Genomic DNA, 922746 nt, shown 5'->3' with positions numbered 1-922746 from the left:
CTCGACACACTGATTTGACTGCGCCCCAGGGCTACCGATCTCTTTCTGCACGCTTTTGACTAACTGCTCGTAGGATTTAGACATAAGCGCTCCTTAAGTTCTGGTTATATATACAGTTTTAGGGCAGACGATAAGCGATGAGCATCGTTGACTGCAAGCGCTGATATGAAAGGGTGGCTGCGAAGAACGTTATATCGATTATGCTTTGCTCATGTGTGGACGATTCGCATTATTCAGCCCGTTAGATCACTTGGCCAACTTGGTCGTTGCAAGTGTGCCTGATAGCAATTTGCGGGCGCGCTACAACGTGGCACCTGGTACCTGGATCGCGGCTATTCATCAGCTGCCAGAGAGCAAGGCGCCTATCGTAAATGTGGTGGGGTATCTGCCTAAGTGGGCCAGGAGCACAGGCAACCAGCCGATCAATGCGAGAGTTGAGACCGTGGCCATCAACGCTTATTTCAAATCGGCGTTCGCTCGGTACCGGTGTTTGATTCCGGCTGATGGCTGGTATGAATGGATCAAGAATTCGAAGCCCAAGCAGCCTCATTTTCTGGCCCGTATTGATAAAGAGCCGCTGTTCTTCGCTAGGATATTCGCTGCATGTGACGATGGAAGCATGGAAGGTGCGATCGTCACCGAGCCCAGGCGGGGTAGTGCTGCCGAGGTGCATGATCGTATGCCGCTGATTTTAGATGACGACAGCCTCAAGCACTGGCTAGCACCTGACATCACGGATCGGGAGACCATTCGCAGTATCGATGCTGAATTGATCGAGCATTGGCCTGTGAGTACGAAGGTCAACAAGTCGGCGGAAGGGCAGGGTGGCGAGCTGATAAATCCGGCGTGATAGTAGGAAAAAAGCTGACCACGCCATGCCTAAACAGGCCCTTCTCAGCCCACAGACACAAAAAAAGCACCCGTAGGTGCTTGATTTGTATAGTAAGGTGGTAGGCGGCGTCCCGTTTAAAGTAGATTTAAGCATTTGTTTATATTGAAAATAAAATAATATGATTTAAAAAATGCCCCCAATTATGCCCCCTCTTTTATGCCGCTACTCGATCTAACCCGTGCTTTGAACTCAGGTGGAGATATGAGGGTAATTAAATTTTCAGACCGCTAGCCAGCAAGTGCCATTTATTAAAACCCTGTTTGGCAATAAAGGGGCTGTGGAGCTTTGGGCTTAGCGTATGACGGCTGGCCAACAAGCCGCCGCTGCTTTGTTGCCCTGTCTGTTACCGCTTCGCTTCATGGGGCTTCGCCCCATCCCCCAGGTAGTGAAGTGCGCCAGCCGACTAATTGCCTTCATCATAGCGTGACAAATTCACCATAACGCCAGCAGCGCCCCGGGCATGGCCAGATTGCGCCGTTTGGTTGTGTTGGGTTGTTGTATCGCGTGCCTATGGCCGGGGTGATTTAGTGGCCACCTTAGCGGATGGCGGGCACCCTTTCGGCTTCGCGGCATCCTGACAAAAGGCCATCTAAAACAGCGTGATAGCGAATTGAATGGGGAATTTATGAGACGGTGGCCACAGCATACCGGGCATGGTGCCAGCGTCGGCTTGATGGCGTGAGAATAAAACAACAACCAACCCCGGAAATTTGCCGTGCATAGGCGAATTTCGGGACTGTTTGGCCCCGTACTACCGGGGTAGATGGGGGAGTACCTTTTTCATTTTCCGGCATATCGGAGCGCCATCGGCAGCCACAAAAAAGCCGTGAAGCTGGCTACCCTTCACGGCTTATGTAAGCGGCCTACTGGTTAGTATTCAAGCTGTTCAGGCGCTTCCATCGTGTAGAACTGTGAAAGCTTCAGTTCAATGTGAGCGTCGCTGTATGCGGTGCCCTCTGGCGCGTAGAGGTTGGCTTCATTACGAGCGGCATTAATCGCTGTCACACGATCTTGCAACCCAGCCACCTCGATAGCTTCCAGCAGGTCGCGCTCTGCTTTTGCTATGGCGGCTTTACCTACCTCATAGCCTACGCCACTTTGCAGGCTTTCTAGCTCGGTCAGTTCGGCTTGAAGGTCGTTGCGCATCTTTTCCAGGCCACGGCGGGCGCTAGCTTGCTTCTCTGCCTGTTCGGCTGCCTTCTCAGCAGCCTTACGGGCTTTCGCTAGCGTGGTGGTGGCCTGCCCCTTGGCGGCTTCGTCTACCTCGCCTAGCAAGGCGCTTGCTTCAAGGCGTTCTACCTCTTCGGCAGCGCTGCGCGCTTGAGCTTCCAGATCGGCGGCGATGCTGTCGCTATCTTTCATTGCCGCAACTGTTCCCGTGATCTTATCAATACGCTGCTGGTGAGCATTCATTACCTGATTTACCGCTTCCAACGCCTGTGGCGAAGCCTCTGGCCTTGCTTTTAGGGCGGTGGCCAGTTCCTTTTCTGCCTGCGCTTGTGCTTCACCGCATTCAGCATAAACGGCTTGGGCTTCCTCAAAGCGGCTGCGCGTATGCTTAAGATCGTTCCAGGCGCGTTGCAACTCTAGGCGGCTTGGGTCATCACGCTGTGTAGCGCTGCGCTCCAACTTTTTAGCTAGGTGCTCCATCACCTTTTGAACCTGCTCAGGGGTAGCAGGGTCGGCAACGGTTAGGTCGTATGGCCGATCTTGCCGGGTTAAATATGTGAGGTGCCGTTCAGCAGTCTCCATTTGATGCCGTGCTTCTGACGCTTTGACAGTGGCGGTGCTTACCGCCTTTTGGGCTTGTTGGTGTTGTTCAAGCCATGTTTTCCAGGTAGTTAAATCGTTGTGCATTGGGTTGCCTCACATTTGGGTTGTTTAATCTCAGATAACAGCAGCAGCCAGCCAGCGGCGTTAACGTCGCCAGCGCTGGCCATTTCGTTGAGCATCCGCGCCAACTCGGCGCGGCGCTTTTGCGTTGGGTAAATCTGGGAACCGCGTTTCTTCATTTTCGTATCACTTTTATTTGCCGTTAATCGGGCCTTATTGGGCCTTTTCTTTAGCGCTGGGCTATCGCATGGCGTCACCTCCCGGCGGCGCTAAGCGCGGGCCTTTGTTGTTGAGTGGCGCGGCGTTGAGGTGTGCATTTCTTCTAATACCACCTGTACATGCTTTGGCTGGGTAAGCTGGGTGCGGAGTACAGGTCGTACAGGTGATAAGCCGCATCGCTACGCGGATACTGCCCACCTGCGGTGGTACACGCTGGATAGCCGAAAATTTCCCGAAATCCGGGGCTGCTTGCCCCCGTGGCTCAGGGTGTTGGCCGCTAGAAGAACCTAGGTTTTTATCTCGGGGAACTGGCGGGCTTAGCTTTTTGTCCATACAATAAAGACTATGATCATCGACTATGACCCAAACAAAAGCGCCCGGAACGAACAGGAGCGCGGCCTTCCTTTCACGGCGGCAGAGTGCTTTGATTGGGATGGGGCTGTATTTTCGGAAGATACCCGCAATGACTACCCAGAACGGCGCTTCATTGGTTTGGGGAAGATAGGGGAAAGGGTGCACGTGGTGTGCTTTACGCCTATCACCGATGGCATTCGGGTTATCAGTCTCAGGAAAGCCAACGCACGGGAGGTGCGGAGCTATGAAAACGCGACTCACGAATAAAGACGGCGAAGTAAGGGAACTGACAGACGCGGACGTAAAACAAATGCGCCCCATGGCTGACGTGCTGCCCGTTGCCCTGCAAAGAACGATTGGTAAGCGTGGGCGCCAGCAAGCCCCCACTAAGGTTAAAACGTCAATACGCCTTTCTCCCGAAGTAATAGAGCATTTCAAGGCAGAGGGTGAAGGCTGGCAGCGTCGTATTGATCAGGCGCTTAAAACCTATATCCGTGAACATGAACACGGTTAACCACATTGGCAGCGCGCTCATTGCTCAAGCTGCCGTTTTAGCCAACGGTTAGCCGCTTGACGGCCTGCGTTGTTCTTTACGTGGGCGCGCTGTTCTTCCCTGGCTGCCTGTTCCCAGGCGGCGCTATACCCTTCGGCAAGTCGCATTGCTTCACTGTGCTGTTGAGTGGCCAGCCTCAGGCGAATAAACCGACGATCCTCAGCCAGCAGGCCGCACCGCTTCTCTATCAGCGCCAGCCATGGCTCGATGCGGGTGGTCACGGTTGCCCGCCGTTGATGTTGCTTGGCTTGGGCACCGGGCTGGCCTTGTGAGCGGGCAGCGCCAGCAGTGGCTTGCAGTTGGGCAATGCGGGCAAGTAGGGCTTCACCGTTCATGCAATGGCTCCCGGTGGAATATCAGCGGGCGACAGCTCACCACGCGCCAGCCAGCCAATAATCAGTTCACGACCTTCCTGGATAGTGGCCCGCAAGCGCTCACGCTCTTCAATCTCAAGGCGGCGCTTAATGGACGTAATGCGGTAAGCTTCCAGTGGAATAGCGTTTTCCTGCCTGATGCAGTCGTTCCGCTTCTGCCTCTCTCTGCTCATGTATCGGTCATGCTCGATAACAGGCGCGATTGATAGCTGCTCACACCCATCTAATGGGGTGACTGCATCGGCGTCCGTACAATTAGTGATAAAAATCCGAGGCGCTGCAGCTTCGCCTACGCGCTGAGAATCTACCCCAACACCAACCAAGTTCAGCGGCGTGGCTGTTTCAGTGACGCGCTTAAAGTCCATGGCGTCAGCTTCACCCTTGCGCTCAATCGTCCAGCGGTAATACCGGGTAAGGTATTCCGCTTGGCCTACTTGGCTATTAACGACCAAGCCCCAGGTGCTAACCATAGGCTCCCCATAGTGGCCTAGCGTGTCGCTTGTCCACTCCCCGGTCATCCGGTCACAGTTCGCTATGTCGGTCGTTTGACGTACTACCCGCCATGGGCGAATAGGTGCAGCATCGCGGGGCTGCATTGGCCCACCCATTAGGCAAAGATATTTGTAGTAGTCGCCAGCAATGGCCACCTTGCGGGCGTCATGCAGAATAGCGGCGGCCTCTGGCTCTGGGTGTGTGGCCGCTTCCCAATCGGCTAGGCGCTCTTCATCGGTGCTGCGCAGTTGCCGCCATACGGCTATGGTTGGTTCACCAAAGAATTGAAACTGGCGAATACCCCAGCAGCGCGACCATGCCTCAACACGGGGAACACTGGTTGCTAACGGCTCGCCGTATAAATCGAGATCATCACCATCAACGTTCTTCCTTGTGTGCTGTTCACCGTTGACGTTCTTGCACACGTACTTGACCACGTAACCTGTGGCGCTGCCTTTGCTTGGGTCGATCCTGACCGACTTGAAACGAATGCTTGGGTTGTGGGCGACCTCTTCCGGGCAATGCTCAAGGGCATAGCGGCGCATGATGGCCGTTACTTGCGCTTCATCTTCCGGGCGCATCCATACCAGAATATGCCAATGGGGCGTGCCATCGTGGTGGGGTTCTACGATACGAAGGCCATACACGCGAAGGCCCGCACGATCCCAAGCGGCGCGGGTTTTCGACCACTGCTTTTGCAAACATGCCTGACCTTCACGCGGGGTTGCGCCATCATATTTAGGGTTGGGGCTGCCGTTATGGCGCATAGGGTGCTTAGCTGAATGAAGCGTAATCGTCCACATGGAAGACGTTAAGCCCTGCTTTACTCCCCAGTGTTCAAGGCCACTGATACGCACCATCAACTCTGTATAACGGTTCTTTGGGTTAGCCAGGCCAAGCTCTGCCAGTTCAGATAGCGTGTATTCATCGCCGTCTTGATTAATCGCTACAAGCCCTTCAAGTAAGCGGGCGTTCTTAGTGGCTTGGTCAGTATGGCGGCGGTAGCCTTCGTCGCTAATGTAAATCCCCGCCTTCTTATGAGTTCGGCCTAGCAGTCGCTGGCGTTGCTCAAGGCGGCGGTTCGTTAGGCGACGAAGCCGACGACGCCACCAGTAAGGGCAAGTAACGCGGGCAAGCATTCCACTATGGGTAAAGCCCATCGGTGGGTTTACTTGGTGAGCCTTCACCCGGTGCAGCGCCAGCGCCAGCGCTTTCTCTGGGCCAAGCTGCGCGGCGTCTATTTCAACGGCGCGGGCTTGGGCGTTGGCGTGGTCGATTAGCGCCTGTTCATCGTTGTGGCATTTCCACGGCCCGCAATCTAGCTGGGCCTCAGCCAGTGCATTACGGGCTTTGATAATGTCGGGCATGGACGCGTCAGCCAGCGCCGCTAACAACGGGCGCTTTTTTAGTACGGGGCTACTCACGCTGCCCCCTTGCCGCTTACCGGGCTTAGGTTCTTAGCGTCAGCAATGACCGTTAACGGTTGCACACGATCCACACGGCATAGGCGCGCCCCATACCGTGTGCTATTCTCAGGTTTAGCGTTTGCTGTGGAAGGCGGCGCGGAGAAGGCCCAGCCATTGCGCTGGGCTTTTTCATGGGTGTTAGTCAGCAATGTGGCCCCCTTCCTGCTTATCGTCGTCACCTTCGATACTTTGCTCTAGCAGGTCTTGAGCCATATCAGCAGCACGTTTGCCCATGCACCGGAACGCTACCGACCAAGCCTCTGCTTGCTGTTCCGTAGTGCCTTGCCCCATGTAATTAACATCCCCCATGATTTCGGCTAAACGTTCATGGGCTTGGGCAATGTCGCGAATCTCAGCCAGTTGCTTTATGAATTTTTCGTTTGGGCGGCTCATGCGCGCACCGCCTTAGGAAGCAGCGCTTCCAGTTCGCGGGCAATGCCCTGAAGCTGTTCAAGCGAGTCATGCGGGGCGCGTTGGCAAGGGGGCAGGTACACGCTGTAAGTCTTAGAAACAGCGGTGGGGTTGTGCAGGTCACTACGACGGCCAATGCTTACATTCAGTTGAAGCAGCATTCCCGAAAAATCGACACTAACCCAATGGCCACCTTGGCTATGGGTGCTGACAGGCAGCGCCAGCGCTTGAATATGGGCGATGGCGTCCCGGTGGGCTTGGGGGATTTGGTGTTGGTTCATAGGGCACCGCCAGCACTGCGCGTGGCAGTCTCGAGGGCGCGGGCTTCTAGCTGTTGGGCTTTTTCAATGTGGTGGTTGTAACGCTTAAGGCGGGTGCGCGTGCTGGAATCGGCAAATAGAGCGGCTTTCGCCATTTGGCGATGCGCGTCGGCACGGCTGGATAAACTGCGGGTAATCAGGTTGGACAGGCGTAATTGTGCCATGGGTGTGACTCCTATTTGATTGGAGTCGTCCCCGGATGCGGCCAAGCATCGGGTGGGGGCGACTGTACGCGGGTTGGCCGACCGGTCAAATAGGAAACCGGCACACCCGAAGGTGTCCCACGCACAGCCGCCATAACTGACGGGCATAAAAAAAGCGCCGTCATTTGGGGCGCTGTTGCGCCTATTTGATTGAGACCGGCCAAGGCCCCTTACTACTGACGATTTTGCGCCAGCCCTTGGAGCATAGCGGGTAGGTGTGGCAACGGTCAACATTATGCGGCCCCCTCTTGGCGGCTCGCTTCAATACGCTGCTGGATCCACTCGTCTACTTCCGACTCTACCCAGGCCACGGCGCGTGGCCCAATGCGGACAGGTTTAGGGAAGTCGCCGCGCTCCATGCCGCGATAAACACCGGTTGTACTCATTCCGGTTTTTTCGCGGACAACAGGGAATCTGATTAGGTTGGACGTGGGTTTGGTAGGGGTAGCCATGCCTTTAGTTCCTTTGGTTGCTTATGGGCATGGCTGGAAGGATGGCGAGAAACTTTATTCCTGTAATGGGTAAGTTTTTAGAGGAACTTACCCCCTGCTTTTAAGTGGTGGTGCTGGGAAGCCGGACTTCCATCCAGCCTTTAAATGCGGGTTGGCGTTTTTAACTGCTGTTCTTATTTTATCTTGCATGCTGTTAAGTGCTTGCTCTGCTGCTAAGTATCCATTGTCGCTTATTGGGTACTGCTTAGGGTCTTGTTGGTGTAGCGCGTAAAAAGCGCCAGCAAGTTCTATCCCTTGTTTTCGGGTTCGGGCCTTTTGCCTTTTTCTGCCAGCCTTCTCAGTCTTTTTCATACCGCCATGCTCACCAAGGTAGGCATCTTCATTTTGCGTGACGCGGGTGAAAGCGTGGTTGAGCGTATTCATGGCCACTTGAGGCGGTGGAAAATGGTTGTCACTGGCTGAACTAATCTCTTCCAAGCTAAGACGGAGTGGCTCTGTGCGAGCCATGTGAACATTTTCCTGTAACCGCTCCAGCTCTTCACAATGCTGCTGTAAGTGCTTAGCTGCCGTATCAAAATCGCAGCCAGTGCGAAGCGCATGAAAAAGCAAAGCCATGCCCGCACACCCCTTTTCCAAACCTGGATATACATCTTCCTCTTCTGTAATCCCCGGATAAAGCTCTTCAAGGCGCTGCTCAATATTGGTCAGTGCTTCGACGGCATTACGTAGCAAATCATCATCCACGACTAGCCACTCCCTTATAGATCGGCACCACATTGCTTGCGCCAGCGCTTAATGCATCCAGATAGTCGGCCCAGCTTTGCAACATTTCCCGGCGCTGTTCTAAGTGGGTGGTGCGGTTATAGGCGCGCCCGTTGCTGTCTTTCACCTTGTGGGCTAGCTGCTGTTCAATGTACTGCTCTGGGTAGCCTAAGCGCTCAGCCAAAATGGTGCGAGCCATGGCCCGGAAGCCGTGGGCGGTCATTTCCCCTTTGAAGCCCATACGATCCAGCGCGGCCTTGATCGTGGCGTTACTCATTGGGCGTTTGCTGCTGCGGGCACCGGGGAACACGTATTCACCCCGGCCCGTTAGGCGGTGAAGCTCTGCCAGCATGGCAACTGCTTGGCGGGGGAGGGGCACTATCAGCGGATCGGCGTTTTTACTTGGCTTGAACGCCCATTCCCCATGCTCTAAATCGAAGTCTGCCCACTTGGCTTGGCGTAGCTCACCAGGGCGAACGAACACCAGCGGGGAGAGCTTGAGCGCGACGATGGTAACGGGCATGCCGCCGTAACCTTCGATAGCATGCAGCAGTGGGGGCAGCTCTGCCGGGTCGGTGATGGCTGCATGGTGGTTTGTTTTAGGGGTACGCAGCGCGCCTTTCAGATCGGGAGTTAGGTCACGCTCAGCGCGGCCCGTAGAAATGGCGTAGCGGAACACTTGCCCACACAGTGTTTTTACCCGGTGGGCGGTTTCCAGGTGGCCGCGCTTCTCAATTTTGCGCAGGCATTCCAACAGCTCAGGCGGTGTTATATCAGTAATAGGCCGATGGCCCAGCGCTGGAAAAGCGTCACGGGTTAAGCGTGACTTGTTGCGCTTGTAGTGGTCGGGCACCACTTCATGACGGTGGATATGCTCTAGCCATTCTGTGGCCACGGCCTTAAAGGTATTTCCCGCCGATGTTTTGCCAAGCTCTTTGGTAACGCGCTTTGTGGTGCTGGGGTCTAAACCTTGCGCCAACAGCTTGCGGGCTTGTTCGCGGGCCTCTCTGGCAGCGGCAAGGCTGATTTCGGGGTAAACGCCAATGGCTAAGCGCTTTTCTTTGCCGTGGAAACGGTACTTCATGCGCCAGTAGGTGCCCCCAGTTGGGGTAACTTCCAAGTACATGCCCCCACCATCGGTAAGGCGGTAGGTTTTCTCTTGGGGCTTGGCGCTGCGCACGGCGGTAGCTGAAAGCTTATTGCTAACGTGGGCCATATTGGGGGCACCTCATCGGTGAAGGCTCATGGTGCCCCCAGATATGCCCCCTATGGTGGGGGCATGTCAAGGTATTGGGTGAAAACTCCTGACAACAAAAAAGCGCCCGGAGGCGCTTCATTGCTGGTTTCCTGGGAGGTCTTGAGAACTCTTGAAACCTTTGTGTGGTGGAGGCGGCGGGAATTGAACCCGCGTCCGCCAGCACGCGCCTATTGGCTCTACATGCTTAGATTCCGTCATTTAGTTTAGCGCGACTGACTCCGACGGTCAGGATTCAGCAACGCGAGCCTTCTAAAGTTTAACGGTTGGCGAGAAGACACCACCAACCGCGGTCCTATCAGCTTTAGCTCATATCCCCGCAGTGATGAATAGGCACATCACCTTGGGGCCAGACAAGAAGCTAACAGTGTTTAAGCTGCTAGCGCGCCTTGAGCGTAGTTTTCGTCATTTGCGACTATTTTTTCGTGATGTGGGATTTACGAGATACATCACGCTCTCGGCATGCACCGCAAGGGTTGTCACCGGCGTCGAAACCATGTCGCCCCCTTATTACAAGTGAGCATTCTAACGTGCTCACAGCTGATTGACCAGTTATGCCTTGGTATGTTCCCGCATAATTCGACCTTTTTGACGGTTCCAGTCGCGATCTTTTTCTGTCGCGCGTTTGTCATGCAGCTGTTTGCCGGTTACCAGCGCCAGCTCGCACTTCACTTTATTGCGCTTCCAATAAAGTTTGAGAGGCACACAGGTGTGACCCTTGTCCTGGGTGATCGAAAAGATTTTGGCGATTTCTTTGCGATGCAGCAGCAGTTTACGGGTGCGCGTAGGGTCGGCGATCTCATGGGTGCTTGCCGTGTTAAGCGGCATAACATGACTGCCCAGCAGAAACGCCTCGCCGTTGCGTACCAAAATGTAGGTATCGGTGAGCTGAGCTTTGCCGGCGCGCATGCTTTTCACTTCCCAGCCAGCGAGCGATAGCCCTGCTTCGAAGGTTTCATCGATATGGTACTCAAACCGTGCCTTCTTATTTTGGGCAATAACGCTGCTACCGGGACCCTTACTTTTACCTTTCTTAGTGGCCATGGAACCTCATAATTAATCTGTCAGTGGCATCCCCTTCGTTATTTGGGGAGGCGTGATACCATTTAGAGTATGAAAAATATTCCCCATGATACGCTTTGGGCACTGTGAAGTCAGCGGAGAGGTCAATGCCAACCGTCAATCGTTCCGCCTTGGTGCGGCACACCCCCCAGAAAATGTTCGATCTGGTTAACGACTTCGAACGCTACCCGGAGTTTTTGCCAGGCTGCCGTCAGGCGCGTTTGCTTGAACACGATGACGTGCATCTGATCGGCGAAATGACCCTGGGTCGCGCCGGTGTCGAGCAAACGATCACTACGCGTAACGAACTTTTTGCGCCTGAGCGTATTGAGCTTTCGTTGGTAAAAGGGCCATTCAAGCGGCTTAAAGGTCGCTGGCTATTTATCCCCATGGGAGAGGGTGCCTGCAAAGTGAGCCTTGAAATGGAATTTGAGTTCGCCAATCGCCTGCTTGGTATGGCGTTCGGGAAAATCTTTAAGCAAATCGCCGGCCAGTTAGTCGATGCCTTCACAAAGCGTGCTAACGAGCTGTATGGGCGCTGAGACGCTGGCCGTTGAGGTCGCCTATGCGCTTCCATCTAAACAGCGCATAGTGGCTCTACGCGTGCCTGAGGGCACCACTGCGCGTCAGGCCGTTGCCTTGGCAGATTTGCCCACGCTGTTTCCTGATGTACCCAGCGATACGTTTGCTCACGCACCGCTGGGTATCTTCGGTAAAGCGATACGCAACCCCGACACCCAGTTATTGCGCGATGGGGATCGGGTAGAAGTCTACCGGCCACTGGCAATCGACCCCAAGGCCGCTCGCCTGGAGCGCGCTAAGCGCCAAGCGAGCGACCAGGAGCGATAAACGCGTTAAAGCTGTTGAGCGGGCTGTACGTTCGATGTCGGCCGCGTCTGGGTGCTCTCTTCAGGTAGCGCATCCATGGGGTCAACGCCTTCCGTTGCGGGGCCCATGCTGCTTTCGGCTTCGAACGGCAGCGCCTTGGATAAATCGCCCTCTTGCTCAATGTTCGCTAAGCGTCCTTGAGGATCGAAGGTGAGCGTTACGCGGCGCTGTTCTACGTCGCCATACGCCTTATCTAAACGAAACACATAGTCCCATTGGCTGGCGTCAAAGGGCGCTTCCAGCAACGGCCTACCCATCACATAAGTAACCTGCTCTTGGGTCATTCCTGGTTGAAGCTGGCTGACCATCTCCTGAGTGACCAGGTTGCCTTGGGGAATATCGCGCTTATAAACGCCGACGTAACTACAGCCGCTAACAACGGTAAGGGCAACGGAAAGCGTGATGATTCGAGTCAATTTTTGCATTTGGGCCTATTCTTCACTATCGTGGTTTCGGTTGATCATACCCGACCTAACCTGTTACTGCGAAGAGCGACCATGGCCGATCAGAACCATGAATTGCGCAAAGCCGGTCTAAAAGTGACCCTGCCGCGCGTCAAGATACTTCAAATTCTCGAAAATGTTTCGGGTCAGCACCACCTTAGCGCGGAAGAAGTGTACAAAACACTGATTGATGCGGGCGAAGATGTTGGCCTAGCGACTGTGTACCGCGTACTGACTCAATTTGAGTCGGCGGGCTTGGTTATTCGTCATAACTTTGACGGTGGCCACGCAGTATTTGAGATGACCCAAGAGGATCACCATGATCATATGGTGTGCCTGGAAAGCGGTGAGATCATTGAGTTCGTTGATGAAATCATTGAGCGTCGTCAGCAAGAAATTGCTGAAGAGCATGGCTATGAGTTAGTGGATCATGCGCTAGTGCTTTATGTCCGTCCGCGTGGTTCCGATGTCACGCGTCAAGACAGCGGGCCAACGAATAAGAAATAACCTACGTGAATAGACAATATTCACGGCTTGGGAAGATGAACGCCCTTGATGTACTTGGCATAATTCGAGATAAAGCGAATTTGCCAAGTCATCAAGGGCGTTTTGTTTTACTGCGCAAAGCGTCTTAAAGCTTCCCCCGGCTCAGTGCGGCGGGCGCTGGCTTGCATGCAGCATTTCCCGGGCATGGGCGAGGGTTTGGTCGGAAAGCGTCACGCCGCCCAGCATGCGTGCCAGTTCGCTGATGCGGCCCTGCTCGTCGAGCAGCGCCATCTGAGTCAGCGTGGTGTCGCGCTTCGCCTGTTTCTCGATATGCAGGTGCTGGTGCGCCTGGGCCGCCACTTGCGGTAGGTGAGTCACCGTCATTACCTGGCCATTTTCACCTAGCTTGCGCAGCAGTTGGCCAACGATCTCTGCGGTGGCGCCCGAGATACCTACGTCCACTTCATCAAACACTAGGCTAGGCACCGTTGAGTGCGTCGCCGCGACCACTTGAATCGCCAAGCTAATCCGCGATAGTTCGCCGCCGGAGGCTACTTTGGTCAATGGCCGCGCGGGCTGGCCGGGGTTGGCGCTGATCAAAAATTGCACGCGATCCAAGCCTTCCGGAGAGGGTGCTTCTTTCGCAGTGACCTCTACTTCAAAGCGGGCTTTGCCCATGGCCAAAAAGCCCAGCTGTTGCTGTACTTCTTTGCCTAAACGAAGCGCGGCTTTTTGACGGCTTTCGCTGAGTTTTTTCGCTTCTTGGCGGTAGCTTTCGCGTAGTTCAACGACCCGCGCACTGAGCGCCTCCAGGTCATTGCCACCCTCTTCTAATTGCGCGACTTCCCGCTGAAGATCGGCATGCAAGGCGCATAGTTCTTCAGGGGCAACATGATGCTTACGCGCAATCCGATGAACATCGGTCATCCGCTCTTCCACCCAGGCAAGACGCTCAGGGTCTAATTCAGTGGTGCTGGCGAGTCGGTTGAGCTCGCTGGAGGCCTCTTCCACTTGAATGCGCGCATCGCTCAACATGGACAGCGTGTTCGCCAGCATGCCTTTATCGCTACCTGGCAAGGCGCTTAGATGGGCGAAGGCCTGGTTGAGTAATGAGAGCGCGCCGCCTTCATCGCTGGCGCAGCAGTCTGCGGCAAACTGCGTTTCGCGCAGTGTCTCTTCCGCATGGGCGAGGGTATGCTGCTCCTCTTCTAGCGTGGCTAATTCGCCCTCCGCTAACGCAAGTTGATCCAGCTCTTCAACCTGATAACGCAGTAACTGCCGTTTAGCCTCTACTTCACTGCCTTCTTCACTCAGCCTCTTCAATTGGCGGCGCGCAGTGCGCCACTCACGGAAGGTTTCGGCTAATTGAGTGGTGGCGTTACTTAATCCTGCGTAATCATCTAGCAGCGCTAGATGGGTCTCTTCACGCATTAAGGCGTGATGCGCATGCTGACCATGAATTTGAATCAACTGCTCGCCGAGGGATTTGAGGTCTGAAATAGTCGCGGGGTGGCCGTTGATCCACGCTTTGGAGCGGCCATTAGCGGTGACCACTCGGCGCAGCAAGCACTCCTCGGTCGGCAGCTCCCGGGCCGTTAGCCACTCAATGGCGGCAGGCAGGTGCTGAATATCGAATCGTGCGGAGAGGTCCGTGCGCTCGCGGCCGTGGCGCACGCTACCGGCGTCGGCACGCTCGCCCAGGCAGAGCCCAAGAGCGCCTAACAGAATCGATTTGCCCGCGCCGGTCTCCCCGGTAATCGCAGTCATACCGCCGGTTAGGTCGAGTTCCAAGTGATCGACAATGGCGAAATCTTGAATAGCTAGCTGAGTAAGCATGGCGCCTCCTGAGGCGGTACAGCACTGAAGCTGGATACTTATCCAATAGTTGTTGATTTATACAGTAGTTAATAACTCACTTCAATGCACCTCTTGAGATGGCATTTATGGCCCCCATATAGCCAACATCGTTAGTTAAAGCTAGCTAGTTAAAGCGAAGGATTTGAAGGCTTACTTCTATGCGCGTCGCCCTAGATGGCAGCGCCCTACTTTTTAGGAGCACAACATGGCGAAAGAACCGCAAACACCAATGGATGATGAGCTGGCCCGCCACGAGCAAGAAGCGGATGGCGCCGAGCAGGCGGCGGAGCAAGCCGCTGAAGAGCGCTTGATGGAGGGCGAGCTGGAAGGGTTGATCAATGACGAAGAGCCGTTAGAAGGCAACGTCGATAACCCCGAAGCGGAAATGCTGGCAGCCCAAGTGGGCGAGTTAGAACAGAGCTTGGCCGACGCTAAAGATCAAGCCCTGCGAGCCGCCGCGGAAGCACAAAACGTCCGCCGTCGTGCAGAGCAAGAAGCCGAAAAAGCGCGCAAGTTTGCGCTTGAAAAATTTGTTAAGGAGCTGCTGCCGGTCGTTGATAGTCTGGAAAAAGCGCTAGAGACCATGGAAGAGGGTGCCTCGGACGTTCATCGTGAAGGCGTTTCCATGACCTTGAAGATGCAGCTGGATGTGCTCAATAAATTCGGCGTAGAAAGCATTGAGCCACATGGTGAGCCCTTCGACCCTCAAGTTCACGAGGCCATGACCATGGTGCCTAACCCGGATCTTGATCCCAACACCGTGATGGACGTTATGCAGAAAGGCTATTTGCTCAACGGACGTTTAGTGCGCCCGGCCATGGTCGTCGTCAGTAAAAAAGCCGATTAAGCCACTGGCAGCACAGAGTTTGAAAAAAGTGTGTGAAAAAAAGCCCTTGAAATGTCAGCTGCGGCCCCCAAATAAAGGGCAACCCCGCGGGGAAACCCGCAGACAAGCTTAAAAAGCTAAATTTTCAGTTTTGTAACAACCGAATTCGAGGTATCGCTATGGGACGTATAATTGGTATCGACCTGGGCACCACTAACTCTTGTGTGGCCGTGCTTGATGGTGACAGCGCTAAAGTCATTGAAAACGCCGAAGGCGGCCGTACGACGCCTTCTATCATCGCTTATACCGATGATGGCGAAACGCTGGTCGGCCAGGCGGCTAAACGCCAAGCGGTAACGAACCCAGAAAACACCCTGTACGCCATCAAGCGTCTGATTGGCCGTCGTTTTAAAGATGACGTTGTTCAGAAAGACATCAAGATGGTGCCGTACAAAATCACCGAAGCCGACAATGGCGACGCTTGGGTTGAAGTAAAAGGCAAAAAAATGGCACCGCCGCAGGTAAGCGCGGAAGTGCTGAAGAAAATGAAGAAAACCGCCGAAGACTACTTGGGCGAGACGGTCACTGAAGCCGTTATCACCGTGCCGGCCTACTTCAACGACAGCCAGCGTCAGGCCACGAAAGATGCCGGTCGCATCGCAGGTCTAGACGTTAAGCGCATCATCAACGAACCAACCGCTGCCGCACTGGCCTACGGTATGGACAAATCGCGCGGCGACAAGACCATCGCGGTATATGACCTGGGTGGCGGTACCTTCGATATCTCAATTATCGAAATTGCTGACGTTGACGGCGAAACTCAGTTTGAAGTATTGGCCACTAACGGCGACACCTTCCTGGGCGGCGAAGATTTCGATTTGGCGCTGATCAACTACCTGGTAGACCAGTTCAAGTCTGATAGTGGTATTGATCTGTCTGGCGACAACCTCGCTATGCAGCGTCTGAAAGAAGCCGCTGAAAAAGCCAAAATTGAGCTCTCTAGCGCCCAGCAGACCGATGTGAACCTGCCTTACATCACTGCCGACAACACTGGCCCGAAGCACCTTAACGTTAAGGTGACACGCGCCAAGCTGGAGTCGCTGGTAGAAGAGCTGGTTCAGCGCTCGCTCGAGCCGTGCAAAATGGCCCTGAAAGATGCAGGCCTATCTGCTTCTGAAATTGACGAAGTGATCCTGGTCGGTGGCCAGACACGTATGCCGATGGTTCAGAAGAAAGCGGCTGACTTCTTCGGTAAAGAAGCACGTAAAGACGTTAACCCGGACGAAGCGGTTGCCGTTGGTGCAGCGATTCAGGGCGGCGTACTGGGCGGCGACGTTAAAGACGTTCTGCTGCTCGACGTTACTCCGCTAACCCTGGGTATCGAAACCTTGGGTGGCGTGATGACGCCGCTGATCGACAAGAACACCACCATCCCGACCAAGAAGACACAAACCTTCTCAACGGCGGATGACAACCAGACGGCCGTGACCATTCACGCCGTTCAGGGCGAGCGTAAGCAAGTGTCGCAGAATAAGTCGCTGGGTCGTTTTGATCTTGCTGACATTCCGCCTGCACCGCGCGGCGTGCCGCAGATCGAAGTCGCCTTCGACCTGGATGCCAACGGTATTCTGAACGTATCGGCGAAAGACAAGGCCACTGGCAAAGAGCAGTCGATTGTCATCAAGGCGTCTAGCGGCCTGTCCGAGGAAGAAGTCGAGCAGATGGTGCGCGATGCCGAAGCTCACGCCGAAGAAGATAAGAAGTTCGAAGAGCTGGTGCAGCTGCGCAACCAAGCTGACGGCATGATTCACGCCACGCGCAAAACGGTGGAAGAGGCTGGTGACAAAGCCACTGACGACGAGAAGCAGGCGATTGAGACGGCCATCAGCGAGCTGGAAGAAGCAGTTAAAGGTGATGACGTCGATAACATTCAGAAGAAACTGGATGCATTGACCGAAGCCTCTGGCCAGCTAGCCCAGAAGATGTACGCCGAGCAGGCAGAAGCGGCTCAGCAAGAGGGCGGCGAAGGTGCCGAAAGCACGGGTTCCAAGCCGGAAGATGACGTGGTTGACGCCGAGTACGAAGAAGTCAACGACGATCAGAAAAAGCAGTAATAACCTCTTTCTGCCAAGGAAAGCGGTGACGCGGGAGCTTACTCCCGCGTTGCTGTTTCCGCAGCCAAGACGCACGAGAGTTTCTGTTAAGTGCGTAGCTAACCAGGAGGCGTAGGGCCTATGTCCAAACGCGATTATTACGAAGTCCTGGGTGTCGAAAAAGGGGCCGATCAGAAAGAGATCAAGAAGGCCTATCGCCGTCTGGCGCAAAAATTCCACCCTGATCGAAACCCGGACGATAACACCTCAGCGGAAAAATTCCGCGAAGTGTCCGAAGCCTATGAAGTGCTTAGCGACGGCGAAAAGCGCGCAGCTTATGACCAGTTCGGCCATGCAGGCGTTGATGGCCAAGGCGGCGGTGGTTTCGGCGGAGGCGCAGGCGCTGGCGATTTCAGCGATATTTTCGGTGATGTGTTTGGCGATATTTTTGGCGGAGGCGGTGGTCGGCGTCGTGGGCCTAACGCCCCGGCACGGGGCTCCGACCTGCGCTATAACCTAGAGCTGGATCTGGAAAACGCCGTTTCAGGCACCACAGTCGATATCCGCGTACCTCGGCATATCGAGTGTGACCGCTGCGATGGCGGTGGCGCCGAGCCAGGTTCTTCTAAAGAGACCTGCCCGACCTGTCACGGTCACGGTCAAGTGCGCATGCAGCAAGGCTTCTTCGCCGTGCAGCAAACGTGCCCCACCTGTCATGGCTCTGGTCAGCACATCAAAGTGCCGTGCCATAAGTGTAATGGTGAAGGTCGCGTACGCGAGACACGCACGCTTTCCGTCAAGATCCCGCCCGGCGTGGATACCGGCGACCGCATTCGCTTGAATGGCGAAGGTGAGAGCGGGGTTAACGGTGGCCCGCCTGGGGATCTGTACGTACAGGTCGCCATCAAGCCGCACCATATCTTCCAGCGTGATGGTAAGCACCTGCAGTGTGAAGTGCCGATCAACTTTGTTGACGCAGCCCTAGGTGGGGAGCTTGAAGTGCCCACGTTAGATGGCCGCGTGAAGCTGAAGATTCCGCCGGAAACCCAAACCGGCAGGCTGTTCCGCCTACGCGGTAAAGGCGTGAAGCCAGTGCGCGGTGGCATGCCCGGCGACTTGCTATGCAAGGTAGTGGTCGAGACACCAGTCAAGCTTAACGACGAGCAGCGCGACTTACTGCGCCAGCTGCAAGAGAGCTTCGACGGCAGCAACAGCCACAGCCACTCACCGAAGAAAACCGGCTTCTTCGACAGCGTGAAAAGCTTCTTTGAAGATATGAAGCCGTAAGTCTGAGATAATGGTTAGCAGTTAGTTGTTTGGTTCAAAAACCCCCGGTTCGCCGGGGGTTTTTGCTGTTTAGGGGGTGCTGCGCGCAATGGATAACCTTCAGGAAAGGCCCACAAAGGGCATCTTGCTCCGGGTGCTCTCAGGCGCTCTGTTCACTGGCATGCTGGTGTGCATTAAAGCCGTGAGCGACGCAGTGCCGGTGGGGCAGTCGGTATTTTTTCGCTCATTGTTTGCGCTGCTGCCTATCGTGATTTTTCTGTTGCTGCGGCGGGAGTTTCCCCAGGGGTTGGCTACGCGGCGCCCCTTGGGGCATGCGTTGCGCTCGGGGATGGGGGCGGCGGCGATGTTTGCCTCCTTTGCGGCGGTGGCGCTGCTACCCGTTGCTGAGGCGACACTATTAGCCCAGCTAACACCGGTATTTATGGCGATAGGTGGCATATTGCTGTTGGGGGAGCGTTTCTCGCTCTACCGCGCTGGCGGCATAATATTGGCGATTGCTGGAGTGGCAGTGCTGATCTTGCCTGGGCTCAATGCCAGTTCCAGCAATGGGCAAATAACCGGGTACGCGTTAGGGGCGCTGGGTGCGCTGTTAACCGCGGGGGCGCTACTGACCGTGAGGCGTATTTCGCGCACCGAGAGTGCTGCCTCCATCGCCTTCTACTTTATTGTGGTGGCAGCGCTGGCTGGGCTTGCCACGCTCCCGCTGGGCTGGGCCGCGCTCACACAGGCGGAGTTTGCCCTGTTGGTGCTCTCGGGCCTGTTTGGCGGTGCCGCCCACATCGCGATGACATTAGCGCTGCGCTACGCCGAGGCGTCGCGGTTGGCGCCTTTTGAATATATTGCCCTGGTGTGGCCTATGCTCGCCGACTGGGTGTTGTTTGGCATACCGGTCTCCAGCGGCTTCCTGCTAGCGCTACCGCTGATGTTAAGCGGGGTGGCGCTAGCGGCGATGGAAGGACGGCGGCTTAAATGGCTGCTTCGGCGTTAATTTGCGCCTGGTGCTTCGAGTTGGGTAAAGCAAGCAAGGCCACTGTGGTGTGGGAAAGGAGCCCATAAATGAAGTTTTATTACTACGTGAAAACGTGCTGTTCCAGCGGGGTATCATTCATTACTTGGCAGCGCTGGTCGCTTCGCTCTAGGCTAAGAGGTAGATAACTTCTTGGAGTCACTGCTATGCCGCTTTCCCGCGCTGAAATTGCTACGCCTTCTGCTGAACGCTTGATCAACCGTCTTTGTAAACATTGGGCGCACAAGCTGGAGGTGGAGCAAAGCGATCAGCAAGGTAAAATCTCGTTTGCCACGGGCACCTGCTTAATGCTCGCTGAGCCCGATAAATTGGTGGTCGCCATTGAAACGCTTGAGGAGGAGCATTTGGATGAGCTTGAAGGCGTGGTCGAGCGTCACTTAATTCGTATGGCAGGGGATGAAGAGCTGGCGATTGTTTGGGAGAACTAAGCTGAACCTTCATGGCAGCAAAGGAGAGCGTCTAATGCGCTGGTGCGTCTGCTATAATTGCGACACTTTTTATCTACCGGAACGCAGAGCGCAGGAGTTCGCATGACCCGAATTGCCATTGTAGGCGTGGCTGGCCGCATGGGCCGGACGTTGGTAAATGCTGTAGAGCAAGATGCTGAGGCGACGCTGGCTGGTGGAATTGTGGAGCCAGGCAGCTCCTTAGCGGGCGCTGACATTGGCGAGTTGGCGGGTGTCGGGAAGCGCGGCGTTGTTGCGGTCGATTCCCTGGCGTCGATTGTCGATGACTTTGATGTGCTGATCGACTTTACGGCTCCGCAGGTCACGCTGGGTAATCTGGCGTTCTGCGCCGAGCACGGTAAGCATATTGTGATTGGTACTACTGGCATGAGCAATGATGAGCTGGCCCAGCTTGATAGCTACCGCGATAAGGTGGCCATGGTGTTTGCGCCCAATATGAGCGTTGGGGTTAATCTGACGCTGAAGCTGCTCGAAACGGCTGCCAAAGCGCTCGGTGATGAAGGCTACGATATTGAAATAATCGAGTCTCACCATCGCCATAAGGTTGATGCACCTTCCGGTACCGCGATCAAAATGGGCGAAGTCATCGCCGATAGCCTGGGGCGTAACCTGAAAGAGCATGGCGTGTTCGAGCGGGTAGGGCAGTGCGGCCCACGCACGGATAAAGAGATTGGCTTTGCCACCGTGCGTGCAGGCGATATCGTGGGCGAGCACACGGTGATGTTTGCCACCGAAGGCGAGCGCATCGAAATCACCCATAAAGCCTCCAGCCGGATGACCTTTGCCAAAGGCGCAGTTCGCGCGGCACGTTGGGTCGCCGGCAAAGAGGTCGGCCGTTACGATATGCAGGATGTGTTGGGTTTGGATTAAGGAATGACTAATGCTAGAACTGCCCTGTCACTCAGGGGTAGTTTTAGGCCAGGAATTCCTGTAACATTTCAAAAATTTTGGCCGGGTGGCTTAGAAGCTCTGACTTACAGACCTTAGACGGCGCGCTTGTTGCGTTGGCCAGCCCAAAGCCTGTCCCGAGTCCGCTAGCCAGTTTTAGCTTGTGCCAGCGGCTCAGAAGGCATCGAACAACAAGCGGGATGAAACCGATTCTTTTTATCGGCTTCGTCCCGCTTTTTTACGGCCCTTGTTTTGATATTGAATGACTTTAATCGCGAGCGTCGTGGATTAATGAAGAAATTGCTGAGCCTGCGCCCTACAGGCTCCCACCAGCATGGGAGGATCTTGTTTTGAATAACCCCGCATTGAGCAAACCCGCAATATTGGCCCTGGAAGATGGTAGTGTGTTCCACGGTATCGCCATTGGAGCGGATGGAGTAACCAGCGGTGAGGTGGTGTTCAATACGGCCATGACCGGCTATCAAGAAATCCTCACTGACCTTTCCTATGCCCGCCAGATTGTAACGCTCACCTATCCCCATATCGGTAATACCGGCATTAACACTGAAGATGTTGAGTCTGCTTCTATTGCTGTAGCGGGTTTGGTGATTCGTGATCTGCCGCTAATGGCCAGCAGCTTCCGCTCAGAGCAGTCGCTGTCGGACTACCTGAAGAGCCAGAACGTGCTGGGCATTGCCGATATTGACACTCGCCGCCTGACGCGCATTTTGCGTGATAAAGGCGCCCAGAACGGGGCGATTTTGGCCGGTGAGGATGCCGAGGGCGAAGGTGCAGTGGCGCGGGCGCTGGAAGCCGCCAAGGCGTTTCCAGGGCTGAAGGGCATGGATTTGGCTAAAGAAGTCTCCTGCAAAGAGGCTTACGAATGGACGGAAGGCGAGTGGACGCTGGGGGAAGGCTACGCTGACGCTTCCAAAAGCGAGCGCCCCTATCACGTGGTGGCGTACGACTACGGCGTGAAATTCAACATCCTGCGCATGCTGGCCGCTCGCGGCTGCCGTCTAACGGTGGTGCCTGCGCAAACCCCCGCCGCTGACGTGCTGGCGATGAAGCCTGATGGCGTTTTTCTGGCTAACGGCCCCGGTGACCCAGAGCCCTGTGACTACGCTATTAAAGCGATTCAGGATGTGCTGGTAACGGATATCCCGGTATTTGGCATCTGCCTGGGTCACCAGTTGCTAGCGCTCGCGGCTGGGGCGAAAACCGTCAAAATGAGCCTCGGCCACCACGGTGCCAATCACCCAGTGCAGGATTTAGATACCGGCACAGTGATGATTACCAGCCAGAACCACGGCTTTGCGGCGGATGAAGCGACCCTGCCTGCCAATGTACGCGCCACGCATCGTTCGCTGTTCGATGGCACCTTGCAGGGAATCGAGCTTACCGACCGACCGGCGTTCAGCTTTCAAGGCCACCCGGAGGCGAGTCCCGGCCCGCGCGATGTGGCGCCGCTGTTTGATCGCTTCGTGGCTATGATGCAGGCACGCCGTTAACGCGCGCCTCGCATCACCGTATCGTCGTCTTTTGTCGCTCATCGTCACCATTTTTTGCGGGAACCGTTATGCCTAAGCGTACCGACATCAACACTATCTTGATCATTGGCGCTGGCCCGATTGTGATCGGCCAGGCCTGCGAATTTGACTACTCTGGCGCCCAGGCGTGTAAAGCGCTGCGTGAAGAGGGTTACCGGGTTGTGTTGGTCAACTCCAACCCCGCCACCATCATGACCGACCCGGCCATGGCCGATGCCACCTACATTGAGCCGATTACCTGGCAGACGGTCGAGAAAATCATCGAGGCGGAACGCCCCGACGCGATTCTACCGACCATGGGTGGCCAGACGGCGCTGAACTGCGCGCTAGAGCTTGAAAAGCATGGCGTGCTGGAGAAGTTCGGCGTCGAGATGATCGGTGCCAACGCCGATGCGATTAACATGGCCGAAGACCGCGATCTGTTTGATCAGGCCATGAAGCGCATTGGCTTGGAGTGCCCGAAAGCGAAAGTCGCCCACAGCATGGATGAGGCGTGGGAGATTCAGGCAGAGCTGGGTTTCCCAACGATTATTCGTCCTTCCTACACCATGGGCGGCTCCGGCGGCGGTGTGGCGTATAACAAGGAAGAGTTCGAAGAGATCTGTACGCGCGGTTTTGAGCTCTCCAATAACCACGAGCTGCTGATTGATGAGTCGCTGCTGGGTTGGAAAGAGTATGAGATGGAAGTGGTGCGTGATAAAAACGACAACTGCATCATCGTCTGCGCGATTGAGAACTTCGACCCCATGGGCGTACACACCGGGGACTCGATCACCGTGGCCCCGGCGCAAACGCTGACGGATAAAGAGTATCAGATCATGCGTGATGCCAGCCTCGCGGTCCTGCGCGAGATTGGTGTGGAAACCGGTGGCTCTAACGTCCAATTCGGTATGGACCCCAAGACCGGCCGTTTAGTGGTTATCGAAATGAACCCACGGGTGTCGCGCTCCTCGGCGCTGGCCTCTAAAGCGACCGGTTTTCCGATTGCTAAAATCGCCGCGAAATTGGCGATTGGCTATACCCTGGATGAATTGCAAAACGATATTACCGGCGGGCGTACACCGGCATCGTTTGAGCCGTCTATCGATTACGTGGTTACCAAGATTCCACGCTTCACCTTCGAGAAATTCCCCCAGGCTAACGATCGCCTAACGACGCAGATGAAGTCGGTGGGCGAGGTGATGGCGATTGGCCGTACCTTCCAAGAGTCGCTGCAGAAAGCCCTGCGCGGCCTGGAAACCGGTAACGATGGCCTCGATCCGATCATTACCGATTTTACGCCGGACAACATGGCGATTATCCAGGGCGAGCTCCAGGCTGCGGGCGCCGAGCGTATTTTTTATATCGCGGATGCCATGCGCTCAGGTATGAGCGTTGATGAGGTGTTTGCGCTGACCAATATTGACCCTTGGTTCCTAGTCCAGCTTGAAGATCTAGTGCTGACTGAAAACGCCGTCGCTAAACGCTCACTGACCGACTTTTCTGCCCGTGAGATCTATCAGCTCAAACGCAAAGGCTTTGGTGATGCGCGCCTGGCCAAGCTGCTCAGCGTCAGCGAAAAAGAGTTCCGCCAAACCCGCCATGCAGCAGGCATTCGCCCGGTTTATAAGCGCGTAGATACCTGTGCTGCTGAGTTCGCTTCTGATACCGCCTATATGTACTCCACCTATGAAGAGGAGTGCGAGGCGGATGTGTCTGATCGTCAGAAAATTATGGTGCTGGGCGGTGGTCCGAACCGGATCGGCCAGGGTATCGAGTTTGACTACTGCTGCGTTCACGCCGCCTTCGCCATGCGCGACGACGGTTATGAAACCATCATGGTCAACTGCAACCCGGAAACCGTTTCGACCGATTACGACACCTCTGATCGCCTCTACTTTGAGCCGGTGACGTTGGAAGACGTGCTCGAAATCGCCGACAAAGAGAAGCCGGTGGGCGTGATCGTTCAGTTCGGTGGCCAGACGCCGCTGAAGCTTGCCCGCGAACTGGAGGCTGCCGGTGTGCCGATTATTGGCACCACGCCGGACGCCATCGACCGCGCAGAAGACCGCGAACGCTTCCAGGTGATGATCGACAAGCTGGGCCTGAAACAGCCGCCCAATGCCACGGCGCGTAGCTTTGCCGAAGCCTTCGATAAAGCGGCGGCGATTGGCTACCCGCTGGTAGTGCGCCCAAGCTATGTGCTGGGTGGCCGGGCCATGGAGATCGTCTACGACGCCTCCGAGCTTGAAAACTACATGACCCACGCGGTGAAGGTCTCCAACGACTCGCCGGTGCTGCTGGATCACTTCCTGAGTGCCGCAATCGAGATCGATATCGATGCCGTGTCGGACGGTCAGCAGGTGGTGATTGGCGGCATCATGCAGCACGTCGAGCAAGCGGGCGTTCACTCCGGTGACTCCGCCTGTGCGTTGCCGCCTTACTCGCTGCCTGCCGATGTGCAGGACGAGATGCGCCATCAGGTGAAGCAGATGGCGGTTGAGCTGGGCGTTAAAGGCTTAATGAACGTGCAGCTGGCCTGGCAGGATGGCGAGATCTACGTGATCGAGGTGAACCCCCGTGCTTCGCGTACCGTGCCCTTTGTGTCCAAGTGCATCGGTACGTCGCTTGCGCAGATCGCAGCGCGCTGCATGGCCGGTAAAACCCTGGCTGAGCAGGGCTTTGAGAAGGAAATCGTGCCGCACTTCTATAGTGTTAAAGAGGCGGTTTTCCCGTTCAATAAATTCCCGGGTGTCGACCCGATTTTGTCGCCGGAAATGAAGTCCACCGGTGAAGTGATGGGCTCTGGCGATACCTTTGCAGAGGCCTTCTTCAAGGCGCAGCTGGGGGCGGGCGAAGCGATACCCGCGCTGACCGGCGAGCGTAAAGCGTTCCTTTCCGTTCGTGAACCAGACAAGGCGGGGATTATCGAAGTGGGCCGTTCTCTGTTAGCATTAGGCTTTACGCTATGTGCAACACGGGGAACAGCGGCTGCTTTGGAAGCTGCCGGGCTTGTCGTGGAACACGTCAATAAAGTTTACGAAGGCCGTCCCCATATCGTCGATCTGCTTAAGAACGACGAAATCGCCTACATTGTGAACACTACTGAAGGTCGTCAGGCTATTAACGACTCTTCGGTCATTCGCCGTACTGCTCTCTCGCGCAAGGTGCCCTATGCGACCACCTTGGCGGGTGCTAATGCTGTTTGCATGGCGCTTGAGTACGGTAGTGAGATTACGGTGCGGCGCCTTCAGGATCTGCATGCAGGAGCAAGTCAATGAACAAGGTCCCGATGACAGTGGCGGGAGAAAGAAGCCTTCGTGAAGAGCTCGACCACCTTAAAAGCGAAGCGCGTCCGCAGGTGATCGCGGCCATCGCCGAAGCGCGTGAACACGGTGATCTTAAAGAGAACGCCGAGTATCACGCCGCTCGTGAGCAGCAGGGGTTTATCGAAGGGCGTATTCAGGAGATCGAAAGCAAGCTCTCCGTCTGCCAGGTAATTGATGTCACAAAACTGCCGAAAACCGGCAAAGTGATTTTTGGTGTTACCGTGTCGCTAATGAATCTGGATACCGATGCGGAAGTCACTTATCGTATCGTCGGCGAAGATGAAGCGGATATTAAGTCTGGCCGTATTTCGGTCACTTCTCCCATCGCCCGTGCTTTAATCGGCAAGGAAGAGGGGGATGTTGTGGTGGTGAAAACCCCCGGCGGCGATGTCGAGTACGAAATAGGTAGCGTCGAATACGTTTGATGAAAAAACGCCCCTTCAATTGACCTCGGTTAGGTCGGTTGAAGGGGTGTTTTAGTGCAGCAGCATTCGTTTTAGAACGAGTACAATCTAACGGTTAGTGCCGACCGTGGTGGTTCTCAAAGCGGGTAACATTAGAAAGCTTTGGATTCACCTGCGGGTTCCTACGGTAGAGCAGCGCCATTTTGCCAATGGTTTGCACAAGATCTGCACGGCTGTTGGCGATCAGTTCGGCTATCATGGCAGCCCGATCATCACGCTCAGGAATGGCGAGTTTCACTTTGATCAGTTCGTGATCAGTGAGTGCGCGGTTAAGTTCTGCGAGCAAATTTTCGGAGACGCCGTTCTCAGAAACGGTGACCACTGGGTTAAGATGGTGGCCAATGCTACGAAATGCTTTCTTTTGTGCCTGTGACAAGCTCATGGTATCTTGCGGTATCCCGGTTAGCGCTTAACGCTCCATCTTACGGTGAAACGTCACCGAGTGAAAGCGATCGCGTGAATGCGCCCATCTCTTATTCCAGTGTTAGATTCCCACATGCAGCAAAAGCCGCCAAGCCGTAAACATTCCGTTAGTAAAACCAGCAATAACTGGAAGAAGGAGCATTTTGACGACCAGTACGTGAAGCAGAGTTGGCAAGATGGCTATCGCTCCCGCGCCAGCTATAAGCTGATTGAGCTGGATGAAAAGGATAAACTGCTGCGACCCGGTATGACGGTTATTGACTTAGGGGCAGCGCCAGGCGGGTGGAGTCAGATTGCTGCTGAGCGGGTAGGGCCTGAGGGTGTCGTCATCGCCTCTGATATTCTAGAGATGGATGCGCTGGCCGGTGTGGACTTTATCCAGGGGGATTTTACGGAAGAGGCGGTGTTAGAGGCGATATTAAAACGTCTGGATAATCGCCGTGTAGACCTTGTGATGTCGGACATGGCCCCCAATATGAGTGGTATGGCGGCGATTGATCAACCCCAGGCGATGTACTTGGTGGAGCTAGCGTTAGAACTCGCTCGCGAAACGTTGTCACCCGGTGGTCGATTTTTAGCTAAAGTATTCCAGGGGGAAGGGTTTGACGCCTACTTGAAAGAGTTACGCGGCAGCTTTAAAAAAGTAGTGACTCGTAAGCCGGATGCCTCTCGGGCACGCTCCCGGGAGGTGTATTTCCTGGCCGAAGGGTTTCGCGGTTAACGCCTCATATGGTTCGATGATTTTACCTGTGATGGGATAACGGTGTATGTGGTTCATAGCCAAGATTTATCAGCGCGATTGCCAGACAGGCAAGCGCAACGTGTGTCACATTAGCCGCAATACGCGCGTGACACAGATGGCCCGAGGCATAAGACGCTTTGGCAATGGTTGAACGCTTGATGCTGATGTAATGTCGTAGTACTAAGATTATTAGTAGCAGGCTTTATTAAGCATCAGGGTTTAACTGACGGATTCTTGTAATGAGGGTAGCCCCTTGAATGATATGGCGAAGAACCTGATTCTGTGGTTGGTCATCGCGGCCGTCCTACTGACAGTGTTCAATAATTTCAGCACCGAAAGTGCACCGCAAAACACCAACTATTCTCAGTTTGTGCAGCAGGTGCAAAATCAGCAGGTACGTAGCGTCACGATTGATGGTTACACCATCAGTGGTGAGCGCACGGATGGCTCTCAGTTTCAGACGATCCGCCCATCGGCAGAAGATCCGAAACTGATGGACGACCTGTTGAGCAATAATGTGACGGTCGTGGGTAAAGAGCCAGAGCAGCAAAGTATCTGGACGCGGCTGCTTATTGCCAGCTTCCCGATTCTGCTGATTTTGGGCATCTTTATGTTCTTTATGCGCCAGATGCAGGGTGGTGCCGGTGTTGGTAAAGGCGGCCCGATGAGTTTTGGTAAATCGAAGGCCAAGCTGCTCTCTCAAGATCAGATCAAAACGACCTTTGCCGACGTGGCTGGCTGTGATGAAGCCAAAGAAGAAGTCGAAGAGTTGGTCGACTTCCTGCGTGACCCCACCAAATTCCAGCGTTTGGGCGGTACGATTCCCCGCGGCGTGTTAATGGTAGGGCCTCCAGGTACCGGTAAGACGCTGCTGGCAAAATCGATTGCTGGTGAAGCGAAAGTGCCGTTCTTCTCTATCTCGGGCTCTGACTTCGTTGAAATGTTTGTCGGTGTCGGCGCATCACGTGTGCGCGACATGTTCGAACAGGCTAAGAAGCAGGCGCCCTGCATCATCTTTATCGATGAGATTGACGCCGTGGGCCGCTCTCGCGGTGCTGGCATGGGTGGCGGTAACGACGAGCGCGAGCAGACGTTGAATCAGCTGCTGGTCGAGATGGATGGTTTTGAAGCCAACGAAGGCGTCATCGTTATCGCTGCAACTAACCGCCCGGACGTGCTTGATCCTGCGCTTATGCGCCCTGGTCGCTTTGACCGTCAGGTTACCGTTGGTTTGCCGGATATTCGTGGCCGTGAGCACATTCTTGGCGTTCACCTGCGTAAAGTGCCGCTGGCGGATGACGTTAAGCCGCAAATAATTGCGCGTGGTACGCCAGGTTTCTCCGGCGCGGATTTGGCTAACTTGGTTAATGAATCAGCCCTATTCGCCGCGCGTCGCAATAAGCGCTTGGTTAGCATGGAAGAGCTTGAGCTTGCGAAGGACAAGATCATGATGGGCGCTGAGCGCAAGTCGATGGTCATGACCGATAAAGAGAAGCTCAACACCGCTTATCATGAATCAGGTCACGCCATTATCGGTCTGGTTGTGCCTTCTCATGATCCGGTCTACAAGGTAACCATTATCCCCCGTGGGCGTGCCCTCGGCGTGACGATGTTCCTGCCGGAAGAGGATCGTTATAGCCTGTCGAAGCAACAAATTTTGGGGCAGATCTGCTCGCTGTTTGGTGGTCGTATTGCTGAAGAGATGACGTTGGGGCCGAACGGTGTCACTACTGGCGCCTCCAACGATATCAAACGCGCCACTGAGCTTGCCCACAACATGGTGGCGAAGTGGGGCTTGTCGGATGAGATGGGTCCGATCATGTACGACGAGGACGAGTCGCATCAGTTCCTTGGCGGCCCGGGCCAGGGCGGCAGTAAGATGAAGTCGGGTGATACCACCACACGACTTGATAAAGAAGTGCGTAAAATCATCGACGATTGTTATGAGCAGGCGCGCCAAATCCTGACGGATAATCGCGACAAGCTGGATGCCATGGCCGAAGCGTTGATGAAGTATGAGACTATTGATGCCACGCAGTTGAAGGACATCATGGAAGGTCGCGATCCGCGCCCACCGGAAGGCTGGGACGACGGTGACTCATCCGGCGGCGGAACGCCAGTTGGCGGCGGTGATAAGCCAAAAGCGCAAGAAGCCGATGATGATACGTCTACCAGCGCTTCTGGCAGCGACGGCGAAGAGGATGATGACGAGCCGCGCCGTCGGCCTTCAGATCCTCTCGGCGGCCCAGCGGGCCCTTAGGTGATTAGATAGTTAACCCTGCGTATAAGCCGAAGGCGCCCCGTCAAGGGGCGCCTTTTTTGTTATGCTGTACCTATAACACTGCAAAGTTTCTTTTATTGACCAGGCTGCAGCATGAAATCACTTATGGATACGTCCTCTACGCAAACAGCTGAAAATGCTTTCCAGCTGCGTTGTGGGCGCCACCTGCTGGATCTCTCGTTTCCCCGCGTGATGGGCATCCTTAATGTCACACCCGACTCTTTTTCTGATGGCGGGCAGCACGTCGCGTTAGATGACGCGTTGCGCCATGCCGAGCGGATGTTGGCGGAAGGGGCTGCAATCATTGATGTGGGCGGCGAGTCGACTCGTCCTGGCGCTACGCCTGTCAGCCCCCAGGAAGAGCTTGACCGGGTTGCCCCCGTGGTGGAAATCCTGGTGCGCGAACTGGATGCGCTGGTGTCGGTGGATACCAGTTGTCCCGCCGTTATCCGCGAGGCGAGCGAGCTGGGCGCCGGTATGCTTAACGACGTGCGCGCATTAGAGCGTGAAGGAGCACTGCTGGCTGCGGTGGGCAGTGGCCTGCCCGTTTGCTTGATGCATCGTCAGGGTGAGCCGCAAGATATGCAGCAGGCACCTGCTTATTCGCGTCCAATCGAGGAAGAGGTAGCTGACTATTTGACCCGCCGTGTGGCCGAGTGTGAGGCGGCTGGGCTGCGCCGTAATCGGCTTTTAATTGATCCTGGTTTTGGCTTCGGCAAAACCGTCGAACACAATCTACGCTTACTCAAATATATGGAGTCTCTGCAGTCGCTGGAGCTTCCATTGTTGGTAGGTATGTCGCGCAAGAGTATGATTGGCAAAGTGTTAGGCCGCCCGGTAGAGGAGCGTCTTTCCGGTGGTTTGGCGCTGGCAGCCATGGCGGTAGAGCGTGGGGCGAATATTCTGCGTGTACATGATGTCGCTGCAACGGTAGATGCAGTCAATATGGCGTGGGCGGTACTACAAGAAGGCTGCGAGCCGCCGCTTAACAAGGAGTCTGACGCATGACAAGACGCTATTTTGGTACCGATGGTATTCGCGGCACAGTGGGTAAATCACCCATTACGGCTGATTTTATGCTCAAGCTAGGCTGGGCGGCAGGACAGGTCTTGCGCCGTGATAAAGGCCGAACGCGGGTGTTAATTGGCAAAGATACGCGTATCTCTGGCTACATGTTTGAATCCGCATTAGAGGCGGGGCTTTCTGCCGCCGGTGTGGATGTGTCGCTGCTGGGGCCAATGCCGACGCCAGGCATCGCCTACTTGACGCGTACGTTCCGTGCTGACGCGGGTATTGTCATTTCAGCATCGCATAACCCCTTCGATGACAATGGCATCAAATTCTTCTCCGCAGAGGGCAAGAAGCTTCCTGATGAAACGGAAGATCGTATTGAAGCCATGCTTGAAGCGCCGCTGACCACGGCAGAAGCCGCTCAGCTGGGTAAAGCAACCCGTATCGACGATGCCGCAGGCCGTTACATTGAATTTTGCAAATCAACCCTGCCTGATCGGCTTAGCTTGCATGGCCTTAAGGTAGTGCTAGATTGCGCCCACGGCGCCACTTACCATATCGCGCCTAATGTGTTTCGCGAACTGGGGGCTTACGTCACCACCATCGGCGCTGCGCCCGACGGGTTAAATATTAACCAGCAGGTAGGCTCAACGCATCCCGCCGCACTGCGTGCTGCCGTCATTCAGCAAAATGCTGACTTGGGGATTGCCTTTGACGGTGATGGCGATCGCGTAATGTTGGTTGACGGCAATGGTCGCGAAGTCGATGGCGACGATATTCTCTATTTAATTGCCCGTGATCGTCATGAGCGTGGTTTGCTGCAGGGCGGTGTGGTGGGCACCTTGATGTCTAATTTTGGCCTATCCATGGCGTTGGATAAGCTGGGTATTCCTTTTGAGCGAGCAAAAGTGGGCGACCGTTTTGTCATGGAGCGAATGGCCGCCAACGGTTGGGAGTTGGGCGGTGAGTCGTCGGGTCACATTGTGTGCGGTCATGTGCAGACTACCGGTGATGGTATCGTCTCGGCGCTGCAGGTGTTGGCGCTGATGATGCGCGAGCAGAAGAGCCTACCGACGCTGCTAAAAGAGCTGGAAAAAGTGCCGCAGGCGCTGATTAATGTGCGTTTACCCGCCCATACAAGTGCTAAAGAGGTCATGGCGTCGGCGCCGCTCCAGCGGGCGGTTGCTGCGTTAGAGCATGAGCTGGGCGATGAAGGGCGCGTATTGTTGCGCCCGTCAGGCACTGAACCACTGATTCGTGTGATGGTGGAGGGGCGTGCCCATTTGGATGTCGAACAATTGGCGCACAGCTTGGCTGATCAAGTTCAGGCATTGCTTAAATAAACGTGTCCCACTAATCGATATAGCTAGCTGGCCCAGGAAAGCAAACCTGTGCTTGCAACAGCGGTTGTCTTGACAAGGCCGCTCCTATACCATTTCGCTCCACCTTGAGTGAGGAGAGTCGATGCGTACGCCTTTAATTGCCGGTAACTGGAAAATGAACGGTTCCGTGGCGTTGATCAACGAATTCGGCCAGGCCTTCTCTGCCGCCGTATCGCCAAAGGGCGTGGATGTCGTTATCATTCCGCCGTTCCCTTATTTGGATGCGGCGCGCCTGGCGTTTGAGGGCACGGGGCTGTCATTGGGCGCGCAAACATTGAATCCCATTCACTCTGGAGCGCATACCGGTGAAGTGAGTGGTCGCATGCTCAAAGAGTTTGCGGTCTCTTACGTCTTGGTAGGGCACTCAGAGCGGCGTCAGCTTTATAAAGAGAGCGACGAACAGATATTTGCGCGCCTGCTGGCGGCATTGAGCGTGGATATCACGCCGATTCTCTGTGTGGGGGAGTCCTTGGAGGAGCGCGACGCGGGCCGCACAATGGACGTAGTGTTGCGTCAAGTAGGGCACGTAATGTCTCGCCTGGAGCCAGACCAGCGCAAGCGAGTGGTGATTGCCTACGAGCCCGTTTGGGCGATTGGCACGGGGCGTACGGCATCTCCTGAACAAGCCCAGGAAGTCATGGCAGGCATTCGTGCTTACCAGGCGGGCTTTGATAAGGGGTTGGCTGAACAGCTGCGTTTGCTCTACGGCGGCAGTATGAATGCAAGTAATGCGGCTGAGCTGCTTGCTCAGCCAGATATCGACGGCGGTCTAGTGGGCGGAGCCTCACTTAAGATCGATGATTTTTATGCCATTTGTCAGTCAGCAGGATAACGCCATGCAAGTTGCAATTCTTATGATCCATGTGGTGATTGCGATCGCCCTGGTGGTACTCATTCTGCTTCAGCAGGGTAAAGGTGCCGAAGCCGGTGCGGCTTTCGGGGGTGGTGCTTCACAAACCGTGTTTGGTTCGCGGGGCAGCGGTAACTTTTTATCACGCACAACGGCTATTTTGGCGGCGGGTTTCTTCGTTACCTCTATGGCACTGGCTTACTTCGCCACCCAGGCTGGTCAGGCACCAGAAGCAGGTATTCCAGACTCGCGCTTGATCGAGCAGCAGCAAAGCGTTCCGACGCTTGACGACAGGCCTGCGGACGTGGATAATACCGCGCCAGTGCTAGAGGAAAGCAGCGAGTAAGTAATTCTCGTTGTTTCGTTAGATAACGTTTCTTTAGCCTCCCCTGATGCCGAAGTGGTGGAATTGGTAGACACGCTATCTTGAGGGGGTAGTGACCGTATGGTCGTGCGGGTTCAAGTCCCGCCTTCGGCACCATCTGTTTTGCTGGCTCGCCAGCTTCCCAGAATGTCTTTTTAGGTTGTTAAATGAGAACGTCGCATTTAGCAGCTAAAATGAAAAGACAGCTTTAAGTAAAGTGTTCTTGAAGCAAGTAATTGTTGACGTAAGTAGCTTTAGTGTCTATTATCGTCGACCTAGATTGATGCGGGGTGGAGCAGTCTGGTAGCTCGTCGGGCTCATAACCCGAAGGTCATCGGTTCAAATCCGGTCCCCGCTACCATTTTCTAGTGGCATGTTCGAAAGTTGTTTTCTCTACTACCATAGATTGAAAATAGCTTCTATCAGGTAAATCCTGGGGCGTGTTGCTGAGACGGTACTTGAAGATAGTACTGAGAATTAGTACTTAAGGTTTCTTTTAAAAAGCCCCTTCCAGTGAAGGGGCTTTTTGTTAGCAGCTTTTGGTTAGCAAAAGCATTGGGCTAGCGCCCGCTTGTCGCTAATATGAGTAATCTTAATAGCGGATGCGTCCGGATAACCGGGAGCACATTTCCGAGTAACGCCAATCAGCCACCTAGCTTTTCTAATAACTCCTGGCCAGGTGCCTGATGCAACGGCTATAGGAGCTTTGTCTGTGGCCACTAAACACGCTGCGCTTCACGCGCTGATCGAACCTGTTGTTGCTGCCATGGGCTTTGAGCTATGGGGCATCGACCATCTTTCCCAGGGCAAAAATTCGCGGCTGGTGATCTATATCGAGCGCGAGAGTGGCGTTAGCGTAGAAGACTGCGCAGATATTAGCCGCCAAGTCAGTGCTGTTATGGATGTGGAAGACCCCATTGCCGGTGAGTATCGGCTGGAAGTCTCCTCGCCAGGCATGGCACGTCCCTTGTATTCCCTGGATCAGTTTACCCGCTTTCAAGGTCATCACGTCGCGCTCAAGCTGCGCACTGCCTTTGACGGGCGGCGCAAGTATCAAGGGCTTCTGGTCGGTGTTGAGGGGGATGAAGTGCTCATTCAACTGGATGGCGAAGAGTATTGCTTTCCTATTGAGAGTATTGATTCTGCTCACATTGTACCGCAGTTCGACGATTGACCGGGTGGCGGCGCTGCCGGCAGGCTGCCGGGGTGATGCACATAAGGATAGGTTTTCTGGCGAGGCATACGCATGAGTAAAGAAATTTTAATGGTCGTAGACGCGATCTCCAATGAGAAGGGCGTCCCACGTGATGTCATCTTCGAAGCGGTAGAAGCCGCTCTTGCGAGCGCGTCACGTAAGCGTTTTGACAAAGAAGAAGCCAATGTGCGCGTGCATATTGACCGTCGCACCGGTGAATACGAAACCTTCCGCTTCTGGACTGTCGTAGAAGACGACGAGTTTGAAACGCCAGATTACGAAATTAAAGAGACCATCGCCGAGCAGCGTGATCCGCCGCTAAAGTTGGGCGATGTGGTCGAAAAAACCATCGAAAACGCATCGTTTGGTCGTATTGCTGCGCAAACCGCCAAGCAGGTGATCGTACAGAAAGTACGTGAAGCTGAGCGGGCTGAAGTCGTGCGCCAATATGCAGATCGTGAAGGCGAACTGGTTGCCGGCATTGTTAAGAAAACCACCCGCGACGGCCTGATCATTGATTTGGGCGAAAACGCTGAGGCGTTTTTACCCCGCAATGAAATGATCCACGGTGAGCGTTACCGCATGAACGAGCGGGTGCGCGCCCTGTTGATCAAAGTGGATCCCGATGCTCGTGGCGCCCAGCTTCAGCTGTCGCGGACATGTCCCGAGCTGATCATCGAGCTGTTCAAAATCGAAGTGCCTGAAATCGCTGAGCAGCTGATTGAGATTAAAGGCGCTGCTCGTGATCCCGGTTCGCGCGCCAAAATTGCGGTTAAAACCAATGATCGCCGCATCGACCCGGTGGGTGCCTGTGTGGGAATGCGCGGTTCGCGCGTTCAAGCAGTCTCTTCCGAGCTGCAAAACGAGCGCGTCGATATTGTGTTGTGGGACGACAATCCCGCCCAGTTGGTCATTAATGCCATGGCGCCCGCCGATGTTGGGTCTATCCTTGTTGACGAAGATGCCCACGCGATGGACGTGGCCGTGGCGCAAGATAATCTGGCTCAGGCCATTGGCCGTAGCGGTCAGAACGTGCGTTTGGCCTCTGAGCTTACCGGCTGGCGGATTAACGTCATGACCGAAGAAGAAGCAGAGTCTAAGCGCGACCAAGAGATTGATAGCCTGGTGGACTCTTTCATCCAGCACCTTGAAGTGGATGAAGATGTCGCTCGCCTGTTGGTGGAAGAGGGGTTCACTACCCTGGAAGAAGTCGCCTACGTGCCGATGGAAGAGATGCTCGAAATCGAAGAGTTCGATGAAGATTTAGTAGAGCAGCTACGCGCACGTGCGAAAGACGAGCTGCTGACGATGGCAATTGCCTCGGAAGAAGCGCTAGACGGTGCCCAACCAGCAGCTGATCTGCTGGAGATGGATGGCATGGAGCGCCACCTGGCCTTCATTTTGGCCAGTCGCGGCATTGTCACTATGGAAGATCTCGCCGAGCAGTCTGTCGACGATCTGGTCGATATCGAGGAGTTGGACGAAGCGCGCGCAGCGGCACTGATCATGACTGCCCGTGCGCCCTGGTTTGAAGTCGATGACGCATCGGATTCGAACACACAGTAAACAGGTCACGGGCTGAGGAGGGTCAATATGTCAGATATGACAGTTAAAGATTTCGCAGGAAAGGTGGGCCGTGATGTGCCCCGCCTACTAGAGCAAATGAAAGAAGCAGGTTTAGAGCACGCTTCTGAAAGCGATGCTGTGTCTGAAGAAGATAAGCAAAAGCTGCTGAGTTTCTTGAAGAAAAGCCACGGTGGCAGCGACACCGCTGAAGCGGGCAAAAACCGCATCACGCTGACGCGCAAAACCCGTAGCCGTATTAATACCGGCGAGCGCGGCAAAACTATTGAAGTGCAGGTACGTAAGAAAAAGACTTACGTCAAAAGCGCTGAAGATGAGAAGCCGAAAGCGCCAGAGCCTAGCTACACCGGCCCACGCCAGTTAGTGGGCGATATGGCGGAAGCGGAAGCTGAGCGCAAAGTAAACGATGCGCGTGTCGCTGAAGAAAAAGCAGCTGCGCAGAAGGCTCAGGCAGCTAAAGCGGCTGAAGAAGCAGCGAGCAAGAAAGAAGCCGCTGCTAAGAAGCCAGCTGACGCCAAGCCGAAAGCTGAAAAGGCGCCTGTAACGCCTGATCTTGATGTGCCTAATCTGCAAATCGACGATACCCCGTCGGGCGACGATATGCCGCCAGCGCCGCCGAAAGAGGGCCGCTCTGACCGCCGTACCGCGCCGCCGAAGAAAACGGCAGCGAAGGCCAAAGGTCGTCGTGACGATGAAGATCGTGGTGATCGCGAAGAGCGTAAACGCGGTGGCGGCGGTAAGAAGGTAAAACGTGCCGAACAACGTCGTGGTGGTCGCCGTGGTGGCAACCAAACCGGCAATGGCAAGCACGCTTTCCAGAAACCGACCCAGCCGATGGTGCGTGAAGTGTCGATCCCTGAGTCTATCAGCGTGGCGGAATTGGCCGACAAAATGTCGATCAAGGCCAATGAAGTGATCAAGGCCATGTTTAACATGGGCGCGGCGGTTACCATCAACCAAACCATCGATCAGGATACGGCGGCGATTGTGGTGGAAGAGATGGGCCATACCGCGAAGCTGGTTAAAGATGACGCGTTGGAAACGGAAATGCTCGAAGGCATCTCCTACGAAGGCGAAGAGATCACTCGTTCACCCGTTGTGACGGTGATGGGTCACGTTGACCACGGTAAAACCTCGCTGCTGGATTATATCCGTAAGGCGAAGGTTGCCACTGGTGAAGCGGGCGGTATTACCCAGCACATCGGTGCGTATCACGTGGAAGATAACCACGGTGGCGTTACCTTCCTGGATACCCCAGGCCACGCGGCGTTTACCGCTATGCGTGCCCGTGGTGCTAAGGCAACGGACGTCGTGATTCTGGTCGTTGCAGCGGATGACGGCGTGATGCCGCAGACCATTGAAGCGATTGAGCACTCCAAAGCCGCTGAAGTACCGATGGTGGTGGCGGTGAATAAGATCGATAAGCAGGGTATCGACCTGGATCGCATCAAGAACGAGCTTTCCCAGCACGGCGTGATTTCGGAAGAGTGGGGCGGTGACACCCAGTTTGTTCACGTGTCTGCTAAGACAGGTGAAGGTATGGAAGAGCTGCTTGAAGCGATCCAGCTGGCCTCCGAAGTGCTTGAGCTAAAAGCCGTGCCTTCCGCGCCGGGTAAAGGTGTGGTGGTTGAGTCACGCCTTGATAAAGGCCGTGGTCCGGTCGCTACCGTACTGGTTCAGAACGGTACATTGAAAAAGGGCGATATCGTCCTGGCGGGTCTGCACTATGGTCGTGTGCGTGCGCTGACCAACGAACTTGCCCAGCAGGTTGATTCGGTTGGCCCGGCCATGCCGGTAGAGATTCAAGGCTTGGGCGGAACGCCGGATGCCGGTGATGACTTTATGGTCGTCGCTGACGAGAAGAAAGCCCGCGAAGTGGCTAACTTCCGTCAAGGCAAGTACCGCGAAGTGCGCTTGGCGCGTCAGCAGAAAGCCAAACTGGAGAACATGTTCAGCCAGATGGGCCAAGACGAAGTGGCCAAGGTCAATGTCGTCCTCAAAGCCGACGTTCAAGGCTCTCTGGAAGCGATCAAGGGTGCTCTGGAAGAGCTCTCCACCGATGAAGTGGAAGTGGCCGTGGTTTCTTCGGGCGTGGGTGGTATCACCGGTACCGATGCCAACTTGGCACTTGCTTCTGAAGCCATCGTGGTCGGCTTTAACGTTCGTGCTGACGCTGCTGCCCGCGAGATCATCGAGCGTGAAGGTCTGGATCTGCGCTACTACAGCGTTATCTACCAGCTGATCGACGAGGTCAAACAGGCGATGAGCGGTATGCTCGCCCCTGAGTGGAAAGAAGAGATCGTTGGTATTGCCGAAGTACGCGACGTCTTCCGTGCGCCGAAGATTGGTGCGATCGCCGGTTGTATGGTGATTGAAGGCAACGTCCATCGTAATAAGAAGATCCGCGTGCTGCGTGATGACGTGGTGATCTACGAAGGTGAGCTCGAATCGCTGCGCCGCTTCAAAGACGATGTGCAGGAAGTGCGCAACGGTATGGAGTGTGGTATCGGCGTGAAGAACTACAACGATGTCCAAGTCGGCGATAAGATCGAAGTCTTCGACCAAGTGAAGGTCGAGCGCAGCCTGTAAGGTTGCGAGGAGCTAAACATGCGCGAATTTAAGCGTACCGACCGGGTAGCCGACCAGCTCCAAAAGGAGCTGGCGGTGTTGATCCAACGTGAAGTGAAAGACCCGCGTTTAGGTATGGTCACCGTTAGCGGCGTTACCGTTAGCCGTGACCTTGGCTACTCCGACGTCTACGTCACTCTGTTGGGTGAGCAAGAACCCGAGCGTATTAAAGAAAACCTGCAAGTGCTTAAGCGCGCCGCCGGTTTTCTAAGAAGTCAGATTGCTAAGCGCATCAAGCTACGTCACGTACCGGAGCTACGTTTTCATTTCGATGAAAGTGTGGTGCGTGGTCAGCAACTCTCTTCATTGATCGATGAAGCGGTGACCACGGATCGTGCACGCTATCAAGATGACGAGGATGACGCGGACGCCGAGCAAAGTGAGGAAACTCGCTAGTGGCGCGTCAACGTCGCGGTTTGCCGGTCAATGGTGTACTGCTGCTGGATAAGCCCAAGGGCGTTTCCAGCAACCACGCGCTGCAGCGTGTTCGTCGGTTGTTTCAGGCTCAAAAAGCCGGACACACCGGGACGCTAGACCCGATGGCAACCGGCTTGTTGCCGATCTGCCTTGGGGAAGCCACTAAGTTCTCGTCGCACCTGCTTGAAGCCGACAAGGTGTATCGCACCCGGGTAGAACTGGGGGTGATCACCGATACCGGCGATGCGGAAGGCTCGGTGATGGAGCAGCATGAAGTTCCCAGCCTAAACGTCGATGACGTGGAAGCTGTGCTCACCCGTTTTCGCGGTGAGATCGACCAAGTGCCGCCCATGTATTCGGCTTTAAAGCATCAGGGTAAAAAACTCTACGAGTTGGCCCGTGAAGGTAAACACGTAGAGCGTGCAGCACGCCGAATAAGCGTGTATGATGCGCGCCTGCTTTCATTTGATGGCACGGCTTTCGAGCTGGAAGTAAGCTGTAGTAAAGGCACTTATATCCGCACGTTAGCCGAAGATATTGGTCAGGCGCTTGGCTGTGGCGCGCACATTAGTCAACTAAGAAGGCTCAAAACAGGGCCCTTTTTAGCCGACGCGATGTGGACGCTAGAGGCCTTGGAAGCGTTAGCCGACCAAGCCGCCTTGGAAGCTGAGCTAATGCCCGTGGATGTGCTCGTTGATCATTTACCGTTACTGACAGTCGATGACACCGCTCACGCCCGTTTGGCCCATGGCCAGCCCGCTGCTCTCGAAACCGGTGCATTAGCCGCGGACGACGTAGCCAGACTTTATTACGCCGAGACGTTTATCGGCCTTGGTGTAGTGAAAGGTGCCCAGGAAGTGGCGCCTAAGCGGCTGTTAAGTACCGTCGCTATCTCGTAAGGCCTGTTGCAAGGACGCCGCAGACTACGTGAAAATAGTAAGATGCAAGACGCACATAGTAGCTTGAGACTGCAAATATGCGTGGTCTCACCCATTCATTTTTAGGCATATTGCTTACTGGAGATACAGATGGCTTTAACCGCTGAGAAGAAGGCCGAGATCGTCACTGAATACGGCCGCGGCGATAACGATACCGGTTCCCCTGAAGTGCAGGTTGCACTGCTGAGCGCCAACATCAATGGCCTGCAGGACCACTTCAAGACCAACAAGCAGGATCACCACTCTCGTCGTGGTCTGATCCGCATGGTTAACCAGCGTCGTAAGCTGCTGGACTACCTAAAGCGTAAAGATTTCGAACGCTATCAGTCTCTGATTCAGCGTTTAGGTCTGCGTCGTTAAGCGTTAACGGCAACGATTAGAAACGGGCAGCTCCCAAGGAGCTGCCCGTTTTTTTATGTTTCGAGTTGACGACGAGAGGGAACAGGTAGCCCTAACGCGCTCCAGCGCCTAGAATGGTAACGAGTCAAAACGACCTAAACGAATAGACAAGTAGATATTGATAATGCTGAAGGAAGTCGCTGTGAATCCGGTAAAGAAAACGTTCCAGTACGGTCGTAGCACCGTCACGCTCGAAACCGGGCGTATTGCTCGCCAAGCTACCGGCGCTGTCATGGTAACAATGGATGACACCGTCGTACTGTGTACCGTGGTTGCTCGAAAAGACGCCAACCCGAGTCAGCCCTTTTTCCCCCTCTCGGTACACTACCAAGAGAAAACCTACGCGGTGGGCAAAATTCCTGGCGGCTTCTTCAAGCGCGAAGGGCGCCCCACTGAAAAAGAGACGCTAACCTCGCGCCTGATTGATCGCCCTATTCGCCCGCTGTTCCCCAAAGGCTTTATGAACGAAGTGCAGGTTGTCTGTACCGTTCTTTCTACCGATCGTAACCACGATCCGGATATTGCCGCTTTGCTTGGCACCTCCGCGGCGCTGAGTATCTCTGGCGTACCGTTTAGTGGCCCGATTGGCGCGGCTCGCGTTGGTTTTAACGAAGAGAAAGGCTACTTCCTCAACCCGACGGTTGAAGAACTGGCTACCTCTGAGCTGGACATGGTCGTCGCCGGTACTGAAAAAGCCGTACTGATGGTTGAGTCTGAAGCCAAAGAGCTGCTTGAAGACGAAATGCTGGGAGCCGTTCTGTTCGGTCACCAGGAAATGCAGGTCGCGATCAGTGCCATTAACGAGCTGGTTGCTGAAGCGGGCAAGCCGCGCTGGGAGTGGCAAGCCGCCGAAGAGAACCAGGCGCTTAAAGCCGCCATGGCCGATGCCTTTGAAGCCAAGGTAGGCGATGCCTATCGCATCACTGACAAGATGCAGCGCCAGGATGCGCTAGCCGAATTGAAAGCTCAAGCCATTGAGCAACTGGCAGCCGATGAAGGCGAACCGGTTAACGATAAGTTCAGTAAAGATGACGTGAAAGGTGCCTTTGCTGGTTTGGAAAAACGCGTTGTGCGTTCACGCGTTGTAAAAGGCGAGCCGCGTATTGACGGTCGTGATAACCAAACCGTGCGCCCCTTGGCCATCGAAGTCGGTGTGCTGCCCAAAGCGCACGGCTCTGCTGTTTTCACTCGCGGTGAGACCCAGGCGATTGCAGTGGCAACGTTGGGCACGCTGCGTGATTCTCAGCTCATCGAATCGTTGGAAGGTGAGCGTAAAGACCGCTTTATGCTGCACTACAACTTCCCCCCCTACTCGGTAGGCGAAGCGGGCTTTATGGGTGGCCCCAAGCGTCGTGAAATCGGTCACGGCCGCTTGGCGCGTCGTGGTGTGCAGGCCATGCTGCCCGCCGAAGACGCCTTCCCCTACACCATCCGTGTCGTCTCTGAAATCACCGAATCTAACGGTTCAAGCTCGATGGCCTCTGTGTGTGGCTCTTCGCTGGCCTTGATGGACGCGGGTGTGCCGCTAAAGGCTCCGGTTGCTGGTATTGCCATGGGCCTGGTGAAAGATGCCGATGGCTTTGCCGTCTTGACCGATATCCTGGGTGACGAAGACCACCTTGGCGATATGGACTTTAAAGTGGCCGGTTCTGAAGAGGGCATTACTGCCCTGCAGATGGACATCAAGATCGAAGGCATCAACGAAGAGATTATGGAGCTCGCGCTGCAGCAAGCACTGACCGCGCGACTGAGTATTCTCGAGCAGATGAATGTCGTGATCAGTCAGAGTCGTAGCGATGTCTCCGACAACGCGCCGTCCATGGCAACCATTAAAATCGATCCTGACAAGATTCGTGACGTGATTGGTAAAGGCGGCGCGACGATTCGCAAAATTTGCGAAGACACCGGCGCATCCATTGATCTTGACGACGATGGCACCGTACGTATCTACGCGGAAGATAAAGCCGCTGCGAAACGCGCCATCGACACCGTACTGGCGATTACCGCAGAAGCGGAGATCGGCAAGCTGTACAACGGTAAGGTAGTGCGTATTGCCGACTTCGGTGCGTTTGTGAACATCATGCCGGGAACTGATGGCCTGGTGCACATCTCGCAGATCGTTGCTGAGCGCGTTAATAACGTGCGCGACTTCTTGAACGAAGGCGACGACGTGATTGTTAAGGTACTCGATATCGACAACCGCAACCGCGTGAAGCTGTCGATGAAAGAGATCACCGAAGAAGAGAAAGCCGCTTTCGCAGCGGAAGCAGCGGAAACCGAAGCGACGATGTAAATCGCTAGCTAGGTTTCTGATACCGCCCTCGTAGCCTCTGGCTGCGGGGGCGTTGTTTTTGCTAGGTACTTTTTTTGCCAGATATGGTTTTGTGGTTAGGTATAGCTTTGTTCGCCGGAATTTAGACAGTCAGGGAGCAGCAGATGGAACAGGAGCAAGCGCCGCGCTGGTGGGCGGTGGTGGCCGTGATGATCGGCATTTTTTTACTGGTGACCGCTGAACAGTTGCCGATTGGGCTGCTCTCTCAAGTGGCTTCTTCCATGGGCGTTACCCCTGGGATGGCAGGCTTAATGGTCACCGTGCCTGGTGTGGTCGCTGCCTTTTCTGCACCACTCTTGCCGGTCGCGGTAGGGCGTCTGGACAGACGTATTATGCTCACCCTGTTAATGGTTGTGATGGTAGTGGGGAGCGTGCTTTCGGCGCTGGCAAGCAGCTTTATACTACTACTCGCCGCCCGCGTGTTAGTAGGGCTCAGCATTGGTGGATTTTGGGCGGTAGCAGGCAGCATTGTCCCACGGCTTGTGCCTGAAGCCCAAGTGCCAAAAGCGATGACGATGATTTTTGGTGGCGTTGCGGCGGCCTCGGTGCTGGGTGTGCCACTAGGAACGCTGCTGGGAGATCTGAGCAACTGGCGGGTCGCCTTTGGGTCGCTGGGCGCCCTAAGCCTGTTAACGGCCGCGGCGCTGTGGTTTTGGCTACCGCCGTTACCACCAAGGGAGCCGGTGCGGCTTCGCGTGCTCGCCCAGCAGTTTAGCAATCGCGGCGTGCGAGTGGCGGTACTCACGACCGCCTTTGTGGTCGTTGGCCACTTTGCTGCTTACACCTTTATTAGCCCCATCCTGCAAGAGATCAGCGGTATTTCCCAACGCCATGTGAGCAGTCTGCTGCTGCTTTATGGGGTGGCGGGTATTGTGGGTAATATCGCGGCAGGCATGTTTGCCGGGCGCCACCCCTACCGCGCCGTGCTGGCGATTCCCAGCCTGCTGCTCATCGTCGTCGCCATCTTCCCGCTGCTGGGTGTTCAGCCGAGCAGCGGCGTCATGTTGCTCATGATGTGGGGCGCGGTGTTTGGCAGCGTATCAGTCAGCATTCAAACCTGGATTATACGCACAGCACCCAACACCGAAGCCGCCACAGCGTTGATGGCGTTTACCTTCAACATGTCGATTGGATTGGGGGCTATGCTAGGGGGACGCTTGGTCGATGGCACTAGCCTACCCATTGCCATGTGGGCCGCATCAGGATTATTCCTGCTGGGGGCGCTGCTGGTCTGGCGAACACCTTCACGCATCGTGGGGGAGAAGCGTCGTTAAGTAAGCGATAAATAATGCGCAAGTATCTGGCTACGCTGACTGCTCGCACAGCCAGCTGCGCAAATTTTCCAAACGGCGATCCTCGCGCAGTGCATCTGGGTAGACTAACCAGAAGCCAACGTCTGCGTTGACTGGATGTTCGAATACCGACGTTAGACGCCCCAAACGCACGGCGCTATCGGCCAGTTCGCAGACCGCTATCGATACACCTACCCCATCGGCGGCGGCTTGCAGCGTTAATCCGCCGGAATCCACCTGCGTGACCACGGCGGGTTTGAAGGGGCCGCCGGGAAGGCTCTCCATCCAGCGTTGCCATGTCAGGCAGTGGCGGGAGACAAACAGATTGGCCTGGCTGACACGGTCAAGGCGATCGCGATGGGAGCCGGTAGCAAAGCCTGGACGGGCATAAAGGTCGATGGTTGCTTCAAAGAGGAGATCGGCCTGTAATTCCGGCCAATGCCCGTTGCCGTACCAGATGCCCACATCGGCCACCCCCGCGGCAAGGTCTACCTCATCCTGCGTAGTGGATATCTCAAGCGAGAATCCACGCCGCTCGAAGGGATACAGGCTTAACCGCGGCGACAGCCAGTTGGTTGCAAAAGTAGGCAACATGTTGAGACGTAGCGGCCCGTCACGGCGTTTTTGGCGAAGTGAGTCAACCCCCTTGGCAATCTGCGTAAAGCCTTGTTGCAGGTAAGGCGTTAGCTTGTGCCCCGCGTCGGTAAGCTCAAGACGCGTTCCTGTTCGGCGCAGAAGCACGACGCCAAACAACTCCTCCAGTATGCGCAGTTGGTGACTGACGGCCGAAGGAGTGACCGAAAGCTCCATGGCCGCTTCCTTGATTGAAAGATGCCGCGCCGTCGCCTCAAAAGCGCGTAGAGCATTTAATGGCACAGGAATCCGCATAATCGCTACCCCCACCCTCGAAGGTTGATAAACAGATCATACAAGAAGCCGCGCTGACCACGCTGTAAAAATCGCTGAGCAAAACTCAGCCCAGTTTGAGATTTACTCACTCGTTTTTAAAACATACTGAGGACAGACTGACGATATCGATAATCTGCTACTGGGTGGGTGCCATGCTAAACGCTCTTGATGACCGAGATGGGTTGATCTGGCTCGATGGTGAGCTGCTTCCTTGGCGTGAGGCGCGCCTGCACGTGCTTAGCCATGCGTTACACATGGGGGGAGCGGTATTCGAAGGCATGCGTGCCTACGGCAGGCGTGTTTTTCTGGGTGACGCGCATTTGGAGCGTTTAGAGCGTTCCGCCGCACTACTGGACTATCGGCTGCCCTGGTCGCACCGCGAGCTCAGCCAAGCGATTGACGCGGTGCTATGGGCCAATCAGCTAACCGATGCGTATATCCGCCCTATCGCCTGGCGTGGCGCGGACAGTGTGTCTATCGCGGCGCCTCAAGCACGTGTCCATGTGGCGATTGCCGCTTGGGATTGGCCTACGGCGGCGTCCCAGGGGCGGGCAGAGGTAGGTATTCGGCTGCAACTGGCCAACTGGCGACGCCCGCCCCCTAATACGGCGCCTACTGCCTCTAAGTGTTCTGGACTGTATATGATCGGCACGCTAGCCCGCCATGCGGCCATAGCAGTAGGCTGTGATGATGCGTTACTGCTCGATAGCGACGGCTTAGTCGCTGAAACGACAGCCACTAATCTGCTTTTGGTCAGTGATGGCGTACTGGTAACCCCACTGCCGACCTGTTTTCTTGATGGCATCACCAAGCGCCATGTGTTGGGTTTGGCACGTCAGAGAGGCCTGCCGGTAGAGGAGCGAGCGGTTACACTCGAGGAACTGCGTGCTGCAACCGAAGTGTTGACTGCCGGCACCTCGGTCGAGCTTCAGCCGGTGGTGGCATTGGTGGAAGATAAGGCGAAGACCGAATGGCCCGTGGGCCCTGTTACCCAGCAACTGATTGCGGACTTTCATGCTACCGTCACTGGGGCTAAGAACGGTATAGATGCAAGGCGACAGAACATTGATACCTGAGCTCGTCTCTATCAGCGCGGCGGATAGTTATGCGTTGCGCGGGTGGGTTTGGCGCCGGCCTTGTGATTCGTCGTCTCACCCTGGCCCCGTGGTGATCATTAACACCGCCACCTCGGTGCGCTGCCGCTATTACATGCCCTTTGCTGACTATTTGTACCAGCAAGGGTGGGACGTAGTGACCTATGACTACCGGGGAATCGGCGATTCGCGCCACCATTCGCTGCGCAAACTCAAGGCCGACTGGATCGACTGGGGGCAGCATGATTTTGAAGGCGTTCTACGCTACGTCGCCAGGCGTTTTCCTGGTCAACCTATCGATGTGGTGGGTCACTCTGCGGGCGGTTTCGTGATTGGCCTTGCCCAGTCCGCCCATCGCGTGCGTCGCATCTTCACCATGGGCGCACAGTATGCCTACTGGCGGGACTACGCACCCGAGGCTCGGCGCTCTATGTTCTTGCGTTGGCATCTAGCGATGCCACTGTTGGCACTTTTGGTCGGCTACGTACCCGCCAAGCGTCTGGGGTGGATGGAAGATACACCCAAAGGCGTAGCACTGGATTGGGCGCGAATGGGGCCGCGCTTTGAGCACAACGTGCGGCGTAAACGTGAAACACCTGAGGGCGAGCCCGAAGCTGAGATGCTGGTGCGGGGCTTCGCGCGTGTGCAGGCACCGATTTTGGCGCTGGGCATCGACGATGACCCTTTCGGCACTCGTCCCGCGCTTGATCGCCTTCTAGAGTATTACAGTAGTAGCGAACACTACCACCTGCGGCTAGCGCCAACTGCGGTGGGCCAGCCAAGCATCGGCCATTTCGCTTTTTTCCATAAGCGCTTTCGCGACGTGCTCTGGCCACTTGCCATGGAGTGGCTGCGCACCGGTAATCCGCCCACGACTTTTCCTGGCGAGTTGCGCTATCGACCGCGTAAGGAGACCTGCAATGACAACTAACAAGCCAGCGACCCAGCTGCTATTTCTGCCCGGTCTCGGCAATTCTGATGCTAACCACTGGCAGTCGCTATGGGCGCTAAAGCGGCCTAATAGCCTCCGTTTTCAGCCTGGCTCCTGGGATGAGCCGAATCTTACCGATTGGCTGCAGGCATTGGATACCGCCATTGATGAAGCTGAGGCGCCGGTGTTGCTCGTTGCTCACAGTCTTTCATGCCTGCTGGTGGCGCACTGGGTGCAGGAGGCCAACAGTAGCGATGAGAGAGCTCATCGATTGGCGCAGGTAAGCGGCGCGTTGTTGGTGGCAGTACCTGATCCTGGCGCAAAGGCTTTCCCGCCCGAAGCGAGCGGTTTCCGCAACCCTCCTGCTCGACCGCTGCCATTTCCAGCGCTGGTTGTCGCCAGCAGTGACGACCCCTACGCGACGACAGCCTATGCCCAGCAGCAGGCTGCGGCATGGCAAGCCGATTTTGTTGACGTGGGCGCCTGCGGGCATATCAACGCCGCAAGTCAGTTAGGGGAGTGGCCCCAGGGATGGGCGTTGTTGGAGGCTTTAGCATGAGTTTCCATACGCTGACAGCACGCGATGCACTGACCGCGCTCTGGTCACTGGGTGGTCTGCCGGCGGAGGCTTTGGACAAGATCACGTTGACTGGCCATGATCCCGTTTTCCCATCCTCGTTTGCCGTTGGCGCCGCCGCGCAAACGACGATCGCTGCCGCGGCGCTTGCCGCCTGCGAGCTGGGGCATTCGCGCGGGGCTCCCCGCCAGCCAGTCGCGGTGGAGATGGCGCACGCTGCCGCTGAGTGCTTGGGGTGGTTTAGCCTGGATGGTCAGGAACCCAACCTCTGGGATCCATTCTCCGGCTTATATCGCTGCGCCGACGGGCACGTTCGTGTACACACCAACTTTCGTCACCATCGCGATGGCGCGCTACGATTACTGGGCCTGGATAAGAGATCAGCGACACGCGAAGATGCCGCGCAAGCACTGTTGAGCTGGCAGGCGCTGGCGTTCGAGCAGGCGAGTGCTGAGCGTGGCCTAGTGGCCACGGCGCTGCGTCGCTTCGATGAGTGGGATGTAACGCCTCAGGGCCAGACCATCGCATCGCAGCCGTTAATGACGATCACCCGCATCGGTGATGCACCGCCTCGCGCGCTGCCAACTCTGGCAAATAACGCCCGTCCGCTCACAGGAGTGCGGGTGCTCGATCTCACTCGCATCCTGGCTGGGCCGGTGGGAGGGCGGGCGTTAGCTTCATTGGGTGCGGATGTGATGCTGGTGAACTCACCTCACCTTCCCAATATCGCTGCCATCGCCGAGACCAGCCGGGGCAAACGCTCGGCGCATATTGATCTATGCACCGCAGCCGGGCGAAAGTTGTTATGGCGGCTCATCGAGGATGCCCAGGTATTCTCTCAGGGGTACCGCCCTGGCGGGCTGGCCGCACTCGGTTTTTCTCCTGAGGCCCTGGCTGCTCGCAGGCCCGGCATTGTCAGCGTGTCGCTCACCGCCTACGGTACCCAGGGCCCCTGGGCCAACCACCGCGGCTTTGACTCGCTGGTACAGACGGCGATGGGATTCAATCATGCTGAGGGTGAAGCGGCCGATGACGGCAAGCCACGCGCGCTGCCGATGCAGATTCTCGACCAGGCCAGTGGCTTCCTGATGGCCTTCGGGGTAGCTGCCGCCCTGTGGCATCAGCAGCACGAAGGGGGGAGCTGGCATGTGCAGGTTTCGTTGGCGCAGACTGGTCACTGGCTGCGCGGGTTGGGGCGCGTCGAGGGAGGCCTTGACGCCGCTAGGCCCGACTTTACGCCCTGGCTGACAAGTGATATTTCTGGCTTCGGCCTGTTACGCGCGGTGCGTCCCAGCGCGCAACTGCTGCGCACGCCAGCAGGCTACGCACGGCCCTCGATGCCACCTGGCACGGATGCGCCGAACTGGACGATGCAGTCATGACCCGAGTGGCACCGCAAGCGGCCTTGATCGTTCCTGTTCGCGAAGCTGAGCCCGTGGTTGGCGAGCTTCGTCAGCGCTATGATGCCGCAGCGGCTATAGGCGTGCCCGCGCACATAACACTACTTTATCCCTTTGTATCACCTAACGAGATTGTCGAGAAAGATCTTCGCAAGCTTAAAGCGATTGCTAAACAAACCACTGCTTTTGAGTTTTGGCTATCGGGTGTGGGCCGATTCACGGACACGGTGTATCTTCAGCCAAGCCCTAGCGCTCCTTTTATCTCGCTGATTAAAGCATTCGTCGATGCCTTCCCTGACTACCCACCCTACGGTGGTCTCCATACGGGCAGTATACCTCACCTCACCGTCGCCAGAGAGAGTGAGCCAGAGGCGCTCGAGCGAATAGAAGATGAGGTGCGTTTGTTGATGGCGAAACAGAGAGTGATTCAGTGTTACTGCAACAGTTTTGCGTTGATCGTGAATACTGAGGGGAGATGGGTGACTCAACAACGATTTTCTCTTATCGAGTCAGAGACCAATGGCAACTAGTGCCATGCAGCCCGGTAATGATGATGTTAGTAGAACAAGGTAAGAAGGTTTGTGTATTCCGAACGGGATAAGCCCTCGTCAATTGACGAGGGCTTATATTAGTTCTTAGCTAAGCGAGCGAAGGGTAGGTTTTTAAGGCCGTTCGATAGCCAAGGCTACACCCTGACCGCCGCCGATACACAGCGTCGCGAGGCCTTTCTTGGCGTCGCGGGCGATCATTTCGTGGAGCAGCGTGACCAGTACGCGGCAGCCGGAGGCACCGATGGGGTGGCCTAGGGCGATCGCGCCGCCGTTGACGTTGACCTTGCTGACATCCCAGCCAAGTTCTTTGTTAACGGAGAGCGCCTGGGCAGCGAAGGCTTCGTTGGCTTCTACCAGATCCAGGTCATCCAGGCTCCAGCCGGCTTTTTCCAAGCAGCGGCGGGTAGCCGGTGCGGGGCCGATACCCATAATGGCAGGATCAACGCCTGCGTTGGAGTAAGCGGCAATACGCGCCAGCGGCTCTAGCCCCAGCTGCTTGGCTTTTTCGGCGGAGCAGAGCATAACCACTGCCGCGCCGTCGTTGAGCGCCGAGGCGTTACCGGCGGTAACGGTGCCGTCTTTCTTAAACGCAGGGCGCATGCCGCCAAGCTTCTCCGCGGTAACTTCCCGTGGGTTCTCATCGGTATCAAACACCACCGGGTCGCCTTTGCGCTGGGGAATTTCCACCGGCACGATCTGACCTTTGAACTTACCTTCTTTGATGGCGGCAGCGGCTTTCTGCTGGGACGCTGCGGCGAACTCGTCCATCGCTTCGCGGGTGATGCCGTACTTCTCGGCCAAGTTCTCGGCAGTAATGCCCATGTGGTAGTTGTTGAACGCATCCCACAGGCCGTCGTGCACCATGGAATCAATTGCCTTCCAATCGCCCATGCGCTGACCGTTGCGCGAGTTGGGGAGTACGTGTGGCGAGGCGGACATGTTCTCCTGACCACCGGCCAGAATCAGCTCAGCATCGCCACAGCGAATGGCTTGAGTGGCGAGATGCAGCGCTTTAAGGCCTGAACCACACACTTTGTTGATGGTCATGGCCGGTACCGAGTCTGGCAGGCCGCCCTTGATAGCTGCTTGGCGCGCCGGGTTTTGGCCAACGCCTGCGGTGAGCACCTGGCCCAGCAGTACTTCGTCAACTTGATCGGGAGAAACGCCGGTTGAGGCGAGGATATCTTTGATCACCAAGGCGCCGAGGTCGCTCGCTGGAATACCTGCGAGGGAGCCGCCGAAAGCGCCCACAGCGGTGCGGCGTGCCGCAACAATGACTACTTCTTGCATAAGATGACTCCTGGAGTAATTAACAGACAGTCTGATGCCAGATGCCCGATAGGCGTGCTCTGCAGCCGTACTCTTTTATTCGTGCTGTGTCAGCCGTCTCTTCAGCATAGGGGAAGGTGGTGCGTTGCGGCAATAAACCTTTATGGGCAAATAAAAACGGGCCAACATGTGGCCCGTCAGGGGAAAGTAGTAGAGGCGCTAAGATTAGGCCAGTTGTGATCAGGCCAACTGCACCGGGATAATATTGCTGGTGTGGCTGACGTGGTTGCCTTCCTGCAGATACACCAGCGCAGGCTGGTGGTTTTCCAGTTCGGCTTCGGAATAGTGGGCGTAGCTGCAGATAATGATCCGGTGGCCAGGGGCGGCGAGGTGGGCAGCAGCGCCGTTGATCGAGATAAGTTTGGAGCCTTCCTCACCGCGAATGGCGTAAGTGGTGAAACGTTCGCCATTCTCGACGTTGTAAATCTGGATCTGCTCATTTTCACGGATGCCCGCCATATCCAGCAAGTCACCGTCGATAGCGCAGGAGCCTTCGTAGTTGAGTACCGCGTGTGTGACGCGAGCCATGTGCAGCTTGGCTTTGAGCATAATGGTGTGCATGTGAGTTCCTCTATTCCCAGTTGTTTATTTATTTGCTGAAGGCAGTGACTGTGCTGGCCGGGAGTTGAATCGTGACATTGTCGATTAACCGCGCCGGGCCTAGTTGGGCCGCTGCCAACAGTACCGCGTGGCGGGTGGTTGGGCTCACCGGTGCCAGTGATGCGTCACGTAGCTCCAGGTAGTCCGGTGTAAAACCAGCTTCACTTAGCGCGGCTTTACCCTGATCAAGAGCCTCTTCTATTGGGGCTCCGTGCTCCAGAGCATCGCGTAGCATACATAATGTGCGGTAGAGCGCAGGAGCGATAGCACGCTCCTCGCTGCTTAAATAACCATTTCGCGATGACAGTGCCAAGCCATCCTCGGCACGCACGATTGGTACACCGATAATCTCGATCGGCATATGCAGGTCGCGCACCAGCTTACGAATCACCGCCAGCTGCTGGTAATCCTTTTCCCCGAAGCAGGCAATATCTGGCCGCACCAGATTGAATAGCATGCTGACGACGGTAGAAACACCGTCGAAGTGGCCGGGACGCGAACCACCGCACAACCCCTCGCCGACGACGGGTACATGAACACGGGTTTGAGCATCCAAACCGTTTGGATAAAGTGAGCTCACCGCTGGTGCAAACAGCACGTCACAGCCGGCCTCAACCAACTGCGCCTGGTCGGCGTCAAAGGTACGCGGATAGCCGTCTAAATCTTCCCCTGGGCCGAACTGCATCGGGTTGACAAACAGGCTTGAGACTACGATGTCGGCGTGCTGGCGCGCGCAGGCCACCAGCGCTAAATGCCCCGCATGCAGGTTGCCCATCGTGGGCACCAGGGCAATGCGCTGGCCGCGCTGACGGTATTCCTGCAGCGTACTGCGTAGCTGATCAATGTCTCGCAAAGTGCGCATAGTCAAGATTTCTTCTTCTAAAAGCGGTCTTTAAAAACGGTCTTCAAGAACGATCTTCAAAAACGGTATTTAAAAACAGTATTTAAAAACAGTGCTCTGGGGCCGGGAACTTGCGCGATTTGACCGCTTCGTGGTAATGCTGGAAGGCTGTTTGAAGACTGTCAGCGTCAACCATAAAGTTTTTCACGAAGCGCGGTGTGCGGCCATGGGTAACACCGAGTACATCGTGCATCACCAGGATCTGACCGTCGGTATCGGGCCCTGCACCAATACCGATGACTGGAACATCCAGCGCTTCGGTGACCGCTTTGCCCAGGCTCGCGGGAACGCACTCAAGCAGAATCACCGAGGCGCCCGCCTCAACGAGGACTTTGGCATCATTAATAATTCGCTCGGCGTGAGCGGCATCGCGGCCCTGCACTTTATAACCGCCTAGCTGGTGCACGGTTTGTGGGGTTAAACCGAGATGTGCACATACTGGGACGCCGCGGCGAGTCAGTTCACGAATGCCATCGGCCATCCAGGCTTCGCCTTCCAGCTTGACCAGTTCAGCGCCCGCGCGCATAACCGCACCGGCATCTTCCAGCAGTCGCTCGGTGGTGGCGTTGCTCATAAAGGGTAGATCGACCATTAGCAGGCTGTGGCCTTTGCCACGAGCAGCGCAGCGGGTGTGGTAAACGATGTCTTCAATAGTGACAGGTAAGGTGCTGTTATGGCCTTGTAACACCATGCCTAGCGAATCACCGACGAGCAGGACATCAATGCCTGCCTGGCTTGCCGCATGGGCAAAGGAGGCGTCGTAAGCGGTTAGGCAACTGAACGTCTCGCCAGCCTGTTTATAGGCCTGCAGCGTGCTTAGGGTGACGGTTTTCATGGCGTGCTCTCTTTATACAAGGCCACTGCGACATAGGCAGCGGCCATTATTGACGCTGCATCCCTGCATGCGCGAAGTGGCGTAGCCGGCAATTGTTACCTGAATGGGGTGTCGGTGTCGAGATATGTGTCAGATAGTAGCATTGAGCGCACGCTAGGCGTCGGGGAGTCGTTCCAAGCCTTGGTCTTCAACGCGTTTAAGCCATGCTGATAGCGGCTGTTGGAGGAGGTTGAGTGAGGGAGCGATCTCTGCGAGCGGTAGCAGTACAAAGGCTCGGGCGGTCATTTGTGGGTGGGGAAGTTGTAGGCGTGGCACGTCGATAGCGTTGTTGGCGTAGAGCAGCAGGTCAAGATCAAGCGTGCGGGGCCCCCAGTGGCGGTGGCGGTGGCGGCGATGCTGCTGTTCTAACGCCTGAAGCTGGTCGAGCAGCGCCAGCGGCGAAAGGCATGTTTCCAGCGCTGCCACGGCATTGATAAAGTCCGGCTGGTCTTGCGGCCCCACGGGGCGGCTGGCATACAGTGATGACGTTGCCACCAAACGGCTCAGCGGCAGCGTGGCAAGCTCATTAAGCGCCTCGCGAAGCTGCTCTACGGGCGACTCAAGATTGCTGCCGAGGCCAATATAGGCGAGTTGAGGAGAGGTGCCCACCGCAGTTTCGCTACTCTGATGCCCGCGGCTTACGCCGCCTTTTGCGCCGACCATCACCTTGACTCGCCGGGTCGCCGCCGACTTTTTGCAGCAAGCGACGCTGTTCGTGCTCATCACCATGCTGAAACGCGGTCCACCAGTCGCCTAATCCGCGCGGAATTTCACCCGCTTGTTCGCGCAACAGGAGCAGGTCGTAGCCCGCTCGGAAGCGTGGGTGCTCACGGGTTTGAAAGGCTTTTTTACCGCGTCGCTGGGGCAGCCGCTGCTGTAGCTCCCAGATTTCCCGCATGGGAATACCAAAGCGCTTGGGAATTGATGTGTGCTCTAGCTGACGCGAAACCACCTGTTGAGCGGCTGCTTGGAGCGCGGGTATCGGCGGCATGCCCTCTTGCTCGAGCACTTCCTGGCGCTGTTTGACCGGTGCCCACAAGAATGCTGCCAACAGGAAGGCCGGGGTGACGGGGCGCTCTTCGGCAATGCGCTTATCGGTGTTGGTCAGCGCTTGCTCAATCAGTTCTTCAGCCCAGGCGGCATCAGCCATGGCTTCTTCGGCTTCAGGGAAGAGCATACCAAACAGGCCGTAGTGGCTGAGTAGACGAAACGTGACTAAGCCATGACCCGACATAAACAGCTTGAGCACTTCATCGAATAGCCGCGCCGGGGGAATCTGCAGCAGCAGCGGCGCCTGATCGTACATCGGTGCTTCGGTGGCGGGATCCAGCGTGAAGTCGAGCTTAGCCGCAAAGCGCACCGCGCGTAGCATCCGTACCGGGTCTTCGCGGTAACGCGTTGCCGGGTCGCCAATCAGGCGCAGGGTGCGGGTTTCGATATCCCGGGCGCCATTGGCAAAATCGGTAATGCTGAAGTCAGCGATATTGTAGTAGAGCGCATTAACGGTGAAGTCGCGCCGCAGTGCGTCCTCTTCGATGTTGCCCCATACGTTGTCGCGCAGCAGTAACCCTTCATCGGACTGGTGGGCAATATGATCGCCATGCTCGTCTTGGGGTTTGCCACGAAAGGTGGTGACCTCAATAACCTCACGGCCAAAGCGCACGTGGACAATCCGAAAACGGCGACCGATCAGACGCGAGTTACGAAACAGATCGCGAACCTGCTCGGGGGTGGCATTCGTCGCAACGTCGAAATCCTTGGGCATCTTGCCCAGCAGCGCGTCACGAATGCAGCCGCCCACCAAATAGGCATCGAACCCTGCGCCGCTAAGGCGGTAGAGCACTTTTAACGCGGCATCACTAATATGCTGGCGAGAAACAGGGTGCTCGGACCGTGGGATATTACGTGGAGAGAGGACGGCGGTGGCGCTCTCTTGGGGATCGAGCAAGGTTTTCAATTGCTCCCCCGGGCTGTGTAGGAAACGGGTAAATCCTTTAAACATGCGATAATTTCAACTCGCAGGGTACGAAAAAATAGTCATTAGTAAGTACTTCAAACGAGTACTGAACATAAACAATTAGTGGCTGAGTGTAGCCGACCCTTGATGGCTTGCAAAGAGCGGCTTGCAAAGAGCGGTTTGCAAAGCACTTGATGCTAACGTGTGTAAACTCAAGTCCCAGACACGGAAAAGGGAGGCTAAGAGAGCCTCCCCTATTAAGCAATTAATCAGCGTCCATGCTGCTGTTTTTCTTCATGATGGCACATCGCCCTGAATACGCACCGCAGTCGGTAGGCGTAAGGATCACGATAGTTCCGACCGCCTCGTATTCAAAACAATAATCCAACCGCGAACTATTCTCCCCCCGGGGAATTATTATTGGCGCCGGGGTGCACACACTGACTGCTATTGTTGTTGTTAGGATGCAAATTGTTGTGTACGTCGCGTCCTTATCGGGCTACTTACTACATTATTGTTGTTGTCAGCGCCTGTGTTGCTTGCGCCAGCAAGTAATGAGACTCAAGCCTATTGTTCTTGTTAGTACCTTTATCTCTACCTGACCTTGTTGTTTTTGTTGTGGCTCAGGTTAGGGCGAGGTCGTTTTGTTTTTGTTGGTGACCTACCGCTATGCCCAGTTTGTTTTTCTTACTCAGTAATACTGCAGGCGGTGTGCCACCTGTTTGATAAATTATAAATTTCAAAAGGTTGGCGTTTTTTAAAATAAAGAGGAACTTTGCAGCTCGATAAGTGTTACCCCTTTTGCGGCCGTTTGTGCACGTTGTTGTGTGGGAAGGTAACAGTGCCGGCGTCGCCACAAATAGATAATTTCTTATTCAAATCAGTGTATTAGACGATAGTCTTAGGTGGATGCTTAAGGCCGTTTCCTAAGCCTTTAACCTGGGCGACGAGCGGTTTTTTTACGCGGTATACCAAGCCGCTGGCGCCGTTCCCAAAGGTTTTTCCGGCTGATACCAAGTTTTTGGGCTAGCTCGGTTTCACTCATTTGATCCTGATGTTCGAGCACAAAGTGCTGAAAGTAATCTTCTAAAGAGAGGTCATCTTCATTCTCATCAGCGATTTTGTCTGGGCTGCCACCGGTAGGCGAGGTGTTATTGGATGGTGCATGAGGGCGAGCCGTAATGGGCGCCAGGCCCAAGTCATCCGGATGTATCAAGTGTCCTTCAGCAAGAATCACCCCGCGTTCCAGGGCGTTTTCCAACTCACGCACATTGCCCGGCCAAGGGTAGTCGCGTAGGTCTTGGCGGGCTGCACGGGATAGGCGTAGCCCCGTGCGTTCGTGACGCTTACACGCCTTATCGAGCAGAATATCGGCGATCTCCAGCACGTCATCTTCACGCTCGCGCAGCGGCGGCAGCTCGATCTGCATCACGTTCAAACGGTAGTAAAGGTCGAGGCGGAACTCGCCGGTTTTTGACAGCGCACGTAGGTCCCGGTGGGTAGCGGCAATCAAGCGGACGTTAACGTGGCGGGTTTCTACCGAGCCAATTTTACGGATTTCACCCTCTTGCAGTACGCGTAACAGACGCGCCTGAGCATCGAGCGGTAGCTCGCCAATCTCATCCAAAAACAGCGTGCCGCCGTCGGCGGCTTCCACCAAGCCGGTGCGCGCCGCGCTGGCGCCGGTAAAGGCGCCTTTTTCGTGCCCAAACAGTTCGGATTCAATCAGCGTTTCGGGAATCGCCGCACAGTTCACGCTGATAAGCGGCGCTTTGGCCCGCTTGCTTTGTTGGTGAATAGCGCGTGCCACGAGCTCTTTGCCGGTGCCCGACTCGCCTAGAATCAAGACGGTGACATCCGCTGGTGCGGTTTTACGAATGCGGGTGTAAACCTGCTGCATGGCAACGCAGTTGCCGATCATGGTTTGTCGACTGCCGCCTGCATCGGTGATATCCGGCGGCGGACTCTGCTGGTTTGACTGCTTGTGCAGGATCCGCTCAACGGTTTCCAGCAGCTCGGCGTGGTCAAACGGTTTAGCAACGTAGTCCACGGCCCCCAGTTTGAGCGCTTCGACTGCGGAACGCATGCTGGCGTAGCTGGTCATGATCAGTACTGGCACGGGCGCCGCAGCGGCAATCAAGGAAGTGCCTGGCTCGCCCGGCAAGCGGAGATCGCTGATGATGAGATCAAACCCTGTGAGTTCAAGCTGGCAGGCCTCCTCAGCACTGCCTGCTTCGCTGACCGTATAGTCGTTGCGTTCCAGTAGTCGCTTTAACGCGCTGCGAATAATCGCTTCATCTTCAACAATCAGAATCCTGGGCATGAGCTGGCTGATCATCCTGTTGGTAAAGCGGCAGCCAGAGCGTAATGGCGGTGCCGCGAGGCTGTCCGGGCGGTGGCGAGGCCACGTCTATCTTACCCTGGTGTTCGTTGATAATCTGATAAGCCAGTGAAAGGCCCAGGCCGGTGCCTTCGCCTGCTGGCTTGGTAGTGGTAAAGGGCTCGAATAGATGCCCGCGCACTCGTGGATCTATGCCCTGGCCGTTATCGGTTATCCGCCACCAGGCAAGCTGCTCGTGGCGCCCTGCGGTGATGTGAACTTCTCCCCCCTGGGTGCAGGCATCCCGGGCATTGCTCAGCAGGTTGACCATCACTTGCGTTAATCGCTGGGCATCGCCGCGTACCACCACATCGTCAGGCGTTTCATTGGTTAAGGTAACATCCTCTCCCGAGCGGGCGAGGTGGATCAAGTGCAGTGCATCTTCGCTAATCGATGCGAGCGCCACAGGCGAGGCCGGGAGCGGCACCGATTGGCGCCCTCCATGAGCAAACCCCACCAGTGAGTTAACGATTTTGGTGACCCGTTGGGTTAGCTGCTGGATTTGATCGGCAGTTTCCAGCAGGGCGGGGTCGTTGGTGTCGTAGCGTAGATTTTGCGCCAGCGACGAGATGCCGGTAATCGGGTTGCCAATTTCGTGGGCGACGCCGGCGGCTAACTGGCCGATAGAGGCAAGGCGAGCAGCATGCACCAACTCATCTTCCAACCACTTCATTTCGGTATGGTCTTCAATCAGAATAACGCTGCCGCCACGGCTGTCATTGCCGCTGAGAATCGCTTTGTGCAGGGTCAAAAAATAGTCTTTACCGTGCAGCGTGACCGCCTGTTTGTAGAGCGGTGTTGACGTGGTCTTTAACACGCTGCCCAGCAGTCTTGGCCAGGGGGCGGGCAGGCTATCACGGCGCGAGCCAATCACGCTTTCACCGCTAATACCCGAAAGTTGTGAGAGCGCCTGATTCCACATTAACAGCTCATCGTCATCGCCCAGGACGCACAGCCCCACCGGTAAATACGCTAGGGTTTGGCGGTGGTGGCGGCGCAAACCGTCGAGTTCACGAGCTAACCCTGTTAGCCGTGAGCGGTAGGCTTCCAAGCGGCTTTCAACGAAGTGAATATCGTCAGTTTCCGGGGCGTCGTCGTGGCGGTAGGGTAGATAGCGATCAACAATGTCCCGCGCCACCGATGGCCCCATTAGGCCCGAGAGATTAGCCTGAATACGGTCACGCAAGCGACGCAGCGCGTAAGGGCGGCGCTCCTGGGGGGTAAAGTTGAGCGCTTGCAGGGCCCGGTTAACTTCACGGCTAGCTGCCTCATCGCCGAGGGCGTGGGCTAAATGGGTAGAAAAGTCACTCGCCGTAGCGGCTTCTAGCGGAAAACGCTTGGAGCGAATAACCGCATCGACGGAGCACGCTTCTGCGGCGGACTGCTCCCCTTCAGAAATATGCGTAAACAGCGATACCACAATCAGCAGCAGGATATTGACCGCTAACGAAAGCAGCGTGACGTTGTACCAAACCGGTGCGCCAGTGTCGGTAAGCGGTGTAAAAGGTAGCGTCGGTACCGGTAGCGAAAACATGAGTGGCAGCCATAGACCCCACAGCCATACGCCCACACCTGCGATCAGGCCAATAATCATGCCTTTACGGTTAGCGCCCGGCCAGTAGAGCAGCGCCAGCATGCCAGGCAGGCACTGGGCCATGCCGACAAATGCGGCTAATCCCAAGCCGATGAGACCATGGTGGCGGCCTACCCACTGGTAAAACACCCAGCCGCCGATAATCACCGCGACCACTAAGCCACGGCGCAGCCACAGCAGCCAGCCGTATAGATCACTGCGCGCCTCGGGGGGCCTCGCTACCAGCACAATATGATTAAGCACCATGCCGGAAAGCGCCAGAGCAATCATAATCATGGTGCCGCTGGTGGCGGCTAGTCCGCCGATAAACGCCAGCGCCCCTACCCACCAGTGTTCGCTCATTAGATAGGCGGCATAGGCGGCGATGGGGATGTCGGGATTAACCGACTGCGCGGCCCACCAAATCAACGGCACGGGCAGCGCCATTAGCAGTAGAAACAGCGGCAGCGCCCAGCTCGCTTGTAGCAGGGTATGCCGCGACAGGCTTTCTGCAAAACTGATATGAAATAAGTGCGGCATCATAAACGCCGCCGCAAAAAACAGCAGCAGCAGGGTTCGCCACTGGGCAGGGTCAAGTTTGGGTGTCTGTTGCTGGAGGATAGCGCCTGGTCCCTCCAGCCACAGCTGCAGATCGCCTGGGCCGTCAAACACCATCCATAGCGCCACCACGCCGAGCCCCAGCATGGCCAGCAGTTTAACAATGGATTCAAACGCAATGGCGCTAAGCAGGGTATCGTGGCGACCGTAAGACTGACTGTGGCGGGCACCGAAAATGACCGCAAAGGCGGCAATTACGGCGCAAAAAAGCAGCGCAACGCTACCCCCCGCTTGGCTGGCGGTGATGATATTGATGGCTTCGCTCAGGGTTTGGACTTGAATGCCGAGCAGTGGCAGCACCGCCAGCAGGCTGACGAGGGTGACCAGCGTACCCGCCCACCGGGAGCGAAAGCGAAAGGCAAACAGATCCGCCAGCGACGTTAGTTGATAGGTGCGGGTGATGCGCTGGATAGGCACCAGCAGTACAGGAGCGAGCAAGAAGGCCCCCGCTGCGCCCAGGTAGTAGGCCAGGAAGCCAAACCCCGCGTTGGCCGCCATTTCCACGCTGCCGTAGATTGCCCAGGCGCTGGCATAAACACCCAGAGCAAGGGTGTAAACAATCGGGTGACGGGTAATGCGCACCGGCACCCAGCCACGCTCAACCGCAAAACCGCAGCCAAACAGCAGTGCCAGGTAGCCCAGCCCAAGTAGCAGCACGCCGACTATCTCAACGTGCATCTCAACGTTCATCGAGCTTCCTTTTCTGCTCCAGCCAGAGGGTTAGCGCAATCAAACCACCCCAAATCGCAAACGGTCGGTACCAGGCGGCCTCAGGGTCGCTCCAGCCATTCATTAGTAGCGGAGAGAGCAAGTAACCGCCAAACACCAAAAACAGCATGATGCGGTAGACGTACATATCAATCTCCTGCTGGAGGTGAATGGGGATTTAAACGGTGTGCCGTGGGGCTTAGCCGTGCCAACGACCAGTTCGCTACCGCCCAGTGTAGCTGAGTCGCCTGGGGCTCTGAGGCAAGTTCTTGGGGCGGCGCTTGGTCAAGCGCTTCCAGCGCCTGAAAGAGCTGCTGGCGCACTTCCTGCTTGTCTTCTGCTAGGGCCGGGGCCAGGTTTTGCTTCGAGAGCTTTTGCCCTTCAGCGGTCACAATGAGCGGCAGATGCAGGTAACGCGGCTGTGGTAGCTGAAGCGCACTCTGCAGTTGGCGCTGCCAAGGGGTGTTATCGAGCAAATCCAGCCCGCGTACCACATCGGTAATCTGCTGCTCGGCGTCATCCACTACCACGGCGAGCTGGTACGCCCAGAGGTCATCTTTGCGCTTTAATACCACATCGCCCAGTTCAGCCGGGTCAAACTGCTGCGCGCCAAACAGTCGGTCTTGCCAGCGGATAGGACGCTCGCCACGGTCACTGCGCAGTCGCCATGCCACCGGTTTATTCGCATCGCAAACGCCATCGCGGCACCAGCCGGGGTAGATGTCAAACGCCTGCCACTGCTTACGCGAACAGCTGCAGGGGTAGGCAAAGTCGAGTTGGATAAGTTGGTCAAGCGCCTGTTGGTAAGCATCGCCGCGGTTGTGCTGCCACATTACCGCTTCGTCCCACTCCAGGCCAAAGGTTTCCAGCTGGCGCAGGATAGTGCTCGCCGCACCTTCAGGGCAGCGCGGTGGGTCGATATCTTCAATGCGCACCAGCCACTGCCCATCGGCTGCGCGGGCATCTAAATAGCTGCCTAAGGCGGCGACCAAAGAGCCAAAGTGCAGCGGGCCAGAGGGCGTAGGGGCAAAGCGGCCCCGGTAGCGAGCAAAATCATTCATGGTAGTGTCATTGTTGAGAGAGGCTGATCATTCACAAAAAGCCATTCACAAAAACGGGCACCCTAAGGTGCCCGCGTTCGAGTAGCACGGTCTTTTAGCGCTCAGCCGCCTAGCTGTTTCTCTTTGAGTTCCGCCAGGGTTTTGCAATCCACGCAAAGGGTGGCGGTGGGGCGAGCTTCTAAACGACGAATGCCGATTTCAACGCCGCAGGCTTCGCAGAAACCGTAATCGTCATCATCGATGTTATCTAGCGTTTCGTTAATTTTCTTGAGCAGCTTACGCTCGCGATCCCGGGTACGCAGCTCCAGGCTAAAGCCCTCTTCCTGGGTAGCACGGTCGGCGGGGTCGGCGTAGTTGTTCGCATCTTCCTGCAGGTGGCGTACGGTACGATCCACCTCTTCCATGAGATCCTGTTTCCAATCCAGCAGCAGCTGACGGAAGTGCGCTAGCTGCTGCTCGTTCATATACTCTTCACCCGGCGCTGGCTCATACGGGGTGAAGGACTTGGACGCTTCCGGTTTCTTTTCTGCTACTGGCATGGGACTGCCCCTTACATATGTGACTACTGATCGACCATGAGCGACTGTCACGATCTCACGCCAAAGGGATGCTTGTTTAGCTGAAAAATGGCTGGGTTGCAAGCATAATGGTGCGATTTCGACCATTGTGTTGTGCGCTAAAAAAGTAGTGTCATGTTTTAGTTAGATTTTAATAATACCCCCGATTTTAAAATGATGAGATGAAGGAGCCGTTATGGCCTGGAATTCACGTGTCGATCACGTTGCCCCTTTTCGGGTCATGCATTTGCTGGAAATGGCCCAGGCGCGGGAAGCCGCCGGCCACGATGTGATTCATTTAGAAGTCGGCGAGCCGGATTTTGCTACTCCCGAGCCGATTATCGCTGCCGGGCAGCAGGCGTTGGGCAGTGGCTATACCCGCTATACCCCAGCGGCTGGGCTACCCGCGCTGCGCGAGGCGATCGCCGGGCACTATGCAGAGCATTTTAACGCCGCGGTGGATCCAGCGCGCATTTTGGTAACGCCTGGGGCGTCAGGCGCATTGCTGTTGGCCAGCCAGTTATTAGTCGAAAGCGGCTCGCGGGTGCTGATGGCCGACCCTAACTACCCCTGCAACCGTCACTTTATGGCGTTAGCTGGCGCTGAAATTGATGCGATCTCCGTGGGGCGCGAGAGCGGCTGGCAGCTGGACGCTGGCCTGGTCGCCCAGCATTGGCGTGAGGATACGAGTCTTGCCATGCTGGCATCGCCCTCTAACCCCACCGGCCATACGTTGAGCGCGACACAGCTCTCGGCAGTTCTGACGGCCGTCGCCGAGCGCGAAGGCGAGGTCATCGTCGATGAGATTTATCAGGGCCTTAACTACGACGATGCGCCGCTGTCGGCGACGTCGCTCTCGGCCAACGCCTTTGTGGTCAACAGCTTCTCAAAATATTTTGGTATGACCGGCTGGCGCTTGGGCTGGCTGGTGGCGCCTGAGCATGCGGTGGAGCCATTAACGCGGCTGGCGCAGAATATGTTCCTTGCCGCGCCAACACCTTCACAGCATGCCGCGCTGGCAGCCTTTACGCCGGAATGCCGCGGGATTCTCGAACAACGCCGTGAAACTCTGAAAGAGCGCCGTCAGGTGCTATTGACAGGCTTGGCTAACTTAGGGCTGGCGCCGGATCTACCGCCACAAGGAGCGTTCTATTTATGGCTGGATATCTCCCGCTACAGCCGCGATAGTCAGGCCTTCTGCGAGCGCCTGCTGCTGGAAGAGAACGTGGCGATTACCCCGGGTATTGATTTTGCCGTGCGTGGTGGCGAACACCATGTGCGCATTGCGTTCACCAATGATGTGGCCCGGCTGGAAGAGGCAGTGGCGCGGATTACACGCTTTGTGGGCAGGCTGTGATGCTGGGCTATCCAGCGCTTTTGCCGGGCATACTGCTCAAGCGCTATAAACGATTTCTTGCCGATGTGCGTTTGGATGATGGTCGCGAAGTCGTCGCCCATTGCCCCAATACCGGCTCAATGAAGGCGGTGAACGTGCCAGGGTGCCGAGTGTGGCTGTCACCCAGCGATAACCCTAAGCGCAAGCTTGCCTGGACCTGGGAATTTATCGAACTCCCGCAAGCTGATGGGCAGGTGGCGCTCGCCTCGGTGCATACCGGCCGCGCTAACCGCATCGTGGAAGCGGCGCTGGAGGCGGGTGCTTTGGCACCCTTGGCAGGCTACGCCACTCTGCGCCGGGAGGTGAAAGTGGCCGACGCCCGCCTTGATTTTAGACTGGAGGATCCAGAGCGGGGGCGGGCGTATATCGAGGTGAAGCAGGTCACCCTGAAAGAGGAGGATGGCCACGGCTACTTTCCGGACTCGGTAAGCGTGCGCGGTACCAAGCATCTGCATTCGCTGCGAGTGCTGGCAGAGCAGGGCGAACGGGCAGTGCTGCTGTTTTGTGTTGCCCATGAAGGTATTACTGACGTGGCCGCTGCTGCCCATATCGACGCGACGTACGCAGCAGCTCTGGCGGAGGCCTCGGCCAGCGGGGTGGAAGTGCTGGCCTATGGTATTGAGGTGGTGCGGGAGCAAGAGCGCCCCACTGGCGTGCGATTAACCCGCAGCCTGCCTGTAAGGCTTTAAAGTGGCATGAGCTTGCCGAGGGCAGGTGACGCAAGGGCGCTGTGAACCCTTCCCTGGGCGCTACTTTCGCCATCTGACCGCCATGGATGGCGGAAATGCCGGAATTGTTGGGAACATTTTCCGGCCATGGCGAAAGACCCTTGCTTACACCAACCCTCGGCGCTTTGGATGTTAATTTATATGTTTCTAGGTACGACTTAGCGATCAATATAAAAACGCTGAATAAAGTTAACCGGCTCGGGGGCGGCGTTACGGTCGTAGCGCACGCTTAACTCAAAGCGCATGCTTTCATCTTCACGCATTGTGAAAGGCGCAAGATGGTAGGTGGCATCGCCGTCATGAACGGTACGAAAGCTGAGTGACTCCTGAACCCCGGTTAAGCCGCTCACGTGCCCCTGCACGCTGGCATTAACGGCGCGAGTAATGCCATCCTCCTGTCGCTCACGCACGCTAACATTGACCAAGCCGCGGTTGGCGCTGCGCTGGAGGTTGTTCGCTTGCGCCACTTCAGGCGTCAAAAAGCTGCTGTTCACCGCGCTGTAGTGAATCTCGTAGTCGCCTACAAGGGCGAACTGTTCGGCGTAGGCCGCCGCAGTGGCGAAGAGCGTGCCGACAAGAGCGGCACTGATCATTAATCTGCGGAACATGTCGTGGCTCCTTGGGTTACGTTTAAACGCCATGAAAATCTAGCGTCGGCGAACGCGGAAAATGGCAATCTCACCAAACAGATTGGGCCATAGACGTGATTTCCAGTGGCCTTGATGATCTCCGACACCCACGGCGCGATCAACAATCATCAGGCCCTTCTCACGGCATAGATGCTCAAAGTCATTGAATGTCGACAGGTGTATGTTAGGCGTGTCGTACCAGGCGTGAGGTAGCGACTTGGAGACCGGCATATAGCCGCGCAGACCTAAATGAACACGGTGGCGCCAGTAGGCGAAGTTGGGAAAGGTGATAATGCCCTCTTCGGCGACCCGCAGCATTTCATCCAGCATCTTATCCGGGCGGCGCAGCGCCTGCAGCGCCTGGGTCATGATCACTTGGTCATAGCTGTTATCGCAAAAGCTGCTTAAGCCGTCGTCCAGGTTATGCTCAATCACACTCACGCCACGTTCTACGCAGGCATTAATACCGTCATGGTCGATCTCCAGGCCATAGCCTGTCACGCCTTTATTGCGTGCCAGGGTCTCCAGCAGCTCGCCATCGCCGCAGGCAAGATCAAGCACGTGCGCGCCTTCGGGCACCCAGTCGTAAATCAGTTCAAGATCGGCGCGCATCATGGCGTCTCCTCCGCGCCCGTTTCAGTTAGATTGAGCTCGCGGGCTGCGCGGTTCATAAAGGCGCTGACGATAGCATCGTAGCGTGGCTCTGAGAGTAAGAAAGCATCGTGCCCGTGGGGCGACTCAATGTTGGCGTAGCTCACCGACTTGCCTGCACGGGTAAGGGCGTCGACCAGCTCTCGCGAGCGGGAGGGCGGAAAGCGCCAGTCGGTGGTAAAGCTGACAATCAAGAATGGGCACTGCGCTGGTGCCAGCGCCTGGGCAAAGTCGCCGCCCTGAGTGGCCGCGGGGTCAAAGTAGTCCAGCGCCTTGGTCATCAGCAGGTAGGTGTTGGCATCGAAAGCGGTGGAAAAGGTATCGCCCTGATAACGCAAGTAGGACTCCACCTGAAACTCAACGTCGAAGCCAAAGTTAAGGTCGTCGCTGCGCAGGTCGCGGCCAAACTTGCTGCCCATGGCGTCTTCTGACAGATAGGTAATATGGCCTACCATGCGCGCCAGTTTCAGCCCTCGTTTAGGTACGGTGTCGTGCTCAGCGTACCAGCCGTCAAAAAACTCTGGATCTGAGCGAATCGCCTGGCGAGCCACTTCGTTAAAGGCGATATTCTGTGCCGAGAGCCGGGGCGTTGCGGCAATCACCACCGCGTTAGCGACGCGTTCCGGATAAGTCATGGTCCACTGCATGACTTGCATGCCGCCAAGGCTGCCCCCGACGGCTGCAGCCCAGCGCTCAATGCCCAGCTGGTCGGCAAGTCGCGCTTGGCTGGCGACCCAATCGCTAACCGTCACCATGGGGAATTCGGGCCCCCATTGGCGGCCGGTCTCGGGATTGTGGCTAACCGGCCCGGTGCTGCCGTGGCAGCCACCCAGGTTATTCAGCGAAACAACAAAAAAGCGGTTGGTATCGATCGCTTTGCCGGGGCCAATATGGGCATCCCACCAGCCGGGCTTGCGATCATCCTCGCTATGGTAGCCCGCGGCGTGGTGGTGGCCGGAAAGTGCGTGGCAAATCAGCACGGCGTTGCTACGCTCGGCGTTCAGCGTGCCGTAAGTTTCGTAAATCAGCTCATAGGCAGGCAGCACTTTGCCACACGCAAGTGCGAGGGGCGTGTCGAAACGTGCTACGTGCGGAGTGACAAGGCCGACGGATGTCGTCGGCCGGTCTGCAAAGGCAAGAGTGTCTGAATCAGGCATTGAAGGCGCTAGTCCTGCTGAAGGTTTGCGACTGAATGAATCTTGCTAAATAGGCACTGGCTGCCATCACAACCCAACCAGCGCGCCGGAAATGCCCGCCGCACGAATCATTGAGCCGACCACCAAACCATCAATCAGGTTAATGGCAATAAACACCACGATAGGCGAAAGATCGATCATGCCCAGCGATGGAACCACTTTGCGCACCGGTGCCATAATTGGCTCTACCAGTTGCATCACCAGCAGCGCACCTGGATGACTGGCGTTAGGCGCTACCCAGCTCAAGATGATCATGACAATCATGGCGAAGAAGTAGATTTTTAAAATCGCATTCGCCAAGGCCGCCAGGCCCGCAATCAGCAGGCCTGGAATGGGTGGCATGCCAACGCCGATGACCATGAAAATGGCGACAATGCTGACGACTTTCAAGACAAAGCCTGCCGCCAACGTGGCGAGATCAAAACGACCTGCAACGGGACCTAAAAAGCCCTGAAACAGACCTACTACCGGCTGGGTGATTTTAACCACCGACTGGCTTAACGGGTTGTAGTAATCCGCCCGCGACGCTTGCAGCAGAAAGCGCAGCATGAGTAAAAAGAGGTAAATATTGATCAGGGTATTTACCAGCATTAACCCTGCACTGCCCAATTCATTGCCCATTATTATGTCTCCTTGATGATTCATTGCGAAGCGGTGGCGTTACTGAACCGTTATGTCAGTACTGTTATGTCACTCTCCGCTCAGTTCCTTAGCCATTGCCTGGGCGCGATCAGCGCAGGCCTGCATGGCGTCGGCAATCGTGGTGCGCAATTGTGCCTCTTCCAGATGTTGAATGGCACGTTCGGTGGTGCCGCCCGGCGACATCACGTTCTGTTTCAGCGTGGCCGGGTCTTTATCACTTTGCTGCGCCATCGTAGCGGCGCCCAGTGCGGTTTGAATAGCGAGGCGGCGCGCAGTGGCGGCAGGCAGGCCGAGTTTAACCGCGGCTTCTTCCATGGCTTCGAACATCAGAAAGAAGTAGGCCGGTGCGCTGCCGGAAACGGCGGTCACCGCATCTAACAGGGCTTCCTCTTCCACCCACTCGACAATGCCGACCGCTTCCATTAGCTGGGTGGCCACATCGCGCTGGTCATCGCTTACTTTCGCATTGGCGTAGAGGCCGCTGGCGCCATAACCGACCAGCGATGGCGTATTGGGCATGCAGCGTACCATGGCATTTTGGCCGCCTAGCCACTGGTCGATCGTGCTGGCATCCAGGCCAGCAGCTATCGAGATAACCAACGGCTGCTGGCGCTGAACGCTGTCGCGCAGCGCTTCACAGACGGCGCGCATGATTTGCGGCTTCACTGCCAGTACCACCACATCGGCTTCAGCCACCGCCAAATTGTTGTCGGTGTCGGTATTGATGCCCAAGCGTTGTTTAATCGATGCCAGTTCGCTGTCATTCGGCGCAGTGGCGGTAATAGTAGAAGGCGCGACGCCGCTGTCGATGAGGCCGCCGATAATGGCGCTGGCCATATTGCCAGCCCCAATGAAGGTAATGTTATTCGCCATGCCAGGTGTCCTTAAATAAAAGTATGTTCAGTGTAAAGGTAGGCGACTGCCCGCCTAGGCCGATTGGCGGGTGCCGAAAATCGCGGTGCCTAACCTTACCAGCGTGGCACCTTCCAGTACCGCCGCTTCTAAATCGTCGCTCATGCCCATTGAGAGTGTATCAAGGGGGGCATCCGGCAAGCTGCTCTGGAGGGAGGTCAACGCCTCGCGCAGCGCTGCCAATGGCTGGCGCTGAGCATCTACGCCTTCCGCCGGGGCGGGAATCGCCATTAAGCCGCGCAAGTGCAGGTTGGGCAGCGTGGCGACTTCTTTTGCCAACTCTTCCAGCGCTTCCGGTAGCACACCGGCCTTGCTCTCTTCGCGGCTGATATTAACCTGCAGGCAGATATTCAGCGGCGCTAGGTGGGCCGGGCGCTGTTCGCTGAGGCGCTTAGCAATTTTTAGCCGATCAACGCTGTGCACCCAATCAAAGTGCTCGGCGACAGCGCGGGTCTTGTTGGACTGCAGCGGCCCAATGAAATGCCATACATTGTCGTCAAGATCAGCAAGCTCAGTCTGTTTCTCTAGCGCTTCTTGCAGATAGTTTTCACCAAATTCACGCTGGCCTAACTGCCAAACCTGGCGAATCATTGCCGCAGGCTTGGTCTTGCTGACCGCTAGCAACTTGGCTGCATCCTGGGCGCGTCCCGCGGCTTCTAATGCGTTACGCAGGCGTTCACGCGCCTGATCGTATGAAGAGCCGAGTGACTCGTTAAGCGCGATGTCTGTCATACTCAAGCACCTTACCGCAGCTGGGAAGAGAGATGGATATTACCGAACTGCTAGCATTCTCGGCAAAGCAGAATGCCTCTGACTTGCACCTTTCGGCCGGTTTGCCGCCCATGATACGTGTTGATGGCGACATTCGTCGGCTCAATGTGCCTGCTATCGATAATAACGATGTGCGCAAATTGATCTACGACATCATGAATGATCGACAGCGGCGCGACTACGAAGAGCATCTGGAAATTGATTTTTCCTTTGAGGTGCCGGGGGTGGCGCGCTTCCGCGTGAATGCCTTCACCCAAGCGCGCGGTGCAGGGGCGGTGTTTCGCACCATCCCCAGTCAAGTGCTCTCCATGCAGACCTTGGGGCTAGGCGAGGTGTTTGAGCGCTTAGCGATGTTGCCGCGGGGCTTAGTGCTGGTGACGGGGCCAACGGGCTCGGGCAAGAGCACCACGCTGGCCGCGATGATCGATTACATTAACGATCATCGTTATGAGCATATTCTCACTATTGAAGACCCCGTCGAGTTTGTCCACGCCAGCAAGCGCTGTTTGATTAATCAGCGCGAAGTGCACCGCGACACCCATAGCTTTGCCGATGCGCTGCGCAGCGCGCTGCGTGAAGACCCGGATGTGATTCTAGTTGGTGAGCTGCGTGATCTTGAAACTATCCGCTTGGCGTTGACCGCTGCGGAAACAGGGCATTTGGTACTGGGGACGCTACACACCACTTCGGCAGCTAAAACCGTTGATCGGATTATCGATGTCTTTCCCGGTGAAGAGAAAGCCATGGTGCGCTCCATGCTCTCTGAATCACTCCAGGCAGTGGTGTCACAAACCCTGCTTAAACGTGAGGGCGGTGGGCGCGTGGCGGCCCACGAAATCCTTATTGCCACGTCTGCAGTGCGCAACTTGATTCGCGAAGACAAAGTGGCGCAGATGTACTCGGCCATTCAAACCGGTGGCAGCTTGGGCATGCAAACGCTGGATTCCGCGCTGTCCCGGTTAGTGAAAGAGGGTTCGGTAAGTTTGCAAGAAGCGCAGCTGAGGTCAAAGGGAACGCTGTCGATAAAGGAGGAGTAAAGAAGCTATGAGTCAAGATGCCCAGCTTTCGCCCGCCCAGTGGCTGCACCAGCTGCTTGATATTATGGTTGAGCAAAACGCTTCTGATTTGCTCATCTCCGTGGGTGCGCCGCCAAGCTTGAAAATGCCCGATGGGTTGGTGCCCTTGGGTCAGCAACGCTTAACCGCGCATCAGGTAAGTGAGCTGGTTACTCACGCTCTACCGGAAGGATTGCGTGAACGTTTTACCTGTGAGCATGAAGCGAATTTCGCGCTCAGCCGAGAAGGCAAGTGGCGCTTTCGGGTCAGCGCGTTTCAGCAGCGCAATCAGATGGCCATGGTAGTGCGCAGCATCGCGATGGAAATTCCTTGCCTAGAGGCGCTGGGTGTACCAGAACAGTTGGCAGAATTAGCTCAGGCCAAACGGGGGCTGGTACTGGTGGTGGGTGGCACGGGAACGGGTAAGTCGACGACCCTGGCGGCGATGATTCAGCAGCGCAACGAAACCGTTGGCGGCCATATCATCAGCATCGAAGACCCCATTGAGTACTTGCACCCGCACAAGCGCGCTATCGTCAATCAGCGCGAGGTGGGGATCGATACCGAATCGTTTGAGGTGGCGCTAAAAAATACCCTGCGCCAGGCGCCGGATGTGATTCTGATTGGTGAAATCCGCACCCGAGAAACCATGGAACACGCACTGACCTTTGCTGAAACCGGCCATCTCTGCCTGGCAACGCTACATGCCAATAACGCCAATCAGGCGTTAGAGCGCATCATTCACTTCTTCCCTCATGAACGCCATGAGCAGATATGGATGGATCTGTCTCTGAATCTGCGTGCAGTCGTCGCCCAGCAGCTGCTGCCCACGCTTGCAGGCGGGCGCTGTGCTGCTATCGAAATCATGCTGCAGTCGCCGCGCATCGCCGACTTGATCCGTAAAGGGGAGGTCGCCGAGATGAAAGCAGCGATGGCCAAGTCCCGCGATGCCGGAATGCAGACCTTCGATCAGGCGCTGCATGATCTGCATCAGGCGGGGCATATCAGCAGAGAGGTGGCCATGGCACACGCCGACTCGGCTAACGACCTGCGCATGCTGCTCAATGTTAGTGACGCCAAGGGGCGTAACCTCTCGCTAGATGAACAGGTGCCGAGTCATTTAAGCCTACGCGATGGCGATGATTACTAAGCGAGCCTTGCGCAGCTCTAAGCAACTCAGCAAAAGCAATTCAGCAAAAGCTATGCAGCATAAATACCACCCAATACCCGGGAGCCCTGCGCACCGGTGACCGAAGGTAAGTTGCCAGGCAGATGATTCAATCGCTGGTGAGCCAGCCAGGCAAAGGCGCCGGCTTCTATCCAGTCTTCAGGCCAGCCGTACGCGGCTGGCGAAGTGAGCGTTGCGCGCGGGAGATGATAGGCAAGGCGCTGCATTAAGTAGCCGTTGTGAGCGCCGCCACCAGCGGTGATCAGCGTTAGTGAACCGCCACTGATCCGCAGTTGTTCAATGCCTTGAGCAACACTGACGGCAGTGAGTTCGGCCAACGTCGCCTGAACATCGGCGGCGGATTCTTGGCCGCTGAGATGTTGGCGGAGCCAAGCCAGGTGGAAAAGCTCACGCCCTGTACTTCTCGGCGGCGGCTGCTGGAAAAACGGTTCTGATAATAACCGAGCTAACAGCGCTTCATCTATCTTTCCACTAGCGGCCCAAGCGCCGTCTTGGTCAAAGCGGCCGCCTTGGTGCAAGGCAAACCAGGCATCCAATAAAACATTCGCTGGCCCGGTATCAAAACCAATCACTGGGTCGTTCGGCTGACTGGAAAGCCAGGTCAGATTGGCAAAGCCCCCTAAATTGAGCACTAGCTGGTGCGCGTCTGATCTACCCAATAGCGCCTGATGAAACGCTGGCGCCAGTGGGGCGGCCTGGCCGCCAGCGGCTAAGTCACGGCGGCGGAAATCGGCGACCACCGCGCAGCCGGTGAGTTCTGCCAGCAGGCTGGGGTTATCCAACTGAAGCGTATAGGCCGGGCCGCCTCCGTGACCTTTAGGGGCGTGCTCGATAGTCTGGCCATGGCTGCCGATGGCGCTGATCTGTTCTACGCCCAATGAAAGTGGCGCTAATAAGTGTTTCACAGCTTGGGCTTGGCATTGGCAGAACGCGTGCTCCGCTGCTGCGAGCTGGGCAAAGCTCACCTGCTCTGCATGGCACAGTGTGAGCAGCAGGCGATGTAGCTCATCTGGCATGGGTTCGGCATGGGTGGCCAATAGGCGCGGCGGCGAGTCATTTTCGATGGCGATAAGTGCCGCATCAATACCGTCCAGACTAGTGCCGGACATCAGGCCAATATAGTAAAGCGGCGAAGCGGTAGGTGTTTTCATAAATGAACTCGTACAAAGCGGGGCTGAGGCTAAACCAGGGTGAGCGCTAAACCAAGGCTCAACCAAGGCGAACGAGCATGGTAACATCGTCGGTTATTTATCACCTGAGCCCGGTATGGGCGGTTCTTTATAGTGGAGAGAGGCAATGAGTGAGGTGGATCAGGCTTTAGCGCTGTTATCGCGCGGTACGCATGAAATCCTGGTAGAGGATGAGTTAAAAAAGAAGCTGGCCTCCGGCCGCAAACTGCGTATTAAAGCGGGTTTTGATCCCACGGCCCCTGACCTGCACCTGGGACACAGCGTGTTATTAACCAAAATGCGCCAGTTCCAGGACTTGGGGCACACGGTTATCTTTTTGATCGGCGACTTTACCGGCCGTATTGGTGATCCCACCGGTAAGAACGTGACGCGCAAACCGCTCACCGAAGAGGACGTGAAAGCCAACGCCGAAACTTACAAAGAGCAGGTGTTTAAAATCCTCGATCCTGAAAAGACCGAGGTACGTTTTAACGCCGAGTGGTTTAGCGAGCTCACCGCCGCCAAAATGATTGAGCTGGCTGCCCAAAGCACCGTCGCCCGCATGCTGGAACGGGACGACTTTGAAAAGCGCTATAAAGCCAATCAATCCATTGCCATTCACGAGTTTCTCTACCCGCTGGTACAGGGCTACGACTCGGTAGCGCTTGAGGCGGATGTGGAGCTGGGCGGCACCGACCAGAAGTTTAATCTGCTGATGGGGCGTGAGATTCAAAAGCACTTCGGCCAGGAACCCCAGGTGGTCATCACCATGCCGCTATTGGAAGGGTTAGACGGTGTGCAGAAGATGTCGAAGTCCCTGGGCAACTACATTGGTGTCGATGAAGCGCCTGGATCCATGTTCAATAAGCTAGTCTCTATGCCGGATAGCTTAATGTGGCGCTATTTTGAGCTGCTCTCTTTGAAATCAAATGAAGAGATCGACGCGCTTAAAGAGAGCGTTGAGCAAGGTGCCAACCCGCGTGACGTTAAAATGGAGTTGGCTCGAGAACTCATCGCCCGCTACCACGGTGATGAAGCGGCGGCCAATGCGCATAAGTCGGCGGGGAACCAACTGGCCGATGGCGAACTACCGGAAGACCTGCCGGAAGTCACGGTTGATTTTGATGGCAGCGAGCAAGCGCCCATTGCGGCAGTGCTTAATAGGGCAGAGCTTACCAACAACAGCGCCCAAGCCAAGGATATGCTGGGGAATGGCCGGGTTAAAGTCGATGGCGAAGTCGTTGCCAAAGACACCATGCTGGCGACAGGTAAGAGCTACGTTATCCAAGCGGGTAAGAAACGTTACGCCCGCGTGACGCTTATTTGAACTTTTTGTGCTTATTTTCAATCTAGGTCTTGCCAACCCGGCAGCGAAACCGTAAAGTACGCATCCGCTGCCGGGGACGCCAAGCGTTACCAGCGGTGCATAAGGTGTAAAAGCCTTGGTTTGTCAAGCAGTTAACGCTTTTGCGAAAGCAAGCGGTTTTGGATGTTGATTGATCCGCATCGAAAACAACGCCCTTGACAAACACCAGGAACTGCGTAGAATACGCCTTCCTCGCTGCGGCAAGCCAGTTCAACGGTTCGCCAGTCAAACACAGCGAAACCGCTCTTTAACAATTTGATCAGGTAATTCATGTGGGCGCTTGCTGATGTTGGTGACAAATCACCGAATATCAAGGCAAGCGACTCAAGCAATAGGGTGTTAAAGGATTCGTCCTTTGGGATCTGTTTTGAATGAATTCGTTTGAACCTTGAGCCAAGTTTGGTTCGCTTCTGTCACTTTCGAGTGGCGGGTAAGAACCGCATAGATCTTAAACTGAAGAGTTTGATCATGGCTCAGATTGAACGCTGGCGGCAGGCCTAACACATGCAAGTCGAGCGGTAACAGATCTAGCTTGCTAGATGCTGACGAGCGGCGGACGGGTGAGTAATGCATAGGAATCTGCCCGATAGTGGGGGATAACCTGGGGAAACCCAGGCTAATACCGCATACGTCCTACGGGAGAAAGGGGGCTTCGGCTCCCGCTATTGGATGAGCCTATGTCGGATTAGCTAGTTGGTAAGGTAATGGCTTACCAAGGCAACGATCCGTAGCTGGTCTGAGAGGATGATCAGCCACATCGGGACTGAGACACGGCCCGAACTCCTACGGGAGGCAGCAGTGGGGAATATTGGACAATGGGGGCAACCCTGATCCAGCCATGCCGCGTGTGTGAAGAAGGCCCTCGGGTTGTAAAGCACTTTCAGCGAGGAAGAACGCCTGTCGGTTAATACCCGGTAGGAAAGACATCACTCGCAGAAGAAGCACCGGCTAACTCCGTGCCAGCAGCCGCGGTAATACGGAGGGTGCAAGCGTTAATCGGAATTACTGGGCGTAAAGCGCGCGTAGGTGGCTTGATAAGCCGGTTGTGAAAGCCCCGGGCTCAACCTGGGAACGGCATCCGGAACTGTCAGGCTAGAGTGCAGGAGAGGAAGGTAGAATTCCCGGTGTAGCGGTGAAATGCGTAGAGATCGGGAGGAATACCAGTGGCGAAGGCGGCCTTCTGGACTGACACTGACACTGAGGTGCGAAAGCGTGGGTAGCAAACAGGATTAGATACCCTGGTAGTCCACGCCGTAAACGATGTCGACCAGCCGTTGGGTGCCTAGAGCACTTTGTGGCGAAGTTAACGCGATAAGTCGACCGCCTGGGGAGTACGGCCGCAAGGTTAAAACTCAAATGAATTGACGGGGGCCCGCACAAGCGGTGGAGCATGTGGTTTAATTCGATGCAACGCGAAGAACCTTACCTACCCTTGACATCTACAGAAGCCGGAAGAGATTCTGGTGTGCCTTCGGGAACTGTAAGACAGGTGCTGCATGGCTGTCGTCAGCTCGTGTTGTGAAATGTTGGGTTAAGTCCCGTAACGAGCGCAACCCTTGTCCTTATTTGCCAGCACGTAATGGTGGGAACTCTAAGGAGACTGCCGGTGACAAACCGGAGGAAGGTGGGGACGACGTCAAGTCATCATGGCCCTTACGGGTAGGGCTACACACGTGCTACAATGGCCGGTACAAAGGGCTGCGAGCTCGCGAGAGTCAGCGAATCCCTTAAAGCCGGTCTCAGTCCGGATCGGAGTCTGCAACTCGACTCCGTGAAGTCGGAATCGCTAGTAATCGTGAATCAGAATGTCACGGTGAATACGTTCCCGGGCCTTGTACACACCGCCCGTCACACCATGGGAGTGGACTGCACCAGAAGTGGTTAGCCTAACGCAAGAGGGCGATCACCACGGTGTGGTTCATGACTGGGGTGAAGTCGTAACAAGGTAGCCGTAGGGGAACCTGCGGCTGGATCACCTCCTTAAACGATGCGTCACCGTTGGTAAGCGTCCACAATGAATTACCTGATCAGAATGCTGTTGATACGCAGTGATAAGTGACTCTTTTTTCACGTTAAAAAGAAAAAATAGCTTTTAAAGCTTAAAGGTCTTTTTCTTTTTTAATAGGAAAGAACGCTTATCACTGCTTATAGCAGTCGCTCTTTAACAATGTATATCATGCTGACAAGAACACTTCGCAAGAAGTGCTTCTTAAATTGTGATACGCGTCAGCGTATCCGGCAAAATGAAACGTGATCATTGCGACATCCAGACTCCTTCGGGTTATAGGGTCAAGCAATGAAGCGCACACGGTGGATGCCTAGGCAGCCAGAGGCGATGAAAGACGTGGTAGCCTGCGATAAGGCTCGGTGAGGTGGCAACAACCTGTGACCCGGGCATTTCTGAATGGGGAAACCCACTCATCATAAGATGAGTATCGTGCACTGAATACATAGGTGTACGAGGCGAACCAGGGGAACTGAAACATCTAAGTACCCTGAGGAAAAGAAATCAACCGAGATTCCCCTAGTAGCGGCGAGCGAACGGGGACCAGCCCTTAAGCATGTGACTGATTAGGCGAACAGATTGGGAAGTCTGGCCGTAGCGGGTGATAGCCCCGTAGTCGAAAATCTGATCATGTGAAATCGAGTAGGTCGGGGCACGAGAAACCTTGACTGAAGACGGGGGACCATCCTCCAAGGCTAAATACTCCTGGCTGACCGATAGTGAACCAGTACCGTGAGGGAAAGGCGAAAAGAACCCCGGAGAGGGGAGTGAAATAGATCCTGAAACCGTGTGCGTACAAGCAGTCGGAGCCCACTTGTTGGGTGACGGCGTACCTTTTGTATAATGGGTCAGCGACTTATATTCAGTGGCGAGGTTAACCGTATAGGGGAGCCGTAGGGAAACCGAGTCTTAACTGGGCGACACAGTCGCTGGATATAGACCCGAAACCGAGCGATCTATCCATGAGCAGGGTGAAGGTTGAGTAACATCAACTGGAGGCCCGAACCAGGATCTGTTGAAAAAGATTTGGATGACTTGTGGATCGGAGTGAAAGGCTAATCAAGCTCGGAGATAGCTGGTTCTCCTCGAAAGCTATTTAGGTAGCGCCTCATGTAGTACCGCCGGGGGTAGAGCACTGTTTCGGCTAGGGGGTCATCCCGACTTACCAACCCGAGGCAAACTCCGAATACCGGTGAGTAACGCGTGGGAGACACACGGCGGGTGCTAACGTCCGTCGTGAAAAGGGAAACAACCCAGACCGTCAGCTAAGGTCCCGAAATCCTGGTTAAGTGGGAAACGATGTGGGAAGGCTCAGACAGCTAGGAGGTTGGCTTAGAAGCAGCCATCCTTTAAAGAAAGCGTAATAGCTCACTAGTCGAGTCGGCCTGCGCGGAAGATGTAACGGGGCTAAACCAGGTACCGAAGCTACGGGTTCATCCTTTGGATGAGCGGTAGAGGAGCGTCGTGTACGCCAATGAAGGTGGATTGAGAAGTCTGCTGGAGGTATCACGAGTGCGAATGCTGACATGAGTAACGATAAAGGGTGTGAAAAACACCCTCGCCGGAAGACCAAGGGTTTCTGTTCGACGCTAATCGGAGCAGAGTGAGTCGGCCCCTAAGGCGAGGCCGAAAGGCGTAGTCGATGGGAAACGGGTCAATATTCCCGTACCGGACATGGTTGCGATGGGGGGACGAAGAAGGCTAGGTGAGCCAGGCGTTGGTTGTCCTGGTGAAAGTGAGTAGGCTGGCGTCTTAGGTAAATCCGGGATGCTTTAAGGCCGAGACACGAAACGAACTGACCACGGTCAGGAAGTCACTGATGCCACGCTTCCAGGAAAAGCCTCTAAGCTTCAGATCATGTGCGACCGTACCCCAAACCGACACAGGTGGTCAGGGAGAGAATCCCAAGGCGCTTGAGAGAACTCGGGTGAAGGAACTAGGCAAAATGGTGCCGTAACTTCGGGAGAAGGCACGCCGGCGTAGGGTGATGAGACTTGCTCTCTAAGCCCGAACCGGTCGAAGATACCAGGTGGCTGCAACTGTTTATTAAAAACACAGCACTCTGCTAACGCGCAAGCGGACGTATAGGGTGTGACGCCTGCCCGGTGCCGGAAGGTTAAATGATGGTGTTAGCCGCAAGGCGAAGCTCTTGATTGAAGCCCCGGTAAACGGCGGCCGTAACTATAACGGTCCTAAGGTAGCGAAATTCCTTGTCGGGTAAGTTCCGACCTGCACGAATGGCGTAATGATGGCCACGCTGTCTCCACCCGAGACTCAGTGAAATTGAAATCGCCGTGAAGATGCGGTGTACCCGCGGCTAGACGGAAAGACCCCGTGAACCTTTACTATAGCTTCACACTGGACGCTGATGTTGCCTGTGTAGGATAGCTGGGAGGCTTTGAACTCCGGACGCCAGTTCGGAGGGAGCCACCCTTGAAATACCAGCCTGGCATCATTGGCGTTCTCACTCAGGTCCGTTATCCGGATCGAGGACAGTGTGTGGTGGGTAGTTTGACTGGGGCGGTCTCCTCCTAAAGAGTAACGGAGGAGCACGAAGGTACCCTCAGCACGGTCGGACATCGTGCATTGAGTGCAAGAGCATAAGGGTGCTTGACTGCGAGACAGACACGTCGAGCAGGTGCGAAAGCAGGTTCTAGTGATCCGGTGGTTCTGTATGGAAGGGCCATCGCTCAACGGATAAAAGGTACTCCGGGGATAACAGGCTGATACCGCCCAAGAGTTCACATCGACGGCGGTGTTTGGCACCTCGATGTCGGCTCATCACATCCTGGGGCTGAAGTCGGTCCCAAGGGTATGGCTGTTCGCCATTTAAAGTGGTACGCGAGCTGGGTTTAGAACGTCGTGAGACAGTTCGGTCCCTATCTGCCGTGGGCGTTGGATGTTTGAGAAGGGCTGCTCCTAGTACGAGAGGACCGGAGTGGACGACCCTCTGGTGTTCCGGTTGTCACGCCAGTGGCATTGCCGGGTAGCTATGGTCGGACGGGATAACCGCTGAAAGCATCTAAGCGGGAAGCCCCCTTCAAGATGAGACATCCCTGAGGCCTAGAGCCTCCTGAAGGGCCCAGCGAGACCAGCTGGTTGATAGGCACGGTGTGGAAGCGCTGCAAGGCGTTGAGCTAACGTGTACTAATGGCCCGTGAGGCTTGACCCTATAACACCCAAGGGGTCTGGTCGTAATGATGACGTCAATGAAAACCGGATACGCGCGCTGAGCTGACTGTTGAAGACAGAAAGTTTGGCAATGAGACGCACACAATTTAGCAATAGTCAGCATGATATGCATTAACAGTTACGCCTGACGACCATAGCACGCGTGAACCACCTGATCCCTTGCCGAACTCAGCAGTGAAACCGCTTAGCGCCGATGGTAGTGTGGGGTCTCCCCATGCGAGAGTAGGTCATCGTCAGGCACCTATACCGCAGAAAACCCAGCCACCCGGCTGGGTTTTTTGTTGCCTGGAAGGAAAGAAAAAAGCCATGTCATGGCGAGGAGCGCAGCGACGCGGCCATCTCAAGCCATCGGCAGCCTATCGTTGAGATTGCGTCACTACGTTCGGAAGGACAAAGCTGTCGTTATTTGTAATATTAAAGCAGTTGTTTTAAATATATCTATAACAATAAGTTGCGTATTAGATATGGTATTGTTGCCACGCAGCATCTAGTATTATGCTGCAGGTACCCAGAAGTAAATTCTCAGGAGGAGAAGCGGTATGATGACGCAAGTAGCCAAGAAGTTAGCAATTGCCCTATTTATGGCTTTGATGGCGGGCGGACTGATCGCTTGTGACGATCAAGGCCCTGCTGAAGAAGCGGGTGAAAACATTGATGACGCCGCAGAAGATGCCGGTGAGAGCATGGAAGAGCTCGGCGAAGATATGGAAGAGTCGGCCGAGAACTAGGCCGAGCATTTTTTTGGTGAGTTAACCGAAGCAGTCGCTGAAAAGCGGCTGCTTTATTGTTTGTATCGCGTCTATTATGGTTCGTCTAAATAACGATAAAAATGAGGTGGCAACGTGCTACTACAACGCGATAAAAGCTTGCTGTTAATGGTCGATTTCCAGGCGGGGTTACTGCCTGTGATCGATGGTGGTCAAGAAGCCGTTAACGTGGCTGCTTGGCTAGGTGAAATGGCGTGCTTGCTTGAGATACCTGTATGGCTAACCGAGCAGTCTCCAGAAAAACTGGGGGGATCCTCGGCGTCACTGCTCGCCTGCCTAAATGACTATCAGCTCTGGCAGAAACAGCATTTTGGGGCCATGGCGGAAACTGAATTTCGTGAAGCGTTAAACGCATCAGGAAAAGCGCAGATTGTACTGTGTGGAACAGAAGCGCATATCTGCGTGCTGCAAACGGGGTTGGGGTTATTAGACGCAGGCTACGAGCTGTACTGGCTGAGTGATGCCTCTGCCAGTCGACGCCCGCAAGAGGCTGCGTTTGCCCGTGAGCGCGCCTGCGCGAGCGGTGCTGTGGCGGTGACGGCAGATATGGTGGCTTATGAGTGGCTTCACCGCTGCGATACAGCGCTGTTTAAAGAGGCGCACCAGCGCTTTTTAAAGCCGCGCGCGTCACGCCCCGTACGTTTCTATTAGGCCATTCGCTCTAGCGATCGGCTTCTTTGCGAGTAAAAACGAAGGTATCACCCTGGGATGCCGATGCATCGAGGCGATAGCCTGCCACATCGAACGCCTTGAGTTCATCTGGATCGTTCACTTGTTCCTGGATAAGCCAAGCGCTCATCAGTCCACGCGCTTTTTTGGCGTAGAAGCTGATGATTTTAAAGGTGCCGTTTTTCTCATCTTTAAACACTGGCGTAATGATCCGGGCATTGAGCTGCTTGGTATCTACCGCTTTGAAGTACTCATTCGAGGCGAGATTAACCAACACGTTGGAGCCGCTTTCAGCAATGGCTTCATTAAGTGCAGGTGCAAGGATGGGCTTCCAATAGGCATACAGATCCTTACCGGCACTGTTAGGCAGCTTGGTGCCCATTTCAAGACGGTAGGCCTGAATCAAATCCAGCGGCCGTAGCAGGCCATATAGGCCAGAAAGTATGCGCAGATGCGACTGTGCGTAACGGTTCTCCGCTTCGCTGAAGCTTTCCGCTTGCAGGCCGGTATAAACGTCGCCCTGAAAAGCCTGCGCAGCAGGTTTGGCATTGCTCAGCGTGAAAGGGGGGCGCCACTCCTCAAAGCGCGCTGCATTCAGCCCCGCCAGTTTATCGCTGATGCCCATAAGTTCACTGATTTGCTGGGGCGAGTAGTCGCGCAAAATAGTGATCAGCGCTTGGCTGTGTTTTAGAAAGTCAGGTTGTGTCACCTGCTCTGTGGTCGGTGGGGTTTCAAAATCCAGCGTTTTAGCGGGAGAGATAACGCTCAGCATCGCATGCTCCTAGGGCCATCATAAGTGAACGTAGTATACCAAGCCTCGGCCAAGGCCGAGGCTATAGCTTCGATAGTTCTGGCAGAGCCGCTTACTGCCTATAGGCGGAGCTCAGCAGCCGCTTAAGGGCAGGGATTCGGCATGCGGCGGTGAATGTCTTCGATTGCCTCTAGCACGTCGTTGTCCAACTTGAGGCTCTCGCTGGCAAGATTGCTTTCCAACTGCTCCATGGTGGTCGCACCAATAATATTGCTGGTCAAGAAGCTGCGCGAGTTAACAAACGCTAGCGCCATTTGCGCAGGCTCTAGCTCATGCTTTTCAGCAAGCGCAACGTAAGCCTGGGTGGCCGCTTCGGCTTCGGGCGAAGTGTAACGCTTAAAGCGCTCATAAAGCGTCAAGCGACCTTTGGGTGGCTGCGCGCCATTCAAGTATTTACCTGAGAGCACCCCAAACCCTAGCGGTGAATAGGCAAGTAGGCCGACTTCTTCACGGTGGGAAATTTCAGCCAAACCAACTTCAAAAGAGCGGTTGAGAAGGTTATAGGGGTTTTGGATAGACGCCACGCGCGGTAAATCCAGCTTATCGGCAAGCTGCAATGAGCGCATCACTCCCCAGGGCGTTTCATTAGAGAGTCCAATAGCTCGCACCTTGCCTGCATCAACCAGCTCTTTAAGAGCCGAGAGCGTTTCTTCTAGCGGCGTCGCATCTTCGTCTTCGCTATGTACGTAGCCCAGCTTGCCAAAGAAGTTGGTTTGACGGTCGGGCCAGTGCAGTTGGTAAAGGTCAACGTAATCGGTGTTCAAGCGCTCCAAGCTTGTGTCGATGGCCTGATGAATCTGCTCACGGGTTAAGCGCGGGCCACCCCGTATATGGTCAAGCCCTGGGCCTGCGGCCTTGGTGGCTATGATCAGATCGTCCCTGGCGCCACGCTGCTTTAGCCAACTGCCGATATAGCGTTCAGTTAAGCCCTGGGTCTTGGCCATGGGGGGGACGGGGTACATTTCTGCGGTATCAATAAAATTGATGCCAAACGCCACGGCTCTATCAAGCTGTTCGTGGGCTTCAGCTTCGCTATTTTGCTCGCCAAACGTCATCGTGCCTAAACAGAGTCGACTTACCTTCATGCCGGTTCTGCCAAGTGGGCGCGTTTGCATTTTTATCTCCTTACTAAGGCGGAATTGCCACAAGATAAGTCACCATTACCAGGCTGGTGAACGGCGTATGAATGGCATGTTAGCGAGGCTCATTGCAAGCAGCAAATTAATGGGGTTGAGTCGTCGCAAAGGCAGGCGTATGCTTGCCAGCCCATCGACCGGCTAAAGGCCGGTTTCTCGTGTGGTTGGCAGCTATTTTTGTGACTGCTAGCCCAAGGTTCCAACAGATAGGCAGGGTGGTTTGCCATGCTGCAGGCATCAACGTTGTTTACTCGGCTAGAATTTCGCCTAGCTGAACGGCTGTTTCATAATCACTGGCTGTTGCCGCGTTCACCGCGCACCCAGCGTTTAACGATGCGCTTATTTAAGCGCTGTGCGGAAGCGGGTCACCCAGATGCGCTCTCCGTTTATGGCCATATGCTGTTTCACCGCAGCCAGACGCCCCAGGACAAAGCGCGCGGTGCGCGGTACGTTCTGGAAGCGGCGCATGCCGGGGATGTAAAGTCACAGTACCAGGTGGCACAAATCCACGAGCACGGCTGTGCTCAGTACCCGCGCCGTGAAGATTACGCGGTGACCTGGTACGCCCGCGCCGCCCAGTCTGGGCATTACCTGGCTGCGGAGCGGCTTGCCCGCGCTTATCGCTTGGGTGAGTTAGGTTTGGCGGTAGATGGCGAGCGTGCGTCTTACTGGCAACGACAGGCGGATCAGCCGGCACTAAATAACGTGGCCGCCGCATGAAGCGTTACCGCGTTTTGATTGATTGAGTGAGGAAGGTTGTGTCCGAGACGCTACCCACCGTATTAGATATTGAAGCGTCCGGATTTGGGCGCGGCAGCTACCCCATTGAAGTAGGCATTGCCCGTGCCGATGGAAGCTGCTGTGCTTTTCTCATTCAACCGCTGGAAGAGTGGACGCACTGGGATCCCAAGGCTGAACTGCTGCATGGTATCTCCCGTGATCGCCTCATTCAGGAGGGCTATCCGGTACGCCAGGTCGCCCACTGGCTGAACGATGAACTACGCGAGCTGGGTAAGGCGTACAGCGATAGTTGGGGGTACGATAACACCTGGCTGTCGCTGCTTTTTCATCACGCGGGCATGCTGCCGCGTTTTCGCCTGGAGGCGTTAAGGATTCTGCTTAGCGAAGAGCAGCAGGCGCTGTGGAGCGATACCAAAGAAACGCTGATCGCCGAACAGGGGATTCACCGCCACCGGGCAGGTGAAGATGCCCGTTTACTGCAGCTTACTTATCAGCATACCCGCAAGCTCACCGAGCACCCGGGGCGCTAATCAATCTCTCCTCGGCAGCTCTACAGCAGAGCTTCTAGCGCATCAAGCAACTCATTGGGTGACGATGCATCGAGCAGCATTTCGCGGGTGGGAGATGCCAAAAAGCCATGGCTAACCGTGCTGTCTAAAAAGGTCAGCAGCGGTGAATAGAACTCGTCAATGTTCAGCAACCCCATCGGTTTTTCATGCAGGCCTAGATAGCCCCAGGTCCATATTTCAAACAGCTCTTCCAAGGTGCCAATCCCGCCCGGTAAGGCAATAAAAGCGTCGGCGTTGGCCGCCATGGTGGCTTTACGTTCGTGCATATTGGGCACCCGAATCAGCTCACTTAATCCCAGGTGAGCCAGTTCGCACTCGGCTAAGTGATCGGGCATCACCCCAATCACGTCACCACCCGCTTCCAGTGCCGCGTTAGCCAGCACGCCCATCAGGCCAACGCGTGCCCCGCCATAAACCAGCGTGTGGCCGCGTTCAGCGAGCGTGCGGCCCAGTTGATTGGTCGCCTGGCGGAAGGCAGGGCTATTACCTTCACGGGAGCCAAGATAAACGCAAATTCGAGCCATTCGCTTATTCCCTGTCGTTAAAAAATGAACGTAACTAAAACCGTAGCCAAAAAGAAAACGAGATTACTACGAGGCTTAGGTTAAAAAGGGCTTAGGTTAAAAAGGGCTTAGGGTAAACAGCGGTCTACCTGATAGTGCTCATCCATCCACTGCCCAATCACATTGTCACCGCAAAGGTGGTGGGCGTACTGAGTATGCAGGCAGCGTATCTGGTGCCAGTTGCTAATGCCGCCAATCCCGCGTTTAGTCATCACGTCGGTATAACCCAATTGAGCGACTTCCTCACGCTGAGCATCGCTCATAGCGTCCCAGCGGGCGGTCACATAGTCGCGATGGCTCTGTTGGTAAGCCTCAAGAAATTCAGGCTCTTCCTGAAGGCGTTGTTCGAGCGCTTTAATAACCCCCACGGCTTCGATGCGGGAAATCTCAACTTTCAGCACATCGGAACAGAGCCAATACAGGGTGGGGAAGGGTTTGCCATCGACAATCGGCGCCATACGCAGTACTAGCGGCGTGCCTTCACCGTCGGTGGCGGCGACCGCTTCGATTCCACGCGGTGCGCGGCCAAGCTGCTGGGCAATAATGGCGAGCTGACGTTCGTCAGGCGCTTGGTTGGTGCGTATCACCATTGGGTTGGTCTCTCACGAACGGTCATCTTGAACAAATTTAGTCGAGCGGCCAACGGCACGGAAAAAGCAGCGATTGAGCTGTTCAGGCGACGCGACATAGCACCACGTCCGCTCACAGTATTCAGCGGCTCGTGCCATTAGCACGTCATAAAGGCGATTGAAGGGGGCATCATAATCGTAGGGGTCGGCACCAAACAAGCGGATATGCGGATAGTCGGCAAAGCGCTCAATGAAATAGCGCTCAAGGTCTGCCTCCACGGCGCGATGCTGGGCGACGTTGTCGGGGTCTATCCAGAGGTTGTAGCGGATTGCCATTATAAGGCTCCTGTTGCCCCGGCAGCGCGGGGCAGCGTCGATCAGGCGGGTTCAGGCGCGTCTTGTAGGTGCAACGTTAGTGCCTCACGCAGGTCACCCTCAATGGGCATGGCGCACTTGGCCTGATGGTCATATTGCACCATAACGGTGTGGCCCAGGTTAGTGAGCTTGCCGTGCTGCCGCGCCTCTTGGGTCACTGTAAACGAGCTATTGCCTAATCGCGTTAAGTAAGTACGTATTTCGATATCGTGACCGTAAAACAGTTCAGCCCGGTAGTCGACTTCCATGCGCGCCATAATCAAGCGCCACTGCTTGGGGTTTAAGTCAGGGGTAAAGAGTTTGAATAAGTCATTTCGGGCAAGCTCAAACCAAGCAGGCAAACGTGTGTTGTTAATGTGCCCTAAGGCGTCGGTATCGTAAAAGGCGGGCTCAATGGTGCGGGTAAACATGGCTTGTCCTTGTTATTAAAAAAACAGGTTATTAGTAGGGGTAATCGCAACGGCAACGTTTAGGATTAACCCAAGCAAGCGCTTGGTCAAGAGGTCTTGGTCAAGAGGTGCGGCGTTGATACCACGCAGTGAGTAGCATCCACCCCAGCAGCCATAGCGTGGCAGCAGCGAAGCCGGCCAATGTGCCCCATAGCAGCCCCAGCGTGCTGTAAGTATAGGAAACACATAGCGTGTAACTCAGTAGCGAGCCAAGTCCCATCGGGTAGTGTTTGATCACCGTCGCCACCGGCGCTGACCCATGGTTCAGGTGTAGGATCAGTAAAAAAGGCAGCATCGTGACGGGAAAGGCGGCCAACGTTCCCGCCCAGGCGGGCGGCAGCCAGTGGGCCAGGCTAGTAATGGTAAATATGATCACGGTGGCAAGTGCCGCGCGGATGGCAAGCACCGGTAACGAAAACGTTCTGCTGGCGGGTATCCTGACATCAGTAATGCTGCGAAATAAGCCACTGAACAGAGCAATGGCGCATAGCGTCACCAGCGTGCCGCTCAAACGCGTGAAGTTAAACTGAGCGAGCAGCGTGCTAACGGCGAGCCAAGCAACCAAGCCGCCCGCCACGCCGCCAATGACACCTTTAATGCCAGGCTGGCGTCCTGCCATCCAATAACCGGCCCCTAGCGCCATTGTGGCCGTAAAGCCCGCCAGGGTATGCACCGCACTTTGGGTCGCAAATTGAGGGGAAATTTCCAAGCCGATAAAAAATAGCGCCAACGCTGTGCCTAATGGGTAGCCCGCCAGTAGGCCCGCCAGGCGCGGGCTTGCGCGCACCGCAATCGCACCTAGCCCCAGCACCATGCTGATCGAGAGCCCTAATTTCGCTAGCTGCCAAGTGAGAGGGACTTCAATCATGCGGCGTCATCCTTGCTGTTTTTGTTTGGGTGCTGTCAGGGTGCGCTTTTTTAATTAAACCAAGCGCAGGCCTTGCTGGTCACGCCAGGCGGCCTCTAGCGCCTCTTGCAGAGGCGCTTTCAAGTGCGCGGGAAGTGCCTCATGAGCCGCTTGCAGTGAATCAAACGAGCGGTTGCGTAGCCAGCAGTACGCCCAGGCGCAGGCTTCGGCGTCGCTATCAGGGGTCGGGCGAGCGGGCATTTGATTGAGCAGAAAGACCGCAGTGCGCGGCGCCCATAGCGGCATTTCACCTAGCTCATCTTGGCTCCACTGCTCCAGGGTAGCGCCGCTGGGCGTGGCGTCGGGGGTGCCTAATTTAGCTACCCGTGCTGTTTCGGCCAAAATGAGCGCTAGCTGATCCGTATTCGCTTGCCCAAGCGAGCGCCATTGCCGCAACAGCGCCGATAGGCCCGCCCGCATCTTGGTATAAAAGTCATCTTGCGGCATGCTTGGCATCACCCCTGTTCAATAAGTGAGATTTTTCATGGCCTACGATTTTGCCACGCCTGTGGAGCGACGCCACCCAGAAGGTGGTTGGGCATCACAAAAATGGCACCGCTACGGCGACGACGTATTACCTCTTTGGGTCGCCGATATGGATTTTCGCTCTCCACCTGCGGTAATTGATGCACTGCAGGCGCGCGTGGCCCACGGTGTCTATGGCTATGGCGAAGTGCCCGCTACGTTAACAGAAACCCTGTGCCAGTGGAGCGCCCACCACTATGACTGGCCCATTCAGCCGGAGTGGCAGCAGTGGTTGCCAGGGGTAGTACCTGCCTTGCATTTGGCTGCGCTCGCGCTGACCGAGCCAGGTGATGGTGTATTAACAGTGATACCCATCTATCCGCCGTTTCTAGCAGTGGCAGAGCGCACCGGGCGTCTGCCCCAGCAGGCGATGCTCCAAGCGCCTTCGAATCCCGGTGAGCCTTGGCAGCTCGATATTGACGCCCTGGAGGCGGCGATTACGTCGCGTACCCGTCTGTTGCTATGGTGTCACCCCCACAACCCGACAGGGCGCGTATGGCATCATGAAGAGCTTGCTGCGCTGGCTGAACTGGTAGAGCGCCATGATCTTTGGGTGGTATCCGATGAGCTTCACTGCGACCTGCTATTAGATGAAGGCGCGTGCCACCGGCCGCTGGTGGCGGCATTTCCTGAGCTGGCCAAGCGCACCATCACCCTGTGGGCGCCCTCTAAAACCTTTAATTTGGCCGGGTTGACCAGTGCTTGCGCGTTGATCCCTGAACCTGCTCTACGTCAGCGCTTTGCAGCCGCAGCAAAAGGGCTGCTGCCCGATAGCAACATACTCGGCTTGGTCGCGGCGGAAGCGGCTTATCGTGAAGGTGAATCGTGGCGGCAGGAGCTGTTAAGCGTACTACGCGAGCATCGTGCGACGCTGGAGGCGCGAGTGGCTGGCTGGCAGGGCGTTCGTTGGAGTGCGCCGGAATCAACGTATCTAGCCTGGCTGGATATACGCGAGGCGGGCCTAGGCAATGCGCCCCATAAAAGGCTGCTGAAAGAGGCGGGGGTGGCTCTTTCAGACGGGGCGGCCTTTGGCTGCCCCGGCTTTGTGCGGCTTAACTTTGGTACCACCGCTTCCCAGCTGGAAGCGGCGCTGTCTCGTATGGATTCCCTGCTGAAGCGGGATTGAAAGCCTTCAGAAGACCTTAGTACAGCATCGCAAAAAGCTTACGGCGGTAAGCAACGGTCAGCGGGTGGTCGGCGCCCAGGGCGTCGAATACCTGCAGTAGCGTTTTACGCGCTGCGTCATCGTTATAGGCGCGATCCTGCTTCATCAGCGCCAGCAGCGCCTCCAGCCCTTCATCATAATGACCGTCGGCCACTTGGCGCAGGGCGCGCTGGTACTGCGCTTCGCTATCGGTGCGATCGCCCAGGGCTGCGATCTCTTCGGCTGAGAGCGCCTGTTCGCCAAACTCAATGCTGGCGCGCACGCCACGCGCGGGAGCCGCATCGCGCTCTTCCGGGGGCAGATTATCCAGTACTTCACGCGCCTCGCTGCCACGTCCTTCGGCTACCAATGCCCGGGCGAACGCGACTTGATAAGCGTAGTGTTCCGGGTACTGCCCCATCAAGGTTTGATAAATTTCGCGCGCGCCCGCGATATCGCCTGCCTGCAATGCTTCTTCCGCCTGCTCTTCTGGGGTGGGGGCGCTTCGCCGGGGGCGGGGAAGTAGCGATTGAGCCACTCGCGTACTTCTTTCTCCGGTAGCGCTCCCTGGAAACCATCCACCAAGCCGCCCTGGCTAATCAGCTTCACATCGGGCACTGAGCGCACGCCCAGTTGGCCGCCGATTTCTGCATTCGCGTCTATATCGAGCTTGCCGAGCAAAAAGGCGCCTGCGTATTCCACTACCAGTTTCTCAAGCACTGTGAGCAGGATGCGACTGCTATCGGTGGAAGGCGAATAGCAGCCCATCAGTACCGGCACCTGCATGGACGCTTCCAGCACCTGCTGAATATTGCCTGCGTTCAATTCAATAATGACATCTTCAGGACGCACCGCCACACGCTCATCGGTAGGTGCGGTAGCATCGGTATTTCCAGTATCCGCGGTGAGCGGCTTACCTGAACGGGGATCAATAATCGACATGGGTAGACTCGTCAGCAAAAAATGAACAATAGTTACCCATGATATGCAGGCATGCCCCGGTGGATTCAAGGAAAAGGCGGGAAATAAAACTCACTGCCAGTGGGTTTCAAACTACGTGAACCTGGTAAAACAGCAACAGGGCGCGGTTAGGCGCCCTGTTGGAGCTGCTGTTTCTGGCATTTTTTCTGAAATCGTTTCTGAAATTGCTTAAGGGATGATGCGCTCCGCGCGTAGGCGGGCGAACAGGTCGAAAAACGCTGCGCGTGTTTCGCGGAAGTGGTCAAAGCCGAAGTCACGAGACTTGGTGACGTCGTTGACGCACTCAAGCTCGCGCCCCAGGTCGGCATCGGTGTGCCACCAGGAAGCCAGTTGGGTGACATCGGCTTCAACGAGCTCGTTTTGCTCGGCAATCTTAGCCCAGGTAGGCGCAATGTCAGCCATCTGGGTTTCAAGCGGCTGAGGAGTTTCCGGGCAGTCGGCGACTTTGAGCTCGAAGAATTCGCCAGTTTCATGCCACAGTCGACGCCAGCGGAATACATCGCCATTGACCGTGTTAAAGGCTTCATTATGGGCACCGGGCGTTGTGGCTGCCCACTCCATCTGCCGCGCCAGCACGAGAGAATCCGTTAGATCGGTCAAGGCGTTCCACTGCACCTGCGAGCCAGGGAAGGTGAACGGTTGACCCGTTGCCTTGCAGATAGAGGCGTAAACCGCCAGCGTCACGCCCATGTTCATGGCGTTACCGCGGGCATAGCCGATCACCGTGTGCGGACGGTGAACGTTCCAGCTAAAGCAGTCCCGCTCCGCCGTCGCGAACATGATGTCTTCGAGGGTGTAGTAAAAGTTCTCGCCAAGTACCCGGGGCGCTGATTCACGAAACGGCGTCTCGGTCTTGCCGCTACCGTAGTTCTCGAAGGCACCCAGGTACTGCTTGGTGCCGGTCACCAACGAGACATGCGCCAAGCTTGCGCCCTGCAGAGCGTCGAGCAAGTTGTGCATCATTGCGCCGTTGGTCTCGACGTTAGCCTTTTCATTTTCGCGCCGCACCCAAGTGCAATAAAACACATGGGTGATGGGTAGCCCCGCTAATGCTTCAGCTGTGGCCTCGCGTTCTAGCAGGTCGGCAGCGACGGGAATGACCCCTGCTTATTCAGAAGGGCGACGAGATAATCCATAGACACTCCACCCGCTAGCGGTGAGGTAGCTGGCTAAGTTGCCGCCGGTAATGCTGTGCCTTTACGCATGGTTAACTCCTGTTGCAAACAAGATTTTCGGAACGGGCAGTGGAAATGTGCTTTGTGCCCGATGAAAAGCAGTCTGGTCGCCAAGGATCATTGCTACAATTGGAAAAATCGCAAATATTTATTGCGATAGGAGCAACTTGATGGATCTCAATGCGTTACGCATCTTTGAACGCGTCGCCGCGACAGGAAGTTTTACCGCCACTGCACGCCATTTTCATCGCGCCGTGTCGTCGGTCTCACGTCAGATTGCCTCTTTAGAGGAGGCGCTGGGCCAGCAGCTGTTCTATCGCCACACCCGCGCCGTAACGCTGACCGAGGCGGGCTGGCGCTACTATCAGGACGTTCGCGAGATACTTGAACGACTCGACCTTGCGACGGAAGCGCTAACGGCCCCTAATACAGCGCCTAGCGGCGTGCTGCGCCTCAATGCTCCCGTGGCTTTCGGCCAGCGTCAAATCGTGCCGATTCTGCATCACTTCCAACGCCGCTACCCGGCGATTAAAGCCGAGCTGAAGCTGACCGATCAACTGACTGACCCGGTACGTGAGGGCATCGATATCACCTTTCGTGTCGGCGAGCTAGCTGATTCCACGCTGGTCGCGCGCCGCCTAGCGTCAATGAATTACGTGGTGGCTGCCGCCCCCGCCTATTTGCAGCGTTGCGGCAGGCCCAACACCCCAGATGACTTAGAACAGCACGACTGCCTGCTCTACCAGGGCGAAATGGGCCGCCAGCGCTGGTACTTCCACCATGCTGAGCAGACGCAAGCCTTTGCTTACAAAGTCGACGGCAGCCTATATAGCAACGATGCCGAGAGCCTGGTGCGTGCAGCACTAATGGGGCAGGGGCTGGTGATGTTTCCCACCTGGCTGATCGCTGACGAGCTGGCCTCGGGCAAATTGCTGCCTCTGCTCGAAGCGTGGCGTTGTGAAGTCGTGCCAGGCAGGCGCGATATCCACGTACTCTACGCCCAGCGTCGTCTGCACACCCGCAAGGTGAGTGCTTTTCTGGATCATCTGTTTGAGATGGTTGGGCCTACGCCGCACTGGGATCGCTGGCGTGAGCAGCTGGCGGTTTAAACGTTGGGCGTTCAGGTATGAAACAGCCGCTACCTTTCGGTAACGGCTTTCTACTAAGCGTTAGTGCTGAATTGAAAAAAATATATTCGAGAATTAGGTCCTTTTGGATACGTCCAACACAAAAACATCTATTAGTTTTCTCAGCTCATCTGATAGCGTTTTTTCGATGCTGCTTTTAAGCTCATTCGCATTTTGGATGCTGTGCGTTGCGCGACCAGCCACTTTCTCGTGAGGCCCAAACCATAAAACTAGGTAAATCCCTTGATGCTCAGCGTCAGGATGGATTGAATAACGCTCATGGAGTTGAGTGGATGCAGCTGTGTAAAGCTCTTTGTGCCACTGCCCTTTGACCTCGATTACTAATAACTTACTAATATTGTTTATGATTTTTCTGCAAGATAAGTCGCATCGATTGGCATCCTGCATCTGCTTCTCTGGCTCAACGGTGATTCCTTGCGCTTTGAGAAGCAAGCGTAGTCTGTCGGCAATTCTAAGTGTTGCTGCGACTTCGCCAAGACGTTTTCCCTCTGCATAGTTCTGATAAAATACGTCTCTCGACGTTGTTTCGCTTCCATTCAGATCCGCTTGGTAGGTTTCAAGCTCATCAACCAAGAGTGCTCTTAAGCCCTCAACGGATACGATCTCGCACTGGTCTAGCAACTCGACAATTTTGGAGGGTGTTGGCGCCTCAAAATCACTTAGTGCTCGATTTTTAACTTGACCTGCATGAATACTCTTCAAGTCTTTGTGCATATCTGTAAAACGAGAATCTGCAATGAGTCTTTCAAGAACAGGGATAGCTTGTTCGGGAGCGACTGAACTGAGCTGCCAGATTATTTCATTCAAGAATCGATATGCCGTCTCCTCATTAGGGCTTTCCGAACCCCATTGGCTTGGCAGGTCTGTCTTAGGCCATTTATCTATGAAGGCATCTAAGATTAGCTCTATCTTACCTGCTGTTAACTTTGGCCAAGAAGGTGACTCATTAAAGCTCATTCGCCCAGACCGATGATTTAGCGACAGTACTGTGTTTTTATTGGCTTTGAGAAAAGACCAGCATGCCTCTGGTGGGTTATCCAGAAAGTACCATGCCCGCAAAAACCAAAAAATACGTTTTTGCTCAGTTGCTTCATCATCAGCTGAGATAGGTCTGAGAGTCGTAAGCTCGGTGCAACGCTCAGTAATGATATCTTCAAGTTCTTTGTGATCTGCATGATCAGCTGCAATTTCGAATAGCGTTTCTAGCGAACCAATATCCATCTCGCAAAAGCGCCTAAGCCATTCAATGGATAGCTTTGCGCGGGAATGGGCAAATACCTCATCACTACGCAACAGCCAAACTTCTGGATGCTTGCAACCAGGAATCTCAAGCTGCGGCTCAACATACTGACGGAGAAAGTCTCTGGCACTTGCAGTATTAGGAAAAATTAAACGATCAACTTCGGTTTTTAATTGATTACGTTCTTCTTCGTGGACGGCACTGTAGCCCATATGAATGTTCGTTCGTAGCGCTGTAAGGAGATAAATATCAACGCTTTCTAAGCTTCCTTTTGCACGTAAAATTTCCAAACAAGCAGCGAACAGTATCATTTCTGATTGTGTGCTCTTAAAAGCGCATTGGAGTTTAGCGAGTTTTTGTAGATTGGGAACCTCTGAAGCTATAAAATAAATGCAGTTTCTGAGCGCATTTCTAACAAGCGACTCGTCTCCAAATTCGTGATCAATTTTTTCTGGTTTGAAAAGAACTAGTTCTGCAAAGCGAGCCAAAAAACTAAAATCGCAGCCAGTTTCTACAAACTCACGATTGTCTTGAAGGTACTTGATATTCGTAGCACGGTTGCTTTCTCTTTTCTTACGGTGATGCCTTATTTTGCGGTTCCGCCTTCGGTTTGGTGCCAAGTGCTCACGTTTGAATTGTGCTTCAGCCCTGTTGTACTTAGCCCACTCCTTCATAAAAACAGGATTTGCTAATGCTTGTTGGCGCATATGGCAACGTAAGCTGTCAGCGCCTCGTTTTTCATCATTGCGATGATACTGATGTCTAGCTATGAAGCTTGCCCATAAGTCAGGGTTATCGATTTTAAAAGCTAGATCCACTAAAAATTTTTGATCAATGGTATTGAGGACAAGCCCCGAATGAGAGTGTAAGTCGAATTTATGTATCTCTGTTTCACGAATTTTTTTGCGATCGTTTAGTTCACCAAATACATGAGCGAGAATTCCTTGGCGCAGTTCATTATTTTCCTGCATAACTTGAACTGACTTGCTTTGATTTTTTCCAATATTTAAATGGAAATTAAGGTTTTTAACCCACGTCCATACTCGCTTTGGATCGTATGGAGGTTTGGTCAATAAAAAATAGTGATCTAGCATCAGTCCAATTATTTTACTTTTACCAACCCGGCAAACACACTCGTAAGGTTCTTTAGCACAGTGACAGATTAGATCATTAGTTAATTCATCTAATAGCAATTCGATAGTGGTTAAATCCATTGCGTCAATGAATTTTTTCACGAAGTACCGAGTTCCTACTACTCGTTCAAGGTGATCTATTTGACGTGGGTATAGATTTGCACAGACACGAAGGAAGCCTGTGAGATATTTGATCGTAAAAAAATCTGCTCTCAGTGTTTCGATTGTTTTTGCAGCAATCCTCAGGGAGGTGTTGCTTGCTTCGAAAATTAGAACCGCTAAGTCAGCGTGATTGTCGTGATCTGCTAAGTCGAGCAAGCACTTATTAGCTAGTAATCGAGTGTTCTCGCTTTCGTCCTTCGCCAACGCTAGTTGGCGTAATTCGGCACTTAATTGATTTATCACTGGAGATCCAACCAAAAGCTCTAGGATCAAATCTCGTAAGTGCCCTTCAGCCCCGCTCATCAAAAGCGGCCTAATGTCGTTTACCACTTCTTCAGTAAAAAATCCTGCAACACTGAAACGGCGCCAGAAGTCGCCTCTGCGAAAGTAAGGGTCTTTGCTTTCGATATCCTGCAAGCAGTTAAGAAGCATGCGCTTGGAAGAAGGGGCGAGCTGTGAAGGATCTCCATTAGCGAGCACTGCATAAGCATCTAAGTCGATAGCGGTTTCTTGAATTGACTTATTACCCAGTGAAGCCATCCAGCCAAGTAGGCCTCTCAGCTCGTCCCGCACTGTGGAGTTTGGCGCAATGATCGCTAGGCACTGATGAAGCGTCAGTGGATCTGTTGAGGATGCTATGCGTTTAGTGAGGTAATTGGCTGCGCAGTATTCGGAAATAATCTTGTGAGCTGGGCGGTGTTGATCCGCACTGTCACCTGGCTTGAAGAGACGAGTTGAGAGGATGCTATTAGCCATGGTTTCGCTATCAACGAGCGATGCGAGTATAGGGTATATTCTTGCTTCAAGAGCGTCGTGTGTGCCAATGCCTTCGGCCCCAGACAAAAGGAGTTTTGCAAATACTTCGGAAGCAATCTCAATTTTTTTAGCAAAGGGTAGTGAGCTTTTTATGGAGACTTGCTCATTAAGTTCTTTTGCTAAACCTTCGACCGCACGTTCAAAGATCGAACGTTTGTCCGTAAAACGCCGCCCGCTCTGAATATAAGCTTCAGTAAATAGTTCAAGAAATTGCGGGTTGGGAAGTAGTATGTCTAGGTCAAAGCGAGCGATTTCACTGTGAAATGCTATAAAGTCTTCCGCTGGCGCATAATGCTCGAAAATCGCACGCTGCTGCACCAGGTCGAACTCGCATAAGCGGACTACTAAAGGAGTTTGGCCGAGAAAGTCTTTGAATGCATTTGTTGCGGTGTTATCCCACTCGCTAGAGCGGCTAGACACCACCACATACGCTGGGTTGGTAGCAGAGGCTTTACCCAATAGTTTATAAATGCCTGAGGCGTCTATTTTTGCTAATTCGTCAAAGGCATCTATGACAAGCGGCGCATTGCTTGCTTGCGCGCCCATATACCAAAATTTGTTTGCCGTAACGGGTGTCGTTCCTAGCTGGCTGGCAAGACTGCCTAATAGCTTTGTCTTTCCCCCACCTGGTTCCGCCAGCACAACAATGTACCTCGACGCGGCTAGGAGCTCCGATTCGCTATAGAAGCCCTGATCATCGACAAGTTGGCGTGGGAGGTAGAAGGCTGAATTCATGCGCCCAATATATGGTAAAAAGTTTACCGCTTCTATTCATATCCTTAAGTTAATTCAGTGTTCACGAAATGCTTATATAGCCACAAGCCGCTACCTTTCGGTAACGGCTTGGCGCTTTCTGGTTCGTCAGCTCAGCTCTGGTGGGTAAGCCAGGGTTAATTTAACTCGTTAACGCTGTGCTCTTTTAGATATTGTCGCAGAGCCTGATTCATACGGGTTTGCCAGCCTTTGCCTGTTTTACGAAAGGCATCTACGACATCTTGGTCATAGCGAATTTTGACCGGCACCTTACGTTCGCTTTCGGGTATAGGTGGACGCCCTCGACCACGTTTGATCAAGGTGTCACCTTGGTATTGGTGTGCCCCTTCAAACCATTCGTCAGCCAGTTCGGGAGCATCGTCAGGATCAACCCAGGTGGTGGGTGTAGCGTTGTCTTTCGCGCTCATTGGCATACCTCATGGAAATGATGCGGCGCTTTTTGCCTCTTGGCGTCCAAACAATAATGACAACTCTCTCTGATAGTGTTCCGACCGTGATAATCCGTTCTTCACCATAGTTCTGTCGGTCATCAATCATCGCTAGTGTCTTGCCCGCGAAGACCGTGGGTGCATCGTTAAAGTCGAGGCCGCGATGCGCCAATGTGGCTTGCTGTTTTCTGAAGTCATATTCGATGTCATGGCCAGAAGGCATCGGCGGCTCCCTTGGACTATTTTTATTGTACCCACGGAAAATAAAAAGACAACAGGCCTTAATGAGGTGCTCGGCCGTCTTTTACCTAGATAATAAGCTGATGTTAGGGCTGAACCCGATGACTTTTCTGAGTCTTCTTCCCAAATTTAAGGCACAAAAAAGCCGCTACCTTTCGATAACGGCTTTCTCTGTTTTGGGTAGCGAAGTTCGCTGGCTTTAAAATAAAAGCGAACCGATGACCTTCTGGGGGGATGAGACGCTGAACCCGACCGCTTTTCTGAGTGCTCTCACCGAACGCCAGGCAATAAAAAAATGCAGACCAGTAAGTTGCTGATCTGCATTTCAAAATATTGGTAGCGGGGACCGGATTTGAACCGATGACCTTCGGGTTATGAGCCGGATTGATTTGATTTCCTTAGCATTGCTTTATTTGTTGTTATTTGTCAAAAGTAGCTGCTATGTAAGGGCTTTCGTCGGTTTTTGAAATGCTATTTAGGTAATTTAAGGTCAATTTCGCACGCTAAAGAGTGTCACAAAATAAAATGTAAAATTTACAGCATAAATGACCGTTAGGCTGCTGCTGAGGTCGGCAGCGGGTTAGCCGGACTCTGATACCGGCGAGACTGGCATCATAAGTTTTGTCAGAACGGATTGTTTGGTATGCCAGTTCCCGTGAGATGGCGCTGGGCGGATGTTCCAATTGTCGGGCGATGGTTCGGATTTAGTAGTGAACCCGCATCTGCATGATGGCGGCTCGGTCTTCAGTAGAGAGGTCGCAATAGCAGTGAGTCGTGGCAAAACCATACCGGAGGGTCAGATATTGCATTTGGTCATTGAGACCGCCAACCCAGGTGCGAATAGTCAACGGCATCTTATTGGTGATACGGCTACAGTGGAAGCAGCTTGAAGCATTCGATTGATGAGTTTATTATATCTGAACTGATATAAATTTATGGCAGTCAAGGAGCCAGCGTGGCGCGCAAGAAACCTGTTGCATTCGTTGGAGACTCGAAGGATCGGCTGCGCGACTTCTCTCTGGACGCCAAGCGAGAAGCGGGGTTTCAGATAGACAAGATTCAGGCTGGAGGCCAGCCGGACGATTTCCGCCCAATGCCAAGCGTTGGCCCTGGTGTCATGGAAATCCGCATTCGGGAACACAACGGCGCCTTTCGGGTCTTCTACGTGGCCAACCGGGGCGACGCGGTATTTGTGCTCCACTGCTTCCAGAAGAAAACCCAGCAGACCGCCAAAAAAGACATCGACTTGGGCAAGCAGCGATACAAGGAGCTGCCCTGAGCCCAACCACCAAGCGAGGTTAGAAAATGGCCATCGAGTATTACGACAGTGTGTGGGACGCCATCGAGGACACTCCTGAAGAGGCGCTGAACATGCGGCTGCGCTCCGAGCTCATGGCGAGGATTGCTGGCCGTGTAAGGGAGTGGGATATTACTCAGAAAGAGGCTGCACATCGTCTGGGAATCACCCAACCCCGCCTCAACGACTTGCTGAACGGCCAGATTAATAAGTTCAGTCTCGATGCTTTGGTCAACCTGACGGGGCCAGCTAACTTCCATCTCGAACTGGAGATTGAAGACGAGAAGGGAGTAGCCGCCTGAGAGTGACCAGATAAACTGGGTTCAGCTAGACAAGTGAAGAAGTTCTTGGCCTCAGTTCACTTGATGAGCTTTTAACGACTGACTGCCTCTCAAAGGCTAAAGCAATCTGGTTTGCCCAGAAGCGATAAACTTATACCCCATAGCCTTATAGCCTTTCTCACGCTTTCGGAACATTCGCTCAAGCATAGGCAGGCCAGTATCCAGGTAATCATAGACAGTGACTTCTAGTTTGCCTTCGGTGTCTCGATGGAGTCTGCCTGCATACTGTGACAGCGTTCCTTTCCATGCGATGGGCAGAGCTAAAAACAGGGTGTCCAGTCGAGGCAAGTCAAAGCCTTCTCCAATGTATTTCCCGGTTGCAACGATGACTTGAACCCTATGCAACTCTTTTTCTGCCAACTGGCGCTCTTTGACGCGCATCCCACCACGTAAGATAACTGACAATATGGATTCAGCATCCAGCAGTGTCGCCAAGGTCTCGGCATGTTCTCGTCGTTCCGTCAGCACAAGGCAATTTGCTTGGTTGTGCGCACAGCTTGCAACATCCTGAACAATGGCCTCATTTCGGGCGCTGCTCTGGGCAAGCCAATGGTAAACCGATGCGATATGGGGCCGCTCACTAGGCTGGCAGATGTGGGTGGGTGGCGTTTCGTGATGCTCTCGAACAATGACGCGTTGGATAAATCGGTTACTGTGTTGCGCCTGGGCTTTGTGACGAATGGGCCCTGCAACCATCAACATGATTTTTTGGTGGCCATCCTGACGATCAGGCGTTGCTGTCAAACCAATGACGTATCGAGCGCTGACCTCATTAAGCAACATCTCGTAACGTGGCGCTGAGATATGATGGCATTCATCGATGATGACTTGCCCGTACTCCTTGACCAGCTTCGAGACCGTATTGTCTTTCTTATTGATCAAGCTTTGGTAAGTGGCAACGTCGACCTGCCCAGTAGGTTTCTTTTTACCGCCGCCAATTACACCGATGGGCGCCCCCTCAAGGAAGGTGTCGAGTCGCTCCTTCCATTGATCAAGTAGCTGACGACTGAGCGTGAGGATCAGTGTGTTGACTTGCCGCCTGGTTATCACGCCAATAGCCGTTACGGTTTTACCGAAAGCGGTCGGTGCATGAAGTATTCCGGTATCGTGTTGGACAAGTGCCTGCACCGCCTTATCCTGGTCGCCACACAGCGTTGCTTTTAGGCTGACTCCAGGTAAAAACTGGCCTGATATTCTATGGTCATCAATGTCCACCGTGATTCCTTGTTCCAGCAGCAGATCTTGAAGCTCATCCAAGCAGCCTCTGGGAATAGAAAGATAACCTTGCTCAATATGGGCGCATGATATGTAGCGAGGGATGCCATGCGTCGAGAAACGAAGCGACTGTGTTTTGAAAAATACAGGATTAGCAAAGCTGGCCATTCGCTTTATTCGTGCCGCCAATGTTCCAGGAATGCCTAATAACTTTATATAAATGTGACTGGTCAGGATGAGCGTGATGCTTTCAGGACATCCAGAAAGCTTCCCTGTATCAACCGGTAACGTTGACTCCCACGGCAACACAGTATCTGCAGTCACACCGGAATTAGCCTCCTTGCCGATCAGCTCTTCAAGCTGAGCTGATGCAAGTGTCTGTTGCTGACTGAGCAGTGCCCATTGATCCGGGTATGGCGTAAAGTTGTCGTCGACGAAGACGGTGCATCCGCGACTTCGCGCCTCGTGTTGAAGCGGCAGGGCAATCAGATTGCCAAACCCACCATCAGGCATGGTGTCTTGGTTAGGAAATAGCCGGTCATAGGAGTCGAAGGATAAGCCTGGATGAAGCTCCATGGCCTTATCCAACAATTTGAATCCCAACCTCCTCGCTGACGAAGCTTGAACAGCTTCTGAAAAGAAAACCCATAGATGGGCACCCGCACCGGACCGAGAAATCTCCACAAGATAGGGTACGCCTTCACCACGACAGACCTGGGCTAGTGCACGAACATCCGCTTTCCAGTCCCCCTTATCAAAATCCGCCGCCAGCAAGTAACAAGAGCTATCCGGTAGTAAAGGGTAAAGGCCAGTCACGTGTTTGCCACACAGGTGGTCATAAACTGCATCAAAATCGAGGGGCTTGAAATTTTTGTGTCGACATTCTCCGCACTTGATCCGTGGTTTCTGACAGATGCCCGGCATCCACTCATTCGCACAAGCGACAGCATAGCCGGAACGGCCGCCGGAACTCTGCCAGCGAACCGCATAAACATCCTGCCTGCCTCGAAAGAGTTTTCGGTATACTTCGATTTTCTGGCCAGGGGTGAGTAGCGGTAAATCATGTCGGTTTGCAGAGCGATACAGCTCTTGCTTTCGAGAAAGGAGAGCAGCCTTTTCTTGCTCAAGCTCTGATAGTCTCAGCTCAATAGTGACGAGTTCTTGATCTGCGCGGATACCTACCTCGTGCCCAGTAAAGCTATAGGGGTCTACGGTTTAACAGGTTAGAGACGCTTATTTGTATTCTAGCTTATCGTCAGCACTCGGCTGACAGACCACACTCGTCACCATAAAAATTTACGGCGATCTATTTTGATATAATAGTAATGCATTGGACTGACAACACTGAGGCATGGTGTGACAAAGTTGGTAATATCGAAGATCAAATCCCCTTCCGGAGCGCTCGCTGAGATCGAGCGAGTCAACATTAATATTGCCAATCAATTGCCCGTGTCGTCATGGCTGGATGCTGAATTAGCCGATACCTTACTTGCCTACCATCCCGTTTCTGTGCAAAAGGTATCGAGGCATTACGAAGTGGTCAGTGGATTTCGCGCGTTTCATGCCGTTAGTGCCTTGCTGGATCCAGAGGCCTCCATCTCGGTAGGCATCACAGATGCTCACGAATCTGATCTAATCAGCGGGGCATTGTTTGAGCTTATTACTCACAGTCTGATGCATTGTCCTGAGGCTCTGGATGCGAAAGAGCGTGTCTATCGACAGTTAAAAGAGCTCTCCATTACGCTGCGTAAAACGCACGGCATCAAGGTGCCTACAAAGCTTTCCACACGCAATCTAAAGACATTAATGGGACTAGAAGGGCGCCGCATCACACATTCAAGAAAGCGGAAGTCAGAACTCCAGCGGATCATGGAATCCCCTTAACATGGTGGTTTAAGCGGACATGGAACAATTGGCAAGACTGACTGGCGTGGAGCTTTCCTGCCTGGAAGGGGTGTTTGCACTGCTGAAAGCGCCGGATGATCTAACCCACCTTCTCCTGGTGTTGGAAAACGTGAACCGTGCTTTACAGACAGTTCAGGGAACCCAAAAAATTCGGGAGGATCTTGATGATGCGACCGAGAAAAAGGAGGAGAAAGGCCTCTTTCATTACCTTCCTGTCATTACCCAGATTATCGCCGTGCTGAAGGGATGTGATCGCGAAAGCTGCCCAGAGACGTGGTTAGATCAGTCGGGGAAGCAGCGCGGCATTATCAATGACCACCCTGAATGGGCGATGCTGATTCTTACCCCCGATGCTGAGTGCTATGGCAATGATGCGTATTGGCAGCATACCGGTGTAGTTATAGCGTGCTCAGCCGTTCAGCGAAAGCGACACCAAGCGCATATTGGTTCCGAAATCACCGCTGCTTGTCGTGATATCCGGACGATTGGCAATGGCAAGAAGTCTCTCGGGCTGTTGGTAGAGATTGAGATGGACGCCACGCTCAAAAGCTACCGTCAACAATATTTGCTGAAGAGCGACGAGATCCTCGAGCCGCTGTCGGGTATCGAGCTGCTCGTTCGAAAAGTACTCGACCATAAGGGAAAGACGAGAGACGGTGGAGGTGGGGGTGGCCACCCGGCCCGAACGATCGAGCGGCGCGTTGATGTGTCGGATTCGGATGACGAGGAAAATGAGGGGCCAGAAAAGTCGATGCAACTGTTGGAATCGGCCGGTGACGAGCAGGCGCAGGGCCGTCAGCGTGCCGCCGGTTTGCATCCCAAAGAATCCCAGACACTGCGTGCTGTTTCCTTCACGGAAAGTAAAGCATCACCGACATTAGGGTTTGATCTAAGGGACTTGATCCGGCGCCAGAGCAGCCGTATCCAACATATTAGCCAGTCCAACCAGAGGCTTCCTTTTCGCTACGCCAGCTTAAGTCGGGTCGAGCTATCGCTGGCGGCGAAAGCAGCTTTCGAGCTATTTACGGGCCGAGGCCGATTTGAAAAGCGTGATGACGAAGATGTCTATGCCGGTCTACTGCTGCTGTTGATGATTTGGCTTGGACGTCCCGTCGAGCAGATTCTGGGGATGCGGGTCTATAACCATCGACATGAGCTACCGAAACACCGCAAGGACGTACTCGCTTTTTTGATTGAAGAGCACGCCTTTGTGCTGCCCATTCCGTCGCCGGAGTGGCGTAACAGTCTCCAGGACGACGCAAAGAAACTGCTCTTTACAGCCGGTGGGAGCACGCCTGCATTGGTGGATGAGGTAGTGGTGGTCGCCAGTCCCGTGCGGATGGGGAAGTTTATCTCGCGCCTCAGCTTGGTGCGGAAAAGTCGGACAAAATATCGCGAACTGTTTCCCGAATGGCGTCATGGCGGCATTGAGGAGGCAATGCGGGCGGCGGTTTCAAAGATCAACCGCGCCCACCGTATGCGGCTGACACCCCGTCGCATCAGTCAAGCGCTGTTCGATGAGATCGTCTGCCACTCCAGCGATTGGGTCGATGCTTACCTGTTGACCGGGCACCGTTTCACCGTCGCTGACGTGGCCGCACATTATTACAGCGTGCCGGCTGGCTATCTTGAGACACTCTATCATGCTGCTGCTGTTTCGCTGCGCAACAGCATTTATCAGTACCTTAGCGTAGAAGAAAAGCATCACTACGCCTTCAAACAAGTCGTTCAAAACAGGGGCGACCATGGCAGTAAGCTGAACCTCAAACCGATATTGCTGACACGCTTGGTCAAACACCTGAAAGGCGAACTGCGGGCAGCTAGGCGTCTTCAGCCTGAGGACGAGAGTTGGCGGCAAACGCATAATCATTACGTGGCTTATATCGCTTTCTGGTTACTGTTCGCAACGGGCTACCGTGCTGTCAATGACTTGATTTTTCGCTGGCGGGAAATCGATTTTGCATCTGGTTTTCTAGCCATCTCCGATAAGGATGACGAAGCGATGAGTCAGGCACGGGTGGCTTGGCTGTTGCCGGAATTGCGTGATCAATTACGCCAGTATGCAAGCCACTTGGAAGTTCTACAGGCTCGGCTTTATCAACGTGCATCTCTTTACGAGCACCTTGAAGCAGTGTTGAGTGAGCCCCAGCCAGACGTGCCGCTGATGTTCTTTATCAGTGACAGCTGGCAGATGGTTCAGCTCTCTCCAGAGAATCTGCGGCGCCACGTACCGCTCTTTACGCTGCCAGTCAACGCAAGTCGGCACTATCTTCGCAGTGCTTTGCGTGCTGAAGGGGTTCGTGGCGAACTGGTTAATGCCTTTATGGGGCACGCTCAACAAGGGCAGGAGCCGTTTGGCGCTTTCTCTACCTTGACCCCCGTGAAAATGTTTCGGGAGCTAGCGCCTGTCCTCAGTAAAATGCGCCGGGAAGCGGGATGGACAGTGCAGCAGGGGCTAGCGGATGAATGACTATGTCGAGGAAGTTTGGAGCGGCTGGAAGCTAATACAAGTTCCGGAAGGGGCAGGTGGTGCCGAGGCACGCCATCGGCAGCATCTGCTAAATAGGCGTCGTCACCAAATAGCAGTGCTGGAACTGCTACAGGAAACGCACCCTGGCCTTGTCCGCGGTGAATCGGATGTCAGCGTGCCGACGGATATCGCCCAGCAGTGGGAAGAAGCCCTACAAACCGGTGACAACCGTTCAGTCGTCGAAATTCGCAACAAGGTTAACTTCTTATCACTGGGGCTGTCGCGTGGGCAGCGTGAGTTGGGGTGGGACGTGCGCGTTCCAGCGCCGCTGCACCTGGTCAGGCCAGCGGCGAGTCCTTTTACGCCCTTATCCTTCAAAAATTTAAGCGATTACCGTGACTGGTGCCAGGATGCCGATCATGAGATTAAGCAGCCAGACTTTCAGGCGCTTCTTTGGCACGGCAATGGAAAAAAGGGACACCGTCGGCTTGAGCCTGAAATGATCAGTTGGGGGCTGTTTCTTTATTGTGTAATTACCAATGACGGCCTGCTGGGCAGCAAGCACCTGAACTCACTGCCATTGGCCACCACTACATTGGCAGTGCACGGGGCTTCTGCCTGGTTGGTGCTGCATGAGACAGTACCGGACGGCATGCCAAAATCGAAACGGGTGTTGCCACGAAGCCGTTGGCTGTTGGGGGTGTCGGCCTTAGCGGTGTTGATGCGCCACATTCAGCATTTTGGCCACCCTGGCGAGAAGTGTGGCGGTTATCAGCAGGCCAGGACATATACCCAGACGGCTTGGCTGCATTTCTGTGGCGCTTTAAAGGCTGAGCCGGTGTCACTTCCGACGTTTAGCGAGCATGCCACGACCGCCTTTCGCTTACATGTACCGGCTTATATCGTGAACAGCGCACACGGCAAACATCCAAGCACGTCAATTGCTGAAGAGCGTTGGCATCAGCTGCTCACCGGTGGGTACGTGGAGCATACCAAGCCAAAAGCCGAGCAGGAGAATGTGCTTCCAGCAGCAGGATCCGGGCTGACGCCAATGGTGACCGAGCGTTGTGAGCGGGACCAACCGTTGTATGAAGGGCGTGCGCTGCTGAAATCGTTACACGATACGCTCTATAAGCGTCGTAACCAGAAACGCCTCAAGTTTCGAGACCTTTCTCGCGAGCTGGAAAGTGCCATTGTTGCTTCTCAGCGTATGGCTCCCATCATTGAATGCTTGTGTCGCTGGCTGCTGTTCCTGCATCAGAAGCGGAAGCGAAAGCAGTCGACGCTGTACAAGTATCTTGGTGTAAGCATGCCGCTTCTGCAGGCTTTGGGGGAGACGCCGATTGATCAGGATCGGATGGATGCGCTTATTGAGGCCTATCAGTTCGTGGTCGAACAGGCCAAGACCGAGAAAAACCGCCACTACCGTTGGACGGTGTTGCGCTCATTCCATTCTTTTCTTGTGATTGATCAAGGCCTGGCCAACGTCTCTATGGTGTTTGCTGACGGTGGGGCAACTATCTTGCATCACGCCGATGCCAATTGTCTGTCAGAGGATGAGTATCGTCTGATAGCTAGTTTTCTGGCCTCCCGCTCGGCAAACATCAAGGGGCAAATTCGCTATTGGGTATTTGTGCTTGGATTTCGCGCTGGTCTCAGGATAGGAGAGGCACTTTCCATTCAGTTAGATGATGTCTTGCACCATCAAGAGGTGCAGGATACTGATGTTACGCTTCTGGTTCGTAACAACGAGTATGTGGGGGTTAAGAGCCATGATTCACGGAGGCAACTTCCGCTTCATTATCTGCTGACGGACACCGAGCTGGAAGCATTGAAGGCCTTCATCGCCAATCGACAAGAGGTGACCCTTCATGGTCGTGTCATGCTGTTCGGTGAGGGAAGTGTTTCGGTGGCACCGCTACGCGATGATGAGGTGCAGGCAGAGATCCACGAAGCCATGCGACGTATCTCCGGGGATTACAGTCTGCGCTTTCATCACCTGCGTCATTCACTGGCTAACTATCTGTTGCTCTCTTTTCATGGGGTGGAGATACCCTGGTCAGCGCCTCCCCATCATGCTTTTCTTTGGGACAAGGTCGCTGAGGGTCCCTCGCGATCAGGGCTGTACTTTATTGCGCAATTGATGGGGCATGCGTCGCCCGATATGACATTACGAAGCTACTTGCACTTTACCTGCCTGCTCCTTGACCATTACTGCCACAAGCAGTCCTCCTCGATGGAGAGCTGTGTTCCGAGACACGCAATTGCTCAGTTGGAACCCTTGACCAACGTGCTCCAAATCAAGCCGGCGACCCTGCGTAAATGGAAAGAGCGTTTCGGCGAAAAACCGCCACGTTGGCTTAATAAGGCCTTTCCCAAATGTTCTGTGATAGACGTAGCTCAGCAGGCGTTTGCCCCCTATCCTGAATTGCCAGCCAAGATACTGCTTGAGCGCCAAGGTCTGAGTCAGCTATCGCTGGAGCAGGTTGCCGCTGCGCTGGATGCTTTGTATCAACGCGATTTTGACGACGTTGAGCATATCTTTAATTTGTGTAAAGGCGAGGCAGAGCGGTTAACGTCTTGCGCGCGGCGGGTTCTAACAGCGCGCACGCGGCAGGGGATGAGCGCGTTTCGTCACTACCGGTTGACGAAAGGTAAGCAGCCAGCGCCGAATGATTTTGCCCACCCACGCCTGGCAATGCCGCGCTCGCTAGCGGAGCGTCCAGTGGCGAATGTGATGTACCAAGCCATCTGGTCGCGATGGTTCAGCCATCATCCGGATGAATTGCGTAGGCATCTACGTTTTTTCTATCGCTACCACCGTGCCACCGACGGTCATGTATGGATTCGCGATGTCGATGACGGCTTGGCCTTTGTGAGCTGGGTGCTGGGCCTAGATGTTCACGTTAGAGCAGTCGTTGAGGTGACACCAAGTACGCGATCATCCCTGTCTGAGAAGCAGCAGCTGAGTGAATGGAAGAAGCGACTACCCTCGCATCAACATAAGGTGGAATGGCGATCTAAGCCTCCAGGCAACCGTTTTTCAAAACCGCTGGGCACGGGCAACGTTACTTTCTATGTAGTCAATGAGAATAAACGTTCTCGAAGTGGCTACCCAGTACGCTATATGCTGGTGATGACGTGTATCGTAATGGCTACGGTCGCCCAAAAAGGGGAAAGCTCTAAAGGATAGGATGAGGCGACACCTCCCTCGCTGGCGTTGCAGTTTTTTTGTACCGTTTCTCTAAGGTGGCTATCAGTGTACAGCTTGGGCTGTTGCTGTCTGATCGAGTGTGTCAGGTTACCAGTGCTTATTTTGGTAAGCGGTATAAATGCATTATTTGCTGTTAGGTTTTCCCTGCTCTCAAAGACTATAGCAACCTATTTTGCTCGGAAGGGGTAAGCTGATATCCCATTGCCTTGTAGCCTTTCTCGCGTTTTCGGTACATGCGTTCAAGCATTGGCAGTCCAGTATCAAGTTAGTCATAGACAGTGACTTCCTGCTTGCCTTCAACCGCTCGGTTCGACGTCGATGCCGGGCTGACCCACAGTGTGGCCGCCACCTCGGCGAATGTCGCCGATGTCACCATGGCGAAATATCTGGAAGAAGATACGCAGGATCCGGAGACTCGGTGCTGTGCTGCTGTCAGACGCGGCGCGATTAAGAAAATGAAGACAGCCGAAAGAAAACGCTGCTGCTAGAGAACCTGTTTGGCTATCGCAAGCTACGCTACAAAGGCTGACCAAGTACCAAGCGCAGTATTTGCGTTGGCCAATCTAGTACTGGCTAGACGATGCCAGAATACGCTCATGGGGTTTGTGGATCTTGAAATCCGGCCTGGCAGCCGGAAACACGGCTGTTCGGTAATAAAGCCACCGGTAGTAGCTAAATAGTGATCTCGGAAACAATACTCGGGCCATATTGACCACTTCAGTTGCCCAGAGATGAATTGTTCAGCGCTTCCCTAAGACTTTGTAATGGAAATTAGCAGCCTCTCCGGTTACGTTTGATCCCTGGGTGGCGAGAAATTTTGGCCTACTTTGCATCTTGGGAAGCGGATTTTCAGCATGTGGCATGACAACGAAACAGCAATTGATTACCTGAATTTCGGTGTAGTGGCTGATGCTTGTGCAAGCATGCTGACGCAAGCTAAAGGCGAACCCATTTCCATTGGTGTTTCCGGCGGGTGGGGGGCTGGTAAGTCTTCTTTGGTGAAAATGATTGCAGCTCGATTAGAGGCTCCCTCCGTATCGGCACCTGATGAAGGTAACAAGCCAGGAAATACCTTCGTTGTTCTCACTTTTAACCCATGGCTGTACCAAGACTTTGAATCCGCTCGCAGCGCTCTGCTTCAGATCGTAGGCGATGAGATTGTTAGACTTGCCCAGGAGAATACAACCATTGCTGATAAGGCTTCTGAGCTATGGCGTCGTATCAATCTTTTAAGGATTGCCCAGCTAAGCGGCGGAGCTGCACTGACGTTGACGACCGGGATTCCAGTTGGTGCACTCGGCAAAACATTTGACACCATCGCCGGTTTCTTCCCCTCGACAGAAAAATCAGGAGAGATGGAGCCAGATTATGAAGGCATCACAGCGGCGGCTGATGGCTTGCTGAAGCCAAAAGAACCGTTCTCCATGCCAGCGCACATCCAGGCCTTCCGAGATACCTTGGAAAGCCTTCTCGCCGAACTTGAAATCACCTTGGTAATTTTCGTCGACGATCTAGATCGCTGTCTTCCTCAAACCGCAATTTCAACTCTTGAGTCTATTCGCCTGCTGCTTTTCATTCGTCGATGCGCGTTTGTCGTTGCGGCCGACAACGATTTCATCAAGTCGGCTGTGAAAGTGCATTTTGATGGGGCTGGAATTTCGAGCGATGTTGCTACCAACTACCTTGATAAGCTTATCCAGGTTCCACTCCACGTTCCGCGGCTTGGTCTCAATGAGGCGAAAGCCTATCTGGTATTACTCCTGCTTGAACGAGAGACTAATGCTGGCACTTTCACTCGGGACCAGTTCGAAAGCGCTCTCAAGCTCATTCCCGAGAGGCTGCGAAACAGCTGGAGAGGCGATACTATCAATCAAGAGTTTCTATACGAACTAGTCGGAACAGACGAAACATTTCGTAGCTTGATGAATCTCGCAGAGGGGCTGGCGTCACTTCTTCATCGTTCATCAGCAGTCAATGCCAACCCTCGGCTTATGAAGCGCTTCCTAAACACGGTTTATCTACGTGAGGCCCTTTCTGCGCCACAGGGGATCAAGCTAGATATAGCAGCATTGGCGAAATGGCACCTTATTGAGCGTTGTGATGAAGCTCTAGCAGAAGCGCTGGCTGGACAGGTGCATTCGGACAATGACGGTCGATTGCAAATCCTTGCTGAAGCAGAGAGTGCTGCTGCAAGCCAAGGACAGTTGCCCGAGCCCTTTAAGGACAACGCCTTCACTCGTCAGTGGCTCCAGTTGCCACCTGCACTCGGTACAGAAGATTTACGTCCACTGCTTCACCTGAGCCGGGACTCGGGTACTCGGGACTTTGGTGATGACAATATGATGCCTGACTCAAGAAAGCTTCGTGATGCTCTGAAGACAGCAACAAGCTCGCATCAGTCTCTCACAGATCTTATGCGAAAGGTCGGGCCGGATCAGACTGAGCTAGCGATGCTTAAGGCATGGCAGAGCTGCAGCACTACGCGTACCTGGAAGCGTAACAACGAAATCTTGATGCTTATTGAATGCTGCAAGGCCTTTCCCGTAATTGGAAAAAAAGCGGCCAGCTTGTTGGAGCAAGCGCCTTTAAAGCAAGTTGGCCCTGGCATCATTCCTACCCTGGGTGCTCAAGCATGGGCGAGTGTGGTTTTGGAGCGCTGGAGTGAAACAAACGAACTGACTACGCCTACTAAAAATGCGATTTTGAACCTGAATACGAGGCGCTGATGGGTACATCAACATCCAGTAGTGGTGGCCGTTCAGGCTCTCCTTTTGACCCTGAATGGCTTGCTCCAGATGGAGCGACACCAAGCAACTTTGATGGTGAAACCCAATCTGATTCTGAGCAAGATAATGTCGAGGGAGCGCCTGCCAGTGATTCACAAGCAGGTGAGAATGTTATTGCACCAGATCGTCGCTTTGGTCCTGCACGATCCCAACTGGGCTCTTACCTAAGAAACGGCAGCCGCGACAATCTCCGTGGTGCTACCCAGAGCATGGTGTCAAAAGGAATGGGAGGAGCAAGCCGCGCTGCTTCAACTATGCGTAGCACGGCGAGAGGGGCTGGTGCTCTCGGTCAGTTCCTCGCAGCAGCTCGGGATGGTACGGATCCGCGGGTAACCGACTGGGTGGCGCGTTGTCGGACGGCTAATCTTTCCGCTTCTGACTTGGCGCTTGAGGTCTTAAAAGAGGTCATCTCAGGTTCCGGCAGTATTGACGAAGAATCTTTGCGTGACTCCGGTACTGATGCGCTAGCCAATCTCTACGAGAATCACCCAGATGTCGATATTTTTGATCTGACAGATGCTCAAATTGCTGAGGTGATTGGTCTGACGATCGCTAACCAAATCTGTCAGCTCATCGATATGCAACTCGGGCAAACCTACGAAAAGCTCAAGCATGACCCTGCTCAGATTCAAGAACGTCGAACGGACATAAGGGAATGGGTCTGGGCAGAGGTACGGGTGACCTTGGAGAAGAAAAAAGCCTCATATGCGGACCCTAAGAGTTTGGCGCAGTCAGTCCTTCAATCCGCTTTGCAGGTATTTGCCGAATGAACAAGATTCTGTGCTCCACGGCGGAAAGAATCCCGCAGCAGCTGCAAGCAAACGAGAGAGTGTTTTCGTATTTCAAAGGAGCCAAGCGCAATGGCGTTGGCGCAATTGCCAACCGTTGGCATGGAACACTGAAGCGAGCGGGATTCCGGCCATCACCGGTAGTTTGGGACTTTGTTCAGTTTTGTCTTGCGGTCTGTAGTGCTGACTTGGCCAGCCCCAGAAATACCAGTGCAGACGGGTGGACGCGCACGATCCAACTCACTGTAGGGCTTTGTGAACCGCTGCGGTGGGTACCACTCAAGCAACATCTTGAGGAAATGCTAAAGATTTTGACTGGCGACTACTGGACCCTGGTTTTTAATGATGCAGGGGCTAAGCCTCCTCAGGGAGATGGTGACTATCTCCAGAACGACTGCGTTTCTTTGCTATCAGGTGGGCTCGATAGCCTGATTGGGGGCATCAATTTAGTGACTGAAGAAAAGCGCCCTTTGTTCGTTTCCCAGCTTGCGCATAAGGACTCGGAGCGGCAGCGACGCTATGCTAAATTGCTGGCAGGCACTGGCTCACATTATCAGTGGAGCCACGGCATAAGTTTCAAAGGTGTGCGGGAATCGTCAACTCGTGCCCGGTCCTTGGCTTTCTACGCGTTTGCCGTGCTCGCCTCTACAAAGATCAATTTGCCTAAGCCGCAGATCTACATTCCTGAAAATGGCTTTATCTGTATTAATCCTCCGTTGGTACCTGGACGAGTGTCGAGCCTGAGTACACGCACAACTCACCCGCTCTTCATTGGCATGCTCCAGAATGTGCTTGATGAACTGGGGATATCTGTGGAGCTGGTATTGCCTTATCGCTTGCAAACCAAAGGCGAGATGATGCGAGGCTGCCTCGATCCAGAGAAGTTGAGAGAGTTGGCTTCAGACTCCACAAGCTGCGGGCGGTTCAGGACTTATAATCGTCAGCACTGTGGTCGTTGTGTACCTTGCCTGATTCGTCGCGCTGCGTTCTTGGCTTGGGAACCAGAATCCGATACCACCGACTATCGTTTTCCATCCGTAGTAGGCAGCGATAAGTCCGGTGGCCCCGATGACCCTATGGCAGTAGCTCTGGCTGTGCTTGATGCCAAGCAGAGAGGACTGGATCGATTCCTGGGGGGCACACTGACTTTTGCATCAATTGAGGAACGCCCAGACTATCGCCGAGTCCTTCAGCAAGGCCTTGCTGAACTGGAAGCCGTCCTTGTTCAGGATCAATTGCTTTGATTGATTTCCATTGCCACGTGGATCTCTATCCCAAAGCAAGGGCAGTGCATGCTGAGGCACTACGCCGCAACGTATTCACTTGGCTAGTAACTACGAGCCCAAAAGCCTTCCAGGCAACGAGTTCGGTGCTCGGTCTTCACGAGTCAATGTTAATCAGCCCCGGCCTGCACCCTGAGATCGCTGGCGATCGTTTTCAGGAGTTGGATATTCTCATAGAGCTGATTGATAGCGCCAATGCTGTCGGTGAGGTCGGTTTGGATGGCTCCAAGAGGTATGCCGCAAGTTATTTAAAGCAGAAACAAGTTTTTGCTACTGCCGTGAAGCGATGCCATGACGTGGGTGGGCGTGCGCTCAGTATCCATTCGAGGCAGGCGGTTCCAGATGTGTTAACGCTACTTAGAGAGTTCCCTGACCACGGTATCCCGGTTTTTCATTGGTTCACCGGCACGGTTTCGGAGCTTAAAGCCGCCGCTGCGCAAGGCTGCTGGTTTAGCATTGGCCCAGCAGCTTTCACTTCTGCGGCAGGGAAGGCATTGGCCAAAAAGCTTCCGAAGGAAAAGGTCGTTCCTGAAAGTGATGGTCCCTTTGCACAGTTAGATGGCCAACCCGTGATGCCATGGGATTTCGAAATCACTGCCAGCCTGCTCAGCAAAGCTTGGGCAATGCCATTGATAGATGTTCGGTATCAATTGTTTAGCAATGCCAAAGTATTACTTGATCAGATGGGCTGTACTACTACGGCAAGTCTCATTTAATAGATAAATTGCAGCCATAACCTTTAAGATGAGTGGTTGTATAGCTGGTGGTCTCATTTTATCAATTGAACGTGTGATGGTTGCCGTTAGCCCTCACTTTCTCACGAGTAGGTTGAACTCAATAAGGTGTTAGTCGTTCTACATCATTATTGACCGCTTATGCATGATTAGCCTCGATTACCACGACTCCTGAATTCAAGTAATAAGTGCAGCACCTGCGGTATCCAGGGCACCTGAGTACTCACCTAGGAATACCTGTGCCGGTGTTCGATAACCGAGCCGTTTTCTCGGACGGTCATTCAGTTTTTTGACGATCTTTCTTAGCTCGCCATTTGTCACCTGCCGGAAGTCAGTCCCCTTGGGGTAGTACTGCCGGATGAGGCCATTCGTATTTTCATTAGTCCCACGCTGGCCGGAACAGTAAGGATCACAGAAGTAAATTGAGGCGTTCACCGCCTTGGCCACTGCCTCGTGGTTGGCAAATTCAGAGCCATTGTCTAGCGTCACGGTTTTGACAGCGCCACGCCGCGGTGTCAGCAGTCGGATCATAGCCTTCTGTGTCAGCTCGGCAGTGATATGGGATAGCCGAGCTGCCAATAAATAGCCACTGCGGCGCTCAACGAGGGTGACTAACCCTGACTGTTTGTGCCCCTTGAGCACCGTGTCGCCTTCCCAGTGGCCAATCATGAGCCGGTCATCCACATCGGCGGGGCGATGTTCGATACCGACCCGGTTAGGGATTTTACCGAGCCCAGCGCTCTTGGCATGAGCACGGTGCTTGCTGCGCCGCTTAGGCTGACGAAGGTGTCGCCAAAGATCGCCGCCACGGACTTTGTCATCCCAGATCAAGGAGTAGATCCACTGATGGCTGACGCCAATGCCGACCAAAGGCGCCATGAAGCCGCTAATTTGCTCTGGACTCCACTCCTCACGCAGTTGCTTGGCGACGATGTTGACCATGCTGGGCAGGCGCTTTGTCCATTTCCAGGCGGTACGTCGCCGGTCATTACTACGGCACTGAGCCATCTCAGGTTCATAACCTTCGCCTGTCGCATTACGACGCAACTCACGGCTTATCGTGCTGTTATGAACGCCAAGGTTTTTAGCGGCCTGTCGCTGGCTCATCCCTACCCCAATACAAGCGTGAATCTGGTATCGTTGGGTCTGGGTCAGTTGTCGGTATCCCATGCTCTGCTTCACTTTGGTCGGTAAAGCAGGGAGGGTACCGGCGCTGGCCCTCCTGCTTCTACCGGGTGGTCCAAAGTGCTGCAGTTATTCTATGAATCCAGGCTGTCAATTACGCGATGGCTAGCTTGTTTGCAAAATCCCCAGAATAATGGACCAGAACATATACCCAAGATAAGTGTGCCTAAGCATATGACCACACCAACTAGTTTGCGTGAAGCAGAGATGGAAGCAAGAGCGCGTCGAGCCGTGATGGAAAGCGGCGATTGGTTAACTGTCGATGAGATATTGCAGTAACCAGGCGTCAGCTCACGGAGTGACTGTGCTCATCCTGCGCAGTGGAAACAACAAGGTGATATTTTTACTATTAACGACCATGGCACCGAATACTACCCTGCGTTTGGGCTTGAGAAGGAAGCTGGCTACCGACCGTACCGCGTCATCTCGAAAATCATCGATATCTTCAAAGATGATAAAAGCAGGCGGGGAATGGCCTTTTGGTTCCAGTCGGCAAATAGCTATCTTGGCGGGCTAAAACCTCAGAATCTGATCGTCACAGATCCTGATCTCGTTATCGACGCCGCTCTTGATGAGGTTCAAGAAATCTTGCACGGGTAGTGAGTACAACGATCAGGAATATTGGCAACAACGATCGACACGCCTCAATAGATCCAACAAGGTAATGAGGTCTCTGTCCTTAAAGGGATGGAAAAGCTTCCCGCAGCAAGTGAGTTCTGTCTTGTGTGATAGGGCAGCCGCTATAAGCCCATAGAACTATGCTTTTACTGGGGTCGGTGTTACTCAGGGTACTTTCCCTCGATCAATCTGTAACGGATGTTTTGTGGTGAGGTTTACTACCAAATAGCTGGAAGCCAAGCCAAAATAAAACCGCACACACCCGCAAGAAGAACGCACCATCTTGATACCTCATTAAGCCAGCTACACCCGAATCAACAGCAGGCTTGTCCTGCCACCACTCACAAGTCATTCAGAAAGCCAGAATAATCATCGCTACCAAGCCAATGAGACAAACGGCGCCTAGCAAAATCCTCCCCTTCGCGACAACCACCTCTTTTCCTTATTATTAAATTTATGGGGCAGAACCTTCATACCCCTTTTTTGACGCATCCCCAATTGCCCAGGCTAATCGGCATTGCTGCTTGCCGCACGACAAAAGCGCTGCTGGAGATCGTGTTTCTGATGTTATTGGGAGTCGCTGTATCCTACGTCATATCCAGATTCCTAAGACGCTCGCTTTAGTGATCGTTGCTGCACTGGGCTCAAAATTTCCGGCCTGAGAGGTTGGTGTGAATCGCTTTCTTGGTACCGGATCGGAGCAATCGCTAGATGTCGGTAGTTTAGGAATCTTGGTCAGTTTTTGCGCGTACACTTCTGTACGCCTAGACTATAAATATATAGTTTTGGTGTACACCTGTGAAACAGATGACAGCTCGGCAGCGACTGGACAGCTGGGACAAAATCGGGCGAAGCGTATTCACGCGAAGTGACCTGGCAAAGATCTTTCATGAAGACAGCCCAAAAACCTTTCAGGAAGGGATCAACCGACTGCGTAAGCATGGCATTCTCGAAGGCGTAGCCCGGGGAATCTATTGCTACTCCCTTTCGCGTACTCCCGACTCCTATCGGCTGGAACGAATCGCTCGGGCCATGCGCCGAGGGGAGTACAGCTACGTCTCGCTAGAGTCAGCCCTGTCAGAGTATGGGGCCATCTCACAAATCCCCGTCGATCGCCTAACCATTATGACAACAGGCCGCAAAGGGATGCACCGCACTCCTTATGGAACCATTGAATTCACGCATACGAGCAGGCCCATCATCGAGCTGCTACCGCGCATGTGTGACATTGGGCGGCCGCTCAAGATGGCGACGCCTGAGGCTGCCTGGGCAGATCTTAAACGAGTGGGGCGCAATACGTATCTAGTTGATGTTGAGGTGTTCAATGGACAGGATTGAGCCTAGGGATTTTGCCAAGCTCGTTGACATGGCAACGGAAGAACCTGGGCGCAATGCGATGCGGCAAGTCATCGAAAAATAACGTCTGCACTTCGACATCTTAATCGCTCCAGCGTCGAAAAGTGCGATACACGTAGCGGCTAGTCAAGGAGAAACAGCGCAGCATCAGCTCGAGGGTCTAAGAGAAAGGCCACTACTCCGAGACCTACGAGTCAGGAGTGATCGTCTTGATCATCTGGTACAGCGAGCGGACTCAGGAGACTCTGGGCCATCGCGTCCCGAGCCTGCAAGTGGTGCGTGGCTAATTCAGCCGTTGTCGAGGGAGGCGTCACGTCGGTTCGCCAGACATTCTCCGATCCATACAGTGCTGGCCCCCAACACCAGATGAACGGGAATCATTAGCCGGGGCGATTGGCTGGCTGACGGTGGGGTGGCGGGAGGGTTTGCAGCGCCGGAATCCAGCTGAAATAGCTCGCTGCCCAAATCGCCACCCCGTAGCCGCTGCCGTAGACCAAAGGATGTGCGACTCGTTGGCGTGTGGAGGGATATAGCGACCCGGCGAAGGCACCATAGCCAAAGTGGCTGACAAGGCTTAGCTCGACGCGCTGCTCTTCGTCCAACAGCGCATCCGCCTCCACCTTTAGCAGAAGGTTCTGGGTGATCTCACGCGGCAGCAACGGGTAGCGCTCTTCTCGTTGGAGTCGCCGATAGAGTGCCTCCCCATGGCAAGGGTCATGGGAATGGTGGCGAGCAGGCCGCCGATGGCACCGGCCAAGTAGCGATTCGTGGCTTCCTCCTTGAAGCATATGCTGGCTTACATGGCTCTCCATAGTCGAGAATATGGCCAAGCGCCCGGTACTACGTGAAGCGCCACGATGTATGTTTTATAGATTGCTCTTTGGAAACCGGTAGTTTTTTTGCTGTTGATATCCCTAGGATCACATTGTGTGCCTATGCTGTCTCAGCACCGTTAACATACCGCTGTCGAAGAGTAATGCCAGGCCGTCTACCCTCAAGAAACCGCGTAAGCGTTTTGAGGATAAGTTGGTAGGTTTGTTGGGAGGAGGAAATCTATATGCCGCAAAAAAACGTTCCGCAAAGACCTACTGTCGAAGACGATGCTAAAAGTCCTCTTGAGCGTTTAAAAAGATCTGTTCAGCATTACGATAAGCCGTTTGAGCCGGTGGGCAGTGAGCACTGGGAAGCCGATCTCCTGGAGCCAACCAATGCCGTGAGGCCAGGAGAAGTTCCTACACACATTGCCCCGACGGGCACTCGCTATATCAGAATACGTGAGGTACCACCAAGGCTCCAAGACGGTTTTGTACGCTATCTCACTGGTGCCGGGTGCCCAGTGGTTGAAAATGAGGATGGCCCTCTGGCTTTTGAGATCGATTGGATTGAATGGCGTCAGCACCGCCGTCCTGATCGAATTGCGGCGCATAATAGTGAGGAAACAAGTGTCGCAGTGATGCGCACGTTTCCAACTATTGCCCATGAATGGGGGCTGTCAGATACAGACATGGCAGCGCTTCTAGGAATTAATATTGATAGTTATCGTGAGTGGGCAGCTACGCCTTTACAGACAGACTTAACAGCGGAGCAGCTTGAACGTGCATCTAACCTCCTAGGTATCTACCGGTCGTTAACATTGCTATTTCCTCAAGTAGAAGACCGGCAACGGTGGCTTCATGACTTGAACGATAACGCCCCTTTTAGTGGTCTCTCTCCCATGGAGCTGATGAATCGCGGTGGCTTATCGGCTTTGCGCTCTCTTCGAGACTATCTTGACGCCCAACGGAAAGTTGGATTGGCTTGAATTACTCCATAGCCATGGATTTCGAGAATCGTTCTCGTAGCGCTGAAATTTTAAAACGACACCATTAAACAACTCTTAACAGAGAGGCCATCGTACTGCTGAGGATCTTATAGAATTGGGCCCAAGCAGAAGATCAACAACTCCTTGCCGGTTGGATCCTAAGTGCCTCAATTAGCGTTTGGTAGAGCTTAATCTGGGTGTTTAGCCAATTTTCTATAGACTGGCCATAGAGGCTTGTTTGATGTCTCCGCCTCGGCCATGTGTGTCTGGGCCATGCTCACCAATTGGCGGATGTCTGGTAAATGCCTCTCGAACAGGAGAATCTCGTCGATTTTCGTTAGGGCTAAAGCAATTAGCTCTTGTTTTTCGATGCCTGCTAATTTTTTTAATTAGCACTCGATAAGTAACTATCTTAAACAGAGACTTCTTTATGTCACTCCTAAACTGTTGCTAACGAAATGTGTTTCATAATGGGGTCGATGTTGCCTCCGAAGGAGGCTCAAAAGGGCTGTCGTGCATATGTCTACCATCTGTCGGCATCAATGACTGAAAGGTGCCATTGATTGATGGTCTAGCCCTCGATTCTGAGCTTTTCTGCTAATTTCAAATGCATATTATTTTTTGTTTAGTAGCTCTTTTCTATGTTCGAAAATAACATCGCGAGCACGCTGATGTGCCCTACGCCGTGCTTGTAGCAACTCTTCAATATTTTGTTCTTTCTTAGGTTCTGTAGTTTTGCCCAAAATAACCGTTTCACCGAAAGGAGAGGTGCTACGAAGAGGACGAGGCGCTACTTTGGCTTCGTGATCAAAGTCTTTTGTTGCCATCAGTGATATCTCCAACAGTTTATTTATGAATCATCCCAATGTTATAAGTATATTTCCTGGTATATGCTCCATTGCCATTCACGTTTGACTGATGGAAATGCAGCCACTTAATATTTAAGTTCAGGTCTCACGGGGATCTACTCGTGCTTCTCCTGAGGGAGATTTATCCTCAGCCGGGCTAATCCAATGTTCAATTTCCTTGGGTAAGAGAGACGCTATTTCATCAGCGTGGGCAGACTGTGGCGTGAGGTTGGCTAATAGCTCTATTTCAAAGAAGGGCAGAGGGTGTATTGTTGGCCATTGTTCAGGTGATTTGATCATGATTGCTGACCTTAATTAATATACACATAATTTGCTCGTCAGATGTCTGACGTTGTTTATAATGGCTTTTTGGATGCACTGCATTCATCAAGTCGCTCCCGTCCTACTTCAGTTAGATCACGCCAAGCGCATACGTCATCTGTTTCATCAGCATTCGCGTCACATTGGTCGAGCAGTAGCTCAAGCTTGTAGGGCCTTATTCGTGATGGTTCGGGTGGTGATAAATCATCACTAATTTGAGCCAACTTTTCAAGAAGCCAAGCTTCCACTGCTAAGCAAACAGCATCGTTCTCTTCTTCGCCCAAGAGAGCAATACTATTGTCTGAGCGAGAAATGAAAAAGTCATCAGGAATCTTTATCGAACCTCCGCCACGCAAGTACGCTATGATCTCTCCGCTCATTGCGGCCATATAGGCAACATCGCTTTGTAAACACTCCAGGGCTTCACGAAAGGTCTCTAACGGTTGAGGAAAATGGTCGCGCAAATCGAAAGCACGGTACGCGAAAATTGCTTGGCCTATATCTTTCGTTGTTCCCATTTTTTCCTCCGTTAAATGACCATTCCTTAAGATATGGCTCATGTTTGATTTTTCTATTGAATTGTTTTGGAAGGTCTTACATATTCTAGCGACGTCACCCCCAGATTGAGTAGCACTACACTTTAGAGTCCGATCCTACGTAAGGAGATTGGACATGAAGAAGCGTTTAGCGAAGAACAGATCATTGGTTTCCTGGGCGAAGCCGAAGCGGAACTGCCCATCATGGAGTTATGCCGCCGGCACGGTTTCTCTGAAGCCAGTTTCTACCGATGGCGCAGCAAGTTTGGCGGCATGAGCGCACCTGATGCCAAACGACTCAAAGAACTCGAAGCCGAAAATGGACGCTTGAAAAAGCTGCTCGCTGAGTAGCTACTGGAGATGGAGGTCACTCGCGAGGCACTGAGATAAAAGTGGTGAGTGCCCCTGCACGCTGAGACGTGATGCGCTTTATGGTGTCATGTGGCTTGAGTGAGCGTCGTGCGCTCCATGTCGTCAGTATGAATGCCCGTGCATTGCGCTATCAATCGGCCCCTGACCGCAATGGGGCATTTCATGAACACATTGTGGCCTTGGCCCATCGGCATCGTCGTTATGGTGCTGGCATGATCTACCTGAAGCTGCGTCAAGCCGGTGAACAGGTTAATCATAAGCGCGTCGAAGGCCTCTACGCGGCGGCTCGGTTGCAGGTGAAACGCCGCAAGCGCTAGAAGGTTCCCACATCTGAGCGTAAGCCAATGGGTCGTCCTTGTTCCGCCAATCAGGTCTGGTCAATGTATTTTGTGTTTGACCGTACCGCAGAAGGCCTCGTGATAAAGAATCTCACCGTTGTCGACGACGCCACCCATGAAGCCGTGGCGATCGTGCCTGAGCGGGCCATTGGCGGGCTGTCGTTTACATGGATTCTAGATCATCTGGCGGTACGGCGCGGGCTACCTCACGTTATTCGTAAGGATAATGGCAAGGAATTTTGTGGGAGCACCATGCTGTCTTTGGCGCATCAAAGTGGCTTGGCACTGTTTTTTAATTGAACCTGGAAAACCCAATCAAAACGCCTACATCGAATCGTTCAATGGGCGCTTTCGCTATGAATGCCTGAATTAGAACTGGTTCACCAGCCTTCATCACGTCAGGGTCGTCATCGAGGCGTGGCGAAGGGAATACAACGAGGAGAGACCGAAGAAGGAACTGGGAGGGTTAACGCCTTCCGCCTATGCTGAGCAACTGGTGATAAAACACGATAAAGTTACTTCTGACTCTAAACCCGGGGGCTACTGAAGATGGGGTGACGTCGAGCCCACCATATATCAAGGAGATTATTGGGCTGGGCCTAGGTTTCATTTAAGCGCACCGGAACACGACTCAGGTGATTGTTATCACTCGCTAATTTCTGTAATAACTTAAGCAGCACTTGCTGCTCGTCTGGGGTTAGCGGTGCCAAAATATCTTTTTGCACTTCTTCAACGGCAGGTTCTACGGCTTCTCGTAACGCCTCTCCTTCCTTGGTGAGCTTCACCACCATCGAACGACGATCGTCAGGGTTACGGTGCCGGGTAATGAGACCGCGCTCCTCTAATTTCCGAACCACGACAGCAATGGTATTGCGATCCAACGCCGTATAGCCACCTAGGGTGATTTGGTCAATGGCTCCCATCTCTTCAAGCGCAGAGAGGATTATATATTGCAGTTGGGTAAGGTTGAACGCCTCGCACTTGCGCAGAAAAATAGCCACGCTAATTTGGTGGCAGCGTCTTAAAAGATTGCCAGGTAATTCAAAAGCTTCAGATAGCGGTGATCGGGTCATGTCGGGTCTTATAAAGGGTAAAATACGCTGTGACCATAGCAGAAGTTTCTGTAATAGGCACTGGATGTGAGCACTGACCGGCATGATGCTAGTCAGTGCCTCAAGTCGATAAAGCGTAAGCAGAAGGTAGTGGCCAGGCTTAACGGAAAACGTTAACGAGCCAGGGATTAAAGATGACCGCCAAGATAACGAGGCAGGCCGCGAGGATGAACGGAAAGATCCACTTCGTAATACGAGGCAAGCTAACGTTGCTGATAGCGGAGGCAACATAGAGCCCTGCACCCACCGGGGGCGTTAATAGCCCCAGGCTTAGTGTCATACAGGTGACGATGCCAAAGTGGACAGGATCAATCCCATAACTTTGTTGCGCCACCGGGAGCAAAATAGGCACTAGGATGATGAGTGCAGCGATGCCATCAAGTACCATGCCTACTACCATCAGCATCACGAACACCAGCAGCATAAATATCAGCGGGCTTTCGGTGGCGCCTTGCATTAGCCCGGCTACTTGCTGAGGTATCTGGTTATACACCAGTACCCAGCCAAAAGCTTTTGCAGCGACAATCAGAAATAGCACAATGGCAGTATTGCGTGCTGTTCGGCTCAAAACGCCAGGTAACTGCCCCCACTTAAGCTCTCGAAAGAAGAGGGCGCCTATCACCACCGCCATTAGCGTCGCAGCCGCCGCAGACTCAGTAGGCGTCACTATGCCAAACGCGATACCGCCCACAATGACGATGGGAATGCTGAGTGTGAGCAGTGCGCCACGAGTCGCACGCCATAGCGGCGTGCGTTCCTGATCAACACTTCCTTTCTTACGCGCACGACGCGCCATGATCGCGATCAAGCCGCTGATCAGTATAAACAGCAGTAGCCCAGGAAGAATGCCCCCCATGAACATGGCACCAATCGACACTTGAGCAATGACGCCATAGATAATAAACACCATTGACGGCGGAATAATCGGGCCCAGCAGGCCAGCACCTGCCGTCAACGCCGCGGCGAACCCCTTGTCGTAACCATCACGCTCCAATTCGGGGGTCATTACTCGGCTCATAATAGCGATCTGTGCCGTCGCTGACCCCATAATAGAGGCAAGCATCAAGTTCGAGGTGAGGGATACATAGGCAATGCTGTGAGGAATCCACGCAAACCAGGCTCTTGTGGCGGTGATAATACGACGTGTAATGCCGCCCTCATTCATGATTTCGCCTAAAAGAATAAACAGCGGAATCGCCAGCAGATCAAACACCTCTAGCGAGCCAAAAATAACCTGGGGTAGGTTTTCAAATAGACGGTAGTTGCCGGAAGTGATTACGAAGGTAAGTGTTGAAGCCAGGAGGACAAAGGCAATTGGCATTCCAAGCAGCATCAACACAATAAAAGCCGCAAGCGTCATAGGGTCACTCCTCGTCGTTGGCTAGGACGAAACTCGCTCGCGAGCGATCAAAAAGCCTAGCGATGAGGTGAAAAATCGATGTGACACAGAAAAGCGGCACGATGAGATAGAAGTGCCACTTGGGCCAATCGAGCGTAATAGCGATATCGTAGTGGATCGAAGGTGACCGCAGCCAAGCGATGGTGTACCACAGAACAGTAGTAAGTATCGCCAGACAGACCAACTCAGTAAGCCAATAGCAAGCGCGCTGAGCCGTTTTAGGCAGCATCGCAATCAGCATGGTCAAACGTACGTGCTGGTCATTATGTATGGCGATAGAGATGGCGAGAAACGCCATCCAAATCAGAATATATACGGCTAGCTCATTGGCAAAAAAGAGCGGGCTGTTAAGTACGTATCGTGCGAAAACATTAGTAATAAGCAACGCGCTAAAAGCTATTATCAGTACGTTGCAGAGCAGCTGTTCAACCTTGGCTAGCTGGCGACTCGCCTTGGTTAGCCAGGTATTTTGGGGAAAATGCATCTTGGGCACGCCTCTTTGGTTCGGGGCGCAGAAGCGCCCCGACGCATTTTATTCAGCGTTAAGGAGTTCGGTAGACTGTTGCTGGAAGGCTTGGATAAGCGGATCGTCGCCAAAGCGCTCAGCGAACGCTTGGTTCGCCGTGCTGAAAGCGTCTTCAGCGCTTTCGAGCGTATACACATTAATGCGGTCTTCGAGCAAGGTGCGGTTGCTCGCTTCTGCTGCAATTTCCGTCTCAGTACCCCAGGCAAGTGCCTCAGCCATGGCGGTATCAATTAGCTGGCGTTCTGCATCGCTAAGTGAAGCGCGGGATGCTTGGCCCATTATGGCTACCTCAGGAAACGCCATATGGCTAGTCAGTGTTAGATGCTCCGCTACTTCATAAAAGCCCGAACCTACTAAGGCATCGAGGTCAATATCCACACCATCCAGCATACCGTTTTGGAGGCCTTGGTAAACATCCGGCAAACTCGTCGGGGTGGGCCGAGCCTCAACGGCTCGCCACCAGGTATTCATCGCTGCGAACGGAATAATGCGGATGTTTTTGCCGCTAACATCCTCAGTGCTGTTAACAGCGCTTTCGCGCATAAGAATATGGCGCATGCCCGCAAAGGTATAGCCGAATGCGTGCAGACCTTTGCTCTCCAGGTTCTGCAGCATCTGCTGAGCAGCGTCTGTCTCGGTGGCCTTGGCCGCCTCTTCTACGCTGGAAAAGAGGAAGGGAGTGAACCAGCCGACGAAAGCTGGTTCACGCTGGCTGGTAGCTGCGGCGGTCATAAGCCCTATGTCTAGCAGTCCGGTCTCCATTTGGGTGAACATGGCCGATTCATCCCCTAGCTGGCCGGATGGGAAAATGGTAATGGTTAAATCACCATTACTTCGCTCTGCCACTGTGTCGGCTAGGCGTTGGGCGGTTTGATTCAAAATATGCTGAGGCGGAGTAATTAATCCCAGGCGTAACTCTTTGGCCTCGACTTGTGTACTGGCAATTAACGCTAGGCCTAGCGGAATCGCGCAAAGATAGCGAGTGGCAGTATTTAGTATGTTTGTCATTGTATTTACCTTATTTTTAGAGGTTTTTTTCTTTTTCACTGAAAATTAGTTGTGCTCTTATAAAATCATAAGTCAAAAACGGAATCCTAAAATTTTATGAGCATGGTAGTTTGCAAGAGTTGTAAACAGTTATTACTTTTTATTAGGAAATTATTATATTAAGAGCGCGTCAAATATCCTTATCATATAGCCAAGCCAGCCCTTCATAAGACTGCTCTGGCGTCCGAGAAGCGAGCATGGCATTGCGCAGTTCAGCCGTAACCCCTGTCGCGTGATAGAACTCACCGTGAACACGGGCCATAATCTGACAGCGTCCGGTGCGCAGGTAGCGCCGCTGCTGGTACGCCTGAAAGGCACTGGCGATATCGTCACTGCAGCGGGCAACCTCATCAGCTAGCACAACAGCATCCTCTATAGCCATGCAGGCACCTTGGGCAAGGTATTGCAACATCGGGTGAGCAGCGTCTCCGACCAGGGTGGCACGGCCACGGCTCCACTCTTTCACAGGCTCTCTATCGCATAGCACCCACATACGCCAGCTATCAATTTTGGCTAACAGTTCTTGAACCGTATCGCAGGTTCCAGCGAAACGCTGCTTGAGCTCCTCAGGATCTCCTTCTGTATTCCAGCCTTCTACATAGCGGTCGCTATGGAACACGGCAACCAGATTGAAGAGCTTTCCTCCACGTAACGGATACTGCACGAGGTGGTTTTTGGGGCCGCCCCACAGAATCATGGCATTACGGCGATAGGCTTCTGGCACTTCCTCGATAGGAATTACCGCACGATAGGCAATGTGACCGGAAACCCTCGGAGCTCCATCGCCGACAATGCTCTCGCGAACCTTAGACCATAGGCCATCGGCCCCTATCAAAGCACTTCCTGAGATTACTTCCCCCTGAGCTGTGGTGACATTCATCTTGCCATTGGCCTCTGAGAAGGAGGCGACCCTAGTAGAGGTTCGAAACTCTATCTGGCTCGATGCACGACACGCGTTGAGCAGTACGTTGTGTAAGTCGGCACGATGGATCAGTGCATAGGGGTACTGGAAGCGTTCGATGAATGAGTCACCCGCCGGGATCTCAACGACCGGCGTGGCATTGACGCTGTCCATCATGATCAGTTCATCTGGCAGCACCGCCAGTTCACGTGCCTGCGCCAATACCCCTAGGCGATCAAGGGCGCGGAAGCCATTCGGTCCTACTTGGATACCAGCACCCACTTCACGAAACTCATCGGCCTGCTCAATAACCAATGTTGGGATGCCGAGACGAGACAAGGCCAGTGCTGATGCAAGGCCACCAATCCCGCCGCCGATAATAAGAATAGGCTGCTGAGTACTCATGATGCCTCCACGTTCACAATGATCTTACCAATACGCTCAATCTCACAATTGATGGTGTCACCAGGCTGGATAGGCCCCACCCCCTCTGGTGTCCCGGTATACAGCAGATCGCCGGGCTCGAGGGTGTAGAATTTGGAGGCAAACTCTATAAGTTCGGCTACATCCATGATCAGATCTTTGGTATTGGCGCTTTGTCGCACTTTTCCATTCACATCTAGGGTCATCGCTAATGCATGAGGGTTTTCTATCTCATCGGCGGTAACCAGCCAGGGGCCCAGCACTGTGTAGGAATCTAGCGACTTACGCAGGCTGCGCTCCTCCGGCCCACGAATCGTGATATCCAGCCCGATGCTGTATCCCGCCACGTAGGACAGCGCATCCTTTGCTAAAACGTTTTTGGCACGTTTGCCAATGATGGCAACCAATTCGATTTCGTGGTCGGTTCGGCGGTCCGGAAGACCGACGTACACAGAATCATCAGGACCGACCAGTGAACTTGTAGCTTTGAGGAACAGCCCTGTCTCCTGTATCTTTCGCACATGTGCTCGGGAGAAAGTCGCGGTATCCTCAATGGCCTCATCCAAGTGGGCTTGGTAGTTGACTGGAGCCGCGACAACCTTGCCGGGGTTGGCAACCGGGGAGCGCAATGTCACCTTGCTGAGAGGATAACGCCGAGCGAATTGTATGGCATCCGCTATGACAGGCATTAATTCTGGTAAGCAAGCAATCAGTTGATCTCCACGGGGATAGGGATATTCCGAGGCACCGATACGAGTTAGGACGCTTGAGACGTCCAATACCTCGTTACCGTCTACGACACCCAGGCGATTGTTATTGAACAAGCAGATTTTCATGCAATGGTTATCCTTTGTATCAGGGAGTTGTCAGGCTTTTTTACTCTCGCCCTTCCAAAAGCCCAAATGTTCCTGAAGGGGGCGATCTGAAAAACTGAACAAAACACATTCATCGGAGGCTTTGAAGCGACGCCAGGCCCAGCCAGGAACCACAAACACATCGTGCTGATTTGCCGTCCACTCCTGATCTCCGACGTGAACGCGGACACTACCCTCCACTACGCAATAGACCGCACCATCTGTTTCCCTATGCTCCACGCCCTGAAACCCAGGTGGCAGAAGCTGTATGTAAGCGCCCATGGTAAGGATCGGTGATTCACCATTGGTGGGATTGGTAAAGGTCAGCTTGAGCCCAATGGCAGGATCACAATCACCACTCTCAGCGAGCTGAGTCAACGCCGCCCGAGTGCGCTTATAGGGGTAGTGGAACAAGGGGCTCGTCGTGCCACTGCCCTGATACCCAACTGGGGTTAACCCGGATGCATAACGCGCTTCAGAGTCGCCCGCCGGTCGACGAACTTCCTGGCGATTGTTCGGATCGTCAGCAGAGAAGCCCGCGTTAAGCATCTGTACGACAGGTACATCAAGGCCATCCAGCCACATCACCGGGTCGCTGCCCTCGGCGCCATGGTCGTGGAACACCCCGGATGGTGTGATCACGAAATCACCAGGGCGCATCATTACTTTTTCACCGTCCACATTAGTGAAGCCACCTTCGCCGCTGAGAATCAGGCGCAAGGCCGAAGCCGTATGCCGATGACTTGGCGCGACCTCGCCAGGCAGAATCATCTGAATGCCTGCGTATAGTGAGGTGGTTACCAAGGATTTACCGCGTAGCTTTGGGTTTTCCAGCACCAGGACGCGACGCTCGGCATCCTCAGCTGAAATGGCTTCACAAGCCATCTCCATGTTCTTGCGAATCGTTTTATCACGCCAGATAACGGGCTCCAGTACCTGTTTAGGCTCACGTGGTGTCAAACCTCGCAGCACCTCCCATAGTGGCGCCATGTTGTCTTTGGAGATTAATTCTTTAAATGCTGTATCGGTCATAGCTCCTCCTTAAGATTCAGCTGATGTGTGTTTGTAAGGATCAGCAATTATTGTCTCTGCCGTAAATAAAACAATTTTTTTCGTATTGTGATAATTTTGCTTTTTATGCGGTTGGGGTCAAGGCAAAAATATGTATTTGCGACAAAAGTATTATCTTCTGGAGGCTTTGATACAGGCTATGGTGCTGGGCGCTCAAAAATTTTTTTAAGTAATCACAGCGTATTGAGGCAACTGATGGTCATGTGTGACAGTCAGTTATTGCTGTAAGCCCCTAGTGAGCTTTGCAAAAGATGCGCGCAGTGGTTTAAGGGCGCTATTAACAGACTGGAAATGTTGAGGTGGCTTTGAAAGAGAATTCTCAGGAACGGCTGCTGCGATTACTTTCTCTGTTCGCTGATGAAGAAAAAGGGGAGTGGTCGGTCGATGAGGCGTCTGTACACTTGGGGATTTCGGCCAGCCAGACCTACCGTTACTTTAGAACGCTTGCCTCGGCCGGTTATATTTCAGCCTATACGACAGGGAGGTATGTACTTGGCCCGGCGATAATTGAGCTGGACCGTAAACTAAGGATTGGCGATCCAATGATTCATGCGGCGAGAAGTATTATGCGAGAAATGCTTAGCACGGCACCTTCTGCCAGTATCGCCATCCTTTGCCGCTACTTCCGCGGCCAAGTAATGTGTGTGCATGAGGAATTCGAGACTTATCAGCACCATGAGATTAGCTATGAGCGTGGCCAGCCGCGACCTTTATATCAAGGCGCTGCATCAAAAGTGATTCTGGCCAACTTACCCTTACGCCAAGCTAGAGCCTACTTCAACCACGCTCCTGATAAATTCAACCAGTTTGGCCTTGGCGCCAACTGGACAGAGGTCAAGCGAAGCCTTCGAGAGCTTAGAAGCCAGCCTGCTATTATCACGGCAGGTGAGCTTGGAACAAGTGCCTCTGGGATTTCAGCCCCTATTTATGACGACAAGCGAGTTCTTGGAAGTGTTAGCCTCGTCTTACCGATAACCGTCGCAACAGAGGAAGTAACCTCTTTTTTGATGCCCGTTGTAGCAGCAGCAGGTCAAGAAATGACCCGTAAAATGCAGCACTTGGCTCAATTGCAGCAGTGATGAAGACGCCATCTATTTTGCCCCGTGCCTGCTTTCGCAGCACAGGGCTTTTTGTCAATCGCAAATGCTTAATTCATTGAGCGCTAGAAGGGATACTGGATACCTTGCTCCATCACACTGATCCATTGGGTGGTGGTGAACTCATCTAGGTTTGCGGGGCCACCGAAGCGACCGCTGGTACCTGAGCGGCCCATGCCACCGAAGGGTACCTGAAACTCATTGTTTACCGTCTGATCATTAATATGCACCATGCCTACTTTGATGCGATCAGCAATGCGCAGGGCTCGCTCTGTAGATGTGGAGTGAATAGCGGCGGCTAGCCCATAGGAGGAAACATTGACTAATGCGATAGCATCCTCATCGGTATCAAAAAGTGTAATGGGGGCTACAGGGCCGAAAATCTCCTCGCCAAAGGCAGGCATTTCTGGCGTCACGCCGCTAAGAACCGTGGCTTCAAAGAAGTTGCCATCGCGTTTACCGCCAGCGACTACCTTGGCACCCATTGCTACTGAGCGGTTCACGCTCTCCTCGAAGTGCTTAGCTTGTGTCTCATCAATCAATGGGCCGAGGTGTACCTGTTGTGTCCAAGGGTTACCTGTGACTAAGCGGGCGGCCCGGTCGGAGAGATTCTTCATGTATTTTCCGTCACTGAACGATGTATTAAGTGGCGATCTACTATACGGAAAAATTTGATTTTCCAGCACAATCATGTAAAACGATCTCCTTCTTCATGACTGAAAAACCTAAACTGGCCTATCTAGACTAAGGGTCGACAACCCCGTGGAGCCGAGGTCGCCGACAATCTGTTTCCACAGATGGAAGAGGGTCTATGGAACAAGGCCTTATGTCATTTCACGCTTCTTTAGCCATTTTGCGGAATTTGGATAGTTGGCCTCCCCACAGGTTGACGCTGCGCGGTGTCGGCTCCCAAAGACGAGGAACATACGTCACCAAATCGTCGTGGAATTTCTCCATTTCCGCCGACAGTTCGATATGAGTTCCTGCTGGGTCATCGAAGAACACGAACAGGTTGTTGCCAGGACCGTGGCGGCCAGGCCCCCAGGTAACCTCTACGTTAAGATCGGTTAGTCGGTCGCACCACTGCTTGAAATCCTCCCACTCGCTGAGATCGAATGAGTAATGGTCCAACTGACCCCGCATTCCAATGTCAACAACCGCTAAGGTGTGGTGGTCACGATCACTTCTCAGCCACGCAAAATTGCCATTACTAAGCTGGTCGGAAAGAGAAAAACCAACAATATTGGCGTAGAACTCCACCATCCGTTTGACGTCGTCACTACCAACCGTCGTATGTTGAAAGCGAATCGGCCGACGCCCTATGTCCGCTTGGTGTTCCCCTAGGTGATCCATTGCCGTATGAAAGTGCACTCGGTTGCCGTCGGGATCTTCAAACTCAATGCCCTGCGGATCGCCAACAGCTGCATCCATATAGGCAGCATCCAGTGCCCTTACGACCACATTGGCATCTTCTAGCCGGCTTTGCAGTGCGTTGATCGATTCGCTATCCTGTGTTTCAAATCCGAAGTGGGTTAGCGCGTACTTTCCCGATGTTAGTTCGATGACGTGGTGCCCACTTCCCCAGCCTAGACGTACCACGCCCTCCAAGGAATTTTCATGCACTGCCATACCTAATACTCGCTGGTAGAAAACTGTGGTTGCCTCAATATCAGGTACACGGAAACCGATATGAGAGACGCGCGTCCCACTCAGCTTTTGCTGTGAAGGGTTCGTATCAATGAGCAGTCGGTTGTTATTCATTATTTACTCCAGGATTAGTGAGTTGCCGAAATGTAGCCTTGTTAATTCAAGGGTGCTCTGGTTTAACCAAGATGGCTGATTGTTAAGCCGTCTCTGACATGTCTGGTGCATTATGCTAATTAGCTAAGCCCTAATTGCTGCGGAAGCCACAGCGACAAGGCGGGCACCAGGTTGATGATTGCCATGCACACGAACATGGCAATCAAAAATGGGATCATGGCTCTGAACAGCCCGAACATGGATACTTGAGTGGTCGAGGTAACGACAAACAGGCCCGGCCCCACCGGTGGTGTCACGAGGCCAATAAGAGTCGCCAAACTTATCACCACGCCGAAATGGATTGGATCAATGCCCAATGCCAGCACGGTTGGCAGGACGATGGGCACTAACACAATCAGAATGCTCATGCTCTCCAGGAACATCCCTAGCACCACGACCAGCAGGTTGATAAGCAGCAGGAACACCCAGGGCGATTGGGTCCATGCATTAATCATCGCAACGATGCGGTCCGGTACGCCCACAAAGGAGAGCGCCCAGCCGAACATAGTCGCCGCCGCAATAAGGCCTGTGATCAACGCGGTGTTAAGGGCGACCTGTTTGAATATTTCCGGTAGGTCGCTCCAAAGGATGGAGCGATAAATCCACTTACCGATGATTAGTGCCAGCAGAGCGCCCACGGCACCCGCCTCAGTGGGTGTCATCACCCCTGCCGAGATGCCGAAAATGATAAACACCGGAATCATTAGCGGAGAAAGTTGCTTAAGCAGCCCTATCAGGCTCACCTTGCGCCGTGCAGTCCGCTCCAGCTTGGGGAAGTCATGGATAAAGCCGAGCATCATCACCACGACGACAAAACCCAGAAAGATCAGCAGTCCGGGTAGCAGCCCCGCCAGAAACAGCGCGGAAATCGGCTGCAGCGCGATGACGCCGTAGATAATCATGATCATTGAGGGAGGAATGATCGGCCCCAACAAACCACCAGAAACGGTCACCGCCGCTGCGAAGTCGCGTTTATAACCTTGCTTCTCCATGGCGGGGATCATGACCTTACTCATCACCGCGATTTGGGCAATGGCAGAGCCCAGGATAGAGGCCGCCACGGCGTTAGTCAGCAGGTTGACGTAAGCTAGACCGCCTCGCGTGCGCCCAAGCAGCAGGTTGGCCAGCTCGACAAGGCGATCGGTCAGCCCACCTCGGTTCATCAACTCGCCCACCAGCATAAACAGTGGAATGGCGAGCAGGCCATTCTTCTCTAGGGCACCGTAAAACTGCAGGGGCAGGCTGCTGGAGAGCAACAGCAGGTCGCTTTGATGCAGGAACACCAGGGTGCCCAGCATCAGCGTCAGCAGAATAGGCAATCCGAGAAACAGCGTAATAAAGAAAACGGATAAGGTGATCATGTGCACACCCTCTCGGAGGCTTCGTGGCTAACCAGCCGATGGATGGAGAGTAGAAGGCTGACGAACTGGTGGTAACTCATGACCATCAGCGCCACGAGCATCACGCTGAAGTAGTACCAACGCGGCAGTTGCGTCGTTGGCGACAACTCGATTTGCGTATGCGGTGAGGCAACCCATTGCCACGTCAGTGCGGTGAAGATCGCCAAAACACATAGGCCGAGCAGGCAAAAAAAGACCTCAAGGCAATGGGCCGCTCGTTCGGGCAGAAGACTGGGAATGATGTCGATCCGCACCAGCGAGCGGGTATAAAGTAGATGGCTGACACCAATGAAGCTGATGGCCACTAGAATCTGCAACGCCACCTCCTCGGCCCAAAAAAGTGGGGTGCCGAATATATAACGCAACACCACTTGGGCGACCAGCAGTCCGGCCAGCAGTCCCGTCAGGATAATAAGCACCCATGTTTCCAGTCGGGCCAGCGCGCTATCGCACCACTTCAATATGTTAAGCATAATGCCCCCTATGCGGCATGGGCGTGACCTGGGCCACGCCATTACTGCATCCACACTTCATTGATTGGTCACGACCTGGTGATAGAACTCGGCGATTAACGGGTCGCTATCGATATATGTCTGACGCACTGCAGCAGCCGTCTCTGCGTAGCCAGCGGTATTGATCTCGACCACTTCTACGCCAGCGTCCTTGAGCGTGGCGAGATTTTCCTCCTCGACACGTGCTTGCTCCTCAATGCCCCACTGCTCGGCTTCTTGGAAGACCTCGCGGATCATCTGCTGATCGGCTTCGCTCTGACTATCCCACCAAGCTTTGGAGACCAGCACTACGCCGGGGAAGGCCATATGGTTGGTGAGTGCCAAGTGTGGAGCCTGCTGGTAAAGTTTCAGGGCAGTGACGAAGTCAAGGTCAACGTCGACGGCATTCAACAGATTGGTGGTCAGTGCCGGTGCGACTTCGGAGGTCGGTAGCGCGGTGGGCGCCGCTCCGTTGGCCAGCCACCAGTCATTGAAGACAGGATTGGGGAAGACACGGATCTTCTGATTGGTTAAGTCATCTATGGACTCGACCGAATCGGTCGACAGCACGTGCCGCATCCCGGCGATGATGTAACCGAGACCGATCATGCCCTGGGGCTCCAGCTTTTCGAGCATACTAAGGGCAGCTGGCAACTGTGTTGCCGCTCCGGCCTCGTCGTAGTTCTCGAATTCGCCAGGTAGAAACCAGCCATTAAAGGAGGACTCGCGGCTGGAGAGCGATGCGGCGGGAACCACGCCGAACTGCACCGCGCCATGCTGGAGGAGCTGGATCAGCTCGTTATCGTTACCCAGCCTGCCATAGGGGGATACCTCTATAGCGTAACGCCCGTCGGAGCGTTCACCGAGATTTCCCGCGAGGCGTTCAGAGACCTTGCTGAAGATATGACTGGGCGGTACTGGTGTGCTGAGCCGAAGCGTCTCGGCCTGCGCAGTGGCGGACACCATAAGGCTGCCAGCAGCGCAGGCAAGGCCAACTAACAGGGGATTGAAGCTCGATAATTTCATGTCGTACTCCGTATTGTTGTAGTAGTTATCTTCAAGAATCCACCTTCCAGACGATTACCCTTAACCGTGGGTACTCATCCTGCTATCGACGGGAAAATGTAGGTGTTGCTGGGTTTTACAGGGTAGCGGCGGTATTCAAAGGCTGATGAGAATTACCTAAAGCGCTGAACTCGGGAGGGCGCAGCATCCCACCCAGGTGAATGGCATCCGTGGGCATATTGTTTTTGTTAAGAACCGCCATGGTGTAGCGATCTGGCCTTACCAGATAAAAGACGTGCTCGCCACCATGCGCCCTGAATATCCAGTCGTTGGCTTGGCTATGAGCATCTCGCAATACCTCTATACCCTCGACGGGAACAGGGTTGTAGTTGCGCGGAGTAACGCACACTTTCTTTAGATCATCCGGTAGGTACTCGAGCCAAGGCTGGATAGCGTCGAACGCCCTCTTCGCATCAGGGTGGTAAGTGATAAGTGCGAAGTGGCCGTCGATGTAGCGATCCAACAGCGCCATCTCGCTATTGGGATTCTCAAGCATCGGCTGGGCAATCAATCGTCCAGTGCGTGTCTTGCGGGCAGAGGCAGCGTCGCTGATGAAGAAACCGCTGACGAAACGCGGCGTCGGCTTGTAACGCATCTGGGTAACGTAGTCACGAGCAGGGCGGTAGACGCTCAGCCAGCGCAGGCCAGTCTGCAACAATGTCGCGTGTAAACGGCTCTTCGGCATCATGAACTTGCCGAGCATGGCGGCCATTTCAATCAGTTGCCAGGCGTGCGGTTTGCGCTCTTCTTCGTAACTTTCTAGCAGCGTTTCAGGCAACTTGCGCTTGAGCACCCAAGCTAGCTTCCAGGCTAGGTTCACCGAGTCGCGCAGGCCGCTGTTCATGCCCTGACCAGCGAATGGAGGGGTTAAGTGGGCAGCGTCACCGAGCAGGAAGATGCGCTGCTGACGCCAGCTCTCAGCTTCGCGGGCATGAAAGGCATATACCTGTTTGCGGACGATCTCTGCGTCGCGATCCGGGCCATGCTCAGCCATCAGCTGGCGAACGTATCCTTCTTCTACTGCTTTTTGTTCATCTTCGTCGGGCAGCAGCATAAATTCGAAACGGCGGCTGCCACCGGCACCAGGCAGGTTGATGCCGGGACGCGCTGGATCACAGTAGACGCGAGTCTGGCGGAAATTGTCCTGCGTCCCTTTGAGGTCGATGATCAACCACTTCTGCTCGTAGGTAAGACCTTTCAGTTTGATATTCAATTCGCTGCGCACAAAGCTGCGTCCACCATCGGCTGCCGCCATGTATTCGGCAACAACCTCGTAGTGCCCCTCATCAGTCTCGACCCTTAAACGCACACAATCGACGTCCTGTACAAAGTCGACAACACGATGGCCGAAGCGCGCCTCAACATGGGCAAAGCGCTTGAGCCCGTTACACAGGATTGCCTCCAACTCTGGCTGGTGAAAAGCATTACGCCGCGCATAGCCATACTCACGCCCTCTCGGTTCAATGTTGGCGAAGGGCACGCGCTTGAGGTCCAGATAGACCGAGCCATAGTCCTGAGCGCAGCATGCAAGTACACTCTCCTCAAGCCCAATGGCCTGCATGGTTCGCATAGACTCGTCATCGATGGATACCGCCCTCGGCTCGGTCACCGTCGAGAGATTGCGTTCAAGCACCAGGGTGCGAACCCCATAGGTTCCCAGCAGATTGGCCAGGGTCAACCCGCTGGGGCCACCTCCGACAATAATGACAGAGAAGCGGTCGGCTAGTGAAAAAGCGGCGGTACTGGTATTGTCAGGTTGTTGTTTCATTACTGTTGTCCTTGCGACACCGTCATTAAGACGCATCCTTCCCCTCTGCCCAGGGCAGACGACAAAAATCGCGTTAAGAAGAAAACGGGGTGTTATTTGTGCAGGAAGACCTACCTCCGGTCATTCAGATACTCTGGCGCATAGATTCAGTCGTCACTCTTATTGCTACTGTTCTTGCTATATATCCTTGCTACATGCCCTCGATGCATCTTCTCAATACATCATCTGTAACTTACGAATTAATCAACTGCGTTAACTTCTCGGTTAGGCGATTCGCAAGGTCCATCACTATCTGGCGCTGCTCCTCCGCTTGGTCTTCACGGTAGGCCGTTTGTGGTCTTACGCAGCTTAGACTGGCGATGACCTTGCCGTTACCATCAAAGATGGGAGCGGCAAGCCCGAAGAGGTTTGGATCCACCTCACCGTGAGATTTGCTGTAGCCCTGCCGCCGGATCGTCTGGAGGACGTCCTTAAACTCCTCCCACGACGAGCCCAAGCTTCCTTTCACTACCTCATGCTGATGCTCTAAGAAAAGCCGCATATGCTGGCGAGCAGGCAGGTAGGCCAATATGATTTTCGATGTCGCCCCCATGAACAGCGGGCGTGGCGTACCCCGTGCATAGCTAACAGGCTCTTTCAGGTGACCATGGCTGTGGACGCAAATCACTTGATCATTGAATAGCCGACATACGATCCAGATCTGCTCACCGTCGAAGACATCGAGTTCAGGCTCGATCTCTCGCGTCGCCTTTACCAAGGGATCAGTCAGTCGCAGCTGTCTATCCCACTGGATGATTCTTGAGCCTAGGCCGTAGCGCCGGGGCTCAACCTGAAACAGCAACCCCGCTTCGGCCAGCTCCTTGGTATAGCGATAAGCAGTCGAACGCGTATAGCCCAGCGCATCGCACATTGCCTCTACCGACCAGATCGGTACCTCTTCCGAGAACAGATCCAGAATCACCAGCATTCTTTCCAGACTGCTATTGCTCTTGCTGCTTCTGCCTGCTCGGGAAGCCTGCTCCTCAAGATGCCGATCAAGGGCCACGGGATGCTGTTGACTCATAACTTGATTACGCCTCGTCTGCGATAGTGTTGCGCAGGGTACCGATGCCCGAGATAGCAATTTCGATGCTATCACCTGGTTTCATCCAAACCGGGGGTTCGCGGAAGGCGCCCACGCCGCCAGTGGTGCCGGAGACAATAACGTCGCCCGGAGCCAGCTCGGTAAATGTACTGCAGTATTCAATCAGTTTCGCCACGCCAAAGATCATATCGCTGGTATCGGTGTCCTGCATGACGTCGCCATTCAGGCGGGTGGTCAGGTGTAGCGCCTGCGGGTCGGGAATCTCATCGCTAGTCACAAGCCATGGGCCAAATCCCCCCGTGTTAGGGAAGTTCTTGCCGGGGATAAACTGGATAGTGTGCTTTTGGTAATCGCGTACGCTGCCATCGTTATAGCAAGAGTAGCCAGCAACGTATTCAAGGGCATTCTCAGCCTTGACGTGGCGCGCGGTCTTGCCGATCACCACAGCCAGTTCCCCCTCGAAATCCAGCTTGTGCGAGACAAACGGCCGAATGATCGGCGTTAGATGACCCGCCTGGGAGTCAGCGAAGCGGGTGAATATCATCGGGTGCATCGGCATATCACGCCCCGTCTCTTTCACATGCGTCGTATAGTTGATGCCCACACAGAGGATCTTGCCAGCATCCGGAATGACCGGCAGAAACTCAATTTCGTCTAGGCTTAATGAATTTAAGCTTGAGGTATCAAATCCCACCAAGTCGGAAAGAACACCTTTACGTATCATTTCTTTGAGTGAACCACCTAGACGATCGGCAAGGGGAGCGAGATCGAGGACTCGGCCGCCATCCACTAAACCGATGCTGATGGTGTTCTGATAACGGAATGTAACAAGTTTCATATTTTAACCTTTCTCTCGGGCTAGCGAGGCGGAAGAGGTGAGCAAGCGACGATAGCGACTAATGTTATTTACTCTATTGAAATGATTCTAGTGCCACAATAGAGTAATTTCAATATATCCCGCAATGTAGGATTTTATATAAACATTGCTTTGTAATCGTATATCGTTGAGGAATGGATTTTTTTTTGTGTTAAGCACCATAATAAGCGCTTATGGCTACGACCAATGTCTATTGGTGAATTTGCTCAGGGCAAGGTCAATTTTTTTGAAAGAGAGTATTGGGCTAACCCGTCATAGCGACCGTTCGATTTTAGCGTTCTATATAAGCATTCTGCTGGGGCTTTCCTGTCTGGATACACATGAGCTGAATACCTCGACCTTCCGCCCATGCCGATAACTTACCGCTGATATGTTCTGGCCCGTAGTACTTGCTGAATAAGCAGGTTGGAGCCAGCCATCTGTACCAAAATCTTTGATGCCAATCAGTGGATTTAGGAGATGTACACATGGCTGACAACGTAAAGAATAGCTCTGTGAAGGTGATGATCGCCATCGACATTGCTAAAACGTCCCATGATGCGGTCATTTTATGGCCGTCAGGTCGTACCAAAACGTTTAAGTTTCCTAACACGTTAATGGGTTATCAGAACCTCATTAATGCAGCAGAAGCATCTGCTGAAGATATTTTGGTGGCCTTTGAGCCAACGGCTGACTTTCATCGTAATATTGCCTATTGTTTAAGGTCTCAAGGGGCCTTTTGCCATATGGTGTCGTCTTTAGCCTGCGCCAGAGCGCGTGAAATGTTGTTTAAAAGCTGGGATAAAACGACAAAAAAGACGCGCGGGTTATCATTTACTTGATGCAGCAGGGCATGATGCAACCATTTTACGATCCGTTAGTGAATGAAATGGTGAGCACCCTTTAGATATGGTTGCGACGCATGAGCCTGAGTAGTGAGCAAGTGTTCCCATGTTGAGCACGAAGTGAGATTTTGTGTGCATATTGAGCAGGTTCCTTAGGTAGTCCGTTATCCGTCCGAATGGCGCTAGGTAGACCACGTTGTAAAGCCAGATGATCAAGAATACGTGTTAAAAAAAGTCCGCCAATGGGACGCTCAGGCACGATTGCCACGGCTTCATGGGTACCGTCGTCGACAACGGTGAGGTTCTTGATCACGCGCCCGTATGCCGTCCGGTAAAACACAAAATCCATTGACCAGATTTGATTGGCGGCCCCAGGGCGGCCAAGGGGCATCCGTTCAGACGTGGGAACCTTCTTGCGCTTGCGGCGTTTTACCTGCAACCGAGCAGCCGCGTAGAGACGCTCGACGCGCTTATGATTGACCTGTTCACCGGCTTGACGCAGCTTCAGATAGATCATGCCAGCGCCATAGCGAGGATGCCGATGCGCCAAGGCAACAATGCGTTCACACAATGCCTCATTGCGGTCAGGGGCCGATTGATAGCGTAATGCACTGGCACTCATACGGATGACACGGAGTGCGCGGCGCTCACTCAGGCCACGTGACACCATAAAGCGCACCACGCCTCGGCGTGCCGGGGCACTCACCACTTTTTTCTCAACGCCTCGCGAGTGACCTCCATTTCCAGTAGCGACTCCGCGAGCAGCTTTTTCAAGCGTCCATTTTCGGCTTCGAGTTCTTTGAGTCGCTTGGCATCGGGCACGCTCATGCCGCCAAACTTGCTGCGCCATAGGTAGTAACTGGCTTCTGAGAAACCGTGCCGACGGCATAGCTCCTTGATGGGCAGTCCTGCTTCTGCCTCGCCCAGAAAACCAATGATCTGTTCTTCGCTGAAACGCTTCTTCATGTCCAATCTCCTTACGCATAGGATCGGACTCTAAAGTGTAGCGCTACTCAATCAGGGGGTGACGTCGTATCAATCGCAAATGCTTAATTCATTGAGCGCTAGAAGGGATACTGGATACCTTGCTCCATCACACTGACCCATTGGGTGGTGGTGAACTCATCCAGGTTTGCGGGGCCACCGAAGCGACCGCTGGTACCTGAGCGGCCCATGCCACCGAAGGGTACCTGAAACTCATTGTTTACCGTCTGATCATTAATATGCACCATGCCTACTTTGATGCGATCAGCAATGCGCAGGGCTCGCTCTGTAGATGTGGAGTGAATAGCGGCGGCTAGCCCATAGGAGGAAACATTGACTAATGCGATAGCATCCTCATCGGTATCAAAAAGTGTAATGGGGGCTACAGGGCCGAAAATCTCCTCGCCAAAGGCAGGCATTTCTGGCGTCACGCCGCTAAGAACCGTGGCTTCAAAGAAGTTGCCATCGCGTTTACCGCCAGCGACAACGTTAGCACCCATGGCCACAGAGCGGTTCACGATCTCTTCAACGCGGCGCGCTTGGGTCTCGTTGATCAACGGGCCGAGGTGTACCTGCTGTTTCCAAGGATCACCCGTGACTAAGCGCGTGGCCCGCTCGGCGAGTTTGTTCATGTACTTGTCCGCCACTGAACGGTGCACTAAGTGCCGTCCTGCCTGCATGCAGATTTGACCCTGGTGGAGGAAAGCCCCCCAAGCCGCGGAAGAGGCGGCTGCCTCCAAGTCGGCATCTTCTAAAACCACCATTGCATTATTGCCACCAAGCTCAAGGGCACATTTCTTGAGCATACGCCCGCAGGTTTCGCCAATTTTCTCGCCAACGGCGGTAGAGCCCGTAAAGGAGATCATGCCGACATCCGAGTGTTGAACCAACGCCTCACCCACCTCGGGCCCACCTGGTAGTACGTGGAACACGCCCTCCGGCAAGCCAGCTGCTTCTAGAACCTCGGCCATCAAAGCACCTCCACAGATAGCGCTCATTGGGGCTGGCTTCAGGATCACACAGTTGCCCATGGCTAAGGCAGGAAAGACCGAGCGCATGGCTAAGAGGATGGGGAAGTTCCAAGGAGCTATAACCCCCACTGTGCCAATGGGTACCCGCTTCCAGTAATTGCGACGACCTGGCATGCTAGAAGGGAAGATCTGTCCGTTGGGTTGCATGGGGAGTGCTGCGGCCATCTGAGCTTGCTCATAAGTAGCCTGAAGCTCCCATTCAGCCTTGGCTGCTGTAGAGCCACACTCACGAATATTCCAGTAGCTGATGTCCTCGGCTCGTTCTTTGAGCAGGTCAGCGGCACGGCGTAGAATTTCTGCCTTCTGGTCGAAGGGCAGGGCGGCCCAGGATAGTTGGGCATCCTTGGCGATGTTGGCCGCACGCTCCACGTCTTCGGCCGTGGCGGTTTGCACTTCCGTGAGCGTGTCGCCGGTGGCGGGCTCAATGACCGGTGTTTTAGGGCCGTTCGAAAGTTGCCATTTACCTAGATAAAGGTGATCTTCCCAAAGGTGAGTCGGCATAGTCATCTTTTTTACTCCATTATTATACGATAGCGATGTGATTCATTAAGTTAGATAAAGAAGTGGATCAATAACTGCGATGCGTCCGGTTTTATGACAGCCTGCCCCGTGTTGAGTGGGGCGGGGGCCGTATCAAGAGAGTTTCTTTATTTCACTTTCTTTCCAGGAAATACCAATACCAGGTTGGTCGGAGGGAATTGCAAACCCCTCTTTAAAGGTCAAAGTGGGCTCCACAACCGAAGACGCTAGGTCCATCCGTTCTAGCCAATGCGCGTTCGGCGTCACGGAGAGCAGGTGAGCACTGATTTCCTGAAATAAATGACTGGAAACCGGCGTGCTAAATTGTTGGGCTAAGGCGACTGCACGGGTCCAGCCAGTAACGCCTCCGATTTTCATTACATCAGGCATGGCGAAATCAGACGCGCCAGAAGTTAAGGATTTAAGCATCTCTTCAGGGCCAAACCAGTTTTCGCCAATCTGGATGGGAGTGGCTATTTTGGTTCTGATATCGGCATGGGCGCTATAGTTGTAATGAAAGGTAGGTTCTTCTATCCAATAGATACCTTCGGCATCCAGCGCCAAACCACGGCGAATGGCCTCTGGTGTGGTGAGGCTTTGGTTGTAATCAACCATGATGGCAACGTCATCACCCACTGCTTGTTTAATGCGCCTAATAACCGCGATGTCTTGCTCAAGCGAGGCATAGCCAATTTTCGTTTTAATGGCTTTGAAGCCAACTTCAACGGACAGGGTCGCACGTTTTACAGCTAAGGCTTCACCGTCCATGCTGTGGCTATCATAGGCCTTGATGGGCTTGGGGCTGCCCCCTAGTAGCGTTGATAAAGGCACGCCATGAGCTTTTGATAGTGCGTCCCATACCGCCATGTCGATGCCAGAACAGGCCATTCTGATCAGGCCCGAATAGCCAATCAGGCGGAATTTTTTCTCCAGATTGCTTTCAATCGTATACGGTTCCAGTTGTTGATCTTCGAGAGAGGACGCTAGTTCTTTAAGAATGTCCACCAAGGCGGGCAGCGCCATCGGCGTGTAAGCGAACAGGTAGGCATGACCCACAATTCCCGCATTTGTGTGGAGATCAATCAGAACGAGCGGAGAGGTGGAAACGGTGCCGACGGCCGTATGAACGGGAAACTCCAAAGGGGCATTGACGGTTCTAACGTTCAGCCCTGTGATCCGGATATCGCAAGTGTCCATGGGTGCTAGGCTCCTGTTTTGTGGAGGGCGGGTGAAAGGCCTGCGTTGTCGCTTTTGATGAAGTCTTTCGTTAACTGGTGAATGGAAGCGCAGCCGACTTGGGCCATCGTCCGATCAATGTCCTCTTTAAGAAGTCGCAAGACGTCATCAACGCCGGCCTCGCCTGCGGCAGACAGCCCATAGAGCGCCGCTCGGCCCAGTAAAACAGCACTAGCGCCCATGGCCAGCGCTTTCACCACATCGGAGCCTCTCCTGAAACCACTATCGATCAAGACCGGGAATGGGCATGCCTCCGTCACTTCGACGAGACTTTCCAAAGGAGATACGCAGGTATCCAGCTGCCTTCCTCCGTGATTGGAAAGAATGACCCCGTCAATACCAAGCTGATAGCATTTTTGGGCATCCCTGACGTCTGTTAATCCTTTGACAATGAGCCGGTGTGGCCAAATATCACGCAGCCGTTTTAAAGCTTCCCAATCAAAGCTGGCATCCATCTGACGGCTCATTAACGCTGCTTGCACCTCAATATCCTGGGTTGCCGAGGTTTCAAAGTTCTTTAAACTCGGCATGCCATGTTTAAGGGCGTCGAATGACCATCGAGGGTGCCTTATGCCATCTAGTAATACACGCGGCGTATAATTAAAGGGTATTTTAAAACTATTTCTAATATCGCGCTCTCGGTAACCATTGACACTGACATCTGTTGTCAGTACCAGCGTGGTGTAACCTGCCTTGAGCGCGCGGGCCACCATGCTTTCGGCAAGTGTTCTGTGCACCACGTAAAGTTGAAACCATAGCTCTCCATCGCATCGACTGGCGACTTCCTCGATGGATGAATTTGAAGCCGTGGAGAGCACAAAGGGGATGCCTGCTTTCGCTGCGGATCTGGCAAGCGCTATATCACCTTTTGGCCACAGCACCCCATTTAGCCCTGTCGGTGCAATGATCAAAGGCATGGATAGGGGACTGCCAAACAGCTCGGTCGATAGGGAGCGTATACTCACATCCACCAAGCGTTGGGGTTTTAATCGAACGTTATCAAATACCGTACGATTATGCTTAAGCCCTTTCTCGTCTTCTGCTCCGCCGTCCAGGTAGTCAAATACCATGCGTGGCAAGCGTTTTTTCGCAAGCTGTCGATAATCTTCGACGTTGATTGGTGATGTATGAGCCATCATTATCTCCTAGTTGGCAGGAGGTATGGTGTGTACCTCGATAAGCACAGGAGATTTCATATTAAGGCTGGCGTTTAAATGATCTCTAAATTCCTGGGAAGATGTCGCTTTAAAGGCTTGCACGCCATACCCTTTCGCAAGACCACAGAAGTCAATGTTCGGGATGTCAATACCAGGGACACGGGATACTCCAAGAACATTGGAAAACCATCTGAGCGCGCCATAGGTTTCATTATTTAAAATGATAAAAATAACGGGAATGTTGTATTGGGCGGCTGTCCAAAGAGAGCTGATACTATAATTGGCCGAGCCATCTCCAATCATGGCAATGACTTGACGCTCCGGTTTCGCCATCTGTACGCCTACCGCCGCCGCCATCGCAAAACCTAATCCACCCGCTGCCGCAAAGTAATAGCTGCCGGGGCTGGACATCTGAAGCCGCTCCCAAAGCAGTGGTGTCGTCGAGGTCGACTCGTTTAGGTAAATGGCATCTTCTGGCGCAACGTCGTTGATGATATCGAAGACTGCCTCGGGTGGCAGAGGCCCCACGGTGTCGGAGAGCGGAGGCGGAACATGCCGTGGCTCGGGCATGGCCCTTTCGCTATCCGGGACACGCTCAACCAGCCGGTCCAACGCTATTTTGACATCCCCCACCAGGGCATTACCCATAGGGGCTCTTGCCGCTTCTTCTTTATCGCAAGTGATCTGAAACAGGCGGGCGCCATCAGGCAAATAATGACCGGGATCATATTGGTGGTACCTGAAAACAGGAGCGCCAATAACGAGGACCACGTCGTGGCCTTCTAACCGCTCAGCAATAGAAGCGATGCCTGCTGGCAGAAGCCCTTGGAAACATGCGTGGTCGGTAGGAAATGGGCACCTGGGCGCCGATGGAGCCGCCCAAACGGGCGCTTTTAACTTTTCGGCCAAAGCAACAGCTTGATGATTGGCGTTAGTAGCATCGACATCGGGGCCTAGAATCAGCGCTGGCGACTTGGCATTTGCAAGACATTCCACAAGTTGAGAGAAGGCTGCTTCGTTTGGCAATCCCATGTTCGCAACCGCACGATCGTAAAGCCAATGAGATTGGGGATCGGCTGGCTGGTCCCAATCGCTGTAAGGAATCGAGAGATAGACTGGGCCTGGCGCACCCAGTTTGGACATGTGGATCGCGCGACTGACAGCGTGCGGAACTTCCTTGGCGCTAGCGGGTTCGTAGCTCCATTTGACCAATGGCTTGGGTAACAGCGTTGCTTCTCGGTTCGTTAATAATGCCTCGACTCCTATCATTTCGCGGGTTTGTTGACCGGCGGTGATGACCAGGGGGGTGTGAGAGTTCCAGGCATTAGCCAGTGCTCCCATGGCATTACCGGTACCCGCCGCGGAGTGTAGATTGACAAATGCAGGGCTGCCCGTGGCTTGTGCATAGCCATCGGCGATGCCGACAACAACGCCTTCATGTAGGCCTAAAATGTAAGTGAAGTCTTCCGGGAAATCCTTTAGGAACGGCAGCTCGTTCGAACCAGGGTTGCCAAAAATGGTGGTCATCCCTTGGCGTCTCAGAAGCTCATATGTACAAGAATGAATGGTATCCATGGTTTGTTTTAATGCTCCACGCACTTTTAAGTTTAACGTTTCTCCAGAGGCTAGCCCTGGAGAAAGACAACGCGTCTGGTACTAGTTGAGTTCCTGCTCGGCTTGCTCGATATGCTCCTTAAATGTGTCAATGACCAGCTGTCCATCGACTCCCATCGGGGCCACTCGCTCTTTCCAGTCTTCCGCTAAGACACTGAGTTCTGTTTCAATTTCTTGAAGAAATTCCTCGTCGGGAACGGTGATCGTATAACCTTGTTCTATCAGTCTCTCTTTGGCGATCGCATCGTTACGATCCCATGCATTGCCCGCGAGTATGGCAAGAGCTTCTCCTGAGACTTCCATGATTGCCTCTTGGTCTCTAGGCTCTAACGCATCCCACTTACGTTGATTCATAATGATGTAATGCGTTTCCCGATAAAGGCCGCCGGGTATATCCAGGACATAGTTCAAGCTGTCGTCGATTCTAAAAGACGTTATCGAGTCATAGTTAAAGGAGGCACCGTCGACAACTCCTCGAGAAATCAATTCATATACTTCGCTGGCGGGCGCAAACATCGGTGACCCACCCAGGGTTTCGACGATGTCTTTTACGATATCGCTAGACACCCGGATTCTTAGGCCTTCAAAATCTTCGAGTGACGTGATTTCTCGTTCCGTGGTATGGATATTGCCTGGTCCAAACGTCCACAGACCCATTACTTTCACGTCACCAAATTCGTTGTACTGCTCTAGCAGCTCTTTATAGGTCCGCCAGTAAGCCACCGAAGCAGTGGTAGAGTCGTCAGCTAAAAAAGGTAGCCTCATCGCATAGGGAAGAACAAAACGATCCGATGTATACCCATCAACGCTGAATGCTAAATCGGCAACCCCATTTTTCACCAAATTGTAGTGTGACTCTGGAGAGCCTAGGCCGGATAGAATTTGAACGTTCACCCGACCTTCCGTGACCTCTTCAATCTGTTCAGCCCAGGGTTCGATCACTTCCGTGGAAAGCAGGTGAGTCGGGGGAAGCCAGTTACTGAATCTCAATGTGACATCTTCTGCATTGGCTGCTATCGGGAAAAAAACCGAAGATATCAATGTGGCGGCGGCGGTAAGTTGTACTTTCATTTTGCACCTCTTGGGTTTTATTGCTTTTGTGTGATGGTTTACTACATCAGGGAGGGGAGGTATAACACCAGCCCAGGTAAGGCTACCAATAATGCCAGCCTAAATAAGTCTGCAATGACAAAGGGGAAGACGCCTTTGAATATGGTTTTTATGGACACGTCTGGCAGTGTGGCTTTCATTATAAAGACGTTAAGGCCAACGGGAGGCGTGATCAGGCTTATTTCAATAACGACAATGACAATAATCCCGAACCAAATGGGATCAAATCCAAGGCTCACGATGAGAGGGTAAAAGATCGGCACGGTAAGCAGCATCATGGACATGCTTTCTAACATGCAGCCCAGAATAATATAGATGAGCAATATGCCTAATAATATGGCAATGGGCGCAAGGTTCATATTATCAGTCCAGGCGACCAGAGCCCTGGGAAGACCGGCCACGTTGATGAAGTTCGAAAACAGAGACGCTCCGATAAGGATGATAAATATCATCGCCGTCATTTTGACAGTTTCAACGAGCACGTCGAAAAGGGTTGTGAACGTTAGTGTCCCTTTCACAAGAGCAAAAAAGAACCCGCCCCCTGCACCAACAGCCGCGGCTTCTGTGGGGGTGAAAATACCTATATAGAGCCCGCCGATAATGACCAGGAAAAGAATCGCAATGCCCGACGTTTTCTTGAGTGCTGATAGCCTCATTGCCCATGTTGAGCGTTCACCGCGCGGGCCTGCTTGTGGGTCGCGTGCTGTAACGAACGCGATGGCAGCACCGTACATTAGCAGGGCAATTACACCTGGGATAATGCCTGCTACAAATAGTTTTCCAATGTCATTGTTGGTCATTATTCCATATAGAACCAAAAGTACACTGGGGGGTATCAGGATTCCCAGGGTTCCGCCTGCGGCAATGACACCCGTTGCCAAGCTATCCGAGTATTTATAGCTTCGCATTTGTGGCATCGCGACTTTTGACATGGTGGCCGCGGTGGCCAGACTAGACCCGCTGACCGCACTAAAGGAGCCACAGGCCGCGAGTGTGGCCAGCGCCAGCCCCCCTCGGTAATGCCCTAAAAAGGAGTACGCAGCATCATATAGTCCTTGGGATAAACCCGCTCTCGAGATGAAGTTCCCCATGAGAATAAACAGAGGAATGATGGTCAGGCTATATGAAACAGGAGTTTCATAGGTAATTTGTCCCAACATGGACAAAGTTGGCTCTAGCCCTACGATATAGCCGAATCCAGCGGTGCCAATGATGGCCATGCCAATGCCAATCGGTACGCCTAACAATAACAGGACAAATACCAGCGAAATGCCGATTAATGAGATTGTCATAGTGTTTTCTCCTTATCTTGATTGCTGTATTTGCCAGGAAAGGATTTAGCAATAAAGATAAGTCCGCACATAAACGCCATTGCACTCATGACCCATGCGATCATTGATAAGTTTATTTCCAAAAAAGAACTTCGAGCGCCATAAGAGGCAAAGTCCATGGCGACCTGGGCGATCGACCACGAAATAGTGAAGAGCATCAAAGAGCTAACAACGTTGACTAAAAAGCTAACGACGGGTGCCACGTATCGGTTTTTATTCCACGATATGAGATCCACGGTAATATGCTCGTTATTGGCAGTGACGAGCGGTAGTGATCCATATACAAGAATTCCAAGTCCTAAAGCCATTAGTTCAGACATGCCTGGAATAGGCTTATTGATAAGATATCGAAAAGATATGTCGACTAACCCGCCAATCATCATTATGAAAATAAGGCTAGCCATAATAAATGAAAGATAGTTATGAAAAGTTCTAAGAAGCCAATGTGTTTTTTTCACTCTTCATTTCTCCTATTTCTTTGGTTGTATTTATTTTTGCCTTTTTTGCAGTATAATTATATTTTTTGCGTCTTTTAGATTAACATCCCTGAAGTAAAGAGAATAGAAATGCTAATAGCTATTCTAAATAGCAGTATCGATGGATTTTTTCTAATTCAGAGGAGAGTGCTTTTTTCATGTTTTACCGTTATTTTTATATATGATTTTTATACTAGCAATTCTTTTAAAATAGATCAAATTGATATTTTTTAGATCTTGATATAGATGTTATCTATGGGGCGGCTTATGAAGGACCTGAATTTAATTAGAGTTTTTGTCACGATATATGAAACAGGAAGCGTAAGTAAGGCTGCTGAGAATCTCCATATATCTCAGCCATCGGTCAGCTACTCGCTGTCGAGGCTCAGGCAAGTTTTCAATGACCCATTGTTTAACAGGACACGAGAGGGGATGCAGCCTACCTCTTTATCCTCTCAGCTGTATCTTTCTTTAAGTCATTCTTTATCAGAAATCGAAAAGGCAATATCGCTTACGAAAAAATTTGATCCATTGACTTCAAAAAGATGTTTCAAACTTGCTTTGACGGATTTGGGTGAAGTTTTTTTTCTACCCTCAATACTTGAGTCTCTTAAATACAGGGCGCCTAGTGTTGAGCTTGAAATCATTCCAATTGATGCTTATAGCTTATCTGAATGGATTAGCAAAGAGAGAATTGATGCGGCGGTATGTAATCAAGGTTATTTACTTAAAAAGTTTACTTACAAAAATTTATTTCCGGAAAGATATGTGTGCATGTTAAGTGATTGCCATCCTCGCATTGGTGATATACTTTCAATGGGGCAATATTTAGAGGAGCGTCATGTTGTTGTTTCTGATGGAACTGGCCACCATTTAGTGGAAGATTACTTATTCGAGGCTGGTATAACAAGGAATGTTATGCTTAAAGTTCCCCACTTTAGTGTTCTTCCTGATGTGATTTCTTCGAGTGATTTGTTGGTAACTCTTCCATCTCGTGTAGCTCAATTGTATGCAAAGCGCATGCCGTTGAAGTGTGTCGAGCTTCCTTTTGGAATTCCTGGGTTTGAAGTAGGAATTCATTATAAAGAGCATCGAGGAGATAGTTCTGCTCAATCTTGGTTCTGTGATTTCCTAATAAAAACCCTCAATGAAATGTAGTGAAAAATTTGGAAGAAATATTCAAAATCATTTTAATAATTGTTAGCTACGAAGTGGTTGATGGCTAAATATAACTCTACCACGTAATGATATAGGATAATTTGCTAAGTTTTGTACCGAAGTCGGCTCGCAAGCAATGGTCTATGTATGTCACACACACCATCGTCTTAAAGCTGCTCATTAGCTTATCGTAACGCGTGGAGATGCGACGCAATCCTTTCAGCCAGCTAAACGACCATATGCTCGTAAATGAGCTGTAAGCGAGAAGGGATAGCTGCAAATGTGCCCTCATCTCGCTACTTGCGGTATTGATAACACGCCGTCGATTTAGGGCCATATCGCTCCGGTAAGACACACTATTTGCACCAGAGCATAATACCCAGAAGGTGCCGTTGAGCCTTTGTCGATCATCACGTTTAGGTCTGCCCATGGGCTGAGGTAGCTATATGATACCTTTGCTCTGTGTTTAGCACTCATTAGGTATAGGTACCTCATAACGCCTGACCTTCGCTTCCCCTCTATGCTGCTGCACAGGTAAATCAGTAATACGACTTTTCGTACAAAGCTTCTCGAGGCTGGCAGGCGACTATCTATTCCACCGGCTACTCCACGACAGCGTGAGTCATATTAATGCAACTCTCTTTTCACAGCCCTTAATCCTTTTGTCGCAAATTGAAATCAGCGCTTCCTGCCTCAGAGAGGAGTGGATGGGCATTATGACCAGGGAAAGCTTTTATAACGGTCGTCAGGCAAAAAAGAGCGGCAGCCTTAATTGTGACCGTTAGCAGTCTTATTATAAAAAAATCCATAAATTATATTTTAAATCATAGGGTTATTTTGTTTTTTAATAATGCTTAGAGCCTTGGCAGGAAAATCTGAACATCATTCGAGATACCTATGAAGTATGGAATGGAACTCAAACGATATTGGTCGGGTAGCCATGAACTAGCCGATATTAAGGCCGAGCACAACAATAACCGTCGTCTTTAGGCCCTAGATAGACTCATTCCAATATCACCTTGAACATACTGACGCTATCGCCGGGCACCAAGACAACGATAATAAACCAACGATAGGGTTTCACCATGACCGTGAAGATATTCGATACCCCCGAAGTCCAAGACTTCATCAAAACTGTTGCTGGCTTTGACCAAGCCGGTGGCAATGACCGCGCCAAGCAAATCGTCCACCGCCTGGTCGGTGACCTGTTCAAGCTGATCGACGATTTCGATGTCACCGAAGAGGAGTACTGGGCGGGCGTCAACCTGCTCAATGCCCTGGGCAGCCAGACCCAGTTCGGTCTGCTTTCGCCCGGGCTCGGATTTGACCACTTCCTCGATATGCGCCAGGACGCCATCGACGCCGAAGCCCAGCGCACCGGCGGCACCCCGCGCACTATCGAAGGCCCGCTGTACGTGGCCGGCGCCCCGGAAGCGGACGGCTTTGCCCGCCTGGACGACGAAGCGACCGACGGCGAGACCATGTGGCTGACCGGCCAGGTCCGCGACGTCGACGGCACCCCGATTGCCGGTGCCAAGGTCGAGATCTGGCACGCCAACTCCCAGGGTGGCTATTCGTTCTTTGATCCCTCGCAATCCGAGTACAACCTGCGCCGCACGATCTATACCGACAGCGATGGCCGCTACACCGCGCGCAGCATTATTCCCTCCGGCTACGGCGTGCCCGAAGGCGCCCCCACCGATGTGGTGCTCAAGTCCCTGGGCCGCCACGGTGAACGCCCGGCGCATATTCACTACTTCGTCTCCGCCCCGGGCCACCAGCACCTCACTACCCAGATCAACCTGGCGGGCGATCCCTACACCTATGACGACTTCGCCTTTGCCACCCGCGAAGAGCTGGTCGTGCCCGCCGAGCGGATTGAAGACCCCGCCGAGATCGCCAAGCGTGACCTGGACGGCCCGTTCTCCCACGTGGTGTTCGATGTGGCACTGGCCCCCGCCGAGGCGCCTGAGCTGCAGGTGCGTCACGCCCGACCACGCGCCAAAGAAGACGAGCAGGATCTCGCCAGCCAGCTCGCCGGAACCGCCAAGGTTTAACCCTTATACCTTGAGCAAGGCGGGCCTTCCCCTTGGCCCGCCTTAGCGAGACCTAACAGCGCGACATAATAAATACCAGGAGAGAGATCATGACCACACAGCTTGATCAGCTCGAAGCCCGCGTGCGCGGCGCCGTCCAGGACGACCCCGCCCAGGGCATCTTCCGCTGCCACCGCAGCATGTTCACCGACCCCGCCTTCTTCGAACTGGAGATGAAGCACATCTTCGAAGGCAACTGGGTATTTCTGGCCCACGAGAGCCAAATCGCCGAGCCGGGAGACTACTTCACCACCACCGTTGGCCGTCAGCCGATCGTCATCACCCGCGACAAGCAGGGCGAGTTGCACGGCCTGATTAACGCCTGCGCCCACCGTGGCGCCACCCTGTGTCGTCGTAAGCGTGGCAACAAAGGCACCTTCACCTGCCCGTTCCACGGCTGGACGTTCAAAAACGACGGCCAACTGCTCAAAGCCAAAAACGAGAAGAACGGCGCCTACCCGGATAACTTCAAGCAGGACGGCTCCCACAACCTCAAGCGCCTAGCGCGCTTCGAGAACTACAAAGGCTTCCTGTTTGGCAGCCTGAGTGACGATGTCGTCCCGCTTGAACAACACCTGGGCGAAACCACCAAGATCATCGACAACATCGTCGACCAGGCCCCCGAAGGCCTGGAAATTCTGCGCGGTACCTCGTCCTACACTTACACCGGCAACTGGAAGCTCCAGGCCGAAAACGGCGCCGACGGCTACCACGTCAGCTCCGTGCACTGGAACTACGCCTCCACCATGGAACGCCGCAACTACGACGCCGGCGGCACCAAAGCGGTGGACGCTGACGGCTGGTCGAAGAGCAAAGGCGGCTTCTACTCCTATGAAAACGGCCACATGATGCTGTGGACCCGGCTGCTTAACCCGGAAGTGCGTCCGGTCTATCAGCATAAGGACTGGATCCAGGAGCAGTTGGGCGATGCCCGGGCCGACTCCATCGTCAACCAGACGCGCAACCTCTGCCTCTACCCCAACGTTTATTTGATGGATCAGTTCTCCACGCAAATCCGCGTGATTCGCCCGGTCGCCGTGGATAAAACCGAAGTCACGATTTACTGCTTCGCGCCCAAAGGTGAAGCCGCCGAAGACCGGGAAGTCCGTATCCGTCAGTACGAAGACTTCTTCAACGTCTCCGGCATGGGCACCCCCGACGACCTGGAAGAGTTCCGCGCCTGCCAGGAAGGTTACAACGGCGCGCTGGCGGAATGGAACGACCTCTCCCGCGGGGCCCAACAGTGGATCGAAGGCGCCGACGAAACGGCCCAAGCGATCGACATGAAGCCCCTGCTCAGCGGCGCCTCACCGGAAGACGAAGGGCTCTACGTGCTGCACCACAAGCACTGGGTCGACGAAATGCTGCGCGCCATCGACAAAGAGCGCAGCCAGTTTATCGCCACCGCGTCCGCCTAAGCGCCCAGCGCCTGAAGAGAGGAGAGAAGTGACATGAGCATTAGCTATCACGACATCCAAGCCTTTTTATACCGCGAAGGCCGCCTGCTGGACGACCGCGAATGGGACGAGTGGCTCGCACTGTATCGCAAGGACGCCGAGTTCTGGATGCCCGCCTGGGACGACGACGACCAGCTCACCCGCGACCCGCACAGCGAGATCTCGTTGATCTACTACCCCAACCGCGACGGGCTGGAAGACCGGGTGTACCGGATCAAGACCGAGCGCAGCGGGGCCAGTACGCCGGAGCCGCGCACCACCCACCAGGTGACCAACCTGGAAATCCTGTCCCAAGACGGTGACACGGTGGAACTGCGCTTTAACTGGCACACGCTCAACCACCGTTACAAGAAGACCGACAGCTTCTTCGGCACGTGCTTCTACACCCTGGACGTGTCGGGAGAGAGCCCGTTAATCACAAGAAAAGTCGTGCAGTTGAATAACGACTATATCCACCAGGTCATCGACGTGTACCACGTGTGACCTGATGGGACAGGGATGTCGCTTACTGCTGTATTCGTAGCCAAAACAACTCCATAACAACTGAACCCTGGTGAAAATATAATGAAAACATTTAAAAAGACTTCCCTAGCCACGCTCCTTAGTGCCACTGCCATGCTGACAGCAGGAAGTGTCGTCGCCAATGAAGATCCGGTGAAACTTGGCTTGATGCTTCCCTATTCAGGTACCTACACCGCCCTTGGAGAGGCCATCACTAATGGTTTGAAATTGGCCATTGAGGAGGAGGGCGGTCAGTTGGGCGGCCGCGAGGTGGAATACATTGAGCTAGATTCGGAAGCTGATCCATCTAAAGCGCCTCAAAACATGAGTCGTCTGGTCAATGGCGACGATGTGGATTTCGTGATTGGGCCCGTACACTCGGGTGTTGCCATGGGCATGTTGCGAGTGGCCAAACAGACCGGTGCCATCACCATTATTCCTAATGCGGGATTGGGAGCCGCTACTAATGAGCTATGCATGCCAAACGTGTTCCGCACCTCGTTCAGCATGTGGCAAGACAGCTACCCCATGGGCAAAGTGGCTTACGATCAAGGGCATCGCAAGATTGTAACCATTACTTGGGATTACGCTGGTGGCAAGGAAGATTTGGCAGGCTTTGAGGAAGCATTTATCGCTGAAGGTGGTGAAATCGTCGAGCAAATTTTAGTGCCATTCCCCAGCACGGAATTTCAGAGTTACCTGACGCAAATTGCCAGTCTTGAGCCTGACGCGGTTTACACCTTCTTTGCGGGCGGTGGCGGCGTTAGCTTTGTTCGGGATTATGCCGCAGCCGGGCTCAAAGAAAGCATTCCGTTATTAGGTTCCGGCTTCCTTACTGAGGGTAATTTAACAGCCCTGGGCGATGCAGGTGAAGGCGTAATGACCACGCTGCACTATGCAGAGACCCTCGAAAATGACGCTAATCAGTCCTTCGTATCAGCCTACGAGAATGCCTACGGGGAAACTCCGGACACCTACGCTGTACAAGGTTACGACACGGGCATGATGCTGGTTCAGGCGCTTGAAGTGCTTGGCGGTGATACCTCGGATCGAGAGCGTTTGATCGATGTGTTAGCCAATGTGCAACTGGCGAGTCCCCGTGGGCCGCTCAGCTTCTCTGATTCCCACCACCCTATCCAGAATGTGTATCTGCGCGAGATTCGCGACGGCAAACATGAGGTCGTCAGTATCGCTTCCGAGAATCTTGAAGTCCCTGATGACGCTTGCCAGATATAACGGCATCTTGCATCACTCTGGGGCGGGGCAACCCCGCCCCTCATTCTGATTCTCGGAGGGATCTTATGGATCTCGCATTTTTCAGCGTACAGCTACTTAACGGTTTGCAGTACGGCCTGCTGCTCTTCTTAATTGCCAGCGGTTTGACGTTGATTTTCGGCATTATGGGAATCATCAACTTGGCCCACGGCGCCATGTATATGATAGGTGCCTATCTGGTTTACGACCTTACCCTGCGGCTGGGTAATTTTTGGCTGGCCATGCTGGCGGCCATCCCCATCGCTATTGTTCTGGGGCTCATCATCGAGCGCCTGTTTCTCGATACGCTTTACAAGCGTGACCATCTGTATCAGGTACTGCTGACCTTCGGGCTGATTTTAGTACTCAACGAAGCGCAGCGGATTATCTGGGGTGGCGATGTGCATCGTGTTGCGGTGCCCGCACCGTTTGATGCCAGTATTCAACTGACGGATAACCTGCAGTACTCGGTCTATCGCCTGTTTGTGATGGGCGTGTGCCTAGCATTGGCTGGGGTGATTTATTGGGTGATGCGCCATACACGGCTGGGCATCATCATTCGCGCCGGTGCCGCCAACCGCGACATGGTGGAAGGGCTGGGGATCAACGTCCGTACCCTCTTTACGCTGATTTTCAGCGTCGGTGTGGCGCTTACCGCCTTCGCGGGAATGATCGCCGCGCCACTCACCTCCATCGCGCCTGGCATGGGCGATAGCATTCTTATTACCTGCTTTGTTGTCGTGGTCATCGGTGGGATTGGTTCTATTAAAGGAGCCTTTTGGGGCGCCATTATCATTGGCATGGCCACCACTTTTGGGGCGGTGCTCATCCCCAGCCTCGCCAGCATGGTGATTTACCTGATCATGGCGGCGGTGTTGCTGGTGAAACCGCGCGGCCTGTTCGCGTGAGGAGATTAAGCAATGTTACATAGATATCCCAAGCGCGTTGCCTACATCATGCTGGTGTTGACGGCGTTGGTAGCCGCCCTTCCTCTCTGGGGAGAAGCCGTGTTCGGCAATCAGGCCAACTTCATGTTAGAGAAACTAACACTCATGCTAATCCTGGCGCTGTTTGCCATGAGCCTGGATCTGTTGGTCGGCATTGTGGGCTTAGTCAGTCTGGGGCATGCGCTCTTCTTCGGGTTGGGAGCGTATACCCTGGCGTTAGCCAGCCCTGACTTTAGTCCGGCATCAATGTGGTGGATGCTGCCTCTTGTCATGGGTGTCTCAGCTTGTGTTGGGCTAATCGTTGGCGTCTTAGTGATCCGCACTAAAGGCATCTTCTTTATTATGACAACACTGGCGTTTGGCCAGATGCTTTACTACTTCATTAGTACCTCCCCGCTGGCTGGGGGCACCGACGGCGTCTTTATCATGTTCCGCCCCAGTCTGACGATAGGTGAAACCTCGCTGGTAAACCTGGATAACCCTTACAGCTTCTTCTACTTCTGCTTGGGAATGCTGCTGATTGGTTTCTTATTTTTACGCTGGCTGACGCGTTCTTACTTCGGCCAAGTGCTCGATGGTATTCACGATAACGAGCACCGTATGCAGGCCTTAGGCTATGCCACTAGCGGCTACAAATTGGTTGCCTTTGTTATCGCTGGGGTGATGGCGGCGATTGCTGGCATGTTAGCGGCAATGCAGTACGGCTTCGCCAACCCGGCTCAGCTTGGCTGGCACGCCTCTGGCGAAGTGCTAATGATGCTCATTTTAGGCGGCATGGGCACTATCTTTGGCCCCATTTTAGGCGCCTTTGCTTACGAAATTCTGCTCTATATCTATGAGCATGCCACGACTCACTGGCCGATTTTGATGGGCCTGACCATTATCATTGCCGTGCTGGTGCTTCCACGGGGTATTGCGGGCTTGATTATCGCGCCACCCTGGCGCAGCAAGCGACAAACAGGCCCCGAAGCCGTGCCCGTACATGAGGAGGCAGCTCTCTCCGCTAAGCCCGTCACCCAGCGTAAGGGGAACTAAGCCATGAGCAACGAAATTGTCTTGGCCACCCAGGGGTTGACCCGACGTTTTGGTGGTTTAGTGGCGGTTAATGACGTTGATTTTGATGTTAAAGCCAACGAAATACATGCCATTTTGGGTCCTAATGGTGCCGGTAAAAGCACATTGATTAATCTGCTCTCCGGGGAAATCCCTCCTTCTGAAGGAAAGGTGCTTTACAACGATCACCCCATTCAAGGAAAAAGTGCGCGCCAGATTGCGCGGATGGGTATTGGTCGAAGTCACCAGAAGACCAACATATTTCCACGCCTGAATTGCCTCCAGAACTGCGAGCTGGCAGCGCGTATTCATATGGGCGGCGTGTTTGGCAGTTGGCGTTCGCGACACATCGCGCGGCAGGTGAGCGAGCGAGCTCAGGAAGTGCTGGATACCTGTCAATTGACTCACCGCGCTTATACGACCGCATCAGATATGAGCTATGGCGAACAGCGCCAACTGCAGATCGCAATAGTATTGGCGACGACACCCTCGGTGATGCTGCTCGATGAGCCGATGGCAGGAATGGGACGAGAGGAAACTGTTCAGGTCACTGAATTACTCGCGAGCCTAACAGATCGCTACACGCTGGTATTGATAGAGCACGACATGGATTCGGTGTTCCGACTGGCAGATCGTATCACCGTTATGGTCGATGGATGCGTTTTAGAGAGCGGGCCGACAGAACAGATACGTTCCAGCGAAAAGGTGCGCGATGTCTACCTGGGACGCCACGATGAGGGGGCCACGGCATGAGCGCTGAGCAAACCAATACACCATTGATTGATGCCCGAGGGCTGCATACTTACTACGGTGAGAGCCATATTTTGCATGGGGTGGATCTGACGCTAATGCCAGGCGAAACGCTGAGTCTTCTGGGGCGTAACGGGATGGGTAAGACCACGACGCTGAAGTCGATTCTTGGCTTTGTCCCACCACGCCATGGCGAGGTGTTTATCAAAGGTGTTTCTGCAACCAAGCGACGTCCTTGGCAACTGATTCGTCAAGGGATCGGTTACGTGCCGGAAGGTCGCGGGATTTTCCCCGGAATCAGCGTACGCGAACACCTCGTCATGGCGGCGCGCCCCAATGAGCGTGGGGAGTGTCCGTGGACCCTGGAGCGAGTCCTGGATACGTTTCCGCGCCTGGGGCAACGTATTAACCACGATGGCTCTTTTCTCTCGGGCGGCGAGCAGCAAATGCTCTCGATTGGTCGCGCGTTGACGACAAATCCCGATTTGATGATTCTTGACGAGGCGACTGAAGGGCTTGCGCCGCTGATTCGAGATGAAATCTGGAAGATCATACGAGAAATCAAGGCAACTGGCATATCGACCATTATTGTCGATAAAAATATCGACAACCTGCTGGATATAGCTGAAAAACACTTGCTGCTGGTGAAGGGAGAAGTGGTCTATAGCGGTGATTCCCAGGGGCTAAAAGACAATCCTTCAATCCTTGAAACCCATCTCGGGGTCGCCTGACATGGCTCCGGCAAGCGGTTGTTTACCGGAATTGATGTTGGCTATCGCGTTAAATTCATTGATACAGGGAAATGTGTTGCATGCAATTTCACAAGCAATTGCTAAAAGACCTGTCGATTCCGGCAATCGCTGCTGGTTTTGTGGCAGTGCTGGTCTCTTACTCTGGCCCCTTGGCGATCTTTTTTCAGGCAGCCCAGAGCGCCGAAATATCCAACGCCATGATGACGTCATGGGTCTGGGCAATCTCTATCGGCGCAGCTGTCTCAGGTATCCTTCTAAGCCTGTGGTTGAAAGTACCGGTGGTTACCGCCTGGTCGGCACCTGGCACTGCGTTATTAGTGACACTCTTCCCAGGCCTGTCACTCAATGAAGCGATAGGTGCTTACCTGACGGCAGCGGTTATTATTTTTTTGATTGGTGTTACCGGCTCATTTGACCGAATTATTCGAATGATCCCCCCTGGTATCGCTAGCGCGATGATGGCGGGGATTCTGTTCCAATTTGGTGTGGGAGTCTTCGTCTCCTTGGAAAGTGTGCCAGCATTAGCGATTGGTATGATTATCGCTTACCTCGTTTTTAAACGGCTTACGCCGCGCTACAGCCTGGTGTTGTTACTAGTAGCCGGTGTTACGTTGGCTGTTTTTTTAGAAGGGGCAAGTCTGGAAGGTGTTTCCGTTCAGTTTGCGGATCCACAGTTTATCCGCCCCGAGTGGACATGGAACGCTACCTTGAGCCTGGCTATTCCGCTGGTCTTGGTCAGTCTGACGGGTCAATTCTTACCCGGCATGGCCATTTTGCGCACCTCAGGCTACTCCACCCCGGCTAAGCCAATCGTTATTGTTGCCAGTTTAACGTCGTTCTTTACCGCTTTTTTCGGCGGTATTACTACGGTGATCGCAGCGATTACGGCAGCCATCTGCACGAGCAAGGAAGCGCACGAAGACCCTGATAAACGCTATGTTGCAGGAGTGGCGAATGGCGGTTTCTATCTTATTGGTGGCATCTTTGCTGGCACTATTGTGGCGCTATTTACCTCATTGCCGGGGGAGTTTGTGGCGATACTTGCAGGTCTTGCGCTGCTGGGGGCCATCACTAGCAATATCAGTGCGTTTGCGGCTGAAAAGAGCCATCTCGAAGCCTCTGTCATTACGTTCATTGCCACCGCCTCGGGCATTAGCTTTCTAGGCTTAGGCTCCGCCTTCTGGGGAGTGGTCGTTGGGGCGCTTGCCTATAACCTGCTGCATCGACGTTTTAACTCGCTTAACCATAAAACCTAATAACAGTGATACTACTTAAGCGGTAGTGGGAGTGGAACCATGGAAAAAATCGTTGTGGCGGTTGATGATAGTGAAAGTGCTTTGCATGCGCTGGCGTTTGGGCAAATATTTGCGGCCCAACTAGGCGTAGAGGTATGTGCTATCTCAGTGGTGTTGACGCAAGACGAGATCGCCCCTCAGCGCACTAAACTGCAGAGGCGCTTGGCGGCCCACCGCTTTGAAACAGTGGCCATTGATGTCGTTGCTCATGCCAGCGCCAAAGAGTATCTGGGTGAGCTTGCCAGTCGCGAGGATACCGGGCTATGTATGATGGCTCATGGTCGCCGCCCAGTACCGGAAATGCTGATAGGAAGCGTAACTGCCGGTGTTGTACGTCGAGCCCACCGCCCGGTTTACTTGTGCGGCCCACGCTATGACAGCCGTGCTCACCAGCGTGTTGACGTATTAGCCGTTTGCGTCGATGGCTCTAAGCTATCAGAACAAATCTTGCCCTATGCCTCAGCCTTGGTGAAGCGGTTGGGAGCTCGTTTGCAGCTACTGCAGGTGATGGATGCCAATGGCGATAGAAAGCCAACGGTACTGGGCCATACCGATATCATGGAGTCAGCTTATCTGAGCGCTTTGGCACGCCGTGTCGAGAGCGAGCAAGCGTTAGAGGTTGATTGGGAGGTGCTGCATGGTGACCCTGCGGCCTCTATCGTCAGCTACTTAGCGGGTAGCCATAATACGATGCTTGCCATGACAACCCATGGGCGTAGTGGTCTTTCGCAAGTAGTGGCTGGCAGCGTTAGCCATGAAGTGCTGCACGAAACGTCCTGCCCAGTGGCCGTACTGCGCCCATAAAGGAAGGACTTCAAGGGTAACGGCCTGAGCGACGGTTCTCCACGAGCACTTCTAAAATAGCGTTGGCTTCCTGCATCAGCGGTGAGGGTTTTTCTCCTCGCCGACGACTGCAGATAACGGGTGAGGTTATTGTCTTGTCAGCCAATGCGACGTAGGCAATGCCATCCCGTTGAACGCGCTTAACCTGTTCAGGAACCAACGTAATGCCGATACCTGAGGCGACAAGGCTTAGCGCCGTCTGAACTTCGTTTGCCTCCTGTACCACTTCCACTTTTAGCCCTTGGCGGCGGAAAATGCCGAGTACCATGTCTGCCAGGCTAGGGCGTGGCTTCGCGGGAAAGAGAATGAGTGGATAGCGAGCCAGCTCCTCGCAGGTAGGGGTAGTGCCCTCTAATGGATGACCGCTCGAAAGGGCGGCAATCAATGGTTCATCGAAAAGAATTTCCTGCTCGACGTCGGGATCATCAATGCGTAAGCGTCCGAAGCCCATGTCGATGCGACCCGCTTTGAGCGCCTGAATTTGTTGTACCGTCGTCAGCTCTGCCAGTGAGAGCTCAACATTATCCATACGGCGTAAGTCACGCACGAGCATTGGTAGCTGTCCGTAAAATACGGAGGGTACAAAGCCAATGCCAAATAGTGCACGTTTGCTACGCGCCATGTGTCGAGTGGCGTCGATGGTGACTTCCACTTTTTCTAAAATCTGCAGAGCGTGCTGCTGAAAAAAGACGCCAGGCGGCGTTAAACGCAATCCTCTTGAGCTTCGCTCAAACAGCTCAGCACCCACTTCTTGCTCTAATTGCTTGATTTGACGGGAAAGTGGTGGCTGTGACATATGTAACCGTTCAGCCGCGCAGGTAAAATTAAGCTCTTCAGCGACAACGCAAAAATACCTTAGGTGGCGTAGCTCCATGATACCTCCAAGGTATAGGTAACTTCATAAATAATATTGGTTTTTATATTCGATTGCTTTCAAGCTGACTGTATTTCCAAGCAGCCAGCCATTTTTAAACCAGCTCAACTAGGCATTATAACGCTACCAGTATTTACGCGTCTGAAAGCTACATTTCGTCTAAGACTTTAGTGCTACAGTTCAGAATAAATAGAGGTGGACCCGTTATGTATACTCGAATTTTAGTCCCCATTGACGGCTCAGAACATGCCAAACAAGCGTTGTCAGTGGCTTGCAAGCTGGTAGATAAAGAAGCCACAACACTCTATTTATTACATGTTCCTGAAACACGTGATTATACCACCACGCTGGTATGGGGCATTGGTGCTATTGATGCCAGCGCGACTCTCGCTGAAAGAGAGAAGGCGGGCGAGCAATTGCTGAAAGAGGCGATCACTTCAGCGCAGGAGGAGGGCGCTCAGTATATAGAAAAAACATTGACGCATGGTGATCCCGTTCAAGTCATTTTAGATACCGCAAATGCAAGAGATATCGATACTATTGTGATGGGAAGCCGAGGGTTAAGCGACTTTGCAGGCGTCGTTATTGGCAGTGTTTCGCACAAAGTGAGCCATTCCGCGAAGTGCCAAGTGATTACGGTGAGTAAGTAGTTTGGTTAATCGGCTGGCCATTTAGACAACATGCGACGTCACACTCTGCTTGAGTAGTGCTACACTTTAGAGTCCCTCAATAGCAGGGCTGAAAATAGGCTGGAATATAGTCCCATCAGTAAGGTGCTCTTCCATTTGACCAGCGTCTAGCATCTCTATCTGTGACGGGTAATGCCTTAATAGCTGCTTTGCTTCCCTGCGGATGGTTGCTGGAAAGTCAGTGTTACGGCTTAGCTCAATCAAGAACTCTCGGGTCTGGATAACCGAGCGCGTGCGTTCACTAGGCATGGTCATAAAATTTTTCTTTTGCTTTGATAGAACCGCCACACCAAAAGCTGACGGCCCAGGTCGAAAAGTAGAATACGGCATCAATGAGATGCTGCGGCAGGTAGTTGAGGTTGCCAAAAAAGGTTTTGTCCGAGTCGGCCAAATCCCTTGTTAGTTTGACGGCGAAAAGCCCGCTGTTGGTTATCGGCCATCGCGCTTTGCCCATCCGCGTCACGAATATAACGAGCCAACGTCATCGCTGCGGGTTGTCCGTAACGAGCACCTGGCGAAGCACATGTCCACAAATGGCGAAGTGTCATCGCAATGTCGGGTACATGTGCATCCAAGTATGTAAGCCCGTAGGCACAAGCCTCTAGCGTAAACACGTCATGGCTGCACAGCTTCCAGGCGGCATTTGGCTTGCCCTTGGAATCATAAGTATATGTCTTACCAATATCGTGCAATAACCCCGCGACAAAACATGTTTCCTGCATCAGGCGCGACATGGCGGGCTCGTTAAGACGAAGCATTGCCACAGAGTGATTGGCAACTTCCAGCGAATGCTGTAGCAAACCACCTGGATACGCATGGTGATAATTGACGCTGGCCGGAGCATTCAAAAAAGCTTCAAGACGATCCTTGCGTTCCAGTACCCGCGTCAAAAACGCTCGAAGGCAGTCTGATTGAAGCGACTGTACGGTCGCGACTAACTTATCGAATACCTCTGGCATCGGGGAGTACACCCGTGGCAACGATTGCAGGGTATCCATAGAGGTCACTTCATCCCGGGACGCCTTGCGGAATTCATCAAGAATGAATTGGCCTGACAAACACTTCACTCCGGAAGCGGTAACAAAGTCCAGATGGCCGATGCGCTCAGGTACCGTTGTTTTGCTCAAGTTGAGCATCGCGATTTGATCCCCCACGCAATCACTTAGCCGCAGCTTTAAGAAAGGCGTTTTCGCGTTATCGAACTCCACCACGCGCCCAGTAAGGCGATAAGTGCCCGTGAAGGTGCGAGACAAATGAGTAGGGGCGTTATCAAGCCGTTTCATGATGCTGCTCCTTCTGGGGCTTAGTGGGAGTGGTGTTGTCTAACAAACGCTCAAAGGCAGAGCCATCCATACGGGTGGCATTGGGGACGTAACGGGAATAGACCTTGAACAGCATTTCGGTTGAACTGTGACCCAGCATGCGCGCTACCCATTCTGGGTTTTCGCCAGATGCCAAAAAGAGTGTCGCGGCAGTATGGCGTGTTTGATAAGGACGGCGTTTGGTCAGCCCAAGAGACTTGAGCAAGGGATACCACACGCGCTTCGTCACGTTATTGTGATCAAGCGGCTGTCCCATCTGATTGCAGAACACGTACTTGCTCATGTGCCCAGTAGCGGTGTACTGCGTTTTGAGGGCGTCATACACCTGCCCGAACATAGGGATTTCTCGTTGCGACCCATCGGTCTTGGTGTATTCCGTTTCGCCGTTGATCAATGTTTCGCGTACTAAGATTTCACGCTTAGCAAAATCAATATTTTTCCACTTCAACCCATCGACTTCACCAGTACGCATGCCGGTAAAGAACCGTACTGTGTAATAGTGGCAATAATCTGCGCGGACGTTATCGATGATGCGTTGCACCTCATGTAGCGAAAACGGCTCGATGTGCGTCTTCTGGAGCTTTAACGGCTTAATATTTTTGTAGGGCGTCTCAAAATCGAAACGCTCGGCCGCCTCATCGAGCACCATACGCAAAATGGACATATGGCTGTTGATCGTTTTAGGCGACACAAATCCTGTGGCACCGCGGCCCCTGCGTTTAGCGAGCTTAGCGCGGAACGCCATGATGTCGGCCTTGGTGATTTCTCCGATGGGCTTTTTCCCAAAAGTTGGCTTCAGCGAGCTATCCAAGATCGAACTCACATTGCGGACGTGGGAAGCACGCCACTGGATTTTGCTTTCGTCGAACCACTGATCAGAAAAGTCGTTGAAGAGTGGTGTCTCCACAGCTGGTTGAGTGTTCTCGATCTGTGCAGGTTGAAGAGTTTGATTTTTAGCGGCGTTATTTAACCCCAGCTTCTGCAAATTTTTACTGCCTGGGAAAAACTCAGCATAGTCGAGATCATCTAGCAAAATCTTTGCTTCTACTTTTGCCAGTAATTGCTCCACCTTTTTTCTGTTAGTAGGCTTGTCTTTCAGTGCAGTTTGCTCACGTAACCGCAGGCCTTGGTAGAAAAAATCCAGATAGAGCTTACCCGTCTCTTTTCGTTGGCGAACCTTACCCATGGCTATAGCCTCCATGTGCCATCGGAATGGAAATAGTGCCATGAGCGGCTTTAAGCATTTCCTTTTCAACGGCTTCCCACAAGAACAAAATTTTCCGTCGGCCAAATGGCTTGATGTAGTGGGTGCCCTCGATAAGGACGCTGTCTTTTAACTGCTGTCGGATAGTTCGGGAGTCGTACTTGATGCGCTGGGCAAGCTCTTCGGTCGTGAGATAGGTATAAGATGATTCCATCGAAAACCTCCAAAAGGAGTGGTATTCTGCGTGACTAAAAGGCATTCCAAATATCAGAATGTCATCCTGAGTGACATTTTAGACAGCAAAATACCATTTGAAAGCTATTTTTGTCATTCAGGATAACAAAAAGCATTCACAGGAGGTTTTGATGGTTCGTTGTCATCTCGCGCGCTTGATGGGTGAGCACAAAATGAAGATCGTGGATGTTGCGCGTGAAACAGGGCTTAACCGCAATACTGTTACGCTTCTTTATAAAGAAACTGCTCAGCGAATCGAGCTTGATGCACTGGATAAGCTATGCAAGCTTTTCAGTTGTGAAGTGGGTGATTTGTTAGAAATTCAAGAAAATCATGAGAAAAATGAGAGGTGATTAATACTGCCAGTCGTTGACTGAAGGTCGTAAGAATCAATTACTGACGCAAGCAACGGAGCGAATGTGTCACATATACGTCACAGATGTGTCACAGGAAGTTTGCAGACGAACAGAAACAAAAAAGGCAGACCAGTAAGTAACTGATCTGCCTTTCAAAATATTGGTAGCGGGGACCGGATTTGAACCGATGACGGTTATGAGACTGATGATTTAAGGACATTTATTTTGTCCTTAAATGGTTTTAAATGGCTTTAAACCTTATGATAGAGCGGTTTTCGGCAAATGCCGCTTCTGGACGTAAGGGTTATTAATGACACGGGAAGGCGTAGGAGATTGTCACAGCCAGCAGCTGGAAGCAGTGACCGTAAGTCTCGGGAAGCGGTACCGCAAGCTAATAGCATGGGCGCACGAGGAGAATTTACTTGATGTTCTCCAGGTCATTTATCACGCCCTAGGACTAAGCCCCCGCAATGACGCGATTGCCAATCTTGTAAGGGAATGCTCTCACCCTGAATCTGTCGAGATTCTCTCGCTTTGGGCGGGCGACCCGATAGTCGATGAACTACAGCGGTTTGTTAACCATTTCAATGCATCGCCAGACATCTCTCGTGACTACTCACAGGTACCTCACGTCGGCACGGTTGAACAAAACAAACGTCAGTTTCAGGAAGGAGGTGTAAAAAATAAAACGTTTTTGATTACGTTGCTCACTAACCCGCTGGCTGATGGTAAGGCGAAGTCGACCGAAGGCTACCTGCTGTTTTGGCGTCGACTTTTGCGTTTATGGTTTTTGGTGCACGCAGCACAGCGTATCGCTCATCAAAAATGTATCGCGGATCGCAATATCAGTGATGCAGCACGTTTTATGACCTTAGGCCCCTACGATGAAAAATGGCATGTGGTAGACGCGCTATTAAGGCGGTGTCGCAGTTTTGTGGGGCAGCATGAGCCGACGCTTGAGCGTGTTAACGATGCGTTCATCTCTGCCGCCGATGAGGTGAGTCATGATTATCGTGATAACAAGAGCTATAGCCGCTTTTTCAACGCCATTACTGCTATTGCGCGTCAAGATGTTAATCCCATTAATCATGAGGCAATAGCATCTCTCTTGCGTATTGAACGGTTCTTGCCGACTGTCCTCCCACTGGTACACCAAGGTTATGACGAAAGCGAAGATACCGAGTACGAATTTTACGCGTATCAAAAAGAAGAAGATGCCGATCAAGACCCAGAGGATGAGGGGGTCTATGTTGCAAGGGTAGATCCCTCTGATAGCGATGCGGAACAACAATTAGCTAGCCGAAGCTATTTTGTCCAAACGGCAGAAGCATCGCATTTTTTGCCATGGAGCTGGGAAAAGCTACTGCCGCCAGAGCGAGAAAAGCTGCTTAGTTGGGTGGATCAATGCTTATTTTCAACCGATGAGGTAGAGCAGCTCGGCGCCGTGATGGTATGGCTGTCAGTTCGCTTCTCACGCTCGCTCTATTTTGCTGCACAGTTTCAGATAGATGATGCCCCGGGTGATGAGTGGACATTGACACGTGACTTTTCATCGATAACGCGGAAATCACCTCGACGTGGGAATGCCTGGCAACCCAATAGCGAATCACTCGATTATGTTCACTCAATAAGAGAAGTGCTCTCCGTTGAACCGCCGGAACAGGTCACTGCGATCCTCCAGCGAGCCGCTAACGCGCAGCAAGCTTCGCTCGCCACGTTAGGGGATATGTGGGAGAACACTCTGCCTTTGGAACGTTGGTTTTATCAGCAGACCCAATTACATTTTCCCCGAGTAACGAGCGCTAAATTGGCGCAGATCTGGGGACAAGCCGTCTTTGATAACACCCATGACCCCCATTTGGCGCGTCTTTTAACCGCTCACCCCAACGCAGGGTTGCCAGGCGCATGCAGCTATGCGACATGGGATATAACCGCGATCGAAAAAGGATTGTCTCTATCCCTCTCCGACTCAACGCCATTTCCCCCCTCCGTGAATCTGATTGGTAGCCGTCTCTCGCCCATCACGACGGTGTTGCGTCAAGAGATTACTAACGCCAGGGCAATGGTTGAAGGCAGCGCCGACGGTGACCTGATTCACTATCACAACGTCCTGGCTCAATACTGTGTCATGGGACTTTATGCAGCCTCGGGCGGCCGATATCTTAAAGATCCATTTGAGTCGCTGGGCCACTTCAACCTAGCAGCACGTTGTTTATACCTTAACGATAAAATCGACCAAGGGCGTCGAAGTAGCCGGATGGTGCCGTTACCAGACAGAGCGATCGAACTGTTGCAGTGTTACGTGACGCATTTGCAATGGCTGGCTCAAGTACTCAAAAACGTCAACGCTGCGCTGGCAGAAGCGATACATCAAACACTTGATAACAACGCTTTATCAGCACTTCCGCTGTTCTTCTTGTTGGATGATTCGCTGGTATGGCACTCCATGACAAGCACCGACTTGCCCGGGGTGCCTCTCTTTCAGTGGCCCTTGCCCGGCAACGTGTTTCGCCATCGCTATGCCCAACAGCTGCGTTTTTTGAAGGTGCCAGCAGAAGTGGTTGATGGGTGGATGGGGCATGCGGAGCGCAGTGTGGCGACCTACGGCGATTTTTCGCCGCGTTGCTGGACAGACGATGCGCACAGCTATGCCGATGCGGTGAACACCGCCTTTGATGAATTAGGTTTTTTTCCTCCCACGCTGCCTTCGGTGTTGCCTTTATTAACGCCTCCATCTAGCAGTGCTGAGGATCAGCACTATCAAAAGGCACTGGTGAACCGTCGGTTTGGTCAGTGCCAGCGAGAACACGAAAGACGCCAAACGATGGTGCGAGAACGTAAAGCGGCTGAAGCGGATATCGCAATATATATGAGCCGCAGAGCATGGGGGGAGCTGACACAGGACGATATTGATGTGTTAGTTCAGCGTATGCTGCATCGAAGTGGTTCGGTGATACATACCTATGCATCGCTACGGTTGTCAGTGCTGTTGCGGTGCTTGAAAGAGGAAGGCAACCGGCACCAGCACGGTATCAGTAAGCGCGTGGCAGAAGCGTCGGCTGAAAAATCGTTACTGTCCAGCAAGGCTTCAGAGGCCCTTTCATTGTGGCCAGAGCTAAAGCGGTGGGCGGATAACATTCGAGCGAAAGTACTGAAAGCGCATTTTTCTAAATTGAGCGCTTTGAGCGTTGGGGCGCTTTTGTTGTGCTTAGAAAAACGCATTAGTTATCAACGTATGCTGCTAGATGTAGCCCGAGGGCGTAATTATCGACTCATTCAGCACAAGCAAGAGTATTTGCTTGAGTATAGCGAAAGCCTGGAACTGGACAATTACCTCGCACCCGTTCAGCGCCACCGTATCAGCTATAAGACGGCATCTTTGCTAGCCGCCGGGCAGCAAATTCAAAAAGAAATCGATCTAAACAAAGTGCTGATGCCAGCCACTATCACTCCACCCCCTGATGCATTGAAAGGGCATTTGCCGAACATAGCGGAGACAAGCGTTCAAGCCTTGTTTGCAAGCTTGGGTGACCTGATGGATCAAGTAAATCTCTTATCACTGCCTGGCATGGTGGCAGGCATGCTAGGTGGACGTGTTCTTTCGACGAGCTTACCGCTTCACGATGAGCTACGGATTCGAGACGGCGTTAGGTTAGCATTTCCTACCCACGGCGATAGCGCAGACAGTGAACTCAATGTGTCGGCCACAAAAACGTCTCGTTGGCGCCATCTCGACAAAGTGGAGCAGCAGGCCAATGCGCAACAGCTTTATGAAAATGTCCAAGAGGTTCTGAAAGGGTATACAAAGCGGCAATTACGCCAGGGGGCTTCGCAACTTGATAAGCTAAGCAGCGCATACGACGGGCACGTCAGTACCTGCGTCCTGCTATTAGTGCGGTGGATGAGTTTTATTATGCGGCGAGGCAAAGTCGGCAAACGGAACGACTATGCGCAAAGCTCATTAACGCGGTATTTCTCAGCACTGAAATCAGCATTCGCCGAGATTGGCTACCAGGTGGATCTCCTCGATTTTGACGAAGAGGAGGTCACGCACCTTTACGCTAAAATGCTGACGTTCGTCGAGCTAACGTCGCAAGATGCGCACTACTTCAGTCATCGGTTGCGTGATTTTCATGCGTGGGTGGAAACGTTGGGGGTGGCAAGCCCTGATTGGCAAGAATTAGCTATCGAGAATGATCGCCGCAGCGTTCGCGCAGGGATGTTGATACAAAGTGAATACCTCCTGTGTCAGTCCGCTTTGCAATCAAAATGGCAAAGCCAACACGATGAGAAATTTCTGCTGTTAGGATTTGTGCTGTTATTGACGTTTCGTTTTGGGCTGCGCGCGCAAGAAGCAATAGGGCTACAGCGCAATGACTGGTGTGAGCATTACGGTATCCGTTGGGTGCTGGTGCGTGATAACGCGCAGCGCAAGCTCAAAAGCGACGCCAGTCGCCGCGCAGTGCCACTACTTTTTGCACTAGATCCAGCCGAAGAGGATCTCATTGATCATGTGTTAAGTCGCTTCCACTCGCTGGCGGGTAACGATTCAAAACGCCCTTTACTGGGTGAACTTTACGCGAGCCAAGTCAAGCTCATTCACTGGGCAGCGCAGGTCAGCCCGGTGTTGATTCAGTTACTGCGCAACGGGACGTCAAGTAGGGGAATGACGCTGCACCATTGCCGGCACACGTTCTATAACACCATAGCGCCATCGTTATTTGGGATACAAACACCGCTAACAGAAGCGATAAGCGCTCACCTTGATCCACAGTTCATACGTCAGCAGGTGTTGGGCCACGACAGTCATGTATCGCGACGCAGCGGTATGGCCGCGGCGAGATTGATGGGGCATCGTCATCCGCGTACTGGATCGTTAAATTACAGTCACGTGGTAACGGATTGGGCAGATCAACTAACCCCAGTTCTTCATGTGCGTGCAAGAAATATTGACGGTGTTTTAAATACCAAGACATTGTCGCGTATTGAAATGCCGGCGCTTGAAAAAACCGATATTTCCGTTCGTTACACTCGTTTAAATTTTATGGTGTTATGGAAAGTACTACGGTTTGTAGGGCTGGGCATGAGCTACGAGCGTGCAGGGGCGCACGTTAATCTTAATCCAGAGGATACAGAAGTCATTGCAAAAATCGTTCGCGACGCTGAATCACATATGCGATTTAAATTAAAAGGGGAAAGCGATGCTTGGGTAAGTGGGGCGAACCATCCCAATATTTTATTACGTCAAGTAGGCGAAAAGGCGTGGCGCCGACTTATTGAGCATGTGACAGGACTAGAAGAGAGCCGGTTGGTGAGCTTGGATGGTAGCGTCATTTTGGGTGAGTTACCTTTTTTAATCAGTAAGAATCGTCAGCTACTAATGAGTCATCAGCATCACTGCTCCTTTCTTATACAGGTGTTTTCTCTGTTTAATGTGCCAAAGCAATATATACAGATTGCCTTAAAAAATGCGCCTGAAGAGCTCGTCAAGATGCTAAAATATAATGGCTTTTATCAAGAAAATAGCAGTAATAAGTTCCAGCTGGATCCGTTTCCGATTATTGTCGATAATGTGCTTGATCGACGCCAAGAATATGTTGGCATTGGCCTTAAAAGATCTCCGGAAGGAACGATACGCAACAGTCACGAGCTGTCTGTAGCCGTGCTAGCTTGCGGGCTCTTTGCCGCATTAACGAAAGCTTAGTTGTACGTATCCAATGTTTCTTCGCTTTCACTAGTAAGCGTGAACTGATCCATTTCTATTAATGTGTTGTCTATTTTAAGTTCTGTTAATATATAGGAAGGTTTTTGCTTCATTTTTTGCGTTATTTTTTTTGCTTTGAAGCGGACATAAGATTCTTGATAACTGGCTTCTAAAAATACCTTAATGTCTTCGGGGTGGTTGATGGTAAAGTGTCTTATGTCACCTGCTTGTTGTAGGCTATCTTCAATAACGCGAAGCTCTATCCAGTTTTGCGTTCTTGAAAAACCATCAGGCAGGCCAATGCCTTCGATCGATATATTCGTTTTTTCCTCATCGTCGAGTGCAATGAATTCGGAATTAACGTAAAGAAGAGACTCTTTCTCAATAGTGTCGATCAGACTAAAACCATCCGATATTTTTGCATTTTTCCATCTTGATAGAAACACTTTTCGGCGTTCTTCTAGTGTTTCAAATTGTTCTTTACCTAACCAAGATAGATCGAGGCTTTGACTAAAAAGGTCATCGTTAGGAAGAAGTTGTTGAATGATAAATAATGCCAGTGTGCGTGATTTTTCTATGATTTCTTGGGAGGTTTTTGGATCTTTGAGAGTGTCTAGAAAGAAGACAGCACCATTTTTATCAAAAGGATTTTCTGTACTAAAAAATATTGTATCATAGTTGATTGCGACACCATATTCTTCTTCGGTAATACAGTTAAGACTGGCAGCAAGATATTTGATGATTTTTTCAATAGCAGAGTTTGTAATTTTATTTATATCAAATGAAAAATAACTTTTATTTACACTTTTGATGGCGCCAACATTAGGTGCAAGAATGATTACCTGGTTTTCTTTTAATTTTGACATGGTAAGCTCGCCAAGGTTAACTATATATAAATACAAATAAAGCTAGCAGCAGTGCCATGTTATCAATGGGTTAAATAACCGCTATTTTTGATGCTATTTAGCTAATTTAGCGTCATTGGTATAATTTGGGATTGTTGCAGTCTGCTCTTAAAAGAAGGGGAGAGGCACTATGGATCTCGAACCACTTGAAGGCTTCGTCACCACGCGGCGCCGAGAGAAGTTGCAAAAGCAAGAGAGCGTCACCAGCGTCATCATGGTGTTTGGGCGTACCAACCCGTTTCGCTCCGATTAGCTGTATGAAGCGAGACAGGCGATCATCGAGTATATCGAGGTGTTTCACTCGCCCTGGCAGCATGCTCGCAAATAGCTTCCCGAAGATCGTGAGAGCTGTTGGTGAGGCGCACAAAAGAATGAGAAACGATAACTTGTTGTTTGGTTTGAATTATATCGGCTAGCTTCGTAGCTCCCAGACGATGCGTTCCTACATAACGCTAAAATTGCTTGGGATCTTTTTCACGAAGCTGTCAGGCCGTCTCTATCCCCATTATCCGCAATCTCTCGCCGGTGCGCCGAGCAATGCTCCCTAGCTCGGTGACCGGGATTTGCTTGAGAAGCGTCTGAGTCGCTGGAATATCCGCCGCTATCTCACAAACACCTTGATCACGGTAGCCGGGATGCTGGCCTGGCTGGCGTAGATAGCATCCTTCAGCGCCTCGTTGGCGTGGGCATACCACTGTTGCAGAAAGTAGATTTGCAGCATGCGCTTCATACCGATGAATGGCCGGCCACGCTTGCGCGCCGAATTCGTGAAGTAGGACGGCGACAGCGCCTCAATCAGTTCCTGTCAAGGCATCCAACTATGCCGGGTCGCGGCGGGTGACCTTCTTCTTGTTCTGGTGCTCAGCCTGACGAACTATAGCTGCTTCATCGGGCGGCTCTGCTCAGACAGTGGCAGCGTATCAATGGCTGCCAGGCAGCTACTGCGAGACTTACTCAGCGCCTCCTTAAAAAGTCCGGGTAATACTATTGATTTAAATGAGAGCCCGGCACCGTGACGTAAATTTCGGGAATGAAGCCGAACTCAGTCATGAAGGCGATCAAGGTACGAGCGTGGTTTAACGAAAAACGGCTTGACAATTACCCTCTCAGTAATTAACCATATGAATTAACCATGTGATTAAATCATTTGGTTAAACACAAAAGGTGACCATCGTGTCGGAAACAAGCAATGTGCCCCAGAAACAGCAGGATACCCAGAAGGCGATACTGGATGCCGCCGAAGCCGTTTTTGCCGATAACGGTTTTGAAGGCGCCACCACACGTGCCATCGCTGAAAAGGCGGAAACAAATTCCGCTCTTATACATTACTATTTCCGCAACAAGGAGAGCCTGTTCATGGCTGTGGTCACGCGCCGCTCTGGCTCGATCAATGAGCGCCGTCGTTGCCTGAAGAACGCCCTGTTTGCTGATGGCGGGCGGCCGGAACTGGAAGAGCTCTTGGACGCCTTCCTGCGCCCGACTATTGAGCTCGGTCGAGACGAGGAGCATGGCGGACACAATTATGCGCGCCTACTGGTTCATGTGGCTTCGGGCATGGATGAGCGATCCCGAACCCTGACGAGCGCGCAATACAACCCCGCTGCCCGCGAATTTATAGATGCGATTTTGTCCATCGTTCCGGGTCTCAGCCGTAAAGAAGCTGCCTGGGGTTACCTCCAGGGGGTGGCGGTTGCCCTTTCATTAATGGCGCGCACTGACCGCGCCTCGGAATTGTCAGACGGTGAATGTCATGACGACGATGTCGAAGAAGTAATTGCGCGCGCGCGGACATTCATTGCTGGAGGCATTCGCGCGCTCGCCGACCAGTAGAAACCCACAACAATCAAATGAGAAAATTACAATGAGACCTGCATCGAAGAGTGCCTTCCTTACATTAACACTCCTCGTGGGCGCCACCACGATACCGGCTGAAGCCGAAACGATCCGTTCTACCGTTATAAACGGCCATCCGCAGTCATTTCTGTGGGTCAAACATTTGAGCGAGACTTTCATCCCGACCGTCGACGCGGTCCTCAAGGGAACTGACTATTCTTTTGACTGGACGGAAGCCTATGGGGGCACGCTAGCAGCCGTTGGCGGCGAACTGGAGGCGATCGAAGACGGACTGGCCGAAGTAGGCGTGGTGTCAACTCTCTTCAATCCTACCAGTCTACCGCTCCAGAACGTCACCTATTTTACGCCCTTCGGTACGCCAGATCCCGAACTCATCCTCCAAGTGATCGACAATCTCCATGCAGTGATTCCAGGCATGACCGAAAGCTGGCATGAGTATGACGCTGAATATTTGGGCGGCGGCATTGCACTAGATAACTACCTTCTAATGACCAATTTTCCGGTCGAATCCGTCAACGATCTTCAGGGCCGCCGCATCGCCGCACCCGGACCGTCCGTCAACTGGCTGGAAGGTACTGGCGCCGTTGGCGTGGCTGGCAATCTGACCACTTATTACAACGACCTCCAGACCGGAGTCTTCGATGGTGTGATTGTCTTCCCCACCGCGGCCGCGCCAGCGCGGCTACAGGAGGTAGCCCCGCATATTACTATCACCAATTTCGGCGCTCAATATGCTGGTTCCGTAGTTGCCAATAAAAGCTGGTTCGACGCACAGCCTGAGGTTGTGCAGGAAGCTCTGCGCGAAGGGGGGAGAGCTTTCTCCGAAGCATATCTGGATGAGCAAGCGGAACGCATCGAGGCATCGATGCATACGCTCACCGAAGGCGGAAGTACAACAGTGACCGAGCTCTCAAAAGAGGAACGCACCCGCTGGGCAGAAGCCCTGCCCCAGATCGCAGAAGCCTGGGCGAGCGACGCTGATGCACGCGGACTTGCTGGCTCTGAGGTGCTCGATGCCTACGTTTCGGCGTTGAAAGAAGCCGGGGTCGAGCTGCCACGCGACTGGTCCGACCGCTAAGCCTAAGCCCGAGCCCGCCTCCAAACCTAAGGGCGGGCACCCACCTTTATATTTTATCCGTAGGAAAAACCATGCCTACCTCCAGCGAATATGCCACTGGCTCTCGCCCACTTAATCTTGCGGCCAGTATCCTTGAGCGTCTCACCGCGCTAGCCAGCGCGGTCGGCATGATCGGCATATTAGCGATCATGCTCTTGATTTCTTCCGACGTGATAAGCCGCGTAATCTTCGACCGGCCCATTGCTGGCGTGCCGGAGATGGTGGCGATGTCGATCCAGGCCATCGTTTTCCTGCAGATTGCCAACACGTTAGCCCAGGGCAAGTTAACCCGTAGCGATGCCTTTCTTGGTTTTCTGCGCAAGCGCCAAAGGCGGCTGGCTGACTTCATCGATGCGCTCATGCATGCGGCCGGCACGGTGCTCATTAGCATCCTGATCTCAGCCTTCTATCCACTCTTCCTGCGCAGCTATGACCGTGGCGAGACAGTGGGCACAGTGGGCCAGTTTATTGCACCGATCTGGCCGGTTCATCTGATTATTTTGATCGGCTCAGGTCTCCTCTTCCTTGTCTTCCTGCAGCGCACTATCTCACTACTAGTGTTGGCGATTGGTTCTGGCAAAAAGGTATGCAAATGAGTGGCATCGAGATCGGCCTAGCTTCACTGGCCGCCATCCTAATCCTAATTTACACCGGCATGCATGTTGCCATCGCGCTGGCATTGGTCAGCTTCCTCGGCTTATGGTTGCTGCGCGATGATCCTGGCCAAGCTGCCCGAATTCTGTCCCTGGCTTCGCGAGAGAGCATTTCGAGCTATCTCTTCGGCGTGATCCCGCTTTTCGTGCTGATGGGGCTTGTCGTCAGCCGCGCCGATATCGGTCGCGACACATTCGACGTCGCCAACCGCGCCTTTAGGCGCATCAGTGGCGGGCTCGGCATGGCGACGGTCGGGGCCAACGCTATCTTTGCCGCCATCACAGGTGTCTCTATCGCCTCGGCCGCCGTCTTCTCCAAAGTGGCGGTGCCGGAAATGGTGCGTATCGGCTTTTCGCGACGCTTCGCGGCCGGCGTGGTGGCTGGAAGCTCCATCCTCGGTATGATGATCCCGCCAAGCCTGCTTCTTATCCTTTACGGCATCATCGCTGAGCAGTCGGTTGGCCAGCTCTTCATTGCTGGCATCGGGCCCGGCCTGTTACTAGCGGTCGCCTTCTGCATTGGCATCTGGGTGATGGTGCGCTTCTTCTCTGGCTTCACAGGCATACCGAAGCCGGTAGTTGAGCGCAGGCTCAGCCGAGGGGCCGCGATACGCGACACTGCTTCCAAGCTGCTGCCCATCCTTCTTCTTGTTGGTCTCGTTCTCGGCGGGATCTATGGCGGCATCTTCACGCCAACCGAGGCTGGTGCCATCGGCGCACTCGGTGCCATCGTTATCGCCGCAGCCAAGCGCCGCTTTGGTCCCCGCGCGTTGTGGAGTGTTACGCTGGAGACTGGCCACATCACGGCGTCGATCTGCTTACTCATCATCGCCGCGACCATGTATAGCCGCTTTCTAGCGCTGTCGGGATTGCCTGTCTTCCTGACCGAATGGATCATCGGCATGGATGTTGGTATCTACGGCTTTCTGCTGTTTTACGTCGCTGTCTTAATCCTGCTGGGCACTATCCTTGATTCCTCTTCCATTATGCTGATTACCCTGCCACTTGTGCTACCTGTGGCGACAGCGCTGCATATGGATCTGATCTGGTTCGGAATCATTACGGTCCTGGCCGTCGAAATCGGTCTATTGACCCCACCCCTTGGGCTCTCAGTCTTTGTCATAAAGGGTGCGCTCGATGACAGTACAATCAGTCTCAACGACGTGTTTGTAGGCGCGGCGCCCTTCGCTTTCATTATGCTTCTCATCCTGATTCTGATCGTCGCCTTCCCCTGGATTACAACTGGAATGCTCTGACCTAGAGAGGCCACTAAAACGACAGCTGGCCAGAGTTGGAGCGTTGGCCTCTAGCTGTAGCTCCACTACTGGCAACTAATCAAGTGAAATGAGGAAAATTTAATGTCACGCAAACTTATCGACATCTCGGTCACACTGGATGCCGACATTGTTGCCGATCCAGAGTTTATGCAGCCGAAGATAGATTACTCCACTCACGAGGACACGGTTGACCAGATGGCCAGCTTCTTTCCGGGGTTGGACGCTAGTAGCCTTCCCTCAGGAGAGGGATGGGCCGTTGAGACTCTCCATGTCTCAAGCCACAACGGGACGCACCTGGATGCACCCTATCATCATCATTCCACTATGGATGGCGGCATACGAGCGATCACGATCGACGAAGTGCCGCTGGAATGGTGCTTGGGCCGGGCGGTCAAACTGGACTTCAGATACCTACCCGATGGTCATATTGTCCAGCCTGCCGAAATCGAAGCAGAACTTCGTCGCATCGGCCATGAATTGCAGCCGCTCGACATCGTGGTCGTCAATACATCAGCAGGACTGCGCTATGGAAAGACCGACTATCTGGAAGCAGGATGCGGGGTTGGGCGCGAGGCGACATTGTGGCTGTTGGAGCGCGGCGTACGCGTCACCGGCACTGATGCATGGTCCTGGGATGCCCCCTTTAATATCACCCGTGAAAGGTGGCTCAAGGAACACAATCCCTCAATTATATGGGAAGGCCACAGAGCATCAATAGAGATCGGTTACTGCCACATGGAAAAATTGTCCAATCTAGAAACCCTGCCGTCAACAGGATTCGAAATTAGCTGTTTTCCTATCAAGCTTAAGGGCGGTTCTGCGGGCTTCACTCGCGCTGTCGCTATTCTCAACGATTGAACGGAGAGTTACTGCTATGTCTCGTCAGAAAATCATCATCACCTGTGCCGTCACCGGCGCGATTCATACGCCGACAATGTCGGATGCCTTGCCCTACACGCCCGACGACATTTCCTCACAGGCGGTGGCTGCCGCGGAGGCGGGTGCTTCGATCCTGCACCTGCACGCGCGTCGTCCTGTGGACGGAAGTGTGACCATCGACCCTGAGGCCTTCACCGCCTTCCTGCCACGAATCAAGCTAGCTACCGATGCAATCATCAATATCTCGACCGGCGGAAGCCTGACCAACACAGAAATGAAGTGTAGTGAAAGCTAACACAGCTAGAGTTTTTCTGGGGGTAGCCCCCATTTTTGGCTCATTAAAATATTGAGTCTTTTAACATCATAAAAATAATCTGGAGTATGACCAGTATGACAATTAAAAACAGGCTTGCATTAGCCATAGCAGTCGCTTCAATGTCTTCTCAAGCTTACGCTCTTGAAATTGGGGAAGTTGACGGAACAACGTTTAGTATTGGCGGTTATGTTAAAGCAGAAGGGATTTTCAACAACCCTGATGGGGGAGATAACTCTTTTGATGGATCTGCTCGTCAGTCACGACTTAATTTCGAGATCGACAGTGATGTCCAGGGCCATGATGTGACGGCCTTCGTGGAGGGGGACTTCTTGGATAATGCCACCGATACGACTGACAGTAGTTACGCCATGCGTCTGCGTCATGCTTTTATCCAGGTTGACAATCTGACGCTTGGCCAGACGTGGAATGGCCAGTTCTTTGCTACTGCGCCATTTGATGTCGAGATTTTGGATTTCTACGGTACAGGTATCGGTAGCATTGCTGGTAGTGGGTCCGTCGTTCGGCCGGATCTCGTCTTGCACTACACGACTGGTGGTCTGCGCTTCAGTTTTCAGGATCCGATCTACAGTGATGCCGATATTCCGGACATGGTGGCATCCTATACATACCGAACCGAGGCCGGGCATGGGTTTAATGTTGCCGTCACCGGCCGGGAGGTTGAGACGGGTGTCAATGATTCAGAGTTTGGCGCTGCGATCTCCTTAGCGGGTAAACTAAATTTTGGTGACACCTCGCTTGCCCTGAGTGGCTATACAGGAGAGGGTAATAACGTGTCCTCCGGGTGGGGGTTTAACGGCGCGTCAGCTCCGGGGCCTACCATTGCGTCTAAAGGTGAGGTCGACTCGTCCGGTGACCTGGTTAGCACGACAGGATTTTCTGCTGGTGTCAGTCACAGGTTCACCGATCAGCTTCGTGGCAATATTCGCTATGGGCAGGTGACTGCTGATGAAGTAGCGACAACTGTAGATGACGATACGCTTCAGGTAACCAACGTTAATCTAATTTATACCTATTTGCCTAATTTGGACATTGGGGTCGAGTGGCGTGATCGCAACGCGCTTACGATGCCTCTTCGCCCAGGCGGGCAGCAATTAGAATTGATGGCAATGTATAAGTTCTAATGACGTGATGTCTAGATAAATCCTTTTCTCGTTTTGATCTTTTGAACGGCGAGTCATTAGGTGACGTAGCGCTTTATGATTCGCTTTTTTACGTGTAAGTATTTTGTCTGGTGAAGTTTTTGCGCATTTCTACACTGGATAGGATCTTGTCCGTATGGAACCCTGCATCTGGGGCTTTCCTTTTGGAGATGAGTTTATGAGGTTGCATGAAAAAGTAGCAGTAATCACTGGTTCTGGACGCGGGAGTACAACACTCCTTAAGTCGATAGGTGGATGCCAGCTTAGGGGAAGAGCTCTGTCGGACGCGGCTCACCTGCCTTGTGGAGCATCATTACTCAGGTATCGAGTAGTTCGATACCTCGTATCCTAAAAAGCGACTGTTCAGGCTGCTGGAGCTGAGGTCACCCTGTTGCTATTGGAACTGTTCGAAGTCCCGGCATGGAAGACCATGCCAGCAGCTTTTCTATGCAACTGACGCGCGACACGACCATGCTGACAGCCTACACGTAGGCGGAAAACCGCGCGTCGATTTGCCCTGTTGGGTCGATAACAACGGTCTGGCCTAGTGTGGGACTGATGCTGTTGGGCAGCTAGGCAGTATTGTTAAAACAAATCAAAAGGAACATGCCGATGAAGCTAGCTACTCTTAAAGATGGAAGCCGTGATGGCCGGCTAGTGGTGGTCTCCCGTGATCTTACTCACTCAGTAGACGCTAGTGCTATTGCTCCCACCATGCAGCTGGCCTTGGAAAGCTGGGAAGAGTGTGCTCCAGCCTTAGAGCAGCTTTACCAAGATTTGAATGGTGGCGGGGCCGAAGGCTCCTTCGCCTTCGACCCTACCCAGGCGGTGGCACCTTTGCCGCGCGCTTATCAGTTTATAGATGCTTCAGCGTTTCTCAATCATGGTGAAATTATGGGGCAAGCCTTCAATCTGACAGTCCAGGTGCCGGAGGGCGTGCCGATCCTAATTCAACGCCAGGGTGATGACTTCCGTGGCCCCTGCGACGATTATGCTTTCCCAAGCGAGGGGGACAATTGTGACTTCGAGGGGGAACTTGCGGTCATTACCGGCGCCATTCCCATGGGGGCGAATCCGGAGCAATGTGAAGCGAGTATCCGCCTATTTACACTATTCAATGATGTATCGATGAGGTCCCATCTTTCGAGAGAGCTGGAGATGGGCTTCGGCTTCATCCAAGCCAAGCCCGCCGCGGTATTTGCCCCCGTAGCGGTGACGTCCGATGAGCTAGGCAGTGCGTGGGATGACGGTCGAGTGGCACTGGATCTGCGTGTTTCACGCAATGGTGAATGGTTCGGTCACCCAAACGGCCGCGAAATGGACTTCAGCTTCGGTGAGCTGCTCAGTCATCTCGCTTATAACCGTAACCTGGGGCCGGGCACCGTACTGGGTAGCGGCACCTTCTCCAACCGCGACTTCCGTTCAGTAGGCTCCAGCTGCCTGGCTGAAAGGCGAGCACTGGATATCATAGAGTTTGGCGAGGCACATACACCGTTTATTAGTTTTGGTGAGAACCTGCGCTTCGAGATGCTGGATGAAGAGGGCCAGAGCTTGTTCGGTGCTATCGATAACCGCTACGTCGCAGCACAGGAGTGAAAGGGTGAAGATATTGGTCACCGGCGCTAACGGATTCGTTGGTCGTCATTTGGTAAGCCGTCTGCTGGAGTCCCGGTCTCTCAACGGTCGAACCATTAGCCAGTTGGTGCTGATGGATATGGCTTTTGACGAGGCGTTCGAAGAAGCTCATGTACGCAAGATTGAGGGCAGCATCGCTGAGGCCGGGCAATTCGATATGGCCTTTAACGATGGACCTTTCGATCTTGTCTTTCATCTGGCCAGCATTCCCGGTGGGGCGGCAGAAAAGCACTTCGATCTAGGGCGCCGGGTCAATCTTGAAGCCACCCAACGGCTACTAGAACTCCTGCGTCACCAGGAAAGCGTACCTCGTCTGGTTTTTGCCAGCACTATCGCTGTCTATGGCTCCCCGATGCCGTCACTAGTCAATGACGATACGCCACTACGCCCGCGTATGAGTTACGCCATCCAGAAGCTGGCTGGTGAAATCCTAATCGAAGATTATAGCCGTCACGGCTGGCTAGATGGTATCTCACTGCGCCTGCCTGGCATCGTTGCTCGGCCACCACAGCCATCCGGCCTACTATCCGCATTCATGAGCGATGTGTTCTGGCGGCTGAGGGACAAAGAACGCTTCGCCTGTCCCGTTTCACCTCAAGCGGTGGCATGGTGGATGTCGGTGAGCTGCTGCGTAGATAACCTCATGCATGCGGCCACCCTATCAGGCGACGAGTTAAAGACGCACCGTAGTATGGTCTTGCCGGTGCTGCGCTTGACCATGGCAGAAGTGATCGAGGGGTTGGTGCGATGCTTTGGCCATGACCGTCTTGAACTGGTGGAGTATCAGCCAGATAAACAACTGGAAGCCACTTTTGGCGCATTTCCTGAAATGCATGCGGACATCGCCACTGGCCTCGGTTTCACTCATGATGGCGATGTGGATCGGCTAATCGAGCAGGCGGTACGCGTCTAGTCAACTTAGGGTCTGTCTGAACAGCGTCTGTGCTTGCCATACTGCGTTAAAGTCAGCTGGTCTTCACATGCTGGCTTTTCAGACAAACCATAGTACTGCAGTTGTAGATAGTCATCGAGAGACAAGGTAATGATGCTTCCGTTTGTCCGTTGGCGTCTTACCCAGTGATAGTACTGGGTGACACGCTGGTGAAGTCTTCTCCAATCCAACAGGACCAGTGCATACAATAGCTGGAGTCGAGTCGGTGTGAAATGAATTTAGACAGATGATGGGCGAGGATGGACTGGAGTTTACCCTCAAGACAATGGCAGAGACTGATAGTGCTATCGGCGCCGAGTGTGAGTTGCCAAACGGCATTCCAAATGCCGCTGTTTATACGTTGGATAGTCTCGGCCTTTTGGCGCAAGTTCGGACCTATATGTGATGATCGGGCTCTTCTGAGTTCAGCGGGCGTTAACTACAGTCAGTGGAACGATGCCGAATACGGGCTAAAGACTCTGGTCGCCTGTGCCGCGTTGAGATTGAAGGCGGCAATAAAAGAAAGAGGAGCACGTGCGAATGATTCGAGGGTAGCTCAAGATTTGGCTAAATTTATTTAGGCGTTTTTAAAGCTTATAAAGTGTCTGCATGTGTGTATACCAGCACTAAGCATGAGAGCGGTAGGTTAGACTGAGCAAATTAAATAAAGGAAAAAACTATGGTATTCCCAGATATACATCGTGTTGTGACCGGCCATGATCAGGACGGTAAGGCCATTATTGTTAGCGATGGACCTTTAAGTACGGTCGTGGAACTTGATGCGCTCCCGGGTACGACCTTACACGAGGTGTGGTCTACCGGTGCTACACCTGCGGTCATCGACAGCGGTGAGGATCCAACGGCGGGCCCGATCACATTGCCTCCTCCCAAGAATGGTACGCGCATCCGTTTTGTCGATATCCCGCCGGATAGTGAAGATTTCTTGACTCATGGCGCGTCCAGAATGAAGGATGCCTTCTCACAAATGGGTGATGAGAAAGCCTCCACCGTCAAGCCGGACTCCCCTCATCCCCTCATGCATCGAACGGAATCTATTGATTACGGGATTGTGATGGAAGGTGAGCTGACACTAGTTCTTGATGATTCCGAGGTCCAACTCCGACCCGGTAGTGTCGTTATTCAGCGGGGAACCAACCACGCTTGGGCCAACCGGTCTGATAAGGCCTGCCGTATGTTATTTATCCTCGTTGATGGTGCTTATGACCCGGAAATTGCCGAGGCGCTGGAGAGCCGAGCCGCTACGTCATGAAGTCCAGCCCCCCTGTTTCGTCTATGTGAAAAACCGCACTCGTAACGGGGCTACGGGGGGCGCAATCGCTGAGGGTTCGAGCCAATGCCATTTCGTCGGGCTTGGTTCGTACTCCTTTGCTTCCGTGTTGATGAGCAACAGCCAATTCATCATCTAGTCCGAGGCAATGACAAGTGGGTGCATTCTCTACGCTATTCTCTCAAGGATTGAAGTCTCCAGGAATCTCGGTAAGGTTCGAATCAATCATCTGGGACCCGACAGGTAACTTATATATCTCATTTAATTACCCGGGAGCTTAAACATATTTCTAGTTGTTAGCTCTATCCTGGTGAGCACTTGCCATGGATGAGTGTCACTCTGAGAACATATCAAAGATCAGATTCTGCAGCCAACGGGTTCCTGGATACTGATGAAAGCGGCGATGCCAGAATAGATTGATGAGGGTTTCTGGAAAAGGGAGAGGGTGTGTTGATGCATTTTTAGCCCGAATCGGCACTGGGTTGCCTTATCCAGCTTGTCTGTAACTGTTACCATCAGGTCGCTCTCGCTTATGATATACGGCACAGCAGCAGAATATGGCAGTTTCAGTCTCACTGGGCGATCAATACCCGCATGGCTCAACTCCTTCTTTACGCTGCTATGACCTGTGCCTTAGCTACTACAGCATGTTTGCTACTCTGAAATCATCGAGCCCGAAGTTCATCGAGCCCGACGTTGCTCTCCTTGAGGATGATCGTGGCGCATCAAGCAAACATACCTCTTCATGAACAGCTTTTGCTGATAGAAGCCAGCGCCAAGCTGTGGGATCAGCCCAATGGCCAAGTCGATGTTGCCATCCTCCATCTCACTTTAGGTCTTCATTGAGACCTTAACGCTGGCTGAGTCTTCGCAGTTGGCTGTCCGCTATGGAGACGGCAAGTTTAGAAACAGGTCGATAATGCTGGACAAAACATGCAGAAATTCGTGGAGAGCGTGGTGCGCGTTACTGATGTAATCAGTGGAATTAGTGCTGCTGCTAATGAACAAAGCATTAGAATTAGCCAGCTCAATAGTGCCACAACCCGAGTGCATTACAGTAATACGGGCATAGCCTACGAGTAATGTCTCCAGGCACCTCTTTTGCTAACGCCAGATAGAGAAGACCGGTGTTTGGCAACGTAGTTGTCGCGTAGATCCTTTATGCCGCTTCCTTCTGCGCTACCTCAAGCCTTTCAGGGTTGAGTGTCACAGGCCCAACAGGCTGCCACTTTCTCGTCTCTTTTGACCAGCGTGCTGGTTGTGCGGCTCGGGCCTGCTGATACAAAGCATGACGCTTGGCCAGAATATCCTTATCAAGACCTTGATGGCGTTCTGCTGGTGTCACGAAGCCTATGCGGCTGTGTCTATGCTCAGTGTTGTACCACCCGATGAAGTCTCTTACCCAGACCCACGCGTCGTCCAAGCTGGCAAAGCCGTTCATCGGCCACTGCGGGCAATATTTCAGCGTCTTAAACAATGATTCTGAGAAGGCATTATCATTACTGACCCGGGGCCTTCCCCGCGACGGCGTCACACCCAAGTCATGCATCTTGCTTAACAAGGTGACTGACTTCATGGGGGCGCCATTGTCAGAGTGCAGCACAAGCGGAGTGCGTAGGCATTTCTCGCTGAGAGCACTCCGTTGTAGCAAGGTCGCTGCGTCGTCCCCAGATTCTGCCGGGTGTACTTCTTAGCCAACCGCTTTGCGGCTGTAGATATCTTCGATCAGGTACAGATAGTAATACTGCCCTCGCACCGGCGAGGGTAAATAGGTGTAGGGGTCGAGCCGGGGCGCCCTGTCAACTTTTCAGTTGGTGGGTTTCCCCGGCCCGCCCTCCGAACCGGACGTGCGACTCTCACCGCATCCGGCTCTCCACAAGGTTATGCCAGTGCATCACTTGTCCAAGGTGTCGGGATCCGAGATCCCCGATACCGGTAGCGAGTCACCTCGACGGCGGCCTGCAAACCGTTGCGCTGACACTGCCGGCCATCGTCACCACCGACCTGCGTCTTAATGAACCGCGCTACGCCAAACTGCCGGACATCATGAGGGCCATGAAAAAGCCGATGGACGTCAAGACCCCCGCCGATTACGGCGTCGAGGTCGCCTCCAGGGTCAGCCTGCTCAAAGTCGAGTCGCCTGCCGAGCGCAAGGGTGGTGTGAAAGTCGCCTCGGTTGACGAGCTGATTGACAAACTGAAAAACGAAGCCAAAGTGCTTTAAGCCAAGTACTTAGCTACAAGTGCTTTGAAAGGAGTTGATGCCATGAGCATTCTGGTACTTGCTGCTTTACACGAAGGTCAACTGGCCGACGCTACTGCCCACGTTGTCGCGGCGGCCAAAGAGATTGGCGGCGACATCGACGTACTGGTGGCCGGGGAAGGCGTTCAAGCCGCCGCCGAGGCGGCCGCCAAGATCGAAGGAGTCACTAAAGTGCGCGTCGCAGACAACGCCGTTTACGCCGACCAGCTTGCCGAGCCGCTGAGCGCGCTGCTGGTCGAACTGGCCGATGATTACACTCACGTGCTGGGCAGTGCCTCCACTACCGGCAAAAACGTACTGCCGCGTCTGGCCGCACTGAAGGATGTCAGCCAGCTGTCCGACGTGCTGGCCGTGGATAGCGCTGACACCTTCAAACGCCCGATTTACGCTGGTATCGCCATTGCCACGGTAAAAAGCGACGACACGCTAAAGGTAATCACCGTGCGCACCACCGGCTTTGATGCGGTCAGCGAAGGTGGCAGCGCATCTATCGAAGCGGTCGATGTGGTGGTTGAAAACAGCCAATCCAGCTTTGTCATAGAAGAGTTAGCGAAGTCGGATCGTCCCGAGCTGGGCGGCTCCAAGGTGGTGATTTCCGGTGGTCGCGGCATGGGCAACGGCGAAAACTTCAAGCTGCTCGACGGTATTGCCGACAAGCTGGGGGCCGCCATTGGTGCTTCCCGTGCGGCGGTCGACGCCGGTTACGTGCCCAACGACATGCAGGTCGGCCAAACCGGTAAGATCGTTGCCCCGGATCTGTATATCGCCGTGGGTATCTCCGGTGCCATTCAGCACTTGGCGGGCATGAAGGATTCCAAGGTGATCGTCGCGATCAACAAGGACGACGAAGCGCCGATCTTCCCGGCCGGGCCTACTAACAGTTAGTGGCCTTGTTGTCGGCTGCGCCATCTGTTCGTAGCAAGTATGCCACTGGGTATGCCCGCATGCAGTTAGCATTGTAAGCCAGAAATGAAAGTCGATGTGATCGCGTACGAACTACTATGGAGCCTCTGATTAACGTAATTAGCGAAGTCTAGACAAGGCAAAAATCAACGAAAAAGCGGAGTTTACGAGCTGTAAATGAGCATTTTGAAGTGATTTTTAACGCCGTATAGGCAAGCGCAATAGTTAATCAGGGGTTCCCTATCATACGAAACTGTTAAGTACTCAAAACCTTGCTCTAACCTTAATGGCAATCAGTTAAGTGTTTTAACAATTAGCTTATAATGCGGTAGTCCGGTATTAGTTTTTTTCTGATACCGGATTTTTTAACCCACTTTAGCAGGCCATTGATGCCATCACTCGTTTTACCCCTGATAGCTTCTCCAGCCTCGTAGAAGCGCTTTCTCACGACATGATAGTTTGGTCAACTGCGGGTACGGCCATGTTCAGCCATACCCCGATGGGGCTAGTGGTTAATCAGCGCGACACCTTTTATCCGATAAAAGCTCTTTCGCGACCTCTAGTGTAGTGGTGCAAGTACGACAGAGTTGATGCTGTAAAACCTTTCTTGCCCCCATATTCATTGGTGGGGGGTAACACTCTCAAGAGTGGACGTTGTCGTACGGCATACCCCTTTTGGTTCATCTGACAGTCAAGCTGCCTTTATGCGTACTAGTAACTCGCTAAAAGCACGCACGAAACGGCCTGACTTGCCCACCACTCAAAATGCTCTCCTTTACTTCGTAAAGTAAAGGGTCAAGAGGTTCAAGTATTGACTCCAATGACTAAAAGGCTATGCTTTCCTTGTGCCAATATTGTATCTAATGATAATTAATACTAGGAAATTTAGCTTGTCTATCAAGAAATAAAGCAATCGCGTCAACAATCAGACTTAGCAGTCACTTTGACCTTCTTCTTTTTTCGTATTCCTACCCAGTAGGTAAAAAACACCGCTAGCATTATCAAAGCTAATGCAACGGGATGGTCAAGTAAAGCTCTCGGGTTTCCATTAAGGATAATCAAAGCCTGGGACAGTGAGCGCTCAAGCTGTGGCCCCAAGAAAAAGGCGATAATGAACGCTACGACAGAAAAACCAAACGCCTGCATCAAATAGCTAATAGCCGCGAAAAGAATCATAACTTTGACGCCAAATATACCGCCAGTGGTCAGATAAACGCCTACAATACAGAGCAACAGGGCAACGGAGAAAATGATCGAAGCTGGTGCACGAACGACTCTGGCCCACAACCGGATTCCGAACTGCCCAACCAGTAGGTTTAGCAGGTTAGCGATCATCATGGCACCAAATAGCCCATAAATAAGTTGCCCCTGATCACGAAATAGAAAAGGTCCGGGCTGGATACCCTGTATAATCAGCGCACCGATAATAAGTGCGGCCGTTACATTGCCGGGAATACCTAGTGTCAGTAAGGGTATAAAATTCGCCCCCATTACCGCTGAGTTAGCCGACTCAGTAGCGGCCAAGCCATGAATGTTACCCTTACCAAAGCTTTCAGGTTCCTTCGACGCGCTTTTAGCAGATGCATAACTCAGAAACCCGGCAGCTGTTGCCCCTACGCCCGGTATCGCACCGATAATCGTGCCAATGACACTGCCTCGCAACAAAGTATAACGACACGACCAGTACTCAGACCAGAATAGGCGATTGTTAGGGTTAGAGCTATCTGGCGACAGTTTGATGGTCGGCGTGCCACCGACTACGTATCCAGCAATCTGGCGCACGATTTCGCCAACCGCGAGCATACCGATCGCAACGGCCGCCAGCGGCAAGCCATCATCAAGCTGGTACTGGCCGAACTCTAGTCGTGGAGTACCGTGCTCGGGATCAAGCCCGACGCTGGCGCAAAGCAGGCCAAAGGCCGCTGCAGCAATCCCCTTGGCCATTGAGTTGCCCACCAGTCCTGTAATGATCGAAAAGGCGAAAATCATCAGAGAGACAATTTCAACAGGCCCTGTCATCAGCGCCAGTACAGCGAGTGGCGCGGCGACTGTAATCAATACTATATCGCTCAGCGTATCGCCGGTGGCTGAGGCATATAGTGACAGCTTCATAGCTTTCACCCCTTTACCCTGCTGGGCCAGTGGATATCCATCCATAGCTGATGCTGCCGCTTCAGGAGACCCCGGTGTATTCAGCAGGATAGCCGGAATTGCGCCACCCACGGTTCCCCCCTTGGCGATCCCTACGAGAAAGGCCACAGCGGACAGTGGACTCATCACATAGGTGAATGGCACGGCGATGGCAATCGCCATCGGCGCGGATAGGCCAGGAACGGCCCCAACAAACTGACCGAGGGCAACACCGAGCAAGACGAACAGCAGGTTAGTCAGGGTAAAGGCATCAGCCAGCCCGGCCAGAATTACGTTAAGTTCAAACATGGTAATACCTCAGGGAAGCGGGCGACCGAGTAGAATTTCAAACAGCATCCAGATCAACAGCGGCGCGACGATACCACCGATCAGCAGCCAACTGACTCTGCGTTCCCCCATGAACAGCATCACAGCCAGCACACAGGGCGGTGCTACCAACAAGAAACCGACCCTCTCGAGACCCAAGGCCGCGACGAGTGCCCCGAGAGTAACAAGAAGAGCGCGCGTGGCTTCGCCAAGACTGAAGTGCACAGTACCTGTGGGAAAAAAAAGCTGCACTAACCCACAAATGAGAATGGAACCCGCGGCGAAGGATGGGAAGTCACTCGGAGCCAGGGCTCCGTAGGACACCGGAACGGTCTGGGCGGGAATGATGACCAGTAGCAAGACAGCGCCAACCAGCACGCTGAATCCGCCAAGCAAGCGGTGGCTATTCATTTCGAAACCTCTCGATGCGTCACAGTATGGAAGCAGAAGTGCCATAGCACTCCTGCTTTCTTTTTTACCAAAGTCGAAGTTCATTCAGCGGCTTTAATAAGCTGTTCAGCACCACGCAACGAGCGGGTCATCATTAAGGCCGTTTGCTCGACGCCCAGGTTATTGGCCTCAATGTGCATGCTATTCTTCAACACATCGATCACCTCGGGCGAGGTGATCGCGCTGTCGAGGGCGGTAGCCAATGCCGACTGGGCATCGGCGGGTAATTCCTTAGGAGCAATAAAGACGAAATGCGGCTCTTCATAGCCAAACTCATAGCCTTGCTCAATCAGTGTTAACTGATCCGATGCCACGGGATGGCGCGCTCGGGTCGCTGGCGCTAATACCTTCAGCTCCCCATCCTCGACATACTTGATATGAGCCCCTCCGTCGAAACCAGAGTCAACATGACCGCCAAGAATATGCTGAAGAACTGTAGAGCCACCCTGAGCGGGGACTGGTCTAAGTGGCGCTCCACTGAGCTTTGCAATGGCACGCACTAGCAACTCGCTGCCCTTACTCTGTACCGCTACCGTTGCTCCGTCGTTACTGTTAGCATAGTCAATCAGACTTTCAATATCCGTATATGGCGCATCCGACTTCGCAATCCAAGAGATCGGTGCTACCCCAGCCGTGCCTAGGTAAGCAAAGTCTTCCAGCCCATAATGACTGCCCTGCCTAGTCGCTAGGTTGTAGATTAACGACTCCGATACCGCTAGGCCGAAGGTCAAACCGTCTCCCGGTTTGCGTACCAGCCCCCCCGCCATTACAGTGCCTCCACCACCCGGCTTGTTTTCGACCACCAGTTTCCAGCCCTGCTCATTTTCGATTTGCTTGGCGATCAACCTTGCAACCGTATCAGCACTCCCTCCTGGGCCAAAACCCACCTCAAGCCGAATCGGTGCCGAGGGCTCCCAGTCACCGGACCAAGCCTGTAATGGAAGAGCGGTAGCGACACCAATAATCGCTACACTCAAGCTGGATTGGAGAAGTTTTCTGAGTTTCATGATATTTCACCTTTAATTGTTTTAATTAGATTATTCCGAATGAAAAGCAGCCAAGATAAGCTGCGTGCATGATTATCTTTTATTTTGCGTGTTATTAGTTACGTATTCCACTGCACCAAAGGGGGATAAGTATATAAGTCGACATAGCCTCTCGAGGCCATAGCCCGTCATTTTATAAGGTTTGTGACGCACTAGAGAGTTCAAAAAAGATATGAAATGGGGCAGTTTGCAGCATTGTTCCTTCATTCAGAGAATAGTATCTGCACTCTGATTGGCTTCATCATATTTGTTGCTAATATCACATACATAGATGATCTCCTCTTTTACTAACCGAGTAATTTCGTTTGCCCCATAGCCCATCTCCGCTAACACTTCGGCAGTATGCTCGCCATAGAGAGGAGCACCGCGCGACGTTACGCCGTCGCCGCTGGAGAACTTGATCGGACATCCAAGGGCATTGATCTGGCCAGCAATTGGATGCTTCACCTGGATTACCATCTTTCGAGCCTTGACTTGGGGGTCTTCCAACATCTGCATCATGGTATTAACCGGGCCAGCTGGCACGCCAGCACGCTCAAAGGCTTCAACCCAGTCGTTGGTCGGACGAGTAATTAAAACCTCCTCCATCATTTGTATCAGAACATCACGGTTCGCCATACGGTCACCATTGGTGGCAAAACGCGGATCAGTAGCCATTCCTGGTAAATCAAGCACACTCGGTATCCGCTGAAAGTTCGACTGGCCGATGGCGCCAATATTGATCCAGCCGTCCTGGGTACGAAATGACTGATAAGGTGCCGCTACAGGATGAGCATTGCCCATGGGACCAGCAGAAACCCCCGAAGCAAATGCCAGAGCGGCTGGCCAATAGGTATGTATCACCGAGGCTTCCAGAAGAGAAGTATCAACGTATTGCCCTTTACCTGTTTTCAGCTTTTCAATATAGGCGGCCAAGATTCCAGTGGCGGCTAGAATCCCCGCAGTTACATCACCGACAGGTACCCCCACTTTCACGGGTGGTCGGCCAAGACCTTCTCCAGTGACTCCCATCAGCCCCGACATGCCCTGGGCGATAAGATCATATCCCGCCCGCTGTGAGTAAGGGCCATTGGTACCGAAACCCGTAATGGTGCAATAAACCAAGCCTGGGTTCAGCTGCTGTAGCTCATCGTAGTCCAACCCCATCCTTTTCATCGTACCGGGCCGATAGTTTTCCAGCACAATATCGGCGCTCGTAATTAATTTTCTAGCAATTTCTTGCCCCTCTGGAGTCTTTGCATCCAAAGCCATGGCTCTTTTATTACGATTAATAATCATAAAGGAAGCAGACTCTCCTTCTACTTCCGGTGGCACAGTCCTTCGCGTCTCATCTCCACCAGGCAGCCTTTCAACCTTAATGACGTCTGCCCCCATATCTGCTAGCAGAAGACCTGTCACCGGACCAGACATAACATGAGCAAACTCGATCACTTTTAGGCCAGCCAAAGGCCCCTTTGGCTGATTGTCATTTTTCATTATTCACCTTCCCTCAAACTGTGGTTTTGTTTTACTAAGAAACGACAGATATCCAGCCTTATAATCTTGAGTATCGAAGCATGCATAACCTTCAGCCAGCTCTTCTTTATCGAGAGGATGTGAATTGCTACGCAAACGCTCGATAAATTTCTTATGCCATCGGGCAGAGAGAGGAGCCCCTGCAATAATACGAGAAACCGCTTTTAGTATTTCTTCTTCAAAACTATCACTGCTCACTACACGATTGACAATGCCTTTAGACTTTGCCTCGTTAGCTCCTATAACTCGCCCCTCAAGCAATATTTCAAGGGCTACATTGGGACCAATCAACCTAATGAGCCCTTCAAGCTCTGGATAGGCCAACGTCGCACCTAACTTGTTAATAGGAATTCCAAATCGGCTGTCTTCACTGGCAATACGTAGGTCACAAAATGCGGCTAGTTCCATACCTCCCCCAACACAGACGCCACGAATAGCCGCAAGCGTTGGAATTGGGCAGTCTCTGACAGCATGCATAGCCTTATGACCATGCTTAGAAAACTCGATTGCCTGAGCTTTATTGCTACGCATCAACTCGAATTCTTCAATATCGGCACCACTACCAAAAGCCGAATCACCTGCACCGCGAAGCACAACGCAGCGCAGGTTTTTCTCGCAAGAAAGCATCTCGATGGTTTCCGCCATCTGAACCCACATTGCTTTACCCATTGCATTACGTTTGTGCGGGTTATTGATTATTACAGTAGCGACATAACCATCACGTTGGACTTCAATTTTGCCATTCATTATTTTCTCCTTGTTGTCTGGCTTGATCGTAGCGCGTACCCTGAAACTAGAAAAATAGGGTTTTCAACTACCACCATAGCGGCAACCTATACCCCCTCTACCATAGTCTAAAGTGAGAATAGTCTTGCAACTTCGCCAGCTTCATTATTTTTCCCGAATTGTAGAGGAAGGTAGCTTTTCCCGTGCCTCCCAATCGCTGCATATTGCTCAGCCAGCACTTAGCCAACAAATCAATCGCTTGGAAGAAGAGCTTGGTGTCAAACTATTAACTCGAAGTGTTCGCGGTGTACTGCCCACGCAGGCCGGGCTAGCCGTTCACCGGCACGCACAGTTGATTCTCAAGCAGGTCGCTGCGACCCCTACTATTGCCGCAATAGCCGACTCCGGGCCAGCAGGCCCTGTTGCGGTAGGACTTCCTCCCACCATTGCTACTAGCATCGGGCTCAAGTTACTTAAGGTCGTTAGTGAGCAATTCAAGGCAATTCAACTCGAAATAGTGGAAGGCCCAAGTCAGTTTTTGGCAAATCTACTATCCCAAGGGAAAATAGATATATCGATCATATTTGACGTTAGTGCAAAAGAAAAAGTAAAAGTTAAGCCATTAGTATCCGAGCCACTTCTTTTTGTAGGAAAACTCGGCACTATAAAGACTGAAAGCACCCTGTCTCTATATGACATATCCAGTTACCCACTTCTTCTTTTTAGCAGGCCTAATGGTATTCGTGAAGCAATAGAAGCAGCTTTTGCTTCAGACGGGCTAACTCCAAAAATAGTTGCGGAAATTAATTCTCCTAACCTTCTCATTAATGCTGTGCAGGCTGGTATGGGATATTCCATTATTCCTTCACTCGGGCTTGATCAAGCTAAAGAAAAAATGAAACTCGATGTTATTAGGCTTTCCAACCCCAATCTTAATCGTACTGTATTTCTGGGTACTTCCGACATGACACCGTTAATGCCAGCTACTCAAGAGATATGTCGTGTTATTGAAGAGTTAATTTATGACTCAACATTAAAAAATGATCATCAATAAACCATGACAACATAATCGGAAGCTGAGTTGCTGTTATCATTAAATATTTTAGACTTCTAGCCTGGATTTCTCATAGTACCTCAGCCAGTACCGCACTCAGGCTGTAACACCGCTAAACACCTACTGGCTCGACTTACATCGGCTACTTTTTAACCACTTTCCGGCGTTCAGACACACTTCCCCCTTTCCCCCATTGCTTCGGGCCGGGGGCGCCCGAGCAGTCAGTTAGGAACCAACCGCCTGACGAGATCGGATAGCGCCGTTTTATAGGGGTAGCTGTCACTCATGAGTACTCGGATTCGACGCGTATTGCGGATGATGACCGCGCCTACTTTGATGAGCTTGAGCCTCAGGTTGCTCGGACTCATGCGCGCGAAGGGCGTGTGCTTCAGATAAGTCCGTAACCGCTCGAACAGCGTATAAGCGAAGCCCGACAAGATCAGCCGCCACTGATTGGCCCACCAGTGCGTGCTGGAGGTCCGGTCAGCAAACAGGCTCAGTTGTTGATCCTTGATCCGGTTCTCCATGTCACCCCGGGCACAGTACTGCTCGTAGTAAAGCTTGAAGCCATCATCGTAACGGGAACTGATGATAAACCGGGGATTAGAGCCTAACTCGCCTTCTTCTAGGCGGGCCACCACCCAGCGTGAGTATTTCCAGGAGTGGGCTTGATACTGGAAGCGGAACGTCCCCGCTACTTTCCCTCCCACCTGCCATTGGGTCTTGCGCACCAGCATCATGGGGACGTCCACTTCCTTGAGCAGCCGGCTGTTCTTGGCGATTCCCACGATGTAGTCGACGTGATGCCGATCACACCAGTTCAGCATCCGGGGACGACAAAAGTGGCTATCACCTCGTAACACGATGCGCGTATCGGGCCAGTATTGACGGATAAAGCGTACCAGTAAGGCGAGGATCGCCCAGCTATGGCGGCTGTCGCTGCGGTCACTGGTGCGCAGATAGCTCACCAGTAAGTGGCGCCCACAGAAGACATACAGTGGGAAGTAGCAGTGGTGATCGTAATAACGGTTAAAGAACTTGCCGGGTTGCTCGCCATGCACGGGGATGTCGGTGCCATCAAAGTCCAGCACGATCTCCTTTGGTGGTTCGTCATGCTGTTCAATGAAGTGATGCCACAGCAACTCATGGGCCTTCACTATTGCTTGCCGATCGGCGTTCTGCTCCACCCGGCACAGCGTCGACTTGCCTGCCAGCGTATCCTCTTCACCGAGCGCTGTCTGAAGGGCCTGATCATAGCGCAGGGCCTCATGGTCGTTGAAATCTTCATAGCCAGCGGCGACACCGAACACCCGCTGACGAACCAAAGTGTCGAGCTTATGACGAACCTGTTCCGGTGCGCGGGGATCATGAAGCACGGCGGCCAAGCGGCGTGTCAGGCGATGCTGTTTATCGACTTCACGAAGCAGGAGTAATCCGGCGTCCGACGTAATGTGGCCCCCGGAGAAGTCGGCTTCAATTTGGCGGCGTGAGAGTGGCGAGAAGGTCAGCTTTTCAGGTACCATTTTGGAAGCGGCTGTTGGTGCTTGATGGATTGGTTAGGTTCTTGAAATCATAGCACTTTCAGCCGCTTTCTTTTATACCCTGTGAGAAATCCGGGCTAGAAACGTTAAAATAGACTGTCGGCATTACATACCTACAGTTGTTCAAGGTGCTATCAATGGAACTTTCAGTGGGCTTGCCGTCATCAATGTACGGGATGCCGCCGTTATAGGGTGTGGTCCAACATTATGGTTGCCGCCAAAGATATGGTTCCAAGGTAACCCGTCAAGCATGACCAGTGGCTCGTCTTTCAGAAAAGCAAATACCGAGTTGATCATGGTCTGGTTGGCAAAAGCATGCGCTGGGTGTTGACAACCGCCTGGGGCATTTCGGTGGTTCCGGATGTGAACATAAATGTGGCAATGGTGTCGCCGATTACCTGTTGGTTCGCCTGCGCCAGCGAAACGGCAAGTCTGCTATAACAAATCATTCGTAATGATTAACCCGACTGCTACAGCCATCTATAGAGTGATCGAAGTAGATGGCAATCACGGGGGTGTCAGTAACTTACCGAAGTTCATCGAAATCAGCGAATAGACAGTAGAAATAGGTGAAGAGGGCACGCTATGTACATGACCTAAAGTACCATTATTGTGGTTTCGGTGCGTAATTTAATTGGTGTCTTTCTTACTCGATTGCTTTGCCTTTACGCGGCGGACTAGTATTAAAACCTGTATTCCCCCCTCTCTCAGCCTTGTTGTCCGGTTGGTGATATCGCCTAAATCTAATCCAGAGGGAGCGGCATGGAGTTCTTGTGCCACGTTATTCTGCAGAGCGCAAAGCAGCCGTCCTGAAGAAGTTGTTACCACCCCATAATCACAGTGTGGCATCGGTAGCAACAGAGGAAGGCATCTCTGACGCGACGCTGTATAGTTGGTTAAAACAGTGTCGAGTAAAAGGAGTGCCTGTGCCGGGTTACACCCAAGGCGACAGCGAATGGTCGCCCGACGCCAAGCTCGCCGTGGTCATCGAAACCGCCACCCTGTCAGAGGCGGAGCTTGGCGCTTACTGCCGCGTAAAAGGCCTTTATCCCGAGCAAATTCAACAGTGGAAAGCGGCTTGCCTCGAAGGCGCTGGTCGGCAAGAAGATCAGGAAAAAGCGGCGCACAAGCAGCGTAAAGAAGACCGTAAGACCATCAAGGAGCTCAAAGCGGAAGTGCGTCGCAAAGACAAGGTAGTGGCAGAGACGACGTCGTTACTGGTGCTCTCAAAAAAGCTCGACGCCTTGTACAGCGGCGAGGACGACTAACGCCGCTCGACGAACGTGCAAGGCTCATCGCGCTATTTGACGAAGCGGTGGTGGGTGGCGCTTCCCGCTATCAAGCAGCCGGTATTATCGATGTAAGCGAGCGCACACTAAAGCGTTGGCGATCTGAGTGTGGCACTGTTGTTGAGGATCAGCGTCCACAGGCGGCACAAGGCAGGCAGCCGCATCAGCTGACGCATGAGGAAGAGCAGACCATTTTGAACACGTGTCATCGTCCCGAGTATCAGAGCTTGCCGCCGTCTCAAATCGTGCCCTTACTGGCAGACAACGGCGTCTATCTGGCCTCCGAATCGTCGTTTTATCGGGTCTTGAAAAAGCATCACCAGCAGCACCCTCGTGGCCGTACGAAAGCACGCCGCACAGTGCCCGCGCCGACCAGTTTTACGGCGACAGGGCCGAACCAGGTTTGGAGCTGGGATAGTGTGCCGCAGAGGCACTAGAGAGCGGATGTAAGGATGCAGACACTTTACTGAGCCATAAGCTCAGCAAGAGATGGTGGTGGGCCCACCGGAGTCGGCTGTCGGAAGCAGGCTTCAAACCAGCCCAAGCTGCATGCATTAAGAGTGCTTGTGGTGAGCATTGGGTCAAAAGGCTGCACAGTGATGCAGTCAGGTGTGATATTGAGAGGCGAGCGAGAGCGAACCCATGATGACGTGTCGAAAACCATACGTGACATCAAAACCGGGGGCGTGTCCCATCCCTGGGATGAGCTTGCGGGTGTACTCCGAATGCTGCGCAAGTGGTGTCCGGCATAAAGTGGGCGCGACTTAATATTAGGCTCTTGCTGGGAACTGCGGGAACCAGTCATCGTAATGTTTAAGGGAGAAGGCACAAGTGGCGATCACCACAAGGCCGAGAGTACCGAGGCACGATACTGGGACGGAGCTGTTCGTAGTAGTGACGAAGCCTCTGTAATGGAGGGGGAGCGAAGGGACAGCGTCAAGCAGCCTGGACCTCGGTCTCAACTGCGAAAGCAGGAGGAGGGCCGATGTCAGGCAAAACCATTCGACATTGATAAGTGGTTAGTTGTTGAAGCTTACAAACGGGTCAAAGCCAACGCAGGATCTGCCGGTGTAGATCGGCAGTCCCTAGAAGACTTTGACCGTGATCGAAGAAACAATCTCTATAAACTCTGGAACCGAATGTCTTCGGGCAGCTATATACCGCCCCCGGTTCGTGCTGTCCCAATTCCAAAGAAGTCAGGAGGTGAGCGGATACTGGGCATTCCGACTGTAACGGATCGAATTGCTCAGATGGTAGTCAAGCTTCAGTTCGAACCTGAGGCAGAGCCGCACTTTCTTTCAGACTCTTACGGGTATCGTCCGGGAAAATCGGCGATACAGGCAGTTGGCGTTACTCGAAAGCGGTGCTGGCGTTATCCATGGGTACTGGAATTTGACATCCGTGGTCTATTCGACAACATTCCGCATGAGCTCCTGCTAAAGGCGATTGACCGGCATACCGCGAATCCATGGGTGAAGTTATACATCCGACGATGGCTAACGGCACCCTTGGAACACGCGGACGGCCTAATGGTTGAGCGTGATAAGGGAACACCGCAGGGAGGCGTTATCAGCCCTGTTCTGGCCAATCTCTTTTTGCACTACACCTTCGACCGATGGATCAGTCGGCACTTTCCGGCCATTGAATGGTGTCGATATGCTGATGATGGCCAGCTCCACTGCTCCACTGCTCCACTGCAGCACTCAGAGGCAGGCTCGATTCCTACTGCACAGACTGAGTGAGCGGTTCAGGGAGTGCGGGCTTGAGCTACATCCAGAGAAAGCCCGAATTGTTTACTGCCAGGATCACCGTAGAACCGGAACCCATGTGCATACATCTTTTGATTTTCTTGGCTACACGTTCAAAAAGCGTGTAGTGAAGGGCCGAGCCGGCGATCTCTTCATGGGATTTTGCCCGGGCATCAGTCGCCCTTCAATTAAGGGAATCATCCAGAAAGTACGAGCATGGCGAATAGGGCAGCGAACCGATCTATCCATCATGGATATCGCTGGCTTTATCAATCCATACCTGCACGGTTGATGGAATTACTATGGGCATTATTACCGGTCCTTGATGTACCGGGTATCGTGCTACGTAAATCAGCGACTGGTCAGGTGGGCTATGCGAAAGTTCAAGCATCTTCGAGGACGGAAGACCAAAACAATTGCCATACTTGAGTGACTAGTGAAAGCGCGACCGACCCTGTTCGCTCACTGGTCGCGAGGAATGTCGGGTGCGTTTGCTTGATGGGAGCGGTGTGAGCCGAGAGGTTCACGCACCGTTCTGCGAGAGGCTGAGGGTGAAATTCCCTTGGTCTACTTACCTTAGCTATTGCGCCTCCGTTGTACGAGGCCAGCACTGGTATCTCTACCTGATCATGGATATCTACAGCCGCAAAATCATTGCCTGGGAAGTTCATGAGACGGAATCGGGTGATTTGGCTAAACAGCTGATGGAGCGTGCATTATTGCGTGAGAATTGCTGGCATCAGCCACCGATGCTGATGAGATGGTCTCCTCCCACTCCAAACCGGCGTCATAGTGCGCCAAGATAGAGGTGACATCCACTATCTGCATGAGCAGGAGAAGACCATGAATAAGCACCTGCGGTTTTCAGCGCCCCTGATTACTCTCCGAGGAACACTTGTGCCGGCGTACGATACCCCAGACGTTTTCTGGGGCGGTTGTTCAGCTTGGCAATGACTCTCCTCAATGCTAAGTCGCTCACCTTGCGGAAGTCCGTCCCTTTCGGGAAATACTGGCAATCAGGCCGTTGGTATTTTCATTGGAACCACGCTGGCATGAGCGGCACGGGTCGCAAAAATAGGTCTTGGCCGAGACGGCCTTAGCAACCTTACTGTGCTCTGCGAATTCCGACCCGTTATCCAAGGTGATGGTGTGAACTGCCCCTCTGCGTGGCGCCAATAACCGAGTCATCGCCTTCGCTGTTCTCGTGGCCGTGACTCGATTAAGAACTCACGAGCCTGAGTGCCTGAGCGCGTGCGTTCACTTAGCGTGGTCATTAAATTTCCCCTTTATGCTCTGTTAAAGCCGTCATACAAGAATCTGACGGCTCAGAAGGAAACGCCTGGGCGCGCATTAGTGAGATGCAGCAGCATATAGTTGAGGTTGCCAAAAGAGGTTCTGACCGAGTCGGCCGAACCCCCGGCTAGTTTGATGACGAAAAGCCCGCTGTTGGTTATCGGCCATCGCGCTTTGCCCATCCGCGTCACGAATATAACGGGCCAACGTCATTGCCGCAGGCTGGCCGTAGCGCGCACCTGGCGAACCACACGTCCACACATGGCGAAGTGTCATTGCAATATCGGGTTCATGAGCATCCAGGTATGCAAGTCCGTAGGCACACGCCTCTAGCGTAAACACATCATGGCTACAGAGCTTCCACGCAGCGTTTGGCTTGCCTTTGGAGTCGTAGGTGTATGTCTTGCCAATATCGTGCAACAGCCCTCCCACGAAACAGGCTTCCTGCATGAGACGAGGCATGGTTGGTTCGTTAAGACGCAGCATCGCTACCGAGTGATTGGCAACTTCCAGCGAATGCTGTAGCAAACCACCTGGGTACGCATGGTGATAATTTACGCTGGCGGGCGCATTCAAAAAAGCTTCAAGACGATCCTTACGTTCCAGTACCCGCGTCAAAAACGCTCGAAGGCAGTCTGATTGAAGCGACTGTACGGTCGCGACTAACTTATCGAATACCTCTGGCATCGGGGAGTACACCCGTGGCAACGATTGCAGGGTATCCATAGAGGTCACTTCATCCCGGGACGCCCTGCGGAACTCATCAAGAATGAATTGGCCTGACAAACACTTCACGCCGGAGGCGGTAACAAAGTCCAGATGGCCGATGCGCTCAGGTACTGTTGTTTTGCTCAAGTTGAGCATCGCGATTTGATCCCCCACACAATCGCTTAGCCGCAGCTTTAAGAAAGGCGTTTTCGCGTTGTCGAACTCCACCACGCGTCCAGTAAGGCGATAAGTGCCCTTGAAGGTACGAGACAGATGAGTAGGGACGTTATCAAGCCGTTTCATGATGCTGCTCCTTCTGGGGCTTAGTGGGCGTGGTGTTGCCTAACAAACGCTCAAAGGCAGAGCCATCCATACGGGTGGCATTGGGGACGTAACGTGAATAAACCTTGAACAGCATCTCGGTTGAACTATGGCCCAGCATTCGCGCCACCCACTCTGGATTTTCGCCAGAAGCCAAAAAGAGTGTCGCGGCAGTATGGCGTGTTTGATAAGGACGCCGCTTGGTCAGCCCAAGAGACTTGAGTAAGGGGTACCACACGCGCTTTGTCACGTTATTGTGATCAAGCGGCTGTCCCATCTGATTGCAGAACACGTACTTACTCATGTGCCCAGTGGCGGCGTACTGCGTTTTGAGGGCGTCATACACCTGCCCGAACATGGGGATTTCTCGTTGCGATCCATCGGTCTTGGTGTATTCCGTTTCACCATTGATTAATGTTTCTCGTACTAAGATTTCCCGCTTAGCAAAATCAATGTTTTTCCACTTCAATCCATCGACTTCACCAGTACGCAGGCCGGTAAAGAACCGCACGGTGTAATAGTTGCAATAGTCTGGGCGTACATTGTCGATGATGCGTTGCACCTCGTGTAGAGAAAACGGCTCGATATGCGTCTTCTGTAGCTTTAACGGCTTGATGTTTTTGTACGGCGTCTCAAAGTCGAAACGCTCGGCCGCCTCATCGAGCACCATACGCAAAATGGACATATGGCTGTTGATCGTTTTAGGCGATACCAACCCCGTGGCACCACGGCCCCTGCGCTTGGCTAGTTTGGTGCGGAACGCCAGGATGTCCGACTTGGTGATATCTCCGATGTGTTTTTTCCCAAACGTTGGCTTCAACGAGCTATCCAAGATCGAACTCACATTCCGTACGTGAGAGGTACGCCATTGGATTTTGCTCTCGTCGAACCACTGATCAGAAAAATCATTAAAGAGCGGTGTGTCTAAATCGCTGACAACTTGAGGTTTAGCTGTATTGGTAGGCTGAGAAGTCTTCAATTTCTGCAAGTTGCTGCTATTAGGAAAGAACTCTGCATAATTGAATTCGCCGAGCAGCATTTTTGCTTCCATGCGCTGTAAAAGCCCCTCCAACTGCTTACGATTTTTTGCGTTGTCGTCTAGAAGCGTTTGTTCACGAAAACGTTGCCCGTCATACCTGAAGTCGATAAAAAGCTTTTTGCTCTCTTGGCGGACGCGAACCTTACCCATGGCATACGCCTCCGTTCGCCATTGGAATGGCGATTGCTTGCTCACGAGGGGTCGCTTTCAGCATTTCTTCCTGAATAGTTTCCCAGATATAAAGGATTTTCCGACGCCCAAAGGGGCGGATGTAATGAGTGCCTTCAATGAGCACACTATCTTTGAGTTGCTGGCGGATAGTACGCGCATCGTACTTGATAAGTGATGCTAGCTCTTCTGTTGTCAAAAAAGTGCAGGCCATGAGACTATCTCCTAGATCAAGTGATCATTTGATAATATTTTTAATCGTTCGATTATAAATATAAACGATCAAATGATTATTTCAATACATTTTTGATAATTTTAATAATCACAATGGGCAAAGAGATGATTCGGTATCACTTAAAAGAGCTGATTGCGGAGAAAGAATTTGAAGAACGGCGCAGGATTACGATAGGCGAGATAGCAAAAGAAACGGGTATTAATCGGATGACGTTGTCTAAGATCATCAACCATCCAGGGCATAGTACGGTGACGGATAACCTAGATAAGCTCTGCGACTACTTTGATTGTGAGATCGAGCAGTTGGTGACGCATATCAAGGAGACTAAAGATAGATCTGCGCCAGTGTCCGACTAAGAACGTAGTATGGAAATTAATGGAGGGGTAGGAATTTGCCGTCAGGTGCCTGAAGGTCATGCAAATTTTTGATCTTCAGGGGCAATGAAAATATTGGGCACGGTATGGGCACAATATAGGCACAGAGGAATTTGAAAAGGCGGGCAACAAAAAAGGCAGACCAGTAAATAACTGATCTGCCTTTCAAAATATTGGTAGCGGGGACCGGATTTGAACCGATGACCTTCGGGTTATGAGCCCGACGAGCTACCAGACTGCTCCACCCCGCATCAACGTGTGGCGTATTCTACAGAGTTTTTACGTGAAGTCAATAGAGGTATTAACACGTTCGGCTTATAGCAGTGGCGTACATCCTACTGCAACATGAAGGGAGTACAGCTATGCTTCAGGTAGCTATAACAAAAAGCTTACGTTGGTGCATTGCTAACGCGAATAATGCACTAGGGTAATACAAGCGCAGATGCGCTTTTTCACAATGGCTTGCGGCGCAACGTGCGTGCGGTTAGATCCAAGCCATTTGTCATATCAGGGAGGTAGTCAATGGCCAATCAAGCCCCCGTCGCCTGGGTAACTGGTGGAACTGGTGGTATCGGTACGGCAATTTGTCGTTCGTTGGCAGAGGCGGGTTATCTGGTCGTCGCGGGTTACCGCAACCCCGATAAGGCCAAAACCTGGCTGGAGTCGCAGCATGCTGACGGCTTTAACAACATCGAATTGTCGGGTGTCGATCTCGCTGACCACAATGCCTGCCTGGAAGGTGCCCGCGAAATCCATGACAAGTATGGACCCATCAGCGTGCTAGTGAACTGTGCGGGTATTACCCGTGACGGCACCCTGAAGAAAATGACTTACGAGCAGTGGTATGAAGTGCTTGATACCAACCTCAACAGTGTTTTTAACACCTGCCGTAGCGTTATCGAGATGATGCTTGAGAATGGCTATGGCCGGATTATTAATATTTCCTCCATCAATGGTCGTAAAGGTCAGTTTGGCCAAGTGAACTATGCGGCTGCCAAGGCCGGTATGCACGGTTTGACCATGTCGTTGGCGCAGGAAACAGCGACCAAAGGTATTACGGTCAATACCGTATCGCCAGGCTATATTGCTACCGATATGATCATGAATATTCCAGAAAAAGTGCGCGAAGCCATTCGGGAAACGATCCCAGTGAAGCGCTATGGCACGCCAGAAGAGATTGGCCGCTTGGTCACTTTCTTAGCCGACAAGGAGTCAGGATTTATCACCGGTGCTAACATCGATATCAACGGTGGTCAGTTTATGGGCTAGTGGTTCGCCATAGGCTGATAAACGCTAGCTCCCTTACCAGGGAGAAACGCAAACGGGAGGCTATTAGCCTCCCGTTGTTATTGAACGATACGCCAAACTATCGCTAAACCATCATTAAGGCAGTGGAACCCGAGCCAGTCGACTCAGTAGATTATCCAACTCTTCCACTTCAGCGTCCCATAACGAGGTGGGCAGTGGTCCCAGTGCCAAAAGCGCGACTAAGATGTCGGTGACCTCTAAATCACGGCTGCGTTCTTGTTTGAAGCCTTCGTTCAAGCGTTCTACTTGAATAGCCAGCCGCAATGGTTCATCGCTTTGCCGTACGCTACCCACGGCCAGCATTGAGAGATGTACCCTTAATCGGGCGAGAGACTCAGCCAGCTTAGCGTGATCAGCGTCAGATAACGGCACCGCTATACGATGGCGCTGCTGGTTACGAGTGTTATGTGCTTCGCTAAAACAAGCAGGTAATGAGTCGCTGAGCACTGCCTGGGCATCTACATCGCTGGGGATGCCCTCATTAAGGTAGTGCTGATCAGCGGCTAAGTGAGCATTCACGAGCGGCATAATAGCGTGCCATTGCTGAACCGTATTGGCGACGGCGAGCCGATTTAAGCGTTCGCGACGCGCCCGCACAATACCACTCATGCGCCGCTGCATACCTTCACTACGGCGATTGCGTGGCAGCGGTTCGAGTTGGTTAGCCTGGTTTAGAAAATTCTCCAGCGTGGTTGCTTCGCTAGCCTCAATAGGTTGCCAGCTATCCATTTGGTCGATCAGCGTTTGCATTTCGTCAAGCTGCTGTTGTTGACGTGCCGCTTGCTCATTTTTGTGCGCATCGCGCTGGGCAAAAAGCTGGTCACACTCATGACGAAAGGTTTTCCATAACGTCTGCTCTTCGCCTTTGGGCGCACGACCTAACGCTCGCCACCGAAGCTGTAGCTGTTTGGTTAAGTGGATTCGCTGTGCTAGTGGTTGGCTTTCATCACTTCGCAGAGCCGTCACCTGACCAATCAATCCGCGTTTCTGTGAGGCAATAGTCTCGGCGCGCTGATCAATCAATGCCTGTAGTTGTTGGCGAATAGTACCGAAGCGGCGTCCAACGGCTTCAGAGTGATCTCGCGGCACCGGGCTATAGTGGCGCCATTGGAGGCGTGCTTTGTCGCGAATTTGCCGAAGTACATCCGGGTCGGCGTCTTCAGCAGGTTGAGCCAGCAGGCTTTCAAGCTGGTCGCATAACGCTTCTCGGGCTTGAAGGTTGGTCTCACGCTCCTCGCTAAGCTGTTGGCGCCAGGGGGCTAAACGTTCGTGGATACGATCTGAGGCGCTGCGAAAGCGCGTGGCCTGCTCCCGGTTGGCAGCGGCATCACCCAGCGACTTCCACTCTTTGACCAACTGAAGGTGATGACGATCAAGCGCCTCTTCTGCCATGTGAAGATCATTGGCGAGGGCTTCAATACTGGCACAGAGCTGCTCGCGCTTAGGTCCGGCGACGAAACCTCGCCAATCGCGCAGTTCCGCTAATCGTGCCGCTAAATGCTTCAGACGCGCTTTAAGCGGTTGAGCGGAGGCACTTTCAAACCCTTCAATGCGCGGTTTAAGCCGTTGATGAAGGCGGCTGGCGCTTTTGAAGGCGCCCCGTTCTAATAAGTGCTCAAAGGTGTCGAGTTCGCCAGCATAAGTAGTGAGCGTGGGATGGTCTTCGATGGGCTGCGAGGGCGCCGAATTTTCAGCGTTAAGAACCGTTTGGGCGCGCCCAAGCAGCGCGGGCGGTGTTAAGGCGTCCGGCCATTGGCATTGGGTGATCTGCGCCGCTAAGGTGGCGTGATCTTCGTTAGCCAGCGCCTTTTCCATATCGGCGCTAACCGCGCACCAGCGCTGCCAGGCTTCTAAGCATTGATCGTAATCTTGAATCGCCAGCGTGTAGCGTTGTCGCATCACATCGCTAGGCGGGTGCATATCGGAAAGGGTTTGCCAGCGTTGATCGAGTAGCTGGCGCTGAGCGCGCAGGCTGTCTATATCCTGTACGGTCATGGCCGCCGCGTGGCGTAGCCCATCAAGCGTCTCTTCTATTCCTTCAAGCAATTGCTCGCGGGTGTTCTCCGCTTCGTCCCGGCGCTCTATGCTCTGCTGCCGAGCCTGCTCTCGGGTTTCATGATCATGCAACGTCTTGCGGCAATTTAGCCTGGCTTGGTGGAAGCGCTGCTCCTGCTCTACGCTTGGCGGTTGCGTGAGTTGTTCCCACTGCCGCTCAAGATGCCGGAAGCGCCCGCCATAAAGTGGCTCCCACGGGGCACGGGCATGTTGCTCAAGTTGGTTAAGCAGCGTTTCGCGCTGCTGCTCTTCCGCTTCCAGCCACTGGGCGTCGCTGCGCAACCGGTTAAGCCGTTCCCGCGCCAAGCGTACAACCTGGCGGTCACGGCGCGCTTCTTTCAAAAGTCGTTTGAGTCCTTCTTCGTCCTCAATTCGCTCCGCAGCCTGGTGTCTAACAGCGGCCACGCCATTATGGCAAGCCTGATGAATCAGATCATTCTCATCAGTCAGCCTGTCCAGTGCGCTTAAGCGCAACGTCAGGTTGTCGGCTTGTAAGGCCACCGCGCTCAGTACCCGCGGCTCTTCAAGACGTTCAATAAGCGCTTGGCGTTGCTGCAGGTCGGTGTGGCCTTCGCGTCCGCTCAACCGTTGGCAAATGGCATTGAACCAAGCTTCATCCTGTTGATGATGCGAATAAGCATCGACTAAGCTTGCACAGTCATCCAAGGCCAGTAGCGCGGCAAGGCGAATCTGGCTATCGGGATCTTGAGAGAGCGACTGCAGCGCCTGGCGCTGTTCTGATTGTTCAGGGTCGAGTCGCTGGAGGGCCTGACGACGTACTTCGGGGTCGGGATGCTGCCACCGAGGTGCGAACAGGCGTCTTAACAGTCCGTGCATGGATCATCCTGCTGGTGCGTAGCGTGAAAAAAATCGTTAGTCAGCAATGCGGCGGTTGCAGTCACCGGCGCTGTCGCTTAGCTTGGCCTTACTATCTTGTAATAAGCATGGTGTGGTAAGCGACTATTTTCTAGACCACAATGCGTGATAGTACGCTACCTTTATCTTATCTGAACATGACAGGGAGTTCGGCCATGAGCCTTAACGTGGATAGTGCCGCTGTGGCCTTTACCTTTAAAGGCGGCATGCTGCCGATGACCGTCATGGAGCTAAGTAGCGCTGATCCGGAGCGAATCCGGCAGCAGTTGGCTGGCAAACTTTCCCAATCACCTGCTTTCTTTCAGCATACACCGGTTGTGCTCAGCGTGGAAAAGCTGGATGAACCGCACTTAGCCCTTGAACGTATTTGTGCCGTGTGTCGTGACCATAAGCTACTGCCGGTCGCGGTACGCGGTGGCACCGAGCCTGTGCGTCAGTCTGCCTGGGCGCTGGGGTTGGGATGGTTCCCGCCGGTAGAAGAGGGGCGCGCGCGGGTACTTGAAAGTGTTACTAGTTCGCCAGTGCATGAAGTGACCCGCGAAGAAACAGAAGTGAGTGAAGCAGAAGCGCCTGCGATTGCCACTCGCCTATACCGGGGTACCGTTCGCTCGGGGCAACAGGTGAGTGCTTCTGAAGGCGACCTGGTCGTGATTGGCGCGGTGAATGCCGGTGCAGAAGTGTTGGCAGCCGGCAGTATTCACGTATATGGCGCCCTGCGAGGACGTGCTCTAGCGGGCATCCATGGCAATACTCATGCGGGTATATACTGCCGTGAATTGGAAGCTGAGCTGCTATCAGTGGCGGGGAATTACAAACGATCTGAAGATATTGACCCGCAGCTTTCAGGACGTCCAGCAGAAGTTCACTTTACAAAAGAGCAGCTTGAGATTAAGCCTTTAGGATAAGGTGTTTTCATGAGGGCGCGTTGATGCTTCATGCCTAGCGACGCCGATGACTCGATCCGTTACAGTACGGCATGTTTGATGACATTGATGTTCCCGTTATGTGCAGAGCGCCAACTGACTCGCGCTCGCGACGAACGACTTCAAGAAGGAAGTGAATCTTGGCCAAGATAATTGTAGTGACCTCTGGTAAAGGAGGGGTCGGCAAAACCACCAGTGCGGCGGCAATTTCCACAGGGCTTGCGCTGCGCGGTAAAAAAACCGTCGTCATCGACTTTGATGTGGGTCTTCGAAATCTCGATCTCATCATGGGCTGCGAGCGGCGTGTGGTATATGACTTAGTCAACGTTATTCAAGGCGAAGCGGGGCTTAATCAAGCGCTGATTCGTGATAAGCGCGTTGAGAATTTGTTTATTTTGCCGGCCTCGCAAACCCGCGATAAAGATGCATTGACCCAGGAAGGCGTTGCGGAAATCCTGGAGAAATTGAAAGAAGATTTCGATTTTATTCTATGTGATTCCCCGGCAGGTATTGAACGCGGTGCTCAACTGGCGATGTATTTTGCCGATGAAGCCATTGTGGTTACCAACCCTGAAGTGTCGTCAGTGCGTGACTCTGACCGTATTTTAGGGTTGCTAGCCTCTAAAACCCGCCGTGCGGAGCAGGGCGAAGACCCTATTAAGGAGCACCTGCTGGTCACTCGCTATAATCCAGAGCGAGTCACTTCCGGTGATATGTTAACGCTAGACGATATTCGCGAAATTTTAGCGATTAATCTGCTGGGTTTGATTCCTGAGTCAGAGGCCGTTCTGCGTGCTTCTAACCAAGGGGTGCCCGTCACCCACGATATCTCGAGTGACGCTGGTCAAGCTTATAGCGACACCGTATCGCGCCTACTGGGCGAGGACATGCCACTGCGTTTTCACGAACTGCAGCGTAAAGGCCTGCTTAGTCGCATGTTCGGGGGAGGTCGTCGATGAAACTACTGGAGTTCTTGAAGCGTGAGCGCAGGAAATCCGCCTCGGTAGCCAAAGAACGTTTGCAAATTATTGTGGCGCATCAGCGTAGTCAGCGCGGCCAGCCTGACTATATGCCATTGCTTGAGCGCGAACTGCTTGAGGTTATTCGTCGTTATGTACATGTGGACGACGACGCCATTCAGATTTCGCTGGATAGCGAAGACAACTGCTCTGTACTCGAGCTGAACGTTACGCTTCCGAAGAGCTGATCTTAACAACTGAATACGCGGCGAAAGGGGTGGCGGGTGTGCTAGGCTTGGGCTTTTCATTGCCCAGCGGAGTGTTTGTTCATGGCGCCACCCAATGCTGCCCCTGCCAGTTTTCTTTGGCATGATTATGAAACCTTCGGGGCTGACCCGCGTCGCGACCGGCCCGCACAGTTTGCCGCGCTGCGCACTGATGCCGATCTCAATGAGATTGGTGAGCCCATTGAGCTTTATTGCAAACCGGCCGATGACTATTTACCCCATCCTGCGGCCTGTTTGATTACCGGCATTACCCCCCAAAAAGCCCAGCGCCATGGTCTCCCCGAAGCTGAATTCGCGGGAGATATTCAGCGCCATATGAGTGAGCCAGGCACCTGCGTAGTCGGCTACAACAGCCTGCGCTTTGATGACGAAGTGTCCCGCCACCTGTTTTACCGCAATCTGCTCGACCCTTATTCCCGCGAGTGGCAAAACGGCAATTCCCGCTGGGATTTGATTGATGTGGTGCGCGCTTTTTATGCGTTGCGCCCTACGGGCATCGAGTGGCCGCTGCGTGAAGATGGCGCACCCAGTTTTAAGCTTGAGCACTTAACGGCAGCGAACGGCATTGCCCATGAAGGAGCTCATGACGCAGTGGCCGATGTGCGCGCAACAATCGCCTTGGCGCGTCTTCTCAAAGAGCGCAATGCGAAGCTGTTTGATTACTTGCTCGGCCTGCGCGGTAAGCGTGCGGTGGCTAAACAGCTCGACTTGCCCAATGCCAAACCGCTACTGCATATTTCCCGCCGTTATCCCGCTAGCCGTGGCTGTAGCGCCCTGGTGATGCCGTTGGCTGAACACCCGACCAACCCCAACGGGGTCATCGTTTACGACTTAAGCGTTGATCCCGGCGATATGCTTAGTATGTCGGTGGAACAGATTCGTGGCCGTGTGTTTGTAAGCCAGCAAGATTTGGCAGAAGGCGATGTACGCATTCCGCTGAAAGTGATTCATATCAACCGCTGCCCGGTGGTCTTTCCTGCCAGTGCCTTAAAAGATGTTGATGGGCCGCAAAAAGGTGAGTATGGCTCTATCGTTGAGCGTTTAGGCTTGGATGTGACGGCCTGTCGGCAGCATTGGAAAACCCTACGTGATGCCAGCGGTGTGGCTGAGAAGGTCGCAGAGGTATTTAACGCAGGCTATGAAGATGCGCCGCAAGACCCAGATCTAATGCTCTATTCTGGCAGCTTCTTTTCCGCCGCTGACCGCCAGCAGATGGAGCGTGTGCGTGAAATGGAGCCGTGGGACTTGGTGGGGCAGCGTTTTGCGTTCCAAGATCCACGCTTGGAAGAGATGCTGTTTCGCTTTCGTGCGCGTAGCTACCCCGACACCTTGGAAGGCGAAGAGCGTGAGCAGTGGGAGGCGTATCGCTGGATGCGCATTAATGACCCTGCGCTAGCGGGCTTTACTTTAAAGGCGTTTGCGCGGGAGATCGCTCAGTACAATCAGCAAACGCTTACTGATCGCGAGCGGCAGATTCTGGAAGAACTGGTCATGTTCGTCGAAGCCATGATGCCAGCTCAGGCGTTTGACGCCTGAGCTGCTATCAATAACGAGCCGTTACGATTAAGTGTTACGGGGTGGCTTGCTGTTCATGCACGCTGGGCAGTGGTGAACGGGCCTCCCGATAATCGCCGACATCGCTGGGTTCATCGCCTGGATTAAAACGCACGTCTAGCATGTGTTCGCGTAGCGATGGCCAAAGGGCTTTGATGTCATCAAGGCTAACGTTAAGCACTAATTCCGCCAGTTGGTCGCGGCGGTCAAAGCGCACGTCTTCCAAGGCCGTTGCCTGCCAGTAGCGATTAGCCATACCAGATAAGCTCGTGTCGCGCTGGCGCAGCTGGTCGTGAACGGCTTGGCGGTGGGGCGCTAACGCTTCGTCGCTTAACTGATCAAGACGCTGGCCAGCGTCCTCAAGAAACGCATCCATCCGCTCGGCGATCGTATCGCTGTCGGCATCTGGCGATTGCACCACTAACGCAATGCCTGGTGCTTCTAGAAGGGGCGAATAGCCAGCGTTAACGATGTAGCCAAGTTGCTGTTCAGTGCGCAGTTGCTGGTAGAACGGCGTATCCAACCACTGGGCAATCACGCTGGTCGTTGCTTGCTCTTCAGGAGTTTGATCACGAGCTTGCAGATAGCGCAGCACCAACGATTCATCTCGCGAGCTATGAGGGTGCAGTACGGTGTGCTCTTCATTCACCGCCAGTGGGGTTAGGTTGGGTATCTCCTCGCGGGTTAAGCGTGGACGTAGTTTGGCGCGCATCAGCTCTGCTTGTTCGCGAGCTAGCTCGGCATCAAGGTTGCCGACTGCCATGGTATCGACATAGAGATCATCCAGAAAGCGTTGGCGGAAATTCTCTAGGTGGTGACGGTCAAAGCGTTCACTGGCGGCGAGCAGTTCAGCAGTCGACCACTGCGGTGTGAGCAAGGCTTCGCCGAGTGTACGGCTGGCTTGGCCATATAACGACGCCTGGGGCGCGTTACGCCATTCACGCTGCAGCTGGTAACGCACACGCTCAAAAGCACCCTCGTCAATCTCTGCATTTTTAAGCTGCTCAATCGCCTGCTCAATTAGAGGCGTTTGCCCATCCCGCCAGCCTGAGAAGGAGAGCGTCATGCCGCGGGAGTGCGGGTAGGCGCTAAACGATTGGCCTGCTAGCCACGCCGGGTAGAGAGATTCATTCAGGCTGTCGTTAAGCCAGCTGGCGAGCAGCTGGGTAAGCACCGCCTCTTGGGCGGAGTAGCTGGCGGTTGGATTTTGCAGGCTGACACGCCACTCGACGCTGGGGGTATTAAAGCGCGCAGCCTGCATATGCCAGGCGGTAAACGATGGCGTATCGATCAGCAGGCTAGGGTGCTCATCCTGCCCTTCCAGCAAGGTTAAATCATTGGCGATAAAGGGGTTGGGGCCGGGTAGCGCTAAGCCGCTTAAGGCTTGACCCGGCTGGTCGGGCGCTTGCTCGCGCCACTCAGTGTTAAACCAGGGGGATACGGTATCGCTTTCCACTTCCGGCGCTGAGTAGAAGCGCAGCATATTATCCGCCGTTAGTGCGTCCAGGTACTCTTGTTGACGCTCGGCATCAGGGCCATCCATGCGGTAAGCCGCGTACTGCACATCTTCTACCGGGTAGCGCGAGAGGCTCATTGAGAGGCGCGTCGCTTCCTGCTGAGGTGCACCATGCTGCTGGAAACGGAATCCCTGCTCGTTAAGGTCTGCCTGTTCCTCGTAGCGCCACTCGGCGAGGCCGTCGTTACGCAGTTGCTCAATGGCCCCCAACAGAGTGGCTTCAATATCGTCCAGGCGCTCGGCACCCGCCGGAGTCAGGCTGATGGAAACAGTGAACAGTGCCTCGTTTCCGTCGCCCTGGCCAACGCCAGCGGAAAGGCCGTCGGCAAGCCCTGCATTGCGCAGTACCGCCAGCAGGCTGCCATCGCCTTCATCGCCGAGTAAATGGGCGATCAGTTGTGTTGGTTTTGTGCGGTAGTCGTCGGTGGGGTCGGGCACTGGGAAGTAGAAGCGTAGCTGGCGTCGGTTTTGCAGCGACTGGCGTTCGATATAGCGGGGCAGGGTATCCGCCTCCACTAACGGCGCTTCTATGAGCGGCACGTTCAAATCATTGTCGGGAATAGCGGCAAAGCGTTCAGCGACCCACTCTTCCAACTGATCCAGTGGTTGAGGCGCGACAATGGCCAGGTTCATGACATTGGCGTCGTAATACCGGTGATAAAAATCAATCACTCGCTCGCGTAGGGGCGTTTCGCCTTCAGGTGGACTAGCTAATGTCTCGCGGCTACCGACGGCAAAGCCGGTGGTGGGGTTGTCAGGGTTGAGTAGCTGATTCAGGACATCTGTTTCTCGCCGTGATTCGTCACGGATCCGAGCCATATACTCCGAGTGAACAATATTGCGCTCGCTTTCCAGGTGGTCCGCATTGAACAGCGGCGAAAGGAAAAACTCGCTGAAGCGGTCAAGTGCGCCCGGCAGTGCCGATGGCTCAATATCAAAGAAGTAGTTGGTGTCCTGCTGCGCGGTAAAAGCGTTATGAGAACCGGCGTTATTGGAGATGTAGCGCTGGTAGCCGTCGGATTCTGGATACGGTTCGGTGCCTAAAAACAGCATATGCTCCAGAAAGTGTGCCAAGCCCTGGAGATCATCAGGGTCTTGCGCGCTGCCCACGCGGACATTCATTGACGCTGCTGCTTTATCTGCCTCGGGGTCGCTGACCAGCAGCACATTAAGCCCATTTTCAAGCGTCAAAACGCGGTAGTCGCGGCTGTCATAAGGACTGGTGATCGGAGTGACTGTTTCTTTAACAGCATCCACTGTGCCCGTGTCGGTAACGGCCTCATTGTCGGTGGCTAACGCAAGCGGCGCTACCCAAAGGCTTATGATGACACCGAGCAGTGCACGCTGAGGCAGTTGATGCCAGTGCTTGAAACAAGGGGATCGCAACATTACAGCTCCTGAGACACAGCCCATCGCAGCATCGACCCGGTGGGGTGGGCACAAGCCGATGACTGATAGGCGGGATTATTGACATATTTAGATACCGGAAAAGCGCCCAACAGTTCCAAAGGGGCGGGCGCTAGTAGTGAATTAAGCGTTTCAGTATCGGTATCGGGGTTGAGCCAGGTGGATAGCGCATGATTGGGAATCACCACCGGCAGGCGATCCGTTAGTGGTGATAGCAGAATATTAGCGGGCACGGTAATCAAGGCAGTGGAATCGGTGAACGCCGTTAAGGTGGTGTGATAGCGGCACCACAAAGCGCCCAGCAGTAGCGGTGCCCGGGACACCTGAGTCACTAAAAAAGGCTGTTTGCTGCGTGGCTGGGTTTTCCATACATAGAAACCGCTGACCGGAATAACGCAGCGGCGTGCAACGAAAGCATCGCGAAACATCGTCCGAGATTCCAAGGTTTCAGACCGGGCGCAGTGCGGTGCGTGATCCAGCACTTCCAGCCAAGGCGGCGTAAGGCCCCAGAAAACTGACGAGAGCCGATATTGGCCCTGCTCAAGGCGAATCGCCGAAATGGGCCGTCGAGGTGCTAGGTTCGGGGATTCTATCAGCGGGTCCTGAAGATCAAGTGTTGGCAATAAACGGGTTAGCGGTAAGTTTTGCACATGCAGTCGTCCCGTCATGCCTGTCTCCTTAAGCAAAATCGTCGTGGAAGTGGCCCTGGATGTGAGGAATTCGCGCAATTAAGCACGAATTGTAGCGTTTTAGTGTCGAAAACAGTGTTCGATGTAAGGTATCCTATAGTAACCCTTACTCCCGCTAAAGTGCAGTGAGGCATTCCTCCTCGTTTGCCGTTGACCTTAAGAGATCGCCATGGCCCGTCCTAGACAGCATGCGCCCGATGCCCTCCATTCGCAGGTCATGCACGCTTGTGATGAGTGGTTGGCTGAGCAGCCAGTCCATGGTCTTTCACTGCGTGCCCTGGCCAGGGAAGTCGGCTGCGCCCCCAGCACGCTACTCAAACTATATGGCAGCTTCAATAACTTGCTGCAGCACGTCAATGTGGAGACGCTGGCGCGCCTGCAGCACACCATTACTAGTTTAGTGGATGATGATCCTGAACCATGGTTACGTTCGTTAGCCCGTGCCTACTGGCTTTTCGCTGAACAAGACTGCTACCGCTGGCAGTTGCTTTTCGATTACCCGTTAGCCAAGGAAGGTGAACTTGATCAGCGCCAGAGCGATTTGATCGAAGCGCTGTTTACCCAAGTAGAAGCGTCGCTTAAATCCTACCAGCCAGCGCTGGATGATCTCGAAGCCCGCCGTTTGGGGCGCACGCTGTGGGGCAGCGTTCATGGTTTAGTCCAGCTAGGGCTTAATGAGCGATTGGGCTATTGGCAGGGTCAGCAATTAAAAGTAGATGAGCTGCTGGATCAACTGATGAGTACCATTCTGGCGGGTCTGCGCCATCGTGAGGCGGCGACGTGAGTGGGTGGGTCAATGCGGCTCGCCAGGTGCTGCGCTGGCTGATTTTTATCTCCATGCGCCTTTGCTACCGGCTGCAGGTTCATGGGTGCCACCATATTCCTAAGCATGGGGCGGCGCTGGTGGTGTGTAACCACGTAAGCTTTATGGATGCCTTGGTGCTCGGCGGTGCTAGCCCTCGGCCGCTGCGCTTTGTTATGGATCAGCCGATTTTTGATTCCCCTTGGCTGAAGTGGTGGTTCCAACTGGTCGGCGCTATTCCCATCGAGTCTGATCGGCGCAGCCCCGGCGCCCTCAGGCGTGCCTTGGATGACGTAAGCGCAGCCCTTCGTCAGGGCCAGGTCGTGATGGTATTCCCTGAAGGCAGGTTGACCCCGGACGGTGAAATTCACGCTTTTCGCCGTGGCTTGGAGACAATCCTGGCGCGGGATGATGTGCCGGTAATCCCTGCTGGATTGGCAGGCTTGTGGGGTTCCTGGACGTCTCACCATGGTGGTAAGGCGCTGAAGAAATACCCCAAGCGGTTTCGTGCGCCGGTCAGCTTGCACTTCGGCCCACCGCTCAATCGTCTGGATGCCGATGATATGGCGCTGCGGCGGTTTCTTGAGGCAAGAGTAAGAGCGTTAAAAGCGGTGGCTGACCAGGATCTGGCCAACCGCCATTAACTTGCCTGTAACTGACTAGCGGCGTGGCAGGCGTATTTTTTGCCAGCAGCGTGCCGAGGTAATGAGATTGTCTCGGATCTCTAGAATCTCCATGCGCATATTGTCGATCTGCAGGCATGCCGGGCCTTCCGGGAAAGCTTCAAGGTGTTCAAGGATTAGCCCGTTAAGCGTCTTGGGGCCATCGGTAGGTAGCTGCCAGCCGAGCATCTTATTAATCTCTCGAATATTGGCGGTGCCTTCGATCACATGGCTGCCGTCGTCCTGCTGGTGAATCTCTTCATCTTCAGAGACATCGGTGGTGAACTCACCAACGATCTCTTCGAGAATATCTTCCAGCGTGACCAAGCCCTCAACATCGCCATACTCATCTACCACGATGCCAATGCGCCGCTTCTGCTTTTGAAAGTTGAGCAGTTGGGTATGGAGAGGTGTCGACTCGGGAATAAAATAGGGCTCGCGGGCTTCCTGAACAATGGATGCTTTGGTGACTTCATCCCGAGAGAGAAAGCGTGCCGCATTACGCAAATGCAGCATACCGATAATATTATTGATGTCGCCTTTATAAACCGGCAGTCGGGTGTGCTGACTGGTACGAATCTGAGTCAAAATATCTTCAAGCGTGTCATCCAGGTCGATACCCAAAACCTCATGGCGAGGCACCATAATGTCATTTACGGTGACGTTCTCAAGGTCAAGAATCGACAGGAGCATGGCGCGGTGACGGTAGGGAATCAACGTGCCAGCTTCGTGAACCACCGTGCGCAGTTCATCACGCGTTAGGCTGTCACCGCCGTTATCGACGCTTTTAACGCCCACTAGCCGGAGCAGGCCGTTAGACATCACGTTAACCAGCCATACCAGCGGGTAGAGCAGTTTCAGCAGCGGCTCAAGGGCATAGGACGTGGGGTAGGCAATCCGCTCGGGCTTAATCGCGGCGTAGGTCTTCGGCGTCACTTCGGCGAAAATCAAAATCGTGATGGTCAGCAGGGCGGTAGAGATAGCAGGCCCTGATACGTCACCAAAGAAGTGAATGGCAATAATGGTCGCAATTGAGGCCGCCAGGTTGTTGACGAAATTATTACCGATCAGGATAACGCCAATCAGGCGGTCTGGGCGTGTGAGCAGGCGCATGACCCGTTTGGCTCTGCGATCTCCGCTGTTGGCTTGATGGCTCAAGCGGTAGCGGTTAATCGACATCATGCCGGTTTCAGAACTGGAGAAGAAAGCAGAAAGCACTATCAGTAAGGCTAGCAGGCCGAACAGTAACCCCAGGGGGAAGTCGTCGCTCAAGTCGAAAAGTCCTTTGTGGCGGATTAGGCTCGATTTGTAGAAGGTAGCGAGTGGTGTGTCAAGACAACCAAAGGCGTGGTCACGCCCCCGTTAGTGATTGAGCCGTTATCTGTTGAGCAGTATCTCAAGTACGAACTTACTGCCAAAGTAGGCTAACACCAGCAAGCCGCATCCGCCCAGCGTCCAGCGGACGGCACGCATGCCGCGCCAGCCAAAGCGGTAACGGCCAACTAACAGGGTCGTGAATATTACCCAGGCCAATAGCGAGAGTACGGTTTTGTGCGCCAAATGCTGGGCAAAGAAGTTGTCCAGAAAAATAAGCCCGCTCGCGATGGATAGGGTCAATAGAATAATGCCCGCCCAGACCAGCTCAAAAAGTACCCGTTCCATCGTGGTTAGCGGCGGTAACGACTGCACAATGCCGCGAATATGGTGGTGGCGTAACGCCTGGTTCTGTAAACCGACCAGCACCGCCTGAACGGCGGCGATCGCCAGCACGGCAAACGCCAGGGCTGAGCTTATCGCATGTAATAAAATGCCCGGTGTAAGGCCGGTATGGCCGCCCTGATTCGGTAGCCAAGTAGCGGCAAGTAGTGCAACACCCGCCAGCGGAAAGAGCGCAATACCGGCGTTAAGCACCGGTTTAAACAAGCTGGCCACCAGCACGACGTTGACAGCCACCGCCATTAATAGCGTGGCGCTAGTGGTAAAGCCTGGAAGCAGGCCAGGGGATTGGCCGACTAATTTGACCACCACAGGAATATGCAGCAGTAGGCCCAATACGGCGAGCAGGCGCACCATGCCCTGGCGGGGAGGCACACGCCGGAACAGCGTCATGCCCTGCCAAATGGCCGCGGCAACATAAAGAACAAAAGCAATCGTGGCGAAAGGGAGCGCCTGCATGATGCTATCCGTGCGCCTTGCAGCGCGTTGCTGTGAATAAATAAACGAATTAAGTGTGATTGCGACGAGAATCTATCCAACTACTATAACGAATCCAAGCGGCGTCGCCCAGCAGGGCAAACGTAGGAAAATAGGTATGGCGCTCAATGCACCCCATGGAGACTCAAAGCATGAGCGCGTATAATCTTTTTACTAATGAGTCCAGGGCGTGCGCGCCAACGGCAGTGACGGAGGCAGAGAGGCCCCATGTTCCAGAATCTAAGTGAGCGTCTTTCCCAGACGTTAAAGTCGATTAAGGGTCAGGCTCGCCTGACCGACGACAATATTAAAGATACCCTGCGCGAAGTACGCCGCGCACTGCTTGAGGCCGACGTAGCGCTGCCGGTTATCAAGGAGTTTATCGAACGCGTGCGCGAGCGGGCGGTCGGGCAGGAAGTATCCAAAAGCCTGTCGCCAGGCCAGCAGTTCGTCAAAATCGTCCAGCAAGAGCTGGAAGCGATTATGGGCGAAGCCAACGACGGCTTTGTGCTTAAAGGCTCCCCCGCCGTTGTGTTAATGGCTGGTTTACAGGGTGCGGGTAAAACCACCTCTGTGGCCAAGCTGGCCCGCTACCTGCGCGAACGCGAGAAAAAGAAAGTCTTGGTAGTGTCTGCCGACGTTTATCGACCGGCGGCCATCGACCAGCTTGAAACCTTGGCCAAAGAGGTTGAGGTAGATTTCTTTCCTTCCCGCTCTGACCAGCAGCCGGTCGCGATTGCCGAAGCGGCTATCAAACACGCCAAGATTCAGTTTCACGATGTGGTGCTGATCGATACCGCCGGTCGTCTGGCGATTGACGAAGCCATGATGGCGGAGATCCAGGCGCTGCATAAAGCAGTCTCGCCTCAGGAAACGCTGTTTGTCGTCGACGCCATGACCGGCCAGGACGCCGCCAATACCGCCAAGGCATTTAGCGAAGCGTTGCCGCTAACCGGGGTGATCCTCACCAAGGCGGACGGTGATGCTCGTGGTGGCGCGGCGCTGTCGGTACGTCACATTACCGGCAAGCCCATTAAGTTTATGGGTGTCGGTGAAAAGGTTGACGCCCTAGAGCCTTTCCACCCAGACCGGGTTGCCTCGCGCATCCTGGGCATGGGCGACATGCTGTCGTTGATCGAGGAGGCCGAGCGCACCGTCGATAAGTCCAAAGCCGAGAAGTTGGCCAAAAAGGTCAAGAAGGGTGATGGCTTTGACCTGGAAGATTTTCGCGACCAGCTCCAGCAGCTCAAGAAGATGGGTGGTATGGGCGGCCTAATGGGCAAGTTGCCGGGTATGGGGCAGATGGCTGAGATGGCTCAAGGCCCTGGGCCTGAGAAAGAGCTGGGCAAGTTGGAAGCGCTAATTAACTCCATGACGCCTAAAGAGCGCCGCAAACCCGATATTATCAATGGTTCGCGCAAGCGCCGCATTGCCTCGGGTGCCGGCCTGCAAGTGCCTGATCTTAATCGTCTGCTCAAGCAGCATAAGCAGATGCAGAAGATGATGAAGAAAGCAGGCCAGAAGGGCGGCATGCAGAAAATGATGCGCGGCATGTCCGGCATGATGGGCGGCGGTGGCCCAGGCGGGCCCGGAGGAATGGGCGGACCCGGCGGTATGGGTGGCCCAGGCGGATTGCCGCGGCGTTAAAACACTAACAGTAACGTGCTGATGCGCTTGGTGAGGTTGACGGCCTGTGAGTTTTCTGGCTGTCAGGCTTTCCAAGCCGAGCGCATTTGCGTAGAATGCGGCCTCTTCATGCGTGGGTGTTGCCTAAAATACGTTAAAAACGTAGCGGTAACAGTCTCAGTGAAGGCCTTAATGGTACTAAGCATGCCTTATGCGGGCTTAGCGCCAAGAAAACAGCACGAAGAGTGTTCCGATAGCGGTTTGCGCTAACAACACACTCTCGTAACCTCAACCGAAGGATAGTTATCGTATGGTTACCATTCGTTTGGCCCGTGGTGGCGCCAAGAAGCGTCCCTTTTACCACCTGACCGTTACTGACTCTCGTAACGCCCGCGACGGTCGTTTCATCGAGCGTATCGGCTTCTTCAACCCGGTTGCCCGTGGTCAGGAAGAGCGTCTGCGCGTTGACCTAGATCGCGTTGTTCACTGGCAGAGCCAAGGCGCCCAGTTGTCTGGTCGTGTTGCTGAGCTGGTTAAAGAAGCACGCAAACAGGCGTAAGCCTGCATTGTGGGTTCTGTAATGTGACATTAGATGAATGCTGGGTTAGCTGAGGTCGTCAATGACGCGTTTTGAAATAAGCCAAACTGACGACACGCATGTGGTGCTAGGCAAGCTGACTAGCCCTTATGGGGTGAAAGGTTGGCTCAAGGTGTACTCCTACACTAGCCCGATGGACAGCATTCTCGAATACCCGGAATGGTGGGTGCGCCAAGGTGAAACCCTTAAGCGCATGAGCATTGTTCAGGGGCGCCGACAGGGCAAGGGAATTGTAGTGCAGCTTGAAGGGGTCGATGACCGTAGTGCGGCGGAAGCATTAGCCCAAACGGACATTCTGATGCCCAAAGAAACACTACCTAAGCTTTCTGACGGCGAATACTATTGGCATGAGCTTGAAGGCATGACGGTCTTCACTCAGGCTGGCGAGCGGTTAGGGCGGGTAAGCTACCTGTTTGAAACCGGCGCCAACGATGTCATGGTGGTTCGCGGCGATTCAGACGCAATCGACAAGCGCGAGCGACTGCTGCCATTTTTGCCAGATGATGTCATTGTTGAAATCAGTTCCCAAGAGGGCCGTATGGTCGTCGATTGGGATCCTGAGTTTTGACCAAACATATGAACAGTTTGAGCAATGATGCATCTACCGACTCAACTGAGTTGGATAGTGGCAACGTTCCGTCAACGGAGAGTGAAGCAGTAGCGCCTGCAATGTGGATTGGGGTTGTATCGTTGTTTCCCGAAATGTTCGACGCGTTAACGCAACAAGGCGTGGTCGGGCGAGCGGTAGAGAAACAGCGTATCGCACTGGAGTTTTGGAACCCGCGGGATTACGCCACTGACCGCCATCGTAGCGTAGATGACCGCCCTTATGGCGGTGGTCCAGGCATGTTGATGAAAGTCGACACTCTGCGCTCAGCAATCTTTGCGGCTCGTGAGCGGGCGCAACAAGCCACTGGCTTATTGCCGACGGTGATCTATCTATCGCCTCAAGGGCGCAAGCTGGATCAGCAGGGCGTTCAAGCACTGGCTTCCGCCGGGCCTTTAGTGGTCGTGGCAGGGCGCTATGAAGGCATTGATGAACGCGTGGTGGAGAGTGACATCGATGAAGAGTGGTCGATTGGTGACTATGTGCTGAGCGGCGGTGAGCTGCCGGCGATGGTGCTGATCGATGCAGCGGCAAGGCTGATACCCGGCGTGCTGGGCCATCAGGATTCCGCTGTCGAAGACTCGTTTAATGACGGTCTGCTAGACTGCCCGCACTATACTCGTCCGGAAATAATTGACGGGCGCCAAGTGCCAGATGTGCTGCTAAGCGGTAATCATGCAGCTATCAAGCGTTGGCGATTAAAGCAGTCGCTAGGCCGGACATGGCAACGCCGTCCAGACCTGTTGGAAGGGCGAACGTTAGATGCCGAACAGCGCACGCTGTTAAATGAGTTTATCGAGGAACACGCTCTGTCCACTAAGTAAGTTGTTATCAACTGCTTAAACCAGAGCGGCGGTGCAGGGCGGATACGGCAGTGGCTTACGTAGAAGTCTATGTTTGAATAACTAGCCAACGCACCTGTGTCACCCATAACGACTCCCGCGAAGCTCGTTTCGAGCGCCGGGATCACGGCTTCCGCCACCCATGATTGAGCGGTTAAGCCAACACGTTATTCAGGAGTATGAAGATGAGCAGCAAAAGCAAAGTGATCCAGGCGATCGAATCTGAGCAAATGGGCAAGGAAATTCCTCCCTTTGCCCCCGGCGACACCATTATCGTTCAGGTAAAAGTAAAAGAAGGCACCCGCGAGCGTCTGCAGGCGTTTGAAGGTGTGGTCATCGGTAAGCGTAACCGTGGCCTGAACTCCGCGTTCACCGTGCGTAAAATTTCTCACGGCGTTGGCGTTGAGCGTACCTTCCAGACCTACAGCCCGCTGGTTGACTCGATTGAAGTCAAACGTCGTGGTGATGTGCGTCAAGCCAAGCTTTACTACCTGCGCGAGCGCAGCGGTCGTTCTGCACGTATCAAGGAAAAGCTGGCTTAAACGCCACTGTTCCGTGGGCGTACGCTGTGCTTCTATACGCGTGGCGCCCAGATACCAAGACCCCGTCACCGCTTTGCGGGGCGGGGTTTTGTTTATACAGCTGCTTGATAAAAAACAGCCGGAGACTGCTGCCGTATGAGCGTGATTGATGCTTTCCTGGATGCCCTCTGGCTCGAACAGGGCGCCAGCGATCATACGCTAGCTGCCTATCGGCGTGATTTAACCGCGTGGCAACGTCATTTGGAGCGCCATGGCGAAGCGCTGCTGGCGCCACCGCCGGAACGGATTAGCGAATGGTTTGCCAGCCGCCGGGAACAGGGCTATCAACTGCGTAGCAATGCCCGACTATTATCGACGCTGCGCAGCTTCTATCGTTGGGGGCGTTTAAACAACCAAGTGGCGAGCGATCCGCTCACTGATATCAAGCTGCCGCGCGTCATTCCTGGTTTGCCTAATACGTTGGAAGAAGACGAAGTAGAGCGCCTACTTATGGCGCCAGATACGGAGACGCCTTTAGGCGTGCGCGATCGTGCCATGTTGGAGTTGCTTTACGCCTGTGGCCTACGGGTATCAGAGCTGGTGGGGCTGACCGGTGATGCCGTCAACTTGCGCCAAAACGTGGTGCGGGTGCGCGGTAAAGGCGATAAAGACCGCCTGGTGCCGATGGGGGAAGAGGCTGCGGATTGGATTGCGCACTATATGGAGACCGCGCGGCTGGCGCTGATGAGCGACCCGACACGCCCAGCGCTATTTCCGGGCCGGGGCGATAAAGCCATGACTCGGCAGACGTTTTGGCACCGCATTAAGGTGCATGCCATCACGGCAGGAATTACCCGGCCACTGTCACCACACACACTTCGCCATGCATTTGCGACCCATTTATTGAATCATGGGGCCAATTTGCGGGTCGTACAGCTGCTATTGGGTCATAGTGATTTATCGACGACTCAAATTTATACCCATGTGGCCCAAGCGCGCTTGGAAAGCTTACATGCAGAACATCACCCACGAGGTTGAATTGATAATGCGTCAACGCCGTTTTTTAGTATTCCCATTACTGATCGCGGGCAGCCTATTACCCGCTGCCGCTCAGGCCGATGCGATAACAGACCGCCTGTCAGAATCCCTTAGCGTTAATGGTCAGGCGATGCCCGTTGAAGCGGTGACGGAGACGCCCATGAGTGGCGTTTACCATGTGCGGCTGGAGAGTGGCGAGTCTTTCTACTCCAACGCGGACGGTAGCCACTTCCTGGTCGGCGACCTTTATGAAAATGCATCTGATGGTTTAGTCAATCTAACCGAGCAAGAGCAGAATCAAGCGCGCGCCGATGCGCTGGCGGCGGTGCCGGAAAGTGAGTTAGTGGTTTTCCGCGGTGCCGATGAACCCAAAGCAACGGTGACCGTGTTTACCGATCCTAGCTGCCCTTACTGCGCCCGCTTACACGACACCATCCCCGAACTCAATGAGCGCGGCATCGCCGTTCATTACATGGCGTTTCCACGTGCGGGCATGGCCAGTGACGCTGGCAAGACGCTGCAACAAGTATGGTGCTCGGACAACCGTAGCGAAGCGATGACCCAAGCCAAAGAAGGCCAAGCTATTGCAAGCTCGGCCAATTGCGACAACCCCGTGGCAGGGCAGTATGAGCTGGGCAAGGCCTTGGGCGTGCAGGGTACGCCAGCGATTATTTTGCCCAATGGGCAGCTCGTCCCTGGATTTGTGCCACCCGAGCGGCTCACCGCCATGTTAGGCTTGGATGACGACTGACATAAGCAATAGTGCCGCGCATATAAACGGCACATTATGTTGAGCAATTGATTTAAGAGGCGGCACCTGCAGGTGCCCAACACAGAAGGGGAAGTATTTTGAAACCGGTGAGAGTAGGTATTTGTGGTTTAGGCACTGTCGGTGGCGGCACCTTTAATGTATTGACCCGCAACGCTGATGATATTGCGCGTCGCGCTGGCCGCCCTATTGTGATTGAGCAGATTGCTCACCGCAGTATTCACCCTGACTGCGATATTACCGGCATCAATGCTACCTCTGATGTGTTTGAAGTCGCCACCAACCCTAATGTCGATGTGCTGGTGGAGTTAATTGGCGGTTACGATATCGCTCGCGAACTGGTGCTGACGGCGATCGCCAATGGCAAGCACGTGGTCACCGCCAACAAAGCGCTGATTGCTGTACACGGCAATGAAATCTTCAAGGCCGCTCATGAGAAGGGCGTTATCGTGGCATTTGAAGCCGCGGTCGCGGGCGGTATTCCGGTGATTAAATCACTGCGCGAAGGCTTAGGAGCCAACCGTATTGAATGGGTGGCGGGCATTATCAACGGCACCGGCAACTACATTCTGACCCACATGCGTGATGAAGGGCGCGCCTTTGAAGACGTGCTCGCAGAAGCCCAAGCGTTGGGCTACGCCGAATCCGATCCCACGTTTGATGTGGAGGGTATCGACGCCGCGCACAAGTTGACGATTTTGGCCTCGATTGCCTACGGCGTGCCGCTGCAGTTTGAGAAAGCCTTTACCGAAGGCATTTCGCGGATTACCGCGGAAGATGTCGAGCAGGCTGATAACCTTGGCTATGTGATCAAGCACCTGGGTATCTCCAAACGCACCGACCAAGGCCTGGAGCTGCGCGTGCATCCCACGCTGATTCCTAAAGAGCGCCTGCTGGCCAATGTGCATGGCGTGAAAAACGCGATTGCGATCATGGGCGATGCCGTTGGGCCGACGCTTTACTACGGTGCTGGTGCAGGTGCAGAGCCGACTGCTTCAGCGGTCGTGGCCGATTTGCTCGACGTAGCCCGGGATATCTCCACCGATCACCACTACCGGGTGCCTTACTTGGCGTTCAGCGGCATTGACGAAGATGTCAGCCAGCTACCCATCATGCCGATGGAAGACATCATCACCGCTTACTATCTGCGTCTACTGGCGGTAGATCGCCCCGGCGTGCTGGCGCGAGTAGCAACGATCCTGGCCGAACAGGGCATCTCTATCGAAGCGCTGATTCAGAAAGAGGCTACCGAGGGTGAATTGGTGCCGATCATTCTGCTGACCCACCGCACCAAAGAGAAGCAGATGAACGAAGCGATTCGTGAAATTGAGTCGATGGCCGATATCGCCGGGCCGCTAACACGCATTCGCGTGGAAAGCCTGGACGAAGGGGAGTAGCCCAGATGCGCTATATCAGCACGCGTGGGCAGGCGCCTGCGCTCTCTTTTGAAGAAGTAGTGCTTACCGGCATGGCCAGCGACGGCGGACTGTATGTGCCGGAGACGCTGCCTGAGTTTTCCCGTGAGGAGCTCGCCGATATGGCCGGGCTCTCCTATGCGGAGATCGCCTTTCGGGTGATGAAGCCGTTTGTGAACGGCGAGATCGACGACACGACGTTCCGTAGCATTGTGACCGAAGCCTACGCGACGTTTAATCACGATGCGGTCGTGCCGCTTAAGCAGCTAGATGCCAATCACTTCCTGCTTGAGCAGTTTCATGGGCCGACGCTGGCGTTTAAAGATGTGGCGCTTCAACTGTTAGGCCGCTTGCTGGATCACTTCCTGAAAAAGCGTGGCGAGCGCGCGGTGATCATGGGCGCGACGTCGGGTGATACTGGCTCTGCAGCGATTGAAGGCTGTCGCCACTGCGACAACTTGGATATTTTTATCCTGCATCCGCACAACCGGGTCTCGGAAGTGCAACGCCGTCAAATGACCTCGGTACTGGCCAATAACGTCTTCAATATTGCCATCGAAGGCAATTTCGACGACGCCCAGGCGATGGTCAAGGCAAGCTTTGCCGACCAAACGTTCTTGAACGGTACACGTCTGGTGGCGGTGAATTCGATCAACTGGGCGCGTATTATGGCCCAGATCGTTTACTACATCGCCTCAGGCGTTGCGCTGGGCGCACCGCACCGCGAGGTGAGCTTCTGCGTGCCCTCCGCCAACTTCGGTAATGTGTTTGCAGGCTACATGGCCTACAAAATGGGCCTGCCGGTGAAGCAGTTCATCATCGCTACTAACGCCAACGATATTCTGCACCGTACGCTGGCCGCCAACGACTTCTCCAAAAAGGAGTTGGCGGCTACTTTGGCTCCCTCTATGGATATCGTGGTGTCGTCTAACTTCGAGCGGCTGCTGTTTGATGCTTACGACCGCGACGGTATGGCCGTGGCAGCCCTGCTTGAGCGTTTCCAGCAGGAGCCTACGGCCTTGGCCGACGCACCGCTTGCCAAGCTGCGCGAGAAGTTCGCAAGCTACAGCGTGGACGATGCAACGATTCTGGAAGTGATCCGTGACGCTCATAAACGCACCGGTGAGATGCTCGATCCGCATACGGCGACCGGTTATATTGCCGCCGAGCGCGCCCGCGCTGATCAGTCAACGCCGGTGATTACCCTGGCGACGGCGCATCCGGCCAAGTTTGCCGAAGCCGTGGTGAAAGCGGGCTTCCTGGGCGTGCCACTGCCGCCGCATATGGAAGACCTGATTGAGCGCGAAGAGCGCTACACAGTGCTCCCTGCGGAACTTGCCGCCGTGCAGCAGTTCGTTGCGGAAAACCGGCGTTAACGAATTAATGGCCTCAGTGACTGATTTACCCCATCGCACGCTGTCGTCTAGCAAGAGCGAGCCGCGCTTAGAGCCTCGTCCAGTGGATGAGGCTCTCTATGCCCGTGCCCAGGAGGAGGGGCTAAGCGAACTGCAGGCGCGTTTGCTGGCCTCGCGCTTACCGGGCTACAGCGGTGAGTTGCTACCGTTAATTGCACCTAGCCTGCGTTATTTGGCCCACCCGGAGAAACTGGCTGACGGTCGCCGCGCCGCTGAGCGCATCGCTCAGGCGGTGGCAGAGGGTGAGGCTATCGGCATTCTCACCGACTACGACGTGGATGGCATTACCTCCCACGTGGTGATCCGGCGCACGCTGGTGGAGCTGTTTGGGGTGCCGGAAGGCAAGCTGCACAGTCTGATCGGCCATCGTATTAACGACGGCTACGGCATCAGCTTGCCGCTGGTAGAGCGCACCCTGGCGCAAAAGCCGTTTCCGACCCTGGTGATTACCGCCGACTGTGGCAGCTCCGATGAGCCACGGATTGCGCGCCTAAAAGCGGCGGGTATCGACGTGGTCGTCAGCGACCACCATGCGCTGCCTATCGAGGGGCCGCCCTCTTCTGCTTATGCCTGCGTAAATCCTACCCGCTCGGACTGTGACTATCCTGACAAAACCATCGCCGGCTGTATGGTGGCATGGCTATTGATGTCGCTTGCGCGCGGAGTATTGATCGAGTGGGGAGCGCTGCCGGATTCAACACCTAAACTGTCGCCCTGGCTCTCTTACGTCGCGCTAGGCACGGTAGCGGATTGCGTTTCCCTGGGTGGCAGCCCCGCCAACCGCGCGGTGGTTAATCATGGTTTAACGCTGATCAATCGCATGGACGCCGCGTGCTGGCGCGCCATGGCCACGCGCTTAGGCGCCGACAGCGTGCCGTTTAACGCGGAGACGTTAGCGTTTCAGATGGGGCCGCGTATCAATGCCCGCTCGCGGCTGGACGACCCCTACGCGGCGCTGCACTTTATGCTGGCCGAGAACGATGGAGTCGCCAATCGCCAGCTCGACGTGCTGGATCAGGATAATCAGTCCCGTAAAGCAATTGAGGCCGATATGGCCGCCGAGGCGCGCACTCTCGCCACAGCGGCTCTGGACGCCGACGAGCCCGCCGTGGTGGTGCTGCTTGAAGACGGGCACCCCGGCGTACAGGGTATCGTCGCCTCGCGGTTAGTGCAGGCCTACGGGCGCCCGGCACTGGTGCTAACTCAAGCAACAGCACCGGGCATGCTCACCGGCTCTGGCCGCTCAATTGACGGACTGCACCTGCGCGATGCTCTTCAGCGTACCTATGAGCTTGCTCCCGAGGCGTTGCCACGCTTTGGCGGCCATAGTGGCGCGGCAGGGGTAGGCGTGCCACGGGATCAGCTTGACGCCTTTAAAGCGGCTTTCTTGAGGGCTGTAGGCGAGCAGTTGGAGGGACGAACGCTCTATCCGCGCCTATGGACGGATGGCGAGCTCTCCACGGCACAGCTTTCGCTGACCACCCTGCAGGAGATCGAAACCCTTGGCCCCTACGGGCGTGAATTCGACCCGCCGCTATTTGAAGGCCGCTTTATTGTCGAGGCGCTGCGCCCGGTGGGTGCCGACGGCGCGCACCTGATGCTGGAGCTCTCCACTGGCCCGGTGACCTGCAAAGCGATCTGGTTTCGTGCGTTAACACCGGGGGAGCTGCCAGGGTTTAACGTGGGCGATACGCTGCACTGTGCCTATAAGCTCAATCGCAACCGCTGGCGCGGCCGCGAGACGCTGCAGTTAATGGTCGAGCATGCCAGCGCTATCTAAACTAGCCACTTAACAACCTCAACAGCCTAAGTAAGGACGCTCCCATGCGTGTTGAAGATTTACCCAAGGATCAACATCGTCCCTATGAAGATGTGATGGCGATGCTGCTGGGCACGTTCTTTGTCGCATTGGGGGTGACCTTTTACACCCATGCGGTGTTGCTGACCGGCAGTACGGCAGGCTTGGCGCTGCTATTAAGCTATATGACCAGCAGCGTGACCGGCTGGGGCTTTGGGGTGTACTTTTTTGCCATTAACCTGCCGTTTTACTACTTGGCGGTTAAGCGCATGGGCTGGAGTTTTACCCTACGTACCTTCGCCGCTATTGGTCTGGTATCGCTGTTTTCGGAGCTAACCCAAGGCTGGGTGCAGTTTGCCAGCGTGCCCTCGATCTACGCTGCGTTAATGGGCGGCGCGCTGATGGGCATCGGTATGCTGATGCTGTTTCGTCACCGCACCAGCCTTGGCGGTATCAATATTCTCGCGCTCTACTTGCAGGATAAACATGGCCTGCGTGCAGGCTACGTTCAACTGGCCATTGATGGCGTTATCCTGCTGATTGCGTTAACGCAGCTACCGCTGGATCGCGTGGGTTATTCGGTACTAGGGGCGCTGACGCTCAATCTAATTATCGCCCTGAACCATAAGCCAGGGCGCTATATTGGAGTGAGCTAAAGGCGTTTAGCCAAGCCAGAACCACCACACTATTAGCATGATGAGTCCCAGGCCTGCCAAATTGATCAATAAGCTCATGAGGCGTCCTCCTGGCTGGCTTTCCACAGCCGCAAGCGGTTGGCGTTACTCACTACGGTGATGGAAGAGAGTGACATGGCAGCGCCCGCTATCATCGGTGAGAGCAGCATGCCGGTGATCGGGTAAAGCACCCCCGCCGCGATGGGAATGCACAGCAGGTTGTAGCCAAAGGCACCCACCAGGTTCTGTTTGATATTGCGTAGCGTGGCGCGACTGATCTCTATCGCAGACGCCACCCCGTGCAGCGAGCCACGCATTAGCGTGATGCCCGCGCTCTCAATCGCCACATCGGTGCCTTGACCAATCGCAAAGCCCACATTTGCTCGGGCCAGCGCTGGGGCATCATTGATGCCATCGCCCACCATGCCAACGATTTCCCCCGCCTGTTGACGGCGCTCGATCTCGGCGTGCTTGTCTTCAGGCAATAAGCCTGCGCGAAACTCATCAATGCCCACTTCCCGGGCAATAGCTTTGGCGGTATGCTCGTTATCCCCGGTTAACATCACGATGGTTAAGCCGTCTTTTTGCAGGCGCTTGATCGCGGCAATAGTATCGTGACGAAGCGGGTCGCTGATGCCAAACAGGGCGGCCAGCTTGCCATCCACCGCTAGATACACCAGTGTGCGGGCCTGCTCCTCCATAGCGTGGGCCTGCTCTTCACCTGCTTTGAGATCCACTCCAGCCTCGCTTAACAGGCGTGCATTGCCCAGCAGCAGCGCTTTGCCGTCGGCGGTTTGGGCTTTTACCCCGCCACCGGTCACACTGTCGAAACCATTAATCTCGGCAGGGGCAGCGTTGTGTTCATCCGCATAGTTCATTAACGCCGCTGCCAGCGGGTGTTCAGAGCTGCGCTCAAGTGCGTTCACCAGCGCCAGTACGGTGGATTGCTCCACGCCAAACATTTGTGCATCGGTAACGCTGGGCTTGCCCTGGGTGAGCGTGCCGGTCTTATCAACGACTAGCGTGGTCAGCTTGCTAGCGGTTTGCAGCGCCTCGCCGCTACGTACCAGTACCCCGTGCTCTGCCGCTTTACCGACGCCGATCATGGTCGAGATTGGCGTGGCCAGGCCCAGCGCGCAGGGACAAGCAATGATCAGCACGGTGGTCGCCGTCACCAGCATATGGATCACCTGGGGAGCGGGGCCTAGGTTGAACCACACCAGGGCAGTCAGCACGGCAATAATCATCACCGAGGGGACAAACACGCTGGAGACCTGGTCGGCGAGCTCACCAATCGGAGGCCGCGAGTTCTGAGCGCTCGCCACCTGCTCGGTAATCTGGCCCAGCCGGGTGTCGGCGCCTACTCGCGTTGCTTGATACACCAGCCCACCGCGGCCATTCACCGTGCCAGCGCTGACGCCATCCCCCTCACGTTTCGCTACCGGTAGGGGCTCGCCAGTAAGCATCGACTCATCAATATGGCTTTCGCCTTCGGTTACCTGGCCATCCACAGGCAAGCGTTCGCCGGGCCGCACTCGAACTTGGTCGCCTGCTTGCACGGCATCAATCTCAATTTCCTGCTCATGGCCGTCGCGAATAACCCTCGCTGTTCGGCTCTGTAGGTCAAGCAGGCGCTTTAAAGCATTGCTGGTCCGGCCGCGGGCGCGCAGTTCCATGGCATTGCCGAGCAGAATCAGCCCGATCACCATGGCGGAGGCTTCAAAATAGATGCCTTGAGCGACTTCCGGCAACCACGGGGCGAACAGCACCACCGTCATGGAGTAGAGCCAGGCAGTGCCGGTGCCTATGGCAACCAACGTATCCATATTGGCTTGGCGATGCTTAAATTGCTTCCAGGCGTTGACGAAAAAGTGTCGCCCAGGGAAGGCCATAATGCCCAGAGTTAATAGACCAATCACCAACCAGTAGAGACGCCCCAGCCCCATGGGATGAGGGTGGAAAAACAGCATGCTAACCATGAGTGGAATCGCCAGTGCCAACGAGATGGTGCTGCCGCGTAGCCGTTTTTGGTAGGTCTTGGCATCCTGCTCTGCCCGGGTGCGTTCGGCTTCCCGCATATCCACAATCGGCTCGGCACCATAGCCCGCTGACTCAACGGCGGCGATTAACGCTTGGGTCTCGGCACTGCCAAACACCTGGGCGGAGTGGCTGCCAAAGTTGACGCTGGCGGTGTCCACACCCTCGGTACGTTCAAGCGCTTTCTGAACGCTGTTGACGCAGCTGGCGCAGGTCATCCCGCTAATTGCCAAGCGCTGTTTCTTGCTTTGCCCTTGAGAATGGGAGTGAGCACTTGCGGTTTTTTCAGCTTCGGCATCAGCGGGTGCCGCGGTTTCTGGCTGCTTATCAGCATCGTCTGGGGCTGCTTCCTCCAGCGCTGCTTCGCCTGGCGGGTAGCCCGCCGCGGTCAAGCGTTGATCAAGCTCGGCGTCGGTTAGAGTCGAAACAACCTCGAGGCGTTTTTCGCTAGGCATGCCGGTGACGTCTGCTTCAGGGTCACCACTTTGAATCGCCTCGCGCATACGCTTGACGCAGCCCTGGCAATTCATGCCGGGGATGGTTCGCGTGGTGGCTCCATTGGCAGGGCTTACGCTTGAGGCGGCTTCGGTAGAGGCGTCGCTCATGGGGTCTCCTTGGTAGACGTGGCGTCAGGAAAACTCTCAATCAGGCGGCACACGCTGTGGCCGTCGGGGGAACCGTCGGGCATCTGCTGCCAGCTCTCCATTGCCTGTTCCATTCGTTCGGCTAGCGCTTCCAGCTCGGCAATACGTGCGCGAATTTGTGGCAGGCGGCTGGCAAGTAAGTCGCGTACCAAGGGGCAGGGGGAATCGCCTTGATCGGCATGAGTGAGGATGTCGCGAATTTCCGCCACGCTAAACCCTAGTTTGCGCGCCCGCTGGATAAACCGTAGCCGCTCTAAGTCGTTATCTGAAAATAGCTGATAGCCGTTATCCGGGTGGCGCTGAGGAGCAAGTAGCCGCTCACGAGCGTAGTGGCGCACGGTCTCCGCAGTAACCCCGCCACGTTTGGCAAGCTCGTTAACTTTCATGGCCTGTTCTCCCGACCGATTAAATAGTCACTATTGAGTGTAGAACCTATGGGTTACCCATAGGTCAAGGGTGCCTTTATTCAATCAGCTGAAATGACTAAAACACTGATTTAAAACGGTCGTGCGACTAATGTATAAGCCAGAAATAAAATAAAACGAACGTTTGCCCTTGAACCTTTGGCTCAGTTGCGAGAAAACAGTCATGTAAAAATAAAGAGGGTGGATCGTCGGTATCCACTGGATCATCGGGAAGAGAGGCCCACTATGAATAATAAATTTAATAAGCTCACCCTGGCTGCTGCCATTACGGCCGCTTTCGCTAGCCAAGCCCACGCGGGCGGGTATCAAATTAACGAGCAGAGCGTGAGTGGGCAGGGTTATGGCCATGCCGGGCGAAGCTCTAACATCCATGATGCAACCATTGTGTACGGTAACCCGGCGGGTATGTCGTTTTTGGATCGTGCGCAAGTGACGGTTGGGGGAACCTATCTAAACGTAAATACTGATCTTTCTAATGTCGAAGCTAGCCGCTTTATTGATTCGGGTGTGGCCGCTGGCGGGGCCCCCAATGGCAATCAGATTCCCATCGGCAGCATTCCTGGGGGGAATGATGGCGATATGGTGCCAGGTACTCCCATTCCTTTTGCATTCTATGCGCAGCCAGTGACTGATCAGTTAGCGTTTGGGTTCGGGGTCTATGCACCCTTTGGCTCCAAAACCGACTACGAAGATGATTTCCAGGGACGCTATTTTGGCGACTATACCGAAGTCAAGGTGATCAGTGCGCAGCCGACGGTTTCTTATCGCTTTAATGATCAGTGGTCGGTTGGTGCGGGTATTACCTATAACCAAGTGGAAGGTGAACTGCGTCGCCAGCTACCCTCTGAAGCTACGTTTAATCCAGCTACCGATATCGACTCGCGCGTTGACGGCGAAGACGAAGCGTGGGGCTACAACTTAGGCGTGATCTATCGCCCGATACCCGAAACCACCTTGGGTCTGACTTACCGTTCAAAAGTGGACTACACATTGGAAGGGGATTTTAGCGCTACCGATCCCCAGGGTAATGTCCTTCGCTCAGATACCGCGAACCTGGATTTAACCACCCCGGAGACGGTTAACTTCTCCGTAACCCAGCAGATGACCGATCGTCTCAAACTGATGTTCGGGGCGTCCTGGGTTCGCTGGAGCCAATTTGATCAAATTTTGGTTACCGGTAGCCAAGGCGATACGATTACCCAAGAAGTTCAGAACTATTCAAACGCCTGGGCGTTTGCCACCGGCGGCGAGTATCAGTTAACGAAGACATTAGCGCTTCGTGCTGGGGTAACGTTGGACTTTACACCCACCAATGATGAAGACCGCAGCGTGCGTATTCCTTCTGACGATCGGCGTATTTTCTCGCTGGGGGCAGGATGGAGCCCAACGCCTGATATGACCATTGACGTGGCGTACTCCTATCTCACGGAGCGAGGCACCTTTGTTGAACAGGATCGTAACGACCTGCTCCAAGGTGCAGGCGGCGCGTCCTACTCAGCCGACTACAAAAACGAAGCCCACGGTTTTGGTGCGCAGTTAACCTATCGCTTTTAAGCTTTAGAGAGCTAAACCCCAATGAAACCCGGCGCACGCCGGGTTTTTTTATTGCCTTGTGACAGGCCATTGGATGCGGGGCGTGTCGGCTTTCGTTACACTATGCGCTTTTCTGATCGATACACCTCTGTACGACCAGATACAGACAAAGCTAGGGCGATCCCATGTTGGAAACCAACCCGATTCACAACCAGATCAAGGACCTGTCTGAGCGGACAGACGTTCTTAGGGGGTATCTTTGACTATGCCGAGAAGAAAGATCGGCTAGAAGAGGTCACCCGCGAACTGGAAGACCCCAATGTCTGGAACGATCCAGACTACGCGCAGAAGTTAGGCAAAGAGCGCTCCTCCCTCGAAGCCATCGTGGCGACCATTGATGACCTTGAGCAGGGCCTGGGCGATAGCCGGGATCTGTTAGAGCTTGCCGAGATGGAAGAGGACGAAGGCACCGTTGATGAGGTGCGCCATGAGCTGGACGGCATGCAAGCCGCGCTGGAGAAGCTTGAGTTTCGGCGCATGTTCTCCGGTGATATGGATCCAAATAACGCCTATCTGGAAATTCAGTCCGGTTCCGGTGGTACGGAAGCCCAGGATTGGGCCAATATTTTGCTGCGCATGTATCTACGCTGGGCAGAGAGCCACGGCTTTAAAGCCGATATCACCGAAATCTCTGCGGGCGAAGTGGCGGGTATTAAGTCGGCCACCGTGCATATCCAGGGCGATTACGCTTTCGGCTGGCTGCGTACTGAAACCGGCGTGCACCGCCTGGTGCGAAAAAGTCCGTTCGATTCCGGTGGCCGTCGGCACACCTCCTTTGCCTCGGTATTCCTGTCCCCGGAAATTGACGACAGTTTTGAAGTGGAAATTAATCCCTCGGACTTGCGTGTTGATACCTACCGCTCAAGTGGTGCAGGCGGTCAGCACGTTAACACTACCGATTCAGCGGTGCGGATCACCCACGAACCGACCGGCATCGTAGTGGCCTGTCAGGGCCAGCGCAGCCAGCACGCCAACCGCGACTTTGCCATGAAGCAGTTAAAGGCGCGGCTCTGGGAGCACGAGATGCAGAAGCGCAACGCCGCCAAGCAGGAGGCCGAAGACTCCAAGGCGGATATCGGCTGGGGCAGCCAGATCCGTTCTTACGTGCTTGACGACCAGCGCATCAAGGATTTGCGCACCAGCGTGCAGTCCAGCAATTGCGATAAAGTGCTCGACGGGGATATTGATCAATTTATCGTTGCTAGCCTAAAGCAAGGTTTGTAATTTTTTTTAGCGTTTGAACATGAACAGGGTGCCCCATGGCTAACCAAGACGCGTCTCCTGCAGACAACGAAAACCACCTGATCGCCGAGCGCCGTGCCAAGCTGACTGCTCGCCGTGAGCGCGCCGCTGAGCAGGGAAAGAGTGCGTTTCCCAACGATTTTCGCCGCGACAGCTTAACCGTTGAGCTGCAAAATGCCTTCGGCGATAAAGACAAGGCCGAGCTGGAAGCGCTGGATCACCACGCTGCGGTGGCCGGTCGTGTGATGCGTCAACGTGGCCCCTTCATCGTCATTCAGGACGTGGCTGGGCAAATCCAGCTCTACGTGGATAAAAAGGGCCTGCCCGCCGACGTACTGGAAGACGTTAAAAGCTGGGATATCGGTGACATCGTTGCTGCCCACGGGCCGGTGCATAAATCTGGCAAGGGCGATCTGTACGTGATGATGAAGGAGGCGCAGCTGCTCACCAAGAGCCTGCGTCCGCTGCCGGATAAGTTTCACGGCCTCACCGATATGGAAGCCCGCTATCGCCAGCGCTATGTGGATCTGATCATGAATCCGCAGTCGCGCAAGGTGTTTGAAACCCGCGCAGCGGTGATCAGCTCCATGCGACGTTTTTTTGAAGCGCGCGGTTTTATGGAAGTAGAGACGCCGATGCTCCAGCCGATCCCCGGCGGCGCGGCGGCACGGCCGTTCATTACCCACCACAATGCGCTGGATATCGACATGTATCTGCGTATTGCGCCAGAGCTTTACCTCAAGCGTCTGGTGGTGGGCGGCTTTGAAAAAGTGTTCGAGATTAACCGCAACTTCCGCAACGAAGGGTTATCAACGCGCCACAACCCAGAATTCACCATGGTGGAGTTCTACTGGGCGTACGCGGATTACCGCGACCTGCTGGATATGACCGAAGCCATGCTGCGCACCGCGGCTGAAGAAGTGCTCGGCAGCGCGGTGATTGAGTATCAGGGAGCGAGCTACGATTTCGGCAAACCTTTTGCCCGCTTGACGCTGCGTCAGGCGATTCTTGATCACGGTGACGGCATTGCCGACAGCGATTTGGATTCGCTGGAAGCGGCGCGGGCCACTGCTGAGAAACTCGGCATCAAGGTCAAGGAGAGCTGGGGCCTGGGCAAGGTGCAGACGGAAATCTTTGAAGAGGTGGCCGAGCACAAGTTGGATCAGCCCACCTTTATCACCGAGTACCCGGCTGAAGTGAGTCCGCTTGCTCGGCGTAATGACGCGAATCCCTTTGTCACCGACCGCTTTGAGTTCTTTGTGGGCGGGCGCGAAATCGCCAACGGGTTCTCGGAGCTCAACGACGCCGAAGACCAAGCAGAGCGTTTCCGCGCCCAATCAGCGGAAAAAGACGCTGGCGACCTGGAGGCGATGTACTACGATGCGGACTATGTGCGCGCACTGGAGTACGGCATGCCGCCTACCGCGGGAGAAGGTATCGGTATTGATCGTCTGGTGATGCTGTTTACCGACAGCCCTTCCATTCGTGATGTGCTGCTGTTCCCGGCGATGCGCCCCGAAGTGGTTTAAACCATTCGATAGCGGATGAAAAGTTGGTAAGGGCGCGTTATAGCGCCCATAATGGTCAACGTTTCGACGGCGAGGAGAATCCCATGAAACTGCTTAACCGCTCCGCACTGAGCGTCAGGCCGACCCAGCCCTTTGTGGACTGGATCAACGCGCTGGAACCCACCATGGGAGACGACGACCTGACCCTGGACGACGTCGAACGTGAAAGTACCATTTATCTGATTCCAGAGATGGATACTCCAGAGGCGCTGGAAACGTTTGTGCGCGAGCGCTGTGTGGAAATTCTCGAGACTGAGTTGCGCGCTTGGGAAGAGGATGAGCGCCAGTGGCCGGACAAGATAGATTGGGCACTGTTTCAAGAATTTGTGCGCGTTGAACATAGCTACCTAGCAATTGATTTGGACGACGAAACAGCCCTTGAGATTTCCGAAGTCGATGATGCATTGTTATTAGACAGTGAGCAGGATTAGCGTGCTAATATTTTAGGCAAGCTCAGTGCTGCCTGCGCGGCTGTTTGATACAGCCATTTAGCGCACTAGGAAACCGGCTTAGGCCGGTTTTTTTGTTTTCAAGTTAATTGTTTTGAAAACAATGGCTTTGAAGGCGGCGGTTTTGAAAATAAGCATTCTGAAAACAATGGTTTTAGCCGTTTCGTTTAGGAACACTCTTCCCTAGGACTTCGCTATGCGACTGTTTGAAACCCGCCCTGGCGACGATGGCCTGCCTGGGCCTGAGCGTGCCTTGGCCGTGCTGGCGTTGGTAACCGGTACCTTAATGGCGGTGGTGGACACCACCATGATCAATCTGGCGCTGCCCACCATCGCCGCGGATTTAAATGTGTCGGCATCTCGTGCGGTATGGATCACCAACCTCTTTCAAGTGGTCTGTGCGGCGTTTTTACTCGTGTTTGCGGGCATCAGTGAGCTGATCACACGGCGCAGGCTTTACCTGTTCGGGCTGGCGACCTTTGTTGCCGCTGCGCTGGGGGCAGCGCTATCGCGTAACCTGGAAACGCTGCTGGTATTTCGCGCTTTCCAGGGGCTTGGCGCCGCCGCGACGCTCTCCATTGGTCCGTCGCTGTATCGGGCTATTTTCCCTTCGCGATTGCTGGGCAGTGCGCTTGGCTTGAGCGCGTTGGTGGTGGCCGGTGGCTACGCCGCGGGGCCCACATTGAGCGGTGTGATCTTGTCCTTTGCTGATTGGCCCTGGCTGTTTGCTTTAAATGTGCCGCTAGGTCTCTGTTCGCTTTGGTTGGCCAAGCGCGCCTTGCCGCGTGAAGAGCCGCGCAAAGGCAGTTTTGATGTAGTTGGGGCGCTGCTCTCGGTCGTTATGCTGGCCAGTTTCTTTATTGCCATGGACGCTGTGAGCCACGCCGCGCCGATTTGGCAAAGCGGTGGCTGGGCGCTCCTGACGGTGCTGGCCTGTGGCGGTTTTATTGCCCGCCAGCGGCGTGCGCCTTATCCATTACTGCCGCTTAGCGTATTTGCCGAGCCGCGCTTTACACTGGCCGTTTCTGCTTCAGGACTTGCCTTTATTGGCCAGGGTCTTACGTTTGTTGCCCTGTCATTTTTCTACCAGGAACAGATGGGGTTTTCACCGCTGGAAACCGCTTGGCTATTCACTCCTTGGCCGCTGGCTATCATGTTCGTTGGTCCTGTGGCCGGGCGCCTAGCCGACAGGATCAATCCCAGCATCCTTTCCAGCACAGGGCTTAGCTTGCTGATCATTGGCCTGATTGCGCTGGCGTTAGTTGATGAGTCGACCGGTGTAGCCGGCAGTTTATGGCGCACCGCGTTATGCGGCATTGGCTTTGGGCTGTTCCAGCCGCCCAATAATCGCGAAATGATGGGTAGCCTGCCGCCGGAGCGTAGCGCTAACGTTTCGGGGGTAATGAGCACAACACGCACGGTGGGCCAGTCGTTCGGCGTTGCTCTGGTTGGCGCCGCCCTGGCGTTAGGGTGGCCAGTGCAGGTAACGCTCTGGTTGGGGGCGATAACCACGCTGCTAGCGCTATTGGCAAGCGTTGCACGTATGCCACTGGCAAGGCGTGCATTACACGCTCGTCGGGCATCGTCTGCCGGGCAGTAAGCGCGTACAATAAAGTGGTTTGTGATCTCAAGGAGAACCCCATGACGCTGCAGACACAGATTGAGCAGAAGTTAGCGGCACTCGCGCCCGATGTGCTGCAGGTTGAAAACGAAAGCCACATGCACAGCGTGCCCGCGAACTCTGAAACCCACTTCAAAGTGACGCTGGTAAGCGATGCCTTCGACGGTATGATGCCGGTGAAGCGCCACCAGCAGATTTATGCGCTATTGGCCGATGAGCTGTCAGGGCCAGTGCATGCCCTGGCGCTGCATCTTTATACGCCCGCCGAGTGGCAGGCGCGTGGCGGAGAGCGTCCGAATTCGCCCAACTGTCGTGGCGGCGGAAAGTGAACCAGGAAGTTATTCGGCGCCACTATCTGGACGCCATGGGCATTACCGCCTGGGGCTCGCGCTACCAACTTCCCAATGCACTGCCTACTGAAGCCTGCGAGTGGGACGATGTTGCGCCGGCACCTACGCCACCCCGGGAGCGGCTGCAGGCGTTGTTGGATGATGCCCCTGCGCCAAGGCGGAACGCGCCTGAGCCTCAGGCGTCAGGCGAGGCTATCGCCTCGCCTTCGGCGGTACGCGCGTTGTTACTGAAGGATAAGCCCAGCTCAGAAAAATCGGACCAAGCCAAACAGAGCCAAACCAAGCAGGTTAGCGCCCAATCCGATACGGCTGAGCCTACTGCTGATGCAACACTTGCTACGCCAGCCAAGCCCCTTAAGTTCTCCCTCTCCTGTCTATGCCTTAATGGCCGCTGGCTAGTGCTACAAGCGGGCGAAATGAGTGCGCTTGAGCAGCAGTTGTTGGCTAATCTACTTCAAGCAGCGGCCATTCAGCAGAGCGCGTTGCCGGAGGTAACGCACTTTACCTGGCCGCAAATGACCAACGCCTTTGCTGTTGAGGACCCACTAGATGAAGCGCGTGAAGGGTTAGCGGCCTTTATTGCAGGCCAAGTAAGTCGGCAGGAGTGGCAGCTAACCCGGCTGCTCTGGTGGGGCGAGCTGGGCGCTGAACAAGCGCCGCTAGATCGTATAATGAACGTGAACGAAGGCCAAAGTCACACGCTCTCGCTGCCTGTATGGCAGGGCCCCTCGCTTGCTGCACTTCTCGACGGCACCCGCAGTAAGCGCGATCTATGGCCAGAGCTGCAGGCCTTAAACCAGCAGTGGACCCGCGATAGTTCACCCGGCGCTGAGCCAGCAGTTTGATGATCACTGAACTTAGCGTTGAGCATCTAGCCTTATTGAAGGCACTGGAGGGTCAGGCACAAAGCGGTACCTCCGACTCGCAAATGCTGGAAGCGCTGGGCAGCCAAGACACCTGTGTAGTGGGCTGGTGGCAGGATGAAAAGCTGCTGGGTTACGCCATCGTGGCGCGACTGCCGTTTGAGGCGGAACTTCAAACGATAGGGGTTGTGCCTGAGTGCCGCCGAAGTGGGGCGGGCTTTGCATTAATGGAAGCCGTTTTAACGCAGGCTAAGCGCTGGTCAAGTGAGCGTCTGCTGCTGGAAGTGCGAGTGGGAAATCTAAACGCTATTCGGCTCTATCAGCGCATGGGGCTTACCGAAGACGGGTACCGGAAAGGATACTACCCGGCTCAGGCCGCTCATTCGGCCCAAAGCGACCCGGCGGCACAAAGTACCGCCGGGCGCGAGGATGCACTGCTGATGTCGCGAACCCTCTAAGCTGGTCGTGAGACTCTGTCGGTCGCGAGTGGCGTCGATTAAGAGGCGCTGGCCGTGTCGAGACTATCGAATTTGCTGAGTAGGCTATTGAGGCGACGCTCCCACTCTTCGCGCTCCTCTTTCAGCTTGTCGTTTTCGCCACGCAGTTCTTCATTTTCCAGTTTCATCATTTCCAGCGCGTCAACAGTATCGGTGACTTTCTGTTCAAGCTGATTAAATAGTTCCAAACTCATGTATATCTCCCTAGCGTAAAAACGAGAACCCAAAAAAAGGTAGTCAAAAAGTACCCAAAAAAACAAGCGGAAAGCTTGTCTGCAGGGACGAATGAAGCGAGCGTAACGCCACCACCGCGCGGCGGCAAGCGCTGTTTACCGCTGTTGACGTTGATAAAGCCGTGCGGTGCTTTCACCCGCCTGGGTTTCGCGGTGTAACTGCCAGTTGGCGGGGACCTCTGGGGCAAGCGATGTCTCGGTTTCAAGGTAAATCATTGCCCCGTCACTCAGCCAGCCGCCACTCTCCAACGCCTTACAGCACGGTTCGGCCAACTGCTGATGAAAGGGTGGGTCGAGGAACACCAGTGAATAGGGCTGTGCAGGGCGTGTCAGGTAGGCCTGAACATCGTTAATATGCACCGTGCTTGAGGTAATATGCAGAGAGGCCAGATTAGTCGACAGCTGCGCTGCCACGCGTGGGTCGCGCTCGACAAAATCGACACAGGCCGCACCGCGAGAGACCGCTTCAATACCGAGTGCGCCGGTACCGGCGAAGAGGTCGAGCACCTGCTGACTATAAAGCTGCTGTCCTAGCCAATTGAACAGCGTTTCACGCACGCGGTCAGGTGTTGGACGCAGGCCTGGGCTATCCAATATGGGCAGCTGACGGCGGCGAAACTCACCACCGATAATGCGCAGTTTGCCAAGTGATTTACCAAGCGGCTTGCCACCTCGCTGAGCAGGCGTGCGGCGGGAGGCGGATGAGCGAGAGGAGCGTTGTCGTGTCATGAGGCGGATTGTAGCGGGCTGCTTATCCAAAGTCTCGGGTTAGGGTGTTAGCATAACCTTAATGTTCACTATTTATATCGAGTAACACACATGTTTGGTTTTTTTAAGCGTAAGAATAAGCAAGACCCGCAGCAGGCGCCCCAAGACTCGCAGCAGGCGCCAGAGGAAGAGCAGCGTCTAAAAGATCAGCCTCAAGAGCGAGCTGATGAGGGGGACATTGAGGCTCCAGATACCTCTTCGGAAGCCGTTGAAGAGACTCCGCCCGTGCCGGAAACTTTGCCAGAGCCAGAGCCAGAGCCAGAGCCAGAGCCAGAGCCAGAGCCAGAGCCAGAGCCAGAGCCAGAGCCAGAGCCAGAGCCCGTTCGTGAAACGGCGCAACGTCCTGCTTTACAGGAAAAGCCAGTCGCCGAAAAAAGTGAACAGCAAGGCGAACAGAAAGGCTGGTTTGCACGTATCAAATCAGGCCTGGGGAAAACCCGTGCCAATCTAACCGACGGCATCGCCGATCTGTTTTTAGGCAAAAAACAGATTGATGACGAGCTGCTGGAAGATCTGGAAACGCAGCTGCTAATGGCCGATGTCGGTATTGACGCGACGACCGAGATTATTGGGCGCCTGGAAGCGCGCGTCTCACGTAAAGAGCTAAATAACCCTGAGGCGCTTTACCGTGGCTTGCAGGAAGAGCTGTCCACCATGCTGGCGCCGGTCGCCAAGCCGCTGGTGCTGGAGAAGGCGGGCAAGGGGCCGTTTGTTATTTTAGTGGTAGGCGTTAACGGCGTGGGTAAAACCACCACCATTGGCAAACTTACCCAGCGTTTTCAGCGCGAAGGCAAAAGCGTCATGTTGGCCGCCGGTGACACCTTCCGTGCCGCCGCTGTCGAACAGCTTAAAGTCTGGGGTGAACGCAACCGTGTGCCGGTGATCGCCCAGCACACCGGTGCGGACAGCGCCTCGGTGATTTACGATGCGGTAGCGGCTGCCACTGCGCGAGGTGTTGATGTGCTGATCGCCGACACTGCCGGGCGGCTGCACAACAAAAGCCACCTGATGGAAGAGCTGAAAAAAGTCCATCGGGTGATGCAGAAGCTAGATGACACCGCGCCACACGAGGTGATGCTGGTGTTGGATGCAGGCACCGGACAAAACGCTATTTCCCAGGCCAGCACCTTTAATGATGCCGTGCCAGTTAGCGGGATCACGCTAACCAAACTGGATGGCACCGCCAAAGGTGGCATTATCTTTGCACTGGCCAAACAGTTGGAAACACCCATTCGCTTTATCGGCGTAGGGGAGGGTATCGACGATCTGCGCCCCTTCGAGGCTAATGATTTTGTCCACGCGCTGTTTGACCGCCAAGGGGACGATGCCAACGCATGATCGCCTTTGAGCATGTGGGAAAACGCTACGGCGGTCGTTTCGAAGCCCTGGCGCATCTCAACTTTCGGGTCGCTCGGGGCGAGATGGTGTTTCTGACTGGCCACTCCGGCGCGGGTAAAAGCTCGCTACTACGCTTAGTGATGCGTCTTGAGAAACCTAGTCGCGGGCGCGTCGTCGTTGCGGGTCATGATATTGCCCAACTGCATGCCAGCCAGGTGCCGTTCTATCGGCGTCAGATTGGCGTGGTCTTTCAGGATCACCAGCTGCTATTTGATCGCAGTATTTTCCACAATGTTTCGCTGCCACTGGAGATCCAGGGGGTTGAGCCCCGTGAAGCCGCCCGTCGCGTGCGCGCAGCGTTAGATAAAGTGGGGCTGCTGCACCGTGAAAAGGCTTTGCCGATAGAGCTGTCGGGTGGCGAGCAGCAGCGCGTCGGCATTGCCCGGGCGGTGGTCAACAAGCCTGCGCTACTGCTTGCCGATGAGCCTACGGGTAATCTGGATCCACAGCTTTCAGCGGACATTATGGCGCTATTTGAGGATTTTAACCGAATTGGTACCACGGTAATGATCGCCAGCCACGACTTGGCCCTGATTGCCCGGTTGCGCCACCGCATCCTGCGTTTAAGCGATGGTCGTTTGGTGGCCGACGAGGGGGCAGCATGAAGTCCTCCGCGACGCCAAGGCGTCAGCAGGGAGCGGCATTAAAAACGCCGCGTAAAGCTGCTGCTAAACCACCGGCCGATAAACCCTCACAGCGAGGTGCACGTTCCCAACAAACGCGCTTTTCCAGCCGTCTGCGGGCCTGGGGACGCCACCATCGCAGCATGGCGTGGGATAGTTTTCAGCGCTTGGTACGTTATCCCTTGGGTAATCTGCTAACGATGTTAGCCATCGCCATTGCCCTGGTGCTGCCCGCTGCGCTGTGGTTGACCCTGGACAGTGCGCGTCTGCTGGATGCCGAGCTTGATGAAAGCGCCACGCTCACCGTTTATCTGGAATTGAGCACCGATGATGCCCAGGCGCAGCGTATCGAAGAGGCGGTCAACGCTGAGCAGAGCGTGCTTGAGACGCAGTTGATCAGCGCTGAACAGGGCATGGCGGAGTTTCAGCAGTCGCTGGGGCTGGATAATGCCTTGGCGGGTTTGGAGAGCAACCCGCTGCCCATCAGTATCGTGGTGCACCCGTCAAGCATCGAACCGGCCGCCATGCAGCAGTTAGCTGCTACGCTTGAAGCCTTTTCCGGGGTTGATGAGGTGCGTCTTGATCTGGCCTGGGTGGAGCGGCTGAGAAACCTGGCTGAACTGGGAAGGCGCGTTGCGCTGGCGCTGGGAGCGCTGTTTGGCCTGGGCGTTTTGCTGGTGGTTGGTAACACTATTCGCCTGTCGGTGGAAAGTCGCCGCCGCGAGATCGAAGTGGTGATGCTGATTGGTGCCACTCACGCCTTTGTCAGACGCCCATTCCTATACAGTGGGGCTTGGTACGGTATTGGTGGTGGGTTGTTAGCGCTCGGGTTGCTGGGCGTGGGGAACCACTGGCTGTCACTGCCGGTGGCCGCCCTGGCGGCGAGCTACGGTGCCAGCTTCTCGTTACCTCAACTCGACGTGACAGGCTCTACAATTCTGCTATCTTGCAGTACACTACTAGGCTGGTTGGGTGCTTGGTTGGCGGTAACTCGCCATCTCTCAAGTATCCGCCCAAAATGATTCAGCAGGCCGATTCAATAGCGCGTGAACCTTATTCTTGCGATAAGGTCTTTGTAAGACAGAATCATGGTAATGAGTTATTAATAAACGTGCTACGTCAACCACGATGGGTTACAGGGGAGACCACCTGCACATGAGCACTAGTCTTATACCGGTGGGGCAGCTTTCACCCGGCGGTGATTTGGGCGGTTATATCCGCGCAGTCAATGGAATTTCGGTTTTAACCGCCGATGAAGAGCGAGAGCTCGCCTATCGTCTTTACGATGACGGTGATCTAGAAGCTGCTCGGCGTTTAGTGATGTCACATCTGCGCTTTGTGGTGCACATTGCGCGTAGTTATTCTGGCTATGGGTTACCGCAGGCGGATTTAATTCAAGAAGGTAACGTCGGCTTAATGAAAGCCGTCAAGCGCTTCGATCCTAATCAAGGCGTTCGTTTGGTCTCTTTTGCCGTGCATTGGATCAAAGCGGAAATTCACGAATTTGTGCTGCGTAACTGGCGCATCGTCAAGATTGCCACCACCAAAGCGCAACGTAAGTTGTTCTTCAACCTGCGTAGCGCGAAGAAGCGCTTGGCGTGGCTGAGCAACGACGAAGTGTCCGCCATCGCCAAGGATCTCGACGTCAAGCCTGAGATCGTGCGCGATATGGAAGGGCGTCTCTCCTCTTACGATGCCGGTTTCGATGCGCCCGCAGGCGATGATGAAGAGAGTACCTATCAGGCGCCGGTGTACTTTCTGGATGACGCAGCATCAGACCCTGCCACGCAGTTGGAAGATAGTAACTTCGAGGAAGACTCGACGCGTCGGTTGCAGGTCGCTCTTGAGGGGCTTGATGAGCGCTCGCGGGATATCCTACAGCGCCGCTGGTTAGCCGATAGTAAAGAGACACTGCACGACCTGGCCGATGTCTATGGGGTCAGCGCTGAGCGTATTCGTCAGCTTGAAAAGAATGCGATGAAAAAGCTGCGCCAGAAAATGGGCGAGCCGATGGTAGCCTAACGACGTACTTGCTTATGCACTGATAAATAGTGTTGCCGCATGATCTTTCGTTTTGTTAGATGTTAAAAAACCGGCTCCTTTGTTAGGAGCCGGTTTTTTTATCGCCACCACTGCAACCGTTATTGTTGCCTAAGCAGGCTGCACCGAAGCGCGCAGTAATTGCGCAGAAAGTAGTGACCACTGATCTTCCCAGTGTTCGGTCGGCAGACGCTTGAAGTCGCTACGCACATACTGTGAAATGCGCCCCTCGGCCTGGGCTGCAAGCAGGTTTGCTGCGGCAGAAGCAGGGATGGTGGGACGCAGTCCTTCCCGTAGTTCGGCTTCGCGCAGTATCTGCTTGAGCTGCATCTCCAGGCGTTCAAAAAGCTGATTTATCCGCTGGCGTAGCCTTGCTGTTTCGCCGGTGAGTACGTCGCCTCCCATCACCCGGGCTAGCCCAGGATTTTTCTCGGCGAAGCCCAGCAGCAGCGCGAGGATTGTGCCGCAGCGGGTAGTGGCGTCGGGTACGTCGTCTAAAATGCGCGTAATGCGTTCAAAGATGCTCTCTTCAATAAAATCAATCAGCCCCTCAAACATGCGTGCTTTGCTTGGGAAATGACGGTAGAGCGCTGCTTCTGAAACACCTACCTGACGAGCGAGAGCGGCGGTCGTAATGCGTTTGCCACTGTCTTCTTCAAGCATTAATGCCAGTGCTTGGAGTATCTGCTCGCGGCGTCGAGGTTTTTGATCTTCGCTCATGATGTGCCTCCGTCGCGGTTAGCTCGCGTCCGTGATTAGGGTGCCCACCCCAGCATTGGTGAAAATTTCCAGCAATACCGCGTGGGGGACACGGCCATCAATAATGTGCGAGCTATTTACACCGCCTTTCACCGCATCCAGCGCGCAGCGAATTTTGGGCAGCATGCCGCCATAAATAGTGCCATCTTCGATCAGGGCATCGACTTGTATGGTGGTTAAGCCGGTGAGCACCTCGCCTTCAGCGTTCATTAAGCCGGCAACGTTAGTGAGCAGCATCAGCTTTTCAGCGTTAAGCGCTTCGGCAATCTTGCCCGCTACCAGGTCAGCATTGATGTTGTAGCTATGGCCCGCAGCGTCGACGCCAATCGGGGCGATCACCGGGATAAAGTCGCGCGCCGCCAGCATCTCAATCAACTCGGTTGAGATTGACTCCACTTCGCCCACGTGGCCGATATCGATAATTTCCGGGGCCGTCATTTCAGGGCTTTGGTGCTCGACCTTGAGTTGGCGGGCACGAATTTGCGCGCCGTCCTTGCCGGTCAGGCCGATCGCCTTGCCGCCGCTCTGGTTGATCAGGTTGACGATGCTTTTATTAACCAAACCGCCCAGCACCATCTCAACCACGTCCATGGTTTGCGAGTCGGTGACCCGCATGCCGTTGACGAAGCGCGACTCGATGTTGAGCTTTTTGAGTAGGTCACCGATTTGCGGCCCGCCGCCGTGCACCACTACCGGGTTGATGCCGACTTCCTTCATTAACACGATGTCGCGGGCAAAGGAGTCAATCAGGGTGCTTTCGGTCATGGCATTACCGCCGTACTTGACCACCACCGTTTTGCCTGAAAACTGCTGAATGTAGGGGAGGGCTTCGGAAAGTACCTCCACAACGACCTGCGGGTCGCGACTGGTTGAACTCATGAGGTTGTCCCTTGCGAACGTTTATTATGCAGCTAACGTTTATGCTAATTGAGTAGTGAGGGTCGCACTTTCTAAGCGCGCGATCCCTTCAGCGCCTGACTTTGTGAAGAGCTATGTGAAGAGCAATTTGAAGAGCTATCTCATTACTGGGGCAGCTCAATATCTGGCGCGACGCGCTGTAGCGCGTTATTAAAAACCGTTTTAATGCGCGCTAGCGCGGCATCGGTCTTGCCTTCAAAGCGCATAACCAGAGCTGGTGTGGTGTTAGAGGCGCGACATAATCCCCAGCCATCCGGGTAATCAACGCGAATACCGTCCAGCGTAGTTTTGATACCTTCGCCGAAGTCGCCCTCGCGAGCAAGCTTATCCATTAGAGAAAATTTGTTAGCGTCGGTAACCGCAATATTAATCTCTGGGGTACCAACGTCTTGGGGAAATGTGGCGAAAAAAGTATCCGCATCGTCAGGCTGGTTGGCGAGAATTTCTACCAGCCTAGCGGCGGCATAGAGGCCATCGTCAAAACCGTACCAGCGCTCTTGGAAAAAAATATGCCCGCTCATCTCTCCGCCCAACTGAGCGCCGGTCTCTTTCATGCGCGCTTTGATCAGGGAGTGACCGGTACGCCACATCTCAGGCTCGCCTCCAGCCTCACTAATCACTTTGACTAGATTGCCGGTGCACTTGATATCAAAAATAACCTTGGCGCCGGTCTGGCGGGCGAGCAGGTCGGTGGCAAATACCATCAGCAGGTGGTCAGGATAAATCAGCTTGCCGGTGGGTGTGACCACGCCTACTCGGTCGCCATCGCCATCAAAGGCAAGCCCAATGTCAGCGCCCGTTTCTTGCACCTTGCGCATCAGGACCTGCATGTTTTCCGGCTTGCCAGGATCTGGGTGGTGATTGGGAAAGTGGCCATCGATCTCATCGAACAGCGCAGTTGTATCAATGCCGAGGCGGGTTAGTAGCTGCGGGCCAAGCTCCCCGGCTACGCCATTGCCGCAGTCAACCACCGCTTTGATTGGTCGATTGATCTTAACGTCAGCTAAGATGCGCGCTAAATACGTTTCGCGGAGATCCTGCTGGCTGACACTGCCTTGACCGCTCTCCAGATCGCCGGACTGAATGCGCTCAAACAGAGCGGTAATCGCGGCACCAGAGAGCGTTTCGCCGCTCAGCACGATTTTAAAGCCGTTATAGTCAGGCGGGTTATGGCTGCCGGTAACCATCACGCCTGACTGGGTGTTTGGCAAGATGTGGGTGGCGAAGTACAGCACCGGCGTGGGCACCATGCCGATATCAATAACGTCTCGTCCTGCAGCATTCAGGCCACGCATCAGCGCTGCTTGCAGCCGAGCGCCTGAAAGGCGACCGTCGCGTGCGACTACCACGCTGGATTCTCCCCGGGCGGCGGCTTCAGAGCCCACGGCGCGTCCAATCATTTCTACCGTCTCTTCGGTGAGCGTGTCGTCAACGATACCGCGGATATCGTAGGCGCGAAAAATCGAAGCGGGTACGGTCTGTGCGTTCATAAGCTTCCCAGCTAAACAGAAATTGCCTTGCAAAGGTTTCTTAACCACATCCTGCCAATCGCTACTGCTAATGGCTACTGACTGCCGGTGCTGCCAAACCCGCCGCTGCCCCGCAGGGAGTCTTCAAACGCGTCCACAAGAGCGAGTTCGGCTTGCACAACAGGCACAAGCACGTACTGTGCCAGGCGGTCGAAGGGAGCAAGGGTAAAGTCACCCTGGCCCCGGTTCCAGACCGAAATCATCAGCTCGCCCTGGTAATCGGAGTCGATCAAGCCCACCAAGTTGCCCAGTACAATACCGTGCTTATGCCCCAAACCGGAGCGCGGCAGAATCATGCCCGCAAGGCTGGGGTCTTCAATATAGATGGCAATGCCCGTGCGCACGAGCTGGCAGTCGCCGGGCGCCAAGGTCAGTGGCGCGTCCAGCAGTGCCCGTAGATCCATGCCGGCAGAGCCTGCCGTTGCATAGGTGGGGAGATAATCGTGCAAGCGCTCATCTAACACTTTGCACTGCAGGCGGGGGCGGGCACTCATTGGGATTCTCCAGAAGCGTTAGTAGAGGTTGTTTCAGGTGCTGTCGTCGATAGCAGGGCGAGCGCCTGGTGAATGATCGTAGTGGCCAGCTGGGTTTTCGGCTGGAGCGCTTCCGCTCGGCTTTCAACGCCTTCCGCGGTGCGCCACAGTAACCAGGCGGCATTCTGGTCGCTGCCAAACCCTAGGCCCGCCTGGGAAACATCGTTAGCCACGATCATGTCCAGCCCTTTACGTTGCAGTTTATCCTGCGCGTAGCGCTCTATTTCTTGGGTTTCGGCGGCAAAGCCAACTACCAGCGGGCGCTGCCCAGCGGGAAGCGCCGCTATGCTGGCGATAATGTCAGGATTTTTCACCAGGGTCAGGGTGAGAGTGTCGCTATCGTCCTGCTTCTTGAGCTTGTGCTCGGCGGGGGCTGGCGCACGATAGTCAGCAACCGCCGCGCAGCCGATAAATAGCGCCGCTTGGGGCGCTAACCGCTGTGCTTCACGGTGCATCTGCTCGGCTGACTCAACGTCAATTCGTGTAGCGCCCGGCGGGGTGGGTAAATTAACTGGCCCGCTGATCAACGTCACTTTAGCGCCTTGCGCCACTGCCGCTGCAGCTAAAGCAAAGCCCATTTTCCCCGAACTGTGATTGGAAATATAGCGCACCGGGTCCAGCGGCTCGCGAGTTGGGCCAGCGGTGATCACTACATGAGGGGCGCTGGCGGAGGAGTTGTAATAAGGAGAAGGTGGCGCTGCAAACAGTGCCATCACAGCGCTAAATATCTCTTCAGGCTCACTCATGCGGCCAGGCCCCACATCGCCACAAGCCTGATCACCCGCGTCCGGGCCTATTTGCTGCCAGCCATCTTGCTGCAGCTGCGTCACATTGCGCTGAGTGGCAGGGTGGCGCCACATCGCCTGGTTCATGGCTGGGGCAATTAGTTTAGGCGCTTCTGACGCCAGACAAAGCGTGGTGAGCAAATCATCAGCCATGCCGTGCACCAAGCGGGCGATTAAGTCGGCGGTGGCGGGGGCGATCAGCACCGCATCCGCCCAGCGGGCTAGTTCAATATGGCCCATGCCCGCTTCGGCTTCCGGGTCGAGTAAGGAGGTGCGCACCGGCTCGCCGGAGAGCGCCTGCAGAGTGAGCGGCGTAATAAAGGCCTGAGCCCCATCGGTCATCACCACTCGCACCTCGCAGCCCGCTTGTTTGAGCAGGCGCACAAGCAATGCGCTCTTGTAAGCAGCAATACCTGCGCTAACCCCGAGTAGCACCCGTTTGCCGGCGAGTGTTGAGGCAGTGGTGAAAGCGTTTATCTGGGTGCTTGTTGTGTCAGCAACAGAAGCCATGTTCAGTCATCCACATCAGCGTTCGTGAGGAGGCTTACCATACCACTGGCACCACCAATTTGGCATATTGAGGGGAAACAAGGGTAAGCTAGGTTTACTGAGGCTGATCGCGTGATTGGGTTTGAAGGCGGTTTGCGTTAATTACCAAGGGCGGACAACGCGGGAAGGTGCGATGGGAATCAATCACTGGCCAGAGGGTGAGCGGCCGCGGGAGAAGTTATTAAACACAGGCGCTCAGGCGCTTTCAGATGCGGAGTTGCTGGCGATTTTTTTGCGCGTCGGCGTGCAGGGGCGCTCAGCGGTTGATTTAGCGCGGGATTTGCTCACAAGCTTTGGTGGCTTACGCCAACTGCTCGAGGCTGATCAAGCAAGCTTCTGCGCTGCCCATGGGCTAGGTACCGCTAAGTATGCCCAACTACAGGCTACGCTTGAGTTGTCACGGCGCCATTTGGCTAGCCAGTTGGCGCGTGGCAATGCACTGACATCGCCTGCCTTGGTGCGCCACTATCTGAGCTCCCAGCTGCGTCATTTAGGCCATGAAGAGTTTGCGGTGCTTTTTTTGGATACGCAGCACCGAATTATTCGCTATGAATCGCTGTTTCGCGGTACCCTAGACAGCGCATCTGTTTACCCCCGCGAAGTTGCCAAGCGCGCTTTAGAACTTAGCGCTGGCGCTGTTATCCTGGCTCACAATCACCCATCGGGTGTAGCAGAGCCAAGCGATGCTGATCGACGAATCACCGAACGCTTGAAAGACGCGCTCGCACTGTTTGAAGTGCGCGTGTTGGATCATTTCGTGGTGGGAGATGGAGAAGTGGTCTCTTTTGCCGAGCGTGGCTGGCTATAAACAGAATCGACGCGCAGTACATTGCGCGACATTGTCTAAGTTAAGTGAGCAAAAAGGCGCTTATTTAACCTTTTTAGTGGGTTTTGCTTGCTGCTAGTCGGGTGCTCTGGTATAAAGTGCCACCTTTAAACTTGGGTTGAATAACGGATTTGGATAAAGCTTGGCGGTTAACGGCGCCGACACCTTCCCTGCTCCGGTTTGCCCGACAGTTTTGAACACTCAGGTTCTTATATCCTGGCCAAGCAGTTGGAGGCTCTAATGTCCAAAGTATGTCAGGTTACCGGCAAGCGTCCGGTAACTGGAAATAACGTTTCACACTCAATGCGTAAGACACGTCGTCGTTTCTTGCCGAACCTGCATACCCATCGTTTTTGGGTTGAGTCTGAAAACCGCTTCGTCAAGCTGCGCGTTTCCACTAAAGGAATGCGCATTATTGATAAAAACGGTATCGACGCAGTGTTGGTTGATATTCGTAAGCGCGGCGACGCTATCTAAGCCAGCTTTTGGCCAAGCGTTTCGGACCAAGCATTTTGGAAGGATTAAACCATGCGCGATAAAATCAAGCTGGTGTCTAGTGCCGGTACAGGTCACTTCTACACTACTGATAAGAACAAGCGGAATACCCCGGATAAGTTCGAATTCAAGAAATTCGACCCGGTTGTCCGTAAGCACGTTATCTACAAGGAAGCCAAGATCAAGTAATCGCGTAAGCGATGATGATCGGCTTTCTCTGCAGGCGAGCGTCTGTTCAAAAACCCGGCCTCAAGCCGGGTTTTTGCATGCATGCTTTTTATGCGCAGCATGCCTAGCGAACCCATCTTCATTAGGCTGTCATCACAAGCCGTTACGATGCTTAAATATGCCCGAACTCCCCGAAGTTGAAACCACCCGCCGCGGGATTGCGCCTTATATTGAAGGTCAGGAAGTCACCGAAGTACTGGTGCGTCAGCCGCGGCTGCGTGTTCCCGTGCCGGATGACTTGGCTGAACGGTTGGTGGGCGCGCGCATTGGCGTATTGAAGCGGCGGGCCAAATACCTGCAAATACCCATTCACTCTACACCGCCATCCGGTGGTAGTGCTGATGCTACGCTGCTGTGGCATTTGGGCATGTCGGGTAGCCTGCGTATTGCCCAGGTGGGGGATTTGCCTAAAAAGCATGACCATGTCGATGTGGTCACCGCTAACGGCTATGTATTGCGCTATCACGACCCTCGTCGGTTTGGCTTTGTGGATTGGCAGGCCGAGGACGAAGCGCAGGATAAGCGTCTTGCGCATTTGGGCCCCGAGCCATTGTCTGATGCGTTTAATGGCAAGTGGCTTTACACTCGCTCGCGCAATAAACGCGTGGCGGTAAAGCCATTTCTGATGGACAACCAGATAGTGGTGGGGGCCGGTAATATCTATGCTGCGGAAGCGCTGTTTATGGCGGGCATTGATCCGCGCCGTGCGGCAGGGAGAGTTTCCCGCGCTCGCTATGACGCCCTCGTCTTGGCTGTGAAAGAGGTATTGGCAGCGGCGATTACCCAGGGCGGCACTACGCTGAGAGACTTTGTTAGCGGCCAGGGTGAGCCCGGCTACTTTGCTCAGCGGCTAAATGTTTACGGCCGCCACGGTCAGCCCTGTTTGCGCTGCGGCGCGGAGCTTCGCCGCATTACGCTTGGCCAGCGCGCCAGTGTGTTTTGCCCCGGTTGCCAACGCTAATGCATGCCTAATAAGTGCTAACGTTTTACTTAATTTTTACCTTGCCTTATTTTTGCTTTGTCTATGTTTTTAAGACCATGTTTTTTTGAGGCAAAGTTTTTAAAGACAAGGTTTTGAAAGACTAAGCTTTTTGGAGATTGCTGTGACCCAACGCCTGCGCCTGAATAAAAATGCTGACCGCCGCCTGAAAGCGGGCCATCTCTGGATCTACTCCAATGAAGTAGATATCAAAGAGACGCCGCTGAAAAACTTTGCGGCAGGCGAAACCGCCCTGGTAGAAGCCTCCAACGGAAAAGTCATGGCGGTGGCTTACGTTAATCCCCATTCGTTAATCGCGGCCCGGGTCATGTCGCGTGACCCTGAAATGCGCTTGGATCGTTCGCTGTTTGTGCACCGCTTTAACCAAGCGCTAGCGCTACGTCAGCGTCTTTATGAGCAGCCGTATTACCGCTTGATTCACGGTGAAGGCGATTTGCTGCCAGGCTTGGTGATTGATCGTTTTGGCGATGTTCTCGTCGTGCAGCTCAATACGGCTGGCATGCAGGCGTTGGCTGATGAGATTGTTGATGCGCTTGAAAAAGTCGTCAAGCCTGAAGTGATCGTTTTCCGTAACGACACTGGCGGTCGTCGTCAGGAGGGTCTCGAGGCCCACGTTGATGTTATCAAGGGCACATTGCCTGACGAAGTGGTGCTGGAAGAGAACGGCGCCCGCTTTGTCGTGCCGGTACTTAATGGCCAGAAAACCGGCTGGTTCTTCGATCACCGCGTTAATCGCGAATGGCTCAATCGCCAAGTGGCCGGTAAACGCGTGCTGGATGTCTTCAGCTACGTGGGCGGCTGGGGCGTACAGGCAGCCGTTCACGGCGCGAAAGAGGTGATTTGCCTAGACTCTTCGGGTCCAGCGCTAGATCAGGTCGCACGTAACGCCGAGCTTAATGGCGTTCAGGAAAAAGTGGCTGTTAGTGAAGGCGATGCATTTGAAGCCTTAGCAGCACTGAAGGCAGAGGGCGAGGAGTTCGACGTAGTCATTTTGGACCCGCCAGCGTTTATCAAAAAGCGCAAGGATATCCCTAACGGCGAGCGTGCCTATGCCCGCTTGAACCGCGAAGCCATGCGCTTGCTGGGTCGCGACGGCCTGTTGATGTCCGCCTCCTGCTCAATGCACCTAGCGCCCGAGCGGTTGATGGATGTGGTGCGTGGCGCTGTTCGCCACCAGGATCGTCATGGTCAGGTGATTTTTCAAGGCCATCAAGGTCCTGATCACCCAGTACACCCAGCCATTCCTGAAACGTCTTACCTGAAAGCGTTGGGTGTGCGCGTGTTCCGCGACTAGTCGACGGGAGCCAGGGTGCAGGGAGTTAGTCGATGGAGTGGGCGTTGCCCGATCCTTTTGTGATCGATATCCGTGTCGCTGATGAGGCAATTGATGCTTATCAGCACGTTAACAACAGCGAGTACCTGCGCTGGGTTGAGCAGATTAGCTGGGCGCACTCGGTTGCGCTTGGCCTCTCGCTTGAGCGTTACCGACAGCTTGACCGTGCGATGGTGGTTCACCGTCATGAGCTAGATTACCTCGCGCCTGCTTTTGCAGGCGATGAGCTACAGTTGGCGACCTGGATTGTCGATTGCGATGAGCGCTTCAGCCTGACGCGGCGTTTTCAGCTAGCGCGCACTAGCGATTCCAAAACACTGCTCTTTGCCCGCACGCGCTTTGCCTGCGTGGCGCTCTCAACGGGGCGGCCCAAACGCTTGCCCGAGGAGTATCGGCGCATCTATGGCGGCGCCGTTATCGTTGAGTGTTTGAAAGAAGAGTGGAATTTTTCGTGTAGAACCGGCAATCGCTAGATTTTTCTCCTAAAAAACGCCTTAACCGGCGTTTTTTTTGTTTTGTGTTCCTGGGGTGGTGGTCAACGTTAGCTGTGCTGTAATTTGCTTAACAACATGACTGACCTTTAAAAGCACAGGAAAAAACCAATGAAAATCGCCGTCCCCAAAGAGATCAAAAATCACGAGTACCGTGTCGCGTTGACGCCCACTGGTGCGCGTGAGTTAGTCGGTCGTGGTCACCAGGTCAGCGTTCAAGCTAGTGCCGGTGAAGGCGCTGGCTTTACCGATGCCGATTACCAGGCCGCCGGTGCTCAGATCGAAGCCGATGTGGACACACTGTGGCGCAATGCCGAGCTAATCCTCAAGGTGAAAGAGCCCCAGCCTGACGAGGTAGCGCAGCTCACCCCACAGCATACGCTGTTCACCTATCTGCACCTGGCCGCTGAAGAGCCCCTCACCCGTGGACTGATGGAAAGCGGTGCCACCTGTATTGCCTACGAGACGATTACTGATGCCCGCGGTGGCCTGCCGCTGCTGGCGCCAATGAGTACCGTAGCGGGTCGCATGGCAGTGCAAGCGGGGGCCCACAGCCTGGAGAAGGCCCAGGGCGGTGCGGGCGTGCTGCTGCCCGGTGTGCCGGGCGTGGCGCCAGGTAAGGTAACCGTGATTGGGGGTGGCGTGGTAGGCGAAAACGCTGCGCGCATGGCGTTAGGGTTAGGCGCGGAAGTTACCATTCTGGATAAGTCGTTAGCGCGGCTTGAAGTACTCGATGACCGTTATCAGGGCCGCATCAAAACGGTTTACTCCACCGCAGACGCGCTGGAAACGGCCACCCGTGAGTCTGACATGATCATTGGCGCGGTGCTGGTGCCCGGCGCCGCTGCGCCAAAACTGATCACCCGCCGCATGCTGGCCGATATGAAGCCTGGCAGCGTACTGGTCGATGTTGCGATCGATCAGGGTGGCTGTTTTGAAACCAGCAAGCCCACCACCCATGCCGAGCCGACCTATATTGTCGATGGAGTGGTGCACTACTGCGTGGCTAATATGCCCGGCGCGGTAGCACGTACGTCCACCCAGGGGCTGACTAACGCCACGCTGCCCTTTGTACTCGCCCTGGCAGATAAGGGCTGGCAGCAGGCGCTGCGTGACGACCCTCACTTCCTGCCGGGCCTTAACGTGCACGCGGGGCAAGTCACCTACCAGGCCGTAGCGGATGCCTTTGGGCTGGAAAGTAGCGACCCTGCGAGCGTTGTTGGCCGCTAAGCTGTTGGAAGCAGGCTGCTGGCGGCTAATTAATTAGTCGCATCCGGGGCTGGCATTAGTTCAGTAGTGGGGCGGAAGTTCATCCTCGGGGCGCGGCCCGCCCTGGGGTTCGCTTGCCTGGAGTGCCTGGTGCTGCTCACGCAGGCGTTCGCGCATTAGTCCGCTGAGCTGCTCCAGTTTCTCCAGACGGCGCTCCTGTTGTACCACCGCTTGATCCAGGGTATCCAGCCAGTGCTCTTGATGGGCTATGCGACTCTCTAAAGATTCAAGACGTTGAGCCAGGTCAACAGGCGATAATTCGTGGGTCATGATAACATTGCAGCCTTATGTAGTAGTATGCCGGTGCTATTGGGAATGGGCCTGATAGTGCGGGTATTGTCCTTCGTCTGTTACCCATACAACAAGAGAGCTTTTTTTTTCTATGAACCCAAAAGTTGTGTTTCGCTGTTTCTTAATCAGTGTATTACTTGCCGCCCCCACGCCACTTTTGCTGGCGGGGATTGTTCATTTAACCGATAGTGCCCTCGCCGAGCTGTGGATGGCCGAGCTGGCAATCAGTGGAGTTAGCGGTGTCTATATTGCCGTTGCCATAGGTAGTTTTATTGTTCTGTGTATTGGCACATTAGCGTCTGCCGCTTTTGCGCCCTCAATCGTGGTGGCGTCCGATGCTGTGGTTCGTCCCAAGCCAGCACCGCGCCAACCTCAAGCGGCTGCTCCCATGGACGATGATGAGGAAGAAGATATCATTGACCCCAATGATGGCCGTGAAGAGGGGGAAGTGAAGTGGTTCAATACTAACAAAGGCTATGGTTTTATTACCCGCGATAATGGTGAAGATGTCTTTGTACACTTTCGCGCCATTCGTGGCCGTGGCCCGCGTATGTTAGCTGAAGGCCAAATTGTGCGTTATCACGTGATTAAAAATGAGCGTGGTTTGCAGGCCGATGATGTGAGCATTATTGAGTAAGCTTAACGGCTAGCTAAATTGATCTTAGTATCGTAAACGACCCCGCTTCGGCGGGGTCGTTTACGTTTATAGGGTCTGTTAACGGCCAGAATCAGGCCACTCGATGGCTCCCTCTTTACCGCCTGGAAGCACTTGCCAGAAGCGGTCAGGGTCATCGCCGGGGTTCCAGCCGCCCAATGAGCATCGCACCTCGGTCTGAAGCGCCTCTGCGGCTTGTTGGGCGCACTCTTGGTCGGTCATCCAGGGGGTGTGGTTGCTATCAAACCATAGGCTGGCAAAGCCATCGGCGGCTTTGTCTACTAATAATACCGGCACGCAGTCGCCCTGATACTGACCTCGGGTTTGCCATTTTCCTTTGCCTGCCGGGCTGAGCGGCGGTGCGATTAGCGTGCTTTTTAGCCACTCATTGAGTGCCTCCAGCGAGACGCTAGCCAGGTAGATTTCTATATCGGGGTAACGCTCCATCATACGTTTACCTCGCCGGAGATAAGCAGCGCTTGCAGCGTCGCTTCGTAAATCCGGCTTAAGTCGTCGAGGTCGCTAGCGCGAACGCGCTCATTGACCTTGTGGATGGTGTCGTTCAGCGGGCCTAGCTCGACCACCTGAGCGCCCAGGGTAGCAATGAAGCGGCCATCCGAGGTGCCACCGCTGGTAGAAAGCGCTGGGCGCTCGCCAGTCACCGCTTTAACGCCTTTGATGGCGGCATCGACAAGCTCGCCTTCGGCGGTCAAGAAAGGCTCGCCGTTAAGCGTCCAGTCTATCTGATACTCCAGGCCATGCTGAGTGAGAATGGTTTCCGTGCGCGCTTTGAGCTCATCAGAGGTCACCTCGGTGGAGAAGCGAAAGTTAAACACCACTTCCACATCGCCAGGGATCACGTTGGTGGCCCCGGTGCCTGCGCGCAGATTGGAAATCTGAAAGCTGGTAGCGGGAAAAAAGTCGTTGCCCGCGTCCCAGTGCTCGTTGACCAGTGCATCCAGCGCTGGCATCGCCTGGTGAATGGGGTTGCGCGCTAAATGCGGATAGGCCACGTGACCCTGCACGCCTTTAATGTGCAACGTAGCTCCCAGTGAGCCGCGGCGACCGTTTTTGATCACATCGCCCAGGCGCGTGGTCGAGGATGGCTCGCCGACAATACAGTAATCGAGGCGTTCATTGCGCTCGCGCAGATGCTCAACCACCGCGCGGGTGCCGTCGACCGCCGGGCCCTCTTCATCGGAAGTGATCAGAAAGGCAATGCGGCCGTCGTGCTCTGGATAATTCGCGACAAAGCGTTCAACGGCGGTCAGCATGGAAGCGAGGCTGCCTTTCATATCGGCAGCGCCACGCCCGCACAGCATTCCCTCTGCGTCGATGCAGGGCTCGAACGGGGGGTACTGCCAATTGATATAAGGGCCGCTGGGCACCACATCGGTGTGGCCCGCGAAAGCCACCACGGGGCCGTGATGACCGCGCACTGCCCAAAAGTTCTTTACATCGCCAAATGGCAGCCGCTCAACATTGAAACCGAGCGCTGTTAAACGCTCGATCATGAGTTCCTGGCAACCTTCGTCGTCCGGCGTTACCGAGGCTCGGCTGAGCAGCTCAAAGGCAAGTTGCAGCGTCGGCGACAGCGCTTCAGGCTCAGTTGTGGGCATGCAACGCCTCGTTCAGGGCGATGGCACTTTTGTTGGTCAGGCACTCAATGCGACCGTTCTGCGAGTTGCGGCGCCACAGCTGATCGTCCTGGCTTGCCAGCTCGCGGGCAGAAACGGTTTTTACTTCCTGGCCCTGATCATCCAGCAGCGTTACTTTGGAGCCAGCAGTAATATAGAGACCCGCTTCTACCGTGCAGCGGTCACCCAGGGGAATGCCGATGCCAGCGTTGGCGCCGATTAAGCAGCCTTCGCCGACTTTAATGACGATATTGCCGCCGCCGGAGAGGGTGCCCATTGTCGAGCAGCCGCCACCGAGGTCTGAACCTTTGCCGACCATCACACCCGCCGAAATGCGGCCTTCGATCATGCCGGGGCCTTCGGCGCCTGCATTGAAGTTGACGAAGCCTTCGTGCATCACGGTGGTGCCTTCGCCCAAGTAAGCACCCAGGCGCACGCGGGCAGTGTCGCCGATGCGGATACCGGTAGGCACCACGTAGTCGGTCATTTTGGGGAATTTGTCCACGCAGTCCACGGAGAGCGCGCGCCCCGCCATGCGCGCCTTCAAACGGCGTGCAGGTAGCTCTTCGACATCAATCGCGCCTTCGCTGGTCCAGGCTATGTTACGTAGCAGGCCAAACATGCCGGTCAGATCCAATCCGTGGGGCTTCACCAGGCGGTGGGAAAGCAGATGGAGTTTGAGGTAGACCTCGGGAGCGGTCTGCGGCGGCTGATCGGTGTCCAGAAACATGGCAACCAGTGGTCGCTGGCTAGCGGAAAGCGCTTCAGCAAGCTCTGCCTGGGCGGAGTGGCCAGCGGCCTCTAAGGCTTTTGCCAGGCGTGTGCAGTCTTCAGGCAAAAAGCTAACCGCAGCGTTGCCTTGCGGTGCATCCAGCGCTTGCTGAGCAGCGGTTACCAAGCTCGCATCGGGGTTGAACAGCGGTGCCGGGTAGTAGATTTCCAGCCAATCGCCCTGAGTGTTTTGGGTGCCAATTCCAAGCGCAAAGCTCAGCATAAGAGAGTGTCCTGTAGTGATGAAAGGTGGAGAATGAAGAATGAGTGCGGCTAGCGACTAACTGCTCAGCTTGTCGTAATCGCCGTCGCGGTAGCCAACCAGAATAGTTGAGTCGTCTACTTCTAGTAGCGGTCGCTTTAGTAGCGTGGGATGTTTCACCAGCATCTGGCGAGCTGACGTATCAAAGGCATCTTTCTCTTCTTGAGGGAGGTCGCGCCAGGTTTTACTGCGCTTATTGACGACATCGACAAGTGGTACACGTTCTAAAATATGCTCAAGCAGACCCGCCGAAAGGCCATCTTTGCGCAGGTCGTAGGTCTTGAACGCAATACCTTTGCCTTCCAAGACTTTGCGCGCCTTACGGCAGGTGTCGCAGGTATTAATAATATAGAGCGTCAGCATACAGCCTCCATGAACCAAAGCGTTATCGCGGTTAACCGCGCTCAATAAGATGACGGATACGCTGCGCCGCTTCCAGCGTAGGCGCCAGTTCGGCTACCAGTGCTAATCGCACACGTCCTGCGCCAGGGTTAGTGCCGTTTCCCCCCGTGCGCCCCATAAAGCTGCCGGGTAGTACGCTTACATGCTGCTCGGCAAACAGATGCTGGGTGAAAGCAATGTCGTCGCCGCCCGGTACCGCAGGCCAAAGATAGAAACTGGCTTGAGGAACTGGGAAGCTCATGACAGGCGCAAGCACATCGGTCACCGCGCTAAATTTTTCCCGGTAGGCGTCGCGGTTAGCACGCACGTGGTGCTCATCCTGCCAGGCGGCAATAGAGGCGTGCTGGAGGGGCAGCGACATGGCGCAGCCATGATAGGTGCGGTAGCGCTTGAAGGGGGTTAGCAGGGCTGCATCGCCCGCCACAAAACCCGAACGCAGGCCGGGCAAGTTAGAGCGTTTGGAGAGCGAGTGAAATACTACGCAACGTCGATAATCGTTGCGGCCTAGCTCGGCGCAGGCTTGTAATAGGCCGGGCGGTGGGGCGGTCTCGTCCAGATACAGCTCCGAATAGCACTCGTCTGACGCGATGATGAAGTCGTGCTCATCGGCCAGTGCAATGAGTTGCTTGAACTCCTCAATGGGCGTGACGGCCCCGGTGGGGTTGCCCGGTGAACAGATAAACACCATCTGCACCTCGCGCCACATAGCGGCAGGCACCGCACTAAAATCCGGCCGAAAATTGTTCTCAGCGGTGCAGTCTAAGTAGAGCGGTTCACCGCCTGCCAGCAGCGTCGCGCCTTCGTAAATCTGATAAAACGGGTTGGGTACCGCGACTTGCGCAGGGCGCGTGCGATCCAGGGCTGCCTGCACAAAGGCAAAAATTGCTTCCCGAGTGCCGTTGACCGGAACGATATGTTGTTCGCTGTCGAGGTTGCGTAGCTGAAAGCGCTGGGTTGCCCAATTAGCGATGGCTTCACGAAGCGCTGGCAGGCCGTTGGTCGCCGGGTAGCGGGCCATTTCCAATTGGTGCGCTACTAGGGCATCAAGCGCTGCTGGGTAGGGCGCGTGCTGAGGTTCGCCAATGGTCAGCGGTATATGAGCGAGCTCGGTGGGCGGGGTGAGCGTCGCCTTTAGCGCCGCCAGCTTTTCAAACGGGTAGGGATGCAGGGCGTCGAGGTCAGCGTTCATGATGTGTCCGTTAGTGGCTGGCTGGCGTAAGGCGACGATTATAGGCAAGCCCCGGTGCAGGCTCAAACCCAACCGGGGTTGCGAAGAGACTTAAACCCCTAGCACTTCAATCAGCCGCTCGCGTAGCTGCTGTTGACGTTCAGGGTCGGTCAACGGTTCGCCAGCCTTGGTGGTAATGAAAAAGACGTCTTCCACCCGCTCGCCGAGGGTGGCGATTTTCGCCGCTGAAAGGGAAATATCCTGCTCCATAAAGATTCGACCCACGCGAGCCAACAGGCCGGGGCGGTCGGGGGCGGTTAGCTCCAGGAGCGTGCGTTCGTTGGCCGGGTCCTGCTCAATCAACACTTCCGTGGGTACCTTGAAATGCTTGAGCTGGCGCGGTGTGTGACGCGTCACGATAGTGGGGTAGTCGTCGGGGTCATCAAGCTCTTCGACCAAGTGCTGGCGCATCTCTTCGATGTGGTTCGGGTCACGAATGGGCTGGCCGTGACTATCGAGCACAATAAAGGTATTCAACGTCCAGTCGTTGTGGGAGGTGGCGATGCGTGCGTCGTGGATCGACAGCCCCAGCTGCTCCATGGCGGCAGCGGTGGCAGCGAATAGATCATCCACCGAACGGGTATGGATAAACACCTTGGTGCCGCCTTCGGCCATGTCGGCGGTGGGCGCGCTGATCAGTACCAGCGGCAGCGGCGACTGGTTGTGATTGAGAATGCCCTGGGTCTGCCAAACGATTTCGCTGGGCGCGTACTGCAGGAAGTAGTCTTCCCCTAGTGATTCCCAAAGATGATCGATTTGCTCACGATTAACGCCGATGGTTAGCAGTAAAGAGCGTGCTTCGGTGCGCGTTTCCCGCACCCAGTCGTCGCGGTCGGGCGGATTGTTCAGGCCGCGGCGCAGGGCGCGCTTGGTTTCAGCGTGTAGTTGGCGCAGCAGCGATGCCCGCCAGCCGTTCCACAGCGTGGGGTTGGTGGCATTAATGTCAGCCACGGTGAGCACGTAAAGGTAGTCCAGCCGCGTTTCGTTACGTACGATCAAGGCAAAATCGCGAATCACATCGGGGTCGCTGATGTCGCGCTTTTGCGCGGTCATCGACATCAATAGATGGTGCTCCACCAGCCAACTGACCAGGTTAGTGTCGTGGGGCGAGACCTGGTGGCGCTGGCAAAAATGCTCAACGTCCCGGGCGCCGATTTCCGAGTGGTCGCCGCCGCGGCCCTTGCCAATGTCGTGAAACAGCCCGGCAATCCATAACAGGTCGAGCTTGGGCAACTGCTGCATCAAGGCCACTGCCACAGGAAAGTCACCCTTCGCTTCCGGTTTGCGGAAATTGTGCAGAAATTTGAGCAGCAGCAGGGTGTGGGCATCGACCGTGTAGATGTGAAACAGGTCGTGCTGCATCAGCCCGATGGCGCGGCCAAACTCAGGCAGGTATTTGCCCAGAATGCCGTAACGGTTCATGCGCCGTAGCTGGCGGGGCACGTTGCCGGGGGCGCGCATAATGGCCATAAATAGTCGCTGATGGCGCGGGTCTTCCCGGTAGTGGTCGTCGATCTGGTGGCGATGATCGCGAATTAGTCGGATAGTATCGGCACGCACCCCTTCGATTTCGGGGTGCTTGGCCATCAGCAGGAATAGCTCCAGCATCGCCGCAGGGCGCTCGCGGAAAAGCGTTCGCGAACGTACCTGGATATATCCGCCTTTGGTCTCAAAACGTTCGTTGAGTTTGACGGTTTCCAGCGCCTCTTTGCCGCGCAGGATGACCTCGTCAAAGTGCTGCAGCAGCATATCGTTGAGCCCCGCCAGCGCAGTGACGTGCCGGTAGTAACGCTTCATGAACTGCTCAACCGCCAGCCGCTCTGGGGTATCGCGGAAGCCGAACATCTCGGCAATCGTGCGCTGATGGTCAAACAGCAGGCGGTCTTCGGCGCGGTCGGTTAGCATGTGTAAGGCGTAGCGCACTTGCCATAAAAACGCTTGCCCCTGGCTCAAAATGCGCAGTTCGGCATCATTCATAAAGCCGTTAGCGACGATGTCGGTGTATTGTTCGGTGCCGAAGTGGCGCTTGGCCACCCAGCCGATCATCTGGATATCACGCAGACCGCCGGGGGAGCTTTTAAGGTTCGGCTCCAGGTGATACTCAGAGTTGTTGTAGCGGTAGTGACGGGAGATCTGCTCCTGCCACTTGGCTTCAAAAAAGCGGTCGGCGGGCCAAATGTGCTCAGCGCTGAGGCGTTCGCGCATCGCTTCGCGCAGGCTTTCTGGCCCCGCAATCAGGCGAGATTCGAGCAGGTTGGTAATCACCGTGACATCCGCTTCGGCTTCCCGCTCGCAGTCGCTAAGCGAGCGAACGCTATGACCAATTTCCAGGCCAATATCCCACAAGAAGGTGATAAAGGCGGTCAGCGGTTCCCGATAGGCGGTGTCGTCGTCCTGCTCCAGTAGCAGCAGCAGATCGATATCCGAATGGGGGTGTAGCTCACCACGGCCATAGCCGCCGACCGCCACCAGCGCAATACCCTCATCGGGCCACGCATGCTGCGCCCAGGCAATCGCCAGCAGCTGATCCAGGTACCAGGCGCGGCCGCGTACAAGGTCGCGGATGTCTGCACCGGCGCGGAACTGATCGTCCAGACGCGCCTGTAGCTCGCGCAGTGCGGCCTTGAAGGGCGCTACCGGCGAACGTGAGCCGGCAAGCTCGGTGCGGAAAAGATCCAGGTCGAAAAGCGTGGTGTCCGGTTTAAACCGGTGGTGGTGTAATAGCATCAGTTGGTTAGAAAACTGAAGTCTTCATCGCCACGCGCGGTCAGTACTTCTACTCCGCCCTCGGTGACCAGCAGCGTATGTTCCCACTGCGCTGAAAGGCTGCGATCTTTGGTGACGGCGGTCCAGCCATCGCGTAGTACCTTGGTTTTATACCCGCCGACGTTGATCATTGGCTCGATGGTGAAGCACATGCCGGCGGCGAGCTTAATGTCGGCATCCGGTGCGTAGCCGTCGTAGTGTAAAAACTGCGGCTCTTCGTGGAATTCGGCGCCGATGCCGTGGCCGCAGAAGTCGCGAACGACGGAGTAGCCGTTGCTTTCGGCATGTTTTTGAATCACGCGGGCAAGCTCCGATAGGCGCACGCCAGGCTTCACCAGCTCGATGCTTTTATACAGGCACTCCTGAGTAATGCGACACAGCCGTTCGCCCTGAATCGTCTCACCTACTACGAACATCACGCTGGAGTCACCGTGGTAGCCGTCGGTGGTCTTAACGGTGATATCTAGGTTCATGATATCGCCATTTTTGAGCTTCTTGGCGTCGTCGGGGATGCCGTGGCACACCACATGGTTGATTGATGTGCAGGTCGCTTTGGGAAAACCATGGTAGTTCAGCGGCGCCGGGGTTGAGCCCAGCTCGTTAACAATATACGCATGACAGAGACGGTCAATTTCCCCCGTGCTAATGCCTGCCTGGATATGGGGGGTGATCATTTCAATCACGCTAGCCGCTTGGCGCCCGGCTTCGCGCATGTGTTCGATTTCAGAAGGCGTTTTGATAGGAACGTTCATGAATGCTCGATTTGAATGCAGAATGGAAAATTGAATGGCGCAATTTAAGACCGTCAAACGGGGTGCGACTTCATCTTGGCAATGATCTATGGTATAAAGCCGCGCGCTTTCCTGCAATCGTGATTCCTAGCTTCTTGGTTGGGAAGGACGCAGTAGGGCAGGGCGATGAATCCGCAGCGTGCTCGGATTACGGGCGCGACGCTTACTAAATCATTAAAAACATCAAGCCTTAAAAACACACATGCACCGGCACATGGTCCCGGGTGCCGCTGGCAGCGTCTAACGTCGTCAACGGTCGGATCCATGGGGTGCGTGGAGGCCTAACCCGAGTTTTAGGAGTTCTATCATGTCTCACGTTAATATGCGTGACCTGCTGAAAGCAGGCGCTCACTTTGGTCACCAGACTAAGTACTGGAACCCGAAGATGAGCAAATTTATCTTCGGCGCGCGCAACAAGATTCACATCATCAACCTTGAACACACCCTTCCGGCGCTGAACGAAGCGATCGATGTGGTCGAGAAGATGGCGGCATCCAACAACAAAATTTTGTTTGTTGGCACCAAGCGCAGCGCTAGCAAGGTAATTAAAGAAGAAGCCAATCGTGCTGGCCAGCACTTCGTCAACCATCGCTGGTTGGGCGGCATGTTGACTAACTTCAAGACCATCCGCCAGTCGATTAAGCGTCTGCGTGATCTTGAAGCTATGCGCGAAGATGGCACCTTTGAGAAGCTGACCAAGAAAGAAGTTTTGGTAGCGACTCGCGAGCAGGAAAAACTTGAGCGCTCTATCGGCGGTATCAAGAACATGGGTGGCCTACCGGACGCACTGTTCGTGATCGACGTTGACCACGAGCGCATCGCGATCAATGAAGCCAACAAGCTGGGTATCCCGGTTATCGGCGTGGTGGACACTAACTCCAACCCCGATGGCGTTGATTACGTAATCCCAGGCAACGATGACTCCATTCGCGCTATCCAGATTTACGTTAAAGCGATTGCGGATGCGTGTGGTCGTGCCAAAGAAGGCAACGCGCAAGAGTTTGTTGAAGTGACCGAAGAGGCCGCTGCAGCTGAAGACAAGACTGCCGCCGAGTAATCGCAGCAGTGGGTGCGGTAAGCAGATGTGCCGCATCAAGATAAAGGGGGCTATGCCCCCTTTTTCCCGCGACAGACGAACTGTCTGAGCGGACGAATTTGCCGGCACTCAGTACCGGCCCCGCAATACAGAGAGACATAGGGCAGCGTGATACATGATGGTCATTTATCATGCCTATACTCTGTGTTGCGTTTAACTCTCATAGAACCATTTCAGAGGTGAATTCTCATGGCAGCTATCAGCGCCTCTCAGGTCAAGGAACTTCGCGAACGTACCGGTCTCGGCATGATGGAGTGTAAAAAAGCACTCACCGAAACCGACGGTGATATCGAAGTTGCAATTGAAAACCTGCGCAAAAGCTCCGGCCTAAAAGCGGCGAAAAAAGCCGATCGTATCGCCGCAGAAGGTGTAGTAGTTACGCGTGTAGCGGAAGATGGCAGCTACGGCGTAATGGTTGAAATCAACTCCGAGACCGACTTTGTTGCCCGTGATGACAACTTCATCGCGTTTGCCGACAAAATCGTCGGGGCTTTCTTTGTCGCGAAAAACGAAGATGTCGCCGCCGTTATGGCCGGCGAGCTGGAAACCACGCGCGAGCAGTTAGTTCAGAAAATCGGTGAGAACATCGGTGTGCGTCGCGCCGTCGTCGTTAACGCTGCTGACGGTGGCCTAGTAGGCGAATACGTCCACGGTGGCCGCATTGGCGTTCTAACCGTGCTCACAGGCGGTACTGCGCAAGTCGCAAAAGACGTTGCGATGCACGTAGCGGCGATCAACCCTGCGGTTGCGCACCCTGCCGATATGCCCCAAGAGCAGCTGGATCAGGAAAAAGCGATTATTCTGGCGCAGCCGGATATGGCCGGTAAGCCGGAGCAGATCGCTGAGAAAATGGTTCAGGGTCGCTTGAAAAAGTACCTGGCAGAAAACAGCCTGACCGAGCAGCCGTTTGTAAAAGATCCCAACCAGACGGTTGCTGAGTTCGTCAAAGCTGCTGGCGGCGAAGTGGCTGGCTTTACGCGCTTTGAAGTTGGCGAAGGTATCGAGAAAGAAGAAGTCGACTTCGCCAAAGAAGTTATGGAACAGGCTGGCCGTCGCTAAGGTCAGAGGTTTCAGAAAAAGATGGCGTGCGCGTGAGCGCACGCCTTCGCGTATCCGGCCCCTGTATAATTAATGCTAGTATAATCGGCCCTAAGATAGCTGGTTTTATACGCTGGTTTTATACCAAGGGGCTGCCCCGCCTGCCTGTTTACAGGTCTGCCTCAGGAGAGATGCCATGTCGCGTGATGTTCAAGAACCTACCCCTCATGTAGCACCCAGCAAGGCTGAGGGTTCGAAGTCAAAATACAAACGTATTTTGCTCAAGCTTTCTGGCGAAGCGCTCATGGGTGAGCACGATTTTGGTATTGACCCTAAGGTGCTTGACCGCATGGCGCTGGAAATTGGCCAGCTCGTCGGCATAGGGGTGCAGGTGGGCATCGTGATTGGCGGTGGTAACTTGTTCCGCGGCGCGGCGCTTAATGAAGCTGGCATGGATCGTGTTACCGGTGACCATATGGGCATGCTGGCGACCGTAATGAATGCGCTGGCGATGCGCGACGCTCTGGAGCGTTCCAATATCCGCTCGCGCGTGATGTCGGCTATCCCGATGAGTGGTGTGGTAGAGCATTATGACAGGCGTACCGCTATTCGCTACTTAACCTCAGGGGACGTAGTACTGTTCTCTGCAGGTACTGGTAATCCCTTCTTCACCACCGACTCTGCTGCCTGTTTGCGCGGTATTGAAGTGGACGCCGACGTGGTGATCAAAGCGACCAAAGTCGATGGCGTCTACAATAAAGACCCAGTAAAACACCCAGATGCTGTGAAGTATGACCAGCTCTCTTACGATGACGCCTTGGATCAAAAGTTGGGCGTGATGGATTTGACCGCAATCTGCCTGGTACGTGACCATAATATGCCGGTGCGGGTATTTGATATGAATAAGCCTGGTGCTCTACTGAATATGGTTGTAGGGGGCAAGGAAGGCACGCTGATATACAGAGGTTAATGACGTGATTAACGATATTAAGAAAGATGCCGAATCGCGCATGAAAAAAAGCGTTGAGGCGCTGAATAGTAACTTCAACAAGATTCGTACCGGCCGTGCTCACCCGAGTATTTTAGACGCCGTTACGGTGGAGTATTACGGCAGCCAGGTGCCGCTTAGCCAAGTGGCGTCGGTTAACGTTGAAGATGCTCGCACGCTGAGTATTGTACCGTGGGAACAGGGCATGGTGCAGAAGATCGAAAAGGCCATCATGACCTCCGATCTTGGTTTGAACCCGGCCAGTGCCGGCAACGTGATTCGTGTGCCGATGCCGATGCTCACCGAAGAGACCCGCAAAGGGTATATCAAGCAGGCGCGTAGTGAAGCTGAAAACGCCCGCGTTGCCGTACGCAACGTGCGCCGCGATGCTAACGGTGATTTCAAATCGTTGCTAAAAGATAAAGAGATCACCGAAGACGATCAGCGTGAAGGCGAAGATGCGATTCAAAAGCTGACCGATAAGTATATCGCTGAGATCGATAAAGCGCTGACTGCAAAAGAGCAGGATCTCATGCAGGTATAAATCTGTGCTTAATGCAGCCGCGGGCAGCTTTGGCTGCCCGTTTTGCCACACTCTGGCTGGTTTTTTTATGACTGACCTTTGGTGCGAGAATCCATGACGTCACCGCAGCTTCCTGGAAAACAGCCGGACGACGATAGCGTGTCTTCTCTGGCAGGGGAGGCCCCGCCGTCTCACGTTGCCATTATTATGGACGGCAATAACCGCTGGGCGCGCGCGCGCGCGCTTTCGGGGGTTCGCGGGCACCGAGCCGGGGTGGAAGCCGTCCGTGCGGTGATTCAGCGGGCCGCCGAGCGCGAGGTGCAAACCCTCAGCCTGTTTGCTTTCTCCAGTGAAAACTGGAAACGTCCGGCCGCAGAGGTAAACGCCTTGATGGAGCTGTTTTTGATGGCGCTTAAGCGTGAAGTCAAAAAGCTCAATGAACGCAATGTGCGCCTCTCGATTATTGGTGAACAGCGGGGCTTTTCCCACGCCATTCAAAAGCATATTCAGCGTGCTGAAGCGTTAACCGCGGACAACACGGGAATGCATTTGGTGATTGCTGCCAACTATGGGGGGCAGTGGGATATCGCACGGGCGGCGCGCTCCTTGGCTGAACAGGTGGAGGCTGGGGTGTTGTCACCTGAGGAAATCGATGAAGCGTGCTTCGGCACGGCAATGGGGGTTGATGACGTGCCGCCGGTAGATCTGTGCATACGTACCAGTGGTGAGCAGCGGCTATCTAACTTTATGCTCTGGCAGTTGGCCTATGCCGAGCTACATTTTTCCCCGTTGCTATGGCCAGATTTCGGTGCGGATGCGTTTGACGCGGCATTAAACGACTTCTGTCGGCGCCGTCGTCGCTTTGGCATGACGGACGAACAAATAGAGGCGCAGGGTGCTTAAACAGCGGATTATCACCGCAGCCTGGCTAGCACCCCTGGTGTTGGCTGGCCTGTTTGGTTTAGACGGCAGCGCTTTTGCGCTATTTACGGCGCTGATGGTGCTACTTGCTACCTGGGAGTGGGCCAATCTGGCGGGCGTTACCGTTATTGCACAGCGTGCTCAGCTAGTGGCCGTGATGGCGGCGCTGATGTTGATTATGTGGCTGACCGGGGCGGCCACATCGATATGGCCGCTTTGGCTCTCCGCCGCTGGCTGGCTGGTGAATCTCTACTGGGTAACCCGCTACCCTGCTGCAGGTTGTCAGTGGCAGGCCACGGGGCGGCGGTTGGCGATGGGCCTATGGGTGCTGTTGCCCTGCTGGGTGGGCTTTAACGTTCTGCGTGATATTGGTATGGCTTGGCTGTTGTTTGTGCTGCTGCTGGTCTGGTGCGCTGATATCGGCGCCTACTTTGTGGGGCGTCATTGGGGTAAGCGCAAATTGGCTCCTCAGGTAAGTCCTGGCAAATCATGGGAGGGCGTGTTCGGTGGCTTAGCCGCGACCACTATCCTGGCCATGCTCTTTGCACTGTGGTTGCCGCTGGGTCTGGTGGGTGGTATTACCCTGATGCTCATCACCGCCGTCGTCACCTTGGCCTCTGTGCTAGGGGATCTCCTGGAAAGCATGCTCAAGCGCCATCGCAATATCAAAGATTCGAGCCAGTTGCTCCCTGGCCACGGCGGAGTGCTGGATCGCATTGATAGTCTTACTGCGGCGATTCCTCTTTTCGCGCTGTTCTATGTGGAAGTCCTGGTTGAGGTATTTGCTTCGGTGTCGCCACTATGAGCCAGTTCGCTAATAAGCAACGCGTGACCGTGCTTGGGTCGACAGGCTCTGTGGGTACTAGCACGTTGGATGTGATTAGTCGCCACCCCGAACGCTATTGTGTCCATGCTCTGACCGCGCACACCTCAAAAGAGGCTCTGTTAGCGCAGTGCCTGGCGCACCGCCCAGCGGTCGCCGTATTGGATGATGAAGCCGATGCCGCTTGGTTGCGCCAAGCGCTTCAGCGTGCTGGGCAGTCAACCGAAGTGAACGCAGGTTCGCAGGCGCTGTGTGACGTTGCCCGGGACGCCAGCGTCGACTGCGTCATGGCGGCCATTGTAGGGTCGGCAGGCTTGCTGCCGGCGTTAGCCGCCGCGGAGGCAGGCAAGCGCGTGCTGCTGGCCAATAAAGAGGCGCTGGTGATGAGCGGCGCGCTGTTTATGGAAGCCGTTGTGCGCTCTGGCGCAACATTACTGCCGATTGACTCCGAACATAATGCCATTTACCAGTGTCTACCTGCGGAGCATCGTGGCGGGCTTGCCAAGCACGGCGTTCGTCAGCTGCTGCTAACCGCCTCGGGAGGGCCGTTTCGTACCTGGAGCCAGGCCGATATCAACAATGTCACCCCCGAACAAGCCTGCGCTCACCCGAACTGGTCGATGGGGCGTAAGATATCAGTGGATAGCGCCACTCTGATGAATAAAGGGCTAGAGCTTATTGAAGCCTGCTGGCTATTTGATGCCACGCCCGAACAAATCCAGGTGGTGGTGCACCCGCAAAGCGTGATTCACTCCATGGTGGCGTATCAAGATGGTTCGGTGATTGCACAGTTGGGTAATCCTGATATGCGCATCCCCATCGCCTACGGGCTAGCGTGGCCGGAGCGAATTGACGCCGGGGTCGAAACTCTGGATCTTTTTCAGGTGGCGCGGCTTGATTTTGAAGCCCCCGATGAAACTCGTTTCCCCTGTTTAGGGCTTGCCCGTGAAGCGATGCGGCAAGGTGGCATGGCACCAGTAGTACTGAACGCGGCTAATGAAATAGCGGTTGATGCTTTTCTACAGCGTAAGCTCAGTTTTACGGCGATTGGACAACTGGTGGCCGAGGTCTTATCGCGCCCCTATGAAGGCCGGGTCGACAGCCTTGAAAGCGTTTTAGCAACCGATCAATGGGCGCGACAACAGGCGTTGGAACTGGTAACAAGGTGGTCCGCTTAAGCATTCGCTGGGCTGGTCGTTAAGCGCGGGTCGTTAAGGAGTGCAGTGTGGGCCTGATACAGAATATTTTAGCGGTCATTGTGGTGCTGGGCCTGTTGGTAACCTTCCATGAGTTTGGCCACTTTTGGGTGGCGAGACGCTGTGGCGTCAAAGTACTGCGTTTTTCGGTAGGGTTTGGCAAGCCGCTATGGTCTCGTGTTGACCGTCAAGGCACGGAATATGCGATAGCCGCTATTCCGCTGGGCGGCTATGTCAAAATGCTCGATGAGCGTGAGGCGCCGGTACCCGAAGATCAACTCGACCAGGCATTTAATCGTAAGACTGTATGGCAGCGCATTGCTATTGTAGCCGCGGGGCCAATCGCTAACTTTCTGCTGGCGATTGTTGCCTACTGGGCACTGTTTGTGGCGGGTACCACGGTGGTTTCGCCGATGGTGGGCAGCATCGTGCCTGACTCGCCAGCCGCCGAGGCCGGGCTTGCCAATGGCGATGAGATTATTGCCATTCAGGGCGATGAAATGCGCTCTTGGGAAGATGTTAATCTGAAGCTAGTGTCTATTATTGGCTTCAGTGGTGAGTTGGCTATCGACGCACGTTCTGAGGGTGCCACTGACATACAGCGCTTTGAACTACCTGTTACCGATTTTTTGGTGCGCCAAGATCCGCCCCAGCCGCTGCAAACATTGGGTATTACGCCTTGGCAGCCAGAATTTCCGGCTATTTTGGGCCAAGTCGTCAGTGGGGAGGCCGCCGAACAAGCGGGCCTCATGGCTGGCGACACCATGGTCGCCATTAACGGCGAGCCAGTGGATGATTGGATGCACTTCGTTAATATTGTGCGAGGTAATCCTAACGAAACGCTGGAGCTCACCTACGAGCGTGATGGCGAGCGAGCAACCGTAGATTTAACGCCCGGGCGTAACAGCTTAGATACTGGGGTGGAAATTGGTTATATCGGTGCTGGTGCCGAGCAAGTTGAGTGGCCGGCTGCGTTTCAGCGTGAGATTCGCTATGGTCCTATCGAAGCGGTAGGCCAAGCGTTATCACGTACCGGTGAGATGACGTTACTGACCGTTGACGCCATTCGAAAGATGTTGGTGGGGCTTATTTCGCCTTCCAATCTCTCGGGGCCCATTACTATTGCTCAGATCTCTGGCGATTCGGCTCGTGCTGGGATAGAAGCGTTTATTGGCTTTCTAGCGTATCTTTCTATCAGTCTTGGGGTGCTTAACTTACTGCCTATCCCGGTGCTCGATGGTGGTCACTTGCTTTATTATTTTATGGAGGTCGTGCGTGGACGACCAGTATCTGAAAAAACACAAGCTGTAGGATTGCGCATTGGGCTTGCCATGGTCGGCACCCTGATGTTGATGGCCCTCTATTTTGATCTGATGCGCCTGTGGTAATGACGCGTGTAGCGCGCAGGATGCCTTGTCATCTGCCTGCACAAATGTATATGGTGCCTTTCTGGAATGAACGGCAGACCAACGCGAGCGAATTGACTGCATGAAAATCAAGACCCTTGGAATGGCGGCACTCTTGCTGGCAGGCGCCAGCGGCGCCCAAGCACAATCCTTTGATGTTTCTGACATTCGAGTGGAAGGACTGCAGCGGGTATCCGCCGCCTCGGTCTTCAATGCATTTCCGGTAAGCGCCAATGAGCGTGTCAGCGAAGCGCAGTTAGCTGCCGCTGCCCGTGACTTGTTTGCCACCGGGCTCTTTGACGATGTCTCCCTGGCCCGCGAGGGAGACGTGCTAGTCATTCAAGTCGTCGAGCGTCCGACCATTGCACGACTGGAGATTAGCGGTAACGATCAGATATCCGAAGAAGATTTGCGCAATGGTTTGCGTGAATCAGGACTCTCGGAAGGCCAAGTACTGGAGCTCTCCACGCTTGAAGAGATACAGCGTGAACTGGAAGGCGTATACCAGTCTCAGGGTCGTTATAGCGCCAGTATTGATACTGAAATTGAAGAGGTTGATGAAGGTCGCGTTCAAGTCAATATCAATATCAACGAAGGTGAAGTGGCCAAGATTCGTCAAATCAATATCGTGGGTAATGAAGCCTTTGACGATGAAACGCTGCGTGAGATGTTCGAGCTAAATGATCGGCCAGGACGTATTTTCGGCTGGTTCTCAAGCGATGAGTACTCCCGTGAAGCGCTATCTGGTGATATAGAACGACTGCGTTCGTTCTATTTGGACCGTGGCTACGTCAACTTTGATGTGACATCGACTCAAGTGTCGATTGGCCCGGAAAAATCCGAAATCTTTATTACTCTGAACGTCGATGAAGGAACCCAGTATCGCGTTGGCAATATTCGTTTCGCAGGCGATCTTCAGATCAGCGAAAATGAAGCCCGCCAACTGCTGACCGTTGAAGAGGGTGAAATTTTCTCCCGCGGCGATGTCAATACGTCTACGGAAGCGCTACGCCAGCGTCTAGGTGCTGAGGGTTTTGCGTTCGCTGATATTCAGGGCGTGCCTGAAATGGCTGGCGATGGCGAAACGGTTGATCTGGTCATTGCCGTTAATCCTGGCGAGCGTGCCTACGTGCGTCGTATCGAGTTCTTCGGTAATACCACGACTCAAGATGAAGTTCTGCGCCGCGAAATGACGCAGTTAGAAGGCGCGCCGGCTTCCACCGAAGCCATTACACAATCGCGTCAGCGTCTAGAGCGACTGGGTTTCTTTAGCCAGGTAGAGGTGGACACTCAGCCTGTACCCGGCGAGCCTGATTTGCTGGATGTAACCTACAATGTCGAAGAGCAGCCCTCTGGCTCGGTCTCTGCCAGCGTTGGTTTCTCGCAAAGTGCCGGCGTTATTTACGGCGTAGGTCTATCGCAGAATAACTTCCTGGGCACGGGTAACCGGGTCAACGTGGGTGCTCAGCGCAGTGACACCTTTACCAGCGTCAACTTCGGCTTTACCGACCCCTACTGGACGCTGGACGGAATTTCTCGCGGTTACAATGTGTTCTATCGCGAAACCGATTATGCCGACTCGGATATATCGACGTTTTCTACGGATGCTTATGGCGCTGGAATCAACTTCGGCTACCCTGTTAGCGAGCTGTCGCGGCTTAACTTCGGTGCCAGCCTTGAAGACCTTACGGTGAAAACTTACTTCGATACAGCCTCGGAAATTCGCCGTTACGTAGAAGATCAGGGCGAAGATGCACAAAGCCTTAAGCTGACCGCTAGCTGGACGCGTAACAACCTCAACCGCGGCATCATGCCGACGGACGGCAGCTATCAGCGCCTATCGTTAGAAACGGGCGTCCCCGGCAGCGATGCAGAGTATTACAAACTGCGCGCGCGGGCTCAGCAGCTTTTCCCGATCAATAATGATGAAACCTGGGCGTTCAAGTTTACCGGTAATGTCGGCTATGCCGATACATTGGGCGGGAATGATCCGTACCCGTTCTATGAAAACTTCTACGCGGGCGGCCTTGGCTCAGTGCGTGGCTTTACATCGAATACCCTTGGTCAGCGCACCACGCCAGCAACCGAAGGCGGTCGGGATCGTACCCTGGGCGGTAACATTTCTATAGAAGGTAGCGCCGAGATTATTTTCCCAATGCCCTTTATTGAAGATCAGCGAGCGCTGCAAACATCACTGTTCCTGGACGGTGGAAACACTTTCTTGAGTTCGTGCTACGACGTGCTTGCAGAAGACGCCGGTCGTCAGCAGTGTAACTCCGGTGTTGATCTTGGTGATTTACGCTATAGCGCTGGTATTGGCCTCTCTTGGCTGACGCCGGTGGGCCCGCTGACCTTTAGCATCGCCGAGCCATTGAACGATGAGAGCGGAGACGATACTCAGTTCTTCCAGTTCTCACTGGGCCAAACGTTCTAAGGGATGATTGATCTAAGAAGCAATTGTTCACAAGGGCAGTCGTTCTAAAATTGCTAGACCGCGTGCCATGGTGGTGCGCGCTAGCGTGACCTAAGGAGTTAACACAATGCGTAAGCTGACAGCGGTTGTATGCCTGTTGGGTGCGATGATTTTGCCTGCCCATGCTGCGGAAGTCGCCGTATTAGACTGGCGCGCGGCGCTGATGAATACTCAGTCCGCACAAGCGTCACTGAGCACCCTGGAAGGGCAGATTGGCAATCAACAGCGGGAAGCGCAGAACCTGGGCAATGAGTTACAGCAGCTACAAGAGCGTTTGCAGAATGAAGGCGAAACCATGGCCCAGTCCCAGCGCGAGTCGCTGATTAGCGAGCTACAGCAAAAGGGCAGCCGCTTTGAACAGCTGCGTCAGGAAGTCATGCAGGCCCAGCAACGCTCTGAACAGCAGTTTTTAGAAGGTGCTGAGGCGAAACTGGAGCAGGCGGTTGCACAGGTGCTTGAGCGCCACGGCATTGATGTACTGGTCGAGCCCCAGGGCGTACTGCACTCAGGGGTTGATCTGCCTAATGTGACCGATGAAGTCACGCAGATCTTTGACACTCTGAATTAATTTTAAACGATGATTGGTGTGGCCTAGCCACACCAAAGCTTCTTTGGGCTCCCATGACGCACGCTTCTCATCACCTTACCCTCGCAGACATTGCTCGCCATTTGGGTATCGCCGTTAGCGGTAATGCCCAGCAGCCGATACGTGGTTTGGCGACGCTAAAAGAAGCGCAACCGGATCAAGTGGCTTTTTTGGCCAATCGCGCCTATTTGAAAGATTTGGCGACGACTAAAGCGGCGGCGGTGCTCCTGCACCCTGAGCATGGCAAGCACTGTCCTGTACCGCGCCTTGAGATTGATAACCCTTATTTAGGCTACGCCAAACTATCACAGTTGTTTGATCCCTTACCCAATCGCGACATTATGGGGATACATCCCACGGCAGTAGTGGCGGAAGATGCTCAGCTAGGTGCCGATGTCTCCATTCAAGCCCATGCTGTGATTGAATCAGGTGTGGTGCTGGGTGATCGCGTGGTGATCGGGGCTGGCAGCGTGGTCGGCGCCGACAGCATCATTGGCGAGGGAACGCGGTTACATGCCAACGTCACCCTCTGTCATGGCGTAGTGATTGGCAAGCGGGGAATCTTACAAAGCGGCTGTGTGATCGGCGGTGATGGGTTCGGTTTTGCCCACGACGGCGCAGGCTGGCATAAGATTGCCCAGCTGGGCGGCGTCGTGCTGGGTGATGACGTTGAAGTAGGAAGTTGTTCCAGCATTGATCGCGGCGCTCTGGGTGATACGGTGATTGGCGATGACGTCAAAATCGATAGCCAGGTACAAATCGCCCATAACGTGATCATTGGCGACCACAGCGCGTTGGCAGGCTGTGTAGGTGTTGCGGGCTCTACCAAGGTCGGTAAGCACTGTATGCTCGGGGGTGGCGTCGGTTTGTCGGGCCATCTGACTATCTGCGATGGGGTGCAGGTGACCGGGATGAGTTTGGTCACGAATTCAATCCATGAGCCAGGGGTTTACTCTTCCGGTACCGGCGCCATGGCCAATACCCAGTGGCGAAAAAATGCAGTGCGTTTTAAACAGCTTGATGACATTGCTAAGCGCCTAGCAAGGCTGGAAAAAAAGCAGCGTGATTAGTCTATGTGGTGAGTCGTCGCTGAATGATTTATCCGCTGCTGGCTTGAGACTGGTTAGCGGCGGGGTATAATCCTCAGCCTTTTAACCAGCAGGCGTGCTGGTGTTTACCTGACTCTTTTCATGAGTTCCAGGTTTTTTGTAATTTTAGAGGTCGCTACGATGGTTATGGATATTAATGAAATTCGCGAGTACTTGCCCCACCGTTACCCCTTTTTGTTGGTGGATCGAGTAACGCAATTAACCACCGGCGAATCCATCGTTGCGTACAAAAACGTCAGTATTAATGAGCCGTTCTTCAACGGCCATTTCCCCCATCACCCGATTATGCCTGGTGTATTAGTGCTTGAAGCCCTTGCTCAGGTATGTGGCATTCTCGGCTTTAAAACGGTTAATAAACTGCCTGCCGATGGTTATGTTTATTATCTGGTAGGCAGTGATAACGTGCGCTTTAAGCGTCCGGTCATGCCGGGCGACAAACTCACGTTAGAAGCCGATGTGATCAAAGGCAAGCGGGGTATCTGGAAATTTGCATGCCGTGCCACGGTGGATGGCGAACTGGCCTGCGAAGCAGAAATTATTTGTGCCGAGAGGAAGGTGGCTTGATACATCCTACTGCACTGGTCGACCCGACGGCGCGTCTTGCTGACGATGTTGAGGTAGGCCCATTTAGCATCATCGGGCCAGACGTCACTATCGGCGCTGGTTCTGTGATTGGCCCGCATGTGGTGGTGAAAGGCCCCACCACGTTAGGCGAGCGAACGCGTATTTTTCAGTTCGCCTCGGTAGGCGAAGACTGCCAGGACAAAAAATACGCAGGCGAGCCGACGCGATTAGTCATGGGCGATGATAATGTAATTCGTGAAGGCGCCACGATCCATCGTGGTACCGTTCAGGATCGCAGCGAAACTACTATTGGTTCGCGTAACCTGTTAATGGCCTACGTTCATGTCGGCCATGACTGCGTGATCGGTAACGACTGCATTTTAGCCAATCAGGTCACCTTGGCGGGGCATGTCACCGTTGGCGATCATGTCATTTTGGGTGGTTTGGCGGCAGTGCACCAGTTCTGTCACTTTGGCGATCACGCCATGGCCGGTGGTGGTTCGATCATCACCAAAGACACGCCTGCCTATATCATGATCAATGGCAACCCTGCCGAAGCGCGTGGCCTCAATCTGGTGGGCTTAAAGCGACGTGGCTTCAGCCGCGAAGCGATTAACGCCTTAACCGCCGCCTATAAGATAGTCTATCGCCAAGGGCTGACCACAGAACAGGCGCTCGTTGAAATGCGCAGCCGCTTTGAACTGCCTGAAGTCGAGCATTTTGCCGCCTCTATTGAGCGTTCGACCCGCGGCATTACCCGCTAACTCATGCTAAACCGCTTATGACCCTGCAACGTGTTTACCTCGTGGCCGGGGAGCTTTCCGGCGATATTCTTGGCGCTGGGCTGATACGTGAGCTCAAAGCGCGCCACCCCGGCGTCGAGTTTCGTGGTATCGGCGGCCCCCGCATGCAGGCCGAAGGCATGACGAGCCGCTTCCCCCTCGAAACGTTGGCGGTAATGGGGCTGGTGGAAGTGCTCAAGCACCTCCCAGAATTGATCCGTGTGCGTCGTACCCTGAAAGCCGAAGCCTTGGCCTGGCAGCCGGACATTATGCTCGGCATTGATGCACCTGACTTCAATTTAGGCCTGGAGCGCCAGCTCCGTGAAGCGGGCATTATGACCGCCCACTACGTGAGCCCTTCCGTGTGGGCGTGGCGACAGGGGCGGGTAAAAGGTATTGCCAAGTCGGTAGACGGCATGCTGACACTGCTGCCTTTTGAAGCCGCCTTCTATCGCGAACACCGTGTCCCCGTCGCCTTTGTGGGTCACCCTCTGGCCGACGAAATGCCGCTGGAAAATGACCGTGTTGCCACCCGCCAAGCGCTGGAGCTAGCGCCTGATAGCCAGGTGTTGGCGCTGTTGCCAGGCTCTCGGGCCAATGAAATTCGGTTTTTGGGCGATACCTTTCTTGCCGCCGCCGAACAGCTCTGCCAGCGCAATCCCGCGCTGCAAGTGTTAATTCCAGCGGCCACCTCTGATCGTCGTCGGGAAATCAGCGCACTACTGACTAATTACCCGCTGCTGATGGAACGTACTGCGTTGCTAGATGGTCAGGCCCGCGAAGCGATGGTGGCCAGCGATATCGTGCTGCTGGCCTCGGGTACCGCCGCGTTGGAAGCCATGTTGTGCCACCGCAGCATGCTGGTGGCTTACAAGATGGCACCAATGACGCATTGGCTAGCCAAGCGAATGGTGAAAACTCAGTGGGTGTCGCTGCCCAATTTGATTGCCCAGGAAACGCTGGTGCCTGAACTGATTCAGGACGCCGCCTCGCCGGAGGCGATTGCCGACCAACTCAGTGCCATGCTGTCAGATGCGGCAGGCCGCCATGCGTTGGAAGCACGTTTTGCCGAGATGCACGCTACGCTACAGCGCAACGCCAGTCGGCGCGCCGCCGAGGCGATCAGCCAGCTAGCAGCAGGTCAGCCACTGGAGACTGTTGATGGCCGTTAGAGATAGGGTGACAGCGCATTGGTTGATCGAGCACAAGGATTTTCAACCGCTAGAAATTGCCTACACTGGTGAGCGTCTGGCAGGGGTTGATGAGGTAGGACGTGGGCCGCTGATTGGCAGCGTGGTAGCCGCTGCGGTAATTCTCGACCCCGCTCAGCCGATTGACGGTCTCACCGATTCCAAAAAGCTGACGGCGCGTAAGCGTGAAGCGTTGGACAGTCAGATTCGCGAGCGGGCGATAGCCTTTGCTGTGGCAGAAGCCAGCGCTGCCGAAGTGGATGAGCTGAATATTTACCACGCCACCCACTTGGCTATGCGTCGAGCCATTGATGCACTGGCACCGGCGGCGGAATATCTACTTGTCGATGGCAATAAATTACCTGGCCATCTGCTGCCTGGGCAGGCCGTGGTGAAGGGCGATGCGCGCCACGCGGCCATCGCCGCCGCCTCGATTCTGGCCAAGGTTGCCCGGGATGCCCAAATGGTTGCCTTGGATGAGTGCTATCCTGAGTATGGTTTTGCGCGCCATAAAGGCTACCCGACCAAAGAGCACCTGACGGCGCTTGCAGCTCACGGGGCACTGGCCGAACATCGTCGTAGTTTTGCGCCGGTGCAGCGTCAGTTGGCGCTGCTTTAACGTATTTCTTCTTCATCTAGCGTATTTCTGAGAGTCTCATGACGGTCCCGTTCGTTCATTTACGTTTGCACAGTGAATACTCCCTGGTCGACGGCTTGGTTAAACTCAAATCGCTGGTCAGCACGACTGCTGAGCGGTCGATGCCAGCGCTGGCGCTGACGGATGAAACTAACCTGTTTGGTTTGGTTAAATTCTACAAAGCCGCCCAGGGGGCGGGGTTGAAGCCGATCATCGGCAGCGATTTATGGCTGCAAAACCCTCATGACGAGTCTCACCCCTATCGGCTAACGCTGCTGGCCATAAATGACGTTGGCTATCGCAACCTTACCGAGCTGATCTCTAAAGGCTGGACCTATGGCCAGCGCCAGGGGCGGGCCATTCTCGATAAGCAGTGGGTATTAGAGCAGAGCGAAGGGCTGATAGCGCTTTCCGGTGCGCGTGAGGGTGAGATTGGCCGGCACCTGCTCTCTGATCATGAGCCTGAAGCGCGTCAGCTGCTCGAAGAGTGGCAGGCTGCGTTTCCCGAACGTTTTTATTTAGAGCTAGTGCGCACCGGGCGCCCATTGGAAGAGGCCTGCGTTCACGCCAGCGTCAAGCTGGCCATTGAGACAGGCACACCGGTGGTGGCGACCAACGACGTTCGCTTTTTAGAGCGCGACGATTACTGGGCCCACGAAACCCGCGTCGCCATCGGCGAAGGTAAAGCGCTGGATGACCCACGCCGTGAACGCCGCTACACCGAAGAGCAGTACCTAAAAAGCCCCGACGAGATGGCGGCGCTGTTTGCGGATATTCCCGAAGCGCTGGAAAACAGCGTCATGATCGCAGAACGCTGCAGCGTGAACGTGCGTCTGGGCGAGATTTTCCTACCTGAATTCGAAATTCCTGAGGGCATGACCCAGGATGAGTTCTTCCGCAAGGTCTCTCACGATGGCCTGACGGATCGACTCGATTTTCTCTTCCCTGCTGAACGCTATCCCCGCGACAGCGATGAATACAAGGCGATCGACCAGCGATACCGCGATCGGCTGGAGTTTGAGCTTAACGTTATTATCCAGATGGGTTTTCCTGGCTACTTCTTGATCGTAATGGACTTTATCCAGTGGGCAAAAGATAACAGCGTTCCTGTAGGCCCTGGACGCGGCTCAGGTGCTGGCTCGCTGGTGGCTTATGCGCAAAAGATCACCGACCTTGACCCGATCGGCTATGACCTTCTCTTCGAGCGCTTCCTGAACCCGGAACGTGTCTCCATGCCCGACTTTGACGTCGATTTCTGTATGGAGAAACGCGATAAGGTAATTGAGTACGTGGCCGAGCGTTACGGACGCAATGCGGTATCTCAGATCGTGACGTTTGGCACCATGGCCGCCAAGGCCGTGGTGCGTGATGTTGCACGCGCTCAGGGGCGGCCCTACTCGCTGGGGGATAAGCTCTCCAAGCTGATCCCCTTTGAAGTGGGCATGACCCTGGCCAAAGCCATCGAGCAGGAACCCGCGCTCAAAGAGTTTATCGGTAACGACGAAGAAGCTGAGGAAATCTGGGAGATGGCCCTAAAGCTCGAGGGCACCACCCGGGGGACCGGTAAGCACGCCGGGGGCGTGGTCATTGCGCCGACCAAACTGACGGACTTCTCTCCGCTGTTATGCGACGAGGACGGTTCAGGCTTGGTGGTGCAATTCGACAAAAACGATATCGAAGAGGCGGGGCTGGTTAAGTTTGACTTCCTGGGCCTACGCACGCTGACGATTATCGACTGGGCGCTGGAGATGGTCGATAAGGTGCGCAGCGTCAATGACCAGGGGCCGCTCAATATCGACAGCATCCCGCTGGACGACGCGCCGACCTTTGAGATGCTCAAACGCGCTGAAACCACCGCGGTGTTTCAGCTCGAATCCCGTGGCATGAAAGAGTTAATCAAGCGCCTGCTGCCTGACTCGCTAGACGATATGATCGCCCTGGTGGCGCTGTTCCGCCCCGGCCCGCTGCAGTCGGGCATGGTGGATGACTTTATCAACCGTAAGCACGGCCGGGCCGAAGTCTCTTATCCACACCCGGATTACCAACACGAACTGTTGAAGCCGGTGCTGGCGCCTACCTACGGCATCATTCTTTACCAAGAGCAGGTCATGCAGATCGCTCAGGTAATGGCAGGCTATAGCCTCGGCCAAGCCGATATGTTGCGCCGGGCCATGGGTAAGAAAAAGCCTGAAGAAATGGCCAAACAGCGCGACGGCTTTATGGAAGGTTGTGCCGCCAACGGTATCGATAAAGACCTCGCCGGTAACATCTTTGACTTGGTGGAAAAATTCGCCGGTTACGGTTTTAACAAGTCGCACTCGGCCGCCTACGCCTTGGTTTCCTATCAAACGGCGTGGCTAAAAGCCCACTATCCAGGGCCTTTCATGGCCGCGGTGATGTCCACAGAGATGGACAACCTGGATAAGGTGGTACCGCTGATTGAGGAGTGTCGCAACCTCAAACTCACGGTGACCCCACCGAACGTTAACGTCGGTGGCTATAAATTCACCGTCGATACCGATGCGCGGGTGGTTTATGGCCTGGGCGCGATTCGTGGCGTGGGCGAAGGACCGATTGGTGCCATTGTTGAAGCCCGTGAGGCAGACGGTCCGTTTAAGGATATCTTCGACTTCTGTCGCCGCATGGATCCCAAACGGATGAATAAGCGCACCCTGGAAGCACTGATTCGCTCCGGCGCGCTGGATACCATCGGTCCCAACCGCGCGGTGCTATTCGCTGCCATGGAAGACGCGCTGAAAGCCGCCGCCCAGAACCATACCAATCAAAACCTGGGTATGCTGGATATGTTCGGCGACGCCTTCGTTGAAGCCGACGACAGTGATAGCAACGTTTACGCCGAATATATCAACGCCCGAGAGTGGACCGATCGCGAGCGCCTCTCGGGGGAGAAAGATACCCTGGGGCTTTATCTGACGGGGCACCCGATTGATGAGTACGAGCGCGAATTAAAGCGCTTCGTGTCTACGCGAATCAGCGATTTAAAGCCCTCCCGCGACCCCCAGCGTGTGGCAGGTCTCGTGGTCGGCGTGCGTACCATGAAGTCCAAACGCGGCGATACCATGGCGTTTATTACCCTGGACGACCGCACCGGGCGCATTGAAGCCTCGCTGTTTGGGGAGTTATTCGAGCAGTTGCGCGGTCAGATTGAGGCCGACCAAGTGCTCATCGTAGAGGGCGAGGTTTCCAGCGATGAATTCTCTGGCGGCCTGCGCCTGCGCGGTAAAGACGTCACACCGATGGTGACGGCGCGTATTCGCTACGGCCAAGCGGTGGAGCTGGCGCTGGACGCCGCCCAAATCAATGGTCGCTTAATTGAAACCCTGCGCGACAGCCTGACGCCGTATCGCGATCAAGAGGGCTTGCCGGTGCGCCTACAGTATCGACACCCGGCAGCTGTCGCGTGGCTGGAACTTGCCGATGAGTGGAAAGTCGCGCCAAGCGACGATTTACTGCTGGCGCTGCGGGATGTGCAGGGCCAGGCAGGCGTTCAGCTACGTTATCGTTAAAAGTATCGTTAACGGGTAAACGGGCGAGCACCCACCTTGCGCAGCAGGGTCAGGGTGCGATAATGCTCTTTATACTCTCTACACACATATGCATGCTTATTTTGACCAGGCAGAGCCGATGAATCCTAATTATCTCGATTTTGAACAGCCCATTGCCGAACTTCAGGCAAAAATTGAAGAGCTGCGTTTGGTCAGCTCTGATAGCCAAGTGAACCTTTCTGACGAGATCTCTCGGCTGGAAGAGAAAAGCCGTAAGCTGACGGAATCGATCTTCAAGGATTTGACTCCCTGGCAGGTTTCTCAAATATCTCGTCACCCCCAGCGCCCCTATACGTTGGACTATCTCGAACACATCTTCACCGACTTTGACGAGTTACACGGCGATCGTAATTTCGCCGATGATGCGGCGCTAGTGGGTGGCATTGCACGGTTGAACGATGCGCCGGTGATGGTGATTGGTCATCAAAAAGGCCGCGATGTAAAAGAGAAGGTGCGCCGTAACTTCGGTATGCCGCGCCCAGAAGGCTACCGCAAAGCGTGCCGCCTGATGGAAATGGCTGAGCGCTTCAAGATGCCGATTCTGACCTTTATCGATACGCCTGGGGCTTATCCCGGCATCGACGCGGAAGAGCGCGGCCAGTCAGAGGCCATCGCCTATAATCTGGCCGTTATGTCGCGACTGAAAACACCGATTATCTCCACCGTGGTGGGCGAGGGCGGCTCCGGTGGCGCGTTGGCCATCGGTGTATGCGATGAACTGCAAATGCTGCAGTACTCCACCTACTCAGTGATCTCGCCGGAAGGCTGCGCCTCGATTCTGTGGAAGAGCGCTACCAAAGCCTCTGACGCTGCTCAGGCCATGGGGATTACCGCTGAACGCCTAAAAGAGCTGGGTTTTGTCGACTCACTGATCAAGGAGCCGCTCGGTGGTTCTCACCGCCACCCGCTCACCACCGCTGAACGGGTCAAAGAGGCGCTTACCGCCAGCCTGGAGCGTTTGCAGGCGATGGACACCGATGCGCTTCTAGAGCGTCGCTATAAGCGTTTAATGAGCTATGGCGCCCCAGCCGCTTAATTTGCTGCAAGGCTTACTCAACGACGCCCTGGCGGAGACCCCGCCGGGGCGCTCTATTTGGGTGGCACTCTCGGGCGGTTTAGACTCTTGTCTACTGCTCGCGTTAGCCGCAGAGGTCTGGGAGTACGCAGACCGTCGCTTGCAGGCAATCCACATCAACCACGGCCTGCAGTCGGCAGCGCAGACATTTGAAGCGCACTGCCGAGATATGTGTGTGCGTTTAAACGTACCGCTGACAGTGGTCAATGTGGTGGTAGACGGACAAGGCGAAGGCATTGAAGGCGCCGCCCGCAACGCCCGCTACGAGGCCTTCTTCGCGACCGTTCCTGCGGGTGACACCCTTTGGCTGGCCCAGCATCAGGACGATCAGGCGGAAACCTTTCTGCTCGCCGCCCTACGCGGCAGCGGACTACGTGGCCTGGCCGGTATGCCCTATCGCCGGGACGCTCAGAGTATCGCTCTGGTGCGCCCCTGGCTCACCGTGCGCCGAGCGGAACTTGAAGCTGCGGCTGGGCTGCTTGAATTACGCTGGTGCGAAGACCCCACCAATCAAGATATTCGCTTTGATCGCAACCGCTTGCGGCACCGGCTACTACCCGCTATTCGCGAGCGCTGGCCCGCGGCAGAGACGGCGCTGGCGAATAGCGCTGCCCATGCCAGTGAAGCAGATGCAGTGCTTAGTGAGTATCTAGCGGCGGAGCTAACAGAGCTCTTCACTGGAGAAGGGCAGGTAGATGCCAGCGCGCTTAGTCAGCGCTCCCGCCCCCGTCAGCGGCTGCTGGTGCGCACTCTTTGCCAGCAGCAAGGATTGCCAACGCCGCCGCAGAAGCGTTTAGAGAGCCTTTTAGATCAACTGACAGCCAAAGCCGATGCCGAGGTGTGCATTGAGTGGCCGGGCGCTCAGGCGCGCCTATGGCGCCAGCGGCTCTACCTCCTTCAACCCCTTGAACCGCTTCCGCCTTGGGAAGTTAGCTGGGATGGTCAAACGCCGCTGGAAACGCCCATCGGGCCATTAGGCTGGCAACTTGCATCATCTCAATCGCACTCTCAAGTATTGACGGCGAGCTGGCGACAAGGGGGGGAGGTTATTCAATTGCCCAAACGAGGGCGGCGCGATCTCAAACGGCTGCTACAAGAGGCAGATATGCCGCCTTGGGAACGCGAGCGGCTGGTGGTCGTCATGCAGGGTGAGGCGTGTATTGGGGTGATTTGCCCCCCTGCTCAGCTGCTATGGCAGGCAGAGGGCGTTCGCTTTACCCGTCTAACTTCGCCTGTTTAATAATCAGCTTAAAACCGGCGGCTTCCATAAACGCCTGCTCCTGCTCCAAGTCGGTACTCAGCAGGGTGGGTTCATCACTGGCAGGCAGCGTGATTGTCAGGCTATCGCTGTCAGCGCTTATCTCCGGCAGCGAGGGAGCGGTTTCAGGGCGCGAATGGTTAAGCAGTACGGCTAAACGTAGCAGCCGGGCGAGCTTCTGCGTCACTCCCTGTTGCGCGTCGGGCAAAGCCTGCCACTCTTTAAGCGGAAATTTGCGTCGATGAGCACGCACTAGAAACGCCAGCCGGCGCTGCTCAGGACGAGAGAAACCAGCGAGATCGGAGTGCTCCAGCAGGTACGCACCGTGGCGATGAAATTGGCTGTGGGAAATCGCCAAGCCGATTTCATGCACATGGCTAGCCCACTGCAAATAGCGCTCTTGATCGGGGTTGAGCGACCACGCGTGGCGTATCTGATGAAATAAGCGCTCAGCGGTGTCGGCGACATTAAGTCCCTGGCGAGTATCGACATCGTAGGTGCGTTGCAGCGACTCCAGGCTTTTCGAGCGTGAATCTTCTGCGGTATTACGCCCGGCCATATCGTAAAGAACGCCTTCGCGCAGAGCGCCATCGGCAAAGCGCATCTGGGTTAAATCAAAGGCTTCAAAGATCGCACCAAGGATGGCAATACCCGCCGGAAAGACTTTAGCGCGGTCAGCTTTTAGGCCATCCAGCGCGACTTTATCCAGCTGCTTGCACTTTAGCAGCCGTTCGCGCAGCTTCTTCAAACCACCACGCGTAATCACACCTTCGTGGGGCGTATCGCCATAGGCATGCAGTACGCTGGCGGCGGCCTTGATTGTACCGCTTGAACCGACGGGGTCATCCCAGCCCAGGCGCTGGTAAGGACGCTGAATATTGGCAAGCTCCGAAAGGGCGGCTAGCTCGGCGCGGCGCATACGTTTTTCGTTTAACTCGCCGTCGGGGAAGAAGCGCCGGGAAAAAGTGACGCAGCCCATGCGTAGGCTTTCCAACGCCTTGGGTTCAAACGCCTCGCCGATGATAAATTCGGTCGAGCCGCCGCCAATATCGACGATTAATCGACGGCCACTTTCGGCCAGGGCGTGGGCGGCGCCCAAATAAATCAGCCGAGCCTCTTCGCGCCCAGCAATAATTTCGATGGCGTGACCTAATTGGGCCTCGGCGCGCTCTATAAACGCTTGGCTATTATGCGCATCGCGTAACGCGTTAGTGCCCACAATACGCAAATTGGCGTTGGTAATATCGCTTAAAAAGGGCGCGAAGCGGCCTAAGCAGTCTAGCGCGCGCTGCATAGCGGCCTCGCTCAGCATGCCGTCATCGTCTACGCCTGCGGCGAGCTGCACTTTTTCACCCAAGCGGGCCACCACCTGGAGGCGTTCATGCTGGTAGTTGGCCACCAGTAGATGAAAGCTGTTAGAGCCCAGGTCAATGGCGGCGAAGCGCTGTGGCGCACCGCTGTCTGCCACGGCGTTAGAGGCGGCAATGGGGAGCGAAATGTCCTTGGGCATGAGCTTTCCTTCGTGTTGGCTGTGCCAAGGTTGCGGTGACCTTTATCTATTGTCAATTGCAAAGACTTGCGTTTGTCGCGAGGCTTGACTACCATCGACCTACTGGCTTGATCTGACCTGGTTAGTTAGTGTGTCCACAAGTACTTCGTTGTTAAGATAGTTTGGCTAGACCGTTTAGATAGACGGCTTAAATAGACAGTTTAGATAAATCATCTTGCATGCGTCGTTCAAGTACGGCACCTTGGTCGCCCCAGACGTTATTCATTGTTTATCCCGTTAGCGTCAGCCAGAATTCCAAGTCGTCAGATAGCCCACTGGTTCAAACTCTTCCTGTGTGAACCAGAGTAGACAAGTGTTAGCACCCTCGAGTTGAGTCTTAATAACAACTAGTAGCAGCGTTGTTAGTTAAGTCCAACGCCGTTCCTTTCATCTTCGAGCGCGTGCCTTTACCGGGGTCTGAACGCATCACACGGCGTCACTTTCACGCCTCCTGTCTTACTCCCGGCGCCTGGCGCCCAGCTTCCATGAGCAACTTTCTAACACACCGATGAATCTCACTGAACTCAAGCAAAAAACCGTTCCCGAGCTCCTCGATATCGCCCGTGAAATGGGTATTGATAACTTGGCCCGTTCGCGCAAGCAGGACATCATTTTCGCCATCCTCAAGAAACACGCCAAAAGTGGCGAGGATATTTACGGCGACGGTGTGCTGGAAATTCTTCAGGATGGCTTCGGCTTCCTGCGTAGCGCTGACAGCTCCTATCTCGCCGGTCCCGACGATATCTACATATCGCCTTCGCAGATTCGCCGTTTCAATCTGCGTAAGGGTGACTCCATTTCCGGCAAAATCCGTCCGCCGAAGGAGGGTGAGCGTTATTTCGCCCTGCTGAAGGTCAGTCAAATCAACTTTGACCGTCCGGAGAATGCCAAGCACAAGATCCTGTTTGAGAACTTAACACCGCTGTTCCCAGACGATCGTATGCGTATGGAGATCGGTAACGGCTCCACGGAAGACCTTACCGCGCGGATCATCGATCTGACCGCGCCGATCGGTAAAGGCCAACGTGGTTTGCTGGTATCGCCGCCCAAGGCGGGTAAAACGCTGATGTTGCAAAACATCGCGACCTCCATCACGCGCAACAACCCAGAGTGTCATCTGATCGTACTGCTGATCGATGAGCGCCCTGAGGAAGTCACCGAAATGTCGCGCACCGTGCGTGGCGAAGTAGTGGCGTCAACCTTCGATGAGCCGCCGGCGCGTCACGTGCAAGTGGCTGAAATGGTTATCGAGAAAGCCAAGCGTTTGGTTGAGCACAAGAAAGATGTGGTCATCCTGCTCGACTCGATTACCCGTCTGGCGCGTGCCTACAACACCGTGGTGCCCAGCTCCGGCAAAGTGCTCACCGGTGGTGTCGATGCCCATGCGCTTGAGAAGCCGAAGCGCTTCTTTGGTGCGGCGCGTAATATCGAAGAGGGTGGCAGCCTGACGATTATCGCCACGGCGCTGGTCGACACCGGCTCCAAGATGGACGAAGTCATCTTCGAAGAGTTCAAGGGTACCGGCAACATGGAAGCCCACCTGGACCGCAAACTGGCCGAGCGTCGCGTATTCCCGGCGATCAACATCCGCCGCAGCGGCACCCGTCGTGAAGACCTGTTGGCATCCGAGGAAGAAATGCAGCGCATGTGGATTCTGCGCAAGCTGCTCAACCCGATGGAAGACACCGCCGCGACTGAATTCCTGATTGACCGTCTGAAAGATACCAAGACCAATCTTGAGTTCTTTGAAGCAATGAAGCGCCGCTAGCTTGTAGTCCAAAAGAGCGCCGCTAACGCGGCGCATTCGCCAGTCAGGGAGCGTGCCTTGAAGTACAAAGACTTGCGCGAGTTCATCGCGGCGCTTGAAGCGCAGGGTGAACTCAAGCGTATCCATGTCGAAGTCGATCCTTACCTGGAAATCACCGAAATTTGCGACCGCACGCTGCGTGCCGGTGGCCCGGCGTTGCTGTTTGAGAACGTCAAAGGCCACGACATGCCGCTGTTGGGCAACCTGTTTGGCACGCCCAAACGGGTTGCGCTGGGCATGGGGCAGGATTCGGTAGAAGCACTGCGCGAAGTCGGTAAGCTGCTGGCGTTTTTAAAAGAGCCTGATCCACCTAAAGGCTTGAAAGATGCCTGGGACAAGCTGCCGATCTTTAAGCAGGTGCTCAGTATGGGCCCCAAAAACGTCAAGCATGCACCGGTGCAAGAGGTGGTGTATGAAGGTGACGAGGTCGATCTTGGCCTGCTGCCGATTCAGCACTGCTGGCCGGGCGATGCAGGGCCGCTGGTGACTTGGCCATTGGTCATTACCAAGGGACCGAATAAGAAACGCCAAAATTTGGGTATCTATCGTCAGCAGAAAATCGGCAAAAACCGCCTGATTATGCGCTGGCTTTCCCATCGTGGTGGCGCCTTGGATTTTCTGGAGTTTCAAAAGGCTCACCCTGGCGAACCTTTTCCCGTAGCGGTAGCGCTAGGCGCCGACCCAGCGACGATTTTGGGCGCCGTGACGCCGGTGCCAGATTCACTTTCAGAATATGCTTTTGCAGGGCTGCTGCGCGGTTCACGGACGGAGTTGGTGAAGTGCGGTCATGCGGATCTTGATGTGCCTGCATCAAGCGAGATTATCCTCGAAGGCTTTATTTACCCCGATGATATGGCCGCGGAAGGCCCCTTTGGTGACCATACAGGTTATTACAATGAGGTCGATCACTTTCCAGTATTTACCGTCACCCGCATGACCATGCGCCGTGATGCGATTTACCACTCGACCTACACCGGGCGCCCGCCGGACGAACCGGCCATTCTGGGCGTTGCCCTGAACGAAGTGTTTGTGCCCATTCTATGCAAGCAGTTTCCCGAAATTGTCGACTTCTATCTACCTCCGGAAGGCTGCTCTTATCGTATGGCGGTCGTGACGATGAAGAAGCAGTACCCAGGACACGCCAAGCGCGTAATGATGGGTGTCTGGAGTTTCCTCCGCCAGTTTATGTACACCAAGTTTGTGATCGTGCTGGATGATGATGTGGATGCGCGTAACTGGGAAGATGTGATCTGGGCGATCACCACGCGGATGGACCCCGCACGGGACACCGTGATGGTCGAAAATACGCCGATCGATTACCTCGATTTCGCCTCGCCGGTCTCAGGCCTTGGCTCGAAAATGGGGCTTGATGCTACCAACAAGTGGCCGGGAGAGACCGACCGCGAATGGGGCACCCCCATTGTGATGGACGAAGCGGTTAAAGCGCGGGTAGATGAACGCTGGGAAGCACTGGGCATTGGCCTGGAGTTACCGCCCTCTCGCCTTTGATAGACTGAAGACAGCCGTTGATCATGCGTATCGCTGACCAAATTTGTAAAAAGAGGCTTTCATGAGTGCAAGGACGTTGACTTGCCAAGTCACCGAGGTTGAGAACTTAAACCCCGATGTGTTTGGCGTAACGCTAGCCGGGCGCGCCGAGGCCATGCAGCATGCGCCGGGGCAATATTTAGAACTGAAGATAGACGACACAACCTGGGTACCGTTTTCGATTGCCAGTGCCGATCGCAGCGATGGTGTTATCGAGCTGCATATTCAGCACTGGCCGGAGCGGGATAACTCCGCGCGGCTGCGTGAGCTGCTTCAGGTGGCCAACCAGCTCACCTTGCGTTTGCCGGGTGGAGATTGCGTGTTGGATCGTCAGAGCGAGCGGCCGCTAATGCTGGTAGCCGCTGGCACCGGTTTCTCGCAGATGAAAGCGATTATTGAAGCAGCACTCCACGAGCAGCCTGAGCGTGAAATTTCGCTATGGTGGGCAGCGCGTGAACATCGCGACCTGTACTTGGAGCAATTGGCGAGTTCATGGGCGCAAACCCATGCCAACGTTTCGTTTCATGCAGTGACCGAGCTTGCGTTAGAAGAGCCGATGGCAGTGGGTGAGCGGATCAACCACCACCAGGGGCGTATTGACCAGGTCTTGAAAGACGCAGAGATAACGCCGGACACCCATGATGTATATATCTCGGGTTCACCAGGCATGGTATATGCCTGCTTGGATGTGCTCGACACGAAAGGCGTGAAGCTTGAGCGAGTGTTTTCGGATGTGTTTGCCTACGCCCCTCGAACTACTTAATATGGCCGCAGGTTTTTTGAGACTCCCCTGATATAGCGTTGATAAAAAAGGAGGCTAACATGGCCCATCACGACGAAGACTATAAAGACGAATCTGGCTTTTTATCCATTTTTCTCGGCATAGTGGTATTGGTTAGCATGGCAGCACTGCCCGCGACGATTGGCTGGGTACAAGCTTTTAGCGGTTGAGTGTTGCCATTTGCAGCGCTTGCAGGCAGGATAAAAACCACAACATCATTGCGGCAGCCTTAGCGGACGATTCTCTCGGGCGAGCTATTACTAACGGAAAATAAAGACATGCAGCGACTCACCACGCCACACACGATGAAACCACTGCCAGACATGGCTGATGGCGTGTGTGCGCTCATGAGTAGCGCAGGCTCTTATTGGTATTGGTTTAGCCACGGAGTGCCCTTGGCCGACGCCTAACGTCGCGCCACCAGGCACACCACACGGTTGCCTGCCGCAAGCACAGAAGCCCCGGTCGGTAACCCCGCCGGGGCTTTTGGCGTTTTTAGTCCCTGCTACTGACGGGGTCGGTTAACTTTCATCACTATTTCATCGAGGAGCAGCATCATGATTTATCGTGCACTGACTAACGCGTTCGCTACCGGCTATGTGGGCTATGGCTATGGTTGGCGATTTAGCGACGCGTGGTCGGTGCTAGCTGCCACCTCCGACCGCGTGCGCCTGGGTGGTCACCTAGTCAAACGATGTACGATTGCGGAGAATTAATCATGAATGCGCCCATCAGCTCTGTTGTAAATAAACCAGCCGTCAATACTGCCCAGGTCACTTCGCGGCTTACGCCTACCACCCCCAAAAGGCTGCCTACCCCCGCCGAACTGCGTCAGCGTATCTCGTTAAGCGACCCGCTAAGCGAGCAAATTGCCCGCCAGCGTCACGCTATACAGCAAATTCTAAGCGGTCACGATGACCGTCTACTCGTGGTGGTCGGCCCCTGCTCGGTGCACGACCCTGATGCCGCGCTTGAATACGCCGACCGCTTGGCAGCACTCAGTGAAGAAGTGAGCGGGCAGATATTAACTGTGATGCGTGTCTACATTGAAAAACCCCGCACCACCGTGGGCTGGAAAGGGCTGGCCTATGATCCTGGTTTAGATGGCAGTGGCGATATGCCCCGCGGCCTGGCGCTCTCCCGTGAACTAATGCACGCCGTGGCGGCGCGTGGCCTGCCGGTGGCCACCGAGCTTCTGCAGCCGATGCTGGCACCTTACCTGGACGATTTGCTGAGCTGGGTCGCCATAGGCGCGCGCACCACTGAATCGCAGCTGCACCGGGAACTTGCCAGTGATTTAGCCGCGGCGGTGGGGTTCAAGAATGCTACCAGTGGCGATGTTCAAGTCGCGATTGATGCCATGAGTGCCGCAGCCCACCCGCATCAGCGTTTCGCCGTCGATTCTCAAGGCCATCCGATCGTCCAGCAAACCACGGGCAACCCACACACCCACGTAGTACTACGCGGTGGTCACGGTGAACCCAACTACCAGACTCAGCACGTACGTGCAGCTACCACTGCGCTACGTAACGCGGGCCAAAACCCACGGCTGATGGTTGATTGCAGCCACGCTAACGCACGTAAGGATCACCGTCGCCAGAGCGAAGTGATGCTGGATGTACTCGCCCAGCGCCAGTCGGGGGAAGCCAATCTGGTGGCATTGATGTTGGAAAGCCATCTATTCGAAGGCAAGCAGCCGCTCAAGCCAGGTGCCATGCGCTACGGTGTTTCGGTGACCGATGCCTGCGTGGGCTGGGAAACCACCGAACACTTACTCAAAATGGCGGCGGAGCGTTTGAGTTAAGCCTCGCTAACACTAGTACTTGTTTGCCATGGCCAGCCCCGTATCATAAGAAACTTATTTTGATGATGAGGCTGGCCATGGTATTTGCCCTAGAAGATCACGACCCTGAGACCTACCGCCGTAAAGCCCGCATGATCAGTTTTGCCATGGCAGGGCAACTGATTATTTTTGGCCTGCTGTTCTCCATGCTGCTCACGACCACCTTTGGCAGCAGTCTTTGGCTCAACGCCCTTGGCGTACTACTTGGGTTACTGGCCACCAGTGCACTTTTTGCCGTGCTGCGTGAGCGCCCGTGGATGACCGAAGTACGCTATGTCTGGCAGCTCAAACATCACTTGTCGCAAGTCAGCGGCTACCTTTCCCAGCTACGTAAAGCAGTGGAAGAGAATAATCGCACAGCCTTGGACCTGCTCACCTTCTACCACCAAGGCATGGCGCAGTTGGCAGAGCTTAACGGGCGTACCACCGACGACGACTCGGAGCGGCTGGCTGAAAAAATGCAGGTTAAGATTAAACGCGAAGAGCTGGGGATGCCCCCGCAGGTGGAGAGTATCGATACCCATGACCTGCAGGCGTTCAAGCGCGGATAAACACTATAGACAGCAAGAGCACCTGACACAAAGGGAGCGCGGTGTATGAAGAGATTAAAAGCATGGGGTGGCGCCATTGCCGCAGCAGGCATAACGGTTGTCATTGGCGGCTGTGCAGCGACGCCTTCCGCCGAAACGACGACAGCCAATCAAGCCACACTGGATAACCGAGCCCCCTTTTTACCATCGGCACTTTTTCCCGGCTCGGCGCAGGGCTTTGATGCGTGGCATTGTAGCCCAGCGCGTCAGAATTTAATCACCGCTGTCGACGGCGAAACGCTGCGTCTTTGGTCGCTGCATGGCGCCTGGCACTTGCCGCAAGCGGTGGTGGCCAGCGGTGCTCGCTATCAAGACGGTGAAATCAGCTTCTGGAATCGCGGTGAGCAGGCATTGGTCGAAACGCCCCGTGGTCAACTCAAATGCGCGCTGGCCGCTAGCCGTGATGCCTCAACCCGGAAGGATCACCCTGGGGTCATGTTCCGCGGGCAGGGCAATGAACCCGGCTGGTCGGTTGCCTTGGCGAACGATACGCCAACGCTGACGATGGAACTCAACTATGGGGAAGAACGTGTCCAACAACCCTATATGATCAGCGTGATGGACAACGAAGCAGGCAGAGTCGTCATTGAAAACGCGGATGTGGAACCTTTCTTCCGCGTTCGCATTGAAGCTGGCGCCTGCTTTGACGGCATGAGCGGCAAGCCTTTCCCTGCCAGGGTCACACTAACCTACGGTGGGGAGCAATATAGTGGCTGTGGCCAAGGCATTGCTCCCTAATGGGTTGAGTAGCTTAGTTTAGCAGCGATAGATAACACGCTCGGCCCGCCACTCTTGTGCCACAAAGTCGCTGGCGCATAGTGCCGAGGTGTTGCCAGCGGCACGAGCGGCAAGCCGGGAGAGCGTTGTCATCTGAATGCCGCGCGAACTTTCCACTTGTTCGCTCACCGCCAGCGGTACCCAGCGTTCCTCTTCTAACGTAGCCAGGGTGAAACTAAACGGATGAAACCCTGGAAAGCCGAGCCGTATATCGGTGGCAATAAGCGTCTCTTTACCGTCCATCCAACGCGCTTCATAGCGCAGAAAAGGCCCAGCGAACCACGCCAAGCGCTGCCCTTGCAGGCTGGCCAAAAGAGGGGCTTCTAACGCTGCGTTACGAATCAGTGGTTCCAGGCGGGGCTGGCTATTACCGTCAAACACACTGATCAAACTTTCATAATAGCGATCCCCATCCATCACCGTGGCGCGCCATAGCATAATATTGAACGGGGTTGGCTGTATCAGCAGAGGAGCCTCCTGCAGTCCCTGCTCCGCCAGCACCGGGGCGATCCGCTGTTCAATCATTACTTTCGCCCCAGCCGCCATGGTCAGATAAACACAGCTGATGACCAGCCCCCAGGTGCAGGCCTTTCTTACCCGCAAAGAGACCAAACCGAACCCCAGGGCGATTAGCAAGGCAAGGGTATAAAGCGGGTCGATAATGAAAATGATTGGCCAGGCCGCAGGCGTTACATCAAGTGGCCACAACAGCTGGGTACCGTAGGTGGTAAGGGCATCAAGCAGCGGGTGCGTGACCAGAATAAGTGTATAAAAGCACCACCAGCGGGGTAGGCTAATCGCCGTGATAGGCGCAAAGCGTGCGCTCATTAGTGCCAGCAGCGTGGCCAAGCCCGTCAGCACAAACAGTGAATGGCTAAAGCCGCGATGCTCGGTAACATTGGCCACGGCGTCGCCGTAATCGATTATCACATCAAGGTCAGGCAGGGTGCCCAGCACGGCGCCAATGAGAATGGCTTTTCGGCCCAAGCGCCGGCCCAGCACGGCACCGCCAATGGCTGCGCCAAGCGCAGCTTGCGTGACTGAATCCACAGGTTTCTCCGACGGGTAAACCCAGCTAAGATAAACGTTATGGTTTAATTGTACAGCGTTGCGGCGTTTTATGTACGCTGTCACGTTTTTGTAAAGTATGGCTACGGTCGTTTTTTGAGGAGTCGATATGCAATACCTACATACCATGGTACGTGTGAGTGACCTAGATGCTTCGCTACGTTTTTACTGCGATCTGCTGGGCCTTAAAGAAGTCCGCCGTAAAGAAAACGAGAAGGGCCGCTTTACGCTGGTGTTCCTTGCCGCCTCCTTTGATGAAGCGCGCTCGGCGCGTCTCACCGCTCCTGAGCTAGAGCTGACCTACAACTGGGATCCTGAAGAGTATACGGGCGGGCGCAACTTCGGCCACTTGGCTTACCGCGTCGACGATATTTATGCACTTTGCCAAAAGCTTCAAGACAACGGTGTAACCATCAACCGTCCGCCTCGCGATGGCCACATGGCGTTTGTAAAATCACCAGACGGTATCTCGGTTGAACTGCTGCAAAAAGGCGATGCACTCGAGCCGCAAGAACCCTGGGCGTCGATGGAAAATACCGGTAGCTGGTAATTATTCCTGAAAGACTATCAAACAAGGACGATTCACCATGACCATGAAAGGTTGGCGTTTATTGCCACTGCTCGCCTCCACTGTGCTCCTTTTAAGCGCCTGTAGCAGTGCGCCAGGGCCAAGCACTGCGCCGCAACCAGGGCAGAGTGGCTCCTCGCTTTCTGGCGCGATCGTCGATCAGCGTTGGAATTTATTGCTGGTAGGCACCGATGAGCGTATCTCCATGCCGGAAACGCCTTTTTTCAGCATTGCAAATAATGGGAAAGTCAGCGGCCATGACGGCTGTAACCGCTTTAGTGGTGAAGTAACCCTGGGTGAGAATCAGCGTATAGAGTTTAGCCAACTGGCCACCACCCGTATGGCGTGCCCGCAAATGGCCGATGCCAAACGGGTCACGGATATGTTGGAAACTGCCTATCGGTATTTGATTGACCATGATCGGTTGGTCTTCTTTGGCCCTGATAGTCGCGTGCTAGGCGGCTGGCGCGAAGGCAACTAATACAGTCGGTTAGTTCTCAACAGGCGGATTGAAGCGGGCGATAAAGCGCGCATCAATCCGCTTTTTCCATTGCCATACCCACTTGCCGGATACCCCAAAGCCACCGCGGCTGGCAATGGCGCGGCCGTCGCCAGTGCCAATCAGTGCCAACACCCGTTCGGGTGGCTGCCAGGGGAGTAACGGTTCGTTATGGCAGGCACGGCGGAGGTTGTCTGCTAAGTGGGGGCCCATACGCACTGCATATACACCCGCATTGGGTAGCGCTGGGGTCAATGCTGCACAGTCGCCCGCGGCAAAAATAGTCGGCTGGCCGGTGACTTCCAACGTGTTTTCTACCTGAATAAAGTTGTGTTTATCCAGTGGCAGCGAGGTGTTTGCAAGCCAAGAGTGGCCGATAGCCCCGGTTGCCCAGAGCACAATGTCCGCATCAATGCGAGTACCGTCCTGGGTGGTTACCCCGCCTTCCACCAAGGTTTCGCCGCGTTGCTCAACGTGAACGGTAATGCCTGCCTTTGAGAGCGCGCGTCGGGTAAGCCAGCGTGGCAAGCGCCCGGCCTCGGGCAAGAGTGCATCAGCGGCAGTGAGTAAGTGCCCCTCCCAATCAATATCCGGGCGCTGCTTGCGCAGCTGGGTCAGTACACTCATCAATGTTTCGCAGCCTGCCGCACCGCCCCCAACGCCTAGAACTCGTTGGACACCGCCGCTGGGCAAGTGGCTAAGCTCATTTTTCACTACTTGCCAGCGCTGGTGTAGGCTGCTTAGTGGTCGCATGGCGAGTAGCTTGGGGAGGTTCTCCCCATGCTGCTGGGGGCGCGCCAGGGTCGAGCCGATATTGAAGGAGACCACATCAAAATTAACGCGCTCGCCATTCGCCAGCGCTACGTAACGCGCCTGGGTATTGATGCTACTCGCTGGGGAAAGAATCAGTCGAGCGTTGGTCCGTTGGCATAACGCTGCCACGTCGATTTGCGTCTCGCGCAGCGTGCACTCTCCCGCTAGCCATGCGGGTACACTGCCGGAGTAAGCGGCTAAGGGGCTATCACTCACGACAGTAATGGCAATATCTGAAGCGGGCTGTTGGGCAAAGGCTTCGAGCACAAAGGCGTGGGCATGGCCCGCACCAATCAGTAATAATTGCGGCATGGGCATCGCCTATACGCCTATAGAGAAGCAAGGAGCTATGGGATGTTTAGCAGACAAAAACTTGGTTTTTACCTGCCATTTTGGCCAGATACATGCCTTGATCTGCCCGTTCAAACAGCTGTCGAGGCTGGTCGCCGGGCTGTAATAGAGTCAGGCCGATACTCACCGTTAAATGGTCGGCGATGGAGAAGGTGTGCTGCTCCACGCTGCGGCAGAGCCGGTTAGCCAGCTTCAAGCTGGCGTCTTGATCAAGCTCCTTGGATATGATGACGAACTCTTCGCCTCCCCAGCGACCAAGGTGGTCATCAGCTCTCAGCGTCTCCTGCACTAACTGCGTTATATCACACAAGATATCATCCCCGATGGCGTGACCATAGGTATCGTTAATATTTTTAAAATCATCAATATCAAACATCAACATGGCGAAACTGACAGAGGAGTGGATCAAATCCTCGATCACCAATTCGGTGTAGTAGCGGTTCCAGCATTTCGTTAAGGGATCGGTGTGGGCCAGGCCCTCAAGACGCTGATTGGTCTTGGTTAACTGGCGGTTGAGGCGAGCAACCTCCAGAGCCGTTATGGCCACTGCTATATCGTCAGCCAACTCGGTGATCATGGAAGCTTCCAGCGGCATCCAATAGCTCAAGGCGTCTTGGAGCTTTGTATCCGCTACCCGTGCAGTGATGAGCGATTGTTGGCGAAACAGTAGCAACCAGCCTAGGGGAGCATTCGCGACACTAAGAGGGGCAGCCAAGCCGTCTTGGCAGTTGCTATTCAGCTCGATAATTTCGTCATGGGTGTTTTGCTGATTCAACTGCTGTAATTGATGAAACAGCTGGTGCTTGGTGGGGCACTCGCCAAAGCAGTGGAGATCGCCCTGATAGGCCAGCGCAATGCCTTCGGCCTGAAATATATCGCACCAGCTGGCGCCATGATGCTGCAAAATATCATCAATGGAGGTGAGTCGTTTAATATCTTTGGACAGCAATCTGCGGCGAGACTTTAAACCAGAGTGGCGAGCAGCTATGCGCTCTGCTTTTAACAGGCGTAAGCGTTGGGATGCAATGTCGACAAGTAGCTGGATCCACTTGCCAAGCCCGGGATGAACCGTAGGCGGATGTCCAATATACCCCCACACCTCCTGTTCGCCCTGTAGCTCATAAAGTTGCAGGTTTGAGGTCGCCAGGTCGTCGTCACAACGAATAGCGAGCAACTCGTGATGGGAGGCCAGCGTACTTTCCAGCGGATAGCAGTATGCCAAACGGAGGTCGCCTGTGCTTAAGCGGCGATAAAGTACCACGGGCTGGCCCTGGGTAAGCGTATGGAGCGTTTTGGCCAGCAGTTCAAAAAGCTCCAGAGGCGTTGCCGAGTCGCATAGTAGCGCCAGCTTTTGGCACAGGTTGTCGAGATTTTGCACCGATAGAGATAGTGTGCCACTCATCATGAATGACTCCTCAAGCGCCGCATCTCAGCGCTTAGCATAGCAACTCGCCTAAGCGAAAACTCGAAATTGAATTAATGATTCAATCAAAAGGTGAACCGTTATTCAACTATTATTGAACAATCGCTTCACATTGGCGGCATGAATGAAAAAATCATGTTCGCTGAGCGTCTGAAATCAGCACTCGAAGCAGCCGGCTACGAAGCGCGGCCATCGGTGCTTGAGCGGGAATTTAACCTGCGCTACTGGGGAAAGCCAATTACATTTCAGGCCGTAAGGCGGTGGCTACGAGGTGACTCAATCCCCAGTCAGGACAAGCTTCAGGTATTAGCACGCTGGCTGCTAGTGGATCCGCACCAATTGCGTTATGGCGACAGCGCTTATAATAGTGTCAGTGAGCCAACGCCAACCTGGGAGGTTTCATCTTCAAGTGACGAGTGGCAGGTTCTTTTACTGTATAGGGGGCTGCCTGCCGCGCAGAAAAAGGTCGTGCGCGACATCATCGAAACATTTGCTAAAGCACATCCAACGAAAGACGGCTGTTAAACTTTATCACCGCGCCGCCAATTGAAGTAGCGCTTCAATAGTGCCAGTACCCGTTCGGGCTTATGAGCGTTTTTCCATACGCCCGCCGTGGCCTTGGCCGCTTCGCCCAGTGTTGGGTAGGGATGAATGGTGCCCAGCAGTTTATTGAAGCCCAGGCCGTGCTTCATGGCGATGGTCAATTCGCCTACCCACTCGCCAGCGTTTTCGGCAACGATGGTGGCGCCCAGGATTTTGTCTTTGCCAGGCACGGTAAGTACCTTGATAAAGCCATGGGTCGCACCTTCGGCAATGGCGCGGTCACTTTCGCTCATGGCGTAGCGGGTGATCTCAAAGGCAATACCTTGTGCTTTGGCCTCCTTTTCATTCAACCCAACTTTGGCGACTTCCGGCTGCGTATAGGTGACTGCAGGCATATAGCGGTAGTCCACTGAGAAGCTTTTCAGTTCGCCGAACAGGGCATTGACTGCCGCATGCCACGCCTGGTGCGCGGCAGCGTGGGTAAGCTGATAAGGCCCGGCTAAATCACCACAGGCCCAGATATTGGGTAGGCGGGTTTGCAGTCGCTCGTTAAGTTCAAGAGTGCCTGCTTGGGTGGTCGTGATCCCCAGCGCTTCTAGCCCTAAGCCCTCAATATTGGCCTGGCGACCCACGCTCACCAGCAAATAGTCAAAGGAGAGTAATTTGCGCTCGCCATGTTGCTCCACCGCTAGCTGATAGCCGCCATCCTCGTTAAGAACTTCCAGCGCTGTGGCGTCGGTCATCACCATCACACCTTCGTCAGCCAAAGTGCTTTCAGCCAGCTCACTAACCTCTTGATCCTCACGATTCAGTAGTTGGGAAAGCCCTTCCACCAGCGTAACCTGACTGCCCAAACGGGCGAAGCTCTGACTCAGCTCACAGCCAATGGCCCCGCCACCCAGTACCACTAAGCGTTTGGGCAGCTCGGTCAGCGACCAGAGGTTTTCGGACGTTAAAACAGGGGCGCTCTCCATACCTGGCAGCGAGGGCACCCGGGGCCGTGCGCCGGTTGCCAGCACAATATGGCGGACGGTCAGGGTTTTATCGCCGACCTGAACTTCCCATGGCGAAGTGAGTTTAGCGTGCTCCTGGTAGACCTCAACGCCCAAGCCACTATAGCGCTCCACGCTGTCGTGGGGTTCGATATCGCTAATCGCCTGTTTGACGTGGCCCATTACCTTGGCAAAGTCGATCTCTGGCTCGCTGGCGGTCACCCCGAAGCGGTGGGCAGTTCGTATTTCATGGGCGGCACGGGCAGCGCGAATCAACGCTTTGGAGGGCACGCAGCCGGTGTTCAGACAGTCGCCGCCCATTTTATGTTTTTCCACCAGCGCCACCTTGGCTTTTACGGCACTGGCGATATAGCTGGTGACCAGCCCCGCCGAACCGCCCCCAATGACCACAATGTCGTAGTCAAAGTGGGCGGGTCGGGTAAAACCTTTATATGTCTTGCGCTGTTGCACCAGCAGCACAATGCGCCGGGCGATCCAGGGGAAGATGGCCAGCAGCAAAAACGAGGCGATAAGCGTGGGTGAGAGGATGCCTCCCAAACTCTCCAAGTCACCCAACTGCCCACCCGCATTCACATAAATAGCGGTACCGGGCAGCATGGCGACCTGGCTTACCCAGTAAAAGGTGACGGTCTTGATCCGCGTCAGGCCCATGACCAGATTGATCATGAAAAATGGAAACACCGGCACCAAACGCAGGGTGAATAGGTAAAGGGCACCGTCCCGCTCAACACCGCGATTCACGGCTGCGAACTGGCGGGGAAATCGCTTTTCGATAGGGTTACGGAATAGACAGCGCGAGAGTAAAAAGGCCAGGGTGGCGCCCATGGTGCTGGCGAAGGAGATAATCAACAGCCCCCAGCCAAGCCCAAACAGAGCTCCACCCAGCAGGGTTAATAGCGTGGCTCCAGGCAGTGAAAGGGCCGTCATCACGACATAAACGGCAAAGAAGGCGCCCGCCACCTGCCACGGGTATTGGTTAAACGCTGCTTGAAAGTCGCTTTGGTACGTCTTTAGGGTTTCCAGGGTGAACCATTGGTGGGCACCGCTGAGGAAAAACACGCCAATGGCAGTGATCAGTAGCGCTGTAATCATCAAACGTTGTCGGGTCACAATAAAAGCTCCAGCGCTAATAAGGTCAGTATTGGTGGTGACTTTGTGAAAGGGTCGCCCGTTTCCTTACACTGATATGGGAGCACTTTTCCAGCGCTGCCAGTCTTCTGGGCGATCCACATCCCAAATGGTTTCGGGGTAGGCGGCGCTCAGCCCCAGTTGTCTAATGCGCTGTTTAGTGATGGTCAGTACGCTTTTAGTACCCCATGGAATGTCTTCAAACAGTGCGGGATAGTCTTGCCGGGTGCCCACAAAGCCGTAGCCGCCATCTTCGGCGGGTAACAGCACCACATCAAAACGGGCCAGTTGCTGCGCGCAGGCAGTGATCAGTGTGCTGGTGATGCTTGGGCAGTCACTGCCCATCAGCATGGCGGGCCCTGGCGTACTGTTCAGGGCATAGCGAACCCTTGCGCCTAAATCACCCTCTGGTTGAGCGCTTAGCGCCACACCAAAGGCTTCGCGAAGCTCGATAAACAGCGGGTGTACGTGATCCAGCGCCGTCCATAGCGTGACGTTTTCAGCAGGCAGCGCTTTGCAGGCGCTGGCGACGCAGTGACGAACCAGCTCCGCGTGGGCACAGGCAGCCCCTTCTAAACCTAGCAGGGGCGCCAAGCGCGTTTTGGCCTGCCCCGCCAGCGGTGCTTTGGCGAGCAGGTGCAGGTGGGGCGTTTCAGCGGGCATCGCGATACTCCTTGGCGAGTTGGGTTGCGCTCACGCCGCGCCAGTAGCGATAGCGCAGTCGCCACATCAGGCGGATGGTTTTCCAAGCGCCGAACTCATCCCAGCGCCTGCCCGAGCTTATCACTTTCGCCGTTAGGCAGGCGGGGCGCGATACCTGTTTAAGCCGTTTAGACAGTTCAATATCTTCCATCAGTGGCTGTTCGGGAAAACCACCGACGGCCCTGAAGGCGCTGGTGCGGACAAAGATTCCCTGGTCGCCGGTGGCCATCCCGGTCAGTCGCGAGCGCTGATTCATCATCCAGCTCACCACGGGCAGCCAGCGGCTGCGGCCTGAAAGCTGAATAGCAAAGCGCCCCCAGGCGTGGCGGTTAAGCCCCCGTGTTATCTGTTCAACGGCACCATCGGGCAGTTGAGTATCCGCATGCAGAAACAGCAGCGCAGGCGCTCGGGCATGCTGCGCGCCCAGGTTCATTTGTTCACCTCGGCCGGGTGAGCTGCCGAGCACGCGGTCAGCCAGGGGTGTGGCGATGCGAACGCTGCTGTCGCCACTGCCGCCATCGACCACAATGACTTCGACCAGTGCCGAAAGGCGCTGAGCGCGTAGTAACTGTAGCGGCAACAGTGTTGCCTCAATACCGGCTGCCTCGTTAAGTACCGGTATCACGATGCTGAGTTGAGGTGCCTTTTCAATCGAGTTTTCAACCGAGTTCAAGCACAGGCCCTCCTGCTGCCTTGGCATCTGCGAGGTCGTGGGTGACCAGCAGTGCAGGCAGGCCTGCATCGCGCAGTTGGTTAAACACTAGGGTGCGCATTTCCTGGCGCAGTGCCGTATCCAGCTTGGAAAACGGCTCGTCCAGCAGCACGGCGCGCGGTTTGGAGAGCAGCAGGCGCATCAATGCCACGCGAGCCTGCTGGCCGCCAGAAAGGGTGGCGGGGTCGCGCGCTTCAAAGCCTGCCAGCCCCACTTGTTTAAGCGCTTGGGTGACCTGTTGGTGTTTATCTTGAATATGGCGAGGTAGCCCAAAACGCAAATTGCCGCCCACGCTTAGGTGCGGAAACAGCAGCGGATCCTGAAACAAAAGCCCGATGCCGCGCTTTTCAGCGGGGAGGCTTAACAGGTCTTGCTCGCCCAGCCATACGCCGCCGCTGGCGCTAAAATCTCGAGTAATAAAGCCCGCAATATACGCCAGCAGGGTCGATTTTCCTGAGCCCGATGGACCCATTACGGTGAGCACCTCGCCAGGGGCTATGGTGGCATCCACTGCCAGTAACTCGCGGCCCGCAAGGGCGATGCTAATCTGCTCAAGGCGCAGCGACGCGCTGAAATAAACTGTCACAATGTCCCTCTTAGGTAGCCAGTTCACGGCGGTGGGAGCCCAATAAGCGGGGCAGCCCCAGAGCAAGCATAAAGCCGATCAGTGGCAGGCCCGCCTGCACTAATGCCCAAACGCCGATTAAGCGTCGGTTACTGCCTGCGGCAAGCGCCACCGCCTCGGTCGTTACCGTAGTGACACGCCCGGCTCCCAGCAGTTGGGTGGGTAAGTATTGGCCAATACTTACCGCCAGGCCCACCGCAAAGGCCGTTAATAGCGGCGCTAATAGTAGCGGGAGGCGCACTTTCCAAAATGCAGCACTGCGTGACACACCCAGGGAGCGCGCTACCTGTAGCCAGCGTGGATCCAGGCGACGATACGCCTCGGCTAATGATAGATAGACATAAGGCAGCACAAACAGCAGGTGACCTGCGATCACCAAGCCTAGTTGGGGGCGAACGCCCAAACTCTCCGCTGCCACAATCAGACCAAACAGAAAGGCAATTTGCGGCACCAGTAGCGGTAGATAGAGCAGCCATAGTGCGCGCCTCGGTTGAATGTGCTGGCGATGCTCGTTTTCCAGCGTCGTTAACACCAGCGCCGTGGCCAGCGTCGTTGAAATCAGCCCAATCAGCGCGGTATTGACAAGCGGTGTGACCAGCATAGGGCCGCTGCGTTGCCAGTGATCCAGCGTTAGCATCTGCGGTAACAGCTCAGGAAAACGCCAAAAACCGGCCAGCGAAAATAGCCCCAACCCGACCAAGGCCGCCAGCGCCGTGATACTTGCAAATAGTAACGCCGAGCGGCCCACTACGCGCAGGGCGATTTCACCTCGCTGGCGGCTGCCATTGGTCAGCCAGCCTCGCGCCAGCAGGCGGGTCAGTTGTTCCAGTAGCCACCAGCAGAGCAGCGCGGCGATGGTGACCCCCAGTTGTAGTACTGCCGCCGCCGAGGCCATAAAGCGGTGGCTAATATCGGGGTCGTTGAACCAGCGCAAGATAGACACGCTCAGCGTGGGAGGCAAGGTCGGGCCGAGAATCAGCGCCATATCGACGACCGAGGTGGCGTAGGCGATCACCGCATACACGGGCAGGCGAATCAGCGGGTAGAGCGAAGGCAGCACGGTTTTTAACCACGCAATGGTAGGTGAATAGCCCAGTGATCGCGCCAGCATTAAGCGCTTTTCAGGCACTAGCTGCGGCAGCGCTGCCAGGCTCATTAGCAGTAGGAACGGCACTTCTTTTAGCACCAGCCCCGCGATCAGGGAAAGCCCCCAAGGATCGTTGATGATCAGCGCATCCGGCGGGCGCTCCCAGCCGGTTAGCGATGGCGATATGAGCCGCGCCAACAAGCCCGAAGGGGCAATCAGAAAGGCAAATCCAAACGCGATAGCGGCATGGGGGATGGCGAGTAGAGGCGAAACCAGCCGCCGAATGCTGCGGTCTAGCCATGTGCCCCGGCTGGCGGCCAAAAACAGCACCACAATAACCAGCGCTATGGCTGCGCTGACTAACCCGCTGGTAAAGCTCACCGCCACCGAACGCCAAAGCCCCGGCTGGGCGAACAGCATCTGCCAGGGGGCTAAACTACCGCCATGTCCGCCTAGCGCGGGCAAGTAGCCAAATGCTGGCAGCAGCACCATCAGTAGCCCTGCGGCTACCGGCAGTACTAGCAGGGCAATGATGAGCGCCGGGGCCAGTCGCAGCATGGTCTAGTTAACGCCGTAACGCTCAAGCCAGGCATCTTGCAGGGCGGTCATCCAGCTGGGGTGCGGTTCGGGTAGGGTGTTAGACAGCGCGTCCGCGGGTAGTTCTGAAGGGTGACGATCTCCCTGCTCAAACAGCGCTTGGGCGTCAGTGTCTAGCTGGTTGATATCCAGCACGCTGCGGTCGCCCCACATCGCTAACGACTGTTTTTCGGCCTGGGCTTCCGTTGAAAGTAGATAGTTGGCGAGCACCATGGCCCCAGCTTTATGCGGTGAGTTATAGGGAATTGCCACAAAGTGGACGTTACCCAGGGTGCCGCCTTCCAGCACATAGCTGCGCACGCTATCGGGTAATTCATACTCCATGACCGCCACGGCAGCATCAGTGGGGTAGAAAGAAAACGCTAGACTTAGCTCACCATCGCTCATCAATGTACGCAAGTGGGGGCCGGAGTCGGGAAAGCTGCGCCCGCTGCGCCATAGGTGCGGGTGCAGCGCATCTAAATAGGTCCACAGCGGTTCTGTCACGGTCTCGAAATCGCTCTCTGAGAGCGGCTGGTAAAGCGCCTCATCCTGCTCGGTAAGCTCGATCAGTGCTTGTTTCAAAAAGGTGCTCCCGGTGAAGTCGGGAATACGTGGATAACTAAACTGGCCCGGGTTGGCTCGAGCCCAGGCGAGTAGCGACTGTATGTCCTTGGGGGGAGTCTCGGTTTGGGCGCTGTCGTAATAGAAGGTGATTTGCGCTTTTCCCCAGGGCGACTCGTAGCCTTCGGTAGGCAGTGTGAAGTCGGTGACAACCTCGGGGTTTTCGTCGGCGTTGGTGAGCGCAAAATGGGGCAGCGCCTCGGCGAAGGGGCCGAACAGCAGATCGTTGTCGCGCATGGCTGCGAAGTTCTCGCCGTTGATCCAAATCAGATCAATACTGCCCTCGTCGTGGTTACCCGCCTGCTTTTCGCCTAGCACCCGCGCCACCGCGCTGCCGGTATCGTCCAGCTTAACGTGCTCCACATCGACGCCGTACTGGGCCTGCATTTGCTCCGCCACCCAGTCAATATAACGGTTGGTGCGCGTATCACCCCCCCAGGCATTCCAGTAAACGGTTTGGCCTTCGGCTTGTGCCACGACGCTTTGCCAGTCGTCCGGATCAGGGTTGGCCATGGCAGGAAGCGCAAGGCCTAACAGCGTGGTGGCGATCGTGAAGCGTATAGGGTGACGGTTAATCGGCATCGCATATCTCTTGGGTAGGAAGCACAAACGTTATAGGGAAGCTTGCAAGCACTGCAGCTCGCTATGGACGTGATCAATAATCGGCAGCGAGAGGTAGTGCTCAACGCGGTCACGCACGTGGTCAATCACGGCAGGGTCGGTGAGTTCTGCCGACCAGTCTTCTCCCCGTTGCTGGGCATCTTTAGCGTTTAGGTGCTGGGCGCGCCATTTCGCGCACCAGGTTAATGACCACAGCCAGGTAGCGCGACGGCAGGCGACCAGGGAGTCGGTATCGGGTGATTCACTCATGGCTGCTTGCCAGCGGCGGTAAAAATTAATCACGTCATTCAGCGATAGCACCGCTTGGCTGTTTACATCCCAGGTAGTGGAGGTGTAGAGGCTGGTGTGGGCGAGATCAATGCCCGGCAGGCCGTAGCGACACTTCTCTAAATCCACCAACACCGCGCGGCCATCGTCGCGGATTAAGAAGTTGCCAGGGTGGGTGTCAAAGCTAATCAGCGTCGCGGTTTCATCGTTTAGGCGGGGCGGAAGTAAGTCCAGTTCCTGCTTAATCCGCTGGGTCACTTTACTCGAAAGCTGCGCATCGCCTAGCCAGTTAGCCTGCTGGCGCACTTCATCCACCATCGCCTGCCACGGATTTTCAGGAGCGAGCAGTGGCGCCCGTGCCGCGAGAGCGGGCAGCGGTTGACGGTGCAGGCTGGCAAGAGCATCTGCAATGGCAGGCAGGTCTTCCGGCAGGCTGGCCAGACGGCCGCGGATCGCCTCAACCAACAACCCGCCACGAGGCAGCGATTCGCCTGGTGGCAGGGTGTCATACAGCACAGGCGTGTGTCCGCCAGGGCTAGAGCGCTGATAACAGGCGGCCTGATAGGCAAGGTTCGCTTCCGGCGGCAGGTTCATCTGGCTCTGTTTCGGTAGCCGCGCCACCCAATCATCGCCATCGTTGCGATGCACCCATACATGGTCATGAGCTAGCCCGGTATCCGCCATTGGCGAAAGCTCGCGGTACGCAATCCCGGCCCGCTCAAGTTCGGTCGCCAGCGCCTCTAATCGCGCCACAGTTGGTGTCGGCATAGAGCAGTCCGTATTGTTGCTGAATCAGCGATGCCACTTGGTGGCTGTTCTTGTACCAACCTTACACGTTTCGTAAGAAAATGTGATTAGGTGTGGTGTAAGGAGGAGGAAAAGCTTTGTATTAACTCACTCTAAACTTTGAAGTGGTCTGACAAAGTCAACAGAGCGTTCCCAAACAAAAACGGCACCCTGACGGTGCCGTTTTTGTTTCAGCTATTGTTACTAACCAACTTTATAAAGCCTCAATCTTCGCCTTTTGCTCTTCCAGCAGCTGCTTGGTGGCTTGGAACTCGTCCAGCTTGCCTCGCTCTTTATCCACCACGGCGACGGGGGCTTTGGCGATAAAGCCGTCGTTGCCAAGCTTCTTCTCGATGCCGCCGATCAGTTTGTCCTGTTTCTCGATCTCTTTACTGAGGCGAGCGATTTCGGCATCTCTGTCGATGAGATCCGCCATCGGCACCAATACTTCCATATCACCTACCAACTGCGTGGCTGAGAGCGGGGCATCATCAGGGTTGTCGAGCCATGTCACGCTTTCCAGCTTGGCGAGCTTGGAAAGGAAGTGGCGGTTGCTTTCCAGGCGCTCGGCATCTTCGGGCTTGCCTTTGGTCAGCAGCACGTCGAGGGGTTTGCCAGGGGCGATGTTCATTTCGGCGCGGATGTTACGCACGGCGATAATGACGCCTTTGAGCCACTCAATATCCAGGCTGGCCTGTTCGTCGATTTTACTCTCATCGGCTTCTGGCCAAGCTTGCAGCATGATCGATGCGTCGTCACCCATAAACACACCTGCCAGCGGCGAGACGCGTTGCCAGATCTCTTCGGTGATATAGGGCATCATCGGATGGGCCAAGCGCAGGATAGCTTCGAGTACGCGCACTAACGTGCGGCGAGTGCCGCGCTTGGCTTCGGCCGTCGCATTTTCGTCCCACAGTACGGGCTTGGATAGTTCCAAATACCAGTCGCAGTACTCGTTCCAGATGAATTCATACAGCGCTTGGGCGGCGTGGTCAAAGCGGTACTCGTCCAGCGCCTTGGTGACCTGGGCTTCGGTTTTCTGTAGCTGCGAGATGATCCAGCGGTCGGCGAGGGAAAGCTCAACTTCCTCTCCGCTCGTACCGCAATCTTCGCCTTCGGCGTTCATCAGCACGTAGCGTGAGGCATTCCACAGTTTGTTGCAGAAATTGCGGTAACCGTCCAGGCGGTTCATATCAAACTTGATATCACGCCCCGTTGTGGCCTGGGAGAGGAACGTAAAGCGCAGCGCATCGGTGCCGTGGGCTTCGATGCCGTCTTTAAATTCGTCCTTTGTGGCTTTGGCAATCGCCTTGGCCTGTTTCGGCTGCATCATATTGCCGGTGCGCTTTTCGAGTAGCTCTTCCAGCGTAATACCGTCGATCAAGTCGATAGGATCGAGCACGTTGCCCTTGGATTTGGACATCTTCTGGCCCTGGCCGTCGCGTACCAAACCGTGCACATAAACCGTCTTAAATGGCACCTCTTTGGTGAACTTCAGGGTCATCATGATCATCCGGGCTACCCAGAAAAAGATGATGTCAAAGCCAGTGACCAGCACGCTAGAAGGATGGAAGGTCTCAAGCTCCGGGGTCTTTTCCGGCCAGCCGAGAGTACCGAAAGTCCACAATCCCGAACTAAACCACGTATCGAGTACGTCTTCATCCTGCGTCAGCACGACATCGGGGTCGAGTGCATGCTTCTCGCGGGCTTCTTCTTCGCTACGGGCAACGTAAACATTGCCTTCCGCGTCGTACCAGGCGGGAATGCGGTGGCCCCACCATAGCTGACGGGAAATACACCAATCCTGGAGGTCACGCATCCAGGCGAAGTACATGTTTTCGTAGTTCTTGGGCACGAATTGGATATCGCCGTTTTCCACCGCTTCGATGGCGGGCTTGGCGAGGCTTTCCACCGCCACAAACCACTGGTCGGTAAGCAACGGCTCAATGACATCGCCGGAGCGATCGCCATAGGGCAGGGTGTTGTTAACGGCTTCGACTTGCTCCAGCAGGCCCAGCGCCTCCATATCGGCAACGATCTGCTTGCGCGCTTCAAAGCGGTCAAGCCCAGCGTACTTGGCGGGCAGCGTGGCGTCTTCGTCGGGCTGGGGCTGGCCTTTTAGGTCAAAGATCTCAGCTTGCTCAAGGATCGTCGCATCTTTGGAGAAGACGTTGATCAGCAGATGATTCTGGCGCTTGCCGACCGCGTAGTCGTTGAAGTCGTGAGCCGGGGTGATCTTGACGCAGCCGGAGCCTTTCTCCATATCGGCATGCTCATCCGCCACCACCGGAATACGGCGGCCTACCAGTGGCAGCTCGATAAACTTGCCGACCAGTGAGGCGTAGCGCTCATCTTCCGGGTTGACCGCCACACCGGTGTCGCCCAGTAGCGTTTCCGGGCGGGTGGTGGCGACCACTACGTAATCCTTACCGTCAGCGGTTTTAACTCCGTCCGCTAGCGGGTAGCGGAAGTGCCAGAAGCTGCCTTGCTGCTCTTTATTTTCCACTTCCAAATCAGAAATGGCGGTATGCAGGGTAGGATCCCAGTTGACCAACCGCTTGCCGCGGTAGACCAGCTTTTCTTCGTGCAGGCGCACGAACACTTCCTGCACCGCTTTATAGAAGCCGTCGTCCATGGTGAAGCGCTCGCGGCTCCAATCCACGCTGGCGCCCATGCGGCGCAGCTGGCGGGTGATATGGCCCCCAGACTCTTCTTTCCACTCCCACACCTTGTCGATAAACGCATCGCGGCCAAGATCGTGGCGGGTCTTGCCCTCTTCAGCCGCTATTTTACGCTCGACCAGCATTTGCGTGGCGATACCCGCATGGTCGGTGCCTACCTGCCACAGGGTATTGTTGCCCTGCATCCGTTTCCAGCGCGTCAGGGTATCCATAATGGTGTCCTGAAACGCGTGACCCATGTGCAGGCTGCCGGTCACGTTGGGCGGTGGAATCATGATCGAAAAGGGCTCGCCCTGGCCGGAAGGGGCGAAACGGTTGTCGGCCTCCCAGCGCTCGTACCAGCGGGTTTCGATCTGTTCGGGTTGGTAGGTCTTTTCCATGGAGAGTCGGCTCACGGCTGGCAAGAAATGTGAAATTGTATAGCGCGAGAGTATACAGCGTGAGTGCCGGGGTCGTCAGGTGCTACTCACGCTCGTTGTTAATGTTAACGGTTGCCGCGCACCGTCTTTACAAGGTGCTGATGCGAAGAAAACCCGCGCATGGCGATGAGCCCCAGGATAGGACCCGGCACTAGCCACCAGATCACCGCCAGCGACTGGCTCGACCACAGCGCGGTAACCAGCGCAATCGAAGGAATGGTGAGCCCAAAGCCGATAGCGTTCATCATCGCCAGCGCTGCCCCCAGTCGCTCGACTGGGGCGGTGGCCGATGCAAGCGCTGAAAACTGAGCAGAATCGGCAATCACGCTAACGCCCCATACGCCGAGAAGCGCTAGCAACAGCCAGGGCGATGCGCTGCCCAAAAGCGGATAAACCAAACACAACGTGCCCGAGACAGCCAACGCCACGCAGGCCACGCGGTCGCTGCCAATGTGACGGCTCCATTTGCCCGCGAGTACGCAGCCGGGCAAGCCCAACGCAATCACGGCAAAGCTTAGCCATGGCTGGGCGCCGTTGGCAGCGCCAAGACGTTCCAATTCCCTAGCGACCAGAAACGGCACCAGCGCCCATAGCGCATACAGCTCCCAACAATGGCCGAAATAACCTAGCGCGGCGGCGCGAAAACGCGGCTGTTTAAACGCGGCCAGCCCTGCCCAAGGGCGCCCGCTTTTGGCGGTGGCCGGGAGGTGTGGGCCTACGCCCAGTCTGAAAATCAACAGCGCGGCGACCAGCGCCAACAATGAGGCCAACAGCAGCGGCCACTGCCAGGGCAGGTGCAGCGTTAACCCGCGTAGCAGGTGTGGGGAAGCAATGCCCAAGGTCAGCATGCCCACCAGCCAACCCAGCGCTGCCCCGGCGTGGCTGGGAGTCCAGCTCACCACCAGTTTCATACCCAGCGGATAGATACCGGCCAGGCAAAGCCCTGTTGCAAAGCGCGCCACGGCTGCCAGCGTGACGCTCTCGGCCACGCCGATAAAAGCGGCGTTGATCAGTGCGCCAAGAACGGCAGAAAACGCAAACAGGTGGCTGGCACGAATTCGGTCAGCAAGGCCGGTGGTGGCGATCAGCAGCGTGCCGCTAATAAACCCGGCCTGAACGGCGATAGTGAGCAGACCCAAATCGCTTTCACTAAGGCCCACGGCCTCCTGCAGCGCCAGACCAACGCCATTAACGCTAAACCATAGCGAAGTGCCGAACAGTTGGGCGATGACGATAACGGCCAGGGGAGTGCGGGCTAAAAAGGTGTGAAACTGCATGGGCGCTCTCGTGCGTTGAGTTATTGTTGTTAAAAGATTAGTTAACCGAGCTTATGCGGCACGACCTCATGGCCCATTTCTTTATAGCGCTGCCAGCAGGTGCGTTTGGCGACCAGCACTTGTTGGTGCTGATTGATGATCTCGGCGATTCGCGCGTAGCGTTCTACACCTTCGGGAATATCGGGGTGCAAATTAAGCAGGGCGGTTTCTTCTGTCGGCACCGGCAGCTGCTGCCAGCCTAGCGTGATCGGTACGCTGGCGGCCATTTCGCTATCTTCCAGGGCGTGGGGTAAATAGGCATCCGGACGAAAATTCCACAGCGCGCTATCGGCCTGCTCGGCGAGGGCGCTGTCTTCGCAGTGTAGATGCAGGCGGTAGCCTTTACGCCAGATGGTCTCGGCCAGTTTGCAGGCAAACTGCAAGCGCGCCTCCAAGGTCGTATCGGGCAGAATGTAGAAATCAATACGGGCCATTGGCGGCTCCAGCGATTGCAGATAAATGTACTACTTACAAACAGCGCCGCCGCAAACGTTGCGGCGGCGTTGAACGGTGAAGCGTGGGTTTTAAACCCGCTTAAACCAGCTGGGTTAGCCAGCCGTACTTATCTTCACTGCGGCCGTACTGCAGGTCGAGCAGTTTGGTACGGATGCGCATGGCGATTTCATTATTGCCGCCCGCGGTGAGCTTGATACGCTCGTTTTCAGTGACCAGTTCACCTACCGGAGTGATGACCGCGGCGGTACCGCAGGCAAACACCTCGGTGATCTCACCAGATGCCGCCCCTTCGCGCCACTCGTCAATGCTGATAGCGCGCTCTTCTGGCGTTAGACCTTCATCTTTGGCCAGTGTGAGTACGGAGTTGCGCGTCACGCCTTCGAGAATGGTGTCGGTCAGACGCGGCGTCACCAAACGGCCGTCTTTGAAGACGAAGAACAGGTTCATGCCACCCAGCTCTTCCACCCACTTGTTTTCAGCCGCATCGAGAAACGCGACCTGACCACACTGGTGGGCTTCGGCTTCTTTTTGCGCGGCCAATGAAGCGGCGTAGTTGCCGCCACACTTGGCAAAGCCGGTGCCACCGGGGGCTGCACGCTTGTAGTTCGAGGAGAGCCAGATCGACACCGGGGCAATACCGCCTTTAAAGTACGCCGCGGCGGGGGAGGCGATCACGTAGTAATCGACTTCCTGTGAGGGGCGTACGCCAAGAAATGCTTCAGAAGCGATCATAAACGGGCGCAGGTAGAGGCTGCACTCATCAGAGGCGCTGGCAGGCGTAGGTACCCAAGCCTGATCCTGGGCGAGCAGCGCTTTCAGCGAGCCGATGAAATCCTCATCGGACAGTTCCGGCAGCGCCAAGCGGCGGGCGCTGCGGCGGAAGCGCTCGGCGTTTTTCTCAGGGCGGAATGTCCAGATTGAGCCGTCGGCGTGGCGATAGGCCTTGATACCCTCAAAAATCTCCTGGCCGTAATGCAGTACAGAGGCAGCAGGGTCGAGGGTTAGCGGGCCGTAAGGGCGCACCTGATGGCCGTGCCAGTCGGCGTCCACGGTCCAACGAATATGGGCCATGTGGTCGGTAAAGTAGCGACCAAAACCGGGGTTTTTAAGGATGTTTTCACGGATCTCATCGGCCGTAGGCTGGTTGGACGGCAGTATTTCAAAACGCGATTCTGACTGGTTATTTGAAGCTGTGGGCACGGCGTGTTGTCTCCGCTAGAGCCAGACCCCGAAGGGCAAAAGTAAGCAGTGTATGTAAGTACGGCGTGTGTCCAAGGACAGGGTGCACGCTCATGTATTCAGGTTTAACGGTTGCCGCGCTGAAAGGCAACCGTTGAACGAGGGATCGTGGTGCCGAGTGATGATATTAGCCGTCGCTGTTTTCTACTTGGGCATCGGTTTCACGGTCCAACAGGTACTGGGTTAATAGCCCAACCGGCCGGCCGGTGGCGCCTTTTTGCTTGCCTGAGTGCCAAGCAGTGCCCGCGATATCCAGGTGCGCCCAGGGGAAGTGATCGGCGAAGCGTGATAGAAAACATGCGGCGGTAATCGTACCCGCGGGGCGGCCGCCAATATTAGCCAGATCGGCAAAGTTGGAGTCTAACTGCTCTTGGTATTCATCCCACAGCGGCAGGTGCCAGGCGCGATCCCATGCCCCTTCGCCGGCATCCAGCAAATCCAGCGCTAGGTCGTCGTCGTTGGAGAGCAGGCCGGTGGCGTGATGGCCTAGGCCGACAATCACAGCGCCAGTAAGAGTGGCGATATCGACCACGCTGGCGGGAGTAAAGCGCTCGGCGTAGGTTAGCGCGTCGCACAGCACCAAGCGGCCTTCGGCGTCGGTATTGAGCACTTCGACGGTCAGCCCTTTTAGCGTTTTGATGATATCGCCGGGCTTGGTGGCGCGGCCGTCGGGCATGTTTTCGGCGGCGGCGACGATAAACACCAGATTGAGCTTCGGCTTGATATCCAACACCGCTTTGACGGTGCCGAATACGCTGGCAGCACCGCACATGTCGAATTTCATTTCGTCCATGCCTTCGCCGGGCTTGAGCGAAATGCCGCCAGTATCAAAGGTAATGCCTTTGCCGATTAGTACATGGGGCGCTTCTTCACCATTGTCGGCGCCCTGGTACTTCATGACGATCAAGCGTGTCGGTTCCTTGCTGCCGCGACCGACGGAAAGCAGCGAGCCTGCACCCAGAGCTTCCAGCGCTTCTTCATCGAGAATGTCGACCTCAAGTGCGCCCTTTGAATCGCGGCCCAGCTGCTCTGCCTGCTCGGCTAAATAGCGAGGCGTGCAGATATTGGCAGGCAGGTTGCCTAAGGTACGCGTGTAGTTGATGCCTTGGCCGATTGCATTGCCTATTAAGGCGCCCTGCTTAACCTGCGAAACAGCGTCAGCATCGCTGATCATTAACGTCAGCTTGGCTAGACTGAGGGCCGGTGCGGGCGATGATTTGAACTGATCAAAGCGATAAATGGCCCGCTCAGCTGCTTCCATCACCTTGCGCGCTTTCCAGGCAGGGTCGCGGTCGGCGAGTGGCACATCGCCGAATACCACGCTCGCTTCATCGATAGGTAGTTTTACCAACGCTGCCATGGCCGCATCCAGGGCCTTGATGAAGGCGGCTTCCTGGCATTTTTCGCGCTCACCCAAGCCCACTAGCAAGATGCGCTCAGCGCCCAGGCCCGGTGCAAAGGGCACTAATTGCACGTTGCCCAGCGCGGCGTCAAAGTCGCCGCGTTCCAGCAATTGGCCAATCAGGCGCTCGCTGGCGTCGTCCAGCTTGGCAACGGTGGGCAGAAGATCGCTCCCTTTGAAAACCGGTACCAAAAGGCAGGCCGTTTCGGTTTTGGCCGGGTTCGCAGTCTGAACGGAAAATTCCATGACGGCTCCAACAAGACAAGCAGCGAGGGATTCGGGATAATGCCCCGTTGCTTTTGATTGTGAAAAGGGACTGAGAATAATTTGTTTAGTGTACCCAAGCCATTCGCTTATTGCATGGCATCCTGCACGACTAGCCGGAGAGCGCGTTGATTTTATTTCGATATCTAACTCGCGAAGTGTTACTCACCATGTCGGCGGTCGCTGGCATCCTGTTGCTGGTGATTATGGGCAGCCGCTTTATCCGCTATTTTTCGGACGCAGCGGAAGGTGATATTCCGGTCACCATGTTAGGCAGCCTAATGATGTTTCACCTGCCCGGCTTTATGGAACTGATTTTACCGCTGTCTTTTTTTCTGGGCATCCTGCTGGCCTACGGGCAGCTCTACATGAATAGCGAAATTACCGTGATGGTCGCCTGCGGAATGAGCCCTACGCGGCTGTTGAAAGTGACCCTGCTACCCGCCAGCGTGGTGGCGGTGCTGGTAGGTATCTGCAGCCTGTGGCTGACCCCCTATGGCGCGCTGCAAACGGAAACTGCGCTGGAAGAGCAGCGTAGCCGCCTGGATGTTTCTGTGTTGGCGCCGGGGCGCTTTCAGGAATTTGGGGGTGGTCGTACCGCTTACATTGGCAGCTTTTCCAGCGATGGCACGGAAATGCAGGATGTATTGGTGCACGAGCAGAACCAGCAGGGCGATGAAGGTACCCACGACTACGTGACCCGCGCCGCATCGGGTTTTCAGGAAACGAGGCTTGAAACCGGTAGCCGATTTTTGGTGCTGGATGATGGTGAACGCTACGGGGTGACGCCAGGTGAGCAGAGCGCCGAGCGGCTCACGTTTGAGCGCTATACCCTGCGCCTGGGGTTAAGTCGCGACCGGCAGGAGCTTGATTCTCTGGAGTACGCGACCACGCTTGAGCTATGGAATAATCCAAGTCCCCGTGCTCAGGCCCAGTGGCAGTGGCGTGCGGGCCTACCCTTAATGGTGTTTGTGCTGGCTTTGATGGCTCAGCCGCTGTCCCGCGTCAACCCCCGCCAGGGGCGCTTCGGCAAACTACTGCCCGCGGTCTTTTTATATGTTGCGTATCTCAGCCTGCTGCTGGCGGTGGTCGATGCGATTGGCAGCGGTACTTGGTCCATTATGCTGGGTGTGTGGCCGGTACATGGTTTGTTCTTGGGGTTGGGCCTGCTAATGCTGTGGCGCTCGCAACGTAAGGGGATGCGCTAATGGTACTTGACCGTCTCGATCGTTATATCGCCCGCAACGTGTTGGCGGCCATTGTCGTCGTTCAGTTTGTGCTGTTGGGTTTGGATATTACTATCGCCTATATCGATGATTTAGGCGATGTACAGGTGGGTTATACCGCTTTTGATGCGCTGCTTTACCTGTTAATGCGTACGCCCTGGCGCTTTTACCAATATGCGCCGGTGGCGGTGTTAATCGGCGCGCTGATTGGTTTGGGCAGCATGGCGTCCAGCAATGAGCTCACCGTTATGCGTGCGGCTGGGCGCTCCCTGGCGCGCATTGTGTGGGGCGTGATGAAGCCGGTGCTGGTGGTGGTGGTCGTGGTGCTGCTGGTTGCCGAATATGTTAGCCCGCGCACCGAGCAATACGCCGAAGCGTGGCGCTTGGAAAAACTCCAAGGCGAAGGCGCCATGCTGACCAGCCGCAGCGGCTGGCAGATCGAGGGTGATAGTGTCTACCGTTTTGGGGCGATCCGTGCGGATAACGTGGTGCTTGATTTAACCCGTTATCGCTTTGATGATCGCCAGCTAGTCGAAGCCACTTACGCACAGCGTGCTCGTTGGGAGGGCGAGGCGTGGCGGTTGGAAAACGTCGCTACCACGCGCATTTTCGACGATCACACGGAGTCGGATCAATCGGCAAGCATGGGCTGGGACACTGCGTTTACCCCGACCCAACTGGAGCGCTTGCTGCGCGATATCGAGAGCCAGGCACCCAGCGAGTTGTGGGCCTATGCCCAGTTCCTTGAGGAGCAGAACCTGCAGAATGACCAAGCGCTGCTGTATTTTTGGCAGAAGATGCTGATGCCGCTCACCATGGGCTCGCTAGTGCTGATTGCCGCCTCCTTTGTGTTTGGCCCACTGCGCACCGTGGCCGCGGGTACGCGCGTGTTTTACGGCGTGGTCACCGGGCTGAGCTTCAAGTATGTACAGGATTTGCTGGCGCCCGCCTCGACAATCTTTGGTTTTTCCCCTGTATGGGCCGTACTGGTGCCGACATTAGCGTGTGCCGGGGTAGGGATCTACTTTCTACGTCGCAATGGTTAATGCCGCAAGGGGTAGGCATAGTTCGCTAAGCCCAAATGAGACGTCATCACCACCAAGTGGCAAACAAGAACTAATAAGAGGAACTATGCGAATACGACGCTTTGCTCAGTTGGACAGCGTATGGCCAGCGGGTCTTGGACGCCGCCTGGGTGCCATGCTCTATGACGGCTTTTTGGTCACCGCGATCTGGATTGCCGTGACCGTCGCGCATATGGTTTTTTTCCGCTATGTGCTTGGCCAGCAGCCAGAAGAGATTGGCACCACGGCCGGTGATATCTGGAGCCTGCGTCTCTTGCTGCTGTTTTTTGTCACGCTGTTTTTCGTTTTTTCCTGGTCGCGTGGAGGAATGACGTTGGGCATGCAGGCGTGGCGGTTGCGGGTGCAAACACTGGATGGCTATTCGCTGAATTTGAGGCAGTGCCTCATTCGCTGCGCGGTGGCGTGGCTCTCGCTGCTGGCATTTGGTTTGGGCTACTTATGGGTACTGTTCGATAAGCAGCGGCGTAGCTGGCCGGATATTGCTTCTAACACGCAAACGGTGGTATTGCCGAAAAAATAATGGTCACTTGCGATATGCCTTATGAAGATAGAAAACATTGCTAAGTCAATAGGTTATCGTACTTTGTTTGTTCTTTAAGACGAATAGATACCAACAAGCAGTCATTTCTACTTGAAAAGACCTATGCGAATCATTTACATTCACCTCATGACTTTTATGAGGTATCGCCATGTACGTTTGCGTGTGCAAGGGAGTAACCGACCATCATATTCGCCAGCACGTTAGCGACGGAGCGCGCAGCTGGCGAGAAGTGCGTGAAGCAACCGGCTGCGCAACGCAGTGCGGCAAGTGCGCATGCTATGCCAAATCTATTACCCGTGATGCAGTGTTTGAAGCGCGCCAAGAAGCCGATATGGGACTCGCTTATGCTGTGTGACGCGAATCACTATTGTTAGAGTTATCGTTAGCAAATATATGATTTACTTGAACTTTTAATCACCTTATCTATACTCTCAGAAACGCTGGGAGTATAGCTATTTGCGTCTATGCTCTTCTCCAAACGTAACTGCTTGATCGTATTGTCTAAACTAGATTAAACATCAGCATTACAGTAGAAAAGGTGACGTTATGAAAGGTGATACGAAAGTTATTGAGCATCTTAATAAGGCGCTCGGCAACGAACTCGTTGCGATCAATCAGTACTTTTTGCACGCCAAAATGTATAAAGATTGGGGGCTGAAAGCCCTCGCCAAATGGGAATACGATGAGTCCATTGAAGAGATGCAGCACGCTGACAAGATCATCGAGCGCATTCTATTCCTGGAAGGCATTCCCAACCTGCAAGACCTTGGCAAGCTGCACATTGGCGAAAACGTCAAAGAGATGCTCGAAAGCGATCTAAAAATTGAGCACGACGGCCGTAACGATTACATCGAGGCCATCACCTATTGCGAAAGCGTTAAAGATTACGTGACTCGCGATATGCTGCGTGACCTGCTTGCTGATGAAGAAGACCATATCGATCACATCGAAACAGAGCTGGGTTTGATCGACAAGGTAGGTATTCAGAATTACATGCAGCGCCAAATGCAGATGGCAGGCGACGAGTAAGCACTCTTTAGCCAAACTCTTAGCTTTGAAGTCAGCTAAGCGCACAAAGCAAAACGGGCAGCCAATGGCTGCCCGTTTTTTATAGGTGCGAAATGGAAACGCTGCGTTAAGAGCTTGTCGCCAGCGAATCGCCTGCTTTACCTGCACCCAGTACTGCTTCTGCAGGTTCATCAACGGTAAAGGTCGTGCGGCTCAAACGACGTACACGCTTCATAAATAGCGCGATGCAGATAAGCGTACCCAGTGCCGCTACCACATAGCTCAAGTGCAGCGGTAGGCCAAAACCGATAGGAGCATAGGCCAAATAGGTAAAGGTGGCCATGGTCATAAAGGTGGCTGGGATTGACGTGATCAAGTGAGGTTTACGCGACAGCACCAGATACATGGTACCTACCCACAGCGCGATAACGGCGGTGGTTTGATTCGCCCATGAGAAGTAACGCCATAGTAGCGTGAAGTCCATATGGGTTAATGCATAGGACACTACAAACAGCGGTAGAGCGACCATGACGCGCTTCATAATCGGCTTTTGATCGATCTTAATGTAATCTGCAATGATCATTCGCGCGCTGCGGAAAGCGGTATCGCCAGAGGTGATCGGCAACACAATAACGCCAAGTACGGCCAGGGTGCCGCCGACAGCGCCAAGCATGGTGGTGGAGACTTCACTCACCACTGCAGCAGGACCGCCCGCCGCCAGCACATCGGAGAGCGACTGGTCGCCGTAGAACAGGCTCATCGCCGCCGCCGCCCAAATCATCGCAATGATGCCTTCGGTGATCATCATGCCGTAAAAGATTTTACGCCCATTGGTTTCATTTTCAGTCGTGCGCGAAATAATCGGCGTTTGGGTGGCGTGAAAGCCGGAAAGCGCACCACACGAGATGGTTAAAAACAGCAGCGGAAAAATGGGGGCTGCTTCAGGATGCATGTTCTGGAAGGAGAGCTCTGGAATGGGGGCGCCCGTCACAATCAAGCCAATACCAATACCCGCCGCGCTGAACAGTAGTAGCGCACCGAAGTAGGGATAGATACGGCCGATGACTTTATCAATCGGCAGCAGGGTGGCGATCAGGTAGTAAATAAAGATGGCAACAATGATGAGTGTTAACGACAGCGACGTCATATTGGCCAGCAGCGCTGCGGGTGAGGTCACAAAGACCGTACCCACCAGAAGAAGCAGCAGAATCGCAAAGCCATTCACCACGTGCTTCATCGCTTTACCGAGGAACTTACCTGCTAGCTGGGGCAGGTGAGCGCCGTGATTGCGAATCGAGATCATCCCGGTCAGATAATCGTGGACAGCACCAGCAAAGATGCAGCCGACCACAATCCATATAAAGGCAACAGGGCCATAAAGTGCGCCAAGAATAGGACCAAAAATAGGGCCTACACCGGCAATATTAAGTAACTGGATAAGCGAGTTACGCGTGGTATTCATCGGCACGTAGTCGATGTTATCGCGCATGGTGAACGCTGGTGTACGCCGTTTGCGATCGGTCACAAACACGCGCTCAACGAACTTCCCATAGGTAAAGTAGCCCGCTATTAGCAGCAGGATCGATACGATAAAGGTAATCATCTAAGGTACCTAGAGCAGTGAGGGGGATAGGCGAGCATGCTAAGAGCACACAAGAAAGGGCTTCTTTAGCCACGGCGAATGTACAGATAAGCACTATAAAATCACAGTTAGACTTTAGTTGCCCGCAGGCAAAAACGGGCAGCTCAATGGCTGCCCGTTTTGTTTGTTAACAACGATGGTTAATCTACGACTCGACCACGCCGCAGGCCATGCGGGTGCCGCCACCGCCCAGATGTGGCTCATCTGTGTAGGTGTCACCGCCTTCATGAATCATCAGGCTGCGACCCGGCATATCTTCCATACTCAAGCGGGGCGCCAGTACCGGCAGGTTGGCTTCGCCATCCTCATTCACGGTCAGCACCGGTAGGTCACCTAAATGACCTTCACCGTAAGGGCCTTGGTGGGTGCCGGTTTTCTCGGGGTCATAGTGACCACCTGCGGACAGTGCAGCGGTCATTTCGCCACTGTCGTTTTCGGCAGGATCGCAGCTGGCGTTCTGGTGGACGTGAAAACCATAAACACCGGGCTCAAGATTGGTTAGTGAAGGGGTTAGCAGTAAGCCATGATCGGTATGCTCAAGAGATACGGTGCCGATCGAGTCTTCAACCCCCTCGGCGCTGACTTTGTGCATCTCCACCTCAAGGGTTTCATTGGCTTGCGCCGCCGTGCTGGCGAGCAGCAGCGAAGCGGCAATAGCGGTAAGCGGTGTTGAATAGCGCATAGAGTTATCTCCTTCCGAATCCATGGAAACGCTGTAGTGGCGTTGCTTATTTAAGGTAGCTGCCAAGCGGTTTGTTCGCCAATTAACCCGACGGATGACATCGGCTCGTCAAGCCGCGACAATAGCGGCCTGTTTGATAGATAGCTTTTGTAGAAAGTCTTGTCACCAGCTGTTACCAGGGAGCGTTATGACGCCACTCAACATCCTCTATCAGGATGAGTATCTCGTTGCAGTGCATAAGCCGTCAGGCCTATTAGTGCACCGCTCGGCGTTAGCGCGTGGCGAAACTGAATTTCTGCTCCAGCGGCTTCGCGACCAGCTCGGTAAGCGGGTGTATCCCGTTCACCGGTTGGATCGACCGACGTCAGGTGTGATCGTTTTTGCGCTCTCTTCAACGGTGGCTGGCTTGCTCAGCGAAGCCTTTAGCGAGCGTCAGGTAGAAAAGCGCTACCTGGCGGTGGTGCGGGGTAAAGCACCTGAGAGCGAACGTTTGGATTACCCACTGCGGGAAGAGGATGGCACTCGGCCTAAAGCTGAGATGCCTGCCATGCCTGCGATGACCGATATTCGCCGTCTGGATAGCGCTGAGTTGCCGGTACAGGTCGACCGTTACCCAGTGGCGCGTTACTCCCTGGTAGAGGCTCGGCCATTGACGGGTCGGCGCCACCAAATTCGTCGTCATCTTTCACGGCGGGGCTATCCCATTATCGGCGATGCGAAACACGGTAAAAGTGTTCACAACCGCTTTTTTGCCGAGCAGTTGGGCGCGCCGCGCTTACTGCTGGCCGCCACCTATTTAGCCTTTGACCATCCGCTGTTGGCCAAACGTGTACAATTGAGCTGCGCCTTGGACGAGACCATGATCGCGCTGTTTCATCACCTAGGCTGGGCAGGGCATTTGCCGCTGGATAGTGTACGAACGCCACCTCTTGCAACGCCTTCCGCTCTCCAAGCACTGTGAGTCTGTTTCTATGCCTTTGAACGAGCCATCAACCTCCCTTGCTACCGCCTCAGTTTCTAGCGACCGTGTTTCTAGCGCCTATTCTTCTAGCGACTATGACTTCCGCTTTGGCGGTATTCGGCGCCTCTACGGTCAGCGCGCTGCGGAGGCGTTTCGCCGTGCCCATGTAGTGGTAGTCGGCGTTGGCGGCGTGGGAAGCTGGACGGTCGAGGCGCTGGCCCGCTCGGGCATTGGCAAGCTGACGTTGATCGACCTGGACGACGTGTGTGTCTCCAACGTCAACCGCCAGCTCCACGCGCTGGATGGCACGATTGGCCAGCCCAAAGTAGATGTGCTGGCCGAGCGGTGCCGCCTGATTGCCCCAGAGATTGAGATCATCGCGGATACCGCCTTCGTCACGCCCACCAACCTGGCCGAGCGCATTCCTGAGGATGCCGACCATGTGGTGGATGCCATTGATAGCGTGATCGCCAAGGCCGCGCTCATCGCCTGGTGCAAGCGGCGCAAAATGCCGATTACCGTGACCGGCGCGGCGGGCGGGCAGACCGACCCCACGCGCATTCAAGTGGCGGATTTGACCCGCACCGAGCACGACCCGCTGCTCTCCAAAGTGCGCTCGCGGCTGCGTCGCGATTACGGCTTCTCCCGCAACCCCAAGCGGCGCTTTTCGGTGGAGTGCGTCTACTCCGATGAGCAGTTGATCTACCCCAGTGCCGACGGCGAAGTGTGCCTGCAAAAGCCCGGCAGCAACGAGGCTACACGGCTCGACTGCGCTTCCGGCTTTGGCGCGGCGACCTTTCTCACTGGCACTTTTGGCTTTGTTGCCGCCTCCAAAGTGCTGGAGCGCCTCGCCAAGAAAGCGAATCAGCCCGCCGCCACTCAGGCCATCCAAGAGGAAAACGAATGACGACTCCCGTTCCCGGTATTTACCGCCACTACAAAGGCAGTCTTTACGAAGTAGTGGGCACCGCCCAGCACAGCGAAAGCGAAGAACCGCTGGTAGTCTACCGCGCGCTATATGGCGACTACGGTCTTTGGGTGCGCCCGCTGGCGATGTTCATGGAGAGCGTGACGAAAGAAGGCAACACCCAGCCGCGCTTTGCATTGGAGAAAGCTTTCTAGCCCGTATTGATTGCTCCATCGTCGCTCTTATTCTCCGCCGCCCCCTGTTAGCAGGGAGGCGGCGTTTTTGTGGTTGTTATTGCTTATATTCCATAATCAGCTATCTTTATAACAGTTGTTGGCGCTTTGGCGTCAGGCAACCCTACTCAAGTAGCCGGGAGATAAGCATGCAGACCTTTGCCCTTTCTCAAAGCACAGGCACAGGCGCACCTGATGTTGCGGGCTTTTTTGATCCACGTACCTTTAGCATCCAATACATCGTCAGCGACCCTGCCACCAAGCAGTGCGCGATTATTGATCCGGTGCTGGATTTCGACGAAAAGTCTGGCGCAACGGCCACCTTTTGCGCTGACGCGCTGTTGAAATATATCGAGGAAGAGGGACTGAAAGTGGCGTGGATTCTGGATACGCACCCCCACGCAGACCACTTTTCAGCAGCCCAGTACCTAAAACAGAAAACCGGCGCACCGACGGCGATTGGCCAGTACGTGACCAAAGTTCAGGCCCTGTGGAAGGAGATCTACCACTGGCCGGAGATGCCCACCGATGGCCGCCAGTGGGACACGCTGTTTGTCGAGGGCGATACGTTTGCCATCGGTGAGCTCAGCGCCCGCGTGCTGCACTCGCCTGGCCATACGCTGGCCTCCATCACCTACGTAATCGGTGATGCCGCCTTTGTGCATGACACCCTTTTTCAGCCTGATTTTGGGACGGCGCGAGCCGATTTTCCCGGTGGGGATGCCAAGTCCCTATGGAACTCCATTCAGCAGATTCTCGCGCTACCGGGCAATACGCGGCTGTTCACCGGCCACGACTATATGCCCGACGACCGTGAACCGCAGTGGGAGAGCAGCGTCGATGAGCAGCGAGCCAACAACCCGCACTTGGTAGGCAAAAGCGAGGAGGAGTTCATCGCCCTGCGCCACCAGCGGGATGGCGAGCTACCCATGCCCAAGCTGATTTTGCACGCGCTGCAGGTGAATACTCGCGGCGGCCGCTTGCCGGAACCAGAAGCCAACGACAAGCGCTATCTGAAAATCCCCCTGGATGCCCTGGAAGGTGCGGCCTGGGATTGATGTTATCCAAACTAATATGAGGTGTGGTCATGCAAACGAAGCCATTGGAGCCAGGCGTTGAGATCACCTCAGCGCTGACGTTGGATGAGTTGGAGGAGGTAAAAACCCGTGGTTTTCACGCGGTGGTGTGTAACCGCATCGAAGGTGAGAGCGAGGACTTTCCCGACGAGGCGCGCTACCGCGAAAAAGCCGAGCAGCTTGGGCTTGCCTGGGTGCATATCCCCGTGAAGCCAGGTGAGTACAGCGAAGCTGACATCCGCGCCTTTGCTGAAGCGCTTCAACAGCTGCCGCGCCCGCTATTGGCATTTTGCCGCTCAGGTAAGCGGGCCACGCACCTGTGGGCCTACGCCAAGCGTCAGCACGAGCAGTGCGATTTGGCGGAACTGTTTACGGCGGCTCACGCGGCAGGGGTGGACTTGGAAGACCAGCGCCAAGGTCTTGAACGGAGCGCCGAATAAAAAGCGAAGACGCGTGAAACCCTAGTACGAAGGCCCTGTATCAGCAGATACCTATTATGAGACTGCATCATGATCATTGAGCGCTGGGTGCCGCTAATCGGCTGGTTGCGAACCTATCACCGGGGCTTGCTCACGCGGGATGTACTTGCCGCGGTGATCGTCACGCTGATGCTGGTGCCGCAAGCGCTGGCCTACGCCATGCTGGCAGGGTTACCGCCGGAAATGGGGCTCTATGCCAGCATGCTGCCGCTGGTGTTGTACGCCATCTTTGGCACCAGCGCGAGTTTAGCGGTAGGGCCGGTGGCGGTGGCAGCACTGATGACGGCCTCGGCGCTGAGCAGTTTTGCCGCGCCGGGCAGCCCGGAATATATTGGTGCGGCGCTGGTGCTGGCCGCGCTCTCGGGGCTCATTCTCATCGCGATGGGCGTGCTTCGGCTAGGCTTTTTAGTCAACTTTCTTAGCCATCCGGTAATCTCCGGGTTTGTGACCGCCTCGGGAATTTTGATCGCGATTAGCCAGTTGAAGCACATTGTGGGTGTTGAGGCATCCGGCCATAACGTGGTGGAACTGCTGAGAGCGCTATTGGGCCAGTGGCAGCAGGTGAATGTCATAACGCTGCTGATTGGCCTTGGCGTTTTGGTGTATCTATGGGTGTGTCGCAAGCGCTTGAATGGTTGGCTGACCAAGCTGGGAATGCCTGCCAGCTGGGCAGGGTTAATGGTGAAAGCCGCGCCTATTTCGGCCGTGGTAGTGACCACCCTGTTGGCCTGGGGCTTCCAACTAGAGCAACGCGGGGTCGATGTGGTGGGCTTTGTGCCCAGTGGCCTGCCTGCCATTACGCTGCCGAGTCTGGATCAATCGTTATGGCTCGGCCTGCTGCCGGCGGCGCTGCTGATTAGCTTGGTAGGGTTTGTAGAGTCGGTGTCCGTGGCGCAGACCCTGGCCGCCAAGCGCCGTCAGCGTATCGACCCCAACCAAGAGCTGATTGCGCTCGGCATGGCGAATCTTGGCGCTGGCATTAGCGGCGGCTCGCCAGTATCGGGCGGTTTTTCACGCTCGGTGGTCAATTTTGAAGCCGGGGCGGCAACGCCACTGGCGGGGGCTTTTACCGCGATTGGGATTGTGTTGGCGACGCTGCTACTCACTGACTTACTGGCCTTTTTACCCACCGCCACGCTGGCCGCCACGATTATCGTGGCAGTGGGGACGTTGATTGATTTGCCTGCGGTAAAGCGAACCTGGCAATACTCCCGAAGCGATGGCATTGCGATGGTCGCTACCCTATTGCTGACCCTTCTGCACAGCGTGGAAGTGGGCATTATCAGCGGGGTGGTGCTCTCGCTGGGGCTACACCTTTACCGCACCAGCCAGCCCCATAGTGCGGTGGTAGGGCGGGTGCCGGGCACCGAGCATTTCCGGAATGTGAAGCGCCATCAGGTAGAAACCGACGAGCATGTCGCCATGCTGCGCATCGATGAAAGCCTCTATTTTGCCAACGCTCGCTATCTCGAAGATACCGTCATGGCGCTGGCCGCCCGCTCGCCGTCGATCAAGCACATTGTGCTCACCTGTCAGGCAGTGAATGTCATCGATGCTTCGGCCCTGGAGAGCCTGGAGGCGATCAACGGTCGGCTGAAAGACGCCGGGGCCACACTTCACCTAGCCGAGGTGAAAGGGCCGGTGATGGACCGACTAAAGCACACGGCGTTTTATCACGAGCTCACCGGCCAAGTGTTCTTTACCACCTATGACGCCTGGCAGGCGCTGGCGCATCCGGCCAGTGCGAGTCAGCTACCGGCCACGTTGCCCTAGCGTGCTGTTGATGATTGGAGAAAACAGCGTGAACGCGTTAGGTTAGCCGCTGATGCCTTGACGACTCTCCAGGAAATGGCCATGACCTCAGCTTCGCCGCAGCAGACGCTAAAAGCAGTATTCGGTTTTGACGACTTTCGCGGCGGCCAGCAGGCAGTGGTATCGCACGTCTTGAAGGGCCACTCCACGGCGGCAATTTTTGCCACCGGGGCGGGGAAATCACTCTGCTATCAGCTACCCGCGCTGCATCTGCCGCACCTGACACTGGTGGTGTCGCCGTTGCTTGCCCTCATGCAGGATCAGCTCGCCTTTTTGCAAGCCCGCGGCATTGCCGCCGCAAGTATCGACTCCACCCAAGAGCGCGACGCCACCCGCGAAGTCATGGAGCGGGCTAAACGCGGCGAGCTGAACATCCTCATGGTCTCGGTAGAGCGGTTGAAAAACGAGCGCTTCCGGAATTTTCTCCGTCAGGTACCGATATCACTATTGGTCGTCGATGAAGCCCACTGCCTCTCCGAGTGGGGGCATAACTTCCGACCTGATTATCTCAAACTGCCGGATTACCAGCGTGAGTTTGCCATTCCCCAGGTATTGCTGCTCACTGCCACCGCCACTCCAGCGGTGATTGCCGATATGCGCGAAAAGTTTGCCATCGCCCCAGAACATATCGTAACTACCGGCTTTTATCGCCCAAACCTTGAGCTGCTGGTCGCGCCGGCCATGGAAGATCGCCAGCAGCAGCTTGTTGCGTGGCTAAGGCCACAAATGCAGCCGGGCGGCGAAGCGCCCACGATCATCTATGTCACGCTCCAGCACACGGCAGAGCAGGTTGCTAGCGCCCTACAGGCTCAGGGCATCGCTGCTCAGGCGTACCACGCGGGACTGGCATCCCAGCAACGTGACGAGATTCAGCGCCAGTTCATGAGCGGCGAGTCGCACTGCATCGTGGCCACCATTGCCTTTGGCATGGGCATTGATAAGGGCAATATTCGCAACGTGGTGCATTATGACCTGCCTAAATCCATCGAGAACTACAGCCAGGAGATTGGCCGGGCAGGTCGCGATGGCCTGCCTTCCACCTGCCTGACCATGGCCGGGCGTGACGGTCTGAGGGTGCTGGAGAACTTCGTCTACGGCGACACGCCGGAATACAGCGGCATTGTTCGATTGCTTGAGGAGATCGCATCCGCCGCCAACACGCCAGACCGCCAGTGGGAAGTGCTGCTCAACACGCTTTCCCGCGATACCAATATCCGTCTCCTGCCGCTTAAGACGCTGCTGGTGCGGCTGGAAATGCATGGGGTGATTGCACCGCGTTTTGCGTTTCTGGCCGAGTATCGGCTGCGTTATCACATCGAGCCGGAGGCGTTGGTGAGCCGTTTCGAAGGCGAGCGGGCGGCCTTTGTGCGTCTACTGGTTGACCATATCCCCATTGCTCGCACCTGGGGCACGGTAGATTTCGAGCGCTTGCTTCGCGTGGGACAGGCGCAGCAGGTCGATGCCTCCCGCAGCCGGGTGATCACCGCGCTTGAGTACTTTCAGGATAAGGGCTGGCTGACCCTGGAAGGCAAGCGGATGACTGATGTGTATGAGATATGCCAGTCGCCTGTGCCGATAGAAGCGCTGGCTCGCCAGCTATACGACGACTGCCTGAGTCGTGAACGCATCGAGATAGAACGGCTACAGGCGATGTTGGCGCTCTTTGAGTCGGAGAGCTGCCTGACGCGGCGATTAGCGGAGCACTTCGGTGATCGCACGTTTGACACGCCATCCGACACCGAGCAGGGCCGCTGCGGGCATTGCTCGGTATGTTACGGCCAACCCGTAACGCTGCCGGACGCGCCGCCGCAGCCTGTACCGAGCAATGCGGAGTTTCAGTACTATGCCGCTCCGTTCATTCAGCGGCACACTGAGCAGTTCGGTCAGCCTCCCTGCGCGCATCGGCTGGCGCATTTTCTATGTGGTCTAACCATGCCCGTGTTTACCCCGCTCAAAGCCCGTCGCCTTGAGGGCTTCGCCGTGTTTGAGCAGCGCGCCTATCCACAAGTGCGTGAGTGGGTGGCGAGTAGGCAAAAAATTAATGGCTAACAAACCTGAACTCAAGCAATAAGTTCAGCAAAACAGGATTTTAGGACTAAGCTTTGGAGTTGTCGTACCTTCCTAGCCAGGGAATAAATAATGAGTTAGGCGCCTGGGTGCTAACACTCGGAGCCATACTTCGCCAAGGGAACCGAAATGCTAGCTATTCAACCAACCGACAACAGCCAAAAGCTCAGCTTAACCTCTGCCTTGCCCGACTTTATACGCGAAGGGCTTAATAACTGCTTCACTCTACCGACACTACCGTCAGCCGCGATTAAAGTGCTCGACGTTGCTCGCTCGCCAAATGCGAGTGTGAAGGCCTATGCGGAGGCCATTCAAACGGACCCCATACTAACCATACGTTTATTGGCGCTGGCCAACAGCGCTTATTACGCTCGTAGTGCACCGACCATCCATACTTGCCAAGAGGCGGTGGCGCGTGTTGGCTTAGACACTACCCTAGCCACCACGCTAAGTTTTAACTTATTCAAACATAAAGACCAAGCTGCTTATTTGCAGCAGGTATGGAGTCGCTCTTTAATTGCTGCTATTGCGGCGCGTTACATGGCAGAGCAATTGTGTCCTGGGGAAGCAGGGTTTGTGTTTACGGCAGCGCTTCTGCAGGACATAGGAGTATTGGCTCTAAAATCACTTTATCCTGACGATGTTGAAGCCATCTATGAGCCGCTACCAACGCATCACTCCGATCTTAGCCATTCAGAGCAACTGCTGTTTGGCTGCGATCACGCTACCGTAGGTGCTTGGCTAGCAGCAAAGTGGGGCGTTCCCTCTCATCTTGCCGAAGCGATTGGTACCAGCCATGCGGATTATGTTTCCGCCCCAATAGACTTATTCTGTGTGCGCCTTTCAGGGCATATCGCCGATGCTTGGCTTGCCCCTTCTCCTGCCCATTCGTTGGTCAGTGTAATGCGCAAGCTTAAAAGCCACACAAAAGCCCAGCAAATCGAACTTGCCTCGCTGCTCTCTACGATCGAAAAGCAGCTCCCCTCATTAGCAGATGTCCTAGAAATTACGGCCCCCAAAAACCAGGATAGCGAAGCGCTGTTGGCGGAAGCACAGGATCTCTTATTTCAACAAACATTGGCTTTGAATGCGCGCTTAGAACAGCAACAGTCAGAGCTAGCAAACCTGCTTAAGCGTCAAAGCGAGTTAGAAGTCCGCAGCCGCATAGACCCGCTCACAGGGCTGGCTAATCGTGGATGGTTGGAAGAACAACTAAGCGAACATTTTGCCCAATGCCGGGAGGAGGGGCGCACTCTTTCGGTGGCGTTTATTGATTTGGACCATTTTAAAACGATCAATGACCGATACGGGCACTTGGTGGGGGACGTAATACTCGAAAACTTTGGAAAGCTCATCAGGAGGCTTATAAGTGATAGCGACCTAGCCGGACGTTTCGGTGGGGAAGAGTTCATGATCATAATGCCTGATGAAGACGCCGATTCCGCCCAACTGTTAGCGAAAAAAGTAGCACATCAACTGGCTGAACAGCCTATCGCCTATGTGGAAAGTCAGCCTATCCATGTCACCGTTTCTATCGGTATTGCTTGCCTCAGCGACGGTGGTTTTGCCAATAGCCGAGAGCTTATGAATGCAGCCGACCAAACCATGTATTTTGTTAAACACAGTGGTCGCTGTGGCATTGCGATATATGGTCACTAACTAAAAGCGAATATTAACGTTATTGGAAGTATAAGGGCATAGTGAGCTTCATCATTTACCACTTTAGAGAGAGGCCGCGGCCTCTCTCTTTTGTTTTTGCATCACTCCAGTGACTATTCCCACGAAGGAAACGGGTCAGATAATTGCTTCCACGCTTCCATACCTTCCAGCAGTTCTGCCTCGCTTAACAGACAGTCGTCCAGCGCTTCGCGCATCCGGGCTTGATCCAGGTTTTGGCCGATGAAGACTAGCTCCTGGCGCATATCGCCAAACGGTTCCTGCCACTTCTCCATAATAAACTGACGCGTTTCTGGGTCGGTTGGCCAACGCTCTTCGGGGATCGCTTTCCAGAACACACCTGCCGGGCCGTGGTGAGCGATACCGCCTGCCTGGCTCCACTGACCAGCGGCCTGGGGGCGGGTGGCAAGCCAGAAGAAACCTTTGGAACGTAACAGGCCTTTGCCAAACCACTCCTGGTTGAGTAAATCGTGGAATTTCTGCGGATGGAAGGGCCGACGGGCGTGGTAAGCGAAGCTGCCAATGCCGTACTCTTCGGTCTCAGGCACATGCTCGCCGCGCATCTCTTTCAGCCAGCCGGGGGCCAGTTGGGCCCGCTCAAAGTTGAACTTGCCGGTATTGAGTACTTTATCCAACGGCACGCCACCTTGGGTGATCGGCACTAGTTCTGCATCAGGGTTCAGCGAGCGTAAAATCGCCTGCAGGGCTGCCAGCTCTTTTTGGCTGATTAGGTCTGTCTTACTAATGAGCAGCACATCGCAAAACTCGATTTGATCGACCAGCAGGTCGGCGACATTGCGCTCATCCTCTTCACCCAAGCTTTCACCGGCTTCTGCTAGGCTTTGCGCTTCGCGGTACTGCTCAAGAAAGTTGGCCCCATCGACAACGGTCACCAGGGTATCTAACCGGGCAACGTGGGAAAGGCTCTGGCCGCTTTCATCTTCAAAAGTGAAGGTTTCCGCCACGGGCAACGGCTCGGAAATCCCAGTGGATTCAATCACCAGATAATCGAATTTTCCTTCTCTGGCCAGCTGGCTGACTTCTTCCAGCAGGTCTTCGCGCAGGGTGCAGCAGATGCAGCCGTTACTCATCTCTATCAAGCGCTCTTCAGAGCGGTTCAGAGCAACATCTCTATCCAGCGTCGATTCGCCAGGGCCACCGCGCACCAGTGCACCATCAATGTTGACCTCACTCATATCGTTAACGATCACCGCCACCCGGCGACCTTCACGATTGGCCAAAATATGGTTGAGTACGGTGGTTTTACCAGCACCTAAAAAACCCGAAAGCACGGTGACGGGTAGGGGAGAAAACGCAGTCATTGCTAGCACGCCTCTAAACACATTTATGTTATGTGATAATATAACAATAAAGAGGTGTTTAGATAAAGGCTTGTTTTGGTAACTGCAGTATCAGCGCTTATATTGCGTGGGACAGGAGCCGCGTAGAATATCCGGTGAACGCAACGCGGTATGCTTTGTCGCGCGGCCGGTGACGCGTTTACGCCATAGGCGAAACGAAGCGGGTTTGAGCTGGTGACGCATTACCTCTATGACATCCGGTTCGGCTAAACCATACAGCGTTTCGATCGCTTCAAATGGCGTTCGGTCTTCCCAGGCCATCTCGATAACGCGTGACTGCTCGTCATCGGGTAAGCGACGAAAGCGTTTAACGGGTGCTTTTGGCATCGATCACCTCGATGTATTGGAAGGGTGGGCATTTAGGTGGCGGGCAGTGTAACGCTTTTTCACATACCAGCGTAACGCATCGATCACGATGAACAGCGCAAGGCTGACGCCTAAAACGGGTAGTGCCAGACCTAGCGCGATAGCAACTAACAGCACGCTGAGCTTGGCTTTGATCGGGAGCAGTAACCATGGCTCTGAAACCGTGGGAAAACGCTGACCACTCGCTGTGCGCAGGCGCCGCCATGCCATGGCGTACCCCCATCCCATTAGCGTCACAAGCCCTGCAGCGATCAATGCAAGCACTACTTGATTAACCAAGCCAAATAGCACGCCCATATGCAGATCAATTCCCCAGCGAGTGAGCTTGGCGGCCAAAGGGAAGGTGGCAAAGTCGGTTTGATCGGTCACCGCCATGCTGTGCGGATGCAGCGCGACCTGGTCTACCTGGGTGGGCCAGCGCCGATCAACTTCTGCTACCCGCCAAGCCTGGTTTTCACTGGCCGGAGGGGATAGCTGGAGGCGGCTAGCCGTTAAACCTGCTGCTTGTGCTGCACTCAACGCGCGATCAAAATCTTCTAAAGTGATGGTCGAGGAAACCATTGCCATATGACGGTGATGCTCGGCATGTTCGTCGGGGGTTTGGTCGTCAGTGTCGATTAGCGCCGTTGAGGCGCTAGGTGTGTTCCAACCCCAGACATTGCGCAGCTCGGCAATATTGCCCCCCGCCCATTGCGACCAAGTAAGCCCCGTCGCCGAGAAGAACAGCAGTCCGATGGCAAGTACCAATCCTAGCGTGGCGTGACGTCGCCGGGTTGTATGGGCTGCAGAAAGCGTTTTCAGCGTATGGCGTTGCCGCATCCACAATATGACGCCACCCAGAGCAGAAAGCCAAAGCCAAGACGCGGCTAATTCGCTGTAAAGGCGCCCTACATCGCCCATCAGCAGTTGGCGGTGAAAGTGATCAATCGCTGTGCGTAGCGGCAAGATACCGCTGGTACCGTAGACCGTTGTGTCGCCGGTTACTTTCAGGGTAATGGGATCGATAAACAGCGCCCGATGTTCAGAAGGCCCCAGTCCTGACTCGCTAAACATCAGCCGGGTGGTGTCGCCTAAAGCCGGTGCAGGGCGCACCGCGCTGGGCAAGGTTGGGGCGCCCAGGTGCCGCTGGGCAGCAGCGATCTGTTCAGCAAGTGACGGAGGCTCACCCTGCGTAACGCCATACAGGGTGTCATGATAGAGCCACTCTTCAAGTGGTGGGCTGAGTAAGTAAGCGATACCAGACAGCGCCGCGATAAGAATAAAAGGGCCGACGAAGAGGCCAATATACAGGTGTAAGCGGCTAAGCAGGGCAAAAAGCAGCTTACTGGTGAGGTGAGAGGGGTGGGCTGTCATTGGCTTGAATCAGAGTGGTATCGGTAAATTAGCCAGACAGCTTAGATAGTTTAATTAGCAACCGCTAGCCTGTGCATAGCGGTAAATAGTCACATGTTTAGCGGCTAGAAGGAGCGGGCTTGACGGCCAGGACCGCACGGAACAGACCATTCATTAGTACCGGTTCGTCGTGGCGAATCTGAAACCCAGCTTCGCTGAGCAGTGGCTGTGCTTGGCGCGTAATATCGGTGGCAAGCGCTGAGGTTAGATGGTTCAACAGACGTCGGCCTGCCCCAGCAGGCTGTTCATCTGGCTGGAACTTATCCATCACACACAGCTGGCCGCCGGGTTTAAGCACACGGTGCGCCTCTGCAAGCCCTCGCTGTGGGTTGGGCATGACCGCAATAATAAGATGCATGATAACGGCGTCAAAGTGCTCGTCGGGGTAGTTGAGCGCCTCGGCATCCATCACCCGGCACTCCACATCGCGGCGTAGCGTTTCAGCCCGTTTAGCCGTGCGTTTAACCATGGCTGGGGCTAAGTCGGTGGCGTGTAATTCGATATCCTGCGGCAGAAAAGGCAGGTCTAGCCCCGTACCGGCGCCGACCAATAACACCCGCATACCTGGCTCCCAATCCACCTGGTCTAGCGCAATACGCCTTGGCCTGCGGAAAGCACGAGCAGCAACCACATCATAAAAAGGGGCGTAAGCGGTATAGCGCAGGCGGTTCCAAGCAGTCGTGTTGAACATAACGCCTCTTTGCAGCGCAACGCTGCGATGGCTGAATAGCAAAACCTGACTATTTACATCAGGCTTTTCTATAGCATAAAAATGGTTGTGCAACCAAATAGAACGCATCAGTGTTTTAAAATTGTTTTATGAAAGAATCCTGGAATAGAAGTGTAATACATTAAACACCAATAAATTGCATTCAATTTTTCTAATTTATTGTTGAGATAATGGGAAAAGTTATAATTACCTTTATAGGTTTGTATAGCGATTGCCACGATATAATTTATATTAAGATGACAAGAATATACGCTTGCCATCTTATACAGTTACCCTTGCTGTAGGCGCGCAGTTAAATTCTCCACTATATCCATCACAAGTTGTCGGTCATTTTGGTTTAAAGGTGCTAGAAGCTGCTTCATCCTGCTTGACTGGTCATCAATATGAAAGCTTGCTTGACCGAGTAATTCGGCAGCTTCGCAATTAAAAACATCCGCAAGTTCTATTAGACGCACAATATTGGGTATCACCCGCCCGCGCTCAATGCGAGAAACGGCTTCATTGCCAACGCCTAAGCGCTCAGCGACTTCTTCTTGAGTCATTTGACTGCGAACCCTCTGTTTGGCAATGGCTCTGCCAATACTGCCTGCGAGCCGATCCTGTTCTGTTTTATTCACAACGTCCTCCATTAGACCTAAATGGTTGAGGAACGACCTATTGACATGAAGGGCTGTTTGGGTTGAATATCAACCTCTAAGGTTGGTTTGGATGGTAAAGGTAACTTTTTGTTTCATATGGTTGCTGTTTGAAATATTAGTTGTTGATGAAATAAGTTTAATTGGGCGTTTAAAAAAGAAAAAAGCCTAAATGCACAGCGTAAGGCCTGGAAGTTTGAAGCGGATAGGTTTATGCCGCAAAGAAACAGAAATTTTATGACAATGTTTAATAATAAAGTATGAGTTAATTTTGGCAGTGTTGAGCTTCTAGTTGAAAGGTTTTAAAAGTGAATAGATGTCAGTGATCTGATTTTTTCATTAACGCTTTTGAAGCCTAAGTAGATGCTGGAATATTTTATATGGCGTGTATGAGTGAGGTTTTCAAAAATGCTGTTCAGAAAGAGCTGGCAAGTAGCTTGATTTTGGCACGACTAATCCGAAGGCGTTTAATAACATGTCCCCTACCTCGGCACCAGAAATTTTTCGACAGTTAGCGGATAAGCTGTCTTACGTCAGCGAAGAGGGTTTTTTTCACCACATTGTGAGGTCCTTAGCGGATATTCTCAAAGTGGATCATGCCGTTGTAGAGCACATCGATAGTCACCATAAGATGGCGACCACGCTGGCCATGTGGTCACAGGAAGCTTTTAGTGAGGGGGCTCCTTATGCTTTGGAAGCCACGCCATGTCAACAAGTAGCTGACCTCTCAACATATTTTATTTCCTCTCGGGTTTGCCAGCACTTCCCGAATGATAAGCGGCTAAATTTACTCAACGTTGAAGGGTATTGGGGCATCGCTATCACAGCGCCTGATGGCCGCTTTTTAGGCGTTATTGCGCTGATGCACTCCTCTCCTTTGGTACTACCTATATATGCCGATGATGTATTACGTATTGCTTCTGCGCTGGCAGGGGCTGAGTTGGCACGTCAGTTAGCGGAAAGCCATACCCAAGAGCGGCTACTGTATAAGAAGCGGGCACTTCAGCGTATTGGTCGGCACAATGAAACACTGGTTAATACCATTAATGAACAGCAACGCTTTCAACAAGCGGTTGTTAACGTGGCGACGGCGGTGTCGGCTGAAAATGGCGAAGCGTTTTTGCATCAACTAACCGCCCATATGGCGGAGGCGCTGTCTGCCGAAGTGGGCTTTATTGCGTTGTTGGACGAGCAGGATTCGGATTTTGCGCATACCTTAACGCTATATGTAAATGGTCAACTACAGGATAATTTTGCCTACTATCTGCCTGGGGTTCCCTGCCATAAGGTGATGGTTGAGCAGGAGTGTATCGTTCATGAGGGTGCCGCCATCATGCTGCCTAAGGAGAGCAATTGGGCGCTAAATTGGGTGAACGGCTATGTAGGACGTCGGCTTGATAACAGTCATGGTCAGCCGATGGGCCTTATGGGCGTCATGTTTAAAAAGCCGCTAGACGAAGTGGATATCGTGCGTAATGTGCTGCAGATATTTGCGGCGCGTGCAGCGTCAGAGCTTGAGCGTCAGCGAGACGAAGTACGAATACGGCAATTAGCCTTTTGTGATCCTGGCACTCAATTGCCTAATCGGGCCGCTTTTATGAGCCACTTAGAGCGAGTCTTCGCCGATACGAAGACCCCTGAGCTGGCGCTATTGCTGCTGGATCTGAACCATTTTAAAGAGATCAACGATACCGCAGGGCACGATCTGGGCGATTTAGTTCTGAAGGCCGTTGCTCGCAACTTTGCTGCGGCGCTAACGAAGGATGAGTTTTTGGCCCGATTAGGGGGCGATGAGTTTGTCGTCGTTTGCCCTGGCGTAGGAGCGATTGGTGCGTTAGCTGCCGCTCAGCGGCTGTGCGATAGCATTGCATACCCGATGCTGGTTGAGGAGCACTCCTTTGAACTCTCAATGGGCATCGGTATTTCGCTTTATCCCCAGCATGCGGCAACGCCCTTGGAGCTTTTGAAGCATGCTGACATCGCCATGTACCAGGCTAAACGACAAAAGCTTTCCACCTGTATATTTGAACCCTGGATGGGGCGCGTCGTCGCTGAGCAGTTGAATATCGCCAAGCGTTTAGCGTCCGCTATTGCAGAAAAACAGTTAAGCTTGCACTTTCAACCCCAGGTTGATTTAAACAGTGGCCAATTAATTGGCGCCGAAGCGCTGTGCCGGTGGCACGATGAAGAGCTTGGCGACGTATCGCCGGGTAAATTCATTCCCATCGCCGAGGAGCGTGGGATGATTGTAGCGCTTGGTTATTGGGTGATTGAAGAAGCTTGCCGACAGCTGGCTGAGTGGCGGGCGCAGGGCCATTCAATGCCGGGGCAGCTAGCGATCAATATAGCCGCACAGCAGTTCGAGGAAGAAAGCCTGGTCGCTAACCTGCTTGATAGCTGTGCTAGTTTCAGCATCGAGCCCTCGCAACTTAGCTTGGAAATTACCGAAAGCGGCATCATGGAAAATCCTGAAAAAGCGATCGCCATGACCGAAGTATTAAAGGGAAAGGGGTTGGGGCTATCTATCGATGATTTTGGCACCGGCTACTCATCGCTTGCCTACCTGAAGCGCTTTGCCGCCGATAAAATAAAAATCGATATCTCCTTCGTCCGCGATATGCTCACTAGTGACAATGACCGTGTCATCGTGGCGACGATTATTGCCATGGCGAACACGTTAGGGCTTGAAACCATTGCCGAAGGTATTGAAAGCCAAGATCAAATCGCCGCCTTGCTTTCACTTGGCTGCAACCAAGGTCAAGGTTACTACTTTGACCGGCCACTGGCCGCCGAGCAGTTTGTTCAGCGCTGGCTCTGCTAATCTAACCGGTAGATGTTGGCTAAGTATTGGCGCAGGGTTTTCGCAAAACTACGGCTTGTAATAGACCACCCGCTTAATGTAGCGCCTCTCCACGCGGTTCAACATATTGAGTAAGTTCTAATTTTTTTGCCTCAGTCCTTTCAAAAAGCTCGGCCAATCAGGGTGCCAAGTAGTCTAGACTCATGCTATACCTAAAATGTAATCTAATCGTTACATACGCGCATGGCGTGGGTTTTGGCGATGGCGAGCAATAGCAGAAGGACGCAATTAGCTGATCGAATGGTCTCTCACGTATGTCGATTCGGCAAATAAGCGTATTTGATTTCAGGCAAAGGATTGTACAGGAGGATTACGCTAAATGAGTGGATCGACCCCGCTAAGCAAATTTTCACGCCGCAACGATTTTTTTTCTCTAGCTGTTCTAGGCGGGCTGCTGGTTGGAAGCTTCCCTCTTGAGGCTTTTGCGTTTGGCTTTGAAGATGTCGCTAGAAAAGCAGAAGAGCTAGCCCAGCAGGGCTATCGTGCTCCAGAAACGTCGTTGCCCAATGAGCTGCGAGAACTCAGTTTTGCGGAATATGCGCAAATACAGTACAAGCGAGATCGCGACGTGTGGAGCGGTAGAGGCGCACCTTTCACCCTGAGCTTTATCCATGAAGGGATGCATTACGACAGCGCTATCCAATTAAACAGCATTGATCAGGAAGGCGAGGTTCATGGCTTTGCGTACAACCCTGATCCCGCCTTATTCATGAGGCCGACCTGAAAACGAAGATAGCGGATGGTATTCTCTTGAGAAATCAGAACGTTCCGGCAAGAACCTGAACCAAGAGAGCCATCCGCTATGGGTGAAAGCCTATCCACCTGGACGCCCTCGTGCAACAGCTCTGTCCGTGTCGAGTTGAGCGGCCAGCGCACCACCAGCGACAGCGGCGCTTTGCTGCTGCGTGAAGCCCTCGACAACAGCGGCGTGATCGAGGCGCTCGAGGACAATCTGGTCGACCTCCGCAATCCGCTACGCGTCCGCCACTCACTGGCCAGTCAGCTGCGTACTCTGGTGCTGCAGCGTGCCATGGGTTGGATCGATCTCAGCGATACCGACTCGCTGCGCCGTGACCGGCTTTGGCAGCTGGCCTGCAGCGACGCGCGCGGGACGACGCCCCTGGCGCAGGACAGGCCGTCTCAAGCCACGCTGTCGCGGCTGCTGACCTGCCTTGGCCGCAACGACAACATCGATGCCGTGCACGAAGGCCTGCTGCGGCTGGTGCTCTGGCGCCTGACCTCGCTGAAGAACGGGGAGCGGCCCAGGCAGCTGACCCTGGACATCGACGGCCTGCCGATCGAAGTCCACGGCCACCAGGGCGGCTCGGCCTATCATGGCCTTTACGGAGCCCGCATCTACTCCCCACTGGTCGCCTCGCTGGCCGAAACAGGCGACATGGTGGGCGGGCTACTGCGAGAGGGTAACGCCGGCCCGGCAGAGAACGCCGACACCTGGATCCCGCACCTGGTGAAGCGGCTCAACGAGAGCACCGGGGCACAGGTTCGTGTGCGCATCGACGCCGGATTCACCGACAACGACACGCTGGAAGCCCTGGAGGACCGGGGGATCGAATACCTGGGCCGGTTGCGCAGTCACACCGGTCTACAGAAGCTGGCAGCACCGCTCCTGAAGCGGCCACCCGGCCGGCCACCCGAGCAGCCTCGCGAGTGGTGCCACGACCTGGCGTACCAAGCCGGCTCCTGGCCGGCACCGCGGCGCGTAGTGCTGGTGGTGCAGGAACGCCCCGATGACCTGCTGCTGCATGCCTTCTTCCTGGTCACCAACCTCGGCAAGTTCGACTGGCCGCCGGAGAAGATCCTGGCGCTCTATCGCAAGCGGGGCAGCGCCGAAGCCCATATGGGCGAGGTGAAGTCGGCACTCGACGTGCACCTCTCGTCGACGGATCGCGGCGCCTCCACCGTTCAGGACGTGATGGCCCGCAACGAGGTGAGCCTGCTGCTCAGCCTCTACGCCTACCAGGTCCTGCATGGCCTGCGCTGCCTGCTGGAGCGGCAAACCCGACAAGGCTGGAGTCTGAGTCGGATGCGCGAGCAGGTGCTGAAGGTGGCCGCCACGCTGAGGCTGCACGCTCGGCGAATCACGGTTCATCTCGGAGCCGCTGCCGACAAGTGGTGGCCGACCTTGCTTAAGGGGCTGCCAAAGCTGACCGCACTGAGCTGACGCTCCTGCGAGACCACCACCGCATCAGAAAGCGAGCGACCGGAGCGGCGTTCGGCGATCACGGCTGCTTTGAAGGTCGAGATTAATTCCTGGAGGTTATAAATCGGCGAAAGAAACGCAGTGTTCGGGCATTACGAAGCAGGCGCTCACGCCGGAAATACGGACCCTTACGAGCAATGCCGATGGCACGTAGCTTCAGACTGCCCGATCAGAGCCCTCGTGAATGAGGCGGGCTGATGACTTCACTTACGGTGATTTAGGCATCTCCGACGAAGTGAAGAACAGCAATAGCATTGGTATTGCCGGTGTTAAGATCAACCATGCGCTCAATGAAGGTGGCCGCAATGAGGAGATAATGGTCTTTCTGGGGGCAAGTTATTTCCGCGCTATTGGCAGAGGGCAGGTTTATGGTCTTTCAGGGCGCGGACTGGCTGTTGATACAGGGTTGCCTTCAGGCGAGGAGTTTCCTCGTTTTACAGAAATGTGGATCATCGAACCTAGCCCAGAAAGCCAGTACTTGACGATTTTCGCCCTGCTTGACTCGCCTAGCGTTACTGGCGCCTACCGCTTCGTGCTGCGTCCTGGAGAAGACACCTTAGTCGACGTGCAGTCGCGGCTATATTTGCGCCGGGCGGTCGAGAAATTGGGGATAGCACCGCTCACCAGCATGTACCTTTACGGCCCAGAGCAGCCCTCTTCGACACAACACTATATCCCGGCAATCCATGACTCTAATGGCCTATTAATCAATGATGCGCAAAATGGTTGGACATGGCGCCCGCTAGCCAATCCAGCCAGATTGATGATGAATCGACAGGCAACGCCTCAGTTACGCGGTTATGGCCTGATGCAACGTGGCCACAATTTTAGCGATTATCAGGATATTGCCGCACGCTATGACCTACGCCCAAGCGCCTGGGTTGAGCCACAAAATGAATGGGGGGCAGGCAGTGTTGAGCTGATTCAGATTCCGACAGACAACGAGACCAACGACAACATCGTTTCGATGTGGCTGGCTGATGAAGCACATGACCCTGAAACCCCGCTGGCGTTCGATTACCGTATTACGTTCACAACCGATGAAAGCCGTCACCTTGATCCTCAGCTTGCGTGGGTTGAAGAAACACGTCGCTCACGGGGAGAGGTGATTCGCGATAACCTGGTGCGCGAGCCCGACGGTACGCTCGCTTTCGTTCTCGATTTTATCGGGCCCTCGCTTTCCGGTATCGGCCGCGATGCAAATATGACCGTTGAGGCAAGTGTTGGCGATAATGGCGAATTAGCCAATAGTCGCGTTGTTCATAACCCGGCGACCAACGGCTGGCGTGTATTTGTCAACGTGAAGCGCAGTAATGGCAGTCAGCCTTTGGATATCAGGGCCAAGCTAATGCTCGATGGCAAACAAATGTCCGAAACGTGGTACTACAGGCTGCCCGCTAATGGCTGAAACAATGTCTTCCTCCCAGGCAGCGCCAACGGATCTGTATTTAGAGCGGTTGGCGTTGGAAACCCAGGATCGTAAGGAGCGCTACACGCTATTAGCCGGTGATCTTGATAAACTTGATATGGCTTCACTGCATGCTGCGTTGGGTGGGGTTAGTGATAGTGATTGGCAGAATAAAAATAGTGATGACCCCGCGGCATTATCAGTGGGTCGACGCCTAGCGCTTGCCTATGCAGAGCCGCCATTAGCACCACCAGAGGTACTGTCAACGGACACGTCTGGCATTACGCGCCTGCGAACGGCGCCGCCGATGAAACGAACGCCATTGGCGCCCCAGAAGTGGTCGACCAATCCTTTCGTGAATATTGGGCGACGTTTCAAGCGCTGGGCTAACGGTGATTTTCGAAAGCGCAGAAGAGAGTCACCCTCCGCGTCCTGGAAGTGGGTCGCCAGAAGGCGTCGTTGGATTTTGCTGGTGCTGATTTTCGGTCAAAGTATCATCGCTGCCAATCAGATGCGTACCGTACTCCCCGGCCAGGGCCTGCAGTGGCTTGAGGTCACTATCCTGTCGCTGTTTGTGCTGCTGTTCGCCTGGGTGTCCGCGGGATTTTGGACCGCTTTGATGGGGTTTTTCCAACTATTACGAAGCCATGATCGCTACGCCATTGACAGCGAAGTGGGCGACGAGCCTATTGATGATGAGGCGCGCACAGCACTGCTGGTGCCGATCTGTAATGAGGATGTTGCCAGGGTCTTTGCCGGCGTGCGCGCCACCCTGGAGTCACTGCGCAGCACGGGTAATGACCGGCATTTCGATATCTTTATCCTGAGCGATACGTCCGATCCCGATATTGCCATTCAAGAAACCTACGCTTGGCTGGTGTTGTGCCGTGACCTGGATGCTTTCGGCCAAGTTTACTACCGCCGACGACAACGCCGTGTCAAACGCAAGAGCGGTAATCTGGACGATTTTTGCCGCCGCTGGGGGGCTCTCTATCGTTACATGGTGGTACTGGATGCCGATAGTGTCATGAGCGGCAAATGCCTGACCCGGTTGGTGCAAATGATGGAGGTGCACTCGAGGGTTGGCATTATCCAAACAGCGCCCCGCGCTTCGGGGCGCCTCAACCTGTACGCTCGCATGCAGCAGTTTGCGACGCGGGTTTATGGGCCGTTGTTTACCGCCGGGCTCCATTTTTGGCAGCTGGGCGAGTCGCACTACTGGGGCCATAACGCGATCATTCGTCTAGCCCCGTTTATGCAGCACTGCATACTGGCGCCGCTGCCCGGTAAAGGCTCCATGTCCGGTGAGATACTATCCCATGACTTTGTCGAGGCGGCGCTGATGCGGCGCGCGGGTTGGGGGGTATGGATTGCCTATAAACTGGAAGGCAGCTATGAAGAAATGCCGCCTAACCTGCTTGATGAGCTCAATCGCGACAGGCGGTGGTGCCACGGAAATTTGATGAATTTCCGGCTGTTTTTCTCGCAAGGTATTCATCCCGTTCACCGCGCCGTCTTCCTGACCGGTTTAATGTCTTATCTGTCAGCGCCGTTATGGTGTCTTTTTTTAGTTCTTTCTACCGCACTGCTAGCCGTGCATACCTTTAGCACGCCCGACTATTTTCCTGAACCGGGAATGTTATTTCCTGTTTGGCCGCAGTGGAATCCTACTTTGGCGGTGGGGTTATTCGGTGTGACCGCGTTACTGCTGTTTTTACCTAAGCTGCTCAGCGTACTGCTGGTGTGGATAAAGGGCAGTCGTCAATATGGTGGGCCGCTCAAGGTGCTGGCGAGCATGGTTCTCGAGTCGCTATTTTCGATGCTATTAGCGCCGGTAAGAATGCTGTTTCACACCCGTTTTGTACTGACGTCAGTGATGGGGTGGGCGGTTCAGTGGCGCTCACCGTCCCGGGAAAATAGCGACACGACGTGGGGTGATGCCATTCGTGCTCATTGGACACAGACTCTCATAGGGGCTGTGTGGGCAGCGGGTGTTTACGTGATGGAGCCCACTTTTCTTTGGTGGCTCTCGCCCATTGTCGTTGCTTTGATGCTATCCATCCCGGTGTCGGCATTATCGAGCCGTGTTTCATTAGGGCAGCTCAGCTTTCAAAAGCGGCTGTTCCGGATTCCTGAAGAAACGCAGCCACCAAGGGTGCTGCGACGCATGGTGAGCTTGCTTGCCCAGATGAACACCGGGATGTCGGCTCCCTCTTTTGTCCGAGTGGTGGTAGAGCCCGTTCCTAATGCGTTAGCGACAGCTTTAGGCACATCACGGCACACCGATGTCGAGCCCATACGCCAGCGCCGAGCCGAGCGGGTTTCTCGCGCCGTATTGATGGGGCCAGCGGGGATGAGTCGATTGGAGCGGCTGGATTTTCTAGATGATCCAGTGATGATGTCTCAATTGCACTATCACCTATGGGTCGATAGTAAGGCGCATCACAGTTGGTTTGAACTGGGTCTGCCAGGGCGTGAATCCACGCATCTACCAACCTTTAGCTAAGCTTACTTTTGCATTAAGCGTGTGTGACGGACACTCACCAAACTGCTGCTTATAGTCGTGGGCGAATTGGCCCAGATGCCAGAAGCCCCAGTAAGTGGCTATTTCCGTTACTGACTGCTCGGGCGATGCGGCTCGCAGCGCCCGACGGACACGATTGAGCCGCGTTAAACGTAAATACTGCAGCGGGCTAATGCCCAAAATGGCCGTAAAGCTGTACTGCAGCGTGCGCCGGCTAACATGGGTCAACTGGCAAAGCTCATCCATGGTCACCGGGCCATCCATGTGCTCGTCCACATAGCGCTTTACCCGGTCAACCACTTCTTTGCGATGCGCGTAGCTGGGCGGCAGCTCTGTACTAGGCTGTTCGGCTTGCAGGAGTTCCAGTAGCGCCATCAGCAGAATGTCTTGATGGATATGGCTAGCAATAGACAGCGTTTGGCTAGTCAGCAGGCGCTCGATAAGAAACGCGACGGCATTGAGCGTTTCGCTTGCTGCTTGCCGACGGGGCATGACGTCCCAGCCTGTATCCAAGCTCATCCCCTGTCGCTTAGCGGCCTCTGCTAACACTGGTAATTGAATCACCAGCCCATAGATATCGAATTCTTCCGGCGTCACCAATTCAAAATCCCGCCCACCGGGGCGGCACATTACGTCGCCCTCGCTAAGCGCTTGGCCATTGATCCGCGTGCCATGTCGAGTCGTGGGGATGCCGATCCATAGCGAGTTTGGCCATACCCGACACTGCTGACGTAGCGCTTGCCCAGTGTGCTCCTTGAACACCTGCATCGTTTCTAATGCCACTTCATCCAGGCGACCATAGAAGCTGCCAGGGCTGAGCTGGTCGTACTCCTGCTGCCAGCGCGTCAGGTTTTGCGCGTGCTCATCGGCATCGAACGCTTCCTGAACGCATCTTTTTGGTGCAAATGCGCTTTCGAGCGTGGTCATGGGGCTCTCCTCGGAGCGTTATATGAGCCCAATATTGCTGGGTTAACGCCTTAACTTTCTGTATTTATTTAAATTTATTAAATATTAACGGGTTTGCCAAAACTCGATACTCCCTCTCTAGTGATAGCGCTATGGTGGAAACAAGCAAGTTTTATACCTCAACGCGCAGTCAGCGCGATAAAAAGCAGTCGTAAAAAAGGAAAGCTCCATGGCGCAGACCTATCACACCACGGTGGGGAGTCGCAGCTACCGCTTCGCAAGCCTAGCCGAGCTGATGGCCAAAGCCACCCCGCCTCGTTCTGGCGACCGATTGGCTGGCGTAATGGCGGAGAGTGCCGAAGAGCGGGTGGTCGCTCAAATGGTACTCGCCGAACTCCCGCTGACCACCTTTTTGAATGAGGCCCTGATTCCTTACGAAGAGGATGAGATCACCCGGCTGATTATGGATGATCATGACGCCGACGCCTTCGCCCCCATTCGTCATCTCACTGTGGGCGATTTTCGTAACTGGCTACTCTCCGATCACGCGACTAGCGATGTATTAACGGAAGTGAAAGCGGGGATTACCCCGGAAATGGCCGCTGCCGTCAGCAAGCTGATGCGTAACCAGGATTTAATTCTGGTCGCTAAAAAGTGTCGGGTCACTACCGCCTTTCGCAACACGATTGGCCTGCCGGGCCGCCTCTCTACTCGACTCCAGCCTAATCACCCGACGGACGATGTGACCGGTATTGCTGCCAGTATCCTGGATGGCCTGCTTTATGGCAGTGGCGATGCGGTGATTGGTATCAACCCCGCGACTGATAACGTCGCCCAGAGCGTCAAGCTGATGCGCCTGATGGATGAGGTGATTCAGAAGTATCAAATCCCCACGCAGTCCTGCGTGTTGACCCACGTAACGAACACCTTGGAGGCGATCGAGCAAGGCGCCCCGGTCGATTTGGTCTTCCAATCGATTGGCGGCACCGAGGCCACCAACCGCAGCTTTGGCTTTGACTTGAGCACTCTCGCCGAGGCCGAAGCGGCTGCGCAGTCGCTCAATCGTGGCACCGTAGGCCGCAACGTGATGTATTTTGAAACCGGCCAAGGCAGCTCGCTCTCCGCCGATGCCCATCACGGGCTCGATCAGCAAACCTGCGAATCGCGCGCCTATGCGGTGGCGCGCAAGTTCAACCCCTTGCTGGTCAATACCGTGGTGGGTTTTATCGGCCCGGAGTATCTCTTTGACGGCAAAGAGATCACCCGTGCAGGGCTTGAGGATCACTTCTGCGGAAAATTGCTGGGTGTGCCTATGGGCTGCGATGTCTGCTACACCAATCACGCCGAAGCCGATCAAAACGATATGGATAATCTGCTCACGCTGCTGGGCGTGGCGGGCTGCAACTTCATCATGGGTATCCCCGGCTCTGACGACATCATGCTCAATTACCAGACGACTTCCTTTCACGACGCGCTCTATGCACGGCGGGTACTGGGGCTCAAGGCCGCGCCGGAGTTTGAGCGCTGGCTCGAAGAGATGCAGATTTTCCAGGATGTCAGCACCCACCGGCTCAATGACCAGCTTCCGGCCGCCTTTGCCAATAGCCTGCGCCATCTGCCCAAGGAGTCGCGCCATGGCACCTGATTCGTCATCCCCCATCGTGGTGGAGAACCCCTGGGAGAGGCTGAATGCTTTTACCGACGCGCGCATTGGCCTGGGGCGCGCTGGGGTTAGCCTGCCGACCAGCAAGCTGCTGGCGTTTCAGTTGGCTCACGCCCAGGCCCAGGATGCGGTTCACTGTCCGTTGGATGTCGAAGCGCTCTCCACCGAGCTGACCCAAGCCCTAAATGTGTCTGAGGCGCCGCTGCGCCTGCACAGCCATGCCCAGGATCGTGCCATGTACCTGCAGCGGCCCGATTATGGCCGACGCCTTAACGACGAGAGCCGTGAGCACCTGCAGCAAGCCGCCGCGTCCCAGCAGCACTATGACCTTGCGATTGTCGTGATCGATGGGCTTTCCGCGCTCGCCGTGCAGCAAAACAGCGCGCCGTTTCTTAGCACGCTTTATCAGATGTTGAGCAGCGACACCGCTGATTGGCAGCTAGCGCCGTTAACGATTGTTGAGCAGGGGCGGGTGGCCATTGGCGATGAGATTGGTGGGCTGCTCAACGCGGACGCAGTGCTGGTGATGATCGGTGAACGGCCGGGGCTGAGCTCACCGGATAGCCTGGGATTGTATATGACCTGGGCGCCGGAACCGGGGCTCAAGGATGATCGGCGAAACTGCATTTCCAACGTGCGCCCGGCGGGTTTGCAAATAGAGGAGGCCGCCCGGCGTTTCTTTCTGCTGTTAAAAGAGGCCCGTCAGCTCAAGTTGTCTGGCGTTAAGTTGAAAGACCGCAGCGAAGACGATGTGTTGGAAGGTGAATCAGCATCAGGCTCGACACGTAACTTCCTGGTGGCGGATTAACGTCACCCAAAAAGCGATATCCCATAACAACGATCACATAACAAAACGGAACAACGTTGGTAAACAACAGCACGCCGCTGACGACGATTTCGTTCCACACTGAAAGGGCAAAACGATGACACAACCATCGATTGATCAGGCGTATCTGGCAAAACGCCAACTGCGCAAAGGCACCGCTGGCTGGATACTGCTGGCTGGGCTTGGGGTTTCTTACGTCATTTCCGGTGACTTCGCCGGGTGGAACTTTGGTATCGCCGAAGCGGGCTGGGGTGGCTTTGCGATAGCGGCCTGTTTGATGGCGCTGATGTATCTGGCCCTGGTGCTGTCCCTGGCGGAAATGTCCGCGGCGATTCCCGCAGCGGGCGGTGGCTATAGCTTTGCCCGCCAGGCAATGGGGCCTGCCGGTGGTTATTTAACGGGGCTTGCAGTATTGATCGAGTACGCTTTGGCCCCAGCGGCGATTGTGATCTTTATCGGTGCCGCGGTAGAGGCGTTAATCGGCATTAACGGCCCGCTGGTTTACCTGATTTTCTACGCCGTGTTTATTGGTATCCACTTGGCAGGCGTGGGGGAAGCGCTCAAGGTCATGATGGTGATTAGCGGCTTGGCGGTGTTCGCTATTCTGGCAACTGCTGTCGCGCTAATTGGCAGTTTCGACGCTGCCAACCTGTTTGATATTGCCCCCACCGATTCGGCGGGCGCCAGCACCTTTATGCCGTTTGGCTGGTACGGCGTTTGGGCGGCGCTACCCTTTGGTATGTGGTTGTTCCTGGCGGTGGAAGGCGTACCGCTGGCCGCGGAAGAAGCTAAAGACCCCGCTCGGGATATGCCCAAAGGGATTATCGCGGCGATGCTGTTTCTGCTCTTCACAGCGCTATTAGTCGTGGTATTACTGGCCGGTGCGGCAGGCGCTGAGATGATCGGTCAAAGCGGCGTACCGTTGGTGGATGCACTGAACGCGGCGGGCAACCCGACCCTGGCCACGTTGGTGAACGTGCTGGGCTTGGCGGGGCTGATCGCCTCCTTCTTCTCGATTATTTATGGCTACAGCCGGTTGGTCTTTGCGCTTTCACGGGCGGGGTACCTTCCCAAACCGTTGTCGCTGACCAGTGGCCGTAAAGTGCCTTATTTGGCACTGATCGTGCCCGGCGTGTTTGGTTTTCTGGTGTCGTTGAGCGGGGAAGGCGATTTGATGCTGGGAATGGCCGTGGTCGGTGCGACGATTTCCTATGCATTGATGGCACTGAGCCACATTATGCTGCGCGTACAGCAGCCTGACCTGCCACGTCCGTATAAAACACCTGGTGGTGTCGTGACCTCAGGGATTGCACTGGTGCTTTCCCTGGTTGCGCTTACCGGGGTATACGCCTTCGACCCACGCGCCTTTAACTACACCATCGTGCTGTTCATTGTTGGCGCAGCCTACTTCTTCCTCTACAGCAAGAATCACCTCGTAGCGAAAACCGCTGAGGAGGAGTTTGCACTGGTAGTCGCGTCACCTGAGGAGCTGGATGATAGTGATTCAGACCCAGCGGTCTCGACAGCGAAGCTGTAATTTACAAGCCTAATCGCCTAGGCTGACCAAGCCTCTTTGCCTTGTGGCAAAGAGGCTTTTTTGGCTGATGAGAAGGAGTCGTCATGGCGTTAACATTTGATAGTCCTAATGAAGAACAGCGCTGGTACGCAGTGGATGATGGTGTTATGGGCGGTGTTTCCGAGAGTACGTTTCGCGTTACTGACAACGAAGGTCGCTTTCAGGGTGAGGTGTCGCTGGAAAACGGCGGTGGTTTTGCCTCCGTTCGCCGCGAGCCCAACGGGTTCGAGCCAACGCTAGCGGATGCCCAGGGCATAGCGCTAACCGTGCGGGGGGATGGGCGCACCTACCAACTTCGCCTAAAAAGTACCTCCCTTGGCGATGCCTCAGCGTACCGAGTGAAATTTACGCCTGCTCAGGATAGCTGGGAAACGCTGCATTTCCCCTGGAGCGCCTTTGAAGCGGTGCGGCGAGGAACGCTATTGAGTTATGCCCCAGCCGTAACGCCCAGCGAGATTCACCAACTCGGCTTTTTAATCGCTGACCGCACCGCGGGGCCTTTTTGCCTTCAGATCAACCGTATCGAGCCCATGCGCTAACTAGGCATTGGCTACCCACCAAGGTCGTCTCGCATGTAGTTTCCAGTTACGCGAAGCTGGTAAAAATGATCAGGAGCACGGCCCTTGAAACACGCACCTGCGTACCGCTTAGCCACGACGATTCTGCACGGTTTTGATGAGTACCGTGCGCGCTTTAAAGAGATCACTGCCGATGCCAGTCGTCGTTTCCGCGACGCAGCCTGGCGTGACGCTCAGCAAGCCTCGACGGAGCGAATTAATCTCTATCAGGAAAAGATCGACGTTACGCTTGGGCGCTTGAAGCGTACTTTCGATCCTGACGTGGTGTCCCACTGCGAGTGCTGGCGCGAGGCGCGCAACCACTACGCCGAACTGATCAGCCATCGGCTCGATTATGAACTAGCCGAGACCTTCTTTAACTCGCTGTTCTGCGCCATTTTCCACCATCGCCATATCCGCAATGACTGGATGTTTGTGTATAGCTCTCGGAAGGATGCTGCCCATCGCTCGGGAATTGACCTATGCCGTCGCAAACAGGTGAATGGCGACTGGCAGGGCGCGCTCAAATGGGCACTTATCGATGCGCCTTTCGAAAACCGTTTTGCGGAAATAGACCAGGATACCCATCTCGGCGCCACTTTCTTACAGCAGCACTTACCCTCAGCGATTTTGAACACCGGCGATGCGGAAATCGAATTGCTGAATAGCGTTTTCTACCGCAATAAAGGGGCTTATCTGGTCGGGCGTATTCGTGGCGGTGGAGAGCAAGTACCGCTGGTGCTGCCGGTACTCCACGGCGAGGGATTTGGCGAGCAGCAGGGGGGCGACCCTTGCCTACACCTGGATACGGTGCTGATCGAAACCGATGAAGTGTCGATTATTTTCTCCTTTACCCGCGCTTATTTTCAGGTGGAGGTGGCGGTACCCAGAGAGTTTGTCGATTACCTGCAGCAGTTGATGCCGCATAAGCCCGAAGGTGAACTCTATGCCTCAATCGGGTTCTTCAAACATGGCAAAACTGAGTTTTTCCGAGCCCTGAACCGTCAGGTCGCCAAGCGCGAAGATCAGTTTATTATCGCCCCTGGCGTGCGTGGCATGGTGATGGCGGTGTTTGTGCTGCCCAGTTTTCGAACCGTGTTTAAGATCATTAAAGATAAATTCGACCCGGCCAAAGACGTGACCCACGCCGTGGTGCGCGAAAAGTATCGACTAGTAAAGCGCCATGACCGAGTAGGGCGTATGGCCGATACGCAAGAGTTCTCCAATTTTATTGTCCGTCAGGATCATTTTGCGCCGGAGTGTCTGGAGCACTTACTGGAAGTGGCGCCCTCAACCGTTGTGTTGAAAGGCGATAAGGTGATTATCAAACATTGCTATACCGAGCGCATGATGACACCGCTGAACATCTATCTGGAGCAGTGCAGCGACCAAGAGAAGGAGATGGTGCTTAAGGATTACGGCAATGCCATTAAGCAAATGGCTGCGGCGAATATTTTTCCCGGCGATATGCTGCTGAAAAATTTTGGCGTGACACGCCATGGAAGGGTGATTTTCTACGACTACGATGAAGTCTGCTACCTCACCGAGTGTCGTTTTCGGCATATGCCCAAATCCCAGGGCAATGACTTCCAGGGGGGGGATACGTTGTCCATCGGTCCTAACGATATTTTTCCAGAGGAGTTTGGCCCTTTCATGTTCGCTAATAAGGCGCTGCGCGATATGTTCATGGCGCAGCACCCCGAGCTATTTGATCCGGAATACTGGCTGGAACTGCAGCAGGCCATCATCGATGGGCGCGTCATCGATGTTTATCCTTACCGTAACAAGCAGCGTTTTGCGGGCAGCATCGGGCAGCTAGTATATTAGTGTTTGACTTAAGAAAAAGTGGAACATAAACGACGAGGTAAACATGGCAGCAAGCCCGCATTTGGTGGTATTAACCGGCTCGGGGATTAGCGCCGAGAGCGGGATTAAAACCTTTCGCGCCAGCGACGGCCTGTGGGAAAACCACCCGGTCGAGGATGTGGCTACCCCCCAGGCGTGGCAGCGCAATCCGCAGCAGGTGTTGGATTTCTATAATCAGCGCCGCGAGCAGATCCGTCGTGCCAAGCCCAACGCCGCCCATAAAGCGCTGGCTGCTCTGGAGCAAGGCGGCTTTAGCGTCAGTATCATTACCCAGAATATCGATGACCTGCACGAGCGAGCAGGCTCCCGACACGTGCTGCACCTGCACGGTGAGATTTTAAAAGCACGCTCTTCCATCGATGAGCGTATGCGCTACCCGCTGCCCAAAGGGGGGATTGAGCTGGGGAATGTCTGCGATAAAGGCAGCCAGCTGCGTCCCGATGTGGTCTGGTTTGGAGAGTCGGTGCCGCTGTTTGAAGATGCCTGTGAACTTGTTAGCCAGGCTGATTTTCTGCTGGTCGTGGGCACGTCGCTGGCGGTCATGCCTGCCGCTTCGCTGCTCTCTTACATTGACTACGACACACCCTGCGCGCTGGTCGACCCTGAGGCGGATATGCTCAGCCCGCCGGGTGTGCTGGCAATCAATACCACCGCTGGAGAAGGCGTTCCGGCGTTGGTAAATCGCTGGAAGCAGCAGGGTAATTTGCTGTTGTCTTAAAAATTCGAGACCGGCTCGGCACAGCCTTCTGCGAGGGCGCTTCAATCAGGGCGGTGGCGCCGAGCACGCAAATATAAAGGGAAAAAAGCACGTGAAGAGCGCAATCTGTAGCATTGTTATCGTGATGGCTTGGACGGGCGGTGTTGCCGCGCAGGATATGACTTATTCGAACGAGGCAACGCAGTCCTGCCTTGCTGACGCATCGGGTGACGCTCGGCTGGCCTGCGTTGGTGAATCCGCTAATGCCTGCATGGCTGACACAGAGGGCGGTTCCACGACCGTCGTTATGGGGGGTTGTCTAGATCGGGAACGGCAGTTTTGGGACGACAGGTTAAACACCGCTTACAGCGACCTGATGGCGATGTACGCCTCAGCTGACGCTGAGGCAGAGGATGACAGTTGGAACACACCGGCACAGGCGCCAACGCTGAAGGCTATGCAACGGGCCTGGATCGGCTACCGCGATGCCCGCTGCGATTTCGAGCGGGCGAAATGGGGTGGCGGCACCGGCGGTAGCCCTGCAACCGCGCAATGTCTGATGCGGGTCACGGCAGAACAGACACTGGTGCTGATCGACGGTCAGGACGGACTGCAGTGATACGCGCCGCGAACGAGGCCCGCCGTGTGTGCTGGCAATCAATGCCACTGGCGGAGAAGACGTTCCGGCGCTAGTGAATCGTTGGAAGCAGCAGGGTAATTTGCTGCTTTCCTGAGCCATTACGACTCAAGAAACCATGCTTTCATCACGCTGGTAATCTGAGTGATTTCCGCTTCCGAGGTGATGTAGGCGGGCATGGTGTAGAGCCAGCGGTCAATGGGGCGCAGCCATACGCCGCGCTCGCGGGCGAAGTCGCCTACGCCTTTTAGCGCCTCGGCGGAGTGCGCTTCGATCACGGCGGTGGCGCCAAGGACTCGAACGTCAGCCACGGCCGGATGTGCATTCAGCGCTTGGTCTTCAAGTAGCTCATGCTGCAACTGCTGGCTGAGCTTGGCAATTTTGCCCAGGTAATTCTCTTCCTCGAAGACGCGCAGGCTTTCCAGCGCCACGCGGCAGGCCAGCGGGTTGCCCATAAAGGTAGGCCCGTGCATAAAGGCGTGCTGGGGAGTATCGCCGACAAAGGCGTCGTGGACGCGATCTGTGGCGAGCGTCGCAGCGTGGCCTAAATAGCCGCCGGTCAAGCCTTTGGAAAGCACCATGATATCCGGCGTGACCCCCGCGTGATTGGCAGCAAACAGTTTGCCGGTGCGGCCAAAGCCGGTGGCGACTTCGTCAAAAATCAACAGCACCCCAAACTCATCGCACAGTTCCCTGGCGCCAGTGACATAGTCCGGCGAGGTCATATTAAGCCCGCCAGCAGCTTGTAAAAGCGGCTCCATTAGTAGGGCGGCGATCTCCTCATGGTGGCGCTCAAGTACGCTGCGCAGGGCGCCAAGATCGTGTTCAACCTGTTCAGCGCTAGCATTAAAAGGAGCCGTAGGTGCCGGGGCGAAATGGTGTTGGGGGAGTAGGCTGGCGAACAGACTGTGCATGCCTTCTTCCGGGTCGCACACTGCCATGCAGCCGGTGGTGTCACCGTGGTAGGCCTTCATCAACGAGAGCATCTTTTGCTTGCCGGGGTTGCCGGTGAGTACCTGGTACTGGAGGGCCATTTTCATCGCCACTTCCATGCCTACCGAGCCGCTGTCCGAATAGAAAACGTGGTTCAGCCCGGCGGGGGTAATGCGCACCAGCTCGCGCGCCAACTGGTCGGCGGGGTCGTGGGTTAAGCCGCCAAGCATCACATGGCACAGCTCACCTGCCTGCTCGCGAATGGCCGCCACCAGGCGCGGGTGGCCATAGCCGTGAATCATGCACCACCAGGAGCAGGTGGCATCCAATAAGCGTTCGCCGCTCTCGAGCACAAAGTGAGTACCGTCACCGCCCACCACCTTGGGCGCGGGCGTTTGGGTTTTTAAGTGGGCATAAGGATGCCAAACCGGCGTGTTCATAACGGCTCCAGGGAGAGATAGGGGGCGGCAGTTGCGGCGTCGGGGGCATCAAGATGGGGAATAATGCCTAAACAGGGCGCCGCGAGTTTGGCGTTTAGATGGGCGATATTGGCCTCAAAGCGGGCTGTGTCAGCCGCAAAAGCGGGATCAACTACGCTGCCCGCCCATCCTGCTACTACCAAGCCGTCGGCGCGAATGGCTTCTGCTGTTAAGCGGGCATGGTTTAAGCAGCCCAGCTTTAGGCCAACCACCAGAATCACCGGCAGCTCAAGCGCTATCGCCAGGTCGGCGAAATCTTCCTGCGCGTTTAACGGTACGCGCCAGCCACCGGCGCCTTCAATCAGGGTGATATCTCTGGGTGTTTGGCTAAGCGTTTCGCGCAACAAGCTAACGATAGCGCTAACCTCAAGCGGCTGGCCCGTCTCTAGCGCGGCAAGATGGGGCGCAATAGCGGGGGCAAAGGCGATGGGATTCACCTTGACGTAGTCGACCGGCGGCACGCTTTGATGCTGAAGGGCGAGGGCATCGCTATTTTGCAGGCCTTCAGGCGTCGCTTGGCTGCCTGAGGCGATGGGTTTTAAGCCCAGCGTGCTCAACTGCTGTTGGCGGGCGGCATAGAGCAATCCACTGGTCACTAGGGTTTTACCCGCATCGGTATCGGTGCCCGTCACAAACCAGACGTTCATAGCGATTTTTCCAAGTGCAGCGTTAAGCAGTGGTAGCTCACGGGTAGGCCTTCCGGCTGGCGGAGTTGTTCAAAGCGCGCTTGTGCGGCGGCGACGTCATTTCGGCTAAGGCTGGCCTGTGGCCGGGCAATCTGAGCGCCGACACCTTTGATAGACGCCATTACCGCCTTCAAGTCAGGGTAACTGAAGCGCTCAACGCTGGCCGCCTGACGGGTGATGGTTAAGCCGCTTTCGCCGATGGCCCTCTCGACACTGGCGCGATCAGGCATTTGCAGCAGCGCCTCGGGGCGCTGCCAGGCAAAGGCAATCTCCTCCAGGGTGCCGGGCAGCAGCGTGGTGATATGCGCCTCCCCGCCGGGTGTGAGAACCCGGTAAAGCTCCTCCATCACCGCGCCAATATTGCGACACCACTGCACCGCCAAGTTGGAAAACACTAGATCAAAGGTGTGCTTACCAAACGGCAGGGCCACAGCGTCACCCGGTTGCCAGTGGATACTTTCACTATAGCGCTGACGTGCCTGTTCGAGCATGCCGGGGGCGATATCGAGCCCCGTTACGCGGGCTTGGGGGTAACGTTCAGCCAACTGCTGAGTCCAGTAGCCGGTACCGCACCCCATATCCAACACGTTAAAAGCGCTTGGAGGTAACGAATCCCAAAGCATTTCGCCTATTTGGCGCTGGGCAGTGGCGAGTACATCATAGCGGGGCGCAGCCCGGGAAAAGGCGTGGGCGACCCGTGCTTGCCAGTTAACCTCGCTGTTCAGCGTTAGGTCGCTCATAAAACCGCCGTGCTGACGTTAGTCATCTGGGTAGCATGACGGATAATCGCGGCGGCGAGCACCTGGGGCTGCGAGAGCATCGGGCAGTGGCCGACACCGCTTAGGGGTTCGCTTATGCGGCGCTGGGCGGGGCTGATGAATGGGTCATGCTCGCCAGTGAGGTGTACTACCGGGCAAGGGGAGGCTGCTAGCCTTGAGCGATTATCAATCGACGCCAGCCAGTGCAGGCCGGCAGCTAAGGAGGTGATATCGGCGGGCGGTGTATCGCCCAGCAGGTCCTGCAGTTGCCGGTAAGCCTGCCGGGGGCTAGGCTCCCCTTGTGTCTGCCAGCGCAAAAAGTGTTGCCAGGTTGCGGTGGGGTCGCGCTGAAAGGCGCGCTGAAAAGCCTTTAGCTCGGCGGTGGTAACGCCATCATCGGCGCAGAAAGTGGCGCCTGCGCCTAATAATATAAGCCCCTTCGGGGCCGGGAGGTAGTCGAGCAGGACGGTCGCCAGTAGGCCGCCCAGGGACCAGCCTACCCACACTGTATCGTGGGGTAATGACGTGGCCATCGACTCCGCTAACTGCGCTATGGTCGCATTAGCGGGTAGCGCGGGGGTATCGCCATCACCTTCACTATAACCCGGCCAATCGATAGGCTGAGCTTCAGTTTCATGCGGCCAATAGGCTTCAAGTGACTGCCAAATACGACGGTCAATGCCCCAGCCTGAGAGCAGCATTAGGCGTGGGTAAGGCACAGAGACTCCTCACGCTGACACGTTGTTAGCGCTGCTAATAACTGATCGATATGGTCACGGGTATGAACTGCGCTTAGCGTAATACGCAAGCGTGCTTCACCGCTGGGTACCGTAGGTGGGCGAATCGCTCCTACGTGTATGCCCCGCTGTTGTAGTTGCGCTGCCCAGCGTAGTGTGCGCGCTTCATCACCCAAAATCAGTGGCTGAATAGGGGTGGCCGAATCGCTAAGAGGGAGTCCCAAGAGAAGCGCTTCGCGGCGAAAATAAGTGATATTGGCGTTTAGCTGGGCGCGGCGTTCCGGTTCACTCTGAACGATCTCCAGCGCTTTTAAAGTCGCGGCGGCAATCGCCGGGGGCTGGGCGGTGGTGTAAATATAGCTGCGTGAAAACTGGATCAAGTGCTCGATTAGCTCGGTATCTCCGGCTACAAAAGCCCCGGCGGTACCTAATGCTTTGCCCAGGGTTCCGACCAAAATCGGGACCTCGGCACTGTTCCAAGTGCTGCCCACGCAGCCGCTGCCATTGTCGCCTAGCACGCCAACGCCGTGGGCGTCGTCGATCATCATCCAGGCACTGTGCTGCTGACAGACTTCGACCAGTGTGGCGATGTCGGCGATATCGCCATCCATACTGAAAACGCCATCGCTGACCACGAGCTTGTGCGCACACTCACTGCGCGCCAGCAGGCTTGCTAAATCAATGGCGTCGCGGTGATGAAAGCGCCGCGAGCGGGCACCGCTTAATGCGGCGCCATCGATTAGCGATGCGTGGTTGAGGCGATCTTGAAAAAGTGCGGTATGACGATCTGCCAGCGCTTGGAGCACGCCGAGATTGGCCATATAGCCGGTAGAAAACAGCAGCGCACGTTCACGGCCTGTCCAGCGCGCTAACGCTTCTTCCAGGGCGTCGTGAATCTCCAGATGACCGCTGACCAAATGCGAAGCGCCTGCACCTGCACCGTAACGGCGAGCGCCCGCTACCTGGGCCTCACTAACACGCGGGTCTTGAGCGAGACCCAGGTAGTCGTTACCTGCAAAGTCGAGGGTATTGCTTTTGGCTACCTGACGAGTTCGCCAGCGCTCCGTCTGTTGACGATGAGCACGGGCGTCGGCCAGACGCTGTTGCCACGCTTTAGACACTGGCGTCTACCGCCAGCTCGGCAACCCGTTCGGCGTGCACCTGCTGCTGTGCCTGTTGGGCAAGGCGTGCCGCTTGGGTATCTTCGCTTTCGCAGGTTTCGCGCTTTTCAGGGTGCAGTCCCAGCTTGGCAAACAGCGCACGGTCGCGATCCACCTGGGGGTTGCCGGTGGTCAGCAGCTTGTCGCCGTAGAAGATCGAGTTGGCACCTGCCAAAAACGCCAGCGCCTGGGTTGATTCGTTCATTTGCTCGCGGCCAGCGGAGAGTCGCACGTGGCTTTGTGGCATCATGATGCGGGCGACCGCAATGGCGCGGATAAACTCGATGGGGTCTAAATCTTCGACATTTTCCAGCGGTGTGCCGGGCACTTTCACCAGCATATTGATCGGTACGGATTCCGGGTGCGGTGAGAGCTTGGCCAGCTGTTGCAGCAGGGCGCTACGATCCCGGGCCTCTTCGCCCATGCCGAGAATGCCGCCGGAGCAGACCTTCATGCCTGCATCGCGCACGTTGGAGAGGGTTTCCAGCCGGTCGCTGTAGGTGCGGGTGGTGATGATCTCGCCGTAGAACTCCGGCGAGGTGTCCAGGTTGTGGTTGTAGTAATCGAGCCCCGCCGTCGCCAGGCGGCTGGCCTGTTCACCGTCGACCATCCCCAGCGTCATACAGGTTTCAAGGCCCACCGCTTTCACCTGACGCACCATCTCTTCGACTAGCAGTAAATCCTTATCCCGCGGGCTGCGCCAGGCGGCACCCATACAAAAACGGCTGGCACCGGCTTCTTTAGCAGCCTTGGCTTGTTCAACCACTTTTTCAATTTCCAGCAGCTTCTCTTTCTCCAGCTGGGTATTGTAGTGGCCGGACTGGGGGCAATATTTGCAGTCCTCAGGGCAAGCGCCAGTCTTGATCGACAGCAGGGTAGAGACCTGCACCGCGTTAGCATCAAAGTGGGCACGGTGAACCTGCTGGGCTTGAAACAGCAGGTCATTGAACGGCAGCGCAAAAAGCGCGTTGATCTCATCCAGCGTCCAGTCGTGACGTTGTTCATGAAGGCAATGTTCATGAAGAAGCTGTTCGTGATGCACGGTCATGGTGTAAACCTTTTTACCTTTAATAGTTGACGAGACTTTAGCGGCGTTGCGCTTTAGGTGTCAACGTTGGAGGTTTTTTAGGTTTACGGTGGTGGTGGAAACATTCGTCAAAAGGCAGCACGCTCATTTATACTCTGCGCCCTTTTCCGCACTTGGTTATTCAATCCTATGGAGCGCGAATGTCTGCTTTTGAAAGCTCTGTTGGCGAGGGCTCTGTTGATAAGGGTTCTGTGAATGATCTTTCTATTGTTGGCTGTGAGAGTCCCACCAGTGAACATCCGCGTCCGCCGCGGCGCGAGTTCAAAGCGCGGGGTAGTTTTGTCACTCGCTGCGATAACTGCCAGCTCCCCGTACTGAATTGCCTGTGCCCCTACCAGGTGAAGGCGGAGAGTTATGCCCAGGTGTGGTTGTTGACCCACCCGCTTGAGCACTTCAAGCCGACCAATACCGGCCGTTTGATTCGCGATGTGATCTCAACGACCCAGGTATTTAGCTGGTACCGTACGGCGCCGGATGCCCAGCTAGCGGCGTTGTTGAAAGATCCTCGTTACGCGCCCTTTGTGATCTTTCCCGATGATCAGCCCGACTACGCGGATCGGGTGGTGGGTATCGAAGCGGTGCACACGGTGAAAGAGCAGGCGCGTATTCCGGTGTTTATCATTCTGGATGGCACTTGGCGTCAGGCGCGGCGTATGTTCCGTAAAAGCGCTTATCTGGATGCGTTGCCTGTGCTGCCATTGCGAACCGAGCGCGAGACGCGCTACCGGCTGCGCAAACCGGCGTCAAAAGCGCACCTTTGTACTGCGGAGGTGGCGATTGAGTTACTGCGTCAGGGCGGGGATACGGTCGCTGCGGACGTGCTGGACGACTACTTTGAGGTGTTTAACGATAGCTACGCGGCGAGCCGACTTCATCATAAAATCGACCCGCCCACTGCAGCGATGCGGCGCCTAGCCGCCAAACAGAGCGCCGGCGATTCGGAATCCGGCCACCCAGGTGCCCACCGCGGAGCCTAGCGTGGCGAGAATAAACACCAGCAGGGTGCGCGATACGCGGTTTTGCCACCAGCCTTTCAACTGCGTGACATCGTGGCGTAGCGATGAAAAATCGCGCACTTTGGGTTTGCGCATATAGAGCTCAACCCCAGCGGCCACAAAGCCCGCGCCGATGGTGGGGTTCAGCGAGGTGAGCGGGGCGGCAAAGAAGGTGGCGATCACGGTAACGGGGTGTGCCAGGGCGATAATCGTCGCCCCCCCAGAGAGAATGCCGTTAATCAAGAACCACTCAAGCACCAGTTGCCAGCCAAGGTCGGTGTTGCGCGAAAAACCAATCGCAAAGCCGGTAAGCACCAAAGCGGTAATCAGCCAGGGCAGCGCTTTCCAAAGCTTGGACGGCGGCGGGGTGGCTTCCAGTGATTCACGCTCTACTTTCGGATCGGCGGGCAGCGGTGCTTCCAAGTGCTCGCCGGTGCCTTTTAAGTGGCCTGCGCCGATGACGACTAGCACGTGCTGGTAGCGCCCAGGCGGTGCCTCTTCTGCCAAGCGAAGCGCCATATAGCGGTCGCGCTCGCGAATCAGCGGCGTATACAGCGCTTCGGATTCGGCGGCAAACTCGCTGAAGGTGGCTTCCAGCATATCGCCTTCTTTGAGTTTTTCGATATCTTCCTTCGAGACATCCTGGCGGGAGAGCACGCTGCCGATCAGGCCTGAAAATAGCGAAAAGCGCTGCCACCAAGGCACGTTGCGATAGATGCGCTTCAGCGTTAGGCCTACATCGCGGTCCACCAGCAGCAGCGGCAGTTTCAGTCGGCTGGCTTCCTCTACCGCCGCACGCATTTCGGCCCCCGGCTGGATGCCGGACTGATCGGCAATCCGCTGCTGAAAGGCACCCAGCGCCAGGCTGGCGGCAACCATGCCCGCTTTGCCTTCTTTAAAAACTTGAAACAGATCCTGCTCGCCCATGGCGTCCGGGTTGGACATGCTGTGGTGGCGAGCGTCGCAGAGTTCGATCGCCACCGCATCAAAGGCGTCGCTAGCCAACAGCGCACGCACATCGTCGGCACTTTCCGCCGACACATGGGCCGTGCCCAGGAGCGTGTAGCGGGTTTCGCCGATAGTGAATGTTTTTAACGGCCCGCTGGTGGACGGCAGGGAAGTCGGTGTTTCAGCCAGCGACCCCGCTTCTGCGTTGGTTGTTTCGTCGTGAGATGTATCTTCGTGGTTCATTAACAGCTCTCAAATCGATCAATAAGGGGCAGGCGTGACGTGCTTAGCGCCGCCAGAAAGCGGGGGTAAACAGCACCAGTACCGTAAAAATTTCCAGGCGGCCGAGCAGCATGGCCATTACCAATATCCATTTTGCCAAGCTGGGCATGTCGCCGTAGTTAGTGCTGGCTTCGCCGAGGGCGGGGCCAAGGTTATTGAGTGCAGATCCCACCGTCGACCAGGCGGTTACCTGATCAACCCCGGTGGCCATGACGCCCACCAGCATTAAAAAAAACAGCATCACGTAGACCGAAAAGAACCCCCACACCGCCTGGGCAATGCTATCGGGAACGCTGACCTTGCCCACTTTGACCGCAATCACCGCATTGGGGTGGATCAGACGCATGATTTCACGCATGCCCTGTTTGATGATCAAAATAATCCGAATGACCTTCATACCGCCACCGGTAGAGCCGGAGCAGCCCCCCACGAACGCGGCCATAAACAGCAGAAAGGGCAGGGCGCCGGGCCACATGGAGAAGTCGGCGACGCCAAAACCGGCGGTTGTTGCCACCGAAACGACCTGGAACACCCCGTGCCGTAGGCCGCGCATTGTGTCGTAGGTGTCGGTTAACCACAGGGAGAGTACGGTGACCACGGCCAGGGCGAGCAGAAATAGCATTAAAAAACGCGCTTCGGGGTCGTGAAAGTAGTGCATCAGGCTTTTTTCACGCCAGGCGATAAAGTGCAGGCTAAAGCTGAATGCTGAAATCAACATAAAGCCCACGCATATCATCTCGATGGCAGCGCTGTCGAAATAGCCGATGCTGGCATCGTAGGTGGAAAAGCCGCCGTTGGCGATGGTGGAAAAGCTATGGCTCAAGGCATCGAACCAGCTCATGCCCGCTAGCATATAGGCGATCATGCAGGCGAGGGTGAGCGTAGCGTAGATGTACCACAGCGCCTTGGCGGTTTCGGTAATTCGAGGGGTGAGCTTGGAGTCTTTCAGCGGCCCAGGAATTTCGGTGCGATACAGCGCCATACCGCCGACACCTAGGGTGGGCAAAATGGCGACGGCTAAAACGACGATCCCCATGCCGCCCAGCCACTGGAGCTGCTGGCGATAGTAGAGAATCGACTCAGGTAAAAAATCGATGCCGGTAATCACCGTGGCGCCGGTGGTGGTCAAGCCTGAGAACGACTCGAATACCGCATCGGTAATGTCCAGCGAACCTTCGCCGAATAGCATCAGTGGCAACGAACCAAATAGCGCCAGCACCGTCCAGAACATCGCGGCAATAATAAAGCCGTCGCGAATACGCAGCTCTTTTTGCGAGCGTCGATTGGGCAGGTAGAGCAGTAACCCCGTCGCCACCGAAATCGCAATGCCAATAATAAAGGCACTCCACACGCCGTCGCGAAACCAGAGTGAGATTAGCGTTGGGGGGAGCATGGTAAGGCTGAAAAGCATCAGCAGCAGCCCCAAAATGCGCAAAATAACCCGCAGACTCATGGTTGTCGCATGCTCCTGTTTTTAGCAGCCATTGGCAGGAATTCGAAGGTTATCAAAAGAACGTTAAGCCGACTTGGAACAGGCGCTCCACATCGCGAATGCGGCGCTTGTCGATCACGAATAGGATCACGTGGTCGCCGCTCTCCACCATCACATCCCCATGGGCAATGATGACTTCCTTGCCGCGCACAATCGCGCCGATGGTGGTGCCTTCCGGTAGGTCGATCTCACGGATCGTGCGGCCGACCACTTTAGACGACTGCTTATCGCCGTGGGCGATGGCTTCAATGGCCTCGGCAGCGCCCCGGCGCAGCGAGTGGACGTTGACGATGTCGCCGCGGCGGACGTGGGTCAGCAGGCTGCCAATAGTCGCCTGCTGGGGAGAAATGGCGATATCGATTTCGCCCCCCTGCACCAAGTCCACATAGGCGGCGTTGTTGATCAGCGTCAGTACCTTCTTGGCGCCTAAGCGTTTGGCCAGCAGCGACGACATGATATTGACCTCGTCGTCGTTGGTCAGCGCGCAGAAGATATCGCACTCTTCGATATTCTCCTCTTCCAGCAAACGCTTGCTGGTGGCGCTGCCGTGGAGCACCACGGTGCGATCCAAGCGTTCAGAGAGCGTGGTGCAGCGCTCCAGGCTGTGCTCGATGATCTTGACCTGGTGGCTGTGCTCCAGGTGCTCGGCCAGCCGTTCGCCGATGTTGCCGCCCCCGGCAATCACCACTCGGCGGAAATCCCGCTCGACTCGGCGCAGCTCACTCATCACCGCGCGGATATCCCGGCGGGCGGCGAGGAAGAACACTTCGTCGTCGGCTTCGATGACCGTATCACCACGGGGGATAATCGGTCGGTTACGGCGGTAAATCGCCGCCACGCGGGTATCCACGTTGGGCATATGGCGGCGCAGAAAGGCTAGATCCTGGCCCACCAGCGGGCCGCCGTAGAACGCTTTGACCGCGACTAGCTGTACCAGGCCACCGGCAAACTCCAACACCTGTAGGGCACCAGGATGCTCAATCAGGCGGCGCACATGGTCGGTGACTACCTGTTCGGGGCTGATCAACACATCGATGGGGATCGCTTCGTGGGCAAACAGGCCTTTACGGGTCAAGTACGCGGTGGCGCGCACCCGGGCAATTTTGGTCGGGGTGCGAAACAGCGTATGGGCAACCTGGCAGGCGATCATATTGATCTCGTCGCTGTTGGTGACGGCGATCAACATATCGGCGTCTTCGCAGCCTGCCTGGCGCAGCACAATGGGGTAGGAGCCTGCCCCGGTGACGGTGCGGATATCGAGTTTGGTGTGAAGGTCGCGCAGTTTTTTGGCGTCGGTGTCAACGACCGTAATGTCGTTTTCCTCGCGGGCGAGGTGTTCAGCCAGTGTGCCGCCGACCTGGCCGGCGCCGAGAATGATGATTTTCATTGCTGAGCATCGGTTCCATTAAAAGCGCCAGCGCGCGATGTTGTTGAGACCATACCCTGAGACCGGGAGGGTCTATCATGCGCTGCAATAAAGACGGCGGCCAGTGTAAACCAGCCGCCGTCGAAAAGCAGGTGAGGATTACTCTAGCGTAAAGCCGACTTTAACCGTGACCTGCCAGTGGGCCACTTGACCGTCTTCAATATGGCCACGGGTATCGACTACTTCCAGCCAGCGCATGTGCTTAATCGTTTCTGACGCCTTGGCCAGAGCGTTCTGTACCGCTTCCTCAATACCCTTCTCGGAAGAGCCGGTCAGTTCCACGTGCTTATAAGTATGGTGACTCATAGTACCTCCTTCCTTGTCATGAAATCACTGCCCTCGCATCAGTGAGCGCTTAGGCAGTGCGCTTCTCTAGTCTGGCATAAAAAAAGCCATCGTGACTGCTCTGGGCCGGAAACAGCTGACGGCCCGCGCCGCCGGCAATACCCCAGGCAACGTCGTTAGGCGTGGTGACATGAGCGTCGGGCGTGCGGGCGAGAAATGCCTCAATCTGCTCACTGTTCTCTTCCGGCAGTACCGAACAGGTGGCATACAGCAGGGTGCCGCCTTCGCGCAGCATCGGCCAAAGGTTATCTAGCAGTTGGCGTTGAAGCTTGGCCAGCGGGCGAATATCGTCTTTGCGCCGCAGCTTCTTGATATCCGGGTGGCGGCGGATAACGCCGGTGCCCGAGCAAGGGGCATCGAGCAAGATGGCATCAAACGGCGTGCCGCTCCACCAGTCGCGTTCAGTGGCATCGGCGTGTTCGAGTACCGCCTCAACGCCGAGACGGCTGAGCGTGTCCTCCACCCGTGCCAGGCGATGGTTATCGCTATCGATTGCGGTGAGGTTGATGTCGAACAGCTCGAGCAAATGGGCTGTTTTGCCGCCAGGGGCGCAGCAGGCATCCAAAACGTGGGCACCCGGTCGTGGCGCGAGCACCGGGCCTAGCAACACCGCCGAGAGCTGAGCCGCTTCGTCCTGAACGCTAACGTGGCCTTCTTCAAAGCCAGGCAGTGACATCACATCGCAGGGTGTTTCCAGCGTGATGGCGTCTGGTGCGTGAGGGCACAGGTGGCCACTTAGCCCTTGCTCGGTAAGTAGCGACAGGTAGGCTTCACGATCATTGTGGTGCTGGTTCACCCTCAATGTCATCGGGCCGGCGTGATTGTTGGCTTCGATGATATCACGCCACTGCTCTGGCCACGCCTGACGCAGGGCATTAAGCAGCCAGGGTGGGTGCTCTAGCGCAACGCTCTCATCCCGGTCTACCTGGGCCTGGAGCGCTTCGGATTCGCGCTGTAGCCGCCGCAAGCAACCATTTAAGACGCGGGTGGCCCACTCCTTATTCAATAAGCGCGCAGCGCCCGCGGTTTCACCTACTGCCGCGTGGGCAGGAATGCGCATGTACAGCAACTGGTAAATACCCAGCAACAGCAGCGCCTGAACATCGCTATCGCGCTTCTTGAATGGCTGCTTAAGCAGTACGCCCGCTAACGCTTCCAGACGCGGTAAGCGGCGGCAGGTACCGAAGCAGAGCTCTTTGAGCAGGCCGCGGTCACGGGCCACCACACTGTGCTCATCCAGCCCCGCCAGTGAGCCTTGGTCGCTGAGCACCGGGGCCAGCGCGCGGGCCGCCGCAGCGCGGACTTCCTGGCCACTGCCGCCTTGGGGGGAGCGCTTTTGGCTCATGGTGCTTCTCCTTCGCTGGCCTGAGCCGCTGGGTTATCAAGACGAGAGTCAAAACGAGCGCCGAGACGAGTGCCGGTAGCCAGGCGCGCGTGGCGCGCATTCAGTAAGTCACGCACGGCCATGGCTTTGCCGCCGGGCAGCTGTGCGCTGGTCACGCACAGTACCTCGCGGCCATCGATACCACAGGCAATGCGTAGATGATCGTCGCCATGCTCAAGCAGGGTGCCGGGCGGGTAAGGCGAATGTTCGCCTTCTTCTACGGTTGCCATTAGCAGTCGTAGGCGATCCTCTCCTAGCGCGCACCAGGCCACCGGACAGGGGTTAAAGGCGCGAATCTTGCTGGCTAACTGCTGAGCGGGCTGGTCAAAGTCGAGCTCAGCTTCCGCTTTGCTCAGCTTGGGGGCATAGGTGACGCCCTCTTCGGGCTGCGGCGTTGCCTGCGCGGTGCCGCTGGCCAGGGCATCCAGCGTGCTGGTCAGCGCATTGGCACCTTGAATAGCCAGGCGGTCGTGCAAATCGCCGACGGTGGTGCGGCCCGTAATGGGCGTGCGCACTTCCGTAAGCATCGCGCCGGTATCCAGGCCTGCATCCATCTGCATAATGGTCACACCCGATACGCTATCGCCCGCTTCGATCGCCCGCTGAATAGGGGCAGCGCCGCGCCAACGGGGCAGCAGTGAAGCGTGAACGTTAACGCAGCCAAGACGCGGTATGTCCAACACGGCTTGGGGAAGCAGCAGCCCATAAGCCACAACGACCATGATGTCGGCATTGAGCGCGGCCAGCTCGGTTTGAGCCTCGGGTTGCTTTAACGTCTGAGGCTGATAGACCGGCAGGCTGTGTTCCAGAGCCAGCTGTTTGACCGGGCTGGGCGTTAGCTTACGGCCGCGACCCGCAGGGCGGTCGGGTTGGGTATACACCGCCACCACCTCGTGCTGGCTTTCTAGAAGCGCGGCAAGGCTAGAGGCGGCGAATTCAGGCGTGCCAGCAAAAACAACGCGCAATCGTGACATATAAAGAGGGCTACCTGGCTTGAATTGAGAGAAGTGTTAGGCGTCCTGCATCTGCTTGTGACGTTTCTGCATTTTCTTGCGGATACGGTCACGCTTTAGCGGCGACAAGTAGTCAACAAACAGCACGCCCTCAAGGTGGTCGTACTCGTGCTGAATACAGTGCGCCAGCAGACCCTCTGCCTCTAGTTCGTAGGCCTCGCCATTGCGATCAAGCGCGTTGAGCTGCACTTTAAGAAAGCGCGGCACTTCGGCGTAGTGTTCGGGAATCGACAGGCAACCTTCCGAAAGCGGCTCTTTCTCTTCGCCAATCGGCGTATAGCGCGGGTTGATGAGCACCAGCGGCTGGGAGTTATCGTCGCTGACATCCATGACGACGATACGGCGATGGACATCGATCTGGGTCGCGGCTAGACCGATACCACGGGCGTCATACATGGTCTCCAGCATATCGTCGACGAGCTGGCGTACCTCATCGTCGACGGTTTCCACCGCAGCGGCCTTGGTGCGCAGGCGCTCATCGGGGAATTCAAGAATAGGAAGTTTGGCCATGGCGTTACAATCACCGTTATGCTGAGTCTAAATTAAGTCAAGCTAGGCAGTGACGAGCGTCTTCTAACCTAGGTACTTTATGATGGGGCACTATATCATGCTGTCAACGTTTCTGGGCATGGGCGCCCTATGCGCACAGGTTTCAGCAGCAACATAATGACTGCGCTTATGCAGTGTTTCGACATGGAATTAAGAGCGGCGCATTTTATCGGGGAGAGCAGGATGGCGGCACAAAAACACGCCTTTCGGGGGGCTTTAAGTAGTTTGTTGCTGAGTGCAGTGATGCTTTTGAGTAACGATGTAGCCGCTTGGGAGCGTGATCAGGAAGTGATTAAACTCTCGCCGCAGGTGCGTACCTTACCCCACCGTGAAGCGATCGAGCCCATCGCCTTAGAGGAAGCGCGGGCCTTTCTGCGCGAACACCGCGTGGTCGATGATGCCGAGGCATTACAGGAACTGGCTTACGTAGTGGCGGGAGACGATCGCCGTTTGATCAGCGGCGCGGGAGACCGGTTATACGTGCGTGGTGATGTGTCACGCCATGGTCAGTTGGGGATCTATCGGCAGTCGGAACCTTACCTGGCGATGGATGGCACGCCATTGGGCTTAGAGTTGATCAGCGTCGGTGTCGCTCGGCATATCAGCAGTGAAGGCGAGATTGCGCAGCTCGAAGTCGTTAGCTCTCATCAGGAAGTGCGGGTTAACGATATTATTTTACCGCTGGAGGAGCGCGAGCTGAGCCGTGAATTTATGCCCCGCGCGCCGCTTAATGCGGTTGAAGGTCATGTTATTGCCGTGCCAGGTGGCGTGCGCTTTATTGGCCGTTTTCAGATCGTTGCGCTGGATCTCGGCACTCTGGATGGTTTGCAGGCGGGTCATGTGCTGCGAGTCAATCAGCAGGGTGAGCTGATCAACGACCCACGTACCCAGGAGCTAGTGCAACTGCCCAGCACTGAGGCGGGCAGTGTGATGGTCTTCAAGCCCTATGATCGAGTCAGCTACGCCCTGGTGATGCAGGCATCGCGGGTGTTGGAAGTGGGTGATGAGGTTGGTTCAGCGACGAACTAGCGGCCGGTAAATAAAGATATTTAAAAGGAGGAAGTATGGACGCCCAGGCGTGGCTGGTGGTCAATGCGTTGCCGAGTATGGGCGCGCTGCGTATCGCGCAATTATTAGCCCGTCAGCCGCAGTGGCCGGAAGGCTGGCTGGCAGCACTGCCCAGCCGTGCCGCCAGCGAGTTGCGCCTGTGGCTTGAACATCCTGATCGCAGCCCGTTGCAAAAAGTAATTGATGAAACCGAGGCGTGGCAGCAAAGCGGCCCAAGTCGTCACGTGCTGCATCGCGACCACCCCGCCTGGCCTGCGCTGTTAAATGAGTTGCCCGACCCGCCCGTTGTGCTCTGGGCCCAGGGTGATCTTAGCGCCCTGGAGGGCCCCAAGCTTGCCATGGTAGGCACTCGTCGCCCCACCGGCGAAGGCACCCATAACGCCCAAACCTTCGCTCGCGATCTAGTCCGCCGCGGCTGGTGCGTGATCAGCGGTATGGCCTTGGGCGTTGATGGCGTGGCCCAGCGGGCAGCGCTAAATGCCGGTGGACGCACGATCGCCGTACTCGGCTGCGGTGTGGATGTGATCTATCCAGCCTCCCACCGTGATCTTCACGAGCAGCTTAGCTCTTTACCCGGTGGCCTGGTGGTGTCGGAACATCCACCCGGTACGCTGGCCCGCCCGGCGTTTTTCCCGCGGCGCAACCGCATCGTTACCGGCCTTTCGCTCGGCACCCTGGTGGTCGAAGCCACCGAAAAAAGTGGTTCGCTGGTCAGTGCCCGGCTCACCTTAGAGCAAAATCGTGAGCTGTTTGTGCTGCCCGGTTCGCTGCACAACGTGCAGGCCCGCGGCTGTTTGGCACTGCTGCGGCAAGGGACGGCTCATCTGGCCTGCAGTGTCGACGATATCATTACCGATCTTGGCCACTGGGCGGAGGCGTTTATCCAGCCTGCGACCGAAGACAAGCTATCGGAGCAAGAACCTCCCTCCGATAGCTTTTCAGACGACAACTTGCCCGATTCATTGTTAACGTCATTATCAGCTACCCCAACGCCGATCGATCTCTTAGTGCATTCCACCGGTGTGTCAGTCAGTGACTGTCAGCAGCGCTTGCTGATGCTGGAGCTAGAGGGCTGGGTAACCCAGCAGGCCGGAGGCTGGGTGCGGCTGCCGCGCTCATGATAGGATGCGGGCATGTTCGCCCTGACGGTGAGGAGAGACCATGAGTTTAGCTGCCGATCTAGCCCCTGCGATTAACGCGCTGCGTGAAGGTGGCGTGATTGCTTGTCCCACCGAAGCGGTTTGGGGGCTTAGCTGCGACCCTGAAAACGACGAAGCCTTAGCGCACCTGATGCGTATGAAAGAGCGTGATCCGGCTAAAGGGGTCATTCTCGTTGCCGCCAGTATTGAGCAGTTCCAACCCTGGTTAAGCCAGCTTCCTTTAGCGATGCACGCCCCTCTCGCGGCAAGCTGGCCGGGTCCGAACACCTGGTTAGTGCCTGATAATGGCCGCAGCCATGGGCTGGTGCGCGGCGCCCACGAACGTGTGGCGCTTCGAGTCACCGACCACCCACTAATGAAAGCGCTTTGTGAGGCCTTTGGCGGCCCGCTGGTATCGACCTCGGCCAACCGCTCCGGGGAGCCGCCCGCCATGAGTGCCGCTGAAATCACTTCAATCTTTAGCGATGAAGTGGCCTATGTGGTGAAAGGCGAGCTAGGTGGCAATGCCAAACCGAGCACTATCAGGGATTTAGCCACTGGCAAAGTCATGCGTTATTAGCCGCACTTTGGTTCACTACTCACCACTGATTAATATTCATTGCTTACTACTTTTCACTCACGATTCACCACCCAGGAGTTACCGTGGCCCACGAGCACCTTGATGACGTTAAATGCTACCTTCTTGATTTGCAGGAAAGGCTCTGCGCTGGATTAGCCGAAGCCGACGGGGCTGCCCAGTTCCAAGAAGATAGTTGGGAGCGTGAAGAGGGGGGCGGTGGTCGCTCACGGGTGATGACTAATGGCGGCGTATTTGAAAAGGGCGGCGTCAACTTTTCACATGTGTACGGTACTCAGCTGCCGCCTTCCGCTACCGCCGCACGCCCTGAACTTACCGGGCGCAGCTTTCATGCGGTGGGCGTTTCCTGGGTGCTGCACCCGGAAAACCCCCATGTGCCTACCAGCCATGGCAACGTGCGCTTCTTTATTGCCGAGAAAGTCGGCGAGCCGCCGGTGTGGTGGTTTGGCGGCGGCTTTGACTTAACGCCGTTTTATCCCGTGATGGAAGACGTGGTGCATTGGCACCGGGTGGCGAAAGACGCCTGCGCCCCCTTTGGAGAGGACGTTTACGACCGCTATAAAGCCTGGTGCGACGAATACTTCTACCTCAAGCACCGCGATGAAACCCGCGGCGTGGGCGGGCTGTTTTTCGATGACCTGAACGAAGGTGAGTTTGCCGACTGTTTCGCCGTTCAGCGTGCGGTGGGTGACAGCTTTTTAGAGGCTTATTTGCCCATCGTTGAGCGCCGTAAAAATGACGCCTGGGGCGAACGGGAGCGCGACTTTCAGCTCTATCGCCGTGGCCGCTACGTGGAATTCAACCTGGTGTGGGATCGCGGCACGCTTTTTGGCTTACAGAGCGGCGGGCGCACTGAGTCAATTTTGATGTCTATGCCGCCCATGGCGCGTTGGGAATACGCTTTTGAGCCGGAGCCCGGCAGCGCCGAGGCGCGTTTGCAGGATTTCTTACACCCCCGCGACTGGCTCGGCGAATTCGCTGAGGATGCCATTCAAACCAATAGCGGAGAGCCCTCATGACCGATCGCTACTGCGTGTTTGGCAACCCGGTCAAACACTCCAAATCCCCGCAGATCCAAGCTGAGTTTGCCCGTCAAACCCAACAAGCGCTCGAGTACACCGCTGAAGAAGCCCCGCTGGAGGGTTTTGCCGCTGCCTGGCGGGCGTTTAACGATGCGGGCGGGCGTGGCGCCAATGTTACCGTGCCGTTCAAGGGCGATGCCTTTGCGTTGTGCGACACCTTGAGCTATCGCGCCCGTCGTGCAGGGGCGGTAAATACGCTGATCCTGGGGGGCAATGGCCGTACCTACGGCGATACTACCGATGGCATTGGCCTAGTGCGCGATTTGGCCTATCACCGCGTGGCATTGGCGGGAAAGCGTATTTTGGTGGTAGGCGCAGGCGGCGCCGTGCGCGGCATTCTGGAGCCCCTGCTTGCCGAGCAGCCCAGCGCACTCGTCGTGGTCAATCGCACCGCCGCCAAAGCCGAGCAGCTGGCCAGCGATTTTGCTGATCTGGGGCCTATCACTGGCGGCGGCTTTGACACGCTTGACGGTACATTTGATGTGGTGATTAACGGTACGAGCGCTAGCCTTTCAGGCGACTTACCGCCGCTACCAGATACGTTGTTTAATCCCAACGCCTGGGCCTACGACATGATGTACGGGTCCGAGCCGACGGTGTTTTTACAATGGGCAGGCCCGCGTGGCGCGAAGTTGCTTGATGGCTTAGGCATGCTGGTCGAACAGGCCGCTGAGTCGTTCTTTCTGTGGCGCAATGTGCGCCCTGAAACCGCATCCGTGCGCGAAATGCTGCGCCAATCGCTTAACTATTCATAATCGGATCTAGTCAACGCTGCTAAAAAAACGGGGGCGGATACTGTATCCGCCCCCGCTTTTTTTGTACCGCTAATAACGCTTTACCTAGCGCGCTTGACGTACAACCCCACCATACTCATCACTAGCCCCACCACCGAGAGCAGCATGCCGCCATTGACTAACAGCGGCGAGCGCTCCAGCCAGGAGACAAAGGGTTGGGGGGCGTCTCTACAGGCACTCTCGATATAGTCCCAATGGCCGCCATCAAGCTGACACGCGCGTACGTCGTTGAGCTCCCAGAAATACACGCCCATCAGCACAAACAGCGGCAGCACTAGCAACAGTAATCCCAGCTTGATCATTTAAACCTCAATAGCCGACTCACTCAGCGAAGCATTAGGGACGCGGGCAGTTGGGTGTACGACCATTGCTGCGAGCCTGCTCATAGACAGTCAGGGCTTGATCCATATTACCTTGCAAGCCTTGGATGCGCTGGCCTTGGCCAGGGTGAGTGGACATCCACTCCGGGGGTGCGCCACCACCGGACACCGCCTGCATGTTTTCCCACAGAGTAACGCTCTCACGTGGGTCGAAACCGGCTTGCGCCATTAGCTCCAAGCCAATCACGTCAGCCTCACTCTCATGAGCCCGGGAGAACGGCAGGACGATCCCGTACTGCGCACCCATGCCGAGTACGCCCATCAACTGCTGGCCACCGGCAGACTGCATGCCGGAAGTACTGGAAATAACCGACAGGCCTAACGAGGTGGCACTCTCGGTTGAGGCGCGTTCATTGGCGTGGTTGGCCAACACGTGACCAATCTCGTGACCGATGACGGAAGCCAGTTGGTCTTGGCTAGTGGCAATATCCAGCATGCCGGTATTCACCCCCATATAGCCGCCGGGTAGCGCGAAGGCGTTGGGCTGTTCGGATTCAAACACGCGGATTTGCCAGTCTAACTGCTGCTGCCCGGCGGGCAGTTCTGCCACGATGGCATCGGCAATACACTGCACATAGCGCTGACTCGCTTGTCCAGCGCTGGGAAGCTCCTGCTGATATTGAGAAAATGCCTGACGGCCCATCTCATTGAGTTCACCATCAGAGAGCAGCAGCAGCTGCGAGCGCCCGGTGGGCGAGGTGGTACAAGCGGCGATAGACGCACATAAAGCGGTTATAGCGAGAGGGCGAAGCCAGCGCATGAGTCGGTTTCCTTATAGACGAAAGAATTTCTTGCACACAAGATAACCGCTGATAGCAGTAAATCAATCCCCCATCATAACCCACCTAAGGATGAGTATGGATGCTGAATTGACCACCCTTCTGAACCAAGGCTAGGCCGCAGAGGACTGGCTGTAAGCTTCTAGATACAAACCCTCAACGCTGGGGTACTAACTGCCCATCGGCACCGACATTTAGGCGAATGGTAGGCGTTAATAGTCCCGCAGGAAGCCGCATACCTAAGCCGCGCAGATCGCCAGGCGTGATAGCCAGTTGGCTACCGGGCGGTAGCTCGCCTTGAGACGCCAGCTGACTGGCAAGTTCAAGCATCGGCGCCATTTTTTGGGTGTCGGTTCCCAGCACATCAAAGGCAACCGGCAGGCGTAAATTGGCATCGTCACCAGAGGTCAGCGTGACATCCTGCTCATAGTTACCCTGTACAGGGTCAACGCCCGGCATATCCAGCGACCAGCGAAAGCCCGACATCTCCACCGGCGGCATGCCGGCGGGTAAGCCAAGGCCCATGGCAATGGTGGCTTGTATGGGCAGACTGCCCGCGCCAAGGCTGGAAGCGATTAAGCTGGTTAGGTCGCTCGTATCCAATCCAGCATTAATGCTGTAAGGGCCAATGCGGACATCTTCGACCCCCAGGGAGGTCACCGCCAAACGAAACGCAAATAGGCCGGTTTGAGGTAGGGCGAGACAGCCCGTTAACAGGCTGGTTAAACCCAATAGAAGTAGCCAGCGGCGAGCAGCATAAAGCATAACGTTCTCCCCCTACGCAGTGCATAAGCAACATATTAAGTAGGGCAGCAAGGGTGGTGATGGGGGTGGATGATAGGGTGTGGGTATGAATGACAGCTGAGTAAAATCGCGGCTATTTGAGTGCCGAAACCGGGCGCTGTCAAGCGAAACTGTTATCGCGGGTGTTACCTGGGAAAGGGGTTAATCAAAACGCCCGCTTGACGGTGCAAACGGGCGAATTCAAATAACCAAGAGAGCTACGATGGCGAATTAACGACGGCTCTTACGCGCTTCTTTGGTGCGGTTCAGCTCGCGTTTCTTGGCCTTCTCTTTGTCGCTGGCGCCCGCCATAGTGTCAAACGGATTGCTGCCCGAGCGAAACTCAAAGCGAATCGGCGTGCCGCGTACCTTCAATACCTTGCGGAACGTATTGGTGAGATAACGACGGTACGCTTCAGGCAATGACTCTGTTTGGTTACCGTGGACAACGATAATCGGCGGATTACTGCCACCCTGGTGAGCCATGCGCAGCTTAATCCGTCGGCCTTGTACCATCGGTGGCGGGTTCTGGCTGACTGCATCCTGCAGCAGGGTCGTTAAACGGTTGGTCGACCAGTGAGCGTTAGCGGCGTCAAAGGCGCGGTCAATCGACGGGTACAAATCGCCTACCGCCGTGCCGTGAAGGGCAGAGATAAAGTGAAGCTCGGCGTAATCGGCAAAGCCCAGGCGGCGCTTCACTTCGGTGCGCATCTTGTCCTTAGCTTCGCTTTCCAGGCCGTCCCACTTGTTGACTGCCAGCACCAGCGCGCGACCGGTGGTTAATACGTAGTCGAGCAGGTGCAAATCCTGCTCCACCAGACCGCTGGAACCATCCAGTACCATGATCACCACATGCGACTCTTTAATCGCATCCAGCGTCTTGATGATGGAAAACTTCTCGGCGATTTCGCTCACGTTCTTACGGCGCCGGATACCCGCGGTATCAATCAGTACATAAGGCTTGCCGCGGCGCTCGAAGGGGATCTCAATGGCATCGCGGGTGGTGCCCGCTTCATCAAAGACCACCACCCGGTCTTCGCCGAGGAGGCGATTGACTAGGGTCGATTTGCCCACGTTCGGGCGGCCAATCACGCCGATACGAACGCCTTTGCTGCCGGTGTCCGCGGGAATGCTGGCATCGCGTTCGGGAAACGGTTCGAGTACCACGTCCATCAGGGTGGAAACGTTGCGACCGTGGGCAGCAGCGATCGGCCAGGGGTCGCCTAGACCCAGCGACCAGAAATCGCCCATCGCCGAGTGCTCTTCCAGCCCGTCGGTTTTATTCACCACCAGCCAGGTTTTTTTCTGGTTAACCCGCAGGTGGTTGGCAATCGCTTGGTCAGCGGCGATAAGGCCGGCGCGAGCGTCGACCATAAACAGAACGATATCGGCCTCATCAATAGCAGCAAGCGACTGCTCGGCCATCGCAGCGTCGATACCTTCTTCGTCACCGCTGATACCACCGGTGTCGATAACCGTATAGACCTTATCGCCCAGCATGCCATTGCCGTACTTGCGGTCGCGGGTGAGGCCGGGAAAGTCGGCCACCAGTGCATCACGCGAGCGCGTTAGGCGGTTAAACAGCGTCGATTTGCCCACATTGGGGCGACCGACTAAAGCAATGACGGGTGTCATGGAGTTACTTCCAGGGTTTCCAGGCGACCATTGTTGGCCTGGACATGAATGGTGCTGCCTTCAGTGACCGGGCGAACGCTAATGCCCGAGCTGTGCACGCGAGTGCGTCCTACAATATTGCCTTCACGGGCGTCGATCAGGTGAACATATCCTTCAAAATCACCGAAGACCAAGCGGCCGCTGGCGAAGGCCGGGGCGGTCAGCCAACGATCTTCTAAGTCGTCATTGCGCCAAACTTCGCGGCCACTGTTAGAATCTAGCGCAACCACCTGGCTGTCATCGGTGACGACGAACAGCAGATCACCGACCAAAATTGGCGTATGACGGCTAGACAGATCCGCTTCCCAAAGCACATCGCCTTGGGTGGCTTCTAGCGCCACCACGCGACCGTTGTAGCTGGTCACGAACAGGCGGCCATCAGGGCTGATAATCGGTTGGCCAGAGAGGTCAACCAGACGCTCTACTTCGCTACGGCCACGCGGTGTGGCGATTTGCATATCCCATAGCGGTTGGCCGCTGCGATTATCCAGCGTGGCTAAACGGCCATTCGCTAGGCCAACAAAAGTAACCGGGTCAATCACCATCGGCGTGCCGGTGCCGCGCAGGGTAAGTGAAGGTTGCGAACTGGTGTATACCCAGCGCTCTTGGCCGCTGGCGCGATCCAAGGCTGTCACGCGGCCATCGACACTTTGCACGACTAGCAGTTGCTGATTGGCCTGAGGCGCGGCAAGCACTTCACTAGAGACCCGTGAACGCCAGCTTTCGCTGCCATCATTTTGATCCAGAGCAATGACCTCGCCGTTACCGGTCGCCAGATAAACCTGGCCGGCAATCGCCGTTAACGCGCTGGAGATGGTGGTATCGAGATCGATTTCCCACTCAACATCGCCACTGTTGGCATTCATGGCCATCACCACACCTTCAACGTCGGCGGCAAACACAGTGTCGCCTTCACGGGCAGGTGCAATGGGATAGCGAGCGTGGCCTAAGCCATCGCCTACGGTTCGCTTCCATTGGGTGTTTAGCGAGGAGGTCTCGTCGAAGCTACGCAGCTCTTTGGGCGTAAAAGCGGGGTCACCTTTGCTGGCGCAACCGGCCAACAGTGCCAGCGTCAGTGCACCCACGCTTACCCGTGCCAGCTGTTTGGAAATACCCCGATTAATTACAGTGCTAATAGTCATTGTGTCGCCTCCTCAGCGCCGAGATCATCAAGCTTGAACTGCACGCCGTAAAGCGGCTGGTCTTGGGTTTGTGACACTTCCATCGCGGTCTCCCAGGCATCACGGGCCGCGTCAGTGTCGCCTTGAGCAGCAAAGGCATCGCCCCGCACGTTCGCTCGTTGGGCCGTCAGGGCGTCGCTGATCGGCTCGTCCAGCAATGCATGCGCCTGAGTGGGATTGCCGTCGGCAAGCTCAACCCGCGCTAAGCGCAGCCACGCCAGGCTCTGCACGTAGCGCCGCGATGATTCGGCAGCGCTTTCAAGCGCGGTACGCGCACCTTCCAGGTCGCCTTGCTGTACCGCCAGGCGAGCATCAAGCAGCAGGGCGAGTTCAGCATAGAGCGTGTCGCCATGCTCGTCGGTCAGTTCGACGACCATTTCACGCGCGCTGGCCAGTTGGTCGTCTTCAAGCTCGTTACCAGCGGTCATGTTGACCAACTGCTGGTAGCGCATGGAGGCGGCTTCTGACTGACCCTGCTGATAGTTCTGCCAAGCATTCCAGCCGAATACCCCCGCCGCCGCCAGGACAGCGCCTGCAATCAACGACATGCCGTTCTCTTTCCACCAGCGCTTTACCGCGTCTAGCTGCTCTTCTTCGCTTCTCAGCTCCACCACGGGCGGGCTCCTATATCTCAATTTTCGTAGGCACAAACAGTAGGCAAAAACAGTCGTATGTAGCAGGCACGGCGCCTGCAGGATTTAAGCGCGAGGCGTGGGCTTAATCGCCAGGGGCTAATAGCTCACGCAGCGTGGACCCTAGTTGGGCTAACGGCACACGCTGCTGTTCGCGGTCATCGCGTAAAAACTTGAGCGTTACCGACTGCTGTGCAATTTCATCTTCGCCGAGCAGGATCGCCATGGAGGCGGTACTCTTATCGGCTTTTTTGATCCGGCTTTTGAAGCTGCCGCCCCCGCAGTGAAGTTGCAGTTGCAGTTTAGGCAGTTCACCGCGCAAATTCTCAGCCAGCGTGATCGCCGCCATGGTGGCGTTATCGTCCATCGGGAGCACATACACATCGCAGCCGCCGAGCGCATTCTGAGGAATCAGTTCCAAGGTATCGAGCAGCAGAATCAACCGCTCAATGCCCATGGCAAAGCCCACCGCCGGGGTAGGCTTGCCGCCCAGCTGCTCGACCAAGCCGTCGTAGCGGCCGCCTGCGCAAACAGTGCCTTGGCTGCCCAGTGCGGTAGTGGTCCACTCGAACACGGTGCGGCAGTAGTAGTCTAGCCCACGCACTAGGCGGGGATTGATCACATAATCTATACCTGCCGCTTCAAGCATCTTGGTGAGCTGCTCGAAGTGTTCGCGGGATTCCACATCCAGGTGATCCATCAACTGCGGCGCGGCATCCAGCATCTCGGCCATGGCCGGATTCTTGGAATCGAGAATACGCAGCGGGTTGCTGGTGAGGCGGCGTTTGGAGTCTTCATCAAGCACATCATGATGCTGCTCAAAATAAGCCACCAGTGTGTCGCGATAGGCCGCACGCGCCTCAGATGAGCCCAACGAATTAAGCTCAAGGGTAACGTGCTCCATTAGCCCCAGCTCTTTCCAAAGCCGCGCTGAAAGCAGAATCACCTCAGCGTCGATATCCGGGCCATCAAAACCGAAGGCCTCGACACCAATTTGATGAAACTGGCGGTAGCGGCCCTTTTGCGGGCGCTCGTAACGGAACATGGGGCCCTGATACCACAACCGCTGGGTTTGGTTGTACAGCAGGCCGTGTTCCATTGCCGCACGCACGCAGCTGGCGGTGCCCTCAGGGCGCAGCGTCAAACTTTCGCTGTTACGATCGTCGAAGGTGTACATCTCTTTTTCGACGATATCGGTCACTTCGCCAATAGAGCGGGCAAATAGCGCGGTTTGTTCAACAATCGGCGTGCGAATTTCGTTGAAGCCGTAGCGCAGCATGAGCTGGCGTACTTTGGCTTCAAAAAACTGCCAGCGCGGGCTGTCGCTGGGTAATAAGTCGTTCATACCACGGATGGCTTGAATCTTTTTAACGGCGGACTTGCTCAATGAAAACTCCTTATTCTGCCATTTAGCGCTGGTTGCCCAGGCTGGCAGCTAACCCCAGCGGTTAAACGCTGCGGGCAATCATAGCGTCTTGCTGCTGCTGTTTTTCGCGCACTTTCTCACGAATCAGCTGCTCCAGGTCGTCGACCAAGTGGTCGTTACGTAGCTTGCTGGCCGGTTTACCATCGATATAGACCAGGTTGGCGGGGCTGCCGCCGGTTAGGCCGATATCGGTCTCTTTGGCTTCGCCGGGGCCATTGACCACGCAGCCAATTACCGAGACGTTCAGCGGCGTCATCACGTCTTCTAACCGCTCTTCGAGCTGGTTCATAGTGCTGATGACGTCAAAGTTCTGGCGTGAGCAGCTGGGACAGGCAATAAAGTTAATCCCTTTAGAGCGCAGCTTGAGGCTTCGCAGCATATCGAAGCCGACTTTAATCTCTTCCACCGGATCAGCGGCCAGCGATACACGGATCGTGTCGCCGATACCGTCCATCAGCAGCATGCCCAGGCCAATCGATGATTTCACCGTGCCTGAACGCAGTCCACCGGCTTCGGTAATGCCCAGGTGCAGCGGCTGTTCAATGCGCTCGGCAAGATCGCGGTAGGCGGCGACTGCCATAAACACGTCTGAGGCTTTTACGCTGACCTTGAATTCTTGGAAATCGAGGCGATCAAGGTAGTCGATATGGCGCATGGCGGATTCCACCAGCGCGGCAGGCGTTGGCTCGCCGTACTTCTTTTGCAGGTCTTTTTCAAGCGAGCCGGCGTTGACGCCGATGCGAATCGGAATCCCATGGTCACGGGCCGCACTTACCACTGCGCGTACGCGGTCTTCGCGGCCGATATTGCCTGGGTTGATGCGCAGGCAGTCGACGCCTAGCTCGGCAACGCGCAGGGCAATTTTGTAATCAAAATGGATGTCGGCAACCAGCGGGACATTGACCAACTTTTTGATCTGGCCAAAGGTTTCGGCGGCGTCCATATCAGGTACGGAGACGCGCACGATATCTGCGCCGGCTTTTTCCAGCTGCTGAATTTGCGCTACGGTCGCGGCCACGTCCAGGGTGTTGGTGTTGGTCATGCTTTGTACGGCAATGGGCGCATCACCGCCCACGGCTACATTTCCAACCTGAATCTGACGGGAATGGCGGCGTTTTATCGGAGAAGGGGCGTGCATAGGACGGGTCACTCTCCCAAGGTGAATCGGGCAACATTGTTGGCGCCTGCGCGGGCGGGAAGGTCAACTACCTCGCCTTGGTAGCGCAGTTCAACGCCGGTGGCATTACCCACGGTTAAACGAAAAGGGGGTTCACCTTCGACGCTTGTCGAGGTGCCGGGCGTTTGTAGGCCAACGAAAACGCGCTGGTTGGTGGCATCAAAAATTTCAGTCCACGACTGCTCGTTAAACGTCAGCTCAAGCACATTGGCATTGGTGGCTGGCTCTGCAGCGGCGGTTTGCTCGCTGTCAGCGTTACTCTCTTGTTCGGTAGCGAGCTGTTCACTGTCATTCTGCTCAGCGCTGTTCGGTTCATCGCTTTCTGCGGCAGTGCTGGACGTGCCGCTATCGCTATCCAGGATTGATTCGTTAAGACCCGCAACGGCGTCAGCGTCATCCTGCGCGCTGGGGGCTTGATCCTGGGTAACTGACGACGAAGGCGACACGTTGGTAGCATTGCTCGGCAGCGTCGCGCTCTCATCGCCACTGGTGAAGCTTGAGCCAGCTGTGGAGTTTTCTGCTTCAGCTGGCTCATTAGCTGGCTCCGCCGTGGCGTTGGCGGTTTCTTCCGTGGAGGTTGAGCCAAAGCCCGGCGGCTCGTTGCCGCCTCGGCTTTGCCACCACATCACGGTCACGGCGATAAGGCCGGCGATTACTAGTAAAGTAACCAGCTTAAATAGCCAGGCGCCAATGCGAGAGGGCGGTCTGGCGGTGGAGACCGGCGTCACTTTGTGTTCGGTGTCGGTAACGCCACTACGGGCTTGATACGCTTCAAGCACCAGCCGGTCATCCATTCCCAGGTATTTGGCGTAAGAGCGCAGATAGCCGCGCCGATAAGCGGCGACGGGGATTTCCTGGTAATCATCCTGCTCAAGCCCTTCCACGACTGCGGGGCGCAGATTCAGCGCCCGGGCCGCATCGGTGAGTGGAATGCCGAGCTGTTCGCGTTGGCGAGCAAGAAGTTCGCCAGGCGAGGCGCTACCAGTAGTGTGAGGACTATCGATAATGTTTTCTTGTGACTGTGTATCGCTCATGGCTGAGCATCCTTCATTAATAAGCGGTGATCAGGGCGTCAATCAGTCAGTCGTTGCCTAGCAAGCGCTGGTATTCGGCGGCAACATCATGCTCGCCGCGTGCGTGGGCGATATCAACCGCCATGCTTAGCGCTGCTTGGTCGGGCTCGGCGAGCTGTAAATAGGTTTGCAGCGGCGCCCAGGCCTGAGTGTAATGGCCCTGCGAATATTCGAGTTCAGCTAACATTAAATAGCCGCGTGAATTACGCGGATCAATACTCTGCGCGCGCTCCAATCGAGCGCGCGCCTTGTCAAATTCTTCCAGCGCCAGGTAACACTGCCCTAAATTAGTAAATAGCTGGGCACGGTTGGCGTACTGGGCATCCTGTGATGCGGTTTCTAACTGCTCACAGGCGGCATTGAACTGGCCCTGACCGTACAAGAATGCCGCATAGTTGTTACGGGCGCGGGTGAAGTCAGGTTCGGCGTTCACCGCCTGTTGAAAATAGTCGTTGGCAAGTGCGCTTTCACCCTGGCGCTGGTAAACCAGTGCCAATGCTTGCAGCGCTTCTGCATGGCGTGGGGCAATTTCAAGCGCCCGATCCAATGCGTTGAGAGCGCGGGGAAGATTATCGCGCTCTAAATAGGCGACGCCAAGCTGGGTATAGGCTTCTGCCGCCGCGGGGTTGGCTTGCGCTGTAAGGTTGTTGGACGAGGCACAGCCGGCTAGCCACAAACTCCCGATAAGCACGGTGAGCATGGGCACCCGTGATGGGTGTTGACGCCTGCGGTGAGCGATCATGTAAATCCTCTTGTTGTGAACGTCCAACTGCGAGTAAGGCAATACATACAAACAGCAGTGCTAATCTAAATAAAAACCGTGACCATCAAAGCGCCGTGCCAAGCGGAAGTCAAGATAAGCCCGGTTTTCTACACTCCACCCCTTAGTCCGCATCAAGCTGTACCGATTGAATATAGCGTTCGCTGCGTTTGGTACGGTCTTTCACGCGACCAACGAGTTGGCCACAGGCGGCGTCGATATCTTCACCGCGGGTCGTTCTGACCGTGGCGTTGTAATTCAAATCGTACAACCACTGCTGAAAACGCATGACTTGATTGCGCGATGGTTTTTCGTACCCTGAGTTGGGGAACGGATTAAACGGGATCAAATTGATCTTGCACGGCAGCTCTTTTAGCAGTGCCGCGAGCTGCTCGGCGTGTTCCTGCTGATCGTTGATGTCTTTGATCAGCGTATATTCGATCGTGACCTGACGATTGTCCGGGCACTTGGCAAGGTAGCGGTGGCACGCATCCAGCAGCGCACGAATATTATATTTGCGGTTGATGGGCACTAAGGTATTGCGCAACTCGTCAGTGGAGGCGTGCAGCGAAATCGCCAAGCTGACGTCCATTTCATCGCCAAGCCTGTCGATCATCGGCACCACACCCGAGGTCGACAGCGTCACGCGGCGCTTGGACAGGCCATAGCCGTTGTCATCCAGCATCAGCTTCATGGCGGGCACGACGTTATCAAAGTTGAGCAGGGGCTCGCCCATGCCCATCATTACCACATTGGTGACGGGGCGGTTGGCCGTATCGCGACGCGGGCCAACGCTACGCTGGGCGACCCACACCTGGCCGATAATTTCAGCGGCGGTTAAATTGCGCTGAAATCCCTGTTTGCCGGTCGAGCAAAAACTGCAATCCAGCGAACAGCCCACCTGGGAGGAGACACACAGCGTACGGCGTTTACCGTTTTCCGCCGGAATCAACACCGTTTCGACGTAGCTGCCATCTTCTACCTCAAGCACCCACTTACGCGTGCCATCGCTAGAGGTGCCTTCGTAGATCACCGCTGGGCCACGAATTTCAGCTACCCGCGCCAGTTTTTCACGCAGCGGCTTGGAGAGATTCGTCATGGCAGCAAAGTCATCACTGCCTTCCTGGTGAATCCACTTCATCAGCTGCGCAGCACGGAATTTCTTTTCGCCAATCGACAAAAAGAAGTCTTCCATCTGCTCGCGGGACATCCCGAGCAAATTGTGTCGCTCAGGCGTCGCTTTGGCAGCAGGCGTGCTGGCGGCGTCTGAACTATTGGCTTCAGTGCTGTCGGCACCTAGACGGGGGGCGGGCGTATGTTGGGCTACAGTGGTGGTCATGGCGGTCAGCGTTATAGAAAGGGGCGGGGGCGAGGCCCCCGCAAAATGGCCGGCAACTGACGTTGAGACGGCGGCGCTACCAGAAAGGCTTAGCGCGGGCAGATTTCGTCGTTGCCAAAGAAGTAACTAATTTCGCGCTCAGCGCTTTCTGCAGAATCAGAACCATGGACAGCGTTCGCATCGATTGTTTCCGCAAAATCGGCGCGAATCGTGCCGGGTGCCGCTTCTTTGGGGTTAGTTGCCCCCATCAGATCGCGGTTTTTGGCGATAGCGCCTTCGCCTTCAAGCACTTGCACAACGACCGGGCCAGACGTCATGAAACCGACCAGGTCTTTAAAGAAAGGACGCTCTTTATGCTCAGCGTAGAAACCGCCAGCCTTCTCTTCAGAGAGGTGAACCATCTTCGCGGCAACAACGTTCAGACCGGCTTTTTCAAAGCGGGCGATGATTTCACCGATCGCATTTTTAGCAACGGCATCAGGCTTGATAATAGAAAGAGTGCGTTCAGTAGCCATATAAATGGTCTCCATAAATGGGGGCTAAGCAAAATTGCCGCCCCAGAAAGCCGGGGCGGCCCAGAAAACAATTCGGCTAAGAGCGTTAAGCAGCTAGCATTTTAACAAGCGTCGGGTGCTACCCGGCGCTTGATGGGGTATCTAGGGGCGCGATTATAACGCTTAAGCCAGAGGATGAATACCGGTGATGGCACCGGTCCTTAAATGGCTAAACCGTAAAGCTTTCGCCACAGCCGCACTCATCTTTGACGTTAGGGTTATTGAAGCGGAAAAAGCGGTTCAGGCCTTCGCTGACATAATCCACTTCGCTACCGTTGAGCATCTCGACCGCATCGGGCGCCACATAGACACTGGCGCCGTGCTCTTGAAAATGGACTTCTTCTTCGCTAACGGTGTCGGCGAAATCAAGTACGTAGCTGTAGCCGGAGCAACCGCTTGGCTTGACCGAAACGCGCAGGCCTAGGCCTTGTCCACGCTCATCAAGCACATGACGAATCTGTTGTGCGGCAGCCGGGGTAATGTTGAGTGTTGCCATGAGGCGTTCTCCTTAAAAATAGTCAGCCGCTTAACCGGGCGGTGTACGTAAACCGCTCACCGCGTGGCGTATGAGCGTTAGCGCATGATCGATTTCTGCTTCGGTAGTAAAACGCCCGAAGCTAAAGCGCAGCGACGAGAGCGCCAGCGAGCGGGGCGTGCCGATGCCAAGCAGTACATAAGAAGGGTCAACGCTTGCCGAGTTGCACGCGGAGCCAGTAGAGACCGCTACATCGCGCAGCGCCATCAGTAATGACTCACCGTCGACGCCTTCAAACGCCAGGTTGAGAATATTGGGAACCGCATTATCTAGTGGTGTGTTAGCAAAAACACCTTCAACGCCTTCAAGGCCGCGCAAAAAACGCTGCTGCAAACGGCTAATGTGAGCGTTGTCGTCATCGTACTGCTGCTGCATCAGCGCGAAAGCTTCGCCCATGCCAGCAATTTGGTGCGTCGGTAGCGTGCCGGAACGCATGCCGCGTTCGTGACCGCCGCCATGGATCAATGCCTCTACGCGAATGTCTGGGTGGCGCTTCACATATAGCGCGCCGACGCCTTTGGGGCCGTAGGTCTTGTGCCCGGAAAGCGACATCAGGTCAATCTGTTGGGCCACTACGTCTAAGGGGATGCGACCTGCCGCCTGGGCGGCATCGGTATGAAAGACCGCACCAAACTCATGAGCAACGGCCGCCAGGGCGGCAATATTGTTGATGCTGCCCAGCTCATTATTAACCGCCATGAGTGAGACCAGTGCAGTATCGTCGCGCATGGCTTCGCGCAGCTTTTCAGGCTGAATACAGCCATCCCGCCCTGGCGTGAGCCACGTCACCTCAAACCCCTCTTTCTCCAGCGCATGGGCCGTGTCTACGATGGCTTTATGCTCAATCGTCGAGGTCACCAAGTGTAGGCCACGCTCGCGGTTAGCGCGCATAAAGCCGATCAGCGCCAGGTTGTCCGCTTCGGTGGCACCGCTGGTCCAAACAATTTCTCGTGGGTCGGCGCCAATCGCGTCGGCCACTTGGCGGCGTGCCTGCTCAACCACCTGTTCTGCCTGCCAACCTAACATATGGCTGCGCGAAGCCGGGTTGGCGAATAGCTGGTCAACCGTTAGGTAGCGCTGCATAACCTCAACCACGCGGGCATCCGCCGGCGCGGTGGCGGCGTAATCCAGGTAAATGGGCAGCGTGGGTGTGGTCATCGTTATGTTCCAGCAGTTTGTCGGTCAGGGAGCGTTGGGTCAGGGTGAGGAGGCAAGAATACCCGCCTCGGCACGCTGTTTCTGTCGTGATGCAATACGTATGACATCAGGGCGCAGCATCAGTTGTGCCAGCGTCATCTCGTCAAAGAAATGGCGTATCTGAACGGAAAGCTCGCACCACAAATGGTGCGTCAGGCAGGTGTCGCCCTGTTGGCAATCGGAAAGCCCTTGGCAGCGGGTGGCATCAACGCTTTCATTCACTGCATCAATGACCTTGGAAACGCTAATCTCTTCCGCAGGTTGTGACAGCAGATACCCGCCGCCTGGGCCGCGTACGCTGTTGACCAAGCCTGCACGGCGCAGGCGAGCAAAAAGCTGCTCTAAATAGGAGAGCGATATCTCTTGGCGCTGGGAGATATCGCTTAGGCTGGTCGGGCCGTTGTGGGCATGCAAGGCTAAATCGAGCATGGCGGTAACGGCGTAACGGCCTTTGGTGGTCAAGCGCATGGCAAGCCCCTCGACGCTGAACGCTCAGCGCACTGACGGCAAATGTGTTGCCATTATGGGAAAACCTGAGTGCTTTGGTCAACCATTACGCGGCGGCAGCGTTTCTTGCTCGTTCGCTTGCTCCGCAGAGGAGTTCGCCACCGAGCGCTTGCCAACGCCTGGACAGCCGGTGTCTTGCTCATCGAGAATGCCGGCGAAATCTTCTTCGCGTAGCGCCGGGAGCTGGCCGTCACGGTAGTTGTCGTCTAGCTTGCGCAGGGTAGAACACATGCGCTCAATACGTTCATCCACGGCGTGCATATGATCCAGCATGGCCTGCATCGAGCGGGCTACCGGGTCGGGCATATCCTGGCTGACACCATAGGCATCAAAGCCAAATTTTTGGCAGATGGCTTCGCGACGGGCGGGATCGACATCCAGCGCCTCTTCCACATCAGGGTCGGTGCGTTTGACAATTTTGCCGGGAATACCGACTACTGTGGCGCCCGGCGGTACTTCTTTCGTGACCACCGCGTTAGAGCCAATTTTGGCGCCGGCACCCACGGTGAAGGGGCCCAATATCTTGGCGCCCGCGCCGACAATCACTCCATCGCCCAACGTTGGGTGGCGCTTGCCCTTGTTCCAACTGGTGCCGCCTAGCGTGACTCCCTGGTACAGCGTGACGTTATCGCCGACCTGGGCCGTTTCGCCAATCACCACGCCCATGCCGTGGTCGATGAAAAAGCGCCGTCCGATGGTGGCGCCCGGGTGTATCTCGATACCGGTCAGCCAGCGTGAAAACGTCGATAGCGTCCGCGCTAACCATTTGAGGTTTTTTTTCCACAGCCAGTGACCGCAGCGGTGCAGCAGTAGAGCGTGCAGGCCGGGGTAGTTGGTCAGCACCTCAAGAAAGTTACGTGCAGCTGGGTCGCGGTCAAATACGCTGTTGATGTCTTCACGTAGACGTTGAAACATGAGGTGATCCTTGGGCGGTAGATGTGCAGTCACTCAACTGAAAGTGCATCGCATGAAGATAACTAAACAGACCTTCAACGTGGGGGCGTTAGGTAGCGTCTTCAAGTCAGCATCTTCAAGCCTAATAAATTATCACTTGGTTTGCCTGGTGTTGGCAGCCTTCTCGGTGGCCGACAGTATTCCACGCAATATATTCATTTCCATCCGCTCTGGGCGGGCGCGCAGGTAGAGCCGGCGGAGTCTCGCCATCAGTTGGCGCGGCTGGTCGGGGTCGTGAAAATCAATGCCAATCAGCGTGCGCTCCAAGTGCTCGAAATAGCGTTCAAGTTCAGCGTGGGTAGCCAGCTCAGCGTCATCACTCGGCGCCGCTGAAGGCGCATCCGCCTGGCTTAGCCAAGCCATGCGACACTCATAGGCAAGCACCTGCACCGCCGCCGCCAAATTGAGCGAGCTGAAATCAGCATTAGTCGGAATATGCACGTGGGCGTGGCAGCGCTGTAGCTCAGCATTGGTCAGGCCGCTGTCCTCGCGGCCAAACACTAGTGCCACGCGTGACTCAGCAGCTTGGCACTCGGCGGGCAGCCGGTCGGCTAATTCCCTGGGCGAGAGCATCGGCCAGGGCAGGGTGCGTGAGCGCGCACTGGCGCCCACGGTCAGGGTGCAATCAGCCACTGCTTCTTCAAGAGTAGCGTGCACACTGGCTTGATGAAGCAGGTGGTCAGCGCCGGAGGCGCGGGAAATACTGTCCTGGGTAATGACCTCGCAGCGGGGGGCAACAAGGGCTAAATCTGCCAAGCCCATATTATGCATGGCGCGTGCCACGCCGCCGATATTGCCAGGGTGGCTAGTGCCGATAAGAACAATGCGAATGCGCTCAAGCATGATAGGGCTCGGTAAATAGTCTTTGTTAATAAGATCCGGTTAATAAGATCCTGCTAATAAGGCCCTGTTAATAAAAACAAGGGATCATTAATGCGTAAAACGCGCAGTCTAGCATGAGTCGATGGCATGCCCGAGAGTGGTCTGCTAGAATTGCGCGCCAAAGGCGGCACCTGCGCCTACTTATGCTCTATTATTAGCATCACGTTCTTTAACATCACTGTCACAAGGCCCAACCATGAATCCGATGGTCCAATTTACGCTGCGCGCTGCGCGTGGCGCTGTTGAACACTTTCTGCGCGTACGCGAACGTATTGAAAACGCTCACGATGAATTTAACCTTGACCGCCTGCTCGATGAGACAGCGCGCAAGGCCGAAGCGACGATTGTTCAGCAGTTGGAGCGCGGTTACCCCCAGCACGGTGTGACCGGCCGCTTTACGCCACATCGCGCGGGTGAAGGCGAAGGCGCGGATACCGTCTGGAAAATTGAACCGATGCACGGCTACTCCAATTTAGCCGTTGCCGGTAAGGGCTTTGCACTCTCAGTGGTGTGTCTTATCAAAGGTCGTCCCGAGCACGCAGTGATTATCTGCCCGTTCGCCGACGACGAATATATCGCCAGCCGCGGTCGCGGTGCCCAGCACAATGACAAGCGCATGCGCGTTAGCAAGCCTACCGCCATCAGCGGTACGCGAATGGCCATGAGCCTGCCGGAAGTTTGGCTGCGCCCCCGTAATTTGCCTGCCTATCTAACCGTTTCACAGCAGCTTGCCCCCCAGGTAGAAAACCTGCTGGCAACAGGCTGTGGACTGCTGGATTTGTGTGAGTTAGCCACTGGGCGAGTGGACAGTGCTTTCGTGCTCGGCTTGGAAGAGCAGGACATGCTAGTAGGCACGCTGTTTCTGAAAGAGTCGGGCGCCTTGATGGGCACGCCCGACGGCCAGCCCACGGTGAAAGTGGAAGGGCAATTAATGGCTGCTGGGCCGCGTCTTTATAAAGCACTGATCAAGCAGCTAACGCCGCACTTTTAAGCAGCAATGCTAAGCTTTTAAAGATAAAAGCTGTAAAGATAAAAAAAGCCCCTGCTGGTAACCCAGCAGGGGCTTTTTTGTCGGCTAAAGAAGCCATCTAAATGGAGGCGCCGTTAAGGCAACTCCTCCTCTTCTTCATCAAGCTCTTTCTTGGTGGGAATCAAATCTTCCCGCGACAGCTTCAGCGGTAGCAGCAGCGCCGCGGCAATATAGATAGAAGAGAACGTACCCACGACGATGCCAACCAGCAGCGCAATGGCAAAGTTCTCAATCATATCCCCGCCCAGCAGCAGTAGCGCAAGCAGCACCAGAATGGTGGTGCCCGAGGTTGCCAGGGTGCGCGAGAGCGTGGCGTTAATCGCTTCGTTGAAGATCTGCGGCATATCGTCGATGCGCGAGGTGCGGATGGCTTCGCGCACACGGTCGTAAACCACGATGGTATCGTTCAGCGAGTAGCCGATAACCGCCAGGATCGCTGCGAGCACGGTGAGATCGAAATCGAGCTGAAATAGCGCAAAAATGCCCACGACGATAATTACGTCGTGTAGCAGTGCCAGCAGTGCGCCAATCGCAAACTTGTACTGAAAGCGGAAGGCCACGTAGAGCATTACCACGCCAAGGGCTACCAACAGGCCCAGGCCGCTTTGATCGCGCAGCTGGTCACCGACTTGGGAGCCAACGAACTCGGAGCGAACAAGGTCAACGCTATCGCCACTGGAGCGCAGAAGGTTAACGACCTCAGCGCCCACATCGGCATCAAACGCCTGCTGAAGGCGGATCAATACTTCGGTTGATGCCCCAAAGGTCTGCACGGAGACATCTTGGAAGCCGCTCTCTTCAAGCAGCACACGAATAGCATCAAGTGAGGGCGCAGCGCCATAACGCACCTCAACCAGCGTACCGCCGGTGAAATCCAGCCCCAGGTTGAGCTGCTGGAACAGAATAGCGCCAATCGACACGACCAAAAGCAAAGCAGAGACGACAAACGCGATATTGCGTCGTCCCATAAAGTCGATTTGCAGGTGTGATAGGGGTTTCATTACCACCTCTTAAGTTCTGGGCTAAGCACGTGGATTAGATCCACAGCTTTTTGACGGGTTTGCTGCCATAGAACAAGTTGACCATGGCGCGAGTCACCATCAGAGCGGTGAACAGCGACGTCAAAATGCCGATAGAGAGCGTGACGGCAAACCCTTTCACCGGGCCGGAGCCAATCGAGAACAGGATAACGGCCACCAGCAGCGTGGTGATATTGGCGTCGACGATGGAGGTAAAGGCGCGCTCATAACCGGCTTGAATCGCCTGTTGCACCGACATGCCGTTGCGCAGCTCTTCGCGTATTCGCTCAAAGATCAGCACGTTGGCATCGACCGCCATGCCCAGCGTCAACACGATACCGGCAATACCCGGCAGCGTCAGCGTGGCGCCCAGCATTGACATCACCGCGACCAGCAGCGTTAAGTTCAGCGCCAGGGCAATGTTGGCAAACACACCAAACACCTTGTAACGCACCAGCATGAACAGCACGACCAGCAGCAGACCGATCTGCACCGAGAGCAAACCGCGCTCAATGTTTTCAGCGCCCAAGCTTGGCCCAATCGTGCGCTCTTGCACGAAGTAGATGGGAGCTGCAAGGGAGCCCGAACGCAGCAGTAGCGCCAGTTCAGCGGCTTCTGTCGGCGAGTCCAGGCCGGTGATCCGGAAGCTGTTACCCAGGGCGCTTTGAATCGTTGCCAGACTGATTAGGCCGCGCTCAACATAGGGCTCGCGCTCAATGGTTTCTTCACCCGTTTCCGGGTCGGTCACCACGGTATCTTCGCTCTTGTGCTCAATGAACAGCACCGCCATGTTGCGACCAATGTTGGTGCGCGTGGCACGGTTCATCAGCGTGCCGCCGGTGCCGTCCAGATCAATATTGACTTGCGGGCGACCGTTTTCATCGAAACTGTTGCTGGCACTGGAAACGCTGTCACCGGTAATGATCACATCGCGCATTAGCTCAGCGGTGCGCGCAGGCTCGTTACGAAACGTTAGGGTTTCTGTTTCGTTTTCCGGGGTGTCAGGGCGGGCTTCCAGGCGGAATTCCAGATTGGCCGTTGCGCCTACAATGCGTTTGGCGGCCACGGTGTCTTGAATGCCGGGAAGTTCGACCACGATTTGGTTAGGCCCCTGGCGCTGCACCATTGGCTCTGCCACGCCCAGTTCATTGACCCGGTTGCGTAGGGTGGTCAAGTTCTGGTTGATCGCGTAATCCTGAATTTCGCTGACCGACTGATCGCTAAGCGTCATGACCAGCGTTGAAGCGCGGCCATCGCCTTCGCTGCTGTATTCAAACTCAGGGAAGTCGCGGCTGATCAGGCTGCGGGCTGTGTCGCGGTCTTCGCTGCTGGCGAAATCGATCGAAAGCGAACGCTCTTCGACTTCAGTGTTGCGGTAGCGGATACGCTCACCACGCAGCAGCTCACGCATGGCACTGCCGTTGACTTCAAGGCGCTGGGTTAACGCGGCGTCCATATCCACTTCCAGCAGGAAGTGCACGCCACCGCGCAAATCAAGGCCTAACGTCATGGGGGAGGCAGAGAATGCCTGTAGCCACTCCGGCGTTGCTTCAGCAAGGTTCAGTGCTACCGTTGCCTCATCGCCCAATAAATCGGCGGCAATGTCGCGTGCGGGAAGTTGATCATCGTCATGGCGCAAACGAATGAGCCATTGTCCATTCTCTTCTTCGAACGCTTTTACTTCGATATCGTTTTCGCTAAGCGCGGCTTCAACACGCTCTATCTGTTGCTCATCCAGCGAGTCGCCTTGGGCGCTGCTGATTTGAATAGCGGGATCTTCGGGGAATAGATTGGGAAGCGAGTAGATAAGGCCAACCACCAGGACGACCAGTATCAGTAGATACTTCCACAGGGGGTAACGGTTGAGCATGCAAGCCCTGCCTTCAATTACAAACGGAATGCTGTGCACGGACACACCGCGCACAGCAAAGTTCACCATCATTTATACCATGTCACCCCTGCCGGGGTGGCTGGCACTGGCTCGGCAGGGGTATTACAAGGTTTAGATGGACTTGATGGTGCCTTTAGGCAGTACGGCGGCAACGGCGTTCTTCTGCACGTTAACTTCGGTGCCTTCAGAGATCTCGATGGTCAGGAACTCGTCGCTCACCTTAGTGATACGACCTACCAAACCGCCGCCAATGACGATCTCGTCGCCTTTGTCCAGGTTGCTGACCAGTTGCTTGTGCTGCTTAGCGCGTTTGGCTTGCGGACGCCACAACAGGAAGTAGAAAATCAGCACGAAACCGACCAGCATGACGATTTGCGCAATACCACCGCCACCGGCGGCTGATTGGGCATGGGCTGGTGAGATGAAGAAATCCAGCATTGTAGAGAGCTCCTGAGTTAGAAAAAGCTTAGGTTTTTAAAGGCTTAGTTGTAAAAGCTTGGTAGTTAAAAGCTTGGTTCAAAAAACATAGTCGAACAGTTTAAACCACGCGCCAAGGCGCGTGGCGATTAATTCGCTTTAAGTAGCAAGGGGAGGCACCGGCAGGCCGCGCCGTGCATAGAAGCCTTCCACAAAGGTCGTCAATGTACCCGCTTCAATTGCCGCGCGCAAATCAGCCATCACACGCTGGTAGTAACGTAAGTTGTGGATGGTGTTGAGCATTGAGCCGAGCATTTCATTACAGCGGTCCAAGTGGTGCAGGTAGCCCCGGGAGAAACGCTTGCAGGTATGGCAATCGCACTCTTCATCGAGGGGGCGGGTGTCAAAACGGTGCTTGGCGTTACGAATTTTGACCGTGCCTTCCGAGGTGAACAGATGGCCGTTACGCGCGTTGCGGGTGGGCATCACGCAATCGAACATATCCACGCCGCGACGAACGCCTTCCACCAGATCTTCGGGTTTGCCGACCCCCATTAAGTAGCGCGGCATCTCATCCGGCATCCAGGCGGGCAGGTAGTCGAGCACCTTGATCATCTCTTCTTTCGGCTCGCCGACAGAAAGCCCGCCAATCGCCAAACCATCAAAGCCGATTTCCAGCAGCCCTTTGAGCGAGCGTTCGCGCAGCTCAGGGTGCATGCCGCCTTGAATAATACCGAACAGCGCGGAAGGGGAGTCGCCGTGGGCATCCCGCGAGCGTTTGGCCCAGCGCAGCGACAGCTCCATGGATTTCTCGGCTTCGTCAAAGGTAGCCGGGTAGGGCGTGCACTCGTCAAAGATCATCACTACATCGGAGCCCAGCGAGCGCTGCACCGCCATAGACTCTTCCGGGCCCATAAAGACCTTGCTGCCATCCACCGGCGAGCGGAAGTGCACGCCCTGCTCGGTTATCTTGCGTGTCTCGCCCAGGGAAAATACCTGAAAACCGCCGGAGTCGGTCAGAATTGGTTTGTCCCACTGGGCAAAGTCGTGCAGGTCGCCGTGGGCTTCAATCACCTCGGTGCCAGGGCGTAGCCACAGGTGAAAGGTGTTGCCCAGGATGATTTCGGCACCGATCTCTTTGACAGAATCCGGCGTCATGCCTTTCACCGTGCCGTAGGTGCCCACCGGCATAAAGGCCGGCGTTTCCACCGTGCCACGGGGAAAGTGAAGGCGGCCACGGCGGGCGCGGCCATCGTCGGCCAAGCGCTCAAAGCGCATAAAGCATTCGTTTCGCATAAAGGTAACTCGTTAATCTCATTCGTTTGGCGCGACTGGAGCAGGGCAAGTGGGTCAACAATCAGCAGTCAGTAACTAGCGGGTTAACAACATGGCATCGCCGTAGCTAAAGAACGCATAGCGCTCGGCCACTGCCCGTTGATAGGCGTGCATGATGGTGTCGTAGCCCACAAAGGAGGAGACCAGCATCAGCAGGGTCGATTCAGGCAAATGGAAGTTGGTAATTAAAGCATCCACGCAGCGCCACTGGTAACCGGGATAAATGAAAATATCGGTATCGCCACTATAAGGCGCGATCTGCCCATCGCTACTTTTCATGCAGGCGCTTTCCAGGCAGCGCACGCTGGTGGTGCCTACTGCCACCACCCGCTTGCCAGCTGCCAGGGTATCGCGCACTTGCTGACAGGTGGCTTCCGTGACCTCAATCCACTCGCTGTGCATATGGTGTTCAAGGATGTTGTCCACCCGCACCGGCTGAAAAGTGCCCGCGCCCACGTGCAGCGTGACAAAGGCACGGTTAATGCCTTTGTCGGCAAGGGCATCCAGCAGCGGCTGATCAAAATGCAGCCCGGCGGTCGGTGCTGCTACTGCACCATCACGCCGGGCATACACGGTCTGGTAGCGCTCACGGTCACTGAGTTCGTCTTCGCGGGTGATATACGGCGGCAGCGGCATATGGCCGTGCTTTTCAAGCAGTGCAATCATCGGCGTATCGCCTAAAAAGCGCAGTTCGAACAGCGCATCACGGCGGCCTTCTACGATGGCGTGAACGTCACCCTCGAAAATCAGCTCCGTGCCGGGCTTTGGCGATTTACTTGACCGAATATGCGCCAAGCCGCGGTGGGCATCCAGCGGGCGCTCCAGCAGCATCTCCACCTTGCCGCCGCTGGCCTTATGGCCGTGCAGCCGCGCCGGAATCACGCGGGTGTCGTTAAACACCAACAGGTCGCCGGGCTCAAGAAGCTCAAGCAGATCAGGAAAGCGGCGATGTTCCAACGCGCCGCTCTGGCCATCCACGCACAGCAACCGGCAGTCGCTACGTTGTTCAGAAGGGTAGCGAGCAATTAATTCGTCGGGTAGCTCGTAATGAAAATCCGCGCGCTGCATGGCGTATAACTCTTAACGTTGATCAAACAGGCGGCATAGGATAGCGCTTTGGCTGCATAAAGTCAGTCAATGTGATTGACCTACCTCGAAATTTACGTATACTACGCACGCATTGCCGGTATGGCGGAATTGGTAGACGCAGCGGATTCAAAATCCGCCGCCTTTACGGGTGTGCCAGTTCGAGTCTGGCTACCGGCACCAAAGATATCAAGGGCTTAGCGTTCATCGCTAGGCCTTTTTTATTGGGCGCTATTCCAGAAGTGTCAACAAAGTGTCAACAGAGCTTTGGCGCGTACTTGATGGCATCGGCTAAATGGTCGGGTGATAGGTGTGCATAACGCATCGTCATGGCAATGGTTCTGTGTCCGAGAATTTTCTGCAGGGTGAGTACATCACCGCCGTTCATCATGAAGTGACTCGCGAACGTGTGACGGAGCACGTGGGTTCTCTGCCCCCTGGGGAGCCTTATGCCTGCGTCAATGATGGCAGCGGAGAACGCTTTATAAGCGTCGGTGCGGAAGATCCTTCCGATCCGTGGCCCGTGTTGGGTGAGCGACTTATAAAGCTCTTCACTGAGCGGAATGGTGCGGTTGCGGCCGTTTTTAGTGCCGGTGAAGGTGACACGGCTATTTCTTAGCATTTCCGCTCTTAGGGTCTGGGCTTCGCTCCAGCGGGCTCCCGTGGCGAGACAAAGGCGTGTGATTAATTCAACGTCTGGGTTGTTGGCGTGTTCGAGTACGTTAAAAAGTTGACGTAACTCTTCATCGGTCAGGTAGGCGAGCTCTTTTTCGTCCAGGCGCAACGGCTGCATTTTGGCGAAGGGGTTAGGCTTATTCCATTCTCCAAGCCGTATGAGCTGGTTAAATACCGCTCTTAAGTGGGCATGGTCATGGTTGGCCGTGTTGGGTGTGATACCCGCTTCCAGGCGTTTCTGACGCAGTTCTGAAGCGTCCACGGGGGTGATCGTGGCGGCCGTTGGATTGCCCATGATATCGGCTAAATTATTTAGCTGTGAGTTGCGTCGTTTACCGTCTTTGAGAGAGCGGCCATGGTAGTCATACCAGAGCTTGATCAAGTCTTTTAGGGTGCGACGATCCCTTTTTGGGCTGACGTAACTTTCGCCAGTGGCAGCCTTGGCTAATACCTTGCCTTCAAAGCGTTTCGCTGCTGCCTGGGTAGGCAGTATTTTACGGACACGCTTTCCATATCGGCCTTCCGGCATGATGTCCACTTTCCAGCCGGTTTTGACTTTCTTAATGCTCATTACGCGGCTTTGCCTACTAATCGTCGCTCTATCAGTTTCTGTTCGACGATCTGCCGGAACTGGCCGGTGTTGACGCTTCGTCGCCGGTAGTACTGTTCTAGGTCTTCCCACATGCCGGAGCGCTTGAGATAGCCTATCGCTTGGTCGGTGCGGATACCCTGGCGGGCGTAGATGCTAATCAGGTTGCCAAACGCCAGGGTGACGTTCTTTTCGTTGCCGAGCCCAGGCGCTTTTCGCGCTCGCTTGTACATGAAGCCGGGTTCGTGACAGTAGAAACGGGCGTCGTCTTGGAGGATCTGCCACGCGGGGTCGATCAGGTTGCGGCGGGCGTCCAGGCGATAGGATTGCATGGCGGTACGCCAGAGGCCGGTGAGGTGCGGTACCACGTCGACGAAGCGGCTGAAGCCGTGGTTGTGATCGAGCACTTCACCGGTGTCGACGTTGCAGGGGATGCCTTGAGCGTACTCACGGAGTACGGACTGATGGAAACGTAATTCGATACGCCAGACGGTTTCTTCGGGGTTGTAGGTGCTGTTGAGGTCGTCATCGACGGCGTTTTGCCAGATACCTTCCCAGAAGTGCATTTTGTCGCGGTGCTTGGCTTCCAGGGTCTTGTTGTAGATACAGCATTGCAGGGCGCCTGCCGTGCCAAACATGTAGGTTTCACCGCGGCCATAGGTGGTGGCAATGTTGCCGTGGTCAAATTCCAGGGTGTCGATGCCGTCGATCCGCATGATCTTCTTGGAGCGGGTCACGAAGCGTTCCATGAAGTTTTTAGGCGGCTCCCAACCTTGTACATCCAGGGCGAGGTGGATGGCTGCGCCTACGGGCTCTCCTTGAGTCAGCATGGAGGCGGCGATCATATCCATGAACTTTTGGCACTGCTGAGGGGAGCGCTCTTGGATGAAGTGTGGGCTTAGCTCGATTTTCAGATGGCTACCGGTATTCTCGGTCTTTACGTGCCGTGCCTGGAAGAAGACGATAGCACCTAGTTCATTGTTTTGGAGGCGGTAGCGGAAGCCTGAACCGGCTGCGCCGGCACCTACCGACCACTCCTGGTCAAAGAGGCGCATGGTGGCCCCTTTGCCTTCGTTGTAGACGTTGATGATCTTATCGAATTGGGGAAGCTGCGGTTTGCCCTGGTAGAGCTGGCGTACTGTATCCACGCCCGCGTTCAAAATGCGCAGATTGTGCATTTCTCGCTGTCCTAGCGAGCTGATAAGCAGCTTTCCAAACTGGTCTTGTTCGCCGCGCTGGAGCGACGCGATAGAGTACCGTTCCCAACGTTCCATAGCCTGAAATCCTCTATTTTTGAAAATGCTTCAATGTGCTGTAGTGAGCCAGTAGCTCATTTGGGCTAATTACTCTGCGAGACGTGTTACAGGGATGGCCTCGACCTCGTGACGCCAGCTTGTGGTTGTCAGCCCTGCTACGGTATTCGCGGCGTTTGGGCGTGCAACGGGCTGATTGGCGTCATAGCGAGGGAGCACCGTGGCCTGTAACAGCACATGGAGGTTGGTACGTTGGCGGGAGTTGGATTCGTTCTGGAATAGACGACCGGCGAGGGGGACGCTTTGTAAGCCTGGCACTCCCATGACCTGTTGTTGGTCATTCTGGGAAGAAAGGCCACCTAACAGCAGTGTTTGGCCGGAACGTATCTGAACGGTGGTATTGATTTGCCGTTGATTCGTAATGATATCTGAGGCTAGCACAGAATCCGTGAGCGAGTCAGCCGATGTAGTGATATCCATGATCACCAGGCCGGAGGCGGTGACCACCGGCAGGACGTTTAAACGGATGCCCACATCGCGGCGCTCGATGGTCTGAAAGGGGCTGTTGACGTCGGCTGATTCGCCGGTGACGCGGCCCGTGACGAACGGGACATTCTGACCGATGGAGATCGTGCCACGCTTGCCCGAGAGGGTGAGTATTTGGGGTGTGGATAACACGTTAGACGTTGAGTCGCGCTGTAAGGCATTGATGGCAAACGCGAGTATGTTCCCGTCGAAGATCCCGAAGGTGCCACCGGAGGAGGCGAGCGAGGTGCCTAGGTTGGCGGTGTTGAAGCCACCCGCGACACCGCTACCCGTGGCCCGACCCAGTGAGACGCCGAGATCGAAGGTATCGCCGTCCGTGGTTTCAAAGATGACCGCTTGAATGAGCAATTGCGGGTGGGCGACGTCTACTTGGGGAATGAACTGTTGAAGCTGTTCAAGCTGCTTTGCGGGGCCCTTGGCCAAGATGGCGTTAGAGGCATGGAGTACCTGCACACGGGGCAGGGTGCTGCCTTCCTGGGCGTTCTGGGTGAGGAAGGTGGTGATCAATGGGGCGATATCGTCAGCGCGCACGTTATCGAAGGAGAACAGGTGGGTGGCCTGGGGTTCGGGCGGTGGTGTCAGGGTGGGGGCGTTGGCGATCGCGGCGGCGGGATCGTGTGCGCCTGGTGCAGACAAAACACCTGGTGTTTGTTGGGTGGCTGATTGACTGGGTGATTGGCTGGCCGGGGCAACGGTCGGGGGTTGCCTGGGAGGATGGTGTAGCCGTGGGAGCTCAACACGCCTTGAAAGAATTCTTCCAACTGGTGATCGGGTACATCGGGGGCGTAGACCGTGAGCGTGCCGGTGGCGGTGGGGTGAATGGCTAGCGGGGTGGCGGTTTGATCCACGTACCAGCGCACAAACTCACGAATGTCGGTGTCTTGCATATGAATAGGGCTGGCATGGGCGCTGGTGGCGATGCAGGTGGCCAGGGCGAACGAGGCGGCGGTTTTAGCAGCGAATTTCAGCATGGGTGACTCCATTTTCGATGCGGACGAGGCAGGCGCTCACAGGGACGATGCCGAAGCCTTGGCGGGCGAGATCGTCGGTGGTGAGGGTCTGGCGGTCGCTATCAATGAGACGGTAGGTGGTGTGGTCGCCAAACTGGGTAAAGCTGGCGATACGGGTAGTGCTGAGGTCGGGCAGTACTAGCGGTGCAGCGGGGGTGTCGTCTTGTGATCGTGCGTTGACGCGGTCGGCGACGAGTACCGACAGGGTGATAAAGCAGCCCAGCGCAAACGCGGCCAGGGAGAGAAACGGGCGGTTAAAGCGTTTCCAGTAGATACGGGTCATTTTCATATAGAACCTCGCGTCACGCGGTACCCTGAGCCTGCCGTGGGTGAGCCAGGGCGGTAGCACGGAATAGGTGCCGTGGGCGTAGTGGTCAGAGAAGGCTTGTTTGGTGTCGTACGCGGGGTAGAGCGCGCGGCCGGTGTAGGTCCAGCGTTCGACGACGATGGAGGTGGGGGAGTCGCCGTATTTGACGATGCCCAAATGCACCTTGGGCATGGGCATCTTGCCACCGGCGAACATGGACCAGAGCGAGCCGATAAGGGGGATCGAGATGCGGTCCAGGCGACGGCAGTAAACGACGTGTTCCGCGAGGGCAACGCGGGCTTGCTTGTCCATGATCGACAGGTCTTGAATCAAGAAAATGATATCCCAGCCGAGTTTTCGGGCATGGAGAAACCAATTGATAACGTCTTGACGGCTTTTGTCGTTCCAGGAGCGGGCGTTGAACCAGGTGCCGCATTCATCCAGCACCAACAGGCCGTTTTTATGTTCGTCGTAATCGTCGGTACCGGTACCGATGGACTCCAGGTCAGCCAGGACGGGTTTATCAGGGATGCGGTAGCAGCGGGTCTGTTTGGCTTTTTCGCCAATCAGCTTATCCAGGTTCAAGTCCAGGTTGGTGGCGACCTTACAGCCGCGATTGAGCTTGTCCTTGATCTTGCCCACGGCGACGAGGGTTTTACCGGCGCCTAGTTTGCCGGTGACGACGTAAACGGCCATTAGAAATCACTCAAAAAAAGTGAAATTAATTTGGTATAGATTGCAAATAGAAAAGCCACTGCTTTAACGCCAATAATAGCGGACAGACAAGCAATAAAATTACCCGGCAAGATGCGTTCTATACCATCGCCAAGCATAGGAGGTAGAGTCACAACGATAGTGTCAAAAAGGGTAGAGACCGATGAGTAAAGAAGGTTTATGACGATAACAATCGCGCCAATTTTAATGGTAAATAAGGCAACTCTTAAGCCTACTTTTATACCAAATATTTGAACATGTGCTTTGAAAACACCTTGGCTAATAACTTCAACAAGGGTGGCCCATATTGCAGCAATGCCAGCTAAAGGAGATGCCATAATAATTCCTTAGTGAGGACGGCTTGAAAACATGGTTGAAATGATGATGTAAACTGTAACGACATAAAGGATCCATGCTAAAGAAGCACGAATAAGTTCAAATATTTCACAATCAATGGTGAAGCTATAAATTTGGCCAGGAGCAAACTCCAAAGGAGTGCAGGAAGGGGACGGTAGTTGAGGGATAACGGAATTAGCTAAATCCTTCATGCCATCTACAAGATTAGAAAAAGTCGAGTCAGTACCGTCAACTAGGTCAGTAAGACTACTTCCAGCACCGTCCAAGGATTGTTGCATCACTCCTTTATTTTCTTCAGCAGTTCCAAACTGAGCTTCTAGGTCGGATTTAGAAGGAGAAGAGTCCCCAATAGCAGCAACTTTGTTATCGAATAATGAGGCAAGTTTGTCGATTAAGGTGTCTAGAAAACCTTCCTCTTCTCCGTCACCTTCGCCATCGCCATCGCCATCGCCATCGCCATCGCCATCGCCATCGCCATCGCCATCGCCATCGCCCTCACCGTCAGAGCCACCGGAAGAGCCGCCACCGCCGCCAGAGACACGGACGGTAATGTTTTTCATGCCATCGACGATGGCGGTTTGAAGGTCGCCGAGTTTGCTGTTTAGGCTGCCTGTTTGATCGCCAATGGCGTCAGTAACATCAGTCGTTTGGTCGTCTAACGAATCGGTGAGGGCGTCCGTTTGGTTTGTCGTCGCGGTGGTAAGATCGGTGGTTTGACGGTCGATTTGAAGATTAAGATTCTCAGAAGCATTATTTGAGATGGTTATAAAGTCTTCTGTTTGCTGCGAAATAGCGCCGGTCACATCATTGGAGAGGGAGTTGATAGAGTTGCGGTTTGATTGGCCAGAGGAACGAATAGCCTCAATAACGCTGGCGTCATCAAACTCGAAATCCGGTACGGTTGAGCCGTCGTCGGAGCCGCCGCCATTGTCGCCGCCTGGGTCGGTAGGATCGCCGCCACCACCTGAGCCCGATTGAACATTACCGCTCGAATCAACATAGGAGAAGTAATCAGGAGCGGCGTCCCAATCGACTAAATAAGAGGTGTCGCCGATAGTGACGCAACTAGACGGGTCAGAGCAGCCACCTGGAAGAGGCTCTAAATAACTAGGAGTGGCAAAATCGTCAACAGGCAAAGAGCCATCAGACGATGACGCTAAACCCCCGGTAATATTATTGCCATAAATACCATAATCGCCTGTTGAAACAGATTGTATAGGCACAGAGCAATCTAAAGATTCACCAGAACCAGCACACGTTAAAACACCGCCTCCCATAGAAACAGAACAGGCACCGCTGTGCGTTTTAACAGAGCCACCCGATGCTAAATAATTTGAGACACTAGCATTCTGGGTGTTGTAAGAGTTTCCATTTTCAGATTGACACTCGTCGTCTGTTTTAGAAGGTAATAAATTAGGATTATCATTAATTAATGTTTTAAAATCCTCATCAATGCAATCGACGCCAGCAGGACACGATGCAACATCTATAAGATGAATTTCCTTATTACTCCTAAATCCGGACGTTGTATTATAAAAACATCCATCATAATAAACAGCAACATTATGATTAGACGAAACTAAGGAATTATTAGAAATATATTTATGACAAACAGCAGCAGGAGTAGAACCAGTATAAGCTCCAGAAAGAATAGAAAAATAATAAACATCAGAGTAAGCGGACACACTAAACACCATTAAAAAAGGCGCCGATAACGTCAATAAAGCGGCTTTTTTAATCATGTTGCCCTCGCTATATAAAAAGGGGCGTTTCCGCCCCTTGGTGGTCCCTTGCTTGACGGGATTAAGTGGCCTTGTTAGCAAATTTCTTGAACACGCCGATGGCGAGCAGTGAGCCGACCACGCCGACCACAACCGGCCATGCGTAGCCCGCCATTTCAGCGGCCTGTGATTCAAGTTCTGAGAAGGCGGCAGCGGCACCGGTGGCTTCCTGTGCGTGAGCGACTGCCGAGCCCATGAGTAGAGCAGCACCGCCTGCGATCTTGGCTTTGGCGCCGTTGAAGGTGGCAGCGACGGTGTGGATGAGGGTTTGCTTGGTCATTAGACAGACTCCATAAAGCGTTTGAAGATCAAGATTGAGTGTCCGAAAGCCCAACCGAGGGCGTAGGACGTGAATAGGGAACCAACAACAAACGTGACGCTGGGATCGTTCATCGTTGCCCCCCATTTATTGAGCCGATCCCGAACGCGAGGACGAGGCCGACGCAATAAACCAGGAGCCACAGACCTTCAGGTGTACTTGTGTCCATGGCTCAGAATCCTATTTTTTGTCGCTGTGGGTCGCCGGCTGTGGCTGGCTACCGGTGGCGTTGGGTTTGCGGGCGGCGATGACATGAAGCACGGTTTTGCCACCGGCGGCGGCGGAGGAGGTGCGGAGTTCGATATCCAGTTCCATGGCACAGGGCATGTGCGGGGCGGTGGCGTGGAGCTGGTCGAAAATGTCATAGGGCGCCGTCATGATGCTGACCTGGTTGCCGATGGCGTTTTCGTTCTCGGCTGAGGCGGCTTGCATGATGGAAATTTTGGCGCCTTGGACGCCGTTATCCATCTTGTAGCGAGAGGCGCCGATAACGTGGGCTTGAATGGTGTTGATCATGGTGGTGTTTCCTTTTCGTTAGCGTTGGGTTCTGGCGGCTTGCGTTAGGCAGTAGTCCGCGAGAATGGCTAGCTCAGTGGTTTCAGGTGTGATGCCGCTTTGTACTAGCACCAGGTATTCCGCCTGGGCGTAGTAGGTAGCAGCGCGTGCATAGTCCCTGCCGTGGAGGCACCGCTGGCCCCGCTCCCTCAGAGCTCGGGAATCGAGGCAGGGGGTCCCAGCCCGCCCTCCGTGGCCCTTCGGTCTTTCTGCACGGCAGCCCACCTCGGGGGTGGAGTAAACCCTTCGTGCCTCAGGGTTGACACCACCCCCGACGCGGGCTAGGGACGCCGTGCGACCGAAGGGCGACGGATGACGGGCAGGGGACATAGAATTAGGCCTCTGAGCCGTGGGGAGCGGGGGAGGCGGCACGGGCAAGGGCTTCCAGCGGTGCTTTGTCGCCGCTTTCCAGTTGCGCCAGGCCGTACTCAATCAGCCGTTCTGACAAGGCTGAGGAGGTGAGGCCGTTGGTGCCCGCCTGGATGAGGTGGCGGCTGTGGGTTTCCGGATCGAGAAAGACGCGGATGGGCTGTTTTTTACTCATGTGCATAACTCCGAAAGGGCTAAAGGCCGTTGTGGATAAAGGGCGACGCGTTAGCCGTGGGGGTGTGGATAGATGCGCCGGTACCACAATCACCGATGAACAAGGGGAGGCGTCGGTAGATCTAGAGGCGCGGTCGGGGGTGCTGGGGTCGTCTGGGGCGTTGGTAACGCCGTAGTTCAGTGCCAGGAAAGCCAGGGCAGCGCGGTAACTGGGAAAACGAATGCGGTAGCGTTTGCCTTCGCTGTCAATCAAGGCCATTAAATCGTTTTGGGCGACGTCTGAGAGGTCGAGAGTAAGCAGGTGGTCAGTGGGCACGAATAGCTTAACGACACCGTTAGCGGAAACGTGGAGGGAAACAGAGCCGTATTCATTAATGCCGCGATAAAAGCAGCCATCGCAAAGCAGAGAAGCGGCGTAAAAGGTGCCTACAACGTCCAGGGTATGCGTGGTGAACGCTGTAAGGCTGTATAAGGGAGCTTGGGGGGCGATAGCGGTCATTAGTTCCAGTCCTCCGATTGAAGGCACTCAGCGGTGAAGAGCGCGACGTTAATAAGGCGACGACGCCCCACTTTGATCACTGGGAGGTTCCCCTGGTTAAGCTGACCCCGAACAGTGTCGGGGGATAGGCCAGAAAGCTCGGAGAAACGCTCTATCGTCATGACGGGCACCTGGGGTGCGGGGACGTGGGGCGTGTTGCTCGTTTCCATGCTGTACCTGCTCGCTGTGGCATGTTGTGGTATCTTTAAATGATCAATGCTCACTAGAGCACGCTGTATCATGATTCCAATATAGTAGGATCTTAACATAGTGTCAAAGACTGATGGTGAAAAAATCCGAGAAATTCGAGAAGCAGAAGGAATGGGACGGCAAGAGTTCTCGGAAGTGACAGGAATTAAGAAACAGACCCTGATCAGCACAGAGACAGGAAGGATGACGTGCTCACTAAAAACAGTGAGACAAATCACAGCAGTATTTCCGAAATACAGAATGTGGTTGGTAGATAACCAGGTAGACGAAGAAAAAGGGCAAATAAACCCGGAGATAGAAAAGGCGCGCCGCGAGTTGAAGCAGACAGGGACGGATACCAACTAGCCAAACGAGTTGTGGATAGATGGTATCCAGGGGGAAGGCATTGTGGATAAGGGCAGTAAGGGGATTAAACGTTGTGGATGAAGCGAGAGAAGCATTTCAACAGATGATGAAAATGGCGATCCTGTTTGGTGGGATGGCCATTTTTTATATCTGGATTGAAAGTAAGCTATTAAAAAAATGGAAAAAGAGAAAGCGTAAGGGGAACAGATAATGGAAAGTTTGGACAGAATGCTAAATAATGCGTTGCGTGAGTTTGATGCGGGAATGCAACAAGCAATCTATTACTCAATCTTTATTGATATAGTTTTGCTGATAGCACTTGGAATTTTTACATGGTGCTGTTGTGTATATGTTGTTAATTATAAACGCCTTGTGGATGAAAGTGTAAGACTTAAGAAAACTCAAAAGCAGCACGCTATTGTTAAATCAGAGCGTGAAAGGTTAGAGGTTAAACGGCTAAAGCTAGAACTTGGCTTTAATGAAGAGCTGAATAAGTTGGAAATTAATAACGCGAGTAACTCGACACCTCACCATTACAGATAACTAGCATATAAAACCTCCCCGTATCAAGGGAGGCGAGCACGCATCCTGACTCTGGCATTACGACGTTCGAGAGTGGTTTGATAGACGCTTCTGTGCGGAAAGTAAAAATAACGACGAGGTTGGGGCGTTATTGGTTGGGATGATTGTGAGGGTGGACGCACAGGGGGTGGAGGGATAACAGTAAGGTTATCGGTATCAACCTTACTTGACTCACCACTTGCACAGGGGAAATCCTGAAAGGTGGTATGACCGTTTGCAACACATTTATATAATTCAGCATGTGCAAACGATGATAAGCAGCTAAACATTATGAAAGTTGTTATTTGCCTAACCATCTTTCTCTCCTTTAACCATTAATTTCTAGCGCAACATGCCCTGGTGTTGAGCGTGGGCGAGCCGGACCCACCACAATGCGTACATCTCGGCCAAGTTTGGCGAGGCATTCCAGCATTTTGGATTCACTAATGCCCCGAAACTGGCCTTTTAGCATTGCTGAAACTTTGGGCTGTGGCAAGCCGGTCAATTCAGCTACTTTAACCTGGGTAAGACGGCGGCGTTTGATCACGTCGCCGATCTTGGCGGCAAGCTGTGCTTTGATAAGCATTTCATCGGCATCATTGCTGTGGATATCGTCGTAGACGTTGCCGGTGCTTTCTTCAATGATCATTAGGTTTCTCCTTTGGCGTGTTGTTCTGCCGCTTTCAATCGGTCACGAATTTTGTCTATATCGGGTTTGGGTGTGGAGATCCCCGTGGATGACTTTTTTTGAAAGCAGTGAAGTACATATACCGCTTCCTGGATGCGAACCGTGTAAACCGCGCGGTAGGTATCACCCTGGTAATCTTCCACTACCTCAAGAACACCAGCCGAGCGAAAGCCTTTGAGTGGCTTAGTTTGAGTGTGTTTTGAACCGGATTGAGCTAGGTGAAGCGCGAAGCCGAAAACATCTTTCACATCCTCGGGCATGGCTTGGAGATCTTTTTTTGAGCTAGCTACCCATCGCAAAGGTTTTGGTGATTTGCTATCCATGGGAAAAAATATATACCTATTTGGTAATAATGGCAAATGAACGTGAAGTGTCCACATTGTGACAACATTTTTGAGCTGAAACGAGCCAAAACGAGCAATTTTTAAGGTGAAAAAGCTTTAAATTCAATGCAGTGTGCTAGTGTGAGTCGGTGCGCTAAGGCTTCAAAATCCGCCGCCTTTACGGGTGTGCCAGTTCGAGTCTGGCTACCGGCACCAAACATTAAAAATCAGGCGCTTAGGCGCCTTTTTTTGTGCCTGTCATTTGAGTTTTCCTCTCCTGAATGTCTGAAACTGTCCACTTTTTGTCCACCTCGGTTTTCGAGGCTTACTGCATAGCGTTGACTAGCTATGCTTAGTTCTAGCTGCAGCACTGTAGCTTCTAGGCTACTATTTTTGCTTAGATGTATTTATGCGAGGCAGGCTGGCTAATGCTTTAGCCCATTCTCGCATCGTGAGGGTGAAAAAATGAAAAGCCATGATGATGCTGTGATTACAATGCTTCGAGAAGACCCTGATATGGCTATCGATTATTTACGCACCGCTTTTGATGAGTTGGATGAGGAAGGCGGCGAAACGACCCTTCTTATGGCGCTCCGCCATGTGGTGAAGGCCCAAGGTGGAATGGCAGTCGTTGCTGAACGTGCCAAGCTATCAAGAGAAAGCCTTTATCGTGCATTATCGCCTAAGGGTAACCCTACCTTGCGTACTATGACTGCCGTCATCAAAGCCACTGGCTTATGACTTAACCCGGCAGGCTTCGTGAGCGAACCACTTAGAAGCCATGAGATAGAGAGGAAGCGCCGCGAAATTAAACAAACAGGGACGGGTACTAGCTAGGACAACGGATTGTGGATAGATGGTATTCAGGGGGAAGGCATTGTGGATAAGAACAGAAGGAAATAAAGCGTTGTGGATGATTAGTATTTAAAACGACGACTTAATAAATAAAAGAAGGGAATGATGGAATGAATCCACTTATAGGCGTTGAAGATTTTTTTATTAAAACTGTTGTTTTTGTAATTATAGTCGCGTTATGTACAGCAATATTGCAAGGCTTGTTAAGCAAAAGAATAGTAGCTAAAAAGAGAAAAAATAAAGCGCGTAAACAATACGTAAACGCAATGAATTATAGGCGTGATGGCGTTGTAAGGGACGTAAAAGAGGAAGTGGAAGATAAACGAATTGAAAAACTTAAAGAGAGTTATGAGAAAAAGGATAAAAATTATTCTGAAAAATTAATAATGGATGGCGGTGCATACGTAGCTAAAGCAAAAATGATGAGCGCATCAGAACAAGGCGTGTATAAAATTCTAGAAAAAGCCTATGGGGATAAGTATTACATCTTTTGCCAAGTAAGGGTTGTGGATATAGTTCAGCCAAATATCACTAAATATCAGACGTGGACAAAAGAGTATAAGTCTCTCTTTTGGCAAATATCACAATGGCACTTTGATTATGTCATGTGTGATAAAAGTAGTTTTAGTATATTTTGTGCGCTTGAGCTTGATGACGCAAGCCATGAGAGAGCCGATAGAGTGAAAAGAGACCGTATTTTAAATGCAGTATGTAAAGATGCTGGTGTTGTTTTAAAGAGAATGAAGTTAAATCATGAAAGTAAGAGAGTAGAGGTTATCTCTTGATATGAAAAGATAATGGCTGTTTAAGATACCTCAAGCTGTACATGCCCAGGTTTAGAGCGTGGGCGAGCTGGCCCCACCACAATGCGTACATCACGACCCAGGCGAGCGAGAGACTCAAGCATCTTGAATTCGCTGATGCCCCGAAACTGGCCTTTAAGAAGGGCAGACACTTTAGGCTGAGACAGGCCAGTCAACTCGGAAACTTTGACATGCGTTAAACGGCGCTGCTTGATGACCTCACCGATCTTGGTAGCAAGCTGTGCTTTGATCAGCATTTCATCGGCATCATTGCTGTGGATATCGTCGTAGACGTTGCCGGTGCTTTCTTCATTGATCATATAGTTAATTCCCTGAATAACTCGACACCTCACCATTGCAGATCCTCACCGAATGATGACCGTCCTGAAAAGGGCGACTTCCATCCCAATAGAGATAACGGCATAGGTTGCCACCAAAAGTGCGTGTGGATCTCCTCGAAGGCTGACCGAGAATACGAATGGCCTGGCTTTCAGTCATACCAGGAAGCACGATCCCCCTTGCTGCTGCACTCACCTCAGCGTTTCGACGTTCAGTGCTCGATTGATAGGTGTTATTGCGGCTGTTGTAGCTAGGGCGTTGGAATTGCTGCGCAGGCTGATAAACACGCGAAGCAATAGGGCGGGTAGCCGGGGCAGGGATCGGCAGGGTTGATAACGTGCCGGTATTAGAACGTGGTGCAGCACCTTGCGAGCATGGAAAATCTTGAAAGGTGGTATGGCCACTAATGATGCACTTGTGGACATCAGCGCTGGCAGTGAGCGGGGAGAGCACCAGGAGAGCAAGCAAAGCGGCTTTTTTCATCGCTCTAAACGCCTAACTTAAAATAGTCTTCTAATCCTAACAAAATATTGCCCTAAAGTGTCCACATTGAGACAACAAAACTTTGCTCTAGCGAGCCAAAACGAGCATTTTACGAGGTTAAAAACCTTTAAAATCAATCCAGTGTGCCAGTGTGCCAGTGTGAGCCGGTGCGCTAAGGCTTCAAAATCCGCCGCCTTTACGGGTGTGCCAGTTCGAGTCTGGCTACCGGCACCATCTTTAAAAAAAGCACTTAGGTGCCTTTTTTTGTGCCCGTCTTTTATGTTTTCTCTCTCCTAAATGCCTGCATGTGTCCACAAAGTGTCCACGTAGGTTCTGGCTTTTACTTGCTCCCACGAGCCAAACTCTCAGCCGCAATCTGGCGATAAAGACTAACAAGCTCTGCGCTCTTCGCATCCTCGTGCCAACTAGCAGCGTAAGCTTGAGCTCGTTTGGCAAGCTGTTGGCAGAGGGCGTTATCGCTTAGCAGGCGGTTAACTTTTGCGGCGAAGTCGTCATGGTTATCCTTGGCGATCAGACAGCCTTCTCCCTCTTTCAATACATCCAGCGTGCCCATCATAGCGGTGGAAACCACTGGTGTGCCCAGGGCCATCGCTTCCAGCAGTACCAGCCCCTGGGTTTCCGTGCGGGATGCAAATACAAAAACGTCGGCGGCGCGGTAGGCGGCTTGCAGCGGGCCGTGGCGGTCGAGATAGCCAAGGAACAGCACCGATTCTGCCACGCCAACTTCCTGGGCGCGCCGGACAAGCGAGTCATGGGCCGGGCCTTCGCCGGTAATGATTAGCCGGGCGGTGGGGTGTTCGGCTAATACCTTGGGCAGCATATCGATCAGAAAATCGATGTTCTTCTCAAAGGCGGCGCGGCCGACATAGAGCAGCAGGCGCGCATCTGTAGGCAGATCGTAATGAGCACGAAAGTCGCTATCATCCTGGGCCCCCTGGGGGTGGCAGAACGACTCCAGCGACAAACCGGTGGGAATGACCGTAGAGGGCGTGGTCACTCCGTAGCGGGTAAGGGTTTCCTGCATGGCCCGTGAAGGAGCGACCAAGGCGTCGAGCTGCTGGCACTGGTGCACTGAAAGCCGACGCGCGGCAAGTCGTAGCCAGCGTCGTGGAAGCCAGCGGATATAGTGGTGAACATACTCCTCAAAGAGGGTGTGGTAGGTCGCTATCACCGGAAGCCCGAGTCGACGCCCAAGCGCTACACCGGCATAGTGGGCGGTAAACGGTGTATGGACATGAATGAGATCAAAGGCTTCACCTGCCAGCGAAGGTGCCAGGGCTAGCAGATCACGGTAGCGCATCATGCGGTCTTCAGGATCGCCGGGCACGCGGCGGGTAGGAATACGCAGCACGCCCGGTTCGTCCACTTGGCCCACCGGGTAGTCGGGGCAGATCAGCGTGACCGAGTGGCCCAAACGCTCAAGGGCACCGTGAAAACTGGCAATGGAGGTGGAAACGCCATTGACACGGGGGAAGTAAACATCCGAAATCATCAATACTTTCATACCGCTCTGCGGCATGTTGGTCGTTGACGCTGCTGGGTGAAACAGCGTTAAAGTCGATGCTAGCCGCGCCTTGCGGTCAGCTTCACGTTGTAGATGCAGGGCATTACCGTTGGCTAATTGAGTTAGGGCCGCGAGTTCTGGGTCACTGAGAGGAGAGCTGAGATAGGGGCGTCGGCGCTGTGGCATGTTGTTTGGACTCTTTTGGCAGCTTATTGCCACGCTAACCCGAGTCCATGACTGGCGGATGACAGCCAGCACCCAGCTTGCGCCCATTGAGCAGAGCGTTTGCGCACAGTGGGCGGTTCCCTCGCTTTTTGTTGCCTAGCCGTTTTATAGTGCTTCAATAGCACTCGACGAAAGACGGTAATCGACCATGGCCCTTTTTGAGCTGCATAGCCGCAACTTAGCCCAGGAGCAGGTGGCCCATACCCACGATTTCCATCAGCTTATTCTGGCCACTTGTGGCGTCACGGAGCTTTCGATGGAAGGTCGGGGGGAGCGGGTTACCGCTCGCCGTGGCTGTCTGATTCCTTCCTCGCGCCATCACGAGTACCAGGGTGATGGCAGTAATCGCACTCTGGTGTTGGATATTCCCGTTGCGCATTTGGCGTCGCTTGAAAAGGGCAGCGAGATTGAACGCCTGTTTGATAAACCGCGCTTTTTCAGCGTGCCGCCCGCGTTAAACCAACTGACCCACGCCCTGGCCAATCAGCTTGAACAGTGCCCTGGGCTGCAGAATGAAATCGCGATTCTGCTGCTGCGTGCGCTGACCATGTACCTGCAAGATGCCTCTCCCTCAGAGGTCGGGCAATTGGGTCAGCACTGCATCAGCGAACGCCTCGATCTTGCCCGCCTGGATGCTTGGTTGGATCAGCATCTTGCCGATGAGATCCGTGTCGAGCAGCTAGCTGCTTTATGTGCCTTGAGCCCAGGACACTTTCACAGCTGCTTTCGTGAGCTGACCGGCGTGACGCCGCTGGCCTACGTGCAGCGCAGGCGCTTAGAGCATGCCCGTACCTTGGTTCGCCATAGCACGCTCAGCTTAGGGCATATCGCCATGCTGGTGGGCTTTCGCGATCAAGGCAGTTTTTCCCGCGCCTATCGGCGTTATTTCGAGCTTTCCCCTTCTTCAGATCGCTAGGTTCCCATCTGGCCGCTAGCCCCTCGCCGAACCGTTAGTGATAAAATTTTCCTGCCTGCATGACTTGCGGGCAAATCTACCTCAGCTTCGGGCAAGTAATTTGCCTGCTAGCGCTTTAGTCTTTGACTAATCCCTTATATCAACACCCTTTATATCAGCAGCACCGCTTTCAAGGAGCAACACCATGGGCGTTACCTATCAAGACAGCAATGCACGTATGAGCCAAGTGGCGATTCACAACGGCACCGTTTATCTAGCAGGCCAGGTTCCACCTGATGCCACCGCGGATATGCGCGGCCAAACCGAGCAAGTGCTGGCGCGTATCGATCAACTGCTAGCCCAAGCGGGCACCTCGAAAGAGCATTTGATATCGGCGCAAATCTGGGTCACCAGCATGGCGGAATTCGATCAAATGAACGCGGCTTGGGACGCCTGGGTCGTGCCCGGTCGTCCGCCGGTGCGTGCCGCGCTTGAAGCCCAGCTCGCCAAGCCCGAGTGGAAAGTTGAGATCATGGTGGTAGCCGCGCTGCCGGAGGCCTGATATGCGGGTTGTTACTGCCGAAGAGGTCACTCGCCACCTGACGTGGGATGGCTTGATCAAGCGGCTACACACAACGTTCGTGAACGGCGTGGAGTCACCTCCCCGCCATCACCACGCGATGCACCGGCCCGATGGCGAAGCCACCATGCTGCTAATGCCCGCCTGGGAAGCGGCGGGCTATATCGGCGTGAAAATGGTCAACGTGTTTCCGCAAAACGCCGACCACGGTATCCCGGCCATCTCTGGTCTTTATTTGCTCAGCGAGGGCAAACATGGCCAGCCGCTGGCCTGTATCGATGGCAGCGAGTTAACTCGGCGTCGTACGGCGGCGGCCTCCGCGCTGGCCGCCCAAGCCTTGGCGATTGAAAACGCAGAAACGCTGCTAGTGGTGGGCACCGGTAAGTTGGCGCCCATGGTGATTGAGGCTCACGCCAGCGTGCGCCCTATCAAACGTGTGCTGATCTGGGGCCGTAATCCCAGTAAAGCAGCAGCCATCGCCGACGAGTATGCCGAACGCTTTGAAACCCACGTAGTGGAAGAGTTGGCGGATGCGGTGGCTGAAGCGGATATCGTCAGTTGTGTGACGCTCTCTACCCAGCCGCTGATCAAGGGCGAGTGGCTGACGCCCGGTACCCATCTGGATTTGATCGGCGCGTTTCGGCCACAGATGCGCGAAACCGATGCTCTGTGTTTGCGACGCTCAGAGGTGTTTGTGGACACCTACGCCGGTGCCAAAGGCGAAGCGGGCGATGTTCTGCAAGCCATTGAAGAGGGCGAATTCCAGTTCGACCAGATCCAAGCGGAGCTTGCCGAGGTGCTAAGCGGGGCTAAATCGGGGCGCTCTGGGCCAGAGGCCATCACGCTCTTCAAATCGGTGGGCGCCTCGCTTGAAGACTTGGCCGCTGCTATTGAAGTGTGGGAGTCACTCCCCGAACAGCCATAATTTTTTCAGCAGACATGGCTTTAATAATAACAACAGTAACAACGACATCGTCACCGATCAGGTGGCCACGCCAGTCATAACGAAGACCGACCAATAATCAAAACGAGGTGTGTTATGAACGCTAAAAAATCTGCACTTTTCGCCGCCTTGGCGGCACTTCCGCTAGCCATTGCCAGCGCTAATGCTCAAGCGCAATCCTATGAAATGGTGATCGCCACGCAGTTGCCCGAGGATATGAGTAATAACGAAATCTATCCGGCGCTGGTGCATTTCAAAAATTTGGTAGAGGCGCGCACCGATGGAGATCTAGAGGTCACCATCTTTGGTGGCGGCCAGCTGGGCTCTGAAGTGGAAAACGGCTCGGAAGTGCAGGGCGGGCGAACGCTACAGTCGACCATTATGTCCGCCGGGGCGATGTCATCCTTCTACGAAGACTACCAAGTCGTTACGGCGCCTTTCCTGTTTACCAACTGGCGCCAGGCGTGGAGCTTCTTTGACAGCGAATGGTTCGCCGACTTTATGTCCGGCACCGTCGAAGATGCCGATATGCGCTATTTGGGCACCTTCGACGATGGCGGTGGTTTTGTCGCTTTCACTAATAACGTGCGCTTGATCGAGACCGTTGAAGATTTAGAAGGCCTTAATATCCGTACCGAAGAGAACCCTGCCCACGTGGCGATTATGCGCTCGCTAGGCGCTTCTGCTACGCCACTGCCCTGGGGCGAGCTGATCACCGCGCTGGAAACCGGCCTGGCCGATGGTCAGTTCAATGCGCCGGTACTTAACACCACCTTTAACTTTGATGCAGTGACCGACTACACCACGCTCACAGGGCATGTGTATAACAGTGCGCCCTGGGTCGTCAGCGAGTCGTGGTACCAGTCGCTACCCGAAGAGCATCAGCAGGCCGTGATTAGTTCTGCGCGGGAGGCGATTCAGCTGAGCCACGGTATGTCTGGCGCGTTAGCGACCGCCAGTTGGGTCGAGTCCTGCGAGCGCTTCGAGGAGTGCTACCTAATGCCCGACGCCGAACGCGAGCGGATGGCGGCAATTGCTCGTCCCGCCTGGCAGGCGTGGATCGTCGATGACTTCGGCATGGACGAAGCCCGTGTGCAGGGGCTGCTGGATGAAGTCGAGCGTGTCGGCCAGCAGTTGGCAGACGACGACTACCGCATTTATGGTCAATAAATGCAGGGCCAATAAGGCTAGGGATAAAAAGAACCAGGCCAATAACGGTTAGCGAACGATATACGCTGGGGCGATGTGTGGCCCCAGCGTGAGGAAAAACCATGAGTGTTTTAACTCCTTTGCGCCGCGTGAGTGATCTCGTCAATCAGGTGGCCATCGTGGTGTGTGTGGGCTGTATCCTGGCGATGCTAGGCATCTCGTTCACTGCCTTTCTCTACAAGCTGATCACCGGTAGCACGCTGAGTTGGACCTACTCGCTGGCGCGGCTGTTTCTGCCCTGGATCGGCTTTCTTTCCATGACGATTTCGCTGCGCTACGGCGAACACGTCGCCATGACCCTGCTGGTTCGCAGCTTGCCCCGCGTGATGGTACAGGTGGCGGCCGGGCTCTGCCTGGCGGTGATCGGCCTGTTTGCACTGATGCTGACCTGGTATGGCTGGGACTACTTTATCAGCGCCACTCAGGTTTACATGGTCTCCGATCAAATCCGTATTCCCAGCAAGTTCACCGCCATTGTCATTCCCATTAGCGGGGTGATTATGCTGCTGCACTTGGTGCACGGCTTTGCCCTGCTGGAGCACTTCATCGATGAGCAGGACGTGATTGGCGAACTCATCGACACTACTGACGGGGAGCACCGCTCATGACTCCTGCCATTATTGCGTTTGTCGTGCTGCTGTTTATCGGTGCGCCGGTAGCGGTGGTGATGGCCATGTCGGGGCTCGCGGGCGGCTTTGCGATGGGCGGCGAGCGCATGCTCGGTATTATTGCCGACCGCATGTTCTCCGGCGTCTCCGGCTTTCTGCTGATTGCCGTTCCCTACTTTATTTTCACCGCGGAACTGATGAACCAGGGCGGGCTGACCCACAAGCTGATCGCGTTCAACAATGCGCTGTTCGGCCGGGTGCGCGGGTCACTCTCTCACGTGAATATCTCGGTCTCGGTGTTCTTTGCGGGTCTCACCGGCGCGGCGGTCACTGATACCGTGGCCATCGGCAAAATTATGATCCCCGAGATGAAAAAGCAGGGCTACGATGCCGAATACGCCGCTGCGGTTACCGCCTGTTCTTCCATCATCGGGCCGATTATTCCCCCCAGCGTGGTGATGGTGGTGTACGCCACACTGCTGCGGGATATTTCGGTGATTGACCTGTTTGCCGGTGGCATTATTCCTGGCCTGTTGATGGCGCTGGCGCTACTGGGCGTCAGTTTCTTCCTGGCCTGGAAGCGCAACTACCCGAAACAGGCACCCACACCCTTTAAGGCGGCCATCATCGCGCTGTTAGTCGCGCTGCCTGCCATGGTGGTGCCGCTGATTATCCTCGGGGGGATTCTCTCGGGGCTCACCACGATTACCGAAGCCTCGGGCTTTGCAGCGGTTTACGCCATTGTGATTGGCGTGGTCTTCTACCGTAATCTTACCTGGCGGAAAATTTGGGATTCGCTGGTGACCACGGTGCGCTTCTCCGGGGTAGTGTTTTTTCTGCTGGCAACCTCGGCGGTACTGGGCTGGTTCGTTACCCGCTCGGGCATCGCGAGGGATGCAGCCAGCATGATCACCACTTTTAGCGATGTGGCCTTTGTGCAATTGATGCTGGTGTGTCTGCTACTCTTGGTGATTGGCACCGTGATGGACGTGCTGCCTGCCCTGGTGGTCATTGCGCCGGTGCTGGTGCCTGCGATGATCCAGCTGGGTTTTGACCCGCTCCACTTCGCGATCCTGATGATCGTGGTGCTCAATATCTCCAACGTGACACCGCCAGTGGGGATGACGCTGATGACTGCCGCGCGAATAGCCGAGGTGCCGTACGAACGGGCGATCGTGGCCTCGCTGCCGTTTTACGTGTCGTTTTTAGTAGTGATAGTGCTCCTGGCGGCGTTCCCAGCACTCTCCACCTGGATTCCGTCACTGCTGTAATTTAGCTAAGGACTGCAACCCATGAAGTGTTTTTATCACCCTGACCAAGCGTTGCATGCGCCGCCGACCTTCCTGCTGCGCGGTCAGCCCGTGCCCTCGCCGGAAGGCCCGGTGCGCGCCGAGCTGCTTACCCAGGGGCTAGCAACGGCAGGGCTGACCCTGACCACACCTGCCGAGGCCGATTCGCCTACGCTGCGCAAGCGTCTGGAACAGATCCATACACCGCGCTACCTTACGTTTTTGGACACCATTTACGCTCGCTGGCAGGCGCTGCCCAACGCGGCGGAATTTGTTGCACCCAATATTCACCCTTGCGGCGGTGGTCACCACTACCCGCGTCACCCGATTGGGCAAGCGGGCTGGCATTTGCATGATATGGCCTGCCCGCTAAGTGCGACCAGTTTTCAAGGTGCGCTGGCCTCAGCCGCTAGCGCCGAAGCCGCGGCAGAAGAAGTGCTTAATGGCGCGCCTACGGCCTACGCGTTGTGCCGCCCGCCGGGTCACCATGCCGGGCCGGAGCGCGCAGGGGGCTTTTGCCTGCTGAACAATTCTGCGCTGGCGGCGACCGTGCTGCGTGAACGCTATGGCAAAGTCGCGATCATCGATGTGGATCTCCACCACGGCAACGGCACCCAGGATATTTTTTATCACCGCAGCGATGTCTGGACGGGCTCGCTGCATGCTGACCCCAGCGACTTCTATCCGTTTTTTTGGGGCGGTGCTGATGAAGAGGGCTTTGATGAGGGCGTAGGCGCTAACGTTAATCTACCCTTGCCGGTAGGCAGCGACGGGGATGTCTATCTGGACGCCCTGGCAGTGTTAATCGATCACCTGCAGCGCTATGAACCCGATGCCGTGGTGGTAGCGCTAGGCTTGGACGCCCATAAAGATGACCCGCTCGCGGGGCTCACGGTGGAAACCGAGGCGTTTATCGAAGTAGGAAAACGCTTAGCGGCACTCTCGCTACCCATGGTGATTGTGCAGGAAGGGGGCTACCCCACCGAGCATCTAAGCGCCAACCTGACTGCCTTTATGCAAGGTTTTACAGCATGAGCAGAACCGGTTTTTACTGGCACGAACGTTGCTTTTGGCACGACCAGGGCGCGATAGGGGTATTTTCCGCGCCCGGTGAGTTTTTACAGCCTCAATCCGCCTCGGAAAGCCCGGAGAGCAAACGGCGGCTGAAGAATATACTCGAAGTCAGCGGCCTGATTGACGAGCTGAACGTGGTGAAGCCACCCGCCGCCGAGCTGGATGACCTCCTGCGTTTTCATACCCCGCGCTATTTGGAACAACTGCAGGCGGGGGATCAAGCCCAGGGCGGCAACGGCGGCGACTGTGCACCTTACATGCCCGGCAGTTGGGCGGCGGCCACTCATTCAGCGGGGCTAGCCGTGGCGGCTATTGAGGCCGTGGCGCTGGGGGAGATTAGCAACGCCTACGCCCTATGCCGCCCGCCCGGCCATCATGCGGAAGCCGATCAGGGCCGCGGGTTCTGCCTGCTGGGTAATATCCCCGTGGCGGTGATGCGCGCCCGTGCCTTGGGGCAGGTTAATCGCGTGGCGATACTCGATTGGGATGTTCACCACGGCAACGGTCAGCAGGCGGCGTTTTATAACGAGCCTGAAGTCTTTACGGTTTCTATCCATCAGGCGGCGAACTACCCGCTGGAAACCGGCAGTTTTGACGAGCAGGGCGAAGGCGCAGGCATGGGCGCCAATCTTAACCTGCCGCTGCCACCGGGCTGCGGCCTGGGCGCCTACGCGTACGCCATGGAAAAATTGGTGCTGCCCGCGCTTGAGGCGTTCAAACCTGACCTGATCGTGGTGGCCTGCGGTTACGACGCCTGCGCTAAAGATCCGCTAGGCAAAATGCTGCTCAATAGCCAAGCGTTCGCCACCATGACCGCCCAGCTTGAAGCACTGGCCGAGCGCTGCTGCGCTGGCAAGCTGGTGTTCATTCACGAAGGTGGTTATTCAGAAGGCTATGTGCCGCTCTGCGGCCACGCGGTGATCCAGACTCTGGCGGGTAGCGCGATTGCCGTGCCCGACCCGCAAAACGATGAAATTGCCGCTTGGGGCTATCAGGCCCTGCAACCGCACCAGCAGCTGTTAATCGACGACTGGTGCCAACAGTGGGAGCAACGCAAACAATGACACCGCTTTATGACCGCGATGGCTGGATTTGGCACGATGGTGAATGGCTGGAGTGGCGCGAAGCCAAGGTGCACGTATTCACCCATACGTTGCACTATGGCATGGGCTGTTTTGAGGGTGTACGCGCTTACGCTGGCCCTTCGGGCACGCATCTATTTCGTGCTGCTGAACATACCCGCCGCTTAGCAGAAAGCGCTCATTCGCTGGATATGCCGCTGCCGTTTAGTGAAGCGGAACTTATCAATGCCCAGCGCGAGTGCCTGACCAAAAACGGCCTGAGCAATGCCTACCTGAAACCTACCGTGTTTTTTGGTGCAGAAGGTTTAGGACTACGCGCCCAGGGGCTAACCACTCACGTAATGGTCGCCGCCTGGGATCTAGGCCCCTATATTTCACCCCAGGCCGCCACACACGGTTTGCGCGCGCTGACCTCTTCCTGGGCGCGTCACCACGTCAATATCAGCCTATGTCGTGCGAAAACCAACGGCCACTACGTTAACTCGATACTGGCGCTGAATACCGCAATCAAGGCTGGGTTCGATGAAACCATCATGCTCGACCCGGAAGGCTATGTAGCCGAGGCATCGGCGGCGAATGTCTTCTTGCTGCGCGATGGCGTGCTGCACACCCCGGAAGTAACGTCGTGTTTGCAAGGCATCACCCGGGATAGCGTTATTCAGCTGGCGCAAAAGGTGCTGGGTATTGAAGTGCGTGAGCGGCGGATTACCCGTGATGAGCTCTACACCGCCGATGAGGCATTTTTAACTGGCACCGCCGCCGAAATACTCCCGCTGCGCGAGCTGGATGGCCGCCGCATTGGGGGTCGCGCTGGCGCACCACCCACCAACGAACCCATCAGCCAAGACAGTGTGACGGCTCAGCTGCAGGGCTTATATCGCCAGGCGGTGCGCGGCGAGCTGGATGATTTCAGGCATTGGTTAACGCCTTAGGGCTAGTGTGGCGGGAAATCAGCATGCCCCGGTGCGAGGGCAGGTTTCCGCGAGGGCGCTGTGAACCCATCCCTGGGCGCTACTTTTTCCATCCCTGGAAAAAGACCCTCGCTCCAACCTGCCCTCGCACCTACTGAGCAGATTTACCCATTTAATCATGCGTGTTCTTTAATAGCCTGTTCGAGAGCATCCAATCTTCCTGGCTCTAGCGCAGCTTGCACGGCGGTAATGCGTATCACATTGGCAAGCTCTGGGTGTGTCAGGCGAGTGACTAATACGCCTTCGGCGAGCAGTTGTTGATGTACCTCGGCGGCGAGTTCGGCGCTGGGCAGGCGAATGCCGATAAAGTTGGTGGCGCTGGGCAGTACATCGGCACCCAGTGCGCGAAAGTGCTCGGCCAACTGCTCACGGCGGGCTTTTACATCGGCGACGTGTTGGTGAACCTCGTCAGGGTGGTCGAGCACCACTTCGGCGGCGGCCAGGGTCAAGGACGATACCGCGTAGTGAATGCGCACCTTCATCATCATCGCCAGCACCTCAGGGTCGGCGATGGCGTAGCCAATGCGCAGACCCGCCAGGCCATGAGCCTTGGAAAGCGTGCGCAGGCGAATCACCCCCGGTATTGCTTTGGCAGCGAACTCGCTACCCGCGTCATCGCGGAAGTCCCCATAGGCTTCGTCTAACAATAGCCAGCAGGTGCCGGGCAGCGCCTCGCGCAGCTTGAGGATGGCGCTGTCGCTATGTAAGTGGCCGCTGGGGTTATCCGGGTTGGCCAGATACACCAGTCGTGCGTTTTCCTGATGCGCCGCTGTTATAAGAGCTTCCAGGTCAGGGGCTAGCACGCCCGGCGCTTCATAGTAGCTGGGCTCAATCAGGCGACAGCCTTGGCCTTTGGCAAAATAGCCCAAGGTGGGGTAGGTGCCTGCGGTGCTTACCACGGTTTCCCCCAGTTCGCAGGTGGTGCGCAGGGCCAGGGCGATTAAACTATCGGCACCGGCATCTACCAGCAGCGTTTCCAGCGGAATACCTTGCTGAGCACTCAAGCGCTGACGCACGCCCAGCGCTTCAGAATCGCCGTAGCAGTAAACGTGTTCGGCTAGGGCATCGCCAAAGTGTTGACGCAGGGCACGGTGGGGCATATCCAGGCCTTCGTTGGAGCCCAGCCGGTGGGGGATTGCCCGGCCAAGTCTGCGCTCCAGCACCTTAATGCCCGGAAACGGATTAACAGGGCCTTCACTCAGTAAGTGGTTGGGGTAACGGGGCGTGCTTTGAGAAGGCATAACGATTCCTAAAAACGATATTCAAATCAGTATTGACGATTAGCGTAGCGCGTTGATTTAAAGCACTTTGCCGGGGTTTAACAGATTAAGCGGGTCGAACGCTTGCTTGAGCGACTGCATCAGCGCGATTTCATCGCTAGAGCGGCAGGTACTCAGCCAGGGGCGCTTTTCCAGGCCAATGCCGTGCTCGGCAGAGACCGAGCCACCCAGCGCCGCCAGCGGTTGATAAACCATCGCTTCCACTTCACGGCGCACTTCGGGATCGAAGCCTCCCACGCTAACGGAAATATGCAGGTTGCCATCGCCCAGGTGACCAAACACCACCAAACGGGCAGCTGCCCAGCGCTGGGTTAGCTGCGCTTCCAAGGCATCGGTATAGCGCTGCATATCGGCAATGGGCAGGCTGACATCGAAGGTGAGTACCGGCGCCAGGCCTTTGACCAGCCCCTCAATATCTTCTCGAATGGCCCATAGCCCATCGCGCTGGGTAGTCGATTGGGCAATCACCGCATCGACAATCAGCTCGCGCTCTAACGCACTTTCTAATGCTTCGCTGAACTGGGTGGCATTGCGCTCAGCGTCGCTGCCCAGGGACTCAATGATCACATAAAACGGGTGCTCGGTGGCAATCGGCGGAGTGTGGCGGCCCAGGGTTTCGGTGAGGAGCCGGTAGTGGTTTTGCCACATCACTTCAAAGGCACCCAGGCTGCCGCCAAGCGCTCTGCCCATATGGCTGAGTAGACCGGTTAACGCCTCAAACGAAGGGCAGGCCACCATCGCCGTTTGCTCGCTGGGAGTGGGTGGCTGTAGCCGCAGTACCGCGCGGGTCACAATGCCCAGAGTGCCTTCGCTGCCGATAAACAGCTGCTTTAAATCGAAACCGGCGTTGTTTTTCAGCATGCGGTTCAGGGAACTGACCACGCGGCCATCAGCCATCACCGCCTCAAGCCCTAACACCTGCTGGCGCATCATGCCGTAGCGAATTACCCGAACGCCACCGGCGTTGGTGGCGATATTGCCGCCAATGGTGCAACTGCCCCGAGCACCGAGATCCAGCGGGAACTGCAGGCCGACCTCTTTAGCCGCCTCCTGCACCCGTTGCAACGGCGCGCCTGCCTGCACGGTGAGGGTACCGCCTACTTGATCGATCTCTTCGATCTCGGTCATGCGTTCTAAGGAAATCACCAGCTCATCCGGGCTCGCTTCTGCGCCGTGAACCAGGCCGGTGAGGCCGCCGTGAGTCACCACTGGCTGCTGCACTGCGTGGCAGGCCTGCATGACGGCGGCGACTTGCTCCGTATCCGCCGGGCGAACAATCGCCCCAGCCTGGCAGGGCGCGCCGGTCATCCAATCCACGCGTCGGCTGTGCACATCGTCGCCGGTTAATACATGGGCGGGGCCAACAATAGCGCGCAGCGCCTCCAGGGTTATTTGCATGTGTTTTCCTTAGCTTGTCTTTCCTATCCGATAAACTACGCTGTTGCCGCCACGGGGGCTTCGCGGCCGGGAATCGCCTTGAGCAGATCCTGGGTATACGCCTCTTTTGGGGCGAGGAAAATCTGCTCGGCGCTGCCTTGCTCGACGATGCGCCCATGCTGCATCACCACAATGCGGTCACAAATATGCGCGGCGACGCGCAGATCATGGGTGATGAACAGCAGCGACAATGAAAGCCGCTGTTTTAACTCTTCCAGCAGTTCCAGCACTTGGGCCTGAATCGATACATCCAGCGCCGAGACAGCTTCATCCGCCACGATCAGCTCAGGGTTAAGCGCCAACGCTCGGGCAATGCCAATACGCTGACGCTGGCCGCCGGAAAACTCGTGAGGAAAGCGCTCCACGGCGCTGGCGCCCAAGCCCACCATGTCGAGCAGCTCGCCCGCCTGTTTAAGCGCCGCGGCCTTGGGCGTGCCGTTGGCAATGGGGCCCTGAGCAATCGCCATGCCCACTTTGGTGCGCGGGTTGAGCGAAGCGTAAGGGTCTTGGAAGATCATCTGCACCCGGTGACGTTCCCGACGCAGCGCATCGCCCTTGAGCTGGGAAAGATTCACCCCATCCAGCAGCAGTTCGCCGCTATCGGGGTGCTCCAAACGCACCACGCAGCGCCCAAGGGTGGATTTGCCAGAACCAGACTCACCGACAATCCCCACCGTTTCGCCGCGGGCAAGGGTTAGCGATACATCCTCTAGGGCACGCACTTCCCGGGAAGGTTTAAGGAACCCGCCCCGGGAGCGAAAGACCTTATTGAGCTGCTTGATCTCCAACAGCGGGGCGACCTGGCTGGTCTCCCGGTGGGGCGGCACCGCATTGCTGGGAATCGCCGCAATCAGCGCTTGGGTATAAGCGTCTTGAGGGTTCTCAAGCACCGACTTGGCGTCCCCCAGCTCGACGATCTTGCCGTGGCGCATAACGCAGACGCGGTTGGCGATTTCGGCCACCACGCCAAAGTCGTGGGTGATAAACATCACCGACATGCCGCGCCGCTGCTGAAGGTCGCGAATCAGCTCAAGGATCTGCGCTTGGGTGGTCACATCCAGCGCCGTGGTGGGCTCGTCGGCAATCAGCAGAATGGGCTCCAGCGCCAGGGCCATGGCGATCATCACCCGCTGGCGCTGGCCGCCGGAAAGCTCGAACGGGTAGGCGCGAATGGCTTTTTCCGGCTGTGGGATGCCCACTTCGATCAACAGCTCCAGCGCGCGGGTTTGGCGTTCTTTGGGGGTGAGCTGGCCGTGGGCCTCAAACACCTCGGCAATTTGCGCACCTACCCGCATCAGCGGGTTCAGGGCGGTCATCGGCTCCTGGAAGATCATGCCGATTTTTAGCCCACGCAGGGCGCGGTGTTGTTTTTCCGTCAAGGCGAGAAGATCCTGCCCCTCGAACAGTATCTCGCCCTGGGTGGCGTTTACGCCCTTGGGTAGCAGCCCCATCACGGCGTTGGCGGCCATCGATTTACCAGAGCCGGACTCACCCACTACGCACATGATTTCGCCGCGCTTCACCTCGTAGCTCACATCCTCTACCGCCAGGGCGCGATCCGCCCCTTTAGGGAGCGCAATGTTCAGATCGCGAATGCTGAGGACGGTGTCAGCCGATTGATTCTCTGTAATAGGCATATAAAGTCCTTAGCGCTCGCGTGATAGTTTGGGGTTCAGTGCGTCGTCTAACCCTTCACCCACCAGGTTTAACGCGAGTACGGTGAGCAGAATCGCCACCCCGGGGAAGAAACTTAGCCACCACGCCTGACGAATCACCGTTCGCGCTGCGCCGATCATATAGCCCCAGGACATCACGTTAGGGTCGCCCAGGCCGAGAAACGACAGCGCCGACTCCAGCAAAATCGCGGTGGCGACCATGAGCGATGCCAGTACGATAATTGGCGACAGCGTATTGGGCAGAATCTGACGCAGAATGATGGTGGTGTTGGACTGGCCGACCAGGCGCGCGGCTTCCACATACTCCCGGTTGCGCAGCGACATAAACTCGGCGCGCACTAAACGCGCTACCGGTGGCCAACTGACAATTGCAATCGCCAGCACAATCGAGGTGATGCTCGGCTGCATAATCGCCACCAGCACTATCGCCAGCGCGAAGTTGGGGATGGTCTGGAAGAACTCGGTAAAGCGCATCAGTACGTCATCAATGATGCCGCCGTAGTAACCGGCAATAGCACCAAGCGGTACCCCAATCAGCAGCGCCACGCTGGTTGAGACTAGACCGATCAAAAGCGACACCCAGGCACCGTGCATTAAGCCTGAGGCCATGTTACGCCCCATGGTGTCGGTGCCCAGGGGAAAGCCATCTTGCGAGAGCGGCGGTAAAAAGGGCCGCTGCACCATGCGCCAGGGCGACTCAGGAAACAGCAGCGGCGCCAGTATCGCCATGGCGATAATCAGCAGCAGGATGATCAGGCCGACGAGGGCGCCACGGTTTTGCGCGAAGCGTGCGAAAAAGCTCATGCGGCCCCCTTCTTGATGCGTGGATCAGCCAGGCTGTAGACCAGATCAGTGATGATATTGAAGACGATGACCAGGGCCGCCGAGAAGAAGAAAATGCCCAGCAGCAGGTTGTAGTCGCGCTGCTGCAACGCTTCGAACATCAGCCGCCCGATGCCAGGCCAGGCAAACACGGTTTCGGTTAGAATGGCGCCGCCGACCATCTGCCCCGCCTGCAGGCCAGCTAACGTGATGATCGGTAGCAGGGCGTTACGCAACACATGACGGCGCTGAATAATGCTGGGCTTCAAGCCTTTGGCGCGGGCGGTTTTGACGTAATCCTGCTGCGCGGCATCCAGCATTGAAGTGCGCGTCATGCGGGTGTAAATCGCCATAAAAAATAGCGCTAAGGTGGTCGCCGGGAGCACCAGATGTTTGGCAACATCGAGCACCAGCGCAAACCCCGTATGGCCTGCCCCCACGGTGTAAAGACCGTAGGCGGGCAGCCAGCCCAGGTAGACGGAGAACACCACCACCGACATCAGCGCGACCCAGAACAGCGGCGTGGCGTAGAACACCAGCGCCAGCGCCATAATCAGTGAGCCAGAGGGTTTCTTGACCCGTGACGCGGCCATGGAACCCGCCACGATGCCCAATACCAGCGAAAGCACAAAAGCGGTGCCGGTGAGCAGTAGGGTGGCGGGTAAGCGCGCCATAATCAGATCAAACACCGGGACGCCCAATCGGTAGGAGTAGCCAAAATCGAGCATGGCGATACCCGACACATAGCGCCACAGCTGCACGTACATCGGCTGATCGAGCCCAAACCGCTCGCGCAGTTGGTTGAGAAACTCCTGGTCCGCGGCACCCGCTTCACCGGCCAGAATGGCGGCCGGGTCACCGGGGGCCAGCTGAATCAGTAAGAAGTTAAAAATAACGATTAAAAACAGCACAATCACGGCTTTAAACAGCCGCATCAGTATGAGGCGCGCGTAAACCATAAGTCGTTTCCTGACGAATACCTTCAAGACATAGCTTAAAAACCCAGGTAGCTCGCGCTACCTGGGTGGCTTGGGGCTAGCGATCTAGCCAAGCATCTTTAAAGCCGTCGTTGACGCCCACGCCGGAGGTGACGAGGTTCTGCACATCACAGCGGTACAGGGTCGGGAAGCCCAGCTCCATCAGCCAGCCAACGGGCACATCTTCGTGGAGGATTTCCTGTACTTCGCGGTAAAGTTTTTCGCGCTCTTCGTCGGGGAAAGCCGTGGCGGCCTCGTTGAACAGTTCGTCCACACGCTCGTTTTCGTAACCTTCCACGTTATTCCAGGGCGAGCCCTTGGCGATGTTGTCGGAAAGGTAGGTGCGTGAAATACCTAGTGCAGGGTCGCCGTACTGGTAGAGATAGGTAAAGGCGAGGTCGTAATCCCAATCGCCCAGGCGCTGGTTCCAGCCGCCCACGTCGGTGGCTTGGGTTTCAACGTTAATGCCCACTTCACGCAGGTTCTGCTGCACGGCTTCGGCCCAACGCGTCCAGGTTTCACCGTAGGGCAGCGGCAGGATCGTGATCTCTTCGCCGTCGTAGCCCATTTCATCCAGCAGCTCACGGGCGCGTTCGGGGTTGTGATCGTAGGGTTCCAGGTCATCATTCTGGAAGCGTGCATTGGAGCCAAAGGCGGAGAGCGGTACATTGCCCAGACCGTTCCACAGAACATCTTTGGCGAACTCGCGATCCATGGCGTACATCACCGCTTGGCGGAAGCGCTTATCAGCGGTGGGCCCTTCGCGGTTGTTCATCCACAGCATGGCGAAGGGGCTGAAGTACTCGTGGCCCTCTTCGGTCATGCAAACGTTATCCATCTCGGCCAGGCGGGGAATATCGAAGTTCTCGACAGTACCGCTGGGCAGCACGTCAATGGTCTCGTTCTCGAACGCCACCGCACGGGAGGCGCCGTCAGGAATGATGTGCCAGTTCACGCCATCAAGGTAAGGCAGGCCTTCTTCGTAATAGTCATCATTTTTAACCAATTCGATCACCGTGCCGCGCTCCCAGTTGGAGAACTTAAACGGGCCGGTACCGATGGGGTGGTCATTATGCTCGTTATCGCGGAAGTCGGTGCCCGCGTAGAGGTGCTCGGGCACCATGGTGAAAGTGCCTGCTTCAAAGGAGAGCAGGAAAGGGCCGAAAGGCTGCTTTAGGGTAAACACCACCGTGTGATCGTCGGTGGCTTCGATGCTTTCCACATGCTGCAGCACGGCGCGGGCGCTGGGGTTCAGCTCGCGGTGGAAAACATCCGCGGAGAACACTACATCGTCAGCGGTGAAGTCTTCGCCGTCGTGCCAGGTTACGCCTTCACGCAGATGGAAGGTGTAGGTGCGGCCATCGTCGCTAACCTCCCACGACTCCGCCAGTTGCGGCATAGGTTCAAGGTCGGTGGAGTAACGCAACAGGCCTTCGTAGATATTGCCCGAGACGGTACGTGTGGGCGCGTTCTGAACCATGCCCAGTACCAGGCCAGGCGGCTCCGGCTGGATAATGGTGTTAACCACACCGCCCTCTTTAGGGTCATCAGCCAGGGCGGCGGATGTGAAAGCGAGTGCTGCAGCGGAAATAGCCAAAGCTAAAGGTTTTTTCATGTTTCCTGCTCCTCGGTTATTAGCACGTAATGAGGTTACGTCGTCGTTAGGCGAGCGAGGCGTGGCGTGTCCGGCCCAGTTGTGGTGGTTATTGGGGGCCTTTTTTGAACCTTGCACTTTGAACTTAGCAGCATGAGGTAAAACTGTCGACAGTCGGCAATCGTTCGTCGACAAAAAGCTATTTTTCGCCATACTGAGAAAACGTGTCATACCCCTTGAGTGATTTTTATGGCCTCATCAATGGTGGCTCCCAGGGCCTTTATCCAGCAGCAAAACCTTGTCGAGCAAGTTGCCGACTATTTGACCCAAGCGATTATTCAGCAACACTTTTTACCCGGCGAACGGCTCTCGGAAGTACAGCTTTCCCGTGACTTGGGCGTTAGCCGTGCACCGGTTCGCGAGGCCGCTCGTTTGTTGGAAAGCCGTGGCTTATTAATATCAAAACCACGCCGCGGCTTTTTTGTTCGCGCGTTGAATGCCGTTGAACTCGAAGATGTGTTTGATTTGCGGCTATGCCTTGAGCGCCATGCCATTGACCGCCTGGCAGAGCGCTATACGCCTGAAGCCCAGCGTGCGCTTAAGCAACAGGTAGAGGTGCTTTGCGAGGCCGCAGCCGGTAACGATGGCACGCGTCGGATTGAAGAGGATCTTCAGTTCCATCGCCTGATGCTGCACTACGCAGGCAACGAGCGACTGTTGCGCGCCTTCGACGATTTAACCCATGAACTGCGCCTCTGTATCACTTTAATCACCAAAACCCATGAAGCCCCCGACACCATCGCCACCAGCCACTTTATGCTACTCGACGCGCTGGATAGCGGGAGCCCGGCCGAATGCCGTGAGGCGATTGATTACCACATAGGCGTTGCCCGCAAATTTGTAGTGAAGGGTGTGGGCGAAACCGGAGATAGTTCTGATGAAGATAGTGCCGATGAAGACGTTCTTTCACGCTGATCAGTGTCTGCATCAGCCGCAAACCTACTTCTCCCGTGGCAAGATGCGCACGCCTCAGGAAGTGCCAGAGCGGGCTACTCAGCTGCTGGCGGCCGCCAAGCGGCTAGGTTTTGCTATTCAAGCGCCCGCAGATCATGGCGTGGCGCCGCTAAGAGCGGTTCATTCGCTGCCCTATCTTCGCTTTCTCGAAAGTGCCCACCGGCGCTGGCACACGCTTGAAGAAGACTGGGGTGAAGAAGTGATCTCCAACATCTTCGTGCGTTCGCCCAACGCTTTGCGCGGCATCTTGGCGGAAGCCGGGCGTTATCTAGCTGACGGTAGCGCCCCGGTGGGCCAGCATACCTGGCAGGCTGCTTATTGGTCGGCGCAAAGCGCGGTCGCCGGGGCTGAGGCTCTGATAGCCGGTGATCAATTTGCCTATGCACTATCGCGCCCGCCGGGCCACCACGCGGGCATCGATTCCGCCGGTGGCTTTTGCTTTCTCAACAATGCCGCCATTGCCGCGCAGCACCTGACCTCGCGCTACCCCCGCATCGTCGTGCTCGACCCCGACATGCATCACGGGCAGGGTATTCAGGAGATTTTCTACCAGCGCGATGATGTTATGTATATCTCGATCCACGGCGATACCACCAACTTTTATCCAGCGGTCACCGGCTTTGAAGACGAGCGAGGGCAGGGCGCAGGGCTGGGCTATAACCTCAACCTGCCAATGCCCCATGGATCAGAGGAGTCGGTATTCTTTGACCGCCTGGAGCAAGCCTGCCAGGCCATCCGCCTATTCGAGCCGGATGCCATCGTGCTGGCGTTGGGGTTCGATATCTACGAACTCGACCCCCAAGCCAAGGTCGCCGTTTCTACCGCAGGGTTTGCTGAGCTTGGCCGCAAGGTAGCGGGCCTCAACGTACCCACGCTGGTAGTACAGGAGGGCGGTTACTACCTGGAAGGGTTGGAGGCCAATGCAGTGAGTTTTTTTGAGGGGTTGGTGGGTAAGGCGTAATCAGTAAGACAAGCCATCAAAGTGTCTGGCAAGATAGTCGTTTTCGAATCTCTATCGATCAAGGACACGGCATGGCCCACCTGCTACGCATCGTGATGATTCACGGCCACCTGGAAGGGGTGGTTGAACTGAGTGTGGACGGTCACACCAATATTTGCGGCACCAACGCCTCCGGTAAAACCACGCTACAGCGGCTGGTGCCGGTGTTTTACGGCGAGCTACCCAATAAGGTAGTGCCCAAAACGCGTATGAAGTTCGATGCGTTTTACTTGCCCAACCGCAACAGCTACCTGGTGTACGAATACCGCCGCGAAGCGGGCAATATCTGCCAGGCGGTGCTGACCCGCAAGGCCGAGGGCGGGGTGGAGTACCGCTTTGTCGGCGCGCCCTATCAGCCGGAAGACTATCTGGTCGAGAGCGACGCGGGCGTGGCGGCGCTGGACTACACCCAGTGGGCCAGCGGCCTGCGGCGCAACGGCACGCCGGTCTCCCCCAAGCTGGGCGCTACCTCTGAATTCCGCTCAGTAATCCAGAACGACTTTACCCAACTGCACGGCAACAGCCGCGATGGCCTCAAGCTGCGCCAGATCGCGTCGCAGTTCAGCCTGGTGAAACCCGAGCGACGCATCCGCCATATCGAAAAGCTGGTTTCTGCGGTGCATGCCAAAGAGGGCAAGATGGACACCCTCAAAACCATGCTGGCGGCGATTTTCGAAGAGGATGGCGTTGAGCTGCCTGTAACCCGGATTCGTAACACCAAGGCGCGGGAGTGGATTGCCCAGATGCGCCAATCCATGCGCCTGGAGCCGCTGCAGGCCTCGCTTGCCCGGCTCGCCGGTATCGATCGTGAACTCGCCGACCTGGATGCCACGCTGTGGCAACTGAAGCCCCAGCTGGAAGATGACCGCCAGCGGGCCGAACGCCAAATGGCCGATCTGGATGCCGAGCTTGCCCGCCACCAGCGCGAATTCCAGCAGCGGGAGAGCGACTATAGTGAGGCGCGGGATACGCTGAACGACCGCCACAGCGAAGTGGTCAGCGATTTGCAGCAGACCCAGCGCCGCCTCAACGATCTGCAAACCCAGTACGAGCAATACGCCGATGCGGACATGCCTGCCCTGGAGCGTGACATTAACGCGCTGCCCCAGTGGCGGGAGCAGCGTGACCAGCTGCGTACTCACTTGAACGTGATGCAGGACGCGGTAAAAGAGAGCCAGGCGCGCCTGGACGGACGGCTGCGCGAATTGTCTGAAGCGCTGGCCCGCCAGACTCGTGAATCCCAGGAACTGATCGACGCCCTGGTCGAAGAGAAAGCCCTGCGCCGGGAGCAGCAGTGGGAGACCGAGCAGCAGCTCAACGAACGCTACCAGCAGGAGCGGCAACGTCTTGAAGGCGAGTACCAAGCGCAGCTGGAACTTGGTGTCGAACAGCTAGCCGAACTCAAAGCGCAGCTCTCGCTCTCGACCCAGACTGCTGAAGAGGCCGAGGAAGCGGAGCTTGCCCAGGCGCGCCTGGATCAGGCCCAGCAGGAGCGCAACGCCTCGGCTGCTACCCTGGATGGCCTGCGCCGGGAGTTTGAAAGCCGCAAACGTGAGCGCGACAGTGCCGAACAGCAGCTGGTGCAACTTCGCCAGCAGTTGGAGCGCGCCGAGCAGCGCTGCTTTGCGCTTTATCAACAGCGTGACCCGGAGCAGGGCAGCCTGCGCCACTTCCTGCGCTACCATCGCCCCGGCTGGGAGCAGCAGTTAGGCAAGGTGATTGCGCCGGAGCTACTAGAACGGCGTGACCTCGCCCCGCAGCTGGCGGAAGGCGCGAGCGATGACCTATTCGGGCTGGCGCTGGATCTTTCCGCCATTGCTTTGCCCGATTACGCCCAGGATGAAGCCAGCCTGCTGGCCGCCATCGAAGAGGCGGATGGCGCCAAACGCCGGGTGCAAACGGAGTGCCAGGCTGCCGAGAAAGCTCTCAAACAGCATAACGAGCGGGTGCAGCAGGCCGATGAAGCCCAGGATCAGGGCCGAATGGCCCACAAGCGCGCCGAGCAGGAAGTCGAGTTTGCGATAGAGGCCCGCCGCCAGCAGCATGAGCGCCACACCAAGCGCCAGCAGGAGCGCCGCGCAGCCCATCAAACCGCGTTAGCCAGCCAGGAGCAGGCGCAAAAGGAGCTGCGTGAAGAGAAGCAGCAGGCGCTCGCCGCCCTTAGCGAGACCCATCAAAGCCAACTGCTGGAGCTAAAAGCCGACGGCCAGAGCCAAGTGGATAGCTTGGATGCCCAACTGCGTCAGTATAAGCAGCAGTTGAGCGACGCCAATACCGAACACCAACGCCAGCGCGCGGAACTGGAAGAAGCCTTTAGCCAGGAGCTGGCCGAGCAGGGCGTCGACCCCGCCAAGCTAAAAGATACCAAGGAGCGCCTGGCAAGCCAGGATGAACGCATCCGCGTCACCGCCGCCCGTCAGGATGAACTCACCGAATACACTCGCTTTATGCGCGTTGAGTGGGGGCAGCACAAGCCGCAGCTGGTCGCGCAAGAAGCCGAGCTGGAGCAGGCGGAGCAAAAGCTGCAGCGGGATAAAGAGCACCTGAAAAATGACTTCCAGGCCGCGCGCAAAGCCCACCAAAGCACGGTCAGCACGCTGAAAACCCAGCGGGAGAGCGAATACGCCTGCCTGGAAGCCTTGAAGCCGCTACTCACCCAACTGGAAAGCTTGGCCATTGAACCCGACGGCCAAGCGCCCGGTACGCCACTGGGCGATGTGGACGAACGCATCGAGCGCGCCCGTCAGGCGCTGGGCAATCGCCACCAGCTTATCGAGCAACTGCGCCGTGGCTGCCTGGAGGTGGAAAGCCAACTGATCAAGGACGCCAGCAGCGGCTTTGCCGAAGCGCTGGAGAGCGAGCGCAGCAAACTGCAGAGCGATAACCCGCGCCTACAGCTGCCGCTACTGCGCGACATGCTCAAACTGCTGGAAGATCAACAGCAGCAGCTGATTCAGGAAGGCCGCAACCTCAGCGACGACCTGGATAAATTCTTCACCGTGTTCCGCGACCTGAACCGACGCATCAGCGCCCAAAGCCGTCGACTTTCCGAAGAAGTCGCCGATGACCTGCGCCTGGAAGGCATCACCAAGGCCGAAGTGCGCATCCAGTCCACCATCGATGAGCTGGGCTTCTGGGAGCCGCTGAAGCTGTTTGCCCAGCGCTATAAAGAGTGGCGGGAATCCGGCCAGACGCTGCCCAGCGACGACTACCTCAACGCCCTGGCAGACGTGGTCGACTTGCTGCGCAGCGACCAGCAGTACAGCTTCGAAAGCCTGCTGCGCCTGGAGCTGCACCTGAACGAAGGCGGCACCGATCTGGTGATCAAGAACGACCGCCAGCTGCTGGAATCCTCAAGCCACGGCATGGCGTATCTGATTCTGTGCAAGTTCCTGCTCGCCTTTACCCGCCTGCTGCGCGGCGATGCGGAGATCGCCATCCACTGGCCCATCGATGAGATCGGCACCCTGGCGTACCACAACGTCGAAAAATTGTTCGACGCCTGCGACAGCAACCGCATTCATATCGTCGGCGCGTTTCCCAACCCCGAGTCCGACGTACTGCTGCTATTCGCCAACCGCTATTTGATTGACCGCGATGAGGCCAACCCCAATAAGCGAGTGCTAAAACGCATCGAGCCACGGCTAAGCCGCCTGGCCGAACGGCTCCAGGAACGTCAGCAGGAGGTGACGGTATGATCGAACATGGCCCACTGCTAGAGCGCCTGCTGGCCGGGGAGTTTGTCTGCCCGATCAGCGATGAGAGCGGCTATCGCCATCTCACCAATGAAGAGACCCGGGAAGAGATCGATACCTACCTGCGGCCGCTTAACCGCCGCCTGGCCAGCAACGAAGACGGCAGTGTCTACTTTCTGGCCTGGCGTCAACTCAACGACAACGCCCGGGATCAGCTCTCCCGCCAACTCGGCGATACGCTCAATAGCCTGCTGCCGCTGCTGGAGTGGCTGCAGCTGGTTCAAGAGGCCCTGGGCCGCGATACCCTGGCCGCCCCCGGCGATGTGCTCAAACCCGCAGAATTCAGCGCCAAGTGCGAAGACAACCAAAGCCTGCGCGAACGCCTGGAACGCCTGGCCACCGACAGCTTTTTTGGCTCACAAAGTGACCAGCTCGATGCCCAGGTAAAGCAAGTCTTCAAGCGCCTGAAAGAGCACGGCTACCTGCTTCAGCCCCATTCAGAGCGACAGGTATTCGTGGTCACCGGCAAGATCGACTACCTGGTGGATCTGGTGCGCTTTATTCGTGATGAAGAGAACCTGCCCATCGAAGAGGGCAGCGAAGAAGGCTCCGGTTCCCAGGAGGCCCTTTTGTGAGCGTAAGTGCTAACGGTAACGGAGAACACGCTCTGGAAAGCCGCCTGCTCAAAACCGGCAGCGAACGGCTGGCGTTGCTCGGCAAGCATGCCGATGTGCTGATGCAGGCCTACACCCGCGATGAGGTGCCACTGGAATCGCTTAGCGACAGCGCGCTGCGCAAGCTGTTGGCGGCGCGCATTCTGTGGCGACCCGACGAGCAGAGCGGCGTGAAGCTGGCGCCCAAGGTGCGCGAACTAATCGCCGAGATGCTTGCCGACGAGACCCGCCGCCATGTGAACGCCGATGTAGCGGAAACCCTGGAGCTGATTCGCGCCCTGGTTCACAGCTACCGGGAGGCGCGCAGCCGCGGCGAACACTGGCGGCTAGAGCAGCAGTTGATGCGCCTGCGCCAGGAGGTCGACGACCTGAACGGGCGCTTTGCCGATGCCATCGACAGCTTATGGCAGCGGCTGAACAGCGATTTCGGTTTCGTCAGCCAGCTCAACGACAAGATCCGCGAAAACGACCGCGCCCAGAAGCAGATTGCGAGGCTGCTGGACGGCCTGGCGCTGATCGACTTCGACGAACTGATCGAACTGGTGGGCAGCGATGGCAGCCTGCGCAAGCTATTGATCAGCCAGCTCCAGCAGCAGTTAAGTAACCACTACACCGGCCTGCGCGAAGTACAGCGGCGCTTGATCGAGCTGATGGCGCGCTTTCGCAAGCAGCAGGCGCGCAGCCGCCTGATCAGCGGCATGGCCGCCTTTATGCGCGAACATCCTGGCTTTGTGCCGGGCAACTATGCACGGCGCAGCGAGGTGCCAGGGCTGGTCAATCAAGCCGCACCGCTAAGCGCCGCGGCCGCCCCGGCGCTGGATCGCAACCTGGATAGCCGGTTGCTCGCCGAGCTGCTGCACCAGCTACCCCAGCCGCGCCACACCACGCAAACCGTCGAAGCCGCGGCCCCTGCCCAAGCCCAAGAGAGCAGCCTCGCCGCCGCCCGCCAGCAGGCGCTCAAGCAGGATGTGGAACACTTCTATTTGAGCGTGATCGACCAACCTCAGGCGGAGCCGGTCAGTGCCCTTGAGTACCTGCGTGAAAGCCCGCTGGAATGGCCGGATGAGATATGGCTCTTCCAGGTGATTTCCGAATACCAGGGCCTGCCGCGCAGCGATCAGAAAGCGTTTCGGCTCAAACAGCAGGAGAGCCAGGCCAGCCAATTCAATCACCTGCGCCTGATCCACGATGTAGAACTGCAGCTGGCCGTATGAACCTACCCAGCCGCGCCCGCAATGGCCTTAACGGCGTCGCCCGCGAACTTCTCCGCCAGCCCACGGTGGAGAAGCCGCGCCGCCAGTGGGTAGACGACGTAGTAGCCTGGTGCCACCAGCACGACATTGACCTAGCCACGCGAATTAACAGTAAAGCGCTGCGCTTTGACGCCGCCTTGCTGGCACAAATCAATGACGTGCTAGAAAGCGCCCGAATAGCCCCGCTAGGCCGCTCACTCAGCGGCCTAACCAGCAGCGCCCAGGCGAAAGAGGGCGTGGAGGAAGACAAAGCAACCCGCGAAAGCCCCCGTGCAAGAAGGGTACTCGTCAGCTTTCCGTCTCAACCAGTAGCGGGGCTTGCCAATGAACCACATGCCATTCGCGATGTGGATGTACTGGGGTTAAAGCTAAGCGCGTTCAGCACTCTAATCCAGGTCGAAAACCTGGACAGCTTCTATGAATTTTCGCCGGATATTCCTGCGCTAAGGGGCTACACAAACCCGCTGGTCGTCTACCGAGGCGACAGCCACTACGGCGGCGGCTTTGCATTACTAGCAGAGGCGTGGCACAAAACCCGCCGAACACACATCTACGCCGGAGACTTCGACGTCAAAGGCATCACGCTGGCGCTAGACAGCAACGCCACCCACTTCCTCCTGCCTACCATCGAATGGCTCACCCAAAACGCCACGCCATTGCACGTGCCCGCCGAACAGTTTCCCTACCAGCGTAGGCTGCGCAAACACCTCGCTGCGCTGCCATCTGCTCATCCATTGCGTGAGTATCTAAAGCTGATATTGGAAAAACAGCGCGGGCTAAAGCAGCAGTGGCTTGGTGGGCAGTTGATCTGTGTGGGGCTGATGTAATTGCTTACCTGTTGATCGCGAGACCCCTGAATTATGCCCTTCGACGGTAGGCGCATTGTTGAGTGATGCGCCAGCGGCAGTATGATTGAAATCGGCAAAACGAGAAGGCACGCGAATTTTGGATATGCCGCCAAATTTTGCTTTGCGAACAATAGAAACAATGGGATAGAGTAAATTTCTGCGGCAGCATAACCTCAATAAATGTGCCATCGCGTTTACTGAGGTTATGTAGCCTTCCGTATAATCACTGTTAGACCACAAAAGGAGAATTGCGATGACCCAAAATTCAGGATGGCCTCGAGACCAGTACGATGGTCCTGGTGGGGGTGCGTACGACGGCCCCGGGGGGGGGTTGTATGACGGGCCTGACGGCGGTATGTATGACGGACCTGGTGGAGGCCTATACGACGGGCCCGGCGGCGGCCTTTATGATGGTCCGGGAGGCGGCTTGTACGATGGGCCCGGTGGCGGCCTTTACGACGGTCCAGGCGGCGGTCTTTACGACGGTCCGGGAGGCGGCATGTATGACGGTCCTTCCTCAAATCCGTACAGCAGTAATATCCCGCCGTGGCGTGTCTTCATCCGAGAGCTTGAGCGTCGTGGTTTAACTCGCGCCGCGCAGTTGATTCGCTCTCGCTTGCCGCGTTAGGCCTCGCAGTGTTGTGGTCTAACAAGTCATTCAAGCCGACGCCACTTCGCGGCGCGGCTTAATTCAGGCGTTAGGTTTCTCTATGGCTCTTACTAAAGCTCAGATTCAGGATGTTGCTGAGCGTATTTGCAGTATTCTTGCATCGCACGCTGCTCATGGACTTGCAACTTCATCGCTTGAAGGGATGGGCGAAATTACACTCCGCGACAGTATGGTTGTTGCCGCTGCTGCAGCTGGGTCAGAGCAAAAGCAAGCGTGGGTGCTAACCCGAGAGGTATTGCCTACGGGGTGGACTGATTCAGCTGTTGACCTGACGATTTATCGACGAGGGAACAATGATGAGCTCCGTGAGGTAGGCGCCGTTGAACTAAAATGGTGGAGACAAGAAGATAAAGGCAATGCCTCAAATCGTCGTAGGGATTTGGTCAAAGATTTTATTCGAGCTGGAGCGCTGTACCCGAGTATGGAGTCATTTTCGTTCGTGGCACTACTATCAACAGAAGTATCGTGGGATACAACAACGGCAACTCGTCAAGCGGATCAACCTGCAATGGAGTTGGTATCTGGGGCAGACTCCCAGAAATGGAAAATTGAGGATTTAAAAGGCTGTCCTGCCATTAGGGGCGCCTTGCATTCGCTGAATGGCCGGGTTCCGATTCCGAACATCTTTCACACAAAAGTCCTGGCTACTCTGGATCTGCATTTGGCATCTGGTCGAACTGCCTTTGCTAGGGTATGGAGTGTGAATAAACCTCAGCGGACTAAGGTTCTGTCAAAAGATGATGTAAAGAAACTGCTTAAGTAGCGTCGTTTTCAAATTTTCGATTTTTTTGTCGTAGGTGAAAACCTAACAAATGCAGGCACAGCGACGCCCACTGCATTGCGCCTTCAGCTTCATTCCATGGGCGCGCATGCTGCAGGCGTTGAGGCTGTAGAAAAACCTCGCTGACGGCTAAGTTTTGGTAGGATCGAGGAAACAGACGAGGAGTGTTCAGCATGCCGCGCTTCAAGGCTTATAACTACGATCAGAATGCCATGGTGGTGATCAACTACCAGGATCAGCTCCAGCCAGGCACCTTTGAACACGCGGTGCACTACCTGATCGAGCACAAGCTCGACTTATCCGTTTTCCATCCCAAGTACCGCAACGATGCGACCGGTCGGCTGGCCGATGATCCGGCTATCTTGTTGAAGACTATTTTGTTTTTTACTTAAAAGGCATCACCTCTAGCAGTGAAATGCAGTGGAGCTGTATGATCAATATTGTTTTCAAAGCCCTTTCCTGCGATACCATTCCCCACTTCACCACCCTCGCCAGTAAGCTATACTGATGAAATATTAAGAAAACTCAGCCAGATGAAAGGACTGAGCTAAAAATGAGTACGAGGGGCAATAAAAGTAACTCGGCATGGGGGGCTACAGCCTCGTTAGCTTTTTCTTTGTATCTAGAGGTAAATAATGAAGACTTGCTACATGTGTGAGAAGGCTGCGGTATCAAGCGAGCATGTCCCTCCGAAATGCCTGTTTCCGCAATCTAAAGATATTAAAGGCCCCAATCTTAGGCTGCACCTGATCACTGTGCCAAGTTGTGATATCCACAATAGCGCGAAGAGTAAGGATGACGAGTTTTTGATGGTGGCTCTTGCCGGTATATTCGGGAATAACTCAATAGGCTACCAACATAAGTTCACTAAGGTTAATCGTGCGATTAAGCGTTCTGCTAATCGTTTATTGGATGCGGCATTTACCAAAAGAAAGCACTATTTGCTTGAACGGGATAATGATTACCTTGAAATTATCTGGGGAACATTTGATCACCTTCGGTTGCAAGAATGTTTTACACATATCGCGTATGGACTTTATTTCCATCACTTTCAGCGCCGTTTTGAGGGGCAGACAAAGGTGTTAATGGGGTATCTGCACAGTTCAGATGCGAGCAATAACACTTTTGTTCAATTCATAAAATCACGAGCGGCTATTGACTTGAAAGAGGTGGAGAAAAATGGTGATAATCCGGATGTTTTTTATTACCAGTTCGTAGATCCGGATGAGCATGGTATTTTTATGCTTCACATGAGGTTTTATGGAGGTATTGATATTTATGTTTCATTTTTACCTGAGGGTAAGCCTAAACCGTTTAATCTTGCTATCGAGTTGATGAATGCAGGCATTGAAACAGTCATAGATCTCGATGGTAATGAGTATCGAGTAAACTCAAAAAGCTAATAAGGTGTTTAAAAGTTGATGTCCAATGCTTGGTGTTTTCAGTTATAGATTGGGTTTTGTGTTTGCGGTGCACTGATTTATGATTGCGTTGATCATGCTTTAATGCGGCGTTATGGCTACTATCCAAGAATAGTTATTCATCCCTAAACAGACAGCCACCAAACACCATGAATTTACTCTTCCTCGGCACTTCCGCCGGTGTACCCACCAAGCAAAGAAACGTCTCCGGGGTCGCCTTGCGAGAGAGCAAAGGGAAGGGCTGGTACCTGATCGATTGTGGTGAGGGCACCCAGCATCAGGTCTTGCACACGAAGCTATCGTTCCATTCATTGAAAGCCATCTTTATTACCCACGTACACGGCGACCACTGCTATGGGCTGCCGGGTATATTGGCGAGTGCGGGAATGGGTGGCCGAAAAGCGCCGCTTACCATAGTGGCGCCCGCAGGCATCAAGGCGTGGTTGGAAGCTACCTGTGAGGCCACGCAGTTAGGCTTACCCTTCGCCTTGGAGTTTATCGACTCGGACGAGCTGCCAAACATTGAGTTTGAGAATATTGAGGTTGCCACCTACACGCTTTCACACCGGGCGCCGTCCTATGCTTATGGGTTTACGGAGACAAAGGTCGATGCCGCCTTGGACGTGGATAAGTTAGCGCAAAAAGGGATTCCGAGAGGGCCGTTGTGGGGGCAGTTGAAGCAAGGGTTTGATGTTGAGTTTGAGGGTGAGCGGTTAAAAAGCCATGACTACCTGATCTTCAAACATAAGCCGAGAAAAGTGGTGATCGCTGGGGACAATGACCAGCCTGACTTGTTGATGGATGCCTGCGCGGGCGCGCAGGTGCTGGTGCATGAAGCCACCTATACCGAAGAGATGGCCCAGAAGGCCGGTGATGTGGGGCATAGCTACGCCAAGCTTGTCGCCGCGTTTGCCGAATCGGTACAGCTTCCCAACCTGTTACTGACGCACTTTAGCCCCCGTTACCAGCTCAACCCCCACGCGTCCCCATCCATCGAGGACATCCGCAAGGAGGCCCAGCACGTCTATTCGGGTGCGCTTTACCTGGCGCAGGATTTTGGCGAATACACCCTGGATAAAGCGGGCCACTTTGCTGAAGTGGCGGGCGAATAGCTGCTTCCATCCCGCCGCCCCTTGAGTGCTTTTCGTTCAGGTCATTCGCGTAGGTTAGTCTCGGCAATAGCCTTCGCCTGTTGCTACTACCAAGCAGTCTTCCTTTTCCAATAGCCACTTCATGCCAGTGGCTTCGCCGTCGCCCGTTCGAAGCAGCTGTGGGCCGTCCTCGCGGTTGAAGCGAATGCCCTCGGCGGTGGCCTGTCCTTCGAAGGTGCCGACTTGGTCGTCATCCAGGCCGTAGCGCATGTGAAGGCGATAATGGCCCGGGCCTGCAGGCTCGTCCTTGCTGATTTCCAGGAATAACCCTTCTACGCCAATCCATCGGCCGAGCCATTGGTCGGTCCTCTGGTGGTGGGGCTGGTTTTGCTCGGTTGATGTATCCGGAGCAGGCGCGTTAGATGAAACGGTGTTGTTGTTACTGCACGCGCTTATCAGCAGCATGGCTATGAGTGCTAACGCTGCTTTTTCCATGGCTGTCTCCTTGTCAGTACTGCCGTTACTCACTATATACACGTACCATGCTTTCTTTAGTTTGTTCGAATTTTTAGATATGTCGAAGGGATATACAAATGCAGAAGGTAAGAATCGACCTAGTATCCGATGTGGCTTGCCCATGGTGCGCGATCGGTTACCGGCGCTTGGAGCAAGCGTTAGAGACACTCAATGGCGAGATCGACGTTGAGCTGGTCTGGCAGCCTTTTGAGCTGAACCGCGATATGCCGCCCGAGGGCGAGCCGATCCTGGAGCACTTGTGCCGCAAGTACGGCAAGGACGCGGCCAGCATGGAGCAGTCTCAGCGCGAGATTATGGCCGCCGCCGAAGAGCTTGGGCTGAATTTCCGCGGTGCTCTGGAGCGTCGGGCGAATAATACCTTCGCTGCCCACCGCGTGCTGGCGTGGGCCGCAACGCAAAATCTAGAGACGCCCCTGCAATTGGCACTGTTCGAGGCCTACTTCGGTGAGGCGAAAAACCCTTCAGACCCAGAGGTCCTACGCGAGAAGGCCATTGAGGTCGGCCTTGATGGTGATGCTGCCGAGGCCATCGCCCGGTCTGATCAGTACGCGGATGAAGTGCGAGCGGCAGAGCAGCACTTTATGGAGGCAGGGGTGAACGCCGTACCGGCATTTATTCTAGATGGACGCTACCTGATTTCTGGCGCCCAGCCCGCCGACGTGTTGGTCGATGCGCTTCGTCAGGTGGCCGAGGAAAACGCTAGCCGCTAATGTCCCTGTTCCACTGTGCTTCGCGCTAGCAAGATGCCAATAGGCACACGCTTTGCTACACTCGTCCCATGAAGCAAATTAACTGGAATGCTGAAAAAAACCAGCAGTTGATGAGTAAGCGTGGCGTCTCCTTCGAAGATGTCCTGTTTGCTCTTCAGTCAGGTGGCTTGCTTGATGATGGGCCTCATCCAAACAGGGATAGGTATCCGAATCAGCGGCTGTTTGTGATTCGAATTGATGGTTACGCTTGGCTGGTACCGTACGTCGAGAATGAGAGAGAAATTTTTCTCAAAACGATTATTCCCAGTCGCAAGGCCACCAAGAAATTTCTAGGAGGGCAATATGGCTAGGACTAAATTAGAGCCTGAAGAGCAAGAGTTGCTTGAGGCATATGATTCCGAGGAGTTTGAATCGGATCTGAATGCTGATCGTCGGGAATATCTCACGAAGGCAGCGGAAGAAACGTTCAAGAAAGACAAACGTATCAACATTCGTATTTCCAGCCGGGATCTGGAAGCGCTTCAGCGCCGAGCGTTGGAAGAGGGGCTGCCGTACCAGTCTCTGGTTTCCAGTGTTCTTCACAAGTATGTTTCCGGTGGCCTCAAGGACATTTCTGCTCACAAATCAGGACAGCGGAGACGCTAGCGCAATCCAGGCCTATGTGGGGGATTCGCAATGAGTAAGTGGAATAAAGAAGAGCAGGATATTCTGGACGCATTTGATGCGGGAGAGTTGCAGCGAGCGACAGATGTTGAAGACAGAAATGCAAAGCATCAGCAGTATGCTGAGGCGATGCTCAAGAAAGATGCCAGCATTCTTCATAAATATGTGGAAGGACGCTTGCATTAGGCTCGGTAGTTAATCCGCCTATTCATTGAGTCAGAGCGCTGGCTCTCTCAAAGCCAGCGCTCAAGCCCTTGCTTCAAAAACTCTCAACTTATCGCTGGCTTGGTCGATGGAAACAACACCATCCAAGTGGCCTCGATTGCCTTCCTGGGTTACCGGTGCCGCCCACTTCAATCAGAGCAGTAATGCGAGCGGCGGCAATGCCATGCAGGGGTTGCTCAGTAGGCGTTTCGCCTGAGCGCATGGGAAACGGCAGGATGTTAAAACCTTCTACCTTCTTCAGTATAAAGAAGGCGAAGCTAGCCCGAGAAAAAGACAGTCAGACTATCCAGTTTAATGAAGTATGGCTGATCTACGGGGTAGCTCTGAACTTGGCGCCGCGCGATATTGATGTGCTATAAATATGCGCATACAGTAAGTGCATAGTTATGCGCGAGGAGTGAATCATGCAAGCCGCCGAAGCGACCAAATCTAGACGCAAGCCAACGAACTTATCGCTAGATAGTGCCCTTCTAAATGAGGCCAAAGCGCTGGGAATCAATGTTTCACGATCAGCAGAGGCAGGGATTGCGGAGGCGGTGAAGCTGCATAAGCAGAAGCAGTGGTTGGAGGACAATGCCAACGCCCTTGCAAGCTCGAATGCATACGTTGAAGCGAATGGGTTGCCTCTTGCACGGCACCGTCAGTTCTAATGGCCCGTTTCGATATCTTTGAAAACAAGGGTGGGGATGGCTATCTGCTGGATGTTCAGACAGATCTTCTCAGTGGTTTGAACACACGAGTGGTCGTGCCACTGCTGCCCAAATCCTCGGCACCGTCTCCTGCTCAAAGGCTAAACCCGGTGTTCAACATTCAGGGCCAAGAGGTTGTCATGGCGACTCAGTACATGGCTGCTGTGCCTGAAGGCGAATTGTGTTTTATTGCGGGTAGCCTTGCTGAGCAGCAAGACGAAATTTCTGCGGCATTGGATATGCTGTTTTTGGGATTTTAAGGTTGAGCTTGTAGGTATTTCACCGATTGCGTCGTATTGGCCGCACTTGAGCTGCTCTGCAATGAATGCATTAAAATGTTGGCAAAAAAAGCAGTGCTGGTGTGATAAACGCTGGCTTTAGTCTAAAAGCCAGCGCTCCCCCCCTTACTTCAAAAACGCCCGCAACGTATCACTCGCTTGATTGATGGAAACAACGCCATCCAAGTGGCCTCGATTGCCTTCCAGAGTTTCAAGCGTCACGTCGGTGCCGTCAGCCTCAATCAGCTCGGCGGTGCCGCGCACGCCTTCGGGGGCGAAGACGAGATCGTTTTCGCTATACAGCATCAGTGTTGGTGCTTCGATAGCGGCAAGTCCTTCCTCTAGTGAATCGCCGTGGCCTGCCATAAAGGTTTGGTTGGCGCGCACCAGGTAGAGTAGGTGGTTGGCATCGGACGTCTCGGCACGAGCGGCGGCGATGTCATCCAGGGTTTGCTCAATTGCGTAGCGGGCGTTGATATCTTGAGCCGGGTTGCGTTCTTCATCGGCCCAATCGCGGTTAAAGGTTTCGTTAGCCCACTGCCAGTGGTTGGCGTTGAGCGTGACCAGCTTTAGCGCTTCTTTTAGCCCGTCGATAGGTGGTTCGCTGTCGTAGTAGTTACCCTCGTTCCAGTTGGCATCCAGTCGAATTGGCGCGGCCCAGGCGCTTAGCGTGGCCAGCAGCCAGGGGTCGGCAACGCCGCCGCCGATAACCGGTATCAGACGCTCGACTCGGTCAGGGTAGGCGCTGGCCCACTCGATGGCCTGTAGCGCGCCCATTGAGGCACCCATCACCGCATGCAGTGATTCAATGCCTTGGCTTTCGAGTAGCTCGCGCTGTACCTCGACAAAGTCGCGGATGGTGACGACTGGGAAATCCATCCCCCAGGGCTCGCCGGTATCGGGGTTGATAGAAGCGGGCCCGGTGGTGGTGACGTTGGGGTCATTGGCACCGAGGTTGACCAGGGTATCTGAGGAGATGATGTAGTACTCATCGGTATCCAGTGGCTTGCCAGGGCCAATGATGGCATCCCAGTAGCCGGTCGGCTGCCCATCTTCCTCATAGCGGCCAGCCGCATGGCTGGTGCCGGAGAAGAAGTGGGTAATCAGAATGGCGTTATCGCGGGCGTCGTTTAAATCACCGTAGGCTTCCCAGCCCACGGTGACCTCGGGAATGGTCACGTCCCCTTGGGTCGTGAAGTTTTCCATCTCGAAGGTCTGTTTTTCGACCACGCCATCCCAGGCCATTAGCGATGAAGAGGCCATTAGGCTGATACCGATCACGGCCGAGGCAGTGAGCAGAGGGTGCCGTTGTATAAGCGCCATAAGCGATCCTTAGATGAGAGGTTATTGTGGTTGTTATTGGCGACAGTGAGCTGCTGCCTTCTCAGCGTAGTCGGTTCTAGCGCATTTTAAACGGATTCGCTGCCCCCTCGTAAATGTGGTGCGATGTGATTGAGGCGCTTGCCTATAGGTATCGCGTAGTGGCACCGGATTTACCCACCTTTGCCAATCTAACCAAGACGATCGATCAATTTACGGAGCACTCGATCGCTACGCCAGTATCTAGGCAAGCGTTACCCCACCGGAGCGGTGCAAATAGACAATACTCAAGGGTTGAAGCTTTAGTGGCTAGAGGTTTTATAGTGAAGGGAAGGAATAATCCAAATGAGGTTAACAGATGGGACATCATCATGATCATGCCCACATTGATCCGGCCTCTGGCGACCGGCGTGTCAGCATTTCCATTTGGGCCAATGGTCTGTTAACCATCGCCCAAATCGTCGGTGGCATTCTGTCGGGAAGCCTATCGCTTATCGCTGATGCGCTGCATAATTTTTCTGACATGGCAGCGCTCGTCATTGCCTTTGCCGCCCGCAAAATCGCAAGACGGCCCGCCGATGCGCACATGACCTTTGGCTATGGCCGCATCGAGATAGTGGCAGCACTCATTAACTACACCACGCTCATTATCGTCGGCGTCTATCTGATTTACGAAGGCGCTATGCGCATGATCCATCCCCCTGAGATACAGGGTTGGATCATCGTTATCATTGGTGGGGTCGCGCTTGTCATCGATGCACTGACCGCCATGCTCACTTGGTCGATGCAAAAAGAGAGTGTCAATATACGCGCTCTGTTTCTGCACAACTTATCGGATGCGTTTGCCTCCATCGCCGTGATTATCGGCGGCTCACTGATTTTGCTGTACGACATGCGTTGGGTAGATCCCGCCATTACGATAGGGATTGCGCTGTATATTCTTTACCTTGCCTTCTCAGAAATTGGTGGCCCTATCCGCACGCTGATGCTGGGATCTCCACCTGACATTGACGGGCAAGGTGTCATTGAAACCGTACGGAACATCGAGGGTGTCCAGGATATTCATCATGTGCACCTGTGGCAGATGCAGGAAAATGCGGCCGCCCTTGATTGCCACGTGGTCATGACGGAAGCAGGTTGGCAGCGGCTTGAATCAGTGAAAGCAGCGATCAAAGATCAGCTAAAAAAGCGCTTCAACATTGTCCATTCCAGCTTGGAGTTTGAGCATGTTGATCACGCGCATCAGGATGCCAACCTTTATGGGCATGAGTAACAGGCCAAAGCACGCTCGTTTAGATGTCTATTTACCATTTGGCTTCATGTCGTAGCGTCCCGGCCTAGCTTTTTAACTACACCTTTGAAACAGAGAGAGAAAAATGTTCAAAAAAACGTCTTTTATGCTTGCGGGTACGTTGATGCTAACGGCTGCCATCGTGATGGTATCAAAACCTGCACTCTTGGATATGCAAGCTGAGGCGGCCAGTGAGAATGGTGCCCAGGCCGAGAGTTCCTTGGTGCGTTCACACTCCCCAATCCTGGGGCAAGCAGACGCACCAGTGACGATTGTTGAGTTTTTCGACCCGGCCTGCGAAGCCTGCCGCGCCTTCTATCCACTTACCAAACGTATTCTGGAAACCTATCCGGAAAAAGTGCGGCTAATCGTGCGCTACACGCCTTTCCACGGCGACGTATCTGATAAGGCCATTCGTGTGTTGGAAGTCGCGCGTCGTCAGGGGGTGTTCGAACCGGTACTGGAAGCACTGCTGGCTCGCCAGGAGCAGTGGGCATCTCATGGCAGTTTTGATGAATCCGCTATCCTGGAAATCGCCAGCGAAGCGGGTCTTGATCGAGCGGCTGCCGAGGAACAACTTACCTCTGCTGACGTACAGGCGGTGATCGACCAAGACATGGCGGATGTCAGAGCAAACCAGATTCGCCAAACACCGACCTTTTTCATCAATGGCGAACCTTTAGACCCCTTTGGTATGCAAGCGCTGATTGATGCCGTAGAGAGACACGTACAGGCGACCTCTGAAGCAGAGGATGGCCAGTGATGCAGCGCCGGTGGCTTCGCCGTCACCCGCGCGGAGAAGCTGTGGGCCGTCCTCGCGGCTGAAGCTAATGCCATCGTCGGTTACTTGGCCTGCCGTTTTGGCAGTTTGCATGTAAAGCGGTGTCGGCCCAAACGAGACTCAGCGCATTTTAAACGGATTCAGCCCGTTGGCTTGCTGCATCATCATGCGCTTGGCGAACGGGAAGCGCTCGGCAATCTGCAGGCTTAGATCGCCTAGCTGGCGCAGCGGTTTGGACCCGGTAAACAGGTGATGAAACGTGTCGGTGGCGGCGATCATCGCTTGGTTGGCAGCGCGGCGCTGGCACTCAAAGCGCAGTAGGTTGACATAGTCACCGGGGTCGCGGCCCTGAACGATGATCTCGGCCAGGGTGTCGGCATCGTGCAGGCCGATATTTAACCCCTGGCCCGCCAACGGATGCACCACATGGGCGGCATCGCCAATCAGCGCTAACCGCTTGCCGATATAGCGGTGGGCGTGCTGGCGCTTGATGGGAAAGCTGGCCCGCGCCACGATGCGAATAAGATTACCCAGGCGTTTGGGGAAAGCCATTTCGATGGCGGCTTTCAGTGCGTCATCGTCCAACTGCTCGCGGGCTCTAGTAGTCTCGTCTCGGTCGTACCACACCAAGGAAGCGCGATGGCCAGGCAACGGCAGCATGGCCAGCGGGCCGGTGGGGGTAAACACCTGCCAGCTGACATCCTGCTGGGGCAGTTCGGTTTCCACGTTAATGATCATCGCCCGCTGGTGGTAGTCGTGGCTGTTAACGCTGATCCCCGCTAGCTCGCGCAGGGTTGATTGCGCGCCGTCGGCGCCGACGATCAAACGGGCGCTTAGGGTTTTGCCGTTATCCAGCTCCAGTAGTCGGCTGTTCGTCGCCGAGACTGTGCTTAACGGCGCGCACTGGGTGTAGCAGGTAACGCTGGGCAGCTGTTCTATGCGCTGCCATAGCGCATACTGCAGCGTACGGTTTTCGATAAAGATGCCGAAGTCTTTCATGCCGCTATCTTCAGCGGAAAACAGCGAATGGCCGGTGCCATCCTGGTTGGAAACATCAATATGACGAAACGGGCAGCTACGCTCTTCCGGCAGGGTGGTGCCGCTTGCCTTGATAAATGCCAGCGAGCGCGCATTCAGCGATGAGATGCGCAGTTCATAATCGCCGCTGGGTGGGGTAGGGGCATCGCCTTGCTCAACCAAACCCACGGAGAAGCCCGTATGGCCCAAGCGCGCCGCCAGCGCGGCACCGACCATGCCGCCGCCGACAATGATGACATCATGGTCGTGTTGCTCAGACTGTTGCATCATATGCTCCTTAAATGAGGTGCTTTTGCGCATTGCGCAGGCATTGCTTGTCATACAGTATCGTTGAGTTTGAGCAAGATTGCCTAGAGGTGAACGATTGACGCAGGTCGTGGAAATAGCCAATAGCGTTACCCAGGCGGGTGAGGAGCTGGCAGCGTTTATTCAACAGCACCCCAAACTGTGGGTGATTACTGGTGCGGGCGTAAGTACTGACAGCGGCATTCCGGATTATCGTAATGCAGATGGGCAGTGGAAGCGCCCGCCGCCGGTGCAGCATGGCGATTTTATGAGTTCTTATCACGTTCGCCAGCGCTACTGGGCACGGGCGCTGATCGGCTTTAGCGCTCTGCGCGAAGCCCAGGCCAGTGGTGCGCACCGTGCGCTGGCCGCGCTGGAGTCGCGGGGCTATATCCAGCAGTTAGTGACCCAAAACGTTGACCGTTTGCATCAGCGGGCTGGTTCGCGACGGGTGATCGACCTGCATGGCCGGGCGGACATGGTGAAGTGCATGGTGTGCGACTACCAAATGATGCGCCACGCCATGCATGCCGAAATGGCGCGCATGAACCCTAGCTTTGCAGGCTTGCAGGCGGGGCACGCCCCGGATGGCGACGCTGACCTGGAAACCGATTTCAGCACGTTTCGTATTTTCGACTGCCCGCGCTGCAGCGGTATCTTAAAGCCTGATGTGGTGTTCTACGGCGATGTGGTGCCCGCCGAACGGCGGCTGGCAGCCCAGGTAGCGCTGGCCGAGGCGGATGCGGTGCTGGCCGTGGGCACCTCGTTGATGGTGTTTTCAGGCTACCGTTTCTGCCGCGTCGCCCATGAGCGGGGCATGCCGCTGGCGTCGCTCTCGCTCGGCGTCACAAGGGCAGATGCGCTATTGACCCATCAGTGGCGCGCGCCGTTGACGCCAGTGCTGGAGCAGGCAGTTCGCTGTTTGCAGGGCACTTAGTCCTGTTCAGCGCTAGCGCGCCTTTGATACCCACGGATTATCTTCCAGCCAGAGTCGCCATGGCGCATCGCGGTGCTCGGGCTGGGCGTAATCGATACCCACACGTGGGCCGCTGGCTATTGAGGCGTCGTGTGTTGCTGCGCTAATCCACAGCTTGTCCGCCTGGGTCATATCATGGCCATACAGCGCTTTATCAATCGTTAACGCACGCGTGAGCTTTCCTGGGCCATTGCTCAGCTGTTTCCCCGTTGCTTGGCGGGTAGCGCGCATGGCGGTCTCGTTGGCTATGGGCTCCACCGCACGAATCAATACCGCGCAGGGTGAGTCTTCCGGTTCAGTCACCACGTTCAGTAGCCAGTGCATGCCGTAAACGAGATAGACATAAGCGTGGCCAGCGGGGCCGAACATCGCTTCTGTTCGCGGTGAGCGGCGACGGTGGGCATGGCAGGCAGAGTCTTCGGCGCCGCAATAAGCCTCGGTTTCGACAATTCTTGCTGCCATTTGCTCACCGTTATGCTCACGCACCAGCCAGCAGCCGAGCATGTCACGCGCCACTTCTAGCGTGTCGTGGTTATAAAAATCTCTGGGCAGTGGCGTCAGTACGCTCTCTTTAACATTTGGCATGTTTGGCAACATCGCCTCGGCGTTTAGTTGAGTAGAATGCTAGGGTATTAGCTAACCATAGCAATTAGAAGCGGAGCCTATCGTGCTGTCATTTGAACATCTCTATTCCACGTTACCGGAACCCCTTTGGGTTGCCACCCAAGCAACGCCCGTGGCCCAACCCGAGCTGATCGCGTTTAATGCCCCGCTTGCCCATGAGCTAGGCGCCAAAGAGATACCTGACTCCGAAACGCTGGCTCTGTGGTTTAGCGGCAACCAGCCTATGCCAGAAGCCAAGCCGGGCGCATTAGGCTATGCAGGCCACCAGTTTGGCAACTTTGTGCCGCAACTGGGCGATGGCCGTGCGCTGCTGCTGGGTGAAGTGATCGACCAGAATGGCGTGCGCCGCGATGTGCAGCTAAAAGGCAGCGGCCGCACGCCGTTTTCCCGCGGTGGCGATGGTCGTTCGCCGTTAGGGCCGGTGCTGCGTGAGTACTTGGTCAGCGAGTTTATGGCCGCGATGGGCATTCCCACCACCCGCGCTCTGGCCGCGGTGACCAGCGGCGAGCGGGTGGTGCGGCAAATGGCCGAGCCCGGCGCCGTCTTTACCCGCGTGGCAAGCAGTCATATTCGCGTGGGCACCTTTCAGTTTGCCGCTGCGCAACGGGATGAAGTACTGCTTAAAGCACTGGCGGATCATGTTATTGAGCGCCACTACCCGGAAGCCGCCAACGCGGAAGACCCGTATTTGGCGCTATTAGAGGCGGTGGTGGCCCGCCAAGCGGTGCTGATTGCGCGCTGGATGAGCGTCGGCTTTATCCACGGCGTGATGAATACCGATAACTGCAGCATCGCCGGGGAGACCATCGACTACGGCCCCTGTGCCTTTATGGAGCAGTTTGATCCACAGAAGGTGTTTAGCTCCATCGATCAGGGTAAGCGCTACGCCTTTGAGAACCAGCCCGCCATTGCTCAGTGGAACTTGGCGCGCTTTGCCGAAACGCTGTTGCCATTAATGCGTGAAGAGGGCGACGCGCTGGTGCAGCAGGCCACTGACGTCATTCGTCGCTTCGATACGCTGTTCAGCGCAGAGCAGCTCCGCTTGCATGCCGATAAACTCGGCTTGGCGGCGGAAAGCCCTCAAGCAGCGCCATTGATGGAAGCACTGGAAAGCCAGATGCATCAAGGGCGGATGGATATGACCGCCACCTTCGATGCGCTCACTCACTACGCACTTTCGCCGAGTGATGAGCACCGTGAAGCGCTGCTGGCGCTGACGACTCAGCCCAGTGAGTTGACCGCGTGGCTGGAGACTTGGCAGGCCGAGCAAGTCGTCAGTCAAGACAGCCCGCGCTCCGCCGCCATGCGAAGCGCCAACCCGGTGATCATTCCCCGCAACCACCGGGTTCAGGAAGCCATTGATGCCGCTTACGATGGTGATTTTGCGCCTTTCCACACTTTATTGGCAGTTGTGACTAAGCCGTTCGATGAATCTGTTGAAGCGCGCCGTTTAGCAGCGCCTGCTACGGAAAATGAGCAAGTGTTGAGAACGTTCTGCGGCACCTGAGGCTGTGATAAACTGTGGTTTTTTACAGGTAGAAGGGTAGCCAGTGCGCAAAATCATTCACTGCGACTGTGACTGCTTTTATGCAGCAGTGGAAGTGCGCGACAACCCCGCGCTGCGGGATATCCCCATTGCCATTGGCGGCAGCGTCGAGCAGCGCGGGGTGGTTGCCACCTGCAACTATCCCGCCCGCGAGTTTGGCATTCACTCGGCCATGCCCATGGGCCAAGCGCTTAAGCGCTGCCCGCATCTCACTGTGATTCGCGGCGATATGGCCAAATACAAAGAGGTCGCCCGCCAGGTCTTCGCCATTTATCGCGATGTGACTGAACTGATCGAACCGCTCTCGCTGGATGAGGCGTTTCTGGATGTCTCAGAGGTCACGCTGCATCACGGTAGCGCGACACTAATGGCCGAAGCGATCCGCGAACGGGTCAGCCGAGAAGTGGGGATCACCGTTTCAGCAGGCGTCGCGCCCAATAAGTTTCTGGCTAAAATCGCTAGCGACTGGAACAAGCCCGACGGCCTGTGCGTGATCACGCCAGATAAGGTCGATAGCTTTGTGCAGCAACTGCCGGTCAAGAAAATCCATGGGGTGGGCCCGCGTACGGCTGAGAAGTTAGCGGGGCTGGATATTCATACCTGTGCTGACCTGCGTACCCGTTCGCTAACCGACCTGGTCGAGCACTTTGGCCGTTTTGGACGGCGGCTGCATGAGCTAAGCTGGGGGCGGGACGAGCGCCCAGTGAAAACCCACCGGGAGCGCAAATCGGTGAGTACCGAGCAGACCTATGCTCAGGATTTACCCAACCTCGATGCCTGTCACCGAGAACTACCCGCGCTGATCGAAGATCTGGAGCGCCGCTATGCACGTCTAGACCCGCCATTGGCGGTGCGCGGCCTCATCGTCAAAGTAAAATTCAACGACTTTACTCAAACCACCGTCGAACACGCTGATCCTGCTCCCAATCTTGCTCAGTTCGAAACGCTGCTTAACGTTGGCTGGGCCAGAGGCGAGCGCCCCGTGCGCCTGCTGGGCGTAGGCTATCGGCTCGCGGAAAACAGCCAGGAGCATCAGCTGTCGTTGTTTTAATTAGCCTGTTAATCCTTTTATGGATTGACGCTCCTCCAGGCCCGCGATAAAACAGACGTATGATAGTTTGATTTGTTTATCCTACATTTGATTACTCACGAGCCCTGCCATGCCTGCTGATGCTACCCAACGCCCCCGTTTAGTGTTTGCCCATGCCAATGGTTTTCCAGGGCTGAGCTATCGCAGCTTGCTCAATCCGCTGGCAGAGATGTTTGACCTGCACCCGCTGGATCGGCTGGGCCACCACCCGGATTACCCGGTGAATCACAATTGGGGCAATCTGGTGGATGAGCTGCTGAGCTACCTACCGCAGAGTGATAAACCGCTGCTGGGCGTGGGGCATTCGCTGGGGGGGACGCTGATGGCCATGGCGGCCGATAAACAGCCCGAGCGCTTTTGCGGGGTGATCATGCTGGACCCGCCGTTGATGCTGGGAACGGATGCCTGGGCGATGAAAGCCGCCAAGCGGTTTGGCTTTGTGGACCGGGTAACGCCAGCGGGTAAAACCTTAGGGCGGCGCACCGTGTGGCCGAGCAGAGAGGTCATGGCGACTTCGCTGGGGCGTCGTGGTCTGTTTCGCCGCTTTACCCCGGAAGCACTCAACGACTACATTGAAGCAGGGACACGCATATTGGATGACGGCAGCGCAGAACTGACCTTCGATCCGAGTATTGAGGTGGAGATTTTCCGCCATCTGCCGGATCACCTTTCGCGCCTGCCACAGCGGCTTGGCGTGCCGCTTGAGCTGGTGGCGGGTAACGAGTCGCACCTGTTGACGGCATCTCGTATCAAACGCTTGAGGCGCAAGGGGTTATCGGTGAGCGAGGTTCCCGGCACGCATATGTTCCCGATGGAGCATCCGGATGAGACGCGTGCCGCCATATTGGCTGCCTGGCAGCGTATCGCCAGCACCAGTCAGTCTTCTCATACAGCGTAAGGAGGCGTTATGTATCTTTCCGTACAGCTTAGCTACTACCCACTGGCCGATGATTTTAAGCCGGTGGTCAAAGAAGTGGTGAAACGCCTGGAAGCGACAGGATTGGAAGTGCACCCGAATCGAATGAGCACTCAGGTATTTGGTGAGTTCGATGAGGTAATGGCAGCGTTAAGCGAGGTGATGAGGTGGTCGTTTGAGACCCATGGCAAAGCGGTCTTTACGGCTAACTTTTTGGAAGGAGACCACCGGCCTCGTTAAACCAAAACGCCGCCCGATTGGGCGGCGTCTGCTTTGGCTTAAATGGTGCTTACACCAAGGAATCCAGGCAGGACTCAATAATATCCAGGCCTTCGTTGAGTACGTCGTCTTGAATGGTGACGGGCATTAGGAAGCGGATGGTGTTGCCGTACATGCCGCATGACAGCAGGATCAAGCCCTCTTCGCGAGCTTTCTTGCATAGCGCGGCAGCCAGTTCTGGGTTAGGCGTATGCTCGGCTTTGTTCGACACCAGCTCAAAGGCAGCCATCGCGCCCATGTTGCGCACGTGGTCGATGCAATCAAACTTGTCTGCCCACACGTTAAAGCGCTTGGCCAGCTTGTCGCCCAGGGCCCGGCTCTTGTCCAGAATGTTCTCTTCTTCAAACACTTCCATGACCGCTAGCGCCGCCGCACAGGCAGTGGGGCTGCCGGTGTAGGTGCCGCCCAGCGAGTTAGGGCCTGAAGCGTCCATCACTTTATCGGTACCGACGATAGCAGAGATCGGCATGCCATCAGCCATACTCTTGGCCATGGTCATGATGTCCGGCTCGACGCCGCTATGTTCGATGGCAAACATTTTGCCGGTACGGCCAAAGCCCGACTGCACTTCATCGACGATCATCAGCATGCCGTGCTCATCGCAGATTTCGCGAACTTTAGTCAGAAAGCTGGTAGAGGCGGGGTAGAAACCGCCTTCACCAAGCACCGGCTCGAGCACGATGGCCGCGGTGTCTTTCGGGTTGGCATCGGTTTTCAGCGTCATTTTCAGGCCGCGAATGGCTTCATCTTCGCTCACGCCGTGGTAGGGCACTGGATAGGGCGCACGGAAGACGGTGCCCGGCATCGGGCCGAAGTCGCTCTGGTAAGGCGCCACTTTGCCGTTCATGGCCATGGTGTAAAAGGTACGACCGTGGTAGCCGCCATCGAAACAGATAACGTTGGAGCGGCCGGTAGCGGCGCGGGCGATCTTGACCGCGTTTTCCAGCGCTTCCGCACCGGAGTTGGCCAGCATGACTTTGGCATGACCACGAACCGGAACGATGTGACTGAGCTTTTCCGCGACCTTAACGTAGCCTTCATAAGGCATGACCGTCTGGCAGGTATGCATCAGCTTATCGAGCTGGGCTTTTACCGCCGCGACGACTTTAGGGTGACGGTGACCTACGTTGAGTACGCCAATGCCACCCGCGAAGTCGATAAAGCGGTTGCCGTCCGCGTCCCAGATTTCAGCGTTTTCCGCGTGGTCGGCGAATGCCGTTGCAGGGCTTGCGGCGCCAGCAGCGACGTATTTATGTTTCAGCTCGTTCAGTTCGGCATTGCTGCTCATGGCTTACTTCCTAATTGATGAGGGATGATCTTTCAGCATAGTACTTATAAGCATAGTGCTTAATAGCTTTGATTACATTGATGACGAGGCAATGACAACACGATTGCGCCCCGTTTGTTTAGCTTGATACATAGCTTTATCGGCACGATCAAGTAGCCGTGTGCCCGAGGCTTCAACGTAGCTGGCAATCCCCGATGAGAGCGTCACCGTTAATTGATGCTCGCTAAAGGTTTGTTGCGCGACGCTTTTACGCACTCGCTCCATTCCCTGATAGGCCTCTTCAGCATTCACGCCCGGCATAATGATCAGAAACTCTTCACCGCCCAGGCGGACATGAAAATCGGTATCCCGCAGTGTTTTACTCACTAACGCTGTCATTTGTTGAAGCACGGTATCCCCCGTGCAGTGACCGTAGGTGTCGTTGATTGCTTTAAAGTCATCCAGGTCATAAATCGCGATACTAAAGGTGGTGCCGTATCGCTTGCAGCGTTTGATTTCTTCGTCGAGGCGTTGCAACCCCGCACGTCGATTGAACAGCTCCGTTAGCTCATCATGATGGGCTAGGTGATCCAGGCGTTCATTGGCCTGCTTTAAATGCACTTCCAACTGCTTGCGCTGGGTGATATCGATAATAAAAGTCACTTTGCGCGATTGACCATCTTCGCCTTCAATACGTGCCGCTTCGGCAATAATGGTGTGAACGTTGCCGCTTTTCGTCAGTACATCCCACTCTTGGCGAAGTTCATGGGTTTCATTGCCTTGAATGAAATCATCGTGTAAAGCCGACAGCCGAGCGCGAAAAGCTTCGGGCACGACCACCGTAAAGTGTTGGCCGAGTATTTCCTCTTCACGATAGCCATAAAACTCGCAGTAGGCAGGGTTGACCATCTCAAAATGCCCGGAGGGATTGGTGATGCAGATACCGATGGGTGCCGCTTTAATAACGTTTTCAGTGTTGCGCTTTGACCGGTTAAAAAGCTGGTAAAGGTGATCGGGACTAACCTCTTTCATTCACTGCTCCTGATCCAAATAGCCTTCACTTTTTAACCCTGCTAACAGAGCAGTTATGTCATCACCGAGTGAGTTAATAGCCGGTTTTGCAAAGTAAAAGCCTTGCTGGCGCACGATGCCTGAACGGGCCAGCCATAGTGCTTCGGCGCGAGTTTCAACGCCTTCAGCAATCAACGTCATATCGAGTTCTTGAGCGAGTAAGATGATCGCGTTTAACAGCGCTTGGCGGCGAATATCACTATCGCAATTCATGATCAGCTCACGATCAATTTTGAGCTTATCAGGCGTTAACTCGGTCAGTAAGTCCAAATTGGCGTATCCATTGCCAAAGTCATCGAGCGCCGTTTTGAAGCCCATGGAGCGGTAGGCATCGATGATATTGCATAGGTGCTGCCGGTCGAGGACGCGTTCGGTTTCGGTAATTTCAAAAATAAGCCGATGGGTGGGCCAGCCCACGCGTTTGGAAACGTCTAATGTTGCCTGGATACATGCTTCCGGCTCATAAACGGCGTTGGGTAAGAAATTGATCGAAAGGTCGGTTTGCATATCCAGTGCGCTAGCCATCTCGATTGCTTTTACCCGGCAGGCCTGATCAAACCGGTAGAGCAGGTCGTCGGTGACTTGGGCAATGACACTTCCTGCGGATTCACCGTTCGAGCCACGAACCAGTGCTTCATAGGTGACGATTTTGGCCAGCGATAGATCCACGATTGGTTGAAAGGCCATGGTGAACTCAAAGGGCAAATCGCCTTCACAGCGTTTGCAACTGCCATTAACGCGTGCACACTGGCTCATAGCTGATCCTGTGGGGTGGGGGTCGGATAACGTTGTTAATGATAGCTTAATGCCCGCAACCTACACCGAAGCATTCAACGCTATTTAGTTTAAATCTTAATACATTTCTTGTATAGGTGTTGTACAGCTTAGCATTGCTAAGCACTAGCCGGTAACTCCCCGCTTCCTGGCTAACAGTGTCTGTTGGTGCTGTCGACCAAAAAAAAGCGCCGTTTAAGGCGCTCGATAAGAGAAATAACAAAACACTACAGCTAGATAATCCCCGCTTCGCGAAGCGCAGTTCGCTGCTCCAAGCTAATGCCGAGTTCATCCAACACGCTTTCCGTATGTTGGCCCAAGTGGGGCGGCGCCGTGGTGGCACTCAGTTGAGCGCCATTAAAGCGGATAGGATTGGCCACTAGATCAACGTGGCCCGCTTGGTCGTGGGGCAGGGTCTGTTTGAGCCCGCGCGCTTTTACATGCGGGTCATCGAACACCCGATCGAGCGTATTGATCGGCCCGCAGGGCACACCGACCGCTTCAAAGGCGGCCAGCCATTCATCGGTAGTGCGTTGGGCCAGCGCCGCTTCCAATTGCGGTACCAGCAGTGCCCGGTGATTCACCCGGGCACCGTTGGTGGCAAAGCGTGGGTCTTCAGCCAAGGTCGGTAGCGAAAGCACCGTGCAAAAACGCTTGAACTGCTCGTCATTGCCGACCGCCATGATCATATGGCCATCTTGGGTGGCGAACGCCTGGTAAGGCACGATGTTGGGGTGGGCGTTACCCAAGCGCTGGGGCACATTGCCGGAGGTCAGGTAATTCAACGCCTGATTGGCGAGCACACCCACCTGGACATCCATCAATGCCATATCAATATGGCAACCAACGCCGCTATCGCGGCGCTGATAAAGCGCGGCGAGTATCGCATTGGCCGCATACAGCCCGGTAAAAATATCGGTAAACGCGACGCCGCTCTTCACTGGCCCGCCGCCAGGTTCGTCATCGGGCTTGCCGGTTAGGCTCATAATCCCGCCCATGGCTTGAATCATAAAGTCGTAACCCGCCCGGTGGGCGTAAGGGCTTTCCTGGCCAAAACCGGTAATCGAGCAGTAGATCAGCTTAGGATTTAGCGCTTTCAGGCTGGCGTAATCCAAGCCATAACGCTTGAGGCCGCCGACCTTGAAGTTCTCTATCAGCACATCCGATTGCGCGACTAACTGCTTAATTACCGCTTGGCCTTCGGGCTTGGCCATATCGACGGTCACTGAGCGTTTGCCGCGGTTAGCGCATAGGTAATACGCCGACTCTTCTGTGCCTGCTAGCCAAGGAGGGCCCCAGTGGCGAGTGTCATCGCCGCTGCCGGGGCGTTCAACCTTGATGACATCCGCGCCCATATCCGCAAGCATCTGACCGCACCACGGTCCGGCCAGTACGCGGGAGATATCGAGTACTTTAATGCCGGCCAGTGGTTTGGTGGGCTCACTCATAAGGGGCTTGCTCATAAAGGCTGTTTCCTTGGCTGATGGCGTTTAACGGGGCGTCATTCAGGGATTTTTAAAAGAACGCCTGAATACCCGTTTGTGCACGGCCCAGAATCAGCGCGTGCACATCGTGAGTACCTTCGTAGGTATTCACCGACTCCAGGTTGACCATATGGCGAATCACGCCGTATTCATCAGAAACGCCGTTGCCGCCGTGCATATCGCGCGATTGACGGGCGATATCCAGCGCTTTGCCGCAGTTGTTGCGCTTGATCAGCGAGACCATTTCCGGTGCCCAGTTGCCGCTATCCATCAGGCGGCCCACCTGCAACGCGGCCTGCAGGCCAAGGGTGATCTCGGTCTGCATATCGGCAAGTTTTTTCTGGATCAACTGGTTGGCAGCCAGCGGGCGGCCAAACTGCTTGCGGTCGAGGGTATATTGACGCGCCGCGTGCCAGCAGAACTCCGCGGTGCCCATCACACCCCAGGCGATGCCGTAGCGCGCCTTATTTAAGCAGCCAAACGGACCTTTTAGACCGCTGACGTTGGGCAGCAGATTCTCTTCGGGAACGAAGGCGTTATCCAGCACAATCTCACCGGTAATCGATGCGCGTAGTGACACTTTGCCTTCGATTTTAGGGGTCGTGAAGCCTTCGGTGCCGCGCTCAACGATAAAGCCTTTAATCTGATTATCGTGGGCTGCTGATTTCGCCCAAACCACGGCGATATCGGCGATTGGGCTGTTGGTGATCCACATTTTGGCGCCGGTCAGGCGGTAGCCACCGTCAACTTTTTCCGCCCGGGTAATCATATTGCCGGGGTCGGAGCCGTGGTCGGGCTCGGTCAAACCAAAGCAACCCACCATCTCGCCACTGGCAAGCTTAGGCAGAAATTTTTGCTTCTGCTCTTCAGAGCCGTACGTTTCGATGGGGTACATCACCAGCGAGGACTGCACGCTCATGGCGGAACGGTAGCCGGAGTCAACGCGCTCGACTTCACGGGCAATCAAACCGTAAGCGACGTGGTTAACGCCTGCGCCGCCGTACTCCGGGGAAACCGTGGCGCCGAGTAGGCCAAGCTCACCCATTTCGGTCATGATCTCGCGGTCAAAGCGCTCTTCACGGAAGGCGGTTAGTACGCGGGGCTGAAGGTTTTCCTGGCAGTAGTCGTAGGCCGCATCACGAATCTGGCGCTCTTCATCGGTGAGCTGTTGCTCCAGTAGCAGCGGGTCGTCCCAGTTAAAGTGTGTCATGGCGTGGAGTCCTCGATTTATTTGTTCGATCGGTTGTATAGAGAACCGATAGCAATGGATTGGTTGCAAAGTAGTCTACGGCCAATGTATCGCCGTTTTTTTAAAATATCTACATTTTTTTAAAACGCAGAATTTAATTTGTGCGACGCAGCGCTTAACTGATGCCACGATCCTTAAGGACGCGGGTAATAATCGGCACCGGGGTCATCAAGTGGTCGCGCATCAGCGTGTCGGCTTCAGCGGTGTCGCGAGCCAGAATGACATCGACCAGCGCGGCGTGCTCCTGACGCTTGAGCTCCAACGCCTGGGGCGACATCACGGTTTCCTGCAGCCATAGGTGGCGGTAGCGCTCTACCTGATCAAACAGGGTGTTGCGCATTTGTAGCAGGTGAGGGGAGTTACAGCCGCTGGCGATGGCGGTATGGAAGGCTTTATGGCGCTGATCCCAAAGGTCGAGCAGGTCGTCGGGGGTATTGATATCGGTCACTTTGGCTAGCCGATGGGCGGTGGCCAGCACCGTGGCTTCCCAGTCGTCGTCGCCGCGCTCTATGGCAAGGCGCAGAATCAACCCTTCAAGCTGGGCCCGGGCGTCGTAAATATCGTTGAGTTCGGCCAGCGACATTGGCGCCACCCGGTAGCCGCGCTGGCTAATGGCCACGACTAAACGATCAGCGACCAGCTGTGAGAGCGCTTCCCGGAGCGGCCCGGTGCTGGCGCCGTACTGCTCTTTCAGGTGGCTCATTAGCAGCTTTTGTTCAGGGGCGTAGCGGCCACGAATAATGTCATGTTTGAGTTGGCGGTAAGCGCTGATGGCGAGATTTTGCCGTGGTGCGTCTTTCTCCCTACTATTTTCCTCTTTAAAACCGGGCTCCATAGCAGTGTGGCTCCTATCCTGAATCAATAACAAAGGGGGTGGGGGGAATTAACGGCCATTATCAATAAATATTAACAATCTGGCATAGGGTAAGACATTTATGCAGGATTTCGTTATTTTAAACCGCTTAGGAAGCTAGCTCGGCCTTACTTGTTATGCCGCCATTGTTGAACACGCAAAGGGGCCGCTGCGCTGATAACGCCCTATTAGCATCTAACGCATTAGCCGTGCTAACTTCTCTTCCACCGCTTCTGGTTGCTAACTGATGGCGAGCAGAAGCAGGGGGATTCAACACTTCCTTTATCGTCAACCATACCTATAAGTCCAAGCAGGACGGAGGAAACGCTCATGCGAACTCTACGCTCTCTATACACCACAGCCGCTGCTGCATCTATGCTCGCGGTCGCGCTCCCAGCAAGCGCCCAACAGCTTTCTATCGCCACTGGTGGTACTGGCGGCGTTTACTATCCAATCGGCGGTGGTTTTGCCGAAATGATCAACAACCATATCGAAGGCGCTCAAGCGACCGCCGAAGTCACCGGTGCCTCGGTTGAGAACATGGGCCTGATCATGCGCGGCGATGCGGATCTTGCGCTGGCACTGGCAGATACGGTCTATCAGGCCTACACCGGTACCGGTGACTTCGAAGGTCGTCAGATCGAAAACACCCGTGCGCTGGCGTCGGTTTACCCTAACGCAGTACAGCTGGTCACCCTGGCCGAGTCGGATATCGAAACGATTGCTGACCTTGAAGGCAAGCGCGTTTCCGTTGGCGCACCGGGTAGCGGTACGGAGCTAAACGCCCGCGCTTTGCTGGAAGCCAATGGCATCAGCTATGAGGACTTCACTCCCCAGCGCCTTAACTTCAACGAAACCGCTGATGCGATTCGCGATGGTGATATCGACGCCGGTTTTTGGAGCGTTGGGCCGCCTACCAGCTCGATTCTCAACTTGGCCGCGACCCGCGATATTCGCCTGATTAGCCTATCTGATGAAGAAGTAGCCAACGCTCAGGCAGAAGAAGAAGTCTTCGCCCCCTACGAGCTTGCCGCCGGTATGTATGACGGTATGGATGAAGCCGTACAGACCATTGGTATCCCCAACGTGCTCGTTGTTAACTCTGAGATGGATGAAGAGCTGGCTTACCAGTTGACCCAACTGCTGTTCGAAAATACTGACGAGCTGATTGCGGTTCACCCGGCGGCGAACGACACCACCGTTGAGTTCACCATGGACTCTACTCCGGTGCCGTTACACCCCGGTGCACTGCGCTACTTCGAAGAAGTGGGTGCCGAAATCCCGGATCGTCTACGTCCGTAACCACGGTCCGTCACTACTACAGTCCGTCACTACTACAGGACATTGAAGGATATTGCCATGCAGTGGCAGCAACGACTGGTGGCGCTACTCATTGCATGTTGTCCATTCGCCGAAGTGGGGGCTTCCCCCGCTTCGGCGTCGGCGTTTATGCACCTAGCCGTTGTGACCGAGCAAGGCGACACCCTGGTGGATGAAGGGGTGCCTGCTGGCGGTCGCTGGTGTATTAAGTGGCAGCACTCCGTTGAGCACTTCACCGTGTTGGACTGCTATCGCAATGCGGCGGGTGTCATGCAGTTGGAGCGCAGCCATCAACCCGACTTTGCCGCCGGGCTTGGGCATATATTTGGCCGTGGTGAACAGGTTTCAGACGGTGAGGGCGGTTACTGGATTAATGCGATTAACGAGCCTGTCGCCAATAACCGTTATGTGTTGAGGGTTGGTTCTCCTGCGGTCAACCATCGCGTAGTGTGGCCAGACAATGAGCATGCGCCAGTGAGCCTAAGTGAGCACGCCGCTGGGCAACGCGTGACCATTCAGCTAATAGCTCCTCACGCATTCCCGCGTGAATAAAAACGACATTAGTTAACGCTTCCGAGGACTTCATGAGCGAATCCAATCAACCGTCGAGCGTGGTGCCGGGCGGTAATGCGATTCAACCCCGCATGGTGCTGTGGTCGATCACCATTGTGGCGGTGGGTCTTTCCCTGTTCCAGCTTTACTCTGCCGGTATTCAGCCTTTAGGGCTTTTTTATCAGCGCAGTATTCACCTGGCATTGATTATGATGCTGGCGTTTTTAATGTTTCCTGCTTTTGGCCCAACCCGTAAGCGTGGGGTTTTAGGGTGGGGGCTAGACGTCGTGTTTTTAGCCGGGGCGGTACTGACCGGCGGCTACTTAGTATTCAACCTGGACGAGATTTTTAGTCGTGCAGGGTTCTGGAGTGACACCGATATTCTGGTCGCCTGTATCGCCACGGTGACCGTGCTGGAAGCCAGCCGCCGTGCGGTGGGTTTCGGTATGACCGTGATCGGCTTCCTGGCGATTGTTTACGCCTTTGCCGGGCCAAGGGGCGAGCTGCCGTGGTTGGGCGAATGGATGCCGGGCATCCTTGAGCACCGCGGCTATACCTTCGATCGGGTCGCTGGCCAGCTTTACTTGGGGCAAGAGGGTATCTTTGGCCTGCCGTTAGGCGTCGCGGCCACCTATATCTTTATTTTTGTTCTGTTTGGTGCCTTTTTGGAATGCACTGGGGCGGGCAAATTCTTTATCGATATGGCCTATGCAGCGACGGGTCGCCAGCGCGGTGGCCCGGCTAAAGCAGCCGTATTGGCCTCGGCGGGAATGGGCTCTATTTCCGGTAGCGCGATTGCGAATGTCGTGACCACCGGTGCCTTTACCATTCCGTTAATGAAACGGTTGGGCTACCAGGCCAAGCAGGCGGGCGGCATCGAAGCGGCGGCGTCTACCGGCGGGCAGATTATGCCGCCGTTGATGGGCGCGGGGGCTTTCTTGATCGCTGAGTACACCAATACGCCGTATTTGGATATCGTCAAGGTCAGTATCCTGCCGGCGATTATGTACTTCGCTACGGTCTATCTGTTTGTACATATCATCGCGCTTAAGCAAGGCATGCAAGGCTTGCCCAAAGACGAACTGCCGCAGATGCGTCAGGTCATGAAAGATGGCTGGCACTTCCTGCTGCCGCTGGCTGTGCTGGTCTGGCTGCTGGCAATGAGCATGTCGCCCATGCGAGTTGGCTACTACGCGGTGGTGACCATGGTGGCCGTAGCGGTTATTCGCTATGCGCTGTGGTTCTTCTTTATCGCGCCCCGCCAGGGCCAGCCTGTAACGGCGAGCGCTACCAAGAGCATGCTGGGGGCAGGTTTTGCCAAGCTGATCGAAGGTTTGGAGCTAGGTGCGCGCAATGCGGTGGCGGTTTCCATGGCCTGTGCAGTTGCCGGTATTATCGTGGGCGTTGTGGGCTTAACCGGCCTTGGTCTGAAGTTCTCATCCATGATGATGGCCTTCTCCGGCGGCAACATTCTGCTGGCGCTGTTAATGGTGCTGTTAGCCAGTTTGATTTTGGGTATGGGGCTGCCGGTTACCGCCAGCTACATCGTCTTGATCGTGCTGGTGGGTCCTGCGCTTACGCAGGAGTTTGGCATTCCGCTTCTGGTCGCTCACTTAGTGGTGTTCTGGTACTCCCAGGACTCCAACGTGACGCCGCCCATCGCCTTGGCAGGTTTTGCCGGGGCGGCGATTGCGGGCAGTAAGCCGATGGAAACCAGCTTCCAGGCGTGGAAGTTTGCTAAAGGTCTCTACCTGATTCCGCTGTTTATGGTCTTCAATCCAGAGATCATTATGGGGGGGCCGGTACCCGTGGTGATCTGGAACGCAGTGATCGCTATTTTGGCATTGGGTGCTTTTGCCGCAGCCTTGGAAGGGTACTTGTTTACCCGCATGTCTTGGCTGCCGCGCATCGCGATTACCGCAGCGATTATTGCCGTTTTCTACCCCAATCTGCTCAGTGAAATTGCCGGTGTCGCGGTAATGATCGTCGCCATTGGCGCCAACTGGCTGGCTAGCAAGCGCGAATCGGAGGTGACGCCCGTTAGCGGTTGATTATTAGTGGTGGAACCCCTAGCAAGAAACGAAAAGGCCCGGAGATCATCTCTCCGGGCCTTTTAGTTGGTTTAGCGGATAGCTGAGAGAGCCCGCTCGGTTAGAAGATCGACTCGGCGGTGCCTGACCCCTGTGAACCGCTGACTTCTTCCAGCTCACGGCTGATGCGGCGCTGCTGGTAATCCGGCAAGTGATCCTGATGGAACAATTCAGAGATACCACCAGACTGACCGTCCGCTAAACGCTGGCCTGTGCTCGGGTCCACACGTGCCGTAACGACAGTCTCTGGGCGTTCGGGCACGGCACTCGGCGTTCCTTCCAGGGCATCACCCATAAACGCTACCCAGATAGGTAGTGCGGCCTGAGCCCCATATTCAGAAATGGTTTCGTTACTATCCTTACCCACCCATACCGTGGTCACCAAGTTGCTATTAAAGCCTGCAAACCAGGCATCACGCTGGCTGTTGGTAGTGCCGGTTTTGCCGACGATATCGTCACGGTTAAGGCTTAGCGCACCGCGGCCAGTGCCCGAGGTAATAACATCACGCAGCATATCGCGCAAGATATACACCGCGGCCGGGTCGGCCACTCGTTTGGCGATCGGGTACTCGCGACCATCAATTTCCACCGTCTCCTGACCCTCGGCACAACTGGAGCAGGCGACCTGTGGGGTAGCTTCATCGATGACTTCGTTATCATCATCACGGGTTACCCGCTCAATAAACCAAGGTGTCACTTGAAAGCCACCATTGGCGAGCACCGCGTAGGCGTTGGTCATTTCCATTGGCGTTAAGCTGGCACTGCCTAGTGCTAATGATAAGCCGTTGGGAAGTTGGTCGGGGGAGAAACCGAAACCTTTCAAAAAGTTAATTGTGTAATCCAGCCCCATGGTCTGCAGCACACGGATCGTCACTAGGTTGCGCGAACGAGCCAGGGCTGGGCGTAAGCGCATGGGGCCTTGGAAGTCGCGGCTAGAGTTGACCGGCCGCCACAATGAGTTACTGCCATCGTCAAGCACCACAGGCGCATCGTTAACCACGCTGGCGGCGTTCATTTCGCCATTTTCAAGGGCCGCTAAATAAATAAACGGTTTGAAGATTGAGCCCGATTGACGCCGGGCCTGCACGGCACGATTGAACTTACTGGCATTAAAGTCGAAGCCGCCCTGCAGGGCCAAAATAGCGCCTGTTTGCGGGTCTTGGACCACCAGCGAGCCTTCGGCATCCGGGCGCTGAGAGAGGCGAAGCGAGCCGTCATCATTCTCAATCACGCGGATCATATCGCCACGTACCGCAATCTCAGCCGCTGAGCTTGGCTCGGCACCACGGCTACGCGGGCTCAGATAAGGGCGAGCCCAGTTCAAGCCTTCCCAGGCAATGGTCTGTAGGCCACCACGGCGGGTAAGTACCTGCATTTCGCGATCGCTGCTCTCGACCACAATGGCGGGTTGGAGAATGCCGTAATTGGGTGTGCGCTCAAGCACCTGGACCCAGTTACTGACGTCACCCTCGATCCCCTCGACTTCCGTTTGACTGCGCTGGGCGGCCTGGCGGGCGGTCTGACGAATTTCGGGCGACTCGGAAAGCTCTTCTTCAAGCCCTTGGGTTGCAGTTTGCTCCTGCGCTTCCACAAGACTGGAAGCAATGTCGCTCTGCTCTGGCCCGCGCCAGCCGTGACGCAGGTCGTAGTCCGTCAAGCCATTGGCCAGTGCTTGGCGGGCGTAGGGCTGCAGCTCGCTATCAATGGTGGTGTAGACACGATAGCCGCCGGTGTAAGCCTCATCGCCAAAGCGCTCTACCGCGTACTGCCGCGCCATTTCCGATACATAAGCGGCATCAACCTCGGCTTGGGTAAAGTGGCGGCGGGCGGTGACAGGGTCCTGTACCGCGACTTGATAAGTCTCGTCGTCGATATAGCCCAGTTCACGCATGCGGAACAGAATCCAGTTACGACGAATCAGCGAACGCTCGGAGTTGGCCAGCGGGTTGAAGGCAGAGGGCGCCTTGGGTAAGCCAGCAATCATCGCCGTTTGTGCCAAACTCAATTCGGCGAGCGGCTTGTCATAATAGGTTTCAGCGGCGGCAGCGATACCGTAAGCGCGATTACCCAAGAAAATCTTATTGACGTAAAGCTCGAAGATCTCCTCTTTATTGAGTACCTGCTCCATTTGCAGTGCCAGCAGAATTTCGCGAATTTTGCGCGTAAAGGTCTGGTCCAGCGTCAGCATGTAGTTACGCGCGACCTGCATGGTGATGGTCGAACCACCCGATTGGATGGTGCCGCCACTCTGCACAAGCTCCACCGCGGCTCTGGCTAAGCCGCGTGGGTCGACGCCAGCATGGTCGAAATAGCTAGCATCCTCGGCAGCGATCAAGGCATTGATCATATCCTGCGGTATTTCATCAAAATTGATCGCCATGCGGCGCTCTTCGCCAAACTCGCCAATCAATTTACCGTCTTGGGTAAAAATACGTAGCGGCGTATGCAGTTCGAAATCCTGCAATTGGCGAACGTCGGGAAGACCCGGCGCAAAATAAATGGCGGCGCCTACCACAGCTAACGCAGTGGCACCGACCAACGATACAATCAGAAAAAAGAGCGACACGATAAGGGTTCGAAGAAACGTCATGTACGAAGAGCACCCTGGGAAGAATAAAAAGATCGGCATCTAAACGGCCGTATCATGCAATTGGCTGCCATTATAGGAAGCTGAGGCGGCGGCCACCAGTGTTGATATGCCGTCAGTTCGATCGCGTGTGACTTAACTGAAAATCATGTAACCTCAAACGACATGTGAAGACGGGCGAAAAGTAGGCGGAGCCGAACCCAATATGCGCTTTCTGAAATCTGGTAAAGGGTTGATCGGCGTCGATATTACATCAGCGACCGTTAAGCTGCTTGAGCTAAAACAGTGCCACGATAATTACCAAGTAGAAAGTTATGCCGTAAGACCATTACGCGAAGGCGCAGTGGTTGAACGCCGTATCCGCGATATAGATGATGTGGCTAGCGTGCTTAGCCGTGCCGTTGAACATGCTAAGCCCTCCACACGCAAAGCAGCGGTGGCGGTTCCTGCCAGCGCAGCGATCACCAAAACACTCAGTTTTCCCATCGGGCTGAGTGAAGAGGAAATTGAAGAGCGCATCGTGGCCGAATCAGACCGCCATATTCCCTTTCCGTTCAATGAAGTGGCGTTTGATTTTGAGTGTCTGGGCCCTGCTCCCTTTGACGACGGCCAACAGCAGGTAATGCTGGTGGCTTGCCGCCAGCAGGACATCACTCAGCTTACCGAGACGTTAGAGCGCGCTGGCTTGGAACCGGCTGCGGTGGACGTAGAAACCTTTGCCATGGAGCGTTCGCTTGCCGAATTGCGCCGCCAGCTAAAGGTAGAGAATGACCCTGCCGCCTGCGTTGGCTTGGTGGACATTGGCGCCAATATGAACGCCTTTCACGTTGTCCGTGGTGGTCATATCGTTTATACCCGCGACACCGTTTTCGGTGGCCGCCAGCTTACCGATGCGATTCGCGAACGCTACGATTTGAGTATGGAGGAAGCGGGCTTCGCTAAAAAACGTGGCGGACTACCTGATGATTACCCTGAGCGCGTCCTCAATCCTTTCCTGGAAACCGTAGTGCAGCAGGTAGGGCGCTCCTTGCAGCTTTACTACACCGCCGGGCGTCAGCAAGAGGTGCAACACATTGTGTTGGCAGGCGGATCGAGCGTGATTCCCGGTCTTGCCGAACGGATTGCTGAAGACAGTGGTATGTCGGTGACCATTGCCAACCCCTTCCAGCGCATGCTGGTCAATAAGCGCTTAAACCTTCAGGCGTTGACCAATGATGCGCCAGCGATGCTCACTGCGGGTGGCCTAGCGATGCGGGTGAGCCAATGAGCATGAACATTAACCTGCTGCCCTGGCGGGAAGCGCAGCGTGAGCGAAATACCCGCAAATTTTATGTTGTCTTGGCCGGTATGCTGATACTGGGCGTCGCGCTGGGGTTGCTGATCTCCCATTATTACCAGCTTAAATTGGCGGCCCAGCAGCAGCGCAATGCCTATGTGAGTGACCATATTGAACGCCTTAGTGCGGATATCGCGGGCGTGTCACGCTACGCCAGTGATGCCGAACGCCTAGGTGAGCAGATTGCGGTGTTTCAGACGTTACAGAGTGAGCAAGCAGACACTGTGCAGCTGTTGAATGACGTGGCTAACAGCGTGGCTAACGGCGTTATTTATCAACGATTAGCGAAAAACGGCGCTCAAGTCAGTGTCACTGCGGTGGCCGGCAGCGAACGGCAGGTCTCTGAGCAGTTGCGCCGTATTGCAGCGCTGCCAGGGTTGGGAGTGCCTTCGCTGTCGGCGGTGGAGAGCGAACAGAACGGCGCTGGTCGCGTGTTTCGTTTTGACGTGGAGCAGACCACGGTAGCGGTGCCGCAAGGTGTTGCTAAAGATGTGGAAGAGCAGGATGTGGCAGAACAGGATGAGGAAGAAGAGGGTTCGTCATGAGCCTTAATCGCGAGCAGTGGGCTATCGAGTGGCAGCGCCTTCGCGATGTCGATTGGCGCGATCTAGATATTAAGGAAGCCGGTGGATGGCCATTGCTGCTAAAAGTGTTGAGCTGTTGTTTGGCTCTGCTGGCAGCATTGAGTGTCATGCTGTGGTTCGTTGTGAGCGAGCAGCGGGAATCCTTTAAGGAGGCGCAGCGTGAAGAGGTGGGGCTGCTAAGCGAATACCGCAGTAAAGCCTCGGAAGCCGCCTTTTTACCGGAAATGCGCGAACAGCTAGCGACCTTGGAAGGGCAAATAGCGCGTTTGCGCACAATGCTGCCCACCGATGCGGAGATCCCTTCTCTGCTCGATAGCATTAGCGATGCCGCCATTGACAACCGTCTCACCATTGAAACGATTCGGCTACGTCCAACGCTAACCCAGGCCCACTATGTCGAGCAGCCGCTGGATATACAGGTACGCGGTGATTATCACCAGTTGGCGCGCTTTAGTGCTGATATCGCGTCGTTACCCCGCATGGTGACTCAGCACGATTTTACCTTGGAGCCGGTAGAAGAGCGTGGCGACACGCTGCGCCTTTCGCTACTGGCCCGCACTTATCGTTACCTGGAACCGGGCGACCAACCCCCAACTGATGGGGTGGAGCCACTATGACAAGTACAGCAAAGCTCATGGGAATGATGGTTAGTATGGGGCTGCTCACGGGCTGTGCGGATGCAGAGTTAACTCAGCTTGAAAGTACGTTGGCCGATATTCGTCAGTCGCCGGGTGGTCAGCCGCCGGTCATTGCGGTTGCGCTGCCTGAAAGCCGTACCTTGGCTTATCTATATAGCGAAGACCGCAGCCCCTTTTTACCGCCAGATGCCATTGCTCAGGATGATGCTGATCGTAGTGAGGGCGCGCTTGCGCCTGACCAGCAGCGCATACCAGAGCCACTAGAACGCTTTTCTCTGCAAGAACTGCGTTTGGTCGGTACGATGCGTATGGCGGGGCGGCAAGTCGCAATGATTGCCTCTCCAGATGGTAATGTGACCAGCGTGAAAGAGGGCAACTATATGGGCACCGACTATGGGCGCATTGCCCAGATAAGCGCTCAAGAAATTCGTGTTACCGAGCGTGTCTTTACCCAGCGCGAAGGTTGGCAAGAGCGGCAAGTGTCGCTTGCTATCAACGAAAACAACGAGTAAACGGATATTAGCTCATGGCAGTTACAGCTTGGCGAATCACTCTTTTAATGGCCATGGTTGCACTACTTTCACTGTTGCCTTCATTGGCAGTAGCATCGGTGCTGACGGATATTGACGTGCAGCCCGCCGACAATGGTGGCGCCAACGTTGACCTTAGCTTCTCTGGTGGCGTGCCCGAACTGCGCAGCTACCGTTTGGAATCACCGCCGCGTGTCACGTTTGATTTGGCCGGCACCCAAAGTGGGCTCGCCACCCGACGCTTGAGCATTAATAGCCACGGCGTCGAACAAATTACCGCCCTTGAGGGCAATGGCCGCACGCGCTTGGTGGTCAATCTCAGCGAACCGCAGGCATTTACGACCAGCGTGCAGGAAGGTCGGCTACGTATTACCTTTGCATCTGGCGCTACCCCCGCGCCGACCGCATCGCTTAATCCTTCGCCCACTCCCTCAGCCAGTGTTTCTTCGGCGGGGCTAGAAACCGACGAAGGGCCACAAATTGAAAATATCGATTTCCGTCGCGGTGCCGATGGTGCTGGTCGCTTGTTGGTTACCTTTGACCGCGAAGGGGTTGAGGCGAACGTCCGAGAAGGTGGTCCTGACCAAGTGCTGGTTGACCTGCGCGATGTGGCGATTCCGGATTCGCTTAATCAGGTCTACGATGTCACCGACTTTGCTACGCCGATCACCCGGATTACGCCCCGTGCCAACCAGGGCGACACCCAGTTATCCATCGCCACCCAGGGTGCTTATGCGATGATCTCTTCGCAGAGTGGCCGCACGCTGACGGTGGAAGTGCAGCCCGCCAGTCAGGAGTCACAGCCCTCTCAGGCAACAGGCGAGCGCTTCAATGGCGAACGCTTGAGCCTTAATTTCCAGGATATCGAAGTGCGTTCAGTGCTAGCGACGCTGGCTGAATTTACCGGGTTGAACTTGGTTGCCAGTGACAGCGTCACCGGCCGCGTGACGCTCAACTTAAACGATGTCCCTTGGGATCAGGCGCTCGCGCTGATTCTGCAAAGCCAGGGGTTATCGAGCCGCGAACAGGGCAATGTAATTGTCGTGGCGCCCGCCAGTGAGCTGGCTGATTTAGAGCGCCAGGAGCTAGAGGCGCGTAACCAGCGTGAGACGCTATCGCCACTAGTCACCGAGTTTATCGAGATCAAGTATGCCCGAGCCGAGGATTTGGCCCAGCTACTGCGTGGCGGTGACGGCGATGGCTTTGGGCTGCTCACCGAGCGCGGCCGTGTCAGTATTGATAACCGCACCAATACGCTGCTGGTGCAGGATACGGCCGATCAGGTGCGCGATATTACCCGCACCATTGACCGCCTGGACGTGGCTGTTCGGCAGGTACAGATTGAGGCGCGCATTGTCATTGCAAGGGACACCGCTTCCCGTGAGCTAGGCATTAACTGGGGCATGTCGAGCACCCGCGGCTTTCAAGAGGGGGAGGACGGTACCTACAGCCGGCGCGATATCAACCCCGATGGCATTAATCGAGCGCAGGGCGGCCTAACCGTTGATTTAGGCGCCTCATCAGGGACGGGAGCCGGCTTTAGCTTTGGTTATTTAGCCGGCGATATCTTGTTGGATTTGGAGCTTCGTGCGCTGGAAAGCGAAGGGAAAAGCCAAACTATTTCTCAGCCCCGTATTATTACCGCCAACCAGCGTACTGCCCGCATCAGCCAGGGTGAAGAGCGTGCTTTCCAGAGTGTGGATGGCAACGACAATCCTGATACCGAGTTCAAAGAGGCCGAGTTGTCGTTGGAAGTCACCCCGCAGATTACCCCAGATAACCGCATTATTATGGATCTGGTCATCAAAAATGATAGCTTCCGTGAATCAGAGTTTGACGGTGAACCGCCGATTGATACCAATCAGATCGAGACCCAGGTGCTCGTCGATAACGGCCAAACGGTGGTGTTAGGCGGTATTTTGACTACGGAAGAGCTGCGCCAAATCGCCAAAACACCGCTTTTGGGTGATATTCCTTTCCTGGGTAGACTGTTTCGCTATACCGAAGAGAGCAATGAAAAGGTAGAGTTGTTAGTCTTTATTACTCCACGACTCCTAGACGATGGCTTAACGGTTCGCTGATGCAAGATTTACCCAATTTATTTCTTATAGGCCCCATGGGGGCTGGCAAAAGCACCATCGGTCGCCTGTTGGCGGCAGAGCTCGCGCGTCCGTTTTACGACAGTGACCACGCCATTCAAGACCGCTGCGGAGCGGATATTCCGTGGATTTTCGATGTTGAAGGCGAACAGGGCTTTCGGCTGCGCGAAATCCATATGATTGATGAGTTAACCCGTCTCTCCCCCGTGGTTGTCGCTACCGGCGGCGGTGCGGTGCTGCGCGAAGAGAATCGCCGCGCACTGCGCGAGCGCGGCACGGTGGTGTATCTGTTGACCACCGTCGACCAGCAGCTAAAGCGGACGGCGAAAGATCGCAATCGGCCGTTGCTACAGTGCGCTAACCGCGAACAAGTGCTAAACGACATGTTTGCTCAGCGCGACCCGCTCTATCGTGCCACTTCAGATATTGCTGTGCGCACCGACCGGCGCAGCCCGCGAGCGGTGGTCAATGAGATACTGCGCCGGGTGCATCGGCTGGTGGATCCACTTGAGCCCTCCTCTTCGCCTCATTCGGCTGGACCGCTTAACCATAATAAGGTATCGCAATGACCTCGACCGCCAGCGCGCAACGCACACTTCAGGTTGCTTTAGATGAGCGTAGCTACCCGATTCATATTGGCTCCGGGCTGATCGGTCAAACCGATACATTGACGCCTTATCTGGCGGGAAGCCAGGTGATGGTCGTCACTAACGAGACTATCGCGCCGCTCTACCTGGAAACACTCTGCGCTAGCCTGCCGGAGCATTTAGAGGTGCGCACGGTCGTGCTGCCCGATGGCGAACAGTACAAAACCATTGAGCAGGTCAGCCGTATTTGGGACGCGCTATTAGAGGCCGGTTTTAACCGCCGCTGTACCCTGATCGCCTTAGGGGGCGGGGTGATTGGCGATATGGTCGGCTATGCCGCCGCTTCCTATCAGCGCGGCGTGGCGTTTATCCAGGTGCCCACCACGCTGCTTTCCCAGGTGGATTCGTCGGTAGGGGGCAAGACCGGCGTCAATCACCCGCTGGGTAAAAACATGATCGGCGCTTTCTGGCAGCCCAAGGCTGTGCTGGTGGATATCGATACGCTGAAGAGCCTGCCCCGCCGTGAGCTTTCCGCTGGCCTTGCCGAGGTTATCAAGTACGGTTTTATCCGTGATGAAGCGTTTTTAAGCTGGCTGGAAGCCAATATGCCCGCGCTACTCGACGTAGAGCCGGAAGTAGTCGCCGACGCTATTGCGCGCAGTTGCCAAATCAAAGCAGATATCGTGGCCGAAGATGAAACCGAGCAGGGCGTGCGTGCGCTGCTCAACCTGGGCCACACCTTTGGCCACGCCATTGAGGCGCACCAGGGCTACGGCAACTGGCTACACGGGGAGGCAGTGGGCGCGGGCATGGCCATGGCGGCAACGCTTTCCCAGCGCTTGGGCTGGATCGACGACGCAGCGCTAGCACGTAGCCTGGCGGTGATCGAGAGCGCCGAGCTGCCGTTGGCGGCACCGGCGAATATGTCCAGCGATGACTTTTTAGCCCGTATGCGGTTGGACAAGAAAAACATCGATTCGCGGCTGCGCTTAGTGCTGCTTAATGCCCTGGGCGATGCCTGCGTTAGCGATGCCACGCCCGTTGATGTTCTCCGCAACCTGCTGGACGATTACCCGCGCTGCTGAGTGGCCACGTAATCCTTTCGCAACTTAGCCATTTCAAAATCTGGCCATTTCAAAACCTGGCCGTTTGAAAACCCAGTCATTTCAAAGCCTAGCCAGCTATAGCCGCCCAATGGATCGCTCCTTACGCAGAGTGGTTTCACTGGGCGGTTTTGTATTCACTTGGCTGCGCCGTGAGACGATTAGTCGAACGCTGTTTTGTATAATCCGTATGCCTTATGCGCTATCGGCATGGGTGTTTGCATGCTATTTAGACTAAAGTTTAATGGAAAATAAAGAGCGTTAAAATAGCGTTTTAACTGACTACAAGCCTTTGAAGTATATGTATTTTTTTCTTGAATGAGAGTGCAAATACAGGATTTGAAAAGAGTTTCTCTAACGTTATAAGCACCAAGCGATTGCGCAACGTGGGCGCTAATCGCTATGCTGACCGGCCATTTTCTTGCGGCAGCGAACGTGGGAAACACCCCATTCTGGGCAGGTTATAAGCATCATAAAAAAAGCAAAACCGTCCTTTATACCATAAGCACGCTGCTAAAAAAATACGTTGACTAGTAGAGGCACGCCCATGAATAGAGGTCTTCACCAGCCTGGCGAGTTTCGCGATAACTGTGGTTTTGGCCTGATTGCCCATATGGAAGGCCAGGCTAGCCACGATTTGCTGAAAACTGCCATTGAATCACTGACCTGCATGACCCACCGGGGTGGTATCGCTGCCGACGGAAAGACCGGCGACGGTTGTGGCTTGCTACTTAAAATGCCCACTCCCTTTATGCAGGCGCTGGCCAAAGAGGCGTTTGATGCTGAGCTTGGCGAACGCTTTGCCGTGGGCGTGGTGTTTCTGCCCAACGATGACGCCCGTGAAGCAAGTGCCCGCGATACCTTAACGCGTGAGCTTGAAGCGCGCGGCCTCAACGTATTGGGCTGGCGCGATGTGCCTACCGACCCCAGCGTTTGTGGCCCCATGGCGCTGGACTGCCTGCCGCGTATTCGTCAGCTTTTTGTACAGCCGGGCCTGGGTGAGCACTTCGATGTTGACCTCTTTATGGCTCGTCGCCGCGCCGAGCAGGCGCTGCGCGACGAAGAAGACTTCTATGTTGCCTCGCTATCGTCAGAAGTCATCTCCTATAAAGGCCTGGTGATGCCGGAAGATCTGCCGGCCTTTTATCACGACTTGAATGACTCGCGCCTGGAAACTGCCATTTGCGTTTTCCACCAGCGCTTCTCGACCAATACCGCGCCGCGTTGGCCACTGGCACAGCCGTTTCGCCTGTTGGCGCACAATGGTGAGATCAATACGATTGAAGCCAATCGCGGCTGGGCGAACTCGCGTAAAGCCAACTTCGTTAACGATCGCCTGCCGGATATCGCCGAGCTGGACGAGATCGTTAATACCACCGGCTCTGACTCCTCCAGTATGGATAACATGCTGGAAGTATTGCTGACCGGTGGCATGGAACTGCACCGCGCGGTACGTATGATGGTGCCGCCCGCCTGGCAGAACGTAGAAACCATGGACGCTGAACTGCGTGCTTTCTACGAATACAATTCCATGCACATGGAGCCGTGGGACGGTCCGGCGGGCGTAGTGATGACCGACGGTCGCCAAGCGGTGTGTATGCTGGACCGTAACGGCCTGCGCCCGGCGCGCTGGGTGATTACTAAAAACGGTTATATCACGCTGGCATCGGAAACGGGCACCTACGGCTATAAGCCGGAAGACGTGGTGGCCAAAGGCCGTGTTGGCCCCGGTCAAATGCTTGCCGTAGACACCCAGACCGGCGAAGTGCTGCATACCACCGATATCGATGAGCGCCTGAAATCCGCCTACCCTTATAAGCGTTGGTTAAAGCAGGAAGCCAATTATTTAGAGTCGGCGCTAACTGAGCTTGCGCGTTTCCAGAGCATGGATACCGATTCGCTCAACGTTCAGCAGAAACTGTTCCAAGTGAGCTTTGAAGAGCGCGACCAGGTGCTGCGTCCGCTGGCGGAAAGTGGTCAGGAAGCCGTTGGCTCTATGGGCGACGATACACCGATGGCGGTGCTCTCCAGTCGTCCGCGCCTGCTGACGGATTTCTTCCGTCAGAAGTTTGCCCAGGTCACCAACCCGCCCATCGACCCGCTGCGCGAAGCGATCGTGATGTCGCTGGAAACCTGCTGTGGCGCGGAGCTCAACGTCTTTAAAGCGACGCCTGAGCACGCTCACCGTTTGATCTTGACCACGCCGGTGCTATCGCCGCGTAAATTTACCGCGCTGGTGAGCCAGGATGATCCGGCCTTTGCCAGCTATACATTGTCGTTGGGTTACGATCCTGAACAGCAGAGCCTTCATCAAGCGCTCAAGGCACTATGTGAAGAGGCCGAAGCACAGGTGCGCGCTGGTAAAGTCATTCTGGTACTCACCGATGCCGAGCTGGCGAAAGGGCTGATTCCCATACAGGCCGCCCTGGCCGTGGGTGCCGTGCACTCTCACTTAGGCCGTTTGGCGCTGCGTCCCAACGCCAATATCGTGGTGGAAACCGGCTACGCCCGCGATGCTCATCAAATGGCAGTGCTGTTTGGCGTGGGTGCCACGGCGGTTTATCCGTGGCTCGCTTATCAGGTCATGGCGGATATGCACCGTACCGGCGAGCTAACCGGTAACCCTGCCGATGGCCGCGAGAATTACCGTAAAGGTCTGCAGAAAGGCCTGTTCAAGATCCTGTCTAAAATGGGTATCTCGACGCTGGCCTCCTACCGCGGCTCAATGCTGTTTGAAGCCGTGGGTTTGGCGGACGAAGTAATGGATCTGTGCTTTGTCGGTATGGCGTCGCGCATCCAAGGCGCCGGTTTTGCCGAGCTGCAGATGCAGCAGGCGCTGCTGGCGAAAGATGCCTGGATTCCGCGTAAAGGTATCTCCCAGGGCGGCATGTTCAAGTATGTCCACGGCCACGAGTACCACGCCTATAACCCCGATGTAGTGATGTCGCTGCAGGCGGCGGTTCAGGAAGGCAGCTATACTAAGTGGAAGAAGTTTGCCCAGCTGGTGAACGAGCGTCCGGTGGCCACCATTCGTGACTTGCTCAAGCTCAAGCCTGCGGAAACGCCGATTGCGCTGGAAGAAGTCGAGCCCGTTGAAGAGCTGCTGCCGCGTTTTGACAGCGCGGGTATGTCACTGGGTGCGCTTTCACCGGAAGCCCACGAAGCGTTGGCGCAGGCGATGAACGAAGCGGGCGGCCGCTCCAACTCTGGCGAAGGCGGTGAAGACCCGGCGCGCTACGGCACTATCCGTAGCTCGAAAATCAAGCAGATCGCCTCCGGCCGTTTTGGCGTGACGCCCCATTATCTGGTCAACGCAGAAGTGCTGCAGATCAAAGTTGCCCAGGGCGCTAAGCCTGGTGAAGGTGGCCAGCTGCCCGGCGGTAAAGTGAACCAGTTGATTGCCCGGCTGCGCTACGCAGTACCCGGCGTGACGCTGATTTCACCGCCGCCGCACCACGATATTTACTCCATCGAAGATTTGGCTCAGCTGATTTTTGATCTTAAGCAGGTCAATCCAGATGCCCAGGTATCGGTGAAGCTGGTGTCTGAGCCGGGTATCGGCACGATCGCTACCGGTGTGGCCAAGGCCTATGCGGATTTGATTACCGTGTCCGGTTACGATGGCGGCACGGCGGCAAGTCCGTTGACCTCCATCAAGCATGCGGGTTCGCCCTGGGAGTTGGGGCTGCCGGAAGTGCATCAAGCGCTACGTATCAACGGCCTGCGCGACAAAATTCGCCTGCAGACCGACGGCGGCCTGAAAACCGGCCTGGATGTGGTTAAAGCCGCGATTCTGGGTGCTGAGAGCTTTGGTTTTGGCACTGCGCCGATGGTCGCGTTGGGTTGCAAGTACCTGCGTATCTGTCACCTCAATAACTGCGCCACCGGTGTCGCCACTCAGGATGATTTCCTGCGGGGCGAGCACTTCCGTGGCACCGTGGATATGGTTAAAAACTACTTCCGTTTTATTGCCGAAGAAGTGCGTGAGCTCATGGCGGTATTGGGTGTGCGCAAGCTGACCGATCTAATCGGGCGTACCGATTTGCTTGAAGTGTTGGAAGGCAATACCGCTTCTCAGCGTAAGCTTGATCTAACGCCGCTGTTAGCGAATGACTTTGTGCCTAAAGATGCACCGCAGTTCTGTAAGGTTAGCCGCAACGTGCCGCACGACCCCGGTGCCAAGAACCAGGAAGTGTTGGCGGCGCTAAAAGACGCCATTGAAAATCGCTCGGGCGGTGAGTTCGATTTCACCATCACCAACTGTGACCGCAGTGTGGCAGCGCTAACCTCTGGCGCGATTGCCAAGCGCTATGGCGAAGAGGGCCTGGAAACGGCACCGATCACCGCTCGCTTTACTGGCGTAGCAGGCCAGAGCTTTGGGGTGTGGAATGCGCGTGGCTTGAATTTGTATCTCGAAGGCGACGCCAACGATTACGTCGGCAAGGGCATGAACGGTGGCAGTATTGTGATTGTGCCGCCCAAAGTCAGCCAGTTTGAGAGCCATAAAACGGCGATTATCGGTAATACCTGCCTGTACGGGGCCACCGGCGGTACATTGTTTGCAGCCGGTACGGCGGGTGAGCGCTTCGGGGTGCGTAATTCCGGTGCTTCTGCAGTCATTGAAGGCGCAGGCGACCACTGCTGCGAATATATGACCGGCGGCTTGGTCTGCGTACTTGGCGAAACCGGCGTGAACTTCGGCGCGGGGATGACCGGTGGGTTTGCCTATGTGTTGGATGAGGAACGCACCTTCGTGGACAAGTACAACCACGAGCTGGTCGAGATTCATCGTGTCAACACAGAGGCCATGGAGGCGTATCGTCGTCACCTGCGTGAAATGATCGAAGCCTATGTGGCCGCGACGGGTTCCGCGCGCGGGGCGGCTATTTTGGAAGACTTCAGCGACTATGCGCGCCACTTCTGGCTGGTGAAGCCAAAAGCGGCAAGCTTAGGTAGTTTGCTGGATCAGTCTCGGCGTCAGCCGCAATAACTCGCTTATGCCCCTCACGCTGACAGGAGAGAGATCATGGCTAACCGTTTAAATAACGATTTTCAGTTTGTCGATGTGGGTCGTAAGGACCCACAAAAGAAAGATGCCCGTGCCCGTGCCAAAGAGTTCGCGGAGATCTACGAACCGTTCAAACCCACCGATGCGGCCAGTCAGGCGCATCGCTGTCTGCACTGCGGTAACCCGTACTGCGAGTGGAAGTGCCCGGTGCATAACTACATTCCTAACTGGCTGCAGCTGGTGGTGGAAGGCAACATTATTGAAGCTGCAGAGCTTTCGCACAAAACCAACTCGCTGCCCGAGGTGTGTGGCCGCGTGTGCCCGCAGGATCGTCTGTGCGAAGGCGACTGCACGCTAAATGATGGCTTTGGTGCGGTCACCATCGGCTCGGTGGAGAAGTACATCACCGATACGGCGTTTGCCATGGGCTGGCGCCCGGACATGTCCCATGTGACCTGGACGGATAAAAAAGTCGCCATCATTGGTGCAGGCCCGGCGGGCTTGGGCTGTGCGGATATTTTGGCCCGCAACGGCGTTAAGCCGGTGGTGTTCGACAAGTACCCGGAAATCGGTGGCCTGCTGACCTTTGGTATTCCCGAGTTCAAGCTGGAAAAGAGCGTAATGGAGCGCCGCCGCGCGGTTTTTGAGGAGATGGGCGTCGAGTTTCGCCTCAATACCGAAATCGGCACCGATATCGAGTTTGAAACCTTGATGCAGGAGTACGACGCGGTATTCCTGGGGATGGGCACCTATAAGTACATGGAAGGCGGCTTCCCTGGCGAAGACCTGCCGGGCGTTTACAAAGCGCTGGACTTCCTGATTGCCAACGTCAACCGCTGCCTGGGCTTTGAAAAAGATCCCAACGACTATATCTCCATGGAAGGCAAGCGTGTGGTCGTGCTGGGCGGCGGCGATACGGCGATGGACTGTAACCGTACGTCCATTCGCCAGAACGCTACCAGCGTGACCTGTGCCTATCGTCGTGACGAGGGCAACATGCCGGGGTCGCGCCGTGAGGTCTCCAATGCCCGTGAAGAGGGCGTGGAGTTTCTGTTCAATCGTCAGCCGGTGGCGGTCGTCGGTGAAGAGAAGGTCGAGGGCGTGAAGGTGGTGCGCACACGCTTGGGGGAGCCAGACGAAAATGGCCGTCAACGTCCTGAAGTAGTGCCCGGCTCTGAAGAGATCATCGCGGCGGATGCCGTGGTCATTGCTTTTGGCTTCCAGGCCAGCCCGGCGCCGTGGTTCGATAGCTCTAATATCCAAGTTGACGAGCGCGACCGCGTCACCGCCCCGGAGCACGGCCAGTACGCCTTCCAAACCAGCAATGAAAAAATCTTTGCCGGTGGCGACATGGTGCGCGGCTCTGATTTGGTGGTCACGGCGATTTACGAAGGCCGCCAAGCAGCCGAAGGTATTCTGGATTACCTGGGCGTGTAGAGCACGCCTGATGCATAGAGCAGCTCCAGGGATAGGTCGTAGCGAGGGTCTTTCGCCAGGGATGGCGAAAGTAGCGCCCAGGGAAGGGTTCACAGCGCCCTCGCGTAGACCTATCGCTGGGGCGGTTGCACAAGAGTGATTAGGTTAAGTAGGTTTTGACTGCTCAGTTCAAATTGAGCCTTAGGTCGTAATCTGCTAGTCTGTCGACCCATCCTGGCGTGGCTTTCTGCCGTGCCTTCTGATCACGTTTCGACAGGTTATCCATGACACGATATATCTTCGTGACCGGCGGCGTTGTGTCCTCTCTTGGCAAGGGCATCGCCTCCGCCTCGCTTGCGGCGATTTTAGAGGCCCGCGGCCTTAAGGTCACCATGCTCAAGCTCGACCCGTACATCAACGTGGATCCGGGCACCATGAGCCCCTTCCAGCACGGTGAGGTGTTCGTCACAGAAGATGGTGCCGAAACCGACCTTGATCTCGGGCATTACGAGCGCTTTATTCGCACCAAAATGACCCAGCGCAACAACTTTACGACTGGTCGTGTTTACGAGCACGTACTGCGTAAAGAGCGCCGGGGCGACTATCTAGGCGGCACCGTTCAGGTGATTCCGCATATCACCGACGAGATTAAAGAGCGCGTTTACGCGGGCGGTGAAGGTTTTGATGTGGCGCTGGTGGAAATTGGCGGCACGGTCGGTGATATCGAATCACTGCCTTTCCTGGAGTCGATTCGCCAAATCCGTAGTGAACAGGGCGCTAACCGCGCGCTGTTTATGCACCTGACCCTGGTGCCCTACATCAAAACGGCGGGTGAGACCAAAACCAAACCGACCCAGCACAGCGTTAAAGAGCTGCGCTCTATCGGTATCCAGCCGGATATTCTGATTTGCCGCAGCGAAGTTGAGCTGGAAGAGAGCGAGCGTCGCAAAATCGCCCTGTTCACCAACGTCGAAGAGCGGGCCGTAGTGCCGCTTCAGGATGCCGATACGATCTACCGCATTCCGTTGATGCTCCACGAGCACGGCCTGGACGAAATCGTTTGCGATAAGCTGCGCCTGGAAGCCCCGGAAGCAGATTTATCCGAGTGGGTGAAGGTGCTCGATGCCAAGCTCAACCCGCTCAAGTCGGTCAGCATCGCCATGGTCGGTAAGTACATGGAGCTGCTGGATGCCTACAAGTCGCTCAACGAAGCACTGATTCACGCCGGCATCCAAGGTCGCATCAAGGTCAACGTCGATTATATTGACTCCGAAGACATTGAACGCCACGGCACCGAGCGTTTGGCGGGCAAAGACGCCATTCTGGTGCCAGGCGGTTTTGGTGAGCGCGGTGTGGAGGGCAAGATTATGACCGCCCAATTCGCGCGTGAAAATAACGTTCCCTATCTAGGTATTTGCCTGGGCATGCAGGTAGCGGTGATTGAGTTCGCTCGCAACGTGGCGGGTTGGAAAGACGCCAACTCCACCGAATTCACCCACGATACCCAACACCCGGTGGTGGGGCTGATCACAGAGTGGCTGAATCCGGAAGGCAAAATCGAGTTACGTGATGCAGCGTCTGATTTAGGCGGCACCATGCGTTTGGGCGGTCAGGTCTGTCATCTGGCATCCGGCACCAAAGCGCGCGAAGCCTACGGGTCTGAAGAGATTGTTGAGCGCCATCGTCACCGTTTCGAGGTCAATAACCAGTTTATTGATGAACTTGAAAAGGCAGGTTTGGTTATTTCGGGGAAGAGTGTTGACCAATCACTGGTCGAGGTTATCGAGCTGGCGGATCACCCTTGGTATGTGGCCTGTCAGTTCCACCCGGAGTTCACTTCCACGCCGCGTGATGGTCATCCGCTCTTCTCGGGTTTTGTGAACGCCGCGTTGGAGCATAAAACTGCGCGTAATCGCGCCCATGCGCATTCGCAGGAATAAGAGGGCAACAGCATGGCTTCTCAAGAGCGTCATATTAACGTAGCCGGTTTAACCGCCGGCAATTCCTTGCCGCTAATGCTGCTGGGCGGCATGAACGTGCTGGAATCTGCTGAGCTTGCCGACGAAGTTGCCCAAGCCTACGTCACGGTGACCCAGAAACTGGGGATGCCCTACGTTTTCAAGGCCAGCTTTGATAAAGCTAATCGCAGTTCGGTTCACTCCTACCGCGGCCCGGGTATCGAGAAAGGGCTGCAAATTCTGGCCGATATCAAAGCCCGCTATAACGTGCCGATCATCACCGACGTGCACGAGCCCTGGCAGGCTGAAGCAGCGGCGGAAGTGGCCGACATTATCCAACTGCCGGCTTTTTTGGCCCGCCAAACTGATTTGGTAGTCGCCATGGCCAAAACCGGCGCGGTCATCAATATCAAGAAGCCGCAGTTTTTGGCGCCCCATGAAATGCGTCATATCCTGAGTAAGTTTCAGGAAGCGGGTAACGACCAGCTGATGCTCTGCGAGCGCGGTTCAAGCTTTGGTTACAACAACCTGATTGTTGATATGCTGGGCTTTGGCGATATGAAGCAAACCGGGTATCCGGTATTTTTTGATGTGACCCACGCGCTGCAGCGCCCGGGTGGGCGTGCCGACAGTGCTGACGGTCGTCGGGCTCAGGTGGCTGAATTAGCGCGCGCAGGCGTGGCTGTTGGGCTTGCAGGGCTGTTTTTAGAAGCCCACCCTGACCCTGATAACGCCAAATGCGATGGCCCTTGTGCACTCCCGCTGGATCAGTTGGAGCCGTTTTTAACTCAGCTTGCTCAACTGGATGCGCTGATAAAAGGGTTTGAGCCGCTAACCATTCGTTAGCGTGTGGCTTGATAGGCCGTGTTTTGCTGATTAGGGCGTTATATTAATAATTTTATCTGACTTACCGTTAAGGAAACTGCCATGACCAAAATTGTTGCTATCAGTGCGTTGGAAGTGCTGGATTCGCGTGGTAACCCCACCGTACAGGCGAACGTACGTCTTGCCAGCGGCGCTGTTGGTGAAGCCTGCGCGCCCAGCGGTGCGTCTACCGGTTCACGTGAAGCATTAGAGCTGCGCGACGGTGACAAGTCACGCTATCTGGGCAAAGGCGTGCTGAAAGCAGTCGAGGCGGTTAATGGCAAGATCCGTGATGCGTTGCTGGGTATGGATGCGCGTGATCAGCGCGGCTTAGACGATGCCATGCTGGCATTGGACGGCACGGAGAATAAAGCGAACTTGGGCGCGAACGCGATTTTGGCCGTTTCCCTGGCGGCGGCTAAAGCCGCTGCTAACGCTAAAGGCGTACCGCTATATGCCCACATTGCCGAGCTTTACGGCCAGCCGGGTCAGTACAGCATGCCGGTGCCGATGATGAATATCATCAACGGTGGTGAGCACGCGGACAATAACGTTGATATCCAAGAGTTTATGGTTCAGCCGGTAGGTGCGCCTAACTTCCGTGAAGGGCTGCGCATGGGCGCGGAAATTTTCCATGCCCTGAAAAAAGTGCTTTCAGCAAAAGGCCTTTCCACCTCCGTTGGCGACGAGGGCGGCTTTGCGCCGAACCTGTCGTCTAACGCTGATGCGCTGGCAGTCATCAAGCAAGCCGTTGCCGATGCTGGCTACGAGCTGGGTAAAGACGTCACGCTTGCGCTGGACTGTGCTTCTTCAGAATTCTACAAAGACGGTCAGTATAACCTTTCCGGTGAAGGTAAAAGCTACGACGCCCAAGGCTTTACTGATTACCTGGCAGGCCTGTGCGCCGATTACCCAATCGTGTCCATCGAAGATGGCATGGACGAGTCCGACTGGGCAGGCTGGAAAACGCTGACCGACAAGCTGGGCGCTAAAGTACAGCTGGTAGGTGATGACTTGTTTGTGACCAATACCAAGATTCTTAAGCGCGGTATTGATGAGCAGATCGGTAACTCTATCCTGATCAAGTTCAACCAGATCGGTTCGCTCTCCGAGACGCTGGATGCCATCAAGATGGCCCAGGATGCAGGCTTTACAGCGGTAATTTCGCACCGCTCTGGTGAAACGGAAGACACCACTATTGCCGATTTGGCGGTAGGTACCTGCGCCGGTCAGATTAAAACGGGTTCACTGTGCCGTTCTGATCGCGTTGCTAAGTACAACCGTTTGCTGGTGATTGAGGCCGAGCTTGAAGATGTCACGTATCCTGGCCTGAAAGCGATCAAAGGTCAGTAAAGTGCCAATATTGAGTGAGGTTTGTAAGTAATATCTCAAGATTTTGTAAGAGATGTCTTACAAATGTCGACGAGAATCGCTTGGTTTGGGGTAAGATAAAACGAAAATTTCCACTAATTCAAGTTTAAGCTTTTGTTTTTAAATATAATTGTGGAATTAAGGCGAGTCGCTAAGACTCGCCTTTTTGCATTTTGGCATTGTTGAGAAGCCTACGTGATCTGCCACAATATACACAGGACAAGGGGAGGCAAGGATGCTTCAGACAGGATGCAACGGGATGTAGGACGGATGCGCCGGGTGATACAGTGAGGTGAGCCCCGGCAGGGAAGTCATCTGAGGAAGTTGATACAGGGAGTGGTCAGAGGAAGTGCTTGGAGCGGGCGGCCTACGGGTCGCCTTTTTTTGCCTCGTATTTGGCAATAAACGCTTGGTAACGCCATAAAAAACCAGCGCTTTTTCAAAAAAGCGCTGGTTCTAAAGTAAAACAGAGCAGGCGTGAGGAACGCTTAACGCTCTAACTTCTCAAGCTTACCGGGCTTGCCGTCCCACTCTTCGGCGTCAGGCAGCGGATCCTTCCTTTCGGCGATATTGGGCCATACTTCTGACATTTCAGCGTTAATCTCAATAAACGCCTCTTGCCCATCCGGCAGCTCATCCTCTGAGAATATCGCCTCAGCGGGGCATTCTGGTTCACACAGTGCGCAGTCAATACACTCGTCAGGGTGAATGACCAGGAAGTTCGGTCCCTCGTAGAAACAGTCGACCGGGCAGACTTCCACACAGTCGGTGTATTTGCACTGGATGCAGTTCTCGGTAACGACAAACGTCATCTTGCTATCCCTCTTGCAGGGCCAGGTAGCTCCTGGCCATGGTCAATCGTGAATGGTTATAAATCAGCCGTTTTTTATAAGCTAAAAGTTTGAGCGACATTCTAGTGGTGCGCCTACCTGGCGGCAAGCGCCTTATGGGCTTCTGTATAACCTACTATATTTACCATTAGATCAGGTCTCGCCACTGATACAACAGCGACAGCGCTTCCCGCGGCGTTAAGTCATCCATATCGACTTTTTCCAATGCTTCAACTACCGGGTGTGGCACGGCTGCAAACAGGTCGTTTTGCAGGGGAGCCGTTCGCGGCGCTTGCGCTGTGTTATCTACATCGCGCTGCTCTAGACTCATCAGCTTCTCACGGGCCCGTTTAATCACATGGCCAGGTACGCCCGCTAATTGAGCGACCTGCAAACCGTAACTCTGGCTAGCCGGGCCTACTTCAATGCGGTGCATGAACACGATGCTGTCGCCATGCTCGGTCGCCGTTAGGTGAATATTGGCCACGCCCTCCATGTGTTCAGGTAGGGCGGTCATCTCAAAATAGTGCGTGGCAAACAGCGTTAGTGCACGCCCCTTGGCAAGATGTTCCGCACTCGCCCAGGCCAGCGATAACCCGTCAAAGGTGCTAGTGCCGCGGCCAATTTCATCCATCAAAATCAAGCTTTGCTGGGTGGCATTGTGCAAAATATTGGCCGTTTCGGTCATTTCGACCATAAAGGTGGAGCGCCCGCCCGCGAGGTCATCCGACGAGCCAATGCGGGTAAATATCCGATCCAGCGGGCCGATCTCTGCGGCATCGGCGGGCACAAAGCTGCCGCAGTGGGCGAGCAGAGCAATCAACGCTGTTTGCCGCATATAGGTCGATTTACCACCCATATTAGGGCCAGTAATAATCAGCATATGCTGGTCGGGGTTAAGCGTAACGTCATTGGGCACAAAGGGTGTTTCGCTAACCTGTTCAACCACAGGATGCCGTCCCGCCTCGATACGAATGCCGGTGGCCTCGCTCAGCGTTGGGCGCACCCAGCTTAACGCCTCGGCGCGTTCGGCAAAGGCGCACAGCACATCCAGCTCCGCTAACGCTTGAGAGGTGCTTTGTAGCGCGTGAAGACTGTTATTCAGTTCACCCAGCAGGCGGTCATAAAGCCATTTTTCACGGGTCAGGGCGCGGGATTTAGCCGACAGCGCCTTATCCTCAAACTCTTTGAGCTCGGGGATAATAAACCGCTCGGCGTTTTTAAGCGTTTGGCGGCGAATATAGTCAGCGGGTGCCTGCTGCGCCTGGGAGCGCGGCAGCTCGATAAAGTAGCCGTGTACGCGGTTATAGCCGACTTTGAGATTGGCAAGCCCGGTACGCTCGCGTTCGCGGGTTTCCAGCCGAACAAGATAGTCGCCCGCATTCTCGGCCATGCCTCGGTGCTCGTCGAGCTCGGCATCAAAGCCGTTGGCGATTACCCCGCCATCGCGGATCACCACCGGCGGGTTCTCAACCAGCGCGCGGCTGAGCATGTCAGCCATTTCAGGGTAGGGGCGGATATGCGGGCGCAGGCTATCCAGCGCGCTGCCGTTCTCTACCTCGCCCAACTGCTGTTCAAGGGTAGGCAGAGTGACTAGGGCGTCACGCAGACGCGCCAAATCCCGTGGCCGGGCGCTGTACAGCGCGACCCGGGCCAGAATGCGTTCCACATCGCCCACATCACTCAACGTCTCGCGCAGCGCCATGTAGGCGGCATCTAGGCTTAGCAACGCCACGCCGGCATGGCGGTTCTGGACAATCTCTCGTTGGCGCAGCGGGCGGTTCAGCCAGCGTTTGAGTAGCCGCGAGCCCATGGCGGTGGTGCAGGTGTCGAGCACGCTCGCCAGGGTGTTGTCGCTATTGCCACCCAGGTTAATATCGATTTCCAGATTACGTCGGCTGGCGGCGTCGATCACCACTGCATCGTCGCGATTCTCAACGCTGATGGCGGTCACGTGGGGCAAGCGCGAGCGCTGAGTGTCGCGGGCGTAATCGATCAGCACTCCGGCGGCAATCAGTGCGGTGGTTAAGTGCGCGCAGCCAAAGCCGCGTAAATCCTGCACTTCAAACTGATCGCACAGGCTGCGGGTGGCGCTCTCCAAATCAAACAGCCACTCGCCCTGGCGACGCAGGCTGCGCTTTTGCGTCCACGCATCGGGTAGCGTCAGGCTTTCGGGCACCAGCAACTCAGCAGGGGAGAGGCGGGTAAGCTCGGCGAGCATTTCGGCTTCGCTCTCCACTTCCAATACATTGAAGCGGCCGCTAGAGAGTTCCAGCCAGGCAAGGCCCCAGCTATCTTTACCGGGGGAGACTGATACCAATACGTTGTCGCGGCGGGCATCGAGCAGCGCTTCATCGTGGAGCGTGCCGGGGGTGACGATACGCACTACCTGGCGATCAACGGGGCCTTTGCTGGTGGCGGGGTCGCCAATCTGCTCACAAATGGCAACTGACTCGCCACCGGCGACCAGACGCGCCAAATAGCCTTCAGCGCTATGGTAAGGTACGCCTGCCATCGGGATGGGTTTGCCGCCCGACTGGCCGCGCTGGGTAAGTGTAATGTCCAGCAGTGCGGCGGCGCGCTTGGCGTCGTCGAAAAACAGCTCGTAAAAATCCCCCATTCGGTAAAACAGCAGAACCTCGGGGTGTTCGCGTTTGATCTTTAAATACTGCGTGATCATTGGCGTGTTAGGGGGAATGGCCTGTGACATGGGCGTCCTGATTGAGCAATTTCTTTGAGAAAGCTAAACACAGTATTCTACGCTGAACAGACGACTCACTTGAAGGAGCGACCATAGTGCCCAGCGTATCTAGCCTGAAAAATCTTGATTTGACGCTGCTAGCTCAGCGCCTAGGGCGGCTTTGTCAGCAGTTGAAGGTTGAAGTGACCGCCGCTGAGTCCTGCACGGGCGGTGGTATTGCCAGTGCGATTACCAGTACGGCGGGTAGCTCTGCTTACTTTACAACGGGCTATGTGACCTATGCGAACGCGGCTAAGACCCGCCTGCTCGGCGTGCCAGACGCTATACTGGCAGAACACGGGGCGGTGAGCGAAGAAGTAGTGAAAGCGATGGTGCAAGGCGCCTGCCGGGAAAGCGGTGCAGGCTTGGGGGTTGCCGTTAGTGGGGTGGCCGGGCCGGATGGTGGTAGTGCTGAAAAGCCGGTGGGTACCGTTTGGCTTGCCTGGGGTGATACTGCCGAGCAGCAAGCCGAGTGTTTTCACTTCCCTGGGGATCGCCAAGCAGTGCGCGAGCAGGCGGTGCGGCAGGCGCTGGCAGGGTTGGTGGCACGCCTGGATGCGCGGGTGAAGGCAGGCAAGTAGGAGTAGGGGTAGGAAAATAGTTAAGAGAAAGCGTGATCAAGGATTTGTTTACGGCACAATCTTTGGCATACTACTGGGTAATTATACAGCTTGTTATGAGGAATCTCTGAATGGCTCAGGATGACAACCGCACTAAAGCGCTAAACGCTGCACTCACCCAAATCGACCGTCAGTTCGGCAAGGGCACCGTCATGCGTCTAGGCGACGCACCGCGTGTGGTCATGCCGTCGGTTTCCACGGGTTCGTTGGGTCTGGATATCGCACTTGGCATCGGCGGGCTGCCGTTTGGCCGCGTGGCTGAAATTTTTGGTCCGGAGTCCTCGGGTAAGACAACGCTGACCCTTTCGGTGATTGCGCAAGCGCAAAAGCAAGGCAAAGTGTGTGCGTTCGTGGATGCCGAGCACGCTCTGGATCCGAGCTATGCCGAAAAGCTAGGCGTCAACCTGGATGATCTACTGATTTCCCAGCCGGACACTGGCGAGCAGGCGTTAGAAATTACCGACATGCTGGTGCGCTCCGGCGGTGTTGACGTGATTGTTATCGACTCTGTCGCTGCGTTGACCCCGCGCGCTGAAATCGAAGGCGAAATGGGCGATACCCATGTTGGCCTACAGGCACGTTTGATGTCTCAAGCGCTGCGTAAGATCACTGGCAATATTAAAAATGCTAACTGCCTAGTGATCTTTATCAACCAGATTCGCATGAAGATCGGCGTGATGTTTGGTTCACCCGAAACCACTACCGGCGGTAACGCGCTTAAGTTCTACGCCAGCGTACGTCTGGATATTCGCCGCACCGGCTCGGTGAAAGTAGGTGATGAAGTCACCGGTAACGAAACCCGCGTGAAAGTAGTCAAAAACAAGGTGGCACCGCCATTCCGCCAAGCTGAATTCCAGATTCTTTACGGCAAGGGTATCTACCATGCTGGCGAGGTTATTGACCTGGGCGTGCAGTGCAATCTGGTCGATAAAGCCGGTGCCTGGTACAGCTATAAAGGCAAGAAAATCGGTCAGGGTAAAGCAAACTCCGCGCTTTATCTGGAAGAGCATCCAGACATTATGCTCGAAATTGAAACGCAGATTCGTGAGCAGCTCTTGGCCAAGCCTGATCCTAAAAAGGAGAAGGAGGGTGCCCCTGCCGAAGCAGCGGCTGAAGTGGATGCCAACGATGACGATCTGCTCTAAGTCTGTTCTAACCGAGACCCGCTGATGGCCTTTATGTCTCAGCGCGATGCCACGCCCCGTGACATCGCGATTGGCTTACTGGCTCGGCGCGAATACTCTCGCGCCGAGCTAGCCCAGCGCTTGAAGAAAAAAGCCTTCGAAGATACCGCTATCAACGAGTGTTTAGACGTTCTGGCCGAGCAAGACCTGCAGTCTGATGCGCGTTTTGCGGCTAGTTTCATACGCTCGCGCATTCTACGCGGTCAGGGTGTTATTCGTATTAAAGGTGAACTTCGCCAACGCGGCGTCGACCAGGAAACCCTTAATACTGCTTTTGAAGCGGTGGAGGAGAGGGAGCAGGTTGACTGGTTCGAGCTAGCCCGGGAAGCGTTGGCGCGACGCTACGATAGCCCTGGTGAGACGCCTAAAGAGCGCGCTCGACGCGAGCGCTTTCTGGCTAGTCGTGGCTTCGATTTTGAGCAAATCCGCTACGCGCTCTCCTGTCTGTAATAGTTTTTCTCCTATCTGTAATACATTTTCTCTTGTCTGTAATACTTCCCGCTGCCTGTAAAATGCCTCTGCTTACCTTTCTAATAGCGCTCTCCTACGCTTTTCTACCGAGTTGTTTGCTTCTCTGCCACTAAGTGCGGCTTTAGTCGTTTGACAACTGCGCTATAATGGCCCCTTTGCGACCCCTGAGGGTAGCGTCGACAGCGCCCTGGGACACCACGCTTTCTTGTTACGGATACCCTATGAAAAGCGCAGAAATCAGACAGGCCTTTCTTACCTTCTTTGAAAAGCAGGGACATACGATTGTACCCACCAGCTCTTTAGTGCCGGGCAATGACCCGACGCTGCTGTTTACCAATGCCGGCATGGTGCCTTTCAAAGATGTATTTTTGGGTCGCGACCCACGCTCATACGTGCGTGCAACATCTGCGCAGCGCTGCGTACGAGCAGGCGGTAAGCATAATGATTTAGACAATGTCGGCTATACCGCACGTCACCACACGTTTTTTGAAATGCTGGGTAACTTCAGTTTTGGCGACTACTTCAAGCAAGACGCCATACGCTTTGCCTGGGTATTTCTGACCGAAACGCTGGGTCTGCCTAAAGAGAAGCTGTGGGTCACGGTACATGTTAGCGATGACGAAGCTGAACGTATCTGGAAAGACGAGATCGGTATTGACCCCGAGCGCTTTTCCAAATTAGACGAAGATAACTTCTGGCAAATGGGCGACACAGGCCCTTGTGGCCCAAGTTCGGAAATCTTTTTTGATCACGGTCCAGAGGTATGGGGCGGCCCTCCCGGTAGCCCGGAAGAAGATGGCGACCGCTACATCGAAATCTGGAACCTGGTGTTCATGCAGTTTGATCGTGATAGCCAAGGTACGCTCAATCCGCTGCCCAAGCCATCTATCGATACCGGTATGGGCTTGGAGCGCGTAGCTGCCGTCATGCAGGGCGTGCATTCCAACTACGAAATTGATCTGTTTCAGAGCCTGCTGCAGGCGGCCGCTAAAGCGACCGGGCACCCTGATACCGCCACACCTTCGCTGCGCGTGATTGCCGACCATATCCGCTCCTGTGCTTTCCTGATTGCCGATGGTGTCCTGCCTTCTAACGAAGGGCGTGGCTACGTCCTGCGTCGCATCATTCGCCGCGCGATCCGTCATGGTCACAAGCTGGGCGCCGTAGAGCCGTTCTTCCACAAGTTGGTGGACGCGCTGGATGCCGAAATGGGCGATGCGTATCCAGAGCTCCACGAGGCGAATGACCAAATCACCCGGGTGCTGTTGAAAGAAGAAGAGCAGTTTGCTCGCACCCTGGACCACGGCATGGGGCTGTTGAATGCGGCCTTGGCCGAGCTGGATGGTAAAGTGCTGCCGGGCGAAACGGTATTTAAGCTTTACGACACTTACGGCTTTCCGTTTGATCTCACCGCCGATGTATGCCGCGAGCGCGGCGTTACACTCGATGAGGAGGGCTTTCAGCAGGCCTTAGAGGCCCAGCGCGATCGTGCCCGGGCGGCTAGCCAGTTCGGTGCCGACTACAGCGCCTCCATCGAATTGGAAGGTGAGACGGCCTTTACTGGCTATGATCGCCTGGAGGATCAAGCCAAGGTAACCGCGCTTGTTGACAGCGAAGGCAATGCACTGGCTGCGCTGGAAGCGGGACAGAAGGGCGTTGTGGTGCTAGACCGCACGCCATTTTACGGTGAGTCCGGCGGCCAGGTGGGCGATACCGGCTACCTGTATGTGGGCGGCGGTCGTTTCCAGGTGACGGATACCCAAAAGCAGAGCGGCCATCACTTACACCAGGGCATCATGGTGGAAGGTTCGCTGAGTGTCGGTGCTAGCGTACGCGGCGAAGTGGATGCCAGCCTACGTGCAGCCACCATCCGTAACCACTCGGCGACTCACTTGCTGCATAAAGCGCTGCGTATGGTGCTAGGCGATCACGTGCAGCAAAAAGGCTCGCTGGTTAATGCTGAGCGGCTGCGCTTCGACTTTAGCCATTTTGAGCCGATGACTGCCGAGCAGTTGGCGGAAGTCGAACGGTTGGTCAATGAGCAGATACTGGCTAATGCGCCGACTAAAATCGAGCAAATGAGCCTGGATCAAGCCAAAGCCAAAGGGGCGGCGGCGCTGTTTGAGGCCAAATACGCCGAGAACGTGCGGGTACTGACGATTGGTGCCGACGACTTCTCTATCGAGTTGTGCGGTGGTACCCACGTGACACGCAGTGGCGATATCGGCTGCTGTCATGTCATGAGTGAAGTGGGCATTGCCTCTGGTGTACGGCGTATCGAAGCGATTACCGGCGAAAACGCACTAGCTTACTTCCGGGAGCAGGAAGCCCGCCTTGAGCGCTTGGGCGAACGTTTGAAGACCAAGCCTGAGCAAGTAGAAGCGCGGGTAGAGTCACTGGTTGAGCGTAACCGCAGTCTGGAAAAAGAGCTTGAGCAGCTTAAAGCCAAGCTCGCCAGCGCTGCGGGGAGCGATATGCTGAACCAGGTGCAAGAGATCAACGGCGTTAAGCTATTGGCAACACAGTTGGAAGGTGTCTCTGGTAAAGATTTACGCGGCATTCTTGACCAACTTAAGAACAAGCTCAGTTCCGGGGTTATTATCCTTGGGGTTGCCGATCAGGCGGCAGGCAAAGTGAGCCTGATTGCTGGGGTAACCCAAGACTTGACCGGCCAAGTGAAAGCCGGTGAGCTGGTTAACCATGTTGCCTCTCAAGTGGGAGGTAAAGGTGGTGGCCGCGCGGATATGGCTCAGGCAGGAGGTAGCCAGCCCGATGCCCTGCCGGGTGCGTTGAAGAGCGTACCGGCATGGTTGGAAAACGCACTTAGCTAAACCCAAAGGCCGGTGGCATTATTGTCACCGGCCTTATTTATTTAAACCTAACTACAATTTCACCCTCCATTCCCGAACGCATAGGAAAAACGGCATATGGCACTATACGTACAGAAGTTCGGCGGCACTTCGGTGGGCTCTGTCGAGCGTATCAAGGCCGTAGCGGAAAAGGTTAAGGGCTTCCGCGATCAAGGCCATCAGGTGGTCGTCGTGGTCTCCGCTATGAGCGGCGAAACCAACCGCCTCACGGATATGGCTCAGGCACTTAATGACGATCCCGCACCGCGCGAGATGGATATGCTGCTGTCGACCGGCGAGCAGGTGACGATCTCACTACTCGCCATGGCGCTGCAGCAAATTGGCGTGCCAGCCACTTCACACACTGGTGCTCAGGTAGGTATTCATACTGACAGCGCTTATACCAAGGCGCGTATTCAGCGTATCGAAACCGACGACTTGAAAGCTGACCTTGAAGCAGGGCAGGTGGTCGTTGTAGCGGGCTTCCAAGGGGTCGATGAAGACGGCAATATCACCACCTTGGGCCGCGGTGGTTCTGATACCACGGGTGTGGCCCTGGCCGCCGCGCTCGGTGCAGATGAGTGTCAGATTTATACCGATGTCGATGGGGTATACACCACTGACCCCCGCGTATGCTCGAAGGCTCAGCGCTTAGAGAGCATTACGGTAGAAGAGATGCTGGAACTCGCCAGTCTCGGCTCTAAAGTGCTGCAGATCCGCGCGGTAGAGTTTGCCGGTAAATACAATGTGCCCCTGCGGGTGCTGTCGAGCTTTGAAGACGGCCCCGGTACCCTAATTGTTGCAGAAGCAGACAAAGACGAGGACGCTATGGAAGAACCACTGATCTCCGGTATCGCCTTTACCAAGAATGAAGCCAAACTGACGCTACTCAATACACCGGATGTACCCGGTGTGGCGTCACGTATTCTTGGCCCGATTGCCGATGCCAATATCGAAGTCGATATGATCGTTCAGAATGTTGCTCCGGCCGGTGACTATACCGATTTCACTTTTACGGTAGCCAAAGGCGACTACAAGGCAACTAAAAAGCTGCTTGAAGAGACGGTGATCCCTGATCTGGGCGGTGGTGAGCTGCGCGGTGATGACAACATCGCCAAGGTCTCCTTGGTAGGTGTGGGTATGCGTTCTCACGCGGGTGTGGCATCAAAAATGTTCCGCGTTTTGGCCGACGAAAACGTCAATATTCGTATGGTTTCGACCTCTGAGATTAAAATCTCAGTCGTCATTGATGAGAAACATATGGAACTTGCTGTCAATGCATTACACAAAGCTTTTGGTTTAGATAAGGCAGATATCGAATCTGAATAACATTTACGCCTTAAACCTTCTACGCTGAAGGGGTACTTGCTGCCGTGAGGTGGTGAGCTTTCTTTCAACGGGAGGTTGAGGTGTCATGGAGCCGGTGCCTTTGGTGGCAGGCATCACTATGCCGCATAATGGCGTGGTGTTGCCTCCGGCTGACATATCCCGTTGCAATAAAACGTCTGAAAAGGAGATCAGCCATGCTCATCCTAACTCGCCGTGTTGGCGAAACCCTGATGATCGGTGATGAAATCACCGTCACCGTACTCGGTGTAAAAGGCAATCAAGTGCGAATTGGTGTTAATGCGCCCAAAGATGTTGCGGTTCACCGTGAAGAGATTTACCAGCGTATTCAGCGCGAACGGAACAGTGAAAACGAAGTGGAATAAAACTTACGGGCTTGTATGATGATTCGATGTTCAAGACGTAAGCTATGGTCGGCGCGAAAAAAATCGGCAGAGGACTAGACACAAGATCCCCAAATCGGTAATATTCGTGCCGTTGAGGAGAGGTGGCCGAGTGGCTGAAGGCGCTCCCCTGCTAAGGGAGTATAGGGTTTATAGCCCTATCGAGGGTTCGAATCCCTCTCTCTCCGCCAATAGCATGGCCATTAAGTACTTTTAATAAGTGCTGCACTGAAAAGTGCATGGTCACAAGGTATGCGCCCGTAGCTCAGCTGGATAGAGTACCTGACTACGAATCAGGGGGTCGGAGGTTCGAATCCTCCCGGGCGCGCCACCTTCTAAATAGCTTTTAGTAGTATGAGTAAACGTTAGTTGCACCATTACGCGCCCGTAGCTCAGCTGGATAGAGTACCTGACTACGAATCAGGGGGTCGGAGGTTCGAATCCTCCCGGGCGCGCCAGATTTCTAAACCCGCTCTCATATTGAGAGCGGGTTTTCTGTTTCCAGTCTGCCTGCTTGTTTCTAACCTGACCGACTATTTTCCAGCCTGACCGGTATATAAGCTCGCGCTCCGGTCTTGCGATCGTGTGTAGCGCCCCCCGCTTTGCGGTAGGGCGCTTTTTTTTGGCTATAAACTGATAAGGCGTTGCGGAAAGGGGCGCTAAGCCAGGGTGGCGTGCTGCTCGTCAACAACAAGGCTATCGAGCAGGAAATCCAGTTCGGTAATGCGCTTCACCCGCTGAAAGTTCTGCTCGGCTTCGGTGCTGCCTTGGCGCATTTGGGCAAGCCACTGTTTGACCAAAGAGACGACAACGCGGTCAGGCAGCTGTTGGCGCTGTAGGGCGGCGTACTCTTTAAGCACATTGGCGCGCATTGCCCAGCTGCTTTCGGGCAGCCGCTCACCGGTTTGAAGCCAATGGCGAATGCGTGGGGCAAGCCAAGGGTCCGCGAGGGCACTGCGCCCTAGCATCACGTCTTGGCATCCAGAAAGCGTGCGAGCTTTCCAGTAATCCTCTAACGTCCAGATATCGCCATTGGCGACCACAGGTATGCCCACCTGACGGCGAATCTTGCCAATCCATTCCCAGTGCGCCGGTGGGCGGTAGCCCTCATCGCGGGTGCGGGCATGTACCACTAGCTGCGCTGCACCGCCCGCTTCGGTAGCTTGGCCGCAGGCAACCGCTAAGCGGCGATTGGCGAAACCGAGACGAATCTTTGCGGTGACCGGGATTTCCCCGTCTAAAGCATCGTGAACGGCTTTAACCGCTTGATAGACGCGATCGGGCTGACGTAGCAGCGAAGCGCCGCCATCGTGGCGATTAACCAGTTTGGCTGGGCAGCCGAAATTAAGGTCAACGCTGACTGCGCCAAGCTTGAGCGCCTGCTGCGCATTGGCCGCGAGGGCAGCAGGGTCCGAGCCCAAAAGCTGTAAATGCACGGGAATGCCGCTTGGGGTTGTCACGGGCGGTTGCATAAGCTCCGGGCAATGCTTATAAAACACTCTTGGCGGCAGGCGCGCATCGACGACGCGGACAAATTCGGTCACCGTCCAATCGAAGCCCGCGTGGCGTGTTAGCAAGTCCCGCGTTAAGGCGTCGATCACGCCTTCCATCGGGGCTAGGCCAATTCTGCCGTTTTGTAGTAAATTAACAACCATGACTTCCACTATCGCGCCATTGCATTCTATTCTGGGTGTGGCAGGTTAGAGTATTCCCCTCACTGCGCCAAGAGGCTTTACACAGCCGCTGGTGAAATAACGTGTCTAGCAACTTACTTCGAGAGGTAGGAGCGCCTTATGCAGGATTATGAACTATTGCAGGACGGGTTGGCGTTAATGGCGCTTGGTATGGGTGTTGTGTTTGTTTTTCTTACTATTTTAGTTATTAGCGTTACGCTAATGTCGAAGCTGATAGACCGTTTTCAGCCTGCTCCCATCGCGGTTGATGCGAGTAAGAAGTCGCCGTCGTCTCCGGCTCCCGTGAGTCAAAATGACGAGATGTTGGCGGTGATCAGTGCTGCAGTGCACCGTTATCGTTCAACGCGACGTCGTTAACTTTCTCAATTTTTTCTATCTCAGCCCTCTCTAGGCTGTTTTTTTGTTATTTTTACTACAAACTGACAATTTTCTACGGTGAGCTAAGACCATGAACGAAACAAAACGACCCTTAGGCATTACCGATGTCGTGCTGCGCGATGCCCATCAATCACTGTTTGCCACGCGTATGCGCTTGGACGATATGCTGCCGATCGCTGAAAAGCTGGATCGCGTTGGCTATTGGTCGCTGGAAACCTGGGGTGGGGCCACCTATGACGCCTGTATCCGCTATTTGGGCGAAGACCCGTGGGAGCGTATTCGTGCCCTGAAAGAGGCCATGCCCAATACGCCCCAAGCGATGTTACTACGTGGTCAAAACCTGCTGGGCTACCGCCACTACGCCGATGACGTGGTCGATAAATTTGTCGAACGGGCGAAAACCAACGGTGTTGATGTCTTCCGGGTCTTTGACGCCATGAATGATCCGCGTAATTTGGAGCGTGCCATTCAGGCGGTGCGTAACGTAGAAGGCCATGCCCAAGGTACCATCTCTTATACCGTGAGCCCGGTACATACCCTGGATAGCTGGGTCGATCTCGCCAAAACCATTGCCGGTTTGGGCGCAGATTCATTGGCTATCAAGGATATGGCGGGGCTGCTGACGCCCTACACGGCGTTCGACTTGGTGACGCGGCTCAAGAAAGAGCTGTCGATTCCAGTGCATCTGCACTGTCACGCCACGACCGGCCTTTCTACCTCGACTATTTTGAAAGCGGTAGAGGCGGGCATTGATAACGTTGATACCTCAATCTCCTCCATGTCGATGACCTACGGCCACAGCCCGACCGAATCTGTCGTAGCGATGCTCAAAGACACCGGCCGCGATACCGGGTTGGATCTTGAGCTGCTGGAAGACATCGCTGGCTATTTCCGCGAGGTGCGCAAGAAGTACGCCGCCTTTGAAGGCTCGCTGCGCGGTATCGATTCGCGCATTCTGATTGCTCAGGTGCCAGGCGGCATGCTGACCAATATGGAAGGCCAGCTCAAAGAGCAGGGCGCGGGCGATAAGCTGGACGACGTGCTAAGCGAGATCCCGCGCGTACGCGAAGACCTGGGCTTTATCCCGCTGGTAACGCCCACTTCGCAAATCGTCGGCACCCAGGCGGTGATGAACGTGATGATGGGCGAGCGTTATAAGTCGATCTCCAAGGAGGTCCAGGCGCTGCTCAAAGGTGAATATGGTTCTGCACCAGCGCCCTTCAACGCCGAATTGCAAAAACGCGTGCTGGAAGGCGGCGAACCGATTACCTGTCGCCCGGCGGACAATCTCTCACCTGAAATGGATAGATTGGCCGCCGAACTGAAGGAGAAAGCCAGCGCTGAAGGTATCCGCTTGGCCGAAGGTAAGCGCGAAGTCGATGATGTGCTGACCTATGCGCTGTTTCCGCAGATTGGTTTGAAGTTCCTCAAGAACCGCGACAATCCCGATGCCTTTGAGCCCGTTCCCCAGGTAGCTGAAGCAAGCGCTGAAAAGCCACCCGCCAAGGCAGAAAGCAAAGCGCCCGCCGCCAGCAGCGGCCCGGAAACCTACACCGTGAAACTTAACGGCAAATCCTTTGTGGTTGAGGTTTCTGAAGGCGGTGAGCTGGGTGAGGTGCAAGAGCAAACGGCAGCCGCACCCAAAGAGGAAGCACCTGCACCCAGTGGTGGAGGTAGTGGAGAGAGCATTGATGCACCGCTGGCGGGTAATATCTTTAAGGTGAACGTTCGCCCCGGTGAGCGGGTTGCTGAAGGCGATGTGGTGATCATCCTTGAAGCGATGAAAATGGAAACCGAAGTGCGTGCCAGCAGCGCAGGTACAGTGTCTAAGGTCAACGTCAGCGAGGGCGACAGCGTAGCCGTAGGCGATACGTTGATCGAGCTCTAAGGGCCCAGTAATGGATAAATTAGTGACGTTATGGGAAGGCTCGGGGCTATATAACCTTGAGCTCGGTCAAGCGGCGATGATCATGGTGGGTCTTCTGCTGCTTTACCTTGCCATTTATAAGAAGTTTGAGCCGTTGCTACTGGTGCCGATTGGTTTTGGCGGCATTCTGGCCAATATCCCTGAAGCCGGGCTAGCCATTTCTGCGCTCGACCAGGCGATTGAGGTGGCCAAGCCGGCGGTGCTACAGCAGATGGCAGCAGCGCTGGGTGCGTCCCTTGACCCACTGGCGAACTTAGACGCATGGCGGGAGTCGCTGCAGATGATCGCCCATGATGGCGTCGCACCCGACCAGCTGCGTGCTGCGCGAGACATCGCCGTGGGCGTTGGCTACAGCGACGGCATGCTTTATAACTTCTATAAAGTCGCAATCGGCTCGGGTATCGCCCCGCTGATTATCTTTATGGGCGTTGGGGCAATGACCGACTTTGGCCCGCTGCTGGCGAACCCGCGCACGCTGTTTTTAGGTGCCGCCGCTCAGTTTGGTATTTTTGCGACGCTGTTTGGCGCCGTGGCGCTGACCTCGATGGGCGTCATGGACTTCTCTCTCAATCAGGCGGCCGCGATTGGTATTATCGGCGGTGCGGATGGCCCGACCTCCATCTACGTCTCCAGCGTACTGGCGCCTGAATTGCTGGGTGCGATTGCCGTGGCCGCTTACGCCTACATGGCGTTGGTGCCACTGATTCAGCCGCCGATTATGCGTCTGTTGACCACCCAGAAAGAGCGTGAGATCAAGATGACCCAACTGCGCCCGGTCTCCAAGCTGGAGAAAGTGGTTTTCCCGCTGATGTTGTTGATTCTGGTCGCACTGTTTTTGCCCGATGCCGCTCCGCTACTCGGTATGTTTTGCTTTGGTAACTTGATGCGTGAGTGTGGTGTGGTCGAACGTTTATCGGATACTGCGCAGAATTCTCTGATCAACATTGTAACCATTATTCTGGGGCTGTCCGTCGGCTCCAAGTTAATGGCCGATAGCTTCCTGACGTTTGAAACGTTAGGCATTCTCGGGCTGGGGATTGTCGCCTTCGGGATCGGCACGGCCGCTGGGGTGTTAATGGCCAAGCTGATGAATTTAGTCAGCAAAATGCCCATCAACCCCTTAATTGGCGCCGCGGGTGTTTCTGCGGTGCCGATGGCTGCCCGGGTGGCCAACAAGGTGGGGCTGGAGTCTAACCCGCATAACTTCCTGCTGATGCATGCCATGGGGCCCAATGTGGCAGGGGTTATTGGCTCTGCTGTGGCTGCGGGTGTGATGATCAAGTATCTTGGTTAACTAGTCCTCTGTCATTGCGAGCGAAGCGCGGCGATCTCGGTTTTATGTGCTACCGCAGGACGAGATTGCCGCGTCGCAAGCTCCTTGCAACGACATACGGGGCTCTGTAGCCCTGCTGCATCATGCCTTTGGTGTAGAGAGAATCTCAACAGCGCTCTTCAAGCGGTTTTCTAGCGGGGAAAGGTCAAGTGGGTTGTCCCTTGGCCAACCAATGGTCAGACGAACACCGTCGCCATCGTAATCCGCTTGCTCAATGGGGATAGCCTGCTCTTCGCACCAGGCGCGGGCAATCGCTTCGCTGGCAAAGCCGAGCCGCAGGGTATAAAGATCGCGCTCGACCACTTCCCGGGTAGGTAGCGTCTCCAAAGCATGGCTAACCGCCTGGGCGTAAGCGCGGGCCAAACCGCCGGTGCCTAGCTTCGTGCCGCCAAAATAGCGGATCACCACGCAACCAATTTGACCTAATTGGCTGCCCTGCAGAACTTGATACATTGGGCGACCTGCGGTGCCGCCAGGTTCGCCATCATCAGAGAAGCCAATCAAATTTTGCTCGCCGGGTGGGCCAGCAATATAGGCAGTGCAGTGATGGCTCGCATTGGGATGCTCGGCTTTAGCCGTCGCCAGCATGCGAGTGAATGCATCGATGTCTAAGGCGTGGCAGATCCAGGTAATAAAGTGACTCTTTTCGACTTCGATGTCAGTTGTCTGCCAAGACGAAAGGGGGAGTTCCGGCACCCGGTAGCGCATTAATGCTCCGTGATAGTAGGCTTGTTTTGCAGGCCAGTCCTTGGATGAGATTCAACACCCATCACCATGCCGAGCACCTGAATATCACGGTTATGCAAAAATAGCGCTGGCTGCAACGTATCCTCAGGCCATAGCTCTACGCCAAAGCGGCTGATTGAGAGCTGCTTCAAGGCGATTTTTTGCTGGTTGATTTCGGCAACGGCGGTTTCTGTTTGGGCATCATGCTGATAACGCCGAATAATAATGACATCGCCATCGAACAAGTTGCAATCACGCATTGCGTTACCACGCACTTTAAGCGCATAAGTATTGCGACGAGTAATGCTAGGCGTCGGCGCATAGGTACGCGGAACCGAGTGTAAGTGGTTAGGCTTAACGGTAGGTGCTGCCATCGATATGGTCATTGAGAAATCTCCATTGCATGTTCTTTCATACAGTGGTTTCAGTATAGAACTGTTTTTGCATACAGTGCTAGCAGTAATTGGTCTTACGCCATATTGATTGAGGTCATGCTGCGACCCAGCGCCGCATAGAGTGAGTGGCGAGAAACGGGCTTTCCGTGTAGAGTTCGACGCGAAATCAATGTGCCTGGAGAGACTCTTGAGCCTGTGTCTACAAGCCCGACAGCTGTCCTGCGAACGTGATGATCGCTCACTGTTTAAGGGGCTGGATCTCGATATTCGCAGCGGTGAAATCGTGCGAATTGAAGGGCCTAATGGCAGTGGTAAAACAAGCCTGCTTAAAATTCTCTCCGGGCAGCTACGCGACTATGAAGGCGAGCTGTTCTGGAATGGCGCTGCGATGCAGAGTGTCCGTGAACATTTTCTCGCTAATTTGCTCTATTTAGGACATGCCCCGGGCATCAAGTCGGGGCTCTCTCCGTTAGAAAATTTAGCGTGGTATCAGGCGCTGAGTGGCGAAAGCAGTGGAGGACAGGGCAGCGGGGCACAAGAGGGTGAGCAGCAGCGCCTGGATGCCCTTGAACAGGTTGGCCTGGCAGGCTTTGAAGATGTGCCCGCCGGTCAACTCTCGGCAGGCCAGCAGCGCCGTGTGGCGCTGGCGCGATTGACGCTGACCCCCCGCGCGCTGTGGGTGCTAGACGAGCCCTTCACCGCCATTGATCGCCACGGCGTTGCAGCCCTTGAAAGGCAACTTATTAGGCATGCTCAGGCGGGCGGCTGCGTGCTAGTAACAACCCACCATGAGTTAGCCGCGTCATCGCTGTTAAGACGCATAGCGCTGGGGTAAAAGGAGGCCGGATTGCAGGAAACAGGGTGGCAGAAAACAGGGTTGCAGAAAACAGAGCTGCACAGCTCTTCAGATAGCTCTCTACATGGATCAGACACCGCCATGGATGCCCCTTCAGTGCCACTGCTTGAGCACCAGGGCGGGCTGATGATCGCGGTGAAGGCCACGTTGGTGCGTGATTTGACGCTACTGCTGAGACGTCGCGGTGAAGTGCTCAATCCGCTGGTGTTTTTTGCCCTGGTGATCACCCTGTTTCCGATCGCTATTTCACCCGACCCGGAGCTGTTGGCGACGATTGCGCCGGGGTTGCTATGGGTGGCGGCACTGTTAGCCGCGCTGCTGTCGCTAGATAGCCTGTTTCGCAGCGACTACGACGACGGCAGCCTTGAACAGCTGTTACTCGCTCCGCAGCCGCTGGCGGCATTAAGCGTGGCGAAAGTGGCCGTGCATTGGCTGCTGACCGGGCTGCCGTTGGCACTAATGGCGCCACTGCTGGGCATTATGCTCGCACTGCCTGCGGGTAGCTACGCGGTGTTGGCGCTGTCGCTGGCGCTGGGAACAGCGAGTTTAAGCCTGATTGGTGCCATTGGTGCGGCGTTAACCGTCGGCCTGGCGCGGGGCGGCGTCCTGCTCTCGCTACTCGTGCTGCCGCTGTATATTCCGGTGCTCATTTTTGGCGCAGGTGCGGTCCAGGCGGCTATTTTGGGCGACGGTGTCTCCGCGCACTTGGCTATCTTAGGCGCGCTGCTGGCGGCCTCACTTATGTTAGCGCCGTGGGCGATTGCCGCATCGCTGCGTATCAGTATTAACGGTTAAGGACAGGACACGCTATGTGGGCCTTTATACACAAGCTGGGATCACCCAAGTGGTTCTATGGCATTAGTGCCAAATTACAGCCCTGGTTTTGGGCCGCAGCGGTGCTGTTGCTGGTCACTGGCTCGCTGTGGGGGCTGGCGTTTGCCCCAGCGGATTATCAGCAGGGCAATAGTTTCCGGATCATTTATGTTCACGTGCCCGCGGCTTTTTTAGCTCAATCGATTTTTATCTCCATGGCGGTGTCTGGGCTGGTGTTTATGGTCTGGAAAATTAAAGTCGCCGATATGGCGGCGGCAGTTATGGCACCGCTGGGCGCTGCGATGACCTTTGTCGCGCTATTTTCCGGTGCTGTATGGGGTGTGCCGACCTGGGGTACCTGGTGGATGTGGGATGCCCGGCTTACCTCCATGCTGATTCTGCTCTTCCTCTATTTAGGCGTGATTGCTCTGCGCGGTGCGTTTACCAGCCGCGATAGTGCCTCACGGGCAGCCTCGGTGCTGGCCATGGTGGGCGTCATCAACATTCCCATCATCAAATACTCAGTGGATTGGTGGTACACCCTGCACCAGCCAGCCTCGTTTACGTTAACCTCGCGCCCGACGATGCCCACCGAAATGTGGCTGCCGCTGGTGATTATGGTGCTAGGGTTCTACAGCTTTTTTATTGCCTTGACGCTGATGCGCACGCGCAGCGAGATCCTACGCCGAGAGTCGAGCAAGCGCTGGGTACAGGAGCTCGTTAACGGCCAGGTAGTGAATGCACAGGCAGAGGAGACGCGCTAATGGCATTTGCCTCATTTTCCGAATTTCTCGCCATGGGTGGCCATGCGCCTTACGTATGGTCTGCCTGGGGAGTAACGGCACTGCTGCTGGTGGCCACCGTTTGGCATGCGCGCGTTGAACAGCGTCAGTTATTGAATGGCATAAAGCGTCGGGCACGGCGCGCAAATAGCTTGAGAGAGAACGCCCAATGACCCCTAAACGTAAACAGAAACTCTTCGTCATTTTGGGTTTGGTATCGTTAACCGCGATTGCTGTCGGGCTAACGCTGTATGCGCTACGTGCCAACATTAATCTGTTTTTTAGCCCGGTGCAGATCGCCCAGGGCGATGCGCCCATGGAACGCCAGATTCGCGCGGGTGGCATGGTGAAAGAGGGCTCGGTGTCCCGTAACCCCGACAGCCTGGACGTCGCGTTTACCGTGACTGATTACGTTGATGACCTAGAGGTCTACTACAGCGGCATCCTTCCCGATCTATTCCGCGAAGGCCAAGGTGTGGTGGTGGTCGGGGAGCTTCAAGCAGATGGCCGTTTGTATGCCGATAAAGTGCTGGCGCGTCACGATGAGAACTACATGCCGCCTGAAGTAGCGCAGGCACTTGAAGAGGCGGGCTATTCGCCGGCCGACTATCAGGCCAAGGCTGCCGAAGTGGGTAAGCGGCTTGATGAAGAGGGCGTCCCCCAAGCAAGCGAGTATTAACCCCATCGTTTCACCGACTTGCCCTACCGCCAGTGCTAATTCGGAGCGCACATGCTGATTAAAATGATTCCTGAAATTGGCCACTTCGCCCTCATCATCGCGCTGTTGATGGCGATGGTGCAGGCAGTGATGCCGCTGGCCGGTGCAGCGACCCGACGCCCACTGTGGATGGCCTATGGTCAGACCATGGCGGCCGGGCAGTTTCTGTTCATTGCCATCGCCTACGCCTGTTTGACCGCGAGCTATATGCTGGATGACTTTAGCGTGGCGAACGTAGCGAATAACTCCAATTCGCTGCTGCCGTGGTACTACAAATTCAGCGCGGTGTGGGGCAACCATGAGGGCTCTGTCCTGCTATGGAGCCTAATGCTGGCAGGTTGGGGCTTTGCGGCGAGCGTGTTCACCGGCAACTTGCCGCGGGATATGGTCGCTCGGGTGATGGGCGTCATGGGCATGGTATGTGTCGGTTTCTTACTATTCATCCTGATCACCTCTAACCCTTTTGAACGCTTGCTCCCCGACATGCCTCAAGACGGTGCCGACCTCAACCCGCTGCTGCAAGACTTCGGGCTAGTGGTGCATCCGCCGATGCTTTACATGGGCTATGTGGGTTTTTCCGTGGTCTTTGCCTTTGCGATTGCTGCTCTCATGGGAGGGCGCCTAGACGCCGCCTGGACGCGCTGGGCACGTCCCTGGACGAATCTGGCCTGGGCGTTTTTGACCGTGGGGATCGCCCTCGGCAGTTGGTGGGCCTATTACGAGCTTGGCTGGGGCGGCTGGTGGTTCTGGGACCCGGTCGAAAACGCGTCGCTGCTGCCCTGGTTAACGGGAACCGCGCTGGTGCACTCGCTGGCGGTGACCGAAAAGCGCGGCTCGTTTAAGAGCTGGACCGTGCTATTGGCGATCTCGACCTTTTCGCTGTCGCTGATGGGAACCTTCCTGGTGCGCTCCGGCGTGCTCACCTCGGTACATGCGTTTGCCAACGACCCTGCCCGTGGCTTCTTTATCCTGATGCTGCTGGCGATTACGGTGACGCTCTCGCTGCTGGTATTCGCACTGCGAGCCCCGCGGGTCAGCCACAAAGTGGGCTTTAACTGGCTCTCTCGGGATGCGCTGCTGCTGGTCAATAATATCTTCCTGGTCATCATGACGGTCACCGTTTTACTTGGCACCGTCTACCCGCTGATTCTTGACTCCCTGGGGCTGGGTAAAATCAGCGTGGGCCCGCCTTACTTCAATGCGCTGTTTGTACCGCTCACCGTGATGATGTGCATCTTTATGGGACTAGGCTCGGTAACGCGCTGGAAAGGCATGGCGGTGCGCGACCTAGTCCGTAAGCTCTGGTTGGCGGGCGTTGCTGCGCTGGTGCTGGGCATACTGATGCCGCTGCTGTATCGCGGTGAGTGGAATCTGTTTGTCTCCCTGGGGATCGTCTCTGCGCTATGGATTGTGCTGCCGATGGTGCGCGATGTGTTTGATAAAACCCGTCACGCCAGCTCGTTCATCGCCGGGTTACGCAAGCTCTCACTCTCTTACTGGGGCATGGTGTTAGGGCACATTGGTGTGGCGGTCACGATTGTGGGTGTTGCGGTGGTGTCCAACTACAACATCGAGCGCAACGTGCGCATGTCGCCGGGCACCACGGTCGAAGTGGCGGGCTATCAGTTCACCATGACGGAGTTAGCCGAGCGTCGCGGGCCAAACTTTTTGGCAGACACTACGATCCTTCAGGTACAGCGTGGCGACACCGGTAGCAGTTTCACCATGCGTCCTGAAAAACGCCTTTATCTCGCGACCGGAATGCCGATGACCCAGGTGGCTCTGCGGCCGGGGCTGTTCCGTGATCTCTATGTGGCCATGGGCGAAGACCTTGGCGACGGCAGTTGGGCGATGCGTGTCCAATACAAACCCTTTGTACGCTGGCTATGGCTGGGCGCCCTGTTTATGGCATTTGGTGGTGTACTGGCGGTGCTCGATAAGCGTTACCGCCGCGCGACGGTCACTCGTGAGGCACCGAAAGCGTCCGGCAAAGGCGATACTGCGCAGGAGGCCGCTGTATGAAGCGTCGGTTACTGCTATTACTGCTGCCGGTTTGCTTTTTAGGCTTGGCGTTGTTCTTTTTCCAGGGCCTATCGCTGGATCCTTCCCAGCGCGATTCCGCGCTGATGGCGCGAGAGTTCCCGGCCTTTGAAGCCACCACGCTGCGCGATGAGAATCGGCGCGTGGATCAATCGCTGCTTCAGGGCGACGTCACCCTGGTTAACGTATGGGGCGAGTGGTGCCCCGCGTGTAAGCAGGAGATGCCCCAGCTGCTGGAACTGGCCGATCAGGATATTCGGATGGTCGGGGTTAACTACCGCGATACCCGCGAGAAAGGCATGGAGTTTCTCAGCGAGTTTGGCGATCCGTTTGAAGTGAATATTTTTGATCCAGAAGGCGAACTGGGTTTTGATCTTGGCGTTTACGGCGCTCCGGAAACCTTTCTGGTCGATGCCGACGGCGTTATTCGCTATCACCATAAGGGCTACGTATCGCCACAAGACGTCCGCGAACGAATCCTGCCGGAGGTGGAAAAATGGCGCTAATGCGAACCATGGCAGCGCTACTACTACTGGTCATAGCATTTGGTGCAGCGGCGGGGGGGATCGAACTACGCGAATTTGACGATCCGGTCATGGAAAAACGCTATCACGATTTAACCGCCTCGATGCGCTGCCCGCTGTGTGAAAACCAAGCTATAAACGATTCCGATGCCCCTATTTCAGGGGACATGCGCGAGCGTGTCTACCAACTGCTGCAAGACGGGCAGTCGGATATCGAAATTGTTAGCCATATGGTGCAGCGGTTTGGTGAATATATTCTCTATAACCCGCGTTTAGAAAGCCGCACCTACCTGCTTTGGGGGCTGCCGATTGCGCTGGTGTTGCTAGGCGCGCTGGTGGTTGTGTTAATGATTCGTGCCCGCCGAAATGCCTCTGCTAAAGCGCTGAGCGCCGAAGAGCGCCAGCGTATAGATGCGCTGATTAACCGTAAGAGGTCTTCATGACGCTGCTCTGGATTGCGATTGCCGTTTTACTGCTCCCCGCGCTATGGCTGCTGGTGGTGCCGCTAAGAAACGCGCGTCGATTACATGATCAACAACACGCGTTTGAAACCAATGACACCTCTGCCGAGCAGAATGTGGCGATTTTTCAGCGTCGTTTAACGTCATTAGAAGCGGCGCGAGAGCGTGGCGACATTGATGCCGAGCGCTTTGAAGAAGATCGGTTGGAGCTTGAGCGTAGCCTGCTGGAAGACACCGCCGTGCGCGCGCGCCGGCCGCTCAAGCCAGCAGGGGCGGGTCGCCTGGTGGTGCCTGTCGTTATGGTGGCCGTGGTAGTGGTCAGCGTGCTTTGGTATCAGCAGCAGGGCGCCGAGGGCGACCTTGTGTTACTCGCCGTTCAGCAAGAAGTACAGAATGATCCTGAAGGCTCGCTGAGCATGTATATCGAGCGCATGGAAGAGCAGGCGGAGCGTCAGCCGGATAACCCCAACGTATGGAGCGCGCTGTTTCCGGTCTATCGCGAAACCGGGCAGATGCCCAAGGCCGTCGATGCGCTTGAACGCCTGATTGAGATTGAAGGCCGAATTCCACCGCTGCTGGCTCAACTAGCGCAAATTCGTTTCTTTATGGCCGAGCGCGAACTCACCGATGAAGTGCAGGCATTGGTCGATGAGACGTTGGAGCAGGATCCCCGCCAGCCAACCGTGCTGGGTTTGCTAGGGGTTAATGCCTTTGATAAAGGTGATTACGAACAGGCCATTGACCACTGGCGCCGGGCGATTGCCAATATCGAGGATCCCGACACCGTTGACTCGCTGCGCGAGGGTATTCGCGTGGCCCAGGAGCGCATGGGTATTGAGCCTGAAGAAACCGTCGGCGAAGGTAACGGCATTAGGGTTCGCGTTGCGTTAGACGGAGAGCTCGCCGGGCGCGTTGACGATGACGACACTGTGTTTATCACTGCCCGCGATATTGAGGGTGAGTTACCACCCCTGGCCGTGGTGCGGGCGCAGGTATCCGAGCTGCCCATGACCGTGACGCTAGATAACACTGCTGCGATGTCGCCCCAGGCGCAAATCTCCCAGGTGCAGGAAGCCCGTTTAGTGGTGCGTGTTTCGCCCTCTGGCCAAGCAACGCCCCAGCCGGGAGATCTGTTCGGTGACCTTGAGAGCGTCAGCGTCGAGCCTATTGAAGACGCGGAGGCGGTTGAAGTGGTGATTAACCGTGTTTTTGAATAATCGCAACGGGAACGCGGCCTAAGTATGCGCTTAACGTCGATTCGCTTAGTCGGGTTCAAGTCCTTTGTGGATCCCGTCACGGTACCCTTCGATGGCAATATGACCGCCATCGTGGGCCCCAACGGCTGCGGTAAATCCAACATTATTGACGCCGTGCGCTGGGTCATGGGGGAGTCCTCCGCTAAAACCCTGCGCGGCGAGTCCATGGCCGACGTCATTTTCAACGGCTCCACTGGTCGTAAACCTATCAGCCAAGCCTCCATAGAGCTCAAGTTCGACAACCGCGACGGCGGTATGGGCGGCGTTTATGCGCAGTATGCCGAAATCGTCGTTAGGCGCTTGGTCACGCGGGATGGGCAATCCAACTACTTCTTCAACGGTCAAAAGTGCCGTCGGCGCGATATCGCCGACCTGTTTATGGGCACCGGCCTGGGGCCGCGCTCCTATGCCATCATCGGCCAAGGCATGATTTCGCGGTTGATCGAGGCTCGCCCCGACGACCTGCGCTCGACGCTGGAAGAGGCCGCGGGTATCTCCAAGTACAAAGAGCGCCGCCGGGAAACCGAAAACCGCATGCGGCGCACCCAGGAAAACCTGGAGCGTCTGGACGATATTCGCGAAGAGCTGGATAAACAGCTAGAGCGCCTCAAACGTCAGGCCGAAGCCGCCAAGCGCTATCAGGATCTCAAGGAGCAGGAGTATCGGCTCAAGGGTGAGCTGGCGCTACTGCGCGGCCGCACCCTGCGGGCGGAGCAGTCCCATCAGGAGAGCCGCGTTCGCGAGTTGGAAATCGCGGTCGAAAAAGATGTCTTCGGCGTTCGTCAGTGCGAAACCCGCTTGGAACAAGCCCGCGAACAGCATGACGAACTCTCTGAAGTGCTCGACCGTCACCAACAGCAGTTTTTTGAAACCACCACGCGCATTGCCCGTCTGGAACAGGATCAGGCCCATCGCCGCAGCCGTGAAACTCAACTGGCCAGCGATATTGCTACCGCCCGGCGTGACCTGGACGAGCAGCGCCGGGTTAGCGAAGGCGATCAGGAACGTTTAGCCGCGATTGATGAGCGCTTTGACGACTTGCTTCCCGAGCACGAAGCCTTAGAGGAGCGGCTCGAAAGCCTGGAGCAGTCCCTAGCCGACGCATCTCCCGCCCTGGAAGCCGCTGAACAGCAGTGGACCGATGCCGAAACCCGCTGGCGGGATGCCAGCCGCGACGCTGATCGTAGCCAGGATCTACTGCGCGACCTGGAGCAGCGCATTCAGCGGCTGCAAGCCGAAAATCAGCGCCGCCGCCAGCAGCGCAGTGAGGTCGCTGACCTTACAGGGCTACGCGAGGAGCATGCCGTATGCGAAGAGCAGTTAGCGGATGCCCAGCAGCAGGCGGAAGGCTTTCAGGCCCAGCGGGATCAATGGCAGCAGCGTTATAGCGATGCCAAGGCGGCCTATCAGCAGGTGACTCAAACGCGCGATCATCAACGCGCTGACCTGAGCCAACGTCAGGGGGAGCTGGCCTCCCTGCAAGCGTTGATTGATGCTGCACTGGTGGATCACGACCCTGCGATAGGCACGACCCTGGCAGCGCATGGCTTGGCAGAGGCTCCCCAGCTGGGCGAAGTACTGCAAGTAGCACCAGGTTGGGAAGCGCTTACTTCCTGGTTGCTTGCGCCGTGGCTCAATGCACGTTTAGTCACTCGCCATCAGTTGGCGGCCTTGCCCGAGGCCTTAGCCACCGATTGGCGTTTGATTGATCAAACCTCGCCAGCTCCCTCCACCTCGGGTCAGCGATTAGACAGTTTGGTCAAAGGCGCAGGCGCGCTGGGCGAGTGGTTAGCAAGCATTCACTATACGCAAACGGCCGAAGAGGCAGAGGCGCAGGTAGCGCATTTGGCGCCTGGCGAAAGCGTGGTGAGCCAGGATGGGGTTTGGTTGGGCCGTGGCTGGCTGCATCAGCAGGCCAACGGTGAAGGCATCGACGGGCTGCTATTGACCCGCCGCCGCTACGACGAGCTTTCCGCTCAGCGCGAAAGTGAAGAAGAGGCCTTGGCGCTGGCAGAGGAGCAGTGTGAGGCGGCCAGAGAGACGATTGAAGCGCTGGAGCAGGCTCGGGAGCAGCAGGCCGAACAGGAGCGTGCTCACGCCACCACCCTGCAGCAGTTGGCGGTGAAAGAGCGTAGTTTGGCCCAGCGCTTGGAACACCTTGAAGGTCGTGCAACGGAGCTCGATGAAGAGCTTGCCCAGCTACAACAGGATGAAGCAGAGTTAGCGCTTACTCTTGATGAGCAGCGCGCCCGCTGGCATGTAGCAATGGAGCAGCTGGAGAGCACCGCCGAAGCACGGGAAACCAGTGCCGAGCAGCGCAACCGGCAGCGCGAGGCGCGTGATCAGTTGACCCAGCAGCATGCGCCGCTCAAAGCCCAGCAGCAGGCGTTGGCACTTGAGCGTGAACGTTTAAGCGCTGAGCGGGATAGTCTGCGCTCTCAGCAGGCGCGCTCGAACGACTCTGAAGAGCGCCTCTCGCTGCGTATTGCCGAGCTTGAAGAGTCGCGGGAGATGTTGGTCGAGCCCGACGAGCTGGCTGGGGAAGAGCTTGAAGAGTTGCTTCACCAGCGTGAGCAGCAGGAGGGGCGCTTAAACGCGACGCGTCAGCAGGCCCAGGCGCTGGCTGAACAGTTACGCAATGACGAACTTGCCCGCCAGCAGCATGAACGTAACTTGGAACAGAGTCGCGAGCAGCTCCAGCAGCGGCGTATGGACGTTCAGGCGTTGGCACTTAAAGCCGCCACCCAGGATGAGCAGCTAACTGAGCTTGGCCATAACGTCGAGACCCTCACTGAACAGCTGCCCCATGAAGCGACGGAAACCCGTTGGCAGGAACTTCTGGAAAGTACCACGGACAAGATTCGCCGCTTGGGGGCGATCAACCTCGCCGCCATTGAGGAGTATGATCAACAGGCCGAGCGGCGAAATTATCTGGAAGCGCAGCACGCCGAACTGACCGAAGCGCTGGAAACCCTTGAACGGGCGATTAAGCGTATTGACCAAGAAACCCGGGTGCGCTTCCGCGAAACCTTTGATCAGGTCAATGCCGGATTGCAGGCGCTGTTCCCCCGTGTATTCGGCGGCGGTGCGGCATGGTTAACGCTAACCGGCGATGACCTGTTGGAAACCGGCGTGGCGATTATGGCGCGTCCGCCGGGTAAGAAGAACAGCACCATTCATCTGCTATCGGGCGGTGAAAAAGCGCTTACTGCGCTGTCGTTGGTATTCGCCATTTTTCAGCTCAACCCAGCACCGTTCTGTATGCTGGATGAAGTGGATGCGCCGCTGGATGACGCCAACGTGGGCCGTTACGCCCGGTTGGTCAAAGAGATGTCTGAGAACGTACAGTTTATCTACATCACTCACAACAAGATTGCCATGGAAGCCGCCGAGCGCTTGATGGGGGTGACCATGCAAGAGCCCGGCGTATCTAGGTTAGTCTCGGTGGGGATTGAAGAAGCGGCAGCGCTGGTCGATTAAGCGCCTTCTTCCTTCACCTTCAAAAGTCTTGCTGAGCAAGACATTCACGATAGCCGTTTAGTGCGTGTACTGGATGAGCGTTGGGATATGACGGTGCATATACATCTAACCCGACCGGCCGCCCCATCAGTGCGACAGCAGAAGAATTTTGGAAGAGACTGTAACTATAAACAGCAGTTTGTTAATCATGGAGTGATAAACATTATGCAAATACGCAAAAAAGTGTCCTAACGCGCTCAAGTTAACTATATTACCTCTATTAATGTTTGGTATGAGAACGTTAAGCAGCTTATAAATAGATCTTGCCAATGGGGATGATTAGCACATTAGTAAGCAAAAGGCTGAAACGGTTATGCACTTCCCAACGGTCAAAATGGCTTTTCTAGCTTTCGAGCTTCCTTTATAAAGCGATGTATAACGATTAGATCAAAGGCTCGTGACACTTTCGGCTGAAGTTAAGGTCGGACTTTTGCCTTAACCGGCTTCAATAACAGTCTCAAAAGCGTGAAAATAGCGTAATTATCAGCAAAAATTGGCCCTTTTCATAGCAATCGCGCTATGCTTGGTGGCAAGTACTTATTAAATAGCAGTTACCCATATTTAGGCATGGTGCCTTAGCAACCGGCAAGATGACCATGGAACGTTCGACATGGAACTAAGAGAGTGGCTAATCATTTTAGGGCTGGCGTTGGTATCGCTCATCGTTATAGACGGTGCGCGAAGACTGCAACGTCAGCGTCGTGTACCCCGTCTGGATCAGGCGGAAAAGGATCTTTCAGCTAGTCAGCTAGAAGATGATCCCGATGAAGCTGCTAAAGCAGCAGAGATCAATTGGGAACTACCCAATGGCGGTGCACGAGTCGTTAAGCCCGCTGACTATAGTGGCTTAGGTCATAAACCAAAATTAGAGCGTCAAGAGCATCCTGGCCCTTCCAGAGTGCTTTCTGAGTTTAGGCGTTCGGCGTCAGCTAAAGCAGCCAAACGCAAAGCTGCAAAAGCGGAATCCATCGCTAATTCCCAATCAATAGCAGCAGAAAAAACGGAGCGCCCAGTCGTCGCTAAAGCAAATACTGCGACGACTTCACCCTCCATGCCGACTGAGCATGAGCGCCTTGAGCCCAGTATTTCTATGGCAAACACTTCAATGAACAGCACTTCAAAGGCCAGTACCCTAAAGGCTGCTGAGGTTCCCCAGGACAAAGAGACTGTATCGCAACATGAATCCGAGCCAACGGCGGCCGCTGATTCTGCTGCAATGGCTAACGCAACCGCTTCTAACGTGAACGCTGAAGCAACTGAGCCTGCTCCACAGGCCGCTATAGCTATAAAAGAAGGCTCAACGACCCGTGAGGCAGCTGCTTCGCCTGATGACATGTCTATTCGCGCAAGCGAAACGGATACGGAAGCCTCTGTTCAGCCTGATTATGACGCTGAACCGGTACTACGTGCTGAGCCAGAAGATGCCGTATTTGCAAAACATGCTAATGATCACTCTCCTAAACGTCGTCAGTTGCGCTCCGATACCGCCGGTGACCACGACGAGCTTGACGATGACGAAGTGGATGAGTACCGGTTAGTCGACTTTGAAGGCATGGGCCGCTCATTGAAGCGCCGGTTGATCGAGCGTCGTAAAGAGAAACAACGCAAAAAGGCTGAGAAAGCGCTGCGAGATAAGGCGCTGGCCAAGCAGAAAGCTGAGCGTAAAGCAGTGGAAGCGGAACAGCGGCGTGAAGCGAAAGAAGCCGCTGATGCTGAGCGTGCTCGCGTAGCCCAAGAGCAGGCGCAGGCACGTGAAGAGGCAGCCGCCAGTGCAGCGGCCGCGGATAGACTGGCTGCTCAGCAGCGAGCGGATGATCAAGCTCGTGAAGCGTCTCGGTATGAAGAACCGCTTTATGAAGAGGGCTACTCTGCTAACTTTGACGAAAACGCCGATTATGCCAGCGATACTGCTTATGACGACCGCGCTGCTGATGAGCGCGGGGGGAATGATAGCGTCCGCATTCATCCCACATTAGAAAAAGCCCTACGTCACGATGTGAGCGGCGAACACGCCAAAGAGACGCTTTCCAGCGCTGAAGAAGTGGTCGTTATCAGCGTTCTCTCCCGTGACCCAGAAGGGTTTGATGGTAGCAAGCTGCTGGAACTCATGATGGTGTGTGGCTTGCGCTATAGCCGTGAAATGGGCATTTTCCACCGCTTTGAAACGGAAAGTGATGACAGCGAACTGCAGTTCTCCATGGTCAATGTCGTTAAGCCAGGCACCTTCCCCATTGAAGAGATGGGCGAGTTCATGACCCCAGGCATCACCTTACTGATGCCACTGCCGGGTGCACTCGATAGCGCTGCCGCGTTTGAGGCGATGGTCGAAACCGCTATGGTCGTGGTACGTCATATGGGCGGCGAACTGAAAGATGAAAACCACAGTGTGATGACCGCACAAACGATCGAGTTTGCCCGTCAGCGGGTGCGTGAATTTGAGCGTCGCCATCGCCTGCATCGGCATATGCAAGCCCGCTAATTCACACCGGCTGTTCAACACCCGCCTTCTTGCCAGAAGGCGGGTGTTTTTGTTCAATACGCGCTAATTTTACAGTCGTTCAGTTTTCACGTTCGTTCAATTTTTAAATTGCTTAGGTTTTGCGTTGTCGCTGCCGAGTACTGGAACCCATTCTAATGAGCAAGTCTGATTCTCAACCGTTGGAAGAGATTACCCAGCTGCGGGCCGCCCTGGATGAGGCAAACTACCGCTATTACGTGCTGGATGATCCTACCCTTACCGATGCCGACTACGACCGTCAGCTGCAGCGTTTACAGCAATTGGAAGCCAGCCATCCAGAACTGATCACCAGCGATTCTCCCACCCAGCGTGTAGGTGCCGCCCCAGCCGATGGCTTTCCATCAGTGGCGCACGCAATCCCTATGCTGTCGTTGGATAATGCCTTTAGCCGCGAGGATATCCATGCCTTTGCCGAGCGAGTGGCGGAACGGTTGGAGTGCAGTGCAGACGAGGTTGAGTTTACCTGCGAGCCTAAGCTGGACGGCGCGGCGGTGTCGCTGGTTTTTGAGCAGGGCGTGCTGGTGAGCGGCGCCACCCGGGGAGATGGGCGTACCGGTGAAGGCATCACCTCTAACCTGCGCACTTTGCGTTCGGTGCCGTTAAAGCTGATGGGCAAAAACGTACCCGAGCTGCTAGAAGTGCGTGGTGAAGTGATTATGCGCCATGCAGGGTTTGAGGCGTTGAACGAGCGCGCTCGGGAAGAGGGCAACAAGGTATTTGCCAATCCGCGCAATGCGGCGGCAGGCAGCCTGCGTCACCTCGACCCGCGTATTACCGCGAAACGTCCACTTGAATTTCACGCCTATCAGGCCGCCCGCTTGGAACCTGATTTAGGCGATACCACCCACAGCGAACTAATGGCACGGTTATCCACGTTAGGATTTCGCGCCAGTGCAGAGCTAAAAGTTGTCAAAGGCCCACAAGCTGTCGCCGACTACTGCGAGCAGTTGGGCGAAAAACGCGATGCGCTTGGCTTTGATATCGACGGCGTGGTGATCAAGGTGAATGACCTGCGCTACCAGCGTGAGCTGGGCTTTGTCGCCCGCGCGCCACGTTGGGCGGTGGCGTTTAAGTATCCTGCTCAGGAAGAGGTCACCACGCTTAACGATGTCGAGTTCCAGGTTGGCCGTACCGGGGCAATCACGCCGGTGGCGCGGCTTGAACCGGTCACCGTGGCAGGCGTGACGGTCTCCAATGCCACGCTGCATAACGCCGATGAAATCACCCGCCTGGACGTGATGATTGGTGATACAGTCTCCATCCGCCGAGCTGGCGACGTTATCCCTCAGGTAGTTAGAGTGCATGTTGAACAGCGGCCTGCGGATGCCAGGGCCATTGTTTTTCCTGAACACTGCCCGGTATGTGGGTCGGATATTGAGCGCGTTGATGGCGAAGCGGTGGCGCGCTGTTCCGGCGGCCTCTACTGCGCCGCCCAGCGCAAAGAGGCGTTGAAGCACTTCGCCAGCCGCAAGGCGCTGGATATCGACGGCCTGGGCGAGAAGCTGATTGTGCAACTGGTCGACTTGGATTGGGTCAAAACCCCGGCGGACCTGTTTCATTTGAGTGTTGAGCAGCTAAAAAGCCTGCCGCGGATGGGCGAGAAGTCAGCCAATAATTTGGTCAACTCGCTTGAAAAAGCCAAATCGACCACCCTGGCGCGGTTTATTTACGCGCTGGGGATCCGTGAAGTAGGCGAAGCCACAGCGGCCAACCTTGCTAATCACTTTGGCACGCTTGAAACCGTCCAAACGGCGGAACTGGCAGCGCTGGAAGCAGTCAACGATGTCGGCCCGATTGTCGCCGCCCACGTGCATACTTTTTTCCGCCAGCCACACAACCAGGAAACCATTGCCGCACTGATTGATGCCGGAGTTACCTGGCAGGAAGCCGTCGTTACCCAAGGCCCAACGCCGCTGGAAGGCCAGATCTGGGTATTGACGGGGTCGCTTGAGAGTATGACCCGCGATGAGGGCAAGGCGCGCTTGCAGGCATTAGGGGCGAAGGTAGCGGGCAGCGTGTCGAAGAAGACTACCTGTCTCGTCGCTGGCGAAGCCGCAGGCAGTAAGCTAACCAAAGCCGAGCAGATGGGTGTAGAAGTGATCGATGAAGCGACCTTTATGGAACGTTTGGCAGAGTGGGAGCAGAGTTAATGAGCCGTTTTATTGAAGTACCCGCAAGAATGCTGCCACCGGAAACCCTCGATGCCCTGCTTGAGGCATTTGTGACCCGCCAGGGTTACGACACGACCGATACCACGGGCGAGGGCATGCATGGCTGGGTAGCCGAGCTCAAAAAGCAGCTTGAGCGTAACGAACTGATCATCGCCCATGACCTTGAGCTGGAGATGACCGAAGTCATGACCCTAGCACGGTGGCGCTCGTTTGGCCGAGATATCGCCGATGACGAGGAAGAGGGTGATTTTTAGACGCATCTTGCGAAAAGCCTCCCGGTATGTCGTTGCGAGGAGTACAGCGACGCGGCGAACTTTGCTGGCAGTGGCAGGCAAATCCGAGATCGCCGCGCTTCGCCCGCGATGACATTTATCTGAAGCATCGAGTCCTGTCGTTGCGAGGAGCGCAGCGACGCGGCAATCTCAAGCTTGCCTATTGAGCGTTCTCGCCCCGAATAATTGCGCTGATAATGCGTCGCCCTGGGTGCAGGTGATCGACCAGGGGCGCTTCCAGCGGCATCGGTTCATCGCACATTCTTGAAGCAATCACCTCGGCGCATAGCGGCGCGCTGGCTAGCCCGCGTGAGCCATGAGCCGTCGATATCCACAGGCCTGGGTAGTGCTCGCCTGGCGTCTCTGGCACCCGAGTAGCATCTTTAGCTAGCCGCGCATAGTCGGCCTGCCACGCCTCTGCTACCGGCACAGGCCCTGCATAAGGGGTTTTGTCAGGGCTGGCCGCACGCACCGCCGCGCGACCTTGAAGGTGTTCAGGCGTTAATTCACTACCGGCTTTTTGCAGCTCGGCGACTAAGTTGGGCAATGTCTGACGCAGCTCATCAATATTGCGTTGATGATCGTCGGCGGTTACATCGGTGGTGGCGTTATTGGGTACAAAGCTGGCGCCAAACGTCAGCACGCCATCCAGAGCAGGCGCTACATAGCCTCCGGCGCATATCACGCGGGTTGGGCCTGCTACCCCATCGGGTAGTTTTAGCTCGCTAATCTGGCCGCGGACCGACTGCAGCGGCAGTTCGCTGGTTTGCGCAAAGCGGTTAGCCAAATGCGCACTGGCAATCACCACCTGATCGACATTAAGCGTGCTGGCATCATCTAGATTGAGCTGCCACCCGGCGGCTGTGCGGGTAAGGGAGCTAACGTCACCCTGCTGGAAAGTCACTCCTGGCTGACTAAGTAAGTGCTCACATAGTGCCTTGGGCTGAACCCATCCCGCCTGTGGGTAAAACAGCCCATGGGGTGCGTCAATGGGCATGGCCGTTGCTTCGCTTAGCGCCGGGTTGTTTAGCGCAGTGACAACGTCGCTGGGCAGCGGGTGTTGTTCAATAAAACGCTGCTGGCGGCGCGCTTCTTTATCACTACTCGCCAACTGCACCACGCCGCAGGGCTGCCATAAAGGGGATGTGGACAACGACTGTGTGGATAGCTGTTGGGTAAGCCAGCGCTGGCTGTACAGCAGCCCGGCAAGGTAAACACGGCTCTGGTGATTAGTCTCGGCAGCCAGCTTTACATACAGCGCGCCCTGGCGATTGCCTGAGCCGCCCGCGCCGGGGGCTTCGCGCTCAACAACCGTTACCTGAATACCGCGCCGCGCTAACGCTGCCGCCATCGTGCTGCCCGCCAGCCCAGCACCGACTATCGCAACGTGCTTTACGGCTGCCACGGGCGGTGGGGTAAACCAGGGCGTTGCCTGGCGGCGCTGCTCCTCAGGCGGCGTTTCGATACTGCCCGCGAGCATTTCCCGCTTGCGACCATAGCCTGGCACTTTCTTCCAGCTAAAGCCTGCGGCTTTTAATCCCCGTTTAACGATACCTGCGCAGGTAAAGGTGGCGAATGTCGCGCCGGGGCGTGAACGGGCGGCCATGGCGTTAAATAGCGCTGGCTGCCACATATCGGGGTTTTTAGAAGGCGCAAAACCGTCTAAAAACCAGGCGTCGACTTGGCCATCTAGCTGCTCCAGGCGCTCTGTGGTATCGCCGAAATGCAGGTCAAGCGTGACGCGCTCGGTTAAGTGCAGGCGGTGAATGCCGCTCACGGCAGCGGGCCACTGGGCGCATAGCACCTGTGCATAAGCCGCTAGCGAAGGCCAAGCACTAAGCGCCTGTTCCAGCGCCTCATGCTCAAGAGGAAACTTCTCTGTGGATAACAGGTGCAGCCGCGCATTGGGCGCTGCATGCTGCTCAAAACAAGCCCAAGCGCAGAGTATGTTCAGCCCGGTACCAAAGCCGGTTTCACCAATGACGAACGGCCTTGCTGCTTTCCACTCAGCAAAGCGCTGGGGAAGATGGTTGGCACCCAGAAAAACATGTTCGGTTTCAGCGCGCCCATCGCCACGGGTGAAATAGATGTCATCAAATGCTGTTGCGTGGGGTGCTCCCTCGTTCCAGGTAAGTAGAGGCGTGGTTAACGCCGCGAGGGCAGGCAAAGCATTGGAACGTTGGGTCACGCAGATATCCGTTTAATGAAGAAGTGGTTAAAAAATGATCAATTTGTCGCCGTCGGCGCTGGCTCTGGCTTAGCGCAAAGCGTCCGCCGGGTTTGCACAGAGTTTTCCACAGGCTCTGTGAAAAAGCGGGCGGACCCTCCACACTCGCCTATTGGGGTCAAGGCAAAACTTTCTTGAACGGCTTAACAATTACCTTGGCATAGACCCCCGCAATCATGTATGGGTCGGCATCCGCCCATGCATTAGCCTCTTCCAGGCTCTCAAACTCCGCCACGACCAAGCTGCCGGAAAAGCCAGCATCGCCGGGATTTTCAGCGTCGATGGCAGGGTGAGGGCCAGCTAAAACTATCCGGCCTTCGTCACGCAGCGCTTCCAAGCGGGCGAGGTGATCAGGGCGAGCCGCTAAACGACGCTCTAAGCTATTGGGCACGTCTTCACTCATAATGGCGTACAGCATGTGGATATAACTCCTTGAAAAGAAGGGGATGAAAAGTGAGCGTTCATTGACCGCGCAGACAGATGCGCGCAACATATCTTACCCATTGCGAACGATTTATTCACAGCTGAAAAGCGCATTCTGACAAACTGCTCACACGGCGTCATGCTTATGTCTCGACTTCCTTATACCTTTGATGCCGATCAGCGTTACCCGGTTGATTTGCACATGCACTCCACTGCTTCTGATGGCGCGCTATCGCCCACTGAGCTGGTAACACTGTGCGCCGAGCGCGGGCTGACGCATATGTCGCTTACCGATCACGATACCATGGACGGCATTGAAGAAGCGGGCCGCGCCGCCGAGCAAGCAGGGCTATGTCTTATCCCTGGCTGTGAGTTATCCACACGCTGGCAAGGAGTCAATATTCATGTCGTGGCGCTGATGCCCGGCGGCTTGCAGGGGCCGATGGTGGAAGGCTTGATTCAGCAGCGTGAGGCGCGTATCCAGCGTGCGGAAGTCATTGCCGAACGACTGGAAAAAGTAGGTTTACCCGACGCCCTAGAAAAAGCGCGCCTTCACGCAGGCAGCGACCGCCCCCTAGGCCGCCCGGATTTTGCCCGTGCCTTGGTAGCTGAAGGAGTGGTGCCCGACTGGGCAAGTGCCTTTAAGCGCTACCTAGGCAGCGGCAAGAAGGGCGATGTCAAAGCCCACTGGCCAGAAATCAGCGAAGCCGTGAGCTGGATTGTGAAATCAGGCGGCGTTGCCGTGATCGCCCATCCATTGCGCCATGGACTTACTCGACGCAAGCGTGGGCTGTTGATGGATACCTTCCAGGCGGCGGGCGGCCAAGGGGTTGAGCTGGTTAGCGGCCAGCAGAACCCGGATAGCACCCGTGACTTGGCGCGCCAGCTGGTCGAGCGTGAGTTATACGCTTCCTTGGGCAGCGACTTTCACTTTCCCGGCAGCCATGCAGCACCCGGCAGTATGAGCTTGGTACCGCGCACGGCAGCGCCCCCGATATGGCAGCATCCGCGCTTGGTGCATCTACGCGATGCCGCCCCCGGTCTGTTAGCGAATGGCTAAGTTTTCGTTAGCTTAAGTTCTCGTCAGCTTAAGTTATCACCAGCTAAGGTCAGCTATGCTGTAGGAACCGCTAAGACAGTGAGCTATGAAAGGAGTAGTTTTATGAGCCAATATTTCCAGATTCACCCGGAAAACCCGCAAAAGCGGCTGATTGATCAGGCGATTGCAATCATTCGTAAAGGCGGCGTAGTGGCTTACCCCACCGATTCAGGCTATGCCTTGGGCTGCCACCTGGGTGAGAAGAAAGCCATTGAGAAGATTAAATGGCTGCGTTCACTGGACGATAAACACAACTTCACTTTGGTGTGCTCCGATTTATCAGAGATCGGCACCTACGCTAAGGTGGATAACGACGTTTTCCGGTTGTTGAAAGCGCATACGCCGGGGCCGTACACCTATATCTTGGATGCTACTTCAGAAGTGCCGCGGCTATTGTTGCACCCCAAACGCCGCTCCATTGGTGTACGCGTGCCGGATCACCGCATTACGCATGCGTTGCTGGCAGCCTTGGGGGAGCCGTTGATGAGCGTGACGCTCATTCCGGTGGGCGATGATTTTCCCATGAACGACCCGGAGGAGATCCGCGAGCGTTTTGGCGCGCATCTGGATGCCATTATCGATGGCGGCGCTTGCCATCTAGACCCCACCAGCGTTATCGACCTGCGCGAGCTGCCGCCTAAAATCATTCGCGAAGGACGCGGTGATATCACGCCCTTCCAGGCTTAGCGTTAGGCGCAAGCTAGTCAGAAGCGGACTCATCTTTATCGTCTTTTTTACGCGGGTCTTCGCTGTCTTCGTCTAGCCAAGTGCCGCAGCGCAGGCAGTAACGGGCCCGCTTCTCATGGCGGTCGTAACCGCAGCCGGGGCAGGCTTCCTCCGAGTAACGATCCTCGCGTATTGAGCGGATCACCTGAGCGGAGAATACCCCGGTGGGCACAGCAATAATCGAGTAGCCCAGCAGCATCAGGATCATGGTAATCGCTTTACCCAACGCAGTGGCGGGGACGATGTCGCCGTAGCCCACGGTGGTCATGCTAACGATCGCCCAGTACATCGACATAGGAATACTGGTGAAGCCCGCTTCCGGTGATTCAATGGTGTACATCAACGCCGCGAACAGCGTGACCACCATGAAAATGGCAGAGAAAAACAGCAGTATTTGACGCAGGCTGCGTTTTAACGCGTCGAGTAGCAGGCTGGCTTCGCCAACAAATTCCATGAGTCGCAAAATACGGAAAATACGCAGCACTCGCAGCAAGCGAACAATCACCAGGCCATGAGCGCCAGGGACCAGTAGCACTAGCCAAGTGGGTAAAATAGCGATTAAGTCGACGATTCCATAAAAGCTTTTTAGATAGAGCAAGGGGCGCTCAAGGCAGTAAATGCGAACTAACAACTCTAAGCTGAACAGTATCGTTAATGCCCACTCGATGTAGAAGAAAATGGGCCCGTAGCGTTCGGCGTAAATCTCGATACTACCCAACAGGATGACCGCGACACTCAACAAAATAGCCCCGATCAAGGCAATATCAAAGGCTTTAGCGCCCGGTGTGTCGGATTCGAAAATAATATGAAACAGTTGAGCGCGTAGGCCTTCCGCACCGGGGGTTAAGTTTAAATTCATCGCATCATCCTGAAGTGGGCCTCAATTCGGTCCTTAAAAACAGTCCTGAAATGGCATTAAGCCGTTAGCGTAGCTCGGTTTGGTACGCCAAGCGATGGGCCAGTGCCAACGCAGCGTTACCGTAAGCCGTGCTGGGCTGTCCATGGGCATCTAAGCCGCCGGGTAACGCCTGAGCGTACACGCGGGCATCGGCATCCAGCGCGGGGTGGTCAGCGAGAGTGGCTAACGCCTGTTGGGCATCGCTTAGAAAGCTTGCCTGCTGGCTGTCGTGGTAGGCATCCAGCGCCAGCGTTGCGCGGTGTAGCCACTCAGCCGGGGAGTGCGCTTCGGGAAGTGGCCAGTGCTGGTTACTAAGTGCATTGCCCCGAGATGCTTTGCTGCTATCTGAAGGGCGCAGCGGTACCTGTTCTGAAAGTGTCAGTGCCAATGTCCACAGTGCTTCCGGGTCGCCGTCCTTTAATTCCAGTTCTACCTCGCGGATGGGTGTGCGGTAGCCACCGCTGATAATTTCACCTTCATCCAGTACCAGCTCAATATGACTGCGCTGGTTGGTTGAACCTGGGGTTACTAAGCCATCGGTTAGCTGCCAGCTGCGCCGCGTGAAATCGGTGCTGAGTTGGGGGGCGAGGGCGTCTAGCACACCGCTTAGCTCCCCTTGAAAAGGGGGGAGCTTGGCGATGGATTCGAGGTCCAGCTCTGGCCCTGAAACCTGCCACTCCCACTCTTCTCGTTGCGAGAGCCCACCGCCGCCCTGGCCTGCGGTTTTCACCGTTTGTAGCACTTGGCCGTCTACCTGACGCAAGCGCAGCGCAATACGTGCTTTGGCCAGATCGCCATGGGGGGTATCAAAGTAGGTGTTAGTCAGCGACTGTTTACGCGCAGGGTATGAGGCGAGATGCGGGTGTTGCGTAAGCGCCGCAGGCCCTGCAGGGGCAAGGGCCAGTTTAAGTTCCACTTCCATGGGGTTTAGGTTTTTCATGACGCTCGCCACCTCGTTATCGTGACATTTAAATGAATATTTGATTACATTTATGAACTTTTCATGACGGCGGCGGGCGCACTCTTTATACTGGCGCCGCCATTTCCAGGCTTCCCGAAAACAGGCTAAAAGGCATTATGGTTACCTCCAATCCTTTTTCTTCGATGTTTGGCCGCTCGCCATTCCAGCCGTTATTGGCCCATATCGTCAAGGCCAATGAATGTGCCGATCAGCTGTTGCCGTTTTTTGAAGCAACGCTGGCTGATGACTGGGACAAAGCGGCTGAACTGCGCGAAAACGTCACCCGCTTAGAGCATGACGCCGATACGCTGAAAACAGAGCTGCGGTTGAACCTGCCCAACACCATGTTTCTTCCGGTGTCGCGCTCCGATCTGCTTGATTTGATCAGCGTGCAGGACAAGATCGCCAACAAGGTGCGTGACATTACCGGCATTATGTTAGGGCGTAAAATGCGCGTGCCGGATGAACTGGCCGATGCAATGCGCGATTACATCCGTACCAGTGTTGCTTGTGTTGCCCAAGCCCGCCAGGCACTGGAAGAACTCAAGGATCTGCTTGAGTCCGGCTTTGGAAAAAACGTCTCCGACGTCATGCAGAACATGATCCGTGAACTGCACACCCTTGAGCACCAAGCCGACGATCAACAAGTGACGATCCGTCGCCAACTGTTCTCGCTTGAGAGCCAGTTACCGCCTGTGGACGTGATCTTCCTCTACAAAATCATTGAATGGGTTGGCGAACTATCTGATCGCGCTGAGCGTGTGGGTAGCCGTCTGCAGATACTGACCGCCCGCTAAGGGGATCTTCATGCTGATTATTGCCCAGTACGGTGAAATCTTCATTATCCTGGCCTGTTTGTTTGGCTTCTTTATGGCCTGGGGCGTTGGTGCGAATGATGTCGCCAATGCGATGGGAACCTCGGTGGGGTCGAAAGCGATCACCATCAAACAAGCGATCTTGATCGCTGTTGTTTTTGAATTTCTCGGCGCCTGGTTAGCCGGTGGCGAGGTTACCAATACGATTCGTAAAGGTATTATCGACCCCCAACTACTGCAAGATGATCCGCAGCTGTTGGTATACGGCATGCTGGCGGCACTGCTGGCGGCGGGAACATGGCTGCTTGCCGCGTCTATGAAAGGTTGGCCGGTTTCCACGACGCACTCGATTGTCGGCGCGATTGTGGGCTTTGCTGTCGCAGGGTTAGGCCCCTCCACAGTGGATTGGGGCGCCGTAGGCACGATTGCTGCGAGCTGGGTGGTTTCTCCCTTACTGGCGGGCACTATTGGCTTTTTGCTGTTTAAATCGGTTCACCACCTGATTTTTGAAGATGCCAACCCGTTCACGGCTGCTAAACGCTACGTGCCGGGCTATGTGTTTCTGGTGGGCTTTATCGTTTCGATGGTTACGCTGACGAAAGGGTTGTCCCATGTGGGGCTGGACTTAACCTTTAATCAGAGCCTGCTGCTGTCAATCTTGCTGGGGTTGGTGATTATGGGCATCGGCTTGATTATGCAGCGGCGTATCAAGTTCGAGCACAACGCAAATGATCACTTCGGCTATGCCAACGTAGAGCGCGTGTTCGGCGTGTTGATGATCTTCACCGCCTGTGCCATGGCCTTTGCACATGGTTCAAACGATGTGGCGAATGCGGTTGGCCCGCTGGCAGCGGTGATCAGCGTAGTACAAACCGGCGGCGAAATTGGTGGTTCTGCGCTGGTGCCTTGGTGGGTACTGGTACTTGGCGGCGGCGGTATTGTCGTGGGTCTGGTCACCTACGGCCATAAAGTCATCGCGACTGTAGGTACCGGTATTACCGAGCTTACCCCCAGCCGTGGTTTTGCTGCCACGCTGGCGGCGGCCACCACAGTAGTACTGGCTTCTGGCACGGGCCTGCCAATTTCCACTACCCACACACTGGTAGGGGCGATTCTTGGGGTGGGGCTAGCGCGCGGTATGGCGGCGTTGAACCTGCGGGTTATCGGCACGATTGCCATGTCGTGGCTGATCACGCTACCCGCCGGTGCTGGTCTTGCGATTTTGTTCTTCTTTATGTTCAAAGGCATGTTCGGCTAACCACTCGTTGGCTAATAGCTAATCAGCAGTGCCTATAAAACGCAGTACGCCACAGCTCGTAAGTCTTTAAAAAGTACCTGAACGGGAGTACCTGAGCGGGAACATCACAGCGGCATCTTCATGTTTATCTGCATTAGATTGAGCAGATTTGCATTAGAAGGTGCCGCTGTTTTTTGCGCTCTGGTAAAGTAACCCAGTTGGATGTGGTAAACGTCTGATGTTTCTTTCACCTGCTGCCGGAGAGCGGCCCTTGGATACGCGCTTCCCCTTTGTTGATTGGTTTCGTAACGCCTCCCCCTATATTAATGCTCACCGGGGGCGAACCTTTGTCATCTTAATTGAGGGCGAAGCGATGGCGTCTGGCCGAGGGGAGCAGCTGATTCAAGATTTGGCGCTGCTGCATACGCTGGGCGTGCGCTTGGTCGTGGTGTTTGGCATTCGCCCTCAGGTGCATGAATCGCTCACCGCTGCGGGCGTTGAGCCCACGCGTATCGACGGTCGCTGGGTAGCGGATCGCGCCGTCATGGCCCACGTAGAGCAGGTCGCCGCCCATCAGCGGCTATGGTTGGAAGCGCGGCTTTCATTAGGCCTACCCAGCACGCCGCTACACGGTGTAGAGCTGAGCGTCATCTCTGGCAACCTGGTCACCGCCAAGCCGCTTGGCGTGCGTGAAGGCATCGACTTCGACCACAGCGGTGAAGTACGCCGGGTGCGGGCCAGCGCGATTCAAGGCTTATTGGAAAAAGGCTCGCTGGTGCTGCTGCCGCCGCTGGGCTTCTCCAGTACCGGCGAAGTGTTCGATCTGGACGCCTCTGAAGTCGCCCAGCACGCCGCCGTGGCGCTGAAAGCCGACAAGCTGATTCTGCTCGGTGAGTCGGAAGGGCTGGAAGATGAGCACGGCGCGCTGCTGCGCCAACTCTCGCCAGCGGAAGCCGAGCCGCGTTTAACCAATGCCGTTCCAGGCAGTGAGTTAGCCCGCCATTTACAGGCCGCCTGCACCGCCGCCCGGGAAGGCGTGGCACGCACGCACCTGCTCTCCTGGCACAACCATGACGCCTTACTGGGTGAGCTGTTCACCCGTGATGGCGTGGGTACCATGATTACCCAGCACCGCTACGAACAGCTGCGCCCCGCAACGCTGAACGATGTGGCGGGCCTGCTGGAACTGCTGGAACCGCTAGAGCGGCGGGGCATGCTGGTTGCACGCTCCCGGGAGCGCCTGGAGCACGAAATCGACGATTACATGGTGATCGAGCGCGACGGCATGGTGATCGGCTGCGCCGCGCTGCATGTCTTCCCCGATACCAGTATTGCCGAACTCGCCTGCGTAGCCGTGCACGACAGCTACCGTGGCGGCGAGCGCGGCGAGCGCTTGGTGGAAGCCATGGAGCGCCGTGCCCGCCAGCGCGGCTTAAACGAAATGTTCGTGCTGACCACCCACACCGCCCACTGGTTTGTAGAGCGCGGCTTCCGAGCGGCCAGCCTGGAAGACCTGCCCCCGCTGAAACGCGAAACCTATAACCACGCCCGTAAATCGAAGGTATTGGTGAAAACGTTGACGGGGTAGGACGCGGTGAATATTAAGTAGTAGAAGATGAGCAGTAGATTATGAGTGGTTGGAGTGCCCGAGTGCTTAAGTCATCCAGCGTTTGGTCATTTTTTGGCAGTTTTGCTTAATGCGCTGAGACAGGCGCTCCAACAAAACATGCTCAGTCCCTGGCATCGCGACCTCCTGCAGTGCTCTTACGACAGAAGGCAAAACGCTGATCATTTCATCGGCGATACGCGCTCCTATATGCATGAAGTAAGCAGGTTTAAATCCCAACGTCTGGGCGAGAGACGCCAGATGCTGGCGTTCAATGCTACCCGGCTTATCAATGCCTGCCATCTGGAATGCAAAGCGATTTGAGAGACCGCTATAGAGCGTTGTGCACATTAAGTCATAAAAAGGCGCTAATTGAATGCCCTGTGGCGTCTGAAGTATAGAAAGATTTTTAGCATGGCTATCGTTGTTACCAATAAACAGATTGAAGAAAAACCACTGAACGAAACGCAGCAGGTCTTTTGCGGGAACACCCGCCGCCTGAAGTAACTGCCGACACTCAATGAGGCTGGGCCCACCATCGCTTTCGTACTTAAGAGTGGAAGGCGTACCTGCTAATTGGCAAACGTCTAACTGGTGATAACGCTGTAAGTTGCCATGGCTATCGTAAAAACGGTCATAGCGCTTGACCAAACAAGCGCGTGTTTCAGGTTGGAAAGTGGCTTCGGCCACCCCGAGCTCTAGCGTGGACGCTAACTGCATGCAGAACGTTTCATTAAGTGCCGAGCACCAAACCCCTTTCAAACCACGAATATCAGGTTTCAAAATATGACTTGAAGGAGCGGCTCCTTCAGGAAGCGCCGGGCTGCCATCGGCGAGTATCATTAACAGCAATTTATTTTGGGCGCCCGCTAATTAAATTCGCGCTTGAGGTGCAAGCTGTCCCGTTAATTCCCCCTGGCTTTCGTTATGCAGAAAGTCGTTGATCGCTTTCCAGTGAGTTTCGCGATAGCTAGCGGGCTGGGGTATTTCACCTTGCGGGAGCAGGGTGTAGCCACTTGCTGTATCGCCCCCAATCGACCTTAAAAGACCAAAAATAGTGGTGGTGTGATGGCGTAGCTCAATATAGCGGCGTAGCTCACCCTCAGGCAGTAAATTCTCGAAGTACGCCAACACACTATCACCGCTATGTTGCTGTTGAGTCAGCGGTAATCGGGGGGAGAGGCTATTCGCTTGGCTATTAGTTAGCCACTCATGGGTATATTCAAACCGCAGCGGCCGGGTATTATGCAAACGCCCTATATGCAGCTTCCCCCAGAACAGGTCGAGCGCTTCGCTATGGTCAGTCATGGTGACTACCCTTACGACGTATAACTACCTCCAACCCCATTAGATCTAGCACATCGAGCACTTTTTGCAGTTGTAATGTGGGTTTTCCGCGCTCAAGATCGACAATAAAGCGGTTGCCGGTACCCGCAAGCCCGGCGATATCACTTTGCAGCAATGACTGCTCGCGCCGAGCTTGTTGAACCAGCTTGCCTAACTCTTCACTGCTGCGTATACGTTTAGCATTTTCTACAGGCGCGGTCATAGCAATAGTCCAATAAATTACCGTACGGTAATCATAGACCATGCCTGGGGACAAAACCCAATAATTATTCCCGTCCGGTAATTTTTAGCCTTGGGAGTAGTGCTGAAGAAGAAAATATTCCCGAACGGGAAGTTTGAGGGGCTAAGATACGTCTGTAAGGGCGACGAAGCCGCCCTTGGTAGATTGGCTCTGAGGTAAGCACTTACGTGTTAAGAATCACGCCACCATTCAAGTGCATGGTCTGGCCGCTCATGTAGGACGACTCCTCGCTTGCCAGATAAACATACGCAGGCCCCATTTCACTGGGCTGCCCGGCGCGTTTCATCGGCACTTGGCCGCCAAAGGACGCGACCTTCTCCTCGTCAAAGCTTGCTGGAATCAGCGGTGTCCACACCGGCCCCGGTGCCACGGTATTAACACGAATGCCGCGATCCATTAGCGACATCGCCAGCGAGCGCACCAACCCCTGAATAGCGCCTTTGGTAGCGGTGTAATCAATCAGCGTATCGTTGCCCTTAAAGGCATTGATAGAGGACGTGCAGATGATCGTATCGCCCTTGTCGAGATGCGGCAGGGCAGATTTAGTGAGATAGAAATGGCTGAAAATGTTGGTCTGAAACGTACGCAGCAGCTGATCATCGGGGATCTCGGTAATATCGCCCCAATCGTACTGCTCAGCGGCATTATTGATCACAATATTAATCTTGCCGAAGTGATCGAGCGTGCGCTTAACAATATCGCGGCAAAATTCTGGTTCAGCGACATCGCCTTTTAATACCAAGCAACGGCGGCCTTCGGCTTCGACTAACCGTTTGGTCTCTTCGGCATCTTTATCTTCGTCTAAATAGGCAATCGTGCAGTCCGCGCCCTCGCGGGCATAGTGAACGGCCACGGCACGACCAATGCCGCTGTCGCCGCCGGTAATAATCGCGACTTTGTCTAACAGCTTGTCAGTGCCGCGGTAGCTTTCGCGAATGTACTCCGGCTCCGGGTGCATCGCGTACTCATCGCCCGGCTGCTTATCTTGATGCTGGGGAGGTTGCTTATGATCACTCATGTGCGGTCACTCCATTGTTAGCACGGATGTGTGTCGTTCAAACGGATGGTTACTACTTATGACTGATGGTTAACACCTAAGGAAAACAGCGAATATTCACTCCTCGAATACTCACCAACATTTAACGTAGACCAAAGGCGTAGAAACAAGCAAGCCACGCTAATTAATGGTCTTTTATTGATTTCAGGGATTTAGCTGAGTTTCGATAACAAGCGTTAAGGTAATAAGCCAATTCTGATAAATAAATAACCTATGTTAAGTAAATGGTTGGGTTTTTAAATGGCGGCGCGCATAAATTGACAATAATAGAAAGAGCGCTATGTTTTAAAGGTGCTCGGTTTAGAGGTGCTCGATTTTAAAAGAGCTAGGCTTTAAAAGCACTAACTTTTATAAGCGCTATATCAAGCACTATGTTTTGAGGGTAATCAATCTATTAAGGAGGATGAGGATAAGTTCACTAGGATAGGTGCTTATTTTCTCTAAGTGCATAATTTTATTAACGTATTAGGTATTAACCGTCGTAGCGTTAATGAGGTGCACTCGATAGATTCGCAGTGACGCTGATTGTGTTTCACCACGGATGCTGACAAGTGAGACGACAAGGAGGAAGTGACAGATGACCGATCAAGGAAAGCAGCCCAATCCAGGCGCACCCAACCAGACAAGCCACTCAACGGAGTCGCTCAAACAGCAAGGACGCGATACCGCACATGAGGTGAGTGATGCGGCCCATCATCAAGCTGAAAGCTATTTTAATCAACAGCGCGATACTGCTGCAGATCAGTCCCACAAGCTAACCGGCGTTCTACAAAAGATGGCCGACGAGTTTGATAATCAGCAGCAGCCTTATTTTTCTAAACAAGCACGAAAGTTTGCTGACACCACTGAGCGCTTTTCGCATAGTTTGCGGGATAAAGATTTACACACCGTCTGCAATGAAGCGAAGAGTTTTAGCCGCCGCGAACCCGCGCTGTTTATAGGTGGTGTTATTGCCGCTGGTTTCTTGGCTTCCCGCTTTCTGCGTAGTTCTGGCCAGCACTCGCATAGTGACGATTCGCACTCACGTTATTCAAATACCACCGACGAGCGCGCAACGGGTCTTCCGATGCAGGAAAACGTACCTGCCGGGCAGGCGTCACCAGTTAGCCAATCATCAAGTCTTTCAGGCAGCTCCGTTGCCGGTAATGGAGCACTAGGTTCATCGGGTCGAGAAAATGGAATGCCCTAACGTAAGGGCCAGGGAGGCATAGAATGGATTCGGATAACAAACCCACGTCGCAAAGTTCATCGGTCGGTACGCTACTGTCGACGGTGATGCAGGAAATTAGCTCGCTGGTGCGCAACGAAGCCGCGCTCGCCAAGACCGAGATGACCGAGAAAACCCATCAAGCAATGGGCGCCATTGCTTCGATTGCGATGGCCGGTGCGGTACTGATGGGCGGCTTTTTAACCCTGTTGGCAGCGTTAGTCTTTCTGCTTAATGAGGTGCTTCCGCCCGAGACCACACCGTGGCTCTCTGCGTTGATTGTCGGCGTCGTTGTGTCGGTTATCGGTGTGATGATGCTTAAAGCGGGCCAGAAGAAACTGCAGGCGCGTAATTTGATGCCCAGCCGTACGATGCATAGTTTGCAAAGCGACAAAACAACGGCGAAACAGCATCAGCACAACGTCAAGGAGGAGTTGAAATGACGGATCATGATCATCAGCGCAGTCCCGAAGAGATTGAAAAGGATATCAATCAATCGCGCGAGCGCCTTGATTCTACCCTGCATGAAATCGAAGAGCGCTTCTCTCCTCAGCAGCTGTTGAATACCTCCTATGAGTATATTCGCCATGGAGGCGCTAACGAATTCGTGTCTAATTTAGGCACCACCATTAAGCAGAACCCGCTGCCGTTTCTGGTCACCACTGCCGGTCTTGGCTGGTTAATGCTGGCCCAGCGTCACCCAAATGAGCCACACCACAAGCAGCAGTACGCGTCTGATATCGACCAGCGCTTTTACACCGGCGGGCAGTCTTCATCGGGCACTAGCGGCTCCCATGGCGCGCCAGGTATACCCGTGCATGAAGGCACGCATCCCAACGCTGGAACCCCCACCTACAGCGGTGGTTCAGAAAGCGATAGCGATGGTCAAGGCCGTATGAGCCGGGCGAAAGAAGGTGACAACAGCATGAAAGACGGTGCCAAAGGCAAAGCCCAACACTTAGGCGAAAAAGCCAAGCACACCGCACAGCAATGGGGCAGTAAGGCTCACCAAATGGGGGATAATATGCGCAATTCTTCATCCCATCTTCAGCACAGTGCTCACGATCGCATGCACGATATGGAGCATCGTGCTCACCAGTCCGCGAGCCAAGCCTCCGATTTTATCCAGGACCATCCGCTAGTGGTCGGCGCACTCGGATTTGCGCTGGGTGCCGCCTTAGGCGGTATTTTCCCCGCCACCAAGAAAGAGGATGAGTACATGGGTGAGTATCGCGACCGCGTTATGCATAAGGCCGCCGAAACCGGGCAAGCGCAAGCGGATAAGGCTCAGCATACTGTTCATGAAAAAGCGGAATCCGCCCATGAAAAAGCCGAATCTGCTTCTGCTAAAGGTGATTCCCATCGCGCTAACGATGCGAATGTAAATGCCCCGCAGCATCAGGAGGCGGGAGTTGCAGGCTCACCCACCCCAACGCCCACAACTGAGCGCTCTGCACCTGAGAGCTATGGCCAGAAACATGAGCACCAAAAGCATGACCACCAGAAACATAGCCAGGGCTTGGCGGGGTCGAGCACACCCTCCGGCAACACCCAAGGGTCGGGGACTAACCACACGCCCTAACATTGCTGATGTGGCTGATAAAAAATGAGTGAAACCAGTGGCCGCTTAATGCGGCCACTGTTCTTTAGTAAGGACGGTTTAGTAAGAACGGTTTAGCAAAGACAGTTTGGCAAGCACATTTGGCATAAAAAGCCGCTAACAACGCTAATCGATAGCGGCAAACCATAAGTGTTATTGGGATTACCAATATGGTCCTCTGAAAGCGTTGTTAAATAGCCAACTATTTGTTTTTAAATGGCTATTTTTAAAATGATGATTGATTAGACGCCGCGCTGCTGCATTGCAAGTTAGTCAATAACCGCTACAGTAAAAGCAGCTTGGATAGGAGGCGAAATTATCAGCCTTCATTTTTGCGTTTATCACGCTATTCAAGGAGCCCGGTTGGCTGAGATAGCCAGGGCAATAAGGAAACCCAGACCCTCACCGTAAGGAAAAAAGCGATGACTCAAGCCTCCGAGCACGATAAAAAAGCGCCTAAAGACCGCGACGATCACCACGATGATGCCAATCCAATGCCGGATACCCATCACGTTAATACCGATTCCGACAGCCAGAAATCAAAGGATGACCAGAAAAAAGGTCACTAACGACTGCACCAGGCACGGCGAATAACACTTGTTGCCTGGGCCAGAGGCGCTACTGCTTGTAGCGCCTTTTTACTTTTCCCCTTAGCCTACCTTCCTAGCCAGATAACGTCGGCATTCGCCTATTGATCACTCCCCTTGAGGTGAGCGCCGGGGTAGCGTATTCGAGTAAGTTTTAAGCTGTAAGTGGTGGTCATCCGCGTGCTGCAAGGCGTCTAGTGCGGTAGGGCGGTCGCGTTCGGCAAGTAGCGTGCAGAGAACTTCCGAAATGGCTAAGGCGGGGGTCAGGGTATGAAAGAAGCTATAGCTCTCCGTAGGGCAGTAAATCGTCTGCTCGGAAATGCCTGCCAGCGGTGATACTTCGCTGTCGGTGATCGACAGAATCGCCAAGCCCTTATCTTTTGCCAATTGCGCCAGCGCTAGTGAATCCACGGTATAAGGTTTGATGGATACGATAAGCACCACCTCATCAGATTTGGCGCGCATTAGCGCGTCGCCCCCGGTGCCCGCTGGGCCATCAAGGTGGACAGAGCGCTCGCCGAGCAGCGACATAACATAATGAAAATGCCAGGCCACCACATGGCTGGAGCGTAAGCCGAGGACATACACTTTGTTCGCCGCCGCTAACCTATCGGCCATGGCGGTTATGCGTTTCAGGGTCTCCGGTGCACAAAGTGTTGTTAGTTGTACGCTTAACCCGTGCAGCATCTGATGGGCAATATCGCTTTCCGTCGTACCAGCGGCTGCTGTGGGGTGTTGGCGCACCTTGGCAGCGAAACCGTCGCTTTTTCGGCGCAATGTTTCTGCGTAGTAGGTACGGATATCATTGTAGCCTTGAAACCCCAATACCTTGGCCAGCCGTGTCATGGTGGCCGGCTGTACCGCCGCATGGCGCGCTAATTCACGCATCGACACTAACGCCACCTCTTCCGGGTGCTCAAGTAAGTAGCGCGCTGCCTGTTGAAGCTGGGCAGACAGCGTATCGAACTGCGCAATGATCTGATCTCTAAGCGGGTCGCTTTTTGACATATTGCTTTGCCTCTTAGCACGGCGTGGGCATGGGGTAAGTTGAATCGTAACAATGATTCATTTGTTTTAATATAAAATAATATGATTTGATTGTTGCATTGTCTCGTGAGGTCGTGCCACTCTTATGCCGATATAGCCGTATATAAAGATCGTCGTATGTCGAGATGATCGGGTTCTAGGTATTTTAAAGGGAAGCTTCCATGACGCGACTTCTTCATCGCAGTATTGGGCAGGCGCTGCCGCGCGCTGCCTCTGCGCGGGGCGTTTATATCACCGATACTGAGGGGCGCCAGTATCTAGACGGGTCGGGAGGTGCCGCTGTGACCAGCGTGGGGCACGCCCACCCGGAAGTGCTTGCGGCCATGCGCGATCAAATCGACAACCTCTGCTACGCGCACACGGGCTTTTTCACCACGGACGCCGCCGAAGAACTCGCTGAGAAGCTAGTGGATTTGGCGCCTGAGCCGCTAAACCATGTCTATCTGGTATCGGGTGGGTCGGAGGCCGTTGAAGCGGCTTTAAAAATGGCGCGCCAGTATTACGTGGAAGTGGGGGAGCCCCAGCGGCGCCACATTATTGCCAGGCGCCAGAGCTATCACGGCAACACGATTGGTGCATTAGCCACGGGGGGCAATGCCATGCGGCGCCAGCAGTTTCAGCCCCTGCTACCCGAGACCCACCACGTCTCGCCCTGCTACGCCTACCGTGATAAGGGCAACGACGAGACGCCAGAGGCGTATGCCGCTCGGTTGGCAGACGAACTTGACGCCAAAATACGTGAACTGGGTCCTGAAAGCGTGATGGCGTTTGTGGCCGAACCGGTGGTCGGCGCCACCTTGGGCGCAGTGGCCGCGGAGGCGGATTACTTCAAACGTATCCGCAAGATTTGTGACCAGTATGGCGTGTTGCTGATTCTCGACGAAGTGATGTGCGGCATGGGGCGGACAGGAACGATGTTCGCCTGCGAGCAGGAAGGCATAACGCCCGACATTATCACCATCGCTAAAGGCCTGGGCGGCGGCTATCAGCCGATTGGGGCGGTGATGCTGTCGTCGGCTATTTTTGATAGCTTCGCCAACGGCTCCGGCCTTTTTCAACATGGGCATACGTACTTGGGGCATCCGGTCGCTGCCGCCGCCGCCAATAAAGTAGTGGAGATTATTGCCCGGCCAGCAACGCTGACCAACGTGAACGCCATGGGGGCGCGATTACAAAGCGGCCTCGAAGCGGCGCTGGGCGAGTCCCCCTATGTGGGCGACATTCGGGGAAGGGGGCTGTTCCGCGGCATCGAACTGGTTGCCGATCGAGCGCAAAAGACCCCCTTTGATCCTGCCCGAAAAATTCACGCCAAGATCAAACGCCAAGCAATGGCAAGAGGGCTGATCAGCTACCCAATGGGAGGCACGATTGACGGTGCCTATGGGGACCACGTGTTATTAGCCCCGCCGTATACCATTGAACCTGCCGAGATTGATCTACTGATCGAACGCATTGCCCAGGCCATTGACGCCGCGATAGCTGAATGACCCGTTAAGGAATTCTCCGATGAAACCATCTCCCTGCTTACCGTTTGCTGACGCTGACTGGCCCGATGACATCGCGGAGCTGCGCGAAGGATTTGCTGGCGCTCTTAACGTCTACCGCACCATGGCGCATCATCCGGCGCTGCTGACCGCGTGGGCGCCTTTGCGTCAGCATGTGGTGAAGGAGAATGCACTAGGCCCAGAGCTGACCGAAGTGGTGATTCTCCGCGCTGGGTTTCGTCTAGCGTCCGCTTACGAGTGGGCGCACCACGTGAGCCGAGCGCTGGCGTTGGGGTTTTCCGAAGCGCGTATTAACGCTATTCGCGGCGTGCCACAACGGAGTACGGGCGTAGACGGTTTGATCATAGACGCGGTAGATGCATTGCTGGACCAGCACCGCCTGAGCAAGACGCAGGAAGCAGCGCTGGCGGAAGCGATAGGCCGGAAAGCCGTCATTGATCTCATCGCGATGGTCGGCTTTTATTCAGTACTGGGCTATTTACTCAAGACCTATGACACCCCGATTGACGACGCTATTCAACAGCAGGCGCAGGAAAACCCAGCGCTGTTTTCGATCACGGCGCCTTAGCGTAGTACTTAGCGTAGTACCTTTGCGTAGTACGTTAGCGTAGTAACGGTCTTGAGCAGCCGCTTGCGTTGGTATTCACCAGCGCAGCGCTACTTAAAGCGCCGCTTTACCTCGACATTCAGCCTGCCTTCGCCCAAGCGCAGCTTGAGCTTCTGGCCGGGCTGGGTATCTTCCGCGCGTCGTATGACTTGCCCCTGTTCATCCTGGGCAATCGCATAGCCCCGGCCCAATACCGCCAGCGGGCTGACCGCATTGAGTTCCCGTGCAGCACTGGTTAATCGCGCCTGTCGACTTTCGAGCTGGCGCTGCATAGCCGCACCCAAGCGCCGATGTAGTTGGCTTACCCGCTCGCTTTCCGCACGATGCAACCGCGTCATATCCTGGCTGGCTAAGCGTCTATTCAACTGCGCTACCTGGGCTTTCTGCTGAGTCAGCGTTTGCTGCATGGCACGATTTAAGCGCTGATCAAGGGCGGTTAAGTGCTGGCGCTGGCGGTTGAGCTGCTCGCCGGGGTGGCGCAGCTTGGCGCGTAATGTATCTAACCGCTGGCTGTCGCGCTCCAGGCGCGCCTGCATGGCCCGCTGCAAACGGCTGTGCTGATGCTCCAGCTGGCGCTTAAGGGTGTTTTGATCCGGCACCAGACGTTCGGCGGCTGCCGAGGGGGTAGGGGCGCGCATATCCGCGGCGAAATCCGCCAGAGTGACATCCACCTCGTGACCCACCGCCGACATCACCGGTAGCCGGGAGTGAAAAATCGCCCGCGCCAAGTGCTCGTTATTAAACGCCCAGAGGTCTTCCAGGCTACCGCCGCCGCGAGTGATCAAGATCACATCGCGCTCTGGGTCTAATCGCGCCTGACGGTTAAGCAATGCCAGCGCCGATATCATCGCAGGGGCCGCTTCTGCGCCCTGTACCGGCACCGGAATCAGCGTCACATCCGCCAATGGCCAGCGGGCTTCCAGCACCGCCAGCACATCGCGAATGGCCGCCCCGGTGGCGGAGCTCAATATCAGCAGCTTGCGGGGCGGGAAGGGCAGTGGCCGGGCGTTGGCAAACACGCCTTCGCCTTCCAACTGCGCTTTCAAGCGCTCAAAGGCCGCCAGCAGTTCTCCCAGGCCCGCCGCCTGCACAGCCTCGGCAATTAGCTGGTAGTCGCCCCGCGGCTCGAACAGCGACACCCGCCCGCGCAGCTTGACCTGATCGCCATCGCGCATCGGCGCCGAAACAAACCGCGCCCGCTGACGAAACAGCGCGCAACGGATCTGCGCCCGGTCATCTTTCAGCGTGAAATAGACATGCCCAGAGGCAGGTCGGGAAACGTTAGAGAGCTCGCCCTCCACCCACACCTCGCCCACATCGCGTTCAAGGGTCTGCTTGGCGCGCTGGTTGAGTTGGCTGACGGTGAGGGTTTGGGAGGTTGTTTGGGTCATGGCAGCTGTCTGAGTGGGAGGCACTGTATGTAGAGGTAGCCTACATCAAATAACAGCTGCCATCGAATAGAGCGGGACAAGTGTGCTGCCTCGCCCTAGTTCTGTGCTAGCGATGCTGAGCACGTCGGCGTATCCACTCACCTGGAAAGGTTAGCAACAGGCAGCAACACATCATCAGCAGCGCGAGAAGAGCTACGGACGCCATATCAGACCCCGCGTCGGAAATATTGCTGTAAAGCAGTAGTGGCAGCAGGTTGATCTGTGAACCGGTAAGCGCCAGAGCGGTACCATAGGCGCCGAAGGCAACGGCTGCGCATAGGCTCCATGAGGAGACTAACGCGGGCATTAACGGCGGTAGGTAAACGTCACGAATCTGCTGCCAACGAGTGGCGCCAAAGCTTTCGGCCATCACTAACTGGCGGCGGTTGAGCCCTTGTACCACTGGCAGCATCACCAGAACCACGCGGGGTACCAAGAAGTAGGCATACACGAATACCAGTCCTTGAGGGGTATACACAAAGCGGCCAAACCACGCGGGGTCAACCCCAATCAATGCCAGGGACAGCGTGATAAAGCCCGCTCGCCCCAATAGCAGGATAAAGCCATACGCCACAATCAGGCCGCTGAACACCAGCGGGAGCGAGACCAGCCAAAGCAGGAAAAAGCGCCTGCGCGCTGGCTGGTGGTAAAGAAACTCAGCAATCACAACGCCGACGACGACCGACAACAGCGCGGTGCTGGCGGATAAGGCGACGCTCGTCATCAGGCTTTTAAGCACCAGCCCCTCACTGAGCAGACGGGCACCGGTGGTGATAGGCGAGTCAAGTGCTGCGATGACCAGGAGCGCCAGCGGCACAATAAAAAACAGCGTATAGATAATGCCGCTGGGTAGAACCAGCGGCAAAACAGTAAAAAAGCGCAGACGAGGCATGGCGTGGCCTTATTGATTAAGGACGTGCTGAGTCCACTGGTGGCTGAGGTCAGCGCTAATGCTCGACGCTTTTTGCACATCCAGCGGGCGAATCTGCGGCGCGTCAACCAGCGTGTCGGGCAGCTCGATATCGCCGTTGACAGGGCGAACAAATCCTTCCGCAAAGGTACGTTGACCCTCGTCCGACATCACATAGTTGAGCCATAGGCGTCCGGCATTCGGGTTTGGGCCGTTCTTAACCAGCGAAATAGCATACGGCGCTGCCACTGAAGCCTCTTCGGGGATCACCACCGCAGCGTTGTCGCCCATGCCATCGGTAATGCTGGCTTTTAGACCGTCGTTTTCATAGCCGATCCAGATAGGAATTTCACCGCGCACGAACTGCGCATAGGGCGTGGTACCAACCACACGGGCAACATTGCCGTTGCGGCTCAATTCCGCAAGATAATCGATGCCCGGCGTTAAGTTATCGAGATCGCCCCCCATCGCATAATTGGCCGCCAGGGTGAGGACTTGGCCTTGCCCGGTCGAGCGCGGGTCAAGGTAGACGATACTGTTTCGGTACTGCTCATCGAGCAGGTCTTCCCAGCTTTGCGGCACTTCATCAACTAACTGGGTATTAACGATAAAGGCCACGTTCAAAGAGTGAATCGTGAACCACTCACCCGCGTCTGCTTTGAAGACATCTGGAATGCTATCGAAATTGAGGGGGGTAAATGGGCTTAACAGCTCTTTCTCATGCGCATTAATGGCGGAAGAAGCGTAGTAGTAGGCGGTATCGGCCTGGGGGCGGTTGCGGGCCTGCTCCAAAGCAACCACGGTGGCACCCGAGCCCAGGTCGTTAAAAACAATTTGAACACCCGGGTAGCGTTCCGTGAAACGATTGAACTGGCTTTGCCAGTTAGCCCAGGTCGGGCCGGTATCAAACGATACAATCAGCCCTTCTTCCTGGGCAGCTTCGTAGAGTTCCTGTTCGCCATCGTAGAGCTCAGCGTCAAGCGTGTTGGCCGCATACGCCGATAAAGGCAGCAGGCTAAGGGCGGAGAGTAGGCAATAAGCGAAAGCGCGTTGCATGATGGTACCTCAGCGGTTGAAGAGATGAATGTGAGTGGGGGGGAGCGCCACGTGAGTGATGTGATCCGGCGTTGACGCCGACTCAAGCGACAACGTGGTAGTGCCGCAGAGAAGGTAGTGACGTTGCTGGGCGCCCAGAAACTGCCGCTCGACCAGCGTGGTGGGCACCCGGTTAACGATATCGCTAGCCGGGTTGGCAATAATGGCTTCGGGACGAATCATGGCGCGCACGGTTTGCCCCACCGTAAAGGCGTGTGGTGTCACTTCCAGGATGCCCAGGTCGGCGGTTTGAATGCGCTGCGAATTGATTACCTGAGCGTCGATAAAGTTAGTACGACCAATGAAACGTGCTACGGCTTCACTCACAGGCTGCGTGTAAAGCTGGTGGGGCGCGCTGTGTTGAAGGAGTTCGCCCTGCTCAAGTACGGCGACGTGATCGCCCAGCATCAGCGCCTCTTCCTGATCATGGGTGATCATCAGCGTGGTGACGCCGAATTGACGCTGTATATGCTTGAGCTCCTGGCGCATCGACTCCCGCCGGGAAGCGTCGAGCGCCGAAAACGGTTCGTCGAGCAGAAGGGCTCGGGGCTCGAATACCAGCGCGCGGGCAATGGCCACGCGCTGCTGCTGGCCACCGGAAAGTTGGGAAGGATAGCAATGTTCCAGCGCCTCAAGGCCTACATCATGAAGGATCTTGCGGGCGCGTCGGTGGCGCTCTACTTGCCGAACACCTTTCACCTTAAGTGGGTAGGCGACGTTGCCAAGCACCGTCATATGATTGAAGAGCACATAATCCTGCAGCACGATTCCCAGTCCGCGCTCGCCGCAAGAGAGTTGGGTAACATCTTGATGATCAAGCAGAACGCGCCCTTGAAGCGGGGTGAGAAAGCCCGCGATAAGCTGTAAAAGCGTACTTTTTCCCGATCCGCTGGCACCCACCACCACAAGAAATTCGCCCGTTTCTACCTGCAGGTTGATGTCGTGAACACCCACACTGCTATGGGGGTAGTGGAACTGGATGTTTTCTAGCGCAATCATTGCGGTAACTCCCGGGAAGAGGATCGGCCCAGCCGCCACTGCACCAGGGTGGAAAACAGCGAGAACAGCAGTGCGAGTGAAAGCAGGAAAAGCGTTGCGGCGCAGGCGAAGCCCGTCGTGCGGTAAAACGCTTGGATCAACACCACCGGGTAGGGCTGGGTCATAAAACCTGAAATCAGGTTGCTCAGTTCAAACTCGCCAATCGACAGCGCGGCAACCGTTAAGCTGCCGGTGAATACCGAGCGATATACCAGTGGCAAATAGAGGTGCACAAAACGTTGCCACTCGGCTGCCCCCAGGGACTGGGCCATGCGTTCATAGGCCTTGAGTGGAGAGGCCTCTATATCGGCATAGACGGTGTAGAAAAGGTAGGGGAAGGTAACCACCACATGGCCTGCTACCAGCAGCCAGGGGCTACCCAGCCAGGGCAGCATGGCGGTACTAAAAGCCAAAATGAAAGCAAAGCCGATGACCAATTGGGGAACGGCTACGGGCTGCATGACCAAAAGACGCGTGATGCTCTGAGCCACAGCAGGGAATTTAAGCGTTACGCCATATACCAGCGGTACGACTAATAATATATTGATCAGACAGGTGGTTAAGGCCAGTTTGAGCGTCGTCAACATGGCGTTTCGATAGGTGGTTTCTCCCCATACGCTGATAAACCAACGCCAAGTTAACCCCTCAGGTAGCAGCGTGTTGCTCCACTGGTCGCCGAAAGCGCCTACGAGCAGTAGGACGATAGGGGCCAACAAGTAAACCAAGTAACCATAAGTGATCAGTCGCATGTCGGGCCCCTAACCATGGTTAAATATAAATGACCATAATGTAATATTTTGATCGTTTGTTGATATATTCATGATGGTTGTGTGACTCCCCATAGGTGGGCAGCCGTGAGGTGCAGGGCTTCCTCTACGCTGCTGACAGGTGTAATGCCTTCAGCAGTGGGGGCGTCCGGGAAGGTGAGTACAGGCTTATTAAAATGACGACCAAAGGCTACCTCGGTATGGGTGCCCAAGCTTCCGCCAACGGCGATCAGCAGCACGCTGGCTCGGGCGATAAGCACATTGCGTGCCTCGCCCAAGCCGCTGGCAATAGTCAGGGTGACCCAGGGGTTGGCAGCCTCTGCGTGGGTATCGGGTAGCAGGCCGATGACCTCGCCTCCCTGGAGTGCGGCACCCTTGCTGGCCGCTTCCATAACACCGCCCCGGCCACCGCATAACAGCGGAATGCCCAGCTCGGCCAGCCCAGAGCCTAAGGCATAGGCTATTTCAAGCTGTTGCTGAGTGGCCTCGCGGGGACCAATAACGCCCACCGGAGGCCGCTGCATCGGCGTATTGCTGTGCTTCAGCGCAATCAGCGCTTCGTGAGGCAGGCAGGGAGATTGCAGTACGGCTGGCCAGTCGGCCTCGCCAAGCGGGCGCATTTTTGGCGACAGAGGCTCACCTGCGCGGGTCATGATACGCTGGCATTCATCAAGATAAATTTGTAATGTCTGAGTCATGTTTTGATCAAAATGTAAGAATTTGATCGTTATGGTCGCGCCGCGCTGTGTCAATTTGATGACATACACGTTAATGCCGAACTTTTTATTAAAGGATTGTTGGTTACCGATGACAGACCTAGCGCATTTGAACCCACGCCATCGCGAGTTAATTGCCTTGGTTGAATTACATGGGCATGCCTCGATCGAATTTCTTGCCCAGCGGCTCAACTGTTCCGCACAAACGGTGCGGCGCGACATTCGTAAATTGTGTGACGCTAACGTACTCCAGCGTTTTCGGGGCGGGGCTCGGATCGAAAAACCCCAGGTTAGGCTTGGCTACGCCACCAAACAGGATTCGCAGCAGGTAGAGAAGGGGCGTATGGCGACCCTAGCGGTATCGCAGTTGCAGGAAGGCGAGGCGCTGTTTCTGGATACGGGCACAACCTGCGATCACGTTGCACGCGAGCTACTGAACTACCGTAAAAGGCTGCACGTGGTCACTCATAACCTAACGGCTGCGCTGGCGCTCGCTGTCCAGCATCAGTTGTTCGATATTCATGTGGTGGGCGGAAAGGTGGCGGGGCGGGATGGGGCGCTGACTGGGTCGCGCACCATTAAAGAGCTGGCCAGCTATCGGCTGGATGTGGCGATGATTGCCGTTTCAGGCATAGATGCAGAGGGTTACCTGCTCGACTTCGATAGTGAAAAAATAGAAGTAAAACAAACCATGATGCGCCACGCTGGCCGTAAAGTGCTGCTTATGGGGTCAGCGAAATTATGCCAGCGCGGTATCCAACGTGTTGCTCATCTTGATGAGTTTGATCAAGTGATTTGTGATGTACCTGCACCCGAAGAAATCCAAACGCTCATGACCTACCCCGAACGTTGGCAAGAAGCTTTATAGGCTCGCTGACGAAACAGCGCACAGCGAATCTGCGCCCGGTCATTCTTCAACGTGAAATAGGCATGCTCCGACGCCGGGCGGGAAACATTAGAGAGATCACCCTCCACTCACACCTCGCCCACATCGCGCTCAAGGGGCTGCTAGGCGCGCTGGTTGAGTTGGCTGACGACTGTCTCTTATTTGTGCGTGTCTGGAAAGGCTTCATTCAACCACTTGATGAAGTTACGCTTGGCCTTAAATTCACTACGTAACTGCGTCAGCATGTGCGCAAAAGCGGTGTATTGAGCTGGCGTTTCCAGGCTCTTTTTCAGCTCTTTCAGCAATGCGATGCCTTGGCGATAGCCCTGCTTGTTGGTTTGTTCCACATACAGCCGTACCAACCGCAGATACAGCGGTAGGCGTGCGTCAGGAGATGGTAAAGCTTTGGCCAATTGGTACAGCAAGTGCGCTGATACTGGGTGCTCAGTGCACAATGCTTGGGCATCGTCCAAACGTCCCTCGTGCAGGTAAATTTCCAATAAGCTGTCTTTTGCCTGTTGTGATTGGTAGAAGGGCATCTTCTTCGACGGTTGGGTGATGCATTTTAATAGCCAGTCACAGGCGCGTTGGCGATAATCGACGACTAGGTCATGCGCTTCCATTAGCGCCACGAGCTGCCGGTAATCCTCCAACTGCTGGGTGTGCTGGTAGATCCCCCACTGTTGCTCCGCCGCTGCGTCTGTTTCACCGCGATGCAGCTTAAGGCGTATCTCAAGCCGGTTGCGTTCAAGGCGCCAGTGATAGTCGTTTTGTTTCTCGCACTTAGCGGCATAGGTTAGCCACGCTTCTACCTGATCCCAGGCTTCATACTCAATACACTGCTCAGCGGCTTCTAGACAATCCTTCTCATCGCTGATGGTTTTCTGATACAGCGCCAGTATAGCGGGCAGGTCACCGGCGGCTTTAGCACGCTTGAGCAAAGGATCACGCAGGCGAATCAAGCGGTAGCGATCCTCCCATTCCATGGTGGCCGCTTGGTTCGGCAGCGCATCCAGGGCTTGCTGCAGGCGCTCATGGTAAGCGTCTTGGCTCGCTTGGCTCAGCACATCCAAATAGGCATCGGGAATGGGCGGGTATCGATCCTCTTCCCCACCAAAAGATTTTTCATACAGATAGCCTGCTAGCTTGTCGGCAGGCCAATCGAGCCGTTGCACGGTCTGAATATGCAACGTATGCAAGAGGTGTTCGCAGTGGAAACGGAAGCCGCCGGAGTCATCAATGGTTTCCAGCGCCTTACCCATACGCGCGAGTGCGTAGTCCACCAACGCCAAACTTTGCTCTGCAGTCAACTGCGGCACTTGTTCGGCCAGCTGTTCAATAACGGCTTCTGCCTTGCTGAAATAGTGGCTCACTTGAGAATAGCGGAACAACCCGCGATTGATGGGAAGCGCAGCAGTGATGCGTTTTTTCAGCGCCTTGTGATCCAGCACGCCAAGTGCAGCATCCGCTTTCAGCGACCACTGTTGATGCAGTACTGGGTCATTTTCAATAAGCGATAGCAGCGCCTCGACCAGCGAAGGTTTGTCTAACGTTTCTAAGTAAGCGTGAATGCGATCTGAAGTGTCGCCCTCTACCAACTGTGCTTGTTTGGCTTGCTCTGCGCGGTACGCAAGGGCAACGGCAACGCAGTGCTTGCAGAAATCAATGCCTTCGGAGGCGGGGCAACTACACCCCCCGGTTAAGCCACGCTTGGTTAACTTCAATGCCACGTGATAAAGCTCGCTGCCCTCGACTTCAGCACTAATGATGGCACCGCTTTTATCCCAGTTGATCACCATGCCCTGTTGGTAATACTGAACCCCACGGGCAAAAGCCGCATCACCCGCCAGCATAGTCAGCTGTGAGTCTGAAATTAACGTCTCATCCATTGCTGCCACCTGACACTTCTGTAGAGCTAAATGACGTATAGGCTAACATTAACCGCAGGGTGCTGACTGTCACGGCATATGCGCTAGCAGCGAGCCAAGCAGAAGCAGTGACGTAGAGTGGGGGCAGTGGCATTGCTGGGACACCCCTCAAAACGCTATAATAGGGGATTAACCTTTCACGCCCCACTTCCTCTCAATCAGGGTGTTGCCGCTATGCTACGTATGGCCCAAGAAGCACTAACGTTCGATGACGTTCTTCTCGTTCCCGGCTTCTCCGATGTCCTCCCCAAGGATGTCAGCCTCAAAACCCGCCTGACCCGCACTCTCTCGCTCAATATTCCCTTGCTCTCTGCCGCGATGGACACCGTTACCGAAGCGCGTCTAGCGATTGCGATGGCCCAGGAAGGCGGCATCGGCATCATCCATAAGAGCATGGCCATGACCCAGCAAGCCGCTGAGGTGCGCAAGGTCAAAAAGCACGAAAGCGTGATTGTTAAAGACCCGGTCACCGTTAGCCCTAAAGCCAAGCTGGAAGACCTGCTCGCCATGGCCCGTGAAAATGGCTTCTCCGGCTTCCCTGTAGTGGAAGGTGAGACGCTCGTGGGTATTGTGACCGAGCGTGATATGCGCTTCCAGCCTAACCACGGCGACAGCGTAGCGGACATCATGACTCCCCGCGAGCGGCTGATTACCGTCAAGGAAGGCACCGATCTCGAAACCAGCAAAGCCAAGATGCGCGAACACCGCATCGAGAAAATGCTGATTGTGGATGACGAGTTCCACCTGCGTGGCCTGGTGACCTTCCAGGATATCGAAAAAGCCCGCACCTACCCAATGGCCGCCAAAGACAGCGATGGCCGTTTGTTGGTAGGTGCCGCCGTAGGCACTGGCCCGGAAACCCCTGATCGCGTCGCGGCACTGGTCGAAGCCGGCGTGGACGTGATTATCGTCGATACCGCCCACGGTCACTCTAAAGGCGTGATCGACCGCGTTCGCTGGATCAAAGAGAACTTCCCGGCCATTCAAGTGATTGGCGGTAACATCGCCACCGCCGCCGCGGCCCGTGCGCTGGCTGAAGCGGGCGCGGATGCCGTCAAAGTCGGTATCGGCCCTGGCTCAATCTGCACCACGCGTATCGTGGCAGGCGTAGGCGTACCGCAAATCACCGCGGTTTCCAACGTGGCCGAAGCGCTCAAAGAGTACGACATTCCGCTGATTGCCGATGGCGGCATCCGCTTCTCCGGTGACTTGGCCAAGGCGATTGCCGCTGGCGCCAGCGCCGTGATGGTCGGTGGCCTGCTGGCCGGTACTGAAGAAGCACCCGGCGAAGTCGAGCTTTACCAGGGCCGTACCTACAAAGCCTACCGCGGTATGGGCTCCATGGGCGCCATGTCGCAAAACCAGGGCAGCGCCGACCGCTACTTCCAGGATAAGAGCGAAGGCGCCGAGAAGCTGGTACCGGAAGGCATTGAAGGCCGCGTTCCCTATAAAGGCATGATGGGCGCTATTGTCCACCAGCTGATGGGTGGGCTGCGCGCTTCCATGGGCTACACCGGCTGCCGCGATATTCAGGAGATGCGCACCAAGCCGGAGTTTGTACAGATTACCGGCGCTGGCTTTAACGAATCCCACGTTCACAACGTGCAGATCACCAAAGAAGCTCCCAACTATCGGGTGAGCTAACCAGCGTAGTTAGTTAAAACGGCGGCGGGCACAACAGCTCGCCGCTTGCTTTTTGGCCTTCCAGCGGCACCCACACCGCTTAACCGAGACCCCGCCATGAGTGACATTCACGCCCATAAGATTTTGATTCTCGACTTCGGCTCGCAGTACACGCAACTGATCGCCCGCCGCGTACGCGAGATCGGCGTTTACTCCGAAGTCCGCGCGTTTGATATCACCGAAGAGGAGATCCGCGAGTACAACCCCAACGGTATTATCATGGCCGGTGGCCCGGAATCCGTGACGGAACTGGACTCCCCGCGTGCGCCTCAGTGCGTGTTTGAAATGGGCCTACCGGTGTTTGGTATCTGCTATGGCATGCAGACCATGGCCGAGCAGTTGGGCGGTAAGGTAGAAGGCTCCAACCAGCGCGAATTCGGCTACGCGCAGATTCAGATCGACGAAGACAACGCGCTGTTCAAAGACATCAAAGACCATGTGGACGCGAAAAGCGGCAAAACCCTGCTGGACGTATGGATGAGCCACGGCGACAAGGTCGCCCAAGCGCCCGACGCGTTCACCGTGACCGCCTCCACGCCGAGCTGCCCGATTGCCGCCATGGCCTGGGAAGAGAAGCAGTTTTACGGCGTACAGTTCCACCCGGAAGTAACCCACACCCTGCAGGGCCAGCGCATTCTTGAGCACTTCGTGCTGGATATCTGTAAAGCCGAAAAGCTGTGGACGCCTGCACAAATTATCGAAGACCAGGTACAGCGCGTACGCGAGCAAGTGGGCGACCGCCACGTACTGCTGGGTCTCTCCGGCGGTGTAGACTCCTCTGTTGTGGCCGCATTGCTGCACAAAGCGATTGGTACCCAACTGACCTGCGTCTTCGTCGACAACGGCCTGCTGCGTAAAGCGGAAGGCGACCAGGTCATGGAAACCTTCGCCAAGCATATGGGCGTTAAGGTGATCCGCGTAGATGCCGAAGACCTGTTCCTCGGCAAGCTGAAAGGCGAGAAAGACCCGGAAGCCAAGCGCAAGATCATCGGCAACACCTTTATCGACGTGTTCGATGACGAAGCCAGCAAGATCGACGGCGTCGAGTTCCTGGCCCAGGGCACCATCTACCCGGACGTGATCGAATCCGCCGCCTCCAAAACCGGCAAAGCGCACGTGATCAAATCCCACCACAACGTCGGTGGCCTGCCGGAAACCATGAAGCTCAAGCTGGTCGAGCCGCTGCGCGAACTGTTTAAAGACGAAGTGCGCAAACTCGGCCTGGAACTCGGCCTGCCCTACGATATGGTCTACCGCCACCCGTTCCCTGGCCCCGGCCTGGGCGTGCGCATTCTGGGCGAAGTGAAGAAAGACTACGCCGACATCCTCCGCGATGCCGACGCCATCTTCATCGAAGAACTACGCGCCTCCGGCTGGTACGAAAAAACCAGCCAAGCGTTTGCCGTGTTCCTGCCGGTGAAATCAGTCGGCGTAGTAGGCGACGGCCGCCGCTACGAATGGGTCATCGCGCTACGCGCGGTAGAAACCATCGACTTCATGACCGCCCGCTGGGCGCACCTGCCCTATGAGCTGCTGGAGAAGGTCTCCAACCGGATTATCAATGAGTTGGAAGGGGTTTCGCGGGTCACCTACGATGTGAGTAGTAAGCCACCTGCTACTATTGAGTGGGAGTAATTGAAAGTTGTTCCTGCTTTAGAATAGGTTATCTTATTTAAAATGCTGAAAATGACGGCTTGTCTTCAGTTAGATAAGAAGATATTTTAATGTTTTAAGAGAGCTTGAGGCCGGTATGGGCAATTTCGACAATAAAGTCATTGCTGCTGTAATGACGAAAAGCGGCGATTCTGGCCGTGTTGTTGGCCGGTCTCTAAAGAATTTACGCTTGATGGTTGGGTTGACTCAAAAACAATTAGCTCAGCGCTTAGGAGTATCCCGTTCAACTATCTCAAAATTTGAACAACAGGAAGATCTTCAGATTTCTACACTTGAAAAATATGTAGAGGCACTTGGTGGGAAATTAAATATACACGCTGACTTTTCGCTTGATGCTATTAATTTTAGGGAAGAAGTAACTAATGAAAGGCAATTAATGTTGCCAATTTTTAATGAAGGCTCTATAGAGTCTAAACGTGACATTGTCATCAGTATTCGACCGGAGTATTCGGAAAGAATTCTGGAGGGTAAGAAAACAGTTGAATTAAGGCGAAGATTTCCTGCCGATTCTCCTCAAAATATGGTTGCTTATATTTACTGCACATCTCCAACTATGGCGATGGTAGGGTGTGTTGTTGTTTCGAAAGTAATTAAATTGCCAATAAATGAAATATGGGAAAAGTACGCTAGCGTTGCATTTATAAAAAAGGAAGATTTTGTAAAATATTTTTCGGGACTTGATGAAGGTTATGTCTTAGAGTTAAAGCATGTTAAACCTTTGTCTCGTCAAGTAGGGCTTAAAGAGTTAAGAGAAAGATTTGATTTTACCCCGCCTCAATCTTTTTTTTATGCTAAGCCAAAACTCTTAAAGGCTCTCCAAGATGAATACTCAAACGTATCTCATTGATACGAATGTCATCATAGGTCTCGAAGACAATCACGCAGTTAAACCTGCTTTTTCAGCTTTTTTTAATTTGGCATCAAGGCATAACATTGGAGTTTTTGTACATGCTGCAGCTAAAGACGATATCTTGCGCGATAATAATGAGTCACGCAGAGATACTTCTTTAAGTAAATTAAGAAAGTTTCAAGTTATTGAGGGGGTGAGAGGGTTTTGCAAAGAAGATCTCGATGACAGTTTCGGTGCCTTAAAAAAGCCGAATGATGTGGTTGATGCAACGATGTTACATGCTCTAAGCATTGGTGTTGCTGACTTTCTAGTCACTCAAGATAAAGGCCTTCATCAGCGTGCAAGACGGCATTCGGCTGAGCTTGGACGTCGTGTACTCCATATAGCTGATGCAGTTGAATTACTCAAAACTACTTTTGAGCCTAAAGAAATACCTGTCAGATTTGTAGAAGAGGTGATGGCGCATACGATTCCTTTAGGTGATGATATCTTCAATACTTTACGTGAAGATTACCCCGAATTTGATTTGTGGTGGCGAGATAAATGCATACGTGAACATCGACCGTGTTGGGTCGTATATGATAACGGCGTTGCAGGTCTTATTGTAAGAAAAGACGAAGATGCATCTAATACAGATGCTAAGCAAAAAGCTAATAAGATACTTAAAATATGTACATTTAAAGTTAGATCGGAAAAGCGAGGGACTAAATTAGGCGAGCTGCTCTTGAAAAAAGTTTTTTGGCATGCTCAAAAAAATAATTATGATCTTGTTTATGTGACGACTTATGATACTCAGGTCGCGTTGATTGATCTTTTAGAGTTCTATGGATTTGTTCAGACTCAAGTTAAAAGTGATGGTGAATTAGTCTATGAGAAAGGGTTTTCATCTAAAAAGCTTGTCCGGGCGAGAAATAGAGATGTCTATTACTTAGATAGGAAAAATTATCCTCGATTCGTTACTTCGCCGGATGTTAGGGCTTTTGGTGTTCCAATTAAAGAAAGCTATCATGATACTTTGTTTCCCGATCTTAAAGAGGTTTACCAAGACGATTTATTTGAGCAGGTAGGTCTAGGAAGTGGCCCTCGTAGACCAGGGAATACTATAAGAAAAGTTTATTTATGTCGTGCACCTTCTAATTTAGGTGAAGCTGGATCTTTGCTTTTTTTCTATAAGGGAAAGTCAAGAGGGAATCCCTCTCAAGCACTAACTGCTATAGGTGTGCTTGAGGAAGTAGCTTTGGCTAATTCGACAATAGAGTTAATGCGGTTGACTGGTGGGCGTTCAGTTTATAGTGAAAAGCAGCTTGAGGGTTGGAATGCAAAGGTAAGACCTGTCAAAGTGATTAATTTTCTTCTTGTAAGTTACATTGAGCCAGTAATTACATCTTCTGAATTGATTGCAGAAGGCGTTTTTAATAATAACCCTCCACAGTCAATATTCGAAGTTAAAAAAGAAAAAATCATAAATATATTGAAAAAAATAGATCTGGGATTCGAATTATGAGCCAAAGAATAATAGCTGTCGCTGGTGTGTCTGGAGTAGGAAAGTCAACTTTTATAAAAAATATAAGTATAGAGTTGGAGGTTCAGCATTTACAGGCCAGTTTTCTCATAAAGGAAGCTGCGCGGGAGCGGGATCTTAAGGGGTTGGAACAAGATGCTTTGAGAGACCTTGATATAGATGAAAATCAGGCGCTTCTTATTCATGGATTTAATAAGCATAAAGATAAGTCAGCCGTTGTTGTTTTAGACTGTCACACAGTTATTGATACTTTAAATGGCTTGGTTGCTATTTCACCAGTTGTTTTCAAAGAAATAGGTGTCTCCCATATGATTATTTTGACAGATGACCCCGCTGTTATTCTTTCTAGAAGGGAGAAAGACCAAGGCAGAAATCGTCCAAAAAGGAATGAGTTTGAAATAGAAAGCTATCAATATAACTCAATTCTACAGGGATATAAGATTTCACAAGAAATAGAAATACCACTAACAATTTGTAAAGTTAGTTGTGCACGGTCTGTAGGTTTTATTTTTTAGAGCTGACTTAATAAATAAGTTTTTATTTATAATTATAATCATCTGATAGTGTTAAATAAATTGTCACTTCTGTTTCCTTGCATTTAGACTCTTAGTTGGTTTGCGTAATGTCATGCAATCAGTCAAATTGCAGACGAGTTGTTTAATGCCTCTTTAAAAAAATTCTTATGGCTAGCGTTATGGTCACAATAAGAGTCCATGATTCAATAAAATCTTAGTGAGTGCCACCGCAGGCGTCGACGTCGGTGCTATAAGTCCGTAAAGGAGGTGCGGACAACCTTCATTGGCGTTGACAACTTATAAGCTGGCCGAGAAAGGAGGGCAGCCACTTGCTAAGTTCGGCCCCCCACGATCTGAGCCGAACAGCCAGTATCTTGCTCCATGAAGCTGGCTACAACACTGACTGGATAGAGAAATGCTGGCACATGAGAAAAAGAGGTGAGGGCGATCTATAACAAATCCGAATATCGCGAACAGCGTACAACCATATTGCAAGATTGGACGGATATGACCGATGAGTAGACTGCCGCAGGTACTTGGTAATCTTGTGATCGGAACGCAAAGGTAATCTACTGACCTGCATCATTCCTCTTCGAGATGCCTTTGCACCTCCGTCACGAAGCGAGAGGGGTTGTGCTGCCCGTACATAAGATGGATCTCATGCCTCGCGCGAGTGAAGCCAACATAGAAGAGACGTCGTGCCTCGCGTACGTCATTGTCTGAAACGTGATTGCGCGGTAACCGGCCTTCCTCTGCACCAAACAGAATCACTACATCGAACTCGCGCCCTTTGGAGCTATGCAGTGTCGAAAGATTAATACGGTCGAGACCGCTGCCGATTCCCGCGAATTCGGCTACCGGAAAGTCATCGATATCACCAGTGGGGCTGATACGCGTTAGGAAATCGTTTAGTGTAGCGTATTCATCAGCAAGTGATCTGGCGATAGCGAAACGAGGTTGAATGATGTCATCGCGAAGCGCCGCAAGCCAATTGTAGAGGCCAAGCGTCTCGTCCCGATGATCCCATAATACGGCGGTGAGGTCGCGCTGGAAGGCGAGCCTCTCATCCTCATCGGTTATTGCTTCGTGGAATAGCCTAGTGCCTTCGCTTACCACTCGAGACAGTGGAGGCGTTCCTGATCGCCAGCCTCCGCAGCACCACATAGCACATTGCTCCAGCCATCGCATCAGCCTGCTGCCACGTGGATACAGCGCGTTGCCGTCAGTCCGTATCACCGAATAGCCATGTTCCGCAGCTGAACTGGCGACCTCATCTCCGAGGAATGCTGCTGGATAAAGCACTGCGATTTCGCCAAGATTGATGTTTGGCCGACGTTCGCGGATTTCCGGGATCAGCTCCTCCATGAGATACCGCGCCTGTCCGGCATAACCACCTGTGCAGGGATGAAAGAAAATTGTCCCTTCATCGGCATCTTCAGGCGCCCTGTAGCCTCGCTCCTCCCCAAGGGCATATTCGGATGCGCTGACGATCCTTGATCCGCAGCGGTAGTTGAGGCCGAGTTGCACCGTCTCAACGTCATCGCGCTCGGATAGTCGCCGCAGTAGTTCGGGCGCCGCGCCGGTAAAGCCATAAATTGACTGGTCGACATCACCGACCGCGAACAACCGCATGCCCGCGCTAAAGCAAAGGCCCATCACCATGCCATGGAGCGCGAGGCCCAAGTCCTGGTACTCGTCGACGGCTAGGATCGGAAATTTTGCCACCATCGCCGTTCGAAGCCATTTATTAGTGACAAGGGCACGCCCCGCAAGGAGGGGCATGTCGTCAAAATCGATCAGTCCGCGTGCGCGAAGCTCGGCCTCATACGCTTCGACGAGCCCAGTGAGCTGAGGATCGAGCGTCTTCCATTCTGGCCGTGCGCGATTAAGGAACCGGCGCCGATGACGGCCAAGCCGCATGTCCCAGTTCTGAGGGTTTTCCGGCCCTCCGATGATCTTGGCGTGGGCAGCGGCTAAACAAGCTCGAGTTTGCTGACGGCTCGCCACTGTGAACTCATCGGGCAGGCCTATACCGGCCACCTTGGCATAGGGCAGCAGAATCTGTGTGAGTGAAAATGAGTGGACGGTTCCGATAAAGACACGCCTGCTGGGCGCGATGCCAAGGGCTTCCAAACGGTTTTCAAGCTCGCGCGCGCATTCGTTATTGTAGGTGATACAGGCGATGCCGCGCGGCTCCTCCACATCCTCGCTAAGCATTCTAGCGAGCTTGACCGTCAGCGTCTTGGTCTTGCCGCTGCCAGGGCCAGCCAGCAGTACACAATGACCGGTTGATTCATAAGCCTGCCACTGCTTCTTGTTGGGACGTAGATCCGTTGCAGCCCTGAGATAGAACGCCCGGTCAGACAAGATTGATGACATGGTTGATCGCATCGGCAATATAATCGGGCACGGGCTTATTGGGCGTGCGTGCCGCTAATCTTTGCGCGAACCGACCCTTGCCCATCTGCTCGATCATCTTAAGTAGTTCATCGGCGTTATAATCCTTCGGCTTCTTTTCCCATGAGTCAAGGGTCGTCTTTCGCTTGGCGCTAAAATTATGCTCGCGTAGGGTATCTATCATCTTCTGAGCATAGTCTCCCTCGAACAGCTCGGTCTCGAGCGTGCTCCAGTTCACGAAGATACCGAACTTCTGGATTTCGGCGAATGTTTCTTCCCAAGTTTCTTTGTCCTTGATGGCTTTGATCAATAAGTCGGTGCCGTCACCGCCAGCGGCCTCATCGATGATCCGAACGAGCTTGAGTGCCCGATTGTAGGCGCGAGGGGTCTCGTTGACCTCATCGTAGTCAGTTATGACAGAGAATGGGATGCCTAAGGCGCAGAGCAGCTTCACATAGGGTATGAAGTTGGTTCCTGCGACCGAGCATACAGACACACCATGTTCGTCGAGCGAGATGTCCATATCTTCGGCAAATGCTGGGATCAGAAACCGTTCCGCATCACCTTCGACTAGGATGACTCCGCGTGTGAATACCATCTCTGCACGGGTGACATCGAGATAGCGCTCGAGATCTTCGGTGTCGGTTGTAGTGAAGTCCGCTTCGGCCGTTGAATATCCCTTCGTTCCCTCGTTCGAGTGCGACCGAAGAAGCAGGAGAGACCCCAGCGGTGCTACGCTTGCGATATGCGGCGAGTGGGTGGTCAGAATTACTGAAAGCGGCCCGGAGGCGTCCCTGTCGCCATCGTCTTCGCCATTGACGATTGTCTCAAACAGATGCTTATAGACCAAACGTTGAAGGTGGGGATGGAGGTGCGCTTCCGGCTCCTCGATCGCAAGCAATGACTGATCGCGTTTGTTGGCCGCGATTAAGCGCTGAAGATCGAGCAGTTTGAGCGTGAGAAAAATGAGATTTGCCGAACCGAGGCTGGCATCGGCGACGCCGCGCCGCCCCTCATCGATTAGCAGTCGGATCTGCCGATTAATGCGTGTGGCGTCGGTCGCGCTGAATCCAAGAGACGGATGCACATCCTGTTTTGAGCCAGCCATTGTTAAAAATAGCTCTGCAATGCTGGCTTCGAGCGTCTTCACCTCGGCGAAGTCAATCGCCGCGGCGCTTGCCTCTGCTATCTTGTCTCCAACTTCTTTGAGCGCCTCCTTGTCTATGCCGATGAATGCGTCCTCAACAAGGGGGCGAAGTGGCGACCGGCGCCAAGCGGCAAGATCGCCCTCGGCGTCCCGAAGTGCTGGTAGCAGATCCATCGTGATGCGGCGCCGAAGATCATGGCCGAAGCGCTTAGCTTCATCTTCGCCGCCGAAGCAAACGAATGAAAAATCATCGTCACTAGCGGGGGAGTGGTCGAGGCTAGGCTGAGCACGCAATTGATAGGTAAGACGGACTGTGTCTGGGTCGTCATCGAGGCGGTAATCGGTCAGCACCGCCAGGATGTCGAGATCCTCCTCGAAATCTTTGATCTCCACCGAGATGGTGATGGTGGTCTCGTTGGTAACCTCTTCCAGCCCGTCCCAGAAGTCAGCGAGACCGAGTTGACGGCTGCTATCGGGCAGCGAGGGATCGAAGATCAATCGAAGTCCAAAGAGCAGATTACTCTTTCCGACGCTGTTTTCGCCGACAATGACGACGTTGCCGCCAAGCGCGACATCTAGGTCTCGGAAGTTGCGAAAATTATCAATCTTGATACGTGACAGGTACATAGCACTTCCTTAACGCCGACTTATATCCTAACTGGTGAGATTTCAGCATGATATTTCTATCGGTGCAATCCGACTGTCGGCGGCCTGTAGCTAGTTCTACAAGCATCCTGCGAAGCTTTAATTGCTCAGATTCTGTCAATGAATCATCGTATACGCTAGTGTATCAATCAATGCAAAAAGTCTAGGCTAGCAGCGTGCTAGCTGGGGGGAGGGGCTTTGACAGAGGAGTCGACGGCAGTCTGCTTAGAAATTGACGTAGGGCCTGCAGGTACTGTGGGAGTTAGATACCTTTGTTGTCAGAGGGCCGTTTTGTTTTAACCGAAGAGCCTCTGCGAAATCGAAAGTAGTTTAAGTGGGGATATGAAGATATACAGCTCAGCACAACTGTCGGCTATGACTCGGCTGTTCTCTGCTGCCGTTTTCCGTGAAATGGCGAAGAAAGGTCGATCCGGCTTGTTCTGTCGGCTGCTTGAGCAGTCTGGCCTGCATATGTGTGCGGGTTCGCGCGGGACTGTTGGTGACACCTTCGACTCTGCGTTTGAGATTTTGAAGGTCGAGGGTCACCGTGATGAATACATTTATCGAGCTGCGATCAGCCAGAAAGTGTTGATGGGAACGCACTCGCTTCGCACAGCCTCAATGCTTAATGAGTTTCGTACCGGCAGCAGTAAGGCAGATGTTGTCATTTTGAATGGCACTGCGACTGTCTACGAGATCAAGTCGGAGCGAGATTCGCTAGCGCGGCTTGCTAACCAGGTGGAAAACTATAAGCGCGTTTTTGCCAGAGTAAATGTGATCGCGAGTGAAGTGCATATCGAAGGCGTTCTGGAAAAGGTCCCAGAGGATGTGGGGGTTGTGTGCCTATCAAAACGCTACCAGATTAGCACAGTGCGTGAAGCAGTAGATTGCCCTGAGCGCATCTGTCCGATAACTGTTTTTGAGTCGTTGCGTATGGCTGAAAGTATCGAAATCTTGATGTCGATGGGCGTAACAGTGCCGGAGGTTCCTAATACGCAGAGGCACGCGGCATTGCGTGAACTTTTCGCTACACTCGAACCGGTTGCGCTACATGTAGAAATGGTTCGGACGCTCAAGAGGACACGTGACCTTGCGCCGCTAGGTGACTTTATTGATCGTTTGCCCAAGTCTTTGCAAGCTGCGGCTCTGTCGGTATCAGTGCGCCGTTCTGACCATTTAAAACTGATCAACGCTATTGAAACTCCGCTGCATGCAGCCATGAACTGGAGCTGACCGACGAATGTATTATCCTTTTTTTCGCGGAAAACAATTCGAACTTATAACCATTCGCGATATGGCGGATTTGCTCGCTGCTAAGGGCTTTGTGCCTGTAATTGAACCGGTGCGAGAGTCTCTTGGTGGCCTCAAGAAGACCTTAGACGCGGTACGTGATGCTGGCGGGAGCGCAATTGTTATCGTGAACCCCTACCATGGTGATCACCAGGAGAACGGGGCGGGTATCACCGGTCTCCTCCAAGAAGACTTTAACGGTGTTGACACTATCTCAGCTGGCATTTTGCTTCGTCATGATATGACTGTTGAGGAAGTAATGGGCTGTTACAGAAAGCATGTCGACCATCACCCTGTGTTAGTGCACTCGGGCTTTACCGAACCTAAGGCGCTGGCGAAAGAGTTGGGTGACAGTATGCCGGATCTCACCAACATCTTTGTTGAGGATCATGCAGAGCTGCTTTACCGGAGGAATTTTGGGGATAGCACGCGTATCCTCGTGCGCGATGGTTTTAGGAAACAACGGAATGCTGATTATGTGGAAATGGAGGAGTTTTCCGAGCTTCACGTTACCTACGATGACCTTGGAATGGCAGGTTTTGGCGATTTCCTAATGGTAGGTGATGCTTACACTGAGGGCGGAGGACCTGCTTATGCCGTTGCGATCCATATCACCTTCATCGATCCTGACAAAGATAATGTGATGTATATTTACCACTTTGTCTCGAAGGATAAGGAGACACCTACCGACCCTGCCGGAAAATTCGCTCAAGCGCTCGAGAAGCTTATTGAGAAGCTGGATAGCGGCACTTCCCATATCCTTGAGACCGAAGCGATCAAAGAGTTTAAGGGGTTCCATGCGAAAGGTCATTTCCCTGGTCTAGGTTACATTAAAAAGCTCTCGATGAAGCATCATATCGAGACACTTGCTGATTATCTTGGGTGAGATTTATATGCCCAAACGTTTTTGTTGTCCGGAGTGTTTCGGCGATCAAGGGTTGCGTGATCAGCTTTTCCCGACGCTTGATCCTGCCCGTGGGGTGTGTGATTTCTGCGGAACCACAGATATTCAACTCGTTGCACCGGAAAGGCTGGCCGACTATTTCGAGCTTTTAGTTAATGTGTACGAGCCTAGTGAGGATGGAAAGTCGCTGGTCGAGTGGATGATGGAAGATTGGCAGTTGTTCAGTCATCAACGCATGGATGTTGCCCACGCAAAGGAGTTGCTTGGCGAGATTCTCAATGATGGAGAGATTGTCCGACGCGGTTTTGCCCCGTCGGCGAGCTATATCAGCGAGGGGCTTGCTAAGTGGGACAAGCTGCGTGACGAGATGATGTATGCCAATCGCTGGTTTCTTGATGTTGTTATCGATGAGAATCGTCTCAAACAGCTGCTTGATATGTTGATAGCGCCGGAACTGCCCAGGCAGTGGCACCGCGCTCGTATCCGCACAGATGACGAGTTTTTTCCGATCGAGAAAATGGGGGCGCCCCCCAGACGACGCTCGTCAAATGGCCGAGCTAATCCTGCAGGGATTCCCTATCTCTATCTGGGATCACGTCCCGATACAGCTGTGGCAGAAATTAGGCCTCATACTGGTGAAGTTGCGTGCGTCGCTGATTTCACTATTCCCGAGATCAAGGCTGTGGACTTACGCAACCCACGAAAACTCGTTTCCCCCCTGATTTTGACCGACGCTAGCGAGATTGGGCAGCTACGCGCCGACCTGCCTTTCTTGGAGCGCTTAGGTGAGGAATTGACTCGGCCGGTTCAGCCAGCAGGTGCGGCGATCGACTATATACCGAGTCAGTATCTATGTGAGTTCATTAAGAAGAAGGGGTTCGATGGTGTTGTCTATCGTAGTTCGGTCAGCGATGGTATCAATCTCGCGCTATTCAATCCCGAGTTAGCAGAAGGTGGGGACGTAACTCTTTACAATGTGACAAAGGTGTCGGTTGCAGTTGGCTCTGTCTAGATGAGCGTTCATTTATAACTGTGAATTGGTGACTGGTGTCTTTGAAGTGTCGTTCTAAGAAGTGATATCAGGGAACTTTTATATATGGCGATAATTAGTTCTGCTGCCGATTTGTGGGATAGTCTTTGCTCGAAAGCTGGCTTAGAGCTCAGATTGAAGGCTGGGCGAAAAGGCAGAGACTCTGATGTCGAAGACTCACTTCGAACCGCTTTAGGCGTGCCTAAATCCACCAAGTCTTTGGGGGCCTGGTTGGCTGTAGATGCAGCTTCGACTAATCCAAAAACAAGTACAGAGTTGCTATTAACCGAGGTTTTGAAAAGCCAGGAAGGCTTTGGTTGCATGATGCAGGATATATTGGATGTCCTGATTAAAGCTGATGCTAAGCAGGCATCTTGTCAGTTGAGTGTAGAATTTAAGTTTGAAAACGTGCCTGGCTCTCTTCGAATGACACTAGAGCAGTTTAGGGAAATCGAGCTACGTACGAAGCGCGTTCTACAAAAGCGGCCAAAGCTGCCCGATCATGATTTGATGTGGCGTATCGATGGAGTTTTTTGCTCACTACTTGGTGACCGCCCTCGCTGTGACAGTAGGCCTCATGGCTTTCCTCCCATCCCTGTAATAACCCCAACTGGTTGTGAAGAGCTTGATAGGCAGTTAGACCGCGTGGCCCAGCTTGTGTCCGGTTTTAGAAACCTCTGCCGTGGTTTTGGTGAAACCCGGAGCGAGGTTGTTGCCGCAGCTCACGTCATGAATGAAAACGATGAGTTCTATAGCCAGATGGTTGCTGCTCACGATTATTGGGATGATAGCGTCTTAGATGGGATTAAGAATGTTTCGAATCGAGTGAACTCTGGGCAGTTATCCTCAGAGGATGCGACAGATCGTATATCTGGAGTGCTAAGCGAAGTTGAGTGGGGGGATAACTGGGTGGAGCAGACCGTGGAGGATCTGCTCGATGTTCTGAACCTCCCTGTTTGGCGATATAGGCATGAGCTTTACTCGGTGTGGGTCGGTACTAGGATGCTCTCAGTAGTGGAGCAAGTAGTTCCAGACATGCACTATCATCCTGTAGCGGAAGTGTTGTCATTTGAGTTTGGCGGTAGCCGTTTAGCTTCATTCACTTGGAACAACAAGCAGTTTGACGTTTGGGCAGAGCTAAGATCCGCATTGGTAGGTAGTAGCTCAAAACGTAAAAGAGGAATACAGCCTGATTTCCGTGTGCTTCAGGTCGATATCTCACAATCAGTAAATAAGCAGACGGTTTATGTACTTGAGTGTAAGCACTATTTGAGAGGTAATACCTCTAATTTCACCTCAGCTGCAGCTGACTATGCTCGGAGTTGTCCAAATTCGGTGGTTCACGTTGTAAACCATGGTGAGATAAACGAGCCAACACTTATGCAATCCCTGGCTCCCGAGTTGCACGCACAAAGCCAGTTCATCGGAGGAGCCACACCACTACAAGAAGCTGAAACGCAGGTCATAAGTAAAGCTATTCGAAGCGCTCTTTTCCCTACTTTTGCATTACCTGTTCCAAAGGAAACTGCTTGCTTGGTGAAGAGTCGGAATCGTTTACCGGGTAAGATTCAGCTTGTGTGGGATCGCAGCTTAGAAGATATAGACCTTATGCTGCGCGCGATCGACTCTAATGGCCAAGTGATAGATACCGTAGACTACCGGAACAAAGGAGCATTGGAGGTGAGTCCATTCGCTCGACTTGATAAAGATGCGATGTGTGGTCCCGATCAGGAGAGCATTGAAATAAGCGATTGGCACTATAGTCGTTATGAGCTAATCGCAACCAATTATTCTAAGACAGGCCGTATGAATGATGTGTCGTTGTATTGTGACATATATATCGGTGATGAGCCGATGCCTAGGAGATACCCTGTTGGGTTAGATGCTGAAGGGCATGAGTGGAAGATAGCTGAAATAGCTATAAAAAACGGTATTCCAAAAATTATTTGATTGCTTTCGACGTCACCCCTTTCTCAGTAGCATCCGGGTTTAGAGTCTGACGTTACTTTATCGTGTTTTAATGCCAGTTGCTTGGCATAGGCGGAAGGGGTTAACCCGCCCAGTCCTTTCTTCGGTCTTTCCTCGTTATATTCTCGTCGCCATGCTTCGATGATGGCCCTGGCGTGATGCAGGTTGGTGAACCAGTGTTCATTCAGATATTCATCTCGAAAGCGCCCGTTGAACGATTCTATATAGGCGTTTTGATTGGGTTTTCCAGGCTCGATTAAAAACAGTGCAACGCCACGTAGATGAGTTCACGACAGCATGGTGCGTCCACAGAATTCCTTCACATTATCCGTACGGATGGAGTTAGGTAGCCCGCGCTGTAAAGCCAGATGATCCAACACCCGCGTTAAAGCCAGACCACCAATGGTACGTTCAGGCACGATAGCCACGGATTCATGGGCCGCATCGTCGACAACAACGGTGAGATTCTCGATCACGCGCCTGTCTGCCGTAAGGCCAAACACAAAAAACATTGACCAGAACTGATTGGCGGCACAAGAGGCGGCCCAATGGCTTTCCCTCAGAGGCAGTAACCTTCTTACGCTTGCGTCGTTTTCCCTGAAGCCGAGCAGCGGCATAGAAGTGCTTGACACGCTGATGATTTGCCCTGTTCACCGGCTTGACGCAGCTTCAGGTAGACCATGCCAGCGCCACAGCGACGATGCCGATGTGCCAAGCTAACAATGCGTTCACGGAGTGCCTTGTTGCGATTAGGGGCCGCTTGATAGCGCAACGCACTGGCACTCATACGGACGACACGCCGAGCTCGGCGCTCCCCCAAACCCCGTGACATCATGAAACGTACCCCCTTTTAGCGGGCAGGGGCGCTCACCCCTTTTTTCTCAGCGCCTCGCGAGTGACCTCCATTTCCAGTAGGGACTTGGCGAGCAGCTTCTTTAAATGGGTATTTTCAGTTTCGAGTTCTTTAAGTCGCTTTGCATCCGGTACGCTCATTCCGCCGTACTTGCTGCGCCATAGATAGTAACTGGCTTTTGAGAAACCGTGCCTAGGCATAGCTTCTTGATGGGCAGTCCCGCTTCGGCATTGCTCAGGAAACCAATGATCTGCTCTTCGCTGAAACGCTTCTTCATGTCCAATCTCCTTACCCATAGGGTCGGACTCTTAAGCGTAGCGCTCCTCAGTATGAGGAAGACGTCACATCTTTAAAAAATCGCTAGGGTTCAATGACGGCGTACGCACGTACTGGAAATGTACCAAATTCCTGTATTTTGACAGGGGCGGCGTGAAAAATAGATCCAGTGTCCGGAACCTCGCCTATGTTGCACATATGCTCTACGATGGGGATGTTAGAACCAAGCAAGACTGAATGGACGGGGCGACTTGGATCGTCTGTGTCGTCGATGTTCAAGGAGTCGATACCTACTAATGCGGCTTTGTTATTCTTAAGGTATAGAGCTGATTCACTCGTTAAATAAGGATGTCCATGGTTATATTGTTCTGTCCCCCAATGCTGTGACCAACCAGTTTCAACGAGCACTGCCTTGCCTGCAACATCAAGGCCTTCAAAGTTTTCGACTCCGATAGCTCTTTGTTTTTTAGATGGTCTGCAAACAACTACCTCCAAATTGGCAACGGAATGGAGCGGGAGTTGAGCTAGATCAATGCCGTCCGCGTACCGGTGGAATGGAGAATCAATATATGTGCCCGTATTCGCTGGCATGTTGATTTGGTTAATACAGAAACTCACGCCGTCTGCATAAAGAGATTTAGATGCTTCACGAGACAAAAAGTCGCAGATTATCGGTGGGGTAACGCCTGGATAGGTGATCATCCCATTTATTATTGAATGACTGAGATCGATAAGCTTTTTCACATTCTTCTCCTCATGTTATTGAGACCTAAATATGGGGTGGCAGACGCTCGCATTTAAAAGTGTCGAAGTAACACCCCTTATTTAAATCCAGTTGAAATCAATCTTTAGCGACTAGATAAATGCACGAGTCAAGAACCCATGCTGTAAGGAATCGTATTGTTCATGTAGGCCAACCCTTATTTGGAGTCAATTTTAATTAGATAGGCTAGCCATTCTAGGACGCGCTTAACCAGTAGCCTTCGCGGCCTCGCGCGTTTTAACTCGAGTGCGGCTCATAATGGATTGCAGAATATCTCTTGAACGATGAGCAATGACTGACAGGACGTCCTGCGCTGGCCCGTGAGTTTTAGATACGTTCCCGTTCATGTAAACACGCCCAGATCTGATTCCGTGCTTCTGCTGAATTGAGTAATCACGCTCCATTAGAAACGAATCGTCCTCAAAAGCTAGGCTCGCATAAATATCTTGTAGTAGTCTGCTGGGCTCACTGAATTCATATCCAGTTGCTAGTACAACGTAATTATAATGATTTGCAAATTTTTCCCCAGACTCATGATTGAAAAACTGTACTTGAATAGGTTGGTTTTGCTCGGCTTCTATCTTAACTACGCGACAGAATTGCAAGAATGAAATAGACCTGCGCTCGAAGTGCTTATCATAATAGTAGTCATTATAAAGACCATCGATGATGGCTTCATCGACAACTCCGTAGTTCATATTTTTACGCTGATTTACGAACCATTTACGTGTCTCTATTGGCATATCAAAGAACCTGTCGACGAATTCTCCGTTGTAGCTTTCATTCATGAAGGAAGTACCTTCTTTGATGCCAAAGCCAAAGTCGCTAATGGCTACATCGATGCTGTTTTTAGTGGCACCGAGCAAGTATTTAACAAGTTCGGCAGCGGATTGGCCGGCACCTACGACGAGAACAGAATTATTCTCTTTAAAGTCTTTAAGTTTCGCTATTTTGGTTAAAAAGTCTGCCGAATGAATTATCCTAGAGTCGCTTCCATTCAACCCAAAAGGATATTTTGGTTGTCCACCAACTCCCAATACAACATCGCGTGTGCGCACTTCTTGGAAACTTCCATCTCTTGCCAAATATTTAACTAGATATAGATCACTTCCGTCCTGCTTGATTTCAGATACGCAGGAGCCCGTCCGGATGCCATTGCCGAGCGCGTTGGCTACCCAGCGTAGGTACTCATCGAAGTCTCTACGATAAGGCGTGGAGCGCCCGCAATTTAGAAAATCTTCAAGACGTTTATGCTGAACCAAGAAATTCAAGAAGGTGAACCTACTCATTGGATTGACCATTGCCACCAGATCCTTAACAAAGTGGGTATCCAGTCGTGAGCCTGGCAGCAACATACCTGGGTGCCATCTGACCTCAGTGTCTTTTTCGAGAATGATGAAGTCTTTACCAGGTTGGAGCCCTCGTTCAACCGCTTGAGCGCCGAGTGAAATGTTCGCTGGGCCAGCACCGATAGCGATAAAATCATATATGTTCGACATTTCTATCTCCGTTATTTTTAAGATGTTAATTTTTACCATTTAACAAAAGGTTTCAGATCAGGTTTTGATTTCCATGCTGGTTCTGGTGGTGTGTAACCTGCTGCTGGATTGTATGGGGATGATTTGTGAATTGTGAGGTCTGGCAGATATCGTGGACAATTTGGAAATATGTCCCTTATTTCTATGAGAATTAAAATTTCATCTGGTTGACCAGACTTTTCATAATCGAGATGAGCATTTCCGTTTATTCGCAGCTTTTTTTTATCAGGGAAAAACTGAATAAATAATAGTCCAACCTTAGAGTTCTCCAAAATATTACCTAAACTTCTAAACATTCCGTTGCCATCATAATTTCTAAATCCAATTTTGTTTTTGCTATATATTTCTACGAATCCAGGGTTGCCACCTTTTATAGAACAATCGGGTTGTCCGTCAGCGGTAGTGGTAGCAAGAAAAAAGAACTCCGAATTTTTAATAATTTCCTTGTCTTCATAAGATAATTCACTATGTCGACGTGACGTCTTCAGCTTTTCAGCAAGTGGTTTAGTACCAAATTTTTGTTGAAGCATACTGCTTTTTTGAGAATAAAAACTCATAAATACTCCTTAGATCTATATCTTTTCTATTGAAAGGTAATTAGTTAATAAAGTTTAGCTTCTCGAATTATTTTTAATGCTATTTAAATTTTATTCATGGTATTAAAGCGGATCCTAGGTTTTTAAAGAGTTGATAAGAGATGGGTTTTAGTCTGTTTGATAATGTAAAAAATACGTTAATTTTTTATAACTGTCCTTTCCATAGTTTTTTAAAAAAATCTTTGTAAGAAGGGTGGCTGAAAATCACTTTGTCGCGAATATCGTGGTGAACTTCTTCAAGTCGGTCGATGGGTAACGATGGCAGCATATGGTGCTCGGCATGAAAGTTGTTGCTATTCGTAAACCATATAAGAAGAGGTGATGCGGATATGGTTCTCGTATTTGCGAAGACGTCGGTGGTATCTGTATTGCACTTGTAATGCTCTGGCAGCTCGATCATTGCATGAATTGGAGTTGCTACTAAAAGTAGAGGAATTATCCAGAGCCAAAGAATTGCCGAGCTATTCATTATGATTGATGCAGCAATTGATCCCGCAAGCAAGCCGAATATAATGCGATGATCGCGGCGAATCCTTTTGTTGACTCTAGGCGTATTGACTCCGTCGTCTTTGCCTATGAAAGATCGCAGCACGCCTTTGACGAATTCCACATAGTGTGCTGGCATGAGCAATCGATTAAGCCATACTCCAATATTTGCCGATAAACTACCTCCATATTGATCTCCATAATCAAAAAATTCAGTGTTTTGATGTGTTCCGAGATAGCGATGGTGTTTCAAATGACTTGCTTGATAGCTAGCATATGAAACTAACATTGGCGCGCCTAACAGTATTCCAATTGCTTCATGCGCAGCTTTATTTTTTAGACCTTGTCCATGTAATACTTGGTGTTGAATCTCAACTCCATGGGCAAACATTGCGCCTAGAAGAAGCATACCTAAAATTGCTATTATCAGGCTTTCACTCAGCGCTAAAAATCCGCCGATTAAAATAAGGCTCGCTCAAATTGTTGTTTTCATGCAGAAAACAGTTACGCTATGCTTCCCCTTGTAACGAGATGTTAGTTCGCGATGTGATATTGATTTTTCAATAGTCATAGCACTACCTCTCATTTGATAATGTTTAAGATATAATTTCTCTATATAGTTGTTTTTAAAGCTCCGAAAACTTCTGTTGCTATTTATAATGTGGGTATTCTGAGTGTCGTCCTAATGCACTTAATCCGATAATGAGGAACGCAAGGGCAGGGTAAAGTGCTATTACTACCGTGCCCGTTTTGTCTGCTATCCAACCTCCAATTAAAGGAATTATAAATGCGAGGCTAAAACCAATTAATGTCATTCCGGCGCTTAATCGGGTTACCGCAGTGCCATTCGCAATTTTTGGTGGAAGAGAAATGAGAAGGATAGTCTTAACGGTTGCCGCATAGCCCACTAACAAAGCCGACATCCACGACAGCCAACTGTCGAATATGATGAAACCTGACAAGCCTATTACCGCAGCAATACCAGATATGGCAATTGGCGCACGCTTACCAATCCAATGGGGAACGAGTAATAGGCAGAGTGAGGCGAGTAGGGGGGTAGTATTGTATGCCAGAAGCAATGCACTGAGAGCTTCTGACTCCCCTCTGGCGTTAAGCACTGATCCCGAATACGCATTGATAATGAAAAACGCCAAGACAGAGCTTCCAAGCAAGATACCGTATTGCCAAACGCGACGATCACGCAGGCTTGGAATGGATGTTACTGGAGATGGATTTTGCCTATCGGGGAGATTCGATGAATCGTCAGTATTTGCAGGCCTAGAGAGCAGTACGAGAATGGCTACTATTAGGATCGGAACGGCCCATAAGATAAGGGCTATTCGCCAGTCGAAATTAGCAAGTGGAAGAATAATGGGCCTTGTCAAACCTGCGGCCGAAAGCTCACCTGCCATCATCCCGTTGAGATAAACCGTGCTACCGAGAGCTAGATGAGTTGGGGTCCAAGTTCTCGTTGCTAGAGGTAATGCAGTTTGACACACCGCAATTCCCAAGCCCATTATCACAGAGGCGAAAAATAGCAATTCAGCCGATGGTACTTGCCCTCGTCCTACAGACGCGGCGCCAGCACATATTAACCCGCCGACGATTGCTACTCGAAGACCAAATTTCGTGATGATCCAGGCAGCAGGGATAGCTCCGAAAGCCACTGCAACTATGGGAAGCATTGTTAGTGCTCCTATACTAGCTTCTCCAAGCCCGAAACTGTTGGCGATATTTGTTGCCAGAGGTGGTGCCGTTAAAATAGGAACGCGAAGTGTCCAGCCAACCAACCACAAGATCGCTAGCATTCCATAAGGTGTATACGTAACAGCGTTTCTTGCAGTCTCTGTTCTCATAATGAACATAAACTCCTATCCAGTACGTTGTGATTAAGTCGAGTCCCTTTATTTGACCTTAAGCGAAAATAGTCCTCCGTAATAACGATTTTTTAGCCGAGCTGTGTCAGGAAAACTCACACAGAAATTAGACTTAATGGCCCGATTAAAATTTGATCTACTGGATATGGCTCTAGCTCAATGCTTTAGCTATAGCTCTGCTGAGGAACGGGGGCATCATAATAGTGTGAGCGGTCCGCATAATTCCAAGTGTTATATATTTATACTTTTTATTGAAACTGTTTCATAAAGATTTACATATTAAATGGCTAAGGGTTTTAAGTTGTGTTAAGGCTGTCAGCTAAATTTTTAGTGACATGGCTACGTTATTGCCGTAAATTGTATTACGACAGTTTTTTGATTCAATTAATGATCTACTTGCTATGCTGGAGAGGTGCTTGATGATGCTTTGATTTTGTTATAAGCGCTGTGAGCAGGATGCTGTCTCAATGTGCTCTGTAGAAATTAAAAGCTGAATCTCCCAAGTGATAATTTTTGGTTAAAAGGACTTTGAATAATCTTTTATATTGAATTTGAGGATGTTTATTATGGATAATATTAAACACTTAAGAGCAATAGAGGTTTTCGACAAGGTCGCTGAATATTCGAGTTTTAGCAAAGCCGCTGACGCGCTCAATATCACTCATGGGGCCGTTAGTAGACAGATAAAATTGCTTGAGGGGTCTCTGAATACAACACTTTTTTATCGCGTTCCTTATGGGGTGAAGTTAACTAAAGCGGGAGAACATCTTTATAATTCCACCCATTACGCATTTGCTATACTTCGAAACGGTGTTGATGAAGTAAATCGTTCACGTAACTCAAAGTCATTGAAAGTGTCTTTGCCTAGTGCCGTGGCCCTTAAATGGTTGGTTCCTCAGTTATCAAGTTTTCAATCCCTTTATCCTGATGTCACACTTTCTTTAGAAACAGATGATAAAGTGATAGATTTTGGAATGTCGGAAATCGATCTAGCTCTTCGCTTTGGAACACCAAGCTGGAATGGGGTGTACATCGAGAAAATTACGGACGAGGAGCTCATCGCAGTTGCTTCGCCGCGGTTAGTTGAAAATGAAAAAACGCCTATGTCACCTGAAGATATAATCCGCTTTCCGCTCCTTAGGGATGCATACAATCAAGGATGGGAGAAATGGGCTGAATTGGCGGGCATTAACCCTGGTCGGCTCAGTGTGCATAGTATTCAATACTTTGAGAGCGCAGTGCTAGTGGAAGCAGCTATAGAACAGCAAGGCGTTGCCTTGGCGCGAAGGCTTCTTGTGGAACGAGATATAGAAGCTGGTCGGCTTCTCCATCTTGATGAAATATCTGTGGCACTTGATCGCGGACTTTATTTCGTTTGCCGTTTTGGAGACCAGGATCGTCCAGTAGTGAGCGCCTTCAAGAAGTGGCTGCTTGCCAACCGCTAGTTGAATGCTGAAAAGTAAATTTGATATATAATATTTTTGCTTGACTTCCCTAAGAAACAACTGAGGAATAAGGTCATTGATGTGGTGAGTGTTCTACTGACCCTATCTATGACATGCTGCATCGCCTATGTGGGGATCTATGTCTTCAGCTTCGATAGCTCAAGTTTGTCTTCTGATATTGCCATTATTTCAGATTACATTGAGGGCCTTTATTGTAATAGATTAATACTGCGTTTCAAGGTCACCGATACACCTCTCTCAGATGTTAGCGTTTGGTATGGAAAAAGTTTTTACCCGCTGGCTTAAACGCCAATTGCAGCAACTCGGGGATGAGGTCGATCTCAATCACCTGAATCCGTGAGACCGGCCCCCAGGAATGCTTCTAACCTACTGAACTGCATGGCAATATAGCGAATATCGCCATTCACCCAGACAGTGCCATGCCCAACGTCAAGTTCCGCGCCAGTCGCCGCACCCTCACCAGCCACGCCGGGCTGTCCATCATCGGGCAATGCTTCGAGATCGCTGGCGTCGACAGCATCGACAGCCGCTTCCCCACCACGCTGGGCATGCGCACCAGTGACGTGATCAAGAGCTACCTGGGCCTGCTGTGTCTGGGCATGAGCGACTATGACGCTGTCGAGAACTTCCGCCGCGACAAGCCCTTCCAACAACTGCTGACCCTGCAGAAGGTGCCGAGCGCGGCGACGCTGCGACAGCGGCTGGAGAAACTTGCCGCCAACGACCTGCAGGCGCGCACCGCCACCTGGTCCACGACCCTGCTGTCACTGATCGAAGCACCGATCACCGCCGAGACGACGCACGTCTGCCTGGACATCGACACCTTCGTCATGGACAACAGCAACTCGAAGAAGGAAGGCGTCTCGCGGACCTACCAGAAGGTCGATGGCTACACACCGATCGCCGCCTATCTGGGCAACGAAGGGTGGTGCCTGGGTCTGGAACTGCGGCCTGGCAAGCAGCACACCATGAAGGAGAGCAACGCCTTCCTGGAGCGGGTGCTGCCTCGCACCCAAGGCCTGACCAAGCAACCGATCCTGTTACGCGAGGACAGCGGCTTCGACAGCCAGGCGCACCTGGCGCTTCTCGAACAGCAGCGCCAGGTCTTTGCCGACGAGGGGCGCCGGCTCGACTATGTCGTCAAATGGAACCCGCGCGGCTCGGCCACGGCTGATCGAGATACCTGGCTGGCGGTGGCGGCGGACTACTGGGAAGAGCTGCGTCCTGGCAAGCGCCAGGCGCTGTGGCTGCAGACCGTCTCGATCCACGACGACAACAAGACCGAATACGTCGTCCAACGCGTGATGCGCCTGGTAGAGCGCACCGCCGATCGCGATGGCCAGTTGCTGCTCGAACCGGACTATGAGTTGGAAGGCTGGTGGACCAGCCTGGACGAGGCGCCGGAGGCGGTGATCAAGCGCTACCAGGCGCATGCCACCCATGAGCAGTTTCACAGCGAGATCAAGACCGATCTCGACCTGGAGCGCTTGCCGTCCGGCAAGTTCGCCACCAACGATCTGATCCTGCATCTCGCCCAGTTGGCCTACAACATCCTGCGCCTGATGGGACAGCTGGGCATGACCGGCGAGCTGAGCCCGGTTCGCCACCCGGCCAAGCGGCGCCGGCTGCGCACCGTGCTACAAGAGCTGGTGCACCGTGCGGCTCTCGTGATTCACAAGGCACGGCAGATCATCCTCGACTTCGGGCAGGATATCGGGCGCATGACGGTGCTCAAGACGCTGCGGAGCCGACTGCGTTATCCACGAGGAACGCCATGCTGACCGTCAATCGGCGACACTCTATCCACAAGCAGTTCCAAGCGACACGCGATCGCCAGATATGTCGTGCCTGGCGGGTGGAAAGGCATGACAAAACGGGCCGTCAGCACCGATCAGCACGGTGGGTTTTGGCAATAACGGGCTTGCGAAAGCCAACTTGCACGGGGCGAATGATCAAAAAGTGCTCGCTGGCGGTGATAGGGAAAGTGTCGGCGCCGGCTTCACGGATTCAGGAATCAGCTCACCAGTTTGGTGGAGAACAAAGACAAGTTGGCAAAAAATTTAGAAAACTGGGCACAGCAAGAATATCAAGTAGGCATTCAGGATGGCGAAAAGCTGGGTATTGCTAAAGGCGAGAAGTAGGGAGGTGAGAAAGCAGTTTGTACTCTGCTCAAGCTGGGGTGCTTAGTGACGAGCAAATTGCTGAAGCGACAGGCTTGACGCTGGATGAAGTGGCTGCGCTGCGCATTGAAGGTAAGCTCTTCCCCGCTTTCATTTCCGTATTCCAGCTTTACGCATAAAACGAAAGGGCACTCCAAGTGACTGCCCTTTCTGTATTTGGATGCTGATTATGGCAGATATTTGCCATGCCATGAAAGAGCTTGATGTAATAGTTCATACTTAGTAATGAATAGCCTCTTTGACGTGAGTCAGTAGTGCCCCAAGTATTTGCAACAACTGCGGATACGCTCAATTTTTTTTGCACTACTGAGCCCATTCACCTTCTTTTCTAAGAACTCCTCTTACTAGCCCATGAGCCGAATATAAACCGTAATCGGCTCATAATATGAGCTGAATAGGCGGAGCAATCGGCTCATGTATATCTGGGAACTGCGCATCTGGTCGCATTTTGAGTGGGATGAATCCGTTCTTCTGCCTACGCTGGATGCACTGATCCAGTATGTTGTTCGTACCATTAAAAACGATTCAAGTACCTTAGTAGGGTGAGCCGCTGAGGCATGCCACTGAATCTGGTGCATTCTTAAACAATAAGCTGCCTGGCTCTACCAAAGCGCGAAGACTTTCGAGCTGCGGCCCTTGGCTGTTGTCGCATACCGTTTCCGGGTCTGGCCACCGGGTTTGCACTAGGCGCTGGGCCAGATCATCGAGTTGCGCTTGGGGAATGTGAAGGGGGAAGGGCTCGATAAGGTTACTCATCGTTTGATTCCTTGCACATGAGTATGGGCCAGTGTGTTGCGGACGGAAGCCCATTCCCGTGGGCCATAGCGATCGTTATCCAAGTTGAGCAGCTTGCCGCGGCCACTCATCATATCGCGCAGGTATTGCATGCCTTGCCAAGCGGGAAAGGGGTTTTTACTCGCAGGCGTTAGCGCGCGCACTACGCTGATAAGGGCGGACAGCGTCCCGATATTACCAGGGCGCAAGGTTCGGTAATGCTGCTGAGTCAGCTCCGTCAGAGTGTTGGCGATTTGCGCAGGTGACAGGCTGTTACCGGCAATGCGCAGAAAACGCGGCGTGTGAGAATCGAGCGCGGCATCAGCGGTAAAAGCGGCCACGTCGTCCTTAGCCGTGAAGTCAAGTGGCTGCTGCGCATCGCCAAAATGCAGCACTCGGCGCCCCGGCAGCACGATAGGGGCGTCGCCTTCCAGCAGCTCCAGAAACCCGCCGTTGAGAATGGAAGTAGCTTTGATGTCAGCCGCATCGAGCTTGTCGGCAAAGCGTCGGCGCAGGTCCATGTTGCGGTTGTCGCCGGGGCGGGTGCGGGTGTAGTCGAGTGAGTAATCCGATGGAATGAACCTGGGTACCCCGGCCGCTACCGTGGCCTCCAGCAGTCTACCTTGCTGCTCAATGATGACCTCCTCCAAGCCATTAAGCGTAGACACCACGCAACCCGAGCCGACAAGGGCATGGCGCAGGCCCTGAGCGTCATCCAGTGAAACGGCTTTGATCGTAATGCTGCTGTTGCGCAGGCCAGTTAACCGGGCTTGCTCAGTGCCTGGCCGAACCAGCGCTATCACATGGGCACCGCGCGCTGTCAGTGCCTGGACTACGCGGTACCCCAAATCTCCTGTAGCGCCGGCCACCGCAATGGGTAAAGCAGTTGTGTGATCCACGAAGCACCTATTGGTTAGTTGATTTGAGTGGGTAAAACGATGGCTATCCGTTTTTGATTTAACTGAACTGAACGTTACCGTTTAGTTGACGCACAAGCAAGACATTGGTAAGTTGCGAACCATGACGTTGACCAAGAGCAAGACCAAATCCAAAGGCGGCAGGCCCAAGCAGAGCCAAGCGGGCGAGGTGGAGCGTCGATTGCTGGATTCTGCGCTGAAGAACTTTTTGACCAATGGTTTCGAAGCCACCTCATGCGAAGCCATCGCCTACGATGCCAGTGCAAGCAAAGCCACCCTCTATGCCCGTTACGCCAATAAAGAAGCGCTATTCGAAGCGGTTGTACGGCGCCACGTCGCCACCTTGTTGGTGCCCGCCGAAGCAACTCCCTCGCTCCCGCTGAAAGGCCGCCTGCGGCATGTGGGGCAAGGTATTCTAGAGCACGCGCTGCAACCCCATACGTTGGCGATGATGCGCTTGGTCATAGCTACCTCTATCCGCGCCCCGGTTCTGGCTGCAGAAGTGAACCGCATTGGGTGGGAAGGGGGATTCGTTCGTGTCCGCTCGGCCATTTTGGCAGGTCCAGACCAACCGATGGACCCTGACGAGCTGGCCAGTCAATTCATCGACTTGGTGTTCGCTCCCCATCAGCTTCGAGCACTGTTAGGCGAAGATCGGGCGCAGCTGATTCGAGCCATTCCCGAGCGAGTGGAGTGGGGATTGAAGCTGGTTCAGGCTGCTGGTTTATTGCAAATCAAGGAAAATCACGAATAGGTTTGGCGTAAAGAAGGAAGCAGCCGCTGGCTCAAGATCAGGTTGTTCCTCAGCACTCAAGAGCGGGAAAACTAAGACGCGCCTAAAGGCATTTTTTTTATGAGTATCAAGGCTGTGAGCCTCTGCTGATACTGGTTAGCGTCATGACTCAAATGCCTTAACGGAAAATCACAAACAATAAATTGTCGGCGGGTGCCCGTGGGGCAAAAAGAGCCGCTCCGCTCAAGCCACTCTGTGCTTTACTATCTGCAACTGTTATTCACGGAGGAGTCACTCATGGCCATAGGCGGCTTGATAGGATTACTGGATGACATTGCCGCATTGGCGAAGTTGACCGCAGCATCACTGGACGATGTGAGTGCCGCCGCTGGGCGTGCGACGGCGAAGGCGGCCGGGGTGGTGGTGGATGATACGGCGGTGACGCCGCAATATCTGCAGGGGGTGGCAGCGGAGCGTGAACTGTCGCTTGTGAAGCAGATCGCGCTGGGCTCTATCCGCAACAAGCTGATTTTTATCCTGCCGGTGGCGCTGCTGCTGAATCACTTTTTGCCTGCGCTATTGCCGATCATCTTGATGATAGGCGGCACCTACCTGGCTTTTGAGGGCGCGGAGAAAGTCTGGCACAAGCTTTCCGGCAAGCATGACGACGAAAAGCCAGCGGTAGAGCAGGGGCCGGAAGCCGAGAAAAAGATCGTAAGTGGCGCCATTCGTACCGACCTGATTCTGTCTGCTGAAATCATGGTGATCGCGTTGGCCACAGTCTCCCATCAGGGATTCTGGTCACAGCTGGCTAGCCTGGTGGTGGTCGCGTTTTTCATCACTATTTTGGTGTATGGCGTGGTCGCGCTGTTGATCAGGATGGATGATATCGGCCTGAAGCTCGCCCAGCGGGATAGTTCGAGCATGCAGACCCTGGGCCGTGGTCTGGTGACGGCCATGCCCAAAGTGCTAGCGACCATTTCGGTCGTGGGCACCGTCGCCATGCTCTGGGTAGGTGGGCATATCCTGATGGTCAACCTGGGTGCCGATGGCACGGGTTGGTTCAACGCGCCCTATGAGTGGGTACACCATATTGAGCTAGGCATTAGCGAGGCCACCGGTGCCTTGGGCGGCACGCTGGGCTGGAGCTTCAATACGCTGTGCTCTGCGGTGATTGGCTTTTTGGTGGGCTCGGTAGTGGTGGGGGCGCTGCACCTCATTCCCACCAAGAAGGCGCATGCTGAATAGGTGCGCGCCGCGAAGTAAGTATCAGGCATCTAAATGCCCGCCATCAAGGCGGGCATTTTTGTGAGATAGGGGAGGGTATGTCCCGTGACCTTACTCTGCCAACGCCGCTGAATATTGCTGACCGGCGCTCGCCCAGGCAATGACAGCCAAGCCTAAAGCGATCAGCGAAAGGATGGCGCCCGCCCAGTTCGGAGAGGCCAAACCGAACCCGGCGGCAATCGTCGCGCCACCCACCCATGCGCCAATTGCATTACCCAGGTTGAACATACCGATGTTCACGGACGCTGCCATGGTGGGCGCGCCTGCTTGGCTGGCACGATCCATCACCAGTTTCTGGATCGGGGAGACGGTGGCGAAGCCAAAGGCGGCCATAAGGAAGACAGAGGCCGAGGCCACAACGCTGTTCCCAACGCCCAGCCAGAAGACGAAAAGTACCGCCGCCTGCGCGGCAAGGGTCACAAACAGCGTTCCGAAAAGTGAACGGTCAGCAAAGCGACCGCCTATCCAGTTACCAACCGCCAGACCCAGCCCGAACAGAACCATCAGTTTTGCCACACCGATGTCGGTAAAACCTGCCTCTTCGACCATCATTGGGGCGATGTAGGTAATAGAGGTAAAGAAGGCGGCAGGGCCGAAGACGGTAATGCCCATGGCGAGCAGCACCTGTGGGTCTGCGAAGGCACGTAGTTCGCTCTTCAAGGCGATGGCCTTGCCCGCTTTGATGGGAGGCACTAGCAGCGCGATGCTGATGACGGTGATAAGACCGATCCCGGCGATCAACCAAAACACTAGCCGCCAGCTGTAGGCTTGCGCGAGCCAGGTGCCAGCAGGAACGCCGAATAGGTTGGCCATCGTTAGCCCGGAGAACATGAAGGCGATGGCACTTGCTTGACGGTCTTTCGCGACCAGCGAGGCGGCGATGATGGAGCCCATGCCGAAGAAAGTGCCGTGGTTGAACGCCGTTAAAATACGGCCCGCCAGCGCGATGGGGAGCGTCGGCGCCACTGCCGTGATCACATTCCCTAGCGTGAAGATGAGAGCGAGGCTAATCAGCATCGTTTTACGTGGCACCTTGGCGCCTAGAATCGTCAGGATGGGCGCACCTACGAACACGCCTAACGCGTAGGTGGTGGCCATTAAACCTGACGTGGGTATATCGACGCCGAAGTCCCTGGCGATTTGGGGAAGGATGCCAGCGACGACGAATTCCGTCATTCCGATACCGAATGCGCCAATCGCTAACGCGAAAAGTGCTAATGGCATAATAGTGTCTCCGTATATGATATTTTCAATCGAATGTGGTTCGGCTATATTTATTTTATTGAAAATAATATTCGGAGTTAAAACGATAATGGTGCCGTCAGATAAAGAAACAGATGCTATTCGGCAGATAAAGCATCATCCGGCTGAACTTGATTCAATTGACCGAAAAATATTAGGCGCGCTCGCTGAAGATGCGTCGCGTAGCTACGCAGAACTCAGCAAAATCGTGCACCTCTCCGCCCCCGCTGTGCATGACCGTGTAAAAAGGCTTAAGCGTGATGGGGTCATCAAGGGCACCGTCGCCATTCTCGACGGCTGCAAGCTTGGCCGAACGCTGCTGACCTTCCTACTGGTTGATACCAGTAGCTACAGTGCCACGCGCAAATTACTGACCTTTGCCGATAGACCCGAAGTAGAAGAGCTGCACACCGTGGCAGGAGATGGCTGTGTGCTTATTAAAGTACGTGCGGCTAACACCGAATCGCTTGAGGACTTTCTGATGGAAATTCAAAGCCTGGAAGGGGTCAGGTCTGTTCGCAGCTACATTGCGCTTTCAACCTTCCTGGAAAGAGGCCCATCGCCAGATTAGGTAGCCCGCTCGATAGCATGATGGAAGGGGGCGGCGAGCCAGAAGGGATGCTCGCGTTTCCTTTTCTTTGTACTGCGAAATATAGGCGTCAGGCCTGCCGTTGCCGCAACACCATCACCCCTGCGAGTAAGATCATGCCCATACCTAACCAGGTCATGCCATCGGGCACTTCGCTGAATAGCAGGAAGCCCCATAGGCTGGCAAAGATGAGGTAGGCGTAATCAAAGGTGCCGATCAACGCTGAAGGGGCGATTTGATAGGCCCTGGCCACCCCGGTATTCACTATGATCAGCAGTAGGGCGTAGGCGCCCACGATCAATAACGCTTTGGCGTCTAGCGGTTGCCAACCGGCGAACAGGAATGGCGCGCGTTCGGCAAGTGTTGCTGTGCTGTTGATTGCGACCAGCACACTAAAGAGAGTGCCTGCCGTCAGGAAGGCTAGATTTAATCCCAGGGTGAGAAGTAAGGGGTGTTCTCTTTGGCAGTGGTGGCGAGTGACCAGCATGGCTAGCGCATAAAAGAGGGCGGCAAGCACGGGTAGCAGTGTGGCAGGGGTGAAGGCGTCGCCGCCAGGGCGCAACACCACCACCACGCCCAGGAAACCGCAGAGGATGCCCAGCCAGGCCTGGCGCGAAAGATGCTCGCCTGCCCCAAAAGCAGCCAGCACGGCAATAAATAGCGGCGTGGTGTAAATGGCTACCGCCGCCACCGAAAGCGGAATCAGCGGCAGTGCTGCGTAGTAGGCGATCCACATCAGCAACAGCAGCAGGCTTCTTATCGCCACCCAGCGGCGTGATTTTACCTTGGGGCGGGGACCTGAATGGCCAATGATCAACCCTAACAGTATCGGCAGCGATACTGATGACCCGATGACATAGAGTTGCCATAGCGACATACTGGCACTCATATACTTAACCAGAGCATCGGTCAACGCCAGCAGAAAGACAGCCCCCACGATAAGGCTTATGCCCTGTAGGATATTATCTTCGTGTTCAGGGGGAGCCTTCATTGCAGCGTTCCAGAGTTGAATTCCGCTCTAGAATGCCGCTGCCGCTAGCAGTGCTTCAAACGACTTCTGCGTCACCATGCATGAGCTCAGATTATGGATAACTTCATCAAGTCTCTTCCGCCGCTGGCGACGCTGCGCCCCTTCGAGGCTGCCGCCAGGCTTGAAAGCTTTTCGCGCGCGGCGGATGAGCTCCACCTGACCCAGGCGGCTATCAGCCGACAGATCCGTGCGCTGGAGGAAGATCTGGGCGTGATGCTTTTCGAGCGTCGTAATCGTGGGGTATTTCTTACCCGTGAGGGGCGTGAGTTTGGTCGTACGGTTTCCCAGGCGCTGGAAAGTATTGCCACGGGGGCTCAGGGGCTGCGTGGCGACCCGGACGATAAGCGCGTCGTAATGTTCTGCCAGTTATGCGAAGCGTTCTATTGGCTGATGCCACAGCTGGCTGACTTCAATCGTCGCTATCCTGAGATTGAGATACAGCTGGCGACCTCGACAAGGCCGATTACCGAATTTAGTGGCCGCTTCGACATTGCGCTGCAAACCAACGGTCGGCCCAGCGGCAGCCATCGATTGGTGTTTACCGCCGAGGACGAGATATTTCCCGTTTGCAGCCCAGCTTACCTGAGCGGTGCCTCCACGCCGATGAGTCTCAATGCGTTACTTAACCATCGACTGCTGCACCACCACGCGGAACCGCCGGATTGGCTGGAGTGGGATGGCTGGTTGCGTGCCATGGGGCACTTTGATATCGCAGCAGCGGAGAGTGCTGTGTTCGATAGTTATCCACTGCTACTGCAAGCGGCTGTCGCGGGGCACGGTGTCGCCTTGGGATGGCGGCGCACAACGCAACGCTTAATTGAAAATGGCGAACTGATCCGCCCGGTGACAGAGAGCTTACCCCAGCACGATGCCATCGCCCTATACACACGCCAGGGCGCGCCCCAACGCCCAGGCAGCGAAGCGTTATTGGGTTGGCTGCGTGAGGTGTTGGGTGAACAATAGCGCTAGGCTCTGTCTGAAAACTGGCTGCGCTCGACCCTACGGTGTTAACAATCGGCTCAACGCACTCATTTACACCACGTAAACTCGCACGCGAGTTCGATCCGTCTTTTCACCGTTTTTGTCTTGTTTGACCTTCGCACGCCGACTTTTCGTACAAAGCCTAAGGCGTCATTCAGAGACGCCCTCGCAGTTGTCGTGATACAGCGGAGCATCGGTGCCCAACGCTAGGTGCTTGGTGGCGCTATTGTAGTAGAAGTGGCCGGACTCGGCGCGTGAAAGTGCATAGTCGCCGCACACTCCATAGCCCTTGTTGACTTGCTTCAGGTGCGAGATTTCAGCGGGTGTCTGACTGTTGAGGCGTTCCGATATAGTCGCGGCGATGTGGGCATCACGCTGGAACTCGGAGTAGGCCTGGCTGCCGAATACTAGACCCGCAACGGCTAAAATGGCGACGACGGGAATCCATAGGTTATGCATAGCGTGTCCAGTGAGAGGATATAAAAGTGCATGAACTCGGTAGAAAAATTATTTAGCTGGATAATAACTTTTTGCCCAGCCAATTTCATTGGTTGGCGAGTAGTTGGTTGGCACAAGGATCCGCGCCAACCTTACGACACTAAATTGCTTTATGTAGTGGTTCACTGATTCCGGACACCCATCGCCCCAGCACGATGCTCATGAAAGCCCCCAGCGTCAGGTTAAGTGTTGCACCTACTGATATTCTTTCTTAAATTTTTATTAGGGAGTTAAAAGAGACACTTGGGTCTATCTATTTAGATGAACGTCGGCAAGCATATGAATTGCTGTTTCAATGGTTGTCAATTGACAACCATTGAAGGGGGCTTCATACTCAGAGGCAAATAATGACTCGTCCATCACATCCGAAAAAAGAGATCGAAACTGCCCTCAAACATGCGGAAGCGGAGGGCTGGCGAGTTGAAGTCGGCGGTAGTCACGCCTGGGGCAAGATTTACTGTCCCTATAATGATGATGAATGCCGCTGCGGTGAGTTTTGTATCGCGAGCGTGTGGAGTACACCGAAAAATCCCGGCAGCCACGCCCGGGCAATTCGGAGAGTGGTGGACAAGTGCTCGACCCACAAGCATCGAGACGAAGCGGAGCCGGAGGATTGAAGAATGGAATATGTTTTTACGCTGAAATACCAACTGGCTGATAGTGACTCCGACCTAGATGCGCTAGTGGAGCGTTTGGGGGCTGCCGGTTGCGATGATGCTCTGGTGGGCGTGGGGCAGCCGGGCCGCTTGGCGCTGGAATTCTCTCGTGAAGCGGGCAGCGCCGCGGAAGCGGTTCACAGTGCCCTGGTTGACGTAAAAAAAGCGATCCCTTCCGCGCGGCTGATCGAGGCTTCGCCGGATCTTGTTGGCCTGACGGATGTAGCAGACGTTGTGGGCGTATCCCGACAGGCAATGCGAAAGCTGATGCTCACCCACCGAGCGACGTTTCCTGTGCCGGTTCACGAAGGCAGTGCCTCAATCTGGCACCTGGCGGAGGTGCTTGACTGGTTGATGACCCGAGGGGGTTACCAAATTGATGTTGGCGTGCTGGAGATTGCGAAAGTAGCATTAGAAGTAAATATAGCCAAAGAGGCGATCCGCCATCCGGTTCGTAGCCGCGAGGAAATGGAGTTGCTGACCGCGTAGCCAACAGTTCAATAGTTTGGTGGAGAATAAAGACATATTGGCAGAAAATTTGGAAAATTGGGCACAGCAAGAACGCCAGGAAGGCGAAAAGCTGGGTATTGAAAAAACAGCTCGTAATCTGCTCAAGCTGGGAGTGCTGAGTGATGAGCAGATTGCTGAAGCGACAGGCTTGGCGTTAGATGAAGTGGCAAAGCTGCGCACTGAAGGTCAGCGCTGATCGATTGCCTTCTGACCTAAGCGGCAGCCCTTGAACCTGCTCAAACCTCCCGATCTCGTTCGTATCGCTCCACGTTTGGAAATGGCGGTAGCCAATGCTCGCGGCGAATATTCCAAAGCTCATACGTCGGTTTCAGTTGATTGGGTGAATCAAGGGCGCCAAGGTGTATTTCGATTTCTTCCTCGCTAACTGAAAAAACCGAAGAGCCACATACCGGACAAAAGTGGCGCCCCTGATAACTGTGCGGCTCGCCTTCGATAATGACAGCTTGCTTTGGGTAATCCGCCGCCGCGTAGAAAAGCGCCCCGTGATGCTTGCGGCAATCCATACAGTGGCAAATACCTACCCGGAGCGGCTCGCCATTGGCCACGATTCGGATCTTACCGCAGAGACAGCCACCTGTTAGTTGCTCCATTGCCAATCTCCAGAAGATTCATACGTTCAAAGTAGGTGGCACTTTCGGTTTTGTCTTGCTGCCGTATCGTATGTATTTGATGCCAGCAAACTGACGTAAATTGAACTGTTGCAGGAGTCGGATTTTCTCTGCGCTCCCGGAATCCAGTCGTATCGTGACTACAAGCAGGCGCGAGCCTTAAGCTGGTAAATCGTCTCCCCGTGATTCTTTAAAAAATAGATGTTTTGTGAACTAAAAGTACACAAAATTTGATGTTGTTAAAGAAATTCATGGCAGAGTATTTAGTTAAGCGCTAATTTGTGAACCATGAGTACACTTAAAGAAGAAAAGCTAAAGAAGGTGCTTGAAGCCATACCTTCAGGATTCATGGTCGACACCGCATGGCTTGAACGCCACGGTGTAAGCCGTTTCCTTGCTCGCAAATACGTCGATAACGGCTGGCTGGAGCGCGTTAACCGCGGCGTCTTTCGACGCCCCGCGCCGAATGCAATAACGTCGGCCACCATCGATTGGAAAACCTGCCTGCTCTCCATGCAGCATATAATGCGCTATGACATCCATGTCGGCGGTACAACGGCACTTGCCCAACAAGGCTACGACCACTATCTGCGTTTGGGTAGCAATGCCTCTGTCTGGGTATATGGCGCCGCCACACCCAACTGGCTAAGCAAACTGCCACTAAACGCAACAGTCGAGACCCGCAGCACCTCGCTATTCGCCGACCTATCACTTGGGTTGGCCAGGGACAACATCAACGCCGAAGACACGCTGCCATGGGACTGGACGCTTAAGATGTCGGCACCTGAACGGGCGATTATGGAAGCCATGGACGAGTTGCCCGACCATGAGAGTTTTCATAACCTTGATATGGTGTTCGAGAGCTTAACGACACTGCGGCCGAAAGTACTGTCGGCGTTGCTGCACAGTTGTAAGAAGATCAAGGTCAAGCGGTTGTTCTTTGTCTTTGCGGATCGCCATGACCACCCCTGGCGCAAGCGCCTCGATCCTGCAGAGTTCAATCTTGGGAGTGGCGACCGTGCACTGGTAAAAGGGGGGAAGATACATCCACTTTATCGGATTATGGTGCCTAAAGAGTTTGTAACGGCGGAGGCAGATGATGGCGCGTGAAACCTATGAAGCACAAGTCGCGCTCCTTGTGCGTATTCTTCCACATGTGGCTAAGGAAGATGTATTCGCGCTTAAGGGCGGCACGGCGATAAACCTGTTCTATCGTGATCTTCCGCGTTTGTCAGTCGATATCGACCTGACCTACCTGCCGGTGAAAGATCGAAACGATAGCCTTTCCGAGATCAACAACGCGATGGATCGCATTACGGGGGCCATTGAATGCGGTATCGTGGGTTCCAAAACACAACGTATAAAGGGCGGCGGCGGTGGTGCCACTCGTCTTCTTGCTCGCATGGGTGGTGTCGAGATCAAGATCGAAACCTCTCCAGTCACACGCGGTGTCGTTCATGAGCCTGAAACGCTTTCCGTCTCCGAAGCTGTTGAGGATGAGTTTGGCTATGCAGAGATGCAGATTGTCTCCTTCGAAGATCTGTTCGGCGGCAAGTTGCACGCAGCCGTCGATCGTCAGCATCCGCGCGATCTTTACGACGTAAAGATGCTCTACGATAACGAGGGCCTAACGGATAATCTGTTTCGCACCTTTCTGATCTATATCGCGAGTTCGTCGCGGCCCGCCCATGAGCTGCTGAATCCGAACCCAATCGACCTTGATAAGCCTTATACCCAAGAATTTGAGGGAATGACGAGAGCCTCAGTCAGCCTCGAAGAACTCTTGAACACACGTAAACGATTGGTTGCAGATATTCAGTCACGCTTCGATGAGAGCACCAAGCGATTCCTAATGAGCCTGCATGACGGTACGCCCGATTTTGATGCTATTGATCGCCCTCGGGCGGCGGATCTGCCTGCCGTACGCTGGAAGCTTATCAATCTGGAAAAACTGAAAAACGAAAATGCCGCCAAGCATGCTGAGCAACGGAGAAAGCTGGAAGTGTTGCTAGGGTAGGTAGATCGGAGCGGCGCCCTCGGTGTGATATGGAATGTGGGCATCACGCTTCACTATCTAAGTCGTTGATTAATGCATCCATCGAGAAATCGTCCACGAATTCATCAGCTCTAGCTTGTCTGGTACCTTGAGCTAGATGTGTACGTAGCGCCTCAAGTTTGCTTTTGCGTTTTTCCAAGCTAAGACTTGTTGACGTCATAGAATGCTTCCCGTGTTCAAAAGTAATAAATATGGATATGGCTGACAAGAAAGGCAAGAGGCCTAACTGGTGCGGTCTACTGAGCATTTCTACTGTTTAACCCACTCTTCTTTACCAACAAGTCCGCTGATGAGCCCACGAGCCGAATAGAAGCCATAATCGGCTCATAATATGAGCTGAATGGGCCGGGCGATCATCTAATGTATGTCTGGGAACAGCGACACTGGCCTGGGACGAATCTGTTTCTCTACAATTAATTGGAAAGAACATTCTGCTGCTATTGCTGTGGGTTTCTGTGTCGTCGACTACTGATTGAATCGCCCTGGGTTTCGTAGACACCTCCAGGCCTTATACTGGACTGCCCTGTGTTCTCCTAAGAACACCTGAGCTGGGGTTCGGAATCCTAGCCGCTTTCTTGGTCTATCGTTCAGCTTATTGACGACGCTTCGTAGCTCTGTATCGGACACGTTTCGGAAGTCAGTCCCTTTTGGGAAATATTGGCGCATCAGTCCATTGGTGTTTTCGTTGGTACCACGTTGGCATGAGCGTTACAGGTCGCAAAAAGAGGTCTTGGCCGAGACGGCCTTGGCCACTTGCCTGTGCTCCGCGAATTCCGACTCGTTATCTAAAGTAATGGTATGCACTGCCCCTCGGCGTGATGCGCCATTGAGCCGCCCTAGGTGTCGGAGCCTTCTGGATCCAGCGTAGCTTTTCCTTGATCACCCAGGCATCGGCAGTGGCGCTCTGATCAGCCGCTAACGCCTGGAGCGCCGCTAGCTGTTTGGGTGTCAGGTTCTCGTTGTCCACAGTAGTGCCCAGCGCAGCGACTTGGGGTGTCCTTGCTCACGGCGCTCTTTCTTGCGTACATCGTCCAGCCGCTTGGTGAAGGTCTGCACAATATGGAACCAGTCGACCGTGACCTCGGCCTGGGGAAGGTACTCGGTCACGCCGCTGAGGAAGGCTGGCGACTACGCGCGGTAGAGACCATCGACTTCATGACCGCCCGCTGGGCGCACCTGCCCTATGAGCTACTGGAGAAAGTTTTCAACCGGTTATCAATGAGTTGGAGGGGTTCGCGGATGATTTATGACGTTAGTAGGTTCGTTCATGATAATGAAGTCAATACGGGCAAAGGTCTCCGCTTGCTGCCTAGGATAGAGCACTGGATCCGAGGCGATGTCGTCTCAGAATTCGGAAAAAAAGCATCTTAAGCCAGACCGGAATCCCGGGCAGGGCATGACATTAGCTACAAGCTTCCCTGTAGAGCAGGAGCTGTATTTAAGATTAAAGGCCATTGTGGAGGCATCAATGTCAACTCAATGGCTTTCTTTCATAACGCTCTCCACAAACTTGGCGAATAAACGTGCCTTGGCTGTGGCAAGGCGTCCCGTGGGAAATACTGCCCATAGGTCAGTGTCAGGCAGCGACCAACTCTCCAGCAGGCGGAGCACACGATTATTGGCCAGCTCAGGAGCGAACATCCAGTCCGAGGCAATGGTTAGACCCATATCAGCGAGCACGGCGGCGCGGATACCTTCAGCGGCGCTGAAGCGTGCTCGTCCATGGATCATAACGGATACCTCGGTCCCCTCGCGACGGAACTTCCACACGTTGTCCAATTGGGTGTAGACGATCGTTTCGTGGTCGGCCAGATCGGCGGGAACCTGCGGTCTCCCCTTTTGCGTCAAGTATTCGGCAGTCGCCAGCACCGAGCAGCGCGAAGAGGCCAGTTTGCGCGCCACGGCGCAGGTATCGGCCAGCTTTCCCAGTCTCAACGAGATGTCGATCCCTTCAGCGATCAGATCAATCATCCGGTCGTCCAGCACCACGTCCACGTCGAGTCCGGGATGTGCCTCAAGGAATTGTGGCAAGTGAGGAATGACATGCAGGCGCGCGAAGGTGGGGGCGGCCGAGATTCGCAGCCGACCGGATAGTCCCCCACCAGCGCCCCGCGCGGCCAGTTCGGCCTCGTCCGCTTCTTGTATCGCCAGGCGCGCCCGTTCGTAGAAGCGCAAACCCGCTTCGGTCGGCGTCAGCCCGTGCGTAGAGCGCAGCAAGAGCTTCACGTTCAGCCGCTGCTCCAGCTGAGCCACGGTTTTGGACACCGCCGGCTGCCCAACGCCAAGCACGCGGGCAGCGCCTGAAAAAGAACCGGCTTCTAGCACACGCACGAAGACGATCATTGCCTGCAATCGATCCATGTAATTCCTGGTAGGAATAAATGTTATCACCGAATCATATCTGCCATTCCGTCAAGGGGGCAACCATAATTCGATCAACAGCCTGGCGCGCTGGATATCCCAAAAAAACCTATCACTTGCAACAAAGGAAAAACCATGTCCCGTTTCGATGACTACCGCAACGCCTATCCCAACGCCCGTCTGAGCCGTACGCCTGACGGCGTGCTCGAAATCGCCCTGCACACCGACGGCGGCAAGCTCGTGTTCAACGGACACACACATGAGCAATTTGTCGATCTGTTCCATGACGTCGGCAGCGACCCTGACAACCGCGTGGTGATCCTCACCGGTACGGGCGACGCCTTCATGGACGCGATCAGCGCCGAAGGCTTCGATTTCTTCACCCCGCGCGGCTACGACAAGATCTATCGCGAAGGCAAGAAAGTGCTGATGAATCTCCTTGACATCGAAGTGCCGTTGATTGCTGCGCTCAACGGCCCGGTGCTACTGCACTCCGAATACGCGCTGCTGGCCGACATCGTGCTGGCCACGCCGGAAACGGTGTTCCAGGACAAGCCGCATTTCGATTTCGGCATCGTGCCCGGTGATGGCGTGAACCTGCTGTGGCCAGAAGTCATCGGCAGCGTACGCGGCCGTTATTTCATCCTGACCCGCCAGCAACTTGATGCACAGACCGCCCAGGCATGGGGCGCAGTCAACGAAGTGGTGCCGGCCGATCGCCTGCTGGTGCGTGCCCACGAGATCGCCGGCGAACTGGCGAAGCTGCCGCCGCTGACTGGTCGCTACACCCGTATCGCCCTGACCCAGAAGCTGCGCCGCATCATCGACGAAGGCGCCGGCTACGGTCTGGCGTTGGAGGGTATCAGCGCTGCCGAAGTGGCGCGCTCGATGCCCCCGCCCGCCTGATCTGCGCGACAGGTCGTCCGCCTCGCGGACGGCATGCTTTCTCATTTCCATGCTTACCAAGGACTTCCCCATGTCACTGCAAGACAAGCTCGACGCCTTCAAGGCCGACTTCCAAGCCGGCAAACCACCCTATAACGTGCCGCCTACTGTCATCGAAACCATGAACCGTGCCACCGCCGAACTGACTGCTTCCGGTGCTGCCCAGAAAGCACTGAAGGCAGGCGACCACGCGCCGGCCTTCACCCTCAACGACCCGGATGGCAAGCCGGTTTCGTCCATCGACCTGCTGCGCCGTGGAACGCTGGTGGTGACCTTCTACCGTGGTGTCTGGTGCCCGTACTGCAATCTGGAATTGCAGGCGCTGCAAGCCGCATTGCCGGACATCCATGCAGCGGGGGCTGGCGTGGTGGCGATCTCACCGCAGATTGCCGCCAACAGCCGCAAGGCGTTGCGTCAGAGCGCGCTGACGTATCCAATTCTGTCGGATCCGCACAATGATACGGCAGCCGCGTTCGGCCTGCGCTTCGAATTGCCGGACTACTTGGTCGAACTCTACAAGTCATTGAAAAACGACCTGCCTGCATTTAATGGCGATCCGAGCTGGACGCTGCCGATGCCTGGACGCTACGTGATCGCACCGGATGGCACCATCGTTTATGCAGAGGTCAATCCTGATTACACCCGCCGCCCCGATCCGTCGGAAATACTGCCGGCCATTCGCAAGGCCGCTGCCGGCGTCGCCTGAATCACTTGAATCCGCCGCCGTGTGGCGAGCGGTAAAGGAGCACACATGTCTCGTACTTTTCTCGTCACCGGTGCCAGCAAGGGCATCGGTCTTGCGCTTTCGGCGCGCCTTGCCGCAAGCGGTAACCATGTCGTCGGTTTGGCGCGCACTTCGCCACGCGACTTCCCCGGCACGTTCATTTCCGTCGATCTTGGCGATGACGATGCGACGAGAGTCGCATTGGATGACATCGCGCAACGCTTCGAGCTGGATGGCGTGGTGAACAACGTCGGCCTCGTTCGTCCTGCTTCGCTGGCTGACGTCACGCTGCCCGCACTGGACGAAGTCTTCAGCGTCAACCTGCATCCCGCGCTGTTGGCCGCGCAGGCGGCTTTGCCTGGCATGAGGGAACGACGCTGGGGCCGCATCGTCAACATTTCCAGCCTGACCATCCTTGGAATGCCGCACCGCACGGCCTATGCGGCCGCCAAGGCAGCGTTGGTCAGCTTCACCCGCAGTTGGGCGATAGAGCTGGCTGATGCCGGTATCACCGTCAATGCCGTGGCTCCCGGCCCAACCGAAACCGAATTGTTCCGCGCGAACAATTCGCCCGGCAGTGAAGGTGAGCAACGCTATCTTGCGGGGGTGCCGATGAGGCGCTTCGGGAAGCCAGAAGAGATTGCCGCGACCATCGCGTTCCTGCTTTCGGAAGAAGCTGGATTCATGACTGGACAGACCTTGCATGTCGATGGCGGCGCGTCCCTCGGACGCGCCGCGTTCTGAGGGAGGGCTCTCTTGTGTGTTTTACTATCTGCAACTGTTATTCACGGAGGAAGCATCCATGGCCATAGGCGGCTTGATAGGATTACTGGATGACATTGCCGCATTGGCGAAGTTGACCGCAGCATCATTGGACGATGTGAGTGCCGCCGCTGGGCGTGCGACGGCTAAGGCAGCAGGGGTGGTGGTGGATGATACGGCGGTGACGCCGCAATATTTGCAGGGGGTGGCAGCGGAGCGTGAACTGTCGCTTGTGAAGCAGATCGCGCTGGGGTCGATCCGCAACAAGCTGATTTTTATCCTGCCGGTGGCGCTGCTGCTGAATCACTTTTTGCCCGCGCTATTGCCAATCATCCTGATGATAGGTGGCACCTACCTGGCCTTTGAAGGCGCGGAGAAAGTTTGGCACAAGCTTTCCGGCAAGCATGACGAGGACAAGCCAGCGGTAGAGAAGGGGCCGGAAGCTGAGAAAAAGATCGTGAGTGGTGCCATTCGAACCGATCTGATTCTGTCCGCCGAAATCATGGTGATCGCGCTGGCCACGGTCTCCCATCAGGGGGTCTGGTCACAATTGGCGAGCCTGGTGGTAGTCGCCTTTGTCATCACACTTCTGGTGTATGGGGTAGTGGCGCTGTTGGTCAGGATGGATGACTTTGGTCTAAAGCTCGCTAAGCGGGAGAGTTCGGGAATGCAGACCCTGGGCCGTGGTCTGGTGACGGCCATGCCCAAGGTGTTAGCGACCATCTCGGTCGTGGGCACCGTCGCCATGCTCTGGGTGGGTGGGCATATCCTGATGGTCAACCTGGGTGCCGATGGCACGGCGTGGTTCAACGCGCCCTATGAATGGGTACACCATATTGAGCAAGGCATTAGCGAGGCAACCGGTGCCTTGGGCGGCACGCTGGGCTGGAGCTTCAATACGCTGTGCTCTGCGGTGATTGGCTTTTTGGTGGGCTCGGTAGTGGTGGGGGTGTTGCACCTCATTCCTATTAAGAAGGCGCATGCCGGGTAGGTGTGGGCTGCGAAGCGTTATTGGGCTGGCTACGTGAGGTGTTGAGTGATGAGTGACGCTAGGGTTTGTACGAAACTCACAAAGAGCATATCGACAAGATTATTACCCGCTGGCTAAAACGCCACTTGCAGCGGCTCGGGGCTGAGGTCGACCTCAATCAGCTCAACAGTTTGGTGGAGGATAAAGACATGTTGGCAGAAAATTTGGAAAACTGGGCTCAGCAAGAACGTCAGGAAGGCGAAAAGCTGGGTATTGAGAAAACAGCTCGTAATCTGCTCAAGCTGGGGGGGCTTAGTGACGAGCAAATCGCTGAAGTGACCGGCTTGGCGTTAGAGGATGTGGTTAAGTTGCGTATTGAAGGTAAGCGCTGATCGATTGCCTTCTGACCTAAGCGGCAGCCCTTGAACCTGCTCAATCTTGCCGATCCCGGTCATATCGCTCCATGGCAGGGAAAGGCGGCAGCCAATGTTCGCGGCGAATGTTCCAAAGCTCATACGTCGGTTTCAGTTGATTCGGAGCATCAAGGGCCCCAAGGTGTATTTCGATTTCTTCCTCGCTTACCGAAAAAACCGACGAACCACATGTCGAACAGAAGTAACGCCCCTGATAACTCTGCGGTTCGCCTTCGATAATGACAGCTCGCTTGGGATAATCAGCAGCCGCATAGAAAAGCGCCCCATGATGCTTACGACAATCCATACAGTGACAAATACCTACCCGAAGCGGCTCGCCATTGGCCACGATTCTGATCTTGCCGCAGAGACAGCCACCTGTTAGTTGAGCCATTGCCAATCTCCAGAAAATTCATACCTTCTGAATTCAAAGTAGGTGGCACTTTCGGTTTTGTCTTGCTGCCATCTCGTTGGTATTTAATGGCCGTCAATTTAATGGCCGTAAAATGACATAAATCGAGAATGACAGGCTTTAACACATAAGTTAATCAAGTGATACTTTACAGGGTCGAGAATCTCTACTTGGATTAAGGAGGACGGCGCTTCATTTTATAAAGGCATTTTGTAAAGGCATTGTTAGTGGGTTTGCCAAGCGCTCTTGATAGCAATCAACCACGAACAACGGAGGTACCTGGTTTGGCTACCAATAAAGCATCTCGGGGTGTGGGCGGTTGGTTTCTGCTCGTGTTCGCCATCATTCTGGTCATCCTCGGCCTGATTCTTGCAGCCGGCGGGATCTGGCTGGTGACGCTGGGAGGCTCCTGGTATTACCTCATTGCCGGTCTGGGGCTGATCATTTCGGGTGGCTTAATGGCCAGGGATTTGCTCACGGGAGTCTGGGTCTATTTCTTGGTTCTGTTAGGTACGCTGATTTGGGCCTTATGGGAGGTTGGCTTGTCGCCATGGGAGCTGCTGCCCCGGGTATTCGGTTACATCGTCCTGGGTGTCATCGTCTTGGCGCTCCTGCCCACTCTCAAACGCCGCCAAGCCACTATATGAGGAGCGCTGCCATGTTCACGTCACTGCGAGTGCTGGCCTATGTCGTCAGCCTGTCACTGGCGACGCATGCCGTTGCCCAGAATGCCGAGGGTGAAACCGAAGTCCCGGAGGAGCCCACCTCAAGCGAGGCCCAGACACCGACCTTCTCGGCGACGCCGCAGCCCAGCGATGACCCAGCGCCCGGCGATTGGGCCGCCTGGGGACGAGAGAGCGGCGCCTCACGTCATTCGCCGCTGGATGAAATCACGCCCGACAATGTCAGCCAGTTGGAGGTTGCCTGGACCTATCGCACTGGCGATATGCCGGAAGAAGGGGAGGGCAAATACGCGCCCGAAACTACACCGCTCAAGGTTGGCGACAATCTCTATCTCTGCTCGGCCATGAACGTCATGGTCTCCCTTGATGCACGGACCGGCGAGGAGCAGTGGCGCCATGATCCCCAGGTCGATCCAGGTGCCATTCCCTATAGCGCCAGCTGCCGCGGCGTGACCTATTACGAAGTTCCGGATGCCGCCGATGACCAGCTCTGCGCAACCCGCATTATCGAGGGGACGTTGGACGCCCGATTGATTGCCGTCGATGCGCAAACGGGCGAGCTGTGCCAGGAGTTTGGTGACGGCGGTACGGTAGATCTATGGGCAGGCATCGGCGAGAAGGTTCCCGGTTGGTACGCCGTCACCGCGCCACCGGTCGTCGTTCAGGGCGTCCTGGTGACCGGTGCCCAGGTCAAGGACGGGCAAGCGGAGGATGCGCCATCTGGCGTGATTCGCGGCTACGATGCCGTTACCGGCGAACTGGAGTGGGCCTGGGACATGGGCAAGCCCAATCTGGACGGGCTGCCACCCGAGGGCGAGACCTATACCCGAGGCACTCCCAACATGTGGACCACTGCTTCCTCCGATGAGGAGTTGGGTTACGTCTACCTGCCGATGGGCAACTCCTCGGTCGATTACTGGGGCGGGAACCGCAGCGAGGAAGAAAATGAATTCTCGACCTCGCTCGTCGCCATCGACGTCAACACCGGCGAACCGGTCTGGCACTTCCAGACCGTCCATTACGATGTCTGGGACTATGATCTTGGTTCGCAACCGACCCTGGTCGATTTCCCACGCGATGACGGCAGCACGGTGCCGGCGATCATTCTGCCCTCCAAACAGGGCGATATTTACGTTCTCAACCGTGAAACCGGCGAATCGCTATTTCCCGTGGAAGAGGTCGAGACGCCCACTGGCGGTGTTGAGCCAGATAACCTCTCGCCCACACAACCTAGTTCAGGTTATCACTCCCTCGCTTTCCCGAACCTAGAAGAGAAGGATATGTGGGGGATGACGCCCATTGACCAGTTGTGGTGTCGTATTCAATTCCGCCGAGCCTCCTATAAAGGCATGTACACGCCGCCGACCGTGGGTCAGCGCTTCATTCAGTACCCCGGATACAATGGCGGCAACGACTGGGGCAGTACAGCGGTGGACGCCGAGCGCGGCATCATCATTGCCAATTACAATGACATTCCCAACTTCAACCGTCTCATCCCCCGTGAAGAAGCCGAGGAACGTAATCTTCGACCCATCTATGCAGGAGGTGACAACACCGATAGCGAGTCGGATGGGCCCGCCGAAGGTGCCGGCGATCCACAAGTAGGTGCGCCTTATGCGATCGATGTCAATGCCGGCTGGCGAGCGCCGGTTACCGGCATGCCCTGTACCGCGCCTCCTTATGGCGGCATTCGCGCCATCGATCTCGCGAGCGGTGAAACGCTCTGGGATGAGCCATTGGGCACGGCACGTAAGAATGGCCCCTTCGGGATACCTTCATATATGCCTTTCAAGATCGGCACACCCAACAACGGTGGCCCTCTGCTGACGGCCAGCGGTCTGATATTCATCGCTGCCGCCACCGATGATCTGATTCGCGCCATCGACACGGAAACCGGTGAGGTGCTGTGGAGCGATGTGCTGCCAGCCGGTGGGCAGGCCAACCCCATAACCTATGAGGCGAATGGTCGCCAATACGTAGTCATCGGGGCCGGCGGGCATCACTTCATGGAAACACCGATAGGCGATTATGTAATCGCCTATGCGCTACCGGAAGACGGGAACTAAGATCGCTGTCTTGGCTGAGCCAGTATTCGACTGGCTCAGCTACCAGCCTGTGAGGATGAATATGGGAAGGGCTGACAAGAAAGACAAGCGTCCTAACAAGCCCTCTGAATGCCCATGAGCCGAATATAAACCTTAATCGGCTCATAAAATGATCCGATAGATGGTGCAATCAGCTCATTTATATTTGGGAATAGCTCCACTGGCCGTCTTTTTAACCGAGTAACTGTGCACCTGCCTCATCGCCGTCCCGTTCATTTGAGTCATTTAAGGCCCATGAGGGCTTTTGTGGGCCTTTAAATGCTCACTGTGGGTCAGGCTGGGCGAGGCCGTGACTATCTAACGTCTGTACCAACTACTTTTTACGCTTCCTGCTGACGATTAGCCGCCCGAACAAAAGCGCTGGGAGATTGGCCGAGCACCTTGCGAAACATGCTGGAGAAAGCGGCAGGGCTGTCGTAGCCGAGTTCCAGCGCAGTTCGGGTAACGGAGCTGCCGGATAGCAGCCTGGGAATCGCCACCATTAGGCAGGCCTGCTGGCGCCATACGCCAAAGGAGAGCCCGGTCTGCTGACGGAACAGACGATTGAAGGTGCGTTGACTGCAATGCAACTGCCGGGCCCACTCTTCGGGAAGAGTGTGAATGCTCGGTTGGCCGAGAAACGCTCTGCACAGGCTGGCGAGTGGAAGGTCATAGGGCAGGGGCGCAAACAGTGGCAGGGCCTGAGCCTGTTCCAGTTCGCATAGGAGTAGTTGAGCCAGGGCTCCGTCGCGGCCGTTTTCATCATAGAGTGCGGGGATGTGGGCGGAAGCCAGCAGCAGGTGATGCAGGAGAGGCGTCACGACCAGCACCTCACAGCTGCGCGAAGTGCGTGGCGCAACGTGGGGCTCGATATACAGACTTCGGGTGCTCACCCCGTTCATACGCACTTGGTGCCGCTTGCCCGCAGGTAGCCAGACGCCGCTATAGGGCGGCACCATCCAGGTGCCGTCATCCGTGTTCACCTCCATCACGCCGGTCATGCCATAGAGAAACTGGGCACGGCGATGAGTATGGAAGCCCAGGAGGGTGCCGGGGCGGTAATCAGTGCCGATGGCCACCATGGGCCGTGCTACATGATCCACATCTGAAAGAGGCGTATTGAGCATTAGCGTTAACCTGGCTGAAACGCGTTGATGGTTGTCCGAATGACGAATGTCGGCCAAGCCTCGCCAGCATATAGTGCCTGCTGTTTCGTTTCATCAGGAGAGTGCCGGTGTATAGCGTATTGCTTCTTTGTGGCGGGGTGGCGGGAGTGACCACCGTGTTGTTCGGTTTTGGTGGCGGGTTCGTGGTGGTTCCCTTGCTGTATACCTTGCTGATTGCCGTCCATGGGCTGAATAGTGGTATCGGTCAGGCGGCCATGCATATCGCGGTGGCCACTTCGACGGCATTGATGGTGTTTGCTGCTTCCCTGTCCACATGGCGCCATCACCAACGGCAGACCGTGCAATGGCACCTGGTGCGTCCGCTGTTGGGTTATATCGCCGTGGGCGCAGTGCTGGGCGCGACGGCTGCCGTGTCGTTAAGTGGCGAGTGGGTGCGCTGGGCGTTTATCGGCTATTTGGGGATTACGATTGCGGATGCCGTTCTGCGGCCCGGTTTTCTGCATCAGGCGGGGAGTGATGTGCCTCCTATGGGGCGTGGGGTAACGGCGATGACGGGGACACTGATTGGTGCGGTGGCCGCCTTGCTGGGCGTTGGCGGCAGTGTGATGACCGTACCGCTCATGCGCCGTAGAGGCGCGAGTATGACGGCAGCCACTGCCATGGCCAATCCGTTGTCGTTGCCCATGGCGGTGAGTGGCACCGCGACGTATGTGTTGCTGTCGGCAAATCACCCAGCGTTGGGGGACTGGTATGCCGGTTATGTGGATCTGCGCGCCTTGCTGGTTCTCACAGTGGGCTCATGGCTCGGTATTCGCCTGGCGTCGACCTGGATCGGACGCATTCCTGACCGTATTCATGCCAGGGTGTACCTGCTATTGCTGACCATGGTGCTGGTGGTGATGGCTTTTGTAGGTTGAAGCGCCCACTTTTGCTAGGCAGATTTATTTGGCAGAACCAAGGTAATATTTAGCTGTATGAATAAACAGTTTTTATGCTAAGGTTTACTTAATCTCTAATGGCGGGCGCGCTTGAGTCTCTCTTTTAGTATACAAAGATGAGTACTGCTGGATTGAGTGCTGCTTGCTTGGGAGGTGCTTGTTTTGAAGTCATAAGCGTTGTATGTAAACCTGGGAGGCAATACTCATGAATGATCAGCAAGTACAGATATTCACTAGCGAAGATGGGCTGTCACATCTAGAGGTAACACTGGAGCAAGAGACCGTTTGGTTGAGCCAAGCGCAGATGTGTGAATTATTTGGGCGCGAGCGTTCTGTCATTACGAAGCACATTCGCAATGTTTTTAAAGAAGGGGAATTAGAGCGAGATTCAGTATGTGCAAAATTTGCACATACTGCTGAAGATGGCAAATCTTATCAGGTTGATCACTTCAATATTGATGTCATTATTTCCGTTGGCTACCGCGTTAAATCTCCGCGAGGCGTTCAGTTTCGCAAGTGGGCTACAGATGTGCTCAAACAATATTTGATTCAAGGTTATACCTTAAACCAACGCCGTCTAACCGAGCGTGGCATAGAGTTTGAGCAGGCGGTGAATTTGCTCAGTCGAACCCTGACCAATCAAGGCTTGGTTTCAACAGAAGGAGAAGCGGTTGCTCGTGTGATTAGCGATTACGCTCGTTCCTGGAGCCTGCTGCAAGGTTACGACGAGCAACAATTGACCGAGCTAAACATTAAGCAGCCCGGTATGCATTCACTTGAGTTGGAAGAAGCTTTGAAAGCCATTGGTGAGTTGAAGCAAACCTTAATCGCCAAAGGTGAGGCAACCGAACTGTTTGGGCAGGTGCGGGGTGATGGTTTGACATCAGCCTTGGCCACCATTGAACAGGGGTTTGGCGACGAACTGTTTTACCCTAATGTAGCCACCCGAGCGGCGCACCTGCTTTATTTTGTGATCAAGAATCACCCTCTGGCCGATGGAAATAAGCGCTGTGGATCGTTTTTGTTTCTATGGTACTTGCGTCGCAACGCAGCTTTGCTGGCCCGTCCCGTTGAGCAGCTGATCAACGACAATACGCTTGTCGCCTTAGCGCTGTTAGTGGCTGAAAGCCTACCTGATCAGAAAACGTTAATGATTCGGCTGATCGAGCATTTCATACTGCTGAAAGAAGAATGAAGCTATCAATAAGGCAGAGCTGAGATCTAATGCCATGGCAGCGGCTCGCGATTGTACTGCCGCCAGTTGTGCAGGGTCGCCGCGCTCTATCGCTGGCGATTGGTTTGGTAGATAGAGCTACCGACCGCCGGTCATTCAACAAGCACGCGCTATATGATCACGTACTATGTTATCACGCCCTATGTGATGGAGTAGGCCAGCGCAACTCAAAACAAGAGCCACCCTCATCAGAGGGGTAACATCTGGCCTCGCCACGGTGGGCTCTCGCAATCGCCGCGACTACCGCCAATCCGAGCCCACTTCCTCGCTTGTCTCCTGGCATACCATTTTCGGCGTCCCGCGCATGGCGGAATGCCGTGAAAATATGCGCGGCATCTTCCTGCGGTATGCCTGGGCCAGCATCGCTAACACGCAAAACACACCACCCGTCGTTCTGGCGCGTTTGGATGATGAGTGTCCCTGGGGATGCATGCTGGCGAGCGTTTTCCAGCAACGCAAGCAATGCCTGACGTATGCGGAAGGGGTCGCAATACGCAGTGCCAGACTGCAGGTCAAGGGTTGGATAATGGTTTGATGCATCTAGGGCATGTCGACAAAATTCAACGACTGATTTAATTTCAGTAGAAAGATCACATTCCTTGATCTCAAGGTTCAGATGACCGCTTTCGGCCAAGCTTACGGCGCGAAGGTCTTCAATCAGTTGTGCCATGCCGTCGATTTGGGTAAGGAGACTTTGAAACTGGGGTTTTTCGGGGGGGAATACGCCTTCTGCCAAGCCTTGCAAACGTCCGCGTAAAATAGTGACGGGCGTTCGCAGCTCATGAGCAATAGCGGCATTCCAGAACGTCATTTCCTTGGACATACGCTGTAATTGGTCTGCTAGCGCATTGAAGTCGTTGGCTAACACGGTGGCCTCGCCTAAAGAGCGATCACCGGTGGTGGCGCGTGCGTCCAGGTCGCCTTGCGCGACGCGACGCATGCTTTCTGTGACGGAGTTTAGGGGTACCAGAATGCGACGTGCTAAGTGAATGCCCACTATCACGGCGAATGCCAGCCCAACTAACGTAGTGCCTACAAGCCAAGCCCACTCTAGCCCCGACGGGAACATGTTTGGTTCGTTAATCGACCCCTGCCAAAAATGGAAGGTAATGAAATAGAACACATAAGAGGTCACCACGACTAACAGCGTGATCCCAAACGCCATCGCTGCCATTGTTAACGCGATGGTCCGGCTCAATCCAATGAGTTTCATTCTGTTCCCCATAGCCGGTACCCAACGCCGCGTATGCCAACGGGTATGCCTCTCACATCGACGTCTTCCAGTTTTTTACGCAGCTTGCTTATATGGCTGTCGACAGTGCGCTCAAGCGCCTCACCTTCGGGCAGGCAGGCGGCCAATAACTCTGCGCGGGTGCACACCTTTTTGGGCGCGCGGGCAAGGTGCGTCAACAATCTGAACTCGGTGAGCGTTAACGCAAGGCTGTGCGAGTCTCCTCCTACCTGAACAAAGGCTTCGTGTTGTTCAAGATCGATCTCAAAGGGCGGCACCCGGAGGACACGGGGTTGGTGACTTGCATCAGCCATGGTGCGTCTTAACACTGCCTGAATGCGTGCGACGACCTCGGCAGGGTTAAACGGCTTGACGACGTAGTCGTCGGCACCAAAACGTAAACCCATGAGTTTATCGATATCCTGATCCATCGCGGTCAACATGATGACGGGTGTCTTACCACGGTGGCGAACCTCTGACAGCACCTGCCAGCCATCCATTTTAGGCATCTTTACATCAAGTAAGACGAGATCGGGTTTCATCGACATATGCATGTCCAATGCTTTGCGCCCATCTTCTGCGTAGATGGTTCGGTGCCCCGCCCGTTTCAGATAAGCCTGCAGAATATCAGCGATCTCAGGCTCGTCTTCGGCGATGAGAACCAGTGCTTGCTGGCCAGAATAAGAACTTGGCGACTGATGAGTCGTGGACATGAAAGCGCCTAATGAAACATTAATTGTGTTCTCCATCATATCTACACATACCGTCGACGTTAATACCACGCACCAGCGATATAGTCCTCTTCAATTCTATAAGTAGGCAAATGTTTGCCTATGTCTGAAGGGACGATACATGACGATCCGACATATCTATCGAAATGGTGGGTTCTGTGCCTTGCTGCTGATCGTGCTAACTGCTTGCGGTTCAGTTGAGCAAGAAGTAGCGCCGCCTCCTGCTCGAGTGACGGTTGTTACCTTGGAACCCGTTAAATTGGAGCTGACTGAAGACTTGTCGGCCCGGGTCGTCCCTTTTCAAATGGCGGAAATTCATCCGCAGGTGAGCGGGATTGTTCAACGTCGCCTGTTCGAACAGGGAACCGACGTGAGTGCGGGGCAGCCATTATTCGACATCAACCCAGCGCCGTTTCGAGCGGAAGTGGAAACAGCAGAAGCCGCTTTGCAGAAAGCCGAATCCGAACTCGCTCATGCCCGTGCGCAGTCAGCCCGGTTGGAGCCGCTTGTCCGGGCACAGTCGGTGAGCCGTCAGGCCTACGATGACACCGTATCCAAAAGTCAGCAGGCCGCCGCTGATGTGGCCCAAGCGCGTGCCACGCTGTCGCGCCGCCGCCTTGATCTGGAATTCTCCACGGTGGTGTCCCCCATTGCAGGCCGAATTGATCAGGCGTTGGTAACGGAGGGAGCGCTGGTGGCCAGCAGCGATAGCACGCCTATGGCCCGTGTTCAGCAGATCGATAAGGTCTATGTCGATGTTCGACGCCCGGCTTCCGCGCTCGAATCGCTTCAAGACGCGATGGCGTCGCAGCCCTCCCTCGACAATGGCTTACCGGTCACCATCCTGGGCAGCAACGGTACACCCTACGATGTCACCGGACGCATTCTTTTTTCGGGAATCAATGTGGACACCAGCACGGGTGACCTTTTGCTGCGAGTACTCGTAGACAATCCCAATCGACGCCTGCTGCCCGGCATGTTTGTGCGTGCCCGCGTGCCGTATGCACGCTATGACGATGCGTTGACGGTACCGCAACAGTCTGTGGTACGCATTGGCGGTAAGCCCTACGTTTGGTTGATTGGTGCTGACGACAAGGCGGTGATGGTCTCAGTGGAGCTTGGTGAATTGGCGAACGGCAATTATCGGGTGCAAACAGGAGTAACAGAGGGGCAGAAAGTCGTCGTCGAGGGTATCGAGCGCCTGACAGAGGGTGCCGACGTCAGCGTGGTTGCTTGGCAAATGTCATCGCCTCTTGAGGCTTCAGTGGCATCTTCTCACTAAGTTTCAGGAGTATCTTCAATGCCCCGGTTCTTTATCCAGCGCCCAGTCTTCGCGTGGGTAGTTGCGCTATTTATCATCCTGTCGGGTGTGATCGCCATCCCTAAGCTGCCGGTCGCTCACTACCCTTCGGTAGCGCCCCCTTCGGTGACCATCACCGCGACGTATCCCGGCGCCACACCGCAGACCATGAACGACGCCGTGCTTAGTCTCATCGAACGTGAGCTCTCCAGCGTCAAGAACCTGCTGTACTTCGAGTCGTCCGCCGACGCTTCTGGGTCGGCCTCTGTCACCGCCACCTTCAAGCCAGGGACAAACCCGGAACTGGCCCAAGTGGATGTACAGAATCGGCTCAAGGCCGTCGAACCTCGGTTACCCCAGGCGGTTCGTCAGGATGGGCTGAGCGTAGAGTCAGCGTCCTCCAGTTTTTTGATGATCGTGGGTCTGAGTTCCGAGGATGGGCGCTTTGATGAGATCGCCCTGAACGACTATATGGCGCGCAATATCGTCGAAGAGTTGCGCCGTATTGACGGCGTCGGGCGTGTGCAGCTGTTCGGTGCTGAGCAGGCAATGCGCATCTGGATAGAGCCGGAGAAGCTGATTGCTTTCGGCTTGTCGGTGAATGATCTCTCGACCGCGATCACGGAGCAGAACGCACCGATTGTGCCGGGCAGCATCGGTGCGTCTCCCTCCGTGCCAGGCCAAAAAGTCACTTCTCTATTGACCGCGCAGGGGCAATTGAGCACGCCGGAAGAGTTCGCCGCTATCGTCCTGCGCGCGAATGTCGACGGCTCCAACGTGGTGTTGGGCGATGTGGCGCGCGTCGAGTTGGGCGCCCAATCCTACGGCTTTTCCAATCGTGAGAATGGCCAGCCAGCGACGGCGGCAGCCATACAGCTGGCACCCGGTGCCAATGCTGTCCGCACGTCGGAAAGTGTGCAGGCGCGTTTGGCTGAGTTAAACCAGGCGCTACCCGCGGGTATGAGCTCATCGGTCCCCTTTAATACGGCCCCGTTCGTTAAGGTTTCTATCGAGAAGGTCATCCATACCCTTATCGAGGCGATGGTATTGGTGTTCCTGGTGATGCTGCTGTTTCTACAGAACATCCGTTACACGCTGATTCCCGCACTGGTCGCGCCGATTGCGTTGTTGGGGACCTTCACGGTGATGCTGCTGGCAGGTTTCTCAATCAACGTGCTGACGATGTTTGGCATGGTGTTGGCGATTGGCATCATCGTCGATGACGCTATCGTAGTGGTCGAGAACGTTGAGCGCATTATGGCCAAAGAGGGGTTATCGCCAAAGGACGCCACCATCAAAGCGATGAAGGAAATCACGGGCGCGGTGGTGGGGATCACCCTGGTATTGACGGTGGTGTTTATCCCGATGGCTTTCTCGAGTGGCTCGGTCGGCGTGATCTACAAGCAATTCGCGCTGGCAATGGTGGTTTCGATTCTGTTCTCGGCGTTTCTGGCGCTGTCGCTGACGCCAGCGCTATGCGCCACCCTTCTCAAGCCCATTAAGCCGGGGCACCACGACAAAGGCGGCTTCTTCGGCTGGTTCAACCAGGCGCTTACCCGTATGACCACCCGTTACGAATCGCGTGTTGGAAAGCTGGTCGCTCGCAGCGGTCGGGTCATGGTGGTGTTTGTGGTCATCGCGGGTGTGCTGCTGCTCGCCTTCCGCCAGTTGCCTTCGGCTTTTCTGCCGGAAGAGGATCAAGGCTATTTCATGACCAGTATCCAGTTGCCCGCTAATGCGACCACTGAGCGCACCTTGGATGTGGTCAAGGCGTATGAGGAGTACGTCATGGCGCGCCCTGCTGTAGACGGCAATATGTCTATTTTGGGCTTCGGATTCTCGGGCTCCGGCGCGAATACGGCACTGACGTTCACCACACTAAAGGATTGGGGGCAGCGCGACGGCGTTACGGCGGCGAGTGAAGTGGAAGGGGTTCAGGAAGCCATGAGTCAACTGAACGAAGGGACGGTAATGAGTATGTTACCGCCGGCCATTGATGAATTGGGCACCAAGTCCGGCTTTACGATGTTCTTGCAGGATCAACGCAATCAGGGGCCGGCCGCCCTTAAGGCTGCCGAGACGACGCTGCTAGAACTGGCGGCGCAGAGCAAGGTGGTCAGCGACGTCTATTCCGACGGCCTGCCAGCAGGTGCGAGCATTCGTCTTGATATTGATCGTCAAAAGGCCGAAGCGCTCGGGGTGTCGTTCGCCAATATTAGCGACATCCTGTCTACCGCAATGGGGTCGTCCTACATCAACGATTTCCCGAATGAGGGCCGGATGCAGCAGGTGATTATGCAAGCGGATGCGTCGGCACGCATGCAGGTTGATGACGTGCTCAAGCTGCACGTGCGTAATAGCAGGGGTGGCATGGTGTCCTTGTCAGAGGTGGTTACCCCGGTATGGGACGAAACACCGCTACAAATGGTGCGTTACCTGGGCTATCCCGCCACCAGTATTTCTGGCGGTGCGGCGACAGGTGCCTCCACCGGAGACGCCATGGCTGAAATGGAGCGTCTGGCGCAGCAACTTCCGCCCGGCTTCGCAGTGGCCTGGACGGGGCAGTCCCTTCAGGAACGCCAATCGGTAGCTCAGGCACCCATGCTGGTGGCGCTATCCATCCTGGCGGTGTTTCTGGTGTTAGCCGCGCTCTACGAGAGCTGGACCATTCCGCTCTCGGTCATCCTGGTTGTGCCGCTGGGGCTGCTGGGGGCGGTGGCCGCCATGTTGCTGCGAGACCTACCTAACGATGTGTTCTTTAAAGTCGGTATGGTCACCGTGATCGGGCTGTCTGCGAAAAACGCGATCCTGATCGTTGAGTTCGCAAAACAGTTGCGTGAGCAAGGTAAAGGGCTGATGGAGGCCGCGGTGGAAGCCGCCAGCCTGCGCCTGCGCCCGATTCTGATGACCTCACTCGCTTTCGGTTTGGGGGTGGTGCCATTGATGGTCGCGTTTGGCGCCAGCGCCAACACCCAGCATGCGATAGGCACGGGTGTTTTCGGCGGCATGGTCAGCGGAACGCTTCTGGTCATCCTTTTTGTCCCGGTGTTCTTCGTGTTCGTGATGGGCCTTCAGGAGCGGGTGAATGGTTGGCGAGCCCATAACGGCAAGGTACCTTAATGCTCTGTGGCGAAGGATGCTGCCTGTCGTGGTGACGCTCACTATTAGGCGTTAAGTGGCTAATGCTTGCTACTATTCCACAGCCCTGCAAGTGGCCCGCCTACCGGGGCGTTTTCAGGTAATGCCACGGTCGCGACTCGCGAGTGTGCTGCTGCCAGCTGTGCGGGGTCGCCGCGCTCTATTTCCGGTTCTTGGCCTGGTGGATAGGCGCCGACCATGCAGAAATCCTCGTCTGCTTCTACGCTGGCATGACCAACCCCCGCAGGTAACACCAGCACATCGCCAGCATAAAGCATCAGCTCGCTGCCGTTAGGCCCACCCAGCCGTGCCTTGGCCTGCCCGCGGAAAATGCCTAGTGCTTCATGGGCGGTGGAGTGAAAGTGGTCAAAGTCATACAGGTGGTAGCGCCACGCAGGTGGCCAGCCGTGGCGTTTGAACATGGCTTCGAACGACTCGGCCCGTTCCTCGGCATTACTGAGGTCGAGAACCTGGCGATAAACCAGCACCGGGAGAGGGGAGTTGGGGTAGCCGGTCGTTGCATCGCTGTCGAGATGAAGTCGCTCTGGCTGGGGGATAGACATCCTTGCCTCCTCATTTCTCGTTGGGGGTATGCTTTCAGCATGGTTTTAAACTTGGTTTTAAGAATAGTTTTTAATGCATAGCCGAGCAAATCGATAACCGACTGACTAGGTGTTTAGTCGATTACCGTCTAGCAGCCTACCCCCTCATTTTCTATTCGATTGCCTTGATGGCGTCAGTCAGTATCATATTGTGAGTGTTATTCATCATTATGTCCTTTTACCGCGAGCTTCTATGACCCAATCTAAAACGCCCTTCATTTTGGTGCTGAGCCTGGCAATGACCATGATGCTGGGCCCGTTTTCCATGGACACGTACCTGCCGGCCTTTCCGGTCATCGGTGAATCGCTGGGGGTTTCTCAGCAGGCGGTATCGTTGAGCGTTTCGGTGTATGTCTTTGCGTTGGCGTTGGGCCAGTTGATCGGCGGTGCGCTTTCAGACCGCTTCGGGCGCCAGCGGGTGTTGATGAGCGGGCTGGCGATTTTTGCGCTCTCAAGCATCGTCATTGGTATGTCGGACTCTTTAAACACGATGCTCGGCGGACGCGCCGTTCAGGCCCTTGGCGCCGGTTTTACCCTGGTATCTGTGCCGGCGCTGGTGCGCGACCGAGTGGCGGGCCGCGACGCCGCGAAGCTGTTCTCAATGATGGGCTTTATCATGGTGCTGGCGCCGGGCATAGCTCCGAGCGTAGGCAGCGCGATTCTGGTGCTGGGTTCCTGGCACACTATCTTTTTCGCCTTGGCGGTATACGCGGTGCTACTGGTGCCGTTGCTGGTGCGGGTGATTTTTACCGGCACGGGCAAGGTATCTCGCGCGAAAAGCCCTAAGATGAGCCTGCTGGCGCGTTACAAATTGGTACTGTCGACAAAACCGGCCCTGCCGTTCATCGTTTGGCAGGCTGCCTCTTTTTCTACCCTGATGATGTTTATCACCTATGCGTCATTTATCTATCAGGGGCATTTCGGCCAGTCGCCTGCCAGCTTTTCGATGCTGTTTGCGGCGAATATCGTCGCGATGCTTATCTTCAACATTCTCAATCGAGCGTTGCTTTCCAGGCTACCGTCACTGCGTATCCTACAGTTGGCAACGGGCTGTCAGGCAGTCGGCATACTATTGCTGGTGATGGCGGCTTTCATGGAGTGGCCGCTGTACGCCTTCCTGCCCGCCATGATGCTGACCATCGGCTCGATAGGGGCGATCTCGCCGAATATTCAGGCCTGTTTTTTGGAGTTTTTTCCCACCAGTGGCGGGACGGCTGCAGCGCTTTTGGGCGCAGCCCAGTTCGGTGTTGCGGGGCTGCTGAGCGCCTTGTCCGCCATGTTGCCGCATACGCTGGAAGCGGTCATTCTGGCCATGGCTGCCTGTGGCTCGGTGGCGTATCTGATGCTTGCCCGCTCTATCATCAAAGGGCGTGCCGCTGTTGAGGCGCGCTAGGTCAGGCTCTACTCACTTGTTGCTAAAAGCCCTTTGCCAAAAGCCTCGTGTTATCCAAAACACGGGGCTTTTTTATGTTGTGAACATGGGGCGTTGGCGGTGTGGATTCCGCCATGCCGCCCGATCGGTATCATCATCGGTTTGCCGGTGACGGGGTCTTCGATGACCCGGCTTTCCAGGCCAAATACCTCACGCACCATTTGCTCGGTCAGAATCTCCCCCGGCGGGCCTGCCGCGTAAACCTTGCCGTTAGCCATGGCGACCAGTTGGTCGGCGTAGCGGGCTGCCAGGTTGAGTTCGTGGAGCACCATCACGATGGTGGTGCCGCGCTGCCGGTTTAGGTCGGTGAGCAGGTCGAGCACGTCGATCTGGTGGTTGATATCCAGAAAGGTGGTGGGCTCATCCAGCAGCAGCACCTTGGTTTGTTGGGCCAGCGCCATGGCGATCCACACCCGCTGGCGCTGCCCGCCGGAAAGCTCGTCCATGTGGCGTTCGGCCAGCTCGCTCAGGTGGGTGGCGGCCAGGGCGTCGGCGACGGCCACTTCATCTGCCGAGCTCCAACGCTTGAACAGCCCCTGGTGCGGGTGGCGGCCCCGGCTGACCAGCTCGAGCACGCTAATGCCTTCCGGGGCGATGGGCGATTGCGGCAGAAACCCAAGTTGTTGTGCCAGGTGGCGGGTGGGTAGCTGGTGAATGGCGTTACCCTCCAGCAGCACGCTGCCCTGGCTGGGTGTCAGTAACCGTGAAAGCACGCGCAAAAGCGTCGATTTTCCACAGGCGTTGGCGCCCACAATGGCGGTGGTCTGGCCGGCAGGCACAGACAGGTTAACGTCATACAGAATGGTGCGTTCCCCGTAGCCTGCCACCAGGCCCTGGGCGAGTAGTGAACAAGCGCTCATAGGGAGCCTCGGGTTTTGTTGTCGCGAAGTATCAAGTAGAGAAGATAAGGCGCGCCTAAAACGCCGGTCACGATGCCGACTGGATAGCGGGCGGGCAGCAGGAACTGTCCGGCGTAATCCCCGAGCAGCACCAGCAGGGCTCCCACCAGCGCGGCGGGCATCAGCAGCGAGCCGTTGCGGCCCATCAGGCGCGCCGCAATCGGGCCGGACAGAAACGCCACAAAGGCCACCGGGCCGGAAACGGCAGTGGCAAACGCCACCAGCGCCACGGCGGTAATGACCACGATTACCCGCGTCACCGCCAGGCGAACCCCCAGCCCGGCGGCAAGGTCGTCACCCATGCGTAGGGTTTCAAGGTCGCGGTGGCGGCTCAATAGCAGCCCGCCGAACAGCAGCAGGGCGATCAACAGCGGCAGCGCTTGATCCAGCTGAACGCCGTTAACGCTGCCGGTGAGCCAGCGCAGGGCTTCTTGTAGCGTCCAACTGGGTGCGCGCATTAAAAGATAGGCGGTAATACTTTGCAGCATTGCGGCCAGGCCAATGCCGATCAGAATCAGCCGCCCGCCGGTCACGCCCTGGCGCCAGGAGAGCGTGTAGATCAACAACGCCACGCCCAGCCCGGCAGCAATCGCCACCATCGAAACCGCCGGGCCGCTCAGCGAGAGCACCACGATGGCGAACACGGCGCCGGTGCTGGCGCCGGTGCTGATGCCAATGATATCCGGGCTTGCCAGCGGGTTGCGCAGCATGGTTTGAAAGGCGATGCCGCCCAGGCCAAAGCAGGCGCCTACCAGCACTGAAACGACGGCCCTGGGCAAGCGCAGCTCACGTACGGTGAAACCAGCGCCCGGCACTTCCGCACCGCCCAGTATGCGCAGCACCGTGGTGAGCGGCGTGAAGGACTGCCCCAGCATCAGGGTCAACAGCACGCCTGCTAAAAGGCAGGCAAAAAGCACCGCCATGATGCGTACGCGGTGCTGAGTGTTTGCTCGGCGGATGTGTCGGAAGTGGCTAATCGCGTTGAGGGGCGGCTGGTTCATAGCGAGCCTACCTTGCGGTTGCGCACTATCCAGATAAATACCGGCGCGCCGATAAAGGCGGTCACGATGCCCACGTCCAGCTCTGAAGGGTGGGCGATTAGCCGCCCGGCCACGTCTGAAAACGTCAGCAGTGCCGCACCACCCAGGGCAGAGAAGGGCAGTAGCCAGCGATAATCGCCGCCCGCTAGCAGGCGGCAGGCGTGGGGTACGACCAGCCCCACAAAGCCAATCGGGCCGCACACCGCCGTAATCGGGCCGCACAGCAGTACCGCGCCCACTGCCGACATGGCCCTGGCCACGGCCACCTTTTCACCCAGACCGGCGGCGGTGTCATCGCCCAGGGCCAGCATATTGAGTTTGCGTGCGGCGAGCAGGGTGATCACAAACCCTGTCATTAGAAAGGGCAATACGGGCAGAAGCTGATCGTAGGTCGCGCCGCCCACGCCGCCCACCAGCCAAGATTGCACCAATCCGCCAATATCCCCCCTTGGCAGTACCACGGCAGTGGTTAGCGAACTAAGCGCGGCAGTGATGGCCGCCCCTGCCAGTGCCAGTCTAAGTGGGGTGGCGCCGCCCCGGCCGAGGCTGGCTATCGCGTAAACCGCACAGGCAGAGATGGCGGCGCCAGCAATGGCTGTCCAGATGTAGCTGGTCGTCTCGTCGATGCCGAACCAGGCAATGCCAATCACCACTGCCAGCGCCGCCCCGGCATTAACGCCCAGCAGGCCGGGGTCGGCCAGCGGGTTGCGGGTCAGGCCCTGCATGACGCCACCGGAAACCCCCAGGGCAGCGCCGGCCAGCATGGCAAGCAGCGTGCGCGGCAGGCGGCTGGCCACGGCAGCATCGCCCATGGTTTCTACCTGGCCGCTCAGCGCGGCGACGATTTCTGACCAGCCCACTTCTCGGGCACCAAACGCGACCGAGAGCATGGCGGCAAGGCCGAGCAGAATAAGCAGCGCTGTGCCACCGGACAACCGTTGGGCAGCATTGCGTTTGATGCGAAGAGCGATAGCGCGATTAACGCTTGAGCCAGACGCCGGGACGCTACTGCTGTGACTTGCGTGCGGCTTCTGAGAGCAGGTCTGCATAATCGTCCAGTAACCATGAAATCGACATGGGAGTCGGGTTGGCCGCTGTGCCCAGCGGCGTATTACCCAGCATGACAATGGCGCCGTTTTCCACCACCGGCAGGCGGGAGGTAAGTGGGTGCGCGTTGAGCTGATCGATCAGCGGCTGACCGCCGTAGGTGACAAGAATATCCACATCGTTGAGCTTGTCGATCAGTTCAGAGCTGATTTCGCCAGCGAATCTACCGGGGGTAGAGTTCTGTTTGACGACCTCAGGCGAGACTAGCCCCAGGTCATGAAAAAACCGCACCCGCGCGTCGTTGTCGGTGTAGAACGAAATGCGCCCCAGGTTGGTGGGGTCAAGGTGGGTCACGAACATGGCTGTCTTGCCCGCAAGGTCAGGGTGGTTGGCGGCGGTGTCTGCAATCTGTGCCTCAAGCTGCTCGATGAGCGCATGGCCTTCCTCCGCCATGCCCATGCCTTGGCTGTTCAACTGGATCATATCCCGCCAGTCGGTCGCCCAGGGGCCCTCGGGGTAGGCGACTACCGGGGCAATCTGGCTCAAGGTGGTGTAGTCCGCCTGGCTCAGCCCCGAATAGGCCGCCAGAATCACATCGGGCTGGCTGGCCGCCACGGCTTCAAAATCAATCCCGTCGCCTTCGTCGAACAGGGCGGGGGGCGTGGCATTCAGCTCGTCAAGCCGGGCTTCCACCCAGGGCAGTAGCCCGTTGTCGTTGTCGTCGCCAAAGTTGGCTGCCGCAAAGCCGACCGGTACCACGCCAAGCGCCAGCGGCACCTCGTGATTGGCCCAGGCCACAGTGGCGACACGTTCGGGTTTTTCTGTGAGCACTGTGGTACCCAGGGCGTGTTCGATTTCAAGCGGATATTGCTGTGCGCCAACGGGCAAAGCGCCGAGGCTGCACGCAGCGATAAGCGCCACGTAAGCGCTCAGACTTCTATGGAACAGGGCCATAGCCTTCTCTAAAAGCTTAAGACGTAAATAACGGATAATTCTCACTGCGTGGTAAGGACGCAGCGTCTAGATATATAACGGGTAGTCCGGGTGATGCATGTCGTCACGATGTACTATAATTATTATCAAAAGTTCAACTAAATGATTATGATTGACATTATCACTCTTGACTAGCGGACGCTAGCTTCGGATACTCTTACGGCCTTTCAAAAGAGAATCACAAGGCGCGAGGGTAGGTTTATTCATTTCAAGGGATCTTCGACATGACTGATAGCAATAGCACAGTCCGGCGCAACGCAAGTCGGGTACGGTGGCAGCAAACCACTACCGCCATTCTGTGCGGCACAACGCTGGTGAGTATTCCCATGCTCGGGAACGCTCAGGAAACCGGCGAAGGCAGTGACGATAACGAGGGATATCGCCTCGCTCCCATTATCGTCAATGCTCAGGCCTACGCTGATGATGATGCCAACTCGATAGTGGCCCAAGAGCTATGGGTCGGCGGTAAAGTGGCCACCAGTCTTCTCGATACCCCCGCCTCCGTGTCGGTCATCACCGAGAAAGAGATTGAGCAGCGCAACGCCTCTACTACCGAGGAAGTGCTGCAATATACACCAGGCGTCCTCACCGATTATTACGGCTCAGATGACCGAAACGACTATTTCAATATTCGAGGTTACCAGGCGACTACCTACCGTGACGGGCTGACGCTAGGTTCAATGCGCGGTGTTCGTGAAGAACCCTACGCCTATGAACGCGTTGAGGTGCTGCGGGGTGCCAACTCCACCCTGTTTGGTCCAGCGGACCCGGGTGGTTCGGTCAACTTCGTGAGCAAACGGCCAAAGTTTGAGTCGTTTGGCGAAGGCTATCTCTCCTACGGTTCACTCGACGCCAAAGAGGCCGGTCTTGATGTGGGTGACACACTGAACGCTGACGAGACTGTGGCCTACCGTTTCACCGGCACCATCCGGGATAGTGATCGTGAATACGATCACTCCAAAGACAACAATGGCTTCTTGATGGGCGGCCTGGCCTGGGAGCCAACAGAGTACACCTCAGCAAGCGTCATCTTTGATTACCTGAAGCGTGACGACACCCCCAATAGCGGTGGGTATCCTCTCGACCGGGAATACGACCGCAGCGACTTCTTTGGTGAGCCTGACTTCAATTATCATGATGTCGAGCGTACCAGCCTCACCGGGCAGCTCACCCATGACTTCAACAACGGCCTGACGCTGCGGGGGAATCTACGCTACAGTGACCTGACTGACGACTTCGGTTACGTTTATATCACTGACTCTGCGGCGCGGGTAGGCAGCGTTGTGGATCGGGACTACTTTGGTACGGACAAAGAAGCCCAGGAGTTGATCGGTAACGCTATACTGCAGTACGACGCCCGCTTTGATCAGGTCGATAGCAGCACGCTCGTGGGTGTCGAATATCGCGATGCCTCAACCAAAGACATCTCTATATACGGTGATGCGGAGTCAATCGACCTAGCGAACCCCGTCTTTAGCGGCGCTCCGAGTAGCTTGTACGTCTATAGCAGCAGCGATCAGGACTACAAAACCAAGTCGGTCTTCTTGACACAGAATTTATCCTTTTATGATCGGTTCATCGTTACCGCGGGCGTGCGCAACGACTCAATGGACATCTCAAGTAAGGGCGAATCCTGGGGCGTTGCATTCGATGACAGCGACGATTTCTCGGAGACCTCCGTCCGCGGTGCGCTGACCTATCGCGTCACCGACGAAATTTCTACCTATGTCAGCATGGTGGAATCGGTCGCGCCGCCCACGATCGGTGTCAAACCCGAACGGGGCGAACAATATGAAATTGGTGCGAAATACGCACCCTTCGGTATGAATGCGCTTTTCTCGGCGGCCATCTATGACCTGACCAAGAATGACGTCACTATTGCGGTCACGCAAGACAATGGCGTCATTGAGCAGGAAACCGTTGGCGAAACCCGCGTGCGGGGTCTTGATCTGGAAGCCAAGACTGAGCTGACCGATAACCTGAGCCTAATCGGTGGTTATTCCTATATGGAGTCGGAAGTGGTTCGCGATGACAACGCCTCCAGAGAAGGCAATGAATTTACCACTGTACCCAACCATACGGCGTCGCTATGGACCTATTACACCCTTCCCAATCAAAATATGAGTGTTGGCCTCGGCGCCCGCTATGTCGGCTCCTATTATTTTGATGCCGCCAATACATCCAAAAGCAGTGCGGCAACGCTCTTTGATGCAGCCTTCAGCTACCAGCTCAGCAAAGACGCCGACCTCGCCGTCAACGTCAGCAACTTGCTTGATGAGCAGCATGTGGTCGGTTCGGCCACGGCAGACTACTATAATCCCGGTCGCGAAATCACCGCAAAAGTGAGCTATCGCTGGTGATGCCCTATCACCCATCCGTAGGCTTTACAGGGCGGGGACTCTAACCGATGGATTTGGCTATTTAGGCAGCCAACGCAAACCCCCACTTTTAAAGGCGGGGGTTTTTGCGCTTTACGCTTCTTGAACACCGTCAACGATAAAGACGCGGTAGTCGGCGCCCTGGAAGCGGTGTTTGCGGGCTTCCTGATAGGCGGGGCTTTGGTACCAGGCACGGGCGGCGGCCATGTCGGAGAAGCGTAGGATTACTGCGCCTTCCATCGCGCTGCCTTCCAGCACTTCAAAATCCCCATAAAAAGCCAGCGGCTGCGGGTCGTGGCCTTCGCGAGCGGCTTTTGCTTTCTCGCCATAGCGCTCCATTTCCTGAGCGTCATGGGTGTGTTCTCGGGTCAGTACGACATAAGCGGGCATTCATTTCTCCTGATGTCATCGTTAATCAATCCGCTAGAGCATATCACCGCCTAACAGCGGAGCCACATTAGAAACCCGTTATTCAGCTTTACTGGCAATATCGGCAGTCAGGGGTGGTACCGGTTCGGGCGTTGGCCCTATCAATGCGACGGGCTCAAGCTGCTCGTTCTCCAGTGTTGCCAGGATGATCTCATAACAATCGTCGATATGGCTGTTGCCCATGTATTTCATGGTGGCAAAGCTGATGCCGCCCGCAATGGCGCTGCCCAGGAACGGCACATATGTCGACGCACTTTTTGCCGAGATCCTGCCAGCTATTTTTTTGAACATCATCGTGATCAATTTGCGGGTGATATATTTACCCGCCATTTTGCTTCCCGTCGTTGAGATGGAAGTCATGATGAACAGCCGGGTTTCTGTGTCCAGACTCTCGATCTGTTCCGGCGATAAGCCAAATTGCTCGTTAATCTTCGGGATCAAGCGCAGCAATATAGCGACGTCAGAACCGATGTTCACGCCGGGAATGGGGATAATGGCGGTGCCGGCAGAAAGACTTGAGCTCTTCGTTACCATTGAGCGGCACGACTGTTTAACGGCTTCGAGCTCTTCCAGTGATCTGATCATATAAATCCCTTCTAAAACAAACGGAAAAGGCGGCAGCCTAAGTGACCGCCGCCTTCTTCAGGCTATTGAATAACGCATTGCGCGGTTAGTCATTGCCATCATAGGTGACGCGCCACACGGCATTCGTTAGGTCATCAGCGATGATGAGGGCGCCGTCTGGGTCGATGCTGACACCAACGGGGCGACCGCGTGTGCGGCTGTCGTCGGTTAGAAAGCCGGTAACGAAATCGATCGGCTCGCCATCGGGTTCGCCGTTGCTGAAGGGCACGAACACCACCTTGTAGCCGACCGGTTCGTTGCGGTTCCAACTGCCGTGTTCGCCGATAAACACGCCTTCCGCGAATTCATCGCCCATTTCAGGAATGGAAAAGGCGAGCCCTAACGGCGCTACGTGCGAACCCAGGCCGTAATCGGGCGATATCGCTGATTCCACCTTGTCAGGGTTCTGCGGGCGAACGCGTGGGTCAACGTGCTGACCCCAATAGCTGTAAGGCCAGCCATAAAAGCCCCCTTCCTGCACGGTGGTGAGGTAGTCGGGTACCAAGTCGGGGCCCAACTCATCACGCTCGTTGACCACGGCCCATAGCTGGTCCGTGTCGGGCTGAATGGTCAGTGCGGTCGGGTTGCGCAAGCCAGTGGCATAAGGCCGGTGCAGGCCGGTTTCGGCATCGATTTCCCACACCTCGGCGCGATTGACCTCGGCTGCCATACCGCGTTCGGTGATATTACTGTTGGAGCCAATACCCACGTATAAGAACTCACCATCGGCGCTTGCGGTCATCGCTTTCGTCCAGTGGTGATTGATTTCAGCGGGTAGCTTGGTCAGTTCTTCCGGCGGCCCGCTGGCTTCGGTTTGGCCTTCCTCGTAGTCAAAACGGACGACTGCATCCTGGTTGGCCACATAGAGGTTGTTATCCATCAAAGCTAGCCCGTAGGGCGCGTTGAGGTCTTCGGCAAACACCGACTGCTCGTAATTACCATCGCTATTTTCATCGCGCAGCAGGGTTAAGCGATTGCCGCTCTCAACAGAGGTCGTGCCCTGGCTTTTGATGTACCCGGCAATGAAGTCTTTTGGCTTCAACTTGGGTGCATTGCCGCCGCTCCCTTCGGCCACCAAAATATCGCCGTTGGGCAATACCAGCGTCTGCCGGGGGATCTGAAGATCGGTGGCAATGGCGGTTATCGTATAGCCATCGGGCACAGTGGGCGTTTGGTCGCCCCACTCAGCGGGTTCGGGGATCGTCATGTCGGGCAAAAGCCCGCGCTGGGGTTCGGGCAGTGTGGGGTCAGGCCCGTACTGCTGAGATTGTTGCGCGCTGGCGGCACTGGCGAGCAACAGCAGCGAAAGAGGCGCAACGTAAAAAGGCGGCAACTTCATGGCTTGCCTCCGGCGCCTAAACGAGAAAAACCTACCCATGCCGCCGTGCCTGCCAGCAACGCCACCACAATGGAGAGGGCAAAACCAGCTGGCATCATGGCCCAGGCGTCTCGCGCATGTACCAGTGAATTGACAAAGCCAAGCACCCAGGTAAGCAAGAGCAGCGCGGGGTAAATCATATTCACTACACCCCGGTGCGAAGAACGGAAGAAGCCAATCAACGCGCATAGCAAGGCGAAACCCGCAAAAACCAGCCCGCCTACGTTCAGCCAGGAAGCGAAGGTAGCCCATTGAATGTGGTAGCTCGTGGAGTAGGCGTAATCACACAAGGTGGCACCAAGAAAGAGCGGCACTGTCCCGGCAAGCATTACGGCATGAAACGGATTCGGCCCGCTTCGATAAGTACGATCGTCAGTGGCTGTCACGGCAAACTCCTTATGCTGTTCAGCTAGTTAATGTACCCAAGCTGGCATGACGCATACGCGCATCCAGCCCCAGGCAACGACATCATGTTCGTTGTGGCGCAGTATAGTTGACGATTTGGTACTTGCCCAAAGCGCAGCGGAGGCTTACACGCAACGTATCGCCACGCCCGTTATGGTGACGGTTATTTAATTAAGCGGCGTCGAAGAGCGGGTGTCACCACGTTCATGCAGCCTGGTGTTTTGCGTTGCTGACGCTCGCCAGCCCAGCGGTGAACTTGAGGCACGCAAAAATGGTCACGGCGTAATCGATATTCAGCTGATCCATGAGTAGCCCGAATAGCGGCGCGCCGACGGTCTGGCCGATAGCGATCGTCAGGAAGCCAATCATCAGGCCTGTGGCGGGTCGGTCGGGGAGTGTAGAGACGCCCCAGATTAAATACACACCGGTGAGCATGATATAAGCCGCACCGAAGAGCATACCGCCGAGGAGCGCTAAGAGGGGCGTGGTAGCGCTGGTGCCGACTAAGATAATCCCTGCCGCTAAGGCCGCCAGAAAACACCAATGGGTGAAATTGAGCCCAAAACGCGCCACTAATGTGCCCGCGGCAGCCCCTAAGATGCCCGCAGTACCAATAGTAATCCAAAGCAGTCCGGCGCCAGTGTTATTCCACCCCAACTGATGTGAAACGAGCAGGCCGCCGAACGACCAAAGCGCAGTGCTGGACGCACCCATCAAAAAGGCGGCCACGATCAGTCGAACAATGTCACTGGTAAACGGCGGCAAACCGGCGGCGGTTTTCGAGGTCGCTTTCGTTTTGCTGGGAACGCTGAATGCGGCAGCGATCGCCATGATAAAAGCAGCGGCTGCAAAGCCCGCGAAGGCTAACCGCCATTGGCCGCCAAGCAGTAACGCGATTGGCCCTGAAAGTGCCACGCCTGCGCCGGTGCCAGCATTGATGATCGTATTAGTAGCGCTTTGTCGATCGGGTCTGACAATCGCGGCCACCGCTGCGGCCATGGGTGGGGAGGCTAGCCCGGTGCTTGAGCCTGCGAGCATGACTGCCGTGGCGAGCAGCAAGGGAGAAGGCGCCACTGCAATACCCACCATGCCTACCGCGGCGACCAGGGCCGCCCCAATGGCAACCGCGCGGGCGCCGATGCGCTCGGTTAGATACGCCGATAGCACGATGGCGACACAGTAGCCCAGAAAAGCCCCGCCGGATATCAAGCCGCTGATGGTAGACGATAGGGAAAGGTCGGCATCGATTTGGGGTAGAAATAGCCCGAAGGCGAAGCGAGCAAAGCCGTAGCAGACGGCAATCAGGCCAAAGCCTGTAGCGCCCAGGTAAAGGCTGGGGTTCATTCGCGTGCCTGCTGGATGAGCGCTGACGCGGCGATACGCGCCGACGTTATCGACCCAGCACCGCGATAGACGGCCGCCGCCGTTGCTCCTTCAAACAAAATAAGGATCTGTTCGGCCAGTTCAGGATTATGTTTGCCGTCGGTCTCTAGCGATACGATTTTCTGAATCTTCTCATACAGACTCGTCTTGTGTGCCAGCACAGCATTGGCGATTTCCGGGGTATCGCCACCGGTTTCGCCGTAAGCGCGCAGGAAAAGACACCCCCGAGAGCCCTCGACCCGCACCCACTCTTCCAGTGCGCCAAACAGCTCGTCAACGCTATCTACTTCGATGGAGCGCTGGAAGCGCCGCTGCCGTTCTGCTAGCACATCACTTATCAGCGCCGTTTTGCTGCCAGCATGTTTGTAGAGCGTGCGGCTCGACATGCCAGCAGCCTGGGTTAGTTTGTCCATTCCGGTGGCGGTAAAGCCGTGCCGGTCGAAAAGAAGTTCTGCTGCAGAAATAAGCTTTGTCTTGGTATCCATCCGCGAAGTGTAAAACGATCACTTTACATCGTCAATTGTTACCTTTTGCGATGGAGTGCATGGAGGCTCACATTTTATTGAGCATCTCCACCGCTTGGTCAAAGTGCCCGTCACGCTCTGCCCAGCGTAGGAACTTCACTTTTTCGACCAGAATTTCCTTGGGTGTTGGTTGCTGGCTAAACAGCGTCATGACTTCTTCGATGTAGTTGTTGAGCGGCATATAGCCTTCCCGGGTGGACTGGCCTGGGGTCAGCTCTGTTTGAACGGCAGGGGGCGCAAGCTCGATGATCTCGACTTTTCCTTTGAGCTGTTCGCGAAGCGAAATCGTGTAGGAATGGATGGCCGCCTTGGTGGCGTTATAGGTGGGTGTTCCGCTCAACGGCACAAACGCCAGCCCGGAAGAGACGTTTACGACCACCGCATCGGGTTGGTGGACGAGGTGATCGGTCAGCGCGTTTGTCAGCCGGATCGGCCCGAGCAGATTGGCGACAACCGTCTGCTCAGCATCGCTGAGGTCTCGCGTACTGGACAAATCCTCGCGCCGCATAATCCCAGCATTGTTGATCAGCACATTGAGGTTGGGGTGCTCGGCGACGACTCGCTCGGCAAAGGCAGTAATGGCTTTTGGGTCCTCAATATCGACGACCATCGCGTACATGTTTTGCTGACCAGTAATGGTCTCTTCCAGCGTTTCGATGCGTCGCCCGGCGACGATAACGGTGTTGCCAAGCGCGTTGAAGCGTAAGGCAAGTTCACGGCCAATCCCGGAGCCGCCACCGGTGATAAGCATAGTATTTCCTGATGTTTTCATGGTTTCACTCTCCATTTATTTGTAGGACTCAGTGCCACTAACGTTTTAACAATTCGGTGGCGGCGGGGCTTGCCAACACCTGCGCAAAGCTTGCCTGATCCTGCAGGTGTGGAGAAACACCTTATTGGTCATGCTAAATTTGAGTCGAGATGCTGGCTTGAGGAAAGCAGATGAACTCACTCATACAAGCGGTTCAGACGTATGCCACGCAACATGCTAATAGCGATGGCTTGGTGTTATCCCGTGTGCCGGGGCTTAGCATGATGTGCGTAGAAACCCCCGCTGGTGACTTGCAATCGATATATAAGCCGCTGGTTTGCTTAGTGTTACAGGGGGCAAAACGGATGATGGTCGGGCGCCAGAACAGAGTGGTATCTGCGGGGGAATCCGCGATTGTGAGCGCGGATATGCCTGTCGTCGGGCGGATAGTCCAGGCGAATCCGAGCGAGCCCTATCTGGCGGTCGCGGTCGAACTGGACATGGTCATCTTACGCGAGCTTGCCGCTCACTTAGGAACGCCGCGGCCCCAGCGGCCATCCGAGATGCAGACACTATTTGCTGAAGATACCGAAGCCGAGGTGATTGACTGCGTATCACGGCTGATGAAGCTGCTGGATCGCCCCGACTCAGCACCGCTTCTACGCCCGGGTATCATGCAGGAGTTGCACTATTGGCTGCTGTCAGGCCCTCATGGGGCCGCTTTACGGGATATTGCTGACCCGGATAGCTACGCGAGCCGCCTTGCTGACGCCATTGCACTCTTGCGAGCCGAGTACACATCGCGCGTGCCGGTGGAGCAATTGGCGACAAAGGCAGGCATGAGCCTCACCTCGTTTCATAAACACTTCAAACACATGACGTCGCTTACGCCGGGGCAATACCAGCAGCGGCTGCGCTTGATAGAAGCCCGCCGCCTGATGCTCGATGAAGGGTGTTCCGCGAGCCATGCTGCCTTCGAGGTGGGGTACGAAAGTGTTTCTCAGTTCACTCGCGAATACGGTCGCCTTTTCCAGCTGCCGCCAAAGCGTGATGCGCTGCGCTTTCAAAAATCCAGCGATGTACGTCGCATTTCCACCGAACCGGCACGTCAGCGCTAAGCTGCGCGTATTCATTGATTGGATTGTGAAATTGATGGCGCAGCATGCGCCTATCGTTGATCGACAGATGCATAAACGCTAACGGTGAAGCCCTTCCTCTTTAAATAGTACTCGACGGTCAGCTCGGGTATTCCCAATAAAAGGCGTAACCAAAGTTTAACCGCATATCAGTTTGCCTCGTCTCTGTCGGCAGATAGGGCAACGTCCTTATACTTTTCGAGCGACTCAATCCGCTCGTTTAGCGCATGACTAATTGAGTCATAGGCGGTGCTTCATAGAGCCAAGCGTAATGGTGGGTTCGACATATCCGCTCTCAGTGAAAGCATTACGGAATAACGCTGAAGATCTCGCATAAGCGAAAACTATGTTCACCGGCTCAACTGAATGGCCAAGCTTGGGCAGTGTACGGCCAATATCGCCGAAGAACTGTAGTTTAATAAGTGAGTCGTCACTAGTCTGCGCGATAGTATTCTTAAAGAAAATAATAATGATTTGTATTAACTGATTGCTATTACTAGAATGTCCCTCCGTTTGCTGATCGTTTGGGAGGGGGGATGCCGGTTTCAGCTGAGAATACGCCATTGGCCGAGATGTACAGTGCACATCATGGTTGGTTGCAGCGCTGGCTGCAGCGTAAGACGGGCTGTAGTTGGCAGGCGGCTGATCTGGCTCAGGATACCTTCCTGCGTATTCTTACTTCCCCGAGTAATTCCTCCCAAATTAGCAAACTTCATGAACCGCGTAGTTTTCTGACCACCATTGCCCGCCGGGTGTGGGTGGACTTTGTGCGTCGGGATGCATTGGAAAAAGCCTGGTTGGAAGCCTTAAAGCATCAACCTGAACCGGCTGCCATTTCGCCGGAAGAACAAGCCCTTATTCTGGAAACCCTGTTTCAGATTGATGAAATGTTGGAAGGGTTAGGCAACAAGGTAAGCCAGGCGTTTTTGCTCTGCCATTTGGAGGGTCTGCGTTATGCCGAGATCGCCGAACGCTTGGGGGTATCCGTCAGCTCGGTGAAAAAATACATGGCCAAGGCGACTGAACATTGCTTGCTGCTGATGTGCGAAGAACCGCTATGAGCGATATCCAGGCAGCCCGCAAAGATACCCTCAGGGCTGCTGCCCGCTGGTACGCACTGCTGTGCTCGGAGGAGGTTACTGCACAGCAAAAACACGCGCATGCTGCTTGGTTAGCGGAGGATCCCGCCCACACTCATGCCTGGCAAGAGGTTGAAAAATTACGTCGACAGTTTCAGGCGATTCCGGGCACACCTGCGCTTGATGCGTTGCAAATTAAGCAGCGTCAGGGCCATAGCCGACGAGCAGTACTGCGTGGTTTTGCTTTATTGGCAGCAGGAAGTGCGCTGGGCTCGTTGGCCTGGCAGCGGGCACCGGTAGACAGCTGGATGGCCAGCCACCGCACCGCACGGGGCGAACGTCGCGAATATACTCTGGCGGGTGGAACACAGCTGGTGCTCAATACCGCCACCGCATTGGATGTGGTGGAAACCTCTACCACGCAGTTGATTCGCCTCTATGCAGGCGAAATCTTTATCCGCACGCGGAATGAAACGGGAAAAGTGGCCGCTGCCAAAACGCTTCAGGTGCATACCGAGCAGGGTACTGTGGTGCCGTTGGGCACCGTGTTTACCGTGCGCAAGCTGGGCACCTCTACCCAGGTTACTGTGTTGGAAGATGAGGTCGAGTTGATTCCTCAGTCGGGTGGCGGCAAAACGCAACACCTTGTTGCCGGAGAGCAGGCGCAGATGAGCTCGGTTAATGTGGAAGTTGCCACTGCCAGCGATCAGGCGGATAGCTGGACGCGCGGTCTGCTGGTGGCGGTAGACTGGCCGTTGAACCGTTTGGTAGCAGAGTTGAGCCGTTACCGTACAGGCGTACTGCGCTGTGACCCCTCTATTGCTGGGCTGAGAGTGTCAGGCGCTTTCCCTATTGATAATACTGACCGGGCGCTAAGTGCCTATTCAAAATTAATCGCGTGATCAGTTCCGTAACCACCGAGTAAGCGGTGTACCTCTTCACGTAGACGTTCAAACGAGAGATAGGCACTCAAGGGCAGCCAGGTGTACTTCATCTGCCGCCACAGAATCTCTATCAGATTCAGCTCTGGTGAGTAGGCAGACAGATAGATCAGATGCACACGTTGCGACATCCACTCCACCCTCTTGCGCCTAAAGGCCTTGGAGCGATGCATGCTGGCATTGTCGAGCACCACAACAGCGAAGGTGTCTGGATCCTTCTGGATCACAAACTGGTCAAACGCTTCTATGACCGTTTCCGTGGTCACTGTCTCGGTTGTCGTGTGATAGACCAGTTTTCCGGCTCGGCTTAAGAATCCCAGCACGTTTAGCCTTCGGCTGCGGGAGTAGGCAGTGACTTCCCAGGGCTTGCCGATAGGGCTCCACGCATACGGCACCGACGACGCTTGTGAAAAACCTGATTCATCAAAGTAATAGAGCTCGTGCTCGCCTTGGTCCTCTTGCTCGTGAAGCGCTTTCATCAGGCCTTGCGTTTTGCGAAAGTCCGTTTCGTCACGCTGGGGCTTGAGTGAATGCCGAATGCGCTTGAAGCTATGACCATTTTTTTTTCAACGCCCGGCGCAGTGTCACCGTGGCGACAGACTTGCCGGTCTCTTCTTGAAAGCGAGCCTGTAAGGCGCGAATCTGATGGGGATGCTCGGCTACCAACGCTTGCAGTCGCTTGTGATCGTGTTCATCGAGGGCGGGTGTTCGTCCACTACGCGGTTTGTCGATGAGACCATCAAAACCGGACACTTCCCATTGCTTGAACCATCGTGATACGGCATCGCGGCGAACCTGAAGTATCTCACTGATTTGGTTAATAGTATGGCCTTGGTCACTCAGTAGAATGGCATGCGCCCGACGACGGAGAGCGCGCTTCTCGCCATGGTGATAGGCGGAGGTCAGCGTCTGTTGTTCAGGTTCAGTGAGAGGGGCAACGAAGCGTTTTTCCATGGTTCTGTCCGTGTCAGAAATCCTGGCATGGATATTACACGAAAACTTTATATCAGGTACTTACAAGCCATTGCCAATGCGTTGCCGGTTAGCGTCGACCGACTGACGCAATATTGGGTAACCCTCAAAGCTAGCGAATAAAAAGTTGGATTATTTATTGTCCCTTTTCCGATCTCGTTCGACCCAGAGATAAAGCAACCGATCCTGGAATTAACGAGATAAAGATGACCACATCCTTTAACCCCAAGCAGACACTCATATCCCTTCGATATCACCATTGCAAATCCTCGTGCGCGTTTGGCGGTATCGCCCTGGGCTGTGCCCTGATGAGTTCGATGTCGCTTTTGCCCCTACAGGCAGCGCAGGTGCAAACAGCGGACGGGCAGGCGCAACAGGCTGCTAGCCAGCAGGCATACAGCATCGAACCAGGATCGTTGGGCAGTGTATTGAGTCAATTCGCCAGCCATGCGGGCATTGTGTTGTCCTTCCCCGCTAATCTCACTGATGACCTGCAAAGCGCTGGATTGAATGGGCGTTATAGCGTGGAGGAGGGGTTTGCCCAGTTTGCTTCAGGGCAGTGGTTTGAAAGTGGTCAAGCGGGGGCCTGCGGACTATGTAATGGAAAAAACAGGTACTGCAGAAAACATGGTGTTGGATACCGTAGCAGTGGTGGGCAGCCGAATCAGTAGTGATGGCTATTTGGCCTTTAGCACCTCGGCGGGTAGTAAAACCGATACACCGCTGATAGAGCTTGCGCAAAGTATCAGCGTGGTCACCGAAGAGCAGCTACGTGACCGCCAGCCGTCGTCAGTAGAGCAGGCAGTGGCTTATACGGCTGGGGTTCGGGTTGAAGCAGCGGGGATGGACCCGCGCTTTGACTTGATCTCGGTGAGGGGTTATCCGACGGTATATCATGGCGATTTCCTGGATGGTTTGCGCCAACCCAATAGTGGCTGGCTCTCCTACTACTCCACCGTGCCCTATAACCTGGAACGCATTGAGGTAGTCAAAGGCCCCGATTCGATGCGCTATGGTCAGCTATCACCGGGTGGGCTGGTGAACCGGGTTAGCAAACGTCCAAGTGCTGATGCGCCCCAGGAAGTGCAACTGCAGGTGGGAAGCCATAACCATCTGCAAGGCCAGTTCGATGTCGGCGGGGAAATGGGCAGTGATGTGCAGTACCGTTTGGTGGGCGTTATGCGCGACGCACAAACGGATATTGAACAGGTCGATAATGACGTCACCCTGCTGGCGCCAACCCTTCATTGGCAGATGAGCGAGCGTACTGACATTACCTTTATTACCCAGTATCAGGAGCGCCAGACCTCTGCATCACCGCGTCCTTACCAAGACGGTGATAACCTGACCCATTTTTGGTCTGGCGATGAAGACTTCGATAAGCTGGATCAAGAGCAGTGGGCACTGGGCTATGAATTTAATCACCGTTGGAGTGACCAGCTACAGCTGCAGCAAAATGTACGCTACGGTCAGGTGGATACCACCAACCAGTACCTCTCAGCAGGCACCTTATCCGGTACAACGCTGAGCCGGAGCAGTGTCGGTCTTTACGAAGAGATGGAGTCTCTTAGTGCTGATACTAGGCTGATGGCGACTTTTGATCAGGGCAAGGTGGAACACCAAGTAATGTTAGGCGCTGACTACGCTTATCTTGAGAACGATGTTATTTATGCGGGTGGTAGCGCACCGTCGATCGATATCGACAATCCGGATTACAGTCAGCCTGTAGCCCAGCCGAATAACGTTTGGACAAACGACAGTGGGGAAACCCACCGCAGAGGCCTTTACTTACAGGATCAGGTCAAGCTCGATAACTGGCGTTTGACCGCAGGCATACGTCGCGACTGGGCGCGCGACGAGACTCGCAACAACCTCACCGGTACTGTCAGCGAAAGCCGGGATGAGAAAAATACTTGGCGCTTGGGCGCACTCTACGCATTTGATTCGGGGCTGTCGCCGTACTTCAGCTATGCGCAATCGTTCCTGCCTGAGAGCGGTACCGATGTGAGCGGTAATGACTTCGATCCTACCGAAGGTGAGCAGTTTGAGCTGGGGCTGAAATACCAGCCAGTAGGCAGAGAGACGATGCTGACGGCGGCGATCTATCAGATCGATGAAACCAATCGTAAAACCACCGATATCGAGAACCCGCTATTTCAAGTACAAACCGGAGAAGTGCGCACCCGTGGGTTGGAGCTTGAGGCCGTTGGAAATGTCACCGACGACCTACGCATGACCGCAAGCTACAACTACAACCGCAGCGAAATCACCGCAGATAATGATGGCAATGAAGGGAGTGACCTGGCGAACACCCCGCGCCATCTGGCGTCCCTTTGGGTGGATTATCGCGTACCTGCGTTGGAACGACTGCATCTTGCCGGAGGAGTGCGCTACATCGGTAGTGAGTACATTGATAATGCCAACAGCAATAAAAATAGTGCATACAGCCTGATTGATATGGCGGCTCACTATGATTTCGCGGGCTCTTTGCAGGGGGTTCGTGCCAGCCTCAATGCTACTAACGTGACGGACGAAGAGCATATCTCCTGTGAGGGCATCTATTGCTATCGTGGTGCCGGCCGCAGCCTGATTGGCAGTATCGCTTACCAGTGGTGATGAGATGCCAGTATCGTGGAGGAAACGATTTTTGAAACTGCTCGTTAATAATTTAATGTTTGCCGGGCTGGTCTTGTTGACTGTATCAGTATCCAAATCGCAGGCTCAGGCGTCGCCAGCCATGGACGAGCGTCAGGTGACGCTGGATCAGACGCTGGAGTGGAAGATGCAAAACCAACAAGGCGCCACCTATCGTATCCTGATCAGCAAACCGGAAGGCGCGGTGCCTGACAGCGGCGGTTACCCGGTGATCTATGTGTTGGATGGCAACGCTTATTTCGCTTCCTTACATGAGGCCAAGCGGGCACAGGAACAGTTCCGCCAAGCCATTATCGTTGGTATTGCTTATCCGGGTGAAGCGCCGCATAACTTCTTGCGCCGCTCTTACGACTTATCACCGCCGGTGGCAGAAGAGCAGAACACGCCACCGCAGGGCGGGCAGGATGAGTTGCTGGATTTTATCGAGCACAGCTTAATGCCTGCTATTGCCGAGCGCTTCACTGTGGATGCTAATCACCAGAGTCTTTATGGTCACTCTTTTGGCGGTATGTTTGCGATTTATGCCTTATTTACCCGGCCGGATCTGTTTGACCACATCGTCGCCGCCAGCCCCAGCCTCTGGTGGAACGATAGCTACTTGTTGAAGCATGAACGCGACTTCAGGCAACAGGTTGAGGCCGAAGAGGTAAATGTCATCCATCACAGCTTGTCATTGGCCGTGGCCGACAACGACTCACTCCAGAACCAGCAGGATGCTAGTCAGCTGTATCAGCGGCTTGAAGATCTGTCGGCATACGGTTTGCGCAGCAGTTTCCATAAAGTGGAGGGTGAAGATCATATGTCCGTCCCCTTTGTGCTGGAGTCACGTGTCCTCAAGCAGCTTCTGGGCACTCGAGGCGGCTGACCGAGGGATTTAAGCACTCAAATACTTACCTGGTAGTCGTTCGGCCAGAAACTCCATAAATAGCCGGGTACGTTGAGAAAGCGTGGCTTGTCGGTAGTAAACGGCGTTGACGGCTTGGGTTTGTAGCGTGGTGCAGTCGGGTAATACATCTACCAACACGCCATTCTGGCGGGGTGCGATGGTCATGAAGTCGGCCAGGCAAACAACTCCTTCCCCCGCTATGGCGAGCTCTATTAAGGTGCTGCCGCTGGAGGCGGATAGCGTGGGCGTGATGTGTAAACGTTTGCCGTCTGCGAGGATGAGCGGCCATTGATTAAGGTGATCGAGCTGGCTGAAACCCAGCAGGCTGTGAGCTTGGAGGTCTTCAATGCTTTGCGGTACGCCGGCGCGTTCGAGATACGCGGGGCTGGCCAGAAGGCGCAAGGGGCTGTAGCCAAGTAGCCGGGCGTGTAGTGATGAATCCTCCAGTTCGCCGATGCGAATGGCTAGATCGACCCGCTGTTCTAAAAGGTCGACAAAGCGGTCATGGGTATCTAATTCTAGTGTGATGCCTGGATAGCTGGCGCGGAACTCGCCAATCAATGGCACAATCACGAACTGCATAAAGCTGGGGGCGGCGTTAATACGCAGCCGACCTTGAGGCTGATTGTGGCGATCTAGCATCGCCTCTTCGGCTTCTTCCACGGCGGCCAGGATACGGCGGCAGTGCTCAAGGAGTGTTTCGCCCTCTTCGGTAAGCTCCAAGCGGCGTGTGGTTCTGCGCAGCAGGGTGGCGCCCAGTTTTTGCTCTAGCCGGTTCAGCGCGCGGCTTACGCCAGAAACGCTAATGCCCAGCCGTTCAGCGGCACTGGTGATCGAGCCACTATCCACGACGGTGACAAAGGCTTGTTGCTCTTCAAGGGTACTTTTCATTGAAGGCTTTCCATAAAGAAGCGAATATTGACGTACTCTACGCTGAGTATTGTTGACTTTAAATCAAAAGTGTCTTGCCTCAGCATCGCTTCTTTTTTCTCATCGTAACTCCCACAATATGCGCCAAGAACGTCACGTCTACTTCTGTTAGCGCTGATGATCAACCTCTTGGGGAGAAAGTGTTAGATGAAGATTCTGCTAATTAACGGTGGTAAGGCCTTTGCGCACTCTGGCGGTGAACTCAATAATACGCTACACGGCGTGGCGGTGAGTACGCTCAAGGAGATGGGCTACGAGATTCGTGAGACGGTCATTGATCAAGGCTACGATCTTGAAACCGAGGTGCAACACTACCTATGGGCAGACACGATTGTGTACCAGATGCCTGGCTGGTGGATGGGTGCGCCCTGGATCGTGAAGCGCTACATCGATGAAGTGTTCACCGAAGGCCACGGTTCTCTGTATGCCAGTGATGGCCGTAGCCGCCAAGACCCAACCAAACAGTACGGCAGCGGTGGTTTGCTGCAAGGCCGTCGCTATATGCTGTCGCTGACCTGGAATGCACCTTTAGAAGCCTTCGATGAGCCGGGTAACTTCTTTGAAGGGCGTGGGGTGGAGGGGGTTTATTTCCCGTTCCATAAGTCGCAGGAGTTTATTGGCCTTGAGGCACTGCCAACGTTCATCGCCAACGATGTGATGAAAGTGCCACAGGTCGATCGTAACAAAGCCGATTACCGTGACCATTTGCGTAAAGTCTTAGGCTAATGTCATTAGCTTAAGTCTCTGTTCGAAAAGCGCCCACCTGGCAGGTGGGCGTTTTCGTTTGCTGGTGGTGAGCTTAGCGTTCCCGGTTTAGGCTTTGTACGGTTAGGTCCAGTGCCTTGTACATGTTGAGCCGGGCTGAGAGGCCGATATCCGGGTGGTTAAGCTCATTGGCGCGTTCGGAGGGCAGTATCGGGGCTGTCAGGTCATCAGCGTCCGTTGGTTCGAAATCGTACTCTTCACCGATGGTCATGGCGCTACGGCGCAGCAGCATGCGTAGCTGCGCGGGAGTAAGCTCGGGCTCGATCGACATCATGGCTGCTAACAGGCCAGCTACCAGCGGCGTCGCGTAGGAAGTGCCGCAGTGCGCCTCGCCTTGCTCACCTTCTAGTAGTGAAGAGCCTCGCACACAGGCGGCGGCGGTGATATCCACACGCATATCGATATTCGAAGCGTTGCGTTTGATCACGTAGCGGGGATCCTCGACCTGGACATCCTCATCGCTGCGCTGATGGCCACCCACCACGAACAGCTGATCGGTCACGAAAGAGGAGGGCAGACGATACTCGTCTCTTCCCGAATAGGAGGACGCGTTGCCCGCTGAATTGACGACCACGACATCGGGGTGCGCCTCGCGTAGCCACAGGAAGAACTCTTCAAGCAGCTCTTCATAACCGCTCATGGCGATGCCCGAACGCACCAGTGAATCGATTTCCTTGCCGTTGATGTCGATGGCCCCAACGCGATGAATACCCCAGCTCCAGTTGAGCACGCGTACCCCGTCCTCGACCAGATTGACCGAGGCGGCGACATTGGCGGTGATGCCCGCATCCGAGTTGCGGTCCACAATCACATCGAAGCCAGGGCCTACCTCATCCAGCCCACGCAGAAAGCCGCTGTTGCCGCCTTCATTCCAGGCCGCGGCCAATACGCCGGTGACGGTCGTACCATGCCCGTCGGGTTTGGCGGCATCGCGGGCATAAACGCAGGTTCTTGTCGCTTCGGCGCGGCACTCCCCCAGGTAATCCGCAAAATCGGGAGCGTCGAAATCGACCTCGCGTTCGATAACGCCAATGCGGATTGGCTGTGTCTCAATATCACCGTCCAGCCCCTCAAGCGATAGTCGGCGCTGGTAAAAGTTAACGGCGTCCAGAAAACGATTCGACGCCCACTCCTGGTCATCCGCATCGGGCGGGCTGCTTGTCTCGCTCTCGATGCTTTCCTCTGCCCCTGACTCCTCGGTCACTACGGCATCCACACTGACTTCGTTACCCAGCCTGAGTACCAGTGCGTCGCGTTCATCCAGGTCGCTGACAGGCAAGCGCAACTGATAGGTGTTGAGGGGTGGAATCATGCCGACCACTTCGGCACCGTACTTGTCTGCTAAACGCTGGGCTTCTTGGGCACCATCGTGGCTCTCTTCAATAATCAGGCTGACCAAGTCCACATAGGTAGTGATGCCATCCATGTTCTTCGCCACCTCTTGCTCGGTGGCTGCTACCACATTGCTGCCCTTGAGGCTGACCCAGACTGGATTGCTGGCCTGCTCGTGCTGTGAAAGCCACAGCGGGCCGCTTTGCGCATCAGCGCTATTGAGGCGGATACGAAGCCGGTCGCTATCATGGTCGATCGCCTCTGCTGGGAGGGGCGTGCCGTTCAGCGTTACCTGAAATTCGCCCTCATCAAGCCCACTGGCCTGAAGGCAAAATTCTTGAATATCCATCTGCAGCAGGCCGCCGCAGCGCTGCAGTTGTTCGATGCGCAAAGGTTGTTCGGCCACTGCGCCTGTGGTTATCCACATCAATGCCAGCGCTGTTGCCAAGCGACCGACGCCCCCATAGGTGACCGCCATGCGGTTACTCCAAACGGTAGTTGGTTAATGGTGCGTAGCATAACCGCATTGGCTGAACGGAACATGAACCCGATTTTGATGAGTAGGAAAGTTTTCCTTCTTAACGGCTAAACCGATAGCGCAGTTTAGGCAGCGTGCGAGCGACTGGCGGTAGGCGAGTGCTCATGATCAGCGCGGCAATAGCCGCATACATCGCCCATTCCTGCATATCGGCGCGCACCACCCAAAAGAAGTGCAGCAGCACCAAACCCAAAATAGCGTAGGAAAATTTGTGCAGCGGTTTCCAGCGTTTACCCAGGCGTTTCATCGCCCAGCGATTGGAGGTGGCGCCCAGCACGGCAAGACCGAGCAGCGCGATCATGCCGACCACGATGTAGGGCCGTTTCACCAGTTCACTGCCCAGTAGCCCCCAATTGAGGCCGAGAATAAACAGCGCGTAGCTGAGCAAGTGTAGGGTGGCGTAGGCGAGGGTCCAGAGGCCCAACTGGCGCCGGATCAGCGCAAAGCCTTTCCAGCGGGTGAGTTTGGTTAACGGTGTAAGGCTAAGGGTGAGCAGCAATAGCCACAGCCCGCCGATGCCGAGATTCAGCAGCAGGTAGCGCCCCGGTTCGGGGCCGGCGGCGTTATTGGCCACCTGCCAGCTCCAGAACAGCAGCGGCGCTAGGGCGGCCAAAAACACGCCCACGCGCCAAAATAGCCATGTGCGCTGTGTTGCCATCAGTAGTTCGCTCTCAAATCTAACCCCGCATAAAGCTCGGCGACTTCGTTGGCATAGCCGTTAAACATCAGGGTATCAATGGTATTCGTGTTGAACAGACTGTTGGGTAAGCGGCGCTCGGTGGCTTGGCTCCAGCGGGGATGATCAACCTCGGGGTTAACGTTGGCATAGAAGCCGTACTCATCAGGGGCGATAAGCTGCCAGGAGTTGACCGGCTGCTCTTCCACCAGTGAGATCCTTACGATCGACTTGATGCTCTTGAAGCCGTACTTCCAGGGCACTACCAAGCGTAAGGGTGCGCCATTCTGGTTAGGAAGTTCGCGGCCGTACATGCCCATGGCAAGCAGGGTGAGAGGGTTCATGGCTTCGTCCAGGCGCAGCCCTTCCACGTACGGCCAGTCGATCAGCGAGAAAGAGGAGCGCTGCCCAGGCATCTGTTCAGGGTCAACCAGGGTTTCAAAGCGGACGTATTTGGCTTTGCTGGTGGGGTCGGCGCGTTTGATCACCTCGGCAAGTGGGATGCCGAGCCAGGGAATCACCATCGACCAGGCTTCCACGCAGCGCAGGCGGTAAATGCGCTCTTCAAACTGGGCGGGCTTAGCAAAATCTTCCAGGGCAAAGCGACCGCCGTTGTTGACTTCGCCATCCACCACCACGCTCCAGGGTTCTGTCTTCAAGCTGCCTGCGTGGCGGGCAGGGTCGTTTTTGCCTGAACCAAACTCGTAGAAGTTGTTATAGCCGCTGGCATCATCAAAGGGGGCGATCTTGTCTTTTGAAGGATCGCTTGGGGTCATCGCTTCCCACTGGGTGTCACTAATCTTCTCCTTCAACCATGCAGGGGCGCTGCCTGCCGGCACATCCGAGTAATCGGCGCTGGCGCTAGCCTGACCCGAAAGCGCAAGCCCGGCGCCCAGGCCTGCCATGCCGCCCATAAAACGCCGCCGGGAAAGGTAAATGGATTCCGGGGTAACATCGGATTCGCTTAAATCACTCGGCTTGGCAATTTTTATTAGCATGAGGTGTCTCCAGTTAATGCAACAGCGGTTTTAGAATGCACAATAGCAAGCTGCGTATGAAGTTATATAAGAAGCTATACAAGAAGCTATGGTTCGACGCTTGGGTCGGTATAAAGTTCTACATAACTTATATGGTGTAGAGATTGATAGCCTCATATGGATAGCCGAGCAGCCATTGTCGGAAGTGTATAAAGCGTTGTGTTGGGCGCCCTCTGACCAGCACGCATCCTTATTCTCAACGTTTACCTATGGCCAAGGAACCCTATGACTTCCACTCGACGTGAGTTGGTGTCGTTAATTGAGCAGGGCGCTATACCGCCTGAGCAGGTGGCACGTGCTCTTGAAGTGGCTGGGCTATGGCCGATGCCACGCGAGTGGGTGATATTGGTTGACCGACTGTTGCTGTGGCTGGGTGGGTTAGCAACGGCATTTTCAGTGCTGTTTTGGGTGGCCTATCACTGGGCCGAGATGGAGCGCTGGCTGCGCTTTGGCGTGGTGGAGGCGACGCTGCTGATGGCAGTGGGTTTCGCCCTTTGGCCACAGGCTAGCCCAGCCGTTAAGCGTGTCGCGTTAACGGCGGCCAGTTTGTTAGTGGGCGTGCTGCTGGGGCTATTCGGTCAGGTGTATCAAACTGGTGCCGACCCTTGGCAGCTTTTTTTTACCTGGGCGCTGCTCGTGCTGCCTTGGGTCTGGGTGGCGCGCTTCCCTCTGCTCTGGGTAGTGTGGCTGGGATTGCTGAACCTGGCGGTCGGGCTCTATTGCCGGACCTGGGGCGGGCCGTTGGGTGTGTTGGCCAGCAGTGACGCCGCATTGTGGGGGTTGTTTGGGCTCAACACCCTCGCTCTGGTGGTCGTTGAGTGGGGTACGCATTATCTGGACTGGCGTTCCAGTCAGTGGGCCATTCGCCTAATGTCGGTGGGTAGTGGCGTTCCTGTCACATTGTTAATGATGTCTTTGTTAGTTGACGCAGGCCTCGTTTGGTCGCCAGTAGTGGCGATTTACCCGTTTTGGCTGGCGGGGCTATATGGCGTTTACCGCTATGGGCGGCCTAATCTATTCATGCTCGCGGGGGGTTGTGTCTCGCTAATCATGGTGGCGACCCTGCTCCTTGCCCGGCTGTTATTATGGGAAGGCGATTGGCAGGAGGGAAGTCTGATGTTGATCACCATCGCGGTGTTAGCGATGGGCGCTGGCGCGGTGATATGGCTGAAGCGGCTACATCGGGCGCTTTCACAATGACGAACAGTAATGTGGATTTAAAAACCAAACTGAGCCGCGCGGGCATCACGTTAAATGAGTCACCCACCTCAGCGTCGTTGGAACCGCCTTGGTTTGTACGCGCGCTTCAGGCCTTTTCAGGCTGGTTAGCGGCGCTGTTTCTGCTTGGGTTTATTGCCATGGGCTTGGTGTTCGTGGTGGAAAGCAGCGCTGCTTCAATGGGGCTAGGTGTTGTGATGATTGGCGCTGCGTTTGGTCTGTTTCGCAGGGCCCGCGGCGATGTGTTGGAACACTTGGCACTGGCCGTTAGTCTGGCGGGGCAGCTTCTCATCGTCTGGGCCTTGGTGGCTTGGTGGGAAGCAACCCCTTATTCATTATGGTCGCTATTGGGCTGGTCACTCGTTGGTTTACAGTGTGTTTTGGCGTTGGTCATGCCGAGCCAGGTACATCGTACGTTTTCAGCATTTGCCGCCACGCTGGCGTTCTATATGGCCTTGGCAACCAGCAGCTTGGCGCCCCTCGCCAGTGGTTTTGTATTGTTGGTGATAACGCTGCTCTGGCTCAATGAGTTCCGCTGGCCTAACCGCATCAAACACGTGCAGGCCTGGGGCTATGGGCTGTTGATTGGTCTTTTGGCCATACAGGGCGTCGTGCCCAATGAGCAGGTTTTCTGGTTCTGGTTTGAGGAGCACTCAAGCGGTGGTTTTAGTCGGCTAGCGCCTTGGCTTAATGCTTTATTCGTCGCGGTCTCTTTGGTGGCGCTCCTGTATGCGGTGTGCCGGCGGCAAAGTCCCTACCGTTTCCACGGAAGCATCTATATCGCGCCGGTGGTGATACTGCTGATCGCTTTTTATGCACCTGGCATCGCCGTTGGGGTGGTCATTTTGCTGCTAGGTTTCGCCATTGGTCACCGCCCGTTGGTCGGCATAGGGGTGTTTTCGCTATTGATGGGGATGGGCAGTTATTACTATTGGCTGGATACAACGCTATTCGTTAAAGCACTTTCACTGCTCATCATGGGGTTAAGTATGCTGACGCTGCGTTGGTTGTTGCATAAACGTCTGCCCCAGCGTGAAAGCGAGCATACGGAAAGGGGGCGCTACGAATGAAACTGACCCCTAAACAGTATCGATGGCTAGTGATCGCGGCTGCCATTGTGGTGCTGGCTGTTGTTAATGGCGCGATTTGGCAAAAAGAGCGCCATTTAGCCTCGGGTAAGATTGTCTATCTGGAACTGGCGCCAGTCGATCCGCGCTCATTAATACAGGGCGATTACATGGCGCTGAGTTTCGCGCTGGGAAATCAGGTTCTAAGCGCACTAGCGCAACAAGAGTCAGTGCCGCAAGGAAGGTCTCAGAAAGCCCACAATGGCGCTGTGGTTGTGCGGCTAGATGGACAGCGTGTCGCTCACTTTCAGCGCTTAGATAATGGGGCTGCGTTGGGTGCTAAGGAAAAGCGTTTGCGCTATCGCCTGCGCAACGGCCAAGTTCGCTTTGCCACCGATGCGTTCTTCTTCCAAGAAGGTCACGCTGAGCGGTATGCGTCTGCCCGGTACGGCCAGTTTCGGGTGAACACTAAGGGCGAGCTGCTGTTGGTCGCTATGTACGATGAAGCGCTTAATCGGTTGGGTGAAATGACCCAGTGAGGGCTGGTTTTCATGCGGTTGCTCACTTTTCGCCCGTGATATCCCCGGTGCGCCTTGCACCCTGTAGAAAGGTAAGCTGTAATTCCTGCTCCCACTGACAAGGATAGCGCCAGATGACCTTTGGGCTGGCTATTAATTAGCGTGTCGGTGGTTGGCAACGTGGCTCACCAAAATGAATAAGGTATTTATGAAAGTAACCAGCTCGTGGCTCGCATGGGGGGTGTTGGTATTAGCGCTAACATTTTCCAGTCTATGTGCAGCACAAACTCAAGGAGGAGAGAGCGAGAGCAGCCGATGGTTTACCGTCGATGTGATCAATAGTGGGTTGGGTGAAGTACCTGAAGAAGCAAACCGGGTAACGCCTCGCGAGTCGATTCGAAGTTTTTTGGAACTCACCGGTCAGGAAGAGTACGACGCCGCAGCCCATATACTCAACCTCGCTGAATTTTCTGCAGCGGAACAGCCGGCGCAAGGGCGTGAACTGGCTCGTCAATTAGCCGAAATTCTTCGCCGCGGAGAATGGCTGAGTGTCTCTGATTTACCCGGGCGAGAAGACGCGGTTATTGAAGACTCCTCTGGCCAGAATCCTCGCGTTGGTGAAACCCGCCGCAATATTGAAGTCTCTTCCATGCAGGCCAATGGGGAAACTTACGATATTCGTTTGGGCAGGTACCGAGTAGGGGAGCAGGAGCCTGTCTGGCTGATCATGCCCATCAGCGTGTCTTATATCCCCGTTTTGTATGAGCAGTACGGCCCCTCAATGCTGGAAAGTTACATACCCGAGCGCTTCCAATCGTCGTTTGGCGTGTTGAGAATTTGGGAATGGATTGCCATCCCTATCTTTATAGTGTTCATCGGCCTGGTTGGATGGTTGGTGCATCGCTTAATCGGGCTGATGTCCAAATGGTTGCCTTCCGGTGTCTCCAGCATCTTTGCTAGCCAAATTGGCATGCCCGCAGCGCTCATTGCGATGTCCTTGGTGACCCAGATGCTGTTGGATTACGTCGTGTCGTTTTCGGCGGTCGCGACGACCACCTTTCGCGTGCTGTTAATCAGTATCCTGGCCTGGGGGGCCGGTACGATTGCACTGCGCTTAGTGGATACCATCATGCTGCGCATGACGCGGCGGTTGGTAGGCGAAATAGACGATACCAAACCCCGCGACGAGCGCCGGCTATTGACCTCTCTTTACGCCCTGCGCCGCATCATTATTTTGATCACCGTCACCGGGGTCTCGATCTACATACTGGGTCAGATCCAACTCTTTGAGTCCCTTGGCCTCTCTATTCTTGCCTCGGCCAGTGTGCTGGCGGTGCTGGTGGGTGTCGCCGGTCAAGCGGTGTTGGGAAATATCTTATCGTCGTTTCAGCTGTCGTTTGCCAAGCCTATTCGTATTGGCGATCTGGTCATTTTTGAAGGTCAGTGGTGCTACGTAGAAGGCATCTTTTATACCTTCATTCGATTAAGGTCGTGGGACGAGCGGCGTGTGATTGTTCCCGTTACCTACTTTACTTCCAAGCCCTTTGAAAACCTATCGGTCAAGAGCACCAAGATGTATCGGTTTTTAGAGCTGACCCTGCATTTGAGCGCCGATATCGGTCTCGTGAGGGATAAATTTATCGAGTTCGCTAAAGAGGAAAATAGCGTTATCGAACACCATAAGCTGCTGTGTTACGTCACCGCCCAGACCGGAACAGCGCAGACAGTGTCATGTTATCTAATGACCTCAGACCCATTAGCGGGCTGGTCAGCCGAGATGAACGTGCGCGAGAAGCTACTCGCCTATATACGCGACAATCATCCAGAGTGGTGGCCACGTGAAATCGTTGTCATCAGTCATAACGATATCGCTCGTGGGGCGCAAGGAAAAAGCTCGGAGGAAGTGGATAGTTCTAATGTGCCTACTAAGAAGTAAGTAAAAAAATCGAGTTGAGCCATTATTAAGCGAAGAGGCACTCAGCTCGGTTTGAGCGTTCGTTGGTAACAAAAAGTCGCGAAAGGGTAACTGAGCTTTAGGCTAGGCATGTGAAAAAACATCTTTTTTGCTATTATTGATGGATACTCATCTATTCAGGTGCGCTATGCCAGCCATTACTCAAACAAAGCCCAGCTCTGAAATGGTGTTAGCTAAAGCAGTTCTGCGTGCAGCTGAGCAGTTGGGGTTATCGCAGTCTGAGTTGGCAGAGGTGCTAGGCGTACATCGAACGACCATTACCCAGCTTAAAAAAAACCTGAAGCTTGACCCGAACTCTAAGCAGGGCGAACTAGCTCTGCTGCTTATTCGCTTGGCTCGAGCTTTATTCGCGCTTACCGGAGGCGACCAAGAATGGATTCAGCATTTTATGCGCACATCCAACCGCGTGACTGGTGGCATTCCGGCCGAGCAGGTAACACGGTTGGAGGGGCTGTTTGCAGTACTGAGATTCGTGGATGGTATGCGGGGTAAAGTGTGAGTGTGTGGGAAGCTTGTGGTGGCGAGCGAAATATCGAACCTATTTCCGGCACCCTTTATCGACTGGTGGAGAGTCAGGAGCAAGTCGCAACGCTTAGCTATGTCGACACGTTAGAAGAGCAGGAGATGCTTGAAGCACTGCTTGAAACGGCTAAACCGCCTTACCCTGAACAGGAGCGAGACCTGCACTATCTTCTAAAAACCCCTTTTCGGTATCCCCCTCTCAAATGGGGGTCACGTTTTGGCCGTGTGTTTGAGCCAAGTATTTTCTATGGTGGTAAGGGTATTGCTACCACTCTCGCTGAATCTGCCTACTACCGATGGGTTTTCTGGTACTCCATGGAAGGTGAACCTGTTTCCGCGTCGCTGCGTTCGGAGCATACGCTCTTTTCTGTAGACTATGCCGCTAAACGGGGAGTGAGACTAAATGCAGGCCCCTTTATCGAACACTTTCCGGCGTTGAAGCATCCGGTTGATTACACTCCATGTCAGCAATTGGGTAGTGCAATGCGTACGGCGGACATTGATGCATTTGAGTACGCCTCCGCAAGAGATAGTCAGGGTGCTGCGTGCGTGGGCTTGTTTACCCCTGAAGCGCTTACCCAGTATGAGCCAGCCGATATGCGCCCTTGGCTTTGTGTCACAAGTGCCACTCAAGTGTCATTTAAGCGCAAAGACGCATCAGGCGTTTATACCTACCACCTGGATGATTTTCTCCACCACGGTGTGTTGCCTTTTCCAGCTTAGTGAACGGCTCTCCGAGCAGGTTTTGACAAAAATCTAGTTTGGGTGAATCAGAAAACAAGGAAGGAGTGGTTGTCTAAATGCCTTTAAATACTGATGGCAGGAGATAAGATCGAAGGCGCATCTAATGCGATCGCAGCCCATAGCCCGCCCGATGTGGTGTGCGGTGCCTTTGATGCACGTGGTTTTCGCGATGTGGGTGACCCGGGCTGGCAAGCCTGGGATGTCAGCAAACGCGCCTGGACATAGCGTGATAGTCACGAAGGCTTGCTGCTGACCACGCCGATAGAAATCGAACGCTACCCAGGGCCGCTACTACTTTCCCATGGCACCAAAGACCAAGTGTGGTCGGTTGAGATGACCCAACGTCTGGTAACACGCCTGCGCGAGCATGGCCGTCACCCTGAAGTGCATTTTTAGGAGGGAGAGGATCATATACCCAGCAGTTCAGGGCAGAATAAGCACTATGGGCTGCTGTTAGATTTCTTTTCAAAACACCTGTAATTCCTGACTTCATAGGATAAAGGGTCATCATTTTCCCATCCAAAAAGCCCATCTCGGTCGCTAAGAGGCCTGCTGATTTTAGAGCTGACTTATTAAGAAGAGCTAGATACTGCACAGCACATATTGAGTTTGGGCTTTGCTGTACAGTATCTCATTCCTATATCAGCTTTTAATGCTTCAGTTCTTCCTCTATCAATTCTTGAGCCAAACGTTTCGCCCCTGCAAAATCTGCTTTTCCAGAGCCAAGATGAGGAATCGTCTCTACCGTCAACCAATGGCTGGGGATCATCATGGGGGGTGTACCGTTGGCGAGCATAGTGGTCTTAAGGGTTTTGGCATCCAGCGCTGTTTCTGAAAGCAGCACAATGCGCTCGCCTTTTCGGCTGTCGGGTATATTCACCGCCATTAGCGCGGTGTCGGTATTCTCCAAAGCCGCTTTAACCGCCGCCTCAACGGCGCTTAGGCTGATCATCTCACCGCCGATTTTGGCGAACCGGGCATAGCGGTCGATTAGAGTTAAGAAGCCGTCTTCATCGATAAAGCCTTTATCCCCCGTTATGTACCAGCGGTGGCCATCGCTCTCGTGGAGCGCCTTGGCCGTGCGGTCGGGGTCGTTGAGATAGCCCTGCATAATTTGTGGGCCACTAATCAATATCATGCCCGCCTCGCCGGTAGGTAGCTCTTCAAAGCTGTCAGGGTCGACGATTTTGAAGCTGGTGCCAGGTAACGGCATACCGACGGTGCCTACTTTGCTGCCTCGCTGCACCTGCTGATAGTGAACGCCCATGGCATCGGGTAGATTCACCGAGGCGACTGGGGCAATTTCCGTGGCACCGTAGCCTTCATAAATGGGTTTGTGGAATTTCAACGCAAAGCTTTCGCGCACGTTTTCGTCGAGCTTCTCTGCCCCGGCGACCACGATCCTCAAGCTCTCCAGCATCAGCGGGTGCACTTTTGTACTGCGTACAAACAGCCTTAAAAAGCTGGAGGTGCCGAACATAATAGTGGCTTTGTGCTTGGCAATGGCACCCGCAATGCCGGGGGCATCGGTGGGGTCGGCGTGGCACACCAGCGGCAGCCCTTCAATTAGCGGCAGGAGCTGGGTGACCGTGAGGCCAAAGGCGTGGAACAGCGGCAGTGAGCCCATGACAACGTCGTTGCTCTGGGTGTTGAGCACGTCGGAGGTCTGCTTGATATTGGCCATCAGGTTGCGGTGGCTCAACATCACGCCCTTGGGTTCGCCTTCACTTCCGCTGGAGAACAGGATAGCGGCGGTGGCGTCGGCATTATGGCCGTGGCAGAAGCAGCGCTGTAGTAGCCACGTCGGCAGTATTCTCACCGCAAGCCAGGTACTCAAGCGCTCAGCACGGCCAATCGTGGTTTGCAGCTCTTCTAAAAAGACCACCTGCTTCTCGCGAAGCAATTGTCTAACGTCGAGCCCGCGCTGCTCAAGCTTCTTCACAAAGCGCTGTGAGGTGAAGACGGTGGTGATTTCCGCCTGGGAAAGGGCAGAGGTCAGCGCTTCGTGGTCGGCGGTGTAATTAAGGTTCACCACCGTTTTACCCGCCAGCAGCGTAGCCATATTGGCGATAACCCCGGCGCTGCTGGTAGGTAGCAGTAGGCCAACATTCTGCCCTGGGTTGAGCTTACGAAGTCGTTTTGCCATCAGCAGGCTGGCGGTGAGCGCTTGGCTTGCGTTGAGCGGGCGGCCCAGCGTATCGGCCAGGGCAAGGTCGCTAGGGCGGCGCTTCACACTCTGAATCCAGGCGTTAGGTAGTGTGGGTAGATCGTTCATGGCTTTCTGCCAAGAGCGAGTGGCCTGCTCAAAGATACGGCGTTTAAGTACATCGGCGGGGGTGTCCTTGGGCAGCGGTTTGCCAAAGGCGACCACGACCGAGCGGTGCAGAGGCGCATTGCGCAGCTCTTTAAGCTTGTTGGATGAGCGGGAGAACTGACTGCCCCAGAGGCCACGTAGATAGAAAGGCACAATTTTGACATCTGGATTCGCCATTTCACAGGCGCGCTCATAGCCGCGGCGGAACTCGCCTAGCTGGCCATTGCGGCTGATCGCTCCTTCAGGAAACAGGCATACCACCTCGCCTGTGTTGAGCTGTTCAGCGACATCGGCCAAGGCCTTTTCGGCACCGCTGCCGCGCTCGATGGGAATACAGCCCAAGGCTTTGAAGAACCAGCGCAGGTACCAACGCTGGTAAACCGATCTGAGCATAACGAAACGCACCGGTCGAGGGCTGGCGATCTGTACCATGGCCCAATCCACCCAACTGATATGGTTGCCCAATAGCAGCACGCCGCCCTGGGCGGGCAGGTTCTGCAAGCCATGGACGTCTACACGGTAGCGGCGTGTCAGCAGGAAGCTCAACAGAAAGCGCACCAGACTTTGGGGCAGCTTAACAATGGTGTAACCACCGCCCACTACGGCCACGGTAGCGATCAGTAGCAGCAGGTAGTGGCTATTCACTCCCGCCAACGCGAACAGCGCCGTGAGCACCAAAAAGCCCAGCATGGCGATGTTTTGAATCCAGTTATTGGCGGCCAGCACGGTGCCTAGCTCGTTGTCGGCGGCGTGAAACTGAATCAGCGCGTTAAGCGGCACGATGAAAAGCCCACCCATGATGCCGATAAACACAAAGTTCAGCGCTTGGCTTACGGGCGTGGTTAACAGCGGCAAACACCATAAACCCACAGCCACCCCAACGGCGCCAACGGGAATCAAGCCGGTTTCAATACGGTTGTGGGAAAATTTGCTGGCGAATAGGGAGCCCAGCGCAATCCCGATGCCGCTAGCGGCGAGAATACCCTGGAGCACTAAGGTGTTATCGATACTCAGGGCATCTTTGGCGTAAGCGGGAAAAGCCGCCAGTAGCACTTGGCCCACTGACCAAAAGGTGGCAAGGCCGATAATGGAGAGCCTGATGACAGGCTGGCGAGCGATAATCCGCAGGTTGTCTTTTAGGGCAGTGCCCTTGATGTAGCGCTGCCAGGTAAGCGGGGTATCCGGTCGTGTGGTGTTATCCAGCGGCAGGCGGTAAAGCGCCACCGCCTGGAGAGCGCTATTGAGGACCAGCAGCCAGCCCAGGGGGGCTATTTGGCGCAACAGCTGTGCTGGGGTTTGATCTTCAGGTGACACCCAGGTCTCAAATAGCGCGGTAAACGCCACGGTGCCCGCGAGAATGGCGCCAATGGTTACTGCCTGAATTAACCCGTTGGCTTCCGCCAAACGCGGCTTGCCGAACAACCCTTTTACTAAGCCGTATTTGGCCGGGGAGTAAAAGGCCGATTGAATCGCCAGCAATAGCGTCATGGCAAACGCCAGCCAAAACCAGCCTTGGTAGTAGGCGGCGGTGATGCCCAGTGAAACGGCCACGGCGGCCCAGGCCGATATGCGCAGAACGCGCACCTTGGGGTAGCTGTCAGCCACATGGCCCGCTGGGCTAAACAGTAGAATAAACGGGAGCAGGATAAGTCCGTTGACCAGTGCGGTGAGCACGACCTGTGCTTCGCCATCGTAACTTTTGAAGATCGTGTTCTGAATGACGATCTTGTGGCCTAGATCCACAAAGGCATTGAGAAAAATAGCGATCAGGTAGGGCCAGGCGCCCGGTATGCGCAGTAGTCGATGCATGGTGTGTTAACCTTTACAGTGTTTTAGCGTTATCGCACTCTCAACGACGTACTTTCTTAACCACATTTTCATACACTATCTCTTAATTAAAGATGAAACGCCTATGAGCATAAGCCCTTTTCAAACGTTGGCTTGTCCGCTGGATGGTGAAACGCTAGAGCTAGCTGGCAACGTTTGGCGTTGTGTGGCTGGGCATAGTTTTGATATTGCCAAACAGGGGTACGTGAACCTTCTGCCTGTACAGCAAAAGCGCTCACAAGATCCAGGTGATAGCAAAACCATGGTGGCTGCTCGGCAGCGCTTTCTTGATGCTGGGCACTACCAGCCCATTGCGCTGGCAGTCAGTAACGCCATATTAAGCCATGCAGGAAGTAAAACAGCGAATAAGGAGCTGTTTAGCTGCTTGGATGCAGGCTGCGGGGAGGGCTATTACCTACGTCAGCTAGCTTACGCGGGTCAGTTAGCCAACGCTTCGACAAATTCGTCATCACTTGCGCTGATGGGAGTGGATATCTCTAAATGGGCGGTGCTAGCGGCTGCAAAGCAGGACGATAAACAAGCCCCATTGAGTAGTTGGGTAGTAGGCAGCAATGCGCATCTGCCAGTGCAGGCGGGGACAGTAGATAGCGTTCTGTGCATGTTTGGCTTTCCTGTGTATAGCGAATTCTCCAGGGTGTTAAAAGCCGGTGGAGTGCTGCTCCAAGTTGAGGCGGGGCCAGATCATCTGCGAGAGCTACGGGAAATTATTTACCCCACATTAAAGCCAGAGCGTTCAAATGAGGCGGAAGTGCCGGAAGGTTTTGCCTACCAAAGCAGCGAGAACGTGCGTTACACGCTAGCGCTAAAGGGAGCTGAGGAGGTCGCCGATTTATTGGCGATGACACCGCATCTTTATCGGGCCAGTGCGGAAGGGCGTGCGCGCGCAGCGGCGCTGGAGGAATTAGTCACAACAGTGGACGTGCGAGTAGTACAGTGGCTTCGAGTTTAGCCGTTGCCTAAAGCAGGGTCTTTTGGTGAGCTGTTGTACTTGTCACATTAGCAGTGCCCAAACGCAACAAGGCCCGCATAAGCGGGCCCTGTTATCCGAACCTTGGAAGGTTCGAGCAAATTCTAAAGCGTTAAGCCTTGAGAGGCTTGGACTTAGGAAATTTGCTTGATGTTTGAAGCTTGAAGGCCTTTCTTACCCTGGGTAACGTCAAAAGAAACGTTAGCACCTTCTTGCAGGGTTTTGAAGCCGTCTGCTTGAATTTCAGAGAAATGGGCAAACAGGTCATCGCCGCCGTCAGAAGGAGCAATAAAACCGAAGCCTTTAGTATCGTTAAACCACTTAACTGTGCCAGTAGACATAGTAAAAATCCTTTCGCGCAAAGCGCTTAGTAAAGTTCCTGGTATCACCCAGATTAATAGCGGATAAAACAAGGAATACAATTACAGTCTTGCCGAAAGATTTTGTACACGTCTATCTCGTACATTTCTAAATCTTTTTCGTACACTTCTGAAACCATGCTTGCTTGCTAACCAACTGTCGCTACAGTGTCATGAATTGTAGCTCGTGTCAAACCCTTTGTTGATTATCTTACCTTTGCGCTTACTATAATGCCTCTATTGCCAGCCCACTTTCCACACGCTGTCATCTTTTAAGCTTTGCCACGGCACAATGAGCTCGCGATGAGTATAAATAGCCTCAAGCACGACCTCTACTACGTTCTCTTCTTCATCGCGCAGCAACTGGGTAACCATAAAGTGCTTCTCTTTATTGCTTGGCTGTGCAGCCGTCCATTTGCTGTGGTGTAGCTTACTCGGATTGATCGTATGCATTGGCGCTCCTTGACAAAGATATCGCGTGTTAGCTGCCATCAGTGATTATGCACTGACTATTACACTTACTGTTGTACCCAATTTTCAATGCCAAGCTCTGCATTGAGGCTCCTTAGAATCTCAGTTCGTTCGCGACCGTTTTCAGAGTGACAGCCCGTATCGTGTTCAAGCACCGCTTGGAAGCCATCCTGGTTAATCCAGGTCACTGTGTAGTGTGGCAGGTCGGAGGCACGGGGTTCGCAATCAAGAGTTTGCTGCGTTGTGCCCATGTCGGGTTGCATGGCAGCTAGTCGCTCTTGCAGCGAACGAAAAACAGTCGCATTGCCTGCCTGAGTGCGCTCACCTTCCACGGCAGTGTGACGTTCACCTGTGTAGCGGGTTGTACCATCCACCTCAACTGCAACGCTATAGACAGGACAGGTGCCGTAGCAAGGGCCTACTTCATAACGGATTTCAGCTAGGCTATTTTCGCTGGTCGTGGCGGAATGTTGCGCGCAGCCCGCTGTCATTAGCGCCAATGTGGATACCGTTAAACAGGTGATAGAAAAACGCATGCGAAAACTCCTTTTCTTGTAAAGATAATCTGACTTGATACGTTAGTTGCAAAGGGCTTCATTAGTGCCAGCAATACCTCAATGCTTGAATGAGGGGGCGGATGCAGACACTGAGTGCAACACCGTCAATGTATAGATGACAGGGCCTCATGGTACTTCGCCATCTGCTCGCTCATCACCTCAATAGGGCACTTGAAGTCGAAGCGCTTTCGGGGGCGCATGTTCAACTCAAGTGCGATCTCATCCAGTTCTTGCTGGGTATAGACCGATAGATCCGTTCCCTTGGGCAAGTACTGCCGTATGAGACCATTGATATTTTCGTTGGCGCCTCTCTGCCACGGACTATGTGGGTCGCAAAAATAAATGGCAATACCGGTATTCTGGGTAATCTTGGCGTGCTGCGTCATCTCGCGCCCCTGGTCATACGTCATGCTCTTCCGCGCAGCCAATGGCATCCGGTTCAGCGCAGCGCTAAAGCCTTCCACGGCCGAGGTGGCGGTCGCATCGTTCATCTTCGCCAGGATCAGGTAACCGCTTTTCAGTTCTACCAGGGTTCCGACAGCCGATGCGTTGCCCTTGCCTTTGATCAGGTCGCCTTCCCAGTGCCCGGGAAATTCACGTTTCTCTACCTCGGGAGGGCGGAGGTGGATGCTGACCATATCAGGAATCTGGTTGCGTCGATCAACTTGCCCACGTCGGGGCTTACGGGTGGATTTTCCTTGCCGCAAGCAGTGAATCAGTTCCTTTCGCAGCTCACCGACGGGCAACGCGTAGATAGCACTGTAGATCGTTTCACGGCAGACGTAGGCGTCTCGGAGGTCAGGGATATTCATATTCCTGAGCTTGCCGCTAACCTGCTCGGGTGACAAGCGCCGACGCAGCATGTACTGAATCAGTGCGAACCGAGGGCTGCCCGGAAACAGTTTTCGCCTTGGTCGACAATTGTCTCGGCGGTCATGACGGCGCTGTTGCGCGTGTGACGGGCGGTAATGGCCATCGGACGATCCATTGCGCCGTATCTCTCGACTGATCGTCGCCGGGGACCGCTCAAGCAGGGCTGCTATCTTCCTGATGCTCAAGCCTTGTGCGAGGCTGACTTGGATCGTCGCACGCTCTTCTATGCAAAGTTCAGAATATGACATGGGGTCAACACCTTACCGGTTTGGTCAGGTGTTGCACTCAGAATTTGCGGCCAAGGGGTATTTAACGCCATCGGTTTCCATAAAGTAATCGCTAAATTAACAAACATGCAAAAGGCTGTGCGTGTTTGAGGAGGCTGCACTCTATAAAAAGCCAACGGGCCTTCGACAGTGATGGGGGCCGTTTCTCCCGCCTTCCTCTCTTGTCGATATCGCTGTGCCACACTAATAGAATGAGATGTATAAGTGAGGTACATACTTCTCAAATTAGACCTGCTCACACATGCAAACCTATAGGGACTTAAATGACTCGTATATGGAAAGCCTATTCACAGGCGTCGTTGATTTTACGCGTCACCATCGCACTGGTGCTGGGCGTTTTGGTCGGGTTGATGGGTGGTGAGCCGGTAGCGGTCTGGTTGACGCCACTGGGCGATCTACTACTTCGGCTGCTTACTTTTCTGATTGTTCCGATTGTGCTGTTTACGCTGATGGTGGGGGTGAATCAGTCAAGGCAAGGCAGTGCAGGACGTATTGGCGGCAAGGTATTCGGCTACTATTTAGCGTCATCAGCATTAGCGATCACGGTGGGTTTAATCATCGCTACCCTGTTTAACCCAGGTAGCGGAATGAGGCTGGACGAACAGGCTAGTTTCTCGGTGCCCGACAACCCCGGTGTGGTCGATACGCTACTTAATATCGTGCCTAATAACATCATTGGTGCATTCGCCGAGCTCAATATGCTGGGTATTATTTTTACGGCGCTGGTGTTCGGCATCGCCTTGTTAAAAATGCGTCAATCGGAACACCAGCAGGCGATGGGCGAACGTTTGTATGAGGTGATTGAAGCGCTCAATGAGGTCACCTTAAAAGTGATGTCTGGCGTCTTGCACTACGTGCCCATCGGCGTGTTTGCGATTGTCGCCGAAACGGTAAGCCAGCAGGGGTTGGAAACGTTGCTATCGTTGGGCGATATGGTGGTGGTGCTGTATATCGCACTCGCCGCTCATTTGCTGATTTATTGCGGCATTATGCGGCTGTTTGGTGTGAAGTTACGCACTTTCTTTCGTGAGGCCCGCACGCCGATGGCGACAGCATTTGCGACCCAAAGTAGTTCGGGAACATTACCACTCACCATTAATGCGGCCCACCGTTTAGGGATTTCCAAAAGTATCTACGGCTTCAGTCTGCCATTAGGCGCTACGTTAAATATGGATGGCGCGGCGATTCGTATCGCCATTTCGGCGGTCTTTGCGGCCAATGTGATTGGCGCACCGCTGGATTTCATTAGCATGGTGCAGATAGTGCTGATTGGCACGTTGGTGTCGGTGGGTACCGCAGGCGTGCCAGGCGCGGGAATCATTATGATCGCCACGGTGTTTGCTCAAGTGGGGCTGCCAATAGAGACGGTTGCGCTGCTTACCGCTATCGATGCACTGGTGGGAATGGGGGCTACGGCGCTTAACGTGACGGGCGATTTAGTGGGTACCTCCGTTATCGCTCAAAGCGAAGGCGAAGCGTTGAAAGAGACGCCTCTGGAAGATACGCCTGCAACGGCAAAGGTGTAGTAAGAAAGGGGTAGTAAGTCAGCGCTGTTGATTTAAAGGAGAACTCGCGATGAATGATCGAGAACTCATCTATCTGAGACGTGCCATTGAACTGGCTGAAGAGGCCCTTGAGGCGGGCGATGAGCCCTTTGGGAGTGTGCTAGTAAGTGCTGACGGTGACGTGTTGGCAGAGGACCGTAACCGCATTGCCGGTGGTGACTCCACCCAACACCCGGAGTTTGCTCTGGCACGCTGGGCAGCACAGCATATGACGCCAGAAGCGCGAGCAGCGGCGTCTGTCTATACTTCAGGCGAACATTGCCCCATGTGTGCTGCTGCTCATGGCTGGGTAGGGCTGGGGCGCATTGTTTATGCGAGCTCATCAGAGCAGCTAAGTGAATGGCTAGCGGATTTAGGGGTTGGGCCGCCACCTGTTGCCACTTTGCCTATTCAAAAGGTGGTACCCGGGCTGAAGGTAGAAGGCCCTATTCCAGAGCTTGATGAGAGCGTGCATGCATTGTATCAGCGTCGACACGCCTTAGTTAATGTCATAAAAAAGCCGCCTAAGCGTTAGCTTAGGCGGCGTCATACTCAACAAACAGCTTCATTAAATGCTAGTGCTTCAATATCACATAAAACGCATGAATGATGCCCGGAATGAAGCCAAATAGCGTTAGGATAATGTTCAGCCAGAAATGCCCTTTAAAACCGACCTCAAAAAATACGCCGAGTGGGGGAAGTATAACGGCAAAAATCATCTTAATCGGATCAGTCGCTGTAAACGCCATGAAGCCTCCTTTGCTTTCAGGGGTGTAACTTGTACAAGTGTAGGCACTGTCGGAAGTTTTATCCAGGCCTTGGTGAATAAGCTCAGACTAACCCAATAGAAAATCGTTCATTTACACTTTTAATTTCCACTAACACTATCTGGGAGGGACCCCATGCCCAACATAATATTAAAAGTCACCACCGCGTCTTTAGGGGTGTTGAGCTGCTTTGTAGCAAGTCAAAGCTGGGCTCAAGGGAGCCCAGCGAATAACACTAACCTGGCCACCGTGGAAGTAACCGCGCCCCGTTTGGCACGTGAGCTATATGATACGCCCGCGGCGGTTTCCAGCATTGACCGCGAAGCCATTGCGCAAGGCCAGCAGCGCGCGCGATTGGATGAGTCACTGGTGCGTGTGCCGGGTGTTTTTCTGCAGAACCGCGATAACTTCGCCCAGGGCCAGCGCATTTCCATCCGCGGTTTTGGTGCTCGCGCGCCGTTTGGCGTGCGCGGTATTACCGTGATGGTCGATGGTATTCCCTACACGCTGCCGGACGGCCAGGCGCAGTTAGATGCCATTGATCTGGACAGCGCTGAGCGTATTGAAGTCATCCGTGGGCCTTCTTCGGTGCTTTATGGCAATGCGGCGGGCGGGGTGATTGATATCACCACCGCAAATGGGCGCGATAACCCTGGCTCGAGCGTGCGTACCGAGGTGGGAAGCGATGGCTACCGTAAGGCGGTCGTGCAAACCGGTGGCACCCAAGGGGATTGGTCGCACCATGTGAGCTTTTCAGCGCTTAATGTCGATGGCTATCGAGAGCAGAGCTCCACGGAAAAGTACCTGTTGAATGCCAAACTACGCCGCGAGTTAGGCAGCGACCGTGCGTTAACCGCGATTATCAATCTGCTCGATAATCCCCGCTCTGAAGATCCCGGTGCGCTGAATGCAAGTGAGGTGGCGAGTGGCCGCGATCAGGCAGCGCCGAACTCCCTGGCGCTGGATGCGGGTCAGAACGTTGATCAACAGCTCCTCGGCTTACAGTACGAAGATTTGTCCGCAGGCCCTGGCGAGTTCTACTTAAAAGGCTTTATCTCCCAACGCGATTTTGAGCAGCAACTGCCCTACGTGGGTGACAGCCGCATCGGCTACCAGCGTGATTACCTGGGCGCGAGCGCCGAGTATCACCATGAGGTCAGCCTGGGCAGCCTACCGCTGAGCTATATCACCGGTGTAGATGTGGCTCGCCAAGACGACGAGCGCTTTAGGAACGATGTCAATCCGCAGGGTGTTGTTGGTGAGCAGCTGGCGGAAGAGACCCAAACGGCAACCTCGGCGGGGGTGTTTGCTCAAGGTGATTTGGCTTTAACCGAGCAGGTCACGCTTTCGCTTGGCGCACGTTTTGATCGGGTGGAGTTGGAAGTAGATGATCGCTATCAAAGCGATGGTGATCAAAGCGGCGAGCAAACCTTTAATGAGTGGAGCGGCTCGGCGGGGCTTAGCTACCGCTATCGCCCACAGCATCAGGCGTATATCAACACCGGCACCGCCTTTGAAACCCCAACGTTCTCAGAGTTTGCTAACCCAGCGGGCGGCGGTTTTAACCCGGCGGTTGAGCCACAAAAAGCGTGGAACCGCGAGGTGGGGTTGCGTGGCTATGTGGGGCCACTCGCAATGGATTATGACTTGGCGCTGTTTTCAGTACGCGTGCGCGATGAGCTAGTCCCTTACGAAGAGGAAAATGGGGGGCGCACGCTCTACCAGAACGCGGGTGATACTGATCGTGACGGTATCGAGTTGGCGCTCGGTTGGCAGTTAGCCGACCAGTGGCGGTTGGATAGCGCCCTGACGCTGGCGCGCTATGAGTTTGATCAATTTGCCACACCAACGGAAAGCTTTGGCGGCAACCGTATCCCCGGCTTACCTGAACAGACCTGGGTCAACCAGCTAACCTGGGAAGGAGTTGATGAACGCTTTGCGACCCTGGAAACCCAATACGTGGGTGACTTGGTGGCGGACAATGCCAATGAAACCGAGGTCGATAGCTACTGGCTGGTCAATCTGCGGGTGGGAGATGGTTGGCAGTTGGGCAGCGATACGCGGCTAAATGCCTATGTGGGCGTGCGCAACCTATTAGATGAAGAGCATTAGCATTATTCCAATGTGCGCTTGAACGGCACTTTTGGTCGTTTCTATGAACCTGCTCCTGGACGCAGCGTTTATGGCGGATTAGAAGTGCGTTTCTAAACGCTGCATAAATAAAAACGGGCGACCCAATGGGCCGCCCGTTTTCGTTGGTGGGTCTATTAGTTCGATCGGTTATTCAGGCAGCGCGTAGCCAATCACATAGTCACCCATTTTGGTGCCAAAGGTGCCGTGACCCCCTGCCGTGACCACGACGTACTGACGACCATCTTCGCCGGTGTAGGTCATGGGTGTGGCTTGACCCCCTGCTGGAAGGCGCGCTTTATACACTTCCTCGCCAGTGGTGATGTCGTAGCCACGCAGGTACTGATCTAGCGTGCCGCTCAGAAACGATACACCGCCCGCAGTGGTGAGCGGGCCGCCGAGTGCGGGAACACCGACATTCAGCCCAATCGGCAGGTCGAACGGCATGCTGTCGCGTGTCGTGCCATTACGATGTTTCCATACCACTTCTGCGCTTTGTAGATCGATACCGGCCACATCACCCCAGGAGGGTGCTTGGCAGGGCAGTCCTAGCACGGAAAGCAGTGGGCCAAGCTCAACGGCATAGGGGGCGCCTGCATTAGGCTGCAACCCCTGTTCGCTGGCCGAGCCTTGGCCTTCTTCTACCTCTTCGCGAGGTACCAGGGTGGAGACGAATGCCAGGTATTTAGCACCGGTAAACAACGCTTGACGCTCAGGGTCAACAGCGACGCCACCCCAGTTCATTACCCCGACATTACCCGGATAAACAATACTGCCTTCCAGCGAAGGCGGCGTGTACTGGCCTTCATAACGCAACGAGTTGAACTGAATGCGGCACATCATTTGGTCAAACGGTGACGCACCCCACATATCGCGTTCGGTGAGCGGGGGAGGCAGCAGGTTTAGCGCTGAGCGCGGCTGTGTTTCCGCTGTCCAGTCGCCTTCAACAGCGCCTTGCGGAGCAGGCACCTCTTCGATGGGCACAATCGGCTCACCGGTTTCACGGTTCAAGACGTAAAGGCTGCCTTGCTTGGTCGGCTGAATCACCGCGGGCTGGGGGCCTTCATTTGTGACCAGGTCAATCAGCACCGGTTGGGCGGGTGTGTCCATATCCCATAAGTCGTGATGGACAAACTGATAAACCCATTCCACTTGGCCATCTGCCAAGTTAAGTGCCACCAAGCCTGCGCTATAGGTTTCATCGTTTTCGCTACGGTTAGCGCCATACTGGTCAGGCGTCGCGTTGCCCATGGGCAGGTAAACCATGCCGAGTTCTTCATCTACGCTAATCGGCGCCCATACGTTAGGCGAGTTACGGGTGTAGGTTTCGCCTTCAGCCAGTGGTTCGGTGTCATCGGGGTTACCGCTATCCCAGTTCCACACCAACTCGCCGGTATGCACGTCAAAAGCGCGAATGACGCCAGAAGGCTCATCAGTGGAGCTGTTGTCAGTAACGTGTCCCCCAAGAATAACCAGATTTTCAGTTACTGTAGCAGGCGAGGTGGAGTAGTAACCACCAGGGTCGAAGTCGCCAATATTGTTGGTCAAGTCGACTTCACCATTCTCGCCAAAGTTGGCGCACCGTTCACCGGTGTCAGCATTCAGCGCAATTAAACGCGCATCAGCGGTGGGCAGGTAAAGCCTGCGTGGGCACATGACATCCGTTTCGCTAAGCATGGGCTGTGAGTTGCCTTCATTTTCAGCGCCAAACATCAAGGATAGAAAAGAGAGGTCGAGGCTGAAAATATCATTGTTATCGAAGATGTCGAAAGAGAGCGCTGTGTCACTCGTCGCGGCGCTATTGTTGCCGGCCTCGCTGTCATCCGCTGTTTCGCTAGTGTCTGAACCAGCGGCGTAATTAGCCGCATCGTAGTAGGCGAGGCCGCGGCAGGTCATATGCGCCCAGAGCGAGAAATCCTCGGCACCCAGCGTGCTCACCTCGGGGTCAAACTCCCACAATGTTTCCCCTGTTTCCGGGGAGAGCGCCATCGCGCGGCTGTGCGAGGTACAAATATATAGGCTGTCGTTTGCTTTAAGCGGGGTATTCTGGTTGGTGATTTCGGGCGGCGCGCTGGGCCCCGCCACATCGCCGGTTTGAATGCGCCATACCTCTTCCAGTTCGCCGATGTTGTCAGGCGTAATCTGTTCAAGCGAGGAGTAGTGAGTGCCTGCGTTGGTGCCGCCATAGGCGGGCCAGTCGTCTCCCGCTACTTGCGCAGGGTTAACGGTGCTAGCCGCTTCGTTGGGGTTGGAAATCGTCCCTTCGATTCTGCCTGGGTCGCTTAACTGGCTCGCAATAGCCACCAAGATGGCAGCAATAATGCTACCTACCAATGCCAAGCTGCCGCCCCGTGAATGTAACGGTTTACGCCACCAGGGAAGCAGTAGAATAATTCCGATTAGACAGAGGATCGCAACGCGTGGCACCAACTGCCACCAGTCTAAGCCGACTTCCCATAACGCCCATACAAGCGTCGCAAACAAGATAAGCGCATACAGCCAGAGCGCTGCTCCCCGGCGCATTGCCAGTAAAACACCGCTGGCGATAACGCCTATGCCGGTAATTAAGTAATAAGCACTGCCGCCTACGCTAAGCAGCTTGCCGCCGCCAATGGCCAAGGCAAGTCCCGCCGCAACTAGCAAAAGGCCAAGCAGTAATAGCGGCCATCTGCTGTGCGTACGTAAGTGTTCATCCATGAGGTAACCCCTATTTAACAACGAGTTAATGCCGCTTAGTAGTGGCTGCTAAGCGGCGATTCAGCAGTGTGCTTTAACCCATCAGCAATGCCGATGGGTTAAAACACATCTCAACAGCTAATCGATTTTAATAATCAATTCGCTTTTGGTCTAATGATTTCTGGTAGGTAAGCATGAACAGTGATCAATAAAAAAGCCGCACTATCAACGTAGCGCGGCTTTTGGGGTGTGGGGTAGGGAGCACCTGTAAGTTTAATCTAACGCAACGATTAGCTGTCTAGTTTGACCAGCATCTTACCGGTATTACCGCCCTCAAACAGTGCTAAGAAAGCCTCTGGGGCGCTCTCTAAACCCTCTTTCACGGTTTCTTTATAAGCCAGTTTGCCAGCGGCGACTTGCGGGGCCACTTCGTTTAGGAAATAGGGATAGCTCGACCAGTGATCTGCCACGATAAAACCCTGCATCTTGGCTTTTCGTATCACCAGCTGCGAAAGGTTGCTGGGGCCGGGAGTGGGCTTTTCAGCGTTGTAACTTTCGATCATGCCGCACACGGCGATCCTGGCACCTTCGTTTAACTGGCTGAGGGCGGCTTCCAGACAAATACCCCCCACGTTCTCGTAATACACATCAATGCCATTGGGGCTTGCAAGCTTGATGGCGTCGCTGAGCTCCTGCGCATTGCGATCACGATAGCTAACCGGCTCAACCCCCATTGATTCAAGCCAAGCGAGCTTATGGGCAGCACCTGCAATGCCCACGACATGGCAGCCTTTTGCTTTGGCTAACTGAACCGCCAACGAACCAACCGCACCGCTGGCCGCACTGACCAGCACGTTATCGCCCGGTTTGCACTCTGCAATCAAATTAAGACCGGTCCAGGCGGTCATGCCGGGCATGCCTAACACACCCAGGTAAGCCTGTTCAGGAATCTCCAAGTCAGGCAGTGGTGTGACTCCCTGGGCAGGCAGTTGGGCGATGTCACGCCAGCCGCCCATATGGCTGACGCGATCACCCACCTTGAGGCTTGGATCATTGGACTCGATCACTTCACCAATGGCACCGCCTTCCATGGGTTTGCCGAGTTCAAAGGGGTCTACATAAGTGCGAACGCCATTCATGCGGCCCCGCATATAAGGGTCCACAGAGAGCCAGCGATTACGAATTCGCACTTCGCCGTCGGCTAGCTCAGGCAGCGTCTGCGTCTCCAGTTTAAACAGAGCGCGATCGGGTAGGCCGTGGGGGTAATCAGTAAGCGTATAAAACTGTGACTGCATAAATGCCTCCTGCGAATAAATGGCGCTTTGAGCTATCTGTTTCAGCTACGCGCGTTAAACTCCTTGCAGCATAGAGACCATTAGCTTGCTTGCAAGTTCGCCATGCATGAGAAAGCGGTAAGAGATAGCACCTCAAAAGAAACAAGGCGACCATTGCTGGTCGCCCTGTATTTATAGAGTGGCACTATTTTGACTGGTTTACTGTCGCATTAATTAGGCTAAGGGGTATCACACACCAACCAAGAATGTGTTATCCGTTAATCCAACAGCGTTACCATAACCGGTGCTGTACCGCGGCGTAGCATGCCAAGCTTCACTGCCGCGCGTTTGGATAAATCAATAATGCGCCCTTTAACGAAGGGGCCGCGGTCATTGATCAATACTTCTACCTCTTGCCCCGTGTCCGGGCGCGTCACCAACACCTTCGTACCAAACGGCAAGCTAGGGTGGGCGGCTGTCAGTGCCTGCTGGTCAAAGGGCTCTCCACTCGCTGTGGTGGCTCCTTGAAAGCGGTCACTGTAAAAGGAGGCGACGCCTTCCTGTGTATCTGTTTCGTGTGCGAAAGCACTATTGGCAGCGCTACCAACTACTGCCGCTGCCAAACAAATCGTTCGGATCAGTCGTTTTTGGGCTCCCATTAGGAGTACCTCAGTTTTGCGTATTACGGATCCCGCATTCTTTGATGAGGTGCCGAGTAGGCCTTGCGATAGTACCCTTGTCGTTGCGGGTCAGCAAGCTTTGAGAAGATCGACGCAATTAGGTTCAATTTCAAGATTTTTTAATCGCAATGTTCGTGCCCTTGCGTTTCAGTGACTTATCAACCCAAGGATTAAGTTAGTAAAAAGTCAGTTTTTTGCAATGCAGTATTTTTTATCAAACGCTCACTTGATTTCGTTAAGCATCTTATAATCACGTTTGCTTAATTTATTAATGATTGTCATTACAACTTAACAAGGGATCGTTCATGGCTAAATCAGCTTCGCTAGCGTTTATATTAGTGGCTTTTGGGGGCGCTGCCGTCGGCTTTTTCATCGCTCAGGCGTTGCCTCTAACTGAGGAGATGGCGGAAAAGGCGCCCACCGAAAACGCCGAAACGACTGATCAGCCAGCGGCCGCCGAGGCTATTGTAGGTTTGGAAAGGCTCGCTCTAGCGGAGCGCACACGCGGAGAAATAACCTCGGCGAGCGAACTGAACGGTAACGATGGCAGCCGCTTTATGCGCTATGCCATCGCCTTAGATGCGGATGAGATTGTCGAAATCTCTCTCGACGGTGCCTTGCAGGGCGTCGTGGCTCTTTACGATGACCAGCTCCAGTTGCTCGATAATGCGCCTGTGGTGCGCCACCGTATCGAAGAAAGCGGTGATTATGTGGTGGTGGTGAGTGGTGCCGATGCTTATAGCTATGGCCCATTTACCATTGATAGCCGCAGCGTAGAGCTCACCGATGCTGACACGGTAACAATAGGCGAACCATTCGACAGCTGGTTGCAGGGCGATGCCGATGAAATAGCGCTGAACATAGAAGAGGCGGGTCTTTACCAGCTGGAAATGCGCTCTGATGATTTTGACCCCTATTTAGCCATAGAAGGACCCAATGGCTATACCCGTGAAGATGATGACAGCGCCGGTGATTTAGACGCTCGCATTGCCGATTTCTTTGAGCCCGGTGAATACACGCTGACCGCGCGCAGTGCTTATGACGATGGCAATGGTGTTTATACCCTTTTCGTGGCGCCTCACGAATTACCGGGCGATGGCGAGCTGCGCAACGATGGGTCACTCACTGCCGATGGATCGCTCAGTGGTTGGTACAGCGGTGAACCACTGATCTATCAGTTGGAGCTGGAAGAGAGCTCGTTGGTTACCCTAGAAATGCGCTCCGCTGATTTCGATACATTGATTGAAATTAGTGGTCAAGGCGTTGCAGCCAGCGACGACGATGGCGCAGGGGGCACCGATTCCCGTCTTCAAGAGCAATTACTGCCTGGTATTTACACAGTAAGCGCAAGCGGTTTTAGCGCTACCGGTAGCGGTTTGTTCGAGTTAAATGTGGAAATGGAACCGACGGAAATTCCTCCTGAGCTGTAATCACTACCTCACTTATCCCGGTAAATCTATTTAAACCAGCTAGGCTGAAGAGGCATTGCCAAAAGCACGCATTGTGTCTGCTTTAGCACTGTTTACTGCAATTCAATAATAGGCATGGATCGCTTATGAACCAACAAATCAAAACACACCGCTCAGCACGTTTAATGGTGGTTGACCCGCAAGGCCAGCTACTGCTTTTTCGCTATCATGATGAGCATCAAGCGCCTTATTGGACCACCGTAGGCGGCGAATTGCTTGAAGGAGAGGATTACCCCAGCACGGCAATGCGCGAGCTGAAGGAGGAAACGGGGCTGACCTGCCCCATCGGCCCGCTATTGCGCGAACGAGATGACATAGACGCCGTGGCAGGCTCTCCGCCAGCCCGCTGGCTTGAACGCTACTTTCTGGTGCGCTGCCCGCCAATGGCTGAAATTGCCACTGCCCAGTGGAGCGATGAAGAGCCTTCTACTGTTCATGCCAGGCATTGGTGGACGCGGGAAGAGATGCGCGAGGCCGCCCCCGCGCTTTTCAAACCCAGGTGGATACCTGAATTACTCGACGACATTCTATCTAGCGAGCCAGTGACTAAAGTAGCCGAGGTGAATCTTCTTAAGTAAGCCTAGCGGCCAGCTTTAAGGCAGCCAACCACCACCAGCACTGCCGCAGTGGGTAATCGCCAGTCGAGAACACTCATGCCTGCTAGAACCAGTAGCAGGGCGGCCAGAATCGGCACGCCATAGGCTAAGCTGCCCACTAGGCTGGCGTGCCCCCAGCGCAGTGCTTTATCCCAAGCCACCATGGCCACGCCGTAAGGACCTAACCCCAGTGCAATGCCTGCTAGTAACGCTTCACCGCTGGGTAAAGGGAGTTGTCCTTCAAGTAGCAGGCTAGCGGCCACAGCAATAGCACAAGCGATCAACAGCAGTCGTGGCAGTAGCGGTGTCAACGCCACTGGAGATGCCTGGCTGAGCCATGAATAGAGTGCCCAACAGCAGGCAGCCAGCAGCGCTAGTGCATAGCCAGTGGTGGCTCCCCCTAATCCGCCGCTGATGGCTTGAGGAACCAGCAGTAACGCTGCGCCTGAAAACGCAATCAGCGCACCGACAACGCCTGCGATGCTCAGTCGGCCAAAGCGGCTCCACTGACTAAGCAGCACAAATAGCACAGGCCAGGTATAAGTAATCAGCGCCGCTTCAGCGGCGGGCGCTAGGCGCATACCAATAAAGTAAGTACTCACAGCACCAAAAATAAGTAACGGAATGCCCACCCAGACACTTAACTGCCAAACCGCGCCGCTGGCAGCAACATTAACGCGGCGGCTCAGCGGGAGCGTTGCCAGCGCCCCCGCAAGCAGTGTTACTGCGGTTAGCTGTAAAGGTGGCGTCGCCTTGGCAAACTCTGCCAGCAGCGGCGCTGCGCTCCAAAGCATCACGGCCACCAGTGCCGCACCAACACTGTACCAACGTGGAAAAAGGGCGGGTGAGTGGGCGCGATGCATCGGAGGTCTCCTTGATTTGAGCATGTGCCGAGCAGCATACTCATCATCAATACATCACAATATCGATCTTTTATGATCGTTTTAATCAAGAATGGTGATATATGCGCACGCCTACCTTAGACTTAACCCTGCTGCGTACCCTGGTGGCTATTTCGGATACCGGCAGTGTGACCGCCGCCGCCAAACGCTTGGCTTACACGCAGTCTACGGTGAGTATGCAGTTGCAAAGGCTGGAGGCGCAGTTATCGCTAACACTGCACGAGCGGGAAGGGCGGCGAATACGCTTTACGTCAGAAGGCGAACGCCTACTTAACCATGCCCGGCGGCTGCTGACGCTTAATGATGAAGCATGGAGTGATATGCAGGCGCGCCAAGTCACCGGTGACCTCACGTTAGGCATACCGGAAGATTATGCCTCGCTGCTGCCCTCGGTGTTTGCTTACTTTAATCAGCTCTATCCGGCGGTGGGGCTCAAGGTGATGTGCGGTACCAGCGCCCATCTCGTAGAGCAGGTAAAAGCCAAAGAGCTTGATCTGGCACTGGTGACACGCCAACGCAACTCACCAGGGGGCGATGTAATCCGTCGAGAGCCTTTGCTGTGGGCCGTCGGAATGCACCAGCAGCCGCTGCTAAGCGATCCATTGCCATTAGCGCTTTATTCGCCGGGGGCTGACGTGTTTCGTGAAGTCGCCGAGCAGGCGCTGCAGTCGGCAGGGCGCAGTTGGCGTGTTGCCTATACCAGCCAATCAATGGCCGGGCTGGCGCCGATTGTGACCGCGGGGCTTGCGATAGTGGTGGTGACGCGCAGCATGCTGACGCCGGCGCTAAGGCCACTGGATGAGAGCAGTGGCCTGCCTGCGCTGCCAATGATTGAGCTGGCACTTCACCGAGCACCCCACCGGCCCTCAGAGCCAGCGCGGCGCTTGGGTGAGTTAATACGTGAGCAATTAGCCGTGCCTGACTAGGCTATATAAACACCGGCCGTAGCGATTCAACCGTTCCCAGCAGGTAGTAGAGGAGAAGCATTGGGTAAAAGTAACACTTAACGTTGAGGGCAGCGAAGTGCTTTAATCAGCGAAAGGGAACGTTACTGACTAGACTAAAAAGCAAATAAATTTGCTGTTAGGAGCACTACATGCACGAACTGGATCATTATATCTACCCGCACCGGGTGCTGCACTGGCTAGTGGCGGGCGCCGTGTTACTCTCGTTGGCTAGCGGTTTAACGCTAGGCTTTCTGGGGTTTGAGCGCACCGTGGCGTTGGTAGGCAATACGCTCACGAACTTGCTTTATACCAGCCATAAAACGCTCGGCGTATTGATATTATTGCTGATGACGCTGCGCATTATTACCCGGCTAGCGTTTGTGGTCCCAGATCATGAACCACCTTTAAATGCGTTCGAGCGGATTGTTAGCTCCAGTGTGCACCATCTGCTCTATTTAGCGCTCATTATTATGCCTTTACTGGGCTGGGCCGCCACTGCTAGCGGCGGCTTTCCGGTAGAGTTTTTCCACTGGCATTTGCCCGGTTTACTTGCTGAGCGTGAGCAGCTCTCTGAACAACTTTTTATGTGGCATGGGCGGTTAGGTTGGATCATTTTAGGCTTAGTGGTACTACACGTTGCTGGCGCGATATTTCATTGGAAAATCAAGCGTGACAACGTGATGAAGCGCATGAGCCTGTTTGACTAGAATTAAGACCTCGCCGAGCCGTAGCGATAGTAAGCTGCGGCTTGGCTTGATTTAACTGCATACATATCGCTATCAGCTTCACTTAGCAAGCTTTCAAGCGTGGCCTCATCTGCGCCGTGACAGGTGCTTACCCCAATACTGACGTTAACACTGACTTGCTCACCGCCGGGAAGGTCGATCGGCGAACAGATGGCTTGGTCAATACGCGCCAGAATAGGCGCTAACGTATCGCCGGTTCCTATATTCTCCATGATAATAATGAACTCATCGCCTCCAAACCGGGCACAGTGATCAGTGGTGCGCGCTAAGTGGACGATGCGTTTGGCTATTTTCTGTAAAACAAAGTCGCCTGCTTCATGACCATAATTATCATTAATAGGCTTAAAGCGATCCAGGTCGAGCATTAATAGTGCCAAACGATGGCCATGCTGACGATTACGCTGTAGCGCTCCTTCGGCAGAACGCATCAGTCCATGGCGATTCAGCAGGCTAGTGAGTACATCATGATTGGCCAAATGCTCCAATGCTTTGGTGCGGGCAGCGACTTTTCGTTCCAACAGGTTTTCCTGTTTCTGGAGTGCTGCCAACATCGTGCTTTGAGTTCTCTCTTTTTGCCGTTTAAGTTTATTGAAGCGCGATGCTAAGGCAAACGAGAGCAATAACATTTCCAGTGCTGAGCCAATTTGAAGGCCGTGTAGAGTAATAAAGTTGGCTGGAAGCAGACTCAGGTTACGCAGCGCAAAGACACCAGTACCTAGTAAAAATAGCGACCATGCAAATACAAACAGCCGCGCACTGGGTACGCGTTGCAAACTACAGTAGCTGCCACAGAGCAGGAGTAGTAAAGCTGCCATACAGCCCGTCACATCCATGAGGTGAAGCGCCGAGGGAATGGGCAATAACAGAGTGGCAATCACTGTCAACCAGCAGTAACTGCGAAAAATACTCAATACGTTGTGCCAGCGGGGACAATAGGTCTTAGTGTTAAGAAAACTTTGCGAAAATAGCGTGGCCATGGTGGAAGCGAAGGTAAAACCGAGTGCCACGAGACGAGCCGTGTTGTCACCCAGAAAACTCCAAAACATCAGTGTACCGATGCCGTTAAAGGTCAGAATAGCGACAGCAAAGCCGCCGACAAAGAGCGAATAGTGAAGAAAAACCCGTTCCTTTAAGCCAAAAAATAGCAGTAAGTTATATAAACCCATTGCCAGCAGCATGCCGAAGTAGGTAGCCAGCCAAAAATTATAGCGATCGTTTTGGGTATAAAACGCCTCGGGCGTTATTAGCTTGTAGTTGAGCATTTTACTGCCTGAGGCAGCCACATGGGTATACAGCGTTACTCGCTCATGGGCAGCAAGCTCCAGTGAAAAAACCGCCTGACGATGGGCTAGGGCGCGCTGTTCAACCGGGACTGCACTACCGCTGCGCTGCGCCTCAATGCCCTGTTGGCGCAGTGTGTAAAGTGTGACGTAATCCAAGAATGGGTACTCAAACTGTACCATCCAGCGCTGAGTTTCCGGTGAGTCATTACGCACTTGTGTTCTCAGCCACACATCATGACGGGTATAGCCGAGGTTTAAATCCTCTTCGTGATGGGCGTGCTTAAAATCAGGCGGGTGAGAGAGGAAGTTTTCAAGCATGATTGACTGATCAGTTGCATGCCAAAGTTCGCTATAAGGGGCAAGCGAGTAGCTCGCCTGGTTTGGCGATGCGGATAAAAGAGTAGTTGCATGTGCCCAAGGTACCCAACATCCAGCCAACAGCAGCAATAGTCCGGTGTAAACATCCGCCGTTAAGCGTCGAAAATGCATATCACATCGCTTTTTTAGTTTTTAACCTGACCAAATTTTCCTGTGTCGCGCGATAAGCATTTTTAGTTTAGTCGGGTTTGAAAAAAGTCACTGTTTAAAACTTGCATACTTAATAAATGATATGACTCAAATGTTGCGTAAGGCGTTGAATCAACTCTCCACTATGGCGCCAAAAATGCCAATAGAGAGGCACCGACAAAGAGTGGCCTGGCGCCACGCTGACCAGCTGGCCACTTTGCATTAATTCACTCGTCTGCAATTGCGGCATCATGCCGTAACCAACCCCCGCGGCGGCTAAACGAACAAAGCCCTCCGATGAGGGGCAGAGGTGATAAGGGAAGCGACCTTGAAAACCAAACAGTGCCATAAACCGATGCTGCAACTGATCGTGGGGGCCGAAAACGATGGCTGGTGCACGCTGAAAGTTCTTTGTCGCCGGGCCATCTGGAAAATAGCGCTCAACGTAAGCAGGTGTCGCCAACGGGTGATAACGCATTTCTCCCAGCGCAACGCAACGCGCACCTGCAATCGGTTGCGGTGTGGCGCATAAGCAGGCCGCTACATCTCCATCGCGCAACCGCTTGAGTCCGACATCCTGATCTTCAATCACAAGGTCCAGTAACACGCCTTCTTGCTGACAAATAGTGGCGACAGCCTCGGCCCACCAAGTGACGAGGCTGTCGGCATTAATCGCAATACGCAGGCGTGGCGCTTGATCATCCAAGGTGGGAAGGGAGCCCCGCAGGTCGCGCTCTAATAGCTGTACCTGCTGATAGTGGGTTAACAGCCGCTGGCCAGCAGGGGTTGGAGCTAAATGCGGGTGCCGAACCAACACTGGCTGGCCAAGGCGAATTTCTAGTGCTTTTATACGTTGGGATACGGCAGATTGTGACAGCCCCAATTCATCCCCCGCGCGCTCAAAGCCGCCGCACTCCACCACGGTCGCCAAGGCATGAAGCAGTTTGTAATCCAGCATGGTGGTTTTCCCAGGGCAGCAAAAAATGATGTAAAGCAAAGAAGAGCAAATAAACACAGCAGCGCATTATTTTTTGGCTTCAAATGTAATTGAATCTCAAAAGTTAATGAATTACATTTAAATCGAAATATCTACCCCTCTTATTGCCAGGATATGAGTAGCTTCTGTCACGCCTCAGCCTAAAGGATACTGTAATGCCTGCCATCATGCTCCGTCGTCCCCTTGCTGGCATCGTTGCGCTTAGCGCGCTGATGCCTTTCGCTTCAGTTGCTGCCGACACTGCTGCAGACGGCACCGTTAGCGCTGACGCCGTGGTTCATCACTACGCCGATCTGGCGCATGCCAATTACGCCGATGCACTGAGTGCTGCCCAGGTACTAAACGAGCGCATCGACGAATTGCTGGACAACCCTAGTGCTGACACCTTGGAGGCAGCCAAACAAGCTTGGCTGCAGGCGCGGGTGGCTTATCAGCAGAGCGAAGTGTTTCGTTTCGGTAATGCGGTGGTGGATAATTGGGAAGGGCAGCTAAACGCCTGGCCCCTGGACGAAGGCATGATCGATTATGTCGAAGGCGACGACTACCAGCACGAGCTGGGTAACGAAGGCGCCACCGCCAATATTGTTTCCAATGAACGTATCACGGTTGGCGGCGAAACCCTGGATGTTAGCGATATTACCCCGGAACTCCTCGCCGACCTGAATGAAATCGGCGGCTCGGAAGCCAACGTCGCCAGCGGCTACCACGCCATTGAGTTTCTGCTTTGGGGGCAGGACCTGAATGGTTTTGAGGCAGGCAACGGCGAACGACCGGTGAGTGATTACCAAACCGGTGAAGATTGCACCCATGGCCACTGCGATCGCCGCCGTAGCTATCTGGACGCGGTGTCCGACCTGCTGGTTGACGACCTTGAGTGGATGGTGGCCCAGTGGGCGCCGGAAACTGAGGGTAACTATCGCCAGGAGCTGCTGGCGGAGAGTGATCAGGAAGGTCTGCGCCGCATGCTGTTCGGCATGGGCTCGCTGTCGCTGGGCGAGCTGGCAGGAGAGCGCTTGAAGGTCGCCCTTGAAGCCAACTCTTTTGAGGATGAGCACGACTGTTTCAGCGACAATACCCACAACTCTCATTACTACAACGGCCAGGGGATTCAGAATATCTACACCGGCAGCTATCAGCGTCTTGATGGCAGCGTGGTAGAAGGGCCTTCACTGGAGGATTTGCTGGCCCAGGAAGATAGTGAGCTGGCTGACACGCTAGGCAAACAGCTTGAGGCGACTATGGCGCGGCTTGATGCTATCAAGCAGGCGGCTGAAGCGGAAAGCTCGCCGATGGCCTTCGATATGATGATCGCGCCGGGTAACGCGCAGGGCAGTGAAATGATCAACGAAGCGATTCTTACCCTGGTGGCGCAAACAGGATCTATCGAACAGGCCGCAGGCGAGCTGGGCGTTACTTCCCTGCAACCTGATGACGCTGGTCACCGGTTCTAGAGCGAACTAGCGTCTACCATGAGCCGCCGATAGTGTTGCTATCGTGCGGCTCTGTTAGTTTTTGTCGAATGGCTCGTATTTAGTATCGTCCTTCTCAAGGTATCACCATGTACCGCTTACTCCGTGTCTCGCTAAGCAGATTATCTCAAGGCAGTCTGCTGCTGATCCTGCTGGCGGCGCCCTTGCAGGCAGCCGACTCACCTACCCAAGATCATCCCATCCAAACGACGCCCATGAGTGGCGGCGATGGCTCGGTGGAGCAGTTTGACCATAACGCCTATTCGCTGCCGTTGGGCAATATGTCGATGACCAAGCGGCTGGATTTCAGCGTTGGCAACAGCTTCTTTCGCAACCCCTGGGTAGCAGCACCCGCCAGCACCGAGGCCCGGGATGGCCTAGGCCCACTGCTCAATACCAATAGCTGCCAGGGCTGCCACCTTAAGGATGGTCGGGGACACCCACCCAGCGGCGACGAAAACCCCATCGCGCTGTTTCTGCGCCTCTCGTTACCCGCTAGCCAAGCGGATCCAGAGACACTGGAGCAGCGGGGCGCACTGCCGGTGCCTAACTATGGCCTGCAGCTACAAACTGCCGCTATTAGCGGCGCCAAGCCTGAGGCCACGCTGGTGATTGAGTATCGTCCCCGAGAAGTCAGTTATGCCGATGGCTCCAGTGTTACTCTGCAGGAGCCGCTCTATTCAATTGCCGAGCCCGCCTACGGAGTGCTGCCGGAGTCACTGCAAACCTCGCCACGGCTGGCACCGCCAATGATTGGCCTGGGCCTGCTAGAAGCGATTCCTGAAGCTGACCTTATCGCTGCCGCAGACCCCGATGATGCTGATAACGACGGGATTTCCGGCCGCTACAACCAGGTGTGGGATGTGCGCAGTGGCACCACGGTAATGGGGCGTTTTGGCTGGAAAGCCGGCGAGCCCAGCATTGAGCAGCAGGGCCTGCACGCCTTCGCTGGGGATATGGGGCTGACCTCCAGCCTGGTGCCACACACCGACTGCATGGAGAGCCAGGGGTGCGATGCTTTTCCTAACGGTGGCACGCCTGAAGTCAGCGATGACGTGGCCGACTTCGTGACCTTCTACGCCTCTAGCTTGGCGGTACCGATGCGCCGCGATATGGATGATCCCGCGGTGAAACAGGGCGCAGAGAGCTTTAACGCGCTGGGCTGCGCCAGCTGCCATACGCCGCGCCATCGCACTGCTACGGACGCTCCTCGCCCGGCGTTGGCGGGGCAGGAGATATGGCCTTATAGCGACCTGCTGCTTCACGATATGGGTGAGGCCTTGGCGGATCATCGCAGCGAGTTCCAGGCCGATGGCCGCGAATGGCGCACCCCGCCGCTATGGGGGATCGGCTTGGCGCAAACGGTTAATCCCCGGGCTGGCTTTCTTCATGATGGTCGCGCCCGCACCCTGGAAGAGGCGATACTTTGGCACGGTGGTGAGGCAGAAAGCGCTACCCAGGGCTATCGCGCATTGCCTGCCGACCAGCGCGCGGAACTTATCCGCTTTCTTGAGTCTCTGTAAATGATTGTTGTTAAGGAGTTGACGTGATCGCATCTCTTCGCCGCCTGAGTTTGCTGGCCTGTGCGCTACTCGCAACGCCGCTCTCTTTCGCGACAGACACCCCTACGCCGCGAGAAATGTGGCACGGCGCGGTGGAGCTTCAGTATGCCGAACTGAGTGTCGCTTCCGAGCGCCTGGAAGCCAGCGCCGCACGCTTTTGCCAAAGCCCAGGCGAGGCACTCAGGCTGCGGCTGGAAAATGACTGGCTGAGCGCCTATCAAGCTTGGCAGGCGGTGCGTTTTATTCAGTTCGGTCCGCTCGAGCAGAATAGCCGAGGCTGGCAGCTGCAGTTCTGGCCAGACCGTAAAAATCTGGTGGGCAGTAAGGTGCGCGGCTGGCTGGAGGCAGCCAAAGCCCCGGATGCTCAGGATATCGCCAGTGACAGCGTGGCGGTCCAAGGCTTTCCCGCCCTTGAATACTTGCTTTATGACGACGCCATGGACGCACAGGTCCTGAGCTCCCCTGGAGCCTGCTCGCTGATGCAGGCCATCACCACGCATCTTGCGGATACCACGAGCGCGCTGCATCGCGACTGGCAGGCCTTTGGCGAGCACTATCTTAATACTGCCGACTACACGGAGGCCACGCTGGCGAGCGCCATCCAAGCCCTCGAAATACTCGAAGATAAACGGCTCGGTGAGCCCATGGGCCTCAAAGGCGCACCTGCCAACGGCTACTTAGCCGAAACGTGGCGTAGCGGACAAACGGTTCGTTTGGTAGAGAGTAGCCTGGAAGGCCTGCGTACCGGCTTTTTGCCGGGCCTTACCGCGCTGTTGCGCGAGGCCGGTGCGCTGCCGCTTGCCGAGGCGTTTCGTGATCAGTTGGATAAGACACTCGTTCAGGCCAGCGAGCTGCCGCCGGGCTTGGTGCCTTCCCTTGAAGACGAAGAGGCGTTTCGTGGTCTGCAGTCGCTCTACCTCGACATCAGCCAGCTACGCCATCTGCTGGGTAACGAGATTGCTGGTGAGCTGGGGCTGGTGCGCGGCTTTAACTCTAGCGATGGGGATTGAACTATGCATAGACGACAGGTACTCAAAGTCGGGTTGGGCAGCTTCGCCATGGCGCTGACCCCGCTGAGCTGGGCGCTGCCCGCACGAGAGGAAGCCGCTTGGTTGTTTAGCGCGGTGGATGACCCCAGCGGTGCGCATTGCATCGCCGGGGTAGCGCTGGATGGTCAGACCCGCTTTATGATCGAAGTGCCCGAGCGCTGCCACGGCGGCTGTTTACGGCCCGATTCCCGCCAGGCGGTATTGTTTGCACGCCGTCCTGGTACACGGATGCATGTGATCGATGGCGACAGCCGTCAGTTAGCTCACACCATTGCAGCCGGTGAGGGCCACCACTTCTATGGTCATGGCGTGTTCGATCTAAGCGGACGCTACCTTTATGTCACCGCCAATCGTTTGGAGGATAGTGAGGGGCTCGTACGCGTTTACGATGCCGCCAACGACTACACCCATGTGCGCGATATGCCGCTGGACGGTATTGGCCCCCATGAGCTTAGATTGATGCCGGATGGTGACACCCTGGTGATCGGTTTGGGGGGCATTCAGACGCACCCTGACTACGGTCGGGTAAAGCTTAACCTAGACACCATGGCACCGGCGCTGATTCTGCTGGATCGCCACAGCGGTGATGTCCTGGCCCGTCACAAACCTTCCCATCACCAGCTAAGCTGCCGTCATCTTGATGTGGCGGCGGACGGCGCGGTGATCGCCGGTTATCAGTTCGAAGGCCCCGAGTGGGAAACCCACCCACTGATCTGCCGACTGGATGCCCAGGGACACTTTTCTGAACTGTCGCTGGCCGATGAAGTCACCGCCAGTCTGAAGCACTACACTGCCAGCGTGGCGTTTAGCCGTGTGTCTGGCAATGTTCTGGTGACTGCCCCTCGCGGAAACCGGGTGCTGCTGCTGGATGCCGCGCAAGGCAAACTTGTTGCCAGCTTCGCATTATCCGACGCCGCTGGCGCCCGGTGCGATGGCAACGGCGGCTTTCTGGTTTCCTCCGGCCAAGGCGGGCTCTACCGTGTTACGCCTGACTTAGCGATGCCCGAGCTTCTCGCCAGCCTGGAACTGCGCTGGGATAACCATCTGACATGATTTTCAGAAAAGCGGCTTGGGATAGCATTCCGCACCAGTGACCGGTTGCCACATAATCCTCCAATGTTAATGACTCCTTCTTGGTGAGCGGCGCTGCTGTTAGACTTCAGCGCTCTTTACAGGAAGGCAAGGAGTCCCATGGAACTGCTGCGCTTAGTATTTCATCACTACCGCTGGCCTTTTTTAGGCGCCATTGCTTTGAGCCTATTGAGCGCTGGCTTAGGGGTCGGGGTGATTGCTTTTATCAACCAGCGGCTTATTGAGGTAGGCAGCATGGCGGCGCTGCCGCAATTTCTAGGCCTGCTGGCGGTGCTGCTGGCAGTCACGCTAAGTACGCAATTGGCGCTGACGGTACTGGGGCACCACTTTGTGTTTGACCTGCGCTCGCGACTGGTGAAGCGGATTCTCGACACCGATATTGAGCGCTTGGAGCAGCTGGGCAACGCCACCTTGCTTGCTAGCCTGTCCAGCGATGTGCGTAACATCACCATTGGCTTTGTGCGTCTGCCGGAACTGATTCAGGGCGTGGTGCTAACGCTTGCCTCGGTGGCCTATTTGGCCTGGCTGTCGCCGCAAATGGTGGTGATCACCGTGCTGTGGATCGCGTTCACCATGGGCGTGGGTTGGGTGCTGGTGTCGCGGGTGTATCGCCATTTTCGCCTCGTGCGTGAAAGCGAAGACAGCCTGTATAAAGATTTCCAGGCGGCCATTGAAGGGCGCAAAGAACTGGCGCTGAACCGCGACCGTGCCCGGCGCTTTTATGATGAGCGCTATACCGCCAATGCCCGCGATTACCGTTATCACATCATCCGCGCCGATACCTACCATTTAAGCGCTAACAACTGGTCTAACATTATGATGTTGGGCGCCATCGGGGTGGTGTTTTTCCTCTCTAATGGATTGGGGTGGGCGAGTACCACGGTGGCTTCCACTTTCGCGTTGACGCTGCTGTTCCTGCGTACGCCGCTGATTCAGGCGGTGGGCGCTTGGCCAACGCTGATCAGCGCCCAGGTCGCTTTTGATAAGTTGAGCAGTCTGGAACTCGCCGAGTACCAGTCAAGCTTTGCCGTCGACGATACGCTGGCCGATTGGCAGCGTCTGGAGCTGGAGGAAGTCACTTATCACTACCCTGACACCGCCCAAGGCGAGGGTTTCCAGGTGGGGCCTCTTAATATGACCCTTGCGCGCGGTGAGCAGGTGTTTTTGATCGGCGGCAACGGTAGCGGTAAATCGACCCTGGCAAGGCTACTCTCGGGGTTATACCGCCCCCAAAGCGGTACTATTAAGATTGATGGACAGGTGGTTACTGCTGCTCAATGGCAAGCGTTCCGCGCTCGCTTTGCCAGCGTGTTTACCGATTTCCATCAGTTTGATCAGACCATGGGCCCTGAAGGGCTACCTGCTGACCCGCAGGTCGTTGATACTTGGCTTGAGAGACTGCAGATGCAGCACAAACTGCAGTGGGAGGGTGATCGCGTTATCAACACGCAGCTCTCACAAGGGCAGCGTAAGCGCCTGGCACTTCTGCTGGCGATTGCCGAAAAGCGCGATATCTTGCTCCTCGACGAGTGGGCGGCGGATCAAGACCCGCAGTTCCGACGGCTGTTCTACCGCGAGCTATTACCGCACTTAAAAGCGATGGGTAAAACCGTGTTTGCCATCAGCCACGACGACAGCTACTTCGTCCACGCTGATCGGTTGCTGGAGATGTCGAAGGGGCAATTAAGCGAGCTGAAAGGCGAGCAGCGTGCGCGAGCAAGTGAAGATGCGGTGGCGCAAATAAATATCTAAACCGCTTTAACGGGCGGCCAGTTTGGCGCGTTTGCGCGCCTCCAGGTCGCAGCCCTCAAGTGGGCAGGTACCGCAGGTATCAAACTCATCCAGTAAGTAGCGCAGGCAGCAGAGCTTGCGCACCCGCTTAACCTCCTCACTCCCCTTGGGCGTAAAGTAACGCACCGGCTGAAACAGCGGGTTGCGCTTGCCGTTGGGCAGGGTGCGTGCTTCCAGCAGCGCCTTGGCGGCTTCAAACGCCTGCCGATTGGCAAGCGGATGCCCGCCTAGCGCATTGACGTAAAAATCCAGGTAGCCACCGGCATTGCTCCAGAACACTCGCTGAGCGGCGCCGGAGATGGCCGCTAATTGCTCAATTAACGGTGCCCAGTGCTGTTCAATCAGGGTAGCAAAACGCTCAAACGGATCTTGAGTGGTTATCGGCGTGCCTTTGTGGGGTAACCACAGCCGCGAGGTGGCGCCCTTGTCGTTAAAGATAACCTGCATGTCGTCCAGTCCCACCGGCAGGTCACGGTTAAGCAGCAGGTTGGCTGTCAGTGTGGGAACGGTTAGCGCACTTAAGTGCCACTTCGACCAGATCGATACCACTGCCCGCTGGTCACCGCCTGGGTACTGTTCAGCAAAGCGAGCGAGATCCTCTTTGAGCCAATCGGCATTCCGCCAACGGGCTGTTTTGAACGCTTCCAGTGGTGGCGTTCCACCTATTAACGGCGGCGTAAAGTTCGCCAACGGCCCGGTGTAGCAGGCAGCCAACGAGGGCTCGAACAGTTGTGGCTGACGCAGAGCGGAGGGCATCGCGGGGCTCCATCACAAGGTTTTGACACAGCGCACTGAGGAAATAAGGCTGAGGTCATCATAAACGATAATGCATATCACTAAAATAGCTATATACGTTAAATGCATCGCTGTTATAAATACAAATGATTATGCTTTAGTGTAAGATTCGCGTTCCCATTGCAATGATTATATTGCTGGCTGCTCTTATCTGAAGAGGATTCACCATGTCGCTACCTTGCCTCTCCTGGCGTACGCTCACGTTCGTATTGCTGGGATCGCTCCCTTTGCCCTGCACTGTCTGGGCGCAAGCATCTTCCAACGACAGTGCTTCGCTGGAGACCGTAACGGTGATCGGGGAGGCTGCAGCGAGGGGTGATACTCCGGCGCCTGCATTTGCCGGTGGCCAAGTGGCTGCCGGTGCCCGCGTTGGCACCTGGGGGCAGCGCAATGCGGCCGATGTGCCGTTCAATGTGATTGGATTTACCGCTGAGCTGATTGAAAACCAGCAGGCTGAGACGCTGGCCGATGTGTTAATCAATGATGCATCGGTACAAAGCGGTTTTGGCTACGGCAACTACGCAGAGAAATTTCAGATCCGCGGTTTTGAACTCGATGGCGAAGACGTTGCTTACGGTGGACTGTATGGCGTTCTACCCCGCCAGGTAGTCGCGACCAATATTGCCGAGCGTGTGGAGCTATTTAAGGGCGCCAACGCCTTCGCTAATGGTGTTTCGCCCAGTGGCTCTGGCGTTGGTGGCGCTATCAATATTGAGCCTAAACGCGCTGCCGATGAACCCCTCAATCGGCTTACTACCGGAGTGACGGACAGCGGCTATGTCGAAAGTGGTATCGAGCTTGGTCGGCGTTTTGGTGATGAAAATCAGTTTGGCGTGCGCGCTAATGTCGTGCGGGGGCGTGGCGACACAGCGATTGACGGTGAAGAACGCCGTGCGACCTCCGCCGTGATTGGGCTTGACTATCGCGGTGAGCGCGGCCGCGCTTCGTTGGATATTGGACATCAAAGTCACACCGTGAACGGTGGCCGCTCAGTGGTTTACGCTGGGAGTATCACAGCAGTACCCGACGCACCTTCTGCTAGCACCAACTATACGCCAGAGTGGGCCAATACCGATCTAAACACCAACTTTGCGATGCTGCGCGGTGAGTATGATATCACCGACAGCTGGACAGCTTATGCGGCACTGGGTGGCAATGACACTCGTGAAAGCGGCGTTTACGCCTCGCCTACGGTCAATAATTCTCAAGGCGATGCTACTATTGGCCAGATGCGCGTACCTTATCGGGCTGAAAGCGTAGGCGGCCAGGCGGGGCTACGGGGCGTTTTTGATACAGGCATGGTCACTCATCAGTTGGATTTAGGCTATTCCAGCGTCTATCGCACCACGCGTTCGGCTTATGAGATGGTGCTGTTTACACCGAGCGATACCAACATTTATCAACCTGTCGATGTGCCGCTGCAAACGCCGGATTGGAGCGACGGCGATATGAGTAATCCTAACCTACGTAGCCGCACCCGTAACAACGGCGTATCGCTATCCGATACGCTCGGCTTCCTGGATGATCGACTGCTGTTTACCCTGGGCGCCCGCTATCAGGAAGTTGACGTCACTAACTATGACTATAAGGGTGATTTTGACAACAATTTCAGCGATACACGGCTTTCGCCTGTGTATGGCGTCGTCGTGAAACCGACCGACTCACTCTCGCTATACGCTAACCATATTGAAGCACTGCAGCCGGGTGATACGGCTCCTACCTCGGCGGTAAATGCTGGGCAGAGTATTGGTTTGGTCGAAGCTAAACAGAACGAGGTAGGTGCCAAGCTCGATCTGGGTAACCTGGGTGGCAGCTTAAGCCTGTTTGAAATTGAGCAACCCAACGCCTTTATTAACACTGAAACCGGCGTTTATGACTATTACGGCGAACAGCGTAATCGTGGAGTGGAGGTAAGCGTTTACGGTGAACCGCTGGACGGCTTGCGCTTGCTAAGCAGTGCTATGTGGATAGATCCTGAACTGACGCGTACTGACGATGGCACTAACCAGGGTAACGATGCGATTGGGGTGCCCGGTTATCGGTTAGTCCTAGGCAGCGAGTGGGATATTCCACAAGCCCCGGGCTGGACGCTCAGTGGCCGTGCGGTGCGTAATGGCAGCCAGTATTTAGACGCTGCCAATCAGCTTGAAGTTGACGCCTGGACGCGCTGGGATCTCGGCGTACGTTATGCCATGCCGCTCAACGGCACTACGCTCACCTGGCGAGCTAATATCGAAAACCTTACCGATGAGAACTATTGGGCCTCGGCAACCGGTGGTTATTTGACTCAAGGTGAGCCGCGTACGGTCAAACTTTCGGCGGCACTGGACTTCTAAACGCTCTTTAAAACGGCTTCGTTTAACGGGCTAATAGCGCTTCGCTGAGTAACTCAGCGAAGCGCGCAGCGGATGGCAGCCCCCAAAACTCCAGACCGCCGGTACGCGAACAACGCGGTTCTCTTTCACAGCGGGTAATTGCTGCCACAGTGCATTACTGGTAATGCCGTCGTCCATTCCTGAAGGGAGCGGCTCGACTATGATGATTGCCGCATCGGAGTAGCTCAACAGCTCTTCTAAAGCTACCGTGGAGAACCCCCATTGATTGGTAGGTTGTTGCCAAACATTGGTCAACCCCAAGCGTTCTACCACCGCCTGAAACAGACTGTGCTCACCAAATACCCGTAGATGTCGCGCGTCGATAAACTGCACGATAAGTAGTGGTGGCTGTGGTTCCAAGCGTGCTTTTTGTTGACTCAGGTATGTTTCAACGCCATCAATCAGCGTGGCGGCCGCGGCTTGATTGCCGCTCAGTTTGGCTAGGGTCACCGTTGTGCGCTTTAGGCGCTGCCAAAGGGGACCTCCAGGCTGGTAGGTGGCCAGCGCAGTGATAGGAGCAATAGTACTCAACTGGTCGCTCAAGCGCATAAACAGCGGTGAGAGAAGGACGTGATCGGGTGCCTGCTGAGCAATGAGCTCGCGATTGGGTTGAGCACGCAGGCCGACATCAAGAACGCCACTCGGTAATCGCTCGACGCCAGCCCAACGCTGGTACTGGGGAATCTCTGCTAACCCAACGGGCGGACTATCTAAAGCGATCAGCGTTTCGGCTATTGTCCAATCCAAGGTGACTACCTTCGTTGAAGCAGCTACTCCATTGGATGTTAGGGTGCCAAGACAGGCCAACACTAACAAGCCACGGTGAAAGCAGTGTCTCATTGTGCAACAGCAATATTGTGCTCTCCGTTGGGATGTTTCATGACTTGCATCGGCAATCCATAAATCGCCTCTAAGGTACTACAGCACATCAAATCGCCAGGACTGCCATGGGCCAACAAGCGACCGCTGTGCAGTGCCATTAGCTCGTCGCAGTAACGTGATGCCATGTTGATATCATGCAACACGATAATCACACCAAGGTTTAACTCGTCACACAGCTTACGGATTAGCGCTAGCACTTCGATTTGATGGGCGATATCAAGCGCCGCTAAGGGCTCATCCAACAGCAGGAATCGGCTGCCCTGGGCTAGCAGCATCGCCAACCACACCCTTTGACGTTCACCACCAGAGAGTGTGTCGACCAAGCGGTCGGCAAAGGCCTCTGTGTGGGTCAGAGCAATAGCGCGATCAATAGCATCTTTGTCTTTCTGGGTGTGGCGGCCCAGCAGCCCGTGCCATGGGTAGCGGCCAAAGGCGACTAGCTCGCGCCCGGTAAGACTTTCTGCGCTTGGTAAATGCTGGGGTAGGTAAGCCACCTGGCGGGCAAACTCACGATTCCCCCAGTCACTCAGTGGGCGCTGATCAAAGTGAATCCCCCCCTGGCTTACCGGCTGCTGCTGGGCCATGAGCTTGATCAGCGTCGACTTGCCCGAGCCGTTATGGCCAATCAGGCCGTAAACCTTGCCCTCATGAAAGCTGTGGTCAATGGGGTTTAGAATCGACTTACCATTGATTTCAAAGGTGGCGCCTTTGACCTCGAACATGAATGACTCCTGGGGACGGGGTGAATAACAATAGTTCTATTCTAGTGCTAATGGTTCTCATTTTTAACAAAAAAATGAAAAGATTTACGTGAGAGAGGGCAAACGCCCTTGGGGAACGCAGGCAAGGGGAAAGTTTCAGCCAGCTAGCCTCCACTGATTGGCTAGCCAGTGAGCTTAGAGATGACTTAGATCGTTTATCAGGGCAGCTAAAACGCTAGCAGTTGGCTATGCCAGTCAGGGGGCACCCCGCTGGGCACAGTTATCATAGAAGGCAACCGTGGCAGGCCAATCGCTGAAGACGCCGATAACGCCAACCTCATTGACGAGGGCATCTAAGGTAATCAGTTTGTCGCCATCACGCTGAATGACATCGTCAGTGGTGCTGTGGTACCACTGGCCGCCTTCCTTCAACGGCCCCGAGCGTTCCAGGGTCCATGCAATCATCGTTAGCCCTGCTTCACGGGCACGTTGGGCATAGAGTGAAGGTTGCAAGCGCCTCTCCAGTTCATCGTTGCCGAAATCGGGATTCGTTTCTAGTAGCATCCAGGTGGGAGGGGCGATAATCTGAACACCGCTTTCCACCAGCGACTGCATACTTGGCTGCCACGTATCGGGGTTAGTGTGATCAAAGGAGCCATCGCTGTAGCGGCCATCAAGGTAAACCGCCTGATTGCCAAACTCAGGCTCATGTTCAATCCAGTAAAGCACATCGTCTAGATTGAATGACTGCGGGAAGACGTCGCTGGGAGGAACGCCTGCCGCTTTGTACTCATCGATCATTTTTTGTGCGTACGCCTGCTGCGTAAATGCTTGCTCTGAACCGCCTGTAAACGGCATTTCAACCTCTGGCGCTTTCAGCTCTGGGGTCATCTGCACGCCAAGCTGCTGAAACAGCGCAATGCTGTCGGCATGGCTCATCAGTGTGCCGCGGGTAGCATACAGCTCTGTGCGCCATTCGGGTGTGCCTGAAAGGTACTCTTCAAGGGTAGCTGCATCAGTGTTAACCCCCTCCATGGTGCCTTGCAGGCTACGAAATTCGGCTAACGTAATATCGCTGGTACAGCAGCGTATATCGGCTGCATTTACTAGCTCGCCATTTTCTTCGTCAAAAGCGGGAGGCACGCTGCATTTTTCAGCTAAGTCGGTCTCGACGATGTTGGTGGTGTAGTGTAAATCGCACTGGGAGTGACGGCAGACGAGCTCCTCATCTGCGGTGAAGGCGACGTCGCACTCAAGAATACCCGCCCCGCCTTGAGCCCCGGCAATATAAGATTCGAGCGTATGTTCTGGAAACTGTAACGGCGCGCCACGATGTCCAATCGTCAAGGGAGAGCGCTGCCATTGGGTTTGCTCCGCAGCACAATTCAATAAAGAGGCTTTCAATTCGCGCTCGTGATCGTTATCCGCGCTCATGTCGTTAACCAAGAACAGCGGACGCGGCCCCAGCGTCACCTGCTGAGCCGCGTTAACCAGGGCATCATCCCAGCGCTTTGCGTCACTCTCTTCTTGAGCATGGGTGGTGTTAGCGGCTAGCAGGCCAACTGATATGAACGTGGTTGTTAGGAGACCGGAAGCCTTCATCAACGAGATTCTCTTTGCGGGGAAGTGGGTGTTTTGAGTGTAGGTAGGTTTCACGTGTTCTTCGATGACAACCTTTACATGCTAATGAGAATCATGTTTAATTGTTATGTTATCTTATATCGATTATAGTTGAAGGAGCCGAATATGCGAAAGGGGATTCATCCTGCTTATGACTACGTGGTATTTCGTGACACCAGCTGCGGCGCCACTTTTCGGATCCGTTCTACCTGCACCTCAAAGCAGACAATTGTCTGGAAAGATGGCAAGACCTATCCGGTGATTGATCTGGATGTCTCTAGCGCGTCTCACCCTTTCTATACCGGCGAGCAACGCAGGGTTTCCGCAGAAGGTCGGGTGGCGCGCTTCCAACAGCGCTTTGGTAGGGTTTCGCGTCAGTCTTCTGACGCCAAATAGCGGAGCTATAGCGTGCAAGTACTCAGCTCACTCAAGTCGGCCAAAAATCGCCATCCCGATTGCCAAGTGGTCAAACGTCGCGGGCGGCTCTATGTCATTTGTAAGACCAACCCCCGTTTCAAAGCGCGCCAGGGAGGAAAGCACAAAAAATAGGCCGAAGGGGCTTTCATCAGCCGCTTATTTGCGTCAATGAATCGACAACGCGCGAGTTCCGAGGTGACGTTGATCGTTTATCAACAGGCACTTAAGCACGCCAGCAATTGGCTATGCCGCTCAGGGTGCGCTGCAATTAGGCTGTCCCATTGAGCGGGATTCGGCTCGCCAGTGAGATCCGTGACGGTGTAGCCAGCTTCTCGGGCAATCACAATACCGGCGGCGATATCCCAAAAGTCGAGCTTAGCGCCTTGAGACCAAAACGCATCAAACCGGCCCAGGCTGGTGTAGGCGATCTCCAGCGCCGCTGAGCCTGGGCTGCGGATGCCGGCCACCCGGGGCATTAGGGCAGCGAGTTGATCTAGGGCCGTCGTGCAGTCGCCTTTAGCATGGTAGGGCAGGCAGGTGCTTATTAGCATCTCGTTGAGTGGGCGCGGTTCCGGCGTGCTGAGTGGTGTGTCGTTGAGGAAAACGCCGAAACCAAGGCTTGCCCAGAGCATTTCATCAAGCAGCGGTTGATAAACAACACCAATGATCAGCTCGTTACCTTTAGTCACCGCGATGGAAACCGAGAAGTGAGGCACCCCATGCAGAAAGTTGCTAGTGCCATCAAGAGGGTCAATGATCACGGTATAGTTGCTATCGGTGGGTGTAAGCCCGCTCTCTTCACCGAGGAAAGCGATATCGGGAAAAACGCTGCTGATACAGTCGATAATGATGTTCTCGGCGGCTGTATCGTAGTAGCTGACAAAGTCTGACGCCCCCTTTTGCTCAAAGGCAATCCGACCCTTGAGCGAATATCCCTCGCGTAACAGCGCACCCGCCTCGTACGCCGCCTGCTTCACCGTTTCGAGCAGGTCATTGCTGCTATCGAGCATTGTATTTCCCCTAAGCATGCATCGTGTCTTATTGAATGGTCAAAACTGTATCTATGCAATGTAACAAACCATTCAATGTAACTAGCCATTCATGACATACCGATGACAGCGGCGGAAAGCTTGATAACTAAGCCAGAGTTTCCACTTCAAACCCCACAATTTGGCGCTGGACGCTAGAAAACTCCACGCCGATTAGATGGATGGGCTTGCCAGAGGCGAGATGCTTATCGGCATAGCCTTTGTGTTTGATCTGCGCCAGCGCTTTGCCTTCCGGCAGTTGTTCCACCACCTTGAACTCAAACAGGTAGATATGCCCACCAAAATCCACGCTCATGTCCACCTTGCCGTGGTGGCTGGCGTCTTCCACGGTCACATTCAGCCCCAAGGCTGCAAAGTGGCTGTAAAAGACGCTGGCATAATGGCCTTCGTATTTGGCGATGGGATTGTTGCGGTACCAGTCGTGGGGCAGACCTGCGTAGAGCGCTTTGAGGTGCGTTTCCAATCCGGCCAGGTCGTGTTGGCTTAAATGGCGAAACAGCGTACGGCGCTCACGTGGGGCGTTTTCGACACCTAGTGACGGCAGCAGCGCATGGTTGAGGCTGGTTTCGACTTCGCGGTTAGGGAAGCCAAGGGTGTACTGGCGGTAGCCCCGCAGAGGCTCTTCTACTTGCTGAATGGTCAGGTAACCGGTTTGAAACAGCAGGCCTTCGGTGCTGATCTGATCCACATCAAATTGGCTGAGCAGTTCGTACTCGGTTTCCCAATGATCCAACGAGGGGGTAAAAACACCGCGCTGCTTAAGAATGTCGACCAAAAACGTCGGAGTTGCGGACTCAAACCAGTAAGGGCCGAACTCGCGTTTCTGAAACAGCAACAGCACGTCGAAGGGGTTGTAGACGGACGCTACCTCGCTGCCACCCCAGCGGTAGCCGTTATACCACTGGCGGATCGCCTCGCGATCAAGGCCGGGTAGCTCAGGGGCGAACACCGTGTCGATGTCTTGGTCGGTGTAGCCGCAAATCGTGCTGAAGGGGGCATCCAGGGTGATATCGTTGAGGTTGTTCAGTCCCGAGAAAAGACTGACCTTGCTGAACTTGGAAACACCGGTCAGCAGCACAAAGTGTAGGTGCGGGTCGGCATCTTTAATAACGCTGTAAAGGTTCTTCAAGCCCTCGCGCAGTTCCCGGGCACGCTCCGGCACCAGGATGTTATCCAGAATCGGCTTGTCGTACTCATCAATCAGAATGACCACCCGCTGGCCGCTCTGCTGGTGGGCGGCGCGGATGAGGGCGGAAAACTCACCCGGTATGTCGGTTTTATGGTGGTGGGTAATGCCGAGTTGCTCACGTTGGACGCGTAACTGCTCACGGATACGTTCATCCAGCCCTTCACGGCTCTGCATCACGCCATCGGCAAAGCTAATCCGAATCACCGGATAGCGCTGTTGCCAGTCCCACCTGTCGTGAATATACAACCCTTCGAACAGCGCCTGGCGACCTTCAAACAGGCAGCGCAGGGTGTCCAGCAACAGGCTTTTGCCGAAGCGGCGTGGCCGCGAGAGGAAGTAGTATTTATTCTGGTTAACTAGGCGCTCAATGTGCGGGGTTTTATCGACGTAGTAATAGTTGCCCTCGCGGATATCCGAGAACGTCTGAATCCCGATGGGGAGCTTGCGGCGATGGGCATCCGTCACGGTGGGTCTCCAGAGCAAAAAACAGCGATACGAGCAGCAGTAGTTTAGCATGCTCAGGGGCTGAAATGCCTAGCCACGAGTCGTCAGCGTGCCGAGTGTTGTTCGCAGCCTAAGGCAGAGGTGTTGGTGGCAATGAATGAAGTAACAAGTGCTGGAGAGGGGGGAGAAACATCTCATGCAGCAGTGCCGCCAACAAGCATATCGTTATAAAAAGTGATTTAGCTCTCACCAGTTGACTTACCGCGCCTTAACGCAAATAATAATTATTGCCATTTAATTTGTGGTGTAATCAAGGCAGGAGGCCGAGCTGTGGATACCCAGACCTGGAGCGCTGAGTTAGAAGATATCTTCGTTAATCAGCGGCCCCGGCTCTGCTGTGTCGCTGCAAGAGTCTTGGGCAATGCTGATCAAGCCGATGATGTCGTGCAGGATGCTTATCTGAAAATTTCAGAAGCAACCACGCTTTTTGAAGTGAGGCAGCCCATATCCTACGTGTCACGCGTGGTGCGCAACCTCGCCATTGACCGCTGCCGCCGTTCGGCGTTTGAGTTAACGTTGTTTGCAAAAGAAGAGGAGGGCGAGGCCGCCTCTTACGCGTCACACTCCCCAGAGGTGATCGCGATTGACCGCCAGGCTTTGGCACAGGTGGTTAACGCGTTGGACGAGCTGCCCGAGCGTACGCGGCGCGCTTTTGAGCTCTATCGTTCGGGAAGTCATACGCAGCGGGAAGTGGCCCACTTGTTAGGTATTTCCACCACGTTAGTTAATTTTATGATTCGCGATGCACTGACTCATTGCCGCCAGTCGCTACAAGGTCAGACGTTGCCAGATCGGTAAGCCCACGTTCCATCCCCTCTTTGTTGTCGCTTTGTTACACTGTCAGCAAATAGCGTTGATACTATTACACGCTTCCCGAGACAGGTAATAGGCAGGCCGCAATAGCGAGGTTTGACAGTAACGATGGATAACGACAGCGGCGACGATGCCGTTTGGCAAACAGCGCTAGACTGGCTGATGCGCGAGCATGAGGAGACGTTGAGCGACGCTGATCGCGAAGTGCTGCATGCTTGGTTAGCGGCTTCTTCCCAGCACCGCCGTGTATTTCGTGAAGCCGAACAGCTATGGCTGCTAACGGGGATGATCCCAAGTGGTGATGAGCGCAGCTGATCAAGTCACTGTTTTTTGCTCTTCCTCCTTCGGTTGTCAGGCTAACTCAATGGTCGCGAGCTAAAGCTGCTTTCCACTGGTGCAGTTTTTAGCCTGGCATGGGAAATTCTATGCCGACGCCCTAGCGGCCCCTCTCCTTATTTTTTTCTATTTTCTTCCCCTCAGCATTAAATTTTCTGACGCCTCACTCGTCATTAAGTAATGAGAAGCAATTGCGTTTTATTTCTCATTTCTTAGGCAACGGTGAGGTTAGTCCCATGACAAGCTGTTTTGATCGTGAAGATGGTGTCTTCCGCGTATTAGTCAACCACGAAGAGCAGTACTCCCTCTGGCCCGAATGGAAAGCGATTCCCGCAGGCTGGACCGATACCGGCGTGCTTGGCGATAAGCCAACCTGCCTCGACTACGTCGAAAAAACCTGGACAGACATGCGGCCACTCTCGCTGCGCCAGTGGATGGATGAGCAGGCCAACGCCGAGGCGGAGCAGGTGAATGCAGGTTAAGCGTTTAAGGCTGCTCTGCCTGCCCTGCGCCGGGGCCAGCGCCACCATGTATCTGCGCTGGAAGCGCCAGTTGCCCGCCTGGGTCGAGGTGTACCCCGTCGAATTGCCTGGGCGTGGCGAACGCCTGGGTGAGCCGCTTATTGATGACTTCGAGACCCAGGTCGTGCGGCTGTGCGAAGAGCAGGCAACGCGGTTGCGCGGTGATTTTGCCCTGTTCGGCCACAGCATGGGGGCGTTGTTGGCCTACGGCATGGCAGCTCGCTTGCGTGATGTAGGGCGGCCTCAGCCGCGGATGCTGTTCGCCTCAGGCAGCGCGGCCCCCTCAATGCGCGACTCAGACCGCTTGGCGGGCCTTGATAACGACAAAGCCCTGATTGCGGATCTTCGCCAACAGGGCGGCACCCCAGAGGAGGTCTTCGAAAGCCCGGAACTGCTGCGCCTCACTCTTGATGTCTTGGCGGCGGACTATCGCCTCTGCCGCAGTTTCCGCTATCGCGGCGGGTCGCCGCTTGGTTATCCCTTACAGGTACTCGCAGGGCGCGATGACGATATCGAAAGAGAGCGTCTAGAGGCGTGGCAGCGAGAAGCGGGCGGGGCGTACTCGTTGGACTGGTTCGAAGGAGGGCACTTCTTTATTCGCCAGCAGCAAGCACAAGTGCTGGAGACTATCGAACGGGCACTGACCCGACGGCTTGAGGAGGTGCCCCATGCAGCGCCTACAGTTAGCTGAAGGGGCTCCTGAGGGGCTTGAAGTCTGGCGTTTATCGCTCGACCTGAACGCCCCGGTGGCTGACGACGATGATCGGTTGCTGAGTCGAGCCGAGTGGCAGCGTGCCCAGCGGCTTCACCGTCACGCCGACGTCGTACGCGCCGTGGCGACTCGCGCGGCCCTGCGGCGACTGCTATCAGCGCACACCGGTATAGCGCCAGAAAAGTTGGCGTTCACTCAGAACGCTTACGGAAAACCAGCGTTGGAAAACGCTGGTGGGCCTGCTTTCAATGTCTCCCACTCTGGCCATGTCGCCCTGATCGCGCTTGCTCCCGGCGGCGCGGTGGGAGTCGATATTGAGCGCTGCCGACCCGAGGCCGAACTGGCGCCGCTGCAAGGGCTGGTGCTATCGCCGAGTGAGCAGCTCGACCACGCACGCGACAGCTCCGCGCTGCCCTTCATGGAGCGCTGGGTGGTTAAAGAGGCAGTGCTCAAAGCCCTGGGTCTGGGCATCGCTGATCATTTGCAGGCGCTCTCGATCACTTCCTCTTTAGGGCCGCCAGGCACCTATCACCTTGAGCACTCGCTTCCCGTGTCATCACCTTTGCAAGCATGGCCGCTGCCAGCGCCGAGTGGCTATGCCGCTGCCCTGGGCTATGTCGACAAAAGCTATGTCGACTCGGACTGCACCTGCTATGCCCATGGCGCCCAGGGCCAACGCGACTCAACGACTTTTCAGGAGATCCATCATGGATAATCAAAGCGCAACACCAACGCAACCAACCAACACCATATCCAAACGTCAGGGGCCTGCTGATTCGGAGCTGCCCATTATGATTTCCCCCACCTATCCAGGGCAGCCGCTGCTGGAAGCCTTTGGCGAGTTGCGTGCTGATATTGAGACGCTGGTGGCCAGAGTCGGTGGGGTGTTGCTAAGAGGCTTCGATGTTCCCTCCGTGGACGATTTTCAGCAGTTTGCTGCCGCCTTTGGTCATCCGCTGCTGAGCTATGAGTTCGCCTCAACACCGCGTTCAGCGGTTTCGTCAGGCATTTATACCTCGACCGAGTATCCCGCTCATCAACATATTCCCCTCCACAATGAGCAGGCCTACACCCGCGAGTGGCCGATGAAAATCTGGTTCCACTGTGTCACCGCTTCCCCCGAAGGAGGAGAGACGCCGATAGCCGATAGCCGCGCCATTTACCGCCGTATGCCCGCAGAGATCCGCGAGCGCTTTGCCCCCGGCATTCTCTACGTACGCAACTACGGTGATTTCGATATGCCTTGGCAAAAGGTGTTTAACACCGAAGACCGCGCTGAAGTGGAGGCATTCTACCAGCGCGCGGGTATTCGCTGTGAGTGGAAGCCCGATGGCGACCTGCGTACTACCCAGTTATGCCAAAGCATAGAGACTCACCCTGTCACCGGTGAGCAGGTGTGGTTCAACCAAGGCCATCTTTTCCATGTCTCCAACCTGCAGCCAGAGGTGCGAGAGTCGCTGGAAGAGCTGCTAGACCCCGAAGACATGCCGCGCAACGTCTTCTTTGCCGATGGTAGCCCCATCGACGATGCCATCTTCGATGAGATCCGCGGCGTACTGGCCGACGAAACTGTGATGTTCCCCTGGCAGGCAGGCGATGTGCTGATGCTCGACAACATGCTGGTCGCCCATGCGCGCACGCCGTTTAAAGGGCCGCGCAAAGTCGTCGTCGCCATGGCGGAAGGTCACGGCAACCTCTCCAACGACTAAACATAACGCCTCATCTCACGGCCAGGAGTTCCAGCAGGTACGCATATGAATATAAGGCACGCCCAGACAATGAACAGCCACCCGTCCCATAATGTTGTTAACCACAGCTTCGTTGAGCATTTAAGTCGCCTGGCCCAGGAAAGGCCCAGCGACAGGGCGCTGATTGTAGTGAACGCTCAAGGTGATACCACCCTTGATTACGCCACCTTGGAGCGGCGTTCGCGTGCTTTGGCCAGCGAGCTACAGCAGAGGTTCCCGGCGGGTGAGCGTGCCTTGATCCTGCTGGATAACGATGAGCACTACGTGGTGGCGTTCTTCGCCTGCCTGTATGCCGGGGTGATTGCCGTGCCGGTCTTCCCTCCAGAGTCGGCCAAGCAGCAGCATCTGGCGCGCCTGCTCGCCATTGCCGCCGACTCTCAGGCCGCCTGTGTGCTCACCTCTACAACGATTATCGATGTGGTCGCATCGGCAAGCGAAGGCTTCGGCAGCGCCGAACTGATCCCCGTGGATGCCGTAGATGAGAGCCGCGCTGAACACTGGGTCGAACATCACCCCAAGCGTGGTGATATCGCCTTTTTACAGTACACCTCAGGCTCCACGGCCACGCCCAAAGGCGTTATGGTCAGCCATGGCAACTTGATGGCCAACGAGCGTGCTATCGAGACGGGCTTCTCGATTGGTGCTGATGATGTTTTCGTCAGTTGGCTGCCGCTTTACCACGACATGGGGCTGATTGGCGGCCTGCTGCAGCCCATCTATCGCGGTATCCCTGCGGTATTGATGAGCCCCACCTTCTTTTTACAGCGGCCGGTACGCTGGCTGGAAGCGATCTCCCGCCACCGGGGCACCATTAGCGGTGGCCCCGATTTTGCCTATCGGCTGTGTCTTGAGCGTATCCGCGACGAGCAGCTTGAGGCGCTCGATTTATCCAGCTGGCGGGTCGCGTTCTCAGGCGCTGAGCCGGTACGCCACGATACCCTCACTGGCTTTATCGAGCGCTTCCGCCCAGCGGGCTTTGCCGCTGACACCGCAGCACCCTGTTATGGCTTGGCCGAAGCGACGCTATTGGTTAGCTGTAATTCGCGCGGTACGGGCGTGGTGGGCACGGCTTTTTCTCAACAGTCGCTGGCCGAGGGAAAGGCTGCCTCAGCGGTTGAAGGCAACACCCTGGTGGGCTGCGGTACACCGGAACCTTGTCACGCTATCGATATTGTCGATCCTGAGGGGCTTCACTCGCTGCCCAATGGTGAAGTCGGCGAGATCTGGGTCAACGGGCCCAGCGTGGCACATGGGTATTGGCAGAATCCAGAAGCAACAGCGAAAGCCTTTGTCACCCGCGATGGGGTCAGTTGGCAGCGCACCGATGATACTGATGCACAGAACCACGATGCTCGCGATGATCGCTGGCTACGCACCGGCGATCTGGGCTTTCTGCACGAGGGGCAGCTGTATATTGCCGGGCGTATCAAAGATCTCATCATTTTGCGCGGCCATAACGTCTACCCACAGGATATCGAGAGCGCTATCGAGGCGGAAGTGGAAGCAGTGCGCAAAGGGCGCGTGGCGGCCTTTGCCGTGACCACCCCCGAAGGCGCCGAAGGCATTGGCGTCGCGGCAGAAGTCTCTCGCGGCATACAGAAGCTAGTGCCCGCCGAGAAGTTGGTCGAAGCGCTAAGCGAGACGGTGGGATCCGCTTGCCACGAGCCACTTTCGGTAGTGCTACTGCTCAACCCAGGTGGCCTTCCCAAAACCTCCAGCGGAAAGCTACAGCGCAGCGCCTGCCGCCAAGGCTGGGAGGCGGGTAGCCTGGATGCCTACGCCATTCACGCCTTTGGGCATTTTGTCAGTGGTGGTGACGCTGAGGACGCTGGTGGTGGAGAGTCATCACAATCTACTGCGGAATCAGGGAGCGAAACCGAGCAGACGTTAGCGATGCTCTGGCGCCAAGCGCTGGGAAACAACAAGGAAACGCCACTGGGAAGCAATGCTCACTTCTTCGCCAGCGGGGGTAATTCGCTGGCGGCGGTTCGACTAGCCGCCGCCATCAGTGATCACTGGGGCGTCGAGCTATCTCTGCACGCGCTGTTCGAGCAACCGCGCTTGTCTGCCATGGCTAAAGCTATCGAAGCATGCCTGGCGGCATCATCGGATCAACGGGTGCTGGTCATCCCACGCCTTGAAGATGCTCAACGTCAAGGCGATATACCGTTGTCAGAAGGGCAGCGTAGCCTATGGCTGACGTGGCAACTCGATCCCCAGAGCGCTGGTTACAATATGGCAGGGGCACTGCACCTCAAGGGGGTGTTGGATCTATCAGCGCTCAATGCAGCGCTGGAGGCCCTTGTTCAGCGACATGATATTTTACGTACTTACTACCCCTTGAGTGAGGCGGGAGAACCTGTTCAGCGGCTAGCGCAGGACTGGAGTCCTGAGCTGATCTGCAACGATATACCCGGTGATACCGTGGTTGAACAGGAGCAGGCATTGCATGACGCACTCACTCAACTGGCGCGGCAGCCTTTTGATCTTGAACAGGCGCCTCCTTTAAACGTCGTCCTCTACCGCTTGTCCACGGAGCACCATGTGTTAGCTGTCGTGCAGCACCACATTGCTGGCGATGGATGGTCAGTACAGGTGCTCATCGATGATCTATGCGCATTTTATGAGAGCGCCTGCACACAGCGAGACGTCGAGCTTGCACCTCTGCCAATACAGTTCGCAGATTATGCGGTTTGGCAGCAGCGTCAGCAGCACAGTAGTGAGCGGCAGGGCCAACTTGCTCACTGGTGTGAACGCCTCTCCGGGGATCATCCCCCGCTAGCGTTGCCCTTGGATCGCCCACGCCAAGCGATGTCCGCACCGAGCGAAGGCCACCTGCGCTTTACGCTTCCCGGTGAGTTGAGCGAGCAGCTACGTAGCCTAGCCCGTGAAAGAAACGTTTCACTCTATGCCGTGATCTTGGCGCTATTGAAGCAGACGCTGTATCGCTTTAGCGGTGAGACAGATATCAAGGTAGGGGCGCCGATTGCCAATCGGCATAAAGCCGAGCTTCAGGGCTTAATTGGGTACCTTATCAATGTCGTTGTGTTGCGCACTCAGATTGATCACACTGGAAATTTCGACCGTTTGTTAGATGAGGTGAACGCTACCCTGATCGATGCCCAGCTGCATCAGGATGTCCCCTTCGATCAAGTGGTGGAGGCGCTACAGCTAGAACGGCAACCGGGGGTACATCCGCTATTTCAGGTGAAGTGTACTCAGCAGGAAATGTGGCAGGCGGAGCGTCACGTGGCTGGCCTGGCCATTCAAGCCGAGCAGGTATTCACGGGTATTGCTCACTTCGATCTGAGTCTCGATTTTTGCGATGAGCCTGAGGGAATAACAGGTCTATTCGCCTACTCCGCAGAGCTGTTCGATGCCGCTACGATCGAGCGTTTCTGTCAGGCATTCCGGTGCCTGGCTGAGCAGGTCGTCGCTGATCCGCAGTCTCACACGGCGATGCTGGCGCTACCCGAGCCTATCTCCGTGCTGGAAGGCAACCAAAGCGAATTTCTTGCTCAGGATATACCCACCCTGCTGTCGAAAGCGGTGGCAGCTAATGCTGATGAGTTAGCCATAAACGACGGGCAGTACCGTTATACCTATGCCAGCCTGGATGCCCAAGCCCAGAGTCTGGCACAGGCGCTAATCGCAAAAGGCGTTGGTTCCGAGGTGCGTGTTGCCATTCACGCCGAGCGTTCATGCGAGTACGTGCTCGGCATTCTCGCCGTACTTAAAGCGGGTGGGACGTTTGTACCGCTGGATCCGCAACTGCCGAGTGAACGTTTGGCCTATCAACTGGCTGATAGTGGTGCTCGCTTAATGCTGAGCAGTACGGCTTGCGACTGGAATGGTGACGTTCCGGTAATGGAACTGGCGTTTGCCGACGATATTTCGGCTGCAGTCGAGCACGAACCACCCGTCATTCATCCCCAGCAGATCGCCTATGTGATCTATACCTCTGGCTCCACGGGCAAGCCTAAAGGGGTGGCGGTTAGTCACGGTGCTCTGGCCAATTACGTACAGGGCGTTCTGGAAGCGTTGGCGCTACTAGAGGATGCCCGCAACATGGCGATGGTCTCGACGGTAGCGGCGGATCTGGGGCATACGGTGCTGTTTGGTGCCTTGTGCACCGGCCGCACCTTGCACCTTATTTCCCCCGAGTGCGCCTTCGACCCAGATGCCTTTGCGGCTTATATGCGGGAACAGCGGGTGGATGTGCTCAAGATTGTGCCCAGCCACCTGCGGGCACTGCTGAGTGCTGCAAACCCGGCTGACGTGCTTCCGCACGAACGCCTGATTCTGGGCGGCGAAGCGACCGACTGGGCGCTACTGGCGCGTATTGCCGAGCTTAAGCCCACCTGCGGGGTGCTCAATCACTACGGCCCCACGGAAACCACGGTAGGTATTCTCACCCAGCAAGCCGACATGGCCGATCGAGCTGCCAGCACGCTGCCGATCGGCACACCGCTGGCCAATGCTCGGGCCTATGTGCTCGATCCCTGGCTTAATCCGGTGCCGAAGGGTGTTGCCGGTGAGCTCTACTTGGGTGGCCCAGGGCTGGCTCAAGGCTATCTACAGCGGCTGGGGCAAACGGCGGAACGTTTCGTTGCAAGCCCCTTCCATTCGGGGGAGCGGCTCTATCGCAGCGGTGACCGCGTGCGCCAACTGGCCGACTGTAGCCTGGAGTTCCTTGGCCGTGTGGATGATCAGGTCAAGATTCGCGGCTATCGGGTGGAACCGAGCGAGGTCGCTGCCCTGTTGCGCGACCAGCCAGGGGTCTCGGAGGCCGAAGTGGTCGCTCGGGAAAATGAGGAAGGACGCGCGCAACTGTACGCTTATGTGGTGATGGCAGCCGGGAGCGACGTTGAAGATGCTGTGTTACTCGCGCAGCTTGGCGAGCGCGTGCCGGACTATATGGTTCCCAGCGCCCTGGTACGGCTGGAGGCTCTGCCACTAACCGCCAATGGCAAGCTGGATCGCAAGGCGCTGCCCGAGCCAGTGCAAGCCGGTAGTGGTAAAACCTTTGAAGCGCCCCAGGGAGAAGCAGAAGAGACGTTGGCAGCGGTCTGGGCTGACGTGATCGGCTGCGAGCAGGTGGGGCGCAACGACAACTTCTTCGAGCTGGGTGGTGACTCCATCCTCAGCTTGCAGATCGTCGCGCGCTCGCGTAAGCGTGGCTACAAGGTAACGCCCAAGCAGTTGATGGAAGGGCAGACCATTGCCGCAGTGGCGGCGATGGCCACGCCCTTGGTGGCTGCCGCACCTAAACAAGCGGCTGCGCCCAGCAAGGCTGCTTCCTTTGCGCTGCTGCCGGTACAGCGCTGGTTCTTCGAGCAGAACTTTGCCAAGCCACACCACTGGAATCAGTCGTTGATGCTGGAAGCGGACAGTGGTGTAGATACCGCGCTGCTACGGCGTGCCATTGAGGCAGTGGTAGATCACCATAGCGCCTTGCGGCTGCGCTTTGAGCGCGTTGGCGATAGCTGGCAACAAGCCTATGGCAAGCTAGCCGACGATCTCCTCAAGCACGTGGACGTAAGCGATCATGCGGATCCGGCGCAGGTCATCACCCAGGCTGCCGATGCTGCGCAAAGCAGTCTGAGTTTGGCGCGGCCGTTCCGTGCTATCTGGATGGCACTGGGAGGCGAGCGCGGCGGACGATTGCTGCTAGTGGCTCACCACCTGGTGGTGGACGGCGTCTCGTGGCGCGTGATCCTCGACGACCTGCAAACGGCCTACGCGCAGTTAAATGCAGGAAAGATAGTCGACCTACCACCGGCAACCACCTCGCTAGATGAGTGGGCGCGTGCCCTGGCCGACTATGCCAAATCGGAGGCTTTGGCTGAGCAATGCTCCTATTGGGAGAGCCTTGTCAAAGAGCCAGAGCCTAGCCTACCTGCACATAATCCCCATGGCAGCAACACCGTCGCCGATACCGCATCGCTCGTTGGCAGTTTGCCTACCGAGGCGACCACGCAACTATTGGGGCCGGTGCATAAAGCATACCGCACCCAGGTGGATGACCTGCTTCTCACTGCACTATCGAGCGCCCTGTGCCAATGGGCAGAGAGAGAGAGCGTACTGATTGAGCTGGAAGGCCATGGCCGCGAAGACCTGTTCGACGGTGTCGATCTCAGTCGCAGCGTAGGTTGGTTCACCTCGCTCTACCCGGTTCGCCTGAGCCCAGATAATGCGGAGCCCGGCACAAGCCTAAAAGCAATCAAAGAGCAACTTCGCCAAGTGCCTGAAAAGGGGCTCGGCTACGGCGTGCTGCGCTATTTGAAAGAAGAGCCCGCGCTGGTCGGTGGTGCCTACCCCCAGGTCACCTTCAATTATCTAGGCCAGTTGGATCGCTCCCTACAGGGCGATGGGGCCTGGCGGCTCGCCAAAGAGAATGCAGGGCAGGCTCGCGCGCCGCAAAGCAAGCGCCGTACCTGGATTGAGGTGGTGGCCTGGGTTCAAGATGGCCAACTGCGCTTCGACTGGAATTACAGTCGTGAGATTCACCGCGAGGAAGCGATACACGCCTTGCAAGCAAGCTTCCAAGCGCAACTTGAGGCACTGATTAGGCACTGTGCTAGTGGCGTTCGTGGCGCAACACCTTCGGACTTCCCGCTGGCGGGGCTGAGTCAAGAGCAGCTGGACGGCTTGCCTATTGCCACCGACCAACTGGCGGATATCTATCCGCTGTCACCACTCCAGCAGGGCATGCTGTTCCATAGCCTCTACGATGACCAAGATGTGGCCTATCTCAACCAGTTGCAGGTAGAGATTACCAACCTGGATATCGAACGCTTCCAGCGCGCCTGGCAAAACGTACTCATGCGCCATGAGATATTACGCAGCGGCTTCCTGGAGCGAGCTGGAACGCCGCTGCAGTGGGTCGCACGTACCGTCGACTTGCCGTGGTTCGAGGCGGATTGGAGCGAACGAGCGGATCTATCAGGAGCGCTTGAGAGGCTGGCCGAGGAGCAACGGGCGCCATTCGATCTGACGGCGCCGCCCCTGATGCGTTCGGCGCTGGTGAAAATAGCAGATACCCGGCACTGCTTTATCTGGACGCGCCACCATCTGCTGCTGGATGGCTGGAGTACCTCGCAACTGATGGGTGAGGTATTGCGCAGTTACGCAGGGGAGACTCTGCCACCTACAGAGGGGTGCTATCGCGATTACATCGCTTGGCTCCAGCGCCGTGACACTGATGCCAGTGAAGCCTACTGGCGTGACCAATTACAGCATCTCGATGCGCCTACGCATCTCGTCAGCGCCATGCCTAGACCCCATGAAGCGCAAGCTGGGCATCAAGAGATCACCCTGTCACTGGATAGCACGACCACTCAGCAACTGGAGAGTTTCGCCAAAGCGGCTCGCATAACGCTCAATACGCTAATGCAAGGCGCCTGGTCGCTGCTGGTGGCACGTTACACGGGGCAAGATAGCGTCTGTTTTGGCGCGACCGTAGCCGGGCGACCTGCGGAGCTACCGGCGGCAGAGCAGTTGATCGGCCCCTTCATCAATACCTTACCGGTCATTGTCTCACTAGATCCCTCGCTTCGCGTCGATGAGTGGTTGCGCCAGTTGCAGGAACAAAACCTGGCGAGTCGTGAACATGAGCATACGCCGCTTTACGAGATCCAACGTTGGGCGGGGCAGGGTGGCCAGTCGCTGTTCGATAGTTTGCTGGTATTCGAGAACTATCCCGTTGATGCAGCATTGCATCAGAACCTGCCGGATGAATTGGTGTTCGGCGAGGTGGCCAACCGCGAACAGACCAATTACCCCGTCACGCTGGTGATTTTCCAGAAGGAAACGTTGGAGCTTTGCTGTGGCTATTCACGATCACAGTTAGATGATGCCGCTGCCGAGATGTTGATCCAGCATCTGGTAGGAGCGCTTAAACAGTTGAGTGAGTCGGCCACTCGACGAGTCGGTGAAATCGACTGGTTAAGTGACGGTGAGCAGCAACAGCTTGAGGCGTGGAGCGTTAATGATGAGCATTATAACTGGGAGGGCCCGATCCATCGTTTGATTGAGCGTCGTTCCAATATAGCGCCTGGAGCTACAGCCCTCATTTTCGATGATCAGCATCTCAGCTACGCCGAGCTTAACACCCGGGCCAATCGCTTGGCCCACTATCTGATTGGTTTTGGCGTACAACCTGAGACTCGAGTAGGCATCGCTGTTGAGCGCTCCGTCGATATGGTGGTGGGGCTGCTGGCTATCCTCAAGGCGGGTGGCGCCTATGTACCGTTGGATCCGGATTATCCGAGCGAGCGGCTGGCCTATATGGTTGAAGACAGCGGTATTGAGCTGCTGCTTACCCAACAGCACCTTCGCAATACGTTGCCGGTGTCTGAGAGCCTTGGCGTTATCGAGCTGGATCAATTGGACGTGGCGCATCATGCGTCAACCAACCCGGAGGTGGCACTGCACGGTGAACATCTCGCCTATGTCATTTACACCTCGGGTTCTACCGGGCGCCCTAAGGGTGCGGCCAACCGTCATCACGCGCTGACCAACCGCCTGCAGTGGATGCAAGACGCCTATGGGCTGACGACCGACGATGCGGTGCTGCAGAAAACGCCATTCAGTTTCGATGTCTCGGTATGGGAGTTCTTCTGGCCGCTGATGCAGGGGGCGCGGCTGGTGATGGCGCCGCCGGGAGCCCATCGCGAACCGGCACAATTGGTCGAGCTAATCCGTAGCCATAACATCACTACACTGCACTTTGTACCTTCAATGCTTCAGGCCTTCTTGGCTCATGGCAAGGTTGAAGACTGCACCAGTCTGACGCGCTTGGTATGCAGCGGTGAGGCGCTGCCGGCCAAACTGCAGGATCAGGTATTTGCCCGCTTACCTCAAGTGGCGCTCTACAACCTCTACGGCCCCACCGAAGCGGCCATTGATGTCACCCACTGGATCTGCCAAGACGATGGGCGCAACCACGTAGCTATCGGTCAACCCATCGCCGGTATCCGCACCTACGTGCTGGATGGAGATCTTAACTTAGCGCCACCGGGAGTTGCGGGGGAGCTCTATCTCGGAGGCATTGGGTTGGCACGGGGCTATCTGCACCGCCCTGACCTTACCGCAGAACGTTTTGTCGCCGATCCATTTGCGCAGGGCGAATGTCTCTACCGCACCGGCGACCTAGTGCGCTGGCGGGAAGATGGTCAGCTCGAGTACCTGGGCCGCCTCGATCACCAGGTGAAGATCCGCGGCCTGCGTATCGAGCTTGGCGAGATCGAAGCCGAACTACTCTCTCAGCCGGAGGTTCGCGAGGCAGTGGTAGTCGCTCAAGAAGGCCCCGGTGGTTTGAGGCTGGTGGCCTATGTGGTGCCCCAGGCCGACAGTGAACTCGACACTAGTTCACTGCGTGAAGCGCTGGGGCAGCGACTGCCGGGCTATATGGTGCCGGGAGTCGTGGTCACGCTCGATACGTTACCACTGAACCCCAACGGCAAGGTGGATCGCAAGGCGCTACCTGAGCCGGATTTGGCCATTGGCTCGCAGTACGAGCCGCCTCAAGGCGAGGTGGAAGTGGCACTGGCGAATATCTGGTCAGAAGTCCTTGGCGTCGAGCGTGTGGGGCGTCATGACAACTTTTTCGACTTAGGGGGGCACTCGTTATTGGCTTTAAGAGTGCAAGCCAGAGTGGAGGAACATTTCTCTATACGACTTCCCCTGCGTATCTATTTCGAGCAGGCCACTTTGGTCTCGATGCGTGAGTCCATTCAGGAGTGGGGTGAAAGCGTGAAAGAGGAAGAGGGCGCACAGCTCGAAAAGATGGCGGCGCTATTAGATGGTATGGAGAGCTGATATGGAACTCAATAAACACACGATTGCTGAGCGCTTCGCACACCTGCCACGAGGCAAGCAGAGCGTATTTCTTGAGGCATTAAAACAACAGGGTATCGACTTTTCGCAGTTGCCAATCGTTAGGTCTCAGAATCAAGAGAGCAGAACACTCTCCTATGCCCAACTTCGCCAGTGGTTTATGTGGCGCATGGATCCCCTAAGCAGCGCCTACAATATTACTGGAACTCTGTCCCTTAAGGGGACTCTTGATCCTGAAGCATTGCGGTGCAGCTTCGCCGCTTTAGTAGCACGCCATGAGGCATTGCGCACGGTGTTCCGTGACGATGGTGAAGGCGAGGCAATGCAAGTGGTGAAGGCTGAAAATAACTTCATATTGCACGATGTTGACCTAGGCCATATGCCGGCGAATGAGAGCGAAGCGGCAGTAGAGAATCAGGTTGTGCGGCTCTGCAATGCTCCCTTCGACTTGGAGCAGGGGCCACTGCTAAGGGTTGGGCTACTACGTTTATCAGAAGAGAAGCACCTTCTGGTAGTGGTGATGCACCACATCATCTCCGATGGTTGGTCGATGCAGTTGATCATCAATGAGTTTGCCGCTGACTATCGCGCTCGGGTGACGAGGGAGGCTTGGGAGCCGCCAACCTTGCCAATTCGGTATGCCGATTATGCACTCTGGCAGCGTCAATGGATGGAGGCGGGTGAGAAAGAGCGTCAACTCGCCTACTGGCAGGCGGAACTTGGTGACGAACACCCAGTGCTGCAACTGCCGACCGATCGCCCGCGCCGTAACGATGGACATTATCACACTGCACGCCACCACATAGTACTTCCAGAATCGCTGGTGAGAGGATTGCGTCAACGAGCTCAGACTCAGGGTGCCACCCTGTTTATGACGTTACTCACCGGCTTCCAAGCGTTGTTGTATCGATATACGGGGGAGGAAAGTATTCGGGTCGGCGTGCCAATCGCCAATCGGCATCGTACAGAAACCCAAGGAGTGGTAGGGCTTTTCGTCAATACCCAGGTGATGTGCAATCAGTTAAATGGTCGCCTGAATTTGGCCGAAGCGCTAAAACAGGTAAAACGTGCGGCGCTTGGTGCTCAAGAACATCAAGATCTGCCTTTTGAGCAGTTAGTAGAAGCGCTGCAGCCGGAGCGCAGTCTGAGTCACACGCCACTATTTCAAGTGATGTTCAATTACCAGCAGCAGGATCATAGTGCGCTGAAGACACTACCAGGATTGGAGTTGAGTACCTGGCCACTAGAAAAGAAAGAGGCGAAGTTCGAGCTGACGCTAAATGTGGAGGAGTGTACTGAAGGTTGCCTGGAGGCAAGTTTTATTTATGCTGAAGCGCTGTTTGATTCCACCACCGTTGGGCGCCTGGCGCGGCATTATGTCATTTTATTAAAGGCTCTGGCAGAGATGCCAGAACGTGCGTTAAGTGATATCGAACTACTTGATAAGAATGAACAGCTTCAATTGAAGAAATGGGGAGGTAGCACTCAACGATACTCCGATGTTCTACCTACTCATCATCTAATTGAACGCCAAGCAGCGGCAGCCTCTGATATCACAGCGCTAGTGTTCGAAAATCAGTTACTTAGCTACGCAGAACTCAATACCCGCGCTAATCGCTTGGCGCACTATCTGATTGGCTCGGGTGTAAAACCTGAAACCCGAGTAGGCATCGCCATGGAGCGCTCAGTTGATATGGTGGTGGGGCTACTGGCTATTCTCAAGGCGGGTGGCACTTATGTGCCGCTGGATCCGGATTACCCCGCCGAGCGGTTGGCCTCTATGGTAGAAGACAGCGGCATAATGATGTTGGTCACCCAGCAACACTTACGTAAGACGCTGCCGGTAACTGATGGGGTGAGCATTATTGAGCTGGATCGACTGGATATAGCACATCATGACTCTACCAATCCGGAAGTGGTACTGCACAGCGAACATCTAGCCTACGTGATTTACACCTCGGGTTCTACTGGACGACCTAAGGGGGTTGGGATCACGCATGGTGCTCTGAGCAATTATGTGGAAGGGGTTCTGGAGGCTTTAGCGTTATCTGATGATGCTCGTCGTTTTGCAATGGTGTCGACAATAGCCGCGGATTTAGGCCATACCATGCTATTCGGTGCCTTGTACAAGGGGCGAACTCTTCATTTGATTTCATCTGATAGCATACTTGATCCAGATGCTTTTACTAGATACATGCATGAGCATGAAATTGATGTCCTCAAAATAGTGCCTAGCCATTTGCGCGCCCTAATGAGTGCAAAGAATCCATTAAATACATTGCCGAGAAGGTGTTTGGTTCTTGGCGGGGAGGTAAGCGATTGGTCTCTGGTTAACTGGATCTCAGAACTAAATCCATCTTGCCAAGTTGTTAACCATTATGGCCCCACTGAGACCACTGTCGGAGCTTTGACACAAAGACATGAAAGCGCTGATCAGCGAGCATCCACGCTACCGATTGGCACCCCCTTGCGTAACATGCAAATTCGAGTACTTGACCCTTGGATGAACCTTGTGCCTCAAGGAGTGAACGGTGAACTTTATCTAGGAGGGGTGGGGTTGGCCCGCGGTTATCTGGGGCGCCTTGATATGACGGCGGAACGATTTGTAGCTGACCCCTTTGGTGAAGGAGAACGTTTATATCGCACCGGCGACAGTGTGCGGCAGTTGCCAGATGGAAGCTTGGAGTTCCTTGGTCGTATGGATGATCAAGTTAAAATCCGAGGACATCGTGTGGAGTTGGGGGAAGTTCAAGCGCAGTTGTTATTGCAACTGGCGGTTCGCGAGGCGGTGGTGGTCTCCCAAGATGGATCTAGTGGCCCGAGGTTGGTGGCTTATGTGGTTCCCCAAGCCGGCATGGAACTTGACGCCACCTCAATACGCGAGCAGTTGAGCCAACATCTGCCAGACTATATGGTGCCGGGAGCTGTGGTCACCCTCGATGCGCTGCCGTTGAATGCCAATGGAAAGATAGACCGCAAGGCACTGCCCGCACCGGATTTGGCCAGTGGCTCGCAGTACGAGCCGCCTCAAAGCGAGGTGGAAAAAGCGCTGTCGGAAATCTGGTCAGAGATACTTGGCGTCGAAAGGGTGGGCCGCCACGACAACTTCTTCGAGCTGGGCGGCCATTCGCTATTGGCTCTGAAAGTGCTGGAGCAAATGCGGCATCGGGGACTAACGTCGCAGGTACGCACGCTGTTTCAATTCCCAGAACTGGCGGCCTTCGCCCAGGTACTAACGCAGACATCAGAGAGGCAGGAAATCATTATCCCGCCCAACCGTATTCCAGATGGCTGCTCGGCAATCCAGCCCGAGATGCTGCCTTTGATTGAACTCAATGGCGAAGAGATCAGTGCGATTGAAGCAGCAGTGCCGAGTGGAGCCAGCAACATTCAGGATGTCTACCCGTTGGCACCTCTGCAGGAGGGTATCCTATTTCACCATCGACTGCAGGAAGAGGGCGATGCCTATGTGACCCAACACTTGCTTGGCTTCGACAGCCGAGAACGGCTGGAGGCCTTTATTGCCGGTTTTAACCAGCTCATTGCCCGCCACGATATTCTGCGTACCGCCGTGCTCTGGGAGGGCTTACGAGAGCCAGTGCAGGTGGTGTGTAGGCATGCCGAGTTGGAGCTTGAATGGTTAGAATTGGATCATGTTTCTTCACTTAGTGTTGTCGAACAACTGAATGCTGAGGTAGATCCTGATTATCATCGCCTTGATGTGCGCCAAGCACCGATAATACAAGCGGTAGCCGCATACGATGCCGAGCAAGGGCGATGGTTGCTACAGTTACCTAGCCACCATCTAGTCATGGATCACATCACCCTCGAACTACTGTTAGAAGAGATTGCCTTGATCCAGCAAGGCCGCGAAGATGAGCTACCGCAACCCCTTCCATTCCGCAATTTCGTTGCCCAGACCCGACTAGGGGTAAGCCAGGAAGAGCATGTGGCCTTCTTCGGAGAGAAGTTGGGCGATATTGATGAACCGACCGCGCCCTTCGGCCTGTTAGACGTTCGTGGCGATGGCAGCGAGATCGAGGAAGTTCGCCTTCCTTTTCCAGCGGAACTAGCCCAGCAAGTTCGGCAACAGGCCCAGCGCCATGGTGTCAGCACGGCCAGCTTGTTCCATCTGGCCTGGGCACTGGTGCTGAGTAAAACCACCGGACGGGACGATGTGGTGTTCGGCACCGTGCTGTTCGGCCGCATGCAGGGTACCGAGGGAGCCGAGCGGGCGCTGGGGATGTTTATTAATACGCTCCCTGTGCGTATCAAAATGGGCACTCAAGGTGTCGATAAGTGCCTGCGTTACACCCACGATACTCTGTCTGAGCTAATGCACCACGAGCATGCCAGCCTTGGCCTCTCGCAGCGCTGTAGTGGTCTATCTGGGGGGGCGCCTCTGTTTACCAGTTTGCTGAACTATCGTTATAGCGCACCTCAACAAGAGGGCAGCACCGTTCATAGCTGGGAAGGTATGGAGGTGCTGGACGTTCAAGAGCGTACCAACTACCCGATCACGATATCGGTGGACGATCTAGGTAACGGCTTCCAGTTGGTTGGTCAGGTGAGCCGTATGATCGGTGCGCAGCGGCTATGTGATTACCTGGAAACTGCCATTGCAGACATCGTAAAACATCTGCAAGCAAGGCCGCAGCGAGCGATGAGAGATATCGAGCTGCTCAATAAAACCGAGCAGCATCAATTGCAGGGATGGGGAGTGAATACGCAGCATTACTCCGATGCTCCGCCGATTCACCACCTGATTGAGCGCCAAGCTGCGGCAACCCCTGAGGCTACGGCACTCGTCTTTGAAGAGCAGTCACTTAGCTACGCCGAGCTTAACACCCGCGCCAATCGTTTAGCCCACTACTTGATTGGCTTAGGCGTAAAACCTGAAACCCGAGTGGGCATTGCTGTGGGACGCTCTATCGAGATGGTGGTGGGGCTGCTGGCGATTCTCAAGGCAGGTGGTGCTTACGTACCGTTGGATCCGGATTACCCTGCCGAGCGGTTGGCCTATATGGTCGAAGATAGTGGCATTGAGCTGCTGCTTACTCAGCAGCATCTTCGCGATACGTTACCGGTAGCTGAGAGTCTGAGCGTTATCGAGCTGGATCGTCTAGAAGTAGCGCACCATGCCTTGAATAATCCCGAATTAGCTCTGCATGGTGAGCACCTCGCCTATGTCATTTACACCTCGGGTTCCACCGGACGGCCCAAGGGAGTGATGGTGCGCCATCATGCGCTTAGCCATTTCTTATTAAGCATGCAGGAAACCCCAGGCCTAAGCCCAGACGATATCCTGGTGGCGGTGACCTCACTATCGTTCGATATTGCCGCCCTGGAGCTGTATCTGCCATTGATCAGCGGAGCAAGGGTAGTGTTGGCGAGCCGCGAGACGACTCGAGATGGCAAGGCCTTGGGTGAATTACTCAATCAGGAAAAAGCGACGGTTCTGCAGGCGACACCCTCCGGCTGGCGGTTGCTACGTTCGTCAGGCTGGCCATGGACGACGGTTCCGCTCATAGAGGGCTTTAAGGGGCTATGTGGCGGTGAAGCTTTGCCACCTGATTTGGCTGAGGATCTGCAAACTCAGGGGGTCGAATTGTGGAACATGTACGGCCCCACTGAGACCACGATTTGGTCAGCAACGGATCAAGTGAAGGGCTGCCAAGCTTTCCTGGGAAGGGCGATTGCGGCGACGCAGTTGTACGTTTTGGATAGTGCGCTCAACTTGGCACCCCAAGGGGTGGCGGGGGAGTTGTATCTAGGAGGTGTGGGCTTAGCGCGGGGCTACCTGGGCCGTGCAGAACTGACGGCGGAGCGCTTCGTGGCCGACCCCTTTATTGCGGGCGAACGAGTCTATCGAACCGGTGATCTAGTGCGTTGGCGGGAGGATGGCCAGCTTGAGTACTTGGGACGGATTGACCATCAGATCAAAGTGCGCGGTTTCCGTATTGAGCTAGGCGAGATCGAAGCCCAACTGCTAGCCCTGTCGGAGATACGCGAGGCAGTGGTGGTTGCCCAAGAGGGGCCTAGCGGATCTAGGTTGGTGGCTTATGTGGTTCCCCAAACCGACGTTGAGCTCGATACTACCTCGCTACGCGAAACGCTGGGACAAAAGCTACCAGATTATATGGTGCCTGGAGTGCTAATCACTCTGGAGGCGCTGCCGCTAACCCCGAACGGTAAGGTGGATCGTAAGGCACTGCCCGCACCAGACTTGACCAGTAACTCGCAGTACGAGCCGCCCCAGGGTGAGGTGGAAGAAGCGCTGGCGGAAATCTGGTCAGAGATACTGGGCGTCGAGCAGGTGGGCCGACACAACAACTTCTTTGAGCTGGGGGGGCACTCGCTACTTGCTGTGCAGATAGTGGCTCGCGTTCAAGCAGATATGCAAGTTGAGCTCAAAATATCTGAAGTGTTTAAACATCCATTACTTAGCGATTTAGCAGAATGTATAGCCGCACTAAACAGTGGGTACCCCATTGAGCAATCGCTCTCCGATATTGATTCCTTCATCGACAGCATGGATACCGTTCAATGAGTAATATCGATACCCGTCGTATTGCGGAACGCTTTGCCGGATTGCATGCCGAGCAGCGCCGCGTGGTTTACGACAAGATTCGTACACAGGGGTTAGGCATTGGCCAGTTCCCAATTCTTTCTCGCCCTGCATCACAACAGAAAACTTGCTCACCCTCTTATGCCCAGCTTCGCCAGTGGTTTCTGTGGCGCATGGATCCTAAAAGCAGCGCCTACCATATTACGGGTGCTCTGACCCTTAAGGGGGCTCTTGACTCTGGAGCACTGCGGGGTAGCTTCGCCGCCTTAATATCTCGTCATGAGGCATTGCGCACGGTCTTCCGTGACGATGGCGAGGGCGGGGTGATGCAAGTGGTGCAGGCTGATAGCAACTTCGCATTGCATGAGGTCGACCTAGGCCATATGGCGAAGGATGAGCAAGAGGTTGCAATAGAAAATCAGGTTGATCGGCTTTGCAATGACCCCTTCGACTTGGAGCAGGGGCCAATGTTGCGGGTGGGGCTATTGCGCTTAGCCGAAGAGGAACATCTTCTGGTAGTGGTGATTCACCACATCATCTCTGATGGTTGGTCAATGCAGTTGATCATTGATGAGTTTACTGCCGACTATCGTGCCCGTGTGATGGGTGAGACTTGGCAGTCGCCAGCTTTGCCGATTCAGTATGCAGATTATGCGCTATGGCAGCGTCAATGGATGGAAGCGGGCGAGAAAGAGCGTCAGCTTGATTATTGGCAGACGGAACTGGGTGACGAGCACCCGGTACTGCAACTACCGACTGATCGCCCGCGTCGCAACGATGGGCATTATCACGCTGCGTGCCACCAAATTATGTTCCCTGAGCTATTGGTAAGCGGGTTGCGTCAGCGAGCTCAGGCGCAGGGTGCCACCTTGTTTATGACGTTACTCACCGGTTTCCAAGCGCTGTTGTATCGATATACGGGGCAGGAAAATATCCGGGTTGGGGTACCGATTGCCAACCGTCACCGCACGGAAACCCAAAGTGTGGTGGGCTTTTTCGTTAATACTCAGGTATTACGCAACCAGTTGGATGGTCGCCGGAGCTTGGCTGAGGCGCTGCAACAGAGCAAACGTGCGGCGTTGGACGCACAAGAGTATCAGGATCTCCCTTTTGAGCAATTAGTGGAAGCGCTTCAGCCCGAGCGTAGCCTGAGCCACACGCCGCTGTTCCAGGTGATGTTCAATCACCAGCGGCAAGATCATGGATCACTGCAGACGCTACCAGGACTGGAACTGAGCACCTGGCCGCTGGAACAGGGAAGAGCACAGTTAGAACTGACGCTAAATGTGGTAGAGCGCAAGGATGGTTGCCTGGAGGCAAGCTTCGTTTATGCAGAAGAGCTGTTTGATGCAACCACCATTGAGCGCCTAGTTCAGCACTATATGGTTATTCTACAGGCGCTGGCGGAGGTGCCAGAACGCGCGTTGAGCGATATCGAGCTGCTAGGTAAAGATGAACAGCTGAAATTACAGGAATGGGGTGTAAACACACATAGGCATACCGATGCTCAGCCAATCCATAGCCTAATTGGGCGACAGGCTGCTGCAACCCCAGAGGCCACAGCGCTAGTATTTGAAGATCAGTCACTCAGCTACGCCGAACTCAATACCCGCGCCAACCAGTTGGCTCACTACCTTATCGGCCTAGGCGTAAAACCTGAGACCCGAGTGGGTATTGCCATGGAGCGCTCCATCGAGATGGTGGTGGGGTTGCTGGCGATTCTCAAAGCGGGGGGCGCCTATGTGCCACTGGATCCCGAGTATCCTTCGGAGCGGCTGGCGTTCATCGCCGACGATAGTGGCATCGAGCTGTTGCTGACTCAGCACCACTTGCGCGAGTCATTGCCGGTAGCTGATAGCCTTAGCGTTGTTGAGTTGGATCAGCTAGATGTAGTACATCACACCTCTTTCAATCCATCGGTAACACTGCACGGCGAGCACCTCGCCTATGTGATTTACACTTCGGGCTCCACCGGGCGGCCCAAGGGCGCCGCCATCCGCCATGAGGCCTTGACCAACTGTATGGTCTGGATGCAGGAGACCTATCAGCTCACCAATACCGATGCCGTATTGCATAAGGCACCGTTCGGGTTCGACGTCTCTGTGTGGGAGATTTTCTGGCCGCTAAGTGTCGGGGCACGTTTGGTGATTGCCCAACCAGGAGATCATCGAGATCCAGAGCGCATCATCGAGCTGATCCAGCGGCACGGCGTTACCACGCTCAATTTTGTGCCCTCAATGCTCAAGGCCTTCCTAGCCTATCCCGATGTTAAGACTAAGACGCGGCTCAAGCATATTATGTGCGGTGGCGAGGCCGTTCCAGCCACGTTACAGCACGATGTAGCTGAGTGCCTCGACGGTGCCAACCTGCACGATCTTTATGGCCCCACAGAAACCACCATTCATGTCACTCACTGGTGGTGCCGTGATGACGCTCACCGTCAGATTCCCATTGGGCGACCCATTAGCAGTACCCGTACCTATGTCTTGGATAGTGAACTTAACCTGGCGCCAACGGGTGTTGCGGGAGAGCTCTATCTCGGCGGGGTAAGCCTAGCCCGTGGGTATCTCAATCGCAGTGATCTAACGGCGGAGCGTTTTATCTCTGATCCGTTCGCCGAGGGCGAACGCCTTTACCGCACTGGCGATCTGGTGCGCTGGCGAGAGGATGGCCAGCTCGAGTATCTGGGCCGCCTCGATCATCAAGTGAAGATCCGCGGCCTGCGTATCGAGCTGGGTGAGATCGAAGCTGAGCTGCTATCGCAACCGGAAATTCGCGAGGCGGTGGTGGTCGCCCAAGAAGGCCCTGGTGGCTCAATACTGGTGGCGTATGTGGTTCCCCAAGCCGACTGTGAACTCGGCACCAGTAAATTACGCGATCGATTGGGTCAACAGTTGCCAGATTATATGGTGCCGGGAGTTGTGGTCACTCTCGATGCACTGCCGCTGAATGCTAACGGCAAGGTAGATCGCAAGGCGTTGCCCGAGCCGGATTTGGCTAGTAGCTCGCAGTATGAGCCGCCTCAAGACGAGGTGGAAGAAGCGCTGGCGGAAATCTGGTCAGAGATACTTGGCGTCGAAAGGGTGGGCCGTCACGATAATTTCTTCGAGTTAGGTGGCCATTCGCTATTGGCTCTGAAAGTGTTGGAGCAAATGCGGCATCGGGGGCTAACGGCGCAGGTACGCACGCTGTTCCAATTCCCGGAACTGGCGGTCTTCGCCCAGGTATTGACGCAGACATCTGAGCGGCAGGAAATCATCATCCCGCCCAACCGGATCCCCCACGATTGTCAAGCTCTCAAACCTGAGATGTTGACGCTAATCGAGCTTAATGCCGAAGAGATCAGCGTGATCGAAGCGGCAGTGCCTGGCGGTGCCAGTAATATCCAGGATATCTACCCGCTAGCACCGCTGCAGGAGGGTATCCTCTTTCACCACCGGTTGCAGGAAGAGGGCGATGCCTATGTCGCTCCGCGTCTGCTTGGCTTCGACAGCCGAGAACTGCTGGAAACATTCATTTCCGGTTTTAATCAACTGATTGCCCGCCACGACATCCTTCGCACTGCTGTGCTGTGGGAAAACCTGCGTGAGCCGGTGCAGGTGGTATACCAGCATGCTGAATTAGCTCTAGAGTGGCTAACCCTGGATGGTGTCCCATCACAAAGCGTTGCCGAACGACTGAATGCCGAGGTGGATACTGAGAACCATCGCCTCAACGTGCGCCAAGCACCTATGATTCGGGCGCTGGCTGCCCTCGATGCTGAGCAGGGACGCTGGCTGCTGCAGCTACCTAGTCACCACTTGGTCATGGATCACACCACCCTCGAGCTACTGGTGGAAGAAATTGCCCTGATCCAGCAAGGCCGCGAGGACGAACTGCCCAAGCCGATCCCATTCCGTAACTTCGTGGCGCAGGCCCGGCTAGAGGTAAGCCTGGAAGAGCATGAAACCTTCTTCCGCGAGCGGTTGGGAGATATTGAAGAACCGACAGCGCCTTTTGGGTTGTTAGACATTCGCGGCGATGGCAGCGATATCGAAGAAGTACGCGTTCTTTTGAACACGGAACTGGCCCAGCAGGTGAGGCGACAGGCCAAGCGGCATGGTGTCAGCACGGCTAGCCTGTTCCACTTGGCCTGGGCTTTGGTGCTAAGCAAAACCACCGGGCGGGACGATGTGGTGTTCGGCACCGTTTTGTTCGGCCGTATGCAGGGCACTGAAGGGGCCGAGCGTGCACTAGGGATGTTTATTAATACGCTTCCTGTGCGCATCAAAACCGGTGCCCAGGGAGTAGATAAGTGTCTGAGCCAAACCCACGGTGCCCTATCTGAGTTAATGCACCATGAACATGCCAGCCTCGGGTTAGCACAGCGCAGCAGTGGCTTGATGGGGGGAACACCGCTATTCACAAGCTTGCTGAATTATCGGTATGGCGCGACTCAACAAGAGGAAGCCCCTGTTCATACCTGGGAAGGCATGGAATTGTTGGAGGCTCAGGAGCGCACCAACTACCCGATCACTATGTCGGTGGACGATCTGGGTAACGGCTTCCAACTGGTAGGACAGGTTAGCCGAATGATTGGTGCACAGCGGCTGTGTGATTACTTGAACTCAGCCATTGTAGGTATCGTAGATAATCTGCAAGTGGCGCCTCAACAACCATTAAGTGAGATCAACCTGCTCAGAACAGACGAACAGCAGCTGTTGAACGAGCGGGGAGAAAATACGCAACAGTATTCAGGCACTTCTCTGATTCATCATCTATTTGAGGGTCAAGCAGCGGCAACCCCAGAGGTCACGGCACTCGTATTTGAAGAGCAGTCACTCAGCTATGCTGAACTTAACAGCCGTGCAAATCGCTTGGCGCACTATCTGATTGGCTCGGGTGTAAAACCTGAAACTCGGGTGGGTATTGCTGTTGAGCGCTCCCTTGAAATGGTGGTGGGACTGCTGGGTATCCTCAAAGCGGGTGGCGCTTATGTGCCGCTAGATCCAGATTATCCGAGTGATCGGTTGGCCTATATGGTCGAGGACAGTGGCATCGAGCTGCTGCTTACCCAGCAATATCTTCGTGAGTCGTTACCAGTAGCTGAAAGCCTGAATGTCATCGAACTGGATCAGTTGGATGTGACGCATCATGCGTCGACCAATCCAAACGTGGCGCTGCACGGCGAAAATCTTGCTTACGTTATCTACACCTCGGGCTCCACAGGGCAACCTAAAGGGGCGCAGCTATGTCATGCGAACGTGACACGATTACTTGATACCACGGCACCTTGGTTCAATTTTGACGAGCAGGATGTCTGGACAATGTTCCACTCCTACGCCTTCGATTTCTCAGTATGGGAGATGTTTGGGGCACTGTGTACGGGCGGAAAACTTGTCGTAGTGCCCTACTGGGTTAGCCGTTCGCCGGAGGATTTCCTTGAGTTGCTATGCCGGGAACAAGTGACAGTCCTAAACCAGACGCCTTCTGCCTTCCGGCAGTTGATGGCCACCCCTGATCTCTATAACACGGAAGACTTAGCACTGCGTGTAGTGATCTTCGGTGGTGAAGCATTGGAACCGGAAAGCCTGCGCCCTTGGATTGAGCATTTCAGTGATGATCATCCCCTCCTAATCAACATGTATGGCATTACTGAAACTACGGTGCATGTCACTTATCGGCGTGTGACAGCTGATGATCTGAGAGGTCAACGTAGTCCTATAGGAATTACACTCCCAGATCTTGGTGCACATGTATTAGATGGCCAGCTTAATCGCGCCCCCATCGGGATTCCTGGAGAGCTTTACGTATCAGGAGCAGGTCTGGCACGAGGCTATTTGAACCGCCGCAGCCTTACTGCGATGCGTTTTGTTGCTGACCCGTTTGGCTCTGGAGAGCGGCTCTATCGCACTGGTGACCTAGTACGCTGGCATGAAGACGGCCAACTCGAGTACATGGGGCGTATTGACCACCAGGTGAAAGTTCGTGGCTTCCGTATCGAGCTGGGGGAGATTGAAGCCCAACTGCTATCTCAGCCGGAGGTGCGTGAGTCGGTGGTGGTAGCCGAAGAAGCCCTCGTCGGCATTAGATTAGTCGCGTATTTAGTTCCTCAAGCCGACATTGAACTCGACACTGGCTCTCTACGTGAAGCACTAGGTCAGAAGCTACCGGATTATATGGTGCCGGGAGCTGTGGTCATCCTCGATGCGCTGCCGTTGAATGCCAATGGAAAGATAGACCGCAAGGCACTGCCCGCACCGGATTTAGCCAGTAGCTCGCAGTATGAACCACCGCAAGGAGAGGTGGAAGCAGCCTTGGCGAAGGTCTGGAGCGAGGTGTTGGGGGTGGAGCAGGTAGGGCGTCATGATAATTTCTTTGAGTTGGGTGGGCATTCGCTGCTGGCTCTGAAAGTGCTTGAGAAAATGCGGCATCAAGGTCTGACAGCGCAGGTGCGCATCCTATTCCAGTACCCGGAGCTGGTGGCATTTGCTCAAGCGTTGACGCAAGCGCCTGAGCAAGCTGAGATCACCATCCCGCCCAATCTGATCCCTCGTCATTGCCAGGTTCTCCAGCCGGACATGCTGACACTAATCGAGCTCAATGCCGAAGAGGTCAGCTTGATCGAAGCGGCAGTGCCCGGCGGTGCTGCCAACATCCAGGACATCTACCCATTGGCGCCGTTGCAGGAGGGCATCCTTTTCCATCACCGTCTGCGGCACCGGGGAGATACTTATGTGCTTCCCTGCCTACTTGGTTTCGATAGTCGGGAGCGGTTGGACAGGTTTATTGCTGGTTTTAACCAGCTCATTGCCCGCCACGATATTCTTCGTACCGCTGTGCTCTGGGAAGGGCTCCGTGAGCCGGTGCAGGTGGTATACAAGCATGCCGCAATGGAGGTCGAATGGCCGTCGGTGCCGGATGAGGAAGCTGGTCGTGTCGCCGAATGGTTATACACCCAGGTGGATCCTGAACATCACCACATCGATGTGCGCCGAGCACCCATGCTACGAGCGGTGGCAGCATACGATGCCGAGCAAGGGCGATGGTTGCTACAGTTACCTAGCCACCATCTAGTCATGGATCACACCACCCTTGAGTTATTGGTGGAAGAGATCGCTCTGATACAGCAAGACCGTGAAGCTGAGTTGCCCAAGCCGCTACCCTTCCGCAACTTCGTGGCACAGGCCCGACTAGGGGTAAGCCTGGAAGAGCATGAAACCTTCTTCCGTGAGCGGTTGGGCAATGTTGAAGAACCGACCGCGCCCTTCGGCCTGTTAGACGTTCGTGGCGATGGCAGCGAGATCGAGGAAGTTCGCCTTCCTTTGCCTGCGGAACTGGCCCAGCAAGCTCGGCAACAGGCGCAGCGTCATGGCGTCAGTACGGCAAGCCTGTTCCATCTGGCCTGGGCCTTGGTGCTCAGCAAAACCACCGGACGGGATAATGTGGTTTTTGGTACCGTGCTTTTCGGCCGCATGCAGGGTACTGAAGGTGCCGAACGGGCGCTGGGGATGTTTATTAATACGCTCCCTGTGTGTATCAAAACAGGTTCCCAGAGTGTTGATAAGTGTCTACGCCTCACCCACGATACTCTGTCTGAGCTAATGCACCATGAACATGCCAGCCTTGGACTCGCACAGCGCTGCAGCGGGTTGCCTGGTGGGACGCCACTATTCACGAGTCTGCTGAACTATCGTTACATCGCACCTCAGCAAGAGGGCAGCACCGTTCATAGCTGGGAAGGTATGGAGATGCTGGGTGGCCAGGAGCGTACCAACTACCCGATCACGATGTCGGTGGACGATCTTGGGAACGGCTTCCAATTGGTAGGGCAGGTGAATCGTATCATTGGTGCTCAGCGGTTGTGTGACTACCTGAGTGCCGCCATTGCAGGGATCGTAGGAAATCTGCAAGCGGTGCCTCGACAACCATTAAGTGAGATCAGCCTGCTCAGAGCAGACGAACAGCGGTTGTTGAGCGGGTGGGGAGAGAATACGCAACAGTATACAGGCACTTCTCCAGTCCATCATCTGGTTGAGCAACAGGCGGCGGCAACCCCAGAAGCCAGGGCACTCGTGTTCGAAGATCAGTCGCTCAACTACGCTGAACTTAACACCCGTGCCAATCGTTTAGCCCACTACTTGATTGGCTTAGGCGTAAAACCTGAAACCCGAGTGGGCATTGCTGTGGGACGCTCCATCGAGATGGTGGTGGGGCTGCTGGCGATTCTCAAGGCAGGTGGTGCTTACGTACCGTTGGATCCGGATTACCCTGCCGAGCGGTTGGCCTATATGGTCGAAGATAGTGGCATTGAGCTGCTGCTTACCCAGCAACATCTGCGTGATACCTTGCCGATGCCCGATGGGCTAAACGTTATTGAACTGGATCGCTTGGATGTGACGCATCATGCGTCAATCACCCCGGAGGTGGCACTGCACGGTGAACACCTCGCCTATGTCATTTACACCTCGGGCTCCACCGGGCGACCTAAGGGCGTAATGGTGCGTCATCACGCCCTTAGTCACTTCTTATTAAGCATGCAGGAAACCCCTGGCCTAAGCCCAGACGATATCCTGGTGGCCGTAACCTCTCTGTCGTTTGATATTGCCGCCTTGGAGCTGTATCTCCCATTGATCAGCGGAGCAAGGGTCGTGCTGGCGAGCCGCGAGACGACTCGAGATGGCAAGGCCTTGGGTGAATTACTCAATCAGGAAAAAGCGACGGTTCTGCAGGCGACACCCTCCGGCTGGCGGTTGCTACGTTCGTCAGGCTGGCCATGGACGACGGCTCCGCTCATAGAGGGCTTTAAGGGGCTATGTGGCGGTGAAGCTTTGCCACCTGATTTGGCTGAGGATCTGCAAACTCAGGGGGTCGAATTGTGGAACATGTACGGCCCCACTGAGACCACGATTTGGTCAGCAACGGATCAAGTGAAGGGCTGCCAAGCTTTCCTGGGAAGGGCGATTGCGGCGACGCAGTTGTACGTTTTGGATAGTGCGCTCAACTTGGCACCCCAAGGGGTGGCGGGGGAGTTGTATCTAGGAGGTGTGGGCTTAGCGCGGGGCTACCTGGGCCGTGCAGAACTGACGGCGGAGCGCTTCGTGGCCGACCCCTTTATTGCGGGCGAACGAGTCTATCGAACCGGTGATCTAGTGCGTTGGCGGGAGGATGGCCAGCTTGAGTACTTGGGACGGATTGACCATCAGATCAAAGTGCGCGGTTTCCGTATTGAGCTAGGCGAGATCGAAGCCCAACTGCTAGCCCTGTCGGAGATACGCGAGGCAGTGGTGGTTGCCCAAGAGGGGCCTAGCGGATCTAGGTTGGTGGCTTATGTGGTTCCCCAAACCGACGTTGAGCTCGATACTACCTCGCTACGCGAAACGCTGGAACAAAAGCTACCAGATTATATGGTGCCTGGAGTGCTAATCACTCTGGAGGCGCTGCCGCTAACCCCGAACGGTAAGGTGGATCGTAAGGCACTGCCCGCACCAGACTTGACCAGTAACTCGCAGTACGAGCCGCCCCAGGGTGAGGTGGAAGAAGCGCTGGCGGAAATCTGGTCAGAGATACTGGGCGTCGAGCAGGTGGGCCGACACGACAACTTCTTTGAGCTAGGTGGTGATTCGATTCTCAGCCTTCAGATCGTCTCACGGTTGCAACGGGCTGGTTGGATGGTTACTCCGCGTCAAGTCTTTGAGCACCAGAGCATAGCCGAGTTGGCTCTGAACGCGACCGGTGCGCTGGAGGAGGCGCAAAAAGGTGAAGTCGAGCTAAATGGATTGGCAGATTATCTAAGCAGTGAGCAGATTGAAGCCCTAGGCTTAGACCAAGACAATATCGAAGATGTTTACCCCCTGTCGCCCACGCAAGAGGGGATGTTCTTCCACTCTCTTGAAGCGGAAGAGCCGGGGCTCTACGTCAATCAATTGAACGTAGACGTCAGTGGACTGGATGCCAATAGGCTAGTGAGGGCTTGGCAAGCTATGGTCGAACGCCACGCCACGCTAAGAACGGGTTTCTTATGGCAGGCGGGTATGGCGCGTCCACTACAACTCGTCTTGGCACAAGTAGAGCCTGAGATCGTACAGTTGGATTGGCGCAATAGGAAAGATGGGCTTGATGAGTCCCTCGCCACCTATGCTGAGCAAGTAATTAAGCGCCAAATTGATTGGCTGACACCACCCTTAGCCTGGTTGCATTTGATTCGACTCGATGATGACCGCTATCAACTGATATGGACTCGGCACCATATCTTGTCCGATGGCTGGTCAGAAGCCCGTCTAATTAACGAGTGGCTGGCCAGCTACGCGGAAGAGCCCTTGGCGGCTGTTGGACGGCCCTACGGTGATTACATTCGCTGGTTGCAGCGCCAGGATGCCGCTTCGACTCAAGCCTTCTGGACATCGGAACTGGCGGAGCTGGAGGGGCCGACACTGTTGGCAGAGTCGACCCGTCAGGAGAGTGAGGCCCAGGGCTTCGCCAAACGCTATACCCGTCTAGGATGGCAAGATACCGCTCTACTAAAAGCTGCTGCTCAGCGGCAACGCGTGACTCTAAACACTTTGATACAGGCAGCCTGGGGTGTGTTATTGCAGCGCTACTGTCATCAGGAACGGGTGGTGTTTGGCGCGACGGTATCCGGTCGCCCACCCAGCCTGCAAGGCGCTGAGGAGATGGTCGGTCTGTTCATCAACACCATCCCTGTGGCATTGGAGGCGCGGCCTGAGCAGAGTGTTGGTACTTACTTGCAGAGTGTGCAGGCTACCAATCTGGGCATTCGCGAGTATGAACATGCCGCGTTAGCAGATATTCAACGCTGGTCTGGGTCATCGGGCCGCGCCTTGTTCGACAGTATCATTGTATTTGAGAACTTCCCCGTCGATAGAACAATGCGTGATCAGCAGCGGCATGGTCTGCGCTTTGGTGAGGTTGCTGGGGAAGGCATAACTGGCTACGCGATGGATCTGCAGGTGGTGATCGACGATGAACTGGAGATTGAGTACTGCTATAGCCGAAGGGATTTCCCTGAGCCGTTCGTTGATGAACTGAAATATGCTATGGAACTGCTCATTCGTCAGATGGCGGAGTCGCCTGATCGGCCTGTGGGTGAGTTAGAGTGGATTGAAAAGACTCGATGGGATGCACTGAGTGAGTTGGGCCAGAGTGGCCGCAGCGGGTTCTCTCGCATGCCTGTGCATCGCCGTATCGCTTCGCACGCGGATACACGGCCAGATAGCACTGCACTTCGTATGGGTGATCAGGCTGTAAGTCATGCGCAGCTGAACGCTCAGGCTAATCGCCTTGCTCACTATCTACGCGAGCAAGGCGTAGGGCCAGATGTGCGGGTCGGCGTAGCGCTGGAGCGTTCGCCCCAAGTCATTGTCACTCTGTTGGCTGTACTGAAGGCGGGCGGTGCTTATGTGCCACTCGATCCGACTTACCCGCCCGAACGTCTGAGTTTTATGATCAAAGATAGTGGCATGGCCCTGCTACTAACGCAGCACGTGGTGCTGCCGCGCTTGGCAAAGGTGGAGGGTATACCTTATGTGGATTGCGAGGCGCTCGATCTTAGCCGTTATGACGATGCTGATCTCGATGTGGCCGTGCATGAAGAGTCATTGGCTTACGTGATCTATACCTCGGGCTCCACCGGTACGCCTAAAGGCGTTACGGTGGCTCATGGCCCGCTGGCAATGCATTGCCAGGCGATCAGCGAGCTCTATGATATGGAACCAGACTCCTGCGAGTTACACTTCATGTCATTCTCCTTCGATGGTGCCCATGAGCGCTGGCTGACAGCCCTGTGCTCGGGGATGAGTCTAGCGATTCGGGAAGAAGAGCTATGGACAGCGGAACAAGCCTATACGGCCCTGCAACACTATCGTGCAGCGAACGTGGCTTTCCCTCCAGCCTATTTGAATCAAGTCGCTGACTGGGCGGAAGGGCGTAATGATACGCCGCCGGTGGAATTATACGTTTTCGGTGGCGAGGCAATGCCCAAGGCAGCCTATGACAAAGCGCGCCGCACACTGCGGTCGCGCTGGTTCATCAATGGTTATGGGCCCACCGAAACGGTGGTTACACCGCTGCTGTGGAAGACACCCGCCGAAGAGACCTTTGACTGTGCCTATGCACCGATTGGTCGCCCCGTTGGCGAGCGGTCGCTCTACGTGCTGGACGACAACCTACAGCCGGTACCCAAGGGCGTTGTGGGCGAGTTGTATATCGGCGGTTATGGTTTGGCGCGAGGGTATCTTGGACGTACCGGCTTAACAGCCGAGCGCTTTGTGGCCGATCCCTTCGATACTTTAGGGGCGCGTCTCTACCGCACCGGGGATCTGGTGCGCTGGAGAGAAGATGGCAATATGGAGTATATGGGCCGGGCGGATCACCAAGTGAAGGTACGTGGCTTCCGTATTGAGCTGGGTGAGATAGAGGCACGTGCCCGTGAAATACCTGGCGTGAGTGATGTCGCCATCGTTACCCATGAAACCTCGAATGGCCATCAATTGGTTGCTTATTTGGTAGCTGATGAGGAGGCAGATAACGATCGATTAGTGCGCCTTGCACGCCGACACTTCGAAGCGCATCTGCCCGACTACATGGTGCCAGCACATATGATGGTGCTAACAGCCCTGCCGCGTATGGTCAATGGCAAACTGGATCAGTCGGCGTTACCCGAGCCACGGCTGGATGAGAACCGCGAGCACGTGGCCCCCTCTACACCGGAAGCCCGTCAGCTCGCCGAGATTTGGCAGGACGTATTGGGTATCGAGCGGATCGGAGAAACTGATAACTTCTTCGAGCTGGGTGGGGACTCCCTGCTGAGCCTGAAGGTGTTGAGCCGAGTACGCTCTCTCAAGGAGAGTACTCTTGATTTCAAACTGCGTGATCTGATGCAGAAGCCGACCATTGCTGGCTTGTTGGGGCTGGGAGAAGCTTCGGATGCCTTGCTGGATGGCGTGGTTATGCTCAATGGCGAGAAGCAGGATCAACCTCCGTTGTTCTGTGTTCATGCCGGTATGGGCACCCTTTACGACTACCAGCCGCTGGCACGGAGTCTACAGGGAGTATGTACGGTATATGGATTGCCGTGCCGGATGCTAACCGACCCGCAACATTGTGATACGTCGCTGGAAGCAATGGCTGATGAATATGCAACCATTGTTCGTCGCTTGCAGCCTCACGAGCCCTATCGGTTATTAGGGTGGTCATTAGGCGGCACCTTGGGGGCGATGATCGCGGCACGGCTTGAAAAGCAAGGCCAGGAGGTGAGCCTTTTGGCGCTGGTGGATCCCTATATCCCGGGTAGCGACCAGAGGCGCGAAGATGATTGGCGGCAGGACTTCGCAGCTTTTGTGTCAGTGATCTTACCGGGCATCTCGGCTGAGGCAGTAGCCAGTAGTAATAGTGACGCGCCCCATGAGGAGCCGAGCGAAACTAAGCTAGCCGACAGGTTGGATAGGCTACTGGCGTCGGATGAGGCACACGGACGGGAAGGTTATGCCGCTCTGGGCGGTGAGGAACTAGCTCGAATCTTCTGTGTAGCGCGGCATCTGAAAAGGCTCTCCCTGCAGACCGATACCTTGCCAGCGTTGGGCTGTGAAGCGGATTGTTGGTGGTCTGAGGGGCGTCCACACGAGGAGCGACAAGCGTTAACGAATCAAGTGGGGCAAGCGCCACATCGTGCTATTGAAACTTCTGAGGATCACTTCTCGATTGTTTCCAGTGATTTGCTGTTGTTACAGGTGGTGGAAAAACTGCAAGAGGTACCCTATCCATCGAAGTGTATAGAGGAGAACTTACCGGCCTAAGGGCCGGTTTTTGAAAAGTATGCTTACTCTTCTCGGCTGCCAGGTGAAGGCAGTCGGGAAAGTTAAGTATTTTCCAGCGCTTCTTTGAGTGATTTAGCGAAGCGGAGCATGGATGGGAACCCTCCCCATGGCCAATAATTTCTATTGACACTTACTGATGTATCATCCAACCAATGCTGCCATAGTCCTGACGCTGGCAATGTTGAGTCAGGTAAGTCTTGAGAGTAATTCGAGCGAAGCAGAATTATTTTCCCTTCTAACTGAAATGCCTCTGGGATAGTTAATGTGCTGAACCCCCAGTCATTAGTGTGGCCTTTCCAGGCATTCTCCAATCCAAGTTGGGTTAGGGTCATATCCTCCAGGCTTCCAGGCCCATAGACACGAACATGTCGGTCATCTCGGATTTCTACGATCAACAGAGGATCTGCAGGTCTTTCAATCTGTGTGGCTATTAATGATAGCTCAGCGTCTACAGAGTCAATTAATGTTTGAGCTTGCTGTTGCTGATCGTTCAGTTTCCCCAAATTTCTAGTAAGTTGTTCAAGGCTCTGCCAAATATTTAATTCTTTCCCAAACAACCGGATTTTAATTACATCAGCAATATCGGAAAGTTTATTCTCTAAATTCAAGTGGGCCGGTGGCGATATCAGAATGTCATCAGGTTCCAATGATGCTAGATATTCAAAATTGGGCTGAAACCTAAGTCCGAGCTCAAGGGTGTCAGGCAGTAAGTGTTCTTGGTTTAATTTTCTATATTGTGCTAAACCAGCCATTGCTATGGGAGGGCGTTGCAAAGCAGCAAGTGTATCTGCAATAGCATAGTCGAAAGTGACGAGTTTTTTGGGTTCTTCAGCGTTAGCAAGTGGCACGATCAGCGGTAAAAATAGCAGTATGACTAAAAAAACTGCTCTGTGGCCTGACGATGGTAAGTTGCCCATATCGATCATTTATATAATTTCTATTTTGGCTTTTATAAAACAATGGCAGGCGGTGATGCCGCCTGCCATTGCCTCTATTGGTAATGACGTTACCACTGGTAACTTACTGAGCCTATGATGCTTCTCGGCTCGCCATAGTAGCAGCCATAAGTGCAGGACTCGATATAGGTTTTATCAGTGAGATTGGTGGCATTCACTGCATATACCCAAGATCCAGTTTCATAACTCACTCGCGTATCGACAAGTGTAAACGACGGCACTTCTCCCTCTACCCAAGTCGCCCGGGTTGGGCCTACGTAGCGAACTCCACCTCCTACTTTCAACCCCGGCAGGCCGAAATCGCCAAAGCGATAATCACTCCATAGCGAGAATTGGTTATAGGGTGTATTGGCCGTTCTCCTGCCCACCTGATCTGGCGTAACGGGGCTGCTTTTCGTTGTACGCGCATCTGTGTAGGTGTAGGCGGCTATCAAGTTGGCATTGGGGCCTAGTGCCGTCTTCGCTTCCAATTCGACACCACGTGAACGCACTTCCCCTATCTGTGTCTGAAAGCTGGTGTCCACCGGATCGGTGACGCTGACGTTTTCCTGTGTCAGCTCATAAGCGGTTGCGGTGAGCATTGTATCCCAGCCATCTGGCTGAAAGCGAACGCCTAATTCATATTGCTCACCCCGTGTGGGCTCGAACTGATTGCCGTTACGGTCAGTGCCGCTGGTAGGTTCAAACGACTGGCTATAGCTGATGAAAGGCGCCAAACCGTTATCGGCAAGATAGACTCCCCCCACACGTCCAGTGAAAGCATTATCCGTTTCACGACTCCACTCTGTGGGGCCAAAGTAGGGTGAGGTCTCAGATTCAGTCCAGTCCTGACGCCCTCCTAATAAGAGAACCCATTTGTCAGCGATTTTCATCTGATTTTGAGCATACAAGCCAACCTGCTCACTGCGTTGCTTGGATGACCATGCAAAGGCCACCGGGTCGCCGAACTCTCCACTTCCGTACACAGGATCAAATAAATCAAGCGATGACACAGTTCGGTTGTAGCGCTCAGTTTCGTGGCGTTGTCGTGTGTAGTCTATTCCGATCAAGCTGGTGTTGTTGGTGTTGCCAGCCTCCCAGTCATATTGCAAGGAGGTATCTGAGGTTAAGCCCGATGAGGCATCACGGCGATCCTGGGCGCTCCGGGCATAAATCCGCTGATCGATACTTTGGCCAAGACCTATCTGAGGAAAATCTCGATCGGCCCGGAAAGTGCGGAGGCTATGTTGTAGGTGGAGGCTGTTAGAGAAGTCGTGCTCGAGCAAGTAGCCGATCGAATAACGCTCGTTATCATACTCATCAAAGCCGGGCTCCCCAGTGAACCGCTCCCGAGGAATGTCACCATTCGGGTTAGAAAGAATGGTGCCGCTGGTGGGTAGCCCATACACATAGGCCGTGTCGTCGCGCTGATATTCACTCAGTAGGGTGAGCGAAGTATTCTCGCTAGGCTGCCATTTTAAAGCTGGAGCGATATAGGTGCGATCATCCGGCACGTGGTCGACGAAGCTGTCACTGTCCCGATGCAGCATGGTAATACGGTATGACCATACGCCATCTTCATCCAAGGAATCGGAAAAGTCCGCAGATATTTGACGTCGGTCGAAACTACCTGCCTCGATATTAACTTCGCGTAGTGGAGTACTGGTGGGGCGTTTACTAACGGCATTAAGAATGCCTCCTGGGGCAGCCACACCATACAAGATTGATGAGGGGCCCTTAAGTACTTCCAGCCGTTCCAGACCATAGAGCTCTTGCTGACCGTCATACATGTTGGCTTGGTATTTGCTGCCGTCTCGGTAGGTTGTTGTGTTGCGAAAACCGCGAATTCTTAACCCTTCCGTGGTTCTTTCGGCTCCATTGAACCTGGAGATGCCAGCAGTATAGCCGAGCGCTTCAGTGAAGTTCCGAGCCCCGTAGTTTTTAAACTCCTCACTGCTAACAACCGAGATAGACTGCGGCGTTTCAATAATAGGTGTGTCGGTTTTGGTGCCTGTTGCGCTGCGAGTGGCGGCAATACCTTGTACAGGCCCTGTGGCTTCTTCATAGAGGCGGCTTTCGGTTACTTGCAGGGTAGGTAGTGTGGTACTTGTTTCGCTGTTTTCGTTAGATTGTAGATTAGTGCCTTGAGCGAGGGCAGCCGGTGCCGCCAATAGCGTCGCAGCGCAGGCATTAGCAATGGCCACAGAGAGCAGTTGCCTGCGCAGGCCGGTACGAAGTTGCTGCATAGTAATCCCCTTGAATGATATTTATGCGTTAATGGTAATTGTTATTATTAGCATTATGTTCTGGATTTGTACTGTCTTGCAACACTCTGTTGCTCAAAATGGTACCTATGGCAAGAGGCGCCACAGGTACTAATCATGCCGTGCCCCATGGGAGGAAATTAAAAATCAACAGGGCTGGGGTGCTTACTAAGATGGTGCTGAAGTGCTTTGGCGATATCTGCGCGTACCTGGCCGGTGGCATCGGGGGTAATGCTGCCCAGGCGCGCGAAGTCGTGCACCATGCCGGGGTATATGGTTAGTTGGGTATCCACGTTCGCTTCCTGTAAGCGGTTCACGTAGGCGATGCCTTCGTCGACTAGAAGATCATGTTCGGCCAGGGCGATGAAGGCAGGTGGTAAGTTTTTGAGTTTCGCAGCCTCCAACGGCGCAAAGCGCCAGTCATGGCGTTCCTCACTGCTATTTAGATAGTGGCCAAACATCCACTGCAGGGTGTCTGCTTCCAGCAGGTAGCCTTGCGCGTATCGGCGATGAGACTCGCTGTCTTGCCAGGCACTGGTGCAGGGGTAGAGCAAAATCTGGCAGCGTGGAAGGTGCCAACCATTATCACGTGCTGACATGCAAAGAGCCGTGGCGAGGGTGCCGCCTACACTGTCACCACCAACGGCGATGCGTGAGGTATCGAGGCCCATCTCTTCGCCATGCTTCAGCAGCCAGCAGTAGGCATCTTCAGCGTCGTGAAAAGCTGTCGGAAACTTGTGCTCGGGGGCCAGGCGATAGTCGACAGCCAACACTGTGTAGCCAGTTGCTTGAGCGATGCTTTGGCAGAGCGAATCGTGGGAATCCAGGCTGCCCAGTAGGTAGCCGCCGCCATGGAAGTAGAGCAGAGTGGGCGCTAAAGGCTCCTCGCCTTGGTAGCGGCGCAGTTTAAGAGGGTGACCATCTCGACAGGTGATGCTCAGTGCCGTTGCATCGTTAGCTATTGGCTCATCAAGCATCTGTGATGATGCCTCGTAGGCAGTGCGTGCCTGTTGTGGTGAGAGAGAGTGGAAAGGCGGGCTGCCACTATCGGCGACTAGGTCTAAGAAAGCGGCGACATCAGGATGTAAGGACATAATGGGCTTAAGTCTCGGTATTAGGGGCCGCTCTGAGAGAGCGGCCATGCGTTAATAGTGCTTGGTTAGTCCGCGCCTACTAGTGAGGAAGTTGATACTCCTGAATAGGATGTTGGCAGTGCCTCATTAAGCACTTCACAAATCTCACTTGTCCTGGCTGCCAAAATCGACAGCAGGGTATCGCTTAAACCATGGGTGGGCTCGCAGCTACCTTGCAGGAAAATAGCCGGTTTGAACGCAGGCTTGGCGTAAAGCTGATAGTGGCGGTTAACGGCAAAATCAGGCAGGTAGTCCGCAACGGGGGCTAACAGCTGTTTATGAGTGTCGCGTACATAGCCGGTGGCTAACACTACTGCGTCGTAGCGGGTGATATCCGTATGGCCAGTCTCCAAATCACGCACGTTTAGCTCAACGCCTTCAGGGCTTGCTTGACTGCCGATAACCTCATGGCGGCGACGGAAGCGGTGGCGGGCCTGGCCGGTTACTTTTTGCTGATAGAACACATCGTAAATCTCCTGAATTAGCGCCAAGTCAGGGGCTGAGTAGTTGGTGCTTTTGTACTCCTGCAGCAGCGCTTCCCGCTGGCCAGTGGGGTTGTTGAAAACGTAGTCGGTGTATTCGGGATTGAATATCTCGTTGACGAAGGGGCTATCGTCCGAGGGTTTAAAGGCCCATGCCCGGCTAATAAGATCCACCTGAATACCTTCGCGGCCGTGCAGATCAAGGAATATCTCAGCGGCGCTCTGGCCTGCACCGATCACGGCGATGCGTTTGGGGGCGTCTTGCTTTGCTAGCTCTCTGAGGTAGTGGCTGGAGTGGAAGACCCGCGGGTCGTCTTTTAGCCCGGCGAAGCATTCAGGCACATTGGGCGCACCCCCCACGCTAATTACCAATGAACGGGTGAGCCTTTCCTGCACCGCGCCACTCTCATCCCGTGAACGCACGCGGAGGTAGGCGACCTCGTCGTTATCAGTTTCGGGCAGCACTTCAAACACATCCTCTCCATAGGTGCACTGGTGTTCAAAGTGGCTGGCAGTCCAGCTTAGGTAATCATTGAACTCATGACGGCTGGGGAAGAAGGTCTGCAGGTTGATAAAGTCCTGCAAGCGGCCTTTGCTGTGGAGGTAATTGAGGAAGCTGAAACGGCTGCCTGGGTTACGCGGCGTGACCAGATCTTTGAGGAAAGAAATCTGCATATGGGCATTTTCCAGCAGCATATGCGGGTGCCAAGCAAAGCAGGGCTGGCGCTCAATAAACAAGGCATCCTTCGCTTGCCCTGCCTGACGTTGCTCATCAAGCGCAATGGCCAGGGCAATGTTGGAGGGGCCGAAGCCGATGCCGATCAAGTCGTGAATATGCATAAGAGTCCTCGTGGCTGACGTATTTATGGGGTGAAGCGTGGATCGGGTCGTGGGGCTGACCCAGGGTGCGAGGGCTGCGGAACCCAGCAGCGCTCGTTGAAAAAGTGTTCGCGTAGCTGCATGCCGAGCATGGCCCGCTTATGGGGGAAATCGAACGCCTTCACATGGGCATAACCGCACTGGGCAAGGTTGCGCAGCATCTTGGCGTTATCCACCCGGGGCTCGATCACCAGGCGTTGGGTGCGGCAGTCGTCCAAAAAGAGGTAGTGCGAGATAGAGGGCAGCCAGGCGGCGACATAAGGCCGCCCGCGAAAAGCGGCTTCACCGATCAGCACGTGCCAGCCGCGGTCAAAGTCATCGGCGTCGTAATAAGCGCCGATGCGATCCTCCTTGGCCCAGTAGGTCTCGAAATAGCCGAAGGGTTCGCCGTCGATACAGCCGATCAGCGGTACAACGCTGGGGTTCTGGAGCGTGCTTTCTAGCCGCTCGCGATGCTGTTCCAAATCACCCTGCTCTTCCCAGAAATGGGCGACGACCGGGTCGTTCATCCAGCGGTTGAAGCGCTCCAGATCAAGTTCCAGGTCAAGCACTCGAAAGCTCAGGGTGGCATCCAGCCAGGCAATATGGCGCTGATATACCGTGCCGCTGGGGCGCGGCGGGCGGCGCGGGTGCCGTTTTCCGTTCTCCAGGATGGGCTGCTGCGGATAGGGGCGCATGCGCGTTGAGGTCAGCCAGAGCGTGGGTAACTGCCAAAATAGCTCCGCATATACCCAGAGCTCTCCATGGCTTTCTTGAACCGCGATGCCGGCGGCACACAGGTTGGCGTGCAAAACACTAGGTAGCTGAAGGCGTAGCGCAACACTGGCCGGGTAAAAGGCAAAAGCCCCTTCGATAGCGGCAAGCAATGCCGGGAAAGGTGGTGCTGAACGCTGTGACCACTGCAGCATCAAGGTGCTGTTATCGTCTACTAGCAACCACTCAAGACGCTCTTGATGTCCTTCCACATAAAGTGTCTGCGTGGTTACCTCATAGGAAACTTGATAGGTGCACCCCTCTGGGCGTGAGAGCAGCGAGGCCACCGCGTAGCTTTCAGAGGGTACGTGTACCTGTGGTTGTGCCTGGACAGAACTGGACACCGCTAAGCTCCTATCAATAAGAACGAATCAAAGAAACGAATTAAAATCACCCCGCCGGAGGGCGGCGTTACTGACTTCCTTATTTAATGACGAATGAGAATGAGGCTTGTTTACATAAAATTGGTTAACTTTTTACGCGAGCGGTTCGTCATTAGAGATAGGTGCCGATTTCCAGTCGCTTTTTCTAATGGCTTTCCAATGAGGTGAATGTGCTTCCCTATCTGATTCGTCGAACTCGCGGGTTGATGACCGCTGCTGCGCTGGCCAGCATTCTCTCGGGGCTTTTCAGCGTGCTGCTGATTGCCCAAATTAATGCGGCGTTAACCAGCGATGTCGCCAGCCGTGCCGACTCTCATGTCAACCCTGCTTGGGCCTTCGCGGGCATTGCCGTGGCCCTAATGGTCTGTCGCATGGTGTCGACGGCGCTGTTTGAGCGGCTGGGGCAGCGTGCGTTGGCCGAGTTGCGCAGTTTTGTCGCCCAGTGTGTGGCCGAAACCCCCTTTGCTCGGTTCGAGCGTGTGGGCAGTGCGCGGATCCAGTCGGCACTCACCGAGCACAGCAACAACGTGGCGGTACTGTTCGTTAGCTTGCCGGTGATTTTGACCAATACGGTCATCGTGGTGGGATGCTTGGGCTACCTGGCAATGCTTTCATGGCAGGTGTTTTTATTTGCACTTGGGGTGATTGGGCTGGGCGCTGTCGGTTACCACCTGGTGCACTTACGCGCTATTCACTACCTCCAGGATGCCTCGTCAGAGCAGGATCGCTTGTTTGGTCATTTCCGCGCGCTGACCGATGGTGCAAAAGAGTTGCGGCTACACCAACGCAAGAGCCGGGTCTTTATGGATCAGATACTGGGGGAGTCGGTTGAAGGCGTGCGGCGGCTGCGTACCTATGGCATGTCGCTGTTCGTGATCTCGACCAGTTGGGGGCAGTTCCTGATGTACGCCTTTATTGGTCTGGTGTTGTTCGTGTTGGCAGGCGATGGGCCTAACCAAACCCAGGTAATGACCGGTTTTGCCCTGGTGTTTGTGTTTATGGTGACGCCCCTTGAGGGCTTGCTGATCAATATTCCACGGATCAATATGGCGCGGGTAGCCGCTAGCCGAATTGATGACATCACACGAGAGATGCCCCAGGGGCAGGAGAGGCAAGCGTCACCTCAGGTGCCTGCTTTGCAGCGTCTTGAGTTGCGCGACGTCACCCATCAGTACTACCACGAGCAGAGCGATGACTTCTTTGAGTTGGGGCCGATTAATCTGAGCTTTACGCCGGGGGAGGTGGTGTTTCTGGTAGGAGGTAACGGTAGCGGTAAGACCACGCTGGCCAAAGTAGTGGTGGGGCTTTACCCGCCGGAGGGTGGCGAGGTGTTGCTTAATGGCGAGCGGGTCGAGCCAGATGGCTGGGATGCCTACCGGCAGCTCTTCTCGGTGGTGTTCTCGGACTTCCACCTCTTCGAGCGTCTGTTGGAAGCGCCGCGGGAAGATCTCGACGAAGAGGGCAACCGCCTGCTGGCCAAACTGCACTTGCAGCATAAGGTGCGGGTTGAAAACGGTGCGTTTACCACTCAAGCACTCTCCCAGGGCCAGCGTAAGCGTCTGGCGCTTGTCGTGGCCTACCTTGAGGATCGGCCCTTCTTGGTGTTTGACGAGTGGGCGGCGGATCAGGATCCGTTATTCAAAGAGGTGTTTTACTGCGAGGTGTTGCCCGAGCTAAAACGCATGGGCAAAGCGGTGCTGGTCATCACCCACGATGACCGCTATTTCCACCTTGCGGATCGATTGGTGCGGCTAGAGAGTGGCAAGCTATTGACTGCTGAGTCTGAGACTGCCGAAGAGTCGCTAGCGGAACCCTCACCGGCCACTTGACCCCACCATCCGCGCCAGTACCCGGTCTTTGAGCCAGAAGCGGTGAATCAGCGCCATCGTGATGTGGCCGATGACTAATCCACATAACAGCCACGAGAGCGGGCCGTGAAGGAGCTCGGCTGGGACGATCATCCAGGTGATGTCGCGTTCCGCTTCGGGCAGCAGCTCCATGCCATAAAAGCGTAGCGCCCCGCCGCGGCCGTACTGGCGCAAAATAGCGAAAGCGGGCAACCACATTAGTAGCCCATAAAAGGTGATATGGACAAAGCGCGTCAAGCGCCCACCTAGCCCTGGCGTGTGGGGCGGGCGTTGCTTGCGATTTATCCATGCCCAGCCAAGGCGAGCCAGCGTCACGATCAGAATCATAAATCCTAATGAGCCGTGGGGCCCGATGCTCGCCAAGAACAGCGTGATAGCGTTTTCGCCCATTCCTCGCCAGGCCAGCAACACGGTAAATTGCAGCGTGACCAGCGCGGCGGTCAGCCAGTGAAGCGCACGGCTGACCCGCCCATAGCCGTCAGGGCTGTCTCGCCAGCCAATAGGCGCTTGAGCTGGTGTGCTTAAGTAATCACTGTTTGGCGCCGTGCTGTTTACTGCTTCTTTAACCATTGGCCTTGCCCTGACGCCAGTAGCCCATGCTGGTGACGTACTGTTTGGGGAGGCCGCACTCGTTGACCAGGTAGCGGCGCAGCGTCATGGCGACTTTGGTTTCAGCGGCGATCCAGGCATAGAAGGGCGCGTTGTCGTCCAGAGTGGCGGGATCCCAGAGCGGGCCGTCCTCATCGTCGCTTTCGTCGTTGGTAGTGGCGCTGGTAGTGGTGTTAGTAGGCGTGCCGCCTAGCGTTTGAATTTCCTTATGTAAATCAATATTACGTAGCGTTCTCAGTAGTAGCTCACCGTGCTGGCAGCCTGGCTCACTATCGCGTGCCAGCCAGTGAAGTTTGGCGGCATGGGGGAGCGGCTGAACATCGTCGCTGCGAGGCACTTCGAACAGCGCTTCAACCTTGGGTTTGAGCGGCAAATCATCAAGGGTTTCCAAAATACCGGCGGCAGCGGGGAGGGCAGTTTCATCGGCGAGGATCAGAATACGGCGCACGCCTTGGGGTGGCTTCCACTCATAGCCCAGCTTTGGGCCCTCCGCACTGGCGTCGGGGGCTGTCATCGCTAAGCGGTCGCCGGGGCGTGCATGCATTGCCCAGCGTGAGGCGGGGCCATTGTCGCCGTGGAGTACAAATTCAACGTCCACCTCGGCTTGTTCTGGGCGCAGGGCTCGGATGGTGTAGGTGCGCGCAGAGGGGCGCTGGGCGTCCGGCAGTGCGCGGTAGGCGCCGTACCAGTCGTGCTCTTCCAGCTTGGCAATCTCAAACAGCGGGTCGAGACTGCCACCGCCTTCGGGGAAGAACAGCTTGACGCGCTGATCCGGGGCGTAGGTGTCCATTTGACCAACATCTGGGCCAGTAAAGGTGAACCTGACTAATGAGGCGCTGACTTGGGTGCGCCGGGCGAGGGTGATATCGAAAAGCCGGTAGCTCGGTTTGGCTGCCATAATGATGTCTCCTTTATATAAGGAGTCAATTGTAGTGCTAATCGTTATCATTTAGAATCATTGTTAGTTATTCAATCGCTAATTTCCATAAACTCGTTTGCATAAATAGTAAGGCTAAGAAAATGACGCTGCTGCCTATCACGTCTCTTTGGGCGAACTGTCCGGTTACCACGAAAGGGTGCTCGCTATGTTAGGCGCCGCGCAATTTGCCCAAAGAGCGGGGGGGATGTCGCCCGCTAAAGCCTGCCTATTGCTTAGCCTGCCGATGGTGGTGCTGTTTTGGGTGGGCCTAGAGGGCCAAGGCGGTTTTGCGCTAGGCCTGCAGGCGTTAGTGGCTCCCTCCTTTGAAAACGTTGATGAGTTGCTGCTTTACTATGCTTGGTGGCCGCGACTCTCGATCGCCCTGCTCGCCGGGGGCGGCTTGGGGCTGGCGGGCGTACTCATGCAGCAGGTGCTGCGCAACCCGCTGGCCTCGCCCACCACCTTGGGGGTGGCATCGGGCGCTAATCTGGCGCTGATGACCGCCACCTTGCTAGCGCCGGGGCTGCTTGTCGCCGGGCGCGAATGGGTCGCCTTATTGGGTGGCGCGCTGGCGGTTGGGTTAGTTTTCCTGCTCTCCTGGCGGCGCGGGCTGGCGCCAATCGTGGTGGTGCTGGCGGGCCTGGTGGTCAATCTTTACCTGGGGGCGCTGTCTACGGCGCTGCTGCTGTTTAACCACGAGGCGCTCTCGGGGCTGCTGATCTGGGGCGCGGGTTCGCTGGCGCAAAACGGCTGGGATGGTGTTGCCATCCTCTGGCCTCGGCTGGCGATTAGCTGCATAGCCGCGTGGTTTTTGCTGCGCCCTTTGGCAGTGCTGGAGCTTGACGATGCCAGCGCCAAGAGCCTGGGGGTTTCGCTGACCTATCTGCGCTTTGCGGGGATGGGGCTGGCGGTGTTTATTACCGGAACCATTGTTAGCGTGGTGGGTATTATTGGTTTCATCGGGTTAGCAGCGCCCAATATTGTACGTATGGCTGGTGCGCGCCGCTTAGGGCCACGGCTACTCTGGTCGACGCTATTGGGGGCCGTGCTGCTGGCTACCACCGATCTGCTCCTGCAGCAGTTTGGTGGCATGGTGGCGGCCTTTATTCCTACCGGGGCGATTACCGGTGCCCTGGGGGCACCGCTGTTAATGTGGCTGATTCCGCGCCTGAAACTGCAGGGCGACCAGCCGCCAAAAGGGGCCGGTGTTTTCGCTCATCGCCACCCTGCGCCGTCACGTTTAGCCACTGGTTTAATCCTCGCGTTACTGGGGGCAACGGTTCTCGGCTTGCTGTTTGGCCAGGGTGTAGACGGCTGGTATTGGCTGGCGCCCAATAACTGGAATGTCATGCAGTGGCGCATGCCCCGGGTGATGGCAGCAGCCGCCAGCGGGTTGATGCTGGCGATTGCCGGGACGATTCTTCAGCGCCTTTCTGCCAACCCCATGGCCAGCCCCGAGGTACTGGGTATCAGCGGTGGCTGTGCCATTGCGCTGATTTTGGGAATTTTCCTGCTGCCTGCGCCCACCAATATGATGCTGATTGGCGTGGGCACCCTGGGGGCTTTCGCGACGCTGTTGGTGTTGGTGGGTATCAACCGCAAGAGCGGTTATCTCCCCGAGCGTTTGCTGCTCACCGGGGTGGCGGTCAGTGCGTTATTTGATGCGGTTCGCAGCGTAATGCTGGCAGGTGGCGATCCTCGTGGCCAGCAGGTGATTGCCTGGCTGGCGGGCTCCACCTACTACGTGGATATCACCAATGCGGTGGTGGTAGGGGGGATTGCCGCTGTATTGGCGCTGGTCACACTGCCCTTCACTCGCTGGCTGGATATCCTGCCCCTGGGCGCGCCCACGGCCAAGGCCCTTGGGGTCACTCTAAACCGTGCCCGTTTGGCGTTGCTGCTACTGGTGGCGCTGCTCACCGCTTGCGCCACCCTGGTGGTGGGGCCGCTTTCGTTTATTGGCCTGCTGGCGCCGCATATGGCGCGCTTGGTCGGCTTCTCCCGTGCAGGGCAGCACCTGCTGGGTGCTGCGTTGATCGGCATGCTATTGATGGTGCTGGCGGACTGGGTGGGGCGTCAGATTATTTTCCCTTACGAGATACCTGCAGGCTTGGTCGCCTCGCTGATTGGCGGTGCCTACTTTATGTGGGGGCTAAGGCGGTTGTAGTTACCCGTGCTTTTAGCACGCGCTTTTAGCATGCACCGAAAACAAGATGCCGGGGAGTTGTGGTCATGGAGCTGTTAAGGATTGTATGGCGTGATTATCGCTGGCCGTTTGTGGCCGTGGTGGTGCTCAGTTTGGTCAGCGCTGGTCTCGGCATCGGTGTCATCGCCTTTATCAATCAACGGCTGCTAGGCACCTTTTCCGATCCCTGGCGCATCCTGCCCGAATTCCTGGGGCTGATTGCGCTGCTGCTGGTCATTACCCTGACATCACAATTGGCGCTAACTACCCTGGGTCACCATTTCGTCTACCGGCTGCGAGGGCAGTTGATCAAACGAATTCTGGATACCAATATCGAACGCGCCGAGCAGATTGGCAGTGCGCGTTTGCTGGCGAGTCTCTCCACCGACGTGAGTTCAGTGACCGTTGCTTTTATACGCTTGCCGGAGCTGATGCAGGGCGGAGTGCTGACGATAGGTGCCACGCTTTACCTGGCGTGGCTTTCGCCTGCCATGCTGGGTGTCACCGCGCTTTGGGTGATTGTGACTATTTTAATTGGTATACGCTTGGTAGCACGTGTCTATGGGCATATGGCCAAACTGCGCGAAATACAGGATCGTCTCTACGCGGATTACCAGGCGGTCATTGAGGGGCGCAAAGAACTGGCGCTCAACCGTGACCGTGCCGAATGGCTGTATCGTGATGTCTATACGCCTAACGCACAGGAGTGTCGGCGTCATTTTATTCTTGGTGATACCTACCATCTCAGCGCGGTGAACTGGTTCAACATCATGATGCTGGGTGCCATCGGTGTGGCGTTCTTTTTGGCCAACGGCCTGGGCTGGGCATCGGTGCAGGTAGCCACTACTTTTTCACTCACGCTGCTGTTTTTGCGTGCGCCGTTGATGCAGGCCATTGGTGCCTTTCCGACACTGATTAACGCTCGAGTGGCGTTTGAAAAAATCAGCAGCTTAGACCTGGCCGAGCACCGTGAGGGGTTCGGCCATTCTGCGCTGCGCCATGACTGGCAAGCGCTCACCCTGGATCAGGTTAGCTATTGCTACCCGGATGAGGAGTCTCGGGCGGGTTTTGCCATCGGCCCTATCGACCTGACCTTGAAGCGTGGCGAGGTGGTGTTTCTGATCGGCGGTAACGGCAGCGGGAAATCGACTTTGGCGAGGCTGCTGACTGGGCTCTACCAGCCCCAAAGCGGCTGCGTGCGAGTCGATGGCAGGCCGCTGCGGGAAGAAGACTGGACACGCTATCGCCAGCACTTCTCGGCCATTTACACCGATCTGCATCTCTTTGACCGTTTGATGGGCCCTGCGGGCGAGTCACCCGACTCGGGGCTGGTGGAGGAGTGGCTTGCCGCGCTGGGCATGCGCAGTAAGCTCGACTTCGACGGCGATCGCATCACCAACGTCAACCTCTCCCAGGGCCAGCGCAAGCGTCTGGCGATGCTGCTAGCCGTTGCGGAGCAGCGCGACCTGTTGCTGCTTGACGAGTGGGCCGCCGACCAGGATCCCCAGTTTCGGCGAGTCTTCTATCGTGAGCTACTGCCCCAGTTACGGGCGTTGGGCAAGACGCTGGTGGTAATCAGCCACGATGATCACTACTTCGACCAAGCTGATCGCCTGCTGGAAATGCGCCAAGGGCAGTTGGTAGAGCTCACCGGTGAGCAGCGAGAAGCCGCGAGCCGCGATGCGGTGGCAAAGGTGAGTGGGTAATGCGTAACGATGTTGGGGCGCCTAATTTAGCCAAGACCACGGCGTATCATACCGGCTGCCGGGACTCGCTCGGCCAGCTGTATCACCACCACCAGCCTTGGCTGCAGCAGTTGCTCAGCCATCGGTTGGGGTGCAGTGAATCGGCGGCTGACTTGGCGCAGGATGCGTTTGTGCGATTGATCAAAACGCCCCGCCAACTGGATAGTTTCGACGGTGCCAGAGCCTATCTCAGCCGTATGGCCAAAGGGCTATGTGTGGATCATTGGCGCCGTCAGGATATCGAGCGTGCCTGGCAGCAAGCCTTGGCAGCTAGTGCCGAGACACATTTGCCCTCTACTGAACACCAGCAGATCGTTATAGAGACGCTGTGCGAAATCGACCGCATGCTGGCGCGGTTGCCCGAAAAAGTCGCCAGCGCCTTTCTGGCCTCCCAGCTACACGGCAAACCCTATCGGCAGATTGCTGAGGAGCTAGGGGTTTCTGAGCGCATGGTCAAAAAATATATGGCCCAAGCCATGCTGCGGTGCGCGTTGATCGAAGCGGGCTTCGAGGCGAGCCTCTAAATGGCCTCTGCCGCCAGCCCTGATGAAGCCGCCAAGCGCCGCGCCTTGGCCGATGCCGCCGAGTGGTTTGCTGAGTGGCAGGCAGGCGAGCTCTCTTCAGTTCAGCGTGAGCATTGGCAGTCGTGGTTGGAAGCCAGCGATACCCACCGCTGGGCCTGGCAACAGGTGGAAGGCGTTAGCCAACGTTTTACCACTCGTCTGGATGAGGCTGAGCGCCACACCGCCGACTGGGTCATCAGTTCGGCGCGGCAACGACGGCGAGGGCGATGGCATCTGCTAAGTGGTCTCTCTAGCCTGGCGATTGTGGCCGTGTTGATAGGGCTCTCTTGGCAGTGGACGCCACTGACCCAATGGGTAGCCTACTGGGGCGCCGACTACCGTACGGCTACCGGTGACATCACTCGCATCGAGCTGGATGATGGCACCCAAGTGTGGCTCAGCAGCGCCTCGGCGTTGGACTTGGACTACGACCGCCAGCGGCGCCGACTGCAGCTGGTGGCGGGCGAAGTGCTGGTTACGACCGGCAAAGACCCCGAACGACCACTTTATGTCGATACCCGCAGTGCCCGGCTAACGCCCTTGGGCACCCGCTTCAGCGTGGCTGAGCAGCCATCAGGCGAACTGCTGGCGGTGTTTGACGGTGCCGTGGCGATCCAGACCCTGGGTGATGCTCAGCATGCGAGTCAGCGGCAGGTGGTCAATGCAGGACAGCAAGCTTACTACGCCGCTGACCGCATCGGTGAACTCACCCCCGCTGAAGGCCGCAGGGAAGCCTGGGCCAACGGCATTCTGCTGGCCGAGAACATGTCGCTTAAGACCTTCGCTGCGGAGCTTAGTCATCATCATCGTGGCCGCCTTGAGGTCGACCCCGCGGTGACGGATCTCACCCTGCTCGGCGCTTTCCCGCTTGATGATCTAGAGCGCACCCTGAACATGGTCGAGACCACGCTGCCGGTGAAGGTGCGCCGGGTCATGCCCTGGTGGATCAAGATCGAGGCAAGCGAGAAAAGCCCCAACCAAGAATAAAAAGAGAAAAAATTGGTTTTTCTGGTTCCCCTTTTTCGCGCTGGTTCGATTCCCCTTTATAAGCACTTAAAACGTATCTGCAAGGGGAATCGATATGCTCCAACAGCGCACTGCACTTCAACCGCTTACTGCCAAGCACCAACCGACGCTTAACCGCCGCGCCTTGGCGCTGGCGGTTCATTTTGCCGCCGCCGGACTATTGGCCGTGCCGCAGCTATCGCAGCCCGCCATGGCACAAGCCTCCCAGCAGCAAACGCGCCACTATGATATTGCCAGCGGCCCGGTAAGTAGGGTTATCAACCGCTTCGCCGCCGAGTCGGGCGTTTTTATCAGCGGCGCCGGCGAACTGGGAGAAGGGCGTCAAAGCCCTGGCCTGCAAGGCCAGTATCGCGTCGATGAAGGGCTGGAGCGGTTGTTGGATGGAACAGGTTTAACGGCAGCCCGCCAGGGTGATGGTAGTTATCGGTTGGAAGAGCGGGCTGCGGATGTGGCATTGACGACAGTAGAAGTAACCGGAGCGCGCCTGCCCTACGGCATGACCGAGAATAGTAACTCCTACACAAGCGAAGGCGCTAACATTGGCTTAGCTTCACAGTCAGTGAAGGAAATACCTCAGTCAGTGAGTGTTGTTACACGAGAGCGTCTGGACGACCAAGGTACGACCTCATTGGCTGAGGCTATGCGCAATGTTACTGGTATGACCGTGCGTGAGTACGGGCCCAATCAGTACGAGCTCAAGTCTCGAGGTTATAATATTAACTCCTTCCTCATTGATGGTAGTCCTGCTCAGAGTCCAGAAAGTGCCTGGGAAAGCGCTGGAGTATTTGATACAGCCCTACTCGATCGTATTGAGGTGCTCCGTGGGCCTGCGGGTATTCTCCAAGGGACTGGTGAGCCCAGCGGTACCATCAATCTGGTGCGCAAACGTGCTTTAGCTGAAAGCCAAGCTTCGGTTACCCTTTCTGCCGGTACAGATGATGCTTACCGGGGGGTAGTCGACGTAACTGGTGCACTGGATAGTGATGGGCGAGTCCGGGGCCGCTTCGTCGGTGTCTATGATGATCGCGGCTCTTTCATTGATAATGTATATTCGGAGAACCAAGTCGGTTATGGAACATTGGAGTTCGACCTGACCCCGAATACCACATTGTCCTTGGGGGCAACCATACAAGAGGAGGAGTTCCGTCCTAACTCTGGATTACCGACCTACAGCAACGGCTCCCTACTCAATATTAGTCGCTCTACGTATCTAGGTTCGGACTGGGAAAAACAAGCTGGTGATGCCCAGCGCTATTTTCTAGAATTGGAGCATCAGTTGAATAATGGTGCTGAAATCACTTTTAAAGCCAATCACCAGAATCGAGATTCTAACCTCCAAAAGAGTGAAAGCCATTCGTCCGTTTCACCCGATACCGGTGAATTCTTGATGCGCCGAATCCAGTGGGATCAAGAACGCCAAGATGATTACCTCGAGCTTCAGGCACGTACTCCCTTTGAACTGGCTGGAAACTCTCACGAAGCCGTATTCGGCGCCAGCTATTTAGATAGGGAAGTTATCCGTATATTTGCATCTGGTAATCCGATCACTGTTCCGGCAAGCATTTTCTCTTCCGGCCATAGAACTTCAGAGCCTCCTACCTTCGATCAAAACCCTGTCGATTTTGACGTAGGTAGCAAGCAATATGCGGCTTATAGTAAAGCTCAGTTCAACCTATTTGATCCTCTCACCCTTGCCTTGGGGGGACGCATCAATTGGTGGGAAACTGAGAGTTCCCTCAGTTCTGGAGGATCAGTGAGCGAGAATGCTAGCAGTGGAACCGAATTCATTCCCTATGCGGGCTTGATCTACCAACTCAACCCCGAGATCAATCTCTACGCTAGCTACACCGGCTTCTTCGAACCGCAGACGGCAACAGACCGCAATGACAATATTATCGATCCACGTGAAGGCGACCAAATAGAGATCGGGATCAAAGGATCTAACCTTGAGGGCGGTTTAAACTGGCATGTCGCAGCTTTCCGTATTGAAGACACCAACCGTGCCTTTGCCGATCCTGATAATCCAGGTTTCGCGATCCCTATTGGAAAAGCCGAGAGTGAAGGCTTAGAAGCTGAAATCAGCGGTCAGTTGTTGCCTCGCTGGGATCTCAGCGTTGGTTATGCTTATACGCAGACAGAGTTTGTAAGGGACGCTAGCTCAGAAGGCCTCACACTCTCACCGGACACACCTGAGCATAACTTCAACCTATGGTCACGCTATCGCTTTAGCGACAACCCAAGTCAGGGGTGGCGGGTTGGTGCAGGCGTGAATACCGCTAGTGGAGTTTATGCCGAAAGTGGGGATGTTAAAACTGAACAAGGAGGTTATACCACTGTTTCAGCACTGCTCGGCTATCAGGTCAATGAGAACTTGGACATCTCATTGAATGGTAATAACCTAACCGACAAGGAGTACTACTCTACAATTAGAGGAGGAAGTAGGCATAATTATTACGGTGCACCACGAAACTTCATGCTTACCATGGATTACAATTTCTAATCACCCATGGGCAGAGTAATATACCTGCCGTTCTAGGACTTATTAACTTGGCGGAAACTTAACGGCTACTGAAATGATGAGTGATTGAAGTTGCCGCCACGTTAACAGCGCATATATTTTTATAAGTATTACCATATATTGAGAAAAACATGAGTACTCCTCTCTCTCAACCAAAGATAAACAACGAATTTTCTCTGCGTGCCTTTTTTGTATGCCTCTCATTTTTTATCCCCGTCACCTGTCTAGCTTCGCCCCTACCTTCTACGATAGCACTTAGTTGGACTACTGCCGAAACACTGGTCGCCATTGGCGCCCCACCTGAAGGGATGTCAATGAGAAATAATTATCAGAAATGGGGAAGCATCAGATCCATACCCGAAGACACAGTTGAAGTTGGCCTTTCTTTTCAACCAAATCTTGAACTCATTACATCGATGCACCCAGATATAATAATATCAGACAGTGTTTTCGCCGTATCCGATGAGAAGCTATCAGACAAATACAAGACATATCGCTTCACTCTCTATCACGAAGATGTAAATAGATGGAATGAACTTACAGATTTCACAAGAGAAGTGTCTTCGGCTATTACACTGTCAGATGCTGGAGAGATGTATATAGCCGACGTTGAAAATAAAATTGAACATTTAAAAAATAGAATCAAGGAGTGGAACGAACCACTACTGATTATTCGCGCTCTAGATTCCCATCATGTGAGGGTTTACGGAAAAAATAGCTTGGTTCAAGCCGTGCTTGATCGCCTGGGCTTAGCCAACGCCTGGCAAGAACCAACAAACCAGAAGGGGTTTTCAATTGTCGGTGTAGAGGAGCTAATCGGCATTGATGCGCGACTAGTAATCGTGGAGGGCCCACAACTTTCTGGGAATATAGCAAGCCAACTTTACGGCCGTGGCCTATGGCAGTATGTGCCTAGCATTCGAGAAAAAAATTTAATAACAGTTCCTCCGTTCTGGGTATTCGGTGCTCTTCCCTCAGCCCTCCGCTTCGCCGAATCCCTCGTTGAGGCATTAGAGGGGCCAACCACGCCCTAACACGGATCTGATCACCGCCATATGATTTGTAATGATAAGTATTATCACTTATTGTTTGCGTCTGGTTTTGCCCCTTTTTTGGGGCAGTTGGCACCATGTTACCGGATGGGCGGCGCAATCCACTCTATCAACCAGTGCGTTATCTTGAATTGGGTGGCGATACTCCCAACCGCGTACGACGCTTGTGTTGTATCAAGTATCGCCTTCCAAATGAGCCGTTGTGCGCCGCCTGCCCTTTGAAACCTGAGAATTGTCAAGCAAAGCGTCACCGCTAACTCTCTTGCTCCCAGGGAGTGTTGGGGGCGTATAGAATCCCATGCTTTTTAATAAATCCAATCAATACCCCCATCATAAGAAAAACTAATACCCCATTAGCAGGATGATTTTTAGCAATCAGCATTCCCAGTTACTTTATTGCCAGGTTAATGAACGCGGCGCTAATTCCGGCAATGAGGGCAGAGCAATGTGGGAAAGTTATATCACCGGGCTGGTGGTGTGCGGCGGGATTATCATGGCGATTGGCGCGCAGAATGCCTATATCCTAGGGCTGGCGATTCGTCGCGAATACCACTGGTGGTCGGCGGGGCTGTGCATCAGTGCGGATATCATTTTGCTTACCGCGGGCATGTTTGGCGTGAGCGCCATTCTGCTGACCATGCCCAATGCCATGGAAGCCATGCGCTGGGTCGGCGTGGTATTCTTGAGCTGGCTGGCGGCCCAGGCGCTGTGGCGTGCGGTTAGCGGTCGGCAAGGGTTAAGCGCTGAGGCGGGCAAAGCACCTAGCTTAACTAAAGTAATTTTCGCCACCCTTGCCGTCACCGTGCTCAATCCCCAGGTCTATCTGGATACGCTGCTGCTAATACCCGCCATTGGCGCGCAGCAGGAAAGTGCGGGCATTTTTGTAGCGGGTGCCTCCACGGCTTCAATCCTGTGGTTTAGCCTACTGGCTTGGGGCGGCGCCGCGCTTTCACCGTGGCTCTCAAAGCCCATTGCGTGGCGCGTCATTGACGGATTGATTGGCATGATGATGGCAGGCATTGCCATTCATCTTGCGCTTGGCTCGGCGTCGCTCAGCTAAGCCGCTGAGCGTTTTATGGCGGCTCGTTTTTAATGGCGACTAAAGTAGGCCTCCATGCCCGCGATGACTTTATCGATGTCCGCGTCATTAATATCGCGATGGACAACAAAGCGGGTAGCGTAAAGTAGTTCAATCAAAATACCGTGCTCTTTTAGCCAGGCGGAAAGTGGCTGCACATGGCTGTCGGGAAAGCGTGCGAACACCATATTGGTTGCCTGTGAGGTGATGTCGACCCCCGGCAGTGTTGCCAAGCCTTCGGCCAGTCGTGCGGCGCGGCGGTGGTCCTCGTTTAAATCGCTCACATGATGATCGAGGGCGTACTGACAGGCCGCCGCGATAATGCCTACTTGTCGCATTCCACCGCCCACCATTTTGCGTAGACGGCGAGCTTTATCAATCAGCGTTTGAGAGCCCACTAATGCCGATCCCATTGGTGTTCCCAAGCCTTTTGAAAAGCATAATGAAACGCTATCGAAAGGTAGGCAGAGCTGCTTAAGCGACCTGTCGGTTGCGACAGCAGCATTAAACAGACGTGCTCCATCTAAATGCGTTGTTAGGCCGCGTTCTCGAGCGAGTTCTGTCGCTTTTAGAACGTACTCTTCGGGCAGCACTTTACCGCCAATGGTATTTTCCAACGCCAGCAGTTTGCTACGGGCAAAGTGACAATCGTCAGCTTTGATGGCAGCGCTTATTTTTTCCAGTGGCAGCGTGCCATCGGCCGCATTTTCAATAGGCTGAGGTTGGATACTGCCCAAGACCGCTGCGCCACCGCCTTCATAACGGTAAGTGTGCGCCGACTGACCCACAATGTACTCATCACCGCGCTCGCAGTGGGCCATGAGCCCAACTAGGTTACTTTGCGTACCACTAGGAAACAGTAGCGCAGCTTCTTTGCCTGCCAGTTCGGCCAAGTTTGCCTGGAAAGTGTTTACCGTTGGGTCATCGCCCCACACATCATCACCTACCGGCGCGGACATCATGGCTTCAAGCATCTCGGGAGTGGGGCGCGTTACCGTGTCGCTGCGTAAATCAATCATGTGGAACTCCTTTTTTGTTTCAGAGCGCCCACTTAGGGCTATTTTGTCGAGCAAGTTTTGAGGAACCATCTATGGTTAACAGCATACTGCAAGTCTCTCCAGCATAGGCATCCCGATGGACCTAAAAAGTGGCTATCCCTTTTGGGCTGTAAAAAACGGCCTGTTGAAAACCTTTCCAAAGCTTACCCGAGACCACCAAAGCGAAGTGGTGGTGATTGGTGGTGGTATTACCGGTGCACTGATTGCCGATGAGCTCAGCCGCCACGGCCACCATGTGGTCGTGCTTGAACGGCGCGATGTGGGGTGGGGCAGCTCCGCTGCGAGCACTGCCTTACTTCAGTATGAGATTGATACGCATATGACGGAGCTAGCGAAGCGTTACGGTGAAGCCGACGCGGTGCTTGCTTACCGCGCCTGTGCCGATGCCATTGGTGAGCTTGAAACCTTGGCGGCTGGCCTGGGGGATGTCGATTTTGAGCGTCAGCAGAGCCTCTACTATGCCAGTAATGAAGAGGATGTGGCGTCGTTAAAAGAGGAACTGGCGCTACGTTTAAAGCACGGTTTTGACGCTTCCTGGCTTGAAAGTGAGGCTATCTTGGCGGAGTACGGCTTTGTGGCCCCCGGCGCGATACTGACCCAATTGGCCGCCAGTATTGACCCATACCGCATGGCTTATCAGCTGTTTACCAAGTTAGTCGAGCGCGGTGGGGAAGTGTATGACCGTACGCAGATGGAGATGATGACGCCGGACGAACAGGGAGTCACGCTCACGCTTACCAACGGTGCCACCCTGCGCTGCCAGTACGTGGTAATGGCGGCGGGCTATGAGTCACAAGCCTGGTTGCCTGAGAAGGTCGCTATTAACCGCAGTAGCTATGCGCTGATTACCGACCCGCTACCGCCGGAGGCATTAGGTAAATTGCGTCATACCATGGTGTGGGAGTCCGCGCGGCCCTACCTTTATATGCGTACGACCTGCGATGGTCGCCTTTTAGTGGGTGGCGACGACGATGATGAAGATATTCCCAAGCGTCGCGATGCTCGGGTGGAAGAGAAAGCCGAAGGGCTGGCTCAGAAGGTAGAGGAACTATGGCCTAAGCTCGATATCAACCCGACGTTCTCATGGGGAGGTACCTTTGCCGAAACCGATGATGGCCTGCCTTTTTTTGGCCCCCATGAAGCTCATGGGCCACGGGTACATTTCGCCATGGCGTATGGCGGTAACGGCATTAGCTATAGCATGATCGGGGCAACATTACTGCGGGCGCTGATTGAAGGAGAGGAGCATCCGCTGGCAGAACTGTTTTCATTCCGGCGCCTAGCCAAAATGACTGAACAGTAAAAAGCGACCTTGGCTTCGGCCTTAAAATCAGTCATAAAATATAGCGGCGCGTCAGTGGAAAACGAGTATTCTGAAGGGATATTCACAAGGATTGAGGGCCATGAGCCATACACTGTATTTACGGGCACTAGAGCGCAATGATCTGCGCTTTGTCCACGAGCTCAATAATAATCAGAGCATCATGTCGTACTGGTTTGAGGAACCCTACGAGTCATTTGACGAGTTAGAGGAGCTCTATAACAAGCATATTCATGACAATGCAGAGCGGCGCTTTGTCGCCGAAGATAGCCACGGTACCGCGATTGGCTTGGTCGAGCTGATTGAGATCGACTACATCCATCGCAGTGCCGAATTTCAAATCATCATTGCTCCGGACCATCAGGGTAAAGGGTTTGCCCGTTCGTTGATTCGCCAAGCATTGCACTACTCCTTCACTATCCTAAACTTGCATAAGGTCTATCTCATTGTGGCGGTGGAGAACGTTAAAGCGATCCATCTTTACGAAGAGAGCGGTTTTATTGAAGAGGGGCATCTAGTGCATGAGTTCTTTATCAATGGCAAGTATCGGGATGTGAAACGTATGTATATCCTACAGGGCACCTATCTCGATCAACTTGATACCACCGAAGCGCCCGAATCTAACTGGCTGTGAACATAGCCAAAAAAAACGCCTCGCTGTGACGAGGCGTGATATGTAGCTGACATCGCAGGGTGCAAAACAGGGCTTACGCTTAGCCGAGATAGGCCTTGATCGCATCAAGCGCCGCACGCTGCTGTTGAGCACGTTTAGCCCAGACTTCCATAATATCGGCTTCCATCGACTGTCCGTGGTTGAGTGAGTGCTGCATGGCGACCGCTCCTTTTTCAGGGGTTAGGTGAAAAGCGTTGTAATTCACAGCTTATTTCTTATACACATGTTAGTTTTTACAAAGCAGTATTTTAGCTGTGGGTAACGATAGTAAGGGCTTTTCCTGGCTACGGCTAGTTCAAAAGATGTAGGTGATTTGCCATTACGTGTAAGTATTTGCTTACAATTAAGCCATATATACCTCTAGGCAATTGAATGGAAAAGGTTTTCATAGACATAAAGAGCCGGGAGTTACCCCGGCTTCTGTGTTTATCTTTCAGTCTTAAGGGGATAAAGCACCTGAATTAGCCTAAATAGGCTTTCAGCGCTTCTGCTGCGGCACGATTCCATTGGGCGTTCAAGTTCCAGAACTCTAGAACTTCTTTATCGCGTGCAGGGGGCGTTATTAGAAATGTCATATGTGGTCCTCCTAGTGGGACTACATATGGAGTATAGTCTCTTTATGCTGCGATGCAGCATAAAAATTGTTATAAAAACTTCTGGGTAAAGAGAAACAGGCTTAAAATAAAATATGTTATTGTTAATAAACGACTAAAAATAAAGATAGTATCTTCTAATGACTTATCTCTCTTCCGCCTCGGTTGTACACCATGACAGCATGATAGACGCCCCAGGTGGGCGACTATTTGTACGTGCCTGGCAACCAGCCAGTGCCCAGTCCCTTGAACAAAGCCCTATCGCGCTGCTGCACGACTCACTAGGTTGCGTTGAACTATGGCGTAGCTTTCCTGCTGCGCTGTGTGCAGCTACCCATCGCACGGTAGTCGCCTATGATCGCCTGGGTTTCGGCCGCTCTGATGCCCGCCACGACACGTTGCCATTGAGTTTTATCGATGATGAACCAGCTCAAGGTTTCTCTGTCCTTCGTGATGCATTGGGTATTAAGCGCTTTATTGCCCTTGGGCATAGCGTAGGTGGCTGTATGGCTGTTCACTGCGCGGGGGTATATGCCGATGAGTGCGATGGTCTGATTACCATCTCTGCCCAGGCGTTTAACGAAGCACGTACGCGAAACGGTATTGTGGGAGCCAAAGAGGTATTTCAGGCGCCAGAACAGCTTGCCAAGCTGGAAAGATATCATGGTGATAAAGCCCAATGGGTACTCAAGGCCTGGACAGAAACCTGGTTAAATCCAGCGTTTGAAAACTGGACATTAACGCCAGCATTGGCGCAGGTGACGTGCCCCAGCTTAGTGATTCATGGTGAGAAAGATGAGTATGGCTCGCACCGTCAGCCGGAGCGTATTGTTCGCTATATTAACGGCTCTGCACACGGCGAAATGCTGGCCAATATTCACCACGTCCCTCATCGTGAGTGTGAAGCCGATGTAGTGAGTCTGGTCAGCCGGTTTGTTGAATGTCGTTCACGCTAGCTACCGTGATGAAAGCCACAAGGAGCCTTATGCGCCTGCGTATTTTGTCTGATTTACACTTGGAGTTTTTCGATGGCAACCGCGAACTGCCAGAAGTGGATGCCGACATGGTGATTCTAGCTGGCGATATTCATCGCGAGAGCGAAGGGCTTGCCTGGGCGCGTTACCGCTTCCCGGATATGCCTATTATTTATGTACCTGGCAACCATGAATTCTACGGCACGTGCATGCCGCAGCTGCGTGGAGAGTTGGCGCGCGAAGCCGAGCGCCTCAATATCGAGCTTTTGGATAATCGCGCGGTAACCCTCGACGGCGTGCGCTTTTACGGCACAACACTGTGGACGGACTTCGCGCTCTATGCCAATGACCCGACCCAAAACCCTGCCCATGCCGAGTCAAAAGCACTGCGTTATATGCCCGATTTCAAAATCGTCCAAACCTCTCCCGGCATAACGTTCACCCCGCTGGCGAGCCGCCAGCTACATGCTGAAGCGCTAGCATGGCTTGAAAGCCAACTGGCCCAACCGTTTGACGGCCCTAAGGTGGTGATCAGCCATCATGCACCGCTGCATGGGTGTATTCCTGGCCAATACCTAGGCGACGCGTTATCCCCCGCGTTTGCTTCAAACCTGCCGCACCTGATGGGCAAGATGGATGTGTGGGTGCATGGGCATGTTCATGAACCAATAGATATGTTGCGTAATGGTACGCGCGTTATCGCCAACCCCGGTGGTTATCCTTATGAGTTCACTCCTGAGCTATTTAAGCCAGATTGGGTGATTGACGTATAAAAAATTATTTATTTCATTGGGTTGCGTCTATCTACTGGCTGTTTCGGGTGACTGTTTGGGTTTACGAAGAAGTTCTACTTTGGTTTAAGTTACGCTACTTTCGCTTGCGCCATATCGGCTCGATACTTATCTTCCTAGTTGTATGATGTATTACATAAGATGTTGGCCAGCCGATGGAGTCTGCTCATTCAATGGTCAGCGCATTTACAAAGAGGGCGCAACGTGACGTTTTCAAGAGAAGCAGTAATCAATGCCATCGGTGATGGATTGCTATCGTTCCCCATCACGGACTTTGATAGCCAGGGCCGTTTTGATGAAGCGAGTTATCGTAAACGGCTCGAATGGTTTATTAGCCATGAAATTTCCGCAGTCTTCGTGGCGGGTGGTACGGGCGAGTTTTTCAGTCTCTCAATTGATGAGTATCGTGACATTGTTCGTGTTGCTGTTGAGGTAATCGACGGACGTTTGCCGGTAATCGCCAGCGCGGGGTTAAGCGTAGAGACAGGCAAAGCCTTTGCAAAAGCGGCAGAAGAGGCGGGTGCTGACGGCATCCTTTTAATGCCTCCCTACCTCACCGAGTGCCCGCAGGATGGCCTGGTTGAGTATGCTCGCCAGATCTGTGATGCCACCGCCGTCAACGTGATTTATTACAACCGCGGCAATGGCATTTTGACCGCTTCCTCTGTTCAGCAACTCGCCGATCACTGCCCTAATTTAGTGGGGCTGAAAGATGGCAAAGGCGATATTCAGGCACTCAACAAAATCGTCAAAACCGTGGGTGACCGGCTGGTGTATATCGGCGGTGTGCCTACGGCAGAAATTTTTGCTGAAGCCTATGTGTCCATTGGCGTGAATACTTATTCCTCAGCCGTTTTTAACTTTGTACCGGAAATGGCTGTCACGTTTTACAAGGAGTTGCGTAAAGGCAATAAGGACGTCGTGAAGCAGATTACCAACGACTTTTTTATTCCTTTCGTAGATCTCAGGGATCGAAAAGCAGGCTATGCCGTTAGCCTCATCAAAGCAGGTGCTGCCATTGTCGGTAGGCCAGCGGGCAATGTTCGCGCACCGCTGGTAATGCCAACCAACGAGGAGTGCCTGTTGCTTGAAGCCCTTATCAAGGTAGCAAAAAAGTACTAATACGTCATTGATGCTATAAAACAGCACTAACTAATAAATAACTATCAATAATAAGAGGATGTTAGACATGCGTACACATAACAACTGCATGAGCGCCAGCCCTATGAAAAACCGCACTTTAAAAACGTTAGCCCCCATTGCCAGCGTGGCTGTATTAGTCGCCATTGCGCTACCTGCCCAAGCTGAAGACTGGCGTGGCTGGAATATTCACCCTGACGGTTACCCCAATACCATGGCGCTAGAAGAGTTTGCCGACGCCGTGGCGGAGCAAACGGAAGGGCGCGTTAACCCACGTGTTTATAACAATGCGGTGCTGGGGGATCAGTCCGACGCTATCGAGCAAACCCGCAACGGGGCGCTGGATTTTGCTAATTTTAATATGGGGCCGATGGGCCCGATCGTTTCAGAAACCAATGTGTTCTCGCTACCCTTCCTGTTCAATGATGTTGAACATATGCATACGGTAATGGATGGTGAAATAGGTGAGCGTTTTGCCGACGCCTTAGAAGATAAAGGCTTGGTGGTGCTTTCGTGGTTCGATTCGGGTGCCCGCAGCATATATAACACCCAACGCCCTATTAAAACCCCTGAAGACGTTGAAGGGTTAAAGATTCGCGTGATGAATAACGATCTTTACGTCGACATGATTGCCGCCATGGGCGGTAACGCCACGCCGATGTCTTATGGCGAGGTGTACCAAAGCTTAACCACCGGCGTACTTGATGGTGCTGAAAATAACTATCCCTCTTTTGAGTCAAGCAATCATTATGAAGCAACGGGGTACTACTCATTAACCGAGCACTTGATTATTCCTGAGTGTCTGTGCGTGGCTAAATCCAGCTGGGAGGCACTCTCGGAAGAAGACCAGGAAATTGTTCGTGAAGTAGCCGAAGAGGCTTCCGCACGTCAGCGCGAGCTATGGGTGGAAAGCTCCGAAGAGAGTCGTCAGATTGTTCTCGACTATGGTGTTGAGATTAACGAAGTAGACGATAAAGCCGCCTTCCAGGCCCTTATGGAGCCTATGTATGAGGAGTTTATCGCCAACAACCCTGGCACGGGTGATCTGATCGAGGAAATTCGCGCCACCGAGTAATACTGACACCCATACGCTTCCGGCAGTTAGCTAGCGGTTACGTAGCCGCTGTCGGAAGTTAAAAAGGAAACGTGCCGTGAGTATCGAACTTGAATCGTCGGTCGATAAAGAAGACGCAGAACATAGCGGCTCACTGAATCGAATTTTAGATAGTGTTGCCAGTTTATGCATCCTGGTGGCGGGTATTTTGTTAGTTGCCTTGATTGCTATCTTTGGATGGTTAGTCTTTGGCCGATATGTACTTAACAATACCCCTACGTGGGTTGAACAGGCCTCACTAGTGCTGGTTGTGTATATCACCTGTTTAGGCGCAGCGGCAGGTGTCAGGCATCATAGCCATCTTAATATCGATTTTATACGCGAGAGCTTTAGCGGCCCTTTACGTAGCTTAATGCATCACCTTGCTGACCTTTTTATTCTTTCCTTTGGCGGATTCATGGCCTTTCAGGGGTGGACATTAGTCATGTCAAACCTGAATAGAGCTATCCCGATGATAGGACTATCAGAAAGTTGGCGTGCAGCTCCCCTAGTAATATGTGGTGTATTAATCATGCTTTTTGCAGCCTCTGATATAGCGCAGCGCTTACTGACTCGAAAAGTTAAGAGGGTATAAACGATGGGTCTTATTATTCTTTTCGGGATCTTTTTCTTAGGCCTTATAGTTGGCGCACCGGTTGCTTTTGCTGTTGGTTTAGCTGCCGTTGTTACCTTCCTGTATGAAGGCTTGCCGCTGTTTGTGGCCTTTCAGCGCATTCTCTCCGGTATTTCCGTTTTTTCACTACTCGCAATTCCCTTCTTTATCTTTGCCGGTGAGCTAATGATGCACGGCGGTATCTCCACTCGCTTGGTGCGCTTAGCATCGGCGATGGTCGGTAAGGTGCGCGGTGGTTTGGGAATGGTGAATATCAGCTCTTCCATGCTGTTCGGGGGAATCTCCGGCTCGGCAGTAGCGGATACCTCTGCTTTGGGTTCTATCCTGATCCCGGTAATGAAAGAGAAAGGCTACGATGCCGACTATGCCGTCAACGTCACCGTGACATCATCAATTGCGGGTGTCGTGATTCCTCCTAGCCATAACATGATTCTTTATGCGGTCGCAGCAGGCGGTGGCATTTCCGTTACTCAATTGTTTATCGCCGGTATTGTTCCGGGAATTTTGATGTGCATAAGCCTAGCCGTTGCGGCCTACATCGTTGCGGTTAAACGCGGCTACAAAGGTGAAGCATTCCCTGGTTGGTATGCACTGATGATTAGTTTTGTCGCCTCGCTGCCTGGCCTGATGACGGCTGTAATAATCGTTGGTGGGGTGCTGTCAGGCATCCTAACCGTCACGGAATCGGGCGCCTTCGGGGCTATCTATGCCATTGTGGTGACCGGTTTGGTTTACCGCGAATTGACCTGGGCATCGTTTAAGTCAGCCGTGATTCAAGCAGTAAAAACCACCTCGCTGGTGATGATCTTGGTCGGGTGTGCATCGGCCTTTTCCTACCTGCTAGCGCTCTATAATGTTCCGGAAATGCTGACAACAGGCCTGATGGCTATTTCCGATAAGCCGCTGGTTATTTTCCTCATGCTTAATATCATCCTATTGATTTTAGGGATGATTATGGATATGGCGGCGTTAATTCTTATCTGTACGCCTATTTTTCTTCCGGTGGCCATGCAGTTCGGTATGGATCCGATCCAGTTCGGCATTATTTTAATGATGAACCTGGGGCTAGGGCTATGTACACCTCCCGTTGGGGCCTGCCTGTTTGTCGGCTGCGTGATCGGCAAAATCAAAATTGAGGAAGCAGTGCGCACTATTTGGCCGTTCTTCTTAGCGCTGTTTGTGGCCTTGATGCTGGTGACCTATGTGCCCGCTATCTCTTTGACGCTACCCAGCTTTTTTCAATAAGGCCGTTTGATTAAAATCGCTAACAAGGATAGACAGATCATGAAAGTCGTCGCTGTAAATACCCATATACTTGATTATCAGCTTGAGACGGCGTTTGAAAGTGCCTCTATGCATTTTTCGCGCCGCCAACACTGCTTAGTCGAAGTCATTTGTGACGATGGCACCATCGGTTGGGGCGAGTGCTTGGGCCCCGCGAAGCCTAATGCCGCCATTGTGGAGGTCTACGCCCAATCGCTCGTAGGCGAAGATCCTCTCCAAACAGAGAAAGTTTGGTTAACGCTCTATAACCGGTTACGCGACCAAGGTCAGCGTGGCTTAACCGTGACGGCCTTAAGCGGTATTGATATTGCGCTGTGGGATATCAAAGGCAAGCACTTTGGTGTACCTATCTCGACGCTACTGGGTGGACGTTTTCGCGACAGCGTGCGCGCCTACGCCACCGGCTCTTTCCGCCGTGAGGGCGTTGATCGCGTCACGGATATAGCTGCAGAAGTAGCAGGCTACCGTCGCGATGGTTTTCACGCCGTTAAGATAAAAATTGGCTTCGATGTCGAGGAAGATCTTGCGGTGATTGCCGCCGTACGTGATGCCATTGGGCCGGATATGCGCATGATGATTGATGCCAATCACGGTTACGATTACTTGGAAGCCATTGAGCTGGGCAAGCGCGCCGCGCAATACGGTATCGATTGGTTTGAAGAGCCCGTTCTACCTGAACAAATTTCTACTTATGAAGCGGTTCGTGCCGGTCAGCCGATCCCTGTTGCCAGTGGTGAAAACTGGCATGGTCGCTATGCCATGCACGAGCCGCTGGCCCGTCGCGCCGTGGATATTGTGCAGCCGGATATCTGTGGCGTCGGCGGGTTCAGCGAAATGCGCCGGGTGGCGGATATGGCCGCCCTGCATGGCGTTCGCTTGGTACCACACGTATGGGGAACGGCGGTCTGTTTGGCGGCAAGCCTGCAGTTTATGGCCGCGCTACCGCCTAACCCGCCACGCCGCAAGCCTATCGAGCCCATTATGGAGTTCGACCGCACTGAAAACCCCTTCCGCCAAGCCGTTGTACAAACCCCTTTAGAGCATCATCAGGGCGTGATGACGATCCCTGATGGCCCCGGGCTGGGGATTGAAATTAACCGCGATGCGCTATCCACCTACGCACTTAGGGAGAAGTAACGTTGTCTATCCCCGCCAATACACGTCCGCTAACAGGGCCGCCGCCTGCTTTAAAGGCGCCTGCAGGGGCAACCGATTGCCATATGCATTTATATTTGCCCGGCTATGAAGCGCAGGCGGGTGGCCCAAACATTGCCGAGTTGGCGACAGTGGCCGACTACCGCCAAGTTCAGCAGCGGCTTTCGCTGGAGCGCGTTGTGGTAGCGCAATCTAACGCTTACCAGTTTGATAATCGCTCGATTTTGCAAGGCGTGGCGGACATTGGGCAGGCGCGCGCCAGAGCGGTTGTGGCAGTCCCCACGGATATTTCTGAATCACAGGTTGAAACGCTACATGCTCAAGGTGCTCGGGGTGCCAGAATTATGCAGCTACCCGGTGGGGCCGTCGGGATGGAGGGGTTAGCCGCAGTGGAGGCGCGGGTAAAAGCGTTTGGTTGGCATTTAATGGTGCAGTTCAATAGCCATGAGATCGATAACTACATGGCCACGCTGCAAGCGATCGAAACCGATTACATCATTGATCACATCGGTAAATTTATGCCGCCGGTAGTTGCTGATGATCCTAGGGTAGCGCAAATACTAAGCTTGCTGGATCGTGGTAATGCATGGATAAAAATCTGCGGCGGTTATGAAACCAGTTTAAGCGGCGGGCCTGAGTATGCTGATGTTAGCCCGCTTGCTAAGCGGCTTATCCAGCATGCCCCTGAGCGGGTGATCTGGGGCTCAAACTGGCCCCATGTTGGCGTCCCCAGAGAGCAGTATCCCGACGATGCTGAACAACTGGATGTCTTGCTGCATTGGGCCGATGAGAGCATTCGCCAAAAGATTCTGGTGGATAATCCTGCCGCGCTCTATGGCTTTTAAAACAGATGGCTTTTAAAACTGACGGCTTCTAAAACAACGCTTTATTTAATGGTTTATACAAAACAGTAAGGAGTTCTTATGTTAAATCGACTTTTAGTTACCGGTGCGGCGGGTGGTCTGGGCAACAGCTTGCGGCCTCATTTATCCAAACTCGCCAAGCATGTTCGTTTATCTGATATGGCTCCATTAGGCGAGGCGGGTGAAGGTGAAGAGCTAGTTCAAGCCGATCTTAGCGATATGCAAGCAGTCTCAGAACTGGTGCGCGACTGCGATGGTATCGTTCACCTAGGCGGCATGTCGGTAGAAAGCCCCTGGGAGGCCATTTTGCAGGCCAATATCATGGGCACTTATCACCTTTATGAAGCGGCCCGTAAACAAGGGAAGCCGCGGATTGTGTTCGCCAGCTCCAACCACGTCATCGGTTTTTATGAGCGCCATCAGCGTATCGATACCCAGGTAGTTCAAAAGCCGGATTCCCTTTATGGCGTTTCAAAATGCTTTGGTGAAAACCTCGCTAGCCTCTATCACGACAAGTTTGGTGTAGAGACGCTTAGCGTGAGAATTGGCTCGTGCTTCGATAAGCCTGTTGATACCCGCATGATGGCAACGTGGCTGAGCTTAGCGGATTTTGTCAGTCTTTTGCAGCGTGCTTTTGTGACGCCGAGTTTAGGGCATACAGTAATTTACGGCGCATCGGATAATGCTGAAAAATGGTGGGATAACTCCCATGCCAGCTTTTTGGGTTGGGCACCTAAAGACAGCTCAGAGCCTTGGCGGGAAGAGACCGAGCAGCTTGATCGGACCATTGATAGCAAGGATTTGGCTGTACGTTTTCAAGGCGGTAAATTTACTAAATCAGGGCACCCAGACGACGTTTAATAGTACTTATAAGTCCTGAGTTGTACGATATAATACAACTTTAGGCATTAATGAAGGACAGCTTTCATGGCCAAACCTAGCGCAACGGCATCTGCTCTAAAACCGCTTCAAGTAAGCAAAGTGACGCAGCAGGGCAGCTTGTCCGTTCACGTAGCTGACCAGCTGGAAGCGTTGATCACTCAGGGCAAGGTTGCGGTGGGGGATAAACTACCCACCGAGAACAGCCTGTGTGACTCCTTTGGCGTTAGCCGCACGGTAATACGCGAGGCGATTACCCACCTTAAATCGCTGGGGCTGGTGGAGACTCGACGGGGTGTCGGCACATCGGTGCTGCGCTCATCTACCGTAGAGGCGCGGCCTGCTGAGCGCATTAATCCGACCACCGTCGAAGATATCTTACATTTGCTGGAGCTACGTTTAACGCTAGAGCCCACTGCGGCTGAGCTGGCAGCATTACGTTACGATGATGAAGATCGTCAGCGACTCGAAGCGCAGCACGCTGCGTTTAGTAAAACGTACGCTGCCAAATCACAAGCGCGCGAAGAAGATTATCTTTTCCATTTTGCGATTGCCACAGCGACCAAAAATCCCTTCTTTCAATCCTTTTATAAGCAGTGGAGCCAGAGCGTCATTCCTCGCGCCAAGCTGTTAAGCATTGATATTAATCCGATCTCCTCTGAACGTTATTTAGAACGAGTGCAGGAAGAACACTCTTACATACTTGAAGCGATTCTTTCCCGCGATGCTCAAGCCGCCCGCGAAACGATGTTTCAGCACCTCAACCGGGCGCGCAACACGTATGCCCAGTATCGCGAACAGTGATATCACTGACCCCTATAAGGAGCGACCTATGACGATTCGAGGCGAAATGCTAATTGGTCAACAAGCAGTGACCGGTACCCAAGCCAACATTCAAGCGGTGAACCCCGCCACCGGTGAAAAGCTAGAGCCCGTTTATGTGGGTGGCAGTCGGGCCCATGTTGAGCAAGCCTGCGAACTAGCCGAGGCAGCTTATGGCACCTATCGTGAAACGCCCCTCGAAGAGCGGGCGACGTTTCTAGAGACCATCGCCAGTGAAATTGAAGCCATCGGTAGCGAGCTGATTGAGCGCGCCATGGCCGAAACCGGCCTGCCGCAAGCACGGATCGAAGGTGAGCGGGGCAGAACCTGCGGGCAGCTGCGCCTGTTTGCTTCGGTCGTACGTGCGGGTGAGTGGTTAGATGTACGTATCGATCCGGCAATGCCAGATCGCCAGCCACTGCCGCGAGCGGATCTGCGTCAGCGCCATATCGCCCTAGGCCCAGTTGCGGTATTCGGTGCTAGCAACTTCCCGCTGGCGTTTTCGGTGGCCGGTGGTGATACCGCGTCAGCGCTCGCCGCTGGTTGTCCGGTCATGGTGAAAGGCCACTCGGCGCACCCGGGTACCTCTGAGCTCGTCGGGCAGGCGATTCAAAAAGCCGTAAAAGCCTGCAATTTGCCGGAAGGTGTTTTCTCGCTGCTGTTTGGTGCCGGTAATGAAATTGGTCAGGCGCTGGTCGATGACCCGCGTATTCAAGCGGTGGGCTTTACCGGTTCGCGCAGTGGCGGCATGGCGCTGATGAAAACAGCCCAAGCACGCCCCCAGCCGATTCCGGTCTATGCTGAGATGAGTAGCATTAACCCCGTCTTCTTGCTGCCGGAAGCCCTTAAATCGCGTGGTAAAGCACTGGGTGAAGCGTTTGTCGGTTCGCTCAATATGGGCGCGGGGCAATTTTGCACTAACCCCGGTCTGGTTATCGCCATTAAAGGCCCAGAGCTTGACGCGTTCATTGAGGCGGCACGTGGTGCAGTGGCAGCCAGCGGCGCGCAGACCATGCTGACGCCGGGTATTCATCGCGCCTATCAAGAGGGCGTTTCCAGCCTGAGCGGCGCAGCCAACGTGCGTGAAATCGCCCGTGGCCAAACTGGCAGCGCCTATCAGTGCCAAACCGGTTTGTTTGCCGCCTCTGCGAGCGATTTCCTTGCATCAAAAGCGCTGCAAGCCGAGGTGTTCGGTGCCAGTTCATTGGTGGTTGAATGTGCCGATGCGGCTGAGGTTAAGCGCGTCGCTGAGCAGCTAGAAGGCCAGCTCACCGTTACGCTGCATATGGATGATGCGGATATCGAGGCTGCTAAAGCACTGCTGCCGACGCTTGAGCGTAAAGCAGGCCGTATTCTCGCCAATGGCTGGCCCACCGGGGTCGAAGTTTGCCATGCCATGGTGCACGGCGGGCCGTTCCCAGCAACGTCTGATTCGCGTACTACCTCGGTAGGTTCGGCGGCCATTCACCGTTTCCTACGGCCAGTATGCTACCAGTCATTACCAGAAGGCTTGCTGCCGGACGCGCTTAAAGAGGGTAATCCGCTGAAGGTTTCGCGGCTAGTCGACGGCAAACGCGAACTTTAAAAAATAGCTGTCATTATCGCGCATTCCACAAGCAGGCATTCATTGCCTGCTTTTTTAGTGCGGTTTTTAAAGGCGGTTGTAAATAAAGAAGTAACAACAAGAGTGTGTAAGGTGATGCTATGAGTGATGCTATTACTATTTCTCTACAAGAAGCCGAAGCGCTGAGTAACAAAGTGCTTACCCATAATGGCTTTAGCCAAACCCACGCCGACGCGATTACCCGCAGCGTCATAGCGGCCCAGCGTGATGAGTGCCATTCCCACGGTTTATACCGGCTGATTGGGTGTGTCCAAACCGCCTTGAATGACGGGGTTGATACCCAAGCCGAGCCGACTATCACTGACCAAGCAACAAGTGTCGTCAAAGTTAACGCTAATAAGGGCTGCTCGCTGCTGTCGTTTGAAAGGGGTAAGCCCTACCTAATCGAAAAAGCTAGACACAATGGGATTGCGGCGCTTGCCATTAATAATAGCTTCCATTTCTCAGCACTGTGGCCCGAAGTTGAAGCACTTTCAGCAGAGGGGCTTGTGGCGTTAGCCATGACCCCAAGCCATGCTTTTGTTGCTCCGGCGGGTGGTACTTCGCCCCTTTTTGGTACCAATCCCATTGCCTTTTCCTGGCCTCGCCCAGGGAAGACACCCTATACGTTTGATTTTGCCACCAGCGTGGTCGCCCGTGGCGAGATAGAGCTACATCGGCGTGCGGGTAAATCGATTCCTGAAGGGTGGGCGATGGATGATGAGGGAAACTCGACGACTGACCCTGTGGCAGCCCTCGCTGGCGCCATGTTGACTTTTGGCAGCTATAAAGGCTCTGCGCTTTCCACCATGGTGGAGCTATTGGCAGGCCCGCTGATTGGTGATCTGCTAGGCCATGAAACCCAGGCGGCGAATGCCGAAAAAACCGGCAAACCCTTTCATGGCGAGCTGATTATCGCGATGTCACCTGAGGCTTTTCTGGGCAAGGGCGCAGAGGGCCACCTCAACCACGCTGAAGTCCTTTTCGAGAGCATTCTGGGCCAAGGTGCACGCTTGCCTTCTCAGCGCCGCTTTGAGGCAAGAGAGCGAAGCCAAGTAAATGGCATCACTTTCCCTCAGGTGTTGTATGACGAGCTCAAGGCATTAGCGAGTAGCTAACGTCGCAATCATTAAGGGTAAGCTGCGAGGTTTTTTAAGGCGTTTTTTGGGGCTGCTACAAAAACTGGCTAGAATCGGGGGGGGCGTCGTGTTTTCGGCGGCCATTTCAACACCTCGGGCTAGGGTACTTCCTGGATTTTCTGGTAACCCGGGTGTGAACAAACGCTAACTGGAGAGCATTCCCATGGAGACCCTCGAATTACTCATTGCCCCGCTGCGCGATGGTCTCTATGCCATCATGATGCCTGTCAGTAACTTTATTTGGAGCTACATTCTTGTCTATCTACTGCTAGGCGCTGGCCTGCTGTTCACCATTATGACCAAGGGGATGCAGTTTCGTCTGTTCAGGCACATGGCGTATGTGACATTCACTGCCCGCGGGGCTGGGGATGGTATCAGTGGCTTTCAGGCCTTTGCGACGTCGATGGCAGCGCGGGTCGGTACCGGTAATCTAGCCGGTGTGGCTCTGGCGCTCTGGATTGGCGGGCCGGGGGCGATTTTCTGGATGTGGGTGACCGCGCTGCTGGGTTTTGCCACCGCGTTTATCGAGTCGACCTTGGCCCAGGTCTATAAGCATCGCAACGAGGATGGCGTATTCCGTGGCGGGCCGGCTTACTATATTGAACGCTGCCTGGGGTGGCGCTGGTTAGGCGCGCTGTTCGCAGTGTTTCTGATTATTGCTTATGGCTTGGCGTTTAACGCGGCGCAATCCAATACTATCGCGCAAGGGATGAATGGCGCCTTTGGCATTCCCAATTGGCTGACGGGCGTCGTGATTGCCATCTTGGCAGGTTTTGTTATTTATGGTGGCCTCAAGTCGGTAGCGCGTACCGCTGAGAAAATTGTGCCAGCGATGGCGATTGCTTATCTGCTCGTGGCGCTATGGATTCTGGTGACTAACCTTTCTGCCGTGCCTGACATGCTCTCGTTGATTGTGATGAGTGCTTTTGGGCTTGGCCCAGCGGTAGGCGGTGCAGCTGGCTATGCGATCAAAGCGGCGATGGAAAACGGCGTCAAGCGTGGCCTGTTCTCCAATGAAGCGGGCATGGGTTCCACCCCGAATGCGGCGGCCCAGGCGACCGTCAAGCACCCGGCGGCCCAAGGCTTAGTGCAGTCTTTCGGGGTGTTCGTCGATACCATCGTGATTTGTAGCTGCACCGCGGTAGTGATTCTGCTTTCTGGTGTTTATGAGCGGCTGATGTCGGAGTCGCCGGGCGATAGTATTGAAGGTATTCAACTGACCCAGGATGCCATGGTGGATCATCTAGGCGGGTTTGGTGAGATATTCATTGCGCTGGCGATTTTGTTTTTTGCCTTTACCTCAATCTTGGCCAACTTCTCGTTCTCAGCGGTGAATATCGAATTCCTGTTCCGCCGTCACGCCGCAAAAGCGGTGGGCGTGTTCAAGGTGATTGTGATCGTCATGGTGCTGCTCGGCTCGGTGGCTGAACTGAGTGTTGTCTGGGACTTTGCCGATCTTGCGATGGGGCTGATGGCGACTACCAACCTGTTTGCGATACTCATCATGGGGCCAATTGCCGTAGCCGTGCTGAAAGACTATGAGCGCCAGCGCCGTGACGGTATTAAAGAACCGATATTTGACCCTGTCATACTGAAACGCCCAGAGCTTGTGGATGCGGATGTATGGCCAGTGAAAGAGGTTAAGGAAGGGTAGGTTCAACGAACTGCATCAATAAACGCCTTCGCCCTGGGATCCTGCATATAGGCAACGTTTAGCCGGAGCCAGGGGGTTGGTTGATGATCCGCAAAGAACAGATGGCCTGGTGACAGCATTACCTCGCACCGGTCAGCCAGCTCAGACAGCGCCTCTGGCGTGATGGTGGCCGGTGGCTTGGCCCACACAAACATTCCTCCTGCCGGTTCGGTATAAACCTCCCAGTTCGACTTTTTGAGAATACTTAGCGCCAACGCCATTTGATTGGCGAGCTTGGTGCGCAGCCGCTCGGTCAGCTTTCGATAACTGCCGTTCTGTAACATGGTAGTGACCACTTGCTCCGCAAAGCGCGACGCAGAAATGCTGGTCAGCATCTTGATATCGACCAACCGCTGCATCAGAGAGGGGGGTGAGGCGATAAAGCCTACCCGCAGCGAAGAGGAGAGGCTTTTTGAGAAGCTGCCAAGGTAGAGCACCCGATTCAAGCCATCTAAAGCGGCAAGGCGTGTCGTCGGTGCGTGCTGAAAATCCGCGTAGATATCGTCTTCAATAATCTGAAAATCGTGTCGTTCGGCGAGCTGCAACACCCGGTGAGCAATCGCTGGGGTGAGGGTGCTGCCCGTGGGGTTATGAAACACGCTGTTAATGTAAAACAGTTTGGGTTGGTACTTCGCCAGTAACGCTTCCAGGCGTTCGATATCTGGCCCATCGGCCAATCGCGGTACGCCAATCACGCGGATGCGCTGCAAGTGCAGCAGGCCGAACAGGTTGTAATAACCCGGTGATTCCACGAACACCACATCGCCCGGTTCAAGCAGCATCCTTACCAATAGATCCAGCGAATGGCTGCCGCCGCTGGTCATCACGATCTGCTGGGCGTCGGCATTGATCGCTAGCGGGCGCAGACGCTCTTGGATCAGGCGGCGTAATTCTTCAGGCCCCTGCGGCGTGCTGTACTCGAAAATTCCCGAGCGGCTTTTACGCGCGACCTGGCGAATGGCATGGGGCAGGTCATCGTCCTCGCGCCAGTGGCTGGGTAGCCAGCCGCAGCCCAGCTTAAGCGTGTGCTCACTGGCACTGAAAAGCCCCCACAGGCCATTGGTGACCTCTTCCAATCCGCTCGTAGCTGCTGGCTGCGATACCAGGGCTGCCGCGCTATCCGCCACATAAAAACCTGACCCGGGCCGTGAGCGCACCAAACCGGCAGCCACCAAGCGCTCATAGGCGTCAATCACCGCGTTACGGCTAATATGATGGGTCGCGGCCAAGCGGCGAATAGAGGGTAAACGGCGGCCACCACCGGCACCGTGCGCGGCAATCCAGGTGCGAATACCGGCTTCAATCTGCTGTGCAATGGGTGTGGGGGCGTCGCGGTTAACCTTAAGCTTCATAGCTGACCCTGTGGCTCAGCACTGTTCTCGAAAAGGGCGGAACAGTGTCTTGAAAGTGGTGGTTAAGTGTACCTTACCGGTGATCGGCAAGCGTGGGAGCTTAGTGGTTCAAATATTGGCTTATTTAGGGTAACGCTATGAACCGCGCTTTAAATCGAACCATCACCCAACGTAGCGCCGTTTATCTGGCCTTTGCGCTGTGCATGATTACCACGGCAGTTAATTTACAGGCGCCGCTCTACGATGCACTGGCGGCGCGCGACGGCTTGGGGGTAGGGGCAACCACGCTTGCCTTCGCTTGCTATGTGGCGGGTGTCTTGCCGGTGCTGCTGGGCTTAAATGGCTTGGCAGATCGGGTGGGGCGCAAGCCATTGATCATTGCTGCACTACTGTTAAGCCTGATGGCGACGGCGATGATCTTGATAGCTCCCAACCTAGTGGCACTAGGGGTTGCCCGCTTCCTGTTGGGTATTAGCATGGGATTAACGTCGGCAGTGGCGCCTGCGTATATGCAACTGCTCGTGGATGGGGATGATAATCGCCTCGCCACCAATTACGTGACGGCCAGCACCTCGCTTGGGTTTGGCCTGGGAGCAGCGGTCACCAGCCTGTTTCTTTTTCATACCCCCAGTGTGTCGCCGCCCAGCCTATGGATTTACCTGGTCGCCGCGGTGCTGGCGCTAGTGGTGGTCACCACATTGGAGGATAGCCCGCCGAGTGACACTAACCGCTCGCTGCTGCGTCTGCCTAGTTACCCTCGGGGCGCATTTGCCTTTGGGTTGGCTATTTTGCTGGCCTGGGCGACGGTGGGATTAGTGATTGCGATACTCCCTTCCGCCCTGCAGCGACACGGTTTAGCCGCCTGGAGCGGCTTCGCCACGTTCGGGATTTGCAGCTGTGGGGTGCTGTTTCAGCCCTGGGCAAGACGGTTCGCGCCAAGAAGGGCGACGCTGCTGGGGCTGGTGATTTTGCCGATTGCCTATGCGCTGATCGCCTGGGGAGCCCTTCAAGGCTACCTAGCAGCGGTGCTGCTGGGTACGGTGGCCGCCAGTAGCGCCTGCTATGGGTTTATCTACCTGGGTGGGTTGAGTGGCGTGTTGGCAGCGGCCGATGCGTCCGCGCCCGAGGCCAGCGCAGGCTATTTTTTGATGGCGTATATTGGCTTCAGCCTCCCGGTGATCACGACCGGGGCGCTTATTGATGCAGTGGGGCATACCCTGGCGCTAACGCTGTTTGGTTTTGCGCTATTAGGCGGTGTGATCACGGCGTTCGCTTTGCTGCGCAGAGCGCTCACGTGATCGACGACCACTTAAGCTACCCTTTTTCGACCAACAGCCCGCAAGAGGGCGCGGCCCAGCGGGTGTTGGCGGTAAACACTACATCACACACCACCAGCGAATAGTAACGGCGCACTTCTTCATCGACCCGTGCGCGCAGCGCATCTTGATGAACGATGGTCAAATTGGGTTCCTCTGGCAATACCACATGCACCATCACATACAGCAGGCGGCCAGGGCGAACCATACGCACGCGCACCTCTTGCGTGTCAGTGCTCGCCAGGGCATTCGCAACGGCGCGGCGGACGGGTGCTGCGATGGCCTCCTCCGGGGTCTTGTTAAGCAGTTCCTGCAGTGCTTGGGAAGCCATGCGCACCGGTACGCCCAAACACAGCACCACCACCGCAATCACCAATACCGCATCCACGTAGGGCAGAATGGCCAGCCAGCCCAGGTGTTCAAACAGCATCACCAAACAAAACGCCGCGAGTACGGCGGCAGAAATGACGCTGTTGACCAGCCAGTTGAGTTTGTCTGCTGCCACCAGGGGGCTACTGACATGGCGCTGGCTGCGGTGCATGACCCAGGCGGTAAGCGAGCAGGCCGCGGTGGCAAAGAGGGCGTAGATAACGGCAAGCCCAGCGGCAATGTCACGACCGCCTGTTAGTAGCGCGGCGACAGCATCCACCAGTGCAAAAATGGAAACGCCTAAAATCAGCAGCCCTTTGCAAAGATTGACTAGCGACTCGAAGTAGCTATAGCCAAAAGGGTAGGATTCGCTGTCCGGGCGGCTGGCAAGCTTGCTGACCTTAATGGTCACGAGGGCAACGCTGAAATAGATCAGATTAAATAGCCCATCCAGTAGGATCGCTTGAGAGTTAGAGGCCAGCGTGGCCACGATGCCTGCACAGCCAATGAGCAGCGCCATAACAGCGGAGAAGGCCAAGGTACTCGATTCTTTCTTCACAAACGTTTCTGCTCCAGAGTGCACACCGTATAAATAGCCGCTAAGCATAGCAATTTTGTTAGTGACTTATCGACGGCGCCGTGCTGATGTCTTTCGCCCTGCTTTCTGACCAGACTGCCCAACGCCTTCCTTTGGACAGCACTGCTAGTTCTACTAACCTTAGAGCACATTTGTTTGATTCACGTTAAGCCAAACAGGAGGGTGAGACGATGCCAATGCTGAGCGTAGGAACGGAGCAGGGCACGCCGGTAGAGCTTTATTACGAAGTACGTGGGGCAGGTAAGCCTGTGGTGCTCATTCATGGCTGGCCACTTAGTGGTCGTTCATGGGAAAAACAGGTGCCAGCGCTGGTTGAGGCAGGCTATAAAGTCGTGACCTATGACCGCCGGGGATTTGGTTGGTCGACGCAGGCCGATGGCGGCTACGACTACGATACGCTCGCAACAGACCTTAAAAAATTGATCGACACGCTGGATCTACACGATGCCACCCTGGTGGGCTTTTCCATGGGCGGCGGCGAAGTGGCCCGCTACCTCTCAAGCTACGGCACTGGCCGGGTGAGTAAAGCCGTGTTTGCCGCTGCTGTGCCGCCTTACCTGTATAAAGCTGACGACAACCCCGAAGGTGGCCTGGATGACGCGACGATCAATCAGTTTCTGGAGGGGGTGAAAGGTGACCGTATCGCCTTCCTGAAGGAGTTTACCAAGAACTTCTTTGCTGCCGGTGAGCGCAGCGATTTAATCAGTGAACCGAACCGCCAGTACCATCGCGATATTGCCGCCTTTGCATCACCCCAAGCGACCTACGACTGCATCAAAGCCTTCAGCTACACCGATTTTCGTAAAGACTTGCCTAAGATCGATATCCCCACGCTAGTGCTGCACGGTGATGCAGACGGTATCGTGCCCTTTGAGGTCAGCGGCAAGCGAACCCAGGAGCTACTGCCCAACGCGAAGACGGAAGTGATCAAGGGTGGTCCGCATGGCCTGAATGCCACGCACCCAGATGAGTTTAATCAGGCGCTGATTCAGTTTATGAATGATTAGGGTTTGGATGAATAAGCATCTGGATGAATAACGTTTGAGAGTTACTTCCCACTAACGACAACGCCGCCCTGAAGGCGGCGTTGTCGATTTATCAAAGCTAATTAATGTGGTTACCCCTCAACCCACACCTCATTACCTTTAAATTCGATCTTCCAGGTGCGCAGTTTGACGCTCTCATCTTCCAAACACTGCCCATCTTCAAAACGGAAGTGTTGCTTGTAGATAGGCGAGGCGACGACGGCGGCACCTTTAAGGTCACCAACGATGCCGCGGGCGATCACATTGGCCTTGGAGAAGGGATCAAAATGGTCGAGGGCGTAAAGTTCGTGATCCTTTCCTTGTCTCAGCCCTGGCAAGTAAAAAATAGCCACTTGGGCGGGGCCATCGGCGGTTTCAATCCAGGCGGCGACGCCCGAAAACTCGACAAGATCGGCCTTGGTGCAGACCTTTTGCCACGTCTTGGTGGTTTGTTCCGCCATGGTATCCATCTCTTTTTTCAGTGCCGTTGCGGTCATGAGTTGCCTCGTTTTTATTCAGAGTCAGTTAACGCATCAATCAAGCAGGCCGAAGCTGGCCACGTTCACTGGTCATAATGATGGACGGATCCGGACGGTCGTCGTTGACGAAGCTGCGGAAGCGCTTGAGCTTTTCCGGGTCGCTAATGGCGTCGGCCCATTCGCACTGGTAGGTGTCCACCACGGTTTGCATCTGACGCTCCAGCTCGTCGTTGATACCCAGGCTATCTTCCAGAATCACCTCTTTAAGATACTCCAGGCCGCCGTCAAGATTTTCACGCCATACCGAGGTGCGCTGCAGCCGGTCGGCGGTGCGCACGTAGAACATTAAGAAGCGGTCAATAGTGCGGTAGAGCTGCTCGTCGTCCAGGTCGGTAGCGAACAGTTCGGCGTGGCGAGGGCGCATGCCGCCGTTACCGCACACGTACAAATTCCAGCCGTTTTCGGTGGCGATAATGCCAATATCTTTGCTCTGGGCCTCGGCGCACTCGCGGGTGCAGCCGGAAACGCCGAATTTGATCTTGTGAGGGGAACGCAGGCCTTTGTAGCGGTTCTCCAGCTGGATCGCCATGCCAACGCTGTCCTGCACGCCGTAGCGGCACCAAGTGCTGCCCACACAAGATTTCACCGTACGCAGCGATTTACCGTAGGCGTGGCCGGTCTCGAAGCCTGCGGCAATCAGCTCGCTCCAGATATCCGGCAGGTCTTCCAGCCGCGCGCCGAACAAGTCGATACGCTGGCCGCCCGTCACCTTGGAGTAGAGGCTATATTTGTTGGCCACTTCGCCCAGGGCGATCAGTTTGTCGGGCGTAATCTCGCCACCAGCCACACGCGGCACCACCGAGTAGGTGCCGTTTTTCTGCATGTTAGCCATAAAGGTGTCGTTGGTATCCTGCAACGGGATATGCGCCGCATCGGTGATCGGCTCATTGAAGCAGGAGGCCAGAATGGACGCCACGGCGGGTTTGCAGATGTCGCAGCCCAGACGGTGGGTGTCGGCGTTGCCGTGTTTTTCAATCAAGTCGGTGAAGGTTTTAATGCCCTCTACACGGACGATATCGTAAAGTCCCTGGCGGGTATGGGCGAAGTGCTCGCAAATCGATTTATCGACTTCCACGCCGCGGGCTTCCAGCTCGTGATCCACCACGCTTTTAAGCAGCGCGGTGCAGCCGCCGCAGCCGGTGCTGGCCTTGGTGGCGCCTTTGACGCCACCAAGATCTACCGCACCGCCGTCAATCGTGGCGCAAATGTCGCCCTTGGTGACGTTATGGCAAGAGCAGATGGTGGCAGTTTCGGGCAGTGCACCGGGGCCGAGCGTTGGCGCGGCGCCGCTGCTTTGCGGCAGAATCAGCGAGGCGGGTTCAGCGGGCAGCTCAATACCGTTGGAATAGTACTGCAGCAGCGTGTCGTAAACGCTGTTGTCGCCGACCAGCATGGCGCCCAATAGTTTTTTACCATCGCTGGAGACTACCAGCTTGCGGTACTCCTGCTTGATGGGATCCAGGTAGCGAAACATCCGCGCGCCGGGGTTCTGGTTACCGTGAGCATCGCCAATCGAACCCACATCCACGCCCAGTAGCTTGAGCTTTGTGCTCATATCGGCGCCGCCAAACTGAATATCGCCTTCGGTTAGCGTCGACAGCGCCGTTTTGGCCATCTGGTAGCCTGGTGCCACCAAGCCGAAAATGCTTTGGTTCCATAGTGCGACTTCGCCAATCGCCAGAATGGCCGGGTCGTTGGTGAGGCACTGGTTATCCACTACCACGCCGCCGCGTTCGCCAATCTCCAGACCGCAGTCACGGGCTAGTTGATCGCGGGGGCGAATGCCCGCCGAGAACACGATCAGGTCGGTTTCCAACACCTTGTCGTCCTGGAAGACCATGCGGTGTCGGCTCGCCTCGCCATCTTCAATGCGCTGGGTGGCGCGCTCAGTGAGCACCTGTACACCCAGAGCTTCGATTTTTTCGCGCAGCAGCTCGCCGCCTTCATTATCCACCTGCATGGGCATTAGGCGTGAAGCGAACTCCACCACGGCGGTATCCAGGTTTAAGCCGCGCAGGGCGTTAGCCGCTTCCAAGCCGAGTAGGCCACCGCCCACCACCACGCCGGTGGTAGCGTTTTCGGCGGCGGCCTGAATGGCGTCCAGGTCGTCCAGGGTGCGGTAAACCAGGCATCCATCGCGGTCGTTGCCGGGAATCGGCGGCACAAAGGGGAAGGAGCCGGTGGCCAACACCAAGCGGTCATACGGGTAACGGCCTTGGTCGGTGACCACTTCTTGCGCGTTGCGGTCGATCTCGATTACAGCCTCGCCAGTGCGCAGTTCCACGCCGCTTACGGCGTAGTAATCCGCTTCGCAAAGCGCGAGCGAATCGGCGTCGCGGCCGCTGAAGTATTCAGATAGGTGCACCCGGTCGTAGGCGCGGTGGCGCTCTTCGCCAAACACGGTGACGTGATAGCGCTCAAGGGCACCGTTATCGACGAGCTGCTCGACCAAGTGGTGGCCGACCATGCCGTTGCCGATAATAATAAGCTGTTCGGGAGTTGCCGTTTTTGGGCTAGACATTATGCCACCTCTAAGGTCGATAAATGGGGAGTGTCGCTCTGCTGTTCCGCTATGTTGGTCTGGAGTACTTCAACATCAGCGGCACCAAACAGCAGGGCGTGGCGGTAAGCGTTGAGATCGGTACCTGCGAGCGCCTGCTCGAAGTACCAGGGGCCTTGGCTGGTGTCGCCGTAAAGCACCGCGCCTTCTATCTGGCCATCGCGCAGCAGCAGGCGGCGGTAGTCACCGCGCTCAATGTCGTGGTAATTCAGCACTTCGTGCTCGGCGCTGGCCTCGGTGGGGCCAAAGGCATAGAGCGCCACGCCGCTGATTTTGAGTTTGGTGGCGCTGGGAGCATCCGCGTAGCCAAGGGTAGGTGTGCCACCTAGCCGGGCGGCGAGTACTTCCACCTGACGCCAGATCGGTTCCACCAAGCCGTACGTAGTGCCATCAAATTGGCAGCACTCACCCAGTGCTGAAATCGCTGGGTCGCTGGTGGTGAGAAACTCATCCACCACGATAGCGCGCTCGGTGGTCAGGCCCGCCTGGTGGCCAAGTGCTGCGTTAGGCGTAATGCCCGCTGCAACAATGACGCTCGTGGCAGCCAGTTGGCGGCCATCATCAAGATGAAGCTTGCTGACCTGTCCTTGGGCGTTGCCCTCAAGCCGTGCTAACTGGGCGCCGGTAATAATCTTCAAGCCGCGCTGGGACAGTTCGTTTTCAAGCAGGTGTGAGGCGGTGGTATCCAACTGGCGATTCATTAAGCGTTCACTGCGCTGGAGTACGCTGACGCTGATATCGTTGCCGCGCTTACGCAGCCCCTCGGCAGCTTCCAGGCCTAGCAGGCCGCCGCCAATCACGACTGCCTCACCACCGCGTTGAGCGATGTCGGTCAGCGCATCAGCATCTTGCAAGTCACGAAAGCCGTGCACGCCCGCAAGCTCAATTCCAGGTACATCGGGCATTGCTGGGCGCGAGCCGGTAGCAAGCACTAGGTGGTCGTAAGGCAGCGTGCGGCCGGTGTCGGTGACCACGGTTCGGCGGTCGCGATGAAGGGCGTCGACTTTTTCGCCAAGAATCAGCGTGACACCCTGGTCCTCGTACCACTGAGCATCACGCAGAGTGAGTGCATCTTGAGTCATCTCGCCGGCCAGCAGTGGCGAGAGCAGAATACGGTTATAAGCGGGAGTTGGCTCAGCGCTAATCACCGTGATGTGCTGAGGACGCGTGGGTAGTTTCACCAACGCCTCAATCAGGCGGTGGCTGGCCATGCCGTTGCCAATAATCACCAGGTGGTCATTGAGATGATCATTGTGTGAGCACCGGGAAGTGGTTTCCATGGGTGGCTCCTCTGTGTCTTTGCGGCTTCTTGAGCACCAAACAAAAAACGCCCCTAACACACCTTCCTTTCCACAATGTGGAGAAAGAGGGAGCATCAGGGGCGTCGTTGCCCGATAGCGTTGTTTAAAATCTATGCTTTAAACGCACGGCAACCGCCATTGGCTGCCAGCTGATTAAAAACCTTACCGTGTATAAAGCAAGGAACTAGCCAACTGGCTATTAATCACTATTTATCCAAGCACGTCAGTTGTTTAGGAAATGATGGTAGGAGAACAGTCGCATCGCTGTTAGAGCAAGCTGCACAGCGATGGTGCGAAAAGGGAGGTGGTGTGCACTCTCACACGCCATTTAGCGTGACCACAGTGCCAAAAAGAGCGTTGCGTGAAGATCTTTTATTTTTTAACTATTTGTTTTTCAGTAGTTAATTTCCGGTAGGCCGGTTGTCGGCTTGGCTCTTGCAGCTATTAAGGCAATAAGTGAGTTAACAAGGAATAAGCGCTCATTGTTTGGCGATGGCAGCGAACAATTCCAAAGCCGTTAGAAAAACAACTAGCCGTTAGAAAATGTGTAGCTGTTAGTAAGTCTTCGATTGTTTGAAGAGACTACTGCAAAGAGTACTGCACCGAAGAAGGTGCGCTGTGGCAACGACGTCCAGCCCTCTTCTCTTAATGCGTTTATAGAGCGCATTAGAGAAAGGGACTGGGCGTTTTTTTATGCCTGGCGCGAATGAGGAATCCGAGGAGTAGCTATGACTCAGGCCAAAACCACATGCCCCTACTGCGGCGTCGGCTGCGGCGTGACGGCGACCATTGAAGCAGGCACGCTGAGCGCAGTAGAAGGCGACCGTGAGCACCCTGCGAATTATGGTCGGCTGTGTGTTAAAGGTTCTGCGCTACATGAGACGTTGGGCGAGCAGGGCCGCCTGACGCATCCGCGTATAGATGGCGTTGAGGTTGCCTGGGAGTCCGCATTGAACACCACCGCTGAGCGTTTAAACGCCCTGCGGGCCGAGCATGGCAATCACAGCGTGGCGGCGTACCTGTCGGGACAGCTATTAACTGAAGATTACTATGTGGCCAATAAGCTGTTTAAAGGCTTTTTGGGTACGCCTCATTTAGATACTAATTCGCGACTGTGCATGGCCTCCGCGGTGGCTGGCTACAAGCGTGCCTTCGGCGCGGATGCGGTGCCGTGCAACTACGAAGACTTGGAAGAGGCGGAGTTGGTCGTGTTGGTGGGTTCCAACTTAGCCTGGAACCATCCGGTGCTTTATCAACGCATTAAAGTCGCTAAAGAGCGCAACCCACTGATGCGCTTGGTCGTCATCGACCCGCGCGTGACCGATAGCTGTGAAATCGCTGACCTCTACCTGGGGATTAAGCCGGGCAGCGATGCTTTTCTGTTTAATGGTCTGCTGGCGTGGATGGCAAAGCGTCGCAAGCTCGATATCCTCTATCTTGAGCGTCACACCGAAGGCTTTGATGAGGCCCTGGCGGCAGCTCAACAAACCGCTGGGTCGGTGGCGGAAGTAGCGGCTGCCTGCGATGTCGACCCTGAGCGTCTGGAAACCTTCTACTACTGGTTTGCCAGCCAACTGCATGTGGTCACGCTCTATTCCCAGGGCGTTAACCAATCCGCCAGCGGCACCGATAAATGCAACGCGATTATTAACTGCCACCTGGCGGGCGGAAAAATCGGTTTGCCGGGGGCAGGGCCGTTCTCGATTACCGGCCAACCCAATGCCATGGGCGGGCGCGAAGTAGGTGGGCTGGCAAACCAGCTAGCTGCGCATATGGATTACCACACCCCCGGCGCCATTGATCTGGTCAGCCGTTTCTGGGCGACCGATAATCTCACGCCCATTCTGCCGGAAGGGCCGGGTTATAAAGCGGTGGAGCTGTTTGAAGCCATTGAGCGTGGCGAGATAAAAGCGCTATGGGTGATGGCCACCAATCCCGCGATTAGCCTACCCGATGCCGCGCGGGTGCGCGCTGCGCTGGAAAAATGCCCGCTGGTGATTGTCTCTGAGTGTGCAGCCCATACTGATTTGCTGCCTTATGCAGATATCGTGCTGCCAGCCTCGGGGTGGTCAGAAAAAGATGGCACCGTGACCAACTCCGAGCGGCGCATCTCCCGCCAGCGGGGGTTGCTGCCACCCCCAGGGGAAGCTCGCCATGATTGGTGGATCATCGCAGAAGTGGCCAAACGGCTGGGGTTTGCCGAGGCGTTTAACTACTCGCACCCCTGGGAAATATTCGATGAACACGCCCGGCTGTCTGGATTTGAAAATGGGCTAGCCGGCAGCCCGAAGCGGCTTTTCGATATCTCGGGCTTGGTGGGCCTGGGCCGGAAAGACTACGATGCCTTGGCGCCGGTTCAGTGGCCGGTGACGGCTCGAGCGCCGCAGGGAACCGCGCGCTTGTTTGAAGATGGCGAGTTCGCCACGGCCAATGGCCGTGCCAAACTGTTGGCGATTAAGCCACAGGGCCCTGAACAAGCGCTCAGCGCCGCCTATCCGTTGCGCTTAAACACAGGGCGAATCCGTGATCAGTGGCACACCATGACCCGTACTGCGCGCGCCCCGAGGCTGATGAATCACCGTGCGGAGCCGTTCATGGACGTGCATCCTGATGACGCTCAGGCCGCCAGTGTGGTGGATCAAGGCTTGGCGGTGCTAAGCGCAGCGAAGGGTGAGTTTCGGGCTCGGGTGCGGGTGTCCAATGCCCAACGCCGCGGCGAAGTTTTTGTGCCTATCCACTGGACTGACTGTTTTACCCAGCAGGCCAGAAGTAGCGCGCTGATCGGCGGCATTACAGACCCGCTCTCCGGGCAGCCGGAATCAAAGCACGGTGCCGTGGCGTTGGCCCCGCTTGCCACTGAGTGGCAGGCCACTCTGCTGGTCGCCGATGGCGCCACTGAGTTGACGCCGTGGTGTACCAGTGTCTATTGGACACGCATACCTATGCGCGGCTGCCAGCGCTGGCAACTTGCCCATACACAGTCGGTTAACGATTGGTTGGCGCAGTTGAAAGAGTGGCTGCCTGGGGAAGTGGCGGTGGTCAGCCAAGACCCCACTAACGGACGGCTGCGTGCCGCCTGTGTGGAAAATGGCAAGCTGTGCTGGTGGCTGATGGTTGGCCCGCCCAACGAGTTGCCAGGGTTAGCGTGGCTGGAAGCGCGTTTTAACGAGGCGGCGCTGAGCGATACCCATCGTCGCCGCCTATTAGCCGGCTGCGACGACGGCGCCGCGGATACTGGCCCGGTGGTGTGCAGTTGCCACCAGGTGGGCCAAACTACCATCGTCAACGCTATCCGCGAGGGCGACACCAGCGTAGAAGCGTTGGGCGCCAGACTCGCTTGCGGCACCCAGTGCGGTAGCTGTATTCCCGAATTGAAATCACTGATTGAAGAGGAGCGGCCCAATGCCCGCACTAAGCAACCCCTTACTACAGAAGTGGTTTAACGCCTTTATGCGGTTATCGCACCGCGCGCTAACGCCGTTGGTTCAGCATGCTGCAGACATACGTTTGCCACTGCGCGGCGAGTGCCGCGCCGGACAGGTTTACCTGGTCGGCGCGGGCAGCGGCGATGCAGAACTGTTAACCCTCAAGGCTGCACGCTTACTTATGCAGGCGGACGCCGTGGTGTATGACCGCTTGGTAGGTGATGACGTGCTGGCGCTGATTCCTAGCGGCAGCGAGCGCTACTACGTTGGCAAAGCCCGCGGCCATCACAGCGTACCCCAAGCTGAGATCGGCGCGCTGATGGTAAAACTCGCTGGCGAAGGTAAATCGGTGGTGCGTCTGAAGGGCGGCGACCCAGCGGTGTTTGCGCGAATGGGCGAAGAGCTGGATGCCCTGGCCGCCGCCCAGATGCCTGCGGCCATTGTGCCGGGGATTACCGCCGCTTCTGCCGCCGCTGCCTGTATGGGTATTCCGCTCACCGATCGTGGCCATGCGCAGCAACTGCGCTTTGTGACTGCCCAGCTCTGCCGCGAAGACGGTACACCGGATTGGGCATCGCTGGCGCGCAAGGATGAAACCCTGGTGTTTTATATGGGGCTTTCAAAAGTGAGTGCAATTTGCCACGGCCTACGCCAGGCAGGCCTGCCGGATGAGTGGCCGATCATGCTGGTGGCTAACGCCAGCCAGAGTGAACAGCAGTCGCTGGTAGGCTCGCTGGCGGATATGCCCGAAAAACTCGCCGCAACTCCCTTACCGTCACCCTGTTTGATTGTGGTGGGCAGCGTGGTGCAAAGGGTCGCCACATCGCCCGTTGAGCTAGCCGCCGTAGGTCATTCCAGCGAAGGTGCTCGTTAGCCGATGGCAGCGCTGACCATTTCGCTCGGCCAGCACTCTGATAAAGGGCGCAAACCAAGCAATCAGGATTTTTATGGCGCTTACCTGCCCAATGCATCCCAGCGCGCCACCAAAGGCATCGCGATCGCGTTGGCGGATGGGATCAGCAGCAGCGAGGTGAGCCGAGAGGCAAGTGAAGCAGCGGTGGGCGGCTTTCTGATGGACTACTACGCCACCCCGGCCACCTGGGCGGTGAAAACCTCAGCCCAGCGTGTACTGCAGGCCACCAACGCATGGCTTTACGCCCAAACCCGACAAAGCCAGTACCGCTACAACCTGGATCGCGGCTATGTATGTACCTTGAGTGCGATGGTGATCAAGTCCACCACTGCGCATCTATTTCATGTCGGCGATAGCCGTATCTACCAGCTGGCGGGCAATACGCTGGAGCCGTTGACCGAGGATCACCGCTTCTGGGCGTCACGGGAAGTGAGTCATTTAAGCCGCGCCATGGGCGCTGGTCAGCATCTGGAGCTGGATTATCGTGCGGTATCGCTTAGTGCAGGCGATGTGTTTGTGCTCGCCACCGATGGGGTTTATGAGTGGCTGAGAGCGACCGAAATGGCGGAACTGATTCATGCCCACTGGAGCGACCTGGACGCCGCCGCCGAGGCGATGATTACCGCGGCAATCGAGAACGGTAGCGATGATAATCTGACGGTGCAGATTGTGCGCATTGAGACACTGCCCGACGGCCTTGCAGATGAGCTTTATGCAGCACTTGGTGCGCTACCCCAGCCGCCGGAACTGCGCGCAGGAAGCGAGCTGGACGGCTACCGTATCGTGCGCCAACTGCATGCCAGCAGTCGCAGCCATGTCTTCTTGGCAGAAGAGATAGCAAGTGGCCATAAAGTGGCGCTGAAGACCCTTTCCACCGAGCTAAGCCAAGACCCGGCAAGCATCGAGCGGTTTGTGCGCGAAGAGTGGATTGCCCGCCGAATCGACAATGCCCACGTGCTAAAAGCCCCCGCGCAAGAACGCCCTCGGCACTACCTTTATACGGTGCTGGCATATATCGAAGGGCACACCCTGACCCAGTGGATGCGCGATCACCCCAACGCCGACTTAGCCACTGTAAGACCTATCATTGAGCAGATCGCTAAAGGCCTTCGCGCTTTCCATCGCCTGGAAATGCTCCACCAGGATTTACGCCCCGACAACGTCATGATCGATAATCATGGCACAATAAAACTGATCGATTTTGGCGCCGCCAAAGTGGCTGGCATCGCCGAAGCAGCGGGCGAAGACCTTGCTGGCGGCGATATTTTAGGCACCGCCCAGTACACCGCACCGGAGTATTTTCTGGGCGAAGGTGGGTCGCCGCGTGCGGATCAATACTCCCTCGCCGTTATCACCTATCAGATGCTAACCGGCACGTTGCCCTATGGTACCGAAGTGGCTAAAACCCGCACTCGGGCGGCACAGCATAAACTTGCCTATCAATCGGCACTCAGCGAAAACCGTGAACTGCCCGCCTGGGTGGATGAGGTGCTCAAAAAAGCCTTGCACCCCAACCCTCACAAACGCTACCCAGCGCTGTCGGAGTTTATCTTTGAGCTGCGCTCGCCAAGCTCTGTCATGCTTAAACGCGCCCAGTTACCACTGTTAGAACGTGACCCGGTACTGTTCTGGAAAGGTGTATCGCTGACGCTGGCGATTACGGTCATTGCCCTGCTGCTGCGCTGATGAGCGATACAGGTATGGTCAGCGCGCATCGTCAAAACGGTCAACCCGGCGTAACGTCGGGAAAAGTTTCATCCAGGCGCCGACCACGGCTAGTGTACCGACACCGCCAATAACGGCCGCAGGTACGGCACCCAATCCTGCCGCCATACTGCCTGCACGAAACTCACCTAGCTCATTGCTGGAGCCGATAAACAGCATATTGACCGCATTCACCCGCCCGCGCATCTCATCGGGGGTGGCAAGTTGGATCAGCGTCATGCGTACATAGACGCTAATCATATCGGCGGCACCCGCCACTAACATGGCTATCATTGAGAGCCAAAAAAACGTCGAAAAGGCGAACACCAGGTTGGCAATACCGAAAATGGCCACCGCCATAAACATGACCAAGCCAGCACGGCGTTTGATGCCCTTTATCCCCAGATACAACCCCATCAATAGTGCGCCGACCGCAATGGCGCTGCGTAGTGCGCCCAGCCCTTCCGGGCCAACGTGGAGCACCTCCTGAGCATAGATGGGTAGCAGTGCCACGACACCGCCTAGCAGCACCGCGAACAGGTCGAGAGAAATGGCGCCCAGTATAATCGGCTGATGGCGGATATAGCGAATACCTGCGGTGAAGCGCTTCACGGCGGTGCTTTCCAGCGCTTTGGCGGTTTCAACGTAGCGAATCGGCACCGGGAGCAGCAGTATCAGTGCGGCCATAAAACAGCCTAAACATACGCTGTAGGCGAGGCTGCCACCGCCCAAGCCATACAGAATACCGCCTAATAGCGGGCCGGCGATCACGGCGATTTTCATAATCGAGCTATTCAAGGCAATGGCCGAGGCAAGCTGTGCGCGGGGCACGATATTGGGCAGCAAACTCTGCAGGGCAGGGCCAGTAAAGGCACGCGCAGCTCCAAACAACGCCAGCACCGCGTAAAATCCAGCCACATTTTGGCTACCGTTGAGTGAAAGCGTGAGCAGTAGCGCGCTACATAGCCCTTGTACTCCCCAGCTAAGCTGCAGGATGCGCTTGCGCGAGAAGCGGTCAACGACATCTCCCGCGGGCAGCAGAAGCAGCACCATGGGCAGAAACTGGGCCAGGCCGACATACGCCAGGGCCATGGGGTCGCGGGTGATATCGTAAACCTGCCAAGCTACCACGATAGCTTGAATCTGCATGGCAAAGACGGCCGCCAAGCGGGAAAGTAAAAAGCTCAAAAAGCCCGATTGGCGGTGTAGCGGCAATAAAGGTGTTGAAGGAGAAGCTAGCGCGTCGGTAGAGGAGGTCATGGCGTCTTCATGATGGGCGAGGTTTCAATAGCAAAGGGTTGAAGTAAAGCGGTTGCCACCCCATGTTAGTTAACACGCTATCAATAGAAAAGGACGTTAATGATGCAAAATGTAATGCCTAACCCTGGTTTCGGTACCTTTCGCCTGGAAGGCGAGACGCTCAAGCAGAGTATTCATGCGGCGCTTGAGGCGGGGTACCGGCACATTGATACCGCCCAGTTTTATGGTAATGAAGCTGGCGTAGGGGAGGCAATTCGCGACAGCAGCGTACCGCGCAGCGACATCTTTCTGACCACCAAGGTGTGGTTTGATAATCTTGAACCGGCAAGGCTGAAAGCCAGCGTGGACGAAAGCCTGCAGAAATTGGGCACCGACTATGTTGACCTACTGCTGATCCACTGGCCATCGCCCAAGGATGAAGTGCCGATGGCTGATTACCTGACTGCCTTGAAAGAGGTCAAAGCGGAAGGCAAGGCGCGGAACATTGGTATTTCCAACTTTACCTGTTCACAGGTAGATGAAGCGGTCAGTATTCTGGGCAAAGGTGAAATCCTCACCAATCAGATTGAGGTTCATCCTTTCCTGCAAAACCGCACGTTAGCTGAGCATTGCGAGCAGCACGGAATTCAGGTGACTGCGTTTATGCCGCTAGCTGTCGGCAAGGTGATGGACGACCCGACCCTTAAACAGATTGCCGATACGCATGGTGTGACCCCGGCGCAAATCACCCTCGCTTGGGTTAAACAACGCAATATGGTAACGATTCCTTCATCCACGAAAGCGCGTAATATCCAAAGCAATATGGCGGCCTTTGATTTAGTCTTAAGCGATAGCGAAATGGCTGAAATCGCCAAGCTGGATCGTAATGAGCGCATTGCCAACCCAGAGATTGCGCCTGACTGGGATGAGTAAGGGAAAGGAGTAAGCACACTTGGAACGCTGAAAGTGAATAGCTGTCCTAGCAAATGCCTGCGTTTAGCAGGCATTTGTAGATTAACGGAGAAAATGATGAAACAGCGAAAAATTAACGACAACGCGCTAAAAGCGCAGCTGCGAACGCCGATGTTCAAAATGCAGCAGCAAACGCCGAAAAAAGGTAAAGGCAGCTACTCCCGTAAAGGGCGTATCACTAAGCAAGGAGCTAACCTTGGGAATAAGCAGGGATATAGCCAAGCCGCTTGAAACCCGTTTTGTCCTCGACGGCTTGGTTATATCTCTGTTATTGCTTTTCAGCTCTAAATTCAGCCAATAAAACGCCCCGGCCGCTTCCTGTGACCGGGGCGTTGGCTATCCCAAACTACTCCCACAGTGTGGACATGTTTCGTAGGTGTCGCGGGTTTCAGCCTGATAGCGTGAGTTGCGCTGACTTGGTTCCTCTACACCGTGAATAGATACCAGCTGGCCCTGCTCCCAGCGTAAGCCGATATCTTTTAACAGGTGCGGGTCATGAAAGCGCGGATCTTCGTAAAAACGCCGCTGGGTACGATAGTGGGTGAAGGCGCTGAGTAGTTTGCGGGTAATGGTTGCAATCGCCATGGGGTCGGTCTCCTGGGTTAGGAGGCCGGGCAACATCGCGATCAGGGAGTCTCAAAAATAACGATAAAACAACATAGCCGCGACACTTGCCGCGGCCAATTTCCTCTCTACATCTCTGGCGCGCGACAATAATAAGCTGATACCGCATTATTAATAATGCGATGCAGCTTATTCATTCGTGTCGCGGGGATTTGCCAGCGCATGAGAAGGTCTCTGAGAAAATATCGTTAAATAATGAAGCTGCTCTTTAAAGACAGCTCTTATCTTTTAACCGATGGTTATATGAGCGTCAACTGTTTATCAGCGGTATCCTGCCGCCTGTAACTTAAACAGCTTTGCGTATCGTCCATCAGTTTCCAGCAACGCTTCATGGGTGCCACGTTCAATAATATGCCCTTGGTCGATCACTAAAATGAGATCAGCACTGCGTACTGTGGAGAAGCGGTGCGAGATCAGTATCGCCATCTTGTCGCGGCTATGTTCGCGAAAACGGGTAAATATTTCGGCTTCTGCGGCGGCATCCATGGCGGCAGTGGGTTCATCCAGGACTAAAATATCTGCGTTCTCTCGCATATAGGCCCTTGAGAGGGCGATTTTCTGCCACTGGCCACCGGAGAGCTCTTGGCCATTTTTAAACCAGCGGCCCAGTTGGGTTTTGTAGCCATTCCCCATGCGTGTAATAAACTCATCCGCCATGCCGTGACGTGCGGCTTGCTGCCAGCGCTGTTCATTGTCAAAGGCATGGGTATCGCCAACGCCAAGGTTCTCACCCACCTGTAGCTGATAGCGCACGAAGTCCTGAAAGATGACGCCGGTACGCTCATACAGTGCTTGAGCGCTCCAGTCACGTAGGTCGCTACCGTCTAATAGAATGCGGCCTTGAGTAGGTTGGTAGAGTCGCGTCAAAAGTTTGATCAGCGTGGTCTTGCCAGAGCCGTTTTCACCCACCAACGCCAAGCTCTGCCCAGGGGAGAGGTGCAGCGAAATATCGTGTAGAACTGGATCTTGCAGAACAGAGTCGCCGCCAGGATAAGAGAAACTGACATTCTCAAAGCGCAGCCCATCCCCAGGCCGTGCTCCTTGTGTGAGCGTGCCATTTTCGGCCTCAACCGGTTGCTCCAGGTACTCATAAAGATTGGATAGATAAAGGTTATCTTCGTACATGCCGCTAATGGCGGTAAGGCTAGCGGAGAGCGCCGCTTGGCCTTGCTTGAAAACCATTAAATACATGGTCATTTGACCCAACGTCAGTGCCCCGGCAATGGTTTCAATCACCACCCAGCCGTAGGCAGCGTAAAACGTTAAGGTGCCGAGCAAGCCGAGCAGAAATCCCCAGCTTTCCCGGCGAAGGGTTAAACGACGATCTTCTGCAAACAGTTGGGTGAAAATATCGCGGTAGCGTTTAAGAAACAGCCCTTCAAGACCAAACAGTTTGACCTCTTTAATGCTGTCTTCCCGTGCAAGTACCGTCTCTAAATAAATCTGCATACGGGTTTGCGGTGAACGCCAGCGGAACAACCGAAAAGCATCGCCCGAGAATTTGGCCTCCGATACAAATACCGGCAGCGCGCCAGCTACCAGGATCAGCAGTGCCCAAGGAGAGAACTGCACCAGCAGTACCCCAAAACTACCCAGGGAGATCGCATTTTGCAGCAACCCAAAGGTTTTGTTTACCAGCGCAAGTGGGCGTGTAGACGCCTCACGCCGCGCCCGGGTGAGCTGGTCATAAAGTTCTGAATCCTCAAACTGGCTAAGTGACAGCGTGCCCGCTTTCTCCAGAATCATGACGTTGACCTTCTGACCCAATAACGCTCTTAACAGTGACTGCTGAGCAGAAAGGCCGCGCTGGGCAAGCGCGATTAACCCAATGATAAGCGCCTCAACAGCCACTAGCTTGAGAACGGGGGTAATAGACGCCAACAGGTTGGGGTTTGAAGCGGCTTGATGAGCGTCCATGGCACTGACCACGCCATCCACAATCAATTGGCCTACCCAGGCCGCCACGGCGGGCAACACCCCCGCGACCAAGGTGCACAGCGCTAACCCCAACATCATCCAGCGGGAGGTTTCCCACACCAAGCCTAGGGCGCGGCGGCTATAACGAAACACACCAAAAAAGCCGCTTAGCGGTGAGGAGGAAGTAGATTCAGAAGGTGGTGGTGACATAGTTGGACAGGCAAGCAGCTAGCAAAAAAGGAGTGCCATAATGCGGTGGTTAAGCGTGGATAGCCAGCTCAACCGCCGGTTGCCTTCAACGGCAGCGCGGCGGAGAGGAAATTACCTGTATGAATGCTTATCAGGGCAGCGATTTACCAGGGAAGCACTGCCCCGTCGGTGCGCGGCTCGGTGCCGCCTTGCAGTACGCCCGTTTCAGGGTCGCGCAGAATGATTTGACCCCGGCCAAAGCTGATAGAGTCAGCAACTTTGACGATGTCATGGCCCCGGCGGGCCAGTGCAAGCGCTAAGTGATTAGGAAAGTCGGCTTCGACTTCGATAGTTTTGCCTTTGGTCCACTTCCAGCGGGGCATATCGAGGGCCGCTTGGGGGTTAAGCTGATCTTCTAGCATCGCCGTTACCACCTGCACATGGCCTTGCGGCTGCATATAGCCGCCCATCACGCCAAACGGACCAACGGCTTGGTTATCTTTGGTGATAAAACCGGGGATGATGGTGTGGTAGGTGCGTTTGCCGGGCGCCAAAGCATTAGGGTGCTGCGGGTCGAGTGAGAATGACCAACCGCGGTTTTGCAGGCTAATGCCAGTGCCGGGAACGACCATGCCCGAGCCAAAGCCTTTAAAGTTGCTTTGAATCAGCGACACCATATTGCCGTCGCTGTCGGCCGTTGCCAGATACACCGTGCCGCCCTGAATTGGGTTGCCGTGTACTGGGTCAACCGCCTGTTCGCCAATCAGTGCCGCACGCGACTTCAAATAGTCGTCGGCCAGCATCTGATCAATGGTGGGGCGCATAGAATCAAGGTCAGTAACATGTGCGAAGCCATCGACATAGGCCAGTTTGGTGGCTTCAATACGACGGTGGAGCGTTTCCACCGGATCGCGTCCTTCTTCGCCTAAGTGCTCCAGCATACCCAGCGCTTGCAGCACGATCATGCCGCTGCCGTTGGGGGGGATTTCCCAAATATCATGGCCTTTGTAGCGCACACTAATCGGGTCGACCCACTCCGGCTGGTAAGCCGCCAGGTCTTCCTTGCGCAACAGGCCGCCGTGTTCGCGGGAAAAGGCGTCGATAGCTTCAGCCAGTTCACCCTCATAAAATGCCTTGGCATGGGTATCGGCAATCGCTTTTAGGCTTTTAGCATGGCCTTTCGAGCGCCACAGTTCACCAGCTTCCGGTGCTCGACCTTCGGGGGCAAACGTATCAAACCAAGGTTTGAAAGAAGCCTCGCTATAGGCTGAATAGTTGGTGAAGGCGTCCTTCCACATTTGATGAATAACGGGAGAGACGGGGAAGCCTTCTTCCGCCAGTGTAATAGCAGGGGCTAGCAACTCAGCAAACGGCAGCTTGCCAAAGCGCTCAGACAGTGCCGCCCACGCAGCCGGAGCGCCGGGTACCGTAACAGGCAGCATGCCGTGGTTTGGCACGGTGTCGTGGCCGAGTGCTTTCAGCGCTTCAATGGTCGCCGCTTGCGGGGCAGGGCCGCTGGCATTAAGGCCATGCAGTTTGCCGTCGACCCAGACAATAGCAAAGGCGTCGCTTCCTATCCCATTCGACGTGGGTTCCACCACGGTTAATGCAGCGGCGGCGGCAATCGCGGCATCAATCGCATTGCCCCCTTGCTGCAGTATGCTAATACCCACCTGCGCCGCTAATGGCTGAGAAGTAGCGACCATGCCACGTTTGCCGAAGGTTGCCATCCGGCGCGAGGCGCTGGGGTAGAAAAGTGCATCTTGTTGCATACCAGTTTCCTTTTAAGCAGTGCTGTTGATCTAAATTATTTGAATATCAAATGTTTTCGCGCAGAGCGGCATTCTTTAAGCGCTGGATCTTACGATCCTGATAGAGCGAAAACAGAATGGAAGCGACGGCTAACGCTAAGAAAAGCGCAGAGAGTGGTCGGGTTAAAAAGGTCATCCAGCTTTCATTAAGTTCAAGAGCACGGAATAGCTGTCGCTCAAGGTTGTCGCCGAGCACCACACCCAGTATTAGCGGCGTCAGCGGGACTTCCGCTTTCCACAGCAGGTAGCCAATGATCCCGAAGATGAATAACACCCAAATATCAAATAGGTTGTTATTCAGGGCATAAGCGCCAATGGCACATAGCATTAACACAACGGGAACGAGGATCTGTTGGGGGATCAACGATATTTTGGCGAACCAGCGCACGAGCAGCAGATTGCAAAGCACCATGACCACCGCACCGATCAGCAGGCTGGCGTAGATAGCGCCCACCAATACGGGGTTCTGCTCAAACATCATTGGCCCAGGCGTAATGCCGTGCAGAATCAACACGCCCATCATGATGGCCATAGGCAAATCGCCTGGTATCCCCAGCGCCAGCGTGGGCACAAACGCACCCCCCGCCACCGCACTATTGGAGGCTTCAGAAGCCACGATGCCACTGGGTGTACCCGTGCCAAATTTCTCTGGATGCTTTGAGAATTTCTTAGCTTGGTCGTAACTCAAAAAATTCGCTACGGTGCCACCCGTGCCGGGGAGTGCGCCCACCAAGCTGCCAATTAAAGAAGAGCGCAGTGTGTTGAGCTTTTGCCCCGCCATATCTTTGAGTATCTGGCCGTAGGGAATCGTTACGTTGGTATCGATTTTCCTGGTTTCGCTCTTCTCGTCCTTAAGCTTCTCGATATTGCCAAGTAGCTGGGAGAAGGCAAAGATACCGATCATTACGGGGAGAATTTCAAACCCAGAACCCATTGCCGGAAGGCCAAAGTCAAAGCGCAGATTGCTGTTACGGTCATAACCAACGGTGGTAATCAAAAGCCCTAGAGCAGCGGCCATCAGGCCTTTGAGCAGAGCGCCGCTGGAGAGTCCTGCCACCAGCGTCAGCGCAAAAACGATTAATGCGGTGATTTCCCACGGGCGGAAGTTCATGCTGAAGCTGGCAATTAGCGGCCCGAAAAAGACCAACACCGCCACGCTGATGAGGGTGCCTAAAAAGGATGAAGCGACGCCAATGCCCAGGGCACGGCCCGGTTCGCCTTTCTGTGCCATCGGATAACCGTCATAAACGGTAGTAATAGAAGAGGGTGTGCCGGGTATCCCCAACATAACGCCAGACACAATGCCGCCCGAGTACCCCCCTACAAACACACCGACCATCAGCGAAACGCCGCTTACCGGGTCCATGGCAAACGTGAAGGGGAAAACTACCAAGATGGCCATGGTGACGGTAAAGCCAGGGATACTACCGCCCACTATCCCAAACAGAACGCCAATAACAATCAGGCCCAGGACCGATGGCGTGCCGACCTCCGCGAGTGCTTGGAGAAAAAAGTTCGTCATTATTGTCTCCAGGTTAAGGCAGCCAAACATTCAGGCCATAGCGGAAAACGACAAATATCACGATAGCCAAGGTGCAGCTAAGGGTGAGATTGATCATCCATTTACGTCGCGTGTTGATTCCCATAAGGAGTGCAAGAGAAGCGACTAAGAAGCCTATGGTGGCTGCGATATACCCCACCACTGGCAGTAGCGCGGCATAAAGCCCAAACAGCAGAAACAGAGCGAGTATGGTGCGTCGACTTTGAAACCACTCAGTAATGAGCTGTTTTGCGCCAGGCCGTTCAGGCACTTTTACCAACAAGGAGCGCACCAGTATCAGAAGCGATAACAAACCAATCACAACTAACAAGATACGAGGAAAAAGCGCCGACCCGTAAGGTTGCCAACTGGTTGGCGGACGGATATCACCCGACTCCATCCACATGACAGCCACAATCAAGAGCAGCGCCAGCGCCAAGGCGCGGTCTTTAGTTAGCGTTAGCATTAGCGATGCCTCCGGCAACCCTAGCCCACGTAGATACGAGGGCTAGGGAATGCGTCCTTAGTTCTGGAAATCAATGTTTTCGGCAGCGGCGCTAAGCGCAGCTTCGTTTTCATCCAAGAACGCTTGATAATCATCGCCCGCTAGAAATCTCACGACAGAGCCAAATTCATTTTCGATACGGCTCTGTACTTCTTCGTTTTCCAGGGCTTTTTCGTAAGCGTTAGCGATGGTGTCGAGGACTTCCTGAGGCGTTCCTTTAGGCGCAAAAATGCCGCGACTAGTGGAGTGGTCCATCTCAATGCCTTGCTCGCGCAGGGTGGCGACATCCGGCATACTTTCAAGACGTTCTGGATGAGCGATGCCAAGGGCGCGGAAGGTGCCATCTTCAAAGAAGGCACCACCTGATGGCAGGTTAAACATGGCGAAATCAACTTCTTCCGCCATCAGCGCTGATACCTGCTGGCCAGTATCGGGGTAGCCCACTAGGCGTACGTCGGCCATATCAATGCCCGTTTCCTGGAAAAATTGCGCCCAGAAAAAGTGGTCAGTGGAGCTAGGAATCATGCTGAAACGCACTTGGCCTGGATTTTCACTCACGTAGTCAGCGATTTCATCGGCGCTCTGCACAGGGTGATTGGCATGTGCGGTTGGAATATTGATGGTTTGGGTGAGTAGTGCGATGGGTTCGAAGGCATCAAATGAGTAATCGACGGTGCCTGCTAGCTTAGAAAGCGCAATGGTGTCGTGGCTGCCAAGCAGCGTGTAGCCATCGGGGTCAGCGTCTTTCACGTTGCGGGACCCCAGGGTCGCCCCTGCGCCCGCCATATTGACGGGAACGATGGATTCACCCAGCGTCTTTTCCGCCTCTTGGGAAATGAGTCGGAAAAGAATATCGGTTGCACCCCCTGGGCCGTAAGGGATGATCAAACGGATATCCTGCTCAGGATAATCAGCCTGAGCGGTGGAGGCGATTGCCATGCTAGACGCAAGTCCGATGGCGGCGAGGGTAGTACTTAGCGTCGTGCTTAGAGTAAATGTTGAACGCGTCATTCTTATACACCTTTATAGATTGAGTTTGGTGTTGTGGGATGCCGCTCCAACTGCAGCGGCGTGGTGAGCGCGTGGTCCCGTTAGCGGGTTCTTGTTGTCACCACACAATCGTCTATTTACGAGATCGTGTGTCAGTGAGTGTTAGCCGAGAAACAGCCCTCCATAAACCAAGGCGCCCATGACGACAAAGGCGGGGTGCGTTTTGAAGCGCATCAGTGCAATAGCTGCGACTACCCCAATGATAAGAGTGTGAATTGTGCCGCTAGTGTTGAGGCTTTCGAGCAGGAACCCCAGCGTTAGCCAAGCCATCATCATGGCAATGACCGGGCGAACCCATTGGCTCATGCGTTTAACTCGGGGAGAATCGCGATGACGATACAGCAGCCCTAGTGCGCCGAGCATCAAAAGCAATGTAGGAATCACCGTGGCGGACACCGCGATGAAAGCACCGCCAATACCAGCAACTTCATAGCCTACGTAGCCCGCCATTTTGGTGGCGATAGGGCTAGGCAGCGCGTTACCTAAAGCGAGGGTTTCAGCGAACGTTTGCGCGGTCATCCAGCCGTAACGGCCAACCACTTCGGCCTCAATTAGGGGGATGATGGCGGGGCCACCTCCGTAGCCGATAATGTTCGGGATAAAAAAGGCTAAGAAGAGATCCCAGTAGATCATACTGTCCCCTCCGCTTTTTTAGTGCTCGAGGATTTAGGGCCAGAGGGGCGCAATAGGGCGGCAACTAGAATGGTGCCAATGACCCAGCCGGGGTGAATGCCGAGCCAATAGATAAGCCCCGCGGCAATAACGGCCATAGCAATGCTGACCAGCCAGCCAAGTGCAGCCTGTGATTTATCAAAAAAGTCCCAGGTGAGTTGTGCCATCATTATCATTACCACAGGAACGACCGCTTGGCCCATGCCGCGAATCCAAGCCACATCGCGATATCGGCTAAAAATGCCTAACATGACAATCATAGCCACAATCATGGGCAAGATGATGGCAATGACGGCGGCGATACAGCCGGACACACCGCCCACGCGATAGCCAATATAGCCAGGCATTTTGGTCGCAATTGGACCGGGTAGGGTGTTGCCGATCGCCAGTACGTCGGCGAACTCTTCATCGGTGAGCCAGTGATGACGGGTGACAACTTCGGCACGCACCAGGGGAATCATGGCAGGACCGCCGCCGAAGCCAAAAATGCCGACGCGGAAAAAAGCCCAGAACAGTTGCCAGGAGGTGCCGCGTATTTTCATGAACGCGTATCCCGCAAAGCTAATGAGGAGATCAGAAGCATAACCAAACCTTATTTATCGTTTGTAGGTTAAAAAATCGATTATCTTGTCTAAAATATAATATAGGTAGTGCCCGATCCGACGTCAACCGTGAAAAACTGAATGGACAGCGGGAACTGAGATGAATAAAGGATATCGTCATGAATAATTCTTTACCCAAGGTAGCAACGCCAGTAGGTCCAGCAGGTACTGCATCAAGTCGCGTATTTGATAATTTACGTAAGGATCTCGTCGGTGGACGCTTTGTAGCGGGTGAAAAGCTCGCCATCAATGCACTCAAAGAGCATTACCAAGTTGGTTTGAGCCCGCTGCGGGAAGCGCTCAATAAATTAGCGGCTTATGGTTTATTAGTTCAGGAAAATCAACGTGGTTTTCGTGTGCCGAAGCTTTCCCGGGAAGAGCTCGATGATATTGCCCACATGCGCCTAGAGATGGAAGGAATGGCGTTAGAGCGGGCGATTGCTAACGGTGATTCGCTCTGGGAGGCTGATTTATTAGCCGCGGCGCACCGCCTGAAGCGGGCCGACATCACCCTGGATAAAGGCGAGGAGTGGGAGCGTCTACATACTCAATTTCATCGTACGTTAGTCGCCCCCTGTGGCTCTGTTTGGTTATTGCGTTTTATTGAGCAGTTGCATGACCAGTTTGACCGCTACCGCCGCCTGGGGCCGAAAATGCCGACGATTCGTCAAGAGCTGGACGAGCAGCATCATCAACTCGTGGAGCTGGCATTACAGCGTGATGCCAAAGCAGCGCGTGAATTAATGGATGATCATATTCATAAATCTTACGAAGTTGCCCTAAAACGTTATCAAGAGCACGCCTAGCAGGAGAAACTGCCCCGGTAGCGACGACACAGCGTGTCTGCGGTGTGTAAACTGCTGTCAATATAATGTCAGTCGTCGCCGTCCAGATGAGTAAAGAGAGTGCTATGCACACAGATAACCAAATAGTCGCGCAAACGCTGAGCTGGGTGCGCACCTTTATTGTGGCGCATGACATTTGCCCGTTTGCGCAGCGTGAGTTGGAGCGTGAAACGATTCGTGTGGAAGTGGTGCGCTCTAAAAAAATTGAAGTGGCGCTTGAGGAGCTGATGGTGGAAGTGCAGTGGTTGGATGAGCACCCCGAAACAGAAACCACGCTGCTGGTGTTCCCGACGCTGTTTAAAAGCTTTGATCACTACTTGGATTTTGTGGAGCTTGCTGAAAGCATCCTGGTCGACCAGGGCTATGAAGGTGTTTATCAGTTAGCCACGTTTCACCCAGATTATTGCTTTGACGGTGCCGAACCCGATGATGCCTCTAATTATACCAACCGCTCTCCCTACGCCATGGTGCATCTGCTACGCGAAGAGAGCGTTGAAAAGGCTATCGAGTTTTATGGCGATACCGACGCTATTCCCGAACGCAATATTGCCAAGTTAACGGCGTTGGGCAGCGACACTGCAGAGCAGCAGCTGCAACGCTGTTTCGAATCCGTTAATCAGGTGGAGTGAATAACAAGCTGATGTTTGCCTTTAGCTTTAGCCGCATACAGCGCGTCATCCGCAAGTTGCAGAACGGTATTGATATGGAGCCCGTGGTGGGGCCACTAGGCGGCGCCTAAACTGCTTCCAACGCGTGCCTGCTCGTTATCAGGTAATAAAACGGGTTGGTCGATGGAGCTCAGCAAGCGTCTGCTAATCTCATGGGTGAGCATTTCAAGATGCTCTTCCTTGGTTTTAAGCACCATAACGAACTCATCACCGCCCATTCGGGCTACCACGTCACCGCTGCGTAATGCGCTTTTCAATCGCTGGGTAATCTCAATCAACAATAGGTCGCCCGCATGATGGCCTAGCTCATCATTGACCTGTTTAAAACCGTCCAGGTCGATAAAGATGACCGCCATACTCTGTTGGTTTCTTTCCGCCTCCGGTATCGCAAGCTTTAAGTACTGATTTAAAAACGCACGATTCGGCAGGCCTGTTAACGGGTCGGTATTGGCTAAGTCTTCTAAGCGGTTAATAGTGCTGCGCTGATCCAGTAAGCGGGTGACCATGTTGCGCATAGAGGTCGATAGGTGCTTAAGCTCTGGAGAGCCATCTTCAAGCGGAATGCTATCGGCGTGTTCGCCATCCTGCATTCTGTCGGCAGCATTTGCTAAGCGAGTGAAGAGGAGCCGCTAGTCTTGACGCGATTATCCAGCCAACTATAGCAAACAGTAATGCAAGTAATAGGCCTGTTCCCATAATGGCATCTTGCAGTTTTTCAATAGGGGCAAAGGCAGTAGCTACGGGTTGACGGCTAACCGCTATCCAATCTAAACCAGGAAAATCTTCAAAGCCGCTGCTGCGTGCATACCCTGTCACAATGCGTTCGCCGTTGGGCCATGTTTCAATCGCCCATTGTGGTGCTGTCGTGGTGGAACTAGGTATGTGGTTCAGGCTGTCTAACGATTGGTCAATCAGCGTCTCTGGGCCTAATAGCACCGTGCCGTTAGCGGAGAGCAGCAGTATCTCTGTGTCTTCCAGATATCCAGAGGGAGTAAGCATGGATTGTTGGACGTACTCAGCCCATTGCCAGCTTAAATGAACGGCCAGAACGCCTTGTAACTGTTCATTGGAACCATACACAGGGGTGGCAATATCGACAAATTGCAGAGGCTCACCGCTGGTGTTGGGCAGCAATTTTGCTTAGCCGATTCTCGAGAAGCCACCCAGCCAAGCAGTAGCGTCGTGGCGAATACCAAGGCGGCAATCAAGATGATAAAACGCGAGCGCAGCGAGAAGTGCGAGAAGCTATAGAACATTACAAAAGCTTTACCGTGGTTTGAGTCATGCTCGGATGGTTAGGGCGATCAATAGATGCTTATCAACCAAACGTTTAATTTATGTTATGAGAATGACTTTACCGGAAAAGCTTTCAATATGCGCGACGTTTGCTGCAATGAAACGGTCAGAAAAAGTGTCATGTTTAGCAAAACGTCGCAAAAAGAGTCAATGTCTAAACTGATTGAGAACAGCCTGACAAAATCGCTATAGCGCCTTATACATCACATGGGTATCGACAAAACCAAGGCGCGCGTGTCGGTAGGCATTAGGAACGGTGCCTACAATCTGAAATCCCAGCTTTTGCCATAACACGACGGCAACCTCATTCGTTGCTACAACGGCGTTGTATTGCATGGCCTGAAACCCTAACTCCCTGGCCTGCGCCTGGGAATGCTCACACATGGCACGTGCTACCCCTTTTCCGCGTGCGGCGGGCGTCACCATATAACCACAGTTACAGATGTGGTCGCCGGGGCCTGCCGCGTTGGCTTTTAGGTAGTAAGCACCCAGTAGATGACCGTGTTCATCTTTAACGACCACGCTTGTTTTAGGCGTGCTGCACCATAGCTCTCGGGCAGCTTCAAAGCTGATGTCGGGGTCAATGGCATAAGTCTCTTGCGCCTCGGCAATCGCCTTGAAAGTAGGCCAAAAGCTGGTGAAGTCTTCGTCCGACATGGGAGCGAAATGCAATGTAGACATAAATGTAGACATAGTAGTGCCGCCGTTCAACGGGCGACCTCAGCCACAATCTCGTAGCTTCGCAGCCGGTCGGCATGGTTATAAAAATCGCTGTTAATCATTAATTCATCAGCACCGGTACGCGCTTGGAACTCTTCAAGTTCGGCTTTGACCGTCTCTGGGCCGCCAATAATCGCCGCCCCTAAAAACTGGCTGACTTGGGCTTGCTCAACCGGCGACCAGTCTAGTTGCTCTACAGGCGGCTGCGACTGGGTTGGCTTGCCACGGATAAGATTCAGAAATTTCTGCTGCGCGGTGGTGGCCAAGTAGTGGGCCATCGCATCGCTTTCCGCCGCCATCACGGGCAGGCCGACCATCGCATGGGGCTTATCCAAGTGCTCGGAAGGGCGGAAATTGTCGCGATATAAGCGCAGTGCCTCAAATAAATAGCCCGGCGCAAACTGAGCAGCAAACGCAAAGGGCAAGCCCAGCTTAGCGGCCAATTGTGCGCTATAGCCGCTAGAACCCAATAGCCAGATAGGCACATGAGTGCCTTGACCAGGGACGGCTTTCACCCGTTGCTGGGGCTCTGCATCGTCTAGATAACTGCGCAACTCGTTCAGCAATTGCGGAAAGTCGTCTACGCCGGCATGAGCGTTGCGCCGCATGGCTTGCATCGTCGCACCGTCTGAGCCGGGTGCGCGGCCTAACCCCAAATCTATACGACCAGGATAGAGCGTTTCCAGCGTGCCGAACTGCTCAGCAATCACCAGTGGCGGGTGGTTTGGTAGCATAATGCCGCCGCTACCCACGCGGATGGTGGAGGTTTGCCCAGCAATATGACCGATCAGCACAGCGGTGGCAGCGCTGGCGATGCCAGCAATATTGTGGTGCTCTGCTAGCCAGTAACGGGTATAGCCTAGCCGCTCGGTTAACTGTGCCAGCGAGACGCTGTCTTGGAAGGTCTCAGCGGCGCTGCCGCCCTGGCGGATAGGGGCCAGATCAAGAACGGAAAGCGCCGCGGAAGCGAGTTGGCTCATGGGTCACCTGCAAGTTAATTCGTGGGCGCATTGAGTGAAAAATTACTTAGCGCGCTTGGTAATTACACGTTATGCGGTCAGTGAACATAAATTACAAGGTCTGAGCCATGTAGATGTGACATGTGCCGGTATGGACTGGGTGAGAGCGGAGTGACGGTACGATCATGCTTACTCTAGCGGCGGGGTGGGGCGAATAAGAATTTCATTAACATCCACATGGGCAGGCTGCGCAAGCGCATAAACTACGGCATTGGCGATATCACGATCTTCTAGCGCATGCTCTGGTGGTTCATTAAAGAATGGCGTGTCGACCATGCCTGGCTCAATCAACGTCACGCGCATACCGGTGCCACGTAGCTCTTCACGCAGGTTATAGCCAATCCCCGTGACCGCCCATTTCGTAGCGCTATACATCGAGCCTGGGATGGTCGTGCGGCCTGCCGCTGAGCCGGTTAATAACACATGGCCTTTGCTACGCTTTAAGGCGGGTAAGCAAGCTTGAATGGTGAGCCCAACGCCATAAATATTGGTAAGAATCATCTCACGCCATGCGTCGTGATCCGCGCCGCTAAACCCGCCGGGTGAGCCGCCGCGACCGGCGTTGGCAAAGATCGCATCCAAGCGGCCAAAGGTTTCCAGTGCATGCTCAACCATCGCCTGTTGCTGCTCAAAATTAGTCACGTCCAACTCGCAGGTCAGTACGTTTTCTGGCCCCAGTTCTTGAGCAAGTGCGGTGAGTTTTTCGCTAGAACGGGCGGCCAACACCAGTTTGTAGCCTTCGCGAGAGGCTGCTCGGGCGGTAGCCGCGCCAATACCGCTGGATGCGCCGGTAATCAATAACACGCCTTTATGCATGGGTTGCACTCCTTGCTCGTTTAACTAAGTAAGCCTTTAGCATGGCTAAGGGAGTGGCATCCTGCAAACATACCTACCTAACCATTGCGGTACGGCTCTACTACTTAACGTTAGCGGGCGTGCCCATCTTCTTTGCGTTTTAGCATTGCAGAGAGATCCAGAATAGCTTGGGCCATATCCGCCATGCTTTTGCTTTGATCCATAGAGGTTTTACGCAGAAACCGGTAGGCCTCTTCTTCGCTCATCTCTTGATGAGCCATGATAAGCCCCTTCGCGCGTTCAATCAGTTTGCGTTCACGCAGCGCTTTACGGGTATTTTCAAGCTCATCGCTAAGCCCTTGTAAGCGGCTGGCCTGTGCCTGGGTGAGTTCAATCAGCGAGCGCCCTAGCGGTGAAGTTAGCGCGTTGGCTGTCAGGTCACCTAATGGTTGCGCACCCGCCAGCGTTAGTAAGTGTTCGCAGGGGGCAGGCGTAGGACGACAGGGCCCTGCTTTGGCTTTTTCCAATCCATCTTCGGCCTGAGCGATTTTGCGGTGACAAAACACACTCAGCTGAGTGATCAGTGCATCCTCAACTGTTTTCATCGAGTCGATACGTAGCGTGGTCAGTTCGTACCAGGTTTCACCCAGTGAATCAGATGTGTCTTTGGGTGGTGTGTGTGATGCCGAATGACGCTGGCAGGCGATGTCGCGTAAATGGCAAATACCGGCCAGGGTGCGAGGTGAAAGCTCCTTTTGCCATGACTGCTGCGCCTCAGGCGTAGCAAACTCTACAAAAGTGTCAAAGCAGCGCTGCTGGTCAGTCACTAGCTGATTCAATAAAGCGCGGTGCGCTTCATCGAAGTGGCCATGGGTAAAGCCGAATGCGCCACAGGCTCGCTCTTGGCCAGCTAATTCTTTGCCCTGCATTAAGTGAAAAATGGCAACCAGATGGCGAGTGATATCGGGGTCGATAGAGGAGTCAGCGGCTTCAAATACAATCGCTAGCAGCCCACTGGTCAGTTGATTAAAGGCCTGAGTGGCTGCATCAGGCGAGATGGCAAAGGTGTCGATAGCCAGACGAAGTTCATCAAGCTCATCAAGGGCATACCAAACGGCGGCAATCCGGCGTAGTAAGCGAGCGGCTGCCTGAGGGCGAGCCTCTTGGCTGAGCGCTTCCAGCCGCTGGCGCATTAAGGTTTCCGCCTGCTGGCTGTGTTGGCGGTAAGTATCGCGGCGGGTTTTAAAACGCTGGCCTTGAGAGGCTAGATAGATCGTTGACGCTCCTCGTTCACGTTGGAGCATATGAATAAAGCGGCTAATGTCACCAACAATATCGGCGGTGGTGGCAAGGTGAGTAAGGTTGTCGATATCGCAACGGAGGGCGGTTAAGAGCAGTTGCTGCGCTGAAGACATAGAATTTTCCTTAACGGCTCGCCGCCTAAATGTAAACACTCCCATATCGCTACCTAGCTGGATAAGGGCGTATGGGAGGGTTCTTGAGTGTATTGGAAAGCGCTTAACGTAGCGAGAGAGCGCCTGCGCCAACGTCGTCACCAACTGCATCGCGGTAGGCTTTGGCCTCTTCAGCTTCGGTGGCGTCGCTAAAGCGTACCAGCAAAACACAGGATGCCAGTGCCAGCACCGTTATTCCCAGGTAGAACAAGCCTTGCTGATAGCTCAGGCTTTCGCTGCGGAACAGAAAGGCAGCGCCGACTGCCCCCACGTTGCCGCCAGCACCGACTATGCCCGCCACCGCACCCAGGGCCTTTTTATTGATGAACGGGACGACCCCATAAGTGGCGCCTTCGGCCATCTGCACAAACAGGCTAAACACCAGCATGATACCAATCGCGAGGCTGAGTACATGCATTTGCGAGAACGCTACCAGCGCAATCCCTTCGCAAATCAAGGCAATGAACAGCCAGCGTACACGCCCCTTTAGGCCGCCTTGCTTGGCGAATAAATCAGAAAAGACACCACCCAGTGTACGGGCAAAAATATTCATCAGACCGAATAAGCCAGCAATCAGGCCCGCCGTAGCTAAGGTGAGGTCAAATTTATCAAAAAAGTAGATAGCGGCAATGTTATTAATCGTAAGCTCTACGCCAAAGCATAGGCCGTACACAACAAACAGCGCCCATACTCGAATATCTTTGGCGGCGGCTAGAAAGCTATGTTTTGCGCCGTTTTCACCGGTTGCTTCAGGCAGCTCGCCAGTTGCGCGCAGGTCACTGAAATTACCGTTGGGTGCATCTTGAGTAAAGAACCAATAACCGATCCCGGTAAAGAACATCACAACGCCGGGTACCATCATCGCTAAGCGCCAACCAAAGGCTTCGTTGACGCCCAGCATCAGCATGCCTGAGAAAATCAGCGGCATCAGAATTTGTGTGGTACCGCCGCCTAAATTACCCCAGCCCGCGCTGGTAGCGTTGGCGGTGCCAACCACATTGGGGGCGAACATCATTGAGGTGTGGTATTGGGTAATAACGAAGGAGGCGCCAATGGCCCCAATGGCTAAGCGCGCTAATAGAAAGGTTTCAAAACTATCGGCTAAGCCAATGCCCATCACCGGAATAGCACCTAACATCAGTAACCCGGTATAGGTTTTACGCGGCCCAATACGGTCACACAGTACGCCAATGGCTAGGCGCACAATGACGGTGATCGCCACCGACGCAATAATAGTATTGCCGATTTGTGTTTGGGTCAGTGAAAGGTCTTCACGAACAATCGCCATAAGAGGGGCGATGCCAAACCAGCCGAAAAAGCAGATATGAAACGCAAACCATGAAAAGTGGAAAGCGCGCATTTGAGGGGTCGAAAAGTTAAGCAGCCGAATGCGGTTGGCTTTGTTGCGTATGTCCATGGGATGGCCTCACGGGGCATAAAACGAGTTGATCACTACGCTAAACGCGAAAATTAGCGCTTTGCGCCAGCAATTGACGAGAACATGCCTTCTCCATTGAAGGTCAGGCTCGACGCACTCGTACCCAGTTGGGCCTGGTCCACGCCTACCACCACTGCTGAAAATATGCAGGTAGTTTGCCAGTTGAATGTTTATTGTTAAAAATCATAATCTTAATTTGTTTTTGTTGTTTTTTTTAGTGCATTGGCGAAGTGAAGATGCTGCATGAGTGGGCATGCAGTTCTTTTTTTGCGGCATCTTGGTGCTTAAAAGGGCGTTGGCCACGCGGGTAAACATCGGCGCTCTTCGCGTAGCCCGTTATATATGTAGCCCGTTATTCATGTAGGCCGCTATTCATGTAAATAGACAGCGTCTACATCGAGCGTAGAGTATTCGCCAATGGCATCGAAATGTTCACCTAGCCAGCGTTCGGCGGCGTTCTGGCCCTGTTCAAAAAGATGGCAGAGAAAAGGCCACTCGGAATTGGATTTACTCGACACAGAGAGTCCTTCAAGCGCCAGCTCACCGCTGATACGGTGAAAAAGCGCCTGCTGGTAGCAATTTTCAATTCCCTGCTCATCAAGCGCATTTTTAAGCAGCGCGATCATGCGAATCTCTTTAATCAGTGCTGAATTAAACGTGATCTCGTTGAGACGGTTCATAATAGCTGACGCAGAGGTGGGTACATCATTGCGGCTAATGGGGTTGATTTGAATCAGCAGAATATCCCGTGCGCTGCACTCTTCCATGAGTGGGAACAGTGCCGGATTGCCCATATAGCCGCCATCCCAATACGCTTCGCCGTCGATCTCTACGGCTTGGAAGATAAACGGCAAGCAGGCGGAGGCCATCACGGCGTCCACACTCATCTCTTCTCGGCGAAACACGCGCTGCTTTCCTGCGCGCACGTTGGTAGCCGCCACAAACAGCTTTAGCTGTTCGCATTTTCGGACCCGTTCAAAATCAATATGCTCAGCCACGATATCGCGTAACGGGTTAATGTTGAGCGGATTGAGCTGATAGGGCGAGGCCACGCGGCTTAACAGATCCATAGCAATAAAACCGGGTGAGTGATCCAGGCTCCAATTGCCGGTCAATATATCCAGGGGCGTACGACGGATTGGGCTTGTCATACCCGCTCGACTGACGGCTTTCCAAAAGTCGTACAGCGCCTGGCGAGCCGTCTCTTTATCACCGCGTGTTAATGCATCGGCCATGACGACACCGTTCATCGCCCCGGCGCTGGTACCGCTGATCCCTTCAATTTCAATGCGTTCATCCGCTAATAGGCGATCAATCACGCCCCAGGTATACGCCCCGTGAGCGCCACCACCTTGTAATGCGAGGTCTAGCTTTTTGACCTGTGCCATATGCTTTTTCCATTGCGACTGGTGAGAAGAGTTGTTGCAGTGAAATCAGCATGGCATAGGCAACTAAAGAAGATGAAGGGCTATTTAGCAGAAAGCTCGGGGTACTCAAGGTGCTGGCTCAGTGAGAGTTATGTTTCAGCAATGGAATGCGCGTTATGTTCAGGGGGCCCCTGCTAACGGTGAGTGATGACTGGTTGAGTAGGGCGCCTCAAATATGGCGTGTTCCATAAGATTGTCCAGCTGTAGGGCTAACTGTTGGCTGGCTTCTTCCATGACGCCTAAAGCAGCTAATTGACCATTGCGGTCGCCTAGACGGGCAAACTTCAGCGCTTCAGCACCACTTTCATGCATGCGTCTGTGCGGTGCTGTTAATGCTCGATAAGCCTCCGTGCGGGCATAGCGTTGGTAGCCCTCACCTTGCTGGTGCCAGCGCCCTAGGCGGCATTGATGATGATCTTCTAGTAGTGTGTCGGTGTTGGCAGATAATAACTGCTTATAGATGCGACATTTCCATACTGCATGGTCAAGCTTGGCAGAGTGTAAAAACGCAGCGGTAGCACTGTGATGTATCACCTTGTGCATATGCTGAGTTTGATCCGTTAACCGATGCAATGCGTGCTTAGCTGTCTGTGCCTTTTGGGCCGTGTCTTCGTCGGCTTGGCGTTTTTTCACCACTGCTTGCGAGTGCGTTCTTACCTGGCTATTGACTTGCTCCATTAGCAGGCTGAGCTGATGGCTTAGTTGCTGCATATTAAGCGCTAAGCGATGAACGTCGTCTGCAATGGCGGCTATTCCCGGTGACTACTGGCTAGCGGAACCAGCACTCCCAAGACCTTGGCGATGGGCCGTTTCGAGTGCTGTGCTAACCGCTAATGCTTGCGCGTGACCCGCATTGCGAGCAAGCGCTACTTGCAGTTGGCTCAGGGCGTGTAGGGTTTTAGCTAATACTAACGGCGAGGCGGGGAGCGCTTCGGCATATTCAGGATCGTGACAACGCTGATCAAGGGTGTCGATGGCATGCTCGGCAGCGGCAATCAGGTTAAACGTCTCCGTTAGGGTGGCGCGTTCCCCGGCAAGCTGGTCGGCATACTCTTGAAGGCCGTTATTGAGCGAGGCTAGCATATCCGCCCCTCTCGCTTGCAGCATGCCGATGGATTGCGACGGTTTCATTAGGCTTAACAGACGACTGCTGGGCGAGAGGGTGGCGGCGTCGAGCTGAGTGCGTAAGTCGGCGACCTCCTGTTCCAGGCGGCGAATTTTTTGAAAAGGATGCATAAAGGTGAACATGGCAGAGACACCTATGGCAGGTAGCAATATTTTGTGTTGATTTGTCACAAATTATTGCAGAGGGTTCCCCCATACGCTTGGTTTAGCTGCTTTAAATGATGAAATTCAGCTGCCCATGGCCTGCGAGAATGAGATTTTTAACGTCCTCTTTATTAAGAGTCTGAAGAGCTAAGAGGCTAGATAGCTAAAAGACTGGGTAGCTAAAAGCCAGGATAGCTAAAAGATAGAATAGCTCAACGTCGGAATAGCTCAACGTCGGAATAGCTCAACGTCGGAATAGCTAAGCGTTTGGATAGCATCAGCGACGGGCAAGTTGAGCGGCGGCTGTGCAGCCTAGAAACGCTGAGGTGGCAAGCCACTCGGCATCAGGATAATAAGCAAATACATATTGGTCTTCTTTCAGGCTATCAATCAGTGGGTAAGTAACGTCTTCACGTACTGCGGGGCAACCATGGCTACGGCCTAATCTCCCCGTTTGGGTAATGAACGCATCGCTCACATAGTCAGCACCGTGGATCACAATGGCGCGCTCGAATGCTAGGTCGTTGACGTTAGGTTCAAGGCCTTCCAGACGCAGCGAATAGCCGTTGCGGCCGTAATAGCTATTCATGGTACGAAATAGGCCAATGCTGGATTGGTGGCTATCAGGCGTGTTGGAAAATGTCTCGGCCTGGGCATCGCCAGACCCTTGTCCATGAGAAACCAGCTCCTCAAAGAGCAATTCATGCTGACGTAAATCAAATACCCATAGGCGTGGTTCGGTAGACGGCAGCGAGTAGTCAATGACTGCAAGGCGCTCGGCAGTGGGATCGGCACAATTGAGTGCCTGAGCGGCCAAACGCAATGCCTCGGGCGTTGCCTGGGGGGCGAGTTGCAATAACTGGTGATGTAAAGGCAGTACGCCGCGTGGTGGTGTAGATTCAACTTGGGCAAAGAAACTGGCGGCGTGTAGCGGTAATGTAAATAATGTAAAAGGTAGAGAAAATAATAACGTGGCAACATTTAAACGAAGAGCCATAAAAGTCGATCCTACCTGCAATATCAGTCATTATGAAAATTAGCCGACTAATATAAAAAAACAGAGTCGGCGATGTGGAAGATTATAGTAACGCAAGGAGAGGGTGATGAACGAGAGACAGCCACTAAGACGATGGGCGATAGGGAGCGCTCTGTGTCTAACGCTTACCTACGGCCCTTTAGGCATCAGCCCTGTATATGCGGATTCAGCCTCAGATTCATTGCAGCAGGCGATAGCTCAACAATTAAGCTCCGCAGACGCGCGACAACTTCCTATTACTGAGTTTTATCAACTAAGTGATGGTCAGCCCGTGTGGCAGGCAGCGGCTGCAGTTGAGTCACTGGTCGAGGCGCTAAACAGTTTGGAAAACGATGGCTTGGTGCCGACAGATTATGACGCTGATACGTTGCTTGGTGAGTTTCAGCGTAGTCAGTCGGGTGATGATGCCGCACAGGCCTCGTTTGATATCAAAGCCACTCACTCGCTGTTGCTGGCGCTCGATCATTTAGAGCGCGGTAAGGTGAATCCGCGAGACGTAGAGCCACAGTGGGACGCGCCGCGACCAGAAAGCGACTACTCGCTGCTACGTGTTGTACATGCCGTTGAAGATCGTGCGCTGGATAATGCCACCGCGCTGGCCAGGCCTTCGTCAGGTGAATATCAGCAATTGCGTGACACCCTAAAGCAACATTACCAGTTGGCAAACCTGGGCAGCGCACCCTACTTAGCCGCCAGGGAGGAGTCACTTCGGCCGGGGGATGAAGCCGACGATGTTATTGTGCTGCGCCAGCGTTTGGCACTCTGGGGTGAAACGGATTTGATGGTGGCTGATAGCAGGGCTTATCCGCTAATTGATGTGCAAGCAGCGTCTAATCAGCGCGTGTTTGATGCGCCACTTGAATCCGCTGTGAAGCGTTTTCAGCGCCGCCATTTACTACAGGAAGATGGTGTGGTGGGTGAACAGACCCGGCTGGCGTTAAATACGCCGGTGTCGGCGCGAATCGACCAACTGCGGGTCAATTTAGAACGCGCGCGGTGGATCCGCCCGATGCAGTCTGCCGAGCCGCGAGTGTGGGTCGATATAGCCGGTTACCGAATGCACTATGTACGCCCTAACGGCGAGCACTGGGATGCCCGAGTGGTCGTCGGCTCGCCGCGTCGTGAAACGCCGATCATCCACTCTACTATCAGCCATTTAACGATTAATCCATCCTGGACCATCCCGCCGACAATCATGCGTGAGGATGTACTGCCTCGCGTGCGGGCGGATATCAATTACTTGGCGCGCCAAAATATTCGAGTGATTAGTCCTTCCGGCGAGCCGATGGTGGCAGAAGAGATCGATTGGCAGCGCCCTGGCGGCGTGATGCTGCGCCAAGTGGCAGGCTCGGGTAACCCGCTTGGTCGTGTCGTGATACGGTTTCCTAACAATGACATGATCTATTTGCACGACACCCCCGCCCGAGGGCTATTTCAGCGTAACCAGCGCGCACTCAGTTCAGGCTGTGTGCGGGTAGAGGGTGTGGCTGAACTGGCGCAGATGCTGTTGCAAGATACCGGCAGCCGTTACCAATTTAGCACCCTGTTAAATGGAGGGAGTGATCGTAATGTGAGCTTATCCCAGCGTATACCCATTGCACTGCATTATTTAACCGCATGGCCGAATGCGGAAGGTGAAGTGGAGTTTAGGCCTGATATCTACCGCCGTGATGCAGCGCTACTGGCCGCGCTGCAGCGGCCAGTTTAGATAGGTGAAAAATAGCGTAAGTCAATGCAAAACACCGCCTAGTGGCGGTGTTTTGCGTTTGAGTATCCGGTGGCTATGAAGCGGTCGCTAGTCGTCGCTTTCCTGCTGATAATTAGCCACGCTAACCGGCCCTGTTTCGCCGCTTTCCAGTGTGGCTAATATTGGCGCTGCTTGGTTCTGAAACGCAATAAGCGTGTCGCCGCTCAAACTGGTGTTCTCGGGTAGGGGGACGGTCATCGCATTCACCGGTGAGTTGTTAACGATGACTTCATAGTGCAGGTGTGGGCCGGTGCTACGGCCTGTGTTGCCAGACAGTGCAATACGCTCGCCCATGGTCACGCGTTCACCTTGCTTCACCAACGGCCGGGAGAGGTGCAGGTAGCGCGTCCGGTAGCCATTGTCATGACGGACGACAATATAGCGTCCTGCGGCGTGATGGTTGCTGACGCGCTCAACAACACCATTGGCGGGAGCCGTTACCGGCGTGCCAATGGGCATAGCAAAGTCGGTTCCGTTATGGGGGCTAATGCGGCCAGTCACCGGGTGTTTCCGGCGTGGATTGAAGCCCGAGCTTAACCGATAGCTGCCTTCAAACGGGTGGCGGGCAAAGGCGGGATCCAAACTTCCGCCCCCAGGCGTATAGAAGTTATCGTCGTTGGCATTGCGCACTACGGTTAAGTCCATGCGTTCGCCGTCGTATTGCACCGCGAGTACGCGAGAATCAAGCGTTTCCCCATCGATCATGTCTGACTCGACTAGAACCTGGAAGCGATCACCGCGGCGGCTGTCACGCCGAAAATCGAGTTTCTTTTCGAGCAGCTTTGTTAGTTCCGTTACCGAGCCGCTGTTCAGGCCTGTTGCCTGGGCGGAGCGTGCAAAACTACCGCTGACGCTACCGGCATAAAGGCGTTGAACAGGTTCACCTTGCCGCTCAATAGTGGTGATAGCGAAGTGGTTTGCATCACGCTCCAATAAAATACCGTCACGGGTATTTTTCATCATGCGTAAGGAAAGTAAACGCCCATCTTCGTCTAGCTGGTAATCAAAGCTGTGTCCGGCGCGCCAGTTGGTTAGCATGCGTTGGTCGGGCAAATCCTCAAGCAGGGCCAACACTTCGCTGTACCCAAGGCCTAATTCATTTTGTGCCAGCAAAGCGAACGTTTCGCCAGATTCGACGATATGCGTTTCCCACTCAGGAACAAACGGCTCTTCAGCTGCCAGTTCTAAATCCAGAAATGAGATGTCACCAAATAGCTCAACACCGTAATCCTCATAAGAAGTGGCATCGGCAATTTCAACTGATGAAGCGTCGTCTGCATCCAGCATACCGCTGGAGAGGGTGCCCAGCACAATCGCCATATGCAATGCGCCGTCATCAAGCCCTGCGCTACTTAGCGTTGCGATATCAAGAGCAGGCGCATCCAGGGCTGCGGCATTAAGTACCGTTACTTCGTCGCCCAAGGCGGCTTGTCCGGCCATGTCTGCTTGTGCACTGGAGATAACGTTCATATCGAGATCAACGATCTCGGTGGCGGTTAATTCGCTGAGAGGAATATTGTCGCGGGTGGCGTCGAGGGCGCGTGAAGCGCGATCGATCGCTTCTGCTACCGGCGTGCGTTCTTGACGCAGGGAAGGGACCCCCGGAGTAGAATCGCTAGGAAGCGGAACCAGCACGCTTTCAAGCGGTGTGTGTGATTGATTTAGATCTTGGTATGTCGTCAGTAACTTCTGTGTGCCCAGCACAGTGACCATAGTGGCCACAGGTAACAGTAATAATTTGTGCGTGCGGGGCAGCGAATAAAGGATTCGCAACATGGGTAAATGGACCGCCGAGTTCGTGATTAAAAGCAACAGTTAAGCGCATAAACCCAGGAACCATACCCCATGAGGGCAAGGGTGAATAGACTGTATGTCTATACATAAAATTTAATTAAAAAGAATTATGGCAACAATAGACAAAGATTACTATTTATAAACACCGTTTGCTAACAAATGTAACTGAAAAAGCAGGCTAACTACATACTCTGTACCAATCATAGACGAAAACTGATTTTTCTAAAGCATAAATATAGCAAGTGTCTAATATTTATATAGCATCCGAGTGTTCAAACTTTTCAATACCCATTACTTATAGAGGAGTAACAGGCTTTTTATACACATAGGCGGCATTGATGACTGTTTCCTGGCATTCTAGTCATGTTTTTTCGAATAATAAGCGCATTGTTCCGCTGTATTGCGTTGAGGAAATCGAAATGTCCCGGGTAACACTTTCACAATGGCAAATGTTGGCTGCCGTGGTTGACCATGGTGGCTTCGCGCGAGCGGCAGAAGCCGTACATAAAAGCCCTTCTACGCTCAACCATGCCGTGCATAAATTAGAAGAGCAGCTAGGCGTTCAGGTGCTGGAACCCATTGGCCGCCAAGTACGCTTAACTGAAGCGGGTGAGCTGTTGCTTCGTCGTGCGCGCCAGTTAATCGAAAGCGCAGCCTCGCTTGAAGATGTGGCTACCAGGCTAGCCGCCGGCTTAGAAGCAGAAATAGTGGTGGCCATTGATCAGGTATTTCCAACGGGTGCTCAAGCCAAGGCGCTCGAGCGCTTTTCTGAAACGTATCCTCAGGTGCGTGTTCAGTTGCACGAAAGTGTGCTCAATGGGGGCATTGAAATGCTCTACGATGGCCGCGCAGACTTGGTGGTCTCCGGCATTGAGGCGCAAGGTTTTTTGGGCGAACCGCTGGTAACGGTTCGCTTTGTGGCGGTTGCGCATCCTCAACATGCCCTGCATCAGTTGGGCCGCTCGTTGGATCTGCGAGACCTCGCTCAACACCGCCAGTTGGTTGTACGCGACTCAGCGCTGCGTCAATCAACCAACGCGGGCTGGTTAAAAGCAGAGCAGCGATGGACCGTTACTCATCTCAATACATCGCTTGATATGCTGCGGCGTGGATTGGGATTTGCTTGGATGCCAGAAACACGTATTGGTGAGGAGTTAAAAAACGGCCAATTAAAGGTATTGCCGTTACCTGCAGGCGGTATTCGTGAAGTGCCGATTCAGTTGATTTTCCGCGACCGAGACCGGGCAGGGCCTGCGGCTCATGCGATGGCCGCTGCATTAAAACAGGCAGTAATTAGCGAGTGTGCCCAGCATGATTCGATTCACTCGAACGAAAAGGCGTAAAACATCCGCTTGAGCATCCTTGAGGCGGGGGTATGCTGAAAAAAGCGTAAGGCATCTAGCCAAGCACCCGAAAGACTTTCAGGAGACGCCCAATGGGACTGCTCGTTAATGGTAAATGGCAAGACCAGTGGTATGACACAAAAAAGCACGGCGGCGAGTTTGTGCGTGAATCCGCCCAATTACGCGACTGGGTGGGCGCCGAGCCCGAAACAGATGGCGACCGTTATCCTGCAGAAAAAGATCGCTACCATTTATATGTATCGCTTGCGTGCCCTTGGGCGCATCGAACACTGATCATGCGCAAACTGAAAGGGTTGGAGCCGCTGATAGGCACCTCCCATGTCAGCCCACTAATGCTCGACCAAGGCTGGACCTACCACCAGGGTGAAGGCGCTAGTGGTGACCCGATTAACGATGTGGACTTCCATCATCAGCTTTACACCAAAACCGATCCGCACTATACCGGCCGCGTCACGGTGCCTGTGCTATGGGACAAGCAGCGTAGTGCCATTGTGAATAATGAGTCTGCCGATCTGATGCGTATGTTTAATCATGCGTTTGATGAACTGACCGGCAACGACTTGGATCTTTACCCGGAAGACCTACGCAGCGTGATTGATGACGTTAACGCTGATGTTTATGACCACATTAATAATGGGGTTTATAAATCGGGCTTTGCTACCGAGCAGGCGGTATACGAAAAACACGTGAAAGCGCTCTTTGACGCTTTGGAACGTATGGAGGCGCGTTTAGCTGAGAAGCGATACTTGGCAGGTGAATGGTTGACCGAAGCCGATATTCGTCTGTTTACCACGTTGATACGTTTCGATGCAGTTTATTACGGCCATTTCAAATGCAATTTTAAGCGTATTGAAGACTATCCCAATCTTTCCAATTACGTGAGAGAAATCTATCAGTGGCCCGGTGTGGCGGAGACCGTCAATATGGATCATATCAAACGCCACTACTATTATAGCCACGACACGATTAACCCGACGCGGATTGTGCCAGCAGGCCCGCTGCTTGATTTTGAGCGTGCTCATGACCGTGAGCGTTTGCCGGGGCAGGGCGTACGACGCAAATAGGCCACCACAAACAATTAGCATCAAAAAGGGCCGCCTATTTAGGCGGCCCTTTAAACTTCGCTCTTCAGTCAATCTAACGATAGCTTCTAACCATTACTCGTCAGCATTTACTGCTTCACGGGTACGCTGCCAAGCACTTTCAGCACCTTCTTGGGTTGTTTGCCAAGCATCACGGGCATTGGCTTTGGTTTGCTCCCACCAATCGTTGTCATAAGCGGGGAAGGCTTCGACTTCTTCCTGGCTGGCTTCGACCATAATGCGGTGCTCAGTGTCACCGTCATCTTCCGTATCAGTTTCGAGAGTGAAGTAATCAGTGCCTACAACAATCTCGCGGCCACCTAGGCCAAGCACTGAGCCACTTTCGATCACGATCGCATTAATACGCATCTCTTCATCAAACAAGATGTCATCTACATCACCAATTTCTTCATCGGAACCGCCGGCAAAGTAGACCTCTGCATCAAGGATGTCATCGGCAGAGTACATTCCTTGCGGCTCATTTGACGCATGAGCGCCGATAGCAAAACTTCCTAGTAGGGCAGTGCCAATCGCTGTTGTGAGGATTGTCTTACGCATAGCATCTCTCCATGTGGCTACGATAAATGATCAATAAAAAATGTTTACTGAAAACTTTCCTGTAAATACAGGTACTGCAAATACAGGTTTTGCAAATATAGATTTACTGCTTATCAGCCCAGTCGTCTGCCTGACGCTCTGCTTCTTCACGCTCAAGGCCATATTTTTGCTGAAGCTTGCCGACTAACTGGTCTTTCTTACCGCCAATCTGATCCAGTTCATCATCGGTAAACTCACCCCAGCTAGAGCGAGCCTTGCCCTTCATTTCTGTCCATTTGCCTTCAATCTGATCCCAGTTCATTGCATCGCTCCTTGAGGGTAGTGAACTTGATTAGGTACTTTCTAGGTTAGACCATATCTGCATGAGCGCAAGTCCATGATTCAGTATGGTGTAAGTTAAAAGTGCTGGTCAGAAGCAAAATGCGATGTTAGGATGCGCGCTCCTCGCATGTGCTGACCCCTCCATCACGACGGTGAGCGTTTACTTGCATAGTTATTAATGAGTAGTGATTAATAGTTATCAGCAGTATCGCTTGCGGGAACATCTCGCCAATTGCTAGATGTTCATTGCTGTGTAGATGGCGCGCCTCCAGTATTTCACCACACGGGTGAAATCGGCGCAGAAGGTCGCCACAACGGTTGGCCCGCGAATGCGGTGTTTGCCAACCGGATGCTAGGTGCGACCGGCGTCTCCGACTCCATTGATGGCTATGACCGCTACGGCGGTGCCTGTTTTCGATAACGACTACATGCATGTCGTTATGCGCTAACAGAGTCAGGGACGCTTATGATGTTTTTTGCCGGTACTTACCGGCCTACCAAGGTGTGATTAATGACCTCGACTTCTGTCGCCTCGCCGAGCTTCGGCGACCTGGCTCTTTTGCCTGCTGTTCTTTCTGCTGTTGAATCACAGGGCTATTTAGTTCCCTCGCCGATTCAAGCGCAAACCATCCCTGCGCTGCTTGAAGGCCGCGATATGCTGGGCCAAGCACAAACCGGCACCGGTAAAACTGCAGCGTTTGCATTACCGTTACTGTCACGTTTAGAACTGACTCGCCGCGAGCCGCAAGTGTTGGTAATGGCGCCAACGCGCGAATTGGCTCAGCAAGTAGCTGCCTCGTTTAGTAAGTATGGTCAAAACCTGAAAGGTCTCGAAGTGGCGACCCTATGTGGTGGCCAAGAGTACCGTGAACAGCTGGGCGCCCTTAAGCGTGGCGCGCAAGTGGTTGTCGGTACCCCAGGCCGGATTATCGACCACCTGGATCGCGGTAGCCTGAAGCTTGATGGCCTGTCCGCTCTAGTGCTGGACGAAGCTGATGAAATGCTGCGCATGGGCTTTATCGACGACGTAAAACGCGTGGTTGCCGATACCCCGAAAGATGCTCAGCGTGTGTTCTTCTCGGCCACGCTGCCGGCTGAAATTGAACGCATCGTTAACCGCTATTTGGTTAACCCGGTAAAAGTGGCGATCGAGTCAGGTACCACTACCGGCGAAAACATCGAACAGCGCATTGTACGTGTTGATGGTGGCGCTAAGCTTGAAGCCGTTGCGCGTATTCTTGAAGTCGAGCCGGTCGATGGCGCTATCGTCTTTGTGCGTACCCGTGCCGCTTGTACCACGCTAGTTGAGCAGCTGACTGCCCGTGGTGTTAACGCCGCTGGCCTGTCCGGTGATCTGGACCAGAGCCTGCGTGAGCGTACCATTACGCGCTTGAAGCGTGGCAAAGTCGACGTACTGATCGCCACCGACGTAGCCGCCCGTGGTCTTGACGTATCGCGTATTACGCACGTTATTAACTACGATCTGCCGCAAGATGCAGAAGCCTACACGCACCGTATTGGTCGTACGGGCCGTGCGGGTCGTAGCGGTATCGCGATTACCTTTGCTGGCTTCCGTGAAGCGCGCAAAGTGGGTTGGATGGAGCAGGCAACCGGCCAGAAAATGACCGAAATGCCGCTGCCTGATGAAGCCGCTATTCGTGCTCATCGCGATGAAGTCTTCCATGAGCGCGTGATTGCCTCCTTGACGAAAGGCGCCGAAGAGCAGCGTGCTCTGATTGAGCGTCTGATCGAAGAAGGCCATGACCCGATCGAGCTAACTTGTGCGTTTGCCGCGATGGCGCGTGCTGATGAGCCGCCGATTGGTCGCCTACAGGCACCGCGTAAAGAGAAGCCCTCGCGTGATGGCGCTCCTGCTGGTAAGCCGGGTGCCCGTCGTGAACGCACTAGCGGCCCGACCGAAGGTATGACGCGCTACCGCGTCTCCGTAGGTCATAAAGATGGCGTGAAGCCGGGTCAGTTAGTCGGCGCTCTTGCCAACGAAGGCGGCATTGAAGGCGCGCGTATCGGTCGTATCGATATCCGCAACGCGTTCTCTGTAGTCGAACTGCCGAGCGGCTTGCCCGCAACGATTCTGACCAAGATGGCACGTGCCCGTGTGGCCGGTCGTCCGTTGGAAATCAGCGAAGACAGCGCCCCGGCTGAGCGCGCTCCGCGCCGCCGTCGTGACGAAGGCGATGCGCCGGTTCGTCGTCGCGAACGTGCTTAAGCCTTCGACGTAAGGATTAATCAGCTGCCGCCAAGCGGCCACTGAGAAAATCTCAAACGCCCCCGCTCCTTTACTGGTGCGGGGGCGTTTTTTTGCTACCTTACTCTTCATTCATTGGATTATTTATTGTCAGGGAGGATGACATGTCTGCACCGCTACACGAATGGAATTTAGCACCTAGGGAAGCGAGGGCGTTACAGACACAGTTGGCGAAGGGGTTGGAAATATCCGACCGCTTGGCCTCTGTGAAGCATATAGCGGGAGTGGATATCGGTTTTGAAGATGGCGGCGAAACAACCCGGGCAGCCGTAGTGTTGCTGGAGTGGGACCCTGCTACCGCGCCCAGTTTAAACGTGGTGGAACAAGTGGTTCATCGTGAGCCCACCCGCATGCCGTATATTCCTGGCCTGCTCTCGTTTCGTGAAATTCCGGCGGCGCTGGGGGCGTTTGAAAAGCTCAGCGTGTTGCCTGAACTGGTCATGGTCGACGGGCAGGGAATTGCCCATCCACGGCGCTTAGGGGTGGCGGCGCATTTAGGGCTGTGGCTGGATTTACCCACTATTGGGATTGCCAAATCACGCCTATATGGCAAACACGCTGAGGTGGGCGAGCAGCGCGGAGACTGGGTGCCGCTTTACGCGGGGCAAGAAACTATTGGGGCCGTGCTGCGCTCTCGTGCCAAGGTAAAACCGGTGTATGTGTCACCAGGGCATCGCATCACCCTGGAAACGTCGCTTGCCTGGGTGATGCGCTGTTTAGGGCGTACCAAACTGCCTGAACCTACACGGCTTGCCGATCGCTTAGCGTCGCGGCGAGATCAGCGTTAATCGGGGCTATACAAACGCGAGGAAGCGCGTGAGCAGGCTCGCTGCGTCTGATGCATCAGTCACCTTCGCTGATAGGCTTGCAGGGTTCTCACCCTGGTCGCGCAAGATAGCGCGTTGGCGCTCTATATAGGCGCGCATGACGGGCACGCTGAACTCAGGGTGGAACTGTACGCTCCATTGGCGCGGGCCATAGCGCAGCGCTTGATGGGCGTCGTGGCTATTGTGGGCCAGCACAGTGCAGCCGTGAGGCGCCTGCATGACCGACTGCGCATGGGAAAGGTGTGCCGCAAAACTTTCCGGTAACTGACTAAATAGCGGGTCTTGTCGGCCAGCCAGCGTCAGTCGCACCGTATGAGTACCCGACTCGCGGCCTGCTGGGTGGTAATCGCTGACACCGCCAAAAGCGGCGGCCATGAGTTGATGGCCATAGCAAACGCCCAGCATGGGCATATCGTTTGCCAACGCGTCTTGCAGCCATGGTTTAAGTGCTTCGCTCCAGGGTTCTGCATCGCTGACCATGCTGTGCGAGCCAGTGATCAGTATGCCTGCCAAGGTGTCTAGAGCGGGTGGGGTAGGGTTGCGTTGCGCGTCCCATACCTGCACCTCTAAATGCGCAGGTAAGGCAGTACTTAGCTGCTTTTCAAATAGCGTTTCAAAGTCGCCGTACTGGTCGACGACTTCTGGATAAGCATCGCCGGTTTTAACGATTAATACACAGGCCATATCACTCCCTCGGTACGATGAAACGCAAATGTTAAACAAAGGTCTTTCAGGAAGAGCACAAAGGCATGATGATAGCCTACCATGGCCTCCTGGATGGTAAGAATTCATTCGTTATTAACGACATAAGGAAACGACAATGCAACAAATTACCCGTGCGGGCGAGCCGCTGGATGTGGCTGGCACACTGCCTGCTAAAGATCAGGCAGCACCTGAAATGACACTGACCAACACTGAGCTGCAAGACGTTACGCTTGCGACCTATGCGGGCAAGCGTAAGGTGCTTAATATTATTCCCAGTGTGGATACGCCTACCTGCGCGATGTCGACGCGTCGCTTTAACGAACTGGCCTCTAACCTTGCTGACACCGTGGTATTGGTGGTTTCGGCTGATTTACCCTTCGCTGCCAAACGCTTTTGCGGTGCAGAAGGGCTGGATAACGTTGAAACGCTGTCTACTTTCCGTCACCCAGAGTTTCGTGAAGTCTGGGGCGTGGCGTTGTGTAATAACTCGATGGAGGGGCTGTGTGCCCGTGCGGTGGTGGTGCTGGATGCCGATAATCGCGTGCTACACAGTGAGTTGGTCAGCGAGCTGAAAAACGAACCAGATTACGACGCAGCGTTAGCCGTCTTGAGCTGACAGCGGGCGTTTTCTAGCATGACGTCGTGAAGCCGTCACCAGCGCGCGAATCAAGCGCTGCTGGGGGCGGTTGAAAATTAGCCACTCGGGGTGCCACTGCACGCCAATCAAAAATTCATGTTCACGTGACTCGATGCCCTGTACCAAGCCGTCCCGGTCGCGGGCGACAATTTCTATCCCCCTGCCTGCGCCATAAACAGCTTGGTGGTGCAGGCTGTTAACCCGGCACCATGTCACGCCGAGCAACCGGTGTAGCTTACTCGCGCCGACAATATCGACGGTTTTGCGCGGCAGTACCGTACGGCGTCGTTTTAGCCCTTCATGTGTGGTGTAAATATCCGGGTCTAGAGTGCCACCAAGGTGGACGTTGATTAATTGCGCCCCCCGGCAAATACCCAGTACGGGCGTATGCAGCGGAATGAACCGCTCAAGCAGCGCAAGCTCCAATTCATCCCGTGCCGGGTCGAGGCGTACATCCAGCTGCACTTCGCCGCCGTAAAGGTGGGCCTGAATATCATCTCCGCCACCAATGATTAAACCATCTAAATGGTCAGGCTGGTGGCGTGAAGGCGATAACCGCAGCGGTTTGCCGCCATGGCGCCAGACGGCGAACCAATCAAACCACCATGCTAAGTGGCTTTTGCGGTCAGAGGTGGTAATTCCGATAAGCGGCCGAGACATGCAGGTGGTTACTCACTGTGGCAAGAAATAAAGTTGAAAAATGTGAAGTTGAAAATAAGACATTAAAAAATTAGCGCTCACGACGCAGCCAACGGACCAGTTTTTCTTTTACGCGGGTCAGCATCGGTCGGTTATGTTCGGCAATATACTCAGCGCAGCGAGCGAGCAGCACCTCCGAGTTAGCGGCAAGTTTCTCAACTTCCACCCAGCGGTTCCACTCCATTGCCGAGCCCCAACCCGGTTGGGAAAGTTGGGCGTTGGGTAAGCGATAGTGAAAAGTGGGACGTGGTTTCGTGAGCTGAGCATGTAGCAACTCATGGCCATGGTCAGGGCGCAGATAAGCAAACAGCGGCAACATATCCAGCTCACGGTTGCGCGTTGGATTATGATGCAGGTAGTCGTCAATCAAGGTATCCAGATCAGGTGAGTAGCGGCTATCCAGGACCTTTAGCGCGTATGCTTTGTGAAAGGGGTTGGCATGGGGCAGCACCTCGCGGGTAATATCGACTTTAATTTCATCGCGCAGCCATCCGGCAAGTAATAAATACGCGCGCAGCATGGCAAGCAAATAGTCGGCATCAAAGCGCTCTACTTCAGGGTTTAGATGCAACCCGAACCCATACATCAAGCTAGCATCGGTGCCCTTGGCGCCGTGCTCTCGCAGTGCTTCAAACAGCGCGTCTAAATCTTCAAGTTCATTCCAGGGCACCGGCGGGCAAACAATTTCGGTAGGCACTAGGCCAGTGACCATATCACCAATCAGTTCGCGGGTTTTTTGATGGAACTGGATGCGTCGTTGGTGCTGGTGGCGCGCCCACTCGCTGTCTTGAGCGTGAGGGTCTTCCAGTAGGGCTTTGTCAGGGTGAGCGTACTGAGTGTCGAGTTCAATGCCAAATTCGCCCCAGCGGGTATTCTCTACTAGTAGCCGATGAGGGCTTACCACGTTAAGCTCCCCGCCAAACAGTTCACGTACGATCATCGCCGTGTCTCGAGGTGGCAGGCCAGCAAATTCAATTTCGACGCCAACCTGCCGGATATTCCCATGACTGTTTAAGCGGTTAGGTGGAGCTTGTAGCGTCATCTCGGCATCCTTGAGGTGAACGTTTAAGCATCCAGCCTATCATAGTCACGCGTTGAGGCTGAGTGCATTCCTAAGGGCTATAAACTAAAGCGGCGGTAAACGGTAAGCAGGACGCCATTCAGATTAATATTCAGGAGTAAGGCGTGCGACAGCACTGGTTAATTAGCGCGGTAATAGGCGTTGTCTTGTTTGTATTGGCGAGCCTAGTACTGACGAGCATGGCAATCACTCAGGCCCAGGCGCAAGTGGTGTCGATACCCGGTTTGGGGGGTGGCTCTGAGGAACAGGAAGTTGAGGTCAGCGGCGAAGAGTTCCAGGCCTCGTTAACTGATGTCATCACCATGCTTGAAAACGAGGAGCGGCGCACTGAGCTGCTCACGTCGCTGCGCGAGCTGCAGGTAACCGCAGATGCTGCCACCGAAGACGAGGGCGTGGTGCGCCAAGGGCTGCTGGGTGCCCTCGCCGATACGCTAAGCGACCTTGGCGATCAGGCGCAGGCAGGCGACTCACCGGTTGACCAATGGGCGCGCCAGCTGGTTCAGGGGGCGGACGATTTACGCGCCCTGAACGACGATGCCGACCAAGGCGAAGCCATTCGTGCGGTTGCTGAAGGAGCTGTCCTGGCCCTGGTTTGGATCGGGCTGCTGGTGGTAATGATTGCTTTCGGGCGCATGGTCGCTACCCGCCGAGAGTGGCCGCTGGATCTGCCTCGTGACCCCAAAGCCTGGTTAATGGCTGTGCACTTCTTACGCCGTATGCTGCCCTGGGCGTTGGCGTTTGCCTTCACGCTTGGCATTGGACAAGTGCTTCCGGACAGCCCAGGGCGGACGCTGGTGTTGGTGGTGGCCTATATCTGCCTATGCGGGCGGGCGCTGTCGGTGGTGTTTGAAACGGTCATCGCCTTCTTTAGTCGCGGCCACCGGTTTACGGCGGTTCAATTACTTCAGCAGCATGCCCTGCGTGGGATGTTTGTGATTGGTGCGTTGATTGCGCTTGGTGATGCGGTCAACTCAACCCGCTTGGTTGAGATGCTGGGCAGCGAACTGTCGAGCTTGGTCTCGGTGCTTTCCAACATGCTGGCGGCGCTGCTTTCAGCGCGGTTTATTCTTAAATTCAAACGCCCTGTGCGTCATTTGATTTGCAACCGACCGTTTAAACAACGCCGTGACGCCAGCACTGCGGTTGAGATGATCCGCTCGCTGGGTGGGCTATGGCACATTCCCGCGCTGCTACTGGTGAGTGGTTCACTACTGGCGATTTTTATTACCGTTGGCGATGTCGGCACTGCGCTGGCGCGCTCAATTATCTCTGCCAGCCTGCTGGTCCTTACGCTGGTAGTGACCGGGCTGCTGCGCCGTCAAGCGGAGCGGATGGGCAAGCGCCGTCATCGTCATCGTCAGAGCCAATACCGCAAACGCTTAGAGCGTTTCGGCTTTGTCCTCGCCCATATTTTTGCATGGATGGTATTTGCCGAGCTCTCGATGCAAGTGTGGGGCAGTTCGTTCTTTGGTCTGGGCCAACAAGCAGTCGCCAGTGCCCGCATTGGGCAAGCGCTGGTCAGTCTTGGCGCCACAGTGCTGTTGGCGTGGCTGGTGTGGATTTTTGCCGACACCGCCATTCAGCGGGCGCTTACCTCGTCGGCACGCTCGCGGGGGCGGCGGGTCAACCAGGCCCGGGCGCAAACCATCACGCCGATGATTCGCAACGTCATCTTTGTGACTATCTTGATTATTGCCGTCATCGCCGGCTTGGCGAACTTGGGTGTTAACGTGACACCGCTGTTAGCCGGTGCTGGTGTGATTGGTCTAGCGATTGGTTTTGGTGCCCAAACATTAGTGCAGGATTTAATCACCGGCATCTTTATTTTGATCGAAGATTCGCTGGCGGTAGATGACTTTGTGCAGATCAATAACCACATGGGCACGGTCGAGGGGCTGACGCTGCGCACGGTTCGCCTTCGCGACTTGGACGGGATCGTGCATATCATTACCTTTAGCCGCATTGAGTCGATTCATAATATGTCTCGGCAGTTCGGCATTGCGTTGATGCGTATCCGTATTCCGTTTGATATGAAAATCGACGATGCCATTACGCTGATGCAGGAAACCGCGCAGGAGCTGCGCCGTGACCCGATGATGCGTCACTACATCTGGTCACCACTGGAGATGCAGGGGGTTCAGGGATTTGAAGATGGCTGTCCCATCCTGCGTATGCGTTTTCGCACCGCGCCAGAAATGCAGTGGGATGTTTCGCGGGCGTTTAACTTGCTGCTCAAACAGCGCATGGAAGCTCAAGAGATTGACCTGGGTGTGCCGCGGCTCAGCATCAGTATGGAATCGCGCTCAGAAGACCGCATGGAGGCGACTGCGGGCACGTCGTTTTCGCTGGACAATGGTGCACCAGAAAGTGAGCAGGGTGAGTCAGACGCTGAGCAAGAAAGCGAAACAAACACAGACGATCATAAGAAACCCGCACCACCGAAGCCGGCACCCCGCCCAACCAAGGCAGAAATACGGCGCGATGAGCAGGCGCGCAAGCACGATGAAACGCCTAATCGCGCCGCGTCACACCGGCAAAAGCCCCCAGCACAAGGCAAGCCCCAGGCCGATACCTATGCCAGTACCGGCGGAGAACACGGCGATGAGTAACCACGGCCCGCGTAAGCGGCGCCAACGGTTATACAAAGAGACCGCGTGGTTAACGCGGTCAACCAGTTCGTCGTGACGCGAGATTGCATGATCGGGAGGCAGCGAAAAGTCATTCGCCACATCGCCTTGCCAGTGAGCGCCGTGGCTGAGTCCTAAGCGTGCGCGTAACCTGCCAATATCACTCTAATAACAGCAGCTCAAAGGGTGAAAAACGGGCAATGGACATTTCCTAGCTCCACAGATGAAGAGGCGGCAGTGATCTTGTGCAGCGCCATGATTATGTTAGCCATGGTATATCATCACGTTAGACAAAGGAGTAGGAGATTGGTGGGTTGATCAACGTTGAGCGTAAAAACAGCTTTCAGCTGCGTCTTACCCGTCGGCTCAAGGAAGAGACGTCGCATAACCTCGACGTCTATCTCTTTGTGCCTGGCGAGCTGGGCCTAAGTACTCAGCTTATCTCAGAGGAGGCTTTTTATCATGCCGCCATTCATGTATCGCGCACTTACTACAGTGACGAATACCTGCTGCCACTGGTGCATAGTCGGTTGGCCAGTCGCAATCGCCTGGGGAGTGACTCTTACCGGTTGAGTTTGAGCCTATACGCCTATCAATACGTGGAAGCGATGGAGCGCACCACGCAAGCGATGTTAGTAAGCGCCAATAAGTTACGTCATACCCGCCAACAACAGCGGGAAGAGAGTAGTGAAGAGCAAGAAAGTGCGGTTGCCTTACGTGACCAACTGCATGAAATGATCGACTTGAGTGACGGAATCCTCAAGCGCCTGCGACGCAATCAGCCGGATGACGAAAGCTTCAAAAAATACTTCGCCAATATTGATAACTACCTCTCCTGGTTTACCGAACAGCAATTACTGGCGTTAGTAGCGCATATGCCCCGTGGTGGTGAGTTTACTGAGATTCGTCGACGCTTTATCAGCGTGTGCCACCGGGAGGACGAACATCGCCGCGAACAACAATACAACGCCGAGCGAGTAATGGCGGACCCGACGCGCATGTCGAACAAAATGCGCCTACTGCGGCGTTTGATTGAACATCCGATTACGCTAAAGCAAGAGGCATTGGAATTGGGCGGCGGCGAGCAGAAAGCGGTCAAAGCCCTGGCCACGGCGGTGGTAATGGGGTTTGTGACATTAGGCGTGCTGCAGTTACGTAGCGCGTTAGGGGATCTTTCTGCGCTATTCGTGTTAGCCATGGCGCTGCTCTACGCCATGCGTGAAGTTTTTAAGGATGATTTGCGCAATACCCTTTGGCGCTTGCTGCGCAAAGGCCGTCCTAAGTGGCGTCGCCAGTATCTAGACCCCACGCGAAATGCCGTGGTGGGTCGCCAGCTGGAGTGGTTTGACTACAAGCGCTTCGCTTCGCTGAGTGATGACATCCAACAATTGCGCCGTCGCAAGGTGGCCCAGCGGGAAGAGGTAGTGCTGCACTACCGCTCAAGTTCACGTATGTCACCCACGCGCTTTTTAAGCGGCTATGAGCATACGCGCGAAACACTGAATTTGGATATTTCCATGCTCACGCGGCTAATGAGTAAAGGGAAGCACCACATCTATCGGCTTAAAGATGGCCAAGCAGTGCGTGAAAGCGTCGAACGCCGCCACCTGTTTAATCTGGTGATTCGTGAAACGGGCAGTGAAGACACGCCCTACCTTGCTCGCTGGAAAGTCGTGGTAAGTCGCTCAGGCATTGTTGATGTGGAGAAAGTGGAAGAGAGTAGTGCCACAGCGGCGAACAAACCAACCGGTAAGCAGGCATAAAGCTGCGCTAGATCAAATTAGTCTCAATGCGTTCTTTTAGATAGCCAGCCGGCATAGGCAAATTTCCAGTAGCGAACTAGGCTCAAAGAGAAGGCAGGGCGAACTGCCACTGCGGCTTAGCCTTAACGAATCAGTCTCAACGTGTCAGATTTAAGTCCAAGGGCGAGTTGCGTAAGGCTGATTTAAAGGGGGCTAGGCGCCAGGAGAAGAGCCATGCAAGCTATTGATATCATGACACCCAAAGTGGTGAGTGTGGGACCCGATACGGAAGTGCGTGACATTGCGCAACTGCTGCTTAAACACCGTATCAGCGCTGTGCCTGTCGTCGATGGCGATCACCGGGTGATCGGCATTGTCAGTGAAGGCGATTTGATGCGCCGGGTAAAAGATGACAGTGACCACGGTCACTCATGGTGGTTATCGCTATTTACGGGCGGCAAGGATGCTGGCGACTATGTCAAGACGCATGGTCGTAAAGCCCACGAAGTGATGACGCCAGATCCACTGACCGTGGAAGAGAACACGCCACTGCATACCATTGCGCGAATGCTGGAAAAGCACCACATCAAACGTGTACCCGTCGTGCGTGAAGGTAAGTTGGTGGGGATCGTCAGCCGCGCTAATCTGCTGCAAGGAATTGCCAATGCGGCGGTAGCGCCGACTCAGTCACCCTCGGACGATCGACAAATTCGTGAGGCTATTCTCAAAGAGGTTGAGAATAATACCGGCGTACAAGTCGAAGGCATTAGCGTGATTGTTGATGGCGGTGCTGTAGAGGTCTGGGGGCTGGTCGAGTCGCTTGAGCAGAAGCAGGCGGTGACGGTCGCAGCAGAAAATGTGGCTGGGGTAACTCGCGTCGAAAACCATCTAGGGATGATGCCGCGGGGCGTGGGGTATATGTGACCTTCAGCCCGCTATTTTAATAGCGGGCTTTTCCTTCCTTACTCTCTTAAGCACTCTCTTAAACACGCTCTTAAACCACTGCTTTAATCGCCTGCTCTAAGCTGTTCACGCTGCGCTCTGTGTGGTGCAGCTTATCTAGGCCAAACAGGCCTATGCGGAAGGTTTGGAAGTTATCGCCTTCATCGCACATTAACGGCACACCGCCCGCTACTTGCACGCCCGCTTGGGCAAGTTTGCCCACTAAGCCGCTATCGTCGCTATAGCACACCACCACACCCGGTGCTTCAAAGCCTTCCGCAGCCACGCTCACAAAACCGTGGCGCTTAAGCATGGCACGGACTTCACGGCCAATCGCTTGCTGCTCCTCTTTCACCTTGGCAAAGCCGTAAGAGCGGGTCTCCTGCATGATATCCCGCAACTGCCGCAGCGCATCGGTAGGCATCGTGGCGTGGTAGGCGTGCCCGCCGTTCTCATAGGCTTGCATGATGCTGTGCCACTTGCCCAGGTCGCAGGCAAAGCTGTTGCTCTGGGTGTCACTCAAGCGCTGCGTGGCGCGTTCTGAGAGCATGACCATGGCGCAGCAGGGCGAACCGCTCCAGCCTTTTTGCGGCGCACTTACCACCACGTCAATGCCCAGTGCCTGCATATCCACCCACAGGGTGCCAGCGGCAATGGCGTCTAACACAAACAGGCCGCCTACCTCGCGAGTGGCCTTGGCGAGCGCTTGAATATAGTTATCTGGAAGCAGCAAACCAGCGGAGGTTTCGACTTGCGGGGCGAACACCACGGCGGGTTTTTCGCTACGAATTTGCGCCACGGCCTCATCAATGGGAACCGGCTGGAAAGGCGAATGCGAGTCATCGGCATTCAGCCGTCGCGCCTTAAGCACCGTGTGCTGGTCGGTTAAACGGCCCATCTCGATAATTTGCGTCCAGCGGTAGCTAAACCAACCGTTGCGGATGACCAATGTTTTCTGATCAATGGCAAACTGCCGCGCGACGGCTTCCATACCAAAGGTGCCGCTGCCGGGAACGATGATGGCCGAGTGAGCGTTGTAGACCTCTTTCAGCGTGGCCGATATATCGCGCATCACACCTTGAAATTGCTGCGACATATGGTTCAGCGAGCGGTCCGTGTAGACCACTGAGTACTCAAGCAAGCCGTCAGGGTCGACGTTGGGCAGTAAACCAGCCATGGCGTTCTCCAAATAAATACAGTGCTCTCATCGGCACACTTCATCAAAAATATACAGTGGCTGCTAAGAGTACGAGCAATATATGCACAAAACCAGCCCGAGTGGGGCTGGTTTTGAAAGCCAAGCGGGCTGACTTAGCGTGGCGGCAACTGCTCTGGCCCAAAGGCGTCGGGCAGCAGCGTTTCCATGGTGTAGGTTTTCATCAATTCGCCACTGCCGGAAAGAACCTTGATTTGTGTCTCTGGGGTCGCGAACTCACGAATCCGCTGACGGCAGTCGCCGCAGGGCGTGCAGAGGTGATCGCCAGGGCCCATCACGTAGACGGTCGCCAGCTGGCGCTGCCCGGCAGTGATCATGGCGGAAATGGCCGAAGCTTCGGCGCAGAGACCTTTGTAGTGCGCCACCTCCACGTTAGTGCCCGCAAACTGATGACCGTCAGGGGTTACCATCACAGAGGCCACCGGGTGCGCGGAGTAGGGCACATAGGCGTTAGCCCGCGCGCTGAATAACTTCTCAACGATCTCTTCTGATACTTCATCCGTTTGCTGACTCATCACAACTTCCTCTTAAGCGCGGGCTTCGTCGTCGCGTAACACGGTGTCCAAAGCAATCAGCATCATGTCGTCAAAGGTGGTTTGACGGTCTGCGCTGGAGAGCGAGTCGCCTTTCAGGATGTGATCCGACACGGTGCAGATAGTCATGGCGCGGGCGCCGAACTCAGCGGCGACGCCGTAAAGACCTGCGGCTTCCATCTCGACGCCGACAATGCCGTAGCGTTTGAGCATTTCAGCCATGTCGGTTTGCGGGTTGTAGAACAGGTCCACTGAGAAAATGTTGCCCACTTTGACCGGCACGTTTTTAGCCTTGGCGGCGGCAACCGCGTGCTGGGTCAGTTCAAAGTCGGCAATGGCGGCGAAGTCGTGGTCGTTAAAGCGCATACGATTGACCTTGGAGTCGGTGCTGGCGCCCATGCCGATGACCACATCGCGTACGTTAACGTCGTCGCGCACCGCGCCGCAGGAGCCCACGCGAATCAGCGATTTAACGCCGTAGTCGGTGATCAGCTCTTTGGCGTAGATGGAGACCGACGGAATGCCCATGCCGTGGCCCATCACGGAAATCTCGCGGCCTTTATAGGTGCCGGTATAACCAAACATGTTGCGCACGTCGTTGACCTGGCGAACGTTCTCCAGGTAAGTGTCGGCAATGTACTTGGCGCGCAGCGGGTCGCCGGGCATCAGCACGGTATCAGCGAAATCGCCCATCTCGGCATTAATATGTGGGGTAGCCATCAAAGGTCTCCTTTAAGCGGCGCTAGCTTTTAAGCGGCGTCAGGTAAAAAGCTTGTGCCATCGGCCATTGCCGGTAGCAGGAAAAAGTCGGCCAGGGTTTGGCCAATATCGGCGAAGGTGCCGCGCTCGCCCAGCGGGCCGGGAGTAAAGCCGGGGCCGTGTACCAGGATGGGGATATACTCGCGGGTGTGCTCGGTGCCGTGCCAGCTGGGGTCGCAGCCGTGATCGGCGGTGAGAATCAGCAGATCATCTTCGCTTAGCGCCGCCAGCAGCTTAGGCAGCTTGGCGTCGAAATCTTCCAGCGCGGCAGCATAGCCCGGCACGTCTCGGCGGTGGCCATAGACCGAGTCAAAATCGACAAAGTTGGTCATGATCATGGCGCGCTCGCCTTCGTCGCGTTGGCCAGTGCGCTCGATCTCTTTGAGCGTGGCGTCCATCAGCGCGTCGTGGCCGCTGGCTTTTACCTTGTGGGTAATGCCGCAGTGGGCGTAGATATCGGCAATTTTACCAATCGAGACCACTTCACCGCCGGCATCATCAAGCTTTTGCAGCACGGTGGGCGAGGGCGGCTCAACGCTGTAGTCGCGGCGGTTGCCGGTGCGGGCGAAGGTGTTACTGTCTTCGCCGATAAACGGACGCGCAATGACGCGGCCAATGTTGTAAGGCTCTAGCAGCTCGCGGACGGTTTCGCACAGCTTATAAAGCCGTTCAAGGCCGAAATGCTCTTCGTGAGCGGCGATCTGAAACACCGAATCCGCCGAGGTATAAACGATGGGTTTGCCGGTGGCTATGTGCTCTTCACCCAGGCGAGCGATGATCTCGGTGCCCGAAGCGTGGCAGTTGCCAATCACGCCAGTGAGGCCGGCTTCCTGGACGATGGCGTCGAGCAGCTCAAGAGGGAAACTGTCGGTTTTATCCAGAAAGTAGCCCCACTCAAAGCGCACCGGGACACCGGCAATTTCCCAGTGGCCGGAGGGAGTATCTTTGCCGCTGGAAATCTCTTTGGCGTGGGCGTAAGCCCCTTCCAGACTTTCCGGCAGCGTGACGCCTTCGGCAACGCTGCCTGTGGCATCGCGGTGGGCGTGAAACAGCCCCAGCTTGGTCATGTTGGGCAGCTTGAGTGGCCCTGAACGATTGGCGGTATCCGCTTCGCCACGGGCACAAGCGGCGGCGATATGGCCCAGGGTGTCGGAGCCTTCATCGCCGAAGGTCGCGGCGTCCGGGGCGGCGCCAATCCCAAATGAATCGAGTACCAGTAATATCGCGCGGCTCATAAGGCTTCTCCACGGAAGGTGTCTTGCAGCAGAGTGTCGGCGCTGGCCGTCCCTTCGCCAATCGTAAACGCCGCGCGCAGCTGCTCGGCGGCACGCTCGGCGGCGGCGTCACTGCGGGCGTGCACCATGGCGATGGGGCGCTGGCTATCCACGCTCTCGCCGATTTCGACGATGTTAGTGAAGCCAACGCTGTGATCGACGCTAGCATCGTTACGCAGGCGGCCACCGCCCAGTTCCACCACGCTCATGCCTACAGCGCGGGTATCGATGCGCTGGACCACACCTGCTTGCTCGGCATACACGGGTTTAATCACGTCGGCCTTGGCCAGGTAGTGATCTGAGCGCTCCATAAAGTCGCTGGGGCCGCCGAGTTCGCGCACCATGCGGGCGAACACTTCCGCGGCAGCGCCGGAGGTCAGCGCTTTCTCAAGCTTAGTTAGTGCTTCTTCACGTGAGCCAGCCAGCTTGCCGGCGATCAGCATCTCTACCGCCAGCTCGCGGGTGACTTGCATCACACGGCTGTTGGGGCGGTCGCCACGCAGCAAGGCCAGTGTCTCGACGATTTCAACGGCGTTACCAGCGCAGGGCGCTAGCGGCTGGCTCATATCGGTCAGCAGGGCAGTCGTGGGCGTGCCCGCCTGGGTGGCCACATTGGCGATGCTTTTGGCCAACTCGCGGGACTTTTCCGGCGTAGGCATAAAAGCGCCACTACCGACTTTAACGTCCATCACCAGCGCATCCAGCCCGGAGGCCAGCTTCTTGCCTAGAATAGAGGCGGTAATCAGCGGAATCGATTCCACCGTGGCGGTCACATCACGCACGCCGTAGATGCGCTTGTCGGCAGGTGCCAAATCACCGGTTTGGCCGATAATTGCCACGCCGGTGGATTTCACCACCTCGCGGAAGCGCTCTGGTGCGGGGTAGGGGTCGTAGCCGGGGATCGATTCGAGCTTATCCAGGGTGCCGCCGGTGTGGCCCAGGCCACGACCGGAGATCATCGGTACAAAGGCGCCGCAGGCGGCGACCCAGGGGCCGAGCACCAGCGAAACCAAATCGCCCACGCCGCCGGTGGAGTGCTTATCGACAATCGGGCCAGGCAGGTTCAAATCGCTCCACTGCATCACATGGCCGGAGTCACGGGTCGCGGTGGTCAGCGCAACGACTTCTTCACGGCTCATGCCGTTGAGAAACACCGCCATGGTGAAGGCGCCAATCTGGGCGTCGCTGATGCGGTCATCGGCAATGCCCTGCACAAACGCTTTGATCTCTTCCGCGGGCAGCAGCTGGTTATCACGCTTAAGGCGAATCAGCTCCTGGGGCAGCAACGCGTGTTGGGTTACATTGGCAGACATTAGTAACCTCCTTGGCCTTGGGGTGCCGCGCTGGTGCTGCCGGTCAACGTAGCTAGCAGATTGCCCAGCAGGCTAGAGGCCCCAAAGCGGAAGTGCGCGGGGGTTACCCAGCCTTGGCCCATAATATCGTTGGCAAGGGCTAGATATTCCGCCGCGTCTTCGGCGGTTTTGACGCCACCTGCTGCTTTAAAACCAACGTCTTGGCCACTGGCCTTGATGGCCTTGAGCATAATCTCGGCGGCTTCCAGCGTAGCGTTAACGGCTACTTTGCCGGTCGAGGTTTTAATAAAATCAGCGCCGCCTTCAATAGCGAGTTCGCTGGCGCGTTTAATCAGCGCGGGCTCTTTAAGCTCGCCGGACTCAATAATCACTTTGAGCAGCGCTTGGCCAGCGCAGGCCGCTTTGCACATTTCAACCAGCTCAAGGCCGGTCTCTTCGTCGCCTGCCATCAACGCGCGGTAGGGAAAGACCACATCAACTTCATGGGCGCCGGAGGCAACCGCATCGCGGGTTTCACGGGCGGCAGCCATAATGTCGTCGTCGCCGTTGGGGAAGTTGGTGACCGTGGCAATTTTAACTTGGTTATCGAGCTTATGCGCGGTAAGCGCGCGCTGGGCAGTAACGATAAACTGCGGGTAGACACAAACGGCAGCAGGGGTGCCAAAGGGCGTTTTTACCTGCTGACACAGCGCTTCGATGGTGCTGTCGGTGTCGCTATCGTTCAGGCTCGTTAGATCCATGAGGGTGAGTGCTTGGCGGGCGGCTTGGGCAATATGGGGGGAGGCGGTCGCAGTCATGGAGTTCTCACAAATCAGTAAAAGATAAAAACGGGCACTGCGGATAAAGCCGCAGTGCCCGTCACCTTCAGTAAACCCCGCTGCGTTAAGCAGTGGCGTTACTTAGGGCAATAAAGAAGCCAGCAATTGAGGCCGACATCAAGTTGGACAGTGTACCGGCCAATACGGCTTTGACACCAAAGCGGGCAATCTCTTTACGGCGAGTCGGTGCAATGCTGCCCAAACCACCCAACAGAATCGCAATGGAGGAGAGGTTAGCAAAGCCACACAGCGCAAAAGAGAGGATCGCCATGGTGTGCGGTGTCATCATCTGACCTGTCGCCGCCACCACCTGTTCCCCATCAATGTAGGGCGCTAGGTTGATATAGGCGACAAATTCGTTGACCACCAGTTTTTGACCGATGAACGAGCCGGCCAGCGTAGCTTCTTCCCAGGGTACACCTAAAAGGAACGCCAGCGGGGCGAACAGCCAGCCCAAGATTAGTTCCAGGCTAAGCGATTCAAAGCCCATCCAGCCGCCAACGCCGCCGAGAATGCCATTAATCAAAGCGATTAAGCCGATGAAGGCGAGCAGCATGGCGCCCACGTTGGCGGCCAGCATTAAGCCCGAGGTAGCGCCGGAGGCCGCCGCATCCAGCACGTTGGCGGGCTTATCTTCCTGGGCTTCAATTTCTTCTTCTACCTTGGAAACGCTGTCGCTATCGGACACATCCTGGGTTTCCGGCATGATCAGCTTGGCGAACAGCAACCCGCCCGGTGCCGCCATAAAGGAGGCTGCTACCAAATACTCCATGGGAATACCCAGCGCGGCGTAACCCGCCAAGACTGAACCGGCGACCGACGCCAGACCACCACACATCACCGCAAACAATTGCGACGGCGTCATGCGGGCGATAAACGGACGCACCACCAGCGGCGCTTCGGTTTGCCCGACGAAGATATTGGCCGTTGCAGAGAGCGATTCAGTACGCGAAGTGCCTAGTGCTTTCTGTAGTGCGCCACCCAGAATGCGAATGACCCACTGCATAATGCCGATGTAGTAGAGCACGGCGATCAGCGAGGAGAAGAAGATAATCACCGGCAGTACTTTGATGGCAAACACAAAGCCGACGTTATCCACATCGGCTAAGCCGCCGAACAGAAAGCCGATACCGTCATTGGCATACACCAAAATTTGGCTAACGCCAGAGGAGATGGCCTGCAGCACCGCCTGACCGAAGGGCACGTAAAGTACAAAGGCACCGATACCCGCCTGGATAGCAAAGGCGCCCAGCACGGTACGTAGCCGGATCGATTTACGGTCGTAAGAGAAGATCAGGGCAATGGCCACCAGAGTGACCATACCCACCAAGCTCATAAGGAGTGTCATAGGGGGATCCTTCGCGTCAGCGCGTAAGTAACGTTTTTATAGACAGTAACGCGTTTAAAGTAAGTTGAGCTTGACGGAGTAGATCATCGCATTCTGATAATCATTGGGGGTGCCCAATTTGTTATCAGAGTAGCGATACTGAATACCGGTGGTGATCAATTCACTCGGATGCCACCATAGGCTCAGTGCACCGTTGGTGCCTACACTGCCTGCTGTATCGCCAACGTAATTTTGCTCCAGATAATCGTCATCACGGCCAAACGTTTGCTCGTGCCAGTTGGTGACGCTGAAGTTCTGGTTGAGCGCCGAGAAATCATACCCCGCGACCCAGCCAGCCATGAAGCCGTTCATGCCGGTATAGCTGTTACTTTGCACCCGCGCCGCGCCAATAAAGGGTTTAAACCACAGGCCGTTATCGAAGGTGGTGCGGTAGCCTAAACCCAGAATCTGATCCTGCTCGCGGCTTTCGTACCCGTAATCACGGAAGTCGTAAAGGTGGGCATAAATCGACAGCGGGCTGTCGCCCAGATAAATGTGCGAGGTTATTTTACCCGCGGTTCGGAAGTTGTCTTGGCCACCGCTGGACTCATCGAACTGGTCATGGGTGGGGTTCTCGAAATCAAAGAAGCCGTAAAATTCGCCCCAGCTAAAGCCAGCGCCGCCTTCAATTTCGAGAAACATAAAGTCGCTTTTCGCCGCGTTAGAGGCGGTGCGTGCTTCGGTGCCGTTCGACCAATCGAGATAGTTGACCGAGACATTGGCAAACGACCACAGCCGGTCAAGCGGGTGGGGCTGAGCGTCGTCTGCAAATGCTGGAGTGACTAGGGCAGTACTTGTCAGTAAAGCGCCAGCACTAAGGGTGACAAGCGATGAAGAGCGAGTGTGTTTTCGAGCAGTCATGTAAGCCTCAACGGGGGTTGTCGCGGAGCCATTTGAGTGTGGCTATCCGTGGTTATAATCGTGCGGGCTGGCGTTAATGTTAAAATTATAACATTTAGTGTTATTTTTCTAACGCTGATTTGCAAGTATTGTCACATCAACGCTATTTAAATGTCATATCGCTATCGTAAGCATCACGAATAGCGTTAATGGTCGCTGTTCCAGTGGAAATTCCGTCGCTGCTCGCTCAGCATAGAAACGCAACAAGAGGCAGCATGAAGGCTTATGTTGCGCTAATCACAACAAGAGGGGTTGATAAGGAGATGCCCACCATGAATGGCCGCAGCGCTCAGCGCCTTGCCAAACTTCAGGAAGCGCTAGCCAGTGGCGGCACTCTTCATCTGCGCGATGCTGCAGAGCTGTGCGATGTATCGGAGATGACCATCCGCCGCGATCTCACTACCCAGCCTACTGCGATGAGCCTGCTGGGCGGGCGCTTGGTGATGGCGAACTATCCTGGTGTCACTCCGATTTACGACTTAACCGAGCAGCAGGCTAGCCACTATCAGGCGAAGTATCGCCTTTGCCAGCGAGTACTCGCCTTTATTGAAGAGGGCGATACGCTGTTTATTGACTGTGGCTCGACGCTGATTCCGTTGCTGAGTCAGTTAAGTCACTTTCGTGAACTGACGGTGGTGACCTATGCACTCAACGTCGCCAATGCCGTTGCCGCCTTGCCCAACGTACGCCTTGTGCTACTGGGCGGGTTGTTTTATGCCGCTTCACAATCATTTGGCAGCGACAATATGGCCGCCGCCATTGAACGATTGGGCATCAATAAAGCATTGATTTCCGCGGCGGGGGTGGATTTGGAGCGCGGCGTAAGCTGTTTCCACTTTCACGAAGTAGCGCCTAAACAGGCCGCCATTGCCACCGCGATGCAGCGCTTGCTGGTAGTGGATGCCAGCAAGTTTGGCGTGGTGCGACCGGCTTATTTCGCAGCCCTAAATGATTTTGATGTAGTTGTTACCGACGAAGAGGGTGCGCCGCAACTGCTAGGGGGACATGGTCGCGATGTGCCAGTGGTAACCGTGGCGTAGAGGTTTTTCGCTTGCCTATCCCCGTCAATAGCTTGGGTGCGGCAATGCGCCACTTCTTTCATGATCTAGATCAATAGAAAATACTTTCGTCTTACTTGCTGTTGCTTTTAAAGCTTAGGCGAGCAAGACCCGCCGCTGTTCCCACTTGGCGGCGCATATTCTTCCCGGAGCAGTGACGCTCAGTGCACTACGCATGTTCTTGTGCTCGTAGGAGCATGTTTTGGGAAGAGTATGGGGTGATAGTTAGCCTGCTATATAGAGGCTAGTGTTTATTGAACATTTCACGAGATCACACCATGCAACGACGCTCTCTATGGCGCAGGCGAGGCACTTTGGTGCTCCTTGCGCTGTGTCTGTTTCTGGCAGGCTGTAGTTCGGCCCTGTTAGACCCGAAAGGCCAAGTTGGTGCTGAGCAGCGCTCGCTGATCCTCACCTCCTTTGGCTTGATGTTGATTGTCGTCATTCCTGTTATTGCGATGACGCTGCTATTTGGCTGGCGGTATCGGCGTAGTAACAGCGTAGCGAAATACCTGCCTGACTGGGCACACTCCAACGCAATTGAAGCGGTGATCTGGATCGTGCCCTGCGCGATTATCGCGGTGCTTGCGCTGTTGACCTGGAAAACATCGCATAGCCTGGATCCACACAAGCCGTTGGAAAGCGACGTAGCGCCGATTGAGATTCAGGCGGTGGCGTTAGATTGGAAATGGTTGTTTATCTATCCCGAGCAGGGCGTGGCGAGCGTTAATGAAGTAGCCTTTCCCGTCGACACTCCAGTGCGCTTTCGCGTTAGCTCGGGTTCGGTCATGAATGCCTTCTTCATTCCCCATCTTGGTAGCCAAATCTACGCCATGGCGGGCATGGATAACGATGTTTATCTGATTGCCGATGAAATGGGCAGCTACCCAGGTCGCTCTACCAATTACAGTGGCGCGGGCTTCTCGGGTATGACCTTTGAAGCCAAGGTGACTACCCCCGGCGAGTTTGATGACTGGGTTGAAACCGTGCGCGGTGCCTCTGAAACGCTGACTTACCCTGAAGGCTACGAAGCGCTGGCGGAACCTAGCGAATCGCACCCAGTAGAGTACTTCTCTGCGATCTCACCAGCCCTATACGAAAGCATTTTGAAAAGCTTTCACACGGGCGGTGAGCACGAGATGGACAGCGATCACTCAATGGGCAGCGACCACGCTGACTCTTCCGATGGTGATAACGCACCTAGCACCCATCAAGCGGCCGCATCTGGTCACCACACCGATAACCATGCTAATCAGGATCATGCTATGCGCACACATCCTGCTAGCGTTGAAGCAGGGGGTTAAGCCGTGTTTGGAAAACTCAGTTTAGAATCCATTCCCTACCACGAGCCGATTATTATGGTCGTGGCGGCCGTTATGGCCATTGGTGGGATAGCGCTGTTTGGTTTAATAACGTACTACCGTAAATGGGGCTGGCTGTGGAACGAGTGGTTTACCTCTGTTGACCACAAAAAGCTCGGTATCATGTACTTCATCGTCGCGCTGGTCATGCTGTTACGTGGCTTCTCCGATGCGATTATGATGCGTACCCAACTGGCCATGGCCGCCGGGGGCGCAGCGGGCTATTTACCGCCTGAGCACTACGATCAGATCTTTACCGCCCACGGCGTGATCATGATCTTCTTTGTCGCCATGCCCATGGTCATCGGTCTGATGAACCTGGTGGTACCTCTGCAAATTGGTGCCCGCGACGTCGCTTTTCCCTTCCTGAATAACTTGAGTTTTTGGCTGTTTGCTGTAGCGGCAATATTAGTCAATATCTCGCTGGTGGTGGGCGAATTCGCCAAAACCGGCTGGCTTGCCTACGCGCCTTTATCGGGGATCGAGTTTAGTCCCGGGGTGGGGGTCGATTACTGGATATGGGCGTTACAGATATCGGGGATAGGCACGACGCTCACCGGTATCAACTTCTTCGTGACTATTCTAAAGATGCGCACCAAAGGCATGACCATGTTCCGCATGCCGATCTTTACCTGGACCTCGCTGTGCGCCAACGTGCTGATCATCGCCTCGTTCCCGATTCTGACCGCGACGATTGCGCTGCTAACGCTGGATCGCTACTTCGGCATGCACTTCTTTACCAATGATTTTGGCGGCAACATGATGATGTACGTCAATCTCATCTGGGCCTGGGGCCACCCAGAAGTCTATATCCTGATTCTGCCTGCCTTCGGCGTATTCTCTGAAGTGATCTCGACGTTTGCCCGGAAGCGGCTGTTTGGTTACATGACCATGGTATGGGCGACGATTGCGATTACCTTGTTGTCATTTATTGTTTGGTTGCACCACTTCTTCACCATGGGGGCGGGCGCCAACGTCAATGCTTTCTTCGGCATTATGACGATGATCATCGCCATTCCTACCGGGGTGAAAGTCTTCAACTGGCTGTTCACCATTTACCGTGGAAGCCTGGAACTAACCTCGCCGGTACTCTGGACCCTGGGCTTTATTATCACCTTTACCCTGGGGGGGATGACCGGCGTCATGCTGGCGGTACCCGCAGCCAACTTTGTATTGCATAACAGCCTGTTTGTTATTGCTCATTTCCATAACGTCATTATTGGCGGCGTTGTGTTCGGCATGATGGCCGGTCTTACCTTCTGGTTCCCCAAAGCGTTTGGCTTCACGCTAAGCGAAAAGTGGGGCAAGCGCTCGTTCTGGTGCTGGTTTATCGGTTTCTATGTCGCCTTTATGCCACTTTACGTGTTGAGCTTCTTCGGTGCCGTGCGCCGCATGCAGTCCTACGCCAACCCTGAATGGCAGCCGTGGATGATCCTGGCCTGGGTAGGGGCGGTAATCATCATGATGGGTATTGCCTGCACCATCATCCAGTTCTGGGTGAGTATCCGCGACCGCAAACTGAACGCTGATGTGACCGGTGACCCCTGGGATGGCCGCACCTTGGAGTGGTCAACCTCTTCACCTGCGCCGTTTTATAATTTCGCCCGCTTGCCAGTCGTCGGTGACATCGACAGCTTCTGGTCACAAAAGCAGCGCAGTAATGAGCAGCAGGAAGAAGCGCCTTACACCGATATTCATATGCCGCGTAACACGGTGGCTGGCCCTGTCATCAGCCTATTTGCGCTGGTCATTGGTTTTGCCTTGGTGTGGCATATCTGGTGGCTGGCAGGAGTCGGTGCCATCGGTGTCTTTGTCAGCTTTATGGCGCGGGTGTTTAACGACGATATCGACTACTACGTTCCCGCTGCTGAAGTTGAGCGTATCGAGCGTGAGCATCAACAACGCGTTAAAAATTCCGATCCCTACAAACCCTCTGCCGAGGTTGAAGGACGCGAAGGTAAGCAACGCTACGTGGAGGTGAAAGCGTAATGGCAACGGATACGTTACATCACGAAGGATCGGCCGATCATCACGAGCATCACGATGCGGCGGGCACCAAGCTGTTTGGTTTTTGGGTTTACTTAATGAGCGATTTAGTGATCTTCGGGTCACTGTTCGCTACCTACGCCGTGCTGATGAAAGGCACGGCGGCAGGCCCAACGGCTGCCGATATCTTTGAGCTACCGTTTGTACTGGTCGAAACCTTCCTGCTGCTGTTCAGTAGTTTTACCTTCGGCATGGGTGTGTTGGCGATGAATGCCGAACGCCTGGGTCAGGTGAAAGCATGGCTGGGCATTACGTTCTTGCTGGGCGCGGCTTTCGTGGGCATGGAGATCTACGAATTCCAGCACCTGATTCATGAAGGCTATGGCCCCGACAAAAGCGCCTTTTTGTCGTCGTTCTTTACTTTGGTCGGCACCCACGGGCTGCACGTCACCTTTGGTTTGATCTGGATTTTAGTCATGCTGGTTCAGCTTTATACCAAGGGCTTGAACGACATGACCCGGCCGAGGATTTTGTGCCTAAGTCTGTTCTGGCACTTCCTCGATATCGTCTGGATCTGTGTCTTCTCATTCGTCTATCTGATGGGAGTGCTGTGAGATGAGTCATTCTCCGACTAGCCCCACTAATAACCATGGCAGCGTAAAGTCTTATGTGACAGGACTGGTATTGTCGCTGATACTGACCATTATCCCCTTTGGGGTGGTGATGAGTGGCACGCTTAGTGTACTGACCACTGTCATCGTAGTGGCCGTGACCGCTGTGTTGCAGATATTGGTGCAACTGGTCATGTTCATGCACATGAATACCAAAGCCGACGAAGGCTGGAACGTGATGTCCTTCGTCTTCACACTGACGATTCTCGTCTTAGTGGTAGGAGGCTCGCTGTGGATCATGCAGCATTTGCATCTCAACATGATGATCGGCTGATCACGGCACCTAGCCGTTGGCGGGATCTGCTCGAACTGACAAAGCCCGGCATCATCGGGGGTAACCTGATTGCCACTTTGGGCGGCTACTTTCTTGCCGCCCAGGGGCAGTTTGAGTGGCTCAGCTTTGTCTCTGTTATGGTGGGTATTGCGTTAATCATTGCGTCGGGCTGTGCGTGTAACAACGTCATCGACCGCGATATTGATGCACTAATGGCGCGTACGCGCCATCGCCCACTGGTTAGGGGTAGCATTTCCATCACCCAGGCATTGGGCGTTTCGGCGCTATTGGGTGTGTCGGGGGTGGTGTGCCTGGCGCTAGGAACCAATGGGTTAACCGTAGCCTTAGCAGTGATTGGTTGGGGCGTGTATGTGGGGATTTATAGCCTCTACATGAAGCGCCGCTCCGAATACGGCACCTTGGTGGGCAGCCTTTCGGGAGCCATGCCACCGGTGGTGGGCTACTGCGCCGTCACGGGACAATTCGACAGCGGTGCCATTATGCTGCTAGTGATTTTCTGCCTGTGGCAGATGCCGCACTCTTATGCGATTGCGATCTTCCGCTACGCGGATTATCAAAGAGCATCGATCCCGGTACTGCCGGTGGTGCGTGGGGTCAAAATGGCCAAGCACCATATCCTGGGCTATATCGTAGCGTTTATTCCCGCTTCGCTGGCGCTGGTGTTGGCCAGTCAAGCAGGCATGGGGTATCTGTGTGTGGCGCTGACCATGGGCGGCTACTGGCTCTACTTGGCGCTGCGTGGCTATCGATTAGACGATGATGTGCGCTGGGCCAAGAAGGTATTTGGGGTCTCCATTCTCACCATCACCGCGATGAGCTTAGTCATGGTGCTGGAGGCGATGGTGCCCATGCTGGTGTAGGTGTAATGGTCGTTAGAGGCCATCTGTGTTAATCAAAACGCCCCAAGCGGTTTATCTGCTCGGGGCGTTTTGTTGTCCTTCTACAGCCAAGACAGGATAAGGGAAGAAATGCATTAGACTTTAGTATAAAATACTGCGGTTCAGAAAGCAGTGTGCGCTTTTCGTTAGCCTGCTTTTTACCGCCAGGTATGCTTCACTGGCTCGATTGTCCCTTGGTCTCTTCTCCCTTAACGAGAGTCTTTTACTCCCTTAACGAGCCATTACGTCCTTATGTCAGCGCCCACACTGCCCAAGCTATTGCCGCGCCATCTGGCGATTCTATTGATGATGACCGTGGCCACCATGTTCGCCGCCAACCACGTTTCCGCACGGCTGGCATTTGATAATGGTACGGGGTTGTTACTAGCCGTTTTAACCCGTTCGGGCGTTGCCTGCTTGATTTTGGTGGCGCTGGTCATCGTGCAACGCAAGCGCCTATGGCTACCCGCAGGCTCATGGCCTTGGCAACTCACCGTGGGGCTGCTGATTGCGGTTCAAAGCGTCAGTCTATATTCAGCGGTGGCAAGACTGCCGGTGGTGATAGCGCTACTGCTGGTGAATACCTTCCCCATTCAATTGGCGTTATTGAGCTGGGCACTGGGCGGGCCGCGCCCCACCCTGCGTAGCTGCCTGATCATGGGGACTATTTTAATTGGCCTGTTGGTGGTGCTGGATATTCCTTCGTGGGTTGCCAGTGCAGATGGCATGGGCCCAGGTTGGATAGCCGGGATTGGCTTCGGGCTGATGGCCGCCTTTGTGTTTGCTTGCGCGCTATGGGTTACCGAACACCGCTTGGCTGGGGTAGGCAGTACGCTGCGTAGCCTGCTGACCATGCAAACGGTGTTTATCGTCATGATTATTGGTGGCATTGCGGGTGTAGTGCCAGGGGGGATGAGTCTGCCGGATAACAGTGCGGGCTGGCTAGGGCTAACACTGCTGGGGCTGCTCTATGGCTCCGCGTTTTCGACGCTGTTTATCTTTGTACCCAGGCTCGATATGGCTCGCAACGCACCGGTGATGAATATCGAGCCGGTAGCCTCTCTGGTGCTGGGTTATTTCGTTCTAGGACAAATGCTTAGCCTAGGCCAATTAGTGGGTGGCGCGGTCGTGGTGGGCGGTATTGTGGTGCTCAGTTTATCCAAAGGAAGGTAATCATTTGCGTTCTTCATGGTTATGGACCACAATGCATGGAGTAAGGAAACACTGTTTTTTAACTGAGGTACAACCTATGAAGATGTCCCTAGTATCACTTACATCGGCGGCACTCCTGGTTGGCGCAGGCGCATTTGCAATGTCTGCTCAAGCACAGCAATCCTTCACCTACCCACAAGGATATGTAGGCGGTGACGCAATGTTCTGGAACCTGGATCCAGAAAGAGGCTCGTCCCGTGATGCCGTAGGCCTTCGTCTACGCGGCGGTGCTCAATTTAATGACTACTTTGCGCTTGAAGGACACTTAGGCACGGGCGGTTCCGATGGTGGCGCTGACCTAGACCATCTCGCCGGTGCTTATGCAAAAGGGATTTTCCCGGTGGCGCCAGAAGTGCGGTTTTACGGTTTAGCGGGCTTCACAGAAGTTGAGGTCAGTGACAACCGGGAGAGTGGTTTCTCCTATGGTGGTGGCGCTGAAATGGACATAGCTCCCAACTTGTCCGTCGGCGCAGATTACATGCGCTACCTGGATAAATCTGACTTCACCTTCGATGCGGCCAGTGTTGGCTTACGCTACCGGTTTTAATAGCGTTTAAAGTAGTAGCTTACTCGTTAGTTATATCCAAACCCCCATGGCGAAGCGCCATGGGGGTTTTTGTTTTTTAACCATTTCTATCCAGTAATGTAAGAGCAGACAGGCAAGTTCATATTGTTAGCGCGCTAATTAATTGTTAGACTAAAGTCTCTTATGCTATTCCCTAAATGATGCGCGTCCGATGAATGGCGCTGGCCAGGTGGTTGCCTGGTGGCTAACAAGTGAGCTCTGCATGACCCCCGACCAAACATTTGCCCGCTGGGTGAAGGTAGCGCTTGCTGCCTTTGTGCTGCTATTTATCTATTTTCTGCTGGCCGATAGCTTTATGCCCATGACACCCGAAGTAAGGGTGATGCGGCCGGTAACGCGGATTGCCCCTGAACTTAGCGGTCCGGTAAGCGCCGTATTGGTGAGCGACCACCAGCATGTGGAAAAGGGCGAGGTGCTGTTTCAGATAGACCCGGCGCCGTTTCGGTTAGCCGTTGAGCAGGCGCAGCTAAACCGCGAACAGGCCGAGCGGGAGAATGCCCGATTAGAAGCAGAACTCACCTCCGCGCAAGCGGAATTGGCCTCCGCTGAAGCCACGGCTGCCGAGCGGCGGGGCGAGCTTCGCCGTGCGGAAACACTAATGGCGCGGCAAAGCGTATCGCGTCAACAGTACGAACAGCAGGTGGCCGCTGAGCATACCGCTCAAGCCAGTGTGGCAGCGGCCAGGGCGAAAATCGTTAGCTTGGAAGTCCAACTGGGCGATTCAGGCGAGACCAACCTGCGTTTGCGCCAGGCCGACAACGCGCTCTCCCTGGCCCAGTTGGATCTTGCTCATGCTCAGGTGCGCGCGGCGCAAGCGGGAAGTGTGACCAACCTGCAACTGAACGTAGGGGACTACGTACAGGCTGGCCAGCCCGCGTTAGCCGTGGTGGCGGATGAGGTAGATATCATTGCCGATTTCCGTGAAAAGAGCCTGCGCCATGTGGCCCCCGGTGATCCGGCGCGGGTGGTGTTTGATGCCTGGCCGGGGCAAGTGTTTGATGCACAAATGCTCGCCATGGATGCTGGCGTGCGCGAAGGGCAACTGGTTGCCGATGGCCAACTGGCCGATATTCCCACCACCGACCGCTGGGTGCGCGATGCCCAGCGCATGCGTGTGCACATCGCGCTAACAGAACCGGTTGCCAACGCTCTCGCCAGCGGCGCACGTGCCACGGTGCAGCTTCAACCCGGTGACGCGGCCCTAGCCAAGCCTTTTGTATGGCTGCAGTCACACCTGATCAGCTGGCTTCACTATGTTTATTGAGTCTAGGCTAACCCAGAACGGGTTGCGGCAGTGCCTTCGCGTGGCGGGCGGCGGTGCGCTGGGCTTTGTGATCAGCCAGCTAATGGGTTGGAACTATGGGGTGTTTTTCACCGTTTTCCCGATGTTTCTGCTCGGCATGGTGCCTATTCTCAATGGCCATATCATTCGCCAGTTTTTAGCCAACGTATCGCTCAATGTGCTTGAGGTGAGCTTGGTGGTCGGGCTGCTCAAGCATATGCCGGTGGTGATGACGTTGGTGGTGCTGGCGATGTTTCTGTTTCGCTTTAACCTGATGGCGAAAGGGCCGCTGTTTCTGTTTGGCGCTAACGGCGTGCTGACGCTCAGCATTCTGCTCCACTTCGCCAGTTACCCGAGTGTGGATTTGAGCGACCTATTGGCCTGCAATCTTGTTGCCAGCGGTTTGGCAGTGTTTATCGCCATGCTGATGCATACGCTTTTTCCTGATGTTGAACCGCGTAAGCCACCACCGGGGGCTACCAAGCCAGCCTCGCAGATACGCCATGAAACCTTGATTGGCGCATTGACCGCCACGCTCTCTTTTGTGGTGTTTCAGGTGTTTGACTTGCAGGGGTCGCTTTCCGCGCAGATGGCTACCATCTTGGTACTGTTTGCGCTGGGGTATTCCGGTGCGAAGGTCTCCGCCGCCAAGCGTGCCGTGGGCACGCTGCTGGGCTGTAATCTAGCGCTATTGATGCAGCTGCTGCTTTATACCCAGAGCCACCACTTTCTACTGGTGATGCTGCTCTACTGGCTGGGATTAATGCTATTTGCGCGAGAACATATCATTGAAGGCGCCGGGTCGGGGATCGGTTTTGGCGGGCTAACCACCTTGGGGATTCTGTTTGGACAATCGCTAGGCCCGCAGCAAGATTTGATCTATAGCGCGCTTTACCGCTTCTCCTCCATGAGCGTCGCGCTGACACTCACCCTGCTCGTCATGGCCTGCCTGCATTTTTTATTGAACCGCTGGGAGCCAACCCGCTTAACCACATAAACCTGCCATAAATCATAAATAAAGTAGCGCAACTTTTTTAATAAAGGCTAATCTGATGAGGTGTCGATATGTAATTGACGTGCCGCGTGCACCTTCACATACGATGCTTTCCCTACTAACGGATTAGAGGTGTTTGTCATGGCAACGGGTACAGAAGATAAAGCAAAAGGCGCGGGCAACAAAGCAGCCGGTAAAGCCAAAGAAGCCGCAGGCAAAGCGACTGACAGTCACAAAACAGAAGCTAAAGGTAAAGCCCAGCAGGCGAAAGGTGAAATGCAAAAAGGCAAAGGCGACGCCAAGGATAGCCAAAAGAAAAAGCGCTAATAACGTAACTCTGATACCAAAAGGGGGCTTCGGCCCCCTGTTGGCGTTTATTGCAACCCCTCAGTAGTGACCCAATAGCTTCCACCACAATCCACCCACTAGTACCCAAATCGCTAGATTAACCACGCTCATGATGAAGCCAGCTTTCCACCACTCGCCTAGCGTTAGGTAACCTGAGCCGAAAACTACCGGTGAGGTGCCTGTGGCGTAGTGCGTCAGCGTCATCATTATGGAAGAGGTAGCGGCCATGATGAGAACAAAAGGCATAGGCGGGGCGCCAAGGCTCAATCCAACGGTAAGGAAGGCAGCCATCATAGCGGTGATATGGGCGGTGGTGCTGGCAAAAAAGTAGTGGGTATAAAGGAAGGTCAGGACTAGTAAAGCGGACGCTCCCATCCAGCCGATGCCCATCATGGTGATCCAGTCTTGCATATTGGTGGAAAACCAATCGATCAAGCCCGTCTGGTTGAGCTGGGTCGCCATCATAATGAGGGCGCCGAACCAGAGCAGGGTATCCCAAGCGTTCTTTTCTGCCAGTACATCATCCCAGGTTAATACGCCGGTCAGCAGCAGTATCGATAGCCCAATAAACGCGGAGGTGGTGGTATTGAGGGTGACCGAGTCGCCCATAAATAGCGCCGGTATATCTGCCCACAGCAGCAATAGTACCAAGAAGACAAACAGCATAATGCCTTCATCCCGGCTGATCTTCCCCATTTCGGCAAGTTTGTCCCGTGCCATCTGTGTGGCGTGTGGAGTCTGTTTAATGTCCGGTGGATAAAGCAGGTAAAGAATATAGGGCATGGCCAGAATGGCGACCAAACCAGGAAGTAGCATGGCGAGCGCCCAGGTCATCCAGCTCAGTTGGATTTCCGCCCCTGTAGCGATGGAAATTAGCTCCACGGTCAGTGGGTTGGGAGCAGTGGCAGTGACAAACATTGCTGAAGTAATCGGGTTGCTGTGATAGTTCACCAGTGCCAAATATTTGCCGATTTTGCTCGAAGTGCCGTCTTCCGGCCGTGAGTCAAAACCTTTAGCAATAGAGCGCATGATGGGGTGCATGATTCCGCCGCCGCGAGCGGTATTGCTGGGAGTAACCGGTGCAATGCAAAGCTCTGAAAACGCCAAACTATAGCCGATCCCCAGCGTCTTCTTGCCGAAGATGGAGATAAAATAGTAACCGATGCGGGCTCCTAGCCCTGTCTTGATTAGCCCCCGAGAGATCATAATCGAGATGGCAATTAACCAGATCAGCGAGTTGGAGTAGCTGCTTAACGCATCGTTAATGGCGGTACCTGGGTTGTCGCTGGTCACCCCGCTCGCCGCCACAATCGCAATGGCAATAATTGAGATGGCCCCTATGGGCATTGCCTTACCAATAATCGCGGCAATCGTCCCCACGAAAATTGCCAGCATCAGCCAAGCGTCCGAAGTGAGACCCTCCGGCAGTGGAATAGCCAGCCATATCAGTAGAGTGATCGCCACCGCAATAGCGGTTGGCAAGGGCTTGAAAGGTAGCGTCGGCATCGTGGAACCCTATAGTAAGTAGGTGGCTGCGGTACGCTCACAGGCAATAAAGCAGTGCTTGAGTGGCTACTTAAGTCTAGAGCGGATGGGCGCTTGGCAACTTGCCTCACGTCAATTCGAAGCTTGATCTAGCGCAATCATTTCCGCTTCCAACTATGCCTTAATGGTGAGGTGCCATTGACTCCCCTCACTGAGGAAGCGACCCATGCCTACCATGATGAAAGCGGCCATCTTCGTTGAACCCGGCCGTATCGAAATTGACGATAAACCCATCCCCGAGATTGGCCCCAACGATGCCCTGATGCGCGTGACCACCACCACGATCTGCGGCACCGATATCCATATCCTGAAAGGTGAGTACCCGGTGGAGCGTGGCCTGACCATTGGCCATGAACCCGTGGGCGTGATCGAAAAACTGGGGGCCAACGTAAAAGGCTACCAGGAAGGCCAGCGGGTAATTGCTGGCGCCATTTGCCCCAGCTTTACTTCTTACGCCTGCCAGGATGATTGCTGCTCACAAGATGGCGGCCACCACGGCCACGGGTATAAACCGATGGGCGGCTGGCGCTTTGGTAACACCATCGATGGTGCCCAGGCCGAGTACCTGCTGGTACCGGATGCCCAGGCTAACCTATCGCCAGTGCCGGATGGCCTAACCGACGAACAGGTGCTGATGTGCCCGGACATTATGTCCACCGGTTTTGCCGGTGCCGAAGCCGCCGGTATCAAAATCGGCGACACGGTGGTGGTCTTCGCCCAAGGGCCGATTGGCCTATGCGCCACGGCGGGGGCGCGGCTGCGTGGGGCCGGGATGATCATTGCGGTAGACGGGGTTGATGAGCGTTTGGCCATGGCCAAGCAGATGGGCGCGGACGTAACGCTGGATTTCCGCAAGGTGGATGTGGTCGAGGAAATTCTCAAGCTCACCGGCGGGCGCGGCGTCGACTCCGCGATTGAAGCGCTTGGCCTGCAACAGACCTTTGAATCCGCCCTGCGGGTGTTAAAACCCGGCGGAACGCTCTCCAGCCTGGGCGTTTACTCCCAAGACCTAACGATTCCGCTGAGCGCTTTCTGTGCTGGCCTCGGCGACCATAAGATTATCACTTCGCTATGCCCCGGTGGTAAAGAGCGCATGCGCAGGCTGATGAGCATCATCGACGCCGGTCGGTTGGATCTTGGGCCCATGGTCACCCACCGCTATGCGCTGGAGAATATCGTCGAAGCCTACGATCTCTTCGCCCACCAGCGAGACGGCGTATTGAAAGTGGCGCTTGAGGTCTCCTGAGGTTCAAAGCTAAGATTGATGTTCAGCAGCAAGGCTGTTCTTCAGTAGGAGGTGTGCTCAGCTCACGCCTCCTGGTACAGTACTCTGCTTTTGTGGCGAAATTTCTCCGCCCGTTCTTTTATACCTGTCATCATTGCTTATCTGCGCAGAGCACTAGGCAGTGGTGGTAAGACGCAGCTGGGTTGAATTTCAATTACTATATTCGGTTAGGTCTTGATGCAAGATACGCCTGATTTCCAGAATCGCTTGGGCCGTTTCCTGGACGCTGTGCCCAGCGATAAACACTTTTTCTGATATGGCTCCCGGCAAATGTGCGCTGGCGTACGGCACTATCCCATCATCTGAAACCTCTAACGGTACACTGGTGTCACGCTGGGCAATGATAGAATGGTAGTGAACTTGAGGGGAGATAGGCAGATTGGCCGTTGCTCTAATGAACGGATCTGCCTCACTCAAATTATCGATACTGTTGGGAAGGCGCAGGTATGCCCCATCTGATTCGGCGTCAGTATTAGCCAGAGCCCTGATGACATCGTCGAACTCTTCCAGCAGGGTGAGTGGTAGACGAACGAAACGAGCGACTGCTCTCCCTAGACGATTACCGGCCACCGGTGTGCCGCGATGTGGTGCTGCGATGAAAATTGCTCGTTTTATCTCTGGTAGCGATTCGAAACGTAGTAGGGGGGCTAGGCGTTGTTGGGCGAGCTGCCTATGTGCCTTTGGCAATTGGCGTTGTTCCACGAATTCGCTCCACAACCTACCTTGGCTAGAAGAGACCATCAGGCGCGCCAATACACCCCCCATGCTATGGCCAATTAGAACGATACCTTGTGAAGCCAGCGTTTCTGTGGTGGGGTCAAGTTCCAGTAGTGTTTCATTCACAGTGCGTCGTATCGCCGTATGATTAATCGGCAGTGGCATATTGGTAGGGTAGTAGATTTGCCATACCTGAAAATGTTGCCGCAGGCTCTCATCGCCCAGCACTTCATTAGCTACATTTACCCAGGCTTCGGGACTACTGCCAAGGCCATGCAGCATGAGGATGATGCGTCGCTCAGGATCGAAGGGCTGCATCATATAAAGGTGTGGTCGGTTGATACCTTGGCTGTGGCCTAGCAGAGAGCGTATGGCCTGACGCGAAAAGCCTGAATGCGCCAGCCATAGTCCATAGCCCGCAGTGAAATTTGCGGCTAGGGGAATCTGTTGCCCATGCAACTGTATGCTGGCGTCTTGGTAGGGGTCTCTTACGATCACCTCTAGTGATTGAGTCGATAGCACCTGAGCTAAATCCTCACCGGAAAAATGGATTAGTGCGGTGAGTGCCGGAAAAGGCATTTCGCTATAAGGTCGAGCGCGATGAAGCGCGAGGCTATCGTCTATTACCGCGACCAGTTCGGCACCAAAGCCGTCACGGCGATAAGTGCTACGCAAGCCGGAAAAGACCAGTGAAGATGCTGGAACTAGGTTCTCGGGTAAGTCGATGTCGCCGGCGAAGCGTACGCCGGTGAAGTCGGTTGTAACCTTCCAGCCAGAAAGCCTAGGCGTATCCAAAGAATAGGAGCGGCTTTTATCTTCAATGGCTGAGAGATTCTGTTGAAAAAGCCATGAAACAATCTGTTGAACTGAATAGTTATAATAGTCGCGTACTTGTATCTGACGATCTTCGAAGGCGCGTTCCCCAGGAGATCGTTCGGAGAAAAACAAGTAAGCATAAGTATGTCTGGCAACCTCAATCCAAGCGTAAATGTCAGCCTCGGTACTCGGGATATCACTTGATGATCCTGCTTTTGACATCGCTTCTTGAAGCCACAGTTCTGCCAGTGCGGAAAGTCTGCGTTCTTCAGCTATGCCAGCGGTGCTGGATAATATATCTATACAGTTTTGGGAGTGCTCACGACATCTCCCTTCATCCAGCCCGATAACTTTGATGGTTTCCTGGGTAGCTGCGCTTAGCTCGCCACTGGTAAGCAGGTCTCCGCGTTTAAGCGCGATATACTCACCAGGGCTAAGCGAAGAGACGCCAACCATGGCACAACCATTCACTATTAGGATAATAAGTAGCGTGTTGAGTAAGGTGATAAGCTTAGCTGGTTTCACAACGACACCTTATTAATCGGTCATGTGGCGCTTTCGGGGCGATTTTTAGTGAATGAACTTTACCTACAGTTAACGGTGATTTGGGAGTCAACCATCAGTTGATCATGGTGCTAAGAATTCATGCAGCATTCGCAAATGGGCTCGGCGCAGCGAGCCAACGGTGGCGGCGGCAGTCGCTTCATCAAAAATCATTTGCCAAATGGCACCATATAGCGCTGGTGCCATTAGCAGCGCTGCGTCTTCAAGGAAGGCGCTGTGACGAAGATGCCCTTTATCGGCTGCAGTTTTCAAAATGGCCTGTTGTTCTGCGAGGTATTTGTCAATTACCTCCCTGCGCCAAAAATCAACAAGATGAGGGATGCGTCGGCTTTCCGTCATCAGCAGCTTCAGCATAGCTATGACATCTGGATCACTCAGTTGGCTATAGAGGTGATCAATAAAGGATTCGATAGCTTCGCTCAGGGAGTCGCCGCCGCTGAGCACCCACTGCTGATTGTTGAACCTTGGTGTCAGGCGTTTTAATAGTAGTGCTTCAAATATCGATTCCTTGCTCTTGAAGTGAGCATAGAGGCCGCCTTTCGAGAGTTCCGCCCGCTGAGCAATATCCTCCATGCGGGCAGAGGCGAACCCGTGTTGCGAAAACTCGTACAAAGCCGCACAGAGGATCTGCTCTATACGCACATCGGGGGGGAGTCGGCGATGTTTGCGAGCTTGTTTAGTAGGAGAGGAAGGCAAGGTGCAGTTACTCATCAGTTGGTTGCTTTAATGCGGCACCTTTTATCATTTCTTTGTCTAGAGTACGAGAAATTGCTTGTGTGTTTACGTCTCTGACCAGCATGACGGGCACCGGCGCAATACGTGCCACTTGCTCGGCGTCGCTGCCGAGGAGAAGTCGTTTCATGCCACGTCGGCCATGGGTGCCTAGAATTATCAGATCGAACTGGCACTTAGCTGCGTGATCCGCAACGTGTTCTGATACTCGTTTGCCCTCGGCCTCGACAAGTACTGTGGTGACATTGAGTTCTTGGGCTTCAAGCTGTATCCGAGCGTTGTCGAGCAGATCATTGCCGACTTTCAGAAAATAGGGTCTGACTTTTTTTATATAGGCGCGCGGGCTTTCGAAACCATTGGAGTACTCCATTGCATTAACCACATGTAGTAGCTCGATGCTGGCTCCCGTCAGCTTTGCTAAATAGTTTGCCTGTGCCAAGGCTAAAAGTGAGGTGCGGCTGCCGTCTATAGGTACCAGCAATTTGGTGTACATGGATGACTCCTAAGTGAATACTTCTAATATAAGTCAGGCACGAAGCTTGGCGGTTATGGCTCTCCAGGCTTGGCAGTGTTATTTTCGTTCGACCTTCCTAGGCTGCGTTTACCTGCTGTGACGATGGCTTCCTGTTCATGGGCTGCATCGTCGAACACCTTCAGCATTTGCGCTAAGCTTGCCTCTTCTTCTGGCAATAATGCTTCCGTGGCGGTCAGCATCTGCTCAAGAAGCCGCGCCTGATCGCGTATCTCGTTCGCGGCGCTGTCCGCCAGCAGTCGCGGGATGGCAGCGGTTGCAGCATCAAGATCAAGGCGCATCAGGTTGGCCTGGCGACGTACTAGCTGTCGGAATGAGGCCATATCTAAGTGGACTAGATAGTCCGGCTGTTGCAAGCTGGCCGCTAGATTAAAGCGGCGCTCGTCGGCTTCGCCACGAAAGCGGCTGACGTAGAGCAGCGCGCGGATACTGGCTTCAAGCAGGCCTCCCTGATAAATTCCGGCGCGCAGCCGCTCAATTTCTTCAGCAACGAAAGTGAGATGCTCGGGCGAGACCCCAGGATGTGTACGCGGGGGGCAGTCATCGGCAGATAGCCCTGCCATGGCTTGTACCCACGGCGATCCATAGACTACGTTGAATATTTGTTCGTAAGCGTTATCGCGCCGTTTCCTCCAATGATCCAACGCAGAGATCACGGTATCGGAATAGGCTTGTTGCCACTGCAGGAAAGGATTGTCTGCCGCTACTGGTTGGCGTGCTGCGAGGATTTTCTGTGCATATTCAGCCACTGTCAAAGTCATCGGGTTGCGGCTCGACCAGCGTTCGTAAGAGAGACGCAACGGATGTACGCTCTGCAGCCATCGTGCCGATTCGGGAGTAGTCCAGGTACGTACCCAGGGCTGAACGAACTGGCGATAAAGACCTAAGTTAATTCGCGATATATGGTTGAGTGCGGCGAATTTGCGGTCGTTCTCAGCATCCACTTGCACAATCTGGCTCACATCCTCGACGCTGCGCCGCTGGATCGACATCACATAGTCACCCTCGACGAGTTCCGCAAGGGGCATATCCACTCGCTTATCCTGAATCTGCGTCTGGTAGATACCGGCGGGTAGCACATCAATTAAGTCGATATTGTTGGTGAATTCGCGGTGCTCTTTGCGGCCGACGCTGCCCGAAACAAAGATGCCCAGATGTCCAATGTTATCGTGCGTGGCATAGACAATGGTTTGGTCGTGGCTGAGTACTTCATCATCATCGCGATAGAGGTCGGTGATCCAGCCCATTGCTTGCGGCGGTGGCGAGATATTGTCGCCGTTGGAGCAAAAAACCACGATGGGCGAGCGGATATTGCGCAAGTCCAGGCGAATACCTTCGGAGGTTATCAGTTCGGAACTTGACAGCCGATTGCCGATGAAAAGGTTGTCGACGATGTATTGCATCTCTATATCGTTGAGGAATACGTAGCCACCCCAGTATTTTTCGAAGCCCAAGTAGCGTGTTGCCTCACTGTCGGCATTTGCATACAGATTGTACTGCTTGCCCCATAGTGTGTTGGCCGGATTGAGGTTCTCGAAGTTCTGAACCAGGTAAGCACCATCGAAGCGGCCATTGCCCAGGTCGCTAGCGAGTGCGGTTAGCCAACTGCCGCCGAGCAGACCGCCAGCGTAGCGCATCGGATTTTTGCCTGGCCAACCCGCCCAGTACGACACCGGCGTACCAGCCACGATGATGGGCCCGAATAGCTCGGGGCGAAGGGTTGCGGCCATCAATATCTGCCAGCCAGCCTGGCAGTTGGCGACCACTGCCGGCTTGCCCTCGCTGTGTGGATGAAGTGCGATGACTTTCTCAAGGAAAGCGACTTCGGCGAGCACCACATCTTCTATTGTCTGACCGGGCTCAGGGTCGGGGCCAAAACCGATAAAATAGCAAGGATGTCCTGCGCTGAGAGCAGCGCCAACCTCGCTTTCGGCCTTAAAGCCGCCGATGCCGGGGCCATGGCCAGCACGCGGGTCAACCACGACGAAGGGGCGTTTGCTTGTGCTTGGCGCGGGGGGAGAGCCCTCTGACAGCAGAATGCGCGCCAGCCCATAGTTGACTGGGCGCGGCAGCTCATGGCCAGATATCACTACCTCATAGGGAAAGTCGAGCACGTGAGGAGCGTCATCCTCAAGGTGTGCTTGGTACTGATCACCACGCTGACGCATCACATCGGCGTAGAGTATCGAGCGTTGCCATGCATCGGTTGTGTAGCTTAGCGCGGCAGCTGCATAGTCTTGAGCCATGCTCAATAGTGGCCATGCGTCCGTATACCAGGGGCGATCATTGGAACCTTCGCTTGCCATGAGAACTTCTCCTGCGTGAGTGCGAGAAAATACCGGACGGGATAGACGACATGGCCACCCATCCCGCTAGGCCGCATGTTCAAAACATATGCTGGCCGCCATTCATTGCCACGTTGCTGCCGGTCATGAAACCGGCTTGTTCGCTGCAGATGAAGGCGACCAGCGCCGCTAACTCGTCTGGTTTGCCTAACCGCCCAACCGGGATCTGCGAGATCACCTTCGATTCCAGTATCTCCTTAGGAACCGCTAGCACCATCTTGGTCTCCAGGTAGCCGGGTGAGACGGTATTGACAGTGACACCCCGCTTTGCCACTTCCATTGCCAGCGACTTGGTGAAACCGTGGATGCCGGCCTTCGCCGCAGCGTAGTTGGTCTGGCCAAACTGGCCCTTGGAGCCGTTAATCGAAGAAATATTGACGATACGGCCCCAGTTGCGCTCGACCATACCTTCGCAAAACGGCTGGGTTACATGGAACATCGAGTCCAAATTAGTTCGCATCACTGCATCCCAGTCGACCTTGGAGAGCTTCCGGAAAGTGGTATCGCGAGTGATGCCAGCGTTATTGATCAATATGTCGACAACGGTGCCTTCGGCTTGGATATCGTTTGCGAGTCGCTGGCAGTCGTCAAAATCGGCCACATCGACAGAGTAGGCAGAGAAGTGGTAGCCCTCACTGGCCTGCTTCTGCAGCCAGGTCTGGACATGGTCGTTGTTTGGCGAATGGGTGACGAGAACGCTATGCCCTGCATCGTGCAGAGTTCGGGCGATGCTTTCACCCAGGCCACCCATACCGCCGGTGACCAGAGCTGTGTGCTGATAAGTCATCGGTTCAGTCTCCTTTTTTTGTTGTACCCGGATCGTCTTGCGAACTGGCGGTTAACCAGTAGAGTGCTGGGGAGACAACGCTGACAGTCTCAATCAAGGCTTTTCCCGTTTGTACCTGCCAGGCTTGCAGCGTATCGAAGAGGCCAAGCAGCAGAGCGCTCTGATTATCAAAGATCTGCTGCATTGGGGGGCCGCCAGCGAAGGGTTGTGTACCCAATTCGTACCATGTCTGCTGACTTTTCTGCACTAGCGCTATCGTTTGTTGGCAAAGGTTCTGATTAGCTTGATAAAGTGCCAGAGGTAAGATGGTATTGTGGTTCATTGTATATTCCTTCTGGTGTGATGCGCCGATGTGCGCGCGGGTTGCATCAGGCCATCTGGCTGATGGTCTTGCGAAAGCGAGACAGCGAAATGGCGAACAGAGCGCTGCCAATGACTAACAGTGTCAGAAACTGTCCCCATACAACGTCGATGCCGGCACCGCGAAACAGAATGGCCTGGCTTAGCTCGACGAAGTGGGTTGTGGGTGCCAGCAGCATAAGGTTCTGGACGAGCTCGGGCATGCTCTCGCGGGGCGTGGTGCTTCCTGAGAGCATCTGTAGGGGTAGCAAGAACAGGATCATCAGCATGCCGAACTGGGGCATGCTACGGGCCAGCGTCGCCAGGAAGATGCCCATTGAGGTGGTGGCAAACAGGTGCAGGGCCGCGCCAGCCAGAAACAGTGCAACCGATCCCTCTATCGGCACTTGAAGCAGGCCGCGTACGACGAAAGTCAGCGATAACGTCACCGCTAGCAACACCACAACCCCCATCGACCACACCTTGGCCAGCATGATTTCGGCAGGGGTCACTGGCATCACCAGCAAGTGCTCGATGGTGCCGTGCTCGCGCTCGCGAATTAGTGCCGCGCCAGTGAGGATGATTGAGAGCATGGTCACGTTGTCGATGATCGACATCAGTGAGCCAAACCATGCTTGGTCAAGGCCCGGATTGAAGCGCGCTCGTAGTGCCAAGTTGACTGGCGGGATGGTGCTTGCGCGGTAGCGGCTTACGAACTCATTGATCTCGCCCATGACGATCTGCTGTACATAACTATTACCCGAGAAGGCCTGGCTCATGCGCGTGGCGTCGATATTGAGCTGAATGTCGGGGCCGCGTCCGGCCAGCACGTCGCGCTGAAAGTTGGCGGGAATAACCAGTACGAAGGTGTAGTCTCCGGCATCCAGACCCGCATCCATTTCCTGGAAGGTGATGATTTGCGGGTGCACGAACTGTGGTGGGTAGAAGGCCGATACGATACGCGTGGAAAGCGGTGAGTCGTCTTCGTCGACGATAGCGATAGGAGCGTTGTTCAGCGTCTCGGGCATCGCCGTCGCGGAAGTGTAGACCGAAGCAGTGAACACATAGACGATCAGCACCAGCATTATGGGGTCACGCAATAGACTCCAGAACTCTTTGACGCCCAGGCGATAAATGTTTGCAATCCTGCGCATCTCAGCTCTCCTGCTTTTTCAGTAGGGCGATCGCCATGCCCATGATCACCGGTACCGCCAGCAGCATCGGCAGGAACGACCCGATAAGGTCACCTAGCCCTAGGGACTTGCTGAATACGCCGCGGCTAATGGTGAACATGTAGCTGGCTGGATAAATATTGCCGATGAGGCGTCCGGTGCCTTCCAGTGAAGAGACCGGATCGGTCAGGCCCGAAAATTGGATGGCGGGAATCAGCGTACCGATCATAGCGAAGAACATAGCGGCGATCTGGCTGCGGGTGACGGTCGAGGCCAGCAGGCCCATGCCGGTGGCGATGATGGAAAATACCAGGGCCGACAGCGCTAGGGTCGGGAAGCTACCGGTGATCGGCACGCCGAACAATGTGATCGCCAGCCCGGTCATCAATAAAAAATTGACCATTGCCAAGCCGATGTAGGGAATTTGCTTGCCGATCAGAAACTCGGCGCGGGTGACAGGGGTGACATAAAGGTTGATGATTGAGCCCATCTCTTTTTCACGCACCACCGAGAGTGCCGTGAGCATTGCCGGCAACATCAGCAACAGCAGTGGAATCACGGCAGGAACCATTGCTGGCAGGCTCTGAATATCAGGATTGTAGCGGTAGCGGTTCTCGATATTGGCTGCCGCTGCGCTGGCGGCGGTTCCGGATTGCCTTGCTTGCGCCAGCAGCCACTGCTGGTGGATGCCCTGTACGTAGCCTTGCACGGTTTCGGCGCGTTGAGGCATGGCGCCGTCGATCCATGCTCCGATCTCGACATTGTGGCCACGCTTTACATCATGACCAAACCCGGGGGGAATTTCGATTGCCAGGGATAGCTCCCCGCTGCGCATACGTCGATCCAACGCGGCATAGTCTGAGATAGGCGGGCGCTCTCTAAAGTAATGGGGCGATCCCGAGAGGTTCAGCGCGTAGCTCTGACTTAGCGACGTCTGGTCGCGGTCAAGGATGGCGTAGCTGAGCTCCTCCACGTCCATGCTGATGCCAAAACCCATAACGAACATCAGGATCAGCGAGCCAACCAGCGCCAGGGTCGCACGCACCGGATCGCGGCGTAGTTCGAGAGTTTCGCGCCACATGTAGCTGAGCATTCGCTGGAGGCTGAAGCGCCGGTGGCGCGGTGCGCCGTGCTGGGGCGCTTCGGCGACGAGCGGCGAGGGGGGAGCGGCTTCCTGGGGCAAGGCCTCTTGTGTGGAACTCTCCTGATCGGCGCCAGCCTCGAGCAGGTAGCCGATAAAGGCGTCCTCCAGCGTCGCTGCCCCTCGCTTTTCGATCAGTGCCGCCGGTGTGTCGCTGTCGAGGACTTTACCTGCATGCATCATCGACATGCGGTCGCAGCGCTCGGCCTCGTTCATGAAGTGGGTGGAGATGAAGATCGTCACCCGGTCGCGGCGCGACAGTTCGATCAGCAGGCGCCAGAAGGCATCGCGGGCGATGGGATCGACCCCCGAGGTGGGTTCGTCCAGAACCAGCAGTTCGGGTTCGTGAACCATTGCCACTGCCAGAGAAAGCCGTTGACGCATGCCGAGAGGAAGACTCTCCGGCAGGGTATCGAGAACCTCCTCGAGGCCGAAGCGTTCGACCATCTCGGCGACCCTTGCCGGGATGGCACTCTTGGCAATCTGGAACAGACGCGCATGCAGTACCAGGTTCTGATGTACGGTCAGCTCGCCGTATAGTGAAAATGCCTGGGACATGTAGCCGACCCGGCGTCGGGTGTCGATGTCGCGGGGATTGACTTCCTGGCCGAACAGCCAGGCCTGGCCTTCGCTGGCGGACAGCAGTCCTGTGAGCATCTTCATGGTCGTCGACTTGCCACAGCCGTTGGAGCCGAGAAAGCCGAATATCTCGCCACGCCGGATGCGGAAGCTGACATGGTCGACGGCAACGAAGTCACCGAAACGCATGGTGAGGTCCTTGGCCTCGATGGCGACTTCATTGTCATCCTGTGCCAGCGGCGGGATGTGCACCGGTGCATAGCCGCGCTTCTTTTCTTCCGGCAACAGCTCGATGAACGCCATTTCCAGGGAGTCGCTGTGGGTGAGTGCAAGTAGTTGCTGCGGGGAGCCGGTGGCAAGTTTTTTGCCGGCGTCCATAGCCACCAACCAGTCGAAACGCTGGGCTTCGTCCATGTACGCGGTGGCGACCAACACACTCATTTGAGGGCGGTCAACACGAATGCTTGCAATTAACTCCCAGAACTGGGCGCGGGCCAGCGGATCCACGCCAGTCGTGGGCTCGTCGAGAATCAGCAGGTCGGGATCGTGAATCAGCGCGCAGCAGAGTCCGAGCTTCTGCTTCATGCCGCCAGAGAGTTTGCCAGCGGGTCGCTCGAGGAAGGTATATAGCCCGGTGCTGCGGGTCAGGTCGTCGATACGACGCCTGCGTTCACCGGCTCCGTGGCCGAATAATCGGGCGAAGAACTGCAAGTTCTCCTCCACCGAGAGCGTAGGGTAGAGGTTCTTACCTAGCCCTTGTGGCATATAGGCGATGCGCGGGCCAACTGAGTTACGGTGGTGCTTGTCGCTCATGTCGCCGCCCAGCACCTTGATCACACCCTGTTGCACGGCACGAGCGCCGGCCAGCAGCGACAGTAGGCTGGATTTGCCGACGCCATCCGGGCCAATCAGCCCGACCATACAGCCGGACGGCACTGCCAGATCCAGCGCGTCCAGGGCTATGGTGCGGCCGTAGCGTAAGGTGAGCGCGCTGACTTGGGCTACGGGTTGCGTCTTCTCGCTCATGGGGTGACGTTGACCTCTAGGTGGTCGGGCCAGGTGGCGTCATCCTCGAGCTTCAGGTAGGCCATGCCGGGCAGGCCTGTTTTGACCTGCTCGATATGCTCAAGCAGCAACTTTGGATCGATCTGGGCGCGCACGCGGAACATCAGTTTCTCGCGTTCGCTCTCGGTTTCCACGGTCTTGGGGGTGAATTGGGCGACGCTGGCCACGAAACTCACTCGCGCCGGGATCACGAAGTCAGGGGCAGCGTCCAGCACCAGGCGTACCTCGTCGCCAATGCCCACCCGACCAGCATCTCGAGTGGGCATAAAAAAGGTCATGTAGACCTTGGTGAGGTCGATCAGGTTGAGTACCTTGCCACCGGCACCGAGCACCTCGCCCGGTTCGGCCACCCGGAGCTGTACGCGGGCCAAACGGTCGGCTTTGAGCTCGCTGTCGTCAAGGTCGGCCTCAATGCGCTGGATCGCGGCAAGGGTGGCTTCTATCTCTGACTCGGCCTCAATGACCTGGGATTCGGAAGCGCGGATGGCGGCCTGAGCGGAGAGTACCTGGGCATTGGCTGAGGCCAGGGCGGCCTGCTGGCTCTGGTAGTCGGCCAAGCTATCGTCGAACTGCTGGCGAGAGATGGCGTTGCGCTCCACTAGGCTGGCTGAACGCTCGTAGCGCTTGCGAGAGGCGTTTAGTTCTGCCTGGCGCTGGTTGACGATGGCTCTGGCGGTTTCCAGCTCGCTCTGGCGCATGGCTACCATGGCTCGAGCTGTCTCCAGGGCGTTTTCGGCCCGGCGGGACTGTGCGCTGGCCTGAGCCAGCTCAGCCTCCAGGGTGGCGGTATCCATACGGGCGACCACTTGGCCGGGATCGACGAACTCACCTTCCTCGACCAGTACTTCCTCGAGGCGGCCAGCGACCCGGGTGGCGATATCGATCTCGGTGGCTTCGATGCGCCCATTGCCTTGGGTGATGCCCTCGCCTAGGCCCTCCGGCTGCAGTTCCCACCAGGTCAACCAGGCCGCGATGCCTATAACAACTATGGCTGCTAGGCCCTTGAACCACTGGCTTTTACTGCTGAACTTCATAATGTTGCATCCTCGGTTGGCGGATGGCCAGACGATTGATGAGCAGCTCAGAGGATGGGCCAGGGCCAAAGGGCTTAAGCTCGTCGTTCTGAGCCAGCGGTGGCGCATCACAGAGCGTAATAAACGGATTCTATTATCCTATTATTATTAATTGTGATTTTGATTTAGGTCAATTAAATACCGACTAGTCGGTATTTAATTGATAGTATTTGCTATGAGCTGGGCAGCTATAACCAAGGTTTTTTTCGTCACTCTCAAATGTTAAATGAGCTGCGTTGCGTAAAACTACTGTTAAGCCATACTCTTGGGGCAGCGCTAGAAAACAAAGGAGCACACAAGCGATGGGAGGTTGCGGCCATTTTTTAGCGCTGCCCAGGGAAAAGCCGCAGCAAGTAGTAAATTATCGTGCGTTGGTAGATTTAAACTTCCTGATACAGCTCGCTCCCTTTGTTGCGAAACTTCTCCGCCTGCTCTTCCATGCCTTTCATTACCGCTTCCTGATCCCCGTTTAGGCCATGCTCGTTGGCATAGTCACGCACTTCCTGACTGATCTTCATCGAGCAGAACTTCGGCCCGCACATGGAGCAGAAGTGCGCCACCTTGGCCGAATCCTTCGGCAGGGTTTCATCGTGGTATTCACGGGCGGTATCCGGGTCTAGGCCCAGGTTGAACTGGTCCTCCCAACGGAATTCGAAGCGCGCCTTGGAAAGCGCGTTGTCGCGCCGCTGTGCCGCCGGATGGCCCTTGGCCAAGTCCGCTGCGTGGGCGGCAATCTTGTAGGTGATGATGCCGGTTTTGATATCGTCTTTATTGGGCAGGCCCAGGTGCTCTTTGGGCGTCACGTAGCAGAGCATCGCACAGCCAAACCAACCAATCATCGCCGCCCCAATGCCGGAGGTAATGTGGTCGTAGCCGGGGGCGATATCCGTCACCAGCGGCCCTAAGGTATAGAAGGGCGCCTCGTCGCAGTACTCCAGCTGCTTATCCATGTTCTCTTTCACCAGGTGCATGGGCACATGGCCGGGGCCTTCGATCATCACCTGCACATCGTGCTTCCAGGCAATGTGGGTCAGCTCGCCGAGGGTCTTGAGTTCGGCCATCTGCGCTTCGTCGTTGGCATCCGCCACCGAGCCGGGGCGCAGGCCATCGCCGAGGGAGAACGCCACGTCGTACTGCTTGCAGATCTCGCAGATCTCCTCGAAGTGGGTGTAGAGAAAGCTCTCCTGATGATGGTACAAACACCATTATTCCAAAAACATTGACTAGTTTCGCTTTTATAGTACGAATGGGCACAGTTTAGGCTTCTTAACGCAGTTTGCTACCTTCCTTACCTAGCGAAATGTCTCTGCCAGTTCATCCATCGCCCATGCTTCCCATCAACGTTTCCTGATTTTCGTTTAGGCCTTGACTCTTAGGATATTGGCATCTAGGTTTTAGACAGACCTGTCTGTACGGAGGTGTTTAATAGTGACGCATAATCCATCTTCACTCTCACGGCCTAGCGAACGCATTATTGAGGCTGCCAGTCGTTTGTTTTTTCGCCAAGGTTACTGTTCTACGGGAATTAATCAGATTATCAGCGAGTCGGGGGTTGCTAAGGCCAGTTTTTATACGCATTTCCCTAGTAAAGAGGCCCTTGCCATAGCTTGGCTTAGGCAGCGCGAAGAACGGTGGATTGAACAGCTAACTGAGCGAATTTCTCAGCATCAACTAACTGAGAAGCGAATTTCCGCTATGTACACTATGTGGTACGACCAGATTCGCGAAGAAGGCTACCGTGGTTGTGGCTTTATTAATATGGCTGGGGAATTCAGCGATGAAAAGAGTCCGGTTAGGGCTCTCGTGCGTGATCACAAGGAGCGTGTAAGACAAGTTGTCGCCAATAATGTGCTGAGTGAATATCGGCCCATGATGGAGCCTGAGGTATTTGACGAGTTAGTGAATACTATTTACTCACTTTTTGACGGTGCCATTATTCAAGCGCAGAACTTTATGCAGGATTGGCCGATTGATTCTGCAATGAAGACTTCTATGAAAACTCTTTCTCATTATCGTAGTGGGGCAGTCCTATGAATGATACAGAATATGAAGATAATCTGGAGATTATTGTTCGAGATTCCCTGGGTTGTTTTACTCCCTTATCTGCTGATCAGATTGATACTGTTAGTAATGCTAGCAAATATTCAATATCAGAGAATGTTAGAGACACGGATAACTTATCTCTAGAAGATGTCTTTGGGTATATGGCAGCACTCAATAAGATGGCTGTAAGTGGTAGCGGGATATGTGCTGATCGTTCCGGAAATGCTTCCCTTCATGATAGTTTAATAAGTACAGCTGATTACATTTCTCATAAATTCAATGGCACTTCGGTGCGCTACATTGAAATTGGTCCTGAACCCTATAAAACAGAACTCATAATAAAAAGGTTAATTAGGAATGGTGTGGATTTAACGAGTTATATTGGTTTGGATATTAACCCTGAGTCAGAGAAAACCATGCGTGTGGCGTTGGAACCGGTTGTCGGTAAACAACGGTTCAGCTATACAATTAACGATTACAACGAATTGCAGTCTTCCAGTTTCGGTTTTCATGATGGTATTACAGTAGTCACTATGATGGGGTTTCAAGAAGGAAATGAACTACCCAGGAAAATGTTGAAGATACTTAAAAAATTAACTAGCAAAGGTGATTTGTTGCTTTCCGAGATGCAGCTTTCTAGTTTGGCTGGCTGGAAACCAATAATTGATTTTTATAGCTTACAACCAATGAAACAATTTTCCCAAAAAATCTGCGAACGGGCTCAGCTTAAGCCAGCAGGTCAACATAGGATTTTCCTGACACCAATTGAGACTGAGCTAGGTCCAGTAATGACTGCAGCCACAGTCATACCGTATCAACTATTTGATCATCATCGTTACCTGCTTACAAACTGTTGCCTTAAATATACTAAGGAACAATTTCGCGCTGCACGCCAAAAAGAAAATGATTTTCAAATAGTTAAGGAGTTTTTTAGCGGCGATCAAACTGTCGCTTATCAATTAACACTGCGGAATTGAAAGGCCTGAAATATGGTTCTCTCCAGCTTACTAGTGCGTAACTCTGCCTTCAATATTGTCGGCGCGGGCTTGTTAATTGTGGCATCTACCTACGGGTTGTCGCGCTATACTTATGGCTTGTTCGTGCCCGCTATCAGGGATGATTTCAATTTAAGCCAAACGGCCGTAGGTGCGATTGGCAGTGCCTCCTATCTGGGGTACCTGCTGGCAACGTTGGTGAGTCCGCTGCTGGTTCGCCATTTTAATCCGCGTATGCCGATTATATTGGGCGGCATGACCGCAACGCTGGGTATGCTGTTGGTCGCGCTGGCGGGTAACCCGGTATGGTTAGCATTGGGGGTGACGCTTGCCGGTTGTAGCCCAGGCCTGGCGTATCCACCGCTTTCTGATGCTATCAAGCAACTCTGTCTCGCTGAAAAGCAAAGCCGCTATTACGCCATTATCAATTCCGGCACCAGTTTTGGGGTGATGGTTTCTGGCCCATTGGCCCTTATTGCGGGTCCTCAATGGCAACTGGCTTGGTTGTGCTTTGCATTTATCGCGCTGATCGCCACGCTATGGAATTTTTTTATAATGCCGGGCAATGCGCCTAACCATGAGCTCTCAAACAGAGTTAAGCCGGGCGCTTCCCAGGAGCCTATGTTTACCTTTCTGAGACGCAAGTTGAAAGATAGTTCGGTCCGACGCCTACTGCTGGGTGCGCTTCTATTCGGGCTGGTAACCTCAATCTATTGGACGTTTTCGGTTGAGTTGATCGCGGGAGAGAAAAGCCTTTCTGATACCGGCCGGGTGATCTTCTGGATTGTCGTGGGCATTGCCGGTGTGGCGGGTGGTTTGGCCGGAGAACTGGTGACTCGCTTTGGACTGACCAAGGCATTGAAGTGGGCGACGCTGGCCATAGCTGCCTCGATAGCCTTACTCACCATTGCGAGTGACGGGATACTGATGCTAACGCTATCGGCGGTTTTGTTTGGCGCTACGTTCATTCTTATTACGGCGTTATACGGTATTTGGAGTGTCAGTTGCTTTCCAGAAGCTCCGTCCACTGGCTTTGGTCTAACCTTCTTTCTTATTTCTGCAGGACAACTGATATCGCCCACCTTCGCCGGGCTTGGTGCAGAGATTTGGCAATTGACAGCGGTGTTTCAGGTCACCGCGATACTCTGTTTAGGTATCTTGTGGCTACTCCCGACCCAGGATGTATGGAGTATGTGACCAATAGCCTAAGCCCGTTACCCCAGCACCCCGTCATCTCGACGGGGTGCTGGTTTGATAGCGAGAGGCGAAGTTTAAACTTCCTGATACAGCTCACTGCCTTTATTGCGAAACTTCTCCGCCTGCTCTTCCATGCCTTTCATCACCGCTTCCTGGTCGCCGTTTAGGCCGTGTTCATTTGCATAGTCACGAACCTCCTGGCTGATCTTCATGGAGCAGAACTTCGGCCCGCACATGGAGCAGAAGTGGGCCACCTTGGCGGAATCCTTGGGCAGGGTTTCGTCGTGGTACTCACGGGCGGTATCCGGGTCTAGCCCCAGGTTGAACTGGTCTTCCCAGCGGAACTCGAAGCGCGCCTTGGAGAGGGCATTATCACGCCGCTGCGCTGCCGGGTGACCCTTGGCAAGATCCGCCGCGTGGGCGGCAATCTTGTAGGTAATGATGCCCGTTTTGACATCATCTTTGTTTGGCAGACCCAAATGCTCTTTCGGGGTGACGTAGCAGAGCATCGCGCAGCCAAACCAGCCGATCATCGCCGCCCCTATGCCAGAAGTAATGTGGTCGTAGCCGGGGGCGATATCCGTCACTAGTGGGCCAAGCGTATAGAAGGGCGCTTCGTCGCAGTACTCCAGCTGCTTGTCCATGTTCTCTTTCACCAGGTGCATGGGCACGTGGCCGGGGCCTTCGATCATCACCTGCACATCATGTTTCCAGGCGATATGGGTCAGCTCGCCGAGGGTCTTGAGCTCCGCCATTTGTGCTTCGTCGTTGGCATCGGCCACCGAGCCGGGGCGCAGGCCATCGCCTAGTGAAAACGCCACATCGTACTGCTTGCAGATCTCGCAGATCTCCTCGAAATGGGTATACAGGAAGCTCTCCTGGTGATGGTACAAACACCACTTGGCCATGATCGAGCCGCCGCGGCTGACAATGCCGGTGACCCGCTTGGCGGTGAGCGGCACATAGCGTAGCAGCACCCCTGCATGAATGGTGAAGTAGTCCACACCCTGTTCGGCCTGCTCGATCAGCGTATCGCGGAAGACTTCCCAGGTGAGGTCTTCGGCCACGCCATTAACCTTCTCCAGCGCCTGATAGATAGGCACCGTACCAATCGGCACCGGCGAGTTGCGCAGAATCCACTCGCGGGTTTCGTGGATGTTCTGCCCGGTGGAGAGATCCATAATGGTATCCGCGCCCCAGCGGATGCCCCAGGTCATCTTATCCACTTCCTCCTCAATGGAAGACGTCACCGCCGAGTTACCCAAGTTGCCGTTGATCTTGACCAGGAAGTTACGGCCAATGATCATCGGCTCACTTTCCGGGTGGTTGATGTTATTGGGAATAATCGCCCGCCCGCGGGCCACTTCTTCGCGCACGAACTCTGGGGTGATTTCCTCCGGCAAGCTGGCGCCAAAGCTTTGACCTTTATGCTGGTGGCCCAGAATCCGTTCCACCTCAGCGGTCCCCAGCGTTTGGCGACGCTGGTTTTCGCGCAGGGCAACAAACTCCATTTCCGGGGTGATAATCCCCTGGCGGGCGTAGTGCAGCTGGGTCACGTTTTGGCCCGCTTTAGCCCTGCGCGGGGTGCGGGTTAAATCAAAGCGCAGCTGGGCAAGGGTGGGGTCGTTGGCGCGGCGGTTGCCGTACTCAGACGTAAGGCCTGATAGAAATTCGGTGTCGTCCCGCGCTTCGATCCAGGCACGACGTAGCTCCGGTAAGCCACGGCGTAGATCGATCTGGGCATCGGGGTCGGTGTAAGGGCCGGAGGTGTCGTATACCAGCAGCGGCGGGTTCTCTTCATCGATGCCGGTGGTTTTGGTCGGTGACAGGGTGATTTCGCGAAACGGCACGCGAATATCCGGCTGCGAGCCTTCGATATATACCTTACGTGAGCCGGGCAGCGGCTGAATGGCGGCGGCATCGACTTCGGCGGTTTCGGCTAGAAAATGACTTGTTTTGCTCATGGGTAGGTTCCTTTTAGTTGTTAGTCATTAATGTGTGAGGTCTTCGTCTATCAGCTCTAGGCCCATCTGCCAGAAGTCGATTTCCAGGCGGGTGGCATCGCGGAAGATCTTGCTTAGTTCGGCAAAGCGGGCGGGGGTGACATCGGCAAGGCGGGCATTGAGCCATTCGAGCTCCGCCTGCATGGCGGCCTGAAACTCCTCGCCTTCGTACATGGCAATCCAGGCATCAAACGGGTTTTGCGCGCCGCGCAGGGTAGATGGCTGGGCATTCAGCCAATTGGCGATTTGGCCATAACCCACCAGGCAGGGGGCCAGCGCCACGTGCAAATCGAGCAAGTCGCCTCGGTTGCCGGTATCCAGCACGTAGCGGGTGTAGGCGAGCGTCGCTCTGGCTTCGGGAAGCTCCTCCAGTTCTTGCTCGGAAATCCCCCACTCCTGGCAAAAGCCCACGTGCAGACCCAGCTCCACATCGACAATGGCTTTTAAGCCTTCGTGGGCTTGGCGAAGATCGGCGAGGGTGGGGCTTTTGTAGGCGGCCAGCGCATAGGCGCGGGCGAAGTGGATCAAAAACAGGTAGTCCTGCTTCAGGTAGTGGCGAAACGACGCTTCAGGCAGCGTGGCGTTGCCTAGTTGACGCACAAAATCGTGCTCAATATAGGCGCGCCAATCGTCCTGGCAGGCGGTGGTGAGATCAGTAAAGCGGTAGCCCATGTTGCCTCCGGTGGTAATGATCCGGAGGGCAGGCGGGAGAGATCGAGAAAATGGCGCAGAGAGGTGGCGTGCAATCGTGAGAGCTAGCCATGGCCATCGCTTGATCCCTACGCCGGTACCCGCGCCGCTCTTAAAAAAGCTGCGCATTAGCCGGATCAGGTTCAGCGGGACCAGCGCTTGGTAGCAAAATGCACACCCTGCGCCATCTCAGCCGGATATCACCGGCACCCCGTCAAGCTGTTCGTTGATGGAGTGTAGGAGGCGGGTGGGGGAGATGCAAGGTAGGGATCTGTGAATAGTTACAAAAATCGCAAACAGAGCAAGGACATAGATTTTAGATATGATGCCAAAATTTTCTTTGCTTACGAGAAATATAAAGATGTAGTATTAATGCTGTTATATGCATAAATTTAATAAATTTGGTTTCACGAGTATTAGGGATGTTTTATGGGATTTATACCCACAGCTATAATTAAAAGAGTTGATTAAATGATCGAAGCAATAATAATAGGCCTTATTGTTACAGTGTTCGGGTCAGTTCTACTTTACGCGTTTCGTGTCCGACAACTTTATGTTGTTATACCGCGCTTGTTCTCAGTCTCCGCACTGACATCAGAAGGAAAAATCATAGAAGTCAGAGTTTTTAATAAGGGTCGCGCTACAGAAGAGGATGTTCTTGTTGCGCTTTCACCAGATCGTGATTACGAAGTTTTGGCTTCTACTGACTCAAGTTCAGCATTAGATGGTAGTTTTATTCGAATACCTAGAATTCCACCTGGAGATGATTATTCTGTCTTAATGCTAGTTGAAGGCGGTGATTTTACTAAGGATGAAATATCTACTGTTTCTTCAAAGATAACAAAAGGGAAGTTCATTGAAGGAATTGAAAATGTCCCGCAAAATACTGGGAGTATTGTGCTATTTATTGCCTTTTTTCTATCTGTTTTAGCAACTCCTGTTGTGGGGTTTGAAATGTATGATAAATGGAAAGAAGGCATAAGTGAGCGTGAGCATACGGAGCGAATGAGCTCTTTAGAGTTTTTATCAGATATCGGGTGGAATTCACTGGATAGATATGGCTATGTTGGCATCTGCTGTTGGTCAGCGCTTATCGCCGCACGAAGCCACGCTTCCTCGGCTGGCCTTGTGGTTTCAAATAACCGTCGCCATGCCAAGTAATTAGGTAAGTACGCTGTCCCCACCCCATGAAAGCGCCCCATCCACCCCTTCAAGCGGCTCATATAGCTGTTCACGTTCTGAATGTGGTATTCCTTGCCGATCACTCGCTGATTATCGAATACGATGAGTCGATGATGGGCAATGCCGTAGTCGCGAGAGAAGGTTTTATACCAGCTGTGTCCGTCAGAGCATAAAATCGAGTCGCGATCGATGATCGGCGCCAGAAACTCATGAACAGTCGATTTTTGGAGCGCCGGATCAACCAAATCACTGACCTTTCCATTACGGTCTCGCGCAATAAGCACCTGAATTTTTTGTTCTTTTTTCTTAACATTGCCTTGTCCCCCACGCTTGCGAGGTTTGCGGTGAGTAATCTGACGCTTTCCTTTGCAGGACTCCAGGAAGAAGGTTTCGTCTACCTCAATGATGCCGGATAGTGGGTTGGCATTGTCTTGAGCACTCGTTTTCAGGAAACGATGACGCCATCGGAAAGCCGTCTTCAAATCAATACCCACTCGGGCCGCTGAGGCGCGCAACGTCAAGCTGTCTCGCATGCAGCGCAGGTAGTCGAACCATTTATCTCGATGTTGCAGCTTGGCTAAGGGCTTGCCTGTAAGGGCGTTGAATGTTTTGTGACACTCGGGATTCCGGCATCGATACCGCTGTAGGCCACCGCTGCGTCCCCACTTAACAGCGTGCTCGCCGCCACAATGTGGGCATGGAAAGTGATGGCTTAAGGTATCAATCAGAGTGTCTGCCTGTGAGCTGATTTGCCCAAGAAGTCGTTCCGCTATGTATTTCTTGCACTCAACAGGAAGGCTGGAAAGTGTCCTCTCAAGGATTTTGAAGTCTGCTTGCTTCATGGCGCTCTCCACACGAAGACTACACATACAGTATTTTATACAGTATATTTAAAGCACATCAACAGAAGATGACAACATAGCCATAGATATGCACTCTCTCAACTGAGTGAAAATTATTCTCAAGGTGAGTTTCCGCTTTTTCAGAAAGAATTGATGCGAAAAGGCGATGTTTTAATCATACCCTTCACTATAACTAATAAAACTGCTGCCCCCTTGAGGGTTAGGGCTATGCCGGAGCATCCACACGATGACCGAGACCCTCGGCCATGGGAGAACTCAGTATTAGAGCTGGAATCAGTTGACCCAGGAGACAGCTCCGAACTGTTGCTGCGCGTGTTCTGGCCAGCAAATCAACGCGGAGAATTTTCCATCGACTTTCACCTAGATTCTGGAAGTGAAACTTTTATCAGGCTTTCAAAGAGTATTCAAGTTGACGCATGACAATCTCAAACACGGTGACTACTTTTACTTTGTGGTTCCGTGGTTTCCAAAATTTGCGTGTGCTGGCATTCGTGAGGTTCTAGAGAAACCTCGTTGATGCCTGAGTTTTAGTGGGTTTTGGGTGCAGCATTGCGAGCTTCATTTCTTATGAACACGATCAGAGTGCTAAGGTTGGGCGGTTTCAAGTTCCAATCGCACCACATAGGATTTTTACTCTGCGCTAGTTTATGTATTTAAGGTGGTCTGCAGCGGCTTCGGTATTGCGTTGCTCACCCCTTAACAAGGTGTTAAATCAGTAGTGATAACGCAGCTGAGCAATAAGCAAAGCGTCCTTCGTGACTTTGTAAACCATTCGTTGTTCTTCGTTGATTCGCCGAGACCAATATCCGGCGTGGCTATGTTTGAAGGGCTCTGGTTTGCCGACTCCTTGACATGCCTCTCGTTTGGTCTCTTTGATTAGCTTGTTGATCCGGTTAAGAACCTTCTTGTCAGTTTTCTGCCAGTACAGAGTGTCTTCCCATGCATTCTCGGAGAAGAGGAGCTTTATTCAAGAAGTTCCTCTTCTGACAACCACTTCGCTCCAGTTCGGTAACACTGCAATGCTCGCCATATTGATGAAGCGTTTTAGGCTCTGAGTCGATGACCGAAGCGCCTCTACTTTCCCGGTAGAAGTGCTTTTTGTAACAAAAGTTTACATATCGTAACCCGATCTTCCTTGTTGTCGAACAGTGTTTTTCCTATGTTTGATACGTGTGAATCAAACGACGGTCACATTGCGTGAATCACGGCAGGATAGCCTTTCAATACCATGACGATTCATAGAATCGTTCATACCAAGTCGTCACAAGGAGAATACACGTGAAACTCAGAACCCTTCTTACCGCCTCGTTTGCCTCTACCGCTCTGCTCGCTGCGGCACCGTCGGCATTCGCCGCACCCAATGCAGATGGACTCTATCTGGGCATCGGTACCGGTTTCAGCTCGCTGGAGAACGACGACGACGAAGTCGGCGATTTCATCTCCGATGGCGCCGAAGACTTTGATCTGGATGATGACGAAGACAACGTCTTTAAAGGTTTCGTCGGCTACGAACTCAATCCTTACTTTGCTACCGAAATTTTCTATGCCGATCTTGGTCGTACGCGCCTGAAGGGTAACAGTGACGCCAATACCGATTTGGAATCAAACGCCTACGGGGTGAGTCTGGTCGGTCAATTGCCCATCACCTCCTGGTTTACCGCCTTCGCTAAGGCCGGTGTGGCCAAGTGGGAAACCGACGTCGACGGTAACCTTGGCGGTGCTAGCGTTGACCTTGAAGATCAGGACGGTACCGATCCGGTCTACGGTGTCGGCGCGCAGTTCAACTTCGACCCCTTCCTGGTCCGTACCGAATACGAGCGCTACGACTTCGACAGCGACTATCAGATCGACACCTTTACCGCGTCAGCCGGTTTCCGCTTCTAACCGTCAATTTTTTTACCATGTGCGATAGCAGTGCCAGGGCGAGCCCCGGCGCTGCTGTTTTATCTCGTGCAATCCTTGCATACTTCCAGGTGGCACGCCGCCAGCGTTGCTAAGGCGCTTTCCTCAGCTCGCACCGGTGTTACCCGGCAATCTATTATTAAGGTTCGGTTGGTTGGGCGTTTTCAGATAGAAGCTGCTAACAAGCCGCTTAATGGAAACGCAGCAAGCGGAACACATTAGCGTTATTACAAGATACGGGAGCAGGTGATGCCAGGAGTGGAAATCCTGTAAGCGACCAGTGAAGATTCGGCTTTGATCCCTAAGTTTGTCGTGGAGCTGGCAACTTATGAAAAAGCAGAACATGAAATATTAGCGACCGTCGCGGATATAGAAAGTGCTTTATTTGGCGGTAATACGACGTCAAGGCTGTTATCTGTTATTTCAGTAACGAACCTATTAGCTTTGCCGTTTGATGCGAAAAACCAATGCATGGCAGCCTTTACCCATCCATGTCAAAATTAAGGGATAAACGAACGAGAGGTTTCACCATGAATCTTCAAAGCATTGAAGACGAGGCGCTTCATCTCCCTAAAGAGCAGCGGGCCCAGTTGATACAGCGATTGGTTCTTAGCCTGGAATCTCCATCAGATGAAGAGCTTAGGTCTGACTGGTTGCTTGAGGCTCGTCGAAGAGCAGAAGAGCTCGATAGTGGCGCGGTTCAAGCTGTGTCCGGTGATGAAGTCATGAAAAAGGCTCGAGCGCTCATTAAATGAAATAGGCCTTTCACCCGGCAGCGGAAGCAGAGTTTCTGGAATCAGTCGGTTACTATGAATCGAAGCTTCAAGGCTTGGGTAATGCCTTGATTAAGGAATTTGAGGCTCTTGCCGAATTGATTGGCGAGTCACCAAAAGGCTGGCAGGTCGAATTAGAGCCAGACATTCGCAGAGCCCCGCTTCACCGATTTCCGCTATCCATCGTATATCGAGAACAACCACGCGTTTTTCAAATACTAGCCGTTGCCCATGACCGAAGACGGCCGCAGTACTGGCTTAACAGGCTCGAATAGACACAGGCACCCAAATGGCATTTTTTACCAGCTTTGCCTCCAGCACCGATGCGGCTACGTTACCGCTTGGCCTCGATACTTTTCCAGACCACCCCAATCAGCGCGATCGCCAACACAGCGAACAGCACGGCGCCGCCCGTCGAGTCCAGCGCTTGCAACGTTAGGCCAGAAACTACCAGCCAGAGCGCGGGAATGATGACGGCGATCCAGAGGGCGAAACCCCGGAGCATGATTAGCATCAGGCCCAGCGTGGTAACCGCCGTGGGGTCGGCGTGTATGCCGAACACTTCTGCCTGGTACCAGGAACCGCCGCTCAGCGGCGCTATCAGCGGCATTAATATCAGGCCGAAAAGTGTGATGGCTGTGCCTATAGCAACCGGTGGGTTTGTTGCATGTGGTTCGTTATCCACTCCCCATCCCGTTAGCGCCATCAATACTAGCAGCACGGCTTGAGTGATGAAAGCGTAGCCAACATAGCCCCCCGCCCAGTTGAGTTCTGCATAGCGCTGAAAGAAAAACGCGACGGCGACGAAGGCCCAGAGAGGGGCGGCTAGCAGGCAGGCGAGTCGCGTGCGGTGTTTCAGCGCCAGTACAAGAGCGGCAGCGCCCAGGGCTAGGGTCAGCAGATGCAGGGGCCAGAAGGTTTCGCCCATGCGCTCCAGCAGGCGAAAGTAAACCTCCGCCGTGAAGGGGATAAAGTCCTGAAGCTGGTAGCTTGTCCACTCGTTCATAATGACTCGATATAAGCGGTCATCCGCTGCCGGGCGTCGGGTGAGGGCATGGGGGAGTGGCCAGCACGCATATTCTCGCGCAGGTGCTCGACCTGGGTGGTGGCGGGTATCGCGCAAGTTATCGCCGGGTAGCTGACGATGAACTTCAGCAGAAAGTCCGCCCAGGTTGTGCAGCCGCATTCCTCGTTCACCCACTCGGGCAATGGCGCGTCACGCCGCTTGAGGTGCTTGATCAGGCTGCCGCCATCGTATGGCCGGTTGGCGATCACGCCGATGCCCTGCTCCTCTGCCAGGGGCAGTAGCCTGTTTTCGGCCTCGCGGTGGGTGATGTTGTAGGTGAGCTGAACGAAGTCGATATCCTCTGACGTCATGATCTGCTCGATCTCGCGGTGGCGGCGCCCGTGGGAGGTAGTGATGCCCACATGGCGGATGATGCCTTCGGCTTTCATCTCCTGGAGCGCGGAGAGGTGCTCGCGCCAGTCGGTTAGATTGTGCACCTGCACTAGATCAAAATGCTCCACTTTCCAGCGGTCTTTCAGCTCGGCTACCTGCTCGCGGGCGGAGCCACCGGCGGGGCTCCAGACCTTCTCTGCGGCAAACAGGCTCTCGGGCGTGCCCAACTGCTCCAGGGCATAGCCCATCATGTCCGGCGCCGAGCCATACATGGGCGAAGAGTCGATCAGGCCGCCGCCATGCTCGAAAAATGCCTTGACCACCTCGGTACGCGCATCGAGCAGCTGTGGGTCGCTACCAACGTTGAAGGTGCGCCAGGTGCCCATGCCGATAACGGGTAGCGTTTTGTCCGTGTCCGCAAAGGCCTTCTGGCGCATCCCGTCTTTGTTGGCAAGAAGCGATGCGGTTGGGAGTGTCACGGCAGCGAGCGTGGCGCCGATGAGCGTAAGGCTTTGTCTGCGCGTGATGCGATGCTTCATAGCGGTCGCTCTTTCAGGTTTTTTTGAATCGGAACCGTGGCAGCCAACACCAGTACAAAGCATGTCAGCACAAATACCTTATTCACAAACCAGTTGGTACGCCAGATCGACCACTCAGGGTCGGCAAGAAAACGGGCGAACAGGGTGCAGATGATAAGGATTTCAATGACCGACATGCCCACCGCCAATGCGCGCGTATAGCGAGGCCGTTCGAGCAGCGCCCAGCCGAGCCAGACGTGCGCCAGTGGCCATAGATCCCAATAGATATACCGCGCCCAGGGCTCGCCGTAGGCCAGCGCGTAACCCACGGGAAACAGGTATTTGATGAACAAGCGTCCACGCCGCGAGGATAAACAGCAGGTGGGCGAGGAAGCTGATCCAGGCATTTGGTTGTGGGGCGGGCAGTGACATGACAGCGCTCCTGTCCTGGGCCTTTAATGGCGCGTCCTCACACCATCTGCAAAGACTGCTTGCGCGTTGGGCGAGGATAAGCGGCATCAATTTGTGCCAGGTCCTCTTCGTCGAGCCTGACCTTATCTGCATCAAAGTTCTGTTTGAGGTGGTCCAGGTTCACGGCTTTGGGAATAGCGATCACACCGGGGTGGCGCAGTGCCCAGGCGAGGGCGACTTGCGCGGGAGTGGCGGTGTGTTTGTCGGCGATGCGTTGCAGGGCGGCGTCATGCAGTAGCTCGCCGCCTTGCCCGATGGGGCAGTAGGCCATAAGCGGCATGTTGTGTTGTGCTTGCCAGGGCAGTAGGTCGTATTCAATGCCGCGTGCTTCGGGGTTGTAGAGCACCTGATTGGTGGCGCAAGCGGGCGCGTCGAGCTCGGCTAGGTCGTTAGTGTCGAAGTTCGATACGCCCCAGCGCAGGATCTTACCCTGTTCGCGCAGCCGCTCAAAAGCTTCCACTGTTTCGCTCAGCGGGTACTGGCCGCGCCAGTGCAGCAGGTAGAGGTCGATCGTATCGGTACCCAATCGGCGCAGGCTGCGCTCGCAGGCGGCTTGAACACCCTCTTTGCTGGCGTTATGGGGGTAGACCTTGCTGACCAGATACACCTCATCGCGCCGGTCACGGATCGCTTGGCCAACAATCTCTTCAGCGCCGCCCTCGGCATACATCTCTGCGGTATCGATCAGCGTCATGCCCAAATCCAAACCTTCACGCAGTGCCCTGACCTCAGCCTGCCGCTGTCCGGCATCCTCGCCCATGTGCCAAGTACCCTGGCCTATACGGGGTACGCTGTCTCCGCCTAGCTCAATCGTCTGCATATTGCTCTCTCTATAGTATTAGGCATCAATGTGGCTCCCCAAGGTTCAAATATCGCTTCAGAAAAATGACGTTGGAGGTACGCTTTTACCGTCTGATGCGTAAAATCAATGCATGGCAGGCGCAGTCGACTTCCATTCCGGCTGCGCTTTCTTAAGCTCCTCTGGTAATCTAAGTTATTGGTAGCCTAGCAGTAATGGATAAGGCTTTGACAATGACACTGGGAATGACTTGATGAACCATCCGCAACCTAATAACCCTTTGCATGGTTTAAGCCTCGAAACGATATTAACTCGCTTGTTCGAGCGTTACGGCTGGGCTGGCTTATACGAAGAAATCAACATCAACTGCTTCTACAGTGATCCTTCCATCAAATCCTCGTTGAAATTTTTACGTAAAACACAATGGGCGCGAGATAAAGTTGAAGCGCTGTATATTAAGACGTTTGCCGATTAATGCGGCAATATTGATCCATGAGAAGAAATCGAGGGCTCCGCGTTTTCAGCGAAATTGCAAAAGGCTGAAGGAGGTTACGGTCATGTGGAATAAGGCACTATAAATCGCGCGATCCAAACCAAGCACAGTCCGTTGTTGAAGGGGTGCTTGGCGAATCAATTGTCGTTATTTAGCGGGTAAATGTCATGTCGAAGAAAGTAGTCATGTTTGAATACGAGAAAGAAACCAAAAACAGCGTGCGCTATAAGGAAGTGCCTGATGCAGGAACGGCGCCTATTGTGGGCACGCTGTATGTTCAGAAATGGTTTGCTGGTGACAGCAAGTCTATTGAGGTAACGATAGATAAAAAAGACTAGCTGGCTGGCCATTTTTTAATATCGTTACTGCTGTTAACTATTTGAAAAATTAGTGATTCTTTTTCAGCGCTAAATAATGCTCTATGCCTGAGATCTGGTCTTCCGCGTGGTGGTTGACATAGAGCACGGTGGTTTCTGAACCTTGGCAGATTTTTTCGATCAGGGCGAGAACGAGTTGGCGGTTGATGTCGTCCAGACCAAGACAAGGCTCGTCTAGAATCAGCAGGGGCGGATGTTTAACCATGGCGCGGGCAATGAGCAGCAGGCGCTGGTCGCCGTATGAGAGCTTGTTAAACGGCTGGTCGGCGCGGTCTTGCATGCCGAGTAGTTCGAGCCACTGGTCGGCAATTTTTTTCTGGCTGTCGGTGGACTTGGTGTACATACCGATACTGTCGTAGAAGCCAGAAATAATCACGTTTTTGCAGCTGGTGCTAACCCGGTATTCCCACTGCAGGTTAGTGGAGACATAGCCGATAAACTGTTTAATCTGCCAGATGCTTTCGCCGTTACCGCGCTGGAAACCAAACACGAAAATATCGTTGGTATAGCACTGCGGATGGTCACCGGTGATCAACGATAAAACGCAGGTTTTGCCGCTACCGTTAGGTCCACTTAGCTGCCAATGCTGGCCCCGTTCTATCGTCCAATCGAGCTTATCGACAATCACCATGTCGCCGTACTGGATGGTCGCTTGGGTTAATTTGACTAATGGCTGGCTCGGGTCGAGAGCGGGTAGCTTATTGGTGGGGTCGGCCTCCGGCACGCTTAGGTCGGTGGTTTTTAAATGCAGTAATTGGTAGAGCTCGTTGAAGGCGGCGTCATCTTGACGGTCTACCGTGAGCTTCAGGCGGCCTTTGTCTCCACGCTGTTTAACCGAACGGTCTTTATCCCCACGCTCTTTATCCTCACGTTCTTTATCTAAATAGGCCGCATGGGTGATGAAGTCCGGCATTTCATCAAAGCGGTTCAGCACCATGACCATGGGAACTGCGTCGATAATAGAGGCTAGGTGTGCTTGCAGCATCTTGAGCGTGTCGGCATCTAACCCATCGAAGGGCTCGTCTAAAATAAGTAAATCAGGCTTGTTGGCCAGTGCGCGAATCAGCATGACTTTACGGGTTTCGCCGGTGGAAAGTTTGCGAAACGCGCGATCGAGCAGTGTGCCTAGGCCAAATTTTTCGACCAAGGATTGGGCAAGTTCAGTGTCTTGGCAATGATCGAAAATCATTTCACTGACGGGTGTGCCGAGTGAAATGACGTCCATAATGTCGGCGTCGTCTTTCTTCAGCTCTTGGGCGATGAGCTCCGCCTGGACTTCAAAAGAGACAATTTCCACGTTGTTGGGAAGGCCTTGAATGCTCCCACTCTTAATGTCACCAATGCCCGCTAGCGCAGCTGCTAGGGCAGATTTACCCGCGCCGTTGGGGCCAGTGATAACCCAGTGTTGTTCTGGCGTAATGGTCCAATCAATCTCGCTTAGCGTGAAACGATCATCAAAGCTGACCGTCGCTTTTGATAGGCGGATATGGTTTTGGTGAATATCGTCTAGGCGGGTTAACGAATCCATTACTCTCTTCCTTACGTTGTTCTAGGAACAAAAAAGCCGAGCATATCGTGATGATATCTCGGCTTTTTTTGGCGGCCTAGGTGTTGAAGACCTGAACGTCTATCGGTTAATCAGGCGATTAAACGATTTTTTTCATGTCAGCCATGTAGCCACGAAGAACCGAGCCAACGGCTTCTACGGGGTGTGAACGAAGGGCGGTGTTAACTTCGATCAGACGTGCGTTATCAACGCCGTTGTCGTCTAGCGAAAGCCCTTTACCGATCACGTCGGATTTGATGCCTTTCATAAAGTCTGCCAACAGCGGCACGCAGGCGTGGTTGTAAAGGTAGCAACCGTATTCCGCGGTATCCGAGATAGTCGCGTTCATTTCGTACAACTTCTTACGTGCGATGGTGTTCGCGATGAGCGGTGTTTCGTGCAGCGACTCGTAGTAAGCCGATTCAGCGATGATGCCCGCTGCTGTCATGGTTTCGAAAGCAAGCTCAACGCCAGCTTTCACCATCGCCACCATCAAAATACCGTTGTCGAAGAACTCTTGTTCAGTGATTTCGACATCGCCAGCGGGTGTTTTCTCGAAGTTGGTTTCAGCGGTTTCGGCGCGCCATTTGTGAAGGTTAGCGTCATCGTTCGCCCAGTCTTCCATCATTGTCTTAGAGAAGTGGCCGCTCATGATGTCGTCTTGGTGCTTGTTGTACAGCGGACGCATGATCTCTTTTAACTCTTCAGAAAGATCGAACGCTTTGATCTTCGCTGGGTTAGAAAGACGGTCTAGCATGTTCGTTACGCCGCCGTACTTCAGCGCTTCGGTGACTGTTTCCCAGCCGTATTGAATCAAACGTGAGGCGTAGCCCGGGTCGATACCTTCTTCGATCATCTTGTCGAAGCACAGCAGTGAGCCCGTTTGCAGCATGCCGCACAGGATCGTTTGCTCACCCATCAGGTCGGATTTCACTTCCGCGATGAAAGAGGACATCAGCACGCCCGCTTTGTGGCCGCCAGTACCTACCGCGTAGGCTTTTGCCAGCGCAAGGCCTTCGCCTTTTGGGTCGTTGTCTTCGTGAACAGCGATCAAGGTGGGAACGCCGAAACCACGCACGTATTCAGCGCGAACTTCAGAGCCTGGACACTTCGGTGCCACCATGATGACGGTTAAGTCGTCGCGAACTTTCATGCCTTCTTCTACGATGTTGAAACCGTGAGAGTAAGACAGGCAGGCGCCTTCCTTCATCAGCGGCATCACCGTGTTCACTACCGAGGTGTGCTGCTTATCGGGGGTGAGGTTCAACACAACGTCTGCAGTGGGGATCAGTTCTTCGTAAGTACCTACCACAAAACCGTTTTCAGAAGCATTTTTCCAGGACTGGCGCTTTTGCTCAATGGCTTCCGGGCGCAGTGCGTAAGAAACGTCCAGGCCGCTGTCGCGTAGGTTCAAACCTTGGTTAAGGCCTTGTGCGCCACAGCCGATAACCACCATTTTTTTGCCTTTCAGCGCTTCGACGCCGTCAGCAAACTCAGCGGTGTGCATGAAGCGGCATTGCGCTAGCTGAGCCAATTGCTCGCGTAGCGGTAAGGTATTGAAATAGTTAGCCATCGTTAGCATCCTAATTTTATGATCAATGTGTCGATGTAAGGTACACCGATATTAAAAAGGGTGACACCGTCGCTAGGGGTGAGCGCTAGCGCTATGTCTTTAAGAGCATGTCTTTAAGAGCATGTGAGTAGGGCTAATGTATACAAGTACGACTCTTTCTTAAATTGATATATTTGCAATAACACGTCCCATTATTAGCAACGGTCGGTTAGTATTCGGATATCGCCATGAGCGCAAACGCGGAGTGCCATCTTTTGTATGAATATTAAACTTTTAAAGCAATTCCTCGCCTTGGCAGAAACGCTGCATTTCGGGCGCGCCAGCGATGAGTGTCATATCAGCATTTCTGCGCTGTCGCGCAATATTCGTCATTTAGAAGACGAGCTGGGTGTGCCGTTGTTTAATCGCGACAATCGAACCGTGGCGTTGACCCAGGAAGGCCAGAAATTTCTTAAATACGCGCGTGATACCAGCAGCCAGTGGAACTTGATCCGCCATGAGTTAACCGACAACGCTGATCAATTAAGCGGTGAAATCAGCTTGTACGGTTCCGTCACCGCTAGCTATAGCTTTTTATACGAGCTGCTGCGCCGTTTTCGTATTGCCTATCCTGCGATTGAAATAAAGCTGCGCACGGGGGACCCGGAACACGCGATTGCGCATGTGCTGGATGGTAAAGAAGACCTCAGCATTGCGGCACGCCCCGCCAACCTACCTCGCGGGTTAGCCTTTAAGCCCATTGCGACGTCGCCTTTGTTATTTATTGCGCCGCTTGAGCAGCAAGTGCCGAACGTTCCCACGACTTCGCCAACCGCATCGGAAGAGTGGGCGAGTATCCCAATGATCTTATCGGAGAGCGGTGTCTCAAGAGCGCGTGTAGACGAATGGTTTCGCCAACGCGATATTGCCCCGCGCATTTATGCACAGGTCACGGGTAATGAGGCGATTGTGAGTATGGTGAGCTTGGGCTTCGGCATTGGTGTGGTGCCAAAAATTGTGCTCGATAACAGCCCATTGGTGGATCGTATTCGGGTGCTCGACGTGACGCCGGAGCTGGAACCCTACGATATTGGCTTGTTTACGTTGAAGAAAAACTTAAAAAATCCGCTGGTCGATGCTTTTTGGAGCTTGATGTAGGCCTATAAGTCACGGCAGTCCTTTGCCGCACTTATTTCCCCTACTACTTGCTCATCTATGAATAGCTATGTCACACCAGCTCACGCTTATCACGTCGTGCAATGCGGATGTCTTTGACGGTGGCGATGCCGATGATCGCGAATATGGCGAGTGATATTAACGGCCAGATCAGTACGTATAACGCCAAGATAAAGGTTTGCATGGGCTTTCCTATTGTCTGGCTGGTGCGCTTGGCGCACCAGCGGATGAAGTGACTCGAACGTAACGCCGGGCTTAGCCTTGTGTAGCAGGCTTGGCCGGATCGTAGTTGATCACTTTCTGATCGATCTGCGAGAAGTCGAACTTGCTCGAACTCATCAGGCTGACCGCGATGCAGACGATGGTGCTGACGCCGTAGGCCATTAAGGAGGCCAGTAGCACCGTGTAGTCCCGCAGGAATCCGACGCAGAAGTAGGCCAGCACGATGGCGCAGAGTGTGCCGAAGACCAAGCCAACCCGGCGTCCACAGAACCCGAAGGCCATTAAACCGAGCACTACACCACCGCCGACGGCGGCGAGTAGTTCAAACAGCCCCGCAGTGACGCCAATCATCGGTACTAGCTCGAATCGTGCGACGCAGAACATCACCAAGCCCGCGATTACCGCAGAGGTGAAGGCCTTGTTGGTCACGCGATCCCAGAAGCAGCTGGCGATGACCGGGAACACAATCGCGCCCCAAAGAGCACCAACAAAGACCAGCATGATCAGAATATCCATCGAGAAGCTGGCGAGAATCACCCCAATCAGCGTCGCAACGATCATGGTCAGTCGGCCGATAAACAGCATCTTGGTCGGGTCGGGTTTGTTTTTGGCGATATTCTTGCCGTAAACATCGGCCATCACAATCGCCGACATGGCGGAGAGATCCGAGTCAGCGGTAGAGGAGAGCGAACCGATTACCAGGATAAAGAACAGCCCGATAAACACCGGCGAGAGGTACATAGAAACCATCTGCGGGATCAGGTTGTTCATGTCGCCATCAATCGGCTCCATGCCGGTCATCAGTGCCATCAAACCAATCATGCCAAGGCCAATCACGATCGCACCGTAACCAATGGTTGCGGTGATAAAGGTCGGTTTGATGTGGTCTTCACGCACGGCAAATAGCCGCTGTGAGATAGTCTGGTTGCCAATCGCGTAAGCCAGCACCGCCACAAAGAAGGGCGCGCCTTGATTGAGGATCGCATCCATCGAGAACAGGTTGGCTTGCTCTGGGGTAAGGAGACTCATGCCATCTGACAGCGTTTCCGGGCCGCCGAGGGCGAACATCACCGCTGGAATAATTAGAATGGCCACGGCCATCATCGCCATTAGCTGGGCGAAATCCGTCAGCACCGAGGCGCGGAAACCTGACCACAGCGTATAGGAGAGCACCCCAACCCCGGCAATCACTACACCGGCCTGGAACGAGAGGGGCGAAAGCACCGAGACCAGCGCGCCGGAAGCCGTAAAGTTCACCATCAGACTGATGATGCTGCCCAGAATGTTGGAGGAGGCGAGAATTAACTGGCTGGAAGAGCCATGGCGGGCGTGGATCAGCTCACCGAGGGTGTGGGCGTTGGGCGCCAGTTTGCGAAAGCGACGGCCAAAGGGGTAGATGAACAGAATCATCAATGCGCCCCACAGCCCGTAATGCAAAGGGCCGGAAATGCCGTAGGTGTAACCTGAAGTGGCCGCGCCGTAGAACGAGGCCGCCCAGATCCAAGTGGCGGTCATACTGGCAGCGCCAAGGCCAAAGCCAATCTGGTGGTTGGACACCATAAAGGCGTCGGTATTTTCCTTTTTCTTTTTAATCAGCAGGGTGAGCAGGTAAGTGCCGCCGTAAAAAGCCGCTAGCAAAGCGAGGACAGTCAGGGTCGAGAACTGATAAAAACTTTCTTCGTTCATGGAATACCCATAGGCTTAGCAGCCTTAGCATCCTTCATCACAACCAGAGTTCCATTACGGAGAGGCGTCAGAGGACGTAAGCAAAAACAGAACATCTTTCTAGGTATGTCTGTAGCGAGATGAGACTGCGGTTGGCAGTCTGGTCGTGCAATTTCCGGCGTTGGAGACGCCGTGGTAAGGGGGCCGAATTGACGCACACAGTGAACTGCAACAAAGCGCTGGGAGGATCGATCCGGTTAGCTACCCTACTCCCTTAAGCATGAACAGTACAGGTTGTTGCCCTAATGGGTAGGGGGGATAGAGAGGTCGGGATGGGCGGAGATTACGCCCTAAATGCTCGAAAAGTGTTTATGCCTGGGCATCGAAAGCTCAGTATTACGTGCAAAGATTCAAAAAAACGCCGTATGTTCTGCCAGTACCGCTAAGCCAATGCCAATCAGCACCACACCGCCGATAAGCTCTGCCCAGTGACCAACAAACTTGCCAAGCTTATTGCCCAGTAATGTGCCCATAAAGGCCATTACCGTGGTTGCGAGGCCGATAGCCAAGCTGGTGGTGATGATACTGACATCGATAAACGCAAGGCTGGCGCCCACGGCCATGGCATCAATACTGGTCGCCGTGGCGGTTAACACTAATAACCAGAGTGTTTGTTTGCGCTGTTCTATCTTGTCGTCTTTTTTGAGCCCGGTATACATCATATGTAGGCCAATAATGGAAAGTAGCGTAAAGGCCACCCAGTGATCCCAGGCCTGCACATACTGCTGCGATGCCTTACCCGCCGCCCAGCCAAGTACTGGTGTTATTGCTTCAATCACGCCAAATACCAAACCAATACCGATAGCATGCCGGAAACGGGGCTTTTGCAGCTCGGCGCCTTTGCTGATAGAGGCCGCAAAGGCGTCTGCCGACATGGAAACGGCCAGGAATAGCAGGGTGATAGGCGTCATGAAATATGAACTCGCTCGCTGAAAAAGTACCGGGTATATAAACCTAAAAACATGGCAATAAAAAGCCATGTCTGAGTGTAAATATAGGGTGATTAATAGCGACGAATGCTAGCATGCTTTAATGTTTAAATAAGTAGGCTAGTTAAAAAATAAAGTTTGTAGATACGAACTAATATAGCCGAGGCTAACAATGTGTGTGTTAGCTTACTTTGTTGGGATTTTAATGTTTAATGATTTTTAGCGTTTTTTTTACCTTTTAAAAGTGGTGTTGTTGAGTGATTTGAAACTAAGGGTTAACGGTTTAAATATTTAACAATGCCTGCTTAAAAGATTGGCATCTAGGCGGGCTGTGATAACGCGTGTGCCCCTCGTAACTGGCTAACGTCAGCGCGAGGTGGCGCGCCAAACATGCGGCTATATTCGCGGCTGAAGTGGGAAGGGCTTTCGTAACCCACACGATAGCTGGCGGTGGCCGCTTCCAGCCCCTCGGCGAGCATTAGCCGCCGGGCTTCATGCAAGCGAAGCTTCTTCTGGTACTGCAGGGGCGACATGCGAGTGACTTGACGGAAACTGTGATAAAGCGTCGATTCGCTCATATTGGCTGCATCTGCCAGCTCACGGATCTTAAGCGGCTGGGCATAGTGCTCTTTAAGCGTGTAGATAACCTGCGCAATTCGATTAGCCTGGGAGTCCGAGGCGGCAAACCGGCGCATATGTGGCCCCAATGCGCCCATTAACGCCCGGTAGATCAGCTCCCGCCGGGCCAAGGGTGAAAGCACCTTAATATCTTCCGGGGAGTCGAGCAGGCTTAATAAGCGAAAGAGCGCGCCCTGCATACGAGCATCCATAGGGGCCGACCTTAATCCGCAGTCCATCTCGGGGCAAATAGCATCATTCCCCCCAAGCGGTGCCTTATCACCCAGTTCCAGTATTAGCCCCGCTACCTGCTGAGGATCCACAGAGACTTTTACCGCCAGGAAGGGTTTTTCTGAGGAGGCATGGTCAATCCTGCCTACCACTGGTAAGTGAACGGCGCTCGCCATGTAGCTGGGCCCGGTGTAGACGATCTCCTTGTCACCCAGTAACACGGTCTTGCTGCCCTGAATGACAAAGCACAGGCACGGTTCATAGACGGCGCAGTGAAAACTGGAAGGGGCATCAGTGCGCACCAGTTGAACTTCGGCAATCGCCGTGTCCTGAAGTGCTTCCAGGGGCGACCAGCGGCGGACGACTTGGCTCAGTTGCTGCGGCAGGCTGTCGCTGAAATGGGTGATCTGTTCAGGTGCGATAACGGTCACGGGCTCTCCTCCTTAACAGTTTGCAGTATATGCCCTCGCTTGAGGAATCGAAGGATTTTCGGCTGGTTTTGCAGAATCAGGCAAGCACCCCGTAGAAACCGACAATTCGCGCTAAGTGTCATCACCTTGTCATCGTGCCTATGCACCGAAATAGGTCGTTATCCCGCCTCACCCTCTTATTTACGTTTTCACTCGCCACGACAGAATTAGGCAATCTTCCCGCAGGAACCTGATACCTCAAATGCGTTCGCGTCGCCTATGGTGAGTAACGTCTGATTGACAGTAAGGCACTGCTCAATCATGCCAGCCCATTCAGTCCTCCTGTTAACAATAAATGACTGTCGATTCTGACGTTGTTTAAACGACTAGTTAATCGTCAACCGCCTGCGCGGTGCGCAATGTACAACGAACGTTGCTATCGGTTTTCGGTAGCCATTGGAGCAAGTAAGCATGGGAAGTCTGTCTCAAAGAACCCGCTTTGTAAGCAGCCGGGCAGTGATTCTGTTCCTGCTACTAACGGCCTTGTTGACCGGGTGCGAGGCCAAGAGTGAGGAGGCAGCAGCGCCTTCGTCACCGCCGCCGCCGGAAGTCGACGTCGCGGAAATCATCGCTCAGCCGGTGGTGTTGAGCGAGTCGTTTACCGGGCGGGTGGAAGCGGCTGAAACGGTCGAGTTAAGAGCCCGGGTTAGCGGTTATATCCAGGAAGTGGCATTTGAAGAGGGCGAACTGGTCGAGCAGGGGGATCTGCTGTTTCTGGTCGATCCGCGTCCCTACCAGGCCCGTGTTAGCGCCGCCGAGGCGGATCTTGCCCAGGCCAGGAGCCAGCTGGCTCAAGCTGGCAGCGAAGCTGAGCGCGCCCGGGTGTTGCTGGGGCGTCAGGCCATTTCTCAGGAAGTACATGATCAGCGTCAGTCGGCGCTAAACAACGCACGCGCCATGGTGGATGCCGCCCAAGCGGCGTTAGATACCGCCGAGCTAGACCTTGAGTATACCCGCATTACCGCACCGGTCAGTGGCCGTGCCGGCCGGGCAATGGTGACCCGCGGCAACCTGGCCAGTGCCGATCAGAGCCTGCTGACCACGCTGGTAAGCATTGATCCGGTACACGTTTACTTTGAAGCGGATGAGCAGGCCGCGTTTGCCAGCCAGACCCTATTAACCGTTGACGCGCCGAATAACCTGACAATCGAGCTGGGCGGCGACCCGCAGCGGCAGTACACGGGCACCCTGGACTTTATCGACAACCGCTTGAACCCCAATACGGGCACCCTGCAATTCCGGGCGGTGCTGGCTAACCCGGATGGTCGCATTCGGCCTGGAGAGTTTGCCCGGGTCGAAATGCCGGTTGCGCGTTTAGAGCAAGCATTACTGGTGGATCGTAAGGCAGTGCTGACCAACCAGGATCGCCGCTACGTCTATGTCGTCAATGAGAATAACCTGGCAGAGCAGCGCCAGGTCACCACGGGGCGGCAGGTGGCAGAACGAACAGTCATCACCGACGGGCTTCAAACGGGTGATCGAGTGATCGTCAATGGCGTGCAAAAAGTGTTCTTCCCCGGAATGGAAGTGAGCCCGCAAAGCGTAGCAGCAGCCCCGGCGGCTGATGCCCCTATTTCTGACGACCAGCCCACCATTGCGGCCAGGGAGGAGTAAACCGCCATGAATTTCTCCCGTTTCTTCGTTGACCGACCGATTTTTGCGGCGGTGCTGTCGATCATTATTCTTGCAGTGGGGCTGATCTCTATTCCCAACCTGCCCATCAGCGAGTACCCGGATGTCGTGCCGCCCTCCGTGGTGGTGAGAACGGTTTACCCCGGCGCCAACCCGAAGGAGATTGCCGAGACCGTCGCCACGCCACTGGAAGAAGCCATCAATGGCGTTGAGGACATGATGTACCTCAAGTCTGTGGCGGGTTCTGATGGCGTGCTGCAGATGACCGTCACCTTCCGTCCCGGTACCGATGCTGAACAAGCGGCCGTTCGCGTACAGAACCGCGTTAGCCAGGCAGAGGCTCGGTTGCCGGAAGCCGTGCGTCGTCAAGGTGTCACTACCCAGAAGCAGTCGCCGACGTTTCTGATGGTCGTTCACCTAACCTCGCCCAGCGGTGAATATGACACCCTTTATTTGCGCAACTATGTGCGGCTGAATGTCCGCGACCGTCTCGCCCGGCTCGAAGGCATTGGCGATGCGCAAATCTTCGGTGGGGGGGATTACGCCATGCGAGCATGGCTGGATCCTGATCGTATCGCTGCCCGCGGCCTGACAGCCAGCGATGTAGTGGGAGCTATGCGAGAGCAGAATGTCCAGGTGTCCGCCGGGCAGTTGGGGGCCGAACCCATCGCGGATAGCGATTTTCTCACTTTGATTAACGCCCGTGGGCGGCTTGAAACGGTGGAGGAGTTTGGTGATATCGTGCTGAGCCGCGGCGACAGCGGCGAGATACTCAGGCTTGCGGATGTGGCCCGGCTGGAAATGGGCGCCGGGGACTATACGCTACGCTCGCAGTTGGACGGCAACAACGCGGTGGGGGTGGGAATATTCCAGGCACCGGGTGCCAATGCGCTGGATATCCAAGAGCAGGTGATTGCCACCATGGACGAGTTGTCGGAGCAGTTCCCTGAAGGCGTTGAGTACGAAGCCGTCTACGACACCACTATCTTTGTTAATGACTCTATAAAGTCAGTGATAGCCACTCTACTGGAAGCCGTGCTGCTGGTGGTGTTGGTGGTCACGCTGTTCCTGCAGACCTGGCGTGCCTCCATCATCCCATTGCTTGCGGTACCGGTCTCGGTGATCGGCACCTTTGGCGCGCTCTACCTGCTGGGTTACTCCATTAACACGCTGACCCTGTTTGGTCTGGTGCTCGCTATCGGTATCGTGGTGGATGACGCCATCGTGGTGGTGGAAAACGTGGAGCGTAATATTGAGGAGGGCTTAAAGCCCCAGGCTGCCGCTCATCAGGCTATGCGGGAAGTCTCCGGGCCTATTATCGCTGTGGGGCTGGTGCTGTGTGCGGTGTTTATTCCCATGGCTTTCCTGTCGGGGGTGACCGGTCAATTCTATAGCCAGTTCGCGGTGACGATTGCCATCTCCACGGTGATCTCCACCATTAACTCCCTGACCCTCTCGCCCGCGCTGGCCGCAATGCTGCTCAAGCCGCATAACGCGCCCAAAGATCGCCTCACCCGCGTGATCGATACGCTATTCGGCTGGATATTCCGCCCCTTCAACCGTTTCTTTAACGCCAGTTCCCACAAGTACCAGGGCGGTGTGGCCCGCTCCCTGAAGCATCGGGGTGCCGTGTTTGTGGTCTACGCGCTGTTGCTGCTGGGTACCGGCGTGATGTTCAAGGCGGTACCGCCTGGCTTTATTCCAGTGCAGGACAAGCTTTATCTGATCGCGGGCGTGATTCTGCCGGAAGGCGCGTCGCTGGAGAGAACCGACCAGATGCTTCAGGACGTGGTGGACATCGCCATGGAGACCGAAGGGGTGGAGCACGCCATTGCCTTTCCTGGCCTGAACGCGCTGCAGTTCACCAATACTTCCAATACCGGGGTGGCCTTTCTTACCCTCAGCGCCTTTGGTGAGCGCAGCCTGAGTGCTGCGGAGATAAATGCTCGAATCAATCAAGGCATTGGCGGCTTAAAAGAGGGGTTTGCATTCTCCTTCATGCCACCGCCGATTCTGGGGCTAGGCAATGGGTCGGGCTTCCAGCTGTTCATCGAGGATCGCGGCAATCTTGGCTACGGGGCGCTGCAGCAGGCGGTTAACCAACTCCAGGGCGCGATTGCGCAAACGCCAGGGATGGGCTTTCCGATCAGCAGTTATCAATCCAACGTGCCGCAGCTGGATGCCGAGGTGGATCGGCTGAGGGCTAAAGCCCAAGGTGTCCCGTTGACCGAACTGTTCGACACCCTGCAAACCTACCTTGGCTCGACCTATGTGAATGACTTCAACCGCTTTGGCCGCACCTGGCAGGTGATCGCCCAGGCGGACGCCCCCTACCGGAGCAGCGTGGAAGACATCGCCCGCCTGCGCACCCGTAATGACCAGGGGGAGATGGTGCCCATCGGTACGATGGTGGATATCCGGCAAACCTTCGGCCCGGACCCGGTGCTGCGCTACAACGGCTATCCCGCGGCGGACCTGGCTGGCGAATTTGACCCCCGCGTGCTCTCTTCCGCCCAGGCGATGGACGCCATCAACGCGTTGGCGGAAGAGGTACTGCCGCCGGGCATGGCATTGGAGTGGACCGACCTGAGCTATCAGCAGTCCACCCAGGGTAATGCGGCGCTGGTGGTCTTCCCGCTGTCGATCCTGCTGGTATTTCTGGTATTGGCAGCCCTCTACGAGAGCTGGACGCTACCGCTGGCGGTGATTCTGATCGTGCCCATGTCGATGCTCGCGGCGTTGATCGGCGTCTGGTTTGGCGGGGGTGACAACAACATCTTCGTGCAGGTGGGGTTAGTGGTGCTGATTGGCCTGGCCTGTAAGAACGCCATCCTGATCGTGGAATTCGCCCGCGAGCTGGAACTGCAGGGCAAGGGTGTGGTGGAAGCAGCCCTGGAAGCCTGCCGACTGCGTCTGCGGCCGATCATAATGACCTCGATCGCCTTCACGGCAGCGGTGTTGCCTTCGGTAATCGCTACCGGCGCAGGTGCCGAGGTACGGGCAGCGCTGGGTACGGCGGTGTTTGCCGGCATGATTGGGGTGACACTGTTTGGCTTGTTCCTCACCCCGGTGTTCTACGTGGCGCTGAGAAAGCTGGCTGGCCCTTTGACCAGTCATCACGCTTCGACACTGCACAGTGAAGGGGACGCTAACCGAAAAGAACTGCCTGCCTAACGTTGGCTATCGTTAGCGGTAGGTTGAAATGTCGTGGTAGATTGAAAATGAATGCGTAAGCCCCGCAGAAAAATGCGGGGCTTACGCTGGTTTGGCTATAGTGAAAGAGTATTCAAGCAAGCAATGGAGGCGACTATGCTGCTTAAAGGATCATGCCATTGCCAGGCCGTAACATTCAGTGTGAAGTCACACCACCCTTATCCTTTCAATCGCTGTTACTGCTCTATCTGCCGTAAAACGGCGGGCGGTGGCGGCTATGCCATCAATCTCAGCGGCGACAGCAAAACGCTCAACGTTAGTGGCGAAGAGCATATTACTGTCTATCGCGCCTTTATTAAGGGTGAGCAGAGCACGGGAGAGCGACACTTCTGTAAGCACTGCGCCTCGTCGTTATGGGTTTACGATCCCGATTGGCCCGAGCTTGTACACCCTTTCGCTTCGGCGATCGATTCGGACTTACCGACACCGCCCAAGCGGACTCACATGATGCTGGGGAGTCGGGCAGACTGGGTGGAGGTAAATGGGCAGTTCCAAGACAAATGCTTTGATGAGTATCCGGATGAGAGTCTTGCCGAGTGGCATCAGCGGCTAGGATTGGAGTGCTAGGCCGTTAATGAGGCCGCTTGCTTCGCTTGTATTGAAAGCAGGCTGTTCTACTCTTTTATACGAACTCCATAGAAATGCGACCCATTGGAGTTCAATGTACGGCTTGTAAGGCCTTATCTTGCGAAAGTCCAGCCGTGCTCTCGTTTTTTGACAAGGAGGGTGGAAAGATGGAATTTGAAAAATATAAGTCGTGTATTGAAGCGTGTAATGTCTGTGCCGTTTATTGTGATTCTTGCGCCACGGCCTGCTTGCAAGAAGATGATGTGAAAATGATGGCTGAGTGTATTCGTCTGGACCGCCAATGCGCGCAAATTTGCGGCTTGGCAGCTTCCTTCATGGCCCAGGGGAGTGAATACGCCAAGGACATCTGCCGAATATGCGCTGATATTTGCAAAGCGTGCGGTGATGAGTGTGCCAAACACGATGCCGAGCATTGTCAGGAGTGCGCTAAAGCGTGCCATCATTGCGCCAATGAGTGTGCTGCGATGGCTGCCTAAGCCCGCGTAAAAGCCTAGATTAAACAAAGCCAGCTTTCATACGTCGTGAAAGCTGGCTTTTTTGTATTTTACTCTATATCACAGAGAGCGTTAAAAAGAGGGCATTAAAAAGAGGGAGCCTTCTGCAAAAGGGTGATCACTTCGTCATCGCTGGTTTGGGTAAAATCGTGATAGTGAAGGCCAACGGCGATAAAAGGCTCGGGAGTAGCTAAACAGACCAAATCGTCAACCTCGGTAGCTAACTCATCCAGTGTGGACTGCGGGGCGACAGGCACAGCCAGAGTAACGGTAGCGGCGCCTGCCTGGCGTAGCGCCCTGGCGGCTGCTTTGGCGGTTCCGCCGGTGGCGATACCATCATCCACCAATAATACATGACGTTCGCTCACGTTAATGGGCGCCCGGTTACCAATATAAGCCTGACGGCGGCGGGTTATCTCGCTTAGTTGGCGCTCTACTTCAGCTTCAAGATAACGTTCAGAAGGCTGAAAAACCTGCAGCACATCCGCGGTCCATACCACCTGAGGTGGGTCGCCATCGACGACAGCGCCTAGCCCAACCTCGGGTTGCCCAGGTGCGCCAATCTTACGCACGATGACCACATCCAGCGGAAGTTTAAGTGCTATCGCTACCTCGTATGCAACGGGCACACCCCCACGAGGTGGTGCCAGCACTAGGTCATATCGCGCCCCGGATAATGCGTGGGCAAGCTTTTGTCCTGCTGCTCGTCGATTATCAAAAAGTGCTTGTTGCGTGTGCATGTGTGGCTCCTAAGCGCCAAGCGGCCTAAACCCCAAAAGGATAAGTGTCAGGTACTCCCTGGGGTCTGGCGCTCGGCAGTGGCGTCACGGCGGTGGTCTCATCGAACCACACATAGGCATCAAACTGCTCCGCTAGCGAGGCCTTGAAGTAATGGCTGTAGTACTCGCTTTCCGGACGATAGATAACGCCAATAGCACGCTCCAGGCGTGTTTGGGTTAGCTGTTCTCGAACCTCAGAGTGTTGAGGGTTGCGCAGCTCAATTAAGGCGCATGGCAGCTGCGTTTCATGAAAAATTCGTTCAAAGGAGTCTGCCCGTGACGGCACAATCTGCTTGATTTTCATTGGCGAATCCCAGTTATCAGCCGCTGCCACATTCCCCGCGTGTGTGCCGAAACCGATTAAAACAGCTTGTTCGCCATAGGCAGTGCGGCACAGCTCGCCGATATTGAATTGACCCTGCCAGCCCATTTCAGTGGCAGACGCATTACCGATGTGGGAATTATGCGCCCAGATTACCACCTTAGCGTCTGATCCTTTGGCTTCTATCACCTGCTGCAGTGTATCGAACATGTGGCGATCTCGTAGGTTCCATGACTGGGTGGAACCACGGTACATAAGCCGATAATACTGTTCGGCGGCTCTCACTACGCGGGCGTTCTGAGTGGCATTGAAATAGGCTTCTTCGCTCTCCTTGGTCATGTACTAAATATTTAAAATTTGAAAATTATGAATATTTTGAAAGTAACTATAGTAAGGAAGAAACAGCTTATCCAAGCGTTTATCGCTAAGCTGCGAAGCGGTTCGCTATAAGACGCAGTAGGTTAGGAGCGGCGTGTTTTTCGAGATAGCCACCAAACGTCAATGCCAAACGAATATAGCAATGAAAGCAACGCACTAATGGCCAGCAGGCTGGCAGTAAGGTGGGAGGTAAGTGGCGTTAACGCCAACAGCAGCGCAACCACCTGCCAGACACATACGGCTTTACGGCGAAAGCTTTCGAACAGCGGTTCTGCAAGCCAGGGGAACGGCCAACTGGCGGCCACAAACAGGTAGCGCATCCCCCCAATCATCAGCACCCACAGGCCCAGGGACTCTAACCGCAACAATCCTGCGCAAAGCAGCAATATCAGTAGGGCATCCAGCTCCATGTCAAAGCGCGCGCCGAACAGGGAGTGGCTTTTGGTGCGCCTGGCAATCCAGCCATCAACGCCATCCAACAGTAGAGCGATCACCGCAATTGCCAACCATTGCCAGATGACCTCTACAAACGCATTGGCGGCGAGCGCACCTGCCAGCAGCGCGACTAATACCGCGCGGGCCAGCGTTACCCGGTTTGCCCAACCCAGTGAACCGTGGGGCCAGAACACCATCACTAAGATAGATATAAACGTGTAGAAGGCCAAGGCAACCCACCAATTGGCCGAGGTAGCCATTAATTGAGGTAATCCTTTACCTACAGTCATTAGCACCAAGCCGCCCAGCAGTAGCTCTGCAGCGCTATAAAGCCGTTTGGGTAGTGTCATGGATGAGGCATTTGAAAAAAACGGCATGGTGGCTCACGAAGCGGCATCGCTGTCCGCAGTTGAAATAAATGATGCAAGTATTTTTATATGTACCATTCTTGTAGAAGAAGGTAGGGTTGTCTATATGATCAAGAAAAATAGCCTAGTTAGCTTCAAGTGTTGCACATTGTTAATCGAATAATTTCTCTTCAACCGCTACGCTAAAGATGGTGAGCCATTAATGACTGTTCTGCATGAGGCCATTCAAGAGGTGGCCGTCCAGTTTGGTAAGGGGCCAAGTCACATAACGACCAACCTCGCCTTAATGTGCAGCGCCATGGCCCCACACTACTTTCAATGGAATGAAATAGAGCTCGGTTTAGTTGAGCTTGTAACGAAAAGGATCGCTCATGTCGACGCCTGACGATGTTGGCAAAAAGCTATACGTTGGCAAAAACCTCCACGCTGGCGAAAGCCCGGACGCTGGCAAAAACCGCTGCGCCACTGCCTTCTGGGTGACCAGCCCAGCCCATGGCGAGTTGCGGGGTGAGCCTCTGGCGACGCCCGCTCAGGATGAAGTGCAGGTACGCACCTTGTACAGCGGTATTAGCCGAGGCACCGAATCGCTGGTGTTTAACGGTCGCGTGCCTGAAAGCGAATTTTCGCGCATGCGCGCCCCTTTTCAGTCGGGTGAGTTTCCCGCCCCGGTCAAGTACGGTTACTGCAGCGTTGGTCGCGTTGAACAAGGGCCGGATGCGCTGTTAGATAAAACCGTCTTTTGCCTGTTCCCCCACCAAGACTACTACACCGTGCCTGCTTCAGCGGTGCTTGAAGTGCCCACCAATGTGCCCGCTCAACGCGCCGTATTGGCCGCCAATATGGAAACGGCCATCAACGGCGTGTGGGACGCCGAGCCGATGCTGGGTGAGCGGATTTGCGTTATTGGTGCCGGTGTCGTCGGTGCGCTAGTGGCGTATCTGTGTGCCCAGGTGCCTGGCGTCGACGTGCATTTGGTCGATATCAACCCAGCGCGCCGCCAGCTCGCCGAGCAGCTAGGCGTTGCCTTCGCCACACCTGAACAAGCCCCCCATGATCAAGATTGCGTGATCCATGCCAGCGGCCACTCGGCTGGCTTGCGCCAGGCCTTGGAGTTAGTGGGTAGCGAAGGGCGCATTATCGAAATGAGCTGGTTTGGCGAGGGCGACGTCTCGATTCCTATGGGTGGCGCTTTTCACTCCCAACGGCTGACGCTTAAAGCCAGCCAGGTAGGCCAACTGCCACCAAAACTTCGCCCTCGTTGGGACTACCAGCGCCGCCTTAGGCTCGCGCTGAGCTTACTGGTGGATGAGCGCTTGGATGCACTGATCAGCGGTGAAAGCGACTTTAAACAATTGCCTACGCTTGCTCATACGCTGTTTGGGCGCGGTAGTGTTGAGCTCTGCCATCGGCTGCGATATTCCGCATAACTTGTGTTTTTAAAATTTTAATCAGGAGTTTTTATGTTTCGTTTATGCGTTCGTGACCATTTTATGATTGCCCACAGCTTTAACGGCGAGATCTTTGGCCCCGCCCAGCGTACCCATGGCGCCACTTATGTGGTGGATGTGGTTTTCCAGCGTCCTGAGCTGGATGAGGATGGCTTAGTGATCGATATTGGCCTTGCCAGCGAAACTGTCAAAGAAGTATTGGCAGGCTACAACTTTCAAAACCTGGATGAAGTAAGCGAATTTAAAGGTAAAAACACCACCACCGAATTTATGGCTAAGGTGATTTTCGACCAGCTAGCCAAAGCGATCGGCGAAGGCAAAATGGGCACCACCGCCCAGGGCATTACCCATATGGAGATCAAACTGCACGAGTCTCATGTGGCCTGGGCTAGCTACGAAGGCGCGCTATGAGTCGGCGTTTTACTCTGATCGTTGCCGGTGACCCTGCTCAGCGCACCGGTGGTTATATTTACGATGCGCGTATTGTCTCGGCCCTACGTGACCAGGGTTGGGAGATTGACGTCGTGGGCCTTGCAGGCGTGTTTCCCGATGCGGACGCCGAAGCGGCAGCGGCCCTAGCTCAAGCGCTTGAGACACTTCCCGACCATGCGGCGGTGGTGATCGATGGCCTGGCCATGGGGGCGTTGCCTGACGTAGTTGCCCAGCATGCGACGCGGCTGGATATTACCGCGCTGCTGCACCATCCCTTAGGCGATGAACTGGGCCTTGATGAGGCTGATCAGCAGCGCTTTCATCGCAGCGAGTTAACCGCGCTTGCTTCTGTGGCGCGCATTATTGTCACCAGCCATTTTACCGCTCGGCGTTTGCCGGAACTGGCGGCGCACTACGCCATACCCATCAATGCAAGTGTCACCGTAGTGGAGCCGGGCGTGGCCCAGGCACCGGTTAGCCCAGAAGCTGAGCCAGGTGGAACACTGCGCCTGCTGTGTGTGGCAACGCTAACGCCGCGCAAGGGGCAAGATGTTCTGGTTCAAGCGCTGGCAGGTGTGGCCGGTGATCACTGGCAGTGCGACTGCTATGGCGGTGCGCGAGACGCGTCGTTTACGCAACGCGTGCAGCAGCTGATTGATCAGAACGGTTTGCAAAGCAGCGTGTATCTCCGTGGCGAGTGCGATAGCGAGACGCTGGAAGCGGCTTACCAACACGCGCACGCGCTGGTGCTGCCTTCCTGGTATGAGGGCTATGGCATGGTGGTCACCGAAGCCCTGGCCCATGGTCTGCCGGTGATTACCACCACCGGTGGCGCGCTACGCGACACCTTGCCAGAAGGTGCCGGGATAAGCGTTGAGCCGGGCGATGTTGCGGCACTTCAAGACGCGTTGAGCCAATTTTGTAACGATGCAGAACTGCGCCAGCAACTGCGTCATGGCGCTGCGCAGGCCCGTGGCCAGTTAAGCGATTGGCAGGCAGCGAGCGAGGCCTTCGCCGCGGCGTTAACAGCGCAAAACCATGCCGCCAATGATTCGCTAACCTTGCGCGCTGGGAGTCAGTTTGAATCCGATTGGCTAACGCTGCGCGAGGCCGCTGATTTCGCTTCTCGCAGTCAGCGGTTAGCTACGTTCGCCGCTGAGTGGCTGAGCCCACTTAGCTCAGCGCCGGTAATAGCGGATCTTGGCTGTGGCCGGGGGAGCAATATGCGCTTTCTGGCTCCGCGCTTTTGCGCTCACCAGCGCTGGGAGTTGATTGATCACGATGCCCTCTTGTTAGCGCAGGCGCGCCAGTGTGCCGCCGGGTTAAGCGATAGCCAAGGGCAGCCTGTGGCCGTTGAAACGCACTGTGTATCGCTGGAGCCGATTACCGATTTACCGCTGGGCGATGCGCACCTAGTGACGGCGTCGGCGCTGCTTGATCTGGTTTCTCAGCAATGGATCGAGGCATTAGTGGGGCGCTGTGCCGAGCGGCAACAAGCGCTTCTAATCGCGCTGAGCGTGACCGGAGAGTGGCACTTTATCGATGCCCAGGGCGAGCCGGTGCTGGATGACGAAGACCACTGGCTGTTGGCTATGTTTATTGCCCACCAACAGCGCGATAAAGGCTTGGGCGATGCGCTGGGCGGTCAGGCTCAAGAGGTGTTAGTAGCTACCCTTGAGAAGGCCGATTATCGCATTGAGCAGGACGATACCCCATGGCAGCTTGCTGCTGGCAACCATGACCAGCAGCCGCTAATGATGGCGCTGTTGGAAGGTTGGGCCGAGGCCGCCACCGAACAAGCCCCTGACGCCGCGGCACGCATTGCCAGCTGGTTGGAGCAGCGCCAGCAGGCGGTGGCCAACGGCGAGCTGGGGATTTGGGTGGGGCACCGTGATCTCTTTGCCATCCCCCCGTTTGCCAAGCCTCAGGAAGAGGCCTAAGCCGATGGGGTTTGCTCAGACGTTGTGCTCCCGGCTAGGCGCGTACATTCGCCCATGCCTGCAAAGCCCATGGCTACGGCGGGTGGTGCTCAGTATTGCCTTGCTGGGGGCCGTGTTGTTGTGGGTCGACCCCCGGGCCATCGTGGCGGAAGTGCAGCGCTTCTCGGCTGGGTGGGTAGTGCTGGCGTTAGTCATCAGTACGCTGCAGATCATGCTCTGCGCTTGGCGTTGGCAGTTTACCGCTGGGCTGATTGATGTACCGCTGCGGTTTGCTTATGCCCTGCGAGAGTACTATTTGGCGCTGCTGGTTAATCAGCTGTTGCCCGGTGGAGTACTGGGCGATGCCGGGCGGGCACATCGTCATGCTGCTCAGACGCAGTCACGCGGTCGCGCTTGGCGAGCGGTAATTATTGAGCGCGCCTCGGGCCAGGTGGCTGTGGTCTTGCTAACGCTTGCGGCATTACTGTTATCACCGCTCTGGCATGCCGCGTTGGGAGTGTCAGTACTTACTGCGGTGGGCTTAGGCGTCGTGGCTGTTCTCGCGGTGGTTATCGCCAGCGGCCTGCTGTTGCGCCAACATATAAGCCATCGGTTGGCACGGCTGCCGCATTGGTGCCAAGCCCTGGCGCGCGACGTTAAACGTGGCTTATGGCGGCGTAATGTATGGCCTCAGCAACTATTCTCGTCGCTGGTCATTGTGCTGAGCTACGGCCTAGTGATGGTGTGTGCGGCGCGGGCAATTGGCGTTGAGCTAGCGGTATTGGAGGTGCTGGCGCTGGCACCGGTGCTGCTGTTGGCGATGTTGGTGCCCTTTTCCGTGGCCGGATGGGGTTTACGTGAGGGCGCTGCGGCTGGTGTCTGGGCGCTCGTAGGACTGCCGCCGGCCCAAGGCGTGGCGGTGTCGTTGGCCTACGGTGTGCTGGTGCTGCTGGCGAGCCTACCGGGTATTTGGGTGGCGCTGAGCCGTCGCGAGAAAGCGCAGCCCTCAGACGGTGGTATCCCGCAGATGCAGGTCGAACAGCGTGTCGTCTCCACAGCGGAAGGTGCGCGTGGGCGGGCGCAGCGCACTCTCAAGCGTCTGGATGGGCGTCATTTGAAGCCCTGGCCTGCCGGAGCCGATCAGCAGCGGAGCGACCAGCAGGTGCAGCCGGTCAACGGCGCCTGCTTCGATAAACTGAGATACCGTGATACCGCCGCCTTCAATCAGCACACGGGGCAGGCCTTTATCGGCCAGCAGGGTGATGACATCAAGCGGAGTGAAGTGGCCGTTGGCACCCAGTGGCAGCACGCAACGTTGAACGTGGGCAGGCAGCGTCGTGTTCGCTACCCCATGCCCCACAATCAGCAGTGTCGGCGCGGCACTGTTACACAGCAGCGCCAAGTCATTAGAGATACGGCCGCGTGGGTCCAGCACCACCCGCGTCGGGTTAGTACCGCTTACGTGTCGCACGGTCAGTTGAGGATTATCGGCGCTGGCGGTGCCCGCGCCCACGACCACCGCGTCGACCAGGGCGCGCAGGCGGTGCAGGTGAACCAAACTTTCATGGCCATTGATGTAATGGGAGTGGCCGCTTTCCGTCGCGATGCGACCATCCAGGCTTTGGCCCAACTGAGCCACGACCCAGGCCGGGCAACTGGCCAACGGGGTCAGGCAGTCGAGCAGCTCACGCGCCTCAACACTGACCGGCTGATCCGTTTGCCACTCACCGCTTGGCGTCACGGTGATCGCCACCTCGCAAGTGCGCCGATGACGCAGAGCCGAGAGCCATTGCCAAGCATCGGCCAGCGAAATAGTGCCGCTAGTATTTATAACACTGCTATTAACACCCGTATTGACATGGGAGTCGGGCATGACGCCTCCGCGCTAATAAATCCGCTTCATCATGCGGGCTCTACTTGGTCTAGGGCAAGTAGTTCAGAACCAGTAGCCCGAGCAACTCGTTCAGCGCGAGCGCGTAATAACCCCCACGCCAGGAAGCCAGGAGGCCTACATGTACCAGATTGAACGAGCTATTTTCGATATCCGTCGCGGATTGCCAGTGGTGGTAAATGCCGGTGAGCAGCGTTTGCTAGTGCAGGCACTGGAAGGCAGTGAATCAGTCGAAGCGCTTGCTCGGTTAGCGGGTGAAAGGCCTTCGCTGGTGCTTACCCGCCACCGCTTGGCAGCCATGGGTGTAACGTTGACCGCTGAAGCCGCCAGCTTGCCGTTAGTGGCCAACATCAGCACCAATGAGCTGCATGGCTTAGCCACGGCGGAGGCGCTTTCACAACCTGCGGGTGGGCTGCTAAGCGGCTTAAAGCCAGCGGGGTTAGCCGAGCTAGGGGCCGTTACGCTGATGCGTCGTGCGCTGTTAATTCCAGCAGCGCTATGTGCTTTTGTCAGCAAAGAGGCCGCTGCGAATATTGAGCAACAGCTAGCAGAAGGGCAGCTACTGCAAGTCACCGCTAAAGACGCTGAACACTGCTTGGCCGGTGCGCCGGGCATGCTGAAGCGCGTTAGCGAAGCACATATTCCCTTGGAGGATGCCGCTGAAAGCCGCTTTGTGCTTTTCCGTGAGCCGGACGGCTTACGCGAGCATGTTGCCGTCGTTATTGGTAAACCGGAGAGGTGGGAAGGTGCGGTGCCATTGCGCATGCACTCGGCGTGTTTAACTGGAGACCTGTTTGGCAGTTTGCGCTGTGACTGTGGCGAGCAATTACGCAACGCAGTCGCCGATATTCAGGCCATGGGCGGCGGAGTGCTGCTTTATTTGGCGCAAGAGGGGCGGGGCATCGGTTTAGCCAATAAGCTGCGCGCTTACACCTTACAAGATGGTGGCCTGGATACGGTGGATGCCGACCAAGTGCTCGGTTTCGGGGACGATGAGCGCCAGTACGCGGTAGCGGTGGATATGCTTAACGCCCTCGATATTGAGCAAGTGCAGCTGCTGACCAACAACCCGCTGAAAATGGAAGCGCTGCGCCAGGGCGGTATCGAGGTCGTCTCGCGCCAGGCGCTGTACGGCAGCGTTACCGATCACAACCAGCGCTATCTAAATGCCAAGGCCACCCGCGGCGGGCATCTGTTAGAAGACGTACTAAGCGGGCAGCGCTAACCGCCGCAAACGGTCGCAAGCTCAAGCTGCTCCAATCGTGAAGTAGTTTTAATTAGTTAGCGGCGGTAGCTGGGCAGTTTCTGTCACGACTGCCGCTAACTGGCGGGCATAATGCATTACCAGCCGCTCACCTAATTCGGCGCTGGCGTGGCTGGCATCACCGGCCACGCCATGGGAGCTTAAATCCTCCGCTAACCAGGCAAACGCTGCTGCACCCTCTGCACTCACTAAGGCATCGCCAGCGGGCGCCGCAGGCGGTGTGGCTTGATAGTTATCTAGCTGGACAAGCATTGGTGCCAAATAGCGCATCATGGCAGTTTCGAGTAGCCCACCGTGTAACCCGTAACGCAGCTCATCGGCCTCAATGGCGCCTTCCAGTGCGGGTAGTCGCGTGTAAGTGGCTTTGACCACACGCATCCCGTGGCGTCGCCGCAGGGTTAGCCCGGCTAAATCCATCACCGCTTTATTGCCGCCATGGCTGTTAAGCAGCACCAGTCGACGTATGCCGGCGCGAGCCAAGCTATCGCCATAAGCCTCTAACGTGGCAATGGCCAGCGGCGCTGGCAGGCTCAGCGTGCCTGGGAAACTGGCATGCTCGTCGCTTGCGCCGACGGCAATGGCGGGCAGGCAGATGACATTAAGGCTCGGATCAAGCTCCTCCAGCATGGCGGCTTGCAGGCCTTCACCAATCGTAAGGTCGGTCGCCAAAGGAAGGTGAGTGCCGTGTTGTTCAATGGCGCCGAGTACCAGCACCGCTACCGGGTCGCGTTGGGCGAACTCGGCTAACTGCGGTGCGGTGAGCGTTTGCCAATGGTGAATCATGAAATGATAAGCCTTTAGGGTTTAAACATTGTTGTGGATATTGTTGTGAACATTGTTCTGAAGTAACCGATGATCCGAGCGGCAGGCGTAAAGATCGCCCGAAGGTAACGCTTCGGCACCCGCATTGAGCCACTCGGTCATCGCTTGCGGCGTTTGCCACTCGGCCCAGCGGAAATGGCGCTGCTCACCAGCGACGATGTTGTAGCGATACTCGCCAAGACGACTCAAATGGTTGATGCAGCTATGATTAACCTCTAACGCACCGGATACAAACTCTACCGAAAGCGCGGCCACCGGGCTGCTTAGTCCTGCCAACACCTCAGCTTCAAAGCCCTCTACGTCAATTTTGATAAAGCTGGGCTCACCATACTCTTCAATTAACGTATCCAGCGTGGTGACCGGTACCCGCAAGCGCTGTTCCCAGCGCACTTGGCTAAAGCCTGCATTGCGCTCGCCAATCTGCTCGCGCCATTCAGTGGCCAGGGTGGAAAGCGTCGGGTTGCCGGGGCTAATAGCGATGTCGGCAAAGCCCTCCGTTGGGCCTGCTGCCATGGGGAGCAGCGTGATGCTGGTGGGCCGAACCAATCGCTTGAACCACTTGGCGAGATCGGGCTGGGGCTCCAGGGCAATTACTTTTGCGCCTAGCGCATGAAAAGCCGCGCTGCGGTCACCTAAATGAGCGCCAATATCGAACGCGGCAGCACCGGGCTGAATAAACGGCTGATAAAGTCGCTGGAGCCCTCGCTGACGACCCGGTCGCCAATAGATGAACAGTGAGCGGGCAAGCCCGCCCACGCTACGCAGCCGTTGTAACGCCATGCGCCGCATTAATTGGGTTTCCTTGACGCTGGGGGGAAGAGGTTTGCTTTAACAGCGTTATTTTGCATCGGGATACCACACGTAATTCCATGTTTCACTCACCGGTTCATGGTTTAAGGTGAGCCTTAAACGAACATCGCTGGGTTGACCGTTAGCGGGCACCCGGAAACTCGCACGCCAGCCATTATTGGGCAGCGCGGTGACCTGGGGCAGCAGCACCTCGCCTAACTGAGCGCTAATATCTAATTCGACGGGTTGATCTGCGGCGATCTCATCTAACGCGCCCCCTTGGAAATCGACAATAAATTGACGTTGCTCGCTGGCCGAGGAATCGGTTTGCCCTGGCCCCGCTGCACTGCCATGCCGGGTACGAATTGCACGCCCCAGCGTATGAGCTTCTGGGTCATTGTTCAGGGTATGGGTGAGGTAATGGAGGCGGCGTGACTCACCAGCCTCTAAAGCATCGTCCGCTACCCAGTAGGCAACGATATTGTCGTGAGTTTCATCGGGGGTAGGAATTTCGACAAGCTCTACGTGCCCTGGGCCCCACTCATCCAACGGAACCACCCACTGGCTTGGACGCCGGTGGTATTGAGCTTCGGTATCCAGGTAACGGTTAAAATCTCGCTCTCGTTGCATCAAACCAAAGCCTTGCGGGGAGCTATCCGTAAACGTTGAGATGCGTAGCTGTTCAGGGTTGGTTAACGGCCGCCAGAGCCACTCGCCGCTACCGGTGTGCATTAATAGGCCATCTGAGTCGTGCACCTGGGGGCGAAAGTCGTCCGGGCGTTGGCGGCTTGCTTCACCGTAGGTGAACATGCTGGTAAGCGGTGCGACACCCAGCTTGGCAATATCTTCCCGCGCAAATAGCTCGGCTTCTACTTCAACCTCTGTATCTTCACCGGGCTGGATGATAAAGCGATAAGCGCCGCTGACGGAGGGGCTGTCCAGCAGTGCTAACAGCTCAAACTGTTCGGCATTGGCGTCGGGTTTATACATCCAGAATTCACGAAACGCCGGAAACTCTTCGCCATCGGGCGAGGCGGTGTCGATCGCCAGCCCGCGGGTGGATAGTCCGTACGCTTGGTCTCGTCCCACAATACGGAAGTAGCTGGCACCGAGAAAAACCGCAAACTCGTCAGCGTACTCTGCATTGTTGAGTGGGTAGTGGAGACGAAACCCAGCGTGATCACTACCGGAAAGATCGTACTCTTTCAGCTTTTCGGCATTGCCATCATAGGAGTAGTTTTCTGACGAAAAGGGCAGCGGGGTGGCGGTGTCGTTTTCAATCACGTTGAGCGCAATCGGTGTTTGAAACAGAAAGCCGCTGTGAAATAGCTGGAGGCTAAACGGGCTTTCATCTTTCCAATAGGCGTGGTCGGGATCAAAGCGAATTTGCCGGTAGGTATCGTAGTTGAGTTCACGTAATACCTCAGGCAGTGATTCTTCAGGGGCTTGATAAGGCGTTTCTGCAAGCTGTTGGGCGCGTTCAATGACCGCATTGAAATGTTTATCGTCTTCAGCAAAGGCGGTAGAGGCGAGCATCGAATAGCCAAGTAAAACCATCCACCTACCAGCATGCCCTTTATTGGCATGCCCTCTGTTGAAATAGTTGAAATGCATGGGCGAGATCCTTTCGAGTGAAGACCTGCTAAACGCATGGCATTAGGCCAGGCAAAACGTGAAATTTTTGAACAATAGCTATACGATTGATCGCAACAGTACATGATTATTGCGTTTTTCAGCAGCCTTATTCCTTGCTCTCTTCTCTTTAAAACGTCAATAGCTTCTCTTCGAGGCTGAGCACTGACAGGCCTTAACTAACACACTACCTAAGACACTGTAAGCTAAAGCAGGTACCAATGAGAATGCGATGAGTCGATTATTATTAACGTTGCTAATGCTGAATTTCCTGCTCGTCGCGCCGCTATGGTGGCGGTTTGGAGATTTGAGTGCGCATTTGATCGCTTGGGAAGCGTTCATCATTGCGCCTCTTATGCTGCTGCTTCCGGCCGGCCAAGTGCGCCGCTTAGTGGGGATTGGATTAGTCAGTTGGGTCATGCTGGCAACCGCGGCTAACCTGGGGACAGCGGCAACCCATATGGCATTTGCTCGGCCACTCAACCTCTATCTCGATGTACCCTTGCTGCGCTCTATTTATCACCTGCTAGTCGGTAATGTTGGCCAGTTATTGGCCGTCTTCGCCATGCTGGCAGGCGTTGCCTTACTGCTCGGCATTACCCTGGGTTTAACGCGACTGCTGCTTCCCCCGGTAAGTTACCCACTCAAACGGCTGCCCGGCATAGTGGCTTTTACGCTGTTGATCGTTGCCACTACCTGCGCGGTGCTCGAAATTAACGGCGTTCGATGGGTGGATAGTGCCCGTTTGCCAATGGTAAACAGCACGCGTTTTCAGTGGCAGCAAATTACCGATACCCACGCCGCACGCCTTGCCTTTACCGCTCAGTTGGAGGCTGCGCCATTAGAGCGTCAGCCGCTACCGGGGCTTGAAGGGCGCAATGTGTTGCTAACCTTTGTCGAGTCCTACGGTGTCTCGGCACTGGATGATCCGCGTTATGCAAGCATCCTCCAGCCCACGCTGGCCGATATGCAGCAGCGGTTAGCAGCGCGCGATCTCCACGTGGTATCCGGAATGTTGCAGTCGCCGATTCGGGGCGGACAGTCCTGGCTGGCCCACGCAACGGCGCTAAGCGGGCGATGGATCGATAATCAGCTGTGGTATCAATTGATGCTAGACAGCAGCCACTCCACGTTGATCGACGACTTCAGCGCCACCGGGCAGCGCACGCTGGCCGTGATGCCGGCTATCTCTATGGCATGGCCGGAAGGGGAGGCTTACGGCTTCGATCAAATTGCAGCGGCAAAGGATATCGACTACGCCGGGCCTGTACTCAACTGGGTGACCATGCCCGATCAATTTACCCTCGATTACACTCAGCGCCATTTGATCGGTGATTCCCCCCTGTTCGCCCAGTTGGCGCTGATCTCCAGCCACGCCCCCTGGACGCCCATTCTGCCCGTGTTGGATGATTGGTCATCCATCGGCGATGGGCGTATTTTTGCGCCTTGGGAAAAGGCCGGCGACCCGCCAGAAGTGCTATGGCAGGACATCGAGCGCATTCGTGATCACTATGCGTGGTCGGTGGACTACGCTGTTAAGGTAACGGGACGCTGGGCTGAGCGCGTAGTGGACGACAACACGCTATTGATAGTGCTTGGCGATCATCAGCCAGCGCCGTTGATCACCGGCGACAGTGCCAGTGCGGCGGTGCCGGTGCATATTATCAGCGGAGATCCAGCTTTATTGGCACCATTTTTGGCACGCGGTTTTGTTAATGGCACGCTGCCACCGCTCGCCCAAGCGCCGAACGCTCCCAGGATGAGCCAACTGCGCCACTGGCTGCAGGAGGATTTTGGCGAGTTAGCGACTGAACTAAGCGTTGATGAGCAAACAGGGACGACGTTTGAGACAGAAATTCCCCCAGATTTAGGGGCCGTGACAAGGACTATGACAAGGACGCAGCAATGATTCAGCCAGTGATTTTAAGCGGCGGTAGCGGCACGCGGCTCTGGCCGCTCTCGCGAGAGCAGATGCCTAAGCAGTTTTTGCGCTTAACCTCTTCACAGAGCCTGCTGCAGCAAACCCTCGGCCGCCTAGCCGGATTAACCGATACCGCACCGATGCTGATGGGCCACCATAGCCACCGCTTTTTAATGGCCGAGCAGCTACGGGAAATCGATCAAGATGCCACCATTGTGCTCGAACCCGAAGGTCGTAACACTGCCCCGGCCATTGCCTGTGCGGCGCTGTTAGCCCGCCTTTCGGGAGAGGATCCGCTACTGCTGGTGCTTCCCGCAGACCATGCTATTGGAGATGTCATGGCGTTCCAACATAGCGTGTCACTTGCCCAGCCGCTAGCCGAAGCGGGTTATCTTGTTACCTTCGGAGTAGTCCCGACCCAGCCTGAAACCGGTTATGGCTATATTGCCTGCGGCGAGCCGCTGGAAGGCGGCCATCATCTTGCGGCTTTTATTGAAAAACCGGACGCCAAGCGTGCTGCTACGCTAGTCGAAAGCGGCGATTACCTGTGGAACAGCGGGATGTTTTTGCTGCGTGCCTCAAACTATCTGGATCAATTACAGCGGCTACAGCCGACAATGCTGAAAGCCTGCCAAGAAGCGGTTAACAGCGCGCACCGTGACTTGGATTTTCTGCGCCTGGGCGAAGCAGCGTTTGGTCGTTGCCCGACTGACTCCATTGACTACGCGGTGATGGAGCATTGTGATCGCGCCGCCGTGGTGCCTTTGGCCGCCGAGTGGAGTGATATCGGCAGTTTTGACGCGCTGTGGGCTACCGTTGAGCCTGATGCGGCGGGCAATGCCAGCAAAGGTGATGCCTGGCTAACCGATACCCAGGGTTCACTGGTGTTTGCCGAGCACCGCCTTGTGGCGACGCTAGGTGTGCAGAATCTCATCGTCGTTGAAACATCGGATAGCGTGTTGGTGGCCCATCGTGATCAGGCGCAGCAGGTCAAGCAACTGGTGGCTTCGCTTACTCAGGCGGGGCGCAGCGAGCCCTGCTCGGCGCCTCAGGTGCAGCGCCCTTGGGGCAGCTTTCAGGCGATGGACAGCGGCGAGCGCTATCAGGTCAAACACATTACCGTGAAGCCCGGCGGGCGGCTCTCGTTGCAGCGCCATCATCACCGCGCTGAGCACTGGATTGTGGTGAGGGGAACCGCGCGCGTAACGCTTGAGGAGCGCAGCTTCCTGGTGAGTGAAAATCAGTCGACCTATATCCCCATTGGCGCGCTCCATCGTCTGGAAAATACCGGCAAGATTCCTCTTGAGCTGATTGAAGTGCAGTCGGGTAGCTACCTGGGTGAAGACGACATCGAGCGCTTAGATGATGTTTACGCCCGACATAGCAGTGAATGACGCCTAGCTCACCAGCACTTACCAGAGCCAGCTGGCAGGGCGCGCCGGTGGGCGGCCTTTGCGTACATCGACCCAGCCGAGCACACAGCGCACGCCCAACCATACCGCTAGCAGTGGCCAAAGCAGGGTGCCAACGATGACAATGCTGAGCAAGAAGGCAATGCAGGCGTACAGCGTGCCGATCCAGAACGTGCGGATTAGGTAACGGTAGTGCGGCTGTAGCCATGGCGCTGCATCTTTGCGGTAGACGTAGGCAATCACTACACCGATCAGCAGGGTGATATTGGCGGTCACAATGCCCGCCAGGTAGAGCGCGTAAATAATTTGCGGCGGGCGGGTCTCATCGCCGGGTAGGTCGTTTTGCATCATAAGTAAGCCTTGTTAATAAAGCCGATAGTCGCGGTAGTTAGCTAATTTCTGCTGCTCCTGAACCACTTTACGGTAGCGCTTGTACTCCCACTGATACTGGGCAGGGTCCAAGCTGATTGCGGCCTCCACACTGGCGTTGACCCCCGTCGCAGACTGCACATCATCGTCGCTATACACGCGCTCATCGGCTTCCAGGAAATGAATCTCGAACCCTTTGCCAGGTACCCGCAGCGCCACGCCGGTGACTACCCTTGCCTGGGTACGGGCTACCAGTTTCGGCAGTAGTGTGGCGGTATAAGCGTCGCGGCCAAAAAAGGGCGCGAAAACGCCGCTGCCCCAGTCGGGCTCCTGGTCGGGCAGCATGCCAATCGCTTCGCTGCGTTTAAGCGCTTTGAGCAGTGCTGCCACCCCGCGCGGGTTGGTGGGCACCAGACTCGCCCCCATGCGCTCGCGGCCATGTCGAATCACAGGATCGAGATCAATGATTTTGGGTGGTTCGTACATGGCGGTAAACGGGAAGTGGCTCGATAGCCAGAAGTTAAGCACTTCCCAATTGCCAAAGTGTGGCGCGAGCACAATCACGCCGCGGCTCTCGGTGCGGGCGTTGTCGAGTTTGTCGCGACCGTATACCGCTAAAATATTGGTTTCTACTTTTTGTGGTTCCGCCATCCAGGCGTGACCCAATTCCAGCATGGTAGCGGTCGAATGTTTCAAGCTCTGCTTTGCAAGAGCTTGACGTTCAGCGTTAGAGAGAGCTGGATAAACGGCCGTAAGATTGCGCTCGGTTACCCAACGCTCACGCTTATTGAGACGGTAAACGACTGGGCCCAGCACCGAGGAAATGCGCCATAGGCGCGTGACTGGCCAGCGTGATAACTGACGCCACAGCCAACTGATGGCACTGGCCTTGGAAAAAAGCCTGCTGGTGTTACCCGTTGGTTGCGTCATCACTAAAACAGCCAGGAATCTACGTTGGAGGGCGCGCGCTTCTCCTGCAGCCCTTTGAAGCCTTTAACGCAGCGGATAATTAGCCAGACAGCAAGGGCCAGGAGTAGCGGGAAACCGATTAGTATCAAGGTCAATATCGAAAACACAATGCCGTAGACTAATCCTATCCAGAACGTACGAATCTGATAGCGGTAGTGCTCGTCTAACCAAACCGGACCTTTGTCTTTATAAACGTAGGCGATGACCACGCCGATAATAGACGTAAAGCCGAGGATAAAACTGGCTAGATAGAGCGCATAGATCACCATCGCCATCGTGGTGTCCGGCTGTTGGCTTCGCTCTTCGCTAACAACGTCGCCTTCTAGTGGCGCATCATGGGCGTTATCACGCATAACGGTTCCTTTCGATAAATCCTGTATTGGCGCTGGTACGCCTCGATAGGCGCTTCATGTGCTCTATGACAGCGTGCGCTCTTCGCCATCTCATTAATGGCCACGGGGTGTTAACGAGCAGCGGGGCGGCATATTTCCAGCAGGTTGCCGTCTGGGTCGCGCAGGTAGATTGATTCGATCGGCCCATTAGCGCCTTGGCGAGCAACGGGGCCTAGCTCTATATCAATTGCCAGTGCCTCCAAGTGCTGTTTGAACTCATCAAGCGGTAACTGGCAACGCAGGCATAAATCCAGGCTGCCAGGGGTAGGCGTCGCAGAGATGGGGGCGATGTCGGTATCGGTTTGATGCAGGCGTAGCGCCGTATCACCGAGCATTAAATCGACCCGCTGGGCGTCGCGGTAACGTACGTCTAACCCTAACACCCGTGAGTAAAAGTCGACGGCGCGACCCATGTCGGTCACGGTAACTACAAGATGATCCAGACCTGATAGCATGCCACTTTCCTTAATTCGTAACGATAAGCCAGAGAATACGATGATGCGCCGCTGTCCGCTCTGCGCGGAATCCACTATTGCGCTCTACCACCGGGATCGGCGTCGTGACTACTACCAGTGTGCCACGTGCAAACTGGTATTTGTCCCCCCTGAGCAGCATTTGAGCGCCGCTGCAGAAAAGGCCGAATATGATAAACATCAAAACTCGCCGCATGATACGGGATATAGACGCTTTCTAGGGCGTTTATTTACCCCGCTGTCGGCGAAGCTCGCTCCTAATGCGCGTGGGCTTGATTTTGGTTCCGGGCCGGGGCCGACGCTGTCAGTTATGTTTGCCGAGCAAGGTTTTCAGGTGGTGATTTACGACCTCTTTTATGCCCCTGATACCGCGGTGCTTACTCAGACGTTCGATTTTATCACTGCCACAGAAGTGGTGGAGCATTTGTCGCAGCCTGGCCAAGTGCTGGCTCAACTGGCCGGACAGCTCGCGCCCGGTGGTTATCTTGGGCTGATGACCAAGCGCGTTTCCACCCCTGACGCTTTTGCTCGCTGGCACTATATTAGCGACCCCACCCATATCAGCTTTTTTAGCGAAGAGACCTTCCGTTGGTGGGCTCAAAAGAATAATTTAGTAGTGGAATTTCCTGGGCCAGACACGGTTATTCTACACAAAACGCTAAGGTGAATAATTGTAACCTTAGAAAAGCATTGACTTTGCCCCCTTGAGGGCAATAATTGCGCGCCGCTATCCCCGCCTGACTCGCTGTGCCAGGTGAGATAACGGATCTTGAGAAGTCGCTTGGAGGCGTTTCTCTCAACTGTTTTCCGCCCCTGTTTTCAAAACGTTAAGTCAAGACGAGGTTTTCATGTCGCGGCAACTGCTAGCCATGGCGCTGGCGCCCCTTTTAGGGCTCTTCATTCTCGGGATAGGCAACGGTTTTCTTGCCACCTTAATTACCGTGCGCCTCGATGCCGCCGGTGAGTCAGCCACGGTGATCGGGATTGTCTCGTCGGCTTACTTTATCGGCTTAGCCTTAGGCGCAATGGTGAATGACCGCCTGCTGCTGCGCATTGGCCATATTCGCGCCTACGGTAGTTTTGCCTCTTTGGTGGCCGTCACGGTACTGCTGCAAGGCTTGTTTTTCGACCCCTGGGCGTGGTTTGCGCTGCGCTTGGTCGGCGGCTGGGCCACGGTCGGGGTTTATCTGGTCATTGAAAGCTGGCTGCTCACTTCGGGCGACCAGAAGGTTCGTGGCCGCCTGTTGGCGCTGTATATGATTTCGCTGTATGCCGCCGGTGTATTGGGCCAACTACTACTCGGTGTGACCAACGCCATGGGCGTCACTGCGCCCTTTATGGTGATTGGCCTACTGGCTTCGCTCTCTGTGCTGCCCATGGCGATGATTCCCCGCGTATCACCGATTATGGAGCACGCCGAACCGCTGCCCCCGCATCGTTTGATTACCCTGACGCCCACTGGCGTGATGGGTAGTTTAGGCTCGGGTATGGTTGTCGCAGCGGCCTACACGCTGTTGCCACTCTATCTGCAGCGTAATGGTATGAGCGTGAGTCAGGTGGGGCAGATGATGGCGGTCCTCATCATGGGGGCCATGTTGCTGCAATACCCCATTGGCCGCTGGTCGGATCGCCATGACCGCCAGATGGTACTGATCGCCATCAGCGGTTTCTGTGTGCTTATCTCCGCGGCGATGCTCTGGCTACCCCTTTCGACACCGCTATTGGCAGTGCTGCTGTTCCTGCTCGGCGGTGGCGTCTTTGCTCTTTATCCAGTGGCCGTAAGCCACGCCGCCGACCGTGCGCCCGCAGGGGCGCTGGTGCGCATGAGCCAGGGCCTGCTGTTGATTAACTCGATTGGCGCCACGATCAGCCCGCTGATGATCTCCCCGGTGATGACCGTAATGGGCGATGCGGGCCTGTTCTGGGCTTTCGGCTCACTAAGTCTGTTCTTTGTGATGTTCTTCTCCTGGCGCCGTAGCGTGCGCCCAGCGCCTGTGCCCGTGGCGCCCTTTACACCGACTACGCCAATGACCGCCGCCGGTGCCGAGCTAGTGGTCACCGAAGAGTTGATGCAGGGGGCACTGGAGCACGAGCACTTGGAGGATCTTTCCGATGCCGTATGGGACGTTGACGCCGCCGAACCGGTGGTAGGGCCGCCCGCTGAAGATGAGAGCCATATCACTTATTATGATGATGTGGAGCAAGCAATTGAGCGAAAATAAAACGGCGTGGAGACGTTATCGGTAACGGGTGATACCTTGGGCTAATGGTGTAGGCAGGAGAGTGTTACTACTATCTATGGCACACTTTCAAACAATTGTTTAATTTTCAGCCCGAGGTTCGCCATGAATGTTTACGCCGCGCCGGTACGCGATTTGCGCTTTGTGCTCGAAGAGCTGCTAGCGCACCGCTCGCTTAGCCTACCGGGCTTTGAAGAAGCCACGCCCGATTTGGTCGAGGCGGTACTCGAAGAGGCCGCAAAGCTGGCCGGTGACGTCTGGGGGCCGCTAAACAAGAGTGGTGATCTGCAGGGGGCCAAGCGCCACGCCGATGGCAGTGTGACGACACCGGAAGGCTTCGCAGCGGCTTACCAGGCGTATGTCGAGGGTGGCTGGAACGGCATCGGTGTATCAGAAGCGCTAGGCGGTCAGAACCTGCCCGAAGTGGTGGCTAGCGCGGTTCAGGAGATGCTTCACGGCGCCAATATGGCGCTGGGGCTCTGCCCCATGCTGACCGCTGGTGCTATCGAAGCACTGGCGCATCACGGCAGCGATACCCTCAAAGCGACCTACTTGCCCAAGCTGGTGGAAGGCACCTGGACGGGCACCATGAACCTCACCGAATCCCAAGCGGGGTCGGATCTCTCCCAAGTGCGCACCCGCGCAGTGCCTGAAAGCGACCACTACCGCATCAGCGGCCAGAAGATCTATATCACCTGGGGCGAGCACGACGCCGCCGAGAATATTATCCACCTGGTACTGGCCCGCAAGCCCGATGCACCGGCAGGCAACAAAGGCATCTCCCTATTCTTGGTGCCCAAGTTCCTGGTCAATGACGATGGCTCATTGGGCGAGCGCAACGATGTCACCTGCGCCTCTATTGAGCACAAGCTGGGCATTCACGGCTCGCCGACATGCACCCTCAGTTTTGGCGAAAATGGCGGCGCGATTGGCTACTTGGTCGGTGAAGAGGGGCGTGGTCTTAATCACATGTTCACCATGATGAACGAGGCGCGCCACAAAGTCGGCATTCAGGGGATAGGCGTGGCCGAGCGAGCCTGCCAGCACGCCTTTGCCTATGCGTTGGAGCGTCGCCAGGGTCGCTCTCCAAAATCGCGTGGCGGCGCTGAATGCACCATCAGCGATCACTTGGACGTACGCCGTATGCTGCTCTCCATGCGTGCCCGCACTGATGCGCTGCGCGCCCTGGCGTTATACTGCGCCGCCGAGTTGGATGCCGCCCGCCACGCTGAAAGTAATGAAGCCCGCCAAGTCGCCCAGGCCCGCGCCGATATCCTGATTCCGGTGATCAAAAGCTTCTCTACCGATCAAGCGGTGGAGATTGCCTCCATGGGCATTCAGGTACACGGCGGGATGGGCTACGTGGAGGAGACCGGCGCGGCACAGCTGCTGCGCGATACCCGCATTGCCCCCATTTACGAAGGCACTAACGGTATTCAGGCGCTCGATTTGGCGGGGCGGAAGCTTCAGCGTGACAACGGCGAAGCGCTCACCGCGTTGCTTCACGACGTTGCCGCCACTGTGGAGCAGCTAAACGTCGACCCCGCACTAAAAGCGTTGGGCCGTGGCTTGGCCGCGGGCTTAGAAGACCTAAAAGCCGCCCAAGCGATGGTGCTGGAACAAGGCCGCGACCCTGGAAACGGGGCAGATGCGGTGCAGGCTTATGCTACGCCGTTCCTTAACTTGGCGGGCCACGTGCTGTGTGCTTGGCAGATGGGGCAGGCGGCGCTTAGCGCCCAGGCAGCCCTTAACAACGGAAGCAATGATCCCTTCTATACTGCCAAGATGCGCAGCGCCGAATTTGCCATCACGCAATGGCTGCCGGTAGGCCGCGCTCAACGCGCGGTGATTGAAGCAGGTATGCAGTGTTTAAGCGAATTTGAGGTTCACTAACGTTAATTTCAGCCCGTATCGCCGCCCCTTTGGGCGGCGTTGTTGTTTCTAGGCGATCAAAACAACTATTTTAAACGAACCCTTAAAACGAACGCTTTCAATAACAATGTCCTCAATAACAAGACCAGGAGCCGATTATGACCGCTATCTTTGAGCAAGGCTTGCCCAAAACCGTTGCCAACCACGTGCCGCTTTCACCGCTGACCTTTATCGAGCGCTCGGCCTCTATCTATCCTGATTACCCAGCGGTGGTTCATGGCCGCACGCGCCGCACCTGGGGAGAGACCTGGTCGCGTTGCCGCCAGCTTGCCTCTGCGCTCAAGCAGCGAGGCATTCAGCCGGGTCAAACGGTGGCGGCGATGCTGCCTAATATCCCGGCAATGTTTGAGGCGCACTTCGGCGTGCCGTTGGCGGGCTGCGTGTTGAACACGCTGAATATTCGCCTGGACGCCGAGGCGATCAGCTATATGCTGGAGCACGGCGAGGCGAAAGCCATTTTGGTCGATCCCGAGTTTGCTGAGGTCATCCAGCAAGCCGTTGCCAAGCTAACCCACAAGCCGCTGATCATTGATGTTGCCGATGTAGAGTTTCTCGGCGACACGCAAGGCATTGGCGAGATTGAGTACGAAGCGCTGCTTAACGAGGGCGACGCCAATTTTGCCTATCAACTGCCAGCGGATGAGTGGGACGCGATCTCGCTTAACTACACCTCTGGCACCACCGGTAAGCCCAAGGGCGTGGTTTACCACCACCGCGGCGCTTATCTCAACGCGGTGAGCAATATCATGGAGTGGGCAATGCCCCACCACCCGATCTACCTGTGGACGCTACCGATGTTTCACTGCAACGGCTGGTGTTTCCCCTGGACCATTGCCGCCAACGCCGGAGTTAACGTGTGCCTGCGTCGCGTCGACCCGAAAAAGATCATGCAGCTCATTGCCGAAGAGAAGGTCACTCACTTCAGCGGAGCGCCTATTATTCTTAATGGCTTAGTGAACCTGCCCGCGGAAGATAAGCGCCAGTTCGATCACCCCGTCAAGGTCACCACCGCCGGAGCCGCGCCGCCAGCCTCTGTAATTGCCGGGGTCGAGAAGCTGGGCATTGAAGTGACCCACGTGTATGGCCTAACCGAAGTGTACGGGCCGGTGACCGTATGCGCCTGGCGGGAAGCGTGGGATGAATTGCCGCTGGAAGCACGGGCCAAAATCAAAGCCCGCCAGGGGGTGCGTTACCACATGCTCGAAGCGCTGTGCGTGGCAGATCCGCTCACCATGGAACCAGTACCCAAGGATGGCCAAACCATGGGTGAAATACTGATGCGCGGTAACAACGTCATGAAGGGCTATTTAAAGAACCCGGAGGCCACCGAGCAAGCGCTGGAGGGCGGCTGGTACCACACCGGCGATTTGGCGGTTTGGCATCCGGATGGCTATATCGAAATCAAAGATCGCTCGAAAGACATCATTATTTCCGGTGGAGAGAATATCTCGACCATCGAAGTGGAAGACGCTATATACGGCCATCCCGCCGTTGAAGAGGCAGCAGTGGTCGCCAAGCCAGACGAGAAGTGGGGCGAAACGCCCTGTGCGTTTGTGAAGCTCAAGGTGGGCTACGGCGAAGTCACCGAGGCCGATATTATCGCCCACTGTCGCGAACATTTGGCGGGCTACAAAGTCCCTAAAACAGTCATTTTCAGCGAGCTACCGAAAACATCAACGGGCAAGATACAAAAATTCGTCTTGCGTGAAGAAGCTAAAAATCATTAATCATTCCTAATAGTAATAAGCACTAGCGGTGATAACCGCCAGTAGTGATAATCAATAGGGGAGAGCGTGCATGAGTGACCAACAAATTGGCGTGGTGGGAGCCGGTACCATGGGGCAGGGGATTGCCCAGGTAGTGGCTGCCAGTGGCTTTAACGTGCGCCTTTACGATGTGGCCGAAGAGCAGCTTGGCCGCGCCAAGGCGAATATCGATAAAGGCTTGGGTAAATTGGTCACTAAAGAGAAGATCAGCGAGGCGGATAAAAGTGCCGCTCTCGCCCGTCTATCGACCACTACCACACTCAATGACCTAAGCGACTGCGCGATCATTATCGAGGCGGCCCCCGAACAGCCTGAACTCAAAGAGAAGCTGTTTCGTGATCTTAGCCAAATGAGCACCACGGCTATCTTAGCCTCCAACACCTCGTCGCTGTCGCTCACCCGGCTGGCGGCGGTGTGCGAGCATCCCGAGCGCGTGGTAGGCATGCACTTCTTTAATCCGGTGCCGGTGCTCAAACTGGTGGAAGTGATTCGCGCCGAGCAAACCTCGGACGCTACCGTGGCCGAGATTGAAACGCTAGCAAAGGCGCTGGGCAGAACTGCCGTGCCGGTAGGCGATGCGCCGGGCTTTGCTGTGAACCGACTGCTGGTGCCAATGATCAATGAGGCAGCGTTTATCGTGCAGGAGGGCACCGCAACGCCAGAAGCGGTTGATAACGCTATGAAACTAGGCGCGGCTCACCCCATGGGGCCGCTAGCGCTGGCGGATTTGATTGGGCTGGATGTGTGCCTGGCGATCATGGAAGTGCTTCAAGAGGGCTTTGGTGACCCGAAATACCGTCCCTGCCCACTGCTCAAACGCATGGTCGCCGCGGGTTATCTAGGCCGTAAAAGTGGTCGCGGTTTCTATCACTACGACTAACTTGCGCTGACGAAATCAGCTCGGCATAAAGAAGTCATTGCCACTCAACCAAGCGTTCGCTAGGGTTGAGTGGTATTCACTTTCATATTCAATAATAAATCGAATAAGGAGTCCGCCATGAGCGAAGCAGTGATCGAGAAGGTTGATAACGATGGGATGGTGCGACTGACCATCAATCGTCCTAAAGCGCTGAATGCCCTTAACAGCGAAGTGCTTGCCGCGCTGGAAGCGCATCTGGTTGAGCTTGAAGCCCACCCGAACCTACGCGCCGTACTGATTACCGGTGCGGGCGAGAAGTCCTTCGTGGCGGGTGCGGATATCACTGAAATGCGTGAAAAAACACCCGAAGAAGCGCGGGCCTTCGCCAGCCAAGCGCTGCGTACCATTAAACGCCTAGAGACACTTCCCGTGCCGGTGGTCGCGCTGGTGAACGGGTTTTGCCTTGGCGGCGGCTGCGAACTGGCACTGGCCTGCGACTGGGCTGTAGCCAGCGACAACGCGGTGTTTGGTCAACCGGAAGTGCTGCTGGGCGTCATTCCTGGCTTTGGCGGCACCCAGCGCCTACCGCGCCGCGTTGGCCCTGCGATGGCGATTGATCTGGTTACTACCGGGCGCAAAATCGATGCCCAAGAAGCGCTGCGTATCGGCCTAGTGAACCGGGTAATGCCGCAAGCGGAGCTCGAGAGCTACGTTGAAGAGCTCACTAAGCAACTCAAAGGCAACGGCCCACAGTCAGTGCGCGGCGCCAAGCAGGCAGTTCACGACGGTATGGATCAAGACCTTGATAGCGCACTAGCGCTGGAAACCAGCCTGTTCGCCTTCTGCTTTGCCGGTGACGAGCAAAAAGAGGGCATGGCGGCATTTGTCGAGAAGCGCAAACCGAACTTCTAAGGTTTGATTAATTACAGTTTTACTTATTTAGGGGGTGGCGCTTGCGTCACCCCCGTTTTATTCTCGAAAACTAACGATTACCTTCAAGAGAACTGCCACTATGCAATGGGCCGCTTTTATCCTCGCTGCGCTTGGTTTCGCCTATTTACCTGGGCCTGCAATGCTATATACCGCAGCGCAGACGTTGGGGCGCGGCCGACGGGCTGGGTGGCTAGCGGTCATCGGTGTGCATATGGGGTGTTATGTGCATGTGGTGGCCGCCGCGCTAGGATTAGCGCTGCTGTTTGCAGCGATTCCACCTGCCTACATCGCCATGAAAATCATCGGTGGGCTCTACCTGCTCTGGATGGGGCTGCGGCTATGGCAGCAGGGCATTCGCGCCCACGGCGAAGAGGTGCCGCTGGCAACCACGAAACGCGTGCTGCGCGACAGCTTTCTGGTGGAGATGCTCAACCCTAAAACCGCGCTTTTCTTTGTCGCGTTTCTGCCTCAATTTGTGCAACCCGAGAGCGCTATGCCCGTAGCATGGCAGCTGCTCTGGCTGGGTATCGCCACCAATGCGCTGTTCTCATCGGCGGATGTCGTGGTGGTGCTGCTGGCCAGCCCGTTGCGTGAGTGGTTACAAAAATCCCATGGCTCCTCCCGGCTCATTCAGCGCATTGGGGGCAGCGTATTAATGGGACTAGGCGGTAATACGCTGGCTCAGGCAACACGTTAAGGGTGCTTACTTACACCGGCTAATCCAATTCCCCACATAAGGAGCGCTGCATGTTTGATCTCTATATTGCCAACAAGAATTACTCTTCTTGGTCGCTGCGCCCTTGGGTGTTGATGAAAGCGCTGGAGATTCCGTTTAACGAACACCTGATGCCGTTTGAAGGCGGCTTTGGCGCTAGCCATGACGTTTACACCCGCTTTTCGCCATCGGGCTTAGTGCCTTGTTTAGTGGATAGGGAGAGTGATCTGGCGGTGTGGGATTCGCTGGCGATTGTTGAATATTTGGCCGAGCAACATGCCGACGTATGGCCGAGTGATAAAACCGCCCGCGCCTGGGCGCGCTCAGCTACTGCTGAAATGCATAGCGGCTTTGGCGCCCTGCGTGATGATTGTTCAATGAACTGCGGTGTGCGGGTGGCATTGAATAGTTTATCGTCCAATCTCAAGGCCGATGTGAACCGCTTAGATGCGCTATGGCAGCAGGGGCTTGAGCGCTTTGGCGGGCCGTTTTTAGCGGGTGAACAATTCTCAGCGGTAGATGCGTTTTATGCCCCTGTGGCGTTTCGCGTACAGACATTCAACCTGCCGATAAGTGAGAAATCCCAGTCCTATGTCGAGCGCCTGTTAGCACTGCCTGCCATGCAGGCCTGGTATCAAGCCGCGCTAGCAGAAACGTGGCGCGAACCTATGCACGAAGCTGAAACGCTAAAGAATGGCACGCTGGAAGTTGATTACCGCACGTCTTAACCTTGGGACAATTCACCAGCGACACTCGGCATCGGGTACACTAGCGCAAATTTTCGTTTGGAAACGTCCATGGCTCTTAGCGCAACGCCCTACAAAGTTGATATTAATCTGACCGACCTGGATCGCGGGGTATATGAAACGCTGCGCTTTACCGTGGCTCGTCATCCCTCAGAGACCGAAGAGCGCATGACCGCCCGCTTACTGGCTTATGTGCTGTGGTACAGCGAAACGCTGGCCTTCGGGCGCGGGCTTTCCGATGTGGACGAGCCAGCGCTATGGGAGAAAAGCTTAGATGGGCGTTTGCTGCACTGGATTGAAGTAGGCTTGCCGGATGCTGAGCGTATCACCTGGTGCTCGCGCCGGGCCGAGCGCGTGACGCTGCTAGCCTACGGTCGGGTAGACCTATGGGAGAGCAAAGTACTCGCCAATGTGGCATCGCTGAAAAATGTGCACGTGGCGGGGCTGCCCCAAGAGGCGCTCGCAACCATCGCTAAAGATCTGCCACGGGCTATCAATTGGGCGGTAATGATCAGCGAAGGCTCGCTGTTTATTACCGATGAAAACGGTCAGCATGAAATTACCCCGCAGTGGCTGCTGCGTGACAGATAGTGATTATTCTTGATCATTAGCCTACCAACTTTCGTCTAGTCGACTACGCTATAAATCTAAGCAATCAACAGCATAAGGGTGGCCTATGAGCCATCCTTAATTTTTAGTGTCTTAGCCTTTTTGTGTAGAAATTTGCAAAAGTATGCTTGCTATCTTTTTGCACAATTACATACAATCAACAATGTTTGTTGATGTTCATCAAAAAGCAGCCTCCAAAAACGCTCCCTAGAAAAACCTCAAGGAACGAGTAATGAAAGCAATGACCCCTTTACGATGGCAGCTCTTCCCGCTAGTGGCTGTCGTAAGCTTGCTGTCGACGCTGGCGCAGGCCAACGATAGCGTCCTCTCGATTAAGCACGAAAATGATGGCATGGCCAGTAGTGATGATGGCCACTTTACCAGCGGTTTTGAGCTCAATTGGGCGTTTGAACCCGAAGCGCAAAGCTGGACACAGCGCCTGGCGACTGCTTTGCCCGATAGCCTGATAGGCAACGCTGATATGGCCGCTTTCCGGCTCGTGCATCAAATTTATACGCCCAACAATATTGAGCAGCGTGGGTTGATAGAAGATGATCGCCCCTACGCAGGGATTGTTTACGGCGGTATATCGCTCTATGAAGATGTGCCCATGGGGAGCTGGCGACAAGCGACTGACCTGCATCTGGATATTGGTTTGGTTGGGCCCTCGTCACTTGCCGATAGTATTCAGCGTGAGGTACACAGGGTGACCGATAGTGATCGCCCCAATGGCTGGAAGAATCAGCTTGGCGATGAAGCGATCGTCAACGTAGCCATGCGGCGCCAGTGGTGGCACAGCTCCCCATTAATCGGCAAGCAGTTTGCCCATGGCCCTAGTGTCAGCGCCGCTTTGGGCAACCTCTACACCTACGCAAGTGCTGGGTATAGCGTTCGCTGGGGCGATGAGGCGCCCGGCATACCTACGCTGACCCCAAACCCTAGTAGTCGCTACCACATGACTGGAAATAATGGCTGGCAGTGGTATCTGTTTGCGAGCGTAGACGGCTATTACATGGCACAAAATCTGACGCTGGATGGCAATACGTTCAGAAATAGCCGCCACTCGGTTGATCGTAAAGAGTGGGTAGGTGACGTTTCTGCAGGACTGGCGCTGGCTTGGGAAGATTGGCAGGTTACTTACGCCGCAGTGCAGCGCTCGCGTGAATTCGACGGTCAGGAAGAGCAGGATAAGTTTGGGTCCATCACGCTATCTAAGCGCTTCTAAAATTAGTTAAGCTTTGGGCGCCTTTCAGAAGGAAAGTGTGTAGGTGGGAGGAAACAATTCATGGCCAAACAATATCCCCATACCCCTGATGGGCGCTACTTTGTGGCCAAAAATCGCCTGTGGCGCTGCACTGATCCGCGCTTAGATGAAGAGCAAAAGCGCACTCATATCAAAGAGTTGATGAAAGCACGTCGAGCCGTCAGAACGGCCCAGCAGCACGGTGATGACGACGCGCTTCGTCAAGCCCGTGACGCGGTTCAGGCTGCTAAAGAAGCATTAGGTGAGCGTGGCCCGGTGTGGTGGGATGATAATGCCCCTGATGAAGGCGGCTTTGCGCCCCATAACAGTTCCTATGCCAAGTGGTGGGAGAGCCAACTCTAAATATCTTTCTAGCGTACACAATAGGCTCGGAGCTGTTAGCCTAAGCAGGGCGGCAAGCAAACTCTTTGCCTATCGCTAAGTGACCAAGGATAAAGCGCATATGGAAATGGTATTTTTTAATGGCTGGGGCAGCGTGTTACGTATTCTGATTATCGGATTATTGGCGTACGCCACGCTGATTCTCTTCTTACGCCTTTCAGGCAACCGCACGCTGTCGAAAATGAACGCCTTCGATTTAATTGTCACGGTGGCACTGGGTTCCACGCTGGCGACCGTACTGCTGTCTAAAAATGTGGTATTGGCGGATGGAGCTGTCGCGTTAGCGCTGCTGATTTCACTTCAATTTATTATTACGTGGACCAGTGTGCGGTTTCGATGGGTACGTCGATTAGTGACCGGTGAGCCACTGATGCTGCTCTATCAGGGTGAGTTTCTATTAACTTCACTGCGAAAAGCGCGGGTAACCCAAGACGAAGTGCTTTCCGCTATCCGTAGTAGTGGGCTTAGTGATGTAGCCGACGTAGAGGCCGTTGTTATAGAAACAGATGGCTCACTAAGCGTTGTTAAGCGTCATGCAGAGAGCAGTCATTCGAGTTTAGAGGGTGTTCGTGGCCCCCGGTGAAGCCCATGCAAAACTCATTTTTCTAAGTTAAATTAATTTTTACGTTCACGTTTGTGCCTGGCAGTGGTATTCTTCGCCACTGTTAATTTTAAGGACGCAAAGTGAATATCAAAGCAGATCTTTCCATTCTTGATATTATTGGCCATCTGATTATTTGGGTGGTACTCAGTATCGTTACTTTTGGTATAGCGCTATTTTTCTTCCCTTATTCGTTTTCGCGGTTTGTTATTAACCGTACTTCGGTAGTGGATGCTGCTGGGGTAGAGCGAAAAATGGTTTGCGATATCAACCTGTTCAGCAACATCGGCCACATTATCCTCTGGATGTTGATTTCGCTGGTCACCTTTGGGCTGGGATATATTTTCTACTTCTACCGGGTATGGAATTACGCCTTGAATAACTCACGGGTTGAATAATCTTAGCCTTTGAGTTGAAAGCGACCAAGAGCCTACGCTGAGAGATCAAGCGTAGGCTCTTTCTTAGCGGTTAATTACTCGTTATCAGCCAGTTTATCTTGAGTACGAAGCTCAAAGTCGCTGGCATCATGACGTTCGTGCAGCTGCTCGTGAGGTTCGCCCCAGGTGCGATTTACCATGCGCCCGCGTTTAACGGCGGGGCGCTCATCGAGCTCTTCGGTCCAGCGTAGAACGTTTTTGTAGGTGTGTGCCTCCAAAAACTCCGCCGCTTCGTAAACGCGGTTTTTCACTAGCGCGCCATACCATGGATGAATCGCCATATCGGCAATGGTGTACTCATCGCCTGCCATAAAGCGGTTATCCGCCAAATGGCGATCAAGTACATCAAGCTGACGCTTCACTTCCATGGTGTAGCGGTCAATCGGGTACTGGTACTTTTCAGGTGCGTAGGCATAGAAATGACCAAAACCGCCGCCTAACATTGGCGCGCTGCCCATTTGCCAAAATAGCCAAGAGAGGCATTCGGTCCGTTTCGCGGGGTCATGGGGTAGGAAAGCGTCAAACTTCTCAGCCAGATAGAGCAGAATCGCCCCCGACTCAAATACCCGCTGGGGTGGAGTGGTCGAGTGATCCATCAGTGCGGGAATTTTAGAGTTGGGGTTCACCTCGACAAAGCCGCTGCTGAACTGATCGCCTTCGCCAATTTGAATCAGGTAAGCGTCGTATTCGGCGCCCGTTATGCCTTTCTCCAGCAACTCTTCCAGCATCACGGTGACTTTGACACCGTTGGGTGTGGCGAGGGAGTAAAGCTGAAGAGGATGTTTGCCCACCGGCAGGGCCTTGTCATGAGTAGGGCCAGCAATTGGGCGATTGATATTGGCAAACTTACCGCCGTTGCCAGGTTCCCATTTCCAAACGCTCGGGGGAGTATAGGTGTTGTCGCTCATTCGTTTCCTCGCTATAAATATTTTATCGGTGTCAAAGCGGCTACTAGATTTGGCTGGTGATTAGCCTGTTAATAAAGTAGTCCATTTTCCTAAATTGAGGTGGCGGATGCGTATCATTGGTGTGCTAGGTGGTATGAGCTGGGAGTCGACCCAAGGCTACTACCGAGCCCTAAACGAGGGCGTAAAAGCGGCGCTAGGTGGTTTTCATTCGGCTAAGATCGTGATGGTTAGCGTCGATTTTGCCGAGATTGAAGCATTACAGCAGCAGGGCGATTGGCAGACCGCTGGCGAACTGCTGGCCAACGCTGCCCAAAGCGTCGAGCGAGCGGGCGCAGACTGCCTGTTGATTGCCACCAACACCATGCATAAGGTGGCGCCCGCTATTGAGCAGGCGATTACCATTCCGCTGCTGCATATTGCCGATGCTACGGCTGAGCAGCTCACCGCCGACGGTATCACGCGCGTCGGCCTATTGGGTACGCGCTTTACCATGGAGCAGGACTTTTATATCGGCCGCTTAAAGCAGTTCGGTATTGAGGTCGTGGTGCCCGATCAGTCTGAGCGCGACACTATCCATCGGGTGATCTTTGATGAACTTTGCCAGGGCCGTGTAGAAGCTGCATCGCGGCAACGCTACTTAGCAATCATTGATTCTCTGCATGCTCATGGCGCCCAGGCGGTGATTTTAGGCTGTACTGAAATTGCCATGCTGGTAAGCCAGCAAGATACCGCGGTGCCGCTTTATGACACCACCGCTCTGCATGTGGAGAGAGCGGTGGTGTGGGCACTAACATGATGACTTAAATGAATAACGACGCTTAGACCAACGTCAGAGTGACATTGATGTTGCCACGGGTGGCGTTTGAGTAGGGGCATACGATATGGGCTTTATCGACCAACTGCTGAGCGACTTCCTGCTCTAGGCCTGGAAGGCTGATTTTTAGCTCAACTTCAATGCCAAAGCCGGTTGGGATGGCGCCAATACCTACATGCCCATCAATTTTGGTTTCTTGGGGCAGTTTTACTTTTTCCTGGCTCGCCACGTGCTTCAGTGCGCCTAGAAAGCAGGCAGAGTAGCCTGCTGCGAAAAGCTGTTCGGGGTTAGTGCCATCACCGCCAGCACCGCCTAACTCTTTCGGCGTGCTGAGTTTGACATCGAGTGCGCCATCAGAAGATTTGGCATGGCCTTCACGGCCGCCAGTAGCGGTTGCGTGGGCACGATAAACAACGTTTTCGATAGTGGTCGTCATATTGATTCTCCTGTCAGCGTTATTAATTATGAACCTACGCTTTTAATTTAGTGCAGCTTTATTTTGTGCGCAAGATAAATGGCGAATTAATTTGGTTGCACTTTGCCAAAGACGAAAATCGAATGACGCCAAAGGCAAAGGGCTACTGACTTTTTTGTAAGCTATCGCGCAGTCGCACCAGATCTTCTTTTAGCGTGGTCAATGCTTCGATTGATTGTTCGCTCGCATGCACCACGCAGCTAGGGATGTGGTAAGCCTGTTCACGCAGCTCCTTACCTTTATCGGTAAGGTAAAGCTCTACTACACGCTCATCATGATGACTGCGTTTGCGATTCAACAAGTGGTCGGCTTCCAGGCGCTTAAGGAGCGGCGTAAGCGAACCAGGATCAGTGAGTAGGCGCTTACTCATCGTGCCAACGGTAATGCCATCGTTTTGCCATAAAACAAGCATGGCAAGGTATTGCGGGTAAGTAAGCCCCAACTCTTTGAGCAGAGGTTTATACACCTTGGTCATCATTAACGAAGTTGAATAGAGCGCAAAGCAGAGCTGATGATCAAGTTCTAGTTCGCTACAAGATGGTTGCACAAGTATGGGTTCCGATCCGAAATATGTAGGGTAATGTAGCGCGCGAAGCAGTAAGTGGCTATCCCTAGACGTTGGTCGTAAGTTGGCAGTTTTGTTTTGACACGCACTTGGCAGCTAGCTAGCCTTCGCATCATTAATGTTACCGGTAACAATTTGGTGCTCATTAAATTAGCCAGTAACAACTCAATTCTTACCCATTCACCGTTAACAACAACGAATATTTGGAGATCACGCGATGACAACTATTTGGCGCAGCACGCTAACCCTGGTCGGTGCGACCACACTGACGTTTGGTATGGCGCATGCTCAAAGCCCAGAACTCTCTGATCCGCCTGAGATCGAGGGCGAGGTAGTCGGCGATCATGGCTCGCATACACTACGTATGGGCATCGGCCTTGCGGAAAGCTCGCCACAGTTCTTGTCTAGCCAATATTTTGGTGAGATTTTGGAGCAGCGTACCGACGGTCGCATTAAGGTTAACGTTTTCCCTAACAGCCAGTTAGGTGACGACGTTCAGATGTTGGAAATGCTGCAAACCGGCACGCTGGATATGACTTACCCGTCTAGCTCCGCCACTACTGGCTACGTTGAACAGCTTGCCGCTTTTGACCTGCCGTTCCTGCTGCCTAGCCGTGAAGCCGCGGTAGCCGTTATGCAGAGCGATGTGGCCCAAGGCATGCTGGACGCCTTTGATGGTACCGGCCTGAAAGCACTTGCGTTCTCTGAGAATGGCTATCGCCAGCTCTCTAACAGTGCTCGCCCGGTGGCAAGTCCTGACGACGTAGCAGGTCTTGATGTGCGCGGTTTAAGCGTTCGCACCATGGAAAACCCGGTGCATCTAGCGATTTGGGAAGCCTTAGGCGCTAACCCAACGCCGATGGCTTTTGGTGAGCTTTTCTCGGCGATGGAGCAGGGCGTGGTAGATGGCCAGGAAAACCCTTGGAGCACCATCCTGACCTCGAATTTTAATGAAGTACAGGATTATGGCACCGAAACACGCCACGTCTATACTCCCTTTATCATGATGCTTTCTGAGCGTACTTGGGAGCGCATGGCACCCGAATATCAGGAACTGGTACTGGAAGCAGCGCGTCAGTCAGCCGACTATGAAATTCAGCTGTCAGCTGAGTACGATGACTGGTCACGTGATCAGTTGGCAGAGCGTGGTATGGAAATTACCCGCTTGGACGATGAGCAGTTAGCCGCTTTCCAAGAAGCCACTCAGCCGGTTTATGAAGAGTGGGCGCCGCGCATTGGTGAAGACCTGATCGCGGACATTCAGAAGATCGTTGAAGAGAGCAGCAACTAAACCTTACGTTTAGCGCACCGTTGGGCAGGCCATCGAGCCTGCCCAACGTGTCAGTGCCCCTGGAGCTCCTATGTCACTCTCCTCTACACCCCCTAATACTCCTACGCCGATTGAAGATCCCTCGGTGTATCTGGACGACCCAAATCGCAAGTTGCTGGAAATCGATACCGATACCCGCCAAGGCCCAGTAGTGTTCCGCTGGCTGACCTTAGGCATGGAGTATCTGATCGGCGCCATTTTAGTGGCGTTGATCGTGTCCGTTTCATGCAACGTGGTGGGGCGTGCGCTGTTTAATTACTCCCTGCCCTGGGCAGATGAGTTGGCTCGTATGCTGTTTATATGGCTGGTATTTATCGGTGCCGCTGCAGCATTTTCCCGTTACGAGCACATTGCCGTTGATGCTTTGGTGCGGCGCTTGCCGCTGCGCTTGGCGCACATGCTCTATTTGCTGCAGCACCTGATTATCACCGCCCTCATGGTGGTCATGATTTGGGGTGGCTACCAAGTGCTGTCGCGTTCAAGCGGGCGCTCAGCGATTATGGATGTGCCATTGAGCTTCATTAGCCTTTCGCTGGTGTTGTGCGTCATCTTTATTGCGGTGGTATCGAGTTGGCGGATGTGGGTCAGCCTAAACGTTATTCGCCATCCTGAGCGGGAGCGCTAATCATGCTATGGATTTTTCTGGCTATTTTATTGGCCTCTATCGTTATTGGGTTACCTATTGCCTTTGGCTTGGGCGTGGCGGCGCTGGTCATGGCGGTGCTATCTGATATTCCGCTGTCGATCATGATCGAGCAGTCGATTCGTGGTGTAAACAGCTTCCCGCTGCTCGCTATCCCGTTCTTTATTTTAGTCGGTGAGGTGATGAGCAATGGCGGTATCGCTCGTCGCTTGATGGAGCTGGCTGGCGCTTTGGTCGGCTTTATGCGCGGCGGGCTAGGGCAGGTTGCCATTACCGGTTCGATGTTCTTTGGTGGCATCAGTGGGTCAGCGGTGGCCGATACGGCTGCTACCGGCGCGATGATGATTCCCTCCATGAAAGAGCAGGGCTACACCGCGGCTAATGCTACCGCGATCAACACCGTGTCCTCGGTGATCGGGATCATTATTCCGCCCTCCATCCCGCTGATTCTGTACGGCATCGTCACTGAAACCTCGATTAGCCGCCTGTTTATCGCCGGTATCATTCCGGGTCTGTTGATTGGCTTTGCGCTGATGGTGACCACCTATATTCTTGCTAAAAAGGATGGCGGCGGTGTGCAGCAGTTCCGCTGGGATCGCCTCTGGAAAGCCTTCAAAGATGCCTGGCTTGCGCTGGTACTCCCGGTCATCGTAATTGGCGGTATTATTGGAGGTGTATTTACCGCAACCGAAGCGGCCGTAGCGGCATTGCTTTATGCGCTGGCTATTTCGCTGGTGGTTTACCGTGAGTTCAAGCTCAAAGAGCTCGGCGGTATGCTGATTCGTACTGCTCGTTTGACCGGTATGGTGATGATGCTGCTAGCGTTTGCGACGGTGATTGCTTGGTTCCTAACCATTAATATGGTGCCGCAAACCCTGGTCAGCCAAGTGCAGGCGATTACCCAAGACCCGTTCCTGTTACTGCTGATTGTGGCAACGTTGCTGTTGTTGGTGGGCTTTGTCATGGACTTGACTCCGGCCATGGTCATCATGGCGCCGATGCTAGCGCCTATTGTCACCTCGGTGGGCGTTGATGCGGCTTACTTTGGCGTACTAATGGCCTTTGTATTGGGCATCGGGCTGCTAACCCCGCCGGTTGGCACCTGCCTTTACGTCGGTTGTGGTGTGGGCAAAGTCTCCATGGAGTCTTTGGTCAAAGCGATGCTACCTTACTACGTAGCGCTCCTCGTCGTGCTGGTGATCCTGATCGCCTTCCCGGGTATCGTTACCTGGCTGCCTGATCTTACCGCTGTGCGCGGCAACTGAGGTTCTTGGTAATGAATAGGAGAGCTTCTGTGAAGACCCTCTCGCATCGTATTTTAGTGATGGGTGTGTCTGGCTCTGGGAAGTCGCACATTGGCCGCCAGTTGGCCCAAACCGTAGGGGCGACGTTCATTGATGGCGACGATTACCATTCGCCCGCCAATGTAGCCAAAATGGCCAGCGGCACACCGCTCAATGACGATGACCGGAGCGAGTGGCTCGATACGTTGGCAGCGCTATTCGCCGAGTATCGGGCCAGAGATGCGTCGTTGGTGATTGCCTGCTCAGGGTTGAAAAGGCGCTACCGTGACCGGCTGCGCCAAGGCGACTCAGCGCTGCAGATTCTCTACTTAGAGGGCACGCAAGAGCTGCTGCTTGAGCGGCTAGAAACCCGAGCAGGGCACTTCTTCAAAGGCGATACCATGTTGGCCAGTCAATTGGCTGATTTAGAACCGCCTGATGAAGAGGAGGCGTTTAACGCCTCCATTGCCCTGTCGCCCATGCAAATCGTCGATCAATTTGCTGCCACGCTGCCGCTACCCAGCCGCACACTAAGCTAACGCACACTAGGCTAACGCTCACTAGGCAAAAGAGTTAATAGGTATTGAGGCCGCTGATTGAAGGGGCGGCCTCAATGCTCCCCCACTGCATAAGGCAGTTACCCCTTTGAAGAAAAAACGCCCCACCCTACAGGACATTGCCGACCACGTAGGGGCTACCAAAATGACGGTAAGCCGCTGCCTGCGTGAACCTGAAACGGTTTCGGAAGGGCTTCGTGAGCGCATTTTCTCGATTGCCGAACAGATTGGCTATATTCCCAACCGTGCGCCCGATTTACTTTCCAGGGCCACCAGTCATTCGATTGGCGTGCTGGTGCCGTCGCTGACCAACCAAGTGTTCGCCGATATCATTGTCGGCATTGAGGCGTTAACGGAACCAGCGGGCTATCATTTAATGCTCTCTCACTATGGCTATAGCCCTGAGCTTGAAGAGCGCAGCCTAGCTTCATTGCTTTCCTATAACGTCGATGGCGTTATCCTTTCTGACCGTGATCACACGCCGCGTAGCCTGCGTATGCTGGAAACCGCCGGGATCCCGATTGTCGAAATCATGGACACCCATCGCCCTCCGCTACAACAGACCGTGGGCTACGACAACGTACAAGCCGCCTATGACATGGTGAGTGAGATGATCCGCCGCGGCCGTCGCCAAGTGATTTATCTGGCGGTTCGTTTGGATGAACGTACCCGGCAGCGTGAGTTGGGCTACCGCCGTGCCATGGAAGAGCACGGATTGCCGCCGGTGACGCTGCAAAGCACCCAACGCTCTTCTTATAGTGTGGGAGCAGCCCTACTCAAGCAGGTGTTAGTCGACTACCCAGCAGCGGATGGCCTGTTTTGTACCAATGACGACGTTGCCGTAGGCGCTTACTTTGAATGCCAGCGACGCGGTATTGAGGTGCCTGGGCGCATGGCCTTGGCGGGCTTTCATGGCCACGATGTGGGCCATGTGATGACACCACGCTTGGCCAGCGTGGTGACACCGCGCCAGGCCATCGGCGAAGCAGCAGCGGGGCAGCTGTTAGCGCGTATTCGCGGTGAGCCACTGACCCAGAAAGTGGTGGATTTAGGCTACCGTATCGAAACAGGCATGACGCTATAGGCCATGCTTTTGAGTAGCGATCACCATTGTGAGTGGCTAAAGTAGCCTTTTTACTTGTCGCGAGGCTGCCGTGCAGATTACCCAACTCAACATCTACCCCGTAAAGTCGCTAAAAGGCATCAGCGTTAATCACAGCGAGCTACAAGAGCACGGGCTCGCCTGGGATCGCCGCTGGATGTTGGTGGACGCCCAGCAACGCTTTATTACCCAGCGACAACTCCCTGCGCTCGCCACCATTGAGGTCGCTCTCACCGATGAGTACTTGGTGCTATCTCACCCTGGCGTTGACCCAATGAACATACCGCTGGCAGAACCCGCCGGTAATTTGCGCCTGGTCAGCGTGTGGAATGATCACTGTAAAGCTCTGCCGGAGAGCGAAGATGTTTCTCGCTGGTTAGTCGCTGCCTTGGGCGCACAGGCCCAAGGGCTGAGTTTGGTGCGTTTTGCGACTGAATTTACCCGGTCAGTCGAAGAGGATTTTCTTGACGGTGGAGCGGCGCATACCTACTTTTCCGATGGTTACCCGTTTCTGATAACGTCCACGGGCTCGTTGGACGCACTTAATCAAGCGTTGGTGGCAAAAGGGGGCACGCCAGTGCCCATGAACCGTTTCCGGCCCAATATTGTGGTAGAGAGCGATGAAGCGTGGGCTGAAGACCGTTGGGCGACGCTTTCTGAACAAAAGGGAGCTTTCCAACTAGCGTTGCGCAAGCCCTGTAAGCGCTGCAAAATCACTACCATCGATCAGTATACGGCGACAGTACCAGCTCCTGCTGAGCCGCTAAAAACCTTGATTGAGCTTAATACTCAGCCCGCCTTGAAAGGCGCCCACTTTGGCCAGAACGCCACATTGCTCGAAGGCGCAGGCAGCATTATTCGTGTGAAGGATAGACTGGCGGCGGCGTCTCGCGACGCTTGACGCGTAGCAGTTTAGTGGCGATTGCCGTGCCGATCAGGGTAATGACCATACCCGCGATAATCTGAACGTTTAGCGTCTCTCCCAGCAGTAGATAACCCCATATTAGCGCGCTCACCGGCACCAGGAACGTCACCGTTGAGGTGGCGGTGGCGCCCGCGCTGGCGAGTAAGCCGAAGTAGAGCAGGAAGGCCAGGGTGGTGCTTAGCGCTGCCAGTGCCAGTGCGTTTCCCCAGGCCAGAGTGCTAATGGGCTCGCTTGGCCATAATAGAATGCCAGGAATCAGCAGCACTAACGCTGACATGGCACTGCTGCCTGCGGCGAGTACACGTGTGGGCAGATGGCCAAGGCGCGTTTTCGAGTAGTTGCCTGCAATGCCATAGCAAAAAGTGGCGCCTAAGACAGCCAAAATAAACCAGCCGTCACCGCCCAGGGCGAAATCAAGTCGATCCGCTGAGAGCACATAGACTCCCAGCAGTGCCAGGGCGAGGCCTAAGTACTGCTGGCGCTGTATGGCGGTAGCGAAAAACAGTGCGCCGATCAGTGCAGTAAAAATCGGCGTGGTAGCGTTAATTAATGAGGTAAAGCCCGCCTCTAGTCGCGTAGTGGCAAGTGCCAATAACGAAAAGGGCAGTACGTGATTCACAATACCTAAAAAAAGCAGCGGGCCCTTATGCTGCCAGATCAATCGCAGGTAATGCAGGCTGATCAACAGCGGCATCAATAGCAGTGCGCCAATTCCCATACGTACCAACACTAACGGTACCGCCCCGAATTCGGGGGCGGCCACGCGCATAAAGATAAACGAAAGGCCCCACAGGGAAGAGAGCAGAATCAAGCGCAGCGCATCAGCTGATGACATGGCGTGTCCTTAACAGTAACGCAGTTAGGTAGCTAACTAGCTTACGGCTGAACGAGAGTCGATGGAAGCGATGGAAGTACGGGGGCGGCAGAGAAACAAAAAATCAGCTACGCTGGTGAGGTGGTCAAGCGGCAACCGTCGCCGGGCCCACACAGACATTTACACTTGACAATATGTTTACGCATATTGGCACACACAAGGAGTTGTTATGGATCGTACAGCTAGCGCACGTTGGGAAGGTGGTCTTAAGGATGGCAAAGGCACCATTTCAACCGAAAGTGGCGTTTTAGATGCCAGTTACTCCTTCAGCAAGCGCTTTGAAGATGAAAAAGGCACTAATCCTGAGGAACTGATTGGTGCAGCACACGCCAGCTGCTTCTCCATGGCGCTCTCCATGATTTTAGGTGAGAAAGGCTATACTGCTGATTCTATTGAGACCAGCGCTAAAGTAACCCTTTCCCAGAGCGATGTAGGGTTTGATATTTCTAAAATCCATCTGGATGTAGTCGCTGCCATCAGTGGCGCCGACGACGCAGCTTTCCAGGAAGCAGCGGAAACGGCGAAAGCTAATTGCCCTGTTTCCAAAGTCCTTAATGCGGATATCAGCATGACGGCCAAACTGAAAGCCTAATTTTTATTTAGGCTATAGTTTGCTCATAAGTAGGTGGTTTTCTTAACATAGATGGCTTGCGTACAAGCAGTGTGCGCGAGCCATTTTGCTGCCTGAGTTGATTAGAATCTTTTAAATATTTTTTAATGGCAAACATTAAAAAGCCTTGGCCATTGCCAAGGCTTTTAGTAACTAATGAGCGCTTATTCGTCGTTATCGTTGTCGCGGTTATACTCTTCAGCTGCTTCAAGCGCATCTTCTGACGCATTAACGGAAATGACATAGTCTTCGCCATCTTCGTCTTTTGTCAGCTCAAGTGAGTCCCATTCGATAGCGACGTTTTTCTCGCCCATACCGAGGAAGCCACCAACGCCCACCACGACAGCGTTGATTTGACCGTCTTCATCAATTACTAGATCGGTGATGGTGCCGATATCTTCGTCATCTTCAACGCTGCTTTTGACTTGATTGCCAGTTAAGGCATCAGCATGGAAAGTGTTTTCTGGCGCTTCTGTTAAGTAAGTCGCTTCCATGGTGGTGGTATTCTCTTCAGCATTCACACTGCCAGCGGCAAACATAAAGGCTGGAACCATGAGAGTACCTAGAATAGCGGGTTTAATATTTTTCATTTTGCTTGCTCCTTGCGATTTTATTGAGCTTAACGACTCCGCGTAACAACCCGAATAAATCAATAGTGTCGATTTTGGCTTCGTTTAAAATAAACGATAGCTACCCCGATACTATTATTCCTGAGTGTGTTAATTATCCTGGCGATGTAATGCATCAGGATAATTGACGCTATCTTGCGCTTCACTGCGCTAAGACAGCTATCAGGTTAGTTGCTGTGTTCAAAAATACAACCTTTCAATTGAAACTTTTAGGTAACACGATCGTTTCAGTTTCACGCCCATTGGCCTAGGCCCGTGCCCTAGTGCGACAGTCTGTCGAGTTGACCCGCTCCCGCCCAGTGTTCATATTCGTCTCCAAATGACTCGCTTTTTGTCCACGGTTTGATAAAAAGCGAGGTCGCATAAAAAGGAGAATCCCTGACCATGACATCTCGCCCTTTGCAGTATTTAAAGCAGTTCTGCGTCAGCAGCGTTGCGCTAGGCGCTTGGCTATTAGCCTCAAGCGCTGTAGCCGATAGCAGCGAACTGCCCAAAGGCCATTTTCTGCTGCCTGAAGAGGGCAATATGGTGGGCCAAGTGTATACCGTTACGGCAACCGAAGAGGATACGCTGCTGGACATTGCCCGGGCGCACAACGTGGGCTACGAAGAAATTCGTATGGCCAACCCGGATACCAGCCTCTGGGTACCGGGAGAAGGTACCGCGGTGACGATCCCTGGGCAGTATATTCTTCCCGATGAGGCGCGCAGCGGCATTGTGATCAACGTAGCGGAGCTGCGCCTTTACTACTACCCCGAGGTAGCCGAGGGCGAGACGCCGCGGGTCGAAACATACCCTATTGGTATCGGCAGGGATGCTTATAACACCCCGCTGGGCATTACCGAAACCACCATGCGGCTTGAAAACCCTGCCTGGTATCCACCTGAGTCTATTCGCCGTGAAGCCGCTGAACGGGGCGACCCAGCCCCTGCAGTGGTTCCCCCTGGTGCCGATAATCCCTTGGGTGAATACGCTATTTTGCTGGATATTCCCGGTTACCTGATCCATGGCACCAACCAGCCCGATGGTATTGGTATGCGGGCTAGCCGAGGCTGTATCCGCATGCACCCGGAAGACATCGAGTCGGTCTTCTGGCGGGTGCCGGTAGGCACTCAGGTCAACATTATCGATTCGCCGATCAAAGTAGGCTGGGGTGAAGGGAAAGAGAGTTACATACAGGCCTTCACAGCAACGGATGAGCAAGCATTTGGTATGGAAACGCTGTTAAACGTTGTTGGTTTAATTGAACAGCATGACGGTGGAAACACTGCCAGCATCAACTACGAGCAGGTAAGTGAAATATTAGAGCGAGCGAATGGCCAGATCGTGCCGATTAGCTAAATGCTAGCGTGCTGGATCCAGCACCCCACCCAGTGATGCATTGCTCCGAAACCAGCCCGCAATGCTAGTACGCGGGCAGCGGGTAGGTAGCACTTCGTGGGGAATGGTTTCAGATAAGAAGCAGGCGAAGGTGCCTGCTTCGGGTACCACCCGGGCGACCTCTTGGCTGGGGTCGTCAGGGTGGTAGATCACCATCTCACCGCCACCGTCGCTGGGCCAGTCTGGCGTCAAATAGCCGACCGTAGATATCACGCGGTTGGCACGGCCGCGAAAGCTATCCAGGTGACGTTGATAAAAAGCCCCCGGTGGATAGTGGGCAAAGTGGGCCTCGTACTCAAATAAGCCCAAAAACAGCGCGTGGTTAAGCGCCTGCTGTAGCTCGCTCATGGCGTCTAAGTATCGCCGTTGGGCAGCGCTTTCTCGATCGAGCCAATGAATAGCGTCACCGCGGATATCTTTACGCAGCAGGTGCTGTTGGCCGCGACCAATGCCCGCTTCATCCAGTCCATTATAGGCCGCCCGGTGTAGAAGCTCATTATTTAGCGCGTCGCACAGTGCCAGGTCAATAACTCCGCGGCCCACATACCAGCCCTGTTCAACCAGCGCATCGACAAGAGCGACCTGCGTCGCGGGCTGAAGCGCAGGTGATGACGTAGCAACACTGGGAGTCATTGGTTGGATCTCGATGGCGCCGAACTGGAAACGGTCGTAGAGGATGTAGAAAGACGGTTTTTGCGCTCAGGGTGGTGGCGCAGCGGCCCCTGGGGGCGCTGATATAAATCAATTGGCATGCCAAAGCCTTCCGCCAGCAATTCCACCAGCATCATCGCCGAAAGCCCCCAAATCACATGGCCGTCCACATGATAGCTGGGCACGTAGTGGGCAACGCCATCCACGGTAATTACGTCGGTATGCGTACGGTGATCGTCTAGAAAGTGACTTAGCGGCACTTCAAAAATAGCGTCTAGCTCGCCGGGGTCGGCAATCAGCGGTAAATCCGGCGGAATAATGCCCACCCAGGGGGTAACGCGAATACCGTGCAGGGAAATAACGTCCGACAGCCGCCCCAGGGGTTGCACCAGAGCGGGGTCGAGGGCAATCTCCTCTTCTGCCTCGCGCAGCGCGGTGGCGTAAAGGTCGCTATCAAAGGGCTCGCGCTTGCCGCCTGGGAACGCAACCTGACCGCTATGAGTGCTCAAATGGTTGGCCCTGCGGGTAAACAGCAAGGTAGGCGCTGGGCGTTCGACAATCGGCAACAGCACGGCGGCCTCGGGCATCACGATGTGATCCAAGCGTTGAGGGGTTAGCTGTTGCAGCTGTTTACGCAGTTTCTCTAACATGGGGCATCCCGTTACTTTGTTCTCTTTTACCCAGCAGCGGTCGTTGACGTCAAGCGCGTCGAGGCTTCTATTCACTAGCCGTTGAGAATACGCGATGAACTTTTGCAGCCAGTGTGGTGATAAAGTACGTTTTGCCGTCCCTGAAGGCGATGACCGCCCGCGCTACCTGTGCGATGCCTGCGGCACGATTCACTATCAAAACCCACGCATTGTGGCCGGTACGCTGCCCGTTAGCGGTAGTAAAGTGCTGCTCTGTAAGCGGGCGATTTCACCGCGCAAAGGCTACTGGACGCTGCCCGCTGGCTATATGGAAAATGCCGAATCAACCCAGCAGGCAGCTTCTAGAGAGACACGTGAAGAGGCCTGTGCCGAAGTCGAACTGGCCAACCTCTACACCTTGATTGACCTGCCGCATATCAATCAGGTGTATATGATTTTCCGTGCCGAGCTAGTCGGTGGCTTCAGTGCCGGGCCGGAGAGCCTGGAAGTCGCGCTATTTGAAGAGCATGAAATCCCCTGGGATGAATTGGCTTTCACCACCATTGAGCGCACCCTACGTCACTTTTACGCTGATCGCGCCCTCAATGAGTTTCCGCTGCATATCAGCATGGTGACCCCAGAAGACCGCGAACGCTATTTTGGTAGCGCGTGAGTCATTCATGCCCCGTCGAAAAATCCACTTACAGATCGGCCAACTGCCATACATCATAAGCGACTTCTTCGTAGGGGTGAGCAAGCTTCAAGGCCGCGATGGCGCCGTGAATATGCGCTTCATCGCAGAGCAGCTCGACTTTAAACTCTTCGACCTTTTCCAAGCTGCCCACTGAGCCGATATGCGGGTGGGCGCCCTCCGTTGGGCGGAACTGCCCCGTACCACGAGTTTGAAAACAGACATTTTCGTATGCCCCGATCCGGCCAGCACCGGCTTCAAACACCGCCTGCTTAACGCTTTCGGCATCTTCTATGGGGACAAAAAAAGCGAGTTTATACATGCTGTCTCTCCAAGCAGTCTATCCATTGTGAAACGCTGAACTCAGGCTATGTTAGCGGATAGACGACTACTGGTCGCGGGCTTAGCTTTGTATGATGATGTTTCAGTACTCATTAAGTGAGCCATTGTATGGATAAATTTGAGGTAAAGCTGGACCAGGCGGCCAGAGCCGCCTGGATGTCTTACGTGGGGGGAATGACCCAAGATGAGATCGCCAGCCAGTTGGGTGTTTCACGGCCAGGCGTGCAGCGCTTGTTGGCCTTGGCCCGCCAAGAGGGCCTGGTTAAAGTGCATATTGATCACCCAATCTCTAACTGCATGGCGCTGGGCAGCACGTTGCGTGATCACTTTGGTTTGACCTACTGCGACGTGGTTCCTGCCGATAACCACGCCGCCGAAAGTGCCGCTTCTTACCTAGCCGTGGCAGCCGCTGAGCGGGTGGCGCAGTTGGTTGAACGCAGCGAGCCGTTGACGCTTTCGCTAGGCACCGGGCGTTCGGTGCGGGCAGCGGTAGAAGCGCTTAGCCGACTTGAACGACCCCAGCATCGCTTTGTATCGCTAGTTGGTAATGTCGCCCGGGATGGTTCGGCTAACCGTTATGACGCGGTGATGGTAATGGCGGATAAAACCGGCGGTGAGCGTTTTTTACTGCCCGCGCCAGTGGTCGCTGAATCGCTGGCTGAAAAAGAGGCGATGCTGGCGCAGCGTCTTTTTAAGGCAATTGCCGATGTGGCACGGGAGTCAGAAGCGGCGTTTATTGGCATTGGGCGCATCGATCGTCAGGCCACGCTGTTTCAAGATCATTTCATTAGTGAAAGCGAGCTGAATGAGCTGCTGGGCCTGAAAGCGGTGGGTGAACTACTGGGTTGGCCACTGAACCGAGACGGCGAAGTGATCGACTGTTCGATTACGCGTCGTGTCACGAGTCTTCCCCTTGAGCGCTTTGGAAAGCACCATATGGTGGCGATAGCGGGTGGCCGCGATAAAGCCCCGGCGATACATGCGGCGTTGCGCGGCCGCTGGCTGAAAGGGTTGGTTACCGACGAAGTGGCCGCCCGCCAGATAGTGGAAGCACTCTAATTGCGTGCGCTGCAACATGCAGTAAAAGAGATAAGTTAGCGTAAAGTCTAAGTTAATCGGCTTTGCTTTTTTTTGGCTTACGTACGATCATTTGTTCGATAGGTGATCAATAAGATCAAGGCGACAACAATGCCAATACCAGCCCACTAGGAGTTCTTTATGCGACTCGCACGTCACTTGCCCGTCTCAACGCTAGCGGCCGCCATTGCCATGTCAGGCCACGCCCAGGCGCAAACTGAAATTACCGTGGCCACGGTTAATAACAACGACATGGTGATAATGCAGAGCCTCACCGATGCCTTTGAAGAAGCGCACCCCGATATCACTCTGGACTGGGTGGTGCTGGAAGAGAACGTGCTCCGCCAGCGCATGACGACTGATATTGCCACCGGTGGTGGCCAGTTTGACGTCATGACCATTGGTACTTACGAAGTGCCTATCTGGGCAGAGCGCGGCTGGCTTTCACCGCTGGATAACCTGCCCGACGACTACAATGAAGACGACCTGCTAGCCTCTGTTCGCGATGGTTTAAGCTACGACGATACGCTTCACGCACTGCCGTTTTATGCTGAAAGCTCAATGATGTACTACCGCACGGATCTATTCGAAGAAGCGGGCATTGAGATGAGCGAGCAGCCCACCTGGGAAGAGGTACGCGAGTGGGCAGGCGAGCTGCACGGCAGCGAAGAGGGGTTGGCGGGTATCTGCCTGCGCGGCAAACCCGGCTGGGGCGAGAACATGGCCTTTGTTTCCACCCTAGTAAATACCTACGGTGGCCGCTGGTTTGACGAAGAGTGGAATCCCGAGCTCAACTCTGAGGCGTGGGTTAACGCTATCCAGTTTTATGTCGACTTGCTCAATGACTACGGCCCGCCAGGCGCAAGCTCCAATGGCTTTAACGAGAACCTGGCGCTGTTCTCCCGTGGCAACTGTGCGATGTGGGTCGATGCCACCTCCGCAGCGGGCAAACTGTATGACGGCAATGAATCCGCTGTGGCGGATAGCTTAGGCTTTGCTCCAGCACCCGTGGCCGAAACACCGAAAGGTTCACACTGGTTGTGGTCCTGGGCATTAGCGATCCCGGCTTCTTCAGAAAACCAGGAGGCAGCGCTTGAGTTTATTACCTGGGCCACTTCGCAAGAGTACATTGAGCTGGTCGGTGAAACCCAAGGCTGGACCAGCGTGCCGCCAGGCACCCGTGAGTCGACCTACGCCAACGAGCAGTACACCGAAGCAGCCCCCTTTGCTGACTTCGTGCTAAAAGCTATCCAGGACGCCGACCCCACCGATTCGACTCTGGAACCTAACCCCTATGTTGGCGTGCAGTTCGTCGGTATCCCGGAGTTTCAGTCGATAGGCACCCAGGTTGGCCAAACCATTGCCGCGGCGCTAACCGGTGACACCACGGTGGAGCAGGCATTAGACAGTGCCCAGCGTGCCACCGAACGCACCATGCAGCGGGCGGGCTACATCGAACGATAAACGAGACCAGCGCCTGCTTGTTCACTTAGTTACTAACAGTGAGGGCAGGCGCTTTATCGATGTTCTCTAGCCGTTTTCGTATCAAGCCTCGTATTTCGCAGGTAATCCCATGAATAAAACCCGTGCTTCCGGCCGTACTGTTGGCGGGCTGAGAACGCTTGCACTTCAAGCACCAGCCGTGACGCTACTGTTGCTCTGGATGATTGTGCCGTTAGGCATGACGCTATGGTTCTCCTTCCAGTACTACAACCTGCTAATGCCCGACATGACCGGCTTTGCCGGGGTGGAAAACTACGAGTACCTTCTCACAGACCCAGCTCTGTGGGCTGCCATGGGCAACACGCTGCTGCTGGTAGGTTGGGTGCTGGCGATTACCGTGGTGGGCGGCACCCTGCTGGCGGTGCTGTTCCAACAGGAGTTCGCGGGCCGCGGGATCGCCCGTGTGCTGGCGATCTCACCGTTTTTTGTGATGCCCACCGTTAGTGCTCTGGTGTGGAAAAATATGATGATGCACCCTTCAAACGGGGTGCTGTCATGGCTGTTTGAGTCCGTTGGGCTGCCTGCGTTGGACTGGTTTTCTGCGCTACCGCTGACCTCGATTGTAATCATCGTCGCGTGGCAGTGGCTGCCCTTTGCACTGTTGATTCTTCTGACGGCGATGCAGTCGTTGGATGAAGATCAAGTCGAAGCCGCCCGCATGGATGGCGCAGGCCCTATCGCCATCTTCTTCTTTATTACCCTGCCACATTTAAGGCGCGCGATCAGTGTGGTGATCATGATTGAAATGATCTTCCTGCTGACTATTTTCGCGGAAATTTTTGTGACGACGTCGGGGGGGCCTGGTTTAGCAACAACGAACCTGGCCTATCTGATTTACATCCGTGCGCTACTCGATTTTGACGTGGGCACTGCGTCCGCCGGTGGGGTGATAGCGATCATCCTAGCCAATATCGTGGCGATCTTCCTGGTCCGTATGGTGGCCAAAAACTTGGAAGACTAGACCGGCACTTGTGTCCTGGGAGCACTTCGATGACAACTTTAGGTTCCAAAACAGCTGCACCACGCTCGGTAACGGGGTGGCGGTCAGCACAGGCCAAACGGGCCATTATCACGGTGCTGGGCTGGTCGGTTGCCCTGGTCATCTTCTTTCCGATTTTCTGGATGATATTGACTGGGTTTAAAACGGAAACGGCGGCGATCGCTGACCCAACGCTGATTTTTTCGCCCACTCTGGAAAGCTACCAAGCAGTCCACGAGCGTTCGGGCTATGCGCGGTTTGCGCTTAATAGCGTTGCGGTCGCCTTTGGCTCTACCTTCTTCGCGCTGTTAATTGCCATTCCCTGCGCCTACGCCATGGCCTTTTTGCCGACTAAACGTACCAAGGGTACGCTGCTATGGATGCTTTCCACCAAAATGCTGCCCTCAGTGGGCGTACTGGTGCCGATTTATCTGATCTTTCGCGATGTTGGCCTATTGGATACCCGAACGGGGCTGATTATCGTCTACACATTAATGAACCTGCCGATTGTGGTGTGGATGCTCTACACCTTCTTCAAGGATATGCCCAAAGATATTCTTGAAGCAGGGCGTATGGACGGCGCCTCCACGCTCCAGGAAGTGTTTTTTCTGCTGTTGCCACTCACGCTGCCGGGCATCGCCTCAACGGGCCTGCTCTCGGTCATTTTGAGTTGGAACGAGGCGTTCTGGAGTCTCAACCTGACGACCTCAAATGCAGCGCCGTTAACCGCTTATATTGCCTCATTCTCAAGCCCAGAGGGGCTGTTCTGGGCCAAGTTGTCCGCTGCTTCCACCATGGCGATTGCGCCGATTTTGATACTCGGTTGGATGACACAAAAACAGATGGTGCGTGGCCTGACCTTTGGTGCCGTCAAGTAAAGGATCTTCCTCATGGCAACACTACAACTACACAATATTACCAAGCGTTTCGGCGACACCGAGGTCATCAAGGGTATCGACCTTGAGGTGAATGACCGAGAATTTGTCGTTTTTGTTGGTCCTTCTGGCTGCGGTAAATCTACCCTTATGCGCATGATCGCCGGGCTGGAGAGCGCTACCGACGGCGATATTTTGATCGACGGTCAGCGTATTAATGACGTTGGCCCAGCGGACCGCGGCCTCGCCATGGTGTTTCAGAGCTACGCGCTTTATCCGCATATGACGGTGGAAGGCAACATGGGCTTCAGCATGCGCCTGGCGGGGGTTCCCAAAGAGGAGCGCCGCGCCAAGGTGCTGGAAGCAGCCAAGATTCTGCAGCTAGAGCCGCTGTTAGACCGCAAGCCCAAAGCGCTCTCCGGCGGTCAGCGTCAGCGGGTGGCGATAGGGCGTGCGATTGTACGTAACCCCAGCATCTTCTTGTTTGATGAGCCGCTCTCCAACCTGGATGCCGCGCTGCGTGTGCAGATGCGAATCGAGCTGGCGCGTCTGCACGATGAGCTGGATGCCACCATGATCTACGTCACCCACGACCAGATCGAAGCGATGACCATGGCGGATAAAATCGTCGTGCTCCACGACGGTGTGGTCGAGCAGGTGGGCTCGCCCATGGCGCTCTACCATCACCCCTGCAATCGCTTCGTGGCGGGGTTTATTGGCTCACCGAAAATGAACTTCCTGCCCGTAACGCTGACCGGCGTAACGCCTGGCGGGGTGGCTATTCGCTTGCCCGGTGGCGGTGAGCGCAGCGTGCCCGTTGACGGACAGCATCTGGCGTCCAACGCCGCCCTTGAGCTGGGTGTTCGTCCCGAACACTTGTTGCTCGATGAACAGGGACCGCTGAGTGGGCAGATCAAAGTGCTTGAGCGCCTCGGCGGCCAAACTTCGCTCTACGTTCAGATGGATGACGAGCTCATTACCATCATGGCCGATGGCGACGTGGCTTACCGGGTTAACGATACCGTGCGTTTCGGTTTCGCCCCTGAGCGTGCCCACCTGTTTGACGCAGGCGGTCTGGCGCTGACGAGCTTGCAGCAGCATCCGCTGGCAGGGCTGACGCGCCATGATAATCGCGCGCCGGGTTCGCCTGCCGAGGAGCCTGCATGAGGACACTCATCTTTGACTGTGATGGTGTGCTGGTTGATAGCGAAGCCATCGCTGAAGGCACGCTGATGGAGTACCTCTGCCGCTGGCTGCCCGATCTAAATATCGACCAAGAGCTTGGCCAAGCCTTGGGCATGACCACTGAGGATATCCTGCATCATCTCGAAGCGTTAAGTGCCCACACGCTGCCAACCGACGCCACAGAGCAGGTGGACACCGCCATTGAAGCGCGTCTGGCACGGGAGCTTAAAGCCATAGACGGTGCCGATAAGGCGATTCGAGGCATCAGCTTGGAGAAGGCGGTGGTTTCCAACAGTCGGCGCAGTCGCGTATTGGCGTCACTGGCAAGTACGGGGTTGGCCAAAGCCTTAGGTGAGGTGCCTATTTTTACCGCAGATCAGGTGGCGCACCCAAAGCCGGACCCCGCGCTCTATCGCTTGGCAGCTTCCCACTTAGGCCAAGTGCCGCGGGACTGCCTGGTGGTGGAAGATAGCGTTGCCGGCGTGACTGCCGCCCATGCCGCAGGCATGTGCGTGATCGGTTTTGTCGGCGCCAGCCACTTGGATGCTGAACAGTCGGCGCGCCTTACCCAGGCCGGTGCCTGGCGCATTTTAGAGCACATGCACGGCTTGGCAGCGTTGGTGGACGAATGGCAGACCCATGGCGCCAGCTTGCCAAATGCTAACGGCGTGCCAACTCATCGGAGATAGCTATGAAACTGATCGATAAAACCGCAGTGATTACCGGTGGCGCTCGCGGCATCGGCTTGGCCATTGCCCAGCGTTACCTTTCAGAAGGCGCCAATATCGTGGTGGCCGATATTGACCGTGGCGCCATCGACGATGCCGTTGCGACACTGCAGCGGCTGGGGTTCGCCGAGAAAGTGATGGGGGTGGCACTAAATGTCTGCGATCAGACCTCGATCGACGCCATGATAGAAGCTGTGACGCAGCGCTTCGGCGGTATCGATATTCTGGTCAATAACGCTGCGATCTTCGACATGGCGCCTGTGCTTGAGGTCACAGAGGAAAGCTTTGATAAGCAGTTTGCGGTCAATACCAAAGGCATGTTTTTTACCCTGCAGGCGGTTGCCCGTTCGATGGTGGCCCGCGGCCAGGGAGGCAAAATCATCAATATGGCTTCCCAGGCAGGTCGCCGTGGTGAAGCCCTGGTAAGCGTTTACTGCGCCAGCAAAGCTGCTGTCATCAGCCTCACTCAATCCAGTGGGTTGGATCTCATCAAACACGGTATCAACGTTAATGGCATTGCCCCGGGCGTGGTGGATACGCCGATGTGGGAAGAGGTCGACGCAATGTTTGCCCGTTACGAGAACCGTCCGCTTGGCGAGAAGAAACGCCTGGTAGGCGAAGCGGTCCCCTTCGGGCGTATGGGCCTGCCGGAAGATCACACCGGCGCGGCGGTTTTTCTGGCCAGCCAGGACAGCGATTACGTGGTCGCCCAGACGCTGAATGTCGATGGCGGCAATTGGATGAGCTGAGGTGGCCATGACCCCCGATCTTGATGCCTTAGCACAACAGATTATTCGCGCCGCTGACGGTGCATCACGCTACTTGGTAGCGCTGGCAGGGCCGCCGGGTGCGGGGAAATCCTATCGCAGTGCCCAGCTCTGCGATGCCATTAATCAGCGCTTGCCGGGCCAAGCCGGTCTGGTGCCCATGGACGGCTACCACTTCGATAACGCCGTGCTGGGCGAGCAGCAGGTGCCGCTTAAAGGCGCGCCTCACACCTTCGATGTGGAGGGGCTGCGCTGCGACCTTGAACGCATTCGTCAGGCTATCCATCCGGTAGCGGTGCCGGTCTTTGATCGCCCGCTGGATCTCGCACGTGCGGGTGGGCGGCTGATCACTCTTGAGCAGCGCATCGTGATCGTCGAGGGCAACTACTTGCTGCTGAATCGCTCTCCCTGGCGCGAATTGCGCCCGCTATTTGATTGGACGTTATTTCTAGACGTCGATGACGACGTACTGGTTGAGCGGCTGATCCAGCGCTGGCTTGAGATGGCCCAGGACCGCGCCGGGGCGCTGGAGCGGACCCACCACAAAGACATGCTCAACGCGCAATTGGTAAAACGCTGCTGTTTAACGCCTGACCAGCGCTGGCGCTAGCGTTTTTATAACCGTTTTAGTCACTTTTATTATCCCCATCGCGCCAAGTAGGCCTTGGCTGGAGAGTTCCCATGACCCAACTTAACAATCACAACCTGGGCAATCTAACCGCCGACGTTGCTGTGCCTCACTATGACCGCAAGACGCTCACACCCGGTATTGTGCATATCGGCGTAGGCGGCTTTCACCGTGCCCACCAGGCGATGTATCTGGATGCGTTGATGAACCAGGGTGAGGCGCTGGACTGGGGGATTGTTGGCGTGGGCGTGATGCCTGGCGACAAACGCATGCAGCAAGCGCTGGCAGCGCAGGATCATCTCTACACCCTGGTGGTCAAGCACCCTGATGGCCAGTACGAGCCCAGGGTCATTGGCAGTATGGTGAATTACCTATTTGCACCGGACGATACCGAGGCTGTGATTGAGCAGATGGCCGACCCGGCGATCCGTATCGTTTCGCTGACCGTGACCGAAGGCGGTTACAACTTTCATTCGGTGAGTGGCGAGTTCGACCTCGATAATCCTCAGGTACGTGCCGACCTGGCCAATCCCACCCAGCCGACCACCAGCTTTGGGCTCGTGGTGGAGGCGCTGGCCCGCCGCCGCGCGCGAGGCATTGCACCCTTTACCGTTATGTCCTGCGATAATATTCAAGGCAACGGTGATGTCGCTAAACGCATGTTTAGCGCCTATGCCCAGGCGAGGGACGCCGAGTTAGGTGCTTGGCTGGAAGCCGAGGTGGCGTTCCCCAATGCCATGGTGGATCGCATTACCCCGGTGACATCACCTACCGATATTGATGAACTCAGTCAGCGCTTTGGCGTTGAGGACGCCTGGCCGGTGGTTTGCGAACCCTTTACGCAATGGGTGCTGGAAGACCACTTTCCCCTTGGCCGCCCGGCGTTTGAAAAGGTAGGCGTTCAAGTTGTCGAGGATGTCGAACCCTACGAGCTGATGAAGCTGCGCCTACTCAACGCCAGCCATCAGGCGCTGACCTACTTTGGTTATTTAGCGGGATACCGCTACGCCCATGAGGTGTGCCAAGATCCGCTATTCGTTGATTTTCTCTTGGGTTATATGCGCGAAGAGGGCACACCGACCTTGGCGCCAGTGCCGGGGGTTGATCTTGAAGATTATCGCTTAACGCTGATCGAGCGTTTTGCCAACCCGCAAATCAAAGATACCCTGGCACGGCTTTGCGCCGAGAGCTCTGACCGTATTCCCAAGTGGCTGGTGCCGGTGATTCGCCAGCAGTTGGCCCAGGGTGGCGAGATAGAGCGCAGTGCCGCCGTGGTGGCCAGCTGGGCGCGCTACGCTGAGGGGGTGGACGAGCAGGGCGAGCCGATTGAGATTGTTGATCGTTTGAAGGCACCGCTGATGGCCATTGCCGCTGAGAACCGCCAACGGTCCACGGCCTTTATCGAAAACCGTGAACTGTTTGGTGACTTGATCGATAACGCCCGCTTTGTTGAAGCCTACTTAACTGCCCTCAAGTCACTGCACGAACATGGCGCACGCGCTACGCTAGAGGGTCTGGCGTCATCCAAAGGAACAGTGTGATGTATATCGGGGTAGATTGCGGTACCCAAAGTACCAAGGTAGTGGTGGTCGACGTTGAACGCGGCATGATTCTGTCGGAAGCAAGCCGCCCCCATCGCTTGGAAGAGGGCGAAAATGGCCGCCGTGAGCAGGCACCGGCCGAGTGGTTGGCGGCCCTGAAAGGCGCATTCTTTGCCGCCCTCGACAAAGCCGGGGTCTCGGCGAGTGAGGTGCGTGGTATTGGCGTTTCCGGCCAGCAGCACGGTATGGTGGCGCTCGATGCGGATGGTGCGCCGGTCTACCCCGCCAAGCTGTGGTGCGACACCGAAACCAGCGCGCAGAATGCCCAATTGGTTGCCCGCCTGGGCGGTGAAGCGGGCTGCCTGGAAAAATTGGGTCTGGTGCTGCAAACCGGCTATACCGCCTCCAAGGTTGCTTGGCTGCGTGAGCATCACCCAGATGCATACCACCGCATCGAAAGCCTGCTGCTACCCCACGACTATCTCAATTTCTGGCTTACCGGCGAGCGGGTCACCGAAGCGGGCGATGCCTCGGGTACTGGCTACTTCGATACCCGCAAACGCTGCTGGCAGTTGCAGGTATTTGAGGAAATAGCCCCCGAGCTAGACCCGGCACGGGTGCTGCCCCGTTTGCTGGAAGCCCATGAGCCGGTTGGCGTGGTGCGCCAGGTAGTGGCACGTGAGCTGGGACTTGGTGATCAGGTCGTTGTCTCTTCCGGTGGGGGCGACAACATGCTGGGCGCCATTGGCACCGGCAATATTACCCCAGGGTTAATCACGCTGAGCTTGGGCACCTCCGGCACCGTTTGCGCCTATTCGGCTACGCCAGTCGAGTGCGATAACGCCATGGTGGCCAACTTCTGCTCCAGCACCGGTGGCTGGCTGCCGTTGATCTGCACCATGAATGTCACCTCGGCGACCACGCGGGTACGCGAGCTGTTCGGCCTGGACCTAGCCGCGTTTGGCGAAAAAGTGGCCAGTGCGCCTATCGGCGCCGAAGGCGTTACCGTGCTGCCTTTTTTCAATGGCGAGCGGGTGCCGATGTTGCCCAACGCCTCAGCTGACTTTCTTGGCCTGACTAGTTTGAATACCACCCAGGCTAATTTATGCCGCGCCGTGGTGGAAGGCGCCACTTTCGGGCTACGCTATGGGCTGGAATTGCTGGGTGATTTAACCGCCGGGGCTAGCCAGATTCGTCTGATCGGCGGCGGCGCTAATAGCCCCGTATGGCGCCAGATGGTGGCGGACATTACCGGTACCCAGGTGATTTGCCCCGAAATTACCGATGCGGCTGCCCTGGGCGCCGCGATACAGGCGGCCTGGTGCGACCAGCGTGCAGAAGGCGTAACGTTGGAATATCTGTGTGAAAAGTTAGTCCACCTGGATGCCCAGTCACTTGCTGACCCCCATCCTGACCGTGTGGCCGCGTACCAACCGATTTATACACGTTATTGCGCAGCACTTGAACAACGCCATGGCGGCGCTTAAAAGCATATCGAGGAGATTTTATGACCAGCCAGCTGCAACAGTTAAAGCAACATTCGCTTGTCGTCGCCGACACCGGCGATCTTGAGGCCATTCGTCGCTATCAGCCACAAGATGCCACGACCAACCCATCACTGCTGCTCAAGGCATTTAGTTTGTCCGGTTATCAAGCGCTAATCGACGAAGAGCTAAGCACTGTAAAAGCCTCTGGCGGCAGCCGTGAAGAGCAAGTCAAACATGCCGTTGATCGCCTTGCCGTGGCCATGGGTAGTGAGATTTCGGCGGTTGTGCCGGGGCGAGTTTCCACCGAAGTGGCTGCTCGTTTGTCGTTTGATACCCAGGCCAGTATCGCCAAGGCCCATGAACTCATCGAGCTGTACGATGCCCGTGGCGTGTCACGCGACCGTGTGCTGATCAAGCTGGCGTCTACCTGGGAAGGTATTCGTGCCGCTGAGGTGCTCGAACGCGAGGGTATTCAGTGCAATCTAACGCTGCTGTTCAGCGAAGCACAGGCCCAGGCATGTTTCGACGCTGGTGTTTTTCTAATCTCACCCTTCGTGGGCCGAGTGACCGATTGGTACAAAAAAGAGACCGGCAGTGAGTACACGCCAGAAAACGACCCGGGTGTTCAGTTTGTGCAGGGCGTGTGTGAGCGAGCCAACCAGGGTGGTTACGACACCGTGGTAATGGGCGCGAGCTTTCGCACCACCGGCCAAGTGCTCGCACTGGCAGGTTGCCCACGGCTGACCATTTCGCCGGCGTTACTGGAAGAGCTAGAGGCGACAGAAGGTAGCGTTACTGCGCAAATCCGTGCCGGGGAAGGTGCGGGTAAACCCACTGCGCCGCTTAACGAAGCCGCTTTCCGCTGGGGGCATAACCAGGATGCCATGGCCAATGACAAGCTGGCTGAAGGTATCCGCCGCTTCCACGACGACCAGCTGGAGCTTGAATCGTTGATTGATAAACGGCTAGGCTGAAAAATACGTTAGCCCATGGTTTAAGTGCGTCGGGGTTAGGGTGTGCCCTGACGTCGGCGACGTTATATTCAGATATGGGGAGCGTGTCATGGATGCCACTCTGCGGCAGTTACTGGAGTCTATTAAGCTGACCCCGAGCGGTGATTTGCAGCCGCTAAGTGGGGGCGATATCGCTGCTGTTTATCGCCTGGAGACGCGGCAGGGGCAGGTGGTGATCAAGCATGACGACGCTGCTCGGTTGCGTGGTGAAGCAGAAGGCTTGCGTACCCTGCGCAATGCCTGTGCGAAGCTAGTGGTGCCGGAAGTGTTCGGACTGGCAGACGGCTGGCTGGTCATTGAGTCGTTAGACACGGTGCCCAGGCCGCAGAACGCAACTGCGCTTGGCGAAGGGCTGCGCAGCTTGCACGAAGTGATTGGCGATGCCCACGGCTGGCATCAGGATAATGCCTGTGGGCTCACTCCCCAGCCTAATGCGCCGCTTAGTGATGGGCGGGCTTTCCAGCGTGAACGCCGCCTGCTCCCCCTTAGCGAGGCGTGCTACCAGCAAGGGCTGCTGGATAGCCAGCTGCGCGAGCGC

The 922746-nt window shown here is 54.9% G+C and carries 828 protein-coding genes, 8 tRNA genes, 3 rRNA genes, 1 other RNA gene, 17 pseudogenes and 1 riboswitch (2 of these 858 only partly in view); of the genes and pseudogenes, 474 read left to right on the top strand and 383 right to left on the bottom strand.

Annotated features, from left to right (window positions below; translation table 11 throughout):
• Nucleotides 1–84, bottom strand: partial view of a DUF1654 domain-containing protein gene (locus KO116_RS20035; protein ID WP_035562615.1) — the 5' end (the start) only. It extends 147 nt beyond the left edge of the window; 84 of the gene's 231 nt are visible here — the first part of the coding sequence; it begins with the start codon at nt 82–84; its stop codon lies beyond the left edge, outside the window.
• 127 nt (nt 85–211) lie between these two features.
• On the opposite strand from KO116_RS20035, the gene KO116_RS20030 reads away from it, so the two are divergent.
• On the top strand, nt 212–850 hold the full coding sequence (locus tag KO116_RS20030; RefSeq protein WP_035562617.1) for an SOS response-associated peptidase: 639 nt from the start codon (nt 212–214) through the stop codon (nt 848–850).
• Between the two features lie 912 nt (nt 851–1762).
• Here the strand turns inward: KO116_RS20030 and KO116_RS20025 are convergent.
• On the bottom strand, nt 1763–2749 hold the full coding sequence (locus KO116_RS20025) for a hypothetical protein (protein WP_035562620.1): 987 nt from the start codon (nt 2747–2749) through the stop codon (nt 1763–1765).
• Complete coding sequence (locus tag KO116_RS25340; protein ID WP_158414223.1) at nt 2734–2904, bottom strand: hypothetical protein; 171 nt, start codon at nt 2902–2904, stop codon at nt 2734–2736. The genes KO116_RS20025 and KO116_RS25340 overlap by 16 nt, the downstream gene beginning before the upstream one ends.
• A 385-nt stretch (nt 2905–3289) precedes the next feature.
• Here KO116_RS25340 and KO116_RS20020 point away from each other — a divergent pair, with 385 nt between their 5' ends.
• Together KO116_RS20020 and KO116_RS20015 are read left to right on the top strand one after the other, a co-directional pair.
• Nucleotides 3290–3565, top strand: coding sequence for a BrnT family toxin (locus KO116_RS20020; protein WP_035562621.1), 276 nt, complete (start codon nt 3290–3292; stop codon nt 3563–3565).
• Complete coding sequence (locus KO116_RS20015; RefSeq protein WP_035562624.1) at nt 3543–3812, top strand: BrnA antitoxin family protein; 270 nt, start codon at nt 3543–3545, stop codon at nt 3810–3812. Before KO116_RS20020 ends, KO116_RS20015 begins: the two co-directional genes overlap by 23 nt.
• Before the next feature lie 17 nt (nt 3813–3829).
• Here KO116_RS20015 and KO116_RS20010 read toward each other — a convergent pair whose 3' ends face one another.
• The 11 genes from KO116_RS20010 to smpB all read right to left on the bottom strand — a co-directional run bounded on the left by KO116_RS20010 (nt 3830) and on the right by smpB (nt 10630).
• Nucleotides 3830–4186: a hypothetical protein gene (locus KO116_RS20010; protein ID WP_035562627.1), complete on the bottom strand. Its 357-nt coding sequence runs from the start codon at nt 4184–4186 to the stop codon at nt 3830–3832.
• Nucleotides 4183–6141: a replication endonuclease gene (locus tag KO116_RS24230; RefSeq protein WP_052703810.1), complete on the bottom strand. Its 1959-nt coding sequence runs from the start codon at nt 6139–6141 to the stop codon at nt 4183–4185. The genes KO116_RS20010 and KO116_RS24230 overlap by 4 nt, the downstream gene beginning before the upstream one ends.
• Nucleotides 6138–6332, bottom strand: coding sequence for a hypothetical protein (locus KO116_RS20000; RefSeq protein ID WP_035562630.1), 195 nt, complete (start codon nt 6330–6332; stop codon nt 6138–6140). Before KO116_RS20000 ends, KO116_RS24230 begins: the two co-directional genes overlap by 4 nt.
• Nucleotides 6322–6576, bottom strand: coding sequence for a hypothetical protein (locus tag KO116_RS19995; protein WP_035562634.1), 255 nt, complete (start codon nt 6574–6576; stop codon nt 6322–6324). Before KO116_RS19995 ends, KO116_RS20000 begins: the two co-directional genes overlap by 11 nt.
• Entirely contained in the window at nt 6573–6875 is a 303-nt protein-coding gene (locus KO116_RS19990; RefSeq protein WP_035562637.1) for a hypothetical protein, read from the bottom strand. Before KO116_RS19990 ends, KO116_RS19995 begins: the two co-directional genes overlap by 4 nt.
• Complete coding sequence (locus KO116_RS19985; RefSeq protein ID WP_035562641.1) at nt 6872–7078, bottom strand: hypothetical protein; 207 nt, start codon at nt 7076–7078, stop codon at nt 6872–6874. Before KO116_RS19985 ends, KO116_RS19990 begins: the two co-directional genes overlap by 4 nt.
• 272 nt (nt 7079–7350) lie before the next feature.
• Nucleotides 7351–7569, bottom strand: a complete 219-nt coding sequence (locus KO116_RS19980) for a helix-turn-helix transcriptional regulator (protein WP_035562644.1) — start codon at nt 7567–7569, stop codon at nt 7351–7353.
• Nucleotides 7570–7656: 87 nt separating this feature from the next.
• Nucleotides 7657–8313: a hypothetical protein gene (locus KO116_RS19975; RefSeq protein WP_035562647.1), complete on the bottom strand. Its 657-nt coding sequence runs from the start codon at nt 8311–8313 to the stop codon at nt 7657–7659.
• A complete protein-coding gene (locus KO116_RS19970) occupies nt 8306–9547 on the bottom strand; it encodes a tyrosine-type recombinase/integrase (protein ID WP_035562650.1) in 1242 nt (413 codons plus the stop codon). The genes KO116_RS19975 and KO116_RS19970 overlap by 8 nt, the downstream gene beginning before the upstream one ends.
• Before the next feature lie 165 nt (nt 9548–9712).
• Nucleotides 9713–10093: a transfer-messenger RNA gene (gene ssrA / locus KO116_RS24820) on the bottom strand.
• A gap of 45 nt (nt 10094–10138) precedes the next feature.
• Nucleotides 10139–10630 (bottom strand): SsrA-binding protein SmpB, encoded by a 492-nt coding sequence (gene smpB / locus KO116_RS19965; protein ID WP_035562653.1) that lies wholly within the window; start codon nt 10628–10630, stop codon nt 10139–10141.
• Nucleotides 10631–10755: 125 nt separating this feature from the next.
• Here smpB and KO116_RS19960 point away from each other — a divergent pair, with 125 nt between their 5' ends.
• On the top strand, nt 10756–11190 hold the full coding sequence (locus KO116_RS19960) for a type II toxin-antitoxin system RatA family toxin (protein WP_035562656.1): 435 nt from the start codon (nt 10756–10758) through the stop codon (nt 11188–11190).
• Entirely contained in the window at nt 11180–11497 is a 318-nt protein-coding gene (locus tag KO116_RS19955; RefSeq protein ID WP_035562659.1) for an RnfH family protein, read from the top strand. Before KO116_RS19960 ends, KO116_RS19955 begins: the two co-directional genes overlap by 11 nt.
• Before the next feature lie 5 nt (nt 11498–11502).
• Here the strand turns inward: KO116_RS19955 and bamE are convergent, their stop codons facing one another.
• On the bottom strand, nt 11503–11961 hold the full coding sequence (gene bamE / locus KO116_RS19950; protein ID WP_035562661.1) for an outer membrane protein assembly factor BamE: 459 nt from the start codon (nt 11959–11961) through the stop codon (nt 11503–11505).
• A 72-nt stretch (nt 11962–12033) separates the two neighbouring features.
• On the opposite strand from bamE, the gene fur reads away from it, so the two are divergent.
• Nucleotides 12034–12486, top strand: a complete 453-nt coding sequence (gene fur / locus KO116_RS19945) for a ferric iron uptake transcriptional regulator (protein ID WP_007111850.1) — start codon at nt 12034–12036, stop codon at nt 12484–12486.
• A gap of 141 nt (nt 12487–12627) precedes the next feature.
• Here the strand turns inward: fur and recN are convergent, their stop codons facing one another.
• Nucleotides 12628–14301, bottom strand: a complete 1674-nt coding sequence (recN, locus tag KO116_RS19940; RefSeq protein WP_035562664.1) for a DNA repair protein RecN — start codon at nt 14299–14301, stop codon at nt 12628–12630.
• A 226-nt stretch (nt 14302–14527) separates the two neighbouring features.
• On the opposite strand from recN, the gene grpE reads away from it, so the two are divergent.
• The 9 genes from grpE to greA all read left to right on the top strand — a co-directional run bounded on the left by grpE (nt 14528) and on the right by greA (nt 26193).
• Nucleotides 14528–15169 carry a nucleotide exchange factor GrpE gene (gene grpE / locus KO116_RS19935; protein WP_035562667.1) on the top strand — a complete coding sequence of 214 codons (642 nt, stop codon included), beginning with the start codon at nt 14528–14530 and terminating at the stop codon, nt 15167–15169.
• Nucleotides 15170–15327: 158 nt separating this feature from the next.
• Nucleotides 15328–17262: a molecular chaperone DnaK gene (gene dnaK / locus KO116_RS19930; RefSeq protein ID WP_035562671.1), complete on the top strand. Its 1935-nt coding sequence runs from the start codon at nt 15328–15330 to the stop codon at nt 17260–17262.
• Nucleotides 17263–17382: 120 nt separating this feature from the next.
• A complete protein-coding gene (gene dnaJ / locus KO116_RS19925; protein WP_035562673.1) occupies nt 17383–18528 on the top strand; it encodes a molecular chaperone DnaJ in 1146 nt (381 codons plus the stop codon).
• 88 nt (nt 18529–18616) lie between these two features.
• A complete protein-coding gene (locus KO116_RS19920; RefSeq protein ID WP_035562676.1) occupies nt 18617–19516 on the top strand; it encodes a DMT family transporter in 900 nt (299 codons plus the stop codon).
• A gap of 185 nt (nt 19517–19701) precedes the next feature.
• Nucleotides 19702–19983, top strand: a complete 282-nt coding sequence (locus KO116_RS19915) for a DUF2218 domain-containing protein (RefSeq protein WP_035562678.1) — start codon at nt 19702–19704, stop codon at nt 19981–19983.
• 102 nt (nt 19984–20085) lie between these two features.
• Nucleotides 20086–20892 (top strand): 4-hydroxy-tetrahydrodipicolinate reductase, encoded by an 807-nt coding sequence (gene dapB / locus KO116_RS19910; protein WP_035562681.1) that lies wholly within the window; start codon nt 20086–20088, stop codon nt 20890–20892.
• Nucleotides 20893–21275: 383 nt separating this feature from the next.
• Entirely contained in the window at nt 21276–22421 is a 1146-nt protein-coding gene (gene carA, locus KO116_RS19905; RefSeq protein WP_200897188.1) for a glutamine-hydrolyzing carbamoyl-phosphate synthase small subunit, read from the top strand.
• A gap of 68 nt (nt 22422–22489) precedes the next feature.
• The gene (carB, locus tag KO116_RS19900) at nt 22490–25720 is read left to right on the top strand and encodes a carbamoyl-phosphate synthase large subunit (RefSeq protein WP_035562687.1); all 3231 of its coding nucleotides are present in this window, start codon (nt 22490–22492) and stop codon (nt 25718–25720) included.
• Nucleotides 25717–26193, top strand: coding sequence for a transcription elongation factor GreA (greA, locus tag KO116_RS19895; protein WP_008958788.1), 477 nt, complete (start codon nt 25717–25719; stop codon nt 26191–26193). The genes carB and greA overlap by 4 nt, the downstream gene beginning before the upstream one ends.
• Nucleotides 26194–26287: 94 nt before the next feature.
• On the opposite strand, the gene yhbY is transcribed toward greA, so the two are convergent.
• Nucleotides 26288–26614 carry a ribosome assembly RNA-binding protein YhbY gene (gene yhbY / locus KO116_RS19890; protein WP_008958789.1) on the bottom strand — a complete coding sequence of 109 codons (327 nt, stop codon included), beginning with the start codon at nt 26612–26614 and terminating at the stop codon, nt 26288–26290.
• 114 nt (nt 26615–26728) lie between these two features.
• Between yhbY and rlmE the strand changes: the two genes are divergently transcribed.
• From rlmE to KO116_RS19810, 16 genes are all read left to right on the top strand, one after another.
• Entirely contained in the window at nt 26729–27376 is a 648-nt protein-coding gene (gene rlmE, locus KO116_RS19885) for a 23S rRNA (uridine(2552)-2'-O)-methyltransferase RlmE (RefSeq protein WP_035562695.1), read from the top strand.
• Nucleotides 27377–27650: 274 nt separating this feature from the next.
• The gene (gene ftsH / locus KO116_RS19880; RefSeq protein ID WP_035562698.1) at nt 27651–29657 is read left to right on the top strand and encodes an ATP-dependent zinc metalloprotease FtsH; all 2007 of its coding nucleotides are present in this window, start codon (nt 27651–27653) and stop codon (nt 29655–29657) included.
• Between the two features lie 114 nt (nt 29658–29771).
• Nucleotides 29772–30686, top strand: a complete 915-nt coding sequence (folP, locus tag KO116_RS19875; protein ID WP_035562701.1) for a dihydropteroate synthase — start codon at nt 29772–29774, stop codon at nt 30684–30686.
• Nucleotides 30683–32032 carry a phosphoglucosamine mutase gene (gene glmM, locus KO116_RS19870; RefSeq protein ID WP_035562704.1) on the top strand — a complete coding sequence of 450 codons (1350 nt, stop codon included), beginning with the start codon at nt 30683–30685 and terminating at the stop codon, nt 32030–32032. The genes folP and glmM overlap by 4 nt, the downstream gene beginning before the upstream one ends.
• Nucleotides 32033–32153: 121 nt before the next feature.
• Nucleotides 32154–32903, top strand: a complete 750-nt coding sequence (tpiA, locus tag KO116_RS19865; protein WP_035562707.1) for a triose-phosphate isomerase — start codon at nt 32154–32156, stop codon at nt 32901–32903.
• A 4-nt stretch (nt 32904–32907) separates the two neighbouring features.
• On the top strand, nt 32908–33267 hold the full coding sequence (gene secG / locus KO116_RS19860; protein WP_035562710.1) for a preprotein translocase subunit SecG: 360 nt from the start codon (nt 32908–32910) through the stop codon (nt 33265–33267).
• Nucleotides 33268–33315: 48 nt separating this feature from the next.
• Nucleotides 33316–33402 (top strand) — tRNA-Leu (locus tag KO116_RS19855).
• Between the two features lie 167 nt (nt 33403–33569).
• A tRNA-Met gene (locus KO116_RS19850) sits at nt 33570–33646 on the top strand.
• 351 nt (nt 33647–33997) lie between these two features.
• Nucleotides 33998–34459, top strand: coding sequence for a ribosome maturation factor RimP (gene rimP / locus KO116_RS19845; RefSeq protein WP_008958796.1), 462 nt, complete (start codon nt 33998–34000; stop codon nt 34457–34459).
• Between the two features lie 72 nt (nt 34460–34531).
• On the top strand, nt 34532–36046 hold the full coding sequence (gene nusA, locus KO116_RS19840; protein ID WP_035562713.1) for a transcription termination factor NusA: 1515 nt from the start codon (nt 34532–34534) through the stop codon (nt 36044–36046).
• Between the two features lie 27 nt (nt 36047–36073).
• Complete coding sequence (infB, locus tag KO116_RS19835; protein ID WP_035562716.1) at nt 36074–38653, top strand: translation initiation factor IF-2; 2580 nt, start codon at nt 36074–36076, stop codon at nt 38651–38653.
• An 18-nt stretch (nt 38654–38671) separates the two neighbouring features.
• Entirely contained in the window at nt 38672–39088 is a 417-nt protein-coding gene (rbfA, locus tag KO116_RS19830) for a 30S ribosome-binding factor RbfA (RefSeq protein ID WP_008958799.1), read from the top strand.
• A complete protein-coding gene (gene truB / locus KO116_RS19825; protein WP_035562719.1) occupies nt 39088–40008 on the top strand; it encodes a tRNA pseudouridine(55) synthase TruB in 921 nt (306 codons plus the stop codon). The genes rbfA and truB overlap by 1 nt, the downstream gene beginning before the upstream one ends.
• 129 nt (nt 40009–40137) lie before the next feature.
• Nucleotides 40138–40407, top strand: coding sequence for a 30S ribosomal protein S15 (rpsO, locus tag KO116_RS19820; RefSeq protein WP_007111823.1), 270 nt, complete (start codon nt 40138–40140; stop codon nt 40405–40407).
• Nucleotides 40408–40570: 163 nt separating this feature from the next.
• Nucleotides 40571–42739 carry a polyribonucleotide nucleotidyltransferase gene (gene pnp, locus KO116_RS19815; protein ID WP_035562722.1) on the top strand — a complete coding sequence of 723 codons (2169 nt, stop codon included), beginning with the start codon at nt 40571–40573 and terminating at the stop codon, nt 42737–42739.
• Nucleotides 42740–42882: 143 nt separating this feature from the next.
• The gene (locus KO116_RS19810) at nt 42883–44052 is read left to right on the top strand and encodes an MFS transporter (RefSeq protein ID WP_035562724.1); all 1170 of its coding nucleotides are present in this window, start codon (nt 42883–42885) and stop codon (nt 44050–44052) included.
• 30 nt (nt 44053–44082) lie between these two features.
• Here KO116_RS19810 and KO116_RS19805 read toward each other — a convergent pair whose 3' ends face one another.
• On the bottom strand, nt 44083–44958 hold the full coding sequence (locus tag KO116_RS19805; RefSeq protein ID WP_082072658.1) for a LysR substrate-binding domain-containing protein: 876 nt from the start codon (nt 44956–44958) through the stop codon (nt 44083–44085).
• A gap of 173 nt (nt 44959–45131) precedes the next feature.
• On the opposite strand from KO116_RS19805, the gene KO116_RS19800 reads away from it, so the two are divergent.
• The 5 genes from KO116_RS19800 to KO116_RS19780 are packed head-to-tail and all read left to right on the top strand — an operon-like array spanning nt 45132 to nt 49511.
• Nucleotides 45132–46055, top strand: coding sequence for an aminotransferase class IV (locus KO116_RS19800; RefSeq protein ID WP_035562726.1), 924 nt, complete (start codon nt 45132–45134; stop codon nt 46053–46055).
• Nucleotides 46045–47004, top strand: coding sequence for an alpha/beta hydrolase family protein (locus KO116_RS19795; protein ID WP_200897114.1), 960 nt, complete (start codon nt 46045–46047; stop codon nt 47002–47004). The genes KO116_RS19800 and KO116_RS19795 overlap by 11 nt, the downstream gene beginning before the upstream one ends.
• Nucleotides 46994–47563, top strand: coding sequence for an RBBP9/YdeN family alpha/beta hydrolase (locus tag KO116_RS19790; protein WP_035562728.1), 570 nt, complete (start codon nt 46994–46996; stop codon nt 47561–47563). Before KO116_RS19795 ends, KO116_RS19790 begins: the two co-directional genes overlap by 11 nt.
• Nucleotides 47560–48963, top strand: a complete 1404-nt coding sequence (locus KO116_RS19785) for a CoA transferase (RefSeq protein WP_035562731.1) — start codon at nt 47560–47562, stop codon at nt 48961–48963. The genes KO116_RS19790 and KO116_RS19785 overlap by 4 nt, the downstream gene beginning before the upstream one ends.
• Nucleotides 48960–49511, top strand: a complete 552-nt coding sequence (locus KO116_RS19780) for a 2'-5' RNA ligase family protein (RefSeq protein WP_035562734.1) — start codon at nt 48960–48962, stop codon at nt 49509–49511. The genes KO116_RS19785 and KO116_RS19780 overlap by 4 nt, the downstream gene beginning before the upstream one ends.
• 132 nt (nt 49512–49643) lie before the next feature.
• Here the strand turns inward: KO116_RS19780 and KO116_RS19775 are convergent, their stop codons facing one another.
• From KO116_RS19775 to dksA, 11 genes are all read right to left on the bottom strand, one after another.
• Nucleotides 49644–50822 carry an acetyl-CoA C-acetyltransferase gene (locus KO116_RS19775; protein ID WP_035562738.1) on the bottom strand — a complete coding sequence of 393 codons (1179 nt, stop codon included), beginning with the start codon at nt 50820–50822 and terminating at the stop codon, nt 49644–49646.
• 219 nt (nt 50823–51041) lie between these two features.
• On the bottom strand, nt 51042–51422 hold the full coding sequence (panD, locus tag KO116_RS19770; protein WP_007111819.1) for an aspartate 1-decarboxylase: 381 nt from the start codon (nt 51420–51422) through the stop codon (nt 51042–51044).
• A 28-nt stretch (nt 51423–51450) separates the two neighbouring features.
• The gene (gene panC, locus KO116_RS19765; RefSeq protein ID WP_035562740.1) at nt 51451–52323 is read right to left on the bottom strand and encodes a pantoate--beta-alanine ligase; all 873 of its coding nucleotides are present in this window, start codon (nt 52321–52323) and stop codon (nt 51451–51453) included.
• 82 nt (nt 52324–52405) lie between these two features.
• The gene (panB, locus tag KO116_RS19760; RefSeq protein ID WP_035562743.1) at nt 52406–53197 is read right to left on the bottom strand and encodes a 3-methyl-2-oxobutanoate hydroxymethyltransferase; all 792 of its coding nucleotides are present in this window, start codon (nt 53195–53197) and stop codon (nt 52406–52408) included.
• Between the two features lie 153 nt (nt 53198–53350).
• Nucleotides 53351–53845, bottom strand: a complete 495-nt coding sequence (folK, locus tag KO116_RS19755) for a 2-amino-4-hydroxy-6-hydroxymethyldihydropteridine diphosphokinase (RefSeq protein ID WP_035562801.1) — start codon at nt 53843–53845, stop codon at nt 53351–53353.
• A 10-nt stretch (nt 53846–53855) separates the two neighbouring features.
• Nucleotides 53856–55238, bottom strand: coding sequence for a polynucleotide adenylyltransferase PcnB (pcnB, locus tag KO116_RS19750; protein ID WP_035562746.1), 1383 nt, complete (start codon nt 55236–55238; stop codon nt 53856–53858).
• Between the two features lie 889 nt (nt 55239–56127).
• Nucleotides 56128–57516, bottom strand: a complete 1389-nt coding sequence (locus KO116_RS19745) for a sigma-54-dependent transcriptional regulator (RefSeq protein ID WP_035562748.1) — start codon at nt 57514–57516, stop codon at nt 56128–56130.
• A complete protein-coding gene (locus tag KO116_RS19740; RefSeq protein WP_035562804.1) occupies nt 57494–60442 on the bottom strand; it encodes an ATP-binding protein in 2949 nt (982 codons plus the stop codon). The genes KO116_RS19745 and KO116_RS19740 overlap by 23 nt, the downstream gene beginning before the upstream one ends.
• A gap of 1 nt (nt 60443) precedes the next feature.
• The gene (locus tag KO116_RS25530) at nt 60444–60620 is read right to left on the bottom strand and encodes a hypothetical protein (RefSeq protein ID WP_007111811.1); all 177 of its coding nucleotides are present in this window, start codon (nt 60618–60620) and stop codon (nt 60444–60446) included.
• Between the two features lies 1 nt (nt 60621).
• Nucleotides 60622–61533, bottom strand: coding sequence for a tRNA glutamyl-Q(34) synthetase GluQRS (gene gluQRS / locus KO116_RS19730; RefSeq protein WP_035562751.1), 912 nt, complete (start codon nt 61531–61533; stop codon nt 60622–60624).
• A gap of 101 nt (nt 61534–61634) precedes the next feature.
• Nucleotides 61635–62072 (bottom strand): RNA polymerase-binding protein DksA, encoded by a 438-nt coding sequence (gene dksA / locus KO116_RS19725; RefSeq protein ID WP_007111809.1) that lies wholly within the window; start codon nt 62070–62072, stop codon nt 61635–61637.
• A 214-nt stretch (nt 62073–62286) separates the two neighbouring features.
• On the opposite strand from dksA, the gene KO116_RS19720 reads away from it, so the two are divergent.
• Nucleotides 62287–63447, top strand: a complete 1161-nt coding sequence (locus tag KO116_RS19720) for an aminotransferase class I/II-fold pyridoxal phosphate-dependent enzyme (RefSeq protein WP_035562754.1) — start codon at nt 62287–62289, stop codon at nt 63445–63447.
• Nucleotides 63447–64175, top strand: a complete 729-nt coding sequence (sfsA, locus tag KO116_RS19715) for a DNA/RNA nuclease SfsA (protein WP_200897113.1) — start codon at nt 63447–63449, stop codon at nt 64173–64175. Before KO116_RS19720 ends, sfsA begins: the two co-directional genes overlap by 1 nt.
• Before the next feature lie 197 nt (nt 64176–64372).
• On the opposite strand, the gene KO116_RS19710 is transcribed toward sfsA, so the two are convergent.
• From KO116_RS19710 to KO116_RS19685, 6 genes are all read right to left on the bottom strand, one after another.
• A complete protein-coding gene (locus KO116_RS19710) occupies nt 64373–64822 on the bottom strand; it encodes a DUF4426 domain-containing protein (protein ID WP_035562760.1) in 450 nt (149 codons plus the stop codon).
• Between the two features lie 39 nt (nt 64823–64861).
• Nucleotides 64862–65455, bottom strand: coding sequence for a methionine biosynthesis protein MetW (gene metW, locus KO116_RS19705; RefSeq protein ID WP_035562807.1), 594 nt, complete (start codon nt 65453–65455; stop codon nt 64862–64864).
• Nucleotides 65455–66651: a homoserine O-succinyltransferase MetX gene (gene metX, locus KO116_RS19700; RefSeq protein ID WP_035562763.1), complete on the bottom strand. Its 1197-nt coding sequence runs from the start codon at nt 66649–66651 to the stop codon at nt 65455–65457. The genes metW and metX overlap by 1 nt, the downstream gene beginning before the upstream one ends.
• A gap of 66 nt (nt 66652–66717) precedes the next feature.
• Nucleotides 66718–67311 (bottom strand): YggT family protein, encoded by a 594-nt coding sequence (locus KO116_RS19695; RefSeq protein ID WP_035562766.1) that lies wholly within the window; start codon nt 67309–67311, stop codon nt 66718–66720.
• Between the two features lie 69 nt (nt 67312–67380).
• Entirely contained in the window at nt 67381–68205 is an 825-nt protein-coding gene (gene proC, locus KO116_RS19690; protein ID WP_035562768.1) for a pyrroline-5-carboxylate reductase, read from the bottom strand.
• Nucleotides 68206–68259: 54 nt separating this feature from the next.
• Entirely contained in the window at nt 68260–68976 is a 717-nt protein-coding gene (locus KO116_RS19685; RefSeq protein WP_035562771.1) for a YggS family pyridoxal phosphate-dependent enzyme, read from the bottom strand.
• Nucleotides 68977–69008: 32 nt separating this feature from the next.
• On the opposite strand from KO116_RS19685, the gene KO116_RS19680 reads away from it, so the two are divergent.
• Nucleotides 69009–70052 carry a type IV pilus twitching motility protein PilT gene (locus KO116_RS19680; RefSeq protein ID WP_035562773.1) on the top strand — a complete coding sequence of 348 codons (1044 nt, stop codon included), beginning with the start codon at nt 69009–69011 and terminating at the stop codon, nt 70050–70052.
• A gap of 7 nt (nt 70053–70059) precedes the next feature.
• On the top strand, nt 70060–71220 hold the full coding sequence (locus KO116_RS19675; RefSeq protein WP_045812190.1) for a PilT/PilU family type 4a pilus ATPase: 1161 nt from the start codon (nt 70060–70062) through the stop codon (nt 71218–71220).
• 50 nt (nt 71221–71270) lie between these two features.
• On the opposite strand, the gene KO116_RS19670 is transcribed toward KO116_RS19675, so the two are convergent.
• Entirely contained in the window at nt 71271–72410 is a 1140-nt protein-coding gene (locus KO116_RS19670) for an anhydro-N-acetylmuramic acid kinase (protein WP_035562776.1), read from the bottom strand.
• A gap of 145 nt (nt 72411–72555) precedes the next feature.
• Here KO116_RS19670 and tyrS point away from each other — a divergent pair, with 145 nt between their 5' ends.
• The 6 genes from tyrS (at nt 72556) to KO116_RS19640 (ending at nt 80409) form a co-directional block, all read left to right on the top strand.
• Entirely contained in the window at nt 72556–73755 is a 1200-nt protein-coding gene (tyrS, locus tag KO116_RS19665) for a tyrosine--tRNA ligase (protein ID WP_035562778.1), read from the top strand.
• 489 nt (nt 73756–74244) lie between these two features.
• Nucleotides 74245–75777: ribosomal RNA gene (locus KO116_RS19660) — 16S ribosomal RNA — on the top strand.
• A 304-nt stretch (nt 75778–76081) separates the two neighbouring features.
• Nucleotides 76082–78971, top strand: a 23S ribosomal RNA gene (locus KO116_RS19655).
• Nucleotides 78972–79114: 143 nt separating this feature from the next.
• A 5S ribosomal RNA gene (gene rrf / locus KO116_RS19650) occupies nt 79115–79230 on the top strand.
• The 16S, 23S and 5S rRNA genes sit together here, the layout of an rRNA operon.
• 300 nt (nt 79231–79530) lie before the next feature.
• Nucleotides 79531–79719, top strand: coding sequence for a hypothetical protein (locus KO116_RS19645; RefSeq protein ID WP_008956376.1), 189 nt, complete (start codon nt 79531–79533; stop codon nt 79717–79719).
• 114 nt (nt 79720–79833) lie between these two features.
• Nucleotides 79834–80409, top strand: coding sequence for an isochorismatase family protein (locus KO116_RS19640; RefSeq protein WP_008956375.1), 576 nt, complete (start codon nt 79834–79836; stop codon nt 80407–80409).
• A gap of 10 nt (nt 80410–80419) precedes the next feature.
• Here KO116_RS19640 and yaaA read toward each other — a convergent pair whose 3' ends face one another.
• The gene (yaaA, locus tag KO116_RS19635) at nt 80420–81199 is read right to left on the bottom strand and encodes a peroxide stress protein YaaA (protein WP_035565860.1); all 780 of its coding nucleotides are present in this window, start codon (nt 81197–81199) and stop codon (nt 80420–80422) included.
• Between the two features lie 122 nt (nt 81200–81321).
• Nucleotides 81322–82353, bottom strand: coding sequence for an NADP(H)-dependent aldo-keto reductase (locus KO116_RS19630; protein ID WP_035565863.1), 1032 nt, complete (start codon nt 82351–82353; stop codon nt 81322–81324).
• Between the two features lie 246 nt (nt 82354–82599).
• Between KO116_RS19630 and KO116_RS19625 the strand changes: the two genes are divergently transcribed.
• Nucleotides 82600–83094 carry a tetratricopeptide repeat protein gene (locus KO116_RS19625; protein ID WP_035565866.1) on the top strand — a complete coding sequence of 165 codons (495 nt, stop codon included), beginning with the start codon at nt 82600–82602 and terminating at the stop codon, nt 83092–83094.
• A 38-nt stretch (nt 83095–83132) separates the two neighbouring features.
• Complete coding sequence (locus KO116_RS19620; protein ID WP_035565869.1) at nt 83133–83645, top strand: hypothetical protein; 513 nt, start codon at nt 83133–83135, stop codon at nt 83643–83645.
• A 20-nt stretch (nt 83646–83665) separates the two neighbouring features.
• Here KO116_RS19620 and KO116_RS19615 read toward each other — a convergent pair whose 3' ends face one another.
• The 6 genes from KO116_RS19615 to KO116_RS19590 form a co-directional block, all read right to left on the bottom strand.
• Nucleotides 83666–84208 carry a TIGR00730 family Rossman fold protein gene (locus tag KO116_RS19615; protein WP_035565872.1) on the bottom strand — a complete coding sequence of 181 codons (543 nt, stop codon included), beginning with the start codon at nt 84206–84208 and terminating at the stop codon, nt 83666–83668.
• A 107-nt stretch (nt 84209–84315) separates the two neighbouring features.
• On the bottom strand, nt 84316–84837 hold the full coding sequence (locus KO116_RS19610; protein ID WP_035565875.1) for a DUF501 domain-containing protein: 522 nt from the start codon (nt 84835–84837) through the stop codon (nt 84316–84318).
• 12 nt (nt 84838–84849) lie between these two features.
• Nucleotides 84850–85152: a hypothetical protein gene (locus KO116_RS19605; protein WP_007111787.1), complete on the bottom strand. Its 303-nt coding sequence runs from the start codon at nt 85150–85152 to the stop codon at nt 84850–84852.
• Nucleotides 85153–85193: 41 nt separating this feature from the next.
• Nucleotides 85194–85601, bottom strand: coding sequence for an acyl-CoA thioesterase (locus KO116_RS19600; RefSeq protein WP_035565878.1), 408 nt, complete (start codon nt 85599–85601; stop codon nt 85194–85196).
• Nucleotides 85602–85701: 100 nt separating this feature from the next.
• The gene (locus KO116_RS19595; RefSeq protein WP_035565881.1) at nt 85702–86508 is read right to left on the bottom strand and encodes a hypothetical protein; all 807 of its coding nucleotides are present in this window, start codon (nt 86506–86508) and stop codon (nt 85702–85704) included.
• A 54-nt stretch (nt 86509–86562) separates the two neighbouring features.
• Nucleotides 86563–86994 carry a hypothetical protein gene (locus KO116_RS19590; protein WP_035565920.1) on the bottom strand — a complete coding sequence of 144 codons (432 nt, stop codon included), beginning with the start codon at nt 86992–86994 and terminating at the stop codon, nt 86563–86565.
• Between the two features lie 37 nt (nt 86995–87031).
• Between KO116_RS19590 and KO116_RS19585 the strand changes: the two genes are divergently transcribed.
• Entirely contained in the window at nt 87032–88198 is a 1167-nt protein-coding gene (locus KO116_RS19585) for a MalY/PatB family protein (protein WP_035565885.1), read from the top strand.
• Between the two features lie 16 nt (nt 88199–88214).
• Here KO116_RS19585 and KO116_RS19580 read toward each other — a convergent pair.
• Together KO116_RS19580 and KO116_RS19575 are read right to left on the bottom strand one after the other, a co-directional pair.
• A pseudogene (locus KO116_RS19580) lies at nt 88215–89158 on the bottom strand (co-chaperone YbbN).
• Nucleotides 89159–89365: 207 nt separating this feature from the next.
• Nucleotides 89366–90205: an SDR family oxidoreductase gene (locus tag KO116_RS19575; RefSeq protein ID WP_442905777.1), complete on the bottom strand. Its 840-nt coding sequence runs from the start codon at nt 90203–90205 to the stop codon at nt 89366–89368.
• 337 nt (nt 90206–90542) lie between these two features.
• Between KO116_RS19575 and KO116_RS19570 the strand changes: the two genes are divergently transcribed.
• Nucleotides 90543–91481: a LysR family transcriptional regulator gene (locus KO116_RS19570; protein WP_035565890.1), complete on the top strand. Its 939-nt coding sequence runs from the start codon at nt 90543–90545 to the stop codon at nt 91479–91481.
• Between the two features lie 93 nt (nt 91482–91574).
• On the opposite strand, the gene KO116_RS19565 is transcribed toward KO116_RS19570, so the two are convergent.
• The 3 genes from KO116_RS19565 to KO116_RS19555 all read right to left on the bottom strand — a co-directional run bounded on the left by KO116_RS19565 (nt 91575) and on the right by KO116_RS19555 (nt 96296).
• Entirely contained in the window at nt 91575–95513 is a 3939-nt protein-coding gene (locus tag KO116_RS19565) for a hypothetical protein (protein ID WP_200897112.1), read from the bottom strand.
• 248 nt (nt 95514–95761) lie between these two features.
• Complete coding sequence (locus tag KO116_RS19560) at nt 95762–96052, bottom strand: BrnA antitoxin family protein (RefSeq protein ID WP_035565896.1); 291 nt, start codon at nt 96050–96052, stop codon at nt 95762–95764.
• A complete protein-coding gene (locus KO116_RS19555; protein ID WP_035565899.1) occupies nt 96012–96296 on the bottom strand; it encodes a BrnT family toxin in 285 nt (94 codons plus the stop codon). Before KO116_RS19555 ends, KO116_RS19560 begins: the two co-directional genes overlap by 41 nt.
• Before the next feature lie 972 nt (nt 96297–97268).
• On the opposite strand from KO116_RS19555, the gene KO116_RS19545 reads away from it, so the two are divergent.
• Nucleotides 97269–97592, top strand: a complete 324-nt coding sequence (locus KO116_RS19545; protein ID WP_035565904.1) for a type II toxin-antitoxin system RelE/ParE family toxin — start codon at nt 97269–97271, stop codon at nt 97590–97592.
• Nucleotides 97593–97618: 26 nt separating this feature from the next.
• Nucleotides 97619–97912, top strand: coding sequence for a helix-turn-helix domain-containing protein (locus KO116_RS19540; RefSeq protein ID WP_035565907.1), 294 nt, complete (start codon nt 97619–97621; stop codon nt 97910–97912).
• Between the two features lie 96 nt (nt 97913–98008).
• Here KO116_RS19540 and KO116_RS19535 read toward each other — a convergent pair whose 3' ends face one another.
• Complete coding sequence (locus KO116_RS19535; RefSeq protein WP_442905827.1) at nt 98009–100309, bottom strand: TOTE conflict system archaeo-eukaryotic primase domain-containing protein; 2301 nt, start codon at nt 100307–100309, stop codon at nt 98009–98011.
• 213 nt (nt 100310–100522) lie between these two features.
• Between KO116_RS19535 and KO116_RS19530 the strand changes: the two genes are divergently transcribed.
• The 8 genes and pseudogenes from KO116_RS19530 to qatD all read left to right on the top strand — a co-directional run bounded on the left by KO116_RS19530 (nt 100523) and on the right by qatD (nt 112328).
• On the top strand, nt 100523–101050 hold the full coding sequence (locus tag KO116_RS19530; RefSeq protein ID WP_035565912.1) for a hypothetical protein: 528 nt from the start codon (nt 100523–100525) through the stop codon (nt 101048–101050).
• 19 nt (nt 101051–101069) lie between these two features.
• Entirely contained in the window at nt 101070–103541 is a 2472-nt protein-coding gene (locus KO116_RS19525) for a hypothetical protein (protein WP_035565914.1), read from the top strand.
• Nucleotides 103534–106734 carry a tyrosine-type recombinase/integrase gene (locus tag KO116_RS19520; protein WP_035565916.1) on the top strand — a complete coding sequence of 1067 codons (3201 nt, stop codon included), beginning with the start codon at nt 103534–103536 and terminating at the stop codon, nt 106732–106734. The genes KO116_RS19525 and KO116_RS19520 overlap by 8 nt, the downstream gene beginning before the upstream one ends.
• Before the next feature lie 323 nt (nt 106735–107057).
• Nucleotides 107058–107342 (top strand): annotated as a pseudogene (locus tag KO116_RS25935) (IS5/IS1182 family transposase); the annotation flags it as partial.
• A gap of 267 nt (nt 107343–107609) precedes the next feature.
• Nucleotides 107610–109481 (top strand): KAP family P-loop NTPase fold protein, encoded by a 1872-nt coding sequence (locus tag KO116_RS19515; protein WP_045812189.1) that lies wholly within the window; start codon nt 107610–107612, stop codon nt 109479–109481.
• Nucleotides 109481–110311, top strand: coding sequence for a hypothetical protein (locus KO116_RS19510; protein WP_045812188.1), 831 nt, complete (start codon nt 109481–109483; stop codon nt 110309–110311). The genes KO116_RS19515 and KO116_RS19510 overlap by 1 nt, the downstream gene beginning before the upstream one ends.
• Nucleotides 110308–111573: a Qat anti-phage system QueC-like protein QatC gene (qatC, locus tag KO116_RS19505; protein WP_035565788.1), complete on the top strand. Its 1266-nt coding sequence runs from the start codon at nt 110308–110310 to the stop codon at nt 111571–111573. The genes KO116_RS19510 and qatC overlap by 4 nt, the downstream gene beginning before the upstream one ends.
• The gene (qatD, locus tag KO116_RS19500; protein ID WP_035565790.1) at nt 111570–112328 is read left to right on the top strand and encodes a Qat anti-phage system TatD family nuclease QatD; all 759 of its coding nucleotides are present in this window, start codon (nt 111570–111572) and stop codon (nt 112326–112328) included. Before qatC ends, qatD begins: the two co-directional genes overlap by 4 nt.
• Nucleotides 112329–112523: 195 nt before the next feature.
• Here the strand turns inward: qatD and KO116_RS19495 are convergent, their stop codons facing one another.
• On the bottom strand, nt 112524–113516 hold the full coding sequence (locus tag KO116_RS19495; protein WP_045812187.1) for an IS30 family transposase: 993 nt from the start codon (nt 113514–113516) through the stop codon (nt 112524–112526).
• 1440 nt (nt 113517–114956) lie between these two features.
• Between KO116_RS19495 and abiEi the strand changes: the two genes are divergently transcribed.
• A complete protein-coding gene (gene abiEi / locus KO116_RS19485) occupies nt 114957–115487 on the top strand; it encodes a type IV toxin-antitoxin system AbiEi family antitoxin (RefSeq protein WP_235272572.1) in 531 nt (176 codons plus the stop codon).
• A gap of 398 nt (nt 115488–115885) precedes the next feature.
• Here abiEi and KO116_RS19480 read toward each other — a convergent pair whose 3' ends face one another.
• Nucleotides 115886–116293 carry a DUF1440 domain-containing protein gene (locus KO116_RS19480; RefSeq protein ID WP_235272434.1) on the bottom strand — a complete coding sequence of 136 codons (408 nt, stop codon included), beginning with the start codon at nt 116291–116293 and terminating at the stop codon, nt 115886–115888.
• Nucleotides 116294–116562: 269 nt separating this feature from the next.
• Here KO116_RS19480 and KO116_RS24225 point away from each other — a divergent pair, with 269 nt between their 5' ends.
• Nucleotides 116563–117306: an antitoxin Xre-like helix-turn-helix domain-containing protein gene (locus tag KO116_RS24225; RefSeq protein ID WP_052703808.1), complete on the top strand. Its 744-nt coding sequence runs from the start codon at nt 116563–116565 to the stop codon at nt 117304–117306.
• Between the two features lie 614 nt (nt 117307–117920).
• Here the strand turns inward: KO116_RS24225 and KO116_RS19470 are convergent.
• From KO116_RS19470 to KO116_RS25525, 3 genes are all read right to left on the bottom strand, one after another.
• On the bottom strand, nt 117921–118133 hold the full coding sequence (locus tag KO116_RS19470) for a hypothetical protein (protein WP_035565135.1): 213 nt from the start codon (nt 118131–118133) through the stop codon (nt 117921–117923).
• Nucleotides 118134–118253: 120 nt separating this feature from the next.
• The gene (locus KO116_RS25180; RefSeq protein WP_144408615.1) at nt 118254–118454 is read right to left on the bottom strand and encodes a hypothetical protein; all 201 of its coding nucleotides are present in this window, start codon (nt 118452–118454) and stop codon (nt 118254–118256) included.
• Nucleotides 118455–118510: 56 nt separating this feature from the next.
• Nucleotides 118511–119035, bottom strand: a complete 525-nt coding sequence (locus tag KO116_RS25525) for a hypothetical protein (RefSeq protein ID WP_200897111.1) — start codon at nt 119033–119035, stop codon at nt 118511–118513.
• Nucleotides 119036–119140: 105 nt separating this feature from the next.
• Here KO116_RS25525 and KO116_RS25170 point away from each other — a divergent pair.
• A pseudogene (locus KO116_RS25170) lies at nt 119141–120268 on the top strand (IS3 family transposase).
• 52 nt (nt 120269–120320) lie between these two features.
• Here the strand turns inward: KO116_RS25170 and KO116_RS19450 are convergent.
• From KO116_RS19450 to KO116_RS19420, 7 genes are all read right to left on the bottom strand, one after another.
• Nucleotides 120321–120794 carry a MarR family winged helix-turn-helix transcriptional regulator gene (locus KO116_RS19450; protein WP_035565140.1) on the bottom strand — a complete coding sequence of 158 codons (474 nt, stop codon included), beginning with the start codon at nt 120792–120794 and terminating at the stop codon, nt 120321–120323.
• Nucleotides 120795–120933: 139 nt separating this feature from the next.
• A complete protein-coding gene (locus KO116_RS19445; protein WP_045812186.1) occupies nt 120934–122193 on the bottom strand; it encodes a TRAP transporter large permease in 1260 nt (419 codons plus the stop codon).
• A 4-nt stretch (nt 122194–122197) separates the two neighbouring features.
• On the bottom strand, nt 122198–122716 hold the full coding sequence (locus KO116_RS19440) for a TRAP transporter small permease (RefSeq protein WP_035565839.1): 519 nt from the start codon (nt 122714–122716) through the stop codon (nt 122198–122200).
• A 48-nt stretch (nt 122717–122764) separates the two neighbouring features.
• A complete protein-coding gene (locus KO116_RS19435; RefSeq protein ID WP_045812185.1) occupies nt 122765–123766 on the bottom strand; it encodes a TRAP transporter substrate-binding protein in 1002 nt (333 codons plus the stop codon).
• Nucleotides 123767–123935: 169 nt separating this feature from the next.
• Nucleotides 123936–125111, bottom strand: coding sequence for a 3-hydroxybenzoate 6-monooxygenase (locus tag KO116_RS19430; protein ID WP_035563429.1), 1176 nt, complete (start codon nt 125109–125111; stop codon nt 123936–123938).
• Nucleotides 125108–125965, bottom strand: a complete 858-nt coding sequence (locus tag KO116_RS19425) for a fumarylacetoacetate hydrolase family protein (protein ID WP_035563432.1) — start codon at nt 125963–125965, stop codon at nt 125108–125110. Before KO116_RS19425 ends, KO116_RS19430 begins: the two co-directional genes overlap by 4 nt.
• Before the next feature lie 30 nt (nt 125966–125995).
• Nucleotides 125996–127015, bottom strand: coding sequence for a cupin domain-containing protein (locus KO116_RS19420; protein ID WP_009286263.1), 1020 nt, complete (start codon nt 127013–127015; stop codon nt 125996–125998).
• Between the two features lie 338 nt (nt 127016–127353).
• On the opposite strand from KO116_RS19420, the gene KO116_RS19415 reads away from it, so the two are divergent.
• Nucleotides 127354–128133, top strand: a complete 780-nt coding sequence (locus KO116_RS19415) for an IclR family transcriptional regulator (RefSeq protein WP_009286262.1) — start codon at nt 127354–127356, stop codon at nt 128131–128133.
• An 83-nt stretch (nt 128134–128216) separates the two neighbouring features.
• Here KO116_RS19415 and KO116_RS19410 read toward each other — a convergent pair whose 3' ends face one another.
• From KO116_RS19410 to KO116_RS19375, 8 genes are all read right to left on the bottom strand, one after another.
• The gene (locus KO116_RS19410; protein WP_200897109.1) at nt 128217–128768 is read right to left on the bottom strand and encodes an aldehyde dehydrogenase family protein; all 552 of its coding nucleotides are present in this window, start codon (nt 128766–128768) and stop codon (nt 128217–128219) included.
• A gap of 217 nt (nt 128769–128985) precedes the next feature.
• Nucleotides 128986–129912 (bottom strand): VOC family protein, encoded by a 927-nt coding sequence (locus KO116_RS19405; protein ID WP_035563435.1) that lies wholly within the window; start codon nt 129910–129912, stop codon nt 128986–128988.
• Between the two features lie 119 nt (nt 129913–130031).
• Nucleotides 130032–131312 (bottom strand): TRAP transporter large permease, encoded by a 1281-nt coding sequence (locus KO116_RS19400; protein WP_035563440.1) that lies wholly within the window; start codon nt 131310–131312, stop codon nt 130032–130034.
• Nucleotides 131309–131824, bottom strand: a complete 516-nt coding sequence (locus KO116_RS19395; protein WP_045812184.1) for a TRAP transporter small permease — start codon at nt 131822–131824, stop codon at nt 131309–131311. The genes KO116_RS19400 and KO116_RS19395 overlap by 4 nt, the downstream gene beginning before the upstream one ends.
• A gap of 57 nt (nt 131825–131881) precedes the next feature.
• A complete protein-coding gene (locus tag KO116_RS19390) occupies nt 131882–132868 on the bottom strand; it encodes a TRAP transporter substrate-binding protein (protein ID WP_035563443.1) in 987 nt (328 codons plus the stop codon).
• Between the two features lie 115 nt (nt 132869–132983).
• Nucleotides 132984–134675: a bifunctional 3-(3-hydroxy-phenyl)propionate/3-hydroxycinnamic acid hydroxylase gene (locus tag KO116_RS19385; protein WP_045812183.1), complete on the bottom strand. Its 1692-nt coding sequence runs from the start codon at nt 134673–134675 to the stop codon at nt 132984–132986.
• Nucleotides 134676–134907: 232 nt separating this feature from the next.
• Nucleotides 134908–135738 (bottom strand): IclR family transcriptional regulator, encoded by an 831-nt coding sequence (locus KO116_RS19380; protein ID WP_082072653.1) that lies wholly within the window; start codon nt 135736–135738, stop codon nt 134908–134910.
• A 7-nt stretch (nt 135739–135745) separates the two neighbouring features.
• Nucleotides 135746–136597, bottom strand: coding sequence for a fumarylacetoacetate hydrolase family protein (locus KO116_RS19375; protein WP_035563449.1), 852 nt, complete (start codon nt 136595–136597; stop codon nt 135746–135748).
• Nucleotides 136598–137103: 506 nt separating this feature from the next.
• Between KO116_RS19375 and KO116_RS19370 the strand changes: the two genes are divergently transcribed.
• Nucleotides 137104–137457, top strand: a complete 354-nt coding sequence (locus tag KO116_RS19370) for an IS110 family transposase (protein ID WP_035563452.1) — start codon at nt 137104–137106, stop codon at nt 137455–137457.
• A 163-nt stretch (nt 137458–137620) separates the two neighbouring features.
• On the opposite strand, the pseudogene KO116_RS25160 reads toward KO116_RS19370, so the two are convergent.
• From KO116_RS25160 to KO116_RS19325, 8 genes and pseudogenes are all read right to left on the bottom strand, one after another.
• Nucleotides 137621–138426 (bottom strand): annotated as a pseudogene (locus KO116_RS25160) (transposase); the annotation flags it as partial.
• A 98-nt stretch (nt 138427–138524) separates the two neighbouring features.
• Nucleotides 138525–139982, bottom strand: coding sequence for a benzaldehyde dehydrogenase (locus KO116_RS19355; RefSeq protein ID WP_035563454.1), 1458 nt, complete (start codon nt 139980–139982; stop codon nt 138525–138527).
• A 126-nt stretch (nt 139983–140108) separates the two neighbouring features.
• Nucleotides 140109–141191: an enolase C-terminal domain-like protein gene (locus tag KO116_RS19350; RefSeq protein WP_035563457.1), complete on the bottom strand. Its 1083-nt coding sequence runs from the start codon at nt 141189–141191 to the stop codon at nt 140109–140111.
• Nucleotides 141192–141196: 5 nt separating this feature from the next.
• Entirely contained in the window at nt 141197–142366 is a 1170-nt protein-coding gene (locus tag KO116_RS19345) for an alpha-hydroxy-acid oxidizing protein (RefSeq protein WP_035563460.1), read from the bottom strand.
• Between the two features lie 9 nt (nt 142367–142375).
• Nucleotides 142376–143962 (bottom strand): benzoylformate decarboxylase, encoded by a 1587-nt coding sequence (gene mdlC / locus KO116_RS19340; protein WP_035563462.1) that lies wholly within the window; start codon nt 143960–143962, stop codon nt 142376–142378.
• A gap of 81 nt (nt 143963–144043) precedes the next feature.
• A complete protein-coding gene (locus KO116_RS19335) occupies nt 144044–145072 on the bottom strand; it encodes a TRAP transporter substrate-binding protein (protein WP_035563465.1) in 1029 nt (342 codons plus the stop codon).
• Nucleotides 145073–145113: 41 nt separating this feature from the next.
• Nucleotides 145114–146403: a TRAP transporter large permease gene (locus KO116_RS19330; protein ID WP_035563468.1), complete on the bottom strand. Its 1290-nt coding sequence runs from the start codon at nt 146401–146403 to the stop codon at nt 145114–145116.
• A complete protein-coding gene (locus tag KO116_RS19325; RefSeq protein ID WP_035563471.1) occupies nt 146400–146900 on the bottom strand; it encodes a TRAP transporter small permease in 501 nt (166 codons plus the stop codon). The genes KO116_RS19330 and KO116_RS19325 overlap by 4 nt, the downstream gene beginning before the upstream one ends.
• A 264-nt stretch (nt 146901–147164) precedes the next feature.
• Here KO116_RS19325 and KO116_RS26350 point away from each other — a divergent pair.
• The 12 genes and pseudogenes from KO116_RS26350 to KO116_RS19270 form a co-directional block, all read left to right on the top strand.
• A pseudogene (locus KO116_RS26350) lies at nt 147165–147305 on the top strand (helix-turn-helix domain-containing protein); the annotation flags it as partial.
• 45 nt (nt 147306–147350) lie between these two features.
• On the top strand, nt 147351–148076 hold the full coding sequence (locus KO116_RS19320; protein ID WP_235272433.1) for a LysR substrate-binding domain-containing protein: 726 nt from the start codon (nt 147351–147353) through the stop codon (nt 148074–148076).
• Nucleotides 148077–149161: 1085 nt separating this feature from the next.
• Nucleotides 149162–150133, top strand: coding sequence for a catechol 1,2-dioxygenase (gene catA / locus KO116_RS19315; protein ID WP_035563474.1), 972 nt, complete (start codon nt 149162–149164; stop codon nt 150131–150133).
• 89 nt (nt 150134–150222) lie between these two features.
• Entirely contained in the window at nt 150223–151590 is a 1368-nt protein-coding gene (locus KO116_RS19310; RefSeq protein WP_035563477.1) for a Rieske 2Fe-2S domain-containing protein, read from the top strand.
• A 33-nt stretch (nt 151591–151623) separates the two neighbouring features.
• A complete protein-coding gene (gene benB / locus KO116_RS19305; RefSeq protein WP_035563479.1) occupies nt 151624–152112 on the top strand; it encodes a benzoate 1,2-dioxygenase small subunit in 489 nt (162 codons plus the stop codon).
• Between the two features lie 81 nt (nt 152113–152193).
• On the top strand, nt 152194–153366 hold the full coding sequence (locus KO116_RS19300) for an ABC transporter substrate-binding protein (RefSeq protein ID WP_035563482.1): 1173 nt from the start codon (nt 152194–152196) through the stop codon (nt 153364–153366).
• 65 nt (nt 153367–153431) lie between these two features.
• On the top strand, nt 153432–154292 hold the full coding sequence (locus tag KO116_RS19295; protein WP_035563485.1) for a branched-chain amino acid ABC transporter permease: 861 nt from the start codon (nt 153432–153434) through the stop codon (nt 154290–154292).
• Between the two features lie 12 nt (nt 154293–154304).
• Nucleotides 154305–155366 (top strand): branched-chain amino acid ABC transporter permease, encoded by a 1062-nt coding sequence (locus tag KO116_RS19290; RefSeq protein ID WP_035563488.1) that lies wholly within the window; start codon nt 154305–154307, stop codon nt 155364–155366.
• Between the two features lie 3 nt (nt 155367–155369).
• Nucleotides 155370–156137, top strand: a complete 768-nt coding sequence (locus tag KO116_RS19285; protein WP_035563490.1) for an ABC transporter ATP-binding protein — start codon at nt 155370–155372, stop codon at nt 156135–156137.
• Nucleotides 156134–156865, top strand: coding sequence for an ABC transporter ATP-binding protein (locus KO116_RS19280; protein WP_035563493.1), 732 nt, complete (start codon nt 156134–156136; stop codon nt 156863–156865). The genes KO116_RS19285 and KO116_RS19280 overlap by 4 nt, the downstream gene beginning before the upstream one ends.
• Before the next feature lie 80 nt (nt 156866–156945).
• Nucleotides 156946–158142: a benzoate/H(+) symporter BenE family transporter gene (locus KO116_RS19275; RefSeq protein WP_327050446.1), complete on the top strand. Its 1197-nt coding sequence runs from the start codon at nt 156946–156948 to the stop codon at nt 158140–158142.
• Between the two features lie 39 nt (nt 158143–158181).
• A complete protein-coding gene (locus KO116_RS19270) occupies nt 158182–158985 on the top strand; it encodes a universal stress protein (RefSeq protein ID WP_035563499.1) in 804 nt (267 codons plus the stop codon).
• 10 nt (nt 158986–158995) lie between these two features.
• Here the strand turns inward: KO116_RS19270 and KO116_RS19265 are convergent, their stop codons facing one another.
• Nucleotides 158996–159898 (bottom strand): LysR family transcriptional regulator, encoded by a 903-nt coding sequence (locus KO116_RS19265; protein WP_035563502.1) that lies wholly within the window; start codon nt 159896–159898, stop codon nt 158996–158998.
• A 206-nt stretch (nt 159899–160104) separates the two neighbouring features.
• On the opposite strand from KO116_RS19265, the gene KO116_RS19260 reads away from it, so the two are divergent.
• Nucleotides 160105–160548 carry a universal stress protein gene (locus KO116_RS19260; RefSeq protein ID WP_035563505.1) on the top strand — a complete coding sequence of 148 codons (444 nt, stop codon included), beginning with the start codon at nt 160105–160107 and terminating at the stop codon, nt 160546–160548.
• 66 nt (nt 160549–160614) lie between these two features.
• On the opposite strand, the gene KO116_RS26215 is transcribed toward KO116_RS19260, so the two are convergent.
• The 4 genes from KO116_RS26215 to KO116_RS19240 form a co-directional block, all read right to left on the bottom strand.
• Nucleotides 160615–160836, bottom strand: coding sequence for a BPSL0761 family protein (locus KO116_RS26215; protein ID WP_327050455.1), 222 nt, complete (start codon nt 160834–160836; stop codon nt 160615–160617).
• Nucleotides 160837–160916: 80 nt separating this feature from the next.
• Entirely contained in the window at nt 160917–161870 is a 954-nt protein-coding gene (locus KO116_RS19250; protein ID WP_035563511.1) for a TraI domain-containing protein, read from the bottom strand.
• Nucleotides 161857–163095: a tyrosine-type recombinase/integrase gene (locus tag KO116_RS19245; protein WP_035563514.1), complete on the bottom strand. Its 1239-nt coding sequence runs from the start codon at nt 163093–163095 to the stop codon at nt 161857–161859. The genes KO116_RS19250 and KO116_RS19245 overlap by 14 nt, the downstream gene beginning before the upstream one ends.
• Nucleotides 163088–163327, bottom strand: a complete 240-nt coding sequence (locus KO116_RS19240; RefSeq protein WP_035563516.1) for a hypothetical protein — start codon at nt 163325–163327, stop codon at nt 163088–163090. Before KO116_RS19240 ends, KO116_RS19245 begins: the two co-directional genes overlap by 8 nt.
• A gap of 97 nt (nt 163328–163424) precedes the next feature.
• Between KO116_RS19240 and KO116_RS19235 the strand changes: the two genes are divergently transcribed.
• Nucleotides 163425–163700 carry a helix-turn-helix domain-containing protein gene (locus KO116_RS19235; RefSeq protein WP_442905775.1) on the top strand — a complete coding sequence of 92 codons (276 nt, stop codon included), beginning with the start codon at nt 163425–163427 and terminating at the stop codon, nt 163698–163700.
• Between the two features lie 313 nt (nt 163701–164013).
• Nucleotides 164014–169407 carry a hypothetical protein gene (locus KO116_RS19230; RefSeq protein WP_035563522.1) on the top strand — a complete coding sequence of 1798 codons (5394 nt, stop codon included), beginning with the start codon at nt 164014–164016 and terminating at the stop codon, nt 169405–169407.
• Here the strand turns inward: KO116_RS19230 and KO116_RS19225 are convergent.
• On the bottom strand, nt 169404–170273 hold the full coding sequence (locus tag KO116_RS19225) for a hypothetical protein (RefSeq protein ID WP_035563525.1): 870 nt from the start codon (nt 170271–170273) through the stop codon (nt 169404–169406). The two genes, KO116_RS19230 and KO116_RS19225, sit on opposite strands and share 4 nt — an antisense overlap.
• A gap of 169 nt (nt 170274–170442) precedes the next feature.
• On the opposite strand from KO116_RS19225, the gene KO116_RS26110 reads away from it, so the two are divergent.
• Nucleotides 170443–170565, top strand: coding sequence for a hypothetical protein (locus KO116_RS26110; protein ID WP_268762328.1), 123 nt, complete (start codon nt 170443–170445; stop codon nt 170563–170565).
• A 387-nt stretch (nt 170566–170952) separates the two neighbouring features.
• Here KO116_RS26110 and KO116_RS25155 read toward each other — a convergent pair.
• A pseudogene (locus tag KO116_RS25155) lies at nt 170953–171190 on the bottom strand (IS5/IS1182 family transposase); the annotation flags it as partial.
• Between the two features lie 295 nt (nt 171191–171485).
• On the opposite strand from KO116_RS25155, the gene KO116_RS19220 reads away from it, so the two are divergent.
• From KO116_RS19220 to KO116_RS19175, 10 genes are all read left to right on the top strand, one after another.
• On the top strand, nt 171486–172142 hold the full coding sequence (locus KO116_RS19220) for a TetR/AcrR family transcriptional regulator (protein ID WP_052703805.1): 657 nt from the start codon (nt 171486–171488) through the stop codon (nt 172140–172142).
• Nucleotides 172143–172173: 31 nt separating this feature from the next.
• Nucleotides 172174–173244 carry a C4-dicarboxylate TRAP transporter substrate-binding protein gene (locus KO116_RS19215; RefSeq protein ID WP_082072651.1) on the top strand — a complete coding sequence of 357 codons (1071 nt, stop codon included), beginning with the start codon at nt 172174–172176 and terminating at the stop codon, nt 173242–173244.
• A gap of 71 nt (nt 173245–173315) precedes the next feature.
• On the top strand, nt 173316–173879 hold the full coding sequence (locus tag KO116_RS19210; RefSeq protein WP_045812181.1) for a TRAP transporter small permease subunit: 564 nt from the start codon (nt 173316–173318) through the stop codon (nt 173877–173879).
• A complete protein-coding gene (locus tag KO116_RS19205) occupies nt 173876–175192 on the top strand; it encodes a TRAP transporter large permease (RefSeq protein ID WP_035563530.1) in 1317 nt (438 codons plus the stop codon). Before KO116_RS19210 ends, KO116_RS19205 begins: the two co-directional genes overlap by 4 nt.
• Nucleotides 175193–175294: 102 nt before the next feature.
• Nucleotides 175295–176071 (top strand): cyclase family protein, encoded by a 777-nt coding sequence (locus tag KO116_RS19200; protein WP_035563533.1) that lies wholly within the window; start codon nt 175295–175297, stop codon nt 176069–176071.
• 16 nt (nt 176072–176087) lie between these two features.
• Entirely contained in the window at nt 176088–176387 is a 300-nt protein-coding gene (locus KO116_RS19195; protein ID WP_035563537.1) for a 3-keto-5-aminohexanoate cleavage protein, read from the top strand.
• A gap of 95 nt (nt 176388–176482) precedes the next feature.
• Nucleotides 176483–177550, top strand: coding sequence for a hypothetical protein (locus KO116_RS19190; RefSeq protein WP_035563540.1), 1068 nt, complete (start codon nt 176483–176485; stop codon nt 177548–177550).
• A 630-nt stretch (nt 177551–178180) separates the two neighbouring features.
• On the top strand, nt 178181–179164 hold the full coding sequence (locus tag KO116_RS19185) for a fumarylacetoacetate hydrolase family protein (RefSeq protein ID WP_035563542.1): 984 nt from the start codon (nt 178181–178183) through the stop codon (nt 179162–179164).
• A 4-nt stretch (nt 179165–179168) separates the two neighbouring features.
• Nucleotides 179169–180116 carry an NAD-dependent epimerase/dehydratase family protein gene (locus KO116_RS19180; RefSeq protein WP_035563544.1) on the top strand — a complete coding sequence of 316 codons (948 nt, stop codon included), beginning with the start codon at nt 179169–179171 and terminating at the stop codon, nt 180114–180116.
• Nucleotides 180117–180813: 697 nt separating this feature from the next.
• The gene (locus tag KO116_RS19175) at nt 180814–181404 is read left to right on the top strand and encodes a cupin domain-containing protein (protein WP_035563546.1); all 591 of its coding nucleotides are present in this window, start codon (nt 180814–180816) and stop codon (nt 181402–181404) included.
• 1177 nt (nt 181405–182581) lie between these two features.
• On the opposite strand, the pseudogene KO116_RS19165 reads toward KO116_RS19175, so the two are convergent.
• Nucleotides 182582–183196 (bottom strand): annotated as a pseudogene (locus tag KO116_RS19165) (transposase); the annotation flags it as partial.
• Between the two features lie 170 nt (nt 183197–183366).
• Here KO116_RS19165 and KO116_RS19160 point away from each other — a divergent pair.
• Nucleotides 183367–183645 (top strand): annotated as a pseudogene (locus KO116_RS19160) (electron transfer flavoprotein subunit beta/FixA family protein); the annotation flags it as partial.
• A gap of 42 nt (nt 183646–183687) precedes the next feature.
• The gene (locus KO116_RS19155; RefSeq protein WP_045812180.1) at nt 183688–184569 is read left to right on the top strand and encodes an electron transfer flavoprotein subunit alpha/FixB family protein; all 882 of its coding nucleotides are present in this window, start codon (nt 183688–183690) and stop codon (nt 184567–184569) included.
• A gap of 936 nt (nt 184570–185505) precedes the next feature.
• On the opposite strand, the gene KO116_RS19150 is transcribed toward KO116_RS19155, so the two are convergent.
• The 5 genes from KO116_RS19150 to KO116_RS19130 all read right to left on the bottom strand — a co-directional run bounded on the left by KO116_RS19150 (nt 185506) and on the right by KO116_RS19130 (nt 190802).
• Entirely contained in the window at nt 185506–187026 is a 1521-nt protein-coding gene (locus KO116_RS19150) for a tripartite tricarboxylate transporter permease (protein ID WP_035563549.1), read from the bottom strand.
• 9 nt (nt 187027–187035) lie between these two features.
• Complete coding sequence (locus KO116_RS24210; protein ID WP_052703803.1) at nt 187036–187500, bottom strand: tripartite tricarboxylate transporter TctB family protein; 465 nt, start codon at nt 187498–187500, stop codon at nt 187036–187038.
• Nucleotides 187501–187535: 35 nt separating this feature from the next.
• On the bottom strand, nt 187536–188501 hold the full coding sequence (locus tag KO116_RS19140) for a tripartite tricarboxylate transporter substrate binding protein (protein ID WP_035563555.1): 966 nt from the start codon (nt 188499–188501) through the stop codon (nt 187536–187538).
• Nucleotides 188502–188747: 246 nt separating this feature from the next.
• Nucleotides 188748–190016, bottom strand: coding sequence for a CaiB/BaiF CoA transferase family protein (locus KO116_RS19135; RefSeq protein ID WP_045812179.1), 1269 nt, complete (start codon nt 190014–190016; stop codon nt 188748–188750).
• Nucleotides 190017–190019: 3 nt separating this feature from the next.
• A complete protein-coding gene (locus KO116_RS19130; RefSeq protein WP_035563559.1) occupies nt 190020–190802 on the bottom strand; it encodes an enoyl-CoA hydratase-related protein in 783 nt (260 codons plus the stop codon).
• 124 nt (nt 190803–190926) lie between these two features.
• On the opposite strand from KO116_RS19130, the gene KO116_RS19125 reads away from it, so the two are divergent.
• Complete coding sequence (locus KO116_RS19125; RefSeq protein ID WP_035563562.1) at nt 190927–191835, top strand: LysR substrate-binding domain-containing protein; 909 nt, start codon at nt 190927–190929, stop codon at nt 191833–191835.
• A gap of 221 nt (nt 191836–192056) precedes the next feature.
• Here the strand turns inward: KO116_RS19125 and KO116_RS19120 are convergent, their stop codons facing one another.
• Entirely contained in the window at nt 192057–193358 is a 1302-nt protein-coding gene (locus KO116_RS19120) for an IS1380 family transposase (protein WP_035565795.1), read from the bottom strand.
• Nucleotides 193359–194149: 791 nt separating this feature from the next.
• Here KO116_RS19120 and KO116_RS19115 point away from each other — a divergent pair.
• The 4 genes from KO116_RS19115 to KO116_RS25925 all read left to right on the top strand — a co-directional run bounded on the left by KO116_RS19115 (nt 194150) and on the right by KO116_RS25925 (nt 196846).
• The gene (locus KO116_RS19115) at nt 194150–194644 is read left to right on the top strand and encodes a transposase (protein WP_035565008.1); all 495 of its coding nucleotides are present in this window, start codon (nt 194150–194152) and stop codon (nt 194642–194644) included.
• A 50-nt stretch (nt 194645–194694) separates the two neighbouring features.
• Nucleotides 194695–195102 carry a helix-turn-helix domain-containing protein gene (locus KO116_RS19110; RefSeq protein ID WP_158414222.1) on the top strand — a complete coding sequence of 136 codons (408 nt, stop codon included), beginning with the start codon at nt 194695–194697 and terminating at the stop codon, nt 195100–195102.
• A 372-nt stretch (nt 195103–195474) separates the two neighbouring features.
• Complete coding sequence (locus tag KO116_RS26210) at nt 195475–196407, top strand: group II intron reverse transcriptase/maturase (RefSeq protein ID WP_327050445.1); 933 nt, start codon at nt 195475–195477, stop codon at nt 196405–196407.
• A 331-nt stretch (nt 196408–196738) separates the two neighbouring features.
• Nucleotides 196739–196846 carry a hypothetical protein gene (locus tag KO116_RS25925; protein ID WP_235272432.1) on the top strand — a complete coding sequence of 36 codons (108 nt, stop codon included), beginning with the start codon at nt 196739–196741 and terminating at the stop codon, nt 196844–196846.
• A gap of 444 nt (nt 196847–197290) precedes the next feature.
• Here KO116_RS25925 and KO116_RS24805 read toward each other — a convergent pair.
• The 4 genes and pseudogenes from KO116_RS24805 to KO116_RS19090 form a co-directional block, all read right to left on the bottom strand.
• Nucleotides 197291–197625, bottom strand: a pseudogene (locus KO116_RS24805) (IS30 family transposase); the annotation flags it as partial.
• A 138-nt stretch (nt 197626–197763) separates the two neighbouring features.
• Entirely contained in the window at nt 197764–198717 is a 954-nt protein-coding gene (locus tag KO116_RS19100) for a TraI domain-containing protein (RefSeq protein ID WP_035565004.1), read from the bottom strand.
• Nucleotides 198704–199924: a tyrosine-type recombinase/integrase gene (locus tag KO116_RS19095; RefSeq protein WP_035565002.1), complete on the bottom strand. Its 1221-nt coding sequence runs from the start codon at nt 199922–199924 to the stop codon at nt 198704–198706. Before KO116_RS19095 ends, KO116_RS19100 begins: the two co-directional genes overlap by 14 nt.
• The gene (locus tag KO116_RS19090; RefSeq protein ID WP_022520247.1) at nt 199917–200156 is read right to left on the bottom strand and encodes a hypothetical protein; all 240 of its coding nucleotides are present in this window, start codon (nt 200154–200156) and stop codon (nt 199917–199919) included. Before KO116_RS19090 ends, KO116_RS19095 begins: the two co-directional genes overlap by 8 nt.
• Before the next feature lie 125 nt (nt 200157–200281).
• On the opposite strand from KO116_RS19090, the gene KO116_RS19085 reads away from it, so the two are divergent.
• Nucleotides 200282–200533, top strand: coding sequence for a helix-turn-helix domain-containing protein (locus KO116_RS19085; RefSeq protein ID WP_035565000.1), 252 nt, complete (start codon nt 200282–200284; stop codon nt 200531–200533).
• A gap of 192 nt (nt 200534–200725) precedes the next feature.
• Here KO116_RS19085 and KO116_RS19080 read toward each other — a convergent pair.
• Nucleotides 200726–200802, bottom strand: a tRNA-Met gene (locus tag KO116_RS19080).
• Nucleotides 200803–201073: 271 nt separating this feature from the next.
• Between KO116_RS19080 and phbB (KO116_RS19075) the strand changes: the two genes are divergently transcribed.
• Entirely contained in the window at nt 201074–201820 is a 747-nt protein-coding gene (gene phbB / locus KO116_RS19075; RefSeq protein WP_035564998.1) for an acetoacetyl-CoA reductase, read from the top strand.
• A gap of 114 nt (nt 201821–201934) precedes the next feature.
• Here the strand turns inward: phbB (KO116_RS19075) and KO116_RS19070 are convergent, their stop codons facing one another.
• Nucleotides 201935–204751, bottom strand: coding sequence for a DUF349 domain-containing protein (locus KO116_RS19070; RefSeq protein ID WP_035564996.1), 2817 nt, complete (start codon nt 204749–204751; stop codon nt 201935–201937).
• A gap of 194 nt (nt 204752–204945) precedes the next feature.
• Between KO116_RS19070 and minC the strand changes: the two genes are divergently transcribed.
• The 4 genes from minC to sbcB all read left to right on the top strand — a co-directional run bounded on the left by minC (nt 204946) and on the right by sbcB (nt 208495).
• The gene (minC, locus tag KO116_RS19065; protein ID WP_035564994.1) at nt 204946–205695 is read left to right on the top strand and encodes a septum site-determining protein MinC; all 750 of its coding nucleotides are present in this window, start codon (nt 204946–204948) and stop codon (nt 205693–205695) included.
• A 158-nt stretch (nt 205696–205853) separates the two neighbouring features.
• Complete coding sequence (gene minD, locus KO116_RS19060) at nt 205854–206672, top strand: septum site-determining protein MinD (protein ID WP_035564992.1); 819 nt, start codon at nt 205854–205856, stop codon at nt 206670–206672.
• Nucleotides 206669–206920: a cell division topological specificity factor MinE gene (gene minE, locus KO116_RS19055; protein WP_035564989.1), complete on the top strand. Its 252-nt coding sequence runs from the start codon at nt 206669–206671 to the stop codon at nt 206918–206920. The genes minD and minE overlap by 4 nt, the downstream gene beginning before the upstream one ends.
• Before the next feature lie 81 nt (nt 206921–207001).
• The gene (sbcB, locus tag KO116_RS19050) at nt 207002–208495 is read left to right on the top strand and encodes an exodeoxyribonuclease I (RefSeq protein WP_035564986.1); all 1494 of its coding nucleotides are present in this window, start codon (nt 207002–207004) and stop codon (nt 208493–208495) included.
• A gap of 34 nt (nt 208496–208529) precedes the next feature.
• Here sbcB and KO116_RS19045 read toward each other — a convergent pair whose 3' ends face one another.
• Nucleotides 208530–211418 carry an insulinase family protein gene (locus tag KO116_RS19045; RefSeq protein ID WP_035564984.1) on the bottom strand — a complete coding sequence of 963 codons (2889 nt, stop codon included), beginning with the start codon at nt 211416–211418 and terminating at the stop codon, nt 208530–208532.
• On the bottom strand, nt 211418–212104 hold the full coding sequence (locus KO116_RS19040; RefSeq protein WP_035564983.1) for an SOS response-associated peptidase: 687 nt from the start codon (nt 212102–212104) through the stop codon (nt 211418–211420). Before KO116_RS19040 ends, KO116_RS19045 begins: the two co-directional genes overlap by 1 nt.
• Nucleotides 212105–212294: 190 nt before the next feature.
• On the opposite strand from KO116_RS19040, the gene KO116_RS19035 reads away from it, so the two are divergent.
• On the top strand, nt 212295–212909 hold the full coding sequence (locus KO116_RS19035) for a TetR/AcrR family transcriptional regulator (RefSeq protein WP_008958733.1): 615 nt from the start codon (nt 212295–212297) through the stop codon (nt 212907–212909).
• Between the two features lie 53 nt (nt 212910–212962).
• Complete coding sequence (locus KO116_RS19030) at nt 212963–213571, top strand: 1-acyl-sn-glycerol-3-phosphate acyltransferase (RefSeq protein ID WP_218927599.1); 609 nt, start codon at nt 212963–212965, stop codon at nt 213569–213571.
• A gap of 15 nt (nt 213572–213586) precedes the next feature.
• On the opposite strand, the gene KO116_RS19025 is transcribed toward KO116_RS19030, so the two are convergent.
• Both KO116_RS19025 and KO116_RS19020 read right to left on the bottom strand, forming a co-directional pair.
• Nucleotides 213587–214861, bottom strand: coding sequence for an HlyC/CorC family transporter (locus KO116_RS19025; RefSeq protein WP_008958731.1), 1275 nt, complete (start codon nt 214859–214861; stop codon nt 213587–213589).
• A 105-nt stretch (nt 214862–214966) separates the two neighbouring features.
• Entirely contained in the window at nt 214967–215764 is a 798-nt protein-coding gene (locus KO116_RS19020) for a cytochrome C assembly family protein (protein ID WP_035564976.1), read from the bottom strand.
• A 246-nt stretch (nt 215765–216010) separates the two neighbouring features.
• Between KO116_RS19020 and ffh the strand changes: the two genes are divergently transcribed.
• From ffh to KO116_RS18965, 11 genes are all read left to right on the top strand, one after another.
• Nucleotides 216011–217429, top strand: coding sequence for a signal recognition particle protein (gene ffh / locus KO116_RS19015; RefSeq protein ID WP_035564973.1), 1419 nt, complete (start codon nt 216011–216013; stop codon nt 217427–217429).
• Nucleotides 217430–217718: 289 nt separating this feature from the next.
• Complete coding sequence (gene rpsP / locus KO116_RS19010) at nt 217719–217967, top strand: 30S ribosomal protein S16 (RefSeq protein ID WP_007111767.1); 249 nt, start codon at nt 217719–217721, stop codon at nt 217965–217967.
• Between the two features lie 61 nt (nt 217968–218028).
• Nucleotides 218029–218574, top strand: coding sequence for a ribosome maturation factor RimM (gene rimM, locus KO116_RS19005; protein WP_008958728.1), 546 nt, complete (start codon nt 218029–218031; stop codon nt 218572–218574).
• A gap of 101 nt (nt 218575–218675) precedes the next feature.
• Nucleotides 218676–219437 (top strand): tRNA (guanosine(37)-N1)-methyltransferase TrmD, encoded by a 762-nt coding sequence (gene trmD, locus KO116_RS19000; RefSeq protein ID WP_035564970.1) that lies wholly within the window; start codon nt 218676–218678, stop codon nt 219435–219437.
• Nucleotides 219438–219640: 203 nt separating this feature from the next.
• The gene (gene rplS, locus KO116_RS18995; RefSeq protein WP_035564967.1) at nt 219641–219997 is read left to right on the top strand and encodes a 50S ribosomal protein L19; all 357 of its coding nucleotides are present in this window, start codon (nt 219641–219643) and stop codon (nt 219995–219997) included.
• 135 nt (nt 219998–220132) lie between these two features.
• Entirely contained in the window at nt 220133–221014 is an 882-nt protein-coding gene (gene xerD / locus KO116_RS18990; RefSeq protein WP_035564965.1) for a site-specific tyrosine recombinase XerD, read from the top strand.
• Complete coding sequence (locus KO116_RS18985; RefSeq protein WP_035564962.1) at nt 220989–221765, top strand: DsbC family protein; 777 nt, start codon at nt 220989–220991, stop codon at nt 221763–221765. Before xerD ends, KO116_RS18985 begins: the two co-directional genes overlap by 26 nt.
• A gap of 98 nt (nt 221766–221863) precedes the next feature.
• On the top strand, nt 221864–223180 hold the full coding sequence (locus KO116_RS18980; RefSeq protein WP_035564959.1) for a homoserine dehydrogenase: 1317 nt from the start codon (nt 221864–221866) through the stop codon (nt 223178–223180).
• Nucleotides 223181–223185: 5 nt separating this feature from the next.
• Nucleotides 223186–224574, top strand: a complete 1389-nt coding sequence (gene thrC, locus KO116_RS18975; protein WP_035564956.1) for a threonine synthase — start codon at nt 223186–223188, stop codon at nt 224572–224574.
• Nucleotides 224575–224581: 7 nt separating this feature from the next.
• A complete protein-coding gene (locus KO116_RS18970; protein ID WP_035564953.1) occupies nt 224582–226393 on the top strand; it encodes a single-stranded-DNA-specific exonuclease RecJ in 1812 nt (603 codons plus the stop codon).
• Nucleotides 226394–226437: 44 nt separating this feature from the next.
• A complete protein-coding gene (locus KO116_RS18965) occupies nt 226438–227067 on the top strand; it encodes a YitT family protein (RefSeq protein ID WP_035564950.1) in 630 nt (209 codons plus the stop codon).
• 74 nt (nt 227068–227141) lie between these two features.
• On the opposite strand, the gene KO116_RS18960 is transcribed toward KO116_RS18965, so the two are convergent.
• Together KO116_RS18960 and KO116_RS18955 are read right to left on the bottom strand one after the other, a co-directional pair.
• Nucleotides 227142–229727 (bottom strand): heavy metal translocating P-type ATPase, encoded by a 2586-nt coding sequence (locus KO116_RS18960; protein ID WP_035564947.1) that lies wholly within the window; start codon nt 229725–229727, stop codon nt 227142–227144.
• Nucleotides 229724–230152: a MerR family transcriptional regulator gene (locus KO116_RS18955; protein WP_035564945.1), complete on the bottom strand. Its 429-nt coding sequence runs from the start codon at nt 230150–230152 to the stop codon at nt 229724–229726. The genes KO116_RS18960 and KO116_RS18955 overlap by 4 nt, the downstream gene beginning before the upstream one ends.
• Before the next feature lie 264 nt (nt 230153–230416).
• Between KO116_RS18955 and KO116_RS18950 the strand changes: the two genes are divergently transcribed.
• The 8 genes from KO116_RS18950 to KO116_RS18915 all read left to right on the top strand — a co-directional run bounded on the left by KO116_RS18950 (nt 230417) and on the right by KO116_RS18915 (nt 238335).
• Nucleotides 230417–231745, top strand: coding sequence for an OmpP1/FadL family transporter (locus tag KO116_RS18950; protein WP_035564943.1), 1329 nt, complete (start codon nt 230417–230419; stop codon nt 231743–231745).
• Nucleotides 231746–231909: 164 nt separating this feature from the next.
• Nucleotides 231910–233008 (top strand): peptide chain release factor 2 gene (prfB, locus tag KO116_RS18945; RefSeq protein WP_144408613.1). Its coding sequence is split into 2 segments (ribosomal slippage): nt 231910–231984 and nt 231986–233008, totalling 1098 coding nucleotides; the frame shifts between segments, so codons are not numbered across the junction.
• 35 nt (nt 233009–233043) lie between these two features.
• Entirely contained in the window at nt 233044–234555 is a 1512-nt protein-coding gene (gene lysS, locus KO116_RS18940) for a lysine--tRNA ligase (protein ID WP_035564939.1), read from the top strand.
• A gap of 83 nt (nt 234556–234638) precedes the next feature.
• Nucleotides 234639–235025, top strand: a complete 387-nt coding sequence (locus tag KO116_RS18935) for a hypothetical protein (RefSeq protein ID WP_008958714.1) — start codon at nt 234639–234641, stop codon at nt 235023–235025.
• Between the two features lie 214 nt (nt 235026–235239).
• Nucleotides 235240–236643, top strand: a complete 1404-nt coding sequence (locus KO116_RS18930; protein ID WP_035564936.1) for an MFS transporter — start codon at nt 235240–235242, stop codon at nt 236641–236643.
• A 41-nt stretch (nt 236644–236684) separates the two neighbouring features.
• Nucleotides 236685–236993 (top strand): BolA family protein, encoded by a 309-nt coding sequence (locus KO116_RS18925; protein ID WP_035564934.1) that lies wholly within the window; start codon nt 236685–236687, stop codon nt 236991–236993.
• Entirely contained in the window at nt 236990–237859 is an 870-nt protein-coding gene (locus tag KO116_RS18920) for a hypothetical protein (protein WP_035564932.1), read from the top strand. Before KO116_RS18925 ends, KO116_RS18920 begins: the two co-directional genes overlap by 4 nt.
• Nucleotides 237859–238335: a GNAT family N-acetyltransferase gene (locus KO116_RS18915; protein ID WP_035564928.1), complete on the top strand. Its 477-nt coding sequence runs from the start codon at nt 237859–237861 to the stop codon at nt 238333–238335. Before KO116_RS18920 ends, KO116_RS18915 begins: the two co-directional genes overlap by 1 nt.
• A 38-nt stretch (nt 238336–238373) precedes the next feature.
• Here KO116_RS18915 and zapB read toward each other — a convergent pair whose 3' ends face one another.
• Together zapB and rsmD are read right to left on the bottom strand one after the other, a co-directional pair.
• Nucleotides 238374–238568 (bottom strand): cell division protein ZapB, encoded by a 195-nt coding sequence (zapB, locus tag KO116_RS18910; RefSeq protein WP_035564924.1) that lies wholly within the window; start codon nt 238566–238568, stop codon nt 238374–238376.
• A 135-nt stretch (nt 238569–238703) separates the two neighbouring features.
• Nucleotides 238704–239336, bottom strand: coding sequence for a 16S rRNA (guanine(966)-N(2))-methyltransferase RsmD (gene rsmD / locus KO116_RS18905; protein ID WP_035564922.1), 633 nt, complete (start codon nt 239334–239336; stop codon nt 238704–238706).
• A 90-nt stretch (nt 239337–239426) separates the two neighbouring features.
• Between rsmD and ftsY the strand changes: the two genes are divergently transcribed.
• The 4 genes from ftsY to rpoH all read left to right on the top strand — a co-directional run bounded on the left by ftsY (nt 239427) and on the right by rpoH (nt 243418).
• Nucleotides 239427–240713, top strand: a complete 1287-nt coding sequence (ftsY, locus tag KO116_RS18900) for a signal recognition particle-docking protein FtsY (RefSeq protein ID WP_045812177.1) — start codon at nt 239427–239429, stop codon at nt 240711–240713.
• Nucleotides 240710–241378, top strand: coding sequence for a cell division ATP-binding protein FtsE (gene ftsE / locus KO116_RS18895; RefSeq protein WP_035564792.1), 669 nt, complete (start codon nt 240710–240712; stop codon nt 241376–241378). Before ftsY ends, ftsE begins: the two co-directional genes overlap by 4 nt.
• Entirely contained in the window at nt 241375–242418 is a 1044-nt protein-coding gene (ftsX, locus tag KO116_RS18890; RefSeq protein WP_035564789.1) for a permease-like cell division protein FtsX, read from the top strand. The genes ftsE and ftsX overlap by 4 nt, the downstream gene beginning before the upstream one ends.
• 133 nt (nt 242419–242551) lie before the next feature.
• A complete protein-coding gene (gene rpoH, locus KO116_RS18885; RefSeq protein ID WP_035564787.1) occupies nt 242552–243418 on the top strand; it encodes an RNA polymerase sigma factor RpoH in 867 nt (288 codons plus the stop codon).
• 129 nt (nt 243419–243547) lie between these two features.
• Here rpoH and slmA read toward each other — a convergent pair whose 3' ends face one another.
• The 5 genes from slmA to coaBC form a co-directional block, all read right to left on the bottom strand.
• Nucleotides 243548–244156, bottom strand: a complete 609-nt coding sequence (slmA, locus tag KO116_RS18880; RefSeq protein WP_035564785.1) for a nucleoid occlusion factor SlmA — start codon at nt 244154–244156, stop codon at nt 243548–243550.
• Nucleotides 244157–244174: 18 nt separating this feature from the next.
• Entirely contained in the window at nt 244175–245074 is a 900-nt protein-coding gene (gene argB, locus KO116_RS18875) for an acetylglutamate kinase (protein WP_035564783.1), read from the bottom strand.
• Between the two features lie 143 nt (nt 245075–245217).
• On the bottom strand, nt 245218–246603 hold the full coding sequence (locus KO116_RS18870) for a phosphomannomutase/phosphoglucomutase (RefSeq protein ID WP_035564781.1): 1386 nt from the start codon (nt 246601–246603) through the stop codon (nt 245218–245220).
• A gap of 74 nt (nt 246604–246677) precedes the next feature.
• On the bottom strand, nt 246678–247136 hold the full coding sequence (gene dut / locus KO116_RS18865) for a dUTP diphosphatase (protein ID WP_035564779.1): 459 nt from the start codon (nt 247134–247136) through the stop codon (nt 246678–246680).
• Nucleotides 247133–248470, bottom strand: coding sequence for a bifunctional phosphopantothenoylcysteine decarboxylase/phosphopantothenate--cysteine ligase CoaBC (coaBC, locus tag KO116_RS18860; protein WP_045812176.1), 1338 nt, complete (start codon nt 248468–248470; stop codon nt 247133–247135). Before coaBC ends, dut begins: the two co-directional genes overlap by 4 nt.
• Before the next feature lie 172 nt (nt 248471–248642).
• Here coaBC and radC point away from each other — a divergent pair, with 172 nt between their 5' ends.
• From radC to ald, 7 genes are all read left to right on the top strand, one after another.
• On the top strand, nt 248643–249317 hold the full coding sequence (gene radC / locus KO116_RS18855; protein ID WP_035564777.1) for a RadC family protein: 675 nt from the start codon (nt 248643–248645) through the stop codon (nt 249315–249317).
• Between the two features lie 258 nt (nt 249318–249575).
• Nucleotides 249576–249812: a 50S ribosomal protein L28 gene (gene rpmB / locus KO116_RS18850; protein ID WP_008959893.1), complete on the top strand. Its 237-nt coding sequence runs from the start codon at nt 249576–249578 to the stop codon at nt 249810–249812.
• A gap of 51 nt (nt 249813–249863) precedes the next feature.
• Nucleotides 249864–250019 (top strand): 50S ribosomal protein L33, encoded by a 156-nt coding sequence (rpmG, locus tag KO116_RS18845; protein WP_007111734.1) that lies wholly within the window; start codon nt 249864–249866, stop codon nt 250017–250019.
• A gap of 157 nt (nt 250020–250176) precedes the next feature.
• Nucleotides 250177–251019 carry a bifunctional DNA-formamidopyrimidine glycosylase/DNA-(apurinic or apyrimidinic site) lyase gene (gene mutM, locus KO116_RS18840; RefSeq protein ID WP_035564775.1) on the top strand — a complete coding sequence of 281 codons (843 nt, stop codon included), beginning with the start codon at nt 250177–250179 and terminating at the stop codon, nt 251017–251019.
• A gap of 142 nt (nt 251020–251161) precedes the next feature.
• Nucleotides 251162–252352, top strand: coding sequence for a class I SAM-dependent rRNA methyltransferase (locus KO116_RS18835; RefSeq protein WP_008959891.1), 1191 nt, complete (start codon nt 251162–251164; stop codon nt 252350–252352).
• Between the two features lie 32 nt (nt 252353–252384).
• Nucleotides 252385–252864, top strand: a complete 480-nt coding sequence (locus KO116_RS18830) for an acyl-CoA thioesterase (protein WP_045812175.1) — start codon at nt 252385–252387, stop codon at nt 252862–252864.
• 129 nt (nt 252865–252993) lie between these two features.
• Nucleotides 252994–254112 (top strand): alanine dehydrogenase, encoded by a 1119-nt coding sequence (ald, locus tag KO116_RS18825; RefSeq protein WP_035564773.1) that lies wholly within the window; start codon nt 252994–252996, stop codon nt 254110–254112.
• 60 nt (nt 254113–254172) lie between these two features.
• On the opposite strand, the gene KO116_RS18820 is transcribed toward ald, so the two are convergent.
• Nucleotides 254173–254421 (bottom strand): SlyX family protein, encoded by a 249-nt coding sequence (locus tag KO116_RS18820; protein WP_035564771.1) that lies wholly within the window; start codon nt 254419–254421, stop codon nt 254173–254175.
• A 112-nt stretch (nt 254422–254533) separates the two neighbouring features.
• Here KO116_RS18820 and KO116_RS26205 point away from each other — a divergent pair, with 112 nt between their 5' ends.
• Complete coding sequence (locus KO116_RS26205; protein ID WP_035564769.1) at nt 254534–255079, top strand: cold-shock protein; 546 nt, start codon at nt 254534–254536, stop codon at nt 255077–255079.
• 78 nt (nt 255080–255157) lie between these two features.
• Here the strand turns inward: KO116_RS26205 and KO116_RS18810 are convergent, their stop codons facing one another.
• From KO116_RS18810 to map, 7 genes are all read right to left on the bottom strand, one after another.
• Entirely contained in the window at nt 255158–255547 is a 390-nt protein-coding gene (locus KO116_RS18810; RefSeq protein ID WP_035564767.1) for a hypothetical protein, read from the bottom strand.
• Complete coding sequence (dapE, locus tag KO116_RS18805; RefSeq protein ID WP_035564765.1) at nt 255544–256716, bottom strand: succinyl-diaminopimelate desuccinylase; 1173 nt, start codon at nt 256714–256716, stop codon at nt 255544–255546. The genes KO116_RS18810 and dapE overlap by 4 nt, the downstream gene beginning before the upstream one ends.
• Nucleotides 256703–257728: a 2,3,4,5-tetrahydropyridine-2,6-dicarboxylate N-succinyltransferase gene (dapD, locus tag KO116_RS18800; protein WP_035564764.1), complete on the bottom strand. Its 1026-nt coding sequence runs from the start codon at nt 257726–257728 to the stop codon at nt 256703–256705. Before dapD ends, dapE begins: the two co-directional genes overlap by 14 nt.
• Nucleotides 257729–257785: 57 nt before the next feature.
• Nucleotides 257786–258130, bottom strand: a complete 345-nt coding sequence (locus KO116_RS18795; protein ID WP_035564763.1) for a Spx/MgsR family RNA polymerase-binding regulatory protein — start codon at nt 258128–258130, stop codon at nt 257786–257788.
• Nucleotides 258131–258161: 31 nt separating this feature from the next.
• Complete coding sequence (gene dapC / locus KO116_RS18790) at nt 258162–259358, bottom strand: succinyldiaminopimelate transaminase (protein ID WP_035564761.1); 1197 nt, start codon at nt 259356–259358, stop codon at nt 258162–258164.
• Nucleotides 259359–259448: 90 nt separating this feature from the next.
• Nucleotides 259449–262124, bottom strand: a complete 2676-nt coding sequence (locus KO116_RS18785) for a [protein-PII] uridylyltransferase (protein WP_035564760.1) — start codon at nt 262122–262124, stop codon at nt 259449–259451.
• Entirely contained in the window at nt 262124–262915 is a 792-nt protein-coding gene (gene map / locus KO116_RS18780) for a type I methionyl aminopeptidase (RefSeq protein WP_035564759.1), read from the bottom strand. Before map ends, KO116_RS18785 begins: the two co-directional genes overlap by 1 nt.
• 346 nt (nt 262916–263261) lie before the next feature.
• Between map and rpsB the strand changes: the two genes are divergently transcribed.
• From rpsB to tilS, 18 genes are all read left to right on the top strand, one after another.
• Nucleotides 263262–264011 carry a 30S ribosomal protein S2 gene (rpsB, locus tag KO116_RS18770; RefSeq protein WP_035564756.1) on the top strand — a complete coding sequence of 250 codons (750 nt, stop codon included), beginning with the start codon at nt 263262–263264 and terminating at the stop codon, nt 264009–264011.
• A gap of 228 nt (nt 264012–264239) precedes the next feature.
• Nucleotides 264240–265109 (top strand): translation elongation factor Ts, encoded by an 870-nt coding sequence (gene tsf / locus KO116_RS18765; RefSeq protein ID WP_035564754.1) that lies wholly within the window; start codon nt 264240–264242, stop codon nt 265107–265109.
• A 175-nt stretch (nt 265110–265284) separates the two neighbouring features.
• Entirely contained in the window at nt 265285–266058 is a 774-nt protein-coding gene (gene pyrH, locus KO116_RS18760) for a UMP kinase (RefSeq protein ID WP_007111718.1), read from the top strand.
• Nucleotides 266059–266062: 4 nt separating this feature from the next.
• Nucleotides 266063–266620 (top strand): ribosome recycling factor, encoded by a 558-nt coding sequence (gene frr, locus KO116_RS18755; RefSeq protein ID WP_035564751.1) that lies wholly within the window; start codon nt 266063–266065, stop codon nt 266618–266620.
• Nucleotides 266621–266713: 93 nt separating this feature from the next.
• Nucleotides 266714–267502, top strand: a complete 789-nt coding sequence (gene uppS / locus KO116_RS18750; RefSeq protein WP_035564748.1) for a polyprenyl diphosphate synthase — start codon at nt 266714–266716, stop codon at nt 267500–267502.
• Nucleotides 267495–268325, top strand: coding sequence for a phosphatidate cytidylyltransferase (locus KO116_RS18745; protein ID WP_035564746.1), 831 nt, complete (start codon nt 267495–267497; stop codon nt 268323–268325). Before uppS ends, KO116_RS18745 begins: the two co-directional genes overlap by 8 nt.
• On the top strand, nt 268322–269521 hold the full coding sequence (gene ispC, locus KO116_RS18740; RefSeq protein WP_035564744.1) for a 1-deoxy-D-xylulose-5-phosphate reductoisomerase: 1200 nt from the start codon (nt 268322–268324) through the stop codon (nt 269519–269521). The genes KO116_RS18745 and ispC overlap by 4 nt, the downstream gene beginning before the upstream one ends.
• A gap of 47 nt (nt 269522–269568) precedes the next feature.
• On the top strand, nt 269569–270927 hold the full coding sequence (gene rseP / locus KO116_RS18735; RefSeq protein WP_035564742.1) for an RIP metalloprotease RseP: 1359 nt from the start codon (nt 269569–269571) through the stop codon (nt 270925–270927).
• Nucleotides 270928–271027: 100 nt separating this feature from the next.
• A complete protein-coding gene (gene bamA, locus KO116_RS18730; protein ID WP_442905773.1) occupies nt 271028–273379 on the top strand; it encodes an outer membrane protein assembly factor BamA in 2352 nt (783 codons plus the stop codon).
• A 106-nt stretch (nt 273380–273485) separates the two neighbouring features.
• Entirely contained in the window at nt 273486–273986 is a 501-nt protein-coding gene (locus KO116_RS18725) for an OmpH family outer membrane protein (protein WP_035564738.1), read from the top strand.
• Between the two features lie 53 nt (nt 273987–274039).
• Entirely contained in the window at nt 274040–275074 is a 1035-nt protein-coding gene (gene lpxD / locus KO116_RS18720) for a UDP-3-O-(3-hydroxymyristoyl)glucosamine N-acyltransferase (RefSeq protein ID WP_035564736.1), read from the top strand.
• 159 nt (nt 275075–275233) lie between these two features.
• A complete protein-coding gene (fabZ, locus tag KO116_RS18715) occupies nt 275234–275677 on the top strand; it encodes a 3-hydroxyacyl-ACP dehydratase FabZ (protein WP_008959868.1) in 444 nt (147 codons plus the stop codon).
• Nucleotides 275674–276441, top strand: a complete 768-nt coding sequence (gene lpxA / locus KO116_RS18710) for an acyl-ACP--UDP-N-acetylglucosamine O-acyltransferase (RefSeq protein WP_035564734.1) — start codon at nt 275674–275676, stop codon at nt 276439–276441. Before fabZ ends, lpxA begins: the two co-directional genes overlap by 4 nt.
• A 17-nt stretch (nt 276442–276458) precedes the next feature.
• A complete protein-coding gene (lpxB, locus tag KO116_RS18705; RefSeq protein WP_035564732.1) occupies nt 276459–277631 on the top strand; it encodes a lipid-A-disaccharide synthase in 1173 nt (390 codons plus the stop codon).
• Entirely contained in the window at nt 277621–278268 is a 648-nt protein-coding gene (gene rnhB / locus KO116_RS18700; RefSeq protein WP_045812174.1) for a ribonuclease HII, read from the top strand. The genes lpxB and rnhB overlap by 11 nt, the downstream gene beginning before the upstream one ends.
• 38 nt (nt 278269–278306) lie before the next feature.
• Nucleotides 278307–281813: a DNA polymerase III subunit alpha gene (gene dnaE / locus KO116_RS18695; protein ID WP_035564731.1), complete on the top strand. Its 3507-nt coding sequence runs from the start codon at nt 278307–278309 to the stop codon at nt 281811–281813.
• 118 nt (nt 281814–281931) lie between these two features.
• Nucleotides 281932–282888 (top strand): acetyl-CoA carboxylase carboxyl transferase subunit alpha, encoded by a 957-nt coding sequence (gene accA / locus KO116_RS18690; protein WP_035564846.1) that lies wholly within the window; start codon nt 281932–281934, stop codon nt 282886–282888.
• A complete protein-coding gene (gene tilS, locus KO116_RS18685) occupies nt 282869–284167 on the top strand; it encodes a tRNA lysidine(34) synthetase TilS (protein WP_035564729.1) in 1299 nt (432 codons plus the stop codon). The genes accA and tilS overlap by 20 nt, the downstream gene beginning before the upstream one ends.
• On the opposite strand, the gene ppx is transcribed toward tilS, so the two are convergent.
• Complete coding sequence (gene ppx / locus KO116_RS18680; protein WP_035564727.1) at nt 284142–285695, bottom strand: exopolyphosphatase; 1554 nt, start codon at nt 285693–285695, stop codon at nt 284142–284144. The genes tilS and ppx overlap by 26 nt on opposite strands.
• Before the next feature lie 547 nt (nt 285696–286242).
• On the opposite strand from ppx, the gene rho reads away from it, so the two are divergent.
• The 8 genes from rho (at nt 286243) to KO116_RS18650 (ending at nt 293041) form a co-directional block, all read left to right on the top strand.
• Nucleotides 286243–287502, top strand: coding sequence for a transcription termination factor Rho (gene rho, locus KO116_RS18675; RefSeq protein ID WP_008959860.1), 1260 nt, complete (start codon nt 286243–286245; stop codon nt 287500–287502).
• A gap of 57 nt (nt 287503–287559) precedes the next feature.
• Nucleotides 287560–289050: a 4-hydroxy-3-polyprenylbenzoate decarboxylase gene (ubiD, locus tag KO116_RS18670; RefSeq protein ID WP_035564725.1), complete on the top strand. Its 1491-nt coding sequence runs from the start codon at nt 287560–287562 to the stop codon at nt 289048–289050.
• 61 nt (nt 289051–289111) lie between these two features.
• Nucleotides 289112–289852 carry an FAD-binding oxidoreductase gene (locus tag KO116_RS18665; protein ID WP_035564723.1) on the top strand — a complete coding sequence of 247 codons (741 nt, stop codon included), beginning with the start codon at nt 289112–289114 and terminating at the stop codon, nt 289850–289852.
• A 59-nt stretch (nt 289853–289911) separates the two neighbouring features.
• Nucleotides 289912–290040 (top strand): hypothetical protein, encoded by a 129-nt coding sequence (locus KO116_RS26105; RefSeq protein ID WP_008959857.1) that lies wholly within the window; start codon nt 289912–289914, stop codon nt 290038–290040.
• A gap of 387 nt (nt 290041–290427) precedes the next feature.
• Nucleotides 290428–290586, top strand: coding sequence for a hypothetical protein (locus KO116_RS25515; RefSeq protein ID WP_179915337.1), 159 nt, complete (start codon nt 290428–290430; stop codon nt 290584–290586).
• 2 nt (nt 290587–290588) lie between these two features.
• Nucleotides 290589–291674, top strand: coding sequence for a 3-deoxy-7-phosphoheptulonate synthase (locus tag KO116_RS18660; protein WP_035564721.1), 1086 nt, complete (start codon nt 290589–290591; stop codon nt 291672–291674).
• Nucleotides 291675–291751: 77 nt separating this feature from the next.
• Complete coding sequence (locus KO116_RS18655; protein WP_035564719.1) at nt 291752–292264, top strand: DUF3087 family protein; 513 nt, start codon at nt 291752–291754, stop codon at nt 292262–292264.
• A 45-nt stretch (nt 292265–292309) separates the two neighbouring features.
• Nucleotides 292310–293041, top strand: coding sequence for an MliC family protein (locus KO116_RS18650; RefSeq protein WP_035564717.1), 732 nt, complete (start codon nt 292310–292312; stop codon nt 293039–293041).
• Between the two features lie 18 nt (nt 293042–293059).
• On the opposite strand, the gene KO116_RS18645 is transcribed toward KO116_RS18650, so the two are convergent.
• Nucleotides 293060–294130: a metal-dependent hydrolase gene (locus tag KO116_RS18645; RefSeq protein WP_035564715.1), complete on the bottom strand. Its 1071-nt coding sequence runs from the start codon at nt 294128–294130 to the stop codon at nt 293060–293062.
• A gap of 127 nt (nt 294131–294257) precedes the next feature.
• Between KO116_RS18645 and gloA the strand changes: the two genes are divergently transcribed.
• On the top strand, nt 294258–294698 hold the full coding sequence (gloA, locus tag KO116_RS18640) for a lactoylglutathione lyase (RefSeq protein WP_008959851.1): 441 nt from the start codon (nt 294258–294260) through the stop codon (nt 294696–294698).
• Between the two features lie 37 nt (nt 294699–294735).
• Entirely contained in the window at nt 294736–295197 is a 462-nt protein-coding gene (locus tag KO116_RS18635) for an META domain-containing protein (protein WP_035564714.1), read from the top strand.
• Between the two features lie 9 nt (nt 295198–295206).
• Here the strand turns inward: KO116_RS18635 and KO116_RS18630 are convergent, their stop codons facing one another.
• Together KO116_RS18630 and KO116_RS18625 are read right to left on the bottom strand one after the other, a co-directional pair.
• A complete protein-coding gene (locus KO116_RS18630; RefSeq protein ID WP_035564713.1) occupies nt 295207–296346 on the bottom strand; it encodes an FAD-dependent oxidoreductase in 1140 nt (379 codons plus the stop codon).
• Nucleotides 296347–296386: 40 nt separating this feature from the next.
• A complete protein-coding gene (locus tag KO116_RS18625) occupies nt 296387–297784 on the bottom strand; it encodes a GGDEF domain-containing protein (RefSeq protein WP_235272430.1) in 1398 nt (465 codons plus the stop codon).
• Nucleotides 297785–297874: 90 nt separating this feature from the next.
• On the opposite strand from KO116_RS18625, the gene KO116_RS18620 reads away from it, so the two are divergent.
• Entirely contained in the window at nt 297875–298327 is a 453-nt protein-coding gene (locus KO116_RS18620; RefSeq protein ID WP_327050444.1) for a transcriptional regulator, read from the top strand.
• Here KO116_RS18620 and lpdA read toward each other — a convergent pair.
• From lpdA to KO116_RS18560, 12 genes are all read right to left on the bottom strand, one after another.
• Nucleotides 298324–300468: a dihydrolipoyl dehydrogenase gene (lpdA, locus tag KO116_RS18615; RefSeq protein ID WP_035564712.1), complete on the bottom strand. Its 2145-nt coding sequence runs from the start codon at nt 300466–300468 to the stop codon at nt 298324–298326. The genes KO116_RS18620 and lpdA overlap by 4 nt on opposite strands.
• A gap of 66 nt (nt 300469–300534) precedes the next feature.
• Nucleotides 300535–301149: a TIGR04282 family arsenosugar biosynthesis glycosyltransferase gene (locus KO116_RS18610; protein ID WP_035564710.1), complete on the bottom strand. Its 615-nt coding sequence runs from the start codon at nt 301147–301149 to the stop codon at nt 300535–300537.
• Nucleotides 301139–301861 (bottom strand): TIGR04283 family arsenosugar biosynthesis glycosyltransferase, encoded by a 723-nt coding sequence (locus KO116_RS18605; RefSeq protein WP_235272428.1) that lies wholly within the window; start codon nt 301859–301861, stop codon nt 301139–301141. Before KO116_RS18605 ends, KO116_RS18610 begins: the two co-directional genes overlap by 11 nt.
• Entirely contained in the window at nt 301848–302486 is a 639-nt protein-coding gene (locus tag KO116_RS18600) for an ATP-binding cassette domain-containing protein (protein ID WP_035564708.1), read from the bottom strand. Before KO116_RS18600 ends, KO116_RS18605 begins: the two co-directional genes overlap by 14 nt.
• Nucleotides 302487–302496: 10 nt before the next feature.
• Nucleotides 302497–304170, bottom strand: a complete 1674-nt coding sequence (locus KO116_RS18595) for an ABC transporter permease (RefSeq protein WP_035564706.1) — start codon at nt 304168–304170, stop codon at nt 302497–302499.
• Between the two features lie 3 nt (nt 304171–304173).
• Nucleotides 304174–305394, bottom strand: coding sequence for an ABC transporter substrate-binding protein (locus KO116_RS18590; protein ID WP_035564704.1), 1221 nt, complete (start codon nt 305392–305394; stop codon nt 304174–304176).
• Between the two features lie 30 nt (nt 305395–305424).
• Nucleotides 305425–306468: an aminoglycoside phosphotransferase family protein gene (locus tag KO116_RS18585; protein WP_035564702.1), complete on the bottom strand. Its 1044-nt coding sequence runs from the start codon at nt 306466–306468 to the stop codon at nt 305425–305427.
• A gap of 232 nt (nt 306469–306700) precedes the next feature.
• On the bottom strand, nt 306701–309547 hold the full coding sequence (locus KO116_RS18580) for a valine--tRNA ligase (RefSeq protein WP_035564700.1): 2847 nt from the start codon (nt 309545–309547) through the stop codon (nt 306701–306703).
• A gap of 104 nt (nt 309548–309651) precedes the next feature.
• Nucleotides 309652–310863, bottom strand: coding sequence for an MFS transporter (locus KO116_RS18575; protein WP_035564698.1), 1212 nt, complete (start codon nt 310861–310863; stop codon nt 309652–309654).
• A gap of 41 nt (nt 310864–310904) precedes the next feature.
• Complete coding sequence (locus tag KO116_RS18570; RefSeq protein WP_035564696.1) at nt 310905–311336, bottom strand: DNA polymerase III subunit chi; 432 nt, start codon at nt 311334–311336, stop codon at nt 310905–310907.
• Nucleotides 311337–311436: 100 nt separating this feature from the next.
• Nucleotides 311437–312558 (bottom strand): branched-chain amino acid aminotransferase, encoded by a 1122-nt coding sequence (locus KO116_RS18565; RefSeq protein ID WP_035564695.1) that lies wholly within the window; start codon nt 312556–312558, stop codon nt 311437–311439.
• A gap of 166 nt (nt 312559–312724) precedes the next feature.
• Nucleotides 312725–314245 (bottom strand): leucyl aminopeptidase, encoded by a 1521-nt coding sequence (locus KO116_RS18560; RefSeq protein ID WP_035564694.1) that lies wholly within the window; start codon nt 314243–314245, stop codon nt 312725–312727.
• A 146-nt stretch (nt 314246–314391) separates the two neighbouring features.
• On the opposite strand from KO116_RS18560, the gene lptF reads away from it, so the two are divergent.
• The 5 genes from lptF (at nt 314392) to bfr (ending at nt 318144) form a co-directional block, all read left to right on the top strand.
• Nucleotides 314392–315471 (top strand): LPS export ABC transporter permease LptF, encoded by a 1080-nt coding sequence (gene lptF, locus KO116_RS18555; RefSeq protein ID WP_082072647.1) that lies wholly within the window; start codon nt 314392–314394, stop codon nt 315469–315471.
• Nucleotides 315471–316535: an LPS export ABC transporter permease LptG gene (lptG, locus tag KO116_RS18550; RefSeq protein ID WP_035564690.1), complete on the top strand. Its 1065-nt coding sequence runs from the start codon at nt 315471–315473 to the stop codon at nt 316533–316535. The genes lptF and lptG overlap by 1 nt, the downstream gene beginning before the upstream one ends.
• A gap of 85 nt (nt 316536–316620) precedes the next feature.
• Nucleotides 316621–317094 carry an RDD family protein gene (locus KO116_RS18545; RefSeq protein ID WP_035564688.1) on the top strand — a complete coding sequence of 158 codons (474 nt, stop codon included), beginning with the start codon at nt 316621–316623 and terminating at the stop codon, nt 317092–317094.
• Nucleotides 317095–317263: 169 nt separating this feature from the next.
• Nucleotides 317264–317470, top strand: coding sequence for a (2Fe-2S)-binding protein (locus KO116_RS18540; protein WP_035564686.1), 207 nt, complete (start codon nt 317264–317266; stop codon nt 317468–317470).
• Between the two features lie 191 nt (nt 317471–317661).
• Nucleotides 317662–318144, top strand: a complete 483-nt coding sequence (gene bfr / locus KO116_RS18535; protein WP_009288515.1) for a bacterioferritin — start codon at nt 317662–317664, stop codon at nt 318142–318144.
• A gap of 106 nt (nt 318145–318250) precedes the next feature.
• Here the strand turns inward: bfr and KO116_RS18530 are convergent, their stop codons facing one another.
• Both KO116_RS18530 and sodC read right to left on the bottom strand, forming a co-directional pair.
• The gene (locus KO116_RS18530; RefSeq protein ID WP_035564683.1) at nt 318251–319726 is read right to left on the bottom strand and encodes a carbon starvation CstA family protein; all 1476 of its coding nucleotides are present in this window, start codon (nt 319724–319726) and stop codon (nt 318251–318253) included.
• Between the two features lie 184 nt (nt 319727–319910).
• Complete coding sequence (gene sodC / locus KO116_RS18525; protein WP_035564681.1) at nt 319911–320447, bottom strand: superoxide dismutase family protein; 537 nt, start codon at nt 320445–320447, stop codon at nt 319911–319913.
• Nucleotides 320448–320634: 187 nt separating this feature from the next.
• On the opposite strand from sodC, the gene KO116_RS18520 reads away from it, so the two are divergent.
• The 8 genes from KO116_RS18520 (at nt 320635) to KO116_RS18485 (ending at nt 329641) form a co-directional block, all read left to right on the top strand.
• The gene (locus KO116_RS18520; RefSeq protein WP_035564679.1) at nt 320635–321408 is read left to right on the top strand and encodes a pseudouridine synthase; all 774 of its coding nucleotides are present in this window, start codon (nt 320635–320637) and stop codon (nt 321406–321408) included.
• 10 nt (nt 321409–321418) lie between these two features.
• Entirely contained in the window at nt 321419–322315 is an 897-nt protein-coding gene (tcdA, locus tag KO116_RS18515) for a tRNA cyclic N6-threonylcarbamoyladenosine(37) synthase TcdA (protein WP_035564678.1), read from the top strand.
• The gene (locus KO116_RS18510; RefSeq protein ID WP_035564676.1) at nt 322312–322530 is read left to right on the top strand and encodes a DUF1653 domain-containing protein; all 219 of its coding nucleotides are present in this window, start codon (nt 322312–322314) and stop codon (nt 322528–322530) included. The genes tcdA and KO116_RS18510 overlap by 4 nt, the downstream gene beginning before the upstream one ends.
• A 167-nt stretch (nt 322531–322697) precedes the next feature.
• Nucleotides 322698–323606 carry an MBL fold metallo-hydrolase gene (locus KO116_RS18505; RefSeq protein WP_035564675.1) on the top strand — a complete coding sequence of 303 codons (909 nt, stop codon included), beginning with the start codon at nt 322698–322700 and terminating at the stop codon, nt 323604–323606.
• 29 nt (nt 323607–323635) lie between these two features.
• The gene (locus KO116_RS18500) at nt 323636–324064 is read left to right on the top strand and encodes a TIGR01244 family sulfur transferase (RefSeq protein WP_035564673.1); all 429 of its coding nucleotides are present in this window, start codon (nt 323636–323638) and stop codon (nt 324062–324064) included.
• Between the two features lie 69 nt (nt 324065–324133).
• Entirely contained in the window at nt 324134–325876 is a 1743-nt protein-coding gene (locus tag KO116_RS18495; protein ID WP_035564671.1) for a SulP family inorganic anion transporter, read from the top strand.
• 81 nt (nt 325877–325957) lie between these two features.
• On the top strand, nt 325958–327964 hold the full coding sequence (locus KO116_RS18490) for a RecQ family ATP-dependent DNA helicase (protein WP_035564669.1): 2007 nt from the start codon (nt 325958–325960) through the stop codon (nt 327962–327964).
• A 147-nt stretch (nt 327965–328111) separates the two neighbouring features.
• Complete coding sequence (locus KO116_RS18485) at nt 328112–329641, top strand: sensor domain-containing diguanylate cyclase (RefSeq protein WP_035564667.1); 1530 nt, start codon at nt 328112–328114, stop codon at nt 329639–329641.
• A 113-nt stretch (nt 329642–329754) separates the two neighbouring features.
• On the opposite strand, the gene zigA is transcribed toward KO116_RS18485, so the two are convergent.
• From zigA to KO116_RS18460, 5 genes are all read right to left on the bottom strand, one after another.
• Nucleotides 329755–330981, bottom strand: a complete 1227-nt coding sequence (gene zigA / locus KO116_RS18480) for a zinc metallochaperone GTPase ZigA (RefSeq protein WP_035564665.1) — start codon at nt 330979–330981, stop codon at nt 329755–329757.
• Nucleotides 330982–331071: 90 nt separating this feature from the next.
• Nucleotides 331072–331347, bottom strand: coding sequence for a TIGR03643 family protein (locus KO116_RS18475; protein WP_035564662.1), 276 nt, complete (start codon nt 331345–331347; stop codon nt 331072–331074).
• A 3-nt stretch (nt 331348–331350) separates the two neighbouring features.
• Nucleotides 331351–332739: a PepSY-associated TM helix domain-containing protein gene (locus KO116_RS18470; RefSeq protein WP_035564660.1), complete on the bottom strand. Its 1389-nt coding sequence runs from the start codon at nt 332737–332739 to the stop codon at nt 331351–331353.
• Nucleotides 332740–332836: 97 nt separating this feature from the next.
• On the bottom strand, nt 332837–333469 hold the full coding sequence (locus KO116_RS18465; RefSeq protein ID WP_035564837.1) for a class I SAM-dependent methyltransferase: 633 nt from the start codon (nt 333467–333469) through the stop codon (nt 332837–332839).
• 308 nt (nt 333470–333777) lie between these two features.
• Entirely contained in the window at nt 333778–334125 is a 348-nt protein-coding gene (locus KO116_RS18460) for a helix-turn-helix domain-containing protein (RefSeq protein ID WP_035564659.1), read from the bottom strand.
• A gap of 493 nt (nt 334126–334618) precedes the next feature.
• Between KO116_RS18460 and KO116_RS18455 the strand changes: the two genes are divergently transcribed.
• From KO116_RS18455 to mdoH, 5 genes are all read left to right on the top strand, one after another.
• Nucleotides 334619–336964: a bifunctional diguanylate cyclase/phosphodiesterase gene (locus KO116_RS18455; RefSeq protein ID WP_035564657.1), complete on the top strand. Its 2346-nt coding sequence runs from the start codon at nt 334619–334621 to the stop codon at nt 336962–336964.
• Nucleotides 336965–337322: 358 nt separating this feature from the next.
• Nucleotides 337323–337727, top strand: coding sequence for a glucan biosynthesis protein (locus KO116_RS18450; RefSeq protein WP_035564655.1), 405 nt, complete (start codon nt 337323–337325; stop codon nt 337725–337727).
• Between the two features lie 78 nt (nt 337728–337805).
• Entirely contained in the window at nt 337806–339185 is a 1380-nt protein-coding gene (locus KO116_RS18445) for an IS1380 family transposase (RefSeq protein ID WP_035564654.1), read from the top strand.
• A gap of 223 nt (nt 339186–339408) precedes the next feature.
• Nucleotides 339409–340632, top strand: coding sequence for a glucan biosynthesis protein G (locus KO116_RS18440; protein WP_235272426.1), 1224 nt, complete (start codon nt 339409–339411; stop codon nt 340630–340632).
• Nucleotides 340625–343138: a glucans biosynthesis glucosyltransferase MdoH gene (mdoH, locus tag KO116_RS18435; RefSeq protein WP_035564651.1), complete on the top strand. Its 2514-nt coding sequence runs from the start codon at nt 340625–340627 to the stop codon at nt 343136–343138. Before KO116_RS18440 ends, mdoH begins: the two co-directional genes overlap by 8 nt.
• On the opposite strand, the gene KO116_RS18430 is transcribed toward mdoH, so the two are convergent.
• Nucleotides 343121–344083: a helix-turn-helix domain-containing protein gene (locus KO116_RS18430; RefSeq protein ID WP_035564650.1), complete on the bottom strand. Its 963-nt coding sequence runs from the start codon at nt 344081–344083 to the stop codon at nt 343121–343123. The two genes, mdoH and KO116_RS18430, sit on opposite strands and share 18 nt — an antisense overlap.
• A gap of 208 nt (nt 344084–344291) precedes the next feature.
• Between KO116_RS18430 and KO116_RS18425 the strand changes: the two genes are divergently transcribed.
• The 7 genes from KO116_RS18425 to KO116_RS18395 all read left to right on the top strand — a co-directional run bounded on the left by KO116_RS18425 (nt 344292) and on the right by KO116_RS18395 (nt 351866).
• Entirely contained in the window at nt 344292–345707 is a 1416-nt protein-coding gene (locus tag KO116_RS18425; protein ID WP_035564649.1) for an ethanolamine ammonia-lyase subunit EutB, read from the top strand.
• A complete protein-coding gene (eutC, locus tag KO116_RS18420) occupies nt 345697–346533 on the top strand; it encodes an ethanolamine ammonia-lyase subunit EutC (RefSeq protein WP_035564648.1) in 837 nt (278 codons plus the stop codon). Before KO116_RS18425 ends, eutC begins: the two co-directional genes overlap by 11 nt.
• Before the next feature lie 115 nt (nt 346534–346648).
• On the top strand, nt 346649–348088 hold the full coding sequence (eat, locus tag KO116_RS18415) for an ethanolamine permease (RefSeq protein ID WP_035564646.1): 1440 nt from the start codon (nt 346649–346651) through the stop codon (nt 348086–348088).
• An 83-nt stretch (nt 348089–348171) separates the two neighbouring features.
• Complete coding sequence (locus tag KO116_RS18410; RefSeq protein ID WP_035564644.1) at nt 348172–348666, top strand: CIA30 family protein; 495 nt, start codon at nt 348172–348174, stop codon at nt 348664–348666.
• 84 nt (nt 348667–348750) lie between these two features.
• Nucleotides 348751–350511 (top strand): bifunctional isocitrate dehydrogenase kinase/phosphatase, encoded by a 1761-nt coding sequence (gene aceK, locus KO116_RS18405; RefSeq protein ID WP_035564643.1) that lies wholly within the window; start codon nt 348751–348753, stop codon nt 350509–350511.
• Between the two features lie 43 nt (nt 350512–350554).
• Nucleotides 350555–351268 carry an SIR2 family NAD-dependent protein deacylase gene (locus KO116_RS18400; protein ID WP_035564641.1) on the top strand — a complete coding sequence of 238 codons (714 nt, stop codon included), beginning with the start codon at nt 350555–350557 and terminating at the stop codon, nt 351266–351268.
• 91 nt (nt 351269–351359) lie between these two features.
• Nucleotides 351360–351866 carry a lysozyme inhibitor LprI family protein gene (locus KO116_RS18395; protein WP_200897108.1) on the top strand — a complete coding sequence of 169 codons (507 nt, stop codon included), beginning with the start codon at nt 351360–351362 and terminating at the stop codon, nt 351864–351866.
• Between the two features lie 119 nt (nt 351867–351985).
• On the opposite strand, the gene bioA is transcribed toward KO116_RS18395, so the two are convergent.
• From bioA to bioB, 6 genes are read right to left on the bottom strand one after another with little or no spacing between them, the layout of a single operon-like run.
• Nucleotides 351986–353257, bottom strand: coding sequence for an adenosylmethionine--8-amino-7-oxononanoate transaminase (bioA, locus tag KO116_RS18390; protein WP_035564639.1), 1272 nt, complete (start codon nt 353255–353257; stop codon nt 351986–351988).
• Nucleotides 353254–353943: a dethiobiotin synthase gene (gene bioD / locus KO116_RS18385; RefSeq protein WP_035564637.1), complete on the bottom strand. Its 690-nt coding sequence runs from the start codon at nt 353941–353943 to the stop codon at nt 353254–353256. Before bioD ends, bioA begins: the two co-directional genes overlap by 4 nt.
• On the bottom strand, nt 353940–354722 hold the full coding sequence (bioC, locus tag KO116_RS18380; RefSeq protein WP_035564635.1) for a malonyl-ACP O-methyltransferase BioC: 783 nt from the start codon (nt 354720–354722) through the stop codon (nt 353940–353942). The genes bioD and bioC overlap by 4 nt, the downstream gene beginning before the upstream one ends.
• On the bottom strand, nt 354719–355441 hold the full coding sequence (locus tag KO116_RS18375) for an alpha/beta fold hydrolase (protein WP_035564633.1): 723 nt from the start codon (nt 355439–355441) through the stop codon (nt 354719–354721). Before KO116_RS18375 ends, bioC begins: the two co-directional genes overlap by 4 nt.
• Complete coding sequence (gene bioF / locus KO116_RS18370) at nt 355441–356598, bottom strand: 8-amino-7-oxononanoate synthase (RefSeq protein ID WP_035564631.1); 1158 nt, start codon at nt 356596–356598, stop codon at nt 355441–355443. The genes KO116_RS18375 and bioF overlap by 1 nt, the downstream gene beginning before the upstream one ends.
• Nucleotides 356591–357685 carry a biotin synthase BioB gene (gene bioB, locus KO116_RS18365; protein ID WP_035564629.1) on the bottom strand — a complete coding sequence of 365 codons (1095 nt, stop codon included), beginning with the start codon at nt 357683–357685 and terminating at the stop codon, nt 356591–356593. Before bioB ends, bioF begins: the two co-directional genes overlap by 8 nt.
• 179 nt (nt 357686–357864) lie before the next feature.
• Here bioB and KO116_RS18360 point away from each other — a divergent pair, with 179 nt between their 5' ends.
• Nucleotides 357865–358701, top strand: a complete 837-nt coding sequence (locus KO116_RS18360; RefSeq protein WP_082072645.1) for a tRNA-uridine aminocarboxypropyltransferase — start codon at nt 357865–357867, stop codon at nt 358699–358701.
• On the opposite strand, the gene KO116_RS18355 is transcribed toward KO116_RS18360, so the two are convergent.
• The 7 genes from KO116_RS18355 to def all read right to left on the bottom strand — a co-directional run bounded on the left by KO116_RS18355 (nt 358636) and on the right by def (nt 366119).
• Complete coding sequence (locus tag KO116_RS18355) at nt 358636–359910, bottom strand: TraB/GumN family protein (protein ID WP_035564627.1); 1275 nt, start codon at nt 359908–359910, stop codon at nt 358636–358638. The genes KO116_RS18360 and KO116_RS18355 overlap by 66 nt on opposite strands.
• A 43-nt stretch (nt 359911–359953) precedes the next feature.
• Nucleotides 359954–361402: a TrkH family potassium uptake protein gene (locus tag KO116_RS18350; protein WP_035564624.1), complete on the bottom strand. Its 1449-nt coding sequence runs from the start codon at nt 361400–361402 to the stop codon at nt 359954–359956.
• A gap of 52 nt (nt 361403–361454) precedes the next feature.
• Entirely contained in the window at nt 361455–362828 is a 1374-nt protein-coding gene (trkA, locus tag KO116_RS18345) for a Trk system potassium transporter TrkA (protein WP_035564622.1), read from the bottom strand.
• Between the two features lie 138 nt (nt 362829–362966).
• Entirely contained in the window at nt 362967–363173 is a 207-nt protein-coding gene (locus KO116_RS18340; protein ID WP_008959783.1) for a dodecin, read from the bottom strand.
• Nucleotides 363174–363222: 49 nt separating this feature from the next.
• Nucleotides 363223–364557 (bottom strand): 16S rRNA (cytosine(967)-C(5))-methyltransferase RsmB, encoded by a 1335-nt coding sequence (rsmB, locus tag KO116_RS18335; RefSeq protein WP_035564620.1) that lies wholly within the window; start codon nt 364555–364557, stop codon nt 363223–363225.
• Nucleotides 364554–365570 (bottom strand): methionyl-tRNA formyltransferase, encoded by a 1017-nt coding sequence (gene fmt / locus KO116_RS18330; protein WP_035564618.1) that lies wholly within the window; start codon nt 365568–365570, stop codon nt 364554–364556. Before fmt ends, rsmB begins: the two co-directional genes overlap by 4 nt.
• A 36-nt stretch (nt 365571–365606) precedes the next feature.
• A complete protein-coding gene (gene def, locus KO116_RS18325) occupies nt 365607–366119 on the bottom strand; it encodes a peptide deformylase (RefSeq protein WP_035564616.1) in 513 nt (170 codons plus the stop codon).
• Between the two features lie 222 nt (nt 366120–366341).
• Here def and KO116_RS18320 point away from each other — a divergent pair, with 222 nt between their 5' ends.
• The 5 genes from KO116_RS18320 to aroE all read left to right on the top strand — a co-directional run bounded on the left by KO116_RS18320 (nt 366342) and on the right by aroE (nt 370800).
• Entirely contained in the window at nt 366342–367187 is an 846-nt protein-coding gene (locus KO116_RS18320) for a hypothetical protein (protein ID WP_035564614.1), read from the top strand.
• Nucleotides 367188–367222: 35 nt separating this feature from the next.
• Nucleotides 367223–368347, top strand: a complete 1125-nt coding sequence (dprA, locus tag KO116_RS18315) for a DNA-processing protein DprA (RefSeq protein ID WP_035564612.1) — start codon at nt 367223–367225, stop codon at nt 368345–368347.
• Between the two features lie 40 nt (nt 368348–368387).
• Nucleotides 368388–368945, top strand: coding sequence for an L-threonylcarbamoyladenylate synthase (locus KO116_RS18310; protein WP_035564610.1), 558 nt, complete (start codon nt 368388–368390; stop codon nt 368943–368945).
• Between the two features lie 83 nt (nt 368946–369028).
• A complete protein-coding gene (hemF, locus tag KO116_RS18305; RefSeq protein ID WP_035564608.1) occupies nt 369029–369982 on the top strand; it encodes an oxygen-dependent coproporphyrinogen oxidase in 954 nt (317 codons plus the stop codon).
• Nucleotides 369979–370800 (top strand): shikimate dehydrogenase, encoded by an 822-nt coding sequence (gene aroE / locus KO116_RS18300; RefSeq protein ID WP_035564606.1) that lies wholly within the window; start codon nt 369979–369981, stop codon nt 370798–370800. The genes hemF and aroE overlap by 4 nt, the downstream gene beginning before the upstream one ends.
• 80 nt (nt 370801–370880) lie before the next feature.
• Here the strand turns inward: aroE and KO116_RS18295 are convergent, their stop codons facing one another.
• The 17 genes from KO116_RS18295 to trmJ form a co-directional block, all read right to left on the bottom strand.
• Entirely contained in the window at nt 370881–371141 is a 261-nt protein-coding gene (locus KO116_RS18295; protein ID WP_035564604.1) for a hypothetical protein, read from the bottom strand.
• 34 nt (nt 371142–371175) lie between these two features.
• Nucleotides 371176–371979, bottom strand: a complete 804-nt coding sequence (locus KO116_RS18290; protein ID WP_035564602.1) for a M48 family metallopeptidase — start codon at nt 371977–371979, stop codon at nt 371176–371178.
• Between the two features lie 175 nt (nt 371980–372154).
• Nucleotides 372155–372763 (bottom strand): hypothetical protein, encoded by a 609-nt coding sequence (locus KO116_RS18285; RefSeq protein WP_035564600.1) that lies wholly within the window; start codon nt 372761–372763, stop codon nt 372155–372157.
• 249 nt (nt 372764–373012) lie between these two features.
• Entirely contained in the window at nt 373013–374416 is a 1404-nt protein-coding gene (gene der / locus KO116_RS18280) for a ribosome biogenesis GTPase Der (RefSeq protein ID WP_035564598.1), read from the bottom strand.
• The gene (gene bamB / locus KO116_RS18275; protein ID WP_035564596.1) at nt 374413–375597 is read right to left on the bottom strand and encodes an outer membrane protein assembly factor BamB; all 1185 of its coding nucleotides are present in this window, start codon (nt 375595–375597) and stop codon (nt 374413–374415) included. The genes der and bamB overlap by 4 nt, the downstream gene beginning before the upstream one ends.
• Nucleotides 375594–376250, bottom strand: coding sequence for a YfgM family protein (locus tag KO116_RS18270; RefSeq protein WP_035564594.1), 657 nt, complete (start codon nt 376248–376250; stop codon nt 375594–375596). The genes bamB and KO116_RS18270 overlap by 4 nt, the downstream gene beginning before the upstream one ends.
• A 103-nt stretch (nt 376251–376353) precedes the next feature.
• Nucleotides 376354–377655: a histidine--tRNA ligase gene (hisS, locus tag KO116_RS18265; RefSeq protein WP_035564592.1), complete on the bottom strand. Its 1302-nt coding sequence runs from the start codon at nt 377653–377655 to the stop codon at nt 376354–376356.
• Between the two features lie 61 nt (nt 377656–377716).
• Nucleotides 377717–378832, bottom strand: coding sequence for a flavodoxin-dependent (E)-4-hydroxy-3-methylbut-2-enyl-diphosphate synthase (gene ispG / locus KO116_RS18260; RefSeq protein ID WP_035564589.1), 1116 nt, complete (start codon nt 378830–378832; stop codon nt 377717–377719).
• 8 nt (nt 378833–378840) lie between these two features.
• Complete coding sequence (locus KO116_RS18255) at nt 378841–379905, bottom strand: RodZ domain-containing protein (protein ID WP_035564587.1); 1065 nt, start codon at nt 379903–379905, stop codon at nt 378841–378843.
• 46 nt (nt 379906–379951) lie between these two features.
• Nucleotides 379952–380686, bottom strand: coding sequence for a type IV pilus biogenesis/stability protein PilW (pilW, locus tag KO116_RS18250; RefSeq protein WP_035564585.1), 735 nt, complete (start codon nt 380684–380686; stop codon nt 379952–379954).
• 142 nt (nt 380687–380828) lie between these two features.
• Nucleotides 380829–382043 (bottom strand): 23S rRNA (adenine(2503)-C(2))-methyltransferase RlmN, encoded by a 1215-nt coding sequence (gene rlmN / locus KO116_RS18245; RefSeq protein ID WP_035564583.1) that lies wholly within the window; start codon nt 382041–382043, stop codon nt 380829–380831.
• A gap of 89 nt (nt 382044–382132) precedes the next feature.
• Nucleotides 382133–382558: a nucleoside-diphosphate kinase gene (gene ndk, locus KO116_RS18240; RefSeq protein ID WP_035564581.1), complete on the bottom strand. Its 426-nt coding sequence runs from the start codon at nt 382556–382558 to the stop codon at nt 382133–382135.
• Between the two features lie 208 nt (nt 382559–382766).
• Complete coding sequence (locus tag KO116_RS18235; protein ID WP_008959762.1) at nt 382767–383093, bottom strand: HesB/IscA family protein; 327 nt, start codon at nt 383091–383093, stop codon at nt 382767–382769.
• Between the two features lie 30 nt (nt 383094–383123).
• Nucleotides 383124–384290, bottom strand: a complete 1167-nt coding sequence (locus tag KO116_RS18230) for an aminotransferase class V-fold PLP-dependent enzyme (protein WP_035564579.1) — start codon at nt 384288–384290, stop codon at nt 383124–383126.
• Between the two features lie 39 nt (nt 384291–384329).
• Nucleotides 384330–384797 carry a Fe-S cluster assembly transcriptional regulator IscR gene (iscR, locus tag KO116_RS18225; RefSeq protein WP_035564577.1) on the bottom strand — a complete coding sequence of 156 codons (468 nt, stop codon included), beginning with the start codon at nt 384795–384797 and terminating at the stop codon, nt 384330–384332.
• 78 nt (nt 384798–384875) lie between these two features.
• The gene (gene cysE, locus KO116_RS18220; protein ID WP_035564575.1) at nt 384876–385751 is read right to left on the bottom strand and encodes a serine O-acetyltransferase; all 876 of its coding nucleotides are present in this window, start codon (nt 385749–385751) and stop codon (nt 384876–384878) included.
• Nucleotides 385752–385883: 132 nt separating this feature from the next.
• Nucleotides 385884–386633, bottom strand: a complete 750-nt coding sequence (gene trmJ / locus KO116_RS18215) for a tRNA (cytosine(32)/uridine(32)-2'-O)-methyltransferase TrmJ (RefSeq protein WP_035564574.1) — start codon at nt 386631–386633, stop codon at nt 385884–385886.
• Between the two features lie 235 nt (nt 386634–386868).
• Here trmJ and KO116_RS18210 point away from each other — a divergent pair, with 235 nt between their 5' ends.
• Entirely contained in the window at nt 386869–387663 is a 795-nt protein-coding gene (locus KO116_RS18210) for an inositol monophosphatase family protein (protein ID WP_035564573.1), read from the top strand.
• A 113-nt stretch (nt 387664–387776) separates the two neighbouring features.
• Here the strand turns inward: KO116_RS18210 and secF are convergent, their stop codons facing one another.
• From secF to queA, 5 genes are all read right to left on the bottom strand, one after another.
• Nucleotides 387777–388703: a protein translocase subunit SecF gene (gene secF / locus KO116_RS18205; protein WP_035564572.1), complete on the bottom strand. Its 927-nt coding sequence runs from the start codon at nt 388701–388703 to the stop codon at nt 387777–387779.
• 34 nt (nt 388704–388737) lie between these two features.
• Nucleotides 388738–390591 carry a protein translocase subunit SecD gene (gene secD, locus KO116_RS18200; RefSeq protein ID WP_035564829.1) on the bottom strand — a complete coding sequence of 618 codons (1854 nt, stop codon included), beginning with the start codon at nt 390589–390591 and terminating at the stop codon, nt 388738–388740.
• Nucleotides 390592–390723: 132 nt separating this feature from the next.
• A complete protein-coding gene (yajC, locus tag KO116_RS18195) occupies nt 390724–391050 on the bottom strand; it encodes a preprotein translocase subunit YajC (protein ID WP_035564570.1) in 327 nt (108 codons plus the stop codon).
• A gap of 138 nt (nt 391051–391188) precedes the next feature.
• Nucleotides 391189–392307 (bottom strand): tRNA guanosine(34) transglycosylase Tgt, encoded by a 1119-nt coding sequence (gene tgt / locus KO116_RS18190; RefSeq protein WP_082072691.1) that lies wholly within the window; start codon nt 392305–392307, stop codon nt 391189–391191.
• Between the two features lie 93 nt (nt 392308–392400).
• Nucleotides 392401–393432, bottom strand: a complete 1032-nt coding sequence (gene queA / locus KO116_RS18185) for a tRNA preQ1(34) S-adenosylmethionine ribosyltransferase-isomerase QueA (RefSeq protein ID WP_035564567.1) — start codon at nt 393430–393432, stop codon at nt 392401–392403.
• 114 nt (nt 393433–393546) lie between these two features.
• Here queA and KO116_RS18180 point away from each other — a divergent pair.
• Nucleotides 393547–393633 (top strand) — tRNA-Leu (locus tag KO116_RS18180).
• Between the two features lie 73 nt (nt 393634–393706).
• Here the strand turns inward: KO116_RS18180 and KO116_RS18175 are convergent.
• From KO116_RS18175 to KO116_RS24800, 11 genes are all read right to left on the bottom strand, one after another.
• Nucleotides 393707–394696 carry a phage integrase gene (locus KO116_RS18175; protein WP_035564565.1) on the bottom strand — a complete coding sequence of 330 codons (990 nt, stop codon included), beginning with the start codon at nt 394694–394696 and terminating at the stop codon, nt 393707–393709.
• On the bottom strand, nt 394696–395988 hold the full coding sequence (locus tag KO116_RS18170) for a hypothetical protein (protein WP_035564563.1): 1293 nt from the start codon (nt 395986–395988) through the stop codon (nt 394696–394698). The genes KO116_RS18175 and KO116_RS18170 overlap by 1 nt, the downstream gene beginning before the upstream one ends.
• A 69-nt stretch (nt 395989–396057) precedes the next feature.
• Nucleotides 396058–397149, bottom strand: coding sequence for a secretin N-terminal domain-containing protein (locus tag KO116_RS18165; RefSeq protein ID WP_052703802.1), 1092 nt, complete (start codon nt 397147–397149; stop codon nt 396058–396060).
• A complete protein-coding gene (locus KO116_RS25335) occupies nt 397092–397484 on the bottom strand; it encodes a hypothetical protein (RefSeq protein WP_052703801.1) in 393 nt (130 codons plus the stop codon). The genes KO116_RS18165 and KO116_RS25335 overlap by 58 nt, the downstream gene beginning before the upstream one ends.
• Nucleotides 397465–398526 (bottom strand): zonular occludens toxin domain-containing protein, encoded by a 1062-nt coding sequence (locus KO116_RS18160; RefSeq protein ID WP_035564558.1) that lies wholly within the window; start codon nt 398524–398526, stop codon nt 397465–397467. Before KO116_RS18160 ends, KO116_RS25335 begins: the two co-directional genes overlap by 20 nt.
• Nucleotides 398526–398882 carry a DUF5455 family protein gene (locus tag KO116_RS18155; RefSeq protein ID WP_035564556.1) on the bottom strand — a complete coding sequence of 119 codons (357 nt, stop codon included), beginning with the start codon at nt 398880–398882 and terminating at the stop codon, nt 398526–398528. The genes KO116_RS18160 and KO116_RS18155 overlap by 1 nt, the downstream gene beginning before the upstream one ends.
• Nucleotides 398883–398891: 9 nt before the next feature.
• Nucleotides 398892–400643 carry a hypothetical protein gene (locus KO116_RS25510; RefSeq protein WP_200897107.1) on the bottom strand — a complete coding sequence of 584 codons (1752 nt, stop codon included), beginning with the start codon at nt 400641–400643 and terminating at the stop codon, nt 398892–398894.
• A gap of 61 nt (nt 400644–400704) precedes the next feature.
• Nucleotides 400705–400962: a major coat protein gene (locus KO116_RS18145; protein WP_045812172.1), complete on the bottom strand. Its 258-nt coding sequence runs from the start codon at nt 400960–400962 to the stop codon at nt 400705–400707.
• Between the two features lie 219 nt (nt 400963–401181).
• On the bottom strand, nt 401182–401517 hold the full coding sequence (locus tag KO116_RS18140) for a hypothetical protein (protein ID WP_035564552.1): 336 nt from the start codon (nt 401515–401517) through the stop codon (nt 401182–401184).
• Between the two features lie 373 nt (nt 401518–401890).
• Nucleotides 401891–402598 (bottom strand): hypothetical protein, encoded by a 708-nt coding sequence (locus KO116_RS18135; protein ID WP_035564551.1) that lies wholly within the window; start codon nt 402596–402598, stop codon nt 401891–401893.
• Complete coding sequence (locus KO116_RS24800) at nt 402598–402807, bottom strand: helix-turn-helix domain-containing protein (protein ID WP_035564825.1); 210 nt, start codon at nt 402805–402807, stop codon at nt 402598–402600. The genes KO116_RS18135 and KO116_RS24800 overlap by 1 nt, the downstream gene beginning before the upstream one ends.
• 100 nt (nt 402808–402907) lie before the next feature.
• Between KO116_RS24800 and KO116_RS18125 the strand changes: the two genes are divergently transcribed.
• Nucleotides 402908–403192, top strand: coding sequence for a helix-turn-helix transcriptional regulator (locus KO116_RS18125; protein WP_045812171.1), 285 nt, complete (start codon nt 402908–402910; stop codon nt 403190–403192).
• Nucleotides 403193–403402: 210 nt separating this feature from the next.
• The gene (locus tag KO116_RS18115) at nt 403403–403735 is read left to right on the top strand and encodes a hypothetical protein (protein ID WP_035564546.1); all 333 of its coding nucleotides are present in this window, start codon (nt 403403–403405) and stop codon (nt 403733–403735) included.
• Nucleotides 403736–403758: 23 nt separating this feature from the next.
• Here the strand turns inward: KO116_RS18115 and KO116_RS26345 are convergent, their stop codons facing one another.
• From KO116_RS26345 to KO116_RS18105, 3 genes are read right to left on the bottom strand one after another with little or no spacing between them, the layout of a single operon-like run.
• Entirely contained in the window at nt 403759–404043 is a 285-nt protein-coding gene (locus KO116_RS26345; protein WP_442905826.1) for a DUF4124 domain-containing protein, read from the bottom strand.
• Between the two features lie 38 nt (nt 404044–404081).
• Nucleotides 404082–404402, bottom strand: coding sequence for a helix-turn-helix domain-containing protein (locus KO116_RS18110; RefSeq protein ID WP_035564544.1), 321 nt, complete (start codon nt 404400–404402; stop codon nt 404082–404084).
• Nucleotides 404402–404764, bottom strand: a complete 363-nt coding sequence (locus KO116_RS18105) for a type II toxin-antitoxin system RelE/ParE family toxin (RefSeq protein ID WP_035564542.1) — start codon at nt 404762–404764, stop codon at nt 404402–404404. The genes KO116_RS18110 and KO116_RS18105 overlap by 1 nt, the downstream gene beginning before the upstream one ends.
• A gap of 465 nt (nt 404765–405229) precedes the next feature.
• Between KO116_RS18105 and KO116_RS18100 the strand changes: the two genes are divergently transcribed.
• Both KO116_RS18100 and KO116_RS24200 read left to right on the top strand, forming a co-directional pair.
• Nucleotides 405230–405505, top strand: coding sequence for an addiction module antidote protein (locus tag KO116_RS18100; protein ID WP_008959752.1), 276 nt, complete (start codon nt 405230–405232; stop codon nt 405503–405505).
• A gap of 224 nt (nt 405506–405729) precedes the next feature.
• Entirely contained in the window at nt 405730–406404 is a 675-nt protein-coding gene (locus KO116_RS24200) for a DUF2726 domain-containing protein (protein WP_008959751.1), read from the top strand.
• 20 nt (nt 406405–406424) lie between these two features.
• On the opposite strand, the gene KO116_RS18090 is transcribed toward KO116_RS24200, so the two are convergent.
• A complete protein-coding gene (locus KO116_RS18090; RefSeq protein ID WP_008959750.1) occupies nt 406425–406742 on the bottom strand; it encodes a helix-turn-helix domain-containing protein in 318 nt (105 codons plus the stop codon).
• Nucleotides 406743–406746: 4 nt separating this feature from the next.
• The gene (locus KO116_RS25140; protein WP_139041605.1) at nt 406747–407244 is read right to left on the bottom strand and encodes a hypothetical protein; all 498 of its coding nucleotides are present in this window, start codon (nt 407242–407244) and stop codon (nt 406747–406749) included.
• Nucleotides 407245–407397: 153 nt separating this feature from the next.
• Here KO116_RS25140 and KO116_RS25270 point away from each other — a divergent pair.
• Nucleotides 407398–407478, top strand: a tRNA-Ser gene (locus KO116_RS25270).
• Nucleotides 407479–407584: 106 nt separating this feature from the next.
• Here KO116_RS25270 and KO116_RS18085 read toward each other — a convergent pair.
• Entirely contained in the window at nt 407585–408955 is a 1371-nt protein-coding gene (locus KO116_RS18085) for a glycosyltransferase (RefSeq protein ID WP_082072642.1), read from the bottom strand.
• A gap of 187 nt (nt 408956–409142) precedes the next feature.
• On the opposite strand from KO116_RS18085, the gene KO116_RS18080 reads away from it, so the two are divergent.
• The 9 genes from KO116_RS18080 to KO116_RS18040 all read left to right on the top strand — a co-directional run bounded on the left by KO116_RS18080 (nt 409143) and on the right by KO116_RS18040 (nt 417606).
• The gene (locus KO116_RS18080) at nt 409143–409910 is read left to right on the top strand and encodes a helix-turn-helix transcriptional regulator (RefSeq protein WP_035564540.1); all 768 of its coding nucleotides are present in this window, start codon (nt 409143–409145) and stop codon (nt 409908–409910) included.
• A 184-nt stretch (nt 409911–410094) separates the two neighbouring features.
• Nucleotides 410095–410451 carry a RidA family protein gene (locus KO116_RS18075; RefSeq protein WP_008959745.1) on the top strand — a complete coding sequence of 119 codons (357 nt, stop codon included), beginning with the start codon at nt 410095–410097 and terminating at the stop codon, nt 410449–410451.
• Nucleotide 410452: 1 nt separating this feature from the next.
• A complete protein-coding gene (locus KO116_RS18070) occupies nt 410453–411394 on the top strand; it encodes an ornithine cyclodeaminase family protein (RefSeq protein ID WP_008959744.1) in 942 nt (313 codons plus the stop codon).
• Between the two features lie 114 nt (nt 411395–411508).
• Nucleotides 411509–412582, top strand: a complete 1074-nt coding sequence (dctP, locus tag KO116_RS18065) for a TRAP transporter substrate-binding protein DctP (RefSeq protein ID WP_035564538.1) — start codon at nt 411509–411511, stop codon at nt 412580–412582.
• A 101-nt stretch (nt 412583–412683) separates the two neighbouring features.
• Nucleotides 412684–413229, top strand: coding sequence for a TRAP transporter small permease (locus KO116_RS18060; protein WP_008959742.1), 546 nt, complete (start codon nt 412684–412686; stop codon nt 413227–413229).
• Nucleotides 413226–414500, top strand: coding sequence for a TRAP transporter large permease (locus KO116_RS18055; RefSeq protein ID WP_008959741.1), 1275 nt, complete (start codon nt 413226–413228; stop codon nt 414498–414500). The genes KO116_RS18060 and KO116_RS18055 overlap by 4 nt, the downstream gene beginning before the upstream one ends.
• Nucleotides 414501–414521: 21 nt before the next feature.
• Entirely contained in the window at nt 414522–415553 is a 1032-nt protein-coding gene (locus tag KO116_RS18050; protein ID WP_035564536.1) for a histone deacetylase family protein, read from the top strand.
• Nucleotides 415550–416656: a class II histone deacetylase gene (locus tag KO116_RS18045; protein ID WP_035564534.1), complete on the top strand. Its 1107-nt coding sequence runs from the start codon at nt 415550–415552 to the stop codon at nt 416654–416656. Before KO116_RS18050 ends, KO116_RS18045 begins: the two co-directional genes overlap by 4 nt.
• Nucleotides 416653–417606 (top strand): branched-chain amino acid transaminase, encoded by a 954-nt coding sequence (locus tag KO116_RS18040; protein ID WP_008959738.1) that lies wholly within the window; start codon nt 416653–416655, stop codon nt 417604–417606. Before KO116_RS18045 ends, KO116_RS18040 begins: the two co-directional genes overlap by 4 nt.
• Before the next feature lie 155 nt (nt 417607–417761).
• Here the strand turns inward: KO116_RS18040 and KO116_RS18035 are convergent, their stop codons facing one another.
• The 6 genes from KO116_RS18035 to KO116_RS18010 form a co-directional block, all read right to left on the bottom strand.
• A complete protein-coding gene (locus KO116_RS18035; RefSeq protein ID WP_035564532.1) occupies nt 417762–418886 on the bottom strand; it encodes a pyridoxal phosphate-dependent aminotransferase in 1125 nt (374 codons plus the stop codon).
• Nucleotides 418887–418943: 57 nt separating this feature from the next.
• Nucleotides 418944–420323 carry an FAD-binding oxidoreductase gene (locus tag KO116_RS18030; protein WP_035564530.1) on the bottom strand — a complete coding sequence of 460 codons (1380 nt, stop codon included), beginning with the start codon at nt 420321–420323 and terminating at the stop codon, nt 418944–418946.
• Between the two features lie 35 nt (nt 420324–420358).
• On the bottom strand, nt 420359–421999 hold the full coding sequence (locus KO116_RS18025) for an ABC transporter ATP-binding protein (RefSeq protein ID WP_035564528.1): 1641 nt from the start codon (nt 421997–421999) through the stop codon (nt 420359–420361).
• Between the two features lie 9 nt (nt 422000–422008).
• The gene (locus tag KO116_RS18020) at nt 422009–422842 is read right to left on the bottom strand and encodes an ABC transporter permease (RefSeq protein WP_035564527.1); all 834 of its coding nucleotides are present in this window, start codon (nt 422840–422842) and stop codon (nt 422009–422011) included.
• The gene (locus KO116_RS18015) at nt 422839–423819 is read right to left on the bottom strand and encodes an ABC transporter permease (protein ID WP_035564525.1); all 981 of its coding nucleotides are present in this window, start codon (nt 423817–423819) and stop codon (nt 422839–422841) included. Before KO116_RS18015 ends, KO116_RS18020 begins: the two co-directional genes overlap by 4 nt.
• 76 nt (nt 423820–423895) lie before the next feature.
• Complete coding sequence (locus tag KO116_RS18010) at nt 423896–425452, bottom strand: ABC transporter substrate-binding protein (RefSeq protein WP_035564524.1); 1557 nt, start codon at nt 425450–425452, stop codon at nt 423896–423898.
• A gap of 228 nt (nt 425453–425680) precedes the next feature.
• Here KO116_RS18010 and KO116_RS18005 point away from each other — a divergent pair, with 228 nt between their 5' ends.
• The 11 genes and pseudogenes from KO116_RS18005 (at nt 425681) to KO116_RS17950 (ending at nt 437899) form a co-directional block, all read left to right on the top strand.
• Entirely contained in the window at nt 425681–426406 is a 726-nt protein-coding gene (locus KO116_RS18005) for a GntR family transcriptional regulator (RefSeq protein WP_035564523.1), read from the top strand.
• Nucleotides 426384–427406: a histone deacetylase family protein gene (locus KO116_RS18000; RefSeq protein ID WP_035564521.1), complete on the top strand. Its 1023-nt coding sequence runs from the start codon at nt 426384–426386 to the stop codon at nt 427404–427406. Before KO116_RS18005 ends, KO116_RS18000 begins: the two co-directional genes overlap by 23 nt.
• A gap of 71 nt (nt 427407–427477) precedes the next feature.
• Entirely contained in the window at nt 427478–431143 is a 3666-nt protein-coding gene (locus KO116_RS17995) for an ATP-binding protein (RefSeq protein WP_035564519.1), read from the top strand.
• Nucleotides 431140–431775: a condensin complex protein MksE gene (locus KO116_RS17990; RefSeq protein ID WP_022520046.1), complete on the top strand. Its 636-nt coding sequence runs from the start codon at nt 431140–431142 to the stop codon at nt 431773–431775. The genes KO116_RS17995 and KO116_RS17990 overlap by 4 nt, the downstream gene beginning before the upstream one ends.
• Entirely contained in the window at nt 431772–433028 is a 1257-nt protein-coding gene (locus tag KO116_RS17985) for a hypothetical protein (protein ID WP_035564517.1), read from the top strand. Before KO116_RS17990 ends, KO116_RS17985 begins: the two co-directional genes overlap by 4 nt.
• The gene (locus KO116_RS17980) at nt 433025–433894 is read left to right on the top strand and encodes a DUF7281 domain-containing protein (protein WP_035564515.1); all 870 of its coding nucleotides are present in this window, start codon (nt 433025–433027) and stop codon (nt 433892–433894) included. The genes KO116_RS17985 and KO116_RS17980 overlap by 4 nt, the downstream gene beginning before the upstream one ends.
• 274 nt (nt 433895–434168) lie before the next feature.
• Entirely contained in the window at nt 434169–434543 is a 375-nt protein-coding gene (locus KO116_RS17975; RefSeq protein WP_082072641.1) for a hypothetical protein, read from the top strand.
• Nucleotides 434544–434625: 82 nt separating this feature from the next.
• Entirely contained in the window at nt 434626–435348 is a 723-nt protein-coding gene (locus KO116_RS17970; RefSeq protein WP_035564511.1) for a hypothetical protein, read from the top strand.
• 191 nt (nt 435349–435539) lie between these two features.
• A pseudogene (locus KO116_RS17960) lies at nt 435540–435862 on the top strand (transposase); the annotation flags it as partial.
• Nucleotides 435863–436001: 139 nt separating this feature from the next.
• Complete coding sequence (locus tag KO116_RS17955) at nt 436002–436769, top strand: hypothetical protein (RefSeq protein ID WP_035564505.1); 768 nt, start codon at nt 436002–436004, stop codon at nt 436767–436769.
• A gap of 167 nt (nt 436770–436936) precedes the next feature.
• Nucleotides 436937–437899 carry a ribonuclease Z gene (locus KO116_RS17950; protein ID WP_035564503.1) on the top strand — a complete coding sequence of 321 codons (963 nt, stop codon included), beginning with the start codon at nt 436937–436939 and terminating at the stop codon, nt 437897–437899.
• Nucleotides 437900–437953: 54 nt separating this feature from the next.
• On the opposite strand, the gene KO116_RS17945 is transcribed toward KO116_RS17950, so the two are convergent.
• Entirely contained in the window at nt 437954–438406 is a 453-nt protein-coding gene (locus KO116_RS17945) for a hypothetical protein (RefSeq protein WP_235272423.1), read from the bottom strand.
• Nucleotides 438407–438471: 65 nt separating this feature from the next.
• On the opposite strand from KO116_RS17945, the gene KO116_RS17940 reads away from it, so the two are divergent.
• The 6 genes from KO116_RS17940 to KO116_RS17915 all read left to right on the top strand — a co-directional run bounded on the left by KO116_RS17940 (nt 438472) and on the right by KO116_RS17915 (nt 440962).
• Nucleotides 438472–439125: a DsbA family oxidoreductase gene (locus KO116_RS17940; RefSeq protein WP_035564499.1), complete on the top strand. Its 654-nt coding sequence runs from the start codon at nt 438472–438474 to the stop codon at nt 439123–439125.
• Between the two features lie 68 nt (nt 439126–439193).
• A complete protein-coding gene (locus KO116_RS17935; protein ID WP_035564498.1) occupies nt 439194–439475 on the top strand; it encodes a BrnT family toxin in 282 nt (93 codons plus the stop codon).
• Nucleotides 439468–439770, top strand: coding sequence for a CopG family antitoxin (locus KO116_RS17930; RefSeq protein WP_035564496.1), 303 nt, complete (start codon nt 439468–439470; stop codon nt 439768–439770). Before KO116_RS17935 ends, KO116_RS17930 begins: the two co-directional genes overlap by 8 nt.
• Before the next feature lie 30 nt (nt 439771–439800).
• A complete protein-coding gene (locus KO116_RS17925) occupies nt 439801–439974 on the top strand; it encodes a hypothetical protein (protein WP_200897106.1) in 174 nt (57 codons plus the stop codon).
• A gap of 443 nt (nt 439975–440417) precedes the next feature.
• Nucleotides 440418–440663: a type II toxin-antitoxin system CcdA family antitoxin gene (locus tag KO116_RS17920; protein WP_035564494.1), complete on the top strand. Its 246-nt coding sequence runs from the start codon at nt 440418–440420 to the stop codon at nt 440661–440663.
• The gene (locus tag KO116_RS17915) at nt 440663–440962 is read left to right on the top strand and encodes a CcdB family protein (RefSeq protein ID WP_035564492.1); all 300 of its coding nucleotides are present in this window, start codon (nt 440663–440665) and stop codon (nt 440960–440962) included. The genes KO116_RS17920 and KO116_RS17915 overlap by 1 nt, the downstream gene beginning before the upstream one ends.
• Nucleotides 440963–441106: 144 nt before the next feature.
• Here the strand turns inward: KO116_RS17915 and KO116_RS17910 are convergent, their stop codons facing one another.
• Nucleotides 441107–442303, bottom strand: coding sequence for an E22 family MetX-like putative esterase (locus KO116_RS17910; RefSeq protein WP_035564490.1), 1197 nt, complete (start codon nt 442301–442303; stop codon nt 441107–441109).
• A gap of 355 nt (nt 442304–442658) precedes the next feature.
• Here KO116_RS17910 and KO116_RS17905 point away from each other — a divergent pair, with 355 nt between their 5' ends.
• Nucleotides 442659–443573: a cation diffusion facilitator family transporter gene (locus KO116_RS17905; protein WP_035564488.1), complete on the top strand. Its 915-nt coding sequence runs from the start codon at nt 442659–442661 to the stop codon at nt 443571–443573.
• A gap of 103 nt (nt 443574–443676) precedes the next feature.
• A complete protein-coding gene (locus tag KO116_RS17900; protein ID WP_035564486.1) occupies nt 443677–444354 on the top strand; it encodes a DsbA family protein in 678 nt (225 codons plus the stop codon).
• A 138-nt stretch (nt 444355–444492) separates the two neighbouring features.
• On the opposite strand, the gene KO116_RS17895 is transcribed toward KO116_RS17900, so the two are convergent.
• Nucleotides 444493–445677 carry a UbiH/UbiF/VisC/COQ6 family ubiquinone biosynthesis hydroxylase gene (locus KO116_RS17895; RefSeq protein ID WP_035564484.1) on the bottom strand — a complete coding sequence of 395 codons (1185 nt, stop codon included), beginning with the start codon at nt 445675–445677 and terminating at the stop codon, nt 444493–444495.
• Between the two features lie 97 nt (nt 445678–445774).
• Between KO116_RS17895 and KO116_RS17890 the strand changes: the two genes are divergently transcribed.
• Nucleotides 445775–446632 carry an NAD-dependent protein deacetylase gene (locus KO116_RS17890; RefSeq protein ID WP_045812170.1) on the top strand — a complete coding sequence of 286 codons (858 nt, stop codon included), beginning with the start codon at nt 445775–445777 and terminating at the stop codon, nt 446630–446632.
• A 12-nt stretch (nt 446633–446644) separates the two neighbouring features.
• Here KO116_RS17890 and KO116_RS17885 read toward each other — a convergent pair whose 3' ends face one another.
• Complete coding sequence (locus KO116_RS17885) at nt 446645–447256, bottom strand: DNA-3-methyladenine glycosylase (RefSeq protein ID WP_035564482.1); 612 nt, start codon at nt 447254–447256, stop codon at nt 446645–446647.
• Between the two features lie 82 nt (nt 447257–447338).
• Between KO116_RS17885 and KO116_RS17880 the strand changes: the two genes are divergently transcribed.
• The 4 genes from KO116_RS17880 (at nt 447339) to KO116_RS17865 (ending at nt 451087) form a co-directional block, all read left to right on the top strand.
• Nucleotides 447339–448802, top strand: coding sequence for a protein adenylyltransferase SelO (locus KO116_RS17880; protein WP_035564480.1), 1464 nt, complete (start codon nt 447339–447341; stop codon nt 448800–448802).
• Between the two features lie 43 nt (nt 448803–448845).
• Nucleotides 448846–449892, top strand: a complete 1047-nt coding sequence (dinB, locus tag KO116_RS17875; RefSeq protein ID WP_035564478.1) for a DNA polymerase IV — start codon at nt 448846–448848, stop codon at nt 449890–449892.
• A gap of 109 nt (nt 449893–450001) precedes the next feature.
• Complete coding sequence (locus tag KO116_RS17870; RefSeq protein ID WP_035564476.1) at nt 450002–450829, top strand: alpha/beta fold hydrolase; 828 nt, start codon at nt 450002–450004, stop codon at nt 450827–450829.
• 9 nt (nt 450830–450838) lie between these two features.
• A complete protein-coding gene (locus tag KO116_RS17865; protein WP_035564475.1) occupies nt 450839–451087 on the top strand; it encodes a YkoF family thiamine/hydroxymethylpyrimidine-binding protein in 249 nt (82 codons plus the stop codon).
• Nucleotides 451088–451136: 49 nt separating this feature from the next.
• On the opposite strand, the gene gabT is transcribed toward KO116_RS17865, so the two are convergent.
• The 6 genes from gabT to csiR all read right to left on the bottom strand — a co-directional run bounded on the left by gabT (nt 451137) and on the right by csiR (nt 457806).
• The gene (gene gabT, locus KO116_RS17860; RefSeq protein WP_035564474.1) at nt 451137–452414 is read right to left on the bottom strand and encodes a 4-aminobutyrate--2-oxoglutarate transaminase; all 1278 of its coding nucleotides are present in this window, start codon (nt 452412–452414) and stop codon (nt 451137–451139) included.
• Nucleotides 452415–452486: 72 nt separating this feature from the next.
• Nucleotides 452487–453425, bottom strand: a complete 939-nt coding sequence (locus tag KO116_RS17855; protein WP_035564472.1) for a sensor domain-containing diguanylate cyclase — start codon at nt 453423–453425, stop codon at nt 452487–452489.
• Nucleotides 453426–454220, bottom strand: coding sequence for an EAL domain-containing protein (locus tag KO116_RS17850; RefSeq protein WP_035564470.1), 795 nt, complete (start codon nt 454218–454220; stop codon nt 453426–453428). It abuts the gene before it with no gap.
• A 251-nt stretch (nt 454221–454471) separates the two neighbouring features.
• Nucleotides 454472–455686, bottom strand: coding sequence for a CaiB/BaiF CoA transferase family protein (locus tag KO116_RS17845; RefSeq protein ID WP_035564811.1), 1215 nt, complete (start codon nt 455684–455686; stop codon nt 454472–454474).
• Nucleotides 455687–455753: 67 nt separating this feature from the next.
• Complete coding sequence (locus KO116_RS17840) at nt 455754–456932, bottom strand: acyl-CoA dehydrogenase (RefSeq protein ID WP_035564468.1); 1179 nt, start codon at nt 456930–456932, stop codon at nt 455754–455756.
• Nucleotides 456933–457086: 154 nt separating this feature from the next.
• The gene (gene csiR, locus KO116_RS17835) at nt 457087–457806 is read right to left on the bottom strand and encodes a DNA-binding transcriptional regulator CsiR (RefSeq protein WP_045812169.1); all 720 of its coding nucleotides are present in this window, start codon (nt 457804–457806) and stop codon (nt 457087–457089) included.
• Nucleotides 457807–458154: 348 nt separating this feature from the next.
• Here csiR and KO116_RS17830 point away from each other — a divergent pair, with 348 nt between their 5' ends.
• The 3 genes from KO116_RS17830 to KO116_RS17820 are packed head-to-tail and all read left to right on the top strand — an operon-like array spanning nt 458155 to nt 461747.
• Nucleotides 458155–459126: a TAXI family TRAP transporter solute-binding subunit gene (locus KO116_RS17830; RefSeq protein ID WP_035564467.1), complete on the top strand. Its 972-nt coding sequence runs from the start codon at nt 458155–458157 to the stop codon at nt 459124–459126.
• Between the two features lie 57 nt (nt 459127–459183).
• Nucleotides 459184–459696: a DUF1850 domain-containing protein gene (locus KO116_RS17825; RefSeq protein WP_035564465.1), complete on the top strand. Its 513-nt coding sequence runs from the start codon at nt 459184–459186 to the stop codon at nt 459694–459696.
• A gap of 32 nt (nt 459697–459728) precedes the next feature.
• A complete protein-coding gene (locus KO116_RS17820; protein WP_035564463.1) occupies nt 459729–461747 on the top strand; it encodes a TRAP transporter permease in 2019 nt (672 codons plus the stop codon).
• A 100-nt stretch (nt 461748–461847) separates the two neighbouring features.
• On the opposite strand, the gene KO116_RS17815 is transcribed toward KO116_RS17820, so the two are convergent.
• Entirely contained in the window at nt 461848–464376 is a 2529-nt protein-coding gene (locus tag KO116_RS17815) for a penicillin-binding protein 1A (protein ID WP_035564461.1), read from the bottom strand.
• A 202-nt stretch (nt 464377–464578) separates the two neighbouring features.
• On the opposite strand from KO116_RS17815, the gene pilM reads away from it, so the two are divergent.
• From pilM to eno, 12 genes are all read left to right on the top strand, one after another.
• Nucleotides 464579–465640 carry a type IV pilus assembly protein PilM gene (pilM, locus tag KO116_RS17810; RefSeq protein ID WP_035564459.1) on the top strand — a complete coding sequence of 354 codons (1062 nt, stop codon included), beginning with the start codon at nt 464579–464581 and terminating at the stop codon, nt 465638–465640.
• Nucleotides 465637–466254, top strand: coding sequence for a PilN domain-containing protein (locus tag KO116_RS17805; protein WP_035564457.1), 618 nt, complete (start codon nt 465637–465639; stop codon nt 466252–466254). The genes pilM and KO116_RS17805 overlap by 4 nt, the downstream gene beginning before the upstream one ends.
• Nucleotides 466251–466910, top strand: a complete 660-nt coding sequence (locus KO116_RS17800) for a type 4a pilus biogenesis protein PilO (RefSeq protein ID WP_035564455.1) — start codon at nt 466251–466253, stop codon at nt 466908–466910. The genes KO116_RS17805 and KO116_RS17800 overlap by 4 nt, the downstream gene beginning before the upstream one ends.
• Nucleotides 466907–467443, top strand: a complete 537-nt coding sequence (locus KO116_RS17795) for a pilus assembly protein PilP (protein WP_035564453.1) — start codon at nt 466907–466909, stop codon at nt 467441–467443. The genes KO116_RS17800 and KO116_RS17795 overlap by 4 nt, the downstream gene beginning before the upstream one ends.
• Nucleotides 467444–467457: 14 nt before the next feature.
• Nucleotides 467458–469542 carry a type IV pilus secretin PilQ gene (gene pilQ / locus KO116_RS17790; protein WP_035564451.1) on the top strand — a complete coding sequence of 695 codons (2085 nt, stop codon included), beginning with the start codon at nt 467458–467460 and terminating at the stop codon, nt 469540–469542.
• Nucleotides 469542–470129 carry a shikimate kinase AroK gene (gene aroK / locus KO116_RS17785; RefSeq protein WP_035564449.1) on the top strand — a complete coding sequence of 196 codons (588 nt, stop codon included), beginning with the start codon at nt 469542–469544 and terminating at the stop codon, nt 470127–470129. Before pilQ ends, aroK begins: the two co-directional genes overlap by 1 nt.
• Entirely contained in the window at nt 470126–471232 is a 1107-nt protein-coding gene (gene aroB / locus KO116_RS17780) for a 3-dehydroquinate synthase (RefSeq protein ID WP_035564447.1), read from the top strand. Before aroK ends, aroB begins: the two co-directional genes overlap by 4 nt.
• A gap of 565 nt (nt 471233–471797) precedes the next feature.
• The gene (gltB, locus tag KO116_RS17775; protein ID WP_035564446.1) at nt 471798–476240 is read left to right on the top strand and encodes a glutamate synthase large subunit; all 4443 of its coding nucleotides are present in this window, start codon (nt 471798–471800) and stop codon (nt 476238–476240) included.
• 36 nt (nt 476241–476276) lie between these two features.
• The gene (locus KO116_RS17770) at nt 476277–477695 is read left to right on the top strand and encodes an FAD-dependent oxidoreductase (RefSeq protein WP_035564444.1); all 1419 of its coding nucleotides are present in this window, start codon (nt 476277–476279) and stop codon (nt 477693–477695) included.
• Nucleotides 477696–477958: 263 nt separating this feature from the next.
• The gene (locus KO116_RS17765) at nt 477959–479614 is read left to right on the top strand and encodes a CTP synthase (protein ID WP_035564441.1); all 1656 of its coding nucleotides are present in this window, start codon (nt 477959–477961) and stop codon (nt 479612–479614) included.
• Nucleotides 479615–479626: 12 nt separating this feature from the next.
• Nucleotides 479627–480478 carry a 3-deoxy-8-phosphooctulonate synthase gene (gene kdsA / locus KO116_RS17760; RefSeq protein WP_035564440.1) on the top strand — a complete coding sequence of 284 codons (852 nt, stop codon included), beginning with the start codon at nt 479627–479629 and terminating at the stop codon, nt 480476–480478.
• Nucleotides 480479–480559: 81 nt separating this feature from the next.
• Nucleotides 480560–481849, top strand: coding sequence for a phosphopyruvate hydratase (gene eno, locus KO116_RS17755; RefSeq protein WP_035564438.1), 1290 nt, complete (start codon nt 480560–480562; stop codon nt 481847–481849).
• Between the two features lie 506 nt (nt 481850–482355).
• Here eno and fdxA read toward each other — a convergent pair.
• A complete protein-coding gene (fdxA, locus tag KO116_RS17750; RefSeq protein ID WP_008957517.1) occupies nt 482356–482679 on the bottom strand; it encodes a ferredoxin FdxA in 324 nt (107 codons plus the stop codon).
• A 166-nt stretch (nt 482680–482845) separates the two neighbouring features.
• Nucleotides 482846–485407 carry a DNA mismatch repair protein MutS gene (gene mutS / locus KO116_RS17745; RefSeq protein WP_035564436.1) on the bottom strand — a complete coding sequence of 854 codons (2562 nt, stop codon included), beginning with the start codon at nt 485405–485407 and terminating at the stop codon, nt 482846–482848.
• 83 nt (nt 485408–485490) lie between these two features.
• Here mutS and KO116_RS17740 point away from each other — a divergent pair, with 83 nt between their 5' ends.
• From KO116_RS17740 to KO116_RS17700, 9 genes are all read left to right on the top strand, one after another.
• Nucleotides 485491–486018, top strand: coding sequence for a CinA family protein (locus KO116_RS17740; protein WP_035564434.1), 528 nt, complete (start codon nt 485491–485493; stop codon nt 486016–486018).
• Nucleotides 486019–486128: 110 nt separating this feature from the next.
• Nucleotides 486129–487202, top strand: a complete 1074-nt coding sequence (gene recA / locus KO116_RS17735; protein WP_035564432.1) for a recombinase RecA — start codon at nt 486129–486131, stop codon at nt 487200–487202.
• A 24-nt stretch (nt 487203–487226) separates the two neighbouring features.
• Complete coding sequence (locus tag KO116_RS17730; protein WP_035564430.1) at nt 487227–487691, top strand: regulatory protein RecX; 465 nt, start codon at nt 487227–487229, stop codon at nt 487689–487691.
• Between the two features lie 242 nt (nt 487692–487933).
• A complete protein-coding gene (gene alaS / locus KO116_RS17725; RefSeq protein ID WP_035564427.1) occupies nt 487934–490543 on the top strand; it encodes an alanine--tRNA ligase in 2610 nt (869 codons plus the stop codon).
• A 96-nt stretch (nt 490544–490639) separates the two neighbouring features.
• Complete coding sequence (locus KO116_RS17720; protein WP_035564424.1) at nt 490640–491890, top strand: aspartate kinase; 1251 nt, start codon at nt 490640–490642, stop codon at nt 491888–491890.
• A 194-nt stretch (nt 491891–492084) separates the two neighbouring features.
• Nucleotides 492085–492273, top strand: coding sequence for a carbon storage regulator CsrA (gene csrA, locus KO116_RS17715; RefSeq protein WP_007111501.1), 189 nt, complete (start codon nt 492085–492087; stop codon nt 492271–492273).
• Between the two features lie 116 nt (nt 492274–492389).
• Nucleotides 492390–492482: transfer RNA gene (locus KO116_RS17710), tRNA-Ser, on the top strand.
• Between the two features lie 63 nt (nt 492483–492545).
• Nucleotides 492546–492622 (top strand) — tRNA-Arg (locus tag KO116_RS17705).
• Nucleotides 492623–492672: 50 nt separating this feature from the next.
• Nucleotides 492673–492749: transfer RNA gene (locus tag KO116_RS17700), tRNA-Arg, on the top strand.
• A gap of 201 nt (nt 492750–492950) precedes the next feature.
• Here the strand turns inward: KO116_RS17700 and KO116_RS17695 are convergent.
• Nucleotides 492951–493946 carry a tRNA dihydrouridine synthase gene (locus KO116_RS17695; protein ID WP_235272421.1) on the bottom strand — a complete coding sequence of 332 codons (996 nt, stop codon included), beginning with the start codon at nt 493944–493946 and terminating at the stop codon, nt 492951–492953.
• A gap of 138 nt (nt 493947–494084) precedes the next feature.
• On the opposite strand from KO116_RS17695, the gene KO116_RS17690 reads away from it, so the two are divergent.
• The 3 genes from KO116_RS17690 to KO116_RS17680 all read left to right on the top strand — a co-directional run bounded on the left by KO116_RS17690 (nt 494085) and on the right by KO116_RS17680 (nt 497584).
• A complete protein-coding gene (locus KO116_RS17690; protein WP_035564423.1) occupies nt 494085–494342 on the top strand; it encodes an OadG family protein in 258 nt (85 codons plus the stop codon).
• Nucleotides 494343–494433: 91 nt separating this feature from the next.
• Nucleotides 494434–496251 carry a sodium-extruding oxaloacetate decarboxylase subunit alpha gene (oadA, locus tag KO116_RS17685; RefSeq protein WP_035564420.1) on the top strand — a complete coding sequence of 606 codons (1818 nt, stop codon included), beginning with the start codon at nt 494434–494436 and terminating at the stop codon, nt 496249–496251.
• A gap of 10 nt (nt 496252–496261) precedes the next feature.
• Nucleotides 496262–497584 carry a sodium ion-translocating decarboxylase subunit beta gene (locus KO116_RS17680; RefSeq protein WP_035564418.1) on the top strand — a complete coding sequence of 441 codons (1323 nt, stop codon included), beginning with the start codon at nt 496262–496264 and terminating at the stop codon, nt 497582–497584.
• A gap of 120 nt (nt 497585–497704) precedes the next feature.
• On the opposite strand, the gene KO116_RS17675 is transcribed toward KO116_RS17680, so the two are convergent.
• Nucleotides 497705–498331 (bottom strand): IMPACT family protein, encoded by a 627-nt coding sequence (locus KO116_RS17675; protein WP_035564417.1) that lies wholly within the window; start codon nt 498329–498331, stop codon nt 497705–497707.
• Nucleotides 498331–498735 carry a LexA family protein gene (locus KO116_RS17670; RefSeq protein WP_035564416.1) on the bottom strand — a complete coding sequence of 135 codons (405 nt, stop codon included), beginning with the start codon at nt 498733–498735 and terminating at the stop codon, nt 498331–498333. Before KO116_RS17670 ends, KO116_RS17675 begins: the two co-directional genes overlap by 1 nt.
• Nucleotides 498736–498931: 196 nt before the next feature.
• Here KO116_RS17670 and ccmA point away from each other — a divergent pair, with 196 nt between their 5' ends.
• The 13 genes from ccmA to KO116_RS17605 all read left to right on the top strand — a co-directional run bounded on the left by ccmA (nt 498932) and on the right by KO116_RS17605 (nt 514656).
• Nucleotides 498932–499579 (top strand): cytochrome c biogenesis heme-transporting ATPase CcmA, encoded by a 648-nt coding sequence (gene ccmA / locus KO116_RS17665; protein WP_035564414.1) that lies wholly within the window; start codon nt 498932–498934, stop codon nt 499577–499579.
• A gap of 102 nt (nt 499580–499681) precedes the next feature.
• Nucleotides 499682–500395 (top strand): heme exporter protein CcmB, encoded by a 714-nt coding sequence (ccmB, locus tag KO116_RS17660; protein ID WP_008957503.1) that lies wholly within the window; start codon nt 499682–499684, stop codon nt 500393–500395.
• A 14-nt stretch (nt 500396–500409) separates the two neighbouring features.
• Entirely contained in the window at nt 500410–501177 is a 768-nt protein-coding gene (locus KO116_RS17655; RefSeq protein ID WP_008957502.1) for a heme ABC transporter permease, read from the top strand.
• Nucleotides 501177–501368 (top strand): heme exporter protein CcmD, encoded by a 192-nt coding sequence (ccmD, locus tag KO116_RS17650; RefSeq protein ID WP_008957501.1) that lies wholly within the window; start codon nt 501177–501179, stop codon nt 501366–501368. The genes KO116_RS17655 and ccmD overlap by 1 nt, the downstream gene beginning before the upstream one ends.
• On the top strand, nt 501365–501874 hold the full coding sequence (ccmE, locus tag KO116_RS17645; RefSeq protein WP_035564413.1) for a cytochrome c maturation protein CcmE: 510 nt from the start codon (nt 501365–501367) through the stop codon (nt 501872–501874). The genes ccmD and ccmE overlap by 4 nt, the downstream gene beginning before the upstream one ends.
• Before the next feature lie 51 nt (nt 501875–501925).
• A complete protein-coding gene (locus tag KO116_RS17640) occupies nt 501926–503935 on the top strand; it encodes a heme lyase CcmF/NrfE family subunit (protein ID WP_035564411.1) in 2010 nt (669 codons plus the stop codon).
• Nucleotides 503932–504459, top strand: a complete 528-nt coding sequence (locus KO116_RS17635) for a DsbE family thiol:disulfide interchange protein (protein ID WP_008957498.1) — start codon at nt 503932–503934, stop codon at nt 504457–504459. The genes KO116_RS17640 and KO116_RS17635 overlap by 4 nt, the downstream gene beginning before the upstream one ends.
• Nucleotides 504450–504920: a cytochrome c-type biogenesis protein gene (locus tag KO116_RS17630; protein WP_035564409.1), complete on the top strand. Its 471-nt coding sequence runs from the start codon at nt 504450–504452 to the stop codon at nt 504918–504920. Before KO116_RS17635 ends, KO116_RS17630 begins: the two co-directional genes overlap by 10 nt.
• A complete protein-coding gene (ccmI, locus tag KO116_RS17625) occupies nt 504917–506155 on the top strand; it encodes a c-type cytochrome biogenesis protein CcmI (RefSeq protein ID WP_035564407.1) in 1239 nt (412 codons plus the stop codon). The genes KO116_RS17630 and ccmI overlap by 4 nt, the downstream gene beginning before the upstream one ends.
• Before the next feature lie 24 nt (nt 506156–506179).
• On the top strand, nt 506180–509674 hold the full coding sequence (gene smc / locus KO116_RS17620; protein ID WP_035564406.1) for a chromosome segregation protein SMC: 3495 nt from the start codon (nt 506180–506182) through the stop codon (nt 509672–509674).
• Between the two features lie 649 nt (nt 509675–510323).
• Complete coding sequence (zipA, locus tag KO116_RS17615; RefSeq protein ID WP_035564404.1) at nt 510324–512192, top strand: cell division protein ZipA; 1869 nt, start codon at nt 510324–510326, stop codon at nt 512190–512192.
• 155 nt (nt 512193–512347) lie between these two features.
• Nucleotides 512348–514381, top strand: coding sequence for an NAD-dependent DNA ligase LigA (gene ligA / locus KO116_RS17610; RefSeq protein WP_035564402.1), 2034 nt, complete (start codon nt 512348–512350; stop codon nt 514379–514381).
• Nucleotides 514381–514656, top strand: a complete 276-nt coding sequence (locus KO116_RS17605; RefSeq protein ID WP_035564400.1) for a YheU family protein — start codon at nt 514381–514383, stop codon at nt 514654–514656. Before ligA ends, KO116_RS17605 begins: the two co-directional genes overlap by 1 nt.
• Before the next feature lie 178 nt (nt 514657–514834).
• On the opposite strand, the gene mnmC is transcribed toward KO116_RS17605, so the two are convergent.
• Both mnmC and KO116_RS17595 read right to left on the bottom strand, forming a co-directional pair.
• Nucleotides 514835–516862 carry a bifunctional tRNA (5-methylaminomethyl-2-thiouridine)(34)-methyltransferase MnmD/FAD-dependent 5-carboxymethylaminomethyl-2-thiouridine(34) oxidoreductase MnmC gene (gene mnmC / locus KO116_RS17600; RefSeq protein WP_035564398.1) on the bottom strand — a complete coding sequence of 676 codons (2028 nt, stop codon included), beginning with the start codon at nt 516860–516862 and terminating at the stop codon, nt 514835–514837.
• Between the two features lie 157 nt (nt 516863–517019).
• Complete coding sequence (locus tag KO116_RS17595; protein WP_035564396.1) at nt 517020–517319, bottom strand: YciI family protein; 300 nt, start codon at nt 517317–517319, stop codon at nt 517020–517022.
• A 150-nt stretch (nt 517320–517469) separates the two neighbouring features.
• Here KO116_RS17595 and KO116_RS17590 point away from each other — a divergent pair, with 150 nt between their 5' ends.
• Complete coding sequence (locus KO116_RS17590) at nt 517470–518384, top strand: PHP domain-containing protein (protein ID WP_035564394.1); 915 nt, start codon at nt 517470–517472, stop codon at nt 518382–518384.
• 102 nt (nt 518385–518486) lie between these two features.
• Complete coding sequence (locus tag KO116_RS17585; protein ID WP_035564393.1) at nt 518487–519110, top strand: L-threonylcarbamoyladenylate synthase; 624 nt, start codon at nt 518487–518489, stop codon at nt 519108–519110.
• Nucleotides 519111–519123: 13 nt separating this feature from the next.
• Here the strand turns inward: KO116_RS17585 and KO116_RS17580 are convergent, their stop codons facing one another.
• The gene (locus KO116_RS17580; RefSeq protein ID WP_035564391.1) at nt 519124–520008 is read right to left on the bottom strand and encodes an ion transporter; all 885 of its coding nucleotides are present in this window, start codon (nt 520006–520008) and stop codon (nt 519124–519126) included.
• 64 nt (nt 520009–520072) lie between these two features.
• Entirely contained in the window at nt 520073–520987 is a 915-nt protein-coding gene (locus KO116_RS17575; protein WP_035564389.1) for a CYTH domain-containing protein, read from the bottom strand.
• Nucleotides 520988–521124: 137 nt separating this feature from the next.
• Between KO116_RS17575 and KO116_RS17570 the strand changes: the two genes are divergently transcribed.
• From KO116_RS17570 to argA, 3 genes are all read left to right on the top strand, one after another.
• Nucleotides 521125–521805 carry a TIGR00153 family protein gene (locus KO116_RS17570; protein WP_035564387.1) on the top strand — a complete coding sequence of 227 codons (681 nt, stop codon included), beginning with the start codon at nt 521125–521127 and terminating at the stop codon, nt 521803–521805.
• 10 nt (nt 521806–521815) lie between these two features.
• Nucleotides 521816–523081: an inorganic phosphate transporter gene (locus tag KO116_RS17565; protein ID WP_035564385.1), complete on the top strand. Its 1266-nt coding sequence runs from the start codon at nt 521816–521818 to the stop codon at nt 523079–523081.
• 250 nt (nt 523082–523331) lie between these two features.
• Nucleotides 523332–524648 (top strand): amino-acid N-acetyltransferase, encoded by a 1317-nt coding sequence (argA, locus tag KO116_RS17560; protein WP_035564805.1) that lies wholly within the window; start codon nt 523332–523334, stop codon nt 524646–524648.
• Between the two features lie 66 nt (nt 524649–524714).
• Here argA and KO116_RS25920 read toward each other — a convergent pair whose 3' ends face one another.
• The 4 genes from KO116_RS25920 to KO116_RS17545 form a co-directional block, all read right to left on the bottom strand.
• Nucleotides 524715–525509, bottom strand: coding sequence for a HipA domain-containing protein (locus KO116_RS25920; RefSeq protein ID WP_235272569.1), 795 nt, complete (start codon nt 525507–525509; stop codon nt 524715–524717).
• A 30-nt stretch (nt 525510–525539) separates the two neighbouring features.
• Nucleotides 525540–525974 carry a HipA N-terminal domain-containing protein gene (locus KO116_RS25915; protein ID WP_235272420.1) on the bottom strand — a complete coding sequence of 145 codons (435 nt, stop codon included), beginning with the start codon at nt 525972–525974 and terminating at the stop codon, nt 525540–525542.
• Complete coding sequence (locus KO116_RS17550) at nt 525967–526215, bottom strand: helix-turn-helix transcriptional regulator (RefSeq protein WP_035564802.1); 249 nt, start codon at nt 526213–526215, stop codon at nt 525967–525969. The genes KO116_RS25915 and KO116_RS17550 overlap by 8 nt, the downstream gene beginning before the upstream one ends.
• A gap of 202 nt (nt 526216–526417) precedes the next feature.
• Complete coding sequence (locus KO116_RS17545) at nt 526418–527272, bottom strand: SDR family oxidoreductase (RefSeq protein WP_035564383.1); 855 nt, start codon at nt 527270–527272, stop codon at nt 526418–526420.
• Nucleotides 527273–527888: 616 nt separating this feature from the next.
• Between KO116_RS17545 and KO116_RS17540 the strand changes: the two genes are divergently transcribed.
• The 4 genes from KO116_RS17540 (at nt 527889) to KO116_RS25505 (ending at nt 530687) form a co-directional block, all read left to right on the top strand.
• Entirely contained in the window at nt 527889–528500 is a 612-nt protein-coding gene (locus KO116_RS17540; protein ID WP_035564381.1) for a hypothetical protein, read from the top strand.
• A gap of 23 nt (nt 528501–528523) precedes the next feature.
• Entirely contained in the window at nt 528524–528961 is a 438-nt protein-coding gene (locus KO116_RS17535) for a phage holin family protein (RefSeq protein ID WP_008959026.1), read from the top strand.
• Entirely contained in the window at nt 528958–530100 is a 1143-nt protein-coding gene (locus tag KO116_RS17530; RefSeq protein ID WP_035564379.1) for a DUF3618 domain-containing protein, read from the top strand. The genes KO116_RS17535 and KO116_RS17530 overlap by 4 nt, the downstream gene beginning before the upstream one ends.
• Nucleotides 530101–530540: 440 nt before the next feature.
• Nucleotides 530541–530687, top strand: a complete 147-nt coding sequence (locus tag KO116_RS25505; RefSeq protein ID WP_179916680.1) for a hypothetical protein — start codon at nt 530541–530543, stop codon at nt 530685–530687.
• 126 nt (nt 530688–530813) lie between these two features.
• Here the strand turns inward: KO116_RS25505 and KO116_RS17525 are convergent, their stop codons facing one another.
• A complete protein-coding gene (locus tag KO116_RS17525) occupies nt 530814–531713 on the bottom strand; it encodes a MurR/RpiR family transcriptional regulator (protein WP_035564378.1) in 900 nt (299 codons plus the stop codon).
• 200 nt (nt 531714–531913) lie between these two features.
• Here KO116_RS17525 and KO116_RS17520 point away from each other — a divergent pair, with 200 nt between their 5' ends.
• Nucleotides 531914–533239 (top strand): aspartate aminotransferase family protein, encoded by a 1326-nt coding sequence (locus KO116_RS17520; RefSeq protein WP_035564376.1) that lies wholly within the window; start codon nt 531914–531916, stop codon nt 533237–533239.
• 19 nt (nt 533240–533258) lie between these two features.
• Nucleotides 533259–533825 (top strand): carboxymuconolactone decarboxylase family protein, encoded by a 567-nt coding sequence (locus KO116_RS17515; RefSeq protein WP_035564373.1) that lies wholly within the window; start codon nt 533259–533261, stop codon nt 533823–533825.
• 89 nt (nt 533826–533914) lie between these two features.
• Here KO116_RS17515 and xseA read toward each other — a convergent pair whose 3' ends face one another.
• The 6 genes from xseA to KO116_RS17485 form a co-directional block, all read right to left on the bottom strand.
• Nucleotides 533915–535255, bottom strand: a complete 1341-nt coding sequence (xseA, locus tag KO116_RS17510) for an exodeoxyribonuclease VII large subunit (RefSeq protein ID WP_035564371.1) — start codon at nt 535253–535255, stop codon at nt 533915–533917.
• Between the two features lie 106 nt (nt 535256–535361).
• Nucleotides 535362–536186, bottom strand: a complete 825-nt coding sequence (locus KO116_RS17505) for an ABC transporter permease (protein ID WP_035564369.1) — start codon at nt 536184–536186, stop codon at nt 535362–535364.
• Between the two features lie 9 nt (nt 536187–536195).
• On the bottom strand, nt 536196–537260 hold the full coding sequence (locus KO116_RS17500; RefSeq protein ID WP_144408610.1) for an extracellular solute-binding protein: 1065 nt from the start codon (nt 537258–537260) through the stop codon (nt 536196–536198).
• A gap of 9 nt (nt 537261–537269) precedes the next feature.
• On the bottom strand, nt 537270–538298 hold the full coding sequence (locus KO116_RS17495; protein ID WP_035564365.1) for an ABC transporter ATP-binding protein: 1029 nt from the start codon (nt 538296–538298) through the stop codon (nt 537270–537272).
• Nucleotides 538295–539086 carry an ABC transporter permease gene (locus KO116_RS17490; RefSeq protein ID WP_035564364.1) on the bottom strand — a complete coding sequence of 264 codons (792 nt, stop codon included), beginning with the start codon at nt 539084–539086 and terminating at the stop codon, nt 538295–538297. Before KO116_RS17490 ends, KO116_RS17495 begins: the two co-directional genes overlap by 4 nt.
• 68 nt (nt 539087–539154) lie before the next feature.
• Nucleotides 539155–539802: a TIGR00725 family protein gene (locus KO116_RS17485; protein ID WP_045812290.1), complete on the bottom strand. Its 648-nt coding sequence runs from the start codon at nt 539800–539802 to the stop codon at nt 539155–539157.
• 109 nt (nt 539803–539911) lie between these two features.
• Here KO116_RS17485 and KO116_RS17480 point away from each other — a divergent pair, with 109 nt between their 5' ends.
• Nucleotides 539912–540688 carry a DeoR/GlpR family DNA-binding transcription regulator gene (locus tag KO116_RS17480; protein ID WP_045812168.1) on the top strand — a complete coding sequence of 259 codons (777 nt, stop codon included), beginning with the start codon at nt 539912–539914 and terminating at the stop codon, nt 540686–540688.
• On the opposite strand, the pseudogene KO116_RS24780 reads toward KO116_RS17480, so the two are convergent.
• Both KO116_RS24780 and KO116_RS17475 read right to left on the bottom strand, forming a co-directional pair.
• Nucleotides 540688–540855 (bottom strand): annotated as a pseudogene (locus KO116_RS24780) (exodeoxyribonuclease VII large subunit); the annotation flags it as partial. The gene KO116_RS17480 and the pseudogene KO116_RS24780 overlap by 1 nt on opposite strands.
• Nucleotides 540856–540864: 9 nt before the next feature.
• Complete coding sequence (locus KO116_RS17475) at nt 540865–542595, bottom strand: SWIM zinc finger family protein (RefSeq protein WP_035564361.1); 1731 nt, start codon at nt 542593–542595, stop codon at nt 540865–540867.
• A gap of 213 nt (nt 542596–542808) precedes the next feature.
• On the opposite strand from KO116_RS17475, the gene guaB reads away from it, so the two are divergent.
• The 5 genes from guaB to KO116_RS17450 all read left to right on the top strand — a co-directional run bounded on the left by guaB (nt 542809) and on the right by KO116_RS17450 (nt 548878).
• Entirely contained in the window at nt 542809–544278 is a 1470-nt protein-coding gene (guaB, locus tag KO116_RS17470; protein ID WP_035564359.1) for an IMP dehydrogenase, read from the top strand.
• Between the two features lie 96 nt (nt 544279–544374).
• On the top strand, nt 544375–545952 hold the full coding sequence (gene guaA / locus KO116_RS17465; protein WP_035564358.1) for a glutamine-hydrolyzing GMP synthase: 1578 nt from the start codon (nt 544375–544377) through the stop codon (nt 545950–545952).
• Between the two features lie 115 nt (nt 545953–546067).
• A complete protein-coding gene (locus KO116_RS17460; RefSeq protein ID WP_035564357.1) occupies nt 546068–546838 on the top strand; it encodes a helix-turn-helix domain-containing protein in 771 nt (256 codons plus the stop codon).
• Nucleotides 546813–548345, top strand: coding sequence for a GNAT family N-acetyltransferase (locus KO116_RS17455; RefSeq protein ID WP_035564356.1), 1533 nt, complete (start codon nt 546813–546815; stop codon nt 548343–548345). Before KO116_RS17460 ends, KO116_RS17455 begins: the two co-directional genes overlap by 26 nt.
• Nucleotides 548342–548878: an ATP-binding protein gene (locus tag KO116_RS17450; RefSeq protein ID WP_035564354.1), complete on the top strand. Its 537-nt coding sequence runs from the start codon at nt 548342–548344 to the stop codon at nt 548876–548878. Before KO116_RS17455 ends, KO116_RS17450 begins: the two co-directional genes overlap by 4 nt.
• A 582-nt stretch (nt 548879–549460) precedes the next feature.
• Here the strand turns inward: KO116_RS17450 and KO116_RS17445 are convergent.
• Both KO116_RS17445 and KO116_RS17440 read right to left on the bottom strand, forming a co-directional pair.
• Nucleotides 549461–551257 (bottom strand): ATP-dependent helicase, encoded by a 1797-nt coding sequence (locus tag KO116_RS17445; RefSeq protein ID WP_035564352.1) that lies wholly within the window; start codon nt 551255–551257, stop codon nt 549461–549463.
• On the bottom strand, nt 551238–553049 hold the full coding sequence (locus KO116_RS17440; protein ID WP_035564349.1) for an AAA family ATPase: 1812 nt from the start codon (nt 553047–553049) through the stop codon (nt 551238–551240). Before KO116_RS17440 ends, KO116_RS17445 begins: the two co-directional genes overlap by 20 nt.
• 360 nt (nt 553050–553409) lie before the next feature.
• Here KO116_RS17440 and KO116_RS17435 point away from each other — a divergent pair, with 360 nt between their 5' ends.
• The 4 genes from KO116_RS17435 (at nt 553410) to KO116_RS17420 (ending at nt 558241) form a co-directional block, all read left to right on the top strand.
• Nucleotides 553410–554300: a sce7726 family protein gene (locus tag KO116_RS17435; RefSeq protein WP_035564347.1), complete on the top strand. Its 891-nt coding sequence runs from the start codon at nt 553410–553412 to the stop codon at nt 554298–554300.
• Between the two features lie 7 nt (nt 554301–554307).
• Complete coding sequence (locus KO116_RS17430) at nt 554308–555243, top strand: sce7725 family protein (protein WP_035564345.1); 936 nt, start codon at nt 554308–554310, stop codon at nt 555241–555243.
• Between the two features lie 7 nt (nt 555244–555250).
• Nucleotides 555251–556273 (top strand): RES family NAD+ phosphorylase, encoded by a 1023-nt coding sequence (locus KO116_RS17425; RefSeq protein WP_035564344.1) that lies wholly within the window; start codon nt 555251–555253, stop codon nt 556271–556273.
• A gap of 84 nt (nt 556274–556357) precedes the next feature.
• Nucleotides 556358–558241, top strand: coding sequence for a hypothetical protein (locus tag KO116_RS17420; protein WP_035564342.1), 1884 nt, complete (start codon nt 556358–556360; stop codon nt 558239–558241).
• Nucleotides 558242–558264: 23 nt separating this feature from the next.
• Here the strand turns inward: KO116_RS17420 and KO116_RS17415 are convergent.
• From KO116_RS17415 to KO116_RS17385, 6 genes and pseudogenes are all read right to left on the bottom strand, one after another.
• Nucleotides 558265–559389: pseudogene (locus tag KO116_RS17415) on the bottom strand (IS3 family transposase).
• 83 nt (nt 559390–559472) lie between these two features.
• Entirely contained in the window at nt 559473–560132 is a 660-nt protein-coding gene (locus KO116_RS17405) for a cyclase family protein (protein WP_035564340.1), read from the bottom strand.
• Between the two features lie 225 nt (nt 560133–560357).
• A complete protein-coding gene (locus tag KO116_RS17400) occupies nt 560358–561650 on the bottom strand; it encodes a SidA/IucD/PvdA family monooxygenase (protein ID WP_158414221.1) in 1293 nt (430 codons plus the stop codon).
• A 32-nt stretch (nt 561651–561682) separates the two neighbouring features.
• Complete coding sequence (locus KO116_RS17395; protein WP_035564336.1) at nt 561683–562246, bottom strand: pyridoxamine 5'-phosphate oxidase family protein; 564 nt, start codon at nt 562244–562246, stop codon at nt 561683–561685.
• Between the two features lie 184 nt (nt 562247–562430).
• The gene (locus KO116_RS24770) at nt 562431–563180 is read right to left on the bottom strand and encodes a fatty acid desaturase family protein (protein WP_082072636.1); all 750 of its coding nucleotides are present in this window, start codon (nt 563178–563180) and stop codon (nt 562431–562433) included.
• 241 nt (nt 563181–563421) lie between these two features.
• Nucleotides 563422–564627: an MFS transporter gene (locus KO116_RS17385; RefSeq protein ID WP_158414220.1), complete on the bottom strand. Its 1206-nt coding sequence runs from the start codon at nt 564625–564627 to the stop codon at nt 563422–563424.
• A 587-nt stretch (nt 564628–565214) separates the two neighbouring features.
• Here KO116_RS17385 and KO116_RS17380 point away from each other — a divergent pair.
• From KO116_RS17380 to KO116_RS25330, 3 genes are all read left to right on the top strand, one after another.
• A complete protein-coding gene (locus tag KO116_RS17380) occupies nt 565215–566093 on the top strand; it encodes a LysR substrate-binding domain-containing protein (protein ID WP_035564334.1) in 879 nt (292 codons plus the stop codon).
• 440 nt (nt 566094–566533) lie between these two features.
• Entirely contained in the window at nt 566534–567895 is a 1362-nt protein-coding gene (locus KO116_RS17375) for an IS1380 family transposase (protein ID WP_045812073.1), read from the top strand.
• Between the two features lie 377 nt (nt 567896–568272).
• Nucleotides 568273–568413 (top strand): hypothetical protein, encoded by a 141-nt coding sequence (locus KO116_RS25330; RefSeq protein ID WP_158414219.1) that lies wholly within the window; start codon nt 568273–568275, stop codon nt 568411–568413.
• Between the two features lie 415 nt (nt 568414–568828).
• On the opposite strand, the gene KO116_RS17370 is transcribed toward KO116_RS25330, so the two are convergent.
• Together KO116_RS17370 and KO116_RS17365 are read right to left on the bottom strand one after the other, a co-directional pair.
• Entirely contained in the window at nt 568829–569050 is a 222-nt protein-coding gene (locus KO116_RS17370) for an epoxide hydrolase N-terminal domain-containing protein (RefSeq protein WP_035563709.1), read from the bottom strand.
• Nucleotides 569047–569967 (bottom strand): NmrA family NAD(P)-binding protein, encoded by a 921-nt coding sequence (locus KO116_RS17365; protein WP_035563712.1) that lies wholly within the window; start codon nt 569965–569967, stop codon nt 569047–569049. Before KO116_RS17365 ends, KO116_RS17370 begins: the two co-directional genes overlap by 4 nt.
• A gap of 121 nt (nt 569968–570088) precedes the next feature.
• Here KO116_RS17365 and KO116_RS17360 point away from each other — a divergent pair, with 121 nt between their 5' ends.
• Complete coding sequence (locus KO116_RS17360; protein WP_035563715.1) at nt 570089–570739, top strand: TetR/AcrR family transcriptional regulator; 651 nt, start codon at nt 570089–570091, stop codon at nt 570737–570739.
• Between the two features lie 276 nt (nt 570740–571015).
• Nucleotides 571016–571966 (top strand): DUF808 domain-containing protein, encoded by a 951-nt coding sequence (locus tag KO116_RS17355; protein WP_035563717.1) that lies wholly within the window; start codon nt 571016–571018, stop codon nt 571964–571966.
• Nucleotides 571967–572056: 90 nt separating this feature from the next.
• Here KO116_RS17355 and KO116_RS17350 read toward each other — a convergent pair whose 3' ends face one another.
• The gene (locus KO116_RS17350) at nt 572057–573229 is read right to left on the bottom strand and encodes an MFS transporter (RefSeq protein ID WP_035563720.1); all 1173 of its coding nucleotides are present in this window, start codon (nt 573227–573229) and stop codon (nt 572057–572059) included.
• An 88-nt stretch (nt 573230–573317) separates the two neighbouring features.
• On the opposite strand from KO116_RS17350, the gene KO116_RS17345 reads away from it, so the two are divergent.
• Nucleotides 573318–573818 (top strand): Lrp/AsnC family transcriptional regulator, encoded by a 501-nt coding sequence (locus tag KO116_RS17345; RefSeq protein WP_035563724.1) that lies wholly within the window; start codon nt 573318–573320, stop codon nt 573816–573818.
• 88 nt (nt 573819–573906) lie between these two features.
• Here the strand turns inward: KO116_RS17345 and KO116_RS17340 are convergent, their stop codons facing one another.
• Nucleotides 573907–574827, bottom strand: a complete 921-nt coding sequence (locus KO116_RS17340) for a DMT family transporter (RefSeq protein ID WP_035563726.1) — start codon at nt 574825–574827, stop codon at nt 573907–573909.
• Between the two features lie 93 nt (nt 574828–574920).
• On the opposite strand from KO116_RS17340, the gene KO116_RS17335 reads away from it, so the two are divergent.
• Complete coding sequence (locus KO116_RS17335; RefSeq protein WP_035563729.1) at nt 574921–575829, top strand: LysR substrate-binding domain-containing protein; 909 nt, start codon at nt 574921–574923, stop codon at nt 575827–575829.
• 168 nt (nt 575830–575997) lie between these two features.
• On the opposite strand, the gene KO116_RS17330 is transcribed toward KO116_RS17335, so the two are convergent.
• Nucleotides 575998–576306 (bottom strand): hypothetical protein, encoded by a 309-nt coding sequence (locus KO116_RS17330; protein ID WP_035563731.1) that lies wholly within the window; start codon nt 576304–576306, stop codon nt 575998–576000.
• A gap of 386 nt (nt 576307–576692) precedes the next feature.
• Between KO116_RS17330 and KO116_RS24765 the strand changes: the two genes are divergently transcribed.
• Genes KO116_RS24765 through KO116_RS17320 form a run of 3 tightly spaced genes read left to right on the top strand, consistent with a single transcriptional unit; the run spans nt 576693 to nt 577707 of the window.
• A complete protein-coding gene (locus KO116_RS24765; protein ID WP_082072634.1) occupies nt 576693–576962 on the top strand; it encodes a hypothetical protein in 270 nt (89 codons plus the stop codon).
• Between the two features lie 3 nt (nt 576963–576965).
• Nucleotides 576966–577490, top strand: coding sequence for a helix-turn-helix transcriptional regulator (locus tag KO116_RS17325; RefSeq protein WP_035563734.1), 525 nt, complete (start codon nt 576966–576968; stop codon nt 577488–577490).
• Nucleotides 577491–577527: 37 nt separating this feature from the next.
• Nucleotides 577528–577707: a hypothetical protein gene (locus KO116_RS17320; RefSeq protein ID WP_235272417.1), complete on the top strand. Its 180-nt coding sequence runs from the start codon at nt 577528–577530 to the stop codon at nt 577705–577707.
• Between the two features lie 40 nt (nt 577708–577747).
• Here KO116_RS17320 and KO116_RS17315 read toward each other — a convergent pair whose 3' ends face one another.
• A complete protein-coding gene (locus KO116_RS17315) occupies nt 577748–578122 on the bottom strand; it encodes a GFA family protein (protein WP_035563736.1) in 375 nt (124 codons plus the stop codon).
• 306 nt (nt 578123–578428) lie between these two features.
• Here KO116_RS17315 and KO116_RS17310 point away from each other — a divergent pair, with 306 nt between their 5' ends.
• Nucleotides 578429–579250, top strand: coding sequence for a type IV toxin-antitoxin system AbiEi family antitoxin domain-containing protein (locus KO116_RS17310; RefSeq protein ID WP_035563738.1), 822 nt, complete (start codon nt 578429–578431; stop codon nt 579248–579250).
• On the top strand, nt 579240–580157 hold the full coding sequence (locus KO116_RS17305; RefSeq protein WP_035563741.1) for a nucleotidyl transferase AbiEii/AbiGii toxin family protein: 918 nt from the start codon (nt 579240–579242) through the stop codon (nt 580155–580157). The genes KO116_RS17310 and KO116_RS17305 overlap by 11 nt, the downstream gene beginning before the upstream one ends.
• Before the next feature lie 43 nt (nt 580158–580200).
• Here the strand turns inward: KO116_RS17305 and KO116_RS26340 are convergent, their stop codons facing one another.
• The 4 genes and pseudogenes from KO116_RS26340 to KO116_RS26100 all read right to left on the bottom strand — a co-directional run bounded on the left by KO116_RS26340 (nt 580201) and on the right by KO116_RS26100 (nt 581303).
• The gene (locus tag KO116_RS26340; protein WP_442905768.1) at nt 580201–580356 is read right to left on the bottom strand and encodes a type II toxin-antitoxin system ParD family antitoxin; all 156 of its coding nucleotides are present in this window, start codon (nt 580354–580356) and stop codon (nt 580201–580203) included.
• A 305-nt stretch (nt 580357–580661) separates the two neighbouring features.
• Nucleotides 580662–581012: pseudogene (locus KO116_RS25910) on the bottom strand (IS30 family transposase); the annotation flags it as partial.
• Nucleotides 580978–581163: a transposase gene (locus KO116_RS26335; protein WP_052703797.1), complete on the bottom strand. Its 186-nt coding sequence runs from the start codon at nt 581161–581163 to the stop codon at nt 580978–580980. The pseudogene KO116_RS25910 and the gene KO116_RS26335, both read right to left, overlap by 35 nt.
• Entirely contained in the window at nt 581145–581303 is a 159-nt protein-coding gene (locus KO116_RS26100) for a transposase (protein WP_082072633.1), read from the bottom strand. The genes KO116_RS26335 and KO116_RS26100 overlap by 19 nt, the downstream gene beginning before the upstream one ends.
• Nucleotides 581304–581321: 18 nt before the next feature.
• Here KO116_RS26100 and KO116_RS25905 point away from each other — a divergent pair.
• Nucleotides 581322–581453: pseudogene (locus tag KO116_RS25905) on the top strand (GMP synthase (glutamine-hydrolyzing)); the annotation flags it as partial.
• A gap of 219 nt (nt 581454–581672) precedes the next feature.
• Here the strand turns inward: KO116_RS25905 and KO116_RS17290 are convergent.
• Nucleotides 581673–582557, bottom strand: a complete 885-nt coding sequence (locus tag KO116_RS17290; protein ID WP_035563744.1) for a LysR family transcriptional regulator — start codon at nt 582555–582557, stop codon at nt 581673–581675.
• 135 nt (nt 582558–582692) lie between these two features.
• Between KO116_RS17290 and KO116_RS17285 the strand changes: the two genes are divergently transcribed.
• From KO116_RS17285 to KO116_RS25900, 5 genes are all read left to right on the top strand, one after another.
• A complete protein-coding gene (locus KO116_RS17285; protein ID WP_035563747.1) occupies nt 582693–583463 on the top strand; it encodes an enoyl-CoA hydratase/isomerase family protein in 771 nt (256 codons plus the stop codon).
• A 70-nt stretch (nt 583464–583533) separates the two neighbouring features.
• On the top strand, nt 583534–584208 hold the full coding sequence (locus tag KO116_RS17280) for a peroxiredoxin-like family protein (protein ID WP_035563750.1): 675 nt from the start codon (nt 583534–583536) through the stop codon (nt 584206–584208).
• Nucleotides 584209–584253: 45 nt separating this feature from the next.
• Entirely contained in the window at nt 584254–584970 is a 717-nt protein-coding gene (locus tag KO116_RS17275; RefSeq protein WP_035563754.1) for an SDR family oxidoreductase, read from the top strand.
• A 58-nt stretch (nt 584971–585028) separates the two neighbouring features.
• Complete coding sequence (locus tag KO116_RS17270; RefSeq protein WP_035563758.1) at nt 585029–585979, top strand: DUF808 domain-containing protein; 951 nt, start codon at nt 585029–585031, stop codon at nt 585977–585979.
• Nucleotides 585980–586044: 65 nt separating this feature from the next.
• Nucleotides 586045–586350: a hypothetical protein gene (locus KO116_RS25900; protein WP_045812167.1), complete on the top strand. Its 306-nt coding sequence runs from the start codon at nt 586045–586047 to the stop codon at nt 586348–586350.
• A 40-nt stretch (nt 586351–586390) separates the two neighbouring features.
• On the opposite strand, the gene KO116_RS24755 is transcribed toward KO116_RS25900, so the two are convergent.
• Nucleotides 586391–586765, bottom strand: coding sequence for a GFA family protein (locus KO116_RS24755; protein ID WP_082072631.1), 375 nt, complete (start codon nt 586763–586765; stop codon nt 586391–586393).
• A 302-nt stretch (nt 586766–587067) separates the two neighbouring features.
• Between KO116_RS24755 and KO116_RS17255 the strand changes: the two genes are divergently transcribed.
• Nucleotides 587068–587430, top strand: a complete 363-nt coding sequence (locus KO116_RS17255; protein WP_045812166.1) for a hypothetical protein — start codon at nt 587068–587070, stop codon at nt 587428–587430.
• Nucleotides 587334–589532 (top strand): pyrroloquinoline quinone-dependent dehydrogenase, encoded by a 2199-nt coding sequence (locus KO116_RS17250; protein WP_235272415.1) that lies wholly within the window; start codon nt 587334–587336, stop codon nt 589530–589532. Before KO116_RS17255 ends, KO116_RS17250 begins: the two co-directional genes overlap by 97 nt.
• Nucleotides 589533–589891: 359 nt before the next feature.
• Here the strand turns inward: KO116_RS17250 and KO116_RS17245 are convergent, their stop codons facing one another.
• Entirely contained in the window at nt 589892–590677 is a 786-nt protein-coding gene (locus tag KO116_RS17245) for an AraC family transcriptional regulator (protein ID WP_035563768.1), read from the bottom strand.
• Nucleotides 590678–590784: 107 nt separating this feature from the next.
• Between KO116_RS17245 and KO116_RS17240 the strand changes: the two genes are divergently transcribed.
• Both KO116_RS17240 and rhuM read left to right on the top strand, forming a co-directional pair.
• Complete coding sequence (locus KO116_RS17240; RefSeq protein ID WP_035563770.1) at nt 590785–591594, top strand: sulfite exporter TauE/SafE family protein; 810 nt, start codon at nt 590785–590787, stop codon at nt 591592–591594.
• Between the two features lie 226 nt (nt 591595–591820).
• Nucleotides 591821–592810, top strand: a complete 990-nt coding sequence (gene rhuM, locus KO116_RS17235; RefSeq protein WP_035563772.1) for a virulence protein RhuM/Fic/DOC family protein — start codon at nt 591821–591823, stop codon at nt 592808–592810.
• 172 nt (nt 592811–592982) lie between these two features.
• Here the strand turns inward: rhuM and KO116_RS17230 are convergent, their stop codons facing one another.
• Nucleotides 592983–594062, bottom strand: coding sequence for an ATP-binding protein (locus KO116_RS17230; protein ID WP_035563775.1), 1080 nt, complete (start codon nt 594060–594062; stop codon nt 592983–592985).
• The gene (locus KO116_RS17225) at nt 594059–594793 is read right to left on the bottom strand and encodes a response regulator (protein WP_035563777.1); all 735 of its coding nucleotides are present in this window, start codon (nt 594791–594793) and stop codon (nt 594059–594061) included. Before KO116_RS17225 ends, KO116_RS17230 begins: the two co-directional genes overlap by 4 nt.
• Before the next feature lie 139 nt (nt 594794–594932).
• On the opposite strand from KO116_RS17225, the gene KO116_RS17220 reads away from it, so the two are divergent.
• Both KO116_RS17220 and KO116_RS17215 read left to right on the top strand, forming a co-directional pair.
• Nucleotides 594933–596093 (top strand): efflux RND transporter periplasmic adaptor subunit, encoded by a 1161-nt coding sequence (locus KO116_RS17220; protein ID WP_035563779.1) that lies wholly within the window; start codon nt 594933–594935, stop codon nt 596091–596093.
• An 18-nt stretch (nt 596094–596111) separates the two neighbouring features.
• Nucleotides 596112–599231 (top strand): multidrug efflux RND transporter permease subunit, encoded by a 3120-nt coding sequence (locus tag KO116_RS17215; protein ID WP_035563782.1) that lies wholly within the window; start codon nt 596112–596114, stop codon nt 599229–599231.
• Between the two features lie 59 nt (nt 599232–599290).
• On the opposite strand, the gene KO116_RS17210 is transcribed toward KO116_RS17215, so the two are convergent.
• Entirely contained in the window at nt 599291–599812 is a 522-nt protein-coding gene (locus KO116_RS17210) for a cupin (protein WP_035563785.1), read from the bottom strand.
• Between the two features lie 232 nt (nt 599813–600044).
• Between KO116_RS17210 and KO116_RS17205 the strand changes: the two genes are divergently transcribed.
• The gene (locus KO116_RS17205) at nt 600045–601244 is read left to right on the top strand and encodes a multidrug effflux MFS transporter (protein WP_035563787.1); all 1200 of its coding nucleotides are present in this window, start codon (nt 600045–600047) and stop codon (nt 601242–601244) included.
• Between the two features lie 50 nt (nt 601245–601294).
• Here the strand turns inward: KO116_RS17205 and KO116_RS17200 are convergent, their stop codons facing one another.
• The 4 genes from KO116_RS17200 to KO116_RS17185 are packed head-to-tail and all read right to left on the bottom strand — an operon-like array spanning nt 601295 to nt 605223.
• A complete protein-coding gene (locus tag KO116_RS17200) occupies nt 601295–602143 on the bottom strand; it encodes an ABC transporter ATP-binding protein (RefSeq protein ID WP_035563790.1) in 849 nt (282 codons plus the stop codon).
• Complete coding sequence (locus KO116_RS17195; protein WP_045812165.1) at nt 602140–603183, bottom strand: FecCD family ABC transporter permease; 1044 nt, start codon at nt 603181–603183, stop codon at nt 602140–602142. The genes KO116_RS17200 and KO116_RS17195 overlap by 4 nt, the downstream gene beginning before the upstream one ends.
• Complete coding sequence (locus KO116_RS17190) at nt 603180–604271, bottom strand: FecCD family ABC transporter permease (protein WP_235272413.1); 1092 nt, start codon at nt 604269–604271, stop codon at nt 603180–603182. Before KO116_RS17190 ends, KO116_RS17195 begins: the two co-directional genes overlap by 4 nt.
• Nucleotides 604228–605223, bottom strand: coding sequence for an iron-siderophore ABC transporter substrate-binding protein (locus KO116_RS17185; protein WP_035563793.1), 996 nt, complete (start codon nt 605221–605223; stop codon nt 604228–604230). Before KO116_RS17185 ends, KO116_RS17190 begins: the two co-directional genes overlap by 44 nt.
• 263 nt (nt 605224–605486) lie before the next feature.
• Here KO116_RS17185 and KO116_RS17180 point away from each other — a divergent pair, with 263 nt between their 5' ends.
• Nucleotides 605487–607622 carry a TonB-dependent siderophore receptor gene (locus KO116_RS17180; RefSeq protein ID WP_035563796.1) on the top strand — a complete coding sequence of 712 codons (2136 nt, stop codon included), beginning with the start codon at nt 605487–605489 and terminating at the stop codon, nt 607620–607622.
• 111 nt (nt 607623–607733) lie between these two features.
• On the opposite strand, the gene KO116_RS17175 is transcribed toward KO116_RS17180, so the two are convergent.
• From KO116_RS17175 to KO116_RS17145, 7 genes are all read right to left on the bottom strand, one after another.
• Nucleotides 607734–608030 (bottom strand): DUF1330 domain-containing protein, encoded by a 297-nt coding sequence (locus KO116_RS17175; protein WP_035563799.1) that lies wholly within the window; start codon nt 608028–608030, stop codon nt 607734–607736.
• A gap of 78 nt (nt 608031–608108) precedes the next feature.
• Entirely contained in the window at nt 608109–608654 is a 546-nt protein-coding gene (locus tag KO116_RS17170; protein ID WP_035563802.1) for a hypothetical protein, read from the bottom strand.
• 85 nt (nt 608655–608739) lie between these two features.
• Complete coding sequence (locus KO116_RS17165; RefSeq protein ID WP_035563805.1) at nt 608740–610032, bottom strand: PQQ-dependent sugar dehydrogenase; 1293 nt, start codon at nt 610030–610032, stop codon at nt 608740–608742.
• On the bottom strand, nt 610029–610457 hold the full coding sequence (locus KO116_RS17160; protein WP_035563808.1) for a DUF2231 domain-containing protein: 429 nt from the start codon (nt 610455–610457) through the stop codon (nt 610029–610031). Before KO116_RS17160 ends, KO116_RS17165 begins: the two co-directional genes overlap by 4 nt.
• A gap of 223 nt (nt 610458–610680) precedes the next feature.
• Nucleotides 610681–611820 (bottom strand): MFS transporter, encoded by a 1140-nt coding sequence (locus KO116_RS17155; RefSeq protein WP_035563813.1) that lies wholly within the window; start codon nt 611818–611820, stop codon nt 610681–610683.
• Nucleotides 611817–612344 (bottom strand): TetR/AcrR family transcriptional regulator, encoded by a 528-nt coding sequence (locus KO116_RS17150; RefSeq protein ID WP_035563816.1) that lies wholly within the window; start codon nt 612342–612344, stop codon nt 611817–611819. Before KO116_RS17150 ends, KO116_RS17155 begins: the two co-directional genes overlap by 4 nt.
• A 67-nt stretch (nt 612345–612411) precedes the next feature.
• Nucleotides 612412–613155 carry an SDR family oxidoreductase gene (locus tag KO116_RS17145; RefSeq protein ID WP_035563819.1) on the bottom strand — a complete coding sequence of 248 codons (744 nt, stop codon included), beginning with the start codon at nt 613153–613155 and terminating at the stop codon, nt 612412–612414.
• A 170-nt stretch (nt 613156–613325) separates the two neighbouring features.
• Between KO116_RS17145 and KO116_RS17140 the strand changes: the two genes are divergently transcribed.
• The 3 genes from KO116_RS17140 to KO116_RS17130 all read left to right on the top strand — a co-directional run bounded on the left by KO116_RS17140 (nt 613326) and on the right by KO116_RS17130 (nt 616251).
• Entirely contained in the window at nt 613326–614252 is a 927-nt protein-coding gene (locus KO116_RS17140) for an AraC family transcriptional regulator (protein ID WP_035563821.1), read from the top strand.
• 554 nt (nt 614253–614806) lie between these two features.
• On the top strand, nt 614807–615331 hold the full coding sequence (locus KO116_RS17135; protein ID WP_035563824.1) for a sigma-70 family RNA polymerase sigma factor: 525 nt from the start codon (nt 614807–614809) through the stop codon (nt 615329–615331).
• On the top strand, nt 615328–616251 hold the full coding sequence (locus KO116_RS17130; protein ID WP_045812164.1) for a FecR domain-containing protein: 924 nt from the start codon (nt 615328–615330) through the stop codon (nt 616249–616251). The genes KO116_RS17135 and KO116_RS17130 overlap by 4 nt, the downstream gene beginning before the upstream one ends.
• Here KO116_RS17130 and KO116_RS24750 read toward each other — a convergent pair.
• A protein-coding gene (locus tag KO116_RS24750; protein ID WP_144408607.1) for an IS630 family transposase occupies nt 616230–617244 on the bottom strand; the annotation gives its coding sequence in 2 pieces (ribosomal slippage) (nt 616230–616856 and nt 616858–617244; 1014 coding nt in all). The genes KO116_RS17130 and KO116_RS24750 overlap by 22 nt on opposite strands.
• Nucleotides 617245–617799: 555 nt before the next feature.
• Between KO116_RS24750 and KO116_RS17115 the strand changes: the two genes are divergently transcribed.
• Both KO116_RS17115 and KO116_RS17110 read left to right on the top strand, forming a co-directional pair.
• Nucleotides 617800–619878 carry a TonB-dependent siderophore receptor gene (locus KO116_RS17115; protein WP_052703795.1) on the top strand — a complete coding sequence of 693 codons (2079 nt, stop codon included), beginning with the start codon at nt 617800–617802 and terminating at the stop codon, nt 619876–619878.
• Nucleotides 619879–619909: 31 nt separating this feature from the next.
• Nucleotides 619910–620782: an alpha/beta hydrolase gene (locus KO116_RS17110; protein ID WP_082072629.1), complete on the top strand. Its 873-nt coding sequence runs from the start codon at nt 619910–619912 to the stop codon at nt 620780–620782.
• A 9-nt stretch (nt 620783–620791) separates the two neighbouring features.
• Here KO116_RS17110 and KO116_RS17105 read toward each other — a convergent pair whose 3' ends face one another.
• Complete coding sequence (locus KO116_RS17105) at nt 620792–621694, bottom strand: LysR substrate-binding domain-containing protein (RefSeq protein WP_035563832.1); 903 nt, start codon at nt 621692–621694, stop codon at nt 620792–620794.
• Nucleotides 621695–621880: 186 nt separating this feature from the next.
• Between KO116_RS17105 and KO116_RS17100 the strand changes: the two genes are divergently transcribed.
• Complete coding sequence (locus KO116_RS17100) at nt 621881–622459, top strand: NAD(P)H-dependent oxidoreductase (RefSeq protein ID WP_035563835.1); 579 nt, start codon at nt 621881–621883, stop codon at nt 622457–622459.
• Between the two features lie 73 nt (nt 622460–622532).
• On the opposite strand, the gene KO116_RS17095 is transcribed toward KO116_RS17100, so the two are convergent.
• The 3 genes from KO116_RS17095 to msrP all read right to left on the bottom strand — a co-directional run bounded on the left by KO116_RS17095 (nt 622533) and on the right by msrP (nt 626042).
• Entirely contained in the window at nt 622533–624308 is a 1776-nt protein-coding gene (locus tag KO116_RS17095; RefSeq protein WP_052703794.1) for a S8/S53 family peptidase, read from the bottom strand.
• Nucleotides 624309–624408: 100 nt separating this feature from the next.
• Nucleotides 624409–625026, bottom strand: a complete 618-nt coding sequence (msrQ, locus tag KO116_RS17090) for a protein-methionine-sulfoxide reductase heme-binding subunit MsrQ (protein ID WP_035563838.1) — start codon at nt 625024–625026, stop codon at nt 624409–624411.
• A complete protein-coding gene (msrP, locus tag KO116_RS17085; RefSeq protein ID WP_035563841.1) occupies nt 625026–626042 on the bottom strand; it encodes a protein-methionine-sulfoxide reductase catalytic subunit MsrP in 1017 nt (338 codons plus the stop codon). The genes msrQ and msrP overlap by 1 nt, the downstream gene beginning before the upstream one ends.
• A 264-nt stretch (nt 626043–626306) precedes the next feature.
• Here msrP and KO116_RS17080 point away from each other — a divergent pair, with 264 nt between their 5' ends.
• The 8 genes from KO116_RS17080 (at nt 626307) to KO116_RS25890 (ending at nt 632521) form a co-directional block, all read left to right on the top strand.
• Nucleotides 626307–627281, top strand: a complete 975-nt coding sequence (locus tag KO116_RS17080; protein ID WP_035563844.1) for a DUF2157 domain-containing protein — start codon at nt 626307–626309, stop codon at nt 627279–627281.
• Nucleotides 627278–628369 carry a DUF4401 domain-containing protein gene (locus tag KO116_RS17075; RefSeq protein WP_045812163.1) on the top strand — a complete coding sequence of 364 codons (1092 nt, stop codon included), beginning with the start codon at nt 627278–627280 and terminating at the stop codon, nt 628367–628369. The genes KO116_RS17080 and KO116_RS17075 overlap by 4 nt, the downstream gene beginning before the upstream one ends.
• Nucleotides 628366–628905 carry a GDYXXLXY domain-containing protein gene (locus KO116_RS17070; RefSeq protein WP_035563847.1) on the top strand — a complete coding sequence of 180 codons (540 nt, stop codon included), beginning with the start codon at nt 628366–628368 and terminating at the stop codon, nt 628903–628905. The genes KO116_RS17075 and KO116_RS17070 overlap by 4 nt, the downstream gene beginning before the upstream one ends.
• Before the next feature lie 187 nt (nt 628906–629092).
• Nucleotides 629093–630820: a mechanosensitive ion channel family protein gene (locus KO116_RS17065; RefSeq protein WP_035563850.1), complete on the top strand. Its 1728-nt coding sequence runs from the start codon at nt 629093–629095 to the stop codon at nt 630818–630820.
• A 166-nt stretch (nt 630821–630986) separates the two neighbouring features.
• The gene (locus tag KO116_RS17060) at nt 630987–631358 is read left to right on the top strand and encodes an antitoxin Xre-like helix-turn-helix domain-containing protein (protein ID WP_035563853.1); all 372 of its coding nucleotides are present in this window, start codon (nt 630987–630989) and stop codon (nt 631356–631358) included.
• A complete protein-coding gene (locus tag KO116_RS17055; RefSeq protein ID WP_035563856.1) occupies nt 631355–632104 on the top strand; it encodes an RES family NAD+ phosphorylase in 750 nt (249 codons plus the stop codon). Before KO116_RS17060 ends, KO116_RS17055 begins: the two co-directional genes overlap by 4 nt.
• A gap of 93 nt (nt 632105–632197) precedes the next feature.
• The gene (locus KO116_RS25895) at nt 632198–632350 is read left to right on the top strand and encodes a hypothetical protein (RefSeq protein WP_235272411.1); all 153 of its coding nucleotides are present in this window, start codon (nt 632198–632200) and stop codon (nt 632348–632350) included.
• Nucleotides 632351–632368: 18 nt separating this feature from the next.
• Entirely contained in the window at nt 632369–632521 is a 153-nt protein-coding gene (locus KO116_RS25890) for an acyl-CoA thioester hydrolase/BAAT C-terminal domain-containing protein (protein ID WP_235272409.1), read from the top strand.
• Nucleotides 632522–632774: 253 nt separating this feature from the next.
• Here KO116_RS25890 and KO116_RS17045 read toward each other — a convergent pair whose 3' ends face one another.
• On the bottom strand, nt 632775–636248 hold the full coding sequence (locus KO116_RS17045; RefSeq protein WP_035563859.1) for an acyl-[ACP]--phospholipid O-acyltransferase: 3474 nt from the start codon (nt 636246–636248) through the stop codon (nt 632775–632777).
• Between the two features lie 103 nt (nt 636249–636351).
• Here KO116_RS17045 and KO116_RS17040 point away from each other — a divergent pair, with 103 nt between their 5' ends.
• Nucleotides 636352–637236, top strand: coding sequence for a putative RNA methyltransferase (locus tag KO116_RS17040; protein ID WP_035563862.1), 885 nt, complete (start codon nt 636352–636354; stop codon nt 637234–637236).
• Nucleotides 637237–637388: 152 nt separating this feature from the next.
• On the opposite strand, the gene KO116_RS17035 is transcribed toward KO116_RS17040, so the two are convergent.
• From KO116_RS17035 to KO116_RS17020, 4 genes are all read right to left on the bottom strand, one after another.
• Nucleotides 637389–637595 (bottom strand): cold-shock protein, encoded by a 207-nt coding sequence (locus KO116_RS17035; RefSeq protein ID WP_007111402.1) that lies wholly within the window; start codon nt 637593–637595, stop codon nt 637389–637391.
• A 255-nt stretch (nt 637596–637850) separates the two neighbouring features.
• Nucleotides 637851–638066, bottom strand: coding sequence for a TIGR02450 family Trp-rich protein (locus KO116_RS17030; RefSeq protein WP_035563866.1), 216 nt, complete (start codon nt 638064–638066; stop codon nt 637851–637853).
• A gap of 65 nt (nt 638067–638131) precedes the next feature.
• On the bottom strand, nt 638132–638620 hold the full coding sequence (locus KO116_RS17025) for a DUF6438 domain-containing protein (RefSeq protein WP_052703793.1): 489 nt from the start codon (nt 638618–638620) through the stop codon (nt 638132–638134).
• Between the two features lie 125 nt (nt 638621–638745).
• Nucleotides 638746–639762: an IS30 family transposase gene (locus KO116_RS17020; RefSeq protein ID WP_035565389.1), complete on the bottom strand. Its 1017-nt coding sequence runs from the start codon at nt 639760–639762 to the stop codon at nt 638746–638748.
• 302 nt (nt 639763–640064) lie between these two features.
• On the opposite strand from KO116_RS17020, the gene KO116_RS17015 reads away from it, so the two are divergent.
• Both KO116_RS17015 and KO116_RS17010 read left to right on the top strand, forming a co-directional pair.
• Entirely contained in the window at nt 640065–641327 is a 1263-nt protein-coding gene (locus KO116_RS17015; protein WP_035564182.1) for a dicarboxylate/amino acid:cation symporter, read from the top strand.
• Between the two features lie 49 nt (nt 641328–641376).
• Nucleotides 641377–641880: a nucleoside deaminase gene (locus KO116_RS17010; protein WP_035564184.1), complete on the top strand. Its 504-nt coding sequence runs from the start codon at nt 641377–641379 to the stop codon at nt 641878–641880.
• 40 nt (nt 641881–641920) lie between these two features.
• Here the strand turns inward: KO116_RS17010 and KO116_RS24745 are convergent, their stop codons facing one another.
• Nucleotides 641921–642094 (bottom strand): YqaE/Pmp3 family membrane protein, encoded by a 174-nt coding sequence (locus tag KO116_RS24745; protein WP_035538925.1) that lies wholly within the window; start codon nt 642092–642094, stop codon nt 641921–641923.
• A gap of 153 nt (nt 642095–642247) precedes the next feature.
• Between KO116_RS24745 and KO116_RS17000 the strand changes: the two are divergent.
• A pseudogene (locus KO116_RS17000) lies at nt 642248–644320 on the top strand (TonB-dependent receptor family protein).
• 72 nt (nt 644321–644392) lie between these two features.
• Here the strand turns inward: KO116_RS17000 and KO116_RS16995 are convergent.
• The 3 genes from KO116_RS16995 to KO116_RS16985 all read right to left on the bottom strand — a co-directional run bounded on the left by KO116_RS16995 (nt 644393) and on the right by KO116_RS16985 (nt 648851).
• Nucleotides 644393–646939 carry a glucose/quinate/shikimate family membrane-bound PQQ-dependent dehydrogenase gene (locus KO116_RS16995; RefSeq protein WP_035564186.1) on the bottom strand — a complete coding sequence of 849 codons (2547 nt, stop codon included), beginning with the start codon at nt 646937–646939 and terminating at the stop codon, nt 644393–644395.
• A 269-nt stretch (nt 646940–647208) separates the two neighbouring features.
• Nucleotides 647209–648213, bottom strand: a complete 1005-nt coding sequence (locus KO116_RS16990; RefSeq protein WP_035564188.1) for an NADP-dependent oxidoreductase — start codon at nt 648211–648213, stop codon at nt 647209–647211.
• 257 nt (nt 648214–648470) lie between these two features.
• Nucleotides 648471–648851, bottom strand: a complete 381-nt coding sequence (locus KO116_RS16985; protein WP_035564190.1) for a septal ring lytic transglycosylase RlpA family protein — start codon at nt 648849–648851, stop codon at nt 648471–648473.
• 326 nt (nt 648852–649177) lie between these two features.
• Between KO116_RS16985 and KO116_RS16980 the strand changes: the two genes are divergently transcribed.
• Nucleotides 649178–650302 carry a hypothetical protein gene (locus KO116_RS16980; protein WP_035564192.1) on the top strand — a complete coding sequence of 375 codons (1125 nt, stop codon included), beginning with the start codon at nt 649178–649180 and terminating at the stop codon, nt 650300–650302.
• 125 nt (nt 650303–650427) lie between these two features.
• The gene (locus tag KO116_RS16975) at nt 650428–650919 is read left to right on the top strand and encodes an NUDIX hydrolase (protein ID WP_082072628.1); all 492 of its coding nucleotides are present in this window, start codon (nt 650428–650430) and stop codon (nt 650917–650919) included.
• A gap of 2 nt (nt 650920–650921) precedes the next feature.
• Here KO116_RS16975 and KO116_RS16970 read toward each other — a convergent pair whose 3' ends face one another.
• Nucleotides 650922–651800: a DMT family transporter gene (locus KO116_RS16970; protein ID WP_035564194.1), complete on the bottom strand. Its 879-nt coding sequence runs from the start codon at nt 651798–651800 to the stop codon at nt 650922–650924.
• A 101-nt stretch (nt 651801–651901) separates the two neighbouring features.
• Here KO116_RS16970 and KO116_RS16965 point away from each other — a divergent pair, with 101 nt between their 5' ends.
• Nucleotides 651902–652765, top strand: coding sequence for a LysR substrate-binding domain-containing protein (locus KO116_RS16965; RefSeq protein ID WP_035564196.1), 864 nt, complete (start codon nt 651902–651904; stop codon nt 652763–652765).
• Nucleotides 652766–652935: 170 nt separating this feature from the next.
• The gene (locus KO116_RS16960) at nt 652936–653493 is read left to right on the top strand and encodes a cytochrome b (RefSeq protein WP_035564197.1); all 558 of its coding nucleotides are present in this window, start codon (nt 652936–652938) and stop codon (nt 653491–653493) included.
• 2 nt (nt 653494–653495) lie between these two features.
• On the opposite strand, the gene KO116_RS16955 is transcribed toward KO116_RS16960, so the two are convergent.
• Together KO116_RS16955 and KO116_RS16950 are read right to left on the bottom strand one after the other, a co-directional pair.
• Entirely contained in the window at nt 653496–655304 is a 1809-nt protein-coding gene (locus tag KO116_RS16955; protein ID WP_035564199.1) for a diguanylate cyclase, read from the bottom strand.
• Between the two features lie 109 nt (nt 655305–655413).
• The gene (locus KO116_RS16950; protein ID WP_035564201.1) at nt 655414–656280 is read right to left on the bottom strand and encodes a LysR family transcriptional regulator ArgP; all 867 of its coding nucleotides are present in this window, start codon (nt 656278–656280) and stop codon (nt 655414–655416) included.
• A 194-nt stretch (nt 656281–656474) separates the two neighbouring features.
• On the opposite strand from KO116_RS16950, the gene KO116_RS16945 reads away from it, so the two are divergent.
• The 5 genes from KO116_RS16945 (at nt 656475) to KO116_RS16925 (ending at nt 663243) form a co-directional block, all read left to right on the top strand.
• Nucleotides 656475–657770, top strand: coding sequence for an imelysin family protein (locus KO116_RS16945; protein ID WP_082072627.1), 1296 nt, complete (start codon nt 656475–656477; stop codon nt 657768–657770).
• A 107-nt stretch (nt 657771–657877) separates the two neighbouring features.
• Nucleotides 657878–659311, top strand: a complete 1434-nt coding sequence (locus KO116_RS16940) for a di-heme oxidoreductase family protein (RefSeq protein WP_035564203.1) — start codon at nt 657878–657880, stop codon at nt 659309–659311.
• Between the two features lie 23 nt (nt 659312–659334).
• Nucleotides 659335–660360, top strand: coding sequence for an imelysin family protein (locus KO116_RS16935; RefSeq protein WP_035564205.1), 1026 nt, complete (start codon nt 659335–659337; stop codon nt 660358–660360).
• Nucleotides 660361–660363: 3 nt separating this feature from the next.
• Complete coding sequence (locus KO116_RS16930; RefSeq protein ID WP_035564207.1) at nt 660364–661452, top strand: DUF1513 domain-containing protein; 1089 nt, start codon at nt 660364–660366, stop codon at nt 661450–661452.
• Nucleotides 661453–661590: 138 nt separating this feature from the next.
• Nucleotides 661591–663243, top strand: coding sequence for a multidrug ABC transporter permease/ATP-binding protein (locus tag KO116_RS16925; protein WP_035564208.1), 1653 nt, complete (start codon nt 661591–661593; stop codon nt 663241–663243).
• A gap of 6 nt (nt 663244–663249) precedes the next feature.
• On the opposite strand, the gene fhuF is transcribed toward KO116_RS16925, so the two are convergent.
• Nucleotides 663250–664038 (bottom strand): siderophore-iron reductase FhuF, encoded by a 789-nt coding sequence (gene fhuF / locus KO116_RS16920; protein WP_035564211.1) that lies wholly within the window; start codon nt 664036–664038, stop codon nt 663250–663252.
• Nucleotides 664039–664244: 206 nt separating this feature from the next.
• On the opposite strand from fhuF, the gene KO116_RS16915 reads away from it, so the two are divergent.
• Complete coding sequence (locus KO116_RS16915) at nt 664245–666413, top strand: TonB-dependent receptor (RefSeq protein ID WP_035564213.1); 2169 nt, start codon at nt 664245–664247, stop codon at nt 666411–666413.
• Nucleotides 666414–666443: 30 nt separating this feature from the next.
• Here the strand turns inward: KO116_RS16915 and KO116_RS16910 are convergent, their stop codons facing one another.
• From KO116_RS16910 to KO116_RS16900, 3 genes are all read right to left on the bottom strand, one after another.
• Nucleotides 666444–667199 (bottom strand): ABC transporter substrate-binding protein, encoded by a 756-nt coding sequence (locus KO116_RS16910; protein WP_158414218.1) that lies wholly within the window; start codon nt 667197–667199, stop codon nt 666444–666446.
• An 89-nt stretch (nt 667200–667288) separates the two neighbouring features.
• Nucleotides 667289–668056 carry an ATP-binding cassette domain-containing protein gene (locus KO116_RS16905; RefSeq protein WP_035564217.1) on the bottom strand — a complete coding sequence of 256 codons (768 nt, stop codon included), beginning with the start codon at nt 668054–668056 and terminating at the stop codon, nt 667289–667291.
• Between the two features lie 234 nt (nt 668057–668290).
• Nucleotides 668291–669637 (bottom strand): glycerophosphodiester phosphodiesterase family protein, encoded by a 1347-nt coding sequence (locus tag KO116_RS16900; protein ID WP_035564219.1) that lies wholly within the window; start codon nt 669635–669637, stop codon nt 668291–668293.
• 144 nt (nt 669638–669781) lie between these two features.
• Here KO116_RS16900 and KO116_RS16895 point away from each other — a divergent pair, with 144 nt between their 5' ends.
• Both KO116_RS16895 and ykgO read left to right on the top strand, forming a co-directional pair.
• Nucleotides 669782–670051, top strand: a complete 270-nt coding sequence (locus tag KO116_RS16895) for a type B 50S ribosomal protein L31 (protein WP_035564221.1) — start codon at nt 669782–669784, stop codon at nt 670049–670051.
• A gap of 12 nt (nt 670052–670063) precedes the next feature.
• Nucleotides 670064–670204 (top strand): type B 50S ribosomal protein L36, encoded by a 141-nt coding sequence (gene ykgO / locus KO116_RS24740; RefSeq protein ID WP_082072625.1) that lies wholly within the window; start codon nt 670064–670066, stop codon nt 670202–670204.
• A gap of 80 nt (nt 670205–670284) precedes the next feature.
• Here ykgO and KO116_RS16890 read toward each other — a convergent pair whose 3' ends face one another.
• Together KO116_RS16890 and KO116_RS16885 are read right to left on the bottom strand one after the other, a co-directional pair.
• Nucleotides 670285–671082 carry an inositol monophosphatase family protein gene (locus KO116_RS16890; protein WP_035564223.1) on the bottom strand — a complete coding sequence of 266 codons (798 nt, stop codon included), beginning with the start codon at nt 671080–671082 and terminating at the stop codon, nt 670285–670287.
• A gap of 127 nt (nt 671083–671209) precedes the next feature.
• The gene (locus KO116_RS16885; RefSeq protein WP_082072624.1) at nt 671210–672826 is read right to left on the bottom strand and encodes an ATP-binding protein; all 1617 of its coding nucleotides are present in this window, start codon (nt 672824–672826) and stop codon (nt 671210–671212) included.
• Between the two features lie 258 nt (nt 672827–673084).
• Here KO116_RS16885 and KO116_RS16880 point away from each other — a divergent pair, with 258 nt between their 5' ends.
• From KO116_RS16880 to KO116_RS16840, 9 genes are all read left to right on the top strand, one after another.
• The gene (locus KO116_RS16880) at nt 673085–673612 is read left to right on the top strand and encodes an RNA polymerase factor sigma-70 (RefSeq protein WP_035564227.1); all 528 of its coding nucleotides are present in this window, start codon (nt 673085–673087) and stop codon (nt 673610–673612) included.
• A gap of 123 nt (nt 673613–673735) precedes the next feature.
• On the top strand, nt 673736–673942 hold the full coding sequence (locus tag KO116_RS16875; protein WP_035564229.1) for a FecR/PupR family sigma factor regulator: 207 nt from the start codon (nt 673736–673738) through the stop codon (nt 673940–673942).
• A gap of 257 nt (nt 673943–674199) precedes the next feature.
• Complete coding sequence (locus KO116_RS16870; protein WP_035564240.1) at nt 674200–674445, top strand: MbtH family protein; 246 nt, start codon at nt 674200–674202, stop codon at nt 674443–674445.
• Nucleotides 674435–675175, top strand: a complete 741-nt coding sequence (locus KO116_RS16865) for a thioesterase II family protein (protein WP_035564231.1) — start codon at nt 674435–674437, stop codon at nt 675173–675175. Before KO116_RS16870 ends, KO116_RS16865 begins: the two co-directional genes overlap by 11 nt.
• Nucleotides 675153–675911, top strand: a complete 759-nt coding sequence (locus KO116_RS16860; RefSeq protein WP_052703792.1) for a 4'-phosphopantetheinyl transferase family protein — start codon at nt 675153–675155, stop codon at nt 675909–675911. The genes KO116_RS16865 and KO116_RS16860 overlap by 23 nt, the downstream gene beginning before the upstream one ends.
• The gene (locus KO116_RS16855; protein WP_045812162.1) at nt 675904–676905 is read left to right on the top strand and encodes a TauD/TfdA family dioxygenase; all 1002 of its coding nucleotides are present in this window, start codon (nt 675904–675906) and stop codon (nt 676903–676905) included. Before KO116_RS16860 ends, KO116_RS16855 begins: the two co-directional genes overlap by 8 nt.
• A 69-nt stretch (nt 676906–676974) precedes the next feature.
• Nucleotides 676975–686766 carry a non-ribosomal peptide synthetase gene (locus tag KO116_RS16850; protein ID WP_035564234.1) on the top strand — a complete coding sequence of 3264 codons (9792 nt, stop codon included), beginning with the start codon at nt 676975–676977 and terminating at the stop codon, nt 686764–686766.
• Nucleotide 686767: 1 nt separating this feature from the next.
• Nucleotides 686768–693334 carry a non-ribosomal peptide synthetase gene (locus KO116_RS16845; RefSeq protein WP_045812161.1) on the top strand — a complete coding sequence of 2189 codons (6567 nt, stop codon included), beginning with the start codon at nt 686768–686770 and terminating at the stop codon, nt 693332–693334.
• On the top strand, nt 693331–707145 hold the full coding sequence (locus KO116_RS16840) for a non-ribosomal peptide synthetase (RefSeq protein WP_045812160.1): 13815 nt from the start codon (nt 693331–693333) through the stop codon (nt 707143–707145). Before KO116_RS16845 ends, KO116_RS16840 begins: the two co-directional genes overlap by 4 nt.
• Before the next feature lie 62 nt (nt 707146–707207).
• On the opposite strand, the gene KO116_RS16835 is transcribed toward KO116_RS16840, so the two are convergent.
• The 5 genes from KO116_RS16835 to KO116_RS16815 form a co-directional block, all read right to left on the bottom strand.
• On the bottom strand, nt 707208–708092 hold the full coding sequence (locus KO116_RS16835; protein ID WP_035559124.1) for an ABC transporter substrate-binding protein: 885 nt from the start codon (nt 708090–708092) through the stop codon (nt 707208–707210).
• Between the two features lie 80 nt (nt 708093–708172).
• Complete coding sequence (locus tag KO116_RS16830; RefSeq protein ID WP_035559127.1) at nt 708173–710347, bottom strand: TonB-dependent siderophore receptor; 2175 nt, start codon at nt 710345–710347, stop codon at nt 708173–708175.
• Nucleotides 710348–710505: 158 nt separating this feature from the next.
• Complete coding sequence (locus KO116_RS16825) at nt 710506–711459, bottom strand: alpha/beta hydrolase (RefSeq protein ID WP_035559130.1); 954 nt, start codon at nt 711457–711459, stop codon at nt 710506–710508.
• 65 nt (nt 711460–711524) lie between these two features.
• The gene (locus tag KO116_RS16820) at nt 711525–712820 is read right to left on the bottom strand and encodes a lysine N(6)-hydroxylase/L-ornithine N(5)-oxygenase family protein (protein ID WP_035559133.1); all 1296 of its coding nucleotides are present in this window, start codon (nt 712818–712820) and stop codon (nt 711525–711527) included.
• 23 nt (nt 712821–712843) lie between these two features.
• Complete coding sequence (locus KO116_RS16815; protein ID WP_035559136.1) at nt 712844–713956, bottom strand: GNAT family N-acetyltransferase; 1113 nt, start codon at nt 713954–713956, stop codon at nt 712844–712846.
• A gap of 209 nt (nt 713957–714165) precedes the next feature.
• On the opposite strand from KO116_RS16815, the gene KO116_RS16810 reads away from it, so the two are divergent.
• Nucleotides 714166–715824, top strand: a complete 1659-nt coding sequence (locus KO116_RS16810; protein ID WP_035559139.1) for a cyclic peptide export ABC transporter — start codon at nt 714166–714168, stop codon at nt 715822–715824.
• Here KO116_RS16810 and KO116_RS16805 read toward each other — a convergent pair.
• Both KO116_RS16805 and KO116_RS16800 read right to left on the bottom strand, forming a co-directional pair.
• Nucleotides 715810–716433, bottom strand: a complete 624-nt coding sequence (locus KO116_RS16805; RefSeq protein WP_035559141.1) for a cytochrome b — start codon at nt 716431–716433, stop codon at nt 715810–715812. The two genes, KO116_RS16810 and KO116_RS16805, sit on opposite strands and share 15 nt — an antisense overlap.
• Nucleotides 716426–717370 (bottom strand): siderophore-interacting protein, encoded by a 945-nt coding sequence (locus tag KO116_RS16800; RefSeq protein ID WP_035559143.1) that lies wholly within the window; start codon nt 717368–717370, stop codon nt 716426–716428. Before KO116_RS16800 ends, KO116_RS16805 begins: the two co-directional genes overlap by 8 nt.
• A 187-nt stretch (nt 717371–717557) precedes the next feature.
• On the opposite strand from KO116_RS16800, the gene fhuB reads away from it, so the two are divergent.
• The 8 genes from fhuB (at nt 717558) to KO116_RS16765 (ending at nt 727540) form a co-directional block, all read left to right on the top strand.
• Nucleotides 717558–719558 (top strand): Fe(3+)-hydroxamate ABC transporter permease FhuB, encoded by a 2001-nt coding sequence (gene fhuB / locus KO116_RS16795; protein ID WP_035559145.1) that lies wholly within the window; start codon nt 717558–717560, stop codon nt 719556–719558.
• A 65-nt stretch (nt 719559–719623) separates the two neighbouring features.
• The gene (locus KO116_RS16790) at nt 719624–721282 is read left to right on the top strand and encodes a multidrug ABC transporter permease/ATP-binding protein (protein WP_035559149.1); all 1659 of its coding nucleotides are present in this window, start codon (nt 719624–719626) and stop codon (nt 721280–721282) included.
• Nucleotides 721282–721845 carry a sigma-70 family RNA polymerase sigma factor gene (locus KO116_RS16785; protein ID WP_235272408.1) on the top strand — a complete coding sequence of 188 codons (564 nt, stop codon included), beginning with the start codon at nt 721282–721284 and terminating at the stop codon, nt 721843–721845. The genes KO116_RS16790 and KO116_RS16785 overlap by 1 nt, the downstream gene beginning before the upstream one ends.
• A complete protein-coding gene (locus KO116_RS16780; RefSeq protein WP_045812159.1) occupies nt 721846–722871 on the top strand; it encodes a FecR domain-containing protein in 1026 nt (341 codons plus the stop codon).
• 94 nt (nt 722872–722965) lie between these two features.
• On the top strand, nt 722966–725410 hold the full coding sequence (locus tag KO116_RS16775) for a TonB-dependent siderophore receptor (RefSeq protein ID WP_052703791.1): 2445 nt from the start codon (nt 722966–722968) through the stop codon (nt 725408–725410).
• 149 nt (nt 725411–725559) lie between these two features.
• Nucleotides 725560–726462 carry an ABC transporter substrate-binding protein gene (locus KO116_RS16770; RefSeq protein ID WP_082072621.1) on the top strand — a complete coding sequence of 301 codons (903 nt, stop codon included), beginning with the start codon at nt 725560–725562 and terminating at the stop codon, nt 726460–726462.
• A gap of 95 nt (nt 726463–726557) precedes the next feature.
• Nucleotides 726558–726737: a (2Fe-2S)-binding protein gene (locus tag KO116_RS26330; RefSeq protein WP_442905763.1), complete on the top strand. Its 180-nt coding sequence runs from the start codon at nt 726558–726560 to the stop codon at nt 726735–726737.
• A gap of 188 nt (nt 726738–726925) precedes the next feature.
• The gene (locus KO116_RS16765) at nt 726926–727540 is read left to right on the top strand and encodes a LysE/ArgO family amino acid transporter (RefSeq protein WP_035559151.1); all 615 of its coding nucleotides are present in this window, start codon (nt 726926–726928) and stop codon (nt 727538–727540) included.
• Between the two features lie 29 nt (nt 727541–727569).
• On the opposite strand, the gene ltaE is transcribed toward KO116_RS16765, so the two are convergent.
• Nucleotides 727570–728577 carry a low-specificity L-threonine aldolase gene (gene ltaE / locus KO116_RS16760; RefSeq protein ID WP_035559153.1) on the bottom strand — a complete coding sequence of 336 codons (1008 nt, stop codon included), beginning with the start codon at nt 728575–728577 and terminating at the stop codon, nt 727570–727572.
• Between the two features lie 115 nt (nt 728578–728692).
• On the opposite strand from ltaE, the gene KO116_RS16755 reads away from it, so the two are divergent.
• From KO116_RS16755 to KO116_RS16685, 15 genes are all read left to right on the top strand, one after another.
• Entirely contained in the window at nt 728693–729919 is a 1227-nt protein-coding gene (locus KO116_RS16755; protein WP_035559155.1) for an NAD(P)/FAD-dependent oxidoreductase, read from the top strand.
• A gap of 100 nt (nt 729920–730019) precedes the next feature.
• Nucleotides 730020–730571: a spermidine N1-acetyltransferase gene (speG, locus tag KO116_RS16750; RefSeq protein ID WP_035559158.1), complete on the top strand. Its 552-nt coding sequence runs from the start codon at nt 730020–730022 to the stop codon at nt 730569–730571.
• Between the two features lie 772 nt (nt 730572–731343).
• Nucleotides 731344–732159: an alpha/beta fold hydrolase gene (locus KO116_RS16745; RefSeq protein WP_035559160.1), complete on the top strand. Its 816-nt coding sequence runs from the start codon at nt 731344–731346 to the stop codon at nt 732157–732159.
• A 29-nt stretch (nt 732160–732188) separates the two neighbouring features.
• A complete protein-coding gene (locus KO116_RS16740) occupies nt 732189–732950 on the top strand; it encodes a metallophosphoesterase (RefSeq protein WP_035559162.1) in 762 nt (253 codons plus the stop codon).
• Between the two features lie 222 nt (nt 732951–733172).
• Nucleotides 733173–734090, top strand: a complete 918-nt coding sequence (gene kdgD, locus KO116_RS16735) for a 5-dehydro-4-deoxyglucarate dehydratase (protein ID WP_035559164.1) — start codon at nt 733173–733175, stop codon at nt 734088–734090.
• Nucleotides 734091–734193: 103 nt separating this feature from the next.
• Complete coding sequence (locus KO116_RS16730) at nt 734194–735183, top strand: TRAP transporter substrate-binding protein (protein WP_035559654.1); 990 nt, start codon at nt 734194–734196, stop codon at nt 735181–735183.
• A gap of 76 nt (nt 735184–735259) precedes the next feature.
• Nucleotides 735260–735796: a TRAP transporter small permease gene (locus KO116_RS16725; RefSeq protein WP_035559166.1), complete on the top strand. Its 537-nt coding sequence runs from the start codon at nt 735260–735262 to the stop codon at nt 735794–735796.
• A 3-nt stretch (nt 735797–735799) separates the two neighbouring features.
• Nucleotides 735800–737080, top strand: coding sequence for a TRAP transporter large permease (locus KO116_RS16720; protein WP_035559168.1), 1281 nt, complete (start codon nt 735800–735802; stop codon nt 737078–737080).
• Nucleotides 737081–737119: 39 nt separating this feature from the next.
• On the top strand, nt 737120–738256 hold the full coding sequence (locus tag KO116_RS16715) for a mandelate racemase/muconate lactonizing enzyme family protein (protein ID WP_035559169.1): 1137 nt from the start codon (nt 737120–737122) through the stop codon (nt 738254–738256).
• 2 nt (nt 738257–738258) lie between these two features.
• Nucleotides 738259–739119: an amidohydrolase family protein gene (locus KO116_RS16710; protein WP_035559172.1), complete on the top strand. Its 861-nt coding sequence runs from the start codon at nt 738259–738261 to the stop codon at nt 739117–739119.
• Nucleotides 739120–739197: 78 nt separating this feature from the next.
• Nucleotides 739198–739998: an NAD-dependent epimerase/dehydratase family protein gene (locus tag KO116_RS16705; RefSeq protein ID WP_035559174.1), complete on the top strand. Its 801-nt coding sequence runs from the start codon at nt 739198–739200 to the stop codon at nt 739996–739998.
• 66 nt (nt 739999–740064) lie between these two features.
• The gene (locus KO116_RS16700; protein WP_035559175.1) at nt 740065–740820 is read left to right on the top strand and encodes a FadR/GntR family transcriptional regulator; all 756 of its coding nucleotides are present in this window, start codon (nt 740065–740067) and stop codon (nt 740818–740820) included.
• A gap of 28 nt (nt 740821–740848) precedes the next feature.
• Nucleotides 740849–742423: an aldehyde dehydrogenase (NADP(+)) gene (locus KO116_RS16695; RefSeq protein ID WP_035559177.1), complete on the top strand. Its 1575-nt coding sequence runs from the start codon at nt 740849–740851 to the stop codon at nt 742421–742423.
• A 119-nt stretch (nt 742424–742542) separates the two neighbouring features.
• Nucleotides 742543–743559 carry an Ldh family oxidoreductase gene (locus KO116_RS16690; protein WP_035559180.1) on the top strand — a complete coding sequence of 339 codons (1017 nt, stop codon included), beginning with the start codon at nt 742543–742545 and terminating at the stop codon, nt 743557–743559.
• Nucleotides 743560–743743: 184 nt separating this feature from the next.
• Nucleotides 743744–745234 carry an alanine/glycine:cation symporter family protein gene (locus KO116_RS16685; protein ID WP_035559181.1) on the top strand — a complete coding sequence of 497 codons (1491 nt, stop codon included), beginning with the start codon at nt 743744–743746 and terminating at the stop codon, nt 745232–745234.
• 2 nt (nt 745235–745236) lie between these two features.
• Here the strand turns inward: KO116_RS16685 and KO116_RS16680 are convergent, their stop codons facing one another.
• On the bottom strand, nt 745237–746625 hold the full coding sequence (locus KO116_RS16680; RefSeq protein ID WP_035559183.1) for an aminotransferase-like domain-containing protein: 1389 nt from the start codon (nt 746623–746625) through the stop codon (nt 745237–745239).
• A gap of 137 nt (nt 746626–746762) precedes the next feature.
• Between KO116_RS16680 and KO116_RS16675 the strand changes: the two genes are divergently transcribed.
• Nucleotides 746763–747923 carry an MFS transporter gene (locus KO116_RS16675; protein ID WP_035559192.1) on the top strand — a complete coding sequence of 387 codons (1161 nt, stop codon included), beginning with the start codon at nt 746763–746765 and terminating at the stop codon, nt 747921–747923.
• A 16-nt stretch (nt 747924–747939) separates the two neighbouring features.
• On the opposite strand, the gene KO116_RS16670 is transcribed toward KO116_RS16675, so the two are convergent.
• Nucleotides 747940–748869 (bottom strand): cation diffusion facilitator family transporter, encoded by a 930-nt coding sequence (locus KO116_RS16670; protein ID WP_035559658.1) that lies wholly within the window; start codon nt 748867–748869, stop codon nt 747940–747942.
• 209 nt (nt 748870–749078) lie between these two features.
• On the opposite strand from KO116_RS16670, the gene KO116_RS16665 reads away from it, so the two are divergent.
• Nucleotides 749079–749915 (top strand): alpha/beta fold hydrolase, encoded by an 837-nt coding sequence (locus KO116_RS16665; RefSeq protein WP_035559195.1) that lies wholly within the window; start codon nt 749079–749081, stop codon nt 749913–749915.
• A 110-nt stretch (nt 749916–750025) separates the two neighbouring features.
• On the opposite strand, the gene nirD is transcribed toward KO116_RS16665, so the two are convergent.
• Genes nirD through KO116_RS16650 form a run of 3 tightly spaced genes read right to left on the bottom strand, consistent with a single transcriptional unit; the run spans nt 750026 to nt 754312 of the window.
• A complete protein-coding gene (gene nirD, locus KO116_RS16660) occupies nt 750026–750430 on the bottom strand; it encodes a nitrite reductase small subunit NirD (RefSeq protein ID WP_035559198.1) in 405 nt (134 codons plus the stop codon).
• A gap of 40 nt (nt 750431–750470) precedes the next feature.
• Nucleotides 750471–752993, bottom strand: coding sequence for a nitrite reductase large subunit NirB (gene nirB / locus KO116_RS16655; protein ID WP_035559201.1), 2523 nt, complete (start codon nt 752991–752993; stop codon nt 750471–750473).
• Nucleotides 752993–754312 (bottom strand): NAD(P)/FAD-dependent oxidoreductase, encoded by a 1320-nt coding sequence (locus KO116_RS16650; RefSeq protein ID WP_035559203.1) that lies wholly within the window; start codon nt 754310–754312, stop codon nt 752993–752995. The genes nirB and KO116_RS16650 overlap by 1 nt, the downstream gene beginning before the upstream one ends.
• A 749-nt stretch (nt 754313–755061) precedes the next feature.
• Here KO116_RS16650 and KO116_RS16645 point away from each other — a divergent pair.
• From KO116_RS16645 to KO116_RS16635, 3 genes are read left to right on the top strand one after another with little or no spacing between them, the layout of a single operon-like run.
• Nucleotides 755062–757776, top strand: a complete 2715-nt coding sequence (locus tag KO116_RS16645) for a nitrate reductase (protein ID WP_035559206.1) — start codon at nt 755062–755064, stop codon at nt 757774–757776.
• Nucleotides 757736–758632, top strand: a complete 897-nt coding sequence (gene cobA, locus KO116_RS16640) for a uroporphyrinogen-III C-methyltransferase (RefSeq protein ID WP_035559209.1) — start codon at nt 757736–757738, stop codon at nt 758630–758632. The genes KO116_RS16645 and cobA overlap by 41 nt, the downstream gene beginning before the upstream one ends.
• A 3-nt stretch (nt 758633–758635) precedes the next feature.
• Nucleotides 758636–760357, top strand: a complete 1722-nt coding sequence (locus KO116_RS16635; protein ID WP_035559211.1) for a bifunctional protein-serine/threonine kinase/phosphatase — start codon at nt 758636–758638, stop codon at nt 760355–760357.
• A gap of 18 nt (nt 760358–760375) precedes the next feature.
• On the opposite strand, the gene KO116_RS16630 is transcribed toward KO116_RS16635, so the two are convergent.
• Nucleotides 760376–761635, bottom strand: coding sequence for an MFS transporter (locus KO116_RS16630; RefSeq protein WP_045812158.1), 1260 nt, complete (start codon nt 761633–761635; stop codon nt 760376–760378).
• A gap of 102 nt (nt 761636–761737) precedes the next feature.
• On the opposite strand from KO116_RS16630, the gene dkgB reads away from it, so the two are divergent.
• Entirely contained in the window at nt 761738–762547 is an 810-nt protein-coding gene (gene dkgB / locus KO116_RS16625; protein WP_035559214.1) for a 2,5-didehydrogluconate reductase DkgB, read from the top strand.
• A 96-nt stretch (nt 762548–762643) separates the two neighbouring features.
• Nucleotides 762644–762817: an alternative ribosome rescue factor ArfA gene (gene arfA / locus KO116_RS24730; protein WP_082072620.1), complete on the top strand. Its 174-nt coding sequence runs from the start codon at nt 762644–762646 to the stop codon at nt 762815–762817.
• 105 nt (nt 762818–762922) lie between these two features.
• On the opposite strand, the gene KO116_RS16620 is transcribed toward arfA, so the two are convergent.
• From KO116_RS16620 to KO116_RS16585, 8 genes are all read right to left on the bottom strand, one after another.
• On the bottom strand, nt 762923–763171 hold the full coding sequence (locus KO116_RS16620; protein WP_035559217.1) for a hypothetical protein: 249 nt from the start codon (nt 763169–763171) through the stop codon (nt 762923–762925).
• A 300-nt stretch (nt 763172–763471) separates the two neighbouring features.
• Nucleotides 763472–765337, bottom strand: a complete 1866-nt coding sequence (locus KO116_RS16615) for an ABC transporter ATP-binding protein (RefSeq protein ID WP_035559221.1) — start codon at nt 765335–765337, stop codon at nt 763472–763474.
• Between the two features lie 143 nt (nt 765338–765480).
• Complete coding sequence (locus KO116_RS16610) at nt 765481–767088, bottom strand: gamma-glutamyltransferase family protein (protein WP_035559224.1); 1608 nt, start codon at nt 767086–767088, stop codon at nt 765481–765483.
• 46 nt (nt 767089–767134) lie between these two features.
• Nucleotides 767135–768649, bottom strand: coding sequence for a tripartite tricarboxylate transporter permease (locus KO116_RS16605; protein WP_035559227.1), 1515 nt, complete (start codon nt 768647–768649; stop codon nt 767135–767137).
• Nucleotides 768650–768662: 13 nt separating this feature from the next.
• On the bottom strand, nt 768663–769133 hold the full coding sequence (locus KO116_RS16600) for a tripartite tricarboxylate transporter TctB family protein (protein WP_035559230.1): 471 nt from the start codon (nt 769131–769133) through the stop codon (nt 768663–768665).
• Between the two features lie 57 nt (nt 769134–769190).
• A complete protein-coding gene (locus KO116_RS16595) occupies nt 769191–770183 on the bottom strand; it encodes a Bug family tripartite tricarboxylate transporter substrate binding protein (RefSeq protein ID WP_235272407.1) in 993 nt (330 codons plus the stop codon).
• 141 nt (nt 770184–770324) lie between these two features.
• The gene (locus tag KO116_RS16590) at nt 770325–770855 is read right to left on the bottom strand and encodes a chromate transporter (protein WP_035559233.1); all 531 of its coding nucleotides are present in this window, start codon (nt 770853–770855) and stop codon (nt 770325–770327) included.
• A complete protein-coding gene (locus KO116_RS16585; RefSeq protein WP_035559236.1) occupies nt 770852–771436 on the bottom strand; it encodes a chromate transporter in 585 nt (194 codons plus the stop codon). The genes KO116_RS16590 and KO116_RS16585 overlap by 4 nt, the downstream gene beginning before the upstream one ends.
• Nucleotides 771437–771615: 179 nt before the next feature.
• Here KO116_RS16585 and KO116_RS16580 point away from each other — a divergent pair, with 179 nt between their 5' ends.
• Both KO116_RS16580 and KO116_RS16575 read left to right on the top strand, forming a co-directional pair.
• Complete coding sequence (locus KO116_RS16580; RefSeq protein WP_035559238.1) at nt 771616–772302, top strand: GntR family transcriptional regulator; 687 nt, start codon at nt 771616–771618, stop codon at nt 772300–772302.
• A 104-nt stretch (nt 772303–772406) separates the two neighbouring features.
• Nucleotides 772407–772970 (top strand): DUF1415 domain-containing protein, encoded by a 564-nt coding sequence (locus KO116_RS16575; RefSeq protein WP_035559240.1) that lies wholly within the window; start codon nt 772407–772409, stop codon nt 772968–772970.
• A gap of 95 nt (nt 772971–773065) precedes the next feature.
• Here the strand turns inward: KO116_RS16575 and KO116_RS24180 are convergent, their stop codons facing one another.
• The 11 genes from KO116_RS24180 to KO116_RS16530 all read right to left on the bottom strand — a co-directional run bounded on the left by KO116_RS24180 (nt 773066) and on the right by KO116_RS16530 (nt 783424).
• Nucleotides 773066–773599, bottom strand: a complete 534-nt coding sequence (locus KO116_RS24180; protein WP_052703789.1) for a GGDEF domain-containing protein — start codon at nt 773597–773599, stop codon at nt 773066–773068.
• Complete coding sequence (locus KO116_RS24175) at nt 773574–774143, bottom strand: cache domain-containing protein (protein WP_052703788.1); 570 nt, start codon at nt 774141–774143, stop codon at nt 773574–773576. The genes KO116_RS24180 and KO116_RS24175 overlap by 26 nt, the downstream gene beginning before the upstream one ends.
• Before the next feature lie 348 nt (nt 774144–774491).
• Nucleotides 774492–774986 (bottom strand): GNAT family N-acetyltransferase, encoded by a 495-nt coding sequence (locus KO116_RS16565; RefSeq protein WP_035559667.1) that lies wholly within the window; start codon nt 774984–774986, stop codon nt 774492–774494.
• 26 nt (nt 774987–775012) lie between these two features.
• Entirely contained in the window at nt 775013–776005 is a 993-nt protein-coding gene (locus KO116_RS16560) for an LLM class flavin-dependent oxidoreductase (RefSeq protein WP_035559243.1), read from the bottom strand.
• 168 nt (nt 776006–776173) lie between these two features.
• On the bottom strand, nt 776174–776860 hold the full coding sequence (locus KO116_RS16555) for an SDR family oxidoreductase (protein WP_008957710.1): 687 nt from the start codon (nt 776858–776860) through the stop codon (nt 776174–776176).
• 110 nt (nt 776861–776970) lie between these two features.
• Nucleotides 776971–778254: a nitrate regulatory protein gene (locus tag KO116_RS16550; protein WP_035559245.1), complete on the bottom strand. Its 1284-nt coding sequence runs from the start codon at nt 778252–778254 to the stop codon at nt 776971–776973.
• 103 nt (nt 778255–778357) lie between these two features.
• A complete protein-coding gene (locus KO116_RS16545) occupies nt 778358–779710 on the bottom strand; it encodes an MFS transporter (protein WP_035559246.1) in 1353 nt (450 codons plus the stop codon).
• A 389-nt stretch (nt 779711–780099) separates the two neighbouring features.
• Entirely contained in the window at nt 780100–781119 is a 1020-nt protein-coding gene (locus KO116_RS16540) for a patatin-like phospholipase family protein (RefSeq protein ID WP_035559249.1), read from the bottom strand.
• Between the two features lie 159 nt (nt 781120–781278).
• Nucleotides 781279–781869: a CZB domain-containing protein gene (locus KO116_RS25885; protein WP_235272406.1), complete on the bottom strand. Its 591-nt coding sequence runs from the start codon at nt 781867–781869 to the stop codon at nt 781279–781281.
• 51 nt (nt 781870–781920) lie between these two features.
• Entirely contained in the window at nt 781921–782406 is a 486-nt protein-coding gene (locus tag KO116_RS25880) for a hypothetical protein (protein WP_235272405.1), read from the bottom strand.
• Nucleotides 782407–782704: 298 nt separating this feature from the next.
• Nucleotides 782705–783424: a murein L,D-transpeptidase catalytic domain family protein gene (locus tag KO116_RS16530; RefSeq protein ID WP_035559253.1), complete on the bottom strand. Its 720-nt coding sequence runs from the start codon at nt 783422–783424 to the stop codon at nt 782705–782707.
• Nucleotides 783425–783530: 106 nt separating this feature from the next.
• Here KO116_RS16530 and KO116_RS16525 point away from each other — a divergent pair, with 106 nt between their 5' ends.
• Complete coding sequence (locus KO116_RS16525; protein WP_035559255.1) at nt 783531–785171, top strand: L,D-transpeptidase family protein; 1641 nt, start codon at nt 783531–783533, stop codon at nt 785169–785171.
• Nucleotides 785172–785258: 87 nt separating this feature from the next.
• Here KO116_RS16525 and KO116_RS16520 read toward each other — a convergent pair whose 3' ends face one another.
• A complete protein-coding gene (locus KO116_RS16520) occupies nt 785259–786986 on the bottom strand; it encodes a peptidoglycan DD-metalloendopeptidase family protein (RefSeq protein WP_035559258.1) in 1728 nt (575 codons plus the stop codon).
• Between the two features lie 437 nt (nt 786987–787423).
• On the opposite strand from KO116_RS16520, the gene KO116_RS16515 reads away from it, so the two are divergent.
• Nucleotides 787424–788347: a LysR family transcriptional regulator gene (locus tag KO116_RS16515; protein WP_035559260.1), complete on the top strand. Its 924-nt coding sequence runs from the start codon at nt 787424–787426 to the stop codon at nt 788345–788347.
• A gap of 92 nt (nt 788348–788439) precedes the next feature.
• Nucleotides 788440–789432 (top strand): glutathione S-transferase family protein, encoded by a 993-nt coding sequence (locus tag KO116_RS16510; RefSeq protein ID WP_035559263.1) that lies wholly within the window; start codon nt 788440–788442, stop codon nt 789430–789432.
• A gap of 93 nt (nt 789433–789525) precedes the next feature.
• On the opposite strand, the gene KO116_RS16505 is transcribed toward KO116_RS16510, so the two are convergent.
• Both KO116_RS16505 and KO116_RS16500 read right to left on the bottom strand, forming a co-directional pair.
• A complete protein-coding gene (locus KO116_RS16505; protein ID WP_035559266.1) occupies nt 789526–790008 on the bottom strand; it encodes a PRC-barrel domain-containing protein in 483 nt (160 codons plus the stop codon).
• A 103-nt stretch (nt 790009–790111) separates the two neighbouring features.
• Nucleotides 790112–790309, bottom strand: a complete 198-nt coding sequence (locus tag KO116_RS16500) for a CsbD family protein (RefSeq protein WP_008957698.1) — start codon at nt 790307–790309, stop codon at nt 790112–790114.
• A 252-nt stretch (nt 790310–790561) separates the two neighbouring features.
• On the opposite strand from KO116_RS16500, the gene KO116_RS16495 reads away from it, so the two are divergent.
• From KO116_RS16495 to nfi, 3 genes are all read left to right on the top strand, one after another.
• Entirely contained in the window at nt 790562–790750 is a 189-nt protein-coding gene (locus KO116_RS16495; RefSeq protein WP_035559269.1) for a hypothetical protein, read from the top strand.
• A gap of 90 nt (nt 790751–790840) precedes the next feature.
• Complete coding sequence (locus KO116_RS16490) at nt 790841–792556, top strand: DEAD/DEAH box helicase (RefSeq protein ID WP_035559272.1); 1716 nt, start codon at nt 790841–790843, stop codon at nt 792554–792556.
• A 143-nt stretch (nt 792557–792699) separates the two neighbouring features.
• Complete coding sequence (nfi, locus tag KO116_RS16485; protein WP_035559275.1) at nt 792700–793383, top strand: deoxyribonuclease V; 684 nt, start codon at nt 792700–792702, stop codon at nt 793381–793383.
• Between the two features lie 6 nt (nt 793384–793389).
• On the opposite strand, the gene KO116_RS16480 is transcribed toward nfi, so the two are convergent.
• Complete coding sequence (locus KO116_RS16480) at nt 793390–794106, bottom strand: glutamine amidotransferase (RefSeq protein ID WP_035559278.1); 717 nt, start codon at nt 794104–794106, stop codon at nt 793390–793392.
• 136 nt (nt 794107–794242) lie between these two features.
• On the opposite strand from KO116_RS16480, the gene tpx reads away from it, so the two are divergent.
• Nucleotides 794243–794743 carry a thiol peroxidase gene (tpx, locus tag KO116_RS16475; RefSeq protein ID WP_035559281.1) on the top strand — a complete coding sequence of 167 codons (501 nt, stop codon included), beginning with the start codon at nt 794243–794245 and terminating at the stop codon, nt 794741–794743.
• On the opposite strand, the gene KO116_RS16470 is transcribed toward tpx, so the two are convergent.
• The gene (locus KO116_RS16470) at nt 794726–795424 is read right to left on the bottom strand and encodes a gamma-glutamyl-gamma-aminobutyrate hydrolase family protein (RefSeq protein WP_035559285.1); all 699 of its coding nucleotides are present in this window, start codon (nt 795422–795424) and stop codon (nt 794726–794728) included. The two genes, tpx and KO116_RS16470, sit on opposite strands and share 18 nt — an antisense overlap.
• Before the next feature lie 70 nt (nt 795425–795494).
• Nucleotides 795495–796505, bottom strand: a complete 1011-nt coding sequence (locus KO116_RS16465; protein ID WP_035559288.1) for an amidoligase family protein — start codon at nt 796503–796505, stop codon at nt 795495–795497.
• 143 nt (nt 796506–796648) lie between these two features.
• Between KO116_RS16465 and KO116_RS16460 the strand changes: the two genes are divergently transcribed.
• The 3 genes from KO116_RS16460 to KO116_RS16450 all read left to right on the top strand — a co-directional run bounded on the left by KO116_RS16460 (nt 796649) and on the right by KO116_RS16450 (nt 801837).
• The gene (locus KO116_RS16460; protein ID WP_035559291.1) at nt 796649–799153 is read left to right on the top strand and encodes a mechanosensitive ion channel family protein; all 2505 of its coding nucleotides are present in this window, start codon (nt 796649–796651) and stop codon (nt 799151–799153) included.
• A 332-nt stretch (nt 799154–799485) separates the two neighbouring features.
• Nucleotides 799486–800934, top strand: coding sequence for a hypothetical protein (locus KO116_RS16455; protein ID WP_035559294.1), 1449 nt, complete (start codon nt 799486–799488; stop codon nt 800932–800934).
• A gap of 213 nt (nt 800935–801147) precedes the next feature.
• Entirely contained in the window at nt 801148–801837 is a 690-nt protein-coding gene (locus tag KO116_RS16450) for a CBS domain-containing protein (protein WP_035559297.1), read from the top strand.
• Between the two features lie 70 nt (nt 801838–801907).
• Here the strand turns inward: KO116_RS16450 and KO116_RS16445 are convergent, their stop codons facing one another.
• The 8 genes from KO116_RS16445 to KO116_RS16410 form a co-directional block, all read right to left on the bottom strand.
• Nucleotides 801908–803032 (bottom strand): aminotransferase class V-fold PLP-dependent enzyme, encoded by a 1125-nt coding sequence (locus KO116_RS16445; protein ID WP_035559300.1) that lies wholly within the window; start codon nt 803030–803032, stop codon nt 801908–801910.
• Nucleotides 803033–803166: 134 nt separating this feature from the next.
• A complete protein-coding gene (gene cdd, locus KO116_RS16440) occupies nt 803167–803586 on the bottom strand; it encodes a cytidine deaminase (RefSeq protein WP_035559303.1) in 420 nt (139 codons plus the stop codon).
• A 12-nt stretch (nt 803587–803598) separates the two neighbouring features.
• A complete protein-coding gene (deoD, locus tag KO116_RS16435) occupies nt 803599–804324 on the bottom strand; it encodes a purine-nucleoside phosphorylase (RefSeq protein WP_035559306.1) in 726 nt (241 codons plus the stop codon).
• Nucleotides 804325–804353: 29 nt separating this feature from the next.
• Nucleotides 804354–805598 (bottom strand): phosphopentomutase, encoded by a 1245-nt coding sequence (locus KO116_RS16430; RefSeq protein WP_035559310.1) that lies wholly within the window; start codon nt 805596–805598, stop codon nt 804354–804356.
• On the bottom strand, nt 805595–806950 hold the full coding sequence (deoA, locus tag KO116_RS16425; protein ID WP_035559313.1) for a thymidine phosphorylase: 1356 nt from the start codon (nt 806948–806950) through the stop codon (nt 805595–805597). The genes KO116_RS16430 and deoA overlap by 4 nt, the downstream gene beginning before the upstream one ends.
• Nucleotides 806950–807747 (bottom strand): deoxyribose-phosphate aldolase, encoded by a 798-nt coding sequence (gene deoC, locus KO116_RS16420; RefSeq protein ID WP_035559316.1) that lies wholly within the window; start codon nt 807745–807747, stop codon nt 806950–806952. Before deoC ends, deoA begins: the two co-directional genes overlap by 1 nt.
• An 85-nt stretch (nt 807748–807832) precedes the next feature.
• Nucleotides 807833–809116, bottom strand: coding sequence for a NupC/NupG family nucleoside CNT transporter (locus KO116_RS16415; RefSeq protein WP_035559319.1), 1284 nt, complete (start codon nt 809114–809116; stop codon nt 807833–807835).
• A 54-nt stretch (nt 809117–809170) separates the two neighbouring features.
• On the bottom strand, nt 809171–810016 hold the full coding sequence (locus tag KO116_RS16410) for an outer membrane protein OmpK (RefSeq protein WP_052703787.1): 846 nt from the start codon (nt 810014–810016) through the stop codon (nt 809171–809173).
• Nucleotides 810017–810327: 311 nt separating this feature from the next.
• On the opposite strand from KO116_RS16410, the gene KO116_RS16405 reads away from it, so the two are divergent.
• The 11 genes from KO116_RS16405 to KO116_RS16355 all read left to right on the top strand — a co-directional run bounded on the left by KO116_RS16405 (nt 810328) and on the right by KO116_RS16355 (nt 820705).
• Complete coding sequence (locus KO116_RS16405; RefSeq protein ID WP_035559322.1) at nt 810328–811095, top strand: DeoR/GlpR family DNA-binding transcription regulator; 768 nt, start codon at nt 810328–810330, stop codon at nt 811093–811095.
• 296 nt (nt 811096–811391) lie between these two features.
• Entirely contained in the window at nt 811392–812417 is a 1026-nt protein-coding gene (cyoA, locus tag KO116_RS16400; protein ID WP_035559326.1) for a ubiquinol oxidase subunit II, read from the top strand.
• Nucleotides 812418–812420: 3 nt separating this feature from the next.
• Nucleotides 812421–814463 (top strand): cytochrome o ubiquinol oxidase subunit I, encoded by a 2043-nt coding sequence (gene cyoB / locus KO116_RS16395; RefSeq protein WP_035559331.1) that lies wholly within the window; start codon nt 812421–812423, stop codon nt 814461–814463.
• On the top strand, nt 814463–815074 hold the full coding sequence (gene cyoC, locus KO116_RS16390) for a cytochrome o ubiquinol oxidase subunit III (RefSeq protein ID WP_035559334.1): 612 nt from the start codon (nt 814463–814465) through the stop codon (nt 815072–815074). The genes cyoB and cyoC overlap by 1 nt, the downstream gene beginning before the upstream one ends.
• 1 nt (nt 815075) lies before the next feature.
• Complete coding sequence (gene cyoD, locus KO116_RS16385) at nt 815076–815405, top strand: cytochrome o ubiquinol oxidase subunit IV (protein ID WP_035559337.1); 330 nt, start codon at nt 815076–815078, stop codon at nt 815403–815405.
• Nucleotides 815363–816286, top strand: coding sequence for a heme o synthase (gene cyoE / locus KO116_RS16380; RefSeq protein ID WP_035559340.1), 924 nt, complete (start codon nt 815363–815365; stop codon nt 816284–816286). Before cyoD ends, cyoE begins: the two co-directional genes overlap by 43 nt.
• A 270-nt stretch (nt 816287–816556) precedes the next feature.
• Nucleotides 816557–817477 carry an EamA family transporter gene (locus tag KO116_RS16375; RefSeq protein WP_035559343.1) on the top strand — a complete coding sequence of 307 codons (921 nt, stop codon included), beginning with the start codon at nt 816557–816559 and terminating at the stop codon, nt 817475–817477.
• A 76-nt stretch (nt 817478–817553) separates the two neighbouring features.
• Nucleotides 817554–818063, top strand: coding sequence for a porin family protein (locus tag KO116_RS16370; RefSeq protein ID WP_035559346.1), 510 nt, complete (start codon nt 817554–817556; stop codon nt 818061–818063).
• Nucleotides 818064–818304: 241 nt separating this feature from the next.
• Nucleotides 818305–819366: an HlyD family secretion protein gene (locus KO116_RS16365; protein ID WP_035559673.1), complete on the top strand. Its 1062-nt coding sequence runs from the start codon at nt 818305–818307 to the stop codon at nt 819364–819366.
• Nucleotides 819356–820381: a DUF2955 domain-containing protein gene (locus KO116_RS16360; RefSeq protein ID WP_008957667.1), complete on the top strand. Its 1026-nt coding sequence runs from the start codon at nt 819356–819358 to the stop codon at nt 820379–820381. The genes KO116_RS16365 and KO116_RS16360 overlap by 11 nt, the downstream gene beginning before the upstream one ends.
• A 138-nt stretch (nt 820382–820519) precedes the next feature.
• A complete protein-coding gene (locus tag KO116_RS16355) occupies nt 820520–820705 on the top strand; it encodes a CsbD family protein (protein WP_035559348.1) in 186 nt (61 codons plus the stop codon).
• 60 nt (nt 820706–820765) lie between these two features.
• Here the strand turns inward: KO116_RS16355 and KO116_RS16350 are convergent, their stop codons facing one another.
• Nucleotides 820766–822232 carry a DASS family sodium-coupled anion symporter gene (locus KO116_RS16350; protein WP_035559352.1) on the bottom strand — a complete coding sequence of 489 codons (1467 nt, stop codon included), beginning with the start codon at nt 822230–822232 and terminating at the stop codon, nt 820766–820768.
• A 205-nt stretch (nt 822233–822437) separates the two neighbouring features.
• Between KO116_RS16350 and KO116_RS16345 the strand changes: the two genes are divergently transcribed.
• Nucleotides 822438–823517 carry an NAD(P)-dependent alcohol dehydrogenase gene (locus tag KO116_RS16345; RefSeq protein ID WP_035559355.1) on the top strand — a complete coding sequence of 360 codons (1080 nt, stop codon included), beginning with the start codon at nt 822438–822440 and terminating at the stop codon, nt 823515–823517.
• A 189-nt stretch (nt 823518–823706) separates the two neighbouring features.
• Here the strand turns inward: KO116_RS16345 and KO116_RS16340 are convergent, their stop codons facing one another.
• From KO116_RS16340 to KO116_RS16295, 10 genes and pseudogenes are all read right to left on the bottom strand, one after another.
• The gene (locus KO116_RS16340) at nt 823707–825614 is read right to left on the bottom strand and encodes an esterase/lipase family protein (protein ID WP_045812157.1); all 1908 of its coding nucleotides are present in this window, start codon (nt 825612–825614) and stop codon (nt 823707–823709) included.
• 102 nt (nt 825615–825716) lie between these two features.
• Nucleotides 825717–826364 carry a TetR/AcrR family transcriptional regulator gene (locus tag KO116_RS16335; RefSeq protein WP_045812156.1) on the bottom strand — a complete coding sequence of 216 codons (648 nt, stop codon included), beginning with the start codon at nt 826362–826364 and terminating at the stop codon, nt 825717–825719.
• Nucleotides 826357–826878, bottom strand: coding sequence for a universal stress protein (locus tag KO116_RS16330; protein WP_035559358.1), 522 nt, complete (start codon nt 826876–826878; stop codon nt 826357–826359). Before KO116_RS16330 ends, KO116_RS16335 begins: the two co-directional genes overlap by 8 nt.
• Nucleotides 826879–826931: 53 nt before the next feature.
• A complete protein-coding gene (locus tag KO116_RS16325; RefSeq protein WP_052703786.1) occupies nt 826932–829223 on the bottom strand; it encodes a DUF3141 domain-containing protein in 2292 nt (763 codons plus the stop codon).
• A gap of 79 nt (nt 829224–829302) precedes the next feature.
• Complete coding sequence (phbB, locus tag KO116_RS16320) at nt 829303–830049, bottom strand: acetoacetyl-CoA reductase (protein ID WP_035559361.1); 747 nt, start codon at nt 830047–830049, stop codon at nt 829303–829305.
• Nucleotides 830050–830053: 4 nt separating this feature from the next.
• The gene (locus tag KO116_RS16315) at nt 830054–830371 is read right to left on the bottom strand and encodes a hypothetical protein (protein WP_035559364.1); all 318 of its coding nucleotides are present in this window, start codon (nt 830369–830371) and stop codon (nt 830054–830056) included.
• A gap of 46 nt (nt 830372–830417) precedes the next feature.
• Nucleotides 830418–831542, bottom strand: a complete 1125-nt coding sequence (locus KO116_RS16310; protein ID WP_035559367.1) for an ABC transporter permease — start codon at nt 831540–831542, stop codon at nt 830418–830420.
• A 1-nt stretch (nt 831543) separates the two neighbouring features.
• Nucleotides 831544–834306: a ribosome-associated ATPase/putative transporter RbbA gene (gene rbbA / locus KO116_RS16305; protein ID WP_035559371.1), complete on the bottom strand. Its 2763-nt coding sequence runs from the start codon at nt 834304–834306 to the stop codon at nt 831544–831546.
• On the bottom strand, nt 834303–835379 hold the full coding sequence (locus KO116_RS16300; RefSeq protein ID WP_035559373.1) for an HlyD family secretion protein: 1077 nt from the start codon (nt 835377–835379) through the stop codon (nt 834303–834305). Before KO116_RS16300 ends, rbbA begins: the two co-directional genes overlap by 4 nt.
• A gap of 419 nt (nt 835380–835798) precedes the next feature.
• Nucleotides 835799–836623 (bottom strand): annotated as a pseudogene (locus KO116_RS16295) (phosphomethylpyrimidine synthase ThiC); the annotation flags it as partial.
• Between the two features lie 223 nt (nt 836624–836846).
• On the opposite strand from KO116_RS16295, the gene KO116_RS26200 reads away from it, so the two are divergent.
• The 3 genes from KO116_RS26200 to KO116_RS16280 are packed head-to-tail and all read left to right on the top strand — an operon-like array spanning nt 836847 to nt 839653.
• Nucleotides 836847–837452, top strand: a complete 606-nt coding sequence (locus tag KO116_RS26200; protein WP_035559376.1) for a TetR/AcrR family transcriptional regulator — start codon at nt 836847–836849, stop codon at nt 837450–837452.
• The gene (locus KO116_RS16285; protein ID WP_035559378.1) at nt 837449–838438 is read left to right on the top strand and encodes a hypothetical protein; all 990 of its coding nucleotides are present in this window, start codon (nt 837449–837451) and stop codon (nt 838436–838438) included. Before KO116_RS26200 ends, KO116_RS16285 begins: the two co-directional genes overlap by 4 nt.
• 12 nt (nt 838439–838450) lie before the next feature.
• Nucleotides 838451–839653, top strand: a complete 1203-nt coding sequence (locus KO116_RS16280; RefSeq protein WP_052703785.1) for an MFS transporter — start codon at nt 838451–838453, stop codon at nt 839651–839653.
• A gap of 74 nt (nt 839654–839727) precedes the next feature.
• On the opposite strand, the gene thiC is transcribed toward KO116_RS16280, so the two are convergent.
• On the bottom strand, nt 839728–841617 hold the full coding sequence (gene thiC / locus KO116_RS16275; RefSeq protein WP_035559380.1) for a phosphomethylpyrimidine synthase ThiC: 1890 nt from the start codon (nt 841615–841617) through the stop codon (nt 839728–839730).
• Nucleotides 841618–841644: 27 nt separating this feature from the next.
• Nucleotides 841645–842328: a thiaminase II gene (gene tenA, locus KO116_RS16270; protein ID WP_035559383.1), complete on the bottom strand. Its 684-nt coding sequence runs from the start codon at nt 842326–842328 to the stop codon at nt 841645–841647.
• A gap of 87 nt (nt 842329–842415) precedes the next feature.
• A riboswitch (TPP riboswitch) is annotated at nt 842416–842570 on the bottom strand.
• A 247-nt stretch (nt 842571–842817) separates the two neighbouring features.
• Between tenA and KO116_RS25110 the strand changes: the two genes are divergently transcribed.
• Nucleotides 842818–843507 carry a hypothetical protein gene (locus KO116_RS25110; protein WP_144408606.1) on the top strand — a complete coding sequence of 230 codons (690 nt, stop codon included), beginning with the start codon at nt 842818–842820 and terminating at the stop codon, nt 843505–843507.
• Here the strand turns inward: KO116_RS25110 and KO116_RS16265 are convergent.
• Both KO116_RS16265 and KO116_RS24715 read right to left on the bottom strand, forming a co-directional pair.
• Nucleotides 843408–844370, bottom strand: a complete 963-nt coding sequence (locus tag KO116_RS16265; RefSeq protein ID WP_035559386.1) for an IS1595 family transposase — start codon at nt 844368–844370, stop codon at nt 843408–843410. The genes KO116_RS25110 and KO116_RS16265 overlap by 100 nt on opposite strands.
• A gap of 733 nt (nt 844371–845103) precedes the next feature.
• Nucleotides 845104–845358 carry a Txe/YoeB family addiction module toxin gene (locus tag KO116_RS24715; RefSeq protein WP_082072687.1) on the bottom strand — a complete coding sequence of 85 codons (255 nt, stop codon included), beginning with the start codon at nt 845356–845358 and terminating at the stop codon, nt 845104–845106.
• Between the two features lie 311 nt (nt 845359–845669).
• On the opposite strand from KO116_RS24715, the gene KO116_RS16260 reads away from it, so the two are divergent.
• The 3 genes from KO116_RS16260 (at nt 845670) to KO116_RS16255 (ending at nt 847048) form a co-directional block, all read left to right on the top strand.
• Complete coding sequence (locus KO116_RS16260) at nt 845670–846275, top strand: outer membrane beta-barrel protein (RefSeq protein WP_035559389.1); 606 nt, start codon at nt 845670–845672, stop codon at nt 846273–846275.
• 312 nt (nt 846276–846587) lie between these two features.
• Nucleotides 846588–846797, top strand: coding sequence for a hypothetical protein (locus KO116_RS25100; protein WP_144408605.1), 210 nt, complete (start codon nt 846588–846590; stop codon nt 846795–846797).
• Nucleotides 846798–846823: 26 nt separating this feature from the next.
• Nucleotides 846824–847048 carry an addiction module protein gene (locus KO116_RS16255; RefSeq protein ID WP_035559392.1) on the top strand — a complete coding sequence of 75 codons (225 nt, stop codon included), beginning with the start codon at nt 846824–846826 and terminating at the stop codon, nt 847046–847048.
• A 352-nt stretch (nt 847049–847400) separates the two neighbouring features.
• Here the strand turns inward: KO116_RS16255 and KO116_RS16250 are convergent, their stop codons facing one another.
• From KO116_RS16250 to KO116_RS16235, 4 genes are all read right to left on the bottom strand, one after another.
• Nucleotides 847401–848072 (bottom strand): DUF6064 family protein, encoded by a 672-nt coding sequence (locus tag KO116_RS16250; RefSeq protein WP_035559395.1) that lies wholly within the window; start codon nt 848070–848072, stop codon nt 847401–847403.
• Nucleotides 848069–848944: an aldo/keto reductase gene (locus KO116_RS16245; RefSeq protein ID WP_235272404.1), complete on the bottom strand. Its 876-nt coding sequence runs from the start codon at nt 848942–848944 to the stop codon at nt 848069–848071. The genes KO116_RS16250 and KO116_RS16245 overlap by 4 nt, the downstream gene beginning before the upstream one ends.
• 56 nt (nt 848945–849000) lie before the next feature.
• Nucleotides 849001–849336 (bottom strand): hypothetical protein, encoded by a 336-nt coding sequence (locus tag KO116_RS16240; RefSeq protein WP_200897105.1) that lies wholly within the window; start codon nt 849334–849336, stop codon nt 849001–849003.
• Nucleotides 849337–849452: 116 nt separating this feature from the next.
• On the bottom strand, nt 849453–850274 hold the full coding sequence (locus tag KO116_RS16235) for an aldo/keto reductase (protein ID WP_035559401.1): 822 nt from the start codon (nt 850272–850274) through the stop codon (nt 849453–849455).
• A 232-nt stretch (nt 850275–850506) separates the two neighbouring features.
• Between KO116_RS16235 and KO116_RS16230 the strand changes: the two genes are divergently transcribed.
• Entirely contained in the window at nt 850507–850728 is a 222-nt protein-coding gene (locus tag KO116_RS16230) for a VF530 family DNA-binding protein (protein ID WP_035559405.1), read from the top strand.
• Between the two features lie 185 nt (nt 850729–850913).
• Nucleotides 850914–851084, top strand: a complete 171-nt coding sequence (locus tag KO116_RS25490) for a hypothetical protein (protein WP_179915763.1) — start codon at nt 850914–850916, stop codon at nt 851082–851084.
• 49 nt (nt 851085–851133) lie between these two features.
• Here the strand turns inward: KO116_RS25490 and modF are convergent, their stop codons facing one another.
• Both modF and ilvC read right to left on the bottom strand, forming a co-directional pair.
• Nucleotides 851134–852651, bottom strand: coding sequence for a molybdate ABC transporter ATP-binding protein ModF (gene modF / locus KO116_RS16225; RefSeq protein WP_035559407.1), 1518 nt, complete (start codon nt 852649–852651; stop codon nt 851134–851136).
• 118 nt (nt 852652–852769) lie between these two features.
• The gene (ilvC, locus tag KO116_RS16220) at nt 852770–854242 is read right to left on the bottom strand and encodes a ketol-acid reductoisomerase (RefSeq protein WP_035559410.1); all 1473 of its coding nucleotides are present in this window, start codon (nt 854240–854242) and stop codon (nt 852770–852772) included.
• A gap of 258 nt (nt 854243–854500) precedes the next feature.
• Between ilvC and ilvY the strand changes: the two genes are divergently transcribed.
• The gene (gene ilvY / locus KO116_RS16215) at nt 854501–855379 is read left to right on the top strand and encodes an HTH-type transcriptional activator IlvY (protein ID WP_035559413.1); all 879 of its coding nucleotides are present in this window, start codon (nt 854501–854503) and stop codon (nt 855377–855379) included.
• Nucleotides 855380–855449: 70 nt separating this feature from the next.
• Here ilvY and KO116_RS25870 read toward each other — a convergent pair whose 3' ends face one another.
• The 4 genes from KO116_RS25870 to KO116_RS16200 all read right to left on the bottom strand — a co-directional run bounded on the left by KO116_RS25870 (nt 855450) and on the right by KO116_RS16200 (nt 859553).
• On the bottom strand, nt 855450–855581 hold the full coding sequence (locus KO116_RS25870; protein WP_235272403.1) for a putative transporter small subunit: 132 nt from the start codon (nt 855579–855581) through the stop codon (nt 855450–855452).
• Between the two features lie 71 nt (nt 855582–855652).
• Nucleotides 855653–857305, bottom strand: coding sequence for a sodium:solute symporter family protein (locus KO116_RS16210; protein WP_035559415.1), 1653 nt, complete (start codon nt 857303–857305; stop codon nt 855653–855655).
• 389 nt (nt 857306–857694) lie between these two features.
• A complete protein-coding gene (locus KO116_RS16205; protein ID WP_035559419.1) occupies nt 857695–858255 on the bottom strand; it encodes a manganese efflux pump MntP in 561 nt (186 codons plus the stop codon).
• Nucleotides 858256–858593: 338 nt separating this feature from the next.
• A complete protein-coding gene (locus tag KO116_RS16200; protein ID WP_035559422.1) occupies nt 858594–859553 on the bottom strand; it encodes an AraC family transcriptional regulator in 960 nt (319 codons plus the stop codon).
• Between the two features lie 450 nt (nt 859554–860003).
• Here KO116_RS16200 and KO116_RS16195 point away from each other — a divergent pair, with 450 nt between their 5' ends.
• From KO116_RS16195 to KO116_RS16180, 4 genes are all read left to right on the top strand, one after another.
• Nucleotides 860004–861206, top strand: coding sequence for an efflux RND transporter periplasmic adaptor subunit (locus KO116_RS16195; RefSeq protein WP_035559426.1), 1203 nt, complete (start codon nt 860004–860006; stop codon nt 861204–861206).
• Nucleotides 861207–861212: 6 nt separating this feature from the next.
• Nucleotides 861213–864398, top strand: coding sequence for an efflux RND transporter permease subunit (locus tag KO116_RS16190; protein ID WP_035559428.1), 3186 nt, complete (start codon nt 861213–861215; stop codon nt 864396–864398).
• A gap of 135 nt (nt 864399–864533) precedes the next feature.
• Complete coding sequence (locus KO116_RS16185) at nt 864534–865004, top strand: GFA family protein (RefSeq protein ID WP_035559431.1); 471 nt, start codon at nt 864534–864536, stop codon at nt 865002–865004.
• Between the two features lie 167 nt (nt 865005–865171).
• Nucleotides 865172–865501: a four-helix bundle copper-binding protein gene (locus KO116_RS16180; RefSeq protein WP_035559434.1), complete on the top strand. Its 330-nt coding sequence runs from the start codon at nt 865172–865174 to the stop codon at nt 865499–865501.
• Nucleotides 865502–865605: 104 nt separating this feature from the next.
• On the opposite strand, the gene KO116_RS16175 is transcribed toward KO116_RS16180, so the two are convergent.
• The 3 genes from KO116_RS16175 to KO116_RS16165 all read right to left on the bottom strand — a co-directional run bounded on the left by KO116_RS16175 (nt 865606) and on the right by KO116_RS16165 (nt 867810).
• Nucleotides 865606–866259 carry a phosphoribosyltransferase gene (locus KO116_RS16175; protein ID WP_035559436.1) on the bottom strand — a complete coding sequence of 218 codons (654 nt, stop codon included), beginning with the start codon at nt 866257–866259 and terminating at the stop codon, nt 865606–865608.
• 25 nt (nt 866260–866284) lie between these two features.
• On the bottom strand, nt 866285–866959 hold the full coding sequence (locus tag KO116_RS16170; protein WP_082072617.1) for an erythromycin esterase family protein: 675 nt from the start codon (nt 866957–866959) through the stop codon (nt 866285–866287).
• 122 nt (nt 866960–867081) lie between these two features.
• Nucleotides 867082–867810, bottom strand: a complete 729-nt coding sequence (locus KO116_RS16165) for a CDP-alcohol phosphatidyltransferase family protein (protein ID WP_035559439.1) — start codon at nt 867808–867810, stop codon at nt 867082–867084.
• Nucleotides 867811–868172: 362 nt separating this feature from the next.
• On the opposite strand from KO116_RS16165, the gene KO116_RS16155 reads away from it, so the two are divergent.
• From KO116_RS16155 to KO116_RS25865, 4 genes and pseudogenes are all read left to right on the top strand, one after another.
• The gene (locus KO116_RS16155) at nt 868173–869228 is read left to right on the top strand and encodes a zinc-dependent alcohol dehydrogenase (protein WP_082072616.1); all 1056 of its coding nucleotides are present in this window, start codon (nt 868173–868175) and stop codon (nt 869226–869228) included.
• A 33-nt stretch (nt 869229–869261) separates the two neighbouring features.
• Nucleotides 869262–869660: a 6-pyruvoyl trahydropterin synthase family protein gene (locus KO116_RS16150; RefSeq protein ID WP_035559443.1), complete on the top strand. Its 399-nt coding sequence runs from the start codon at nt 869262–869264 to the stop codon at nt 869658–869660.
• Entirely contained in the window at nt 869657–871621 is a 1965-nt protein-coding gene (locus KO116_RS16145) for a glycosyltransferase (protein WP_035559446.1), read from the top strand. Before KO116_RS16150 ends, KO116_RS16145 begins: the two co-directional genes overlap by 4 nt.
• A 4-nt stretch (nt 871622–871625) precedes the next feature.
• Nucleotides 871626–872501, top strand: a pseudogene (locus tag KO116_RS25865) (lysylphosphatidylglycerol synthase transmembrane domain-containing protein); the annotation flags it as partial.
• Nucleotides 872502–872606: 105 nt separating this feature from the next.
• Here the strand turns inward: KO116_RS25865 and KO116_RS25860 are convergent.
• Nucleotides 872607–873473: a RibD family protein gene (locus tag KO116_RS25860; RefSeq protein ID WP_235272568.1), complete on the bottom strand. Its 867-nt coding sequence runs from the start codon at nt 873471–873473 to the stop codon at nt 872607–872609.
• Nucleotides 873474–873612: 139 nt separating this feature from the next.
• Between KO116_RS25860 and ribA the strand changes: the two genes are divergently transcribed.
• Nucleotides 873613–874716, top strand: a complete 1104-nt coding sequence (gene ribA, locus KO116_RS16135; RefSeq protein ID WP_035559450.1) for a GTP cyclohydrolase II RibA — start codon at nt 873613–873615, stop codon at nt 874714–874716.
• A gap of 48 nt (nt 874717–874764) precedes the next feature.
• Here the strand turns inward: ribA and KO116_RS16130 are convergent, their stop codons facing one another.
• The 3 genes from KO116_RS16130 to KO116_RS16120 are packed head-to-tail and all read right to left on the bottom strand — an operon-like array spanning nt 874765 to nt 877923.
• Nucleotides 874765–875538 (bottom strand): creatininase family protein, encoded by a 774-nt coding sequence (locus KO116_RS16130; protein ID WP_035559453.1) that lies wholly within the window; start codon nt 875536–875538, stop codon nt 874765–874767.
• A gap of 21 nt (nt 875539–875559) precedes the next feature.
• Nucleotides 875560–876366, bottom strand: coding sequence for an FkbM family methyltransferase (locus tag KO116_RS16125; RefSeq protein ID WP_035559456.1), 807 nt, complete (start codon nt 876364–876366; stop codon nt 875560–875562).
• A 48-nt stretch (nt 876367–876414) separates the two neighbouring features.
• Entirely contained in the window at nt 876415–877923 is a 1509-nt protein-coding gene (locus KO116_RS16120; protein WP_035559696.1) for a glucan biosynthesis protein, read from the bottom strand.
• Nucleotides 877924–878230: 307 nt separating this feature from the next.
• Between KO116_RS16120 and KO116_RS16115 the strand changes: the two genes are divergently transcribed.
• A complete protein-coding gene (locus KO116_RS16115) occupies nt 878231–879907 on the top strand; it encodes an alkaline phosphatase (RefSeq protein WP_035559458.1) in 1677 nt (558 codons plus the stop codon).
• Nucleotides 879904–881313: a mannose-1-phosphate guanylyltransferase/mannose-6-phosphate isomerase gene (locus tag KO116_RS16110; RefSeq protein WP_035559460.1), complete on the top strand. Its 1410-nt coding sequence runs from the start codon at nt 879904–879906 to the stop codon at nt 881311–881313. The genes KO116_RS16115 and KO116_RS16110 overlap by 4 nt, the downstream gene beginning before the upstream one ends.
• An 18-nt stretch (nt 881314–881331) precedes the next feature.
• On the opposite strand, the gene KO116_RS16105 is transcribed toward KO116_RS16110, so the two are convergent.
• The 4 genes from KO116_RS16105 to KO116_RS16090 form a co-directional block, all read right to left on the bottom strand.
• Nucleotides 881332–881682, bottom strand: coding sequence for a DUF4870 family protein (locus KO116_RS16105; RefSeq protein WP_035559462.1), 351 nt, complete (start codon nt 881680–881682; stop codon nt 881332–881334).
• Nucleotides 881683–881694: 12 nt separating this feature from the next.
• Nucleotides 881695–882630: a lysophospholipid acyltransferase family protein gene (locus tag KO116_RS16100; protein ID WP_035559465.1), complete on the bottom strand. Its 936-nt coding sequence runs from the start codon at nt 882628–882630 to the stop codon at nt 881695–881697.
• Nucleotides 882631–882632: 2 nt separating this feature from the next.
• Nucleotides 882633–883022, bottom strand: coding sequence for a DUF4870 family protein (locus KO116_RS16095; RefSeq protein ID WP_035559468.1), 390 nt, complete (start codon nt 883020–883022; stop codon nt 882633–882635).
• 110 nt (nt 883023–883132) lie between these two features.
• A complete protein-coding gene (locus KO116_RS16090; RefSeq protein WP_035559469.1) occupies nt 883133–883516 on the bottom strand; it encodes a VOC family protein in 384 nt (127 codons plus the stop codon).
• On the opposite strand from KO116_RS16090, the gene KO116_RS16085 reads away from it, so the two are divergent.
• From KO116_RS16085 to KO116_RS16025, 13 genes are all read left to right on the top strand, one after another.
• A complete protein-coding gene (locus tag KO116_RS16085; RefSeq protein WP_082072615.1) occupies nt 883515–884201 on the top strand; it encodes a class I SAM-dependent methyltransferase in 687 nt (228 codons plus the stop codon). The genes KO116_RS16090 and KO116_RS16085 overlap by 2 nt on opposite strands.
• Before the next feature lie 181 nt (nt 884202–884382).
• Complete coding sequence (locus KO116_RS16080; protein ID WP_035559473.1) at nt 884383–885756, top strand: MFS transporter; 1374 nt, start codon at nt 884383–884385, stop codon at nt 885754–885756.
• Nucleotides 885757–885879: 123 nt separating this feature from the next.
• Nucleotides 885880–887667, top strand: a complete 1788-nt coding sequence (locus tag KO116_RS16075) for an acyl-CoA dehydrogenase (protein WP_035559476.1) — start codon at nt 885880–885882, stop codon at nt 887665–887667.
• A 137-nt stretch (nt 887668–887804) separates the two neighbouring features.
• Nucleotides 887805–889433, top strand: a complete 1629-nt coding sequence (locus KO116_RS16070) for an acyl-CoA synthetase (RefSeq protein ID WP_035559479.1) — start codon at nt 887805–887807, stop codon at nt 889431–889433.
• Between the two features lie 70 nt (nt 889434–889503).
• Nucleotides 889504–890352 (top strand): 3-hydroxybutyryl-CoA dehydrogenase, encoded by an 849-nt coding sequence (locus KO116_RS16065; protein WP_035559481.1) that lies wholly within the window; start codon nt 889504–889506, stop codon nt 890350–890352.
• A 117-nt stretch (nt 890353–890469) separates the two neighbouring features.
• Nucleotides 890470–891243, top strand: coding sequence for an enoyl-CoA hydratase-related protein (locus tag KO116_RS16060; protein WP_035559484.1), 774 nt, complete (start codon nt 890470–890472; stop codon nt 891241–891243).
• A 100-nt stretch (nt 891244–891343) separates the two neighbouring features.
• On the top strand, nt 891344–891961 hold the full coding sequence (locus KO116_RS16055) for a LysE family translocator (RefSeq protein ID WP_035559487.1): 618 nt from the start codon (nt 891344–891346) through the stop codon (nt 891959–891961).
• 50 nt (nt 891962–892011) lie between these two features.
• Nucleotides 892012–892707 carry a glutathione S-transferase family protein gene (locus KO116_RS16050; protein ID WP_035559491.1) on the top strand — a complete coding sequence of 232 codons (696 nt, stop codon included), beginning with the start codon at nt 892012–892014 and terminating at the stop codon, nt 892705–892707.
• Between the two features lie 69 nt (nt 892708–892776).
• Nucleotides 892777–893316, top strand: a complete 540-nt coding sequence (locus KO116_RS16045) for a YaeQ family protein (protein ID WP_035559495.1) — start codon at nt 892777–892779, stop codon at nt 893314–893316.
• A 250-nt stretch (nt 893317–893566) separates the two neighbouring features.
• Complete coding sequence (locus KO116_RS16040) at nt 893567–894559, top strand: lipid A deacylase LpxR family protein (RefSeq protein WP_045812155.1); 993 nt, start codon at nt 893567–893569, stop codon at nt 894557–894559.
• Between the two features lie 60 nt (nt 894560–894619).
• Nucleotides 894620–894940: a hypothetical protein gene (locus KO116_RS16035; protein ID WP_035559498.1), complete on the top strand. Its 321-nt coding sequence runs from the start codon at nt 894620–894622 to the stop codon at nt 894938–894940.
• A 100-nt stretch (nt 894941–895040) separates the two neighbouring features.
• Nucleotides 895041–895562: a DUF421 domain-containing protein gene (locus KO116_RS16030; RefSeq protein ID WP_035559501.1), complete on the top strand. Its 522-nt coding sequence runs from the start codon at nt 895041–895043 to the stop codon at nt 895560–895562.
• Nucleotides 895563–895663: 101 nt separating this feature from the next.
• Nucleotides 895664–895978: a DUF6693 family protein gene (locus KO116_RS16025; protein WP_035559504.1), complete on the top strand. Its 315-nt coding sequence runs from the start codon at nt 895664–895666 to the stop codon at nt 895976–895978.
• A gap of 74 nt (nt 895979–896052) precedes the next feature.
• On the opposite strand, the gene yghU is transcribed toward KO116_RS16025, so the two are convergent.
• Nucleotides 896053–896925 (bottom strand): glutathione-dependent disulfide-bond oxidoreductase, encoded by an 873-nt coding sequence (yghU, locus tag KO116_RS16020; protein WP_035559507.1) that lies wholly within the window; start codon nt 896923–896925, stop codon nt 896053–896055.
• A 106-nt stretch (nt 896926–897031) separates the two neighbouring features.
• Here yghU and KO116_RS16015 point away from each other — a divergent pair, with 106 nt between their 5' ends.
• On the top strand, nt 897032–897721 hold the full coding sequence (locus KO116_RS16015) for an aspartate/glutamate racemase family protein (protein WP_035559510.1): 690 nt from the start codon (nt 897032–897034) through the stop codon (nt 897719–897721).
• A 22-nt stretch (nt 897722–897743) separates the two neighbouring features.
• Here KO116_RS16015 and KO116_RS16010 read toward each other — a convergent pair whose 3' ends face one another.
• Nucleotides 897744–898175, bottom strand: a complete 432-nt coding sequence (locus tag KO116_RS16010) for an organic hydroperoxide resistance protein (RefSeq protein WP_035559514.1) — start codon at nt 898173–898175, stop codon at nt 897744–897746.
• Between the two features lie 142 nt (nt 898176–898317).
• Nucleotides 898318–898761, bottom strand: a complete 444-nt coding sequence (locus tag KO116_RS16005; protein ID WP_035559517.1) for a MarR family winged helix-turn-helix transcriptional regulator — start codon at nt 898759–898761, stop codon at nt 898318–898320.
• Nucleotides 898762–898996: 235 nt separating this feature from the next.
• Here KO116_RS16005 and KO116_RS16000 point away from each other — a divergent pair, with 235 nt between their 5' ends.
• The 6 genes from KO116_RS16000 to KO116_RS15975 all read left to right on the top strand — a co-directional run bounded on the left by KO116_RS16000 (nt 898997) and on the right by KO116_RS15975 (nt 904595).
• On the top strand, nt 898997–900070 hold the full coding sequence (locus tag KO116_RS16000; protein ID WP_035559519.1) for a TRAP transporter substrate-binding protein: 1074 nt from the start codon (nt 898997–898999) through the stop codon (nt 900068–900070).
• Between the two features lie 70 nt (nt 900071–900140).
• Nucleotides 900141–900734, top strand: coding sequence for a TRAP transporter small permease (locus tag KO116_RS15995; protein ID WP_035559522.1), 594 nt, complete (start codon nt 900141–900143; stop codon nt 900732–900734).
• A 2-nt stretch (nt 900735–900736) separates the two neighbouring features.
• Nucleotides 900737–902017 carry a TRAP transporter large permease gene (locus tag KO116_RS15990; protein ID WP_035559525.1) on the top strand — a complete coding sequence of 427 codons (1281 nt, stop codon included), beginning with the start codon at nt 900737–900739 and terminating at the stop codon, nt 902015–902017.
• A 29-nt stretch (nt 902018–902046) separates the two neighbouring features.
• The gene (locus KO116_RS15985; protein WP_035559529.1) at nt 902047–902574 is read left to right on the top strand and encodes a gluconokinase; all 528 of its coding nucleotides are present in this window, start codon (nt 902047–902049) and stop codon (nt 902572–902574) included.
• A gap of 106 nt (nt 902575–902680) precedes the next feature.
• Nucleotides 902681–903676 (top strand): gluconate operon transcriptional repressor GntR, encoded by a 996-nt coding sequence (gntR, locus tag KO116_RS15980; protein ID WP_035559532.1) that lies wholly within the window; start codon nt 902681–902683, stop codon nt 903674–903676.
• Between the two features lie 70 nt (nt 903677–903746).
• On the top strand, nt 903747–904595 hold the full coding sequence (locus KO116_RS15975; protein ID WP_035559537.1) for an MOSC domain-containing protein: 849 nt from the start codon (nt 903747–903749) through the stop codon (nt 904593–904595).
• Here KO116_RS15975 and KO116_RS15970 read toward each other — a convergent pair.
• Nucleotides 904549–905454 carry a DMT family transporter gene (locus KO116_RS15970; protein WP_035559540.1) on the bottom strand — a complete coding sequence of 302 codons (906 nt, stop codon included), beginning with the start codon at nt 905452–905454 and terminating at the stop codon, nt 904549–904551. The genes KO116_RS15975 and KO116_RS15970 overlap by 47 nt on opposite strands.
• A 208-nt stretch (nt 905455–905662) precedes the next feature.
• Here KO116_RS15970 and KO116_RS15965 point away from each other — a divergent pair, with 208 nt between their 5' ends.
• Entirely contained in the window at nt 905663–906085 is a 423-nt protein-coding gene (locus tag KO116_RS15965; protein ID WP_035559544.1) for an OsmC family protein, read from the top strand.
• A 182-nt stretch (nt 906086–906267) separates the two neighbouring features.
• Here the strand turns inward: KO116_RS15965 and KO116_RS15960 are convergent, their stop codons facing one another.
• Entirely contained in the window at nt 906268–906693 is a 426-nt protein-coding gene (locus KO116_RS15960; protein ID WP_035559548.1) for a PRC-barrel domain-containing protein, read from the bottom strand.
• A gap of 423 nt (nt 906694–907116) precedes the next feature.
• Here KO116_RS15960 and KO116_RS15955 point away from each other — a divergent pair, with 423 nt between their 5' ends.
• Entirely contained in the window at nt 907117–908073 is a 957-nt protein-coding gene (locus KO116_RS15955; protein WP_035559552.1) for a L,D-transpeptidase family protein, read from the top strand.
• 3 nt (nt 908074–908076) lie between these two features.
• Here KO116_RS15955 and KO116_RS15950 read toward each other — a convergent pair whose 3' ends face one another.
• Entirely contained in the window at nt 908077–908745 is a 669-nt protein-coding gene (locus KO116_RS15950; RefSeq protein WP_035559555.1) for a 2OG-Fe(II) oxygenase, read from the bottom strand.
• The gene (locus tag KO116_RS15945; RefSeq protein ID WP_179915240.1) at nt 908742–909413 is read right to left on the bottom strand and encodes a CoA pyrophosphatase; all 672 of its coding nucleotides are present in this window, start codon (nt 909411–909413) and stop codon (nt 908742–908744) included. The genes KO116_RS15950 and KO116_RS15945 overlap by 4 nt, the downstream gene beginning before the upstream one ends.
• A 94-nt stretch (nt 909414–909507) precedes the next feature.
• Here KO116_RS15945 and KO116_RS15940 point away from each other — a divergent pair, with 94 nt between their 5' ends.
• Nucleotides 909508–910065, top strand: coding sequence for an NUDIX hydrolase (locus KO116_RS15940; protein WP_035559562.1), 558 nt, complete (start codon nt 909508–909510; stop codon nt 910063–910065).
• 28 nt (nt 910066–910093) lie between these two features.
• Here the strand turns inward: KO116_RS15940 and KO116_RS15935 are convergent, their stop codons facing one another.
• Nucleotides 910094–910405, bottom strand: a complete 312-nt coding sequence (locus KO116_RS15935; protein WP_035559567.1) for an NGG1p interacting factor 3 protein, NIF3 — start codon at nt 910403–910405, stop codon at nt 910094–910096.
• 128 nt (nt 910406–910533) lie between these two features.
• Here KO116_RS15935 and KO116_RS15930 point away from each other — a divergent pair, with 128 nt between their 5' ends.
• The 12 genes from KO116_RS15930 to KO116_RS15875 form a co-directional block, all read left to right on the top strand.
• Entirely contained in the window at nt 910534–911484 is a 951-nt protein-coding gene (locus tag KO116_RS15930) for a sugar-binding transcriptional regulator (RefSeq protein WP_035559572.1), read from the top strand.
• 159 nt (nt 911485–911643) lie between these two features.
• A complete protein-coding gene (locus KO116_RS15925; RefSeq protein WP_035559575.1) occupies nt 911644–912966 on the top strand; it encodes an ABC transporter substrate-binding protein in 1323 nt (440 codons plus the stop codon).
• Nucleotides 912967–913075: 109 nt separating this feature from the next.
• Nucleotides 913076–913966: a carbohydrate ABC transporter permease gene (locus tag KO116_RS15920; RefSeq protein ID WP_035559578.1), complete on the top strand. Its 891-nt coding sequence runs from the start codon at nt 913076–913078 to the stop codon at nt 913964–913966.
• Between the two features lie 29 nt (nt 913967–913995).
• On the top strand, nt 913996–914862 hold the full coding sequence (locus tag KO116_RS15915; RefSeq protein ID WP_035559581.1) for a carbohydrate ABC transporter permease: 867 nt from the start codon (nt 913996–913998) through the stop codon (nt 914860–914862).
• Nucleotides 914863–914874: 12 nt separating this feature from the next.
• On the top strand, nt 914875–916026 hold the full coding sequence (locus KO116_RS15910; protein WP_035559584.1) for an ABC transporter ATP-binding protein: 1152 nt from the start codon (nt 914875–914877) through the stop codon (nt 916024–916026).
• Nucleotides 916023–916733: an HAD family hydrolase gene (locus KO116_RS15905; protein WP_035559587.1), complete on the top strand. Its 711-nt coding sequence runs from the start codon at nt 916023–916025 to the stop codon at nt 916731–916733. The genes KO116_RS15910 and KO116_RS15905 overlap by 4 nt, the downstream gene beginning before the upstream one ends.
• Before the next feature lie 2 nt (nt 916734–916735).
• Complete coding sequence (locus KO116_RS15900) at nt 916736–917521, top strand: L-iditol 2-dehydrogenase (RefSeq protein WP_035559590.1); 786 nt, start codon at nt 916736–916738, stop codon at nt 917519–917521.
• A gap of 7 nt (nt 917522–917528) precedes the next feature.
• Nucleotides 917529–918149 carry a nucleoside triphosphate hydrolase gene (locus KO116_RS15895; RefSeq protein ID WP_035559703.1) on the top strand — a complete coding sequence of 207 codons (621 nt, stop codon included), beginning with the start codon at nt 917529–917531 and terminating at the stop codon, nt 918147–918149.
• A 71-nt stretch (nt 918150–918220) separates the two neighbouring features.
• Nucleotides 918221–919708 carry a mannitol dehydrogenase family protein gene (locus tag KO116_RS15890; protein WP_035559593.1) on the top strand — a complete coding sequence of 496 codons (1488 nt, stop codon included), beginning with the start codon at nt 918221–918223 and terminating at the stop codon, nt 919706–919708.
• Nucleotides 919708–921195: a xylulokinase gene (gene xylB / locus KO116_RS15885; protein ID WP_035559596.1), complete on the top strand. Its 1488-nt coding sequence runs from the start codon at nt 919708–919710 to the stop codon at nt 921193–921195. Before KO116_RS15890 ends, xylB begins: the two co-directional genes overlap by 1 nt.
• 20 nt (nt 921196–921215) lie before the next feature.
• Nucleotides 921216–922169, top strand: coding sequence for a transaldolase (tal, locus tag KO116_RS15880; RefSeq protein ID WP_035559598.1), 954 nt, complete (start codon nt 921216–921218; stop codon nt 922167–922169).
• 88 nt (nt 922170–922257) lie between these two features.
• A protein-coding gene (locus KO116_RS15875; RefSeq protein ID WP_035559601.1) for a fructosamine kinase family protein crosses the window boundary here: on the top strand, nt 922258–922746 show its 5' portion. The gene runs 351 nt beyond the window's last position; 489 of the gene's 840 nt are visible here — the first part of the coding sequence; it begins with the start codon at nt 922258–922260; the stop codon falls past the right edge of the window.

The organism is Halomonas sp. KO116 (genome assembly GCF_000734975.2).
In the GTDB taxonomy this organism is placed as follows: Bacteria; Pseudomonadota; Gammaproteobacteria; order Pseudomonadales; family Halomonadaceae; genus Vreelandella; species Vreelandella glaciei.
Note: the sequence above shows the minus strand (reverse complement) of the source record. Positions and strands in the feature narration are given on the sequence as shown.

Bases quoted from the DNA above. Each gene is read 5' to 3' on its own strand.
- KO116_RS20030 (WP_035562617.1), top strand. From the start codon at position 212: ATGTGTGGACGATTCGCATTATTCAGCCCGTTAGATCACTTGGCCAAC.
- KO116_RS20025 (WP_035562620.1), bottom strand. From the start codon at position 2,749: ATGCACAACGATTTAACTACCTGGAAAACATGGCTTGAACAACACCAA.
- KO116_RS25340 (WP_158414223.1), bottom strand. From the start codon at position 2,904: ATGAAGAAACGCGGTTCCCAGATTTACCCAACGCAAAAGCGCCGCGCC.
- KO116_RS20020 (WP_035562621.1), top strand. From the start codon at position 3,290: ATGATCATCGACTATGACCCAAACAAAAGCGCCCGGAACGAACAGGAG.
- KO116_RS20015 (WP_035562624.1), top strand. From the start codon at position 3,543: ATGAAAACGCGACTCACGAATAAAGACGGCGAAGTAAGGGAACTGACA.
- KO116_RS20010 (WP_035562627.1), bottom strand. From the start codon at position 4,186: ATGAACGGTGAAGCCCTACTTGCCCGCATTGCCCAACTGCAAGCCACT.
- KO116_RS19995 (WP_035562634.1), bottom strand. From the start codon at position 6,576: ATGAGCCGCCCAAACGAAAAATTCATAAAGCAACTGGCTGAGATTCGC.
- KO116_RS19990 (WP_035562637.1), bottom strand. From the start codon at position 6,875: ATGAACCAACACCAAATCCCCCAAGCCCACCGGGACGCCATCGCCCAT.
- KO116_RS19985 (WP_035562641.1), bottom strand. From the start codon at position 7,078: ATGGCACAATTACGCCTGTCCAACCTGATTACCCGCAGTTTATCCAGC.
- KO116_RS19980 (WP_035562644.1), bottom strand. From the start codon at position 7,569: ATGGCTACCCCTACCAAACCCACGTCCAACCTAATCAGATTCCCTGTT.
- KO116_RS19970 (WP_035562650.1), bottom strand. From the start codon at position 9,547: ATGGCCCACGTTAGCAATAAGCTTTCAGCTACCGCCGTGCGCAGCGCC.
- smpB (WP_035562653.1), bottom strand. From the start codon at position 10,630: ATGGCCACTAAGAAAGGTAAAAGTAAGGGTCCCGGTAGCAGCGTTATT.
- KO116_RS19960 (WP_035562656.1), top strand. From the start codon at position 10,756: ATGCCAACCGTCAATCGTTCCGCCTTGGTGCGGCACACCCCCCAGAAA.
- KO116_RS19955 (WP_035562659.1), top strand. From the start codon at position 11,180: ATGGGCGCTGAGACGCTGGCCGTTGAGGTCGCCTATGCGCTTCCATCT.
- bamE (WP_035562661.1), bottom strand. From the start codon at position 11,961: ATGCAAAAATTGACTCGAATCATCACGCTTTCCGTTGCCCTTACCGTT.
- fur (WP_007111850.1), top strand. From the start codon at position 12,034: ATGGCCGATCAGAACCATGAATTGCGCAAAGCCGGTCTAAAAGTGACC.
- recN (WP_035562664.1), bottom strand. From the start codon at position 14,301: ATGCTTACTCAGCTAGCTATTCAAGATTTCGCCATTGTCGATCACTTG.
- grpE (WP_035562667.1), top strand. From the start codon at position 14,528: ATGGCGAAAGAACCGCAAACACCAATGGATGATGAGCTGGCCCGCCAC.
- dnaK (WP_035562671.1), top strand. From the start codon at position 15,328: ATGGGACGTATAATTGGTATCGACCTGGGCACCACTAACTCTTGTGTG.
- dnaJ (WP_035562673.1), top strand. From the start codon at position 17,383: ATGTCCAAACGCGATTATTACGAAGTCCTGGGTGTCGAAAAAGGGGCC.
- KO116_RS19920 (WP_035562676.1), top strand. From the start codon at position 18,617: ATGGATAACCTTCAGGAAAGGCCCACAAAGGGCATCTTGCTCCGGGTG.
- KO116_RS19915 (WP_035562678.1), top strand. From the start codon at position 19,702: ATGCCGCTTTCCCGCGCTGAAATTGCTACGCCTTCTGCTGAACGCTTG.
- dapB (WP_035562681.1), top strand. From the start codon at position 20,086: ATGACCCGAATTGCCATTGTAGGCGTGGCTGGCCGCATGGGCCGGACG.
- carB (WP_035562687.1), top strand. From the start codon at position 22,490: ATGCCTAAGCGTACCGACATCAACACTATCTTGATCATTGGCGCTGGC.
- greA (WP_008958788.1), top strand. From the start codon at position 25,717: ATGAACAAGGTCCCGATGACAGTGGCGGGAGAAAGAAGCCTTCGTGAA.
- yhbY (WP_008958789.1), bottom strand. From the start codon at position 26,614: ATGAGCTTGTCACAGGCACAAAAGAAAGCATTTCGTAGCATTGGCCAC.
- rlmE (WP_035562695.1), top strand. From the start codon at position 26,729: ATGCAGCAAAAGCCGCCAAGCCGTAAACATTCCGTTAGTAAAACCAGC.
- folP (WP_035562701.1), top strand. From the start codon at position 29,772: ATGAAATCACTTATGGATACGTCCTCTACGCAAACAGCTGAAAATGCT.
- glmM (WP_035562704.1), top strand. From the start codon at position 30,683: ATGACAAGACGCTATTTTGGTACCGATGGTATTCGCGGCACAGTGGGT.
- tpiA (WP_035562707.1), top strand. From the start codon at position 32,154: ATGCGTACGCCTTTAATTGCCGGTAACTGGAAAATGAACGGTTCCGTG.
- secG (WP_035562710.1), top strand. From the start codon at position 32,908: ATGCAAGTTGCAATTCTTATGATCCATGTGGTGATTGCGATCGCCCTG.
- nusA (WP_035562713.1), top strand. From the start codon at position 34,532: ATGAGTAAAGAAATTTTAATGGTCGTAGACGCGATCTCCAATGAGAAG.
- infB (WP_035562716.1), top strand. From the start codon at position 36,074: ATGTCAGATATGACAGTTAAAGATTTCGCAGGAAAGGTGGGCCGTGAT.
- rbfA (WP_008958799.1), top strand. From the start codon at position 38,672: ATGCGCGAATTTAAGCGTACCGACCGGGTAGCCGACCAGCTCCAAAAG.
- rpsO (WP_007111823.1), top strand. From the start codon at position 40,138: ATGGCTTTAACCGCTGAGAAGAAGGCCGAGATCGTCACTGAATACGGC.
- pnp (WP_035562722.1), top strand. From the start codon at position 40,571: ATGCTGAAGGAAGTCGCTGTGAATCCGGTAAAGAAAACGTTCCAGTAC.
- KO116_RS19810 (WP_035562724.1), top strand. From the start codon at position 42,883: ATGGAACAGGAGCAAGCGCCGCGCTGGTGGGCGGTGGTGGCCGTGATG.
- KO116_RS19805 (WP_082072658.1), bottom strand. From the start codon at position 44,958: ATGCGGATTCCTGTGCCATTAAATGCTCTACGCGCTTTTGAGGCGACG.
- KO116_RS19800 (WP_035562726.1), top strand. From the start codon at position 45,132: ATGCTAAACGCTCTTGATGACCGAGATGGGTTGATCTGGCTCGATGGT.
- KO116_RS19790 (WP_035562728.1), top strand. From the start codon at position 46,994: ATGACAACTAACAAGCCAGCGACCCAGCTGCTATTTCTGCCCGGTCTC.
- KO116_RS19785 (WP_035562731.1), top strand. From the start codon at position 47,560: ATGAGTTTCCATACGCTGACAGCACGCGATGCACTGACCGCGCTCTGG.
- KO116_RS19780 (WP_035562734.1), top strand. From the start codon at position 48,960: ATGACCCGAGTGGCACCGCAAGCGGCCTTGATCGTTCCTGTTCGCGAA.
- KO116_RS19775 (WP_035562738.1), bottom strand. From the start codon at position 50,822: ATGCAAGAAGTAGTCATTGTTGCGGCACGCCGCACCGCTGTGGGCGCT.
- panD (WP_007111819.1), bottom strand. From the start codon at position 51,422: ATGCACACCATTATGCTCAAAGCCAAGCTGCACATGGCTCGCGTCACA.
- panC (WP_035562740.1), bottom strand. From the start codon at position 52,323: ATGCGCACTTTGCGAGACATTGATCAGCTACGCAGTACGCTGCAGGAA.
- panB (WP_035562743.1), bottom strand. From the start codon at position 53,197: ATGAAAACCGTCACCCTAAGCACGCTGCAGGCCTATAAACAGGCTGGC.
- pcnB (WP_035562746.1), bottom strand. From the start codon at position 55,238: ATGTTTAAAGGATTTACCCGTTTCCTACACAGCCCGGGGGAGCAATTG.
- KO116_RS19745 (WP_035562748.1), bottom strand. From the start codon at position 57,516: ATGCCCAGGATTCTGATTGTTGAAGATGAAGCGATTATTCGCAGCGCG.
- KO116_RS19740 (WP_035562804.1), bottom strand. From the start codon at position 60,442: ATGCACGTTGAGATAGTCGGCGTGCTGCTACTTGGGCTGGGCTACCTG.
- KO116_RS25530 (WP_007111811.1), bottom strand. From the start codon at position 60,620: ATGTACGTCTACCGCATCATGCTGTTTTTGGTGTTTGGCGGTTACTTG.
- gluQRS (WP_035562751.1), bottom strand. From the start codon at position 61,533: ATGAATGATTTTGCTCGCTACCGGGGCCGCTTTGCCCCTACGCCCTCT.
- dksA (WP_007111809.1), bottom strand. From the start codon at position 62,072: ATGCCAGTAGCAGAAAAGAAACCGGAAGCGTCCAAGTCCTTCACCCCG.
- KO116_RS19720 (WP_035562754.1), top strand. From the start codon at position 62,287: ATGGCCTGGAATTCACGTGTCGATCACGTTGCCCCTTTTCGGGTCATG.
- sfsA (WP_200897113.1), top strand. From the start codon at position 63,447: ATGCTGGGCTATCCAGCGCTTTTGCCGGGCATACTGCTCAAGCGCTAT.
- KO116_RS19710 (WP_035562760.1), bottom strand. From the start codon at position 64,822: ATGTTCCGCAGATTAATGATCAGTGCCGCTCTTGTCGGCACGCTCTTC.
- metW (WP_035562807.1), bottom strand. From the start codon at position 65,455: ATGCGCGCCGATCTTGAACTGATTTACGACTGGGTGCCCGAAGGCGCG.
- metX (WP_035562763.1), bottom strand. From the start codon at position 66,651: ATGCCTGATTCAGACACTCTTGCCTTTGCAGACCGGCCGACGACATCC.
- KO116_RS19695 (WP_035562766.1), bottom strand. From the start codon at position 67,311: ATGGGCAATGAATTGGGCAGTGCAGGGTTAATGCTGGTAAATACCCTG.
- proC (WP_035562768.1), bottom strand. From the start codon at position 68,205: ATGGCGAATAACATTACCTTCATTGGGGCTGGCAATATGGCCAGCGCC.
- KO116_RS19685 (WP_035562771.1), bottom strand. From the start codon at position 68,976: ATGACAGACATCGCGCTTAACGAGTCACTCGGCTCTTCATACGATCAG.
- KO116_RS19680 (WP_035562773.1), top strand. From the start codon at position 69,009: ATGGATATTACCGAACTGCTAGCATTCTCGGCAAAGCAGAATGCCTCT.
- KO116_RS19675 (WP_045812190.1), top strand. From the start codon at position 70,060: ATGAGTCAAGATGCCCAGCTTTCGCCCGCCCAGTGGCTGCACCAGCTG.
- KO116_RS19670 (WP_035562776.1), bottom strand. From the start codon at position 72,410: ATGAAAACACCTACCGCTTCGCCGCTTTACTATATTGGCCTGATGTCC.
- tyrS (WP_035562778.1), top strand. From the start codon at position 72,556: ATGAGTGAGGTGGATCAGGCTTTAGCGCTGTTATCGCGCGGTACGCAT.
- KO116_RS19645 (WP_008956376.1), top strand. From the start codon at position 79,531: ATGATGACGCAAGTAGCCAAGAAGTTAGCAATTGCCCTATTTATGGCT.
- yaaA (WP_035565860.1), bottom strand. From the start codon at position 81,199: ATGCTGAGCGTTATCTCTCCCGCTAAAACGCTGGATTTTGAAACCCCA.
- KO116_RS19630 (WP_035565863.1), bottom strand. From the start codon at position 82,353: ATGCAAACGCGCCCACTTGGCAGAACCGGCATGAAGGTAAGTCGACTC.
- KO116_RS19625 (WP_035565866.1), top strand. From the start codon at position 82,600: ATGCTGCAGGCATCAACGTTGTTTACTCGGCTAGAATTTCGCCTAGCT.
- KO116_RS19615 (WP_035565872.1), bottom strand. From the start codon at position 84,208: ATGGCTCGAATTTGCGTTTATCTTGGCTCCCGTGAAGGTAATAGCCCT.
- KO116_RS19610 (WP_035565875.1), bottom strand. From the start codon at position 84,837: ATGGTGATACGCACCAACCAAGCGCCTGACGAACGTCAGCTCGCCATT.
- KO116_RS19605 (WP_007111787.1), bottom strand. From the start codon at position 85,152: ATGGCAATCCGCTACAACCTCTGGATAGACCCCGACAACGTCGCCCAG.
- KO116_RS19600 (WP_035565878.1), bottom strand. From the start codon at position 85,601: ATGTTTACCCGCACCATTGAGCCCGCCTTTTACGATACCGACGCCTTA.
- KO116_RS19595 (WP_035565881.1), bottom strand. From the start codon at position 86,508: ATGATTGAAGTCCCTCTCACTTGGCAGCTAGCGAAATTAGGGCTCTCG.
- KO116_RS19590 (WP_035565920.1), bottom strand. From the start codon at position 86,994: ATGCCGCAAGATGACTTTTATACCAAGATGCGGGCGGGCCTATCGGCG.
- KO116_RS19585 (WP_035565885.1), top strand. From the start codon at position 87,032: ATGGCCTACGATTTTGCCACGCCTGTGGAGCGACGCCACCCAGAAGGT.
- KO116_RS19570 (WP_035565890.1), top strand. From the start codon at position 90,543: ATGGATCTCAATGCGTTACGCATCTTTGAACGCGTCGCCGCGACAGGA.
- KO116_RS19560 (WP_035565896.1), bottom strand. From the start codon at position 96,052: ATGAGCGCGAAAGACAACGCTACACCCACCACCTGGGTTGATCCTGAC.
- KO116_RS19555 (WP_035565899.1), bottom strand. From the start codon at position 96,296: ATGCCTTCTGGCCATGACATCGAATATGACTTCAGAAAACAGCAAGCC.
- KO116_RS19540 (WP_035565907.1), top strand. From the start codon at position 97,619: ATGGCCATCGAGTATTACGACAGTGTGTGGGACGCCATCGAGGACACT.
- KO116_RS19525 (WP_035565914.1), top strand. From the start codon at position 101,070: ATGGAACAATTGGCAAGACTGACTGGCGTGGAGCTTTCCTGCCTGGAA.
- KO116_RS19520 (WP_035565916.1), top strand. From the start codon at position 103,534: ATGAATGACTATGTCGAGGAAGTTTGGAGCGGCTGGAAGCTAATACAA.
- KO116_RS19515 (WP_045812189.1), top strand. From the start codon at position 107,610: ATGTGGCATGACAACGAAACAGCAATTGATTACCTGAATTTCGGTGTA.
- KO116_RS19510 (WP_045812188.1), top strand. From the start codon at position 109,481: ATGGGTACATCAACATCCAGTAGTGGTGGCCGTTCAGGCTCTCCTTTT.
- qatC (WP_035565788.1), top strand. From the start codon at position 110,308: ATGAACAAGATTCTGTGCTCCACGGCGGAAAGAATCCCGCAGCAGCTG.
- KO116_RS19495 (WP_045812187.1), bottom strand. From the start codon at position 113,516: ATGGGATACCGACAACTGACCCAGACCCAACGATACCAGATTCACGCT.
- abiEi (WP_235272572.1), top strand. From the start codon at position 114,957: ATGACAGCTCGGCAGCGACTGGACAGCTGGGACAAAATCGGGCGAAGC.
- KO116_RS19480 (WP_235272434.1), bottom strand. From the start codon at position 116,293: ATGCTTCAAGGAGGAAGCCACGAATCGCTACTTGGCCGGTGCCATCGG.
- KO116_RS24225 (WP_052703808.1), top strand. From the start codon at position 116,563: ATGCCGCAAAAAAACGTTCCGCAAAGACCTACTGTCGAAGACGATGCT.
- KO116_RS19470 (WP_035565135.1), bottom strand. From the start codon at position 118,133: ATGGCAACAAAAGACTTTGATCACGAAGCCAAAGTAGCGCCTCGTCCT.
- KO116_RS25180 (WP_144408615.1), bottom strand. From the start codon at position 118,454: ATGATCAAATCACCTGAACAATGGCCAACAATACACCCTCTGCCCTTC.
- KO116_RS25525 (WP_200897111.1), bottom strand. From the start codon at position 119,035: ATGAGCCATATCTTAAGGAATGGTCATTTAACGGAGGAAAAAATGGGA.
- KO116_RS19450 (WP_035565140.1), bottom strand. From the start codon at position 120,794: ATGACCCGATCACCGCTATCTGAAGCTTTTGAATTACCTGGCAATCTT.
- KO116_RS19445 (WP_045812186.1), bottom strand. From the start codon at position 122,193: ATGACGCTTGCGGCTTTTATTGTGTTGATGCTGCTTGGAATGCCAATT.
- KO116_RS19440 (WP_035565839.1), bottom strand. From the start codon at position 122,716: ATGCATTTTCCCCAAAATACCTGGCTAACCAAGGCGAGTCGCCAGCTA.
- KO116_RS19435 (WP_045812185.1), bottom strand. From the start codon at position 123,766: ATGACAAACATACTAAATACTGCCACTCGCTATCTTTGCGCGATTCCG.
- KO116_RS19430 (WP_035563429.1), bottom strand. From the start codon at position 125,111: ATGAGTACTCAGCAGCCTATTCTTATTATCGGCGGCGGGATTGGTGGC.
- KO116_RS19425 (WP_035563432.1), bottom strand. From the start codon at position 125,965: ATGAAAATCTGCTTGTTCAATAACAATCGCCTGGGTGTCGTAGACGGT.
- KO116_RS19420 (WP_009286263.1), bottom strand. From the start codon at position 127,015: ATGACCGATACAGCATTTAAAGAATTAATCTCCAAAGACAACATGGCG.
- KO116_RS19410 (WP_200897109.1), bottom strand. From the start codon at position 128,768: ATGAAGAATCTCTCCGACCGGGCCGCCCGCTTAGTCACAGGTAACCCT.
- KO116_RS19405 (WP_035563435.1), bottom strand. From the start codon at position 129,912: ATGAATAACAACCGACTGCTCATTGATACGAACCCTTCACAGCAAAAG.
- KO116_RS19400 (WP_035563440.1), bottom strand. From the start codon at position 131,312: ATGATCACCTTATCCGTTTTCTTTATTACGCTGTTTCTCGGATTGCCT.
- KO116_RS19395 (WP_045812184.1), bottom strand. From the start codon at position 131,824: ATGCTTAACATATTGAAGTGGTGCGATAGCGCGCTGGCCCGACTGGAA.
- KO116_RS19390 (WP_035563443.1), bottom strand. From the start codon at position 132,868: ATGAAATTATCGAGCTTCAATCCCCTGTTAGTTGGCCTTGCCTGCGCT.
- KO116_RS19385 (WP_045812183.1), bottom strand. From the start codon at position 134,675: ATGAAACAACAACCTGACAATACCAGTACCGCCGCTTTTTCACTAGCC.
- KO116_RS19380 (WP_082072653.1), bottom strand. From the start codon at position 135,738: ATGAGTCAACAGCATCCCGTGGCCCTTGATCGGCATCTTGAGGAGCAG.
- KO116_RS19375 (WP_035563449.1), bottom strand. From the start codon at position 136,597: ATGAAACTTGTTACATTCCGTTATCAGAACACCATCAGCATCGGTTTA.
- KO116_RS19370 (WP_035563452.1), top strand. From the start codon at position 137,104: ATGGCTGACAACGTAAAGAATAGCTCTGTGAAGGTGATGATCGCCATC.
- KO116_RS19355 (WP_035563454.1), bottom strand. From the start codon at position 139,982: ATGACTATGCCGACTCACCTTTGGGAAGATCACCTTTATCTAGGTAAA.
- KO116_RS19350 (WP_035563457.1), bottom strand. From the start codon at position 141,191: ATGGACACTTGCGATATCCGGATCACAGGGCTGAACGTTAGAACCGTC.
- KO116_RS19345 (WP_035563460.1), bottom strand. From the start codon at position 142,366: ATGGCTCATACATCACCAATCAACGTCGAAGATTATCGACAGCTTGCG.
- mdlC (WP_035563462.1), bottom strand. From the start codon at position 143,962: ATGGATACCATTCATTCTTGTACATATGAGCTTCTGAGACGCCAAGGG.
- KO116_RS19335 (WP_035563465.1), bottom strand. From the start codon at position 145,072: ATGAAAGTACAACTTACCGCCGCCGCCACATTGATATCTTCGGTTTTT.
- KO116_RS19330 (WP_035563468.1), bottom strand. From the start codon at position 146,403: ATGACAATCTCATTAATCGGCATTTCGCTGGTATTTGTCCTGTTATTG.
- KO116_RS19320 (WP_235272433.1), top strand. From the start codon at position 147,351: ATGCAGCCTACCTCTTTATCCTCTCAGCTGTATCTTTCTTTAAGTCAT.
- catA (WP_035563474.1), top strand. From the start codon at position 149,162: ATGACCGTGAAGATATTCGATACCCCCGAAGTCCAAGACTTCATCAAA.
- KO116_RS19310 (WP_035563477.1), top strand. From the start codon at position 150,223: ATGACCACACAGCTTGATCAGCTCGAAGCCCGCGTGCGCGGCGCCGTC.
- benB (WP_035563479.1), top strand. From the start codon at position 151,624: ATGAGCATTAGCTATCACGACATCCAAGCCTTTTTATACCGCGAAGGC.
- KO116_RS19300 (WP_035563482.1), top strand. From the start codon at position 152,194: ATGAAAACATTTAAAAAGACTTCCCTAGCCACGCTCCTTAGTGCCACT.
- KO116_RS19295 (WP_035563485.1), top strand. From the start codon at position 153,432: ATGGATCTCGCATTTTTCAGCGTACAGCTACTTAACGGTTTGCAGTAC.
- KO116_RS19290 (WP_035563488.1), top strand. From the start codon at position 154,305: ATGTTACATAGATATCCCAAGCGCGTTGCCTACATCATGCTGGTGTTG.
- KO116_RS19285 (WP_035563490.1), top strand. From the start codon at position 155,370: ATGAGCAACGAAATTGTCTTGGCCACCCAGGGGTTGACCCGACGTTTT.
- KO116_RS19280 (WP_035563493.1), top strand. From the start codon at position 156,134: ATGAGCGCTGAGCAAACCAATACACCATTGATTGATGCCCGAGGGCTG.
- KO116_RS19275 (WP_327050446.1), top strand. From the start codon at position 156,946: ATGCAATTTCACAAGCAATTGCTAAAAGACCTGTCGATTCCGGCAATC.
- KO116_RS19270 (WP_035563499.1), top strand. From the start codon at position 158,182: ATGGAAAAAATCGTTGTGGCGGTTGATGATAGTGAAAGTGCTTTGCAT.
- KO116_RS19265 (WP_035563502.1), bottom strand. From the start codon at position 159,898: ATGGAGCTACGCCACCTAAGGTATTTTTGCGTTGTCGCTGAAGAGCTT.
- KO116_RS19260 (WP_035563505.1), top strand. From the start codon at position 160,105: ATGTATACTCGAATTTTAGTCCCCATTGACGGCTCAGAACATGCCAAA.
- KO116_RS26215 (WP_327050455.1), bottom strand. From the start codon at position 160,836: ATGCCTAGTGAACGCACGCGCTCGGTTATCCAGACCCGAGAGTTCTTG.
- KO116_RS19250 (WP_035563511.1), bottom strand. From the start codon at position 161,870: ATGAAACGGCTTGATAACGCCCCTACTCATTTGTCTCGCACCTTCACG.
- KO116_RS19245 (WP_035563514.1), bottom strand. From the start codon at position 163,095: ATGGGTAAGGTTCGCCAACGAAAAGAGACGGGTAAGCTCTATCTGGAT.
- KO116_RS19240 (WP_035563516.1), bottom strand. From the start codon at position 163,327: ATGGAATCATCTTATACCTATCTCACGACCGAAGAGCTTGCCCAGCGC.
- KO116_RS19230 (WP_035563522.1), top strand. From the start codon at position 164,014: ATGACACGGGAAGGCGTAGGAGATTGTCACAGCCAGCAGCTGGAAGCA.
- KO116_RS19225 (WP_035563525.1), bottom strand. From the start codon at position 170,273: ATGTCAAAATTAAAAGAAAACCAGGTAATCATTCTTGCACCTAATGTT.
- KO116_RS26110 (WP_268762328.1), top strand. From the start codon at position 170,443: ATGGATCTCGAACCACTTGAAGGCTTCGTCACCACGCGGCGCCGAGAG.
- KO116_RS19215 (WP_082072651.1), top strand. From the start codon at position 172,174: ATGAGACCTGCATCGAAGAGTGCCTTCCTTACATTAACACTCCTCGTG.
- KO116_RS19210 (WP_045812181.1), top strand. From the start codon at position 173,316: ATGCCTACCTCCAGCGAATATGCCACTGGCTCTCGCCCACTTAATCTT.
- KO116_RS19205 (WP_035563530.1), top strand. From the start codon at position 173,876: ATGAGTGGCATCGAGATCGGCCTAGCTTCACTGGCCGCCATCCTAATC.
- KO116_RS19200 (WP_035563533.1), top strand. From the start codon at position 175,295: ATGTCACGCAAACTTATCGACATCTCGGTCACACTGGATGCCGACATT.
- KO116_RS19195 (WP_035563537.1), top strand. From the start codon at position 176,088: ATGTCTCGTCAGAAAATCATCATCACCTGTGCCGTCACCGGCGCGATT.
- KO116_RS19190 (WP_035563540.1), top strand. From the start codon at position 176,483: ATGACAATTAAAAACAGGCTTGCATTAGCCATAGCAGTCGCTTCAATG.
- KO116_RS19185 (WP_035563542.1), top strand. From the start codon at position 178,181: ATGAAGCTAGCTACTCTTAAAGATGGAAGCCGTGATGGCCGGCTAGTG.
- KO116_RS19175 (WP_035563546.1), top strand. From the start codon at position 180,814: ATGGTATTCCCAGATATACATCGTGTTGTGACCGGCCATGATCAGGAC.
- KO116_RS19155 (WP_045812180.1), top strand. From the start codon at position 183,688: ATGAGCATTCTGGTACTTGCTGCTTTACACGAAGGTCAACTGGCCGAC.
- KO116_RS19150 (WP_035563549.1), bottom strand. From the start codon at position 187,026: ATGTTTGAACTTAACGTAATTCTGGCCGGGCTGGCTGATGCCTTTACC.
- KO116_RS24210 (WP_052703803.1), bottom strand. From the start codon at position 187,500: ATGGCACTTCTGCTTCCATACTGTGACGCATCGAGAGGTTTCGAAATG.
- KO116_RS19140 (WP_035563555.1), bottom strand. From the start codon at position 188,501: ATGAAACTCAGAAAACTTCTCCAATCCAGCTTGAGTGTAGCGATTATT.
- KO116_RS19135 (WP_045812179.1), bottom strand. From the start codon at position 190,016: ATGAAAAATGACAATCAGCCAAAGGGGCCTTTGGCTGGCCTAAAAGTG.
- KO116_RS19130 (WP_035563559.1), bottom strand. From the start codon at position 190,802: ATGAATGGCAAAATTGAAGTCCAACGTGATGGTTATGTCGCTACTGTA.
- KO116_RS19120 (WP_035565795.1), bottom strand. From the start codon at position 193,358: ATGGTACCTGAAAAGCTGACCTTCTCGCCACTCTCACGCCGCCAAATT.
- KO116_RS26210 (WP_327050445.1), top strand. From the start codon at position 195,475: ATGTTTAAGGGAGAAGGCACAAGTGGCGATCACCACAAGGCCGAGAGT.
- KO116_RS25925 (WP_235272432.1), top strand. From the start codon at position 196,739: ATGTACCGGGTATCGTGCTACGTAAATCAGCGACTGGTCAGGTGGGCT.
- KO116_RS19100 (WP_035565004.1), bottom strand. From the start codon at position 198,717: ATGAAACGGCTTGATAACGTCCCTACTCATCTGTCTCGTACCTTCAAG.
- KO116_RS19095 (WP_035565002.1), bottom strand. From the start codon at position 199,924: ATGGGTAAGGTTCGCGTCCGCCAAGAGAGCAAAAAGCTTTTTATCGAC.
- KO116_RS19090 (WP_022520247.1), bottom strand. From the start codon at position 200,156: ATGGCCTGCACTTTTTTGACAACAGAAGAGCTAGCATCACTTATCAAG.
- KO116_RS19085 (WP_035565000.1), top strand. From the start codon at position 200,282: ATGATTCGGTATCACTTAAAAGAGCTGATTGCGGAGAAAGAATTTGAA.
- phbB (WP_035564998.1), top strand. From the start codon at position 201,074: ATGGCCAATCAAGCCCCCGTCGCCTGGGTAACTGGTGGAACTGGTGGT.
- KO116_RS19070 (WP_035564996.1), bottom strand. From the start codon at position 204,751: ATGCACGGACTGTTAAGACGCCTGTTCGCACCTCGGTGGCAGCATCCC.
- minC (WP_035564994.1), top strand. From the start codon at position 204,946: ATGAGCCTTAACGTGGATAGTGCCGCTGTGGCCTTTACCTTTAAAGGC.
- minE (WP_035564989.1), top strand. From the start codon at position 206,669: ATGAAACTACTGGAGTTCTTGAAGCGTGAGCGCAGGAAATCCGCCTCG.
- sbcB (WP_035564986.1), top strand. From the start codon at position 207,002: ATGGCGCCACCCAATGCTGCCCCTGCCAGTTTTCTTTGGCATGATTAT.
- KO116_RS19045 (WP_035564984.1), bottom strand. From the start codon at position 211,418: ATGTTGCGATCCCCTTGTTTCAAGCACTGGCATCAACTGCCTCAGCGT.
- KO116_RS19040 (WP_035564983.1), bottom strand. From the start codon at position 212,104: ATGACGGGACGACTGCATGTGCAAAACTTACCGCTAACCCGTTTATTG.
- KO116_RS19035 (WP_008958733.1), top strand. From the start codon at position 212,295: ATGGCCCGTCCTAGACAGCATGCGCCCGATGCCCTCCATTCGCAGGTC.
- KO116_RS19030 (WP_218927599.1), top strand. From the start codon at position 212,963: ATGCGCCTTTGCTACCGGCTGCAGGTTCATGGGTGCCACCATATTCCT.
- KO116_RS19020 (WP_035564976.1), bottom strand. From the start codon at position 215,764: ATGCAGGCGCTCCCTTTCGCCACGATTGCTTTTGTTCTTTATGTTGCC.
- ffh (WP_035564973.1), top strand. From the start codon at position 216,011: ATGTTCCAGAATCTAAGTGAGCGTCTTTCCCAGACGTTAAAGTCGATT.
- rpsP (WP_007111767.1), top strand. From the start codon at position 217,719: ATGGTTACCATTCGTTTGGCCCGTGGTGGCGCCAAGAAGCGTCCCTTT.
- rimM (WP_008958728.1), top strand. From the start codon at position 218,029: ATGACGCGTTTTGAAATAAGCCAAACTGACGACACGCATGTGGTGCTA.
- trmD (WP_035564970.1), top strand. From the start codon at position 218,676: ATGTGGATTGGGGTTGTATCGTTGTTTCCCGAAATGTTCGACGCGTTA.
- rplS (WP_035564967.1), top strand. From the start codon at position 219,641: ATGAGCAGCAAAAGCAAAGTGATCCAGGCGATCGAATCTGAGCAAATG.
- xerD (WP_035564965.1), top strand. From the start codon at position 220,133: ATGAGCGTGATTGATGCTTTCCTGGATGCCCTCTGGCTCGAACAGGGC.
- KO116_RS18985 (WP_035564962.1), top strand. From the start codon at position 220,989: ATGCAGAACATCACCCACGAGGTTGAATTGATAATGCGTCAACGCCGT.
- thrC (WP_035564956.1), top strand. From the start codon at position 223,186: ATGCGCTATATCAGCACGCGTGGGCAGGCGCCTGCGCTCTCTTTTGAA.
- KO116_RS18970 (WP_035564953.1), top strand. From the start codon at position 224,582: ATGGCCTCAGTGACTGATTTACCCCATCGCACGCTGTCGTCTAGCAAG.
- KO116_RS18965 (WP_035564950.1), top strand. From the start codon at position 226,438: ATGCGTGTTGAAGATTTACCCAAGGATCAACATCGTCCCTATGAAGAT.
- KO116_RS18960 (WP_035564947.1), bottom strand. From the start codon at position 229,727: ATGAGCGACGCCTCTACCGAAGCCGCCTCAAGCGTAAGCCCTGCCAAT.
- KO116_RS18955 (WP_035564945.1), bottom strand. From the start codon at position 230,152: ATGAAAGTTAACGAGCTTGCCAAACGTGGCGGGGTTACTGCGGAGACC.
- KO116_RS18950 (WP_035564943.1), top strand. From the start codon at position 230,417: ATGAATAATAAATTTAATAAGCTCACCCTGGCTGCTGCCATTACGGCC.
- lysS (WP_035564939.1), top strand. From the start codon at position 233,044: ATGGCTAACCAAGACGCGTCTCCTGCAGACAACGAAAACCACCTGATC.
- KO116_RS18935 (WP_008958714.1), top strand. From the start codon at position 234,639: ATGAAACTGCTTAACCGCTCCGCACTGAGCGTCAGGCCGACCCAGCCC.
- KO116_RS18930 (WP_035564936.1), top strand. From the start codon at position 235,240: ATGCGACTGTTTGAAACCCGCCCTGGCGACGATGGCCTGCCTGGGCCT.
- KO116_RS18925 (WP_035564934.1), top strand. From the start codon at position 236,685: ATGACGCTGCAGACACAGATTGAGCAGAAGTTAGCGGCACTCGCGCCC.
- KO116_RS18915 (WP_035564928.1), top strand. From the start codon at position 237,859: ATGATCACTGAACTTAGCGTTGAGCATCTAGCCTTATTGAAGGCACTG.
- zapB (WP_035564924.1), bottom strand. From the start codon at position 238,568: ATGAGTTTGGAACTATTTAATCAGCTTGAACAGAAAGTCACCGATACT.
- rsmD (WP_035564922.1), bottom strand. From the start codon at position 239,336: ATGACACGACAACGCTCCTCTCGCTCATCCGCCTCCCGCCGCACGCCT.
- ftsY (WP_045812177.1), top strand. From the start codon at position 239,427: ATGTTTGGTTTTTTTAAGCGTAAGAATAAGCAAGACCCGCAGCAGGCG.
- ftsE (WP_035564792.1), top strand. From the start codon at position 240,710: ATGATCGCCTTTGAGCATGTGGGAAAACGCTACGGCGGTCGTTTCGAA.
- ftsX (WP_035564789.1), top strand. From the start codon at position 241,375: ATGAAGTCCTCCGCGACGCCAAGGCGTCAGCAGGGAGCGGCATTAAAA.
- rpoH (WP_035564787.1), top strand. From the start codon at position 242,552: ATGAGCACTAGTCTTATACCGGTGGGGCAGCTTTCACCCGGCGGTGAT.
- slmA (WP_035564785.1), bottom strand. From the start codon at position 244,156: ATGAGCGAAGATCAAAAACCTCGACGCCGCGAGCAGATACTCCAAGCA.
- argB (WP_035564783.1), bottom strand. From the start codon at position 245,074: ATGAGTTCAACCAGTCGCGACCCGCAGGTCGTTGTGGAGGTACTTTCC.
- KO116_RS18870 (WP_035564781.1), bottom strand. From the start codon at position 246,603: ATGAACGCACAGACCGTACCCGCTTCGATTTTTCGCGCCTACGATATC.
- dut (WP_035564779.1), bottom strand. From the start codon at position 247,136: ATGAGTGCCCGCCCCCGCCTGCAGTGCAAAGTGTTAGATGAGCGCTTG.
- coaBC (WP_045812176.1), bottom strand. From the start codon at position 248,470: ATGGCTTCTGTTGCTGACACAACAAGCACCCAGATAAACGCTTTCACC.
- radC (WP_035564777.1), top strand. From the start codon at position 248,643: ATGGGAATCAATCACTGGCCAGAGGGTGAGCGGCCGCGGGAGAAGTTA.
- rpmB (WP_008959893.1), top strand. From the start codon at position 249,576: ATGTCCAAAGTATGTCAGGTTACCGGCAAGCGTCCGGTAACTGGAAAT.
- rpmG (WP_007111734.1), top strand. From the start codon at position 249,864: ATGCGCGATAAAATCAAGCTGGTGTCTAGTGCCGGTACAGGTCACTTC.
- mutM (WP_035564775.1), top strand. From the start codon at position 250,177: ATGCCCGAACTCCCCGAAGTTGAAACCACCCGCCGCGGGATTGCGCCT.
- KO116_RS18830 (WP_045812175.1), top strand. From the start codon at position 252,385: ATGGAGTGGGCGTTGCCCGATCCTTTTGTGATCGATATCCGTGTCGCT.
- ald (WP_035564773.1), top strand. From the start codon at position 252,994: ATGAAAATCGCCGTCCCCAAAGAGATCAAAAATCACGAGTACCGTGTC.
- KO116_RS18820 (WP_035564771.1), bottom strand. From the start codon at position 254,421: ATGACCCACGAATTATCGCCTGTTGACCTGGCTCAACGTCTTGAATCT.
- KO116_RS26205 (WP_035564769.1), top strand. From the start codon at position 254,534: ATGAACCCAAAAGTTGTGTTTCGCTGTTTCTTAATCAGTGTATTACTT.
- KO116_RS18810 (WP_035564767.1), bottom strand. From the start codon at position 255,547: ATGATGGAGCGTTACCCCGATATAGAAATCTACCTGGCTAGCGTCTCG.
- dapE (WP_035564765.1), bottom strand. From the start codon at position 256,716: ATGCCCACAACTGAGCCTGAAGCGCTGTCGCCGACGCTGCAACTTGCC.
- dapD (WP_035564764.1), bottom strand. From the start codon at position 257,728: ATGCTGAGCTTTGCGCTTGGAATTGGCACCCAAAACACTCAGGGCGAT.
- KO116_RS18795 (WP_035564763.1), bottom strand. From the start codon at position 258,130: ATGCTGACGCTCTATATTATTAATACCTGCGACACCTGCCGTAAGGCG.
- dapC (WP_035564761.1), bottom strand. From the start codon at position 259,358: ATGAACGCTGACCTCGACGCCCTGCATCCCTACCCGTTTGAAAAGCTG.
- KO116_RS18785 (WP_035564760.1), bottom strand. From the start codon at position 262,124: ATGCTATTACACCACCACCGGTTTAAACCGGACACCACGCTTTTCGAC.
- map (WP_035564759.1), bottom strand. From the start codon at position 262,915: ATGAACGTTCCTATCAAAACGCCTTCTGAAATCGAACACATGCGCGAA.
- rpsB (WP_035564756.1), top strand. From the start codon at position 263,262: ATGTCTCACGTTAATATGCGTGACCTGCTGAAAGCAGGCGCTCACTTT.
- tsf (WP_035564754.1), top strand. From the start codon at position 264,240: ATGGCAGCTATCAGCGCCTCTCAGGTCAAGGAACTTCGCGAACGTACC.
- pyrH (WP_007111718.1), top strand. From the start codon at position 265,285: ATGTCGCGTGATGTTCAAGAACCTACCCCTCATGTAGCACCCAGCAAG.
- uppS (WP_035564748.1), top strand. From the start codon at position 266,714: ATGACGTCACCGCAGCTTCCTGGAAAACAGCCGGACGACGATAGCGTG.
- ispC (WP_035564744.1), top strand. From the start codon at position 268,322: ATGAGCCAGTTCGCTAATAAGCAACGCGTGACCGTGCTTGGGTCGACA.
- bamA (WP_442905773.1), top strand. From the start codon at position 271,028: ATGAAAATCAAGACCCTTGGAATGGCGGCACTCTTGCTGGCAGGCGCC.
- KO116_RS18725 (WP_035564738.1), top strand. From the start codon at position 273,486: ATGCGTAAGCTGACAGCGGTTGTATGCCTGTTGGGTGCGATGATTTTG.
- lpxD (WP_035564736.1), top strand. From the start codon at position 274,040: ATGACGCACGCTTCTCATCACCTTACCCTCGCAGACATTGCTCGCCAT.
- fabZ (WP_008959868.1), top strand. From the start codon at position 275,234: ATGGTTATGGATATTAATGAAATTCGCGAGTACTTGCCCCACCGTTAC.
- lpxB (WP_035564732.1), top strand. From the start codon at position 276,459: ATGACCCTGCAACGTGTTTACCTCGTGGCCGGGGAGCTTTCCGGCGAT.
- rnhB (WP_045812174.1), top strand. From the start codon at position 277,621: ATGGCCGTTAGAGATAGGGTGACAGCGCATTGGTTGATCGAGCACAAG.
- dnaE (WP_035564731.1), top strand. From the start codon at position 278,307: ATGACGGTCCCGTTCGTTCATTTACGTTTGCACAGTGAATACTCCCTG.
- accA (WP_035564846.1), top strand. From the start codon at position 281,932: ATGAATCCTAATTATCTCGATTTTGAACAGCCCATTGCCGAACTTCAG.
- tilS (WP_035564729.1), top strand. From the start codon at position 282,869: ATGGCGCCCCAGCCGCTTAATTTGCTGCAAGGCTTACTCAACGACGCC.
- ppx (WP_035564727.1), bottom strand. From the start codon at position 285,695: ATGCCCAAGGACATTTCGCTCCCCATTGCCGCCTCTAACGCCGTGGCA.
- rho (WP_008959860.1), top strand. From the start codon at position 286,243: ATGAATCTCACTGAACTCAAGCAAAAAACCGTTCCCGAGCTCCTCGAT.
- KO116_RS18665 (WP_035564723.1), top strand. From the start codon at position 289,112: ATGAGTGCAAGGACGTTGACTTGCCAAGTCACCGAGGTTGAGAACTTA.
- KO116_RS26105 (WP_008959857.1), top strand. From the start codon at position 289,912: ATGGCCCATCACGACGAAGACTATAAAGACGAATCTGGCTTTTTATCC.
- KO116_RS25515 (WP_179915337.1), top strand. From the start codon at position 290,428: ATGATTTATCGTGCACTGACTAACGCGTTCGCTACCGGCTATGTGGGC.
- KO116_RS18660 (WP_035564721.1), top strand. From the start codon at position 290,589: ATGAATGCGCCCATCAGCTCTGTTGTAAATAAACCAGCCGTCAATACT.
- KO116_RS18655 (WP_035564719.1), top strand. From the start codon at position 291,752: ATGGTATTTGCCCTAGAAGATCACGACCCTGAGACCTACCGCCGTAAA.
- KO116_RS18650 (WP_035564717.1), top strand. From the start codon at position 292,310: ATGAAGAGATTAAAAGCATGGGGTGGCGCCATTGCCGCAGCAGGCATA.
- gloA (WP_008959851.1), top strand. From the start codon at position 294,258: ATGCAATACCTACATACCATGGTACGTGTGAGTGACCTAGATGCTTCG.
- KO116_RS18635 (WP_035564714.1), top strand. From the start codon at position 294,736: ATGACCATGAAAGGTTGGCGTTTATTGCCACTGCTCGCCTCCACTGTG.
- KO116_RS18630 (WP_035564713.1), bottom strand. From the start codon at position 296,346: ATGCCCATGCCGCAATTATTACTGATTGGTGCGGGCCATGCCCACGCC.
- KO116_RS18625 (WP_235272430.1), bottom strand. From the start codon at position 297,784: ATGATGAGTGGCACACTATCTCTATCGGTGCAAAATCTCGACAACCTG.
- KO116_RS18610 (WP_035564710.1), bottom strand. From the start codon at position 301,149: ATGCCCGCTGAAACGCCCCACCTGCACCTGCTCGCCAAAGCACCGCTG.
- KO116_RS18595 (WP_035564706.1), bottom strand. From the start codon at position 304,170: ATGCTGCGACTGGCCCCGGCGCTCATCATTGCCCTGCTAGTACTGCCG.
- KO116_RS18590 (WP_035564704.1), bottom strand. From the start codon at position 305,394: ATGCCGATTAACCGTCACCCTATACGCTTCACGATCGCCACCACGCTG.
- KO116_RS18585 (WP_035564702.1), bottom strand. From the start codon at position 306,468: ATGCCGACACCAACTGTGGCGCGATTAGAGGCGCTGGCGACCGAACTT.
- KO116_RS18580 (WP_035564700.1), bottom strand. From the start codon at position 309,547: ATGGAAAAGACCTACCAACCCGAACAGATCGAAACCCGCTGGTACGAG.
- KO116_RS18575 (WP_035564698.1), bottom strand. From the start codon at position 310,863: ATGCAGTTTCACACCTTTTTAGCCCGCACTCCCCTGGCCGTTATCGTC.
- KO116_RS18570 (WP_035564696.1), bottom strand. From the start codon at position 311,336: ATGGCCCGTATTGATTTCTACATTCTGCCCGATACGACCTTGGAGGCG.
- KO116_RS18560 (WP_035564694.1), bottom strand. From the start codon at position 314,245: ATGGAATTTTCCGTTCAGACTGCGAACCCGGCCAAAACCGAAACGGCC.
- lptG (WP_035564690.1), top strand. From the start codon at position 315,471: ATGGTACTTGACCGTCTCGATCGTTATATCGCCCGCAACGTGTTGGCG.
- KO116_RS18545 (WP_035564688.1), top strand. From the start codon at position 316,621: ATGCGAATACGACGCTTTGCTCAGTTGGACAGCGTATGGCCAGCGGGT.
- KO116_RS18540 (WP_035564686.1), top strand. From the start codon at position 317,264: ATGTACGTTTGCGTGTGCAAGGGAGTAACCGACCATCATATTCGCCAG.
- bfr (WP_009288515.1), top strand. From the start codon at position 317,662: ATGAAAGGTGATACGAAAGTTATTGAGCATCTTAATAAGGCGCTCGGC.
- KO116_RS18530 (WP_035564683.1), bottom strand. From the start codon at position 319,726: ATGATTACCTTTATCGTATCGATCCTGCTGCTAATAGCGGGCTACTTT.
- sodC (WP_035564681.1), bottom strand. From the start codon at position 320,447: ATGCGCTATTCAACACCGCTTACCGCTATTGCCGCTTCGCTGCTGCTC.
- KO116_RS18520 (WP_035564679.1), top strand. From the start codon at position 320,635: ATGACGCCACTCAACATCCTCTATCAGGATGAGTATCTCGTTGCAGTG.
- tcdA (WP_035564678.1), top strand. From the start codon at position 321,419: ATGCCTTTGAACGAGCCATCAACCTCCCTTGCTACCGCCTCAGTTTCT.
- KO116_RS18510 (WP_035564676.1), top strand. From the start codon at position 322,312: ATGACGACTCCCGTTCCCGGTATTTACCGCCACTACAAAGGCAGTCTT.
- KO116_RS18505 (WP_035564675.1), top strand. From the start codon at position 322,698: ATGCAGACCTTTGCCCTTTCTCAAAGCACAGGCACAGGCGCACCTGAT.
- KO116_RS18500 (WP_035564673.1), top strand. From the start codon at position 323,636: ATGCAAACGAAGCCATTGGAGCCAGGCGTTGAGATCACCTCAGCGCTG.
- KO116_RS18495 (WP_035564671.1), top strand. From the start codon at position 324,134: ATGATCATTGAGCGCTGGGTGCCGCTAATCGGCTGGTTGCGAACCTAT.
- KO116_RS18490 (WP_035564669.1), top strand. From the start codon at position 325,958: ATGACCTCAGCTTCGCCGCAGCAGACGCTAAAAGCAGTATTCGGTTTT.
- KO116_RS18485 (WP_035564667.1), top strand. From the start codon at position 328,112: ATGCTAGCTATTCAACCAACCGACAACAGCCAAAAGCTCAGCTTAACC.
- zigA (WP_035564665.1), bottom strand. From the start codon at position 330,981: ATGACTGCGTTTTCTCCCCTACCCGTCACCGTGCTTTCGGGTTTTTTA.
- KO116_RS18475 (WP_035564662.1), bottom strand. From the start codon at position 331,347: ATGCCAAAAGCACCCGTTAAACGCTTTCGTCGCTTACCCGATGACGAG.
- KO116_RS18470 (WP_035564660.1), bottom strand. From the start codon at position 332,739: ATGACAGCCCACCCCTCTCACCTCACCAGTAAGCTGCTTTTTGCCCTG.
- KO116_RS18465 (WP_035564837.1), bottom strand. From the start codon at position 333,469: ATGTTCAACACGACTGCTTGGAACCGCCTGCGCTATACCGCTTACGCC.
- KO116_RS18455 (WP_035564657.1), top strand. From the start codon at position 334,619: ATGTCCCCTACCTCGGCACCAGAAATTTTTCGACAGTTAGCGGATAAG.
- KO116_RS18450 (WP_035564655.1), top strand. From the start codon at position 337,323: ATGAGTGGATCGACCCCGCTAAGCAAATTTTCACGCCGCAACGATTTT.
- KO116_RS18445 (WP_035564654.1), top strand. From the start codon at position 337,806: ATGGGTGAAAGCCTATCCACCTGGACGCCCTCGTGCAACAGCTCTGTC.
- KO116_RS18440 (WP_235272426.1), top strand. From the start codon at position 339,409: ATGAGGCGGGCTGATGACTTCACTTACGGTGATTTAGGCATCTCCGAC.
- mdoH (WP_035564651.1), top strand. From the start codon at position 340,625: ATGGCTGAAACAATGTCTTCCTCCCAGGCAGCGCCAACGGATCTGTAT.
- KO116_RS18430 (WP_035564650.1), bottom strand. From the start codon at position 344,083: ATGACCACGCTCGAAAGCGCATTTGCACCAAAAAGATGCGTTCAGGAA.
- KO116_RS18425 (WP_035564649.1), top strand. From the start codon at position 344,292: ATGGCGCAGACCTATCACACCACGGTGGGGAGTCGCAGCTACCGCTTC.
- eutC (WP_035564648.1), top strand. From the start codon at position 345,697: ATGGCACCTGATTCGTCATCCCCCATCGTGGTGGAGAACCCCTGGGAG.
- eat (WP_035564646.1), top strand. From the start codon at position 346,649: ATGACACAACCATCGATTGATCAGGCGTATCTGGCAAAACGCCAACTG.
- KO116_RS18410 (WP_035564644.1), top strand. From the start codon at position 348,172: ATGGCGTTAACATTTGATAGTCCTAATGAAGAACAGCGCTGGTACGCA.
- KO116_RS18400 (WP_035564641.1), top strand. From the start codon at position 350,555: ATGGCAGCAAGCCCGCATTTGGTGGTATTAACCGGCTCGGGGATTAGC.
- bioA (WP_035564639.1), bottom strand. From the start codon at position 353,257: ATGAACACGCCGGTTTGGCATCCTTATGCCCACTTAAAAACCCAAACG.
- bioD (WP_035564637.1), bottom strand. From the start codon at position 353,943: ATGAACGTCTGGTTTGTGACGGGCACCGATACCGATGCGGGTAAAACC.
- bioC (WP_035564635.1), bottom strand. From the start codon at position 354,722: ATGAGCGACCTAACGCTGAACAGCGAGGTTAACTGGCAAGCACGGGTC.
- KO116_RS18375 (WP_035564633.1), bottom strand. From the start codon at position 355,441: ATGCTGCTCTCAGGCTGGGGCATTGACCGTCGTATTTGGCAGTCACTT.
- bioB (WP_035564629.1), bottom strand. From the start codon at position 357,685: ATGACCGTGCATCACGAACAGCTTCTTCATGAACATTGCCTTCATGAA.
- KO116_RS18360 (WP_082072645.1), top strand. From the start codon at position 357,865: ATGTCTGCTTTTGAAAGCTCTGTTGGCGAGGGCTCTGTTGATAAGGGT.
- KO116_RS18355 (WP_035564627.1), bottom strand. From the start codon at position 359,910: ATGAACCACGAAGATACATCTCACGACGAAACAACCAACGCAGAAGCG.
- KO116_RS18350 (WP_035564624.1), bottom strand. From the start codon at position 361,402: ATGAGTCTGCGGGTTATTTTGCGCATTTTGGGGCTGCTGCTGATGCTT.
- trkA (WP_035564622.1), bottom strand. From the start codon at position 362,828: ATGAAAATCATCATTCTCGGCGCCGGCCAGGTCGGCGGCACACTGGCT.
- KO116_RS18340 (WP_008959783.1), bottom strand. From the start codon at position 363,173: ATGAGTCACCATACTTATAAGCACGTGGAACTGACCGGCTCTTCCGAG.
- rsmB (WP_035564620.1), bottom strand. From the start codon at position 364,557: ATGAGCCAAAAGCGCTCCCCCCAAGGCGGCAGTGGCCAGGAAGTCCGC.
- fmt (WP_035564618.1), bottom strand. From the start codon at position 365,570: ATGTCACGATTGCGCGTTGTTTTTGCTGGCACGCCTGAATTCGCCGCC.
- def (WP_035564616.1), bottom strand. From the start codon at position 366,119: ATGGCCAAACTTCCTATTCTTGAATTCCCCGATGAGCGCCTGCGCACC.
- KO116_RS18320 (WP_035564614.1), top strand. From the start codon at position 366,342: ATGGCGGCACAAAAACACGCCTTTCGGGGGGCTTTAAGTAGTTTGTTG.
- dprA (WP_035564612.1), top strand. From the start codon at position 367,223: ATGGACGCCCAGGCGTGGCTGGTGGTCAATGCGTTGCCGAGTATGGGC.
- KO116_RS18310 (WP_035564610.1), top strand. From the start codon at position 368,388: ATGAGTTTAGCTGCCGATCTAGCCCCTGCGATTAACGCGCTGCGTGAA.
- aroE (WP_035564606.1), top strand. From the start codon at position 369,979: ATGACCGATCGCTACTGCGTGTTTGGCAACCCGGTCAAACACTCCAAA.
- KO116_RS18295 (WP_035564604.1), bottom strand. From the start codon at position 371,141: ATGATCAAGCTGGGATTACTGTTGCTAGTGCTGCCGCTGTTTGTGCTG.
- KO116_RS18290 (WP_035564602.1), bottom strand. From the start codon at position 371,979: ATGCGCTGGCTTCGCCCTCTCGCTATAACCGCTTTATGTGCGTCTATC.
- KO116_RS18285 (WP_035564600.1), bottom strand. From the start codon at position 372,763: ATGCTTTATGCTGCTCGCCGCTGGCTACTTCTATTGGGTTTAACCAGC.
- der (WP_035564598.1), bottom strand. From the start codon at position 374,416: ATGACACCCGTCATTGCTTTAGTCGGTCGCCCCAATGTGGGCAAATCG.
- bamB (WP_035564596.1), bottom strand. From the start codon at position 375,597: ATGACTATTAGCACTGTAATTAATCGGGGTATTTCCAAACAGCTGGCA.
- ispG (WP_035564589.1), bottom strand. From the start codon at position 378,832: ATGCACGCCCCTTCTCCGATAAAACGCCGCCATTCCCGTCAGATTCAG.
- KO116_RS18255 (WP_035564587.1), bottom strand. From the start codon at position 379,905: ATGAGCGATACACAGTCACAAGAAAACATTATCGATAGTCCTCACACT.
- pilW (WP_035564585.1), bottom strand. From the start codon at position 380,686: ATGATCGCTCACCGCAGGCGTCAACACCCATCACGGGTGCCCATGCTC.
- rlmN (WP_035564583.1), bottom strand. From the start codon at position 382,043: ATGACCACCACTGTAGCCCAACATACGCCCGCCCCCCGTCTAGGTGCC.
- ndk (WP_035564581.1), bottom strand. From the start codon at position 382,558: ATGGCTACTGAACGCACTCTTTCTATTATCAAGCCTGATGCCGTTGCT.
- KO116_RS18235 (WP_008959762.1), bottom strand. From the start codon at position 383,093: ATGGCAACACTCAACATTACCCCGGCTGCCGCACAACAGATTCGTCAT.
- KO116_RS18230 (WP_035564579.1), bottom strand. From the start codon at position 384,290: ATGACCACACCCACGCTGCCCATTTACCTGGATTACGCCGCCACCGCG.
- iscR (WP_035564577.1), bottom strand. From the start codon at position 384,797: ATGCGCTTGACCACCAAAGGCCGTTACGCCGTTACCGCCATGCTCGAT.
- cysE (WP_035564575.1), bottom strand. From the start codon at position 385,751: ATGTTTCAACGTCTACGTGAAGACATCAACAGCGTATTTGACCGCGAC.
- trmJ (WP_035564574.1), bottom strand. From the start codon at position 386,633: ATGCTTGAGCGCATTCGCATTGTTCTTATCGGCACTAGCCACCCTGGC.
- KO116_RS18210 (WP_035564573.1), top strand. From the start codon at position 386,869: ATGAATCCGATGGTCCAATTTACGCTGCGCGCTGCGCGTGGCGCTGTT.
- secF (WP_035564572.1), bottom strand. From the start codon at position 388,703: ATGAAACCCCTATCACACCTGCAAATCGACTTTATGGGACGACGCAAT.
- secD (WP_035564829.1), bottom strand. From the start codon at position 390,591: ATGCTCAACCGTTACCCCCTGTGGAAGTATCTACTGATACTGGTCGTC.
- yajC (WP_035564570.1), bottom strand. From the start codon at position 391,050: ATGCTGGATTTCTTCATCTCACCAGCCCATGCCCAATCAGCCGCCGGT.
- tgt (WP_082072691.1), bottom strand. From the start codon at position 392,307: ATGCGCTTTGAGCGCTTGGCCGACGATGGCCGCGCCCGCCGTGGCCGC.
- queA (WP_035564567.1), bottom strand. From the start codon at position 393,432: ATGCAGCGCGCGGATTTTCATTACGAGCTACCCGACGAATTAATTGCT.
- KO116_RS18175 (WP_035564565.1), bottom strand. From the start codon at position 394,696: ATGAGCATTAAGAAAGTCAAAACCGGCTGGAAAGTGGACATCATGCCG.
- KO116_RS18170 (WP_035564563.1), bottom strand. From the start codon at position 395,988: ATGGAACGTTGGGAACGGTACTCTATCGCGTCGCTCCAGCGCGGCGAA.
- KO116_RS25335 (WP_052703801.1), bottom strand. From the start codon at position 397,484: ATGCTGAAATTCGCTGCTAAAACCGCCGCCTCGTTCGCCCTGGCCACC.
- KO116_RS18160 (WP_035564558.1), bottom strand. From the start codon at position 398,526: ATGGCCGTTTACGTCGTCACCGGCAAACTAGGCGCCGGTAAAACCCTC.
- KO116_RS18155 (WP_035564556.1), bottom strand. From the start codon at position 398,882: ATGGCATCTCCTTTAGCTGGCATTGCTGCAATATGGGCCACCCTTGTT.
- KO116_RS25510 (WP_200897107.1), bottom strand. From the start codon at position 400,643: ATGATTAAAAAAGCCGCTTTATTGACGTTATCGGCGCCTTTTTTAATG.
- KO116_RS18145 (WP_045812172.1), bottom strand. From the start codon at position 400,962: ATGACCAAGCAAACCCTCATCCACACCGTCGCTGCCACCTTCAACGGC.
- KO116_RS18140 (WP_035564552.1), bottom strand. From the start codon at position 401,517: ATGATCAACACCATTCAAGCCCACGTTATCGGCGCCTCTCGCTACAAG.
- KO116_RS18135 (WP_035564551.1), bottom strand. From the start codon at position 402,598: ATGACCGCTATCGCCCCCCAAGCTCCCTTATACAGCCTTACAGCGTTC.
- KO116_RS24800 (WP_035564825.1), bottom strand. From the start codon at position 402,807: ATGGAAACGAGCAACACGCCCCACGTCCCCGCACCCCAGGTGCCCGTC.
- KO116_RS18115 (WP_035564546.1), top strand. From the start codon at position 403,403: ATGGAAAGTTTGGACAGAATGCTAAATAATGCGTTGCGTGAGTTTGAT.
- KO116_RS26345 (WP_442905826.1), bottom strand. From the start codon at position 404,043: ATGTTTAGCTGCTTATCATCGTTTGCACATGCTGAATTATATAAATGT.
- KO116_RS18110 (WP_035564544.1), bottom strand. From the start codon at position 404,402: ATGATCATTGAAGAAAGCACCGGCAACGTCTACGACGATATCCACAGC.
- KO116_RS18105 (WP_035564542.1), bottom strand. From the start codon at position 404,764: ATGGATAGCAAATCACCAAAACCTTTGCGATGGGTAGCTAGCTCAAAA.
- KO116_RS18100 (WP_008959752.1), top strand. From the start codon at position 405,230: ATGAAAAGCCATGATGATGCTGTGATTACAATGCTTCGAGAAGACCCT.
- KO116_RS24200 (WP_008959751.1), top strand. From the start codon at position 405,730: ATGAATCCACTTATAGGCGTTGAAGATTTTTTTATTAAAACTGTTGTT.
- KO116_RS18090 (WP_008959750.1), bottom strand. From the start codon at position 406,742: ATGATCAATGAAGAAAGCACCGGCAACGTCTACGACGATATCCACAGC.
- KO116_RS25140 (WP_139041605.1), bottom strand. From the start codon at position 407,244: ATGAAAAAAGCCGCTTTGCTTGCTCTCCTGGTGCTCTCCCCGCTCACT.
- KO116_RS18085 (WP_082072642.1), bottom strand. From the start codon at position 408,955: ATGCCACAGCGCCGACGCCCCTATCTCAGCTCTCCTCTCAGTGACCCA.
- KO116_RS18080 (WP_035564540.1), top strand. From the start codon at position 409,143: ATGGCCCTTTTTGAGCTGCATAGCCGCAACTTAGCCCAGGAGCAGGTG.
- KO116_RS18075 (WP_008959745.1), top strand. From the start codon at position 410,095: ATGGGCGTTACCTATCAAGACAGCAATGCACGTATGAGCCAAGTGGCG.
- KO116_RS18070 (WP_008959744.1), top strand. From the start codon at position 410,453: ATGCGGGTTGTTACTGCCGAAGAGGTCACTCGCCACCTGACGTGGGAT.
- dctP (WP_035564538.1), top strand. From the start codon at position 411,509: ATGAACGCTAAAAAATCTGCACTTTTCGCCGCCTTGGCGGCACTTCCG.
- KO116_RS18060 (WP_008959742.1), top strand. From the start codon at position 412,684: ATGAGTGTTTTAACTCCTTTGCGCCGCGTGAGTGATCTCGTCAATCAG.
- KO116_RS18055 (WP_008959741.1), top strand. From the start codon at position 413,226: ATGACTCCTGCCATTATTGCGTTTGTCGTGCTGCTGTTTATCGGTGCG.
- KO116_RS18050 (WP_035564536.1), top strand. From the start codon at position 414,522: ATGAAGTGTTTTTATCACCCTGACCAAGCGTTGCATGCGCCGCCGACC.
- KO116_RS18045 (WP_035564534.1), top strand. From the start codon at position 415,550: ATGAGCAGAACCGGTTTTTACTGGCACGAACGTTGCTTTTGGCACGAC.
- KO116_RS18040 (WP_008959738.1), top strand. From the start codon at position 416,653: ATGACACCGCTTTATGACCGCGATGGCTGGATTTGGCACGATGGTGAA.
- KO116_RS18035 (WP_035564532.1), bottom strand. From the start codon at position 418,886: ATGCCTTCTCAAAGCACGCCCCGTTACCCCAACCACTTACTGAGTGAA.
- KO116_RS18030 (WP_035564530.1), bottom strand. From the start codon at position 420,323: ATGCAAATAACCCTGGAGGCGCTGCGCGCTATTGTTGGCCCCGCCCAT.
- KO116_RS18025 (WP_035564528.1), bottom strand. From the start codon at position 421,999: ATGCCTATTACAGAGAATCAATCGGCTGACACCGTCCTCAGCATTCGC.
- KO116_RS18020 (WP_035564527.1), bottom strand. From the start codon at position 422,842: ATGAGCTTTTTCGCACGCTTCGCGCAAAACCGTGGCGCCCTCGTCGGC.
- KO116_RS18015 (WP_035564525.1), bottom strand. From the start codon at position 423,819: ATGGTTTACGCGCGCCTCATACTGATGCGGCTGTTTAAAGCCGTGATT.
- KO116_RS18010 (WP_035564524.1), bottom strand. From the start codon at position 425,452: ATGAAAAAACCTTTAGCTTTGGCTATTTCCGCTGCAGCACTCGCTTTC.
- KO116_RS18005 (WP_035564523.1), top strand. From the start codon at position 425,681: ATGGCCTCATCAATGGTGGCTCCCAGGGCCTTTATCCAGCAGCAAAAC.
- KO116_RS18000 (WP_035564521.1), top strand. From the start codon at position 426,384: ATGAAGACGTTCTTTCACGCTGATCAGTGTCTGCATCAGCCGCAAACC.
- KO116_RS17995 (WP_035564519.1), top strand. From the start codon at position 427,478: ATGGCCCACCTGCTACGCATCGTGATGATTCACGGCCACCTGGAAGGG.
- KO116_RS17990 (WP_022520046.1), top strand. From the start codon at position 431,140: ATGATCGAACATGGCCCACTGCTAGAGCGCCTGCTGGCCGGGGAGTTT.
- KO116_RS17980 (WP_035564515.1), top strand. From the start codon at position 433,025: ATGAACCTACCCAGCCGCGCCCGCAATGGCCTTAACGGCGTCGCCCGC.
- KO116_RS17975 (WP_082072641.1), top strand. From the start codon at position 434,169: ATGACCCAAAATTCAGGATGGCCTCGAGACCAGTACGATGGTCCTGGT.
- KO116_RS17970 (WP_035564511.1), top strand. From the start codon at position 434,626: ATGGCTCTTACTAAAGCTCAGATTCAGGATGTTGCTGAGCGTATTTGC.
- KO116_RS17955 (WP_035564505.1), top strand. From the start codon at position 436,002: ATGAAGACTTGCTACATGTGTGAGAAGGCTGCGGTATCAAGCGAGCAT.
- KO116_RS17950 (WP_035564503.1), top strand. From the start codon at position 436,937: ATGAATTTACTCTTCCTCGGCACTTCCGCCGGTGTACCCACCAAGCAA.
- KO116_RS17940 (WP_035564499.1), top strand. From the start codon at position 438,472: ATGCAGAAGGTAAGAATCGACCTAGTATCCGATGTGGCTTGCCCATGG.
- KO116_RS17935 (WP_035564498.1), top strand. From the start codon at position 439,194: ATGAAGCAAATTAACTGGAATGCTGAAAAAAACCAGCAGTTGATGAGT.
- KO116_RS17930 (WP_035564496.1), top strand. From the start codon at position 439,468: ATGGCTAGGACTAAATTAGAGCCTGAAGAGCAAGAGTTGCTTGAGGCA.
- KO116_RS17925 (WP_200897106.1), top strand. From the start codon at position 439,801: ATGAGTAAGTGGAATAAAGAAGAGCAGGATATTCTGGACGCATTTGAT.
- KO116_RS17920 (WP_035564494.1), top strand. From the start codon at position 440,418: ATGCAAGCCGCCGAAGCGACCAAATCTAGACGCAAGCCAACGAACTTA.
- KO116_RS17915 (WP_035564492.1), top strand. From the start codon at position 440,663: ATGGCCCGTTTCGATATCTTTGAAAACAAGGGTGGGGATGGCTATCTG.
- KO116_RS17910 (WP_035564490.1), bottom strand. From the start codon at position 442,303: ATGGCGCTTATACAACGGCACCCTCTGCTCACTGCCTCGGCCGTGATC.
- KO116_RS17905 (WP_035564488.1), top strand. From the start codon at position 442,659: ATGGGACATCATCATGATCATGCCCACATTGATCCGGCCTCTGGCGAC.
- KO116_RS17900 (WP_035564486.1), top strand. From the start codon at position 443,677: ATGTTCAAAAAAACGTCTTTTATGCTTGCGGGTACGTTGATGCTAACG.
- KO116_RS17895 (WP_035564484.1), bottom strand. From the start codon at position 445,677: ATGCAACAGTCTGAGCAACACGACCATGATGTCATCATTGTCGGCGGC.
- KO116_RS17885 (WP_035564482.1), bottom strand. From the start codon at position 447,256: ATGCCAAATGTTAAAGAGAGCGTACTGACGCCACTGCCCAGAGATTTT.
- KO116_RS17870 (WP_035564476.1), top strand. From the start codon at position 450,002: ATGCCTGCTGATGCTACCCAACGCCCCCGTTTAGTGTTTGCCCATGCC.
- KO116_RS17865 (WP_035564475.1), top strand. From the start codon at position 450,839: ATGTATCTTTCCGTACAGCTTAGCTACTACCCACTGGCCGATGATTTT.
- gabT (WP_035564474.1), bottom strand. From the start codon at position 452,414: ATGAGCAGCAATGCCGAACTGAACGAGCTGAAACATAAATACGTCGCT.
- KO116_RS17855 (WP_035564472.1), bottom strand. From the start codon at position 453,425: ATGAAAGAGGTTAGTCCCGATCACCTTTACCAGCTTTTTAACCGGTCA.
- KO116_RS17850 (WP_035564470.1), bottom strand. From the start codon at position 454,220: ATGAGCCAGTGTGCACGCGTTAATGGCAGTTGCAAACGCTGTGAAGGC.
- KO116_RS17845 (WP_035564811.1), bottom strand. From the start codon at position 455,686: ATGAGTGAGCCCACCAAACCACTGGCCGGCATTAAAGTACTCGATATC.
- KO116_RS17840 (WP_035564468.1), bottom strand. From the start codon at position 456,932: ATGACACACTTTAACTGGGACGACCCGCTGCTACTGGAGCAACAGCTC.
- csiR (WP_045812169.1), bottom strand. From the start codon at position 457,806: ATGGAGCCCGGTTTTAAAGAGGAAAATAGTAGGGAGAAAGACGCACCA.
- KO116_RS17830 (WP_035564467.1), top strand. From the start codon at position 458,155: ATGCGAACTCTACGCTCTCTATACACCACAGCCGCTGCTGCATCTATG.
- KO116_RS17825 (WP_035564465.1), top strand. From the start codon at position 459,184: ATGCAGTGGCAGCAACGACTGGTGGCGCTACTCATTGCATGTTGTCCA.
- KO116_RS17820 (WP_035564463.1), top strand. From the start codon at position 459,729: ATGAGCGAATCCAATCAACCGTCGAGCGTGGTGCCGGGCGGTAATGCG.
- KO116_RS17815 (WP_035564461.1), bottom strand. From the start codon at position 464,376: ATGACGTTTCTTCGAACCCTTATCGTGTCGCTCTTTTTTCTGATTGTA.
- pilM (WP_035564459.1), top strand. From the start codon at position 464,579: ATGCGCTTTCTGAAATCTGGTAAAGGGTTGATCGGCGTCGATATTACA.
- KO116_RS17805 (WP_035564457.1), top strand. From the start codon at position 465,637: ATGAGCATGAACATTAACCTGCTGCCCTGGCGGGAAGCGCAGCGTGAG.
- KO116_RS17800 (WP_035564455.1), top strand. From the start codon at position 466,251: ATGAGCCTTAATCGCGAGCAGTGGGCTATCGAGTGGCAGCGCCTTCGC.
- KO116_RS17795 (WP_035564453.1), top strand. From the start codon at position 466,907: ATGACAAGTACAGCAAAGCTCATGGGAATGATGGTTAGTATGGGGCTG.
- pilQ (WP_035564451.1), top strand. From the start codon at position 467,458: ATGGCAGTTACAGCTTGGCGAATCACTCTTTTAATGGCCATGGTTGCA.
- aroK (WP_035564449.1), top strand. From the start codon at position 469,542: ATGCAAGATTTACCCAATTTATTTCTTATAGGCCCCATGGGGGCTGGC.
- aroB (WP_035564447.1), top strand. From the start codon at position 470,126: ATGACCTCGACCGCCAGCGCGCAACGCACACTTCAGGTTGCTTTAGAT.
- gltB (WP_035564446.1), top strand. From the start codon at position 471,798: ATGAATAGAGGTCTTCACCAGCCTGGCGAGTTTCGCGATAACTGTGGT.
- KO116_RS17770 (WP_035564444.1), top strand. From the start codon at position 476,277: ATGGCTAACCGTTTAAATAACGATTTTCAGTTTGTCGATGTGGGTCGT.
- KO116_RS17765 (WP_035564441.1), top strand. From the start codon at position 477,959: ATGACACGATATATCTTCGTGACCGGCGGCGTTGTGTCCTCTCTTGGC.
- kdsA (WP_035564440.1), top strand. From the start codon at position 479,627: ATGGCTTCTCAAGAGCGTCATATTAACGTAGCCGGTTTAACCGCCGGC.
- eno (WP_035564438.1), top strand. From the start codon at position 480,560: ATGACCAAAATTGTTGCTATCAGTGCGTTGGAAGTGCTGGATTCGCGT.
- fdxA (WP_008957517.1), bottom strand. From the start codon at position 482,679: ATGACGTTTGTCGTTACCGAGAACTGCATCCAGTGCAAATACACCGAC.
- mutS (WP_035564436.1), bottom strand. From the start codon at position 485,407: ATGTCACAGGCCATTCCCCCTAACACGCCAATGATCACGCAGTATTTA.
- recA (WP_035564432.1), top strand. From the start codon at position 486,129: ATGGCTCAGGATGACAACCGCACTAAAGCGCTAAACGCTGCACTCACC.
- KO116_RS17730 (WP_035564430.1), top strand. From the start codon at position 487,227: ATGGCCTTTATGTCTCAGCGCGATGCCACGCCCCGTGACATCGCGATT.
- alaS (WP_035564427.1), top strand. From the start codon at position 487,934: ATGAAAAGCGCAGAAATCAGACAGGCCTTTCTTACCTTCTTTGAAAAG.
- KO116_RS17720 (WP_035564424.1), top strand. From the start codon at position 490,640: ATGGCACTATACGTACAGAAGTTCGGCGGCACTTCGGTGGGCTCTGTC.
- csrA (WP_007111501.1), top strand. From the start codon at position 492,085: ATGCTCATCCTAACTCGCCGTGTTGGCGAAACCCTGATGATCGGTGAT.
- KO116_RS17695 (WP_235272421.1), bottom strand. From the start codon at position 493,946: ATGGTTGTTAATTTACTACAAAACGGCAGAATTGGCCTAGCCCCGATG.
- KO116_RS17690 (WP_035564423.1), top strand. From the start codon at position 494,085: ATGCAGGATTATGAACTATTGCAGGACGGGTTGGCGTTAATGGCGCTT.
- oadA (WP_035564420.1), top strand. From the start codon at position 494,434: ATGAACGAAACAAAACGACCCTTAGGCATTACCGATGTCGTGCTGCGC.
- KO116_RS17680 (WP_035564418.1), top strand. From the start codon at position 496,262: ATGGATAAATTAGTGACGTTATGGGAAGGCTCGGGGCTATATAACCTT.
- KO116_RS17675 (WP_035564417.1), bottom strand. From the start codon at position 498,331: ATGCGCTACCGGGTGCCGGAACTCCCCCTTTCGTCTTGGCAGACAACT.
- KO116_RS17670 (WP_035564416.1), bottom strand. From the start codon at position 498,735: ATGACCATATCGATGGCAGCACCTACCGTTAAGCCTAACCACTTACAC.
- ccmB (WP_008957503.1), top strand. From the start codon at position 499,682: ATGGATGCCCCTTCAGTGCCACTGCTTGAGCACCAGGGCGGGCTGATG.
- KO116_RS17655 (WP_008957502.1), top strand. From the start codon at position 500,410: ATGTGGGCCTTTATACACAAGCTGGGATCACCCAAGTGGTTCTATGGC.
- ccmD (WP_008957501.1), top strand. From the start codon at position 501,177: ATGGCATTTGCCTCATTTTCCGAATTTCTCGCCATGGGTGGCCATGCG.
- ccmE (WP_035564413.1), top strand. From the start codon at position 501,365: ATGACCCCTAAACGTAAACAGAAACTCTTCGTCATTTTGGGTTTGGTA.
- KO116_RS17640 (WP_035564411.1), top strand. From the start codon at position 501,926: ATGCTGATTAAAATGATTCCTGAAATTGGCCACTTCGCCCTCATCATC.
- KO116_RS17635 (WP_008957498.1), top strand. From the start codon at position 503,932: ATGAAGCGTCGGTTACTGCTATTACTGCTGCCGGTTTGCTTTTTAGGC.
- KO116_RS17630 (WP_035564409.1), top strand. From the start codon at position 504,450: ATGGCGCTAATGCGAACCATGGCAGCGCTACTACTACTGGTCATAGCA.
- ccmI (WP_035564407.1), top strand. From the start codon at position 504,917: ATGACGCTGCTCTGGATTGCGATTGCCGTTTTACTGCTCCCCGCGCTA.
- smc (WP_035564406.1), top strand. From the start codon at position 506,180: ATGCGCTTAACGTCGATTCGCTTAGTCGGGTTCAAGTCCTTTGTGGAT.
- zipA (WP_035564404.1), top strand. From the start codon at position 510,324: ATGGAACTAAGAGAGTGGCTAATCATTTTAGGGCTGGCGTTGGTATCG.
- ligA (WP_035564402.1), top strand. From the start codon at position 512,348: ATGAGCAAGTCTGATTCTCAACCGTTGGAAGAGATTACCCAGCTGCGG.
- KO116_RS17605 (WP_035564400.1), top strand. From the start codon at position 514,381: ATGAGCCGTTTTATTGAAGTACCCGCAAGAATGCTGCCACCGGAAACC.
- KO116_RS17595 (WP_035564396.1), bottom strand. From the start codon at position 517,319: ATGCTGTACGCCATTATGAGTGAAGACGTGCCCAATAGCTTAGAGCGT.
- KO116_RS17590 (WP_035564394.1), top strand. From the start codon at position 517,470: ATGTCTCGACTTCCTTATACCTTTGATGCCGATCAGCGTTACCCGGTT.
- KO116_RS17585 (WP_035564393.1), top strand. From the start codon at position 518,487: ATGAGCCAATATTTCCAGATTCACCCGGAAAACCCGCAAAAGCGGCTG.
- KO116_RS17580 (WP_035564391.1), bottom strand. From the start codon at position 520,008: ATGAATTTAAACTTAACCCCCGGTGCGGAAGGCCTACGCGCTCAACTG.
- KO116_RS17575 (WP_035564389.1), bottom strand. From the start codon at position 520,987: ATGAAAAACCTAAACCCCATGGAAGTGGAACTTAAACTGGCCCTTGCC.
- KO116_RS17570 (WP_035564387.1), top strand. From the start codon at position 521,125: ATGGTTACCTCCAATCCTTTTTCTTCGATGTTTGGCCGCTCGCCATTC.
- KO116_RS17565 (WP_035564385.1), top strand. From the start codon at position 521,816: ATGCTGATTATTGCCCAGTACGGTGAAATCTTCATTATCCTGGCCTGT.
- KO116_RS25920 (WP_235272569.1), bottom strand. From the start codon at position 525,509: ATGATACTCGCCGATGGCAGCCCGGCGCTTCCTGAAGGAGCCGCTCCT.
- KO116_RS25915 (WP_235272420.1), bottom strand. From the start codon at position 525,974: ATGACTGACCATAGCGAAGCGCTCGACCTGTTCTGGGGGAAGCTGCAT.
- KO116_RS17550 (WP_035564802.1), bottom strand. From the start codon at position 526,215: ATGACCGCGCCTGTAGAAAATGCTAAACGTATACGCAGCAGTGAAGAG.
- KO116_RS17545 (WP_035564383.1), bottom strand. From the start codon at position 527,272: ATGAGTGATCATAAGCAACCTCCCCAGCATCAAGATAAGCAGCCGGGC.
- KO116_RS17540 (WP_035564381.1), top strand. From the start codon at position 527,889: ATGACCGATCAAGGAAAGCAGCCCAATCCAGGCGCACCCAACCAGACA.
- KO116_RS17535 (WP_008959026.1), top strand. From the start codon at position 528,524: ATGGATTCGGATAACAAACCCACGTCGCAAAGTTCATCGGTCGGTACG.
- KO116_RS17530 (WP_035564379.1), top strand. From the start codon at position 528,958: ATGACGGATCATGATCATCAGCGCAGTCCCGAAGAGATTGAAAAGGAT.
- KO116_RS25505 (WP_179916680.1), top strand. From the start codon at position 530,541: ATGACTCAAGCCTCCGAGCACGATAAAAAAGCGCCTAAAGACCGCGAC.
- KO116_RS17525 (WP_035564378.1), bottom strand. From the start codon at position 531,713: ATGTCAAAAAGCGACCCGCTTAGAGATCAGATCATTGCGCAGTTCGAT.
- KO116_RS17520 (WP_035564376.1), top strand. From the start codon at position 531,914: ATGACGCGACTTCTTCATCGCAGTATTGGGCAGGCGCTGCCGCGCGCT.
- KO116_RS17515 (WP_035564373.1), top strand. From the start codon at position 533,259: ATGAAACCATCTCCCTGCTTACCGTTTGCTGACGCTGACTGGCCCGAT.
- xseA (WP_035564371.1), bottom strand. From the start codon at position 535,255: ATGACCCAAACAACCTCCCAAACCCTCACCGTCAGCCAACTCAACCAG.
- KO116_RS17505 (WP_035564369.1), bottom strand. From the start codon at position 536,186: ATGCCTCGTCTGCGCTTTTTTACTGTTTTGCCGCTGGTTCTACCCAGC.
- KO116_RS17500 (WP_144408610.1), bottom strand. From the start codon at position 537,260: ATGCAACGCGCTTTCGCTTATTGCCTACTCTCCGCCCTTAGCCTGCTG.
- KO116_RS17495 (WP_035564365.1), bottom strand. From the start codon at position 538,298: ATGATTGCGCTAGAAAACATCCAGTTCCACTACCCCCATAGCAGTGTG.
- KO116_RS17490 (WP_035564364.1), bottom strand. From the start codon at position 539,086: ATGCGACTGATCACTTATGGTTACTTGGTTTACTTGTTGGCCCCTATC.
- KO116_RS17485 (WP_045812290.1), bottom strand. From the start codon at position 539,802: ATGACTCAGACATTACAAATTTATCTTGATGAATGCCAGCGTATCATG.
- KO116_RS17480 (WP_045812168.1), top strand. From the start codon at position 539,912: ATGACAGACCTAGCGCATTTGAACCCACGCCATCGCGAGTTAATTGCC.
- KO116_RS17475 (WP_035564361.1), bottom strand. From the start codon at position 542,595: ATGGATGAGACGTTAATTTCAGACTCACAGCTGACTATGCTGGCGGGT.
- guaB (WP_035564359.1), top strand. From the start codon at position 542,809: ATGCTACGTATGGCCCAAGAAGCACTAACGTTCGATGACGTTCTTCTC.
- guaA (WP_035564358.1), top strand. From the start codon at position 544,375: ATGAGTGACATTCACGCCCATAAGATTTTGATTCTCGACTTCGGCTCG.
- KO116_RS17460 (WP_035564357.1), top strand. From the start codon at position 546,068: ATGGGCAATTTCGACAATAAAGTCATTGCTGCTGTAATGACGAAAAGC.
- KO116_RS17455 (WP_035564356.1), top strand. From the start codon at position 546,813: ATGAATACTCAAACGTATCTCATTGATACGAATGTCATCATAGGTCTC.
- KO116_RS17450 (WP_035564354.1), top strand. From the start codon at position 548,342: ATGAGCCAAAGAATAATAGCTGTCGCTGGTGTGTCTGGAGTAGGAAAG.
- KO116_RS17445 (WP_035564352.1), bottom strand. From the start codon at position 551,257: ATGTCATCAATCTTGTCTGACCGGGCGTTCTATCTCAGGGCTGCAACG.
- KO116_RS17440 (WP_035564349.1), bottom strand. From the start codon at position 553,049: ATGTACCTGTCACGTATCAAGATTGATAATTTTCGCAACTTCCGAGAC.
- KO116_RS17435 (WP_035564347.1), top strand. From the start codon at position 553,410: ATGAAGATATACAGCTCAGCACAACTGTCGGCTATGACTCGGCTGTTC.
- KO116_RS17430 (WP_035564345.1), top strand. From the start codon at position 554,308: ATGTATTATCCTTTTTTTCGCGGAAAACAATTCGAACTTATAACCATT.
- KO116_RS17425 (WP_035564344.1), top strand. From the start codon at position 555,251: ATGCCCAAACGTTTTTGTTGTCCGGAGTGTTTCGGCGATCAAGGGTTG.
- KO116_RS17420 (WP_035564342.1), top strand. From the start codon at position 556,358: ATGGCGATAATTAGTTCTGCTGCCGATTTGTGGGATAGTCTTTGCTCG.
- KO116_RS17400 (WP_158414221.1), bottom strand. From the start codon at position 561,650: ATGTCGAACATATATGATTTTATCGCTATCGGTGCTGGCCCAGCGAAC.
- KO116_RS17395 (WP_035564336.1), bottom strand. From the start codon at position 562,246: ATGAGTTTTTATTCTCAAAAAAGCAGTATGCTTCAACAAAAATTTGGT.
- KO116_RS24770 (WP_082072636.1), bottom strand. From the start codon at position 563,180: ATGCTTCTTCTAGGCGCAATGTTTGCCCATGGAGTTGAGATTCAACAC.
- KO116_RS17385 (WP_158414220.1), bottom strand. From the start codon at position 564,627: ATGAGAACAGAGACTGCAAGAAACGCTGTTACGTATACACCTTATGGA.
- KO116_RS17380 (WP_035564334.1), top strand. From the start codon at position 565,215: ATGGATAATATTAAACACTTAAGAGCAATAGAGGTTTTCGACAAGGTC.
- KO116_RS17375 (WP_045812073.1), top strand. From the start codon at position 566,534: ATGCCCAACGTCAAGTTCCGCGCCAGTCGCCGCACCCTCACCAGCCAC.
- KO116_RS17370 (WP_035563709.1), bottom strand. From the start codon at position 569,050: ATGAGTAACCTTATCGAGCCCTTCCCCCTTCACATTCCCCAAGCGCAA.
- KO116_RS17360 (WP_035563715.1), top strand. From the start codon at position 570,089: ATGACGTTGACCAAGAGCAAGACCAAATCCAAAGGCGGCAGGCCCAAG.
- KO116_RS17355 (WP_035563717.1), top strand. From the start codon at position 571,016: ATGGCCATAGGCGGCTTGATAGGATTACTGGATGACATTGCCGCATTG.
- KO116_RS17350 (WP_035563720.1), bottom strand. From the start codon at position 573,229: ATGCCATTAGCACTTTTCGCGTTAGCGATTGGCGCATTCGGTATCGGA.
- KO116_RS17345 (WP_035563724.1), top strand. From the start codon at position 573,318: ATGGTGCCGTCAGATAAAGAAACAGATGCTATTCGGCAGATAAAGCAT.
- KO116_RS17340 (WP_035563726.1), bottom strand. From the start codon at position 574,827: ATGAAGGCTCCCCCTGAACACGAAGATAATATCCTACAGGGCATAAGC.
- KO116_RS17335 (WP_035563729.1), top strand. From the start codon at position 574,921: ATGGATAACTTCATCAAGTCTCTTCCGCCGCTGGCGACGCTGCGCCCC.
- KO116_RS17330 (WP_035563731.1), bottom strand. From the start codon at position 576,306: ATGCATAACCTATGGATTCCCGTCGTCGCCATTTTAGCCGTTGCGGGT.
- KO116_RS24765 (WP_082072634.1), top strand. From the start codon at position 576,693: ATGACTCGTCCATCACATCCGAAAAAAGAGATCGAAACTGCCCTCAAA.
- KO116_RS17325 (WP_035563734.1), top strand. From the start codon at position 576,966: ATGGAATATGTTTTTACGCTGAAATACCAACTGGCTGATAGTGACTCC.
- KO116_RS17315 (WP_035563736.1), bottom strand. From the start codon at position 578,122: ATGGAGCAACTAACAGGTGGCTGTCTCTGCGGTAAGATCCGAATCGTG.
- KO116_RS17310 (WP_035563738.1), top strand. From the start codon at position 578,429: ATGAGTACACTTAAAGAAGAAAAGCTAAAGAAGGTGCTTGAAGCCATA.
- KO116_RS17305 (WP_035563741.1), top strand. From the start codon at position 579,240: ATGGCGCGTGAAACCTATGAAGCACAAGTCGCGCTCCTTGTGCGTATT.
- KO116_RS26340 (WP_442905768.1), bottom strand. From the start codon at position 580,356: ATGACGTCAACAAGTCTTAGCTTGGAAAAACGCAAAAGCAAACTTGAG.
- KO116_RS17290 (WP_035563744.1), bottom strand. From the start codon at position 582,557: ATGGATCGATTGCAGGCAATGATCGTCTTCGTGCGTGTGCTAGAAGCC.
- KO116_RS17285 (WP_035563747.1), top strand. From the start codon at position 582,693: ATGTCCCGTTTCGATGACTACCGCAACGCCTATCCCAACGCCCGTCTG.
- KO116_RS17280 (WP_035563750.1), top strand. From the start codon at position 583,534: ATGTCACTGCAAGACAAGCTCGACGCCTTCAAGGCCGACTTCCAAGCC.
- KO116_RS17275 (WP_035563754.1), top strand. From the start codon at position 584,254: ATGTCTCGTACTTTTCTCGTCACCGGTGCCAGCAAGGGCATCGGTCTT.
- KO116_RS17270 (WP_035563758.1), top strand. From the start codon at position 585,029: ATGGCCATAGGCGGCTTGATAGGATTACTGGATGACATTGCCGCATTG.
- KO116_RS24755 (WP_082072631.1), bottom strand. From the start codon at position 586,765: ATGGCTCAACTAACAGGTGGCTGTCTCTGCGGCAAGATCAGAATCGTG.
- KO116_RS17250 (WP_235272415.1), top strand. From the start codon at position 587,334: ATGGGAGCTGCTGCCCCGGGTATTCGGTTACATCGTCCTGGGTGTCAT.
- KO116_RS17245 (WP_035563768.1), bottom strand. From the start codon at position 590,677: ATGCTCAATACGCCTCTTTCAGATGTGGATCATGTAGCACGGCCCATG.
- rhuM (WP_035563772.1), top strand. From the start codon at position 591,821: ATGAATGATCAGCAAGTACAGATATTCACTAGCGAAGATGGGCTGTCA.
- KO116_RS17230 (WP_035563775.1), bottom strand. From the start codon at position 594,062: ATGAAACTCATTGGATTGAGCCGGACCATCGCGTTAACAATGGCAGCG.
- KO116_RS17225 (WP_035563777.1), bottom strand. From the start codon at position 594,793: ATGTCCACGACTCATCAGTCGCCAAGTTCTTATTCTGGCCAGCAAGCA.
- KO116_RS17220 (WP_035563779.1), top strand. From the start codon at position 594,933: ATGACGATCCGACATATCTATCGAAATGGTGGGTTCTGTGCCTTGCTG.
- KO116_RS17215 (WP_035563782.1), top strand. From the start codon at position 596,112: ATGCCCCGGTTCTTTATCCAGCGCCCAGTCTTCGCGTGGGTAGTTGCG.
- KO116_RS17210 (WP_035563785.1), bottom strand. From the start codon at position 599,812: ATGTCTATCCCCCAGCCAGAGCGACTTCATCTCGACAGCGATGCAACG.
- KO116_RS17205 (WP_035563787.1), top strand. From the start codon at position 600,045: ATGACCCAATCTAAAACGCCCTTCATTTTGGTGCTGAGCCTGGCAATG.
- KO116_RS17200 (WP_035563790.1), bottom strand. From the start codon at position 602,143: ATGAGCGCTTGTTCACTACTCGCCCAGGGCCTGGTGGCAGGCTACGGG.
- KO116_RS17195 (WP_045812165.1), bottom strand. From the start codon at position 603,183: ATGAACCAGCCGCCCCTCAACGCGATTAGCCACTTCCGACACATCCGC.
- KO116_RS17190 (WP_235272413.1), bottom strand. From the start codon at position 604,271: ATGCAGACCTGCTCTCAGAAGCCGCACGCAAGTCACAGCAGTAGCGTC.
- KO116_RS17185 (WP_035563793.1), bottom strand. From the start codon at position 605,223: ATGGCCCTGTTCCATAGAAGTCTGAGCGCTTACGTGGCGCTTATCGCT.
- KO116_RS17180 (WP_035563796.1), top strand. From the start codon at position 605,487: ATGACTGATAGCAATAGCACAGTCCGGCGCAACGCAAGTCGGGTACGG.
- KO116_RS17175 (WP_035563799.1), bottom strand. From the start codon at position 608,030: ATGCCCGCTTATGTCGTACTGACCCGAGAACACACCCATGACGCTCAG.
- KO116_RS17170 (WP_035563802.1), bottom strand. From the start codon at position 608,654: ATGATCAGATCACTGGAAGAGCTCGAAGCCGTTAAACAGTCGTGCCGC.
- KO116_RS17165 (WP_035563805.1), bottom strand. From the start codon at position 610,032: ATGAAGTTGCCGCCTTTTTACGTTGCGCCTCTTTCGCTGCTGTTGCTC.
- KO116_RS17155 (WP_035563813.1), bottom strand. From the start codon at position 611,820: ATGAACCCCAGCCTTTACCTGGGCGCTACAGGCTTTGGCCTGATTGCC.
- KO116_RS17150 (WP_035563816.1), bottom strand. From the start codon at position 612,344: ATGGATACCAAGACAAAGCTTATTTCTGCAGCAGAACTTCTTTTCGAC.
- KO116_RS17145 (WP_035563819.1), bottom strand. From the start codon at position 613,155: ATGAAAACATCAGGAAATACTATGCTTATCACCGGTGGCGGCTCCGGG.
- KO116_RS17140 (WP_035563821.1), top strand. From the start codon at position 613,326: ATGAACTCACTCATACAAGCGGTTCAGACGTATGCCACGCAACATGCT.
- KO116_RS17135 (WP_035563824.1), top strand. From the start codon at position 614,807: ATGCCGGTTTCAGCTGAGAATACGCCATTGGCCGAGATGTACAGTGCA.
- KO116_RS17130 (WP_045812164.1), top strand. From the start codon at position 615,328: ATGAGCGATATCCAGGCAGCCCGCAAAGATACCCTCAGGGCTGCTGCC.
- KO116_RS17105 (WP_035563832.1), bottom strand. From the start codon at position 621,694: ATGAAAAGTACCCTTGAAGAGCAACAAGCCTTTGTCACCGTCGTGGAT.
- KO116_RS17100 (WP_035563835.1), top strand. From the start codon at position 621,881: ATGAAGATTCTGCTAATTAACGGTGGTAAGGCCTTTGCGCACTCTGGC.
- KO116_RS17095 (WP_052703794.1), bottom strand. From the start codon at position 624,308: ATGGCGGTCACCTATGGGGGCGTCGGTCGCTTGGCAACAGCGCTGGCA.
- msrQ (WP_035563838.1), bottom strand. From the start codon at position 625,026: ATGGCAACACAGCGCACATGGCTATTTTGGCGCGTGGGCGTGTTTTTG.
- msrP (WP_035563841.1), bottom strand. From the start codon at position 626,042: ATGCTAATAAAAATTGCCAAGCCGAGTGATTTAAGCGAATCCGATGTT.
- KO116_RS17080 (WP_035563844.1), top strand. From the start codon at position 626,307: ATGACTTCCACTCGACGTGAGTTGGTGTCGTTAATTGAGCAGGGCGCT.
- KO116_RS17075 (WP_045812163.1), top strand. From the start codon at position 627,278: ATGACGAACAGTAATGTGGATTTAAAAACCAAACTGAGCCGCGCGGGC.
- KO116_RS17070 (WP_035563847.1), top strand. From the start codon at position 628,366: ATGAAACTGACCCCTAAACAGTATCGATGGCTAGTGATCGCGGCTGCC.
- KO116_RS17065 (WP_035563850.1), top strand. From the start codon at position 629,093: ATGAAAGTAACCAGCTCGTGGCTCGCATGGGGGGTGTTGGTATTAGCG.
- KO116_RS17060 (WP_035563853.1), top strand. From the start codon at position 630,987: ATGCCAGCCATTACTCAAACAAAGCCCAGCTCTGAAATGGTGTTAGCT.
- KO116_RS25895 (WP_235272411.1), top strand. From the start codon at position 632,198: ATGGCAGGAGATAAGATCGAAGGCGCATCTAATGCGATCGCAGCCCAT.
- KO116_RS17045 (WP_035563859.1), bottom strand. From the start codon at position 636,248: ATGCATCGACTACTGCGCATACCGGGCGCCTGGCCCTACCTGATCGCT.
- KO116_RS17040 (WP_035563862.1), top strand. From the start codon at position 636,352: ATGAGCATAAGCCCTTTTCAAACGTTGGCTTGTCCGCTGGATGGTGAA.
- KO116_RS17035 (WP_007111402.1), bottom strand. From the start codon at position 637,595: ATGTCTACTGGCACAGTTAAGTGGTTTAACGATACTAAAGGCTTCGGT.
- KO116_RS17030 (WP_035563866.1), bottom strand. From the start codon at position 638,066: ATGCATACGATCAATCCGAGTAAGCTACACCACAGCAAATGGACGGCT.
- KO116_RS17025 (WP_052703793.1), bottom strand. From the start codon at position 638,620: ATGCGTTTTTCTATCACCTGTTTAACGGTATCCACATTGGCGCTAATG.
- KO116_RS17020 (WP_035565389.1), bottom strand. From the start codon at position 639,762: ATGTCATATTCTGAACTTTGCATAGAAGAGCGTGCGACGATCCAAGTC.
- KO116_RS17015 (WP_035564182.1), top strand. From the start codon at position 640,065: ATGACTCGTATATGGAAAGCCTATTCACAGGCGTCGTTGATTTTACGC.
- KO116_RS17010 (WP_035564184.1), top strand. From the start codon at position 641,377: ATGAATGATCGAGAACTCATCTATCTGAGACGTGCCATTGAACTGGCT.
- KO116_RS24745 (WP_035538925.1), bottom strand. From the start codon at position 642,094: ATGGCGTTTACAGCGACTGATCCGATTAAGATGATTTTTGCCGTTATA.
- KO116_RS16995 (WP_035564186.1), bottom strand. From the start codon at position 646,939: ATGGATGAACACTTACGTACGCACAGCAGATGGCCGCTATTACTGCTT.
- KO116_RS16990 (WP_035564188.1), bottom strand. From the start codon at position 648,213: ATGCAGTCACAGTTTTATACGCTTACTGATTACCCCCACGGCCTACCC.
- KO116_RS16985 (WP_035564190.1), bottom strand. From the start codon at position 648,851: ATGGGAGCCCAAAAACGACTGATCCGAACGATTTGTTTGGCAGCGGCA.
- KO116_RS16980 (WP_035564192.1), top strand. From the start codon at position 649,178: ATGGCTAAATCAGCTTCGCTAGCGTTTATATTAGTGGCTTTTGGGGGC.
- KO116_RS16975 (WP_082072628.1), top strand. From the start codon at position 650,428: ATGAACCAACAAATCAAAACACACCGCTCAGCACGTTTAATGGTGGTT.
- KO116_RS16970 (WP_035564194.1), bottom strand. From the start codon at position 651,800: ATGCATCGCGCCCACTCACCCGCCCTTTTTCCACGTTGGTACAGTGTT.
- KO116_RS16965 (WP_035564196.1), top strand. From the start codon at position 651,902: ATGCGCACGCCTACCTTAGACTTAACCCTGCTGCGTACCCTGGTGGCT.
- KO116_RS16960 (WP_035564197.1), top strand. From the start codon at position 652,936: ATGCACGAACTGGATCATTATATCTACCCGCACCGGGTGCTGCACTGG.
- KO116_RS16955 (WP_035564199.1), bottom strand. From the start codon at position 655,304: ATGCATTTTCGACGCTTAACGGCGGATGTTTACACCGGACTATTGCTG.
- KO116_RS16950 (WP_035564201.1), bottom strand. From the start codon at position 656,280: ATGCTGGATTACAAACTGCTTCATGCCTTGGCGACCGTGGTGGAGTGC.
- KO116_RS16945 (WP_082072627.1), top strand. From the start codon at position 656,475: ATGCCTGCCATCATGCTCCGTCGTCCCCTTGCTGGCATCGTTGCGCTT.
- KO116_RS16940 (WP_035564203.1), top strand. From the start codon at position 657,878: ATGTACCGCTTACTCCGTGTCTCGCTAAGCAGATTATCTCAAGGCAGT.
- KO116_RS16930 (WP_035564207.1), top strand. From the start codon at position 660,364: ATGCATAGACGACAGGTACTCAAAGTCGGGTTGGGCAGCTTCGCCATG.
- KO116_RS16925 (WP_035564208.1), top strand. From the start codon at position 661,591: ATGGAACTGCTGCGCTTAGTATTTCATCACTACCGCTGGCCTTTTTTA.
- fhuF (WP_035564211.1), bottom strand. From the start codon at position 664,038: ATGCCCTCCGCTCTGCGTCAGCCACAACTGTTCGAGCCCTCGTTGGCT.
- KO116_RS16915 (WP_035564213.1), top strand. From the start codon at position 664,245: ATGTCGCTACCTTGCCTCTCCTGGCGTACGCTCACGTTCGTATTGCTG.
- KO116_RS16905 (WP_035564217.1), bottom strand. From the start codon at position 668,056: ATGTTCGAGGTCAAAGGCGCCACCTTTGAAATCAATGGTAAGTCGATT.
- KO116_RS16900 (WP_035564219.1), bottom strand. From the start codon at position 669,637: ATGAAGGCTTCCGGTCTCCTAACAACCACGTTCATATCAGTTGGCCTG.
- KO116_RS16895 (WP_035564221.1), top strand. From the start codon at position 669,782: ATGCGAAAGGGGATTCATCCTGCTTATGACTACGTGGTATTTCGTGAC.
- KO116_RS16890 (WP_035564223.1), bottom strand. From the start codon at position 671,082: ATGCTCGATAGCAGCAATGACCTGCTCGAAACGGTGAAGCAGGCGGCG.
- KO116_RS16885 (WP_082072624.1), bottom strand. From the start codon at position 672,826: ATGCTAAACTACTGCTGCTCGTATCGCTGTTTTTTGCTCTGGAGACCC.
- KO116_RS16875 (WP_035564229.1), top strand. From the start codon at position 673,736: ATGGATAACGACAGCGGCGACGATGCCGTTTGGCAAACAGCGCTAGAC.
- KO116_RS16870 (WP_035564240.1), top strand. From the start codon at position 674,200: ATGACAAGCTGTTTTGATCGTGAAGATGGTGTCTTCCGCGTATTAGTC.
- KO116_RS16865 (WP_035564231.1), top strand. From the start codon at position 674,435: ATGCAGGTTAAGCGTTTAAGGCTGCTCTGCCTGCCCTGCGCCGGGGCC.
- KO116_RS16860 (WP_052703792.1), top strand. From the start codon at position 675,153: ATGCAGCGCCTACAGTTAGCTGAAGGGGCTCCTGAGGGGCTTGAAGTC.
- KO116_RS16855 (WP_045812162.1), top strand. From the start codon at position 675,904: ATGGATAATCAAAGCGCAACACCAACGCAACCAACCAACACCATATCC.
- KO116_RS16850 (WP_035564234.1), top strand. From the start codon at position 676,975: ATGAACAGCCACCCGTCCCATAATGTTGTTAACCACAGCTTCGTTGAG.
- KO116_RS16845 (WP_045812161.1), top strand. From the start codon at position 686,768: ATGGAACTCAATAAACACACGATTGCTGAGCGCTTCGCACACCTGCCA.
- KO116_RS16840 (WP_045812160.1), top strand. From the start codon at position 693,331: ATGAGTAATATCGATACCCGTCGTATTGCGGAACGCTTTGCCGGATTG.
- KO116_RS16835 (WP_035559124.1), bottom strand. From the start codon at position 708,092: ATGATCGATATGGGCAACTTACCATCGTCAGGCCACAGAGCAGTTTTT.
- KO116_RS16830 (WP_035559127.1), bottom strand. From the start codon at position 710,347: ATGCAGCAACTTCGTACCGGCCTGCGCAGGCAACTGCTCTCTGTGGCC.
- KO116_RS16825 (WP_035559130.1), bottom strand. From the start codon at position 711,459: ATGTCCTTACATCCTGATGTCGCCGCTTTCTTAGACCTAGTCGCCGAT.
- KO116_RS16820 (WP_035559133.1), bottom strand. From the start codon at position 712,820: ATGCATATTCACGACTTGATCGGCATCGGCTTCGGCCCCTCCAACATT.
- KO116_RS16805 (WP_035559141.1), bottom strand. From the start codon at position 716,433: ATGGTTAAAGAAGCAGTAAACAGCACGGCGCCAAACAGTGATTACTTA.
- KO116_RS16800 (WP_035559143.1), bottom strand. From the start codon at position 717,370: ATGGCAGCCAAACCGAGCTACCGGCTTTTCGATATCACCCTCGCCCGG.
- fhuB (WP_035559145.1), top strand. From the start codon at position 717,558: ATGTTAGGCGCCGCGCAATTTGCCCAAAGAGCGGGGGGGATGTCGCCC.
- KO116_RS16790 (WP_035559149.1), top strand. From the start codon at position 719,624: ATGGAGCTGTTAAGGATTGTATGGCGTGATTATCGCTGGCCGTTTGTG.
- KO116_RS16785 (WP_235272408.1), top strand. From the start codon at position 721,282: ATGCGTAACGATGTTGGGGCGCCTAATTTAGCCAAGACCACGGCGTAT.
- KO116_RS16780 (WP_045812159.1), top strand. From the start codon at position 721,846: ATGGCCTCTGCCGCCAGCCCTGATGAAGCCGCCAAGCGCCGCGCCTTG.
- KO116_RS16775 (WP_052703791.1), top strand. From the start codon at position 722,966: ATGCTCCAACAGCGCACTGCACTTCAACCGCTTACTGCCAAGCACCAA.
- KO116_RS16770 (WP_082072621.1), top strand. From the start codon at position 725,560: ATGAGTACTCCTCTCTCTCAACCAAAGATAAACAACGAATTTTCTCTG.
- KO116_RS26330 (WP_442905763.1), top strand. From the start codon at position 726,558: ATGTTACCGGATGGGCGGCGCAATCCACTCTATCAACCAGTGCGTTAT.
- KO116_RS16765 (WP_035559151.1), top strand. From the start codon at position 726,926: ATGTGGGAAAGTTATATCACCGGGCTGGTGGTGTGCGGCGGGATTATC.
- ltaE (WP_035559153.1), bottom strand. From the start codon at position 728,577: ATGATTGATTTACGCAGCGACACGGTAACGCGCCCCACTCCCGAGATG.
- KO116_RS16755 (WP_035559155.1), top strand. From the start codon at position 728,693: ATGGACCTAAAAAGTGGCTATCCCTTTTGGGCTGTAAAAAACGGCCTG.
- speG (WP_035559158.1), top strand. From the start codon at position 730,020: ATGAGCCATACACTGTATTTACGGGCACTAGAGCGCAATGATCTGCGC.
- KO116_RS16745 (WP_035559160.1), top strand. From the start codon at position 731,344: ATGACTTATCTCTCTTCCGCCTCGGTTGTACACCATGACAGCATGATA.
- KO116_RS16740 (WP_035559162.1), top strand. From the start codon at position 732,189: ATGCGCCTGCGTATTTTGTCTGATTTACACTTGGAGTTTTTCGATGGC.
- KO116_RS16730 (WP_035559654.1), top strand. From the start codon at position 734,194: ATGAAAAACCGCACTTTAAAAACGTTAGCCCCCATTGCCAGCGTGGCT.
- KO116_RS16720 (WP_035559168.1), top strand. From the start codon at position 735,800: ATGGGTCTTATTATTCTTTTCGGGATCTTTTTCTTAGGCCTTATAGTT.
- KO116_RS16715 (WP_035559169.1), top strand. From the start codon at position 737,120: ATGAAAGTCGTCGCTGTAAATACCCATATACTTGATTATCAGCTTGAG.
- KO116_RS16705 (WP_035559174.1), top strand. From the start codon at position 739,198: ATGTTAAATCGACTTTTAGTTACCGGTGCGGCGGGTGGTCTGGGCAAC.
- KO116_RS16700 (WP_035559175.1), top strand. From the start codon at position 740,065: ATGGCCAAACCTAGCGCAACGGCATCTGCTCTAAAACCGCTTCAAGTA.
- KO116_RS16695 (WP_035559177.1), top strand. From the start codon at position 740,849: ATGACGATTCGAGGCGAAATGCTAATTGGTCAACAAGCAGTGACCGGT.
- KO116_RS16690 (WP_035559180.1), top strand. From the start codon at position 742,543: ATGAGTGATGCTATTACTATTTCTCTACAAGAAGCCGAAGCGCTGAGT.
- KO116_RS16685 (WP_035559181.1), top strand. From the start codon at position 743,744: ATGGAGACCCTCGAATTACTCATTGCCCCGCTGCGCGATGGTCTCTAT.
- KO116_RS16680 (WP_035559183.1), bottom strand. From the start codon at position 746,625: ATGAAGCTTAAGGTTAACCGCGACGCCCCCACACCCATTGCACAGCAG.
- KO116_RS16675 (WP_035559192.1), top strand. From the start codon at position 746,763: ATGAACCGCGCTTTAAATCGAACCATCACCCAACGTAGCGCCGTTTAT.
- KO116_RS16665 (WP_035559195.1), top strand. From the start codon at position 749,079: ATGCCAATGCTGAGCGTAGGAACGGAGCAGGGCACGCCGGTAGAGCTT.
- nirD (WP_035559198.1), bottom strand. From the start codon at position 750,430: ATGACCGCAACGGCACTGAAAAAAGAGATGGATACCATGGCGGAACAA.
- nirB (WP_035559201.1), bottom strand. From the start codon at position 752,993: ATGTCTAGCCCAAAAACGGCAACTCCCGAACAGCTTATTATTATCGGC.
- KO116_RS16650 (WP_035559203.1), bottom strand. From the start codon at position 754,312: ATGGAAACCACTTCCCGGTGCTCACACAATGATCATCTCAATGACCAC.
- KO116_RS16645 (WP_035559206.1), top strand. From the start codon at position 755,062: ATGACTCAGGCCAAAACCACATGCCCCTACTGCGGCGTCGGCTGCGGC.
- cobA (WP_035559209.1), top strand. From the start codon at position 757,736: ATGCCCGCACTAAGCAACCCCTTACTACAGAAGTGGTTTAACGCCTTT.
- KO116_RS16635 (WP_035559211.1), top strand. From the start codon at position 758,636: ATGGCAGCGCTGACCATTTCGCTCGGCCAGCACTCTGATAAAGGGCGC.
- KO116_RS16630 (WP_045812158.1), bottom strand. From the start codon at position 761,635: ATGACCTCCTCTACCGACGCGCTAGCTTCTCCTTCAACACCTTTATTG.
- dkgB (WP_035559214.1), top strand. From the start codon at position 761,738: ATGCAAAATGTAATGCCTAACCCTGGTTTCGGTACCTTTCGCCTGGAA.
- arfA (WP_082072620.1), top strand. From the start codon at position 762,644: ATGAAACAGCGAAAAATTAACGACAACGCGCTAAAAGCGCAGCTGCGA.
- KO116_RS16620 (WP_035559217.1), bottom strand. From the start codon at position 763,171: ATGGCGATTGCAACCATTACCCGCAAACTACTCAGCGCCTTCACCCAC.
- KO116_RS16615 (WP_035559221.1), bottom strand. From the start codon at position 765,337: ATGTCACCACCACCTTCTGAATCTACTTCCTCCTCACCGCTAAGCGGC.
- KO116_RS16610 (WP_035559224.1), bottom strand. From the start codon at position 767,088: ATGCAACAAGATGCACTTTTCTACCCCAGCGCCTCGCGCCGGATGGCA.
- KO116_RS16605 (WP_035559227.1), bottom strand. From the start codon at position 768,649: ATGACGAACTTTTTTCTCCAAGCACTCGCGGAGGTCGGCACGCCATCG.
- KO116_RS16600 (WP_035559230.1), bottom strand. From the start codon at position 769,133: ATGCTAACGCTAACTAAAGACCGCGCCTTGGCGCTGGCGCTGCTCTTG.
- KO116_RS16595 (WP_235272407.1), bottom strand. From the start codon at position 770,183: ATGACGCGTTCAACATTTACTCTAAGCACGACGCTAAGTACTACCCTC.
- KO116_RS16590 (WP_035559233.1), bottom strand. From the start codon at position 770,855: ATGATCTACTGGGATCTCTTCTTAGCCTTTTTTATCCCGAACATTATC.
- KO116_RS16585 (WP_035559236.1), bottom strand. From the start codon at position 771,436: ATGAAAATACGCGGCACCTCCTGGCAACTGTTCTGGGCTTTTTTCCGC.
- KO116_RS16580 (WP_035559238.1), top strand. From the start codon at position 771,616: ATGAATAATTCTTTACCCAAGGTAGCAACGCCAGTAGGTCCAGCAGGT.
- KO116_RS16575 (WP_035559240.1), top strand. From the start codon at position 772,407: ATGCACACAGATAACCAAATAGTCGCGCAAACGCTGAGCTGGGTGCGC.
- KO116_RS24180 (WP_052703789.1), bottom strand. From the start codon at position 773,599: ATGCAGGATGGCGAACACGCCGATAGCATTCCGCTTGAAGATGGCTCT.
- KO116_RS16565 (WP_035559667.1), bottom strand. From the start codon at position 774,986: ATGTCTACATTGCATTTCGCTCCCATGTCGGACGAAGACTTCACCAGC.
- KO116_RS16560 (WP_035559243.1), bottom strand. From the start codon at position 776,005: ATGAGCCAACTCGCTTCCGCGGCGCTTTCCGTTCTTGATCTGGCCCCT.
- KO116_RS16555 (WP_008957710.1), bottom strand. From the start codon at position 776,860: ATGCATAAAGGCGTGTTATTGATTACCGGCGCATCCAGCGGTATTGGC.
- KO116_RS16550 (WP_035559245.1), bottom strand. From the start codon at position 778,254: ATGTCTTCAGCGCAGCAACTGCTCTTAACCGCCCTCCGTTGCGATATC.
- KO116_RS16545 (WP_035559246.1), bottom strand. From the start codon at position 779,710: ATGGACATACGCAACAAAGCCAACCGCATTCGGCTGCTTAACTTTTCG.
- KO116_RS16540 (WP_035559249.1), bottom strand. From the start codon at position 781,119: ATGGCACAGGTCAAAAAGCTAGACCTCGCATTACAAGGTGGTGGCGCT.
- KO116_RS25885 (WP_235272406.1), bottom strand. From the start codon at position 781,869: ATGCAGCAACTAAGCCATCAGCTCAGCCTGCTAATGGAGCAAGTCAAT.
- KO116_RS25880 (WP_235272405.1), bottom strand. From the start codon at position 782,406: ATGTTCACCTTTATGCATCCTTTTCAAAAAATTCGCCGCCTGGAACAG.
- KO116_RS16530 (WP_035559253.1), bottom strand. From the start codon at position 783,424: ATGGCTCTTCGTTTAAATGTTGCCACGTTATTATTTTCTCTACCTTTT.
- KO116_RS16525 (WP_035559255.1), top strand. From the start codon at position 783,531: ATGAACGAGAGACAGCCACTAAGACGATGGGCGATAGGGAGCGCTCTG.
- KO116_RS16520 (WP_035559258.1), bottom strand. From the start codon at position 786,986: ATGTTGCGAATCCTTTATTCGCTGCCCCGCACGCACAAATTATTACTG.
- KO116_RS16515 (WP_035559260.1), top strand. From the start codon at position 787,424: ATGTCCCGGGTAACACTTTCACAATGGCAAATGTTGGCTGCCGTGGTT.
- KO116_RS16510 (WP_035559263.1), top strand. From the start codon at position 788,440: ATGGGACTGCTCGTTAATGGTAAATGGCAAGACCAGTGGTATGACACA.
- KO116_RS16505 (WP_035559266.1), bottom strand. From the start codon at position 790,008: ATGCGTAAGACAATCCTCACAACAGCGATTGGCACTGCCCTACTAGGA.
- KO116_RS16500 (WP_008957698.1), bottom strand. From the start codon at position 790,309: ATGAACTGGGATCAGATTGAAGGCAAATGGACAGAAATGAAGGGCAAG.
- KO116_RS16490 (WP_035559272.1), top strand. From the start codon at position 790,841: ATGACCTCGACTTCTGTCGCCTCGCCGAGCTTCGGCGACCTGGCTCTT.
- nfi (WP_035559275.1), top strand. From the start codon at position 792,700: ATGTCTGCACCGCTACACGAATGGAATTTAGCACCTAGGGAAGCGAGG.
- KO116_RS16480 (WP_035559278.1), bottom strand. From the start codon at position 794,106: ATGGCCTGTGTATTAATCGTTAAAACCGGCGATGCTTATCCAGAAGTC.
- tpx (WP_035559281.1), top strand. From the start codon at position 794,243: ATGCAACAAATTACCCGTGCGGGCGAGCCGCTGGATGTGGCTGGCACA.
- KO116_RS16470 (WP_035559285.1), bottom strand. From the start codon at position 795,424: ATGTCTCGGCCGCTTATCGGAATTACCACCTCTGACCGCAAAAGCCAC.
- KO116_RS16465 (WP_035559288.1), bottom strand. From the start codon at position 796,505: ATGACGCTACAAGCTCCACCTAACCGCTTAAACAGTCATGGGAATATC.
- KO116_RS16450 (WP_035559297.1), top strand. From the start codon at position 801,148: ATGCAAGCTATTGATATCATGACACCCAAAGTGGTGAGTGTGGGACCC.
- KO116_RS16445 (WP_035559300.1), bottom strand. From the start codon at position 803,032: ATGGCTGGTTTACTGCCCAACGTCGACCCTGACGGCTTGCTTGAGTAC.
- cdd (WP_035559303.1), bottom strand. From the start codon at position 803,586: ATGAGTCAGCAAACGGATGAAGTATCAGAAGAGATCGTTGAGAAGTTA.
- deoD (WP_035559306.1), bottom strand. From the start codon at position 804,324: ATGGCTACCCCACATATTAATGCCGAGATGGGCGATTTCGCTGATACC.
- KO116_RS16430 (WP_035559310.1), bottom strand. From the start codon at position 805,598: ATGAGCCGCGCGATATTACTGGTACTCGATTCATTTGGGATTGGCGCC.
- deoA (WP_035559313.1), bottom strand. From the start codon at position 806,950: ATGTCTGCCAATGTAACCCAACACGCGTTGCTGCCCCAGGAGCTGATT.
- deoC (WP_035559316.1), bottom strand. From the start codon at position 807,747: ATGACTGCGACCGCCTCCCCCCATATTGCCCAAGCCGCCCGCCAAGCA.
- KO116_RS16415 (WP_035559319.1), bottom strand. From the start codon at position 809,116: ATGACACTCCTTATGAGCTTGGTGGGTATGGTCACTCTGGTGGCCATT.
- KO116_RS16410 (WP_052703787.1), bottom strand. From the start codon at position 810,016: ATGACTGCTCGAAAACACACTCGCTCTTCATCGCTTGTCACCCTTAGT.
- KO116_RS16405 (WP_035559322.1), top strand. From the start codon at position 810,328: ATGAATGGCCGCAGCGCTCAGCGCCTTGCCAAACTTCAGGAAGCGCTA.
- cyoA (WP_035559326.1), top strand. From the start codon at position 811,392: ATGCAACGACGCTCTCTATGGCGCAGGCGAGGCACTTTGGTGCTCCTT.
- cyoC (WP_035559334.1), top strand. From the start codon at position 814,463: ATGGCAACGGATACGTTACATCACGAAGGATCGGCCGATCATCACGAG.
- cyoD (WP_035559337.1), top strand. From the start codon at position 815,076: ATGAGTCATTCTCCGACTAGCCCCACTAATAACCATGGCAGCGTAAAG.
- KO116_RS16375 (WP_035559343.1), top strand. From the start codon at position 816,557: ATGTCAGCGCCCACACTGCCCAAGCTATTGCCGCGCCATCTGGCGATT.
- KO116_RS16370 (WP_035559346.1), top strand. From the start codon at position 817,554: ATGAAGATGTCCCTAGTATCACTTACATCGGCGGCACTCCTGGTTGGC.
- KO116_RS16365 (WP_035559673.1), top strand. From the start codon at position 818,305: ATGACCCCCGACCAAACATTTGCCCGCTGGGTGAAGGTAGCGCTTGCT.
- KO116_RS16360 (WP_008957667.1), top strand. From the start codon at position 819,356: ATGTTTATTGAGTCTAGGCTAACCCAGAACGGGTTGCGGCAGTGCCTT.
- KO116_RS16355 (WP_035559348.1), top strand. From the start codon at position 820,520: ATGGCAACGGGTACAGAAGATAAAGCAAAAGGCGCGGGCAACAAAGCA.
- KO116_RS16350 (WP_035559352.1), bottom strand. From the start codon at position 822,232: ATGCCGACGCTACCTTTCAAGCCCTTGCCAACCGCTATTGCGGTGGCG.
- KO116_RS16345 (WP_035559355.1), top strand. From the start codon at position 822,438: ATGCCTACCATGATGAAAGCGGCCATCTTCGTTGAACCCGGCCGTATC.
- KO116_RS16335 (WP_045812156.1), bottom strand. From the start codon at position 826,364: ATGAGTAACTGCACCTTGCCTTCCTCTCCTACTAAACAAGCTCGCAAA.
- KO116_RS16330 (WP_035559358.1), bottom strand. From the start codon at position 826,878: ATGTACACCAAATTGCTGGTACCTATAGACGGCAGCCGCACCTCACTT.
- KO116_RS16325 (WP_052703786.1), bottom strand. From the start codon at position 829,223: ATGGCAAGCGAAGGTTCCAATGATCGCCCCTGGTATACGGACGCATGG.
- phbB (WP_035559361.1), bottom strand. From the start codon at position 830,049: ATGACTTATCAGCACACAGCTCTGGTCACCGGCGGTATGGGTGGCCTG.
- KO116_RS16315 (WP_035559364.1), bottom strand. From the start codon at position 830,371: ATGAACCACAATACCATCTTACCTCTGGCACTTTATCAAGCTAATCAG.
- KO116_RS16310 (WP_035559367.1), bottom strand. From the start codon at position 831,542: ATGCGCAGGATTGCAAACATTTATCGCCTGGGCGTCAAAGAGTTCTGG.
- rbbA (WP_035559371.1), bottom strand. From the start codon at position 834,306: ATGAGCGAGAAGACGCAACCCGTAGCCCAAGTCAGCGCGCTCACCTTA.
- KO116_RS16300 (WP_035559373.1), bottom strand. From the start codon at position 835,379: ATGAAGTTCAGCAGTAAAAGCCAGTGGTTCAAGGGCCTAGCAGCCATA.
- KO116_RS16285 (WP_035559378.1), top strand. From the start codon at position 837,449: ATGAATGATACAGAATATGAAGATAATCTGGAGATTATTGTTCGAGAT.
- KO116_RS16280 (WP_052703785.1), top strand. From the start codon at position 838,451: ATGGTTCTCTCCAGCTTACTAGTGCGTAACTCTGCCTTCAATATTGTC.
- thiC (WP_035559380.1), bottom strand. From the start codon at position 841,617: ATGAGCAAAACAAGTCATTTTCTAGCCGAAACCGCCGAAGTCGATGCC.
- tenA (WP_035559383.1), bottom strand. From the start codon at position 842,328: ATGGGCTACCGCTTTACTGATCTCACCACCGCCTGCCAGGACGATTGG.
- KO116_RS25110 (WP_144408606.1), top strand. From the start codon at position 842,818: ATGATCGAAGCAATAATAATAGGCCTTATTGTTACAGTGTTCGGGTCA.
- KO116_RS16265 (WP_035559386.1), bottom strand. From the start codon at position 844,370: ATGAAGCAAGCAGACTTCAAAATCCTTGAGAGGACACTTTCCAGCCTT.
- KO116_RS16255 (WP_035559392.1), top strand. From the start codon at position 846,824: ATGAATCTTCAAAGCATTGAAGACGAGGCGCTTCATCTCCCTAAAGAG.
- KO116_RS16250 (WP_035559395.1), bottom strand. From the start codon at position 848,072: ATGAACGAGTGGACAAGCTACCAGCTTCAGGACTTTATCCCCTTCACG.
- KO116_RS16235 (WP_035559401.1), bottom strand. From the start codon at position 850,274: ATGCAGACGATTGAGCTAGGCGGAGACAGCGTACCCCGTATAGGCCAG.
- KO116_RS16230 (WP_035559405.1), top strand. From the start codon at position 850,507: ATGAACCATCCGCAACCTAATAACCCTTTGCATGGTTTAAGCCTCGAA.
- KO116_RS25490 (WP_179915763.1), top strand. From the start codon at position 850,914: ATGTCGAAGAAAGTAGTCATGTTTGAATACGAGAAAGAAACCAAAAAC.
- modF (WP_035559407.1), bottom strand. From the start codon at position 852,651: ATGGATTCGTTAACCCGCCTAGACGATATTCACCAAAACCATATCCGC.
- ilvC (WP_035559410.1), bottom strand. From the start codon at position 854,242: ATGGCTAACTATTTCAATACCTTACCGCTACGCGAGCAATTGGCTCAG.
- ilvY (WP_035559413.1), top strand. From the start codon at position 854,501: ATGAATATTAAACTTTTAAAGCAATTCCTCGCCTTGGCAGAAACGCTG.
- KO116_RS25870 (WP_235272403.1), bottom strand. From the start codon at position 855,581: ATGCAAACCTTTATCTTGGCGTTATACGTACTGATCTGGCCGTTAATA.
- KO116_RS16210 (WP_035559415.1), bottom strand. From the start codon at position 857,305: ATGAACGAAGAAAGTTTTTATCAGTTCTCGACCCTGACTGTCCTCGCT.
- KO116_RS16205 (WP_035559419.1), bottom strand. From the start codon at position 858,255: ATGACGCCTATCACCCTGCTATTCCTGGCCGTTTCCATGTCGGCAGAC.
- KO116_RS16195 (WP_035559426.1), top strand. From the start codon at position 860,004: ATGGGAAGTCTGTCTCAAAGAACCCGCTTTGTAAGCAGCCGGGCAGTG.
- KO116_RS16190 (WP_035559428.1), top strand. From the start codon at position 861,213: ATGAATTTCTCCCGTTTCTTCGTTGACCGACCGATTTTTGCGGCGGTG.
- KO116_RS16185 (WP_035559431.1), top strand. From the start codon at position 864,534: ATGCTGCTTAAAGGATCATGCCATTGCCAGGCCGTAACATTCAGTGTG.
- KO116_RS16180 (WP_035559434.1), top strand. From the start codon at position 865,172: ATGGAATTTGAAAAATATAAGTCGTGTATTGAAGCGTGTAATGTCTGT.
- KO116_RS16175 (WP_035559436.1), bottom strand. From the start codon at position 866,259: ATGCACACGCAACAAGCACTTTTTGATAATCGACGAGCAGCAGGACAA.
- KO116_RS16170 (WP_082072617.1), bottom strand. From the start codon at position 866,959: ATGACCAAGGAGAGCGAAGAAGCCTATTTCAATGCCACTCAGAACGCC.
- KO116_RS16165 (WP_035559439.1), bottom strand. From the start codon at position 867,810: ATGCCGTTTTTTTCAAATGCCTCATCCATGACACTACCCAAACGGCTT.
- KO116_RS16155 (WP_082072616.1), top strand. From the start codon at position 868,173: ATGTCGACGCCTGACGATGTTGGCAAAAAGCTATACGTTGGCAAAAAC.
- KO116_RS16150 (WP_035559443.1), top strand. From the start codon at position 869,262: ATGTTTCGTTTATGCGTTCGTGACCATTTTATGATTGCCCACAGCTTT.
- KO116_RS16145 (WP_035559446.1), top strand. From the start codon at position 869,657: ATGAGTCGGCGTTTTACTCTGATCGTTGCCGGTGACCCTGCTCAGCGC.
- KO116_RS25860 (WP_235272568.1), bottom strand. From the start codon at position 873,473: ATGCCCGACTCCCATGTCAATACGGGTGTTAATAGCAGTGTTATAAAT.
- ribA (WP_035559450.1), top strand. From the start codon at position 873,613: ATGTACCAGATTGAACGAGCTATTTTCGATATCCGTCGCGGATTGCCA.
- KO116_RS16130 (WP_035559453.1), bottom strand. From the start codon at position 875,538: ATGATTCACCATTGGCAAACGCTCACCGCACCGCAGTTAGCCGAGTTC.
- KO116_RS16125 (WP_035559456.1), bottom strand. From the start codon at position 876,366: ATGCGGCGCATGGCGTTACAACGGCTGCGTAGCGTGGGCGGGCTTGCC.
- KO116_RS16120 (WP_035559696.1), bottom strand. From the start codon at position 877,923: ATGGTTTTACTTGGCTATTCGATGCTCGCCTCTACCGCCTTTGCTGAA.
- KO116_RS16115 (WP_035559458.1), top strand. From the start codon at position 878,231: ATGAGTCGATTATTATTAACGTTGCTAATGCTGAATTTCCTGCTCGTC.
- KO116_RS16110 (WP_035559460.1), top strand. From the start codon at position 879,904: ATGATTCAGCCAGTGATTTTAAGCGGCGGTAGCGGCACGCGGCTCTGG.
- KO116_RS16105 (WP_035559462.1), bottom strand. From the start codon at position 881,682: ATGATGCAAAACGACCTACCCGGCGATGAGACCCGCCCGCCGCAAATT.
- KO116_RS16100 (WP_035559465.1), bottom strand. From the start codon at position 882,630: ATGACGCAACCAACGGGTAACACCAGCAGGCTTTTTTCCAAGGCCAGT.
- KO116_RS16095 (WP_035559468.1), bottom strand. From the start codon at position 883,022: ATGCGTGATAACGCCCATGATGCGCCACTAGAAGGCGACGTTGTTAGC.
- KO116_RS16085 (WP_082072615.1), top strand. From the start codon at position 883,515: ATGCCACTTTCCTTAATTCGTAACGATAAGCCAGAGAATACGATGATG.
- KO116_RS16090 (WP_035559469.1), bottom strand. From the start codon at position 883,516: ATGCTATCAGGTCTGGATCATCTTGTAGTTACCGTGACCGACATGGGT.
- KO116_RS16080 (WP_035559473.1), top strand. From the start codon at position 884,383: ATGTCGCGGCAACTGCTAGCCATGGCGCTGGCGCCCCTTTTAGGGCTC.
- KO116_RS16075 (WP_035559476.1), top strand. From the start codon at position 885,880: ATGAATGTTTACGCCGCGCCGGTACGCGATTTGCGCTTTGTGCTCGAA.
- KO116_RS16070 (WP_035559479.1), top strand. From the start codon at position 887,805: ATGACCGCTATCTTTGAGCAAGGCTTGCCCAAAACCGTTGCCAACCAC.
- KO116_RS16065 (WP_035559481.1), top strand. From the start codon at position 889,504: ATGAGTGACCAACAAATTGGCGTGGTGGGAGCCGGTACCATGGGGCAG.
- KO116_RS16060 (WP_035559484.1), top strand. From the start codon at position 890,470: ATGAGCGAAGCAGTGATCGAGAAGGTTGATAACGATGGGATGGTGCGA.
- KO116_RS16055 (WP_035559487.1), top strand. From the start codon at position 891,344: ATGCAATGGGCCGCTTTTATCCTCGCTGCGCTTGGTTTCGCCTATTTA.
- KO116_RS16050 (WP_035559491.1), top strand. From the start codon at position 892,012: ATGTTTGATCTCTATATTGCCAACAAGAATTACTCTTCTTGGTCGCTG.
- KO116_RS16045 (WP_035559495.1), top strand. From the start codon at position 892,777: ATGGCTCTTAGCGCAACGCCCTACAAAGTTGATATTAATCTGACCGAC.
- KO116_RS16040 (WP_045812155.1), top strand. From the start codon at position 893,567: ATGAAAGCAATGACCCCTTTACGATGGCAGCTCTTCCCGCTAGTGGCT.
- KO116_RS16035 (WP_035559498.1), top strand. From the start codon at position 894,620: ATGGCCAAACAATATCCCCATACCCCTGATGGGCGCTACTTTGTGGCC.
- KO116_RS16030 (WP_035559501.1), top strand. From the start codon at position 895,041: ATGGAAATGGTATTTTTTAATGGCTGGGGCAGCGTGTTACGTATTCTG.
- yghU (WP_035559507.1), bottom strand. From the start codon at position 896,925: ATGAGCGACAACACCTATACTCCCCCGAGCGTTTGGAAATGGGAACCT.
- KO116_RS16015 (WP_035559510.1), top strand. From the start codon at position 897,032: ATGCGTATCATTGGTGTGCTAGGTGGTATGAGCTGGGAGTCGACCCAA.
- KO116_RS16010 (WP_035559514.1), bottom strand. From the start codon at position 898,175: ATGACGACCACTATCGAAAACGTTGTTTATCGTGCCCACGCAACCGCT.
- KO116_RS16000 (WP_035559519.1), top strand. From the start codon at position 898,997: ATGACAACTATTTGGCGCAGCACGCTAACCCTGGTCGGTGCGACCACA.
- KO116_RS15995 (WP_035559522.1), top strand. From the start codon at position 900,141: ATGTCACTCTCCTCTACACCCCCTAATACTCCTACGCCGATTGAAGAT.
- KO116_RS15990 (WP_035559525.1), top strand. From the start codon at position 900,737: ATGCTATGGATTTTTCTGGCTATTTTATTGGCCTCTATCGTTATTGGG.
- KO116_RS15970 (WP_035559540.1), bottom strand. From the start codon at position 905,454: ATGTCATCAGCTGATGCGCTGCGCTTGATTCTGCTCTCTTCCCTGTGG.
- KO116_RS15965 (WP_035559544.1), top strand. From the start codon at position 905,663: ATGGATCGTACAGCTAGCGCACGTTGGGAAGGTGGTCTTAAGGATGGC.
- KO116_RS15960 (WP_035559548.1), bottom strand. From the start codon at position 906,693: ATGAAAAATATTAAACCCGCTATTCTAGGTACTCTCATGGTTCCAGCC.
- KO116_RS15955 (WP_035559552.1), top strand. From the start codon at position 907,117: ATGACATCTCGCCCTTTGCAGTATTTAAAGCAGTTCTGCGTCAGCAGC.
- KO116_RS15950 (WP_035559555.1), bottom strand. From the start codon at position 908,745: ATGACTCCCAGTGTTGCTACGTCATCACCTGCGCTTCAGCCCGCGACG.
- KO116_RS15945 (WP_179915240.1), bottom strand. From the start codon at position 909,413: ATGTTAGAGAAACTGCGTAAACAGCTGCAACAGCTAACCCCTCAACGC.
- KO116_RS15940 (WP_035559562.1), top strand. From the start codon at position 909,508: ATGAACTTTTGCAGCCAGTGTGGTGATAAAGTACGTTTTGCCGTCCCT.
- KO116_RS15935 (WP_035559567.1), bottom strand. From the start codon at position 910,405: ATGTATAAACTCGCTTTTTTTGTCCCCATAGAAGATGCCGAAAGCGTT.
- KO116_RS15930 (WP_035559572.1), top strand. From the start codon at position 910,534: ATGGATAAATTTGAGGTAAAGCTGGACCAGGCGGCCAGAGCCGCCTGG.
- KO116_RS15925 (WP_035559575.1), top strand. From the start codon at position 911,644: ATGCGACTCGCACGTCACTTGCCCGTCTCAACGCTAGCGGCCGCCATT.
- KO116_RS15920 (WP_035559578.1), top strand. From the start codon at position 913,076: ATGAATAAAACCCGTGCTTCCGGCCGTACTGTTGGCGGGCTGAGAACG.
- KO116_RS15915 (WP_035559581.1), top strand. From the start codon at position 913,996: ATGACAACTTTAGGTTCCAAAACAGCTGCACCACGCTCGGTAACGGGG.
- KO116_RS15910 (WP_035559584.1), top strand. From the start codon at position 914,875: ATGGCAACACTACAACTACACAATATTACCAAGCGTTTCGGCGACACC.
- KO116_RS15905 (WP_035559587.1), top strand. From the start codon at position 916,023: ATGAGGACACTCATCTTTGACTGTGATGGTGTGCTGGTTGATAGCGAA.
- KO116_RS15900 (WP_035559590.1), top strand. From the start codon at position 916,736: ATGAAACTGATCGATAAAACCGCAGTGATTACCGGTGGCGCTCGCGGC.
- KO116_RS15895 (WP_035559703.1), top strand. From the start codon at position 917,529: ATGACCCCCGATCTTGATGCCTTAGCACAACAGATTATTCGCGCCGCT.
- KO116_RS15890 (WP_035559593.1), top strand. From the start codon at position 918,221: ATGACCCAACTTAACAATCACAACCTGGGCAATCTAACCGCCGACGTT.
- xylB (WP_035559596.1), top strand. From the start codon at position 919,708: ATGTATATCGGGGTAGATTGCGGTACCCAAAGTACCAAGGTAGTGGTG.
- tal (WP_035559598.1), top strand. From the start codon at position 921,216: ATGACCAGCCAGCTGCAACAGTTAAAGCAACATTCGCTTGTCGTCGCC.